This window comes from Bacillus sp. 1A (genome assembly GCF_052682215.1).
In genome coordinates this window covers 3,523,648-4,446,393 of record NZ_JBQYLZ010000001.1, presented here as the reverse complement: position 1 = coordinate 4,446,393, position 922,746 = coordinate 3,523,648, and the positions used below count along the sequence as shown (strand labels likewise).

879 protein-coding genes, 70 pseudogenes, 3 riboswitches and 12 other annotated features (2 of these 964 cut by a window edge) are annotated in these 922,746 nt (G+C 33.4%); of the genes and pseudogenes, 542 read left to right on the top strand and 407 right to left on the bottom strand.

Going from position 1 to position 922,746, the window contains the following annotated elements; translation table 11 throughout:
* The 3 genes from ACUN0F_RS22745 to ACUN0F_RS22735 form a co-directional block, all read right to left on the bottom strand.
* On the bottom strand, positions 1 to 257 hold the 5' portion of the coding sequence (locus ACUN0F_RS22745) for an exosporium protein D (RefSeq protein WP_445540208.1). 208 nt of this gene lie to the left of the window's left edge; only the first 257 of its 465 coding nucleotides appear in the window; it begins with the start codon at positions 255 to 257; the stop codon falls past the left edge of the window.
* A gap of 296 nt (positions 258 to 553) precedes the next feature.
* Positions 554 to 1,273, bottom strand: a complete 720-nt coding sequence (locus ACUN0F_RS22740) for an exosporium leader peptide-containing protein (protein WP_445540207.1) — start codon at positions 1,271 to 1,273, stop codon at positions 554 to 556.
* 280 nt (positions 1,274 to 1,553) lie between these two features.
* Positions 1,554 to 2,018, bottom strand: coding sequence for a hypothetical protein (locus ACUN0F_RS22735; protein ID WP_109140198.1), 465 nt, complete (start codon positions 2,016 to 2,018; stop codon positions 1,554 to 1,556).
* A 1,264-nt stretch (positions 2,019 to 3,282) separates the two neighbouring features.
* Here ACUN0F_RS22735 and ACUN0F_RS22730 point away from each other — a divergent pair.
* The gene (locus ACUN0F_RS22730) at positions 3,283 to 3,705 is read left to right on the top strand and encodes a YopX family protein (RefSeq protein WP_445540206.1); all 423 of its coding nucleotides are present in this window, start codon (positions 3,283 to 3,285) and stop codon (positions 3,703 to 3,705) included.
* Positions 3,706 to 3,792: 87 nt separating this feature from the next.
* On the opposite strand, the gene ACUN0F_RS22725 is transcribed toward ACUN0F_RS22730, so the two are convergent.
* Positions 3,793 to 4,080, bottom strand: coding sequence for a hypothetical protein (locus ACUN0F_RS22725; protein ID WP_445540205.1), 288 nt, complete (start codon positions 4,078 to 4,080; stop codon positions 3,793 to 3,795).
* A 1,650-nt stretch (positions 4,081 to 5,730) separates the two neighbouring features.
* On the opposite strand from ACUN0F_RS22725, the gene ACUN0F_RS22720 reads away from it, so the two are divergent.
* From ACUN0F_RS22720 to ACUN0F_RS22705, 4 genes are all read left to right on the top strand, one after another.
* Positions 5,731 to 5,853 carry a DUF3983 domain-containing protein gene (locus ACUN0F_RS22720; protein WP_445540204.1) on the top strand — a complete coding sequence of 41 codons (123 nt, stop codon included), beginning with the start codon at positions 5,731 to 5,733 and terminating at the stop codon, positions 5,851 to 5,853.
* A gap of 115 nt (positions 5,854 to 5,968) precedes the next feature.
* Positions 5,969 to 6,139: a hypothetical protein gene (locus ACUN0F_RS22715; protein WP_002135978.1), complete on the top strand. Its 171-nt coding sequence runs from the start codon at positions 5,969 to 5,971 to the stop codon at positions 6,137 to 6,139.
* Positions 6,140 to 6,166: 27 nt separating this feature from the next.
* Entirely contained in the window at positions 6,167 to 6,649 is a 483-nt protein-coding gene (locus ACUN0F_RS22710; protein WP_445540203.1) for an ArpU family phage packaging/lysis transcriptional regulator, read from the top strand.
* Complete coding sequence (locus ACUN0F_RS22705; RefSeq protein ID WP_001012146.1) at positions 6,649 to 7,191, top strand: site-specific integrase; 543 nt, start codon at positions 6,649 to 6,651, stop codon at positions 7,189 to 7,191. Before ACUN0F_RS22710 ends, ACUN0F_RS22705 begins: the two co-directional genes overlap by 1 nt.
* 418 nt (positions 7,192 to 7,609) lie before the next feature.
* On the opposite strand, the gene ACUN0F_RS22700 is transcribed toward ACUN0F_RS22705, so the two are convergent.
* Positions 7,610 to 7,780, bottom strand: a complete 171-nt coding sequence (locus ACUN0F_RS22700) for a gamma-type small acid-soluble spore protein (protein WP_243707048.1) — start codon at positions 7,778 to 7,780, stop codon at positions 7,610 to 7,612.
* Positions 7,781 to 7,982: 202 nt separating this feature from the next.
* Between ACUN0F_RS22700 and ACUN0F_RS22695 the strand changes: the two genes are divergently transcribed.
* The 36 genes from ACUN0F_RS22695 to ACUN0F_RS22520 all read left to right on the top strand — a co-directional run bounded on the left by ACUN0F_RS22695 (position 7,983) and on the right by ACUN0F_RS22520 (position 40,345).
* Positions 7,983 to 8,435, top strand: a complete 453-nt coding sequence (locus ACUN0F_RS22695; RefSeq protein WP_088609068.1) for a hypothetical protein — start codon at positions 7,983 to 7,985, stop codon at positions 8,433 to 8,435.
* Between the two features lie 305 nt (positions 8,436 to 8,740).
* Positions 8,741 to 8,959: a hypothetical protein gene (locus ACUN0F_RS22690; RefSeq protein WP_000930974.1), complete on the top strand. Its 219-nt coding sequence runs from the start codon at positions 8,741 to 8,743 to the stop codon at positions 8,957 to 8,959.
* 371 nt (positions 8,960 to 9,330) lie between these two features.
* Positions 9,331 to 9,483: a hypothetical protein gene (locus ACUN0F_RS22685; protein WP_165915417.1), complete on the top strand. Its 153-nt coding sequence runs from the start codon at positions 9,331 to 9,333 to the stop codon at positions 9,481 to 9,483.
* A gap of 219 nt (positions 9,484 to 9,702) precedes the next feature.
* Entirely contained in the window at positions 9,703 to 9,897 is a 195-nt protein-coding gene (locus ACUN0F_RS22680; protein ID WP_088609069.1) for a hypothetical protein, read from the top strand.
* Positions 9,898 to 10,465: 568 nt separating this feature from the next.
* The gene (locus tag ACUN0F_RS22675; RefSeq protein WP_131933061.1) at positions 10,466 to 11,008 is read left to right on the top strand and encodes a site-specific integrase; all 543 of its coding nucleotides are present in this window, start codon (positions 10,466 to 10,468) and stop codon (positions 11,006 to 11,008) included.
* Positions 11,009 to 11,187: 179 nt separating this feature from the next.
* Positions 11,188 to 11,367 (top strand): hypothetical protein, encoded by a 180-nt coding sequence (locus ACUN0F_RS22670; protein ID WP_131933062.1) that lies wholly within the window; start codon positions 11,188 to 11,190, stop codon positions 11,365 to 11,367.
* 21 nt (positions 11,368 to 11,388) lie between these two features.
* Positions 11,389 to 12,237 carry a phage terminase small subunit gene (gene terS, locus ACUN0F_RS22665; protein ID WP_131933063.1) on the top strand — a complete coding sequence of 283 codons (849 nt, stop codon included), beginning with the start codon at positions 11,389 to 11,391 and terminating at the stop codon, positions 12,235 to 12,237.
* Complete coding sequence (locus ACUN0F_RS22660) at positions 12,230 to 13,636, top strand: DEAD/DEAH box helicase family protein (protein ID WP_445540202.1); 1,407 nt, start codon at positions 12,230 to 12,232, stop codon at positions 13,634 to 13,636. The genes terS and ACUN0F_RS22660 overlap by 8 nt, the downstream gene beginning before the upstream one ends.
* Positions 13,637 to 13,931: 295 nt before the next feature.
* Positions 13,932 to 14,672: a type I methionyl aminopeptidase gene (gene map, locus ACUN0F_RS22655; RefSeq protein WP_131933065.1), complete on the top strand. Its 741-nt coding sequence runs from the start codon at positions 13,932 to 13,934 to the stop codon at positions 14,670 to 14,672.
* Between the two features lie 166 nt (positions 14,673 to 14,838).
* Positions 14,839 to 16,317 carry a phage portal protein gene (locus ACUN0F_RS22650; protein ID WP_131933066.1) on the top strand — a complete coding sequence of 493 codons (1,479 nt, stop codon included), beginning with the start codon at positions 14,839 to 14,841 and terminating at the stop codon, positions 16,315 to 16,317.
* A 113-nt stretch (positions 16,318 to 16,430) separates the two neighbouring features.
* The gene (locus ACUN0F_RS22645) at positions 16,431 to 16,949 is read left to right on the top strand and encodes a phage head morphogenesis protein (RefSeq protein ID WP_131933067.1); all 519 of its coding nucleotides are present in this window, start codon (positions 16,431 to 16,433) and stop codon (positions 16,947 to 16,949) included.
* 114 nt (positions 16,950 to 17,063) lie between these two features.
* Entirely contained in the window at positions 17,064 to 18,266 is a 1,203-nt protein-coding gene (locus ACUN0F_RS22640) for an XkdF-like putative serine protease domain-containing protein (RefSeq protein ID WP_445540201.1), read from the top strand.
* Between the two features lie 20 nt (positions 18,267 to 18,286).
* Complete coding sequence (locus tag ACUN0F_RS22635; protein WP_445540200.1) at positions 18,287 to 19,276, top strand: major capsid protein; 990 nt, start codon at positions 18,287 to 18,289, stop codon at positions 19,274 to 19,276.
* Between the two features lie 170 nt (positions 19,277 to 19,446).
* On the top strand, positions 19,447 to 19,611 hold the full coding sequence (locus ACUN0F_RS22630) for a YqbF domain-containing protein (RefSeq protein ID WP_000869887.1): 165 nt from the start codon (positions 19,447 to 19,449) through the stop codon (positions 19,609 to 19,611).
* Positions 19,611 to 20,147, top strand: coding sequence for a hypothetical protein (locus tag ACUN0F_RS22625; protein ID WP_445540199.1), 537 nt, complete (start codon positions 19,611 to 19,613; stop codon positions 20,145 to 20,147). The genes ACUN0F_RS22630 and ACUN0F_RS22625 overlap by 1 nt, the downstream gene beginning before the upstream one ends.
* On the top strand, positions 20,144 to 20,512 hold the full coding sequence (locus ACUN0F_RS22620) for a hypothetical protein (protein ID WP_327987829.1): 369 nt from the start codon (positions 20,144 to 20,146) through the stop codon (positions 20,510 to 20,512). The genes ACUN0F_RS22625 and ACUN0F_RS22620 overlap by 4 nt, the downstream gene beginning before the upstream one ends.
* A gap of 6 nt (positions 20,513 to 20,518) precedes the next feature.
* Positions 20,519 to 20,929: an HK97 gp10 family phage protein gene (locus ACUN0F_RS22615; protein WP_445540198.1), complete on the top strand. Its 411-nt coding sequence runs from the start codon at positions 20,519 to 20,521 to the stop codon at positions 20,927 to 20,929.
* A gap of 4 nt (positions 20,930 to 20,933) precedes the next feature.
* Positions 20,934 to 21,356, top strand: coding sequence for a hypothetical protein (locus ACUN0F_RS22610; protein WP_445540197.1), 423 nt, complete (start codon positions 20,934 to 20,936; stop codon positions 21,354 to 21,356).
* Between the two features lie 12 nt (positions 21,357 to 21,368).
* On the top strand, positions 21,369 to 21,971 hold the full coding sequence (locus ACUN0F_RS22605; protein WP_445540196.1) for a hypothetical protein: 603 nt from the start codon (positions 21,369 to 21,371) through the stop codon (positions 21,969 to 21,971).
* Between the two features lie 57 nt (positions 21,972 to 22,028).
* Entirely contained in the window at positions 22,029 to 22,559 is a 531-nt protein-coding gene (locus ACUN0F_RS22600) for a hypothetical protein (protein WP_445540195.1), read from the top strand.
* Positions 22,511 to 22,945: a hypothetical protein gene (locus ACUN0F_RS22595; RefSeq protein WP_445540194.1), complete on the top strand. Its 435-nt coding sequence runs from the start codon at positions 22,511 to 22,513 to the stop codon at positions 22,943 to 22,945. The genes ACUN0F_RS22600 and ACUN0F_RS22595 overlap by 49 nt, the downstream gene beginning before the upstream one ends.
* A gap of 37 nt (positions 22,946 to 22,982) precedes the next feature.
* Positions 22,983 to 26,006, top strand: coding sequence for a phage tail tape measure protein (locus tag ACUN0F_RS22590; protein ID WP_445540193.1), 3,024 nt, complete (start codon positions 22,983 to 22,985; stop codon positions 26,004 to 26,006).
* The gene (locus tag ACUN0F_RS22585) at positions 26,003 to 26,686 is read left to right on the top strand and encodes a hypothetical protein (protein WP_445540192.1); all 684 of its coding nucleotides are present in this window, start codon (positions 26,003 to 26,005) and stop codon (positions 26,684 to 26,686) included. The genes ACUN0F_RS22590 and ACUN0F_RS22585 overlap by 4 nt, the downstream gene beginning before the upstream one ends.
* Positions 26,683 to 28,227, top strand: coding sequence for a hypothetical protein (locus ACUN0F_RS22580; RefSeq protein ID WP_445540191.1), 1,545 nt, complete (start codon positions 26,683 to 26,685; stop codon positions 28,225 to 28,227). Before ACUN0F_RS22585 ends, ACUN0F_RS22580 begins: the two co-directional genes overlap by 4 nt.
* Positions 28,228 to 28,237: 10 nt before the next feature.
* A complete protein-coding gene (locus tag ACUN0F_RS22575) occupies positions 28,238 to 28,621 on the top strand; it encodes a hypothetical protein (RefSeq protein ID WP_098296362.1) in 384 nt (127 codons plus the stop codon).
* Positions 28,622 to 28,665: 44 nt separating this feature from the next.
* The gene (locus ACUN0F_RS22570; RefSeq protein WP_445540190.1) at positions 28,666 to 29,040 is read left to right on the top strand and encodes a Low copy number virion structural protein; all 375 of its coding nucleotides are present in this window, start codon (positions 28,666 to 28,668) and stop codon (positions 29,038 to 29,040) included.
* A 13-nt stretch (positions 29,041 to 29,053) separates the two neighbouring features.
* Complete coding sequence (locus ACUN0F_RS22565; RefSeq protein ID WP_445540189.1) at positions 29,054 to 29,431, top strand: Low copy number virion structural protein; 378 nt, start codon at positions 29,054 to 29,056, stop codon at positions 29,429 to 29,431.
* Between the two features lie 13 nt (positions 29,432 to 29,444).
* Entirely contained in the window at positions 29,445 to 30,803 is a 1,359-nt protein-coding gene (locus tag ACUN0F_RS22560; RefSeq protein ID WP_445540188.1) for a hypothetical protein, read from the top strand.
* Between the two features lie 16 nt (positions 30,804 to 30,819).
* On the top strand, positions 30,820 to 32,556 hold the full coding sequence (locus ACUN0F_RS22555) for a hypothetical protein (protein ID WP_445540187.1): 1,737 nt from the start codon (positions 30,820 to 30,822) through the stop codon (positions 32,554 to 32,556).
* 21 nt (positions 32,557 to 32,577) lie between these two features.
* Entirely contained in the window at positions 32,578 to 34,992 is a 2,415-nt protein-coding gene (locus ACUN0F_RS22550) for a hypothetical protein (protein ID WP_445540186.1), read from the top strand.
* 15 nt (positions 34,993 to 35,007) lie between these two features.
* The gene (locus ACUN0F_RS22545) at positions 35,008 to 37,011 is read left to right on the top strand and encodes a hypothetical protein (protein WP_445540185.1); all 2,004 of its coding nucleotides are present in this window, start codon (positions 35,008 to 35,010) and stop codon (positions 37,009 to 37,011) included.
* A 12-nt stretch (positions 37,012 to 37,023) separates the two neighbouring features.
* Positions 37,024 to 37,404, top strand: a complete 381-nt coding sequence (locus ACUN0F_RS22540) for a hypothetical protein (protein WP_445540184.1) — start codon at positions 37,024 to 37,026, stop codon at positions 37,402 to 37,404.
* A 15-nt stretch (positions 37,405 to 37,419) separates the two neighbouring features.
* The gene (locus tag ACUN0F_RS22535) at positions 37,420 to 38,379 is read left to right on the top strand and encodes a hypothetical protein (RefSeq protein ID WP_445540183.1); all 960 of its coding nucleotides are present in this window, start codon (positions 37,420 to 37,422) and stop codon (positions 38,377 to 38,379) included.
* Positions 38,380 to 38,392: 13 nt separating this feature from the next.
* A complete protein-coding gene (locus tag ACUN0F_RS22530) occupies positions 38,393 to 38,641 on the top strand; it encodes a hypothetical protein (protein WP_327988834.1) in 249 nt (82 codons plus the stop codon).
* Positions 38,642 to 38,710: 69 nt separating this feature from the next.
* Positions 38,711 to 39,208, top strand: coding sequence for a phage holin family protein (locus ACUN0F_RS22525; RefSeq protein ID WP_445540182.1), 498 nt, complete (start codon positions 38,711 to 38,713; stop codon positions 39,206 to 39,208).
* Between the two features lie 78 nt (positions 39,209 to 39,286).
* On the top strand, positions 39,287 to 40,345 hold the full coding sequence (locus ACUN0F_RS22520; RefSeq protein ID WP_445540181.1) for an N-acetylmuramoyl-L-alanine amidase: 1,059 nt from the start codon (positions 39,287 to 39,289) through the stop codon (positions 40,343 to 40,345).
* A 59-nt stretch (positions 40,346 to 40,404) separates the two neighbouring features.
* Here the strand turns inward: ACUN0F_RS22520 and ACUN0F_RS22515 are convergent, their stop codons facing one another.
* The 3 genes from ACUN0F_RS22515 to ACUN0F_RS22505 all read right to left on the bottom strand — a co-directional run bounded on the left by ACUN0F_RS22515 (position 40,405) and on the right by ACUN0F_RS22505 (position 42,945).
* Complete coding sequence (locus ACUN0F_RS22515; protein ID WP_170879373.1) at positions 40,405 to 40,542, bottom strand: hypothetical protein; 138 nt, start codon at positions 40,540 to 40,542, stop codon at positions 40,405 to 40,407.
* 11 nt (positions 40,543 to 40,553) lie between these two features.
* A complete protein-coding gene (locus ACUN0F_RS22510; RefSeq protein ID WP_445540180.1) occupies positions 40,554 to 41,630 on the bottom strand; it encodes a response regulator aspartate phosphatase in 1,077 nt (358 codons plus the stop codon).
* A 568-nt stretch (positions 41,631 to 42,198) separates the two neighbouring features.
* Positions 42,199 to 42,945, bottom strand: a complete 747-nt coding sequence (locus ACUN0F_RS22505; protein ID WP_283791055.1) for a hypothetical protein — start codon at positions 42,943 to 42,945, stop codon at positions 42,199 to 42,201.
* A gap of 109 nt (positions 42,946 to 43,054) precedes the next feature.
* Between ACUN0F_RS22505 and ACUN0F_RS22500 the strand changes: the two genes are divergently transcribed.
* From ACUN0F_RS22500 to ACUN0F_RS22425, 16 genes and pseudogenes are all read left to right on the top strand, one after another.
* Positions 43,055 to 43,702 (top strand): HD domain-containing protein, encoded by a 648-nt coding sequence (locus tag ACUN0F_RS22500; protein WP_445540179.1) that lies wholly within the window; start codon positions 43,055 to 43,057, stop codon positions 43,700 to 43,702.
* Complete coding sequence (locus ACUN0F_RS22495) at positions 43,699 to 45,594, top strand: ABC-F family ATP-binding cassette domain-containing protein (protein WP_088080137.1); 1,896 nt, start codon at positions 43,699 to 43,701, stop codon at positions 45,592 to 45,594. Before ACUN0F_RS22500 ends, ACUN0F_RS22495 begins: the two co-directional genes overlap by 4 nt.
* Positions 45,595 to 45,669: 75 nt before the next feature.
* Complete coding sequence (locus tag ACUN0F_RS22490; protein ID WP_001260655.1) at positions 45,670 to 46,401, top strand: Bax inhibitor-1/YccA family protein; 732 nt, start codon at positions 45,670 to 45,672, stop codon at positions 46,399 to 46,401.
* A gap of 106 nt (positions 46,402 to 46,507) precedes the next feature.
* On the top strand, positions 46,508 to 46,762 hold the full coding sequence (locus tag ACUN0F_RS22485) for a DUF4318 domain-containing protein (protein ID WP_046959282.1): 255 nt from the start codon (positions 46,508 to 46,510) through the stop codon (positions 46,760 to 46,762).
* A gap of 158 nt (positions 46,763 to 46,920) precedes the next feature.
* Complete coding sequence (locus ACUN0F_RS22480) at positions 46,921 to 47,259, top strand: single-stranded DNA-binding protein (RefSeq protein ID WP_046959283.1); 339 nt, start codon at positions 46,921 to 46,923, stop codon at positions 47,257 to 47,259.
* 164 nt (positions 47,260 to 47,423) lie between these two features.
* Entirely contained in the window at positions 47,424 to 48,551 is a 1,128-nt protein-coding gene (locus ACUN0F_RS22475; protein ID WP_445540178.1) for a conserved virulence factor C family protein, read from the top strand.
* A 3-nt stretch (positions 48,552 to 48,554) separates the two neighbouring features.
* The gene (locus tag ACUN0F_RS22470) at positions 48,555 to 48,938 is read left to right on the top strand and encodes a thiol-disulfide oxidoreductase DCC family protein (RefSeq protein WP_445540177.1); all 384 of its coding nucleotides are present in this window, start codon (positions 48,555 to 48,557) and stop codon (positions 48,936 to 48,938) included.
* 83 nt (positions 48,939 to 49,021) lie between these two features.
* Positions 49,022 to 49,456, top strand: a complete 435-nt coding sequence (locus ACUN0F_RS22465; RefSeq protein ID WP_000063705.1) for a BrxA/BrxB family bacilliredoxin — start codon at positions 49,022 to 49,024, stop codon at positions 49,454 to 49,456.
* A gap of 49 nt (positions 49,457 to 49,505) precedes the next feature.
* The gene (locus ACUN0F_RS22460) at positions 49,506 to 50,282 is read left to right on the top strand and encodes a class I SAM-dependent methyltransferase (RefSeq protein WP_088080140.1); all 777 of its coding nucleotides are present in this window, start codon (positions 49,506 to 49,508) and stop codon (positions 50,280 to 50,282) included.
* Positions 50,283 to 50,322: 40 nt separating this feature from the next.
* Positions 50,323 to 50,538: a binding site (T-box leader), on the top strand.
* A 45-nt stretch (positions 50,539 to 50,583) separates the two neighbouring features.
* Complete coding sequence (gene argS, locus ACUN0F_RS22455; RefSeq protein ID WP_445540176.1) at positions 50,584 to 52,272, top strand: arginine--tRNA ligase; 1,689 nt, start codon at positions 50,584 to 50,586, stop codon at positions 52,270 to 52,272.
* A 124-nt stretch (positions 52,273 to 52,396) separates the two neighbouring features.
* Positions 52,397 to 53,549 (top strand): annotated as a pseudogene (locus ACUN0F_RS22450) (IS3 family transposase).
* Between the two features lie 345 nt (positions 53,550 to 53,894).
* Entirely contained in the window at positions 53,895 to 55,250 is a 1,356-nt protein-coding gene (locus tag ACUN0F_RS22445) for an RNA-guided endonuclease TnpB family protein (protein WP_445540175.1), read from the top strand.
* Positions 55,251 to 55,536: 286 nt separating this feature from the next.
* Positions 55,537 to 56,065, top strand: a pseudogene (locus tag ACUN0F_RS22440) (class I SAM-dependent methyltransferase); the annotation flags it as partial.
* Positions 56,066 to 56,403: 338 nt separating this feature from the next.
* Positions 56,404 to 60,606, top strand: coding sequence for a tetratricopeptide repeat protein (locus tag ACUN0F_RS22435; protein ID WP_445540174.1), 4,203 nt, complete (start codon positions 56,404 to 56,406; stop codon positions 60,604 to 60,606).
* A 99-nt stretch (positions 60,607 to 60,705) separates the two neighbouring features.
* Positions 60,706 to 60,945: a binding site (T-box leader), on the top strand.
* 53 nt (positions 60,946 to 60,998) lie between these two features.
* Positions 60,999 to 64,100 carry an isoleucine--tRNA ligase gene (gene ileS, locus ACUN0F_RS22430; RefSeq protein WP_264461887.1) on the top strand — a complete coding sequence of 1,034 codons (3,102 nt, stop codon included), beginning with the start codon at positions 60,999 to 61,001 and terminating at the stop codon, positions 64,098 to 64,100.
* Between the two features lie 319 nt (positions 64,101 to 64,419).
* A complete protein-coding gene (locus tag ACUN0F_RS22425) occupies positions 64,420 to 65,931 on the top strand; it encodes a M36 family metallopeptidase (RefSeq protein ID WP_445540173.1) in 1,512 nt (503 codons plus the stop codon).
* A 103-nt stretch (positions 65,932 to 66,034) separates the two neighbouring features.
* Here the strand turns inward: ACUN0F_RS22425 and ACUN0F_RS22420 are convergent, their stop codons facing one another.
* A complete protein-coding gene (locus tag ACUN0F_RS22420; RefSeq protein WP_000709312.1) occupies positions 66,035 to 66,517 on the bottom strand; it encodes a hypothetical protein in 483 nt (160 codons plus the stop codon).
* Between the two features lie 218 nt (positions 66,518 to 66,735).
* On the opposite strand from ACUN0F_RS22420, the gene ACUN0F_RS22415 reads away from it, so the two are divergent.
* From ACUN0F_RS22415 to ACUN0F_RS22400, 4 genes are all read left to right on the top strand, one after another.
* Positions 66,736 to 68,118 (top strand): UDP-N-acetylmuramoyl-tripeptide--D-alanyl-D-alanine ligase, encoded by a 1,383-nt coding sequence (locus ACUN0F_RS22415; protein WP_046955663.1) that lies wholly within the window; start codon positions 66,736 to 66,738, stop codon positions 68,116 to 68,118.
* A 66-nt stretch (positions 68,119 to 68,184) separates the two neighbouring features.
* Positions 68,185 to 68,396, top strand: a binding site (T-box leader).
* Positions 68,397 to 68,504: 108 nt separating this feature from the next.
* On the top strand, positions 68,505 to 69,803 hold the full coding sequence (gene aspS, locus ACUN0F_RS22410; protein ID WP_264461888.1) for an aspartate--tRNA(Asn) ligase: 1,299 nt from the start codon (positions 68,505 to 68,507) through the stop codon (positions 69,801 to 69,803).
* A 115-nt stretch (positions 69,804 to 69,918) separates the two neighbouring features.
* Positions 69,919 to 70,167 (top strand) — a binding site (T-box leader).
* Between the two features lie 116 nt (positions 70,168 to 70,283).
* A complete protein-coding gene (locus ACUN0F_RS22405) occupies positions 70,284 to 71,624 on the top strand; it encodes a sodium-dependent transporter (RefSeq protein ID WP_445540172.1) in 1,341 nt (446 codons plus the stop codon).
* Between the two features lie 36 nt (positions 71,625 to 71,660).
* Positions 71,661 to 72,575 (top strand): alpha/beta fold hydrolase, encoded by a 915-nt coding sequence (locus tag ACUN0F_RS22400; protein WP_445540171.1) that lies wholly within the window; start codon positions 71,661 to 71,663, stop codon positions 72,573 to 72,575.
* A gap of 40 nt (positions 72,576 to 72,615) precedes the next feature.
* Here the strand turns inward: ACUN0F_RS22400 and ACUN0F_RS22395 are convergent, their stop codons facing one another.
* Both ACUN0F_RS22395 and ACUN0F_RS22390 read right to left on the bottom strand, forming a co-directional pair.
* Positions 72,616 to 73,191, bottom strand: coding sequence for a nucleotidyltransferase family protein (locus ACUN0F_RS22395; protein ID WP_445540170.1), 576 nt, complete (start codon positions 73,189 to 73,191; stop codon positions 72,616 to 72,618).
* A 31-nt stretch (positions 73,192 to 73,222) separates the two neighbouring features.
* Positions 73,223 to 74,020 carry a lipid II flippase Amj family protein gene (locus ACUN0F_RS22390; protein WP_000028923.1) on the bottom strand — a complete coding sequence of 266 codons (798 nt, stop codon included), beginning with the start codon at positions 74,018 to 74,020 and terminating at the stop codon, positions 73,223 to 73,225.
* A 192-nt stretch (positions 74,021 to 74,212) separates the two neighbouring features.
* On the opposite strand from ACUN0F_RS22390, the pseudogene ACUN0F_RS22385 reads away from it, so the two are divergent.
* From ACUN0F_RS22385 to ACUN0F_RS22335, 11 genes and pseudogenes are all read left to right on the top strand, one after another.
* Positions 74,213 to 74,544: pseudogene (locus tag ACUN0F_RS22385) on the top strand (HAD hydrolase-like protein); the annotation flags it as partial.
* A 126-nt stretch (positions 74,545 to 74,670) separates the two neighbouring features.
* Positions 74,671 to 75,030 (top strand): annotated as a pseudogene (locus ACUN0F_RS22380) (HAD hydrolase-like protein); the annotation flags it as partial.
* 205 nt (positions 75,031 to 75,235) lie between these two features.
* Complete coding sequence (locus ACUN0F_RS22375; protein ID WP_264461898.1) at positions 75,236 to 76,675, top strand: GntP family permease; 1,440 nt, start codon at positions 75,236 to 75,238, stop codon at positions 76,673 to 76,675.
* Between the two features lie 52 nt (positions 76,676 to 76,727).
* On the top strand, positions 76,728 to 77,930 hold the full coding sequence (gene eutG / locus ACUN0F_RS22370; protein ID WP_445540843.1) for an alcohol dehydrogenase EutG: 1,203 nt from the start codon (positions 76,728 to 76,730) through the stop codon (positions 77,928 to 77,930).
* Between the two features lie 148 nt (positions 77,931 to 78,078).
* Positions 78,079 to 78,777 (top strand): aspartate/glutamate racemase family protein, encoded by a 699-nt coding sequence (locus tag ACUN0F_RS22365; protein ID WP_445540169.1) that lies wholly within the window; start codon positions 78,079 to 78,081, stop codon positions 78,775 to 78,777.
* Between the two features lie 87 nt (positions 78,778 to 78,864).
* On the top strand, positions 78,865 to 79,338 hold the full coding sequence (locus tag ACUN0F_RS22360) for an SAM-dependent methyltransferase (protein ID WP_000493248.1): 474 nt from the start codon (positions 78,865 to 78,867) through the stop codon (positions 79,336 to 79,338).
* On the top strand, positions 79,335 to 79,775 hold the full coding sequence (locus ACUN0F_RS22355; RefSeq protein ID WP_264461900.1) for a GNAT family N-acetyltransferase: 441 nt from the start codon (positions 79,335 to 79,337) through the stop codon (positions 79,773 to 79,775). The genes ACUN0F_RS22360 and ACUN0F_RS22355 overlap by 4 nt, the downstream gene beginning before the upstream one ends.
* 187 nt (positions 79,776 to 79,962) lie before the next feature.
* Complete coding sequence (locus ACUN0F_RS22350; RefSeq protein WP_016717368.1) at positions 79,963 to 80,553, top strand: TetR/AcrR family transcriptional regulator; 591 nt, start codon at positions 79,963 to 79,965, stop codon at positions 80,551 to 80,553.
* Between the two features lie 19 nt (positions 80,554 to 80,572).
* Complete coding sequence (locus ACUN0F_RS22345) at positions 80,573 to 81,052, top strand: PH domain-containing protein (RefSeq protein ID WP_264461901.1); 480 nt, start codon at positions 80,573 to 80,575, stop codon at positions 81,050 to 81,052.
* Positions 81,039 to 82,493 (top strand): PH domain-containing protein, encoded by a 1,455-nt coding sequence (locus ACUN0F_RS22340; protein WP_264461902.1) that lies wholly within the window; start codon positions 81,039 to 81,041, stop codon positions 82,491 to 82,493. Before ACUN0F_RS22345 ends, ACUN0F_RS22340 begins: the two co-directional genes overlap by 14 nt.
* A 2-nt stretch (positions 82,494 to 82,495) precedes the next feature.
* Positions 82,496 to 82,684 (top strand): hypothetical protein, encoded by a 189-nt coding sequence (locus ACUN0F_RS22335; RefSeq protein WP_445540168.1) that lies wholly within the window; start codon positions 82,496 to 82,498, stop codon positions 82,682 to 82,684.
* Between the two features lie 352 nt (positions 82,685 to 83,036).
* Here ACUN0F_RS22335 and ACUN0F_RS22330 read toward each other — a convergent pair whose 3' ends face one another.
* The gene (locus ACUN0F_RS22330) at positions 83,037 to 83,564 is read right to left on the bottom strand and encodes an HAD-IIIA family hydrolase (protein ID WP_264461904.1); all 528 of its coding nucleotides are present in this window, start codon (positions 83,562 to 83,564) and stop codon (positions 83,037 to 83,039) included.
* Between the two features lie 29 nt (positions 83,565 to 83,593).
* Positions 83,594 to 84,022, bottom strand: coding sequence for a GNAT family N-acetyltransferase (locus ACUN0F_RS22325; RefSeq protein ID WP_046955672.1), 429 nt, complete (start codon positions 84,020 to 84,022; stop codon positions 83,594 to 83,596).
* A 153-nt stretch (positions 84,023 to 84,175) separates the two neighbouring features.
* Between ACUN0F_RS22325 and ACUN0F_RS22320 the strand changes: the two genes are divergently transcribed.
* From ACUN0F_RS22320 to ACUN0F_RS22295, 6 genes and pseudogenes are all read left to right on the top strand, one after another.
* Positions 84,176 to 84,886, top strand: coding sequence for an ABC transporter ATP-binding protein (locus ACUN0F_RS22320; RefSeq protein WP_046955673.1), 711 nt, complete (start codon positions 84,176 to 84,178; stop codon positions 84,884 to 84,886).
* Positions 84,879 to 86,078: an ABC transporter permease gene (locus ACUN0F_RS22315; RefSeq protein WP_445540167.1), complete on the top strand. Its 1,200-nt coding sequence runs from the start codon at positions 84,879 to 84,881 to the stop codon at positions 86,076 to 86,078. The genes ACUN0F_RS22320 and ACUN0F_RS22315 overlap by 8 nt, the downstream gene beginning before the upstream one ends.
* A 284-nt stretch (positions 86,079 to 86,362) precedes the next feature.
* Complete coding sequence (locus ACUN0F_RS22310) at positions 86,363 to 86,950, top strand: YpjP family protein (RefSeq protein ID WP_001134418.1); 588 nt, start codon at positions 86,363 to 86,365, stop codon at positions 86,948 to 86,950.
* A 107-nt stretch (positions 86,951 to 87,057) separates the two neighbouring features.
* The gene (locus ACUN0F_RS22305; protein WP_046955676.1) at positions 87,058 to 87,693 is read left to right on the top strand and encodes an HAD family hydrolase; all 636 of its coding nucleotides are present in this window, start codon (positions 87,058 to 87,060) and stop codon (positions 87,691 to 87,693) included.
* Between the two features lie 22 nt (positions 87,694 to 87,715).
* Positions 87,716 to 87,829: pseudogene (locus tag ACUN0F_RS22300) on the top strand (aminoglycoside phosphotransferase); the annotation flags it as partial.
* Between the two features lie 5 nt (positions 87,830 to 87,834).
* Positions 87,835 to 88,767, top strand: coding sequence for an aminoglycoside phosphotransferase family protein (locus tag ACUN0F_RS22295; RefSeq protein WP_264461908.1), 933 nt, complete (start codon positions 87,835 to 87,837; stop codon positions 88,765 to 88,767).
* A 35-nt stretch (positions 88,768 to 88,802) separates the two neighbouring features.
* Here the strand turns inward: ACUN0F_RS22295 and ACUN0F_RS22290 are convergent, their stop codons facing one another.
* Together ACUN0F_RS22290 and ACUN0F_RS22285 are read right to left on the bottom strand one after the other, a co-directional pair.
* On the bottom strand, positions 88,803 to 90,086 hold the full coding sequence (locus ACUN0F_RS22290) for a S41 family peptidase (protein WP_215563159.1): 1,284 nt from the start codon (positions 90,084 to 90,086) through the stop codon (positions 88,803 to 88,805).
* Positions 90,087 to 90,212: 126 nt separating this feature from the next.
* A complete protein-coding gene (locus tag ACUN0F_RS22285) occupies positions 90,213 to 91,670 on the bottom strand; it encodes a serine hydrolase (protein WP_264461909.1) in 1,458 nt (485 codons plus the stop codon).
* A gap of 184 nt (positions 91,671 to 91,854) precedes the next feature.
* On the opposite strand from ACUN0F_RS22285, the gene ACUN0F_RS22280 reads away from it, so the two are divergent.
* From ACUN0F_RS22280 to ACUN0F_RS22255, 6 genes are all read left to right on the top strand, one after another.
* Positions 91,855 to 94,437, top strand: coding sequence for a family 78 glycoside hydrolase catalytic domain (locus ACUN0F_RS22280; protein ID WP_445540166.1), 2,583 nt, complete (start codon positions 91,855 to 91,857; stop codon positions 94,435 to 94,437).
* A 107-nt stretch (positions 94,438 to 94,544) separates the two neighbouring features.
* Complete coding sequence (locus ACUN0F_RS22275; RefSeq protein WP_445540165.1) at positions 94,545 to 95,501, top strand: thymidylate synthase; 957 nt, start codon at positions 94,545 to 94,547, stop codon at positions 95,499 to 95,501.
* Positions 95,502 to 95,520: 19 nt separating this feature from the next.
* Positions 95,521 to 96,012 (top strand): dihydrofolate reductase, encoded by a 492-nt coding sequence (locus tag ACUN0F_RS22270; RefSeq protein ID WP_000637216.1) that lies wholly within the window; start codon positions 95,521 to 95,523, stop codon positions 96,010 to 96,012.
* Between the two features lie 155 nt (positions 96,013 to 96,167).
* Positions 96,168 to 98,153, top strand: coding sequence for a penicillin-binding protein 3 (gene pbpC, locus ACUN0F_RS22265; protein WP_445540164.1), 1,986 nt, complete (start codon positions 96,168 to 96,170; stop codon positions 98,151 to 98,153).
* A 218-nt stretch (positions 98,154 to 98,371) separates the two neighbouring features.
* Positions 98,372 to 99,007, top strand: coding sequence for an FMN-dependent NADH-azoreductase (locus tag ACUN0F_RS22260; RefSeq protein ID WP_000170043.1), 636 nt, complete (start codon positions 98,372 to 98,374; stop codon positions 99,005 to 99,007).
* 111 nt (positions 99,008 to 99,118) lie between these two features.
* The gene (locus ACUN0F_RS22255; protein WP_046955682.1) at positions 99,119 to 99,838 is read left to right on the top strand and encodes a lysophospholipid acyltransferase family protein; all 720 of its coding nucleotides are present in this window, start codon (positions 99,119 to 99,121) and stop codon (positions 99,836 to 99,838) included.
* A 37-nt stretch (positions 99,839 to 99,875) separates the two neighbouring features.
* Here ACUN0F_RS22255 and trhA read toward each other — a convergent pair whose 3' ends face one another.
* Complete coding sequence (gene trhA, locus ACUN0F_RS22250) at positions 99,876 to 100,532, bottom strand: PAQR family membrane homeostasis protein TrhA (protein ID WP_000136880.1); 657 nt, start codon at positions 100,530 to 100,532, stop codon at positions 99,876 to 99,878.
* A 213-nt stretch (positions 100,533 to 100,745) separates the two neighbouring features.
* Here trhA and ACUN0F_RS22245 point away from each other — a divergent pair, with 213 nt between their 5' ends.
* The 4 genes from ACUN0F_RS22245 (at position 100,746) to ACUN0F_RS22230 (ending at position 103,292) form a co-directional block, all read left to right on the top strand.
* On the top strand, positions 100,746 to 100,931 hold the full coding sequence (locus ACUN0F_RS22245; protein WP_000492443.1) for a twin-arginine translocase TatA/TatE family subunit: 186 nt from the start codon (positions 100,746 to 100,748) through the stop codon (positions 100,929 to 100,931).
* A 42-nt stretch (positions 100,932 to 100,973) separates the two neighbouring features.
* Positions 100,974 to 101,717 (top strand): twin-arginine translocase subunit TatC, encoded by a 744-nt coding sequence (gene tatC, locus ACUN0F_RS22240; protein WP_327963772.1) that lies wholly within the window; start codon positions 100,974 to 100,976, stop codon positions 101,715 to 101,717.
* 328 nt (positions 101,718 to 102,045) lie between these two features.
* On the top strand, positions 102,046 to 102,297 hold the full coding sequence (locus ACUN0F_RS22235) for a DUF2535 family protein (protein ID WP_000629012.1): 252 nt from the start codon (positions 102,046 to 102,048) through the stop codon (positions 102,295 to 102,297).
* Positions 102,298 to 102,449: 152 nt separating this feature from the next.
* On the top strand, positions 102,450 to 103,292 hold the full coding sequence (locus tag ACUN0F_RS22230; protein WP_033657798.1) for a DegV family protein: 843 nt from the start codon (positions 102,450 to 102,452) through the stop codon (positions 103,290 to 103,292).
* 200 nt (positions 103,293 to 103,492) lie between these two features.
* Here the strand turns inward: ACUN0F_RS22230 and ACUN0F_RS22225 are convergent, their stop codons facing one another.
* Entirely contained in the window at positions 103,493 to 104,467 is a 975-nt protein-coding gene (locus ACUN0F_RS22225) for an MBL fold metallo-hydrolase (protein ID WP_327963765.1), read from the bottom strand.
* A 335-nt stretch (positions 104,468 to 104,802) separates the two neighbouring features.
* Here ACUN0F_RS22225 and ACUN0F_RS22220 point away from each other — a divergent pair, with 335 nt between their 5' ends.
* On the top strand, positions 104,803 to 105,390 hold the full coding sequence (locus ACUN0F_RS22220; RefSeq protein ID WP_000833347.1) for an SCO family protein: 588 nt from the start codon (positions 104,803 to 104,805) through the stop codon (positions 105,388 to 105,390).
* A gap of 34 nt (positions 105,391 to 105,424) precedes the next feature.
* Here ACUN0F_RS22220 and ACUN0F_RS22215 read toward each other — a convergent pair whose 3' ends face one another.
* The gene (locus tag ACUN0F_RS22215; RefSeq protein ID WP_001288088.1) at positions 105,425 to 105,889 is read right to left on the bottom strand and encodes an Hsp20/alpha crystallin family protein; all 465 of its coding nucleotides are present in this window, start codon (positions 105,887 to 105,889) and stop codon (positions 105,425 to 105,427) included.
* 217 nt (positions 105,890 to 106,106) lie between these two features.
* Between ACUN0F_RS22215 and asnB the strand changes: the two genes are divergently transcribed.
* The 10 genes and pseudogenes from asnB (at position 106,107) to ACUN0F_RS22165 (ending at position 113,869) form a co-directional block, all read left to right on the top strand.
* A complete protein-coding gene (gene asnB / locus ACUN0F_RS22210; RefSeq protein ID WP_000333826.1) occupies positions 106,107 to 108,008 on the top strand; it encodes an asparagine synthase (glutamine-hydrolyzing) in 1,902 nt (633 codons plus the stop codon).
* A 93-nt stretch (positions 108,009 to 108,101) separates the two neighbouring features.
* Positions 108,102 to 108,461 (top strand): GNAT family N-acetyltransferase, encoded by a 360-nt coding sequence (locus ACUN0F_RS22205; protein ID WP_000627499.1) that lies wholly within the window; start codon positions 108,102 to 108,104, stop codon positions 108,459 to 108,461.
* Positions 108,462 to 108,509: 48 nt separating this feature from the next.
* Positions 108,510 to 108,839: a hypothetical protein gene (locus ACUN0F_RS22200; RefSeq protein ID WP_445540842.1), complete on the top strand. Its 330-nt coding sequence runs from the start codon at positions 108,510 to 108,512 to the stop codon at positions 108,837 to 108,839.
* Between the two features lie 29 nt (positions 108,840 to 108,868).
* A pseudogene (locus ACUN0F_RS22195) lies at positions 108,869 to 109,282 on the top strand (phosphatase PAP2 family protein); the annotation flags it as partial.
* Positions 109,283 to 109,419: 137 nt separating this feature from the next.
* Complete coding sequence (locus ACUN0F_RS22190) at positions 109,420 to 110,385, top strand: ABC transporter substrate-binding protein (RefSeq protein ID WP_088122016.1); 966 nt, start codon at positions 109,420 to 109,422, stop codon at positions 110,383 to 110,385.
* A 131-nt stretch (positions 110,386 to 110,516) separates the two neighbouring features.
* The gene (gene dat, locus ACUN0F_RS22185; protein WP_046955686.1) at positions 110,517 to 111,392 is read left to right on the top strand and encodes a D-amino-acid transaminase; all 876 of its coding nucleotides are present in this window, start codon (positions 110,517 to 110,519) and stop codon (positions 111,390 to 111,392) included.
* Positions 111,393 to 111,490: 98 nt separating this feature from the next.
* Positions 111,491 to 112,138 carry a nitroreductase family protein gene (locus ACUN0F_RS22180; protein WP_445540163.1) on the top strand — a complete coding sequence of 216 codons (648 nt, stop codon included), beginning with the start codon at positions 111,491 to 111,493 and terminating at the stop codon, positions 112,136 to 112,138.
* Positions 112,139 to 112,397: 259 nt separating this feature from the next.
* Positions 112,398 to 112,886: a hypothetical protein gene (locus ACUN0F_RS22175; RefSeq protein ID WP_000713499.1), complete on the top strand. Its 489-nt coding sequence runs from the start codon at positions 112,398 to 112,400 to the stop codon at positions 112,884 to 112,886.
* Between the two features lie 65 nt (positions 112,887 to 112,951).
* Positions 112,952 to 113,206, top strand: a pseudogene (locus tag ACUN0F_RS22170) (hypothetical protein).
* Between the two features lie 114 nt (positions 113,207 to 113,320).
* Positions 113,321 to 113,869 carry a cysteine hydrolase family protein gene (locus ACUN0F_RS22165; protein WP_088122018.1) on the top strand — a complete coding sequence of 183 codons (549 nt, stop codon included), beginning with the start codon at positions 113,321 to 113,323 and terminating at the stop codon, positions 113,867 to 113,869.
* Positions 113,870 to 114,050: 181 nt separating this feature from the next.
* Here ACUN0F_RS22165 and ACUN0F_RS22160 read toward each other — a convergent pair whose 3' ends face one another.
* The gene (locus ACUN0F_RS22160) at positions 114,051 to 114,500 is read right to left on the bottom strand and encodes an NUDIX hydrolase (RefSeq protein WP_445540162.1); all 450 of its coding nucleotides are present in this window, start codon (positions 114,498 to 114,500) and stop codon (positions 114,051 to 114,053) included.
* 254 nt (positions 114,501 to 114,754) lie between these two features.
* Here ACUN0F_RS22160 and ACUN0F_RS22155 point away from each other — a divergent pair, with 254 nt between their 5' ends.
* The 5 genes from ACUN0F_RS22155 to adhP all read left to right on the top strand — a co-directional run bounded on the left by ACUN0F_RS22155 (position 114,755) and on the right by adhP (position 120,022).
* Positions 114,755 to 115,648: a mechanosensitive ion channel family protein gene (locus ACUN0F_RS22155; protein WP_445540161.1), complete on the top strand. Its 894-nt coding sequence runs from the start codon at positions 114,755 to 114,757 to the stop codon at positions 115,646 to 115,648.
* 178 nt (positions 115,649 to 115,826) lie between these two features.
* Entirely contained in the window at positions 115,827 to 116,924 is a 1,098-nt protein-coding gene (locus tag ACUN0F_RS22150) for a sensor histidine kinase (protein WP_179874299.1), read from the top strand.
* 14 nt (positions 116,925 to 116,938) lie between these two features.
* Complete coding sequence (gene casR / locus ACUN0F_RS22145; protein ID WP_000694651.1) at positions 116,939 to 117,586, top strand: two-component system response regulator CasR; 648 nt, start codon at positions 116,939 to 116,941, stop codon at positions 117,584 to 117,586.
* 192 nt (positions 117,587 to 117,778) lie between these two features.
* Entirely contained in the window at positions 117,779 to 118,633 is an 855-nt protein-coding gene (locus ACUN0F_RS22140) for a MurR/RpiR family transcriptional regulator (RefSeq protein WP_445540160.1), read from the top strand.
* A 351-nt stretch (positions 118,634 to 118,984) separates the two neighbouring features.
* Positions 118,985 to 120,022 (top strand): alcohol dehydrogenase AdhP, encoded by a 1,038-nt coding sequence (gene adhP / locus ACUN0F_RS22135; RefSeq protein WP_046955692.1) that lies wholly within the window; start codon positions 118,985 to 118,987, stop codon positions 120,020 to 120,022.
* 140 nt (positions 120,023 to 120,162) lie between these two features.
* On the opposite strand, the gene ACUN0F_RS22130 is transcribed toward adhP, so the two are convergent.
* Both ACUN0F_RS22130 and ACUN0F_RS22125 read right to left on the bottom strand, forming a co-directional pair.
* Complete coding sequence (locus ACUN0F_RS22130; RefSeq protein ID WP_445540159.1) at positions 120,163 to 121,182, bottom strand: ABC transporter permease; 1,020 nt, start codon at positions 121,180 to 121,182, stop codon at positions 120,163 to 120,165.
* Positions 121,179 to 122,081 (bottom strand): ABC transporter permease subunit, encoded by a 903-nt coding sequence (locus ACUN0F_RS22125; protein ID WP_060488641.1) that lies wholly within the window; start codon positions 122,079 to 122,081, stop codon positions 121,179 to 121,181. The genes ACUN0F_RS22130 and ACUN0F_RS22125 overlap by 4 nt, the downstream gene beginning before the upstream one ends.
* A gap of 515 nt (positions 122,082 to 122,596) precedes the next feature.
* Here ACUN0F_RS22125 and gntK point away from each other — a divergent pair.
* The 16 genes from gntK to ACUN0F_RS22045 all read left to right on the top strand — a co-directional run bounded on the left by gntK (position 122,597) and on the right by ACUN0F_RS22045 (position 142,469).
* Complete coding sequence (gene gntK / locus ACUN0F_RS22120; RefSeq protein ID WP_264461920.1) at positions 122,597 to 124,135, top strand: gluconokinase; 1,539 nt, start codon at positions 122,597 to 122,599, stop codon at positions 124,133 to 124,135.
* 14 nt (positions 124,136 to 124,149) lie between these two features.
* Complete coding sequence (locus ACUN0F_RS22115) at positions 124,150 to 125,499, top strand: GntP family permease (protein WP_000260195.1); 1,350 nt, start codon at positions 124,150 to 124,152, stop codon at positions 125,497 to 125,499.
* 18 nt (positions 125,500 to 125,517) lie between these two features.
* A complete protein-coding gene (gnd, locus tag ACUN0F_RS22110) occupies positions 125,518 to 126,414 on the top strand; it encodes a phosphogluconate dehydrogenase (NAD(+)-dependent, decarboxylating) (protein WP_088080588.1) in 897 nt (298 codons plus the stop codon).
* 271 nt (positions 126,415 to 126,685) lie between these two features.
* On the top strand, positions 126,686 to 127,906 hold the full coding sequence (locus ACUN0F_RS22105; protein WP_264461923.1) for a tetratricopeptide repeat-containing glycosyltransferase: 1,221 nt from the start codon (positions 126,686 to 126,688) through the stop codon (positions 127,904 to 127,906).
* A 34-nt stretch (positions 127,907 to 127,940) separates the two neighbouring features.
* Entirely contained in the window at positions 127,941 to 129,095 is a 1,155-nt protein-coding gene (locus ACUN0F_RS22100; protein ID WP_046955698.1) for a hypothetical protein, read from the top strand.
* Positions 129,096 to 129,241: 146 nt separating this feature from the next.
* Complete coding sequence (locus ACUN0F_RS22095) at positions 129,242 to 129,778, top strand: NADPH-dependent FMN reductase (protein ID WP_264461924.1); 537 nt, start codon at positions 129,242 to 129,244, stop codon at positions 129,776 to 129,778.
* A gap of 1 nt (position 129,779) precedes the next feature.
* Positions 129,780 to 131,009 (top strand): MFS transporter, encoded by a 1,230-nt coding sequence (locus tag ACUN0F_RS22090; RefSeq protein ID WP_445540158.1) that lies wholly within the window; start codon positions 129,780 to 129,782, stop codon positions 131,007 to 131,009.
* Positions 131,010 to 131,178: 169 nt separating this feature from the next.
* The gene (locus tag ACUN0F_RS22085) at positions 131,179 to 132,648 is read left to right on the top strand and encodes an RNA-guided endonuclease InsQ/TnpB family protein (RefSeq protein ID WP_445540157.1); all 1,470 of its coding nucleotides are present in this window, start codon (positions 131,179 to 131,181) and stop codon (positions 132,646 to 132,648) included.
* Between the two features lie 86 nt (positions 132,649 to 132,734).
* The gene (locus ACUN0F_RS22080) at positions 132,735 to 133,292 is read left to right on the top strand and encodes a YdcF family protein (protein ID WP_445540156.1); all 558 of its coding nucleotides are present in this window, start codon (positions 132,735 to 132,737) and stop codon (positions 133,290 to 133,292) included.
* Between the two features lie 100 nt (positions 133,293 to 133,392).
* Positions 133,393 to 134,340: an ABC transporter ATP-binding protein gene (locus ACUN0F_RS22075; protein ID WP_445540155.1), complete on the top strand. Its 948-nt coding sequence runs from the start codon at positions 133,393 to 133,395 to the stop codon at positions 134,338 to 134,340.
* 3 nt (positions 134,341 to 134,343) lie between these two features.
* Positions 134,344 to 135,855 (top strand): ABC transporter permease/substrate-binding protein, encoded by a 1,512-nt coding sequence (locus ACUN0F_RS22070; protein ID WP_046955702.1) that lies wholly within the window; start codon positions 134,344 to 134,346, stop codon positions 135,853 to 135,855.
* A 212-nt stretch (positions 135,856 to 136,067) separates the two neighbouring features.
* Complete coding sequence (locus tag ACUN0F_RS22065) at positions 136,068 to 137,495, top strand: basic amino acid/polyamine antiporter (RefSeq protein WP_000129474.1); 1,428 nt, start codon at positions 136,068 to 136,070, stop codon at positions 137,493 to 137,495.
* Between the two features lie 75 nt (positions 137,496 to 137,570).
* Positions 137,571 to 137,831, top strand: coding sequence for a hypothetical protein (locus ACUN0F_RS22060; protein ID WP_000391452.1), 261 nt, complete (start codon positions 137,571 to 137,573; stop codon positions 137,829 to 137,831).
* 106 nt (positions 137,832 to 137,937) lie between these two features.
* Positions 137,938 to 139,758, top strand: coding sequence for an AAA family ATPase (locus ACUN0F_RS22055; RefSeq protein ID WP_445540154.1), 1,821 nt, complete (start codon positions 137,938 to 137,940; stop codon positions 139,756 to 139,758).
* A complete protein-coding gene (locus ACUN0F_RS22050) occupies positions 139,748 to 141,598 on the top strand; it encodes a hypothetical protein (protein WP_445540153.1) in 1,851 nt (616 codons plus the stop codon). The genes ACUN0F_RS22055 and ACUN0F_RS22050 overlap by 11 nt, the downstream gene beginning before the upstream one ends.
* Before the next feature lie 274 nt (positions 141,599 to 141,872).
* Positions 141,873 to 142,469 carry a hypothetical protein gene (locus tag ACUN0F_RS22045; protein ID WP_000487799.1) on the top strand — a complete coding sequence of 199 codons (597 nt, stop codon included), beginning with the start codon at positions 141,873 to 141,875 and terminating at the stop codon, positions 142,467 to 142,469.
* A gap of 96 nt (positions 142,470 to 142,565) precedes the next feature.
* Here ACUN0F_RS22045 and racA read toward each other — a convergent pair whose 3' ends face one another.
* The gene (gene racA, locus ACUN0F_RS22040; protein ID WP_000456016.1) at positions 142,566 to 143,108 is read right to left on the bottom strand and encodes a chromosome-anchoring protein RacA; all 543 of its coding nucleotides are present in this window, start codon (positions 143,106 to 143,108) and stop codon (positions 142,566 to 142,568) included.
* 353 nt (positions 143,109 to 143,461) lie between these two features.
* On the opposite strand from racA, the gene ACUN0F_RS22035 reads away from it, so the two are divergent.
* Positions 143,462 to 144,817, top strand: coding sequence for a hemolysin family protein (locus ACUN0F_RS22035; RefSeq protein ID WP_445540152.1), 1,356 nt, complete (start codon positions 143,462 to 143,464; stop codon positions 144,815 to 144,817).
* Between the two features lie 132 nt (positions 144,818 to 144,949).
* Positions 144,950 to 146,374, top strand: coding sequence for an aldehyde dehydrogenase family protein (locus ACUN0F_RS22030; RefSeq protein WP_048546594.1), 1,425 nt, complete (start codon positions 144,950 to 144,952; stop codon positions 146,372 to 146,374).
* Positions 146,375 to 146,495: 121 nt separating this feature from the next.
* Here ACUN0F_RS22030 and ACUN0F_RS22025 read toward each other — a convergent pair whose 3' ends face one another.
* Positions 146,496 to 146,888, bottom strand: a complete 393-nt coding sequence (locus ACUN0F_RS22025; protein ID WP_000247570.1) for a YueI family protein — start codon at positions 146,886 to 146,888, stop codon at positions 146,496 to 146,498.
* A 233-nt stretch (positions 146,889 to 147,121) separates the two neighbouring features.
* On the opposite strand from ACUN0F_RS22025, the gene ACUN0F_RS22020 reads away from it, so the two are divergent.
* Positions 147,122 to 148,255, top strand: a complete 1,134-nt coding sequence (locus tag ACUN0F_RS22020) for a BA2291 family sporulation histidine kinase (RefSeq protein ID WP_336296936.1) — start codon at positions 147,122 to 147,124, stop codon at positions 148,253 to 148,255.
* A gap of 33 nt (positions 148,256 to 148,288) precedes the next feature.
* Here ACUN0F_RS22020 and ACUN0F_RS22015 read toward each other — a convergent pair whose 3' ends face one another.
* Complete coding sequence (locus tag ACUN0F_RS22015) at positions 148,289 to 149,038, bottom strand: DUF4397 domain-containing protein (RefSeq protein WP_445540151.1); 750 nt, start codon at positions 149,036 to 149,038, stop codon at positions 148,289 to 148,291.
* 1,003 nt (positions 149,039 to 150,041) lie between these two features.
* Between ACUN0F_RS22015 and ACUN0F_RS22010 the strand changes: the two genes are divergently transcribed.
* From ACUN0F_RS22010 to ACUN0F_RS21965, 10 genes are all read left to right on the top strand, one after another.
* A complete protein-coding gene (locus ACUN0F_RS22010; RefSeq protein ID WP_001205889.1) occupies positions 150,042 to 151,352 on the top strand; it encodes an aspartate aminotransferase family protein in 1,311 nt (436 codons plus the stop codon).
* On the top strand, positions 151,349 to 152,047 hold the full coding sequence (gene atoD / locus ACUN0F_RS22005; protein ID WP_000208097.1) for an acetate CoA-transferase subunit alpha: 699 nt from the start codon (positions 151,349 to 151,351) through the stop codon (positions 152,045 to 152,047). The genes ACUN0F_RS22010 and atoD overlap by 4 nt, the downstream gene beginning before the upstream one ends.
* A complete protein-coding gene (locus tag ACUN0F_RS22000) occupies positions 152,032 to 152,694 on the top strand; it encodes a CoA transferase subunit B (protein ID WP_137052520.1) in 663 nt (220 codons plus the stop codon). Before atoD ends, ACUN0F_RS22000 begins: the two co-directional genes overlap by 16 nt.
* A gap of 15 nt (positions 152,695 to 152,709) precedes the next feature.
* Complete coding sequence (locus tag ACUN0F_RS21995; protein ID WP_445540150.1) at positions 152,710 to 153,978, top strand: peptidase; 1,269 nt, start codon at positions 152,710 to 152,712, stop codon at positions 153,976 to 153,978.
* Positions 153,975 to 154,820 (top strand): putative beta-lysine N-acetyltransferase, encoded by an 846-nt coding sequence (ablB, locus tag ACUN0F_RS21990; protein ID WP_000878609.1) that lies wholly within the window; start codon positions 153,975 to 153,977, stop codon positions 154,818 to 154,820. Before ACUN0F_RS21995 ends, ablB begins: the two co-directional genes overlap by 4 nt.
* Before the next feature lie 99 nt (positions 154,821 to 154,919).
* Positions 154,920 to 156,305, top strand: a complete 1,386-nt coding sequence (gene rocR / locus ACUN0F_RS21985) for an arginine utilization transcriptional regulator RocR (protein WP_079998392.1) — start codon at positions 154,920 to 154,922, stop codon at positions 156,303 to 156,305.
* A 210-nt stretch (positions 156,306 to 156,515) separates the two neighbouring features.
* Positions 156,516 to 157,937: a lysine 2,3-aminomutase gene (gene ablA / locus ACUN0F_RS21980; protein WP_000902133.1), complete on the top strand. Its 1,422-nt coding sequence runs from the start codon at positions 156,516 to 156,518 to the stop codon at positions 157,935 to 157,937.
* On the top strand, positions 157,934 to 158,206 hold the full coding sequence (locus tag ACUN0F_RS21975; protein WP_000995761.1) for a YokU family protein: 273 nt from the start codon (positions 157,934 to 157,936) through the stop codon (positions 158,204 to 158,206). Before ablA ends, ACUN0F_RS21975 begins: the two co-directional genes overlap by 4 nt.
* Positions 158,207 to 158,278: 72 nt before the next feature.
* Complete coding sequence (locus ACUN0F_RS21970; protein ID WP_000750728.1) at positions 158,279 to 158,494, top strand: YozE family protein; 216 nt, start codon at positions 158,279 to 158,281, stop codon at positions 158,492 to 158,494.
* A 189-nt stretch (positions 158,495 to 158,683) separates the two neighbouring features.
* Positions 158,684 to 159,346, top strand: coding sequence for a hypothetical protein (locus ACUN0F_RS21965; protein ID WP_000101496.1), 663 nt, complete (start codon positions 158,684 to 158,686; stop codon positions 159,344 to 159,346).
* Positions 159,347 to 159,350: 4 nt separating this feature from the next.
* Here ACUN0F_RS21965 and ACUN0F_RS21960 read toward each other — a convergent pair whose 3' ends face one another.
* Positions 159,351 to 159,518: a DUF3930 family protein gene (locus tag ACUN0F_RS21960; protein ID WP_000456535.1), complete on the bottom strand. Its 168-nt coding sequence runs from the start codon at positions 159,516 to 159,518 to the stop codon at positions 159,351 to 159,353.
* Positions 159,519 to 159,668: 150 nt separating this feature from the next.
* On the opposite strand from ACUN0F_RS21960, the gene ACUN0F_RS21955 reads away from it, so the two are divergent.
* From ACUN0F_RS21955 to ACUN0F_RS21935, 5 genes are all read left to right on the top strand, one after another.
* The gene (locus tag ACUN0F_RS21955) at positions 159,669 to 159,848 is read left to right on the top strand and encodes a YozD family protein (RefSeq protein ID WP_000658451.1); all 180 of its coding nucleotides are present in this window, start codon (positions 159,669 to 159,671) and stop codon (positions 159,846 to 159,848) included.
* Between the two features lie 110 nt (positions 159,849 to 159,958).
* On the top strand, positions 159,959 to 160,141 hold the full coding sequence (locus ACUN0F_RS21950; RefSeq protein WP_046959337.1) for a hypothetical protein: 183 nt from the start codon (positions 159,959 to 159,961) through the stop codon (positions 160,139 to 160,141).
* The gene (locus ACUN0F_RS21945; protein WP_445540149.1) at positions 160,141 to 160,962 is read left to right on the top strand and encodes a serine/threonine protein kinase; all 822 of its coding nucleotides are present in this window, start codon (positions 160,141 to 160,143) and stop codon (positions 160,960 to 160,962) included. Before ACUN0F_RS21950 ends, ACUN0F_RS21945 begins: the two co-directional genes overlap by 1 nt.
* Positions 160,944 to 161,702 (top strand): sporulation protein, encoded by a 759-nt coding sequence (locus tag ACUN0F_RS21940; protein WP_264461935.1) that lies wholly within the window; start codon positions 160,944 to 160,946, stop codon positions 161,700 to 161,702. Before ACUN0F_RS21945 ends, ACUN0F_RS21940 begins: the two co-directional genes overlap by 19 nt.
* A gap of 74 nt (positions 161,703 to 161,776) precedes the next feature.
* Entirely contained in the window at positions 161,777 to 162,412 is a 636-nt protein-coding gene (locus ACUN0F_RS21935; protein ID WP_000833364.1) for a phosphatase PAP2 family protein, read from the top strand.
* On the opposite strand, the gene ACUN0F_RS21930 is transcribed toward ACUN0F_RS21935, so the two are convergent.
* On the bottom strand, positions 162,402 to 163,283 hold the full coding sequence (locus ACUN0F_RS21930; protein WP_445540148.1) for a cation diffusion facilitator family transporter: 882 nt from the start codon (positions 163,281 to 163,283) through the stop codon (positions 162,402 to 162,404). The genes ACUN0F_RS21935 and ACUN0F_RS21930 overlap by 11 nt on opposite strands.
* 212 nt (positions 163,284 to 163,495) lie before the next feature.
* Between ACUN0F_RS21930 and ACUN0F_RS21925 the strand changes: the two genes are divergently transcribed.
* Positions 163,496 to 163,906, top strand: a complete 411-nt coding sequence (locus tag ACUN0F_RS21925) for a hypothetical protein (RefSeq protein WP_264461936.1) — start codon at positions 163,496 to 163,498, stop codon at positions 163,904 to 163,906.
* A gap of 36 nt (positions 163,907 to 163,942) precedes the next feature.
* Here ACUN0F_RS21925 and ACUN0F_RS21920 read toward each other — a convergent pair whose 3' ends face one another.
* Positions 163,943 to 164,257, bottom strand: coding sequence for a thioredoxin family protein (locus tag ACUN0F_RS21920; RefSeq protein WP_000658777.1), 315 nt, complete (start codon positions 164,255 to 164,257; stop codon positions 163,943 to 163,945).
* Positions 164,258 to 164,339: 82 nt separating this feature from the next.
* Positions 164,340 to 164,603: pseudogene (locus tag ACUN0F_RS21915) on the bottom strand (tyrosine-type recombinase/integrase); the annotation flags it as partial.
* 211 nt (positions 164,604 to 164,814) lie between these two features.
* On the opposite strand from ACUN0F_RS21915, the gene ACUN0F_RS21910 reads away from it, so the two are divergent.
* Entirely contained in the window at positions 164,815 to 165,177 is a 363-nt protein-coding gene (locus tag ACUN0F_RS21910; RefSeq protein ID WP_264461937.1) for a hypothetical protein, read from the top strand.
* Between the two features lie 109 nt (positions 165,178 to 165,286).
* Here ACUN0F_RS21910 and ACUN0F_RS21905 read toward each other — a convergent pair whose 3' ends face one another.
* On the bottom strand, positions 165,287 to 165,424 hold the full coding sequence (locus ACUN0F_RS21905) for a DUF3956 domain-containing protein (RefSeq protein WP_000376553.1): 138 nt from the start codon (positions 165,422 to 165,424) through the stop codon (positions 165,287 to 165,289).
* Positions 165,425 to 165,990: 566 nt separating this feature from the next.
* Here ACUN0F_RS21905 and ACUN0F_RS21900 point away from each other — a divergent pair.
* Positions 165,991 to 166,683, top strand: coding sequence for an STM4504/CBY_0614 family protein (locus ACUN0F_RS21900; RefSeq protein ID WP_445540147.1), 693 nt, complete (start codon positions 165,991 to 165,993; stop codon positions 166,681 to 166,683).
* 150 nt (positions 166,684 to 166,833) lie between these two features.
* Positions 166,834 to 167,091 (top strand): annotated as a pseudogene (locus ACUN0F_RS21895) (hypothetical protein).
* Between the two features lie 79 nt (positions 167,092 to 167,170).
* Here the strand turns inward: ACUN0F_RS21895 and ACUN0F_RS21890 are convergent.
* A complete protein-coding gene (locus ACUN0F_RS21890; RefSeq protein ID WP_264461939.1) occupies positions 167,171 to 167,392 on the bottom strand; it encodes a hypothetical protein in 222 nt (73 codons plus the stop codon).
* 18 nt (positions 167,393 to 167,410) lie between these two features.
* Positions 167,411 to 167,608, bottom strand: coding sequence for a hypothetical protein (locus tag ACUN0F_RS21885; RefSeq protein ID WP_445540146.1), 198 nt, complete (start codon positions 167,606 to 167,608; stop codon positions 167,411 to 167,413).
* Between the two features lie 491 nt (positions 167,609 to 168,099).
* Here ACUN0F_RS21885 and ACUN0F_RS21880 point away from each other — a divergent pair, with 491 nt between their 5' ends.
* Complete coding sequence (locus tag ACUN0F_RS21880; RefSeq protein WP_162616915.1) at positions 168,100 to 168,270, top strand: hypothetical protein; 171 nt, start codon at positions 168,100 to 168,102, stop codon at positions 168,268 to 168,270.
* On the opposite strand, the gene ACUN0F_RS21875 is transcribed toward ACUN0F_RS21880, so the two are convergent.
* The gene (locus ACUN0F_RS21875) at positions 168,253 to 168,861 is read right to left on the bottom strand and encodes a hypothetical protein (protein ID WP_000807969.1); all 609 of its coding nucleotides are present in this window, start codon (positions 168,859 to 168,861) and stop codon (positions 168,253 to 168,255) included. The two genes, ACUN0F_RS21880 and ACUN0F_RS21875, sit on opposite strands and share 18 nt — an antisense overlap.
* Positions 168,862 to 169,067: 206 nt before the next feature.
* Here ACUN0F_RS21875 and ACUN0F_RS21870 point away from each other — a divergent pair, with 206 nt between their 5' ends.
* Complete coding sequence (locus ACUN0F_RS21870; protein WP_264461942.1) at positions 169,068 to 169,421, top strand: hypothetical protein; 354 nt, start codon at positions 169,068 to 169,070, stop codon at positions 169,419 to 169,421.
* 221 nt (positions 169,422 to 169,642) lie between these two features.
* Here ACUN0F_RS21870 and ACUN0F_RS21865 read toward each other — a convergent pair.
* Positions 169,643 to 169,918, bottom strand: a pseudogene (locus ACUN0F_RS21865) (collagen-like repeat preface domain-containing protein); the annotation flags it as partial.
* A 226-nt stretch (positions 169,919 to 170,144) separates the two neighbouring features.
* Here ACUN0F_RS21865 and ACUN0F_RS21860 point away from each other — a divergent pair.
* Positions 170,145 to 170,314, top strand: a pseudogene (locus ACUN0F_RS21860) (DUF6944 family repetitive protein); the annotation flags it as partial.
* 236 nt (positions 170,315 to 170,550) lie between these two features.
* A complete protein-coding gene (locus ACUN0F_RS21855; protein ID WP_000539239.1) occupies positions 170,551 to 170,829 on the top strand; it encodes a hypothetical protein in 279 nt (92 codons plus the stop codon).
* Between the two features lie 120 nt (positions 170,830 to 170,949).
* Here the strand turns inward: ACUN0F_RS21855 and ACUN0F_RS21850 are convergent, their stop codons facing one another.
* The gene (locus ACUN0F_RS21850) at positions 170,950 to 171,087 is read right to left on the bottom strand and encodes a DUF3956 family protein (protein WP_000443219.1); all 138 of its coding nucleotides are present in this window, start codon (positions 171,085 to 171,087) and stop codon (positions 170,950 to 170,952) included.
* A gap of 200 nt (positions 171,088 to 171,287) precedes the next feature.
* Here ACUN0F_RS21850 and ACUN0F_RS21845 point away from each other — a divergent pair, with 200 nt between their 5' ends.
* The 7 genes from ACUN0F_RS21845 (at position 171,288) to ACUN0F_RS21815 (ending at position 177,299) form a co-directional block, all read left to right on the top strand.
* On the top strand, positions 171,288 to 171,686 hold the full coding sequence (locus ACUN0F_RS21845) for a CHRD domain-containing protein (RefSeq protein WP_445540145.1): 399 nt from the start codon (positions 171,288 to 171,290) through the stop codon (positions 171,684 to 171,686).
* Positions 171,687 to 172,028: 342 nt separating this feature from the next.
* Positions 172,029 to 172,280 carry a DUF3947 family protein gene (locus ACUN0F_RS21840; RefSeq protein WP_445540144.1) on the top strand — a complete coding sequence of 84 codons (252 nt, stop codon included), beginning with the start codon at positions 172,029 to 172,031 and terminating at the stop codon, positions 172,278 to 172,280.
* Positions 172,281 to 172,863: 583 nt separating this feature from the next.
* A complete protein-coding gene (locus ACUN0F_RS21835; protein WP_445540143.1) occupies positions 172,864 to 173,364 on the top strand; it encodes a sigma-70 family RNA polymerase sigma factor in 501 nt (166 codons plus the stop codon).
* Positions 173,354 to 174,376 carry an anti-sigma factor gene (locus tag ACUN0F_RS21830; RefSeq protein ID WP_445540142.1) on the top strand — a complete coding sequence of 341 codons (1,023 nt, stop codon included), beginning with the start codon at positions 173,354 to 173,356 and terminating at the stop codon, positions 174,374 to 174,376. The genes ACUN0F_RS21835 and ACUN0F_RS21830 overlap by 11 nt, the downstream gene beginning before the upstream one ends.
* The gene (locus tag ACUN0F_RS21825) at positions 174,358 to 174,669 is read left to right on the top strand and encodes a hypothetical protein (protein WP_000417669.1); all 312 of its coding nucleotides are present in this window, start codon (positions 174,358 to 174,360) and stop codon (positions 174,667 to 174,669) included. Before ACUN0F_RS21830 ends, ACUN0F_RS21825 begins: the two co-directional genes overlap by 19 nt.
* Positions 174,670 to 174,911: 242 nt before the next feature.
* The gene (locus tag ACUN0F_RS21820) at positions 174,912 to 175,448 is read left to right on the top strand and encodes a C1q-like domain-containing protein (protein ID WP_001278091.1); all 537 of its coding nucleotides are present in this window, start codon (positions 174,912 to 174,914) and stop codon (positions 175,446 to 175,448) included.
* A gap of 738 nt (positions 175,449 to 176,186) precedes the next feature.
* Positions 176,187 to 177,299, top strand: coding sequence for an RNA-guided endonuclease TnpB family protein (locus tag ACUN0F_RS21815; RefSeq protein ID WP_445540141.1), 1,113 nt, complete (start codon positions 176,187 to 176,189; stop codon positions 177,297 to 177,299).
* A gap of 546 nt (positions 177,300 to 177,845) precedes the next feature.
* On the opposite strand, the gene ACUN0F_RS21810 is transcribed toward ACUN0F_RS21815, so the two are convergent.
* Positions 177,846 to 178,040, bottom strand: coding sequence for a hypothetical protein (locus ACUN0F_RS21810; RefSeq protein ID WP_000729006.1), 195 nt, complete (start codon positions 178,038 to 178,040; stop codon positions 177,846 to 177,848).
* A gap of 275 nt (positions 178,041 to 178,315) precedes the next feature.
* Here ACUN0F_RS21810 and ACUN0F_RS21805 point away from each other — a divergent pair, with 275 nt between their 5' ends.
* The 6 genes from ACUN0F_RS21805 (at position 178,316) to ACUN0F_RS21780 (ending at position 183,450) form a co-directional block, all read left to right on the top strand.
* On the top strand, positions 178,316 to 178,906 hold the full coding sequence (locus tag ACUN0F_RS21805; RefSeq protein ID WP_001157700.1) for a hypothetical protein: 591 nt from the start codon (positions 178,316 to 178,318) through the stop codon (positions 178,904 to 178,906).
* 525 nt (positions 178,907 to 179,431) lie between these two features.
* On the top strand, positions 179,432 to 180,445 hold the full coding sequence (locus tag ACUN0F_RS21800) for a glycoside hydrolase family 25 protein (protein ID WP_046955718.1): 1,014 nt from the start codon (positions 179,432 to 179,434) through the stop codon (positions 180,443 to 180,445).
* Between the two features lie 176 nt (positions 180,446 to 180,621).
* Positions 180,622 to 181,473 (top strand): peptidylprolyl isomerase PrsA, encoded by an 852-nt coding sequence (locus ACUN0F_RS21795; RefSeq protein WP_000739690.1) that lies wholly within the window; start codon positions 180,622 to 180,624, stop codon positions 181,471 to 181,473.
* Positions 181,474 to 181,914: 441 nt separating this feature from the next.
* On the top strand, positions 181,915 to 182,166 hold the full coding sequence (locus ACUN0F_RS21790; protein ID WP_327973656.1) for a hypothetical protein: 252 nt from the start codon (positions 181,915 to 181,917) through the stop codon (positions 182,164 to 182,166).
* Positions 182,167 to 182,371: 205 nt separating this feature from the next.
* A complete protein-coding gene (locus tag ACUN0F_RS21785) occupies positions 182,372 to 182,590 on the top strand; it encodes a hypothetical protein (RefSeq protein WP_000864293.1) in 219 nt (72 codons plus the stop codon).
* 524 nt (positions 182,591 to 183,114) lie between these two features.
* The gene (locus tag ACUN0F_RS21780) at positions 183,115 to 183,450 is read left to right on the top strand and encodes a YolD-like family protein (protein WP_001000636.1); all 336 of its coding nucleotides are present in this window, start codon (positions 183,115 to 183,117) and stop codon (positions 183,448 to 183,450) included.
* Positions 183,451 to 183,667: 217 nt separating this feature from the next.
* Here ACUN0F_RS21780 and gerPF read toward each other — a convergent pair whose 3' ends face one another.
* Entirely contained in the window at positions 183,668 to 183,883 is a 216-nt protein-coding gene (gene gerPF / locus ACUN0F_RS21775) for a spore germination protein GerPF (protein WP_445540140.1), read from the bottom strand.
* A 209-nt stretch (positions 183,884 to 184,092) separates the two neighbouring features.
* Between gerPF and ACUN0F_RS21770 the strand changes: the two genes are divergently transcribed.
* The 5 genes and pseudogenes from ACUN0F_RS21770 to ACUN0F_RS21750 all read left to right on the top strand — a co-directional run bounded on the left by ACUN0F_RS21770 (position 184,093) and on the right by ACUN0F_RS21750 (position 186,923).
* Entirely contained in the window at positions 184,093 to 184,428 is a 336-nt protein-coding gene (locus tag ACUN0F_RS21770) for a hypothetical protein (protein ID WP_001066867.1), read from the top strand.
* Positions 184,429 to 184,490: 62 nt separating this feature from the next.
* Complete coding sequence (locus ACUN0F_RS21765; RefSeq protein ID WP_223266021.1) at positions 184,491 to 184,670, top strand: hypothetical protein; 180 nt, start codon at positions 184,491 to 184,493, stop codon at positions 184,668 to 184,670.
* Positions 184,671 to 184,954: 284 nt separating this feature from the next.
* Positions 184,955 to 185,662: pseudogene (locus ACUN0F_RS21760) on the top strand (SDR family oxidoreductase).
* Positions 185,663 to 185,843: 181 nt separating this feature from the next.
* Positions 185,844 to 186,503, top strand: a complete 660-nt coding sequence (locus ACUN0F_RS21755; RefSeq protein ID WP_088092652.1) for a DUF6944 family repetitive protein — start codon at positions 185,844 to 185,846, stop codon at positions 186,501 to 186,503.
* Between the two features lie 207 nt (positions 186,504 to 186,710).
* The gene (locus tag ACUN0F_RS21750) at positions 186,711 to 186,923 is read left to right on the top strand and encodes a YqaE/Pmp3 family membrane protein (protein WP_075311851.1); all 213 of its coding nucleotides are present in this window, start codon (positions 186,711 to 186,713) and stop codon (positions 186,921 to 186,923) included.
* Between the two features lie 68 nt (positions 186,924 to 186,991).
* Here ACUN0F_RS21750 and ACUN0F_RS21745 read toward each other — a convergent pair whose 3' ends face one another.
* On the bottom strand, positions 186,992 to 187,201 hold the full coding sequence (locus ACUN0F_RS21745) for a KTSC domain-containing protein (protein ID WP_046955725.1): 210 nt from the start codon (positions 187,199 to 187,201) through the stop codon (positions 186,992 to 186,994).
* Positions 187,202 to 187,666: 465 nt separating this feature from the next.
* On the opposite strand from ACUN0F_RS21745, the gene ACUN0F_RS21740 reads away from it, so the two are divergent.
* On the top strand, positions 187,667 to 190,153 hold the full coding sequence (locus ACUN0F_RS21740; RefSeq protein ID WP_445540139.1) for a PBP1A family penicillin-binding protein: 2,487 nt from the start codon (positions 187,667 to 187,669) through the stop codon (positions 190,151 to 190,153).
* Positions 190,154 to 190,225: 72 nt separating this feature from the next.
* Here the strand turns inward: ACUN0F_RS21740 and ACUN0F_RS21735 are convergent, their stop codons facing one another.
* Complete coding sequence (locus ACUN0F_RS21735) at positions 190,226 to 190,507, bottom strand: hypothetical protein (RefSeq protein ID WP_046955727.1); 282 nt, start codon at positions 190,505 to 190,507, stop codon at positions 190,226 to 190,228.
* Positions 190,508 to 190,743: 236 nt separating this feature from the next.
* On the opposite strand from ACUN0F_RS21735, the gene ACUN0F_RS21730 reads away from it, so the two are divergent.
* The 8 genes and pseudogenes from ACUN0F_RS21730 (at position 190,744) to ACUN0F_RS21695 (ending at position 200,396) form a co-directional block, all read left to right on the top strand.
* Positions 190,744 to 191,889, top strand: coding sequence for an MFS transporter (locus ACUN0F_RS21730; protein WP_046955728.1), 1,146 nt, complete (start codon positions 190,744 to 190,746; stop codon positions 191,887 to 191,889).
* 68 nt (positions 191,890 to 191,957) lie between these two features.
* Positions 191,958 to 192,148: pseudogene (locus ACUN0F_RS21725) on the top strand (hypothetical protein); the annotation flags it as partial.
* Between the two features lie 396 nt (positions 192,149 to 192,544).
* The gene (gene mmgD / locus ACUN0F_RS21720; protein ID WP_445540138.1) at positions 192,545 to 193,666 is read left to right on the top strand and encodes a citrate synthase; all 1,122 of its coding nucleotides are present in this window, start codon (positions 192,545 to 192,547) and stop codon (positions 193,664 to 193,666) included.
* 98 nt (positions 193,667 to 193,764) lie between these two features.
* Positions 193,765 to 195,201, top strand: a complete 1,437-nt coding sequence (gene prpD, locus ACUN0F_RS21715; RefSeq protein ID WP_000598116.1) for a 2-methylcitrate dehydratase — start codon at positions 193,765 to 193,767, stop codon at positions 195,199 to 195,201.
* Between the two features lie 18 nt (positions 195,202 to 195,219).
* Positions 195,220 to 196,128: a methylisocitrate lyase gene (gene prpB, locus ACUN0F_RS21710; protein WP_445540137.1), complete on the top strand. Its 909-nt coding sequence runs from the start codon at positions 195,220 to 195,222 to the stop codon at positions 196,126 to 196,128.
* A gap of 154 nt (positions 196,129 to 196,282) precedes the next feature.
* Entirely contained in the window at positions 196,283 to 197,992 is a 1,710-nt protein-coding gene (locus ACUN0F_RS21705) for an acyl-CoA dehydrogenase family protein (protein WP_445540136.1), read from the top strand.
* A 16-nt stretch (positions 197,993 to 198,008) separates the two neighbouring features.
* Positions 198,009 to 198,899, top strand: coding sequence for an NAD(P)-dependent oxidoreductase (locus ACUN0F_RS21700; protein ID WP_000719431.1), 891 nt, complete (start codon positions 198,009 to 198,011; stop codon positions 198,897 to 198,899).
* A gap of 36 nt (positions 198,900 to 198,935) precedes the next feature.
* Positions 198,936 to 200,396 (top strand): CoA-acylating methylmalonate-semialdehyde dehydrogenase, encoded by a 1,461-nt coding sequence (locus ACUN0F_RS21695; RefSeq protein WP_016134425.1) that lies wholly within the window; start codon positions 198,936 to 198,938, stop codon positions 200,394 to 200,396.
* Between the two features lie 70 nt (positions 200,397 to 200,466).
* Here the strand turns inward: ACUN0F_RS21695 and ACUN0F_RS21690 are convergent, their stop codons facing one another.
* Positions 200,467 to 201,099 carry a LysE family translocator gene (locus ACUN0F_RS21690; protein ID WP_264461948.1) on the bottom strand — a complete coding sequence of 211 codons (633 nt, stop codon included), beginning with the start codon at positions 201,097 to 201,099 and terminating at the stop codon, positions 200,467 to 200,469.
* A gap of 194 nt (positions 201,100 to 201,293) precedes the next feature.
* Here ACUN0F_RS21690 and ACUN0F_RS21685 point away from each other — a divergent pair.
* Positions 201,294 to 202,849, top strand: a protein-coding gene (locus tag ACUN0F_RS21685; protein WP_445539301.1) for an IS3 family transposase whose coding sequence is annotated in 2 segments (ribosomal slippage) — positions 201,294 to 201,927 and positions 201,927 to 202,849 — 1,557 coding nt in all. Because the reading frame shifts where the segments join, the coding sequence is not laid out codon by codon here.
* A 149-nt stretch (positions 202,850 to 202,998) separates the two neighbouring features.
* On the opposite strand, the gene ACUN0F_RS21680 is transcribed toward ACUN0F_RS21685, so the two are convergent.
* On the bottom strand, positions 202,999 to 204,054 hold the full coding sequence (locus tag ACUN0F_RS21680; protein ID WP_445540135.1) for an enoyl-CoA hydratase/isomerase family protein: 1,056 nt from the start codon (positions 204,052 to 204,054) through the stop codon (positions 202,999 to 203,001).
* Positions 204,055 to 204,370: 316 nt separating this feature from the next.
* Here ACUN0F_RS21680 and ACUN0F_RS21675 point away from each other — a divergent pair, with 316 nt between their 5' ends.
* From ACUN0F_RS21675 to ACUN0F_RS21660, 4 genes are all read left to right on the top strand, one after another.
* Positions 204,371 to 204,628 (top strand): hypothetical protein, encoded by a 258-nt coding sequence (locus ACUN0F_RS21675; protein WP_001145039.1) that lies wholly within the window; start codon positions 204,371 to 204,373, stop codon positions 204,626 to 204,628.
* 183 nt (positions 204,629 to 204,811) lie between these two features.
* Positions 204,812 to 205,051: a DUF2584 family protein gene (locus ACUN0F_RS21670; RefSeq protein ID WP_000667351.1), complete on the top strand. Its 240-nt coding sequence runs from the start codon at positions 204,812 to 204,814 to the stop codon at positions 205,049 to 205,051.
* Positions 205,052 to 205,066: 15 nt separating this feature from the next.
* Entirely contained in the window at positions 205,067 to 206,224 is a 1,158-nt protein-coding gene (locus tag ACUN0F_RS21665) for an exonuclease SbcCD subunit D (RefSeq protein ID WP_445540134.1), read from the top strand.
* Positions 206,221 to 209,310, top strand: a complete 3,090-nt coding sequence (locus tag ACUN0F_RS21660) for an AAA family ATPase (RefSeq protein WP_445540133.1) — start codon at positions 206,221 to 206,223, stop codon at positions 209,308 to 209,310. Before ACUN0F_RS21665 ends, ACUN0F_RS21660 begins: the two co-directional genes overlap by 4 nt.
* Before the next feature lie 123 nt (positions 209,311 to 209,433).
* On the opposite strand, the gene ACUN0F_RS21655 is transcribed toward ACUN0F_RS21660, so the two are convergent.
* On the bottom strand, positions 209,434 to 209,607 hold the full coding sequence (locus ACUN0F_RS21655) for a hypothetical protein (protein ID WP_001142750.1): 174 nt from the start codon (positions 209,605 to 209,607) through the stop codon (positions 209,434 to 209,436).
* 330 nt (positions 209,608 to 209,937) lie between these two features.
* Between ACUN0F_RS21655 and ACUN0F_RS21650 the strand changes: the two genes are divergently transcribed.
* Positions 209,938 to 210,237 carry an ArsR/SmtB family transcription factor gene (locus tag ACUN0F_RS21650; protein ID WP_000214800.1) on the top strand — a complete coding sequence of 100 codons (300 nt, stop codon included), beginning with the start codon at positions 209,938 to 209,940 and terminating at the stop codon, positions 210,235 to 210,237.
* 58 nt (positions 210,238 to 210,295) lie between these two features.
* On the opposite strand, the gene ACUN0F_RS21645 is transcribed toward ACUN0F_RS21650, so the two are convergent.
* The gene (locus ACUN0F_RS21645; RefSeq protein WP_000646788.1) at positions 210,296 to 210,481 is read right to left on the bottom strand and encodes a YkvS family protein; all 186 of its coding nucleotides are present in this window, start codon (positions 210,479 to 210,481) and stop codon (positions 210,296 to 210,298) included.
* Between the two features lie 479 nt (positions 210,482 to 210,960).
* On the opposite strand from ACUN0F_RS21645, the gene ACUN0F_RS21640 reads away from it, so the two are divergent.
* The 10 genes from ACUN0F_RS21640 to ACUN0F_RS21595 all read left to right on the top strand — a co-directional run bounded on the left by ACUN0F_RS21640 (position 210,961) and on the right by ACUN0F_RS21595 (position 227,617).
* Positions 210,961 to 212,163 carry an L-lactate MFS transporter gene (locus ACUN0F_RS21640; protein ID WP_088122057.1) on the top strand — a complete coding sequence of 401 codons (1,203 nt, stop codon included), beginning with the start codon at positions 210,961 to 210,963 and terminating at the stop codon, positions 212,161 to 212,163.
* Between the two features lie 646 nt (positions 212,164 to 212,809).
* On the top strand, positions 212,810 to 213,595 hold the full coding sequence (gene dhbA / locus ACUN0F_RS21635; RefSeq protein WP_088122058.1) for a 2,3-dihydro-2,3-dihydroxybenzoate dehydrogenase: 786 nt from the start codon (positions 212,810 to 212,812) through the stop codon (positions 213,593 to 213,595).
* 26 nt (positions 213,596 to 213,621) lie between these two features.
* A complete protein-coding gene (gene dhbC, locus ACUN0F_RS21630; protein WP_264462965.1) occupies positions 213,622 to 214,821 on the top strand; it encodes an isochorismate synthase DhbC in 1,200 nt (399 codons plus the stop codon).
* 12 nt (positions 214,822 to 214,833) lie between these two features.
* On the top strand, positions 214,834 to 216,450 hold the full coding sequence (locus ACUN0F_RS21625; protein WP_264462966.1) for a (2,3-dihydroxybenzoyl)adenylate synthase: 1,617 nt from the start codon (positions 214,834 to 214,836) through the stop codon (positions 216,448 to 216,450).
* Between the two features lie 30 nt (positions 216,451 to 216,480).
* The gene (locus tag ACUN0F_RS21620; RefSeq protein ID WP_264462967.1) at positions 216,481 to 217,374 is read left to right on the top strand and encodes an isochorismatase family protein; all 894 of its coding nucleotides are present in this window, start codon (positions 216,481 to 216,483) and stop codon (positions 217,372 to 217,374) included.
* Positions 217,375 to 217,407: 33 nt separating this feature from the next.
* A complete protein-coding gene (locus ACUN0F_RS21615; protein WP_445540132.1) occupies positions 217,408 to 224,568 on the top strand; it encodes an amino acid adenylation domain-containing protein in 7,161 nt (2,386 codons plus the stop codon).
* Positions 224,565 to 224,789, top strand: coding sequence for an MbtH family protein (locus tag ACUN0F_RS21610; RefSeq protein ID WP_000184069.1), 225 nt, complete (start codon positions 224,565 to 224,567; stop codon positions 224,787 to 224,789). The genes ACUN0F_RS21615 and ACUN0F_RS21610 overlap by 4 nt, the downstream gene beginning before the upstream one ends.
* Positions 224,789 to 226,231: an MDR family MFS transporter gene (locus ACUN0F_RS21605; protein WP_445540131.1), complete on the top strand. Its 1,443-nt coding sequence runs from the start codon at positions 224,789 to 224,791 to the stop codon at positions 226,229 to 226,231. The genes ACUN0F_RS21610 and ACUN0F_RS21605 overlap by 1 nt, the downstream gene beginning before the upstream one ends.
* Before the next feature lie 58 nt (positions 226,232 to 226,289).
* Complete coding sequence (sfp, locus tag ACUN0F_RS21600; protein ID WP_264462970.1) at positions 226,290 to 227,039, top strand: 4'-phosphopantetheinyl transferase Sfp; 750 nt, start codon at positions 226,290 to 226,292, stop codon at positions 227,037 to 227,039.
* A gap of 35 nt (positions 227,040 to 227,074) precedes the next feature.
* A complete protein-coding gene (locus ACUN0F_RS21595; protein ID WP_000959140.1) occupies positions 227,075 to 227,617 on the top strand; it encodes a hypothetical protein in 543 nt (180 codons plus the stop codon).
* A gap of 37 nt (positions 227,618 to 227,654) precedes the next feature.
* On the opposite strand, the gene ACUN0F_RS21590 is transcribed toward ACUN0F_RS21595, so the two are convergent.
* On the bottom strand, positions 227,655 to 227,927 hold the full coding sequence (locus ACUN0F_RS21590; RefSeq protein WP_001043960.1) for an HU family DNA-binding protein: 273 nt from the start codon (positions 227,925 to 227,927) through the stop codon (positions 227,655 to 227,657).
* A 204-nt stretch (positions 227,928 to 228,131) separates the two neighbouring features.
* On the opposite strand from ACUN0F_RS21590, the gene ACUN0F_RS21585 reads away from it, so the two are divergent.
* Both ACUN0F_RS21585 and ACUN0F_RS21580 read left to right on the top strand, forming a co-directional pair.
* Complete coding sequence (locus ACUN0F_RS21585) at positions 228,132 to 228,899, top strand: DUF3891 family protein (RefSeq protein WP_264462971.1); 768 nt, start codon at positions 228,132 to 228,134, stop codon at positions 228,897 to 228,899.
* A gap of 14 nt (positions 228,900 to 228,913) precedes the next feature.
* A complete protein-coding gene (locus ACUN0F_RS21580; RefSeq protein ID WP_445540130.1) occupies positions 228,914 to 229,438 on the top strand; it encodes a DinB family protein in 525 nt (174 codons plus the stop codon).
* A 99-nt stretch (positions 229,439 to 229,537) separates the two neighbouring features.
* On the opposite strand, the gene ACUN0F_RS21575 is transcribed toward ACUN0F_RS21580, so the two are convergent.
* From ACUN0F_RS21575 to ACUN0F_RS21565, 3 genes are all read right to left on the bottom strand, one after another.
* Positions 229,538 to 230,731 carry a S8 family peptidase gene (locus tag ACUN0F_RS21575; protein WP_445540129.1) on the bottom strand — a complete coding sequence of 398 codons (1,194 nt, stop codon included), beginning with the start codon at positions 230,729 to 230,731 and terminating at the stop codon, positions 229,538 to 229,540.
* A 226-nt stretch (positions 230,732 to 230,957) separates the two neighbouring features.
* Complete coding sequence (locus ACUN0F_RS21570) at positions 230,958 to 232,325, bottom strand: alanine/glycine:cation symporter family protein (protein WP_445540128.1); 1,368 nt, start codon at positions 232,323 to 232,325, stop codon at positions 230,958 to 230,960.
* A 107-nt stretch (positions 232,326 to 232,432) separates the two neighbouring features.
* Positions 232,433 to 232,553: riboswitch (glycine riboswitch) on the bottom strand.
* 208 nt (positions 232,554 to 232,761) lie between these two features.
* On the bottom strand, positions 232,762 to 233,337 hold the full coding sequence (locus ACUN0F_RS21565) for a hypothetical protein (RefSeq protein WP_264462974.1): 576 nt from the start codon (positions 233,335 to 233,337) through the stop codon (positions 232,762 to 232,764).
* A 132-nt stretch (positions 233,338 to 233,469) separates the two neighbouring features.
* Here ACUN0F_RS21565 and ACUN0F_RS21560 point away from each other — a divergent pair, with 132 nt between their 5' ends.
* The 4 genes from ACUN0F_RS21560 (at position 233,470) to thrS (ending at position 238,119) form a co-directional block, all read left to right on the top strand.
* Positions 233,470 to 233,844, top strand: a complete 375-nt coding sequence (locus ACUN0F_RS21560; protein ID WP_264462996.1) for a hypothetical protein — start codon at positions 233,470 to 233,472, stop codon at positions 233,842 to 233,844.
* 192 nt (positions 233,845 to 234,036) lie between these two features.
* Positions 234,037 to 234,657, top strand: coding sequence for a YdbC family protein (locus ACUN0F_RS21555; protein ID WP_445540127.1), 621 nt, complete (start codon positions 234,037 to 234,039; stop codon positions 234,655 to 234,657).
* Positions 234,658 to 234,840: 183 nt separating this feature from the next.
* Complete coding sequence (gene rluF / locus ACUN0F_RS21550; RefSeq protein WP_001222161.1) at positions 234,841 to 235,548, top strand: 23S rRNA pseudouridine(2604) synthase RluF; 708 nt, start codon at positions 234,841 to 234,843, stop codon at positions 235,546 to 235,548.
* 125 nt (positions 235,549 to 235,673) lie between these two features.
* Positions 235,674 to 235,897: a binding site (T-box leader), on the top strand.
* 35 nt (positions 235,898 to 235,932) lie between these two features.
* Positions 235,933 to 236,155: a binding site (T-box leader), on the top strand.
* 44 nt (positions 236,156 to 236,199) lie between these two features.
* Positions 236,200 to 238,119 (top strand): threonine--tRNA ligase, encoded by a 1,920-nt coding sequence (gene thrS, locus ACUN0F_RS21545; RefSeq protein WP_445540126.1) that lies wholly within the window; start codon positions 236,200 to 236,202, stop codon positions 238,117 to 238,119.
* 125 nt (positions 238,120 to 238,244) lie between these two features.
* On the opposite strand, the gene ACUN0F_RS21540 is transcribed toward thrS, so the two are convergent.
* Positions 238,245 to 238,727, bottom strand: a complete 483-nt coding sequence (locus ACUN0F_RS21540) for a DUF2975 domain-containing protein (protein WP_046959368.1) — start codon at positions 238,725 to 238,727, stop codon at positions 238,245 to 238,247.
* A 390-nt stretch (positions 238,728 to 239,117) separates the two neighbouring features.
* Here ACUN0F_RS21540 and ACUN0F_RS21535 point away from each other — a divergent pair, with 390 nt between their 5' ends.
* From ACUN0F_RS21535 to ACUN0F_RS21510, 6 genes are all read left to right on the top strand, one after another.
* The gene (locus ACUN0F_RS21535) at positions 239,118 to 239,885 is read left to right on the top strand and encodes an ABC transporter ATP-binding protein (RefSeq protein WP_000106429.1); all 768 of its coding nucleotides are present in this window, start codon (positions 239,118 to 239,120) and stop codon (positions 239,883 to 239,885) included.
* 11 nt (positions 239,886 to 239,896) lie between these two features.
* A complete protein-coding gene (locus ACUN0F_RS21530; RefSeq protein WP_000897885.1) occupies positions 239,897 to 241,780 on the top strand; it encodes an FtsX-like permease family protein in 1,884 nt (627 codons plus the stop codon).
* Between the two features lie 269 nt (positions 241,781 to 242,049).
* The gene (locus ACUN0F_RS21525) at positions 242,050 to 243,081 is read left to right on the top strand and encodes an alpha/beta hydrolase (RefSeq protein WP_264462977.1); all 1,032 of its coding nucleotides are present in this window, start codon (positions 242,050 to 242,052) and stop codon (positions 243,079 to 243,081) included.
* A 237-nt stretch (positions 243,082 to 243,318) separates the two neighbouring features.
* On the top strand, positions 243,319 to 244,581 hold the full coding sequence (locus ACUN0F_RS21520; RefSeq protein ID WP_445540125.1) for an MFS transporter: 1,263 nt from the start codon (positions 243,319 to 243,321) through the stop codon (positions 244,579 to 244,581).
* Between the two features lie 53 nt (positions 244,582 to 244,634).
* Complete coding sequence (locus tag ACUN0F_RS21515; RefSeq protein ID WP_445540124.1) at positions 244,635 to 245,501, top strand: ABC transporter permease subunit; 867 nt, start codon at positions 244,635 to 244,637, stop codon at positions 245,499 to 245,501.
* 1 nt (position 245,502) lies between these two features.
* Positions 245,503 to 246,513, top strand: coding sequence for an ABC transporter permease subunit (locus ACUN0F_RS21510; RefSeq protein ID WP_264462979.1), 1,011 nt, complete (start codon positions 245,503 to 245,505; stop codon positions 246,511 to 246,513).
* A 44-nt stretch (positions 246,514 to 246,557) separates the two neighbouring features.
* On the opposite strand, the gene ACUN0F_RS21505 is transcribed toward ACUN0F_RS21510, so the two are convergent.
* Together ACUN0F_RS21505 and ACUN0F_RS21500 are read right to left on the bottom strand one after the other, a co-directional pair.
* The gene (locus ACUN0F_RS21505; protein WP_445540123.1) at positions 246,558 to 248,258 is read right to left on the bottom strand and encodes a pyruvate oxidase; all 1,701 of its coding nucleotides are present in this window, start codon (positions 248,256 to 248,258) and stop codon (positions 246,558 to 246,560) included.
* Positions 248,259 to 248,340: 82 nt separating this feature from the next.
* On the bottom strand, positions 248,341 to 249,078 hold the full coding sequence (locus ACUN0F_RS21500; protein WP_445540122.1) for a ZIP family metal transporter: 738 nt from the start codon (positions 249,076 to 249,078) through the stop codon (positions 248,341 to 248,343).
* 135 nt (positions 249,079 to 249,213) lie between these two features.
* Here ACUN0F_RS21500 and ACUN0F_RS21495 point away from each other — a divergent pair, with 135 nt between their 5' ends.
* The 3 genes from ACUN0F_RS21495 (at position 249,214) to ACUN0F_RS21485 (ending at position 251,659) form a co-directional block, all read left to right on the top strand.
* The gene (locus ACUN0F_RS21495; RefSeq protein ID WP_445540121.1) at positions 249,214 to 250,002 is read left to right on the top strand and encodes a class I SAM-dependent DNA methyltransferase; all 789 of its coding nucleotides are present in this window, start codon (positions 249,214 to 249,216) and stop codon (positions 250,000 to 250,002) included.
* Positions 250,003 to 250,050: 48 nt separating this feature from the next.
* A complete protein-coding gene (locus tag ACUN0F_RS21490) occupies positions 250,051 to 250,680 on the top strand; it encodes an immunity protein Imm33 domain-containing protein (protein ID WP_445540120.1) in 630 nt (209 codons plus the stop codon).
* Positions 250,681 to 250,792: 112 nt separating this feature from the next.
* A complete protein-coding gene (locus ACUN0F_RS21485) occupies positions 250,793 to 251,659 on the top strand; it encodes an MBL fold metallo-hydrolase (RefSeq protein WP_445540119.1) in 867 nt (288 codons plus the stop codon).
* 163 nt (positions 251,660 to 251,822) lie between these two features.
* On the opposite strand, the gene ACUN0F_RS21480 is transcribed toward ACUN0F_RS21485, so the two are convergent.
* Both ACUN0F_RS21480 and ACUN0F_RS21475 read right to left on the bottom strand, forming a co-directional pair.
* A complete protein-coding gene (locus ACUN0F_RS21480; RefSeq protein ID WP_445540118.1) occupies positions 251,823 to 252,764 on the bottom strand; it encodes a nucleoside hydrolase in 942 nt (313 codons plus the stop codon).
* 33 nt (positions 252,765 to 252,797) lie between these two features.
* Entirely contained in the window at positions 252,798 to 253,400 is a 603-nt protein-coding gene (locus ACUN0F_RS21475) for a DUF2441 domain-containing protein (protein ID WP_445540117.1), read from the bottom strand.
* 212 nt (positions 253,401 to 253,612) lie between these two features.
* Between ACUN0F_RS21475 and ACUN0F_RS21470 the strand changes: the two genes are divergently transcribed.
* From ACUN0F_RS21470 to ACUN0F_RS21455, 4 genes are read left to right on the top strand one after another with little or no spacing between them, the layout of a single operon-like run.
* Positions 253,613 to 254,110: a DUF2798 domain-containing protein gene (locus ACUN0F_RS21470; RefSeq protein WP_445540116.1), complete on the top strand. Its 498-nt coding sequence runs from the start codon at positions 253,613 to 253,615 to the stop codon at positions 254,108 to 254,110.
* Positions 254,111 to 254,159: 49 nt separating this feature from the next.
* Positions 254,160 to 254,585: a DMT family transporter gene (locus tag ACUN0F_RS21465; protein WP_060488717.1), complete on the top strand. Its 426-nt coding sequence runs from the start codon at positions 254,160 to 254,162 to the stop codon at positions 254,583 to 254,585.
* A 19-nt stretch (positions 254,586 to 254,604) separates the two neighbouring features.
* A complete protein-coding gene (locus tag ACUN0F_RS21460) occupies positions 254,605 to 255,297 on the top strand; it encodes a Crp/Fnr family transcriptional regulator (RefSeq protein WP_445540115.1) in 693 nt (230 codons plus the stop codon).
* A gap of 19 nt (positions 255,298 to 255,316) precedes the next feature.
* Positions 255,317 to 255,790, top strand: a complete 474-nt coding sequence (locus ACUN0F_RS21455) for a DMT family transporter (RefSeq protein ID WP_193671885.1) — start codon at positions 255,317 to 255,319, stop codon at positions 255,788 to 255,790.
* A gap of 108 nt (positions 255,791 to 255,898) precedes the next feature.
* Here ACUN0F_RS21455 and ACUN0F_RS21450 read toward each other — a convergent pair whose 3' ends face one another.
* Entirely contained in the window at positions 255,899 to 256,723 is an 825-nt protein-coding gene (locus ACUN0F_RS21450) for a class I SAM-dependent methyltransferase (RefSeq protein ID WP_327988364.1), read from the bottom strand.
* Between the two features lie 34 nt (positions 256,724 to 256,757).
* Positions 256,758 to 257,198, bottom strand: coding sequence for a MarR family winged helix-turn-helix transcriptional regulator (locus ACUN0F_RS21445; protein WP_000018442.1), 441 nt, complete (start codon positions 257,196 to 257,198; stop codon positions 256,758 to 256,760).
* Positions 257,199 to 257,729: 531 nt separating this feature from the next.
* Here ACUN0F_RS21445 and ACUN0F_RS21440 point away from each other — a divergent pair.
* Positions 257,730 to 258,137, top strand: a complete 408-nt coding sequence (locus ACUN0F_RS21440; RefSeq protein ID WP_264462989.1) for a GNAT family N-acetyltransferase — start codon at positions 257,730 to 257,732, stop codon at positions 258,135 to 258,137.
* Between the two features lie 66 nt (positions 258,138 to 258,203).
* A complete protein-coding gene (locus ACUN0F_RS21435; protein ID WP_264462990.1) occupies positions 258,204 to 258,857 on the top strand; it encodes an MBL fold metallo-hydrolase in 654 nt (217 codons plus the stop codon).
* Between the two features lie 115 nt (positions 258,858 to 258,972).
* On the opposite strand, the gene ACUN0F_RS21430 is transcribed toward ACUN0F_RS21435, so the two are convergent.
* The gene (locus tag ACUN0F_RS21430) at positions 258,973 to 259,596 is read right to left on the bottom strand and encodes a TetR/AcrR family transcriptional regulator (RefSeq protein WP_264462991.1); all 624 of its coding nucleotides are present in this window, start codon (positions 259,594 to 259,596) and stop codon (positions 258,973 to 258,975) included.
* A gap of 122 nt (positions 259,597 to 259,718) precedes the next feature.
* Here ACUN0F_RS21430 and ACUN0F_RS21425 point away from each other — a divergent pair, with 122 nt between their 5' ends.
* The gene (locus tag ACUN0F_RS21425) at positions 259,719 to 261,950 is read left to right on the top strand and encodes an MMPL family transporter (protein ID WP_264462992.1); all 2,232 of its coding nucleotides are present in this window, start codon (positions 259,719 to 259,721) and stop codon (positions 261,948 to 261,950) included.
* Positions 261,951 to 261,997: 47 nt separating this feature from the next.
* Here the strand turns inward: ACUN0F_RS21425 and ACUN0F_RS21420 are convergent, their stop codons facing one another.
* The gene (locus ACUN0F_RS21420; protein WP_264462993.1) at positions 261,998 to 262,180 is read right to left on the bottom strand and encodes a DUF4021 family protein; all 183 of its coding nucleotides are present in this window, start codon (positions 262,178 to 262,180) and stop codon (positions 261,998 to 262,000) included.
* A 184-nt stretch (positions 262,181 to 262,364) separates the two neighbouring features.
* Between ACUN0F_RS21420 and catA the strand changes: the two genes are divergently transcribed.
* The 3 genes from catA (at position 262,365) to ACUN0F_RS21405 (ending at position 264,969) form a co-directional block, all read left to right on the top strand.
* Positions 262,365 to 263,015 carry a type A chloramphenicol O-acetyltransferase gene (gene catA, locus ACUN0F_RS21415; protein ID WP_193671892.1) on the top strand — a complete coding sequence of 217 codons (651 nt, stop codon included), beginning with the start codon at positions 262,365 to 262,367 and terminating at the stop codon, positions 263,013 to 263,015.
* Between the two features lie 368 nt (positions 263,016 to 263,383).
* Positions 263,384 to 264,310 carry a GNAT family N-acetyltransferase gene (locus tag ACUN0F_RS21410; RefSeq protein ID WP_193671893.1) on the top strand — a complete coding sequence of 309 codons (927 nt, stop codon included), beginning with the start codon at positions 263,384 to 263,386 and terminating at the stop codon, positions 264,308 to 264,310.
* Positions 264,311 to 264,456: 146 nt separating this feature from the next.
* Positions 264,457 to 264,969: a GNAT family N-acetyltransferase gene (locus tag ACUN0F_RS21405; protein ID WP_264462995.1), complete on the top strand. Its 513-nt coding sequence runs from the start codon at positions 264,457 to 264,459 to the stop codon at positions 264,967 to 264,969.
* 38 nt (positions 264,970 to 265,007) lie between these two features.
* Here ACUN0F_RS21405 and ACUN0F_RS21400 read toward each other — a convergent pair whose 3' ends face one another.
* Positions 265,008 to 265,895 carry a DMT family transporter gene (locus ACUN0F_RS21400; protein ID WP_000841771.1) on the bottom strand — a complete coding sequence of 296 codons (888 nt, stop codon included), beginning with the start codon at positions 265,893 to 265,895 and terminating at the stop codon, positions 265,008 to 265,010.
* A gap of 171 nt (positions 265,896 to 266,066) precedes the next feature.
* Between ACUN0F_RS21400 and ACUN0F_RS21395 the strand changes: the two genes are divergently transcribed.
* The 5 genes from ACUN0F_RS21395 to ACUN0F_RS21375 all read left to right on the top strand — a co-directional run bounded on the left by ACUN0F_RS21395 (position 266,067) and on the right by ACUN0F_RS21375 (position 270,229).
* On the top strand, positions 266,067 to 266,627 hold the full coding sequence (locus ACUN0F_RS21395) for a helix-turn-helix domain-containing protein (RefSeq protein ID WP_445540114.1): 561 nt from the start codon (positions 266,067 to 266,069) through the stop codon (positions 266,625 to 266,627).
* A 34-nt stretch (positions 266,628 to 266,661) separates the two neighbouring features.
* A complete protein-coding gene (locus tag ACUN0F_RS21390) occupies positions 266,662 to 267,609 on the top strand; it encodes a hypothetical protein (RefSeq protein ID WP_445540113.1) in 948 nt (315 codons plus the stop codon).
* A gap of 166 nt (positions 267,610 to 267,775) precedes the next feature.
* Positions 267,776 to 267,925 (top strand): aspartyl-phosphate phosphatase Spo0E family protein, encoded by a 150-nt coding sequence (locus ACUN0F_RS21385; RefSeq protein WP_000424360.1) that lies wholly within the window; start codon positions 267,776 to 267,778, stop codon positions 267,923 to 267,925.
* 114 nt (positions 267,926 to 268,039) lie between these two features.
* Positions 268,040 to 268,768, top strand: a complete 729-nt coding sequence (locus ACUN0F_RS21380; RefSeq protein ID WP_000600637.1) for an alpha/beta fold hydrolase — start codon at positions 268,040 to 268,042, stop codon at positions 268,766 to 268,768.
* A 60-nt stretch (positions 268,769 to 268,828) separates the two neighbouring features.
* The gene (locus ACUN0F_RS21375; RefSeq protein WP_445540112.1) at positions 268,829 to 270,229 is read left to right on the top strand and encodes a protoporphyrinogen oxidase; all 1,401 of its coding nucleotides are present in this window, start codon (positions 268,829 to 268,831) and stop codon (positions 270,227 to 270,229) included.
* 68 nt (positions 270,230 to 270,297) lie between these two features.
* Here ACUN0F_RS21375 and ACUN0F_RS21370 read toward each other — a convergent pair whose 3' ends face one another.
* Positions 270,298 to 270,846, bottom strand: coding sequence for a hypothetical protein (locus tag ACUN0F_RS21370; protein ID WP_445540111.1), 549 nt, complete (start codon positions 270,844 to 270,846; stop codon positions 270,298 to 270,300).
* 374 nt (positions 270,847 to 271,220) lie between these two features.
* On the opposite strand from ACUN0F_RS21370, the gene ACUN0F_RS21365 reads away from it, so the two are divergent.
* Positions 271,221 to 271,772, top strand: a complete 552-nt coding sequence (locus ACUN0F_RS21365) for a GNAT family N-acetyltransferase (protein ID WP_426933680.1) — start codon at positions 271,221 to 271,223, stop codon at positions 271,770 to 271,772.
* Positions 271,773 to 271,810: 38 nt separating this feature from the next.
* On the opposite strand, the gene ACUN0F_RS21360 is transcribed toward ACUN0F_RS21365, so the two are convergent.
* Positions 271,811 to 271,996, bottom strand: a complete 186-nt coding sequence (locus tag ACUN0F_RS21360) for a cold-shock protein (RefSeq protein ID WP_000286202.1) — start codon at positions 271,994 to 271,996, stop codon at positions 271,811 to 271,813.
* 86 nt (positions 271,997 to 272,082) lie between these two features.
* On the bottom strand, positions 272,083 to 272,286 hold the full coding sequence (gene cspD, locus ACUN0F_RS21355) for a cold-shock protein CspD (protein WP_000176365.1): 204 nt from the start codon (positions 272,284 to 272,286) through the stop codon (positions 272,083 to 272,085).
* Positions 272,287 to 272,657: 371 nt separating this feature from the next.
* Here cspD and ACUN0F_RS21350 point away from each other — a divergent pair, with 371 nt between their 5' ends.
* Positions 272,658 to 273,554, top strand: coding sequence for a CPBP family intramembrane glutamic endopeptidase (locus ACUN0F_RS21350; protein ID WP_445540110.1), 897 nt, complete (start codon positions 272,658 to 272,660; stop codon positions 273,552 to 273,554).
* 17 nt (positions 273,555 to 273,571) lie between these two features.
* Complete coding sequence (locus ACUN0F_RS21345; RefSeq protein ID WP_098085329.1) at positions 273,572 to 274,213, top strand: AAA family ATPase; 642 nt, start codon at positions 273,572 to 273,574, stop codon at positions 274,211 to 274,213.
* 36 nt (positions 274,214 to 274,249) lie between these two features.
* Here the strand turns inward: ACUN0F_RS21345 and ACUN0F_RS21340 are convergent, their stop codons facing one another.
* Positions 274,250 to 275,011 (bottom strand): arginase family protein, encoded by a 762-nt coding sequence (locus ACUN0F_RS21340; RefSeq protein ID WP_445540109.1) that lies wholly within the window; start codon positions 275,009 to 275,011, stop codon positions 274,250 to 274,252.
* Between the two features lie 209 nt (positions 275,012 to 275,220).
* Between ACUN0F_RS21340 and ACUN0F_RS21335 the strand changes: the two genes are divergently transcribed.
* The 3 genes from ACUN0F_RS21335 (at position 275,221) to ACUN0F_RS21325 (ending at position 277,700) form a co-directional block, all read left to right on the top strand.
* Complete coding sequence (locus ACUN0F_RS21335; RefSeq protein WP_445540108.1) at positions 275,221 to 275,826, top strand: PRK06770 family protein; 606 nt, start codon at positions 275,221 to 275,223, stop codon at positions 275,824 to 275,826.
* A 121-nt stretch (positions 275,827 to 275,947) separates the two neighbouring features.
* The gene (locus tag ACUN0F_RS21330) at positions 275,948 to 276,364 is read left to right on the top strand and encodes a MarR family winged helix-turn-helix transcriptional regulator (protein ID WP_445540107.1); all 417 of its coding nucleotides are present in this window, start codon (positions 275,948 to 275,950) and stop codon (positions 276,362 to 276,364) included.
* Between the two features lie 139 nt (positions 276,365 to 276,503).
* Positions 276,504 to 277,700: an MFS transporter gene (locus tag ACUN0F_RS21325; RefSeq protein WP_445540106.1), complete on the top strand. Its 1,197-nt coding sequence runs from the start codon at positions 276,504 to 276,506 to the stop codon at positions 277,698 to 277,700.
* A gap of 70 nt (positions 277,701 to 277,770) precedes the next feature.
* Here ACUN0F_RS21325 and ACUN0F_RS21320 read toward each other — a convergent pair whose 3' ends face one another.
* Entirely contained in the window at positions 277,771 to 278,643 is an 873-nt protein-coding gene (locus ACUN0F_RS21320) for a LysR family transcriptional regulator (protein ID WP_327973712.1), read from the bottom strand.
* Between the two features lie 129 nt (positions 278,644 to 278,772).
* Between ACUN0F_RS21320 and ACUN0F_RS21315 the strand changes: the two genes are divergently transcribed.
* The 3 genes from ACUN0F_RS21315 to ACUN0F_RS21305 all read left to right on the top strand — a co-directional run bounded on the left by ACUN0F_RS21315 (position 278,773) and on the right by ACUN0F_RS21305 (position 281,420).
* On the top strand, positions 278,773 to 279,816 hold the full coding sequence (locus ACUN0F_RS21315; protein WP_445540105.1) for an aspartate-semialdehyde dehydrogenase: 1,044 nt from the start codon (positions 278,773 to 278,775) through the stop codon (positions 279,814 to 279,816).
* A 167-nt stretch (positions 279,817 to 279,983) separates the two neighbouring features.
* Positions 279,984 to 281,090: a C45 family autoproteolytic acyltransferase/hydolase gene (locus tag ACUN0F_RS21310; protein WP_445540104.1), complete on the top strand. Its 1,107-nt coding sequence runs from the start codon at positions 279,984 to 279,986 to the stop codon at positions 281,088 to 281,090.
* A 66-nt stretch (positions 281,091 to 281,156) separates the two neighbouring features.
* Entirely contained in the window at positions 281,157 to 281,420 is a 264-nt protein-coding gene (locus tag ACUN0F_RS21305; protein ID WP_264463188.1) for a hypothetical protein, read from the top strand.
* A gap of 102 nt (positions 281,421 to 281,522) precedes the next feature.
* On the opposite strand, the gene ACUN0F_RS21300 is transcribed toward ACUN0F_RS21305, so the two are convergent.
* Positions 281,523 to 282,425: a LysR family transcriptional regulator gene (locus ACUN0F_RS21300; protein ID WP_000612229.1), complete on the bottom strand. Its 903-nt coding sequence runs from the start codon at positions 282,423 to 282,425 to the stop codon at positions 281,523 to 281,525.
* Between the two features lie 263 nt (positions 282,426 to 282,688).
* On the opposite strand from ACUN0F_RS21300, the gene ACUN0F_RS21295 reads away from it, so the two are divergent.
* The 5 genes from ACUN0F_RS21295 (at position 282,689) to ACUN0F_RS21275 (ending at position 288,906) form a co-directional block, all read left to right on the top strand.
* Complete coding sequence (locus ACUN0F_RS21295) at positions 282,689 to 283,375, top strand: MOSC domain-containing protein (RefSeq protein WP_172553919.1); 687 nt, start codon at positions 282,689 to 282,691, stop codon at positions 283,373 to 283,375.
* A gap of 250 nt (positions 283,376 to 283,625) precedes the next feature.
* Positions 283,626 to 284,510, top strand: coding sequence for a GNAT family N-acetyltransferase (locus ACUN0F_RS21290; protein ID WP_000528651.1), 885 nt, complete (start codon positions 283,626 to 283,628; stop codon positions 284,508 to 284,510).
* Between the two features lie 33 nt (positions 284,511 to 284,543).
* Positions 284,544 to 285,140 (top strand): DUF1349 domain-containing protein, encoded by a 597-nt coding sequence (locus tag ACUN0F_RS21285; RefSeq protein ID WP_001027690.1) that lies wholly within the window; start codon positions 284,544 to 284,546, stop codon positions 285,138 to 285,140.
* A gap of 222 nt (positions 285,141 to 285,362) precedes the next feature.
* Positions 285,363 to 287,117: an ABC transporter ATP-binding protein gene (locus ACUN0F_RS21280; RefSeq protein ID WP_445540103.1), complete on the top strand. Its 1,755-nt coding sequence runs from the start codon at positions 285,363 to 285,365 to the stop codon at positions 287,115 to 287,117.
* Positions 287,110 to 288,906 (top strand): ABC transporter ATP-binding protein, encoded by a 1,797-nt coding sequence (locus tag ACUN0F_RS21275; RefSeq protein ID WP_445540102.1) that lies wholly within the window; start codon positions 287,110 to 287,112, stop codon positions 288,904 to 288,906. Before ACUN0F_RS21280 ends, ACUN0F_RS21275 begins: the two co-directional genes overlap by 8 nt.
* A 108-nt stretch (positions 288,907 to 289,014) precedes the next feature.
* Here ACUN0F_RS21275 and ACUN0F_RS21270 read toward each other — a convergent pair whose 3' ends face one another.
* On the bottom strand, positions 289,015 to 289,275 hold the full coding sequence (locus tag ACUN0F_RS21270) for a hypothetical protein (RefSeq protein WP_327973716.1): 261 nt from the start codon (positions 289,273 to 289,275) through the stop codon (positions 289,015 to 289,017).
* 284 nt (positions 289,276 to 289,559) lie between these two features.
* On the opposite strand from ACUN0F_RS21270, the gene ACUN0F_RS21265 reads away from it, so the two are divergent.
* Positions 289,560 to 290,297 (top strand): N-acetylmuramoyl-L-alanine amidase, encoded by a 738-nt coding sequence (locus tag ACUN0F_RS21265; protein ID WP_327973717.1) that lies wholly within the window; start codon positions 289,560 to 289,562, stop codon positions 290,295 to 290,297.
* 228 nt (positions 290,298 to 290,525) lie between these two features.
* Here the strand turns inward: ACUN0F_RS21265 and ACUN0F_RS21260 are convergent, their stop codons facing one another.
* Positions 290,526 to 291,110 (bottom strand): LysE family transporter, encoded by a 585-nt coding sequence (locus ACUN0F_RS21260; protein WP_060488766.1) that lies wholly within the window; start codon positions 291,108 to 291,110, stop codon positions 290,526 to 290,528.
* Between the two features lie 59 nt (positions 291,111 to 291,169).
* Here ACUN0F_RS21260 and ACUN0F_RS21255 point away from each other — a divergent pair, with 59 nt between their 5' ends.
* Positions 291,170 to 291,784, top strand: a complete 615-nt coding sequence (locus ACUN0F_RS21255; RefSeq protein WP_098191277.1) for a helix-turn-helix domain-containing protein — start codon at positions 291,170 to 291,172, stop codon at positions 291,782 to 291,784.
* Between the two features lie 406 nt (positions 291,785 to 292,190).
* Here ACUN0F_RS21255 and ACUN0F_RS21250 read toward each other — a convergent pair whose 3' ends face one another.
* Positions 292,191 to 292,778, bottom strand: coding sequence for a BclA C-terminal domain-containing protein (locus ACUN0F_RS21250; RefSeq protein WP_327973719.1), 588 nt, complete (start codon positions 292,776 to 292,778; stop codon positions 292,191 to 292,193).
* A 210-nt stretch (positions 292,779 to 292,988) separates the two neighbouring features.
* Here ACUN0F_RS21250 and ACUN0F_RS21245 point away from each other — a divergent pair, with 210 nt between their 5' ends.
* The gene (locus ACUN0F_RS21245) at positions 292,989 to 293,999 is read left to right on the top strand and encodes a DUF4183 domain-containing protein (protein ID WP_445540101.1); all 1,011 of its coding nucleotides are present in this window, start codon (positions 292,989 to 292,991) and stop codon (positions 293,997 to 293,999) included.
* 60 nt (positions 294,000 to 294,059) lie between these two features.
* Here the strand turns inward: ACUN0F_RS21245 and ACUN0F_RS21240 are convergent, their stop codons facing one another.
* Positions 294,060 to 294,350: a DUF4183 domain-containing protein gene (locus ACUN0F_RS21240; RefSeq protein WP_001121646.1), complete on the bottom strand. Its 291-nt coding sequence runs from the start codon at positions 294,348 to 294,350 to the stop codon at positions 294,060 to 294,062.
* 469 nt (positions 294,351 to 294,819) lie between these two features.
* On the opposite strand from ACUN0F_RS21240, the gene ACUN0F_RS21235 reads away from it, so the two are divergent.
* Complete coding sequence (locus ACUN0F_RS21235) at positions 294,820 to 296,112, top strand: exosporium glycoprotein BclB-related protein (protein WP_445540100.1); 1,293 nt, start codon at positions 294,820 to 294,822, stop codon at positions 296,110 to 296,112.
* Positions 296,113 to 296,733: 621 nt separating this feature from the next.
* Here ACUN0F_RS21235 and ACUN0F_RS21230 read toward each other — a convergent pair.
* Positions 296,734 to 297,366, bottom strand: a complete 633-nt coding sequence (locus ACUN0F_RS21230) for a cupin domain-containing protein (protein WP_445540099.1) — start codon at positions 297,364 to 297,366, stop codon at positions 296,734 to 296,736.
* A gap of 225 nt (positions 297,367 to 297,591) precedes the next feature.
* Between ACUN0F_RS21230 and ACUN0F_RS21225 the strand changes: the two genes are divergently transcribed.
* The 3 genes from ACUN0F_RS21225 (at position 297,592) to ACUN0F_RS21215 (ending at position 301,447) form a co-directional block, all read left to right on the top strand.
* Positions 297,592 to 299,124: an SMI1/KNR4 family protein gene (locus tag ACUN0F_RS21225; RefSeq protein WP_445540098.1), complete on the top strand. Its 1,533-nt coding sequence runs from the start codon at positions 297,592 to 297,594 to the stop codon at positions 299,122 to 299,124.
* Between the two features lie 165 nt (positions 299,125 to 299,289).
* The gene (locus tag ACUN0F_RS21220; RefSeq protein WP_445540097.1) at positions 299,290 to 300,600 is read left to right on the top strand and encodes a phytoene desaturase family protein; all 1,311 of its coding nucleotides are present in this window, start codon (positions 299,290 to 299,292) and stop codon (positions 300,598 to 300,600) included.
* Positions 300,578 to 301,447: a sigma-70 family RNA polymerase sigma factor gene (locus ACUN0F_RS21215; RefSeq protein ID WP_088080020.1), complete on the top strand. Its 870-nt coding sequence runs from the start codon at positions 300,578 to 300,580 to the stop codon at positions 301,445 to 301,447. The genes ACUN0F_RS21220 and ACUN0F_RS21215 overlap by 23 nt, the downstream gene beginning before the upstream one ends.
* A 35-nt stretch (positions 301,448 to 301,482) precedes the next feature.
* Here the strand turns inward: ACUN0F_RS21215 and ACUN0F_RS21210 are convergent, their stop codons facing one another.
* A complete protein-coding gene (locus ACUN0F_RS21210) occupies positions 301,483 to 301,641 on the bottom strand; it encodes a hypothetical protein (RefSeq protein WP_445540096.1) in 159 nt (52 codons plus the stop codon).
* A 311-nt stretch (positions 301,642 to 301,952) separates the two neighbouring features.
* Here ACUN0F_RS21210 and ACUN0F_RS21205 point away from each other — a divergent pair, with 311 nt between their 5' ends.
* From ACUN0F_RS21205 to ACUN0F_RS21195, 3 genes are all read left to right on the top strand, one after another.
* The gene (locus tag ACUN0F_RS21205) at positions 301,953 to 302,537 is read left to right on the top strand and encodes an O-methyltransferase (protein ID WP_445540095.1); all 585 of its coding nucleotides are present in this window, start codon (positions 301,953 to 301,955) and stop codon (positions 302,535 to 302,537) included.
* A 314-nt stretch (positions 302,538 to 302,851) separates the two neighbouring features.
* Entirely contained in the window at positions 302,852 to 303,964 is a 1,113-nt protein-coding gene (locus ACUN0F_RS21200; RefSeq protein ID WP_000137411.1) for a toxic anion resistance protein, read from the top strand.
* Positions 303,965 to 303,988: 24 nt separating this feature from the next.
* Positions 303,989 to 304,822 carry a DUF3974 domain-containing protein gene (locus tag ACUN0F_RS21195; protein WP_327973981.1) on the top strand — a complete coding sequence of 278 codons (834 nt, stop codon included), beginning with the start codon at positions 303,989 to 303,991 and terminating at the stop codon, positions 304,820 to 304,822.
* 55 nt (positions 304,823 to 304,877) lie between these two features.
* On the opposite strand, the gene ACUN0F_RS21190 is transcribed toward ACUN0F_RS21195, so the two are convergent.
* Positions 304,878 to 306,437 carry a glycoside hydrolase family 10 protein gene (locus ACUN0F_RS21190; protein ID WP_445540841.1) on the bottom strand — a complete coding sequence of 520 codons (1,560 nt, stop codon included), beginning with the start codon at positions 306,435 to 306,437 and terminating at the stop codon, positions 304,878 to 304,880.
* Positions 306,438 to 306,663: 226 nt separating this feature from the next.
* On the opposite strand from ACUN0F_RS21190, the gene ACUN0F_RS21185 reads away from it, so the two are divergent.
* The 8 genes from ACUN0F_RS21185 (at position 306,664) to tdcB (ending at position 314,122) form a co-directional block, all read left to right on the top strand.
* A complete protein-coding gene (locus ACUN0F_RS21185; RefSeq protein WP_000865895.1) occupies positions 306,664 to 306,969 on the top strand; it encodes a PTS sugar transporter subunit IIB in 306 nt (101 codons plus the stop codon).
* An 11-nt stretch (positions 306,970 to 306,980) separates the two neighbouring features.
* Entirely contained in the window at positions 306,981 to 308,264 is a 1,284-nt protein-coding gene (locus ACUN0F_RS21180) for a PTS sugar transporter subunit IIC (RefSeq protein ID WP_264462424.1), read from the top strand.
* Between the two features lie 78 nt (positions 308,265 to 308,342).
* Positions 308,343 to 308,609: a hypothetical protein gene (locus ACUN0F_RS21175; protein ID WP_445540094.1), complete on the top strand. Its 267-nt coding sequence runs from the start codon at positions 308,343 to 308,345 to the stop codon at positions 308,607 to 308,609.
* 13 nt (positions 308,610 to 308,622) lie between these two features.
* Positions 308,623 to 309,780 carry an anhydro-N-acetylmuramic acid kinase AnmK gene (anmK, locus tag ACUN0F_RS21170; protein ID WP_445540093.1) on the top strand — a complete coding sequence of 386 codons (1,158 nt, stop codon included), beginning with the start codon at positions 308,623 to 308,625 and terminating at the stop codon, positions 309,778 to 309,780.
* A gap of 18 nt (positions 309,781 to 309,798) precedes the next feature.
* On the top strand, positions 309,799 to 310,698 hold the full coding sequence (locus ACUN0F_RS21165) for a BadF/BadG/BcrA/BcrD ATPase family protein (RefSeq protein WP_445540092.1): 900 nt from the start codon (positions 309,799 to 309,801) through the stop codon (positions 310,696 to 310,698).
* Between the two features lie 134 nt (positions 310,699 to 310,832).
* Positions 310,833 to 311,381 carry a glycerol-3-phosphate 1-O-acyltransferase PlsY gene (gene plsY / locus ACUN0F_RS21160; RefSeq protein ID WP_098067796.1) on the top strand — a complete coding sequence of 183 codons (549 nt, stop codon included), beginning with the start codon at positions 310,833 to 310,835 and terminating at the stop codon, positions 311,379 to 311,381.
* 69 nt (positions 311,382 to 311,450) lie between these two features.
* On the top strand, positions 311,451 to 313,034 hold the full coding sequence (locus ACUN0F_RS21155; RefSeq protein WP_445540091.1) for an aminotransferase class V-fold PLP-dependent enzyme: 1,584 nt from the start codon (positions 311,451 to 311,453) through the stop codon (positions 313,032 to 313,034).
* 86 nt (positions 313,035 to 313,120) lie between these two features.
* Positions 313,121 to 314,122 carry a bifunctional threonine ammonia-lyase/L-serine ammonia-lyase TdcB gene (tdcB, locus tag ACUN0F_RS21150; RefSeq protein ID WP_445540090.1) on the top strand — a complete coding sequence of 334 codons (1,002 nt, stop codon included), beginning with the start codon at positions 313,121 to 313,123 and terminating at the stop codon, positions 314,120 to 314,122.
* Between the two features lie 61 nt (positions 314,123 to 314,183).
* On the opposite strand, the gene ACUN0F_RS21145 is transcribed toward tdcB, so the two are convergent.
* Positions 314,184 to 314,513, bottom strand: coding sequence for a YkvA family protein (locus ACUN0F_RS21145; RefSeq protein WP_000415075.1), 330 nt, complete (start codon positions 314,511 to 314,513; stop codon positions 314,184 to 314,186).
* A gap of 244 nt (positions 314,514 to 314,757) precedes the next feature.
* On the opposite strand from ACUN0F_RS21145, the gene ACUN0F_RS21140 reads away from it, so the two are divergent.
* Positions 314,758 to 315,444, top strand: a complete 687-nt coding sequence (locus tag ACUN0F_RS21140) for an MBL fold metallo-hydrolase (protein WP_445540089.1) — start codon at positions 314,758 to 314,760, stop codon at positions 315,442 to 315,444.
* 88 nt (positions 315,445 to 315,532) lie between these two features.
* Here the strand turns inward: ACUN0F_RS21140 and ACUN0F_RS21135 are convergent.
* Positions 315,533 to 315,736: pseudogene (locus ACUN0F_RS21135) on the bottom strand (hypothetical protein); the annotation flags it as partial.
* A 169-nt stretch (positions 315,737 to 315,905) separates the two neighbouring features.
* Here ACUN0F_RS21135 and ACUN0F_RS21130 point away from each other — a divergent pair.
* Both ACUN0F_RS21130 and ACUN0F_RS21125 read left to right on the top strand, forming a co-directional pair.
* Positions 315,906 to 317,246 carry a DEAD/DEAH box helicase gene (locus tag ACUN0F_RS21130; RefSeq protein WP_445540088.1) on the top strand — a complete coding sequence of 447 codons (1,341 nt, stop codon included), beginning with the start codon at positions 315,906 to 315,908 and terminating at the stop codon, positions 317,244 to 317,246.
* Positions 317,247 to 317,820: 574 nt separating this feature from the next.
* On the top strand, positions 317,821 to 318,156 hold the full coding sequence (locus ACUN0F_RS21125; protein ID WP_445540087.1) for an MFS transporter: 336 nt from the start codon (positions 317,821 to 317,823) through the stop codon (positions 318,154 to 318,156).
* A gap of 847 nt (positions 318,157 to 319,003) precedes the next feature.
* On the opposite strand, the gene exsF is transcribed toward ACUN0F_RS21125, so the two are convergent.
* Both exsF and ACUN0F_RS21115 read right to left on the bottom strand, forming a co-directional pair.
* Entirely contained in the window at positions 319,004 to 319,507 is a 504-nt protein-coding gene (gene exsF / locus ACUN0F_RS21120) for an exosporium protein ExsF (RefSeq protein ID WP_445540086.1), read from the bottom strand.
* Positions 319,508 to 319,965: 458 nt separating this feature from the next.
* Entirely contained in the window at positions 319,966 to 320,565 is a 600-nt protein-coding gene (locus ACUN0F_RS21115) for an undecaprenyl-diphosphatase (protein WP_445540085.1), read from the bottom strand.
* A 243-nt stretch (positions 320,566 to 320,808) separates the two neighbouring features.
* On the opposite strand from ACUN0F_RS21115, the gene ACUN0F_RS21110 reads away from it, so the two are divergent.
* Positions 320,809 to 320,955: a hypothetical protein gene (locus ACUN0F_RS21110; protein WP_170968877.1), complete on the top strand. Its 147-nt coding sequence runs from the start codon at positions 320,809 to 320,811 to the stop codon at positions 320,953 to 320,955.
* A 199-nt stretch (positions 320,956 to 321,154) separates the two neighbouring features.
* Here ACUN0F_RS21110 and ACUN0F_RS21105 read toward each other — a convergent pair whose 3' ends face one another.
* Complete coding sequence (locus tag ACUN0F_RS21105; RefSeq protein WP_137053929.1) at positions 321,155 to 321,367, bottom strand: hypothetical protein; 213 nt, start codon at positions 321,365 to 321,367, stop codon at positions 321,155 to 321,157.
* A 152-nt stretch (positions 321,368 to 321,519) separates the two neighbouring features.
* On the opposite strand from ACUN0F_RS21105, the gene ACUN0F_RS21100 reads away from it, so the two are divergent.
* The 4 genes and pseudogenes from ACUN0F_RS21100 (at position 321,520) to ACUN0F_RS21085 (ending at position 323,637) form a co-directional block, all read left to right on the top strand.
* Positions 321,520 to 321,915: a phage portal protein gene (locus ACUN0F_RS21100; protein WP_137053928.1), complete on the top strand. Its 396-nt coding sequence runs from the start codon at positions 321,520 to 321,522 to the stop codon at positions 321,913 to 321,915.
* A gap of 250 nt (positions 321,916 to 322,165) precedes the next feature.
* Positions 322,166 to 322,345, top strand: a complete 180-nt coding sequence (locus tag ACUN0F_RS21095; protein ID WP_137053927.1) for a hypothetical protein — start codon at positions 322,166 to 322,168, stop codon at positions 322,343 to 322,345.
* A 54-nt stretch (positions 322,346 to 322,399) separates the two neighbouring features.
* Positions 322,400 to 323,109 (top strand): annotated as a pseudogene (locus tag ACUN0F_RS21090) (class I SAM-dependent methyltransferase).
* Positions 323,110 to 323,229: 120 nt separating this feature from the next.
* Positions 323,230 to 323,637 (top strand): VOC family protein, encoded by a 408-nt coding sequence (locus tag ACUN0F_RS21085; RefSeq protein ID WP_327989393.1) that lies wholly within the window; start codon positions 323,230 to 323,232, stop codon positions 323,635 to 323,637.
* 47 nt (positions 323,638 to 323,684) lie between these two features.
* Here ACUN0F_RS21085 and ACUN0F_RS21080 read toward each other — a convergent pair.
* Positions 323,685 to 323,888, bottom strand: a pseudogene (locus ACUN0F_RS21080) (indolepyruvate decarboxylase); the annotation flags it as partial.
* Here ACUN0F_RS21080 and ACUN0F_RS21075 point away from each other — a divergent pair.
* Positions 323,883 to 324,028: pseudogene (locus ACUN0F_RS21075) on the top strand (transposase); the annotation flags it as partial. The pseudogenes ACUN0F_RS21080 and ACUN0F_RS21075 sit on opposite strands and share 6 nt — an antisense overlap.
* Positions 324,029 to 324,031: 3 nt before the next feature.
* Positions 324,032 to 325,122, top strand: a pseudogene (gene tnpB / locus ACUN0F_RS21070) (IS200/IS605 family element RNA-guided endonuclease TnpB).
* A gap of 125 nt (positions 325,123 to 325,247) precedes the next feature.
* Here tnpB and ACUN0F_RS21065 read toward each other — a convergent pair.
* Positions 325,248 to 325,418, bottom strand: a pseudogene (locus ACUN0F_RS21065) (thiamine pyrophosphate-binding protein); the annotation flags it as partial.
* Between the two features lie 107 nt (positions 325,419 to 325,525).
* Between ACUN0F_RS21065 and ACUN0F_RS21060 the strand changes: the two are divergent.
* From ACUN0F_RS21060 to spoIISB, 5 genes are all read left to right on the top strand, one after another.
* Positions 325,526 to 326,008 (top strand): MarR family winged helix-turn-helix transcriptional regulator, encoded by a 483-nt coding sequence (locus ACUN0F_RS21060; RefSeq protein WP_215563263.1) that lies wholly within the window; start codon positions 325,526 to 325,528, stop codon positions 326,006 to 326,008.
* A 167-nt stretch (positions 326,009 to 326,175) separates the two neighbouring features.
* Complete coding sequence (gpmA, locus tag ACUN0F_RS21055; RefSeq protein WP_353840737.1) at positions 326,176 to 326,913, top strand: 2,3-diphosphoglycerate-dependent phosphoglycerate mutase; 738 nt, start codon at positions 326,176 to 326,178, stop codon at positions 326,911 to 326,913.
* A 188-nt stretch (positions 326,914 to 327,101) separates the two neighbouring features.
* Positions 327,102 to 327,839: a type II toxin-antitoxin system SpoIISA family toxin gene (locus tag ACUN0F_RS21050; RefSeq protein ID WP_074650800.1), complete on the top strand. Its 738-nt coding sequence runs from the start codon at positions 327,102 to 327,104 to the stop codon at positions 327,837 to 327,839.
* A 112-nt stretch (positions 327,840 to 327,951) separates the two neighbouring features.
* A complete protein-coding gene (locus ACUN0F_RS21045) occupies positions 327,952 to 328,077 on the top strand; it encodes a hypothetical protein (protein ID WP_000588712.1) in 126 nt (41 codons plus the stop codon).
* A 75-nt stretch (positions 328,078 to 328,152) separates the two neighbouring features.
* Positions 328,153 to 328,329, top strand: a complete 177-nt coding sequence (gene spoIISB / locus ACUN0F_RS21040) for a stage II sporulation protein SB (protein WP_445540084.1) — start codon at positions 328,153 to 328,155, stop codon at positions 328,327 to 328,329.
* A gap of 18 nt (positions 328,330 to 328,347) precedes the next feature.
* Here the strand turns inward: spoIISB and ACUN0F_RS21035 are convergent, their stop codons facing one another.
* Positions 328,348 to 328,737, bottom strand: coding sequence for a YxeA family protein (locus ACUN0F_RS21035; RefSeq protein ID WP_353840736.1), 390 nt, complete (start codon positions 328,735 to 328,737; stop codon positions 328,348 to 328,350).
* A gap of 216 nt (positions 328,738 to 328,953) precedes the next feature.
* On the opposite strand from ACUN0F_RS21035, the gene pepD reads away from it, so the two are divergent.
* Positions 328,954 to 330,423: a beta-Ala-His dipeptidase gene (gene pepD, locus ACUN0F_RS21030; RefSeq protein ID WP_445540083.1), complete on the top strand. Its 1,470-nt coding sequence runs from the start codon at positions 328,954 to 328,956 to the stop codon at positions 330,421 to 330,423.
* 596 nt (positions 330,424 to 331,019) lie between these two features.
* Here pepD and ACUN0F_RS21025 read toward each other — a convergent pair.
* Positions 331,020 to 331,490 (bottom strand): DUF5065 family protein, encoded by a 471-nt coding sequence (locus ACUN0F_RS21025; RefSeq protein WP_264462411.1) that lies wholly within the window; start codon positions 331,488 to 331,490, stop codon positions 331,020 to 331,022.
* A gap of 454 nt (positions 331,491 to 331,944) precedes the next feature.
* On the opposite strand from ACUN0F_RS21025, the gene ACUN0F_RS21020 reads away from it, so the two are divergent.
* The 7 genes from ACUN0F_RS21020 to ACUN0F_RS20990 all read left to right on the top strand — a co-directional run bounded on the left by ACUN0F_RS21020 (position 331,945) and on the right by ACUN0F_RS20990 (position 341,181).
* A complete protein-coding gene (locus tag ACUN0F_RS21020) occupies positions 331,945 to 332,604 on the top strand; it encodes a CatB-related O-acetyltransferase (protein WP_445540082.1) in 660 nt (219 codons plus the stop codon).
* A 465-nt stretch (positions 332,605 to 333,069) separates the two neighbouring features.
* The gene (locus ACUN0F_RS21015; protein ID WP_445540081.1) at positions 333,070 to 334,383 is read left to right on the top strand and encodes a D-alanyl-D-alanine carboxypeptidase family protein; all 1,314 of its coding nucleotides are present in this window, start codon (positions 333,070 to 333,072) and stop codon (positions 334,381 to 334,383) included.
* Positions 334,384 to 334,884: 501 nt separating this feature from the next.
* Positions 334,885 to 336,033, top strand: coding sequence for an acyltransferase family protein (locus ACUN0F_RS21010; protein WP_098155562.1), 1,149 nt, complete (start codon positions 334,885 to 334,887; stop codon positions 336,031 to 336,033).
* Positions 336,034 to 336,207: 174 nt separating this feature from the next.
* Positions 336,208 to 336,828, top strand: a complete 621-nt coding sequence (locus tag ACUN0F_RS21005) for an SGNH/GDSL hydrolase family protein (protein ID WP_264462435.1) — start codon at positions 336,208 to 336,210, stop codon at positions 336,826 to 336,828.
* A 433-nt stretch (positions 336,829 to 337,261) separates the two neighbouring features.
* A complete protein-coding gene (locus ACUN0F_RS21000; RefSeq protein WP_445540080.1) occupies positions 337,262 to 339,229 on the top strand; it encodes a penicillin-binding transpeptidase domain-containing protein in 1,968 nt (655 codons plus the stop codon).
* Positions 339,230 to 339,830: 601 nt separating this feature from the next.
* Positions 339,831 to 340,364: an RNA polymerase sigma factor gene (locus ACUN0F_RS20995; RefSeq protein ID WP_264462408.1), complete on the top strand. Its 534-nt coding sequence runs from the start codon at positions 339,831 to 339,833 to the stop codon at positions 340,362 to 340,364.
* On the top strand, positions 340,354 to 341,181 hold the full coding sequence (locus ACUN0F_RS20990) for an SH3 domain-containing protein (RefSeq protein WP_264462407.1): 828 nt from the start codon (positions 340,354 to 340,356) through the stop codon (positions 341,179 to 341,181). Before ACUN0F_RS20995 ends, ACUN0F_RS20990 begins: the two co-directional genes overlap by 11 nt.
* A 46-nt stretch (positions 341,182 to 341,227) precedes the next feature.
* On the opposite strand, the gene ACUN0F_RS20985 is transcribed toward ACUN0F_RS20990, so the two are convergent.
* Positions 341,228 to 342,949, bottom strand: coding sequence for a peptidoglycan D,D-transpeptidase FtsI family protein (locus ACUN0F_RS20985; RefSeq protein WP_264462406.1), 1,722 nt, complete (start codon positions 342,947 to 342,949; stop codon positions 341,228 to 341,230).
* A gap of 349 nt (positions 342,950 to 343,298) precedes the next feature.
* On the opposite strand from ACUN0F_RS20985, the gene ACUN0F_RS20980 reads away from it, so the two are divergent.
* From ACUN0F_RS20980 to ACUN0F_RS20970, 3 genes and pseudogenes are all read left to right on the top strand, one after another.
* Entirely contained in the window at positions 343,299 to 345,434 is a 2,136-nt protein-coding gene (locus ACUN0F_RS20980; RefSeq protein ID WP_445540079.1) for a peptidoglycan D,D-transpeptidase FtsI family protein, read from the top strand.
* Positions 345,435 to 345,641: 207 nt separating this feature from the next.
* Complete coding sequence (bla, locus tag ACUN0F_RS20975; protein WP_445540840.1) at positions 345,642 to 346,589, top strand: class A beta-lactamase Bla1; 948 nt, start codon at positions 345,642 to 345,644, stop codon at positions 346,587 to 346,589.
* A gap of 618 nt (positions 346,590 to 347,207) precedes the next feature.
* Positions 347,208 to 347,513: pseudogene (locus ACUN0F_RS20970) on the top strand (HBL/NHE enterotoxin family protein); the annotation flags it as partial.
* A 200-nt stretch (positions 347,514 to 347,713) separates the two neighbouring features.
* Here the strand turns inward: ACUN0F_RS20970 and ACUN0F_RS20965 are convergent.
* Positions 347,714 to 347,773 carry a hypothetical protein gene (locus ACUN0F_RS20965; RefSeq protein WP_255447024.1) on the bottom strand — a complete coding sequence of 20 codons (60 nt, stop codon included), beginning with the start codon at positions 347,771 to 347,773 and terminating at the stop codon, positions 347,714 to 347,716.
* Between the two features lie 1,035 nt (positions 347,774 to 348,808).
* Here ACUN0F_RS20965 and ACUN0F_RS20960 point away from each other — a divergent pair.
* The 6 genes and pseudogenes from ACUN0F_RS20960 to ACUN0F_RS20935 all read left to right on the top strand — a co-directional run.
* Entirely contained in the window at positions 348,809 to 350,791 is a 1,983-nt protein-coding gene (locus tag ACUN0F_RS20960; protein ID WP_445540078.1) for a methyl-accepting chemotaxis protein, read from the top strand.
* Positions 350,792 to 351,642: 851 nt separating this feature from the next.
* A pseudogene (locus ACUN0F_RS20955) lies at positions 351,643 to 351,858 on the top strand (anthrax toxin lethal factor-related metalloendopeptidase); the annotation flags it as partial.
* Between the two features lie 254 nt (positions 351,859 to 352,112).
* Complete coding sequence (locus ACUN0F_RS20950; RefSeq protein ID WP_445540077.1) at positions 352,113 to 352,661, top strand: fascin domain-containing protein; 549 nt, start codon at positions 352,113 to 352,115, stop codon at positions 352,659 to 352,661.
* Positions 352,662 to 353,595: 934 nt separating this feature from the next.
* Positions 353,596 to 353,892: a transposase gene (locus ACUN0F_RS20945; RefSeq protein ID WP_046955285.1), complete on the top strand. Its 297-nt coding sequence runs from the start codon at positions 353,596 to 353,598 to the stop codon at positions 353,890 to 353,892.
* Between the two features lie 8 nt (positions 353,893 to 353,900).
* The gene (locus ACUN0F_RS20940) at positions 353,901 to 354,782 is read left to right on the top strand and encodes an IS3 family transposase (RefSeq protein ID WP_046955284.1); all 882 of its coding nucleotides are present in this window, start codon (positions 353,901 to 353,903) and stop codon (positions 354,780 to 354,782) included.
* 736 nt (positions 354,783 to 355,518) lie between these two features.
* A pseudogene (locus tag ACUN0F_RS20935) lies at positions 355,519 to 355,704 on the top strand (hypothetical protein); the annotation flags it as partial.
* On the opposite strand, the gene ACUN0F_RS20930 reads toward ACUN0F_RS20935, so the two are convergent.
* The 4 genes from ACUN0F_RS20930 to ACUN0F_RS20915 form a co-directional block, all read right to left on the bottom strand.
* Complete coding sequence (locus ACUN0F_RS20930) at positions 355,688 to 355,816, bottom strand: hypothetical protein (protein WP_445540865.1); 129 nt, start codon at positions 355,814 to 355,816, stop codon at positions 355,688 to 355,690. The pseudogene ACUN0F_RS20935 and the gene ACUN0F_RS20930 sit on opposite strands and share 17 nt — an antisense overlap.
* Before the next feature lie 687 nt (positions 355,817 to 356,503).
* The gene (locus tag ACUN0F_RS20925; protein WP_088065107.1) at positions 356,504 to 356,665 is read right to left on the bottom strand and encodes a hypothetical protein; all 162 of its coding nucleotides are present in this window, start codon (positions 356,663 to 356,665) and stop codon (positions 356,504 to 356,506) included.
* Positions 356,665 to 357,780, bottom strand: a complete 1,116-nt coding sequence (locus tag ACUN0F_RS20920; RefSeq protein WP_445540076.1) for a response regulator aspartate phosphatase — start codon at positions 357,778 to 357,780, stop codon at positions 356,665 to 356,667. The genes ACUN0F_RS20925 and ACUN0F_RS20920 overlap by 1 nt, the downstream gene beginning before the upstream one ends.
* Before the next feature lie 243 nt (positions 357,781 to 358,023).
* Entirely contained in the window at positions 358,024 to 359,013 is a 990-nt protein-coding gene (locus ACUN0F_RS20915; protein ID WP_445540075.1) for a LacI family DNA-binding transcriptional regulator, read from the bottom strand.
* Positions 359,014 to 359,111: 98 nt separating this feature from the next.
* Here ACUN0F_RS20915 and ACUN0F_RS20910 point away from each other — a divergent pair, with 98 nt between their 5' ends.
* The 6 genes from ACUN0F_RS20910 to ACUN0F_RS20885 all read left to right on the top strand — a co-directional run bounded on the left by ACUN0F_RS20910 (position 359,112) and on the right by ACUN0F_RS20885 (position 366,466).
* The gene (locus ACUN0F_RS20910; RefSeq protein ID WP_445540074.1) at positions 359,112 to 360,437 is read left to right on the top strand and encodes a DegT/DnrJ/EryC1/StrS aminotransferase family protein; all 1,326 of its coding nucleotides are present in this window, start codon (positions 359,112 to 359,114) and stop codon (positions 360,435 to 360,437) included.
* Positions 360,424 to 361,284 (top strand): HAD-IIB family hydrolase, encoded by an 861-nt coding sequence (locus tag ACUN0F_RS20905; RefSeq protein WP_445540073.1) that lies wholly within the window; start codon positions 360,424 to 360,426, stop codon positions 361,282 to 361,284. Before ACUN0F_RS20910 ends, ACUN0F_RS20905 begins: the two co-directional genes overlap by 14 nt.
* Before the next feature lie 17 nt (positions 361,285 to 361,301).
* The gene (locus tag ACUN0F_RS20900; protein WP_445540072.1) at positions 361,302 to 362,351 is read left to right on the top strand and encodes a Gfo/Idh/MocA family protein; all 1,050 of its coding nucleotides are present in this window, start codon (positions 361,302 to 361,304) and stop codon (positions 362,349 to 362,351) included.
* A 74-nt stretch (positions 362,352 to 362,425) separates the two neighbouring features.
* Positions 362,426 to 363,628, top strand: coding sequence for an MFS transporter (locus tag ACUN0F_RS20895; protein WP_445540071.1), 1,203 nt, complete (start codon positions 362,426 to 362,428; stop codon positions 363,626 to 363,628).
* A gap of 234 nt (positions 363,629 to 363,862) precedes the next feature.
* Positions 363,863 to 364,087 carry a DUF2164 family protein gene (locus ACUN0F_RS20890; protein ID WP_193673979.1) on the top strand — a complete coding sequence of 75 codons (225 nt, stop codon included), beginning with the start codon at positions 363,863 to 363,865 and terminating at the stop codon, positions 364,085 to 364,087.
* A gap of 396 nt (positions 364,088 to 364,483) precedes the next feature.
* Positions 364,484 to 366,466, top strand: a complete 1,983-nt coding sequence (locus ACUN0F_RS20885) for a serine hydrolase (protein WP_445540839.1) — start codon at positions 364,484 to 364,486, stop codon at positions 366,464 to 366,466.
* 432 nt (positions 366,467 to 366,898) lie between these two features.
* On the opposite strand, the pseudogene ACUN0F_RS20880 reads toward ACUN0F_RS20885, so the two are convergent.
* Positions 366,899 to 367,000, bottom strand: a pseudogene (locus ACUN0F_RS20880) (Tn3 family transposase); the annotation flags it as partial.
* A 129-nt stretch (positions 367,001 to 367,129) separates the two neighbouring features.
* Between ACUN0F_RS20880 and vanR the strand changes: the two are divergent.
* From vanR to ACUN0F_RS20855, 5 genes and pseudogenes are all read left to right on the top strand, one after another.
* Complete coding sequence (vanR, locus tag ACUN0F_RS20875) at positions 367,130 to 367,825, top strand: VanR-ABDEGLN family response regulator transcription factor (protein WP_264462391.1); 696 nt, start codon at positions 367,130 to 367,132, stop codon at positions 367,823 to 367,825.
* Positions 367,815 to 368,969, top strand: a complete 1,155-nt coding sequence (vanS, locus tag ACUN0F_RS20870) for a vancomycin resistance histidine kinase VanS (RefSeq protein ID WP_264462390.1) — start codon at positions 367,815 to 367,817, stop codon at positions 368,967 to 368,969. Before vanR ends, vanS begins: the two co-directional genes overlap by 11 nt.
* A 147-nt stretch (positions 368,970 to 369,116) precedes the next feature.
* Positions 369,117 to 369,497: pseudogene (locus tag ACUN0F_RS20865) on the top strand (D-Ala-D-Ala carboxypeptidase VanY); the annotation flags it as partial.
* A 184-nt stretch (positions 369,498 to 369,681) separates the two neighbouring features.
* Positions 369,682 to 370,320: a VanZ family protein gene (locus ACUN0F_RS20860; protein WP_264462389.1), complete on the top strand. Its 639-nt coding sequence runs from the start codon at positions 369,682 to 369,684 to the stop codon at positions 370,318 to 370,320.
* A gap of 295 nt (positions 370,321 to 370,615) precedes the next feature.
* Complete coding sequence (locus ACUN0F_RS20855; RefSeq protein ID WP_264462388.1) at positions 370,616 to 371,599, top strand: glycerophosphodiester phosphodiesterase family protein; 984 nt, start codon at positions 370,616 to 370,618, stop codon at positions 371,597 to 371,599.
* Positions 371,600 to 371,888: 289 nt separating this feature from the next.
* On the opposite strand, the gene ACUN0F_RS20850 is transcribed toward ACUN0F_RS20855, so the two are convergent.
* Positions 371,889 to 373,100, bottom strand: coding sequence for an IS110 family transposase (locus tag ACUN0F_RS20850; protein ID WP_445539185.1), 1,212 nt, complete (start codon positions 373,098 to 373,100; stop codon positions 371,889 to 371,891).
* A 650-nt stretch (positions 373,101 to 373,750) separates the two neighbouring features.
* On the opposite strand from ACUN0F_RS20850, the gene ACUN0F_RS20845 reads away from it, so the two are divergent.
* The 7 genes and pseudogenes from ACUN0F_RS20845 to ACUN0F_RS20815 all read left to right on the top strand — a co-directional run bounded on the left by ACUN0F_RS20845 (position 373,751) and on the right by ACUN0F_RS20815 (position 379,885).
* Positions 373,751 to 374,950 (top strand): FAD/NAD(P)-binding oxidoreductase, encoded by a 1,200-nt coding sequence (locus ACUN0F_RS20845; RefSeq protein WP_264462387.1) that lies wholly within the window; start codon positions 373,751 to 373,753, stop codon positions 374,948 to 374,950.
* A gap of 66 nt (positions 374,951 to 375,016) precedes the next feature.
* Positions 375,017 to 376,453: an MBL fold metallo-hydrolase gene (locus tag ACUN0F_RS20840; protein WP_264462386.1), complete on the top strand. Its 1,437-nt coding sequence runs from the start codon at positions 375,017 to 375,019 to the stop codon at positions 376,451 to 376,453.
* Between the two features lie 111 nt (positions 376,454 to 376,564).
* Positions 376,565 to 376,828 (top strand): annotated as a pseudogene (locus ACUN0F_RS20835) (metallophosphoesterase); the annotation flags it as partial.
* Between the two features lie 208 nt (positions 376,829 to 377,036).
* The gene (locus ACUN0F_RS20830) at positions 377,037 to 377,288 is read left to right on the top strand and encodes a hypothetical protein (protein ID WP_000548621.1); all 252 of its coding nucleotides are present in this window, start codon (positions 377,037 to 377,039) and stop codon (positions 377,286 to 377,288) included.
* Between the two features lie 177 nt (positions 377,289 to 377,465).
* Positions 377,466 to 378,191 carry an ABC transporter ATP-binding protein gene (locus ACUN0F_RS20825; RefSeq protein ID WP_098847688.1) on the top strand — a complete coding sequence of 242 codons (726 nt, stop codon included), beginning with the start codon at positions 377,466 to 377,468 and terminating at the stop codon, positions 378,189 to 378,191.
* Complete coding sequence (locus tag ACUN0F_RS20820; RefSeq protein ID WP_445540070.1) at positions 378,188 to 379,207, top strand: ABC transporter permease; 1,020 nt, start codon at positions 378,188 to 378,190, stop codon at positions 379,205 to 379,207. The genes ACUN0F_RS20825 and ACUN0F_RS20820 overlap by 4 nt, the downstream gene beginning before the upstream one ends.
* Before the next feature lie 24 nt (positions 379,208 to 379,231).
* Positions 379,232 to 379,885 carry a TetR/AcrR family transcriptional regulator gene (locus ACUN0F_RS20815; protein WP_445540069.1) on the top strand — a complete coding sequence of 218 codons (654 nt, stop codon included), beginning with the start codon at positions 379,232 to 379,234 and terminating at the stop codon, positions 379,883 to 379,885.
* Between the two features lie 199 nt (positions 379,886 to 380,084).
* Here ACUN0F_RS20815 and ACUN0F_RS20810 read toward each other — a convergent pair whose 3' ends face one another.
* Together ACUN0F_RS20810 and ACUN0F_RS20805 are read right to left on the bottom strand one after the other, a co-directional pair.
* Positions 380,085 to 380,408, bottom strand: a complete 324-nt coding sequence (locus ACUN0F_RS20810) for a WGxxGxxG family protein (RefSeq protein ID WP_000728149.1) — start codon at positions 380,406 to 380,408, stop codon at positions 380,085 to 380,087.
* A gap of 172 nt (positions 380,409 to 380,580) precedes the next feature.
* Entirely contained in the window at positions 380,581 to 381,096 is a 516-nt protein-coding gene (locus ACUN0F_RS20805; protein ID WP_000538613.1) for a DUF3231 family protein, read from the bottom strand.
* Positions 381,097 to 381,560: 464 nt separating this feature from the next.
* Here ACUN0F_RS20805 and ACUN0F_RS20800 point away from each other — a divergent pair, with 464 nt between their 5' ends.
* From ACUN0F_RS20800 to ACUN0F_RS20765, 8 genes are all read left to right on the top strand, one after another.
* Entirely contained in the window at positions 381,561 to 382,529 is a 969-nt protein-coding gene (locus ACUN0F_RS20800; RefSeq protein WP_445540068.1) for a YbgA family protein, read from the top strand.
* A 216-nt stretch (positions 382,530 to 382,745) separates the two neighbouring features.
* Positions 382,746 to 383,891, top strand: coding sequence for an acyl-CoA dehydrogenase (locus ACUN0F_RS20795; protein ID WP_000397260.1), 1,146 nt, complete (start codon positions 382,746 to 382,748; stop codon positions 383,889 to 383,891).
* Between the two features lie 15 nt (positions 383,892 to 383,906).
* Positions 383,907 to 385,244, top strand: a complete 1,338-nt coding sequence (locus tag ACUN0F_RS20790) for an acetyl-CoA carboxylase biotin carboxylase subunit (protein WP_445540067.1) — start codon at positions 383,907 to 383,909, stop codon at positions 385,242 to 385,244.
* 26 nt (positions 385,245 to 385,270) lie between these two features.
* Positions 385,271 to 385,486, top strand: a complete 216-nt coding sequence (locus ACUN0F_RS20785; RefSeq protein ID WP_001987345.1) for an acetyl-CoA carboxylase biotin carboxyl carrier protein subunit — start codon at positions 385,271 to 385,273, stop codon at positions 385,484 to 385,486.
* A 21-nt stretch (positions 385,487 to 385,507) separates the two neighbouring features.
* Entirely contained in the window at positions 385,508 to 386,419 is a 912-nt protein-coding gene (gene mvaB, locus ACUN0F_RS20780; RefSeq protein ID WP_445540066.1) for a hydroxymethylglutaryl-CoA lyase, read from the top strand.
* 4 nt (positions 386,420 to 386,423) lie between these two features.
* On the top strand, positions 386,424 to 387,212 hold the full coding sequence (locus tag ACUN0F_RS20775) for an enoyl-CoA hydratase (protein ID WP_445540065.1): 789 nt from the start codon (positions 386,424 to 386,426) through the stop codon (positions 387,210 to 387,212).
* A gap of 2 nt (positions 387,213 to 387,214) precedes the next feature.
* Complete coding sequence (locus ACUN0F_RS20770) at positions 387,215 to 388,756, top strand: acyl-CoA carboxylase subunit beta (RefSeq protein ID WP_000886750.1); 1,542 nt, start codon at positions 387,215 to 387,217, stop codon at positions 388,754 to 388,756.
* Between the two features lie 48 nt (positions 388,757 to 388,804).
* Positions 388,805 to 390,745, top strand: a complete 1,941-nt coding sequence (locus ACUN0F_RS20765) for an AMP-binding protein (RefSeq protein ID WP_445540064.1) — start codon at positions 388,805 to 388,807, stop codon at positions 390,743 to 390,745.
* A 445-nt stretch (positions 390,746 to 391,190) separates the two neighbouring features.
* Here ACUN0F_RS20765 and ACUN0F_RS20760 read toward each other — a convergent pair whose 3' ends face one another.
* Both ACUN0F_RS20760 and ACUN0F_RS20755 read right to left on the bottom strand, forming a co-directional pair.
* Positions 391,191 to 391,388: a hypothetical protein gene (locus ACUN0F_RS20760; RefSeq protein ID WP_137053092.1), complete on the bottom strand. Its 198-nt coding sequence runs from the start codon at positions 391,386 to 391,388 to the stop codon at positions 391,191 to 391,193.
* A 255-nt stretch (positions 391,389 to 391,643) separates the two neighbouring features.
* Positions 391,644 to 391,808 carry a hypothetical protein gene (locus ACUN0F_RS20755; protein ID WP_088091473.1) on the bottom strand — a complete coding sequence of 55 codons (165 nt, stop codon included), beginning with the start codon at positions 391,806 to 391,808 and terminating at the stop codon, positions 391,644 to 391,646.
* Positions 391,809 to 391,904: 96 nt separating this feature from the next.
* Here ACUN0F_RS20755 and ACUN0F_RS20750 point away from each other — a divergent pair.
* Positions 391,905 to 392,184, top strand: a pseudogene (locus ACUN0F_RS20750) (N-acetylmuramoyl-L-alanine amidase); the annotation flags it as partial.
* A gap of 82 nt (positions 392,185 to 392,266) precedes the next feature.
* Here the strand turns inward: ACUN0F_RS20750 and ACUN0F_RS20745 are convergent.
* Positions 392,267 to 392,668, bottom strand: coding sequence for a hypothetical protein (locus tag ACUN0F_RS20745; protein WP_445540063.1), 402 nt, complete (start codon positions 392,666 to 392,668; stop codon positions 392,267 to 392,269).
* Between the two features lie 708 nt (positions 392,669 to 393,376).
* Between ACUN0F_RS20745 and ACUN0F_RS20740 the strand changes: the two genes are divergently transcribed.
* The 5 genes and pseudogenes from ACUN0F_RS20740 to ACUN0F_RS20720 all read left to right on the top strand — a co-directional run bounded on the left by ACUN0F_RS20740 (position 393,377) and on the right by ACUN0F_RS20720 (position 396,183).
* The gene (locus ACUN0F_RS20740; RefSeq protein WP_264462379.1) at positions 393,377 to 393,733 is read left to right on the top strand and encodes a hypothetical protein; all 357 of its coding nucleotides are present in this window, start codon (positions 393,377 to 393,379) and stop codon (positions 393,731 to 393,733) included.
* A 119-nt stretch (positions 393,734 to 393,852) separates the two neighbouring features.
* Positions 393,853 to 394,371 (top strand): GNAT family N-acetyltransferase, encoded by a 519-nt coding sequence (locus ACUN0F_RS20735; RefSeq protein WP_445540062.1) that lies wholly within the window; start codon positions 393,853 to 393,855, stop codon positions 394,369 to 394,371.
* Positions 394,372 to 394,425: 54 nt separating this feature from the next.
* Complete coding sequence (locus tag ACUN0F_RS20730) at positions 394,426 to 394,986, top strand: hypothetical protein (protein ID WP_445540061.1); 561 nt, start codon at positions 394,426 to 394,428, stop codon at positions 394,984 to 394,986.
* A pseudogene (locus ACUN0F_RS20725) lies at positions 394,979 to 395,718 on the top strand (alpha/beta fold hydrolase). The gene ACUN0F_RS20730 and the pseudogene ACUN0F_RS20725 overlap by 8 nt, the downstream one beginning before the upstream one ends.
* A gap of 6 nt (positions 395,719 to 395,724) precedes the next feature.
* Positions 395,725 to 396,183, top strand: coding sequence for a DinB family protein (locus ACUN0F_RS20720; protein ID WP_048546986.1), 459 nt, complete (start codon positions 395,725 to 395,727; stop codon positions 396,181 to 396,183).
* Between the two features lie 58 nt (positions 396,184 to 396,241).
* Here the strand turns inward: ACUN0F_RS20720 and ACUN0F_RS20715 are convergent, their stop codons facing one another.
* The 3 genes from ACUN0F_RS20715 to ACUN0F_RS20705 form a co-directional block, all read right to left on the bottom strand.
* Positions 396,242 to 397,258 (bottom strand): D-alanyl-D-alanine carboxypeptidase family protein, encoded by a 1,017-nt coding sequence (locus ACUN0F_RS20715; RefSeq protein ID WP_001160064.1) that lies wholly within the window; start codon positions 397,256 to 397,258, stop codon positions 396,242 to 396,244.
* Between the two features lie 180 nt (positions 397,259 to 397,438).
* Complete coding sequence (locus ACUN0F_RS20710) at positions 397,439 to 398,596, bottom strand: sensor histidine kinase (protein ID WP_097890895.1); 1,158 nt, start codon at positions 398,594 to 398,596, stop codon at positions 397,439 to 397,441.
* Entirely contained in the window at positions 398,586 to 399,281 is a 696-nt protein-coding gene (locus ACUN0F_RS20705; RefSeq protein ID WP_087986134.1) for a response regulator transcription factor, read from the bottom strand. The genes ACUN0F_RS20710 and ACUN0F_RS20705 overlap by 11 nt, the downstream gene beginning before the upstream one ends.
* Before the next feature lie 192 nt (positions 399,282 to 399,473).
* Between ACUN0F_RS20705 and yqeK the strand changes: the two genes are divergently transcribed.
* The 21 genes and pseudogenes from yqeK to ACUN0F_RS20600 all read left to right on the top strand — a co-directional run.
* Complete coding sequence (yqeK, locus tag ACUN0F_RS20700; protein WP_445540060.1) at positions 399,474 to 400,082, top strand: bis(5'-nucleosyl)-tetraphosphatase (symmetrical) YqeK; 609 nt, start codon at positions 399,474 to 399,476, stop codon at positions 400,080 to 400,082.
* A gap of 70 nt (positions 400,083 to 400,152) precedes the next feature.
* A pseudogene (locus tag ACUN0F_RS20695) lies at positions 400,153 to 400,722 on the top strand (DUF3885 domain-containing protein).
* Between the two features lie 44 nt (positions 400,723 to 400,766).
* Complete coding sequence (locus tag ACUN0F_RS20690; protein WP_046955931.1) at positions 400,767 to 401,504, top strand: phosphorylase family protein; 738 nt, start codon at positions 400,767 to 400,769, stop codon at positions 401,502 to 401,504.
* 15 nt (positions 401,505 to 401,519) lie between these two features.
* The gene (locus ACUN0F_RS20685) at positions 401,520 to 402,155 is read left to right on the top strand and encodes an SDR family oxidoreductase (protein WP_264461604.1); all 636 of its coding nucleotides are present in this window, start codon (positions 401,520 to 401,522) and stop codon (positions 402,153 to 402,155) included.
* An 89-nt stretch (positions 402,156 to 402,244) separates the two neighbouring features.
* Positions 402,245 to 403,093 carry a GNAT family N-acetyltransferase gene (locus ACUN0F_RS20680; protein WP_445540059.1) on the top strand — a complete coding sequence of 283 codons (849 nt, stop codon included), beginning with the start codon at positions 402,245 to 402,247 and terminating at the stop codon, positions 403,091 to 403,093.
* A 108-nt stretch (positions 403,094 to 403,201) separates the two neighbouring features.
* Positions 403,202 to 403,576, top strand: coding sequence for a hypothetical protein (locus ACUN0F_RS20675; protein ID WP_001059012.1), 375 nt, complete (start codon positions 403,202 to 403,204; stop codon positions 403,574 to 403,576).
* 202 nt (positions 403,577 to 403,778) lie between these two features.
* Positions 403,779 to 406,454, top strand: a complete 2,676-nt coding sequence (locus ACUN0F_RS20670; protein ID WP_445540058.1) for a M4 family metallopeptidase — start codon at positions 403,779 to 403,781, stop codon at positions 406,452 to 406,454.
* 283 nt (positions 406,455 to 406,737) lie between these two features.
* Positions 406,738 to 407,298, top strand: a complete 561-nt coding sequence (locus ACUN0F_RS20665; RefSeq protein WP_445540057.1) for a class I SAM-dependent methyltransferase — start codon at positions 406,738 to 406,740, stop codon at positions 407,296 to 407,298.
* Between the two features lie 270 nt (positions 407,299 to 407,568).
* Positions 407,569 to 408,039: an SRPBCC family protein gene (locus tag ACUN0F_RS20660; RefSeq protein WP_445540056.1), complete on the top strand. Its 471-nt coding sequence runs from the start codon at positions 407,569 to 407,571 to the stop codon at positions 408,037 to 408,039.
* A 106-nt stretch (positions 408,040 to 408,145) separates the two neighbouring features.
* A pseudogene (locus ACUN0F_RS20655) lies at positions 408,146 to 408,310 on the top strand (ATP-binding cassette domain-containing protein); the annotation flags it as partial.
* Between the two features lie 290 nt (positions 408,311 to 408,600).
* Positions 408,601 to 409,955, top strand: a pseudogene (locus tag ACUN0F_RS20650) (RNA-guided endonuclease TnpB family protein).
* A gap of 288 nt (positions 409,956 to 410,243) precedes the next feature.
* Positions 410,244 to 411,065 (top strand): annotated as a pseudogene (locus ACUN0F_RS20645) (excinuclease ABC subunit UvrA); the annotation flags it as partial.
* A 385-nt stretch (positions 411,066 to 411,450) separates the two neighbouring features.
* Positions 411,451 to 411,792 carry a PadR family transcriptional regulator gene (locus tag ACUN0F_RS20640; protein WP_445540055.1) on the top strand — a complete coding sequence of 114 codons (342 nt, stop codon included), beginning with the start codon at positions 411,451 to 411,453 and terminating at the stop codon, positions 411,790 to 411,792.
* Positions 411,789 to 412,301 (top strand): hypothetical protein, encoded by a 513-nt coding sequence (locus ACUN0F_RS20635; RefSeq protein WP_445540054.1) that lies wholly within the window; start codon positions 411,789 to 411,791, stop codon positions 412,299 to 412,301. Before ACUN0F_RS20640 ends, ACUN0F_RS20635 begins: the two co-directional genes overlap by 4 nt.
* Positions 412,301 to 413,746 (top strand): serine hydrolase domain-containing protein, encoded by a 1,446-nt coding sequence (locus ACUN0F_RS20630; protein ID WP_445540053.1) that lies wholly within the window; start codon positions 412,301 to 412,303, stop codon positions 413,744 to 413,746. The genes ACUN0F_RS20635 and ACUN0F_RS20630 overlap by 1 nt, the downstream gene beginning before the upstream one ends.
* 121 nt (positions 413,747 to 413,867) lie before the next feature.
* The gene (locus ACUN0F_RS20625) at positions 413,868 to 414,677 is read left to right on the top strand and encodes a MerR family transcriptional regulator (RefSeq protein WP_445540052.1); all 810 of its coding nucleotides are present in this window, start codon (positions 413,868 to 413,870) and stop codon (positions 414,675 to 414,677) included.
* A gap of 112 nt (positions 414,678 to 414,789) precedes the next feature.
* Entirely contained in the window at positions 414,790 to 415,020 is a 231-nt protein-coding gene (locus ACUN0F_RS20620; protein ID WP_241675969.1) for an HAD hydrolase-like protein, read from the top strand.
* 51 nt (positions 415,021 to 415,071) lie between these two features.
* Positions 415,072 to 415,650, top strand: coding sequence for an NUDIX domain-containing protein (locus ACUN0F_RS20615; protein ID WP_445540051.1), 579 nt, complete (start codon positions 415,072 to 415,074; stop codon positions 415,648 to 415,650).
* A 328-nt stretch (positions 415,651 to 415,978) separates the two neighbouring features.
* Positions 415,979 to 416,842, top strand: a complete 864-nt coding sequence (locus ACUN0F_RS20610) for a serine/threonine protein kinase (RefSeq protein ID WP_445540050.1) — start codon at positions 415,979 to 415,981, stop codon at positions 416,840 to 416,842.
* A gap of 53 nt (positions 416,843 to 416,895) precedes the next feature.
* Positions 416,896 to 417,648: a class I SAM-dependent methyltransferase gene (locus tag ACUN0F_RS20605; RefSeq protein ID WP_445540049.1), complete on the top strand. Its 753-nt coding sequence runs from the start codon at positions 416,896 to 416,898 to the stop codon at positions 417,646 to 417,648.
* Between the two features lie 41 nt (positions 417,649 to 417,689).
* Positions 417,690 to 417,857, top strand: a pseudogene (locus ACUN0F_RS20600) (alpha/beta hydrolase); the annotation flags it as partial.
* A 146-nt stretch (positions 417,858 to 418,003) separates the two neighbouring features.
* On the opposite strand, the gene ACUN0F_RS20595 reads toward ACUN0F_RS20600, so the two are convergent.
* Positions 418,004 to 418,447: a carboxymuconolactone decarboxylase family protein gene (locus ACUN0F_RS20595; RefSeq protein ID WP_445540048.1), complete on the bottom strand. Its 444-nt coding sequence runs from the start codon at positions 418,445 to 418,447 to the stop codon at positions 418,004 to 418,006.
* Between the two features lie 175 nt (positions 418,448 to 418,622).
* Between ACUN0F_RS20595 and ACUN0F_RS20590 the strand changes: the two genes are divergently transcribed.
* Positions 418,623 to 419,417 carry a VOC family protein gene (locus ACUN0F_RS20590; RefSeq protein ID WP_445540047.1) on the top strand — a complete coding sequence of 265 codons (795 nt, stop codon included), beginning with the start codon at positions 418,623 to 418,625 and terminating at the stop codon, positions 419,415 to 419,417.
* A gap of 102 nt (positions 419,418 to 419,519) precedes the next feature.
* Here ACUN0F_RS20590 and ACUN0F_RS20585 read toward each other — a convergent pair whose 3' ends face one another.
* A complete protein-coding gene (locus ACUN0F_RS20585; protein WP_445540838.1) occupies positions 419,520 to 420,446 on the bottom strand; it encodes a phosphotransferase enzyme family protein in 927 nt (308 codons plus the stop codon).
* A gap of 350 nt (positions 420,447 to 420,796) precedes the next feature.
* On the opposite strand from ACUN0F_RS20585, the gene ACUN0F_RS20580 reads away from it, so the two are divergent.
* Positions 420,797 to 421,891 (top strand): helix-turn-helix domain-containing protein, encoded by a 1,095-nt coding sequence (locus ACUN0F_RS20580; protein ID WP_264461593.1) that lies wholly within the window; start codon positions 420,797 to 420,799, stop codon positions 421,889 to 421,891.
* A gap of 14 nt (positions 421,892 to 421,905) precedes the next feature.
* Here ACUN0F_RS20580 and ACUN0F_RS20575 read toward each other — a convergent pair whose 3' ends face one another.
* Positions 421,906 to 423,597, bottom strand: coding sequence for a M3 family oligoendopeptidase (locus ACUN0F_RS20575; RefSeq protein ID WP_445540046.1), 1,692 nt, complete (start codon positions 423,595 to 423,597; stop codon positions 421,906 to 421,908).
* 176 nt (positions 423,598 to 423,773) lie between these two features.
* Here ACUN0F_RS20575 and ACUN0F_RS20570 point away from each other — a divergent pair, with 176 nt between their 5' ends.
* From ACUN0F_RS20570 to ACUN0F_RS20525, 10 genes and pseudogenes are all read left to right on the top strand, one after another.
* Positions 423,774 to 425,144 carry an aminotransferase-like domain-containing protein gene (locus ACUN0F_RS20570; protein ID WP_445540045.1) on the top strand — a complete coding sequence of 457 codons (1,371 nt, stop codon included), beginning with the start codon at positions 423,774 to 423,776 and terminating at the stop codon, positions 425,142 to 425,144.
* Positions 425,145 to 425,164: 20 nt separating this feature from the next.
* A pseudogene (locus ACUN0F_RS20565) lies at positions 425,165 to 425,254 on the top strand (carboxypeptidase regulatory-like domain-containing protein); the annotation flags it as partial.
* Positions 425,254 to 425,568 (top strand): annotated as a pseudogene (locus tag ACUN0F_RS20560) (helix-turn-helix domain-containing protein); the annotation flags it as partial. The pseudogenes ACUN0F_RS20565 and ACUN0F_RS20560, both read left to right, overlap by 1 nt.
* 63 nt (positions 425,569 to 425,631) lie before the next feature.
* Positions 425,632 to 426,594 carry a helix-turn-helix transcriptional regulator gene (locus ACUN0F_RS20555; RefSeq protein WP_445540044.1) on the top strand — a complete coding sequence of 321 codons (963 nt, stop codon included), beginning with the start codon at positions 425,632 to 425,634 and terminating at the stop codon, positions 426,592 to 426,594.
* A gap of 74 nt (positions 426,595 to 426,668) precedes the next feature.
* On the top strand, positions 426,669 to 427,301 hold the full coding sequence (locus ACUN0F_RS20550) for a type 1 glutamine amidotransferase family protein (protein WP_445540043.1): 633 nt from the start codon (positions 426,669 to 426,671) through the stop codon (positions 427,299 to 427,301).
* A gap of 368 nt (positions 427,302 to 427,669) precedes the next feature.
* Positions 427,670 to 427,873: a hypothetical protein gene (locus ACUN0F_RS20545; protein ID WP_000538966.1), complete on the top strand. Its 204-nt coding sequence runs from the start codon at positions 427,670 to 427,672 to the stop codon at positions 427,871 to 427,873.
* Positions 427,874 to 428,363: 490 nt separating this feature from the next.
* Positions 428,364 to 428,531 carry a hypothetical protein gene (locus tag ACUN0F_RS20540; RefSeq protein WP_087985878.1) on the top strand — a complete coding sequence of 56 codons (168 nt, stop codon included), beginning with the start codon at positions 428,364 to 428,366 and terminating at the stop codon, positions 428,529 to 428,531.
* Positions 428,532 to 428,745: 214 nt separating this feature from the next.
* Positions 428,746 to 429,243 carry a DUF421 domain-containing protein gene (locus tag ACUN0F_RS20535; RefSeq protein ID WP_264461590.1) on the top strand — a complete coding sequence of 166 codons (498 nt, stop codon included), beginning with the start codon at positions 428,746 to 428,748 and terminating at the stop codon, positions 429,241 to 429,243.
* A gap of 238 nt (positions 429,244 to 429,481) precedes the next feature.
* A complete protein-coding gene (locus ACUN0F_RS20530; RefSeq protein ID WP_088610241.1) occupies positions 429,482 to 430,111 on the top strand; it encodes a class I SAM-dependent methyltransferase in 630 nt (209 codons plus the stop codon).
* Positions 430,112 to 430,547: 436 nt separating this feature from the next.
* Positions 430,548 to 432,026, top strand: coding sequence for a UDP-N-acetylmuramoyl-L-alanyl-D-glutamate--2,6-diaminopimelate ligase (locus ACUN0F_RS20525; protein ID WP_445540042.1), 1,479 nt, complete (start codon positions 430,548 to 430,550; stop codon positions 432,024 to 432,026).
* Between the two features lie 154 nt (positions 432,027 to 432,180).
* Here ACUN0F_RS20525 and ACUN0F_RS20520 read toward each other — a convergent pair whose 3' ends face one another.
* Complete coding sequence (locus tag ACUN0F_RS20520) at positions 432,181 to 432,882, bottom strand: class I SAM-dependent methyltransferase (RefSeq protein WP_445540041.1); 702 nt, start codon at positions 432,880 to 432,882, stop codon at positions 432,181 to 432,183.
* Between the two features lie 231 nt (positions 432,883 to 433,113).
* Here ACUN0F_RS20520 and ACUN0F_RS20515 point away from each other — a divergent pair, with 231 nt between their 5' ends.
* Positions 433,114 to 433,284 (top strand): DUF2197 domain-containing protein, encoded by a 171-nt coding sequence (locus ACUN0F_RS20515; RefSeq protein ID WP_000551050.1) that lies wholly within the window; start codon positions 433,114 to 433,116, stop codon positions 433,282 to 433,284.
* Positions 433,285 to 433,350: 66 nt separating this feature from the next.
* Positions 433,351 to 433,607: a binding site (T-box leader), on the top strand.
* An 83-nt stretch (positions 433,608 to 433,690) separates the two neighbouring features.
* Positions 433,691 to 435,244 (top strand): lysine--tRNA ligase, encoded by a 1,554-nt coding sequence (lysS, locus tag ACUN0F_RS20510; RefSeq protein ID WP_445540040.1) that lies wholly within the window; start codon positions 433,691 to 433,693, stop codon positions 435,242 to 435,244.
* A gap of 55 nt (positions 435,245 to 435,299) precedes the next feature.
* Here lysS and ACUN0F_RS20505 read toward each other — a convergent pair whose 3' ends face one another.
* On the bottom strand, positions 435,300 to 435,728 hold the full coding sequence (locus ACUN0F_RS20505) for a cell wall hydrolase (RefSeq protein WP_445540039.1): 429 nt from the start codon (positions 435,726 to 435,728) through the stop codon (positions 435,300 to 435,302).
* A 156-nt stretch (positions 435,729 to 435,884) separates the two neighbouring features.
* Between ACUN0F_RS20505 and ACUN0F_RS20500 the strand changes: the two genes are divergently transcribed.
* From ACUN0F_RS20500 to ACUN0F_RS20490, 3 genes are all read left to right on the top strand, one after another.
* Positions 435,885 to 436,799 carry an acetamidase/formamidase family protein gene (locus ACUN0F_RS20500; RefSeq protein WP_445540038.1) on the top strand — a complete coding sequence of 305 codons (915 nt, stop codon included), beginning with the start codon at positions 435,885 to 435,887 and terminating at the stop codon, positions 436,797 to 436,799.
* Positions 436,800 to 436,925: 126 nt separating this feature from the next.
* A complete protein-coding gene (locus ACUN0F_RS20495) occupies positions 436,926 to 437,633 on the top strand; it encodes a response regulator (RefSeq protein WP_445540037.1) in 708 nt (235 codons plus the stop codon).
* A complete protein-coding gene (locus ACUN0F_RS20490; RefSeq protein ID WP_445540036.1) occupies positions 437,630 to 438,613 on the top strand; it encodes a sensor histidine kinase in 984 nt (327 codons plus the stop codon). Before ACUN0F_RS20495 ends, ACUN0F_RS20490 begins: the two co-directional genes overlap by 4 nt.
* 401 nt (positions 438,614 to 439,014) lie before the next feature.
* Here ACUN0F_RS20490 and ACUN0F_RS20485 read toward each other — a convergent pair whose 3' ends face one another.
* Positions 439,015 to 439,641 (bottom strand): DUF6518 family protein, encoded by a 627-nt coding sequence (locus ACUN0F_RS20485; RefSeq protein WP_445540035.1) that lies wholly within the window; start codon positions 439,639 to 439,641, stop codon positions 439,015 to 439,017.
* Positions 439,642 to 439,832: 191 nt separating this feature from the next.
* Here ACUN0F_RS20485 and ACUN0F_RS20480 point away from each other — a divergent pair.
* From ACUN0F_RS20480 to ACUN0F_RS20455, 6 genes and pseudogenes are all read left to right on the top strand, one after another.
* A pseudogene (locus ACUN0F_RS20480) lies at positions 439,833 to 440,003 on the top strand (LysR family transcriptional regulator); the annotation flags it as partial.
* Positions 440,004 to 440,485: 482 nt separating this feature from the next.
* Positions 440,486 to 442,114 carry a ribosomal protection-like ABC-F family protein gene (gene abc-f, locus ACUN0F_RS20475; RefSeq protein WP_445540034.1) on the top strand — a complete coding sequence of 543 codons (1,629 nt, stop codon included), beginning with the start codon at positions 440,486 to 440,488 and terminating at the stop codon, positions 442,112 to 442,114.
* Positions 442,115 to 442,134: 20 nt separating this feature from the next.
* A complete protein-coding gene (locus ACUN0F_RS20470) occupies positions 442,135 to 442,728 on the top strand; it encodes a GNAT family N-acetyltransferase (protein WP_445540033.1) in 594 nt (197 codons plus the stop codon).
* A gap of 273 nt (positions 442,729 to 443,001) precedes the next feature.
* Entirely contained in the window at positions 443,002 to 443,772 is a 771-nt protein-coding gene (locus ACUN0F_RS20465; RefSeq protein ID WP_445540032.1) for an ABC transporter ATP-binding protein, read from the top strand.
* Positions 443,747 to 445,681 carry an ABC transporter permease gene (locus ACUN0F_RS20460; protein WP_215563342.1) on the top strand — a complete coding sequence of 645 codons (1,935 nt, stop codon included), beginning with the start codon at positions 443,747 to 443,749 and terminating at the stop codon, positions 445,679 to 445,681. Before ACUN0F_RS20465 ends, ACUN0F_RS20460 begins: the two co-directional genes overlap by 26 nt.
* Before the next feature lie 68 nt (positions 445,682 to 445,749).
* Positions 445,750 to 446,421, top strand: a complete 672-nt coding sequence (locus ACUN0F_RS20455; RefSeq protein ID WP_264461580.1) for a lipoprotein BA_5634 family protein — start codon at positions 445,750 to 445,752, stop codon at positions 446,419 to 446,421.
* 75 nt (positions 446,422 to 446,496) lie between these two features.
* On the opposite strand, the gene ACUN0F_RS20450 is transcribed toward ACUN0F_RS20455, so the two are convergent.
* Entirely contained in the window at positions 446,497 to 446,838 is a 342-nt protein-coding gene (locus tag ACUN0F_RS20450) for a DUF3914 domain-containing protein (RefSeq protein ID WP_048560973.1), read from the bottom strand.
* Positions 446,839 to 447,105: 267 nt separating this feature from the next.
* On the opposite strand from ACUN0F_RS20450, the gene ACUN0F_RS20445 reads away from it, so the two are divergent.
* The 8 genes and pseudogenes from ACUN0F_RS20445 to ACUN0F_RS20410 all read left to right on the top strand — a co-directional run bounded on the left by ACUN0F_RS20445 (position 447,106) and on the right by ACUN0F_RS20410 (position 456,604).
* Complete coding sequence (locus ACUN0F_RS20445) at positions 447,106 to 448,347, top strand: esterase/lipase family protein (protein ID WP_445540031.1); 1,242 nt, start codon at positions 447,106 to 447,108, stop codon at positions 448,345 to 448,347.
* An 87-nt stretch (positions 448,348 to 448,434) separates the two neighbouring features.
* A complete protein-coding gene (locus ACUN0F_RS20440; protein WP_445540030.1) occupies positions 448,435 to 449,478 on the top strand; it encodes a homoserine dehydrogenase in 1,044 nt (347 codons plus the stop codon).
* A gap of 160 nt (positions 449,479 to 449,638) precedes the next feature.
* Positions 449,639 to 451,087: a MocR-like pyridoxine biosynthesis transcription factor PdxR gene (gene pdxR / locus ACUN0F_RS20435; protein WP_445540029.1), complete on the top strand. Its 1,449-nt coding sequence runs from the start codon at positions 449,639 to 449,641 to the stop codon at positions 451,085 to 451,087.
* A 4-nt stretch (positions 451,088 to 451,091) separates the two neighbouring features.
* Positions 451,092 to 452,006 carry a D-alanine--D-alanine ligase gene (gene ddlB, locus ACUN0F_RS20430; RefSeq protein WP_445540028.1) on the top strand — a complete coding sequence of 305 codons (915 nt, stop codon included), beginning with the start codon at positions 451,092 to 451,094 and terminating at the stop codon, positions 452,004 to 452,006.
* A gap of 72 nt (positions 452,007 to 452,078) precedes the next feature.
* A riboswitch (TPP riboswitch) is annotated at positions 452,079 to 452,184 on the top strand.
* A 122-nt stretch (positions 452,185 to 452,306) separates the two neighbouring features.
* Positions 452,307 to 452,996, top strand: coding sequence for a thiaminase II (gene tenA, locus ACUN0F_RS20425; RefSeq protein ID WP_445539111.1), 690 nt, complete (start codon positions 452,307 to 452,309; stop codon positions 452,994 to 452,996).
* Between the two features lie 205 nt (positions 452,997 to 453,201).
* Positions 453,202 to 454,662, top strand: coding sequence for an IS1182-like element ISBcy1 family transposase (locus ACUN0F_RS20420; RefSeq protein ID WP_445539017.1), 1,461 nt, complete (start codon positions 453,202 to 453,204; stop codon positions 454,660 to 454,662).
* 327 nt (positions 454,663 to 454,989) lie between these two features.
* Complete coding sequence (locus ACUN0F_RS20415) at positions 454,990 to 455,319, top strand: heterocycloanthracin/sonorensin family bacteriocin (protein ID WP_098201564.1); 330 nt, start codon at positions 454,990 to 454,992, stop codon at positions 455,317 to 455,319.
* 952 nt (positions 455,320 to 456,271) lie between these two features.
* Positions 456,272 to 456,604, top strand: a pseudogene (locus tag ACUN0F_RS20410) (DUF898 family protein).
* A 1,250-nt stretch (positions 456,605 to 457,854) separates the two neighbouring features.
* Here ACUN0F_RS20410 and ACUN0F_RS20405 read toward each other — a convergent pair.
* The 3 genes and pseudogenes from ACUN0F_RS20405 to ACUN0F_RS20395 all read right to left on the bottom strand — a co-directional run.
* Positions 457,855 to 458,319, bottom strand: coding sequence for an exosporium protein D (locus ACUN0F_RS20405; protein WP_097856939.1), 465 nt, complete (start codon positions 458,317 to 458,319; stop codon positions 457,855 to 457,857).
* Between the two features lie 382 nt (positions 458,320 to 458,701).
* The gene (locus tag ACUN0F_RS20400) at positions 458,702 to 459,061 is read right to left on the bottom strand and encodes a septum formation initiator family protein (RefSeq protein WP_137053810.1); all 360 of its coding nucleotides are present in this window, start codon (positions 459,059 to 459,061) and stop codon (positions 458,702 to 458,704) included.
* 863 nt (positions 459,062 to 459,924) lie between these two features.
* Positions 459,925 to 460,134: pseudogene (locus ACUN0F_RS20395) on the bottom strand (BclA C-terminal domain-containing protein); the annotation flags it as partial.
* Between the two features lie 756 nt (positions 460,135 to 460,890).
* Between ACUN0F_RS20395 and ACUN0F_RS20390 the strand changes: the two are divergent.
* From ACUN0F_RS20390 to ACUN0F_RS20340, 11 genes and pseudogenes are all read left to right on the top strand, one after another.
* The gene (locus ACUN0F_RS20390) at positions 460,891 to 461,166 is read left to right on the top strand and encodes a hypothetical protein (protein WP_264461616.1); all 276 of its coding nucleotides are present in this window, start codon (positions 460,891 to 460,893) and stop codon (positions 461,164 to 461,166) included.
* A 44-nt stretch (positions 461,167 to 461,210) separates the two neighbouring features.
* Positions 461,211 to 461,360: a hypothetical protein gene (locus ACUN0F_RS20385; RefSeq protein WP_264461573.1), complete on the top strand. Its 150-nt coding sequence runs from the start codon at positions 461,211 to 461,213 to the stop codon at positions 461,358 to 461,360.
* 96 nt (positions 461,361 to 461,456) lie between these two features.
* Complete coding sequence (locus ACUN0F_RS20380; protein WP_255258669.1) at positions 461,457 to 461,588, top strand: hypothetical protein; 132 nt, start codon at positions 461,457 to 461,459, stop codon at positions 461,586 to 461,588.
* Between the two features lie 217 nt (positions 461,589 to 461,805).
* The gene (locus ACUN0F_RS20375) at positions 461,806 to 462,402 is read left to right on the top strand and encodes a hypothetical protein (RefSeq protein ID WP_000122592.1); all 597 of its coding nucleotides are present in this window, start codon (positions 461,806 to 461,808) and stop codon (positions 462,400 to 462,402) included.
* Positions 462,403 to 462,807: 405 nt separating this feature from the next.
* Positions 462,808 to 462,960 carry a hypothetical protein gene (locus ACUN0F_RS20370; RefSeq protein ID WP_189337235.1) on the top strand — a complete coding sequence of 51 codons (153 nt, stop codon included), beginning with the start codon at positions 462,808 to 462,810 and terminating at the stop codon, positions 462,958 to 462,960.
* Positions 462,961 to 463,181: 221 nt separating this feature from the next.
* Positions 463,182 to 463,376 (top strand): hypothetical protein, encoded by a 195-nt coding sequence (locus tag ACUN0F_RS20365; protein ID WP_445539110.1) that lies wholly within the window; start codon positions 463,182 to 463,184, stop codon positions 463,374 to 463,376.
* A gap of 66 nt (positions 463,377 to 463,442) precedes the next feature.
* On the top strand, positions 463,443 to 463,547 hold the full coding sequence (locus ACUN0F_RS20360; protein WP_316250723.1) for an IDEAL domain-containing protein: 105 nt from the start codon (positions 463,443 to 463,445) through the stop codon (positions 463,545 to 463,547).
* Between the two features lie 15 nt (positions 463,548 to 463,562).
* Positions 463,563 to 463,850, top strand: coding sequence for an AbrB/MazE/SpoVT family DNA-binding domain-containing protein (locus tag ACUN0F_RS20355; RefSeq protein WP_215563353.1), 288 nt, complete (start codon positions 463,563 to 463,565; stop codon positions 463,848 to 463,850).
* Positions 463,832 to 464,131: a hypothetical protein gene (locus ACUN0F_RS20350; RefSeq protein ID WP_435710907.1), complete on the top strand. Its 300-nt coding sequence runs from the start codon at positions 463,832 to 463,834 to the stop codon at positions 464,129 to 464,131. Before ACUN0F_RS20355 ends, ACUN0F_RS20350 begins: the two co-directional genes overlap by 19 nt.
* Before the next feature lie 720 nt (positions 464,132 to 464,851).
* Positions 464,852 to 464,980, top strand: a pseudogene (locus ACUN0F_RS20345) (DUF1064 domain-containing protein); the annotation flags it as partial.
* A 740-nt stretch (positions 464,981 to 465,720) separates the two neighbouring features.
* Positions 465,721 to 466,020, top strand: a complete 300-nt coding sequence (locus ACUN0F_RS20340; RefSeq protein WP_000060546.1) for a hypothetical protein — start codon at positions 465,721 to 465,723, stop codon at positions 466,018 to 466,020.
* A gap of 109 nt (positions 466,021 to 466,129) precedes the next feature.
* Here ACUN0F_RS20340 and ACUN0F_RS20335 read toward each other — a convergent pair whose 3' ends face one another.
* The 4 genes from ACUN0F_RS20335 to ACUN0F_RS20320 form a co-directional block, all read right to left on the bottom strand.
* Entirely contained in the window at positions 466,130 to 466,585 is a 456-nt protein-coding gene (locus ACUN0F_RS20335; protein ID WP_000053894.1) for a MarR family winged helix-turn-helix transcriptional regulator, read from the bottom strand.
* A 373-nt stretch (positions 466,586 to 466,958) separates the two neighbouring features.
* The gene (locus tag ACUN0F_RS20330; protein WP_445539109.1) at positions 466,959 to 468,257 is read right to left on the bottom strand and encodes a BclA C-terminal domain-containing protein; all 1,299 of its coding nucleotides are present in this window, start codon (positions 468,255 to 468,257) and stop codon (positions 466,959 to 466,961) included.
* 1,146 nt (positions 468,258 to 469,403) lie between these two features.
* The gene (locus ACUN0F_RS20325; protein ID WP_445539108.1) at positions 469,404 to 469,703 is read right to left on the bottom strand and encodes a hypothetical protein; all 300 of its coding nucleotides are present in this window, start codon (positions 469,701 to 469,703) and stop codon (positions 469,404 to 469,406) included.
* A gap of 80 nt (positions 469,704 to 469,783) precedes the next feature.
* Positions 469,784 to 470,005: a hypothetical protein gene (locus ACUN0F_RS20320; RefSeq protein WP_000807684.1), complete on the bottom strand. Its 222-nt coding sequence runs from the start codon at positions 470,003 to 470,005 to the stop codon at positions 469,784 to 469,786.
* Between the two features lie 138 nt (positions 470,006 to 470,143).
* On the opposite strand from ACUN0F_RS20320, the gene ACUN0F_RS20315 reads away from it, so the two are divergent.
* The gene (locus ACUN0F_RS20315) at positions 470,144 to 470,323 is read left to right on the top strand and encodes a hypothetical protein (RefSeq protein ID WP_445540862.1); all 180 of its coding nucleotides are present in this window, start codon (positions 470,144 to 470,146) and stop codon (positions 470,321 to 470,323) included.
* A gap of 411 nt (positions 470,324 to 470,734) precedes the next feature.
* Here ACUN0F_RS20315 and ACUN0F_RS20310 read toward each other — a convergent pair whose 3' ends face one another.
* Positions 470,735 to 471,265 carry a GNAT family N-acetyltransferase gene (locus ACUN0F_RS20310; protein WP_097917074.1) on the bottom strand — a complete coding sequence of 177 codons (531 nt, stop codon included), beginning with the start codon at positions 471,263 to 471,265 and terminating at the stop codon, positions 470,735 to 470,737.
* A 611-nt stretch (positions 471,266 to 471,876) separates the two neighbouring features.
* The gene (locus tag ACUN0F_RS20305; protein WP_240514099.1) at positions 471,877 to 472,602 is read right to left on the bottom strand and encodes a glycosyltransferase family 2 protein; all 726 of its coding nucleotides are present in this window, start codon (positions 472,600 to 472,602) and stop codon (positions 471,877 to 471,879) included.
* A gap of 1,506 nt (positions 472,603 to 474,108) precedes the next feature.
* On the opposite strand from ACUN0F_RS20305, the gene ACUN0F_RS20300 reads away from it, so the two are divergent.
* From ACUN0F_RS20300 to ACUN0F_RS20280, 5 genes and pseudogenes are all read left to right on the top strand, one after another.
* On the top strand, positions 474,109 to 475,443 hold the full coding sequence (locus ACUN0F_RS20300) for an exosporium glycoprotein BclB-related protein (protein ID WP_445540027.1): 1,335 nt from the start codon (positions 474,109 to 474,111) through the stop codon (positions 475,441 to 475,443).
* 334 nt (positions 475,444 to 475,777) lie between these two features.
* The gene (locus tag ACUN0F_RS20295; RefSeq protein WP_060486850.1) at positions 475,778 to 476,152 is read left to right on the top strand and encodes a hypothetical protein; all 375 of its coding nucleotides are present in this window, start codon (positions 475,778 to 475,780) and stop codon (positions 476,150 to 476,152) included.
* A gap of 145 nt (positions 476,153 to 476,297) precedes the next feature.
* Positions 476,298 to 476,849: pseudogene (locus ACUN0F_RS20290) on the top strand (phage tail tape measure protein); the annotation flags it as partial.
* Between the two features lie 28 nt (positions 476,850 to 476,877).
* Positions 476,878 to 476,943, top strand: a pseudogene (locus tag ACUN0F_RS20285) (hypothetical protein); the annotation flags it as partial.
* Positions 476,944 to 477,002: 59 nt separating this feature from the next.
* Positions 477,003 to 477,176, top strand: a complete 174-nt coding sequence (locus tag ACUN0F_RS20280; protein ID WP_286675046.1) for a phage tail tape measure protein — start codon at positions 477,003 to 477,005, stop codon at positions 477,174 to 477,176.
* Here the strand turns inward: ACUN0F_RS20280 and ACUN0F_RS20275 are convergent.
* A pseudogene (locus ACUN0F_RS20275) lies at positions 477,176 to 477,319 on the bottom strand (TspO/MBR family protein); the annotation flags it as partial. The gene ACUN0F_RS20280 and the pseudogene ACUN0F_RS20275 overlap by 1 nt on opposite strands.
* Before the next feature lie 348 nt (positions 477,320 to 477,667).
* Here ACUN0F_RS20275 and ACUN0F_RS20270 point away from each other — a divergent pair.
* Positions 477,668 to 477,836, top strand: a pseudogene (locus ACUN0F_RS20270) (N-acetylmuramoyl-L-alanine amidase); the annotation flags it as partial.
* Positions 477,837 to 477,934: 98 nt separating this feature from the next.
* On the opposite strand, the pseudogene ACUN0F_RS20265 reads toward ACUN0F_RS20270, so the two are convergent.
* Positions 477,935 to 478,180: pseudogene (locus ACUN0F_RS20265) on the bottom strand (YolD-like family protein); the annotation flags it as partial.
* Positions 478,181 to 478,319: 139 nt separating this feature from the next.
* On the opposite strand from ACUN0F_RS20265, the pseudogene ACUN0F_RS20260 reads away from it, so the two are divergent.
* From ACUN0F_RS20260 to ACUN0F_RS20220, 9 genes and pseudogenes are all read left to right on the top strand, one after another.
* Positions 478,320 to 478,722 (top strand): annotated as a pseudogene (locus tag ACUN0F_RS20260) (GntR family transcriptional regulator).
* The gene (locus ACUN0F_RS20255) at positions 478,719 to 479,417 is read left to right on the top strand and encodes an ABC transporter ATP-binding protein (RefSeq protein ID WP_445540026.1); all 699 of its coding nucleotides are present in this window, start codon (positions 478,719 to 478,721) and stop codon (positions 479,415 to 479,417) included. The pseudogene ACUN0F_RS20260 and the gene ACUN0F_RS20255 overlap by 4 nt, the downstream one beginning before the upstream one ends.
* Positions 479,414 to 480,208: an ABC transporter permease gene (locus ACUN0F_RS20250; RefSeq protein ID WP_445540025.1), complete on the top strand. Its 795-nt coding sequence runs from the start codon at positions 479,414 to 479,416 to the stop codon at positions 480,206 to 480,208. The genes ACUN0F_RS20255 and ACUN0F_RS20250 overlap by 4 nt, the downstream gene beginning before the upstream one ends.
* Before the next feature lie 39 nt (positions 480,209 to 480,247).
* Positions 480,248 to 480,982, top strand: a complete 735-nt coding sequence (locus ACUN0F_RS20245) for a Bax inhibitor-1/YccA family protein (protein ID WP_106101842.1) — start codon at positions 480,248 to 480,250, stop codon at positions 480,980 to 480,982.
* A gap of 267 nt (positions 480,983 to 481,249) precedes the next feature.
* Positions 481,250 to 481,519: pseudogene (locus ACUN0F_RS20240) on the top strand (thiaminase II); the annotation flags it as partial.
* Positions 481,520 to 481,847: 328 nt separating this feature from the next.
* Complete coding sequence (locus tag ACUN0F_RS20235; RefSeq protein WP_445540024.1) at positions 481,848 to 484,235, top strand: RNaseH domain-containing protein; 2,388 nt, start codon at positions 481,848 to 481,850, stop codon at positions 484,233 to 484,235.
* A 208-nt stretch (positions 484,236 to 484,443) separates the two neighbouring features.
* Positions 484,444 to 485,214, top strand: coding sequence for a DUF3959 family protein (locus ACUN0F_RS20230; protein WP_445540023.1), 771 nt, complete (start codon positions 484,444 to 484,446; stop codon positions 485,212 to 485,214).
* Positions 485,215 to 485,359: 145 nt separating this feature from the next.
* A complete protein-coding gene (locus ACUN0F_RS20225; protein WP_106101845.1) occupies positions 485,360 to 485,776 on the top strand; it encodes a DUF3995 domain-containing protein in 417 nt (138 codons plus the stop codon).
* A gap of 139 nt (positions 485,777 to 485,915) precedes the next feature.
* Positions 485,916 to 486,119, top strand: a complete 204-nt coding sequence (locus tag ACUN0F_RS20220) for a hypothetical protein (RefSeq protein WP_000878362.1) — start codon at positions 485,916 to 485,918, stop codon at positions 486,117 to 486,119.
* Positions 486,120 to 486,366: 247 nt separating this feature from the next.
* Here the strand turns inward: ACUN0F_RS20220 and ACUN0F_RS20215 are convergent, their stop codons facing one another.
* Positions 486,367 to 486,579, bottom strand: a complete 213-nt coding sequence (locus ACUN0F_RS20215) for a hypothetical protein (RefSeq protein WP_046953997.1) — start codon at positions 486,577 to 486,579, stop codon at positions 486,367 to 486,369.
* Positions 486,580 to 486,804: 225 nt separating this feature from the next.
* Here ACUN0F_RS20215 and ACUN0F_RS20210 point away from each other — a divergent pair, with 225 nt between their 5' ends.
* The 6 genes from ACUN0F_RS20210 (at position 486,805) to ACUN0F_RS20185 (ending at position 492,156) form a co-directional block, all read left to right on the top strand.
* Complete coding sequence (locus tag ACUN0F_RS20210) at positions 486,805 to 487,809, top strand: DUF1835 domain-containing protein (RefSeq protein WP_445540022.1); 1,005 nt, start codon at positions 486,805 to 486,807, stop codon at positions 487,807 to 487,809.
* 149 nt (positions 487,810 to 487,958) lie between these two features.
* Entirely contained in the window at positions 487,959 to 488,363 is a 405-nt protein-coding gene (locus tag ACUN0F_RS20205; RefSeq protein ID WP_000282705.1) for a hypothetical protein, read from the top strand.
* Between the two features lie 159 nt (positions 488,364 to 488,522).
* Positions 488,523 to 489,758 (top strand): cytochrome P450, encoded by a 1,236-nt coding sequence (cypA, locus tag ACUN0F_RS20200; protein ID WP_046953999.1) that lies wholly within the window; start codon positions 488,523 to 488,525, stop codon positions 489,756 to 489,758.
* A 266-nt stretch (positions 489,759 to 490,024) separates the two neighbouring features.
* Positions 490,025 to 491,308 carry an MFS transporter gene (locus ACUN0F_RS20195; RefSeq protein ID WP_060486842.1) on the top strand — a complete coding sequence of 428 codons (1,284 nt, stop codon included), beginning with the start codon at positions 490,025 to 490,027 and terminating at the stop codon, positions 491,306 to 491,308.
* Complete coding sequence (locus ACUN0F_RS20190; RefSeq protein ID WP_445540021.1) at positions 491,298 to 491,930, top strand: Vat family streptogramin A O-acetyltransferase; 633 nt, start codon at positions 491,298 to 491,300, stop codon at positions 491,928 to 491,930. The genes ACUN0F_RS20195 and ACUN0F_RS20190 overlap by 11 nt, the downstream gene beginning before the upstream one ends.
* A gap of 70 nt (positions 491,931 to 492,000) precedes the next feature.
* On the top strand, positions 492,001 to 492,156 hold the full coding sequence (locus ACUN0F_RS20185) for a DUF1540 domain-containing protein (RefSeq protein WP_000046089.1): 156 nt from the start codon (positions 492,001 to 492,003) through the stop codon (positions 492,154 to 492,156).
* 101 nt (positions 492,157 to 492,257) lie between these two features.
* Here the strand turns inward: ACUN0F_RS20185 and ACUN0F_RS20180 are convergent, their stop codons facing one another.
* Both ACUN0F_RS20180 and ACUN0F_RS20175 read right to left on the bottom strand, forming a co-directional pair.
* A complete protein-coding gene (locus ACUN0F_RS20180; RefSeq protein ID WP_445540837.1) occupies positions 492,258 to 492,689 on the bottom strand; it encodes a PadR family transcriptional regulator in 432 nt (143 codons plus the stop codon).
* 189 nt (positions 492,690 to 492,878) lie between these two features.
* The gene (locus tag ACUN0F_RS20175) at positions 492,879 to 493,400 is read right to left on the bottom strand and encodes a DinB family protein (RefSeq protein WP_000568385.1); all 522 of its coding nucleotides are present in this window, start codon (positions 493,398 to 493,400) and stop codon (positions 492,879 to 492,881) included.
* A 257-nt stretch (positions 493,401 to 493,657) separates the two neighbouring features.
* On the opposite strand from ACUN0F_RS20175, the gene ACUN0F_RS20170 reads away from it, so the two are divergent.
* From ACUN0F_RS20170 to ACUN0F_RS20140, 7 genes and pseudogenes are all read left to right on the top strand, one after another.
* Complete coding sequence (locus ACUN0F_RS20170; RefSeq protein ID WP_000717614.1) at positions 493,658 to 493,960, top strand: hypothetical protein; 303 nt, start codon at positions 493,658 to 493,660, stop codon at positions 493,958 to 493,960.
* A 93-nt stretch (positions 493,961 to 494,053) separates the two neighbouring features.
* Positions 494,054 to 494,919: pseudogene (locus ACUN0F_RS20165) on the top strand (cytochrome P450); the annotation flags it as partial.
* A 264-nt stretch (positions 494,920 to 495,183) separates the two neighbouring features.
* On the top strand, positions 495,184 to 495,762 hold the full coding sequence (locus ACUN0F_RS20160) for a cysteine dioxygenase family protein (protein WP_088081252.1): 579 nt from the start codon (positions 495,184 to 495,186) through the stop codon (positions 495,760 to 495,762).
* A gap of 177 nt (positions 495,763 to 495,939) precedes the next feature.
* A complete protein-coding gene (locus ACUN0F_RS20155; protein ID WP_431118907.1) occupies positions 495,940 to 496,791 on the top strand; it encodes a Cof-type HAD-IIB family hydrolase in 852 nt (283 codons plus the stop codon).
* A 469-nt stretch (positions 496,792 to 497,260) separates the two neighbouring features.
* The gene (locus ACUN0F_RS20150; protein ID WP_445540020.1) at positions 497,261 to 499,048 is read left to right on the top strand and encodes an ATP-binding protein; all 1,788 of its coding nucleotides are present in this window, start codon (positions 497,261 to 497,263) and stop codon (positions 499,046 to 499,048) included.
* A gap of 222 nt (positions 499,049 to 499,270) precedes the next feature.
* Complete coding sequence (locus ACUN0F_RS20145; protein WP_445540019.1) at positions 499,271 to 501,397, top strand: peptidoglycan D,D-transpeptidase FtsI family protein; 2,127 nt, start codon at positions 499,271 to 499,273, stop codon at positions 501,395 to 501,397.
* 337 nt (positions 501,398 to 501,734) lie between these two features.
* Positions 501,735 to 502,913 (top strand): macrolide family glycosyltransferase, encoded by a 1,179-nt coding sequence (locus ACUN0F_RS20140; protein WP_445540018.1) that lies wholly within the window; start codon positions 501,735 to 501,737, stop codon positions 502,911 to 502,913.
* Positions 502,914 to 502,962: 49 nt separating this feature from the next.
* Here ACUN0F_RS20140 and ACUN0F_RS20135 read toward each other — a convergent pair whose 3' ends face one another.
* Positions 502,963 to 503,643, bottom strand: a complete 681-nt coding sequence (locus ACUN0F_RS20135) for an aspartate/glutamate racemase family protein (RefSeq protein ID WP_445540017.1) — start codon at positions 503,641 to 503,643, stop codon at positions 502,963 to 502,965.
* 153 nt (positions 503,644 to 503,796) lie between these two features.
* A riboswitch (SAM riboswitch) is annotated at positions 503,797 to 503,912 on the top strand.
* A 138-nt stretch (positions 503,913 to 504,050) separates the two neighbouring features.
* On the opposite strand from ACUN0F_RS20135, the gene ACUN0F_RS20130 reads away from it, so the two are divergent.
* The 4 genes from ACUN0F_RS20130 to ACUN0F_RS20115 all read left to right on the top strand — a co-directional run bounded on the left by ACUN0F_RS20130 (position 504,051) and on the right by ACUN0F_RS20115 (position 507,349).
* The gene (locus ACUN0F_RS20130; protein WP_001038206.1) at positions 504,051 to 504,599 is read left to right on the top strand and encodes an ECF-type riboflavin transporter substrate-binding protein; all 549 of its coding nucleotides are present in this window, start codon (positions 504,051 to 504,053) and stop codon (positions 504,597 to 504,599) included.
* Positions 504,600 to 504,609: 10 nt separating this feature from the next.
* The gene (locus ACUN0F_RS20125) at positions 504,610 to 506,313 is read left to right on the top strand and encodes an ABC transporter ATP-binding protein (protein WP_264461510.1); all 1,704 of its coding nucleotides are present in this window, start codon (positions 504,610 to 504,612) and stop codon (positions 506,311 to 506,313) included.
* A complete protein-coding gene (locus ACUN0F_RS20120) occupies positions 506,306 to 507,106 on the top strand; it encodes an energy-coupling factor transporter transmembrane component T family protein (RefSeq protein ID WP_264461509.1) in 801 nt (266 codons plus the stop codon). Before ACUN0F_RS20125 ends, ACUN0F_RS20120 begins: the two co-directional genes overlap by 8 nt.
* A 135-nt stretch (positions 507,107 to 507,241) precedes the next feature.
* A complete protein-coding gene (locus tag ACUN0F_RS20115) occupies positions 507,242 to 507,349 on the top strand; it encodes a YjcZ family sporulation protein (protein WP_000120182.1) in 108 nt (35 codons plus the stop codon).
* A gap of 92 nt (positions 507,350 to 507,441) precedes the next feature.
* Here ACUN0F_RS20115 and ACUN0F_RS20110 read toward each other — a convergent pair whose 3' ends face one another.
* Both ACUN0F_RS20110 and ACUN0F_RS20105 read right to left on the bottom strand, forming a co-directional pair.
* Entirely contained in the window at positions 507,442 to 508,710 is a 1,269-nt protein-coding gene (locus ACUN0F_RS20110) for a sensor histidine kinase (protein WP_098047620.1), read from the bottom strand.
* Between the two features lie 85 nt (positions 508,711 to 508,795).
* Positions 508,796 to 509,677, bottom strand: a complete 882-nt coding sequence (locus tag ACUN0F_RS20105) for a protein kinase domain-containing protein (protein ID WP_445540016.1) — start codon at positions 509,675 to 509,677, stop codon at positions 508,796 to 508,798.
* Between the two features lie 127 nt (positions 509,678 to 509,804).
* On the opposite strand from ACUN0F_RS20105, the gene ACUN0F_RS20100 reads away from it, so the two are divergent.
* The 12 genes and pseudogenes from ACUN0F_RS20100 to ACUN0F_RS20045 all read left to right on the top strand — a co-directional run bounded on the left by ACUN0F_RS20100 (position 509,805) and on the right by ACUN0F_RS20045 (position 522,681).
* Positions 509,805 to 510,317, top strand: a complete 513-nt coding sequence (locus ACUN0F_RS20100; RefSeq protein WP_264461507.1) for a GrpB family protein — start codon at positions 509,805 to 509,807, stop codon at positions 510,315 to 510,317.
* Positions 510,318 to 510,487: 170 nt separating this feature from the next.
* Positions 510,488 to 511,477 (top strand): zinc-binding dehydrogenase, encoded by a 990-nt coding sequence (locus tag ACUN0F_RS20095; protein WP_098191403.1) that lies wholly within the window; start codon positions 510,488 to 510,490, stop codon positions 511,475 to 511,477.
* 246 nt (positions 511,478 to 511,723) lie between these two features.
* The gene (locus ACUN0F_RS20090) at positions 511,724 to 512,323 is read left to right on the top strand and encodes an undecaprenyl-diphosphatase (RefSeq protein ID WP_445540015.1); all 600 of its coding nucleotides are present in this window, start codon (positions 511,724 to 511,726) and stop codon (positions 512,321 to 512,323) included.
* Between the two features lie 359 nt (positions 512,324 to 512,682).
* The gene (locus ACUN0F_RS20085; RefSeq protein ID WP_445540014.1) at positions 512,683 to 514,821 is read left to right on the top strand and encodes a penicillin-binding protein; all 2,139 of its coding nucleotides are present in this window, start codon (positions 512,683 to 512,685) and stop codon (positions 514,819 to 514,821) included.
* A 176-nt stretch (positions 514,822 to 514,997) separates the two neighbouring features.
* Positions 514,998 to 515,256 (top strand) — a binding site (T-box leader).
* A 65-nt stretch (positions 515,257 to 515,321) separates the two neighbouring features.
* Entirely contained in the window at positions 515,322 to 516,560 is a 1,239-nt protein-coding gene (locus ACUN0F_RS20080; RefSeq protein WP_445540013.1) for an MFS transporter, read from the top strand.
* A 104-nt stretch (positions 516,561 to 516,664) separates the two neighbouring features.
* Positions 516,665 to 517,687 (top strand): serine hydrolase domain-containing protein, encoded by a 1,023-nt coding sequence (locus ACUN0F_RS20075; protein ID WP_264461503.1) that lies wholly within the window; start codon positions 516,665 to 516,667, stop codon positions 517,685 to 517,687.
* A 4-nt stretch (positions 517,688 to 517,691) separates the two neighbouring features.
* On the top strand, positions 517,692 to 518,285 hold the full coding sequence (locus ACUN0F_RS20070) for a GNAT family N-acetyltransferase (RefSeq protein ID WP_445540012.1): 594 nt from the start codon (positions 517,692 to 517,694) through the stop codon (positions 518,283 to 518,285).
* A 105-nt stretch (positions 518,286 to 518,390) separates the two neighbouring features.
* Positions 518,391 to 519,044: a VanZ family protein gene (locus ACUN0F_RS20065; RefSeq protein ID WP_264461502.1), complete on the top strand. Its 654-nt coding sequence runs from the start codon at positions 518,391 to 518,393 to the stop codon at positions 519,042 to 519,044.
* Between the two features lie 257 nt (positions 519,045 to 519,301).
* On the top strand, positions 519,302 to 519,808 hold the full coding sequence (locus ACUN0F_RS20060; protein WP_000576339.1) for a DUF3189 family protein: 507 nt from the start codon (positions 519,302 to 519,304) through the stop codon (positions 519,806 to 519,808).
* Positions 519,809 to 520,008: 200 nt separating this feature from the next.
* The gene (locus ACUN0F_RS20055) at positions 520,009 to 520,815 is read left to right on the top strand and encodes a DegV family protein (protein ID WP_000831934.1); all 807 of its coding nucleotides are present in this window, start codon (positions 520,009 to 520,011) and stop codon (positions 520,813 to 520,815) included.
* A gap of 124 nt (positions 520,816 to 520,939) precedes the next feature.
* Positions 520,940 to 521,954 (top strand): annotated as a pseudogene (locus ACUN0F_RS20050) (IS1595 family transposase).
* 1 nt (position 521,955) lies between these two features.
* The gene (locus ACUN0F_RS20045; protein WP_445540011.1) at positions 521,956 to 522,681 is read left to right on the top strand and encodes a HEAT repeat domain-containing protein; all 726 of its coding nucleotides are present in this window, start codon (positions 521,956 to 521,958) and stop codon (positions 522,679 to 522,681) included.
* Between the two features lie 171 nt (positions 522,682 to 522,852).
* Here ACUN0F_RS20045 and ACUN0F_RS20040 read toward each other — a convergent pair whose 3' ends face one another.
* Positions 522,853 to 523,425 carry a DJ-1/PfpI family protein gene (locus ACUN0F_RS20040; RefSeq protein WP_000684448.1) on the bottom strand — a complete coding sequence of 191 codons (573 nt, stop codon included), beginning with the start codon at positions 523,423 to 523,425 and terminating at the stop codon, positions 522,853 to 522,855.
* Between the two features lie 583 nt (positions 523,426 to 524,008).
* Here ACUN0F_RS20040 and ACUN0F_RS20035 point away from each other — a divergent pair.
* Both ACUN0F_RS20035 and ACUN0F_RS20030 read left to right on the top strand, forming a co-directional pair.
* A complete protein-coding gene (locus ACUN0F_RS20035; protein WP_046959558.1) occupies positions 524,009 to 525,232 on the top strand; it encodes a methyltransferase domain-containing protein in 1,224 nt (407 codons plus the stop codon).
* A gap of 112 nt (positions 525,233 to 525,344) precedes the next feature.
* Positions 525,345 to 526,640, top strand: coding sequence for an MFS transporter (locus tag ACUN0F_RS20030; RefSeq protein ID WP_445540010.1), 1,296 nt, complete (start codon positions 525,345 to 525,347; stop codon positions 526,638 to 526,640).
* A gap of 257 nt (positions 526,641 to 526,897) precedes the next feature.
* On the opposite strand, the gene ACUN0F_RS20025 is transcribed toward ACUN0F_RS20030, so the two are convergent.
* Entirely contained in the window at positions 526,898 to 527,611 is a 714-nt protein-coding gene (locus ACUN0F_RS20025) for a hypothetical protein (RefSeq protein WP_095205749.1), read from the bottom strand.
* Positions 527,612 to 528,106: 495 nt separating this feature from the next.
* On the opposite strand from ACUN0F_RS20025, the gene ACUN0F_RS20020 reads away from it, so the two are divergent.
* The gene (locus ACUN0F_RS20020) at positions 528,107 to 528,907 is read left to right on the top strand and encodes a GNAT family N-acetyltransferase (RefSeq protein WP_445540009.1); all 801 of its coding nucleotides are present in this window, start codon (positions 528,107 to 528,109) and stop codon (positions 528,905 to 528,907) included.
* Positions 528,908 to 528,952: 45 nt separating this feature from the next.
* Complete coding sequence (locus ACUN0F_RS20015; RefSeq protein WP_445540008.1) at positions 528,953 to 529,816, top strand: glycerophosphodiester phosphodiesterase; 864 nt, start codon at positions 528,953 to 528,955, stop codon at positions 529,814 to 529,816.
* A gap of 271 nt (positions 529,817 to 530,087) precedes the next feature.
* On the opposite strand, the gene ACUN0F_RS20010 is transcribed toward ACUN0F_RS20015, so the two are convergent.
* The gene (locus tag ACUN0F_RS20010; protein ID WP_046954028.1) at positions 530,088 to 530,549 is read right to left on the bottom strand and encodes a DUF2306 domain-containing protein; all 462 of its coding nucleotides are present in this window, start codon (positions 530,547 to 530,549) and stop codon (positions 530,088 to 530,090) included.
* A gap of 174 nt (positions 530,550 to 530,723) precedes the next feature.
* On the opposite strand from ACUN0F_RS20010, the gene ACUN0F_RS20005 reads away from it, so the two are divergent.
* Entirely contained in the window at positions 530,724 to 531,254 is a 531-nt protein-coding gene (locus ACUN0F_RS20005) for a DUF4269 domain-containing protein (RefSeq protein WP_060486812.1), read from the top strand.
* Between the two features lie 45 nt (positions 531,255 to 531,299).
* Here the strand turns inward: ACUN0F_RS20005 and norG are convergent, their stop codons facing one another.
* Positions 531,300 to 532,733 carry an efflux pump transcription regulator NorG gene (gene norG, locus ACUN0F_RS20000; RefSeq protein WP_046954030.1) on the bottom strand — a complete coding sequence of 478 codons (1,434 nt, stop codon included), beginning with the start codon at positions 532,731 to 532,733 and terminating at the stop codon, positions 531,300 to 531,302.
* Between the two features lie 149 nt (positions 532,734 to 532,882).
* Here norG and ACUN0F_RS19995 point away from each other — a divergent pair, with 149 nt between their 5' ends.
* From ACUN0F_RS19995 to ACUN0F_RS19920, 16 genes and pseudogenes are all read left to right on the top strand, one after another.
* A complete protein-coding gene (locus ACUN0F_RS19995; RefSeq protein WP_046954031.1) occupies positions 532,883 to 533,797 on the top strand; it encodes a DMT family transporter in 915 nt (304 codons plus the stop codon).
* Between the two features lie 138 nt (positions 533,798 to 533,935).
* Positions 533,936 to 535,297 carry a glycosyl hydrolase family 8 gene (locus tag ACUN0F_RS19990; protein WP_445540007.1) on the top strand — a complete coding sequence of 454 codons (1,362 nt, stop codon included), beginning with the start codon at positions 533,936 to 533,938 and terminating at the stop codon, positions 535,295 to 535,297.
* A gap of 340 nt (positions 535,298 to 535,637) precedes the next feature.
* The gene (locus tag ACUN0F_RS19985; protein ID WP_001102674.1) at positions 535,638 to 536,096 is read left to right on the top strand and encodes a GNAT family N-acetyltransferase; all 459 of its coding nucleotides are present in this window, start codon (positions 535,638 to 535,640) and stop codon (positions 536,094 to 536,096) included.
* Positions 536,097 to 536,126: 30 nt separating this feature from the next.
* A pseudogene (cutA, locus tag ACUN0F_RS19980) lies at positions 536,127 to 536,464 on the top strand (divalent cation tolerance protein CutA).
* A gap of 25 nt (positions 536,465 to 536,489) precedes the next feature.
* Positions 536,490 to 536,936: an NUDIX domain-containing protein gene (locus tag ACUN0F_RS19975; RefSeq protein ID WP_000790761.1), complete on the top strand. Its 447-nt coding sequence runs from the start codon at positions 536,490 to 536,492 to the stop codon at positions 536,934 to 536,936.
* Positions 536,937 to 537,135: 199 nt separating this feature from the next.
* Positions 537,136 to 537,402, top strand: a complete 267-nt coding sequence (locus tag ACUN0F_RS19970) for a heterocycloanthracin/sonorensin family bacteriocin (protein ID WP_001071391.1) — start codon at positions 537,136 to 537,138, stop codon at positions 537,400 to 537,402.
* Positions 537,403 to 537,503: 101 nt separating this feature from the next.
* Positions 537,504 to 538,520: a serine hydrolase domain-containing protein gene (locus tag ACUN0F_RS19965; RefSeq protein ID WP_000288907.1), complete on the top strand. Its 1,017-nt coding sequence runs from the start codon at positions 537,504 to 537,506 to the stop codon at positions 538,518 to 538,520.
* A 31-nt stretch (positions 538,521 to 538,551) separates the two neighbouring features.
* Entirely contained in the window at positions 538,552 to 538,695 is a 144-nt protein-coding gene (locus ACUN0F_RS19960; RefSeq protein ID WP_000653370.1) for a hypothetical protein, read from the top strand.
* A gap of 283 nt (positions 538,696 to 538,978) precedes the next feature.
* Positions 538,979 to 540,187 carry an L-lactate MFS transporter gene (locus tag ACUN0F_RS19955; RefSeq protein WP_000815161.1) on the top strand — a complete coding sequence of 403 codons (1,209 nt, stop codon included), beginning with the start codon at positions 538,979 to 538,981 and terminating at the stop codon, positions 540,185 to 540,187.
* 289 nt (positions 540,188 to 540,476) lie between these two features.
* Positions 540,477 to 541,103, top strand: a complete 627-nt coding sequence (locus ACUN0F_RS19950; protein WP_000258898.1) for a cadmium resistance transporter — start codon at positions 540,477 to 540,479, stop codon at positions 541,101 to 541,103.
* 179 nt (positions 541,104 to 541,282) lie between these two features.
* On the top strand, positions 541,283 to 541,699 hold the full coding sequence (locus tag ACUN0F_RS19945; protein ID WP_060486801.1) for a GNAT family N-acetyltransferase: 417 nt from the start codon (positions 541,283 to 541,285) through the stop codon (positions 541,697 to 541,699).
* A gap of 216 nt (positions 541,700 to 541,915) precedes the next feature.
* Entirely contained in the window at positions 541,916 to 542,431 is a 516-nt protein-coding gene (locus ACUN0F_RS19940; protein ID WP_060486800.1) for a DinB family protein, read from the top strand.
* 281 nt (positions 542,432 to 542,712) lie between these two features.
* Positions 542,713 to 543,156 (top strand): NUDIX hydrolase, encoded by a 444-nt coding sequence (locus ACUN0F_RS19935; RefSeq protein ID WP_046954038.1) that lies wholly within the window; start codon positions 542,713 to 542,715, stop codon positions 543,154 to 543,156.
* Between the two features lie 30 nt (positions 543,157 to 543,186).
* Positions 543,187 to 544,317: a DNA polymerase III subunit beta gene (gene dnaN, locus ACUN0F_RS19930; RefSeq protein ID WP_327974080.1), complete on the top strand. Its 1,131-nt coding sequence runs from the start codon at positions 543,187 to 543,189 to the stop codon at positions 544,315 to 544,317.
* A 22-nt stretch (positions 544,318 to 544,339) separates the two neighbouring features.
* On the top strand, positions 544,340 to 544,852 hold the full coding sequence (locus tag ACUN0F_RS19925) for an NUDIX hydrolase (protein WP_445540006.1): 513 nt from the start codon (positions 544,340 to 544,342) through the stop codon (positions 544,850 to 544,852).
* An 82-nt stretch (positions 544,853 to 544,934) separates the two neighbouring features.
* Complete coding sequence (locus ACUN0F_RS19920; RefSeq protein WP_445540005.1) at positions 544,935 to 545,873, top strand: hypothetical protein; 939 nt, start codon at positions 544,935 to 544,937, stop codon at positions 545,871 to 545,873.
* 60 nt (positions 545,874 to 545,933) lie between these two features.
* On the opposite strand, the gene ACUN0F_RS19915 is transcribed toward ACUN0F_RS19920, so the two are convergent.
* Positions 545,934 to 546,896 (bottom strand): MBL fold metallo-hydrolase, encoded by a 963-nt coding sequence (locus tag ACUN0F_RS19915; RefSeq protein ID WP_445540004.1) that lies wholly within the window; start codon positions 546,894 to 546,896, stop codon positions 545,934 to 545,936.
* A gap of 296 nt (positions 546,897 to 547,192) precedes the next feature.
* Between ACUN0F_RS19915 and ACUN0F_RS19910 the strand changes: the two genes are divergently transcribed.
* Entirely contained in the window at positions 547,193 to 548,188 is a 996-nt protein-coding gene (locus ACUN0F_RS19910) for an LAGLIDADG family homing endonuclease (protein WP_327974085.1), read from the top strand.
* Positions 548,189 to 548,285: 97 nt separating this feature from the next.
* The gene (locus ACUN0F_RS19905) at positions 548,286 to 548,651 is read left to right on the top strand and encodes a RidA family protein (RefSeq protein ID WP_445540003.1); all 366 of its coding nucleotides are present in this window, start codon (positions 548,286 to 548,288) and stop codon (positions 548,649 to 548,651) included.
* Positions 548,652 to 549,379: 728 nt separating this feature from the next.
* On the opposite strand, the gene ACUN0F_RS19900 is transcribed toward ACUN0F_RS19905, so the two are convergent.
* From ACUN0F_RS19900 to ACUN0F_RS19875, 6 genes and pseudogenes are all read right to left on the bottom strand, one after another.
* Positions 549,380 to 550,195, bottom strand: a complete 816-nt coding sequence (locus tag ACUN0F_RS19900) for a YwqG family protein (RefSeq protein ID WP_147788192.1) — start codon at positions 550,193 to 550,195, stop codon at positions 549,380 to 549,382.
* 78 nt (positions 550,196 to 550,273) lie between these two features.
* Positions 550,274 to 550,681: a DnaJ family domain-containing protein gene (locus tag ACUN0F_RS19895; protein ID WP_327974086.1), complete on the bottom strand. Its 408-nt coding sequence runs from the start codon at positions 550,679 to 550,681 to the stop codon at positions 550,274 to 550,276.
* A 21-nt stretch (positions 550,682 to 550,702) separates the two neighbouring features.
* Positions 550,703 to 551,831, bottom strand: a pseudogene (locus tag ACUN0F_RS19890) (alpha/beta hydrolase).
* A gap of 80 nt (positions 551,832 to 551,911) precedes the next feature.
* Positions 551,912 to 552,277: a hypothetical protein gene (locus tag ACUN0F_RS19885; RefSeq protein ID WP_060486793.1), complete on the bottom strand. Its 366-nt coding sequence runs from the start codon at positions 552,275 to 552,277 to the stop codon at positions 551,912 to 551,914.
* Between the two features lie 268 nt (positions 552,278 to 552,545).
* Positions 552,546 to 552,917 (bottom strand): YxiJ-like family protein, encoded by a 372-nt coding sequence (locus ACUN0F_RS19880; RefSeq protein WP_264461483.1) that lies wholly within the window; start codon positions 552,915 to 552,917, stop codon positions 552,546 to 552,548.
* A gap of 12 nt (positions 552,918 to 552,929) precedes the next feature.
* A complete protein-coding gene (locus tag ACUN0F_RS19875) occupies positions 552,930 to 553,781 on the bottom strand; it encodes a patatin-like phospholipase family protein (protein ID WP_264461482.1) in 852 nt (283 codons plus the stop codon).
* A 179-nt stretch (positions 553,782 to 553,960) separates the two neighbouring features.
* Here ACUN0F_RS19875 and ACUN0F_RS19870 point away from each other — a divergent pair, with 179 nt between their 5' ends.
* Entirely contained in the window at positions 553,961 to 554,338 is a 378-nt protein-coding gene (locus ACUN0F_RS19870; RefSeq protein WP_000522465.1) for a PH domain-containing protein, read from the top strand.
* A 121-nt stretch (positions 554,339 to 554,459) separates the two neighbouring features.
* Here ACUN0F_RS19870 and ACUN0F_RS19865 read toward each other — a convergent pair whose 3' ends face one another.
* The 5 genes from ACUN0F_RS19865 to ACUN0F_RS19845 all read right to left on the bottom strand — a co-directional run bounded on the left by ACUN0F_RS19865 (position 554,460) and on the right by ACUN0F_RS19845 (position 558,236).
* Complete coding sequence (locus tag ACUN0F_RS19865) at positions 554,460 to 554,933, bottom strand: GNAT family N-acetyltransferase (RefSeq protein ID WP_264461481.1); 474 nt, start codon at positions 554,931 to 554,933, stop codon at positions 554,460 to 554,462.
* Position 554,934: 1 nt separating this feature from the next.
* Positions 554,935 to 555,456 carry a YfiT family bacillithiol transferase gene (locus tag ACUN0F_RS19860; RefSeq protein ID WP_000999067.1) on the bottom strand — a complete coding sequence of 174 codons (522 nt, stop codon included), beginning with the start codon at positions 555,454 to 555,456 and terminating at the stop codon, positions 554,935 to 554,937.
* A gap of 16 nt (positions 555,457 to 555,472) precedes the next feature.
* Complete coding sequence (locus tag ACUN0F_RS19855) at positions 555,473 to 556,000, bottom strand: GNAT family N-acetyltransferase (RefSeq protein ID WP_445540002.1); 528 nt, start codon at positions 555,998 to 556,000, stop codon at positions 555,473 to 555,475.
* 62 nt (positions 556,001 to 556,062) lie between these two features.
* Positions 556,063 to 557,385 carry an FAD-dependent oxidoreductase gene (locus ACUN0F_RS19850; protein WP_445540001.1) on the bottom strand — a complete coding sequence of 441 codons (1,323 nt, stop codon included), beginning with the start codon at positions 557,383 to 557,385 and terminating at the stop codon, positions 556,063 to 556,065.
* 71 nt (positions 557,386 to 557,456) lie between these two features.
* Entirely contained in the window at positions 557,457 to 558,236 is a 780-nt protein-coding gene (locus ACUN0F_RS19845) for an undecaprenyl-diphosphate phosphatase (RefSeq protein WP_445540000.1), read from the bottom strand.
* Between the two features lie 132 nt (positions 558,237 to 558,368).
* Here ACUN0F_RS19845 and ACUN0F_RS19840 point away from each other — a divergent pair, with 132 nt between their 5' ends.
* Positions 558,369 to 558,575 carry a hypothetical protein gene (locus ACUN0F_RS19840; protein ID WP_000267713.1) on the top strand — a complete coding sequence of 69 codons (207 nt, stop codon included), beginning with the start codon at positions 558,369 to 558,371 and terminating at the stop codon, positions 558,573 to 558,575.
* A 53-nt stretch (positions 558,576 to 558,628) separates the two neighbouring features.
* Here the strand turns inward: ACUN0F_RS19840 and ACUN0F_RS19835 are convergent, their stop codons facing one another.
* The 4 genes from ACUN0F_RS19835 to ACUN0F_RS19820 form a co-directional block, all read right to left on the bottom strand.
* Positions 558,629 to 559,009, bottom strand: coding sequence for a nucleotide excision repair endonuclease (locus ACUN0F_RS19835; protein ID WP_001048941.1), 381 nt, complete (start codon positions 559,007 to 559,009; stop codon positions 558,629 to 558,631).
* Positions 559,010 to 559,086: 77 nt separating this feature from the next.
* Positions 559,087 to 559,650, bottom strand: a complete 564-nt coding sequence (locus tag ACUN0F_RS19830) for a GNAT family N-acetyltransferase (RefSeq protein ID WP_264461477.1) — start codon at positions 559,648 to 559,650, stop codon at positions 559,087 to 559,089.
* Between the two features lie 39 nt (positions 559,651 to 559,689).
* Positions 559,690 to 560,262 carry a hypothetical protein gene (locus ACUN0F_RS19825; RefSeq protein WP_445539999.1) on the bottom strand — a complete coding sequence of 191 codons (573 nt, stop codon included), beginning with the start codon at positions 560,260 to 560,262 and terminating at the stop codon, positions 559,690 to 559,692.
* A 141-nt stretch (positions 560,263 to 560,403) separates the two neighbouring features.
* A complete protein-coding gene (locus ACUN0F_RS19820) occupies positions 560,404 to 561,834 on the bottom strand; it encodes a PQQ-dependent sugar dehydrogenase (protein ID WP_097857626.1) in 1,431 nt (476 codons plus the stop codon).
* A gap of 201 nt (positions 561,835 to 562,035) precedes the next feature.
* Here ACUN0F_RS19820 and ACUN0F_RS19815 point away from each other — a divergent pair, with 201 nt between their 5' ends.
* Positions 562,036 to 562,293, top strand: a complete 258-nt coding sequence (locus ACUN0F_RS19815) for a hypothetical protein (RefSeq protein ID WP_264461474.1) — start codon at positions 562,036 to 562,038, stop codon at positions 562,291 to 562,293.
* A gap of 91 nt (positions 562,294 to 562,384) precedes the next feature.
* Positions 562,385 to 562,564, top strand: a complete 180-nt coding sequence (locus ACUN0F_RS19810) for a hypothetical protein (RefSeq protein ID WP_137036362.1) — start codon at positions 562,385 to 562,387, stop codon at positions 562,562 to 562,564.
* Between the two features lie 536 nt (positions 562,565 to 563,100).
* On the opposite strand, the gene ACUN0F_RS19805 is transcribed toward ACUN0F_RS19810, so the two are convergent.
* Complete coding sequence (locus ACUN0F_RS19805; RefSeq protein WP_445539998.1) at positions 563,101 to 563,973, bottom strand: DMT family transporter; 873 nt, start codon at positions 563,971 to 563,973, stop codon at positions 563,101 to 563,103.
* Between the two features lie 145 nt (positions 563,974 to 564,118).
* The gene (locus tag ACUN0F_RS19800; protein ID WP_264461473.1) at positions 564,119 to 565,546 is read right to left on the bottom strand and encodes an NAD(P)-binding domain-containing protein; all 1,428 of its coding nucleotides are present in this window, start codon (positions 565,544 to 565,546) and stop codon (positions 564,119 to 564,121) included.
* A 463-nt stretch (positions 565,547 to 566,009) separates the two neighbouring features.
* Between ACUN0F_RS19800 and ACUN0F_RS19795 the strand changes: the two genes are divergently transcribed.
* Together ACUN0F_RS19795 and ACUN0F_RS19790 are read left to right on the top strand one after the other, a co-directional pair.
* Positions 566,010 to 566,666: a uridine kinase family protein gene (locus ACUN0F_RS19795; protein ID WP_264461472.1), complete on the top strand. Its 657-nt coding sequence runs from the start codon at positions 566,010 to 566,012 to the stop codon at positions 566,664 to 566,666.
* 443 nt (positions 566,667 to 567,109) lie between these two features.
* Entirely contained in the window at positions 567,110 to 567,337 is a 228-nt protein-coding gene (locus tag ACUN0F_RS19790) for a hypothetical protein (RefSeq protein WP_137035302.1), read from the top strand.
* A 125-nt stretch (positions 567,338 to 567,462) separates the two neighbouring features.
* Here the strand turns inward: ACUN0F_RS19790 and ACUN0F_RS19785 are convergent, their stop codons facing one another.
* The 10 genes and pseudogenes from ACUN0F_RS19785 to ACUN0F_RS19740 form a co-directional block, all read right to left on the bottom strand.
* Positions 567,463 to 567,699, bottom strand: a complete 237-nt coding sequence (locus tag ACUN0F_RS19785; protein WP_264461471.1) for a hypothetical protein — start codon at positions 567,697 to 567,699, stop codon at positions 567,463 to 567,465.
* Between the two features lie 129 nt (positions 567,700 to 567,828).
* Entirely contained in the window at positions 567,829 to 568,230 is a 402-nt protein-coding gene (locus ACUN0F_RS19780) for a hypothetical protein (protein ID WP_445539997.1), read from the bottom strand.
* A 338-nt stretch (positions 568,231 to 568,568) separates the two neighbouring features.
* Complete coding sequence (locus ACUN0F_RS19775) at positions 568,569 to 571,385, bottom strand: AAA domain-containing protein (RefSeq protein ID WP_445539996.1); 2,817 nt, start codon at positions 571,383 to 571,385, stop codon at positions 568,569 to 568,571.
* A 591-nt stretch (positions 571,386 to 571,976) separates the two neighbouring features.
* Positions 571,977 to 572,342 (bottom strand): anthrax toxin lethal factor-related metalloendopeptidase, encoded by a 366-nt coding sequence (locus ACUN0F_RS19770; RefSeq protein WP_445540836.1) that lies wholly within the window; start codon positions 572,340 to 572,342, stop codon positions 571,977 to 571,979.
* Between the two features lie 98 nt (positions 572,343 to 572,440).
* Positions 572,441 to 572,683: a hypothetical protein gene (locus tag ACUN0F_RS19765; protein ID WP_445539995.1), complete on the bottom strand. Its 243-nt coding sequence runs from the start codon at positions 572,681 to 572,683 to the stop codon at positions 572,441 to 572,443.
* A gap of 557 nt (positions 572,684 to 573,240) precedes the next feature.
* The gene (locus tag ACUN0F_RS19760) at positions 573,241 to 574,221 is read right to left on the bottom strand and encodes an alpha/beta fold hydrolase (protein WP_264461469.1); all 981 of its coding nucleotides are present in this window, start codon (positions 574,219 to 574,221) and stop codon (positions 573,241 to 573,243) included.
* A 185-nt stretch (positions 574,222 to 574,406) separates the two neighbouring features.
* Complete coding sequence (locus ACUN0F_RS19755; RefSeq protein ID WP_445539994.1) at positions 574,407 to 575,774, bottom strand: sensor histidine kinase; 1,368 nt, start codon at positions 575,772 to 575,774, stop codon at positions 574,407 to 574,409.
* Positions 575,771 to 576,445, bottom strand: a complete 675-nt coding sequence (locus ACUN0F_RS19750) for a response regulator transcription factor (RefSeq protein WP_223697909.1) — start codon at positions 576,443 to 576,445, stop codon at positions 575,771 to 575,773. The genes ACUN0F_RS19755 and ACUN0F_RS19750 overlap by 4 nt, the downstream gene beginning before the upstream one ends.
* A gap of 386 nt (positions 576,446 to 576,831) precedes the next feature.
* Positions 576,832 to 577,089 (bottom strand): annotated as a pseudogene (locus ACUN0F_RS19745) (GNAT family N-acetyltransferase); the annotation flags it as partial.
* Positions 577,090 to 577,226: 137 nt separating this feature from the next.
* Positions 577,227 to 578,114 carry a LysR substrate-binding domain-containing protein gene (locus ACUN0F_RS19740; RefSeq protein WP_264461467.1) on the bottom strand — a complete coding sequence of 296 codons (888 nt, stop codon included), beginning with the start codon at positions 578,112 to 578,114 and terminating at the stop codon, positions 577,227 to 577,229.
* Between the two features lie 141 nt (positions 578,115 to 578,255).
* Between ACUN0F_RS19740 and ACUN0F_RS19735 the strand changes: the two genes are divergently transcribed.
* A complete protein-coding gene (locus ACUN0F_RS19735; protein WP_137036315.1) occupies positions 578,256 to 579,014 on the top strand; it encodes an NAD-dependent epimerase/dehydratase family protein in 759 nt (252 codons plus the stop codon).
* Between the two features lie 219 nt (positions 579,015 to 579,233).
* Here the strand turns inward: ACUN0F_RS19735 and ACUN0F_RS19730 are convergent, their stop codons facing one another.
* The 4 genes from ACUN0F_RS19730 to ACUN0F_RS19715 form a co-directional block, all read right to left on the bottom strand.
* Complete coding sequence (locus ACUN0F_RS19730) at positions 579,234 to 579,401, bottom strand: hypothetical protein (protein WP_170969762.1); 168 nt, start codon at positions 579,399 to 579,401, stop codon at positions 579,234 to 579,236.
* 301 nt (positions 579,402 to 579,702) lie between these two features.
* The gene (locus ACUN0F_RS19725) at positions 579,703 to 580,152 is read right to left on the bottom strand and encodes an NUDIX hydrolase (RefSeq protein ID WP_137036135.1); all 450 of its coding nucleotides are present in this window, start codon (positions 580,150 to 580,152) and stop codon (positions 579,703 to 579,705) included.
* A 216-nt stretch (positions 580,153 to 580,368) separates the two neighbouring features.
* Positions 580,369 to 581,484, bottom strand: coding sequence for an NAD(P)/FAD-dependent oxidoreductase (locus ACUN0F_RS19720; RefSeq protein WP_264461464.1), 1,116 nt, complete (start codon positions 581,482 to 581,484; stop codon positions 580,369 to 580,371).
* A gap of 125 nt (positions 581,485 to 581,609) precedes the next feature.
* A complete protein-coding gene (locus ACUN0F_RS19715) occupies positions 581,610 to 582,263 on the bottom strand; it encodes a YdeI/OmpD-associated family protein (protein ID WP_264461463.1) in 654 nt (217 codons plus the stop codon).
* 143 nt (positions 582,264 to 582,406) lie between these two features.
* On the opposite strand from ACUN0F_RS19715, the gene ACUN0F_RS19710 reads away from it, so the two are divergent.
* Entirely contained in the window at positions 582,407 to 582,580 is a 174-nt protein-coding gene (locus ACUN0F_RS19710) for a hypothetical protein (RefSeq protein WP_170969743.1), read from the top strand.
* Positions 582,581 to 582,600: 20 nt separating this feature from the next.
* Here the strand turns inward: ACUN0F_RS19710 and ACUN0F_RS19705 are convergent, their stop codons facing one another.
* From ACUN0F_RS19705 to ACUN0F_RS19690, 4 genes are all read right to left on the bottom strand, one after another.
* On the bottom strand, positions 582,601 to 583,368 hold the full coding sequence (locus tag ACUN0F_RS19705) for an arylamine N-acetyltransferase family protein (RefSeq protein ID WP_264461461.1): 768 nt from the start codon (positions 583,366 to 583,368) through the stop codon (positions 582,601 to 582,603).
* Positions 583,369 to 583,546: 178 nt separating this feature from the next.
* Entirely contained in the window at positions 583,547 to 584,071 is a 525-nt protein-coding gene (locus ACUN0F_RS19700; protein ID WP_264461460.1) for a MepB family protein, read from the bottom strand.
* Between the two features lie 87 nt (positions 584,072 to 584,158).
* Positions 584,159 to 584,527: a DUF4180 domain-containing protein gene (locus ACUN0F_RS19695; RefSeq protein WP_000403464.1), complete on the bottom strand. Its 369-nt coding sequence runs from the start codon at positions 584,525 to 584,527 to the stop codon at positions 584,159 to 584,161.
* Between the two features lie 202 nt (positions 584,528 to 584,729).
* The gene (locus ACUN0F_RS19690) at positions 584,730 to 585,422 is read right to left on the bottom strand and encodes an HAD family hydrolase (RefSeq protein WP_137036330.1); all 693 of its coding nucleotides are present in this window, start codon (positions 585,420 to 585,422) and stop codon (positions 584,730 to 584,732) included.
* Positions 585,423 to 585,729: 307 nt separating this feature from the next.
* Here ACUN0F_RS19690 and ACUN0F_RS19685 point away from each other — a divergent pair, with 307 nt between their 5' ends.
* On the top strand, positions 585,730 to 586,266 hold the full coding sequence (locus tag ACUN0F_RS19685; RefSeq protein ID WP_137036329.1) for a DinB family protein: 537 nt from the start codon (positions 585,730 to 585,732) through the stop codon (positions 586,264 to 586,266).
* 294 nt (positions 586,267 to 586,560) lie between these two features.
* On the top strand, positions 586,561 to 586,743 hold the full coding sequence (locus tag ACUN0F_RS19680) for a hypothetical protein (protein ID WP_137036328.1): 183 nt from the start codon (positions 586,561 to 586,563) through the stop codon (positions 586,741 to 586,743).
* 74 nt (positions 586,744 to 586,817) lie between these two features.
* Here ACUN0F_RS19680 and ACUN0F_RS19675 read toward each other — a convergent pair.
* Both ACUN0F_RS19675 and ACUN0F_RS19670 read right to left on the bottom strand, forming a co-directional pair.
* Positions 586,818 to 586,919: pseudogene (locus tag ACUN0F_RS19675) on the bottom strand (hypothetical protein); the annotation flags it as partial.
* The gene (locus ACUN0F_RS19670) at positions 586,919 to 587,518 is read right to left on the bottom strand and encodes an undecaprenyl-diphosphatase (RefSeq protein WP_264461459.1); all 600 of its coding nucleotides are present in this window, start codon (positions 587,516 to 587,518) and stop codon (positions 586,919 to 586,921) included. The pseudogene ACUN0F_RS19675 and the gene ACUN0F_RS19670, both read right to left, overlap by 1 nt.
* Before the next feature lie 531 nt (positions 587,519 to 588,049).
* Here ACUN0F_RS19670 and ACUN0F_RS19665 point away from each other — a divergent pair.
* Positions 588,050 to 588,217, top strand: a complete 168-nt coding sequence (locus tag ACUN0F_RS19665; protein WP_170968830.1) for a hypothetical protein — start codon at positions 588,050 to 588,052, stop codon at positions 588,215 to 588,217.
* Between the two features lie 312 nt (positions 588,218 to 588,529).
* The gene (locus ACUN0F_RS19660) at positions 588,530 to 589,486 is read left to right on the top strand and encodes an alpha/beta hydrolase (protein WP_445539993.1); all 957 of its coding nucleotides are present in this window, start codon (positions 588,530 to 588,532) and stop codon (positions 589,484 to 589,486) included.
* Between the two features lie 111 nt (positions 589,487 to 589,597).
* On the opposite strand, the gene ACUN0F_RS19655 is transcribed toward ACUN0F_RS19660, so the two are convergent.
* The 5 genes from ACUN0F_RS19655 to ACUN0F_RS19635 all read right to left on the bottom strand — a co-directional run bounded on the left by ACUN0F_RS19655 (position 589,598) and on the right by ACUN0F_RS19635 (position 604,754).
* A complete protein-coding gene (locus tag ACUN0F_RS19655; protein ID WP_445539992.1) occupies positions 589,598 to 591,052 on the bottom strand; it encodes a pyridoxal phosphate-dependent decarboxylase family protein in 1,455 nt (484 codons plus the stop codon).
* A 55-nt stretch (positions 591,053 to 591,107) separates the two neighbouring features.
* Positions 591,108 to 598,118, bottom strand: a complete 7,011-nt coding sequence (locus ACUN0F_RS19650; RefSeq protein ID WP_445539991.1) for an amino acid adenylation domain-containing protein — start codon at positions 598,116 to 598,118, stop codon at positions 591,108 to 591,110.
* A gap of 32 nt (positions 598,119 to 598,150) precedes the next feature.
* The gene (locus tag ACUN0F_RS19645) at positions 598,151 to 599,128 is read right to left on the bottom strand and encodes a SagB/ThcOx family dehydrogenase (protein ID WP_264461454.1); all 978 of its coding nucleotides are present in this window, start codon (positions 599,126 to 599,128) and stop codon (positions 598,151 to 598,153) included.
* A gap of 872 nt (positions 599,129 to 600,000) precedes the next feature.
* On the bottom strand, positions 600,001 to 602,565 hold the full coding sequence (pulA, locus tag ACUN0F_RS19640; RefSeq protein ID WP_445539990.1) for a type I pullulanase: 2,565 nt from the start codon (positions 602,563 to 602,565) through the stop codon (positions 600,001 to 600,003).
* A 485-nt stretch (positions 602,566 to 603,050) separates the two neighbouring features.
* Positions 603,051 to 604,754 (bottom strand): M4 family metallopeptidase, encoded by a 1,704-nt coding sequence (locus ACUN0F_RS19635; protein WP_445539989.1) that lies wholly within the window; start codon positions 604,752 to 604,754, stop codon positions 603,051 to 603,053.
* A gap of 859 nt (positions 604,755 to 605,613) precedes the next feature.
* On the opposite strand from ACUN0F_RS19635, the gene ACUN0F_RS19630 reads away from it, so the two are divergent.
* A protein-coding gene (locus ACUN0F_RS19630) for an IS3 family transposase (protein ID WP_445539988.1) occupies positions 605,614 to 606,770 on the top strand; the annotation gives its coding sequence in 2 pieces (ribosomal slippage) (positions 605,614 to 605,866 and positions 605,866 to 606,770; 1,158 coding nt in all).
* Between the two features lie 158 nt (positions 606,771 to 606,928).
* On the opposite strand, the gene ACUN0F_RS19625 is transcribed toward ACUN0F_RS19630, so the two are convergent.
* Together ACUN0F_RS19625 and ACUN0F_RS19620 are read right to left on the bottom strand one after the other, a co-directional pair.
* Positions 606,929 to 608,875: a bifunctional metallophosphatase/5'-nucleotidase gene (locus ACUN0F_RS19625; protein WP_445539987.1), complete on the bottom strand. Its 1,947-nt coding sequence runs from the start codon at positions 608,873 to 608,875 to the stop codon at positions 606,929 to 606,931.
* Positions 608,876 to 609,462: 587 nt separating this feature from the next.
* Positions 609,463 to 609,978, bottom strand: coding sequence for a DinB family protein (locus ACUN0F_RS19620; RefSeq protein WP_445539986.1), 516 nt, complete (start codon positions 609,976 to 609,978; stop codon positions 609,463 to 609,465).
* A gap of 505 nt (positions 609,979 to 610,483) precedes the next feature.
* Here ACUN0F_RS19620 and secY point away from each other — a divergent pair.
* Positions 610,484 to 611,788 carry a preprotein translocase subunit SecY gene (gene secY / locus ACUN0F_RS19615; protein ID WP_046954070.1) on the top strand — a complete coding sequence of 435 codons (1,305 nt, stop codon included), beginning with the start codon at positions 610,484 to 610,486 and terminating at the stop codon, positions 611,786 to 611,788.
* A gap of 18 nt (positions 611,789 to 611,806) precedes the next feature.
* Here secY and ACUN0F_RS19610 read toward each other — a convergent pair whose 3' ends face one another.
* Positions 611,807 to 612,010: a hypothetical protein gene (locus ACUN0F_RS19610; protein WP_445539985.1), complete on the bottom strand. Its 204-nt coding sequence runs from the start codon at positions 612,008 to 612,010 to the stop codon at positions 611,807 to 611,809.
* Positions 612,011 to 612,082: 72 nt separating this feature from the next.
* Entirely contained in the window at positions 612,083 to 613,000 is a 918-nt protein-coding gene (locus ACUN0F_RS19605) for a DMT family transporter (RefSeq protein WP_215561488.1), read from the bottom strand.
* A 146-nt stretch (positions 613,001 to 613,146) separates the two neighbouring features.
* Between ACUN0F_RS19605 and pdxR (ACUN0F_RS19600) the strand changes: the two genes are divergently transcribed.
* Complete coding sequence (pdxR, locus tag ACUN0F_RS19600; protein ID WP_445539984.1) at positions 613,147 to 614,580, top strand: MocR-like pyridoxine biosynthesis transcription factor PdxR; 1,434 nt, start codon at positions 613,147 to 613,149, stop codon at positions 614,578 to 614,580.
* Positions 614,581 to 614,701: 121 nt separating this feature from the next.
* On the opposite strand, the gene ACUN0F_RS19595 is transcribed toward pdxR (ACUN0F_RS19600), so the two are convergent.
* Complete coding sequence (locus ACUN0F_RS19595; protein WP_445539983.1) at positions 614,702 to 615,631, bottom strand: NADP-dependent oxidoreductase; 930 nt, start codon at positions 615,629 to 615,631, stop codon at positions 614,702 to 614,704.
* Between the two features lie 186 nt (positions 615,632 to 615,817).
* On the opposite strand from ACUN0F_RS19595, the gene ACUN0F_RS19590 reads away from it, so the two are divergent.
* Positions 615,818 to 616,672 (top strand): alpha/beta fold hydrolase, encoded by an 855-nt coding sequence (locus ACUN0F_RS19590; protein WP_098110499.1) that lies wholly within the window; start codon positions 615,818 to 615,820, stop codon positions 616,670 to 616,672.
* Positions 616,673 to 616,791: 119 nt separating this feature from the next.
* On the opposite strand, the gene ACUN0F_RS19585 is transcribed toward ACUN0F_RS19590, so the two are convergent.
* Both ACUN0F_RS19585 and ACUN0F_RS19580 read right to left on the bottom strand, forming a co-directional pair.
* Positions 616,792 to 617,127 carry a hypothetical protein gene (locus ACUN0F_RS19585; RefSeq protein ID WP_445539982.1) on the bottom strand — a complete coding sequence of 112 codons (336 nt, stop codon included), beginning with the start codon at positions 617,125 to 617,127 and terminating at the stop codon, positions 616,792 to 616,794.
* Between the two features lie 11 nt (positions 617,128 to 617,138).
* Entirely contained in the window at positions 617,139 to 618,308 is a 1,170-nt protein-coding gene (locus ACUN0F_RS19580; RefSeq protein WP_046954076.1) for a ParM/StbA family protein, read from the bottom strand.
* A 211-nt stretch (positions 618,309 to 618,519) separates the two neighbouring features.
* Here ACUN0F_RS19580 and ACUN0F_RS19575 point away from each other — a divergent pair, with 211 nt between their 5' ends.
* A complete protein-coding gene (locus tag ACUN0F_RS19575) occupies positions 618,520 to 618,921 on the top strand; it encodes a hypothetical protein (protein WP_445539981.1) in 402 nt (133 codons plus the stop codon).
* A 139-nt stretch (positions 618,922 to 619,060) separates the two neighbouring features.
* Here the strand turns inward: ACUN0F_RS19575 and ACUN0F_RS19570 are convergent, their stop codons facing one another.
* The 9 genes from ACUN0F_RS19570 to sleB form a co-directional block, all read right to left on the bottom strand.
* On the bottom strand, positions 619,061 to 619,642 hold the full coding sequence (locus ACUN0F_RS19570; RefSeq protein WP_445539980.1) for an SMI1/KNR4 family protein: 582 nt from the start codon (positions 619,640 to 619,642) through the stop codon (positions 619,061 to 619,063).
* A gap of 91 nt (positions 619,643 to 619,733) precedes the next feature.
* Positions 619,734 to 620,162: a hypothetical protein gene (locus tag ACUN0F_RS19565; RefSeq protein WP_000514636.1), complete on the bottom strand. Its 429-nt coding sequence runs from the start codon at positions 620,160 to 620,162 to the stop codon at positions 619,734 to 619,736.
* 89 nt (positions 620,163 to 620,251) lie between these two features.
* Positions 620,252 to 620,788 (bottom strand): DUF1697 domain-containing protein, encoded by a 537-nt coding sequence (locus ACUN0F_RS19560; protein WP_046954080.1) that lies wholly within the window; start codon positions 620,786 to 620,788, stop codon positions 620,252 to 620,254.
* 1 nt (position 620,789) lies between these two features.
* Positions 620,790 to 621,872 carry an aromatic acid exporter family protein gene (locus ACUN0F_RS19555; protein ID WP_445539979.1) on the bottom strand — a complete coding sequence of 361 codons (1,083 nt, stop codon included), beginning with the start codon at positions 621,870 to 621,872 and terminating at the stop codon, positions 620,790 to 620,792.
* 109 nt (positions 621,873 to 621,981) lie between these two features.
* On the bottom strand, positions 621,982 to 622,479 hold the full coding sequence (locus tag ACUN0F_RS19550; RefSeq protein WP_445539978.1) for a GNAT family N-acetyltransferase: 498 nt from the start codon (positions 622,477 to 622,479) through the stop codon (positions 621,982 to 621,984).
* Positions 622,480 to 622,505: 26 nt separating this feature from the next.
* Positions 622,506 to 622,862: a hypothetical protein gene (locus tag ACUN0F_RS19545; protein WP_445539977.1), complete on the bottom strand. Its 357-nt coding sequence runs from the start codon at positions 622,860 to 622,862 to the stop codon at positions 622,506 to 622,508.
* A 107-nt stretch (positions 622,863 to 622,969) separates the two neighbouring features.
* Entirely contained in the window at positions 622,970 to 623,566 is a 597-nt protein-coding gene (locus tag ACUN0F_RS19540; RefSeq protein ID WP_048547299.1) for a YhcN/YlaJ family sporulation lipoprotein, read from the bottom strand.
* 26 nt (positions 623,567 to 623,592) lie between these two features.
* Positions 623,593 to 624,933 carry a germination protein YpeB gene (gene ypeB, locus ACUN0F_RS19535; RefSeq protein ID WP_000943779.1) on the bottom strand — a complete coding sequence of 447 codons (1,341 nt, stop codon included), beginning with the start codon at positions 624,931 to 624,933 and terminating at the stop codon, positions 623,593 to 623,595.
* Between the two features lie 15 nt (positions 624,934 to 624,948).
* Positions 624,949 to 625,728: a spore cortex-lytic enzyme gene (gene sleB, locus ACUN0F_RS19530; RefSeq protein ID WP_445539976.1), complete on the bottom strand. Its 780-nt coding sequence runs from the start codon at positions 625,726 to 625,728 to the stop codon at positions 624,949 to 624,951.
* Between the two features lie 144 nt (positions 625,729 to 625,872).
* Between sleB and ACUN0F_RS19525 the strand changes: the two genes are divergently transcribed.
* On the top strand, positions 625,873 to 626,205 hold the full coding sequence (locus ACUN0F_RS19525) for a DUF3889 domain-containing protein (protein WP_000734892.1): 333 nt from the start codon (positions 625,873 to 625,875) through the stop codon (positions 626,203 to 626,205).
* A 150-nt stretch (positions 626,206 to 626,355) separates the two neighbouring features.
* Here ACUN0F_RS19525 and ACUN0F_RS19520 read toward each other — a convergent pair whose 3' ends face one another.
* The 4 genes from ACUN0F_RS19520 to kynU all read right to left on the bottom strand — a co-directional run bounded on the left by ACUN0F_RS19520 (position 626,356) and on the right by kynU (position 630,190).
* On the bottom strand, positions 626,356 to 627,273 hold the full coding sequence (locus ACUN0F_RS19520; protein WP_445539975.1) for a serine hydrolase domain-containing protein: 918 nt from the start codon (positions 627,271 to 627,273) through the stop codon (positions 626,356 to 626,358).
* Positions 627,274 to 627,390: 117 nt separating this feature from the next.
* Entirely contained in the window at positions 627,391 to 628,230 is an 840-nt protein-coding gene (kynA, locus tag ACUN0F_RS19515) for a tryptophan 2,3-dioxygenase (RefSeq protein WP_137053485.1), read from the bottom strand.
* Positions 628,231 to 628,271: 41 nt separating this feature from the next.
* The gene (gene kynB / locus ACUN0F_RS19510) at positions 628,272 to 628,901 is read right to left on the bottom strand and encodes an arylformamidase (protein WP_264461438.1); all 630 of its coding nucleotides are present in this window, start codon (positions 628,899 to 628,901) and stop codon (positions 628,272 to 628,274) included.
* A 2-nt stretch (positions 628,902 to 628,903) separates the two neighbouring features.
* A complete protein-coding gene (gene kynU, locus ACUN0F_RS19505; RefSeq protein ID WP_264461437.1) occupies positions 628,904 to 630,190 on the bottom strand; it encodes a kynureninase in 1,287 nt (428 codons plus the stop codon).
* A gap of 159 nt (positions 630,191 to 630,349) precedes the next feature.
* Here kynU and ACUN0F_RS19500 point away from each other — a divergent pair, with 159 nt between their 5' ends.
* Positions 630,350 to 630,961: a TetR/AcrR family transcriptional regulator gene (locus ACUN0F_RS19500; protein WP_445539974.1), complete on the top strand. Its 612-nt coding sequence runs from the start codon at positions 630,350 to 630,352 to the stop codon at positions 630,959 to 630,961.
* 35 nt (positions 630,962 to 630,996) lie between these two features.
* Here ACUN0F_RS19500 and ACUN0F_RS19495 read toward each other — a convergent pair whose 3' ends face one another.
* Positions 630,997 to 631,434, bottom strand: a complete 438-nt coding sequence (locus ACUN0F_RS19495; RefSeq protein ID WP_445539973.1) for an NUDIX hydrolase — start codon at positions 631,432 to 631,434, stop codon at positions 630,997 to 630,999.
* Positions 631,435 to 631,559: 125 nt separating this feature from the next.
* Between ACUN0F_RS19495 and ACUN0F_RS19490 the strand changes: the two are divergent.
* Positions 631,560 to 631,760: pseudogene (locus tag ACUN0F_RS19490) on the top strand (hypothetical protein); the annotation flags it as partial.
* Here ACUN0F_RS19490 and ACUN0F_RS19485 read toward each other — a convergent pair.
* The 7 genes and pseudogenes from ACUN0F_RS19485 to ACUN0F_RS19455 all read right to left on the bottom strand — a co-directional run.
* Positions 631,752 to 631,991 (bottom strand): DUF3953 domain-containing protein, encoded by a 240-nt coding sequence (locus tag ACUN0F_RS19485; protein WP_445539972.1) that lies wholly within the window; start codon positions 631,989 to 631,991, stop codon positions 631,752 to 631,754. The pseudogene ACUN0F_RS19490 and the gene ACUN0F_RS19485 sit on opposite strands and share 9 nt — an antisense overlap.
* Positions 631,992 to 632,012: 21 nt before the next feature.
* A complete protein-coding gene (locus ACUN0F_RS19480; protein ID WP_327974132.1) occupies positions 632,013 to 632,258 on the bottom strand; it encodes a DUF3977 family protein in 246 nt (81 codons plus the stop codon).
* A 112-nt stretch (positions 632,259 to 632,370) separates the two neighbouring features.
* Positions 632,371 to 634,221 (bottom strand): sigma-54-dependent Fis family transcriptional regulator, encoded by a 1,851-nt coding sequence (locus ACUN0F_RS19475; protein ID WP_445539971.1) that lies wholly within the window; start codon positions 634,219 to 634,221, stop codon positions 632,371 to 632,373.
* Between the two features lie 314 nt (positions 634,222 to 634,535).
* Positions 634,536 to 634,874, bottom strand: a complete 339-nt coding sequence (locus ACUN0F_RS19470; protein WP_445539970.1) for an NIPSNAP family protein — start codon at positions 634,872 to 634,874, stop codon at positions 634,536 to 634,538.
* Between the two features lie 27 nt (positions 634,875 to 634,901).
* Positions 634,902 to 635,444, bottom strand: a complete 543-nt coding sequence (locus ACUN0F_RS19465) for a GNAT family N-acetyltransferase (protein ID WP_327963236.1) — start codon at positions 635,442 to 635,444, stop codon at positions 634,902 to 634,904.
* Positions 635,445 to 635,456: 12 nt separating this feature from the next.
* On the bottom strand, positions 635,457 to 636,227 hold the full coding sequence (locus ACUN0F_RS19460) for a DeoR/GlpR family DNA-binding transcription regulator (protein WP_445539969.1): 771 nt from the start codon (positions 636,225 to 636,227) through the stop codon (positions 635,457 to 635,459).
* Between the two features lie 293 nt (positions 636,228 to 636,520).
* A pseudogene (locus tag ACUN0F_RS19455) lies at positions 636,521 to 636,703 on the bottom strand (DUF4085 family protein); the annotation flags it as partial.
* 170 nt (positions 636,704 to 636,873) lie between these two features.
* On the opposite strand from ACUN0F_RS19455, the gene ACUN0F_RS19450 reads away from it, so the two are divergent.
* Entirely contained in the window at positions 636,874 to 637,470 is a 597-nt protein-coding gene (locus ACUN0F_RS19450; protein WP_060486733.1) for a hypothetical protein, read from the top strand.
* Positions 637,471 to 637,552: 82 nt separating this feature from the next.
* On the opposite strand, the gene lpdA is transcribed toward ACUN0F_RS19450, so the two are convergent.
* From lpdA to ACUN0F_RS19425, 5 genes are all read right to left on the bottom strand, one after another.
* Positions 637,553 to 638,932 carry a dihydrolipoyl dehydrogenase gene (gene lpdA, locus ACUN0F_RS19445; protein ID WP_264461430.1) on the bottom strand — a complete coding sequence of 460 codons (1,380 nt, stop codon included), beginning with the start codon at positions 638,930 to 638,932 and terminating at the stop codon, positions 637,553 to 637,555.
* Between the two features lie 15 nt (positions 638,933 to 638,947).
* Positions 638,948 to 640,147 carry a dihydrolipoamide acetyltransferase family protein gene (locus tag ACUN0F_RS19440; RefSeq protein WP_445539968.1) on the bottom strand — a complete coding sequence of 400 codons (1,200 nt, stop codon included), beginning with the start codon at positions 640,145 to 640,147 and terminating at the stop codon, positions 638,948 to 638,950.
* Positions 640,148 to 640,174: 27 nt separating this feature from the next.
* Positions 640,175 to 641,209: an acetoin:2,6-dichlorophenolindophenol oxidoreductase subunit beta gene (acoB, locus tag ACUN0F_RS19435; protein ID WP_088081325.1), complete on the bottom strand. Its 1,035-nt coding sequence runs from the start codon at positions 641,207 to 641,209 to the stop codon at positions 640,175 to 640,177.
* A 17-nt stretch (positions 641,210 to 641,226) separates the two neighbouring features.
* A complete protein-coding gene (gene acoA, locus ACUN0F_RS19430; RefSeq protein WP_046954101.1) occupies positions 641,227 to 642,225 on the bottom strand; it encodes an acetoin:2,6-dichlorophenolindophenol oxidoreductase subunit alpha in 999 nt (332 codons plus the stop codon).
* A gap of 169 nt (positions 642,226 to 642,394) precedes the next feature.
* On the bottom strand, positions 642,395 to 642,874 hold the full coding sequence (locus ACUN0F_RS19425; protein ID WP_445539967.1) for a DinB family protein: 480 nt from the start codon (positions 642,872 to 642,874) through the stop codon (positions 642,395 to 642,397).
* A gap of 188 nt (positions 642,875 to 643,062) precedes the next feature.
* Here ACUN0F_RS19425 and ACUN0F_RS19420 point away from each other — a divergent pair, with 188 nt between their 5' ends.
* Both ACUN0F_RS19420 and ACUN0F_RS19415 read left to right on the top strand, forming a co-directional pair.
* Positions 643,063 to 643,908, top strand: coding sequence for an oxidoreductase (locus ACUN0F_RS19420; RefSeq protein ID WP_445539966.1), 846 nt, complete (start codon positions 643,063 to 643,065; stop codon positions 643,906 to 643,908).
* Between the two features lie 39 nt (positions 643,909 to 643,947).
* Positions 643,948 to 644,466, top strand: coding sequence for a GrpB family protein (locus ACUN0F_RS19415; RefSeq protein WP_046959631.1), 519 nt, complete (start codon positions 643,948 to 643,950; stop codon positions 644,464 to 644,466).
* A gap of 26 nt (positions 644,467 to 644,492) precedes the next feature.
* Here the strand turns inward: ACUN0F_RS19415 and ACUN0F_RS19410 are convergent, their stop codons facing one another.
* From ACUN0F_RS19410 to ACUN0F_RS19380, 7 genes are all read right to left on the bottom strand, one after another.
* The gene (locus tag ACUN0F_RS19410; RefSeq protein ID WP_445539965.1) at positions 644,493 to 645,086 is read right to left on the bottom strand and encodes a uridine kinase family protein; all 594 of its coding nucleotides are present in this window, start codon (positions 645,084 to 645,086) and stop codon (positions 644,493 to 644,495) included.
* A gap of 39 nt (positions 645,087 to 645,125) precedes the next feature.
* Positions 645,126 to 645,506 carry a DUF4181 domain-containing protein gene (locus tag ACUN0F_RS19405; protein WP_445539964.1) on the bottom strand — a complete coding sequence of 127 codons (381 nt, stop codon included), beginning with the start codon at positions 645,504 to 645,506 and terminating at the stop codon, positions 645,126 to 645,128.
* Positions 645,507 to 645,526: 20 nt separating this feature from the next.
* Positions 645,527 to 645,967, bottom strand: a complete 441-nt coding sequence (locus ACUN0F_RS19400) for an NUDIX domain-containing protein (RefSeq protein ID WP_445539963.1) — start codon at positions 645,965 to 645,967, stop codon at positions 645,527 to 645,529.
* Between the two features lie 61 nt (positions 645,968 to 646,028).
* Positions 646,029 to 646,391 carry a DUF4181 domain-containing protein gene (locus tag ACUN0F_RS19395; RefSeq protein ID WP_000558206.1) on the bottom strand — a complete coding sequence of 121 codons (363 nt, stop codon included), beginning with the start codon at positions 646,389 to 646,391 and terminating at the stop codon, positions 646,029 to 646,031.
* A 17-nt stretch (positions 646,392 to 646,408) separates the two neighbouring features.
* Positions 646,409 to 647,245: a PP2C family serine/threonine-protein phosphatase gene (locus ACUN0F_RS19390; RefSeq protein WP_445539962.1), complete on the bottom strand. Its 837-nt coding sequence runs from the start codon at positions 647,243 to 647,245 to the stop codon at positions 646,409 to 646,411.
* On the bottom strand, positions 647,229 to 647,708 hold the full coding sequence (locus tag ACUN0F_RS19385; RefSeq protein ID WP_000106234.1) for an HIT family protein: 480 nt from the start codon (positions 647,706 to 647,708) through the stop codon (positions 647,229 to 647,231). Before ACUN0F_RS19385 ends, ACUN0F_RS19390 begins: the two co-directional genes overlap by 17 nt.
* 112 nt (positions 647,709 to 647,820) lie before the next feature.
* Positions 647,821 to 647,988, bottom strand: coding sequence for a hypothetical protein (locus ACUN0F_RS19380; protein WP_000509286.1), 168 nt, complete (start codon positions 647,986 to 647,988; stop codon positions 647,821 to 647,823).
* 217 nt (positions 647,989 to 648,205) lie between these two features.
* Here ACUN0F_RS19380 and ACUN0F_RS19375 point away from each other — a divergent pair, with 217 nt between their 5' ends.
* Positions 648,206 to 648,388 carry a hypothetical protein gene (locus tag ACUN0F_RS19375; RefSeq protein WP_264461424.1) on the top strand — a complete coding sequence of 61 codons (183 nt, stop codon included), beginning with the start codon at positions 648,206 to 648,208 and terminating at the stop codon, positions 648,386 to 648,388.
* 107 nt (positions 648,389 to 648,495) lie between these two features.
* Here ACUN0F_RS19375 and ACUN0F_RS19370 read toward each other — a convergent pair whose 3' ends face one another.
* Together ACUN0F_RS19370 and ACUN0F_RS19365 are read right to left on the bottom strand one after the other, a co-directional pair.
* Positions 648,496 to 649,332 (bottom strand): ABC transporter permease, encoded by an 837-nt coding sequence (locus ACUN0F_RS19370; protein ID WP_264461423.1) that lies wholly within the window; start codon positions 649,330 to 649,332, stop codon positions 648,496 to 648,498.
* Positions 649,325 to 650,530, bottom strand: a complete 1,206-nt coding sequence (locus tag ACUN0F_RS19365; protein WP_000370614.1) for a quaternary amine ABC transporter ATP-binding protein — start codon at positions 650,528 to 650,530, stop codon at positions 649,325 to 649,327. Before ACUN0F_RS19365 ends, ACUN0F_RS19370 begins: the two co-directional genes overlap by 8 nt.
* 171 nt (positions 650,531 to 650,701) lie before the next feature.
* Here ACUN0F_RS19365 and ACUN0F_RS19360 point away from each other — a divergent pair, with 171 nt between their 5' ends.
* Together ACUN0F_RS19360 and ACUN0F_RS19355 are read left to right on the top strand one after the other, a co-directional pair.
* Complete coding sequence (locus tag ACUN0F_RS19360; protein WP_088081336.1) at positions 650,702 to 651,559, top strand: glycine betaine ABC transporter substrate-binding protein; 858 nt, start codon at positions 650,702 to 650,704, stop codon at positions 651,557 to 651,559.
* 89 nt (positions 651,560 to 651,648) lie between these two features.
* Positions 651,649 to 653,204 (top strand): IS3 family transposase gene (locus ACUN0F_RS19355; RefSeq protein WP_445539942.1). Its coding sequence is split into 2 segments (ribosomal slippage): positions 651,649 to 652,291 and positions 652,291 to 653,204, totalling 1,557 coding nucleotides; the frame shifts between segments, so codons are not numbered across the junction.
* Between the two features lie 66 nt (positions 653,205 to 653,270).
* Here ACUN0F_RS19355 and clpP read toward each other — a convergent pair.
* On the bottom strand, positions 653,271 to 653,852 hold the full coding sequence (gene clpP, locus ACUN0F_RS19350; RefSeq protein WP_000991621.1) for an ATP-dependent Clp endopeptidase proteolytic subunit ClpP: 582 nt from the start codon (positions 653,850 to 653,852) through the stop codon (positions 653,271 to 653,273).
* 21 nt (positions 653,853 to 653,873) lie between these two features.
* Entirely contained in the window at positions 653,874 to 654,560 is a 687-nt protein-coding gene (locus ACUN0F_RS19345; protein ID WP_264461714.1) for an RNA polymerase subunit sigma-70, read from the bottom strand.
* 143 nt (positions 654,561 to 654,703) lie between these two features.
* Between ACUN0F_RS19345 and ACUN0F_RS19340 the strand changes: the two genes are divergently transcribed.
* From ACUN0F_RS19340 to ACUN0F_RS19330, 3 genes are all read left to right on the top strand, one after another.
* Complete coding sequence (locus tag ACUN0F_RS19340) at positions 654,704 to 655,024, top strand: 2Fe-2S iron-sulfur cluster-binding protein (RefSeq protein WP_445539961.1); 321 nt, start codon at positions 654,704 to 654,706, stop codon at positions 655,022 to 655,024.
* A 4-nt stretch (positions 655,025 to 655,028) separates the two neighbouring features.
* Complete coding sequence (rpiA, locus tag ACUN0F_RS19335) at positions 655,029 to 655,691, top strand: ribose 5-phosphate isomerase A (protein ID WP_353838874.1); 663 nt, start codon at positions 655,029 to 655,031, stop codon at positions 655,689 to 655,691.
* 106 nt (positions 655,692 to 655,797) lie between these two features.
* Positions 655,798 to 656,232 carry a GNAT family N-acetyltransferase gene (locus ACUN0F_RS19330; protein WP_445539960.1) on the top strand — a complete coding sequence of 145 codons (435 nt, stop codon included), beginning with the start codon at positions 655,798 to 655,800 and terminating at the stop codon, positions 656,230 to 656,232.
* Between the two features lie 117 nt (positions 656,233 to 656,349).
* Here the strand turns inward: ACUN0F_RS19330 and ACUN0F_RS19325 are convergent, their stop codons facing one another.
* The 20 genes from ACUN0F_RS19325 to recQ all read right to left on the bottom strand — a co-directional run bounded on the left by ACUN0F_RS19325 (position 656,350) and on the right by recQ (position 673,732).
* A complete protein-coding gene (locus tag ACUN0F_RS19325) occupies positions 656,350 to 657,717 on the bottom strand; it encodes a lytic polysaccharide monooxygenase (RefSeq protein WP_445539959.1) in 1,368 nt (455 codons plus the stop codon).
* A gap of 357 nt (positions 657,718 to 658,074) precedes the next feature.
* The gene (locus ACUN0F_RS19320) at positions 658,075 to 659,268 is read right to left on the bottom strand and encodes a macrolide family glycosyltransferase (protein WP_445539958.1); all 1,194 of its coding nucleotides are present in this window, start codon (positions 659,266 to 659,268) and stop codon (positions 658,075 to 658,077) included.
* Between the two features lie 69 nt (positions 659,269 to 659,337).
* Entirely contained in the window at positions 659,338 to 660,015 is a 678-nt protein-coding gene (locus ACUN0F_RS19315) for a formylglycine-generating enzyme family protein (RefSeq protein ID WP_001078762.1), read from the bottom strand.
* Positions 660,016 to 660,047: 32 nt separating this feature from the next.
* A complete protein-coding gene (locus tag ACUN0F_RS19310; protein ID WP_445539957.1) occupies positions 660,048 to 660,566 on the bottom strand; it encodes a DNA topology modulation protein in 519 nt (172 codons plus the stop codon).
* Between the two features lie 21 nt (positions 660,567 to 660,587).
* Positions 660,588 to 660,974: a ribosomal maturation YjgA family protein gene (locus tag ACUN0F_RS19305; protein WP_001036234.1), complete on the bottom strand. Its 387-nt coding sequence runs from the start codon at positions 660,972 to 660,974 to the stop codon at positions 660,588 to 660,590.
* A gap of 65 nt (positions 660,975 to 661,039) precedes the next feature.
* Entirely contained in the window at positions 661,040 to 661,747 is a 708-nt protein-coding gene (locus tag ACUN0F_RS19300) for a class I SAM-dependent methyltransferase (RefSeq protein ID WP_445539956.1), read from the bottom strand.
* A gap of 21 nt (positions 661,748 to 661,768) precedes the next feature.
* Positions 661,769 to 662,122 (bottom strand): MmcQ/YjbR family DNA-binding protein, encoded by a 354-nt coding sequence (locus ACUN0F_RS19295; protein ID WP_033662713.1) that lies wholly within the window; start codon positions 662,120 to 662,122, stop codon positions 661,769 to 661,771.
* Between the two features lie 15 nt (positions 662,123 to 662,137).
* Complete coding sequence (locus ACUN0F_RS19290) at positions 662,138 to 662,542, bottom strand: GNAT family N-acetyltransferase (protein ID WP_445539955.1); 405 nt, start codon at positions 662,540 to 662,542, stop codon at positions 662,138 to 662,140.
* Between the two features lie 242 nt (positions 662,543 to 662,784).
* Complete coding sequence (locus ACUN0F_RS19285) at positions 662,785 to 663,591, bottom strand: GH25 family lysozyme (protein ID WP_000540641.1); 807 nt, start codon at positions 663,589 to 663,591, stop codon at positions 662,785 to 662,787.
* Between the two features lie 285 nt (positions 663,592 to 663,876).
* Complete coding sequence (locus tag ACUN0F_RS19280; protein ID WP_445539954.1) at positions 663,877 to 664,293, bottom strand: GNAT family N-acetyltransferase; 417 nt, start codon at positions 664,291 to 664,293, stop codon at positions 663,877 to 663,879.
* A gap of 32 nt (positions 664,294 to 664,325) precedes the next feature.
* Positions 664,326 to 664,697 carry a hypothetical protein gene (locus ACUN0F_RS19275; protein WP_046954113.1) on the bottom strand — a complete coding sequence of 124 codons (372 nt, stop codon included), beginning with the start codon at positions 664,695 to 664,697 and terminating at the stop codon, positions 664,326 to 664,328.
* The gene (locus ACUN0F_RS19270) at positions 664,698 to 665,471 is read right to left on the bottom strand and encodes a serine hydrolase (protein ID WP_046954114.1); all 774 of its coding nucleotides are present in this window, start codon (positions 665,469 to 665,471) and stop codon (positions 664,698 to 664,700) included. It abuts the gene before it with no gap.
* 162 nt (positions 665,472 to 665,633) lie between these two features.
* A complete protein-coding gene (locus ACUN0F_RS19265) occupies positions 665,634 to 666,146 on the bottom strand; it encodes a GNAT family N-acetyltransferase (protein ID WP_098190857.1) in 513 nt (170 codons plus the stop codon).
* 24 nt (positions 666,147 to 666,170) lie between these two features.
* Complete coding sequence (locus ACUN0F_RS19260) at positions 666,171 to 667,172, bottom strand: HAAS signaling domain-containing protein (RefSeq protein WP_046959655.1); 1,002 nt, start codon at positions 667,170 to 667,172, stop codon at positions 666,171 to 666,173.
* The gene (locus ACUN0F_RS19255) at positions 667,159 to 667,506 is read right to left on the bottom strand and encodes a PadR family transcriptional regulator (RefSeq protein WP_060486712.1); all 348 of its coding nucleotides are present in this window, start codon (positions 667,504 to 667,506) and stop codon (positions 667,159 to 667,161) included. Before ACUN0F_RS19255 ends, ACUN0F_RS19260 begins: the two co-directional genes overlap by 14 nt.
* Before the next feature lie 169 nt (positions 667,507 to 667,675).
* Complete coding sequence (locus ACUN0F_RS19250; protein ID WP_445539953.1) at positions 667,676 to 668,008, bottom strand: DUF952 domain-containing protein; 333 nt, start codon at positions 668,006 to 668,008, stop codon at positions 667,676 to 667,678.
* Positions 668,009 to 668,090: 82 nt separating this feature from the next.
* Positions 668,091 to 670,166 carry a HelD family protein gene (locus ACUN0F_RS19245; RefSeq protein ID WP_445539952.1) on the bottom strand — a complete coding sequence of 692 codons (2,076 nt, stop codon included), beginning with the start codon at positions 670,164 to 670,166 and terminating at the stop codon, positions 668,091 to 668,093.
* Positions 670,167 to 670,282: 116 nt separating this feature from the next.
* Positions 670,283 to 671,026, bottom strand: coding sequence for a class I SAM-dependent methyltransferase (locus ACUN0F_RS19240; protein WP_445539951.1), 744 nt, complete (start codon positions 671,024 to 671,026; stop codon positions 670,283 to 670,285).
* Between the two features lie 179 nt (positions 671,027 to 671,205).
* Positions 671,206 to 671,589, bottom strand: a complete 384-nt coding sequence (locus tag ACUN0F_RS19235) for a gamma-glutamylcyclotransferase family protein (protein WP_046954119.1) — start codon at positions 671,587 to 671,589, stop codon at positions 671,206 to 671,208.
* 25 nt (positions 671,590 to 671,614) lie between these two features.
* Positions 671,615 to 673,732, bottom strand: a complete 2,118-nt coding sequence (gene recQ, locus ACUN0F_RS19230) for a DNA helicase RecQ (protein ID WP_445539950.1) — start codon at positions 673,730 to 673,732, stop codon at positions 671,615 to 671,617.
* Positions 673,733 to 674,017: 285 nt separating this feature from the next.
* On the opposite strand from recQ, the gene ACUN0F_RS19225 reads away from it, so the two are divergent.
* The 4 genes from ACUN0F_RS19225 to ACUN0F_RS19210 all read left to right on the top strand — a co-directional run bounded on the left by ACUN0F_RS19225 (position 674,018) and on the right by ACUN0F_RS19210 (position 676,562).
* On the top strand, positions 674,018 to 674,179 hold the full coding sequence (locus ACUN0F_RS19225) for a hypothetical protein (RefSeq protein WP_445539949.1): 162 nt from the start codon (positions 674,018 to 674,020) through the stop codon (positions 674,177 to 674,179).
* Between the two features lie 682 nt (positions 674,180 to 674,861).
* Positions 674,862 to 675,485, top strand: coding sequence for an acetylglutamate kinase (locus ACUN0F_RS19220; protein WP_137052833.1), 624 nt, complete (start codon positions 674,862 to 674,864; stop codon positions 675,483 to 675,485).
* A 129-nt stretch (positions 675,486 to 675,614) separates the two neighbouring features.
* A complete protein-coding gene (locus tag ACUN0F_RS19215) occupies positions 675,615 to 675,971 on the top strand; it encodes a hypothetical protein (protein WP_000606238.1) in 357 nt (118 codons plus the stop codon).
* Positions 675,972 to 676,109: 138 nt separating this feature from the next.
* Positions 676,110 to 676,562, top strand: coding sequence for a hypothetical protein (locus ACUN0F_RS19210; RefSeq protein WP_445539948.1), 453 nt, complete (start codon positions 676,110 to 676,112; stop codon positions 676,560 to 676,562).
* A 50-nt stretch (positions 676,563 to 676,612) separates the two neighbouring features.
* Here ACUN0F_RS19210 and ACUN0F_RS19205 read toward each other — a convergent pair whose 3' ends face one another.
* The 3 genes from ACUN0F_RS19205 to ACUN0F_RS19195 form a co-directional block, all read right to left on the bottom strand.
* Positions 676,613 to 676,798 (bottom strand): hypothetical protein, encoded by a 186-nt coding sequence (locus ACUN0F_RS19205; protein WP_445539947.1) that lies wholly within the window; start codon positions 676,796 to 676,798, stop codon positions 676,613 to 676,615.
* A 483-nt stretch (positions 676,799 to 677,281) separates the two neighbouring features.
* Positions 677,282 to 677,731 (bottom strand): DUF6884 domain-containing protein, encoded by a 450-nt coding sequence (locus ACUN0F_RS19200; RefSeq protein WP_088063701.1) that lies wholly within the window; start codon positions 677,729 to 677,731, stop codon positions 677,282 to 677,284.
* Between the two features lie 20 nt (positions 677,732 to 677,751).
* A complete protein-coding gene (locus ACUN0F_RS19195; RefSeq protein WP_264461732.1) occupies positions 677,752 to 678,957 on the bottom strand; it encodes a peptide ABC transporter permease in 1,206 nt (401 codons plus the stop codon).
* A 161-nt stretch (positions 678,958 to 679,118) separates the two neighbouring features.
* Here ACUN0F_RS19195 and ACUN0F_RS19190 point away from each other — a divergent pair, with 161 nt between their 5' ends.
* Positions 679,119 to 679,316 (top strand): DUF4017 family protein, encoded by a 198-nt coding sequence (locus ACUN0F_RS19190; protein ID WP_046954126.1) that lies wholly within the window; start codon positions 679,119 to 679,121, stop codon positions 679,314 to 679,316.
* Between the two features lie 28 nt (positions 679,317 to 679,344).
* Here the strand turns inward: ACUN0F_RS19190 and ACUN0F_RS19185 are convergent, their stop codons facing one another.
* From ACUN0F_RS19185 to ACUN0F_RS19165, 5 genes are all read right to left on the bottom strand, one after another.
* Positions 679,345 to 680,985: a M3 family oligoendopeptidase gene (locus ACUN0F_RS19185; protein ID WP_445539946.1), complete on the bottom strand. Its 1,641-nt coding sequence runs from the start codon at positions 680,983 to 680,985 to the stop codon at positions 679,345 to 679,347.
* 108 nt (positions 680,986 to 681,093) lie between these two features.
* Positions 681,094 to 682,023: a manganese-dependent inorganic pyrophosphatase gene (gene ppaC / locus ACUN0F_RS19180; RefSeq protein ID WP_327974161.1), complete on the bottom strand. Its 930-nt coding sequence runs from the start codon at positions 682,021 to 682,023 to the stop codon at positions 681,094 to 681,096.
* 162 nt (positions 682,024 to 682,185) lie between these two features.
* Positions 682,186 to 682,851 (bottom strand): lytic polysaccharide monooxygenase, encoded by a 666-nt coding sequence (locus ACUN0F_RS19175; protein ID WP_046954128.1) that lies wholly within the window; start codon positions 682,849 to 682,851, stop codon positions 682,186 to 682,188.
* Positions 682,852 to 683,098: 247 nt separating this feature from the next.
* Complete coding sequence (locus ACUN0F_RS19170; protein WP_046954129.1) at positions 683,099 to 683,614, bottom strand: DinB family protein; 516 nt, start codon at positions 683,612 to 683,614, stop codon at positions 683,099 to 683,101.
* Between the two features lie 255 nt (positions 683,615 to 683,869).
* Complete coding sequence (locus ACUN0F_RS19165; protein WP_426966799.1) at positions 683,870 to 684,373, bottom strand: GNAT family N-acetyltransferase; 504 nt, start codon at positions 684,371 to 684,373, stop codon at positions 683,870 to 683,872.
* A 107-nt stretch (positions 684,374 to 684,480) separates the two neighbouring features.
* Here ACUN0F_RS19165 and ACUN0F_RS19160 point away from each other — a divergent pair.
* A pseudogene (locus ACUN0F_RS19160) lies at positions 684,481 to 684,776 on the top strand (hypothetical protein).
* A gap of 146 nt (positions 684,777 to 684,922) precedes the next feature.
* On the opposite strand, the gene ACUN0F_RS19155 reads toward ACUN0F_RS19160, so the two are convergent.
* The 7 genes from ACUN0F_RS19155 to ACUN0F_RS19125 form a co-directional block, all read right to left on the bottom strand.
* Complete coding sequence (locus ACUN0F_RS19155) at positions 684,923 to 685,288, bottom strand: carboxymuconolactone decarboxylase family protein (RefSeq protein ID WP_000399731.1); 366 nt, start codon at positions 685,286 to 685,288, stop codon at positions 684,923 to 684,925.
* 102 nt (positions 685,289 to 685,390) lie between these two features.
* The gene (locus tag ACUN0F_RS19150; protein WP_445539945.1) at positions 685,391 to 686,881 is read right to left on the bottom strand and encodes an alanine/glycine:cation symporter family protein; all 1,491 of its coding nucleotides are present in this window, start codon (positions 686,879 to 686,881) and stop codon (positions 685,391 to 685,393) included.
* Between the two features lie 130 nt (positions 686,882 to 687,011).
* Complete coding sequence (locus tag ACUN0F_RS19145) at positions 687,012 to 688,496, bottom strand: aldehyde dehydrogenase family protein (protein ID WP_327974166.1); 1,485 nt, start codon at positions 688,494 to 688,496, stop codon at positions 687,012 to 687,014.
* An 18-nt stretch (positions 688,497 to 688,514) separates the two neighbouring features.
* The gene (dapA, locus tag ACUN0F_RS19140) at positions 688,515 to 689,411 is read right to left on the bottom strand and encodes a 4-hydroxy-tetrahydrodipicolinate synthase (protein ID WP_262746200.1); all 897 of its coding nucleotides are present in this window, start codon (positions 689,409 to 689,411) and stop codon (positions 688,515 to 688,517) included.
* Between the two features lie 22 nt (positions 689,412 to 689,433).
* Complete coding sequence (locus ACUN0F_RS19135; protein ID WP_046959675.1) at positions 689,434 to 690,375, bottom strand: proline racemase family protein; 942 nt, start codon at positions 690,373 to 690,375, stop codon at positions 689,434 to 689,436.
* Positions 690,372 to 691,409 (bottom strand): proline racemase family protein, encoded by a 1,038-nt coding sequence (locus ACUN0F_RS19130; RefSeq protein WP_064475523.1) that lies wholly within the window; start codon positions 691,407 to 691,409, stop codon positions 690,372 to 690,374. Before ACUN0F_RS19130 ends, ACUN0F_RS19135 begins: the two co-directional genes overlap by 4 nt.
* Positions 691,406 to 692,581: an NAD(P)/FAD-dependent oxidoreductase gene (locus ACUN0F_RS19125; protein WP_445539944.1), complete on the bottom strand. Its 1,176-nt coding sequence runs from the start codon at positions 692,579 to 692,581 to the stop codon at positions 691,406 to 691,408. The genes ACUN0F_RS19130 and ACUN0F_RS19125 overlap by 4 nt, the downstream gene beginning before the upstream one ends.
* Positions 692,582 to 692,762: 181 nt before the next feature.
* On the opposite strand from ACUN0F_RS19125, the gene ACUN0F_RS19120 reads away from it, so the two are divergent.
* The 4 genes from ACUN0F_RS19120 (at position 692,763) to ACUN0F_RS19105 (ending at position 696,329) form a co-directional block, all read left to right on the top strand.
* Complete coding sequence (locus ACUN0F_RS19120) at positions 692,763 to 694,424, top strand: sigma-54 interaction domain-containing protein (RefSeq protein WP_445539943.1); 1,662 nt, start codon at positions 692,763 to 692,765, stop codon at positions 694,422 to 694,424.
* Between the two features lie 71 nt (positions 694,425 to 694,495).
* A complete protein-coding gene (locus tag ACUN0F_RS19115; RefSeq protein ID WP_000182228.1) occupies positions 694,496 to 694,768 on the top strand; it encodes a (2Fe-2S)-binding protein in 273 nt (90 codons plus the stop codon).
* Positions 694,765 to 695,097: a (2Fe-2S)-binding protein gene (locus ACUN0F_RS19110; RefSeq protein WP_001080017.1), complete on the top strand. Its 333-nt coding sequence runs from the start codon at positions 694,765 to 694,767 to the stop codon at positions 695,095 to 695,097. The genes ACUN0F_RS19115 and ACUN0F_RS19110 overlap by 4 nt, the downstream gene beginning before the upstream one ends.
* Positions 695,094 to 696,329 (top strand): NAD(P)/FAD-dependent oxidoreductase, encoded by a 1,236-nt coding sequence (locus ACUN0F_RS19105; RefSeq protein ID WP_264461742.1) that lies wholly within the window; start codon positions 695,094 to 695,096, stop codon positions 696,327 to 696,329. The genes ACUN0F_RS19110 and ACUN0F_RS19105 overlap by 4 nt, the downstream gene beginning before the upstream one ends.
* Before the next feature lie 24 nt (positions 696,330 to 696,353).
* On the opposite strand, the gene ACUN0F_RS19100 is transcribed toward ACUN0F_RS19105, so the two are convergent.
* Both ACUN0F_RS19100 and ACUN0F_RS19095 read right to left on the bottom strand, forming a co-directional pair.
* Positions 696,354 to 696,662, bottom strand: a complete 309-nt coding sequence (locus ACUN0F_RS19100) for a YxcD family protein (protein ID WP_000447759.1) — start codon at positions 696,660 to 696,662, stop codon at positions 696,354 to 696,356.
* The gene (locus ACUN0F_RS19095; protein WP_000914486.1) at positions 696,650 to 697,099 is read right to left on the bottom strand and encodes a hypothetical protein; all 450 of its coding nucleotides are present in this window, start codon (positions 697,097 to 697,099) and stop codon (positions 696,650 to 696,652) included. The genes ACUN0F_RS19100 and ACUN0F_RS19095 overlap by 13 nt, the downstream gene beginning before the upstream one ends.
* A 259-nt stretch (positions 697,100 to 697,358) precedes the next feature.
* Between ACUN0F_RS19095 and ACUN0F_RS19090 the strand changes: the two genes are divergently transcribed.
* Positions 697,359 to 698,123 carry a DUF1836 domain-containing protein gene (locus ACUN0F_RS19090; RefSeq protein WP_075307439.1) on the top strand — a complete coding sequence of 255 codons (765 nt, stop codon included), beginning with the start codon at positions 697,359 to 697,361 and terminating at the stop codon, positions 698,121 to 698,123.
* A gap of 192 nt (positions 698,124 to 698,315) precedes the next feature.
* Here ACUN0F_RS19090 and ACUN0F_RS19085 read toward each other — a convergent pair whose 3' ends face one another.
* The gene (locus ACUN0F_RS19085) at positions 698,316 to 699,716 is read right to left on the bottom strand and encodes an HD domain-containing protein (RefSeq protein ID WP_264461743.1); all 1,401 of its coding nucleotides are present in this window, start codon (positions 699,714 to 699,716) and stop codon (positions 698,316 to 698,318) included.
* Between the two features lie 278 nt (positions 699,717 to 699,994).
* On the opposite strand from ACUN0F_RS19085, the gene ACUN0F_RS19080 reads away from it, so the two are divergent.
* Together ACUN0F_RS19080 and ACUN0F_RS19075 are read left to right on the top strand one after the other, a co-directional pair.
* Positions 699,995 to 700,600, top strand: coding sequence for a DedA family protein (locus ACUN0F_RS19080; protein WP_097857691.1), 606 nt, complete (start codon positions 699,995 to 699,997; stop codon positions 700,598 to 700,600).
* 171 nt (positions 700,601 to 700,771) lie between these two features.
* Positions 700,772 to 700,996 carry a hypothetical protein gene (locus ACUN0F_RS19075; protein WP_264461744.1) on the top strand — a complete coding sequence of 75 codons (225 nt, stop codon included), beginning with the start codon at positions 700,772 to 700,774 and terminating at the stop codon, positions 700,994 to 700,996.
* Positions 700,997 to 701,035: 39 nt separating this feature from the next.
* Here the strand turns inward: ACUN0F_RS19075 and dltD are convergent, their stop codons facing one another.
* Both dltD and ACUN0F_RS19065 read right to left on the bottom strand, forming a co-directional pair.
* A complete protein-coding gene (gene dltD / locus ACUN0F_RS19070) occupies positions 701,036 to 702,217 on the bottom strand; it encodes a D-alanyl-lipoteichoic acid biosynthesis protein DltD (protein WP_264461745.1) in 1,182 nt (393 codons plus the stop codon).
* A gap of 268 nt (positions 702,218 to 702,485) precedes the next feature.
* Positions 702,486 to 703,013 (bottom strand): GNAT family N-acetyltransferase, encoded by a 528-nt coding sequence (locus tag ACUN0F_RS19065; RefSeq protein WP_048547882.1) that lies wholly within the window; start codon positions 703,011 to 703,013, stop codon positions 702,486 to 702,488.
* A 165-nt stretch (positions 703,014 to 703,178) separates the two neighbouring features.
* Between ACUN0F_RS19065 and ACUN0F_RS19060 the strand changes: the two genes are divergently transcribed.
* A protein-coding gene (locus tag ACUN0F_RS19060; RefSeq protein WP_445539942.1) for an IS3 family transposase occupies positions 703,179 to 704,734 on the top strand; the annotation gives its coding sequence in 2 pieces (ribosomal slippage) (positions 703,179 to 703,821 and positions 703,821 to 704,734; 1,557 coding nt in all).
* A gap of 72 nt (positions 704,735 to 704,806) precedes the next feature.
* On the opposite strand, the gene ACUN0F_RS19055 is transcribed toward ACUN0F_RS19060, so the two are convergent.
* From ACUN0F_RS19055 to ACUN0F_RS19035, 5 genes and pseudogenes are all read right to left on the bottom strand, one after another.
* Positions 704,807 to 706,429, bottom strand: coding sequence for a peptide ABC transporter substrate-binding protein (locus ACUN0F_RS19055; RefSeq protein ID WP_445539941.1), 1,623 nt, complete (start codon positions 706,427 to 706,429; stop codon positions 704,807 to 704,809).
* A 20-nt stretch (positions 706,430 to 706,449) separates the two neighbouring features.
* Positions 706,450 to 707,451 carry a C40 family peptidase gene (locus ACUN0F_RS19050; protein WP_264461747.1) on the bottom strand — a complete coding sequence of 334 codons (1,002 nt, stop codon included), beginning with the start codon at positions 707,449 to 707,451 and terminating at the stop codon, positions 706,450 to 706,452.
* A 39-nt stretch (positions 707,452 to 707,490) separates the two neighbouring features.
* The gene (locus ACUN0F_RS19045; protein WP_002007842.1) at positions 707,491 to 708,552 is read right to left on the bottom strand and encodes a dipeptide epimerase; all 1,062 of its coding nucleotides are present in this window, start codon (positions 708,550 to 708,552) and stop codon (positions 707,491 to 707,493) included.
* 154 nt (positions 708,553 to 708,706) lie between these two features.
* Positions 708,707 to 709,033 carry a DUF3870 domain-containing protein gene (locus ACUN0F_RS19040; protein WP_046954146.1) on the bottom strand — a complete coding sequence of 109 codons (327 nt, stop codon included), beginning with the start codon at positions 709,031 to 709,033 and terminating at the stop codon, positions 708,707 to 708,709.
* A gap of 259 nt (positions 709,034 to 709,292) precedes the next feature.
* Positions 709,293 to 709,648, bottom strand: a pseudogene (locus ACUN0F_RS19035) (FtsB family cell division protein).
* A 287-nt stretch (positions 709,649 to 709,935) separates the two neighbouring features.
* Between ACUN0F_RS19035 and ACUN0F_RS19030 the strand changes: the two are divergent.
* Positions 709,936 to 710,862 (top strand): aldo/keto reductase, encoded by a 927-nt coding sequence (locus tag ACUN0F_RS19030; RefSeq protein WP_445539940.1) that lies wholly within the window; start codon positions 709,936 to 709,938, stop codon positions 710,860 to 710,862.
* 20 nt (positions 710,863 to 710,882) lie between these two features.
* Here ACUN0F_RS19030 and ACUN0F_RS19025 read toward each other — a convergent pair whose 3' ends face one another.
* The gene (locus ACUN0F_RS19025) at positions 710,883 to 711,479 is read right to left on the bottom strand and encodes a DJ-1/PfpI family protein (protein WP_046954148.1); all 597 of its coding nucleotides are present in this window, start codon (positions 711,477 to 711,479) and stop codon (positions 710,883 to 710,885) included.
* Positions 711,476 to 711,559: pseudogene (locus ACUN0F_RS19020) on the bottom strand (ankyrin repeat domain-containing protein); the annotation flags it as partial. The gene ACUN0F_RS19025 and the pseudogene ACUN0F_RS19020, both read right to left, overlap by 4 nt.
* A 173-nt stretch (positions 711,560 to 711,732) precedes the next feature.
* Between ACUN0F_RS19020 and ACUN0F_RS19015 the strand changes: the two are divergent.
* Positions 711,733 to 712,164, top strand: a pseudogene (locus tag ACUN0F_RS19015) (cytidine deaminase).
* 260 nt (positions 712,165 to 712,424) lie between these two features.
* Here ACUN0F_RS19015 and ACUN0F_RS19010 read toward each other — a convergent pair.
* From ACUN0F_RS19010 to ACUN0F_RS19000, 3 genes are all read right to left on the bottom strand, one after another.
* Positions 712,425 to 712,655 (bottom strand): hypothetical protein, encoded by a 231-nt coding sequence (locus ACUN0F_RS19010; RefSeq protein ID WP_000789031.1) that lies wholly within the window; start codon positions 712,653 to 712,655, stop codon positions 712,425 to 712,427.
* A 374-nt stretch (positions 712,656 to 713,029) separates the two neighbouring features.
* Entirely contained in the window at positions 713,030 to 713,293 is a 264-nt protein-coding gene (locus ACUN0F_RS19005) for a hypothetical protein (protein ID WP_000409927.1), read from the bottom strand.
* A gap of 202 nt (positions 713,294 to 713,495) precedes the next feature.
* Positions 713,496 to 714,260, bottom strand: coding sequence for a class I SAM-dependent methyltransferase (locus tag ACUN0F_RS19000; RefSeq protein ID WP_445539939.1), 765 nt, complete (start codon positions 714,258 to 714,260; stop codon positions 713,496 to 713,498).
* A 197-nt stretch (positions 714,261 to 714,457) separates the two neighbouring features.
* Between ACUN0F_RS19000 and ACUN0F_RS18995 the strand changes: the two genes are divergently transcribed.
* A complete protein-coding gene (locus ACUN0F_RS18995; RefSeq protein ID WP_098208886.1) occupies positions 714,458 to 714,736 on the top strand; it encodes a hypothetical protein in 279 nt (92 codons plus the stop codon).
* 61 nt (positions 714,737 to 714,797) lie between these two features.
* Here ACUN0F_RS18995 and ACUN0F_RS18990 read toward each other — a convergent pair whose 3' ends face one another.
* The 3 genes from ACUN0F_RS18990 to ACUN0F_RS18980 form a co-directional block, all read right to left on the bottom strand.
* Positions 714,798 to 716,591, bottom strand: a complete 1,794-nt coding sequence (locus ACUN0F_RS18990) for a Xaa-Pro dipeptidyl-peptidase (protein ID WP_445539938.1) — start codon at positions 716,589 to 716,591, stop codon at positions 714,798 to 714,800.
* Between the two features lie 201 nt (positions 716,592 to 716,792).
* Positions 716,793 to 718,169 carry a sensor histidine kinase gene (locus ACUN0F_RS18985; protein ID WP_445539937.1) on the bottom strand — a complete coding sequence of 459 codons (1,377 nt, stop codon included), beginning with the start codon at positions 718,167 to 718,169 and terminating at the stop codon, positions 716,793 to 716,795.
* Positions 718,162 to 718,809: a response regulator transcription factor gene (locus ACUN0F_RS18980; protein ID WP_445539936.1), complete on the bottom strand. Its 648-nt coding sequence runs from the start codon at positions 718,807 to 718,809 to the stop codon at positions 718,162 to 718,164. The genes ACUN0F_RS18985 and ACUN0F_RS18980 overlap by 8 nt, the downstream gene beginning before the upstream one ends.
* A gap of 121 nt (positions 718,810 to 718,930) precedes the next feature.
* Here ACUN0F_RS18980 and ACUN0F_RS18975 point away from each other — a divergent pair, with 121 nt between their 5' ends.
* Positions 718,931 to 719,347 (top strand): hypothetical protein, encoded by a 417-nt coding sequence (locus ACUN0F_RS18975; RefSeq protein WP_046954155.1) that lies wholly within the window; start codon positions 718,931 to 718,933, stop codon positions 719,345 to 719,347.
* 56 nt (positions 719,348 to 719,403) lie between these two features.
* Here ACUN0F_RS18975 and ACUN0F_RS18970 read toward each other — a convergent pair whose 3' ends face one another.
* The 7 genes and pseudogenes from ACUN0F_RS18970 to ACUN0F_RS18940 form a co-directional block, all read right to left on the bottom strand.
* Positions 719,404 to 719,889 (bottom strand): DinB family protein, encoded by a 486-nt coding sequence (locus ACUN0F_RS18970; RefSeq protein ID WP_445539935.1) that lies wholly within the window; start codon positions 719,887 to 719,889, stop codon positions 719,404 to 719,406.
* 101 nt (positions 719,890 to 719,990) lie between these two features.
* Entirely contained in the window at positions 719,991 to 720,446 is a 456-nt protein-coding gene (locus tag ACUN0F_RS18965; protein WP_264461753.1) for a GNAT family N-acetyltransferase, read from the bottom strand.
* Positions 720,447 to 720,730: 284 nt separating this feature from the next.
* A pseudogene (locus tag ACUN0F_RS18960) lies at positions 720,731 to 721,435 on the bottom strand (alpha/beta hydrolase).
* A 151-nt stretch (positions 721,436 to 721,586) separates the two neighbouring features.
* A complete protein-coding gene (locus ACUN0F_RS18955; protein ID WP_264461754.1) occupies positions 721,587 to 722,966 on the bottom strand; it encodes a 5'-methylthioadenosine/adenosylhomocysteine nucleosidase in 1,380 nt (459 codons plus the stop codon).
* A 17-nt stretch (positions 722,967 to 722,983) separates the two neighbouring features.
* Positions 722,984 to 723,733, bottom strand: coding sequence for a WecB/TagA/CpsF family glycosyltransferase (locus ACUN0F_RS18950; RefSeq protein WP_264461755.1), 750 nt, complete (start codon positions 723,731 to 723,733; stop codon positions 722,984 to 722,986).
* Between the two features lie 12 nt (positions 723,734 to 723,745).
* On the bottom strand, positions 723,746 to 725,335 hold the full coding sequence (locus ACUN0F_RS18945; RefSeq protein WP_264461756.1) for a M3 family metallopeptidase: 1,590 nt from the start codon (positions 725,333 to 725,335) through the stop codon (positions 723,746 to 723,748).
* A gap of 116 nt (positions 725,336 to 725,451) precedes the next feature.
* Positions 725,452 to 726,720 carry an APC family permease gene (locus tag ACUN0F_RS18940; protein WP_445539934.1) on the bottom strand — a complete coding sequence of 423 codons (1,269 nt, stop codon included), beginning with the start codon at positions 726,718 to 726,720 and terminating at the stop codon, positions 725,452 to 725,454.
* A 142-nt stretch (positions 726,721 to 726,862) separates the two neighbouring features.
* On the opposite strand from ACUN0F_RS18940, the gene ACUN0F_RS18935 reads away from it, so the two are divergent.
* Positions 726,863 to 727,297: an Lrp/AsnC family transcriptional regulator gene (locus ACUN0F_RS18935; RefSeq protein WP_445539933.1), complete on the top strand. Its 435-nt coding sequence runs from the start codon at positions 726,863 to 726,865 to the stop codon at positions 727,295 to 727,297.
* Positions 727,298 to 727,386: 89 nt separating this feature from the next.
* Here ACUN0F_RS18935 and ACUN0F_RS18930 read toward each other — a convergent pair.
* A pseudogene (locus ACUN0F_RS18930) lies at positions 727,387 to 728,657 on the bottom strand (helix-turn-helix domain-containing protein).
* 463 nt (positions 728,658 to 729,120) lie between these two features.
* Between ACUN0F_RS18930 and ACUN0F_RS18925 the strand changes: the two are divergent.
* Positions 729,121 to 729,324, top strand: a complete 204-nt coding sequence (locus ACUN0F_RS18925; RefSeq protein ID WP_445539932.1) for a hypothetical protein — start codon at positions 729,121 to 729,123, stop codon at positions 729,322 to 729,324.
* A gap of 46 nt (positions 729,325 to 729,370) precedes the next feature.
* Here the strand turns inward: ACUN0F_RS18925 and ACUN0F_RS18920 are convergent, their stop codons facing one another.
* The 4 genes from ACUN0F_RS18920 to ACUN0F_RS18905 all read right to left on the bottom strand — a co-directional run bounded on the left by ACUN0F_RS18920 (position 729,371) and on the right by ACUN0F_RS18905 (position 732,271).
* Positions 729,371 to 730,231 (bottom strand): DegV family protein, encoded by an 861-nt coding sequence (locus tag ACUN0F_RS18920; RefSeq protein WP_097916761.1) that lies wholly within the window; start codon positions 730,229 to 730,231, stop codon positions 729,371 to 729,373.
* A gap of 480 nt (positions 730,232 to 730,711) precedes the next feature.
* Positions 730,712 to 731,164 (bottom strand): spore coat protein, encoded by a 453-nt coding sequence (locus ACUN0F_RS18915; RefSeq protein WP_264461761.1) that lies wholly within the window; start codon positions 731,162 to 731,164, stop codon positions 730,712 to 730,714.
* A gap of 14 nt (positions 731,165 to 731,178) precedes the next feature.
* Positions 731,179 to 731,379, bottom strand: a complete 201-nt coding sequence (locus ACUN0F_RS18910) for a spore coat protein W (protein WP_000342253.1) — start codon at positions 731,377 to 731,379, stop codon at positions 731,179 to 731,181.
* 364 nt (positions 731,380 to 731,743) lie between these two features.
* Entirely contained in the window at positions 731,744 to 732,271 is a 528-nt protein-coding gene (locus tag ACUN0F_RS18905) for a spore coat protein (protein WP_264461762.1), read from the bottom strand.
* Between the two features lie 826 nt (positions 732,272 to 733,097).
* Between ACUN0F_RS18905 and ACUN0F_RS18900 the strand changes: the two genes are divergently transcribed.
* Together ACUN0F_RS18900 and ACUN0F_RS18895 are read left to right on the top strand one after the other, a co-directional pair.
* Positions 733,098 to 733,529, top strand: a complete 432-nt coding sequence (locus ACUN0F_RS18900; RefSeq protein WP_264461763.1) for a GNAT family N-acetyltransferase — start codon at positions 733,098 to 733,100, stop codon at positions 733,527 to 733,529.
* Positions 733,530 to 733,761: 232 nt separating this feature from the next.
* Positions 733,762 to 733,935 (top strand): hypothetical protein, encoded by a 174-nt coding sequence (locus tag ACUN0F_RS18895; RefSeq protein ID WP_445539931.1) that lies wholly within the window; start codon positions 733,762 to 733,764, stop codon positions 733,933 to 733,935.
* A 118-nt stretch (positions 733,936 to 734,053) separates the two neighbouring features.
* Here the strand turns inward: ACUN0F_RS18895 and ACUN0F_RS18890 are convergent, their stop codons facing one another.
* Positions 734,054 to 734,824, bottom strand: coding sequence for a GNAT family N-acetyltransferase (locus ACUN0F_RS18890; RefSeq protein WP_264461764.1), 771 nt, complete (start codon positions 734,822 to 734,824; stop codon positions 734,054 to 734,056).
* A 269-nt stretch (positions 734,825 to 735,093) separates the two neighbouring features.
* Positions 735,094 to 735,873: a BC_2878 family exosporium-associated protein gene (locus tag ACUN0F_RS18885; RefSeq protein ID WP_097857711.1), complete on the bottom strand. Its 780-nt coding sequence runs from the start codon at positions 735,871 to 735,873 to the stop codon at positions 735,094 to 735,096.
* Between the two features lie 253 nt (positions 735,874 to 736,126).
* On the opposite strand from ACUN0F_RS18885, the gene ACUN0F_RS18880 reads away from it, so the two are divergent.
* Positions 736,127 to 736,447 (top strand): hypothetical protein, encoded by a 321-nt coding sequence (locus ACUN0F_RS18880; protein WP_087983807.1) that lies wholly within the window; start codon positions 736,127 to 736,129, stop codon positions 736,445 to 736,447.
* Between the two features lie 54 nt (positions 736,448 to 736,501).
* On the opposite strand, the gene ACUN0F_RS18875 is transcribed toward ACUN0F_RS18880, so the two are convergent.
* The 5 genes from ACUN0F_RS18875 to ACUN0F_RS18855 form a co-directional block, all read right to left on the bottom strand.
* On the bottom strand, positions 736,502 to 738,037 hold the full coding sequence (locus ACUN0F_RS18875; RefSeq protein ID WP_172553301.1) for an MDR family MFS transporter: 1,536 nt from the start codon (positions 738,035 to 738,037) through the stop codon (positions 736,502 to 736,504).
* A gap of 23 nt (positions 738,038 to 738,060) precedes the next feature.
* On the bottom strand, positions 738,061 to 738,768 hold the full coding sequence (locus ACUN0F_RS18870; protein WP_264461766.1) for a cytoplasmic protein: 708 nt from the start codon (positions 738,766 to 738,768) through the stop codon (positions 738,061 to 738,063).
* Positions 738,769 to 738,786: 18 nt separating this feature from the next.
* The gene (locus ACUN0F_RS18865) at positions 738,787 to 739,497 is read right to left on the bottom strand and encodes a bactofilin family protein (protein ID WP_445539930.1); all 711 of its coding nucleotides are present in this window, start codon (positions 739,495 to 739,497) and stop codon (positions 738,787 to 738,789) included.
* 13 nt (positions 739,498 to 739,510) lie between these two features.
* Positions 739,511 to 740,134 (bottom strand): YhbD family protein, encoded by a 624-nt coding sequence (locus ACUN0F_RS18860; RefSeq protein ID WP_445539929.1) that lies wholly within the window; start codon positions 740,132 to 740,134, stop codon positions 739,511 to 739,513.
* 159 nt (positions 740,135 to 740,293) lie between these two features.
* Complete coding sequence (locus ACUN0F_RS18855) at positions 740,294 to 742,030, bottom strand: ABC transporter substrate-binding protein (RefSeq protein WP_445539928.1); 1,737 nt, start codon at positions 742,028 to 742,030, stop codon at positions 740,294 to 740,296.
* 101 nt (positions 742,031 to 742,131) lie between these two features.
* Here ACUN0F_RS18855 and ACUN0F_RS18850 point away from each other — a divergent pair, with 101 nt between their 5' ends.
* Positions 742,132 to 743,358: an MDR family MFS transporter gene (locus ACUN0F_RS18850; RefSeq protein ID WP_445539927.1), complete on the top strand. Its 1,227-nt coding sequence runs from the start codon at positions 742,132 to 742,134 to the stop codon at positions 743,356 to 743,358.
* Between the two features lie 64 nt (positions 743,359 to 743,422).
* Here the strand turns inward: ACUN0F_RS18850 and ACUN0F_RS18845 are convergent, their stop codons facing one another.
* The 8 genes from ACUN0F_RS18845 to ACUN0F_RS18810 all read right to left on the bottom strand — a co-directional run bounded on the left by ACUN0F_RS18845 (position 743,423) and on the right by ACUN0F_RS18810 (position 748,702).
* Positions 743,423 to 744,091, bottom strand: a complete 669-nt coding sequence (locus tag ACUN0F_RS18845) for a YjgB family protein (RefSeq protein ID WP_445539926.1) — start codon at positions 744,089 to 744,091, stop codon at positions 743,423 to 743,425.
* Between the two features lie 16 nt (positions 744,092 to 744,107).
* Positions 744,108 to 744,965, bottom strand: a complete 858-nt coding sequence (locus tag ACUN0F_RS18840; protein WP_445539925.1) for an aminopeptidase — start codon at positions 744,963 to 744,965, stop codon at positions 744,108 to 744,110.
* 219 nt (positions 744,966 to 745,184) lie between these two features.
* Complete coding sequence (locus tag ACUN0F_RS18835) at positions 745,185 to 745,580, bottom strand: hypothetical protein (protein ID WP_000847587.1); 396 nt, start codon at positions 745,578 to 745,580, stop codon at positions 745,185 to 745,187.
* A gap of 77 nt (positions 745,581 to 745,657) precedes the next feature.
* Positions 745,658 to 745,900 (bottom strand): GlsB/YeaQ/YmgE family stress response membrane protein, encoded by a 243-nt coding sequence (locus ACUN0F_RS18830; protein ID WP_000638305.1) that lies wholly within the window; start codon positions 745,898 to 745,900, stop codon positions 745,658 to 745,660.
* A 172-nt stretch (positions 745,901 to 746,072) separates the two neighbouring features.
* Positions 746,073 to 747,038, bottom strand: coding sequence for a nucleoside hydrolase (locus ACUN0F_RS18825; protein WP_098354840.1), 966 nt, complete (start codon positions 747,036 to 747,038; stop codon positions 746,073 to 746,075).
* A gap of 77 nt (positions 747,039 to 747,115) precedes the next feature.
* The gene (locus ACUN0F_RS18820) at positions 747,116 to 747,304 is read right to left on the bottom strand and encodes a YvzF family protein (RefSeq protein ID WP_078417986.1); all 189 of its coding nucleotides are present in this window, start codon (positions 747,302 to 747,304) and stop codon (positions 747,116 to 747,118) included.
* Positions 747,305 to 747,373: 69 nt separating this feature from the next.
* Entirely contained in the window at positions 747,374 to 748,159 is a 786-nt protein-coding gene (locus ACUN0F_RS18815) for a class I SAM-dependent methyltransferase (RefSeq protein WP_327974201.1), read from the bottom strand.
* 174 nt (positions 748,160 to 748,333) lie between these two features.
* On the bottom strand, positions 748,334 to 748,702 hold the full coding sequence (locus ACUN0F_RS18810; RefSeq protein WP_046959718.1) for a hypothetical protein: 369 nt from the start codon (positions 748,700 to 748,702) through the stop codon (positions 748,334 to 748,336).
* A gap of 451 nt (positions 748,703 to 749,153) precedes the next feature.
* On the opposite strand from ACUN0F_RS18810, the gene ACUN0F_RS18805 reads away from it, so the two are divergent.
* The 7 genes and pseudogenes from ACUN0F_RS18805 to coaW all read left to right on the top strand — a co-directional run bounded on the left by ACUN0F_RS18805 (position 749,154) and on the right by coaW (position 754,541).
* Positions 749,154 to 749,306 carry a YqbF domain-containing protein gene (locus tag ACUN0F_RS18805; RefSeq protein ID WP_071723536.1) on the top strand — a complete coding sequence of 51 codons (153 nt, stop codon included), beginning with the start codon at positions 749,154 to 749,156 and terminating at the stop codon, positions 749,304 to 749,306.
* A 290-nt stretch (positions 749,307 to 749,596) separates the two neighbouring features.
* Positions 749,597 to 750,799, top strand: coding sequence for an MFS transporter (locus ACUN0F_RS18800; protein ID WP_445539924.1), 1,203 nt, complete (start codon positions 749,597 to 749,599; stop codon positions 750,797 to 750,799).
* 165 nt (positions 750,800 to 750,964) lie between these two features.
* Positions 750,965 to 751,251, top strand: a pseudogene (locus tag ACUN0F_RS18795) (hypothetical protein).
* Positions 751,252 to 751,421: 170 nt separating this feature from the next.
* Complete coding sequence (locus ACUN0F_RS18790) at positions 751,422 to 751,784, top strand: hypothetical protein (RefSeq protein WP_264461771.1); 363 nt, start codon at positions 751,422 to 751,424, stop codon at positions 751,782 to 751,784.
* 179 nt (positions 751,785 to 751,963) lie between these two features.
* Positions 751,964 to 753,163 carry an LL-diaminopimelate aminotransferase gene (locus tag ACUN0F_RS18785; RefSeq protein ID WP_445539923.1) on the top strand — a complete coding sequence of 400 codons (1,200 nt, stop codon included), beginning with the start codon at positions 751,964 to 751,966 and terminating at the stop codon, positions 753,161 to 753,163.
* A gap of 56 nt (positions 753,164 to 753,219) precedes the next feature.
* Positions 753,220 to 753,618, top strand: a complete 399-nt coding sequence (locus ACUN0F_RS18780) for a 3-hydroxyacyl-ACP dehydratase FabZ family protein (RefSeq protein ID WP_087983795.1) — start codon at positions 753,220 to 753,222, stop codon at positions 753,616 to 753,618.
* A 92-nt stretch (positions 753,619 to 753,710) separates the two neighbouring features.
* Positions 753,711 to 754,541, top strand: coding sequence for a type II pantothenate kinase (gene coaW, locus ACUN0F_RS18775; protein WP_445539922.1), 831 nt, complete (start codon positions 753,711 to 753,713; stop codon positions 754,539 to 754,541).
* 197 nt (positions 754,542 to 754,738) lie between these two features.
* Here the strand turns inward: coaW and ACUN0F_RS18770 are convergent, their stop codons facing one another.
* The 7 genes and pseudogenes from ACUN0F_RS18770 to ACUN0F_RS18740 form a co-directional block, all read right to left on the bottom strand.
* Complete coding sequence (locus tag ACUN0F_RS18770; protein ID WP_445539921.1) at positions 754,739 to 756,187, bottom strand: serine hydrolase domain-containing protein; 1,449 nt, start codon at positions 756,185 to 756,187, stop codon at positions 754,739 to 754,741.
* 537 nt (positions 756,188 to 756,724) lie between these two features.
* Positions 756,725 to 757,351 (bottom strand): annotated as a pseudogene (locus ACUN0F_RS18765) (lysostaphin resistance A-like protein).
* 187 nt (positions 757,352 to 757,538) lie between these two features.
* Positions 757,539 to 758,018, bottom strand: coding sequence for a CcdC family protein (locus ACUN0F_RS18760; protein ID WP_264461776.1), 480 nt, complete (start codon positions 758,016 to 758,018; stop codon positions 757,539 to 757,541).
* Positions 758,019 to 758,059: 41 nt separating this feature from the next.
* Positions 758,060 to 758,731 (bottom strand): DUF4052 domain-containing protein, encoded by a 672-nt coding sequence (locus ACUN0F_RS18755; RefSeq protein ID WP_264461777.1) that lies wholly within the window; start codon positions 758,729 to 758,731, stop codon positions 758,060 to 758,062.
* On the bottom strand, positions 758,728 to 759,600 hold the full coding sequence (locus ACUN0F_RS18750; protein ID WP_264461778.1) for an ABC transporter ATP-binding protein: 873 nt from the start codon (positions 759,598 to 759,600) through the stop codon (positions 758,728 to 758,730). Before ACUN0F_RS18750 ends, ACUN0F_RS18755 begins: the two co-directional genes overlap by 4 nt.
* Positions 759,601 to 759,602: 2 nt before the next feature.
* Entirely contained in the window at positions 759,603 to 759,977 is a 375-nt protein-coding gene (locus tag ACUN0F_RS18745) for a GntR family transcriptional regulator (RefSeq protein ID WP_000805192.1), read from the bottom strand.
* A 170-nt stretch (positions 759,978 to 760,147) separates the two neighbouring features.
* Entirely contained in the window at positions 760,148 to 760,735 is a 588-nt protein-coding gene (locus ACUN0F_RS18740; protein ID WP_264461779.1) for a DUF4825 domain-containing protein, read from the bottom strand.
* A 439-nt stretch (positions 760,736 to 761,174) separates the two neighbouring features.
* Between ACUN0F_RS18740 and ACUN0F_RS18735 the strand changes: the two genes are divergently transcribed.
* The 5 genes from ACUN0F_RS18735 to ACUN0F_RS18715 are packed head-to-tail and all read left to right on the top strand — an operon-like array spanning position 761,175 to position 761,990.
* Complete coding sequence (locus ACUN0F_RS18735) at positions 761,175 to 761,315, top strand: YrzI family small protein (RefSeq protein WP_000156189.1); 141 nt, start codon at positions 761,175 to 761,177, stop codon at positions 761,313 to 761,315.
* A 27-nt stretch (positions 761,316 to 761,342) separates the two neighbouring features.
* Positions 761,343 to 761,486 (top strand): YrzI family small protein, encoded by a 144-nt coding sequence (locus ACUN0F_RS18730; RefSeq protein ID WP_046954356.1) that lies wholly within the window; start codon positions 761,343 to 761,345, stop codon positions 761,484 to 761,486.
* Between the two features lie 28 nt (positions 761,487 to 761,514).
* The gene (locus ACUN0F_RS18725; protein ID WP_060487131.1) at positions 761,515 to 761,658 is read left to right on the top strand and encodes a YrzI family small protein; all 144 of its coding nucleotides are present in this window, start codon (positions 761,515 to 761,517) and stop codon (positions 761,656 to 761,658) included.
* Positions 761,659 to 761,683: 25 nt separating this feature from the next.
* A complete protein-coding gene (locus ACUN0F_RS18720; RefSeq protein WP_000669812.1) occupies positions 761,684 to 761,824 on the top strand; it encodes a YrzI family small protein in 141 nt (46 codons plus the stop codon).
* 25 nt (positions 761,825 to 761,849) lie between these two features.
* Positions 761,850 to 761,990, top strand: a complete 141-nt coding sequence (locus ACUN0F_RS18715) for a YrzI family small protein (RefSeq protein ID WP_000668502.1) — start codon at positions 761,850 to 761,852, stop codon at positions 761,988 to 761,990.
* 385 nt (positions 761,991 to 762,375) lie between these two features.
* Here the strand turns inward: ACUN0F_RS18715 and ACUN0F_RS18710 are convergent, their stop codons facing one another.
* Positions 762,376 to 763,461 (bottom strand): AI-2E family transporter, encoded by a 1,086-nt coding sequence (locus ACUN0F_RS18710; protein WP_000837880.1) that lies wholly within the window; start codon positions 763,459 to 763,461, stop codon positions 762,376 to 762,378.
* 149 nt (positions 763,462 to 763,610) lie between these two features.
* Between ACUN0F_RS18710 and ACUN0F_RS18705 the strand changes: the two genes are divergently transcribed.
* Complete coding sequence (locus tag ACUN0F_RS18705) at positions 763,611 to 764,432, top strand: HNH endonuclease (RefSeq protein WP_046954359.1); 822 nt, start codon at positions 763,611 to 763,613, stop codon at positions 764,430 to 764,432.
* A gap of 228 nt (positions 764,433 to 764,660) precedes the next feature.
* Here ACUN0F_RS18705 and ACUN0F_RS18700 read toward each other — a convergent pair whose 3' ends face one another.
* The 16 genes and pseudogenes from ACUN0F_RS18700 to ACUN0F_RS18625 all read right to left on the bottom strand — a co-directional run bounded on the left by ACUN0F_RS18700 (position 764,661) and on the right by ACUN0F_RS18625 (position 780,508).
* A complete protein-coding gene (locus ACUN0F_RS18700; protein ID WP_001289320.1) occupies positions 764,661 to 764,753 on the bottom strand; it encodes a putative holin-like toxin in 93 nt (30 codons plus the stop codon).
* A gap of 223 nt (positions 764,754 to 764,976) precedes the next feature.
* Positions 764,977 to 766,089 carry an FMNH2-dependent alkanesulfonate monooxygenase gene (gene ssuD / locus ACUN0F_RS18695; RefSeq protein ID WP_445539920.1) on the bottom strand — a complete coding sequence of 371 codons (1,113 nt, stop codon included), beginning with the start codon at positions 766,087 to 766,089 and terminating at the stop codon, positions 764,977 to 764,979.
* Between the two features lie 163 nt (positions 766,090 to 766,252).
* Positions 766,253 to 767,101, bottom strand: a complete 849-nt coding sequence (locus tag ACUN0F_RS18690) for an ABC transporter permease (RefSeq protein WP_445539919.1) — start codon at positions 767,099 to 767,101, stop codon at positions 766,253 to 766,255.
* 16 nt (positions 767,102 to 767,117) lie between these two features.
* Positions 767,118 to 768,104, bottom strand: coding sequence for an aliphatic sulfonate ABC transporter substrate-binding protein (locus ACUN0F_RS18685; RefSeq protein WP_264461782.1), 987 nt, complete (start codon positions 768,102 to 768,104; stop codon positions 767,118 to 767,120).
* Positions 768,105 to 768,122: 18 nt separating this feature from the next.
* Positions 768,123 to 768,878 (bottom strand): ABC transporter ATP-binding protein, encoded by a 756-nt coding sequence (locus tag ACUN0F_RS18680; protein WP_088608859.1) that lies wholly within the window; start codon positions 768,876 to 768,878, stop codon positions 768,123 to 768,125.
* 171 nt (positions 768,879 to 769,049) lie between these two features.
* Positions 769,050 to 769,574: a DUF402 domain-containing protein gene (locus tag ACUN0F_RS18675; RefSeq protein WP_088063766.1), complete on the bottom strand. Its 525-nt coding sequence runs from the start codon at positions 769,572 to 769,574 to the stop codon at positions 769,050 to 769,052.
* A gap of 166 nt (positions 769,575 to 769,740) precedes the next feature.
* The gene (locus tag ACUN0F_RS18670) at positions 769,741 to 770,226 is read right to left on the bottom strand and encodes an NUDIX hydrolase (protein WP_445539918.1); all 486 of its coding nucleotides are present in this window, start codon (positions 770,224 to 770,226) and stop codon (positions 769,741 to 769,743) included.
* The gene (locus ACUN0F_RS18665) at positions 770,219 to 771,268 is read right to left on the bottom strand and encodes a hypothetical protein (protein ID WP_445539917.1); all 1,050 of its coding nucleotides are present in this window, start codon (positions 771,266 to 771,268) and stop codon (positions 770,219 to 770,221) included. Before ACUN0F_RS18665 ends, ACUN0F_RS18670 begins: the two co-directional genes overlap by 8 nt.
* 12 nt (positions 771,269 to 771,280) lie before the next feature.
* Entirely contained in the window at positions 771,281 to 771,754 is a 474-nt protein-coding gene (locus ACUN0F_RS18660) for a tetratricopeptide repeat protein (protein WP_137036125.1), read from the bottom strand.
* Between the two features lie 137 nt (positions 771,755 to 771,891).
* Entirely contained in the window at positions 771,892 to 772,581 is a 690-nt protein-coding gene (locus ACUN0F_RS18655; RefSeq protein WP_048566190.1) for a phosphopantothenoylcysteine decarboxylase domain-containing protein, read from the bottom strand.
* A gap of 12 nt (positions 772,582 to 772,593) precedes the next feature.
* Positions 772,594 to 773,394: a BA2930 family N-acetyltransferase gene (aacC, locus tag ACUN0F_RS18650; RefSeq protein WP_131701107.1), complete on the bottom strand. Its 801-nt coding sequence runs from the start codon at positions 773,392 to 773,394 to the stop codon at positions 772,594 to 772,596.
* 324 nt (positions 773,395 to 773,718) lie between these two features.
* Positions 773,719 to 773,991 (bottom strand): annotated as a pseudogene (locus tag ACUN0F_RS18645) (glutathionylspermidine synthase family protein); the annotation flags it as partial.
* A gap of 438 nt (positions 773,992 to 774,429) precedes the next feature.
* Positions 774,430 to 774,972 carry a hypothetical protein gene (locus ACUN0F_RS18640; RefSeq protein ID WP_445539916.1) on the bottom strand — a complete coding sequence of 181 codons (543 nt, stop codon included), beginning with the start codon at positions 774,970 to 774,972 and terminating at the stop codon, positions 774,430 to 774,432.
* A complete protein-coding gene (locus tag ACUN0F_RS18635; RefSeq protein WP_445539915.1) occupies positions 774,954 to 776,840 on the bottom strand; it encodes a tyrosine-type recombinase/integrase in 1,887 nt (628 codons plus the stop codon). The genes ACUN0F_RS18640 and ACUN0F_RS18635 overlap by 19 nt, the downstream gene beginning before the upstream one ends.
* Positions 776,833 to 779,058 carry a tyrosine-type recombinase/integrase gene (locus ACUN0F_RS18630; protein ID WP_445539914.1) on the bottom strand — a complete coding sequence of 742 codons (2,226 nt, stop codon included), beginning with the start codon at positions 779,056 to 779,058 and terminating at the stop codon, positions 776,833 to 776,835. The genes ACUN0F_RS18635 and ACUN0F_RS18630 overlap by 8 nt, the downstream gene beginning before the upstream one ends.
* Before the next feature lie 64 nt (positions 779,059 to 779,122).
* Positions 779,123 to 780,508: a tyrosine-type recombinase/integrase gene (locus ACUN0F_RS18625; protein ID WP_445539913.1), complete on the bottom strand. Its 1,386-nt coding sequence runs from the start codon at positions 780,506 to 780,508 to the stop codon at positions 779,123 to 779,125.
* Between the two features lie 435 nt (positions 780,509 to 780,943).
* Between ACUN0F_RS18625 and ACUN0F_RS18620 the strand changes: the two genes are divergently transcribed.
* The 3 genes from ACUN0F_RS18620 to ACUN0F_RS18610 all read left to right on the top strand — a co-directional run bounded on the left by ACUN0F_RS18620 (position 780,944) and on the right by ACUN0F_RS18610 (position 782,822).
* Entirely contained in the window at positions 780,944 to 781,537 is a 594-nt protein-coding gene (locus ACUN0F_RS18620; RefSeq protein ID WP_445539912.1) for a hypothetical protein, read from the top strand.
* Positions 781,530 to 781,841, top strand: a complete 312-nt coding sequence (locus tag ACUN0F_RS18615; RefSeq protein WP_098301622.1) for an HNH endonuclease — start codon at positions 781,530 to 781,532, stop codon at positions 781,839 to 781,841. The genes ACUN0F_RS18620 and ACUN0F_RS18615 overlap by 8 nt, the downstream gene beginning before the upstream one ends.
* A gap of 621 nt (positions 781,842 to 782,462) precedes the next feature.
* Positions 782,463 to 782,822 (top strand): helix-turn-helix domain-containing protein, encoded by a 360-nt coding sequence (locus tag ACUN0F_RS18610; RefSeq protein ID WP_240821376.1) that lies wholly within the window; start codon positions 782,463 to 782,465, stop codon positions 782,820 to 782,822.
* A gap of 511 nt (positions 782,823 to 783,333) precedes the next feature.
* On the opposite strand, the gene ACUN0F_RS18605 is transcribed toward ACUN0F_RS18610, so the two are convergent.
* The 7 genes from ACUN0F_RS18605 to ACUN0F_RS18575 all read right to left on the bottom strand — a co-directional run bounded on the left by ACUN0F_RS18605 (position 783,334) and on the right by ACUN0F_RS18575 (position 799,068).
* Positions 783,334 to 783,531 carry a DUF6037 family protein gene (locus ACUN0F_RS18605; RefSeq protein WP_445540835.1) on the bottom strand — a complete coding sequence of 66 codons (198 nt, stop codon included), beginning with the start codon at positions 783,529 to 783,531 and terminating at the stop codon, positions 783,334 to 783,336.
* 967 nt (positions 783,532 to 784,498) lie between these two features.
* Positions 784,499 to 785,983, bottom strand: a complete 1,485-nt coding sequence (gene gajB, locus ACUN0F_RS18600; RefSeq protein ID WP_445540834.1) for a Gabija anti-phage system protein GajB — start codon at positions 785,981 to 785,983, stop codon at positions 784,499 to 784,501.
* 1 nt (position 785,984) lies between these two features.
* Positions 785,985 to 787,721 carry a Gabija anti-phage system endonuclease GajA gene (gene gajA, locus ACUN0F_RS18595; RefSeq protein ID WP_445539911.1) on the bottom strand — a complete coding sequence of 579 codons (1,737 nt, stop codon included), beginning with the start codon at positions 787,719 to 787,721 and terminating at the stop codon, positions 785,985 to 785,987.
* 283 nt (positions 787,722 to 788,004) lie between these two features.
* Positions 788,005 to 788,340, bottom strand: coding sequence for a hypothetical protein (locus tag ACUN0F_RS18590; RefSeq protein ID WP_445539910.1), 336 nt, complete (start codon positions 788,338 to 788,340; stop codon positions 788,005 to 788,007).
* 249 nt (positions 788,341 to 788,589) lie between these two features.
* Positions 788,590 to 794,775, bottom strand: a complete 6,186-nt coding sequence (locus ACUN0F_RS18585; protein ID WP_445539909.1) for a hypothetical protein — start codon at positions 794,773 to 794,775, stop codon at positions 788,590 to 788,592.
* Complete coding sequence (locus tag ACUN0F_RS18580; RefSeq protein ID WP_445539908.1) at positions 794,759 to 798,112, bottom strand: hypothetical protein; 3,354 nt, start codon at positions 798,110 to 798,112, stop codon at positions 794,759 to 794,761. The genes ACUN0F_RS18585 and ACUN0F_RS18580 overlap by 17 nt, the downstream gene beginning before the upstream one ends.
* A 92-nt stretch (positions 798,113 to 798,204) precedes the next feature.
* Positions 798,205 to 799,068: a hypothetical protein gene (locus tag ACUN0F_RS18575; protein WP_445539907.1), complete on the bottom strand. Its 864-nt coding sequence runs from the start codon at positions 799,066 to 799,068 to the stop codon at positions 798,205 to 798,207.
* 573 nt (positions 799,069 to 799,641) lie between these two features.
* On the opposite strand from ACUN0F_RS18575, the gene ACUN0F_RS18570 reads away from it, so the two are divergent.
* Positions 799,642 to 799,953, top strand: a complete 312-nt coding sequence (locus tag ACUN0F_RS18570; RefSeq protein ID WP_445539906.1) for a hypothetical protein — start codon at positions 799,642 to 799,644, stop codon at positions 799,951 to 799,953.
* 653 nt (positions 799,954 to 800,606) lie between these two features.
* Here the strand turns inward: ACUN0F_RS18570 and ACUN0F_RS18565 are convergent.
* From ACUN0F_RS18565 to ACUN0F_RS18510, 12 genes and pseudogenes are all read right to left on the bottom strand, one after another.
* Positions 800,607 to 801,587: pseudogene (locus tag ACUN0F_RS18565) on the bottom strand (glutathionylspermidine synthase family protein); the annotation flags it as partial.
* A gap of 20 nt (positions 801,588 to 801,607) precedes the next feature.
* A complete protein-coding gene (locus tag ACUN0F_RS18560) occupies positions 801,608 to 802,219 on the bottom strand; it encodes a hypothetical protein (RefSeq protein ID WP_445539905.1) in 612 nt (203 codons plus the stop codon).
* Positions 802,220 to 802,408: 189 nt separating this feature from the next.
* Positions 802,409 to 803,599 (bottom strand): DUF418 domain-containing protein, encoded by a 1,191-nt coding sequence (locus ACUN0F_RS18555; RefSeq protein ID WP_445539904.1) that lies wholly within the window; start codon positions 803,597 to 803,599, stop codon positions 802,409 to 802,411.
* 309 nt (positions 803,600 to 803,908) lie between these two features.
* The gene (locus tag ACUN0F_RS18550; protein WP_088063933.1) at positions 803,909 to 804,319 is read right to left on the bottom strand and encodes a GNAT family N-acetyltransferase; all 411 of its coding nucleotides are present in this window, start codon (positions 804,317 to 804,319) and stop codon (positions 803,909 to 803,911) included.
* Between the two features lie 56 nt (positions 804,320 to 804,375).
* Positions 804,376 to 805,314 carry a DMT family transporter gene (locus tag ACUN0F_RS18545; RefSeq protein WP_445539903.1) on the bottom strand — a complete coding sequence of 313 codons (939 nt, stop codon included), beginning with the start codon at positions 805,312 to 805,314 and terminating at the stop codon, positions 804,376 to 804,378.
* Between the two features lie 69 nt (positions 805,315 to 805,383).
* On the bottom strand, positions 805,384 to 805,905 hold the full coding sequence (locus tag ACUN0F_RS18540; RefSeq protein ID WP_445539902.1) for a DinB family protein: 522 nt from the start codon (positions 805,903 to 805,905) through the stop codon (positions 805,384 to 805,386).
* A gap of 15 nt (positions 805,906 to 805,920) precedes the next feature.
* On the bottom strand, positions 805,921 to 806,421 hold the full coding sequence (locus tag ACUN0F_RS18535; RefSeq protein ID WP_445539901.1) for a GNAT family N-acetyltransferase: 501 nt from the start codon (positions 806,419 to 806,421) through the stop codon (positions 805,921 to 805,923).
* 33 nt (positions 806,422 to 806,454) lie between these two features.
* Positions 806,455 to 807,000: a GNAT family N-acetyltransferase gene (locus tag ACUN0F_RS18530; protein WP_445539900.1), complete on the bottom strand. Its 546-nt coding sequence runs from the start codon at positions 806,998 to 807,000 to the stop codon at positions 806,455 to 806,457.
* A gap of 15 nt (positions 807,001 to 807,015) precedes the next feature.
* On the bottom strand, positions 807,016 to 807,717 hold the full coding sequence (locus ACUN0F_RS18525) for a nucleotidyltransferase domain-containing protein (protein ID WP_445539899.1): 702 nt from the start codon (positions 807,715 to 807,717) through the stop codon (positions 807,016 to 807,018).
* Between the two features lie 16 nt (positions 807,718 to 807,733).
* Positions 807,734 to 808,417 carry a DNA alkylation repair protein gene (locus ACUN0F_RS18520; RefSeq protein ID WP_097994064.1) on the bottom strand — a complete coding sequence of 228 codons (684 nt, stop codon included), beginning with the start codon at positions 808,415 to 808,417 and terminating at the stop codon, positions 807,734 to 807,736.
* 222 nt (positions 808,418 to 808,639) lie between these two features.
* A pseudogene (locus ACUN0F_RS18515) lies at positions 808,640 to 808,843 on the bottom strand (cysteine synthase); the annotation flags it as partial.
* An 11-nt stretch (positions 808,844 to 808,854) separates the two neighbouring features.
* Positions 808,855 to 809,244 (bottom strand): VOC family protein, encoded by a 390-nt coding sequence (locus ACUN0F_RS18510; protein ID WP_264461796.1) that lies wholly within the window; start codon positions 809,242 to 809,244, stop codon positions 808,855 to 808,857.
* Between the two features lie 565 nt (positions 809,245 to 809,809).
* Here ACUN0F_RS18510 and ACUN0F_RS18505 point away from each other — a divergent pair.
* From ACUN0F_RS18505 to ACUN0F_RS18495, 3 genes and pseudogenes are all read left to right on the top strand, one after another.
* The gene (locus ACUN0F_RS18505) at positions 809,810 to 810,637 is read left to right on the top strand and encodes a peptidoglycan-N-acetylglucosamine deacetylase (RefSeq protein ID WP_264461797.1); all 828 of its coding nucleotides are present in this window, start codon (positions 809,810 to 809,812) and stop codon (positions 810,635 to 810,637) included.
* Positions 810,638 to 810,724: 87 nt separating this feature from the next.
* A pseudogene (locus ACUN0F_RS18500) lies at positions 810,725 to 811,143 on the top strand (DUF3841 domain-containing protein); the annotation flags it as partial.
* 112 nt (positions 811,144 to 811,255) lie between these two features.
* The gene (locus ACUN0F_RS18495) at positions 811,256 to 811,927 is read left to right on the top strand and encodes a TerC family protein (protein WP_000346968.1); all 672 of its coding nucleotides are present in this window, start codon (positions 811,256 to 811,258) and stop codon (positions 811,925 to 811,927) included.
* A 58-nt stretch (positions 811,928 to 811,985) separates the two neighbouring features.
* Here the strand turns inward: ACUN0F_RS18495 and ACUN0F_RS18490 are convergent, their stop codons facing one another.
* From ACUN0F_RS18490 to ACUN0F_RS18435, 12 genes are all read right to left on the bottom strand, one after another.
* A complete protein-coding gene (locus tag ACUN0F_RS18490; RefSeq protein WP_445539898.1) occupies positions 811,986 to 813,959 on the bottom strand; it encodes an LTA synthase family protein in 1,974 nt (657 codons plus the stop codon).
* Between the two features lie 524 nt (positions 813,960 to 814,483).
* Positions 814,484 to 816,109, bottom strand: coding sequence for an ABC-F family ATP-binding cassette domain-containing protein (locus ACUN0F_RS18485; protein WP_000633870.1), 1,626 nt, complete (start codon positions 816,107 to 816,109; stop codon positions 814,484 to 814,486).
* A 337-nt stretch (positions 816,110 to 816,446) separates the two neighbouring features.
* Complete coding sequence (locus ACUN0F_RS18480) at positions 816,447 to 817,295, bottom strand: hypothetical protein (protein ID WP_445539897.1); 849 nt, start codon at positions 817,293 to 817,295, stop codon at positions 816,447 to 816,449.
* Between the two features lie 357 nt (positions 817,296 to 817,652).
* Complete coding sequence (locus ACUN0F_RS18475; protein WP_445539896.1) at positions 817,653 to 820,769, bottom strand: MMPL family transporter; 3,117 nt, start codon at positions 820,767 to 820,769, stop codon at positions 817,653 to 817,655.
* Positions 820,770 to 820,948: 179 nt separating this feature from the next.
* Positions 820,949 to 821,515, bottom strand: coding sequence for a TetR/AcrR family transcriptional regulator (locus ACUN0F_RS18470; RefSeq protein ID WP_001107302.1), 567 nt, complete (start codon positions 821,513 to 821,515; stop codon positions 820,949 to 820,951).
* Positions 821,516 to 821,782: 267 nt separating this feature from the next.
* Complete coding sequence (locus ACUN0F_RS18465) at positions 821,783 to 822,943, bottom strand: GNAT family N-acetyltransferase (RefSeq protein WP_445539895.1); 1,161 nt, start codon at positions 822,941 to 822,943, stop codon at positions 821,783 to 821,785.
* Positions 822,944 to 823,078: 135 nt separating this feature from the next.
* A complete protein-coding gene (gene aroA, locus ACUN0F_RS18460; RefSeq protein ID WP_445539894.1) occupies positions 823,079 to 824,368 on the bottom strand; it encodes a 3-phosphoshikimate 1-carboxyvinyltransferase in 1,290 nt (429 codons plus the stop codon).
* Positions 824,369 to 824,384: 16 nt separating this feature from the next.
* Positions 824,385 to 825,485 carry a prephenate dehydrogenase gene (gene tyrA, locus ACUN0F_RS18455; protein WP_264461802.1) on the bottom strand — a complete coding sequence of 367 codons (1,101 nt, stop codon included), beginning with the start codon at positions 825,483 to 825,485 and terminating at the stop codon, positions 824,385 to 824,387.
* On the bottom strand, positions 825,478 to 826,578 hold the full coding sequence (gene hisC / locus ACUN0F_RS18450; protein ID WP_445539893.1) for a histidinol-phosphate transaminase: 1,101 nt from the start codon (positions 826,576 to 826,578) through the stop codon (positions 825,478 to 825,480). The genes tyrA and hisC overlap by 8 nt, the downstream gene beginning before the upstream one ends.
* 18 nt (positions 826,579 to 826,596) lie before the next feature.
* On the bottom strand, positions 826,597 to 827,769 hold the full coding sequence (aroC, locus tag ACUN0F_RS18445; RefSeq protein WP_001269422.1) for a chorismate synthase: 1,173 nt from the start codon (positions 827,767 to 827,769) through the stop codon (positions 826,597 to 826,599).
* Positions 827,770 to 827,822: 53 nt separating this feature from the next.
* Positions 827,823 to 828,042: a binding site (T-box leader), on the bottom strand.
* A 9-nt stretch (positions 828,043 to 828,051) separates the two neighbouring features.
* The gene (locus ACUN0F_RS18440; protein WP_001273578.1) at positions 828,052 to 829,128 is read right to left on the bottom strand and encodes a bifunctional 3-deoxy-7-phosphoheptulonate synthase/chorismate mutase; all 1,077 of its coding nucleotides are present in this window, start codon (positions 829,126 to 829,128) and stop codon (positions 828,052 to 828,054) included.
* A 194-nt stretch (positions 829,129 to 829,322) separates the two neighbouring features.
* Positions 829,323 to 829,558, bottom strand: a binding site (T-box leader).
* Positions 829,559 to 829,612: 54 nt separating this feature from the next.
* Positions 829,613 to 829,849, bottom strand: a binding site (T-box leader).
* Between the two features lie 107 nt (positions 829,850 to 829,956).
* Positions 829,957 to 833,436 (bottom strand): DUF4020 domain-containing protein, encoded by a 3,480-nt coding sequence (locus tag ACUN0F_RS18435; protein ID WP_445539892.1) that lies wholly within the window; start codon positions 833,434 to 833,436, stop codon positions 829,957 to 829,959.
* Positions 833,437 to 833,616: 180 nt separating this feature from the next.
* Between ACUN0F_RS18435 and ACUN0F_RS18430 the strand changes: the two genes are divergently transcribed.
* Positions 833,617 to 834,054, top strand: coding sequence for a YndM family protein (locus ACUN0F_RS18430; RefSeq protein WP_001013096.1), 438 nt, complete (start codon positions 833,617 to 833,619; stop codon positions 834,052 to 834,054).
* Positions 834,055 to 834,265: 211 nt separating this feature from the next.
* Here the strand turns inward: ACUN0F_RS18430 and ACUN0F_RS18425 are convergent, their stop codons facing one another.
* The 3 genes and pseudogenes from ACUN0F_RS18425 to ACUN0F_RS18415 all read right to left on the bottom strand — a co-directional run bounded on the left by ACUN0F_RS18425 (position 834,266) and on the right by ACUN0F_RS18415 (position 835,664).
* A complete protein-coding gene (locus tag ACUN0F_RS18425; protein ID WP_264461820.1) occupies positions 834,266 to 834,796 on the bottom strand; it encodes a cysteine hydrolase family protein in 531 nt (176 codons plus the stop codon).
* Between the two features lie 15 nt (positions 834,797 to 834,811).
* A pseudogene (locus tag ACUN0F_RS18420) lies at positions 834,812 to 835,345 on the bottom strand (GNAT family N-acetyltransferase); the annotation flags it as partial.
* Between the two features lie 13 nt (positions 835,346 to 835,358).
* A pseudogene (locus ACUN0F_RS18415) lies at positions 835,359 to 835,664 on the bottom strand (YfzA family protein).
* A 100-nt stretch (positions 835,665 to 835,764) separates the two neighbouring features.
* Here ACUN0F_RS18415 and ACUN0F_RS18410 point away from each other — a divergent pair.
* Positions 835,765 to 836,285, top strand: a pseudogene (locus ACUN0F_RS18410) (kinase).
* A gap of 50 nt (positions 836,286 to 836,335) precedes the next feature.
* Here ACUN0F_RS18410 and entB read toward each other — a convergent pair.
* Entirely contained in the window at positions 836,336 to 837,910 is a 1,575-nt protein-coding gene (entB, locus tag ACUN0F_RS18405; protein ID WP_445539891.1) for a cell wall-binding protein EntB, read from the bottom strand.
* A 334-nt stretch (positions 837,911 to 838,244) separates the two neighbouring features.
* Positions 838,245 to 838,736 (bottom strand): nitroreductase, encoded by a 492-nt coding sequence (locus ACUN0F_RS18400; RefSeq protein ID WP_075307578.1) that lies wholly within the window; start codon positions 838,734 to 838,736, stop codon positions 838,245 to 838,247.
* Between the two features lie 179 nt (positions 838,737 to 838,915).
* On the opposite strand from ACUN0F_RS18400, the gene ACUN0F_RS18395 reads away from it, so the two are divergent.
* The gene (locus ACUN0F_RS18395) at positions 838,916 to 839,296 is read left to right on the top strand and encodes a VOC family protein (RefSeq protein ID WP_445539890.1); all 381 of its coding nucleotides are present in this window, start codon (positions 838,916 to 838,918) and stop codon (positions 839,294 to 839,296) included.
* A 314-nt stretch (positions 839,297 to 839,610) separates the two neighbouring features.
* Here the strand turns inward: ACUN0F_RS18395 and ACUN0F_RS18390 are convergent, their stop codons facing one another.
* A complete protein-coding gene (locus ACUN0F_RS18390; RefSeq protein WP_445539889.1) occupies positions 839,611 to 840,657 on the bottom strand; it encodes a DUF2332 domain-containing protein in 1,047 nt (348 codons plus the stop codon).
* A gap of 380 nt (positions 840,658 to 841,037) precedes the next feature.
* Between ACUN0F_RS18390 and ACUN0F_RS18385 the strand changes: the two genes are divergently transcribed.
* Positions 841,038 to 842,540 (top strand): malate:quinone oxidoreductase, encoded by a 1,503-nt coding sequence (locus tag ACUN0F_RS18385; protein ID WP_000069156.1) that lies wholly within the window; start codon positions 841,038 to 841,040, stop codon positions 842,538 to 842,540.
* Between the two features lie 46 nt (positions 842,541 to 842,586).
* On the opposite strand, the gene lsrB is transcribed toward ACUN0F_RS18385, so the two are convergent.
* Genes lsrB through ACUN0F_RS18365 form a run of 4 tightly spaced genes read right to left on the bottom strand, consistent with a single transcriptional unit; the run spans position 842,587 to position 847,044 of the window.
* Positions 842,587 to 843,630, bottom strand: a complete 1,044-nt coding sequence (gene lsrB / locus ACUN0F_RS18380; RefSeq protein WP_193672649.1) for an autoinducer 2 ABC transporter substrate-binding protein LsrB — start codon at positions 843,628 to 843,630, stop codon at positions 842,587 to 842,589.
* Positions 843,627 to 844,616 carry an ABC transporter permease gene (locus ACUN0F_RS18375; RefSeq protein WP_264461807.1) on the bottom strand — a complete coding sequence of 330 codons (990 nt, stop codon included), beginning with the start codon at positions 844,614 to 844,616 and terminating at the stop codon, positions 843,627 to 843,629. Before ACUN0F_RS18375 ends, lsrB begins: the two co-directional genes overlap by 4 nt.
* On the bottom strand, positions 844,613 to 845,566 hold the full coding sequence (locus ACUN0F_RS18370; RefSeq protein ID WP_048566168.1) for an ABC transporter permease subunit: 954 nt from the start codon (positions 845,564 to 845,566) through the stop codon (positions 844,613 to 844,615). Before ACUN0F_RS18370 ends, ACUN0F_RS18375 begins: the two co-directional genes overlap by 4 nt.
* Positions 845,563 to 847,044, bottom strand: coding sequence for a sugar ABC transporter ATP-binding protein (locus tag ACUN0F_RS18365; protein WP_445539888.1), 1,482 nt, complete (start codon positions 847,042 to 847,044; stop codon positions 845,563 to 845,565). The genes ACUN0F_RS18370 and ACUN0F_RS18365 overlap by 4 nt, the downstream gene beginning before the upstream one ends.
* A gap of 197 nt (positions 847,045 to 847,241) precedes the next feature.
* On the opposite strand from ACUN0F_RS18365, the gene ACUN0F_RS18360 reads away from it, so the two are divergent.
* The 4 genes from ACUN0F_RS18360 to lsrF are packed head-to-tail and all read left to right on the top strand — an operon-like array spanning position 847,242 to position 850,914.
* A complete protein-coding gene (locus ACUN0F_RS18360; protein ID WP_075307596.1) occupies positions 847,242 to 848,174 on the top strand; it encodes a sugar-binding transcriptional regulator in 933 nt (310 codons plus the stop codon).
* Complete coding sequence (gene lsrK, locus ACUN0F_RS18355; RefSeq protein ID WP_327986388.1) at positions 848,174 to 849,736, top strand: autoinducer-2 kinase; 1,563 nt, start codon at positions 848,174 to 848,176, stop codon at positions 849,734 to 849,736. The genes ACUN0F_RS18360 and lsrK overlap by 1 nt, the downstream gene beginning before the upstream one ends.
* Before the next feature lie 26 nt (positions 849,737 to 849,762).
* Entirely contained in the window at positions 849,763 to 850,125 is a 363-nt protein-coding gene (locus ACUN0F_RS18350; RefSeq protein ID WP_046959771.1) for a cupin domain-containing protein, read from the top strand.
* A 6-nt stretch (positions 850,126 to 850,131) separates the two neighbouring features.
* Positions 850,132 to 850,914, top strand: a complete 783-nt coding sequence (lsrF, locus tag ACUN0F_RS18345) for a 3-hydroxy-5-phosphonooxypentane-2,4-dione thiolase (RefSeq protein ID WP_000219775.1) — start codon at positions 850,132 to 850,134, stop codon at positions 850,912 to 850,914.
* A gap of 138 nt (positions 850,915 to 851,052) precedes the next feature.
* On the opposite strand, the gene ACUN0F_RS18340 is transcribed toward lsrF, so the two are convergent.
* The 6 genes from ACUN0F_RS18340 to ACUN0F_RS18315 all read right to left on the bottom strand — a co-directional run bounded on the left by ACUN0F_RS18340 (position 851,053) and on the right by ACUN0F_RS18315 (position 856,098).
* Positions 851,053 to 851,556: a GNAT family N-acetyltransferase gene (locus ACUN0F_RS18340; RefSeq protein WP_445539887.1), complete on the bottom strand. Its 504-nt coding sequence runs from the start codon at positions 851,554 to 851,556 to the stop codon at positions 851,053 to 851,055.
* A gap of 336 nt (positions 851,557 to 851,892) precedes the next feature.
* Positions 851,893 to 852,585 (bottom strand): nucleotidyltransferase domain-containing protein, encoded by a 693-nt coding sequence (locus ACUN0F_RS18335; RefSeq protein WP_445539886.1) that lies wholly within the window; start codon positions 852,583 to 852,585, stop codon positions 851,893 to 851,895.
* A gap of 78 nt (positions 852,586 to 852,663) precedes the next feature.
* Positions 852,664 to 853,251 carry a hypothetical protein gene (locus ACUN0F_RS18330; RefSeq protein WP_445539885.1) on the bottom strand — a complete coding sequence of 196 codons (588 nt, stop codon included), beginning with the start codon at positions 853,249 to 853,251 and terminating at the stop codon, positions 852,664 to 852,666.
* Positions 853,252 to 853,358: 107 nt separating this feature from the next.
* Entirely contained in the window at positions 853,359 to 853,685 is a 327-nt protein-coding gene (hmoA, locus tag ACUN0F_RS18325; RefSeq protein ID WP_445539884.1) for a heme-degrading monooxygenase HmoA, read from the bottom strand.
* A 97-nt stretch (positions 853,686 to 853,782) separates the two neighbouring features.
* Entirely contained in the window at positions 853,783 to 854,997 is a 1,215-nt protein-coding gene (locus ACUN0F_RS18320; RefSeq protein WP_046954291.1) for an MFS transporter, read from the bottom strand.
* Positions 854,998 to 855,054: 57 nt separating this feature from the next.
* Positions 855,055 to 856,098 carry an ArsR/SmtB family transcription factor gene (locus ACUN0F_RS18315; protein ID WP_445539883.1) on the bottom strand — a complete coding sequence of 348 codons (1,044 nt, stop codon included), beginning with the start codon at positions 856,096 to 856,098 and terminating at the stop codon, positions 855,055 to 855,057.
* A 164-nt stretch (positions 856,099 to 856,262) separates the two neighbouring features.
* Between ACUN0F_RS18315 and ACUN0F_RS18310 the strand changes: the two genes are divergently transcribed.
* A complete protein-coding gene (locus ACUN0F_RS18310) occupies positions 856,263 to 857,456 on the top strand; it encodes a NupC/NupG family nucleoside CNT transporter (protein WP_445539882.1) in 1,194 nt (397 codons plus the stop codon).
* 48 nt (positions 857,457 to 857,504) lie between these two features.
* On the opposite strand, the gene ACUN0F_RS18305 is transcribed toward ACUN0F_RS18310, so the two are convergent.
* Entirely contained in the window at positions 857,505 to 858,752 is a 1,248-nt protein-coding gene (locus tag ACUN0F_RS18305) for a glutamate-5-semialdehyde dehydrogenase (RefSeq protein WP_445539881.1), read from the bottom strand.
* Between the two features lie 31 nt (positions 858,753 to 858,783).
* Positions 858,784 to 859,887, bottom strand: a complete 1,104-nt coding sequence (proB, locus tag ACUN0F_RS18300) for a glutamate 5-kinase (protein ID WP_445539880.1) — start codon at positions 859,885 to 859,887, stop codon at positions 858,784 to 858,786.
* A gap of 144 nt (positions 859,888 to 860,031) precedes the next feature.
* Positions 860,032 to 860,242: a binding site (T-box leader), on the bottom strand.
* 339 nt (positions 860,243 to 860,581) lie between these two features.
* On the opposite strand from proB, the gene proC reads away from it, so the two are divergent.
* Positions 860,582 to 861,400, top strand: coding sequence for a pyrroline-5-carboxylate reductase (proC, locus tag ACUN0F_RS18295; RefSeq protein ID WP_445539879.1), 819 nt, complete (start codon positions 860,582 to 860,584; stop codon positions 861,398 to 861,400).
* Between the two features lie 191 nt (positions 861,401 to 861,591).
* On the opposite strand, the gene ACUN0F_RS18290 is transcribed toward proC, so the two are convergent.
* Both ACUN0F_RS18290 and ACUN0F_RS18285 read right to left on the bottom strand, forming a co-directional pair.
* A complete protein-coding gene (locus ACUN0F_RS18290) occupies positions 861,592 to 863,232 on the bottom strand; it encodes a M20/M25/M40 family metallo-hydrolase (protein WP_445539878.1) in 1,641 nt (546 codons plus the stop codon).
* Positions 863,233 to 863,307: 75 nt separating this feature from the next.
* Positions 863,308 to 864,057: an IclR family transcriptional regulator gene (locus tag ACUN0F_RS18285; RefSeq protein WP_264462152.1), complete on the bottom strand. Its 750-nt coding sequence runs from the start codon at positions 864,055 to 864,057 to the stop codon at positions 863,308 to 863,310.
* A 265-nt stretch (positions 864,058 to 864,322) separates the two neighbouring features.
* On the opposite strand from ACUN0F_RS18285, the gene ACUN0F_RS18280 reads away from it, so the two are divergent.
* Both ACUN0F_RS18280 and ACUN0F_RS18275 read left to right on the top strand, forming a co-directional pair.
* A complete protein-coding gene (locus tag ACUN0F_RS18280) occupies positions 864,323 to 865,747 on the top strand; it encodes an amino acid permease (protein ID WP_046954193.1) in 1,425 nt (474 codons plus the stop codon).
* A 303-nt stretch (positions 865,748 to 866,050) separates the two neighbouring features.
* Positions 866,051 to 866,398 carry a VOC family protein gene (locus ACUN0F_RS18275; RefSeq protein ID WP_000589594.1) on the top strand — a complete coding sequence of 116 codons (348 nt, stop codon included), beginning with the start codon at positions 866,051 to 866,053 and terminating at the stop codon, positions 866,396 to 866,398.
* Positions 866,399 to 866,553: 155 nt separating this feature from the next.
* On the opposite strand, the pseudogene ACUN0F_RS18270 reads toward ACUN0F_RS18275, so the two are convergent.
* The 4 genes and pseudogenes from ACUN0F_RS18270 to ACUN0F_RS18255 all read right to left on the bottom strand — a co-directional run.
* Positions 866,554 to 866,877, bottom strand: a pseudogene (locus tag ACUN0F_RS18270) (RtcB family protein); the annotation flags it as partial.
* A gap of 281 nt (positions 866,878 to 867,158) precedes the next feature.
* Entirely contained in the window at positions 867,159 to 868,190 is a 1,032-nt protein-coding gene (locus ACUN0F_RS18265; RefSeq protein WP_142343688.1) for a fatty acid desaturase, read from the bottom strand.
* A 373-nt stretch (positions 868,191 to 868,563) separates the two neighbouring features.
* Positions 868,564 to 870,945 carry an immune inhibitor A gene (locus ACUN0F_RS18260; protein WP_264462154.1) on the bottom strand — a complete coding sequence of 794 codons (2,382 nt, stop codon included), beginning with the start codon at positions 870,943 to 870,945 and terminating at the stop codon, positions 868,564 to 868,566.
* A 302-nt stretch (positions 870,946 to 871,247) separates the two neighbouring features.
* Complete coding sequence (locus ACUN0F_RS18255; RefSeq protein ID WP_445539877.1) at positions 871,248 to 872,909, bottom strand: alkaline phosphatase; 1,662 nt, start codon at positions 872,907 to 872,909, stop codon at positions 871,248 to 871,250.
* Between the two features lie 323 nt (positions 872,910 to 873,232).
* Between ACUN0F_RS18255 and ACUN0F_RS18250 the strand changes: the two genes are divergently transcribed.
* A complete protein-coding gene (locus ACUN0F_RS18250) occupies positions 873,233 to 873,715 on the top strand; it encodes a DUF2975 domain-containing protein (protein ID WP_046954197.1) in 483 nt (160 codons plus the stop codon).
* Positions 873,716 to 873,725: 10 nt separating this feature from the next.
* Positions 873,726 to 873,941 carry a helix-turn-helix domain-containing protein gene (locus tag ACUN0F_RS18245; RefSeq protein ID WP_000974615.1) on the top strand — a complete coding sequence of 72 codons (216 nt, stop codon included), beginning with the start codon at positions 873,726 to 873,728 and terminating at the stop codon, positions 873,939 to 873,941.
* 40 nt (positions 873,942 to 873,981) lie between these two features.
* Here the strand turns inward: ACUN0F_RS18245 and ACUN0F_RS18240 are convergent, their stop codons facing one another.
* The 8 genes from ACUN0F_RS18240 to ACUN0F_RS18205 all read right to left on the bottom strand — a co-directional run bounded on the left by ACUN0F_RS18240 (position 873,982) and on the right by ACUN0F_RS18205 (position 879,288).
* Positions 873,982 to 874,293, bottom strand: a complete 312-nt coding sequence (locus tag ACUN0F_RS18240; RefSeq protein WP_000845551.1) for a hypothetical protein — start codon at positions 874,291 to 874,293, stop codon at positions 873,982 to 873,984.
* Between the two features lie 104 nt (positions 874,294 to 874,397).
* Positions 874,398 to 874,784 (bottom strand): DUF3887 domain-containing protein, encoded by a 387-nt coding sequence (locus ACUN0F_RS18235; protein ID WP_001253791.1) that lies wholly within the window; start codon positions 874,782 to 874,784, stop codon positions 874,398 to 874,400.
* A gap of 2 nt (positions 874,785 to 874,786) precedes the next feature.
* Positions 874,787 to 875,464: a YhfC family glutamic-type intramembrane protease gene (locus tag ACUN0F_RS18230; protein ID WP_064469839.1), complete on the bottom strand. Its 678-nt coding sequence runs from the start codon at positions 875,462 to 875,464 to the stop codon at positions 874,787 to 874,789.
* Between the two features lie 89 nt (positions 875,465 to 875,553).
* Positions 875,554 to 876,870, bottom strand: a complete 1,317-nt coding sequence (locus ACUN0F_RS18225; protein WP_445539876.1) for a GHKL domain-containing protein — start codon at positions 876,868 to 876,870, stop codon at positions 875,554 to 875,556.
* The gene (locus ACUN0F_RS18220) at positions 876,870 to 877,604 is read right to left on the bottom strand and encodes a LytR/AlgR family response regulator transcription factor (RefSeq protein ID WP_445539875.1); all 735 of its coding nucleotides are present in this window, start codon (positions 877,602 to 877,604) and stop codon (positions 876,870 to 876,872) included. The genes ACUN0F_RS18225 and ACUN0F_RS18220 overlap by 1 nt, the downstream gene beginning before the upstream one ends.
* A 162-nt stretch (positions 877,605 to 877,766) precedes the next feature.
* Complete coding sequence (locus tag ACUN0F_RS18215) at positions 877,767 to 878,348, bottom strand: kinase (RefSeq protein ID WP_264462158.1); 582 nt, start codon at positions 878,346 to 878,348, stop codon at positions 877,767 to 877,769.
* A complete protein-coding gene (locus ACUN0F_RS18210; RefSeq protein ID WP_445539874.1) occupies positions 878,348 to 878,890 on the bottom strand; it encodes a GNAT family N-acetyltransferase in 543 nt (180 codons plus the stop codon). The genes ACUN0F_RS18215 and ACUN0F_RS18210 overlap by 1 nt, the downstream gene beginning before the upstream one ends.
* A gap of 14 nt (positions 878,891 to 878,904) precedes the next feature.
* Positions 878,905 to 879,288, bottom strand: a complete 384-nt coding sequence (locus ACUN0F_RS18205) for a VOC family protein (RefSeq protein ID WP_445539873.1) — start codon at positions 879,286 to 879,288, stop codon at positions 878,905 to 878,907.
* A gap of 283 nt (positions 879,289 to 879,571) precedes the next feature.
* Here ACUN0F_RS18205 and ACUN0F_RS18200 point away from each other — a divergent pair, with 283 nt between their 5' ends.
* Positions 879,572 to 879,817, top strand: coding sequence for a hypothetical protein (locus tag ACUN0F_RS18200; protein WP_000433606.1), 246 nt, complete (start codon positions 879,572 to 879,574; stop codon positions 879,815 to 879,817).
* A 413-nt stretch (positions 879,818 to 880,230) separates the two neighbouring features.
* On the opposite strand, the gene ACUN0F_RS18195 is transcribed toward ACUN0F_RS18200, so the two are convergent.
* Together ACUN0F_RS18195 and ACUN0F_RS18190 are read right to left on the bottom strand one after the other, a co-directional pair.
* Entirely contained in the window at positions 880,231 to 880,758 is a 528-nt protein-coding gene (locus tag ACUN0F_RS18195; protein WP_000448305.1) for a DUF2812 domain-containing protein, read from the bottom strand.
* Positions 880,759 to 880,765: 7 nt separating this feature from the next.
* The gene (locus ACUN0F_RS18190) at positions 880,766 to 881,083 is read right to left on the bottom strand and encodes a PadR family transcriptional regulator (protein ID WP_445539872.1); all 318 of its coding nucleotides are present in this window, start codon (positions 881,081 to 881,083) and stop codon (positions 880,766 to 880,768) included.
* Between the two features lie 206 nt (positions 881,084 to 881,289).
* Between ACUN0F_RS18190 and ACUN0F_RS18185 the strand changes: the two genes are divergently transcribed.
* The 3 genes from ACUN0F_RS18185 to ACUN0F_RS18175 are packed head-to-tail and all read left to right on the top strand — an operon-like array spanning position 881,290 to position 884,463.
* Positions 881,290 to 882,219, top strand: coding sequence for an AAA family ATPase (locus ACUN0F_RS18185; RefSeq protein WP_445539871.1), 930 nt, complete (start codon positions 881,290 to 881,292; stop codon positions 882,217 to 882,219).
* A complete protein-coding gene (locus ACUN0F_RS18180; RefSeq protein WP_445539870.1) occupies positions 882,216 to 883,379 on the top strand; it encodes a DUF58 domain-containing protein in 1,164 nt (387 codons plus the stop codon). The genes ACUN0F_RS18185 and ACUN0F_RS18180 overlap by 4 nt, the downstream gene beginning before the upstream one ends.
* Positions 883,354 to 884,463: a DUF4018 domain-containing protein gene (locus ACUN0F_RS18175; RefSeq protein WP_445539869.1), complete on the top strand. Its 1,110-nt coding sequence runs from the start codon at positions 883,354 to 883,356 to the stop codon at positions 884,461 to 884,463. Before ACUN0F_RS18180 ends, ACUN0F_RS18175 begins: the two co-directional genes overlap by 26 nt.
* Before the next feature lie 55 nt (positions 884,464 to 884,518).
* Here the strand turns inward: ACUN0F_RS18175 and ACUN0F_RS18170 are convergent, their stop codons facing one another.
* Entirely contained in the window at positions 884,519 to 885,976 is a 1,458-nt protein-coding gene (locus tag ACUN0F_RS18170) for an MFS transporter (protein ID WP_001186936.1), read from the bottom strand.
* A gap of 403 nt (positions 885,977 to 886,379) precedes the next feature.
* Here ACUN0F_RS18170 and ACUN0F_RS18165 point away from each other — a divergent pair, with 403 nt between their 5' ends.
* Both ACUN0F_RS18165 and ACUN0F_RS18160 read left to right on the top strand, forming a co-directional pair.
* Complete coding sequence (locus ACUN0F_RS18165) at positions 886,380 to 886,640, top strand: hypothetical protein (protein ID WP_097916683.1); 261 nt, start codon at positions 886,380 to 886,382, stop codon at positions 886,638 to 886,640.
* Positions 886,641 to 886,727: 87 nt separating this feature from the next.
* Complete coding sequence (locus tag ACUN0F_RS18160) at positions 886,728 to 888,224, top strand: glycosyltransferase family 2 protein (protein ID WP_264462164.1); 1,497 nt, start codon at positions 886,728 to 886,730, stop codon at positions 888,222 to 888,224.
* Positions 888,225 to 888,367: 143 nt separating this feature from the next.
* Here ACUN0F_RS18160 and ACUN0F_RS18155 read toward each other — a convergent pair whose 3' ends face one another.
* The 5 genes from ACUN0F_RS18155 to ACUN0F_RS18135 all read right to left on the bottom strand — a co-directional run bounded on the left by ACUN0F_RS18155 (position 888,368) and on the right by ACUN0F_RS18135 (position 895,983).
* On the bottom strand, positions 888,368 to 888,610 hold the full coding sequence (locus tag ACUN0F_RS18155; protein ID WP_000752473.1) for a hypothetical protein: 243 nt from the start codon (positions 888,608 to 888,610) through the stop codon (positions 888,368 to 888,370).
* 569 nt (positions 888,611 to 889,179) lie between these two features.
* Positions 889,180 to 891,501, bottom strand: a complete 2,322-nt coding sequence (locus ACUN0F_RS18150; protein WP_445540833.1) for a glycosyltransferase — start codon at positions 891,499 to 891,501, stop codon at positions 889,180 to 889,182.
* Between the two features lie 52 nt (positions 891,502 to 891,553).
* Entirely contained in the window at positions 891,554 to 893,071 is a 1,518-nt protein-coding gene (locus ACUN0F_RS18145) for a glycosyltransferase family 2 protein (RefSeq protein ID WP_445539868.1), read from the bottom strand.
* 375 nt (positions 893,072 to 893,446) lie between these two features.
* Positions 893,447 to 894,469 carry a hypothetical protein gene (locus ACUN0F_RS18140; protein WP_264462167.1) on the bottom strand — a complete coding sequence of 341 codons (1,023 nt, stop codon included), beginning with the start codon at positions 894,467 to 894,469 and terminating at the stop codon, positions 893,447 to 893,449.
* Positions 894,470 to 894,765: 296 nt separating this feature from the next.
* Positions 894,766 to 895,983: an aspartate aminotransferase family protein gene (locus tag ACUN0F_RS18135; protein ID WP_445539867.1), complete on the bottom strand. Its 1,218-nt coding sequence runs from the start codon at positions 895,981 to 895,983 to the stop codon at positions 894,766 to 894,768.
* A gap of 252 nt (positions 895,984 to 896,235) precedes the next feature.
* Between ACUN0F_RS18135 and ACUN0F_RS18130 the strand changes: the two genes are divergently transcribed.
* On the top strand, positions 896,236 to 897,615 hold the full coding sequence (locus ACUN0F_RS18130; protein WP_445539866.1) for a catalase: 1,380 nt from the start codon (positions 896,236 to 896,238) through the stop codon (positions 897,613 to 897,615).
* A gap of 208 nt (positions 897,616 to 897,823) precedes the next feature.
* Here ACUN0F_RS18130 and colA read toward each other — a convergent pair whose 3' ends face one another.
* From colA to ACUN0F_RS18110, 4 genes are all read right to left on the bottom strand, one after another.
* Complete coding sequence (colA, locus tag ACUN0F_RS18125) at positions 897,824 to 900,460, bottom strand: collagenase ColA (protein WP_445539865.1); 2,637 nt, start codon at positions 900,458 to 900,460, stop codon at positions 897,824 to 897,826.
* Positions 900,461 to 900,962: 502 nt separating this feature from the next.
* Entirely contained in the window at positions 900,963 to 901,475 is a 513-nt protein-coding gene (locus ACUN0F_RS18120) for a hypothetical protein (RefSeq protein WP_215561596.1), read from the bottom strand.
* A 112-nt stretch (positions 901,476 to 901,587) separates the two neighbouring features.
* Positions 901,588 to 903,342 (bottom strand): adenine deaminase C-terminal domain-containing protein, encoded by a 1,755-nt coding sequence (locus ACUN0F_RS18115; protein ID WP_264462171.1) that lies wholly within the window; start codon positions 903,340 to 903,342, stop codon positions 901,588 to 901,590.
* A 277-nt stretch (positions 903,343 to 903,619) separates the two neighbouring features.
* Positions 903,620 to 904,504 carry a LysR family transcriptional regulator gene (locus ACUN0F_RS18110; RefSeq protein WP_264462172.1) on the bottom strand — a complete coding sequence of 295 codons (885 nt, stop codon included), beginning with the start codon at positions 904,502 to 904,504 and terminating at the stop codon, positions 903,620 to 903,622.
* A gap of 124 nt (positions 904,505 to 904,628) precedes the next feature.
* Here ACUN0F_RS18110 and ACUN0F_RS18105 point away from each other — a divergent pair, with 124 nt between their 5' ends.
* Positions 904,629 to 905,204: a sugar O-acetyltransferase gene (locus tag ACUN0F_RS18105; protein WP_264462173.1), complete on the top strand. Its 576-nt coding sequence runs from the start codon at positions 904,629 to 904,631 to the stop codon at positions 905,202 to 905,204.
* A 287-nt stretch (positions 905,205 to 905,491) separates the two neighbouring features.
* On the opposite strand, the gene ACUN0F_RS18100 is transcribed toward ACUN0F_RS18105, so the two are convergent.
* From ACUN0F_RS18100 to ACUN0F_RS18040, 13 genes and pseudogenes are all read right to left on the bottom strand, one after another.
* Positions 905,492 to 906,130, bottom strand: coding sequence for a LysE family translocator (locus ACUN0F_RS18100; protein ID WP_000624898.1), 639 nt, complete (start codon positions 906,128 to 906,130; stop codon positions 905,492 to 905,494).
* Between the two features lie 874 nt (positions 906,131 to 907,004).
* Positions 907,005 to 908,171 carry a serine hydrolase domain-containing protein gene (locus ACUN0F_RS18095; RefSeq protein ID WP_445539864.1) on the bottom strand — a complete coding sequence of 389 codons (1,167 nt, stop codon included), beginning with the start codon at positions 908,169 to 908,171 and terminating at the stop codon, positions 907,005 to 907,007.
* Between the two features lie 231 nt (positions 908,172 to 908,402).
* The gene (locus ACUN0F_RS18090; protein WP_264462175.1) at positions 908,403 to 908,909 is read right to left on the bottom strand and encodes a DUF3902 family protein; all 507 of its coding nucleotides are present in this window, start codon (positions 908,907 to 908,909) and stop codon (positions 908,403 to 908,405) included.
* Between the two features lie 257 nt (positions 908,910 to 909,166).
* Positions 909,167 to 909,268, bottom strand: a pseudogene (locus tag ACUN0F_RS18085) (signal peptidase II); the annotation flags it as partial.
* Positions 909,269 to 909,399: 131 nt separating this feature from the next.
* Complete coding sequence (locus tag ACUN0F_RS18080; protein ID WP_445539863.1) at positions 909,400 to 910,008, bottom strand: immunity protein Imm33 domain-containing protein; 609 nt, start codon at positions 910,006 to 910,008, stop codon at positions 909,400 to 909,402.
* Between the two features lie 121 nt (positions 910,009 to 910,129).
* Positions 910,130 to 910,651 (bottom strand): SMI1/KNR4 family protein, encoded by a 522-nt coding sequence (locus ACUN0F_RS18075; protein WP_172553180.1) that lies wholly within the window; start codon positions 910,649 to 910,651, stop codon positions 910,130 to 910,132.
* A 330-nt stretch (positions 910,652 to 910,981) separates the two neighbouring features.
* Positions 910,982 to 912,229: a PoNi-like cognate immunity protein gene (locus ACUN0F_RS18070; RefSeq protein ID WP_445539862.1), complete on the bottom strand. Its 1,248-nt coding sequence runs from the start codon at positions 912,227 to 912,229 to the stop codon at positions 910,982 to 910,984.
* Positions 912,230 to 912,256: 27 nt separating this feature from the next.
* Positions 912,257 to 914,023 carry a T7SS effector LXG polymorphic toxin gene (locus ACUN0F_RS18065; RefSeq protein ID WP_445539861.1) on the bottom strand — a complete coding sequence of 589 codons (1,767 nt, stop codon included), beginning with the start codon at positions 914,021 to 914,023 and terminating at the stop codon, positions 912,257 to 912,259.
* Positions 914,020 to 914,382, bottom strand: a complete 363-nt coding sequence (locus ACUN0F_RS18060) for a DUF3958 family protein (RefSeq protein ID WP_445539860.1) — start codon at positions 914,380 to 914,382, stop codon at positions 914,020 to 914,022. Before ACUN0F_RS18060 ends, ACUN0F_RS18065 begins: the two co-directional genes overlap by 4 nt.
* Before the next feature lie 40 nt (positions 914,383 to 914,422).
* Positions 914,423 to 914,698 carry a TIGR04197 family type VII secretion effector gene (locus tag ACUN0F_RS18055; protein WP_445539859.1) on the bottom strand — a complete coding sequence of 92 codons (276 nt, stop codon included), beginning with the start codon at positions 914,696 to 914,698 and terminating at the stop codon, positions 914,423 to 914,425.
* Positions 914,699 to 914,909: 211 nt separating this feature from the next.
* Positions 914,910 to 915,203, bottom strand: coding sequence for a putative quinol monooxygenase (locus ACUN0F_RS18050; RefSeq protein ID WP_445539858.1), 294 nt, complete (start codon positions 915,201 to 915,203; stop codon positions 914,910 to 914,912).
* A gap of 38 nt (positions 915,204 to 915,241) precedes the next feature.
* Positions 915,242 to 915,880, bottom strand: coding sequence for a nitroreductase family protein (locus ACUN0F_RS18045; protein WP_445539857.1), 639 nt, complete (start codon positions 915,878 to 915,880; stop codon positions 915,242 to 915,244).
* 18 nt (positions 915,881 to 915,898) lie between these two features.
* Positions 915,899 to 916,327: a MarR family winged helix-turn-helix transcriptional regulator gene (locus ACUN0F_RS18040; protein WP_000204172.1), complete on the bottom strand. Its 429-nt coding sequence runs from the start codon at positions 916,325 to 916,327 to the stop codon at positions 915,899 to 915,901.
* A 264-nt stretch (positions 916,328 to 916,591) separates the two neighbouring features.
* Between ACUN0F_RS18040 and ACUN0F_RS18035 the strand changes: the two genes are divergently transcribed.
* On the top strand, positions 916,592 to 918,535 hold the full coding sequence (locus ACUN0F_RS18035; RefSeq protein WP_445539856.1) for a GTP-binding protein: 1,944 nt from the start codon (positions 916,592 to 916,594) through the stop codon (positions 918,533 to 918,535).
* Positions 918,536 to 918,582: 47 nt separating this feature from the next.
* On the opposite strand, the gene ACUN0F_RS18030 is transcribed toward ACUN0F_RS18035, so the two are convergent.
* From ACUN0F_RS18030 to ACUN0F_RS18005, 6 genes are all read right to left on the bottom strand, one after another.
* A complete protein-coding gene (locus ACUN0F_RS18030) occupies positions 918,583 to 919,227 on the bottom strand; it encodes an alpha/beta hydrolase (RefSeq protein ID WP_264462180.1) in 645 nt (214 codons plus the stop codon).
* A gap of 20 nt (positions 919,228 to 919,247) precedes the next feature.
* A complete protein-coding gene (locus tag ACUN0F_RS18025; protein WP_264462181.1) occupies positions 919,248 to 919,715 on the bottom strand; it encodes an NUDIX hydrolase in 468 nt (155 codons plus the stop codon).
* Positions 919,716 to 919,925: 210 nt separating this feature from the next.
* Entirely contained in the window at positions 919,926 to 920,357 is a 432-nt protein-coding gene (locus ACUN0F_RS18020; RefSeq protein ID WP_445539855.1) for an SMI1/KNR4 family protein, read from the bottom strand.
* Positions 920,358 to 920,422: 65 nt separating this feature from the next.
* On the bottom strand, positions 920,423 to 921,448 hold the full coding sequence (locus tag ACUN0F_RS18015; protein ID WP_445539854.1) for an SDR family oxidoreductase: 1,026 nt from the start codon (positions 921,446 to 921,448) through the stop codon (positions 920,423 to 920,425).
* Between the two features lie 185 nt (positions 921,449 to 921,633).
* Positions 921,634 to 922,305, bottom strand: coding sequence for an ABC transporter ATP-binding protein (locus tag ACUN0F_RS18010; protein ID WP_264462184.1), 672 nt, complete (start codon positions 922,303 to 922,305; stop codon positions 921,634 to 921,636).
* A protein-coding gene (locus ACUN0F_RS18005) for an FtsX-like permease family protein (protein ID WP_445539853.1) crosses the window boundary here: on the bottom strand, positions 922,305 to 922,746 show its final stretch. 824 nt of this gene lie beyond the right edge of the window; only the last 442 of its 1,266 coding nucleotides appear in the window; its start codon lies off the right edge, out of view — the gene reads right to left on this strand; its stop codon occupies positions 922,305 to 922,307. The genes ACUN0F_RS18010 and ACUN0F_RS18005 overlap by 1 nt, the downstream gene beginning before the upstream one ends.

The window sequence follows — 922,746 nt, the reverse complement described above, 5'->3', positions numbered from 1 at the left end:
ATAGTTACTTGAACGGGTGCACTCATACCGACAACGAATAACTGAATTAATGTTTTATTGTGATTGTTGGTGAAATCTTCAAATACTGTTTGTGGAGTGGTATTTAGGAGGTCAATAGATATAGGTATATTTCCATTTAAATTTTCTCCTGAACCACTAATTGTATGAGTCTCAACAAAACAGTTATTTTTTTGGTGGTCCGAATGCGATTGGTTTTTATAATACTTTTTACCATCTTTATAAAAGTAATCAGCCATATGAATTTAAAGCTCCCTTCTTTTAGATGTCTATATAGTCTATTTAATAAAGAGAAGAAGTGCTTGTACAAAATAATAAAATCCACTCTCGTAAATAATTAAAAAAGCTATTTAATATGTAAATGTAAGAGCACTTGGGGAAGTGCTCTGTAAAGAATATTCATTCTAAAAAGAAAAGAATATAAAATATTTTATGAATTTATTTTTGATTTTTTGTGTATTCTTTGTATAAAAATTTCATTGGAAACTGAAAACTAGATGCCATAATAGCACCTAGTTTTAAAGTTGTACTTGTACTAGTTTAATTTGATAATGTTTAATTCTAAAGCATTTATTCCATTATCGCATGTACGAATGTCTGTTTCGTCTAAAAAGCTATTATTTATAAGTTGAAGTGTTGAGTTGGCTGGGACTGATAAAATAGTGTCCCCAATGAGTTGAGCGCAATCTACATCCTCTGGATCTAGTATTGAAAGACCGAAAGTAGCTTTGAAATTTGGAATCAGACTGTTATTTAATAGTATAGAAATGGTAGGCGAATAAGGGAATGAAAGGGCTACAGTCAAGTTAATTGAGGAAATGAAAGAAATTCGATAATCCCCAGCTTGTGTGATATTAATTGTGGTTGGATTTAACAGGGAAATTCCCCCTACCATAGGGTCAGCCTGATTAAAAGAAAAAGGGGATTCGAAAGGGACTGTAATGAATTCCGTTTGCCAAAAAGTTCCGTAAGCTACTGATAGTGATCCAGTCGGCCCAGTCGGCCCAGTCGGTCCAGTCGGCCCAGTCGGCCCAGTCGGCCCAGTCGGCCCAGTCGGCCCAGTCGGCCCAGTCGGCCCAGTCGGTCCAGTCGGCCCAGTCAGTCCAGTCGGCCCAGTCGGTCCAGTCGGCCCAGTCAGTCCAGTCGGCCCAGTCGGCCCAGTCGGTCCAGTTGGTAGTGTGAATGGTGGAACAGGTGGTAAAGTAGGTCCAACTAAATTAGGATTTATTGCAGCAGAAGATAAAAACTCGTCCATTATATTTTCACCTCTGAATAGTTAGTATTACTAATAGTAAATGCAGGGATAGAGAAAAGCGAAATGGACAAGTGAGGAATTAGACAATGGAATTTTCATAAAAGCGTTATTTTATTATAGGAAAATAGGTGACTCAGCAAGTGTGCCAGCCGAGTCACCCAGTACTATCGATCCAAATAATGTTCTTTTTCTATATGTATTTATGTTGAGTTCCTAGAGGCTAGCTCAAAAACCACAGTTAAAGGACAAAGAAAATCATTTTAGAGAGTATTAGATTTTATTATGTTAATGCTACAACAGCAAGAGTTAAGCCCAACGTATTTAATGTATTAGAATATGGTCCTACATTAACAGTAAGAGTACTTGTTATACCTGAAGGTGTAGTGAAAATTGCGGGTGCTGATACAGAAGTGAATCCTGCAGTATATCCTAGAGAAGTACCTGAGCCAATGATTGGATTATTATTCAGATACATAGTGATACCTGCCGAATTACCTCCTGGTTGAATAATAACTTGCACTTCATAGATTGCCAAATAGGTTCTTCCACCTTCAAGTAAAACAGTTGTTGGTGGTGTGAATGAGATTGCGGTTCCATTAGAATTTACCACGGTATCTAGTGGGATCGCAGAATTTACAGAAACTATTGTTGGGGTAGTTTGAACAACATTTAAACTGTTAGCCGTGGGTGATGGACAAGTGCAAGGCTTGTGAATTTTAGAGTTGTTATCATTTTGGTAATTCACAAATAATCAAACTCCTTTGCGTAAGATAATTTTTTTATCCTATATAAAACGTAGCTCTTTTGTGTATCTATGTTATTTTTAATAAGTTTGTAAAATTTAGCCGAATAGTGTTGTTCAGTCAAATCTTAAAAGTATTTGATACTCTAGGGATTTCAAAGTGCATCCGTTAAAAATATATATGAATGTTTTATCAAGGACATTACTGTAAGTTAGGAAACGTAATAAAATAACCCGCTATTTAAAACGGGTTATTCCCACAAGGTGTGCAAGGAATTCAAGGTAACTGGACCAGAGAAACCTGTGAAATTCTTTTTGATAATAATGTATGCAAAGGAATCAATAAGGTTGATGAAATTCAAACAGAATTCTTATTTAATAAAAAAATCGCGTACAAAAAATGTACACGATTATCTAAAAACTTTGTCTTGCATGCTCGTTGCATTCTACGTTTATTGTATGTAAAACGTGATACATTGCAATACATTAAAAGAGCACTTTTGACAGTGTTCTCTGACCAAAACTAATATGGAAAAAGGATACCCAAGATATTATATGTATGTTTTTTAGATAGGTGCAGTTTTAAAACAAAATCTTTCTTTTACACAACAAAGCAGCTAGTTAACAAAACTAACTGCTTGTTGTACAAAAGAAACGCTGCGCTTACAGAAATAGTTTGTAACTTTAAGTTACAAAAAATAGTATGAACAGGGTTGAAAACGTTATGCAGAAATGAAAAAAATAAAATAAAAAAGAGCACCATGCATAAGTGCTCTTTAAGATAGGAGGTAACACTTTGAGCTGGACGGTTAGGTTAAAAGTATATGTTGTAGAAAAGGAATAAGACCTAAAACTTATTTTTAACTCAATACAAAAGAGCAGTTAGCAAAAGCTAACTGCATTGAGAAATTTACACCCATGAATTTAAGGAGTACAGAATCTCATGGTTGAGTATAGTATGGGCCAAAATTCTAGGTTTATGTAACAAAAATAAAAAAGAGCGCTTTGTAAGGCGCTCTATGACCAAGATTCATATAGAAAAAAGGTAAACATGATATTGTATGTATGTTTTTTATGGCTGTGCAATTTTTAAACAAAATCGTTATTTGAAAGTAAATAAAAAAAGAGCACACATATAAGTGTGCTCCTAGACTAAAAGGTTTGAACTTATGGACTGGAGTGCCCCATACAATAATATATGCTTGTCTGATTTAAGGGTGCAAAGTTTTTTATAAAAACGCTATTTTATTAGAAAAGGAGAATAAAAATGAGAGAAATTAAGTTTCGTGCGTGGGATAAAGAAAAACAATTTATGTTCACTCCTACCCAAGTTGAAATAACACAAGGTGAAAATTTCGCTAAATGGGATAGATGGCGTCCTATGGCATGGCGAGATGAGTTGCCCGAAGAAGGTGCAGGTGGTATCGGTCGAGCATTAGGTGATGAATGCGAATTAATGCAATACACAGGTTTGAAAGATAAGAACGGTAAGGAGATTTATGAAGGGGATATTATCAAGTCGGAGGATGGCATTGTAAGCACAATTGTTTATGATGAGGCATCATTCAAAAGTGTTTGGACCCATAATGATCACTTAGTGAATTGTATTTTAGACAACTTATTCATAAGAACGCTGAATCCTGTTGTTGTTGGAAATATTTACGAAAATCCAGAGTTAATTAAAAACTAAACAAAAACTTCATTTTGTAGAAATTCTCCGTACTCAAAAGAGCACCACTATATAGTGCTCTTCAAATTAAAGGCTTTATTAATAACTTTAATACGGCGTAGGAAGTTGAGTCCCTGGCGGTCTCCACCAAGACTCAACGGTTTTCCAAGCGGCATTATAATTGTAACCTCTTCCCATCAAGTATCCTAAGGCAACAGCTTCTGTTAATGCATGTTGATAGCCAAGGTGCTGGGCTTCTCGTAACCCATGACTAACAGCTGGAGTTATTATAGTAAGAGTTTGTTGTTGAAGGTTATGTGATTGTGGATATAAGGCTTGCTGAGGCTCTCGATAATAATCAATAGGGGTAAAAGATTGTTGATTGTTGATGTCCATATTAACACTCCTCTCTTTTGATTAAAATAATTATCAATTATGGATTTTAGATACTTAATAATTTATGCGGGTATGGGTTGTTTGAGGAATGGGCAATAAACATGTGTTTTTAATCTTCTAAAATAAATTTATTAGAAGGTAAGTTATAGGATATAGCTATATTAAAATGAATTGGCTAAAAGAAGAAGACAAGAGGCGACATAATTGCTATAACACTTGGTGAGGATTGGTATAAAAATTTCATTTTATAGGAAAGGAAAAAGAGCACCATGTGTAGATGCTCTTTGACCAAGAATTTCAGGAGAAAGTATGAGGTGTGAATTCACCCTTTATAAGATATGCATAAAATACTTTTCTTGTGTCGTGAATATAAAAAAGAGCACCCTTATAGGGCGCTCATACGATAGGAGGTAACTTTTTGAGCTGAATTCTGAGGTTAAATTTATATGTTTTAGAAAGGAAAAATAGAATGAAATTTTATTATTAGTTCAATATAAAAGAGCAGCTAGCAAAAGCTAACTGCTCAGCCCTCGGAGAAAGGAGAAAAGAAAATTACAGAGGTCACTGTGAATTCAAGCTGTATCAGCCCATTTATAGTATTGGACAGAATTTAGAATTTTATTCGGACAAACTTAAAAAAGCAGCTAGCAAAAGCTAACTGCTCTCACAAGCACTCCTAAAAGGAACTACTTTGGGGAAAAAGTAGGTTGTACTTAGTGTTACCGGAATATTGGATTTTATTCAAGGAAATGAAAAATTGAATTACTTAATAAAGTCTAGGTAAATAGCAGTTGCAACTATTCCGATTAAAAGAGAAAACCCAATTAAGAAGAAAATCATTTTTAATATCTTAAACGTTAATTTCAATTTTATATGCTCCTATTTAAATAACCGCTACAAAAGAGCAGCTAGCAAAAGCTAACTGCTCTCCGAAAAAAACGTTAAGAAGGAAGTTCAGAACTCAAGTGTATTTATAGTATGGACAAGGTTTATGGATTTATTCAAGGGGGGATGGATAATGTGTACTTATTGGGAAAACGCAGTTATAGAATTCTTTAGGAAGCAAGAGCAGGAACGAAATAAAAGAGCAGCTAGCAAAAGCTAACTGCTCGCCTCTCGACCAAGAGAGCTAGAGTGGGAAGAATTTAAAACCACCTTTTAAATTCTTCCATAGTATCGGGAAATATTTAGAATTTTATTCGTGTAAAACATAAAAAGAGCAGCTAGCAAAAGCTAACTGCTCAGTCTTAAATAAGATTTAACTGGTTACAGCACATTAAAGATGGGTTATCTATAGTATGGATGGAATATTGAGTTTTATTCAAGGGGATAGAAGGTCTTTTGCAAAAGAAAAGGCTAGGATTTCTCCTAGCCAGTCATAGGGTATTCGTGCATAGACGAATTTACGTATATTATAACGTAATAACTAGCTGTATGAGATGTTAATGTAGTTAAGTTTTTTACAAGATAATTACATTTATTAACTAAAGTTTAAGTTAGATTTAAACAAAATAATCCTTTTGTGGGAAAAGGAATTTATAAAATAGGTACAATTCACGTTTAGATTATTTTTGAATGTAATAGGTAGCAAAAGGAGTAAAACGCTCCAAAATGGAAATGTGAGACGTTTGCATGAAAGGGATGAGAGGAATGGCAAATGCAAAGAAAAAGAAAATAAGAAAAGCTATCGCTCGTCGTGCGATATCCGTTGATAAATACCATGTTAACAAAGCTTGGAGAAACATCTTTGTGCAGGCTGGTATTATCAAATAAATGAAAATAGAATACAGTCCGGCTAGAAAACTAGAGGACACCAATTCATTAAAGCAGCAATTAAAGCTGTTTTAAGAATAGGTGTCCTTTTTATTTTGGAAAGGGAGATGGGGAAATGAAGGTGCTAAAGGATCAGTTACGTGAGTGGAAAAAGCAATCAAAACAAGTGAAAAAGAAAAACAAGAAAAAACAAAAAGAGAAATTAAGCACTCGTGAAATTGAAGATTTAATGGGAATTCGTGGACCGCGTTATGAACGTAGACGTGGAGCATTAAGACAAAAGTAATTTAAAAATAAAAAGGAGTGGTCTTACATGACTAAACAATTATCTTTCTTACCAAAAATAGATAGAGCAGCAACACAGGAGGAATTAGAAGGTGTGTTGGAAAGCGTACGTATACATAGACAATTTGGGATGATGCGTAAAGAAATGAAAGTCACTCCTTCTTATGAAGTACGTGAGCATGGTCCTACACATACAGTTGGAAAACCATTAGAAGATGTTGCTATAGCAAATATTCAACAAAGTAAACGAGAAGAGTGGCTTGAGAGAATGTCATTACGTATTAATCAGTTTCTAACTCGATTAGGAAACGGACGTGCAGGAAGTATTCAAAGGGATATTATTTATAAACGTTATTTAGAAGAAGAGGACGTATGTGATTACATGGTTTATAACGAAATAGGGATGTCAGAGCGCACTTATCGACGTTGGAAGTCTAAAGCGTTTTATAAACTTGCTTTTGCACTTGGATTAGAAGTTTACGAGACAGAAGAAACGGGAGGTAATGAATAATGAATTTTGTTCAACCGATACGTGATCCAGAGCAAATACAGCAGTTAAAAGATTATTTTAAGGAAAAGAGCTTACGTAATTACATTCTCTTCATCATGGGAATTAATACAGGCTTGAGAATCTCAGATATTTTGAAATTGAAGGTAGGGGATGTCAAAGGTAGTCATATATCTATGAGAGAAAAGAAAACAGGGAAACAAAAACGAATACAAATTACTGCAGCATTGAAAAGAGAACTTAAATGGTTTATTGAAGAAAGAGAAGACAATGAGTATTTATTACAAAGTAGACAAGGTAGAAATCGTCCAATCGGTCGTAGCATGGCATATAAAATATTAAGCGGAGCAGCGGCAGAGTTCGGGTTAGATGAAATAGGGACACATACGTTAAGAAAAACATATGGGTATCACATGTACATGCAAACGAAAAACATAGCATTACTCATGGAGATATTCAATCACTCGTCAGAGAAGGTCACGTTACGTTATATAGGTGTAAACCAAGATGCAATGGATAAAGCAATGACTAGGTTTAAAATCTAATCATTGCTTATTTCTTTTTAAATCTAGGGATATCGCAGCATTTTTGAAAACCCCTATGCTACGAGCATGCGAAATTTTATACAGTTTTTCGGCTAATCCAATAACAAACAAGACCCCTAAAACCGCGCCAAGATAGGAATATATATAAATGCATAGATCCATAGAACAAAAAAAGAAGGTTCCTTGGTGAGAGTACGGTTTCCCTTTTTCATTGCTACCGATAATAGGACGTTATGTTAACTAAAATTGTATACCATATACAGCTTAAAAATAGAAAAGACTACCTTTTCCCAGTTAAAAGAAGTAGTCTTTTTCTATTACGTAATTGGGTTTCATGAATGATGCCTTATCGCGTCTGGGATAGTTTGCTCAAAGGATATTTCCCATGATTATGGAAAATATCCTTTGTTTGTTAACTTTATTGTTGGCTAGACTGTTGGTTCTTTTTAGCTTCTGCTTGAGCGTTTTGTTGTTTTACTGCTTGTACATCTGTTTCACTAGCAAATTCCGTTCCAAATTTGTTAGATGCAGATGCAGATGCAGCGTTTGTTCCTACAGAAGTTTTGTTTGGTTGTTTGTTATTATTCATTACAATCACCTCCATAAAAATTAATGTTCCCAATAAGATCGTAATTATCCAAAAAAGCTTTTAACGAATATACGATTGCTAATAGTAGGACGTTATGTCAACTTTAAATAAATATGATATACAGCCTACTTGTCATGAATGATTTAGTCATAATTAAAATTCTGTAAAGGCAAAATAACCTAAAAAGCCTTTGGAGGAACTTATGAGACAATTTATCGTGATATTAGTAATGTGTATGACCATTGTTTTAAGCCCTTATCAAGCACATGCATCTGCATCTCTACCATGTAGTGTTATACTAAATCCACTCAATAAAGCAGACAAAAATGCCAAAGGGGTTGCTTTGGTCTATAAGGTGAAATTAACAGAGAGTTTTCCACGAACAAACATAAGCATTCTAGGTGTACACCTACCTGACCCAAACACTCTGGGTAATTATGATACATACGAAGGTTTTGCCTTCATTCCAGAGAAAATTAGTTGGCGATTCAAACTCTATCCTTCTGAAGAAGATGGTGGTCCTACTTGGGTGGGGAGAATTGACATTATTACAGCAGAAATGAAAGGGGTACAGATTCAAGTACGCCCATCTAATTCTAAGACCGAGAAATTAGGATTACCTGTTTTAACAAACAGTATCAAATCCTGTAAATGAAGAGAAATCCATACAACTTCTAATAACGATAATTATGTAAATAAGCTGTCCACATGGGCAGTTCATTTTATTTTTCCGCATAGCGTAGGTTATTTTGAAAAATGCTGGTCGTATCCCTATACAGTTACTCATAAATTTCGTACTGTGTAACTCAAAAGAGAAAGTTAAATGAAATCACTGATAGCAAGGGATTCAGTGATAGACTCAGTTACACACAATATAAGATATGGGTAAGTGGCAGTATCAAGGTATCAAATGGTGTATATACATAAATATAAAATGTAAGGGGGAGGTAATTGTGATTCATGTTAAATGAAGAACTATTAGAAGTAATAATTAGATACAAAAGGAATACTGGAAGAAATCCTGATGTGTTAAAGCTGAATCCAACTTATTTTAGAAATATTCTAGAAGAATTGAATTATCCACAGTGGATTATAAAAAAGAAAATGACAGAAATGAAAAAAAGTATATTCGGTGTATCAGTGGAATTAACAGATGCAGTGGAAAAATTTGAACTATGAAAAAGTTGGCAGAGTCGTGACCGCTTTTTGGCAGGAAATGTGCCGGTTATTTTGGAATTAACGTGTTATATTTGTATTGTGGGAAGTGGCGGGAAACACAACTCATTATGTTGTTTTTAAAATTCTAAACGGTTCGTAATGATGGCACATAAAATCCGAAACCAGCAGATGGTAGTGATTGAATGATACCGTTATTAGGGAGAGCTTTTGCTCTTCTTCCGGCTACTTAATAATGTTGGTGCAGATTAGTGCAGCATCATTAGGTAGCTGGAAGAAGGATAAAACTTCATTTACCGTAGTTAAAGTGCAAATTAATACTTAATGAAAAAAGCATCCATTCGGGTGCTTTTTATTTTGGAGGAGGATGAATAATGGATTTAACATTAGATGGATTAGAGCGGTGTTTTAATGAAGCTGTAAATGAAGGTGCAGAGTATGTAGCTCCAGGTATTCGTATTGTTGGATTTGTATATGGCTATTCGTTCTCAGGGATTCAACATGAGTTAGGATTATTAGCGGAATAATGATTAAACCAATAGCAATTATCGTAGGCGCTGCCGTGATCTGGGTGGCGTCTTGTTTGTTGTTAAGGGATGATAAGTGGTGAAATAGACTTGCAATTTGAAGATTAAATACGAATATTATTATTCTAAAATGCAAAATATAGACTAGTAAACAAGCTGTTTTTGTTTTTTAGCATAGAATATGATGAATCCTAGAGTTGAGAGGAGGTAATCATATTTATGGGATGTAATTGTAATTTCAGACATTGCAGAGATTGTAATAGATTTTGGGATGATTTAATGTTTTGTAGACGCAGACATAGAGATTGTGATGACCGTCGTTGTAGACGTGACCGTGACTGCGATTGTGATGAATGCCGTCGCAGACGTAATCATGATCGTGACTGTGATAGCGATAATCGTCGAGATTGGTAAAGTCCTTTGAATGAGTGCGTTTCTTCACAGCACTCTTTTTTTGTTTATGGGTTTTCTAAATTTATACTTATTAAATACGAAGAATGTAGTTGTAATTCGATTTAAGGTCTAACAAAATAAACAAACACAACGAACGAGAATAAACAAGGCTCAAATGAGCCCTGCTAGGTGGAGATATAGAACTAATAATCCAATAGTGCTAATTAATTCTGGGAAGATGCAAAGTTTTAATTTAAATCCGTTTGGTGTTTTGATTTTTAGTTTCATAATTTTTCGCCCTCTCGTTTTTTGCCTTACAATTCTATATACGAGTTGAAGAAGCATTCTCCACAAATGGATAAAAATAATGGTAGTTAACAAAACAAACTCAACTCAACCCATATAATGGAAAATATTGAAAATGCTATTTAATGTAACACATCATATATTTTGTTACATTAGATTTAAGAAGAAAAATGCTGCTATATCAACGTTTTTGTCTATTTGTAAAAATAACTACCATATTTTATGTAACATATCGTATAATAAAGATGCATCTAATGTAACATAATGTATGGAGGGGTAAGGAATGAAGTTTGTGCAACCAATTCGAGATAAGAAAAAATTAGAAGAAGTGAAAGAGGTTTTACGTCGCCAATCTTATCGTGATTTGTTTTTATTTGAAATGGGAATCAATACAGGTCTAAGAATTAGTGACTTATTAAAGTTACATGTAAATGATGTGAAAGAAAGAACTCACATTGTTATTAAAGAACAGAAGACCGGAAAAGAGAAACGTTTCATTATCAATACAGCGTTAAGAGAAAAAATAAATGAGTATGTAAGTGGAATGAACGAAACAGATTGCTTATTTGCTTCTAAGAAGACAGGAAAACCGATCACAAGAATTCAAGCTTATCGAATTATGAACGCTGCTGCTGAAAAAGTAGGGCTTGATGAAATTGGAACGCATACTCTTAGAAAAACTTTTGGATATCATTATTATCAGAAGACAAAAGATGTAGTAATGCTACAAACAATCTTTAATCATTCTGCTCCATCGATCACATTACGGTATATAGGAATCCAACAAGATGAGATGGATAAATCATTAGAAGATTTCAGTTTATAAATAAAAAACAGTAAAAGTAGCGAATCCGCTGCTTTTTTATTTTGTATAGAAAAAAGGAACCCCTAAGGATTCCTTTTTCTTATTCCGATCTATCTTGAGCGCATCTAAGATAATGTTATTTCACATCTTAATATTAGGAATTACAATAATTAATTAGGGTTTACCGTGAGGTGGTGTAAATGGAAGAAGAAACTTTAAACGTTCCTACATGCTCTGTTTGTAATGAGCCTTGCATGTGGACATTAAAAATGCCATTAACTATTACTCATTTTGATAAAACATATATCCGTGAAGCAAATACGGATAATTCTCATATATGCATTGAGTGTTTAGAGAAGGAAGTGCAAGAAATTGGATAAGGGGGCAGGTGTTATGTAATTATGGCCAGACAACGAAGTCCAGACCGTAACAAAGCTTATGAAATATTTAAAGAACATAATGGTGATATTACTAATCGTAAAATTGCCGAATTGTTGTCTACATCCGAAAAAACTGTAAGTGAAAAAACGGTTGGTGGATGGAAATCTAAAGATGGATGGATAGACAAATTAAATGGAGTACTCCATAAAAATGAACGGAGTACTCCAAAGAAAGATGCGGAGTACTCCAAAAAGAAACCAGGAGCACCCAAAGGTAATAAGAATGCTATAAACAATCGTGGTGGAGCTAAAAAGGGCAATAAAAACGCCGTCGGTAATTCCGGGGGTTCTGCTCCGCTACGTAATGGTAATGCTGCTACTCATGGTTTATATAGAAAGTACTTACCGCAAGAAATATTTGATTTAAAGGAAGAATTAATAGAAGCAATTAATAATGATCCTTTAGCAATTATATGGGAAAGTATTATGCTGCAGTATACTCAAATCATTCATGCTCAACGTATTATGTTCGTTAGAGACAACGAAGACATGACAAAGGAACTACGGAAAAATAAACTTACCGAAAGTGGTTATGAGGAAGAGTGGGAAATTCAATTTGCTTGGGATAAACAAGCTAGTTTCTTAAATGCTCAATCGAAAGCAATGTCAACGTTAGTAACTCTTATTGAAAAATACGATAGGTTAGCTAATACAGAGGAACAAAAACTACGCATTGAGAAACTCAAGAAAGAAATCGCTGCTATTAAAATCGATGGTGATACTAATCAGAATTCAGAAGACTGGAAAGAATCACTTATGAAGATAGCAGAACGCAGACGAAAGCAAAGGGAAGCTGAAGCTAATGAGTAATACAGCTTTTAATGAATTTATGGAGATCATTGATGTTTATTGGGATGATCCAGTCGCGTTTGCTGAAGATATGCTCGGTTTTTATCCTGATGAATGGCAGAGCAAAGTTCTTATGGATTTGGCACAAAGTCCAAAAGTTTCGGTTCGTTCTGGTCAAGGCGTTGGTAAAACAGGTCTTGAGTCAGTTGTTGTTATTTGGTTCCTTTGCTGTAGGCCGAATCCAAAAGTTATTTGTACAGCTCCTACAAAAGAACAGTTATTTACTGTACTTTGGGCCGAAATAGCTAAATGGTTAGAAGGAAGTGCAGTTAAAAATCTTCTTAAATGGACTAAAACACGAGTATACATGATTGGTAGCGAGGAACGTTGGTTTGCTACTGCTAGAACAGCAACTAAGCCGGAGAATATGCAAGGTTTTCACGAAGACTATATGTTATTTGTATGTGATGAAGCTTCTGGTATAGCAGATCCTATTATGGAAGCCATACTCGGTACTTTATCTGGTGCAGAAAATAAATTGTTTTTATGCGGAAACCCAACAAAAACAAGCGGTGTATTTTATGATTCTCATAATTGTGACAGAGATTTATATAAAATACATAAAGTTTCTAGCTTAGATAGCCTTCGAACCAGTAAAGATAATATAGAAGTATTGAAAAAGAAATATGGTGAGGGTTCAGATGTTTGGCGTGTACGTGTACTTGGCGAATTTCCTAAGGCAGAAGCAGACGCCTTTATTCCATTAGAAATTGCAGAGCAAGGAGCATCTAGTAAAGTAGAGCCAACTGGTGAAACACTTGACTTAGGTGTTGACGTTGCCCGATTTGGTGATGATGAAACTGTAATTGCTCCAAGGATTGGAAATAAAGTCTTCAAATTATTAACTCATTATAAACAAGATACAATGCAAACTGCTGGTCATGTATTGAAATTAGCTAAAGAATACATGGTGAAGTACAAGCAGCTAAGAAGGGTTGATATAAAAGTCGATGATAGTGGTGTTGGTGGTGGCGTTACAGACAGATTGAGAGAAGTTATTAAATCTGAACGATTACCATTCAAAGTATATCCAGTTGTAAATAACGGAAAGCCGCTTGATGATGAACATTATGATAATGCAGGGACAGAAGGTTGGGCTATTGTTAGAGATTTACTTGAAGAAAATATAAAAGCCTTTATACAAGGTGAAGAATCTACAATGGAGATTCCAAACGATGAGAAAATGATTTCTCAATTTTCTAGCCGTAAATACAGAATAACAAGTAGAGGTAAGATTGCATTAGAACGAAAAGAGGAAATGAAAAAACGCGGATTGCAATCGCCCGATAGAGCAGATGCAGTAGTTCTAGCCTTCTATAAACCAAAAGTAGTTATGGGTGGAAAGATTAAAAGAGTGTAGTCGAACATTAATTGTTCGGCTATTTCTTTTGCTCTCTATTAATAGGGGTAGCGTCAGGAAAATGCGTATTTACAACGCTAAGCCCATTTTCAAGACGATTCCTCTGTTTTTAACAACGTTAAATTTATGAAATTACAAATGTATCCAGAGCCTCATTTTATAGAAAGCTATCGGAAAAGAACAAATAGTGTTTTCTTCCTCCATTAAAGGGCCAGATTGTTGAAGAAAACCCCGTTCCTGCTAGAAACTAAATGGTATACTAATCATAAAATACTTTAAAAAGGGAGGATATACAATGGTTGCAAAGACTGAAGAGGATTTTAATGGATTAAAAGTAATTGGTGAAATTTGTGGTGCGATTCGAGATGAATTAGTCCATAGTACGAAACCTGGAATTACCACAAAAGAACTCGATGAAATTGCGAGAGAGATGTTTGAAAAAGCAGGAGCTCAATCTGCCCCAAAAAGTGAATACGATTTTCCTGGATATACGTGCATTAGCATAAATGAAGAAGTAGCGCATGGGATTCCGGGGAGACGGATCATTCAAGAAGGGGACATTGTAAATATTGATGTTTCAGGTTCAAAAAACGGATATTTTGCAGATACCGGAATTTCCTTTGTAGTAGGGGAAGGAGAGACAATTTTACAGAAAATATGTGACGTTGCTAAAGAAGCATTCGATGCTGGACTTAAGAAGGCAAAGCCAGGTTCGAAAAAAAGCGCGCTCGGAAAAGCTGCACACAATGTAGCAAAACAGCATGGCTTAACAGTCATAAAAAATCTTACTGGACACGGTGTTGGACGTTCGATTCATGAAGAACCAAAACACATTTTCAATTACTTCTCTCACTGGGATGACGAAATTTTAAAGGATGGTATGGTAATTGCCTTTGAGCCTATGATCTCTACATTTGAAGAGGAAGTTTTCCAATCCGAAGATGGATGGACCTGCCTAACCGATGAAAGCTTTGTGGCTCAATACGAACATACGATTATCCTTACCAAGGAAGGACCGATTATTACTACATTGTAAGAGCACTAATACCACAATAGGGCGCTTTAATGGAGCAATGAAAAGCCTAATTTTTCATTTTTATGCTGAGAAATTAGGCTTTTTAATATTGAAATTTCCTTAACGTTGTAAATCCGCATTTTCCTGACGCTACCCTTAATAGAAGAAAGGAGGACATACAAACGATATGAGCAACAAGAAAACCATAAAGAATGTAAAAGTATTTGGTATTAATAAAGCAGCAGATGATCCAAAGAATAGGGAAGACAACAGCAAGCAAATGGCGGTTGATCCATTCGCTCAATCATACAGTGATAAAGGATTAATTAAACCTCCTTATGAAATGGCAGTGCTATTGGATATAAAGGAAAGTAATCCTATTCATTCTGCTTGTATTAGCGCAAAAGTCGATGATATTGCTGGTGTTGGTTTTGACTTTGCCCCTTTTGAAGAAGTAAAAGAAGCAGCGAGCCAGGAGCAGTATAAAAGATTAAAAGAATTCATGCGTAATTGTAATCCAGAAATGACGTGCGCAGAAATCATTAGAGCCGTATGGGATGATTATGAGACAGTTGGCTGGGGAATTATTGAAGTTGTTCGTAATAACAAAGGTGAACCGTCTGAACTATACCACATTCCAGCACATACGGTTCGTGCTCATAAAGATAAAGTTCGCTTTGCTCAAATCGTAAGTAACAAAGAACGATGGTTTAAAAAGTTCGGTTATCCTGATGAGTTTCGTCTTGCTGATGGTAAGAGATTAAATGCAGAGGATATTGCAGAAGATGGAACAGAAAAAGCCGGAGAAGTAATTGTTATTCGTAAATTCGGTTCTCGTTCTTCTTATTATGGGATACCTAATTACGTTAGTTCTATCGGCTCGATAGTTGGTTCTCAAGCAGTAAGAGATTACAATATTAACTTCTTTACTGGTAAGACTATTCCGGACGCTCTGTTATTTATAGAGGGAATCGATGAAATAGATGAGGGAACGGAAAATGAATTAAAAGCATTCTTCTCTGCAGAAACAAAGGGTGAACATCATAAGTTAGCTGTAGTTCCCGTTCCACCAGGAGCAAAAGCGAGATTGGAAAAAGTCAGCCCTGATGTAAAAGAAGGAAGTTTCCGTTTGTATAAGCAGGATAGCGCAATGGAGATATGTGTGGCCCATCGTGTACCGCCTTATCGTATTGGTTGGGCTATGACAGGTTCATTAGGGCAAACAACTGCTAAAGAAATGAATGAGATGTACAAGCGTTCTATCATAGAACCTGGACAAGAAATCTTAGAGCATCGATTAAATAATCAATTGTTCCGTGTATTTGCTGAAATACTAGGCGGTTTAGATTGGCATTTCAAATTAAATGAAATCGATACGGATGATCGTGAAGCAGATTTGAAGTATGCAAAAGACAGTTATGAAGGTGGAATATTAAAACTGAATGAGTCCCGTAAAGTAGTAGGTTATGAACCTGTACCAGGAGGGGATAAATTCTTTGATGGTACAACCGAACCTGCTCCACCGGAACCAATTGCAAAAGCTACAGATGATAAGCAGGAGAACATAATTACTATTAATGCATTTAGGGAAAAGCATGAAGAAGTAGAGAAAGCTATGCAAAAGAAGGTAGCTAATTTTTTTCCGAGCAGGGAAAACGGCTCTTAAACCTGCTTCCCGTAATTCGTATTAATAAAGCAGATGAAGAGATTGATCTTGTAATTGCAGAAGCAGAAGTTGATGAATTTCTGGATAATGTTGATTGGGATGAGGAACGACAAATGTTTGTCGATGAAGTCACTGCTACGCTACAGGATGATGTAACAGAATTTGTACAGAGTACTATTGCATCAAACGGTTTAACCTGGATGGTATTAGATCCAATTGGTGACGTTGCTGCAAAATGGGTTGCTGCTTATGCATTTGAATTAGCAAAAGGAATCCATGAAACCACTAAAGATAGATTAAGAGAAACAATGTTAAAGAATCTTCGTGAAGGAACGGGTGTCGATGCATTAAGTGTTTCTATTGCAGATGTAATGTCAGAAGCAAGCAACTACAGAGCGATGATGATTGCACGTACAGAAACAACATATGCAATGAATTACGGCAATTTAATCGCTTATAAGGGCGCAAATAGAAGTAAGAAAACATGGCTTACAGGAAACGATGAGCGTGTTTGTAAAGAATGTGGCGGTTTACATGGTGAAACGGTAGATATTGATGATCTATTTAGTAATGGAAAGATGTGTCCACCAGCTCATCCTCATTGTCGCTGCACTATGATTTCAGAAGAGTAATAAAATACACCTATTTGATTGGGGTTTCATCGTCAAAACGCATAGCAGCTTTAAATTGGCTGCTATGCGTTTTGACAGTGGAACCCCAATATTTATAGGGAAGGAGGTAAAATGATGGGTTACGAACTAAAAAACGCCAATATTAGTTATGTTTCATTGGTTACAAAGGGCGCTAACGGTCGTCAATTTGCCATTATGAAGAGCGCAACTGCCAAACAACCAAATATATCAAAGCAGGTTCCAATCCTTAAAACAGAGGAAGATAAGCAGCTTGTTACAGGTGTGGTATATGAACCAGATGTAGAAGATACACACGGGGATACAATGACTACAGAAGAAATTGAAAAGGCTGCATATACCTTTATGGAAAATTACCAACACATTGACAAACAACATGATGAAATTGCTGGTAAAGGGACAGTTGTTGAAAACTGGATTGCTAAAAGTGATATGACAGTAGGCGAACAAGAAGTAAAAGCTGGAACATGGCTTATGACTGTACGTGTCGATGATGTAGACACATGGGAAGAAATTAAAAAGGGCGAAGTTACTGGTTTTTCTATGGGTGGATTTGGTGAACGTGTAGAAATCGCAAAAGCAGAGGATCTTACTCATGAAGAGAAAGGCATTATTCGTAAAATGGTCGGTTTCTTCAAAGGTGAGAAACACGAGATTAAAAAGGGCGAAGTTAAAGATCGTTTTGTAGATGAAAGGCAGAATCGTGATTTACGTGCTGTTTTTAATTTGTTCGAAGATGTGTTCTATTGGGAAATTTGGGAGAACAATCCCGATATCGACCGAATGACAGCTGCTCTTGATGATATGAAGGAAATCCTTTCTTCTATTAAAGGTGGTTATACCATTGCGAAATCAGAAGATAGTGTACAAGCAGAAAACATTGTATTAGAAAGTATTAAAAAAGCCGGTAAAGTTTTATCCCAAAAGAATCATGCAAAATTAGATGAAGCATTAGCTTTAATTAGTGAAATAAAAGAAGCTGCTTCACCAGAGGAGGAAGAAGAAATGAAAGCAGAAGATATTGCAGAGATTGTTAAACAAGCAGTAGAGCCACTAGCTACTAAGTTAGAGAAGATTGAAAAGCAGGTAAATGGTGAAGAAGTAGAACCGACACCAGAAGAGCAAACAGCGGAAGAGAAAGTTGCAGCAGTTATCAATAAAGCACTAGAGCCATTTGTTGAACGTCTTGAGAATATCGAAAATGCTGCTTCTATTCGTAAAAGTTTAGATCCAGACGAAAAATACACGCCAGGACAACAACCAATTAAAAAATCTAAATGGGCAGGCGTAAACCTGTAATATAAGGAGGAAATATTAATATGGGAACAACATACAACAATCAGCAATTATTAAATCGTCTATCTAAAATTGAAAAGACAATTACTACAGGATCAGTTTCTTCTGGTTTATTAAATCCGGAGCAAAGTAAAGAATTCTTTAGAATGGCTTTTGACGCAACACCATTCTCTCAATTACATCGAAAAGAAATGCGTAAAGCAAAACAAGGTGTACTTGATAAAGTTGGTATTGGCGGCCGCATTCTACGTAAGAAAACAGAGAATAAAGATGAGGATTACCGTGCAGGTGTTACTACATCAACTATTCCATACAATACAAAAGCACTTCGTCTACCTTGGGAAATTACAGAAGAAACGCTGCGTGAAAATATTGAAGGTGAAGGCTTTGAAGATACTGTAATGACACTTATGTCAAGTCAAACAGGTATTGATTTAGAGGATTTACACTGGAATGGTGATGTTGAGTCATCTGATCTATTTTTATCAATTAACGATGGTTGGTTGAAGAAGATTCTAAAATCAAAAGAATCGCATATTATTGACCACGCTAAACTAGTAACTGGTACAGGAGAAGAAGCAAAAGCTAATGGATTTGGTAAAGGTTCAATCTTTGCTTTATCTGGTGTAATGCCAAATAAATATAAAAATAGTAATCTACGTTGGATTATGTCACCAAATCGTAGAGAGAAATGGATTGAATATTTAACAAACCGTCCTACAGGCGCAGGTGATGCTGCATTACTAGGAGCAGGAGACCAAGTTAATAAACCAATGGGATACGGAATTGTTACAGTTCCTTCTTTATCAGATGACATTATTATTCTTGCAGATCCACGTAACTTTATTGCTGTTAACACATATGAAACTCGCATTCGTAAAACAACAGAAGGTAAATCAGCAGTAATGGAAGATAAACGATTCTATGTAATTCATTTTGACGATGATGCAGTAATTCAAGAAATGGATGCAGTAGCAATCCTAACAAATATTCCGGATACGTTTGGAGCTTAATATCCAGGCGTATTTTTTATGGGAATAAAACCTTTGTTATCAGGGTTTTGAATGTATACTTTTTTATTATTTTCTTGTTTTTGATGGAAAACGAGATGGAACCAATAAAATCAATAATTCGAATGTAAACTTTCATGTAATAGTTTACATTCGAGAAAGGAGTGTTAATTATGAAAGTAGTTACGCTACGATACGGTGGCACTTATACCGCTTATGGACAAAAGTTTAAGAATGGCCAAGAAGAAACTGTTGCAAATGATAAGGCTGATTACCTTGTAAGTACTGGACATTTTGAGCTTGTAAAAGAAGTCGATAAGAAGGAGAAAGAAACATAATGGATATTACCATGCAGGACATTAAAGACCGCGTAAATGTGCAGAAAATGCCTGATACAGTTATTCAAGAACTGATAGATTACTATACGGTTATTACTAAAAAGTATTTAAGAGTAAAGCCGGAGAACCCAATGAAAGAAATTATTCATACTAGTAAACTAGCTTGGCTTTCTTTTCCTGCTGAATCTATAGCAAAAGTAACTCACGTTAGTTCGAAACAAGATATGACCGATTCTATTACTGTAAATGGCCGTATTGTTTATGGTTTATCCGAAAATCAATTATATGAATTTGAATATAAGATACAAGATTACGATGATCTACAGGTACTTATGAGGAAATGTATTATTGATTTGGTTATTTCTGCAGTAGGTCGTGCTAAATTACAACGGAAAGGTATGAAGACATCCGAAAGTATAGGGGATTATTCGTACCAGATTAGCCCAGAAGCGTTAGATGAACCTGCTACAAATAATAAGATACTTAATGGTTTAAAAGCGTTTAGGGCAAGAGTTAAGCCAGTGATGGCCACATGAGTATGTACTTTGACGATGGTGATATGGATGATTTATATATTCATGAAGTAGTTGTAAAACGAAAAGAGAGAAAGAAACAATCCTCTGGTAACTATGCAGAAGTGTCAGAGGATGTTTACGAGAATATGATTTGTCGTGTAACTACTAATTCTGCTACTGATAATGAGAGATTTAAACGTGATAAACAAAATTTCGATACAACCTTTAAGATATATGCACCTGCTTCTTACAAAATTAAGCCGAATGATCTTATATATTTCAAAGATGATGATTTAGGCGTTGATTATACATTTGAAGTAAAAGGAGAACCACGTAATCCTGCGTTTATGAATCATCACATTGAGATTTATTGTGAAAAGGTGTGATTCTATATGTCTAATTCAGTAGAAGTTGAGTTTTCAAGCAATATGGAGCGAGTAAAAACACAAATTAATAATATGTGCGTTGAAAAAGTAACTGGTGCTACAATCCATTTGCAAAATCAAGTCAAAAAAACTCTTACAGGTAGTCGTAGTGGTAAGCAATACAAAATACCACATACAAGCCGTAAATATACCGCATCCAAACCAGGTGAAGCTCCTGCTGTTCGTACTGGTGATTTATTAAACTCTATTAAGTACAACATAAAAAGGTCGCAATCAGAGGTGTTGGGTGCAGTAGGAAGTGACTTAAAAAAAGCAATATGGCTTGAAACTGGTACGAGTAATATAGAAGCCCGTCCATTCCTGGTAAAAACGTTTGAGAAAGAGCGTAGAGAACTGAAAAGGCAAATGGGAGGGTAATTGTATGACTAATGCTATTGCAGCTATTAGAACGCTTGTAGAGAGCGATGAAATAATAAAGGCTAATCTATCGGAATATGGTGAAGGTGAAGACAAAGGCCCTGCTCTTACATTCCAAACTGCACAGGATGACATGGAAATGCCATATGCAATTATGAGGATTGAAGCAGATAATCCGGATGATGTTGAAATTATAGATCGTATGATTCTGAATTTCGATGTGTATTGTGGTAACGGGGATTATGATAAGGCGAAGTTAATTGCTACACGTATTGAAAAGTTACTAGATAGAGAAGTTGGTTTAAAAGATGATGGGATACTTTCTATACATCGTGCAGGTAAACTGCCAGTACCGGATGAAGACCCATCTATCATTCATATAAATGCAAAATTTCTTGTCCGAACGATTCGAACGGACTTGTATTAGGAGGTAGAACAAATGGGCTGGAAATTAATTAATGGCGTTCGGGAAGGTACAACTGATAATTTTGTTATCGGACCTGGTGTCATGTACAAAGATTTTGAAAGTGTAAAAAAATTAGGCGAAATGATTGGAGCTACTACAGGTGGTACTAAAGTAGGTTTTGATCGTGAGTATTATGATGCAGATATTGATGGTGTCCTTGGGCAATTAGTACGTGGTAAATGGATTTTAAAAGATGTTCCGCACATTGAGGTTACATTAGTTGAATTTACAAAAGAAAATCTACAGTTGGCTCTACCTGGTATGACGGTAGATAGCACAACAGAAGAGGGTTATGATGTTTTAACACCTTCAAATGAAATTCCGGATTCAAGTTACCATGATATTGCATTAATCGGTATGGTTTCGGGAAGTGAGTTACCTATTATTTTCGTAGTTCGTAATGCATTAGTTGTTTCATCAATCGAAGTTGATTTGAAAGATGGTAAAGGAACGGTTGGTTTAAAGTGTAAATTTATTGGTCATTACAGTGAATCTGCACCAACTACACCACCATATTCAATCTATTTACCAAAGAAAAAGAAAACAGCAGCACTTAAAGCGCCGGCTACCGCATAAATGGTAGTCGGTTTTCTATTACATAAAACGAGCTAAAAGCTAAAAGGAGAGAACAAAATGACTTCTATTTTAGAAAAAATGATGAATACCGGTACAGAAATTACAATTTCAGGTGTAAAAGTGACAATGCGACGATTAAATGTAACGGATGTTTGGCGATTCGCTAAAATTATTTCGAAGGTTGGACGCAGCGCAATGGCTAATTTTGCTGATTTCGGTAAGGATAAGCAAGAAATGGATGAACTAACTAAAGTAGCTGAATCTCTTCCGGAAGAAGAAAAGCAAGCGCAATTAGCTGCACTTAAAGAGAAGCAGCAGCAAAAAGGATTAGAATTCGCTTTCCGTGTTTTAACAATGATTCCTGCTTGTGAGGATGATTTTACAGAGTTCTTTGCTAGTTTATTGAAAGTAAAGGCAGATGAGTTTCGTAAATTCCCTCCAGAAGCAATGGTTGCTGTTATACAGGGCTTATTAGAGAGTGAAGACTTAATGACTTTTTTCAACCAGGTCAAGGGACTAGTGAAAGTTCAGAGCGAGAAATGGAGCAAATCAGCAGTGATTCCAGCAGCGGCTCCGAACCTAGCTTAAACGAAAATTCAGATGAATATTTAGAGGAAGCCGAACAAAACATGTTACGTGCTTTCGATAAAATCCAAAAGCGGTATGGATGGACAGATGAATACGTCTTATCTATACCGTATTCGCGTTTAATGGACCTATTTTCTTTAATTGCACGAGAAGAGCAGCAAGAAGAATTAAACGAGTGGAAGAAGATGGCGTTCATTGGTTTTCAAACTCGTCAACTTGAAGAGGGTACTACTTTCGATGATTATCTAAAAGCCTTTGGACTAGCTGATAACCAGGATGATAAGGAATCATCTTATGAAATGGGTGAAGTATGGAGCAAAGAAGAATGTGAAGCACATGTTGAGCAAATTATGGCTCAATTCCAGGAAGACGACGATGAAGAATAAAATGGTTATCGGCCCCAGCAGAAAAGGGGGTGCGTAAATGTTAGCTGAAATGTTCCAACTGTTCGGCACGATCGGTATTAAAGCAGACGGCGCTTATAAAGATTTAAAACAATTTGAAGATCGAGTACAAAAGACTGCAAACGGAATGCATGATAAGTTCCAAAAAGTAGGAGAATCAATTAGCCATGTAGGTAGTAAAATGCAAGAAACAGGCGCAAATATGACTGCTGGTGTTTCACTACCTTTAGCTGGTATTGGTGCTGCAGCTGTTAAAGTAGCTTCTGACTTTGATGCTTCTAATAGAAAACTAGAATCTACACTTGGTTTATCAAAAGAAGCTACAAAAGAGCTTGGTAATGTTGCAAAAGAGACATGGAAAGATGGATTTGGAGAAAGTATTCAAGAAGTTGATGAAGCTGTAATACAAGTGAGTCAAAACATGAAGAATCTTTCTTTCGATGAAATGCAGGGCGCTACGCAAAGTGCTATGACTCTTGCAAAAACTTTCGACACTGACGTTAATGAGGTTACTCGAGGGGCCGGACAACTTATGAATCAGTTCGGGTTAGATGCACAAGAGACATTTGACCTTTTAGCATCTGGTGGACAAGCAGGCTTAAACTTCTCAAATGAAATGTTCGATAACATTTCCGAATACGCGCCTTTATTTAAACAAGCAGGATTTTCTGCAGAAGAGATGTTTACCATTATGGCAAATGGAACGCAAGATGGTTCATACAATCTCGATTACGTAAACGACCTTGTAAAAGAATTCGGTATTCGTGTACAAGATGGATCAAAAGGTGTCACAGAAGCCTTTGCAGAAATGAGTCCAGAAACTCAAAAGGTTTGGGACAATTTTAATAAAGGTAAAGGAACTGCCGCAGATGTATTTAACGCCGTACTTGGCGATTTAGGCAAAATGGACGATAAAGTCAAAGCTAATCAGCTTGGTGTTGCTGTATTCGGTACTAAATGGGAAGACATGGGAGCTGAAGCTGTATTAGGGCTTACTAATGCCGATGGTGCATTACGCGATGTTGACGGTAGTATGAAGAAAATGCAGAAGACACAGCAAGAAGCATTTGGTGTTCGCTGGCAAAAACTCACTCGTACTACAATGGCATCCTTGGAACCGCTAGGCCAAGCAATTCTTGATATTGCAGAAGTTGCTCTTCCTCCCATTATCAAAGCTGTAGAAGTAGCTGCAAAGGCGTTTAGTTCTATTCCAAAACCAATCCAAATTGGTATCGTAGCAATTTTAGGTATGGTTGCAGTATTAGGGCCATTAGTCGCCATGATGGGCTTTATGACAAGTGGAGTTGGTGCATTCGTCGGATCGTTTAGATTTCTTGTACCAGTATTAACAAAGGTTCCTCTGCTGTTTACAGGTATATTAAAAATCGGGCCAAGATTAATAAGTATGTTCGCTATGATAGGAAGAGCAGTAGCTTTCTTAGGTAGCACTGCATTTGCAGGACTTTTAAAAGTAGGGCCTAAACTTATTGGTATGTTTGGTGCAATAGGTAGAGCGCTCGCTATACTTGGAAGATCTGCAATGACATTACTCATGAATCCCTGGACAATTGCCATACTTGCTATTGTTGGATTAGTTTATTTAATTTACAAAAATTGGGGTTCTGTTGTTAAATATACGAAGCAAGCCGTTAAATGGATAGGTGACGCATGTTCTAAGGGATGGGATGCAACCGTAAAAGGTGCGAAATCAGCTTGGTCTGGTTTATCTAAGTTCTTTTCTGGATTTTGGGAGGGAACGAAAAAAGTCTTCCATGCCTCTGTATCATTTATAGGAAAAATACTCGAAACAGCCTGGCGCGCTTATCTCACGGTTATAAAGTTCTATATAAATTTTTGGAAAAAAGCATTTGAAATTGGATGGAATGCTATAAAATTCATTTTTAATGCTGCTTTAAACATTTTAAAAAGCGTTGTTAAATTTGCCTTAGAATTTATAAAAAACGTAATATCTTTTTATATAAAAGCATGGCAAACGATTTTTAGAGTTGGGTGGAATTTAATAAAAACGATATTCGTTTCAATTTTAAATTTCTTGAAATCGTTTATTCGCGCTTCCTTTACTTTGATACAGAACATTATCTCTGTATCTATGAATTTTATAAAAAATGTAATCTCTACAACGCTAGCAATCATAAAAAATATATTCTTTACAGTGCTAAATTTTATAAAAAATCTTGTAGTTACAAGCTTCAATTTTATAAAAAATACGATAGTTACAATTTTAACTACTGTCAAAAATTTTATATACCAATCATTTGGATTTATAAAAAATACGATACTCTCTGCAGTGCGGATTTTTGTTAATTTCATAGTCGATAATTTCAACAAAATAAAAAACACCATCTTTTCGGTGATTGGCGCTTGCAAAGATTTTATAGTATCAAGTTTTTCTGCAATTAAAAAGGCAATGACCAGTGCCTTTACCGGAATAGTTGATACCGTAACAAAAGTATTTAGCAAAGTAGGATCTATTGTAAAAAATGTAGCAAAGGATGCTGTTAGCTGGGGAAAAGATATCATTGCCGGAATCGGTGAAGGGATGGCTGGAATGGCTGGTTGGCTTATAAAAAAAGCTAAAGGCGTAGTTTCAGGTATACCTAAAGCTGTATTGAAGTTCTTTGGTATTCGAAGCCCCTCCAGGTTAATGATGGAATACGGGGGTTATATTACAGAGGGTCTTGGTGTGGGGATGGAACAAATGATTCCTGCAGTAGATAAAGCCTCTGAACTACTAAATAAAGCCGTTGTTCCACCTAAACCAATGAAACTAGTAACGGATGTATCTACTCAAATCGGACAAATGGGAGCACGTTCTGCGGATCTAATCGGTAAAACTGCACATCCATTCGCTGGCCAAACCCATGTTGAGAAGAAAACAGATAAAGGCGTTACGATTCAAAAAGCTGAATTCAAAGTGGTTGTTGAGAAACTACAGTCTGCAGACGATTTTGTAAAAATGAGAAAGTTACTACAAAACGTAGTTGCTGATGATCTAATGGGAATGGCGGTGAGGAACGTATGAGTGTATTAAAACGGTTATATAGAGAAGTCGGGAATGGTTGGTTATTTCTCGAAGAGAGGGAGTTGAAAGACTCCCTCTCTTTTGTTATCGATTTTGGAACCCCTGGTACATATACATTTTCTTTTACTACAAATGTACCAATCAATAGCAACGGAGATTTACCTTATAAATATTTCGTTGTGAAGGTTAATGGTATAGAAAGGTTCAGAGCAAGGGGTGCTTATGCATGGAGATCTCATACAATTTTTGTTGATGAAGGTCCGCAAAGAATAACATTCCAACTCGAAGGATTCGGTAACGGAGATAGTTGTAGGATGAGAGACGCCTATTACAATCCATATTTAGAAATGAAAACTTTAGATATGATAGAGCAGACTAAGTTCCCTAAAAATTTAGACGCATTGAAGACATTTAACGTCATACAAGGTTCTCCAAGATGGCAAAGTACCGGAAGTAAGGGATGTGAAGTAGAGTTCACATTATTATTTTCCAATATAAAAAATTGGAAGGATTTCATGTCACATCTATACAATCCTTTCATAATTAAGGGAGACTATGGAGTTTATGGTGGTATTATCCCACCAAATGAGGTCGACACGCTAAGAGATGGGACATTGATTATGTCTAAATGTAAATTAATATCACCATCACGAGCAGGGATTGGAGTCGATGGCACATGAGGGATAGCAGTATAAATTTGATTAGGGCACTAGGAGATCATTTTCAAGTAGCAAATAATGCTCCTACCCTTGTTGTTCATATGAAAAAAAGAGAATCTTCTTCTTACGTACAAGTACAACATCATGTAACGGGATTAGAAGTGCAGGAGAACGGGGATCAGTTCGCAAGTACATTTACTATTACCTTTGCTAATGAACACGGCCAAATGGCTCCTGATAACTGGTTTGGTAAGTTTTCTTCAATGCAAGAATGGTTTTATAACAGTGAGGTAACAAATACAAATCAACTATATCCGCAGACTGAATTTAAGGTGGCTATTGGTTACGGAGAAGAGGTTTTACCTTATATACATGGTTTTGTATCTGATGTGAAGGTAAATGCCGAAAATGGTACTATTTCAGTCACTTGTACAACATCTTATAAGAAACTTCTACAAAAATCAGTAATACCAACACCTGGATCAGATGAAATCGTTGCGCCAACTGGAAATGTATATAATGTTGTGAAATTTTTCTTTCAAAAGGCAGGGGTTTTCTTACATGGTAGTCCTGTAAATATACCTGGTACCAATCAGAGTTGGCTTGTTGAAGGTGCGACTGGTAAGAGGTTTCAAAAATGGGATGAAATTGTTCGCGATATTATAGATACAACATTCCATTACATAAAGCACGAACCGGATGGAAGCTGCACGTTTATGAAGATGCCGGATTATGCTATCAATGAACCTTCGAAATTTAATTTTACAGAAGGAGAAAACCTTATATCACTAGATATGCAGCTAACAGACCAGGATATAAGTAATAGCATTGTTGTTAAATGTGGAGACTACGCAAACGGATTTCTTAATTCATTCCTTTTAAAAAATGTATCGCAGGGTGATTTGCGAGAAGAAATGATAGAAGTCCCTTGGGCGACAACATTTTTCGCAAGAAGAGCAGTAGCAGCAGCTTATCATTTAAAAGCAATCCAGAAGTTTAGGACATTAACGGTAGCAGTAGTTGGTGATCCAAGGATTCAATTGTTTGATGTAATTTCTGTTTACAACCGAGATTCTGGCCAACAATGGAATTATTTCGTGAAAGGTATTAATACTATGATTTCAGCAGATGATGGTTTCTATCAAACTTTAGATTTAACAGTTAACTATGGATACGAACCTACGCCTTATACAGACATAAGCGGAATCACAGTAAACGTAGATACCTTACGGTTAAAACTTTGGGATTATGATTATGAAGATGGTGACGTAATAAATATTTACGCCAATGATAGGTTAATAGAAGAAAATTACCTTATCCGAAACAACCCTACATATGTTGATATCCCGCTCGAATACGGGGTAAATGTAGTTGTATTTGAAGCTGTACGAAATCCTTTAAGGTGGCTTACAGGACGAATGCAAGTGTTAGATACACAGAATAATATTCTATTTGATTATGGTGATATTCCAGATTTAACGTTTGATAGAAAAAACATAGGTCCAGATGGATATTATATTCAACGTCCTGCAAAAACATGGTCTGTCACAAGGGTAAATTAGGGGTGATATGATGATAATGCAAAAGAACTTATATGATCCGATTATGTATTTGATGAAAGGATTAATTGATAGAGAATTTTACAGCGGTGGAAAACCAATGCCTGGGGATGACCCGAATAACGTATTTAAAGAAGGTATGACAGAGGGCTATACCCTCATTCGTGATGGTGCTCGTTTATCTGCAGTTGATGGAGATAAATATCTTTATTACGATTTAGTTTTTAACGACAACGGTATGTTAGATAAGGTTATTTTATCCCACAAGATAACAGGAAAGATGATGGAAACACAATTAATATATAATGCACAAAAACAATTAGAGCGTGTGCAGCCGCGACTTCTTAATAAAGGTAACGGTATGCTATCTGATTTAGCAATTCCCGATGTGTCTTAATGATGCACGGGAATTTTTTAATACATGGAAAAGGGTGAATGCTCTTGTTTGAAACAACCTATTTAGCTGGTGGGCGATTAAATCCACCTTTTCATCCAACAAAAACGGAACCATTCGTACCTGGATTTATTATGGATTCCACGTCATATAAAACGGATGAAGTGAAATATATATTACCTGCAGATATGGAGATTTACGCAATTAGTGTTAGTTCCTCCATGTACGAATTAGATGATAAATGGGACTTAATCGTGAATGGACAAACTGTTTGCCAAGATATCTATACGAAGCGTATTCCCGAAGGTATGCACTTTATGGTTTACAAATCTGTAAAAGCAGGAAGTACAATTACATTCCGATTCCATAATCAAGGAATTCTGGATAAAACGGTATGGTTTGAACTTCACTTTTTAAGATAAAGGAGAATATTTTATGAGCTTTGCAGTTAATTATATGGCTGGTGGGCGATTTGACGCGCCTTACTTCCCTACAAAGACAGAACCATTTATCCAGGGACGGAGAATTGGTATTTACGATGAAATCCATGTAGATAAGTTTTCATTACCGTTTCATACAGAAATGATTGCCTTCTCTGTTGCTGCATCTCATTACAGTGATAGAGACTATTGGAATTTATTTATTAATGGCCAGCAAGTATTTAAAGAAGTTTATGTAAAAGATGTGCCGGAGGGATTTAATTTCTCCGTTGTTAAACCTATACCTGCTAACGCTCAAGTAAAGTTCGAATACCACAATGCATCCGCAGATAAAAAAACTATATGGCTGAATTACCAACTATTAAGAGATTAGGAGCGTGAAATAGATGGCATACGTTGAAAAAATAGTTACAGAAGCAGATTTTCAAAATTCACTCATCAATTTAATGACTGAAAACGGTTGGAAGAAAGTCAAAAACTTTTATAAATACATTCATAAAGTAAAAGAGCAAGGAAGCAAAGATAACATTACTAAACTGTATAAATATTGGTGTGCAAAACATGTTATCTTACAAAATTCAGATGGTGGCATGTACGGAATCGTTCAAACTTGGGCTTGGGAGACTAAAACAAAACTAAATAGTGATTTATCTACAGATGAAGGAAAAGCAGAATTCCAATCTTATGTAGAAGATAATCCAAGATATAAAGATCGTTCTTGTATGTATCTATACATGATAGAACATGTTCCAAATTATCAAGACAATAGCATGATTCAAATGGGTGCTCAAGACGGTGTGGAATTTCAATCTATTATGGACGTGGAATTAGCTGAAGTAAAGGTTACTTCAAATAGAAACGTAAATCCTGAAAGTGGGGAAGTTTATTACACATATTCCTACGAATATACAGATCAACCTCAATTGATGATGTCCCCTTGGGTAAAGTGCTCATTTAGAAACCCTAAACTAATAAATATAGATGCCGATTCAAATTGGTGGCCAGATTCAATGGTTCGTATTACGGGACAAGTAGATAAATCTCGTGTGGTTCTTCTAATACAAGCTGATAGAACGCCTGCTTTCGATAATAACTCTGTTCCTGTAATTCCTGTTTATATGGGAAAATTAGAAAGTTATGCAGCTGATGACACAATTGCCGACGCTCTATGGGCAGGCACCGCTTACGATGAAGGTTCAGAAGTGTCTTCACATAAATATGACTTTGAAAATAAAACTCCATTTAGGGATGTAAAAAAATATATGCCGAGAACAAAATCGTATCCTAAAAACCCAGGTAACGGTATTGATAACATCATAATCAAGCGATCACGTTTCGGAGCAAGGTACCAAGCTCATTATCTAGCGTGGAATGTTCCACCTAACATGATGCCACCAGATAGAAAAAGTACAACCGGTGGCCAGTATCCGAACGCATGGCAGAATCATGAGAATGATGAATACAAATATCAATTTAACCCTTCTGTTTACAGCAACAAAGTACATACGTCACGAGCGTATATTGTTCATCCAGAAGAAGGTGTACGCGGTTATATGCCTTATATCGTTCTACTATCACCTTTAGGTTTATTAAATGGAGATAAATTGAAAGTAAGACAAAATACTTGTCCAGATACCCATGACATTTATCGTTTCTTTACGGTCGATGCAATTTCACCAATTACAAAGTTACCTGCTACTGCTTATCGACCAGCTGGATTAGGAATTTACGAAAAAACAAGATAAAGGCGGATGAATATAAATGTGGTTTGATAAAATAACGTATTTGCAAACATTACCAAATGACTTAGAAAAAATGTTTACCACTAATGGATGGAGTAGAAAACTATTTTTTAGGATTCGTAGTGGAATTAGTAAGTTTATCGATGTTCGTTTATTTGAAGCAGCCGGAAGTGATGGAGAACGTAGAAAACTAGGTGTAGCAACTGCGTACGATACGAATCTATCAGATTTTACCGATAATAGATACATTACAGCGGATTCTCCATTAGGTAAATTAGGTATAGGTGACGGCACAAAGAAAGAATTTCAAATGCCTGTATTTCCAGTCACAGAAAGCTCTCTTATTGTTTATATAAATAGTATCGTAAAAGATAAAAAAGGTTACACAGTGAATGGTCGTACTGGAGAAATTAAGTTTACTGATGCACCAGCGAAGAACGATAAAATTACATACGAATGTAAACTGGCTGGTGATGCTTATGAGCCTTCAAACGATATGATTTTCTTCACTTACAGCCAATACTTTATTGAAAAAGAAATGAAATTATCAGATCAAGCAAGTAATTTAGGGAATGGGAATGGAACAAAAACAGAGTTCCAATATCCATTCCCTAATTTCGATGAGTCACGCACCATTTTTTATAAAAATGATGTCATTATCTCACCAGAAGAATACACATTTACTGAATCAAAAGTTGTGTTTAAAAAGGCACCCGCAAGTACGGATAATATTAAAATGGCTGGCTTCTATACAGTTGAACCTAACGCAGATGGAACCATAGATACAATAACAACAACTAAATCTTTTGATACAGAAGATATGTTAGGCATTATGAATTCGGTGTATTCAGCGTTAAATTTCGCCAACCCTTCACCGTATACACCGATTAGTTTCACACCAGAAAAACGGTTTACACGGGATTGGAAACGAGATTCTGTCGTGTATATGTATGGCAATGCCAATAGAGATCGTATAGCCATGTTTATGCGTGTAGATCCAACACCTGCTCCTGTTCGTGCTTTATTCGTCCCTGTTTATATTGGCCGAATGTACACATTTGATAATGCACCACGAAGAAATATGATAATCGCAGCAGGTTGTCGTTCAGGTGATCAATTTGTATATTCTGCAAATAAAAAAGTCGGAAATGCAACGATAGATTATGGAGAAAGCACAAGTAACGGTAATGAAACGATACAATTGGCACAATCTTATACAGGTTCCATGTACCAACATCATTATCTTTCTTTCATTACTCATAATATGGATGTTGATAATAGCCAGGGACGCTTTAATCCGTCTGTGTATAGTGGTAAATACCATTTGTCTCAAGTATATATTGTTCATCCTAATGATGGGTATGTGGGTAAATTAGATGATGTTTATGCGGTCCATCCAAAAAACATCCAGCAGGCTGATGAATTAGAAATTGAAAAAACAGTTTCTAATGAAGTTTTAGGAAAAGGTAACGGGGCGCGTAAGGTGTTTCACTTAGAACACAAACCTAAAGGCGATACCTTGAAGATATTGCGATCTTGTATAGAGGTACCAAAGGGAGAATATGTGTACAATCCCGATGATAAAACCATTACATTTAATGAACCACCGGTAAATGATGCTGAAATTATAGCTTATTATGAAATGGCACAATTATACCGCTATACATTACCAACAACACCCGTTTCGCCTATGACGCAAGCAAAAGCAACGCCTTTCAATCCAATTGGCTTAGCGATCTACAAAGAAGATATCTAAAGATAAGGGGGTAGCAGAAGAATGAGTGAAAAAGTTTATTCTATTGCTTCCCCTTCTATATGTACCAAAGAAAAAAGTCATGTTGTCACAATTGGTTCTGGACCTAATAGAAATCAGAGAACCTATTCTTTTTCTATTACTCCGGCAAATACGGAAAACAAGAATGATGTTGAGTATCCAATTTGTATCGCTCCTTATGCAAGACATAAAGCGGTTAGAGAAGATAATGCAATAGTCACTGCGACGAAAGTACGAGCTAAGGGGATCTTATCCAGCGTCATTGAGGAAGCGATCAGACAAAACGAAATTGATGCTTCTATTTCGGACACAACTGATTTTGAATTAAACCGAATTATTGATGTGGCCAATTTAGAAACGCAGCATTCCCAACGTATTGATAGTGTGCCAGTGCAACTTATTTCTGCGGATGAATCCATACAACATGAACGAATTTTTAATATAGACCATATCGAAGGGGTAGAGAGCGAAAGACCAAATGAAAGCAACGCGGTTGTACATCATGCAAATGAATCACAACTTATAACCAGAGAATACGAAGCAGCTCGAATCATAGAGCAAGATATATTAAAAAATAAATTACGTGAATTCGTATCGGCTGGCGTCGATGAATTACCAGAATGGGTAAAAGTCGCTCGTGTGCTATATGGCGAAGAATTTTATGAAGATGTAAGTTCAATTGTAACCAGGGAAATGCAAGGTGTATATAACGAGGGCACTTTATCAAATATCGTTTCTCCAACTATCGATGCATTAATTAACACAGAAGTTTGTGGTGAAACAACACGAAAAGAAATAGAAACCCGTTTGCCAGATGATGACGCAACATTTACAACGGAACATGAATTACAGGCTTCTTTAGAAGAATTCGATTTATTCGAAGGTATGGGCACTCCTGTTTATCTTCCGGATTATGACTTGTTCGCTAGGATTCAAAGAGAATTGGTAACCAACATTGAAATACAACATGATTTTGAACGTAAGACAATAATAGAAAATACCGATCTACTTCCGAGTGATGATTTAACAGCCGCAGAAAGAGAGCCTGTTATAGATGCTACTCGTATAGATTTTGACTCTTCTATTCGGATGAAGGAACTTTATGCAGATTCTATTATGATAAATGATTCAAATAAGCATGTAGATGTATTTGCTACAGAAAGCAGCGAACCTTATACATTTGAAAGAATAAATGATCAGTATGCTGATATCGTACATATTCATAATTCCGAGCTAATCGTAAAAGAACTTGAAACTATTCTTCACGATACACAGGTATCTGTAAAGAAAGAAAGTGTATTTACTGTAGAAGTTACAAATTCACAAGAAAGCGAAATTACTTCGCGTATTTTATCGGTTGAAGATATCGCTGCAAGTACCACTGCACTAAAAATACAAAATACATTTGAAGTAATAGAAAGCAGCAAAGAGGAATTTATACGTTTAACCGAATTAACTGCAAATATTGCACATATAGACGGTGCTGATCGCTTATTAAATGAATCACAAGCGGATGTATTTGAATTAGTTAGTGCGGATAAGGAAGGTTCACCAGTACTTGTAGATGTAGCTGAAAGCATTTTATCCGAATTAAAAACACAAGATATTCTCACTACTATAGAAGACCATGATTTTATGGCTAATAAAACAATAAAAGAATTACCAGCTTCCATAGAAGAATTTGATTTATTTGAAGGTATGGGGATTCCTGTATACCTTCCTGAATTTGATTTATTCGGCCGTATTCACAAGGAACTAGAAACACGCATTACGTTCTTTGAAGATGCTTCTAAATTATCACAAGTAATGCAAATGCAAATAGATCAAACAGTTGTATCGGAAAAAATAGAAAAAGAAATTCTCACTATAGCAACCCAAGAAGTAGCTTCTGACATCGTTCCAGTTACCTTAGATGCACAATGTATCGATTTAGACGCTTCTTATAGACAAAATACACAACAAGCTCTTATTACAGAGCAAAAGTCCTTTAACGGTATACGTGAATTTTATGGTGGAATTATTTCTGAAATAACACTAGCAGATAGGGATGTTATAACAGATACAAATGTAATTGAAACTGTAGATGCAGCAAGAGAATCTGAACAATATGCAACCGTTAGTGAATATGAATTATTAGAGCGACAGGATGTTGTAGAAGTTGTGACTAACGAAGTGGATACATTTGATAGGGAATGTGAATTAGAGAGCATTACAGAGGAATATGAGCGATTTGAACGCAAACCAGAACGAGAATCAATTATAGCGGATACTGAACAATTCAAACTGGCGAGAGTACTTGATACAGAAAAACCAGATGAATTAATAGTTATCGAAAAAGAGAATGATGATCCGAAGTTATGGCTACGTCATAGCCGTCAATCTTGGTGGACAAATTCAAACTGGAAGAAAACGAGATAAAGTGAAGGTGATAGAATGGCAACACCCCAATTAGGTAATAGTTTACCTAGTCCAGAATTAGGATGGACGCGCAAGTTTTGCAATAAATCTAATGTTGGTACCTTTTTTAAAAATATCCGCGTAGGAAATAATAATTTTTATGCAAGCTGGCAATATATAGGTGACGATGCAAAACCCAATGAAGAAAGTTCTTGGTATAATGTCTCATCTATTAGAGGTTCTGATGATGATATATTTTCTTTCGAATTCACTGGGACTTCTTTTCGAATACTGCAAAAGTATTACAACACAAATCGTCGTAATATTATGGTAAGAATAGATAATGGAATATGGATGAACGGTTCTGTAATACGTGTTGCCGGTTCAAAATTTAGGGTTTGTTTTGAGAAATTAGACTTACCTAGGGGGACTCATAAAGTAGAGGTTATTGCTTATGGTTTCGCCGCTGGCTCTCTTGATAGCGACAATAATACAATGATAAGTGCTATTGATTACGCAGATTTTAGCACTAAAGTGGGGGATGTTTTAAAAGAACCCGAACCAGGTTGGAATCGGTTTGATGATACAGATAAAAACATTAAGTATATAGGCGATTATTGGATGGCGTATCAAAACGAGTTGGATATGTATTACAATAGATCCGCTCACCTCAGACCTTATGACAAGCCTGGAGCCCATCTGGTTCAGTTTACGTTTACAGGTACTGGTTTAAGATTAATAGGGGTTAATTCAAACAATGTAGATTTTAAAGATAAACTGACTCAAGTTACTATAGATGGTGTACAAGCAGGAACTTTTCAAATGTATCAAACTACATTATTGTACCAATGTATTCAGTTTGAGAAATTAAATCTCCCAACTGGAGTTCATACTGTCACTATTAGTACAGATGCATGGCATTTAGATGCTGTCGATATTCAGAACGGTGAATTGATTTCAGAAGACTTAAATAAAAAAACAAAAGTATCCTTATACGAAAAAGAAAGCGGAAAAATATTTGTAGATGATTTTGATTCCATAAATCCAAATTGGCTTATGTCACCATCAAATGTATTTAATATTGCTAGCAAAAAAGGATTCTTACGTATGAATCATTCGGCAGATAAAGACGTTATGCTTTTAATCGATAAACCACAAAGTAACTTTGCAATCCAAGTTATTGCGGATTATGCTCCTACAAAAGAAGGAGATGCAGGTGGCTTACTAATCTATCAAAACGAGAAGAATAAAGTGGAGTTTCTTGAATCCTATTCCGCTAATAGTTCACAAAGCAATAAAGAGTGGATGGCAATATGTAAGGAAGATCAATGGGATTTTCACACAAAGACAGATACATTTTTTGATTATGCGGATAACGATTCGTTAGCAGCAAAAAGAATTGGTGTTGTTCTAAAAAGAGGAACTTCAGAGGGATTTGTACCGCTAGACATCAATAAAATTATTATGACAACAAGCAATATGTTACGTCTGCGCCAACTATATGAAAATTATAAGGTTGTATTAAAAGATACTGCAGATAATACTCTTTCTACTAATATCGTAGCTGCAGCTCATACAGGCATTGATATTCTACTTCCTTCCTTAGAGTTTGAGGGAATCATAGAAATATATGATGAGGAAAACGAACTCCTAGCAAAGAAACAAGCTACCTTCTATGGTGGAGATATGTATTGTATGGGTTCATCCCTACAAATCAAAATGAATAGCGAAGAATTAAATACAACGGATCCAACGAATTTAGGTTACATGTTGAATAATGAGCAGATTGTAAAAATGACTATCGTAAATGATAACATTGGCGCTGCTACAAATATAAAACTATCCATAGAGCAGTACATGGAGAAAGTCGGTTATACCTGGGCGCTCATTTCCTTAGATGGTACTAACTATTCGAATGAAATACAGATTGATTCAGTTGCTGCACAAGATACGCGTGATTTTTGGGTAAAAGTTGTGAAGGACACAAATTTCCTAGCATTCGAACCAATTTATTTTAATATTCATCTAAAACATAATTGAGGTGAATACAATATGGGAACTGTAATGAAATTATATAGATATACATCTGAAAGTGAGATTACACCATCAATCCTTATTGAGAGAAATGTACAAATTACAATTGAACCAGGAAAAACTCTATATACTCCACTGGATGTAGGTTGTAATAAATACGATATTCGTACGATTCAAGTTACAAATGATTCGAATGTTGAAGCAATGCTAGTTATGTACGACCAAAAAGAGAACGGGAATCAAATTTATAAAAGCTTATCAGAAAAAAGAACGTACGATATTTTATCCATTCCTTGTGAGGATAAAGATCATACAAACAAGGTACATCTTTATATAGAAAACAGGGGTGTAGCAACCTCTACTTTTAATGTATCCATGAAAGCAATACGTTTAAGTTAAGGAGGAACATGTAAAATGACAAATAAAATTTGTAAGTTACACAGACTAGAGCGCAGAGAAGTCTTTATGAAGATTATCGATGAAATGCAAAAAGCTGGATGGCAGCAATTAAATGCTGATGCGCCATCAAAAGATAAAATTTACGTCATGTACTCAAGCGGTAACGATGGTACCAAACATAATTACATAGAATTACGTCCATTTGATACAAATGCCTCAAATGAAATTTTATTAAACACTAACTCTTATAATGGTTATGATATAAGAACACCCAATAAGTATATGACAGATGCTAGCTTCAGATTGATTAATAGCTACGATGAAGTAAAGGGTATAGGAAAAGGAGGAAGTACTGGTGTTTATCCCCTAGCTTTTCATCAAGGGAAATCTAGTGGTTCAAACTCAGTAAACCATTTAACCTATTCCATACTGATGGTAGATTTATACTTATATGTTGATAAAGACACTGTTATTTATTGTGTTTATGAAAATGATGATAACTATCCAGATCGAAAAAAGAAAACAGTAATAGGATTTTTCGGCCTTCCAAGTGAATGCTACCAGCAAGAAACATTTTCACAACTTTATGGTTCATCACCATTTAGTGTAATGGTAAGTGCTGGTTCTAATTGGAGTAACAATAATGCATTAACAACAGATAGATCCAGATTTAATTTTTATGGAAATGGTACGAATGCGATTGTTAATACTTTCTTTTGGGAGAAAGTATTTTTAAAATCTCCAACTCCGGAAGGTAATATGATATTTACACCTCTTTACATGGGGGATAGCACGGATGGATTAAGAGCAAAGTTTGATGGTTTTTACATATATAGAGGTTCAAATTATGTAACTGGCGACATCGTTGAAATTTCTCAAGGTGAAGAAGTACAAAAGTATAAAATATTTAACACTTACTACTCTGGTGTATGGGGTTCATTTAGTGATCCACAAGTTGCGTTACGAATAGAATAAGGCTGGTGATTTTATGACGATAAAGGGCATTATATTTCAACCGAAAACCCTATATCAAACCGCAAAACGAAATATGCAAACACACAAAGGTTCAAAATTAGAAATCAGTAACATGTATATTACAGGAGTTAGAGCAACTGCTATACGAAAAGGGGTTATGTTAGATTTCTCCCGAAACGAAAGCAACACTACTGAAAAAGCAGTAATGAAACCACCACGTACTGAACCACTAGAATACGCGTGGAAGAAAATGAACATATAACTTTATCGAAATTGAGCGTGCTGCAGCAGGCTTTTTTATTTTGGCCAAAATTTGAAAGGAGGTGAGAACTTGGAACGAATTCAAGAACTTATCAAGGCATTGAATATAATCGATATCATTACAAGTACTCAATTTAAAGTAGGTGGTGTTATAGGTGGTGGATTAGGAACAATAATTAATTTACTATATGGCAAAGCAAATTTAATTTGGATAGCTATTTACTGCTGGATTATCATGCTCGACTGGATTACTGGTAGTAAAGCTTCAAAGCTAGATGGAACATACTCATCACAATACGGAATTGAGGGCATCACGAGAACCGTGGTGCTTTTATCATTGCCGGCTCTTGCACATTTATTTGATATCGCTCTTAAACTACCTGACTTCTTTTTCTTCATGGTAGTAGGCGGATTGAGTTATCACATTTTTAATAGTTTCGCTGCAAACTGTGCACGAATTGGCTGGGAAAAATGGATTCCAGCATGGTTATTAGAAAGTGTAGCATCCGAAATCCAAGCAAAAATCCAAAGATCTGATGCAAGAAAAGAAAAACAGAACAAACAATAAAAATACACGCCTTACATAAGGAGAGCATTGTCAAAAGACGGTGCTCTTTTTGTTTGGCCAAAAAGGGGGAAATACACAATGAAAAAACCAATTAAACTATTTAGTTCATTATTTATGACTCTATTGCTCTTATTTTCGTTCGCTACGGCTTCTTTTGCCGATAGAGTACTAATTATCCAAGACTTGCCGAAACAAGCATATCGCTACGGTGTGGGCGCTTATGAGGGCGTTGTAGCACATAGTACAGCAACACCAGAAGCACCAGCAATTAATATTCAGCGTTACGAATCTCGTACATGGCGTTCTGCATTCGTTCATTATGCAGTAGATTGGGATGAAACAATCCAAATTGCCGATACAAAATATATTGCTTACGGTGCTGGACCAGCTGCAAATAAAAGATTTGTTCACGTAGAACTTTCCGAAACTAGTAATCCAGCTAAGTTTAAATCTTCTTACGAACGTTATGTAAAACTATTAGCTAAGATTTTAAAAGATAGAGGAATTCACCCAAGCAAAGGATTATGGACACACAAAGATATTACTTATAAATTAGGTGGCACCGACCACGAAGATCCGCTTGATTATCTACGTAGTCACGGTGTATCAGAATCACAATTCAGAGCAGACGTACAAAAGGCGTATGAGGGCGCAACAGTTACAGTTAAACCAAAACCACAGGAACCTATTCAAAACATTGTAGGAGCAACAGGAGTAGCTTATATCGATGGATATAATGTAAACCTTAGAAGTGGGCCATCAACAAATTACGGTATTATCCGTCAATTAAGTAAAGATGAATCCTATCAAGTATGGGGAAAACAAGGTGATTGGTTAAATCTTGGTGGTAATCAATGGATTTATAACAATCCATCCTACATTAAATATCAAGGAGAACAAACTTCTGCTACAAGTTCTGAAGTAGGAAAACGTGTTGTTTCTAAAGTGGACAACCTTCGCTTCTATGATTCTGCTTCTTGGTCTGATAAAGATGTAGCAGGAACGGTAGATGAAGGGCTTGGATTTACTATTGATGCTAAAGTATCTGTTAATGGTTCACCACAATACAAAGTGCACAACAGTAAAGGCACAACATACTATATAACTGCAAATGAAGCCTATGTGTATGTGAAGTAAAGGAGGGCCTACTCTATCATGAGTAGGCCCTTTTTTGTATTTATTTTAAACTAATTAAATTAACCACCTGTGTGACCGTGCGAGTATTGTACAACTTCTTCAGAGGATACTTGTGTTTCTTTTGGGGTGTTTGCATTTCCTAAGATTAAGGTAAAAGCAGTTAATATTCCTAATGAATAAAGAATTGTTTTTTTCATTTTAGTGCCCCCTAAATAATTTTTTTGTTCATTGTAGAACATAAATAAAAATACTCACTTGACTTTACATGATCATTTTCACGATAGAATTTTAGTGCTAATTTTTCATTATATTCCTTTACATACTCATATATATTTTCTCGTTCAAAATATACATTACCTGCTAATACAATTTTTTCTAATTCTTCCGCACATACATCTTTTGCTATTGCTTGTGAAATTTTAAAGTGATGTTCATATTCTTCATTTTTTAAATCTGTACTAATTTTCAAGCCTTTCTCAAACAACTCTAATGCTTTTTCTTTTTCCCCAATTTTTTCATGTTCACATGCTGCAATCAATATAGCCTTATAATCATTCGGTAATTCTTTAATGACTTCTGAAAGGTGACGAATAGCTAAGTCTGATAGTTTTTGGTTTGCGTACATAAACCCTAAATTGTGACGCACATATAAGATAGCCTGTTCTTCTTTTTGTTTTTGGAAAATATTCATTGCAGACATAAAAAATTCCTCAGCTGTTTCAAATTCATTTAAATGTGTACAGATAAGACCAGATACGTTATTGCAATATCCTATATTTATTTCGTATCCGTTATATTTAGAGAAGATTTCTTCTGCTTTGGACACTTGTTGAAATGCAGGTATATACTGCTGATGGTGACAGTTAAATGTAGCGAGTTTGAAATAAAACTCTGCATGCTCTAACTGATCTGGTATTTCTCTTAGTTTTATTTCAGCCTTATCATAGTAAATTTTAGCTAAGTTGTAATTTCCGACTATCGTCGAATGCATCGCCTTAAAAAAGTAATAGTAGTATATAAGAAAATCATCTGTTGGAATATTAAAAGATTCGATTTTGTTGAAACTATCTTTTCCAATACTTAAACTATCAACTAAATATTGATGACGAAAATCTAATAGAGAGTAGTATAAAAGTAAGTTTTGATTTTCTTCCATAATTTTTATTTTTTTATCAATTTCAGTTTTTAATAGATGTGCATTTCTTACATGTCTAGCGCGAATTTCAATGTACCATTCATTCAGCGTTTGCATGATTTGTTCATTTGTTTGTGCCTGAACCTCCATACAACAACCTCCCCTTAGAGTTACAATGTTTATTATTTCCATTTATTTTAACACGCCTTTAGATATATAAAATTTTAAGAACTTGATATAATATATACAGAATATTCAGTTTTCTTAAATGTATATAAAGAACTCTAGATTTTTAGTGTTTTCCATAAAAAAGAAGGCGTATATACGTCCTCTTTTTATTTTAATTATGACCAAATTATATTTGAAATAACATAAGGGATAATGTTCCAGTATATCAAGCCCGTTAACAATAATGTCTGGACGTGGCTTACTATCAAGAAACTGTCCGAGTGCCAATAGGAAAAAGTGTTGGTTTCTCATATGAATTTCATAATTGAGAATTGGTTTAAATAACCGGTGCACCAACAGCAAAATGTGATTCATATATTTGCGCACATTTTGCTCACATTTTGTTCACGTACTATATAAAAAAGTATGAAAATCTATAAAAATAATTATTTTAATAAAATTTGTTCTAGATATACAAAAGTGCCAAAACCCTTGTGGTATAAGGGTTTTGGCACTTTTGTGTTTTTTATATTATATCAAATAAACAATCCTAAAACTGCTCATTCTTCTCCCAAGATTCCACAATATAATGTGCAATCGTAGGGTTGAATCCTTTCCCAACTAAAAACATAATCGCAGCAACTTCTGTTAAAGCGTGTTTGTGTGATGTATGTTTTGCTTCATTTAAACCGTAATCTACCCAAGGTTTTACGAAATCTAGTACAGGTTTCTTTAAAGGTAAAAACTGTGTACCGACAACTTGTTGAATTTGTTGTTGTGTTGGTTCTGTAATTGGTCCAGGCGGTAAGATTTGCGGTTGTGTAATATCAAATGTTGGTCCAGGGGGTAAAATTTGTGGTTGTGTCGGATCAATTGTTGGTGGTTTAGGCGGTGAGACACGTGCATCGTAGTTTGGTTGGTACATTTGTTGTTGGTATTGCGGTTGTTGTGGCTGATTTACGTATGGATTTTGTTGATATTGTTGTTCTTGATTTTGTGGTGCTACATATGGATTTTGCTGAAATTGTTGTTCTTGATTTTGCGGTGTTGCATATGGATTTTGAGGATATTCGTAATTTGGACGTGTGTCGTATGGATTTTGCTGAAATTGTTGTTCTTGATTTTGTGGTGCTACATATGGATTTTGTTGATATTCAGCTTCTTGATTTTGTGGTGTTGCGTATGGATGTTGTTCATATTGTTGCTCTTGTTCTTCATATTGTTCTGTGTATCTTTGTTCCTGTTGCTGAGGATAAAATGGTTGTTGTGGGTAAGGCGGTTGATTATTATAGAACATGTTTATTCCTCCTTCATGATGATGCCTACCACCCAGTGTATGGGCGGACAAGAAAATATGTGATGAAAAAATGCGGGCGTGTTACAATAAGTAACTGGGTGAAGATAAAATGACAAAACAAGAAAAGATTCAAAAAACAATTACTTTTGTAAAACATATTTTAGAAAAAGATGCGAGTGGGCATGATTGGTATCATATTGAACGCGTACATAAACTGGCGATTTCTTTATCCGAGCAAGAAGGGGGAAATCGTTTTATAATTGAAATGGCAGCATTACTTCACGATGTGGCAGATGAGAAGTTAAATGAAAGTGAAGAAGCAGGAATGAAAAAAGTTTCTGATTGGTTAGAAGAGTTACATGTTGAAGAAGAGGAAAGTAAACATGTTCTTCATATCATCGCCAATATGTCTTATAAAGGTGGTCATGGCGGTAAAGTGGATTCACTTGAAGGGAAGATTGTTCAAGATGCGGATCGCTTAGACGCTCTTGGAGCAATTGGAATAGCTCGCACATTTGCGTATGGTGGAGCGAAAGGGAGATTAATGTATGATCCAACTATTCCTCCGCGTGAAGTGATGACGAAAGATGAATATAGAAAAAATAACGATCCATCTTTAAATCATTTTTATGAAAAACTTTTGAAACTAAAAGACTTAATGAACACGAACGCAGCAAAACAAGAGGCTGAAGTTCGTCATCGTTATATGGAACAGTTTATTGAACAATTTATGAAAGAGTGGAATGCACAAATATGAAAATGTTAACTGTGGAAAACTTATCGAAATCATACGGAGAAAAACCGTTATTTGATGGATTATCATGTAGTATTACAGAAGGACAACGTGTCGGGATTATTGGTGTAAACGGTACTGGTAAATCGACATTATTAAAAATTATTGCAGGGTTAGAAACTCCTGATACAGGTGATATGACGCATTCACGTGGTTATACAATTAGTTATTTATCACAGCAACCAGAGTTTGATGAAAAGCTAACTGTATTAGAGCAAGTGTTCCATGGTGATACACCTTTAATTCGTCTTCTTCGTGATTATGAACAATCGTTATTAAATATCGAAAAAGATCCAAGTAATGAAAAAGTACAGGAACAATTATTTGCAGTGCAGCAACGTATGGATGCGATGAGTGCATGGGAAGCAAATGCGAATGCAAAATCGTTATTAACGAAATTAGGAATTACTGATTTTACAGCAACTGTTGGAAACCTATCTGGTGGACAAAAAAAGCGTATTGCAATGGCGCAATGTTTTATTGAAACACCGGATCTATTAATTTTAGATGAGCCTACGAACCATCTTGACCATGAGACAGTTGAATGGTTAGAGGAATATTTAGCACGATATAATGGTGCCGTATTACTTGTAACCCATGATCGTTATTTCTTAGATCGTGTGACGAATCGTATTTTCGAATTAGACAATGGAAAACTGTATAGTTATGAAGGGAATTACAGTACGTTTTTAGAAGCGAAAGCACTTCGTGAAGAACAAGAAATTGCGCAAGAATCAAAACGTCAAAACCTATATCGCCGCGAACTAGCATGGATCCGCCGCGGTGCAAAAGCTCGTTCGACAAAGCAAAAAGCACGTATTCAACGATTTGATGAGTTAAAAGGTCAAGAAGGACCAGCTGCAAAACAGTCAGTTGATATTGCGCTTAGCGGGAGTCGCCTTGGGAAAAAAGTACTTGAGTTAAAAGATGTAACGAAAAAATTCGGTGATAAAACGGTATTACACAACTTTAATCATATTGTGAAACCAGGAGATCGTATCGGAATCATTGGAGCGAATGGAAGCGGAAAATCTTCTCTATTAAATATGCTTGCAGGCAAGTTAGCTCCTGATAGTGGTGAAGTTGAAGTAGGGCAAACTGTAAAAGTTGCTTATTATACGCAAGAAAATGAAGAGATGAATTTAAATCAACGTATGATTGAATACATTAAAGAGATTGCAGAAGTTATTCATACGACAGACGGAAAAGTAATTGGTGCATCTCAAATGCTAGAACGTTTCCTATTCCCGACGCATTCACATGGTACACCACTTGGTAAACTATCTGGTGGGGAAAGAAGACGTTTATATTTATTACGTATTTTAATGGGAGAACCAAACGTACTATTACTTGATGAACCTACGAATGATCTAGATACACAAACATTAACAGTACTGGAAGATTATTTAGAAGATTTCCCAGGTGTCGTTTTAACTGTATCGCATGACCGTTACTTCTTAGATAAAGTAGTAGATGAATTGTTCATCTTTAGTGGCGGAGGCGAAGTGCGTGAATTCCTAGGTAGTTATACGGACTTTTTAGAAATGGAAAAGACGAAAGAGCTTATTGAGAAGGCGGAAGTTCAAAAAGAGAAAAAAGTGGTAGAAGAAGCTCCGAAACAACAACGTAAACGTAAACTTTCATACAATGAGCAGCGTGAATGGGAAACAATTGAAGATACAATTGCCGAACTAGAAGAGAAAATTGAGTCAATTGGAGAAGAACTTGCGAAAGTTGGATCTGACTTCACAAAGGCACAAGAATTATCTGAAGCACAGCAGAAAACAGAAGAAGAACTAGAAAAAACGATGGAAAGATGGAGTGAACTATCAGACATCGTTGAAGGATTAAAATAAAAACAAGCTGCATATATTGAAAAGTAAAGAGAAAAACTTTACACTATTGGTAGAACCTATTTTAGGAGGGAAAAAATGAGAACATCTAATCCAATGTTGAAAAAAGAGGCATTCCGTAAAGAGGGAGCAAGCGCTTCTGCGATGACGATTGGCGGAACAGTAGGCAAAACGTTTATTATGCTTATCTTGCTACTTGCAACGTCTGTCTATTCATACATACAAATGATGCAGGGGACGATGAAGATGCCAGTACTAATTGGTGCTTTAATCGTTGCGGCAATCATCGCATTTGCGTCTATGTTCTTCCCACGTATTTCACCTTTTGGTGCACCAATCTATGCGGCAGTAGAAGGGGTTGTATTAGGTAGTATTTCAGCTGTTTATACAATGAAGTTTGGCGATTCTATCGTTTTAAATGCTGTATTACTAACAATCTCAATTCTATTTGCAATGTTAGTGTTATATGCAACGCGTGTAGTAAAGGTAACGGATAAATTCCGTACAGGCGTGATGGCAGCAACACTTGGAATTATGGTTATGTATTTAGTCGTATTTCTACTAAACATGTTTGGTGTAACTGTTCCGTACATTCACCAAGGCGGTACGATTGGTATTATTATTAGTGCAGTTGTTATCGTAGTTGCTGCATTAAACTTATTACTAGATTTCGATTTAATCGAAAATGGTGTACGTAGTCAAGCTCCGAAATATATGGAGTGGTACACTGCGATGGGACTAATGCTTACATTAGTTTGGTTATACTTAGAAATTCTTCGTTTCGTTTCTTACTTTACGAAAAATGACTAATAAAAAAATCCTGCATGAAAAATGCAGGATTTTTTTATTTTTAAAGATAAATTGATGATATGGTATAATGTGGATGTTGATAACTTGAGTTAAAGGGGGATGGAATGTGATGAAAGAGAAGAAAGGGATTATGAAAAAACTATTTTCTAAAAGTTTTTTCATAGAACTAGAAGATGCTTTAACGTATCCATCATCAGAAGTTATTATTTCCACTATCGAAAGGTATGCGGTTGAATGTCAGGAACAATTGAATTTTGAGAGTAAAGTTAAACCGATTACTTTTTACTTAGAAAATGTAATGTACCGTGTTGAGATAAAGATGGCTCGCGGTGGATATTACATTTCCTGTAGTGAAGTATAAATTTTGAAACCTTACATGTTTAATATATGTAAGGTTTCTTTTTTTCTTTTATAGCATATAAAATAATATTTTTTACTTTAAAATATATTATTTTACGCTTTTTACCCTTCATACATTTTTCTTTACAATGAAGAAAAATATGTGAGGTGGTATAACTTATGATGAATCGAGTTGTATTAATCGGTAGATTGACAAAGGAGCCAGAATTATACTACACAAAGCAAGGCGTCGCTTATGCACGAGTATGTGTTGCGGTAAATAGAGGTTTTCGAAATAGTTTAGGTGAGCAACAAGCAGATTTTATTAATTGTCTCGTATGGAGAAAATCGGCTGAGAATGTAACTGAATATTGTACGAAGGGGTCACTTGTTGGAATTACCGGACGTATTCATACGAGTAATTACGAGGATGATCAGGGGAAGAGAATATATAGAACTGAAGTTGTGATAGAGAGTATTACATTTTTGGAGAGAAGGCGGGAGGGCGCATCGCAATAAGAGAGGACTTTAAACAATGGTTTGGGGGAATTAGGTGGAAAGAGAAAGAATGAAAAAGTATGATGATGGAAAGAAATCAGCAAGATAAAGCATCCGAGTAGGTTTAGAGAGGTGGAACATGTTACAATACACGTAAGAACACGCAATAAAGGAGAGTTTTTTACGTGAAGATTAAAGCAATTGAACCGACGCCAAGTCCAAATACAATGAAAGTTATTTTGAATGAAGTATTACCATCAGGAGCGCGAAATAATTATACAAATGAAAATAAAGAACAAGCACCAATGCAAGTGCAAGAAATTTTGAAAATTGAAGGCATTAAAGGTGTATATCATGTAGCCGACTTTTTAGCAGTGGAGCGAAATGCGAAGTTTGACTGGAAAGTTTTATTACAACAAGTTCGTTCTGTTTTCGGCGAAGAGGTAGTAGAAGAAAGTGAAGAACAACAACTTGCTCATTTTGGGGAAGTGAAAGTGTTTGTTCAAATGTTCTTTACAATTCCAATGCAAGTAAAGTTAACAGATGGAACATCGGAAGAACGTGTTGGTTTACCAGATCGTTTTAAAGAATCAATTATGAAAGTACAAATGTCTGCACCAAACGTCGTGAAAGAGCGCAAATGGGTGGAACACAGTACACGTTACGGTAATTTTGAAGAAATCGGGAAAGAAGTAGTAGAAGAGATTGTTGCTGCTTATTCAGAAGAACGTGTAAATGAAACAGTTAAAGAATTATTAAACCAGGCAGGTGCTGTTGAAGTAACGATTCAAAAGCGTGAGCCATATAAAGTAACAGAAGAGATGATGAAAGATGCTGACTGGAAAAACCGTTTTGCAGCATTAGAACAAATGGATCCTACTGAAGAAGATATTTCAGTGTTGAAGATGGCGTTAGATGATGAAAAGGTTTCAATCCGCCGTTTAGCAACAGCGTATTTAGGTATGGTAAAAGGTGATGGAGTATTGCCGTTATTATATAAAGCGTTATTAGATCGTTCAGTAAGTGTTCGCCGTACAGCGGGCGATTGCTTATCAGACGTAGGTGATCCAGCAGCGATGTTCGTTATGATTAAATCTCTGAAAGATTCAAGTAAATTAGTACGCTGGCGTGCAGCGATGTTCTTATTTGAACTTGGAGATGAAAGTGCGATTCCGGCATTAAAAGCAGCGCAAGATGATCCAGAGTTTGAAGTAGCGATGCAAGCGCGTCTAGCATTAGAGCGTATTGAAGGCGGAGAAGAAGCAAAAGGTTCTGTATGGAAACAAATGACGGAGTCTCGTAAAGGGGAATAATGTATGATTGTTTTCTATGATAGTTGGTGCCCGATGTGTACGGCGGTTGCAGAACGTACGAAAAAATTAGATAAAAAGGGTAAGATGAAATTTGTTTCATTTCGAGATGAAGATGTAGTTGAGAAGTATGAACTCTCTCAAGAACTACAAAGCAAGATGGAACAAAGATTGTATATTTTAAAAAATAATGAGTGGTATGACGGGATTCATAGCATACATGTATTAGCAAAGGCCGTTCCATCTTACTGGTTTGCCGTTCCTTTTATAAAACTATCTATCATACTCGGATTTGGAAGTAAAGTATACGATTATATCGCTAACAATAGAAAACTTGTCCCAGTTGGACATTGCCGCGGTGGGGTTTGTGAAATCCCTACAAAAAAATGAAATCATCGTTATCTTTCTTTTGCACCTAGTAATAGAGCGTGATATGATGAATTTGGAATGAAAGTTGAAGGAGAGATTACACGATGTCAAATGCTTATGAAGAATACATGCGCCAAATGGTAATCCCAATGCGTCAAGAATTAGTGCGTTCTGGGTTTGAAGAGTTAACTACAGAAGAAGCTGTAACAGAATTTATGGAAAATACGGCAGGTACAACTTTAGTAGTTGTAAACTCAGTTTGTGGTTGTGCAGCTGGTTTAGCACGTCCATCAGCAGGTCAAGCAGTTGTTCGTGCTGAAAAACAACCTGATCATCTTGTAACTGTATTCGCAGGCCAAGATAAAGATGCTACTGCAAAAATGCGTGAATACTTCGGAGAAATTCCCCCATCTTCACCATCTATGGCATTATTAAAAGGAAAAGAAGTTGTTCACTTCATTCACCGTCATGAAATTGAAGGTGCAACTATGGACGAAATTATTACGAACTTAGAACAAGCTTTCGAAAAGAATTGCTAAAGAAGGGGGAGAGTAAATCTCCCTTTTTTCTTTATATAGAGGTGAAAAAATGATCGTAACAACAGCAGGAAGAACGAACAAAGAAATGACAGATTACGCAAATAAGGTAGCAGCAGAATTAAATCGTTCTTTCGTTAAACGTAATGACGTACCGGTACATAAACTACATGAGCAGTATGAACAAGATGTACTTGTTGTAGGGAAAAATCGATTAGCTATTTATCCGAGAGGAACGGAAGAGTCATTTTTCTTTCATCCAAACTCAGCGATGTTTCGTGTAAAAAGGTTAATGCGCGGAGAACACGATCCGTTTGTACAAGCCACGCAATTAGAGAGCGGGATGACAGTATTAGATTGTACGCTCGGTATGGCATCAGATAGTATTGTAGCTAGTTATATTGTTGGTGAAAGCGGAAAAGTAACGGGACTTGAAGGCAATGAGTATATGGCTTATATTATGGAAAATGGTTTGAAAACATGGTCTTCAACTGTTTCTGAAATTGATGAAGCAATGCAACGAATCGATGTGAAGCAAACGGAGCATTACGCATTTTTAACACAATGTGAAGACGATAGTTATGATGTCGTGTACCTTGATCCGATGTTTGAAGAAACTGTAATAGAATCAGATGGAATAAAAGGATTAAAACACTTCGCTTTGTATCATGATATTACTGACGAAACAATTGCGGAAGCGAAGCGTGTGGCGAGAAAGCGTGTCGTTCTGAAAGATCATTTCCGTAGTTCTAGATTTGAAAAACATAATTTTCACGTATACAAAAGAAAAAGTGCTAAGTTTCACTTTGGTGTAATTGACCCTTGCTAATTGTTTGAAAAGATGTATAATAAGCAATAATTAATTAAATATACTGTCTGTGATGAAGAGAGTAGTCTTTTTTTTGAAGGAAAGCGAGCTAGGGATGGTGTGAGCCTAGTGCGGAAGAAAAAGATGAAGCGCACTTCGGAGATGCTTCTTGAACGAATAGTAGAGTAAGCCGAGGCCCCCTGTCCTCGTTATAAACGGGAAAGTGGTTCGTAATGAACAACAAGGGTGGTACCACGGGTTAAAACTCGTCTCTTTTTTAGAGACGAGTTTTTTGTGTTTTAAAAATGAAGGAGGTTGTAGTATGGATTATAAAACGCAGTTTGCGGAAAGTTTATCTAATATTTTCACGAATGAATTAACGCAAAACCAAATTTTAGATTTAATCGAAACGCCGAAACAAGATGAATTCGGAGATGCGGCATTTCCATGTTTTTCACTTGCGAAACAATATAAAAAATCACCAGCTATTATCGCAAAGGAAGTTGCGGAGAAATTAAGTGATCCATTTTTTACGAAAGTAGAGGCCGTTGGTCCTTACGTAAATGTATTTTTTAATCGTGAAATTGTAAGTGATGCAGTATTAAAAACGGTTTTAGCGGAGAAAGAAGAGTACGGTCAAAATCACTTTGGTTGTGAAAAAACGGTAGTTATTGATTATTCCTCTCCTAATATTGCGAAACCTTTTTCAATGGGGCATTTACGTTCTACGATGATAGGTAATTCATTGAAACATATCGCTGAAAAATGTGGTTATGAAGTTGTAGGAATTAATTATATTGGGGATTGGGGAACACAGTTTGGAAAGTTAATTACGGCTTATAAAAAATGGGGAAATGAAGCAGTAGTTAAAGAAGATCCAATCCGTGAACTATTTAAGTTATATGTTCAATTCCATGAAGAGGTAAAAGACGACGAAGAACTAGAAGAAGATGGACGCGCTTGGTTTAAGAAATTAGAAGAAGGTGATGAAGAAGCGGTTGAGCTTTGGAATTGGTTCCGTCACGAATCATTAAAAGAATTTTCTCGTATTTATGAACTTCTCGGTGTTGAATTTACTAATTTTCAAGGAGAAGCTTTTTATAATAACTTAATGGAAGATTTTATTGGAATTTTAGAAGAACATGATTTGCTTGAAGAGTCTGACGGCGCGTTAGTCGTTAATTTAGAAGAAGAGGGAATGCCGCCTTGCTTAATTAGAAAATCAGATGGTGCGACGATTTACGCAACACGTGACTTAACGGCAGCTGTATACCGTCAAAACACATATGCATTTGATAAAGCGTTATATGTAGTTGGCCCAGAACAAAGCTTACACTTCAATCAATTTTTCACTGTATTAAAAAAGCTAGGCTTTACTTGGGTTGATGGAATGGAACATGTACCGTTTGGATTCATTTTAAAAGACGGTAAGAAAATGTCGACACGTAAGGGCAGAATTATTTTATTAGAAGAAGTGCTAGAAGAAGCCGTTGCACTTGCGGAACAAAATATTGAAGAGAAAAATCCGAATTTAAAACAAAAAGAAGAAGTAGCAAAGCAAGTCGGCGCTGGCGCAGTTATCTTCCATGATTTAAAAAATGAGCGTATGCATAATATTGAATTCTCATTAGAAAATATGCTGAAATTTGAAGGTGAAACAGGACCGTACGTACAGTACACACATGCACGTGCTTGCTCTATTTTAAGAAAAGAAAGTGTAGAGTTTGAAACGTGTACGTTTGCATTAAAAGATGATCATAGCTGGAGCGTCGTAAAATTACTTAATAAGTTCCCACAAGTAATTGAAGCAGCTTTCAACAAAAATGAGCCATCAATTATTTCGAAATACGTATTAGATGTAGCACAATCGTTTAATAAATACTACGGTAATGTTCGTATATTGGAAGAGAGCGAAGAGAAAGACAGTAGACTGGCATTAGTTTATGCTGTGACAGTTGTATTAAAAGAGGGGTTACGTTTACTTGGGGTGGAAGCTCCTGAGGAGATGTAAATAAATATAGTAGCGAACTGAAACCTGGGTTTAGAATGAAGTGAACCCGAATAGTGGTACATGAAAAAAACACCTCCTGAATTCGCATACTAAGTATGCAAATTCAATGGAGGTGTTTTTTCGTATGACGACAAGAGTTCATTACCCAGAAGAAACAAAGTGGAAAGTAATTGAAATGAAGAAAGATGGTTATTCAAATCGTACAATTATGGAGAAACTCGGAATTAAAAATGTTTCCCAAATTAAGACATGGATGAAATGGTATCGTACAGATCAAACGTATCGTTTTCAACAACCTGTAGGAAAACAATATTCTTATGGAAAAGGACCAAAAGAGCTCAGTGAATTAGAACAACTACGTTTAGAAAATAAGCATCTAAAAACAAAATTACTTGTATGGGGAAAGTATCTGGAAATCGAAAGGGGCTGAAACCAGAAACTGTAGTTACTTTATGGAAAAACGTAAAAACAAAAATAACGATAAAAGAATTGTGTAACGTATTAGAATTACCCCGTTCCACATTTTATCGCTGGTTAGAACGGAAGATCGGAAAGATGATATAGAAGAGAAAGTAAAGGACGTCTGTCTTAGGCATAAATTTCGGTATGGATATCGAAGAGTGACCGCTACTCTTCAAAAAATGGGACTGTGTGTCAATCATAAAAAAGTATTACGAATCATGAGACAAAATCACATTCTTTCAAAAGTACGTCGAAAGAAAAAGAAATATATCAATGGTGCGGAACCAATGGTAGCCCCTCATCGATTGGAGCGTGAATTCGATGCATCCAGAGCAAATGAAAAGTGGTTTACAGATGTGACGTATCTCTTATTTGGAGAGCGTACCTTGTATTTATCAACGATCATGGATGCCTTTAATCGTGAAATTATTAGTTGTGTCATCAGCGAATCACAAACACTGACATTAGCGATGAAGACATTGAAACAAGCAATGAGAGGGCGAAGAGTAAAAGATGTCCTTCTTCACTCGGATCAAGGAAGTATTTATACAGCAAAAGAATTTCAAGCGTATGCCAAAGAAAACGGCATGATCACCAGCATGTCCCGGAGAGGAAATTGCCATGATAATGCCGTCATGGAAAGCTTCTTTGGTCATTTGAAAAGTGAAGCTTTCTATTCACAAGAGATAACAAAAGTATCCAACACAACTGTGCGAAAGATTGTGCTAGAATACATTCATTACTACAATTGTGTGCGAATTCAAGAAAAATTAAACCACCTATCCCCTAAAGAATTTAGGGAACAAGTGGTTTAGGTGTTTTGATTGGTGTCCCGTTTTCGGGGTTCACTTCAGAATGAACCTGGGTTGTTTTTTTATCTTTTTCGGCAAGAAGATTCCATCTGATTTGTGTTACGGGTGAAACCCAACAATTCAGGTGGAGATGAATTGCCGTCAGAAGGTAGACTGAACTATTTTGTTTCGTTCATAACGATGTTCCCGGGCGAATATTTGTCCTTTTGTCTTACGATACAATCTACCCTTAGATAAGGAGGGAATATATCTTAAGATAACGAAATTAGATAATCATAATCACTTGGTTATTTGAGCCGAAAGTAATTAATAATTTTAATGAACTCTCTGAGAAAGGTGGTGAAAACAATGGTTAAAAAGAAAGCAGTGAAAGTATTACGTAAACAAAAGAAAAGAGAAAACATGCAACGATTCACGCAAAAACAAAATCTCGGGCGAGCGTGCCTCACAGCTAAAGCATTTCGTTTACTTCAGCGCATGTCGCATAGTTCAAAAGCATTGCGAAATGTTGGGTTGTACACGATGAAACAAAGTTATTTGAATCATAATAGAATGGCTACTGTAAAGGAAGTGGATACCGCCATGCAAGCCGATATGAACTACTGGGGCATACAATCAAACTCTGTCCAAGCCATTCGTAGAGCCTTATATGCAGAAGTAAAAAGCTTTTTTAAGGCATTAGAACAGTGGAAGAAAAAACCTGAAAAATTCACAGGTCGTCCTAAGTTTCCGAATTATTCTCGTTCCACTGACAAACGAATCATTGAAATCTATCAAGCTCCAAAAGTGGATGAGAACGGGTATTGGATGATTCCGATGAGTGTTGCGTTCAGGAAAAAATTCGGTTCCATTAAAATACGTATGCCAAAAAATATAAGAAATAAAAAAATCTCCTACATTGAGATTGTACCGAAGCAAAAAGGTCGGTTCTTTGAGGTGCATTACACATATGAAATGCACGTTTCTCAAATGAAGCAACCATCCACGACTACTAGTAACGCTTTGAGTTGCGATTTAGGTGTAGATAGATTAGTAAGTTGCGCAACAAATACAGGTGATACATTCTTAATTGATGGAAAAAAATTAAAATCCATTAACCAGTACTTCAACAAAATGATACGTAATCTACAACTGAAAAATGTAGAAAATGGACTTTCTAAACGAGTTGTAACGAACAAAATGGCTGCACTTTGGCATAAACGAGAACGACAAATAAACGGTTATATTTCACAAACTGTAGGCCTGTTATTTAAAAAAGTGAAAGCATGTAACATAGATACGGTTGTAGTAGGATATAACGTTGGTTGGAAACAAAAATCTGATATGGGGAAAAAGAATAATCAAACATTTGTTCAAATCCCGTTTCATAAACTGCTTGCAGCAATTGAGAATAAATGTGTAAAAGAAGGGATACGATTTTTCAAACAAGAAGAAAGCTATACTTCAAAAGCTAGTTTTCTGGATAAAGATCCGGTTCCAGTTTGGTCTAAGGATGATAGGACGCATTATCGCTTTAGCGGTAAACGAATCACTCGTGGTCTGTACAAAAGTAAATCAGGGAAATGTATTCACGCTGATATTAATGGTGCGCTGAATACATTGGAAAAATCAAAAGTTGTAGAATTGGATGAAAGTCTTAAAGTGAAAACGCCGATTCTATTAGAAGTGCAAAAACGTAAGGCTGTTGCTTCGCGCATAGCTTAGTGGGTGTGTCAACCATCCATGTGTACTCGACTTGTCGGGGCTTGTAGCACACGCCAGATTCATCTGAGTGGTGGCTTCTTTCAGAAGGAAGAACTGCTTTTTTTCGAAAGGGTGGTGCAAGTGGGAAAACAATCGTTCGTTGCCAGTACCAACCAAAAACATACTTGGGGTGTTACCATAAGGTGGCATGAATGTTAGAGCGTCAACTGTTTAGCGATAGACGAAAAGACCTAGCGTTCGAACTCAAGCCTCTACTGAAATGTTTCATCTCAGTGGGGGTAGTTGACTACATATGAGTTCGCCAAAAACGATGCTACAAAAAATGATACATTCAGTTAAAAGGAACGGAAAAATAATCTGTTTTGAACCACATTGGATATATGTCTTCATACTCTTTAAATGGAGAGAATCAATCGGAAATTATTAGGCTAGGTGCTTTGCAGAAGTTATTTGAAAGTGACATGCAGAGAAGCGGAAAAGATGGGAATATTGGTATGAAAATCCCGATGTTTTTAAGTGAATTAGGCGTGAAAAATATTGAATGTAGAGTAAGTGATAAAGTAAATTTTTTAGATTCTAATATGCATCATAATGGTAAAGAAAAGTTGTATCACTCATTAAAAGAAGAGGGGATTGCAGGAGATCCAGGTGATAAGCAACAATTTATAGATCGTTTAATGACTAGAGGATTAATATATGATGATGCGCTAGCACAATATGAAGCTGAACTCCGATTTTTTAAAGCATTTCAAATGCATTCTTCTTTAGTATATGCTCCGAATATGAAAATTACATTTGGTGACATAGAATGTTAAAAGGTAGAGGTATTTTGAGGATTGTCATTTTTTGTCGGTAAGTCGATATCCACCGTATAATCGCTGATATATTTTGAAAATCGTCGATATATTTAAATTATCGCCGATATAATTTTATGTACGGATTTCAGCTTCCAAAAGATAAGCTCCTCATGTTACGTTATTCCATTTAATTAAACAAAATATGGGGGAAAACAATCATTTTTACTATATTTTGTTATAAATTTGAATAATATTAATTAATACCATCCATTATAAGAGATTTTAGTTGAATACCTACAATATGATGTGTAAAATCTAAGCAAGTAGCAGTACAAATAAATATTCGAGGTGAATACATGCTAGATTTTAAGCAGTTAGATGCTTGTTTGAAAGACAAGAGATTTATAGATGGATTACAGGAAATAAATAATGAAATTTCATATATAAAAGAAAAGAATACTTTATCTTATTTGAAGAGTTGGCTTGCTAGTGTTCCTTCACATAAGGAGTTTGACATATTAATACGCCTTACTGATGAAGGGCTTATGCACCAATACAGTTCATTCCTCATTCGCTACGCCTACAAAAAATTCCCAAATATGAGAACGCTCTCTTTATATTGTGATGAGTTAATTGATGAGCGGAAAATACTTGAAGTAGAACAGTTATTAAAAGACTCATTAGAAGAGGTAAATAAAGAAGAGATAGAAGCTGATCTTTTAGCGAAAACATATTTTACGTTAGTACGATGTCTGTTGGAAATGAAACGAAATGAAGAAGCCCTAATCTATATGCAAAAGGCAGAGGCGTACAGTGCACGTGCCGTATTTGATAAATGGGGCTACGTCTATATGCATACAGGTGAATGGGAGAAAGCAGAAGAACAATTTATAGCTGGCATGCAGCATAAAGATTGTGAAGAGCTATCTACCTATTTATTATCACAATTATATGCGAATCAAGGAGAACAAAAACGTGCATTACAGCTAATTGATGATGCGATTGTAAAGTTCCCGCAAGTACCATATTTTCATTTTGAAAAGGTAAAATATTTATTAGATTTAAGGAAGTATGAAGAAATGTTAGCGGTAATAGATAACATAAATAATCAGCTTCCTTATCATGCGTATAAAGCTTACTTTGTACATTTACGTGCAGAAGCGCTTTACAAAATGAATAAACTTGTAGATTTACAACAGTTATTAAAAGAAGAAAAAAGTTTAAAAGAGTCTTTATATCATAATTTAGAAAAAAATCCAGATGGAAAAAAGGTGCATTTACCGATAGTTCCTATTGTACAAAAGGATAATTATTGTGTTCCGACAAGTTTAGAAATGATGTTGCAGTTATGGGGAGAAAAACGTACACAAGATGAAATAGCAGAGTTTATTTTTGATATGACAGGATCGAAGTTTTCAGATACTGTTTCTTATTTAGAAGAATTAGGTTATGAATATCGTTATTTTAAAGGGAATGAGGAAAATTATAAGAGACTTCTGGATGAAGGGATTCCAGTTTTATTAAGTATAGATATTGAGCATGCTTCACATGTGCAAGTGCTATCTGGATATGATGATACGTTACAAGCTTTTTATGTTCAAGATCCGAACTTTATAGAACCAGTTATTGTGGAATATAGTAAGTTACAAGAAAAATATCGTTACACAGGTTGTTTAGCGATTACGTTTGTTCCGAAAGAAAAGAAGAAACAATTATCATTTTTAAAAGAAGAAGAAAATCATTATTTTAAATCTATTTTTTCTCTTACGGATCATTTAGATGAACATGATAAAGAGGGGATTCATAACTTAGTACAATTTTTAAAAGAGACGAGTGATAATCCGAATACGTGGTTATATACGGTTAAGCATTTAGATGTTGAAGTAGATAATGAGTTTATTATATTTTGTATTGAAAAGTTAATGGAGAAGTTTCCGAACTCAGATTTTGTTAAATTGCATGGTGCGCAGTGCTTTATTCGCCTTCAAGAATTAGAAAAAGCCGGGCAAATGCTGACAAGTGTTGAGAAGAAAAATAATCGTGCTTTATATCATTTAATAAACGGAAGATATGCTTTTGAACAGGAAAGTTATATAGAAGCGATTTTAAGTTTTCGTTCCTCATTACAATTAGACGCAGATCAGCCGATCGCTTGGAGTTTTCTCGCTTTATCATACATGTATATCGATCAATCTGAAAAGGCGTTGCAGTTTTCTCAAGTTGCTTTAGAACGTAGTCCAGAAAGATTCACTTTAACGAATCACGGATTAATATTAATAGATTTAGAAAGACATGAAGAAGCGTATGAAATTTTTAATGACCTATTAAGAGAGAATAAAAATGAGGCACATGTATGGTATGAGCGCGCGAGATGTGCGCATCATTTAGGGAAATTACATTTAGCGATAAAAGGGCTTAAAGTAGCGATTTATTTGGATAGTAATGCACCTTATATTTATACGAAACTTTCGGAAATATACGAGTCTGATTTGAAGGATGAGGAAAGTACGAAAGAAATTTTATTAAAAGGTATTGAGAATTGTGATGATAAGGCACCTCTATACGTAAAACTCGGTGACTATCATTTTCAAAATGATAATCTGGAAGAAGCAGAAACATTGTATAATCGTGCTTTAGAAGAAAATCATGATGATGTTTATTCTCACTTCGGACTTACGCAAGTTTATATGGCAAGAGAACAATACAAGGAAGCAAAAGAATATATTCTCGGTATTGAAAAACAAATTGAAAAGAGCCAAGATTTTCTTATGAATGCTGGAATGGTTTTATGGGATGCTGAGGTTGAACTTGGTGGAAATGAAGAAGGGTTTAAAGTAGCATTGTCTAAGTTAGAGAGTGGTATAAAGCAAAGCGAATATAATGTAGCAAGTACGTTAGATGAATATGTGAATCGAATTAAAGGAACGGTATTTGTACAACGAGGTATAGCATTCTTAAGAACGTTACACAAAGAAAGAAATGAAATAAGCGAATACGGTTGTTATACAGGTATTTTATATGAATCTATTGGGCAGTACGGCCAAGCGATGAAAAGGTATAATAAGGCGATAGAACAAAAGGAAACGGCATTACCGTATTACCGAATTGGTGAAACACTTATGGCATTAGGGCAATTGACAGAAGCGAAACAAGCGTATGAAACATGTTTAGAGCTTGATGGGAATTTCGTAGGTGTACATTTACAGCTTGCAGAAATATATGAAAAAGAAGAAAACCGTTCTAAAGAACAAAGTCATATGGTTCAGGCGATGAAAGAAGAGCCGTTGCATATTAATATGGAATATTTGGCACAGCTTTCAGTAGAAATGAATCTTCAGGAAGAGTTACTGACAGAACTAGAACAATTAGCGGACGAAGTACCTGAAATATGGCGATTAGATGCGATTGCATATGTGTATGGAGCGATGGATGAAATAGATAAAGAACAAGTACAGATTGAATACGCGCTACAATTAGATGGTGAGCATACAGAAGTTCTATATCATTATGCCAAAGTGTTAGTGAAAAAAAGAAATGCAAAAGCAATTGAAATTGCAATGAAAGTTATACAAAAAGATGCAAATAATGAACAAATATTTGATGTGTATGTAAAAGCGATAGAACAACATAAGAAATTGTCTAACATACGAGATTTTCTTCATACATTAAAGGTAAAGAGGGCAGAAAGAAGTATGGCATTTATGTATGCTGCATCTGCGGTGACGGAAAGATGGATTGAACGGCAACAAAATGAACAGCCGAAGAAATCCATAATTACGAGAGCTTTTTATCGTATGAAAAACCGTGCGAAAGAAATTTCGATTATTACTACAATCATTGATTTGTATGAAATTTCGTTAAAGTTAAATCAAAAAAATAGTATGGCAGCGCAGCGATTTTCACTATTTTACGAGAATGTGGCGATGTATAAAGAGGCGATAGATGTATTGCAAACATCGTTAGAAAATAAATGGGATTACGATGTAGCGAAGCAACTTGTAAATCTTTTCATAGAGTGTGAGGAAGAAGATATGTTACGGGATGCTTCAGAATTAACGAAGCAAATGGTTCGAGAGTTACCAGATGATTATGATACGCTTCTTTTACAAGCGCAAGTATTCTTTAAAATAGGAGAAGAAAGAAAAGCAGAAAAGATTACCTTACAATTAACGGAGCAAACACCGTTTGTAAGTAGAGCGTTTCTTGCTTTAGGAGAAATGTATCAAAGTCAAGAAAGGTTTGAAGAGGCAATTCATGTATTAGAAAATGTTTCTATACATCATCCAAATGAAGCAGCAATTCTTCTTTCTTTAGCATCTTCGTATCATGGTGCCGGACAAACACTAAAGGCAGAAAAAATAACAAATGATGTATTAACAATAGATGCGAGTGATTTGTTAGCAAGATATGATCATGCTTGTTATTTAGCACAGTTAAACAGAATTGAAGAGGCGAAGGAAGAGCTTGAAATTGTTCTTCGTGAGGATGAATCAGGATTCTTTGCTGAGCTTATTGAAGAAGATGAAGATTTAGCTGGAATACAAGAATTTAAGAAATAATTGTATAGGAATAGTGAAAAAAGGATATAAATAAATATATATTTCGAATTAGTTGACAATTTATTGCCCAATGGCATAAAATAGCTTTTAATAAAGTATACAAATCTGAAGACGAGAACGAGTAAAATAATGAATTGTTCCCCAGAGAGCCGGCGTATAGCTGAAAGCCGGTGTGCAGACGTTATTTGAAAATCATCTCCGAGGAGCCGAGGCTGAAAATAAGTAAGCCCGGACGGATGTCTACCGTTACAAAGAACACGTATGATAGTACGTTGCTAAGTGCTATTAGCGAAGAGCTAATAGAATTAGGGTGGTAACGCGGTTAAACCCGTCCCTACTTCATAGGGACGGGTTTTTTGTGTGCTTTAAAACATTCAAAGGAGTGATTGTAGATGAAGAAAGTAGATGTGAAAGAGTCAGCTGTAGGGAGAGAAACACGTATTCGTAAGCAGTGGAACGAGCAAAGTATTTTCGAGCAATCAATTCAGAATCGAGAAGGCGCACAGTCTTTCGTATTTTATGAAGGACCACCAACGGCGAACGGTTTACCACACGTCGGACATGCACTTGGACGGACAATTAAAGATGTAGTAGCGAGATATAAAACGATGGCTGGTTATAAAGTGCTACGAAAAGCGGGATGGGATACACACGGTTTACCTGTAGAATTAGGTGTTGAGAAGCAACTCGGTATTTCTGGTAAACATGAAATTGAAGAGTATGGAATTGAGCCATTTATTCAGAAGTGTAAAGAGAGTGTATTCACATATGAGAAGCAGTGGCGTGAATTCACTGAAAGCATCGGTTATTGGGTAGATATGGATGATCCATACGTTACGCTAGAGAATCCATATATCGAAAGTGTATGGCATATTTTAGGGACGATTCATGAAAAAGGCTTATTGTACAAAGGGCATAGAGTTTCACCATACTGCCCAAGTTGTCAAACTTCACTAAGTTCACATGAGGTTGCACAAGGGTATAAAACAGTAAAAGACTTAAGTGCAACAGTTAAGTTTAAAGTGAAAGATAGTGAAAATGAATATTTCCTAGGTTGGACAACAACACCTTGGACACTTCCAGCAAATGTTGCGCTCGCTGTACATCCAAATATGGAATACGTGAAAGCGAAACAAGAAGGTCATGTATACATTGTTGCGAAAGAACGTGTACAAGATGTATTAAAAGAAAACTATGAAGTATTATCTGTTCATAAAGGTGAAGAATTAGTAAACACATCTTATATCCCGCCATTTCCAATGAAGGAAGTTACAAATGGCTACCGAGTTATCGCAGCCGATTTTGTCACGGCAGATAGTGGTACAGGACTCGTTCATATCGCTCCAGCATATGGGGAGGACGATTATAGAGTCGTGCAAAGTGAAGGATTGTCATTCTTGCATGTTGTAGATGAAAAAGGTGAGTATACAGAAGCAGTACCATTTTTGAAAGGGAAATTTGTTAAAGATTGTGACGTGGATATCGTTCGTTATTTAGCGAAGGAAGGTTTACTGTATCATAAAGAAAAGTATGAACATAGCTACCCACATTGTTGGCGCTGTGATTCACCACTTCTTTATTATGCAGGAGAGAGTTGGTTAATCCGAACAACTGCAATTAAGGATACATTTTTGCAAAATAACGATTCTGTTACTTGGTATCCAGACCATATGAAACATGGACGATTTGGTAAGTTTTTAGAAAATATGGTGGACTGGAATATTAGCCGAAATAGATATTGGGGAACACCATTAAACGTATGGGAATGTGAAAGTTGCGATCATCAATTCGCGCCGAAAAGCATTGCTGATTTAAGAGAACATAGTACGAAAGAAACACCTGAAGATTTGGAATTGCATAAGCCATATGTAGATGAAGTGCAAGTTTGCTGTGAAAAATGCGGAAGTACAATGAATCGTACACCAGAAGTAATTGATGTTTGGTTTGATAGTGGTTCCATGCCATTTGCGCAATATCATTATCCATTTGAAAATAAAGAGTTATTTGAAGAACAGTTTCCAGCGGATGTTATTGCAGAAGGTATTGATCAAACACGCGGATGGTTTTATAGTTTATTAGCGGTATCAGCACTATATACAGGAAAAGTACCGTATAAACGAGTGCTATCACTAGGGCATGTTCTAGATGAAGAAGGACAGAAAATGTCTAAAAGTAAAGGGAATGCACTAGATCCAGTTGATTTAGTAAATCAGTTTGGTGCAGATGCATTAAGATGGTCGCTACTCGTTGACAGTGCTCCGTGGAATGCAAAACGTTTCTCGGAAAGAACAGTACTGGAAGCGAAGTCTAAATTTGTAGATACATTAGTCAATGTGTATAGCTTCTACGTTTTATATGCAAATTTAGATGAGTATAATCCGAAAGAAACGTATGACGCAAAGCGGACGAAATTGGATGAATGGGTATTATCAAGATTGCATAGCACAACGAAAAAAGTGAGAACAGCACTTGATGATTATCAATTTACGAATGCAGCTCGTGAAATCGCGGCGCTTGTAGATGAAGTAAGTAACTGGTATGTAAGACGATCACGTAATCGTTTCTGGGAATCTGGTATGAATGCTGAAAAAGCAGCTGCGTATGAGACACTTCATGAAGTGCTTGTGACAATTAGTAAATTAATTGCACCATTTACACCGTTTGTCGCTGAAGATATTCATTTAAATTTAACTGGAAGTAGCGTTCATTTAGAGGATTATCCAGTTGTAAATGAATCACTACTTCAGCCGAAATTAGAAGCAGAAATGGATGCAGTTTTACAAGTTGTTGAACTTGGAAGAAGCAATCGTAATCAGCATTCTTTAAAAGTAAAACAGCCGTTAGCGGAACTTGTATTACTAGCACATAATGAGAATGATATGGATTGGGAATCGTATCGTGATATCGTCATGGATGAGCTAAATGTCAAAGCGTTCCATGTTGAACTCGATGAAACGAAATATACGTCCTATCAATTAAAGCTGAACTTTAAAACAGCTGGGCCGAAGTTTGGTAAAAGTGTGAACGCAGTAAATGCATGGCTAAAACAATTATCAAAAGAAGAAGTAGAGCACTTTGTATCTACAGAAAGAGCAGTTTACGAAGCTGCACCAGGAGAAGAAGTAGTTGTAACAGCTGAAGATGTAGTAGTAGAGAAAGTCGCGAAATCAGGATTTTCTAATACGACTAACGGACAATATACAGTTATGTTAGATACGAATGTAACGGAAGAATTGTTACAAGAAGGAGTAGCGCGTGAATTCATTCGAGCAGTTCAAGAATATCGTAAGCAGTTAAATTTACCGGTTAATTTACGAGTAGATGTTATTCTTGATACAGAGGAAGAACTACAACGAACATTAACGAACCATAAAGATTTATTGGAAGAAAATTTACTCGTTAAGCAATTTACATTTGATCACTTAACGAATGAAGACGATGAACTATCTTTAGGTGAAGCGAAAGTTCGAATTAAATTAAGCGCGGCTCATTAAAGAAAAAAGGAAGTTGGAATGATTCCAACTTCCTTTTTGTATGAGTAGAATTTTTTCATAATCCGTTCGATAGGTTCTCTAGCAAATGTCTTTCTTCATAGCACACTAAATAAAATACTGTAGAAATATATTTCTACAGTATTTTTCTCATTTTATACATAAATATTGAGAAAATTTCACTCAACCTAAATGGAAAGGTAATAGAATTGTTTATAGAGAATTACTCGTAGATTCAATTTTTATCCCCCCATTTTGTGGGGAATGATTGCCTAGTGGTAATGGGATAAGGTTGAGCTACTTTATTAGGGGGAGTGGTTCTATGTTTAATAAAAAAATGGTGGCAATGGCAATGACTGTGCCGTTAGTAATGGGGACGATTTCTACGGTTTCGGCATTGGAAAAACAGCAGCAGGTAAAGCTAGAAGATTATTCACCGCAGAAAAAAGCAACTGAATATTTAAAAGAAAATGCTGCGCAGTATGGATTAAAAACAGACCTTTCAGACTTGCAATATATTTCTACAACAGAAACGTCAGTAGCTTCATATGTTAGGTTCCAGCAAGTTGTTAATGGTGCACCTGTATTTTCAAAACAAATTACAGTTACACTTAACGGAGAGGGAAAGGGCGTACTTGCTGTTTCTGATTATCAATCCGTCAAAGGTGTGAAGGAAGTAACGACAAAAATTAGTGAAAAAGATGCAATACAAAAATCAATGGCGTATGTTGGAGAAGCAAGTGAGCAAAACTTATGGGCTCCTACAGAGAAAGAATTCGGATATATTGTTGAAGAGGGAATTGCTCGTCCAGTATATAAAGTGGTAGTCCATTCTAATAATCCATTTGGTGCATGGGAAACATTTATTGATGCGGAAAATGGGAAGTTAATTAAAAAGGTTGATATAAACCGAAAAGCTGAAGGGACAGGAAAAGTATTTTTACCTAACCCAGTCGTATCTAGCGGTAGTAAAGTAGGCTTAAAAGATAATAACGATGCGGATTCAACAGCGTTAACGAATCAATTGAAGACTGTTACGTTAAAAGGTTTAGATGGGACAGGATTTTTAATTGGAGAGTATGTAACGATTTCTTCAAAAGCAAAAACAAAATCTACAAATTTACAATTTAACTATACACGTGCAAATGATAGCTTTGAAGATGTTATGTCGTATTATCATATCGATACATTACAGCGTTACATTCAAGGGTTAGGATTTAAAAATATTAATAATCGCTCTATTAAAGTGAATGTGAATGGAACGACGGCGGATAACTCATTTTATTCTCCCACAACGAAAGCTTTAACTTTTGGTACTGGCGGAGTAGATGATGCAGAAGATGCTGGTATTATCGCACATGAATACGGACATTCAATTCAAGATAACCAAGTTCCTGGCTTTGGTAGTTCAGCAGAAGGCGGAGCGATGGGAGAAGGATTTGGTGACTTCTTAGGTGCTACGTATGAAGATGCAGTATCGACAACAGGCTACGGAAAAGCATGTGTTGGAGAATGGGATGCGACTGCTTATTCTAGTTCAGATCCGACGTGCTTGCGCCGATTAGATACGAATAAAGTGTATCCGAAAGATGTTACAAATGAGGTACATGATGATGGGGAAATTTGGGCACAAGGTCAATATGAGATGGCACAAGCTTTTGGACGTGATGTAGCAACGAAAATTATTTTACAATCACACTGGTCATTAACACCAAACTCTAAATTCAGTGATGGAGCAAAAGCGATTAAGCAAGCGGATGCTCTTTTATATGGCGGACAACATGCTGCTGATATCGATCGTATTTGGGCAGCCAGAGGAATTAATACGAATTAATATAAAAAGTCGTGGCGTTTATAAGCCACGACTTTTTAATTTGCTTATGAACTGGTACTAGTAAAGTAAGCTATATGAATGCTAATGTAAATTCATCCGCATTCTATTTATTTTTTTCGTCTTTAAAAACAAAATGCTCTTTAAATTTTCTAGAATCAACTTTTTGACCATTTCTCATGGAGCGGAAAGGGTGCTCTTGCCAAGTAATGATTACATCAACTTCATCTGCTTTTGTCGCAACTGGAAAATTAGTATGTTCAAATCCAGTTTTTCCACTTGCTAAGCGACTTTCCTTTCGTGAGAAAAGTTCATATTTCGTTTTCGTTTTTGGCTCGTTGCGGAATACTTCGACTTGTACGTTATATACTTCACTGTTTCCAACATTTTTTACTGAAAATTGATATGTTTGAAATTCATCTTTTTTAGCTTGAAGTATATTTTTACCTATGTTCTTCGGTTCATCAATATTCACTTGCCATTGATCAGAGTTTTGGGAGATTGGTAAAGATTTTGGTGAATAGGCGTATGTTTCATTCACTGCAATTAGGCATAACAAAAGAAGAAAGAAACTAATCGCTTTTTTCATATAAACACCTCGCTATAAAATTTTTATCCCGCTATTTGCCGGGCAGTAAGACCCTCCACCTCAAAAATCAGGGAAAGCAAAGTAGTTAGGTGGGGGGCGGGCTTACCGTAAAAGCCCGATTGGTGAGGGCTGATAATCAGTGGGGAGGAACAAAATCCCCACTGATTAAAGTTTCACTTTATCAATATGCGTAAATAAAACGGAAATTATGTAATAAAATGGAAAAAGGTGATGATTTGATTCAAATGAATTTGAAAAAACTTGAAGAGGTAGTAGATGGAGAAGGGTTACAAGAATCGTTTCATTATATAGAGATACATGGTGTCTGCATTGATTCCAAAAGCATTAAAGAAGGAAATGTATTTGTTCCAATCATTAGGGTGAAAGATGGACATGATTATGTGAAAGAGGCAATGGATAATGGAGCTGTCGCTTCCTTATGGAAAAAGTCTTACGGTACTCCGCCAAAAGGGATGCCAATTATATTTGTAGATGATACTTTGTTTGCTTTGCAACAATTGGCACAATTTTATCGGAAAGAGCTAAATGTAAAAGTAATTGGAATTACAGGTAGTAATGGCAAGACAACGGTAAAAGATATAATAAGCACGATTTTAAGTACAACTCATCGTGTGCATAAAACAAAGGGAAACTTTAATAGTCAAATCGGTTTGCCATTAACTATTTTAGAAATGAAACGAGATACAGAGTTTTTAATTCTTGAAATGGGGATGAGTGAAAAAGGACAAATTCGAAACTTATCAATAATAGCACAGCCAGATGTAGTGATCATTACAATGATTGGCCATTCTCACTTAGAGACGCTTGGATCAAAAGAAGAAATTGCGAAGGCTAAATTAGAAATTATTGATGGATTAAAAGATGAAGGATTATGTTTGTATAATGGTGATGAACCGTTGCTTTTGAAAAATAAGAATCTATCGAGTATAAATTGTAAGGCATTTGGTGAAAAGTATACAAATGATTTGTTTCCAACAAACGTGCAATTAGATGAATATGGTATTCATTTTAAATTAAATGATTCAAAAATACAGTACGATGTTCCCTTGCATGGAAAACATAGTATTTTAAATGCGATTGTCGGAATCGCCGTAGGTCAATATTATAATGTCCCTACAGAAAAAATACAGGAAGCACTACGGCAAGTAAATATTACTCATATGCGCTTTCAATTTTTAACTGCTAAAACAGGTTTTACAATTATTAACGATGCATGGAATGCCAGTCCCTCTTCAATGAAGGCCGCAATTGAAACGTTACAGACATTAAATACCTATAATAAAAAAATGATAGTAATTGGGGATATGTTGGAGTTAGGGAAGAAAGCTGAAACATATCATAGAGAAATTGGTAACATGTTAAATGAAGAGAGCATTCAATATGTATTCACTTATGGAGAGTTAGCTGAAATTGTAGCGGAAGAAGCAAGAAAGAAATATGATACAGGAAAAGTACAGTCATTTAATAATAAGACCAGGATAGCAGAGGAAGTATTAAAAGTTATTACGAATCAGGATATCATATTATTGAAAGGCTCACGTGGAATGGCTTTAGAGGAGATTGTACAAAATTGGATATGAAAAATCAAAATATATTTAAAAAGGCTTGCGTTTTATAAAACAAAGAGATAGAATACTCTGTAAATATAAAAAGTGAGGATCAGGAAAAGTACATGATGCAAAGGTCTACAGAGAGCAATCGGTTGCTGAGAAGATTGCGATACCGCATGATGGAAAGACACCTGTGAGTGTTGCTTTGAACGTGATAATTAGTAAAAGCAAACGGTACCTACCGTTATCAGGGCTAAGATGGTCATTATGACAATTTGGGTGGTACCGCGGAACAATCCGTCCCTATTTATAGGGGCGGATTTTTGTATTCTTTGAAAGGAGGTGAGTGACCGTGGATGATGACGATGACAACAACAATAACGTAAATAAATATAAAATTACTGGAGGGAAATGTAATGGAGTCAATAATAAAGCGTTCACTCACAAAAGAATGTACGGAGCAAGGCGGCAAGGTTGTATTACTTCAAGGATGGGTAAAAAAGATTCGTCATCTAGGTAATGTTAGTTTTTTATTAATAAGGGATCGATCAGGAGTTATGCAATGTGTATTAGAAAATGAGTTAGCTGGATTTAAAGTAGATGTGGAAAGTGTTGTGCAAGTAGTTGGTCAAATAGTAGAGACTGAGAAAACAGAATTAGGGGTTGAAGTGCTTGCTCACGAAGTGAAAATATTAAATGGCGCAGAACCACTTCCGTTTGAAATAAATAAAAAGAAGTTACAAGTTGGTTTAGATCAACTACTGAATGAGCGGGTATTATCATTAAGACATGAGAGAACCGCGGCGATATTTAAAGTGAAATCTACACTCGTTCAGAGCTTTAGTGAATTTCTTATAGAGAACGATTTCACACGTATATTTACTCCGAAAATTGTTTCGCAAGGGGCAGAAGGAGGAGCGAATGTTTTTAAGCTTCCATACTTTCAAAAAGAAGCTTATTTAGCACAATCACCACAGTTTTATAAACAGATGATGGTAGCTGGAGGGTTAGAACGTGTTTTTGAAGTTGCACCTGTTTACAGAGCGGAACATCATAATTCTTCCCGTCATTTGAATGAATATATATCGTTAGACGTAGAACTTGGATTTATTCATGATTTTTATGAAGTGATGCAATTAGAAACGGATGTTTTACGATATATGTTTCAACAAGTAGCAAAAAACTGTGAAAAAGAACTGCAACTATTACAAATAGAAGTACCCGTTATTACAGAAATACCGAAAATTACATTGTTAGAAGCGCAAGAAATTTTGAAAAATAAATACCGGAAAGAGTCGCCAATTGGGGATTTAGATACAGAAGGTGAAAAGCTACTAGGCAAATATGTGAAGGAAACATATAAGAGTGAGTTAGTTTTCATTACACATTATCCGAAAGAAGCTAGGCCAATGTATACGATGCCGAATAATGAGAATCCATCTATTACTGATTCGTTCGATTTACTATATAAAGGATTAGAAATAACATCAGGGGCACAGCGAATTCATGATTATGAAATGTTACTTGCTTCTTTTAAAGAAAAGGGATTACATCCAGATACATTTCAATCTTATTTAAATACATTCCGATACGGTTGTCCCCCGCATGGTGGTTTTGGAATTGGATTAGAGAGAGTTGTATACAAACTATTAGAATTAACAAATGTACGAGAGGCGAGTGCTTTTCCAAGGGACTGTACAAGACTTATCCCTTAATAATAAGGGAAGAAAATTCCGCATTTTCTCATCAAATTTTAATATAGCCCTTGACAGTTATAAATATAACCGATATACTTCATATTAATTTCAAAAGAAAATATATTCTAAATATTAAAATGTGTTGAATAGGAGTAGTAAGGTCGTATATTTGTACAGAGAGCTATGGGTTGGTGTGACATAGTCAAATGACATCCTGAACTCGCCTAGGAGCAGTAAGGTGGAACGGAATCACATTCTTAGTAAATCTTAACGGTTAACCTTCGATATTAGGTTTGTAATCAAACGATTACTACTAAGGTGGATTCATAATGGAATCAATAAGGGTGGTACCGCGTTAAGTAAATGGCTTAGCGTCTCTTTATATAGAGACGTTGAGCCATTTTTTTATTTTATGGAAATAGAAATGGAGGGTTTATTCGGATTGGTTTATAAAATTTAATTATTTATATAAAGTAATTTAATTGGGAGGAAAATAAGATGAAACAGACGGAGCAATGGACTTCGAAATTAGGTTTTATAATGGCTGCAGCAGGATCAGCAATTGGACTAGGTGCAATATGGAAGTTTCCTTATATCGCTGGGAAGAGCGGGGGAGGAGCATTCTTTTTAATCTTTATATTATTTACTCTATTAATTGGACTACCACTACTTATAGCTGAATTTATGATTGGACGCAGTACGCAGAAACAAGCAGTTGGAGCATTTAAAAGTATTGCACCAAATACAGGATGGCACTGGATTGGGCGTCTTGGCGTTGGAACTTGTTTTATATTACTTTCGTTTTATAGCGTTGTAGGTGGATGGGTATTCATTTATTTATTCAGAGGAGTAACGGGACAACTTATTACTCCAGGACAAAATTACGGAGCATTATTTACTGAAACAATTGGAAATCCCGCTTGGGCGATTATGGGACATTTCGCTTTTATGTTCATTACGATTTGGGTTGTATCAAAGGGTGTACAAAATGGAATTGAAAAAGCAAGTAAATATATGTTGCCAGCATTGTTCGTTTTATTTGTTGCTCTTATTATTCGTTCATTAACACTTGATAATGCAATACAAGGTGTGAAGTTTTTCTTACAACCAGACTTCTCAAAGATTACTTCAGAAAGTATTTTATTCGCGATGGGACAATCATTTTTTGCGATTAGTATCGGGATTTCGATTATGGTCACGTATAGTTCCTATTTAAATAAAAAAGAAAGTTTACCAAAATCGGCAGTTACAATTGTTGGATTGAATTTATTTGTTTCATTATTTGCAGGTCTTGCTATCTTTCCGGCCGTATTTTCATTAGGAATGGAGCCAACAGAAGGGCCTGGATTACTATTTATCGTATTACCATCTGTATTTAATCAAATTCCATTCGGTGGGTTGTTCTTAACAGTATTTCTTGCACTATTTACATTTGCAACATTAACATCGGCATTTTCTCTACTAGAGACAGTTGTTTCAGCATTAGCAAATGGTGAACAAGAAAGAAGAACGAAACTATCATGGATGATTGGTTTCGGCATTTTCTTAGTGGGGATACCATCAGCGTTATCATTTGGAGTATGGAGTGATATTACGATTTTCGGAAAGAATATTTTTGATGCAGTAGACTTCTTATCTAGTAATATATTAATGCCACTTGGAGCACTATTTATTAGTATTTTCGTTTCATTCAAAATGGAAAAGAAGGTGCTAGAAGCAGAGTTTTTTGTAGGTGGAAATTATGGAAAGAAAGTATTTATTTGTTGGGCGTTTTTACTTCGATTTGTAGCGCCACTTGCAATAATCATCGTCTTTTTAAATGTAATAGGGATTATTTAATCTAGGATGTTATAATATTCAGTAAAAAAGAAGGTGATGATTATAAAGGCGAATTTGATAGGAACAGGGAAATACATGAACATTAGAGGGAAAAAGCTATACGTTGAAACGTATGGAAATCTTAAAAATAAACCAGTCCTATACTTGCATGGTGGACCAGGAGAAAGTTGCTATGATTTTTCATTTCATCAAGCGGAACGTTTAAAAGATTCTTTATATGTAATAATGATAGATCAAAGAGGTGTTTGTCGCTCAGAAGAAATTACTGAGGACGAAGCTTTTGGGTTAAAAGATTTGATTGAAGACTGTGAGGAACTAAGAACAGCATTACAAATTGAGAAGTGGTCTGTCATTGGACATTCTTTCGGTGGATATTTAGCATTGTTATATGCGTCGATATATCCAAGTTCAATAGAGAAAATCATATTTGAAGGGCCAACTTTCGATTTTGCATTAACAAGTAGAGCTTTGTTACAAAAGACAGGGCATTTATTAAAAAAGTATGGAAAAGAAGAAGTAGCAGAAGAGTCCATCGCTTATTCATCTAGCAATGCTACTTCAGAAGAGTTGCTAGATGCTTATATAAGACTAAGCAATGAATTAGAAGAAAATAGAATGGAGATTTACAATTATAAGGAAGATGTGACAGATGAGAGTTTGTATAGTGATGAAGAGTGGGAAATATTTTCAAATCGCTCCAAAATTCATTTTGATAGATTAAAGGTAGAAGGAGCAGTTCATACTTCATTATTACAAAAAATAAAAGATATACAAAATCCAATGTTATTAATTTTAGGAAAACATGATGTAGTAACGTGTGAAAAACAAATTGAAATGTTTAATAGAGATGCTCAAAATGGAGATTATATTGTATTCGAAGAGAGTGGTCATACACCGCATTATGAAGAAGCAGATCGATTTGCAGAAATAGTCATTCAGTTTTTGAAATAAAATAGAAAGGGAGCTTCGTATAATGCGAAGCTCCCTTTCTTTAGATTTTGGGATAAGTGATTGTAATACTAGGCCATTTGATTTGCCAATTCTTTTTATGAACTCTATTTTTGTACATAAGAATACGTTCTTTTGATTCAAGAAAATGAGCTGTTGGTCTCACTTGTAATGAAAGCACATCTTCAATACCGCATGGGGCCGTTAATAAGACGTTGTTTAGTTCGTCAAGCGTAACTCCTAAAGCGGTTGCTGTTTCAGGGAATTTAGAAATAGCATCAACAGAAGAAGAGTACGGTGGCATATTATTCACTACATGCATACGAGCTTGATTTTTTACTGACCAAGGTATAGAAGCATCCATATTTACCAGTGCTTTCTCTAGTAATTGCTCATATACCTCATCTGTATGTAATTGATCAAAATAAATGACATCAATATCTGGTGTAGCCGTTCGTATTTCGTAGTTATGTAAAGTATCCCAAATTTTAGAGCGAACAAATCCGGCGCAAATCCACCAATCTGGTAGCTCTAGTGATTTTGCCATTTGTAATATATCCATCATCCATTCGTCGTTTTCTATTAAGCGAATTATATCTTGCTCTGTTTGTATAGTCATTTGTTATCCCACCTACTATTTTTATAGAGGACTAATTCATCAGTTTAATAATCCATGTGATCCAGTAAGCACCTGGTATGAATAACAGTTGTGCTAATAACGTACCAAAAAGTCTAGAAATCATTAGCCAACCATACATTTTACTCATTGCTTCTGCACCTTCTTCTGATTGAAGAGCTCGCTCTGTTAAAAGAGCGATACGTGGATCGAGCAGCACTGTTAATAAAATAGTAGCAAAACCATTAATAAGGCCAGAAGCTGTAGTAGCTTTTGTTGCGTAAGCTGGAAGTAAAAAAGAAGCGTATAGGGCTGAAAGAACACCAGCTGTATAAATTGCAGTAGCAAACATATTAATAAGCATAATACGTTTTGGAATACCACCGATACGAAGTCTATGAATCATTTCTAATTTTGGAAAGCGTACGTATTTTCTTGTGTACTTTAATTTTTGAATGTTATTTGTTTTCATCATTCGAATGAAAGAACCATCTGTTTCAAAGTTTTGAATGACGTATCCAAATAATTTGGTCAAAGTTGGATACAGTATAATCGCAAGTAAAGTACCGACAGAGGCGGATAATAGAACGAGCCGTATAGTATGTTCTAAATTAATGGAAGCGTCTCGTTTTGCCTCATCGACAATCCCGCCGATTAAAAAGGCTTGTAGCATGTTAGATGTTCTCGATATAAGTAACACCATGCCTACGACAGACAAAGCAACAGCAATTCTCTTTAAACGCACTCCAGCTAATCGAATACTATAAGAGCTTGTTTCAACCGCGTGAATAACAATTGTGAAAACCATTATAACAATTAACGTTATTGACATTAGATTCACCAGTTTCTATTAAAATAATTATAACTTTTTTACTTTATCATATGTACTCCATTTTGTAACTGAACGTATGTGACATAGAAGAGGTAATTTTTTGAAAAGATAAATAATGGTAGTATGGTAAAAGGTAGGCATGAAAAAGCCTTCTATATAATATGTAAAGTAAATAGGGGCGGGGGATTAAATTTGTACACAACATTTCTATTTGACTTAGATGGAACATTGACGGATCCGAAAGAAGGAATTATAAATTCAGTATTATATGCATTAAAAAAGGTTGGAATTGAAGAATTACATGTAAGCGAGTTAGATTCATTTATTGGTCCACCCATTCAGCAATCATTCGTAGAGAGATACAATATGAACGAAGGAGAAGTTGAACGAGCTGTCTTTTATTTCAGAGAGTATGTAAAGCAGCGTGTATTGTTAGAAAATAATGTTTACGAGGGTATTCCAAATCTCTTAAAACAATTAAAAGATACCGGAAATCGTTTATCCCACTTTAATGGGCAGTAAGACCCCCACCTCAAAATTCAGCGAAAGCAAAGAATTTAGGTAGGGGATCAACTGCCCATAAAAGTCCGATTGGTTCAACTAATAATCAGTGGGGGATGAAGAAAACCCCCACTGATTAAAGTTTCACTTTATTTATAGCAACTTCAAAACCTACTGTATTTGCAAAACAATTACTAGATCATTTTCAATTAACGGATTATTTTGAAGATATCGTTGGAAGTAATTTAGATGGTACAAGAATAAAGAAAGAAGAGATTATTGCTCATATTTTATAAACAAATGAAGAGCTTAATAAAGAAGGAATTGTCATGATTGGAGATAGAAAGCATGATATAATCGGTGCGAATGATAATGAGATTGCTTAAATTGGTGTTTTATACGGTTATGGTAGTGAAACAGAATTGACTGAAGTTGGTGCGACTCATATAGTAAATGATGTAAAAGAATTACATTATTTCTTGGGAGAAAATGGTTTGATAAAGAAGTAAATATAGAGACTGAAAATCCCTTTATAACGTATGACGATGAATTCGTTTATGTTTAAAGGGATTTTTCATGTGTAATCGAATACTTATAATTAGACATTTTTAGCATGAAAAATTTGTATGAATTAGAGGAGGGATGTCAGAAATAAAAGATTAGTAGAAGTACATCAACAGAAGTTTGAATTTTCAGTTTAAAGGAGGGGTATGATTGGAGCTAGTTATTATATTATTAGCACTTAGTTTACTTATGTTTGTAGCGTATAAAGGATTTTCTGTTATATTATTTGCACCGATATTTGCATTATTTGCAGTATTTTTGACAGAGCCTAGTTTTGTATTACCTTTCTTTTCGAATATTTTTATGGAGAAAATGGTAGGTTTTATTAAACTATATTTTCCTGTATTTTTACTCGGGGCAATATTTGGGAAAGTAGTAGAAATGTCAGGAATTGCAGATTCGATTGCAAAGACAATTATAGAGTTAGTTGGTGAAAAACGTACAATATTAGCGATTGTATTAATGGGTGCTATCTTAACGTATAGTGGTGTTAGTGTGTATGTAGTAGTGTTTGCTGTATATCCGTTCGCAGCTAAGTTGTTTCGACAAGCGAATATTCCAAAACGTTTAATCCCTGGAACAATCGTTCTTGGAGCGGTCACGTTTACGATGGATGCGCTACCTGGATCACCACAAATTCAAAACGTAATACCTACGACGTTTTTTAAAACAGACATTTATGCTGCGCCGATACTTGGTATTGTAGGGGCAATTTTTGTACTGACGTTAGGATTACTATATTTAGAGAGTAGACGTAAGAAGGCGAAGGCGGCAGGAGAAGGGTATTTTGGTTTGAACGATGGAGATACTGAAATGGCAGCTTCTTTGCAAGTAGAACAAAAAGATATGCCGGTGCTTAAAAGCATTGAAATTACAAGAGTTCAGCAAGTAATTGCTTTTGTACCACTTATTTTAGTAGGTGTAATGAATAAAGTTTTTACTATTATGATACCGAAGTGGTATCCGAATGGTTTTGATTTTTCTGCAATTGGTATGAAAGCATTTGGAAAAGTAGAATTAAGTGCAGTAGTTGGAATCTGGTCAGTAGAATTGGCACTTATTATAGGTATAGTAACAACGTTATTATTATATTGGAAACGAGTAGTAACAGGATTTCAAGCTGGATTGAATACAAGTATTGGTGGGGCGCTACTGGCAACGATGAATACAGGAGCTGAATTTGGATTTGGTGGTGTCATCGCAGCACTTCCAGGTTTCGCGATTATGAGAGACGGCATTTCTGCCACATTCGCGAATCCTCTAGTGAATGGAGCTGTAACGACGAATATTTTAGCTGGAATTACAGGCTCTGCATCAGGAGGAATGGGAATTGTTTTAAGTGCGATGGGAGATAAGTTTATTGCAGCGGCCAATCAATTTGATATTCCATTAGAAGTAATGCACCGTATCGTGTCAATGGCATCTGGAGGAATGGATACATTACCACATAACGGAGCTATTATTACTATTCTTACAGTAACAGGTTTAACACATAAACAGTCATATAAAGATATTTTTGCCATTACAGTTTTGAAAACGGTTGCTGTATTTTTAGTAATTGCATTCTATACTGCAACAGGAATTTATTAAGTCGATATGTTATAAACGAAAACATTAATTAGGGTAAGAAGGGGTGGAGTACTTGCAAGAAGTTGCTGAGTTTCGTATGCCGAAGTCTGTATTATATGGAAGAAATTCGCTTGAAAAACTGGGGGAACAATCTAAGAAGTTGGGGAAAAGAGCGTTTATAGTTACGGATACAATTATGGAGAATTTAGGATATGTTGAGAGTTGTATACAACAATTAAATACGAAAGGTATTACTGTTATTACATATAATAAAGTAAATGCTGAGCCTACAAATATACACGTGTTAGAAGCGTTAACTCTTAGTAAAGAAGAAAAGTGTGATTTTATTATCGGTATTGGTGGTGGAAGTTGTATTGATGCTGCGAAAGCAGTTGCGGTGTTATATACAAATGGTGGAGAAGTGGAAGATTATGTCCAAAAAGATATGGAAATAGACAACGATCCGCTACCACTAATTGCAATCCCAACAACTTCTGGTACTGGATCGGAAGTAACAAGTGTAGCAGTAATTACGAATAAACGAACAGATGTAAAAATGATGATGAAGCATCCAAATTTCACACCGCAAGTAGCGATTATTGACCCAATATTAACGCGTTCGGTACCACCTCATATTACAGCAGCAACAGGGATAGATGCATTATGTCATGCAGTCGAAGCATATATTTCTAAAGTTTCACAATCACTTACCGATGTACTTGCACTTTCCGCTATTGAAAGTATTATGAAATATTTACGTATTGCATATGAGGATGGAGAGAATATGGAGGCAAGAGAAGCGATGATGATTGCTTCCTTACAAGCTGGAATCGCATTTTCCAATGCATCTGTTACGTTAGTTCATGGAATGTCAAGGCCGGTAGGAGCGTTATTTCATGTACCACATGGTATATCGAATGCAATACTATTACCTACAGTTTTACAATATACAAAAATTAGTGCAGTAAAAAGACTAGCGGATATTGGACGTTGTTTAAATAAAGATTTGTATTCCTATTGTGATGAAGAAGTAGCCGACTACACGCTGAGGGAAATAAAAAAACTTTGTTTTGATCTTCGTATTCCAAATTTAAAAGAATACGGAATTGGTGAGGTTGAATTTGAAAAAGCTATTTCTAAAATGGCATCAGATGCAATTGAAAGTGGAAGTCCAGCAAATAATCCACGTGTGCCATCATATGATGAAATGAAACAGTTGTATCGAGAATGTTTTCATTATCAATATGAAGATTCTATAAAAACATTCGGTAATTAATTTCAGAATATTCTTATAAAATTTCCTTGGAAATAGTTAAAACATGAATTTATATTATAAACGTAAAGTCTTGTTTTATTATGTATATTATAGATAATAAGATGTTGTGATTAGTTTTGAAAAACGGTATAAGGTGGGTGTTTGTGTAATGAAAACAATAGGTTTAATTGGTGGTATGAGTTGGGAATCAACTTCTGAATATTATCGAATCATAAATGAAGAAATAAAAGAGAGATTAGGAGGGTTACATTCAGCAAAATGTATGATTAATAGTGTGGACTTTGAAGAGATTGAACGATTCCAGTCTAACGGAAATTGGAATGGAGCAGGAGAAGTATTAGGGAATGCAGCATATTCGTTACAGAGGGGAGGAGCAGATTTTATAATTATTTGTACAAATACAATGCATAAAGTAGTTGAGAAAATAAAGGAGAATATTCATATTCCAGTCTTACATATCGCTGATGCAACTGCGAAAGAAATGAAAAGGAAAGATATTCATAGGGTTGGTTTGCTTGGAACTAAATATACAATGGAGCAAGATTTTTATAAGTTACGCATAGAAGAGAATCATATAAAAGTAATGGTTCCATCAGAAAAAGATAGAGATAAGATAAATGAAGTAATATATAAAGAATTGTGTTTAGGAAAGATAACATCCCAATCTAGAGAGTATTATAAAAGAGTTATAGAAGAGCTAGTAAAAGAAGGAGCACAAGGAATCATATTAGGTTGTACAGAAATAGGGTTATTAATAAAACAGGAAGACATATCCATTCCGATATTCGACACAACTTATATACATGCAGTTGAAGCAGTTAATTTCGCTTTACAAAATAGAATATAATTATATTATGTAACCTAGTTCAAGTTTGTGGAAAACATTCAGAAAATATTTTATAATGTAAGTGGTTACAATTGAGGGGGAATGCGTATGTTTTCAGTTCAACCAATCGCATTTGTACATAATGAAAGAAAGGAAATAAAAGATGATGAGTGGGGAGAAGTAAGATCCTGTATTACTGTAACTGAAATGTATACAGAGGAAAGTATACAAGGGATTGAAGATTTTTCTCATATTGAAGTTGTTTTTTATTTTCATAAAGTAACTGATGAACAAATTCAATATTTTGCTAGACATCCTAGAAATAATAATGATTATCCTAAAGTAGGCATTTTTGCACAGCGCGGGAAAAATCGTCCGAATCGCATAGGAGCAACAATTGTAAAGGTGATCAAAAGAGAAGGTAAATCAATTATTGTTGAGGGGTTAGATGCTATTGATGGCACACCTATATTGGATATAAAGCCGATAATGAAAGAGTTTATGCCGAAAGAAGAAATTGTACAGCCTAAATGGGCAACCGATATAATGAGACAGTATTGGAAGGGGAATGGAGTAAAGTGAGAATATATGAGGCAACAATTGCAGATTTAGATGGACTAGCATCAGTTTTTAATAACTATCGTATGTTTTATAGACAAGATTCCGATTTAGAAGGAGCAAAAGTATTTTTACGAAATCGAATCGAGAAAAAAGAATCCGTTATTTTTGTGGCAGTTGAAGATGGGGAATATATTGGATTCACACAATTATATCCATCATTTTCTTCTATTTCGATGAAAGAATTATGGATATTAAATGATCTGTTTGTACAAGCCACTAAGCGTGGAGCAGGAACAGGTAAAAAATTACTAGAAGCTGCTAAAGAATTTGCCTTAGAAAATGGTGCAAAAGGTGTAAAATTACAAACAGAGATTGATAATTTATCAGCGCAGCGATTATATGCTGAAAATGGATATTTGAGAGATAATCATTATTTCCATTATGAATTAACTTTTTGAGATATGTATAGTTAAATGAGATGTTTTCACTCTGTGAAATAAAAAATGATTTATAGTTCTCTTTCTATACTAAGGGGAAGGAACTTATATAATGTTATATAGTATACAAATATTGGTACACTACTTAATAAAAGTGGTGTACTTTTTTTATTTGACAATTTTAGTACGTTCGTACTAAAATCGGTGTATGGAAAATAAAAAATTAAATCGTCGAACACAAATTATTGAAGATGCTATAAAAGTACTTGTTGAAGGAGGTTATTCAAATGCTTCGATTGGAAATATCGCTAAAAAAGGAGGAATTAGTAAAGGGGTTGTAACGTACCATTTTCCAAATAAAGAAGAATTGATGAAAGCTGTTGTTGAATATTCTTATGCGCTTGCGGTTCCTTATATGGGGAAATCTATGGAAGGCTTAGATAGTGCCCCTGCATTTCTTCGTGGATATATCGAATCGAATTTAAGGTTTATGTTTGAGCATAGAAAATACGTGATGGCAATTATTGAAGTTGTTTCAAATGCTCGAACTGAAAACGGGGAACTACTTTACAAAAATGAAGATGAATCTATATATGAACCGTTAATCGAGATTTTTAAGTGGGGGCAAGAAATTGAAGGGAGTTTTAGAGAGTTTTCACCCCTTATAATGGCTAAAACTATACGAAGTGTAATTGACTCAATTGGACCGCGAATTGCAAAGGAAGATGTTTCAGATATGGAAAAATTAATAGCTGAAATAACTGATACGTTTGATTTTGCCACTAGAAAAAATATTTAAAAGAAAAGGAGATGGAATAGTGGGGGCTTCTAAATTTAAGCGGTTAGATAAAAAGGTTATTGCTGCAAGAAAGGTGGAAGGGATTATCTCCTTATTTGTATACACAGTCATCATTGTTACATTGCTATATTGTACGTTCACATTCCATTGGCCCGAATGGATTGTCATTATTACAACGTGTTTAGCGATTATTTCCCTCCCTTTTGAATTATATTGGGCACCAATGTGGAGATATCGTATATGGCGATACAAAATAAACGAAACTAGTATTCAAATTCAAAAAGGGATTCTGTTTAAAAGAAAAATATTAATACCTATGGGGAAAGTTCAGCATATAGATGCAAAGCAAGGCCCTATTCTAAAAAGGTATCATTTATATACCCTTATGCTATCAACGGCTGCAGGTAGCCATCATATTCCAGGATTAGCTGAAGAAACGGCAGATTCTATCCGAAAAGAAATTGAAATCTATGCGAGGTTATATGATGAACAAGTCTAAGAAAAAGAATCAACAGCTTCATCCAGTTTCGATTCTTTATTTCATCGTTGTAGCTATAAAAGAATCTTTATCTTATATTTGGTTGTTTCCCTTATTGGTTTTGTTGGTACATAAACAAATGGGAAACCAAATTTCTACAGTGAAAATTGGAGTAATAGTAAGTGTATTTCTGATTATGATGTTTTTAATTGTAGGAATTTTAAAATGGAAATCTTTTATTTATGAAATTCAAGAGAAGGCGATCTATATTCAATCTGGTTTGATTATGATCAAGAAAAAATGGGTAACGCCTGATCGTATTCAATCTATTGATTCTACAATTCGTGTGTACGATCATTTTTTTTCAACGCTAACACTTACTATTGAACTTGCAGGTGGAGATGAATCCAGTATCACTTTTAGTTGTATATCAAAAGAAGAAGAACGACGTATTCGGGACATTTTACAAGTGAATTTACAGGCCAATACCATAGGTGAAATAGATGAATCAGTACTTCATTTGTCAAATAGTGATTTAGCTTTACACAGTTTTTTGTCACCGAAATTTGGAGTTATCTTAATGATATTAACCCTGGGCTTACTCAAATATTGGGATATGACAAAAGGAGGCAATCAAAATACCTTATTCACTTTCTTATTCGATTGGTTTGGCTCAAATTGGATTGTGATAACAATCGTTCTTGTTTTGATTATATCGTTCATTCTCTCATTATTACTTACTTTTGAAAGTGACTACCATTTCACGATCAAGAAAAATTGTAAAGATGAATTAGAAGTTGAACAAGGGCTATTGGAAAAGAAATATCGAACAATTACCAATGGCCGTATACAGGCACTTCTAATAGTTGAGCGACCATTACATCGCTTATTGGGGTATGCATCTATTCAAGCTATTGTTATTCGTAATAGTCAAAATGAGCAAAATGAAAAAAGCATTGCAATCATCCCTTTTGTTAAAAAGAAAAAAGTGAAAACTTTACTGAAGTCTTTTACTGGTTATCAAAAAAGTGATTGCTTACAGCAGCTTACTAAAGAAGCTTCCTTTCATTATAAAGTCCTCCCATTTATAGTAGGACTTCTTATTGCAATTTCAATATGGTTATATGTACCAGCATATTATCATTACTTCGCAATAATAGTCCCCTTTATACCCTTATTTTTAGGGTGGATGGAATTTAAAATGATTGGTTGGAACCAAAATGAACATTTTTTAACGCTTCAATATGGAAGTTTATCTCGTAAAACAGTCATTATTAAAAGAGGGCGTATTCAGTGGGTTTCCGTACGACAGACAAACCTACAGGAAAAACAGCATTTAGCATCTTTGAAGTTAGCAATTGCTTCAGGTAAGGAAAATATTAAGTTTTCATTGAGCCATATTCCAGTAGATGCTGCAAACCATATTTATAAAAATACGCTAAAGATAAAGAAAGAGGGATAAATATGAAAATCTTTTTAGGAATAATCGGGCTTGTTATTTTTGGGATTGGTGTTCGTGCTCTGTTTTCTGGGACATTCATTTTAGAAAACGTCATTCCGAGCATTTCGCATACAGCAGGTAATATTATTTTGATTATTATTAGTATTAGTATTGTTTTAATTACATTTGGATTCAAGGGTCATAAAGAGTAATAGAACTAAATAATAAAATAAACCATAATGATTCTATTTTTGTGAAACACTAAACTTAAACTAGTACAAACTTTTTTATGAAAATCCCATATTCACTTAAAAAGAAACGCCATTTTGATCAATATTTTTTCAAAATGGTGTTCTTCATTATCAAATAAAGAATTCGTAAACATCTTTTTTTAGCAATCTTTATTCTTATCGGAATTAGTCCCTCAACATGTATTTGAGAAAGGCATTCCAAATGTTGTAGAAAATGAAGTTATTTGTGGTGCGAAAAGGATCAGATGTACAGAATTATACTGCTTTTTGATATTGTTTAATCTAAACAATGTGAAGACGTCTTGGTGAATTTTTATTGGTAATTTAAAACCCAATTTGTAGCATCTTCAAAGTTTTCTGCAATGTAGTTTGGTTCAATATGTGCCCATTTGTCTCGGTACGTATGTAAAGCATCGTATCCAGCGCCTGTGCGCACCAATATCGTTATCGCATGCACTGTTGCTCCTGCAACGATATCGGTCCAGCGATCACCAATTACAGCGCATTTTGTTAAATCGAGCCCGTGTTTTTCAGCTGCTTGTAGCAGCATACCTGTACCTGGTTTACGGCATTCACAACCATCACCGTGTTTATGAGGACATACGTATATATCATCAAAACCAAAGTCTTCTAATTCTTGTGCAAAATCAGCTACAGTTGCTATCCCATCTGCGATACCTGGTTGATTTGTGAAAGAGAAAATTTTTATATTTTGAGCTTTTAGTTTTTGCAGAGCTGCTTTTGTGAAAGGAAATAATGTAAAAGAGCCTGGATAATGTATTGTAGTGTCACCACCAATTGTACCGTCACGATCAATAAAAATAGCTTCGATGTTTGTCATAGTTATAGTCCTTTCCATTTATAAGTAGTTTAAAAATGTTTCACAAATCGATATCCATTTACTTCATATCCTAATTTTTTATAAAAAGGATGTGCTTCTAATCTTTTTGTTCCACTGACTAGCCATGTGCCTATACAATTATGTGTCTTTGCTAATTGCTCAGCATAATCCATTAATACTTGCCCAATGCCTTTTCGTCGTATTGTAGAATCAACGCTAATAATTGAAATTTCCCCATAACGAGTTACATCTTCTAAATTTTCACGAATACGAAACCCAAGTAATCCAAATATAGTTTCTTCTTCATAAACATATAAAAAATCAAAAGGACTCATTTGTACGAATTGCAATCGGTTGTTCATATCTTCATAGGAAATAGAGGAACCTTTTAATTCTTTCGTTAAAGAGCAAAGTGCATCTATATCGTCTATCGTCGCTTCACGAATTTGAAAAGACATATTATCCACTCCAATAAAATGTAATCAAACATTTATTATTCTGTTAAAAAAATTTTTTTCCTGCTATAAAAATAAATATTTTATAATGATATATAGATAGTTGTATGTTATTCTTTTCCTTGTTTGTATTGGAAATGGAAAGAAGGGGAATGTATGTTAGCAGTAAATATTCGCTCTGCAGGATATGATTTAGCGGAAAAGACAATTCATGATATTGACTTTTCAATTGAAAAAGGTGAATTAGTTGCACTTATTGGTGCGAATGGTGCTGGGAAGAGTACGACGATTAAAACGATGCTCGGTTTACTAGTAAATATGAATGGTGAAATATCATTCGGTGAAAAGAAAAATCCTTATGCATACGTGCCGGAACACCCGACATATTATGATTATTTGACGCTTTGGGAACATATCGAACTATTAATGGCTGCTCGCGAGAACGAAGTAGGAAGCTGGGAAAGAAAAGCAGAAGAGTTATTACATATGTTTCGAATGGATAAACATAAACATGAGTATTTATCAAAGTTTTCAAAAGGTATGAAACAAAAATCGATGCTCATTTTGGCATTTTTAACTGAACCAGATTTTTATATCATTGATGAACCTTTTATCGGCTTAGATCCAGTAGCTACGAAAGAGTTTTTAAGTTATTTATATAAAGAAAAAGAACGTGGCGCAGGAATTTTACTTTGTACGCATGTATTAGATACCGCTGAAAAAATTTGCGAAAGATTTTTACTCATTTCGCAAGGTACATTAGTCGCAGATGGACATTTAGAATCTATCCAAACGTTAGCAGAAATGCCAGGAAGTTCATTATTAGACTGTTTTGATGTAATCGTAAGGCGTGAACAGCATGATTAAACAACAATTTTATAAAAGATTGCGTCATGAACTGAGGCGTAAATGGAAGTCCATACGTTCTATAACTGATTGGACAGTTGCGCTATATATTATTATTCCAGCACTTATATTTATAGGGATTTATTATCGTTCACTATGGATAGAAGAATTATCGATGGAAGAGACAGTTTATTTCGGGTTAGGTCTATTCGCATTTTATGTGATGACATATGCAAGAGGAGTGCGTTCATTTTTTGAACAAGCAGATAGTTTATTTTTAATTTCGTATCCCGCTCACATGCAAAAGTTAATCCAGTATGGTATGACATATACGTTAATTCGAATAGCGATAACGAATGTAGTGGTAGTAGTTGCTATGTTACCAGTGTTGATGAAAAGTATTGGAGTGACGAAGGTACAAATCATATTATTTTGGCTATTCTTTACTGCATTTCGATTTATGTTGTCGTTGTTAACGAGATTTATTCATGTACGTGTGGGGAAACGATGGCTACTATGGATTATAAAAAATGTAATGTTTTCTATAAGTTTAACCTTTTTTGGATTGAGTCTGTTTCTTATTTATACAAATCCATTTTATTCTATACTAAGTATCGGTCTAGCAGTTTTTCTAATTATCGGGTTGATAAAAGAAAAATTGAATTATAAAAATTGCTTTTTTAAAGAAGTTGAGAAAGAGAAAGAAGAAAGTATGCGCTGGACGAGTGGGATTATGCAAGTTGGTGGTCATACAGCTAAACCGAGTAGTTCGAATAAAAAACCGTGGATGTTTCCGCGTTCTAAAAAGTTTTTAGGGAAGAAAAAGGAATCTCGTATTGTTGAATCCTTTTTAAAAGAATTTTTCCGTACAAGTAGTGCACGAATATTTTATATTCAAATTGTATGTATAAGCACCGTCAGTATTATTATGAGTCCGAGGTGGATTGCAGCTATTATTCTTGCATTTGCTTTAGTTGGAATTTCTCGTTATGCGCGCGATTATTGGAATGAATTTTCGAAAAAAATGTTTCTTCATTTATATTGTGATGAAGGCAAATTACTAATGTTAAGATGGAAGGCAGATCGCTATTTATTACTTCCAGTAATACTTTTGTATGGAATAGTTATACTTTCTCATTTTTATTTATTACCAGCAGTAATTGCCGGGATTATTTTTATAGTCTGGATTGGTTGGATTGTATTCTTACCATAGAAAAAGAGCCGAAAAATGGCTCTTTTTTTTAATCCGTAACACATTGATAAATAAAATATACTAAAACGAGTATGCTTGCCGCGGAATACATGACATCTAAAGTCATCGGATCTCCTCCTCATTATTGTTGTATTTTTATTGTATGAAATCTTACAATTTCATATTCAAGTGAAAAATATGTGAACGTTAACAAAATTGTAAAGTGCAAAAATTACAATCATTTTGTATAATAGAAGGAACAACCGTTATATAAAACATAATGAGTGAAAGGGGAGGGAACATACATGCCAAATTGGTTTAGAAAAACCTTAGTCGCATTAATTACCGTATTTACATTTGGTTTAGTGACGCCTCCTTCCATATTGCTTGATAATGCCAAAGCTGCGGACAAGCCTACGAGCACAGCTGGGCAACAAAATTTGGAGAGTACGTCCTATACATATGAAGAAACGAATGACAGGTTAACCACTGATACTTTTATTACGTACGCAATGCAAGAAGCAGAGAAGCAGTCAATGCAAAAGTTTGGCACTAAAATTGGTCCAGTAATTGAAGATGAGTTTAAAGATGTAATATTACCGAAAATTGAAGAGGCAATTGCTGAGCTTGCAAGTGATGTGCCAGAGGAGTCATTGCAATCATTAGCGATTTCTCAAAGACCAGCTGGCGGAAATAATGAAAAGATTTTTCATGTGTATGACACGAAATCAGGAAATGACTTATTGCGATTTCATGTAAGAAGAGATCATCCACCGCAAGATGGTTATTATTTTAATTTCCACTATCACCGTTTTGATGATGGGTACTCAGGACACCATGAATTAGGGAATATTTATTGGAATACGAATATACCGCCAAAGTGGCTTTCTTAAAAAGAACAAGAGAAAAATCTTGTTCTTTTTTATGCTTATAGAAGGGTAAGGCAACTATATTGTTGAATAAAATAGGTTTAGGAAAAAAGAAGTAAGGGAGTATGGGAATGCAAAAATATATTGTTTTTGACTTTGATGGCACATTAGTAGATTCACAAAATATATTTGTACCAATTTATAATCAAATTGCTGAAAAGCACGGATATAAAACGGTAAGGGAAGAAGAAATTGAGTATTTGCGTAAATTAACGATGCCAGAGAGATGTAAACAACTTGATGTACCATTGTATAAACTACCGATATTAGCGCTGGAGTTTTATAAATTGTATCAACCCGCTATAAAAGATCTTATTTTGTTTCATGGGATGAAGGATGTATTAGATGAACTGCATAAAAAAGGATACGGAATTGCCGTTATATCTTCTAACTCAGAAGAGCATATTCGGGCATTTTTACACAATAATGATATAGAAAATATACAAGAGGTATATTGTTCTAAAAATTTGTTCGGTAAAGATAAAATGATAAAAAGATTTTTAAAATCGAAAAAAATAACAGAGAAAGATATGTTATACGTCGGTGACGAACAGCGAGACGTAGCAGCGTGTAAAAAGGCTGGGGTGAATGTAATATGGGTATCTTGGGGATATGATGTTATTGAAACAGTGAAAAAAGATGCACCAGATTATATGGTCAATACACCAATGGAAATTGTACAAGTAGTACAAGGGGCGTATTCTTAATATGAATACACTTTGAGCAGGTATTCATCATATTGAATTTTGGGTAGCAAATTTGGAGGAACCCATTTCTTTTTACGATCCGAATGGGTTTATTGTAGAAGTAGCGTATACATCAAATGTAGAAATGCAAGGGGAATAAAAATGAAAACAATTACAGCGTGGCAAAACAATATACAAATAGTAAAAGATGCAGTTAATATTGAAAAAATCTCCAAAGGTTTCTCACCGGATAAGAAATATATAATTACGAGTGCGAATAACGAAAAATATTTATTACGGACAGGCGATATAAAAGAGTATGAAAGAAAGAAAATAGAGTTTCAAATTTTAAATGAAATGCAAAACCGTAGTGTGCAAGCACAAAAACCAATTGAAATGGGTTTGTTGGCAGAAGAAGGTTTATGCTATGGTATTTTTTCATATTTAGAAGGGGAAGATGCGAAGAAGCTATTGCCTACATATACACCAAAAGAACAATATGATATTGGTATAGAAGCAGGAAAAGATTTAGCAAAAATGCATACATATGAAGCTCCTAAGGATATCCTTCCATGGTATGAAAGAGCAATGGAAAAACATCGAAAATATGTAGAGGCATATAAAACATGTGGAATAAAAATAAAAAATGATGATAAAATCATAAAGTTTATAGATGAAAATGAAATATATTTAAAGAACCGCCCAAATCGGTTTCAACACGATGATTTTCATTTAGAAAATATAATTGTACGTGATGCGAAATATGTAGGTGTTGTTGATTTTAATGGTTATGATTGGGGTGACCCACTTCATGATTTCGTAAAAATTGCACTATTTGCAAGAGACATTAGTATTCCGTATTCAATCGGACAAATAGAAGGCTACTTTAATGGGGGAATACCAGAGGAGTTCTGGAACTTATATGCGGTGTACGTTGGCATGACAGTTTTCTCATCAGTTGTGTGGTCCTTACGAGCAGCACCGCATATGTTAGAGGATACGTTAGAACGCCTTACTATCGTTTTAGAGGATCATAAAAACTTTGAGTTATTAAAGCCAATCTGGTTTCAGCCAGAAAAGATTGCTATGAAATAGGAAAGGTAGGTGTGATTCACATCTACCTTTATTTTTTACCATTCTTCATTTTGAAGCAGTTGTAATGCTAACTTTAAATCTACATCTTCCTGTATATGTTCCGGAGTCCAGGGGATATGTATATGCGGTTGTATACCAATTCCGGACATTCCTTCGCCTTTATCTATAATAGAGAGCCGTGAAGTAGGGTAGTAAAGTGCGAATGTATCAGCCCATTCCATTACCGCTAAATTAGAATAATCATTTAAACCAGCAGTAGGACGACCTATTACTTTTACTTTCAATGATTTTTTTGCAACTTCTACAAAAGAATCACCAGAACTTCCACATGTAACATCTGTTAATATAACTACTCTACAAGGTGATTTTCGTCCGTGTATTTTTAATGATTGAAGTTCTTTTGGTAACTCAGAAGTATCAAATGTAACGAATCCTTTTTTATAATTCCTTTTTAAATCTTGAATAAATATATCTGTGAATAATTTGGAAAGTTCGTCTAAAGAATCATAATCTTCCATTTCGATGTCTTTCATACGTAATTGATAGTTTCGTTCTGTATGATTTAATTGCATTGTATCTGAAGAATCTAAAAGGGAAATTTCTTTGTCTTCAAATAAGTAAGGAAGTAGGTTGAAAAATGCATCATCACTTCCGCCACGATTCAGTCGCACATCTATAATTAAGTTCGGAAAAGAATTAAGTTCATCTTTGTGTGAGTCTAATAGTTTATTAATAGCTTCAGTATTTGCAAAATCCGTCAAAGTAATTAAGAGTGTATCTTTATTATACTGTTTCAATGAATAAATAGGCGTGTATTCGTTTTGTTTATACTTTTGCAAAGTAATTGTTTGAGTCAATCCATCTTCATCTATAAGTGTACAATTTGACGATTTTAATAAAACATAATCCCATTTTTCACGTTCATATGTATTCTCATTTAAATACTTCTTATATTTTATTAATAGCTCAGGAACTTTCATATTATCTAATGCTAAAATTGACTGTCCTTTTTTCGCTCTTATTTCCTGTGAAGTGGATGTAATATATAGGCGGTCTTCGTATCTTTTCACCTGGAAGCCAATACTGTTAAGAGGTTGATTGTTAGAGTGCACTTTAAAAAACATATGATTATCTTTAAAGTCTAATAAGTAATCACGTACAATTTCGGTAAATTGTACTGGTGTTAGTTCTCCTTGTTTCTCTAGTTTCTCAATTGTCTGTAAATAAGTAGTAGGATCGTCCCATCCTTTTTTATCTATACAACCTGAATAATCGTGATGAGTAATCGAAACAATTTCTTTAAAAATTTCTATGTACACAGCTTTTCCTCCTGATAATTTAATTAGTTGAATAATGGAATTCTGTGCCTGTTACGTATTATCCTTTTTTTGATGGGGGATTTAAAAGGAAATAGAGGGAAGTGTTATCATCCCTCTATTTAAAATTTATTTAATTTTCTTAAATGCAAGCGGCTGCGTACTTAACATAGCTGGTACATGTAACTGAAGGGATGGGAATTCACCGTTCACATTCATTTCATATGCAAATAATAGATTCATTTTCATTTGGAATAAGTCAACTTTTGCAGAAAAGATGTCGTAATGATGGTGCCCTAATTGAATGTCCATTTCCATGAATTGTACAAATAATGAATCATCTCGCTTGTATACTTGTAATGTTCCATATGCCGGATGTTCGAAAGTACCAGTATAATCTTCTAATTTATGAGAAGGTGTAGTTCCTTTTATTTGTTCTGGAATGGATTCAGTTGCTTCTTTCATCATTTCCTTCATTTTTTCAGTATCTTCTACAGCACGTTTATGCCAATCAATGGATTCTAACTCAAGTAGTTCGTCATAAATTTGATTAGCGAGATAAGTAGGTAGTAATGTGCCTCCAGCATTCGTTAAAATAACAAGGCCTATGTTTTCTGTTGGTATGAATGAAACAAGTGCTGAAAACCCATCAATATTACCGCCATGATGAATTACCTTATTACCACGGTAAGCGCTAATAAACCAACCAAGGCCGTAACTATTTAATGGAGATTCAGGAAGTGATAAAACTGGTTGATCTGGAATTGAATTGTGCGGTGTATACATTTGTTGTAATAATTCAGGAGAAATTAATTCATGCTCTCCAAATTTTCCTTGTTTTAAGTGAAGAAGGACCCAATTGGCCATATCTTCAATTGTAGAATTAATACAACCAGCAGCGCCAACCGTATCGATGTTGCGGAATGGAACTTCTTTTATTTCACCGTCATTTTCGATGTAAGGTAAAGCATAATCATCTGTTGTTTGTGAATCTGTAACAGAGAAGTTTGTATGCCTCATATTTAAAGGTTCTAAAATATGTTCTGTGGCGTATTGTTCCCATGTTTGATTCGTAATGTTTTCTACAATATAACTAATTGTTGCATACATTAAGTTGTTATAAAGAAATGCTGTACGAAACGGAGCATCAAGTGGTAAATGTTTTATTTTTTCAACGAGATCTTTTCGAGATAAGGAAGAGCTATACCAAAGAGCCTCATGACGGCTTACACCAGTTCGATGAGAAGCTAAATCTCGTCCGGTAACTTGTGAGCTAGCAAGTAGTTCAGATAAAGAGAAGTTAGGTATATAAGACTGGATAGGAGTATCCCAATTAAACTTTTTTTGTTGTGCTAATAAGCTTAATGAAAGTGTGCCAAAAGCTTTCGTTGAGGAACCGATTGCGAACCGAGTACTTGGTGTAACAGTGTCTTTTGTCTCTAGATTTCGATAGCCAAATCCTTCTGAAATAATAACTTCACCGTCTTTTATAACAGCCACAGCAGCTCCAGGAACGTTTAAATCCTTCATCATTTTTTCAACCGTTGTTTGTAAAGCAGTCATAACAGGAGTTTCAATTTTAGACATACTTCTAACCTCCAAATATAAATTTTATCCTACCGCACTATACTTTCGGTAATAGAAAATGAAAACCTTTATAAATTTGGAAAGTTAATAATTTTGTAAGAATGAATAAAGTTATTATTTATTTAGAATTTTAATTTTATTATAATTAATTTAAATTAAGATTTAGAAAAGATGGTGAAGAAGTGTGCTAATAATAAAGAAATTACTTTGCGATAATAAAAAAAATCCGATAGGTATAGATTCAAAAGTTGTTAAAATGAGTTGGCTGCTTGAGTCGAGTAACCGAAATGTAAAACAACTTGCTTATCAATTGCAGGTTGCGAAAGATAGAGATTTTGAAATTATAATGTTTGATTCGCGAAAAGTAGAAACAGATCAAAGTTTACATATACCAATTAATTCATTTCCATACAGAGCAGAAACACGTTATTTTTACCGGGTAAAGGTATGGGATAATTACGGAGAAGAATCATCTTGGTCAGAAGTAGCATTTTGGGAGACTGGGTTACAAGGACAAGATAATTGGAGCGGAAACTGGATTGCTGCGAAAAAAGAACGAGCGCAAGTTATGTCCTTTAATAAAAATTTTACTATTAAAAAAGTAGTTAAAAAAGCGCGTTTATATATCACAAGTTTAGGATTATACGAGGCTTCTATAAATGGAGAGCGCATTGGAGATTGTTATTTTACCCCTGGATGGACAAGTTATGATAAGAGAGTACTGTATCAAACGTATGATATAACGCATTTATTAAAGGGTGAGCACAATACTATTTCGGCTCTGGTAGGTAATGGCTGGTATAAAGGACCACTTACCATGCATCATGTACGTAATTATTACGGTAGAAGACGTGTGATAATTGCTCAAGTACATATAACGTATGAAGATGGAACGAAAGAAAAAATTGTCACAGACGAAACATGGAAGGTAACGTCAAGCTCAATTTTGTATTCAGAAATTTATGAAGGGGAGGTTTACGACGCTAGGATAGAAGAAAGTGGGCAAGGGCTAGAAGATGTTGAAGTAATTGAGCATTCCAAACAAATAATTGTTGCGCAAGAAAACGAAGCAATTCGTAAAATGAAAATTATTAAACCGATTTCTATTTCAAAACTACCGAATCACGAATGGCTGATTGATATGGGGCAAAATATGGTAGGTTGGGTTCAATTTACAGTCCGTCATGTTTATATTGGCCAAAAGATAGAATTGCATCATGCTGAAATATTGAATAAAGACGGTAGTTTTTACACCGGAAATCTCCGAAAGGCAAAACAAAAAATAGTGTATATAGCAAAAGGAGAAGAAGAGGAAATGTTTGAACCTCATTTTACATATCAAGGCTTTAGGTATGTGAAAATAAGTGGATTAACCCAGCCGCCTCAAATAGCAGATTTTGAAGGGGTTGTATTACATACGGATATGGAAAAAGCGACTGAATTTGAAACGTCTAATCCATTAATCAATCAACTTCATCATAATGTGGAATGGTCTCAAAGAGGGAACTTTTTTGATGTGCCAACAGATTGTCCGCAGCGAGATGATCGACTTGGATGGACCGGAGATGCACAAATGTTCATTGGGACAGCTACGCAAATTATGAATGTACAATTGTTCTTTAAAAAGTGGCTCCAAGATTTATCATTAGATCAAAATGTTAATGGAGCTGTGCCTTTAGTTATTCCAGATGCTTTTGGGAAAAGAGCGGATTTTGATTTACATACTTCTGGTGGTTGGGGCGATGCAGCAATTATATGCCCATGGGTTCATTATTTACATTACGGAGATGTATCGATTTTAAAAGAACAATATGACAGTATGAAGAAGTATATAGATTACATACGTTCACAAGGTGAGAACGAGTATTTATGGGATACAGGCTATCATTTAGGGGATTGGCTCGCATTAGATACGAAACCAGATGTATATGAAGGCGGAACAGACAAGCATTTTATTGCGACAGCTTATTATGCCTATTCTACATCGCTTTTACGAAGGATTGCTGAGATTTTAGGTGAAAATACAGATGCTAAATTATATGCAGAGTTACATGGGAATATTGTTCAAGCATTTCAAAATGAATTCGTTACACCAAATGGTAGGTTAATTTCAAATACACAAACAGCCCACATATTAGTACTTCTTTTTGAACTAGTGAAAGATGACGTAAATGAGAAAGTATTTAATCGCTTAATTGAGTTATTAAAAGAAAATAAAAATCATTTAACAACAGGTTTTATAGGAACACCGTATTTGAATTTAATATTAAGCAAGTTTAACCGGCATGACCTTGCTTGTAAGCTTCTATTTTATGAAGATTATCCATCATGGTTATACCAAGTGAAAAAAGGTGCCACAACGATTTGGGAACATTGGGATGGCGTGAAAGAGGATGGAACACTTTGGAATGATAGCATGAATTCTTATAATCATTACGCATATGGCTCTATCGTTGAATGGATATACCGATATATTATTGGATTAGAAATGGATGAGACAAAACCTGCATATAAACATTTTTATGTACAACCACATTTTGATTCGAATATAGAATGGGTTAAAGTAAAACGTGAGACAGCTTATGGAGAAATTAAGATTGAGTGGCGGGTAGAAAAGGAACAAGCCTTTTTACATATTTCTGTACCACCTAATACAAGTGCTACATTACGGATAGACGAAACAAATTGGAAAGCAGAACATGACGTTGGAAGGGATTTAGGATCAGGTGATTATAAATTTACATTTTGTAAAAATATATTGAAGTAGAATTCTGTTTATATAGAAATATATTTTTATTCATTAGGATTATTTAATTCACTGTTTTTCATGTTATGATAAATTTCATATAAGATTGAAAGAAGGTTTTACTACATATGAAACATGCTGAATATGAATACTTAAATTTATGCCGCCATGTAATGGAGCATGGTACGAAGAAAGAAGATCGTACAGGGACAGGCACTGTATCTGTATTTGGATATCAAATGCGTTTTGATCTAAGTAAAGGTTTTCCTTTATTAACGACAAAGAGAGTGCCGTTTCGCCTTGTAGCAAGTGAACTGCTTTGGTTTATGAAAGGTGATACAAATATTCGTTATTTATTGCAGCATAATAATAATATTTGGAATGAATGGGCATTTAAGAGCTGGGTAGAAAGCGATGAGTATACTGGTCCTGATATGACTGATTTCGGTCTTCGCTCACAACAAGATGAGGAATTTAAAGTGCAGTACGATGAGCAAATGGAATTGTTTAAAAAGAACGTTTTAGAAGATGATGATTTCTCGAATAAATATGGTTATTTAGGAGATGTATACGGAAAGCAGTGGCGTGCCTGGAAAACGACAGCTGGTGAGACGCTTGATCAATTAAAAGATGTAATTGAAATGATTAAAAAAACGCCAGACTCCCGTCGCCTAATTGTTTCTGCCTGGAATTCTGAAGATGTACCAAGTATGGCATTACCACCTTGTCATACGTTATTCCAGTTTTATGTAGCGGATGGCAAACTTTCTTGTCAGTTATATCAAAGAAGTGGTGACATATTCCTTGGAATTCCATTTAACATTGCAAGTTACTCATTACTAACACATTTAATCGCAAATGAATGTGGTCTTGAAGTGGGAGAATTTGTTCATACAATTGGAGATGCACACATTTATACGAATCATTTTGAACAAATAGAAAAGCAATTGGCACGTGAACCACGTCCATTCCCGAAACTTACATTAAATCCAGATGTGAAATCTGTGTTTGATTTTGAAATGGAAGATTTAACGATTGAAGGATATGATCCACACCCAGCAATTAAAGCACCGGTTGCAGTATAATTGTAGAGGAGATGATAAAATGATTGTTTCATTTATGGTCGCAATGGACGAGAATAGAGTAATTGGCAAAGATAATAATTTACCTTGGCGTTTACCAAGTGAATTGCAGTATGTAAAGAAAACAACGATGGGCCATTCACTTATTATGGGCAGAAAGAACTACGAAGCGATTGGTAGACCACTGCCTGGAAGACGTAATATTATTGTAACTCGTAATGAAGGGTATCATGTTGAAGGTTGTGAAGTAGCACATTCTGTAGAAGAAGTGTTTGAACTATGCAAAAATGAAGAGGAAATCTTTATTTTTGGCGGAGCACAAATTTATGATCTCTTTTTACCTTACGTAGACAAGTTATATATAACAAAAATCCATTATGCATTTGAAGGAGATACATTCTTCCCAGAAATGGATATGACAAATTGGAAAGAAGTTTTTGTTGAAAAAGGTTTAACGGATGAAAAGAATCCGTATACGTACTATTATCATGTATATGAGAAGCAACAACAATAATAATAAGGATTGATGTGAAATTCACATCAATCCTTATTATTTGTATTCATTAATATAAGTTTATAGATGATATTCAATAGTGCTATAATGAAATCTAGCATGTAAAAATGCTAAAATTTTCAAAAGTATTCATATAGAAAGAGGAGGAGAATTGATTGAGAAAGATATGGGGGATTCTTTTTCTTTGCTTAACGTTCATGTTAGTTGGATGCGGTAAAGAAGAAAAACCACAAGAAGCGTTTGATACATATACAAAAGCATGGAATAAACAAAAATTTGCAGAAATGTATGATCAATTATCAGAAAAGGCAAAAAAAGATATTTCGAAGAAAGAGTTCACTGAGAAATATGAAAAAATTTATTCTGGCATTGAAGTGAAGAACTTAAAAGTAGAAGCAGGAGAAGTAAAAGAAGATAAAAAAGATGAAGGTCCTGTTCCTTTTAAAGTAAGTATGGATACAGTCGGTGGGAAAATCAATTTTGCCCATGAAGCAAAAATGGTGAAAGAAAAAGATGGAGATAAAGAATCTTGGAAAATAGATTGGACTCCTGATTTTATATTCCCAGGTATGACGAAAGATAGTAAAGTGCGTATGCAAACGACAGAGCCAAAACGTGGTGAAATATACGATCGTAATGGAAAAGGTCTTGCAACGAATGGGAAAGCTTCTGAAATTGGAATAGTTCCAGAAAAATTAGACGATACTGCTCCGCAAACGAAAGAGACAGTAGCGAAGTTATTAAATATGTCTGTAGAAGAAATTGATCAAAAACTAGCTGCTAAATGGGTAAAACCAGGGTATCTCGTACCAATTGGAATTTTGCCTGAAGGGGCAACGCAAAATACGTACATTGATTTACCAGGTGTTTCAACAAAACCTGTAAATGTTCGTACATATCCGTTAGGGGAAGCGGCAGCTCATCTGACTGGTTATATTGGAAAGGTAAATGCTGAAGATTTAAAAACGCTACAAAAGAAAGGCTATCAAGCTGATGATCCAGTTGGGAAAGCCGGTTTAGAGCAAGTATTAGAGGAAAAGCTACGCGGTAAAAAAGGTGGCCGTGTCTTTGTAGAAGATGCGCAAGGAAAAGAAATTAAAAATTTAGCAAAAACAGATGCTGTTGATGGAGAAAATGTAACTTTAACTATTGATAGTGCTGTTCAAGAAAAAACGTATAATGAAATGAAGGGCGAAGCTGGTTCAAGTGCAGCAATTAATCCGAAAAGTGGAGAAACAATTGCGCTAGTAAGTAGTCCAGCATATGATCCTAATATAATTGCACGAGGGACATCGAAGGCACAACGCGAAGCATGGAATAATGATCCGAAGAAACCGATGACGAATCGATTTACGCAATTATCGGTTCCGGGGTCTGTATTTAAGCCTATTACAGGTGCAATCGGTCTTGAAACGAAAACGATTGATCCAAAAGAAGAGTTGAAAATTGAAGGATTGAAATGGACAAAAGATTCTTCTTGGGGTAATTATTATGTAACGCGTGTAAAAGATGCAAATCCGATTGATTTTGATAAAGCGATGAAATACTCGGATAATATTTATTTCGCACAAGAAGCTTTGAAAATCGGAAAAGATAAATTTATGAGTGAAGCGAAAAAATTCGGATTCGATGAGAAATTACCAATTGAATATGCATTCCCAGCTTCTAAAATCGCAAATGATGGGATTAAAAATGATATTCAAATGGCAGACACAGGTTATGGACAAGGGCAAGTATTAATGACGCCACTCCATTTAGCATTAACGTATGCACCAATTGTTAATAATGGAAACATACCTTCTCCATATATTATTAAAACAGATAAGCAACCAAAAGTTTGGAAAGAGAATGTCATTTCAAAAGGCAATCAGGATATATTAAAAACTGCTATGACGAAAGTAATTAATGATCCAGACGGTACAGGGAAAATTGCTAAAGTTGATGGAATGACTCTTGCTGGAAAAACAGGGACAGCGGAATTAAAAGTATCGAAAGAGGCCGAAGGAAAAGAACTAGGCTGGTTCGCTGCATTTGATTTGAATTCACCAGATATGGTCATTACAATGATGATTGAAGATGTAAAAGGTAGAGGCGGAAGTAATATTCCAGCTGAAAAAGTGAAACATGTGTTTCAAAAATAGAAAATGATGAAGACTATCTCCATGGAATGTGGAGGTAGTTTTTTGTTTCACCAAAACGTATTGAAAAGATAGTGTTTATTAACTTACGAAAAAAAAGTAGCTATTTTTTATTGACATTGAACATAACTTTTTGTATTATACTTACATAAGGTAAGTTATTTACTTTCGAAATATAAATCTCAAATTAAAGATAAAATGTGTAAAAGGGAGAGAATACAATGACAAAAGTACTATTTATTACAGCAAATCCAAATTCAGCAGAAGGTTCTTTCGGAGTGGCAGTAGGGGAAGCTTTCATCGAGGCTTATAAAAACGAACATCCACAAGACGAAGTTGTAACAATTGATTTATTCAACACTACAGTCCCAGCAATCGATGCAGATGTATTCGCTGCTTGGGGTAAATTTGCAGCAGGTGAAGGTTTTGAAACTTTAACTGAAGTTCAACAACAAAAAGTTGCAGCAATGAACACAAACTTAGAAACATTTATGCATGCAGATCGTTATGTATTCGTAACTCCAATGTGGAACTTTAGCTATCCACCAGTAGTAAAAGCATACTTAGATAACTTAGCAATCGCAGGTAAAACATTCAAGTATACTGAAAATGGTCCAGTTGGCTTATTAGAAGGCAAAAAAGCACTTCACATTCAAGCAACAGGTGGCGTTTATTCTGAAGGAGCATACGCAGCTGTAGACTTCGGCCGCAATCACTTAAAAACAGTATTAGGATTCATCGGTGTAAATGAAACTGAATACATTGCAGTTGAAGGTATGAATGCAAACCCTGAAAAAGCACCAGAAATTAAAGAAGCAGCAATTGCTAATGCTCGTGAATTAGCAAAACGTTTCTAATATAGAATACTTAAAAATGTCCAAGCACTTGCTGTTTGGACATTTTTTCTTCTTTTTCCTTCGTTTGTCTAGTATAATGAAGGTCGGAATGATAATAGGTGGGGGTTCTGTATGATTCAAACGTTTTTTAAAATCTTTTATTTAATTTTAATCGTAATTGCGATTACACCAAGAATGTGGCGTCTGAAAAGACAAGTAAATACGATGTCGCCACAAGAAAAAGATAATGTTGTGTATAAAACGACAAATTGGTTTGGTAAGAAAATGGTACGTGTAGCTGGTGGGGCAATTGAAGTAAATGGTCTGGAAAATGTTCCAAAAGATAAGCCGGTACTAGTTGTAAGTAATCATCAGAGTAATATGGATATTCCTGTTTTACTAGGTTACTTAAATAAACCAATTGGATTTGTTTCAAAAGCAGAGATTAAGAAGTTTCCAGTTGTACCAACTTGGATGGAACTTATGAATTGTGTATTTATGGTTCGTAATGATCGTCGTCAATCTCTTCAAGCGATTAAAGATGGAATTGAGCTGTTAAAGAACGGGCATTCTATCGTAATCTTCCCAGAAGGGACGAGAAGTAAGGGTGGCGAAATTGGAGAGTTTAAGGCTGGGAGTTTTCACCTTGCAGTAAAGTCAGGTGTAGCAATCTTACCTGTAACGTTAGATGGTACATATAAAATGTTTGAAGCGAATGGAAACCGTATGAAACCAGCTCATGCAACAGTAACAATTTCTAAGCCGATTACACCTGAAGCGTATGCGAATATGGATATTAAAGAGTTAACGAAGCATACACAAGATGTTATCACATCACAATTACATAAATAATAAAAAAGGTTTCAGCTTATATAAGCTGAAACCTTTTTTATGCTGTAGGTAAGACGTAAAAGAGTACGCAGAAGAACATCATCGCACTACCACCTAAAACGAAAAGATGCCAAATGGCATGATTGAAAGGTAACTTTTCCCAAAGGAAGAATATAGCCCCTACAGAATATAAAATTCCACCTGCTAAAAGTAGTGAAAAACCATGTCCAGTTAGATTTTCATAAAGTGGTTTAATAGCAACGATTATGAGCCATCCCATTATGATATAGCATAATGTTGATGCCTTAATAAAGCGACGTACAAAGAAAATTTTGAAGATGATACCTCCGAGTGCTAGTGTCCATATAATAGCGAGTAACGTCCAGCCTAATGGTCCGCGAAGCGTAATAAGTAAAAAAGGAGTATATGTGCCAGCGATTAATAAATAAATGGCTGAGTGATCTAGTATAGTAAATAATTTTTCTACTTTTGGATGATGAATGCTATGTAACAAGGTCGAAAACAAGTACAGTAAAAACATGCTTACACCATAAACCGTAAATGCAACTACAGCAGATGCGGTACCATGCTTAGAGGCATGAATAATTAATATAATTAAGGCAGGGATGCTTAAAATGGCACCGATACCATGTGTAATTGCATTTGCAATTTCTTCTTTCACAAAATGCGTCATTCGTGTCATTTTTTCAGTCATAATGCAAATCCTTTCTACTATCATAAAATAATATGTCATTTCCCTTACCATATCATACACAAGGGCAATAGAAAATGAAATTTGTATAATTGATTATATTTTTGAATTTTTTTGACAAAAGGCAATGGATTTGTTGACGTTTTCAAACTTTTTTGACAAAATAAAATTATGCAATAGTAGGACAAGGAATCTACTAATAAAGGGGATGGAGAAATGTTTTCAAATATTGGCTTTCCAGGATTAATTTTAATTTTAGTAGCTGTACTCATTTTGTTTGGGCCGAAAAAATTGCCAGAAATCGGAAAGGCTTTAGGGGAAACGTTAAAAGAATTCAAAAAATCAACGAAAGAATTGACTGATGATGCATTTCAAGAGAAGGAAAAGAAAGAAAAAATGTAATGAATTTTCCTCGAAATGGATAAATAAAGTGTGGTGAACGAGATGGAAGATCGGGAAATGAGCGTAGTAGAACATATTGTTGAGCTTCGCAAACGAGTAATATATACAGTACTATCCTTTGTCCTATTTTTAATTATCGGATTTACTTTTACGAAGGATATTTATTTTTGGCTAGTAAAAGATTTACCAATGAAATTAACTGTTCTCGGTCCAAGTGATGTATTATGGATTTTTTTCTCGATTGCTACAGTATTTGCTATCGTTTGTACAATTCCTTTTGCTGCTATACAAATTTGGTTATTTGTAAAACCGGGTTTACATCCAAATGAACAAAAAATGACAGTAATGTATATACCGGTATTGTCTATATTATTTATTGCAGGTTTATGTTTTGGATATTTCGTTGTAATGCCGTTTTTATTTCATTTTTTAACTACGATAGGTAATGAAATGTTTAATACGATGTTTACGACAGAAAAGTATTTTCATTTTGTTCTTAATTTAACAGTTCCATTTGCTGTAATTTTTGAATTACCTGTAGTTGTCATGTTTTTAACGAGTATTGGACTGTTAACGGCGGAATTGCTAATACAAATAAGAAGGTATGCTTACGTAGCATTGATTATCATTGCATCGTGTATATCACCGCCGGATTTTTTATCACATAGTTTAGTAGCGGTACCACTTATTTGTATTTATGAAATTAGTATCGCTTTATCAAAGATTGTCAGTAAGCGGAAAAAGAAAAGAGAAGAAGAAATACAGTCGAAAAGTGCCTCGTTATAAAGGCACTTTTTTTATTTATTTGTTATACTTTAGACATAAACGTATACAATATATAGAAGAAAAAAATTATAGAATCTCCAAAATTTAGACAAACTTTGCACTTTGCTAAGTTTATACTAAAATTATTAAGCAATATACGGATAACGGGATTCCTGTCTGATCGGATATTTAGGACGGAGGGTGAATAGAGTATAAATCTTCTAACCAAAAGGACTACAGGGATTGACTAAGGATACTTTTGTATTCATAGAAGTCTCCACTTTAAACAACGTGTTTTAGCGTAAAGTAGAGGAAGTTCAAAAATCCAATGAAAAAGAGGATTGATATTGTGATTACGAAAAGTTTTTATTTCACTCATTCAACAGGGGATTGTATTAAAATATTCGAAATCCCTGTCCTACAGGCACAGCATCCATTATCGTTTCTAATTCAGTCTCGTCTTCAATTATTTATTGCAAAAATTCAAAAACAAAAGCACCCAAGATTTTCGTATTCTTTCCGTGAATATTTGCAAAATTGTTTGAAGTGGAATGATTATTTAAATGTATATAAAACAAATACCCTTGAAAAAAATGCATGATACAGAGTATGGACAGGGTTAGTAAACTCTGTCTTTTTCATTTTAGGTATAAAAATATAATTAATTTGGTGAAATTTGTTCGAAATTGTTGAAAGCACAGGGAATGCTAGTATAATAACAGGGAGAGCGTATTGGAAAGGGAAGAATATAATATGCAAAAAATTAAAATTGTAACAGATTCAACTGCAGATTTAACGCAGGATGTAATCGAAAAGTATGGCATTCATGTGCTACCATTATCAATCTCTGTAAATGGACAAACATATTTAGATCGCGTTGATTTACAACCTGATGAATTTATTGAAGAAATGATCAAATCAGAGGAATTACCAAAAACATCACAACCGGCAATGGGTACATTTGTAGAAATGTATGACAAGTTAGGTGAAGATGGAAGTGAAGTACTTTCCATTCATATGACAAGTGGAATGAGTGGTACTGTGGCAACTGCCAATAGTGCTGCATCAATGACCGACACAAAAGTAACAGTTGTTGATTCTCAATTTATTACACATGCTTTAGCATATCAAGTAATAGAAGCTGCAAAAATGGCAAATGAAGGACGCTCACTAGAAGAAATTTTAAAACGTGTAGATGAAGTGAGAAAGAATACTCGTTTATATGTAGTAGTAGATACATTAGAAAATTTAGTGAAGGGTGGGCGTATCGGTAAAGGAAAAGCGTTTATCGGTTCGCTACTTAATATAAAGCCAATTGCTAGCCTTGAAGATGGTGTTTATAACCCTGTAACGAAAGTGCGTAGCCAAGGTCAAATTGTAAAAACGTTAGCTAAGTTATTTGAGGAAGATACAGCTGGAAAAGTTGTAAAAGCTGTTGCAATTCCGCATGCGAAAGCAATTCCTTTAGCTGAAAATGTAAAAGCGGCTGTTGAAAAAGTGAGTGGATTTGCTCAATCAGAAATTTTCTTTACAACGCCTATTATTAGTACTCATACAGGTCCGGGTGCAATTGGATTTATGTATTTAGCAGAGTAATAAAAAAGCTACTTGAAATGAATTTTCAAGTAGCTTTTTTTATGTGAATAGAAAGTAAGAAATAAGAAGGGTTATACAGGCACTCCCGCTAATGATATAGCGAGTCTGTAAATATTCATTCATAGAGAACACCCACTGATTAAAGTTTTACTTTATGATTTTCTATAGTATATGTTGGATATAGAAAATAAGTAGTTACGTTATACGTGTAATGTTTCAATTTTTTCATTTACTTGCTTACCGTTTGTTGCGTTATTATAAGTAAAGGTTTGGCCTAAAAAGAGTACATGCAGTTGTTCCCACGGTAACATACGTAAATTCCAATTATTTCGAAGCCTTGTTACTGCCTCGCGGGGTGTTTCATCGGCGAGGGCAAAAGCTCCGTAATGCATCGGTATAAAGTGTGTAGCGTTTAAATCTAAATAAGCTTGCACTGCCTCTTCAGGTGAAACATGAGATACTTTCATAAACCACTCTGGTTCATAAGCGCCAATTGGCATAAGGGCAATATCAATTGAAAAGCGTCTGCCAATTTCTTTGAAACCTTGGAAATAGCCACTGTCACCACAAAAATAAACGGTTTCTTTCGTTGGTTCATTATTAATAATCCATCCACCCCAGTGAGATGTATTCATATCAAATAAGGATCTTCTCGTCCAGTGCTGAGCAGGTACGAAGTGAAAGGAAACATCATTAATGATCGTATTTTCCCACCAATTATACTCTTCTACACGAGTAAATTTTTTGCGAGTAAATAGTTTTTTCAGTCCAATAGGTACAAGGTATAAAACATCATCATTTAGCTGGCGAAGCGATGAAAAATCTAAATGATCATAATGACCGTGTGAAATGAGGACAATATCAATTTTAGGTAGTTCTTGTATAGAAAGACCAGGTTCAGTAAGTCTTGGGACTAATTTTAATTTAGTAGCCCATACTGGATCTGTTAATATATTCAGCCCATTCGTTTGGATAAGGAATGTGGAATGACCAATCCAAGTTACAGACGTCTTTTCAAAGTTGTTTTGTAGGAATTTACTTTGTTTAACAGGTGATTGTTCTACTAAAAAAGAAAAATCCTTTTTATTTTGTTTTCGTTCTTTTCGCCAACGTATAAAGGAACGAATTGATTTTTTTGTACTCACATTATCCATATTTTCATAACGTTTTGTCATGAACATCACCTCATTTAAAATCGTTGTAATTGTATTGTACCGAAATGTTGTTAAGGAATACAGTGTATAACATGGATGAATGTTTAAGGAATTGTTAAAAAATAGGGGGATGCGTTTACAAAAGTAACAATAAAATTAATTTTGCAACTTCTATTTAGAGAAATAATAGTAAAAAAATAAATTTTGTCTAGTAATTGGCTTGAAATAAAGAAGTAACATACGTAAATTCGTACGATTTCGTGAACAAATGTAGTAAACAATTTTCTCGTAGTGTTAACTTTTGTTATGATAAACATAACCTATTTAAATTTAGGATAGAGAAAAGAGGTTTATAAATGAAGCGTTATCAAAAAATAATTGGTCTTATGGTTGTATTTTGTCTCTTTGTACTTGCTGGATGTAGTGGATCAGGTTCAAAGCTTCGTAAACCATTGAATTGGGATTTAGAAACTTTCCAATTTACAAATCAAAATGGAAAGTCATTTGGTACAAAAGATTTAAAAGGGAAAGTTTGGGTTGCAGATTTTATGTTCACAAATTGCCAAACAGTTTGTCCGCCAATGACTGCTAATATGGCAAAACTGCAAAAGATGGCCAAAGAAGAGAAATTAGACGTTCAGTTTGTTTCGTTTAGTGTAGATCCAGACCTTGATAAGCCGGAGAATTTGAAGGCTTTCATTCAAAAGTTTACAGAGGATACTAGTAACTGGAATTTATTAACGGGCTATTCGTTAGAAGATATTACAAAGTTTGCAAAAGATAATTTCCAATCGCTTGTAGATAAGCCGGAGAATGGTCAAGTTATGCATGGTACATCATTTTATTTAATTGATCAAAACGGAAAAGTCATGAAAAAGTATAGTGGTATTAGTAATACGCCGTACGAAGACATTATACGTGATATGAAGAGATTAGTGGATTAAAAAGAAGGGTGCACAGCACCCTTCTTTTTTTACATTAGTCTATGGATAAAATGTCATGCTGTTGTGGAAGTTTTGGTGCCCGAATTTCTAACACGCCATTTTGATACGAAGCTTTCGCTGCTTTTTTATTAATTGAGTACGGTAATTTAATCAATCTTGATGCTTCTGAAATGGAACGTTCTCGGCGATAATAGTTATGAGATGTTTCTTCCTCGACCTCTTCAAGTATCTCTTCTTTTACAGAGACTTTTAAGTATTCACTTTGTATTTCAATTTGAATTTGTTCTTTTTGTATACCTGGTAGTTCAGCTGTAACAACGAGTTCTTCACCAACTTCATATAAATCTACAGGGAAGGTTAATAAACGATTTCCTTTTTGGAAAAAATGATTTAAATCAGCGATTACATTGCGAAGTGGTGTTTGCTCGAAGAAATCATCAATTTGCTTTAAATAATTGCGAACCGGTGGGCGAGAAGAGTCTTTTTTTTCTTCACTCATGGTATTCCCTCCTAGAAATCAATTTGCAATATCATATGACAAAAGCGGAGAAAGGTGATTGCCTAGTTTTCATGTTTTCATAAAAAATTGTTAAAAATGTGAAATGGAGTGATTTTTTTATAGTTTTTGGTCGCCATATTCAATTGATTATGCTAGTATAAATAGGGTTGATATAGTAGTATATAGACAGAATGAAAACTGAAAGAGGGTAAGAAGTATGTGTGGTTTTGTAGGATGTTTATGTGAAAACCCTAGAGAGTTTTCAGAAACAGAAAAACATCAATTTGAAAATATGAACACGATGATTTTCCACCGCGGTCCAGATGACGAAGGATATTTTCGTGATGAACATGTACAATTTGGCTTCCGCCGTTTAAGCATCATTGACTTAGAGGCAGGACATCAGCCGCTAACTTATGAAAATGATCGATATGTAATTATTTTTAATGGTGAAATTTACAACTATGTAGAATTACGTGAAATGTTACTTGAAAAAGGTGCAACGTTTGCAACACAATCTGATACAGAAGTTATCATTGCATTGTATGCACATATGAAAGAAAAATGTGTAGACTATCTTCGTGGTATGTTTGCATTTATGATTTGGGATCGTGAAGAGAAGAAACTTTTCGGTGCACGTGACCATTTCGGTATTAAACCTTTATACGTCGCACAACAAGGTGATACTACATTCTTCGCATCTGAGAAGAAAAGTATTATGCATGTGATGGAAGATAAAGGCGTTAATCCAACGTCACTACAACATTACTTTACGTACCAATATGGTCCAGAGCCAGAAACATTAACAATTGATGTTAATAAAATCGAGCCTGGTCATTATTTCGTAAAAGAAATCGGTAAAGAGATGGAAATCCATCGCTACTGGAAACCTTATTTCAATGCTTCAAGCGCAACGAAAGAGGAGCATATCCAAGCAATTCGTGATGTGTTATATGATTCAGTAAAAGTGCATATGCGCAGTGATGTACCAGTAGGTTCATTCTTATCTGGTGGTATCGATTCATCTATTATCGCTTCTATCGCAAGAGAAATGAATCCAAATCTTTTAACATTCTCTATTGGTTTTGAACAACGTGGTTTCAGTGAAGTTGATGTTGCAAAAGAAACTGCTGAGAAATTAGGCGTTAAAAACCATAACGTATTCATTTCAGCGAAAGAGTTTATGGATGAGTTCCCAAAAATCATTTGGCATATGGATGATCCTTTAGCAGATCCAGCAGCTGTACCATTGTACTTCGTTGCAAAAGAAGCACGTAAGCATGTAACAGTTGTTCTTTCAGGTGAAGGTGCAGACGAGCTATTTGGTGGTTATAACATTTATCGTGAGCCAAACTCACTAAAAATGTTCTCTTACATTCCTAGCCCAGGTAAGAGCGTTCTAAAAGCATTAAGTGGTGCTCTTAAAGAAGGCTTTAAAGGAAAGAGCTTCCTAGAGCGTGGATGTACGCCAATTGAAGAGCGTTACTATGGAAACGCGAAAATCTTCCGTGAAGAAGAGAAAGTTGAATTAATGAAGTATTACAATGAAAGTGTTAACTATATGGATATCACGAAACCATTGTATAACGAGATTAAAGATTATGATGATGTAAGCAAAATGCAGTACATTGACATGTTCACATGGTTACGCGGTGACATTTTATTAAAAGCTGATAAAATGACAATGGCAAACTCATTAGAACTTCGTGTACCGTTCTTAGATAAAGAAGTATTTGATGTTGCATCTAAAATTCCAACTGAATTTAAGATTGCTAACGGAACTACGAAAGCTATTTTACGTGAAGCAGCACGCGGAATCGTTCCAGATCACGTATTAGATCGTAAAAAACTTGGATTCCCAGTACCAATTCGTCACTGGTTAAAAGACGAAATGCATGATTGGGCTATCAATATTATAAACGAGAGTAAAACAGAGCATTTAATTGACAAACAGTATGTATTAAACTTACTGGAAGCACATTGTGCAGATAAAGGCGATTATAGCCGTAAAATTTGGACTGTACTTGCGTTTATGGTATGGCATCAAATTTATGTTGAGCATAAATACGATACGAATAAGTTCCACGAAGAAACGAAACGTGCGTATAGCTTAGTTTAATTAGAAAAACCTTAAGATCGCATATGATCTTAAGGTTTTTTTCATAAATGGAACGAATTATTGATACAATAATAGTAAAAGGATGGACAACATATGATTACGTTTGAAAAAGTAAATGTAGAAAATGAAAACGTTGTTAAAGAAATGTTTCGCTCACATAGTTTAAGTGAGAATCCGGTACAGTATTGTGTGAAAGTTGATGATACATATATTGGTGTAATAGATTATCGTGTTCAAGAGGAGAGTGCGGTTTTATCTCAGTTAATTATTCACTTTGATTATCAAAGTTACGGTTATGGGACAAATACGTATTTTACATTTGAAGCGATGATGAAAGAAAGAAATGTGAAAGAGATAAAGGTATTACAAACGGAATTAACAGAACAAGCAAAAACTTTCATAGAGAGCTTTGGTTTTAATGAAGAAGATGGAATATATGTGAAGAAAATATAAAGATGAGTAGTTATGCGGGATAAATAAAAGGCAGGTGGATATATGACGATGACTTCTGGTCTTGTATTAATTGGAGAGTGTTTTATAGTAGCAGAGCTAATCCATATGTTCATTCGAAAAAGAATGAATAAGAAGAGAAAGCCGTATGAATTACAATATGCCCCTGTGTTTTTCCTTTTATTTTGTATGCTTATTACATTACAAAACATAACGAACTTTCCACCGCTTTTAAATATTTTTTTAAAGTTCGGTTTGCTGTATAGTAGCACTGGAATAGCCCTTTTATTTCTTTTATTTTGCATACGTTATATTCACTATCAATCGTATATATTTATTTTAAATTGGTTAAAGCACAATGATAGAAACCGCCTTACATAAGGCGGTTTTTTTATTTGTAATTGTAATGGCTAGGTGCCGTTTTAATTAGTGTCATAGTTGTTTATTTATATATGAAAGTAACAGGGGAATTAAGTGATAGGAAATTTATATTGTTACAACGAATTGTATTGGCAGTTGCACTCATTATGTATTTTATGACTGAGTAAATAGATAATTTAAAATTACTTGGAGTTTTGACAGGTTCTACGATTGGTATCATGTTAGAGAATCATTTTATTAAAATGAATGAAAATAATAATTTTAAAATACAAGTAGTAAAAACAGTTTTAGGCCTTAGTTTTATGTTAATGATGCAGCTCATACTAAAAAAAGTAATACCTGATATGTATTATGTACGTTATGTATTGACTGGAATTACAATTACTTTCATATGTCCGTTTATTTTTCATATGTTACGGTTAAAAAATGTGAATAGTAAATAAGTACAAAAATATTTTGAATCAAAATGAGGTCGAAATTATATATATTGAAAAAGTTTTCTGATATATCTATTGACAATGTATGAGATATACATTAATCTTTAGATGTTAATGAAAATCATTTTCAACTAGGAGGATTTATGACACGCACTAAAAATATTCTTATACTTTGCATTATGTTATTAATGGTCATAATTGCAGGTTGCGGTAAAGAAGAAGAGAAGAAAGATAAAGATACATCAGTAAAGGCAAAAGATTCATATAGTATAAAGCATGCAATGGGCGAAACGACAGTAAATGGTACACCAAAAAGAGTTGTTGTTTTAACGAATGAGGGTGCTGAGGCACTTTTAACTGTTGGAGTAACGCCAGTTGGAACGACAAAACCACGAGCTGGGGATGAATGGTATCCTCATTTAGCGAATGAGTTGAAAGATACGAAAGTAGTAGGAACTGAGCGTGACATTAATTTAGAGGCAGTAATGAAGCTTCAGCCGGATTTAATTATTGGAAATAAAATGCGTCACGAAAAAATATACGAGCAGTTAAAAGAAATCGCGCCAACAGTATATGCTGAAACATTGCGCGGTGATTGGAAAGAAAACTTTACGCTTTATACAAAAGCTGTAAATAAAGAAAAAGAAGGGCAAAATGCTCTTAATGATTATAAAAAGCGTATTGCAGGAATAAAAGAACAATTAGGAGATAAAATTAACTCTAAAGTTTCAATTATTCGCTTCGTCCCAGGTGATGTTCGTATTTATCAAAAAAATTCATTCTCAGGCGTTGTATTAAATGATATTGGATTTAAACGACCACCACTACAAGATAAAGATGAATTTGCGATAAAAGGAATTACAAAAGAACAAATTCCAAATATGGACGGGGACTACTTATTCTATTTCACATCTGATAAAGATGCGGATAAGAATAATGAAGGAAACACGTTAGCGAAAGAATGGACAGAAGATCCGCTCTTTAAGCAGTTACAGGCTTCTAAAGATAATAAAGTATTCGAAGTAGATGAAGTGATTTGGAATACAGCAGGTGGTATTGTAGCTGCAAACCTTATGTTAGATGATATTGAAAAATATTTTTTAAAGTAAATGAATGGTCGAGTACATCACCTTAAATGGGTGATGTACTTTTTTATTTGTAAAAATACAGAAAATTCCTTCTTTTGAGTGTGGATAAGTTGTACAATTAAACTAATTATGGAATAAAGGAGTGGGAATGAATGAAAGCTACTCATAAAGATTGGATTTTGTTTAACGGAAGAATTGTAAATACGAAGGAAGAACAGCCGATGATTCCATTAGAGGAGAGAGGCTTTCAATTTGGTGATGGTATATACGAGGTATTCAGACTATATGATGGGAAGCCACATTTATTAGATCTACATTTGGAACGATTCTTTAATTCTATGGAAGAAATAAAACTAATTCCACCTTTTGCTAAGGAGGAGTTAGTGGAAGAGTTGCATCAAATGATTGAAAAAAATCAATTTCAAGAAGATGGGAATGTATATTTGCAAATATCAAGAGGTGCTCAAGCACGTAATCATGTATATGAGTCAAATATGCAACCAACATATTTTGCAAATATTGTTTCGTTTCCAAGACCAATTGCTGCTATGGAACTGGGAATAAAAGTTACGGTAGAAGAGGATATACGGTGGAAGTTTTGTCATATAAAATCATTAAATCTGCTACCTAATATTATGATTAAAAATAAAATAAACGAACAAGGCTATCAAGAAGCGATATTAGTACGAGATGGAATTGTAACTGAAGGGTGTCATTCAAATTTCTTTATGGTGAAGAATAATAAATTGATTACACATCCGGCTGACAACTTCATTCTACACGGCATTACACGTCACTTCGTTATTACATTAGCGAAAGAGTTACATATTGAAGTAGAAGAACGAGAATTTTCACTACAAGAAGTATATGAGGCTGATGAGTGCTTCTTTACAGCGACACCACTTGAAATATTCCCAGTCGTTCAAATAGGTGATGAACAGTTTAGAACCGGCGAAAGAGGACCAATTACAAAGAAACTCCAAGTTGCATATGAAGAAAGTATTCGTTTGTTTAAAGTTACGAACTAATATTGAAGAAAAAAGCTGGTATTCCTCCAGCTTTTTTTCATGATATAATTCAAACATAGGACAAGATTTGAAAACGTTGTAAAAAGGGGATTTAATGTATGAATTATAAAGATTTTAAAGAAGTAATTCACGGTAGACGAAGTGTTAGGAAGTTCACAGAACAAGAAGTATCCATTAGTGACATAAAAGAAATTATTGATTGTGCTCGTTATGCACCGAGTGATACGAACTCACAAACTTGGGAGTTCTTGGTCATTATGAACCGAGAGAAAATTAAAGAAATTGAGCAAATGACTTGGGGTGCATTACATAAACTTGCGGCAAAAGCGGCAGAAAACGGAGAAGAGAAAGCAGGGAAATTACTTACCCGTTCATTTGGACCATATGCAACAGCTTTCTCAGAGGCACCTGTATTAATCGTGTGTTTGGCAACACCATATGAATCAAAATTTCGCGAAAAGATATTTGATCCAATTGCTTTTGTTCCAGATTCAGTTTGGGAAGAAGAAGGAATTAAGAGTAGCTGTTTAGCGGTACAAAATTTAATGTTGGCTGCACATGCGAAAGGGCTGGGTACTTGTCCAATGACAGGACCGGTATTGTTAGCTCAAGATGAACTACGCCAATATTTACAAATTGAGTCTGAAAAACAAATAAATATGGTTATTTCACTCGGTTTTCCGAAAGATAAGCCGAAGAAACTTGTAAGAAAAGAAGTAGATGAGATTACAACATTTGTTTTTTAAAGCTTAAAATAAAAAGACATTGAATGAACAATGTCTTTTTATTTTGGACAGGTATGTAATTAATTTGTTGGGCTAAAATGATAGATAAGAGGGAATTACTATTTATTTCATAAAAAAAATTAATGTTCTATTAAGGAAAGTATGATACATTAATCGTGAGCAAGATTCTATTTGTTCATGAAAGTGTTGAAAATAGTCTTAAAATTTAAAAGGTATTTTTGTATAATAAATTATAATGAAATGACAGGGGGGATGAATTTTGAAAAAATTCATAATCACTGGATTGTCTGTATTGTTATTAGTTGGTTGCGGTGCTCCACAAGAAAAAGAGGATGCGCAATCAAAGCAGGAAGAACGAGTTGTAAATGCAAGTAATGAGAATATAGTAGTATTCCCTGAAGGTGCAGTACCAGTTGGTGAAGGAAAAGTAAAAGTTATTACACCAGATGGTACTTCTGAAAACGGCAATATACCAACTGTATTCATCAAAAAGGATACTTTAATTCAACATGTTGAATTAGAGCTTTCTAATTTTCAAAATGATAAAGAAACATTTATATTTGTAGATCAAGTATATGCAGATAAACATCAAGTCACTAGTACAACACAGACAACAGTACAATTAAAAGAAAAGACACTTGAGACAGGTAGTCATACGATTACTGCAGTTCAGTATGAAAACAATGATCCAAAAGGAAAGGTTATTAGTTTAAATCAAGCAACATTCGAAACAAAACCAGCGTCATAAGAAGAATAAAAAGTACATTACTCAAAAAGTAGTGTGCTTTTTTGTTTATACTAGAGGATGTAACAGTGAATAACTTGTTTCGTTTTCTAATACGATTAAGTAGGAAGAAATCACTTGTTTCTACTATGATAGAGAAAGAGGCTGAAGATGTGAATCGGTGTATTCGTATCGTCTTGATTATTTTAACGATGTCAGTCATTTTGTTTATGATCCAAGAGGTGACTCAAATTACGCTCAATTAACAAATTCATGATTTGTTAATAGGAGCTATTTGTTTTACCATTGTTTATCTATCATATGATAAACTCAGATTAAGGTAAGTTTTACATGAAAAATGTAGGTATTTCATTTGAAATGTCGAATAGTACATACGATGTCGTAATAACAAATTTTCTATTGTTTACTGTGAAACAGAAGAAGGGGAGATAGTAGTTATGAAACGAGCTCTTATTAATATTGATTATACATATGATTTTGTAGCTGAAAAAGGTGCTTTAACATGCGGGAAACCAGGACAAGAAATTGAGAAGGAAATTGTCCATATAACGAAGCAATATATTGAAAATGGAGATTACGTGGTCTTTGCGATTGATAAACATGAAGAAAACGATGTATACCATCCAGAATCAAAGTTATTCCCGCCTCATAATATAGCTGGTACAAATGGAAGAGATCTGTTTGGTGAATTACAAGAAGTGTACGAAACATATAAAAATGCAGAGAATGTATATTATATGGATAAAACACGATATAGTGCATTTGCAGGAACAGACTTAGAGATGAAGTTACGAGAAAGAGGAATAGAAGAAGTTCATCTTGTAGGTGTTTGTACTGATATTTGTGTTCTTCACACAGCAGTAGACGCTTATAATAAAGGATTTAAAATTGTAGTTTATGAAAAGGCTGTTGCATCTTTTAATGCGCAAGGACATGAATTTGCCCTTGGACATTTTAAGTCATGCTTACATGCAGAAGTGAAGTGAAAAAAGAGGCCTTTAAAAGAGGCCACTGAAAAAGTGGTTACTTTGAAAAAATAACACGCATTTTATCAATATGTTGAATTTTAAAAGGATCCCATCACCTGTATATAGTAGGTGGTGGGATCCTTTTTCTTATAAAGTGGAGTTTTTCAGTGCCCTCCTTTAAAAAGGTCTCTTTTTTCGTTTAAATTGAGACGAGGTTTCGCTCGATTAGTTTTTTTATGAACGGACTAATTTTTTCTGGTAACCCATTTAAGTCAAAAAATTGTACATGTAATGATTCTAATCCATCAGCTTTTAACGTACCGCCTGTAATATCTTTGCAAAGATATGCGATTGTTATAGGGTAAAATTCATCTCCGTTCGGTAATTTCACAAAAAATTCTTTTCCGGAAAATACGCTTATTAACTGTAAAGAGCCTATTTCAATCCCTGTTTCTTCAAGCACTTCCCGTCTTCCGGCTTCTTCCGTTGATTCACCAAGTTCAACAAATCCACCGGGAACACCCCAAACACCATTTCGCCTTTGTTGTAGTAATATTTGTCCTTGTTCATTGTAAACAGTTACAGCAACGCCAGCTAGATTGAGTGGTCTTGATCCAATAACTTCTCTTAGTTCTTCGATATAGCTCATTGTTAGTTAACCTCCGCGAGTCAAAATATTTTCAAATGAACAATTCGGCGTTGTGTTAATATTCCCCTTTTTGTTTAGGTAAGTATTGAGGTCTTAACATAAAGTCATTTATAAAAAATTCTATTGTTATCTCCCTTTAGATAATAAAAAAGGGTATATTTATAGAAGAAAGTGTAACAAGTTTTAAGGAAATCAAAAGGTATGTCAATAAATTAGTTTTTCATAAAATTTTCATTAGTTAAGGGTGTGGATGGATGAGTTTATTAACGTATACTGAAGAATTTTTTAATTATGTACGTGAGTTTTTACTTTTAAGATTTTTACTATTTGCATTAGTTTTAATCATTATCTCTTTTGTAATTAACCGCATTATTGATTGGTTTTTTAAGAAATCAAGCTTTTTTGATGAAGAGGTAGAGCAAACGATTCAAAGTGTGATTCGATCTATTTTTAGATATATCATCATCATCAGTCTAATCATATATTTAATTAGCCAATTTGTAGATATAAAAAGTATCATTGCAGGTGCAGGGATAGCGGGTGTTGTTATCGGTTTTGCTGCACAACAGATGTTAAAAGATGTTATATTAGGCTTTGCGAGATTAGCGGACAAAGAGTTTCGTGTTGGCGATTTTGTTACTTTTAACGGAACAAATTCAGGAACGATTGAGGAAATTAGTATTCGTTTTATGCAAATTCGTGAATGGTCAGGAAAACTTCTTACGATACCACACGGAGAGATTAGGACGATACAAAATTTTAATAAAGGATGGATGCGTGTAATTGAACGGATTACGGTAAGTTATCAGGAAGATCCTACAAGAGTTAAGGAATTGTTAGAAGAAGTTTGTGTTAATTGTAATGAAAAATTGGCTTCGAGTCTTTATAAATTAGAGGATGAAGCTGTTGAACCGTTTAAATATGTTGGTGTCACAGATTTAAACCCGAATCTTAAATATGTTGGATATGAATTTTGTATTACAGGTTTAATAAAGCCAGAAGATTATTTTGAAATTTCTAGACAAGTAAGATTTGAATTAATGTCTATGTTCCATAAGAATCAAGTGCAAATGCCAGCAGCAAATATGGTCGTTACTACTGAAAGTTTACAGCATAACCATGGTGGACAATCTGTATCGGACAGCTAAAATAGAATAGTTTGTTAACAAAAATCTAGCTTCCAACATTGGATAGAAAAACAATAATAAAATGATCGATATAAAGAAAGAACTGAAGGAATTCAGTTCTTTCTTATTTGTAGAATTTAGAAATTTCTTAATGTTATAATGATAGATGGTGATGAAAATGAACTTTGAAGAAAAAGAGATGCATCGTTTAGAAGCATTAAAAGCAATTGCAGAATTATTAAATGAAGCAACAGACTTACAAGTCATGTTAGAAAAAGTGTTACATACATTGTTACAAGTTATGAATTTACAAACAGGGTGGATATTCTTTATCGATGAAAGTGGAAAGCACCGTATGCTTGTAGATGAAAACTTACCACCGGCTCTTACGTGGCAAGAGAAGAAGCCGATGTGTGAAGGAGATTGCTGGTGTGTAGAGCGTTTTGTGAATGGGAGATTAGAAAAAGCAACAAATATTATTGAATGTAAGCGGATAGAGGATGCGATTGAATGTAATTGGGGAGAGACCGAAGATGTTACGCATCATGCGACAATTCCCCTTAGGTCTGGATCGGAGAAGTTTGGTCTATTAAATGTGGCCTCACCTCAAAAAACACATTTTTCAGAGGAAGAATTAGCATTACTAGAATCAATTGCATTTCAAATAGGAACGACAATACAACGTATTCAGTTAGTAGAGAAAGAACGTAAATACGTAGTGGTAGCTGAAAGAAATCGACTTGCACGTGATTTACATGATTCAGTAAAACAATTGTTATTTTCTATTATGCTAACAGCAAAAGGTACTTTAAATATGACGCAAGATAGAGACTTGCAGGAGATGTTGAGCTATATTGGAGAATTATCACAGGAAGCATTACAAGAAATGACACTTTTAATTTGGCAATTAAGACCGGAAGGATTAGAGAAAGGTTTAGCAGAAGCAATTAAAAATTACGGAAAGTTGTTAGGGATCCACGTGGAAGTTCGAATTGATGGTATGGTTTCAATTGGAGATGAAATAGAAGAAGTTTTATGGCGTATTAGTCAAGAAGCAATACATAATTGTAAAAAACATGCTTCATGTGAAAAGGTAAATGTTCTTTTAAAAATAGAAAATAACCAGTTGTATTTTTACATAGAGGATAATGGAATAGGATTTATACAAGATCACGTAAGAGAGTCAGCACTCGGTTTAAAAAGTATGAAGGAACGTATTCAGTTAATGAGGGGATCATTTCAAATAAAAACTGAGCTGAAAAAGGGTACAAAAATTGAAATTCAATTGCCGGTTTAAAGGGGAGAAGAAGATTGAAGATTAAATTACTACTAGTTGAGGATCATCATATCGTTCGAAGAGGACTTGTATTCTTTTTAAAAACGAGAGAAGAATTTGAAATAGTTGGGGAAGCAGAAAATGGTGAAGAGGCATTAACATTCATTCAAACGGAAAGACCAGATGTAGTATTAATGGATCTATCAATGCCGAAGATGGATGGTATAGAAGCAACAAAACGGATAAAACAATATGATGAAACAATAAAGATACTTATATTAAGCAGTTTTTCAGAGCAAGATTATGTTTTACCAGCACTGGAAGCTGGAGCAGATGGTTATCAATTAAAAGAAGTACAACCAGAGCAACTTGTTGCTTCTATCATTGCAGTACATGAAGGAAATGCGAATTTTCATCCGAAAGTAACACCAGCACTATTCGGACGGTCAGCAGTCAAGAAAGAAAAAGAAAACCCTTTTTCCATGTTAACGAAAAGAGAGCAAGAAGTACTTCGTGAAATTGCGAAAGGGCGAAGTAATAAAGAAATTGCAGCGGAGCTTCATATTACAGAACAGACTGTGAAAACACACGTTTCAAATGTTTTAGCTAAATTGGAAGTAGATGATCGTACGCAAGCTGCATTATATGCGGTGAAGCACGGGGGAAATAATAAGTATGAATAATTATGTCCCTTGTTACGACAGAATACATAGGAGTATTTAAAATTTATCCCGCTATTTGCGGGCTTATAATTAGTGGGAGATGTACAATACTCTCACTGATTAAAGTTTCAATTTATAGTAGTGCTAAATAAAGGTTTTTCTTCTTTCTATAATTAGGTACAATAAAACTACGATGGAAGGGGAAGATATGCTATGCCAGGTACAAGAAGTGGAATTGGAAAGCTTCAGGCTTCGTTAAACGGTTTATCACCGAAATTACGAAGTATTGCCGAACATATATTGAAACATCCACAAGATGTTGTACATAAATCTATTACAGAATTAGCTGAAGTTACGAATAGTTCTGAAGCTACGATATTCCGCTTATGTAAGCACCTCGGTTTTCAAGGGTTTCAAGATTTAAAGATTACATTAGCTCGTGAAATTGTACATACTCCGATGCAAAATATTCATGAAGAAGTATCGGCGGAAGATAGTATGGTAACTGTTGCTAAAAAAGTTTTTCATTCGCATATTACAGGACTGCAAGATACATTGCATTTGTTAAATGATACAGCGCTAGAGCAAGCTGTAAAAGTATTGCAAGAAGCAAGCCGTATTGAGTTTTATGGAAATGGTGGTTCTGGTATTATTGCGATGGATGCATATCATAAATTTATGAGAACGGGTATTTCTTGTATTGCTCATACAGATTCACATTTTCAAATTATGGGTGCGGGTTTACTTACTAAAGAAGCAGTGGTAATTGCAATTTCTCATTCTGGTAGCAATAAAGGGTTACTGGAAGCGTTAGAAGTAGCAAAAGCAAGAGGAGCTCACATTATTGCAATTACGAGCTATCAGAAATCAGCATTAAGTCAACTTGCTGATATTACTTTGTATACTTCAACACGTGAGACAGAATTCCGTACAGAAGCAAGTTCATCAAGATTAGCACAGTTAAGTTTGTTAGATACTTTGTACGTTGGGTTATCGTTACAACGCCAAGAAGAAACGTTGCAAAATTTACAAAGTATACGCGAAACAATTTTGATGAAACGAATATAAAAAGTCCTTCAATTGAAGGGCTTTTTATATTGGCCAATAGTTTTTTGTGAAAATTTGATGATTATAATTTCCTGTTTTAAAAAATCTTTATTAATTGAGTTTTTACTCCCGCGTAGAGTTCTAATAAACTATACATAGATGCAATTTCGGTTTTCCCTTCAAATAAACATTTGGTTAATAATTCAAATATTGTTCAATATTTAACAATAGGCTTTTAAAATTACATGTTATGATGAACGTGTAATGATGATTGAACATTTAAATTTGGCATAATAATTAGCCAAACCAGTGAAGACAGAAGTTGTGAGATGAACTCATTAAAATTCTAAAACACTAAAGGGGAGATCACATATGAAAGCAGTAGTGGTAAATAAAAATAGTAAAGCAAACATTGAAGTTATTGAAAAGAAATTACGTCCGTTACACTCAGGTGAAGCGCTAGTAGATGTAGAGTATTGTGGGGTTTGTCATACTGATTTACACGTTGCAAATCATGATTTTGGAAACACAGATGGCCGTATTCTTGGTCATGAGGGTGTAGGTATTGTTACGAAAATTGCTGATGATGTAGCTTCACTAAAGGTAGGTGACCGTGTAAGTATTGCATGGATGTTCCAATCTTGTGGACGTTGTGAATATTGCGTAACAGGTAGAGAAACATTTTGCCGTGAAGTTAAGAACGCTGGTTATTCAGTAGATGGTGGTATGGCAGAACAATGTATTGTTACAGCTGATTATGCGGTGAAAGTACCAGAAGGATTAGATCCTGCTCAAGCATCATCAATCACATGTGCGGGCGTAACTACATATAAAGCAATAAAAGTATCAGACATTAAACCTGGTCAACCTATCGTCATCTATGGTTGTGGTGGATTAGGTAACCTAGCTATCCAATATGCTAAAAACGTATTTGGTGCAAAGGTAATTGCAGTAGATATTAATGACGATAAATTAGCGTTAGCAAAAGAGGTTGGTGCGGATATGACTATCAATCCAATTTCTCAAGGCCCTGCTGATAAGATTGTTCAAGATGAGTTTGGTGGTGCTTATGCTGCTGTAGTAACAGCCGTTTCTAAAGTAGCATTCAACTCAGCAGTTGATGCAGTACGTGCTTGTGGTAAAGTCGTTGCAGTAGGTTTACCAGTAGAAACTATGGATTTAAACATTCCGCGACTTGTACTAGATGGAATTGAAGTAGTTGGTTCTCTAGTCGGTACTCGTAAAGACTTAGAAGAGGCATTCATGTTCGGTGCAGAAGGAAAAGTAGTGCCGGTTGTTCAAACTTGTTCTCTAGATAAAGTACAAAATGTATTCGAAGAAATGGAACAAGGTAGAATTCAAGGACGTATGGTAATCGATTTTAAACAGCATAATTGTGATTGCAAATAATTCACTTTAAATATAAAAAGCATGAGTCTAGCTAAAGACATGTAAAAAAGTTAGACAGCAGAAAGAAGATGATCCCTGCATTCAACAGGAATCATCTTCTTTTCATTCCACTACCATCAATGTCGACTAATGAGAAAGGATTAAAGGTTCACTTTATCTACAAACGAAAAAGAATCTTTACTTTTAACAAATTTTTTATGATTTGGAACGGTTTGAATTGCTACAACTTGCGAATCTCTTGCTTTCAGTGCATCTTGAATCCCGATTGTCATAAGCTTAATAAATAGAATCGTAATAAAGAATGAAGCGAGAGTATAAAAAATAATCCACCATGAAAGATTCATTTCATTACGATTTAATCCAATAAGGCCTGCCCAATCATTAGATAGAGAAACGGGTTTGAGCACTCCGTCATAGAGTTCACGCATTTGTATCCCACCAATTACAATATCAAGCAACGCTAAATGGATAACGAGTATGAGAGTTTGGACGATATGTTCCATAAATAACACAAATAAGCGGTCAAGTAATAAGACTCGTAAGTGTTTTTTGATAATATGAAAACGGCTAGCACCCAGTAATTGTGAACTTAAAATATAATCTTGTTTCATAAATTCATCAACCTCTGAGGATATATATAAAGAAAGTGTAGGCAGAGCGACGAAAATAAGTACGAGTACTTGATAAAACGCAAATGAAATATTTGGATCTAATCTATCAGCATTTGATATGATTACAATATTAATGGGCGTGATGAGTATAAATGCGATAAATAAAGTAGGAATATAGTAAAAAACTTCTGAGCATGCCTGGAAAAATCTCTTGAATTTTGGAACATATAAACTTAAGAGGATTCCTATACATGTTCCGAATAAAATTCGAAAGAAGCTAATTGCCACAGCTAATAAGATAGTGAATTTTGCTCCTTCTATAATTTGTAAGAAAACAGACTCTCCAAAACGATCAGATCCAAAAGGCGGTATTAACGATGGCGGAAAGGGGGCCTTTCCAAGTAATTCGTTATTGTCATTGTAAAGTAACTGAGGAGGTTTTGGGATGTTATCTTTAAAGAACCAACTATAAATAAAACTAGCTGAAACAAGTATGAATAAATAAGTAAAGCCGATTAAAAAGCGTTTTGATTTCCAAATAGATTTCATAAAGCTGCTCCTTTCAATTGCTTTTGCCATCTATTCATCATGAAAGAGATTATTTGAAAAATGGCATAAAACGGTAAGATAATCATGACAAGTATGATAAATGCAGCTGGAGGTGAAATAAAAGCCTTTTTAAATAAAAATTGAATAATGCCTTGCATATTAAAAACAAATTCTAAAATGAATAAGTTAGACAGTAAGAAAACAAAAATCGTTTTTAAATGGTGGAAGAAGTGGATAGATATATTTTTGAATAAATGAATACAAAGTATATAACTTGATGAAAGGCCTTTGCCATATGCAACCTCTACGTAATGTTTTCCATGTTCTTCTTTTATGTATAACACCATCATTCGAAACATTTGTAATGTAGGTAAAACAGATAAAGATAAAATAGGGAGTAAATAAGCTCGATTTTCATTAAAAGAAATAATGGTGAAAGGAGCTTCCCCGAATTTCTGAAGTACCCATATGAAAAATATTTGCAAACAAATCATCATCATCATATCAGGGACAGCTTCTAATATGAACACAATTCGGTTTATCCATTTTTTTATATAATCTTTTGCCAAAAAATAAAAAAATGCCATGCTAGATGATAAAAAGAGCGCAAGCAAAAAGGCTAAAAATAATATAGTAAATGAATATAGATAAGGTTCTAAAACAGTTGGAAATAATGGTGTTGTTTTTAAATGACCAAACTTTGGGTCTGATCCTATAACCAACAATGATTCAGGTGAGAAAACCAGTTTTAACATAGTAACGATCTGGTTAAAAAAATAAATTGGTTGAAAGGTGAATCCTTGTTGAGTGATAAATAAATAAGGTAAATTTAATAATAGTAACAGTGATAAAAGAATGGATGAAAGCTTAATTGTGAATTGAGATATTTTATGTAACATTAAATCCCTCCGACATCTTTTTACAACATTATACAATAAAGTCTGAAATATTGTTTTATTTTTCTGAAAAATAAAAATACTATTAGATTTTATAGTAAGTAACCTATAATTACAAGTTAATAAAGTGATAGTAGGATCCGCACTCAAAGACTATTAAGATAAAAGGACAAGTGAACTTCATACAATAAAAATGAGCAAAGTGCACAAAATTTCCATTGCGGAGGTAGTTGCTGTACAACTCCTTTTTCATGCAAATGAGTAGAACGTAAGGAAGGACTATATATGTGTTGTTAATGAAAGAAAAAGAGAGTGTGTTGCGTAACGAATATTTCGCAACTTCACCGCGGGGAAAATCTAAATTTAGTATGTAAGTGAAATGGAATGAGGGGGATATATTTTTTATTATGAAAAAAATTTTCTTTTTAAAACTTGATTAATGAAAAAATATTTTATATACTAATTCATGTAAACGGTTTACTAGATCGTATTTTGCTAGAAACGAAGGGAAGATTCGCATGGAAACAAGGGGGAGAGTAATCGGGATTGATATCGGTACCACAAGTACAAAAACGGTTGTGTTTACAGAAAAAGGAAAAGTCGTTGCGTCACATGCAGTTGATTATCCAATTATTCAACCAAAGGTCGGATGGGCTGAGCAAGATCCTGATGTTATATGTGCTGCTGTATATAAAACTGTAAGCGTTGCCATCGAAAAGGGTAACGTGTTACCAGAGGATATTTCTTCAATCGGTATTAGTACAGCAATGCACGCATTAATTGCAGTAGATAAAAACGGTGCACCATTAACGCGTTCTATCATTTGGGCAGATAATAGAAGTACGAAACAATCGGAAAAATTATTACAACATATGAATGGGCATGACATTTATAGACGAACAGGCACACCAATTCATCCGATGTCGCCGCTTTCTAAATTATTGTGGATGAAAGAGGAAGAGCCAGAATTATATGCGAGCGCTTATAAATTTATTTCCATTAAAGAGTATGTTATTTATCAATTGTTTTCACGTTACGTAGTGGATTATTCAATAGCATCTGCTACTGGGTTATTTAATTTAGAAACATTAAATTGGGATGAAGAAGTTTTAACGATGTTACATATGTCACCAGAACAATTATCAAAACCTGTGCCAACTACATATATTTTATCGGGTATGAAACCTGAATTAGCACAAAAGATGGGCATTCGTGAAGATACGCCAGTTGTTATTGGTGCAAGTGATGGTGTTCTTGCGAATGTAGGCGTTGGGGCAATATCACCTGGCTCAGCTGCAATTACAATTGGTACAAGTGGTGCGGTTCGAACAATTTCATCAAATGTTAATACAGATGAAAAAGGAAGAACGTTTTGTTATGCATTAACAGACGAGCACTGGGTGATCGGCGGACCAACGAATAACGGGGGAATATTACTGAGATGGTTACGTGATGAATTTGGTAGCCCGGAACAAGAAGTTGCAAGGAAGCTTGGCATTGATCCGTATGATTTATTAATTAAGTATGCGGAAAGTGTACCAGCTGGAGCGGGTGGATTGCTATTTTTACCGTTTCTATCTGGAGAACGTGCACCTTACTGGAATGCAAATGCTCGTGGTACATTCTTTGGAATAAACCTTCAGCATAAACGAGAACATTTTATACGTGCAGTCATGGAAGGTGTTTGTATGAGCGTATATTCTGTTGCACTCGCAATCAGGGATTGTACAGGGCCACTTACTGAAATACGCGTTTCAGGAGGTTTTGCGAAATCTGCATTTTGGAGACAAATGTTATCCGATATGATGGGAAAAGAATTGCTTGTTCCTGAAAGTCATGAAGCATCTGCACTTGGGGCAGCGGCAGTTGCTTTATATGCTGTAGGAAAAATTGATTCTCTTGAAGAGGTAAAGGGTTGGATTGATATTGTTCATCATCATGTACCGAATAAAGAAAATACGGCTATATATTTAGAAATGTTTTATATGTATGAACGACTTTACAATCGCTTGAAAGAAGAATTTGATTGTATAGCTGCTTTCCAACGTAAACAATAGGGGGATTGGGAGAAATGGTAGTTGGAATCGTACTAGCGGCAGTTGTCATACTACTTTTACTTATTACAGTAGTAAAATGGCATCCGTTTGTCGCGTTAATATTAACAGCAATTGGTGTAGGGCTAGCAATGGGAATGCCATTGATTGGAACTTCACCAAAAGATCCAGGGATTATCGATTCTATTAAACTAGGGCTTGGTAATACGTTAGGGTTTTTAGCGATAGTTTTAGCATTAGGAACGATGCTTGGAAAAATGATGGCCGAATCTGGCGGTGCTGAACGAATTGCTAACACATTAATTGATCGTTTTGGGAAGAAACGTGTTCACTGGGCAATGATGTTCGTTGCATTTTTAGTAGGGATTCCAGTGTTTTTCCAAGTTGGATTTGTACTGTTAATTCCATTAGTATTTACAATTGCGTTAGAAACAGGGGTATCACTTATTACAATCGGTATTCCACTAGTAGCAGGACTATCTGTTGTACACGGACTCGTTCCACCGCATCCAGCAGCGATGGCAGCGGTAGGTATTTTTAAAGCAGATGTAGGGAAAACAATTTTATATGCATTAATTGTCGGACTTCCAACTGCAATCATTTCAGGTCCGCTTTACGGGAAATGGATCGGTGCTCGTATACATAAAGAAGTACCATTAGATATAGCGGAGCAATTTATTGAAAGAGATAAGAAGAAGGAACTCCCTAGTTTCGGAAATACATTGTTTACTATTTTACTTCCAGTATTTCTTATGCTAGGTGCATCGATTGCGGAAGTAGGGCTAAGCAAAACAAGTCAACTTGCACAAGTATTGCACTTCATTGGAGATCCAATAGTCGCGTTATTAATTGCAACGATATATTCTTTCTTTAGTCTTGGTTATGCAAAAGGTTTCTCAAAAGATAAAGTATTACAATTTACAAACGATTGCCTTGGGCCAATTGCGAACATACTGTTAGTTATCGGTGCAGGCGGTGCGTTTAATAAAGTATTATTAGATTCTGGAATTGGAACGACAATCGCAGAAATGGCGAAAGAATCTCATATTTCACCGATATTATTAGGTTGGGGAATTGCGGCACTTATCCGAATTGCGACTGGATCTGCTACAGTTTCTATGATGACAGCAGCTGGAATTGTAGCACCGATTGCAGCAAGTACACCAGGTGTAAATGTTGAACTATTAGCACTTGCAACAGGTGCAGGGTCATTAATTTTATCACATGTAAATGATTCTGGATTTTGGATGATTAAAGAGTATTTTGGAATGACTGTGAAAGAAACATTATTAACATGGACTGCAATGGAGACGATATTATCTGTTGTAGCACTCGGACTCATTTCGTTATTAAATATATTTGTATAGAATGGGAGATTGATGAATATGAAACTAGGTTTAATTGGATTAGGAAAAATGGGATTCCCATTAGCAGAACATTTATATGAAGACAAGCATGAGGTAGTTGTATATGACGTTAATAAAGAACTTGTTGAAAAAGCAGGGGCTTTAGGGATTACTGCTCGTCATACATTAAAAGAAATGATTGCTGAATTAGAAGCCCCTCGTACAATTTGGGTAATGGTACCTGCGGGAGAAGTTGTTGAGTCAGTATTAAAAGATGTATATCCATTATTAGAAGAAGGCGATATCGTTATTGAAGGCGGAAATTCATTCTATAAAGATACGTTACGCCGTGCTGAAGAAGCGGAAAGATTTGGTTTACATTACGTAGATATCGGTACATCAGGCGGTGTAGAAGGAGCTAGATACGGCGCTTGCTTAATGGTTGGTGGAGAAAAAGAAATTTACGATCAATTAGAACCTTTATTTAAAGATTTAGCAGTAGAGAATGGGTATTCGTATGCTGGTCGCGTCGGAAGTGGTCATTTCTTAAAAATGGTTCATAACGGTATTGAATACGGTATGATGCAAGCAATCGCTGAAGGCTTTGAAGTGTTAGATAAAAGTGATTTTGATTTCAATTATGAAGATGTTGCAAAAGTATGGGCAAACGGATCGGTTATCCGTGGTTGGTTAATGGACTTAACTGAAAAGGCATTTGCAGATGATCCAAAACTAGATGGCATTAAAGGTGTGATGAACTCTTCAGGAGAAGGGAAATGGACTGTTGAAACGGCACTTGAACTTCAAGCGGCGGCACCGGTAATCGCGATGTCATTATTTATGCGCTACCGTTCTCAAGAAGATGATACATTCCACGGAAAAGTAGTTTCAGCTCTTCGTAATCAGTTCGGTGGACATGAAGTTGTGAAAAAATAAGGCTGTTTTTTAAAAAGAAACTTGTGCATAGGCGCAAGTTTCTTTTTTTTTAGTTTAAGAAATTTCTAATTTTAAAATACCAATCAATCATTGTTTATTTGTACTGGATGTATCAAATATAAAGGGAAGCATAAAAGATGTCCCAACATAAAAATAAGAATAAATAAAATGAAATTTTCATAAATAGTAAAAGGGTGATTATGTCATCAATGTAGCTATGAAGTGGTGTTACATATGAAAAGAGCGTGTTAATAAAATATGAGGTGGTTAAATGGGAAATGAGCAAGTGAAGAATGCAGGGGAAGAAAAAAAGTTATGTCTTTGTATGATTGTTAAGAACGAGTCTAGAATTATGGAAAGATGTTTAAATGCTACAAAATCAATTGTAGACTTTGTTTCTATTTGTGATACGGGATCAACTGATCATACACCCGAAATTATTGAAAATTGGTGTAAAGAAAATGAAATCCCAGGAACAGTTCATCATGAACCATTTAAAAACTTTGGTTATAACAGAAGTTTAGCTGTTTCATTGGCACAAAAAACATATCCAGAAGCAGATTATTTATTAATATTAGATGCAGATATGATATTAGAAGTTGATCCTGAGTTTGATAAGACTAGTTTAACGGAAGACCATTATCTTACATTGCAATATGATATTCATATTAAGTATTGGCTTACACGCCTTTTGAAAGCTTCTTTACCATGGAAATCTGTCGGTGTTACTCATGAGTATTGGGATATAGATCGTTCCAAAGTTGGTGCGAATTACAATACGAGAGTAGCAAGGTTAGAGACGCTTGTCGTTAACGACCCTGGGGATGGTGGTAGTAAAGCTGATAAATTTGAGAGAGATGAGAGATTGTTGTTAGAAGGGATTAATGATCCAGAAACAACGCCTGATTTGCATATAAGATATTTATTTTATTTAGCCCAAACTTATTTTCATTTAAGTCAATTTGAAGATTCGATTAAATGGTACAAAAAAAGAGTGGAAGCAGGGGGATGGGTTGAAGAAGTTTTCTATTCGTTATTGCGAATAGGATTTTGTTATGAACAATTAGCAAACCGTTCAGCAAATAAGCAACTTGAAGTAACAGAAGCGGAGGAAAAAGAAAATGCTAAGATGCAAGAAGAGCAATATACAGCATTAGCTATTTTTTATTTTCAAAAAGCGTGGGAATATAGACCAACTCGGGCTGAGCCATTATACCAACTTGCAAGAATGTATCGATTAAAATCTCAAAATAATATTGCCTTGATGTATGCGTTGCAAGGGAAGGAAATTCCTTTTCCAAAAAATGATCTTCTATTTGTAGATTATCATGTGTATGATTACTTATTTGACTATGAGATTTCTATAAGTGCTTTTTATATACCACATAAAAAGCATTTAGGTGCTGTATCACAAAAAATTTTGGAATCGAAAAAAGAAGATCTACCGTTGCATATAGCAAATATGGTTGAAAGTAATGCGAAATTTTATTAAATACAATTTCGGTTAAAGGAGTAGTGGAGTAATAATGGAATTAATACGATGGGCGCTAGAATTAGGAGAATCTGTGCATGGAAATACGTATGAAGAATTGATGCCACTACTAGATTATTATTATGATCGTGATCATTTAAAAGCGTATTGTATCGCAACTCTTCTTTTAGACATGGACGTAGCAGATGAGCATCGGCAAAGAATTGAATTAAGAAGGTGCATTGCTGCTTATTATGCTGGATTATATAAAGTAGCAAAAAAACATGCAAATGAGCTTTTAATTAAATATCCGGATGTGGATTTGTATAAAAATAATTTAAGGCTAATGGAAGCTTATTTGAATAAAGAATATGATTATTGTCTTTTTATATGCCCAAAGACGTATGGTAGTTTCATAGATGTCGCGCGAGCTTTGAAATGGCGATTGGAGCAGGAGGGAAATACAGCAATCATATCAGAAACAATACTAGAAAATGTGAAAAATACAATTGTTTTTGGAGCGCATACATATGCACATAATCCGAATCTGCTTCCGAAAAATGCAATTATTTATAATTTAGAACAGCTATATGAAGGAAGCCCTTATGCGCATCCCCTATATTTAATGTTATTAAAAGATAAGGAAATTTGGGATTATAGTAAACAAAATATAGCATGGTTAAAACAAAAAGGTGTAGGAAAAAAAATAAGACATATAGGAATGAACTATGCCCCAACTTTGGAAATAAAAAAAGATGCATTTGAAGATGAGGTTACTGAAGACATCGATATACTGTTTATAGGTGCTCTTAATCCGAGGCGGCAAGCTATTTTTGATCAATTAAAAGCAGTTGCCCCGAATTTAAATATTGTTTTTAAAAATAATGCGTGGGGAATTGTTAGAAATGAATTGATCGCTAGGTCTAAAATTATATTAAATATTCATTTTTACTTATCAGGAATTCTTGAAACACCTCGAGTTTCTTATGCAGTGGCAAATAAGAAATTTATTATTTCGGAAAATAGTAATCCAGAGGACGAGATGGAGTGGCCAGGAATTGTGTTTACTCCGTACGAAAAAATAATAGAAAATATTATGAAATATGTAGCCTTACCAGAAGAACGTATCAAATTAGCAGTAAAAGCGTATAACCATTTTGAAGCGAAAGGAAACATAGGCATACTGTGTCATAAAGAGGAGGAAAAGTAATTGTGAATAACTCATACTTTCGTATGAGTTATTTTTTTCGTCTATTATACTATTTTATCAAGCTAGTTCCCTCTTTATATTGTGTTTTGTATAGAAATTTCTGATAATATATAAGTATAACTGAAAAACAAAGGAGAGAAATAATTATGAAACTAGTCGTTATTAACGGTACGCCAAGAAAATTCGGTAGAACTCGTGTGGTGGCAAAATATATTGCTGATCAATTTGAAGGGGAGTTATACGATTTATCAGTAGAGGAACTGCCTTTATATAACGGGGAAGAATCACAACGTGAATTAGAAGCGGTAAAAACATTAAAAGCATTAGTGAAAACTGCAGACGGTGTAGTACTATGTACACCTGAATATCATAATGCAATGAGTGGAGCGTTGAAAAATTCGTTAGATTACTTAAGCAGTAGTGAATTTGTTCATAAACCTGTCGCATTACTTGCAGTTGCTGGAGGCGGTAAAGGTGGCATTAACGCATTAAACAGTATGCGTATTGTTGCTAGAGGGGTGTACGCAAATGCAATCCCAAAACAAGTTGTGCTTGATGGATTACATGTGCAAGATGGTGAACTTGGGGAAGATGCAAAACCATTAATTCATGATTTAGTTAAAGAATTGAAAGCATATATGAGCGTATATAAAGAGGTGAAAAAACAACTAGGAGTGGAGTGATATGTCCTCACTTTATCAGGATTCTCGCTTGTATTACATTCTAGGGGCCAATAGTCTAGCTGCTATTGGTTCTGGAATTGTTATGATAACGATTCCTTGGCTGTTAATTAAAGAGAGTGGAGGAGAGACAGCGTTTGGTTATGTTTCTATCATTGCAACCCTCATTATGTTTTTATTAACACCATTCATTGGGCAAAGTATTGATCGTTTTTCAAGAAAATCTTTATTGCTATGTAACGAAGGAATCGGAATAGCCGTAATCGGGATAATGGTTATATGGGGATTTGCTGGGCAACCCTATCATTCTATTCACTATATTCTTATTTATATAGCCGGATCATTCTACTATTTATTATTTTACCCTACAATATTTGCGTTCAACCAAGAGATATTTCAAGCAGAACATTATAAAAGTTTAAGTGGAACGATGGAAATACAAGGACAGTTAACACAAGTTATTTCTGGAGCGGCCGCAAGCTTCTTAATTGAAATTGTATCTTTGAAGTGGATTTTGTTAGTAGACATGTTAACTTTTGCTGGAGCATTTTTTCTTTTCTTATGTATACCGTACGTAAAGAAAAAAGAAGTGAAAAGAAAAATAACATTTAAGAAGCAATTGTTTGAAGGAATTCACTTTATGAAAAAACGTCCTAAGCTCTTTTGGTTCTTACTGGCCACTTATATGCCGTTTATAGGTGTTATGATGGCAAATTATTTAATACCCGTGTATATTTCGGATATACTCAAAGCCAATGCCTCTGTATACGCAATAGAGGGCACGATGTACGGTGTCGGAGCGGTTGTTGCAGGAATCTGTATTCCACTCATAATGAAATATGTCAAAACAGAAGTTTCAATCGTTATGACGATGTTCATTTATGTAATTTCAATTACCGCAATGAGTATTGAACCTTCTGTATTGTTTTTATATGGACTAGCGATTTTTCATGCAATTGGAAATGCGGGGACAAGAGTGGCGAGAAATGTATTGATGATGGAGGAAATTCCAAATGAAGTAATGGGACGTGTAGACAGCTTATTTCGCTTAATTGGTACAGGAATACGCATTGTATTATTAATGCTGTTTACAGCTGGTGTATCCAAAGCCGGAGTGATGCTGCCGTTTTACGTATTAAGCTGTATATTGATCTTCTCATTAGGAATCGCTATTTATTATGTACTATCACAACGTAAAGTAAGAACGAACGTTTCTAATAAATCAATCATATAAAAAGTACTTCTGCCTTCCTATCTTTTTCTATCATTCCTTTCGAGAGGACTCCCACCTCTAAACGTAAGTGAAGGTGGTGAGGTGAATCGAAAGAAATATTTTATTTTCGAGAAAAAACGAAAACGTAAGTTCTTTTTGCTGTAATACCCTTAAGAAGGAGGTGAATAAAATGACAAAGGAAAATCCATCAAACTATAAAACTCTTCAAATTTGGATTAAAAAAGGGCATCGTATGTATTCTTATTTTCAAGAATGTTGTCATAACGCTAAGAACATGTACAACACCACAAACTTTTATATACGCCAGGTGTACACTGGATTAACACAAGAAAAAGAGTTGCAGCCTTTGCAAAAAGAAGTTCTGGCTAATATTCATAAAAATATTGGTAAGATGAATGACATACAACGTCTTGCCTATCAGAAGAAATTGGAAAAAGAGAAATTAAAGCCTAAAGAAGAACAGAAAGAGATTAAATGTAATTTGTTTTCGGAACCTAATTTTGAAAAACCTTATGTAGATTACAACTTTCTAGATGCACTATTTAAGGATATGATTCAAAATGATTATCGAGCTATGCCTACGCAATGTAGCCAGTCCATCATGAAAGGTTTGTTCCAAAATTGGAAATCTTTTTTTGCTAGTTTAAAAGACTATAAAAAGAATCCAAACAAATATGCTGGAATGCCTAGGATTCCAAAGTATATTCGTTCTTCTGAAAAAGAGATTCTGTATACAAACCAAGATTGCATCATTAAAAACGGTAGATTTTTAAAGTTTCCAAAGACGAAATTACAATTAAATATTGGGAAACTAGGTTTCACTGAAGGTAAACTGAAACAAGTTCGTGTGATTCCAAAATACAATGAATATGTAGTGGAATTGGTAATTGATGTTCCTTCTGAACAACAAATTATTGAAGAGAATGCTCGTTATATGAGTATTGATTTAGGGATTGATAACCTTGCAACCATCGTAACAAACACAGGTATGAAACCTGTCCTTGTTAAGGGCAAACATGTCAAAAGCATAAATCAATATTACAATAAAATGAAGAGTCATTTTACAAGTATTCTTAGAAATGGAAAACAAACTAATGAAGGACCTTTTACTTCTAAAAGGATAGAAAAACTTCATCAAAAACGTTACTTGAAAATAAAAGACGTCTTCCATAAAGTTAGTCACCATATCGTAAAACTAGCTCAAGAAGAAGAAGTTTGTAAAATCGTTATTGGTCAAAACAAAAGTTGGAAACAAGAAACGAATATGGGAAAAAGAAATAGCCAATCGTTTTGTCATATCCCGCATAATTTACTGATTCAAATGATTACATACAAAGCAAATGCTGTAGGCATTCAAGTTGTTGTAACTGAAGAATCATATACATCGAAAGCAAGTTTTCTGGATAACGACTTCATTCCAACGTATGGAGAAAATGACCAAAATACAACTTTTTCAGGAAAACGAATAAAGCGCGGCATATATCGTTCAGCAAATAAAACTTTAATTAATGCAGATGTAAATGCTGCGGCTAACATTTTACGAAAAGTAATCCCAAATGCATGGACAAATGGGATAGAGGGGTTAGGCGTGAAACAGCTCGCTAATGTGTTAACTCCCCTGACGTTAATCGTCCGTTAGGTCAAAACGTTAGAAACCCCCACTTCAAGCTTTGCTAAGTGGGGGAGTGTTCATATAATAAAAAGAAAGGGAGTGCAAACATATATATGAACAAATGGATATTACTTATCATCTTATTATTACCACCACTATACATTCTTTATATGACGTTTCGAATGAAGAAAGTTGCTCGTGAAAAATTGAGTAATCACTCTCCATACGTTCTTATTTTAGGCGCAAAGTTATTTGGAGAAAGACCGTCGTTATCTCTTCAAAACCGTTTGGATGTAGCGTTGGAATATTTATTTTCTCATCCTGAAGCGAAAGTAATCGTTTCAGGTGGTCAAGGAGAAGATGAAGATATACCGGAAGCTCAAAGTATGAGAAACTATTTAATGGTACATGGTATAGATGAGAATCGTATTTTAATGGAAGATCAATCTACAAATACGTATGAGAATTTAAAGTTTAGTATGAATTTATATGATGTGAAACATGCGGTAGTTGTAAGTAATACGTATCATTTATATAGAACGAAAATAATCGCAAAGCGTTTAGGCATGAAGATGGAGGCACTAGCTGCTGAAACACCAATGCGCTCTAAGAAAAAAATGTATGTACGTGAATATGCTGCAATAATGAAAACAATATTGTTCGACCGTTAGAGCTCAAATTTGAGCTCTTTTTTAATTATAAAGCGTATCATTTGAAATGAATGCCGTATTCCATCAAAATAAAGGAAACAACATTAAAGGAGCTGTATTTGTGATTCAATTTAATCATGTGTCAAAAGCGTATGAAGATGGCACGAAAGCAGTGGATTCATTGCATTTAGAAATTAACAAGGGAGAATTTTTTGTTCTCATTGGTCCGAGTGGTTGCGGGAAAACAACGACAATGAAAATGATTAACCGTTTAATTGAAACGACTGAAGGATCTATTTTAATCGATGGAAAAGATATTCAACAATATAATATTAATGAATTGCGTTGGAATATAGGATACGTATTGCAGCAAATCGCTTTGTTTCCGCATATGACAATTGCAGAAAATATTGCAGTAGTTCCTGAAATGAGAAAATGGAGCAAAGAAAAAATAAAAGCTCGTGTCGATGAGTTGCTACAGATGGTCGGGCTAGATCCAGACGTATATCGCAATCGTATGCCTGATGAATTGTCAGGAGGGCAAAAGCAGCGCGTTGGTGTCGTAAGGGCATTAGCCGCAAACCCGAAAATCGTTCTTATGGATGAACCGTTTAGTGCGTTAGATCCATTAAGTAGGGAACAGCTTCAGAAGGATATCGTACAATTGCAAAAAAAGATTCAAAAAACAATTGTGTTCGTAACGCATGATATGCAAGAAGCGTTATCGCTTGGAGATCGTATTTGTATTATGAAAGAAGGAAAAGTAGTTCAATTAGATACACCAGAAGGTATTATACATAATCCGAAAAATGAGTTTGTAGAGGAGTTCATTGGAAATCGCGGGAGACATTGGTATGAGGGGAAAAGTATAGAAGATGTATTACCACTTGATGAAAGTATGCGGATAGAAGGGGATGCACTATCATTGCATTCTTCTTTACAAGAAGCATTAGTTCGTGTGCGAGCTGACGAAGTCGTTCCAGTTGAAGAAAATGGTCAATATGTTGGAGCTTTAACAAGTCGTCATATTGTTAATTACATTGTTGAACAAATGAAGGAAAGAGGCTAAACAGTGACTGATTTTATACAAACGTTTCAAGAGCGAAAAATAGAATTACTAACTGCATTAAGTGAGCATTTACAAATATCACTTATTTCACTATTTTTTGCAGTAATTATTGCGGTGCCACTTGGCATTTTATTAACGAGAAAACAACGAATGGCTGAATTTATAATAGGAACTTCTGCAGTTATGCAGACAGTGCCATCACTTGCATTACTCGGACTTTTAATTCCGTTAGTAGGAATTGGAAAACTCCCGGCCATTATTGCATTAGTTGTGTATGCACTATTACCTATTTTACGAAATACATATACAGGAATAAGGGAGTTAGATGAATCTTTAATCGAAGCAGCGAGAGCTATGGGGATGAATAGCTGGAGAAGACTGTGGAAGGTAGAGCTTCCTCTTGCATTACCAATTATTATGGCCGGTATTCGTACGGCGATGGTATTAATTGTTGGAACAGCTACATTAGCAGCTCTTATAGGTGCTGGTGGGCTCGGAAAACTCATATTACTTGGTATCGATCGAAATGATCATGCGCTTATCATTTTAGGGGCCGTACCAGCCGCGTTACTCGCTTTATTCTTTGATGTAGTACTTCGAGTACTTGAGAGTCCAAAACGCTCTTCTAAGCGTATTATATTGACGATATGTATTACTTGTATAATGATTGCTTCTCCCTTTCTTTGGAACACACAAAAGAAAGATATTGTTATTGCCGGAAAACTTGGATCAGAACCTGAAATTTTAATTCAAATGTATAAGCAGCTTATTGAACAGGATACTGATTTACATGTAGAATTAAAACCAGGTCTTGGAAAAACAGCATTTGTATTTGAAGCATTGAAATCAGGAGAAGTAGATATATACCCTGAGTTTTCGGGAACAGCTTTATCTACTTTCGTGAAAGAAGAGCCAAAAAGCACAAATCGGGATGAAGTATATGAGCAGGCTCGCATTGGAATGGAAAAGAAATATAATATGGTTATGTTAAAGCCGATGGAGTATAACAATACATATGCACTAGCTATGCCGAAAAAAATAGCAGATCAAAATAATATAAATACAATTTCTGATTTAGGAAAAATGGCACAGGATGCTAAAGTAGGATTCACATTAGAATTTGCTGATCGTGAAGACGGTTATAAAGGAATGCAAAAATTATATAACTATAAGTTTTTAAATGTGAAAACGATGGAACCGAAACTACGTTATAGTGCAATTCAATCAGGGGATGTTAACGTAATCGATGCATATTCAACTGATAGTGAACTGGAGCAGTATGGACTGACAGTGCTAAAAGATGATAAAGGGTTATTCCCACCGTACCAAGGTGCACCATTATTAAGAAAAGAGACGTTACAGAAATATCCTGAACTTGAAAAAGTATTAAATACATTATCTGGGAAGATTACAGATGAAGAAATGCGAAAAATGAATTATGAAGTAAATGTGAATGGAAAAAGTAGTGAAGAAGTTGCGAAACAATTTTTACAAAAAGAGAATTTACTTCGTTAATTTTACAAGAAATATACAAATTTATATGTATGAAATGACCGTTCATTACAAAATGAACGGTTTTTTGTGCATACTTATACATTTTTTCAAAAAAGTATTCCATTTTTCTTCATTTTCTTTTAGAATAAGTAATGTTTTCCTGAAAAAATATAAGAGAAACGTCTATTAGAGAAAAAGGTGACTTTAATAGTTGAACGAACATAACACCTAGAATGACAGATGGGGTGGTACAAATAGAAAAGAAGTTAGGATTTTTTCCATTAATTGCATTAGTAGTCGGAACGATGGTTGGTGGCGGTGTTTTTAGTTTACCGCATGATTTAGCAGTAGGAGCAAATAGCGGCTCTATAATAATTGGCTGGTGTATTACAGCGATGGGAATGATTCCACTCGCGCTCGTATATCAAACGTTAGCAAGACAAAAACCAGAGCTTGAGGGCGGGATTTATAGTTATGCACGTGCTGGTTTCGGAGAATATATCGGATTTAACAGTGCTTGGGGATATTGGCTAGCAGGAATTTTAGGAAACGTTGCAACAATCATGTTACTGTTTAGTACATTAGGTTATTTCTTCCCCATTTTTAAAGGTGGAAATAATGTTGCGTCTATCGTTGGTGCATCACTTTTATTATGGACACTTCATTTTCTAATTTTATTTGGAATTCGTGAAGCATCTATTATGAATGTTATTGCAACGATAGGGAAATTAGTTCCAATCGTATTATTTATTGTTGTAATGGTAACAGCGTTTCGCTGGGATACATTTACACATGATTTTTGGGGAGAAGGAACGATCTCAGTTTCCTCTATACTTGGTCAAGTGAAAAATACAATGCTTGTAACTCTTTGGGTTTTCATTGGGGTTGAAGGAGCGGTTGTATTATCTGGTAGAGCGAAAAATAGCCGAGATGTTGGTAAAGCGACAGTACTTGGACTTATTTTAGTAATGTCTATTTATATTTTAATTTCTGTTTTGTCTATGGGAGCGATGACAAGAGGAGAGCTTTCCGTGTTAGAAACCCCGTCAATGGGACATGTATTAGAACATGTTGTTGGGACTTGGGGCGCAGTTGCGATTAACATTGGGTTAGTTGCTTCACTTGTAGGTACATTAATAGGCTGGTTTTTACTTGTTTCTGAAATTTCCCACGTAGCAGGAAAAGATGGCGTGTTTCCGAAAGTCTTTACGAAAACAAATAAAAAACAAACGCCACATATGGCATTATGGATCTCAAATGGCGTTGCCCAAATTATATTTATAATCGTTCTGTTTTCAGAATCAACATATCAAATTATGTATTTCATTGCTTCAACATCAATTTTAGTACCATATTTATTATCAGCGTTATTCCAATTTAAATTAGTTATTACAAACGAACTAAAAGATGCAAAAGTAAAAAACGGCTCGTTAGCTTTAATTGCTTCTACTTATTCTGTATGGCTTCTATATGCAGCTGGTTTGAAAAATTTATTACTTGTTTCAATCGTGTATGGAATTGGGATTATTGTTTACATGTATGCAAGAAAAGAAAAAGGAAATCGTTGTTTTAAAGGTATTGAGAGATATGTAATGTGGGCAATTGTTATCGCAGCTATCACATCACTTTATATGTTATTAACTGGAAATATAAAAATGTAAAAGTCCTTTTAAATAAAGGGCTTTTTTCTTTGTCTAGAGAATATTTAATACATAAGATATTCAGGAGGGATGAAAATGGAAGAAAAAGAACAGTTAACCAGAATTGTTGATTTAGCGAGTGAAGTAAGGAAAGTATTAGTGCAAGAATCCTTTTTTAATCATCATCCTGAACTACGAGGAGTGATTGAAAATTTAGCGAGTGCTGTAGAGAATTTGGCGGAATTACAGCAAAATACAGATGAAAACGCTGAAGATCGATTGCGATATGTACTTGCTAAAATGAAAATTGCTCATAATGCCATTTTACAAGAGAAAAAAGCATTTCCATCTCATTAATATACGTTTTAATTTTGAGCCTGGCGGATAACGTCAGGTTTTTTGTTTCTAGTTTTTCGTTTCTTTCATACACTAAGAATAGTATGAAAAAAAGAAGGTGACGAAGGTGAGATTACATAAAGCTCTTCAGCCAAGTTTTATAAAAAGAATGTACTATATGAGGTTTATCGGAAAGTTTACAAAAGCAGAGAGAGAGAAGAATGGAGAGAACTTCTTTGTACAATGCCTATCGCCAATACCATTCACGTTACAAGAGCAATTAAAAAATGAACCATACGTATTTGAAGGTTTATGTAGCAATAAAAAGAATGAAAAAGTCTTTTCGGAATTAAAGAAAAGAAAATTAGAAAAGCAATTGGTTATGTTTCGTCTCTATTATGAAAGAGGACATATATACGTGGAGTTAATTTGTGCAGAAGAACCACGAGAAATGGCCAATGGCTATAAAATGATTCCAGTACCTAAAGTTTCCGAATACAAAAAAGGAGAGTCTTTAGAAAGAAAACTTGGAAATGGCTATTTGTCATTTCTAATGCCAAAATATCCGAAAGACTTTGAGCCTCCCGAATTATTGTGGCATGATGGAAGGTTATATGGAAATATATCTTTAAAGTCATCATCAATTAGTTCAATCGCATATTTTGAACAGCAGAGGGAATGTAAGTATATAGACTTAAATGACTGGATGAAGTATGTGGAAATAGCGGTAGAAGATCAATTGTATTTTGTAAGCAATCACATGTATGAGCAATTAAAAAAACGAATGACTGAAGAAGGTAAGCATGTAGAAGTAGAGGAAATAAAAGTGCACAAGGATGAATGGGAATGGGATGAGCGTGAATCCGTCTTTTTACAGTATGTAAAAAGTTTTGTACGTAATAAAGGGCTATATTTGGATGAAACGGACATTTATAATTTCCATATAAGTGCGAAAACAAATATGTTGACGATTCTAGGTGGTATACCAGGCGCTGGGAAATCCCGATTTGTGCAAGCTTATGCAGAAGCACTTGGATTACAGTATGGGGAAGAATTGGTTTGGATTCCGATTTCACCATCGTATCAAGAACCACATGATTTACTTGGTTACCTTCACCCAAATGGTACTTTTATTGAAAGTGAAACAAAATTAGTTAGGGCGTTAATGAAGGCAAAAGAAAATCAAAATCAACTATATATAATCGTTTTTGATGAAATGAATATGTCACATATTGAGCATTGGTTTACTCCATTTCTATCTGTTCTTCAACTTGAAAAGCAAAACCGTATTCTAAATTTGTATGAAGGTGTACAAGGAAAAGAAAATCCAATTCCATCAACAATTGAAATTGGTGAAAATATTATATTTGTAGGTACAGTAAATTTTGATGAAACAACGAAAGAACTCTCAGATCGATTATTAGATCGGACGAATTTAATAACGTTACAAAAGATTCCGTTTTGTGAGATGTGTATGGAACAAGAGAAAATTGTATTACAACCACCTCTGAAAGTAACTGCAGGAGAATTTCGTATAAGCTGGGTCAGGAATAAAGCGATGATTGAGGTGTTTTCTGAAGAAGAGTTAGAACTATTAGATAAGTTACATGTTGTATTGTCATCACATGATATGTCAAAGGGAATTTCATTTCGATGTGCAAACGCAATCGCTACTTACTTGCAAAATATACCGTTCCAAAATAATCATTCCTATATGATCAGTAGAGAAGAGGGATTTGATTTACAAATCAAGCAACGTGTATTGACGAAAATAAGAGGTACTGAAATGATGGTTGGGTCTTTACTTTCTGAAGACGTAAAAAGGGGGGCGACATTACTACCTCTTTTGCAATCGCAACTTGCAAACAGAGTATCTACATTTGAACACTCTTTAGCATATATAAGAGAAAAGCGTAGAGAACTGGAGCTGTATGGCTATGCAAAATGAAGGGCGATATGAAACAGAAATCGTTGATACGAAAGAAACACTCCCTTTTGTATTAAAGTTAATCATTGGAACTGAGGCAAAGGGGGAATATATTTTATTAAATCGTCTTTGTACATCTACTACAGCATTAGTTCAATGTATTTATAAAGTACAAGAATTAAAACCAATTAGATTACATTACCATTATGAAAGTCCAATGAATATTACTTTTATATGGAATAAAGTATATGAGGGACAGAAAAATATAAAAGAGTCAAAATATGAAATAAATGAAAAAAAACAAAAGGTATTAATATATGAACATGGAAAAACGGAATTCTTTTATCCATGGCGTTGTGGATTATATCATTTTGAAGTGAATATAGAAGATAGAACGTATTATGGCGCATTTCAAATCGTTCCCAAAAATTTTTTTGATGATCAATTTGAAATGATTCAAAACTATGTAAAGTCAATTTTGAATGAGTTGATTTTAGATAGAGGTTATTATAAAAAAACTTTCTCTGCACTTAGTGATATTGAAGATTCTTCTTATTTAGTGTTACTTAGAAAGTTGCCGCAAAAGATGAAAAAGATAAAGCAAATTTTTAAGAAAATAGAATCGAGTTCAAAATTTATACATGAATATAAATGGGAAGAAAAAGAGCGGAAAGCAACGAGAAAAGGAGCCATAGTGGCGGAAAGAAAACCGTATGCAAAATATTATAATCGTAAGTTTATAGAACAAAAAAATAGTAAGGAAAATGCATTTCTTAAATTTAAAGCGATGCACTTTTATTTCTATTTACTTGAAGCTGAAAGTTTTTTGAGCCAAACAATTGAAATATTAGAAAGAGCAAAAAGAAAGAAATCAGAAGAATTTCAAGCTGTAAAAACGATTATACAAACAATTGAGCGTAATGGATCAGTGACCGATAGAGAGAAACAAAAGTATAAAAATATTCATTTACTAAAAGAGGCGGATTTGCGAAAAAGCTCTATGAAGATACAAGAATATAAAATATTAGCGCACTTTGTACATGAAAGTGTACAATACTTTCAAACTTTAATGCATTCTCCATTTTGGAGAGAAGTTTCCGAAACAGGTAACATGTACTCACATAATTTACCGATACCACATCAACAACTACTACAGCATTTAGATGTACTTCCACAATATACAGAACAATCTCCATCTTTATTATTTGTTTATAAACCAACATTTTTAGTGTATGAATATTACGCTTTTTTTATCGTTATTTCCATGTTAGAGCAAATTGGTTTTGAGGCTAGAAATTCCATTCGTGAACAAATTCAAGAACATTTTTATGTAGATGGATTACAGGATGGAACGACAGTAGTTTTACACCGAGATGATATTAGAGTACATGTCGCATTTAATGATTTAATTGAAACTCATCCCCTTATTGCATTAAGTAAAGGGAGTAATTTTTATAATGGAGAAGATACGAAGAAGCCAGACATTCGCTTAGACTGTTATGTAAAGGAAGAAGGGAAATACGTATATCAATCTTCTATTATTATTGAAGTGAAGTATAGCCCAATGTACAACATTTTTCAGCACGTTGGAAATACGAAGGCAACTGAGCAAATGTATAAGTACTGGTCTATAAAATATGTAGAAGAACAGGATGGAAAGAGAGTCTATTATCGAAGGGCCATTTATGAAGTTATTTGTGTATATCCAGGAAGTCATATGCATAGTAAAAAAATTGAGTCTGGATGTGGTGTGTTTTTGCAATTATATCCATATAAAACGAAACAAGGGGAAGAGAAATTAGCCGGAAAACATGGAATGGTACAAATTTTTGAGAAGTGGTTAAAAAGCATGAAGAAGTAAAAAAATCCTTTTTTATAAAGGATTTTTTTAGATTAAGAAGAAATATATGCTGTATGGAAGACAACTTTATACGATTTGAATTTGAAAGTAATATAAGTATGTTGTTAGAAGAACGGTACATGAGGGATAAAAGACGATTAAGATGGAATTTAATTCGTTTTACAGAATATAATAAGTCATAAATATTTTTAGTTGCATACGAAGATTTGTTCTTATATGATAGATAGTGAAAGCGTTATCAAATACAGAGCGGCGATGGGAAAGGCGGGTAAATATGTTCCAGCGTGTTCAAACAAAAGAAGAACATTTTTGGTTCGAGCAACTATGGGGAGATTTTTGTGAAGAAAGAAACTTAATGTTCGTAGAACGTAATTTAAATCCATCACGATTTTTATTAATAGAAGATGAACATCATATTGGTACAGTAGAATGTATTAAGTATACGGAACCAGAGCAATCGAATTCTGAGTTTTTCTATCCGTTTTCTAAAAATGATTTAGTGAAAGATTTGAAAAATGTGTATGAAATAGGCAAGTTGAGTATTGCGAAAACGTCTCGTGGGAGAGGACACTTCAAAAGACTAACAGCTATTTTATTTATGCATGCATTAGAAACGAAAGCAGAATGGTATATTGCAGCAGTGACAAAAAGAATGTATATGTATTTATTAACACTCGGTTTCCCAATTGAACCGGTAGATAAGCCATTTCAGTTTCATGATACTTTACAAGGTGTACCAGTGCGAATTCATGCCCGAAAAGGGGCTACGCATTTGTATTCTTTAAAAGAATTTCGAGATGTGATTCAAGGGAATGCTCATGCACAGGCATTAATCGCAGAATACAGTAAAAATATTATGTTAACAAAATAAAGCGAAATGAATATATATAATAAAGAGAATGCTATTTTAATATGAAGTCATTCTTCATGAAAAAAGACCCTTATTATTTTAATAAGGGTCTAAAAATTATAATCCAAATATACTAAAAATCATTTTGCGGCGCTTCGGCTTCTTTTCTCGTTCATATGTTGGTTTTGAATCGGGAGTAATATATATTGGTTCTTCTTTCTTCAGGGAAGCTTCTAGCTTTTGAATTCGCTCTAACATTTCCTCCATTTCACGGCGATGTTGTAAAAGTTGGTACGTAACAACATCATTTGCCTTATCTTGCATTTGTTCTTCCATTCGATCTAGCCTTCTCGTAATAGTGTTTAATTGAGCTGCTAATTGCTCAAATTCATGTGATGATTTGTCTTGAACAATTGTATTTACTTGAGTTTTTAATTCTTCAACATCATTTGATGATGTTTTTTGAGTAGGGTGAGAGTTTTGAGACTGCTCTATTTGTGAAAGATGGAATTCTAACATTTGATCTAAATCTTCTTGTGTGAAAATAAAGTGACCATATTTATTTTTTTCTATCGTAAGATTTAATTGTTGTGCAATCCGGACAACAGCCTTTGGGCTAACACCTAATTTTTTTGCGATAAATGGTGTTTTATATTCCAAAATAATCCCTCCTATATATATCCTGTTGAATGATTTCGATCTATGAAGGAAGTTCCCTTCTAGTGTGACAAAAGAAGTGTGGAATCGGCAAAGAAAGTGTTTTTTCACGAAATGAAGCTGTGAAGAATATATCGTTTATATAAAATGTTTTATCTTAAGATTTGGAACTATTTGACTAAGGGAAATGAATTAGATTATCATAATGATAAATATCTTTTTTATGTATGCATATAATATATAAAAAGGTGGTTGCTAATGTAGAATTTTTTTAGAGTATTAGAATGCTTACTTCACTTGAATAAAATTAAGTAGGAGGTGGCTTCCTTGCTTACAATGTAAGTAAGGAGAAGTATTTGGACATATATAGTATAAGTATAGTGATTGTTTTAATTGCCTTAACGGCATTTTTCGTCGCAGCAGAATTTGCAATTGTTAAAGTGCGAAGTTCACGAATTGACTATTTAATTGCAGAAGGAAATAATCGCGCAACATCTGTCAAAACAGTCATTACAAACTTAGACGAATATTTATCTGCTTGTCAGCTAGGAATAACAGTTACAGCTCTGGGGATTGGGTGGTTTGGTAAACCGGCGTTAAAGCAAATGTTTGACACGCTTTTTGTAAATTTGAACATTTCTACTCAACTAGCAGACATTTTTGCTGTAATTTTAGTGTTTTTGTTTATTACATTTTTACATGTTGTAATAGGGGAATTGGCCCCAAAAACATTCGCGATTCAAAAAGCTGAACAAGTGAGTTTGTTTGTTGCTAAACCATTAATTTTCTTTTATCGTATGGCGTTTCCATTTATTTGGATCCTAAATGGATCAGCTCGAATTATTACGAAGTTGTTAGGGCTGAAACCACCGAAAGGGCACGATGAGGTTCATTCAGAAGAAGAATTACGGTTGTTAGTTTCAGAAAGTTACAAAAATGGAGAGATTAATCAATCTGAATATAAATATGTAAATAAAATTTTTGAATTTGATGATCGTATAGCGAAAGAAATAATGGTACCCCGAACTGAGATGCATATTATAAGTAAAGAAATGCCTGCTGAAGAAGCTTTGCAAAAAATGTCTCGGGAAAAATATACGAGATATCCAGTTGTAGATGGGGACAAAGATCACGTAATAGGCTTTGTAAACTTTAAAGATATTTTCACAGATTTTGTGCAGCATAATGCAGTAAGTAATAAGAAAGTAGAGAAATATATTAGGCCAATCATTTTAGTTATCGACTCTATCCCAATACACGACTTATTTTTAAAAATGCAAAAAGAAAGAACGCATATTGCTATATTGATAGATGAATATGGTGGTACGTCTGGACTTGTTACAGTTGAAGACATTTTAGAAGAAATAGTGGGAGATATTCAAGATGAGTTTGATACGGATGAACAGCCAGAAATTCAACAAGTTAGTGAAACGAAAACAATACTAGAGGGAAAAGTGCTTGTTAGTGAAGTGAATACGTTATTAGGTTTAACAATTGATGATAATGGTGTTGATACAATCGGTGGTTGGATTTTAACGAAGAATATAGAAATTGCTGAAGAGGATTTCATTGAAATTGAAAATTATAAGTTTTGTGTAAAAGAATTAGATGGACACTATATAAAGAGATTAGAAGTTACAAAAACTGTAGAATCAATTGTTATTTTAGAAGATGAAAAACAAATTCCATTTCAAGAACAAATTAGTTCGTAGACTCTGCTATATGGCAGGGTTTTTTTGAGCATAATGTTTTTGGCAGAATAAGAGCTATGATACAATGGCATAAGTCAGACCTTTCACTAGGTGAAATATTGTTGTATACATATATTTGGAAGGGGAAGAGTTATGAAAAAGCATTTATATATAAATGGAGATTGGAAGTCTGTAAACACTTATAAACCATTATACGCACCATATTCTGAAGAAACGTTAGCGGAAATTGCACAAGGAACGGAAGAAGATGTACAAGAGGCTGTTACTGCTGCAAAAAATGCAATGAAAAAAATGAATACATTATCTGCATATGATCGTGCGACTATTTTAGAGAAGGTTGCACAAAAAATGGATGAAAGAAGAGAAGAATTTGCAGAGATTATTGCAAAAGAGGCTGCAAAACCAATTCGTGCTGCGAGGGGAGAAGTAGATCGTACCGTTCAGACATACAAATTTGCAGCGGAAGAAGCGAAGCGTATATACGGCGAGACACTGCCACTTGATGCAGCACCTGGTGCAGATGGGCGTATTGCATACACAATACGAAAACCGATAGGGGTTATAGGAGCTATTACACCATTTAATTTCCCATTAAATTTAGTGGCACATAAAGTCGGCCCTGCAATTGCTGCCGGAAATACAGTTGTGTTAAAACCAGCTGATCAAACGCCATTATCGTCTTACGCATTAGTTGAATTATTTGAAGAGGCAGGATTGCCAAAAGGAGCTTTAAATATTATTTCTGGTCCCGGTTCAACTGTAGGTGAGGCGATAGTTACAAATGATGATGTTGCTTCCATTACTTTTACGGGAAGTCCGAAAGTTGGAATTGGAATTAAGGCAAAGGCTGGGTTAAAGCGAGTTACGTTGGAACTGGGATCAAATGCTGCTGTTATTATTGATGAAGATGTAGAATTAACAGATGAAGTAATTGAACGTGTAAAATGGGGAGCATATGTAAACAATGGACAAGTTTGTATTTCGGTACAACGTGTTTTTGTACATGAAAAGAGAATGGATGAATTTCTTTCAAAGCTAAAGATAGCGATGGAAACAGTTATTGTTGGTGATCCATTGCTGGAAGAAACGGACGTATCGGCTTTAATTTCGAAAAAAGATGTAGAGCGAATAGAAATGTGGGTGCAAGAAGCTATTAAGGAAGGTGCTACTGTTTTATACGGTGGTAAGAAACGTGATGCAAGGATTTTTGAACCAACTGTATTAACAAATGTTCCAGAGTATGTATCTGTTCAGTGCCAAGAAGTATTTGGTCCACTCATGACAGTAAATACATTTAAAGAATTTGATGAGGCAATTGAGCAAGTAAATCATTCACGTTACGGTCTACAAGCAGGTGTGTTTACAAATAATTTGTTTAAAGCAATGCGTGCAATTGATGAGCTAGAGGTTGGTGGTGTCATGATTAATGATATTCCAACGTTTAGGGTAGATCATATGCCTTACGGTGGTGTTAAGGAAAGTGGTACGGGGCGTGAAGGAATTAAATATGCAATAGAAGAAATGACAGAAATGAAATTAGTGTGTATTAAAAAATAAAGTAGAGCGAGCTTAAATATCCTAATAAAAAACGAGCTGGAAATGTTTACGATTCCATACTCGTTTTTTTATTGTTTGTTTTACGTTTCTCGGAACGATTTAATTTAACCAAGTGTACCTTTTACTTCATTTCTTGTTTGAAAATAGCATCTTCTACATAAATTTGTTCTTTGTCAACAGCAGTGCTATGAGATAATACTAAACCGATTGGTGTTTCTATACCTTTATTTTGAACAATTGTAAAAGGAACATTTTTTTCATTTGCTAATTTAATGTATTTTGATAAATGTGGGTAAGCAATGCCACCATTTAGGAATATTTGTAATGATTGAGAAGAGCGCATGCTACTAGCTACTTCAGAATATACATTACTTTGCATTACTTGACCGATAGTTAAAGCGATTTCTACACGCTCACGTAACGTAGTTAAATACATATTACGTTCTTCTGGTTTGTTCTGCTTTTGGCCGTAAATGCCTTCTTGGAGATAATCTTCCACATTTTTATTTACCATATTTTTCACACCTTTCATTTTCTATTGTACGAAAGAATGAAGCAGGATGCAAAAAAAGTCGCATCGAATGTAAAAAATTTTGAATGAAAGGAAGGAAAATGGAATGTATCAATCTAAACAATTAATAAAGACATTAAAAATTTTATCAACACATATTAACAAAATGTGACAATAATCTATTAACGAATCGCATTTTTTGTGTTAATATTCAAAATATAAAGGGTGTTCGTCGCATGGAAATGGAGGAAATGGGGGTTTTTCCAATCGATAAGGATATTAAAGAAGTATTTTGTTCGCACTTGAAAAACAACAGGCACCAATTCGTTGAGAACTGGAAAAACAAAATGATAATTTCCGATAAAGATCCATTTAAACTAGAAGCAGTTCAAAATGGAGAGGATTTATTAGAGTTAATTATCGAACTTACTATGGAAGAAAAAGATATAGATTATCTTCAGCCATTATGCGAGAAAATTGCTATTGAACGTGCAGGGGCAGATGCGAATATTGGAGATTTTGTTTATAATGCAAATGTGGGAAGAAATGAACTTTTCGAAGCGATGTGTGAATTAGATGTTAGCGCACGTGAATTGAAACCGATTATGGCCCAAATACATACTTGTTTTGATAAATTAATTTATTATACTGTTTTAAAATACTCGGAAATTATATCAAAAAATTTAGAGGAAAAACAGCAATATATTAATGAAACACATAAAGAAAGGCTGACGATTTTAGGGCAAATGTCAGCAAGTTTTGTACATGAATTCCGTAACCCACTCACTTCAATTATGGGATTTGTTAAATTATTAAAGGCAGACCATCCAAGTTTATCTTATTTAGATATTATTTCGCATGAATTAGACCAATTAAATTTTCGTATTTCGCAATTTTTACTCGTATCGAAAAAAGAAATGTGGAATAAATCAGAACAATTTTGGCTTAATGATTTGTTTCAAGATATTATACAGTTCTTATATCCGAGTTTGGTCAATGCAAATGTTTCGATTGAAAAGAATTTACCGTATCCAATTCCACTTGTTGGCTATCGGAGTGAAGTGAGACAAGTATTTTTAAATATATTAATGAACTCAATTGACGCTCTAGAATCAATGAAAGAAGAACGGAAAATTATCATTGATGTATTTGAAGAAGATCAATCGATTCGAATTGTGATAAAAAATAATGGGCCAATGATTCCAGCTGAAAGTGTAGAAATGATTTTCGAACCATTTGTAACTACTAAAAAGTTAGGAACTGGTATTGGATTATTTGTATGTAAACAAATTGTAGAAAAACATAATGGGTCTATCATGTGCCGTTCAGATAACGAATGGACAGAATTTCAAATTGTATTTCAAAAATAAACAGTCTACACCAAATGAATGGTGTAGACTGTTTTAATTCGTAAGTATAATGGCTTCTAATTTAGGATCTTTAGTTGAATAACCTAAAAATGAAATTGTATATATGATGTTCGGTTCGACTTTGAAATTCGGTATAGTTAGTAAGACGCTGGGATTATCGGCGAGTGAAACTTCAATATCTGCTGTACCAGGACTAACTTCCAAAAAATCTGTTATTTGTTTAAAGAGTACATTTTCAAATAAATGATCTCCACCTTTTAAATCTACATTTACAACAGGGGTATCTGGAGAAAAATGTGCAAAGCGTATTTTTGCTTGACCAGCTGGTAAATGTGTATTATCAAGCATAGGTTGTAATTGTAGATGATTGTCACTATTTATTGCGGCAAAAGTATAAGTGTGATTCCCCATTATTGGTACTAAAGCTGAAAAGATGGGAGTTTCATTTCCAACAGGGACAATATCTATACGGTATTTACCTTGCACTAATGTTAAATAGGGGCTAAATTGTTTAAATGAAATATTTTTAATAACCTTTTGCCCGTTTACTAAAATGTCAACCGCAGGTGTATTGGAAGCAGAGTGAAAAAAACGTATGTGTGACGGTAAAGCAGCTTCTTGTGAATCTCTTTTTTCATACGCCTGTACAAGTTTCGTAAGCGCATCGTAATATTTCATATATAGTTCTACATATTTTTTCGGATTTTTAAATTGATAGTAACGAGCGAGCTGTTCGTAACGTGCAGCTTCTTGTCCATATTTTTCGATTTCAGATTGAGACATGAATATTCCTCCTTTGTCATCATTAAAACTATATGCTTAACAAGAAAGAGGTTATGCGAAAAAATTGTTTTTTGAAGGAGAAAAGTTGAAAATTAATAAAGAGTATTGCTTATGGATAAGTGTTTTTTAGGCGAAAGAGCCTTATAATTTTTTAGAGTATACAGCAATATATCATCTATGTTGGATGATGATGTACCGATTACAACGTATATTTCGAAATAAAAAACCTTAAGAGCGTATGAAGTAACATATCGAAAACATGTCCAAAAATCCTTAGAAAACTAGGGATTTTTTTAATAATGGGCAAATACACATACAAAGTGATAATTGTCCTACATAAATTATAAAGGAAAGGTAGTTTAAATATAAGGAAAGGAATAAAATATTGGGATGGGGATATCCAAAAAGGAATTGTGAATGGAGTTATGGACGATTTTGTGCTTTACGATGTAGGATGAATTTTGAATTTGTAACATTATTTTTTCTATTTACGTTAGCAAGTGGCAGTATTAACCGATAAAAGAGCGTCGTGCCGAACTGATTAATGTGGTTAATCGGTTCTTTTTTTATTGTATAAAACGGAGGAGAATGTATGTAAAATATAGGTTTCTATAAAAATAATTGCTATGCATTTAGTAGGATTAATTGTCGATATTTGTTTGAAAATATGCAATATAAAGTAGGAGAATAGGAAGGAGTTTAAAGGGAGTTTCGTCGAAGTTTACACAATGTCGGCAATTGAGGGAAGCTGATATTATGTTAAGAAAATATGTAGTGAAGCGTTTATTTTATATAAAGGAGGGTTATTGGAGCGTATAGATAAGGGTTGGTCTTCGTTTTAAGTTCTGAATTTTCTGTTTTCGAAATTAATATTTAGCACTCATTTGTATATTTTATAATAGTTTTTTGATAAAATCACTGCTTTCGCAGAGGGTTCTTTTTTATGAAAGAAACGTCAATTTTCTTCATATATATATACAAATTGGAGAAATGGGGGAGCGCTATGCGCGATTACTTAATTAAACCACTTGTTGGTCAGCCGTATCCAATGATTTCACATGGAAAAGGTGTGTATTTGTATGATCAAAACGGAAATAAATATTTTGATGGCTCGTCAGGGGCAATTACGGCAGGTATTGGGCATGGCGTAAAGGAGATTGCAGATGTTATAAAAAAGCAAGCAGAGGAGATTGCTTTCGTTTATAGATCACAGTTCACGAGTGAACCAGCTGAAAAATTAGCGAAGAAATTAAGCGATTTAAGTGTAGGAGATTTGAACTGGAGCTTTTTTGTGAATAGTGGTACGGAAGCAAATGAAACAGCTATGAAAATTGCAATCCAGCATTTTCAAGAGCGAGGTATTCAAGGGAAGCATAAAATTTTGTCACGATGGATGAGTTATCACGGTATTACGATGGGAGCCTTATCAATGTCTGGGCATCCACTGCGCAGACAACGTTTCGTGTCAATTTTAGAAGATTATCCAACTATTCCAGCTCCATATTGTTTTAGATGTCCGGTGCAAAAGGTATATCCAACTTGTCAGCTTGCTTGTGCGACTGAACTAGAAAGATCAATTGAAAGAATTGGTGCAGAACATATCGCAGCTTTTATCGCTGAACCGATTATCGGAGCAGCTGGAGGCGCAGTCGTTCCGCCGAAAGAATATTATAAAGTCATTAAAGATATTTGTAGTCATTACGATATTTTATTTATTGCTGATGAAGTAATGACAGGGCTTGGTCGTACTGGCGCATGGTTTGCGATGGAGCATTGGGGTGTAGAACCGGATATTATGACTCTTGGTAAAGGTTTAGGAGCTGGATATACACCGATGGCAGCGACGATTGTAAGTGACCGTGTTATGGAGCCAATTTTACGTGGATCGCGTTCTGTAATGAGTGGGCATACGTTAAGTGCAAATCCATTATCTGCAGCAACAGCTCTAGCTGTTATTGAATATATGGAGAAACATAATCTACCTGAAAAAACAGCAGAAAAGGGAGAGTATTTAATAAAAGGACTACAGAAAGTTCAGCAACAATCGACAATCATTGCTGATGTGCGCGGAAAAGGGTTGCTGATTGGAGTAGAATTGCAACCGTTTACAAAAGCTTCGGAACTTATTTCGGTTGCAGCTAAAAATGGTCTTCTTTTATACCAAGCTGTTTCAGGGCAAGCAGGAAAAGAAGATAGTGCACTGCTTGTAGCACCCCCGATGACAACTACATATTCCGAGTTAGATGAATTACTTTCAATTTTTGCAAAAAGTGTAGAAGAAATGATGCAAAAAGGAGGGCATAGTATCGCATGACAACTATTACGAATACATTCGATAAATTAAAAGAGATAGAGGAAGTAATTTCTTTGTTCCACGATGATATGACATTAATGTTTGGAGGATTTGGGGGGATTGGATCCCCTCCATCTTTAATACAGGCGATTTTAGAAAAAGGAGTTACAAATTTAAATTTAATAGGAAATGACACGGGATTTCCTGATGTAGGAATCGGTCGTCTTGTTACGAATGAAAGAGTAAAATCATTAATTACTTCACATATTGGTTCAAATCCAAATGCAGGAAGACAGCTAAACGAAGGAAGGTTACAAATCGAGTTTTCTCCTCAAGGAACATTAGCAGAGCGTATTCGCGCTGGTGGTGTAGGACTTGGAGGTGTATTAGTTGATGTAGGTGTTGATACGATTGTAGAAGAGGGAAAACGTACAGTTGAAATGAATGGCAAGACATATTTAGTGGAAACAGCATTAACTGCTGAGGTTGCAATTGTATATGCGAAAAAAGCGGATCCGTTTGGTAATCTTGTGTTTGATAAAAGTGCTCGTAATATGAATCCTCACGTAGCTATGGCAGGGGATATAACGATTGTAGAAGCAGAAGAAATCGTTCCACTTGGAAGTTTAGATCCAGAAGAAATTGTTGTCCCAGGAGTATTTGTAAATTATATCGTACCGTCGGAAGGAGTGAATTGGAAATGGGTATGGGCGTAGAAGTGAGAGATAAGATTGCTAGGCGCGCGGCGAAAGAAATACAAAATGGTATGATTGTAAATTTAGGTATTGGTATACCATCGCTTGTACCGAATCATCTTTCTGACGATATAAACGTTATGTTTCATGCGGAAAATGGAATTGTAGGTATGGGACCTACGCCAAGAAAAGGGAATGAAGACGAAAATTTATGTAACGCAGCAGGTTTACCGACTTCTCTTATTACAGGAGCGAGTTATTTTGATAGTTGCACAGCGTTTGGGATGATTCGAAAAGGTTTATTAGACATAACGATTCTTGGTTCATTACAAGTAAGTGAGAATGGTGATTTAGCGAACTGGATTGTACCAGGAAAACGCGTTCCAGGTATTGGGGGAGCGATGGATTTGGCACAAAAAGCGAAGCGGGTCGTTGTTGTGATGAATCATGTCGATAAATACGGAAATGCAAAAATTGTTTCGGAGTGTACATTACCATTAACTTCAAAGAAATGTGTAGATTTAATTATTACGGATATGGCAGTTATGGAAGTGACGCAGGGTGGACTCGTTTTACAAGAATTAATGAGTCCATACACAGTGGAAGATATAAAACAACATACAGAAGCTGATTTTAAAATTGGCTCTAACTTACTAGTAATCGAATGAGGGGAGATGTAATATATGGAGCAATTAAAAAAGAAAATTTGTGATTATATCGAGAGTCATGAAGAGGAAAGCGTAAAATTTTTAAAGCGATTAATTCAAGAAAAAAGCGTATCTGGTGATGAAAGTGGTGCGCAGGCAATTGTGATTGAAAAATTACGTGAGCTAGGTTTAGATCTTGATATTTGGGAACCTTCATTTTCTAAAATGAAAGATCATCCTTATTTTGTATCACCGCGTACAAGTTTTTCAGATAGCCCGAACATAGTGGCAACTTTAAAAGGAAGTGGCGACGGGAAATCTATGATATTAAATGGACATATTGATGTCGTACCAGAAGGAGATGTGAATCAGTGGGACCATCACCCTTATAGTGGTGAGCAAATAGGGAAGCGTATATATGGTCGTGGAACAACGGATATGAAAGGCGGCAATGTCGCACTGATGCTTGCGATGGAAGCTATTATTGAATCTGGTATTGAATTAAAAGGAGATATTTATTTTCAAAGTGTAATTGAAGAAGAAAGCGGCGGGGCAGGAACATTAGCGACTATATTACGAGGATATAAAGCAGATGGTGTCATTATTCCAGAACCAACAAATATGAAGTTTTTCCCGAAACAACAAGGGTCCATGTGGTTTCGGCTACATGTGAAAGGCAAAGCAGCACATGGTGGAACGCGTTATGAAGGAGTAAGTGCAATTGAAAAAAGTATGTTTGTTGTAGATCATTTGAGAAAATTGGAAGTGAAGAGAAATGACCGAATTACAGACCCGTTATTTAAAGGAATCCCGATTCCAATTCCAATTAATATTGGGAAAATTGAAGGTGGGAGCTGGCCAAGTTCTGTTCCTGATTCATTAAATTTAGAAGGAAGATGTGGTATTGCGCCGAATGAGACTATAGAGGCAGCAAAAGAAGAGTTCGAGAATTGGATCGCTGAATTAAATAATGTGGACAATTGGTTTATTGAAAATCCTGTAGAAGTAGAATGGTTTGGAGCGAGATGGGTTCCTGGTGAACTAGAAGAAAATCATGAGTTAATTACGACACTAGAGCATAACTTTGTTGAAATCGAAGGGAATGAACCGATTATTGAAGCATCTCCGTGGGGGACTGATGGAGGTTTATTTACACAAATCGCAGGTGTACCAACGATAGTATTTGGTCCAGGAGAGACGAAAGTAGCACATTATCCAAACGAATATATAGAAGTTGATAAAATGATAGCTGCCGCAAAAATTATTGCATGTACATTACTAGATTGGTGTGAGGTGAAAAAATGAAATACTATGAATCTTTTAGAGAACAGACGAATGACTATACAGTAGAAGGCGTTTTAGATTATTTTAATAAACGTATTCGAGTAGACCACTACACAGGAAATATTGAGAGGATTATCCAAACAATTGACGAATTAGCAGAGAAGCATTCTTTCACTAAATGTATTATTAAAGGAAAGGGAGAGCATGTTTCTACATGGCTCTCTTTCGGTTTTTTATTGGAAGCAACAATACCGCATTATTTTCAAGGTCACGATGCATACTTCTTCGTGAAATTTATTAATGATGAAAGACGAAATAGTATTCATTGGGCTGAGGAAGATACCATTTTAAGCGGTGTTAAAGCGAAAGAAGTAAAGGAAAAAATAGTACCAGAGAAATTTTTATTAAGAAAAGCGACAGAAGAGGATGCGGAAGAATTAGCGGCTGTCTTTGGAAAAGTATTTGAAGTTTATCCGACTCCTTTAAACGAAGCGAGTTATGTAAAACAAACGATGAAGGAAGACGATACAATATACTATGTGTACGAATTCGAGGGGAAAATAATTAGTACAGCATCTGCAGAAATGAATATAAAAGAAGGAAATGCAGAATTAACGAATTGTGCTACTTTACCCGAATATCGTAAGCATGGGTTTATGAAAAGTTTACTAATTAAGTTAGAAGAAGAACTGCAAGAAAAATCGATTTTCTGCTCCTATACAATTGCTCGATCGCTTTCTTTCGGAATGAATGCGGCCTTTCATCAGTTAGGTTATACGTATACAGGAAGACTGGCGAACAATTGCTACATTTTCGATAAGCTGGAAGATATGAATATATGGGTGAAAGATTTGTCTAAATAGTACGGTATAAAAAATAGAACGGAATCGTCATGCTTATAATCGCATATAGGTATGCCGGAAATTCGGCATGCGATTGCTGAATTTTCGGCAAAAGGGGGGATGACATTGCTAGCAGTTTCGACACAAGAAGTCATTGAAGCGATTTTGGGCAGTATTGATGAGGCTATACACGCAGTAGATGAAAATGGTATTACAATTTTCTATAATACTGTAGCTGCAAAACACGATGGGTCAAAAATTGAAAAAGTGTTAGGAAAACATTTGTTAGAAGCGTTTCCTTCTTTATCTAGGGAAACGAGTACGTTAATGAAAGTGTTAGATACAAAAAAACCAATCGTTCATCAAGTTCAGCATTATCAAAATTTAAATGGGGAAGACATTTGTACAGTAAATACGACGTTACCTATTTTTATAGATGGAAATATTGCTGGGGCTGTTGAAATTGCAAAGGATTATTCCACAGTTCAAAAACTTACGGATACAATTGTAGATTTGCAGTCAAAAATAAAGCGGTCATCTAGAAAAAAAGCAATTAAAAAGCATGTTGCATTTGAGACGATTGTGACGGATGATGCTCGATTTAAACAGACGAAAGAATTAGCACAAAAAGTAGCGCCAACTGATGCAAATGTTTTAATATATGGGGAAACAGGAACAGGGAAAGAGTTATTTGTACAAGCGATTCATGAAGCTTCTAAACGGAAGAACAAGCCATTTATTGCACAAAACTGCGCAGCTTTGCCAGAGTCGCTATTAGAAAGTTTATTGTTCGGAACGACGAAAGGTAGCTATACTGGGGCAATTGAACGAGCGGGATTATTTGAACTTGTAGATGGTGGGACATTGTTTTTAGACGAACTGAATTCAATGCCTCTCGATTTACAAGCGAAAATGCTACGTGTATTAGAAGATGGTGTTATTCGTCGAATTGGTGATAATAAGACGAGAAAAGTAGATGTTCGCGTTATTACTGCAATGAATCAGCCACCAGAAATATGTTTAAGAGAGAATAAAATTCGTACTGATTTATATTATCGATTAAATGTCTTTTCATTATATATTCCGCCGCTACGTGAAAGAACTGAGGATGTCTTATTATTAGCGTCTTATTTTTTGAACGAATATAATAAAAGTTATAAAAAAGGTGTACTTCAAATGGATAAGGAAGCGAAAGAAAGACTACAAGCTTATCAATGGCCTGGCAATGTTCGTGAGCTAAAACATACGATTGAACATGCTGTCATTATTGCAGAAGGGGATACACTAACAGCCAATTGTTTACCGCGTACATTTCGGAAAGAGAATCTGCCAAAGAAGAAGAACATATTGCCACTTAGAGAAGCACTTCATCAAACGGAAAAGGAATTAATAGATCAAGCGTTAATTGAAACGGAAGGGAATATATTACAAGCTGCAAAAATGTTAGGTATCCCTCGCCAAACGCTTCAATATAAATTGAGTAAGTACGACAAAACCGCCGAATAATTGGCGGTTTTTGTGTGTTTGCACCAATAAAAGCGTGTTTACATATATAAAAAGTAATGAATATGATAGTATGTATGGATTTCATACAGTGCTTACAAATATTTTTTTGTTTATGTAATAGCGTTTTCCGTACATTTACTTATCAATAATGTAAAGTTGGCATAACTATTGCTTATATAAAGGATGAGCGTATAAAAAGGGGGAATAGCAATGTTACATGATGTATACAAACCAAATCGTCACTGGAAGGATATCGAGTTGTGGAAGGATGTTACTGAAGAGCAATGGAATGACTGGGTTTGGCAATTAACGAATACGATCAAAACTTTGGATGACTTAAAGAAAGTGATTAATTTAATACCTGAAGAAGAAGAAGGCGTTAAAATTTCAACAAAAACGATCCCGTTAAATATTACACCGTACTATGCTTGGCTAATGAATCCTGATGACCCACGCTGTCCGATTCGGATGCAATCTGTACCGATCTCGGAAGAGTTATATAAAACAAAATATGATTTAGAAGATCCGCTTCATGAAGATGAAGATTCACCAGTTCCAGGGCTAACACATCGTTATCCAGACCGCGTATTGTTCTTAGTAACGAATCAATGTTCTATGTATTGTCGTTACTGTACACGCCGTCGTTTTAGTGGACAAATTGGAATGGGTGTGCCGAAGAAACAATTAGATGATGCGATCGGTTACATTCGTGATACACCACAAGTACGAGATGTATTAATTTCTGGTGGTGACGGTCTTCTTATTAACGATAAAATTTTAGAATATGTATTAAAAAATTTACGAGAGATTCCGCATGTCGAGATTATTCGTATCGGAACGAGAGCGCCGGTAGTATTCCCGCAGCGTATTACAGAAAACTTATGTAACATTATTAAAAAATACCATCCAGTATGGTTAAATACACATTTCAATACTTCTATTGAAATTACAGAGGAATCGAAAAAAGCATGTGAAATGCTAGCGAATGCTGGTGTTCCAGTCGGAAACCAAGCAGTAATTTTAGCTGGTATTAACGACAGCGTTCCAATTATGAAAAAACTTATGCATGACTTAGTAAAAATCCGTGTACGTCCATACTACATTTATCAATGTGACTTATCTGAAGGTATTGGTCATTTCCGTGCACCAGTATCTAAAGGTCTTGAAATTATTGAAGGTTTACGCGGTCATACATCTGGTTATGCGGTTCCAACATTCGTTGTAGATGCACCAGGAGGTGGCGGGAAAATTGCGCTTCAACCAAACTATTTAATTTCGCAAAGTGCAGATAAAGTTGTGCTTCGTAACTTTGAAGGTGTTATTACAACGTATCCAGAGCCAGAGAGCTATATCCCAGGAAGAGCAGAAGGGTACTTTAAAGAAATCTATCCAAACTACGAAGAAAAACGTTCAGATGTTGGTATCGCAGGTCTTATGAGTGATAAGAAATTTAACCTTGTTCCAGACGATTTACAGCGTATGAGCCGTCGTAAAGACTATGAAGATAATGACACTCATGCATCACTAAAAGATAAACGTGATAAGCGTGATCAACTTAAAGACAAAAAGTATCAATCGCAAATGGCTAAATTAGAAGAAAACGACAAAAAAAATGAGGATGATGCAGTATGAATTGTATGTGGTGTGACAGTACAGAAGCGAAAGAAAGCTTGAATACTGTATATTGGGAATTACCAGATGGTACGAAAGCCATTGAAATCCAAGAGACACCATGCATTTCTTGTTCCTCTTGTGGTATGGACTATCAAGCAGATCAAACAGTGAAAGAAATAGAAGATCAATTGTTTCTAATTTATACGAAAGATTTACCAAAACAACTAACATATGAAGAATTAATGGGAAGACCACGTCTATTAAAGAGAAATTATTTCGACTTTTAACCAGCATTTATGCTGGTTTTTTTCTTTTTTGCCTTGTATAATGTATCCAAGTTAGAAAGGTAGGGAATATTTTTGAAAAAGACATTTTACCACTATATGATGAAGCATCGTGCAGCTTTATTTAGTAATGAAGTATCGAATTTAGCAGAAGCAATGTATGATGATTTAAGCTTTCCAAAGCAATCTGAAGATTATGATGAAATTAGTTCATACTTAGAGTTAAGTGGATTGCTAGAAAGTATGTCTATATTTGATGAAGCTTGGGATTTATACATACAAGAGAGATAAGAACTATATGAAATTTTTGACGTGAAGCTAGTCTATTTGCTAGCTTTTTTTACGTTGTAAATAATTTTTTTATACGGTGATATTTTTTATTGAAAAAATTTATGAATATACGCTTCTGTGATAAGCGTTTTTATGTAGGTTGCATATACTGTTATCAAAATCACGACGTCAAAAAAAGGAGAGATATAGATGGCGAGAAAAAAGCAACCTAAATATAACGTAGGGGACATAGTCGTGATTACGCTATATGGAACCGTTGGTAAAATCACAAATATGAAGGTTTTGGATGGAGTTTACGTATACGAAGTCAATAATCACGATGGGTTTTACGTAGAGCAAACGTTGCAGCACGTTTCAGAACAAGATATGAAAAAAGGTGAAACTGAGTGGATTGAATTAAATTATAATTTCACATTTGGTGATCTCGTGCAAGTAACAGGATACGATAAAGATGTGTTTCGAATTGTTGGTTTTCGTACAGAAGTATGGAGATATAAAAATGACGCATGGGAAGATACTATATACGAATTGTCACGAATTACGGATGGTGAATGGTTAGAAGCGGATGAATCAGATTTAACGTTACTTGCTAATGCTCAAACGGCAAATGCAATTTTGAAGAAAATGAAACAAGATAAAGCTGGTATGAATAAATTAGATTTAGGAAAATTAAAGTCAATTAACAACTCAAAAAAAGTGAGTGTTAAGACAAATCGTCAAGAGATCATTGATGGATTACTTGATATTTATAACGATTATCAATTGTTATTCGATACATTTAAAGATGAAGAATACAAAATTGTTATGGATGTTGTTCATAATTATTTAGTTAAATTGACAGAGAAAAAATAGTTAACTAGAAAGAGAGAATGAATTGAACAACAACATATGCAGTATAAGGTATGCCTACAATTATTAAAAAAATAAAAAGCCATTTAATAAGAGAGTCTGCCCATTGATCTTCATGCATGAACTCTTCTTTTGTTTGCCCAACTTCTTGTTCTACCTCATATTGGTATTCCATAATTAAATCCCCCTTTTTGATAGCTTGTACTACCATCGTATGCATCTCGTCCAAAGGATATGACCTATAAAAAAAGAAAAACTATTTTTCTAATCTCATATACATAATTTTGAGATTTTTTCATAAAACAGAAATAAAGGAGTGATGCTCATGAAGGAAATTGAGGTCGTAATTGATACGGAAGAGATTGCGGAGTTTTTTTATGAGCAACTAATTGAAAGAGGGTACGTCCCAAAACGAGAAGAAATTGAAGATCTCGCAGATATTACATTTGAGTATTTATTAGAGAAATGTATGATTGATGAAGTTTTTGATGAAGAGGATGAGTGAAAGTAACGGCGGGCTTAACTCGTCGTTTTTTACTCTTTACAAACTTGTCACAAATATAGTCGGAAATTATTGGTATAATTAAAAGAAAATTTTACTCAAGAGGTGAAGGGATGTTCAAAAAAATTATTGATTCTTTATTAGGTAGGAAAAAATATCGTTCGCATTCTAGTAGTGATTATCGCCATAGAGGTCGCTCTTATTCAAGTAGCGATTATAAACGACGTTCATCCGGTTATGGGCATCAGCATTATAAAAGAAAACGTAAAAGTCGTAGCTTCTTTTCAAGTAGCTGATGAAATGGCGTCGTATACTAGCTTTATTTGATAGACCACTGCGAAAAAATACAATCGTTGCAGAACGTTATAAAATTGAATCAGTAATTGGAATGGGCAGTTATGGGGTTACATATGTCGTTAATGACTTACAAATAAATAGATATAAAGTCTTAAAACAATTAAGACAAAGTAAACAAAGATATGAGTCTGGTAGAAAATCATTTGAACAAGAGAAAATGATTTTACAAACATTAAATCATCATGCAATTCCTAGTTTATATGATCATTTCGTATGGGAGAAAAAAAGCTTTTTCGTGATGGAATATATGCCTGGTAAAAATTTCGAAGATTATATTTTCTTAGATGGGCATGCATATACAGAACGTGAAGTTTTAAAAATTTTATATGAAATATTAGAAATTGTATCGGTGTTTCATAATAAAGGTATAATTCACCGAGATTTACGCATTCCAAACATATTAATGAAAGAAAACCAAATTAGTATTATTGATTTTGGATTAGCTAAATTGAAGGGTGAGGGTGATGAACGAGCTAAAGCTTATGAAGGTGAACAAGCTTTGATGCGAGAAGTTCACTTTCGTAGCGATTTTTATGCGCTTGGTCATTTCTCGTTATTTTTATTATATGCAGGCTATGAATCTAATGAAAAACATGAAAAACCATGGTATGACGAATTAACTTTGGAAAATTATAACCGTGAAATGCTTATGCGAATGTTACAAATAAAAACGCCGTACTATGAGAATGTACAAGATTTAAAAAAAGATATAGCTTTTGCTTTAGAAAGGATGGAGGTTCCGTGTTTCAAAAGTTTTTAGCAAGTGTTGGTATTGGTAATGCAAAAGTAGATACAGTTCTTGAAAAAGATGAGTATATTGTTGGAGAAGAGATACTAGGGGAGGTTCATATAACTGGTGGTTCAGTTAGCCAACAAATTGAAAGCATTTACTTAACATTATCGACGTCGTATGTACGAGAAGTGGATGATAAAAAAGTAACAGCAACATATGATTTAGAGCGAGTTCGTTTAACAGAACCTTTTTCTGTTGAGCCGAATGAAAAAAAAGAAATTCCATTTTCATTTATAATGCCAGTTGAAACGCCGCTTACACTTGGAATGAAAACAGTTTGGGTGCATACAGGTCTTGATATTAAACGCAGTATAGATCCAAGTGATCGTGATTACATTCAAGTGTTGCCTAATGCACTATTAAATAGTGTGTTAGAGAGTGTAAATCAATTAGGTTTTAAAGCGCGTCATATAGAATGTGAAGAATTACCGTATCGATTACGTAAGCGAGTTCCGTTTGCACAAGAATTTGAGTTTGTTCCTGTGTCCGGAGAGTATTATGGGAAATTAGATGAACTAGAATTATTAATCTTACCAAGCGCTTACGATCGCTTAGAAATTATTATGGAAGTAGACAGAAAATCTCGCGGATTAGCAGGTTTATTTGCAGAAGCGCTTGATCTTGACGAGAAAGTAATTCGCTTTACAGTAACGAATGAAGATATTCCAACAATGCAAGAAAAAATTAACAATTATATTTTTAAATAAACTATGCATAAAAAAGAAATGGAGAGGAAAACTAAAACAACCGCTCCATTTTTTTGCATAGTGAGGTTATGTATGTGAAACGATATCGACATTTATACTTGTTAAGTTTTACGCTACTCATTTGTTTTGTCGTATTATCACTTTCGTATCATACCGCTTGTATTGAGAAATTTGACAATATAGTCGCGCATTTTATTCAAAGCTTTCGAAACGATTACTTGACAGCCTACTTTACTTGGGTGTCTTTTATCGGTTCCAAAAGAATATATTTTCCGTTACTCATCATTCTTGTAATGTATTTTCTCGTTAGAAAAAAGTTGCTTAGTGCATTACTTCTAACAATTAATTATTATGGATCTCGTTATTTAAACAGTATGCTTAAACTATGGTACGAACGAGCAAGACCTGATGTAACGCAGCTTGTTACTGCAACTGGATATAGTTTTCCGAGCGGTCATACGATGAATGCTACTGCTTTTTTAGGATTTATTGCATACGTCACAATTACTGAAGAACGTATTACATTGCATAAAAAATTGTTGATTATTTTTATAGCGAGCTTTGTTGTATTATCTATTTCAGTTAGCCGAATATATCTTGGCGTTCACTATCCATCTGACATATTAGCAGGATGGGCAGCTGGCGGTAGCTGGCTCGTTTTATGTGTTATATTTCATAAAGCGTTCATTAAAAAAGAACCTATGTCATAATAGGTTCTTTTTTCATTGGTTCAACATGAATGTGTGCATGGTAAATGCCAAACTTTTTCCGAAGCATAGCCTCGATGTTGTCAGTAATACAATGACTTTCACCAACATCCATACGAGCATCTACCTCGATTGTAATATCAACGTACGTTTGATTCCCGTACATACGCGCGCGAATGTCTACGATGTTTTCCACGCCACCAATATGTTCAATAGCACCAGCGTACTCTTCCATCTTATCTGGATCAATTCCATCCGTTAACATATGAGAAGCTTCTACGAAAATCTCCCATGCAGTTTTACAAATAATAAGGCCGACAATTAAAGCGGCAATAGGATCTAAAATAGGCATTTGGAATTGCGAACCGACAATACCTACTACTGTACCAATACTTACGAGTGCATCTGATAAATTATCCTTTGCAGCGGCTTCTAATGATTTGCTTTTTGTGCGCGCTGCAATCTTTTTCGTATACAAATACACAAAGTACATAACGACAGCAGAAAATAAGGCTACCCATGCAGCAAGTACATTAGGCGCTGCTTGTTTCGGATTTAAAAAAGATTGAATAGCACTAATAATAACTTCTAATCCGACCGTTGCCATAATAAAAGAAGCAACAAGTGATGCAATTTGTTCTGCGCGTGAATGCCCATAAGGATGATCTGGGTCACGAGGTTTACGAGAGATTTTTAGACCAATTAATATAGCTAAAGAAGCACCGATATCCGTTAAGTTATTTAAACCGTCAGCACGTAATGCGTTAGAGAGGGTAATATAACTGATGATAATTTTCATAGAGGATAAAAATATGTAGGCCATAATGCTGACAATAGCACCTTTATCAGCTTCTTTATGAGAAAGAGTATCCATTTTAATCACTCACCTTTCTACAAGGAATTTCTTTCTATAAATAGAGTACCAAACGAAACTCGTGTGGGTCTATACAAACATTGTTGACGTTTTTTAGGTTTTTAAGAAGGGGATAACAAAGTTTCGTGAAGGAAAAATATGTTGTAAAGTGCAAAGTTAGGGTGTGAAATTAATGGGATTTATTTGCAATTAAAGGGTGGGAGGGTAAGAGGATGAAAAAACTAATATTTTTCTTACTATGTATTGTTCTTATAATGATTGGGTGTAATTCATCAAATAACGAAAATGTGAAGGAACATAATATTTCTAAAGTATCCATATCTACTTTTAATGGCTACGGTGGATTAAATGAAAATTATTTTCTAAACATGGAAGATAAACAAATAATCAATGGAATTAATAATATGTTTAATGGCATGAAAAAACAAAAGAAAAGAGGCGAAACACCACAATACGATATACTAATTACATATGAAAATAGTGATACGAAGGGTATCCATTTATACCTCGGAAATGAAGGGGAAAGGAGTGTAATTATGTACATTGGTCATGAAGAAACTGTATACTACACTTCTGAAGAAATGACGAAACAACTACGAAAGATAATTGTGAAAAAAGATTAAAACCCTCTAGAAATTATTTTTCAGAGGGTTTTAATCTTAGTATGCTTCTAAAAACTCAGTAACTTGCTCTTCAGTTTTTGCGTTAGCACTATGTAAGTGGCCTAGCTTCTCACCATTTTGATATACAAGTAAACTTGGAATACCCATTACTTGATACTCTTCAGCGATACTTGGGAACTCATCTTTATTAATAGAATACCATTCAAACTTATTGAACTCTTCCATTACATCTCCGATAAAGTTGTCCATACGAACACAATCTGGGCACCATGTAGTAAAGAACTTAACAACTACTGGTTCCTCGCTTGCAATGATGTCTTTGAATTCCTGTTCTGATTTGATTTCTTTCATGTTTTTGTCTCCTCTCAATGTCACACGGATAAGCTAGTATTTTTATGCAAAATCCGTAATTGCAAACATTTTGCAAACAGTAGTGTTTTCGAAATAGATTATTTGCAAAATCTTCGACTGCTTTTTCTTGTAGGCCTGGTACGACATCTGAGTAGGTATCTAATGTGATGCCTACTCTTTTATGTCCTAATCGTTCACTTACGATCTTTGGATGAATACCTTGTTTCAACATGAATGTTGCATGGGTATGTCTTAAATCGTGGAACCGAATATCAGGAACCCCACATTTCTTTATAAGCTTTTTCCAGAGCTGTGTCAAACTTCTGAAATTGCATGAGTTACCATTTTATCTCTTTTTCAATTTGTAGATTACTTATTTTTTATAACCAATTAAAATTCTTGTTTTTTTGGAAGCTTACTATTGATAATTTTCCATAATTATTCATCAACCATTTTATTAAAAATGGGAAATTATTTAGGAAATATCAAAACAAATTCAAAAGCAAGGTAAAAATATAAAAGATATACTTAGGGAGATAGCAAGGGGAGGTAATGGAATGGATAAAGAAAGAATCTGGAACGATACACAAAATGTATTAAGAAGATGCAGCGTAGCGCCGACTATGCATAATCAAGAAGATGCTGAGGTAGTAGAAGTCTGTAATGAATATATACATCTAAAGTTACAAGAAAAGACACAAACTAAAAATAGAGATGTAATTTTGACTGAGGAGGACTTTATTAAGGTCTTAACTAAGCTTGAGCAAAAGAACGAAGGATTAAGAAGGAAAGATCTAGATGGTTGTAAAGCTCGTTATTTATTAGCAATATTAAACTTACTACCTGAATTTCGAGTTGTAGATAGAGAAGTTTTTGAAAAAGGGCAATCTAGAAACAAAAAGTTTTTAGTATATATTTAGATATGTAAGGCGCTGCCGTGATTTGGGCGGCGTCTTGTTTGTTGTTAATGAAAGATAAGGGAGAAAATAAAAAAGAGAGCTAGTGCCCTCTTTTTTAGCGGTACGGTAATTAATCGCAGATTGGTATCCCGAGCACTCTTAAAGCTAATGCTACTTGAAGAGAAATCTCTAATCTAGCAATTTCAATACCAGCTATTGAAAGAACTAAAAAAGGTTGTCCATTTACAAACACAACGCAACTATCCATGGTTACGCCTCCTTTCTAGCAATCTAATATAGTATATGTATTTAACGGAAATATGTAATAGTTAAATTAATGGATTTATTAGAATTGGTAAATTAGCCTATTTAAACAAAACAAACGAACGTAATGAATGAAAAAACAAGAATCAAATGATTCTTGCTAAGGCAAAAAATTTAACAATTGAGCGATAGTAAGAATAAACTTTGAAAAGATATTAATCTCAAATTCTATATTCATATGAGTACCCCGTTCATTGTTTTTCCTACACCAGTAATACAGATGATTATTGAGTACATACTTTGTTGTCTAATCCTATATTAATATTTATAGTTTGATATAACAGATTGTAAATGATAGGAGGATTATAGCTATGTATGAAACTTTTTCAAAAAGAGCAAAAAAACGAACAGGACAAATTAAAGATGTATATATCTATGACACAGTACCAGAAAGATTAAGAATCCAAGTGATTCACGTTTGGATTCAAGCGATTGGTGAAGAGAACGACCGAATATGGAACGTTGTTAACAACATAATGTCTAAAGAACTAGGATTATTCAATTTAACTAATGAAAAATATTGTTCGTCATTTGAACGCTGCGTCGATTTTTTACAAACATGCAACAGAAGCAATCGACATTATAGAACTATCATTTATTATTTCTGGAGAACTCGGATGGGACCCAGACACCATCTATATCGGGAGAACCCAAACATTCAATGAGGGAATTAAAGAACTGAATGATTGGTTCAAAGACAATAATTTAGGTTACGAATTCACAAACGGGGAACTTATTCGTATCGACCAAACTCACATGCACGAAGAAGTCGTAAAGCCAGCCATAACTTTACTGTTTGAAGAAGACTTCGAAGGGCCAGCTGAAGAATTTTTAAATGCACATAAAGCTTACAGAAAAGGCGATTACAAAAATGCACTTGTAGAAGCTTTAAAATCTTTCGAAAGTACAATGAAGACAATTTGTGATAAAAAAGGATATACATACAACAAAGGTAGTGATACCGCACAAAAATTAATAACAGTATTACTCGATAACAACCTAATCCCTGAATACATGAGCAAACACTTCTCTGGTGTAAGGAATACATTAGAAGGTGGATTACCAACAGTTAGAAATAAACAAGCTGGTCATGGACAAGGTGCCGAATCAATAAAAGTAGAACCATACTTTGTTGAATATGCCATTAACTTAGCAGCAACCAACATTGTGTTTCTAATAAAAGCTTATAAAGGATCAAAATAATATGTGAAAATTAAAGTAGCGAATCAAATGCTTTTTTATTTTATAAAAAAGCATTTTAAACATTTCTCGTAGCATCGAAAACTTATATAAATATGGAAAACAGTTTTTGAGTCTTGGAATGAGGGTATCGATGTGGATATAACGCAAATTATGGATATAATGGTGGTTAATAGGAAAAATCTTCCGTTTACTTCAGTTCGGACTACTGCATGGATAAATGGACCGGCGAATGATTTAATTATTACGACTAAGTAAAGAGTAGATGAGCTTTATCAGCTTATGTGGTCACGGGTGCCAGTTATGCAAACGATGTATTTTCTTCAGGGTGCTGACGTGATGAGATTTGCTAGGGTTGCAGGAGTTGATGAAAGCATAACGGGAGAATATATATATCATTTTATTTGGTGATAAGACGAACTTTAAGTAGCCTAACAGCTGCTTTTTATTTTGCATAGAAAAAAGGAAATCACAAAGGATCCCTTTAATATTACGTTGTCTTATAAATTTTATTTTTAATCCTATTTTTAGTATCCATAAATGCGGCGAATGTAGCTATAGCACCACCTAAGTCATAGACTTGGAATTTGTGGAAAAAAGCTAATCCTGTAATGAAATTGTAGCTGTATATAAAGCAAGTTATACCGAACAACCATAACATGAACTTTAAATCTTTTAAGCTCAATCTATAATTTTTGATTTTTTTCCACATATGTATCAACTCCTATTGTTATGAGGTTTTGTAGTTTTTCTTTTTGAAATCTCGCATGTTGAGGATAAAGAATAGAAGGAAGATAACAGCTGCGATACCATTAATCCAGTAGTATGTGTGCCCTGTTATGAATCCGTTATAGAAGGAATAGGTATTCCAAATTACAAGAAGTACTGAACAAACAGTAGAAATCATTAATGAGCCAAAACTTCTCATGATTTTCACCTCGATTCGAATTTTTAGAACTCTTTATATAATTATACATTTAAATAAATAGATTTTCAAAGGTAATTCAAAGTGTTTTCATGATAGCCATCGCTATAACGTTCTTTTCTCACATATTTTTAGGAGAAGTTTATGAAGTGCCCGTAATGTGATGTCGGATAAAACAAGCAATCTCTTTCCGGTACTTAGAGAAGGTAAACGGTGGATGATCACTCATAAATTTTATGAGTGAATTAAACAACAAGCAGGAAATTTAAAAAATGCTGTAGGGGATGCATATATGAATTTAGAGGGATCGTTATAAGAACTTATTCGTGAAGTTGTGAGAGAAGAGATTAGGGCGGTGTTAGCTGAGTTCCAGCAATAATCACAACCAAATAAAGAAATGTGGGTGAAAGAAGCGTGACTAACAAGGGGGGATGTAGATGTGGTAGAAAAAGATCATTATATTATTCTTTCAGAGGGGGAATTAGGATGTTGAAATGGGTAAAGAAACTGTTTTCAAAAAACGCCCACCTTGCATTGTTTGTGAGAAACAAGAAGGTGAGCTTCACTTAAAAGAAACGAATTGGATTTTTGAAAATTGTGCCCAAATTACGCATGAACAAGGTATTGAAATAGATACCTATACCCTTTTACACCTTATTCCATAAATAAGAAAGCTGGTGGGCTTCTGATTCAAGAGCTATTAAATGATCATTATTAATAGAGTTATTCGTATACATTCTGTTCTTTTGGATGTTAAGGACAGTATAATTCGCATCGTTATATTCATTTGAAAATGTTGATTCATTTAATAATGTCAGTGTTGAGTTGATGTTATATTTATCAATTCGCTCTTTCTTTCCTTTGAAAAATAGTTTAATAAGATGCGGCTCATCATTAATGAGCAAACCGAGTTCAGGTGATGAGCGGACGATTAAATTATCTGATAACCAATGTGATTTACCTGGATCAAACCAAGAGACGTCTTTGTTTTTAATAAATTTTTTGTACTGCTTTATAACATCAATGTAGTTTTGCTTTTTCTTCTGATCAACAGTTTGTACTAATGTTTCAAAACAGTCAAAAGGTAGTTCGTTTTTATGAAATTTAATAACAGTTTCTCGTAATTGTTTCCAGTAATCAAAAACCGGGTGATATTCAGGTTGAGATTTTAAATTCTTTACAAAATTTGTTTTAGCTGCACTACTTTTTAGTGTGAAGTCTAAAAATTGTGTAAGTCCCACTTTAATTTCCGCCATGTTACACCCCCTTTCCAAACATTACTAATTCGATAGTGGAAAGGGAAATCCTGCATTTTTAAGGAGGTGAACAAGATGCTAGAAAAACCTATGTTCATACACATGGAAGTTGAGGGAGAGTAATATTAAAATTTCATTTGTTTTTTACTGTAATAAATAAATTCATTTGAATAGAAGTGAAAAATAGAGGTTTGCCTTAGTCATTTATGAAAGCTGAGAATATTTATAACCATAGGAGTAAATACACAGGTCCGATTTTTGTAATGATGGAGGGAATTGATGTGGACATAACTCAAAGCATGGCAAGAATAGTGGTTAATGGGAAGGATCTTCCGTTTATTTCAGTTAGAACTTCTGTATGGAATCAAGGACCTGTAAATGATTTAATTGTTTCGACAAACTTGAGAGTCGAGGAGCTTTATCAGTTTATGTGGTCACAAGTGCCAGTAATGCTTGCGATGTATTTTCTTCAAGGGGCGGACTTAATGAGGTTTGCTAGAATTAATGGGATTAATCAAAGGATAACGGGAGAATATATATATCATTTCACTTGGGGATAAAACGAATGTAAAGTAGCTTAACAGCTGCTTTTTTATTTTGTAAAAGAATTTTAGAAGATTAGAAAATATGATTAGAGAGTGATATAGATAATTTGTGACTGTTTTTCAAGTTCGTAAAGTTAATCAGTTACTTCATTTCATACAAGGGGGGCTATGAATATGAAGTTTTTTTATTCACAAATAGTTCCAGTTGCTCCTTTAGGCCCTTGATTTCATTTAGGTCCAGTATTATTTAAGAGTGAACTGTTCAAGATTCCTTGTAAAATTAAGCTGAATGTTTGTTGCAGAAATGGGTCGGATAGATTTGAACAACTAATGAGCGAAGATAAATTTTGGAATAGAAATTGGAATAACGCAGAGATTTGAGTAAGAGATGCAGTAGGCAAAGAATTGATTAATTGAGTGATAGTTCGTATAACTAAATTTTTATTTGGAGTATTTGGTTGTACTGCAATGATTAAATCATTTAACGCTTGTAATAATGATTGGAGTATTTGTGTAATGTTCAGGAATATTTTTCTTCTAAGTATATGATTAGAAAAACGAGACGTTCTTATGGGATGTATAATCAATAATTGGTTATTAACAGAAAGTGTAAGTAAGACTAGAAAACAATAGGGAAATATATTTTTATTAACTTAAAACATAAAAAGAGTAATTTATTAAGTGTTCTAGTGAAGAAGTCATCTATTTGCAAAAACTACTTTGTTTTATAGGAAAAGTAATATAAATGGAAAAAATTTAAACACTCAAGTAAATAGCGAACCGAATGAAAAAATAAAGGAAGACAGCTGATAGAAATAGCAGGAAGTTGGATACAAGCCGTCGGTTCCGTAATTTCATTAATTGGACAAATACGTGAAGAAAATGAGGAGTTGGAAGGGAGCGATTGATAGACTAGTTTAAAAAATTAAAATGTAACTATTTTCTAAAATGACAATGAGTAATTTTCACCTTGTTTTTTGATGAACCATTTTTATATGAAAATCATATAATATATTGTAGGACAAGCAACCAGTTTATAATCTATTAAATACTCCAAGAGCTTACCTTATATATATCTTCGCATCTACTGATCTAGATGCTCTTTTTTATTGAACAAAACACCCATTTGGAAAGGAGGTTAATAATGGGAGTGACATTAGAAGAATTAGAAAAGTGTTATAATAAAGCCTTTATTAAGGGAGCAGAGTACGTAGCTGTTCAGATTGAAATGGATGGATTTCATAGCGATGAAGTAATTATTGACGACAAATATAGTATAGATTCTAAATTAAAGTATTATAAGAAAACATACAATGAAAATTTAGAACATAGATGGATTCCAGGGATTCGTATTGTAGGTTTTGCATATGGCTATTCGTTCTCAGAAATTCTACATGAATTAGGGTTGCTAGTGAAGAAATGATTAAACAAATAGCAGTTATTTTATGCGATGCCATGCTTTTAGTGGTGTCTTTTTTGTTGTGAAGGAAAGATATAAATAAAAAAGAGAGCCTAAGCTCTCTTTTGAATAGATACCTAACGTTTATGCACAAATTGGAATTCCTAATGCTATTAAGGTCAATGCTACTTGAAGAGAAAGTTCTAATCTAGCAATTTCGATTCCAGCGACTGAGACCACTAAAAGAGGTTGTCCATTAACGAACAAAACACAGCTTTCCATACTTTCGCCTCCTTTCGAGTAATCTAATATAGTATATGGATAAAAAATTAATACGTAATAGTCAGATTAATGAATTTAATAGAATTGATAATTTAACCTATAGTATAAAAAAATTAAGTAGACTAATACCTGATTTATTAACACCATATATGAAGGACAAGAATATATTAGGAGTATATAAAAACGTAGGAGTGGTAAATATGTTCTTTGCAAAGTTACGCGGTAGGAATGAAGTTCCACCAGTAGAGACAGATGCTCGAGGAGAGGCTTTCTTTAAATTAAGTCCGGACAAGCTTAGCTTAAAATTTAAGTTAGATTTATTCGATATAGAGGATGTAGTAGCTGCCCATCTGCATCTTGGGTCAAAAGGAACGAACGGTCCTGTTGTAGCTTTTTTATTTGGACCTATAATAAATCCAATTTCAATAGAGTTTGCAACTCTTACGGGAATGATTACTCAAGAAGATTTGGTCGGGCCGTTAGCGGGTCAAACATTAGGTACTCTTGTAAATGAAATCATATCTGGAAACATATATATTAATGTTCATACAGTACAACATTCTAATGGTGAAATACGAGGACAATTGAATTATTGTTAATGAATAAAAGTAGTGAAAAATAAAGCATCCGTTTAGGGTGTTTTTATTTTGTGAAGGTTGTATAGATAAGTAATCTATTTTTAGTAATCTTGAACATTCATTTCTAAAATTTTGAAAGTGGTCGAATTTAAAAAATAGTTATCAGAAACCTGTTAATGAAATGCCCCTTCAAAAATTAAATTAGTATTAGTAGATGAACCTTGTAAACGAAATATGCAAGTGTAACAGATAATAAAAATTCTTTAAACTTAATCAAAGCTAATAGATTAATTCTCCACACCCACTGAAATAAAAAATCATAACATAAATTGTAATTACTTTTACGGAAGTGAGATGAAAATAATGTTTTATTCATATTTTACTACCCAAGCAGGAATGCGACCAGTGTATGGTACATCAATAACGTTTAGCGGAGCACAAAGTACAGTTCAAGCTGTTCAACAAGCGTTACAAATGCAACAACAAATGCAAATGCAGCAACAAGGTATCCAGCCGTATTATTCATCTATGGAGTATTTTTACCTAGTGCATCAAATCACACCGTATGGAAGTTCTTTTCTTACTATCCCGTATGGAACTGTATTTAATCTATAAATTAAAAGTTTAATCAGTAGGGGGCAGGTATCCCAAACCGATTATTAGTCCTCACCAATTGGACATATACGGACGATCCGGCTCCTACCTATCTTTCTTGCATGTTCCGAAATTTTTTGGGAGTCTTATTACCCGCAAATGGAGAGGGGATATGTAAGCGTCAAATAGTTCTCAACTACAATTTGTAAATAGTCGATGAGATAATCTCCGTACATATTACAAGTGTTTTTTGATGAGATGATACCGATTAAAGAAAAAATAGGGATTATTTTATCATGAAAAATGATGGTTAGTGGCTCTGTATGAAAGGATACATGAACATTTATTTACGTGGATTAGATCGAGAGGTAGCAACGAAGTCCTATTTGTGGTTATATCGAATAGTAACCTACAAAGAAGATTCGACCCGTTTTTTCTAATCTTGAAAGATATTTACAGCCATGACATCACATATTTTATTTATAATTGTAAATAATTATTAAAATGTATAAATGATGTTTTTTTATAAATAAAAAAGAAAAAAGGAAAAATAATGCAACTTTTGAATTTGTTTATTCGTGTTATATATGAAAGGAGGAGGGGGATGGAGATTGAAGAAATATATAAGGTTTATATAAACGATGTGTACCGGTATGTATTTTCCCTTTCTCGTAGCCATCACGTAGCGGAGGACTTGATGCAAGAGACTTTTTATCGAGCGTATCTTTATTTAGAAGACTATGAAAATCAAAAGGTAAAATCATGGCTTTTTAAAGTGGCATATCATACGTTTATTGATTTTGTTAGGAAAGAGAAAAAAGTAACCTTTGTAGGAACGGAGGAATTAGAGACAATACAAGCGAGGGAATCTACAGAAGAGTATGTAGTCGCAAAAAATAGTTATGAAAAGTTAATTCAGATTATTCATACTCTACCGGTAATAGAGGCACAAGTTATTTTATTATGTGACGTACATCAATTAACGTACGAAGAGGGTGCTTCTGTATTAGATTTAAAGTTAAATACGTATAAAAGTCACATGTTTCGCGGGAGAAAGAGATTAAAAGAATTGTTAAAGGAGGAAAAGAGTCAAAATGACAAATGATAAACCTCATTCTGAACAAGATGATTATAAAGAACTGTTACAAGAAGCTATTCATCAAAGACCGGCTTCACTATCTGATGGAAAACAAGAGCAATTGTTGAAAATAGGTAAAAAAAGAGCACGTATTACGAATGTTTTAATTGTATTTACTTTTTTACTACTTATTCAACCTATTTTATATATATCAACACTCTTATATTATACAGTGGCACCTACAAACGCAATGGAGATACGGAATGTAGTAAATCAAACGTTAAGTGTAACAGAACCAAATGTATTTTTGAAAGATAGGGACATGGAGCAAACGTTGTTACCGCTTAGTTTGCAATTGCATTTTGATTTGTATAAAAGAGTAGGAAAGAAAGATATTCGAATAGGAGAAGAGAAAACAGATTATGTATTTAGTAGAGCAACGAAAGTAAGCCGTGAATATACAACAGATGAAAAAATTCCAGAAATCCCGTATATAGACAACGAAGTATTGTCTCATCCTAATAATTATAATGCGTCCTATAATATTAGCGAAGAAGCGCAAGTATTAAAGGGTCTTCCGCAAGAATCTGTTGTAGAAGCATTTGTATCTTTTAGAGAATTATTAAGTGTACAAGAGGTAACAGATATGTTTCCTACTATTGATATTGTGTGGTATGCCGTTAATACAGGATTAGAGGAGAAGCAAACGAATGAAGAGGGTATGTATGTAGCCCCGATTGGCTTTCCAGCAGATATGATTTCAAGGCCAAGTGGTGCCTTTGAAAGTGATTCACCTCATGAGGAACAATTTATTGATGTGTTAAAGTCATTACAGAAGCATGAAGATTTAGCAGTGAAGCTATCTAGAGCGAAAGTATTAGAGTTGTCAAAGCGTATTTCTTTCCTTGAAAAAAATGGGGTGAAAACATACGGGGCAGTTGTAACTGGGCCTAAAGTAGAAGTTGAAAAATTGATGAGCCACGAAAAAGTTAGAAAATTGAAAGTAGGTGAAGCGAGGTTATGGAATTGGCATTCTTAAAAAAAAGAAAGAATCATATGTATAAACAGGAAACGTGGATGGGGACTATTTCATTAATTACTGCCTTTCTAGCGTTATTGTATTTGAACATTATATTGCTTATTCAAGAAACATTTATAGGTAAAGGTTTTCTGCAAATAGTTGGTATTGGAGTGGTGTGCTCAGTCGTAGGGATGATCACAAAAAGCAAAAGTCGAAAATATGCATTGTGGGCATGTAGTTTATTTGTTTTTATGCTATTGTTTGCTGTATTTGGATTTATGTTAGGTTGGATGATAAGCTTTGGGCCATAAATATGTGGGAAAGAGCGAATGTAGATTCGCTCTTTTTTGTATTGAAAGTAAAATAGCTAAGAGAAGAATCCATTAAATTTGAATGGATTGCACAATACATCTAGGTTGTGTTTTTATTAATATGTTTTCCTCTCAAGTGTATATAAATAGGCGATAAGTATAGTGCTAAAACAATAGCTCGTCCAAACATTGCGAATCCCTCTTACATAATATGTAGTAATAAACATGAAAGGGGAACTAGTATGTCTTGCTATTACTACTGTAAGTATTGTAAAGAGTATAAAAAGAAACAGCATGATTGTTGTAAGAACATGAGTAAGTGTAATGACAACGAGGAGAAGCTTGTTAGGGCATCTGCATTTAGAGCTAGAAATACGGTGAATCAAACGGTTCCTGCCAATACTTTTGTAAAGGTATTGTTCCAAAATGAACAATTTGATTTAGCAAATGAGTATAATCCAGTAACGTCTATTTTTATTCCAAAGACTAGGGGAGTTTACTCTATTATTGGAACGATTGGTTTCTTTCCAAACGATCCTAGCTTAAATTATAGAGCTCGTGTAGAAATTCGTGTAAATGGAAACGCAGCAATAGCTATAGATAATGACTTTTTCGGTCCAATAGGTTTTGGAAATGTAGTAAGTGTTTCGACGATTATTCAATTGAATGAAGGAGATCAAGTTGAGGTTTATGCACAAAGTAGCATAGACGGAGTTTTAAGTTCTTCGGAAGACGGCTCACATTTTGAAGCTGCAAGATTTCCTTCTCCAATTAAATAATGAAGAGAATAAAATACTTTTTAGTAGGTTTAGTTAATCCCCTTTACCGAATGGTGGGGGATTATTATTGTTTTTCTAAAATATACAAGTAAATAGGTTAAATGTAGTTTATTTCAGGAGCATTTCTCATGCTAGGAAGTAAGGTTGAAAGTGCTAGCTTATTATGAGTATTAGATATTCTGCAGGTAATAAAAAGAGTACAACGAAACAAGTAACATGGTTGTGAAAGTTCTTAGGCATTACATTCGCTAGTCGTCTTATGGAATAGAAAAGACATCTTAATTTATAAATACATAAAAGTCCGTATAATTACGGGCTTTTTCTTTACTATATAAAAATTACATATTTAACATAGGTATTGCTATTGTATGGAAAGGAATAACATTAAGGCGATTACACTATATAAAAATAAAAGAAATCCTAAGATGAGTAGTATTGGATGCAACTTGAACATGTTTGACCTCCTTGAGTATATAAAGATTTTAACGTATTACCCGAAAGAAGTCTCCTTCTTCAGGCGTGTGAAAGACGATAGTCTAGCGGCAGGTGGGAGATGAATTTCGGTTTGGTGTAGCCGAACGTTTGTTTTCCCTATTTATTTCGCCTCTGATATAATCAGTCTTATAAGAGGGGAATTTTGGTATAACAATGAAAGTAGATAATAATCTTGTAGTGTTCAGGTTGTGTGATCACCGTCATAGCTTATGGAAAATGAAGCGGAAAATGAGGTGAATGGATATGCCAAAGCAGAATAAGGCGTACAAATTTCGTCTGTATCCAACAGAAGAACAAGCGCATCTCATACGTAAAACATTCGGCTGCGTACGATTTGTATATAATAAAATGCTGGCTGAACGAAAAGAAGCATATGAAAAACACAAAGCGAATAAGGAAGAACTGAAGAAACAAAAATTCCCTACTCCTGCGAAATACAAAGTGGAGTATGAATGGTTGAAAGAAGTCGATTCCTTAGCGTTGGCCAACGCGCAATTAAATTTGCAAACTGCGTATAAGAATTTTTTTAGTGGTCAAAATGATTTTCCAACATTCAAAAGCAAAAAGAGTAGAAAATCCTATACAACGAATCGAGTAAATGGAAATATTATGTTATTTCATGGTTATATCAAATTACCGAAATTGAAAATGGTGAAACTGAAGCAACATAGAGAAATACCACCAAACCATATCATCAAATCGTGTACGATTTCGATGACACCAACTGGTAAGTATTACGTGTCTATTTTGACCGAATATGAAAAAGAAATCACGCCAAAAAAAGTAGAACGTGTAGTTGGATTAGACTTCGCAATGGCTGAATTATACGTGAGTAGCGAAGATGAGAAAGCCAATTATCCTCGCTTTTATCGTCAGATGTTAGAGAAATTAGCGAAGGCACAACGAGTATTAGCAAGACGTGTGAAAGGTTCAGAACGCTGGAATAAACAACGCATTCGTGTAGCGAAATTGCATGAAAAGGTCGCCAATCAACGTAAAAATTTTCTTCATCATAAGTCTAAAGAATTAGCTACGAGTTTTGACGTTGTAGCAATCGAAGATTTACATATGAAAGGAATGTCACGAGCACTTCGCTTTGGTAAGAGTGTAGCGGACAACGGTTGGCGGATGTTCACGACATTTTTAGCATATAAGCTACAAGAACAAGGAAAACAGCTTGTGAAAATAGATAAATGGTTTCCTTCTACAAAGATGTGTAGTAATTGTGGAAATAAAAAAGAAATGCCATTATGTGAACGCATGTATGCGTGTTTGTGTGGACTCACAATTGGCCGTGATTATAATGCAGCGATCAATATCAAAAAGGAAGCCATTCGCTTATTAGTGTTGGCATAAATAGTAACAAAATAACCTTTGGAACAAGGGAGTTAGCTCGGCTGTCCTAGGACAAATTCGTTAGCTATCAAAAGTAGCGATGAACCGAGAAGCCCCCACTTGGGGTAAGCTCGTAAGAGATACTAAGTGGTGGGTAGTTCACTACATCTATGGTCAATTTAGAAGGGAAATATATTAGATGAATATAATGTTTGGGTGAATACACTAATGTAACAGAGGAGTGAAAGTATAATAAATAAAGAAGTATTATTGAGTTCACATTGATTAAATTGTTTATAAGTAAGCAGGATGGGGGATCGCCTGTGAAATATAAAAGTAAACAGGTTTATATGTACAGGATGAGGGGAAAATAAAAAAAGAGCATACATAAAAAGTACGCTCTAAAGAAAGATAGGTTTTATGAGTGGATAATCTCCATACGATAATATATGTTCGGTTAACAAAAATGTGTGAAAAATCAATAGATTATCAATAGAATATCATGAAATGAGTAATTTTAATCTTTTACTGAAGTCGTTTAGCTAATCAAAATATGGATAGAACGGATTAACAATTGGATAATGATCGTACTTCAGTTTCGTATTTCTTATAGTCTGGATATTGGGTAATAGTTTGACACTTAGGTGTGGAAAGTTGATTAATTATAGAAACATTTGTAATTACCTCGTTACAAGGACCGAAAAATGTGATTTTTAGTTTTGAGTTTGGTGGAACTTTGACCACGATAGGTTTTTTTTTCATAAAATCAGCTCCTCATATGCAGTATCTTATTCTGCACTTTTTCGTTCAGATTATAAAGGCGTATTAATATAATATGAAATTTTAGTTGAGTTGATAATAATATGGGGTTTTATGGCGTGGTGAAAATGTGGAAAATGCATTGGAAACTGAGAATGTTCTATAAAATGTTTAATCGATATAATAGGTAAAAGCAAAAAATAAGTAATTTATCTAATACACTTTTTTCCTTGATACATATTATAGTAGTAAGACTTGTATTAGGAGGTAATGAAAGAGTGCAAGAAAATGTACAAGCTCAGCTTTCACCACCATGGATCACATATTTCAATGAGTTAAAAAATTCAATTGGTGCTGATCCAACTGTTTCAGTTGGTCCGCTAATTCCAGTTGGCGGGAATTATATTATATTAGTGCATGCGTTAAGTAATGAAAAAGCGATAGCGTTAGCAACGCTTCTAAAATCTTTTGTAGAATTTGGGAATGTAAGTGTAACAGTTATTGTAACTAATAATGAAAATAACATTGTAAATCCACTTCCATGTCCACTAGATGCATTTGAAATTGCTCATTTATTTCAAGTGGCGTTAGAAAATAATCCTTATTTTGAACAAGTTGTTGTACAGCCGCAGCTTCCTGGAGGATCAAATGTTGTCTTTCCAGTTTTTGCTGCGCAAGTGATTCAATTTTTTAATGATGATATTTCAAATTTATGTCAAACATTTACTGGTGTTGCTGCAAATGTATTTCATGATGTAATGAACGATGACATTTGTGATATCCCAATTTTATTCTCCACAAGCTGTGTTCCGAGCGGTGAGAGTGCACAATTACAAAATACAGATTTAACACCAAAACTGTTTTACTAGATTGTAAGTAGACATTTTCTTTAATAGAAAATGTCTTTTTTATATGTATTAACGTTACATTGTCTAGCTAATTGCGGATGGTGACTGAAATTTCCACTGATAAATATATAGCGTATAAAGATAGTATGTTTGATGCGAAAATATATAAGAAATGAAAGATAAATTATTTTCATGAATATAGAGTAACCGTAAGAAACACAGAAAGTTAGCTGTCATACATATGTTTATTAGTCTAAAGAAGATTAATATCGATGAGTAGTAATAATGAAAACGTTTCTAATAATAGCGCTAATGAAAGGTTAATTAATTGATATTATTTACTAATAGATGATAGTGCATATCTCGAATTTGTGAATGAACTGTATGAAAAATAAATAAAATTAGTGGAAGTTTAATTAAAAGATTATATGTTTTGAAAAATAATATAGATTCTTCTTATTTATATTATAGATAGCTAGTATTAGGCATAAGGGGCTTTTAATAAGACAAGCTTTGAATATGATATTAAAAAGGGGATGAATTGTATTGGGGTATATTATCGATATTTCAAAATGGAATGGAACTATTGATTGGGATATTGCAGCATCTCAGCTAGATTTAGTTATTGCTAGAGTTCAAGATGGTTCGAATACGGTAGATTTTATGTATCAAAATTATGTGAATGAAATGAAGAAACGCAGTATTCCATTTGGTAATTATGCATTTTGTCGTTTTATATCTATTGCTGATGCAAGGAAAGAGGCACAAGATTTTTGGAGTCGTGGCGATAAATCTGCTAAGTTTTGGGTGGTGGACGTAGAAATTCAAACGATGATGGATATGCAAGGGGGGACACAAGCGTTTATAGATGAATTACGCCGTTTAGGTGCGAAAAAAGTAGGGCTATACGTGGGGCATCACACGTATGTATCATTTGGAGCACGTAATATTGAAGTTGATTTTGTATGGATTCCTCGTTATGGAGGAAATAAGCCAGCATATCCGTGTGATATTTGGCAATATACTGATTCGGGAAATGTTCCTGGTATTGGGAAATGTGATTTAAATCAATTAATAGGAAAAAAGTCGCTTTCTTGGTTTATAGGATCGGATCAAGTAAATCAATCTGTTCAATCCGGCAAAGAGGATACACAACGATCAACTGGTATTGGTATTGCGGTTTCAAAATATTCTGATGGATATGGCATAAATCTATATGAAAATCCTGCGAATCCTCAGTTTACAGGTACAATCACTCAAAAAACTCCATATTTAGTCTTACATGGTTATTGGGGAGGCGCAAATAAAGATATGATTTGCTTAGGCAATGATAAACAGTGGGTATATGTAAAACATTTTGATGTGAAATGGTTTTATGCATCTTCAAAATATCCCGTTGGGTATGGAGTTAATTACTATGCAGAGCCTGAATGTATAAATTATAAAGGAAATATTGATGGATCAAAATCTTTTCGTGTGTGGGGCAGAGCCAAAAATGCGGTAGATATCGGGCAAAATAATTGGATACTGGAAGAACATGTAACTATTAAGAATCTATAGGAATACGTAAAGGGTCATTTTACTGATACATAGTAAGATAACATTTAATATTTGAACAAAAAGAACGTGATACATAGTTTATTCAAATGAAATGAATTACATGTAGAAAACACATTGTTAACACAAGTATATTGTATAGTTATTCTTATATAATAATAAAAGTGAGGTATTTTGAATTGAAAAAGAACAAGCTATTTTTAGGAACAATTATTTCATGCGTAGTACTGGCATTATCGGCATGTGGTTCCTCAGACAACGTAGTAACATCAAAAGTAGGCAATGTTACAGAAAAAGAGTTAAGTAAAGAATTAAGACAAAAATATGGGGAAAGTACTTTATACCAAATGGTGTTAAGTAAGGCGTTGTTAGATAAATATAAAGTTTCAGATGAGGAAGCAAAAAAACAAGTAGAAGAAGCAAAAGATAAGATGGGTGACAACTTCAAATCGACTTTAGAGCAAGTTGGCTTGAAGAATGAAGATGAATTAAAAGAAAAAATGAAGCCAGAAATTGCATTTGAGAAAGCGATTAAAGCGACTGTCACAGAAAAAGATGTAAAAGATAACTATAAACCAGAAATGAAGGTAAGTCATATTTTAGTGAAAGATGAAAAGACTGCTAAAGAAGTGAAAGAGAAAGTAAATAATGGAGAAGATTTTGCAGCTTTAGCGAAGCAATATTCAGAGGATACTGGTTCAAAAGAACAAGGCGGAGAAATAACTGGTTTTGCTCCAGGGCAAACGGTGAAAGAATTTGAGGAAGCTGCATATAAATTAGATGCAGGACAAGTAAGTGAGCCAGTAAAAACAACTTACGGGTACCATATTATTAAAGTGACAGATAAAAAAGAATTGAAGCCATTTGATGAAGTAAAAGATCAAATTCGTAAAGATTTAGAACAGCAAAGACTACAAGATACGACAGGTAAATGGAAACAGCAAGTAGTTAATGATTTATTGAAAGATGCTGATATTAAAGTGAATGATAAAGAATTTAAAAATACATTTGAATTTCTAGAAAAGAAATAATGATTGTAATTAGAAAAGGGAACCTATATAGGTTCCCTTTTCTAATTAGTGTGTGTGTTATAAATAGATAGTAAGACAATGTAATATTACATTTAAATATTAAGAATTACAATGGGAAATTATGGTTTTTTTCGAATGGGGGAAATACGTACTTCATAGAATGTTGATATTATAATGCTTTAATTGATTAATTTGATTGAAGTGAATAAAAATAATTTGAAGAATCATACATCATATATAAGCAAAGAAGAGCCTGATATGGCTCTCAGGCTCTTCTCTCAATAGCAAAGAATAAGTCTTTTAATTATTCTTCTACTATAGAATACACTAAAAATGTCTATTTGTGTAGAAAAATGTCGAAAAAATTATATGTCATATTACAAGTACAGAATATATGAAAATACTTTTTGAATAGAAAAAGAAGAGGGTCTTCCTAAAAATATGTTTGCTTCATTATCGTTAGTAAATTTAGATTATGCCGATTTGTGTGTAATTGATTTAAAAGAAGGTGGACTGGGATGTAGCGAATATAAACAATTGAAATATGTTGAACGAATGAAAGTAATATCGGAGTATGTGTATAGTATGATACTGAACGGGATGGAGAAGGTGCAAGGGCATGGAAAGTATAAGAAACAACGTGCAACAAGAATATTTCTCATACGAAAGGAAAGGCCTGGTATTTCATTATGAAATAGCCATAAACAAATTTGAACTAACTAATCTAAAAAACTCATAAAATCATCGGTGATACATACAATAGTATTAAAAAATATTGAGGTTATAGGAAGGGAAAAGTAGAACATTCTACTAAAAAAGGATGTTCTTTTTATTATGAAATTTTTAGGGGACGAATTAATTATTTAATAGATAAATATATTATGTAGGAGGAGAAAATATGAAAGTAATTTTTCAGAGAGAAGGCGGAGGGAAGGTTTTTGAATCGCATGATGAAGATATAAGTAACTTATTAGCTATTTTAAAAGAAACGAAAGGGATTAAGATTGGGATGGTTGACTATGAAGTATTAAAATACGAATTAGAGTATTTTCGTAACCCAAAAAAAGCAGTAACGGAGAGGGAATTACATATAATAGTACAACCAAAATATATGTAGTAAGGGGAGATTATGTATTCTTAAACAGTATGTACGAAAAGAGAGTGTTTACATTGCTCTCTTTTCTATAGAAATTTTGTGAGTTCGTTCTTTATAATATATGCTTTCATTTATAGTTGGTTAATAAACTTGAAAAATTAAAACTTTTATATAAGAAGTGAAAAGCTCATTTGATGAAGAAAAAATAAATGATGGATAAAAATATAATTTAAATCATTCCAAAAGAACGTAGGTTCGTGTATAATTGGAACGAATGTTCTTGTGTGTACAGATAGTATACGAATAAGAAATAAAGTGAAACTTTAATTAGCGGGGTGTTCATCGTCCGTTATGTATTAGCTTTCACCAATTAAGCGTTTACGGGCAGTTGATTTTCGTCTTACCTCCTCGCATATAGCGGATTTTGAGGTAGGAGCTTCACTACCTGTTAATGCGGGATAAATATGAGCCTAGCAATTATTAACGAATAATCGAGGAACAATATGTGTGAAATAGAATGGATAAATGATCAAGGAGATAAAGAAATGAATGATGTAAAGGTGCAGAAAGCAGAAAGAGAATGGGTTCCATTTACAGTAATGTCGGAACAGTTATTAAGTATGCGAAAGATTGTTGGAGAGAAGTTTAAAGTACAAAAACCGCTCTTAACAAACGAAGCAAAAGAGAGAATTTCTGATAAATTATTAACGTCATTATTGTCTGAGAAAGAAATATTGGTGACATATTTTGAAGATGGTTACATCCTTACAAGTTATATGACAGTAGTGCATATAAACCCACTAAAGTGCATTGTAATATGTACTGACGCATTTTATAAAACTTACGTATTTAATACTTCTGATATTATTGAAATAACGTAAAGGAAGCTGGAATTTCAATTTTAGCGTCCTTTACGTTATGTTAGATGAGGGATATAAATAATGAAAAGAAAAAGCAGCTAGCTTCATACTAGCTGCTAAGCCCCAGGGAAAGGGAGAAAAAGATAGGGTACTCCAAAAATCAATAATAGCTGTGTAACAGCCTGATTATAGTATAGACAAATTTATTATTCCTAAACAGTACGATGAAAAAATAGGACTAAGCTGTACCTACTTGGTTTTGATCTGCAAGGTCAGAATCAAAAGTATTAGTCGCGCTCACACCATTAAAAGTATTAACAACAAGACCAACATTTGAAGCACCAGATCCATTATAAGCCTTCGTATTTTCTTTCGGAGAAACATTGTAGAAATCACCTAAATTAAATGAACCGTTACTATTTTGTACAACTAAATTCCCTACAACTGAGGGCATAGTTTTCACCCGCTTTACAATCATTTGTTAACACTACTATATGGTCTTATAGTCCAAATGGTTCATGTAACAAAAATTGTGGAATAGTAAAACGTTTGAAGTGTAGCTTAATCCTACAATAAAAGTATGTTAAAATTAATGTAAGGTCGATTAATTTTAAAAAACAATTGTATAATTAATATATACAAAATCAAAGGAGGCAAAATGTAATGAATAATGTTATAAAAAAAGTAGATTTAACAGATGCAAAATCAAGTAATCTTGTTGCACTTATTTATAGCAATGAAGTTATATTGGTTGAAGAAGCATTTTGTCCAAATGAAATAAAATTAAAGTTTAATGAAATTGCAATTTTATCGGCTATTAAAACAGCACATATAATGAAAGTATCCATCAGAAAAGAACTGGAAGCAATTTTTCATGACACTGGTGTTTTATTTGTGAAGCATAGTGTTGATTATGGAAATAGTCAATCTATCACTATGCATTTTGAACAATTCAAAAAGTTGCAAAATGAGATTGAGAATTTAAATAAAAATAGGTAATCAGACTAGATGAAGATTCTGTCATAGAGGTGAACTGTTCTATGATGAAAAATTAGTTTGAAATTTTTTCAGATGAATCTCACTGTAAGCATAAATATGGTTTTATTAAGATGCAGGATAATGAAGATTTTAAAAGAAGTAATCTAGGTGTAGCTTTTATGTATCGGTGTGAGAAATGCGGGAAAGAGAAGCTGAAATATAAAAGCAATAACGAAATAAATAATGACTTTTTTGATATATAAGCAAGAGTAACTGTTATGGTTACTCTTTTTGCTTACATAAAAACTCCTACTAAAGTATGAAATGAGTTGATACTTTAGTAAATGGCTGAATGAAAAGGGAGAGTGCAAAATTTTATCCCGCTTTAATGGGCAGTAAGACCCCCGCCTCAAAATTCAGCGAAAGCAAAGAAGTTAGGTGGGGGATCAACTGCCCATAAAAGTCCGATTGGTTCAACTAATAATCAGTGGGGGATGAAGAAAACCCCCACTGATTAAAGTTTCACTTTATAAAGGAGGAGAGGTATATGCAGCGAAACGAAACTGGAAAAATTGTAATGATTACAGGAGTGACGCAAGGATTAGGTCGTGCAATGGTTGATCGATTTCATGAATTGGGATGGAATATATATGGCTGTGGACGTTCAAAAGATAAAATTGAAGAATTGAAAAAATATTACGGTAATATACATGATTTTCAAATAATTGATGTTTCAGACTCCCAGCAAGTAAGTAATTGGGCGAATTATATACTTCATAGATATAGAGCACCTGATTTGTTAATAAATAATGCATCGATTGTTAATAAAAATGCGCCACTGTGGAAAGTAACAGCTCAAGAATTCGAAAATGTAATGAATGTAAACGTAAATGGTATAGTAAATGTAATTAGGGCATTTGTCCCAGCGATGGTAGCTAGGAAAGAAGGAATGATTATTAATATGAGTTCTAGTTGGGGCCGAGAGTGAGAAGCTGAGCTGGCGCCATATTGTGCCTCAAAGTTTGCAATTGAAGGTATCACGAAATCTATGGCACTTGAATTATCCTATGGTATGGCTGTTGTTGCTTTAGATCCGGGCGGAAGTATCAGGACCCCAATGCTGTGTTCATGTGCACCAGAGTATGTAAATGAATCACCCACACCTGAAATGTGGTCACATCATTCGATTCAATATATATTAAATATAACAATAGATAAAAATGGAGCTTCATTGACATGCCCAGAATGTATGTAAATATATTTTGAATTGTATACGTATCTTTTAATTAGCATATTTTCAGTGATATACGCTTTTTTGTATGATTAACACGTTTTAGAATGCACAAAATTACATATAGAAAATAAATATGAGATAAAGGATGCCGTTTGTGTATGGCGAAAAAAGCACTAGAAAATTTCTAAATAGGTGATAAAAAATGAATCCAAGCGGTTTAAAAGTGACAGGAGCATGGTTTCAAGTAGGAGGAAATCTTACTGCGGCTATTGGGGCGACAAGAGGATTTATTGGAGAAGAGAAAGTTGAATCGAAGATTGTAATTGTAGGAAGCTCATTACAAGCCCTCGGTTATATATTACAAATAATAGCGAGTAATGATACCGGAGATGAAGCTGAAAGAGAAAATCAAAATATGTGTTTGGAGAATAAAAGTGAAATGCTTGATAAAATGGGCATTGAATTATTAGCATTAGGGAATATAACAAATGTAATAGGAACATATTTTAATATAAATAAACAATTGAAAGAGAATGATTATCTCATAATTGTCGGGAACAGTTTACAATCGATTGGTGCTTTTTTAGGAGTAGAAGCAGCTTTGCTTCAGATGAAAGCAATACAGAGAATTATAATACTAGGTAATTCTTTGCAAAGTTTAGGTGCGGGACTTCAAGCGTATCAAGGTATTATTAATGTATCAAAGAATGAAATAGAAAATGAAGGCAGTATGGTTGATAAGAAGAATGAGAAGATAATAGCACTCATTGGTATTTGGATACAAGCAATAGGAACTATTATTTCTGCAATTGGATTAACTATAATAGAGGAAGAAGAAAAATTAGAAAAAATAAATATATGAAAATACACATTTGATAAAGGTAGGGAAATTTCAATTTTACATACGTGGTAAGATTGAAGTAGTAGGTTTTTAGGCATATGAATAGAATATATAAGAGTAGAAAAGTTTTTCATGCTTAATTGGAATGTATGAAATATAAAAATAATTGGTTTTGTGAGCGTTTGAAAAGAAGAGAGATAAAAATACAAAATGAGGAGTTTTCAAGAGATGATGTATTTATTGGCAATTCTTCTGCCACCTGTAGCCGTATTATTTTGCGGCAAACCATTTCAAGCGATAATTAACTTCCTATTAACATTAATATTTTGGGTTCCAGGAGTTATACATGCGATATTAGTTGTACATGATAAAAAAGCAGATCGGCGTTTAAAAAAACAAATTCGAGCATATGGTGAAATTAATAAGAGGGATAGAAGGTAGCTAAGTCGTGAAATGATTGTAAAAAGAAAGGGGGACTACCTCCTTTCTTTTTTTCATTCTGTTTAAGTTTAAATTTTAGTATAGCGGTAAGAATTTTTAATATAAGTATTGTGATAATTAGTTTTAGACTGTGCGCTTAATAAACCGGTGTAAATGTTTTCAGGCACGTTAAAGAAATCATACGTTCCATTCTTTAATTGAATGCGTAAAATCATAGAAAAAGGATTATAGCCAACAGCAACAATATTTTTGGAACTCACGGGAGATAACTTCATCATTATGCAACTCCTCACTTTTCATTTTTAATAATTTCTTGTAGATGTTGAGGTTGTAGTGTTGAAATCCTTATAATTAAAGCGGTATTATACTTATATGCAATATATTAAATGTTCGTTATACGTAATGATAAGAAAGTTCACACGAAGTACATATCATTGTGCTATTTTTATTTCACCTTTGATTTATAAATAAGAAAATATTGACCATTTGAAAAAAAGGTATATTATTTATACGAGGTATGAAAAATTCACTTTTTACATTCTATGCTTCAAGGGGCAGCATTATTAGGAAAATAGAAGTGAAAATAGTTTGTATAAGAAGAATTCTAAAATTTATAATCTGTGAATTAGGAAAATATTGAATGCTCCAGGTCAATATACTTTCTTAATTAAATTCATTTTAGAAAGTGACCTCAATATTTTTAAGTAAATCAACGGGAGAATTGAAAGGCAGGAGAAAGTAACATGTCAGAAAATTATCGTTCTCGAGAGGAGCGACGACAAGTTAAAAAGAAAAAACAGCCAGCGTCTAAAACACAAAAACCAAAAGGTAAAACATCATTCTTTCGTAAGTTTTTGATTACATGTTTATTACTTGGTATTGTTGGTTTAGTGGCGGGGGTTGCTACCTTCTTCGTAATGATTAAGGATGCACCAAAACTTGAGAAAGCAAAACTTGTTAATCCGTTATCCTCAAAAATTTATGATAAAAATGGCGATTTGGTATATGAATACGGGAAAGAAAAACGGACGAATGTTACGTATGATCAAATTCCTAAATTAGTAGAAAATGCATTTTTAGCAACTGAAGATGCACGTTTTTATGAGCATAGTGGAGTAGACTTTAAAGGTACTGCCCGTGCTGTTTTGGTGAGTCTTAAAGGAGATTACGGTTCACAAGGTGGAAGTACAATAACGCAGCAGGTTATTAAAAACTACTTCTTATCGATGGAAAAAACATCAAAACGTAAAGTTCAGGAAATATATTTAGCGTATAAGCTAGAACAACAGTATTCAAAACATGAAATTTTAGAAATGTATTTAAATAAAATTAATTTAGGAAACCGTTCATATGGTATCGCAACAGCAGCACGAAACTATTATGATAAAGATTTAAAAGAGTTAACATTACCAGAAGTTGCGATGCTTGCAGGTTTACCAAAAGCGCCGAATAACTATGATCCAACGAAAACAGAAAATGTTCAAAGGGCAACAGAAAGAAGAAATGTTGTACTAGGATTAATGAATCGACATGGTTATATTACAAAAGCAGAAATGGAAGAAGCATCGAAAGTTTCAGTAACGGATGGTCTTAAACCTGCAACTGAACTTCAAGCAATGCCATATCCTGCATTTATGGATGCAGTTGTGAAAGAAGTAGAAAAAGAATTGCCCGATGCTAATATTGGCTCAGATGGTTTAGAAATTCATACAACTTTGGATCCAAAAGCACAGAAATTAGCTGATAATATTTTAAATACAAATATTATTAATTATCCAAATGATAAATTCCAAGGTGCTTTCACATTTATGGATACGAAAACAGGTGAGGTTCGTGCTATAGGTAGTGGACGCGGTGAAAATAAAGCAGTATTTAAAGGGCATAATATGGCAATTGAATTAGATCGTGCAGCTGGTTCGACGATGAAGCCAATCTTTGATTACGGTCCTGCAATTGAATACTTAAAATGGGCTACGTATCATCAAATTGATGATTCTCCATTTAAATATTCAACTGGACAAGAACTTCGAAATGCCGACAGAAGTCATTTAGGCCCAATTACTATGCGTGAAGCGTTAAAAATGTCACGTAACGTTCCAGCAGTTAAAACTGCAAAAGAAGTAGGACTTAATAAATCAAAGGAATTCTCTGAGAAATTAGGTATTACATTTAATAAACCGCTGGCAGAATCTACAGCTATTGGTACAAACGAAGTATCACCAACTGAAATGGCGGGTGCTTATGCGACATTTGGAAATGGTGGAAAGTATGCAAAACCGCATTTTGTTAAGAAAATAGTTTATCCAGACGGCAAGTCACAAAGTTTTGAGCAAAAACCAAAACAAGTTATAGCTGACTCTACAGCATATATGATTACTGATATGCTTCGTTCAGTAGTGACATCAGGTACTGGTACAGCGGCAAATATAAGTTCTTTAGATGTAGCTGGAAAAACAGGTACAACAAACTATGCTTCAAAACAATTAGCTCAATATAAAATTCCAGAAAGTGCAACTCGTGATAGTTGGTTTGCAGGTTATACGCCGCAATATACGATGGCAGTATGGACTGGGTATATGAAAGATGGTAAAGACGAGTATATTAGTAGTAAAAATACGAAAATTGCACAGTTGATCTTTAAAGAAATGATGAGCGAGATGGCTACAGATAAATCAAGATTTAAAATGCCAAGTAGTGTAATTCAAGAAGGTAGTGAGTTGCGTATAAAAGGGGAAAAACGTGATTCTTCTCCAAATACGAGCGTACCGGATACAACGGAACAACCAAAACAAGATCAACAGCAAAAAACTGAAGAAGAGAAAAAGCAAGAAGAATTAAAGAAAGAAGAAGAAAAGAAACAAGAGGATCTTAAGAAGCAAGAAGAACAAAAGAAACTAGAAGAGCAAAAGAAACAAGAAGAAGAAAAGAAACAAAATGAACAAAATAATGGAAATGGCCAAGGAACGACACCTCCAGCGAATAACGGAGGAGGCCAAGGAAATACACCACCTCCAGCAAATAATGGAGGAGGCCAAGGAACACCACCTCCAGCGAATAACGGAGGAGGCCAAGGAAATACACCACCTCCAGCGAATAATGGAGGAGGCCAAGGAAATACGACACCTCCAGCAAATAATGGAGGGGGTCAAGGAAATACAACGCCACCAGCGACCACACAACCAGATACTGGTGGGAATACAGGAGAGGCTCCTGCTAATAATGGGCAATAAGAAAATTTTATGAATAATATTAAAAAGCACTTAAGATTTGTAAACATTACAAATCTTAAGTGCTTTTTTCGTTTAAATGTTAAAAGTACCATAGAAATTTTGAAAATAAATGGAAGGGAAATGATAAAAAACTTGAGCCTGAGGTAATGGAGGATAACTTTGGCTTTGAAAGGTGGTACTACTTGGATGTGCGCCATGATGCCAAAATGAGGGAGTAACTTGACCTGGAATTTGATATTGTTGCCAAGTTGCAGGAAGTTCAATTCCTACATCGGAACTAGCTGTATGAACGGCTGGAACGTGTATCCCAGGAGTCGAAGGAACGACGGCTGTTACTCTTGAAGATACCCACATAACATAATCACTCCTAAGTTGTGATAATAAAGTAGTATATTCTTTTCACGCGTATAAAGGTACATATAGATAGGACTTTAGGCTAATGTATACTTATAAAGTTGTAAGACCAATTTATATTGATGGTGGACCATTATTATAAAAAGTTACGTCTATTTACGGAGGGAAAAGGGACTAAGAAAATGTAAAATGGAGGTGTTAATTGCAAGAATATACGTGTTTATGGAGGAATTTTAATGGAACGATTATGGACGAAATCATTTATTCAAATGACTTTCGCAATGTTATTTTTATTTACAGGATTTTATTTACTTGTACCAACGCTCCCGCTCTTTATTAAAGAGATAGGCGGCAATGAATCACAAGTTGGACTTATGATGGGAATGTTTACAATAGCAGCAGTTGTAATACGACCGATTATCGGAGGAATGTTAGATCAATATGGGAGAAGATCTTTTATTATTTTCGGACTCGTCTTTTTTGGGATAACGATGTATTCTTATAATTTAGCATCGACTATTGTTCTTTTAGCTGTTTTACGGGTTATTCATGGGGTGACATGGGCTGTTTCTACAACAGCTGTTGGAACAGCGATAACTGATATTATTCCAGATTCACGCCGTGGTGAAGGTATGGGTTGGTACGGGATGGCTATGACAATTGCAATGGCAATCGGCCCAATGATTGGATTATCGGTTGTACAACATTATTCATTTCACGGCCTATTCTTGTTGGCAACTCTTTTATCCTTTATGGCAGTCCTATTATCGTCCATGACGAAAACGCCATTCACACCACAAAAAGAAAAAGGGAAAATGCAGTTGTTTGAAAAATCGGTTCTATCCATTACAATTGTAGTTTTCTTTTTATCATTTGCATATGGAGGGATTACGACGTTTTTACCGCTATTTGCATCTTCAATCGATGTGAATCCTGGGACATTCTTTCTTGTATATGCAGTTGCTTTAACGATTGTAAGACCAATTTCAGGAAAACTATTAGATAAGTATGGAGAAGTATTTATCATACTCCCGGCATTATGTATTACTGTTATCGCGATAGTTGTATTAATGATTTCAAATAGTTTAATAGGGGTAGTTATCGCAGCTGCATTATACGGTGTTGGATTCGGTTCAGCACAGCCCGCATTACAAGCAGCGATGCTTACAATTGTTGACCCGAGTAAGAGAGGAGTTGCTAACGCTTCATTCTTTACTGCATTTGATTTAGGGATTGGACTTGGTGCGATTTTACTTGGAGTTGTTTCCCAAATGTTTGGTTACCGTATTTTATTTGCAGGTAGTGCAATTTCAGGACTAATCGCTTTCATTATTTTTGTCGTTTTTGTAAAACAGAGATTAGATAAAAAAGAATTTGCGTAAACGGGAGTAACAAAGATGAAAATTTCAATTGAACTTAACGATTTACAATGGTTAAAGGATAACATAATAATAGTTCAATTCAGCCGGACTATTCTTTAGGGATAGTTTCTGAGAAATCAGATGGGGAAATCGTGTCAGTTGAGAAAAAAGTCATTCTATTTTGGGAGATGTTTATAATCTTTGGTACTTTAAAAACTATCATTTAGTTAAATGTTACTATGAGGAAACGGAAGAAATTCAATTTAATTATGTGAAATAATAACTTTTTTAAAAATAAATAAGTTTTATATAAGAATTATATTGATGAGATAGTGAAATAGATATCATGTAGAAACGAGTTGTATATGTGTACAGCTCGTTTTTTTTATTTTCTTAAAAAAATTGGTCGAATGATATATTCTATGGGATTTTCTGAGTCATCCTTATATTTTGTTTTAATAAGACGCATAAAGAAGTCAGTCCTTTCTTTATAAAATGTGAAAATTATTTTTAGAAAATTGTATTGCTACATCGGTAAAAGTATAGGAAACTTATCATTATAAAATAAATTGAAATCTTCTAAAAACTCTGATACATTGAAATAGAAATGTAGTTTCACGATTTTGTAAAGGCTTACAGTTATGTGCACGAAGATCTATTAGGATTGGAGGAAATAATGATGAAAGCTGAAGAAAAATTTTCCCCGGGATTAGATGGTATAGTGGCAGCGGAGACGAAAATTTCGTTTCTTGACACAGTGAAAGGTGAAATTGTAATTCAAGGGTATGATTTAATCGAACTCTCAAAAACAAAAGAGTATTTAGACATTGTGCACCTTTTATTGGAAGAACATCTACCAAATGAGGATGAAAAAGCAAAACTCGAAAAGAAATTAAAAGAAGAATACGCGGTACCAGAAGGTGTATTCAACGTATTAAAGGCATTACCAAAAGAAACGCACCCGATGGATGGATTGCGTACAGGTGTGTCCGCATTAGCTGGTTACGATAATGATATCGAAAACCGCTCGTTAGAAGTAAACAAAAGCCGCGGGTACAAATTATTGAGCAAAGTACCAAACATTGTAGCGAATAGCTATCATATTTTAAATAATGAAGAGCCAATTCAGTCTCTTCAAGAATTATCATATAGCGCGAATTTCTTCTATATGTTAACAGGTAAAAAACCAACTGAACTTGAGGAGAAGATCTTTGATCGTTCCCTTGTTTTATATAGTGAACATGAAATGCCAAACTCTACATTTACAGCGCGCGTTATTGCATCAACGCAATCGGACTTATATGGTGCTTTAACAGGTGCAGTTGCATCTTTAAAAGGTAGCTTACACGGTGGTGCAAACGAAGCGGTTATGTACATGCTTTTAGAAGCTGGTAATGTTGAGAAGTTTGAAGAGTTGTTACAGAAGAAACTATATAACAAAGAAAAAATTATGGGCTTTGGACATCGTGTGTATATGAAGAAGATGGATCCAAGAGCACTGATGATGAAGGAAGCTTTAAAGCAGTTATGTGATGTAAAAGGTGATTATACACTATATGAAATGTGTGAAGCTGGAGAAAAGATTATGGAGAAGGAAAAAGGAATTTATCCGAACCTTGATTATTATGCAGCTCCAGTATATTGGATGCTTGGTATTCCAATTCAACTTTACACACCAATCTTCTTTAGCTCTAGAACAGTAGGACTATGTGCGCACGTAATTGAGCAACATGCGAACAATCGATTGTTCCGTCCACGTGTAAATTATGTTGGCGAGCGACATGTACTTAGTAAATAAGAACAACTGGGGAGTTGTTAGCGCCGCCCGCTAGATGGGTGTTTGACCGACACCCATCATTAATAATAACGAATTTTCGACAGAAAGGGAAGAATAGTATGATTAAAACAAATGAAATTAAACAAAAAGATGCATTATTAGAAGAAATTGCGGATTATGTATTAAATAAAGAGGTAAATAGCGCAGAAGCATTCAGTACTGCTCGTTACGTATTACTTGATACACTTGGATGCGGAATTTTAGCACTACAATATCCAGAGTGTACGAAATTACTAGGACCAGTTGTACCAGGAACGATCGTGCCGAATGGTACACGTGTACCAGGTACGTCATATGTGCTTGATCCAGTGAAAGGTGCATTTAATATCGGATGTATGATCCGTTGGTTAGACTATAACGATACTTGGCTTGCAGCAGAGTGGGGACATCCATCTGATAACTTAGGCGGTATTTTAGCAGTTGCAGATTATATTAGCCGTGTTCGTATTTCAGAAGGAAAAGAACCATTAAAAGTACGTGAAGTATTAGAAATGATGATTAAAGCACATGAAATTCAAGGTGTACTAGCTTTAGAAAATAGTTTGAATCGTGTTGGTCTTGACCATGTATTATACGTAAAAGTAGCAACAACTGCTGTAGTTGCAAAAATGCTCGGCGGAACACGTGAAGAAATCTTTAATGCATTATCACATGCATGGATTGATAATTCTAGTCTTCGTACATATCGTCATGCACCAAATACAGGCTCACGTAAATCATGGGCAGCAGGTGATGCAACAAGCCGAGGTGTTCATCTTGCAATGACTGCTCTAAAAGGTGAAATGGGATATCCAACAGCATTATCTGCACCAGGATGGGGATTCCAAGATGTATTATTCAATAAACAAGAATTAAAGTTAGCAAGACCATTAGAGTCTTATGTAATGGAAAATGTATTATTTAAAGTTTCATATCCAGCAGAGTTCCATGCACAAACAGCTGCAGAGTGTGCTGTGAAATTACATCCAGAAATTAAGGAAAGATTAGATGAAATTGATCGTATTACGATTACAACTCATGAATCAGCAATTCGTATTATCGATAAAGAAGGTCCATTAAATAACCCAGCTGATCGTGATCATTGCTTACAATACATTACGGCAATTGGTTTATTAAAAGGAGATATCGTTGCGGATGATTATGAGGATGTAGTAGCAAATGATCCACGTGTAGATGAATTACGTAATAAAATGGTTGTTGTTGAAAACAAACAGTACAGTTTAGATTACCTTGACCCGAACAAGCGCTCAATCGCCAACGCTGTTCAAGTTCATTTCAAGGATGGCACTGTAACAGAAAATGTGGAATGTGAATATCCACTTGGTCACCGTTTCCGTAGAGACGAAGCAATTCCAAAAGTTGTTCAAAAATTCACTGCAAATATGGCAGGTCATTATTCTAGTAAGCAACAAGAACAAATTCATGAAGTTTGTCTAAATGAAGAAAAACTAGAAAATATGAATGTAAACGAATTTGTAGATCTATTCTTAAATTAATAATAGGGGGAATTTAGAATGGCTTGGGTTGTGAATAAACAGTCAACACAAGAGGAGCTTGCGAATCGCTTCCGAGCTTTAGTAGAAGCAAATGAAATTTTGCAAATTCCAGGTGCTCATGATGCAATGGCTGCTCTTGTTGCGAAAAATACAGGTTTTTCAGCTTTATATTTATCGGGAGCTGCTTACACTGCAAGTAAAGGGCTACCAGATTTAGGAATCGTGACGTCTACTGAAGTAGCAGAGAGAGCAAGAGATCTAGTAAGAGCTACAGATTTACCGGTTCTTGTTGATATTGATACAGGATTTGGCGGTGTATTAAACGTAGCGAGAACAGCAGTAGAAATGGTGGAAGCGAAAGTAGCAGCTGTTCAAATTGAAGATCAACAATTACCGAAGAAATGTGGACATTTAAATGGTAAGAAACTCGTTACTACAGAAGAGTTAGTTCAAAAGATTAAAGCGATTAAAGAAGTTGCACCAAGCTTATATATTGTGGCACGTACAGATGCTCGCGGTGTAGAAGGCTTAGATGAAGCGATTGAAAGAGCGAACGCCTATGTAAAAGCAGGTGCAGATGCAATATTCCCTGAAGCACTTCAATCAGAAGAAGAGTTCCGTCTATTTAATAGTAAAGTAAATGCGCCTTTACTTGCGAATATGACTGAGTTCGGGAAAACGCCGTATTATAGTGCAGAGGAATTTGCGAATATGGGCTTCCAAATGGTTATTTATCCTGTAACTTCACTTCGTGTTGCAGCGAAAGCATATGAGAATGTGTTTACTTTAATTAAGGAAACAGGTTTTCAAAAAGATGCACTTTCAAGTATGCAAACGAGAAGTGAGTTATATGAAACAATTTCATATCATGACTTTGAAGAACTAGATACTGGAATTGCAAAAACAGTATTATCAGAGGATCAATAGATAAAACAACTAAGGCGATGAGAATACATCTTTGGCAAAACGAACTGCTTGATGTGACAATTCATCGCCTTCTGTTTTCAAAAATAAGAAATTCCACTCATCGTAGACGAGCATACGTAGTAGCAAGTAAGGCCGAAATGATAGGGGGATTCAGATGGAGAAAACAAAGTTACCGTGGGATGAATTTTTTTCACTTAATAAAGATGTGAATTATACTTTCTTTACGCCAGAAGATTTTTCAGGAGATGAAGATTTAATCGCAAAAACGACAGAACAATTCGTTAAACAAGAAATTGTTCCACAAATGGAGAATATAGAACAACATAACTATAAAATTTCTCGTCAATTATTTGAGAAAGCTGGAGAACTTGGATTATTAAGTATTGAAGTCCCAGAAGAGTACGGTGGATTTGAGTTAGGAAAGGCAGTTTCAGGGCTTGTAGCAGAAAAAATGGGATACGCTGGTGCATTTAGTGTTTCCTTTAATATACACGCTGGTGTAGGTACATTGCCTTACATATATTACGGAACGAAAGAACAAAAAGAAAAATATTTGCCGAAAATTGCGTCTGGAGAATGGATTGGGGCCTATGCTTTAACTGAGCCAAATGCTGGTTCTGATGCTTTAAGTGCAAAAACAAGTGCAGTATTAAATGAAGATGGTACTGCTTGGAAGTTAAATGGTGAGAAGCAGTGGATTACAAATGCTCATATGGCAGATGTATACGTTGTTTTTGCGAAGACAAATAAAGGAATGACAGCGTTTATTGTCGAAAGAACATGTGAAGGTGTATCCATTGGATTAGAAGAAAAGAAAATGGGGATTAAAGGTTCTTCAACGGCTACCCTAATCTTAGAAGATGTTGTCATCCCTGCTCAAAATGTTTTAGGGGAAGTTGGAAAAGGGCATCACGTAGCTCTTAATATTCTTAACTTCGCTAGACTAAAGCTGGCTTTTGGAAATATTGGAACAGCAAAACAAGCAATTGGTTTGTCGGTTCAATATGGAAAAGAGCGAAAACAGTTCCAAACGGAATTAGTAGATTTTACGATGATTCAAGAGAAAATTGCAAATATGATCATTGCTACATATGGAGCAGAAAGTGCAGCCTACCGTACAGCAGGTGTAATTGATGAAGCAATTCATGAGAGTGATGAAGATCTTATGAAGAAAATGTCTCAATTTGCAATTGAATGTGCACTTAATAAAGTAAATGCTTCTGAAACACTTGGTCATATCGTAGATGAAGCTGTACAAATTTATGGTGGTTACGGTTATATGCAAGAGTACGAGGTAGAACGATTATATCGTGATGCTAGAATTAGTCGTATTTTTGAAGGAACGAACGAAATTAATAGATTAACAGTTGCTAAAATGTTAATGAAGCAAATGGAACAAATTGAAGATACTGTAGTAGAAGTTGATGTAGCAAATGTTGAAAGAAACCATCGTTACATTTTATTATCGAAAAAATTGTTGAAACAATCTTTGAAAACGCTCTCTAAAACTCCAGGGTTAAAAATTGACCAAGAACAAGAATATTCACGTGTATTATCAAATATGTTAACGGACGTGTACGTCATGGAATCAGCATTTTTACGTACGAAGAAAGCAATTAGTAAAAATGGTGAAGAGAAAGAGCGTACGAAACAAATGATAACTGATGTTATTTGTGAAGAAGGCTATCGTAAAATAGAAGAAGCAGCGATTTCTATACTTTCAGCGGCTGTCACAGAAGAACAAGATAGACACGTAATTTTAGCTGAAATTCGTCAATTATTAGTGCCTTTATACACGAACGTATTTACAAAAAAGAGAGAAATTGCGAAAGCTATTATAAATCGCGGAAAGTATATTGTGTAAATAGGAGGAAAGCGATATGAAAAAGATTGGCTTTATCGGTTTAGGTAATATGGGTCTTCCGATGTCTAAAAATTTAGTTAAATCAAGTTACACAGTATACGGTGTAGATTTAAATAAAGAGGCCGAAGCTTCCTTTGAAAATGAAGGAGGAATTATTGGCTTATCAATCTCAAAACTAGCAGAAACATGCGATGTGATTTTTACAAGTTTACCTTCACCTCGCGCTGTTGAAGCGGTGTATTTTGGGGAAGAAGGATTATTTGAAAATAGCCACTCGAATGTAGTTTTAATTGATACAAGTACTGTATCTCCACAATTAAACAAACAGTTAGAGGAAGCTGCAAAGGAAAAGAGAGTAGACTTTTTAGCAGCGCCTGTTAGTGGTGGGGTAATTGGAGCCGAAAACCGTACATTAACGTTTATGGTTGGTGGATCAAAAGAAGTATATGAGAAAACGGAATCTATCATGGGCGTACTAGGCGCGAATATTTTCCATGTTAGTGAGCAGATTGATAGTGGCACAACAGTTAAATTAATTAATAACCTATTAATTGGTTTTTATACAGCTGGTGTGAGTGAAGCTTTAACATTAGCGAAAAAGAATAATATGGATTTAGATAAAATGTTTGATATTTTAAATGTAAGTTACGGTCAAAGTAGAATTTATGAGCGTAATTATAAAAGTTTCATTGCAACTGAAAACTACGATCCAGGCTTTACTGTGAATTTATTAAAGAAAGATTTAGGATTTGCAGTAGATTTAGCGAAAGAAAGCGAACTTCACTTACCAGTAAGCGAAATGCTATTAAACGTATATGAAGAAGCAAGTGAGGCAGGGTATGGTGAAAACGATATGGCTGCTTTATATAAGAAAGTTAGTGAACAGTTAATTTCTAATCAAAAATAATAGACTTATATACATCATAAAAAAGGAGAGAATATAATGATTACAACTGAAATTAAACGAGTAAAAAATCATATTAATGGTGAGTGGGTAGAATCTACTGGTACAGAAGTAGAAGCAGTTCCGAATCCGGCGACTGGAAAAATTATCGCTTACGTTCCGCTATCTCCGAAAGAAGATGTTGAAAAAGCTGTTGAAGCGGCAAAAGCAGCATACGAAACATGGTCTAAAGTACCAGTTCCGAATCGTTCAAGACAATTATATAAATATTTACAGCTTTTACAAGAAAACAAAGAAGAGCTTGCTAAAATCATTACGCTAGAAAATGGTAAAACATTAACGGATGCAACTGGTGAGGTGCAGCGCGGGATTGAAGCGGTAGAACTTGCAACATCAGCACCAAATTTAATGATGGGACAAGCTCTTCCGAATATTGCTAGCGGCATTGATGGATCGATTTGGCGCTATCCAATTGGAGTTGTTGCTGGTATTACACCGTTTAACTTCCCAATGATGATTCCATTATGGATGTTCCCACTTGCAATTGCTTGCGGTAATACGTTCGTATTAAAAACATCTGAAAGAACGCCACTTTTAGCAGAGCGACTTGTAGAGTTATTCTATGAAGCTGGTTTTCCAAAAGGGGTATTAAATTTAGTACAAGGCGGAAAAGATGTTGTAAATAGCATTTTAGAAAGTAAAGATATTCAAGCTGTTTCGTTCGTTGGCTCTGAGCCAGTAGCTCGTTACGTATATGAAACAGGTACGAAGCACGGGAAACGTGTACAAGCGTTAGCTGGTGCAAAAAACCATGCGATTGTGATGCCAGATTGCAATCTTGAGAAAACAGTGCAAGGTGTAATTGGATCTGCATTCGCAAGTAGTGGAGAGCGCTGCATGGCATGTTCAGTAGTAGCAGTAGTTGATGAAATTGCTGATGAATTCATCGACGTACTAGTAGCAGAGACGAAGAAGTTAAAAGTAGGTGACGGTTTCCACGAAGATAATTATGTTGGACCATTAATTCGTGAATCTCATAAAGAGCGCGTATTAGGCTATATTAATAGCGGTGTAGCAGATGGAGCAACTTTATTAGTTGATGGCCGCAAAATTAAGGAAGAAGTTGGAGAAGGTTACTTTGTAGGTGCGACAATCTTTGATGGTGTAAATCAAGAAATGAAAATTTGGCAAGATGAAATTTTTGCTCCAGTATTAAGCATTGTACGAGTTAAAGATTTAGAAGAAGGTATTAAACTGACAAATCAATCTAAATTTGCAAATGGCGCGGTTATTTATACGTCAAATGGTAAACATGCACAAACGTTCCGTGATAATATCGATGCTGGTATGATCGGTGTAAACGTAAACGTTCCAGCACCAATGGCATTCTTCGCATTTGCAGGAAATAAAGCTTCCTTCTTTGGTGATTTAGGTACAAATGGTACAGATGGCGTTCAATTCTATACACGTAAAAAAGTTGTAACTGAGCGCTGGTTTTAATATAGAGTGAACAGCCAAATCAGTTGTTAAATGAAAACCACCACTATTAATAGTGGTGGTTTTCGTCTTGTTAATTATTTTTTTCAAAAGCTAGTTTAATACCAAAACCAATTAAGACGATTCCTGTTAAGCCTTGAATATAACGTTGCGTCCTCGGTTTTTTCATAAAAGCACTAATTTTATCAATTAAAAATATATAAAAAGCGAACCAAATAACTGTTAAAATGAGGTAAGTAAGACCCATTACGAGAAGTTGAATAAACGTATTATGATTTGGATTTAAAAATTGCGGTAAAAAGGTTAAAAAAAAGACTGCAACTTTAGGGTTTAATAAATTCGTAAGAAACCCTTGGCGAAAGCAAGAAGTGTGTTCATCTTCATTATTTAAAGATATATCGTTCGTATCAAAGCCTTCTTTGTTTCTTACCGTTAAAAGGGCTTTAATGCCAATATAAATTAAATATAGAGCTCCAACGTACTTGAAAATAGAAAATAAAAGAGCCGACTTTACAATAATTGCGGAAAGTCCGATTACTGCTGCTAAAGTATGAATTAAAAGTGCAACACATGTACCGAACACTGTTTTCACTCCACCGACCTTACCGGCAACCAATGTATTTTTCGTCGCCATTGCAGTATCAGGACCGGGTAAAATAATAAGACAAATAGACATAATGATGAAAAGAAAATAATTTTCAATCATAGTTGCTCCTCCTTTTTTATTTTTAGAATATTTGATTAAAAATAGTGTAGCACACATTTCGATTTAATAAAATTAAATTTTATTAAAAATTATTAAATGAGAAAGAGGCTATATAGTAGTGGAATGATATGCTCCCCTTAAGGTAGACAGATTAAAAAATAAAAATCTGTTTGATCTTAAGGGGAGTTTTTTTGATGTCCAAAAAACGGTATCTTCCTGAATTTAAGCTAGAGCTATTGCTTGCTTATAGAAAAGGAAATTATACAATTACAGAACTTTGTAAGAAGCATCAAGTTACACAATATTCATTCAAGGAATGGATGAAGTGTTTTGAACAATACGGGATTGAAGGTCTACAAAAAAGCTCATCATGGAAACGATATTCAAAGGAAGTCAAAGAAACAGCGATTATGGAGTATTTATCAGGGGAATATTCTCAATATGAAATTATTAGAAGACATGAAATCTCAAGTAGATCCGTTCTCCAGCGATGGATAAAAGATTATAATAGTCATAGAGAGTTGAAAGAGACGCCGAAAGGGAAGATGCGATCTATGACGAAAAAGAGAATAACTTCTTGGGAGGAACGAATTCAAATCGTCCTATCCTGTTTAGAAAACGATAAAAATTTTCAAATGACAGCTGAAACATATGATGTTTCTTACCAACAGGTCTATCAATGGGTTAAAAAATATAACAATGGCGGAGACGAAGCATTAAAAGATAGACGTGGAAGAAAGAAGGAAGAACAAGAACTTTCACCAGAAGAAAAAGTAAAGTTAGAAATGAAAAATCTTGAAAGAGAGAATGAACGGTTACGAGCCGAAAATGCATTCTTAAAAAAGTTAGAAGAACTCGAGAGGAGGCGTTAAATCAAGTACGTTTTGAAAATAAATATGTCGCAATTCAAGAACTTCATAAAGAAAAAAATATGACAATTTCACTACTCTGTAAAATCGCTGGCATTACACGTGCAGCATATTATAAGTGGATAAATCGTAAACCTTCAGTTAGAGAAATAGAAAATAAAAAAATCATAGAAGAAATACAAACTCTTCACGAGAAATTAAACGGGATCTATGGCTATCGTCGAATGGTGTTAAATATGAATCGCCTATTCGGTCAAACCTTCAATCACAAACGTATTTATCGTTTGATGAAGATAGCTGGATTACAATCTATCATTCGTAGAAAGAGAAAGCGTTACAAAAACACCACTCCACAACATGTCACACAAAACGTATTAAATCGTGAGTTTCAAGCAAATAGGCCAAATGAAAAGTGGGTAACGGACGTGACAGAATTCAAGTACAGCTCATCTAAGAAGGCTTATTTAAGTGCGATTCTTGATTTGTATGACGGTTCCATCGTCAGCTACGTTCTAGGACATTCTAACAATAATCAACTTGTATTTAAAACCTTTGATCAAGCACCAGTTCGTTCACCTAAGGATGAACTTCTTCTGCATAGCGATCGTGGTTTTCAATATACTTCCCATGGATTCAAGCACCGTGTAGATAAAACAGGCATAGTCCATAGTATGTCACGTGTTGGTAGATGCATTGATAATGGGCCAATGGAGTCTTTTTGGGGAACGATTAAGTGCGAGAAATATTACTTACATAAATACGATACGTTTGAGGAACTAAATCAAGCGGTAGATGAGTACATTCAATTTTATAATTATGACCGATTCCAAAAACGACTAAACGGCCTCAGCCCCATGGAATATAGGGCTGAAGCCGCTTAGGATGTTTTTATTATTTCCACTGTCTACTTGACGGGGGGCTGTTCAGAATTCCACTACTATATAGCCTCAATTTTATCCCGCATGACCGGACGATCGGTGAAACATTAATAAGCGGGTAATGAACCCCCACTTATTAATGTTTCACCTTATTATGCATTAAGTAAGTTAAAGAATCGATTTACATCTTCTTCTGAAACATCACTTAACTGCTTATATTTATAATTCGGATTTTGATCTTTATCAACGACAACAGAACGTACTCCTTCGAAGAAATCCGCATGTCTCATGAAATTTTTAGCAAGTACAAGGTCGGTAGCAAAACATTCTTCAACGGACTTATCTTGTCCATCAATAAACTGTTTTAATGTTACTTTTAATGAAATAGGGGATTTTGATAATAGCGTTTCTTTCGTTTTTAAAGCAAAGGAACTTTGAGCTTTCTCCAATGAATCGGTGATCTCTTCAATTGTATCGAATGCAAAATGTGAATTAATTTCTTCTAATGAAGTAGAAAGTTCGCTTTCTAAGTTTGGAGCAGTTGCAAATGTACGAATGACTTCTTTTAAATTAGTATGTACATCATCTTGTTTATGCCAATTTACACTTTCAAGTTCAGTAAGGAAAATTGGTAATGAATCAGATGTCATAAAGTAATCAGCAGCGTTTATAAATAATACGTCAGCAGCTTTTAAAACAGATGCTGTTAAAGCAATATAGCGACCAGCAAACCCTGGAGCTTTATTTAAGAAATAAGCAGCACCGACATCTGGGAAGAAGCCGATATTCATCTCTGGCATTGCCCATTTCGTACGCTCAGTTACAATTCGATATTTCGCACCATTTGTAAGACCGACACCACCGCCCATTACAATTCCATCTAAACAAGCGATGATCGGTTTTTTATATTGATAAATATATGTATCAATTTCATACTCTTCTTCAAAAAAACGTTCCGCATGCTGCAATGCAGTTTCATTTGAACGCGCTTCATAAAGAGTTTTAATGTCGCCGCCTGCACAAAAACCTTTTGTGCCAGCTCCTTTTAATACGATAAGCGCAATTCGCTCATTATTTTCCCACTCTTTCAGTTTTTGCCCAATTGGTTGCAACATGTCATAAGATAAAGAATTAAGCGCTTTTGGGCGGTTTAAAGTAATTGATGCAACGCCGTTTTCACTAACAGAAAATAAAACGTGTTCAGTCATAATTCATCCTCCCTTACATATCTTCTTATTCTTAATTCTTGATACGTATTGAAATGTCCTTTATAAATTTTGTCTAAACTTGACGGTACGTGTTAATTTGTATATCGCATATTTTGACGAGATATATTTGCAGGATTTCTGAGGTTGAAAATGAATATTACAACATTACTGTAATTGTAATTATTTGAAATTATCATGATAAACACGCTATTATATATGTGTAAATTGTACATAATGACTTCAAAAAGAGTATTTGAAGCGATTATGATGAAAGAAAAATTGCTTTTCATTAGAAATAGAGAAAGGAGAAATCGGAATGCCAGTACCTTTACTATTGTCGGTGATTATTTTGTCTTCTTTAATGATAGGGATAACGCAGTATTTTCATCATACAGATACGACAGAGGAAGTGAAGGATAAAGTACGACTTGTATTTCCGATTTTCATCATATCTATTTCTTTTTGCATTTTATTAAATAAGGATGGGTACATTATCGCAGTATTTTCATTTTTTGTAGCGATCGTTTTCATTACAGTTTTATATTATGTAATGAAAGACTTTATACAAAAATAAAGATGTCACATTAGACATTTTTATTTTTAAAATAAATAAAATTTCACATACCGTATTATATGTAAAAATAAAAAACATATAGTAGTAGAAAAGTGTGTACTTTGCCGTGTATTTACTTGTCAATCTTGCATAGCCAATATACTATTAATAATGTAGAGATTAGAAAAAGGGGTTGTATCTGTCATGAAATTTGAGATGCACACAAAAATTATTTCAAATGAAAAAGAAGTAAGATTACATATAGAAGAAAACATATTTCAATTAACATTGGATGGTTATCACTTATTTACAGTTCAAGAAATATTGCCTTTATATAAATCAAATGAAGAAAGAATTGGTAGTGCAATGATACAAAAGTTAGAGTGGGAAAACGGAAAAACTACAATAAACTATCAACTCGTATCACTAAAATCAGTAAATTAAAAGGAGCAGGAAACTATGAAGTTATTTCATACAGCGGATTGGCATTTAGGAAAGCTCGTTCATGGCGTGTATATGACTGAAGATCAAAAGATTGTATTAGATCAGTTTGTACAAGCTGTTGAAGAAGAAAAACCAGATGCCGTAATTATTGCAGGGGATTTATATGACCGAGCAATTCCACCTACGGAAGCAGTAGACTTATTAAATGATGTTTTACAAAAAATAGTGATTGATTTACAAACACCAGTTATTGCGGTTGCAGGAAACCATGATAGTCCAGATCGTATTCATTTTGGAAGTAGTTTAATGAAGAAACAAGGATTATTTATTGTGGGACAATTTCAATTTCCATATGAGCCAATTATATTAAATGATGAACATGGCGAGGTTCACTTCCATCTCATTCCATATGCGGATCCAAGCATAGTTAGACATGTTTTGAAAAACGAAGATGTACGTTCTCATGATGATGCGATGCGTATTTTTATGAATGAGCTTTCTGAAACGATGGATAAAGAAGCTAGACACGTATTTGTTGGTCATGCATTTGTAACTTCTGCGGGAGAAGCGGAGGAGAATACAAGTGATGCAGAACGACCACTTTCAATTGGTGGTGCTGAATACGTAAATAGTTATTATTTTGATAAGTTTCATTACACAGCGCTTGGACATTTACATCAAGCGCATTTCGTACGTAATGAGACCATTCGATATTCTGGTTCGCCACTTGCGTATTCTATTTCTGAAGAAAAACATAAAAAAGGTTATTATATTGTGGAACTGAACGAAACAGGTGAAGCAACAATTGAAAAAAGGTTACTTGCACCACGCCGTAAAATGCGAACAGTAGAAGCAAAAATAGATGAATTATTACAACATCCAGTAAGTGAAGATTACGTGTTTGTAAAATTATTAGATGAAAATCCTGTCTTGCAGCCAATGGAAAAAATACGCTCTGTATATCCAAATGCAATGCATGTTGAAAGATCTATTCAAAGACGAGAGTTCACAGAGTCAAATGAAGTAACTGTTTCAAGACATAAAACGGATGATTTATCTCTTTTAAAGGCTTTTTATAAAGAAATGAAAGGCTTAGATTTATCAGAAGAGAAAGAACGTCTATTTGTAGAAGTATTACAAACAGTGCAAGAACGGGAAGGTGAACGAGGATGAGACCGATTCAGCTTATTATGACGGCATTTGGGCCATATAAACAGAAAGAAGTAATTGATTTTGACGATCTGGGAGAGCATCGTATTTTCGCCATTTCTGGGAACACGGGTGCTGGGAAGACAACGATTTTTGATGCAATTTGTTATGTGTTATATGGTGAGGCAAGTGGAGAAGAACGTAGTGATACGAGCATGCTTCGCAGCCAATTTGCTGATGATAATGTGTATACAAGTGTAGAACTAACCTTTCAGTTAAAAGGGAAACGTTATGAAATAAAACGACAACTGGGACATAAAAAACAAGGGAACAAGACGATTACGGGACATGCAGTAGAATTATATGAAGTAATTGATGAAGAGAAGGTTCCAGCTGTTGATCGTTTCCATGTAACGGATGTAAATAAAAAAGTGGAAGATTTAATCGGTTTAAGTAAACATCAATTTAGTCAAATTGTTATGTTACCGCAAGGGGAATTTCGAAAACTATTAACATCTGAGACTGAAAACAAAGAAGAAATTTTGCGTCGTATTTTTAAAACAGATCGTTATAAGTTAATGCGAGAGTTACTTGATCAAAAACGAAAACAATGGAAAGACGTTTTACAAGAAAAACAAAAAGAGCGAGAGCTACATTTTCGTAATGTTTTTAAATTACCGATCCGAGATGGAGCATTATTAGAGACATTAGTGGAACAAGAGCATGTAAATACGCATCAAGTAGTAGAAGCATTAGAACAAGAAACAGCTGTGTATAAGGCAGAAGTTGAGCAATTACAAGTAGAACAAGATGTTCAAACAAAGCAATTAAAGGATGCTGAAACACGTTTTCACGCAGCGAAGTCTGTAAATGAGAAGTTTATAGATTTACAACAAAAGAATGAGAAATATAACACTTTACAAGAAAACCGTACAGTTATTGAAAGGAAAGAAACATCTTTTAAACGTGGGGAACAAGCGAAGCGCTTATTACCATTTGAACAATGGCACGAAGAAGCGATGCAAAATGAGCAGAAAGCTGAAAGTTTGTTAAAACAAATTATCGCCAAAAAAGAAAATATAATGAGTAATTTTGAACTTGCTCAGGGGAAATATGAAGCAGTAAAGAATAAAGAACCTGAGAGAGAAGATGCAAAAAAACTTGTTCAAAGATTAGAAGAGTTACAATCGATTATTGCATCGTTAGCTGAGAAACAGTTGAATTTACAAAATACAGAAATTCAAATAGGAAAATTAAAAGAAAGTATGCAAAACTTAGATCGACAATTAGAAGAGCATACAAATCAAAAACAGCTAATGTCTAGTGAATTACAACAAATAGAACGAGCACTTGAGCAATATGTAGCTAAAGTAGAAGAACTAACGAATATGCGAGAAGATGCAAAAGTTTTAAAGCAAGCATATGATGTTTGGCAAGAAAAACAAAAATTCGAGAAAGAAAAAGAAACTGCATTTACTAAGATGCAAGAGGCAGTTCGTGCATATGAGAATATGGAACGTCGCTGGTTAAGTGAACAAGCTGGTATATTAGCTCTTCATCTACATGATGGCGAATCTTGTCCAGTATGTGGTAGTACGAACCATCCGAAAAAAGCTACAGAGCAAAGTGATGCGATCGATGAAAAAGAGTTAAATGATTTAAGAGACAAGAAGAATCTTGCTGAAAAATTACATGTTCAGTTAGAAGAGAAATGGAATTTCTATCACCTTCAATATGAACAGATAATAGTAGAGGTTAAGAAGCGAGGCTATCGCTCAGAGAAATTAGATGAAACATATAGTGCACTTGTTCACAAGGGAAAACAATTAGCAACTGAAGTGAATACGTTAAAGGCAAGTGAAGAAACGCGTAAGCAAACAGCTGTGAATATAAAAAGTGTAGAAGAAAAAGTAGATGCACTTCAGAAACAAAAGCGTGAGGTAGAAACAGAGCAGCACCGAACAGAAATGGAGTGTATGCAGCTTCGTACGTCATATGAACATGATAAGAAAAATATTCCTGAAAGCTTACAAACAGTACAGGCTTGGAAAGTTCAGTTTGACCAAGCTATGCATGAACTCAAATTAATGGAAGACGAATGGAGGAAAGTGCAGGAAGCGTATCAACATTGGCAAAATGAAAATATACGTATTCAAGCAGAACAGGAAGGTGCTTCTACTCAATTTGAAAGTGCAAAATTGAAGAAAGAAGAGACTTTCGCGCGCTTTATGAAAGAACTTGAACAGAGCGGGTTTACAAATCAAATAACGTATAAAGAAGCTAAATTAAGTGATGCCGAGATGGAGATGCTACAAAAAGAAATTCAAAGCTATTATTCATCTCTTGAAGTGCTTGCAAAACAAATTGAAGAGTTACAAGCTGAATTAAAAGATAAAGAGTATATGGATATTACAGCGTTAGGTGACCACATAACAGAATTACAAATTAATCTCGATATCATTAAAGAAAAACGTCAACGTGCGCAAAATGCAGTAACATATATTTTTGATTTACATGAAAATATTAGACGTATTGATGAGCAAATTCATGAGGAAGAAAAAGCTTTCCAAGAACTTGTTGATTTATATGAAGTAATGAAAGGTGATAACGAAAGCCGTATATCATTTGAACGTTACATCTTAATTGAGTATTTAGAACAAATTGTTCAAATTGCAAACGAACGATTACGTAAATTATCAAATGGACAATTTTATTTAAAACGAAGTGAACGAGTTGAAAAAAGAAATCGTCAAAGTGGATTAGGATTAGATGTATACGACGCATATACTGGTCAAACACGCGATGTAAAAACATTATCTGGCGGCGAGAAATTTAATGCATCGCTTTGCTTAGCGCTCGGAATGGCAGACGTCATTCAAGCATATGAAGGTGGTATTTCCATCGAAACGATGTTTATCGACGAAGGATTCGGTTCATTAGACGAGGAGTCATTAACAAAAGCAGTTGATGCCTTAATTGACTTACAAAAATCAGGCCGCTTTATCGGTGTTATATCACACGTTCAAGAGCTGAAAAACGCAATGCCAGCTGTATTAGAAGTAACGAAGCAGAAGGATGGGTGTAGTCAGACTCGGTTTGTGGTGAAGTAAGTTCAATTGTAATTCATACTTAAAGCATTGTTTGCGAGTTTCTAGTATAAAAATTATGATAAAACAAATGCCGCCTCTTTATAGAGGTGGCATTTGTTTGTTATTCAGAATTAGATAATGCACCTACGAGTTATCTGTAGAAGGCGGAGTATTTTCTAAACGATTATAAGCTTTAAAAGCTGAAATTGCGGATATAACACCACCTACTAAAAATAAAGCTGATCCACTGACTAATATGATACGACTGACATATGTTTCGCGTGCTTCTTCAACTTCTTCTTGTAACATTGTTGGCATTTGAAATCCCCCTAAACAACATTTATTTTGTAGATAGTATATACAAACGCCTAAAATATGTTAAAATCACTGAATAGTATTATGAGGAAGTATATAGTTAGATGTGAATTGTTTGAAAAATCTTCATTACAAATTTATGCTAACTTCACATAGAGCACATATTAAAATTGTATTATGTATATGTACCAAATAAATAAAGTGAATTGTATTTCGTTCTGTTTTTAAAAATTTAAAATTCTATTATTTTTATATAAAGGTTTCATATCGGAGTTTTAAATATTTTGGAAATAGATCTAAATAAGAGGAATTCATATAAAAGGGGAATGTCTTATGACAACATATACGAGTGAAATGAGAAAAAGTTCAGTTTCAGAAGAAGATGTAGATATTTTAAAAATTATGGCACACCCAATCCGATTACAAATTGTAAATGAATTAAGTACGAGAAAAACTTGTAACGTAACACAATTAACAGAATTACTAAATATTCCACAATCGACTGTTTCGCAACATTTATCAAAAATGAAAGGTAAAGTGTTACGAGCTGAGAGAAGAGGTTTAGAAATTTATTATCATATTAATAATTTAAAAGCGAGTAAGATTGTAAGTGTTTTAGGATATATAAACTAATGAAGAATGTTCATATAAAATAGCCCCTGCTGGTGAGCAGGGGCTATTTTTTGTTGTTTTATGTATTCGTATTTAAAATTTTATAGTTTTTATGATTTACAATTGTTCGATCAAATTCAAAAGTACCACCGCTTACATCTGTAATTTCAACTAAGACCGATTCAGTATAAAGTTTTAGTACAGATCCCGTAATCTTTAAATTATTTCGTTGAAAAAGTATAGTATCCCCTACGTTTGCTTTCATAGTACCTCCTCATTAAAGACAGAAATATTTTTTTATTATATATATTAAACCACGTATAGATATATTAGTGAATATTTAGTTTTATTTATCAATAAAATATTTTTTATTTTATAAAAAATAAAGTGCATCGTAGTGTGAAAATAGTTTTTCTGTATGTATAGGAAAATCAAAATATTGCAATGTAGGTATCATATAACTTGAGACATAATTTTTATAAAGAGAGATGATAAAACAGCTGTAAGTCGTATTGATGCAAAACATTATAATAGCTACTTACGTATTTAATAATTTGTTTTTGTATTTCGTCCTTCGTTTTCTGTAACTGATTCCATATTTTTGACGCTCTATCTTGTAAGTGCTTACATAAACAGAAATATCTTATACAATGAAGGTGTTAAATCAAATGAGGTGGCCAATATGAACATAAAAAAAGAAAATTTAGCGAATAGCATTGAAATAGAAAGAGGAGGCGGAAAGGTATGAAAAAATCAAATGTTAATCCATGGCTTGTTGTCCTTGGTACAGTCATAGTACAAATGGGACTTGGAACGATATATACATGGAGTTTATTTAATCAGCCTTTAGTTAGTAAATACGGTTGGAGTCTTAACGCAGTTGCTATAACTTTCTCAATTACTAGTCTTTCCTTAGCGTTTTCGACTTTATTTGCGAGTAAATTGCAAGAAAAATGGGGACTTCGTAAACTTATTATGATAGCTGGACTAGCATTAGGACTAGGATTAATACTTAGTTCACAAGCTTCCTCATTAATATTGCTTTATGTACTAGCAGGGGTTGTTGTAGGTTATGCAGATGGTACAGCATATATCACTTCACTATCCAATTTAATAAAGTGGTTTCCAAAGCGTAAAGGTTTAATTGCTGGTATTTCTGTCTCTGCATATGGTTCGGGTAGCTTAATCTTTAAATATGTTAACGCACAGTTAATTGAATCAGTTGGTGTATCACAAGCGTTTATATACTGGGGTTTAATTGTTACAGCTATGATTGTCCTTGGCGCTTGTTTAATCCATCAAGCTGCAGATCAAGGAGCAGTTCATGAAACAAAAACTCACGAATATACAACGAAAGAAATGTTAGGCACAAAACAAGTATACTTATTATTTATTATGTTATTTACATCATGTATGAGTGGCTTATACTTAATTGGTATGGTAAAAGACATTGGTGTTCAACTTGTAGGGCTTAGCGCAGCGACAGCAGCTAATGCGGTGGCTATGGTTGCAATCTTCAATACATTAGGTCGTATTATTTTAGGACCGTTATCAGATAAAATTGGCCGTTTAAAAATCGTTACTGGTACATTTGTTGTTATGGCAGCTTCAGTCTTGGTTTTAAGTTTCGTAGATTTAAATTATGGTATCTACTTCGTATGTGTAGCAAGCGTAGCGTTTTGCTTTGGTGGAAATATCACTATTTTCCCAGCTATCGTTGGTGATTTCTACGGTATGAAAAACCATAGTAAGAACTACGGAATTGTGTATCAAGGATTTGGATTTGGAGCACTTGCAGGTTCCTTTATCGGTGCACTTCTAGGTGGATTTAAACCAACCTTCATGGTGATCGGTGTATTATGTGTCGTATCATTTGTTATCGCAATTTTAATTCAAGCACCTAAGCAGAAAAAAGAACAAGAAGAAGAGTATCGCAGCGTAGCATAAGTATATAAATCTTCTATCACACTATAAATACGAAAAAGCATCCTATTAAATAGGGTGCTTTTTTATGAATGATTGTAACGAGGTTATATAATATTTGGGATTTTTTGAGACAAAAAAGTGAGTGAAATACCTGTTTGGATTATATTGGAATATCAAAAAATGATACATCATATTCGAAATACGTATTAAATCTTAAATTATAAACAAGACATATATCAGTAATTGCAAGATATATTTTCTCGGTATTTTCAGAAAAATGTTGAGAAAATATATACTTGGTTTTTTGATAAGGCTTTGTAAATGAAGGTATCTACAGTTAGTCTTCTACAAGTTTAAAAAGAGGAGTATGAATTAAGTGTGTAATGTAAGGTACTTATTAATGCTTTTAGATGTAATTGTGTTGAGAATCATTAAGATATTTTATCTGAAAAATAAAAATAGGTTGACAAGTTTATTGAGAAAGATTATCATTTAGGTGTAAGAATGTTAAATGAAAAACATTATCAATGAATAATATGTTGATGAAAAGTACACTTGACCAATTAGTTTAGTAAGTGTATTATTTTTAACATCATCAGTGATAATGAAAATCGTTATCATTTATAGTGTTGAATTTGATTAATTTTTATATGAAAGGATAGATGAAATGAACATAGGGGAATTTGATGGGAAAACGGTTTTAGTAACTGGTGCAGCGCAAGGTATAGGTAGTGTTGTAGCAAACATGTTTTTAAAAAGAGGAGCTACAGTTATTGGGGCTGATCAAACTGAAGAGGGGTTAAACGTACTCTTAAATGAAAATGAATTAAATGAAACACGTGTGAAAACGTTTCGTTTAGATGTGAGTGATAGTGCCGCTGTTGAAGAAGTAGTAGAACGGATTGAAAATGATATAGCACCGATAGATATATTAGTAAATGTTGCAGGGGTTTTACGTATGGGAGCGATTCACTCTTTAAGTGATGAAGATTGGAATAAAACATTCTCTGTAAATTCTACAGGGGTTTTCTATATGTGCCGAGCAGTAAGTAAATATATGATGCAAAGAAAGTCAGGGGCAATTGTTACAGTTGGCTCAAATGCGGCAAATACTCCGAGAATGGAGATGGCTGCGTATGCTGCATCAAAAGCTGCAACGACGATGTTTATGAAATGTTTAGGGTTAGAACTTGCAGCATACAATATTCGCTGTAACTTAGTTTCTCCAGGTTCTACTGAAACTGAAATGCAAAGATTATTATGGGCTGATGAGAATGGAGCTGAAAATATAATTGCTGGTTCTCAAAATACATATAGACTCGGTATTCCGTTACAAAAAATTGCACAACCTTCAGAAATTGCTGAAGCAGTATTGTTTTTAGCCTCTGATAAAGCGAGTCATATTACAATGCACAATTTATGTGTCGATGGCGGAGCTACATTAGGAGTTTAATAAAAAATTCAGGAGGTTTTAATACTATGAATGAACTTATAGCCGTAAAGGAACTGTCGGAAAAATTATTAGAAGATTATAAAACTGAATCTTCGTTCTTTTTCGCTTCACCAACTCGAACGATATTGACAGAAGGAGAGTTTACTAAAGTAAAACATCATGAAATTGAAAGTTTTACAGAACTTGTACAAGCGGTATTAAGCAATGCAAAACAAGCTGGAAATCCGAATCCTATCGTTGTTGGTGCTTTGCCTTTTGATCGTAGAAAAGAAGTTCAACTTATCGTACCAGAACATAGTAGAATTACTGAGCGTTTACAGTTAGAGACAACAAATGAGATAAAACGAAATGAGAAACTGACATTTGAAATGACACCGGTTCCAGCTCCTGAAGTTTATATGAATGGTGTGAAGCAAGGGATTGAAAAAATTCAGGACGGAGATTTAAAGAAAATCGTTCTATCTAGATCGTTAGATGTTAAATCTTCAGAGAAGATTGATAAACAAAAACTACTTCGCGAATTGGCAGAGCATAATAAGCACGGTTATACATTTGCTGTGAATTTACCGGAAGATGAAAACGAGTGTAATAAAACATTAATTGGAGCAAGTCCTGAATTACTCGTTTCACGTAGTGGTATGCAAGTCGTTTCTAATCCGTTAGCTGGTTCAAGACCACGTAGTGATGATCCAGTGGAAGATAAGAGAAGAGCAGAGGAATTAATTTCTTCACCAAAAGATTTACATGAACATGCGGTAGTAGTGGAAGCGGTTGCTGCTGCACTTCGTCCATACTGTCATACATTACATGTTCCGGAAAAACCATCCGTTATTCATAGTGAAGCGATGTGGCATTTGTCTACTGAAGTGAAAGGTGAACTAAAGGATCCGAATACTACTTCTTTGGAATTAGCAATTGCTCTTCATCCTACGCCAGCAGTTTGCGGAACGCCAATGGAAGAAGCGAGAGAGGCGATTCAAAAAATTGAGCCATTTGACCGTGAATTCTTTACAGGAATGCTAGGATGGAGCGATTTAAATGGAGATGGTGAATGGATTGTTACAATTCGCTGTGCTGAAGTGCAAGAAAATACACTTCGTTTATATGCAGGAGCAGGAGTTGTTGCTGAGTCAAAACCAGAAGATGAGTTGGCAGAAACATCAGCTAAGTTCCAAACAATGCTGAAGGCTTTAGGATTAAGAGATAATTCGCTGAATGAAAAATAGGGGGAAGAAATAATGTTATCAGGTTTCACGGAATGGCCAGAAGAATTTGCAAATCGTTATCGAGAAGAAGGATGTTGGCTTGGAGAAACATTTGGTTCGTTGTTAAGAGAACGTGCTGAAAAGTATGGAGATGAAATTGCAGTTGTAAGTGGTAATATGCATATGACGTATAGTGAGCTTGATAAAAAAGTAGATTGCTTAGCTTCAGGTTTACTGAATCTAGGAATAAAGCAAGAGGATCGAGTTGTAATACAGTTACCTAACATTATCGAGTTTTTCGAAATATGCTTTGCGCTATTTCGAATTGGAGCGCTTCCTGTTTTTGCACTACCTTCACATCGAAGTAGTGAAATTAGTTATTTCTGTGAGTTTGGTGAGGCGAGTGCTTACGTTATTTCAGATAAGGCTCTCGGCTTTGATTATCGAAAACTAGCAAGAGAAGTAAAAGTGAAAGTGCCAACTTTACAACATGTAATTGTAGTGGGAGAAGAAGAAGAATTTGTGAACATAAGTGATCTGTATATAGATCCCGTTCCATTACCAGAAGTTCAGCCAAGTGATGTTGCGTTTCTCCAATTGTCTGGAGGGACAACAGGGCTTTCTAAATTAATTCCTAGAACACATGATGACTATATTTATAGTTTACGTGTTAGCGCTGAAATTTGTAATTTGAATACGGATAGCGTCTATATGGCAGTTCTTCCAGTAGCGCACAATTACCCGATGAGTTCTCCAGGGACATTTGGAACTTTCTATGCGGGTGGAAAAGTAGTGTTAGCAACCGGTGGTAGTCCAGATGAGGCATTTGCTCTTATAGAAAAAGAAAAAGTAACGATTACAGCGCTTGTTCCACCATTAGCAATGATTTGGCTTGATGCTGCATCTTCCCGTAATAACGATTTATCGAGCTTGCAAGTGATTCAAGTAGGTGGTGCGAAATTTAGTGCCGAAGTTGCGAAGCGTATTCGCCCTACATTTGGATGTACGTTACAGCAAGTGTTCGGTATGGCAGAAGGGTTAGTAAATTACACGAGATTAAATGATCCTGAAGAAATCATTATTCATACACAAGGGAGACCGATGTCTACATTCGATGAAGTAAGGGTCGTTGATAAAAATAATAACGATGTAAAACCTGGTGAAGTAGGTAATTTATTAACACGAGGGCCATATACAATTCGTGGTTATTATAAAGCAGAAGAGCATAATGCACGATCATTTACAAAGGATGGATTTTATCGCACAGGTGATCTTGTAAAAGTAAATGAACAAGGTTACATCATTGTAGAAGGAAGAGATAAAGATCAAATTAACCGTGGTGGTGAAAAGGTTGCTGCGGAAGAAGTTGAAAATCATCTATTAGCACATGATGCAGTACATGATGTAGCCATTGTATCAATGCCTGACGATTATTTAGGAGAACGTACTTGTGCATTTGTAATAGCTCGCGGACAAGCTCCAACTGTAAGTGAATTAAAAATGTTTTTAAGAGAACGCGGTATAGCAGCTTATAAGATTCCAGATCGAATTGAATTTATTGAATCATTCCCGCAAACAGGTGTTGGAAAGGTAAGCAAAAAAGAGTTACGTAAAGTCATTGCTGAAAAACTTATTACGGTAAAACGATAAATAATATAAAAATTGGAAGGAAGTGATTAGATGGCTATCCCATCTATTTCAGTATACAAAATGCCAGTTGAATCAGAACTACCAAAAAATAAAGTGAACTGGACGCCAGATCCGAAACGTGCGGTTCTTCTAATCCATGACATGCAAGAATATTTTCTTGATGCATATAGCGATAAAGAATCACCAAAAGTAGAACTCATTTCAAATATTAAGGTGATAAGAGACAGATGTAAGGAACTTGGCATACCAGTTGTTTATACAGCACAACCTGGCGGACAGACGTTAGAACAACGAGGGTTATTACAAGACTTCTGGGGTGACGGTATTCCTGCTGGACCAGATAAAAAGAAAATTGTCGATGAACTTACTCCTGATGAGGATGATATATTCTTAACAAAATGGAGATATAGTGCATTTAAAAAGACAAATCTATTAGAAATTTTAAATGAACGGGGAAGAGATCAACTTATTATTTGCGGTATTTATGCGCATATTGGCTGCCTTTTAACAGCTTGTGAAGCATTTATGGATGGTATAGAGCCGTTCTTTGTAGCAGATGCAGTTGCTGATTTTTCACTAGACCATCATAAACAAGCATTGGAGTATGCATCTAATAGATGTGCAGTAACGACATCAACAAACTTACTGTTAAAAGATTTACAAAGTGTAAAAAGTGATGAGAGTGAAGGAATCACTTTACAGGAAGTGCATGAACTAGTTGCACAACTACTTCGTGAGCCAGTAGAGAGTATTGATATTGATGAGGACTTACTAAATAGAGGACTTGATTCGGTCAGAATTATGAGTTTAGTAGAGATGTGGCGTCGCGAAGGGAAAGAAATAACTTTTGCAGATTTAGCAGAACGTCCAACTGTTTCCGATTGGTACAGTTTACTATCTTCACAGACAGCACAGGTGCTGTAACAAATAGACTACATAATAAAGGGGTAGTAAAGAATGCCTAATAGTCAAAAGGTTCGTCATTCGTTATCATCTGCGCAGACTGGTATGTGGTTTGCACAGCAATTAGATCCGCTTAATCCGATTTATAATACTGGGGAATATGTTGAAATAAATGGAAATATCAATCAAGAAATTTTCGAATTAGCAGTACGTAAAGTTGTAACAGAAGCAGAAGCACTACATGTTCGTTTCGAAGAGGATGAAATTGGCCCGTGGCAAGTTATTGAGAAATCGTCAAATTTTCATATGCATTTAATTGACGTTCGTAAAGAAGAAGATTCTGAAGAGGCTGCTAAAATATGGATGAAAAATGATTTATCTATGCCAGTCGATTTGAAAAGAGATACTTTATTTACTGAAGCACTTATTCAAGTTGAAAATAATCGTTTCTTTTGGTATCAGCGCATCCATCACATTGTGATGGATGGCTATGGATTTTCACTTCTAAGCCAAAAGGTAGCGAAAGAGTATACATCACTTATAGAAGAAACAAGAAAGAATGAAAAGCCATTTGGTTCTCTTGCAAAAATTGTACAAGAAGATATGGAGTATCGTGAGTCTAAACAATTTAAGGAAGATCGTACTTTTTGGTTAGAGAAGTTTGCAGATGAACCGGATGTCATAAGTTTAGCAGAACGAGCGCCGAGAACATCAAATGGATTTTTACGAGAAACAGCTTATTTATCCAGTTCGAGTACGAAAACTTTACTAGAAGATATCAATGTTTCGTTAACAAATTGGCCGGAATTTATTGTCGCTGTAACAAGTATTTATATGCATAAATTAACAGGTGCAAATGATATTGTTTTAGGTTTACCGATGATGGGGCGTCTCGGTTCTGCATCTATTTATACACCGAGCATGGTAATGAATTTAGTACCACTTCGTATTACAGTAACTCCAAATATAACTCTTGCGGAATTATTACAGCAAGTTTCTAAAGAGATTCGAGAAGTACGTCGTCATCATAAATACCGTCATGAAGAATTAAGAAGAGACTTAAAGTTACTAGGTGAAAATCAAAGGTTATTCGGGCCGTTAGTGAATGTGATGCCTTTTGATTACGGGCTTAATTTTGCTGGGAATCGTGGTATAACACATAATTTATCAGCAGGACCTGTCGATGATTTATCGATAAATGTTTATAAAGGTTTCGATGAAAATGAGTTAATGATTCATTTTGATGCGAACCCGGAGGTATATAGTGATTCGGAACTAGCATTGCATAAAGAGAGATTTATGAATGTATTAGAATTAGTGATAAATGATTATGAAAAAGACGTGTCGATTGGAAATATAAACATTACTCTTCCAGAAGAAAATCATAAAGTTTTATTCGAATGGAATGAAACTAAGGAAGCTGAGGATTTAATCACTCTACCTTTATTATTTGAAAAACAAGTACAAAAAAATCCAAATAAAATAGCGGTTACGTGTAACGGAGTAGACCTTACGTATAAAGAGCTAAATGAACGGGCGAATGAACTAGCTCACTATTTAGTAGAAGAAGGAATAGGGGCAAATCAGTTTGTAGCTTTAGTATTTTCAAGGTCAATAGAAATGGTAGTTAGTATGCTAGCAGTTTTAAAGGCTGGTGCAGCGTATTTACCGATAGATCCAGAATATCCAGCTGAGCGAATAAATTATATAGTAAATGATGCAAAACCAATTTATATCATCACACATTCATCTGTTTCATCTACTGTAGTTATAGAAAATGATATAAAAAAAATCGAATTAGATGGAGAAGAAACAGAACTAGCATTAAAAGCATATTCTCATAGGAATCTACCATTTAGAAATGAAGAATCACTTTTAAAGCCTGCGTATACAATTTACACTTCAGGCTCAACCGGAAATCCAAAAGGTGTAATTGTTCCTATGAAAGCTTTAAGTAACTTTTTATTGTCCATGGGTGATATGTTTTCACTAAATGAGAACGATCATTTAGTAGCAGTTACAACATTTGCGTTTGACATTTCTGCTCTAGAGATTTATTTACCTCTTATTAGTGGTGCAAGTTTAACAATTGCACAAAAAGAGGTAATTCAAGAGCCTTCTGCGTTAACGGCACTGTTACAAGAAGAAAGAGTGACAGTTATGCAAGCTACACCGACGTTATGGCAGGCGTTAGTAACTGAATATCCAGAAAGGCTACAAGGGTTAAATGTGCTCGTTGGTGGTGAAGCTCTTCCAGCCCATTTAGCAAATACATTAAAAGAATTAGGTTGCTCTATTACAAACTTATATGGACCAACTGAAACGACTATTTGGTCTACTGTCATGAACATTGATGAAAATGAAATCGGTATACCTCCTATTGGAAAGCCAATTTGGAGTACAGACGTGTATGTATTAGATGCAGGTTTACAACCAGTACCACCTGGAGTAATTGGTGAATTATATATTGCAGGGGAAGGGGTTGCGAACGGCTATTTAGGAAAACCAGAGTTAACGGCTGAACGGTTTGTTGCAGATCCTTATGGAAAACCAGGGAAGCGCATGTACCGCACAGGTGATCTTGTGAAATGGCGTAACGATGGTGTGCTGGAATACATGAGCCGAGCAGATCATCAAATAAAAATCCGTGGTTTCCGAATTGAATTAGCTGAAATTGAAATGGTTTTACAACGACATGAGTATATTCAACAAGCTGTAGTAATGGTACGAGAAGATCGCCCGAACGATAAACGAATCATTGCGTATATCGTTGCCGAAGGGGATGAAGGGATTAACCTTTCAGAAATTCGTACTTATGTTTCAGAAAGTTTAGCGAATTATATGGTACCATCGGCATTTGTTGTGCTAGAAGAATTACCATTAACGCCAAATGATAAGGTTGATAGAAAGAAATTACCTGCTCCTGATTTTAATGAAATGAACAAGGAGAGAGTTGCTAGAAATCCGAAGGAAGAAATATTATGTGATTTATTTGCAGAAGTACTTGGTGTTTCTCGCATTAGCATTGATGATAATTTCTTTGAAATGGGTGGCCATTCGCTTCTTGCATCTCGTCTAATGGCAAGAATTCGTGAAACGTTAAGTGTTGAATTAGGAATAGGAAAACTATTTGAATCGCCAACTGTTGCTGAACTTGCGAAACAATTGGATCAAGCAAAAACTGCAAGACCAGCTATTAAGAAAGTAAGTAGACCAAATGAAGTTCCACTTTCATTTGCACAGCGCAGGTTATGGTTCTTAAATTGTTTAGAAGGTCCAAGTCCTACTTATAATATTCCATTAGTCGTTCGTATTTCTGGAAAGTTGAACGAGGAAGCATTGCAAGGTGCCTTTTATGATGTAGTTGAGAAACATGAAACGCTTAGAACGATTTTCCCTAACGTATTAGGTAGTTCCTATCAGAAAATTTTAGATATAGAAAATTTAAATCTAGAAATGATACTAACAAAAACATGTAAAGATGAATTAGAAAGTGTGCTTGTAGAGGCGGTAAGATATAGTTTTAACCTTGATGTTGAACCAGCAGTTCGTCTGCAACTATTTACAGTGAATGAAAACGAACATGTATTACTAATACTATTGCACCATATTGTTGGGGATGGCTGGTCATTACAACCGTTAACGAGAGATTTTACAGCGGCATATAAAGCACGATGTCAAGGTAACAGAGTGCAGCTAGAGACACTTCCAGTTCAATACGCAGATTATGCACTTTGGCAACAACAGTTGCTTGGTGATGAAACTACAGAAGAGAGTCTTATTTCAACACAATTAGAGTTTTGGAAGAAAGAGCTAGAAGGTTTACCAGATCAGCTGGAGTTACCTACAGATTACCAGCGTCCAATTGAAACGAGTTATCACGGAGAAACAATTCATTTTCAAATAGATGCGGGTATGCATAGTAGGTTAGTAGAGCTTGCACGGAAAAACGGAGTTAGTTTGTTTATGGTGTTGCAAGCAGGACTTAGTGCGCTATTTACAAGATTAGGTGCAGGTACTGATATACCAATCGGTAGTCCGATTGCTGGAAGAAACGATGATGCACTCTCTGACATAGTTGGTTTATTTGTAAATACATTAGTGTTACGTACAAATACATCAGGAGATCCAAGCTTTAAAGAATTATTGAATAGAGTGAAGCAATCAAATCTTGCAGCTTATGAAAATCAAGATGTTCCATTTGAACGACTCGTTGAAGTGTTAAATCCAGTACGTACTCGAAATAGTCATCCGCTGTTTCAAGTTATGTTAGCTTTCCAAAATACGCCAGAAGCAACGTTTGATGCTCCGGATATAGAAGCGAACCTTGAAATTCAAAGCGTTGGTTCTGCGAAATTTGATCTAACATTTGAAATTAGCGAGAGTAACGGAGTTGATGGTACGCCAGACGGTTTAAACGGGTTACTAGAATTTAGTACCGATTTATATAAACGTGAAACGATTCAAAAATTGGTTGAACGATTCATTTTGTTATTGGATGATGCAGCGAAACATCAGGATCAATCAATTGGCACATTAGAAATATTAACTTTAGCAGAGCGAAATACAGTTTTAGAAAAGTGGAATGGTGGTTTTCAAATTGTACCTGAAATGACATTGCCACAATTATTTGAAAAGCAGGCTCATGTAAATCAAAATTCTATTGCTGTTGTCTTTGAAGATGAAAAGCTAACTTATGAAGAGTTAAATAGAAAAGCGAATAAAATAGCTCGTTTGTTAATAGCGAAAGGAATCGGTCCTGATCAACTTGTTGCTTTAGCGATGCCGAGATCTTTAAATATGGTTGTAAGCTTACTTGCTGTTCTTAAAGCTGGTGCGGGATACCTTCCGTTAGATCCGGATTATCCGTCAGATCGTATCTCATTTATGCTACACGATGCGAAACCATCATGTGTTTTAACAAATTCAGATGTGGAAATTGAATGTGATGAGGCACTAAAGATTTTAGTTGATGATGTGAACGTAATAGAAGAAATTGAGAAATATAGTGAAGACAATATAGATGAAATGGAGCGCATGAAGCCGTTATCTCCTTCACATATTGCTTACGTTATTTATACGTCAGGCTCAACAGGTAGACCGAAAGGGGTTATGATACCTCATCAAAATGTAGTAAGACTTTTAGGAGCAACTGATCATTGGTTCCAATTTGACGAGAACGATGTATGGACAATGTTTCATTCATATGCTTTTGATTTCTCGGTTTGGGAAATTTGGGGACCTTTATTATATGGTGGGCGTCTAGTCGTAGTACCACATACTGTAAGTCGCTCGCCGAAAGAATTTTTACAACTTCTTGTTAAAGAAAAGGTAACTGTTTTAAACCAAACTCCATCAGCGTTCTATCAATTGATGCAGGCAGATCGTGAAAATGAAGAAATTGGCCAAAAATTATCTTTACGATATGTTGTTTTTGGAGGAGAAGCACTTGAGCTAAGTCGATTAGAAGATTGGTATTGTCGACATTCTCATAACGCACCAAAACTTATTAATATGTACGGTATTACGGAGACGACAGTACATGTTAGTTATATTGAATTAGATGAAACAATCGTCTCTTTACGAGCAAACAGTTTAATTGGGTGTAGTATACCTGATCTTAAAGTGTATGTGTTAGACAACTATTTACAACCGGTGCCACCTGGAGTAGTTGGAGAAATGTATGTTGCAGGTGCAGGGCTTGCTCGTGGATATTTAGGAAGAGCAAGCTTAACTGCAGAACGTTTTATTGCAGATCCATTTGGTAAGCCAGGTACAAGAATGTATCGTACTGGGGACTTAGCACGTTGGCGTCAAGATGGGACGCTAGATTATATAGGACGTGCAGATCATCAAATAAAAATTCGTGGATTCCGAATTGAATTAGGGGAAATAGAAGCGGTAATAATGAAACATCCTAAAGTTGAGCAAGTAGCCGTTATTGTACGGGAAGATCAACCAGGGGATAAACGGTTAGTTTCTTATATCGTCGCATCAAATAATGAAATGATTGATACGAATGAAATGCGTAAGTATGCTGGAGGTAGTTTACCAGATTACATGGTTCCATATGCTTTTGTAGTAGTAAATGAGTTGCCTTTAACTCCAAACGGTAAATTAGATAGAAAGGCATTGCCGGCTCCAGAATTTATCGCATCATCTTCTAGTCGTGGACCAAGAACACCGCAAGAAGAAATGTTATGTGACCTGTTTACAGAAATTTTAAGTGTGCCGCAAATTGGAATTGATGACGGATTCTTTGATCTAGGTGGCCATTCACTTCTTGCAGTGCAGCTTATGAGTCGTATTAAAGAAGCACTTGGGGTTGAACTAAATATCGGAACTTTATTTGCAGCACCTACTGTTGCGGGTCTTGCTGAAAGACTTGAAGTGGGAAATGGACAAAGTGCACTTGATGTGTTGCTTCCATTACGAGCAAGCGGAGACCAATTACCACTATTTTGTGTACACCCAGCAGGTGGATTAAGTTGGTGCTATGCAGGACTTATGAAATCTTTAGGAACAGATTATCCAATCTACGGTGTCCAAGCACGTGGTATTGCTAAAAATGAAGAACTTCCAAAAAGTCTAGAGGAGATGGCGGCGGATTATTTAAAACACGTTCGTGAAGTACAGCCTCACGGACCATATCGTTTACTCGGTTGGTCGCTCGGAGGAAATGTTGTGCATGCAATGGCGGCGCAACTGCAAAATGAAGGGGAAGAAGTAGAATTACTCGTTATGCTGGATTCTTATCCAGGTCACTTCTTACCGAATACGGAAGCACCTACTGAAGAAGAAGCGTTAATCGCATTACTTGCTTTAGGTGGATACGATCCAGATAACATGGATGGTAAACCACTTACGATGGAAAGTGCAGTAGAAATACTTCGTAAAGATGGAAGTGCATTAGCAAGTCTTGAAGAAGAGACGATTTTAAATTTGAAAGAAACCTATGTAAATTCGGTAGGATTGTTAGGGAAATATGTACCGAAGGTTTATAACGGAGATATTTTATTCTTTAGATCTACTGTTATACCAGACTGGTTTGATCCTATCTCTCCAAATACGTGGCTAAATTATTTAAAGGGGCAAATTGTGCAACACGATATTGATTGTAGACATAAAGATTTATGTCAACCAGGACCACTTACAGAGATTGGACAAGTATTAGCGAAATATTTGCAGGATAAGAAAGGGGTAAGTACAGTATGACGAATCCGTTTGAAAATGATAATTACACATATAAAGTACTAAAAAATGAGGAGGGCCAGTATTCTCTCTGGCCTGTCTTTCTTGATGTACCTATTGGTTGGAATGTCGTGCATGAAGAGGCTAGTAGGAATGATTGTTTACAATATGTTGAAAATAATTGGGAAGATTTGAATCCGAAAAGTAATCAAGTGGGCGAAAAAATATTAGTAGGAAAACGATAATGAAGGCAAAAATAAATCCAAAAGTAGTTGTAAGCATCGTATATATAACAGCGATGTTTATGGCTGCGATGGATGCAACGATTGTGAATGTAGCACTCCAAACGATAAGTAAAGAACTACAAGTGCCTCCATCTGCAATGGGGACGGTTAATGTTGGGTATTTAGTTAGCTTAGCTGTTTTCCTTCCGATTTCTGGTTGGTTAGGAGATCGCTTCGGTACGAAAAGAGTATTTCTAACCGCTCTTTTCGTATTTACAACTGCGTCTGCATTATGTGGAATAGCGAATGATATTACTTCATTGAATCTTTTTCGCATCATGCAAGGTGCTGGCGGGGGGCTTTTAACACCAGTTGGGATGGCGATGTTATTCCGAACATTTTCACCAGAGGAAAGGCCGAAAATTTCACGGTTTATTGTGTTGCCAATTGCTGTAGCACCGGCAGTAGGACCAATTATTGGCGGTTTTTTTGTAGATCAAATGTCTTGGCGTTGGGCATTTTATATTAATTTACCGTTCGGAATCGTAGCGTTACTTTTCGGTCTACTATTTTTAAAAGAGCATATTGAAAAATCAGCTGGTAGCTTTGATTCTCTCGGTTTTGTTCTTTCTGCACCAGGATTCGCGATGCTTATCTATGCACTTAGTCAAGGGCCGTCAAAAGGCTGGGGTTCTTCAGAGATTATAAGTACTGGAATAGCTGGGATTGTATTCATTACATTGTTTATCATTGTAGAACTTAGAGTAAAGCAACCGATGTTAGATTTACGCTTATTAAAAGAACCAGTCTTTAGAAAAATGAGTCTTATTTCATTGTTTTCATCCGCTGGTTTACTAGGAATGTTATTTGTTTTTCCACTTATGTATCAAAATGTAATAGGGGGTTCCGCATTGGAATCAGGTCTTACGACATTCCCAGAGGCGATTGGGTTAATGATATCGTCACAGATTGTGCCATGGTCATATAAGAAACTAGGAGCTCGAAAGGTAATTTCTATTGGATTAATTTGTACGGCGATTATCTTTGTTTTATTAAGTTTTGTAAATCACGATACGAACCCATGGCAAATTCGGGCATTATTGTTTGGTATCGGTATTTTCTTAGGTCAGTCTGTTGGAGCAGTTCAATTTTCTGCATTTAATCATATCACGCCACCTTCTATGGGGAGAGCGACTACTATATTCAATGTGCAAAACCGTATAGGTTCAGCGATAGGAGTTGCTGTTTTAGCTAGCATATTATCTGGATTTGGAAGTAATGAAATACAGAATAATGCACAGTCAGATTTCTTACCATATCAAGCTGCATTAATTGGATCTGCAATATTTTTACTTATAGCATTACTATTTTCTTTACGTATTTCTGATAAAGAGGTAATGGCAAAGAAGAAAGAAAAAATGTTATCTGTATCAAAAAAAGAGAAAGTACTTGTCAATGAATAACAATTTACGTAAGCTTTTTTAATGAAAATTGATATTCATTGTATGAAGGAGAGTTTACATGATAGAAAGTAAAGTTGTAGATTCTATTCCAACTTTGACTGAGAATGATTGTCAAATATGGTGGGCAAGAATTTCAGATTTACAATCATGGCATTACAATTTACTAAACGATGTTGAACGAGAGAAAGCAAATTCATATCATCATTCGGCAGATCGTGCACGATTTATAATAGGTTGTGTAATTAGTAGGTTAGTTCTTGGTAAAATACTTTCTATGTTACCAGTTCAAGTGCCAATTGATAGGATGTGCCCAGTATGTAAGTTACAACATGGCAGACCGCAATTACCAAAAGGAATGCCACAAATATCTGTTTCACATTCGGGTGAGTGGGTTGTTGTTGCATTTACAAAGTCTGCACCTGTAGGCGTTGATGTTGAACAAATGAATCCAAATGTAGATGTTATGAAAATGGCAGAGGGCGTATTAACAGACATTGAATTAGCACAAGTTATGAAGTTACCTAATGAACAGAAAATAGAAGGTTTTTTAACATATTGGACTCGAAAAGAAGCGGTACTAAAAGCGACAGGTGAAGGACTAATGATTTCACCAGTAGGTATTACTGTATCAGCTCCAAATGATCCTCCAAATTTGTTAGTTTTTAAGGATAGGCAAGAATTAGTAGAAAATACAATGATGGCAGATATAAGGCCTAGTGTAGATTATATGGCTACAATTGCAATATTTAGTAAAGAAGTAACTGAAATCACACAGTTAGATGCAGTAGCGCTTTTAAATTATAAATAAGTTAAATAAAAAATCTTATAGAAGAGGTGTTCCTCATGTTAGTAGCGGAAAATAGAACAAATGAATTCACTTATAATGTACAAGCAATTAAAAATATTTTATTTTCTGGAGATACATCATCTATTCATGCTTTAGAAAAGCTTTTGAATGATACAGTTCAGTTTGATGTTCTCGAACAAGAGGTACTTGATAGACAGTACATCCCGAAAGAAGCAAAGAATTTCTTTGATAAAAATGGAACATTTCTTTACCGTGTATCCAATGTTAGTTATAAAGGAAAAGTGTTATCTGAAAATCTAATTTTTGCGGACACTTCGTTTTTACCAAATACAATTAAGAGGGAATTAGAGAGTGGAAATATTCCAGTTGAAAAACTTATAGAAAAGATGGAAGTAAGAAGAAACGTATTATACGAAGGATATCAGCCATCTGGGAATATTATTGAATTGTTTGATGGATGCTCTGTTACGGCGAATGTGTATCCAACTAGAAAATATCAAATTGTAAGTAATTGCAAATGTATATTTTATATTTGTGAAGTGTATCATGCTGAGAATATAAAGGAATTACTTAAATAAAACAAGAAACCAGCCTATAAAATGGCTGGTTTCTTGTTTATTTCACAGCTTCTTTTAACTCTTTACCAGCTTTAAATGCTGGAACTTTACCAGCAGCGATTTGAATTTCTTCGCCAGTTTGTGGATTACGTCCTGTACGAGCAGATCTTTCGCGCACTTCAAAAGTTCCAAAGCCGATTAATTGAACTTTATCGCCAGATTGTAATGCAGTAGCAATTGTGTCAAATACGGATTGTACCGCTGCAGAAGCTTCCTTTTGAGAAATATCAGCGGATTGTGCCACGTTTTTAACTAATTCTGTTTTGTTCATGTTTTCACCTCATAAAAAGTTTTTTAGAATGAATGTTTTAGTATAATGGATAGTATAGAGAAAGCTATGTATATGGTTAGAAAGAATACTATATAGTTATGTTAATTTCGTTGTAAGAGACTGAATCCCTGCTAATAATTAGGGATTAATTAAGAATTAATGTATAGAAAACGCTGTAATATGAGGATGAGGGGGAGTATATAAATGATTTTTCGTGAAAAGAGTGAGAATGAAAGTATATTAATTCGTCAACATGATCATGGTTTTTTAGCTGGAGAGATTGCAAAGCATATAAAAGAAGATTTTTTTGAAGATGAAACATACTTAAAAGAGACAATTAATGCAATATATGAGCATGATAGAGGATGGATAGAACTTGATAAAGTACCAATTTTGAATGATGCTAAAAATATTCCATATACATTTATGGATTGTCCAAGTTCATTGCGCTTTGTTTTTTATACGATTGGTTTGAATGAAATTGAAGATTCGAATCCATACGGAGCATTACTTTGTAGTAAACATTTTTTATCATTTCCATTAAATGATGAAGATGAAGAGATGCTTTCATTTTATACAGGGGAATTGGAACGACAAAAAAGAATATTGAAAACGTTAACAAAAGAACAATTTGCGATGTTCGATAAACATTATAGGTTATTAAAGTTTTGCGATGAACTTTCTTTATATGTGTGTATGAATAAACCTGGTGCAGAAAAGGAAGATGAAATTGATTTGTTTAAAGATGGTTTTGAAGGAACAGAAATGTTTAATAGTAAGGTGGAGAAACCTATTCAAGCTGAATGGGTGGACGAGGAAACAATTCGGATTACACCGTTTCCATTTCAAACGGAATTTCATACGTATGTAAAATATAAAACAATAAATAAACGTGAAATTGAAGAAAAAGGAATTGTAAAGGCTGATAGAGAATCAGAAATGAAGAAACAAACCATTCGTTTCATACAATAAGGAGGCGATTTCGATTGAAAGAGTACATGTTAAAACAGGTGGATTACCATGCTTGGGCTAATATACGGTTATTCAATCGACTAAAAGAATTACCAAGCTATGAGACTATTTTTAATGAACAGATACAGAGTGTATTTCCATCAATTAAGGATACTTTTACGCATATTTATATTACAGACCAAGTGTGGTTACACATATTGCATGGTAAAAGTATGAATGAAGCAATACAAGACCGAGAAAATTTACGAAAACAAATCGAAACTAAATCGTTACATGAATTAGAAAAAATGTTTGAAAACATGGCAAATCAATATAAAGACTTTTTAATTGCAATACAAGACGTGAATGCTGTATTGGTTATCGAGAATCCATATGCAGGGAAATTAGAAACTTCAATTTTAGAGTTAGTACAACATGTCGTAAATCATGGTACATATCATAGAGGAAATATAACAGCGATGATCCGTCAACTTGGTCATTCGTCGACAATGATGGATTTTGTACTGTATTTACATATGGTGCAGAAGGAGGGGGAGTAATATAGTTTGTAAGAAGGAGAGCCTTTAATTGTAAAAGTCTCTCCTTCTATTTTATCCCGCACTAATGGCAGATCACTGATTAAAGTTTTACATTATTTCTTAAGAGGCTTTATTTTCTTGTAATTGTTTAGCATATTGTATAGCTTTATATGCATTGACTCTACCATTTTTCCAATACGTACCTGTACCACTAATTTTATCAGACGTTGACTCAATAATTTGGCGGATTTGTGTATTGCTATATCCTTGATTTGCTAAAAGAGCAGCGACTCCTGCAACATGAGGTGTTGCCATAGATGTACCACTTAATGATTGATACGTGCTTCCTTTATATGTGGAATATATATTTGAACCTGGTGCTGCAACATCTACCCAGTTACCATAAGTAGAAAATGAAGATTTTCTATCTGATTGATCTGTAGAAGTAACTGCAATCACCTCGTTGTAATAAGCAGGATAATTAGCTTTTGTATTTCCAGCATTTCCAGCAGCTGAAACAATAACAGAGCCTTTATTCCATGCATATTGAACGGCTTGTTGTAAAGCAGTCCCACCATTTGGAGCGCCTAAGCTTAAGCTAATTACTTTTGCACCTGAATCAGCAGCTTCTCTAATCCCTTGCGCTACAGCATCAAGAGTACCACTTCCTTGATTATCTAATACGCGGACGGCATAAATTGAAGTTTGTGGGGCAACACCAGCAATTCCAACACTATTATTCGTAAGTGCTCCAGTAATTCCAGCGCAATGCGTACCATGACCATTACCATCATCAGATGTATTGTCGTTGTCAACATAATCATGTCCGTAAATTACTTTCGAAGCTAAATCAGGGTGTGAGCCTTGAACTCCTGTATCAATAATAGCTACTTTTACACCAGGATCACTTCGTTGACTATCCCAAGCTTGTGGAGCTTGAATTTTTTGCAATCCATATTGATTTTTAAAATATGGGTCGTTCGGAGTCCAAAAGGCGTGAACGTAATAATTCGGTTCTGCATATTCCACATCTGGATTATTTTTATAACTTTTTATTTTTTCTTTGACAGTACCTTTTGAAAATTGAACGACTTCAAAACCTAACGTATCATCTTTAGATAAAACGTTAGCACCGACAGATTTGTGAAAAGATTGAACATTACTTAAAGAGGCATTTTGTTTGAACTTAACGATTAATTGGTTAGGGACGTAATCAGTAGATGATGTTTCAGCACTTGAAGTATTTGTGTTAAAAAAGAAACCACCAATAATAAATGATAAAACAGATAGGAAAACAATGATTTTGTTTTTCAAAAGATTTTTCCTCCCTTTTCTTGGATGAGTTTTTCGGCGACACTTTAATGTCACATTCCTTTTCAACTATATAGTTAGACCATACGATTTATGTCATTTATGTGAAAAACTTTTAGTGGAATAAAAAAAGGGAAAGATCGATATAAATATATTTTTAATGACATTTACTGAGTTAGAAAACGAAAAAAGGAATGCTCATTATGTATGAGTCATTCCTTTTTTTATATTAACTTGCCTGTTTTTTATGACTTTCTTTCAATTTCTCTGCTTGTAAAAAGCGATTCGTTTCAGCAACAACAATACCACTTAACCCAATAAGGCCAATTAAGTTTGGAATCGCCATAAGTCCATTTGCAATATCAGCAAATGTCCATACGATACCTAGTTTTAAATTAGCCCCAATAGCAATCATGACGATAAAGATCGCTTTATAATATTTAACAGCACCTTGTCCAAATAAATAAGCCACGCACTTCTCGCCGTAATACGACCATCCTAAAATAGTAGAGTAGGCAAATAATATAATTGCGATACCAAGAATCATACTACCAGCAGTGCCAAATACAGATTGGAACGCAAGTGTTGTCGCTTCAACGCCAGTTTTACCTGATTTCCATGCACCTGTAATAATTAATACTAGCCCTGTAATGGTACATACAATAAACGTATCTAGAAAAGTACCAGTCATAGAAACTAAAGCTTGCTTTGCAGGTGAATCAGTTTTTGCGGCAGCTGCAGCAATAGGGGCACTCCCTAAACCAGCTTCGTTTGCAAATACACCGCGCGCCATTCCGATTTGAATTGCAGATGCAATTGTTGCGCCAATAAAACCACCAGCAGCTGCAGTCCCATTGAATGCGCCAGAAAAAATAAGTGAGAATGCTTCTGGAATTTGATCGTAGTGATAGAAAATAATAATAAGCCCAGCAATGATATAAAAGAAAGCTTTAATAGGAACGATATATCCTGTCACTTTCCCGATTTTTTTCACACCGCCTAAAATAACAATGGCGATTAAAAACGACATGAATATACCAGTTAAAGCAGGAGGAAAAGAGAAATTAATTCGCATTGCCTCTGCAACTGAGTTAGATTGCACCATATTACCGATACCGAAAGAAGCAGTTGTGCCGAATATAGCGAATAAAACAGCAAGCCATTTCTTACCTAAACCACGTTCTAAATAGTACATTGGTCCACCTGAATATTCACCATTTTCATTACTAACACGGTATTTCACCGCAAGAATTGCTTCGGCATACTTTGTTGCCATACCGAACAAAGCAGTAATCCACATCCAAAAGATTGCACCGGGTCCACCGATCGTTACTGCAGTTGCAACACCGGCTATATTTCCCATACCAATTGTTGCCGCCATAGCTGTCATAAGTGCTTGGAAGTGGCTAATATCTCCAGAGGAAGATGTATCTTCTGATTTTTTAAAAGCTAGTTTGTGAGCGTATAATAGTTTACTAAACTGTAATCCTTTTAAACGCACTGTGAGAATGATACCAGTACCAACGAGTAACAACAACGTTGGTAATCCCCACACATAGTGATTGATTTGTTCTAATACTGTACTTACTGTCTCCATCTGTATTCTCCTTTTTATGAAAAAATAAAAACCATTTCAAGTAAATGAAATGGTCTCTGGAGAAACAAGGGATAGAAAAATAAACCGATACAAATCGGCATTTTCTTTCGCTTGTCTCTGTCCTTTTACCTGAGAGATTATCCGCTATAGTAGCGGATTTGCTCCTTCGGTGCTCTTTTTCCTCCGCGCTATATAAAAGCGAGAGGGAGTCTCTCCAGAGATTCGTCCCCATGCAGTTCTACTTGTAAACAAGACCTGAGAGTTTCAAAGTTGATTCAGCAACTTTTTGCCCCGTCGGTAGATCAATAGACCTTCTCCTGAATGGTTCATCCGAATTATAAAATTTATAAAAATATTGATTGTAAATCAATAAAAACATTATAGACAGACAAAATATGAATTGCAATCTTTTTTTATTTTAAAATAGTAACCAGTTTTATTTTTTTGCAAGTCCTAATTTAACTTCAACTTCATTTAACGTAGATAAAGCGAGAACAATATGTTGGTCCGCAAGTCCTAAAGCATGTTTAGTATTTTCAATTGTTTCATTGGATGGAGTAGAGTTACTTGCTCCGTCTATAATTAAATCTGCTGCGTTTTTCATAAATTTAGAAGCAGTCTTAAACTCAGTTGTGAAATAAATTAGTTGTTCTTGTATTTGTACTTCCGATATATTTTCTTTAATTTTCACAGTGTCTATTTCGTTCATAATTTTTTCATATTGTTTGGAAATAGCATTCATTGTGACTAATAGTTTATCTCTGTCTACTGAATCTCCGTTCGTGTTAATTTCTTCCCAGGCAGGCAACCAATCTTTTTCGATGATGTCATTATAATTTGTAGTTAATTCATCAATTTTTGGTTGAAATTTAGTTTTAAAAGTTTTTGTATCGATTGTTTCTACGGTAGTTTTTTCGTTATTATTTTTTTCCTTAGTTGTGTAGAAAATCGTACAGGCAATAATAAAAATAGAAATAACAATTGTCCATTTATTAAAAAATAAGTTCTTCAATGGGTAATACCTCCAAAAATAAGTATCTTATAATTATAATATATAACAATAATATTGTTAATAATAGAGAATATAGTCTGGAATTAATTTTAATTATATTTTTTACATACACAAATAATCAAGATTAGTAAAATAATGAAAGTAATATGTGAGAAAAGAGGGTTTTTAGTGAAAATGAATAGAAGAAAACTAGTTTCAAATATTTCAACGGTTGTGTTATTAGTTGGTTTATTTACACTTATATATGTAGACAAAGAATCTAAAATTGAAGATTTTCCAGTACCAATGTCAGCAATTCATATTAACGATGATAAGGAAGAGGAGTATAAATATATAAGTGTAATGCCTATTACAAAGGCTAGTGGATGGGAGAACTTAGGGGGAAACGGACATACTGTTAGTTTTAAAAAAGGGGAGCGGAAGGTAACTGTATTACATTATCCGGGAGAAATTACGTATTATTTATTTGAGCAAAAGATGAATAAGAGAGATAAGCTAAAGTTGTAATTCGTTAAGAGTTACATCTTTTCTTTTGATTCTGAATTATTTGAAATAAAATCAGATAGATGGTTTGATAGATGTAGTGATAAATATGATTAGTTCTCTATGCACATAAAGAGTGCTGAAGAGATCATAAAAACATTATGTAAACTAAAAATATAAGTGGAAGATAAATTATATCCTAAGGGGGAGTTAAAAATGTTACTAAAAACAATCTACTGTAAAGTGGAAGAAGAGAAAAAAGAGTTATTTTCAAAAGCACAAGAAAAATGGCAAGCTATACAGCATCTAGATGGATTTCATGGGCAATTTGGTGGATGGTATGAGGATGAGGCATGTGTATTTACTTTATGGGAAGATAGAAGTGCGTATCAATCATTTATGAATAGTGCACACGATACCATTTATTTAAATAGTAATCAAGAGGATACGTTTCTTTCATGTGAAATTGAATTGTTTCAAACGTTGTATGATATAACTGATATGCCTTTGAAAGACGTTGTTACAGATGGGTCATTTGTAAGAGTTGCAATTTGTGATGTAAAACAACAGAGAGAAAAGCAGTTTTTACATAAACAAGAAACAATTTGGAATAAAGGGATGGAAAATGCAAAAGGGATGTTAGGTGGAGTTGTTGGGAAGTCTTTAAAAAATGAAAATTGTTACATAGAGTTAACTTATTGGAAAGATGAAATGGCGCATCAAAATTATGTAGAAGAGATTTTCCCAGAGTTGTATAAACTAGCTAATATTCATGAGGATTTAAAAGATATAAGAGGTAAACAAGCTATATGTAAGGAAGAGTGGCTTGTATATTAAGTGTACAAAACGTGCATAAATGAATGTATAATAAAGATATTTTCTTATAAACGAGTAATTAATAGAAGACGTTATATACCCTTTCATGTTAATATATTTAAGTTATAATAGAAGGCTTACCCTTTTGTATTGTACGGTAGAAGCAGTGTGAGCTTGAATTTTTTTGAAAAGGATGTGCCTAATTTGCGTATCAATAAATTTATTAGTGAAGCTGGAAAAGCGTCTCGACGTGGAGCAGATAAACTAATTAATGAGAGAAGAGTAATTATTAACGGTAAGGTTGCAAAAATTGGTGACCAAGTAAATCCAGGTGATGATGTACGTGTAAATGGAGAGCAACTTCGTATTGCTCGAGATCACGTATATATCGCTTTAAATAAACCAGTAGGTATTACATGTACGAGTGAAAAAGCTGTAAAAGGTAATATTATCGATTTAGTGAATCATCCATTACGAATTAGTCACATTGGACGTCTTGATAAAGACTCAGACGGTTTAATTTTATTAACGAATGATGGTGATATTGTAAATGAAATTTTACGTGCTGAAAACAAACATGAAAAAGAATATATCGTTTCAGTAGATAAGCCAATTACACCTGATTTTCTAGAGAAAATGGCAGCTGGTGTGAAAATTTTAGGAACGAAAACGCTTCCTTGTGAGGTAACACAGTTATCAAAATATGAATTCCAAATTATTTTAACTCAAGGATTGAATCGTCAAATTCGTCGTATGTGTGAGGCTTTAGGTTATCAAGTATACACTTTAAAGCGTACAAGAATTATGAATATAGAATTAAATAATTTACCTGTTGGACAGTGGAGAGATTTATCGAAGAAAGAGAAACGACGTCTATTTTCAGACTTAAATTACGAACCACAAGATTGGTAAAATTGAGAAGAGGAAACCAAAAATCTATTTTTGGTTTCTTTTTTTATTTAATAAAAAATCATTTTTAAACACTTGCAAAAATAAAATGAATAAGATATAGTAAATAACAATTAATGGATGTACTTTTAAAAGCAAAGAAAAGGACACGAGTTATTTTATCCGGTTATACAGAGAAGGAAGGAAAGCTGAGAACTTCCTAACGCAGAAAAATAACTTACCACCTTAGAGCTGCACTGGGGAAACTAAGTATCTAGTGCCGTGTAAGCGACGTTATCGCAAAAGAAGCCATTATGTTTTTTGTGATGGGAATCTGGGTGGAACCACGGATATAAGCATATTCGTCCCTATTTTAGGGATGAATATGCTTTTTTGTATTCAATTTCATAATAAGCGAAGAAAAGGACACGAGTTATTTTATCCGGTTATACAGAGAAGGAAGGAAAGCTGAGAACTTCCTAACGCAGAAAAATAACTTACCACCTTAGAGCTGCACTGGGGAAATTAAGTATCTAGTGCCGTGTAAACGACGTTACCGTAAAAGAAGCCATTGTATATTTACAATGGGAATCTGGGTGGAACCACGGGTAAAAGCACGCTCGTCCCTATTTTAGGGATGAGTGTGCTTTTTATTATGAAATGGAGAGATGAAAAATGAAAGAACAGATGATTGAAATGAAATTTCCGGATGGAAGCGTTAAAGAATTTGTAAAAGGAATTACTTTAGAAGAAATTGCGGGATCCATTAGCAGTCGTTTAAAAAAGAAAGCAGTCGCAGGGAAAGTAAATGATCAGTTATATGATTTACGCCGAAATATTGAAGGAAATGCGGAAGTAGAAATCGTTACTATAGATTCAAATGAAGGGGTAGAAATTGCAAGACACTCTGCGGCACATATTTTAGCGCAAGCTGTAAAGAGAATGCATGGTAATGTAAACCTTGGTGTAGGACCTGTTATTGAAAATGGATTTTATTATGATATGGATCTTCCGAGTAGTGTAAACGTAGAAGATTTACCGGAAATCGAAAAAGAAATGAAAAAAATTATAAATGAAAATATAAAAATAGAGCGAGTTGAGGTTTCACGAGAAGAGGCAAAAAAACTGTTTCAAGAAATGAATGATCACCTGAAATTAGAATTGTTAGAAGCAATTCCTAGTGGGGAAAGTGTAACACTATATAAACAAGGTGAATTTGTAGACTTATGTAGAGGACCTCATTTACCGTCAACAGGCTATTTGAAAGCATTCCAATTAACTCACGTTTCTGGTGCATATTGGCGAGGTGATAGTAACAATCAAGTGCTTCAGCGTATATATGGTGTTGCGTTCTCTTCTCAAAAAGAATTAGAAGATTATTTACATTTCGTTGAAGAAGCAGCAAAAAGAAATCATCGTAAATTAGGTAGTGAGCTGGAGTTATTTATGTTTTCTGAAGAGGCTCCGGGAATGCCATTTTATTTACCGAAAGGACAAATTATTCGTAATGAATTAGAAGCATTTTTAAGAGAAATTCAAAAAGAGTATAAGTATCAAGAAGTACGTACTCCGTTTATGATGAACCAAGAATTATGGGAGAAATCAGGACACTGGGGACATTACAAAGACAACATGTATTTCTCTGAAGTAGACAATAAAAGTTTCGCATTAAAACCAATGAACTGCCCAGGACATATGTTAATGTTCAAAAATAAATTACACTCTTATCGCGAATTGCCAATTCGTATGTGTGAGTTCGGTCAAGTACACCGACACGAATTTAGCGGGGCATTAAATGGATTATTAAGAGTACGTACTTTCTGCCAAGATGATGCTCATTTATTTGTAACTCCAGAACAAATTGAAGATGAAATTAAATCTGTAATGGCGCAAATTGATTACGTTTATAAAACTTTTGGATTCGAATATGAAGTAGAGCTTTCTACTCGTCCAGAAGATTCAATGGGTGATGATAAGTTGTGGGAGCAAGCAGAAGAGGCATTAGAAAATGTATTACATTCATTGAATTATAAATATAGACTAAATGAAGGTGACGGTGCATTTTATGGACCGAAAATCGACTTCCATATTAAAGACGCTTTAAATAGAAGTCATCAGTGCGGGACAATCCAACTAGATTTCCAAATGCCAGAGAAGTTTGATTTAAATTATATAGATGAGAAGAATGAAAAGAGAAGACCAGTTGTCATTCACAGAGCAGTTTTAGGATCGTTAGACCGTTTCTTAGCGATATTAATTGAGCACTTTGGAGGCTCGTTCCCGGCATGGGTGGCACCGGTTCAAGTGAAGGTCATTCCAGTTTCGAATGCAGTCCATGTACAATACGCAGATGAGATTGCGGATAAATTAGCACAAGCTGGCATTCGTGTGGAAAGAGATGTACGAGATGAAAAGTTAGGATATAAAATAAGAGAAGCACAAATGCAAAAAGTTCCTTATGTTCTTGTTATTGGGGATAAGGAAATGGAGAACGGATCTGTAAATGTACGTAAATACGGTGAAGACCAGTCAGAAGTTATTGAACTAAATGGGTTTGTGGAGAGTATAAAAGAGGAAATAAAAAATAAGAAATAGAGATTGATAATAAAATACACCATTAACATGTATTACTGAATTTAAACTCATTAAAGAACCATAATAAATGATGAAGGGATAGCTTAATCGCTATCCCTTCATCATTTATTGCCATATACTTCACTTCATACCGTTAAATCATTTTCTGATTTTATATTAATGGCTTCTTGTAAGAGCTTTTGGAGAACTGCAGCAAAAACAGCAATCACGATAGAGGAGAAAATAATGATCAATCCAATTGGTATAAAACTTGGAGGATCAATTTTTTTTGCCATAAGATAGTAAAGTGGCATACCTAGTATGTATATGGTACCGATAGTGAGGGCACAGTATTTTATATTTTTTAAAGCCTTTACTGATAATACCGAGAACGCTTTGTTCTTATCAATATAACTTAAAAGTTTAAAAACTTGATACAGAGCGAAGTAAAAAGGTATCGTCGCTACGTACATATCGATTAAAACGAGAGATTTCATATAAGCAATAGCTGGATACAATTCTCCAGCGAAATTCCCGATTTTAGGAACTAAAAATATGCACAATGCAAGTACTACTATACCTATAAAAACAATAGCTAGTTTTAAAAAGAGTGTTGTAACTTGTTTCATAAAAAGCACCTCGTTTATTTAATGACAACATGATTTTATCATATGATTTATCGTTTTAAAATAAAATTATATTGTTTTTTTAACTTATTATTATTGTTATTTATGTATCCTATTAATTTTGATAAAAATAAAAAACTTGCTCATTACAAATGAATCCACCTTATGAAATGGTCTGTAATATTTTTCACCTTACAAAAATGTAAGGTAAATGTAAGCGAAATCGAAGGAACGAGTTTTAGAAAAGTGAGAATATGGAATAGGAAAAAGGTTTACGTAACTCGTGTAATCCTTTCTGATTGAAAAATTTAAAAATTATTAAGGATTTACATGAGAAAAAGATAAGAAATATGTGAGAAATTAATTTTATACAAAAGGGATGGAGTGAAAGAGATGTCAACAAATGTAGTTACTGTAGAAAGTGTAGAAAAAACGTATGGGAAAAGAAATGAGAATCAGTCAAAAGCGTTAAGAGGCGTGTCATTAAGTATTAAAGAAGGAGAATTCGTCGGGATTATGGGTCCTTCTGGATCTGGCAAAACGACACTACTTAATGTGATTAGTACATTGGATCAAGCAACGGGTGGCAGTGTGACAATAGCTGGTACAAATATTACTTCTATGAAGGGGAATGCATTATCTGATTTTCGATCTCAAAAATTAGGATTCATTTTTCAAGATTTTAACTTACTTGAAAACTTATCAATTTATGAAAATATCGCTTTACCACTTTCTCTGCAAGGCGTACCTTCAAGTGAGATTACGGGGAAGGTAAATGAGGTTGCAAAGAAATTAGGGATTACTGAAATTTTAACGAAATATCCAACTGCTGTTTCTGGTGGACAAAAGCAAAGAACGGCGGCAGCACGAGCTTTAGTACATAATCCAGCAATCGTATTAGCAGATGAACCGACTGGTGCGCTTGATAGTAAAAATGCAAAAAGCTTATTAGAAGCGATGCAAGATTTACATGAAAATCACAATGTAAGTATTTTGATGGTTACACACGATGCGTTTAGTGCGAGTTATTGTGAGCGTATTTTATTTATTCAAGACGGTCTTCTTTATAAAGAGTTAAAGCGTCAAGGAACACGAGAAAATTTCTATCAAGACATTTTAGGTGTGCTCGCTCATATGGGCTCAGCTGCTGAGTCTAAGTAGGGGGCGAGACTATGTTATTCAAATTATCACGTCATAGTATGAAAAAGATGTTAAAAGATTATATGGTTTTACTTATTGGTCTCGTTATTAGTATTAGTATTTTCTACATGTTCCAAACGATGGCTATGAATAGTGAATTTACGAAAGATAATAGTCTTATTAGTAGTATTAGACTCGTATTCTGGGTAGGTGCCATACTATTATCGTTCATTACTGTATTTTATATTATATATGCCAATTCTTTCTTACTCACATTAAGAAGAAAAGAACTCGGTATGTACATGATGCTCGGTGCGAAAAAGAAAAAAGTAGCACAGTTATTATTTATTGAAACATTCGGTATGGGGATTGTCAGTATTATTATCGGGATCTTAGTAGGGATGTTGCTTGCGAGTGTAGCAGGAAACTTTTTAATGAATGGTATGGAAATTTCAGCGAAAGGTAGTTATTCATCTGTATATACACCAGCAATCTTAGTTACAGCTATTTTCTTCTTAATACTATTTTTTATTACTGGTTTAATGAATAGCATCCGGTTATTACGTAAAACAGAATTGGAGTTAATTCGTGAAGATGAAACACTGGATGAAGTGAAGAAAAGTAAAACTCGCATTATTATAATGACTGTACTTGGTGTATTACTAGTAAGTACAGGATACTATTTTATGGTAAATATAAAAATGTTTGCTGAAATCGGTTTTATAATAGCGACAATCGTTACAACACTTGGAACATATTTCATCTTTAGTTCATTGCTCCCATTTTTTGTGATGAAAATTAAAGGGAATAAAAAACGAAATGAAACAGGCTTAAATAGTTTTACATATGCACAGCTACGCTTTAGAGTAAATAGTTTATCGAGAGTATTAGGTACAGTAGCGATGTTAATTGCATTAGGTGCAGGAGCAATGACGGCAGGTATGGCATTTCAAAAAAATGTAGGTATTATGACAGACTTCTCACGTGTATATGATGTTGTAATTCATGATCCAAATGATCAAGATAAAGCGGCATTAAAAGAAATGGAAATTGTTGAAGAAAGCAAGTATAAGTATAAAGTAGATGGAGAAGCGGTTTATTATTTACGTAACGACTTAACTGCGAAACCACCACTTGTTTCCGATCACTTTGATACAAAAACTTTAAAAGAGCCGGCTCGTAAACGTGTGGCTGAACCTTTAACTGAACCTGTTTATTCTGCTTTGGAAGCTCCCGAAGCAGCCAATAAACTTCCTCGTATGCCAAGGGATTGGGAAGATGCGGTTGTAAGAGAAATACAAATTACACATAATCAATTTAACGGAAAACCTGTAAGAATTGCTGATGAAGAACACTACAAAGCAGTTCAAGGAACGGAACATAGTGTAACATTAGCAAAAGTAGATGATATGAAAAAATATAAACCGTTGTTAATTGAAATAGACAAGAGACAAAAAGAACAAATTGAAAAAACAACAGGTGCAAAAGTAGACTTATTTACGAAAATGACAATTTATCAGTTTATGAACAGTTTCATGAGCGGAACAATGTTTATGGGGTTTTTCCTCGGGATTGCCTTTTTAGCGATGATGGCAAGTTCTCTTATGTTCAAAATTTTAACAGGTGCTTCTCGTGACGTACGCCGTTATGAAATGTTACGAAAAATCGGTGTGAGACGTAGTATGTTAACAAAAAGTATATATAAAGAAATTTCATATTTATTTATCTTCCCAGCGATTATTGGAATTTCCCACGTGTTAGTAGGGCTTAACTTATTTAGCTTTATATTAGTTGACCCGTTTGTGAAAGTGTGGGTGCCAATAGGGATTTTCTTAGTCATTTATTTCATCTATTACTGGATAACTGTCCAACTTTATAAAGGTATGGTTATGCCGAAAGAAGAAGTAGCGAAATAGTTAAAAAAAAAGTCTTTGTTTTGAAAACAAGGGCTTTTTTCTATATTTCTAATACTTGTGATCGAGTCTTTCTATGGAAAAGTATTGAAAATTAAGAAAATATTAAGAGTTTATATAGCGGAAAGTTAAGAAGTGTATGGGATATTAAGTATGTGCAAAAGAGCAAGATGAAATTGCAGAGAGAAATTGTTATATATTCATATTATTTTGAGGGAGTTTTACAGAATTAAATTGATGTTTTTATAAATTTAAAAGAAAGGAGACTACTTATGAAGAAGATAAAAAAATTAATAAAACTTATTGGTGCCATCACTACACTATTATTAATCGTAGCACTAATATTTCCTACATGGACTTCGCAAATAAAGGGGAAGAACAGTATAAGTATATTAGAGCAAGTAGAGGTAAATGGAGGTGGTCATGAAATTATGATACGCGGAAAAGATAAGAACAATCCGGTTATTATTTTTGTACATGGTGGACCAGGTACTTCGGAAATACCATATGCTCAAAAATACCAAAACTTATTAGAAGAGAAATTCACAGTTGTTAATTACGATCAAAGAGCGAGCGGGAAGTCGTATCATTTCTTTGAAGATTATTCGAATCTTACATCAGATCTTCTTGTAGAAGATTTATTAGCTATGACAGATTATATTTCAAAACGTCTTGGTAAAGAAAAATTTATATTGGTTGGTCATTCTTACGGTACATATATCGGAATGCAAGCTGCTAATAAAGCTCCTGAAAAATATGAAGCATATGTTGGCATAGGGCAGATGAGTGATACAGTAGAAAGTGAAATGGATAGTTTAAACTATGTGATTGAACAGGCACAAAATGCTGGGAATACAGATGAGGTCTCCTATTTAAATGGGTTGACTGAAAAAATTAAAAATGGCGATACATACACTCCGAGAAATTATGTTGCGAAATATGGTGGAACATCAAGACTCATTGAAAATCCAGATGGTGATAACATCGGAATGTTACTCAGTAATGAATATAACTTGTTAGACGTAATTCGTTATAACGTTGGATTATCACATTCTCAAACTGTCTTATTAAAAAAGGATTTAAAGAATCCATTGCCTACTAAGGTGACTAAAATGAAGCTACCGCTTTATTTCCTTATGGGGAAATATGACTATAACACTTCATATCATGCAGCAAAAACATATTTTGATACGATTGAAGCAGGTCAAAAAGAATTTATTACTTTTGAGAAGTCAGCTCATTATCCACAATTTGAAGAGGAAGAAAAATTTTATAATTGGATGTGCGATACATTCATAAAATAATCAAAGTATATCCGAATGTTAGAGAATTAAAAAAGTTAGCGAGACGTAAAAAGATCTTAGCTACATATCATTACGTGAAGCGAAGTTAAATAAAAAGACTCTTGTATAAATGACAAGAGTCTTTTTACAATGTTCTCTATATAGAAGGAAAAGATTGGATAATGGTCGAAAAATATAATATAACTTCCGGGAAATGGCTAAAATAATAAAATTTTGTCGAGAGAAAGGATACGAAGTATGAAAGAAATGCTACAGTTATTTCGCAACAAAGTGTATACACGTTTTTTTCTAGCAAATATTTTAGAGCGACTCGGTTCTATGATTGCTGGAATTTCTTTAATGTTTTATTTGTTAGACCAGTACGGAAAACAACCAGTTTACGCAACGATGACACAAATTATGATGGCATTACCCGCATTAATCTTTTTTCTATTAGTAGGGACAGTAGTGGATCGTTTTGATAGACAACGTATTTGTACGGTAAGCAACATATGTTGTTCGCTCTGTAATATCGGAATTCTAATTTCGCTTTATTACGGAATGATTATACTTGTCTTTATATTTTTGTTTTTGGAAAATGCATGTATACAATTTTTCTCTCCATCAGAACAGTCGATGATACAGGGAGTAGTTGAATCAGACCAATATGGTGCAGCAGCAGGTATGAATCAAATGGTAAATAGTTTATATGCCTTGTTTGGTGTAGGAATTGCAACGATGGTGTATTGGACTTTTGGAATTTACGGGAGCATTTTAGTAAATACGCTCACATTTATTATGAGTGGTATTTTGATTCAAACGATCTCCATTCCAGAAAAAGTTCGTTTGCCAAATGGTAGAACAAAGTGGAAAGAAGTTAATTTGAAGATGTTAATAACAGAGTTTCAAGAAGGGATCAAGTATATATATCAAAATGACACTTTAAAAAAATTACTTTTAGGATTTATCGTATTTGGACTATTAAATGGTATTTTAAGCGTATCCACTACTTACATATTAAAATATAAATTAGCACCAGCAACGTATGAAAGTTTAGCGATGGTGGGCGGTGTAGTTGGAGGAATTTCATTATTAATTGGAAGTATAGTAGCAACAAGTATAGGTAAGAAATATGCACCCAACCCTATTATTGTATTTGGTATGGCGGGCTCAGGGATCTTTTTCGGTATGTGTTACTTTGTTAACTACGTATGGTCTTTTTACGTATGTATCGCTTTTGCGACTTTCTTTTTACCATTTATAAATGTTGCAATAATGGGATGGATGTATGAAATTGTAGAAGAATCATTTATGGGACGCGTTCAAAGTTTACTTAGTCCATTAACGACAGGATTCCAGTTGTTATCTCTTGGCGCGATAGCGATGTTGTTCCCGAAATGGATTCGTGCAGATACGTTGTTTATTATTTTATTTGGTTTATTATTTTTTGTTACGTGTTTATATCAAGCCATTTTACCTAGTGGGAAGAAACGGGTGCAAGGTATAGCTGAAGAGATGTAATATATCTGGTTTTGATTTCTGAATATTCTATCGGATAGTAAGGAGAAATCGTTATGTTGATGCGAATTGTTAAATGGTGTGGGGTTACTTGTTTACAACTAGTAGCTGCTATTTTATGTATAATCTGCCTAGGTGCGCTACCGCGTTTATTTAAGGGATTACAAATGGATTTAATCGGTTTTTGGAACACGATTGTATTTCTTGGAGGAAAGTTACTTCAACCAGGTGAAATTGCATATGGATTTCGGGACTCAAGAAAATTATTTCCGCAAATATGGATTCATTATTTTGAAACGATGATTGTATTTCTCTCAGCGTTTTTACTATCTTTGCTTATAGCGTATTTACTTGTCGTTTGGGTATTGCAACGTTCTCATATAAAGCAGAAAATGTGGAATGGGATTTTCCTTACGCTTGAGAGTATACCGGATATACTACTTATTTTATCATCACAACTTCTTGTCGTAATTCTTTTTCAAAAGACTGGCTTTATGCCAATCAAGCTTTCTGGATTAGGGGAAGAAAGGATACGTTTGTTACCGATTATATGTCTTACAATACCAACAACATTATTATTTATTAAACTGTTGTTATTACGGTTTAAAGAAGAATTAGAGAAAGATTATAGTTTGTTTGCTAAGAGTAAAGGGCTAAGCTTACGGCATATTTTGACACATCATATTTCAAGAAATGTTTTATTGACGACAATTTATTATGCGAAAACAAATATTTTATTTATGCTTTCAAATTTATATATTATCGAATGGATTTTCAATACATATGGAATGTTTGTTTTTGTAAAAGAAAATTCTAAATTAGAAATATTTACAGTGAGTCTAGTTATATTATACGTGCCGCTTTTTATACTATTTCGTATATTACATACGCTTTTACAAAATGTTATAAAGGAGCGTGTGTAACATGTGGCAAGTTGTAAAAAGAGATGTGAGATTTTGGATAGGTATTACTTTTTTGAGTGTACTAATGATTGTTAGTATTGGATATACGGTGTTTTTTGATGGGAATATTCGCGAACTTACGATGATGTATAACGAAAAAGGGGAACTAGAGGCAGCTCCATTTTCACCATCGGGTAAATTTTGGTTTGGAAGTGATGTGAAAGGCCGCGACCTTGTTCAATTAATAATAGAAGGCGCGAAATGGACAGTTGGAGCGAGTATAATTATAGCGATTTTACGAGTTATAGTTGGAGGGGGAATTGGTTTACTTCTTGGTATGTATGGTAAACGTTCTTTTCCGGTTATTTCATCCTTTTTTGATCCTTTTAGTATTGTACCGATGGTTATGATTTCTTATTTTATGTTAAATGAAGTTTTAACGTTTGATAGTGGAGCAGAAGTTGTGCCGTTGTATTTGCGTGTGGCATTTCAAATTATAGTTCTTGTATGTCTTGCTGTACCAACAGTTATGTTGTATGTAGCGCAAGAAGTAAAGCGTATTAAGAAAGAAGAATTTATGTTGGCAGCTACTGTGCTCGGCGGAAGTAAGTGGCATAGGTTGAAGCGCCATATATGGCCGCATATGTTACCATCATTTCTTTTATTAGTAGCTCAACAATTTGTGAGTACTTTATTGCTTCTTTTACACCTTGGTTTGTTGCAATTATTTTTTGGTGGAACAATAACCTTCAGTGGAATGGATCCAGATAGTGTAACAAAAGAATGGACGGGCCTAATTGGTCAAAACTTCCGTCACTTAACTACACATACATGGATTGTACTTATACCAATTGCTTTTTATAGTATGATGATCTTGTCAGGCAATCTAATTAGTAATAGTATGCAAGCTGCGATTAAACTAGGAAATGTAAAAATACCTAAGAGCAAGGATAAAGAAGTAAAGGAAGAGAAACGAGTACAAACACAAACTAATGTGAATGATTTTTCTTTCTATAGAGAGATACAAAAATAAAAAAGATAGCTGAAGACAAATCGTTTTCAGCTATCTTTTTTCGTTTAAAGTGGTGGTAAATCAATCTTACCTTCTTCAAATAATTCTTTTATCATATGCTTCGTATAACCAGCGGCTTGACCAAAGGTGATTTTTGCTGGCATTGGTGCTTCATTTGCATCTACAACTACATCAATAATACACGGACTATTTTGTTTTACCGCACTTTCGAAAGCAGGAAGTAGTTCATCTACATTCTCAACACGGTATCCAATTCCTCCGCACGCCTCTGCGTATTTTGCAAAATCAGGGTTTGTTAAGTCTGTACCAAATTCGATATTCCCCATAACTTCTTGTTCGAATTTAATCATGGCGATCTTATTATTATTTAAAACAACGACCACGATCGGCAGTTTATATTTAACAGCTGTTACGAAATCGTTCATTGTCATTCCAAAACCACCGTCACCACAAACTGCAAATACTTGTTTATCCGGAAAAGCAATTTTTCCAGCAAGTGCACCAGGTAAACCACAGCCGAGTGTTGCGAGCCAGCTAGAAATGATAAATTGCTGATTTGTCATACGGAAGTGCCTTGCTGTCCATACTGTTACATTTCCGACATCGACTGATAATATTGCATCATCATGAGCTACTTGTTGCAGTGCATGCATAACGCGTTGTGGTTTAATTGGAGTAGAAGAATCATCTTCTTGATTATGTAATTTTTCTTCCCACTTTTTCATCATTTCTTGGTGATATTCTAAGAAGGAATGGTCTGTGTGTTTTTCAATATTTTTAATTAACCATCGTAATGTTTTATCAGCATCACCAGCTAATCCGATATCTGTTACGTAACGTTTTCCGATTTGGGCAGGATCTGTATCGATATGGATTGTTTTTGCTTTTTCGGGTAAGAAACCGGTGAACGGATAAGAAGTACCAATCATAATTAAAGTATCTGCATGTTTCATTGCATCATAAGAAGGTTTCGTTCCAATTAATCCTAATCCACCGATACAAAGTGGATGTTCGTCAGGGATAATTCCTTTAGCTGGTAATGTAAGTACAATTGGAGCACCGATGTGTTCTGCGAAAGTAAGTAAAGATTCTCTCGCATGTTTCGCACCTTTTCCAGCTAAAATAACAGGATTTTTCGCTTCATTTATTGCGAGTTTTGCAGCATGTAAATCATCTTCTTGCGGAAATAACTCAGGTAATGTAAAAGAAGTATTTGTAACACGAGCACCACTTTTTACTTCGAATTTCGGAACATCATCTGGAATTGTAAGAACAGATACACCTTTTTTCGTATAAGCCATTCGAATCGCTTGATTCACGACAGCAGGTAGCTGTTCTGCTGACATAATGCGCTGGTTATAAACCGCGACATCATCGAACAATCTTTCTAAGTTTACTTCTTGGAAAAAATCTGTTCCGAGTAAATCTGTCTCTACTTGACCTGAAATTGCTAAAACAGGGACTTTATCAAGTTTGGCATCATATAAACCATTTAATAAATGAATAGCACCGGGCCCTGCGATTGCCATACAAACGCCGAGTTTTCCTGTTAACTTAGCGTAGGCAGCTGCTGCTAGTGCGCCAGCTTCTTCATGACGAACTTGAATAAATTTGATTTTATCTTGTTTTTTTCTTAAAGTTTCAATTATAGAATTGATAGAATCTCCAGGCATTCCGTAAATGTGTTCTACTCCCCAGTCAATTAATAGGTCAACTAGTGCTTCACCGGCTGTTTTCCCAAACATAATTTTTCCTCCTTATAAGTAGGTAGATACTATTATGTTTTGGAGAAAAAGGAAAAATATACAAATGATTATATTATTATCTTTAATGATGACCAGCGAATAGTGTAAATACTGTTATTAGTAAAAAACCGCTAGTTGCCCATGTTAAAAATGTAAGGAAGGAGAGCTGTTTTTTAGCCTTCCAAAGCATTTCATGAATTGTGACATAGCCAAGTGAACCGATAGCGTTCCCCATAATGAGCCCTTGTAAATGTAGAGCTTTTCCTTCCATCAAAATGCCAAAAACAGTACCTGTACCGAGGATAAGGGAAAGTAATAAAGTTGTTAATAAAAAAGAAATATATTTATGCTTTGTAAAGAGGAAGGGGATGATTAATGCTAGGCCTTCAGGAATATGGTGAATTACAATCGCAAGTAAAAAAGGAATGGCAGAGTCAGCATGATTTATAAATGCTGTACCTAATGCAAATCCACTCGGCAAATTATGAATAAATATGGCAAAAGAAAGAAAAAGGAAAGTTTGCCATGCTTGTTGATCTTTTTTATGTATCATTGGATGATGACAATAGTTATCTAATAAGCTCATAACTAAAATACCGATAGCTATACCAAGTATAGGTCCAATTATTTCATAGCTTGAAAATGTTTCAGGAATAATTTCAAGGGATAAAAGGCCAAGTAAAATTCCGCCACATAATGCGTATAAACGATACATTTTTTCTTCAATGAGCTGGCGCGTAGCAATGCCAACAGCACCGCCTAATAGTAATCCACCGAATGAAAAAAACGTAACAATCATTGGAATCCATAATCGTTCCATAGTATCACACTCCGATTCTTCCACTTATTTTTAGCTTACGAAAAGGAAAGTTAGATTAGTCCAAGTAATTGTGTTTGATTATAGAGAAAAAACTAATAATTCATTATAATTTATATATTAAATTTAAGTGCAAATATGAAATGGGGAATAAGTTTGCAAACAAAGTGGAGTCTATCTGAATACGAAAATCCAAAACGATATGATATAGAAAATAAAAGTTTGTCAGATTTTCCGTTCTTACTATCATGGGCACAAAAACTAAATATACAAAATGAATGGATTCTAGATATTGCCTGCGGAACAGGAAGGGTTACAATTCCATTTATAGAAAACGGATATCAAATGATTGGTGTAGATATACATGAAGGTATGCTTGCTGAAGCAAAGAGAAAATCTATGGATTGTAAAAAAGTAAAATGGTTACAACAAGACTGTTTACAATTAAAGATTGAAGAAACAATTCTGTTAGCATTTATGGTTGGTCATGGATTTCAACACTTTCTTACGAATACAGATCAAAATAAGTTATTAACATCTATTCATCATGTGTTAGCTGATAATGGTATATTTATATTCGATACACGTTTTCCTTCAAAAGAAGAATTAATACAACCATCTACAGAAGAATATTGGACAACTATTAGTGATGAAAAGGAAAGAAAATGCGATCTATATACTGAAATGACATACGATTCAATTCAGCAAATACAGCATTACATAACAACAAGAAGATTTTATGAGGATGATATGCAAGTAGAAGAACTGAAAACAACGATTGATCTTCGCTATACGTATCCACAGGAGTTAGAAAGATTATTAGTAGTGAATGGTTTTGAATTATTACATATATATAATGATTGGGAAGGAAATGAGTTAGGGGAAGACTGCTATTCTATGGTAGTAGTTTGTCGGAAGAAAAAATAGTGTTATTTTTAAAATATGAGTGTGAAAAGCTTTTAAGGAGAGAAAAAGATGACTTGGTACTTAGATAATGTTTATGAAATAAATAAAGAAGCGCCCTATACATTCTATCTTCCTAGCTCAGAAGTTTTGGAGAAATTAAAGGTTGGAGATTTGGTAAAGTTAATTTTTGTAACTAAAATCGAAGACGAAGATGGGTTTCATGGTGAACGAATGTGGGTGGAAATCAATGAAAGGAATGAGAAAAAGTTTGTAGGGGAACTGATCAATGAGCCATATCGTTTAGATTTAAAAATAGGTGATAAAATTTCATTTGGAATTGAAAATATATGTGATACGGAATATAATGATCCAGCTTCAAAAGATTGGGATTTTTATTTTGATACGAAGGTAATTGTTAGTGATGATGTACTTGAAAAAAGAGAATTTAACTTTATGCTTAAAGAGGGTTCAAGAGAAGAAGGTGACTCTGGTTGGTCAATATTGAGTGGCTATGAAAGTGATGACTATGTCAATAATCCTAAAAACTTTCAAATTATTTCAATTGGAGTCATTTTGAATATAGATGATTCTATTTTAAACTTTCTTGAGGAACCACCTTTATGTGCATATGAAAGAAATGATGAAGGGAGATTCTATAAGATTGAAGACTATGATTGGGATGCTTATTTAAATGGATAGATGAAGTTACTATGTTCTAAAGAAAGCGATATATATTATTTCATGCTATGTGCTGGATGAAGGTTTTACAGATAATAATTGAAGAGAATAGTAGTAAATGGAGGAACTAATTATGCAGCAAATAAAAAAAATAGGAAACTCATTTTGGTATATGACACCTGTTTCTGAAACAGATAGACCTATATTAGGAATGGTCGTTGGACAAGAAAAAACTTTAATGATTGATGCAGGAAATTCAGAAGAACATGCACAATTATTTTTAGAAATGCTAAAAGAACAGAATGTATCAAGTCCTGATTTCGTAGCATTAACTCATTGGCACTGGGATCATATTTTTGGGTTGCCTGTACTACAAGATGCATTAACTATTGCGCATGCAGAAACGAAGAAAGAAATGCAGCCACTAGTATCTTATGAATGGACAGATGAAGCGTTGGACGCACGCGTAAAAGATGGGACTGAAATTGCATTTTGTGCAGATTGCATTAAAAAAGAGTTTGAAGAAAAAGCGAGAAATATTAAAATTATTCCTCCGACCTTAACGTTCCAGGATCAAATTGAATTAGACCTTGGTGAAGTGACATGCGTGTTAAAACATGTCGGCGGAGATCATGCACATGATTCAGTTGTTATTTACGTGAAAGAAGAAAAGATTTTATTTTTAGGAGACTGTATATATGCAGATATCTTCTCTTCAAAGTGGAACTATTCGATGAAACGAACGTTTAAATTAATAGAAGAGTTGGAGTCATTTGGTGCTGAAACTTATATTCTTTCTCATGGGACAGCTATAAGTCAGGATGAGTTTTTACAAGAAATGCATTTGTTAAAAACAGTAGGAACTTATACAGAAATTCATAAAGGCGATGAAGAAAACATAAAGACAGCGTATAAACGAGACGTAAATAGAGAATTAAATGAAGATGAATTAGAAACAATTACGTTTTTTGTAAATGGTTATGAAATGAATAATCAGTAAGACACTACACTAATCAAATATAATTAAACTGCATAAAAAGAGTATTGAAAGTTAATTCAATACTCTTTTCAATAGTTAAATATGTAGTTTCAAACAAATTCTAAATATGGGGTTTATCGTCTAAAATAATGCCATTCTATTTATTTTTCATATAGATAGTGGTTCAAGTGGAAGCTTTCTTCGCTAATTCAGTTATATAGTTGAAAAATCCATTGTGGTTTACATCATATACTACATTTACAGGTCGTCCGTCAACAGTTTCCACTGTACGCCCCTGGCTAGGTCCATATGTATGAATAATACTATTAATTGTTTGTAATTTTGCAAGGTCAGATTTCCCGATAAAGGCAGCAGTTAATACATCCCATAAATAGTAAGTAGAGTTCGTTGAGAAGTGAACGAGAGGAGGGACCATTGCATAGCATTGACCAAGAAAATCAATTCCAATATATTTTCTCTCTGTTGCCCAACGTTCACGTATGTCTATAGTTAATGGAACTTGGTTTGTACTTTCTAACGTTACTAAGACGATTTCAATTTTTGATTCCCATACACGTGCTACTGCCTCAGGATCCCAAAATGAATTCCACTCAGCTGTTCCATCATGTTCTGGTTCATGTACATTGCCGGCAGTACGAAATGTGCCTCCCATCCAAATAAGACGTTCAATTTTTTCTTTGATTACTGGTGCTTCATATAGTGCACGCGCTAAATCGGTAAGAGGACCCGTAAATAATAAAGTTGTTTTCTCTTCAGTTTGTAGTAAAGTTTCAATTAAATGATGATGTGCAGGTTTTTCTGCTACGGGTGTTACAACTTTTCCAGACTCATTTAAAATTGGTAAAGCATCTACATAAAATGCATGCATCCGCCAATCTTTTGGAAATGGATTTTTGGCACGGGAATTTGATGCGGCTACTTCAATATTTCCTTTGCCGAAGCGATCAATAATTTTGCGACTTGCAGACATTGCTGGTTCTAAATAGCAATCTGCAGGGATAACTGAAACACCTGTAAGTTTGACATTATCCATCTGGAGTAATAAAAATAATGAAATTAAATCATCTACACCACCATCATGATTGAAGTACACTTTTTTCATCATTATAATCTCCATCCTATATGATTTAGTTAGGAATTAAATATGAATTGCGGAAAAATCATCAATAATTTCCACCACTTCAATTTTTCCATTGATCAGTAACTCAGGAAGTTCATTACTAACGTTTCCTTTCCAATACTCTCTTGCTTGTTCAATTTTTTGAGAGAAAGGAATACCATCTTCTTTCGGTAAAAGATTTCCGTCACCTTCAAAACAATTTCCAATTACTCGTAGTTTAACAATCTGCAAAACTTCTCGATTGTAAGAATCAAATAATGCTTTCCATTTTAAAGCATCTTCATAGCTCTTTGCAGCATATAAACAAGATAATCTTGAAGGGTATTCAGGAAATTCTTGTAGTCTAACCATTTCTACAATCGTTTTTCTAACCGTTCTAATTGTTTGATCGATATAACTCATAACTACTTTAGCATTTTCATTCTTTATATGTAATTCTTCATTTTTATAGTGGTTATTTATAATTTTTATGCCATCATCACCACTAGAATTTAATTGTTCTCTTTCAAAAAAGAACCGATATAGGGTATTAGTTTGATTTTTATCGAAATGAATGATTTGTCCAATCTTCATTTTTTTCCTTGTAACGACGTGGTATACGTAAAATTCTATGTCACTCATGGTTATCTTCCTAGTAGTAATGTATTTCAATGTTAAATTTAGTAATTCAACATTGAAATATATAAAACCTTTATAAGTATGAGTGAGAATTTGATCAGAAAGTATAGTGAATATATGATAACGCTTTAAATTCGTTCACAAAATGTTCACTTACGAAGAGGCTTCCATAATCGATATAATGACAAAGACTTAAACAGAAAGGATGATAGAAATTGCCAACAACAAGAAAGGAAAACCTCCAATTTGGTATGATGATGTGCCTTGGGATGGTTATTGTAATGACGTTTTATAATTTATTACTGAATGGAGCAGGGGGACCAATTCATATTAAGGAGATCGCATTAGAACTAATAATTGGATTCATTATTGCATTATTAATTGAAATATGTATCGTTGGACCTTGTGCGAAAAAACTTGTATTCATGTTACCGTTTGATAAATCGAAGAAAATAAATATTATAGTTGCGATGGCGACAGCTATGGTAATTGGAATGGTTTTCTTTATGTCTTTTTACGGAATGGCTATGATGTATTTACATGGTGGACTACAAGGAGACTCATTTGTATCGATGTATTTTTCAATTTTCATTAAAAATTTCATTTTGGCGTATCCATTACAATTAATTATTATGGGGCCACTTGTGCGTTTTTTATTGTTTATTTGTAGCTATTTTCATATTGATGTGACATTTGTCCTTTTGCCTTTATAGGATTATAGCTTTTAATTAAGTTAGAAATAAAAGATTAGGAGATGATTTTTTGAAAGGCGTTGTATTTGCTATTTTAGCTGGCGTATTTATTACACTTCAAGGTACATTTAATGCAAAACTTAGTTCACATATCGGTATATGGTCGACAAGTATTATTACGCATTTAATTGGATTCATTATTGCAACAACAATATTTTTGTTAAAGAAAGAAGAGAAAATAGCGGATTTAAAGGATGTGAAAAAAATATATTTAGTAGCTGGTGCACTTGGCGGATTAATTATTTGTGCAGAAACAGTAGCGATACATGCAATGGGAGTTACATTAACAGCTGGGACACTTATGGTTGCTCAATTATTAACAGCAACTCTAATTGAAATGAAGGGATTATTTCAAATAAAAAAGATACAGATGGAGAGATATCATATTGTGGGAACAATAGTAATGATTATAGGTATTGTTGTATTTAATATGTAAATGAAAGGAGGAAATGAAAATGGAGAATAGATCAGATTTAATTATCCATTATTTGAAAACTAATAAAATGCTTGAAATTTTTTCAGAGATAGATACAGCTTATTTTCAAGTAAATCATTTTGAAAAAGGCGAGCTTATTTGCAATATAGATGACGCAATGGATCGTTTATATTTTGTTGTTAAAGGTAAAGTAAAAGTTTATACGATTACACCAGAGGGAAAGAAACTGATCCTTCGTTTTATTAATCCATTGGCGGTTGTTGGCGATATTGAATTCATACAAAATAGCAAAGCGCATAATGTCGTTGAAGCTTGTTCAGATGTTATAGCCATCTCTATTTCTCATGCTGTAATTAGAAATAAGTTATTACATGACCCTATATTTATGAACTTCTTGCTTGAAAACATTGCAAACACATTAAAAATATCGACTCGTTTTACAGCACTTAATTTACTTTATCCAGTAGAAGTACGTGTAGCTAGTTATTTACTTTCTATTTCTACTGATAGTAACGGGAATATGTATAAAAAAGATTTGGATGCAACTTCGATATCAAGTATTGCGGATTTTATAGGAGTAAGTTATCGGCACGTAATTCGGGTGTTACAAAGATTTTATAAAGAAAAATTAATTGAAAAGAGAAATGGAGTTATTGTAATTAAAGACTTTTTTAAAATGAAGGAAGTTGCTAAAGATAATATTTATGAGTAATGAAAGGGAGAGGAAGATTTTGATTGGATTTACTTTAGCTATATTAGCAGGAATATTAATTAGCTTACAATCTGTTTTTAATACGAAAGTGAATGAAAATGTAGGGCAGTGGTTAACAACTACATGTGTTCTTGGAATAGGTCTTATAAGTTCAGTGCTATTTTATATCATTACAGAGAAAAGTATAAGCGTTAATTTTCACACTACAAATTATTTGTTTTATGTAAGTGGGTTGTTTGGTATCGGATTAATTATTTGTATAATGGGTGCAATAAAGAGCTTAGGTCCAGCATATACGGTGCTCATTAGTCTCATAACTCAATTAGTAGTTGCGTTATGTATTGATACATTTGGATTATTTGGAATGGAGAGTATTCCATTACAAATAAATAAATTAGCTGGGATAGGTCTATTAATTGTGGGGATAGGAATTTTTAAAAATCTATTTTCGAGTAAGAAAGCTATTCTTATTAATGAGGATAAGAAGTCGTGAATATATTTTTGTGAAGAGTTTACATCTATACGATACAATTATGAGTCAGTAACTTAAACAGTTGAAAAATAAGTAAAGAAGACCTTGTAAACTTAAGGTCTTCTTTTCCTATTTTCTATTGAACCGCAAATGAACAAACTTCAGCATCTTTATTAAGTTTACAATTCGCATCATAATGCGCGTACTACCATCCCAATCTTTATGTGTAGGTATATTTTTAAAGAAAGGAGAGCAGCTTAATACTTTTATGGTAGAAGACCATTTTTCTATTGATTTTGGATTGTTTACATAAAAATGCATCATTGCGCCGTTATTACCAGATTTCTTTACAGTAGCATTTGAAAGGTTCAGTGCAAATTTTGATTCAGCGTCAAAGTATAATTCGCCTCCAGGGAAACGTTTTGACATAGCGACTATGATTTTCTTCAAATCCTCTTCTTTAAAGTAATAAAACACGCCAGCTGATATAAATAGAATACCGTCGTTTGGATCATATTTTATATCGTCAAACCAAGAAATATCAAAAAATGATTTAGCGATGCTCATGTTTCTTGGTGTATCTTCAACTAATGTTTTTCGAAATGAAATAGCATCGGGCAAATCAAGATTATACCAATGTATCGTACCGTTATCAATTCTAGAAAAAGTAGTGTCTAATCCAGAACCTATATTTACAATAGTAGCATTTGGATGTTTTATAATGAATTTTTTTATCGTATCATCAATTTTTCGTGCGCGAGTAATGTATGTGATACATCCGTATTCACCAAATGTATTTGCTATTGTTGAGAAGTCAAAATCGCATTCTTTAATTATTCGAATAGCCTCTGTATCATCTAAAATATCCTTATTTTTCTCACTGCCATATGCTCGTCCCCATAGGGGAATAAGCATCGTACCTTGTACTGATTGTAAATCTAACTCTTTAACCATGAAACATCCTCCGTTGCATAATAAAACAATATATTTAGTCGTTATTTAACATTTTTGAGAGCATTGTATTTGTTTTATATAGTCCGTAAGTTAAATCCCGCCTATCTTCTTCGGATAATTGTTCGAGGTTTACTGTGAAATTTTTATAAATTTGTTTCCATCTCTCATAATGTAACTTTTCAGCTTTTTCTGTCAGAGAAATTAATACAGCTCTTTTATCTACCGTATCTTGCTTTTTTACAATATATCCGTTTTGTTCTAAGTTACGTACAGTTACACTTAATTGTTGCTTAGGAATGTTTAAATAACTAGCAATCATCTTTGAATTTACAGGTACTTTTTGCTGGGCGATATACTCAACTACGTGTTGTTCTAAATGTGTAAATTCAGAGGATTTTTCTGATAGTAATTTGAAAGTACCTGACATATTTAATAATAAATTCATGTATTCGTTTAATAATTCTTTATGGGACATTATTTTCGCTTCCTTTTTGGGTTTAGTCATTATTTTATTACTAATTTAGCTATAAATCAAATATTTAAACTCATTATAGTAAATTAATATTTACTAATTTGTTATTTTGAGATTATGTGAACTAAAGAAGAGGAGGATGAGAAGTGATTTTAGAAAAGACGAATATGGCCAAAAATAAAATATTACTAAATATATATAAGTAATGAATGCAATGTCTTTTTCAGTTATTATGTTGTAAATAATTTTATGATAAAATCTTTTACATAATGAAATAAAGGGGCAGTATTCTATGGGTTATTTTTCAAATGGTTTATTAGTTTTGTTTGTTCTTATCGTCTGTAGCTGTATGATTTTTGGTTGATAATATAATGATAGATTTATATAAAAGAAGTTAACTGAGGTGAAGTTAACTTCTTTTTATTTTATGATGAGAAGGAATTATATTGTTCTTATGGAAGTTTGTTTAAGTTAATTTCATAGTAAGGCTAATTTTGTGAAGTACAAACAAACGAGAGAATAAGGAGTATTCAAATGAATAATAGTATAAATTACACAATTGAACACCCAACAGATTTCAATGGATTATTAGCGTTGTATGAATCTTTAGGATGGAATTCTCTACAATTAACGGTTAACGAGTTAGAACAAATGTGTAAACAAAGTTGGTATGCAATGTATGCTTTTCATGATAAGAAATTAGTAGGGATGGGGCGTATTATATCAGATGGTATAATTACGGGCGTTATTTGTGGTATTTGTGTAATGCCAGAGTATCAGTCCATTGGTATTGGAAAAGAACTAGTAGAACGATTAATCCGGCACTGTGAACAAAACAAGGTTATTCCCCAACTTATGTGTGTGGAAAAATTGCAATCTTATTATGAATCTATAGGGTTTGAGGCATTCTCTATTGGGATGACAAAACCTATTAAAAGATAGTGTGGCTTTATATTTTCGGTGTAGTTGTGCATATTTTCAAACTTCATCATAAAGGAGACGGACTATATGGAGATTGCTAAAGGGGTAGAAATGTTACAACTTGAGTTTCAAGAATTTATTATTCACCCAATTCTTTTATGGGATGATGAAATGGCAGTGTTAATAGATACTGGTTTCCCTGGACAATTTGAAGACATACAAGTAGAGATGGAAAGAGTAGGGATACCCGTTGATAAGCTAAAAGTTGTGATTTTGACACATCAGGATATAGATCATATAGGTGGTCTTCCAGAGTTATTGCAACGCTGTGGAAGTAATATTAAAGTTTATGCGCACGAGTTAGATAAGCCATATATTGAGGGAGAGTTACCTTTATTGAAAGATGGAAATGTAGAGAATCCACCAAAAGGAAAAGTTAGTAATACGGTGATAGATGGGCAAGAACTTCCGTATTGCGGCGGGATACAAATTCTACATACCCCAGGACACACTCCAGGTCATATTAGTTTATATTTGAAACAAAGTAAAACCCTTATTGCAGGAGACTCGATGTATAGCGTGAATGGAAAGTTAGGAGGAATTCACGCCCCAACAACTTTAAATGTTAAGGAAGCACAGCAGTCTTTGAAGAGGTATTCAAATCTTGATATTGAATCGGTAGTTTGTTACCATGGAGGATTAAGTAAGGAGAATATAAAGATTCAAATTCAAAATTTGTAAAAATTGAAGAGGAATTTTTTGTTAAACTGTGCTGAAGTATAATCTAATTAATAGTAAATAAAAGAGCATGTTTGAAAAAAATTTCAAACATGCTCTTTTATTAAAGGAAATCTATTTAATATGAATGACCTAATCCGTTCCAATAAAAAGAAACGATTTCTTTTGCTAAGTTATCTATATTTGAAGGAATATCATTATGGCTCTCATCCTTAAAATTCCCAATTGATAATAAAGATACGAAAGCATGGGCAGCAAATTTAGGATTGCCTTTACTTATTTCTCCAAGTTGCATCGCGTTATGAAGTGCTTTTTCCAACACTTCATACATGTTATCTTCAGCATTTTTTAATTCTTTCAATTGCTCTTCAGATAAAGAGTGTTTTGCATCTTTCATAAAGTTCTTCATGTCAATATCCATCGTTGCGTGTAAGTAGACTTTAGCGAAGTCTAACAACCTTTCTTCCAAAGATTTATTCGTGGAAAGTATTTGATCCATATTCTCTCTTATACGTATCATCATTTGAATCATAGTAGCGGTAAATAAATCAGCTTTTGTAGAATAGTAATAGTAGACGGTTGCTTTCGTAACACCACAAACTTTTGCTACTTCATCCATAGAAACGCCTTGATAATTTTGAGTAAGAAATAACCGAGTTGCAACTTCTAAAATGGTTTCTTTTGTAGATTTTGTATTTTTATTTTGACGAGGCCTTCCAAGAGGACGTTGTTTTTGTTCCAAATCTATTCGCTCCTGACATGTATTGTTGAGATAATTATAACACAAATTTTTATTCATTCTTGATTAATTAACCGACCAGTATATATAATTAATAGTGGGAGAGAAAAGGAAGGTGGGTTTTTATGAAAAAGCACCCGTTACATATGTTAGGGAGGCTTGTAGCAGGGAAGCATACACAATGGATAACTTTATCGGTATGGATTCTTATTACATTAGTACTTTCATTTACGTTACCACAAGTAAATAGTACGAAAGAACCGAATCCGAAAAATTTACCTGAAACAGCTATGTCGCAGCAAGCGGAAGCACTTATGAAAAAAGAGTTTCCGAATAATGCAGGGAATCCTTTATTAGTAGTATGGTATAGAGATGGTGGATTACAGTCGCAGGATTATAAACTCATACAAGACGTTTATAAAGAGTTAAAAGCTAGTCCTTTAAAGGAGCAATCAACATTACCACCATTTGATACAATCCCTGAACAAGTATTATCAAAAAGTGCATCAAAAGATGGTACATCATTTGTTACACCAGTATTCTTTAACAAGGCTGCTGGAACAGATATATTAAAAGGAAATCTTGATGATTTAAGAAACATAGTGAATAGTAAGGTCAATGGAGATCCATTTAAACAAAAAATAAGTGATTCTGGATTACATGTTCGATTATCTGGACCAGTAGGCATTCAAACAGATGCAGTTAGTTTGTTTAGTCAAGCAGATGTAAAATTATTAATTGCAACTGTACTACTCGTATTAGTTCTATTAATTTTACTGTACCGTTCACCAATTTTAGCAATTTTACCTTTACTTGTTGTTGGCTTTGCATACGGTATTATTAGTCCGACGCTTGGGTTTTTAGCTGATCACGGATGGATTAAAGTAGATGCACAGGCGATATCAATTATGACTGTACTATTGTTTGGTGCTGGAACGGATTATTGTCTATTTTTAATTTCGAGATATCGGGAATACTTGCTAGAAGAAGAAAGTAAATATAAGGCATTGCAACTTGCAATTAAAGCTTCTGGCGGAGCAATTATAATGAGTGCATTAACTGTTGTACTTGGATTAGGAACATTATTACTTGCTCATTATGGTGCCTTTCATCGATTTGCAGTGCCATTTAGTGTAGCTGTATTCATAATGGGAATTGCTGCTTTAACGATTTTACCAGCGTTATTATTAATTTTCGGTAGAACTGCATTCTTCCCATTTATACCGAGAACAACTTCGATGAATGAAGAATTAGCAAGAAGGAAAAAGAAAGTAGTAAAAGTTAAAAAATCAAAAGGGGCCTTTAGTAAAAAACTTGGGGATGTTGTAGTACGAAGACCGTGGACAATAATTATGCTCACTGTATTTGTATTAGGTGGATTGGCATCATTTGTACCACGTATTCAATACACATACGACTTATTAGAATCGTTTCCTAAAGATATGCCTTCACGCGAAGGGTTTACGTTAATTAGTGATCATTTCTCAGCTGGTGAACTAGCGCCAGTAAAAGTTGTTGTTGATACGAAAGGAAAAGAGCTTCCTATAAAAGAAGAACTAGAGAAATTTTCTTTTGTAAATACAGTTAAAGATCCAAAAGAGGGTAAAGAAAATAAGCAAATACAAATGTATGAGGTTTCCTTAGCTGAAAATCCATACTCAATTGAAGCGTTAGATCAAATACCTAAATTGAAAAACAGTGTAGAAAAAGTATTAAAAGATGCGGGGATTAGTAATGCAGAAGATCAACTATGGATTGGCGGAGAAACAGCTTCATTATATGATACTAAGCAAATTACGGAACGTGATGAAGCAGTTATTATTCCAGTAATGATTAGTATTATAGCTTTATTATTACTGGTTTACTTACGATCAATTGTTGCGATGATTTATTTAATTGTAACTGTTGTATTATCGTTCTTCTCGGCACTAGGAGCAGGGTGGCTATTACTTCATTATGGTATGGGAGCACCAGCCATTCAAGGTGCGATACCGTTATACGCATTCGTATTTTTAGTTGCTTTAGGTGAAGATTATAATATCTTTATGGTTTCAGAAATATGGAAAAACAGAAAAACACAAAATCATTTGGATGCAGTGAAAAATGGGGTTATACAAACAGGTAGTGTTATTACATCAGCAGGTTTAATTTTAGCAGGAACTTTTGCGGTATTAGGTACACTTCCAATTCAAGTTCTTGTTCAATTTGGTATTGTAACTGCAATTGGTGTACTACTAGATACATTTATTGTTAGACCGTTACTTGTACCAGCAATTACAGTTGTTCTAGGACGCTTTGCTTTTTGGCCAGGAAAGCTTTCAAGAAAGAGTGAAGAAGTACAAAAGATGGATGCATAGTTAAGAAAGTCAAGGATATTTTCCTTGGCTTTCTTCTATGTAGTACATTAATTTTTTGAAGTCAAATCATCAGTTACAGCATGATCAGCATCTTCAATAGCAGTTTCTGGCATTCCATATAAGCCGTTCATTGCTTGTTCTTCTACATTAAAGTTTACAGTATTATTATTTTGAATAGGTGTATTGTTTGCGATAGCATTATCTTTTTTATTTACATTTTTGTCATTCATGTTTGAATCCTCCAAACGTCAGTTGATGTATTAATAGTATGTGGTTGGATTTCAATAAATATGTGAATGAATTTTTGTAGATGTTATATAATTAAATAAAAACTTTAACTATTAGGAGTGAACAGGTTTGGTGAAAACAAGAAAGTTAGCCTTCTAAAATAAAAAATTTTAGGAGGCTATTACAATGAAGTTTCATGTAATTGACAGAGAAAATTGGAATAGAGAGCAGTATTTTGAACATTATTTAAAGTTGAAATGTACGTTTAGTATGACTGTGAATGTTGATATTATGAGGTTATTAAAGGAATTACATCAAAAAGGAATAAAATTTTATCCCGTTTTTATATATTTAATTTCTAGAGTAATAAATAATCATAAAGAATTTCGAACATGTTTTAACGATGAAGGAGTTTTAGGATATTGGGAGGAAATGATACCAAGTTATACAATCTTCCATAAAGATGATAAATCTTTTTCAAGTATATGGACGGATTATTCTAATGATTTTCACATTTTTTATAAAAACTATGAAGAGGATATGAGGTGCTATGCTGGTGTTCATGGTCTCTTCACAAAAGAAAATGTTCCGCCAAATGTTCTTCCTATTTCTAGCATACCTTGGGCTAGTTTTACTGGATTTAATCTTAATATTAATAATGATGGTGATTTTCTATTACCAATTATAACTTGTGGGAAATATTTTAATGAAGAAAATAAGGTTATGCTACCAGTTTCATTACAAGTTCATCATTCGGTTTGTGATGGATATCATGCGAGTCGATTTATAGAGGATTTACAGGAGTTAAGTAATAGTTGCAACGAGTGGCTAAAGTAATATCTAATTTTTAATTATACACAATTGAAAATGAATAAAAGAGGAGAACATGTTTATATAGCAGAGGCCACTGAAAAAGTGGTTGCTTTGAGAAAATAACACGCATTTTATCAATATGTTGAAATTAAAAAGGATCCCATCACCTTTATATAGTAGGTGGTAGGATCCTTTTTCTTATGAAGTGGAGTTTTTCAGTGCCTTCATATAGCATGGTCTCTTTTTTATTCATTAATACTAAGTAACAGTGGAAAATATAGGTTGATTTGTAGTTTAATAGTAAATGAAGTTATTAATTTTAATTTTCTTTATTTTATAACTATACGGTTTGCAAAACTTATTATCTTGTAACAATGAAGGAGAAAACAAAAATGATAATAATATCTATAGAAAAAGCTACAATTTTAGATGCTGAAAAGTTAACAGAAATAATGACAAGAACATTTGATGAAGAAGCAAAACGATGGCTATGCGGTCAAGGTGATGTCATTGACTATAACATCCAACCACCAGGCTATTCTTCAGTTGAAATGATGAGGTATTCAATCGAAGAATTGGATTCTTTCAAGGTAATAGTGGATGACAAAATAATCGGGGGAATTATAGTTACGATTTCTGGTAAGTCATACGGTCGAATTGATCGTATTTTTGTAGATCCTGATTATCAAGGAAAAGGAATTGGATCACATGTTATTAAATCAATTGAAGTGGAATATCCAAGCATAAGGGTTTGGGATCTCGAAACATCCAGTAGACAACTTAATAATCATCATTTTTATGAAAAAATGGGTTATGAAATAATTTTTAAATCTGAAGATGAGTATTGTTATGTAAAAAGAATAACTGTAGAGTCAGCTAAAGAGAACCTGATTAAAAGTAATGATATGAAAAATAGCCAATATGAAAACTGTAATCTAGCAAATACAGAGTATTATCAAGTGAATTTAAAAAACAGTTCCTTTATTGGTAGCAATATGATGAATATGAAGATGAGTAATTGTAATGTGAGTCAATCAAAGTTTAGAAATATAAATTTTAAAAGTTCATTATATACCGATTTAAATCTTTCCGGTAGTAAATTTTCTTTTGTGACTTTAGGTGGAGTTCATTTTAAAGATACAAACCTTGGAGAAGGTAAACATCCTATTTCATTTAATAGATGTGATTTGGAAGGTAGTGCGATAAGTAATAGTAATCTGAAAAATATGGAAATAGAAAATTGTGATATAACTGGTATGAAAATAAATGGTATTCCAATTGAAAATCTGCTGGAGTTATATAATAGAGTAAAAAGTTAACCAAATTGTAGATAAGCTATTCATAAATTGGATGTTATACTGAAATGATTATGTAAAAATAACATAAAGAAATATAGAAGAGAAGGGGTTTCACCCAGGGGTCTAGAATGAATAATGTATTGTTATGAATATGGAGGGGAGAAAATATGGAGATCAAACTAAGAGCGGTAGAAATACAAGATGCTAGAGCAATTCACCGTATATGTATACAGGATGAGGTTTTGCCTTATATGGTTTTCTTACCTAGCATGCGTGTAGATGCGATGGAAAATAGAATTCGTAATTTAGCGCCAAATCAATTTGAATTTGTTGCAGAGTATGATGGAAAAGTTGTTGGATTTGTTGGATTAACCCAAAGCCTAGGACGTAGATCTCATTCGGGGGATTTGTTTATGGGGGTAGATAGTGAATATCATAATAAAGGCATTGGGAAAGCACTTCTTACAAAAATGCTTGATTTAGCTGATAATTGGTTAATGTTAGAGCGAGTGGAACTAGGTGTTTTAGAAACGAATCCGAAAGCGAAATCGCTATATGAAAAATTTGGGTTTGTAGAAGAGGGAGTAAAGATAGGGAATTTGAAGGCTCACGGAAAGTTTATTAATGAAATTATGATGAGTCGTTTTAGACCTGATGGTTTAATGATACATAATGGATAGTGAAAAGCATGACATTATACTGTCATGCTTTTTATTTATTAGTTGTTGTTAGGCAGTTTTGGTTGCACTAAAAATAATGCTAAGCCAATAAAAATAACTGTAATGCCTAGTCCTTGTTGTAAAGAAATAGTCTCATTTAATATAAAGTACGCTAGTATACAAGTTCCAATCGTTTCTCCTAAAATGCTCATAGAGATTACAGTAGCACTCATCCATTTTAATAACCAATTAAAAATTGTTTGCCCTAAAATTGTAGCAATAAATGCTAAGCTGATAAAGCACAACCAAGTTTGTGTAGAGTAATGGATGAAAGATTCTTGCTGCATGTAGGCAAATATACCGAGAAAACAGGCGCTACTTCCATAACTAATTACCGAATACGGTATAAGTGATAAGTCTTTACGAACATGTTGGCTAATGAAAAAGTAAGCGGTAATAATTCCGGCCGCAATAAAGGCTAAAATGTCCCCATATAAAGCTTCTCCACTAATTTGGAAGTCTTGCCATCCAATGACGATACTTCCTGAAATAGCGATGAGGCAACCAATAACCGCTCCTTTCGTAAATCTTTCTTTAAATAGAAAGTAACCACCAATCATTGAAAATAATGGTTGTAACGTTACGATGACTGTAGAACTCGCTACAGAAGTATATTGTAATGATTCAAACCATAGTACATAATGTGCAGCTAAAAATAGCCCGGATATGAATCCGAATCCCCATTGTCTTCTTGTTACTGTTTTTAGCTCGTTTCGATTATTTTTATTAAATAGTAATAACGGTAATAGAATCAGTGCAGCAAAGAATAATCGATAAAAAGCAATGATAGCCGCAGGAGCATCTGCCAATTTTACGAAAATTGCTGAAGTTGATAGGGCGAATACGCCGAAAAATAAAATGCAATATGAAAGAATAGGTGATTTCACAGTTTGTCCCTCCGATACAATGTTTATTATAATAAAATTAATACGATATAATGTACAAAGGTAAGTATATAAGTCCTTAAGGCGATAGGAAAGGATTATTTGCCTTTGTTTACTATGTCAGCACAAAGACAACGAAACATGCAATATGATGGACGAAAGGAAGTTTTTACTATGATACATGATAGACTCGGACAAACTGTATTAAGTTATCGTAAGAAAAATAATATGACAATTCGTGAATTTGCTAATTATGCAGGGATTAGTACTTCACTAATTAGTCAAATTGAACGAGGATATGCGAATCCTTCTTTAAGTGTATTGGAATTAATTGCGAAAGCATTAAATGTACCACTATTTACACTTTTTATTAATGAGATTGATACAGATTCACTCATTTCTAAGAAAAAAGATCGAAAAAAAGTATATCGAGAAAATAATGATCACATTGTATATGATGTATTAACACCGGATTTTATGAAAGCGCGTATTGAAATATTAATGATGGATTTAAATAAAAAAGCAAATACAACGGAAAGTCATTATTCACATGAAGATAAAGAAGAGATTGCAGTTGTTATGAAAGGAGAAGTGTATGTGGAATTAGAAGGAAAAGAATATTTTTTAGAAGAAGGCGATGTTGTACGTATTCCGCCAAATGTGAAACATCGCTTTTTGAATAAAAGTGATGAATCCAATCATATTTTATTTGTATTGACACCATCTTTAGGATGAGTATTAAGTGATTTTTATTACGGGGGAAAAATAGATGGAAAATAAAACTGTTTTAAGAGATGGTCTTTCAATTATTTCTCAGTGTAAAAAACAAACAAATGATATTTGGCATGCGCATTTCGGAGCAGCTGCAATTGCTAGTTATTTTTTTATGAAAGATAACAATATGGAAGAAGAGAGAAATCGTAGTATGTATTCTCAAACAAAAATGATGTTGAACAATCAAAACTTAGGTGAAATCATCGATAGTAAAAAAGAAATTAATTTTCAAAGTGCTGAAAAACTGATTATAAAATCAATGGAGCATACAATTGATGAACTTCATTGGGTGGGGCATAATGTCATTTATGCTGCATTAAGTTTATTAGCTATGAAAGAGTTACAAAAATGGGGGAATAATCAAGCAATTGAAGGGATTACTAACCTTATATTATCGTTTCGAAAAACAATTCCTGGTAGATCGTGGATTGGTTTTACGACGAAGGAAGTAAAACAATTAAGTATAAACGATGAGATAGAAAGTGAATTCAAAAATCCGAAACAATTATCTAAGTTTATTTTAAAGGAGCTCTCGCAATTTAATATTATTTATAGAGCGGAAGCGCATCATGATTTAATTGGTCATTTGCTTACTTTTTCTCATGCAATTAATATTATGTATGATTTAGGGCATAGAGATATATTCCAACGAGGGATACGTCCACTGTTAAAACTAGTATACGTGTTACGTGCTAGTCAATATCTTATGCCGAATACTGAAATTAACTTGCACTCACCTATAGATCGTTTACCTTTAATCGAATCAAAGCGTGCTTATGTATTACCAACAGAAAATCAATTTTGGCTAAAAGACTATAGTGCGTTTGATTGGGATTTCGGGCATATTTTAAAATTCTCATATAGTTATTTTGATCATATAAAGAGAGCTCCAGAATATAAAGATATTACATTGGAGAAATTTCGATTTGTTATTAATACATAATGAAGTCTAATGATCTGTATAAAGGGTTAAATTTAAAATTTTTTGTTGATAGTATATTATTTTTATGGTTGTAAGATTTTACATGCGTATTTTACTTTTACTAATTATGTAAATAGGCTATACTAAAATACATACATTTTAGTATTGGAGAGAGAAGTAAAACGACATGGAATTAGTAAAATTGGAAAAAGCGATTGAAATAAAGAAAGAAGAACTTTTATATTTAGTATCGGATTACGGAATTCAACATGAAAAAGTATTGGCATTAAGTCAAGAAATAGACAAATTGATTAATTATTTTATGTTTTTAAAATAAAAAGAACTATGGCATGATTTGAAAATGTTATAGTTCTTTTTTATTTGGAAATTAAGATATATATTCTATATACTAATAATAGATAGAATATTCTGTTTTGAAGGAGGGAGATATATGATATTACATACGCACATTTCAGGCGAAGGGGAACCAATTATGCTTTTGCACTCTGGTGGTATGACAGGTTTAGTAGAGTATGAAGAGCAGGTAGCATTTTTTCGAGAAAAAAATTATCAAGTCATTCGTCCTGATTTAAGAGGACATGGAAGATCAGGGGGGACGTTGGAGAATTATTTCCTACGATCTGTAAAGGATTTACATGATACGTTAGTGCATTTACAAATTGATAGATGTCATATAGCTGGTGTTTCACTAGGAGGATTAGTCGCTTTATTATTTGCAAAAAAATATCAAGATAAAGTGAGAACATTAACTTTTTCAGGTATCTTTCCGGTTAAGAGAGAAAATTGGGAGGAGTCTCAAGAGTATGAAGCAAAGTGTCATCAGGAATTGATGGAAAATGAAGAAGTTGTAACGTATATGAATCAAATTCATGAAAAAAGTGATTGGAAAGCATTACTTGAATCGTGGCAAGTTAAAGGTTGGTACCCATTTGATGAAACAGGTGATGTAGCTAATCTTCAAATACCTACACTTTGTATTGCTGGGGGAGATGCAGAAGATGAAGTTACAGCTACTACAACGTTCAAACAATTAAACGATAATATTCACATTGCTGTTATTCCGTTTGCTGGTCATTTAGTGCATAACGATCAACCAGAAATATATTCGAATATATTGTCTAATTTCTTACAGAATGCACAAGCTGCTAGTCGAATATAAGGACTTTTGGGTATAATAATAAAGGAATTATTAATTGTATCGGTTAGGAGCGCAGCACATATGAAAACAGTTGTTGTTATCGGTGGAGGTATAACGGGACTTTCTACTATGTTTTATTTAGAAAAATTAAAAAAGGATAATAATATCGATTTAAATTTAATCCTTGTAGAAAAAGAAGAGTACTTAGGTGGTAAAATCCATAGTGTAGAAGAAAAGGATTTTATTATGGAATCAGGAGCGGATTCTATCGTTGCTCGTAATGAATATGTTATGCCGCTTGTAAAAGATTTAAATTTAGAAGAAGAAATGGTGTATAACGAAACGGGTATTTCTTACATATATTCTAATAATACTTTACATCCAATTCCTTCTGACACTATATTTGGGATACCGATGAGTGTCGAGTCTTTGTTTAGCAGTACGCTAGTATCAACGAAAGGGAAAATTGTAGCTTTAAAAGATTTCATAACGAAAAATAAAGAGTTTACAAAAGATACTTCGCTTGCTGTATTTTTAGAAAGCTTTTTAGGGAAAGAGTTAGTGGAAAGACAAATTGCTCCGGTGCTTTCAGGAGTATATTCCGGTAAATTGAATGAACTTACTATGGCATCGACATTACCGTATTTACTGGATTATAAAAATAAATATGGAAGTATTATTAAAGGTTTTGAAGAGAATAAAAAACAGTTTCAATCAGCAGGAAACAAAAAGTTCGTATCATTTAAAGGTGGACTATCTACGATTATTGATCGTTTAGAAGAAATGCTGACTGAGACAGTCGTTAAGAAAGGCGCTGTAACGACTGCTGTAAGGAAACAAGGTGATCGCTATGAAATCTCCTTTGCAAATCATGAATCAATCCAAGCTGATTATGTTGTTTTAGCAGCTCCGCATGATATCGCACAAACTTTATTACAGTCTAATGAGTTAAACGAGCAGTTTTATACATTTAAAAACTCATCTCTTATAAGTATTTACTTAGGATTTGATATACTTGATGAACAATTACCGGCGGACGGCACAGGATTTATCGTAACGGAAAACAGTGATTTACATTGTGATGCGTGTACATGGACAAGCCGGAAGTGGAAGCATACATCGGGAAAACAAAAGCTATTAGTAAGAATGTTTTATAAGAGTACAAATCCAGTATATGAAACGATTAAAAATTATAGTGAAGAAGAATTGGTACAAGTCGCTTTATATGATATTGAAAAGAGTCTAGGAATTAAAGGCGAACCAGAAGTAGTTGAAGTTACAAATTGGAAAGATTTAATGCCGAAATATCATTTAGAACATAATCAAGCTGTTCAAATATTACAAGAAAAAATGACGGATCTTTATCCTAATGTATATTTAGCTGGTGCTTCATATTACGGTGTCGGAATTGGTGCGTGTATTGGAAATGGAAAGAACATTGCAAATGAAATAATTGCAACATTAAATGAATCGTCAAACTAACATAGAATACATAAATAAATAAATAAATAAATAAAACGTCCCTCCAGTATATTGGAGGGACGTTTTATTTATTTCACTTGAATTGAGATTTTTTTATTAGTTGTATGATTCTCAGTAATCGTTAATGTTATGTTCCCAGATTCTTTAAATGAATATGATGAGAGTTGATAAAGCTCTTTTATGCCATGTTTCTCTTTTAATTTATTGGCTGGAATTGATGTTATGTTCGGTTTCCATGTTTCCTGTTTACCCGAAGGATAGTTAACTATTATTTCTGGATTATTTAATTGCATTACTTCCCAAGAGGCAAAATGTAGTTCAACTTCTGTATCTTTCTTTAGTAATACTTCTGAGAAATATCCAAGCTCTCCGACATTACCGAAAACAGTAAAGTTTTGATTTTGTAATGTGATATCTAAATGTTTAGGTTGATAGGTTGCTGCATGGTAGATTCCATAGGAAAGTGAAAGAGTTGCGGCGATTAAAATGCCGATTGAAAATGTTTTAAAGCTATTGCCTTTAAAACTAGTCATCATGAATGAGTTTGGAGCGAACTTTTTTGCAAATAAAAATATGAGTAATATGAGTAAGAGGGATAAACTGATGAATATATACATAGAAAATATACACCTCCATAAAAAAACATATTTTAACTATATTTTACCATAAATGTATAGAGGAGGGTGTTGTTTTAGCAGGGAAAAGTGAGCAAGGAATCGAAAGTATAAGACATCTTATTACGAGCGGAGTGATGGAAATGAAAATAATACAATTAATTTTAAAACTAGAGCATAAAGAGATGATCATAGTATTTTGATCACCTCTTTATTTTTTCTAATCATGCAAAAGCAAGAAGGGTTATTTTTAGTTTGTATTGAATTAAGAGGATAAGCTTCTCTAGAAATATTTGATAAATGGGACATTGAGGACTTTCCTAATTATAAATACTTTTTCTGCTATAATGAATGAGTAGAAAGAAAGGAGTGATCCTGTGGCGTTTCCTATATTAGAAACAGAACGTTTGCGTTTAGTTGAAATAGAACAATCTTATTGTCAAAAAATATATGAAATCTTTTCATTGGATGAAGTAACGTGTTATTACGGTATGAATTCTTTTACGGAGTTTGGACAAGCTTCACGTATGATTGAATCTTTTTCAAAAAATTACTTTGAGAAAAAGGCAATACGATGGGGGATTGTATTAAAAGAAACAAATACTTTAGTGGGTACAATTGGATTAAATAATTTACAACTATGGAGTAAACGATCTGAAATTGGATATGACTTACATCCTCGTTATTGGGGGAATGGTTATGCGTCAGAAGCGGCTCGAGAAATTATTCATTATGGATTTCGAGATTTAGGCTTATTTAGAATTGGAGCTATTACATACCCTGAAAATGGTACTTCTTGTAAAATGTTATCTAAAATAGGCTTTCATAAGGAAGGGTTATTACGTGGCTATATTCATCAAGGAAATAAGCAACATGATGCACTATTGTATTCTATAGTTCGAACGGATGTAGAGGATATAAATTTATAATAAAAACCCCCTCTTATAAAAGAGGGGGTAAGTAAAAATTAACCTATTTTAGGTAATAAACGTTCTCCGCTTTTCATGCTACTTTTACATAAAGGGCATTTAGGCTCTTCTTCAAATGAAAAATTCTTTCTCATCCATCCTAAACAATCCTCTGATTCACATTCCCAGACAGGGGTTTGTTCTGGTGGTACTTCAGCTACATCGTTCTTTCGATTGCGATACATATAACCACTCCTTTTATGTAAAAAATTTTAGTTATATATTAAAAAGGTTGTTAACCGAGCTGGTAACAACCTTTTTATTGTTTGAATTATAGCTTTACAACGTTTTTAGCTTGAGGTCCACGGTTACCGTCTTCAACTTCGAAGCTAACTTCTTGACCTTCGTCAAGAGACTTGAAGCCGTCGCCAGTGATAGCTGAGAAGTGAACGAATACGTCGTTACCGTCTGCAACTTCGATGAAACCGAAACCTTTTTCGCTGTTAAACCATTTTACTTTACCTGTTAATGTCATGGTAATGCCTCCTAAAATTTAAAAAGATTACAATATGATCGGCCTTATTTGAATGAAAAATAAAAGTTCACATATTATCAAACACCCATAAGGAGTACAAAATAATCCTGATTGATACTTGATAATATGCAAAGAAAATATGATGTTAAATTGACCTTAATTACTATCTTACAACAAATGGTGGGAAATAGCAAGTGCTGGTAATACCAGTGAATAATCTTGGTGATAATAGTAAAACGCACAAAGTTATCTCTTTTATTTATATATTATTCCAAATTTAGGTTTATGCTAAACGGAGAGCATTTTTATTGGAAGTTTGTATTAGAGAAACGATATATAGTATTAATATATTTGTTATGGAGGCGAGAATATTGCAATTTACGCAATTTAAAATAATTGATGCAGCTAAAGAAGGAAGAAAAAAAGTTCATCCAATATTCGCTGTTATACTTGCAATTGTATTTTTAACTTTAGGTGAATTGTTCATGTTATTTATGTTGTTTTTACCGAAAGCAGAAACACTTTTAATGAAGGCAATTTATAGTGATATTGAGATGATATTGACGTTTGGCGGAGCTGTATTTTTTGTTTTTTTATGGGTTAGATTTGTAGAGAAAAGATCAATTTCATCCATTGGTTTTTGGAAAAATCAGTGGATAAGAAAATATTTGAGAGGTGCATTAATAGGTTTTGTTTTCATTTCAATACCAGTAATGATACTTTTATTAACAGGAATTGTACAACTACAAATGCAACAAATTACGCCAACCGCTATAATTGGAATTGTGGGATCTTTAGTTGCTTTTTTAATACAAGGTGCAACAGAAGAAATTGTTGTTCGAGGTTGGTTATTTCCAGTCCTTTCTGTTAGAAGCCGTATATGGATTGGGATTGTTGTGACTTCTTTTTTATTTGGTTTTCTTCATTTACTTAATCCAGGTATTACAATTCTTTCAATATCGAATATAATATTAGTTGGTGTATTTGCAGCTTTTTACGCTTTGAAAGACAGTAGTCTTTGGGGGATATGTGCATGGCATTCCATTTGGAACTGGGCACAATATAACGTATTCGGTTTTGCAGTTAGTGGAATGGTGATGTACTCTACACCACTTTTTAAACCTGTAACAAACGGATCGGAAGTCCTTCATGGGGGCTCGTTCGGAATTGAGGGGAGTATCATTACAACAATCATGCTTTCTATCGCTTCAATTGTTTTATGGAGACAGTTATGGGGTAGAAAAGAGAAACAACGAGATTTAAGTTAATGAAAGTGGGAGAAACTATGGGGATTATAGCGTTTGAGGGAGCGAGTGCGGTTGGTAAGAGCAGCACGTCTCGTGAATTAGAAAAAAATCATGGTGCTTATATTATACCTGAAGTGAATTTTTTATTTGAAAGACCAAAAAACGAACATAGAACATGGTATTTTGAAAAACAAGTAGAGCGTTGGAAAATAGCAGTGCAGAAGTCAGAGCAATATGAATTAGTAATACTTGATGGTGATATTTATCAGCCACTTAGTTATAATTGGTGTTTCCATTTTGATATATTTAATCAGCCATTATCTTTAATAGAAAACTTTTATAAAGAAAAGCTGATCAATAAGGAAATTGGTTTTCCTGATCAATATTTTTATTTATATACGAATGATGAAGAACTTAGAAAACGGAAAGAATCTGACGAGACAAAAAGAAGAAGAAACTTTGAAAAACATTTACATATATCAAAATCGTTTCAACGTTATTATGAAAATTTAAATACCGTTACAGACGGGTACTGCAAAATGATTGATGCGAAAAGTGTAAAATCGAATGAGTTAGAAATTGTGAAAAGTTTAAACTGTTTAAATGTGTCTGAAGAGAGCCGTTTTGATGTTTCAAGGTTAGATGCGATTACGAAGTGGTTAAAAGAACATCGTGCATAAAAACAACGAGTGCCTTATAAGGTACTCGTTGTTTTTTTATGTATTATATATTGATTTTAAAATTTGTAAGTTCGCTTTTTCATTTTTCTTAATAGCATTTGCATATTTAGCTAGAAAGAGCTGAGAAGGATAAACCGGTAGTTCACCACAAATGTCGATACCATAAACATTTTTATTCCTAATAAGAGAATGTAAACATTTTAATAGTGTAGAAAGTTTCATATGTCCTTGATCCCAATTTGTAATAGTTACTTTTGAATCTAAAACATCTTTATCAATGCTTACATATATAGTATCTGTATGAATATGCGAAAGTATCGTATGTGTAGATGCTTCATAAGTTGTATCTATCGGGAATACTTCTACGCATGAATAATCATTAGAATGAATGGTTAAAGAAGAAGGTCCGATAATAATTACTTTCTTTAATTTCGGGTTATTTTGAAGTGCGAATGATACCCATGAACCGCAAGAAATAAGAGTATGTTCATTTTCTTCTTTTAAGTTCATGTCAGTGTGATGATCAAATAAAATAAGGCTAAATGGTTCATCTATTTCTTTTAGTAGCAAATAAGATACATAATGATAATTTCCAGAACCGATAAAGGTGATTCCTCTTTGCTTTCTACGATATAACTCCCGTTTTATTCGCTTTAAAGAAGGAGTCTCGCAATACAGGTTTGCGTGCTCTAAATGACTAAAATCAATATCTTCATGTGAATAAGAATGAAGTTTATTTTGTAATAAATATGTATCGTCAAAGTTTAAAAAAGTTAAACCGCTATACAATAAACTCATATTTATTCATCTCCTTTATATGTAGGCTAGCATATATTTTTATAAAATTAAAACGAAATGCTTAGAGATGGATCTGCATTTGAAAAAGATGGATGTTTTGACAGAATAATCTTTCAATTGATAAAGAAAAGAAATATAATATAAGGAAATATATATGTGGTTCGAGAAATAGAAAATATGAATGGGATATGTGGGAGGAAACAAGCAAGATGAAAACATTATTTAAAATAATAGGTATTTTAGCTGGTATGGCGGTAATTGGCGTAGGTGTAACATATGGTATGCTATATTATCTAAATAATAGTAAACCAGCTGCGAAAAAGGCATCACTAGCTGCTCCGGCAGCAGAAGTACTAGCTGATAGTAATGTAAAAGCTGAAGATGCAAAGCTTTTAGAAAATGGTAATCATTCATTACCAAATAGCGGTTTTAATAAAAATTTTAAATGGACAGATGAGAACATACAGACAGCATTACATGAAATGGCACATCAAAAAACGAAAGCTGATCAAAAGTGGGGCTATATTTTTATCACACAAGAACGAATTGAAAGTTTACTTGATATTGTAAAGAGTAATGATCTAGTACAAGGAAATACATATGCAGATATTTTAGAGAGATGGAAACAAGGAAAATATGAAAAGATGGATGCGGATCACAACAAGATTTGGAAATTACAAAGCGGGAATTTAGGCGAAGGAAAAGGATTAATGTCAGAAGCGGAACAAAAAGAGTTAATTAATCAAGTGTTTATGCAAAAAGGTACTTATTCAGGCAGTAAATTAATTGCAGGTGGGGGACAGACTAATAAATAAGAGATATGTTGATTTTGAAACACCTTTGTTGTTATAAATACAAAGGTGTTTTTGTTGACACAAGAAATAAATGGGAATATGATTCATATATGAAATAAATTAGAGGGGCTTAAATATATATATGAATAACAGAGAGCTTTACGCAAATATTCGTGATGTTTATCATTTACTCCAAAAAAATCTAGATAAGGAAATTGAACAATATGATATAAGTTACGTACAATTTGGAGTGATTCAAGTACTCGCAAAATCGGGGAAAGTATCTATGTCAAAGTTAATTGAAAACATGGGATGTGTTCCAAGTAATATGACAACTATGATTCAACGGATGAAGCGTGATGGTTACGTTATGACAGAGAAGAACCCAAATGACCAACGTGAAACGCTCGTTTATTTAACTGAAAAAGGTGAAGAAATAAAAAAGCAAGTAGATGTGCAATATAGTGATTTTTTAAAAGAGAACTGTGGTTGTTTTACGAAAGAAGAAGAAGAGCATTTAGATACTTTATTATTAAAGTGGAAGAAGCATTTGAATTAAATATAATAAAAATGTAACACTCTGTTACATTTTTATTTATATAAATACTTCATATATGAAATAAAACTAGCGCAGTAAAAAAGAAGAGAGGATAAAAATAAAGAGTTATTTCATATATGAAATAAAAGGGGAGTTATATATGGAGTTAAATTCGATGATACGTATTTTGACAATTGTAGCTTTTTTTGTTGGGTTAGATTCATTAATAGTGGCACCTTTATTACCAGCTATTACAGAAACAATCAGTATTCCTGATGGGAGTGGAGGACTATTAATTACTATTTATGCACTTTGTTATGGAATAACAGCACCTTTATTCGGACCAATGTCTGATAGAGTTGGAAGGAAACGTATGATCATAATGGGGTTTGTTATTTTCTCTATTTCTACATTTTGTACGGGATTAGCAAAGGATTTTGAAATGCTTTTATTATTTCGTGGTCTAACAGGTTTATCTGGTGCGATGATTATGCCAAGTATATTTGCATTAGTAGGAGATAAAGTTACATATGAGTCAAGAGGAAAAGCGATGGGAACGATTATGGGAGCGATGGTAGGTTCGACAGTCATTGGAGTACCTATTGGAGCATTTTTATCTGAAATAGGAAATTGGCAATGGACATTTTATAGTATAGGACTATTAACTTTATTTCTTACATTACTAGTTAATCACATATTAGAAAATGAAAAAACGAGAAATGAGGTGCATGTTTCTATAGCGAAAACGTTAGGTGCGTCATTGAAAATGGCTTTAGTAAATATATCAGTTTTATTTGCATTATTGGCAACGTTTCTATGGACAATTGGATTACACGGTATGTTTTCGTACATAGGTGTTTATTATGGCAATAATTTTGGACTTTCCGTTGGTGAAATAGGTATTGTAATCTTTCTGGCGGGAATTGGTAGTGTAGCAGGTAATATTCTGGGTGGAAAGTTAGCAGATAAAATAGGAAAGAGGAATGTCATATCTATTGCCAGTATTGTAGCCGCAATTACTGTAATGATATTCTCGTTTTCCATAGAAAATTTAACAATTGTAATTACTGTACATATAATTTGGAGTTTATTTATTGGATTTGGCCAAGCATCATTAACAGCATTAATTTCAGAATTAAACCCAGCTGTGCGAGGGACTGTGATGGCGTTAAATGGTTCTGCCATGTATATTGGTATGACTATTGCTTCTGGCATAGCGTCACTTGCCGTGAGTAATGGATTTCCGTTTTCTTCTTTAGGAATAATGTGTGCCATTGCTAGTTTGCTTGTCCTTCCAATCGTATTTGTTCTAGTTAAAGGAAAAGAATTATCTAATAAAAAGAAGATGACTATATAAGTCGAATGAAAGAAAACATGGATTGATATTCTTCCAAGGATTTCAACCTATGTTTTCTTTCATATTATTTTTATATTTTCATCACTTTTAATAGTGAAAGAAACGATTGTAATACGGGTGAAATCCATCTAGATTTATGATAGATTACATGGCTTTGAATAACTGTTGAAGTTTCGATAGGCTGAAAACAGAGTTGTTCTTTTTGACAACTTTCTTGTACAACAATGTAAGGAAGAATTGAAATTCCTAACTCACACATCACAGATTGTTTAATGACTTCAACGTTGGAAGTTTCAAATGTTTTAGCTGGAATATTTCCGCTTTGACGTAAAAACCGATCTACCATCGGTCTATAGCCGCAGCTTTGTTCTGTAAAGATAAATTGAGTATCATTTAGTAAACAAAATGGATTAGAGTGTGTAGAGTAATGGGGAGGTAAAATCCATCCAAATGCTTCATTACAAAAAGTACGCGTAATAAAATCATTATGTTCCATACTTTCTCCAATTATGAAAATAACATCTGTTTCTCCTTCACGTAGCTTATTCATTGCTTGTTCGTTTGTAGTTGTTTCCAGTACGATATTTACTTTCGGATTCTCCTGTTTGTACATACGTAATAATTGTGGTAATCGGTACACTGCTAATGATTCGTTAGATGTAATCGTTAATGTTCCCTCTAAATCATCACTATTTTGAGGGATTTCTTGCGCTTTTTCATAAATAGCTAGTAATTCTAGGGCATAAGGATGAAATTGATGACCTGCTTTTGTAAGAAGTACTTTTTTCCCTAATCGATCGAATAGAGGGAGACGTAAATCGTTTTCTAATGCTTTTATATGCGCTGTCACAGTAGATTGCGCATAACCTAACGCATGAGCAGCTTTAGAAAAACCACCATACTTAACAATCGCACAAAATGTTTTAACATGTCTCATTTCCATAAGCAATCCCTCTTTTATTATCATGATTTGTGAATGATTATATCACGTATTTCAATTTTCCAAATGATTAAATCCTTTATAAAATGAAATTGTAGAAATATTCATTTAAGTGATATTGGAGGAGAAAAGATGATCAAAAAGGGCTATCATATAGCTGTAGTTGGGGCTACAGGTGCAGTAGGGCAGAAAATTATTGAACTGTTAGAAAATGAAATGAAGTTTAATATAGTTGAAGTTACATTGCTTTCGTCAAAACGATCCGCTGGTAAAGTAGTGCGATTTAAAGGACGAGAGATAATTATACAAGAGGCAAAAACAACTAGTTTTGAAGGTGTTGATATTGCCTTTTTTAGCGCTGGAGGAGAAGTGTCTAGACAATTTGTTAATCACGCAGTCACTAGTGGTGCCATCGTAATTGATAACACAAGTGAATACCGAATGGCGCACGATGTACCGCTCGTTGTTCCAGAAGTAAATGCGCACACTTTAAAGGAGCATAACGGTATCATAGCAGTTCCGAATTGTTCAGCATTACAGATGGTGACGGCACTTCAGCCAATTCGAAAAGCATTCGGATTGGAACGAATTATTGTTTCCACATACCAAGCTGTATCAGGTTCAGGAATTCATGCAATTCATGAATTAAAAGAACAGGCTAAGTCAATGCTTACAGGTGAAGAAGTAAAGAGTACTATATTACCAGCGAAAAAAGATAAAAAACATTATCCAATTGCGTTTAATGTACTTCCGCAAGTAGATATATTCACAGATAATGATTTTACATTTGAAGAAGTAAAAATGATTCAAGAAACGAAGAAAATTTTGGAGGACCAAAACTTGAAAATGGCAGCTACTTGTGTGCGTGTTCCGGTCGTATCCGGGCACTCAGAATCGGTTTATATAGAACTTGAAAAAGAAGCAACTGTTGCAGAAATAAGAGAAGTGTTGCTGGATACACCAGGTGTTGTACTGCAAGATAATCCTAGTGAACAGCTGTACCCAATGCCATTATATGCAGAAGGGAAAATAGATACATTTGTCGGGAGAATTAGAAAAGACCCTGATACACCAAAAGGATTCCATCTTTGGATTGTTTCCGATAATTTATTAAAAGGGGCCGCTTGGAACTCGGTTCAAATTGCAGAAACGTTGGTGGAAGAGGGGATAATATAGTATAGGTAAATTAGGAAACTGTTAATGATTACAGTTTCCTAATTTTTATTTTATAATTGTTTTCTTTATTCCAGCCAAATTTGATTTGAAAGACAGTAAAAAACATCAAGAATGAATAAAATTCATTTGGTATGATATGGATAAATTAAATGTAAGGGGGGATTTAGATGTACCAAGTAAAGGGGTACTTTTCATCATTAAAAGGAAGTCATTATGATATTGGAAAGCAACAAGGGGAGTTTGTGAAAAATCATCCATATCTCATTCCACAATTTATACAGCAAGAACATTTAGTATCAGATAATTATTGGACAGAATCTAGAAATATATTAAATCAATATTGTCCAGGAATTAATGAAGAAATTGAAGGGTTTTGTGAAGTGTTGAAAATTCCTGCTAGAAATCTGATGTATTATTATCAAACACTATTAAAAGCAGGATGTAGTCATTGTGTCGTATTACCTAAAAAGACAGATTCAAAGCACACATATGTTTTAAGAAATTATGATTTGTCACCAAAAATAGATGATATGCGTTTTTGCTCAACACATGTTGAAGGTGCATATGTGCATAGTGGCTTTTCTACTTTTTATTTCGGTCGAACAGAAGGAGTTAACGAGCATGGGTTATCTGTTACATTTTCAGCATGTGGTCAACCAGTAGGAAATATTGAAGGCTTACGAAAGCCAGTGTTAAGTGGTTTACAATGCTTTGCGGTAATTCGAGTATTATTGGAGAAATGTAAAAATGTGCAGGAGGCGATATCACTAGTTGATGAAATGCCAATTGCAAGTAATATTAATCTAATTGTAGCAGATCCTTTAGACGCAGCACGTATTGAAATATTTGACGGTTTTAAATCAATAACCACAATTGATGAGGAAAACCAAAATTTTATCGTATCAACAAATCATGCGATTAGTTTATCTGTTCAAAAATTGAATAATAGAAGATTAGAACAATCTACAAACAGATATTACACATTGTATGAACATTTAAATCGAAATGAACAAGTGAGCATGGATTCTTTAAAAGAATTAGTAGAAAGAGAGTATCCTACTGGGCTGACAGTACATAATTATGAAGAATGGTTTGGAACTTTGCATTCTGTCTTATTTGATTTGCATAATCGTACAATGAATATTTGCTTCGGATCTCCACTATTCAACGACTGGTACTCATTGAAAGTTGGAGGAAGTCTTTCATTTTCTCAGGTAAATGTGAAATTTAATAATAAAACGTATACTGACTTTTGGAGAGAAGAATGCTATTAATTGATTCAAGAAGAATAAATGAGATAAAATGGTAATAGTAAGGTGTATATACGGGAGGGCTTGCCATTGCTAAAAGTAATGTTACCGATTGTTCTTATCTTATTTGTTGCCGTTTCAATGTATATTACTTATGAAAAAAGAAAAAAAGCAGGGGTAAAAGGATTGAAGAGTGCGTTAACTTCAATTTGTTTCTTTACACTAGCAATCTTAAATTTGCTTGCATATTGGTTTAACTTTGGTGGGATTATTATTTGGTTTATTTCAATTGTTTTATTGCTAGTTGGGGCATATTTTACGAAATATATTCCAATATCTAAAAAGGTACATTGAAATTTATATGAGTTTAAATATTATGTTTTATTTTGTTTTGAAAAGAGATTATTCTACTAGGTCGTTGTGAAACGGTTTTATAGGATAATCTCTTTTGTTCGTTTAGCTTTGTAAAGAATGTACTGTTCTTTTTAGTTGCTCAATAAATTCTCGAGTTGCAGCACACATATATTTATCTTTTCTATAAATAAGCCCAATTTCTATTGTTGGAGTAGGATTCTCTATTTTAATAGCTTGAATGTTTTTATTTTGTAAAAAGTCTATATACGGTTTTGGTAACACTGTAATTCCCATTCCTTTTGAAACCATTTGGATTAAAGATTCCATCGTACTAATTTCTAAAATTGGTTTTGGTTTAAAGTTAAATTTTTGACAATGAGATGTAATTAGTTCGGTTAAAAAGAAATTTTTAGGTAAAAGAATTAAAGGGTAGTTCTGTAATTCAGCAATAGATACATGATTACGTTCAGCTAATTGATGATCGGTTGGTACGACTAATGTAAGTTCACTTTTGTATAGAGGGATAGAAATAATCTCCTTATCTTGCACCGGGAGAAATGTAATGCCGATATCTAGTTCGTTTTGTAATAATTTTTCACGAATATCTCCTGTACGAAGCCCTAATACAGAAAGCTCTATATTGGGATATGAATGATTAAAATTTAATATAGCTGGTGGTAGTAAATAATTTACGACGGTTAACAAAGAGCCTATTGTTAAGGAACCTTGCTGTAATCCGTTTAGATCTTGAATTGCAGAACGAGCTTGTTCGACTTCATGAAAAATGGTTTTACTATGTAATAATAAAATCCTTCCTGCATCAGTTAAAGATATTTTTTTACCAATGCGATCGAAAAGCGGCATTCCTACTTCATGTTCTAATGCACGTATTTGCTGACTTAGAGAAGGTTGTGAAATATTTAGTTTCTCAGCTGCTTTTGTGAAATGCAATTCTTTTGAAACAGCTAAAAAATATTCAAGTTGTCTTAATTCGATTGGAATCACCTCAAGTTTAATGATAGGTTATGCCTATCATTATTATATAAATAATTGGATTGAACAATGATTTTGTTGAGCTTATAATCACTTTATTAGAGAGGGATTGAAAAGTTTTTGAAGTAAGGATAGATAAGTATCGGAGCAAGGATATTTGAGTGGTTATTACATTTGCTGACCTTTTGTCATTTTAAATGAAAAATAGACAGAGAGTTTGAAAGTATAAATTAATCTATTGAAAAATTGTGGGGTAAGTAAGGGGAGCGATTAAGATGAATAAAGTATATGAGGTACTATCTTTAAATATAGGGTTACCAAAAGAGGTTACATACGGCGGAAAGGTAATTCATACAGGTATAAATAAGAAGCAAGTAAGGGAACCGGTGTTTTTATCCTTTTTAAAATTTAATGGAGATGGGCAAGCGGACTTAGTTCATCATGGTGGAGTAGATAAAGCAGTTTGTGTGTATTCTGGAGAACATTATAGATACTGGGAAAAAGAGTTGAATCAAGCCCTTGTATATGGAGCATTCGGAGAAAATATAACAATTAATGGTCTGTGTGAAGAGGATGTTTGTATTGGTGATACATTTCAAATTGGAGAAGCAATTGTACAAGTAACGCAGCCAAGACAACCTTGTTTTAAATTAGCTAAGAAATACAATATTCCAAAGTTACCACTTTATTTTCAAGAAACAGGATATACAGGATTTTATTTTCGTGTATTAAAAGAAGGATGGGTATCACCTGTTGATACGTTAAAGTTAATAAAGTCTGATCCAAAAGGTGTTACAGTAGCATTTGCTAATCGTATTATGCATAAGGAAAAACAAAATATGGAAGGGCTAAAAAGGATCTTAGAAGTACATGCACTTTCTACAAGTTGGAGAAATACATTTGAAAAGCGAATGAGAGGAGAAGAAATTAATACGAGGGAGAGACTAGAAGGAAAAAAATAATAAAAAATATTTTTTATAAATGGTGCATTTCTATGAGTAAAAACGAAGTAGAAAGCACTAATAAACTTATTAATATTCAAAAATCTTAATATTGTTTTATTCGACTTACTTTCGAATAGTCAAAACATAAAATTAATTAGACTCTTTTTTTATATTTTATGATAGTATATTGATTGGTAAGACCTATTACATTAAGAGCAGGTTATATAACTAAATCTAATTTGATGGAATTAACGTATGGAGGGACAACATGGGGAATGTTGAAATTTTTGAAAAATTTCTTTTAGAAGAACCGAAAAGAGAGAAGTTATTTCCTTTATTTGAAGAAGTGTTTGGAATTACAATTCAAACATTGAATGATTTTTCAGAAAGAGGTTATTGGGATGATACATACAAAGCTTTATCATTTTTACATGACGATAAAGCGATTGCAAATGTTGCGGTATTTTCGCTACCATTGCTAGTAAATGGTGAAAGAATAAATGCAGCCGGCATTCAAACGGTAATGACTCACCCTGATTTTCGTAGACAAGGACTCATGACACAATTAATAAGTAAAATGATAGAAGAAATTGATAAGAAATGTGAATGTACATTATTATTTACGGAAAAACCTGAACTATATGCATCATTTGGGTTTAAAGTTGTGCAGGAGTATTTGATGACTATTCTATATGATAAAAAGAATAATAATGACTCCTTACTTAGAAAGTTAGATTATTATATGGAAGAGGATAGAAAGTTAATACATGAAACTATTGATAGTAGCCAAAGACTTTCAAATAATTTTTCAACATTAAACTTCCGTCCTTCGTTTTATTTGAATATGTATGATTCGGGATGGAATGAGAAATTGTATTATTCAGAGAAACTAGATGCTCTAATTGTGTATGAAGTAGATAATGAAAAGTTGAAATTATATGGAGTATTTGCAACAGTAATTCCAGTTTTAGATGAAATATGCGGAGAAATCGCTGAAAGATTTACAGAAATCGAATTTTACTTCTCACCAGATCAATTAGGGATTGAGGATGTACAATTTACAGAATTACAGTCTAATAAGTATTTAATGGTTCGAAGTAATAAAGAGTTAGATTTTAAAGGTTATAAATTCCCTGTATTAGCGGAGTTTTAAAGGTTTGTATAAAGGCTTTATTATGGAGGAACTATGAATATATCGTATATACCTAAACATGTTGAGCAGCTCACTATAATGAATGTCCCTGAATATTATAAAATTAATGACAACCGGTCGTTTATTGTCCGTTCGAAAGCAGAAACAGATTTCTGGCTTAAAACACATTATGGTTTTGAAGTAATGAATGGTCATGTATTTTATAGTGAAATGATGACAGACTTTCAAGCTGAAGTTCAATTGTGTATGGATCCAAATTCAAAATACGATCAAGCAGGTCTTTTTGTTATGATTTCGGAAAAGTGTTGGTTGAAAACTTCATTAGAGTATATTCCAGATGGCCCTTCTCATTTAGGAGCTGTCGTAACGAATAATGGATATTCTGATTGGTCAACACAAGACTTTCCAACAGAATTAGCTACCCAACAACTTCATTTTCGAATTGTTCGTAAACGTGGCGATTATATAATATATGTAAAAAATAGCTGTCAATGGGAACAAATAAGAATTGCTCATTTGATGGAGGATATAGGGAATGCGCCTGTTAAAATAGGTTTTTACACGTGTAGTCCTTCTAAAAACAATGGATTTGAGACTGAGTTTTTAGATTTTACAATTGAAGAGATATAGATGAAAAACCGTATTCTTTCTACTTAAGAATACGGTTTTTCTATTTGCGTAATATAAAGCACATTTATTGACCGGAAAGTCATTAATGCTTATCATTTAATAATGTTAAATATTAATTTGCATAATATAATAGAAATACTGGAAAAATCAAAAAATATATGGCTTAAGTAAGGAGGGTATGAATTATTAAATGGTAATTTCATAGGAAAAAGGAGATTAAGTATGAAATCATTTCGCAAATTATTACATTATTTAAAACCATACATGTTCTTCGCGATTATTGGACCACTGTTTATGGTACTTGAGGTTGCGATGGACTTAATTCAACCGACTATTATGCAGCATATTATTGATGTTGGGATAGCAAATCGTGATTTGAATTATGTAATAAAAATGGGGCTTCTTATGATAGGAGCTGCAGCAATCGGTTTAGTTGGAGGACTTGGGTGTATGATGTATTCTACAAAAGCAGCTGTTAATTTCGCTACAGACATACGAAAAGATGTATTTGCGAAAGTAGAAACATTTTCTAGTGAAAATCGTGATTCATTTGGAACTGGGAAATTATTAACGATTGTGACAAATGATATTACTTCTATTCAATCGGCGATGACGATGACATTACGTGTACTTGTTCGTGGTCCTTTGTTATTTATCGGAAGTATAATAATTGTTTTTGTAACAGCACGCGAGTTATTTCCTATATTACTTGTAGTTGTTCCAATTTTATTACTTGCGATTATATTCATTGCAAGTAAAGCGAGCGGAACGTTCAAAAAAGTGCAAGAAGCATTAGATAAAGTGAATACAAAGCTACAAGAAAATTTATCTGGAGTACGTGTTATTAAAGCGTATGTAAGACAAAAATATGAAATTACTCAGTTTGGAAATGTTAATACAAATTTAACGAAGATTAATATTCGAGCGGTGCAGCTTATTTCCATAATGATGCCAATCATTATGTTAGTTGTAAGCGGCGGGATTGTCGCAACATTATGGATTGGTGGAGAAAAAGTATTTGATGGAACGCTTCAAGTAGGAGCTATTTTAGCGTTTATAAACTATTTGAATATTATTTTAATGTCACTTATGTCTATAAGTATGGTATTTATGCAAATCGCGCGGGCATTTCCATCTGCGGATCGTGTACAGCAAGTTTTAAATACTGAGGTTGATATTACGACGGAAACAAATGCGGTTGCACCTAAGCAAATCGAGGGACAAATTGACTTTAAAAATGTTAGTTATAGTTACACGAAAAATAATGAATATGTTTTAAAAGATATTTCATTTAACATATGTAAAGGTGAAAAAGTAGGAATTATCGGTTCTACAGGAAGTGGTAAATCTACTTTAGCAAAACTGTTACCGCGTTTATACGATGTTGATCAAGGGGAAGTATGCATTGATGGAATAAATGTTAGAGCATACGATTTACAAAAACTTCGTGCTTCAATCGGGTTTGTACCTCAAAAGGCATTATTGTTTTCAGGTAGCATAGAAGAGAACTTACGTTATGGTAAAGAAGATGCAACGAATGACGAACTGGAAGTAGCGGCTTCATCAGCTTGTGCGACTGAGTTTATTAACAAGTTGGAAGATTCATATCAATATCATTTAACACAAGGTGCGACAAATTTATCAGGTGGACAAAAACAACGTGTATCAATTGCAAGGGCACTTGTGAGAAAGCCATCCATTCTTATATTAGATGATTCTACATCAGCAGTTGATGCGAAATCAGAATCTAACATTCAATCGGCATTAAGAACAGAATATAAAGGAACAACAACATTATTAATCGCCTCTAAAATCTCATCTATAATAGATGCTGATAAAATTCTCGTTTTAGATAACGGTGAATTAGTTGGTGATGGTACACATGAAGAATTGTTAGAACGATGTGAGGTATATCAAGAAATCTATCTTTCCCAAGGTGGCAATTTACATAAAGAAGGTGGGAAAGAACATGCGTAATTTTCAAGGGCAATTTTCTAATAAAGGTGGGCGTAACGTGCCTAAAATGGGTGAAGCTAGAAACACTAAAGGAACTGTATTGCGAGTATGGAACTATATGGGGTATCAAAAGGCTGCTCTTACGTTCGTTATATTTTTAGTATTTGTTACGACGTTACTTGGGTTATTAGGTCCTTATTTAATGGGAGTAATTATCGATCAATATATTGTACCGAAAGATTTAAGCGGTACGGCGAGAATGTGTTTGTTACTTATCGCGATTTACGGTGTAACAGTATTGTTAACTTGGCTACAAACATTTGTCATGGTTAACGTTGCATTAAAAACAATACAAAAAATACGACAAGATATTTTTGAGAAAATCCAAACGCTTTCTTTACGGTTCTTTGATGTACGTTCTCAAGGGGATTTAATGAGCCGTGTTACAAATGATATAGATAATTTGAATCAAGCGTTGACGCAAAGTGTTGTACAAATTATTTCATCAGCATTAACCTTTATAGGTGTAACAATTGCGATGTTCGCATTAGATTGGATTTTAGCAATTGTTACTTTAATTACAGTACCTATTATGTTTTTCGTTACAAAAAAACTAGTTGCTTATAGTGGTAAAAACTTTGCAAAGCGTCAAAAAGATTTAGGAGAATTAAATGGTTTTATTGAGGAAGCTATAACTGGAGCGGATGTTACAACGTTATACGGGAAAGAAAAAGAAACCGTACAAAATTTTAATAAAATTAATGAACAACTCAGAATGTCTGCTACGAAGGCGGATACATTTTCAGCTTTTATTTTTCCAAGTATGAACTTTATAAATAACTTAGGTATGGGGCTTGTAATTGGGACTGGTTCAGTTATGGTTTTAAATGGAATGACAACAGTAGGTGTCATTGCGGCTTTTATTAATTATTCTCGTCAATTCTCAAGACCACTAAGTCAATTCGCAACTTTAATGAATACAATTCAAGCGGCAGTTGCTGGTGGAGAACGTGTCTTTGAAATTATGGATGAAGTACCAGAAATTCAAAATAAAAAAGATGCATGCATTGTACAAAATTTACAAGGGCATGTTGCACTCGAGAATGTTTCATTTGGTTATGAGGAAAATAAAACGATTTTAAAAGAAGTGAGTCTTAAGGCACAGCCAGGGGAGACAATTGCTTTAGTTGGTCCAACTGGATCGGGCAAAACAACAATCATTAATTTGCTAACTCGCTTTTACGATATACAGCAAGGGCAAATTCATATCGATGGAAAAGATATAAAAGATTATGATATTAATTCGTTGCGAAGTAAAATAGGAGTAGTTTTACAAGATACGTACTTATTTGCTGGGACGATTATGGATAATATTCGTTATGGTCGATTAGATGCTAGTGATGATGAAGTAATCAATGCAGCTAAGGCAGCATCTGCGCATTCTTTTATTAAACATTTACCGAATCAATATGAAACAAAAATTGCTTCAGAAGGATCGAATTTAAGTCAAGGACAAAAACAACTTCTTGCGATCGCGCGGGCGATTTTAGCTGATGCAGATATATTAATTCTCGACGAAGCAACATCAAATATTGATACGAGAACAGAATTGCAAATTCAAGAAGGACTAAATAATTTAATGAAAGGTCGAACAAGTTTTGTAATCGCTCATCGACTGAAAACGATTGAAAAAGCAGATCAAATTCTTGTTATAAAAGATGGAAGTATTTTGGAAAGAGGGAATCATGAATCTCTTATGGAAGATAGAGGGTTTTACTTTGATCTGTATACGAGTCAGTTTAAAATTTAATAAGAATATTTGATAAAGTGCGGTTTCTCTAGAAAGGAGAAACCGCACTTTTATATTTATAAAGATAATTAGAAATATAGACTTGAATTTTTTTAGATACACGAATTGTTAGCAAAAACTAGCAACTTCAGTGACAGGGGGAAGAAATAATTTACGTGGTATTGTAATAATCTCAAGAGCCATCTGAGCTGAATGGAGAAGTATTGGAGTTAATTCTAAAGCGTGCGTTAATAATAATATAAAGCTTGTTAGGACTGCAAAGCTCCCCAAAAAGAAACTTTTTGAAATGTTACGGAAATCTTTTATTAAGGAAAAGAAAGAAAAAAATGCTGTAACAACGAGAATTAAAAATTTATACTTATCAGCCATTAAACCCCTCCTAAAGAACAGTAGCTTATGTTATAACATATTTTTCATGTATTATAATAAAGAGATTTATAAATAAATAGTTTAAATGCGTAAAAACCGCAACTAAAAAATATTAGTTGTGGTTTTTATTTATGAGTCCTTTGTTTTAGAAAATAGATAATCTAGAATTAAAAATTTAAAAATAGATTAGTGCCCTTATTATTGTTTGCTGGAGCTTTACTGGATATTTGACCGGACAATAAGACGAGCTTTGAATATATTAATAAAAAAGGGGATGTTGAACAATGGCTAGATATAGTTTACATGGAGGTCACAATAGTATTGTACAGGGTGCAAATTATGGGAATCGGAAAGAACATATTATGGATCGCCAAGTTAAGGATGCAGTTGTTGCTAAATTAAGAGCATTAGGGCATACAGTTTATGATGATACTGATGAAGTAGGGATAACACAAGCGCAAAATTTAAATAACATTGTATCTAAAACAAACTCACATGATGTAGACTTAGTAGTTTCATTTCATTTAAACTCATATGATACGAATGCTAATGGTGTTGAAGTACTGTATTATGACCAACAAGCTTTATCAGCAAAGATAGCAGCGCAACTTTCAAAAGATATTGGCTGGTCAAATCGTGGCGCGAAAGAGCGAAAAGACCTTTATGTATTAGCGAATACGAAAGCACCTGCAATCTTAATTGAACTTGGATTTATCGATAATGAAGCAGATATGTCAAAATGGAATCCAGATAAGATTGCAAATTCAATTGTTTATGCGTTAACGGGGCAATCTGGTGGGACAACTCCGCCATCGAAAAAAAATATCATTCAATCAGGAGCTTTTTCATCGTATGAAACCCCCGATGTAATGGGAGCATTAACGTCACTAAAAATGACAGCTAACTTCATCTTACAATCTGATGGTCTAACATATTTTATCTCTGAACCAACTTCAGATGCGCAACTTAAAGGAATGACGGATTACCTTGATCGTAAAGGCTGGTGGTATGAAGTTAAGTAACGATTTTAGTTTAGTGGAACAGAATATTTAAAAATCAATAGTCAAAAAAGAGGATTACTTATAATGAGTAATCCTCTTTTTATTTTATCTCGTATGAATAAGAGTAGATATAGAAGATTACCGCTTTAAAACTAAATAAGTAATGCATGTAAGCGGGAGGTTCATTTGGTATATCAGCTATATTTGTAAATCATACTTTTAAACAGAAATGAAATTTAGAGTTTGAATTTAATTGACTACAATTGAAAAAGCACTAAAAACTAATAAAACGGCCATAATGATGTTAAAAGATTTAGTATGTTTTAATAAAAGTTTTTGGAACATGGAACCAAATAAGCTCCAACTAAATGTACTCATTAACCCGACTACACCTAGAAATAATGAGAAGAATAGAAAACTTGAATATGAATTATAGTAAGGGAGAATAAAAGTTGACACTACAGTCAGGCCGAATAGTATCCCTTTAGGGTTAACAAACTGAAGAAAAATCCCCACTGTAAATAAGTTTTTATTATGTTTTTCATCGGGATCTGTACTAGTTTTACTAGTGAGTATTTTAAAAGCTAAATATAGCATATATGCTACACCTAAAATTTTTAAAGGGAATTCGATTATGGGTAGGATATTAATTAGTACAATATTAAAGAAGCTACATAAGGAAGTGAGGATGAAAAACCCGAAAGCTACTCCAAAACAAAATTGCATACTCCTTTTTAAACCATGTTGATTAGCGTATGTCATAGCTAAAAAATTGTTAGGACCGGGTGTGAAGCTACTTATAAAAACAAATAACAAAAAAGAAAATATAGGCATTTCAAAACCCCCTAATTAATTAGTGTGTGTTATAATGACCGAAAAGAACAATATAACGTGTGCTTTTTATTATACATAACGGTCGTTATATTGTATATAGTGTAGGAGTGTTTCTTATGGAAGAAATTCAACTTATTTTGGCGAAAAATTTAAAAACAATACGAGAGAAAGAAAAAATGAGTTTGGAAAAGGTCTCGCAATTAACAGGTGTGAGTAAAACGATGATTGGACAAATTGAACGAGGGGAGTCAAGTCCAACATTAACAACGATATGGAAAATTGCTAATGGTTTGAAAGTGTCTTTTACTTCTTTAATCAATAACCCGCAACCAGATACGAAAGTTGTTTTACGAAATGATGTTCAAGTATTATCAGAAGACAATGGGAGATATAAAGTGTATCCTTCTTTTCCTTTTCAAGATGATAGGAACTTTGAAATCTATACGGTTGAAATTGAAACAGAAGGAAAATTAAGTTCGGAAGGCCATAAAGAAGGGACCGAAGAATTTATAACGGTGTTTGAAGGGGAATTGATAATTGAAATAAATGATTGTCAATATACATTAAATAGCGGAGATGCAATTCGCTTTAAGGCGGATAGACCGCACTTTTATTATAATTCCGGAAGTACGCTAACTCGGTTAAGTATGACTATTTATTATCCGGCTGCATAAACTTACCATTGCATCAAGAATATAAAGAAATGTGTGTTGATAAACCATCTATAAGAGATGGTTTTATTTTTTAAAATTCATAAAAAAAGACACTCGTTTGAGTGTCGACATAGTATTGCTCTCGCGTATAGGATTGGAGTATGTTTCTCAAAAACGTATTGAGATGGTTCGCATTTGAGAAACTGTCTTCTTATTCAATGTAACATTGGCAGGGAGAAGTGTAAATTGATAATGTATATACGGAAAATTTAGTATAGATGGTTATTACTATGAATATAGTACAAATTGTTTTTATTGCTTAATCACTGTCGTGAAATTATTGAAATATTCTTAGCTTTAGGAATGACGTAATAGTTACTACTTTAGCAGCTAAGAATGTTTATTATAAAAAAGAATGAATCATTTATTAATCGATTCGTATAATTGTTAAAGAGGCACCTGTTGAACCACCTCCAACTAAATTAACTATGGATAATACGCCGAATATTTGAAGGGAAATTGTATTACCAGCAATTAAATTGGTTATTAAATTATTATTATAGTTTGAAGTTGATATTGCGGGTGAAAAAATAGATCCGGGAAGTGGAGTCGAAGAGTTTAATAGTAGCCTTGTACCAGCAAGTAGAGAAGTTGTTGTATTAATTTGATAGGTTAAATAATATCTTCCAGTAACAGGAATTGTATATATATCATTTGTAGCGTTCACTGTAAAATTATCGAGACTTTGGTTATTAGAAAGTGGAATATTAGTTCCACCTAATATGACTGAGATGGGACCACCTAATGTATTATTAGCGAACATAGAGTTTGTTGTAATAATGGGTCCAGTAATACCCGTGGGTCCAGTAATGCCTGTAGGTCCAGTAATGCCTGTAGGACCGGTAATACCTGTGGGCCCAGTAGGACCTGTCAGTCTGTATGGAAGAATAATTTCAAGAGCCAGTGATAATAGTTCTTTTTTCATTTTTTCATTCTTATCTTGAATATAAATCACCTCATTTTTAAATTAGAACGTAACCGATTTAGTATTTTGAAATGGAACTATCATTTTATTATATTAATACTACTAGTTATAGCAACGGTAAAAAGTTTACTATATGTAAAAATCATTTGAGAATGAAAAAAGTAGTTATGGAATTTTTCTAAAATGATAGATGTATTATTTTGTTAAGTAGTAAACAAAAATGTGGAACGAGGTATTAAAGTGAAGCGAGAAAATAAATTATCAATAAATAAAGCTATGATAGAACCTGAAAACATTGGACCTACGTTTCCAGTTCTTCCCCCAATTTATATTCCAACGGGCCCAACGGGGATGACCGGTCCGACGGGTCCAACTGGTTTAACAGGATCACCGGGAGTAACAGGCCCGACCGGTTTAACGGGATCACCGGGAGTAACAGGTGCGACTGGTTTAACGGGATCACCGGGAGTAACAGGTGCGACTGGTTTAACGGGATCACCGGGAGTAACAGGTGCGACTGGTTTAACGGGATCACCGGGAGTAACAGGCCCGACCGGTTTAACGGGATCACCGGGAGTAACAGGTCCAACTGGTTTAACAGGATCACCGGGAGTAACAGGTCCAACTGGTTTAACGGGATCACCGGGAGTAACAGGTGCGACTGGTTTAACGGGATCACCGGGAGTAACAGGCCCGACCGGTTTAACGGGATCACCGGGAGTAACAGGTCCAACTGGTTTAACAGGATCACCGGGAGTAACAGGTCCAACTGGTTTAACAGGATCACCGGGAGTAACAGGTCCAACTGGTTTAACAGGATCACCGGGAGTAACAGGCCCAACTGGTTTAACAGGATCACCGGGAGTAACAGGCCCGACCGGTTTAACGGGATTACCGGGAGTAACAGGTGCGACTGGTTTAACGGGATCACCGGGAGTAACAGGTCCAACTGGTTTAACAGGGGCAACGGGTCCAACTGGAGTTATTGGACCAATAACAACAACTAATTTATTATTTTACACTTTTTCAGATGGAGAAAAACTTATATATACAGATTTAGATGGGATAGCTCAATATGGTACAACACACATATTACCTCCAGATGAGGTTTCCTATATTAATTTGTTTATTAATGGAATACTTCAACCACAACCATTATATCAGGTTAGTAATGGTCAGCTAACTTTATTGGATAATCAACCACCAACGCAAGGTTCTTCAATTATTTTGCAATTCATCATTATTAATTAAAAAAGACAGATTCTTAAATAAAAAGAATCTGTCTTTTTGTTCTACATTAAAGTAGTTAAACTAAGTGACGATAAATTCGATTGTAATTGGAATTCCGCCGTCTAATGCATCTCCGCCAGGAATTGTAATAGCACCAGTAGGTCCAGTAGTAATACTGGAGTTCACACTAGGTTGAAGAATGCCGTTTACATAAAAGTTGTAATACGTAAAAGTTGGAAAAGCAGTTGCAGTAGTACCAGCATCGTTTAAACAAGCTGTAGCAGCAATTGCAAAAGCTGCACCTGTTCCTGTTCCAGCTCCTAGTGTAGATGTAAATCTTCTAGATGCCATAAATGGTTGGATGATTGGCAATTAATTCTCACCTCCTAAATTATTTTTTGAACGAAGTATAGAATAACTTGTCCGATATATTGTATGAGAGTTTTCTATAATAGAAACGGCTTCTTAATTATTGAGAGAACATAATTTTAGTAAAGATATTGTTACTTATCTGAAAAGATGGTGTTGTTACTTGTTGGTTATATGCAAATGCTTAGTTTTAATATTTAAATTAAAATGTGCTTTTGGACCTAAGAGATAAACGTGGAAAATTAAAATAAACTCTTAAGTTTAGGTGTTTAATCTAAGCAGTCAATTATTAAAAACATATAATTAATATGTGAGTCATGAACATAATTAAATATCGTTTTTTCAGTTTGATTATAATTCATGTTTCCTATTTTAAGAGAAACATATAACTTAACTACTTTTTTCAATCGCATCTTTTATAGTACTTAGAATAGGAAAACACTCAACTATAAGAAAAGTAAGGAGGAAATAAATGAAACATAATGATTGTTTTGATCATAATAACTGCAATCCGATTGTTTTTTCAGCAGATTGTTGTAAAAATCCACAGTCAGTTCCTATTACTAGGGAACAATTAAGTCAATTAATTACTTTACTAAACTCATTAGTATCAGCTATTTCAGCATTTTTTGCAAATCCAAGTAATGCAAACAGATTAGTGTTACTCGATTTATTTAATCAATTTTTAATTTTCTTAAATTCCTTATTACCTTCTCCAGAAGTTAATTTTTTGAAACAATTAACTCAAAGTATTATAGTTTTATTACAATCTCCAGCACCTAATTTAGGACAATTGTCAACATTATTGCAACAATTTTATAGCGCCCTTGCACAATTCTTCTTCGCTTTAGATCTTATCCCTATATCCTGCAACTCAAATGTTGATTCTGCAACTTTACAACTTCTTTTTAATTTATTAATTCAATTAATCAATGCTACTCCAGGGGCGACAGGTCCAACAGGTCCAACAGGTCCAACAGGTCCAGCAGGAACCGGAGCAGGTCCAACGGGAGCAACAGGAGCAACAGGCCCAACAGGAGCGACAGGTCCAGCAGGTACTGGTGGAGCAACAGGTTTAACAGGAGCAACAGGCCCAACGGGAGCAACAGGTTTAACAGGAGCAACAGGCCCAACGGGAGCAACAGGTTTAACAGGAGCAACAGGCCCAACGGGAGCAACAGGTTTAACAGGAGCAACAGGCTTAACAGGAGCGACAGGTCCAACAGGTCCAACGGGAGCAACAGGCTTAACAGGAGCAACTGGTGCAACAGGTGGCGGAGCTATTATTCCATTCGCTTCAGGTACAACACCATCTGCGTTAGTTAACGCATTAATAGCTAATACAGGAACTCTTCTTGGATTTGGATTTAGTCAGCCTGGCATAGCTTTAACGGGTGGAACAAGTATCACATTAGCGTTAGGTATAGGTGATTATGCATTTGTAGCACCACGCGCAGGGGTTATTACGTCATTAGCTGGTTTCTTTAGTGCAACAGCTGCATTAGCTCCATTATCACCTGTTCAAGTGCAGATACAAATACTAACTGCACCAGCAGCAAGTAATACGTTTACAGTACAGGGAGCACCTCTATTATTAGCACCAGCATTTGCTGTAATAGCGATTGGTGCTACAGCATCGGGAATCATACCTGAAGCTATTCCAGTAGCTGCTGGAGATAAAATACTGTTATATGTTTCATTAACAGCAGCAAGTCCAATAGCTGCAGTTGCTGGATTTGTAAGTGCAGGTATTAATATCGAATAACTTGTGGTAATGTATTCTGTATATAGCCCTTCCTAATTTTTTAGGAAGGGCTATATTTTATGGGGAAATAGGTGATAAATCAATTGAGAAATTTCTTATTGTTAAGTTGGTATAAAAGGAAAATCAAAATGTATGATTTACACTTTATTGTTTATGGAATAAGTTATGCAGTTTAAAAGATTACCTATAAATAAAAAAAGATGAATTCTATTCTTAATAGAATTCATCCATTACATAAATGGTATACAAGGAAAGTAAGTTATTTATCGTGAGCGTTGAAATGTTATAGTTCAAATTAGTAATAAACTATTTGTTTTTATTACAGTTACATCCTTTTTTCTTTACATAGCCTTGATCGGCTAAATCTCTTTGCGATTGGGAATTGGAAGATTGAGAATTGGAAGATTGAGAGGATGCTGATGAACTACTATTTTTATTATTAGAGTAGTTTTTTCGATAGTTATAATTACTCATAGTACTATCACCTCCAATTAAATATATAAATATTATATGTATGTACTCTATTAATTGTTACGAAAAAAATAGGAATGGAGGATATACAATAAAAAATCTCCTGCGTATTTTCCGCGGAGATGAATAATTGTCTTTTCAGTATATAAATTAATATCCCCAGTAAAGAGGGAAATAATATGAATCTTGGTAATATAAATTTTGTTGTGGATTAGGAGGCTGAGTTGTTGGGTTTATCGTGCCGCGGTTCTGATTACAGTTTGCTGGAGGACCAATTACTGTAGTGGATTGAATAGGGGATATCGCTTGTTTCCATTGTTGTTCATCGAGACAGTAAGTATGAGCCATCATATTAGCGGGAGTTAATCTTAAAATATCAGAACCAAAAATAACTTCTGGGGTTGGGGCATTGAAAATAGCTAATAAGTGAGTACGATCTGCTGTAGCAATTTCATAATGCCACCACGCTTGTGGAATGTTGGCAACTTGCCCTGGTTTTATCGGTAAGTTTAATATTTGGTTTGTAAAAGGATTAAGTAAGGAAACAACAGCAGATCCTGAAATACAGTAAACAAGTTCAGCTGCATTTTGATGAATATGTGGCTCTACAACATTTCCTGTACTTAAATAGATATCTAATAAAGAAGTATTTTCTAAAGTATTTAATTGTTTTATGCCAAGTACGTTTATATAATTTTGGGCATCTTTCTTAAAAAAATTACTTTTATTTAAATCATGAGTGAAATTTGTTGAGGGGGAAGTGTAGTCGATATTAGAAGTCATTTGTATTACCCGCCTTTCTTATATTTTCATGCAATTTGAATTTAGGATATGAGTCTAGTTATTGAAATGTGAAAGCGTTGCTGCTCTTCGTTTGTAAAGTGATAAAAATGTTCGTTTGAATGCACTATAATTACAAGAGTTTCATTGCGAAAAAAGGTGCTATTAATTACAATTAATGTAAAAGATAGCGCTTTTTTAATTTGGAGTACAAGGGGAGTGCAGAAAATGAACCATACTATTTTAAAAGAGTTGGAAGTTGAATTAAAAAATTACTTTCAACCGTTTTTGAATGCACCTGCAACAATAGAAGAAATTCAATATGCCGAAAGTGAAATGGGAATTGCGTTTCCAGATGAATTACGTAATCTTTATCTTGCACATAACGGTGAGGATAAATCAGGACCAGGGTTGTTTTTTGGTTTGCCATTTCTCTCGTTAGATGAAGTTTTGGATGAGTGGAGAATATGGAAAAGAATTGAAGAGGATGATTTTTTTAATTTTGATGCATTTTCAATACCAACAGAATATATTAAGGAAAGATATGTGAATCACAATTGGATACCTATTAGTAAAGATTATGGCGGTAACAATTTAGGAATAGATGTTGATCCGGATGAAAAGGGGAAAGTGGGACAAGTTATTAATTTTGGACGAGATGAAGAAGTGAAATATGTAATTGCAAATAGAATTTCAGATTTGTTACTATTTATTTTACAAATGCTAAAAAATAAAAACTTCACCATTCATCAAGAGGAAGATTATTTATATTGGAGTTATGGTGCTAATGATAATATACATTTTTTAGACGCTTTATTTAATATTGAATTACCTGTTTTACAGCCCCAATTTATATTTCAATCTGAAAATAACGTTAATGATTGGTACGATAGTTTAGATGAGAATTGGAGATATATAGTGGGTGCATCTGAACGAGCAGACAGGTTTATTAGAGAGAAGAGATTATATTTAGGTGGAAAAGGGTTAGTAGATATTAGTCCATTACAGATGTGTACAGAAGTGAGAGAACTAATTTTATCCGGAAATGAAATTCGAGATTTAGCAGGATTAGAACGAATGAATTCTTTAAAGAAGTTATATTTAGTTAATAATCCGGTTCAAGATTTAACGCCAATCATACATCTAAAACACTTACAAGAAATGAATATAAAGAATACGAAGATAAATAATTTATCGGAACTTGTAGAAATGTCATCATTAAAAAAATTAAATATTACACATACTAGTATTCAAGATTTTTCGTTGCTACCGCAGTTTCAAAAATTAGAATCGCTTTCTGTACATATTTCAAATCATGAGCAGCTCTATGCGATTTCGAAAGTAGATAATTTAAAGCATTTATATATTTTAGGTTTAGAGAATGTTAGTGAATTGGATTTACTTGTTTTGCAAAATTTAAATAAGTTAATCACAATTGAATTTGAAAATAGCGACATCGCTAATTTATATTGCTTTCGACACAATGCGTCAATTCAAAATATAAAGTTGACAGATACAAAGGTAAAAGATGTATCGGCATTAGGTAAAATGAAAGGACTAAAGGAATTAGAATTAGATGGCGCAACAATTGATAACCTTGAAACGATTTGTTGTTCTCGATCATTAGAAATATTTACAGGATCGTTTGAACAATTTTTTATGTTAAAAGACTCATTTGATAGAAATATAGATTTTTCAAAAATAATTGGAGGAATGAGTGAAGAAGAAAGTGAAATTTGGCACCAGCATGTAATGGATTAGAAAATAACATTATTATGTAAATAAGTTTGTTTGTAGAAGGAGTAACTGTTTGACAGTTGATACTGCAATAAAGTGGTTAGGTGAAATAAATTATGTGTAACTGAATGTCACATCCCCCCTTAATCGTTCGTCTTGTATGTAGAACGTATAAGGAGGGATTTTATTATGAAACATTTTGATGTAGCAATTGTTGGTGGTGGGCTTGCTGGATTAACAGCATCTATATATTTAGCGAAAGCTGGAAGGAAAGTTATTGTATTAGAAAAGTCCAGTCACTTCGGCGGCCGAGGGATGACTATAAATAAAAACGGCATTTGTATGAATCTTGGTGCACATGCTTTATATAGAGGTGGAGAAGCGTTTATAACTTTTAATGAGCTAGGAGTAAACCTTCCAGGTGGAATCCCATCTACAAAAGCACATGGAATATGGAAAGGGGATATTTATACCATTCCAACAGATTTTCGCTCCATTTTATCAACACCGTTACTTTCATGGTCTGCAAAAGTCCAGTTCGCTCGTCTTATGATTCATTTAGGAAACTTAGATGTAGGAAAGGTTCCTAAAATGAGTCTAACTACATGGGCAGAAAATGAAATTAAAGATCCAATGGTTCGAAATATATTTTATGCATTATGCCGAACAACAACATATACGTATGCTCCTACAATACAATTAGCATCTTCCGTACTAAAGCAAATACAGCTTTCTATGAAAGAAGGAGTACTTTATGTAGATGGTGGTTGGGAGACGATAATAACAAATTTAAGAGGAATAGCGAATACTAGTGGTGTACAATTTCTGGCTAAAAAGCATGTTTTGAAAATAGAGCATTGTGAAGGGAAACAAAGAATACAATGTTTTGACGATGAAGTATTTGAAGCAGGTGTAGTCATTGTAACAACTCCACCGAAAGAGGCTTGTAAAATTATAAAAGGTGCAGAAGGAACAAGTTTGCAAAAATGGTGTGAACAATCTATACAAGTGACCGTGGCAGCGTTAGATATTGGTTTAAAACAATTACCGAATCATTTGCATCATTTTGCATTGGGATTAGATCAACCTCTATTTTTCACGAATCAATCGAGAGCAGCTAAATTAAGTGAAGATGGATCAATTGTAGTGAGTCTAATTAAATACCATAACCCTGTACTAGAGCTGAATCATATTCAAGAAGATAAAGAACAGTTAGAAAATGCAATGGAATTGTTACATCCAAATTGGAAAAGAGAAGTTGTTGCACAGCAATATTTACCGAAAATAACGGTAGTATATGATTTTCCTCATATTGACCGTGTTGAAAAACCAGGCCCTAACATACCTGGAATGCCAGGTGTTTACGTTGCAGGAGATTGGGCTGGGCATGATGAAATATTAGCTGATGCTGCGGTGGCAAGCGGAAAACGTGCAGCGTTACACATATTAAAGCAATCCGAAAGTGAGGCAATTCATCATGGAAACGGAGCAATTATATGAAACGTATCAATCATTATTATTTTCGTTAGCATATAGAATCCTTGGGAGTGTTATGGATGCTGAAGATATCGTCCATGACGTATTTATATCACTTAATAATATGGAGGACGTTCAATCTATAGAAAATATGAGAGCCTATTTATGTAAAATGGTAACAAATCGCTCAATTGACAAATTACGTTCGGCAGCACATAAACGGAACGTATATGTCGGAATGTGGTTGCCAGAGCCATTTGTGGAAGAGGTTGATGATCCATCAGAGTCATTTGTAATGAAAGAATCAATTTCTACGGCATATTTATTACTTTTACAACAATTGTCTGAGGTAGAGAGAGTTGTTTTCATATTAAGAGAGGTTTTCAGTTATAAATACGAAGAAATCGCTTCAATTGTAGATAAGAGTAGTGCGAACTGCCGAAAAATCTTTCAACGTGCACGAAAAAGTATTTTGGATAAGCCGAAGCACTCAACATTAAGTACGAAGAAGATGGCTGCCTATGTGGAGAAATTTGTATCATCATTGCAGTGTGGGGATGCGCAAGGCATGTTAGAAGTATTAAAAACAGATGCGATATTAAAAGCGGATGGTGGTGGTAAAGCTACAACTGCAATCCATCCAATCTATTCTGCAGATAGAATTATACGTTTATTCTTTGGAATTGGGAAGAAGTTCCCGGAAGAGTACAATGTTGATTATAAGATGGTAAATGGTGCCCCAGGTGTTATTGTTAAAGTAAATAATAAAGTGACTTATGTGCTTTCATTTACATTTGAGAATGAGAAAATCTCAAATATTTATATGATGGTTAATCCTGAAAAACTTATGCACTTAAATGTAACTGTATAAAAAAAGACGCATTTCTTTAGAAGTGCGTCTTTTTTTTATTTCTCTAACATTTCAAGAGGTACATCTTTTTCGCCTGCTACCTCAAATTTAATTTCCCCATCTTCTTCATAAATACGTGAAATAATCGGTATAGTAATCATTAATTTTTTATGCTGTTTTCGTTTTCGAGCAGCATTTAAGCTAATCACGTTCATTGTAAGCATCCTTTCTTCTAGAAATATATAAACAAAAGAAAATGCGTCCGGAAAGGGCGCTTAATTGAATTTGAAATACCGATTCATTTAATTGGGGTTTATATGATTTAACAACTGCAATTGAATTAAAAATAGTATGAATGGAATAATTGCACGTAGAAATTAACTTTACCAAAAAACGAAACAATATGCTATAAAAAATTTTAAATTTTTGTCGTATAACGAGAAAAAGGATTTCGTTTCGCATATAATGAAAGTAGACGGGCAGCAAGAGCTTTTTCATCATATTGCTTTGGAAAGGCGATGAAAAAATGGATACGTTAGATTCATTATTATTTCAACTTGAACAATATGGAGAAGAGCATGATCGAAATAAAAAAACACGGGAAGAAAAATTACGGAATATTTCTCGTGAGATGGGGCAATTTTTATCAATTTTAGTAAAAGGATGTAGCGCAAAAAACATTTTAGAAATTGGAACTTCTAATGGTTATTCTACATTGTGGTTAGCTAGCGCGGTAGAAGAAACAAATGGAAATGTAACAACTGTAGAGCTTTCTTCAGAACGAGTTGGAGAGGCACTTATCAATTTTGAAAAGGCAAACCTATTACAAAGGATTGATGTTCATAATCAAGAAGCAGGGGCATTTTTAGATGTGCAACTAGATCATTCATTTGATTTTATTTTCCTAGATTCAGAGCGGACGCAATACATGTGGTGGCTTGAGCATATAAAACGCATTTTACAACCAAAAGGTTTTCTTGTTGTTGATAACGCAACCTCTCATGCAAGTGAGTTAGCCGAGTTTAGAAAAATGATTGAAGAAGATGAAATGTTTGAAACGGCCTTATTGGCATTTCAAAATGGAGCATTTGTAGCGCTTAAGAAGAGTTAGGATTGAGCGTAATATAATTATCACATTGAAAAAGGGTGTATGTCAAAAGATTGAGTACAGTAGGATGGGAAGGACGTAATTTATATACGTAACATACGAAGAATCCGCCTTCAGCATGTTGTTCTCTAGGTCTTAAGTCTGAGGAAAATAATGTTGAGAACAGGTATACTTATACTAAGAAACAGGGAATGACTGCATAAACAGGCATTTCTAAAAAAATCGATTTCAAGCAGTTAGAATGTATATGAAATACGATATAATAGATGAAATATAGTGCATATAAATTCGCACATATAAATAAAGGAGCGATTTTGTTGACTGAACTCGAGAAAAAAGAACCTGTATCCATTGTGAAAGATAATAATGTAGAAGTAGTAGTAGATACAGTTATAAAAGATCAAGAATTAGAGGAACTGAATAAAGAAGCTGATCTTTATGTACAAAAATTAAATAGCGAGCAAAATACGGATTTATCAAAAGTATTGTCACAGCTAGGAGATTTAGGGGATAAAGAGCAACAAGCAGCAGGACAAACGTTATCAGCATTAAAACGTCCTGTAACAGCGATGATGAATGGAAAGAATGAAGAAATTCCAAATACATTGTTAGAATTACGAAAAGTGGTATCAGAGCTTGATCCGAATTCATTAAAAGCAAGTGGTATGAAGAAAATTATGTTTAAAGTATTCAAGAAAAATCCACTTGAAACATACGTGCATAAATATCAATCTATAGATAAACAAATTGAAGAGATTATAAGATCCCTTCTAATTGGTCGTGACAACTTACAAGAAGATACAGTTGGTCTTGAAATGCTTAAAGAACAATCACACGATAAAATTCACGCTCTTGATAAACAAGTATACTTAGGAAGAAAACTCGCTGGTATGCTGGAAGCTGAGAAACAAAATCCAGAACGTCAAAGAGATATTCCATTAATTAACGATGCATTAGAAAAAATTCTAGTACGTACACGAAATATGCAGCAAGCGAAAAGTGTACTATTACAATCTATCGCATCTGTAGACATTATTAAGAAAAATAATGAAAAGTTAACAGAGGCAATTCGTAATGCAATTACGATGACGCAAAACGTTGTAACAGTTTCAGCTGCTATCCAGCTAGCGTTAACAAATCAGCGTAAAACAATTGATGCAGTGAATGCGACAAATGAAGCAATTGAATCAATGGTATTAAGTAACTCACAAGCATTAAAACAAAATACAGAAGAAACAACAAAACTTCTTGAAAATCCTGCTATTAGCATGGATAAATTACGTGAATCATTCCAAAATGTATTTGCTGCGATTGAAGCTTCTGAGAAATCATCAGAACGTATTATCGAGTCAAGTAAGAAGTTTGTAGTTGAATTAGACACATTTAATGATGAAATGAAACAAAAACTCATTCAGCGTCCAAGGAAATAACAGACTTTTAGAGGAGGTGAAAAAATGAGTTTCATTCAAACAGTATTAGTACTATTGGGTACATTGCTTTTAATCGCATTTACTGTCGTTGTTTTAGTTGTATATTTCGGACGTAAACTGTATTTTTCATGGACGAAACCATATAAAAGAGCACATGATTCTTTAGATAAGTTGTCGAATAAATCATTACCGTTTCTACAAGAATTTACACAACACCCACTCTTTTATCGCTGGATTCGTACGGAAGGAAAGAAAGAACAACATACATTAAACACTCTTTTCTGTGCATCGGGTCAACGTACGAGAGAGCAAGTATTCTCAATGTTACCGAAAGAAAAACAGAAAAAAGTACATGTAATGGCAAAAACAACGAAAAAACTTACAAATGAAGATATTGATGTAGCGGCGATGAAAGTAAAAGAATTTTTAAGACAAGAAACGCAGCAAACAGTAAAACCATCAGACCTTTCGTTTTACAAATTGTATTTTTATGATCGATATCCAGATGCATTAAATACAATTCAAACGTATAAACGCTCAATAAACCCTTCATTACAAAGAACGGTTGATGAAATTACAATTTCTGTATTAAATGCCTTGCCGTATTATCAGGAGCAGCGTATGTTTGAACAACAACATAAACTTGAAACGTTCTTAATGAAAGATTTAACAGCGATGCTATCGTTAGTCGTACAATTACCACCTTCACAGCGACCAGAAAAAGAAGAAGAATTAAAAATCTACTTGCAAAATTTCCAAAAAGAAATGGAAGTAGTCGAGCGAGATATTCGTGACTCGATTGATCACGATTTGAATGTGAAGATGAGAGCAGCGACTGAAAAGTTTAAGAATAAATAAAAAAGTGCCTTAAAGCTATAGTTCTTAGCTTTTAAGGCGCTTTTTTTATTAGATGTTATTTTGCTTTAACTGTAGTTTTACTAGAAGGAACACTTTCATTATGCAATCGATCAACTGCAGTTACTACATACGTGTAGGTTTCTCCAGAAATAGCTGTTTTATCTACATAAATCTCTCCAAGTTTTGTTTTTCTTACAGTAGTAAGTAAATGTTTTGGATTTTGTATATCCACTTCATTTTTTCCATTCACACGGTAAATGGCGTAATAAGCAGAGTCATTCTCTCTATTATCAATGATACCTACTGCAATACCTTCATCTCTTGGAATAGCACCTTTTAAAGTCGGTTGTTTTGGTGGATCATGATCAAGCCAAGGCATAGGCGGGATTAATGCAGGATGCTTATATATGTCGTTTGTGAGTCTATCTTTAATGCCTAGAGGATTGTTATTCATATCTTTTAAGCTGAAATGCATACTACCTTTTATCTCAGGGGATAACCGGTTTAATGTAATTTGTCTTGGATATTCTTCAGGATCAGACCAAGCGGGGACAGAATTATTATTAATTTTATAGGCTGCCTGACCGATGTATAGGTGAATCGGTTTATTATGTGTTTCTTTTACCCACCAATCTACTAATATGTCATATGCAGCTGGTGTGAAACCAATATTCCAATATATTTGCGGTGTAATGTAATCAATATAACCTTTTTGTATCCATTCACGTGTATCAGCATAAAGGTCATCATAGTTTCTTTGGCCTGCAGTTGTGTTAGAGCCAGTTGGATCGTCAGCTATATTTCGCCATACGCCGAACGGACTTATGCCAAACTTTACGTATGATTTTTCTTGTTTTATAGCAGTATTTAAACCTTTGACAAGTTCATTTACATTGTCACGTCGCCAATCTTCTATATTTGTAAATTTACCGTTATTATATGCTTCGTACGTTTTTTGATCGGGGAATTGTTCGCCCGCTACTTTATATGGATAAAAATAATCATCCATATGCAACGCATCAATATCGTAATTTTGTACGATTTCTAAAGCACCTTCAGTTATAAACTTTTTCACTTCTGGAATACCAGGGTTGTAATATAATTTCCCGCCATAAGGTACAACCCAATCCGGATGTTGTTTTGCAGGGTGATTATTCGATAATCGATTTATATCGGTGTGATTCATCGTTATTCGATATGGATTAATCCATGCGTGGAATTCTATATTTCTTTTATGTGCTTCTTCAATCATAAATGCGAGTGGATCATATCCAGGGTCTTTTCCTTGTGTCCCCGTAATGTATTCAGACCAAGGACCGTAATTTGAAGGATAAAAAGCATCAGCAGTTGGTTTAATTTGTACAACGACTGCATTCATACCAGTGTTTTTTACATCGTCTAATAATCTAATAAATTCTTGCTTCTGATTTCCGACGGGTAAGCCAGTTTTTGAGGGCCAATCAATATTAAGAACAGATGCGATCCATACAGCACGTAATTCATATTTTTTATACGTAGTATTTACTTCAGCATAAGTAGAGTGAGGAGAAATGAAAGAGAAAGGAATAAAAAAGATGACGATACAACATATCACTAATAAACGTTTCATGATTATTTATACGCCTCCCTATTATATGGTTAGCTAATATGATATCCGAGGTGAGGTTGTACTTACAATTGAGAAAAATAAATATTGAAACATTAATTTAATAGGAAAAATATTTTTACTGAAATTTACTTTCAATATAACTAAATTCTTTTACTTCTTCATATGCTTGTTAGTAAAGTGAAACTTCCTTTCATCCGAAGGGGATAATTTATAAGTATAGGAGGATTAATAAATGAAGGTTTTATTCGTTTGTTCTGGAGGGATGTCCAGTGCAATTGTTGTAAACGCTTTAAAAAAAGAGGCGGAGAAAAAAGGTGTAAACATGGAAGTCCATGCCATTGGAACAAGTGAGATAGAGGAAGAAGTAAAGAATGGCTGGGACGTTGTAATGGTTGCACCTCAAGTAAGACATAGATTTGACTCTGTTAAAAAATTCGCAGAAGAGGAATCTATCCCGTGCGGTATCATACCGCCACAAGCATACACGCCGCTTGGCGGACCGACTTTATTAAAAACTGTAAATGATTTAATTAGTTAGGGGGAAGCGTTATGAATAAATTTGTCACGTTTCTTGATAGAAACTTATCTGGACCGATGGCAAGGCTTTCTGAACAGAGGCATTTACAAGCAATCCGTGATGGAGTTATTTCAGCGTTACCATTTATTATTGTAGGAAGTTTCTTTTTAATCGTAGCATTTCCACCATTACCGAAAGATAGTTTCATATCTGTTTGGGCATTAAAAAATCAAACAAGTATATTAATACCATATCGTTTAACGATGTTTATTATGTCTTTATATATAGCATTTGGAATAGGATATAATTTAGCGAAAAGTTATAAGCTAGATGCTTTATCAGGAGCACAGCTTGCAGTATGTTCATTACTATTAACATTAACACCTGAATTAATTGATAAAAAAGGGTTTATGCTTCCGATGACAAATCTCGGGGGTCATGGATTATTCGTGACAATGATTGTTTCTATTTTATCAGTTGAGATTTTAAGATTTTGTAAGACGAAAAATGTAATGATTAAAATGCCAGAACAAGTACCGCCGTCTGTTTCACGTTCGTTTGAAGCACTTATACCTGCTGCATTCGTTATTATTTTAATGAGTTTAGTAACTGTCGTTTTTAGTATTGATTTACATCATGTAGTTGATAAATTAGCGGCACCGTTAGTAAAAGCTGGTGATAGTTACTTCGGTGTAATCATTCCAGTATTTTTAATTACGTTTTTTTGGTCATTCGGAATCCATGGTGTGTCGGTTGTTGGAACTGTTGCCCGTCCATTATGGGAAGTATATTTAGGGAAAAATGGTGAAGCAGTTGCTAGTGGCGCAAATCAGTTACCATTCATTTCACCAGAACCATTATACCAATGGTTTATATGGATTGGTGGTTCGGGCGCAACGCTAGGACTTGTATTAGCCATGATCGTTTTTGGTAGATCGAAATATTCGAAAGCATTATCGAGAAGTTGTATTGTACCTGGTATTTTTAATATTAATGAACCGGTTATATTCGGTTTGCCGATTGTATTGAATCCAATCTTAATTATTCCTTTCGTTATTACACCACTAGTAACAGCTACTATAGCCTATTCTGCAACTGCAATGGGATTTGTAACACCAACGCACATTATGCCACCGTGGACACTACCAGCTCCAATTGGTGCGTATTTAGCTACAGGGGGAGATTGGCGTGCAGTTGTATTAGTTTTAATAAATATAGCAATATCATTCCTTATTTACCTACCATTCTTTAAAATGTATGACAAAAATATGCTTGAAATTGAAAAGAATGGCGATGGAGAATCTGTTAATCCGTAAGTTTTATACTGTATTTATGAGTGATAGGCATTTTGCTTATCACTTCTTTCACATGAAGTCCAGAGAGGATGAATTGGAATGAATATAAAATTTAGTTATAAAGGTGTATTTTTATTATTATTTGGAGTGGTATGTGCGAATTTACTTTTTGTACCTTTATTAAGAATGCTAAATCTATCACAAATGCATAGTATATGGCTCGTTACAAGCATTGCGGCAAGTATTTTGCTTACAGTAGTTGTTTCTTTCATTGATGGATCGTTTGCATCAAAAGCTCAGTTATTTTTTAGATTCATATTTTTTTCAATCGGTTGTACGTTTGTAACTTACATGATTGTTTTTTAGTAAATAGGAGGTTATGCATGTTATGTATATTGCAGGGGTAATGTCCGGTACTTCGTTAGACGGAATAGATGTAGCACTCGTTCATATAGAAGGAAGCGGTGTAGATTCTAAAGTTGAACTCATCCATTTTACTACAGTTCCATTTAGTAATGATATGAAAAATGAAATCCAACAGGCATTATCAATAGAAAATTCAAATGTACAACTCATATGCAGTTTAAATTTCAAACTCGGTTTATGTTTCGCCACCGCTGTAAAGGAAGTTTGTAAAGAGGTCAATTTTCCTTTGAAACAATTAGATTTAATAGGTTCTCATGGACAAACGATTTATCATCAGCCAAAGCAAGATGGTAATATGATTCCTTCCACATTGCAAATTGGAGAACCAGCAGTTATAGCATATGAAACGAATACGACGGTTATTTCTAATTTTCGAACGATGGATATCGCAGCAGGGGGACAAGGTGCACCACTTGTACCATATTCAGAGATTATTTTGTATCGTCATCCAACTAAAAATAGACTACTACAAAATATTGGCGGGATCGGTAATGTTACCGTAATACCAAGTCACCTAAGTGATAAGAACGTTATAGCTTTTGATACTGGTCCAGGGAATATGGTAATTGATGAAATGTGTCAAAGGCTATTTCAGTTGTCATATGATCAAAATGGTAAGATTGCAAAACAGGGAGTAGTTGTAGATGAAATATTGACCTATTGTATGAACCATCCATTTTTGAAAATGAATCCACCGAAATCAACTGGTAGAGAACAGTTTGGCGAAGAATTTGTCAGTAAGTTGTTGAAAAAGTATGAAAAGCATAGTAAAGAAAATATATTGACGACTGTCACGATGTTTACAGCAAGTTCAATTGTTCATCAGTATAAGGAGTTTATTCTGCCGTATTATGAAATCGATGAGGTGATTTTAGGCGGTGGCGGCAGTTATAATCATACACTTGTTGAAATGATACGGTATGGATTGAAGGATGAAAAATGCGCCATATTCATTCAAGAAGATATAGGCTATTCTTCAGAGGCGAAAGAAGCAATCGCCTTTGCCATTTTAGCAAACGAAACGTATCATCGTAATCCGAGTAATGTACCAAGCGCAACAGGTGCAAAGCAATCTGTAGTTTTAGGGAACATAACATTCCCTCCAATTTGAAGAGAATGAGGCGAACATATGAAATATATGATTGGAGTAGACGGCGGGGGAACAAAGACAGAAGCAATTGCATTTGATCAAGATGGAAGTGAACTTGAAAGGGCTACGAGTGGTTTTGGAAATATATTAATAGATTTTGAAGAAGCACTTTTTCATATTATGGAAGCGATTGATCAATGCCAGAGAGGGTTATTAAATGGGGATTGCGTTTGTATTTGTTTAGGATTAGCGGGTGTAAGTGGAGCAAATACGAATGAATTAACATTACGTCTAAAAAAGAAGTACGGAACACAAATTGAAGTTTTTAATGACGCAATGATTGCTCATGCAGCTGCTTTAAAAGGAAAGGATGGAATTTTAACAATTGGCGGTACAGGTGCGATTTGTTTAGGAAAGAAAGGGGAAGTGTACGAGTATAGCGGTGGATGGGGACATATTTTAGGAGATGAAGGAAGCGGATATTGGATTGCGTTACAAGGTTTAAAGAGAATGGCAAATCAATTTGAACAAGGAGTTCCACTTTGCCCATTAAGCTTAAGAATTCAAGAAGAGTTTCAACTTTTAACATCGTCTCATTTAAAAAGACTAGTATATAGTTTTTCAAAAGATAAAGTTGCAGCAATTGCACCATTCATTATTGAGGAAGCGAGAAATGGGAATGATGACGCACTTAAAATTATTTTGCAAGCGGCTACGGAATTAACGAGAATTACGGTGAATATTTACAATAAGATGCAGTTTGATTTATCAACTTCAATTGCAGTAAGTGGCAGCATATTGCGTTTCGTTCCTGAAATATATGGTGAATTTAAGACATGCTGTGAGAAGAGTATAGGAGAAGTTACATTTGTATCACAATCAGAAACAGCAGTGAAAGGAACATATTATTTAATGAAAAATATATATTTTAATAAATAGCTGTATGAGAATTTTTGTATGATTTGTAAATATATGATGTTAAAATGTATAAAGGGATGTAAAGCAAGAAAAGTACAATATACATAGTCATTGAATATTGTATAAGTACTCCCATGTAGAAAGTGAATGATTACATGATTAATAGTATGCAATTTTTGTATTTGGTGGCTTCTTATTTATTTGGAAACATATTGACCGCTTATATAGTGACGAAATGGAAACATAATGTTGATATTCGGCAGGAAGGAAGCGGTAATCCTGGCGCAAGAAATATGGGGCGCGTATATGGAAAAGGGTATTTCGTCGCTACATTTTTAGGTGATGCAATCAAAGGGGCAATCGTAGTTTCTATTGCAAAATACCTTTTTGAAGATTCTACATTTGTAATGTTAGCTTTACTGGCTGTTTTACTTGGACATATTTACCCGATTGTATTTAAAGGCAAGGGTGGAAAAGGCATTTCAACATTTATTGGAGGATTAATTGCATTTGATTATTTGATAGCGCTTACCCTTGTTGCTGTTTTCATTATATTTTATTTAATCTTTAAAGGATTTACTAAGCCAGGACTAATTACAATCGCTTGTTTACCAGTTTGCATGATTTTGTATTCTTACTCTATTGTTACGACTATTTTAAGTGCACTTATCATTGTACTTATTTTATATGTAAATCGAGAATGAAATGAACTTTTTATAAGTGGAGTTAATCTCCACTTATAATTTTTATTAAATACATAAAGGAGAGAAGGCATGGGGTTAATTTATAAAGTTGCTGATCAAGCTTGGGAATTTGAAAGTATACATAAGTTGAATTATAAAACATTTGTAGAAGAAATTCCGCAACATGAAGAAACGAAAGAGCGTGTTCGTATAGATCGTTTCCATGAAGAAAATACATATTTAATTTGTTTAGATGACGATAAGTTAGTAGGTATGGTTACATTGCGAGGAAAACGACCATTCTCGTTAGATAATAAAATTCCAAATCTAGATTATTATTTGCAAGAACATGGAGAAAACGTATATGAAATTCGTTTACTTTCAGTAGAACGTGAATATAGAAATGGAAGAGCATTGTTAGGTTTAATTCGCTTTTTACATCGTTATTTGCTTCTAAATGGATATGAATTGGCACTCATTTCTGCTACAACACGTGAACTACCTTTATATGAGCAAATGGGATTCAAATCTTTCCATACGTTAGTTGGTACAGAAGAAGCAGCCTTCCAGCCAATGTATGTTACCCCTGCTATGTTTGAAGCATCGAGTGTTGGGGGAATTATGACGAAAGAATATACGTTTTTACCTGGTCCAGTAGATATTGAAGAAAATGTTCGAAAGGCATTTTCTACTAAGCCTATTTCGCATCGTTCTAAGTCATTTCAAGTGACGATGGACAATGTGAAAAAACGGTTACTTCACATGACAAAAGCAAAGCATGTACAACTTATGTTAGGAACAGGGACGTTAGCAAATGATGCCATTGCTTTACAGTTACGTTCTTTAAAAGGGAAAGGACTAGTATTAACAAATGGGGAATTTGGTAATAGATTAGTTGGACATGCAGCACGCGCGCAATTACATTTTGATACGTATAAAAAAGAAATGGGAGAACCGTTTATTTATACCGAATTAGAAAAAATAATGGGAACTGGCAATTATGAATGGCTTTGGTTTGTTCACCATGAAACATCGACCGGAATGTTAAATGATTTAGACGAGCTAAATGTTTTAAGTAAAAAGTATAATGTGAAGCTATGTGTAGATTGTATCAGTTCGATTGGAGCAATACCAATAGACTTGAAGGATGTATATTTTGCAAGCGGTGTTAGCGGAAAGGCAATTAAATCGTTTACTGGATTATCTTTCGTTTTTTATAATCATAATGTGAAAGTAAACGAGACATTACCGGCCTATATGGACGTTGGTATGTACGAAGAAAATGAAAGTATTCCATATTCTCATTCATGGAATTTAATTTATGCACTGCAAGAAGCATTAAAGATATTTGAAGATGCAAAAGTATTTGAAAAAATAAACGAGACGTATGCATATATTGAACAAACTATTACTAATATGGGTCTAAATCTTGTTTCACCTAAAGAACATGCCGCGCCAATTATAGTTACCATTCAATTAAATGAAAATCAGTCTTCTAAGGAGATTGGCGATGCGTTAGCGTTACAAGGATACATTGTTCATTATGAGTCATCTTATTTACAAAAGAATAATTGGATCCAAATTGCATGTTTAAATGATTATAAAGAACGCGATACGAAGAGGATGTTAAATTGTTTGCAAATGTGTGTATTACAGAGTGGGGTACATATATAAAGACTTTTTCTTAATATAGATGGTTTCGTATAAAGGAGTTGCTACATACGAAAACTTAGGAATAGACCATTGGAAGAGGTGTTAGTATGATAACTAAAAAACTACCGTTACATATAGACGATATAAAAAAAGCTCAAACCATTTTAGACAGAAATGCTCGTAAAACGCCACTAGTAAAATCTTTTTATTTGACTAGTAAAACAGGCGGAGAAATTCACTTGAAATTAGAAAATATGCAATTAACGGGTTCTTTTAAATTTCGTGGTGCGTTTAATAAAATGTCACAGTTGACAAATCAAGAAAAAGAGAGAGGAGTAATTGCTTGTTCCGCCGGTAATCATGCGCAAGGAGTTGCTTTATCTGCTCATTTACTTGGTATTAAGAGTAAAATTGTGATGCCAATTTCTGCCCCTCAGGCGAAAGTTGAAGCAACTAGAGGGTATGGATCAGAAGTGATTTTATACGGTGAAACTTTTGATGATGCGAAGGCAAAATGTGAGGAGATAATAAGGGAAACAGGTGAAACATATTTACATCCATATGATGATGTAGAGGTAATGGCTGGTCAAGGTACAATTGGTTTGGATATTCTTGATGATATGTGGGATGTAGATACTGTCATTGTACCAATTGGTGGAGGCGGAATTATTTCTGGTATTTCTGTAGCATTGAAATCTTTTAATCCATCCATTAATATAATTGGTGTCCAAGCAGATAATGTTCATGGAATGAAGGCATCTTACGATAAAGGAGCAATCGTAGAACATTATGAGGCGCCTACTATTGCAGATGGTTGCGCAGTTAAAATACCAGGGGAATTAACATTTGAAATTGTAAAAGAATTAGTAGATGATATTGTAACAGTATCAGAAGGTGAATTAGAAGTAGCGATGAAAGACTTATTACAGCGTGGTAAAGCTGTTGTAGAAGGTGCAGGTGCATTAGCTACTGCTGCTCTACTTGCAGGGAAAGTGGATACATATATTAAAGGGAAAAAAGTAGTAGCGGTTATATCTGGTGGAAACGTAGATTTGCAGCGCATTTCAAGTGTTTGTGAGCAGTTTTTTGTAGCTAATGAAGTGAAATAGTATTTAAAAAATATAGTTTTATAAATGAGGAGCTAAGAGGAATGATCTTAGCTCTTTTTAATTATGCCTGTGTTGAAGTAAATAATGTCTCCATTTTGATTTTACTCTTTTCTCGAATTTCAGCGTCTGCGTGCCTCATTACAAATTTATGCGCTATAGCAATTGCTAAAACATCATCTAATAAGCCAATTCCAATAATAGCAGCTATATCTGGAATGAAGTCGATTGTTAATACGTAATAGGATAAAGCGGCTAATATGATGAATTTCGCTTTAGTAGGTAACCCTTTTTTTCTCATTGTGTAGTACAAAATAATACTTTCATATACGCTAGATTTACCGAGGTTTGCTGAGCTTTTTTTGAATTTTTTCCAAAGTGTCTGTTTCTCCATATATACACTCCTTTTACAAAAACATCGATTTTTTAAAAGGATAGACAAAGAAGTAGGGAAATAATCAATTTTATTGTTTTTCTTATTGTATATTCCATAAAAATAGGAAATTACCTGTTCAAAATAATAGAATGTTGGTTATGTAATGATTCGCAGTGTTTCGTTACATAAGTATGTACAGTAAAATGTATGTGGATGATTTATTTATTATTAAACATTTAATAACGGGTATGGGGGAAGAAAAATGAAGATAATAGAACTACCAATTGAATTCGAATTTAATGGGGAAAAACAATGTATTTATCCGAGCTTAATTATAGTAAACAATGAATTAACTTTAGTAGATACAGGTTATATAAACTTTTTACCTTTAATTGAAGATGCAATTGTAAAACATGGGTATGAGATGAAAAACTTAAAAAATATAATTATTACTCATTATGATGACGATCATATAGGATCTTTATATGATTTCAAAGTGAAATATCCTCACATTAATATTATTGCTAGTGAAATAGAATCCAACTACATTAATGGTGAAATAAAATCAGAGAGACTAGTTCAAGCTGAAGAAATGTTAGAACATATGCCAATTGAAGAGAAAGAATTTGGTGAATGGTTTATACAACAGTTAAAAAATATAAGGCATATTTCCGTCGATGAAAAAGTATGTGATGGTCAAATGATTTTGAATGATAAATGTCAAATAGTAGCGACGCCAGGACATACTTCGGGGCATATTTCATTATATTTTCCAGACTTAGAATGTGTAATCACAGGGGATGCGGCCGTTCAAGATAATAATGAATTAGTAATAGCTAATCCAAATTTTTGCTTAGATATAGAAAAAGCGGAAGAATCTTTAAAGAGAATAAAAAACCTTAAAGCAGCAACGTATTATTGTTATCATGGAGGAAAGCTTACTGTATAAAATAATAAAAAACCGATCTTTCCCATATCGAAAAGATCGGTTTTTTTAATTCATAGATTCTGCAATTCTAATCAAATCATTAACATTGTAGTTCAATCCCTTCTGTTACATATGACCGCATTAATTTTTTATTATTTTGGAGTAATGCTTGTTTAAATTCACTTATCACATTTGCTTGAGATTTCGCCATAATAATTGAAGTTGATTGAAAATATAGTAAGAAGAATATACAAAATATTTTTATGAATGTAGTGGTCAATTTTATCACCCTGTAACTATATTTCCGTAACATTGAAATATATATGTAATGGAAGCATTAATAAAATCAGAGAAAAAACAAAAAGAATTTGTCCAACTAGTACACGATGAATATAAAAAAAGAAGATAAGAATTTTTTTATTTTTCATATTTGGCGAAACAAATGGTACAATGAAAGCTAATGTGAAAAATAAGGAAAAGAAGTGGTCTATTTGAAAAACTTTTTAGAATTAGGAATTAGTGAAACTTTTAATCATACATTACGTGAAAATGGAATTACAGAAGCAACACCAATTCAAGAGCAGGCAATTCCAGTTATTATGTCAGGTAAAGATATTATTGGGCAGGCGAAAACAGGAACAGGTAAAACGTTAGCATTCGTGTTACCGATTTTAGAAAAAATCGATCCGGAGTGTAGTGATGTTCAGGCTTTAATTGTTGCACCAACAAGGGAACTAGCACTGCAAATTACAACTGAAATTAAAAAAATACTTGTTCAAAGAGAAGATATTAATGTACTAGCGATTTATGGCGGGCAAGATGTAGCACAACAATTGAGAAAATTAAAAGGCAATACACATATTGTTGTTGCGACACCAGGACGATTATTAGATCATATACGTCGTGAAACAATTGATTTAAGTAATCTTTCAACAATTGTACTAGATGAAGCGGATCAAATGCTTTATTTCGGTTTCTTATACGATATTGAAGATATTTTAGATGAGACACCTGATAGTAAACAAACGATGTTATTCTCAGCAACGATGCCAAAAGATATTAAAAAATTGGCGAAACGTTATATGGATGAGCCGCAAATGATTCAAGTGCAAAGTGAAGAAGTAACGGTAAATACAATTGAGCAGCGAGTCATTGAGACGACAGATCGTGCAAAGCCAGATGCACTTCGTTTTGTTATGGATCGTGATCAGCCATTTTTAGCAGTTATTTTCTGTCGGACAAAGGTTAGAGCAAGTAAGCTTTATGATAATTTAAAAGGACTAGGTTATAATTGTGCTGAACTTCATGGTGATATACCTCAAGCGAAACGTGAAAGAGTCATGAAGAGCTTCCGCGAAGCTAAAATTCAATACTTAATCGCAACGGATGTAGCAGCTCGTGGACTTGATGTAGATGGTGTAACGCACGTATTTAACTTTGATATTCCTGAAGATGTAGAAAGTTATATTCATCGCATTGGCCGAACAGGACGTGCAGGTGGATCAGGTCTTGCAATTACGTTCGTTGCAGCGAAAGATGAAAAACATTTAGAAGAAATTGAAAAAACGCTTGGTGCACCAATACAAAGAGAAATAATCGAACAACCGAAGATAAAACGTGTAGATGAAAATGGAAAACCGGTACCAAAGCCGGCTCCGAAGAAATCAGGTCAAAATCGTCAAAGAGATAGCCGTGAAGGTTCAAGAAGTGGTTCAAAAGGTGGCCCAAGAAATAGTTTGAGAAATGATAACAATCGATCATTTAATAAGCCAAGTAATAAAAAAAGTAGTACAAAACAAGGTCAGCAAAGACGTGGCCGTTAAATAGTTATTATTCAAAAAGAGTCGCGAAGTGTTGCGGCTCTTTTTTTGCTTGTATACAACAAGGGTGATGCCGAGAAAAAACGAAAATTTCATTCACCGTATTTAAAATAAATTTTAAAACTTATAAAGGAAATTTTATAGTTCAAAACCAGTAGAGCAAGGGTATTACTACCATGTCCCAATTCAAGAACAAGTGTAACTTATGTATGAAGAATATTTAACCGAAAAAAATTGAGGGAAAGCAATTTGTACTAGCGACCCTGATGATGATACGGATTATGAAAAATCAATTCGTATAACAATACGAAGACATCTTTTACTAACAAAGAATTGGAAGATTTTGTGAAAGGAATTCGTAACATATTCAAACGGTACTGGAATGTTATGCTGCAGCAAAAAGAGAACGGAACTTATTATGTTTACTATTTCGGCAGAACACTTTAGTTGAAAGAAAAGGTATTGAAGCGAGAGAGTATTTTCATTACACATTCCGCAATTATCGAAATGGAACAAGAAAAGTTTATAAATGATTTAACTCATATTGGTAGATGAAAAAAATAAGGGCGTGTGAAGATTGAGATTTCTTATTTACAAATTTAAATTAACAACCGTTTTCGAACATTGGCCGAACGAGAAAATTATTGTTGCTGAAACGGAAAGTAAAGCAAGTTTTCTGTATTGGCAGCAGTTCAGAACAAAATTTATAACAATGTCGATGGCGGAATTTATGAAGTTTGTAAAGTGCGAGAATGAAGGTATTTTTGACATCAAGCGCATGTACAGTGCAGAGCAGGCTTTCAAGAAAATGCAAAATTATCGCAACCTCCATTTCGCTTACATGGAAATTGCTTATTACAATGATGAGGGCAATGTGGTTCGAAGTTACCAGAAGGGGGAATATGCGGTATAAGAAAAAAGGACTAGCAGTCGTACCTGCCGTCCTTTAATAGGAGAAAAAGTAATCTTGTTTAGAACTACGCATAAACAGAAAATCTGCTTGTAATTAGTTTTACCCTAAATATACGTGTCTATACAAAAAAGGGATAAGTAAAAAATACTTATCCCCGGAAGGGAAATCCCAAGCACCAAAATGGCTCGTACTGGTCTGCAGGTTCAAAAGTAGTATATGTAAAACGAAAAATCTCATACAAAAAGCAGACAACGATTTTGGTTGTCTGCCAGTGTGTTCAATGAGTTAGCTAATTGTGATAATTTGCATCCCCATTACGAGAAGAGTGAAGCTGCTAGTTCAAACAGCTTGTTGGTATTATTATCGATTTCTTAAAAAATATACAGAGAAAGCAGATAAGTGAAGAATCTACCTGCTTCTGCTGTAACAAAAGAAAGAAGTATTAGCCATGGACACGGCGGCTTGAAAATAGTATGTATTTTTATTTGAAAAATATTCAAGGGGTGAAGAAACATGGAATGTTTAATAAAAGGTGTTTGTGAAATTAATCAGCTAATTAGTAAAACAAAAGAGAAAAACAATGAACAAATATAACAATACAAAGGTAAATGTTCAAAAGAGCGATGAGTATAAAGTAAAACAAAATAGTTATATTAAAGCTTGATTTTTATAAAAAATAAAGCACACATATAAGTGTGCTCTTATGAACGCTTTAGATTTGTATGGCTAGATAGTCACCATACAATAAAATATGCTTGTTTGATATAAATGTGAGTCAAATCTATAACATATGTTTTGGTGTGTAGAAAGAACATTAAATGTTAATTAGCTAAGCATATTGTTTTTATTAACGAATTTGTACAACTGTTAAAGCGGCAGAACGAATATCTACTGTACCAATTACTTCAACGGGTACAATTTGAATTAAATCACCAGGGTTTAAGTTTATTAGAATGACACCGCTGGATACATCTACTTCACCAGTGCCAATGATATTAGAACGGACTGCGGTTCCAGATCCTGCAATAATGTTAGTTGATGAGTTTAGTGTCAAGAAAAAGCGCGCTGCTTCCGGGGCTACTGGAACATTATCGAGGCTGATTGTTAATGTATAACTGATTTGATAAATACCAGCTACTTGAATTCTAATACCAGTTCCTGTACTAATTGTATCATTGATTACAGGGACAGTAATGTTTGGATTTGGTCCCGTACTAGGTAGTAGTAGTGGCGTGAATAGTGTTGCAAATTGAGGTGAAGTAGCATTAAAAGCAAAACCGAGAGCTGGTAGTGTACTGGGGGCTTGTGCTCCACAATTAAAGTTTGTGAGCTTACGACTAGATGAGCGCATATTTTTACTCCTTTCTTTCATTTAGATTGCGTGAGTAATAACCTCACGTTTTGGACAAGCACAATACACTATATGAAAATTTATAGTGAATAGTGCAGAGGTGTACTGTTATGAATAAAACTAACTGCCTGTTGTACAAAGGAAACACTACGCTTACAGAAATAGTTTGTAACCTAATGTTGAAAAAATAGTATGAACAGAGTTAAAAATGTTTTTTAGAAATGAAAGAAAACATAATAAAAAAGAGCACGCATATAAGCATGCTCTTTAACAAGAAAGGTAGATTTTTATGAGTGGATTCCTTCATACAATAATATATGCTTGTCCGGTTAAAAGGTGAAAAGGCTTCATAAAATCATTATTTTAAAATTAAAGAGCACCTAAGGGAGCGCTCTTCGATCACAACAATATTAAAAAATATTTGATAATATATGTAATCTTTTTAGCTTGGTGATTAATTAATAGTTTTTCGAATTGCTTTTGGATGGTAGTACATGCTGTTCTATTTTTTCGTAAAGATTAAGTAGTTGTTTGATGAATGTAATTTGTGGTGTTAACCAATACGAAAATAGTGCTGAAATAATTCCTATTAGAGCTCCTGTCAGGATATCGAAAGGATAATGAACTCCTACCCAAATACGAGAAATAGCTACGCAGAATGCAAGCACAAGCCATAACCATCTAGCCTTTTTACGAACAATCCAGAATGAAAAACAAATTGAAAAAAATAGAATCGTATGATCGCTAGGAAATGAATTATCAACTGCATGATCGACAAGTTTATTAACATTAGGTAAAGCTGCAAATGGTTGATAATTTAAGTATAATTTCCCTGCTAATTTTCCAATAATTTCAGCAGTTATGAAAGCAATCATTGCTTGAATAATTACCATTTTGTTTTGTCTAGATTGAGTAAACCAATAAGCGATAATAATTAAACCTAAAAAATACACCATATATTCTGCTAAAAATACCATAGTTGAGTTTAGTGATGAATATTGCTTCCCTAAATCATTGATAGCTCGAAAAGCATCAATATTTAATTGAGAAAAAGACATTTTTAAATCGCTCCTTATATTGTGTCTATAACTTTATTACGTGAAAAAATGTTTAACTGAGGCTTTAACAGTCTCTTAATTAATTCTTAGTTATTTCTTAACAATTCTTGTTTGTGTATAAGGGAAATTATAGTAAAGAGTTTATAGTGAAAAAATTGATTTTAGTGACATTAGTATTACAAAACTGTAAGGATTAGCTCATTAAAGATTATTAATAAAATAGTTATTTTGGAGAAAGGAAGAATGAATATAGAACGAATTGAAACTGCTGAGGAATTACTTGAGGATATGAAGGAATGCTTTTTGAATGGAACATCTTTAAAGGTTGAAGCAAATGATTTTAATCTCGTATCTTCGTTGATTGAAGAAGTGAAGCGTATAACAAAATAAAAATTTCATTTTGTAGAAAAGGGGAATGGATATGTGTACTTATTGGGAAAATGCAGTTAAAGAATTCTTCAAGAAGCAAGAGCAGGAACGAAATAAAAGAGCAGCTAGCAAAAGCTAACTGCTCAATACTAGGAGATACAGAGAAGACTACTTTAAATGAATCTTGGCATATAGCCTACATACAGTATTGACCGAATATTTATTTTAAATCCAACTTATTTAAAGTAAACATCCCAACAGATATAATGACTGCGCCTGCTGCAGAACCTAGCAAGTCTCTCCAGCCTAATGTATTTAAAGGTGTATCTGTTAAATCCATAATTAAGAAGAGAGCAAACATTAATACACCAAATGCTAAGCATCCCCAAAATGTTTGCAAATATTTAATCATCTTCTTTCGGAACTTGCTCATATACATCACCCTTGTTAACGTTTTATATTCTTATAAAAGAATTATTGCATATACGAAAATTTAAAGTATGTAATATGCAATATTGCATGTTAGAGCTCGACAAAATAATCCATTCATAAGTAAATAGATCGTACGGAGGGGGACCGTATCGTATGAATCAATTGTCATTTGCTGCTATTCATCGTTATAAAACAAAAGTTGGCGATGAAGAAATTGAACATGTCGAAGTATTCGATAATGCAACAGTAACGTATTTAATTAATGAGAATGGCACGTTCAAACTAAATGGAGATTACAAAATCAATCCAATGCAGCATTCAATCCTGATTGTGCCTGCAGCGTATTTTCAATATAGAGAATTCGCTGAACCAAGAGGTGTTATGATTCAGTATGGTCCAAGTAATTTATCATATGATATTATTTCACTACTTGAAGAATTAGCAAAATTAATATCGGACAACTCAAATCGATTAGATGTGTTCTGTGATCTGTATTTACTGTTTAAAGGGTTAAAATTGAATCAAAATGCGTCAAAGTCGTGCTATTAGTATAAAAGGAGAACTAGGAGAACCAGTCGATGCTGAATATTTAATTGCTGATATATAGAATGGACCGATTGAATGGCAAGCAAAGGCACTAATTGATTCAATCTTCGAAACTCCACAACCATCTAAAATATATAAGCAAGAAGCACTTGCTGATTTGTCAGATGTAGCAATTGAGCAGCTATATGCACCACTTGATTTACAAGTGAATGAGAAGGAAATATATTTGCTATGATACATCAGGCGGAAATTTATGATTATTACCATTATGCTCAATGCACAGAAGCTGATTGAGAGTGGCGATAAAAAACCAGCAGAAGCATTAAAAGAAACATTGAATCCACGGAATGAAGAAGCTGTTAAAATGGTTAGCTGTACTTGGATTTTAAAGATAAAAACTCCTATTGAATATAGGAGTTTTTTCTTTGTTTGAAAGTTCGAAAAGATATATAATAATTTTCTGACTATTGAATTTGGAGGGATACAAATGAAAAATGAAACGTTACATACGCAAGAAGATATTATTGAAATGCTTGATTCATTATTAAGACCGGCAGAACCATTTTGGAATGAATTTTATAAGAATAGAGAAAAGGATGTTCCGTTTTTTGAAAACGTTCCTGATGAGAACCTAGTTTCGTATATACAAAAAAGCGGTTTTCACAAGGAAAGGTACTAGAACTTGGATGTGGTCCGGGTAGAAATACAATTTATCTAGCAAATGAAGGATTTGATGTAACAGCAGTAGATTTATCTATAGAGGGCATTAATTGGGCGAAAGAGAGAGCGTTAGCAAAAGGAATAGAAATCGATTTTATTTGTGATTCGATTTTTAATTTAGAGTGTCAAAATGATTTTGATTTTGTGTACGATTCGGGCTGTTTACATCATATTCCACCGCATAGAAGAATAAATTATGTGAATTTAATTAAAAACTCCTTGAAATCGGGTGGTTATTTTGGATTAACATGTTTTTCGGCAGGTGATTTAGATGAGCGAAATGGATCAGAAATAACAGATTGGGATGTATATAGAGGATGGAGTCTACAAGGTGGCCTTGCATATTCAGAAGAAAAATTAAGAGATATATTTGACGAGTTTGAAGTGATCGAAATTAGAAAGATGAAGCAAATTGACCAACCAAATACTATGTTTGGAGAATCATTTCTTTGGACAGCATTATTTAAGAAGAAATAAGAAAGTAGATAATTGACAAACTCATCGTTTTTATAGACAATATATTTATAAGAATATACGTTCGGTTTTTGTTGGCTGATGTATGTTTCGCATAAATACATAACAAGGGGCTGTCTCTATATGAGTAACACAAATCAAAAAATCACTACGTTTTTAATGTTTGAAGGTAAAGCTGAGGAGGCGATGAATTTTTACACGTCGCTATTCGATCAATCAGAAATTGTAAGTATCTCTCGCTATGATGAAAATGGACCTGGTAAAGAGGGTTCTGTCATTCATGCAACTTTTACGTTAAATGGCCAAGAATTCATGTGCATTGATAGTTATATAAAGCATGGTTTTACATTTACACCATCTATGTCTCTTTATGTAACTTGTGAGACAGAAGAAGAAATTGAAACGGTTTTTCATAAACTAGCGCAGGATGGATCCGTACTAATGCCTTTAGGTTCTTATCCATTTAGCAAAAAGTTTGGCTGGTTAAATGATAAATATGGCGTATCTTGGCAGTTAACGCTTGCGGAATAAAAATTTAAAAAGAAAAGCGTAGCCTATTTATAGTTACGCTTTTCTTTTTAAGCATTTTGCTTTCCGAATGCTTTCCCAAGTTTAGCTAACAATTCAGGCTGATCCCCTTGGCTCATTACAACTTCAACAAAGGTAAGTTGATTCTTATTAAAACTCATTTTTGTTAAGACTGCTGTTAACTCTATTTCATTGTCTGCTTTAAATGCTTGCTTTTTTTCTGATCCGAATAGGCTTACTAGTTTTGTGTAATCCAGAGAGAGTTTCCCTATGTGAGAAAGAAACTTTGGAAAGAAATGTTTTGGTCAAGAAGGTTTTGCTTGATTACTACGGGTGGTTCGCCGATAGGTGTAGTAAGAAATATATTGAAAATCAAGGGGAAAGTGAGGTGTAGAAAATGTTAAAATCATACAAATATCGTATCTATCCAAATAAAGAACAACAAATATTTTTCTTAAAAACATTTGGATGTGTTTGGTTTGTATACAACAAGATGCTTGCAGATAGAATCAAATCTTATCAAGAATCACAGGATAAACTTGATAAAACTGTTACATATCCTACGCCTGCACAATATAAGGCTGAATTTCCATTCCTAAAGGAAGTTGATAGTCTTGCGTTGGCGAATGCTCAAATGAATTTGAATAAAAAGCATACGCTAACTTTTTTCGGGATAAATCTGCTGGATTCCCGAAGTTCAAAAGTAAGAAAGATAACCATCGTAGTTATACAACAAATAACCAAAAAGGCACGGTTTACATCGAGGGTGGTTATATCAAACTGCCAAAAATAAAGACCTTGGTAAAGATTAAACAGCACAGACAATTCTTTGGATTAATTAAGTCTACTACAGTGTCTCAAACACCTACTGGCAAATACTTTGTATCGATTTTAGTAGAAGAAAATGAGCAATTGTTTCCTAAAGTTGATACAAAAGTTGGTATTGATGTTGGACTAAAAGACTTTGCAATATTGTCTAATGGCAAGAAATATGAGAACCCTAAATGGTTGAGAAAAGCCGAAAGAAGATTAGCTTTTCTGCAACGCTCTTTGTCTCGTAAAAAGAAAGGTTCAAACAATAGAAACAAGGCCAGATTACAAGTTGCAAGACTTCATGAGAAGATTGCGAATCAACGCAATGATTTTCTTCACAAGATAAGCAATGAAATCACAAACGAAAACCAAGTAATTGTGATTGAGGACTTGAAAGTGAAGAACATGCAAAAGAATCACAAATTAACAAAAGCAATCAGTGAAGTATCTTGGGCTAAATTCAGAGAGTACCTTGACTATAAAGCAATATGGAAAGGTCGTGATTTGATAATCGCACCTAAGAATTATGCGAGTAGCCAATTATGTTCTTGTTGTGGTTTTAAAAATAAGGAAGTCAAGAATCTAAACCTTAGAGAGTGGATTTGCCCTGAATGCAATAGCCATCATGATAGAGATATAAACGCAAGTATAAACTTACTAAAATTAGCCATGTAATTGGTATTTTCTTTAGGGGTAGGTACTACCCTTATAGCTTGGTAAATATAGGTAGCTAATAAAAGTATCTACTTCCCAAGAAGCTCCCACTTCAAACGGTCTGTAAGGACGTTAAGTGGTGAGTAGTTCACTTCATTACAATTGCCAATCCACTCTAACTTTTCATGTGCTATCACATCATCTAAAAAGGCAAGATTATAATCACCAGGGACACCAAAAATATGTTCAATTCCTAATTCACTTAATCGATCTAATAAATATGTACTTACAGTATATTGCGTTTTCAAATGAATCATCTCCTAATTGTGCAATGTATATTTCAATAAAGTAAAGAAGTTCCAATGCGTTGATTAAAATATTGATTACTGGATTGTGGTATAATTTACATACAGGGGGAAAGTAGATGACACAACATAAAGAAGAACAGATGAATGAAGCATTAGCATTATTTTACTTTGCATATAAAACATTTACTGAAAAGCCAGATGAAATTATAAAAGAGTATGGCATACAACGAGTACATCACCGAATTTTATTTTTTATCGCACGCTTTCCAGGGATAAGTGTAAATGAGTTATTATCACTATTAGAAATAAGTAAACAAGCTCTTCACGGACCATTACGACAACTTGTGGAAAAGGGTTTAATTGAGAGTAATGAAGCTACACATGACCGTCGTGTGAAACAGTTATCTTTAACAGAAATAGGTGTAGATTTAGAGAAAAAATTGAGCGATGTTCAAAGAAAACAGATGAGTGCTATTTTTTCAAAATTTGGTGAATCGTGTGAAGAAAATTGGCATCAAGTTATGAATGAAATGGCAAATAGTCGATCAGGTTTTGATGCTTGGATATCAAAACGAGCAGTTGTAATCGATCAGAAATAATAAGAAATATATCTGTTTTTATAGTTTGAAAAAGAACAAATTTTATCCATACATTTGGCAACTATGGATTGGTCATAGAGTGAATGGATAAAAAGATACATTACTAGATACTTTATACGTGTACGCAATGGAACAATAAAATTCACATTTCCGAGAGGGGAATTATTATGATAAAACTTGTACTTATTCGTCACGGACAAAGTTTATGGAATCTTGAAAATCGCTTTACAGGATGGACAGATGTAGATTTATCAGAGAATGGATTAAGTGAAGCGAGAGAAGCAGGAGCGATATTAAAGAAAAATGGATATACTTTTGATGTAGCTTATACATCTGTATTAAAACGAGCAATCCGGACGTTATGGATTGTACTTCATGAGATGGATCTTGCTTGGGTATCAGTACATAAATCTTGGAAGCTAAATGAAAGACATTACGGTGCATTGCAAGGGTTGAATAAAGATGAAACTGCGAAAAAGTATGGTGAGGAGCAAGTTCATATTTGGAGAAGAAGTATTGATGTAAGACCACCTGCTCTTACTGAGGGTGATCCTAGATATGAAATGAATGATCCAAAATATAAAGCACTTAAAAAAGGTGAGTTTCCATTGACTGAATGTTTAGTGGATACGGAGAAAAGAGTACTTGATTATTGGCATTCAGAAATTGCGCCGTCATTAAAAAGTGGTGAAAAGGTAATTATTTCATCACACGGTAATACGATTCGTTCGCTAGTGAAATACTTAGATAACCTTTCAAGCGATGGTGTTGTTTCATTAAATATTCCAACGAGCATTCCACTCGTTTATGAATTAGACGATGATTTACGTCCGATTCGTCATTATTACTTAAGTATGGACGGAGAAGTACCAAAAGGGGAAATTCCGAAACATATTTCTTTTTAACATGAAAATTTGAAACGCATGCTTGTCTACATATACAATGTAGATTCATGATAAAAGACGTGGTACCTTCTAATGTATATGCGATATTGCTAAATTTAGAAGCTTGTCCACGTCTTTTGTCATAAAGAGGGCTGCTTGTGCATGTAATGATATCGTGAGTAGTTTTTGAATGGAGGGTGATGTCATTGGTGATCTCTAACATTCGAATCGGCTTATTTATTTTAGCAATCGTTTTTCTCGTTCTTGTGTTCTTTTACTGGAGAAACGAAGAGTTGTACGAGGAGAAAAAGCAACGTATTAGAAAGACTTGGTATGGGTTGTTTATAATATCAGTCACCGTGTATTTCATGATAAAAGGAATTGATTTAACCCTCTGGAAAAACCTTTTAATGTTCACTGCAATGGTTATTTTCGTTGATATCGCATTTATTTTAACACCTAATATTTCAGAAATATGGGGAGCGAAATTTAGCGATATCGGCAAGACTGTTCAATCGATAAAACGGTCATTAATTGCTTCTAAAGCAAGAGGGGAAATATATACAACAATTATTCAAAATGTCAATCCAGCAATGTTCGGTACAATGGAATGGCATACGGAAGAAGAGTATACAAAAAGCTTAAACGCATTTTTAGATTCGTATGGGGAAAAGATTGGTGCGAAAATTGTTGTATTTGAAGCGGCAAAGGAATTAAATACTAACTTTCGCGGTATCCGTTCTCAATTTAGTATTATCGTTCCGTTTGAACACATTGAGCAGTTGAATGAGCAGAAAGCGGTACAAGTAGAAAATGTCGGCATTATACCAGCAAAAACTGTGAGTGATGTTTTCATTGTTATTGATGGGAAGAAAAATAATCTGCAAGATCGAGATTTTGAAAATGTATATAATTTAACAATACATCATAGTTATTTTAGTAAATAAGGACAGGATTTTCTTCTGTCCTTTTCACTTATACATAAAGGTAAAGCGAATTTAGACAAACTTGTATAAAATCGGACAATCATTCCTACACTAGCACGTAGAGGTGATTGTAGTGATAAAAGATTATGACAATGATTTTTTTAAAGAAGATAATGAAGATACAACAGATTTCTCGTTAATAAAAGGAGATACATTACAGCAAGTAGAAGAGTTAGAAGAAGAATTAAAAAGAAAATGATACGTGTACACGCTATCTACATTTGCGATATAATATAAATAGAAGATTGTATCTTTTTGAAAAGGGGGAGAAGAGATGGCTGAAATAAATGTACAAAAGTCTTCATTTTTTAAAGAAAAAAAAGAAGAACCAAATACAGATTTCTCTCTTGTGAAAGGTGCATTAACAGAAAATATAAATCGTTTAGAGAAACTGATGAATAATAGCTGTTCAAAATATATACGAGTGAAAAAAACAAAAGAAAATGCATAGTGCATTTTCTTTTGTTTTTTATTTAACATTTAACTTTTCTTTTACTTTTGCAGGTAAGTCAGCTTCCTGAACCTCTTCATATGACTTCACTTCAATTGATGATATTTCATTTTTGCTCTTATCATCTTGATCTACATAAAGGCGTAAAAATGCATTTTCATTTAATTTATGATCATTTGATGTTTTTTTACTTCTAAATGTAATTTGTTTTTTTACTCCGTCTTCGTCATAAGCAGGCAGTGTGTAGTTTCGTAAGTTTCTACCTTCTACTTTTTCGGTAGTTCCTTCACCTTCTATCTGCACGTAATATACATCTTTACCAATTCGATTTAGTGATGCTCGCTCACATCCAATAGTAATAGTAGAAAATAATAAACATAGTGTAATAATTGATAAAAACTTTTTCATTTTCTTTATCTTCTTCAATTTGTTTCTTTACACAGTATACGGCTATTATGAAATGAGAAAAATCGATATAGATTACAACACCCTTACAATGTTGTAAGGGTGTTGCCCATAAAATGAACAGTATTTTAAAAAGTTAAAAGAAAGGTAAAATAATGAATCATGGTATAATGATAAAAGACTTACATATTATTTTGTCATTTTGAGAGGAGCTTAAAAATGTATTCTACTTTAGAACAATTAACAAAGCACCCTGTATTTTTTCATTTTGCAGAAATTTCAAAGATTCCTAGAGGATCGGGTAATGAAAAGGAAATTAGTGATTATTTAGTGGGCTTTGCAAAAGAGCGTAACTTAGAAGTGATTCAAGATGAAGCGATGAATGTCATTATTAAAAAAGACGCAACTACTGGCTATGAAAATATACCAACTATTATCATTCAAGGTCATATGGATATGGTATGTGAAAAAAATCAAGCAACCGTACATGATTTTGAAAAAGATCCAATTGAATTACGAATCATTGGGGACATGTTATATGCAAATCAAACGACTTTAGGTGCTGATAATGGTATTGCAGTTGCGTATGCATTAGCTCTATTAGATGCAAAAGACATTCCGCATCCAGCACTTGAAGTAGTTATTACTACTGAAGAAGAAACGACAATGGGTGGGGCTTTCGCTGTTGACCCAGATCATTTTGAAGGAAAGATCTTTATTAATATTGATTCTGAAGAAGATCATAAATTACTTGTAAGTAGCGCAGGTGGTGCAAAAGCTGTTGAAACAATTCCAGTAATTTGGGATGAAGCGCCAGCGAATATGGATGCATACCGTCTATATGTTGGTGGTCTAAAAGGCGGACATTCTGGTATGGAAATTGATAAACAACGCGGTAATGCGAACAAAGTATTAGGACGAGTATTACGTGATTTATCAGCAAATATTCAATTTGATATAAGTGAAGTTCACGGCGGATTAAAAACAAATGCAATTCCGCGTGAAAGTGTAGCTACAATTGTATTAGCTAAAGAAGATGTAGAGAAAGTAGAAGAAAAACTAGAATCATGGACAAGAGTATTACAAGAAGAAATGCGTGCTGTTGATCCAGATGTTCATGTTACACTTACAAAATTGGATGAGAAAGTAGAAAAAGTATTTGCTAAAGAGACACAAAAGCAACTTATTTCATCATTATTCTTAATTCCGAATGGCATTCAAAGTATGAGCATGGATATTAAAGGCCTAGTAGAAAGTTCAACAAATTTAGGCGTTATTGAAACGTTGCAAGATGAAATTAAATTACGTAATGAAGTGAGAAGTTCTGTCAGTAGTTTAAAACAACATGTTGCAGATGAAATTAAATGTATTGCCGAATTAGTTGGTGCAACATTTGAAATAGAGTCAGAGTATCCAGAATGGCCATACAATCCGAATTCACAAATTCGTAATTTGTTTGAAAAAGTGCATCAAGAAAAATACAACAAGGATGCTGAAATCTTCGCTGTACATGCAGGTATTGAATGTAGTGCATTCGTTCAAAAGATGCCTGACTTAGATGCGATTGCATTTGGTCCAGACATTTTTAACGTTCATACACCAGATGAACATATTAGTATTTCTTCTGTTGTGAATAATTGGGGCTTCTTCGTTGATGTAATGAAGGGGACGAAAGAATTAGTTAAATAATATTCATAAAATGAAGAGTAGCCTATAAAACTTTATAGGCTACTTTTTTGTATTGATCTTTATTAGAAATTCTTTTTTACGTTAGTATTTAATTTTCACTTTTATTTCTAGAGGATATTGTACCAAAGATTGCTCCTGATATTGCTCCGATTAAAGTCATAAAAATTGCACTCCATGCTGCAAATGACATCTTTACACCTCCAAATAATCAATTATTGTTTCTTAGACTTTTGAATAGAAATGCTAATTGCAACAACTATTAAGAAAATAAGAGGAGACCAAGAATAGAAAGACATGTAATATTCTCCTTCCAATACTAATTTTAAATATTTTTATAAACAAATTATCGCATGTTTAAAGAGTGAACAAATAAAATATGCACTATTGCATATTCTATTTGTAGAACTTAAAGAACTCGAAATAGTTATTGAATAAAAATGATAATTTATAAAGAAAGTAAGGATTTTTTCTAACCTTAAAAAGGGCAAACAATCAAAAAACTCCTCTATCTTATATAAGGTAGAGGAGTTTTTAAAATGGTTTTTGTTTAAGAAAAATAGTATCCAATATTTATTTACTGGTGAGATAAACGTAAATTATTTTGAAATTTTAAAGCTGCCCCCATAATAATAATTTTCTCCAAGTTTCATAACAGCTACATATGTTCCTGGATTATAAGCCTTAGTAATAGGAGTTACAAATCTACCATAATTATGTTTTAAACCAGAGTCATAAATGGTTTTATATCTATGCAAGTTTATTTCATCATTTTCATTTCCACTCAATTGATATATTTTTACAATACCAGTATCCTTACCACCAGTATATATAGTAACATCGAATGTATCTCCATGCTTTAAGTCACCAACTGCTAACTCTTCTATAAAATCTGCATTATGATGTAATAAAAAATAGCTTTGCCACCGCCAATTATCTAAAAATCGTGATTCTTTTTGTGTAAGTTGCGATTCAGCAGACACAGGTGGGAGTGTACCAATTGTATTCGAAAATAAAAACCCTCCAACAGTCAATGCACCAATAATTGTTGATTGCCTTAAAAGTTTCATGTTTTAAACCTCCTATTTACTTAAGGATTCAGAAATCGTTTTTGTGAAAAACTAGCTGTGAAATCTAATGGATGATAATATCTTCTATAATCACATTAACATTTATTGATTTATCAGACAAATTAATAAATAATAAAATTATATCGAGGGAGTGAAGGGTAATATAAGAAAGAAGTTAGAGATATAGCTAATAAATCTTTATTATATGTAATTGCGATTTATTATTTGAAAACATGATTATTTTAAAACTGAAATTTTAATACACATCCTAAGTTTGAGTATATAATTTTACAATTTGACTTATGTAAATTATCAAGTTATGATTTTTTTATTATAAAAGAAAGGCTTGAATATAATGATTCGTCGTTTGAAAAAGCTAAAAAATGTAGCAGTCGTAGTAAGCTTCTAAGTAAATTGCAAAAATCTACAATACTTAGAAGCGAGGAATAAAGTTATGAAGCATCCATTATATAATCATTGGTCAGAAACGAAATATTTAAAAGATATAGTAACAAATCCACTCATTGAGGTAGGAGAGTACTCCTATTACTCAGGGTATTATGGTCATCAAAATTTTGAAGATGGCTGTGTAAGGTATTTGTGGGGGGATGCTAAGTCCCGAGCACTTTTCAATCCAATTGAACAGATGGGATGGCAGCTTGATAAACTCATTATTGGGAATTATGTTTGTATTGCCAGTGGAGTAGTCATTTTAATGGGTGGTAATCATAATCATCACTCAGAATGGATTACAGTATATCCATTCGCTGAGCAAATTGAACATTCATATGAACCGAAGGGCGATACAGTCATTAAAAGTGATGCTTGGATTGGAATGAATGCTATTATTATGCCTGGCGTTACAATCGGTGAAGGTGCAATCGTTGCGGCAGGATCTGTCGTAAGTAAAGATGTTCCGCGGTATACAATAGTTGGTGGAAATCCTGCTAAGGAAATAAAGAAACGATTCACTGATACAGAAATGAAAATGCTAATGGAAATGCGTTGGTTTGATTGGGATAGAGAATTAGTCGAGAAGGCAATGCCGCTTTTATCTAGTTCATCTATTGAATTATTATATGATTTTTATAACAAGGAAGTAAAAAATAGATAAATCTGTGAGGGAAACTACATTCTATATAGGATGTAGTTTTTTTATTATAAAAAATTAGTAGTCTAGACTAAGGAAAATTCATCTCTGGTATGAGTATAGTAAATAGCTGAATTAAATAATTAAAATCCTTGATAGCTAATAAAACCAGTGTGTCTCGATATTTAATCGGGATACACTGGTTTTATTTTTTGTAAATGTGGAACAAACGCATTATTTAGATTGTCTATTCATTGTAATCCTAAAAAATATGAAAGTACGGATCATTTTGAAAAATACAAGGGTATTAAAAATAGGGATGCGTGTAGGAATACAAAGTATCAGTGCGCCTAAAAGTGTGGGATGGTCTATATGAAAGCGATCCTAACGTCTTATATGTATATAGAATTTGATAAAACTATCTATTTTTATAGGGATTATACTAGAATATCGTTTTTTTTGAGTACAAAGATATTGGAGGTAAGAGGATTGAAAGGTATGTTTTACAAAAAAATCATTGTAATAGTAACAGTGCTTACACTATTTTGTAGCATAATTGTTACATCTGGAAGAGCAACAGCGGAAACAGTCCCTGTTTTAGATGTAGAAGCAGGATCAGCAATTTTAGTAGAAGCGAATTCCGGAAAAATTTTATATGAAAAAAATGCGGATGAATCATTAGCAATTGCTAGTATGACAAAAATGATGAGTGAATACTTAGTTCATGAAGCGGTGGATAAAGGAAAACTTAAATGGGATCAAAAAGTTAAAATCTCTGAATATGCATATAAGATTTCGCAAGATCGCTCATTATCAAACGTCCCATTAGAAAATGGTGGCTCTTATACAGTAAAAGAGTTATATGAGGCAATGGCAATTTACTCTGCAAACGGTGCTACAATTGCTTTAGTTGAAGAAATTGCTGGAAAAGAAGTCGATTTCGTAAAAATGATGAACGATAAATCAAAAGAGTTTGGAATGAAAAATTATAAATTTGTAAACTCTACAGGCTTAACAAACTATGATTTAAAGGGACATCATCCAGAAGGGACAACTCCAGACGAGAAAAATAAAATGTCCGCAAGAGATTGTGCGATTTTAGCACAACGTCTCGTTCAAGATTTTCCAAAAATATTAGATACAGCAAAAATTCCCAAAAAAACATTCCAAAATGGTGGCAAGTATCCAATTGATATGGTGAATTTTAACATGATGTTAAAAGGTTTAATTAAGCAATATGAAGGTGTAGATGGGTTGAAAACAGGAACTACTCCAGAAGCCGGTGATTGCTTCACTGGTACAGTGGAAAGAAACGGTATGCGTCTAATCTCTGTAGTGATAAAAGCAAATTCTCATACAGCACGTTTTGATGAGACGAAGAAATTATATGATTACGGATTTGCGAATTTTGAAATGAAGAAGGTCCATGGAAAAGATTCAGTAGTAAAAGGACATGAAACAGTGCGTGTAGCAAATGCGAAAGACAAAGATGTAGTTGTTCAAACGAAGCAAGCTGTTTCACTTCCAATGCCGAAGGGTAACAAAGACGTTTATAAAAAAGAATTTAAAGTATCGAATAATGAACAAGAAGCGCCTATTAAAAAAGGTTTAACAATTAGTAAAATGATTATCTCGCCTAAAGATAATACAGATCCTGGGTTCTTATCAGGTAAATCATTACAAGTAGACCTTGTAACAAAATCAGATGTAGAACAAGCAAATTGGTTTACACGTTTTATGCGTAACATCGGATCTTTTTTTAGCGGTATGTGGGATAGTACGGTTGATATAGTAAAAAGCTAATTTTATAGTCTGAAACAAAAAAGTTTCAAAGTATTATAGATTTTTATGTGGACGGCTTGGAATTGAAGATGGTATTAATTTTCAAATTGGATTCCTCGTAACCTTTGTTATTGCAATCAAGCTAAAATAAATTTGTATTCATATAATCAAAAAACGCTATGCTTTTTGTAGAAATATACAGAAAGGATGGCGTTTATTATGAATTCTTTGATTCAAAGCATTCTAGTACAGGGTTAATTTAATAAAGGTACATGAAGAAAAACCATGCATTATTTCATCAAATGACAATAAAAAATTAATATCAGATACTTATTTCTGTAATTAGATTTTATGAAAATTTAATAAAATCTTTTCTTTGTATTAAATATTTTGTTTTAAATTATTTATATAAGGAAATGGAGACCAGAAAACAGATGCATAGATTGACTTTGAACTGCTTATATTAGGGATTTAAAGAGACATTATGTACAATTCTCCCACTACACTAGTATAGCGGCCTTTATGAACAGCAAAATCTACAATTTACAAGGAGAACATTTTATGAGTAAGAGAATAAAAGAATTAGATTCCATACGAGGGTTAGCAGCACTTACTGTGGTATTTGGACATTTTTGTTTAATGTTACCATCTTTGCCTAATTCTATTAAATTTTCCCCACTGAGATTTTTATGGGCGGGTGGGGAAGCTGTTATCGTTTTTTATGTACTAAGTGGTTTTGTGTTATCTATGGCACTTTATCATTCAAAAACAAATTATTGGGGATATTTAATTAAGAGATTTGTAAGAATCTATATTCCTTATTATTTTTGGATAATCATTACCTTTGCTTTATTTATTTTGTTTTCGCCGTATGAAGTGGTAGGGCTACGGGATTGGTTCTATGATAGGTGGCAAGGGTCTATAACGAAATTAGATATTTTAAACCACTTTGTGCTTCTTAATAACTTTTTTACGGAAAATTATAATCCAGTTATTTGGTCATTGGCTCAAGAAATGCGTATATCTATTGTGTTTCCTTTGTTATTCCTTCTTTTTTATAAACTGAGTTGGAAGAAAACGATACTATTTGCTGTGAGCTTTTCTTTAATTAGTGTTTTTCTTAATATGTTGCATATTGGGAAAGCTGAGGGGTTTTATAATGGTTATGCCGACACACTGCATTTTACATCTATGTTTATGGTTGGAATGTTACTTTTTAAGTATCAGGAAAAACTTATCTACTCATATAGGAATATGAAAAAAATTAAAAAAGGATTTCTTATTGCATTAGGGATTATTTTATATTTATATTCCATTTTAATTTATGGTTTTTCCCGTAATGATACTACTTTCTTATTAAAAGATTGGGGTGTCGTAATGGGGGTTAGTATATTTATTATAATGGCTATGAGTAACCTAAAAGTAAAAGTATTTTTAAATAAGAGTGTGTTTGTATATTTAGGAGAAATTTCATACAGTATCTATTTGTGCCACTTTCCAATCATGATGGTACTATTTAAACTTTTGTATACAAAGATACCTATCTTTTTCCTTCTTATTTTGTGCATTACAATGACACTACTTTTTTCTATAGTTTCGTATCATTTAATCGAAAAGAAATGTATCAACTGGGCAAAACAAAGAACGACAAATTTTTTGAAAAAAGTATAATTCCTAAGGAGATTTTATTTCTTTAGTAAATATACGAATATGACCGATTCCTAAGTATACTTAGGAATCGGTCAATTTAGGTTCTAAATGTAAACATACTAAAGTGGAATGTAATTGAAATCGAAAACCACTTAGAAATAACAATTAAGGTGTGAGCTATTGTATAGTATAGATATGGTTAATAATAAAGGGGGAATACATATGTGGAAGCGATTTGTAGCAATTGGTGATAGTTTTACAGAGGGGATAGGGGATGAAGTTGAGGGAATTGCATTAAAAAGCTGGGTAGATCATTTTGTTCAACTCTGTGTAAACGATATAGAATATGCCAATTTTGCAAAGCGTGGGTTAGTAACTAAAGAAATTCGCTCGCAGCAATTGGAAAAGGCGTTAACTTTTAATCCAGATTTGGTTAGTCTCATTGCAGGGGCAAACGATGTTTTAAAAGGACGTTGGAATCATGATGCATATAAGAACGATATGGAATTTATGATAGATACATTAAGTAAAGCAGGGGCGGATATTATTATAGCAAACCTTCCAGATTTTACAGTTCGGCTTCCTTTTTCTTCTGAAAAAAAACAAGTGTTAAAAGAACAATTATTAGAGGCAAATGAAATTATACTTTCATTGAGTAGAGAGTATAAGCTTCATCATGTTGACTTTTGGAATCATCATTTAGTAAATGATAATACGCTTTGGTCTACGGATTTGATTCATCCAAACTCAAAAGGATATGTAAAAGTTGCTGAATTGATTTTTAGTAGTTTGCCTGTATATGACTCTTTTAAATAAGCTTTAGAATGAACAAGCCCCCTGTCGCATACAGTGCAGGGGTTTTGATGCGAAATAGAAGGATATAAGCGCCTATAAATTATACTTTCTGTTTATACTTATTTGTTTTCTGTTGTAGGCCCCTTAGTATAAGGGGTCTTTTTTGTTTCAAATATCTACAAAAAAGATAAGAGCGGAGAACTCAAACTAAAAGGTATTTTAAATAAAATTGTTAAAACAGCACTAATAATGACACCGATTGCTAAATAGATCTGCTTTTTTATTTGTAAGAATTTTAAAATCTTCCCCTTCGAATGCAACTGAACCATAAATTAATTTCTTTTGTAAATATGGAACAATCTCATTACTTACACTGTCTATTAAGCGTTACAACATTTTTTATTTAATATAGCAAGAAAGGAATAAATATTTTTAACAAAGGGAGAAGATTGAATTGAAAAAATTATGGATGCTGGTTTTCTTTTGTTTTGCAGTTATGTTGGTAGGGTGTAATAAAAACAAACCGCCAAAACAAACATTTGAAGAATATATCAATTTATGGAATGATAAAAAATTTGCAAATATGTATAATCATTTATCAGAGCGTGCCAAAAAAACGATTTCTAAAAAGGATTTCACAGAGAAATATCAAAAAATCTATGAGGGTATTGGAGTTAAGAATTTAAAAATTAAAACGAAAGGAGAGAATGCTAAAGATAAAGAGTTTTTTCTTTTTGAAGTTAAGATGGATACGGATGGAGGAACAGTTTCATTCATCCATGAAGCAAAACTCGTGAAAGAAAAGGAATCTTGGAAAATAGATTGGACACCAGATTTTATTTTTCCAGCTATGAAAAAAGATTACAAAGTACGTATGCAAATAGAACAAGGAAAACGCGGAGAAATACATGATCGAAATGGGAAAGCTCTTGCAACGAATGGTAAAGCGACTGAGGTTGGAATTATTCCAGAGAAACTAGGCGAAACAGCAGCGCAAACAAAAGAAATAGTAGCTCAATTACTTGATATGTCTATAAAAGAGGTCGATCAGAAGCTTACAGCGAAATGGATAAAACCAGACTCCTTTGTACCAATTGGTATTTTAAAAGAGGGAACTAGACAGAATGATTATATTGAATTAGAAGGAGTTTCATCTCGCCCAGTAAATGTTCGTACGTATTCTTTAGGCGAAGCGGCGGCACACTTAACTGGTTATATAGGAAAGGTGAATGCAGAGGAGTTAAAATCGCTTCAAAAAAAAGGGTATCAAGCAGATGATTTAGTAGGAAAGACAGGTTTAGAGAAAGTACTAGAGAATACATTGCGTGGTGAAAAGGGTGGACGCGTATTTATAGAAGATGAGAATGGAAAAGAGATTAAAAATGTAGCAAAAAAAGAAGCAAAAGAAGGGGAAAACGTTACGTTAACAATTGATGCTGCAATTCAAGAAAAAATCTTTAATGAGTTGAAAAATGAAGCAGGTTCTAGTGCAGCGGTCAATCCTAAAACGGGTGAAACTATTGCACTTGTAAGTAGCCCTGCTTATAATCCAAATACAATAGTTAGAGGAGCATCAAAAGCCCAACGAGAAGCATGGAATAACGACTCGAAACTACCAATGATGAATCGTTTCACACAAGCATTTGTACCAGGTTCCGTATTTAAAACGATTACTGGTGCAATTGGTTTGGAAACAAACACTATAAACCCGAAGGAAGAATTTAAAATTCAAGGATTAAAGTGGGCAAAAGATTCATCTTGGGGAAATTATTATGTAACACGTGTGAAGGAAGCTAGTCCAATTGATTTTGATAAGGCAATGAAGTACTCTGATAACATTTATTTTGCTCAACAAGCTTTGAAAATGGGAAAAGATCAGTATGTAAATGAATTTAAGAAATACGGATTTCATGAAAAATTACCAATCGAATACGAATTTCCTATTTCAATCATTGCAAGAGATGGGATAAAAAATGATATTCAACTAGCAGACACGGGATATGGACAAGGACAAGTATTAATGACACCACTTCATTTAGCATTAACATATGCACCCATTGTGAATGAAGGGGATATTCCGTCGCCTCATCTTTTAAAAGAAGCAAAAGTAGCGGGGAATTGGAAAGAAAATGTGGTTTCTAAAAAGAATCAAGAGATATTAAAGAGCGCATTAATAAAAGTCATTAATGATCCTGATGGCGCGGGGAGAATTGCTAAGGTTGATGGTATAACTCTTGCTGGTAAAACCGGTACAGCAGAACTGAAGGAGTCGAAAGAAGCAGACGGAAAAGAACTTGGATGGTTTGCAGCTTTTGATACAAATGCGCCCGACATGATTGTTACCATGATGATCGAAGATGTAAAAGGAAGAGGGGGGAGTAACGTTCCAGGCGAAAAAGTAAAACATGTTTTTCAGAAATAATAAGTAACTATAAGGTAAAATCTTTTACTACATTCATTGTTTGCTTCACACGAAGGTATAAATTGAGCAATACGAAGAACAATTAAGTTTCGAAAAAGCATTCTCCGTAATCGAGAATGCTTTTTGTTGTGGCTGAATAAAGATGATAACTTATCTTTGTTTTCATTTTTGAAAGGTTGGTATTGCTAATAGTAAATAGAAGAGTAAAACAAATTGAAAGGGACAAGTGAGGGGGATTTTAAATTTTAATAAAACAGTTATTTAGTAAAACATAAATAGAGCACACAAATAAGTATGCTCTAAGAAAAAAGGTGATACAAGTGGAGTGTTGCGTGAAATGCACAAATAATAATCAGATTTTTTATGAGTGTATTTTTAACATTGTATGCTTTACTTGTTTTTTCGGAGCCTGTCATGTAAAAGAATGTATAGATGATTATTTTATGAAGGTAATTGCACACCTTTACATTTTTAGGAGGATTTTTTTATCAAAAAAAGATAAAGAACGGAACAAATGAAACTTGTATCTTGTCTATATATTGAAACCATAATAAAAGTGAGGGCAGTTTTATCTTTATTCAAATAAGTTCGAGGTGTGGAAATGGAAGAGACATTTATTGAAAAGTGTATTCATGATGAGCTTGACTATGTTATAAAAGACTATTGGCAAGATGTATGGAATTATTCATTTATTATTACGAAAGATCCACACTTATCAGATGATATCACGCAAGATGTGTTTATAAAGGTATTTAAAAATTGGAATTCATTTCGAAAGGAGTCATCTATTAAAACGTGGATATTAAAAATTACAAGAAATACAGCAATAAACTATTTGAAATCCTCCTATTTTAAAAGGATATCATTAGTAGGTTTTTTTAGTGACGATAAGCAATCTCCATCGGCAGAACAAGAGTTTTTCAAGCAAGTGGAAATGAATGAAGTGTGGGATGTTGTCTTAAAACTACCTAAAAAACACCGTGAAATAATAATTTTAGACGCGAAATATGAATTATCTTATGAAGAAATGGCTGAAACACTAGGAGTATCCATTGGAACTGTTAAATCTAGATTAAGCCGAGCGAGAAGTAAGGTTTCAAAATTAATAGGGGAGGGTAGTAGTGATGAACAATAAAAAAAATCCTGACTGGTATAGTAAATTAAAAAAAGGTCCAATGGAGAATCGTAAAGATGAAGAAGAATTTATTTTTAAAATAAAGCAGTCTATATATGAAAATAATGAAGTGAATTCTGTAAAACATAAAAGACCGTTTCGTAAAAAAGCTCTCCCTATTATAGTTGTTTTTGTTTGTACAATGTTATTTGTTATCGTTCAACAACCATGGCTTGATGATAATAAATCACCGGTCCAAAGTAGTACACAAATTAAGCCTAAAACTAAAGATGAGTCTGCTCAAGATCCAACATTAAAACAATTTATGAATGAATTATATCAAAGTACAAATTCAAAAAATGAAAATGACTTGTATAGAGCGTTAAATGATGAAGTTCTATTTAAAGGGAAGAGTTATAAGAAGGATGAATTGAAATTTGATGAAGATATTTTTCATGAGTTGCAAGTTGCTCTTACCATGGGGGGAGAATTTACAAATGATACAAAGCAAGCATACAAAGTACCAAGTGGATTGACAGAAAGTAACGAACCAAAGCAAGCGCATTATATATATGCAACTGTTACTGGAAATAAAACGAAAATTTTAGCTGAACCAAAGCGAGAATCACAAGTTTTATATGAAGTATCTAATGAAATGGTAAAAGCTTGGATTCCAGAAAATGTACAGAATAATGGATATATAAAAGTATCGACAATTAGCGGTAATACTGGATATGTACAAAAAGAGTATGTTTTAACTGATATTAAATATTCTTTCATGTTCGAAAAGGATCATGAAGGTAAATGGAAAATAACGAATATAGATTCTATATGGTAAAGAGGAAGGTTCACTTTAATGAACCTTCCTCTATGTTTTTATTCTCTTATTGAAGAGTATTCCAGTACTCTAAAATTTCTGATGTAACGAGAGCAGCAATGTTTTTTTCTGAATTACTACCAGGAATAACGACAGAAACGGCAATTTGTGGATCTTCGGTAGGAGCATATGCAATGAAAAGAGAATGGTTTATCATTCTTTCTTGCTCATTCGGAGCACCTGTTATGCCTGTTTTACCTGCGACATGAAAGGGTAAGTTTTTAATTTCCTCTATATTTTGGCTCATCCCACCTTGCACGACACTCCAAAATTTCACCGGGTAACGATTTGAACTTTCTAAAATTGGTTTAAACTTTTTTGTTTCCTTACCATTTTGATCAATAATAGCACTTACGATTTGAGGTTTATATTTATCACCTTTACTTGCTAAAGTTGCTGCATATTGAGCAAGTTGAAGAGGAGTGTGTACTTCATTTCCTCCCCAAGAGGCATTTAATAAAGCTGAGATTCCATTTTCAAACTTATTAGATGGATGGAGTTCATATTGTCCGTCTTCTTCAAAAGGTAAATCAATCCCAGTTTTAGAACGAAGGCCAAATTGCTTTAAATACTCTGTCCATAAGTTTGCAACTTCTTCTATATTCCCATTATTTTGGTTGAATAATGGTAGAGCTACTTTTGCTGTCATAAATGTGTTAGATGAATTAATGATAGCCTGCCTCGGTGTAATCTCACCTGTTGGCGTTCCAGGTGCATTCGTAATGTTATTTTGATTATCATACTGAAAACTACCCTTATCTAAATAAGTATCTTCAGGTTGGAAAAGTTTTTCGTTTAATCCGATTAAAATAGTAAGAGGCTTTATAGTAGAAGCCATATTTACATAAGATTCACCGAACTTTAGTTTTTGAATTGCCTTATTTTGCGAAAGTGATTTAATGTTTTCTATTTTAGGTGATACATGTGTATTTAATATATTTGGATCAAAAACTGCCGAGTTTGCCATAGTTAAAATTGCGCCAGTTTTTACATCGGTTACCACAGCATAACCAGCATTAACATCAGTTATTTTCTTGATTTGAGATCTTAATGCTTCCTCTGTCTTTTGCTGCAACTTAGAGTCTAAAGCTAGCCGGACATCTTTTCCTTTTTGTACTTTTTGAATGTTCCATAAGAACTTTTTATTATTCATTTTAAAAATAAGAGTTTTTCCGGGTTTTCCTCTTAAATCATTTTCATATTGGAGCTCAATCCCGCTTTTTCCAACGGGTACATTAAGGGCATTTTCTACATATCCAATTACCTGTGAACCAATTTCATGTTTAGGATAATATCGAATCACTTCATCTTTGATTATTACATTATTGGGTTTGTTTTTGTTTATGAATGCAAGTTCATTCTCAGTTATGTCAGAGTATAACGGTATATCATTCATAGTCTGCTTTTTACAAGATTGTTGTAATTGAGATTTTATGTCCTCTGTAGAAATGTCGTGTTGAAACTCACTTGAAAATTGATTGAAAAAAGCCAATGTGTTTAATGTATCTTGATTCGATAGTTTTTCATCATTATAAGTGCAATATAAAGACTTAACTTTCTTATTTGTAGCTAGTATTACACCATTTTGATCAAGAATTTCTCCTCTTTCAGCTGAAGCAGTCTCGGTAGTAATTGAAATGAAATTGCTTTTTAACAAAATTATTAAAATCAAACCTACAATAGAAAGAATCGCTATAAGTCTCCATCTTTTTATTTTTGTATGTAACATAAAACCCTCCCTTTTTAGCCTATTCCATCTTATAGTTAATAATTTTTTTTGTAAATGTGGAACAACTTTATTATTTAGGTTGTCTATTAAGTATTACAGCATGAAGAAAGGAATAATCAGTATGAAAAGTTTTTAGCAAATCTATGTGTAAGTTTTATAAGTGCCAGTATACAGTTTAGCATTTCTAATGCTAGCGACAAAAAATAGAGAGAAAATAGGAAAGGAGAGTTATGAATTACGTAGCTAAACGAAAAGGTATGAATGCTAACAAGGATTTAGCAAAAAAGTCGAAACGATATTTATAACCGGCCATCGGTATGTAACATATAAGGAATTAAATGGAGGATTTATGGGGAATCAAAAAGGAAAGAACAAGACGTATATATCTATACGATTAAATATAATGTTCCTTTGCATATTTTTATTATTTTCAGCTATTATTATGCAGCTAGGAAAAGTGCAAATCGTAGAGGGAGAGGCTTATAAGAATCAAGTAGAAAGCAGTCAAAACGCAACAACTAGCATTCCAGTTCCACGTGGACAAATACTAGATCGAGAAGGGAAAACAGTTGTTAATAATAAATCTCTTCGTACGATTACGTATACAAGGGTAAAGGGAATTACTAGTGAAGATATTTTAAAAACAGCAAACGACTTAGCGAAAGTACTTGAAATGACTGAACAAGATATAAATAAATTAACAGACATCGATAAAAAAGATTTTTGGATGCAGTTGAATAGGCAACGTGCGGAGACAATGATTACTAAAAAAGATATAGAAAAGTTAAAAGATAAGGGAATAGAGGGAAAAGAGTTAGATAAAAAAATAGAAGACTTAAGACGAAGTCGTGTTACAGAATTAGAATTGGCAGAATTAACAGCACAAGATTTAAAGGTGTTAGCTATTAAAAGCAAAATGAGTTCAGGTTATCAACTAACACCACAAATTATAAAAAAAGATGTAACAGATCAAGAGTATGCGCGAATAAGTGAAAACCTTGCTGAGTTTCCAGGAGTAGATGCAACAGTTGATTGGGAACGTAATTATGTAAATGGTAATTTATTTCGTTCCGTGTTAGGTAATATTACGAGTAGTGAAGAAGGATTACCGAAAGAAAACTTAGATTCATATTTAGTACGTGAATATAACCGTAATGATCGTGTAGGAAAAAGTTATATTGAACAACGATATGAAGATGTGTTACACGGTACAAAAGAAGAAGTGAGAAACATTACTGATAAATCAGGAAACATTATAAACACAGAGATAATCTCTAAAGGAAAAAGTGGTAATAGTTTAACATTAACGATTGATATGGAATTACAAAAGAAAGTGGAAGAAAGTATAGAGAAAAATTTGAGAGCGTTTAAGAGTTCAGAGCCACTGTTGGACCGAGCTTTTGTCGTCATGACGAATCCAAATAACGGACAGATTTTATCTATGGCAGGCAAAAAAATTGTAGAAAAAGAAGGGGAATTAGAGATTGAGGATTTGGCATTAGGTAACATGACAACTTCGTATGAGCTAGGGTCAGCTGTAAAAGGTGCAACTTTATTAACTGGATATGAGACAGGGGCAATACAGCCAGGAGATCAATTTTATGATGCACCTATGAAATTTAAAGGTACACAAGCTAAGAAATCGTGGAATGTATCCGGATTTGGTAATATTAATGATTTACGAGCGCTACAAGTATCTTCGAATGTATACATGTTCCAGACAGCTTTAAAAATTGCGGGAGTTAATTACGTACCAAATGGTTCGTTGGATATAAAACAAGGAGCATTTGATACGATGCGCTATTATTTTAAACAATTTGGATTAGGAGTTCCAACAGGTATTGATTTACCGAATGAAATAATTGGACAAACTAGAAAAGTAGATAGTCAGCCTGGGTTTTTACTAGATTTTTCTATCGGGCAGTATGATACGTATACACCGTTGCAATTGGCGCAATATATTTCAACGATTGCTAATGGTGGTTATAGAATGCAACCTCAAATTGTACAAGAAATACGAGAGCAATCAATAAAAGAAGAAGAGGTTGGCAAAGTTATACGCTCTATAGAGCCTGTCGTATTAAATCGAATTGATATGAAGACAGAACATATTGATCGGATAAAAGAAGGGTTTAGATGGGTATTCCAAGAAGGTGATGGAACTGGCGTGAAGTATTTCAAAAACGCGCCATATAAACCAGCAGGAAAGACAGGGACAGCTCAAACTGTATATGGCGGAGATGATCCAATTGGTAGAAATGCAAAAGGAGAACGTATGGAATGCTACAACTTAACGTTAGTTGGATATGCTCCATATGATAATCCAGAAGTAGCATTTTCTGTAGTAGTTCCATGGCTTCATAACGATAAAAGTGGAATTAATTCTATAATTGGAAAAGAAGTTTTAGATGTATACTTTGATTTGAAAAAGCAGCGTATAAATGGTGAAGTTGCTGGTATAGATGCTTCGAATCAAAACGAGTAAAATTTGTGCACTTTTCTCAGGTGAAGAGCCCTTGTTTATATAAAGGCACTAATAAGTAAAAAGATGAGATGTGAAATAAGCGATAGTGGCGATCATAGTTGCTATCACTTATTTTGTTAATACCTCTGATACTAGTTATAAAGTTTTTTAAGTTTATGGAACAGATTTGTTTCGGTGATTGTCTATTATGTGTACGTATAAAAAGGTATTAAGAATTTGAAAGGAATGATGATCTTGAAAAACAAGAGGATGCTAAAAATAGGTGTATGCGTTGGTATATTAGGTTTAAGTCTTACAAGCCTAGAAGCTTTTAAAGGAGGGACATTGCAAGTTGAGGCAAAAGAAAAGACAGTACCAGTTAAACATAATAATCATGCGATGTATAAAGACTTCTCTCAACTTGAGAAAAAATTCGATGCACGATTAGGTGTATATGCGATTGATACTGGTACAAATCAAACAATCTCTTATCGACCTAACGAAAGGTTTGCCTTTGCATCAACCTACAAGGCGTTAGCGGCAGGAGTATTACTACAGCAAAACTCTACTGAGAAATTAAATGAAGTTATTACTTATACGAAAGAAGACTTAGTGGATTATTCACCTGTTACCGAGAAACATGTAGATACTGGAATGACACTAGGAGAAATTGCTGAGGCTGCTGTTCGTTACAGTGATAATACTGCAGGGAACATTTTATTTAACAAAATAGGCGGACCAAAAGGATATGAAAAAGCGCTTAGACAGATGGGTGATCGGGTTACTATGTCTGATCGCTTTGAAACAGAATTAAACGAGGCTATTCCAGGAGACATTCGTGACACTAGTACAGCGAAAGCAATTGCTACGAATCTGAAAGCTTTTACGATCGGAAATGCGCTTCCGGTTCAAAAACGTAACATTCTTACAGGGTGGATGAAAGGAAATGCTACAGGAGACAAACTTATTCGTGCAGGCGTACCAACTGACTGGATAGTTGCAGATAAATCCGGTGCTGGAAGTTATGGGACACGAAATGATATTGCTATCGTTTGCCCGCCAAATAGAGCACCAATTATTATCGCAATTTTATCTAGTAAAGATGAGAAAGAAGCTACTTATGATAATCAACTCATTGCAGAGGCAACTGAAGTTATAGTTAAGGCTCTTAAGTGATAATCTCTCAATTCTTTATGTAATAAAATATGAACTTGGAAAGTGATTCTTTTTAATGTGAAAAGAATCGCTTTTTTGTATTCCTATAATGAATAGTAAGTATATAAGTGAAAATTATTATATATAAGATAATTATATTTTGGAGTATCTAAGCTAAAGACTTTTATATGGATATGTAATTTTACATATCCATATAAAAGACACATATGTGTCAATCACCATTAAATTATATTGAAATTATTTTTAGGTAAGGAATTCATATAGATTTTGGGGAATAAAAAGATTTTTATGTTTAATTATCATAGTATAATTATTTCACTGTATGAAATGAAATTTGTATTGAACTTTTTTAAATATAATATTTATAAATTCGAATGATGAATATCTGAAAAATCAAATTTAACCAATTTGATTTTCTGGTTTACTTATGAAAAACATAGTGTTTACAATGAGGGGGAAGTAAGGTCCTTATATTCTCTCAAAAATAAATAAAAAACGAAATGCAATTTCTCTTTTGAAAAAAATGCTATCCTCAAGTGTTTGTGAAGAAATCCTAACGTTAGGGTGTGCAATATTTTTGATTAAAATTGTAAAAACAATAGTGAAGAGGTGTACGGAATGAAGAATAAATTTATGACAGGGTTTTTAATAACATCAATCGTTACTGGGACGACTATTCCTATCAATGCTCTCGCAACGCCCATCGTTCAGGCGGATACGATACAAGATAATATAGATATTTCCTCAGCATTACGAAAAATAGGTGCACACTCCAAATTAACACAAACCTTTATAGATGGGGCCTTAGCAAGTCCGAATGTACAACTTGAAGAAGTTCCATCTTTAAATACAAATCAATTTTTAATTAAACAAGATATGAAAGAGTGGTCATCAGAATTATATCCAAAATTAATTCTACTAAACAAGCTTCTGTCTTTTATTTTTATTGAGATATTATATGCGAAGATTAGGTAGATGAAATAGTTAACTTATTTCTATTATTAAAAAGTAAAATGTGTTTTTTATTTAAAGAGTTAAAATTCAACTGAAGGTATTTAAGATCTTAATACTTCGTAACTACCTGATTAATCGATTCTAGATTCCAGCTACTGAGTAGGAAAGTGCTAATTAATTTGAAAATGATTAGAATAATTAAATTCTCCTTTATACTTAATTACTGCAATAAACGTCCCTTTAGTATATACATTTGTAATCGGTGTTCTCTAAATTTCTAACCATTTCGGGGTAGTAATAAATTCTGATTCAATTGTTATAAAATGTTGTAAAGAGTTGGCAGGGTTAACGTTGAATTAAGTAGAAAGTATCTCCTGTTATGAGGTATTCAATATTCCAGTCGGGTTGGAATGTACTATTTTTAGCTCCCTCCAATTCATTAATGGTTTTAAATCCCTAATCGTTATTAAAAGGATCAGAATCTGTGGTTTTAACTTCTTTTATTGGTGAAATCATTTCAATGCTAGTCATACTTCCTACTAATAGTAATATGTTTCATAACATTTCATTCCCCAAAGTACATATTGGTTCCTGCGAAAGTGTATTCTAATGTTAGTATTATTCTGATATATGTGGTTGTCAAAAAAGTTTTATAATAAGTTCTTAGCATTTTATGAAAATAAGAATAATGAAAAAATAATATATTTTTCAATTTTAATATTCAAAACTTATATATACGTGTTACAATGAAATCTTCCGATTTATTTTATTCTTCTATTTAGAATTTATGGTTTAGTAATTTTATAAAACAAAAGTGACTGTAGTAAATAGATAAGTGTATGAAGTGATACGGTTGGAGTGGTTAAAAGGCTATTAAGTATAATTTTCCAAATAATAAATTCACTTAGTTAAGTTTTATTAGGTTTATTGTGGTAAGGATTTCATCCGATTTGAATAGTCCTAAATTAAATTTTTTATCCAATCAAAGCCACAAATCATTTTTTTAATGTAGTATTTGTTTTATCCAGTTTATTTGAATAATTCGTACCCTTAAAATTACTTACTATAGAAAAATAACATAATCGAAAGGAGGGTAGATAAAATTCTGCTCGTGAAATTTAAAACATTTATATGTAAATATACAATCGAATGGATGTATTAATAATTTCATTTCGAACGATACCATAAATGAATGTAGAAAAGATAAAGGGACAAACAATTAAATAAACTATATCAGTTGTAAGAATGAAAGGAAGAAGTGGATAGTGCTTAATATAAAAGAAAGATTGGGGCAAATAAAGCTTAAGACGAAGTTGTCAATGGCATTTATAGCAATACTAATTATACCAAGTCTTATCGTGGGAATAACATCTTATGATGAGTCGAAAACAGATCTCAATGAAACAATCCTACAATCAGCAAAAGATAATGTAAGTATTTTAGATAAGATTGTAGATGATGAGTTAGAAAATAAGCATACAGATATAACACATTTTGCAAAATTACTTACACAAGGTGATTATAATCCTGAACAATTACAAAATGTACAGGGTAAATTTAATCAGTATATACAGTTACATCCAGAAATAGAAACAATTTATACGGCATCCAGTAACAATCAATTTATTCATGCACCTGTTGGGAAAATACCAGAAGGGTTTAATCCGTTAGAAAGTAGTTGGTATAAGGATGCAGTAAAAGCAAATGGAGAAATTATTGTTTCATCTCCCTATAAATCAAAAGCTACGGGAAATATGGTAATAGCAATTGCAAAGCAAAATGCTGATAAAAGTGGTGTCATTGGTGTGGATTTGAATATTAATGATATCGTAAAAACATCCAAAATGATAAAAATTGGAAAGCAAGGCTTTGTATCTATAGTAAGTCAAGATAAAACTATAGTTGTCCATCCATCACTAAAACCTGGTGAGAAATTAGAGAAATCTTTAGCTGATGAACTGTACAAAAAAGAAGCTGGAGTAATTACTTATAGTCTTAATGGTGAGGATCGAAACATAAGCTTTAAGACAAACAAAAAAACAGGTTGGAAAATAGCTGGCGTAATGCCTACGAAAGAAATTGAAGAAGCTACCAATCCTATTTTTTATAAAACGCTCACTATAATAGGGGCTTCATTATTATTAGGTGGAATTGTAATTTTCTTCATACTTAGATCTATTATTAATCCACTAAGACAATTAGTTTTTTCAGCTCAAAGAATTAGTCAGGGAGATTTAACTGAGAAAATAGATATTCGTTCAACAGATGAACTTGGTCAATTAGGTGGTAGTTTCAATACAATGGCAGAGTCGTTACGTAATATTATTTCTCAAATTAACACTTCTGCAGGACATGTGGCTGCTTCTTCTGAAGAACTAACTGCCAGTGTAGAGCAAGCAAGTGTTGCGACAGAACAAATCACAAAAGAGATGGGAGAGATTTCCGATAGTGCGGAAGTTCAAAATAATGAAGTTGCGTCTGGAGCGAAATTAATTGGTGAGGTAACACGAAACATTCAATACGTAGCTGATAATGCTTCCGAAGTATCAACTTCATCCTTATATACAAAACAGAAGGCCAATGAAGGAGAACAATTAGTAGAACAAACTGTAACACAAATGCAGTCTATCCATCATTCGGTTTCTCAATCCGATAATGTAATTAAATTATTAGATAAGAAATCGCAGCAAATCGGAAGCATATTAGATGTGATTCAAAACATTGCGGAACAAACAAATTTATTAGCATTAAATGCAGCAATTGAAGCAGCTAGAGCAGGAGAACAGGGACGAGGATTTGCAATTGTTGCCGATGAAGTTAGGAAGTTAGCAGAGCAATCATCTGAATCTTCAATGGAAATTGGAAATTTGATTAAGGAAATACAATTAGATGTACATGAGACTGTAAAAGCCATGAATGAAGTAGGAATAGAAGTACAGTCGGGAATTCAGGTTGCGAATGATACAAAACAAAGTTTTTATGAGATTTCAAAATCTGCAAATGATATTGTGTCAAAAGTGCATGGTATGGTGGAACTGTCAAATAAAATGACAACTGATGCAATGAAAGTCGATACATCGATTAATCAAATAGCAATCGTTGTTAAAGAGAATTCTTCAAGCACGCAAACGATAGCAGGTTCATCTGAGGAACAACATGCTTCCATGGAAGAGATAAATTCTTCAGCGATACACTTAGCACAGATGGCAGAAGAACTTCAAGAGTTAATTGGTGGATTTAAGATATAAGTTCAGAGTCTAGGATAGAATACTAGGTAGTATGTTAAAGGATAGAAGTTAAAAATCTTATAACGATAAAAGGAGCAAATTAATTTGCTCCTTTTTCACTTGAATTCTACATGGAATTTAGTATCAATGATTCCAAAAGCAACTTTACATGGGAATGGATTTCTCATTGTTGAAGCAGCATTTACATTGGGTAGTACAGCAAGAAAATGACGGGAGTATGTAAGGTATATTATCCTTTCAAAAAGTTACAGTAATTTACCGTAAAAAGAGGTTGCGATTACGAGTTTATATGTAAATAGAATTTAAAATAATAGATTTAAGGAGGATATTTTATAGATGGAACAGGTTATACAAGAGTTTTTTTCTTCAAGTAAAAACTATAAGGTTTAAATTATTAGAAGAAAAGATGGGCTATATACAACGGAAGCTTATAGATGGATGGAGGATTGTGGTTATGAATTTTGGAGTTATATATCACAAGGATTAACTTTGATAGATAGTGAGGAACATGCACGAAAGATTGCTATGGAATAACTAAAGGAACTTTTAAGAGATGAGTATTAAAAATATGCTATTTTATCTGTAAAATTATAAGGGATAATGATGTTTTATGAAAATATAGAAGTAAATTTTATTTAATCTCATTTATTTTATAAGAATTGTAAGGTATACTAAAAGTAGGTGCAAAAATGCACTATTTGAAAAAGAGTGCAAGGCAAAAAGGAATCCGTAAAGGATTCCTTTTTTGTTTTTTAGAGAATGAAGCAACTTGCTAATCTAAAAATTTTTGTGAATTTTTTGCTAGATTATAAGCTTTAAATGTTGAAATTTATTTACTTATTTCGCCAAATGATAAGGAAATAGTGGGAAATAGACAGCAAACTGCTGAAAGCCAAACTGTGCCAGTCAAAGTGGGAGATTATATTGAGTTTACCCATATAGAAGGGGAAGCAGTGAATGAAAAGGCTCGGGCTACACTTACTAACCTTGAGAATAATAAACAAGAATATATAGGCAAAAAAAGAATCTATCAAGTTACTTCAACGGGATTAAACAAAATAGATTAACATGAAAAATATTCAAATTTTTAGTTAGATGCTTAATAGTCGTTCATTATGAACGGCTATTTGGCTTTTATTTAATATAAAGTGAAATTAATTTTAAAATATGTTTGAGGATTGAGTGATGTTTAGGTGCTATAGATTTGAGAAAAAAGAAACAGAATAATAAGGTATTTGTTGATAAAGACTCTCTCGTATTACAAAATTTTACATATTTGGTATGATGTATATGAGTGATATATATTAAGGGAGGAATGGGAATGAAGAGGTTCATAATTCATGCAAATGGTAATAAGATCTTTAAAAAGTTAGTTTTAATGGTGTTGCCAATGGTTCTAATGATAATGATGATAACCCCATCGAATGGTGCATTGGCAGCCGAGCAATTAAAGGCAAGTTCACTAAAAGGTGTGAGTCTATTTAATGGAAGCTGGACTGTTGCTATACAAGCTGCAAATTTACAATATGTTTCTGCTGGGCCATCGGGCAATGTAGTAGCAAATCGTAATGCAGTTAATGAATGGGAGAAATTCGAATTAATTCCGACTGGGGAATTATATACGTATGCTTTAAAAGCGAAAAGTAATGGCAAGTACGTTTCGTTTGAGCCAAATGGTAGAGTAGTAGCAGATCGTACATCAATTGGGGCATGGGAAAAATTTATTTTATATAATGGTGGAGACAATAGGATATATGTATTACAAGCGTTAAGTAATGGTAGATTTATATCAGCAAATAGTGGTAGAGAATTAACTGCTAATAGTTATGTAGCTGAAAGTTGGGAAAGATTTGTTATTGTGTATTTCTAAATTTTGAAGTGTTTTATATATATAATATTGACTGGTTTAGTTCATATGCATGCTAAATAAAGAGTTAAGTACTTAATACAAGTGTATATTAAGGTGTAAAAAGGACTGACTGCAAGTAATTGTCAGTCCTTTTTGTATGTTAAATAAGTAATTACGGAGGATATAATGAGAAGAAAAAGAACCCTATTGGGTTCTTTTTCAAGGCATATTAACAGTAAGGAGAATCATGAAATGCTACTTCAAATCTTTATTAGGGGAAAGATTTTGAAAAAGCTTAACATACATCTATTTTTACATAAATGTAAGATATAGTAAATTGATAATATTTATACTTACTATTACTAATATTCAATTAATATAGTTAACACTATGCTTATAGTGTTAACTGATGTTTAGTGTAGTATACATTTAGAAATCTAGTATTAGATTATAATTGTCAAAAAAGCTAATAGATTTATCATTTCAAATTCTAACTAACATTTAAACGATTTTAATTGAAATGGGGTGTGTATTAACTCTTATAAGCTAATGAAAGTAAATAAAATAAACAAAGACCCTGTAAAAAAATACAGGGTCGGATACAGGGTTAAGGGAACGCATAGTTTCTTAAAAACATAATAGCATATATATTTTGTATAGCTATATGAGGATTTTGACAAAATTAAGAACAAGACAGAAAATCTTTAAGAAATATATTGGTGGAGATATGATTTGGAAGTGAACTGTTTATCTGTTGATATAGATGAAAACTTTGGAGCATCGTGATCAAACTTTCTTTAAATAAGGGGTTTAGGTTATTGAGGTAATTGGATCTTCCTGAAAAAGAAAAATGTTTTTAAATTAAAAGAAGAAAAGACACCTTTGATATGATCCCCTTATAGTAGACAGAAAAAAGAAAGCACATTAATCTGTTTACTATGGAGGGGATTTTTCTATGGGTAAAATTCGAGTAACTTATGATATGGAATTCAAGAAGAAAGCAGTAGATTTATATATAAAAGAAGGAATGGGCTATAAAACTGTTGCCAAGGAATTAGGAATTGATCACTCGGTCGTAAGGCGTTGGGTGAAACACTTTGAAGCCGAAGGAATCAAAGGGCTAGAAGAAAAACGTGGTAAAGCGAAAGGATCCGGTTTAGGCAGACCAAGAACGAAGCCAGAAGATCCAGAAGCAAAGATAAAACGATTAGAAGCGGAAAATGAAATGCTAAAAAAGCTCTTAAAGATGTAAAAGGAGGAATGGAAGCTGTATCCAAAACGAAAAAATTTGAAGTTATCCATGAGATGATAAACACAGGGCACACGGTTACCATGTTATGCGAGATTGCTGGTGTAACCAGAGGTGGATATTACAAATGGGTAAAGCGGTATTCAGCACCTTCTGAAAAACAATTGGAGGATGCTGAAATCAAGAAAAAGATTGTAACGTGCTATAAAAAACTGAAAGGAATTTATGGCTACAGAAGAATACAAGTTTGGTTGAAAATCACCTATAATCTTCATATTAATCATAAACGAGTACAGAGACTTATGAAGGAATTAGGTATCAGATCCGTTATTAGGAGAAAACGTCCTTATTACGGAAAGAAAGAAGCCTATGTGATTTCAGATAACCATCTAAACAGAGATTTTCAAGCTTCCAAACCGAATGAGAAATGGGTAACAGACATTACTTACTTAATTTTCAATGGACAGAGACTATATTTATCCGCGATTAAAGATCTATACAATCATGAAATTGTCGCCTATGAAATCAGCCGTAGAAACGACTTGAAGCTTGTGTTAGATACCCTGAAAAAGGCAAGAAAAAAACGAAATGCAAAAGGAATTCTTTTACACAGTGATCAAGGGTTTCAATATACATCTCGACAATATAACCAATTACTAAAAAAATATCAAATGAAGGCAAGCATGTCACGAAAGGGAAATTGTTGGGACAATGCTTGTATAGAAAACTTCTTTAGTCATTTCAAGTCAGAGTGTTTCCATTTATACTCTTTCCGTAAGGCTGATGAGGTGAAAGTTGCCGTGCGCAAATATATGTACTTTTATAATTATCAAAGATTTCAAAAGAAATTAAATAACCTGAGTCCATATAAATATAGAACTCAGGTTGCTTAATTGTGCTTTTTAAAGACTGTCTACTTGACAGGGGTCACTTCACTTTCGGGTGTCTTTTCTTTTGGTATACAGCTTACATATTGCTGAATTAGATACGAAATCATAATTCGACTATGAAATAAACAACTTAAGAAATTTTAACATAATATGGACTGAAAAGAATATGTAATATTGCATTTTTAGTTTTCAATTTATTTATTGGTATAGAAAAGCAGCATAAATAAAAAGGGCATGCAGTCGTATCTGCCGCCCCTTTTAGGAGGAATTCAAGACACCGATAGAACACGTATTGGTAAAAAGGCTCAAAAATAGTATATGTAAAAAGAAAAAGTCCTATACCAAAAGTGGACTGAGCCGTATTTTTTTTACTTATTTAAAAATTAAATTTCATTCTTTTCAAAATCAGTACGGCAAACATATGATTTGGAATGAAATTAGAAAAAGTATACATGAAAATGGCAGACAATAATTTTGTCGTCTGCCAGTGCCAATGGACTGAATGAGTTAGTCAATTACTATATATTGCTACTCCATTACCAGAAGAGTGAAGCCGTTAGTTCAAACGGCTTAAACCTAGTTTGCCTAATAAAGAAAAAATTATGAGTAGAAATTTTGTTTGCTCTATATGAAAAGATAAATAGATATTCATCAGACAAGGATAATACAGCATACCTTGAATAGGGTGTAGGAACGAATTAAGGAAAAGAATGTTATTAGGGAAGGAACTGAATCCGGAGTGGGAATTTCGGACAGGATTTGGGGAGCCGTGGTTGCCTTTGGTATTGCGACTAATATCACTGCTTGTATAATGGCATTATACATTCAAAAGTATGAGCTAATGATAAACTACCTTACAGATATTTTATTTTTAATAATTATAGCTCTAACGTTTATCAAGATGAAAATTAACAAGTGGGTGGCATATGATCTAAGGTGTCAGCCTGTACACTGTGTGACGGCACAAAGACGCTTAAACCACTTCCCGCAATTAATGTTGCAAATGCTAACTTTGAGAATTGCGTTAATCTAATCATTTTATAATCTCCTTTTCATTATTTTGTAAGGTATCTCCTTACACCTCACAGTCTATATCCACTACAAAAGGGTGTACATACATATTGATAGACAAAATTCTACAAAATACCTCATCTTTTTGGGGATTGTGTATAATAATCCAATGTTTAATAATTTATCAGAAGTAAAAAAGTAGGTCTTATATAAAATAAAATGAATAATTTATGCAAGTAATGTATATAAAATTATTGTTTGAATATTCTAAAATGAGTTGATAAAAATGGGGGAATTTTTTAGGAAATAAATGATTCCAAAGATTAAATTTGGAAGTTAGATTCTCTTTTAAGTTTATTTTTATAGTATTATTCACATGTGTGAATTATTAAGATTTAAATATAAAAAAGTGAGAAAAATGATAAACATTCTTCTCACTTTCATCAATTAGGGTGGCATATACATAAATATGCGTTTAAAAGGATTTTTGGATGAAAAATCCATATGAATAGTATAACAAAATATTTAAGGCTATTCACATGTAATATTGCATATGTAGAGTCGGTAGTTATAATAGCTAGAGTGTTTCCATTATTATTTAACAAATTTTCCTAAAAGATTCGCCTTCCTTAAGCTTGTACAGGGTGATACGTGAGAGATAAAATTTGATATGTAAAGCCCCTCCGAATGGAGGGGCTTTACATACACTTACATTAAGTTTGTTGTGGTGCACCACCATGATCGCCAACACTATATGTGGGAGCGGGGTAATGTCCATGAGTAGCAAACTGATCCGCTTTAGAAAATTGAGAAATTCCCACCGTTAGAACCCCAATAAAAGCAATACCCGATAATAATAGGCTGATTTTTTTCATTATTTCAACACTCCTTTTTCGATTGATTTTCGTCTTGCTTGGTAACAAATATGGAAATAGTCACTTACCTTTTGGTGGTTCTCTAATTGTCTACATTTTGTGGCAAATAATTCGGCGTATTCGACAACATATTCCCACAATTCTTCTTCCTCAAAGTATAAGATTCCTTCTTGAATGATTTTTTCTAATTCTTCAAGTGGAATATTTTCATTTAATCTTTTTAAAATAGAGAAGTGGTGTGTGTATTCTTCGTTATGAATTCCTCTGCAAATCTGCAATCCCTTATCAATGAGTTTGCTAGCTGCTGATTGTTCTCCTAATTTATAATGTTCCTTAGCTTGTAGGAAGATAGCCTTGAAGTGTGTAGGGATTTTTTCTGTTACTTCTGAAAGGTGACGAATAGCTAACGTAGACATACTTTGATCAGAATACAGCCACCCCATAGTACTTTTTACGTATAACAAGGAATCTTCTTCCTTATTATTCTGTAGTAATTCAATTGCACAATGTAGATATTCTTCTGCTTGTTCGTACTGCTTTAAATAGATACAGCAACCACCTAGCAAACTATTACAAAAGGCTGTTTTTACTTCATAACCTTCATACTTCGAAAAGATTGCCCGTGATTTATTTGCGTATTCGATAGAAGCGAGCATGTTATAGGTATGGTGATAAAAAGTAGCAATTCTATAGTAGAATTCAGCGTGTTCAATTTCATCTGGAATGTCTACTAATATCTTTTCGGCCAGTTTATAATGTTCCTCTGCCTCAGTAAAACTTGATATAAAAGTGGAATGAATGGATTTAAAAAAGTGATAATAGAAGCGTAGAAAATGGTCTGTAGGCATATCGTAATCACTAATAGCATCAAAACTATTTTGTTGAATACCGAGGCTATCTGTTAGGACCGTGTAACGAAATTCAAGTAGTGAGTAATAAAGTAACAAATTTTGATCCTGACGTTCTTGATTTGACTCAATGCTTAACTTAGTAATTTTTTCATCAATTTTCTTTTTTAGATTAGTAGCTTTTACAACTTGTTGAGATAGCATAGATCGATACCAGTCGTTCAATAGAGAGGTTAATTGCTCATTTCCCTTTACTGAAACACTCACTATATACTCCCCCATCCTATAGAAATATCTTAATCCTATTTAATTGTAACTATCATAGCAAAATAGAAGGAAAAATGGAGGTGTTTTACAATTTTTTCAATAAAATTCATAAAAACTAATCAATTTATGTCGAATGTACGTAGAATTTAATACCTAAAATGATAAAAGGAGGACGCATTAATATTTACGTCCTCTTTTTATTTTTATTTATTAGATAAGTTTAAGCAGAAACTTTTGTTTTAATTATGTCGATTCACGGATAATTAAGTTTGTAGGATATTCAATAATTTTACGTTTAATAGATTCATCTGTATTTATATATAGTAGAATCTCGTTAACGGTACGTTTACTCAGTTCAACAATTGGAATATCAATGGTACTAATTGTTGGAGTTGTAACTGTACAAATTAATTGATTATCATAACCACAAACAGCTAAGTCAGTTGGAATAGAATACCCTTTTATAGTAGCTCCTTTAATGACTCCAGCAGCAACTTGATCATTTCCAGTAAATAATGCAGTAGGTCTATCCTTTAATTTATCTAATTTATCAAAAATTCTAAATCCATCTTCAATAGTAATTGCATCTCCAAACAGCCAATTTTTATTGAATGGTAATTGCTTTTCTTTTAAGGCATGCAAATATCCTTGTTGGCGTTTTAATTGTGCTTGACTATTAAGAGAATCAAAACAAAAGCCAATTTTTTTATGATCTTTGTTTATTAAATGTTTAACAGCTTTGTATCCAGCTTCAAATTCATCGTAACAAATTATTGGAATAGGTGCATTTTCCTCATACTCATTACAAAGTAATATGGGCCCATATGCTAAATAATGCTCTATATTTTCCCAACTATTTTCTAGGGATGCGAGAATTACACCATCTACAGCTTTATTCTTTAGTAATGAAAGTAATTCTAGTTCTATTTTTTTCTCATAAAAAGTCTGATAAATTAGCAATTTGTAATTGTGTTTTAATAATTCTTTAGAAATTTCTCTAGCTAATTTTCCAAAAAAAGGATGATCTATATTTGGAATTGATAGAGCAATGGTTTGTGTCTTATTTATCCTAAGATTCCTAGCAATAGAACTAGGAGTATAGTTGAATTCTTGCATTACTTTTATTATTTTCTCACGTTTTTCTGAATTTACATAGGGATGATTATTTAGAACTCTTGAAACCGTAGCATTTGATACATTACATAATTTAGCTATTTCGTTAATTGTTACCATAGAGAAACCCTCCGTAAAAAAAATGTTGACATGTAATCGATAACATAAAATATAGTCTACTCATGATTTTCAAAATAATTTCTTAGAGGTGATTTAACGTGAAAACTCTTACTACAATTTCTGGACATAGTAAAGACAATTTAGCTTTATTAAAGTGCCTACAGGGGGAAACAAAAGAAAAAGAATTTGAAATTAGTAATATATTGCCGAATCACAAGATGAAAGAGAAATTATTTAGGGAAAATAAATTGAAAATAGATATTGATATAGAAAAAGATATTTTCAATTATAGCAGAAAAAATATACAGAAAATAGAATTTATGCCAGTTAATCGGTTGATTTCTCAAGATGAGGTTGAGAAAATTATAGGAGTTTTAAAAGATGTCTTACCGACAGGTCAATTTACAAGTGGACCATTTTCAAAAAAGCTAGAAGAAGTAATCGGAAATTATTTAAATAAAAAGTTTGTAATTGCAACAAGTAGTGGTACGGATGCCCTTATGGTGTCATTGTTATCTATTGGTATTCAGCCGGGAGATGAAGTAATTATGCCAGCTAATAGTTTTGCTGCTACTGAAAATGCCGTGTTAGCAGTCGGAGCAAAACCTATATTTGTAGATATAGATCAGCAGAGTTATTGTATTGATCCATCTAAAATAGAAGAAGCTATAACCAAAAAAACTAAATGCATTTTACCTGTACATTTGTATGGTAAACAATGTGAAATGAAAAAAATTCGTGAAATTGCGGATCTATATCAATTAACAGTTATTGAAGATGCATGTCAAGCTATTGGTTCTTCAAATCTTGGAGAATATGGAGATATAATTGTCCTTAGTTTTAATCCATATAAGAATTTTGGTGTATGTGGTAAGGCAGGTGCAATAGTTACTAATAATGAAACTCTTGCAATTCGTTGCAATCAATATAGTTATCATGGATTTGAGATTGATAAAAAAAATAAAAAGGTATTAGACTTTGGATTCAATTCTAAAATTGATAATTTGCAAGCAGCTATTGGTTTGGAAAGAATTAAGTACTTATCATATAACAATTTAAAAAGAGCGTATTTAGCTCAACGATATATACGTGATTTAAAGGAATTAGAGGATAGAGAATTAATTAAGCTACCTATGATGACAGAAGATAATGTCTGGCACCTTTTTCCGATTAGAGTTGAAAACGGAAGAAGAGACGAGTTGAAAAATAAATTGTACCAAATGTATAACATTGAAACAGATATTTATTATCCGGTATTATCTCATAAACAAAATACTAAGTGGGTAAAGGAAAATGATTTGCAAAACAATATATTAAATACAGAGCAAGTTCATAAAGAAATATTACATTTACCTTTATATCCAAATATGATGTTAGAAGAGCAAAATTTCGTTTTGGAGGGATTATTCAATGTCAATAAATAATGAAGTTTTACAGTCTTTAAATTTTGAAAGACTACCACAGGTTAAAAAGCCTAAATATGTAGTGTTCTGTGATTTTGATGAAACTTATTATCCTCATAACATGGATGATTCTAAAAGAAGCAATATGAAATTGTTAGAAAAGTATTTGTATGAACAAGGAAGTAAAGGGGATTTAGTAATTGGTTGGGTAACGGGAAGTAGTTTAGAATCAATTGTTGAAAAAATGAAAAAGGGTGGTATTCAGTATTTCCCTCATTTTGTGGCGAGTGGATTAGGTACAGAAATAACGTACTTTGATAGTAATGGGACTACTATAGATGATCAAATTTGGGAGGAGAGAATTATAGGGGGTGGTTTTGATTCTTCAAAGATTGAAAGAATTCTTAAATTGCTAGAATCAAAATATGAAATTTTTTTAAGACCTCAGACACAATTAGGAAGTTCTAAGTACAAATTTAATTTTTATTATGAAGAGCAAAATGAATTTATTGATGCAAAGAATTTAGAAAAGATAGAAGAAATCGGAGAGATATTCCAAGTTGGGGTTAATATTAACAAATGTAATCCACTAGCTGGTGATCCAGAAAATTGCTATGATGTAGATTTTATTCCACTTGGAACAGGTAAAGATGAGATAGTGAAGTTTATTTTAGACAAGTACGAACTAGATAAAACAAATGCTATTGCTTTTGGAGATAGTGGGAATGATTTAAGAATGCTACAAGCTGTAAGACATGGTTATTTAGTAGAAAATGCAACAGAAGAAGCCAAAAACACACACTCAATGTTAGCTGAAGGTGAATACTCGATTGGAATTTTAAATACTCTAAAGCACATTATTAATTAAAAGGGGATGTTCATATAATGAATATTGGGATTATAGGTGCAGGAAGTATTGCAAGAGCTCATTCTAGAGCATTATCAACTGTTGATAGTTGTAAATTAGTTGGAGTGTATGATGTTAATAATGAGAATGCCCAAAAGTTGGTAGGGAATTTTGGTGGGAAGGTTTTTAATAGCTATGAAGAGTTACTTGAAGTAGTTGATGGGGTAATAATATCTTCACCGAATTTTTGTCATAGATCTCAAGCGGTTCAAGCGTTAGTAAAAAACAAACATGTGTTATGTGAAAAGCCAATGGCAATTTCTTGTGAAGAAGCAAAATACATGATGACAATAGCAAAAAATACTAATTTAGTCGCTTCAATGGGGTTTAACTATCGCCACCTATCTTATGTTAAGGCTTTAAAACAATTAATTCAAAATGAAGAATTAGGGGAAATAGTAGTGGTAAGATTGCATTTTAAAAAGAATAGCGCTTTTAGGAGAACTTCGTTTACTTGGCGAGATGATTTTCAAAGTAATAGAACTAGCGGGGCCTTGGGAGATTTAGGAATTCATCTAATAGATTTATTATGGTTTTTATTTGAGAGTGATTTTAGAGAGGATACTGTTCGAACTAAAATTAAAACAAATGTTAAGGAAAAAGAAAGTAAACCAGTTTTTGTTGATGACTATGCTGAGGTTTATGGCCAATTGAAAAATAAGGTTTTTGTTAATATTACAACATCTAAAAGTTCATTTCTTGACGATTGTGGTTTTAGTATAGAGGTAATAGGTACGAAGAAAGAATATAAGTATTCTTCTAAAGAGCCAAATAAATATATACTCTTTGATGGATTGGAAAAACATGAAATCCCGTTACCATTACCTTTACTAGTCGATCCAGAAAACGAGATTTTTGAATGGTCTGATTCTTTTAGAAGTGAAATTATAGAATGGGCTAAGGCTGCGGAAGGTGGGCCAAATAAGTCTGTAGCAACATTTGAAGATGGATTTCGTTCACAAGTAATATTGGATATGTTTTTTGATAAAAGCAGTAGTAATAAAGAACGATCTGTAGCAACTATTTAGTTTTATGGTAAAAACAGGGGTTTAAAACTTTTACTTAAATCCCTGTTTTTATTTTGGATTGGAGTTGAGAAAAGGTGCGGTTAATATTTTATTATGGTTGCTTGTTTTATTTTATTGTAGGAATCATACATGTTTGCATAGGTAGTTTAATTCCTTCATTAATACAATATTATGGAAGAACCCCTGATCAATTAGGTGTTTTAATATTTTTTCAATTTACGGGTTTTTTATTTGGTGTTCTAAGTTCACCCATACTAGTAAGAAAGTATCATTATTTTAAAACAATAACATTAGGTGTTTTAGTAATGTCCATCGTCCTAGTAGGTTTTATATATATTAAAGAATGGGCATATTTAGCCGTTATTTGCTTTGTATTAGGCTATGGAGCAGGTTTGTTAGAAACTACGGTGGGTTCCTTTATTATTTCAGCAGAAAGGAATAGTGCTGCTAAATTTAGTATTCTCGAAGTATGGTTTGGGGTTGGGGCGCTAGGGTTTCCGTTACTAGTTAATTATATTACAAAATTTTATGAATGGTATTTTATTCTTTATGGGATATTACTATTCTTTATTTTTACACTATTTGTTTGGTACATGCTTGGACGTACAAAATTTCTAAATTTGTCTCCTCAAAAAAATGAAAAGGGAGGAGCATCCCTTTCCTCATTCACTCTTAAATTTAAAAGTGAAAAGATTAAAGTTATAGTATTTATTTCACTTTTTGCATTCTTATATGCAGGCATAGAAACCAATCTTGCAAATTTTTTATCTACAATAATGATTCTTACCAATAATGAATTAATCAGTTCAGTAAGTATATCTTGTTTTTGGCTAGCCATAGTTATAGGAAGAATACTTGTAGGGAAGCTAGCTCATAAATTTAATTATTGGACATACATTACATCTAGTTGCTTTACATTAGTGATTCTATTATTTCTATTCCCCTTTGTTCAAGGTACAGGTATGTATTTGTTTATCATCTTCATTATTGGTTTAGTTATAGCGGGTGTTTTTCCAATAACATTAATCTTAGCTTCCCGTATTATGGAAAATAATATTGATGAAGTGACTAGTTTATTTATTGCATCGGCCAGTTTAGGGGGGGCACTAGTATCTTTTCTAATTAGCTGGAGTTTATCATTAAATACTATAAAGGTTACTTTTGGGATATTTTCACTTTTCGCATTTAGTTTAGGTTGTATTATTTTGAAAATGAGGAAAATTTCCACTTTCAGTAATGAAAGTGCCAAAAAAGTAGAAAATATGAAAAATTTATAGAAAAAATTTTTTATAATGTGAAAAAGGTAATTTTATGTGGAATCTCTAAAAAAATTGATAAAGTTAAAAATTCTGTAATTGGTCTTTGTTTTATATATTGTAGCCTGTAATATATAAAACAAAGATACTTTAAAAATAAAAATGATATGCAACAGTGACCAGTTCTCAGGTGATTGAATGTTATGATATGAAAAGTTATTTTTAATTAGCTTTTCAGATTAATCTAAGAGGGGTTTGTTATCGAATGGAGTAAAGATTAGTAAAAAAGATAAGATTGATATCTCTAAAAAATTAAAGTCTTTTTTAGCTGAACAATATTCACTGGAATTGGGTGAATACATAAGCTATGAGTTACTTGAATTCATAATAAAGGAATTAAATCCACATTTTAATCAAGTTACTATGGATAGGTTGGAAATGTTGTTAAAGAATATAGAGAAAGATATATACAGTCAATAGACTTTAAATGACAATTGAAAAACTAAGGTATCATTTTAGATATCTTAATACCCAGTAAGAATAGAATATTTAATGCGTTACAAAATACCCATCCAATTTTATTGATTATAAAGGATGGGTGTTTTCTTTATATAGGATGTTTTGAAAAAAACTGCCGATGAAAGTCTATATTAAAGACTGTCTTGCATTTTTGTATGCTATATCATTTTCTATAACTAAAACCTAATGATATATATGAACTAATTCCAAAGGAGAGTAGTTAATAAATGACAGAATTGAAATAAAATTAGAAAAAATACCTATATAATGGTAGAATATGGTTGGTTAACCTATGGCTGAATAATCAATAAATCTATTATTAAAGGGGGAATTAATTTGGGGAATAGGAAAAAAAGAATGAAAAATTATTTTCAAAGGTTAGTAGCTGTAAGTGTTTGTTTTTTGTTAGTTTTTCTGGGAAGCAATTATTCAAAAGCCGAAACTGTTGCACCTATAACATTAAATCCTATAGATGTAGAAGCATTCACCAATAAAGTAATTCCAGAAAAAATGAAAAAAGAAAACGCAGCTGGTGTAGCTCTTGTCGTTGTAAAGGATAATCAAATTCTATTTCAAAAGGGGTTCGGATTTTCCGATAAAGAAAAGAATACTCCCATCGATCCTAAAAAAACAGTTTTTCGATTAGCGTCAATATCAAAAGTTTTTACTGCTAGTGCTGTCATGCAGTTAGTTGAACAAGGGAAAATTGATTTAAATAAAGATATATTAAATTATATGGGGGGACTAAAGTACCAAAATAACATGGGTGAACCAGTTACAATGGAGCATTTACTTACTCATACAACAGGGTTTGATTACGTAGACCCTAGACCAGAGGACATCCATTATCAAGATAATGATTACACAATGCTTAAAGATTATGTAGAGGATAATATGCCCACAGTAGTGAGAAAGCCAGGAGATACATATACATATGATAATTTTGCTTCTATGCTTCAAGGGTATATTGTTCAAAATCTGACAAACACACCTTTTTACAAATATATGGCCAAAAATATTTTTTACCCTTTAGAAATGCATAATAGCAGTTTTGTTATGACTAATTTTATTAAAGAAAAGTTAGCAACAGGATATGATGCTAAAGGTAATGCCATCCCATTTTATCAAACAAGACCAACAGATATGCCACAAGGGAGTATGTTTTCTACAGGGAGTGATGTAGCCAATTTCATGATTGCTCAATTGAATGATGGTAAATTTAAAAATAACCAAATACTACAAAAAGAAACTGTTGAAGATATGCAAAAAACAAAATTTGCTTTACATTCCAAATACCCTAATATGACATACGGATTTGAGTTCTTTTCACCGCAAAGTCATAATGGGCAATATGTGTTTGGTAAAGGTGGAAATATACCAGGTTTTTCATCTTTAATGTGGTTAATTCCAGAGCATAAAATTGGAGTTTTTGTTGTTACAAATAAAGATAGTTCAGCACTACCTGTTGAAGTATTTGATGATTTTATGAATCAATATTTCCCAGAGAAAACAAAACCTGAATATTTAAACCCTAATGAAGAAGAATTAAAGAAATTTGAAGGGGTTTACCGAGATTTGAGATTAAAAAACCTAATGTCACATGTAAACATAAGTGAAGGAAAGTTATATGTAAGTGATAAAGTATATGGTAAACAGGAGCTAAAACAAATAGACCCTTTACTGTTTGAGGATGAAAAAGGGAATTATATGGCGTTTAAGCTTCACAAAGATGGTACCGTAAAAGAAATGATACATTGGAACTCGGGCAGCTCAGCAGTGAAGTTAAGTGAGCCTGAGAGATTTAAAGACGTAGATGAAAATCATCCATATGCTAAGTTTATAAATCCTTTACATCAATACGAGGTATTACAAGCAAATAACGAGGGGAATTTCACTCCAGAATCTTCTCTTACACGAGCAGAATTTGCATATTGGTTATCTCAAATTGCTTACTTTACACCACCTTCAAAAAAAGAACCAGTGTTTTCTGATGTGAAAAATCATCCATATGCGCCACATATTCAAAAGTTATATGAGATTGGTATTTTATATGAAAAAGAAGGGGAACAATTCCATCCAGACCGTGCAATTACTAGACAAGAAGCAGCATGGATTACCTGGCAGTATTTAAAAATGTTAGGAGCGCCATCTGCAGATGCAACATTAAAGGGAGAAACTGATGATTGGGCAATAGAATCCGTGAAAAATATTGTAGGTCATCGTTTAGTAGGGCCTGAGGTTATCTATAATGAAGATGGATCAGCAGATTATTTATCAAAACAAAGTATGAAACGACAAGAGGCAACTGCATTGTTATTTTACATTTTGTTATCTAGTTAATTTATTTTGAGCTCAATTTCACAAAGAGAGAAGATCTAAAGAGCTTGAAATAATACACAGAAAAAGAATAATCTTTGACCAATGATTATTCGTAACAAATAGAGGTGGCTGAGTTATAAGTATACTCCAAATCTTAAGTAGAGCTGTAATTAGAAGGGTTTTATAAGTGTTTTGTAATGTAAGGAGCTCCTTTCAGGGGAGCTTTTTTTATTTTATTATTAATAATTTCATGTACCGTAATTAATAATAATAAAATAAAAATCTACAACAAGGGGATTCAATTCAAGTTAGGTAAAACTAGGTCACAGTAATACATTAGTTACTGACTTTCTTTTTTTGAAGGAGATTTTTGTATTTGGGCTAGTGCGACATTGCTATCAAGTTAAGATTATACAAAGTCAATTTAAGGCGGAATTGTTTCCTTTTCCTAAAGGGAGAGTATATTGCTTTATCTATTGTAAATAATTTTGAGTCAGATAAATCTTTTATTCTTGGCATAAAATTAAATCTTAATAAATGGGTAAATCTAAAAATCTATTTGGTTTAACCGACTCTGTCTGTATACAACAATGGACTTTACTTGTAGTGATAGGTATGATAGGCTCGTTATTCGGAAAAGATTCCAATTGAAAAAAGTACATCCATAGAGGAGGATTGGTAACCATGAGTGATAAAGTACTTATTGTGGAAGATGAACGCGAAATTGCCGATTTGGTTGAGCTCTACTTGAAAAATGAGAATTGTACGGTTTTCAAATACTATACCGCCAAAGAAGCATTGGAATGTATAGATAAGAATGTGCTTGACCTTGCAATATTGGATATCATGCTCCCCGACGTAAGTGGTCTCACTATCTGTCAAAAAATAAGGGACAAGCACACCTATCCAATTATCATGTTGACGGCGAAAGATACAGAAATAGATAAAATTACAGGGCTAACAATTGGTGCGGACGATTATATTACAAAACCCTTTCGCCCACTAGAGTTAATTGCCCGAGTCAAGGCGCAGTTACGCCGATATAAAAAATACAATGGAGTAACGGCACAGAACGAGAATGTTATCGTACACTCTGGTCTTGTTATTAATATAAGCACGCATGAGTGTTCTCTGAACGAGAAGCCGTTATCTCTCACTCCCACCGAGTTTTCAATCCTGCGTATCCTCTGTGAGAACAAGGGGAATGTGGTTAGCTCTGAGCAGCTGTTTCATGAGATATGGGGTGACGAATATTTCAGCAAGAGTAACAACACTATCACCGTGCATATCCGACATCTGCGAGAAAAGATGAACGATACGGTTGATAATCCGAAGTATATAAAAACGGTATGGGGGATCGGCTATAAAATTGAAAAATAAAAATAAGAATAAAAAAATCGATTATTCAAAATTAAAACGGAAACTCTACCAATATATCCTTACGATTGTCATGGCAGCAGTTGTATTTGTGCTGTTTTTGCGTCTATTTATCCAAGGGACACTTGGGGAGTGGATTGTACGTTTTTTGGAAAACAGTTATCATTTAGAGCGTTGGGACGCAATGATAATATATCAGTATACTATACGGAACAATATAGAAATTTTTATTTATGCGGCGGTTGCCATTAGTATTCTTATTCTATGCCGAGTTATGCTTTTAAAATTTGTAAAATACTTTGAAGAGATAAATACCGGTATTGATATACTTATTCAGAACGCAGATAAACAAATTGAGCTTTCTGCGGAATTGGAGTTCATGGAACAGAAGCTCAACACATTAAAGCGAACCCTTGAAAAGCGAGAGCATGATGCAAAGCTGGCCGAACAAAGAAAAAATGAAGTTGTTATGTACTTGGCACACGATATTAAAACGCCTCTTACATCAGTTATCGGTTATCTGATCCTGCTCGACGAGGCACCAGACATGCCAAGAGAGCAAAAGGCAAAGTATGTGCATATCACGTTAGACAAAGCGTATCGTCTGGAACAGCTAATCGACGAATTTTTTGAGATTACGCGATATAACCTTCAAACGATTACGCTCACGAAAAAGCACATAGACCTATACTATATGCTGGTACAAATGACTGATGAATTTTATCCCCAGCTTGCTGCGAAGGGAAAACAGGTGGTACTCCATGCTTCTGAAGATTTGACCGTATTTGGTGACCCTGATAAGCTAGCGAGGGTCTTTAACAATATTTTGAAAAACGCCACTGCATATAGCAAGGACGACAGCGTTATTGACATTACGGCGAACCTATCCGAAGATGTGGTATCCATCGTTTTCGAGAACGACGGAAACATCCCGAAAGATAAACTTGCTACCATATTTGAAAAGTTTTACAGATTGGATGATGCCCGTTCTTCTGATACGGGCGGCGCGGGACTTGGATTGGCGATTGCCAAAGAAATCATTGTTCAACATGGCGGACAGATTTACGCGGAAAGTAATGACAACTCTACAACTTTCACGGTAGAACTTCCAGTCTTCCAAGACTCGGTTAATAAAGGGGATTCTTAGAAAATAATCATTGTTTCTTAAGAAATTCTTAAGGTTATCTCTACTTTTTCTTAGGGAATTAACAATTTAATATTAATAAATGGCTCGTTCTTATGCGGTAGACTTAAACCATAAGAACGAGCTTTTTTTATTTCGTCAAAGAAAGATATGATAACTTATGCGTGGATTAAAATAGCTTACATGAATAAAGCGCTGTTTTTTCAGAGTAAAGTAGAGGTTCAAAAATATGATCAAAATCACAAAGATAACATAGATAATACAGGGACTACCTCAATTATTCAAAAGAAAGAGATTGTAAAAGAACACATCTATCAAGGGAATCTGCTCTTAATTAACAGTAAATATCCTATTCGCCAAAAGAGTGTGAAATCAGATATCGTAAATTTATCTAAACATAATGAGTTGATAAATGGATACGGGTTACTTAATACGAATATTTATCTATCAAAAGAAATAGCAAAAAATTTTTCAGAGATGATTAATAATGCTGTAAAGGAAGGTGTTAATCAATCTTTCATTAAGATGGGGAAAAATATTTGATTTCATATTATCCTTTTTTTCAAAATAAAACAATTGAAGTTGAAATACCAGTGAATGAATCTTATGGAATATATGGAGAAAATATAGATGGGGTGATTGTGACAACCCGTTCTTGAATTATATTCTAAAATGACAAAGTTATAGATTACAATGTAAAGTTAGGAGATTTTAAATGCATTCAGGAGTTTTGATTAATTATTTATATACTTATTTTTTTACTATTATTTTTTGTATAGTGTTTCAAATTGGATTTTATTTTAAAACGAAAAAAAATATATCTATTCAGCATTTTCTATGGGTGTATGTTTTTCTATTCTACCTTTCACTAGTGTATAAGGTGACGCAGATAGGGACTATATGGGATATAGGTAGATACGAAACATTAATTCGTGTAAATCAAATTAACTTGATTCCATTTGCTTCTGAAGGTATGACTACTTACGTCTTAAACATCTTACTGTTTATGCCATTAGGTTTTTTATTGCCGACTATTTGGCCGCAGTTTAGAACAATGAAAAGTACTGCCTATGCTGGATTCGGTTTTTCATTGGCTATTGAGTTAGGTCAATTGCTAGATAATAGAATTACAGATATAGATGATTTATCTATGAACACCCTGGGAGCAATTATTGGGTACTTATTATATAGAGTATTATTCAAAATGATATATAAAAGAGATGAAAAAAAAATTGATAAAAATATTTCTCTAGTAATAAAATACGAGGCTATTTTTTATTTAGTTTGTTCATTTGTAGGTATGATGTTAATTTATTATCCAGTTTTATTTAGACGGCCTCTAATCCTTCAATAAGGTGATTAAGGCGCTGTCAGATAATATACATATAGTAAATTGATTCTTAAATAATAGGATATTACATATACCCGTTTATATTAAATTCTCATAGAAATCTTTCAAAACTATTCTTACTGAAGGTTGAGTGGTTATTGAATTGATTTCTATTGCTCCCGTTTTATATTAAAGTACCAGCCTTTAATTAACAATTATATCCATTGCAAAAAAATAAAATAGGCTTTAACATTTACCAGTATTTAAATGCCGAAAATTGTTTAAGGCATTTTTCAACCAAATTTAAGAGGAGCATACAATGAACAAACTAAAAAGGTTATTGAAACGTAAAGCGACTTGGATAATTCTTATCCTATTCGTATTTGTTTATGTAAATAACAGTTCTTTTTTTGCTAAGAGGGACGATGGAACTCCTCTTCTTCTTGCTCACCGAGGACTTTCGCAAACATTTAGCATGGAAGAGATAGAGAGTGATACATGTACAGCAGAACGTATAAATAAACCTGAACATTCTTATTTAGAAAATACAATTCCATCTATGGAAGCGGCATTTAAAGCTGGAGCTGATCTAGTAGAGTTTGATGTTCAACCAACTAAAGATAATAATTTTGTTATTTTTCATGACTGGACTCTTGATTGCCGTACTAATGGTAAAGGTGTTACAAGAGATTTTACAACAAAAGAATTACAAGCACTTGATATTGGTTACGGTTATACAGCTGATGGGGGTAAAACATTCCCGTTTCGTGGCAAAGGGATTAATCTTATGCCAACACTTGATGAAGTACTTACCCATTTTCCAGACCGTTCTTTTCTTATTCATATTAAAAGTGATGATGAAAATGAAGGAATCCAATTGGCTACTCACCTCAAGAAATTACCAGCAAAGCGCCTTGATCAACTAACTGTATATGGTGGCGATAAACCAATTGCTGCGATAAAAGAGCGCATCCCTAGTTTACGAACAATGTCAAAAGCGACCATGAAAAAAGATCTTATTACTTATATGACATTAGGATGGACTGGCTACATACCTTCAAGCCTGAAGCATGGAGAATTACATATACCAGACAAAGTAGCTCCTTGGCTTTGGGGATGGCCAAATCGTTTTCTTAATCGAATGGATAAAGTAGATACTCGAGTTATCATTGTAGGAGGAAATGGGTCTGGGTTTTCAAGTGGATTTGACTCATCTGAAGATATAAAACGCCTTCCTGAAGATTATACAGGTGGAATTTGGACAAATCGCATTGATAAAATAGCACCTGTATTTAAGAAATAAGGGATAATATAACAGTCGAAGTTTTTTCATCTGTTTAACCATTTATATTTTAATAGAAGACTTATTAATAATTTTAAAGGTTTATATACCGATAAACACCCCTGATTTCCTATGAATAATGGAAATCAGGGGTGTTTTTCTTACGATTAGTCAACCTGTATTTTTAGTTTTTTACTGGAGTGAATATCAGATTGAACAAGTACTTGTTATCATGCATACCAAAAACCCCTAATATATACTCGTTTTTTTACTAGGGGTGAGATATGATATGATGAATGAAACTATGATATTAGGCCGTTAACCGATAATCATAGTGGATATCATGTGTAATAAGGTGAAAGAGGAGTTTCAAGAACTTGTTTACACATGCAATGGACGCAACTTTATGACATTTGTTATAGGGTTGCGTTTTTAATTTATCGTAATACTCAACAATGTGATTTTGTCCGTAACGTCGTTGTTTAATCATGTTCTGGATGATGAGGAAAAGGAGCTTCCGCAAATGTTTATTTCCACGTTTATTGATTTTATCTTTAAAAAAGGTTTTACCTGATTGAAAACGGCGTATATCAATACCCGCAAATGCATTGAGTTGCTTGTTATTGTTAAAACGAGTAATATCTCCTATTTCAGCCATCAAGCGTACTGCAGTATTCGGTCCAATCCCAGGAAGACTGAGAATGATATCGTATTCTGCACGTTGCTCGGCTATATATACCATCTTGTTAATACAGCATTCTTTTTGGTGAAGAAGCTCTTGATAGCGCCTTGCGTATAATTTGAGTTGATCACACAGAACATCGTTCTGAGAAACAGCAGGATAGGAAGTTTTCGCTATTTCAAGTATTTGAATCGCTTTTTTCTCCGCTGTAATATTTGATATTTTTTTATTGGTGTTGGCACGAATACGATTTTTTATAATGGTTTTTGAAAGACCTAAAATACAATCTGGGTGGGGGAATAGTTGAACAAAATTTAAAAACAAATCAGATTTACTGGTAAACATTCTCTCCAACTCAGGAAATGTTAATTGGATTACTTTATGCATACGACCACGAATTATCGATAATTCACTATCCAGTTCGCTATACAATCTAGAAAGAGATTTTAACTGATGGAATAAGTTATTAGTTCCATTAGATACCCTTCGGGTAACTGTGAAATGAGTGAGAGCTAATCGGTGTGCATCGCTTCGATCGGTCTTATGAATTCGTAAGGAATCACATTGTAGCTTGGCTTCTAATGGGTTTAATAAACAATATGTATACTGATTATCTTGCATAAATCGTTCTAGCTGTCTGGAATAGATTCCTGTTGATTCGAAAACAATTTCAGGTGATTCGCCGTTTTCATCTGTAACCTTATGTATCTTTTCTTGGAGCTTTTTAAAATCTGGCTTAGTATGCTTGATTTCACTTTCGAATACGCATTGTTTTTGTACATTATAAATGACCATATAGCTTTTACCCATACTAACATCAAATGCAATAACGTGTTTCATATAGCTCCTCCTCAGGTGGAATTGAAGTCTTCAACTTACACTTATCTATTCTCATTTCTTATACACGATCTCGAAGACCAACATACTAAAAACTGATTCAAATAAGGTAAGTGAAGAAGGTCAGTTTTGTATACGGATTCAGGATCCCAAAACACCCACGACCTTCTCTTCACTTCTACTATATAAAAAATAGTAGTGCGAACCAATGCCTTGGTCTACACTACTAATCTTAGTATGTTTTGGATGAATGGAACTTATTTTATAAGATGGTTATCATTCAATAGCTGACATTACGGCAAAGTTTTCTGTTAATTCTGGAACGATTAGAGCTTGGAAAATAAGCTATGAAGTGAATGGTGAAGACGGCCTAGAAGAAGCACTTTCTTGGAAAAAGGAGATAAAGATAGATTTGAGCGTAGAGAGAAACTGTAATTAAAGTAAGATAGGACAAAGACTAGCATTGAGAAATATAAAAGATGGAAGTAACATAGGGGATTTACGCATAAAGTAAAATTGATGGTAAAGTTAACGAAATTTTCATTTAAGTCAGATAAAAGGGCGGTGTTTTTAACTTATAATAATGTTAATACAATGAAAATACGGCTGCGAATTAGTTGTTTTAAAAATCAAATTTAGATGGGAAGAGGATAATGAAGACCAGAGATAGTTATAAAATTATTGTAATTGGTGCTGGGACTGCAGGAATATCTTCTACTGCACATTTGTTACGAAATGTACCCCTATTGAAAGAAGATATAGCAATTATTGATCCATCAAAAAAACATTATTTCCAACCACTATGGAGTTTAGTGGGGGGAGGAATTGTTTCAAAGGAAAATACGATGCGTGATCAAGAATTGCTTATTCCAAAAGGTGCAACGTGGATTCCTAAAAGTGTCGTTAAGTTGTTTCCGGAAGAAAATAAGCTACTTTTAGATGATGGACTGCTGATTGAGTATGAAATACTTATTGTAGCAGCCGGTATACAAATAAATTGGGACGGCATTAAAGGATTAAAGGAGTCTATTGGGACTAATGGGGTTTGTAGCAATTACTCTTATAAATATGTTGATTCTACTTGGAGAGAAATTGAAAAATTTAAAGGAGGAAATGCAGTTTTTACCCACCCAAACACTCCTATTAAATGCGGTGGTGCTCCACAAAAGATTATGTATTTAGCAGAAGAGTATTTTTCTAATAGCGGTGTAAGAAACAAAAGTGAAGTAATGTTTTATACGGCGAACGCTAATATATTTCAGGTTCCACGTTATGCTAATGCATTAGAACAAGTACTAGAAAGAAAGCAAATTATAACGAATTATAATAAAAACTTAGTAGAAATTATTGCCGAAAAAAGAGAAGCAATTTTTGAAGATACGCAAACACTGAAAAGAGAAACTGTACCATACAGTATGATCCATGTTGTTCCACCAATGGGGCCACCTAATTTTATTAAAGAGAGTGAGATAAGTGATTCTCAGGGGTGGGTAGATATAAGCCCTTATACTTTGCAGCATGTACAGTATAAGAATATTTTCGGACTTGGAGATTGTACCAATTTACCCACCTCTAAAACTGGAGCGGCAATTCGAAAACAAATACCTGTCTTAAAACAAAATATTATGGACGTACTTAACGGAAGAGACTTGCATGCTAAATATGATGGATATACATCCTGTCCGATTGTTACAGGTTATAAAAGTCTTATACTCGCTGAATTTAACTATGAACATGAGCCTCAAGAAACATTTCCGTTTAATCAAGCGAAAGAACGATATAGTATGTTTTTACTTAAAAGATATATGTTGCCCTATATGTATTGGAATTTTATGTTGAAAGGGATGCTATAGGAGAAGATAGAAAGCAGTTATACAAATTGAAAAGTACTTTGAAATAACTATTTGGAGGGAATAGCTATGCTTTTAAAATATTTTTATAATGAAAAATTAGCACATGCTTCCTATTTGGTCGGTTGTCAGAAGGAGGGCGTAGCAATTGTAATTGATCCAGGTCGCTATATAGAACAATATATAGAATTTGCTAAGAAAGAGGGAATGGAAGTAATTGCTGCGGCTGAAACTCACATTCATGCAGATTTTCTTTCTGGGTCTAGAGAACTTTCTAATCTTTATCATGCAAAGTTATATGTATCTGATGAAGGAGATTGTGATTGGAAATATCAATATCTTAACGAAGGTCGATACAAATTGGTTAGAGAGGGCACAGAGTTTAAAATAGGTCATATAAAATTTAATGTAATTCACACCCCAGGGCATACGCCTGAAAGTATTTCTTTTTTAGTAACTGATACAAGTCAAAATAATTATACGAATGATAAGCCAATGGGAATATTCACAGGTGATTTTATATTTGTAGGAGATATAGGAAGACCGGATTTATTAGAAACTGCTGTAGGTATGAAAAATACTGCAAAAATAGGAGCGAAACAATTATTTAATTCTATACAAAAAATAAAAATACTCCCTGATTATTTGCAAATATGGCCATCACATGGTGCAGGAAGCGCATGTGGAAAAGCATTAGGAGCAATTCCAACTTCTACATTAGGTTATGAAAAGATGTTCAATTGGGCATTTCAGTGTAATGAAGAAAGTGATTTTGTATCGACTTTATTGAGGGGACAACCAGAGCCTCCAAAGTATTTTTCATTAATGAAGAATTTAAATAAGTCTGGTCCTCCAATTCGTAAGAAGAGAGAAGTTATTGCTATTGATACAGTAGAAAAACTTCAAGAAGTTATGGCAAGCGTTCAGCAAATAGTTGATATAAGGGATGTAGAGAGTTTTGCTTCTGGTCACATCGAGAAATCAATTAACATACCTTATAACAATTCCTTTACAACTTGGTGTGGATGGTTACTAGATTATAAAACAGAAACTTTAATCATTCTAGATGAGGAAAAGGTTAGCGTGGAGGAAGTTATTAGAGACTTTGAATCTATTGGGCTAGATAATATTATTGCTTTTGTACCTGTAAAGGTAATACAAAAATTTAATAGATTAGAAAGTTACAAAGAAGACACATCAATCGAATTATATCCGCATATAAAAGGTGGAAGTGTTAAGGTAATCGACGTGCGTAGTAAAAAAGAGTGGGAGGAAGGACATCTTCATGATGCAATACATATTCCTTTAGGAAATCTATTTAAGCAGCTAGATTGTATACCAAAAGATTGCCCAATAGTTTTACAATGTCGAACCGGATTGCGTTCCGCTATAGCAGCTAGTATTTTACAAAGAGCAGGTATAAAGGAAGTAGTGAATTTAAAGGGAGGATTTCTTGCATGGAAAAAAGAAGAGCTTCCTTATATAACATGTAATCGCAATGTGTAGGGAAATAATTTTTATTAATTTATCCGATAAGGAAAATTGCGGATTACATAGGAGTATATATATAGGAGCAATACAGTTAGATAGTGTATTAAAATAGGAGAAATAGATGATTTATTCTATAGACCTGAATTTATTCAGAATTATGCTGATGAGCAAATAGATATAGTTTTATTAGGACACGCTCATGGTGGACAATTTAGGTTACCATTTATCAGCAAATTAGTGGCTCCAAATCAAGGTGTTTTACCTAAATATACAACCAGTTTATATGAAAAACAAAATACGTCTATGGTAGTAAGTAGAGGATTAGGCAATAGTATCATTCCGCAAAGAATTTTTAATAGGCCAGAACTTGTAGTCGTACAGTTAAATTGAACTGTACGATTTTTTGTACAGAAAAAATAGGCCATATACATTTTATACAAGTTAACATTACAGTTTTGTTAAAAATTTTCTACGTTACATAAAGTAACAAAATTTGACCCGGAGAGTTTGTTATAGTGTAAATAATCAAAAAACTTAAAAATTAGTCGAGTGAAAAGTGTGATAAGCAATTCAGTAAAAAACTTAAAGGGGTGTACACATGCATAAAGAATATGAAATTGAAGAGTATACGGCGATTGAGGAACAAATACATTATTATTGTAAATGTTTATTAGTAAGTCATCCTGATCAAATTATAAAGTATTTAGAAAAAAGGTTAGAAAAATATGCAGAAACATTACAATATGCACATTTATATCCTGATACAGTTATTTTACCGTTACAGCAATTAGTTATCGAATATTCTTTAGATGTTGCTAGAATTAGAAAATATATGAATTTAAAAACGTAAAATGAAATATATAATTTAAATGAAACAGAGTCGACTTTAAGAAATGAAATTCTAATGTCGACTCTGTTTCATTGTTTAAGATTGAAAATACATACTAATCAATGAAGTTTGACATATAATTACGCAAGAGTAAAATAAAAGTGAGTACTCACTCATTTTGAAAAGGGGGAAGAATACATGCAGCAACCTGCCATTATTTTACGAACCGTGTCAAAAAGTTTTTGGAAAAAAGAAGTTTTACACAATCTTTCATTGCAAGTTGAAAAAGCAGAGATATTTGGTTTAGTTGGGCCTTCAGGTTCAGGGAAAACGACTCTTATTAAATTGATTGCAGGTATTAATGAGGCAACGAAAGGTGAAGTGCTTGTATACAACACGAACATGCCTAATTTAAATGAAATGAAAAGAATTGGTTATATGGCTCAGGCTGATGCATTATATGAAGAACTATCAGCATATGAAAATGCAGATTTTATTGCAACGATGTATGGATTAAAAGGAAAACATAAAAAAGAAAGAATCGAAGAGGTTTTTGACCTTGTACAATTATCACAACATATAAGACAGCAAGTGCAGCATTTTTCAGGTGGGATGAAGAAGCGTTTATCATTAGCGATAGCACTCCTTCATGAACCTGAAATATTAATTTTAGATGAGCCAACAGTGGGGATAGATCCACTTCTTAGAAAAACAATCTGGGAAAAATTTTATGATTTGAAAAAGAAAGGCACAACTATTATTGTAACGACGCACATTATGGATGAAGCTGAGTTTTGTGAGCGTCTAGGGTTGATTAGAGAAGGAAAGCTAGTTGCGACTGGAACACCTGAAGAATTGAAAAAACGGGTATCATCAGGACGGATTGAAGATGTTTTTTTGTTGGAAGAGGTGGCCCTATCATGAGAGTTACTGGTGTAATCATTCGTATTATTCGCCAATTTTTTCGAGATAAACGTTCGTTAGCGATGATGTTTGGGGCACCAATGTTATTACTTTGGTTATTGTCTCTAGTGTTTACACAAAAAGACTATGTACCGCATATCGCTGTAGTTGATGTGCCTGCTCCTATTATAAAAACAATGAAAACTCAAGAAGCCTCAATTTATGAATACGGCAAAGAGAAAGCAATTTCAGAGTTAGAACAGCAAAAGGTAGATGCAGTAATTTATTTAGAGAATGGGAAAATGAATCTTTTATTAGAAGGAAGTGATTCATCAAAAAATCGTGCTGTACTTCAAGTTTTACAAAAGAGTTCAGAAAAGAATGATGTATCAGTTATGAATCCTGAAGTAAATTATTTACATGGCTCTAAAGACTTTACAATGTTTGATGGGCTTGGCCCCGTATTGATTGGTTTCTTTACATTTTTCTTTGTATTTATATTATCTGGAGTTTCCTTTGTTAGAGAACGTTTAAGTGGTACATTAGAGAGGTTATTGTCCACTCCAGTGAGAAGATGGGAAATAGTTGTAGGATATATTATTGGTTTTGGAATCTTTGCATTTATACAATCAATTATAATCGTGAATTTTTCAGTTTATATTTTAGACTTGTATGTAGCTGGCTCCATATGGCTAACGCTACTTATTACATGTATGCTTTCTTTAACAGCACTAACTTTAGGGACGTTTTTATCAGCATACGCAAATAATGAATTTCAAATGATTCAATTTATACCGCTTGTCATTGTGCCACAAATTTTCTTTTCTGGGTTGTTTCCAATTGAATCTATGAATAAGTGGCTCCAAATGTTAGGGGAATTATTTCCGCTCACATATGGAGCTGACGCAATGAGACAAGTGATGATTCGAAATCAAGGATTTACAGAGATTGCATTAGATCTTACTGTATTACTACTTTTTTCTCTATTATTTGCAATAGGGAATGTATTTGCATTAAAGAAACATCGGAAAATATAATGATGATACAAAGGGGCATTATAGATGAAGAAGGATTGGCTAGAAGAATTAATTGCCGCAACTAATACGGATAAACGAAATGAACGTCAAATGCGTATTTTAGAGGCAGCTGTTGATATGTTTGGAGAAAAAGGATATGCATCAACTTCTACAAGTGAAATTGCAAAGCGTGCTGGTGTAGCGGAAGGAACAATCTTCCGCTACTATAAAACGAAAAAAGATTTATTGTTAGCAGTCGTCATGCCGACATTAACAAAGTTTGCTGCACCATTTTTCGTACAAGCCTTTGCAAAGGAAATATTTAAATCGAAGTATGAATCATATGAGGGACTTTTACGAGTTGTCATTCATAATAGATTTGAATTTGCTCAAAAGCACTTTCCTATGATTAAAATATTAATTCAAGAAGTACCATTTCAACCAGAGCTAAAAAATGAAATACAACAATTAGTAGAAACGGAACTGTTTTCACATTTCAAAAAGTTGATTGTGAAGTTTCAAGATAAAGGAGAAATTATTGAGATACCACCATCTTCTGTATTACGTCTTACTTTATCAGCTGTATTAGGTTTACTATTAACACGATTTTTATTATTGCCTGAAGAAAAATGGGATGATGAAGTGGAAATTGAAAATACGATTCAATTTATATTGTATGGATTAACGCCACGAATCTAACTATAACAACATTTTAGGGGTTTGATTTTTGGTATTTAAATAAATGTAATTTAATAGGTTTAATCATAAGTAAAAATATGTTGATGTGTGAATTACATATACTATTTTTAAGCAAATAATAAATCGCCTTGAAAAAGGCGATTTATATTCATTATACAATTTTGATAAATAAGTACTTGTTTACTAAAAATATTTTGAATTAGCGTGTTTCTTTGTCTCTTCTTCTAAGACCTAATAATCCTGCTAGACCTAATAAACCGAGCCAAGCCCAATTATTATTTCTATCACGATTATTATTTAAATCATTTGTCGTATTTACATTTCGAGTTCTCACATCATTATTAACTCTGTTCAAGTTATTATCATTAACTCTGTTCAAGTTATTGTCATTAACTCGAGTTGACATATCAGTGTTATTAACTCTATTCATATGATTTCCATCGTATTCAGCTTGGGCAGATGTGCCTAAAAACATAATAGATAGTGCTAAAACACTTAAAATAGATGATAATTTTTTCTTCATAAATTTCCCCTCCTTTCTTATGTATTAATTTCTCCATTGCTTTTGTACATTATTCGTATCACAGTATCTAAATCATAAAGTTAAAATTATTAGAACTATCTTTAATCTCCATTATTAAAAGGACAGGTAAATACAACGAAGCGGTTAACAAAAGTTAACCGCTTATGCCATGTTATGCTTGATCAGATTGAAGAACATGTAAAGGGGGAGGAATAATCCAGCCTTTTTTCTTATTTAACCGTAGTAAAGTAGCACCTGCTTGTGCCTTTTTCATATGGAATTGTCCAAACATCATTCCTACGTCTTCTCGAAGTGATTGTCCCATCGCTTGGCTACATGCTACTAGTCCAGCAGCAAGATCCATAGAAACTTTAGCTGCAATTTCTGCGTCATTAATACGAGCACCAGGAGGGATTGTTTCAATAGATGCAACTGGACGTTCTGGAGGTGCTGGTGGTAATGCCACACCGTTTGATTTTAACAAGTTTTTTAGTTCTTCAACTTCTGATTGGATATCATTTTCTATAAGGTTTTCTAAAAACTTTTTTAAGTCCTCGTCTCCAGTATGATTGACAAGAACTTGGTAACCAGCAATGGCACCTTGTGCCCCTGCAAGATAACTCCAAATTGCAAAGACTTCTCCGTAATGCATTGGTTCATTTTGGGGATTACCACTTAATACTCCCATTTTAATATGCCTCCTTAAACTGAATGGATTTTTTGAAATGTTTTTTACCAAAGAAAAAATGCTTCTGAAAATGTTCCGTAATAAAGAAAGTAGGTTTCTAAAATTCATTTGGAACACCCTAACTACAAGTAATACTTTCTCAATCTATAATGTGCAAATATAAAGAATATATTCTAAATAACTTGGGATTAAAATTCGTATTAAGGCTTATTTTAATTTAAATGTAAAGAGGAAAGGAAAGAATCTGTAACTATGCTAGTAAAGATGGATTGCGTTTAGACAAAAAGTGTTAACAAGTTTGTACAAGGACTTGTTAATACATATACGAAATAGATTTGAATTGCAGTTGATATAGCATTAAATTTATAGTTATTATAAAAATAATCAATATAAACAGACTTTGCTTAAGATACTAATATCAGTACAATTTAGATTGTATGGATTGATACCATGGAGGTAATGAAATGCGGCAATTTGCAAAACCAACAATTGTTGTAAGTAAATGTTTAGAATTTGATGCCTGTCGTTATAATGCAGAGATGATACCAGATGTAACAATACGAAATTTGCAGCCATTTGTTACATTTATACCTGTTTGTCCAGAAGTCGAGATCGGATTGGGGACTCCTCGTGAAACGATACGAATTGTAGAAGAAAATGGTGTGAATAGGCTTGTACAGCCGTCGACACGAGAAGATGTAACTGAAAAAATGGAGCAATTTTCAAATGTCTTTTTACAAACGATATCTGATGTGGATGGTTTTATTTTAAAGAATCGTTCGCCGAGTTGTGGTACGCGTGATGTGAAAATTTATTCTGGTTTCGAAAAAGCACCAGCAAAAGGAAAGGGATCTGGCTTATTTGGCGGAGCAGTAATAAAAAATTTTTCGCATCTTCCAATTGAAGAAGAGGGTAGATTGTCGAATTTTATTATTAGAGAACATTTCTTTACAAGGCTGTTTACAATCGCATATTACAAAATGATCAAACATAATAAAAATATAAAAGATCTTGTATCGTTTCAGTCTGATAATAAATATTTATTTATGGCATATAATCAGGTAAAACAAAAGGAATTGGGACGAATAATTGCAAATCACAAAAATGAAAAGATTGAAGTGGTATTTGAAAATTATGAGAAAACTTTATATGAATTATTTATGCGCACACCCCGCTATACATCGAATGTAAATGTATGTGAGCATATTTTTGGATATTTTAAAACTAAGCTGAAAAAACAAGAAAAAGATCATTTTTTAGATTTGATACAAAAGTATATAGAAAAGAAAGTCCCGCTTAGTAGCTTACTTGCAATTTTAAAATCATGGGCCATTCGGTTTGACGAAAAGTATTTATTACGACAAACATATTTTGAACCTTATCCTGAAGCTTTAGTAGAAATTTCTGATTCGGGAAAAGGTAGAGATTATTAAACAAAAAATTACATAATTCGACAAGAAAACTCCTATGTTGTTGTAGAACAATGTAGGAATTTTTTTGTGCATTAGTACAGAATCTGTTTTAAAATTAAGTTATGACAGAATTATAACAATTATCTAACTAATATTCGTGTCTTTTAATTCGTAATGTTTGTAGTAGAAACTCGCACGCTGTCGAAACTCAATATTCGATAAGGGGTGTGTAGCGGAATGGAATTTACTCTAACTCGCGAAAAACAAATGATTAAAGAAATGGTACGTGACTTTGCTGAAAAGGAAATCGCACCGAAAGCTGTATATTATGACAAAACTGCGGAATTTCCATATGAAACATTTCAAAAGATGGGCGAACTAGGATTATTAGGAATCCCATTCCCTGAAGAGTATGGAGGTTCAGGTGGCGATACTGTATCGTACGCGTTAGCAGTTGAAGAAATTGGTCGTGCTTGTGGTGGGACAGGATTAAGTTACGCTGCAACAATTTCATTAGGTGCTTCTCCAATTTATTATTTCGGTACAGAAGAACAAAAACAGAAATATTTAATTCCAATGGCATCAGGTAAAACTTTAGGTGCTTTCGGATTAACTGAGCCGAACGCTGGATCTGATGCAGGTGGTACACAAACGAAAGCTGTATTAGATGGAGACGAGTATGTTATTAGTGGTGAAAAGTGTTGGATTACAAATGCAGAGTATGCAAATACAATTATTGTAACCGCTATCAACGGTGTTGAAGATAATGGTAGAAAGCGTATTTCGGCATTTATCGTACCGACTACAAGTGAAGGATTAACGATTTCAAGTCCTTACGATAAGATGGGTGTTCGTGCTTCTAATACATGTGAAATCGTACTTGATGGTGTACGTGTACCGAAAGAAAATATTCTTGGTGATGTAAATAAAGGATTTAAACAATTCTTATATACACTTGATGGAGGACGTATTTCAATCGCAGCATTAGCAGTAGGTATTGCACAATCTGCATTTGAACGTGCGCTGCAATATGCGAAAGAACGTCAACAATTTGGAAAGTCAATCTCTAATTTCCAAGCGATTCAATTTAAATTAGCTGATATGGCGACTGAAGTAGAACTTGCACGTAATTTAGTACATAAAGCAGCTTGGTTAAAAGATAATGATAAACCTTTCGGTAAAGAAGCGGCTATGGCAAAGTTATTTGCATCTGAGGCTGCTAGTCGTATTGCAAATCAAGCCGTACAAATTCACGGTGGATACGGCTATATGCGTGAATATGAAGTGGAACGACATATTCGTGATGCAAAACTATTAGAAATTGGTGAAGGAACTTCTGAAATTCAACGTCTCGTAATTGCAAGACATTTAGGATGTAGATAAAAAGGAGGAATCACTATGTTTCAAAAAATATTAATTGCTAATCGCGGGGAAATCGCAGTTCGTATTATGAAAACTTGTCAAAAACTTGGCATTCGCACTGTTGCTATTTATTCTGAGGCTGATGAAAATGCCCTACATGTAAAAATGGCAAATGAAGCTTACTTAGTAGGCGGACCGCGTGTCCAAGAAAGCTATTTAAACCTTGAAAAAATTATTGAAATAGCTAAGAAGACAAATGCTGAAGCAATCCATCCGGGATATGGATTATTATCAGAGAATTCGTCTTTTCCGGTTCGCTGTAGAGAAGAAGGGATTGTATTTATCGGTCCATCAGAAGAAATCATTACGAAAATGGGAAGTAAAATCGAGTCTCGTATTGCAATGCAAGCTGCAGATGTCCCAGTAGTTCCAGGTATTACTACAAATATTGAAACTGCTGAAGAAGCAATTGAAATTGCAAAACAAATTGGTTATCCATTAATGCTGAAGGCATCCGCAGGCGGCGGAGGCATTGGAATGCAGTTGATGGAAACTGAGCAAACGCTCACCAAAGCATTTGAAAGTAACAAAACAAGAGCACAAAACTTCTTCGGTAACGGAGAAATGTATTTAGAGCGCTATATTGCAGATGCACATCATATTGAAATTCAGCTTTTAGCAGATACACATGGTAACACAGTGTATTTATGGGAGCGTGAATGTTCCGTGCAGCGCCGAAATCAGAAAGTAATTGAAGAAGCACCTTCACCATTTTTAGATGAAGGTACGCGAAAGGCGATGGGAGAAGTTGCTGTACAAGCTGCCAAAGCTCTAGGCTATACAAATGCAGGTACAGTTGAGTTTCTTGTAGATGATCAGAAGAACTTTTATTTCTTAGAGATGAATACGAGATTACAAGTAGAGCATCCAGTTACAGAAGAAATTACTGGTTTAGATCTTGTAGAACAACAACTTCTAATTGCATACGGTGAGAAACTATCATTTACACAAGATGATGTAAAACGTAGTGGTCATTCCATTGAGGCACGTATTTATGCAGAGGATCCGAAAACTTTCTTCCCATCACCTGGGAAAATTACAAATTTAACGCTTCCATCAAATGTACGTATTGATCACTTTTTGGAGAATCAAGTCACGATTACACCTTTCTACGATCCAATGATTGCGAAAGTTATTGCTCATGGTGGAACTCGTGAAGAAGCAATTTCAAAATTACATGATGCTTTAGAAGAATTAAAAGTAGAAGGTATTAAAACGAACACGCCAATGCTACTTCAAGTATTGGAAGACGATGTGTTCAAAAGTGGTATTTATACAACGGGTTTTGTAACGAAACAACTTGTTAAAAAATAAGATTTAACAATATTAAGGGGGAAAAAATGATGACGAAGGTATATGCATCGATGGCAGGAAATGTATGGAAGATTGTTGTAGGAGTAGGAGATACAGTAGAGGAAGAGCAGGATGTCGTCATTTTGGAATCTATGAAAATGGAAATTCCAATCATTTCAGAAGAAGCTGGCACAGTTATGAAAATTAATGTGCAAGAAGGCGATTTTGTAAATGAAGGAGATGTATTACTAGAAATTGAATAGGGAGATATAGGGGGAAGCGAATTGAAACTACCTAATTTTGCTGTCATTAAAGAAGTAGGGCCACGTGATGGCTTACAAAATGAAAAAAAGATTGTTGGCACAAAAGATAAAGTAAAATGGATTCAACTACTTACAGAGGCGGGATTATCGTACGTTGAAGTTTCCTCATTCGTTCACCCTAAATGGGTCCCTGCATTAGCAGATGCAAATGATGTGTTTTCTGAGCTGAAAAGGGATTCCAATGTTACTTATGCAGCGCTTGTTCCAAATCAAAATGGTTTGGAACGAGCTTTTCTGCAAAATGTAGATGAGGTGAATGTTTTTTTATCAGCAAGTGAATCTCATAATAAAAGTAATATTAATAAATCAATTAAAGAAGCATTAGTTGTAATTGAAGATATAACAAAACAGGCAATATTCGAAGGGAAAAAGGTAAGAGGCTATGTTTCTACTGTATTTGGATGTCCTTATGAAGGAGATATAAGCGTCGTAGCAGTTGACGAATTATGTAATCAACTATTTTCATACGGCATTTATGAAGTATCTCTTGGTGACACGATTGGTGTAGCGAATCCACTACAAGTAGAGCGAGTATTAGAGCATTTATTAAAGAAATATGATGCTTCGCAGTTTGCAATGCACTTCCATAATACGTATGGAATGGCTCTGGCGAATGTAGTTAAGTCATTAGAATATGGTATTACAACATTTGATAGTTCTTGTGGTGGTCTTGGTGGATGTCCATATGCACCAGGAGCATCAGGCAATGTTGCAACCGATGACTTAGTTCATATGCTCCATAAGTTAGGGGTCCAAACGAATATTGATGAAGAGAAGTTATTGAAAGCGAGTCAATTCATTCAAAGTAAATTAAATATCCAATTACCGAGTCATGTGTATAGAGCGCTTCAACATAAAACGATAAGTAGGTGAGAAGATGCTACAACTACAAAACATTTTAGTTAATTATGTAACACCTCACGTTGTAAAGATTTCGTTATATCGTGAAAGACAAGCAAACTCATTATCTTTAGAGTTATTAGAAGAGTTACAAAACATATTAACTCAAATAAGTGAAGAGTCCAATACTCGTGTAGTTATTTTAACAGGTGCTGGTGAAAAAGCGTTTTGTGCTGGTGCTGATTTAAAAGAACGTGCTGGTATGAATGAGGAACAAGTTCGCCATGCTGTTAGTATGATTCGCACTACTATGGAGATGGTTGAACAATTACCACAGCCAGTTATTGCTGCTATAAACGGAATCGCCCTTGGTGGTGGTACGGAATTAAGTTTAGCTTGTGATTTTAGAATTGCGGCTGAATCTGCAAGTCTTGGTCTTACTGAAACTACACTTGCAATTATACCAGGAGCAGGTGGTACGCAGCGTTTACCAAGATTAATTGGTGTTGGTAGAGCGAAAGAATTAATTTATACAGGCAGACGTATTTCAGCGCAAGAAGCAAAAGAATATGGTTTAGTAGAATTTGTTGTACCAGCTCATTTACTTGAAGAGAAAGCGATTGAAATAGCAGAGAAAATTGCTAGTAATGGCCCTATTGCTGTTCGATTAGCAAAAGAAGCAATTTCAAACGGTATTCAAGTTGATTTACATACCGGATTACAAATGGAAAAACAAGCGTATGAAGGTGTAATCCATACGAAAGATAGATTAGAAGGATTACAAGCATTCAAGGAAAAACGCACACCAATGTATAAGGGGGAGTAAATATGTTAGATCAAAAACAACAATCGAATACATTTGAAGAACGAGTTGAAACGATTAAACAAGGCGGCGCACCAAAGTATCATGAACAAAACAAAGCAAAAGGAAAACTATTCGTTCGAGATCGCTTAGCTCTTTTATTTGATAATGGTGAATATGTAGAAGATGCATTATTTGCAAATTGTGAACAAACAGGATTACCTGCTGATGGTGTTATAACGGCAACGGGTAAAATACATGGTCGTACTGCATGCGTAATGGCAAATGATTCAACGGTAAAGGCTGGATCATGGGGCGCACGTACAGTTGAAAAGATTTTACGTATTCAAGAAACGGCAGAAAAATTACGTGTTCCGTTATTTTATTTAGTTGACTCTGCTGGAGCGCGTATTACAGATCAAGTAGAAATGTTCCCAGGACGCCGCGGTGCAGGAAGAATCTTCTACAATCAAGTGAAATTATCAGGTAAAGTTCCTCAAGTATGCTTATTATTTGGACCTTCGGCAGCTGGTGGCGCATATATTCCAGCCTTTTGTGACATTGTTATGATGGTAGAAGGAAATGCATCTATGTACTTAGGTTCTCCTCGTATGGCAGAGATGGTTATCGGCGAGAAGGTAACTTTAGAGGAGATGGGCGGAGCTCGTATGCATTGCTCTGTATCAGGATGCGGAGATGTTTTATGTAAAACAGAAGAAGATGCGATTACACAAGCAAGACAATACATTTCATATTTTCCAAACAACTACTTAGAGAAGACTCCATTGGTTACACCTCAAGAACCGAAACAATTCGAAAAAACGTTAGAACAAATCATTCCAGAAAATCAAAATGCTCCTTTCAATATGAAAGATCTCATTAATAGAGTTATTGATGAAGGTTCTTTCTATGAAGTGAAAAAATTATTTGCTCAAGAACTAATTACAGGCTTGGCACGTATTGATGGTAAGCCAGTTGGTATTATTGCAAATCAACCGCGTATGAAAGGCGGCGTATTATTCCACGATTCAGCGGATAAAGCAGCGAAATTTATTAATTTATGTGATGCATATCATATTCCGTTGTTATTCCTTGCAGATGTACCTGGATTTATGATTGGCACAAAAGTAGAGCGTGCTGGTATTATTCGTCATGGTGCAAAGATGATTTCTGCAATGAGTGAAGCAACTGTACCGAAAATTTCTATCGTTGTTCGTAAAGCATACGGTGCTGGTTTATATGCAATGGCAGGTCCAGCCTTTGAACCAGATTGCTGCCTAGCATTACCGACAGCTTCTATTGCAGTAATGGGTCCAGAAGCGGCAGTCAATGCTGTATATGCAAATAAGATTGCAGCTTTACCAGAAGAAGAGCGTGATAGCTTCATTGCTGAAAAACGCGAAGAGTATAAGAAAGATATTGATATTTACCATTTGGCATCAGAGATGGTCATTGATGGTATTGTTCATCCAAACAATTTAAGAGAAGAGTTAAAAGGACGATTCGAAATGTATATGAGTAAATATCAAGTATTTACAGATCGTAAACATCCTGTTTATCCAGTTTAAAGCCCTATTTAGGGCTTTCTTGCTCAAAAAGTCAAGGAGGGGAAAACATTGAAACAAGCAGTTTGGTTTCCAACAGAAGAATATAAAGAAAAAACGCGTTTATATGGTTGGATGAAATCATTGGGCTATGAAGATTATGAAACGTTTTATAATAAATCTATTGAAGAAACAGCATGGTTTTGGGGAGAAGCTGAGAAAGCGGTTGGCTATCAATGGATGAAGCCTTATACAGAAGTGCTAGATTTAGAAAATGGTACGCCGTTTGCACAGTGGTATAATGGCGGAACATGTAACGTTGTAGAATCAGTTTTATCACGCTGGCTTGCAGATGATGAAACTAGAACGCAACCAGCACTACAGTACGAGGGAGAAAATGGAACTTCAAAATCATTTACATATGAAGAGCTTGACAACTGGGTAAGTCGCGTTGCAAACGGTTTGAAACATGCGGGTATTGAAAAAGGTGACCGTGTAACAATTTATATGCCGATGATTCCAGAAACAGTTGTTGCAATGCTAGCTGTTATGAAAATCGGAGCAATTATTTCACCAATATTCTCAGGATTTGCGTCTGATGCAGTCATGACTCGTGTACAAGCGGCAGGATCAAAAATGATCATTACTGCAGATGGTTTTTCACGCCGAGGTAAAGTTGTTTCATTAAAAGACGAAGTAGATAAAGCCTGCGAACATTGTCCAACTGTTGAAAAAGTTGTTATTGTTCGTCATGCAGGAAATGATTTTACACCACATAATTATGATTTCCCATGGAGTGCGCTAGAAAAAGAAAAACTATTTACACATGCTGAAGAGATGAATAGTGATGATCCGTTAATGCTCATTTATACATCAGGTACAACTGGGAAACCGAAAGGAACAGTACATACACATGCTGGTTTCCCTTTGAAATCTGCATTTGATGCAGGATTTGGAATGAATATCAAACAAGGTGACCGCGTATTATGGGTAACTGATATGGGCTGGATGATGGGACCGTTTTTATTATTCGGCTCTCTCATTAATGGAGCAACGATGGTTATGTACGAAGGTGTTCCAGATTTCCCAGAAGCAGATCGTTTATGGGAGACCGTTGATAAATATGAAATTACACATCTCGGTATATCACCGACATTAATTCGTGCGTTAATGGCAAAGGGTGATGAGTATGTAAATAAACATTCGCTCAAGAGTTTAGAAGTATTCGCATCAACAGGTGAACCTTGGAATCCAGATCCTTGGATGTGGCTATTTGAAACAGTTGGAAAAAATAATGTACCAATTTGTAACTATTCAGGCGGAACTGAAATTTCTGGTGGGATTTTCGGAAACGTCCTTATTAAACCGATTGCACCAATTAGTTTTAACGCATCTTTACCAGGAATGGCAGCGGTTGTGCTAGATGATCAAGGCAATCCAATTCGTGATGAAGTTGGAGAATTATGTTTAGAGAAACCTTGGGTTGGTATGACGAAAAGTTTTTGGGAAGACGATGAGCGTTATGTGAACACGTATTGGTCACGTTTTGAAAACAAATGGGTTCATGGTGACTGGGTGATTTATGATGGTGAGCAATATATTATTACAGGACGCTCAGATGATACGTTAAACATTGCTGGAAAACGTATTGGACCTGCAGAATATGAATCTATTCTTGTGAAGCATAATGATGTCATAGAAGCTGCCGCGATTGGTGTACCTGATGATGTAAAAGGTGAAGTTTGTCATTGTTTTGTAGTATTAAGGGACAATGTAACATTCACAGGAGAGTTAAAGAAAGAATTAATGAGTTTAGTAAACTCTCATATCGGAAAAGCATTGTGTCCAAAAGATATTCACGTTGTAGAAGATTTACCAAAAACACGTAATTCTAAAGTAATGCGACGCGTCATTAAAGCTGCTTACTTAGGAAAAGAATTAGGGGATTTATCATCACTTGTAAATCCTGAAGTAGTTCCGTTTATTCAGGGGTTACAGTCTAGTAAATTATAAAATTAGGAATGAGCTCTATTTAAATAGAGCTCATTCCTAATTTTATAAAAAGAGAAGAGGGAAGAAGTAAATTTGGAGTAGAAAAATGCTACTAGTATTATTACATATTTCTATTTGTTTTATAGGTTTTATCAAAATATGATACTGTGGCATGTCTATTCAATGGAGTGATTGAATTTTGTTAAGAATAAAAATTTAGTGGAGCGAAAAGTAAAAAGATAATAGGAGAAATCCCTGGGGGACAGGGATTCATTAAGGGAGATATCGTTGTCGTGCAATGTCGAAATTTGGCGTATCCGACCAATTAATACTATCACGAATTTTCAGGAGATTGTGATAGTGAATATGTCAATAATGTGTACGGCTTTTATATAAAGGTGTTATTTAAAATAGGAAAAGGGGAAAATTACGTTCACTCGTTCTTAAGGTTTTTTCCCCTTAAAATTTACTGTTTGTTCGTTGTTCTATATACGTCTGAAATTGGTAAATCTTCACCATGTAAAGATTGAGTACTGTCCTTTTTGTTTGAAACATGTGCCTGCTGAGATGCTTCTTGCATTTCTTCTTGGGCCTTACTTGGAGTATTCAACGCATCCGATGACACATGATCAAGTTGTTGACTTAATAGATCTTTTTTATCCATGTTATGTAGCTCCCTTTTGAACTTAAATATAAAACGAAGTGTTTTTAAATAGTTACGTGGGTATTATGTATCTTTGAATGGAATTATATACATAAACTATTATAAATTTGTATTACTAATAGTAAATGCAAAAATAAAACAAGGTGAAATGGACAAGCGATTGTATATGTGAAATTTAATAAAAGAATTAATTTATAAAAAGCAGTTAGCTTTCGCTAACTGCTCCACTCCCAACTGGAGTTCTAGTTATGTAATTTAGATGAAGATACTACCTAATAGGATTAAGGCTCCTAGTAAAATTAGAGAATCAACTAAAATCAAGAACTGGTTTTTCTGTGGCTTTTTCAATTCTTTTATTAAGCTGAAAATTGCACTTAATCCGAAACAAATGTATAACAAAATCATTATCGTTCCTGACATAATTAACACTCCTAATATATCGATACTTTAATTATATAACGAAAAATATATACATGTAAGTTTTTAATAAAATTCTTATTTAAATAAAAGAAACCCCAAGACGGCTGGTTGAATCTTGGCGAAGAGCAATAGATTAAATACGATTCTTTGATGTGAAGTTCGATAAAAAAGTACAGTAGATTCATCTATTGGAGGAAAACGTGGTGTTTCTAAAAGGAATAATTTACGTTTCTATGATTCACCAACTTGGCAGGATAAAGACGTTGCTGGTTCTGTTAATGTATGATTAGAGTTTATTATTGATGCAAAAGCAAGTGTTAAAGGAACATTACAATACAAGATGCACAATAGCAAAGGAAAAACATACTGCTGGTAAATAAGCTTATATGTATGTGAAGTAATTAAAGAGTCGATTTATAAGAGTCAGCTTATTTTTCAATACTCCACTCAACTAGTAATTATAGATGCCAGTTTAAATCTCTACGTGTTAATATACAAAAAACTGCACCTCCAATTGTTAGACTGTGTCTAACAATTGGGGTGCAGTTCAATTTAGTCAGCTTTTTATATATTCTAGTATTTACCGGTCCCAAAAGATATATTCTTTCCTTTAAGTTGACATTTAAAATATTACCAATGTTTTCTTTTACAATGACAACAAATAAAGAAACATTTACAGCGACACTTATTTCGTTTAGAACTCCAATCATCATTGCAATGCTTTTCTTTAGATTTCCACCAATCATCATCACAATGGTGTTTTTCTTTAGATTTCCACCAATCATCATCACAATGGTGCTGTTCTTTAGATTTCCACCAGTCATCACAACAATGCTTTTTCTTAGAACTCCAGCAATCATTTTTCCAGGACATTCTTTTATACCTCCCTTCAATAGGATTACTATTATTCTATGTTTTAGTAAAAAAATGGCTTGTTTATTAACCTATTATTTTCCCTTTAAATGATAGAGTGCTTTCTACTAGATATAGAATCCATACAAACTATGCTAAATTTTACAAAATAGTGGAGAGAACTACTGGTTATGAGATTGATCAATAAACACTTGGTGAAGAAAACGTTCTGATTATAAATAATATCTTATTTTGGAGTATGTTTTTCTGAATGTATACTTCAAAACAGCAAAGGAAAAATATACTATATTACTGCAAACAAAGTCTATGTATATGTGAAGTAATAGGAATAGCTGGAGATTCTTTAAAAAGTCAGCTTATTAATAAAAAATTTTTTTGAGAAAGGGTCTGTCTAAATTTTAAATTCAGCAGAATTAAATCCAAGTCCAATCATTAAACAGGCCTTTAATTGTTAGAGGTCCGTTTTGTTATTAATAAAGAAAAGAATGGTATTGTCGTTGAAAGCACGTTTATACTAATAATGCTACATATTTGGAGTATTTGAATTGAGTATTCATACAGTAGTATATTCGTTTTTAATATATATAAAAAGGTTTAGTACAAGTGTTTGTTTTTTTTGTTTCTATGCTTTTGTCTCGTACACTTTTAAGCTATTGGACATACTTTACTAATAGAAAGGATTAGGGGGTGAGGATTTGGGTTCTCGATTTAATAATTGTAGAAAAAAATGTACGTGTAAACATGATGATTGTTGGGATGTTTTTGAAGAGTGTAAAAAAGAACAGCATGAGAAATGTGACAGCTCTTGTGTACAAGGAATTAGAGACGAACTTAAAAAATTAATTAATAAAACAGTGCGAATTAACACTGAAGGACGTACTTATATAGGTACTGTTTCTTCTGTAACTTGCGATGTTGTTAAGCTGGCTGCTATTCCTGGTTCAGTTGCAGCAATTATATCTCTTTGTAAAATTGAAGCGGTTTTACCACCTGCTACAACTGTTGCTGATGAGTTTGATTTTAACGGTGTTGACGTAGCAAATAAAGAGTAATTATGCTTTATTGATTGCAAAGCCATTCTTATGAATGGCTTTTTATTTTGTTTAAAAGGGAATATATTTTTCATATAGAAATAAATTTGAAGGTGTATAAAAGGTTGTGTGAAAGGAGAATGAGAGTGATCAAGCTGAAACAATTTACAAGAACTGATTTCAAACAATTAATAAACTGGATTGATTCCGAAGAATTTTTAATACAGTGGTCAGGAAATGCATTTACATATCCCCTAAATGAAGAACAATTAGAAAAATATATAGAAAGTGAAAATACACTTGCATTCAAAGTAATAGATGAAGAGACTCAAGAAGTAGTTGGTCATATTTCACTTGGGCAAATAGACAATATAAATAAATCTGCAAGGATTGGTAAAGTACTAGTTGGTGATACGAAAATGAGAGGACGTTCTATTGGGAGGCATATGATGAAAGCAGTACTTCATATTGCATTTGATGAATTAAAACTACATAGAGTAACGCTTGGTGTTTATGATTTTAATACATTGGCTATTTCATGTTATGAAAAAATAGGATTTGTAAAAGAAGGTTTATTAAGAGAGTCAAAAAAAGTGGGAGAAACATACTGGAATTTATGGGAAATGAGTATGTTAGAATATGAATGGATCGATAAATAATAATAGTTTTCTATAATTATGTTATGTCAATTAAAAGGGGTATGGTGGGAAATTATGAATAAAAAAGCGAAAATCATTACAGTGGCAGCTGTTTCAGGAGGAGGTAAAACTACTGTTACAGAAAGATTAAGTCAAAAGTTAATAAATTCAAAAGCATTATATTTTGATAGTTATAACTTTGATAACTGTCCTGCTGATATTTGTAAATGGATTGATGATGGAGCAAATTATGATGACTGGGTGCTTACGCCATTAATTCATGATATTCAGCATCTTGTACGAGAGGGTAACGTAGATTATATTATTGTAGATTATCCTTTTGCATACTTAAATAGTGTAATGCGAGAATTTATTGATGTAACTATATTTATTGACACTCCTTTAGATATTGCGATGGCAAGAAGAATTTTACGAGATTTTAAAGAAGATACAATAGATGAAATACATAATGATTTGAAACATTACATGACATTTGCGAGAAAAGCTTATTTAGAGGCAATCTATACTGTTAAGCCAAATTCGGATATTGTATTGGATGGATCTTTATCTGTAAGTGAAATAATTAATCATGCTGTAGAGGAACTTGGCCTGAGAGAAGTGATTGTCAATGGTTAAATGTATAGAAGAATATGTACAAGTTGACGATTTTAAAATGTATACGAAAAAATTCCAAGGAAAGAAGCTGCAGCCAGTTATTATAATGGAGGCAGGTTATGGTGATTATTCAAAGACATGGGATCATATCGCTGAAGAGTTGACGGAATATGGGACGGTACTTACATATGATCGAGCGGGCTTAGGAAAAAGTGGGAAGAGTTCCAAGCGACGTATTAGTTCTGAAATGGTAAAAGATTTAAGAAGTTGCTTAGCGCAACTACAATTGAAACCACCTTATATTTTTGTAGGACATTCTTTTGGCGGTATAAATGCACGTTTATTTGCAACTTCTTATCTCGAAGATATGTTAGGAATAGTTTTGGTTGATTCGACACCGGAAAATTATAAAGAAGATTTTCTGCCAATCATGTCTCCAGAATTTCAAGAAGCTTACTATAAACAGTTTGTATATGAAAGTTCTTATGAAGAGTTTACATTTAGTTTAAGTGAAGTAGATAGACATTGTAAATCAATGAATGATATTCCACTTGTCGTGTTAGCTGCGGGTAAAAAAGCTTTTTATTCGCCAGATGCACAAATGAAATGGTTACAATTGCAAGAAGAATTATTACGATTATCATACAATCATAAATTTGTAATTGCAGAAAAAGCGGTCACTAGATTCAAAAAGATGAACCATATTATGTAATAGATGCGGTTAAGTGGATTGTTGAGGTAGGGGAGAGATAAATATATATGTACACGTTATTTCAATACAATTGGCAAGTAAGGGATGATTGGTTTAAGTGGTGTGAACAACTTTCAGAGGAAGAATTACTCCGCAAGCGTGTAGGTGGTGTTGGGAGTGTTTTAGAAACATTATTCCATATTGTCGATGTTGAGTACAGCTGGATTAGTGCGCTTCAAGGAAAAGAAGATAATGAACCGCAGTTTAAAGATTATCAATCCATCCAAAAAGTGAAAGCGTTATCTAATTTATATATACGAGAATTAGAAGATTTTTTACAGTTGTGGTCATCTAGCCTTGAATGTAAGATATTAAAAGCTTCGTGGACAGATAAAACATATACATACGGTGAAGTTTTAAGACATGTAATTGTGCATGAAATTCACCATATCGGTCAGCTATCTATATGGGCGAGAGAATTAAATCTTCAGCCTGTTTCAGCGAATTTAATTGGAAGAGGATTATAAATTTAGAAACCGGCTTGCACTGTAAATGCAAGCCGGTTTTTATATAAAAGAAGATTTCCTAGTTGAAATCCTCGGATTTTTTCTGACGTATATGTAAAAACATTAAAATTGTAATGATGAAGAAAATCAACAATGTTTGTATGATCAAATTTTTAAATTGAAGCAAAACTGTCCACGATGTAACAGCATCTTTAAAAGCTTGGAGTGCAGAGTACGAGGAAGGATCAAAACCGTACTGTAGTAACTTTTTTGTTTCAATAAAAGTACTATTTTCTTCATTGGAGTCTAATATTACGGAAATAAGTCTAGTATCTCCTCGTTTTGCTGTACTGACAAAACTATAATTACCATTAGTTGAAAAACTAGTTTGTAAGCCGTCAACACCTTGGAGTTTAATGTTTTTATTAAGGGAATAAATCATTTTATTTGTGTTGAAAACTTTTGAGTCTTTGAAGGTAAATTGGTAAGAGGTTAGTTCCGTAATATTCAATACATCTGGAAAGTCTTTTACTAATTGTGTCGCTAGTTTAGCTACGTCTATAGCTGTTGTAGTTGATTGTTTATTTGTATCGTTATTCATTCCAGTAGCATTTAGAAACGGGGATGGTTGTGATAACTTTAGTTGTTTTGCTTTTTCATTCATTAAAAGTGTAAAGTTATCTTCGTTTCCAGCAATGTGTTCTGCAAGGGCAAGTGCGGAACGATTATTACCTGTCAAAAACAATGCATGAAGTAAATCACGAACTGTCGTTTTATCTTTCGAAGTTACTTGTATAGGACTCGTTTCTGCTCGGAAAACTTCGTTACTTATTTTTACTAATTCATCTAACTGTATTTTTCCTTCATTCAGTTGTTCCAGTGTGATATACTCTGTCATTAATTTAGATAAAGTAGCTGATTGTATAGGAGTTTCTTCATTTTTTTTATAAACAACTTCACCTGAATTAGCATCTATTAAAATAGCCGATTTAGCTTGAATAATTGGACCATTTACATAGAGGTAAAAATATAAAACGATAAGTGCTGTAATAACAAAGGATAAGAATAAAATTGTGAACTTTTTCAAGAATTGCATAAGCGATCCTCCTACTATGACATCAATAATACTATTGTAAAAAGTAATGCTTAATTAGGAAGAAAGAAAAGGTAAAGAATTTCTAAAGAATTATAAAATATTATTAAATTTTGGGTTTTAATGGAAATAAAAGGTCCAATTTCTTATATGGTAAGAAATTGGACCTAAAATTAAGTTGTATTAACATTTATATGGTTGTAGTTTTACAGTGAAAGTTGTTTTTTTATCATCACTATATACTTCAATTGTTCCTTTATGCAATTCCACAATACTTTTTGCAATTGCCAATCCGAGTCCAGATCCACCAGTGTTCGTAGAGCGAGATTTTTCAACGCGATAAAAACGTTCAAAAATATGAGGTAAATCCGTACTAGGAATAGGTTGGCCGTAATTTGTTATATCTATAGTAATCATATTATTGCTTTCATAGGCAGCAAGGTCGATATATCCACCGTCGTTTCCATAAGCGATAGCGTTTATAATAAGATTTTCAAACACACGCACTAATTTATCTCCATCAGCTAATACCATGAGTTTTTGAGATGGGAAAGAAGGTCGACATTCTATATTAGCTTCTTGAACTTGTATGCGGAATTGAACAGTTAATTGTCCAAGTAGCTCTACAATATCAATGGGAACAGAATATAAACTTAACTCTTTATTTTGAACACGTGTATATTCAAACAAATCATTCATTAATGCGTTAAGACGGGTTACTTTATCGTAAATGACTTGTATATAATGGCGTAATTCCACTTCATCTCTATAATTATCATGGTGGATTAAATTTACGTATCCAACTATAGAGGTAAGAGGAGTACGTAAATCATGCGATACATTTGTAATAAGTTCACTTTTTGCTTGTTCCGCCTGTCTTTCTTCATCAATCGAAACTTTCAATTGTTCAACAATGTGATTAACCCCGCTTGCTAACTCTTCCAGATAATTATGGTTTACGATAGAGACTTTATGATTGAAGTTTCCATTTGCAATATAACGAATTTCTTCTATCATTTTTTTAATACAAGTTTCATAATAAATCTTTTTTTCATGACGATAAAAAATGTATAGGTAGGATGAGAAAATAGAAAATAAAAACAAATAAGATACAATCATCATCCATAGAGATTCCTTTATTCCTTTATATTTTTCATATCCAAAAATTCTAATGAATTCTTTTCCGAGCTCGCTTAACGTAAGTGAACTTTCAATTACACTTGTAACAAGGCGATATATAATTAATTCAGTAATAGGAGTAAGTGTGATGGCTAACATAAACCAAAAAATTAACTTCCATTTTGGGATATCTTTTAATATATCAAATGCTTCATTTCTCAATTTTATAGCCTACTCCCCAAACAGTATGAATAAACTTCTCTCCATTCATTCCTGTTTCAAGTTTATCTCGTAAATTACTAATGTGAACCATTACAGTTTTATTTGAACCATAACCATCTTCGTTCCATACTCGTTCAAAAATTTCTTCGGAACTAAATACTCTTCCGGTATTACTCGCAAGTAAATATAAAATATCAAATTCAATAGATGTAAGTTTAATATATTCTCCATTTACTTTAACAGTATGATTATGTTTGTGTATTTCAGCAGAACGAATACGAATAATACCATCTTCATTTTTGGAGGAAGTGGCATTTTGGAAAGATGATCTTCGTAACAAAGCTTTCACTCTAGCTACTAATTCTAATGGATTGAATGGCTTAATCATATAATCATCTGCACCTGTCATAAGACCTAATATTTTATCCATATCTTCTGCTTTTGCACTCAGCATAAGAATAGGTACAGTATTATTCTCACGAACTTCCTGGCAAACTTCTAATCCATTGCGTTTTGGCATCATAATATCCAAAACCATAAGGTCAACATCATATGTAGAAATCATTTGCAATGCCTCATCGCCATCGTATGCTTTATAAATGTTATAGCCTTCATTTCGCAAATAAACAGCAAGTAACTCAACAATTTCTTTATCATCATCAATAATTAATATGTTTTTATTCATTATGTAGTTCCTTTCCTTACAAATCATTAACATTACTATAATATCAAACATTTATGTATTTTGTAGCAATGATTCACCATAAAATTTCATGTAACGTATAAAAAAGGGATTAAAACATTCATAACGAATACAAATAAAAAGGATATTTAAATACAGCGTTATATTGAAAGTTAGGAAGAAAGGTGACTTGAGATGTTATATAAGGATATATATTCATTTACTCCAACTGGAAAAATTGAAAATGATATAAAATCGTTTCTATTAAAATACAATAAAGAACTTACTTATAAACATTCAATTCGGGTGGCAAAAGAAGGCCGTAAAATTGCGAGTACGTATCATGTAAATGAAGAAAAGGTAGCGATTGCAGCATATTTACATGATATTAGTGCCATCTTTCCGAATGAGGATCGAGTTGCAGTTGCAGAACAATTTGGAATAGAAATATTACAAGAAGAACGAGAATTTCCAATGATTATTCATCAAAAACTATCAAGAGTAATTGCAAAAGAGATATTTAAAGTGAAAGATGAAGAGATTTTAAATGCAATTTGTTGTCATACTACACTACGTAAACATGCAACGAAGATGGATTTAGTGTTATTTGTTGCTGATAAAATAGAATGGGATCAAAAGGGGACACCACCATACTTAGTAGAAGTAAAAAAGGGGATAGAAAAATCTTTAGAACATGCTGCTTTTGCATATATTTCATTTTTGTGGGAAAGAAAAGAAACGTTGAAAGTTATACATCCTTGGCTAAAAGATGCATATTGGCAGTTAAAAGAAATTGTAGAGTAGAAAGGGTATGAAAATGTAGGTAAGAAAAGAAATGAATTAAACATTTTCTGGGGTTACATTAGTACCATACATATACTCTCAGTGGAAAAATCATTTTCATTTTGATTTCGGGAAAGGGAAATGTAAAAATATAGAAGGAACCGGCGATTTAAATATGGAATACTTCTCTCAAATTTATACATATAATAAATACTTATTTGAAGATATATTTTCAAAAGAAGATGAAGTGTTTTTAGTAACAAATGTTTATCGATTGAAAAAAGGAGAATGTGAAAAATCTACAGAAAATAAATATATAGACGATTTATTTAGAAAAGAGATTTAAAGTATCATATAAGGCAAGAAACAATACCATTTTTATATAAAGATGAAGAAGTTGACTCGTATTGTATATATCAATTTTTATTAAAATGTTTCGCCAGTGGTATAAAGCATAAACGACTTATTCAAGCAGCGATTCATGAAGGTTTTTTTAGGTCTTTTTCCTCGTTTTGGACGCAAAAAAGAAATTTCTTATCCAGATGTATTTCTCATAAATACAACAAAAGATATTAGCATGTTTATGTATGATGATAGAGGAAGTGAAGTAATTACGAAGAATAAAGAAACAATACGAAATTTATATGAGAAATACAAATAGCGGATGCCAGATTATGAACGAGAAACTATAGATACCTTATTTAAATGACAGTGGGGGAAGTGAAGCGTGTAATGAAACGTATTGCAATCGTATCCGCATGGGAACCAGAACTTACGTATTTGCATCAATATTATCCAAGTGAACGTATTGAAAAACGAGCAGCTTGGGAATTTCATTTTCACTATATTAATAATATGGAAATTATCTCTGTAATAACTGGAGTTGGCAAAGTAAGCTGTGCTAGTTGTGTGCAATTATTAATTAGTGAGTTTCAGCCAGATGAGTTGTTTATGACAGGAATATGCGGAAGTCTATCAAATAAGGTGAAAAATGGACATATTGTAGTAGCCCTTAATGCAATACAACACGACGTTACTGCTGCTGGTTCAGGGGAAGATATTTTTAATTTATATAATGGTAGGACAGCACCTATTGAAACAACAAAGTCACTTGTAAGAAGAATAAAAAAGATACGATCTTATGATCCGATTCATTATGGTACATTTTTATCTGGAGATCAACGTATCCGTAGTTCAGAAATGAGATATTTACTCCATACTGTATATGGAGCATTAGCGGTTGATCAAGAAGTGGCAGCATTCGCTTATGTATGCAAAATCAATAAAAAACCTTTTCTATGTTTAAAAGCTGCTTCAGATCAAGCAAATGATAAAACGAAAGAGGAACAAAAAATCTATAAAATGTTGGCATGTGAACGAGCGTGCGAGCATTTAATTGCTTTTTTACGTGTACATGAGATTAATGTAGTAAATAATAGATAGTAAGAGGGGTTAATATTGGAAAGTACAAATAAAATAGCTATTCTAGGTGCAAACGGAAAAGCCGGGAAATTCCTTGTAAACGAAGCGTTAGAAAAGGGATATCAAGTAAAAATATTAACAAGAAATTCTAATAATATCAAAATAACAAATGAAAATTTAGAGATTATTAATGGAGATGCACGTGATTTTTCTTCAATACGCAAATTACTTAAAGGTTGTCGAGCTGTAATTAATGCGGTAGGTCAACCAAAAAATGAATCTTATATTTTTAGCACAGTGACGAAGCATATTTTAGAAGCAATGAAAGAATTTGAAATAAAAAGATATATACTAATTTCTGGAGGTTCTTTAGATGTTACAGGAGATCAAAAGGGAATTGTAAATAAAATAGGAGCTACTTTGTTTAAAGTATTTTTATCAAAGATGATGCAAGATAAATATAAAGAATTGCAAACTATTCAAGGTAGTAATATAGATTGGACAATTGTTAGATTACCATTTGTTATGGAAGGGAAGAGCATTGGAGATATAAAAGAGAGTTTAGTAGATATGCCAGGAATCAAAATTCAAAATAGTGATATTGCACCATTTGTTATAAAACAAATTAACAGTGAGAGATATGTAGGGAAGTGCCCGTTTATTTCAAATTAAATGTTAAAGAATGATGGGTAGAGTGGAAATAGTACATTTTACGTATTAAAATGCTAAGTTTAACACGAGTAAGTGGGGGAGAATTTTATATGATTCAATACAAAAGATGCAGTGAAGTAAGTATAGATTTCGTGTATGAAGCTTTTAAAGATGGATTTTCAGATTACATTATTAAAATGGAAGTTTCAAAAGAAGATTTTATAAAAAGGTTTTTGGGACCAGAAGGGAATTCATTAAAACATTCCTTTCTTGCTTTAGACGGTAACAAATCTGTTGGTGTAATACTTGGCGGGATAAAGGATTATGAAAACATAAAAACAATGCGTTGTGGAACATTAGCGGTTCATCCTAATTACCGCGGTATTGGTGTGAGTCAAAAATTATTTGAACTGCATAAAGAAGAGGCGCTTCAAAATGAGTGTAAGCAACTTTTTCTTGAAGTCATTGTAGGCAATGACCGAGCGATTCATTTTTATACGAAATTAGGCTATGAAAAAGTGTACGATCTATCTTATTATAATTTAAAAGATATGACTAAAATAATAAATAAAGATTGTAAGGAAATTAAAGTAAAACAATTAGAATTTCCAGCTTTTAAAGTTGAAATTCAGAAATGGTTACACTTCCATATAAATTGGCAAAATGATATGGATTATATCGAAAAAACAAACAATACATTTTATGGTGCATATGTCGATAATGATTTAAAAGGTTCTATATGTATGAATGAACAAGGTAAAATTAGTTTTCTTTTCGTAGACAAAGACTATAGAAATCGTGGTATTGGATCAAAATTATTACAAGTAGCAACAGAAAACTTAAATGTATCAAGTTTATCAATTGGGTTTCCAAACAACAATTTACTGGAAGGATTTTTAAAGAAAACTGGATTTGAAAAGAATTCATTAGCACAATATGAAATGTATGTATTATTATAAAAAGCGAAAGGAGTCATTCTTTCGCTTTTTATTTTTGTGCTATATTGATATTTTACTTTGTATAATATTCTTTTTTTATGTAGAATAGATAGGATGGGAGGGAATGAAATGAATAATGGATTAAAGTTTAAGATTTTTGAATTGCATTGTTTCGTTCAAAAGACTTATTCTGATATTAAAATAGCATGTGATATTGCTATTTATCAAGAAAACACTTCTAAATATTTAATTTCATTAGGGTTTTTAAATAAATCATATATGACTTATATAGAAGCAAAAAGATTTTATCGTGAAAATGAAGAACTTATAAGTGTAGAATTTGATAATTTCTTTGATACATATGATAAATTAGAACAAGAATTAAAAAAAGTTATTTCAACTGAAGATAAGAATCCTTCATTGCTACATAACAGGCTTGATCAGTTTCAGCAAAAAGTTGAAAATATAAATGACCTAATAAAAGTATTGCAAAACGCTCGTTAAAGAATACTTTTTCTTTTTCATATAGAAAGTATGCATTAAAAACATATTAGGGATATGACATATCGAAGGGGTGACTTTTGTTGATGACAGAAGTCATCTTTTTATAATACGGTTTTGTGTAATGTACTTTATATTTTTCTATTTTTGATAGGAATACATTTAAGCAGTTTCATATTTTAGGAAATTATACGAGGAAAATAAAATGAAGAATAAAAAAGAAATAGCTATAGTTGCATTAACAACAGGATTAGTTTTAACAAGTGTAACACCATATGGAGTAGCTTATGCAGAAGAAACGGATCAAATGCAAGTTGAAATTCAAGAGGATTCGTTCCGTACAGGTGAACTTACACAACCATCACAAAAGACGCCAGAGAATGTAGTGAAAGATGCACTTAAGGAAAAGACCGGTCATGCTTTGTCTCCAAAACAAGTTAGTGGAGACAAAGGGGTAGATTACAACGTTGTTCAAAAACGTAGTTCTTATGATGGGACTACACTTGTGCGTATGCAACAAATATATGAAGGTAAAGAAGTATATGGACACCAATTGACTGCTCATGTAGATAAAAAGGGTATTATTAAAAGTATTTCAGGAGAAAGTGCACAAAATTTAACACAAGAAGATTTAAAGAATGCTAGTAATTTATCAAAAGAAGAAGCAAAACAATATATTTATAAGAAGTACGGGAACGATATTAAATTTATTTCTGAGCCAGAAGTTAAGGAAGTTATTTTTGTTAATGAAAATCATGGACAGGCTACCAATGCATATCAAGTTACATTTGCCGCTGCAACACCAAACTATGTATCTGGAACTTATTTAGTGAATGCTCATAATGGTGATATGTTGAAAAATATGGTGCAAGAGTCAGGTTTAAAAGTAACTGAAGAGCATGTTGAATCTATTAAGGAGAGTAAAAAAAGTAATTTCAAATCATTAACCGGAACAGGTAAAGATGATTTAGGTATAATTCGTACATTCGGTATTTCTGAACAAAATAATGGGAAATATGCGCTTGCGGATTACACAAGAGGACAAGGAATTGAGACGTATGATGTAAATTATAGAGATATTACTTATGAAGAAAAATATTATCCTGGTATATTAGCAACTAGCCCTTCAACAACATTTAATGATCCAAAGGCGGTAAGTGCTCATTTCTTAGCAACAAAGGTATATGATTTTTATAAAGATAAATATAAGCGTAATAGTTTTGATAATAAGGGGAACAAAGTAGTATCAGTTGTACATGCATGGGATTCTGGAGAAACAGATGATCCTAAAAATTGGGGTAATGCATTTAGTGCTAATATTAACAATGTTAGTATGCTAATATATGGCGATTCAATGGTTAGAGCATTTGACATAGCGGGTCATGAATTTACACATGCGGTTACATCTAGCGAATCTAATCTTGAATTTTTCGGAGAATCTGGGGCAATTAACGAGGCGTTATCTGACATTATGGGAACGGCTATTGAGAAATATATAAATAATGGGGAATTTAACTGGACAATAGGAGAACAATCGGGATCAGTGCTCCGTAATATGAAAAATCCATCTTCAATCAATTTTTTTGATGGGGTACCGTATCCAGATGATTATAGTAAATACAGTAATTTAAACGGAGAGGATAATGAGGGCGTTCATTTCAACTCAAGTATTATTAATAAAGTCGCATATTTAATTGCACAAGGTGGCACTCATAACGGTGTAACTGTAAATGGTATTGGTGAAGATAAAATGTTTGATATTTTCTTTTATGCAAATACTGATGAGTTGAACATGACTTCTAATTTCTCTGAATTAAGATTAGCGTGTCTTAAAGTTGCAACAAATAAATATGGGGCGAACTCAATTGAGGCTGAAACGGTTCAAAAAGCTTTTGATGCAGCGAAAATTAAAGGGACAGTGAAAGAAAACGAAAAAACTGTAGAAAACCAAGTCCCAGAGTTAACTGTACCGTTTACAATTACACTGCGTGTAGGTGATACGTTTGACCCGATGAGTAATGTAAAAGCTGTTGATAAAGAAGATGGTGAATTAACAAATAAAGTAAAACATAAAGGCAATGTAGACACTTCTAAACCAGGTACATACATTGTGGATTACTCGGTCGTTGACTCTCAAGGGGGGAATGCGACGGCTACACAGACGGTAATTGTAGAGGGAAATGGAGAAACATTAGATTTAAAGCCTACATTAACAGTGCCAACTGCAACGACAATTCATGTAGGAGATTCATTTGATCCAATGGCAAAAGTATTAGCTATTGATAAAGAAGACGGCGATCTTACTTCTAAAGTAAAAGTTGATGGTGAAGTAAATACCTCTAAAGCAGGTACTTACGTATTAACGTTCATAGTTACAGATTCTAAAGGTCATAAAGTAACTGCGGAACAAACTGTAACGGTCAAAGTTAGAGATGAAGTTAAAAATGAAATACCAATACTAAAAGTACCTGCTACAACTACAATTACTGAGGGGGATCAATTCAATCCAATGGTAGGAGTATCAGCTACTGATAAGGAAAACGGTGACCTTACTTCTAAAGTAGTTTATGAAGGAGATGTAGATACCTCTAAAGCTGGTACTTTTGAAATAATATATAGTGTCACAGATTCTGTAGGTAATGAGGTACATGCAATACAAAAAGTATTAGTGAAGGATAAAGACACTAGCAAAGCTAAAGGTATTACTAATAACAGTAATAACGGTAATATCCCGAACAGCATTAATTCTGATAAAAAAGAATCTACATATAAAGAGCTTCCCAACACCGGTGCCAGTACAACTAACAGTGCAACAATGGGCATATGGATGGTTATTGCAGGTACAGTACTCACTTTGGCTCGCAAATTTAGAAAGATATAAAAATAATAGTACGGGTTATTCGTTTGAAGAAAAGAGTACAGTATTCAAAAGAAATAAAATAGTTGTGTAGCATGAACTGATTCAATAAAGTTAGTTAGATCTTTGCAGAAGGGAACTTTAGGGTTTGAGTTCGATATTGTCCGGGACTCATTATACTGAATTTTCCCCTTAATTCGTTTGTTATTATTACGATCATTATATTTTTCCTAATTTGTTGAAGAAGGAAGGATAATAGTAAATATAGAATATATTAATAAATTAAAATGTTTACGAGGTGAAAGTGATGGCAACAAAACAAGATGAAATTAAAGTAGTAGTTGGCGCTGGCGTGTTTAATAATAATCCAGGTTGGATTCAAACACAAGAAGATGAACTTAACTTATTAGACAAAGCTACGTGGGAAGAAAGATTTGAATACAACTCTATTTCAGCTATTTTAGCTGAGCATGTATGGGAACACCTTACTTTTGAAGAAGGTATAAGAGCAGCTGAAATTTGTTATGAATTTTTAAAGCCAGGAGGGCATATTCGTTGTGGTGTTCCTGATGCATTTTTCCGAGATGAAACATACCAAAACATAGTTCAAATAGGCGGACCTGGCCCGAAAGATCATCCAGCAGCAAGTCATAAAATTGTTCATAATTATAAAACATTAACGGAAATGTTTAAATTTGCTGGATTTGAGGTAGTTTTACTTGAATATTGTGATGAAAATGGTCAGTTTTATTACAACGAATGGGATGCAAACGACGGTGTTATTTTCCGTTCGAAAAGGTATGATTCTAGAAATAAAGGTGAGAAGCTTGGTTTTCCATCTTTAATTGTTGATGCGATTAAGCGGTAAGTCATTCAATAAAAGCAAGGATTAATACTATAATTTCATGAGTCGCAAATGCGGCTTTTTTTATTGGTGCGTAAGTCTATATTTAATAAGGAAACGGATATACATGATAATTATTTTTTAACATTATATAACTCGACTTGGAAAATATTTAAGTTTTTCTCATTACCATTAACTTTAAATTAATACTTCGTTGACATAAAGATTTATTTTATATTTATATTCGTGTAAAATAGAGTGAGAACATACATTCTGTATAAAGGGGCAATCAATATGATAGCTGAAATTGGGAAACTAACTAATGGGTATATTGTAAAATTTGAACGCCGATTTCAAAATACGATAGAGGAAGTTTGGTCTGTATTAACAGATAATGATAAGTTAAAAAAATGGATGTCTAATTTACAGATTGAAAGCCTTAAAACAGGTGGAATTATAAAGTTCGACATGATGGACGGTTCATTTATAAATATTGATATTTTAGAGTGTCAAGTAAATTCAGTACTTGAATTTACTTGGGATAAAGATCGTGTCCGATTTGAAATACATAAAGAAGAAAGTGGGACTCTTTTACTTCTTAAAGAGTACATTCATGATTTAACAGATCATACACCGAAAGATATAGCAGGTTGGCATATTTGTTTAGATCTTTTTTCTTCCGTTCTAAAAGGAGAAGAAAAAGAATTTTCTAAAGATGGATGGCAACAGTGGTTTGAAATATATAAGGTAAGGTTCTTGAAGTGAGAGAATAATTACGTAAGAGGATATATTTATTGTGTAATTATTACATTTTAAAAATGATTTTGATGAAAAATAAGAATAGAGGTTAATATGAAAGGTAAATCAATTAATTGCTAATAACATAAATAAATTAGATACAGCTATTCCATTTAATAAGTCGTTTGGAATCGCTGATTTATCAGGATCGGGTAAAACAACTTTTTGTCAAACGATTGGCGAAGAATCAAAAAAACGATGGGTTTCTTTATTACCAAAGGCTGAATATCAATATTTATCCCTTTCGGCAAGAAGACTCCATCTGATTTGTGTTACGGGTAAAACCCAACAATTCAGGTGGAGATGAATTGCCGTCAGTCAATAAGGCTGAACTCTTTTGTTTCTTTCATAATAATTTTTTGCTGGGCGAATATTTGTTTCTTTTTGTCTCACGATACAATATGCCCTTAGATAAGGAGGGAATATATCTTAAGATAACGGAATTGGATAATATTCATTACTTTTGGTTACTTGCACCAAAAGTAATGAATAAGTTGAATGAACTCTCTAAGAAAGGTGGTGAAAACAATGGCTAGAAAGAAAGCAGTGAAAGTATTACGTAAACAAAAGAAAAGAGAAACCATGCAACGATTCACGCAGAAACAAAATATCGGACGAGCTTGTCTCACGGCTAAAGAATTTCGCTTACTGCAACGCATGTCACATAGTTCAAAAGCATTGCGAAATGTTGGGTTGTACACCATTAAACAAAGTTATTTAAATCATAATAAAATGGCTACTATAAAAGAAGTGGATACCGCCATGCAAGCCGATATGACTACTGTGGCATGCAATCAAACTCTGTTCAAGCGATTCGTAGAGCTTTATTTACAGAAGTGAAGAGCTTTTTTAAAGCACTGGAACAATGGAAGAAAAATCCTGAGAAGTTCACAGGACGTCCTAAGTTTCCAAATTATTCTCGTTCAACTGACAAACGAATCATTGAAATCTATCAAGTTCCAAAAGTGGATGATAACGGGTATTGGATCATTCCGATGAGTGTGGCATTCAGAAAAAAATTCGGTTCCATTAAAATACGTATGCCTAAGAACTTAAGAAATAAAAAAATCTCCTATATTGAGATTGTCCCGAAGCAAAAAGGTCGGTTCTTTGAGGTGCATTATACATATGAAATGCACGTTTCTCAAATGAAGAAACCACCCACGACTACGAGTAACGCTTTGAGTTGCGATTTAGGTGTAGACAGATTAGTAAGTTGCGTGACAAATACAGGTGAGGCATTTTTAATTGAGGGGAAAAAATTAAAATCCATAAACCAATACTTCAATAAAATGATACGTAATCTGCAACAGAAAAATGTTGAAAACGGAATTTCAAAACGAGTTGTAACGAATCAAATGGCTGCAATTTGGCATAAACGAGAACGACAAATAAATGGTTACATTTCACAAACGGTAGGCCTGTTGTTCAAAAAAGTGAAAGCATTCGATATAGATACGATTGTCGTAGGATATAACACGGGTTGGAAACAAAAATCAGATATGGGGAAAAAGAATAATCAAAAGTTTGTTCAAATCCCGTTTCATAAACTAATTGCGGCAATTGAGAATAAATGTATAAAAGAAGGCATCCGACTTTTTAAACAAGAAGAAAGCTATACTTCAAAAGCTAGCTTCCTAGACAAAGATTTGGTTCCAGTTTGGTCTAAGGATGATAGGACGCATTATCGCTTTAGCGGCAAACGAATCACTCGTGGTCTGTACAAAAGTAAAGAAGGAACATGTATCCACGCAGATATTAATGGTGCATTGAATACATTGCAAAAATCAAGAGTTGTAGAATTGGATGACAACCTCAAAGTGAAAACGCCGATTCTATTAGAAGTGCAAAAACGTAAGGCTGTTGCTTCGCGCATAGCTTAGTGGGTGCGTCAACCATCCATGTGTACTCGACTTGTCGGGGCTTGTAGTACACGCCAGAGTCAGCTGAGTGGTGGCTTCTTCCATAAGGGAGAACTGCTCTTTTTTCGAAAGGGTGGTGCAAGTGGGGAAACAATTGTTCGTTGCCAGTACCAACCAAAAACTTACCTTGGGTGTTACCGGAAGGTGGCATGAATGCTAGAGCGTCAACTGTCTAGCGATAGACGAAAAGACCTAGCGTTCTAACTCAAGCCCCCACTGAAATGATTCATTTCAGTGGGGGTAGTTGACGATAAAAAAGGAAAGACACGCAGAACATGGGTAGGATTTAATACAATTATTGGTGGATATATTGTTATTTCAAAAGCAGCTATTAAAGAAGAAATTAAGTCTTCTAAAGAAATGATGACATGTCCAATTTGTGAGGGAACGGTATTAAATCATCATAAACCCCTTAAATTTGGTAACTTCGATATTCGTGAAATTATCAATCAACCAGTTGATGATGTATTGAAAGTAGTCGGTGATCTACCTGCACTTCATAAATTAAAGTCTATAGTTGGTGGCGATATGAGATTGACAGAAGATGTTTCTTTATTGCCTAGAAAAGCACAAGTTGCACTGAAAATGTTTGAATTAGAACAGGCAAGCTTTTCAAAATATGAAATAGTGTTACAAAATGTTTTACCATTCTGGGACGAAATAAAAGGAAATATTGAATCCATTAGTGTTAATAATCAAGTAACTGTATGTGATTTTCCTAATGTTTATGAAATGAGAGAAAACATTATAGATAAGTATTTCACAAATGGTAAATATAAAAAACTTACGTATGTATACGAAGCGTTTGGATACAAAAAGTTAGTTACCCAAATTAATAAAATTAAAAAAAGTAATCCATGTCCATTTTGTAAAGGAAAGAAAGTTATAACAGAAGATAATCTACATGATGGTGTGGATGTACAAACATGGTTAACTGGAAAAGTTAATGATGTTGTGGATGAGAGCTTATTAACAGAAGCTGTTTCGCAAATACCAATTTTTAATCGCATTCGCGAATTGGATAAACGTGAGATGATGGCGGTTTATGAATGTCTTGAGAGTAATCAGTAAAGTTTTATTAGTTTATGTGTTATTAACATAACTTATATAAAACGTATATTCTTTATAATGTTCATAATAACGCAGTATGATTATTATAAAGTAATGAAAGAAGATCCAATTTTTTAATGTGAAAATTAAGAAATTGAATCTTTTAGTATTTTATGTCCTGTATACTATATTTCAACTAAGATATATGGAGCAGATATAAGAAATAAAAGTGATGAACAGTTGATATATTATGTAGTTATTATATTATAAAAGTGATTATTAAGGGTAAGAACAGTTCATAAGTGATGTTCTTACTTATTTAATATCTTTGTTATTTTATCTGATTTTTTAGATTTAACAGAAATCTATACTTGAATGAAGTATAGATTTCTGTTAAATTTATCCTATGGATAGAACAAGTTTAATTAAAGGTCATTTAGAAATGTGTGTATTATCTATTTTGTCAAAAAAGAAAAGTTATGGTTATGAGATTATGAAAGAACTTGAAGTAAATAATTTAAAATTGAAAGGAGTAGGAAGTATTTACCCCATTTTAACTAAGTTGAAAAATCAAGAGTGGGTTAATACTTATCAAGTAGTAACAGACAGTGGTAAAATTAGGATTTATTATGAAATTAATGAAAATGGGAAAATGCGTCTTGAGAAGAAAATTAATGAGTGGTTAGAATTGCAATCTGATATTCAAACATTATTAAAAAGTGGTTTGAAAGGAGACCTTCTGAAATGAGGAATAGATTGATAGGTAAAGAAAAGCAATTTTTAATAGACGTACTTAAGGAATTAAAGCAATACGATATTAGTTTAGAAGAACGGGAAAATATTAAGCGACAAATATTAGAACATTTTCAAGAATGTCGTGAACATGGTGAAGATAGTATAGATGATTTAGGTACACCTGAATTATTTGTTCAAGATTATTTAGAAATAAATGAGGTTGATTTACAAGTTAAAAGGAAGCAATTGAAAAATGAAAAGGGGAAATTAAACAAATCTATCTTACGCGGCATATTCATCGCAATTATTACTTACCTCATCTCGCAAACTACATTCACAATATTTTTAACTAGATCATTTAATCCAACTAATAGTAAAAATACATTTCAGTATAATCTTTTATATCGTATTTCAGAAAATCAATGGTGGAATTCATTATTAATAATGATTAGTTTTCTGCTCTCTGTAGTAGTATTTATTAGTTTAGTAAGTTATAAAAAAAGAAAGCTGTCTAAAGCATAATGAAGAATACGTTCTATAAAATGTCTCTAATTTATATTCTTTGTAATGTATTAATGTTATGTATTACAGATTCAAAAGTTTATGCTCAGCAAAATATTAAAATTGCATTAGATAAGTATATTGAAAAATTTATAAAGGAGCAGAACATTCCAGGAGCTTCTGTTGCAATTGTACATAATAAAGATGTATTCTTCACAAAAACGATGGGGATTACTGGAGAAACTGAAAAAAAGGTAACTAGTAAAACGCCATTTGTAATCGGCTCAATAAGTAAATCTTTAACAGCTTTAGCTATAGTGAAATTAATAGAAGATAAAAAAATAAAATTAGAGGATCCAGTTCAACGATACCTCCCCTGGTTTAAACTAAAAGATTCTCAAATATCCTCAACTATAACAATCCAACATCTACTAACTCATACAAGTGGAATAAGCACATATGAGGGCTTAGCATTATCAGATAAGCAATCCAAAAATTCTACAGCATTAAAAGAAAATGTAATGAAACTTTCAAATATAAAATTAACTGCTCCACCAGGTGAAAAATATCAATATAGTAATGCGAATTATATTGTATTAGGTGCACTTATTGAAGGAGTCACAAATGAATCATATTCATCATATATGGAAAAGCATATTTTTCAGCCATTAAATATGAATGGCGCGGCAGCAAGTAAAGAAACTGCATATGAAAAAGGTTATTTAACAGGTTATCAGTCTTGGTTTGGCATTCCAAGAAAAAGTGTAGTGTCCTATGATAATGCCGGGGCACCGTATGGCTATATTACTGCAAATTTAGAAGATATGATTCAATATATTATGTTTTTGAATCGGCCAGAGGATGATCAATTCTTAAAGCAAGAAAACATGGATCTTTATCTTTCACCACTTTATAAAATAAATTCAGAAAAAAGTTATGGTTTTGGATTAAGAACAACAAATATAAATGAAAGTGAAACGATGATTTGGCATTCAGGATCAACGCCCGATGCTCGTGCAGAAATATTTATTTTAAATAAAAGTGGCTGGGGTGGTGTGATTTTAACGAATAAAAATCATGTATTAGAAGAAACCGCACTATCAGTATTGAAAAAGGGGATTATTAGTATTTTGAATGGAGAAGAACCGGTTGATATCCCTAAAAACATACCATTAACACAAATTATTTTGTTGATAGTCACACTCATACTTTTCATAATATCAATCATATTAATTAAAAAGTATAAATATATGAAAACTGTAAAAAAACTAATTTGGTTATTCACAGGGAGTCTATCCCTACTATTATCCATTATTTTCATCCCACTGCTTACTTATAGTACAAGTTCACCTTGGCGTACGATTAAAATATTTGCGCCAGATGTAGCTTTATTTACAAGTATTATTGTAACTTTATTAGCTGTGACCGGACTAATATCAATTCTTATAGCCTTAAGAAGGAAGTAAGTATAAGGGGAAAGAATTAAAGAAATATAATTTAATTGTTATAAACAGTTGACTCTCACACAATGTTATTGTTTAAGATGAAGTTGAGCTTCGAAGTAGATGTAACTTATAGGAGGAAAACATGTTTAAAATAGGAGACTTTTCAAAACTATCTTCAATTAGTATTCGGATGTTGAGACACTACGATAAAGTGGAATTATTACAACCAATAAAAGTTGATGAGCAGAGTGGATACCGATACTATTCAGCAGCCCAATTAAAGAAAGTAAATCAAATTCAAACGTTAAAAGATATGGGATTTAATATCGCTACCATTAAAGAAATAATAGAATGCGATAATATAGATGGTATTAAGGAGCAATTTTTAAATCGTAGTGCTCAAATTAAAGAAGACATGACTAACCTCCAAAAACAATTACGTCTCCTCGAAGATTCAATGAAAACGATGAGAGAGGATGTTGTTGAGATGAATTACCACGTTTCAATAAAAGAAATTCCAGAAAGAAATGTAGCTAGTGTTAGAAAGATTATTTCATCGTATAATTGTGAAGGCGATTTATGGAGTATATTGATGCGAGAAATGCATATTAAAAATATTAGTATGGCCCATCCGAGTTATAGTATCGCTGTCTTCCATGATCAAGAATACAAAGAAAATGATGTAGATGTAGAAATACAGCTAAATATCTTAGGAAAGCATGAAAATACAAAAGATGTTTATTTTCAAAAAATAGAGCCAATCAAAGTAGCTTCTATAACAGTAAGCGGAAGTTATGAACAAATGACAAACGTAAATGAAGCAGCCGCAAAATGGATTGAGACAGAAGGTTACGAATTAGCAGGACCAATGTTTAATATTTATCATGTGAGCCCAGCGATGGAATCGGATCCTAGTAAGTGGGTTACAGAAGTCTGTTTTCCATTTAAGTGAGGAAAAAGAAAAAAGGCATTATTTATATGCCTTTTTTCTTTATAAATATATCCATAAATATCAAGACAAGTTGCGACTGCAAAAAACGAATATAGGTTTACTTATAAAAGCAGTGAAAGAACATGTTCTATGTTTAAAAGACTGTTTTCTTATTGGCGATACAGGGAGTACGGATATAATTTCAGCTGAAAGGGCGAATATGAAAAAGATTTTGGTACGAACAGGATGGGGAGAAAGCTCATTAACAAAGTATAGAAATTCGTGGATAGAAACGGCGCCTAATTATATAGCGGAAAATTTACTTGATGTTGTGTGTTGGATTGAAGATAATTTAAGGACATAATAAAATTATAGTAAACTGGTTTATGAGATGGTTAATTTAGGAGGGAAAATATTGATACATATAGATAAGAATGTACGAACATCTGGTGCATATGTAATGTATAAGAATTTATTTGTTTTTCAAGTTGGACCAACGAGTAAAGGTGATACATTAGGTGTAGTAAGACTTGGAGGACATAAAGAGGCGGATGAAACAGCAGTAGAAACTGCTAAAAGAGAAGTGAAAGAAGAAGCCTCTATTGATATTACTATATTGAATTCACCAACTACATACTATAAAGAGAGTTGGAATGCACAATCAAAGAAAATAAAAGTAGAAAATGAAGTTAATCCAATATTAATTATTGATAGTCCAGATGAAAATTTATCTATTATGTATATGGGGCATTCAGAAAATGAGCCAAATCCATCTTCTGAAACGAAAGGGCTATTATTACTTTCAGTAAGCGATATTAGGCTAATTTGTAGTAAGGAAATAACACTAAATGATTATATTAAGCAAGGTGGAATAGCAAGATTCAAAGAAAAAATGAATAAAGAGTTAATTTTACAACCTTTTCCGCAACTTTTATTTTTAGCAGAACTATTAAAAAGGGATGCTATATTACTTCAGCGGTTTCTAATAACTTAAAGGTATTTGTAGTTGAGATAAAGGACATTTAGATTCTAAAAATTAACTATAAAATTATTATGCAAATCAAGTGCGGTATCGAATAGGGTTTTCTTATAATTTGTATTTTAGTATAGTGTAATTAAAAAATTAAACTTTCTATTATTGTTATTATGTATAATAGAAAGTAAGAATATTTTGGTAGTTATTGAATGTAATTAAAGGCGGTTATTGGAAAGGAGTGATGTTTTATGAACAAACAGAAGAAAACAAAATATGAGGTAAAAATAATTTGAGTATGCGTATCATACCTCTATAAACTACGTTCGCTCAAAGCTAGGAGCAGCGCATGATAAATATTACAATAGGAAAAAATCAATATCCTTTAACATTGGCAGAGGATCATAATTTTAATTGGTTAAAGGATGTAGAAGTGTTTACTGTTTTTGATCAGCAAGATTCAGGAAATATTAGCTTTGGTATTATTGAAAATGGACATCGTTACTTTTTGAAGTATGCTGGTGCACGCAATATAGAATACAAAGGAAATATAGAGGACGCAATTCAACGATTAATGAAGGCGAAAAAAGTGTATGAAGAAATTCAACATCCTTTACTAGTTCCATATATAAATTCTATTCAAATGCAAAATGGATTTTGTTTAAGATTCCATTGGGTTGATGGGGAATGCATGCACAATCATTGGGATTTTACAACGTTTGAAAAGCACCATGCACCAAATTCGCCTTTTGTTAAGTTAAGACAATTATCCGTGACAGAGAGACTTAACATATTAACACAAATTTTTGAGTTTGCAGTCTATGTGGAGTCATTAGGATATGTCATGGTTGATTTTTATGACGGTAGTATTTTATATAATTTTGAACAATCAAAACTTACGATTTGTGATATTGATTTCTTTCAAAAAAAACCTGTATTCAATGAAATTGGGGAGGATTTTTGGGGAACAAGTCGCTTTAAAGCACCGGAGGAATGTGAACTGCATGCGCAAATTACAAGTGAAACGAATGTATATGTGTTAGCTGGAATTGCTTTTGCCTTTATCGGTGGAAAAAATGATAAAAGTTTTGAAAAATGGGAAAGCACTCAAGAATTATATAATATATGTAAAAAAGCGCTACATAAAGAAAAAAATAAAAGGTATCGTACTATTCAAGCATTTTATGAAACTTGGCTTACAAATATAGAGTAAATAATTGATAATACATTTTAATATATAAGTATCAACAAAGGGGAACACATAAAATGAACGAACTAGAGTATAAAAGCTTCTATGATAAAGTAGGAAGAGTAAATGGTTGGGATTTTAGTAAAATAAAATGTGAAACTGTAGGAGATACATGGGACTTTTATGGAGAAGTGAAAGAAAGATGTAAACTAACAGACACTCTACTTGATGTTGGTACAGGTGGAGGAGAAAATGTACTTAACATAGCATCTTCAGCTAAATTGTTAATTGGAATTGATAATTCTAATGGCATGATTGAAACGGCACATTCCAATTTAAAAAAATCAGGTGTACAAAATGTTGAGTTTTTTCAAATGGATTCTGAAGTTTTAATGTTTCCACATGCGTATTTTGATATTGCTTCTAGTTGTCACGCACCGTTTATAGCATCTGAATTAGCAAAAGTAATGAAAAAAGGTGCTTTGTTTTTAACGCAACAAGTTAGCGAATATGATAAATTGAACTTGAAAAAGGCATTTGGAAGAGGACAATGCTTAGGCGAAAGAGATGGAACTTTAAAAGAAAAGTATATGGGTGAACTTATAAATGCAGGATTTGAACTTGTGCAAGTACGTGAATATGATGTTACTGATTATTACAGTACGCCTGAAGATCTTATTTTCTTGTTAAAACATACACCCATTATTCCTAGATTTGGAGAAGAGGAAGATGATTTTACTATTTTACAAAAATTCATTGATGCAAATAGTTCTGAAAAAGGGATTTATACGAATTCAAAAAGGTTTATGATTATTGCTGTTAAATTATAATGTGTTATAGATTAAAAGCTGCTTTTCTTTCAAAAAGCAGCTTTTTGTGTGGAAAAGAAGGTTATACAAGATGGTCTTCATTACTAGAGATTGGAGTTAAGGGCCTTGGTATAGAAATAAATAATAAAGTATGTTGGCATGCGAGAGGTACAACAATGATTAATATTGTAAGAGGTATGCATAAGGACGAAACATTGGGATTATCCGAAAGTTATAGTAGAAGAAATAAGAAAACATCGGTAAAGTTAAATATAAATCCAAAAGGTTGATTTTTGTAATATATAAAAATCAACCTTTTGGAGCGTATGTAATATAGAAATAACGTATAGAGTAAGTAAGATTTTTGCTTACAGTTTTATTTTTTAGCAGGTGTATTTCCCATCGCGATAGAAATTCTATTCCAACTATTAATTTGATTAATAATCAAGACAAGGTCAATATATTGTTTTTCATCATAATGTTCACATACTCGTTTGTATAGGGAATTAGGAACTCTTTTAGTAGGAATTAGTGTAATATGTTCAGCTAGTTCAATAGCGACCTTTTCTTCTGCTGTATAAAAAGTACATTCATCCCAAGTACTTAAGCAATAAATCCTTTGTTCAGTTTCTCCCACTTTTCGCGCATCAGATGTATGTAAATCTAAGCAGTAAGCACAGCCATTGATCTGAGAAACTCTAATTTTAATAAGTTCTCTAATCGTGCGATTAATCGTAGATTGCTGTGTGTACTTTTCCATGTCCATCATAATTTTCATAGCATCAGGTGCAGCTTCATAGTAGGAAATTCTTTGAGTCACAATACAACACTCCTTTTAGTTTAAGATATATGGCATTAGCCGAAAATGTTAACTTAACTGTTCTAATACAAAAGTATTAGTTTGTTAATTAAAGTTTCAATCTTCAGGTGGATTTTTCCTGTTAGTTTTTAAAATACAATACTAATAGATATAATGAATTTGGAGGTTAATTATAATGATTACACATATATCAGATATTAAACTACAAACGGTTTCCATAAAAGGGGTAAAACAAGTATATAAGGACATATTATCTTTTCCAATAAAAAAAGAAACGGCATCTTTTATTCAATTTGAAGTAACACCATACACTACAATTAGTTTTCAAGAAGTATACGAACTAATCGCACCTGCACATTTCGCTTTTGAGATTCCATATTCAAAATTCCATGAAACAGCAAAATGGCTAAAACAGTCTGGATTACTTATTGCGAAATGGAAAGATGGTCATACAATTGATGAAGAGAGCGGTCGATTCAACTTATATTTCAGAGATGGAGATGGAAATCTTCTCGAAATTATCGCGCATAGTTATGTTAAAGAAGATGTATTAGTACCACATTCACCATTAAACGTTTTATATGTAAGAGAAATCGGACTTCCCGTTAAAAGTGTACCAGTATTTACAAAATGGTTGAAATCAAATCTCAATATGAAAACGATGGAAGATGGGGATATTTTCAATTTTGTTATAGGTGGCACTGCATATATTGTTGCGACTTGGTGGCAGCGATCTTGGATCCCAATTGCGATGAAAGCTTTACCACCGAAAGTGCATGTTTCTTTCGGAACACCGGACCCTGTATTTTTACAGCAAATCCAAATTAACTTTAAGAGAAATAGTGTACCATTTCAATGTAAACATAATGAAATATCATTTATTGAGCAAGGATATGCATTTTCAATTGTGTATACACCACATTTTCCTTCCGATATTCCTAGTAAATTAAACTTACCACTTTCTATTTAAAGATAGAGAGTGGTAAGTTTTTTATCTTTTCGTGGAGAAAGGTTTTAGTATAATTACACTGAGTTTATAGAGGAGTATACTTGTAGTTAAACAACAGCATTTTTAAACATTGATATAGGTATATTTATTTTCGATCTTCATCCTATAAAGGTTCATTATTCGTACTTGGTCCTCAGTTAATTCTTCTTTATCCCAATACATATGCATTAAGCTATATTCAAAAAGCTCCTTTAATTTTATAAACAATGGAAACCTGTCTATCATCTCTTTTGGTAGTTCATTTTCCTCTTGATACCCGGCAAATAGTGCTTTTGTAATAGAATGTTCATAGTCTGCTATATTCCCATTTCCAGCAAATGAATATTCTATCGCACTATAAATAGGAACGACTAAATCAAATATGTAAAAATGTTTTTCACAGTCTTGAAAATCAATCATTGTTAAGTTTGAATTGTTTTCAACTAAAATGTTTTCTAACCATAAATCACCGTGAATTAAGCCGTAATTTGAAGTGGATTTTTGTAGCTTTTTTATAGAAGTTAAAACGTCAGATGCAATTTCTCTTATAGTAGTTTCTTCTTTAGGGATATACTTAAGAAATTTATACTCTTCATTTTCATACCAATCGTTTATATGTTTAACCGGTTTAGTCTTTTCAAAGCTTTTAGAAATACGATGTAATTTTCCAATTTGTTTACCAAGCTTTCTAAATATATTAGAATTCCATTCGTACCTTGGTAAATGTATGCCAGGCGCAGCTTTATATAATACAGCAAAAATCTCCTTGTCTAATGTTAACTTTTCTACTAAATTCTCATTAAGAGAAGGTATTATTGGAGGAAATGCTAAACCATTTTCATATAAAAAGTTCGTATATGCAACTTCTTCTAATTGTTCTTCATATTTTTTGTAGTTTGTAATTCTAATGAAGTATGAACCTAGTTCTGTAAGACATTGATACATTGCATTCGTTATAGGTTTAATGTTAATAAAATTTAATGGATATCGTTCATTTATTAATTGGAGTATTTCTTTTTCTAGCTCGTTCGTTGTAGCGTCCTTTCCAAACTTATATTTGTTAACTAGAGAACTAAAAGAATCTTAATTTACAAAATTCGTGTTTAATAGTTGAAATCCTTTAAAATAAAATATGATGTAAATTGACTTTTAAAAAGTGGTAAGGTGTATCCATCATACTAATTAACGCTAAATTGAAAAGTTAATAGAATGTATCAAAAAATAAGATAGCTAAAAAAATAAAATTAATACTTACATATAAATTTTGAAAATCTTAGAGAATGGCTCATGTTATAAAACACAAGAAATATCAAAAGAAAGAAACGAACCTCTTTTATTATTATAAATAAGGAGTGAAGGAAATGAATGAACATATACAGAAGATGATTGATTGGATTGAGAGCAATTTAAAAGAAGGATTTTCATTAAATGAATTATCGCGTTATATGGGTTATTCTCCGTATTACTGTTCTTTTAGATTTCACCAAGTAACAGGCATTAGTATTAGGCGCTATATTCTTTTAAGAAGACTGTATTTATCTACGGAGGATTTGAAGAATGATAGAAAGATAATAGATATTGCATTAGATTATGATTATTCTTCGCAAGAGGCTTATAGTAGAGCTTTCAAAAATGTTTTTGGAATGAATCCAAGAGAATATCAACTTAACAACATGCCTATTCAATCATTTGTTAAACTCAATATAAATAAAGAAGGGGAGTTTAAAATGAATATTTCTAGAAAATTTGAGGTTGAGCAGTTACGTAGCAATAATAATGAGTTGTTTGATAAAGATGTATTAAACATATTGAATGGTCAAATGATGTATGAAGAATTTAAAGCTGAAAAGCTAATGGGTGAGTCTGATTACGCTCCATTTAACGAAGCAATGTGTGTAAACACGGCTACTATACGAGTTTTTAATGAAGAGTTTATTAATATAAGAGCAGAAGGACACAACAGTTCAGTAGAAAGTTATACAAAAAAGGTTATAGATCCGTTAGAAAATCTTTTTACAAAAAAGTATAAATGTACTGTTTTATGGTTCGGTGAAGATATGTTTTGCCAAATGAATCTACTTACTTTACTTTCATACCTTGAACAGTCTTGCTATGAAGGGAAAGTATACTTAAATAACTTCAGAGAAGATGAATTTAAAGTAAATCAAATTGAACTTGAATTGGGGAATTATTCTTCTATATACAATGAAGTATTAGTAAACCATAAAAAAACATCCTATAAAGTACCACCTGTAATGTATCAGGCTATAGACTTATATTTAGAAATGCTAAAAGAAGATAATATCGTAATGAAATTCATCTCTAAAAATCAAGGTTTATCAAATCATGAATTATTAATAAAGTTGTTTCAAATTTTTCCAACAATCGGATATGGTGATTCTCAGTACATAGAATTAATAAATAAAATAAAGAAGAAAGCTGAACCTAAAATATAGGAACAGCTTCCTTCTTATAATTGTTTAAGTGACTCTAATTCGCCCTCTACAAATAACATTAGTTCTTTAATTGTTTCGCCAGAAAAATCAAAACGAATGCCAGCCGCTTCATATATTTCCGGTAAAGATTTAGAGCTACCTAATGATAAAGCTTTTTTATAATTTTCTATTGCTTGTTTAGGGTTTTCTTTATATTGTTTATACATTTGTAGTGCACCAAGTTGTGCGATAGCGTATTCGATGTAATAGAATGGTAATTCAAATATGTGTAGTACAGGTAACCAGCTAGTTGCAATCCAATTTTCATACCCTTCAATATTTACGACGTTCGATTGGTATGTTTTATGTAATTCTAAATACTTTTCATTTCTTTCTTTAGCAGTATGATTAGGATTTTCATACATCCAATGTTGAAATTGATCAACGATAAGCATTTGTGGTAAGTACTTAACAATATCTTTAAAGAAATCTAATTTTGCTTTTATAAATTCTTCTGTATTCTCATAAAATGTATCCCAATACTCCATCGAAAATAATTCCATTGTCATGCTAGCAAGCTCAGCTGATTCGGAAGGGATTTCTAAATATTTTTGTAGCTCTAGTTGCTTCATACATTCATTATGAATACTATGGCCCATTTCATGGAGGAAAGTAGTAACGTCATAATGTGTATGATTGAGATTCATGAAGATAAAAGATAGTTGCGAAGCAGGTAAGTGTTCGCAAAATCCTCCAGGTCCTTTTCCTTTATGACTTTCTAAATCTAAGCAATTATTTTTATGCATACGGTCCAGTAATGTTGCAAATTCAGGGTCTAGTTTGTGTAAAACATGAGAACTTTTTTCGATTAAATCACTCGCGTCTTCGATTGGTTTTAATGCTTTTTGATTTGGTGTGGTTGCTTTTAGATCCCATGGACGAAGACTATCCACTTGAAGTTCAGATTTTTTCTCATTAAATATTTTATCGATAAGTGGTACTACGTATTTACGAATAGATTCAGCAAGCTCATAGCAATCTTCTGCTGTATAATCAAAACGTTCATGTTTTTTAAACATATAATCACGATAATTATCTAATTGAATGTTTTGCGCCTTTTGATGACGGATTGCGATTAATTCATTTAATATATTTTGTAATGTATCTTCAACAGATAAAAATGTTTCAGAAATGAGCGTTTTTGCTTTTTTTCGTATATGACGATCCGGATCTTGTAAGTAAGACTGTAGTTCAGTAATTGTTTTTTCTTCACCGTCCCATAGCGCGGTTAAACCACCGGTAATTTCGAAGTATTCGGTTACTAGTTTGTCTTCTCTTACTTCTAAATCAATGTTCTTTTCAAAAAATAAAGTCTGCGCATTCTTTATTTTTTTATCTAGTAAGCTATACGTTTTTGAATCAAGTTCCATTCGAAAAGGAGACTCTAAATATTTATTATCAAATGAATTTTGATAACGTTTCAAAAGAGGTCGTACATATTGTTGATCATATTCAAAAGTATCTTTTATTTTTTTATTATCTGTATTACATTGAAAGGCGATATAGTGCGATCTTAATTGTTCTTCAATTTCCCAAATGACTGTAGATTGTTTTTTTAACCAGTTTTCAAGCTCTAGTTTTGAAGAAATCTCTTCATTTAATAAAGTAGAAAGAGTCTTTTCTAATTCTAGAACGTTACTAATATCAATTGTATTTAAGCGCTGCATAACATATCCCTCACTTTTTATTTATTCATGGAGATATTCTACTTATTAATTGTAATTTCCTTGTTAAAAGAAGGAAATGTGAAATAATGTTAAAATTTAAAGTAATAGATGGAATGTATTTCTGTTTGCTTAAGAATGAGGAAACTTTTTAAGTCCTTGCATAAGGGAGTGAAATAATGTATAAGTATTTACATATTTTTAACGATATAGAAAACATGATTCAACATGGAGTGATAAAAGAAGGAAAGAAATTACCGTCTATACGATCGCTTGTTACGCAATATGAATGCAATAAGGCGACAGTAATACGGGCACTACATGAATTAGAAAAGCGTCATATTATTTATCCCATCCCTCAAAGTGGATACTACGTTGTTCGAAAATCAGGGAGTTTGGTAGAAAATGACGAGATAATTGATTTTGCTTCTTCAGCACCAGATCCAGATGTTTTTCCATATTTAGATTTTCAACATTGTATTAATAAAGCTATTGATACATATAAAAATGACTTGTTTGTATATGGGACGCCGAAAGGTTTACCATCTTTAATTCCGGTTATTCAAAAACAACTGGCAAACTATCAAGTCTTCACTAAAGAAGAGAATATTTTTATAACGTCAGGTGTACAGCAGGCGCTAGCAATATTAACTTCTATACCATTTCCAAATGAAAGTGAAACGATATTAATTGAACAACCAACATATCATCTATATATTGAATATCTAGAAATAAACAAAATTCCTGTAATCGGTATTAAACGTACGAATGAAGGTATTGACTTAAATGAATTGGAACACATTTTTCGAACAGGTAAAATAAAATTCTTTTATACAATACCAAGATATCATCATCCACTTGGAACTTCTTACTCTAAAGATGAGAAAGAAAAAATCGTGCTACTGGCTAAGAAATATAATGTATTTATAGTGGAAGATGATTATTTAGCAGATTTAGAAATGGATTCAAAAGCAGATCCGTTATATAACTTGGATAATTGTAATCATGTAATATATTTAAAAAGTTATTCGAAGATTATTTTTCCAGGTTTACGGGTTGGAGTTGCGGTCATTCCGCCATCCATTGCAAATGATTTCCATAAATATAAAAAGATTTTAGATATTGATAGCCCTATGATATCCCAAGCTGCTTTAGAAATTTATATAAAGAGTGGAATGTTTGAACGTCATAAAAATAAAATTAAATCTTCCTATCACGATAGATCTAAAAAACTAGCAGAAACATTAGAAAGAACTCATAGTGAAAACCCGCTTTTATTCATATATAAAAAGCATAATACAATTGGAATCCATACTTGTTTAGAATTACAAAAAACGAGTATTTCCGAAATGTTTTTCCAAAGATTAAATGAAATGCAAATAAGTATTGATACTATTGATAAAAATTATATGAGAGGTTTTCCGAAAGAAAGACTATTAAAGTTAAACGTATCGAATGTAAAGGAAGAAAGGATTGAAGAAGGAATTCGTAAAGTAATTGAGGAAATCAAACAAGCGGAACGTCTAAATTTTCAATTTAAAAAAGAATAAAATGAATAAGAAGGTTTGTTTTGAGACGCAAAATAATTCTTTTGTTTGTGTGTAGCGCTATAATAATTGAAGATATTGTTGTTACTAAATATTGTAATAAAGATGATAAATAAAATCCTTAAAAGATACATGGCTAGATTTATCAGAAGATAATCCCTACAGCCAATTCTTAATTACGTTTATGGCGGGTGCAAACCCATTAGAACGTGATCTTATCCGTATGCGGCCGCGTGAAGGGATTGAACTGGCTAAGAAAGAAGGAAAGTTTAAAGGTCGGTTAAAGAAGTACCATAAAAATCATGCAGGAATGAATTATGCAGTAAAGCTTTATAAAGAGGTAGATATGATTGTAAATCAAATTTGTGAAATTATAAATGTGTTTATGGCCTCATTATATAGAAAGCTATCGGAAAGGAACAGTTGATGAGTTATACTAAAAATCAGAAATATATAATAGGGGATAAATTCCATAGAGAGGTGGAATTACATGCCTAAAATTGATAATATGTTAGCGATTCTATGGATGCTTCGCTCAGGTAAAAAAATTACTGCGAAACAAATTTCAGAAAAGTTAGAGATGAATATAAGGACTGTGTATCGTTATATTGATACAATTTCAACAAGTGGTGTACCTATAATTTCAGAACCAGGACATAACGGTGGATACACTTTATTGAACAATTTTATTGAGGCTCCTCTTTTTTTTGATTTTGAAGAGCAAACTTCACTATTTCACGCTGCTGTTTTTGCAGAAGAAGCCGGATATTATGGAGGTAAAGCATTAAATAGGGCCATTTCAAAACTAAGTAAATACTCAAATCAAGAGCAGGAAGCAAAGATAAACCAACATTTAAGTAGTCTAGAAGTAATCAGTCGATTTAGTTCACTCTCTATGGAACATTTTTTGAAGGAATTGGAGCAGGCCGTAACTGACGGGTACTCAATAAAAATCCTCTACTATAAAAGTGGCAAAAAGCAATTAAATTATAGATTGGTCGATCCGTACAGAATTATCTATTGGAATAATAAGTGGTATGTGATTGGATTTTGTCATCTTAGGAATGATATCCGTAGTTTTAGAGTAGATCGAATTGAAAGTTTAATGCTAACCGAAAATAAGTTTAACCGGCCAGAAAATTTTTCAGCACGTGACTTTTTTATAAAAAATCTTCTTCCAACTATAGAAGATAAAGAAGGAATTATTTCTTTGGTTATTAGTGGGGATAAAAGTGTATTGGCTGATATTTGCCAACATTGGTTTTTAGGACATTATTTACAAGAGCGGACTTCAAATCAAGCAGTTTTTCTTCTTGAAAAAGATATGATACATACATATGTACCTTATTTACTTTTACCGTACAATAAATCTATTAAAGTTATTGAGCCAATAAGTCTTAAGAAAAGACTTATTGAAGTACTGTCGGAATTAATAAAATTTCATGAAGTATGATAACTTCCCTGACGTTAACTGTCAGGGAAGTTATATTATAATATCCATATCAATTGTGATTGGAGTGATATGGGATGCAAACAAAAAAAGTTTTTCTATATGTATTTAATACAATGTCGGACTGGGAATATGGATATTTAATTACCGAACTAAACTCAGGAAGATATTTTAAAAAAGATTTAGTACCTTTAAAAGTAATTACAGTAGGAGCTAATAAAGAAATGATTACTACTATGGGGGGACTGAGCATAAAACCAGATATTTCCCTTGATGAATGTACTTTTGAGAGTAAAGATCTTTTAATTTTACCAGGAGGGACTACTTGGAGTGAAGAAATTCATCAGCCTATCTTGGAAAGAATTGGCCAAGCTTTAAAGTTTAGCACTATTGTTGCTGCAATTTGTGGTGCAACTGAGGCCCTTGCCAATATGGGATACTTAGATACTAGAAAGCATACAAGTAATAATTTAGAATACACTAAAATGGTATGTCCTAACTATAAAGGAGAAAAGTTCTATGAGTTGGGATCTGCGGTATCTGATGTGAATTTAGTTACTGCATCAGGAATAGCTCCTCTGGAATTTGCGATGGAAGTACTGAAAAAATTAGATGTATTTGCACCAGATACATTACATGCATGGTATAACCTAAATAAGACTCATAAACCTGAATACTTCTTCCAGTTAATGAATTCAATAAATAGATGAGCTAAAAAATTAACTTAGCAGATTTATATTTGTTTAAATAATTATCATGCTCTAGACAATGTCAAAGCATGGTTTTTGAATATAACTTAAAAATGGTTATGGAGTAATGAAAATTCCTTAACGTTGAAAATTCGTATTTTCCTGACGTTACCTCTATAAAAGGAAATATGATAGTAATCTTATATTGGAAGTGATAGAACTGAGTTATAAAAACTAGAAGAAAATTGTTACGTTAATACTTTTTAGAGCACTCAATTGTTGAGTGCTCATTTTGTTTAGGACATAATTGTTTTAAATGGAAATAAACTACCAATAGGTGATATCCTTAAGGTATAGTATTTACTTTGAATAGGAGGTTGATGGAGTCTATGGGGGTACGTATAGTGGATGATTTACAGCAATTATCATTGTTACTTATGTTTTTAAGTACATTTATATTTTACAGATACTTAAAGAAAGTGAAACGAGAGAGGAAATTGACTGGTTTTGAATGGACAATGTATTTTGTCACTCAATTTGCGACATTAATTTGGGCATTCACTTATTTTATTAAACACTTAGCTGAATCGTAATTTCTATTCATTTCAACTAGTTTACTGTTATCTATTAGGAATATAAGTATAGTCCGTATCTAAATCAATGACAACATCGTTCATGATGTATTCTCGTAGTAACTTTGGGATTCTTTCATAGTGGTACCGTACACAAAATAAGCTTAGAAGCTCTTCGTTAGATAACTCTTCATTTTTAACATTTATATACAGGACGCATTCAATGTTTTAAGGAATTAAGTCAAGGAATAATTACTCCTTTAAAAGTATTTGTCTCATATGAATAATGAACAAAACGAACAGATACTTGTCACATAGCCTACATATGTTTCGAGACTAATATGATAACAGAGCGCGGAGTAACATGTACGAGAATTTTTTTATAGGTACATCGGGTATGTAAACCAGGCAGGGGTTTTGCTTTTTCATTATGTATAAAAAGTATATTATCTTTCTTAATGTACATATTAAGTAAAGTATTTAATATCATGTACATAAAAGGCGGGGTAATATGGATGAAAATAAGAAAAATGAAGAATTGATTAAATTTAAGAAACAATGGTTTAATGAAGATAATCAACCAGTAGCTGGTATAGAGTTAGCTTTACCGCCCGATATAGGCAGCATGTTAGACTTGAAATCAGTTGATGATGAAAGTGGAGAAAGTAATAATGAATAAGTTTAATCTATACGCATCCATTTGGGTGCTTTTGTTTTTTTTGACAATAGAAGATGGATTATCAAATCCTTATTGAAAAAAGATTGATCTAAATAGATCCATTTTTTATATATGTAACTTTTAATTTTCACAAAAAAGTTTAATTAAAGTTCATTTAGAATGCTATATAAAATGGGAATGCTAATAACATTTACCATTAAAGGATTGGGCTATTATGCATATTATTTTTGAAAGTATTATTTTAATTTTTACTGGGATTCTTGCATTAAAAATGACGGGTAGTAAATCTGTTAGCCAAATGACGAGAGCTGAAATCATTATAGTAGTATCAATAGCACGTATTATTGTAGAGCCTGTATTAAGTAGGAAAGTAGTCCCATCTATATTTGCAGCTGTAATATTTGCAAGCGTACTTCTTATCATTCATTTCTTTGAACTGAAATCAAGGAAGGCGGAACAACTCCTAAATGGGAGTAGCTTTGTAATTGTTGAAAACGGAGAGATTATTAAAGCGAACTTGATGAAGGCAAAAATGTCTGAACAACAACTTTATATGCAATTAAGAGAAAAAGGAATTCATGATTTAAAGAGTTTGCAGCAAGTTACAGCTGAGCCGAATGGACGTATTGGTTATCAATTAATAGAGAAAGCTCAACCGATAACTTTAGAAATGTTAGAAAAAATATTAGATCAGCACAATACAAAAAGATAATTTCTCCTGAGAAAAGCTAATACCACAACAAAAGTATTGGCTTTTTTATTTTTCTACAAAAACATATGGGTTGATAAAAAAGAGTGAGTTTTACACCAATCTTTAAAATAGATATAGGCTTATTATTATGCTATATTCAATGGAGCTATAGTGACTGTGGTGAAAAAAGCAGCTTTAAAATGAATATGGCTTTCATCTGATATTAAACATGAGATAAGAATAAGGAGATAGAAATATAATGGAATTTTGGGAATCAAGCTTTATTGAGAAGCAAACGATGTGGGGGTTTGAACCTACAGAATCTGCAATTTTGACAAAAGATTTTTTTGTGGAAAACAATGTTAAAGACATATTAGTTCCGGGTATTGGATATGGGAGAAACGCAAAGGTATTTATCGAAAATGGTATAAATGTAACAGGCATTGAAATTTCGAAAACAGCGATCGATTTAGCAAGAGAAAACGGACTAGAAGATGTTAGTATGTATCACGGTTCGGTAAACAAAATGCCTTTTGATAATAAACTATATGATGGGATATTTAGTCATGCACTTCTTCATTTGTTGAATGAGCAGGAAAGAGAGAAATTTATTAAAGATTGTTATAATCAGTTAAAACCAGGCAGATATATGGTTTTTACAACAGTTTCAAAAAAAGCTCCAATGTATGGAAAAGGAAAACAGTTGGAGCAAGACTATTATGAGATAATGGAAGGCGTAAACATGTTCTTCTATGATTCTGAATCTATAAAACAAGATTTTAATAAATATGGATTAGTACAAGTTTCGGAAATTGATGAACCAAACAAGAACATGACAAATAAACCTTCAATCAATTTCTTAATGATAAAATGCAAGAAAGAACTATAAATAAAGTGAAACTTTAATCAGTGGGGGGGGTTCTCCATCCCCCACTGATTATTAGTTGAACCAATCGGACTTTAATGGGCAGTTGATCCCCCACCTAACTTCTTTGCTTTCGCTGAATTTTGAGGTGGGGGTCTTACTGCCCATTAAAGCGGGATAAAAGTTATTAACAATTACTAAAGATGTTTATATATTGATTATGCACAAATAAAAAGGACAAGCATATAATATAATTACCTATTAACTTTAAGTAACCTTAACTTTCTTTAATAGGGTATCTCAAAATCCCCTAAAAGAGTACTTGCGGAAACAAGTGCTCTTTTATTTTTTTGTTTATTAAAGATGATTATATTGCGTTCAACTAATATGGAATTTAAAACCATAAACTTTGAATAAAATGGTAAAATTAATAGGAGGATGTATAAAGGGGGACGGGGATTTGAAACTTAAAGAACTGGCGAATTTATTTTTGATTAAAGAAATCGTTGGGGATATGGATGTAGAAATTACGGGATTAGAAATGGATTCTAGAAAAATAACTAGTGGAAATCTATTTATATGTGTATCAGGTATTGATGGTTTTCTTGAAGATCGGCATCAATTTGTTGAAGATGCAGTAAAAAATGGCGCTGTGGCGTTAATTGTAGAAAGAGATGTAAATATTGAAATACCTAAAATAATTGTTAATGATGCACGATACGCTATGGCAGTTATTGCGTCACATTTCTATGGTTACCCGTCTAATAAAATGAAGCTAATTGGAATTACAGGAACAAATGGTAAAACAACCACTTCCTATTTACTTGAAAAAATTTTAACTGATTATGGATTTCAAACAGGGCTTATGGGGAATAACGGAGTGAAAGTTGGTTCGAAATGGTATCCTACTGATATTAATACACAAGAACCTCCAACGCTTCAACGGAATTTGCAAATGATGAAAAATCAAAATGTAGATTATTGTGTTATGGAAGTTACTTCACAAGGGTTACATATGGAGAGAGTTAAAGGATGTAACTTTAAAACTGCTGTTTTCACAAATTTAACGCAAGATCATTTGGATTATCACGGAACATTTCAGGAATATAAGCACGTAAAAGGTCTTCTTTTTTCAAGATTAGGAAATGATTTTTCTACTATAGATCAAAAAATTGCTATTTTGAATGCAGATGATCCATCGGTAGAATACTTTAAAAAAGTTACTTCTGCTGAAGTGATCACATATGGGATACATAATGGAGCAGATGTTCAAGCGAAGAGCATAACTTTAAGTTCAAAAGGAATTCAGTTTTTAGTTTCTTCCTTTAATGGAGAAATAGAAATCAATCTAAATCTAGTAGGCCGCTTTAATGTCTATAATGCATTAGCAGCAATAACAGCTGCATTGGTTGAAGGTATTCCGCTTACAAACATTAGTGACAGCTTATGTAACTTAAAGAGCATTGAAGGTAGAATGGAAATTATAGACGAAAACCAAGATTTCCTTGTAATAGTGGACTACGCTCATACACCGGATGCGTTAGAAAATGTCCTCTCTACAATTAGCGAGTTTTCAAAAGGTAAAATCATTACTGTTTTAGGTTGCGGTGGAGATAGAGACGCAAAAAAACGATCTATAATGGGTGGAATTGCTGGAAGTTATAGCGATTTTGTTTTTATTACTTCTGACAATCCACGTTCGGAAGACCCGAAGGCAATAATTAAAGATATTGAAAAAGGATTTTCACAGAATAATAATTTGAATTATAAAATAGAAGTAGATCGTGAACTAGCTATAAATCATGCAATACACATGGCATCTACTAATGATATTGTTTTGATTGCAGGGAAGGGGCATGAAACGTATCAAATTTTAAAAGATTCAACTATTCATTTTGATGATAAAGAAAAAGCTCGACAAGCAATTATTAATAAATGAATGAATTCAATTAATAGCTAAATAGTATTTCTAATAAAAATAATGTTTTAAATGAAGTTAAAACTAATAACGAAGCAAATTTCTAAGTATTTACAATTGAAAGGTAAGGGTGTTTCTATGAATATATGAGGAAAAAACCTTACCTTTTATAGTTTTATTTCTGAAAAACAAATGTTATAGCATTTGTTTTTAATTGAATGTGTCTTTCGTTTCGGACTATATTATAAGCTAATTCTTTTATTTCAATTTCTATTTCTTGCCATTCTTTATAAATGCTTTTTAATAGATGTAGCATATCTTCAGTGGGAAGATTAATTTCAATTAAAGCAACTAATTCTTCATTCGTATGTAAGTCAATTTCTTGTATGTTCGAGTTAATAATGAAACAATTGATACCACCAATCTTTGTCCCTTTTTTCATAGAATGGAGCACTTTTTTAAAATCTTCTTCTGATTGAACATGCTCTAAACTTGATACTGCAACGATATAATTATAAGTGTTAGGGGCAATATAGTAGTTTTCAATAGCTGCTTGTTCTGTTTTTATGACTTCAAATACATCATGTTCTTTGCTGTAAGTTTGTAATTTTGTTAAAGCGGAATCAAGTAAGTCCACACATGTAACAGTGCCGCTAGCATTTTTTATTTTTTGTGCAATTGGAATACTATTTCTACCAACGCCAGAGTCGAGGTCAAGTACTTGTAAGTTAGTTTGTCCTTCAAAGTAATCCATCAAGTCCAGAACTGTTTTAACCGGTTTATAAAGCCAAGAACCAGTTTCAAATAGTTTGTATTGTTCATAGCAAAGGTCATGATATTTCCTTTCTTCGTTTCTTATGTAATCGATACGGTTCATATAGTTTCAGCTCCAATATTTTCATTCCAACATGGTCCTTCAGCTAAACTTGCTTTAGCATCTAAAACCAATTCTATATTACTGATCAAGATGTTCACCTCAACTTATAAGATATTTATATAATTCGATAAGAATGAAGGTAAACCTTTTAGTCAGAGGATATTAAGATTTGTACTATAGAAAACTGATTTTCTTAAGTGATTAAAAAAATGTATAAACATGGAGAGGAAAATGCATATGATGTTTTATGAAATTGTTTGCTTTTCTTGCAAAAATGTATTTCGTGTTTACGAAGGTAGTGAAAAATATAAACGATTTAAAGAGAAACCGAAAGGAACATATTGTTGCGATGAGTGTAGCCACAAAATTCAATTAGAAGCGATAAAGCATTTATTTAGATAGAGTTTTTATTCGAAAAAGTTTGACAATAAAGGTGTTATAAATTATCATATGAAAAAACTAATATTTAAAATGGCATGGAAGAGAAGAGTAGTTAAGAAAGAATACGTACAGAGAGCTCTGGTAGCTGAGAAAGAGCGGTATACAGCTTGACGAAAAAAGGCTTGGAGCTGCGCAAGGAACTAATTTGTTTAGGGATGGTGCGACGGATTCTCCCGTTATAGAGATAGGGTATACGCATATTTTGCCGTACCTGAAGAGGTTAATATGGCGACATATTAACAAACTGAGGTGGTACCGCGAAGCTAATAACTCTCGTCCTCAAGATGAATAATCTTGGGGGTGGGAGTTTTTTTATTGCATAAAACTGAAAGTGTGAAAATAAAAAATCAATTGAGGTGAGTAATATATGTATTGGGCGTATGAAGTAGCACATGAATTAATAAGAAAACATCCAAATAAAGAAACTTTTGTTTGCGCATCTGGAATAAGTCCATCTGGTTCTATTCATATCGGGAACTTTCGCGAAATAATAACGACTTATTTCGTTGTAAGAGCACTTCAAGATTTAGGGAAAAAGACTCGTTTTATATTTTCATGGGATGATTATGATAGGTTTAGAAAAGTTCCTAAAAATATTGATCCATCTTTTGCAAAATATATTGGTATGCCATACAGTGATATTCCAGATCCATATGGTTGTCATAACTCTTATGCAGAGCATTTTGAAAAAGAGTTTGAGAAATCGCTTCAAGTATTTGGTATTGAAGTGGAATTCATATATCAACACGCTGAGTATAGAAGCGGAAAATATAATGAGAATATTTTAGAGGCTTTGTATAATAGAAAAGAAATATATGATATTTTAATGAGTTTTAAAACTGGGGAGTGTAGTGCAGAAGAGCGAGAGAGCTTTTATCCAGTTACATTATATTGTGAGAAATGCGGGAAAGATGCAACAACGATTACACATTTTGATGAAATATTAAAAACTGTACAGTATGAATGTATATGCAGAAATCAAAATGAATTATCGGTCTTAGATACAAATATAATGAAACTGAATTGGAAAATCGATTGGCCGATGAGATGGATGATAGAGGATGTTATTTTTGAACCGGGCGGAAGAGATCATTCATCAGAAACGGGTAGTTATAATGTGTCAAAGGAAATTGCAAGAAAAATATTTAATCGGGAAGCTCCTCATTACGTTGCGTATGATTTCATTGGAATAAAAGGCAATCATGAAAAAATGTCTAGTTCTTCAGGAAATAGTATTACACCTAGTGAGTTGTTAAAAGTGTATTTACCAGAAGTGATTCTGTTTATGTATGCAAGATATAGACCAAACGCAGCTTTTCATATCGGTCTGGATGAAGATGTGATTCGCAATTATACAGAATATGAACGATTAAAAGTTAGTTATGAGAATAAAACGATCAAAAATGAAGATTTATTTGATGCAATTAAACTCTCTAAAGTTGATAGCGGGTTTAAAGAGTATCCAAAGTTTAATCAAGTTGCTGGAACGTTACCGCTATTAAATTTTGATTCATCTATTTTACAAGGTATATTAGAAAAAATAGATAGGAATTATGCATTAGAGGATATGATAGCGATAAGCAAACGTGCAGAGTATTGGGTTAGAAACTTTCAAACTGAAAAATTAATTGCTGTAAATCAAGAGAGAAATAAAGAGTTTTACAACACATTAGATGAAAGACAGAAAGAATGGGTAGTAGAAGTTTGCAACATACTTCGTTCTAACGAAGATTACTCTAACTTAATGGAACAATTGTATTCGATTTGTCATCATGAAAATAAAAAAATAATGAAAGAAAATCAAAAACAATTATTTATTATTATATATAGGCTCGTTATAAATCAGTCTAGCGGCCCACGTATACCGTTATTAATACATGTAGTAGGCATTGAAAAATTCATCACATTATTAGATTTCTAAAAAATAAAGGAAACGCAAGTACTCATTCGTCTAAGTACTTGCGTTTCAAATTTTGCTATCGTGAATACATTTTCGGACATTCATCACCACGAGGTTCATAAAAACAATGACTTTTAAATTGCCCTGCAAACGGCTGACTATACCATTCAGGTGGACAAGCTCCAGTTGGACGAAAATACCAAAGAGCCCAACGTGCTGGCCAGCGCCATTCACCTTGTAAAACTTTTCTTGCGATGTCTTTTTCTGAATCACGCGCGCGTTGATAAAAATATCCGTATTGCACTGCTTCAAATCCGCCAGGGCTTTGATATACTGCATCACGTACAGTTCGAAGTTGTTTAAAATCTAAGCAATCACAAAATACACGATTTACTACTACGCAACCAACAAGTTGTTCACCTTGTCGACCTTCTCCTTCAGCTTCAGCACGAATTAAACGAGCTAGTAAATCAACATCGCTTTCGTTATATGGAATAAGGGGCATAGTGCTACCACCTTTCTTTACCTGTTATAGTAAAGAGTGTATGTATGAAAATAAGCTAGGTGCTTTTCTATATGTAAATTTATTAATTTTTCAAAGGAGCTTTTGTGAAAAAAGCTAATTAGTAATTGTAGACTAATATAAAAGGGGAGAGATAAAATGTATCGAATTCATAAAGACCATATTATTTACGCAATGTCACCAGAAAACAAAACATGTATGGAAGTAGAAATTGGGAGTCGTCTTGTATTTGAAACATATGATTGCTTTGAAAATCAAATTGATTCTGAAGATGTTGCGTTTCAAGAATTAGATTGGAACCGAATTAATCCAGCGACTGGACCTGTATATATCATTGGTGCAGAACCTGGTGATATTTTAGTCGTAACGATTGAAAAGATTGAAATTGCAGAGCAAGGTGTTTTAACTACAGGAGCGAATCTTGGCGTAATGGGTGAAGAGCTAAATGAAAATACAGTGAAAATTGTCCCGATACATAATGAGCATGTTTTGTTTTCAAATGAACTACAAATCCCAATTAATCCTATGATCGGTGTAATTGGTACTGCGCCGAAAGAAGAGAGCATTTCATGTGGCACACCGCATGATCACGGCGGGAATATGGATTGTAAAGAGATAAAAGAAGGGACAACGTTATTATTACCTGTAAATGTTCCTGGTGCTCTATTAGCATTAGGCGATTTACACGCAGCGATGGGTGATGGTGAAATTGGTGTTAGTGGAGTAGAGGTTGCTGGTGAGGTAACAGTAACAGTTCAAATAATAAAAGGAAAGAAATGGCCACTACCAATGGCGATCCAAAAAGAAAAACTTATGACGATTGCTTCAGAAAAATTGTTAGATGATGCAGCGAATCGCGCTGTACGTAATATGGTGACATTTTTACATGAAGAATTAGAAATGTCTAAAGCGGATGCAACACTTTTATTATCAGCTGCAGGTAATCTAAAAGTATGCCAAGTTGTGGACCCGCTTAAAACAGCGCGAATGGAACTAGATATGGACTATGTGGAGAAGCTAGGTTTTAATTTGAGTAAGTTTCATATTAAATAAGAATAATAGAAGAAGGATGCTGTTGTATAAAAGTATCCTTTTTTGATTTACGGATGATATAAAAACAGGTAGTATTTATTTTATATAATTGAATATAAGATTGTGGATCGAAAAAGGAGTAAACAAATGGTTAAAATTATGATTGTAGAAGACGATATGAAAATTGCAGAACTATTATCAACACATGTTGCGAAATACGGGTATGAAGGAATTATTGTATCGGATTTTCAAAATGTATTAGACATTTTTTTAGAAGAACAACCAGAGTTAGTTTTATTAGATATTAATTTACCGAGTTTTGATGGGTACTATTGGTGTCGTCAAATTCGTGGAGTTTCTACATGTCCGATACTATTTATTTCAGCCCGTGAAGGCACGATGGATCAAGTTATGGCACTAGAAAACGGTGGTGATGATTTCATTTCAAAGCCATTCCATTACGAAGTGGTAATGGCTAAAATTCGTAGTCATTTAAGACGTGCTTATGGAGATTATGCACCGAAAGTAGAAGAACGGATGGTTGAGCAACAAGGTCTTTGTTTATATCCTGAAAGGCTTGTATTGAAATTGCGTAATCAAGAGATTGATATAACGAGAAATGAAGCTATTTTATTAGAAATGTTAATGAAAAATTATCCACGTATTGTGAGTAGAGAAGTGTTGTTAAATAAATTATGGGATAGCGAATCTTATGTTGATGATAATACATTAAGTGTAAATACAACACGCGTGCGAAAAAAGTTAAAAACGTTACAGATTGAGGATCCGATTGAAACGATTCGTAGTGTTGGATATAGACTACATATTACTTGGGATACTGGTATGGAAAAATGATAAGATTGTTTATTCGTGATCATATACCACTTATTTGTTTTACAGCAATCCAACTACTATCTATATTTCTCGTATATTGGTTTGATGGACATAACCATATTGCAACGGCATTGTATGCAATGTTTTTAGGTGTCTTTTTTATGGTAGGCTATTTAGTATTTCGTTATTTTACTCATCGTACTTTCTATGAACGATTAGCAAATCCGATGCATTCTTTGGATGATTCTGTTCAAAAATCAGATTTTGCAGTTTTATCTACTGCACTTCAGGACTTACTTGAGGTGCAATATCGACATTATCAAAATCAGCTGCAAATACAAGAGAGAAAAAATAATGATCATTTAACCTTTATGAACCAGTGGATACATCAAATGAAAACACCTTTATCTGTAATAGAATTAATTACACAAGATGAAGTCGATCCGCGGTTTGAAAGTATTAATGAGGAAACAGATAGGCTAAAAAAGGGATTAGAGATGGCTCTATATGTCGCACGTTTAGAAGCATTTACGCAAGATTTTTATGTAGAAAGAGTACAACTACATAAAATAGTGAATGATTCTGTTCATGAACATAAACGCTTCTTTATCCGAAATTTTGTGTATCCAGAGCTTAAAATCGATAAAGACATTATTGTAGAAAGTGATGCGAAATGGTTACAATTTTTAATTGGACAAATACTATCGAATGCAATTAAATATTCTTCAGGTAGTAGAGAAAAGATTAAAGTGAAAGCTTGTAAGGAAGATAATAACGTTATACTTGAAATTGCCGATAATGGCGTAGGGATACCGAAGCAAGATTTACCAAGAGTATTTAAACCTTTCTTTACAGGGGAAAATGGTAGAGATTTTAAAGAGTCAACTGGAATGGGGCTATATCTTGTATATGAAATTACAAAACAATTAGGACATAGTGTAGAAATCCATTCAGAAGTTGGTAAAGGTACGGTTGTACGAATTATATTTTTTAATGTGTAAATAAGTGATTTAGGCTAAAGAACTTTGAAGATAAGTTTTTTAGCCTTATTTTATCCCGCTTTAATGGGCAGTAAGACCCCACTTCAAAATTCAGCGAAAGCAAAGAAGTTAGGTGGGGGATTAACTATCTATTAAGGTTTCACTTTATATCTAGTATATGAAATGGTAAAAGATCATATTAGTATGTATAATGACACACTAATAAATACGATTGTTAAATTAGAAGGATTTAATATAAAGCTGATGAATAGTTTTTGTAAGAAAAAAGCCATCTCTTTGAAAGAGACAGCTTCATGAATCCATCCTATGAATAAGTGTATCAACATTAATAAGTATAATGTTTGAATTCGTGATATGTATTATGGATTATAATAGAATGAGTCTTTTGTTTTTCCATGATATTAAGCAAACAAACTTAATAATTTATATCCAATTAATCCTAAAATAGTGATAGGAACCATCATTAAGAAAGAAGAAATTCGATTAGTATTAGAGCGTTCTAATACAAGAATCAAGATAATCCCGACTATCACTTCGGTATATCCAACAGGTAACATGTGACTATAGTCTTCAAAATGTAAAAGAATGTGAAGTCCATCTGTTACAAAAACTCCACTAATAAGCGCGCTTCCGAATTTATGAAGTGGATTTGTAGTATCTTTCCATAGAAAACCTGCAATTCCAAAGATAGTTCCTCCTATACATGCACATACAATCCATACAGATATAAAATAAATAGAGTGAGCTACATTTTTAATAACTATTGCATAACCATAGTAGCCTAATATCATGCCGAGTAGCGCAAGGATGCCAGAAAGTATAGCTGTACGTTTAGAATAACTAAAGCTAGCCACAAAAAAGGATGGAACTAACCAAACGCTTCCTAGATTAGCTAATGAATTCCAATGTCCTGGAAGTATACCTTGCCCTAATTTAGTTAGTATACCAACAATTATCCCTACTATAATCGGGATGAGAAAAATCCTTAAAAACATACTTAACTTTGTGATTTTTAATGTCCTGTCCATAAATTCAATCCTTACATTAATATTTTCTACAAACATATAATAGCTTATTACAGGGGAGTAATCAATAAAAATTTATCGAAAAACAATAAGTGATTATTGGATAACGAATAACATTTTCTTTTTATCCTTTTCGGCAAGAAGGCTCCATCTGATTTGTGTTACGGTTGAAACGAATGACAGGGGGGATTGTAATGGATATTCGTAAAAAGAAATATTTCATAACAGTGGCAGAAGAATTAAACTTTAGCCGTGCGGCAGAACGTCTTATGATGGCACAACCGCCTTTAAGTCAAGAAATTCGAAAGTTGGAAGAAGAATTAGGTGTTCAACTTCTTCACAGGACAAAAAGGATAATTTTATTATAAGAATTGAAATGTGGTATGTATAATATATAATTACTCTTAAATTTATATAATAATTATATAAGAGGGAGTGTTTAAAAGTTTATTACTAGGGAAATCTAAGGCAAGTAGTATAAACAAACGTAATTTGTGTTTGTTCTATATGTAGTTAAGAAATGATAATTAGACCTAGAAGAAAGCAATCTTTATTACAGCACATATAAGTGCATTTACTCATACAGTACTAGTATGGTACAATATGGTTACTAACGACGGAAAGGAATGATGGGTGGACGATGATTAACTAATCTTATTTTTAAATGTTGAAATGAAATAAATTTCAATTTCTAAAAAATAGGATTAGTCTGCCCAATTTCCATACAACGGTATTGCTATTTATGTTGCGCAATAGCTTATTTGGGTATAAATAATGTAATGACTAATCCTGCCAAATTTATTTGGGAGGATTTTTTTATTCTCCCTTAACGAAAGGGATCGGTATTATGAAAGAAATTTTAAAATTAAATGATGTTTATGTTGATATAAAGGAAAATACTTTGTTAGAGAAAATGAATGTGACAGTAAAACAGGGGGATGTTATCGGATTAATCGGTAAAAATGGTGCTGGTAAATCAACGTTACTTCAATTAATAAATGGTAAAATTGAGCCATCAAAAGGCATTGTTGAATGGCAGCAAATGAATATGACAACCGCATATGTAGAACAAGAAATAGAATCTTTTGTTAGTAACGATGTGATTGCAAAAGAAGCAGAACTTCTTGCGAAATGGGGCGTGCCAACGAACGATTTTCATATGTTAAGTGGTGGTGAAAAGCTGAAAGTTCGGTTAGCAAAAGGATTTGCCGAAAATCCTAATGTCTTAATATTAGACGAACCGACAAATCATTTAGATGAGATGAGTACGGAATTTCTCATTAAGCAAATTGAAAATATGAAAGGTACAGTTATCGTCGTATCGCATGATCGATACTTTTTAGATGTTGTCGCAACTAGAATATGGTCAATTGAGGATAAGAAATTAATTGACCATAGCGGGAATTATACGAGTTATATGAAAGCACGTGAGCATAAAAGAATGACGCAGCAGCGTGAATATGAAAAACAACAAAAGAAGATAGAACAAGTAGAAACTCATATAAAAGAATTAAGTTCATGGTCACAAAAGGCACATGCGCAGTCTACAAAACAAGAAGGAGTGAAGGAGTTTTATCGTGTAAAGGCGAAGCGAATGGACGCGCAAGTTAAATCGAAACGAAAACGTCTTGAAAAAGAGCTGGAGAAAACGAAAGTAGAACGTGTGAAAGAAGAGTATTCAGTTGAATTTTCTATTCAAGCGAGTAAAAAAGTAGGAAAACGTTTCTTAGAAGTAAAACAATTGCGGAAGGAATTTAATAATCGGACATTATTTGAAAACGTTAATTTTACAATTCAGCACGGTGAAAAGGTTGCGATTATTGGACCAAACGGTAGTGGGAAAACAACATTACTGAAGATGATTATGGGAGCGGAAACTGCTCAAGGAGAAATATGGATTTCACCATCTGCAAACATCGGTTATTTAACACAAGAAGTATTTGATTTACCACTTGATAAAACACCAGAAGATTTATTTTATAAAGAGACGTTTGAGGAGAGAGGAAAAGTCCAAAATTTAATGAAACATTTAGGATTTGAATCTTCCCAATGGAAAGAGCCGATTGAACATATGAGTATGGGGGAACGAGTGAAATGTAAGCTCATGGCTTATATTTTAGATGAAAAAGATGTACTCATTTTGGATGAGCCGACGAATCACCTTGATCTACCTTCGCGTGAACAGCTTGAAAATACATTGGCTGAGTATAACGGAACACTCGTTATCGTTTCTCACGATCGATATTTTCTGGAGAAAACAACTAACACAAAACTCGTGTTTATAAACAGTACGATACAAAAGCAGCTAGAAGAATCTATTAAAACAAGAGATGAAATTGAAGAACTACGTTTAACGTTAGAAACGGAGAGACAGGAAGTATTAGGGAAATTAAGCTTTTTAACTTCTAAAGACAAAGAATATAAAGCACTGGATGAACGGTTTATGGAACTTACGAAGCAGATTAAGGCTCTTTAATGTGAGTAAGGGGGATTAAGATGGGAGAAGAGAGTTTCACTAAGTTATTTAGAATAGATTGTGGATATATATACCTACAAGAGTTTACAGTCAAAGATGCAGAGAGTATTTATAAAATAGCAAATCAACCGGAAATAGAAAAGTTTTTACCAGACTGGAAATCAACGAAAGAACAAAGGGTTAATTGGGTTGTAAATTATGAAATACCTGAAAATAAAGCGTTTCTTAATGCAGTGAGAACTACGACTAACATAGATGATCACATATTAAGACTAGGAATATTTAAGAAAACCACAAATGAATTTATTGGATGGTGCTGCACAGGCATGAAAGATGAACTCCCTGCACCGAACAGAGAAATTATGTATGCTGTTTCAAGTGAATATTATAATAATGGTTATGCAACGAAAGCGACAAAAGGCTTGATAGGCTATTTGTTTGAAAATACAAATGTGGATGTCCTTAACGCAATTGCAGTAATAAACAACGCACCTTCAAATAAAGTTATTGAAAAATGCGGTTTTACTTATTTGAGTCAACAGACGATAGAAAATCAAATGTATAATCATTATGTATTGAGTAAATCCGAATGGATAAAAAAAAGTGCTCTTTAAAAGGAGTGACCATGCAATGCAAAAAAGCTTAGAGCTATAACTCTAAGCTTTTTGCATTTATATAATAAAGATTTGATATACAATTGTATTTTCTACCACTATACAATTATTATAAGATAGTTATGCGTTAATTTTAATTTGTAAATAGTGTTATTATCAGTTTTTTTAGAAATCTTACAAGCGTGTAAGATAAATGAAAGATGAATCAATATGAGCTATAAGAGAATTCATTTACACTCTATTGTGAGAAGTGCAAATGAAGGGAGAATAGAAATGGAAATTTTACATGCGAAAAATATTAGTAAAGTATATAAAGGGAAAATACCTTTTAAAGCATTAGTAGATATTGATTTATCAATTCAAGAAGGTGAATTTATAGGGATCATGGGTCCATCCGGTAGCGGGAAAACTACGCTATTAAATATGGTATCTACTATCGATTCTCCGTCTTCAGGAGAAATTTTAATAAATGGTACAAATCCTTTCCAGTTATCATCAGAAGATTTAGCTTTATTTCGTAGGAAACAATTAGGATTTGTTTTTCAATCATTTAATTTACTTAGCACACTTACAATAAAGGAAAATATCGTACTGCCGATGACTTTAGATGGTGTTGCTGTGCAAGAAATGAACAAACGAGTACAAGAAATCGCAGAGAAATTAAATATTACAGATATATTGAATAAAAGAACGTTTGAAATATCAGGAGGCCAAGCTCAAAGAACAGCAATTGCTCGTGCAATTGTTCATAAGCCGCAATTATTACTTGCAGACGAACCAACAGGGAATTTAGATTCTAAATCTTCAAATGATGTAATGGAGATGTTAGATACTCTAAATAAGGAGGCAAAAGCAACGATGATGTTAGTTACACATGATCCGTATGCAGCGAGTTTTTGCAGCCGAGTAATTTTTATTAAAGATGGTCAACTATATAACGAAATTTATCGTGGTGAAAGCAGGCAAGCATTTTATCAAAAGATTATGGATGTCCTTTCTTTGTTAGGAGGGAAAAGGCATGACTTTTCGTCAATTCGCATTTAATAATATTTTTCGTAATAAGCGTACATATGCTGCCCATTTTTTAAGTAGTGCATTTTCTATAATGATTTTCTTTACGTATGCTCTTTTATTATTCCATCCTGATTTACAGGGGGAGTTGAAATCGACAAGTAAAACAATAAGTACATTTGGTACATTAGGATTTGAAGTTTCTCAAGGTTTGATTTTTGTCTTTTCATTCTTCTTCATTCTATATTCAGTGAGTTCGTTTTTAAAAACGCGTAAGAAAGAATTTGGCATTTTAATGATGCAAGGTATGTCAATGAGACAGCTTAAGAAGTTATTGTTAATTGAAAATATGTTAATTGGACTTGGTTCAATTTGTGTAGGGGTTCTTATTGGACTTATATTTTCTAAACTAGTTTTATTAATAAGTGCCAGTGTATTAATGATTAGTAACGGCTTACCTTTTTATATGCCAGTAAAGGCGGTATTATTAACTGGCATCACGTTTCTATTCTTATTTTTAATTGTTTCGCTAGTTACTTTTAAAATGATAAAAGTAACAGAACTTGTGGAACTTATTCAAGCAGGGGAAAAGCCAAAGCCTGAACCGAAATCGTCAATTTTATTATCAATTTTTTCTTTATTTAGTATAGGATATGGCTATATTTTAGTATTTCGCTTTATCCCAAGTTATAGTTTTATTACGCTCGGAATGGGTGTGCTCCTAGTAATTATAGGAACGTACTTTTTATATACACAGTGTAGCGTTTATATATTGCATCTTGTGAAAAGGAGTGAATCTTTCTTTTTAAAGAGAACGAATATATTAACATTTTCAGAATTAATATACCGTATGAAAGATAATGCAACAATGTTTTTTATAGTATCTATTATTTCAGCAGTTGCTTTTACAGCAATTGGCACGACAGCAGCTCTTGGAAACAAAGATTTGGTAAGGATGACAAACCCGTATACATTTCTGTATACAGCTCCTGATAAAAATAAAATAACGGATAAACATCTCTCGATTATAAAAAAACATCTTGCTGATTCTAATATTCCATATCGAATGGCTTCCACTTCAGATATTTATACAGAAAGTAATGTAAATGTAATGAAGTTAAGTGAATATAACGAACTTGCGAGAGCACTCGGGTACCAACAAGAAACGATTGAAAAAGAAGATGAAATGTTATTAATCCCTGGAGTCGTATCACAAAAACAAGAGTTTAAAAATGGTGATTATAAAAAGAATATTGAAGTCATTCAAGGCGATTGGACAAAGACATTTCATGTGAAAAAAACTGTAGATAACTTAGTTTTGCCACACGATACGGAAGGGATTAATATTGCGATTCAAGATCATGTGTATGATGAAATTCCGCTTAATAGTAATCTAGATTTTGAAAATATTATTCAATATCGAACTTATGGATTTGTTGTAGATGATTGGATAAAAACAAAAGAGATTTCAAACCAATTAAGTGACATATTCGATCAAGATCCTAGAGACATACATTTTGAATTTAGAGCACTAACTATAGAGTTGTTAAGTGCAAAACAAACGAATGGGTTATTACTTATGGCAAGTGTTTTAGTTGGAATCGTCTTCTTTACTTTCGCTGCTAGTTTTATTTATTTCCGGTTATATACTGATTTGGACCGCGATCAGCAGCAATATAAGATGATTTCGAAAATGGGATTAAGTAAAAGAGAGTTGAAAAAAGTTGTAACAAGACAATTAGTATTAATGTTCTTCTTACCGATTATCGTTGCAGTGATTCATACTGTGGTCGCTTATATGGCATTACAACAATTAGTCGATTTTTCTATTATGAATAGCTCTATCATAATTTTAATTTCATTTATATGTATACAAGTTTTATATTTCTTTATCACTCGTTGGCGTTACTTACAAAAGCTTTATAAAACTATGGAACAGTAGAGAATATCAGCAAGTAAGATTGCAGAAAAGCATGTAAAAAAACAATTTGAGTTATGAAAGGAAATGTGATGAAAAAAACACTCTCTATTTTCATATTAAGTATATTAATTTTAATAAGTTTAAGTGCATGCTCTAAAAATGAAAACAGATTTCCAGCTAACGGCGTATTAATCATTGGAGATGAGAATCATACTTCAACAATTATGAATCGTTATAAGGAAAATACGAAAGAACATGAAGTTTTTTCGGTGAAAACAGGTAGATTTGACCAAAAAAGGGTTTTGATATTAAATGAATCTACTGCAAAAGCGATGATTAAAGCAAAAATTTTTCGTAAAAGAGATCATTCATCTCATTCTAAACCTTTAGATACGTTACCGAGTTTTCCAAAAGAAAGTTCACTATTATTTATAAATGAAGAAGAAAAGAATATAAAAAGTATTGAAATAGAAGGAAAAGTGATACCAGTTACATATGATAGTGATGCTTGGCTTGGTAATAATCGAAATTATGGAACACTATGGTATGTAATTGTGGCGAGCAATAGTGTATATAAAGAAATACAGGCAAATGAAACAAAAATGCAACTTCTTCATCTGAAAGAATCTTTAGGTGACGAAAAACCTAAAATGTCGACAGATAATACATTGACTAATGAATATGTAAAAGTAAGAAAGTTAATTAAAGATTTTGAGGAAGAAGTATCAGTTCAATTTGTCACGATTGGAGAAAAATCATAAAAAAGAGTTCAAGGTTGATAGGAATTTTATCAGCCCTGAACTCTTTTTAATTTTAGACCATTTAGATAACATAGTTTACATTACTTCATTTAATCGCGTCTCGCTCGGTTCTTCAATCGCATTTGAATTTTGAACTGAATTATTTTGAGATTCTTTTTCCTTACGAGACCTTTGTAGCATTTCAAGTATGATCCATAAAGGAACACCTTTATCTTTTAACATCTTCCATAAATCTAATTCGTTAAATTTATGCTCAGGTTGTTTCATTTCTTTTTCAGATGAACGAATATCAAATTTGATGGGATCATTTGATTTTTTATCTTCAAGTTTAGTAGAAGAGATAGTATTATGCTCAAGATTAGATGGAGTTATTTTAGTAGGTTGAGATAACGTATGAATATTTAATCCGATTTGCATGCCTTTTCCTCCTCCTTAAGTAATAAAATTAGTTTTCTTATAATTATTAAAGCTATTTAACATGAGGAAACTAAATCTAATTATAAATTCAAATAATCGGATTTACAAGTTATATTGTAAAAAGTAATTCCTCACTTGAATTAATATTTATCAACATTTGTGTATGTTTTCTCTATATACAATGTATATAAAATACTTTACATTATGTTTAAGTTAAGAACTCATTTTTAATAGGGAAATGTAAACGTTTTATTAGGGGGAGGAAGCATGGGGAAATTATTTTTAAAAATATGTTTATTCGCAATAGGGACTGTGTTTTTATTCGCAGCAAAAATAACTTACGCTGAAGAGAAACAACAAAATAATTATCCTATCATACTAGTGAATGGATTTGCTGGGTGGGGTAGAGAGGAAATGTTAGGGGTTAAATATTGGGGTGGTGTTCATGATATACAAGAAGATTTGAAACGCAAAGGTTATACGGTACATACCGCAGCTGTTGGACCTGTTTCTAGTAACTGGGATCGTGCATGTGAATTATATGCGCAAATTAATGGAGGTACAGTAGACTACGGTGGCGCACATGCTGAGAAACATGGACATAATCGTTTTGGTAGAACTTATAGTGGTTTTGTGCCAAATTGGAGTGAAATAAATAAAGTTCATTTAGTTGGGCATAGCATGGGTGGACAAACGATTAGAACATTAGTACAGCTATTAAAAGAAGGCAGTTTTGAAGAAAAAAATTATGTGAAAAATCATCCGAACACAAATATATCACCACTATTTGAGGGAGAGAAATCATATGTTCATAGTGTTACAACATTAGCAACTCCTCACAATGGCACAACACTTGCGGATGGTAGTCTTCTACTGCCGTTCGTTAAAGATTTACTCATTACAGCTGCAAGTTTAGGAGGAAACAATAATTTATCATTATACGATTTTAAATTGGATCAATGGGGGTTAAAAAAGAATGCTGGAGAGTCCCCTTTCCAATATACTGATCGTATTTTAAATAGTTCAATTTGGAAAAATACAAAAGACATTAGTCAATGGGATTTAAGTACTGATGGTGCAAATGAGTTAAATAATTGGGTAAAGACGCAATCGAATGTATATTACTTATCCTATAGTGGACAGGCATCGCAAGCTGCACCTATAACCGGTTTACATCTACCTAATATAACGATGAATAAGGTGTTAATGGGTAATGCGTTTTTCTTAGGTTCCTATGCAAGATATGAAGAAAACCGACCATTAATTGATACTTCTTGGTGGCAAAATGACGGTGTAGTAAATACAAATTCTATGGTCGCGCCCTCATCTAATGCCATTGTATATAGAAATGAGCCTTTAGAGATTGGAAAATGGAATCATATTGAAACAAAAGTAAATTGGGACCATCTCGATATGGTAGGACTTAGTGTTTCAGATACGTTAGGTTTTTCTAGCATTCAAGAGTTTTATAGAACAATTGCAGAAAAGTTATCAAGATTACCGAAATAGGTAATAATAAAGCGCTCTCGATGGAATTCGAGGGCGCTTTATATTATATTGAAAGAGGGATATGGTAGAAAAATATGGGGGGATATTATGAAAGTTCAAGTTGTATTATCAGGATATGGGACAGTAGGAAGAGAGTTTATAAAATTATTAAATGAAAAATATTTATATATAAATGAATCATATGGAATAGATTTAGTGGTAAGCGCTGTATTAGGTAGAAATGTTGCAATACATAATGAGGATGGATTATCTATTCATCACTTATTAATGTATGGTGGCGGTAGCGCTGCAATTGAAGAATACATTGAACATCATCCAGAGGAACGAGCAACAACTAGCATAAGTGGAACTGTATTAGTAGAATCAACAGTTACAAACCTTAAAGATGGAAATCCAGGAAAACAATATATAAAACAAGCGATTGAGAAACATATGGATATTGTAGCAATTTCAAAAGGCGCACTCGTTACAAACTGGAGAGAAATAAATGAAGCAGCAAAAATCGCAAATGTACGAATTCGATATAGTGGTGCAACTGCGGCGGCATTACCGACACTTGATATTGGTCAATTTAGTTTAGCTGGTTGCCATATTGAAAAAATAGAAGGAATATTAAACGGGACTACAAATTATATCCTTTCGAAAATGAATGAGGAAGATATTACGTTTGAAGAAGCACTGAAAGAAGCGCAAAGTAAAGGAATTGCTGAAACGAACCCAATATTAGATGTAAGTGGTTCTGATAGTGTGTGTAAATTGTTACTTTTGACAAACAGTTTAATGGGAACAGAAAATACGCTTACTGATATACATATAAAGGGTATTGAACATGTTACAAAACAACAAATTCGAAATGCTAAAGAACAAAATAAATATATTAAATTAATAGCTTCAGCATATAAGGATAAGGATGGTAAAGTGGCTCTTCATGTGGAACCGTACGAAATAGATAAAGATCATCCACTAGCAAAAGTAAATGGAACAGAAAAAGGAATTACGTTCTTTACAGATACGATGGGGCAAGTTACTACAATTGGTGGTGCTTCCAATCCACGTGGAGCCGCAGCAGCAGCTTTAAAAGATGTAATTAACTTATACCGCAAAGATTTATCCCTTAGTAATAGGCAGTAAAATGCCTGTTACTAAGGGATAATAATCAGTGGGTGATAATCAGCCCCATTGATTAAAGTTCCACTTTATAAGACCGTACCGCCCTTTATAAAAAATACATATGTAGTGGACCTTTTGAGAATGAAATAAATATGCAAAAATGATTGCAGGGGGTAAGGAATTGTTTAAAGATTTTAAAGTTGTGAAAGATCGTCCCGTTTATATTCAATTGAAAGATTATTTGAAAAAGATGATTATGAAAGGTCATTTGCTCGGGGATCAAAAAATCCCTTCAACTAGGGAACTAAGTGAATTACTAAGTGTGAGCAGAAATACTGTACTCGCTGCTTATGCGGATTTAGAGCAAGAAGGACTCATTTATGCAGTTAAAGGGAAAGGGAATTTTGTAGCGAAGGTTGATATATCGAACACTTCGTCTGTTGAAATAGATTGGAAATATAAACTTAATACAGTTACCTTATTAGCGGATGAATTAGATTTAATGAAACATGGTGTTCGCTGGGAAAAAGGAATGATTGTTTTTAATAGCATTGCTCCGGACGAAAAGCTATTTGATGTGGAAAATTTCAAAAGAGCTTTTCTTACTCGTATGTCCATTGAAGGGGATGTCGTATTAAACTACGGATACGCAAAAGGTTATAGACCTTTAATGAATTATCTACTTCATTATATGGAAATGAAAGGTGTAGATATTTCGAACAAAGATATTTTAATTACAAATGGATTTACAGAAGGATTAGACATCGTGCTATCCTCGTTATCGAAGAAATCAGGGCGGGTTATTTGTGAGAATCCAACTCACCATGCTGCATTGAAGCTTTTCCGTTTACATGGACTTGAAGTTCACGGAATTAATATGAATGAAGATGGCATCGATACGAACGAAGTAGAAAAAAGTTTGCGTGAAAAAGAGTTTGATTTCGCATATTTAATTCCTTCCTATCATAATCCAACCGGTATTGTTACGAGTTCGGAGAAAAGAACGGAACTGATGAGATTATTCTCCAAATATAAGGTTCCTATTATAGAAGATGGATTTAATGAAGAGCTACGTTATTCAGGTTCACACTTAGCACCATTATTAACTTTTGCTGGCGCTGGTAATAATGTAATTTATATTAGTAGCTTTTCAAAGGTACTTTTCCCTGGTTTACGTGTAGGCTGGATCATCGCCGATAAAGAACTGATTCATCATTTAGAAAGTGTAAAAAGAGCAAGAACGATTCACACATCTACGTTAGATCAAGCTGTTCTATTTCAATATTTACATGAAGGATATTTTGAAAAATATTTAAAAAAGGCAAGATCAGTTTATAAGAAGAAATATGAGTTAGCTGTTGGGGCGTGTAACGAGTACATTCCGTTTCAAAGAATGACCGGTGATGGTGGACTTCATTTATTTATAGAGTTAGAAGAAAAAATTCATGCCCGCACACTTTTACAAAAGTGTTATGAGCAAGGGGTTACATTTTCTCCTGGAGATGTTTTTTATTCTGATGGAGGAGGAGCGACTACTTTTCGATTAGGGTTTTCACGTCTGAAAGAAGAAGAAATAGTTCGTGGAATCAAAATAATCGGTGATACAATAAAAAATGAAATTTGGAGTTGAGGAAATGAGAATTGGCGTTATTATGGGTGGAGTATCCTCTGAAAAACAAGTATCAATTATGACTGGAAATGAAATGATTGCAAATTTAGATAAAAATAAATATGAAATCGTACCAATTACGTTAAATGAAAAAATGGATTTAATCGAAAAAGCGAAAGACATTGATTTTGCGCTCCTCGCATTACACGGAAAATACGGGGAAGACGGGACGGTTCAAGGCACGCTTGAAAGTTTAGGTATTCCTTATAGCGGGAGCAATATGTTATCTAGCGGTATATGTATGGACAAAAATATTTCGAAAAAGATTTTACGCTATGAAGGTATAGAAACACCCGATTGGATTGAACTTACAAAAATGGCGGATCTAAATCTTGATGAATTAGATAAGTTAGGATTTCCGTTAGTGGTAAAGCCAAACTCTGGTGGATCAAGTGTTGGGGTAAAGATTGTATATGATAAAGATGAATTAATTTCAATGCTGGAAACTGTGTTTGAATGGGATTCTGAAGTAGTAATAGAGAAGTATATAAAAGGTGATGAGATTACATGTTCAATTTTTGATGGAAAACAGTTACCTATTATTTCAATCCGACATGCAGCGGAGTTCTTTGATTACAATGCAAAATATGATGATGTTAGTACAATTGAAGAAGTTATCGAACTTCCAGCTGAATTGAAGGAACATGTAAACAAAGCGTCACTGGCTTGTTATAAAGCATTGAAATGCAGCGTTTATGCAAGGGTGGATATGATGGTAAAGGACGGAATTCCATATGTAATGGAGGTTAATACATTACCAGGGATGACACAAGCAAGTTTACTACCGAAAAGTGCAGATGCAGCTGGTATTCATTATAGTAAACTATTAGATATGATTATTGAAACTTCATTAAAAGTAAGAAAAGAAGAAGGGTTTTAAGTAGCAGTATCATGAATACTTTTGACAGTAACATGAAGTATGCTATGATGAATACAATACGAAAATTAAATATTTATCCACTAGGGGGGCCTATTATAGGCTGAGATCAAATGAGAATTTGAGACTCTTAGTACCTGATCTGGTTAATACTAGCGTAGGGAAGTGGGAAGACATTACTATTTTATGAATAAATACTGTCAATTTCACTTTCTTTACGTTTGTAAAGAAAGTTTTTTTATTTTACAGATTTAATAACTGTGGGTAAATACTTAAATTTTATACTTTATTGGAGGGATTTAAATGACATTTTCACAATCATTACGTCAAGAAGTAGATTCAATTTGGGAAGCTAGTTTTCATCACCCTTTTGTAAAACAACTTGGTGAAGGAACGTTAGATTTAGCTAGTTTTCGCTATTATGTGCTTCAAGATTCATATTATTTGAGTCATTTCGCTAGAGTACAAACGTTAGGAGCTGCAAAGGCTCTAGAATTAGAAACAACAGCACGTATGGCACACCATGCTCAAAATACATATGAAGCAGAATTATCTTTACATGAGAATTTTGCGAAGAAACTAGGGATAACTCAAGAAGAAAAAGAGAATTTTATCCCTGCTCCAACTGCATACGCTTATACTTCACATATGTATCGTGCTGCGTATGAAGGACATTTAGGTGATATCATTGCAGCAATATTACTTTGCTATTGGTTGTATTATGAAATTGGTGAACGTTTAAAAGAGTGTCAGCCAGAAGAGCCAATTTATAACGAATGGATTTCTGCTTATGGATCTGATTGGTTCCGTACGCTAGTTGAAGAGCAAATTACACGATTAGACACTATCGCTGAAAAAGTAACAGAGGCAGACCGAAATCGAATGAAACAGCACTTTATTATTAGCAGTCAATATGAATATTCATTTTGGGAAATGGCCTATACTTTAGAAAAGTGGCCAGTCAATACAGAAATAAAAGATGTAATTGGATAATGAGTAGAGGTATTGCTATTCACAGGTATGAATAATACTTATGTATATGATTTCACAAAAGAAGTATCGCAAAAAGACGCATCGATCTAAGAGGGCACTGAAAAAGTCCTTATAGTTTAAAAAGCGAAAGCTTCCTCGATGAAATCGAGGAAGCTTTCGCTTTTTTCATGTATAATAATTATACTAATTCTAGGTGGTGTCTCGGATGATTTCTAATCAACAATCTCTTAACCTCAGTCCATTTATGGCGATTTACGATATCGTTGTACCAAAGGATAATATGCTTCGTCAATTTAATGAACTGGTAGACTTTTCTTTTGTTTTAGAAGAACTACAAGATAAATATTGTCTCGATAACGGTCGCAATGCAGTACCGCCTGTTCGTATGTTTAAATATTTATTACTAAAATCTATTTTTGATTTATCAGATGTAGATGTTGTGGAACGCTCAAAATACGATATGTCCTTTAAATATTTCTTAGATATGGCACCAGAAGATATGGTCATTGACCCTAGTTCATTAACGAAGTTCCGCAAGCTTCGTCTGACAGATGTAGGGTTACTTGACATGCTCATTCAAAAAACAGTGGAAATTGCACTCGAAAAAAACTTGATTAAAAATAAATCTATTATTGTTGATGCCACACATACAAAAGCACGCTTCAATCAAAAATCGCCGAAAGAATTTGTAATGGAGAAATCCAAATTACTCCGCAAAGCTGTTTATCAAGTTGACGAAGGAATGAAGGGAAAGTTCCCACCAAAAACAATGACAGATGACTTAAGTGACGAACTTGAATATTGTCAAAAAGTAATTGAAACAGTAGAAAAAGAGGAAATCATTCGTGAATATCCAAATGTGAAAGAGAAACTGAATTATTTAAAAGAAATCGTAGAAGATCACCAAGAACACCTCCAATTTTCGCAAGATCCTGATGCGCGAATTGGACATAAAACAGCGGATTCTTCTTTCTTTGGTTATAAAACACATATTGCGATGAATGAAGAACGCATCATTACAGCTGCGGTGATTACAACGGGTGAAAAAAGCGATGGAAAATACCTTCAAACATTGATTGAAAAAAGTCGTGAAACAGGGATGGAAATTGATACAGTTATTGGAGATACTGCTTATTCTGAGAAAAATAATATTCAATATGCCAACCAAAATCAATTACAATTAGTATCGAAATTAAACCCTATTGTGACACAAGGGCCACGTAAAAAAGAAGATGAATTTGAGTTTAATAAAGATGCGGGTATGTATGTCTGTAAAGCTGGACATATGGCCGTTCGTAGAGCACGTACGGGTAAAAAGGGAACAAACAATAGTCAAAGTCATACCTACTATTTTGATATTGAAAAATGCAAAGTATGTCCATTCAAAAGTGGGTGTTACAAAGAAGGCGCTAAAAGTAAAACATATTCTGTGACAATTAAATCTACTGAACATAAGGAACAACAAGCATTTCAAGAAAGTGCATATTTTAAAGAAAAGGGGAAAGAACGTTATAAAATTGAAGCGAAAAATAGTGAACTTAAGCATAGACATGGGTATGATGTGGCATCTTCCTCGGGTCTGATTGGTATGCAAATGCAAGGTGCAATGGCTATATTCGCTGTCAATTTAAAACGAATCCTAACCTTGATAAAAGAAACAAAGTAAAAAAGAATAAAGGGAAAGGCGACTTTTCATTCAAAATTGAATGAAAAGTCGCCTTTCTTGTTTTGCATCCGGTTTATAAACCGAAAAACGTAAGTTTTTCAGTGCCCTCCGATCTAAGTGCGTCTTTTTTCAATTTATAAAAATGAGCCTATGGGAAAAATAACCTAAAAATAGGTATATGAACAAGGTGCATTATCTAGTGATAGGTCATACTTTGTAGGTGTACGTATTGAACTTAGTTGATAGCGCTATTTCTACTTAGATTTAACGAACAGAAATATAGGAAAGCATTGAAAAGGTTGAAGTTTATAAACGGAGGTCATGAAAATGAATAAGTTTCAACAAGAACTACAAGCGTTAAGCCTTAATGATTACCAGCCTGGAAATATCGTGTATTGGGACCAACAAAACCAATATCCATATTACTATATTGAAGATGCTGTTCGTCGCTGTGGAGGTTGTGGTGGTCGTTGTGGAGGTTGTGCAGGTCGCTGTGGTGGATTTCGTTGTGGTGGATTCCGTTGTATTGGTTGCTTCGGCTGTTTTGGTTGTGGCGGCTGCGGAGGTTGTGGTGGCTGTGGTAGTTGTTCAAATTGTTTTAGTGGTTTTAATGGTACTACTGATACAACTGGTACTATTGTAACATATGAATATTGATAAGAGAAAAAAGGAATCCATTTGTGAAGCATTATACAATTTTTATAAAAAAATTTAATCAAAACACCTTTAGCATCCTTTAATTTAAAGAAACAATTTATCTCACCTTTTTATAAACATTGTGACTTTATTTCAAATCAACAATCGAATATCTTTTTTATGTTCTATACCCTTTATGCGATCTTTGCCTTTCGTAAGTAAATTTATTGCACCAGAACCAAAAAGAAGGGCTTCTATCAGCCCTTCTTTCTTTTTTCATATTTCTCATATAATTAAACTTAATCATAAAAAAATCTTACCACCTTATAAATTTTTACAACCAAGACTAAGAATCCACTTCCAATAAGAACAAAACCAATCCAATGAAAATATTTACGTTTCTGGATTAAACATCTCGATCCAAAAAGAATTTTAAAAAATTCAATACATAATCTTCTCTCCTCGTTATCTTTTCTTTTTCACATTGTAATTCTTATACGCTGTATAATATCTGTCCATAAATGTAGCCATATCACCAAAGACTCCCCATTTACCTACATTTATCCCATCTTTAACAACTGCCGATTTTAATGCTTTTCTCCCCGTATTTTTTACGACCTTTTGTTGTCATATCCGAGTTTTTGCTCATGCTCTTACATTATATGAAGTATGTGAAAGTCAGTATAAATGGTGGAAGTAAGCACAACATTAACAACTATTTATTGGGGTTAGTAAATTTAATAATCTATTTTTATTACTATTGATTAATTTTAAAATGTAACAAAACTATGTAACTATTTTTATTAAATGCACCGCTCTAGTATACAAAATTAAGCACTTGAGATAAGGCGCTTTGTTTCTGTAAGATGTTTTTACTTTACTTTATATTACGATTTATAGACCTGAAACCATTTTATTGTGATATAATTTGTTTTTGTCTTTATGAATATATATATATGTTAGGAGTTTTTTTATGGAAATCGGTTCTGAATTAAAAAATGGTCGCCACTCATTTTTTGATGGTGGATTATTCAGCTTTATTGGTTGAAGTATCCTTGGTGTACTTATTACAGTTTTTACCCTTGGTATTTGTTACCCTTGGGCTTTATGTATGGTTTATGGTTGGAAAATAAATCATACAGTAGTTAACGGGCACCGTATGAAATTCAATGGTTCTGCTGTAGGCTTGTTTGGTAATTGGATAAAATGGTTGCTCTTATCAATTATCACTCTAGGAATCTATTCATTCTGGGTTTTCATTAAACTTGAAGACTGGAAAGTAAAAAATACTACATTTATCAATTAAAAAAACATTAGCTCTATAATACCAGTCTATAACGACTGGTATTTTTATTTATGGTATGAAAAATGAAAATATAGATAAATAGCCCATGCTCATTCAGTTAACAAATATGAATACCCCCAGAACAAAAATTCCATACATTTTGAAAGAAACCTTCTTATTTTTTGCTCTGAAGAATATCCGTTTCTTAAGTTAATGGTTTTGAAGTCATCCTTAAATGAAAATTTTCTGTCTCTACATTTAGTTATTTTGAGACTTTTCTTTTTCTTAAACTGTTGGATATGAGTACCTTCTAGTATAAATTTACCATTTAAAAAAGTGATTTTAACAACATTAGGATTGTATCATATAGCACAATGTAATTTGTGTTACATAGCAAGAAAAATAATCAAAATTTAAAGCTTGAAAAAGAAGCACCAAAGCAAATTACATTGGTGTTTCTTTTTTTGCGCTTTCGGGCACAGTGGTTCCTGCAGCACTATTATAAAAGCAATTTCGGATGTAAGGAATTTGTAAGTAATAGGTAAGGAAAAAGAGATTTTCATTGTATATGATAAAAATATAAAGTGGCGCGAAGAGGGAAAAGGGTACGACTTATATATGAAAAACAAACCAGTAACAAGAGTGTTTTAAAGAAAATAAGTAATTTCTAGAGTTAACATACATGTGGAAAAGAGAGCGAAGGCATTTTATATTGAAGTTTGTTTATAATAGTTTTTTAACCTGTTAGAGGGGATCGTAAAGTAGATTATTAATCGCCTTGAAAATAGCTATGACCTTATAGTACTAGGTTTGCAGTATACGAGAGGTTCACTAAAGCGGCAGATCAAGAAGAAATACAAAGGAAGATTACAGTAACAATGTTATTAAAAAAAGAGGAGCCTTTAATTGGGTTGCTCCTCTTAATACCAATATACAATAACTATTCTATTATAATGTATAAGTGTAAAATATTTAACAATTATCTTTATGGTAAAAATTTCATTTTGTAGAACAGGGGAATGGATATGTGTACTTATTAGGAAAACGCATTTAAAGAGTTCTTTAAGAAGCAAGAACTAGAACGAAATAAAAGAGCAGCTAGTAAAAGCTAACTGCTCCGTGAATAAGAAGAACACAATGGTCATTCGTATTCAACCTTGGTGTATCTATAGTATTAACATGTTTTAGAATTTTTAATAAAAAAGGGAAAAATGAGGGGAGTGTAAGGAAAAAAACCTTTATATAAAGGGTCCTTTTGGTAATTTAATCTATTAATTGCACTCGTGGTAATATTCATCACATGAATCGTTATTATCGTTACAGCAGATACAAAATGTTTTTTGAATAAATAAACTAACTACACTAGTAGGACCTTCCTGCTTTGTAAGAGTAAGACTTTGAAAATCTTCAACTTGAAATATTTTTGTTTGAACGGGCTGTAATGTAGTAGTAATTGGTATGCTAGATCTCCTTGTTAGAATAGTTACTTGAACGGGTGCACTCATACCGACAATGAATAACTGAATTAATGTTTTATTGTGATTGTTGGTGAAATCTTCAAATACTGTTTGTGGAGTGGTATTTAGGAGGTCAATAGATATAGGTATATTTCCATTTAAATTTTCTCCTGAACCACCGATTGTATGAGTCTCAACAAAACAGTTATTTTTTTGATGGTCCGAATGTGATTGGTTTTTATAATACTTTTTACCATCTTTATAAAAGTAATCAGCCATATGAATTTAAAGCTCCTTTCTTTTAGATGTCTATATAGTTTATTTAATAAAGCGAAGTAGTGCTTGTACAACATAATAAAATCCGCTCTCGTAATTGCTTAAAAATGGTATTTGAAAATTAAAGAGCGCCTTTGGAGGAAGGCGCTTTATGACCAAGACTTATTTAGAAAAAAGGTTTCACATCATATTGTATGTATCGTTTTTAGAGAGGTGCAGTTTTATACAAAAATCTGTATTTCATAACAAGAGAAAAAGAATACACATATAAGTATGCTTTTTGACAAGAAAGGTAGATTTTTATGAGCGTATGCCTCCATACAATAAGATATGCTTGTCCAGTTAAAAGGTGAAAAGTTTTAATAAAATAGTTATTTAAAAAAGGTTATTCAGCTATTTGAAATATAGTTTCATTAGGCTTAGAAAATCCATACAATTTCCTTGCGAATTTTAAAATACCTTCTTCGCTCTCTGTTAAAGTTTTAATATCGTTGTCAAAATAGCGTCCAAGCATTTCTAATTCAGATAGTTTTTTCTTTTCGTTGTTAAGTAAAATTTGTTTTTCCTTAATTATTTGCTCTTGCTTATATAGAGAGATTTGGACGGAAATAATCATAGGTAGCATAAAAGCTATTGCTAGTAAAAGACGACGTCTCAGTTTTTTATCCTTTTGTGGATAGTTTTTAGGGTTCAATTGTTGTTTAAGGTTTAATTGTTGTTGTGATAATTTTGCAATACTACCCATTTAAATGCCTCCATTACTGATTGTAGAATTCGATTGTTTAACGGTATTATACATGAGAAATGGGAAATTTTGAATCTATCTTGGTAAAGCTAGGTTCTTAGATGGTTAATAAACCCCTTATTATATTGAAAAAACATGCATGAAAATTGTGCATGTATAATAAAAAGCTATGTCTTGTCTATATAAATATATGCTTAGTTTATATAAATCGTGAGTATGTTTGAACAAAAGGGTTATTTATTACAAATATAAAGAGCGCTTTTTAAGGCGCTCCATAACCAAAACTAATATTGAAAAAGAATACCGCATTATATTTTATGTATGTTCTTACTAAGTGTGCAGTTAAAAATTTTTTTCTTTAGCACAACGAAGCAGCTAGTTAATAAAACTAACTGCTCGTTGTACAAAAGAAACGCTGCGCTTACAGCAATAGTTTGTAACTTTAAGTTACAAAAATAGTATGGACATGGTTAAAAATGTTATTCAGTAATGAAAGGAAACAAAATAAAAAAGAGCACCATATATAAGTGCTCTTTAAGATAGGAGGTAACACTTTGAGCTGGATGTTTAGGTTAAAATTATATGGTGTAGAAGTGAAATGAGACCTAAAATTTATAACTAACCCAATGCAAAAGAGCAGTTAACAATTGTTAACTGCTCGGCCCTCAGAGAAAGGGGAAAAGAACATTACAGAGGTCACTGTGAATTCAAGCTGTATCAGCCCGTTTATAGTATTGGACATAATTTAGAATTTTATTCGAACAAATTCAAAAAAGGCAGCTAGTAAAAGCTAACTGCTTGGTGGAAAAAGGAATCCACTCCAGATTGTTTACTGCCAGAGTTTCGAGAAACAAATGATTAAATTAATCTAACTTTTCAATTATAATTGAAGCATTTACATTTGTTTGTGTTCCACCTGCCAAAGTCTGCAAAGTAATCGCAGCAGCGGAAGTATGATTATTAAGGGTAAGAATATCACCTGCTGCTAAAGTGAGAATTGTTTGCCCATTGTTTTGTTGAGTACCTGCACCTGATCCATAAATGGAGTTGGTAACGGGAGCCCCATACCAAAAAGAGCACCATATATAAGTGCTCTTCTGACCAAGACTTATTGTAAACCTATGACTTGTGAGTGTTCTCGAAATCAAGATATGATTCAAAATTTTTTTAGTGCAGGGGATACTAAAAAAAAGCGCTTCGGAAAGCGACCTTCTGTAACGACTATCCACTCTAAAAAGAAATGATGCAATATATCATATGAAATTATGTGAGTTTAGTTGTGTGTATTTTGTATAAAAATTTCATTTTGTAGAAATAAGGAAACTAAAAAGAGCATCATGCATCAGTGCTCTTTAAGATAGGAGGTAACACTTTGAGCTGGATGGTTAGGTTAAAAATATATGATGTAGAAAAGGAATAAGACCTAAATTTTATTATTAACTCAATATAAAAGAGCAGCTAGCAAAAGCTAACTGCTCGGCTCTCAACCAAGAAAGCTAGAGTGGGAGAAATCGACTTTTTAAAGCCTTATCTGCAGTGTTAGAGCATGTTTAAAATTTTATTCACTTAAAACATAAAAAGAGCAGCCAGCAAAAGCTAACTGCTCACCCAAGAAAAATAGAGGAAAGATAACCATGTGTCTATAGTATTTACGGAATATTGAGTTTTATTCAGGGGGAGAGGGAAATGAGAGCTGAACATGAAAGGTCACAATCCATATACAGGTATCCTGATGGTGGAGTAATAAGGCTGGAATACAAAAAAGAGGTAAAGGTCTAGGTTATGCAAAGCATCCGAGATACAGATTGTATTTTAAAGGGAAAAGAAAAATGATTGGAAGTTCTAGCTTACTTACTATTCAAGATGCAATACGGATTGGTAAAACAAAGAAACATGAAATTAAAAATTCAATTGAAAGTGAGGTTAGGAGAATGGAGGATAACGTAAAGCTTTTAGGTGATAATGGGATGTTAGGGATGGAGTTTAATCAAAGAACGATTCGTGTTTATAACACAGAAGGCAATGTGATGGAATTACTTTCAACAAAAGAACAGGTTCAAGAGGCTATCGATTATTTAAAAGAATGTCAAAAAGAAATGAAGTAACGTCCTAAAGAGTAATCAGATCGAACGGAGGGGAACCGTATCGTATGAATCAATTGACATTTTTTAAAGACATCGATGAAAAGGAGATGCATAGACTTGTGGTGAAGGAGTTGAAAAACTACAAAGCATTGTGCGTCCGGATGAAAAATCAAGAAGAACAGGCTCGAGCGGGGGGGCATCGTTCTTTTTCCTAAAATGAAAGGTGACGAAAAGAATCATGAGATACGTGTTAAACAAATTGAACGGACGTTGTAACATCTCTTGATGAAGGGGAACGTAGGATAATTGAAATGAAGTACTTAGGGAATCGAAAGGTTAAAGATTCGTTTGTGTACAACGAATTAATGATAAAGCGTGATCCGTTTTATCAGAAGGAAAAAAGTGATATTCAGTTGATAGCTACAGCTGTGGGGATTATATAAACTTAGTTTTGAGGTATCGGAAATGGGATTCTAATATTTTGTAATGTTGTATAGATTGGTTAAGATGAGGTTGTTCCGCTTTACATGTTATATTATTTCCCTGCCCTGCCAATTGGTAGGGTTTTTTAATTCTATTAAAAATAATAATAGCTCGTCCAAACCTTTTAAATCTATCTTACATAGTATGTAGTAATAAATTTAAAAGGGGGAAACTAGTATGTCTTATTCCTACTATGATCATTGTAAGGATAACAAAAAGAAATATCATGATTGTCATAAAAGTAGTAAGAGTTATGACAAATGTGATAAAAAACATGATGAAAAGCCTTGGGTTAATGTAAAAGTGAATTGTTGTTCTGATGATAACCAATACAATCTTGTAAGAGCATCTGCTTTTAGAGCTGTGAGCACAGTTAATCAGATTGTGCCAGCAAATACTTTTGTAAAAGTCTTATTCCAAAATGAACAATTTGATTTAGCAAATGAATATAACCCTGCAACATCCATTTTTATACCAAAGACAAGAGGTGTTTATTCTGTTATTGGAACAATTGCGTTCATTCCCAATAATCTAAACGTAAACTATAGAGCGCGGGTAGAAATTCGAGTTAATGGAAATCCAGCAATTGCAATAGATAATGATTTTTTTGGTCCAATAAACTTTGCTAATGTTGTTGCCGTTTCATCAATAATTCAATTGAATGCTGGGGATGTAGTCGAGGTTTTTGCACAAAGTAGCGTAGCTGGAGTTATCTCTACTGTAGAAAATAGTACGCATTTTGAAGCTGCAAGATTTCCGTCTCCAACAGAATAAGTGATATGAAATCCATCAGTAATCTTATCTAAGTAAAGTCACTAATTTATATGTGCCCTGCATAAATGCAGGGCTTTTTTTCGATAAAAAGGGGACGTTTCCGGGGATTTCTCAAAACAGAATCAATATTACTCTATATCTATACAGTTCTTTGAAAGAAGAATAGTATGGGGATAGCGTAGCCCCTTTATCAAAACGTTACCGGAGAACGGGCAAGGGCGGTAAGAATCCGCAAGAAGGACGAAAAGACCAATTGAATTTATATAGTCAGCCACGATGTGTGAGTGTCGTGGCTTTTGTGTTTCTTATTGAGCCTGGTATATTTGCTGGGGTGATTGGTGACATAAACGTTTGATATACAGGAGCTCTCTTTTTATTGAACAAAATGGGGGAGGGTTGTTATAAATGATAGGGCTTAATCCACTCCATGAATGGTGGAAGATGAGTAGTTACACAAAATGGTGTCACTACTTCTGGTTGATGCCATTAATTGTAGTGTTTCTCGGAATAGCTTGGGTAGTTTTAACAATCGTTGATTCTGTTTTATTTAAGAAATAGGAATGATGCCGAATGATAAGACCAATATCAATTATCATAGACGCTGCCATGATCTGGTTGGCGTCTTGTTTGTTGTTAAGGAAAGATAAGGGGTGAGGTAGACTTGCAAATTGGAATATTATTAGTGTAAAACAAAAAAACATAGGCTAGTAAACAAGCTGTTTTCACCTTTTATTCATAGAATATGATGAATTCTATTTTTAGAGGAGGGAATCATATCTATGGGATGTAACAATAATTTTGAACATTCTCGAGATTGTAATAGATTTTGGGATGGTTTAGTATTTTGCGGATGCGGTCGTAGACGCAGAAGAAACGATTTTAACGACTGTCATTGTAGACGTGACTGCGATTGTGATGAGTGTCGTCGCAGACGTAATCATGACCGTGATCGTGATGATCGTCGAGATTGGTAAAGCCCTTTAAAAGAGTGCATATCTTTATAGCACTCTTTTTTATTACGATTTTTAATACTTAATAATTTGAAAGGCGCAGTTGAAATTGATCAGTTAATTAAATATAACCTCATCGATTACGCGCTAGACACAAGAAACGAAGAACTGTTCAGTAAGTTGATTGCGAATTAAGGGGGAGAAGAAGCCATGAAAAACACTGGTATCGTAAGAAAAATAGATGAACTTGGTCGTGTAGTGATTCCAAAAGAATTACGTAGAACATTAGGGCTGCATGAAGGTACGGAATTAGAAATCCATGTAGACGGTAAAAACGTTGTTCTTGCAAAGCATGAGAAGGTTTGTGTAGTAACCGGTGAAGCATCCGATGCAAACATTGAGCTGTTCGATGGACAAGTCGTTGTCAGTCAGAAAGGGGCTAAGTTACTGATTGATTCCATTTTTCGTGAAGGTGAGAAATGGGGGTGGTTGGGTTGAGCTATCTCCTTTACAAATTCAAACTCACCACCATTTTCGCACATTGGCCAAACGAAGAATTTGTAGTAGCGGAAATGGAAAGTAAAGCAAGGTTCCTTTACTGGCAGAAGTTTAGAACAAAGTTTCTAACGATGCCGATGGTTGAATTCATGAAGTTTGTAAAGTGCGAGAACGAAGGTGTTTTTGATATCAAGCGCATGTACAGTGCGGAAAAAGCTTTCAAGAAAATGCAGAATTACCGCAATCTTCATTTTGCTTACATGGGTATGCGAGTAACGTAGCTGGCATGTGGGGTATGATCGTTGGGAACTGGAAAACTCATTTCTTCGTTTTGTTCGATGGAGAAATTGAAAAGCACAACTGTCATCCTTTTCGGGAAATTGCTTACTACGATGATGAGGGTAACGTCGTTCGAAATTATCAAAAAGGAGAGTATGTAGTACAAGAAAAAAAGACTAGCAGTCGTACCTGCTGTCCTTTATAGGAGAAAAATTATTCTGGATTAGAACTACGAATAACCAGAAAACGCGCTTTAAAACAGTGTTGTCAAAGATGTAATAATCTATGCAACAAAAAAGCTTAGTCGGAATTCAAAACACCAAATGGCTTGCATTGGTAACAGGCTCAAAAGTAGTATATGTAAAATGAAAAATTCTATACAAAAAGCAGACAACATTTTCGGTTGTCTGCCAGTTAGTCGAATGAGTTAGCTAATTGTGATAAATTGCATTCCCATTACGAGAAGAGTGAAGCTGCTAGTTCAAACAGCTTGTTGGTATTATTTTCGATATTAAAAAAAATATACAGGAAAAGCAGATAAGTTAAGAACCTACCTGCTTCTGCTGTAATAAAAGAAAGAAGTATTAGCCGTGGATACGGCGGCTTGAAAATAGTATGTATTTTTATTGAAAAAATATTCAAGGGGTGAAGATACTTGGAATGTTTGATAAACGGTGTCTATGAAATTACTGAGTTAATCAGTAAAGCAAAAGAGAAAAACAATGAGTAAATATAACAATAAAAAGGTAAGACTAGACGGCCATGTATTTGATAGTAAAGCAGAAGCGGATTATTACTCCGGGTTAAAAATACGTCAAGCTGCAGGTGAAATTACAAGCTTTGAATTGCAATGAAAAATTAAGTAACTTTAAAAAATGAGATATGTATCGGAGTCTTTTCATGTACAAAAGAATAAGAGATTTCTTCTGAACATTTAAAAGGAATCTCTTATTCGTAATCGGTAAATTAGGTTTTAGAAAAACGAAAAGATTTTGTATGAAAAATAAATAAAAGAATCCGTTCGTTACAAACGGATTCTTCCCACAAGGTCTGCAAGAAATTCAAGGTAACTGGACCAGAGCAACCTGTGAAATTCCTTTTGATAATACTGTATGCAAATGAATCAAAATGGTTAATGGAAACTAAACAAAATCTTATTTTAAAGCTAAAGAATGCCTTGTAGAGCGCTTCTTATAGCTAATTATGAATTTTTATGTTCAATCTTAGATTTCTTGCTTGGAGGAATAAAATGCTCTTAAACAAAGTTTAGATAGACAATCGAGCCCATAATTACAATATAAAATACCGCACAAAAGAAGATTAAAATGTATTTTAATTTCTTGTTCATATTAGTACCGTCCTAAAAGAGGGTTATTTGGATTTTAATATCGTATGTAAAAAAAGGTGCATTTATACAAGGGAAGGGTAGCTAGCAAAAGTAAAACAAAATCTTTATTTAAAAACTAAAGTGCGCTTTTTAAAGCGTTCCTTAAGAAAAATAAAAAAGAATACCTCATGATACTGTATGTATTTTTTTTAGGAATGTGAGGATTTAAAACAAAATCGTTATTTGAGAGAAAGGAGAATGGAAATGTCCTTAGTGGGGAATTTGAAAGAACTCCAAGAAAAAGTCATTGATGAAAAGGTATTGGAATTTGCAGAGGAAATGGAATACGTAATAATCGAAAGTGCTGCAATTGGATATTCAGGTTATAGATATCAAATTCATAAAGAAAATCCAGACAAGCATATTCTGCACTCAAAACCATTCACGGAAAAGTTACAAGAATTAATGGATGGTGTGAAAGTTGAATTTAAGGTAGAAGAAAAGAAAAACATTTTAGGTGGATCTTATTACGAACATTACATCCGTTTTAGTTGGAATGACTAATTTCTTAATAAAAACGCTATTTTAAATAAAAGAACAGCTAGTGAAATCTAACTGCTCAGTTCTTTGAAAAATAAGAATTAGAATTTGTGTTTAAAATGGTTTACATCAATTAACGAAATTGCTGTAGAGAGATTAATAAATCTTTATGAATACGCAATAATGTTTGAACATCATCTTCTTGAAGTTGTTGTAGTGCTAATTCCATTGCCTTGTAGGAAGTAGAGTTTTCAATGGATTTTTTCGATGCTTCTTGTCCTTGGTTTGTTACCTTTAATTTTATTTCTCTACGATCTTCATCTGATTGTTTTCGCTCGATGAGCTGTAGATTAACTAATTCATCTACATTCACACTCACTGTACTTTTAGGAACTGAAAGACGTTCTGAAATCTCTTTAAGAGTAACATTAGGGAGTGCATAAATTGTATTTAAGATACCCATTTGTTGTACTGTTAATCCTAAACTGGAGGCGTTTTGATGTGTGAACTTTATAATTTCTTTGTTTATTGTTACAAATGATTGGACAACTTCTCCTGCTTGTTTGAAACTTTGATTTTTTAAACTCATAATAATCGTCCCTTTTCTTTTTTAATTTAGTTTAACATAGAATAGTTCACCAATGAACTATTTATCTCTAAAGTAATTTAGAAAAGAAATCAATACACGTTATTAATAGAAAACTTAATAAAAATTTCATTTTGTCACAAATAAAAGAGCAGTTAGCCCAGTCTAACTGCTCGATACAAAGGTAATAATCTAGATGCATAGATATTATATGCTGAATTATTGATTTTATTCAAGGAGGAATAAAGTAAAGATTTTTTAGGAAATAGGAGTAGGAACAAAATAGAAGAGCAGCTAGCAAAAGCTAACTGCTTGTTGAAAAAAGAATCCATCCCAGGTTATTTACTGGCAGAGTTTCAAGAAATAAATGATTAAATTAATTTAATTTTTCAATTACAATCGAAGCATTTATATTTGTTTGTGTTCCACCCGCCAAAGTCTGCAAAGTAACCGCAGCAGCGGAAGTATGATTATTAAGGGTAATAATATCACCTGCTGCTAAAGTGAGAATTGTTTGCCCATTGTTTTGTTGAGTACCTGCACCTGATCCATAAATGGAGTTGGTAACGGGAGCCCCATTTAAAAAGAGGGCAAATTGATTAGGTTCAACTCCTGATACAGAAAAAGAAATTTTATAATCTCCAGCATTAATAACTGTCATTTGAGAAGTTCCGAGCGTATGAGTAAAACCGGATGTGATTCTACCGTGTGAATTAAAAAGAATAGGTGCTTCTAAGGCAACAACTTGAGCTGCTGTATTGAAAACATAAGCATACTGGGATAAGCCAGATACTGTAAGACCGGCAGGCCCAGTAGGTCCGGTAGCTCCAGCGGTTCCTGGTAATCCAGTAGGCCCAGGAATGCCTTGGATACCTTGAAGCCCAGTTGGGCCAGTCGGGCCGATAGGTCCAATAAGTCCTGGATTACCTTGAATACCTTGGATACCCTGAATTCCAGTTGCCCCAGTTATTCCAGTGGGTCCAATAGGACCAATAGGCCCTGGATCACCTTGAATCCCCTGAATCCCTTGACTTCCTTGAGGTCCAGTGGGGCCAGGAATGCCTTGGATACCTTGGATACCTTGAAGTCCGGTTGGTCCTGGTGACCCAGTTGGTCCAGTGGGGCCAGTCACTCCGGTTGGTCCTGGTGGTCCCCCGGAAGGTCCAGTCGGGCCCGTTGGTCCTGGCGGTCCCCCGGAAGGGCCGGTAGGTCCAACAGCTCCAGAAGGTCCAGTTGGACCTACAGAACCAGGAATGCCAGGAATCCCTTGAGGTCCGGTCGGGCCAGGAATCCCTTGAATGCCTTGAATGCCAGGAATCCCTTGAATACCAGGGATCCCTTGAATTCCAGTGACCCCCGTTATTCCAGTGGGTCCAATAGGGCCTTGAATGCCAGGAATGCCTTGGATGCCTTGGATACCTTGAATTCCAGAAGGTCCAGTTGGACCAATAGATCCAGAAATCCCAGGAATCCCTTGAGGTCCAGAAATACCTTGAGGTCCAGTAGGTCCCAGGTTACCTTGAATTCCAGTAGGTCCGGTAGGTCCCCGAGGTCCACTTGAAGGTCCGGTAGCTCCAGTAGGTCCCGAAGGTCCAGTAGCACCGGTTAATCCAGTAGGCCCTATTTGAGGTAAAGGAAAGGGTATGTGACAACAATGCTTTTTAAATTTACTCATTTTTACACCTCCCTTATAAATTAACTATCAATTTATATTTATACTTTAACAACTTATGAGTAAACAGACACAGGGGTGTAAGGAAAAAACCTATGAAAAGTACATAATAGGTTTTAAGAGCAAGCCTCTATTTTAAATTCCATACCAAAAAGAGCACCATATATAAGTGCTCTTCTGACCAAGACTTATTGTAAACCTATGACTTGTGAGTATTCTCGAAATTAAGATATAATTCAAAAATTATTTAGTGCAGGGGATATTAAAAAAGAGCGCTTCGGAAAGCGCCCTTCTGTAACGACTATCCATTCTAAAAAGAAATGATGCAATATATCATATGAAATTATGTGAATTTAGTTGTGTGTATTTTGTATAAAAATTTCATTTTGTAGAAATAAGGAAACTAAAAAGAGCACCATGCATCAGTGCTCTTTAAGATAGGAGGTAACACTTTGAGCTGGATGGTTAGGTTAAAAATATATGATGTAGAAAAGGAATAAGACCTAAATTTTATTATTAACTCAATATAAAAGAGCAATTAGCTTTTGCTAATTGCTCGGCCCAAGGTAATAGACATAGAGTAGGTATTAGTAAAATTGGCTATTCACGAGCCTGTTTACAGTGTAACCAAGATTATTAAATGTATTCCCTCTTTAAAAATCTATTCAAACAGTGTTATTTAAAGAGGGAGTGGAGTAATGAAAAAGAATACTTTTCCTTTAAACATGAAATGATTTTTTAATTCTCAGTATTATATGAGTGCTAAGACAAAAATGTGTAATTAAAAGAGCAGCTAGCAAAAGCTAACCGCTCGGCTCTCGACCAAGAAAGCTAGAGTGGGAAGAACTTAAAGCTAACTTTATAAAGTCTTATATAGTATCGGGAAAATTTAGATTTTTATTCGTGTAAAACATAAAAAGAGCCGCTAACAAAAGTTAGCCGCTAAGCCCTCGGGTATGAAGGGAATTTAGAAACTGTATTTTTATTATTAACGGAATGTTGAATTTTATTCGGTTGAGTCTAAAAAAAAGAACTATATATTAGTGTCCTACAGACCTAGTCTCTTATAGTAACAGTTACTGGCGTTATGTGTAAGAACTACACGTTTATCTTGAAAATAATGATTATTATTCACATATAAATTCACAATTAAAGCACAATCGCATCAATACGCTCACAGTTAACTACAGTGATATCTCCGCTTTCATCTATAAATGTAGCAAGGCCGAATCTATTATGGAATCCTACAAATATAGAAGCTTTTAATATTGTGCCGTTAACTAACAGCTGTTTTATTTTTTTTCCTAAGTAAAATGTTTCTAAAAGATAACAAATATTTTTAGAACTCTCTTTTGGGGTTGGGATAAAAGAAATTCGGTTATTTGGAAGAGATGTTAGATTAGGACTGAATACTTTGGGAGTAATAGCATAGTTGATGAAAACTGACATTTTTCCGGCTCCTCTATTTTATAATTTATATTGAAATATGCTGTATGAAATAGGGCTTTTTTCAAAGCCCCATCTTTACTCTACTCAGCTTCAATTCTAAGCGCTTGAATATCACGACAGTCCAAAACAATTATAGAGCCAGGTTCTGTTGTGTTGTCTACAAATGTTACACAAAAATTATCTGGATTAAAGTTAGTAAAAATAAGATCCTCTAGTGTTGTTCCTGTAAGGAAAACATCTACTTCTGTACCTAACTGTAATCTTTCTAATTGTTCACATACACATTTTGTATGCTCAGCCATATAAAAACCTCCTTTCCTCGATTTACTATTAAAATATGTATAAATTAAATAGAATGATTGGAGTAATAGCTTAATAATACTAATTATTTTGCTAGTTAATATGTTTATAAAATAATACTTTGAATAGAAAGCGAGGTTTTGAAAAAGGAAGATAACGTAAAGCTTTTAGGTGATGATGGGATGTTAGGGACGGAGTACAAGGAAAGACAAATTCATGTATTTAACACAGAGGGCAATGTGATGGAATTACTTTCAACAAAAGAACAGGTTCAAGAGGCTATCGATTTTCTTGAAGAATGTAAAAAGGAAATGAAGTAAAAGTTCAATAGAGTAGATCGAACGGAGAGAAACCGTATCGTATAAATCAAGAGGGGATTCCAGATAAGGAAATCAGCATTATGTATGAGTGTAGCTTTACCTATGTTGGAAAACTCAAGAAGAAGTGGGAACGTGAAGGGAAATGGACGGGGTCAACTGATATGAGAAAAATCAAAAAAGTCTAGTGTTTCTCCAAGCACTCAAGCATAAGCCGTATGGAAAGCAAGTATTGCGCAAATCGGGTATTTGCAAGTGCATTATATAACGTTTATCTGGTGGGTAGTTTGGATCGCAGTAATCTTTACGCAGGTTTTACATGATATTGAAGTTTTTGATAAAGACCAAATTTGAATTTTGTATAAAAATTAAAGAAGCCTATACTTAAATATAGTATAGGCTGAGTGATTAAAATTAATCGGTTATTAATTTCGAATAAATATTTAAATCAATAAGCTTTCCAGCTGATTTTTCGCTTTTTCTTAGAGTCCCTTCAAAAGTGAATTGTAATTTTTGTAATACTTTTATAGAGTTCACATTTTTAGGTTCAACTTTTGCTTCGACACGATTTAGTTTCAGATGTGTAAAAGCGTAATCTAATAGAGCAGAAATCGCTTCAGGAGCATAACCTTTGCCCAAAAATGTTTTCGAAATATCATAACCAATCTCTGTTTTTGAGTTTTCGAAATCTAAGAAATTATAGCCACATGAACCGATAATTTGATTAGATTCTTTTTCAATAATAGTAAAACGGAGAGCTTTGTTATTTTGAGCAAGTTCATTGAGAAAATGAATCATATCTTTTGCTTGGTTTTTATCAGTGAAATTGCTTATATTCATGAATTTTGTAACGTCACGATTAGACCATATTTTAAGCATGCTTAATGAATCAGATTCCTTCATTTGTCTTAAATGTAATCTTTGTGCTTGTAATTCTGTAATCAATACTTTTACCTCCATTATGTTGTTGTGATGGGTAGATTAAAAATATTGATATCTGCGCATAATTCAGTCCCTTCTGGATAAATTAACTTCCATTATATAAGAAATTACTAAATTGAACAAAAGTGTTATTTTATAGTAATGCAAAAAGAGTACATATCGAATATGTACTCTTGAAAAAAGGAAGTGTATATAAGTGATGAAACACTATACTATAACATATGCTTGTCTCATTTAAAAGTGCAAGGAATATAATAAAATAGTTATTTGAAATAGAAAGGGGCATGAAAAGAAATGAAAGAGAAATTTGTTGAAGAAATGACACTTGCAGAAATATGGGAATAAATTGAAAAAGATGGTGGGATTCAGATTCATTCTGAAAGCTAAAAATGAACAAAATTCTTATTTTATGCATAAGAAAAAAGACAACATCCGAAAGGGGTGTTGTCTCAACAAATGTAAAATTCTATGAAAGAAAAGAGGAGATACAATAATATATGCTTGTCCAATTTAAATGTGAAAAGATTTTAACAAAAACACTATTTTAATAAGGAATGGCTCTTACTTAAAAGTAAAGAACGTATGGAAAGTTTCAAAATGTTTTTGATGGATTACTAGTTAGGAAAATATAAATCTGGAAATAAAGCTTGATATTCTGGGAGTAATCGAAGATCAATAGTTGAAGTTGCAAAGAATAGATATTTTTTTTCTAATTCATCAAGCGTTGCTAGGTGATGAGTACCTAAGCCATGCTGGATGCTATGTCTAGAAAGAGTCGGACCAATTTGTAATTTTCGATTTTTCATAGCTTTATTCCATGGGCTGTAAAAGAATTTTAAAACGAAAGCAGGATACATGTAAACGGTAAATGGATGAAACGACCAATGTCGCCCCGCCGAATAGTTACCTTGCGAGTAATTGTGGAGGAATCTGCCACCGTAGTATGGGGCAGGTGGAGTAGGATGGATTATTATCCCATGGTAACGCTGTTTGACAAGGGGAATGCCGTATCTCGGATTGGTATAACCGTGAGAAGGTTCATCCACCATTAGAATAGTCCTAATGGAATACATGTTTTTCCCTAAAGTAGCAAGAGAAGTGAAAAAGGCTTCCTTATCAACACAGCAAAGAAATTCAGTGGTATTTAAAACCATTTTCCATCCCGTAATTTCTTTTTCTATTTCCATTACTTCTTGATCAACTAATAAGGCATCAAACTCTAATACTTTTGAATCTCGGATTTCCCAATGAGGTGCAAATAATTTGCATATTTCAACCGAACGATCAGTAGATCCACGATTAATAAGAATGCCATGATCAAATAGTTTTGTGTGGTGCATTAACCACCAGGGGAGTAAATACTCTTCATTGTAAAAATGTGAAATTAAAGTTGTACTAATTAGAAACACCTCCGTTTAACAATGGATAAAATCTTTTTTGTTTTATTATAATATGTTGCTTATCCTAATAATTCTTAGGTATTAATTTAAATGAGTTTAAAACCCAAAAAGATATGTAAAAAAATTGTGTAAACACATTTAAATAAAAATTTCATTTTGTATTAATTTAGAACATAAAAAAGAGCACTTAATAAAGTGCTCTCGTGACGAGGCTCATTTTGTAAAGACTATTTCAATTTATAAAGAAAGGAACACATAATATTTTATGAAGTTATTTTCGATTAAGTGTGTATCTTTTATACAAAATTTTACTTTATAGGAAATGAAAAAGAGCACATATTTATAGTGCTCTAAAGTTAGGAGGTAACTCTGTCTTTGAACAAAATGAGCTACGTTGTAGATATATGTAATAAATAGAATGATAAGAACAAAAAAATAGCTAGCAAAAGCTAGCTACTTAGCCCCAGGGAAGGGAGAGGAGCGATCAATTAGGTCTAAGTTTGGAATAAGGGTTTTAGATTTTAAGACCTAACCTAAATATAGTATGGATTTTATTTGAGCTATTATGCATATAACTGGTTCCTCTTAAAAGAATGATCAACAAAAAAACAGCTAGCAAAAGCTAACTGCTCCAATCTTAAAGAAATATTAACTGAAATGTCTTAGAAGTTTCTGTATTTAAAGTATGTATCAAAATTTAAAGTATATTTAGTGTATTAAAAAAGGGGACTTCAAAAAATTCCTTTTCTCGGAGTAAATAATCAATGATATTATTTAAGGTTTAAAGAAATTTTATTGGAAATTGGTCAAAAAAGTATACAGATTTCATATAAAATTTTTGAAATAAAAAAGAGCACCATTATATGGTACTCTTCTATGAATCAGTACACCATTCAAATATTGTTAATGTTTGTGAGTCATGAACAATTAAATGGTTTGAAAAGTAAGGATTCAAGATAATGTATGTAAGATGAGTATAAGTTGTTACAAAGAAATAAAAATTAGTCGGCAAAAGCAAAATGATTAGCTCTTAATGGAAAATACAATGCATTATTAGAAACTCATGATACAAACAACTAGGTTGTGAGGGTTAAACTTTTTCAAAAAACTTCATTTGATATTACTCTAGAATGGAATTATTGAACTTATAAATTAATATGTCTTTTCATTTATTGATAAAATAAACACGTTGATAGGAGTAATAATGTATTCCTTTAAAAATATGCGTTTTTATTAGGAAATTAATCTAAGCACTAGATAAATAGATGCGTATACTTATATTATGTGAGTTGTGAAAGTAATTAAACTGAATTTTTATAGTTTAATTATTAGTAACTATTTTTATTCTAAGGAAAATGAATATTCAAAAATATTCAACGCTATTACAATTGAGTGTTTCTTAGTATAAGAGTATTCTCTCAAAATTATTAAATAAGGAGGAAATAAATGAAACATAATGATTGTTTTGATCATAATAACTGCAATCCGATTGTTTTTTCAGCAGATTGTTGTAAAAATCCACAGTCAGTTCCTATTACTAGGGAACAATTAAGTCAATTAATTACTTTACTAAACTCATTAGTATCAGCTATTTCAGCATTTTTTGCAAATCCAAGTGATGCAAACAGAGTAGCGTTATTCAATTTGTTTAATCAATTTTTAATTTTCTTAAATTCCTTATTACCTTCCCCAGAAGTTAATTTTTTGAAACAATTAACTCAAAGTATTTTAGTTTTATTACAATCTCCAGCTCCTAATTTAGGACAATTGTCTACATTATTGCAACAATTTTATAGCGCCCTTGCACAATTCTTCTTCGCTTTAGATCTTATCCCTATATCCTGCAACTCAAATGTTGATTCTGCCACTTTACAACTTCTTTTTAATTTATTAATTCAATTAATCAATGCTACGCCAGGGGCGACAGGTCCAACAGGCCCAACAGGTCCAACGGGTCCTGGAGGTGGAGTAACAGGTCCAACAGGCCCAACAGGTCCTGGAGGTGGAGCAACAGGTCCAACGGGAGCAACAGGTCCAACAGGCCTAACAGGTCCAACGGGAGCAACAGGTCTAACAGGAGCAACAGGTCTAACAGGAGCAACAGGTCTAACAGGAGCAACAGGTCTAACAGGAGCAACAGGTCTAACAGGAGCAACAGGTCCAACAGGTCTAACAGGTCCAACAGGAGCAACAGGTCCAACAGGAGCAACAGGTCCAACAGGTCCAACAGGCCTAACAGGTCCAACAGGTCTAACGGGAGCAACGGGAGCTGGAGCAGTTATTCCGTTTGCATCAGGTGGACCAGTAGCATTAGCAACTGTTTTAGGTGGATTAGCAAACACAGGAGCACTTCTTGGATTTGGAAGTTCATTCTTCCCTGTAATTGTCCCACCTGGTGGTCCAATTACTATAGGTCCTGTACCTCCAGTATTTGATTTTGCATTTGTAGCCCCTCGCGCAGGTACAATTACTTCGTTAGCAGGGTTCTTTAGTGTAACTGTAGCGGTTGCTTTAGCATTAGGAAGCATACAAATTCAAATGCAGTTGTACAGCGCACCAGCAGCAAGTAATACTTTCACTCCAGTAGGTGTACCATTACTATTAACACCAGCATTTAGTGGTCTAATTGCTATCGGTGCTACTTCAAGTGGCATTGTCGGAGAAGCAATTGCGGTCGCTCCACAAGATAAGATATTACTTGTTGTTTCATCAACTACACCTGGTTTTGATATAGCTACTGCTATTACAGGCTTTGCCAGTGCAGGTATAACATTCGTATAATCACTTGTAAGTTTTGTAGTTGGAAATTTTGATATAAAAAAGAGACTGTCAAAAAAGTATCCACAGATTAACTTTTGAAGACAGTCTCTTTTTTTAATTGTTTTTATACTTTATGCCTGGTGAAAACCATTAAATATGCTTAGAGAATCTGGTGAGATTTTGTTAAGTTAAATGATCACTGCTAGTAAATTACATAATAATAGACGTAAAACATCAAGGTTTACAGCAGATTGTGGATTACAAACTAATTTCATACACATATAAAGGTATATATCTAAAATATTTAAAGTTTTAGCCTTATACATGTAAGGATTGAGACGTGGGAGGATTATATTTGGACCAATTATCATTTTTCAAGCATATAGAGGAGAAAGAAATCCGACCTTTCGTGATAGAAGAGTTGCGAAAATACAGAGTGTTACGTATTAGATTCCAAAATCAGCAAGAAAGAACGGAATTGGGAGCAGAATTGCTGTTTCCTGAGTTAAAGCAAGTGGACAAACATGAGTTGAAGTATAGACAGTTAAAACGAGCTTTTGAGGAAGCTCTCGATGAGGATGAAAAAAGGATTCTTGAAATCAAGTATATGAGCATTAAAGAATTGAATGATGATTATATTTATACTGTTCTTGGTATGAAACGAGGAAGGTTTTATAGAAAAAGAAAATCTGGAATCGTTAATTTGGCTACAGCATTAGGTATGATATAAAAAATAATAGAACTTTTTGGGCACTGTTTTGGGCACTAAATAGGGTACCTTTTTACATTGGGATCAACGGTACGATATTCCTACAGTTACTTGTTCTTTGAAAAGAGCATAACGTGGGGATAACGTATCTATGCGCTCATAATCAATGATTATAGCACCTTTATCAAAACGTTACCGGAGAACGGGCATGGGCGGTAAGAATCCGCAAAAAGGACGAAAAGACCAGCAAGAATCTTCTCAACGAATTAATCATTTAGAGACTCAAGTAGAACAGTTGACTAGGGAAATGCAACAAGCAACACAGCAGATTAACCAAATGAACTCTGCTTTAAATCAAAACGCCACTAGTGCACAATATGCTGGTAACAGTATGGCTGCATTACGCGAAAGATTCGGTGGAGTGAGTGAAACACAAGCAACGATGATACAAGGTCTAGAACGAGCCAGTGGAGCATTGTTTTCAACAGGTGCAGCCGCCACAATTGCTGGTGGAGCAGTCGCTATGGGGCTTGGTTCAAGTGTAAAAGTAGCAGCTGATTTTGAGCAACAGATGGCTATGGCTAAAGTGGGTGCGATTTCTGGTGCGACAGGAAATCAATTAGGCAGTTTAACTGAAACCGCTAAAGAGTTAGGAGCATCCACTACCAAGTCAGCTAGTGAAGTTGCAGTAGGTATGCAGAACTTAGCCGCTTCAGGCTTCGAGGTAAAACGATATTATCGGAGCAATGCCTGGTATTATCGCTGCTTCCGAAGCCGCACAGGAAGATATGGCTATGACCTCTGAAACTGTAGCAGCCGCTTTAAATGTTTTTGGTATGGAAGCGAAAGAGTCTTCTCATATAGCGGATGTATACTTTCTCAATCAGCCAATCAATCTGCTGCAGGTATCTTGGATATGCAGTACAGCTTTAAATATGCAGCACCAGTTGCGAAAATGCTTGGTATATCCCTTGAGGAATTATCTGCTGCTACTGGTATCATGACAGACTCAGGTATCAAAGGCGAACAAGCAGGTAAAGCCTAAATAATTCCGATTATCATACCAGAAGATGTCCAAGGTGGTTTTTGCAGGGCAATATACCAAAAACGATTGATAGGGAATAAAATACTGGAAAGATAAAACAAACCATATGTGAGTAAGAATAACATGATACTAGATTTTCTCATAAACATTCTCCTTATTTTATAGAAGATTACAGAACTCTATACAATAGTATGTCCTTTCAATATATAAAATTATTATATTCAATATGTACATAGGTATTTTTACATTTTGATTAAAGTTACTTAGTGTTACGGTATACAGAAAAAAGAAACTGGGGGATATAGCAACAAAGTACGATTTATTTATAAGGTATAGTAATAGAGGCAATAAAAAAAGTGCTAACAAGTTTGCAAACGAACTTGCTAACACCTATACAAAATAGACATAAAATATCGCTGATATGTCTTCTTTAAAAATAGCTTTAATTAATGAAATAACACTTATACGAAAAACTCATAAAATCATTCTCAATATCTAAATTTAACAATGTCTGTTTCTATGATGCTCCATCTTGGCAGGACAAAGATGTGTCTGTCTCTGTAGATGCAGGATTAGGATTTACGATTGATGCGAATCTAACTGTCTATGGAACATCAATCACAATATAAAGTACACAATAGCAAAGGTAAAACATACTAAGTAACGGCAAATGAAGCCTATGTATATGTAAAGTGATTTTCACAAAAGAACAGTTTTATGTACAAAAATAAGAGCCATCCTATTGGATGGCTTTTATAGTTTATATTAACTAATTCATTGAATTTAAATTCTATATTCAAACCGAAAATGTCTGTACATACAGTTTTCATCATTGGTTCAATATGCGATACATTTATGTACATGTCGTGGATTATTCTGTCACGATAGTATGAAGTTAATATTTCCTCTTTATATTGCATCGAATAAAGAAGAACACAGTCAATCTACTCTCGTATATCCTCTGTAACAATGATTTTTGATACTTCATTCAAATCCTCAAGTATTTCGTGGGTTTTTCATACTATCTTACACTAATTCACTATATATCACCCTTTATTTATTATGGTTTTTAAAATAACTATTTACATATAATTTGTATCAGTGTACTATTCGACTAGTACACTGATACAAAGGAGGAAAGAAATGAAAACTGAGTTTTCTCCTAATATCCCCATTTATGTTCAGGTAATGGAATACATCAAAAAAGAAATTGTAACAGGACGTTTGGCACCAGGTGAAAAAATTCCTGCTGTACGTGAATTAGCAAGTGAATTACAAGTGAATTACAAGTGAATTACAAGTGAATCCAAATACAATTCAACGTACGTTTCAAGAGCTAGAACGGGAAGGTATTGCTGAGACACGTAGAGGAACAGGAAGATTTGTAACAATGAATGAAAAAAAAATTACAGAGCTACGCAAAGAAATGGCAAAAGAGTTGCTTGATAATTTTATAAATGGAATGAATAACTTAGGATTTATGGAAGAAGAGATTTTCTCAATACTCCGTTCTTCTTTTGAAAACAAAAAGGAGGAAAATGAATGAAAGAATTATTGGAAATTGAAAATCTATCAAAAAGATATGATTTAAAAACAGTGATTCAAGATGTAAGCTTAACAATATCAGAAGGGAAAATTATCGGTCTTGTTGGTGAAAATGGTAGCGGTAAAACGACATTATTAAAAATGATTTCTGGTTTACGCTTTCCTTCTAAAGGAAGTATTACAATTAAAGATAAAAAGGTGGGATTAGAAACGAAAAAAATCGTTTCATTTATGCCTGATAGTCCTGTTTTTGAAAAATGGATGACTGTAAAAGATGCCTTGTTGTTCTATCGATATATGTATGCTGATTTTAATCTACAACAAGCAATAGAATTAATAGCTAACTTTAAAATCCCGATAGAGGAGAATATAAGCATCTTATCAAAAGGGAAAACAGGGATATTACAGCTAATATTAACCTTTTCAAGGAAAGCAAAGGTATATGTATTAGACGAGCCATTAGGTGGAATTGATCTTGTTTCTAGAAAGCATATATTAGATTTAATTCTTAACTTTTATCGTGAAGATAGTACCATTCTTATTTTGACTCATTTAATAGAGGAAATTGAAAATATATTTGATGAGGTAATCTTTTTAAAAGACGGGAGTATTGTATTGCATGAAAATGTAGAAGAAATTCGTTTTCACCATGGAAAAGCAGTACATGAGTTATTTAAGGAGGTTTTTGAGAAATGAATCCACTTTTTCGTTATTTATTTAATTGTAATAGAAAAAAGATAGCCGTCTTTTATTTTGGATTTATTACTATTTCGTTACTTCTTTTATTTAATATGATGGGACTATCGAAGGGTACAAATCAGCTTACAAAGGATATAACATTAGGTATATTTATTTCAATAATAGGTAGCGCTGCATTTTTACTGCTTTTAATAGCTTTGCCTTCTTTCAATAAAGTGCTAAAAAATACTATGATACGTTATACAGCCATCTCAGGAAAAAAATATATATATGCAAATTTATTCTTTTTCACGTTAATGTTTATTCTCTTACTAGTAATAGGCATAATTTTTCTATACTATTTCTCCCAAAGTACCTACGGTGGAAAAGTAGTCGGGGGATACCAACAAGAATTTCATGAGTTATATGCATATGGATTTCTTCATCACATACTTTCTGTTTTATTATGGGGAATCGATTTCATGAGTATATTAATCTCCTGCTATTTCATCATGGTAATTACAAAACTGATTCCTATAAAGTCATCAATAAGTAAGATGATTTTATCTGTTATTTTCTTTGCTTTATTTTTAACAATCCAAATGTTCGTGTTGGATGTTTTAAGTAGATTAGAGAAATATGTAATCACCATAAAGAGTACGGGGTTCATAGATAAAAATGGTTTTATTGACACATCACTATATCCTAGTGAAGGATTCACTATTTTAGATGTATGTTTTACTTGCATATTCATAATTGTCTTAACAGCTATTACAGGTCGTATCATTGATAAAAAATTAGAAATATAAAGCTTCACTTTAAAGATAGAATGTATTTAGGAGGAAAAAATGAGAACAACTAATCCAATATTAAAAAAAGAAAAATTTCATAAAGAGGAGACAAATGCTTCTACGATGACTATTGGTGGAACAATAGTAAAAACATTCATTTTGCTTACCTTACTTCTTGCAGCGTCTATCTATTCATACGTACAGATGATACAAGGAACAATGAAAATACCTGTGTTAATTGGAATTATAATAGTTACTCTAATTGTCGCATTTGTAGTTATATTCATTCCTCGCATATCCCCAATTTGCGCACCGATTTACGCAGTATTACAAGGGATTTTATTAGGAAGTATTTCAGCGTATTATACAATGCGATTTGGTGATTCTATCGCTTTAACTGCCGTATTACTAACAATTTCGATTTTATTTGCCATGTTAGTGTTATACGCAACTCGAATAGTAAAAGTAACTAAAAAGTTTCGTGCGGTTGTAACGGTTGCAACACTTGGAATTCTTATTATGTATTTTATTGTTTTCTTACTGGGCATCTTAGGGGTGACTGTTCCATACATTCACCAAGGTGGGACAATAAGTATCATTATAAGTACAATGGTAATAATTGTTGCTGCATTAGATTTATTACTAGATTTCGATTCAATTGAAAATGGTGTTCATAGTAGAGCACCAAAGTATATGGAATGGTACAGTGCAGTAGGGCTTATGATGACATTAGTATGGTTATACTTGGAGATCCTTCGTCTGGTTTCTTACATTATGAAAAACAAAGATTAAAAAACATCCTGCATGTTTCAAACATGCAGGATGTTTTTGTGAAGGTTTGTGTAATAGAAGAAATATAAAAAAGTGCTAACAAATTTGCAAACGAACTTACTAACAGCTATACAGAATAGACATAAATTATCGTGCCTTATTTGAAAATAGCTTTAATCAGTTAAATTAAACTTATACGAAATGCTCATAAAAATAGTCTTAATACCAAGAGTTTAACCATCTAGATATTTTATTGGTATTGAGTCGAAACCGGGACATGATATTGATTTCTACTCAATTGATGAATGTTTAAAAGAGCGTCAGCCAGAAGAGCCAATTTATAAAGAATGGATTTCTGCATCGGACTGGTTCCGTACTTTAGTTGAAGAGCAAATTGCACGGTTAGATACTATCGCTGAACAAGTGACAGAGTCTGACTGCAAGTGAATGAAACAACATTTTATTATCAATAGTTAATATGAATATTAATTTCGGGAAATGGCTTATACTTTAGAAAAGTGGCGAGTGAATACAGATGTAAAAGAAGTAATTGGATAAAAAAGGTATTACTAAACTTAGGAATAGACAATACCTTTTTATAGTTATTTTTGTAAAGTTATTGTAAATTGCAAATATAATACACTATTTATATTGTATAATTCTAATGTATTGTATTTAATATTAGTAGGTGGTGATGTATATGTTGTGTTTTATAAAATATAGAAGATAAGCAATTATTATTTTTTATTTATAATGTATTATTTGAATAAATTAATAATAATTTAATTTTAAAGAACCGGGTTTTAATTGATTAGATTACGTAACGTAACGGTTTCTTCTAGTTTTTAGATGATCAAGGCAAATGAAGAAAGGAAGTATTCATTACATGGAAAAACTACGGTTATTAACATTTGAGAATATAGTAGAGCCGCTTTTAAACGAAAGTGTATCATTTATATACTTTCCTATCGAATGGCTTGATATTGTAGAAATACATTATAAGACATTTTTATTAACAAGTAAGTTAAAACGATTGAATGAAAGATTATATGATATGTTTTCTGATATATTGTTTATTCAGCATAATCCATATGTATTAAATGAAAATACACCATGGATTGTATCCAAAGAACCTATTAGAAAAGAACAACTTGATTATATTTTCCAAAGTTGGTATGAGGTGATTCATGATTGGAAACCTAATAAATTAATAGAATTGCCAAAATATGAATGGCATTACGATTTAATTTCTAATTTAACAGTACTACATGATAATGAAATATATTCTAAGTGGGTGCCCGCTTTAATTTCACATGTTTTTTGTGAACAACCTGTACGATTAGAGAATATCAACGAAGAAGATATATATTTTTCTCCTCTTAGATCACAAAATATTTGTGAGGCAATGTCAAAGCCAATTAAAGATGAAAAAACACAAGATTATTTCGCCTATGTATATCGGTTCGAATGTATAACGCGCGGTGGCGAGAATATTCCGTTATTAAATGTTTCAATAGGAATTCGGAGGTTTTATCAAGAATATAACCATCCAGATATTCCTTTGCTATTAAGACGTAAACGGGGCATGATATTGGTTTCTACTCCAGAATTTGCATCGAATAATAAGAAATTACGGTTTGTAAAACTAAAAGTACAGCAAGCTACAAACGGCATAAAATGGATTAAGATATTTAGAAATTTAAAAGATGATTTTCGTATAGGTGGAGAAGTTGAATTAGAGCATATTCTTCAATATCCGAAAGATTATATGCTAGGAACAAATATTAGGGTGTTACTTCCATACAATGAGAGAATATATAAAGTTCAAGGTACTAAAATAAAACCTGGTATAAAAGTAAAGGAAAGAGAGTATTTATTTAAAGGGTTTCAGCAAAAATTCACTTATTTCACATTACTACCAGAATGTAAAAAGATAGCAACAAATAATGAAAATGAATTATTCCCTTTAATTGCACCAAAAGAATTAGAGACTATAACGTTAGAAATATGGTCTGAAAAAATATCGATGGAAGTAGAACAAGCGTTAATTGAAAGTGAAATTGTGTTAGCTCAAATTGGTGAGTCTTCATATGTATTAAATGCAGATTCTCCAGTATTGTTAAAAATAGTAAGATATAATATCGAAAAAGTATTACAAAATCCATATAAAATGCAATATTGCCAGAAATACAAAACAAATTTAGTAGAGAATGTTATGAAAGCGATTTATGCTACTGCAGGTGAGCGCAATGATGCGACATTGGCGTTAATCGCAATGGAAAATTGTGATGGACGTGAAAAAATTGATCCAAAGCAAATCGTTAGAGAAGGGTTTGCACGAACAAACCGTATTTCAGCATTTATTAATTTATTTATTGGCCAAAGTGTATCTCGTAAAACAATTATAAATTGTATTTTTAGTTTATTAGAACAAAGAGGATTTTTGAAACGTAGTTGGAATAAGATAAATTTACCTTGTACATATGTTAATTTATCAATTGAGCGAATCTCGAAATTTGATTTCTTACCTATTTTTTCACAAATAAAAGGAAAAGAAATTTCATATAAATTATACGGGAATACAGAGTGGCAAACGATTGATCGCTTATTATTAAATATAAATAAACATAATACCTTTTTACCGCAACCTTCAAAAAGAAATGATATGGGAATTCAATTTAAACAATTTGTTTTTGAAACATTAAAGGGAATTTTACAACGTGCAAAAGAGAAAAATGAGCAAGTGTATTTCATTGTAGATGCGAATTTAAGAAAATATTGGATAAAAGAGTTACAAAATAAAAAAATTGATGTAGATATTTTACCGGAGATTGTTCCTGATGAGCTAAAGGTTCCTAATTTAAACGTAATAAGAATAAATACAGCTTTTGATACACCAAAATACGGTCTGATAGAACGTGATGGTGTTCCTGAGGGTACAAGTTTATATGTAGATCAAAAAGGGATGTATTATAGCACTGGTGAGTATTCGTTTAATGGTAGTGAAACATTGCAGCGATACATACTCGAAATTTTACCGCTGGGTGTAAAAGCTGTAGAAAGGAATTATATTGCCAAAATGGTACATTATATGTGCTGTAATTCAAGTATGCTTTTGGAAAAGAATGTACACATGCCGTATTCCATGCATATGGCGAAAGTAATAAAAAGCTATGTGACTGATATAGATGCAAGAGAGTTTAAAGAGTTTGATGATGAACTAGATGTAGATATAATTAATATAGAAAAGAAAGATTCAATTATTCTACTTTAAATAATAGTAGACAAATCCTGCTCATTATATCGATCAGGATTTGTCATTTTTCCATGTAAATAAGGATATCTTTTGTCATGTATCTTTTCTTTTACGTATTTACTTTATTTCCATACAGGATTAAGATGTTTTTTAGAAATAAAAAACTACATCATTTTGAAAAGCAATATGAATTGATTCAAAAGAAATTTGAAAGGAATGAGGAATTGTGAAGAAATTAGATGTACTATTAATGCTATTGAGCGGCCTCTTTCCAGTTGCAGGAATTATGAAGCAAATCCCACTAGAGCAATCTTTATATATTGGAGGCCTTTTATTTTTCACTAGTTTCGGTAGTTATTTTGCGAAAAAAATATATTCACGCATATGTAGTTGGATAGCGTATGCGCCATTTATAACATTACTGTTAGTCATTTGGTATCAAGATATTTCAACAAGTTCAATCATAGCGAATGCGAAAATTGCCGCTTGTATTGCTTTAATTCCATGTTTATTCCGTTTTCGTACATATGGACTTACTTTCGGTTTATTCTCATTATGGGCCGCTTTACTTTGGGATATTAAAGAAGTGCAATCGTTAGTCATACTTGAACGTATGTCGAGTTTAATGACAAGCAATTTCAAATACCTCATGCTTTTAGTTGGCGGACTTATATTGGGTGGATTAATTGCTATGTTATTACACCGTAAAGAGGAGGATAATAAAGAAAATATAACTCTATTTCAACAAAAAAAGAAACGCAAAAAACTATCATTTAAGATTCCACTCCCAAGATTACCGAAATTTAAGATAAAATTATTTAAGTTTGGTGGAAAAGTATCAAAACGAAAAACGCCAGAAAAAATAAGTGAGCATAATTACGATAAACCAGCTACAACTACAACATATGAAATGACAGAGCAAATAGATCCATATAAAGAATGTACTGCTCAAGGACAAACGAGGATGGAACGTCGTAGAAATAGGTATAATGCATAGGAAATTTCAGTAAACCCTTTAATGATTTATCATTGAATTGATGAATCATTAAAGGGTTTTTTATGTAATTAAATATAGATTGCTAATGAGAGAACTATAGCATATTTTAAGGATAGGGATTTAAATACAATAATGGGAGGACAAAATGCTTATTATTACATATATTTCTGTCTGTATATTATTCTTAGTTAGCTTTTTACATATTTATTGGGCTTTCGGAGGTAAGTGGGCGACAAATAGTGTCATTCCAACAAAATCAGGAGAAAAGGCGTTTACACCAGGTGTAGGAATGACATTGTTCATTGCGTTGTTATTAAGTATGGCAGCAATGATTTTATTACAACAAACAAATATTATTCATTTTCCAGTTCCTAATGTATTTGTTCAATTAGGCTCTTGGATTTGTATGATTGTATTTTTCATAAGAGTAATTGGGGAATTTCATTATTTTGGTATCTTTAAGCGAAAAAAAGATACGCATTTCGCTAAAATGGATACTGTTTTATATATACCACTTTGTGCATTTTTATCTTTATCGTTCTTACTAGCAATTATAACGTGAACATAAAATAGTAGCTGCTTTTTATAAACTAAATAAACGTGAATTAGCAAGGAGTAAAAGTGAGAAATCTAGTAGTAAATAAAAAGGATGTAAGCGTCTTCTTATCGAAATATAGATTATTATGAAAGGCGGTGACACTATGAAGTATGTAAAAGTCTGTATGAATGGCGGAAGTGAACACAAATTCTCGATGACTTTAGATCGGTTTGAAGAACTTATTACTACAGAGAATGGACTATTAGAAAATAAATTAGTTAGTATTGAAAATGTAATGATTAATCCTACTAATATATCTTCTGTAGTTGAAAAAATTGGTGTACCGGCTAAGTTTATGGAAGCTTAAAAATTGGTATATAAAAAACATCCATAGGGATGTTTTTTTATGTATAAATATAATAATTATACAATTAATAAATGAGCAGAATTTTTAGCAATACGTATACATTTGATGTGTAATAGATGCACAATAAAATAAGTACAAGCATATATTATATTGTAGGACAAGACCTTCGTGTCCTACTTAATACTCAGAAAAAACCTCTATCACATGAGAGCATCCAATTGCAGGGTGCTCTTTTTTATCCCGTTCTTTAACTTTCAATTTTAAACATATCTTTGATGTTAATAAATATTAAAAATAATATAATAGCAAAAATTAAGTTAGATAAATAGAAATCTTGATGAAATAGTAGTTCAAAGATGACATCGAAAGCATATAAAAAGGCGATAGCAGGTAATATACAAATAAATATAAATCTCCAATTCTTCAGATAACTTTTGTAATTAGTAAATACTTTCTCCATACATATAACTCCTATTTTTTTATTTTCTATATAATTATACATTAAAATAAAAAGATTTACAAATATTTAGTAATTAAAAAGTGTATGGGAAGCTTTTGTTAAAATCTTATTTAGCTGTAGAAATCTGTGTAATAAATGATTTGAATTTTAAAAAACTTTTAAAGAACATTACTAAAATGATACACTATAATATACGTTATTTATGAAATGAATAGAGGGATTTGTGTGATAGATAAAATCAAAAATGTTGTAGAGGATATGTACGAAGATGAAGCAAAACATTTACTTCAAAGTATTCTAATTCAATTAAATTTATTAGAAGAAAATTATAGTGAAGATACCATTAAAAATTTAATGGATATTCCTAAACAACTAATGAGTAATACATCATATATAAGAAATGTAAAAGAAAGCACACACGTACATATTGCGTTTGATGATTCAACAGCTGGATGTTTAAAATATATGCTTAGTCAAGAAGAACAATTGGAAGAGAGAGTTGTCGCTTTTTCGGAATTCTTTTCAATTGGGCCGATAAACAAGTTACATATGAATGAGGGACAACTTGCAAGACAGAAATGGTTAGTAAACAACTTAACCGCTTATGATAGTTATTTTGAAGATAAGTATTTACCAAGATTTATGGAAACTATAGAAGAACTACATTCTATTCCTATTGAAACGCCTATTACGATTTGGAAAGCTAATAACGCACATGAACATGTAGGTCTATGTTTTGTTTTGGCGCAATTAAAAGATAAGAAAAACATACGAGTTATGAATACGTCTGAAGCGAGTAAAGAAATATTAAAACAAGAGTATGATATTCGTGGAACTGGAGAGTTAGCGCCTGAAAGTTTAGCTCTAATTCAAAAAAGTTTTGTAGAATTGCCGTATATAAGTGTAGAGAAGCGAATGAAGTTTGAACATGAGTGGGATAGTCTATCAAAGAGTACGAAATTTTTAAGAGTTTGGACAGACAATGAATTGCATTCTGTACAAGAAGATTATTTTGATCAATTTATTATTGAATGTGCGAAAAGTATAGGTGCTGATCGAGAATTCCTAAAAGCCCCTAGGATAATTGGTGAAGCACTTGGTCATGTAGAGCAGTTAGTTGGAGATACGTTTTTAGAATATCGCTTAAAGGAATTAATTAAACAAGAAGTATTTGAATTTGAAGGTTCGTTAAATGAAATGCGTTTTTATAGTGTGAAATTAAGAAAATAATACATCTATTCCGATTATGAAGAAGCTCGTATTTTTAAAATACAAGCTTTATTTTTTTGTTGAATTTAGGCTATACATAAGCTTCCTATAGGAGGCAAATCACATATGAATGTTAAAGGTACTGAATGAAAAGAAGGTGATTTTTTAATATGTATAACCAACAAAATTATCCATATGATCAAGGGGTGTATTATAATCCACAAAACTACGGGTATGAATCTGTAAATGAAGTGAGAGATATGGAACAAGAAGATTATAGACCAGATGATGCGGAAGATGCTCCAACGTCACCACCACCGTCTCAAGCGCCGGCGTTACCGTCTACATTTGCTTCTCCAGCACAAGCAGGGAATATGAAATCATGGATGTGTAACTGTCTAGGTAGATGGGGCTATTTACGTTTGCATCGTCCTGGACCTTTCGGAAGAGACTTATGGTTCTTTCCGACTGAAGTGAGGAGAAATGGGGTTTCAGGTTACACTTGGCAAGGTGGTCGTCGTCGTAAAGTAAGCTACCGCTATCAACAAATTAGTAATTTCATGTGCTTCGCATAAAGAAAAGTGAGAGAGTAGAAAGATTTTACTCCCTCACTTTTTTATTTTTCAATATATGAAGTAAGGTTTTGATTAAAAATTTACAATTTTCACGTTTTTATTAGAGTATAATGCATATGTTGGTTGGTTTTCAAAAACAAATGAGAGTGAGGGAATACGATGTCAATGAAAAACAAAGTTGGGCTAAGAATAGAGGATGGAATTAATTTAGCTTCAGCTCAGTTTAAAGAAGATGCATATGAAATTTATAAAGAATCTCGAAAAATGCAACCGATCTTATTTGTAAATAAAACTGAATTAGGTGCAGAGTGGCTTATTACAAGATATGAAGATGCTTTGCCACTATTAAAAGATAATCGCTTAAAAAAAGATCCGGCCAATGTATTTTCTCAAGATACATTGAATGTCTTTCTTACTGTTGATAATAGTGATTATTTAACGACGCACATGCTAAATTCAGATCCACCTAACCACAATCGTTTACGATCACTCGTACAAAAAGCTTTTACACCGAAGATGATCACGCAATTGGAAGGAAGAATACAGGATATTGCAGATGATTTGTTAAATGAAGTCGAGCGAAAAAGTTCATTAAATCTTGTTGATGATTACTCGTTTCCTTTACCAATTATTGTAATAAGTGAAATGCTCGGCATTCCAAAAGAAGATCAAGCGAAATTTAGAATTTGGTCTCATGCTGTCATTGCTTACCCAGAAACACCAGAAGAAATAAGAGAAACTGAAAAGCAACTATCTGAGTTTATTACATATCTTCAATATTTAGTTGATAATAAACGAAAAGAGCCAAAAGAAGACTTGGTGAGTGCATTAATACTTGCGGAAAATGAAGGGCATAAACTTAGCGCCCGAGAACTATATTCAATGATCATGTTACTAATTGTGGCGGGACATGAGACAACGGTAAATTTAATAACAAATACGGTATTAGCACTTCTCGAAAATCCGGATCAATTACAGTTATTAAAAGAAGATCCAAAATTAATTGATGCAGCTATTGAAGAAGGATTACGATATTATTCTCCAGTTGAAGTTACAACTTCAAGATGGGCAGATGAACCTTTTCAAATTCACGACCGAACAATCGAAAGAGGAGATATGGTTGTCATTGCATTAGCTTCTGCAAACCGTGATGAAACGGTATTTGAAAATCCGGAAGTATTCGATATTACTCGGGAGAATAATCGTCATATTGCCTTTGGCCATGGTAGCCATTTCTGCTTAGGTGCTCCACTTGCTAAGTTAGAAGCAAAGATTGCCATTACTACTTTATTTAATCGAATGCCTGAACTACAAATAAAAGGGAACCGTGAAGACATTAAATGGCAAGGTAATTATTTAATGCGTTCTTTAGAGGAATTACCATTAACATTCTAGAATATTTATTGTAGACATGCATACATAGAAAATGATTTACATAGAGTATGTATGTGTTATTTAAATTCGAAACGGAAGGGTGAAAACATCCCAATGATCAACTAATTCTATTTGTAAGAGATCTTCGTTAAAAAACGAAATATTCTTCTGAATAGGATTAGTCTGTGCATTTATAGAAAAGGGATGTATTTCGCTCTGCGAATATATAGTCTTTTTATATGATTTGTGCTGCCTCCTGTTCAGAACATGAAATAGGGGGCTTTTTTATGTCGACAAATGTAGTAACGAAACAAAACAATGGGGTATCACAAGTATTAAAAAATCGGTTTGTGCAAGGAATTCTTGCATCAGCACTATTTTTACAAATTGGAATATGGGTTCGGAACTTTGCGGTATTACTATATGTAATGGAAATGACGAAAGGTGATGCTTTTGCTATTTCAATGATTTCGGTTGCTGAGTTTGCTCCAATTTTCATCTTTTCCTTTATAGGTGGAACCTTTGCTGATAGGTGGAAGCCAAAGAAGACAATGATATGGTGTGAAACGTTAAGTTCCATTTCAGTATTCGCTGTATTAATTACACTTATGTTTGGAACATGGAAAATCGTGTTTTTTGTCACGCTTATTTCTGCAATCCTTTCGCAGTTTTCTCAACCATCAGGTATGAAATTGTTTAAACAGCATTTATCAACGGAACAAATCCAATTAGCGATGTCTATATATCAAACAATATTTGCGATTTTTATGGTGTTAGGACCGATTCTTGGAACATTTATCTTTCATAGTTTTGGAATTTATATTTCAATCATCATAACAGGTATCGCTTTTTTACTGGCAGCAGCTGTGTTGTTATTTCTTCCGAAAGATCTTGAGAATAAAAATGAGAAAAAAGAAATCACGTTGCTACAGGAAATGCTAGACGGTATTAAATACGTAAAAAAGAAAAAAGCATTAACTTTGTTAGGGCTTTGTTTTATGGCAGCAGGACTAGGTATAGGATTGATTCAGCCATTAGGTATATTTATTGTGACTGAGCAGTTAGGGTTATCAAAAGAGAGTTTGCAATGGTTACTAACAGTAAATGGCGCGGGTATGATTGTTGGCGGCGCTTTAGCGATGGTATTTGCGAAAAATGTTGCTCCGCAAAAGATGTTAATTGTAGGGATGCTCGGTCAGGCGATCGGCATTGGTATTATTGGCTATTCGACGAGCTTATGGGTGACACTTACAGCACAACTTTTTAGTGGGTTAGCTCTTCCATGTATCCAAATAGGTATTAATACGCTCATTATTCAAAATAGCGATACTGATTTTATCGGTCGTGTAAATGGCATTTTAAGTCCACTATTTACCGGTTCAATGGTAGTAACAATGAGTATTGCTGGTTCATTAAAAGAGGTGTTCTCATTAAGTACGATGTATGAGGGCACAGCTTTACTATTTATAATTGGATTATTATTTATTTTACCTATATACAATTTAAAGCCAGTAATAGCGGTAGAAAGTGAAATAAATGGTAAAGGAAGTGCTGTGCAACATGAATCCTAATCCAAATGTTAAATATCCTATTGAAGGAAATCAAAATGTCCATTTTATAAAAAATACAATAACGAAACCTAATATACTTGTTGGTGACTATTCTTATTATGATGCGAAAGATGGAGAAACATTTGAAGATCGAGTATTACATCATTATGAATTTCTTGGAGATCATCTTACTATTGGAAAGTTTTGTTGTATTGCAAATGGAGTTACCTTTATTATGAACGGAGCGAATCATCGGATGGATGGATTTTCGGCATATCCATTTAATATATTTGGGAATGGGTGGGAGAAGTATACACCTGATTTGTCTGATTTACCCTACAAAGGGGATACAGTTATAGGAAATGACGTATGGATTGGTATGGATACAACGATTATGCCTGGAATAAAAATAGGGGATGGTGCAATCATTGCAGCAAAATCTGTTGTGACTAGAGACGTCGCACCATATACAATTGTTGGCGGAAACCCTGCAAATAAAATAAAGGAACGATTTACAAATACAATAGTAGAAGAGTTATTGCAAATTCAATGGTGGCATTTTGATATTGAAAAAATAACTGAAAATATAGATGCTATTGTACAAGGAAATATTGAACCATTAAGAAAGCTAAAAAGGAAATAAAAAATGCATGACAAAGAGTATCATACCTCCGAATTTTGTTAATGATAATAGAACAAGGAGGTGTGATACTATGGCACAAGACGTTTTATGTGAAGTAAACAACTGTAAATTTTGGGCTAACGGCAATAAATGTAGTGCAGATGCAATTTATGTAGTAAGTCATAAAGGGAAACATGCATCAACTACGGAAGAAACAGATTGCAAAACTTTCGATCCAGAAGTATAAATTTTTGAAGGGTAGCCAAATCGTGGTTGCCCTTTTATTAATTATAGTATTGATAATAAATCTCATTTTCATTCATTGTTTTTAACTTTTCTTGTTAATTTTTATATTTTCTTTATAAGTGATGTAATCCAGAGCAATACGTGTTCTATACGTGATTTACTAAATTCAATGACTTCTGTAATAAAAGATGAGCTAACATGTAAAGATTGAATAGCAGTAAGCTGTTTATGTAGTACGTCTTGGCGTATTGTTAAAATTTCTTTTCTACCTTCGTAATCAAGTTTTTCAAATAGAGCGATACGTACAAGAAATTCTGCATTGTTTGTCGCAATTTTTTCAGGAAACTCTCTTAACATTTCTGAAAAAATTTCTTCACCTGTTTCAGTTATATCGTACATATTTCGGTTTGGCTTTCCGACTTGTTTATGTATTTTTTTCGTTATAGCACCCATATTTTCGAAGCGCCGAAGAGCGGGATACAGTGTATTGGGGTTCAGCCGAGATACGTGTAAAAACGGGTCATAAGCTGTAATGTATTTCCATTATTGGTTTTTTAGTTAAAAATATCTACCTCATGATTAATACAAAGCTGATTACCTATGCGCTATAAATGAACTGCCCCCTATTGTTAAACAAAACCTAGCAATTGGGGGCAGTTCATAGTTATCATTTGACTCTTCTAGTGACTTTCTCAAGTAAAGCACCCTTTGGTTGAATAAGATTTATTTATTCATTCCCATCAATCGCTTAATTGTTCTTATTTGTCCACGATGATTAATTTCGTCTTCCATAACGTGAAACCACAAGTAGTAATTATTATAAGGCACACCATTATCCCACTTGTTTTCCTCGAATAACCAGCTATCTTGTTTTGATTTCAGATATGTTAGTGTATTTTCTCTAACTTGTGATAATTCATTCAAATAATAATCTAAAGATTGCTTTTTTATTCCTTCCCTTGCTTTGTCTCCAAGTTCTAAAGAAATTCGCCACTTTAGATATTCACTTTCAGTTAAATCTCTTTTTTCAAACGAGATAACTTGATGAACAAACTCCATCGCTGCAATATGTGATAAGAGAGAACCAATAGTGTTTGAACTACCGTTTGGTAAGAAATCTAAATCACTTTGGTTTAAATTGGAGATTTCGCTCAATGTAACATCTCTTGTATGTTCAAGCATTGTTACAAGCTCTCCAATCTTATTTGAATAGTTTTCTCTTGAAATTATTCTATAATCTATCATATATATCCCTCCAATTCATGCTAAGCATAAGTTTACCAATAAAATAAAAAAAACAAAGTCTGAAAATTCATGTAAAATAATGATATAATTTAATTGAATATAAAGAAAAAGGAAACCTGTTTTTATCAGTGTTACCTTATCCAAGACTAAATTTTACCTATACATCATTTTTTTGATGTAGCTCTTGAAGATAAAAACTATTTAATTTTCAAGGAACAGTTATTAACTTAAAACTTATTATACGAGGAGGGTGTATCATGAAAAAAATATGCTTTGTATTAATTGTCGACGCTGGTATAAATTATGGTTCAATATTTTCTCTACCATTTTTAAGGAATCAGGATGATTTGAAGGAATATTTTTCTAAGTATTATGATGTTTCAATTAATTATATTAGGGATAAAAACTCAGTTGACTATTTGGTAGTTCCCAAACCGTGTCCACCTTTTGATAATGAAAATAATCTTCCAATAATTGAAGTACCAGCAATCTTATTTATGGAAAAGGATTTTGAAAAAATAAAGACTTATATAGACAATTATTTTTCTAATAACTCATAAAGAAAATAAAAGTACAGTAAAAAGAAGTCCGATAAAAAACGAGTGGCGTAGAATATTTCTATTAATCATTCGTTTTTTATTATATTTACATATCAGTCTATCGCAAATGAACTTGTACAACATATCGGGAAATATAGTGAGATTAATATCGTTGAAGAGTTTGCTGCACCTTTACCTGTTACCGTCATATCCGATTTATTAGGAGTGCCAACAACTGACCGTAAAAAATTAAAGAATGGTCTGATATTTTATTTATGCCATATAGTAAAGAAAAATTTAACGATTTGGATGTAGAAAAAGGAATTGCGTTAAATGAATTTAAAACGTACCTGCTTCCAATTGTTCAAGAGAAAAGATATCATTTAACCGACGATATTATTTCAGATTTAATACGAGCTGAATATGAAGGTGAAAGATTAACTGATGAAGAAATAGTTACTTTTTCTTTAGGCTTATTAGCGGCAGGTAATGAAACAATTACAAATTTAATTATTAATAGCTTTTATTGCTTTTTAGTGGATTCACCTGGAATATATGAAGAGTTAAGAAAAGAACCTACATTAATTTCAAAAGCGATTGAGGAAGTATTGCGCTATCGATTTCCCGTTACATTAGCTAGGAGGATTACAGAGGATACAAATATATTTGGGCCTTTTATGAAAAAGGATCAAATGATTGTTGCGTGGGTAAGTGCAGCAAATTTAGATGAGAAAAAGTTTTCGCAAGCCTCTAAATTTAATATACACCGAATAGGAAATGAAAAGCATTTAACATTTGGTAAAGGTGCTCACTTTTGCTTAGAAGCACCACTTGCACGTTTAGAAGCTGAGATTGCATTAAGAACTTTCATAAATGCTTTTGAAAAAATAGAGTTATCTCCATTGTTCAATTTAGAAAAATGTCTATTGGAAAATGAACAAACGTTAAATTACTTACCTATTCTTTTGAATAATAGGTAAATCGATCAGCAAGGTACAAATTTACTGTACCTTGTTTTTTTATCCCGCTTTAATGGGCAGTAAGACCCCCACCTCAAAATGCAGCGAAATTAAAGAATTTAGGTGGGGGATCAACTGCCCATAAAAGTCCGATTGGTTCAACTAATAATCAGTTGGGGATGAACAAAATCCCCACTGATTAAAGTTTCACTTTATTTCTCAATTGTAAATTTTTAGTTAGTTATTTAGTATGGAGGTGTGTGAAAAGAATGGAGGAGGACGCTTATGTTAACGTGTAATGGAAGTAAAACGTTTCAAACATTTATTAAAGCTGTAACGGATTTAATGGATAGTAATTTATTAGAAGATCAAATTGTTTGTGCGATTGAAAAATTACTAGAAGAACTTTTAGAAAAGAAAACATGGCTTCCGTTAGAAAAACAGAAGGCGAATTCGGCTCAATACGCACGACATTTGTTATATGAAGATCCTTTTAATCGTTTTGAAGTATTAGCTCTTGTATGGAAAGATGGACAATCTACACCTTTACATGATCATGATGGTACATGGGGAGTAGAAGGCGTTTTTACAGGGAGGATAATGGTGCAAAACTTTATACAAACGAAGCAGTTTGAAAATTCACTTGTTTATTTAACACATACAGGAAATCTTTATTTGGGAGAAGGAGAAACCGATAAAGTCATTCCACCAGCTGATTGTCATATTCTTGAAATAGCTGAAAATGAAAGCGTTGTCACTATTCATATTTACGGAAAGCGCTTAGAAAAGTTTAAAATATATGTCCCAACTGAAGAAAAGAATGTGTACATGTGTGAGACAAAATATATTAGTTATAGTTCATAGTTTAAAATCAAAAGCTTTTCTTTAAAAAGAAAAGCTTTTGATTTTATTTTTAATTATTTCTTGACCTGAAACGCTTTTCATAAATTATAAATAAGGAGTACTTCACGAAATCAGTATGAAAACGATACCTTTCGTTTAATATAAATTCGTGTATATATAGAAAGTGGTGAAGAAATAATGAAATTAATTGCAATTGATTTAGATGGAACTCTTCTTTCGGGAAATAAAATGATTAGTAAAGAGAATGCAGAAGCAATTCAAAAATGTCAGGAAGCGGGTCATGTTGTAGCAATTTGTACAGGACGTTCTATCGTCGATATTGAAAGATTGTTGTTAGAAGTTAATTTAGAGTGTCCAATTATTGCGGAAAATGGTGCGCTTATATATAAAGATAAAAAAATGATGAAGAGATATCCAATTCAAAATATGCAAGCACTTGAGATTGTAGAATATCTTGAAGAGAATGGCTTATATTATCAGCTTTATACTGATAAAGGTGTGTATGTACCGGATTATGGAGTAGAGAGTGTACGTAATGAAATTGAGTATGTGAAGAATTCAAGAGAAAATTTCGACTTGAAAGAATTAGAAACGATCGCAGCTTTATACCTTGAGCATACAGCGTTTCATAGTGCAGAAAGTTGTAAACCGATTGTAGAAACTGATATACATGTGCATAAGCTTTTACCATTTTCTTATGACATAGAAAAATTAAAAAAGTTAAAAGCAGCGTTTCTGCATAATACTGATTTAGCAATTACATCTTCCTATTGGCATAATTTAGAGATTAATCATCGAGATGCTCAAAAAGGAAATGGATTATATACTTTAGCAGAACATCTAAATATTCCAGTTGAAAATACTGTAGCGATAGGTGATGGGCTAAACGATGTATCCATGATGGAAAAAGCAAACATATCAATTGCAATGGGGAACGCAGTCGAAGAAATAAAAGCAATGTGTAAATACGAAACTTTATCAAATGAAGAACACGGTGTTGCACATGCTTTATATAAATATGTAATGTAATATAAAAAGAAAAAAAGAATCCAAATGGATTCTTTTTTTCTTTTTATTAGAGGTAAGGTATTCTATGAGATTCATAGAAGCCTTATTACTTTTTATTATATAGAATATATTGGAATAAATGTTTATATTTTTCATATTAATTGTGAAAAATTTATGAACTTTGTATTTTTTGTATTTTTTGTATTTTTATACTACTAAAATCGATGTGTATGACTCTGATATTAAAATCCGATTTCTGCATGAGTACCCGTTTTAGGTTGGTCGTACATTCAGAATTAATATGTGATGAACAAAATACGTACTGATTAAGGATTCATTTTATACGCTAATTCTTCTCTATTTTAATTGAAAAATAAAATTTATTCGAATAATTATTCTGCAGCTATATACCTAAAGGCACATTCTACGTATAATGGAGAAGTATAAATTTTGAATTTGTATTAATTTTACATATTGAGGTGAAAAAGGAATGAATGCGCGGCTAATGGAACTTATTGATGTGAGTACAATAGAAACCATGGCAGAACAGTTTTATAAATTAACCAACATATCACATCAACTTCTTGATGCTGAAAAAGAATGTATATTTTCTTTTGGAATAAATGAAATGAAAATATGTAAACTTCCCAAAATTGAAATCCCCATTTTTTTATACAATCAACATTTAGGATCTTTTGTAGTATGGTCAAACAAAAGTGACATTTTCAATTGTCAAAAATACTTTGAAATGCTTTCAAATCTAATTATAGATGGAGCAACAAAAATATTTCAAAGTAAAAATTCAACATTGCTCTCTCGAAAAGAAGAGGAATTACATACGATTTTACAAAATATGCCCGTTATGGTTGATGCGCTTGATTATAATGGAGATTTTGTTCTGTGGAATCGTGAGTGTGAAATTGTAACAGGTTATACCGCTGAAGAAATAATAGGGAATCCACATGCACTTCAATTATTGTACCCTGATCATGATTATCGTCACCAAATACAAACGAAATTTTTAACTTGTGGAAAAAATTTCAGAGATTGGGAAATGCACTTAACATGTAAAAATGGTGAAACCAAAACAATCATGTGGTCCAATATTTCAGAACAGTTTCCTGTAAAAGGATATAGCTACTGGGCTGTTGGTGTAGATATTACACATTTAAAAGCGATAGAAGAGCAGTTAAAACAACAAACGTCTGAATTGGAATTGATTTTTAAGGCTTTACCGGATTTATGTTTCTTAACAAAAGATGATGGCACAATTATAGATTATAAAGCAGGATCTCCTACAAAATTTTACGTACCGGCACAAGCTTTTATGGGAAAAAATTTTTTCGAAGTATTACCATCGCCAGTGGCGCAGCAGTTTCAGGAAGCAATTCTTCAAGTGAAGGAAAAAGCAACGAATGTAATTGTTGAATACCCACTTACAATTAATGATAGTGTTAATTTCTTTGAAGCCAGATGTTTACCATTATTACATGATAAAATTATGATCATTGTACGTGATATTACAGAACGGAAAAAGACAGAAGAATTGCTAAATAAGTCAGATACACTTGCAGCAATCGGTCAATTAGCAGCTGGTGTTGCTCATGAAGTGAGGAACCCATTGACAGTTATTAAAGGGTTTATACAGTTATTCCAAATTAATAAAGAAGATCAAGAAAAATATTTTGATTTAATGCTTTCTGAAATTGATAGAATAGAAGCGATTCTTCAAGAGTTTTTATCAATCGCTAAAACAGATGAAATAAATACAGAACAAAAAAATATTTATCAAATTTATAAAAATGTCGTTTCATTAATGAATACAAAAGCAATTATGACGAATATTCAAGTAGAACTATATGCAGACACCAAAGATATAAGTATTGAGTGCTCAGAAAATCAATTGAAACAAGTGTTTATTAATATTTTGCAAAATTCAATCGAAGCTATGACAGATGGCGGGAAAATTACAATTCATATTAAAGAGATAAACGATGAAGGTGTTATTATTCATGTAATTGATGAAGGAATAGGGATACCTGAAGATAGAATTAAGAGATTAGGTGAGCCTTTTTATAGTACGAAAGAAAAAGGTACCGGTATCGGATTAATGTTAAGTTATAAAATCATTGAAAGTCATCAAGGAAATATAAGTATTATGAGTGAAGTTGGAGTCGGGACAACAGTAACGATTTACTTGCCGAAAGCTCAGAGCGAAAAATCTCTATCAAATTATGATGATAGATTCGAATCAATACGTCCAATTATTAACTCTTAAATTACTAAATCCCCAATAACCAAAAGCTTAACTTTTGGTTATTGGGGATTTTTATATTTAATTTAGTAAACTTTACCTTTTCTTAACCTTTGTTTTAATTTCTATTAAGTTTTTATTAGTATATTAATATTTGTGCAAAGTACTGTATAGAAAATGTGCATTACTTTTAATATATAGATTCAATTATTAGTAGGAATTCGGTAAGGAGGAGATTATGACAAGGTGAAAAAGCATGAGAAAAAAAGTGGTAGAGCAATACCGACGCGGTTAAATATTTTATTTCTTTGTGTATTTTTATTATTTTCTGCAATGATTATACAGTTAGGTAAAGTGCAAATTTTCGATGGAGAGACTTATAAAAATGAAGTAGAAAAGAGAGAAAATGCAACTGTGAGCCTATCTGTCCCACGCGGAAAAATATTTGATAGAGAAGGCAATCCAGTAGTTGATAATAAATCTTTACGTACAATTACATATACAAAGATGAAAGGTGTAAAATCAGAAGATATATTAAAAACTGCAAGACAACTTGCAGACATAATTGAAATGCCGCAAGAAGATATAGATAAGTTAAATGAGACAGATAAGAAAGATTTTTGGATGCAATTAAATCCGAAACTGGCTGAAAATCTAGTATCGAAAAAAGAAATAGATACATTTAGAGAAAAGGATATTAGCGGCAAGAAGCTAGATAAAAAAATAGAAGAGTTAAAAAGAAAACGGGTTACAGATAAAAATCTTCAGGAATTAACAGAGAAAGATATAAAAGTGTTAGCTATTAAAAGTAAGATGACTTCTGGTTATCAAATGGCTCCTCAAATTATTAAAAAAGATGTTAGTGAAAAGGAATTTACTATAATTAGTGAAGGTTTAGCGAATCTCCCAGGTGTAGACGTATCGGTGGATTGGGAGAGAGTGTATGTAAATGATGGATTATTCCGATCTGTTCTTGGAAATGTTTCTAATTCCGATGAAGGATTACCAAGTGAACGATTAGATTATTACTTGGTACGTGATTATAGCCGAAATGATAGGGTTGGAAAAAGTTATATCGAGCAGCAATATGAAGATGTACTTCATGGTACAAAAAAAGAAGTAAGAAGCGTTGCAGATAAACAAGGTAATACAATTAGAACGGAAACCGTTTCTGAGGGAAAGAGCGGTAAGAATTTAACTTTAACAATAGATATGGAATTACAGAAGAAAGTAGAAGAAAGTATTGAAAAAATATTAAAGGCATATAAAGCGTCAGAATCCATGTTGGACCGTGCTTTCGTTGTAATGATGAATCCGAAAAACGGACAAGTATTATCTATGGCCGGGAAAAGACTTGTAGAAAAAGACGGAAAAACAGAAGTTGAAGACTATGCATTAGGCACAATGACTAGTTCTTATGAGCTTGGATCAACAGTTAAAGGTGCGACAGTTTTAACTGGATTTGAAACGAAAGCTATAACACCAGGTACATATTTTTATGATGCACCTATGAAGTTTAAAGGAACTAAGGAAAAAAAGTCTTGGAAAAAGTTTGGAAATATCGATGATTTAAGAGCGTTACAAGTCTCTTCAAACGTGTATATGTTTCATACAGCATTAAAAATTGCAGGTGTAGATTATGTGAAAAATAGTTCATTAAATATTAAACAGGAGTACTTTGATAAAATGAGGTATTATTTCAGGCAATTTGGATTAGGTGTTCCAACGGGTATTGATTTACCGAATGAAACAGCTGGACAAATTGGTAAAAAAGATAATCAACCTGGTTTCTTACTAGACTACTCAATTGGCCAGTATGACACCTATACGCCACTTCAGCTTGTACAGTATATTTCAACAATCGCAAACGGTGGATATCGAATGAAGCCACAAATTGTTCAAGAGGTAAGAGAGCAAACGTCGCAAAAAGATGAGATTGGTAAAGTGGTGCATTCAGTAGAACCAATCGTTTTAAATAAGATAGATATGAAAGAGGAATATATAAATCAAGTAAAAGAAGGATTTAGAAAGGTATTCCAAGAAGGTGATGGAACAGGAGTAAGGGCGTTCCAAAAAGCATCTTATAAGCCAGCAGGTAAAACAGGGACAGCACAGACAGTATACGGTGGAGAAAGTGATATTGGAAGAAATGAAAAAGGTGAGCGAAGAGAATGTTATAATTTAACGTTAGCAGGATATGCGCCGTATGATAATCCTGAAGTAGCATTCTCTGTAGTTGTGCCGTGGGTTATTAATGATAAATCTGGTATTAACTCTGATATTGGAAAAGAAGTTTTAGATGCTTATTTTGAATTGAAAAATAAGAGATTGACTGGAGAAACTATAAAAATAGATAGCTCTCAAGAAGGTTAAAAACATATGAAATAGTACAGAAACTAGAATCGACTTATTTAGAAATAGGTTCAAAATGGGTGATAGAGAGGTAAAATCATTCTATCAATTATTCACATTTTATAAAATAAATCATATATTGATAGCATAGGACAAGCTGAAATGCTTATTCTAACCTCACAGAACACTCCTTATCACGGTTTGGCATCTACTTATGTAGATGCCTTTTTTAATTTAATCACTAACAATTATTTATCAACCTAAAGTAGCAAGCATATTAGGACTATTAGGTGAAGGTTGACGGTAATAATTACAGTATGCTTAATAAGCGAATTGAAATGTAAGGAGTGAGAAATAAGTGCTAAATATTTTAGTGGTTAATTTTCCAGCAGAGGGACATGTAAATCCTACATTAAGTTTAGTCAAAGCCTATACTGAACGAGGTGATCACGTACATTATATTACGACAGAACAATTTAAAGGCAGAATTGAAGATTTGGGAGCTACTGTATATACACATCCAGATTTATTAAAGGAGATTTCTATTGATTCTGAAACTCCAGATGGGCTGAATTCTTTCTTTCGTGTACATGTTCAAACTTCTTTATATATATTAGAAATTACGAAACAATTATGTGAAAACATACATTTTGATTTCGTAATTTATGATATATTTGGCGCTGGAGAGTTAGTAAAGGAGTATTTACATATTCCAGGCATAGTTTCTTCTCCTATATTTTTAATTCCTCCAAATTTTTTGGAAACATTACCTTTTCATCCAAATGCAGAAATACCATTCCAACCTGATAAAATTTCTGAACAGTTACTATATCAAATGGAACATGAATTTGGAGTAACGCCTAAAAATAATCTTCAATTTATGCATAACAAGGGAGATATTACTCTTGTGTACACAAGTCGCTATTTTCAACCTAATAGCGATTTATTTGGAAGAAATAACATTTTTATTGGTCCTAGTATTTCAAATCGTAAAACAAATGTAGAGTTTCCACTTGAATTGCTTAAAGGTAAAGAAGTTATATATATTTCAATGGGGACACTGCTTGAAGGGCTTGAACCATTCTTTAATACGTGCATTGATACTTTCTCGGATTTTGATGGAATAGTTGTAATGGCAATTGGTGATAGAAATGATCGTTCTAAAATTAAGAAAGCGCCAGACAATTTTATAATTGCTTCATACGTACCCCAATCAGAAATATTAAGTGAAGCAGATGTTTTTATTACACATGGCGGCATGAACAGCGTACACGATGCTATTTATTTTAATGTTCCATTTGTCATTATTCCACATGATAAAGACCAACCAATGATAGCGCAAAGATTAACTGAACTTGAAGCAGCACATCGGTTATTGAAAGAGAATGTTAATGTGCAAACGTTAAAAGAAGCGGTAACAGATGTTCTTTCAAATAAAAAGTATAAGCATGGTATACGAAAACTGAATGATAGTTTTTTAGAATGTGGTGGTTCAAAAGAAGCAATTGCAGTGATTACATCTCTTTTAAATAAATAGTTTAGACAATATAAAAGCATAGAGGCACTACCTTTATGCTTTTATATTATTATACTGCAAACTGCACAGCAGTATTTGCATGTAAAAAAGCGGTATCAAAAACAGGTACAGTAAGGTCGTTTTGGGAAATGAGTAATGGTATTTCAGTGCAGCCTAGCAATATACCTTCTGCGCCATTTTGAATTAATGAGTTTGTGATTTGTAAAAGTTTTTCTTTTGATGTTTTTGAAATAATTCCTTTACTTAATTCATTTAAAATAACATGATGAATAAAATTTCTTTCCTCTTCAGTTGGGATGATTGTCTCAATATTAAAATTTGCTAGACGTGATTTATAGAAGTCTTGTTCCATCGTTTGTTTCGTACCCAATAGTCCGATACGCTTTATATTCTGTTCTACCATTTCTTTAGCACTTACATCACCAATGTGAAGAAGTGGAATAGATATTGCATTTTCTACTTCTTCAGCAAATAAATGGACCGTATTGGAACACATTAATAAACAATCAGCTCCGGATTTTTCAACCTTTTTTGCAACTGTGACTAATTCGTTTTTCACTTCTTCATATTGATGATTTTGTAATAAAGTAGTTACTTCACCAAAGTCCATGCTATATAAAACAAGCTTCGCATTTTGATCATATTGAGAGAGTGTAAGTGTATTAATATGTTTATAGTATAACGATGTAGATTCCCAACTTAGTCCACCAATTAAACCGATTACTTTCATCGTACATTCCTCCCGTAACTATTTTGAATTCATTATTTCACAATTCCGATAAGAATACAATGATTTAAATGTACCGTTAAACGAAAAATAAAAATAATTAGAAAAGTGTTGAAATTTATACTTATTAGTGCCATAATACGAATTACAAATTAATACTTATCCAGAGAGGTGGAGGGAACGGCCCTATGAAACCTCAGCAACCCCTATATAAATTTATAGGAAGGTGCTAATTCCGCAGAGGACACGATGTGTTTTTTGGAAGATAAGAGGATTCTTGAACGTGAAGAAAATGACCTCTTATGTAAGGGGTCATTTTTTGTTGTATAGAAAGGGAGTGTCGATGCATAATTCATTTTCAAAATAAATATAGAGTAATAAAAGTTGACTAATACGGGAGGGGGATTGTAATGAACAAATTATCAACAAAGTTAGTAGTAGCAATCGGAATTGGAGCAGCATTATACGGGATATTAGGACTTTGGGGATTTTCTATTGCACCCAATACATTTATTAAACCTGCATTAGCTATTTTAACCGTTTTTGGAGCGTTATTTGGTCCAGTGGCAGGACTTTTAATAGGACTTATCGGTCATACCGTAACAGATACAATCGCTGGTTGGGGTATTTGGTGGGGTTGGGTTATTAGTTCAGGCATTATCGGCTTTGCAATGGGCCTCATTCAAAAAAGAGTTAGCTTTAGTGTGAAAAACGGGACGTATAATAAGCGGGATATTTCTTATTTAGCCATTACTGGGTTAATTGGTATTGTCATTGCTATTATATTTGCTGGGGCATTCGATGTTATTGTGATGGGAGAACCATTTGACAAAATTGTTATACAAGTATTAGGAGCAACAATTGCTGATGTTATTGTATTTTTAGTTCTTGGATTGCCAATTACAATAGGTCTAGCTAAATCTAATAAGAAACATACACATTTAAAAATTGAAAAGTAGGGATGTTAACATGCAACCAATCATTTCTTTTGAACAATTCAGCTTTCAATATGAACATGCTGCGCAGCCTACTGTAAAAGACATTACATTTCATATATACCCTGGAGAAAAAGTACTAATTGCTGGACGGAGTGGTTCAGGGAAGTCAACGTTAGCTCATTGTATAAATGGGCTAATCCCCTTTTCTTATGAAGGGATTAGTACTGGTAATATTTTAATTGCCGGAAAAGACCCGAGGAAAGAGAGTGTTTTTGAACTGAGTAAACAGGTAGGAACAATTTTGCAAGATCAAGATGCTCAATTTATTGGTCTTACAGTAGAAGAGGACGTAGCTTTTTATTTAGAAAATGAATGTGTAAATCAAGATGATATGAAAAAGATTGTTTCGGACTCATTAAAAAAGGTAAAGATGCATGCTTTTCATAAACAAAGTCCACATGAATTATCAGGAGGGCAAAAACAAACTGTTTCTTTAGCAGGTTTGTTAACAACAAATGCTGATATATTATTGTTCGATGAACCGTTAGCAAATTTAGATTCAGCAAGTAGTTTACATACGATAGAACTTATTAAAGGCATACATAAACAATATAATAAAACAATTGTAATTATTGAACATCGAATAGAAGAAATGTTAAACCTGGATTTAGATAAAATCATTTTAATGAATGAAGGGGAAATTGTTGCGATAGGGACACCAGAAGAGATTTTAGCGTCAAATATATTACCATCTATCGGCTTAAGAGAGCCTATGTACGTAGAAGTATTAAAGAAATTGCCGTTTGATGGTAATAATGACGTAATATATTACCCGCTTGAAAATCTTCAAAGAGAAAGTGTTCGTAGCGTAATAGATGAGTGGATGGAGAAGCAAGTTTCTTTTAAAGGTACTCCTACAAAAAAAGAATTATTGAAAGTAGAGAATTTGTCATTCTCCTATCCTAATAAACAAAAAGTATTGGACAATGTAAATTTCTCTATATATGAAGGTGAAATTGTAGCACTTTTGGGCCATAATGGAGCCGGTAAATCAACATTAGCTCATAGTCTTATAGGCATAAACAAAACAAAAAATGATAGGATTGTATTTGATGAAGTAAATATCAATTCTTGGTCTATTCGTAAACGTGGTGAGGTTATATGTTATGTGATGCAAAATCCAAATCAGATGATTACACAACCTACTGTTATAGAAGAGGTTTCATTTTCATTAAAATTAAAAAAGGTTTCAAAGGAAGAAATTAAGCTTAGAGCGGAAGAAACATTAAAACTTTGTGGTTTGTATCCATTTCGAAATTGGCCAATTCAGGCATTAAGTTATGGACAAAAGAAGAGAGTAACGATTGCATCTGTACTAATAGCAAATCCGAAACTTATCATATTAGATGAACCGACAGCGGGACAAGATTATTATCATTATAAACAGTTTATGTCGTTTATTAGAAAACTAGCTGTAAAGGGAATATCTTTTATTTTTATCACACATGATATGAATCTCGCTTTAGAATATGCAGACAGAGCGATTGTTCTAGATGAAGGGGAAATTATTGCGAATAATTCCGCGTGCGTTGTATTAGGGGATACAGAAACGTTACAAAGGGCGAACCTAAGGGAAAGTTCTTTATTCAAACTAGTTAAATTTAGTGGAATTTCATATCCTGAAAGGTTTATGGAACATTATTTTGAGGATATTAGGAGGGAGGAAGGTGTATAGTACATATTTTCATCGCATGGATGAAGCAGTGAAATTGTTGTTATTTATTTTTTGTATGACACTTACTTTTTTGTTTTTTGATTTTCGTATATTGCTATTTGTATTTATGATTGGATGTATCGGACTTCTAGTTGCTAAAATCCCATTTCGTAAAATTTGCCTTGTTTTTACTGTTATATTTACATTTAGTTTATTAAATTCTGTCATGATTTTATTTATTACACCAACTCATGGATCTGAATTAACCGAATCATATACTTCGTTTTTACATATTGGATATGCAACAATTACATATGAAACATTATTTTATGCAGCTACACTTTCATTAAAATATTTTACGTTATTACCATTTACACTTATTTTTATATATACGACTGATCCAAGCAAATTTGTGAGTAGCTTAAGTAAATTTCGAATTCATTATAAGATTACATATGCAATAAATATTGCATTACGTTACATACCTGATATTCAGTCCGAATATAAAGTTATTAAACATGCACAAGAGACGAGAGGAGTAGCTTTTGAAAAAGGAGAAGCAAGTTTATGGATTCGTATGAAAAACCGTGTCTTAATTTTTTGGCCTTTAATTATTCATTCACTAGATAGAATCGATACAGTTTCAAATGCAATGGATTTAAGAGGATTTGGAAAGAAGAATACACGAACGTGGTTTTATACAAATAAAGCGAAAAGCGGGGATTTCATTGCTTTATTTGTAGGTATTTTTATTTTCATTGTTGCAGTGTATTTAAAGTTACATGTATTTCAAAACTTTTGGTATCCATTTTAAAGCACTCTCAAATGAGTGCTTTTACTTATTTTTATGTGGACATGCTCAAAAAAGGGATATTTACATAATGTATAATACGAACCAGTTAAAATGATCAACTACCTATTAGTTTTCAAACCAAAAGGAGGAGAAAATATGAGTTACGGTGGTTCTTGTGGTTTTGGTGGAGGTTTCGCGTTATTAGTTGTGTTATTTATTTTATTAATTATCGTTGGATGCAGCTGCTGGGGCGGAGGGTACTAATTTCTAATTAGTCTCCACAAATGTAAACTTAAAAAACATAGAAGATACTTATGTATCGAAACAAATAAAAAAGGAGCAATTATGCTCCTTTTTTATTTGTTTTCAGATGAGTTCATATTACATCTCGGCAATGTAATTGTCAAAGTTGTACCTTTATTAATAACGCTTCGGATTTTCAAACTACCTTGCATCGTTTCAATGATCTTAACAGCAACCATTGTACCTAAACCTGTACCTTTTGTTTTTGTACTAAAATATGGTTCACCAAATCGATTTACTTGCTCTTGTGACATACCAATTCCGCTATCCTCAATTCGAATAATAACTTTATTATTACTAATAGATGAGGAGATATGTAAAGTACCACCATTAGGCATTGCTTCAATCCCATTTTTTATTAAGTTTAAAAAACATTGTTGAAAGTGCTGTTTATTGCCTACAATTGTTGCTGTGGAAAAATCTTTTGTAATATGTATTGTATTCATATTGCATAATGGTAAGATCATATTAATAACTCGGTTCAACTCTTGTTCTACTGAAATATGATCTGATTTTTCTGAAGCAGGTTTGGCAAACGTTAAATAATCATCAATAATTCCTTGTGCACGATGTAACTCTTCAAGTATATGTTCAATATACTCATCTCTTGATTCTGGAGTTAAATTAGGTGTTTTTAAAAGTTGAGTAAATCCTTTTACGACAGTTAAGGGGTTTCTTACTTCGTGCGATATACTAGCAGCAAGTTGGCTAACAATCTCCATTTTTTCCATTTTAATCATCTTCGATCGCATACATACTGCATCTTTTAAAACTTCATTAAAATAAATGCCAAACAACATCAAAATGGTTGGTAATATTATGAAATAAATGATGTACAAATTATTTACTTCAAAATCTGATAAAGTTAATACAATTACAGTTGTAAATATTGCTAGAAAAAATGTTAAAAACATTCCATAAGCTACTTTAATTTTTCTATTATACTTATTAAATTTTGCGGATGCGAATGCTGTAACGATAAACATTGTTCCATAAACGAGTATTGTTAACATACTAAATCCATAAAATGAAAATCTTGTAATTAATAAAATAGCAAACAAAATGATACCAACAGGGAAGCCACCATAAAGTGTGCCTATTATAACTGGTATTTGTCTTAAATCATGAATACAATTTTCATCCATATAGATTGGATAGCGCATACATAAAATAAGAGGGATACTCGTACAAAGGATAATAAGTAATTTTTTATATTTCTTTAAATAGCGTCCGCTATCATATATAAAATAAAAAATAAATATACTACTTAAAATGTAAAGAAGATTATTTAATACGTTTTGATTAATATAAACAAAGTTCATAATATTTTCCTCGTTATTTTGAATTTCCATTTTATATGTATTATACATGATTATAGTAGAAACTTTATGTTTTTAATAATATAGGTTATATCTTTTCAGCATTTGCCACGTTAATCCACTCTTCATAAAATACTTTAACTGATTCATATCGTTCAGCTCGGCTTTCATTTACAGCACGATACGCTATTTCATATAAATTCCTACTTGCTTCCCATTTTGTAAAGGAACGATCTATTCCACCTCCTAAAATTTCGAAAGCCATCGCCCCCATATTAAATACATTTGTTCTTGCATCAATCATAGCGTTTAGCTCAAATTCTTCAGGAGACATAAAACGAGAGGAACCCCATAATCTTCCCATTTTATTCACGTATGGTTTTTTAGAATATAAATCAATATCACAAATCTTCGTCTCATTTGTATGGAAATTATATAAAATACTACCGTCATAAAAATCTATTGCTACATAGTTTTCCTTTTCGACATATGTATGGAAAGAAAACATAGAATTTAAGGATTGAATTCGCTCCAAAACAGATAAATGCTTATATTTATAATAAGGAGAGTTTGGATTTTTATATTTCTCAGGAGGCGGGAAACTCCAATGTGAATGAAGACATTCGCCATCAAACCAATCAAAAATTAAGACATATCCAGATTGAACGGGAAAATGTTCAATTAATTGTATAAGTGACTCATGCTTTAATTCTTCATATAAGGAAACTGAATTTTTTAATCTATCAATTGCATCGCTGGTCTTTCCGTTATATGCAATTGTATGTGCCCCTGCATATTTAATAAATTTCTTATGACCATCTTTTTCTACACCAAAAGATAGATTTCCTGAATCTTGCTGGTCAAAAACCGCAAATACGGTTCCTAATTTCATAAGCCAATCAAAATTATGATGTTCTTTTAATTGGAATGTTACTTGATTTAATTGAATTTCAACTGGAATATCTTTCATAATATACCTCACATTTATTATAATTAAGTTGTATATTTCAGTATTCGACATATTTTGTAAAAATCCTATGTTAATTACATGAAATTTTATAAATATAATAATAAACACTTATAAGAGGGTGAACAATATGGAACAACAAATCGTTATTAAACCATATCAAAAAGATTGGTATGAAGAGTATGTAATAGAAAAAGAGAAATTTATTTCATTATTGGGAGGAGAATGTATTGCTATTGAACACATAGGGAGCACATCTGTACAAGGATTAGGAGCGAAACCTCTAATTGATATGATGATTGGTGTAACTGATTTGAAAATTACGGAAAAGTGGATTGAAGCGTTATTAAAAATTGGATATGAGTATGTTCCAAAAGAAACACCTAATCGACGTTTTTTTAGAAAGGGAAAATGGAGAGCTGGTACCCATCATTTGCATGTTTATATTTATAATAGTGACGAATGGAAAAACAATCTTTTATTTCGAGACTTTCTAATAAAACATGAATGGGCACGTAAAGAATATAGAGAATTAAAAGAGAAACTTGCAACTACATATCCTTTTGATCGTGTTTCATATACAAAGGAAAAAGCACCGTTTATTCAAAGAATTTTAGAATTGGCCAAAACTCAAAAAAACTAAAATTACAGATTCTTATCTAAAAAATTTTAAAAACCTTTCCTACGTTATTTATAGGGAGGGATTTTTTCTTTTGTCATAACGATATACATTATTTCTAATTATTGGAGACGGATTATTTTATTTATTTCGATATTTCTAGTACATTGAAAATATTAAGGGGGAATTAAACAATGAAAGCTATTGTACATCAATATAAAAAAGGGGTAGAAGGATTAGAATATAAATTTTTACCTGAAACAAATCTTAATGCCGGTGAAGTAAAAGTAAAGTTAAAAGCTGCAGGATTAAATCATAGGGATTTATTTATTATATACAATAGAAAAGAAATGGAGCTGCCGTTAGTAATAGGGTCAGATGGTTCAGGAATTGTTACAGAGATCGGAGAAGGTGTTTCAAATAATTTATTAAATAGCGAGGTTATTATCAATCCTAGCATTGGATGGGAAAATATTACCGAAGTACCAGATTTACCAGAGGTGTTAGGTGGACCGAAAGATGGAACGTTTGCTGAATTTGTTATTGTGCCAGCTGAAAATGTAGTGGCAAAACCGTCATATCTTACTTGGGATGAGGCTGGAGTTTTATCTTTATCGGCATTAACAGCATATAGAGCGCTTTTTACAAAGGGTAAATTGAAGTGTGGAGAACATGTTTTAATTCCGGGAATAGGCGGCGGTGTAGCGACATTTGCCATGTTATTTGCGAAAGCAATTGGCGCAAAAGTAAGTGTTACATCAAGGGTAGAGAACAAAAGACAGTTTGCCGAAACATATGGCGCAGACTTTTCTTTTAATAGTTCTGGAAATTGGGAAGAGAGTTTACGCGGAGAGAAAGTAGATTTAATAATCGATAGTATAGGTCCAGCAACATTCTTACAATATTTTGATGTATTAAAACCAAATGGGAGAATTGTTAATTTTGGTGCAAGCTCAGGAGATAAAATTGAATTGCCATTACGTGCATTATTTTATAACCAAATCGATATTATGGGGACATCTATGGGTAGCCGTGAGGAATTTAATGAAATGGTTAAGTTTATTGAGAAACATAAAATTAAACCAATTATTGATAAAGTATATTCGTTAGAAGAAGCCATTGGGGCATTAAGTCGTATGGAACAAGGAGAACAATTTGGTAATATCGCACTTCGTATGTATTAAAAATACGATTTCGCAACTACTATATTTAAGTAACAATGTTATGTATTCTACATATGAAAAGTATGTAATTCGTATTGTTTTAAAGGTTTTTCAGCTTTATACATAATTAGCCGTAATAATTAGTCTCAATATTGTCAAATGAGTAATAATAAAATGAGAATTAGATGAGAAAAGTTTAAGCCCATTTTCATATTGATGTTGTATACTGTGTAAATCAAGAATGCTTTTATTTAAGGAGAGAGTATTATGAATTACACAGTATTTCAATGGTTTAATAGTTTTGCTGAATCGTCCAAACTATTAGATACGCTAATGGTTGCTATTACAAATAGCGCTGCATATGTAGCCATTCTATTTATGTTTATCTTATGGTTTAATAATGGAAAAAAAGTCAATGCCATTAAAAAACAATACACAGTGTTATATACGACACTTTCAGTCATTATCGCATTACTAGTAAATGTTGTGATACATGCGGTATATTACCACCCACGTCCGTTTGTATCACATAATGTACATCAATTAGTACCACATGCAGCAGACTCATCATTTGTTAGTGATCACTCTGTACTTGTATTTTCCATCGCATTTGTATTTTTACTTAGAGGAGAAAAACTTAAATATGTCGCTCTTATTTGGGCAGTATTAGTTGGTGTATCACGTATGTACGTAGGAGTTCATTATCCTCTAGATATACTTGGTGCAGCTTTCTTAACATTTATTATGAGCAGTTTAGTAGTGCAAAGTACACGTATGTTTGAACCGATAGCGAAATTTGTATTTAAAATGTACGCATTGGTAGCGAAACGAATTCCTTTTTTAGCGAAATATAATCATATAGCTTAATTTTTATAAATAACTATTTATAGGTTTGTTAAAAAGTTCTCCTTTGGAAATCCAGAAGGGAACTTTTTTATTATGCACAAGATAAGGGTATGCGTATGAAAAGAGTGGCGAAAGAACAACGGAATTAGCATCAAAAGTTCCTATTAAATTTGTATAAGTTAACTATCTTATGACGGAATATTCGTAAATTTCACGCACCGTACTGTAAATAGAAAAATAAAAGCAGAAACAACAGCTACTTTCAGAACGATTTAAAGGAATTAAAAGGAAAAGTTCGAAACATATAGTATTGAAAGCAAAAATTACATAATTTGTAGCACACCTCTGTAGTAGTTAATTGTGAAAGAAAGGGGATAAATATGCATAAACTTCAAACGAATAAAGGCGCGCGGTATTTTATGGTTGCTTTTATTGTTTTGTTTCTTATTATGCTTTTGCGTTTTTTCTATATTCAAGCAGTAGGGGTCGTCCATAATGTAGATGTAAAGGACCTTGCAACTGAACAACATAATAAAAAGGGTGTTTTGGAAGCAAATCGTGGCACGATTTATGATCAAGCTGGAAAAGTGCTAGTCCAAGATTCCACAACATATCGTGTTGTTGTGAATTTAAAAGGAACAAATAAAGTGAAAAATAAAGATGAAACCGCAGAGCGATTAGCTGATGCGCTTGAAATTGATAAAGAGGACGTATTAAAAAATTTTCATGATGGACGCACGCAAGTTGAAATTGGAAAAGTTGGTCGGAATTTATCTAGGGAAGTGAAGGAAAAAATAAAACAATTAAAAATCCCGGGTGTATCCTTTATGTCAGAGAAAGCAAGAGTATATCCAAATGAAGATTTTGCATCTTATATTCTTGGTTTTGCTAGACCTGACGATAAAGGAAATACAGAAGGGAAATTCGGACTTGAAAAGAGTCTGGATAAATATTTGCGCTCGACAAATGGGAAAATAGAATATGTGGGAGCACGAAAAGGCATCCCCCTTACAAATGATATAGGAAAAATAGAACCCGCTAAAAATGGAAATAACGTGTACCTTACGCTTGATAAACAAATTAATAGTTTTTTAGAAGAAGCGATGAATAAGGCACAAGATCACTATGATCCTTCTATGTTAGTAGGAATCATAGCGGATCCAAAGACAGGGAAAGTTTTAGCGATGTCTAGTAAACCAAGTTTTAATCCTAATAAAGGCGATATTGAATACTTTTTAAATGACCCAATCGCAAATGCATTTGAACCAGGTTCAACTATGAAAGTATTTACGTTAGCTGCTGCAATTAATGAAGGTGTATATAACGGGAAGGGATATTTCCAATCTGGAAAATATTCAGTTGGTTCATCTGATATAAAAGATCATAACGGTGGATTTGGATGGGGATCTATTACATTTGATGAAGGGTTTGAAAGATCATCCAACGTAGCTTTTTCTATTTTAGAAGATCAGTTATTGAAACCGGATAAATTTAAGCAATATATGAATAAATTTGGATTCAACCAAAAAACCGGAATAGATTTACCTGGCGAAAGTACAAACACATTATTATTAAATACACAAATTCAACAAGTCACAACTTCTTTCGGACAAGGTTCTACAGTAACTCCCATTCAATTAATCCAAGCAGCTACTGCTATAGCAAATGACGGAAAAATGATGCAACCATATATTGTTGACAAAGTTGTAAATCCAACTAACAAACAAGTTATTATGGAAAATCAACCGAAAGAAATTGGGAATCCGATAAAAAAAGAGACAGCGGACGAGGTAAGGAATTTAATGGAGCGTGTTATTACGTCTTCAAAAGGTACTGGTACAATGTATAAAGTGGATGGTTATCCAATAGGAGGTAAGACCGGAACAGCGCAAATTCCGAATCCTGAAAATGGACGATATATGGAAGGGAAAGAAAATTATATTTTTTCATTTTTAGGTATGGCTCCGATTGATGACCCAGAGTTAATTGTATACTTAGCTATTAAACAGCCAAAGTTAAAGGGAGACGAGTATGGGGCTCAGCCGCTTGCTGAAATATTTAAACCAGTTGTGAAAAATAGCCTTGAATATTTAAAGGTGAAACCATATACAGAAAAACAAATGGCAGATGCAACGGAACGATCCCAATTAAAAGTACAAAACTATGTTAATCAATCAATGGATACAGTAGAGAATAGTGTGAAAAAAGAGAAGCTCCAACCGATAATTTTAGGCGAAGGAAAAATAATAAAACAATATCCGCAATCTGGTGAAGTAATGAGTGAAGGGGATCGTATATTTTTATTAGGGAAGAACGCAAAAATGCCAAATTTACAAGGTTGGTCAATGCGTGATGTTATGTATTTCTCAAAATTATTAAAATTAGATTTAAAAACTACAGGTACGGGCTATGTAACGAGTCAGAGTATTGAAAAGGGACAAGATATACAAGAAGGCGATGCATTAATCCTAGAATTGGAACCACCGTTACAACCGTTAGCAGAGGCGAATACAAACTAATTCGGATAAAGTGAAGGGTCTATATACAATAGGCTCTTTTTTTATAGATTTAAGTAATTTCACGCACCGTAATTTTTTGAAAAAATAATAAATAAGAGAATCAACAGTGACATCTCGGTAAATATCTGATTATTTTATATTTACAGTTAAATAAAATTGTGATAATATGGAAAAAATCAAATGCAGTGAAGAGAAGAGTAAATAAAATGAATTTTTCACAGAGAGCTCCATTTAGCTGAAAAGGAGTAAAAATTCTTTATTGAACCAAGCCTCTGAGCAGCACATCGGAACCTTTTATTAGGGGATAGTGTGACGGGAGCTCCCGTTATAGAGCTATGGTATAAGCATGAATTAGAATGCAGTACCTGATAAGGTTAATATGGCGACATATTAACAAACTAGGGTGGCACCGCGATGATAAATCTCGTCCCTAAGACTAAAAGTCTTGGGGGTGGGATTTTTTTATTGTTTCAAAACAATTTGGAAAGCGGGGGCCTAAAATGAAAAACTTACTTAAAGATTGGAAATATCCATTATTACTACTATCTGGAGTTGGTATTGCGAATTTAGGGGCATGGATTTACTTAATAGCACTAAATGTACTTGTCTATAATATGGGGGGATCAGCCTTAGCTGTTGCTACTTTATATGTAATTAAACCATTAGCCGCTTTATTTACAAACGCATGGTCAGGAAGTATGATTGATCGTTTAAATAAACGGAAGTTAATGATTCACCTCGATATATATCGTGCGGTATTTATCGCTATTTTACCTTTACTTCCATCACTTTGGATTGTTTATGTATTCGTATTCTTTATCAGTATGGCCAGTGCAATTTATGAGCCAACTGCTATGACATATATGACGAAATTAATACCAGTAGAGAAAAGACAACGTTTCAACTCATTACGTAGTTTAATAGGATCTGGTGCATCATTAATTGGTCCAGCGATAGCGGGAGTATTGTTAATAGCAAGTACACCGGAGTTTGCTATATATATAAACGCTATAGCATTTCTCTTATCAGGAGTAATTACATTGCTGTTACCTAATCTTGATAAAAAATCCGATATTACTACGTCAAATGATAGGTTATCTTTAGCTGTACTAAAAAAAGATTGGAACATCGTTTTAAATTTCAGTAAAAAATCTTTATATATCGTTTTTGTGTATTTCTTATTTCAAGGGATGATGGTTTTAGTTGCCGCAACTGATTCACTTGAATTGTCATTTGCGAAAGAAGTTTTATTGTTAACAGATAGTGAATATGGCTTTTTAGTTAGTATTGCTGGAGCCGGGTTTATTTTAGGAGCTATAACAAATACAATTTTATCCAAAAAAATAGCGCCTTCATTTTTAATTGGAATAGGATCATTATTCATAGCAATCGGTTATTTAATTTATGCTTTTTCAAATGAATTTTTAATAGCTGCTATTGGATTCTTTATTTTATCTTTCTCTATGGCGTATGCAAACACAGGATTTTATACCTTTTATCAAAATAATGTCCCTGTCCATATGATGGGACGGATTGGGAGTATATATGGGCTTGTGATTGCGGGCATCACCATTTTAATTACGATTTTGTTCGGAGTTGCAACTCAATTTATTTCTATACAACTTGTGGTTATTGTAGGCTCATTGATAATGCTGCTTATAACTATCATATTGTGTGTATTTACTTTATTGCCCTCACATTCTAAAGTGCATTCCTCTGAGTCAATCAATTCAAAATAGTAATCTTGGTTTTGATTTACGGTATTCAATAGGAGGGTTTACCCTCCTATATATGGAAATATAAGAAGGGTGAACAATATTGATAAACGAGGGTGGTTTTTGTAATGAAAACAAAAGATCAAATAGACAGCATTGTAAAAGAAATGCATCAGCATATAGATTTCTCTGGTGTAATTTTAGTAAAAGAAGAAAAAGGCTTAGTCTATGAAGAGGCGTTTGGTTACGCAAATCGCAATGAATGTATAAATAATACGCTACAAACAAGGTTCGGAATTGCCTCCGGTTGTAAAATATTCACTGCTACCGGTATCTGTCAACTTGTTGAGAAGGGGATAATTACTTTTCAAACAAAGTTAAAAGATTGTTTACATATAAACTTTCCAAACTTCAATGAAGATATTACAATACATCACCTTTTGACGCATAGTTCGGGTATTCCAGATTATTTTGATGAAGGTATTATGGATAACTTCGAAGATCTTTGGGAACAAACTCCTATGTATCTATTAAAAAATTTAAAAGACTTCTTACCATTATTCCAAAACAGAAATATGATGTTTGCACCTGGAAGTAAGTTTCACTACAACAATGCAGGTTTTATCATACTGGGATTAATAATCGAAGAACAGACAGGATTTGAATTTACGGAATATATAGAAAAAAACATATTCAATCCAATTGGTATGAATGATTCTGGCTATTTTTCTTTAGATAGTTTACCAAGACACACAGCTTTAGGATATATAAAAGACGAAATTAACCAAAATTGGAGAACAAACGCCTACTCTATACCAATAAAAGGTGGTTCTGATGGTGGTGCTTTTATTACTGCGCCAGACATGCTGAAATTCTGGGAAGCGTTATTTAACTATGAAATCATAAGCCGAGAATATACAAACATGCTTTTAACTCCTCATATTCAAGTAAATAATAATCAGTCTTACGGCTATGGAATATGGATTGAAACAAGAGAAAACAAGATATTCAAATATCATGTAATGGGATATGATCCAGGAGTCAGTTTTCGCTCAGCCGTATATCCAGGCTTAGGAATTACATTAGTTATTCCATCAAATAAAGGAGCAGGACCCGAAAAATTAATGACAGAAATAGAAGGAGCTTTTTAATTATATGGATATAGAAATTAGAGCGTATAGAAAAGAGGATGAAACTGGTTGGGTACGTTGTCGTGTGTTGTCTTTTTTAGATACAGCATATTACGATAATGTATTTAGAGAGAAAGAAAAATATGAAAATACTGCTATTGAATTAGTAGCAGTATATGAAAATCAAATTGTGGGTTTAATAGATATCGAATATGAATTAGAAGAACGTGCAGTTTGTTCAAGAGGAACTGGTCTTGGCGGCATGATTTGGCATATTGCAGTTCATCCGGATTTTCGTAGAATGAAGATTGCTAATCAACTATTAAATGCGGCAGAAAAGTTAGCGAAAGAACTTAACCTAAATCGATTGGAAGCGTGGACTAGGGACAATTTATGGGTTCACGAATGGTATGAAAAGAACGGATTTGTAAACGTAGATTCATATTTACATGTATATTCCGATCATACAGACGAGATAAAAGGTGTAATGAAAAGTAATATTGATCAGTTATATCCAGTTCAAACATTTGCTCATTATACAGGTGAAAATAAAGAAGAGATAAGAAAACAATTTAAACGAGTTCACGATTGTTTTTGTTTTGAAAAGTATTTTAACTAGAAAGCATTTATTTTATAAATAAATGTTTTCTAGAATGAAATATAATTCTATACAAGTGAATTTAATAACATTATATTTATATCTAAAGATTTATAAAATATCACTATGAAGGGATGTGTTAACAGTTTGTATATGATCAATGGTAGTGTGTTTATCATAGTAGGGGTTATCTGTTATTTGATTGTACGAAGTATTTTTATTGGAATGAAAAGTAAAAAAGGTGTGAATTGGTGGAAAGAACTAATTAGTTTTCTATTCGTAATATATATTGGTATGGTTGTTGCAATAACTTTATTTCCTATACCAATCGGTTTTCCAACGGGCATCGAGAATATAAGACTTTCAATCAATATTGTCCCCTTTGCTTCAATTATTAAAGATATTGGTAAAATAGGAATTGCTTATGATGGTGATGTTCTATTTATGATTGGTCTCATCGTAAGAAATGTAGGTGGAAATATTTTATTATTAATGCCTTTAGGATTTTTAGCACCAATTATATGGGATAAATTCAAAAAAATTAAAAACACTATTTTATTAGGTTTAGCTATATCAATTAGTATTGAATTATTACAACTAACAGAGTCTTTATTTAGTGGATGGGGACGTATTACTGATATTGATGATGTGATTTTTAACGTTATAGGTTCTATTGTAGGATATTTTATTTATAAAATCACTTTAATGCTAGCTAGTAAATTTAATATTCAAGTATTAAATAAGACTAATTCTAAAGGTGTAGAATCTATTGATAATTGACAGTTCATACGGGTTAATAGATATGTTTGTTTTGAATAAAGATGCTAACAGATGTACGAGTCAAAAGTACGTCTGTATATTTTTATTAATAATGCTTACGATTATTACATTATGTACCGTAATAAATAGACGATAGTATAACCGAAAAATATATAATGAATTAATAAAAAAATTGTAAATACATTCATCCTTTGTTTATCAATGCTGTGAACGGTAATACTAAATAACATTGAACTTTTACAACAAGGGATGATAATATGATATTCATTTATACAGATTTTGGTGGAACACATTCAACTTCACTTGCTGCAGCTTATCATTTAAATAAATTACCAACGGATCGTAAGTTAACGAAAGAAGAAATTTTGAATGTAGATTACTTTAATAAATTGAAAACAGAGGATATGGGCAAAATCATTTTTCATGGAATAGACGAAAATGGTAATCCGGTTTATACAATTGGATGTGGTGCATCAAAAGTCGTTGTACCTGCGATGAAACATTTAGGAGAGATTTTGCAAAAACATTATCAAAGTCATGAAAAGATTATTTTTTCTAATACATCACCAACAGTGCCTTTACCAATGACTTTCGGTGGTCTGTTTTCTAGAAGATTTCACATCGACTTCATCGGCGTACCGTTACTCGTATGGGGAGCGAAACTTTGCTGTGATAACGTACAAAGACTTGTTAGTTATACGAAAGAAGCTGGTCGATTGACAAATGATTATGTTGTAATTTTAGATAATGAAACCTTTAAATAATGTATAAAAAGAAGAAAATCGGGCAAATACTTCGGTTTTCTTCTTTTTTTCGTGAAAATGACAAAGAATATTCACATTTAATATCCATCTACTATAGCCAAAACAATAAAGTCCTGTTACTATTACAGGGATATTCTCTTTTCGTAACATAAATATATAGAAAAGTCAGAAAAGAGGAATTGAATTAAGGGAGGAACAACATGAAGCGTGTTGCTTGGATTACTGATAGTACAACTGCGAGTTTTACAACAGAAGGAGATAACTTTGTTATCCCAATTGAAGTTATTATTGATGGTGTGTCGTACAAAGATTGTGAAGATGGTGTGCGTGAGCGCGTCTATAATGCGTTAAACGAAGGTAAAACTGTCACTACGTCACAACCTAACATAGGGGAAATGGTAGAGTTATTTTCGAAATGCAAAGAAGAATATGAAGAGGGATTTGCAGTTGCTATTAGCGGAAAAGTAAGTGGAACTTATCAAAATATGAAGTTAGCTGCAGACATGGCAGGTTTCCCATTAACGGTATTGGATAGTGAAACAACAAGTTATCCAATGGATGAACTAATTAGAAAAGCGAAATCGTTATACAATGATGGTATGACGTTACAAGATATACACAAAACATTAGTAGATGAAAAAAGAAGACCTTTCCACGTATTCCCGAAAAGTTTAAAAGGCCTTTACGCAAGTGGACGTGTAAAGGGAGTTCAATTTTTACTTGGAAGTTTATTAAGTGTCAACTTAATATTAGAAGTAAAAGGTGGAGAGCTTTTACTTGAAAAGAAAGTTCGTAAAATCCAAAAATGTCGAGAATACATTAAAAATGAACTCGAAAAAGAATTACCAAAAGTACTTCATATGTTCCATGCTAACGATAAAGATGGAGCTGAAGAATGGATTTCCGATATTAGAAAAGCATTCCCTGAAATGGACTTTAAACTATATCCATTACCAATTTCATTTGCGGTTCATGCAGGTGAAGGCACAATAGCAATTAGTTATTAAGAGGAAAACCCGTGAATGATTCACGGTTTTTTATTTGGCTATGTTAAATAACTCTGTTGATATTTGATTAAACCAAACTAACGTTCTATAATAAATGAAAGAACATTAGTTTGGAGGGCTTTAAATGATGTTAAGGGAATTAATAGCAGAGATAAAAAAATTAAATTCAGCAGAACAACATAGATTAAAAGAATTTTTTAGCAGTTCACTTGCGTCATTTTCAGCAAGTGAACCTGTATTTCAAGAAGTAACTGAACGAAAAAATAAAGATGGCTATACTTGTGTGCGTTGTGGCTCTAAACAAGTTGTGCGTTTCGGTAAGTATATGGTAAAACTCGGTCTTAAGGAGATTGAACGCCAACGATACCGCTGTAAAGATTGCCGAAAAACTTTTACAGATGTAACCTCGACACCCCTTTACCGTACTCATAAGCCTGATAAATGGTTGGATTTTATTAAATGTATGTTGGGCTATTCTCTTCGTAAATCAGCAGACCTTATTGGCGAAATTCATTATGTTACTTTGTTCTATTGGAGACACAAAGTATTGTCCGCCCTAAAACAAATGGATTTCAACGCATTTTCAGGGATTGTAGAGATGGATGAAACATATTTTTTGTACTCTGAAAAGGGGAAAAGAAACATTGAAGGTCGTAAACCTCGAAAACGTGGGGGTTCTTCAAAGTTTCGGGGCATTAGTCACGAACAAATTTGTGTTTTAATCGCAAAAGACCGCCAAAAAGCAACGTTTTCAGGTGTACTTGGTAGAGGTCGAATTGTGAAAACTCAATTAGATAAGGCTATCGGTTCTAAGTTATCATTAGGTAATACCCTATGTACCGATGCTTGGAGGGCTTTTTCTACGTATGCAAAAAGCAAAGGATTGGAGCATTACCGTTTTAAGTCAGATGGAACAGAACGAGTAAAAGGGCTTTATCATATCCAAAATGTAAATAACTATCACAGCCGTCTAAAAGGTTGGATGCAACGATTTAATGGCGTGGCTACAAAATACCTCGACCATTATTTGAGTTGGTTTCAATTCTTAGATATTGTTAAACACCAAAGTGACAATGTATCTATTAGCAAAATGATTGTCGAAAACATCACTTTATACCGATTGTTATGAGGGGGAATAAAATGAAAAGTTCTGATTCTCAGTTAAAAAGTCGTGGGAAGATTACAAGCAAAGATTTACAACAATATAGCAATCATACACAAATTGAACTATTTGAAATGCTTAAATCCAAAGAAGCATTTAAAAGAACTATCGCTGTGAATATATTATCAGAGAAATATGATTTGACCGATGACTTGATTCGTTTGTTTCTTCATACTCTTAAACAAGAGAAAAAACTCTATACAAAGATTGAATTATGTGACGCACTTTCAAAAGGCAATGTCCAGTCTGCAAAGATTATGGTCGAATATTTAGGACAGATAGGCAATAATCAACATATAGTATTACCTACTAATGGTTTCAATAAGAAAAGTTATCCTCTACCGAGGGATATTATTGCTCGAACTTTAGCTCATATGAAAGAAGAGATTATACCAGTTTTAATGGATGTACTAAAGACAAATAACATTCCTGCAATTAGGGAAGCTATTGATGCAATAGGTTTCATTTGTTTCTATAACAAAATACATTCTAATACTCAAATTATTGATGCACTTATTCTGTGTTTAGGGAACAATTTCAACGATAACATTATCCGATGGAAATTGGTCAGAGCATTTGAAAGTTTTAACGACATCAATGTCATTAAAACTCTTATGGAAATAGAACAAAACGATAGTCAATTGGTTATAAGAAATGAAGCCAAGAGGTCACTGGAAATTATTAATAACCGTACTAATAGTTAAAAATGACTTATCAAGAGAATAAGTAATTTTTTATCGTAAATATCAACATTATAATTTAACAAAGCCTTTTATTTAATTAAATTGAAATTGGAGGCATATCACGTCGCCATCAAGCAAAAAGGCTCATTTTATCGTTTTGAGGAGCAACCAATCCCTCAACTTGATTTGAAATTAAAAATATAAACCTTTGCCTACTGGCTGAACAGTTTCTAGAACAGTATCGACCATTTCTTCATTGATTAGGGTTCTTATAATCCAGGCTGAGAGATCTTGAGCAGCAAAACAGCCTGCAGCAGTCGAGATATTTCCTTCGTTTACGAAACTTTGTTCAATAACGTCTACATCAAATTCTTTAAGCTGTTCTACTACGGACGGATATGTAGTGGCTTTCTTACCTGTTAGTAATTTTTTAGCTCCTAGTAGTAATGAACCAGAACACATAGATCCTATTAATTGTCTTTGAGGATCTACATGAATGCTATTAAGATACTCTTGATTTTTATATAAATTTTGTACACCCTTACCACTTGCAAATATTACAGCGTCAGCAGACGGAATATCAGATATGCTTCCTGTCATGGGAATACGTAAGCCAGACATGGATATATGAGTTTTTCCCGTTCCTAATAGTTGAACGTTCCAATCAGAAATACCGCCAACTAAACGTACACGATTTAATAAATCCCATGGTAGAAAAACATCTATATCAGTAAAGTTATCAAAACAGACTATTGCAATTTTCATTTTCTAATCCACCCCTTACTGTTGTTACCAGTGCCAATTAACTTTTCTAATAAAGCAATTGCTTTAACATTTGATTCTAATTCCATAAGTATGTCCCCTTATTTACAAGATAAACTTCTCCTGTTTATGTTCTATATTAAGTTATAAATCCCTGTATATTCCATGCATTTGAAAGAGGTGTTAGCAATTTTTTAACTCACCCAAACATATAAATCAATTAAATCTTCTGCTTAGTTTCTACCGATTCGTTCTACAAAATCAACATTTTAGCAATAACTTCGTAAGGTATTTGGAAATGAGAATCTTTAACTTTCTCGAGCAAGTTGGTGTAATTCATCACATACAGAAATAGAAATAAAAGTGTCATCAGAATAGTAGTTCTGCTCCACTGGTTAAATAAAGGAGAGGTGATAATATCCGTTTACATGTATATTTTATTAAATAAAAGATTATACACTTACAAAATATGTGGCATTGAAATATCCTATACATACCTTTAATTCTGTTGTATAGAGAGATAAAAGGATTTTTAAAGATAAAAATAGAAATCTATATAAAAATATATACAAATGGTAGGGATGTTATGAAAATTGGTAAGTTTGGAGAAGTAAATAACATAAGTATTGATACAATTAGACATTATATGGATCTCGGCCTCATTATTCCTGAAAGAAAGGGATCGCATTATTTTTTTGATGAGTATTGTCAAACAGATTTAGAACTTATATTACATTACAAAGAGCTAGGTTTTAGCTTGAATGAAATTAAAGAACTATTTTTTTATAAAAATTTAGCGAAATCTATGAATTACGAAAATGATACTTTTTACCAATCTTTATTTAAATTGAAATATGACAAGATAGAACAGGAAATAGAGCTTTTGGGGAAGAGGCGGGATAAATTAAAGGAAGTGTTACAAGATTTATTATTAACAAATGAAACTTCAAATTCAATTATTGGGATAGATTTAAGCGTACTTCATTTACTTACATGTTCTAATTGTAGCAAAAAACTAATTCTTCAAGATGGAATTATTACTAACAATCAAATTACTGAGGGGAAGCTAATTTGTAATTGTGGTGAAGAATATATTATTACTTCAGGAATTATAACTGCGGGTAAATCATTTAAAGTAAATGAGCAAACGTCACTTGAAGATACTATTTCGGATTATATTCATGAAACTGATAATGCCTATTTGGAAAATATGCATAGGGAAGGGGAATGGGCGAAAAAGAAACTAATACATTTAAATTTAAATAACAAATTAATACTGGATTTAGGATCGGGACTTGGATTCTTTTTGAGAAACATTTATGAAGAACTGCCCGAAGATTGCCTATACATTGCAGTGGATCGAGATTTAAATAAACTTTTATTTTTAAAAGATGTATTAGCGAGAAGAAATCCGAAAAGAAACATTCTCTTTATCTGTGCTGATTTTTTGAATATCCCTATTCAGAATCAGTCAGTTGATATTGTAATTGATCATTCTGGTACGAGCAATTATAGTTTTGAGCATGAGGATTTTTTACTTCGCGAATTAAATCCACTTTTTAAAACGGATTGTTATTTAGTAAGTTTATTTATTTTATTTAAAAATTTCAGCTCAAATAGCCAAATTACAAATAACTTTCGAGAAAATTTTACACTTTCAAAAGTAACGAAAGAAATCCAAAATCTACACTTTCAATCCATCGATGAAAGTACTTCAAATTATTTGAAACGAGGAGGAAAGTACGAGGATTTCTTTGTTCAAGGAGAAGAAATTTATACATATTCATTTTTCGGAAAAAGATGGGGTTAACCCCATCTTTTATTTATTTTCCCTGAAAACTTTTCAAATAGTACATATTGTTATTGGGTTGACCCAAGAACTTACAATGTACGTAACACAAAATTAGGCAGGGGGAAAAGTGATGGGAAGTTTACGATTACATATAGAAAATAAAAAAAGAAACCAAGAACTAAGAAATATTTGTTTATATTCAATTGCAAAAACAGTATCAATATTCGGTAGCTCTATGTATAGTTTCGCGCTAGGATTATATGTTTTACAAATAACTGGATCTGCGTTAAATTTCGCGATTACGCTCATATTAGGAACGATTCCAATAATTGTTTTGAATCCCTTTGCTGGTGTAATTGCTGATAAGGTTGATAAAAAGAAACTAGTTGTTTGTATGGATTTACTAAGTGGATGCTTATTAATAGCTGTTTATATAGTAAGCAGCTATTATGGATTAAACTTATTCATCATTTATACTACAACCTTTCTTATGACAGTGTTTACAACCTTTTTTGGAATAGGATTAGAATCTGCAAAACCAAATATCGTCTCTAAAGAGAGGCTTATGAGTATTAATTCTATAAGTAAAATTATCGATTCTGTATCTTTAATTCTCGGCCCTATGTTAGGGGGCATCGTTTTTTCAATATTTAATATTAAGACTTTTATAGTTATAAATGGTATTTCTTTTATTCTTTCAGGGATAGCATTACTATTTATTCATTTTAGACTGTTCGAGTACAACATAAATGAGGGAAATTCAAAAAGAGGAGTTCATTTTATTAAAGATATAAAAGAGGGGTTTTCTTACTTACTTGAAAAGGAAAGCTTAAAGAATACGTTTCATATTTTAATTTCGTTTAATTTCTTCTTAGGCTTTGCTGTAAATGTTCCATTGCCATACATTATTAACACAGTACTCAATCTTGGTTCTAAGCAATTTGGTATCATTCAAGGGACTTTTCCAGTAGGGATGATAATTGGTGCAATTGTAGTAAAAAAGATAACTGATCGTTTTTCTTACTCTTATCTTTTGAAAAAACTAAGTTCTATGTTGTCAGTTTTTATGATTATTTTAGGAATTCCAGTTTTATTCAAAAGTTTTGAAGTGAATGATTTAGTATTCGTTATTACGTATTGTGTTGTTATGATCTTTTTAGGGTTTATTATAGCGCTAATTGATATTCCTTTAATTTATTTCATGCAAAATGAGATTCCCGATGAATACAGGGGAAGGGTTCTCAGCATTGGATTAAGTATAGGTAAAATAATGCTCCCTATAGCAATGGCACTATCCGGTCTATTATTAAATTATATCCCAGCGTACACCATTCCAATTGTAGGGGGATTCTTATATTTAATAGTAATTAAAGTTTCATCAAATCGTTTCATGTTAGAGGTTCATTCGAAAGATTATAGTGCTTAGTAGATTCTTAGATTATTTATAGAATGGATACTGCTACCTCTTTCAAGCTAAGAAAAGCAAATACTATAAAACGAAATTTATAGTTTGTTAATTCCTATAGGCCTATTCTTATATTCCGCAATCTGATGATTACTTACAGAATAAGTACGGTGAACACTTTACAGTGTATAAACAGAAAACAAAAAAACTAATACCGTTTATTTGGTAAATCAGTTTCATAAATTATAAAAAGCGCAGGATCATCATCCTGCGCTTTTCTATCGTAATTCAGCTGTTTTTCTAATAACAATCTTATCAATATCATCTTCTTCATCACCATTAAATAACCCGCGTTCTTTTAAATACGCCTCAAAATATAAATCTGCTTCTGCACGTTCATCATATGGTTTTACAGATAGAACGAAACCTAATTTGTTTTGTTCCTCTAAATGAGAAGTGGAGATGTAGGCCGGTACATTGTGGCGTAAAAAGAGTTCTTTAACCGGAATAATCATATCTTTCATTAATTTCGTTAACATACCCATTTCAAACTCGAAATTAAAGCGATCTATGCTACATAAATCAGCGAATACTACACCGATAAAACCTGTATTAAATACTTCTTGATATTCTACATCTTCGTCATTACCGTAAAAATTCTTTTCGATTAAATAATTTATAAAGTAAGCAACACCGTCACTTTGTTCAAATGGTTTCGTTGAAAGAACAAAGCCGATTTTCTTTTGTTTATGTAAATACACACATGACATGTATGCTGAAATGTTATGTTCTTTAAATAGAGAACTTGTTGCCCCAGAGAGGCCATCAAGTACGTGATGAACAATTTGAAGTTTTTTACGAGCGAAATAATAGGATTTCTTTTGTAACTCCAATGTATCAATAAAGACAGAGCCGATAAAGCCTGTATTTGAAATGATAGGTGTTTGCTTTTTTCTTCCTCTGCGCTTTGCTTGAGCCATTGTAAAAATCATCCCTTCATGTACAATTAAAATAAAAAGAACGTTTGTTCGTATATTTATATTTTACTATTAAAACGCTCTAAAGTAAAGGGTTTTTGATGAAAAAATAACAAAAAAGACACCTATAAAAGGTGCCTTAAACGCTGTAGGGAAGAGGGTTCATCCCAACTATTTATATTATGATACAGAAACGATCTCTTCTGCATCTTCTACATCTAAATGACAGTCCATAGTACGAACATCTTGATCTTCATGACTTCCGAAATAAATAGTAATTTTCATATGTATCGCTCCTTTATTCTAGGAATACCTAAAATAATTACTAGTAATGTTACTATTTATTATATACCACTTTTTTCATTCCGACAACGTTATATCATTTTTAATTCTTTTAGGGCAAAAAGAGTAATGTATAGAGATATTTTTATAGAAATAGATACATTTCTTATGTGTTATATTTAATACTGAAGAATTCGAAAACGAATTTTTATGAAAGGAGCAAAATGAATGAATTATAAACAGTTACTAATAGATAACTTCACATATAAAACCTCATATATTGCACGGCAGTTACATGGAATGAATGTAAAAGAAATGAAGGATTACATTGCTGTCGACTGTGGTTTACCGGCAGATACATTTAATATCATTACTATACTAAACAATAATTTAACGGAAGGTATTGAGAAACTATATAAAGTGGTAAACAACTATAATCAAAAGAAATTTCCAATGAGTGTTTGGTTTTGGGATGATAGGCATGAGCAGACTATAAAAAGCGAATTAATAAAACTTGGCTTAAAAGAAGCAGAACAAAATATCGCGATGATAGCAGACTTAAAAACAATTCATCCAACAATAAACATGCCAGAAGGTTTTACGATACAAAAAGCATCTTCGTCAGGACACATCAAAAAGTTTGGAGAAACGTTAGCTAATCTTTTTGGTACATCTGAGGAAGGTACACATGTACAAGCATTCTATAATGAAACTGCTTCTTTCGATTTATGGAATAGTAAACAAATGAAACTGTACTTAGGATTTTATAAAGAAGAAGTCGTATCGGTTGGTTCATTAGTATGTACAAAAGATAGTATTGGTATTTATGATATAGCAACTAAAGAAGAAATGAGAGGGCGAGGATTTGGCTCCACTATGTTTAATTACTTGCTGCAAGAAGCAAAAGAATTAAAAGTTGCTCAATGCGTATTACAAGCTTCACCTGATGGCATTAATATTTATAAAAAGGCTGGTTTTCAATCTGTAGGACAAATGACTGTATTTGAAAATAGACGTTTAATTGAATAAATTATTCAATCTAAATTGCTTTCATGTAGGAGTTAATACATCATTATGAAAAAAATATATATCGTTACAATCATTTTCACCTTTATAGTAATAGTCACTTTTGCTTTTCATAAAGTAAATGAACTTAAGTACACAAAAGCTATTAATCAATCAAATCATATAAAAAACATTGCACATAGAGGAGCTTCTGCGTATGCGCCGGAACATACAATACAAGCTTATAAACTAGGACAACAATTAAAAGGAGATTATATAGAAATTGATCTTCAAATGACAAAAGATGGACATTTAGTAGCTATGCATGATGAAACAGTAAACCGCACTACAAACGGTACTGGTCTAGTTAAGGAACATACATTAGAAGAAATAAAGCAATTAAATGCAGAATCTTTGTTTAATGAAAAGCATCCACCTGGAGCAAAGAAAGAATTTGAAAATGCGAACGTTCCAACACTAGAAGAAATTATTGAAACGTTTGGGCATAACGCAAAATATTATATTGAAACAAAATCACCAGATGAATATCCTAGTATGGAAGAAAAGTTAATAGAAATTATAAAGCACTACGGAATAAATGATAAAGTTATTATTCAATCATTTAGTGAAGCGAGTCTGCAAAAAATTCATAGTTTAGATGTTCATATACCTCTAGTACAATTGCTACCTTACAAAAAGGCAGTTCAATTAACTGAATTAGAGATAAAAAAGTATAAAACATACTGTATCGGTATTGGGATGAACTATAAATATATTGATTCAGCTTATGTAAAGAGAATAAAGAAACACGGATTAGAAGTTCATCCATTTACTGTAGATAATGAAACAGATATGAAAAAGTTAATTTTATGGGGAGTTGACGGGATGTTTACGAATTACCCGGATCGTTTACATTCGTTATTACAATCTTGAATTATAATGGTGTAATTATCACTGAATCAATACAACAAGTACCCACAAGTAAACAAAGATAGTTTGTGGTCCAAATGGTAACATCATTGAATACATAGAGCCGATATTGAAATGAAATCCGAAAAAGAATCCAATATTTTTATTGGATTCTTTTTATTTAGCTCTAAGTGACGAACTTAAAGCAATATGAATTTGAATTTGTTAATAAAATATTACATTGAGTATGATTTTTTGTAATTACCATTAGAAAGTAACGAAATTGTAATGAATTTTAACTACGCTTTTTATATTTTTTTGATACACTGGCTACGAGAGGAATACCGATTAATGTAGGTAAAAACCAAAACCATATAGGCGGTAATAAATTAATTATGGGAATATGAATACCGACGTTTACTAAAAGTGCGGTAACGGCACCAATATAAGAACCTAACATACCTCTAATATGGTGATGGAGCCAATTTTTCCAACGTTTTTTTCGTGCGAGGTATCCATATATCGCAAATGAATAAGAGAAAATTGCTACATAAAATAAATATGCGATTTTATCCCAGTTTATAATGGATAATATAATTGCAGTAACGGTAATAACAACATAGGATGCATGATATATTTCACCCCATTCCGTATGTTTTCCTTTCTTCTTTTGAGCAACCATCGCTACAATACCGGTGATTAAGCATATTGTTCCAAATAATATGTGGATGGTTAAAAGAATGTGAAAAATGCTCATAATAATTCCTCCTTCTTTATTTTTATAGTATTGCAGTATAGGAGGAAAGTTGAAACATATTGTTTATTCGCCTTAATATATTGAAGTAAAGGTACTTCTAGAACAAGTTTAAACGGACAAATTTTTCTTGAATTTAGTGAGACACGTATTACGTGAAATGAAGGAGAGACTTCCATGTTTACATCTATTACATATTTACAATCAGGGAATGAGAAGCAACAAAAAGTGTATGATGTTTTGAATAAACTTAACATTATGGAGGATTTAATTTTGTATAGTCCGGTTCTTTGCGGGACAATTCCTATTAGAATTGATACTCTTCAATCTGACTTAGATATAGTAATGGAAGTACATAACTTTGATGTTTTTGAACAGGAAATGAGATCTTTATACGGTTCTTATAAAGGATTCAAAATAAAAAAGAAAAAAATTAAAACTACAGAATCGATAAAGGTAAATTTTGAATTTGAAGGTTTTAAATTTGAATTATTTGCTCAGCCTAAGCCAGTACGTAACCAAAATGCATATAGACATATGATAGTAGAGCACATGCTATTAATACAGCATCCCCATATAAGGGAAGAAATTCTTCGCTTAAAAGAGAACGGTTTAAAAACAGAACCTGCTTTTGCTCAAGTATTAAATATTGACGGAGATCCTTATGACGAACTTATTTTATTGGGACAGGAAATGAGATTGTGGTAAATATGATATACAAAAACTCCTCTTTTATTTATAGAGGAGTTTTTGTTATGCCATCAGTTTACGGATTAATTCACTCAACAATTTAATTCCGCTAGTCATTTGCTCTGGAGAAGCATATCCATATGATAAACGAATGTACCGATCTGATTCTTCTTCATATATACGTCCTGGGTTTAAAAGAATTCCTTTTGATAGCGCCTCTGAAAATAATTTCTTCATCGGAATGCTAGGTACAATCTTTAGCCATATAAATAATCCACCACTAGGAATATCCCACGATGCAACATCTGCGCAGTACTTATTTAAAGCTCGTATCATGAATTGTCTTCGTTCTTTTAATTGAATTCTTACGTTTGCAACATGTTCTTCATAAAAACCCTTATTTATCCATTCAGCAGCAACTCTTTGAGATAAAGAGCTCGATCCATAGTCTGTTTGCATTTTTATATCTGACAATCTATCAATGACTGGTTCGGGTCCAATGATCCATCCAATTCTAAGTCCTGGGCTAAGTGTTTTAGAAAGACTACCAACATATAATACATGTCCGTGTTTATCTATCGACTTTAAAGGAGCTGGAGGTGGTTCATCAATCCATAACTCTCGGTAAATATCATCTTCAATTATAGGTAACTGTTCCTTTTCACATATTTTTATTATTTCTTTTCTTCGTTCTTGAGACATTAATGCCCCTGTTGGGTTTTGAAAACTAGGGATAGAATATAAAATGTTTTTCTTTTGACTGTATTTAATGCGTTTTAATAATTCGTTAGGTAAAATACCGTGATGATCCATACATATACCAGATAGATTTATATTTGCTGATTGAAATACATGAAGTGAATATAAGTAAGAAGGTTGTTCAAGTAAAACGGTTGATTCTCTATGCAAAAGACCAATTGATATTAATTGGAGTGCTTGTAATGCACCAGAGACGATTAATATAGAACTGGCTGAAGTATGTATTCCGAATGATTTTACGTATTTACTAATTGCTTCACGTAACGGCAAAAAACCTTTTTGTTCTTCGTATCCAAAATAATCTATTTCGTCACTTACGCTTTTCATAATGGACTGCATAGTTTCTAGCGGGAAAAGTTGAGGCGCAAGTTCACCTTTACTAAGATGGATAAGTTTTTTATTTGCTTCTGCTTCATTGATTTCTCTTACCATTAACTTGCTAGGTTTGTGAATACCAGCTTTTACATAGTCACTCCAATCAGGCGGGGGATTCGTCGCTAATAATGACCATGTATTATTTGTTACAATTGTTCCTGCTCCAATTTTCCCTTGAATCAATCCATCTGCCATAAGTTCATCTAGCGCAGTTATTACAGTACTTCGATTTACATGAAATAATTTGGCTAACTGCCGTTGACTAGGAATCTTACTTCCAATAGGCCATTCTCCGTTTTCAATTTTTTCTTTCATATAGTCTACTATCTGCCGATACTTAGGCAGTTTTTTATTAGTTGTCATAAAAAAACTCCCTCGTTCACTTTATAAATACCAAGTGGTTGGTTTTTACGATAAATAACTGGTTGAAGACATTGTAACAACTATTAAATATGATGAAAAGAAATAATTGGTAATTATAAAGTGGTTGGTTTGAAGGGGGAGAAAAAAACATGAATTATAAAAAATGGGACTTTCGGATTATTTGTGCTCATGCTTTTACGATTTTAATATGGGGGACTGCCTTTCCAGCAATTCGTATGGGGCTCGAATCTTATACACCTGAGCACCTTACTTTACTACGTTTATTAATCGCTTCATTTATTCTTCTGTTGTTTTCTTTTATATACAAGTTACGACTGCCGGATTTAAAGGATATCCCAGCAATTTTTATATTTGGTGCTTTAGGATTTACTTTTTATCACATTGCATTAAACTACGGTGAAAAAACAGTAAATGCTGGATCTGCAAGTTTAATTGTTTCAGTCACACCTATAGTAACGGCTATTTTTGCATCTGTTTTTTTGAATGAAAAAATGAAATTAAATGGTTGGATCGGTGGTGTAATTAGTTTTATAGGAATTGCTTTCATATCATTTAGCCAAGGAGATGCTATTCAATTGAATAGTGGAGGATTATTTATTTTATTAGCAGCGATTTCAGAAAGCTTATTTTTTGTTTTCCAAACTTCTTACTTGAAAAAGTATGGCTTCTTGCCATTTACTATATATACAATTTTATCTAGCACTGTATGTATGCTTATTTTCTCGCCGGGAGTGTATACAGAAATACTAGCAGCTCCTCTTGAAGTGAATATGAGTGTTATATATTTAGGTTTATTTCCAACAGTACTCCCATATATCGCATTGGCATATATCATATCTCATTCTGGTGCTGCTGAGGCAACAAGTTCTCTATATTTGACGCCAGTAACTGCATGTTTTATTGCTTGGATATGGTTAGGTGAAGTGCCGACTTTTGTTTCGATAATTGGCGGAGGGATTACTATACTTGGAATTGTGATTGCTCATATACCAGTATTAAGAAAAGAAAAACATAGGAATTTAGCAAATAATCAATCCGTATAATGTAATTCAATAATAATTTTATGATACTTTTTTATATAATTTCTTTCTTATGTTGATAAATATAATATTTTGTATTTCAGTTAAATATTGTATGTTATATTTTATGTAGTAAGCATTTTAAAAGGAGATGACAACATAATGAATGGAAAAAGAAAAATTTTCACATGTATTTCTATTATAGGAATCGGACTAGCTAGTTTTTCTAATTCTAGTTTTGCAGCAAATGTAACGGACAATTCAGTACAAAATTCTATCCCCGTAATTAATCAACAAGTAGCGACCGCAAAAGAAATGAAACCATTTCCCCAGCAAGTTAATTATGTAGGTGTTATAAAACCTAATCATGTTACACAGGAAAGCTTAAATGCTTCTGTGATAAATTACTACGATAATTGGAAAAAGAAATATTTAAAAAATGATTTATCTTCTTTACCTGGTGGTTATTATGTAAAAGGAGAAATTACCGGTGATGCTGATGGGTTTAAGCCACTTGGAACTTCAGAAGGTCAAGGATATGGGATGGTAATTACTGTATTAATGGCTGGTTATGATTCGAATGCCCAAAAAATCTATGATGGTTTATTTAAAACAGCAAGGACTTTTAAAAGCTCTCAAAATCCTAATTTAATGGGGTGGGTTGTAGCAGATAGTAAAAAAGCACAGGGACATTTTGATTCTGCCACTGATGGAGATTTAGATATTGCGTATTCCCTTCTTCTTGCTCATAAGCAGTGGGGGTCAAATGGATCGGTTAATTATTTGAAAGAAGCACAAGACATGATTACAAAAGGTATTAAAGCTAGTAATGTTACAAATAATAACCGACTAAATTTAGGAGATTGGGATTCTAAAAGTTCACTTAATACAAGGCCATCAGATTGGATGATGTCACACCTTAGAGCATTTTATGAATTTACCGGTGATAAAACTTGGCTTACTGTTATTAATAACTTGTACGATGTTTATACACAATTTAGCAATAAATACTCTCCAAATACGGGGCTCATTTCAGATTTTGTTGTGAAAAATCCACCACAACCAGCACCTAAAGATTTCTTAAATGAGTCACAGTATACAAATGCATATTATTACAATGCTAGTCGGGTACCATTAAGGATTGTAATGGACTATGCGATGTATGGAGAGAAAAGAAGTAAAGTTATCTCTGACAAAGTCTCTTCATGGATTCAAAATAAGACGAATGGAAATCCTTCTAAAATTGTGGATGGTTATCAATTAAATGGATCAAATATAGGTAGTTATCCAACTGCTGTATTTGTGTCACCGTTTATTGCTGCAAGTACAACGAAAAGCGATAATCAAAAGTGGGTAAATAGTGGATGGGATTGGATGAAGAATAAGAAAGAAAGCTACTTTAGTGATAGTTATAATTTATTAACTATGCTATTTATTACGGGAAATTGGTGGAAGCCTGTACCTGATGATAAAAAAACACAAAATCTAATAAATGATGAAACTCAAAAAGGATATGATAAATAACGAGGGCACTGAAAAACTCCACTTTATAAGAAAAAGGATCCCACCACCTACTATATACAGGTGATGGGATCCTTTTAAAATTCAACATATTGATAAAATGCGTGTTATTTTTTCAAAGTAACCACTTTTTCAGTGGCCTCTAAATAACAGGGGTTTCTTTTTAGTAAAAGGAATTAGCACTATGCTAGTTCCTTTTTAATATTTCGTGAAGCAATACAGCTTTACAATTAAATAAAGAAAACTTTAATAAGATCGTGTTGTAGGTTGTTGTCGGAAAAGGGGAAATATGTCACTCTGTTGAATATAAAAATACAACCCATTTATAAAGGAGCCTAAAATATTGAATGTCCAGTTAAAAGTTGTTACGAGAGATAATTGGGAAGATGCTTTAAAGTTACAAGTTAAAGAAAATCAGACGAAATTTGTGCCAGCTGTAGCAGTTTCACTAGCTAAAGTGTATATAAAACCAGATGGTGACAATGTAGAGTACATACCATTTGCGATATACGACGGCAATCTAATGGTTGGTTTTATTATGCATGCTGTTGTAAAAGAAACAACTGATATGTATTGGATAAATGGATTTATTATTGATCAAAAGCAGCAAGGTAATGGTTTTGGAAAAGCGGCATTACAAGAAAGTATTTCCTTAATAAAAAATACATGTAAGGCGTGTAAAGAAATTAGATTAACAGTACATAAAGATAATATCTCTGCAAAGAAACTATATGAACGTTACGGTTTTCAACCATTGGGACATGATTATGATGGTGAGCAAGTATATCGTTTATTCGTTTAACCATTATGAAGTAAAGGTGTGAAATGAAAGATGCAATTTTCAGAAGTGAAAATCGAAGTGTTTATTCCCGAAGAATACATTGAAATATTACGGAATGAACTAAATAGAATTGGAGCTTGTAAAACGGGGAAATATGATCATTGTCTTTCCTATAGTTCCGTGAAAGGATACTGGAGACCATTAGACGATGCATCACCTTTTAATGGGGAAATAGGTCAAATATGCGAAGGGCAAGAATGTAAAATTGAAATAAAGTGTAAACGGGACCTTGTAAAGGATGCACTTAAAGTTATTAACGAAATTCACCCGTATGAACACCTATGATTTATATTATCCCTTTATTAAATGACTATTTTAATCAAATGTAAAGTGAATGACTGGGAGGATTAACAATTGAAAAATAAATTCCATCATATTGTACGAGCTGTTATGTTAAAGGATAATAAATTGTTAGTGGCTGAATATATTGGCCATCATTATTTTTTACCAGGTGGTCATGTTGAAGTTGGCGAATCAGCTGAGAATGCATTAATAAGAGAACTACGAGAAGAACTCGGAGTAAACTGTAGTATAAAACAATTTTTAGGAGTCATAGAAAACCAATGGGAAGACCGAGAAGTTCTTCATTATGAAATCAATCACATTTTTGAAGTAGATTCGCAAGAGTTACATATCGATTTAAGACCAAAATCTAAAGAATCTCATTTAGCGTTTCACTGGATAGATTATAATCAAGAAGCTTTACATACGTATAAAATCATGCCAGCGCCTTCAGTTAAAGAGTTACTAGAAAGAAAATTAAGTGATGAACTACTAAACTGTTGGATTAGCAATTTTTAAATGCCTCTGTCAATAGTAAATCCGTTTGCCAAAAGGAAAGTAAGAAAATAGGCTAAAAAACAAGGTACATCACCTAGTGTAAGTTCATATTTTGTTGATGTACGCATTTAGTCTATAGCCTTATTTCTACTTTGTTTGCAAAAATATATTACTTTTCATATTTGGACGGAATTTATATTTATAAATGGAGGGTTTCATAATGAATCAGTTTCAACAAGAACTACAATCATTAAACCTTAATGATTATCAAACTGGTAATGTTGTTTATTGGGATCAACAGCAAAGTCAATATCCATACTACTACATTCAAGACGATGCACGTCGTTGTGGTGGATGCGGAGGTTGTGGTGGACGCTGTGGCGGATGTGGCGGTAGATGCGGTGGTTGTGCAGGTCGTTGCGGCGGATGTGTAGGCTGTGCTGGATGTTTCGGTTGCTTTAATTGCTGGAACTGGTGGATCATTTAAGTATAAAACATCAAAGCTATTTTGCTTGAAAGAAAGGTGTGAATACTATTTTGCACTTTTCTTTCAAGCTGTAATTTTTATGCGTATTAAGGGGGATTTATTTGTATACATACGATAAGTTAATTTCTTGGGTAGAAAATATAAAAGAAAATAATCATAGTTCTGCAACAGCACTGTGCATTATAAAGGATAATAAAATTGTACTAGAGCATTATAATGGCTATCATTCAAATACATCTACAAGTAAAACAGTAACAGCATCTTCACAATTCAACGTTGCTTCTGCGAGAAAAAGTTATTTAGGTTTAATGGTAGCATTTGCGATTTACGAGGGGAAAATAAACTCTATTGATGATGAAGCGATAAGGTATTTTAAAGACTTTGATTCTGTATTACTTGATAAAACAACGATAAGACATTTAGTAACTCATTCACACGGTTTAGGAGAAACGAATGACGGAACAATTTTTCGTGAATTTGAACCTGGGCAGGCATGGGCGTATAGAGATATAAATGTAAGAATGATAACACGTCTTATTTATCAGCTCTATAGTAAAAGTTTTCCTGAATTATTAAAAGAGCGTGTGTTTACACCTGCTAATTTTCAAGAAACAGGTTGGAGAATTCAGCAAGATGAGAATTTAGTTAAAGTTGTTAATAATCCAAGTGAAGACGCGATTAGTGAAATTGGTACAGTAGATGATGGTACTGAAAAAAATCTGTTTGTCTCAGCTAGAGAATTTGCTTATTGGGGCAATCTTCATTTAAATCAAGGTGTGATAAACGGTAAGCAAATTGTTCCAAAAGAAGTTATAAAAATCGCTACGAGTTTGCAGAGTCCAACATATGTAAATAAAGAGCTACCACAAAATGGCTTGTTTTGGTTCGTTCAAAATGAACCTGCGCAATTAAGTGAACTAGGTGAACGCGTACCAAAAGGATCGTATCAAATATTAGGAATTACAGGACCAACTATATTAGTAATACCTGAATATAATGTAGTTGTTGCGAAAATGTATAATAAAAGATATAACTACGGCGGAGATAATTATTTATATTATTTACGTGAATTTAGCAATTTAGTCGCTGATACATTTCGTAACGGTAATGGGGCATAATTACTCCTATAATGAAAAGGAGTGAGAGAAAGTGAAAGATAAAATGAATAAAAATAAAAAGCAAAACCTTAAAGATGTAAATACAGAACAAAATGCGATTTATAGCGATCCAAAAGATGCGGCTAATATGCAAACGGTACCGCAGCCGAAAGATTTTGATGAAATTGAATATTAATTTTTCGTTCATCCGACTATATGATGAATGAAAAATACGTCTTAAGTCCCATCACATATCAGAAATCATTTGGTAACATATATACATAAGCATTTGAAAATGTCTTATCTTAACAAAGCTTTCTTTAGAAATATCTGATATAACCTGCAAAAGGCACTTCATTATGAAGTGTCTTTTTGTGTATATGAACTTAATTACCATTTTCCGTACAGTATCTTGCAATTTATGATGGATATACTAACTGTGAAAATTCATGTCAAGATAAAAGAAGGGGACAGTTAGTATGAAACAAACCTCTATAAATCCGTTACTAATTGTTCTAGGTACAATTATTGTTCAAATTGGCCTTGGAACAATTTATACATGGAGTTTATTTAATCAACCCCTTGTTAGTAAGTTTGGATGGAACCTCAATTCCGTAGCGATAACTTTCTCCATAACAAGTTTTTCATTATCATTCTCAACCTTATTTGCAGGAAAGTTGCAGCAAAAATTAGGACTTCGTAAACTCATCGCTACTGCAGGGATTGTTCTGGGACTTGGGTTAATACTTAGCTCACAAGTTTCTTCCTTACCATTACTATATTTATTAGCTGGTGTCGTTGTTGGTTATGCAGATGGAACTGCTTATATTACATCACTATCTAATTTAATTAAATGGTTTCCAAATCGGAAAGGACTTATTTCTGGCATATCTGTTTCTGCATATGGAATGGGTAGCTTAATCTTTAGATATATAAACGGAAGTCTTATTGATAGTCTTGGTGTATCACAAGCATTTTTATATTGGGGTATCATCGTCTTGCTTTTAGTTTTAACCGGATCGTTCTTCTTACGTGAAGCAATCGTAAGTAACACTGTAACTGAATCATTACACAATGACTATACGCCTCGTGAAATGATGCGAACGAAACAAGTATATCTCTTGTTTTTTATGTTATTTACATCGTGTATGGGCGGTCTATATTTAATCGGTATGGTAAAAGATATTGGGGTACAGCTCGTTGGACTTAGCACGGCAACCGCTGCTAACGCCGTTGCAATGATTGCAATTTTTAATACGGTAGGTAGAATCGTTCTCGGAACGTTATCAGATAAAATTGGCCGAATGAAAATTGTCTCTGCAACGTTTATTATTATTGGATTGTCAGTCTTTACTTTAAGTTTCATTCCACTAAATTACGGGATTTATTTCGCTTGTGTAGCAAGTGTTGCCTTTTGCTTTGGTGGTAACATTACAATATTCCCGGCCATTGTCGGAGATTTCTTCGGCTTGAAAAATCATAGTACAAATTACGGAATTGTTTACCAAGGTTTCGGATTTGGTGCGCTTGCAGGAGCATTCATCGGAGCACTACTTGGTGGATTTCAACCAACCTTTATTATAATTGGTGTGCTATCTGTTATCTCTTTCGTTATTTCAATATTAATTCGTCCACCAAAAGCAGAAAATAAAAAAGAAACACAACATTTATATCGGAAAGTAGCTTAATTCTGGAAAAGAGTCCTAATAAAGGGCTCTTTTTATATTACAAAATATTTGATTTCCCCTTTTTAATAAATGTGTAGGAAGAAAAGAGTTACTTAATTCAAAATGAAATGATTTGAAAAGTAATAAAGTGATTTATTTCTCAACGAACTAAGTAGCAGATTAGTAAAATATTCATATTGTTTTATAAAGGTACTGAAATCATGTTATAAAACTACATTAACCACCTTTGTTATTAGACATGTAATTCATTTATATACCATTATTTTATTATAAAGGTAGTTGACTTATATTGGTTACAACCATAATTTCCTCTTTTATCGCATTCACTTCAACAAATATTGATGACATTTTTATACTTCTTGTTTTATTTTCACAAGTAAGGACAGAAGTAATTAAGAAAGAAGGTAGAAATGTCCGAGAAAAAACTAAGGTGAAAGAACTTTATATTGTTATTGGACAATATTTAGGATTTAGTTTAATTATTTTTCTGAGCATCATTGGTTCTTTAAGCTCTTTTTTCATTCCTATATCTTGGATTGGGTTATTAGGATTCGTGCCAATTTATATGGGAGTGAAAGGACTATTGTCACTTCATTCTTATAAAGGTATTGAAGTCATTGATAACGCTTCTAGTTCATTATTTAAAGTAGCTTCGATTACATTAGCTAATGGTGCTGATAATATTTCAATTTATATACCGATGTTCGCTAGTCAAAATCTTAAAACAAATATTGTTACATTAATTATCTTTTTTTGCATGATAGCAATATGGTGTTTTATTAGCTACAAATTGATAAGAGCTCCTATTTTAGCTAAAGTACTTGAGAGAAATTGTCATATTATCGTTCCAATCGTTCTAATTGGTTTAGGAGTGTTCATTCTTATCCGCAGTAATACAATTGAATTATTGTACTAATATGTTGAAACTTAGATTAAAAAGAATCAGACGCCATAAAAAGCTGTACTACAGATAAAATGTAGTACGGCTTTTCTTTATTTTAGTGAAATGAAACAGTGCTCTACGACTATTAAGTTAGACAGGATATTACGATTATTAAATTGAATAGATACTTTAAAAGGAGTGTGCTACTTAAAATGAAAATAGTAAAACAATGGGTCCAAGAAGATAGTGATTACATAAGAGAAAAAGTAATTGAATATAACCAAAAACATATTTCGGATGAAGAGAAAAAGCCTTCAGAAAAAATTAGTTTTATAGTGAGAAATGAAAAGGAAGAAATTGTAGGCGGAATAACTGCAATTACATTTTGGCACCACGTACATGTCGATTTCCTTTGGATTTCTGAAGAGTATAGACACGAAGGCTACGGAAGCCAATTAATAAAGCTTATTGAAGAATTTGCAATTGAACAAGAGTGTAGGCTAATCAATTTAGATACTTTTAGCTTTCAGGCACCTGCGTTTTATAAAAAGCATGGATATAAAGTGATTGGAGTAAGTGAAGATCATCCGAAAGGACATAATCATTACTATTTAGAAAAACGTTTATAAAGTGTATATTGAATTAACATTAGTATTTTGAATACAAATTTATCCTTTTGGATTATGCATTTAAAGGAGAATCTTGAGTGAATTCATATTTAGAGGCACTTCTAAGGCAAAAAAAGATCGAAGTGGAATATTAGTTACGGGAAACTAATTATTTATAGCGAATATACCTAAAATAGGCATCTAAATATATGCATTCAGATGAAGGGGGGAAATGTTATGAATTCATTTGTAAATGATAGGTTTGATGAAACGAGAAAACATCTATTCGAGGAAATTATGATATTGGATGATGCTCAATTCAATAGTAAGCCAGACAAGAATAAATGGAGTATAGCACAAGTATGTCATCACTTAGTTTTATTGGATAAAGTGGTCATAAAGGTTATTTCATCTGGCTTAAAAAAGATTGATAGTACCCTAAAAGAGCGTCGAGAAATCCGCTCTATATTACAAGATAGATCGCTAAAATTTGTAGCTCCAGGAATGATTGAACCAAGTTTAGAACCATTTGAAGTGGAGAAAATAATCGATATGTTAAACGAATCGAGAAAAGAATTAATGCGTTTCCTAAGTACAATAGAAGATGAATCTATATTAACGAAAAAATCAGTGATGCATCCAGCTCTTGGAGAATTACTTCTTGATCAGTGGATAGAACTGATCTATTTGCATGAACAGCGTCATATAGAACAAATCAAAGAGATAAAACTACTTTGTGAAATTGGGAAGTAAAAAATCTTTGGCTATTAACAAAAAATACGGGTCTCATATGTATACTTTTAAAATCGATCTAAAGAAACGTTAATTTGGAATCCGTTTGTTATATAAGTCTAACCTCGTCTCAAAATAGGAGCGGGGTTTTTACTAATTGAGGAGTTATTCTGGCATTTTCATTTAGTATTAATTTAATCAATTTTTATTCTAATACTTCGGGAACTTACTATTAAAACAAGTTAATGATAGAATGATAAATAGACAGAAAATTCCTTTTAGTAAAAACAGAGGAGGTACGTATGAAAAAAGTAAATGTTACATATGCACTTTTATACGATAAAACAAATGAAAAGATCTTAATGGTAAAAAACAAAGGGATGAATGGTTCGTATTACACGCTACCAGGTGGTGCAGTTAAATTAGGAGAAACGTTAGAAGAGGCAGTAATTCGGGAAGTGAAAGAAGAAACCGGGCTACATATAACTGTAAACGGTATTTGTTACATTAGCGAAGCTTTTTTCGAAGAGAGAGGTCACCATGCAATTTTCTTTAATTTTTTAGGTGAAATAATTGGCGGAGAGACAAATATATCAAGGCCAAAAGAAATCGAAGAGATTACTTGGATGGAATTACATAGAGCAGCACCGCATTTACGTATACCAGAACATTTACTAAATATAGTACAAAGTAAAGAAACTGTACCTTACTTTTTTAACGGGACAATCGCTCATCAATCTTCATAAAATTATCATTTCATGTAAGGCGGGGAAAAAATGGAGTTTATCGTTAATCATAAACATTTCACTCAAGCACTTTCAGAAGTAAGTAAAGCTATATCTACGAAAGCTATAATCCCTATATTATCCGGTATAAAAATAATTGCAGATCAATCTGGAATTACTTTAATCGCAAGTAATTCAAATATTTTCATCGAAAAATTTATCCCTAGTTCAAACGAAGACGATCAAATTACAACTGTATTAAAAGTAGGAACTATTGTAGTACCTGCAAAATATTTTATTGAAATTATAAAGAAAATGCCAAGCGATGTATCATTAAAAAGTACGAATGAGCAAATAATTACGATACAGTCAGAAGAAATCACATTAAACTTAAATGGACTTCCAGCATATGAGTTTCCGAATGTACCACTTATAGACGATCATGCAAACATACAAGTAGAAACAGAACAATTGATTGAAGTGTTTAAACAAACAGCCTTTGCAGTAGCTAAAAATGAATCTAGACCTGTTCTTACCGGTGTTCATATAGAGTTAGATCATAATAAATTAATTTGTGTAGCAACTGATTCACATAGACTTGCTATACGCGAAACGATAATTTCTACAGATGTGAAAGCAAGTTGTATCGTACCAAGTGCAACTATTAGTGAACTTCTAAAGTTAATGAGTAGTAATTCAGAATTCGTATATATCTATCTTTCAGAAAGTCACATTATTTTTACATTCGGTACAACTACATTATATTCAAGACTAATTGAAGGAAAATATCCTAGTATATCTAGTTTAATTCCAAATGACTTTCAAACAGTCATTAACATAGATAGAAAAAAGATTTTACAAGGTGTAGATCGATCAAGCTTATTAGCAAGTGAATGGGCAAATAACAATGTCAACTTAGAAATCATAAACGAATCCACAATTAAAATTTCTTCTAACGCTTCTCAGATTGGAAAAATATCCGAGACACAACAGATAGATGCGATTCAAGGTGAAAAACAATTAAATATATCTTTCGATGGACGATTTATGATAGATGCTTTAAGGGCGATAAAAGAAGAAACGGTTACGTTAAGCTTCAGCGGTTCTATGAGACCGATATTAATTGAAGCAGGAACACAATCTGCAGCAGTACATCTTATATCTCCAGTAAGAGCTTATTAATAACAAGGGAAGGAATCACATTATGTACAAGCACACTTTATGTTTTATAAAGAGAAATGAAGAGATACTTATGTTAAATAGAGAATATGACCCTGTAAAAGGATTATGGAACGGGGTAGGTGGAAAGATAGAAAAGGGAGAAACACCTTTAGAAAATGCGATTCGTGAAATAAAAGACGAGACTAATATAGAAGTTACGCATGAACAAATTCAGTTTAAAGGCATTATTAAGTGGGAGGACTCATCTTACTCTGGTGGTATGTATGTTTATTTAGTAGAGCTACATAATGAATTTACATATCACACTCCAAAAAAAGTATCAGAAGGAATTTTAGATTGGAAAGAGATTTCTTGGATTCTAAGTGACTATAATTACGGCGTAGGAGAGATGATACCTAAATTTTTACCGGATTTACTCCACACTGAATTAATATTAGAGCACAATTTTGTTTTATCTAATCATAAATTAATAGATTATAGGAATGCGGAATTGATTAAGCAGGATAGTTCTATAGATAATATAGTTCAATTATAAAAAGAAGGAATTGTAATCTATAATACACAGCAAAATAATTATTACTCAAATGATTCGAAAAGTAGCTAAGGAGAAAATTTAAATGAGGATGAGTGTAATGAAGAAAATAATTATTTTACTCATAGCTGTAGTTTTAATTACTTTTGCTTTTTATCAATACAACAAAAAAGATAGCGTAGTTAAAAATGATAAAGTGTATGTAGAAGACTTTAAAGGTAAAAATGATTCAAACAAAATACAATCTGCTATTAATAAAGCAGAATCAAGTACAATTAAAACAGTATTGCTTGAGGATAAGAAGTATAAAATCACGTCACCAATTATAGTGAAACAAGGTGTAAAGTTATTATTCGGTTATGGAACACAGTTTGTAGTTGAAGGTAATTTCAGAGTTCTAGAATTAGAAAAAAATGCTTCTATCGAAGGAGCCTATATAGCTGTAAACGATCCTACATTTAATTCTGAAGTTATATATTTAGACGGCAAAAATAAGTATTATAACACTTGGCACAAAACACAAATAAAAGATATAAATATTATTAATTGGACAGAAACAAATAAAGGTACTGGAATTTCTTTGTATTCTGGTGGGAAAGAAAATGAAATTTCATTTATTAACTTTGAAAATATAAAAGTTGTAGGAATGGAAACTGGGCTGAAATTAGTAGCAAAGAAACCGCAATCTGGTTATGCTTGGATAAATGCCAACCGTTTTATAAACTTCTCACTTGAAGATTGTGTAAATATGATTTATATGGATAGTAATGTAACTACACCAAATGAAATTAGCGGTAATCAATTTACAAATCTACAATTACAGCCATCAAGTAAAACGAAAAATATATTAAGAGTAAGTGGACAACATAACGAGTTCAATGGAATGGTGTGGGATTTACAGAAAATCAATCACCAAAACGAACTTATTGAACTAACTGATAAAAGTATGAATACGGTTATTAATATTACCTCTGTACAAACAAATAGAGTTTTAGATAGCGGTAAAGCAAATATAGTGAAATAAGGTTAAATACAGAAAAAGAGCGAATTCCTTATAATAGAGATCGCTCTTTTTTATTTATAGTTAAATTTCTCTCCACCAAGTTGATGAAGGATAGTCTGTAGATTTTAACGTGATAGATTCACCAATTTGTGGCGTTGCAGTAGTAACTCCTAAACGCTTTGCTTCTTTTGTCACACGCTCAATAGGATCACTCCATTCTTGTAATGCTAATGTAAAAGCACCCCAATGAATCGGAAGAAGTAGTTCTCCTTTCACGTCAATATGAGCTTGTACCGTCTCTTCTGGTAACATATGAATAGCAGACCACCTCGGATCATATTGCCCGCATTCCATTAACGTAAGATCGAATGGACCATATTTATCACCAATTTCCTTAAAGTGAGGAGCATAACCGCTATCACCACTAAAGAAAACTTTAGTCTCTTGACCAAGAATAAGCCACGAACACCATAAAGAACAATCTCTATCTGTCATACTTCGTCCTGAGAAATGCCTTGCAGGTGCACAAACTAACTTTATATTATCAAACGCAATTTCTTCCCACCAATTATGTTCACTAATTTTGCTAGGTGAAACACCCCATTTAATTAAATATTGCGCAACTCCAGTTGGAACATAAAAGTGCTTTACACGATCTTTCAACTGCATAATACTTTTGTGATTTAAATGGTCATAGTGATTATGAGAAATGATAATCGCATCAATTTCTTGAAGGTCTTCACGTTCTAAAGAAAAAGCACCACTATAACGTTTACTAGTAAACAAAGGAAATGGGGAAGAGGCATCTCCAAACATCGGGTCTAATAACAATTTTTTACCTTCTATTTTCAAAAGGGAAGCAGAGTGCCCAAACCATGTCACATTCTCTATAGACTCATTATTTTTATCCGATAAAACAATAGGTAAATTCTTTAAAGGACGCAGCTTTGATTTCATTTTAAAGTAATCAGTCATTAAACCTATAATATCTTTTGGTTTAAAACTTACATCAGTATGAATTTGATTTATATATTTCTTTTTCATTCGTTCTCCTTTTTACGTTTAACAATATACGTATGTTGTTATTGTAGCTAATTGTAGTTTAAACGAAATCATTTTACCTTTCACCTTAAATGCAGTACATTTCATAAATTTGTCAAATTCATTATTCTTATATATAAAATGTAAATCAAACAGCAGCAGATGAAACTAATATGAAGTAAATGTAAATTATTTAAATTTAGTAAATTTCTTCATATAACCAACAAAGAACATACGCTTCGTTATATGTTATAGAAGAAAATAGGTCTCTAATTATTAAAAGGAAGGAGAGGGTGTAAGTGCAAATAGAGAGAAAAAAGAAATCAAAATGTAAACTATCAAAATCTGAAATAACACAGCTATATGCAGAAGGGAAGAGTACTTCAGAAATAGCTACGCTTGCCAATGTGTCTGCTAGGTATATTCGTATGGTTTTAACAGACAATAACGTTCCAAGGCGTGCTATAGGGAGTTGGAAGAGGAAGTATGACATATCAGAAGATTATTTTAAAACATGGTCAAATAACATGGCTTATATTTTAGGGTTTATAGCAGCAGATGGTGTCATACAAAAAGAAAATCAATGCGTCAGTATATCACAAAAAGAAAGTTACATTTTAGAAGACATAAAAAAAGAACTAAAAACAAACCAGCCACTTTACCAAAATAAAAAAACAGGCGTATATATGCTAAATATTAATAGCAAAACAATAAAAGACGACCTTATGAACATACACGGAATCATGCCATGTAAATCATTTAACATTGAATTTCCTTTTGTACCAGAAGAATATTTACATCATTTTGTTCGTGGGTATTTTGATGGGGATGGTTACGTCAATTATGAAACTTATACAGTAAGCTTTGTAGGAGGATCATATAGATTTATGAATTCTTTACATCAAATTCTTCAAAATCACAATTTACGAGCCGATTTACTAAATCAAAACAAACATTATCGCGTTATTTTATCTGGAAGAAAATCAATACAACTATTTTCAAATTGGATTTATAAAGACAAAGATATTTATTTGCATAGAAAATATGAAGTGTTTCAGAAAGAAAGTCTAAGTTTAGGTCAATTACAAGATCGAAAACTAAAACAAACTCAAACCGCCGTTAAACAAAGAAAACAAAATTTCCTTAAAGAATACATGAAAGATAAATGTAATGCTTCAGCTTGTTCAAATTTAGAAATAAGCGAATCGACTTTTAAACGTTGGTTAAAAAATGATAATCAATTTAAAACAGAGTATGAAAAGATTAGTTTGACAAGTTCCACTAGCGATAACTAAATATAAAACTCTAGAAAACCTTAGTATAGGTATGAAGATAGCAATACTAAGGTTTTTAATTTGAAATCATTAAAGGATTCTTATCAATCCAGAAACGATGCCACCAACTTTTGGATACTCACATGTAGTCGAAGTTAGTAACGCTAAACGAACAATTTACATATCTGGACAAGTAGCGATCAATACGGATGGTCAAATAGTTGGCGTTGGCGATTTAGCTACACAAACGCGACAAGTATTCGAAAACATCAAAAGTGCATTAGAAACTTCGGAATTAAAATTTAATGATGTAGTAAAATTAACATTTTTCTTAACAGATATTTCTCAAATGGCCATTGTTAGAGATATACGAGACCAATACATTGACACTAAAAATCCTCCAGCAAGTTCGGCTGTAGAAGTTAAAAAGTTAATTAACGATAACTTATTAATTGAAATCGAAGCAGTTGCTGTAGCAAACTAATTTTAAAAACTTATTCGTAATCATATCAATGCAATTCGTTTAATGCGTTCATTTAAAACGAATTGCATTTTTTAATGTCTTAAATATAATTTATATCTGGAGACATTTTCATCAACAACTTATAAAACAACAAAAAAAACAAACAACAATCCATCACACAGAATGATTAAAAAGAATAAGGGGAGGCTAATCACCAATACTAACTTTTAATAAGTGTATTATTTAAAGTTAGTTAACATAATATATATTATAGGCAGTTGTAGAAAAAAGCGATATCAGGTATCAAAAACCAAGTAAACTATACTTAATGAGACGGAGCGGAGATTTTTAGTGAGATTTACATAAAATCGTATCTAAACGAATTTCTACAGTTTTTATCATTCTTTTTGTTATAAATCCATCACAGCAAATTCAAATCAATAATCCATTAAGAATTATCGAATCAAAAACATTTTTGATCGACAAGAAATTTTTATACAGAAAAATTATTTCTATACAAAATATAAATTATTAAATTCATTTTATGTTTTACTTAATAAATTTATATTGCTATTTACACACGTTTTATAACTTTAGATTATTTGTTGTTATTTCTGTCAGTTACACTTGACTTTTATTGTACTTACCGTTCTTTATTCTAGTTAACATAACGTTTATTTTTAACATAAAAAAATCTCCCTCACCTTTAGGAAGATTTTTTAGCTTGCTAGTATTTCAGTTATATGTTTTTAATAACAATCCCAATTGTAAATAACATTGGAAAAATCTAGATTTAATAAATCGTCTTTCTTTATAAAGAAATTAGCAACACCAGAATCTCCCCACATAATATTTAATGAATCATCTGTATCAATTTGCAACAATAACATGTCATGTTGCTGGTATTTTTCTTCCCATTCCCTTGGATCTGTCTGTGTGAAAAATGGATAACCACCAATTTTATGCCCTTGATCTTTACATAAATCATCATACAGTTCGCCTAATTCAGTATTATTTTCTTCATCAACAATTTCTTCCCAATCAATTTCCTCACTAAACATCTTTTCAAATCGATAATCCCTTGATGTTACTGGTTGATAACCTAATTCAAGCTTTAATTTCGCTGCTTCAGGAATGATAAAGTTCTCTAATTCTGAAGTGTTTAAATAACTAAAATCAGTAATTACCTTATTTAAATCTTCTATAATTGTAGAATGATAAATAATTCGAAAGTCTTTTTGGATTGTTGGATGATCAAAATCTGCTCCGTAAAGTTCATCTTCAGCACTTACGAAAAACTGTAGCATACCCTTTTGAGGCATATATTCAACATGCGGCATTTCTTCAAAGTTTAGCTGCGCTAGTAACATCATAGGTTGTCCATTTGAATCTTTAGGATGCTCTTGATCTATAGGTAAATACGGATAACCACCAAATTTACTTTCAAAAAGCGTTGTCTCTGCTAATGTTCCAGACACTTTAATATAAGGTTTCACACTTTCTTCTAAAATACTACGATACTGCTCTAGTTCTTTCGGAATTTGAAGCTGATACGTATTCTTCATTACATTTGCCTCCCTTTAATAATGAATTGAAAATGCCTTACTTAATTATATAGCAAAAGGTAGTTTCATTGAAAATTGTTAAAAATCCGTTTTCACCCTCGTTTTTTGTGCACTTGGTGGACAAAGTAGATTATGTTCTAAAACCTTTTTATTAATAGTTCGAATTAAATCCGCTGCTTCTGTAGTATTTGTATTTTCTTTTAGCTTTTCTTTTAAATCATCAATTTCCTTTGAAAGCTCAATCCACCTAGGTAAAACATGATTATTCTTTAACGTTCTATAAAGTTGCTTTTCAGGATTGTATGAAAGGTCTTTATCAAGATTAAGAGGTTTCCCTTTACCTGGCAAATTATCAAAAGACCCTTTCTTTTCTGCTTCTTTAACGATAGAACTAATATGATCCTCATACGTATAAGACCAAACTTTCTCATCTTTTACTAATATCGCTTGCTTTTTCAGTTTTTTATCTAGTTCTTCTTGATTCATAGACTCTCTCTCCTTTTTAATTTAGAGTGTTGTTTTTGTAAGTTTTAATGCTTTCAATCCATCAAACAACTTTTCTCGCCACCAAACACCGTCATGTCCGCCTTGAAACTCTTCATAAGTAATTTGGTACCCTTTTTCTTTTAAAGCTTTATACAGACGTCTATTAGCCGTTAAAAGAGGTTTGTTTTCAAGTTCTCCTGCTGCTATGTAAAAATGAGTTTGACTCGTATTGGAATCTATAGATGAAATTTGATTTTCAATCCAAGGAATTTGATTTTCATAACCATCCTTTTTCCAATGCACGGATTCAGACATTGACAACACGTTTCCGAAAACATGTGGATTTTGAAGTGCTGCATAAAAAGCTGCTAAGCCACCAAGACTGAAACCGGCAATTGTTGTATGTTTCGCTTCTTGATGCACACGATACTTAGCGTGAATCCACGAAAGTAATTCCTTCGTTAAAAATGCATTCATTTTATCGTTATAAGTTAGCTCTTCTAGTCGATCAACAGGATCTATTGCAACAGCAATACAAGATGGGATTTCTTTTTCGTATATTAAATAATTGAGTGTTCTTGCAATTGAAAGGTTCTTAATAAATGAATTCCCATCAAATACAATGAGAAGTTCTTGAGGATGTGAAGTGTGAAAATAATCATGAGGCGTATAAATATGAATTTTACGTGTGTTATTTAAAATCGTACTATGAAAAGAATATGTTTCAATTTTTCCAGATGGATAATGATCTGAAGGGAAACGACTGCTATACTGCACTTCCATCCCTATACTTAACACGGATGCTTTATTAGCACCTTCTCCAAATGTATTTCCATTAAATCGATCTAGTTCGTGCTGTTCACTACGCTTTATCCAATCATTTTCGAAAAAATCGTTTACTGAAAAATAGTAAGTTGAAATAAAACTCTTATCCGTCCTAAACGTTTCATACCAAATATCTGTCTGTAACAATCGTTTTAATTGATTTACAGACAGATCCCAACCAGGAAAACTACCGAATACATAAACATTTTCAGTTTGGCGTATGATTTGACTTTATTTCATGCAAAAAAGTATAAAAAGCTTTCTCGTTTCCATTTTTTAATTGATTATTAAGCTCCTCTAACTTAGGACTAATTATTGAAGTCACCCATCTTCCTCCTTTGTATTTCTTTTCACTAGATTGCTTTTATAAAAATTAGGATTAGGATGATATTGTATTTAGATGAGTTATTTATTAGAAAGTTTATCAATTGCCTGAATAGAAAGTTCCAACGCTTTGATTCGTCTTGTTAAAAGAGTTCTTTGCGGACTACCTACTTTAGACTTATCATAGGCTCTCTCAATTGATGGAAGTAAACCAACAAGGACATTACGAGCTTCTGCTAACTCTTCTTGACTATACTGGTGACTTTCTTGATTCCAAACGTTTTCTAGTACTGCTAACCCTACACAAACGGCTTTAAGTCGTTTTTTCACTAATGTAGTATTTGCACCTTTTTGAGTCATCTGTAATAGTGCATTTTCAAGTTTACGAATAGTCGATTGTAAAGATTTTATTGATTCCGATTTATCTATATTTGATACGTTTTCCATTTTACTGTTGTTCCTCCTGGCTTAACTTATTTAATACTGGATATAATAAGTACTTGATTTCACTCGGAATATTTTATCATAAATAACTAACGATATTCGAGTTGGACAATCCATTAAAGGAAAACAATCGCTAAACGCCTCTCCTCCCTTACTTCATTCTATAAGTACTTCTTTCTGCACATTAAAATTCCTATATAAGCAAGGTATAAATATTGTCTTTTTTATGAACAAAATACGCACAAGCAGCATAACTTGTACGTTTTAATTTTTATTCAGTAAGATAATATAGTAATAGTTTTCGCGCTTTCTCATAATTCATGAAATCTCTATACAAAACGGGATACTTCACAATTTCTGTTTCTATAGAACGATATTGCGGAAACCATTCAAAAAATGATTTTCTTAGCCACTTTATTTGATCCAACAAAATCTCCTTTTCGTTGTTATTGAGTACGTAACTTAAAGTACCTGCTGTATGCATCCAATAATAATTTAAATCAGCGCTTATGTAATCATCTTCTGTAAACATATCTTGATAATCTTTTCTTTTTTTTTGAACATCACAATTCGGAAATGGCTTATATAGCGGACTATGCATTTTCTGCAATTCATTAAAAATAACTTTTTTACCTAATAGCAACTTTCCACCCCTTTATTTCTCTATCCAATTTAATAATTTTTCATAATGATATTGAGCATCTATATAGCCAAGATTATATAAATTAACTAGCTTTTCTTTATCTCTTTCTATTCCGCTTATAGGAAGTTGTGAGCTAGGCTGAATTACATAAAAATTATCTTTCTGTTCGTTGCCATTCATATAAGTTACGGTTTCATTATAATAACGATAATGTTCTACTAAATGTTCTGCGATTTTCGGATATTTACTATATAAAATTTTAGCCAGACCAGAAAATTTATTCCGCTGCTTCTCATATCCTTCTGGCTTTGTCATAATCACGACGTTCTTTTGATAACCATCAGTTTGCGCTTTTAGAACAGGTATAGGATCTATAATCCCTCCATCTAACAATTTTCGATTATCATATTCTACAGCAGGCGCTATAAACGGTACGGAACTTGATGCGCGAATGATTTTTAAAATATCATTTCCATGTTCTATTTTATTGTAATAAACTGCTTTTCCTGAATCACAATCAGTCGTTCCTATGACAAATTGCTCATTGGAATTTAGGAAAGTTTGAAAATCAAATGGAACAATTTTATTAGGGACTTCATCAAATAAAAAGTCCATCCCGAATAATTCACGTTTTCTAATCAAATTTCGATAAGATATATATCGGTGATCTGACACTAGCTCTGTATTTACTTTTTTATTCCTTCCTTTTTGACGTGATAAATAAGTTGCGCCCATACATGCTCCAGCGGATACGCCCACTACATACGGAAAGAATAAGTTCTTTTCCATAAAATATTCGAGTACTCCTGCAGTATATAGACCTTTCATTCCTCCGCCCTCTAATACTAAACCTATATTTTTCATGCTATATCCCTCTGCTTCTTTTTTCTTACTTACATGTTAGCACAAGATTTTAAGATGAGGTTATATAAACGAATTGCAATAATAACCAGAAACTACTAAAGTAATGTCATAATTTCTTAGTAAATAGCATGGTACAATATAAGTAACACAATCCACAAATAACGGAGGAGGAATTTCCTATGGGTTTATTTAGCGGTATTTTAGGAAATGCATCAAATGCGAGTACAGAAAGTGTAGAACGTGATTTAGAGAAGATTATGTTAGACGATGAGAAAGTTGAACATGCTTATAAATTAATTCGTGATTTAATCGTATTTACAAATCGTCGTCTTATTTTAGTAGATAAACAAGGGATATCAGGTAAAAAAACAGAGTATCATTCTATTCCTTATAAAAGTATTACACAATTTAGCATTGAAACAGCTGGGCATTTTGATTTAGATGCTGAGCTTAAAATTTGGGTATCTAGTTTGAGTACGCCAATTACGAAGGAATTTAAAGGTGACGATAGTGTTTTAAGCATTCAAAAAGCGTTAGTAACATATACGACGAAATAACGCCTTTTCGTATGTTTATTCATTGTTGAAATTACTAACCCGAGAATTTTGGAAGAATATGCATGGTTTTTGTATATTTAATCTAAAATAACATAAAAAGGTAAAGCGTATTTTAAATGCTTTACCTTTCTTTTTTGTAATAAATAAGTGTAGTTTTATCATTTAATTTCTTTATTACTTCTGTTCTTTTATACCCCATTTTTTCGTATAGAAAACAATTTCTTTCTTCTTCTAAAATCGTTGCAAGTTCAAAACTCCTTGCTTTTGGAAACATCTTTTCAATTAAAATAAGTACCTTTTGAGCGATTCCTTTCCCTTGATAGATTGGATGAATGAACATTGGACTGATCCAAAATTTATAAGGTAGTTCTTTTTGGGATATACATATCGCTCCAACAAGGTTCGAATCTATTATCATCTTATAAAAGTTGTTGCTTGGATTATTTATCCTTAAAATAGTTTTTTCAATAGATTCATTTGCTGGATTTGTTTCATAGTCTTTATATTTATTTAATAAAGGGCTAAATGAGTCTATTTGCATTTGAAATAAAACTGCTGCATCATTTTCTGTCGCCTTCTCTAATGCAATCTCCATGTTACCAATTTAGTCGCTTTCTTAATGAAGTTATATGCGCTGTATGATGACGTCCGTGCCATGCATATAGTCCAATCGCAGCAGCAAGTTTTGTTTCACCAGTATCTGGATGGTTAAATGTCTTTTCTAGATCTTGTGGTTCTAGAGAATATAAAAGGTTAACCCATCTTTTATGTAACGAATCTAACATTACTAGGGAAACGTCTACTGGTAATTTAGAATCAGGTAGTTCTGCCCACTTCTCTTCTTTATATGGTTTAATAGTTGGATTCTTTTCTGTTAATGCTAATTTAAAGCGTATGTAACTATTCATGTGGCTATCAACAACGTGATGAACTACTTGACGAACCGTCCATCCACCAACTCGATACGGTGTGTCTAACTGCTTCTGATCTAAATCTTTAATTGCTTTTGCTAGTTCATTAGGTAAATCTTCAATTTCTTGAATCCATGTATCAATCATTTCTTCAGTTATAGGACGTTTGTATGTAAATTGCCCAATTGGATAACGTAAATCATTCATGAATAAGTCCCCCTTATTATAAGCACGAATTATTTCTCCATATATAATGTACAAAATTCACATGTTCTCCATTTAATTCTACAGATGTTGTATTTGCTTCATTATGATAGGAAGAAAACCCGCTTTTTTCTAATACACTTTGTGATGCGAGATTATTAGTAGTTGTTTTAGCATGAATCTCATTAATTTTATTATTTTTCGCTACGTCTAAAACTAATTTTACAGCTGCTGTTGCAACCCCTTTTTTAGTAAACTTTTCTCCGACTCGATACCCTAATGAACTGCTTCGAGTTTCTGTATCAATATCTACTAAATTTATTCGGCCTACAATTTCTTTTTCTTCATTACGAATTAAATAAAAATAAGAATCTCCATCCGCTTGTTCTATTAATAAATCGTCTAGTAGTTTTTGAAAATATTCAAAATCAAAATATTGCGAGCCGCGATTTGGTACCATTGTTTCAAAAAAAGATTTATTCGTAAGTTCAAACGTAAATAAATCTTTAGCATCGTGTTTCTTTAATTGTTCTATGTATATTTTCATCTCGCCTATCCCTTCTATATATACTAACTGTTATATATTCTTTTTAATCGATTATTTTCCTGCTAATTCTTTCGCTTCAGTAATACAGCAAGTAGTACTTTCGGATGAAATAGGTGCAATGGACTACGAATTAAATTCATCACTCTTACTAATCGAATATAAACGTCAGAGTCAGTTGCAGATAGTTCATATATTTGTTTCGTATACCATAGCTGAAATTTTTGCTTTATCGATAATTTTCTTGTTAGCTGAGGATGACGTGATATTTCCGTTGTAGTCATTTCCCAAGGAGTTTGTATGATATTAGCGGTCTTTTTATAAAATCGCTGTGTAAATGTTTTATCAAGCTTTTGTCTCCTTTGTAAAAGTAACTGCAATTGGTGAGCTTCCATAGCTGCAACTGAAACACCTTGCCCAAAAACAGGATCAAAACGACAATGTGCATCCCCAACTACTAACAACCCTTCTGGTAAATGATTAACTAAATCAAATCGCCGACGTACTTGATAAGGAATTTTGTACGTTTTGATATTTGAAATTGCCTCAGCTTTATTTAGAAAATCTGTCACATTAGAAATTGATAGGTTTTCAGCAAAATCATAAAACTCATCATCTGTTTGTGGTGCTTTCTCATTTGCATATCCGCTGAAAGTAACAAAATAGCGATTATCCTCAATCGTTTGAATAAGAACACCATACGGATTGTCAGGGAAACTTGGAGACATTAGCATATTACAACAGTCTAATTTCTCATTTTCATTGAGTTTAAACATTCTAGTTGCGTAAAACAAATCAATGCGCACTTTCTCTTCTTGCACTTCAATATTGTATTCACGTAACCACGCTATACTTTTTGAACCGAATCCGCTTGCATCAACAACAATATCTGCTTGAATTTCTTCTTGCGTGCCCGTCTCTAAGCATTTAGCTTTTACTCCACTTACTTTGTTAAGCTTTCCATCTACTAATAAACCATCAACTAATGTTCCAAATTTAGTGGTAACATTTGAAATATCCTCAATTCGTTTTTGAATATGCCATTCAAGCAAAAACCTACTTTGTTGAATCATATGTACTTTACCTATGAATTGCTGTTTCCATAAACCAAATTGATGCCATTTTATATCACGAGTAAAGTTATTTACGATACTACCTGTTTCAATTAATTCATTAGTGATAGTAGGAAACAATTCCTCAATCGCTTTTTCTCCACCTTTTAATAACACATGAGGATGATTACTTTGTGGAACTCTTTTTCTCGAAGACTTTCCATCCCATCTTTCACCAGCTTCTATAATGATTACTTCTTTAAAAGTAGATGATAATGCTTTTGCTGCGAGTTTTCCTGCGATACTTCCGCCAATAACGATAGCCTTATTAAACATATTTTCCCCCTTAATGAAAGAAGACCCTGCCTTGTATGAATGAAACAGGATCTAAACGAATAGTTACTACATTAAAAAACATGAGTAAATTGTAACGTTAAAATTAAAATGCCTAATCCCCATACGTAATACGCGAATACTTTTAAAGAGTGACGTTTTAAATATTGAATCATCCATGAAACGGCTATGTAACCGAAAAACGCCGCTGATAATGTGCCGACAATTAAAGATGTACTAGAAATAGATTCTGCTTTCCCTTGATAAACATCTGCAAATTGCAAAATGATAGCTCCGACAATGGCTGGCGTTGATAATAAAAAAGAAAAGTAAGCAGCGGTTTCACGGTCTAACTTCCTCCATAATGCAGCGACGATTGTCATACCAGAACGAGAAATCGCTGGGAAAATAGCAGCCGCTTGAAAGGAACCGATAATTAATGCATCTTTATATGTAATGTCATCCATTTTTTTACGACCATTTTTTTGTTTATCAGCCATATATAGAAAGAAACCTGTCACTAAAAACTCCCATCCAATCGTAATGCCTGTTTTTGAAATATCCTCAAAAAAGTCTTTAAATAACAATCCGATTACAACTGCGGGTATCGTCCCGACAATAAGTAGTAGCATTAGTTTTGAAAATGGATTTTTAATTAAATATATAAATTCTTTTTTGTAATAAATAAACACTGCAAGTAAAGTTCCAATGTGCAGCATCGTATCTAAAAACAATCCTGCTTCATCTAATTGAAACAAATGCCTTCCTAAATAAAGATGACCTGTACTACTTATCGGTAAAAACTCTGTTAAACCTTGTATGATCCCTAATATAAAAGCTTCTAACCAATTCATGATGGTCCCCTTTCTCGTTTGCTTGTACCAATATATGAAGGTTAAATTTTCGATATGAAAAAAACTATATTTCTCTATGAATTTACTTTTATTTTATAGATATATATGTAAAAAGAGGTAAGGAGGGTTACTATGTGGCAACATACGAAATTCGGCAATGTATTACTGTGGGCAGGACCTATCCTTGTGTTTATAGGGTTATGTATGACAAATGTTATTTCTGATATTCCTTTTTTTGAGGGAAAACATAAATCGATTGGAATTGTACTTATATGTATAGGTGTATGCTGTTTTATTGTTGCTAATCATTTAAAAAAAGGAGAAAAATATGAGGACTAAATTTAAATAAAAAACAATCCCAGTATATGCGCTAGGATTGTTTTTTTTGTTACTTATTTATAGAACACTTTATCAACGTTATATTTTGCTTTGTATTCATTAATGATATATGTTTCGTAAATTTCTCTTTCTGTTGGATCTTCTACGATACATGCATCAATGCGGTATACTTCATCACGGTGATTTTTAATTGGTGAAACATTGTCTTCAAAATGCTTTTTAATACGTTGTCTAATTTTACGAGCTTTACCTACGAAAAGAAGTTCGTCATTAATATTGTAAAACATAAAAATGCCGCCTTTATCTCTAGGGAACAAGTGGAAATCAATAAAACCGTTAATTGGAGTAATTATTGGCTCGTCTCCTTTAATAACTTGTTTACGTTCAGTAATTGAAACATCAGCTTCAGGAATATTAATTTTAATCAAGTTCATTCACGTCCTCTTTTATTGTAAAGATAAATAATAGCATACATATGTAAGAAAAGCTACGTTCAGAGGCATATTTCATTTTATAATTCAAATATTATAGGAGTATCATGTAAACTCTTCTTCCAAATCATATGATCGCTTGATTCTCCCCAATACTCCTTCAGTACATAACTAGGTTCTCCAAACTTCTTCGTCCATATACTTTGTGCTTTTTTGTATCCACTATCTAAACAGTATTCTGTTATTCCTCTGCTAAGTAATGTAATATACATTGCATGTAGTAATAAATTTCCTATGCCATTTCGTTGATATTCAGGTAGTACAAATACAGTTCCTATTTCATATAAATCTTTAAACACACCACCTGTACAACTATGAATCAATGTACTCGCTGGACCGATTTCAATTGTTCCAATGATTTTATCGTTACTTGTATCAATTGCTAATAAAAAGTAACGACTTTCTCCATTACTCTCCAAATCATTTTTCAAATATTGTTTTTTCGTGTTAATTTCATTTTCTATGTCATCTAATAACTGTGATAACCCTTCATTTTTAAATGTATCAGCAATAACAAGACGAAAAAACATATTCAGTTCATCTACATCATCCGAATTTGGTCTTCTAATTTTAACGTTATACACGACTTGAATCTCCAATCTTTAAAAATATATGAGAAATTGTTAAGACCATACTTTATATACTCTATTCAACATTATTCTACAAATGCCTGCATAGATCCAGCAGTATAGAAAGCTCAAAATAAATATTGATAGAATAATTTTTATATCAAAAGTTGTATAAACAGTAGGACCTAATACAGGAAATCGAAAGATATCAAGAACGACCATAATTCCTAAAAGTAAACATATCGCCGAAAAGGAAACAATCCAAATCCTTCTCTTGAATTGTATAAAGGATACTCCTAACACTATACCTAATAAACCTGTAGTAAAAGGAAAGACAATTAGTTCGCTTGGCTCAATAATAAATAATAGGAGAATAGTAAGAATGTAAGAAAGTATTCCCGTGCGAGTAGAATAACAAATAGCGAAAAATATAGGCAGCGTCGCAAAAGGACTAATAAATAAGCCGATACCAGGGATTAAGTTCCCGGCAGATTGAAAAATAGCAGCAAGTGAACCGAGTAACGCTGTAATGACTAACCTCTTTGCTGGCGTCATCTTTCTTTTATGAAAAAAATTCGCATCATGCGCGATCATCGGTTGATACCAATAGTTTCTAAAGTGATTCATCAAAATCCCCCTAAAGATATCTAATTTATCACTTTCTATTTTTATTCATACACTTATTGTTTATTTGTTACCTTCTAAAAGGAATCAATCATTATACAATAGACGATTATATAAAGAATGTATCTGAAAGCTTTTATCATATCAAGGAACGATTTCAAAAATAGTACCTTTGTTAAAATCCGTTACTTTCATAGAACCATAGACCCCTAAATATAATCTAGTTTGATCTAAATTTGTTCCCAAACTCATATAAAAAGCCGCTTGCGTACCAAAATCATAATCGATTTCAATAACATGAAAGTCAGTATGTTTACCATGCGTACCAGCTCTAGAATAAGCTAACGCACCCTTTACTGGAGACTGAGATTCTTCTTTCTTAGCAAGGTCAGTAAATACGACGCTACCTGTTAAATTTGGGATTGCAGTCCCCATATATGGTTGAACTCCTGTAAGTGAAGTTCCTCCAAACTTATCCGGTCTGGAATCTTTATGATAATAACTTATTAGAGGTTGAATACGATTTACTGATGTTACTATTGTTTCATCATAATAAGCCGTTATCCTCTCATCCAAAGTAGGATTCTCAGAACAGTGCCTTATAAAAGAAGTAGGTAATTCCCCTTCCCATCCTCTCCACCCAAAATTAATAACTCCATATTGATCAGGAGTATCTCTCATTAAATGGGTTTGAACGATTTCGGTAACTGGTATTGATTTATATAGAACAAAAGAAAAAATAGACTCTACAATATCTTGTCCGACGTTACCGGCATATTTAATATATTGATTATGCAACCTTTGAAATGAAATACCTGTTATATTACGTACGCCTTTTGCAATTACTGTAAGTGTTTCTTGTATAGATAAAGGAAGTTCATTAAAGCGTGTAACTACTGGAGGATTGGTTATGAATGTATCTCTACTTACATCTATTTCAATTATTTTACCCGCTATTTCTAAATCATCCTGGCTTAAATTAAACGGATCATAGCCAGAACCACCATCTCCGTTAGTAAAAACAAGTTTTCCAGTCTCAGGTGAAAAGTTTAAGCTATTTACGCCGTTATGATTAAAAAATGGCCGTTTTATATTAAGTAATGTTCTTCGCTTTTGAGGTTGGCCATTTGATTGTAAAATCCATTCTTCAATTGTATCGATATGATCATATTGAGTATCTCTATTTGTCCACTTTAAATTTAAAGTTTTCGGGTCACAAGGATTCGGTTTAAATTGTTCTGAAAGCGAACCTGGTCCTTGAGTTCCAGCCATTGAATAATGAAGGTAAAATAAGCCGTTATGATTAAATTGTGGATGGAACGCTAGTCCTAGTAAGCCGCGTTCATCATAACCGCTACTAGCAACACCTTCTTCAAATGTGCCTAATTTAATAATTCGGTGACGAATATTTAAAAATATCTTTATATCTCCGTCTCCTATGTAAAAAACCTCTCCTAATTGGGTTGCGATAAATAGTCTTTCAACTGATTCACCTGGAAGTATTGCTGTTTTTATGACAGTCGGTAAATTTATGTTATGAACGATGGGCCGTAAACGAACCTTAACTTTTGTCAATTAACTTTACACTCCTTGTTATTCTTTTTAATAGAAGAATATGATGAGAGTAGTTAAATTAGTATCAAAACTATAGACGTAAAAGTGTGATATCCCTGTTCGTACAAGTCTGTTTTCTACTTAGCATCAATTAACTTACATTCCTTTTTATTACATTTTTGATATAATATAAGTATAAACTATAAATTAGGGGGACAATTCATGGCAATCTTACTACAAATCATCGTACCACTTATATGTGCAATATACTTATTTACCCTCTATCGTAATAGTACTATTGGAAAAGCCACTTTTCTCTTAGCAGTCGTTATTGGGATTTTCGGTTTAGAAAATATTTTTCAATATGCTAGTTTAACAGACCATACCGTTTATCCATATTGGGGGAGTTTGAAGGCTATTGTTATCGTTTTATCAGTCGTATTTCTATTTAAAAAAGGTGGTTTAACAGGAAAATATTGATTTGTAATGCTGTATATATATTCTTGTTAAATTGCTTTTATTTTATAAAAGAAAAAATGTTTATGTGAAAATAAGAAGGGATGTGTTACATATGTCTATAAATATTATCTCTATAGTATCTATAATAGTATGGATTGTGCTGATTACAGAACTTATAAAACCTTCAGAAGAACAAAACGGACGAAAGATAGTAACTTTATTATCTGCTGGTTCCCTATCAACACTTATGTTGACAGTTTCATTTATTCAAAATATCTCGTTTTGGAATTGATAGTGATATAACAAACAAAAAATATGTATAAATGAAAAAGATTAGGATCCATTCCTAATCTTTTTTTATTTTGGGGTAGCACCACATCTCCATCAAGCTAAGAAATGCAAATACCTCAAAAGGAAAAAATGAGCATTTTGTTACAAGTTAGTACAAAATTTTGTTCTGGGGGTACTATAAAATTTTAGCTTGATGGGCATGGGGTCTCACCAACAAAACGCGAATTTCGTACACTAAACAAATTTCGACAAAGAAAAAGCCAGTTTCCTGTACGTTAAGAGACCGGCTGTATTGTTGGTTTGGAATAAGGTTTGATCAAAATTATGCTGTGAACATTGATTTTATAATAGAAAAAACCCACGCGTTTTGAATGAAAATTAATCAACATACATGGGTTTGATTTTGCTATGGAATCGGCGATTCATATTCTCTCTTGATGGTGTGCCAAGTTCTAAACTATTTCTGGTTATTCTAGAACTTACGCTTTTACTCTTCCATATTAAATTTTGCCTGCGCTCTATTGAATAATGAAGCATTCACCTTATTTCGCGATAATTCACGAAATAAATACTTACACCCACTAATAGCAGCCCTACGACAAGGCGGTAAGTTACCGGTTCATCTAAAAACACCGTACCAATGAATACTGCAATGATCGGTACAAGAAACGTGAATGTACCGACTTTGCTTGCCTCTCCCGCATTAATAAGTTTATAGTAAATGATATATGCCAGTGGAATGCCAAAAGTGGAGCCATATCCGAGTCCAAAAAGGTATTTACCATTCCATTCAATAGCTGACCAGTTTTCAAAAATTGTTCCAGTACCTATTAGAATAGCTCCACCAATAATACACTGCAAAGATACCATCCAGTAAGCATCTACTTCGTTGCTCACCTTCTTCACATAAACCACACCAAGTGCCCAGCTAAATGCCATAAGCAACCCTAAAACAACACCAATAATCGATACATGAACGGTTAATCCGTCCACACTGACAACTACAATTCCAAGAAATCCGATAATCAAACCCATAATTTTAAACGGCGACATGTACTCTCCAAGCCAAATCCAAGCAAACAATCCAAGTAGCACTGGCTGAAAATAGACAAGCACTGAAAACAGTCCTCCTGGCAAATAAATGAGCCCTACTGTCTGTAACCCAAAAAAGAGAATCGTATTAAAGAATGCTGAAATACAATATTTCGACCAATTTTCACGCCATTTGATCCTGTTCCGCACTTTATATATGAGAGCTGCTAGTATAAGGCCCCCAATCACTACACGCATACCTGCAAATAATAACGGGGGCGTATAAGGCACAGCCATTTTATAGATTGGCCAACTTCCACCCCAAATAAAGATTAACAATAGTAATGCACACGTCGATTTTGTAAAGACTTTCCCCAATTGTCTATCCTCCCTTCAATAGTTGAATAGTAAACTAAGTCTATATTTCGAATTAGACTTGAACGCTCCTCCACCAATAGATTCTAGCCTATGTTAAGGGAAGATATCTGTGCCCTCTTATTTATCCTTATCTATATCGAAAAAATTATCTTACCTCAGAACCCCTATTTGTCCATTCTCCAACAAATTCAGCCTCATTATAAGAATAGAAGTTTTTCAGAATCTCCTCACGATTATCAGAGAACAGTTGGTCTGCCACAGCTGAAACTAGTCTAGGTATCCCATATCTCATTCCTGGAAGCGAAGAGGCTGAGATACCACAGCTAACTACAGCTGAATAGTTAAAAGCAAAAAGTCCATGAAGAAGCTTTGTATCCTTTTTGTCCCGGCATGTGAACGTAAAGCCAGGGCCAAGGTAAGGATATGCATCAAGCTTACGGTTGGCGATATCAGCAGGTGCATTATAATAGTCGTCCCAACGTGCAATATGGCGTTCGAAAAGCTTTAGCTCTGGACGTAAAGAATGATCAGTCACAAGACCAGTGGAAATGATTAGAAAATCAAAAGTAAAATCACCTTGTGGAGTAGTGACAACAGCCTTCTCAGCTTCATGCTGTACGTCAAGCCATGGTGCACCTAAGTGTAATTTAAAGCCGGGATGTGAAACTGCACGTTCAAATGTGTCATTTGTAGGAGGTTGATGCTTAAAGTAATGGGCCATAACAGAATATTTATCAGCATCAGATAGAACATTAAAACGTTCAATTAGACCTGACACCCCCATTTGTCGCATTGGGTTAATGCGTGGCATCTCCGTGCGGCGAACAAACACATGAGCCGAACCCACACCTTCAGATAATGCAAAATTGGCATTATCAAAAGCTGAGGCCCCACCGCCTAAAATTGCCACCTTCTTGTCTTTAAGGGCCTCAAAGTCAATGTCTTCTGAGGTGTGTGCATAGAGGTGACGAGGTAATGTTTCGGAAATCATAGATGGTACGTGCCATTCCCCTCCACCTTGAATACCAGTGGCTAAGATAACCTTGCGGGCCAGTAATGTATTAGAAGGTGCTCCCGCTCCTTCAATATGCAGTCGATAAACATCTTCCCCTGCAGGCTCAATAAGCTTCATCTTTACCTCATTAACAACAGGTAAATTAAGAACCTTTCGATACCAACGTAGATAGTTCATCCAATCGTTCCGTGGAATCTTATCGATGTCCTCCCAACTTCTTGGTCCAAATTGCGCTTCCCACCAGGAGCGAAAAGTCAGAGAAGACACTCCAAGATCAATGGATATCAAATGTTTAGGCGTACGCAATGTCATCATACGAGCGTAAGTTACCCATGGCCCTTCATACCCTTCAACGTTTTCGTCGATGATAAGGATATTAGATATTCTTTCACGCAAAAGCCCAAAGGCAACACCTAAGCCACACTGGCCGCCTCCTATAATAACTATATCGTAGACATGCCCCTCAGGATGGTGGGTTGGGCATACCCAATTTTCTCCCCCAAATGCAAGATAAGAAAGATCCCTTTTTACTTGTTCATTTAAAGCTTCTAAACTCATAATTTTTCATTCCTTTCAATATATGACTTATTAACTTCTGAACTAATCGTTAAGTTATTCTTCACTTTATCTGAATGGCGGCTTTTTCTTACACCGTCTTATGAGCAGCATTGATCGATTTCAACAATTTTATTAAGATTTTCTGAAATCATCGACATTTCCTCACCTCCATAATCCCACAATACTATACCCCTCTATGGTATGTAAAGGACTTTTAATAAAAAGTTTAAAATAAGTGTTTGGCGAAGAACTTTTTTACTTAGAATTTCCCTTGTGTTCACAAATAATAAAGATGTTTAAAAAATAATGAAGTTATTTAAAAGATAATATAGTTGTTTAAAAATTGAGATGGTATGATGGATAATCATACCATTTTTTTATTTCATGTATAATGAGATAAAAAAATATTTAATTATTCAACTAATTAAAATAAGAGCAGTATATTAGTAAAAGGGGGAGAAGGATGGAAAAGTTATTGCAAGAAATCATAAATTGGGTTAGTAGGACTAATGAACAGGTTGTTATTGGTGTTTCTGGACATGGCGCTGCTGGAAAAACAACGTTTGCTAATATGCTTGTAGACCTACTAAATCAAAATGAAGTGAATTATATTAATACAGATCCATACATTGTTAGTTCGGACATACGAAAGCATGCGATTATTCACTATACATATCAAAACGAAAATCATCATTATAAAATGACGGCTTGTCATCCATCAGCGCATCATCTGTCTGCTTTAGAAAGAGATGTTCAGATGGTAAGAGCTGGCTTAGATTTTTATACGATAGATACGCATTTTATGAAAAGTGAGTTGATTTCTTCCAAAAACAAAGTGACGATTGTAGAAGGAATGTGTGTCGCATTTATTAATCCCGATTTATTTGATTTAAAAATTTACTTCTATACAGATGATGAAACGGAATTAATGAGAAGGTCTAGCCGCGATATTGCTGAAAGGGGAGCCGATATCAATTATTTAAGGCGGTCTCATGAAGAACGTCGGATTCAGTATAAAGTGTTTATGCATCCATACAGTCAACGTTTTGATATTATTATCAAAAATTCTGATGAAGCAATATGTCTAGAAAAAAATACATTTGAGTTTTTTGGAGTTTAAATGCAAATACCCTATTTATTATGTTAATTATGAGGGTTTATTTTCATTATTTGGCTCTCAAATGAAGCAACATTATTATTCACTCAAAAATCCATTCTCTATGAAACAACTAGATTTTTAAACGATTTTAATAGCCCTCTGCCATTTACATAGACCGAGGGCTATTGTATTTTTGGCGGCAATATTAAATAACTTTTTTATTATTTTACATGGAGAATTACACTAATATCTTACTCCCTCGTTTTTAGAAAGACTTGCTAGGGAACTGGATTTTGTACATCGAAAGCGTAAGTTTTCGGGCCACGATTTAGCCACTATCTGTGTTTGGATTAGTCAACGGGTCGCAAGTGATTCTGTTATTATTTCAGTTTTCCTTCTTCCGCTAACTGGCAGTTTAGTTTAATAAACGATGTTATAATTTAAATCAATTAGGGGGGATAGATTTGAAAAAGAAATTTATTGTTCTTTTATGCTTGTTAATTTTTAGTTTGTTAATAGCATATTATTTTTATCAAAAAAATCAAAATGAAGAATTCATTAGATGGGGCGATAGTATACATACTGTCGACACTGAAATATTAAAAGAGAATGATATTGAATACAAAATTGAAAACGATAAAGTTTATATTCCAAAAAGCTCTCTTACAAAAGCAACATTTTGCTGTTCCTAATAAAAATACAGTGTTAAGTTATATTTCTAATGTTTGATTAAAAAAATAGTTACAGAAATAAAAGGTGTTTTCTATATGTGAAAACACCTTTTATTTCTGTAACCCCATTTATAGTATCCATTTTCCTAGTGGGAATTTTCCGAATGTGTAAGTTTGAAAACATCACGCTCTGGAATGTGTTTGTATAGCATGTTTTCTTCTTTGACAAAAATATCATAAGAATGATAGTCGTGTTCAATCGAGCCGCCAAAATCTCTAATGTCAATTATTCCAACGAGCATCTTATTTCCGAATTTAAATGAAACTTTTTCACCTAATTGGAACTTCATTGGTGGAAGATCTTTATCTTTTTCCCAATGCATGAGCTTCACTCCTAACATTTTTTAAGCCAAGGCACCAACAGCATTTTAGAAAAAACACACTAAGCAAAAAATAAAATAAACTATCCATTTGGACTACTCATTTACATAATTTCCGTTATTGGAAGTTAATTATATTTTTCTACGTACTAAATAAAAAGCTAAGGAACCCATAATAATAGGTGTAACCAAACTAGAAGAATATGGATTTTTAAGAAGAAAGAGTATAAGTATATAGATAACAGCTAGTCCTATAAATACAGGAATTCCAAATCGAAACTCCCTACATTGTTTTATGTTCCTGTATAATACTTCTCCAATTAGGCAAGGTACAGGATTTAGTATACTACCATATATGATGAGAATTATAGTGAATCCAACTATGTTAGGTAAACCCAAATCATTCTGGGAAGAATAACTAGGATCAGAAATATATGGTATTAAGAACCATATGATATTCAAAGTAAGCAGACTTGCAGTATAACTATTTACAAATTTTTCCGATTCAATTACAAATTTTTTCAACGTAATCATCCTCACAATTTCCTAATATTATCTTCATTGTATGACAGTTACCATTAAGTAAGATAGATAAAATGTGAAATGAATACCCTATACATGAGAGGTTAACATAACGCATCATTATCAGTAGCAATGAAAAAGGGGATTCCTTACTCACAAAAGTAATCCCCTTTTTTATTTTCCATAAAGCTATTCATCTTTTTATACATTCTTATTATGGCGCGGTTTTAGGTTTCCCGTTTGTTAATGAATGAACCGAATAACTGTATAAAATCTTGCATCCTCTTAGTTTTTTTCCAAAAATGCTGTCGGTAACCCTGCTATGTTAAAAATAAAAATAGATACTACTCTTATTCTATCTTTACAGTTTCTTTCGATAAGTATTTAAAAGCTGTATCAAAATATTCCTTTGCCCCCCAAGTATCTGAATTCCCAATTACTACAAAGTATTTCTTTGCTCTGCTTGCTGCAACATTTAATAGATTTGGAGTACTGGATGCCCAATCTAATGGTCCTGTCCGCTGATCATCTACTCCCAAAACTAAAATAACTAATGGAGCTTCCTTTCCTTGGAAAGTATGAACCGTTCCGATTTCTATTTTTTTGTTTTCTACTGCATTTTTGTTTAACTGTTTTAATTTTTGAACTACACTTACAAAAGGTGAAATAATGTAGCAATCTTTCCCTGGATTATTTTGCGTAAACTTATTGGCGATCTCAATTACTTTTTTTCCTTGCTCAGGAATATAGTGATTTCCTGAACCAGTAGTTCTTCCTCCAATATTAAACCATTGACTCATGTATATTGGATCCTGTACCATATCTTTGTTCTTAGTCGCATGTAACATTTTGTCTTGATATGTTGTTTTATTACATATCTCAAACATGGGGCTGTCACAACGTCTATGTACACGCAGCGGTGAGCCCAACCACTTTGTGTTATTTTTGGAGTCACTCATTGTTCCGCCAAATTTGTTATTAAGATCAGCAAATTCTTGTACACTTACTTCACTTCTAGTTAAATGATAGAAAAATGAGCTTTCACTCGTAATTCCAGCACTTTCATTTGCTATTAATTTGAGCTGATCATCACTCAACGTTACAACCGGAGGTATTTGTAATGGATCACCTACCACTACAACATTTCTAGAACGCCAAATGGCTCCAATTGCAGATTGTGGTGTAGCTTGACCTGCCTCATCAATAAACAGCCAACCAATATCTTCCGTTTTCAAATCCCTTAAAAATCTTGAAACAGAAGCAAATGTTGAAGAAATTATAGGTGTAAGTAGGAATATAGTATCAAACATCGCTTGGATGAAATCTTCCCTTTGCTTTTCATTAATTTGAGAATCAAGATTCGCTTTTTCTTTCCCACCTAAAAAATAAGCCCTTGCTAAAGTTAAATTTTTTTCTATTTTGTCCTGGTTTTCAATTAAGAAAGTACAATATTCATCCATCATTGTTTTGAATAGCTTACTCCGAACACAATTAATTCGATCTTCTTTATTATCGCCATCAATATTAACAAATTGTTTTTGTGATGATTGCCATTTTTCGTCATCTATATCATCAAAGTCATCGTTTACTTGCGCGGTTTTAATCATACTTGATATCTGTTTTTCTAAACTATCAAAGGAATACTCCGTACTAGCATATATATTACACAGATCATTAAGCTCATCTGAAATATTTTGAAAATATTCTTTTATATTTGCTGATTTCCCCATTGCAGCTGATATTTTCCCCCAACAACTTTCATTCTTGTTATATCCTAAATAAGTGTAATTGTTTTTTATTAATTCCTCATCTTTAGGCAAATCCATACTTATATTTTCAACAGCAGCATTATTATTTGATGTAACTAAAATACGATATTTTTTAAGTTTTGAATGAAAAGAATAATAATAATCCTCTTGCCCCTCAGAAAATTGTATTTTTGTAAATAAATCCTGTGTTTCCTTTAAAAACTTTACCTTTTCAAAAATAATATTTGCAAACACATCTTTTAATAATGTAGTTTTACCAGTACCTGGAGGACCGTTTACCGAAAAAATAAAACCCTCCTTTTCCTTTGAATTTGTAATAATAAGATTTAAAGCTACCTGCTGCATTAAACCTAGTGGAAAACCTGAAGGCCATCTCGTAATTGGGATATTTCGTAAAATTCTTTTTATTCCGCTAATACTTTCATTATTGAAGAAGTCTACTCTTTCTCCTGAATTTTTTAATGTTCCCCAGTTATCTAAGGCTAAATATGTTTTTAATGCTTTACCTATCTTCTCATATTTAATGTTATATTTTACTTTCTCCAAATCTTCAATATAGAAACTATTTACACCAACATATTCTTTGTATGTAAGCCGAATATTCTTCTCATAATCCTTTTCATTAGAAAATCGAAAAACTCCTTCTTTATCGAAGTGGCTATGTTTTATGTATGATTTCAATGTGCTTTGAATGTTTCGAGAAAGTTCTAACCAGTTTTTATATCTAACATGTATAAACTTTATACTCTTAGCCAATTCTACTTGTTCTTCGGACTCGATAAATACTAAATCATTACTGATTTTACTATAATCCCCACTTTCAATTACTGACGTTATTGCACTTATTAAATCCATCTCTAAATCTTTTAAACTTTTTCCGGGGCGAAGAAAATACTTAATTATAGGACTAACTACAACACTGGATTCTAATGTTGTATCCTTTATTGGCTTTAGCATATGATCTAATTGAATATGAATTAGAAAGCTATTTGGGTTTCTTTGAAAATCAGTGAAACTATTCTTCTTATCGAACTCATTAGCAAAATATCTTAGAACTTCTTCTTTTGCAACTGGTAAATAGAATAGCGATGCTTTTGCATCCATTAAATACTTACTCTTTGCACTTTCTCCTTTTTTTTGTAGAAACATTTGCATATAATTATGTGGTGAACCATTGGACCTTATAAAATCAAAATAATCAATCTTAGGTTCTTTATGAAAATAATTTTTAAAACTAAAAAGGCTTATTGATTCTTTATCGCAATTCATAAAATTAAAATGTTCTAGTTCAATGAAATAATTCATTACTCTTGTGGCTATTTCTTTATGATCCTTATCTTTAATTTTTTTCTTCTTACTATTAAAAATTAAAGATAATACTTTCTTTAAACCACTCATTATTAACCTCCTTTGATAAAAATACAATATTAACTAAATTATACCAAATGTCCTATTGAAATAAAGTCTGATTAAATCAAATAATATTCTATTAGAAGCAAACTTTAGTTTTTTATTTATCATGCTAGATTAGTAGTGATGTGGTTGCTCCCTCTAGATGTTCATACCATCCGTTCTTTAACTCAGAGAGGACTGGGCTTGCGCTTCCCAATCATTAGTTTCCCCACTTGACTTGGATAAAGGTGAAGGGCATTCTTAGCACCATAATATACTCATAATGTCCTGCTAGTACAGGATTGAGTATCATATCCACCGATTTTGGAAGGTAGTCTCATTGAATCGCTAAGATGTTCCTCTCTTGCCCTTAAATAGCTAGGACGTTCTTCATTGATTTTGGGAATACTTACGGTACCTATTACAACATCTCCTTTAATCATATTAACTAGATTTTAATTTTCCTTATCGTTACTGCTAAAAGGATTTACGATAGAGAGAGAATAATTCATTATATGATGTCCTTACTCGAAACTTATACTATTTTAATTTTCTACTATAAAGATCACTATTTAAATCTGAAAATCATAATTTAATTTATTTATTCTCTCTTACTAACCCTGTTACTTTTAATTTGTTTTTTATATATTGAACCGTTTCGGGTGCCTCATTTGCAATTCTTTCTCTATATTGAGTGTTAGGTGAAAACATATAACTAAATGTTGAGGCAAAGAATTCTACAGAATCTTGTTTCATATAATTTTCGATATGAATGTTATTTTTTTCTCTTTCATATAAATTTTTAAACTCCCTAGTGTGGCTCAGATCATTTAGTATTAGGTAATCAACTGCATGACCAAACTCATGTATTAATGTTTGAATCTCTGTTTCTGGAGCAGATTTAAATAACTCTAAATTTTTTAGTGTATCCAGCTCATATTTATGAGAATCTAGGTTTAGAATTAAATGTTTTTCGATACTATCATAATAAGCGAAAGTAGAGGCCTTACCTGCTCTCTCAAGCTTTAGTATGTCCTCAGCAGTATTCCAGTTAGAATCAGTTATATATATATAGCAGGATTAGAATTCATTCGTTCCAACGTTTTAATTAATAAATCACTGGGAACATTTTGAGCTAGTGTTTGCAAGAGTATCTCAGCTCTGTCCATAGCAAACGAAGCATTCAAGCTTTTCGTATGAACTTTTACTAATGTGTTTCTTAAAAGGCTTGGATTAATCTTAATTGGGCTTTCTATATTATTCTTAACACTTCTTTCTATAGCTTTTTTAAAAATTTCATTCATTTGATTCTCTTTATAATTAATTTGTCCTTCTACTTTTCGTAGGTTAACTAATTCAGCTTCAATTTCTATTACTTCCCTACCATTTTCTGTAACAATACGTTACCCTGTAACTTCAATCCCCTGATCTCTTTGAAGCAAAATATGTCCATTATTATCTAAGTAGCCGATACGTGTATCTTTGGGTAATTTTAAATTAAGTAAAATATATTCTCCGTTATTATAGGATTAAATTAAAACCTCAATCCCTTCAACCATTTGACTTTCGGCCCGTCCCGAACTGTCTACGCTTAAAGACTAAAGTTACCTTTAGCCCTCCAAGATTCGCTACGAGCGAATGGCTAGTTTGGAATCCCAACTGTTATATGATACGACCTAGGCTCGGTCGCACACCTGCCTCGTTAGTTAATATGAAAATGAAACCCAATGTCTTTCAGATGAAAGTATAATCTTGGTTTAGAAATATACAACTGTTTGAACATAAAAAAGACCATCGAAATGATGGTCTTGCAGACTGTAGACAAATGCATAAAATAACGGATGAGCCTTTCTCTGAACACTTACTTTACTTCTTTCATAAATAGTCTAACGTTTTCAGCGATTTCTTTGAATTTGGTATGGTGTAAATAATGGGATCCATCCATGGTTACTACTTTTCCATGTACCGAGTCTTTAATCTGCCCTTCATGTAGAGGTATCCATCCTGCTACACCTTCATTATTCGCTTGTACAAAGAGAAGAAGTGGAAGATATTTAGGGAAGGTTAAACCTTGAGCCCCTTTAAAATTAGACGAAATATGGTCCATCTCATTCAAGGTTGTGTCATTATACATGTTTTTATTCGAAATCATTTTCATTTGCTCTACGGTTTTTTCATCAAATGCCAGTCCAGCATAGGGGTCAGCACTGATTTTCATAGTCAATCTTAAGAGACCTGATTTTTTTAGATATGCAAACGTTTTCGACGGGAAATTGATATCCATACCCGGTTGTGTTGCAACACTGCTATCGATTCCGACAAATGCAGTCACCTCGTTTGGATATTTGTTCACATAATCAATTCCATAAATGCCTGTAATGGAGTGGCCCATGAGTATGTATCTGTTAATATTAAGCCGCTGTAGAGCTTCATGAACTTCACTTACCATATTCTCCGTGGTTCGCTCTTTTACAGTTTCATCACTTAATCCATAACCGAAAGGCTCTACCGCAACAACTTTGTAAAATGGAGATAATTCATCGATAAGAAGCTTAAAATCAAGCCCTGGAGTAGCTGTTCCATAACCAGGCAGGAGCACAATCGTTTCCTCGCCCTCGCCTTGAATTAACACATTCATGTTTTTCCCGTCTACAGATACGTGCTGCCCGTAGGGCACTATTCGTTTTTGCTCCGAATGGCTACTCATCACATTTGCGATATAAACAATACCTAAAAAAAGTACAATGGCTAGAACGATTGCTCCTATGATTTTAAGTAAGATGTTTCGTACTTTCTTTATTTTCATTCCACTCAGCGTTTTCTTTTCCTCTTGTTGTGTCACTGTCATCTTCTCCTGTCCTGATTTGTTTGTTTACCTTCCTTCATGTGCCTGTAATGAAACCTTAACCAATGAAGATGTACTCCCCATGACGACAATATGAACTGAATATGAACTGTCAAAAAAATGCTACGGCTCTATATGCAAGTAAGCTTGCATATGAGTCGTAGCATAGAGAATGAATCTAACTAATCTGTTGGTGTAGTGATTGGCAAGGTGACAATGAAGGTCGTTCCTTGACCAGGTTCACTTTTCACTCGGATGTCACCTTGATGAAGCGACACGATCTGTTTAACGATAGCGAGTCCCATACCACTTCCATCATACTTACGACTGTGGGAACGATCGGCCTTAAAAAAACGCTCGAATATACGCTTCTGGTCGTCAAGGTGAATACCAATACCAGTGTCGGATATTAGGATTGTCACGTTTTTGATATCTTGTTTGATGCTTACGTTAATCACGCCGGCATCCTCGGAAAATTTGATGCTATTTCTGAGGATATTCGTCCATACCTGATTTAACAAGTCATGATCAGCCGTTACTTTAACTGTCTGTAAATCAAGCTCGAAATGTATATCGCGAGCAGACCATTGTGGCTGGAGCGCCACGATTATCCGTCGGATTTGTTCATCGAGGCTGAGCGTGACGAGCCGCAGTTGCTTTGACTGCGATTCAAGCAAACTCAGCTTTAGCAGGCTGTCGCTCATTTTGGACATCCTTTTCGCTTCAGCGATGATAATATCAAGATAACGGCTTCGTTCGTATTCTGAAAGGTCAGCTTGCTTAAGCACTAGAGCATAACCGGATATCGAAGTGAGCGGAGACTGAACCTCGTGCGACACGTTCGTTACGAATTCTCTGCGCATCTGCTCAAGTTGCTGCAGATCGTGCATCATTTCTTCGAAGCTGCGAGCCAAAGTACCCAGCTCACTCGTTTGCTTAATATTCAACTTGACGTTGAAATCTCCAGATGCTATCCGCTTGGTCGCTTTTGTCAGCTTTTTGATCGGTCTTACCAGGAATACAGAGGCAACTAGAATCAATAAGCTTCCTGCAATCAACGAACATGTTGCAAAGACCAATGCCCATTTTGTGACAAAAGAGGCTGAAGGAGGGGCGAGCGCTTCCAAAAATATCGCTTTCGTTCCCATTTTCGTTTTCAACGGCAACCCTAAGAGGACCGTGGCAATACCATTAGGAGTGTCCTGAACAACACCTCCATCTAATACTTTCTTTAGTTGCTCCATCGTCACAGGCGCAGGTTTGTGTCCGTGAAGTTTACCGTAAGACTTGCACTGACCCGTTGCTTCGTAAATTCGAATATAATAAGAATCGAGCTGCTTCATTTCACTTACGAACAAGTCCGCTTCATGTAACGGAAGGGTCTTGTAAATCCGGACGATGTCTTGGCCAAAGTTACGTAAGTTGATTTGAGCGTTTTCGTTCAATTTATCTTCGAATATCCAAGTTGACACCAAAAAAGAAATGATCGTGCCCCCGATGATGGAGACTAAAAATGTCAGGACAACACGTATATATAAGGATCTGATCATTCATAAACCTCAAGCCGATACCCAAGCCCGCGCACCGTTTCGATCCGAAAATCGGGTGTTGTCGCGAACCGCTCACGCAGTCGTTTAATATGTACGTCTACCGTTCGATCATCTCCGGCGTAATCGATACCCCAAATCTGATCGATCAACTGCACGCGCGTATAGACTTGTCCGGGTGTTCCAGCGAGCTTATACAGCAATTCGAACTCCTTTAGCGGCAACGTAAGCGACTCCGTCCCTTTCATCACCTTATAGGTCTGTCGATCAAGGATGACGTTCCCGAAATGGATCGTCTGCGTGGAGCCAATCTTGTATCGTTTGAGTAGTGCCCTAACACGAATCGTCAACTCTAAAGGATCGAATGGTTTGGTTAAATAATCGTCCGCCCCAAGTTCGAAACCTTTCACTTTCTCCCATGTTTCTCCTCTCGCAGTCAGCATAAGTAAAGGTAAATCAGGATTGGCTCTTCGGAGCTCCTTGCTTAACGTCCAACCATCCATAATCGGCATCATAATGTCAAGTACGACAAGATCGACATTCGTTGAGGTGTAGACGGCCAGTGCTTCCTTGCCGTCCGCTGCTTCAGCTGTTGCGAATCCGTCGTTGCGTAGAAATAAACAGACGAGTTCGCGAATGTTCGCATCGTCGTCAGCAACTAGTATAGTAGGCATCGGTTCCCTCTTTTCCCTGTATTCCACCGCATTATTTCAAGTAATCATTATACTATAAATTAACACGTATGTTGATTAACCAAAGTAATACAGTTTCTTGATTTATCGACCTGTAGAATTCAAGTGTTTCTTTCAAACTAATTTGCCATTCAATTGACAAGGCTTCATAATGAAACAGGCGTGTGAAACCTGCAAATGACAAGCGTTTGTTTTGTCTTTTAGCCTTGTGCACGAAGAAATTTCAGCAAAGCATAGGCAATTATAGCTGTGAATAACTGATTGAACAACGCATTGGATGTTGTGCCAAACAATACGGGAACGTTCAAATTCAACTAAATCCAGCAGAAAAATGATTCAATTGCCCAGCGCGATTTGTACATAGCGGCGATTCCTTCGGACAGATAGATTGGTAGAACGCACATTCCCCAAACTACTCTAGTAATTACACCATCTGAAATAACACGTCCCATACCCACTAATTATTTTTCATCAAATGCGTAAATGGCGTATCAGCTTTGATTGCACATTCGTTCCCAATCATTACTTGTTAATTTAAGTGAATTCCATCATAAAGATTCATATAGGTTTAGTAATTAATCAAAGTTATTAGGGTGTTCTGTCATATAATTTATATATATTACCATATAATTACCTCCTAATTTTTGTATATTATAGTTTTACATCGATACATAATATATAACTTTTTCTCATTGCTTCTTGAACTAATCTGCTCCGTTCAAGAAGAACCATATCAGTTTAAATAACTCAGATTTTGGCAAAATTAAATTGATTCAAATGATACCCACCTTTTAGTAATCTCAGAAAATTTTTTAGTCGCGAGTGATGTTGGTTTTCTTATAGCTAATCCGATAGTTCGATAGCTATCACTTTCAAGTGGAATGGCTGCAAAAGAAATTTTTGATGTCGGTATAATCATTTCTGGTAATATACTAATTCCTAGATTATTCTCCACCATGGAGATCACTGAGTATTCATTCATATTTTCGAATCGAATATTGGGGCTAACTTTATTCTCCCTAAATATTTTTTGAATATCATCATAACACTGATATGTTGGCATAATAAAAGGTACATTTTCTACTTGTTGCATTGATAATTGGTTTTCCTTACATAATGGAGATTGGTTGGATACAACACATAAAAGTCGATCCCTCTTCAATTGTACGATTTCAAAGGATTTTTTTAATGATTCAAAGTAAGTATCATTATTAATAAATCCACAATCTAATCTCCCGTTTTGTAACCAATTCTCAACCTCAGCATAGTTTCCTTCCAGTAATTCGATTTCAATATTCGGAAACTTTTCCTCCATTTTTTTAAGAATACCAGGAATCCAGTTTTTGGAGATGCTCGAAAAAACCCCCACTCTTACTGTTCCTTTTTGGAACCCATTGATAGCGGCTACTTCCTGCTTCAGCATGTTGTTATAGTATAAAATTTTCCGAACGGTAATTAAAAGCTCATCTGCATTTTTGGTCAATGTTAAAGTAGAGTGATTACGAATAAATAAAGGAAAGGAAAACTCTTTTTCCAAACTGCTAATTGCATGACTTACAGCAGATTGGGTAAAACCTAACACTTCTGCTGCTTTTGTAAAACTATTGAGTTCTGCCACTTTGTTAAATATTTCATATTTTGTTAAAGTCACTATTGTCCTCCTCATGAATTTTATTCATGTTTCCATTATATTTCTTCGTTTTATTTAATGCCATTACCAACATATAATAAGTGCATGCTCTATTATATACCCTTGACAAGGGATGTATTTTTCATGGAAGGATGAAGTGAAATGCAAAAAATTTTAGTTACAGGTGCTGCAGGTAGGATTGGCCAAGATGTTACAAGGTTCCTAGATAAGCAAGGGAATTACCAGTTACGGCTAGCAGATATTAACTTATCTGCTTTAGAAACTTTTAAAGATACAAATCATGAAATCATATATTTAGATGTTTCTGATTTAGCTGCTTGTCAAGAATTTACGAAAGGTATAGATATAGTTATACACTTGGCAGGTAATCCTTCGCCAAATGCTGATTTTTATGGCTCCTTATTAGAAACTCATATAAAGGGAACCTATAATATTTTTAGAGCGGCTAGTGATAATAATGTATCCAAAGTGATAGTTGCTTCCAGTGCTCAAACAATTGAAGGCTATCCTTTGGATTATCAACCACATGCTTGTTCACCCACGAGACCCAAAAATATGTACGGGGTAAGTAAGTGTTTTGCAGAGGCTGTTGCTTCTTATTTTGCTTATGAAGAAGGGTTACAAAGTCTTGCTATTCGTATAGGCGCATATGATGATTATAATCCATATGGTAAACCACTAACAGCTAGAGATATGAGTGCATACTTAAGCCCAGAAGATTTTATGGACCTTCTCTTAAAGTCGATGACAGCAAAGAACTTACCTCCATTTTCAATTTTACATGGTGTATCTAACAACAGGTTTAAACGAATTGATATTGAAGGAACAAGAAAGTTAGTTGGTTATAGCCCAAGTTCTGATGCTTTTGTACTAAGTGGTATTAAGTTCTTTGATTCTTGATAAGGGCATATTTAGAAAAGAGATTATATTATTGTTATTTAGCTTTTATTTGTTCTATTTTCAATAGCTACAGTTTCTATAATCATAAATATTCCAATTTCCCCAGATAGAGCACACTATTCTTCTGCCTCATTTGTGGAACAACTCTATTGTCACCACTAGTTCCACAGATGTTCTTTTCCTTTTCAACATAATAGATACCCCTTTAGACAATCATATCTAAAGGGGGAAAACCAAGCTCTGTTCTGCTAAAACACTCGTTAGTTGAAGAGCAGAACTATTATTCCCAGGCATAATCCCTATCACTTCTAATGTGTCCGTGTCCACAAATACAAGTGGTGCAGCAAGTGCATCTACTATCGTAACTACAAATAGTTCTTTACCCACATATGATTTATCTGAATTTTCGTAACTTTAATCAGCCGTAATTTTTTCACCGACGCATTTTCCCATTCATTTACCTGGTAAAATTCAGGATTCCAATCCTCTTGTTCCATATAATCCAATACCGCATTTCTGACCTCGGTATCTATTTCATTTTCTTCCACTTCATTGTTTGTACAACCTGTACTAAAATCACTATTTGGTAAAAAAAACAACACTAAGAAAAATAAAATCCTTGCTATATATGAGGTGTAACAAGGATTTTTTAATTGCTCAATTCTTGTTACACAAATATCTTTGTTAGCTAACACTTTAATTGCTTTAATAGTCTTTTGTTTAATTCCCACAATGCTGTTTTGTTGCTATCCCAATTCAAAAGCGTTACTGCTTCCTCAAAGCATAACCATTTATAATTGGAGTGTTCTCTAGATAATGAGATGTTTTTTGTAGGGACTTTAACTCCAAAAGAAAATTCTTTTATTACATAAACCTCTTCTCCCCAAAGGAATCCTTCAACTACATCCTCTACTGGTAGTGAAGACACAGAATCTAATTTTATATATGGACATTCTCTTGTAATACCAGCTTCTTCAAACGCTTCCCGTTTTGCTGCTTCAATAGGAATCTCACTGTCTTCTCCACCACCAGCTATTCCTTGCCAATAACCATAATCACTTCGGTTAAAAATCGCATATTGAATAGAATCATCAATTTTTATATAAGGAAATACCAATACTTGATATGGTGCTCTCATTACTTAACCTCCTCTCGAAAATAAGCTTTAAATAAATATGAATAAAGAGCAAACATCACAATTCTACATTAATAATGCATGTTTATGATGTCAGCCCTCTATTTTTAAAGCATTTTATTTTTCATAAACAGTCTTACTCTTAACGGAGAAAAAAACTGCGTATTTCCTATCGAATTTGCTTAGCGTGTTTTTTCTAAATGTTAACAGTACTCCATGTTATTCAATTGCACCAGCAACGTCATAATCATTTAAATCTAATTCACTTGTTTGACCTAGCGCTAGTTTAGCTAATTCTGACCCTAAATATGGACCGGCAGTTAAACCTGAAGCACCTAAACCGTTTGCAACGAGAATACCTTCAAAGTTAGGAAGTGGCCCAATGACAGGTAAGAATCCTGGTGTAAATGGTCTAAATCCAACTCTCGTTTCAAGCATAGTACTATCTTCTAAACCAGGTGCAACTGTTAATGCTTTATGGAATACTTCATGTAAACCGCCTGCCGTTACACGGTGATCGAAACCAGTATCATTCTCATGTGTTGCACCAATTACGACATGACCATTGTCAAATGTTAAAATGTATTGATCATTTGGCGGCATAACAACTGGCATATTTTCGGTTGCTGTATTTTCCGTTTGCAAATGAACAATTTGTCCTTTTTGGAACGTAACTAAGAAATTGATTCCTAATGGATTCAAGATTTCATTCGCCCATGCCCCTGCAGTTACAATTACCTTTTCTGCTACCATTGTTTCGTCATCTACTTTAACTCCAATAATATGATTACCTTCACGGACTAATACTGCGTCTCCTTTTATAAAAGTTGCGCCATGTTTTTTTGCAGCACTTATTAATGCGTTACGTAATGATCTTCCGTTTACTCGTGCAGCGCCACTAATATGAACAGAACTGTATTCTTCTGATAATGCCGGGAATAATTTTTTCGTTTCTTCAGCTGATAAGCGAGTGATTTCACCAATCTCTGGTGCATCTTCACGTCGTTTATAAGCGCGCTCTTCCATTTTATCTAACTTTTTCTCATCAGTATGTAAACTAATTGCACCTACACGTTTGTATCCTGTATCCGTTTCACCGTCTGCTTCTAATTGCTGAATTAAAGAAGAATAGTAACGTGCACCGCCTTTAGCAATTTTATACCACGCTTTATTACGACGCTGTGAAAGCCATGGACAGACAATACCTGCTGCTGCATCAGTTGCTTGACCTACTTGTTGACGATCCACGATAGTAACATTCGCACCTGCTTTTGCAAGATGATAAGCAGTAGACGCCCCTAAAATACCAGCTCCAACTACAATATATGATTTCATTTCAAACACCTTTTCTCTTTTGCTAATTATTAAAATATAAGAACATCCCTTAGTATACTGGAAAGACTCCTTTGTTCAATGTGCCAAGCGCAATTAATTGTTGCATAATTGTGACTTTCCTAGTCTTACTTTTTCTTTTTACGAAATAATTCAATTGTTTTATATCCTTGTGAAAGAATTTCAATCATTTTCTCAAGACGTTTTTCACGTGTTTTTTCTTGTTTTACAGAAAATAAATTACGAGCCCAATCTTTTTGATATCCAGGTGTTAAACTTTGATAAAACTTAAGTTCATTTGGATGATTAGCTAATAAAGCTTCAACATCTTGAATTCTATCTGCATAATCAGCTACACATTGACTCATAGCCGGCGTTTTCTTCTCTTTTTTCTTTTCACGCTTTAAGCCTACAACAGTAAAGATATCATCCATACTTACCATTCGTGCAAATTTAATATCACTCTGTCCTACATACCCATCTTCGTCAACGCTTAATGCAGGAAACATCTCATCACGGTGAATAAACGTACTATAACGAGAATTACCTTTTTTCGGATATGCGAAGAATATGTAGCCTTTTTCAATTAGTAATTCTTCATTACTAATAATATAATTCGTTTGTTTCACCATTTCATCAAGTGTTTCTACAAAAATAAAAATGGCATCGTGTTCTTTTGAAAATGCAGTTTCTTTTCCTGTGAAAATGTCATAATCACTTGGTTCGTTAATAACGACCATATTTGTATACTTATTAAGTTTCAATTTATCAATAACTGACATAATAATCTTCCTTTACATTCAAAATTCATTGTACATACTTTATCGTACTGTTCTAGTGTATTATATGTATTAAGAAAATCAAACTTTAAATCGTATTATTCTGCTGCAAAAGAACATAATTCTTTACTAGATGGGGTGGTTTTATGCCATATGTAATCCGAGATGAAGGGCTAGTTTTACAAGGGGATGATGGAAAAGAACCAATTTTTCATACATATGAAGAAGCTGAGAAAACATTAACTATACCGCAGTTTCCGAAACATATTAGAAGAAAACCATTTACACCAAAAATAATAAAGATAGCCGCTTCTGAATAAGAACCGGCTATCTTTATTATTCATAACTTAATAGCAAATAAAGTATATAAAAACTCTTTATATTGATCTTCTGTAATTTCACGCTTAGTTTTTTCCCCATGAATAATTTCGGTTAAACTTGTATTCGTTAATGAAATATGGCCAGAGTTCGTCAACTTCACTGCAATTGGTCCTTTATTAAAAATAGACTTCTCATCTTCTATCACTCTTCTTTGAACATCATTTACTATTATCTCATCAATAATATGTTTATAAAAAGCATGACAAACTTTCCATTCTCCAGCAGCATCTGTTCTTTCTAAAACATAATTTCCTTTACTCGTATCTTTCCGTCTCACCCGGTACGAACCATTTTTTGAAGAAACCGACTCGCCAGTAAAAGGTACAGGAACAAGAGGTACTAACGAAGCTATACCTACATCAATTAAATACTGTACATTATCATAAGTTAAAATAATTGTTATATGGCCATCCTCCAGTGCCCATGCATTTATATCATTTTTATACACCGTACCTAATGCCAGTTGTACATCATAGCCACAGTCTCTTAAGAAATAGTAAAAAAGGGTATTTAATTCGTAGCAAAGTCCACCACGGGAACTAGTTAAAATTTTCTCTCGTAAGTTTTCCAGAGAGATTTGATTCGTATTTCGTGCTATAACATCTAAATTCTCAAATGGTATAGTATGCGCAAACGAAAAGAGTATGGTAGGTAATTCTTCAAACGTTACATCATTACGTTTTTTAAGATTTAATCTTGTGAAAAGCTGATCTTGTAAACTTGTCATATTTAGCACCCCTTAAAAATTTATAAGTTTAAATAATATATGCTGATTGTAAATTTTAAGGGGCACTGTAACAACGTACATTTCATTTAACTGTACCGGTACAAAAATTACGATTCACATAGGAGGCGTCATTACACATGTTTTTTTGTAATCACTTCTTTTTGTGGCAAACCAAAAGCTACGAATATAAATTTAATAGTTTATCTATAGGCAAACTATTACTATCACTTAAATCAACAAAATATTGAAGTTGCCACGTTTGGCTCTTTTTAGCTTGATTACTAGCAGTGGTATCCCAAACAGGATAAATTCTCATTGCCATTTTCCCTGTTTGACTTTGTGTTCTCAATATTTTTTCTTTAAGAAGGATCTCTTTAGGAAAAATAAATTGTCCTAGTTTATTATCAGCAATACAAGTGATTACTAATAAATCAGGAGCAGCTTCATAAGAGAAAGCTCTATTTCGCATATTTTCATCTTTCTCCCAAAAAGAAACAAATTGACCAATTTTATTAGGTGTAACTTTTGATTTTCTAAAACGAATGGTTTTGTTATTTAAATGGAATAAACATCCTGCATATTCTGCGTTTTGCTTTTCTTCTTTTAGATTCGTAATCATTAAGTTGTTAGGTTTGTAAACTATATTATTTAAATTTTGGATTATATTATTAAAATTGTTCAAGAAAACTCCCCCTTTATTCATCTCTTAGTTTACCACAAACATCAGTTCTTCTATATCGTATATAATCATGAACTAAGTGAAATGGGGGAATTTAGCAGGATATAATTATTACTTTAATGTACTTAGTTTTTCAATTGCTTGTTGTTCAGTTGCTAAGTAAAAAATGTCATTCCCTTTATTACATTCATAAATAAAATCCTTTAAGCTTTTACTAGTATACATAGAGAAATCTCCAACAATAGCAATCTTTACCTTGTAGTTTATAAACTTTTGAAGGATATCGCCCGCAAGCCGTGTTTTTAGATCAAAGAAATCTTCACTTATTAAAGATTTATGGATAATAATATGTTTCGCATCTACCTCATATTGAACTGTTGCCATAGTATCTAATGCAGACTGAACATCCGATATTAATACCTTATCGTTTCTAATGACCGCAATATTGATTCCATCGATTACTACTTTCTTTATTTCCATAGTCCCACCCCTTTATAATTTACACAGTATGAGTAAAATTATTTTAAAAAACTTTGTATTAACCATAGATTAAATTAGCCGCAACTATTAAAATCGCCACTATTTTTTATTGTAAATATCTATTTTTTATTACTAATACGGTCAATGAAATTAATGATAGTTTCTCTTTTTTATATTTTTGAATATATATATGAAAGTGCTTTTACTTGTTATAAAAATATTGTGGAGTAACATAACTTAACAAACTATCCAAAGTGTTAATCTCGGCATATGGTTGTATTTTGGTAGTATTCTTGATTTTCTGAGGGTTAAACCACACACCTTTTATATTTGCATTTTGAGGACCAGCAATATCCTTTTCTAAGTCATCCCCAACAAATAATACATCTTCTGGTTGCACATTTAGTTTATTTAATGCTAGTTCGAATATACGTTTATCAGGTTTACTAACTCCCACTTCTTCAGAAATAATGATTGTATCAAAGTGATTGTTTAAATTCGTGTTAATTATTTTAGCCGTTTGCCTCTGCGTTGAGCCATTTGTTATAATTCCAACTTTAAAGTGCCTTTTTATTTGATTTAAGAAATGAATAGTATTTTGGTCTATTGAAAAACATTTAGGGAAATTTTCATTCCAAAAATCTTGGATATAATTGTGTGGCAATCTATATTTTGGCGCGAATTCATCAAATAATGATTCTAAAACTATCGTTTTATTACTAATGCCGTATTCCCTTTTATCGTATTCTTTGAATTTCTGTAACATATTGTTTTTGACTGTATCACTAACATCCTCATAACATTTTTCTAAAACTAATAAAAACAAGTTATCTACTGCCTTATCCCTATCAAGTAACGTATCATCTAAATCAAACAGCATCGCTTTATAACCCATCAAATAATTTCACAACCTTTCTATATTTCTTAGTTATCATCAGAAACACACGAAAAAGCAATTAATTTCAAAGAACTTGTAAAGAACGATATTCTAAGTGTAAAATCGAATGTCCTTTTTCTGTTTATTATTTAATGTAAAAGCAAACTATTTCAACTTGTTATGTAAGTTTGTAAATCCCTTAGAAAAATACAATATTTTAGTTTCGGTAGCAGGTGGAGTTTTTAATTTCAATTTAAAATTTTCAGATTAATTTGAAACACTTTTATGATAAGCTGTAATTAAAGACTAAAAAAGGATGATTTGTATGCAAATAAGACCAAAAGCAAGTGAATATAACCCCTATTATGCAACGTATATTAACTTGGTATCAGACGGAAATATCATACATATTCTAGAACAACAAATAAAGGAAACGAATCTTTTATTAAAGGAGATTTCTGATAGTGAGGGACTTTTCCGATATGCTCCTACTAAATGGAGTATAAAAGAAGTAATCGGTCATATAGCGGATACAGAACGTATTATGGCGTATCGATTGCTATCTATCGCTCGAGGCGAGAAAGCAGAACTTCCAGGGTATAACGATGACATGTATGTTCTTAAAGCTACTTTCAACAAGCAATCTATGCAAGAACTTCTTGAGAATTTAATAGTAGTTCGCCAATCTACCGTACATTTACTTAAAAGTTTAGATAAAGACGCTTGGTTACAAAGAGGAAATGCGAACAAATCTGAAGTTACAGTTCGTGCATTAGCATACATCATCGCTGGTCATGAGCTTCATCATCTACAAATTATAAAAGAACGTTATCTTGGTTCTAATGCATATCCAGTAAGTTAATAATTGAAGAAAAAGAGTCCTATTTATGTGAGGCCACTGAAAAAGTGGTTACTTTGAAAAAATAACACGCATTTTATCAATATGTTGAATTTTAAAAGGATCCCATCACCTGTATATAGTAGGTGGTGGGATCCTTTTTCTTATAAAGTGGAGTTTTTCAGTGCCCTCATTTATGCAGGGCTCTTTTTCAATATTTATAAAATTCACCACATAAGATGCAAACTAGTTCTTATACATAATTTTCTTCAGACTGATATACTACAAATACAAAGTTTCTATAAAGGTGATGATATTATGTATGAACAACAAAATAATAGGGATAGAGATCAAAAAATGATGTTTTTTATGCAAGGAGTTCCCACAAATAAAGTTAACATGAATCAATTACCAAAATGGATTAGAATCTTAGGCTATTGTGCGTTTGGTTGGATGATACTATTTAGTTTAATTATGATTGTAAGTTTAATTCTGCAATAACGATACATTAAAATGTTAACGGGACTGTATTTAAATCATACGTCCAGGTAATAAATTATCTTATTACCTATTCATATCCATTCCTTTTCGTCTTCATGTATATGAATAGGTACATTGAATGTCTCGATCCATTCAACTTGTGGAAAATAGTAATGAGGATGAGAAAGAGTTATACTCAAAATTCCTTTGAATTGTTTTTGGATGGTAAAACATGTTTCTCTACTCTTTCATATAGAGTAAGCAATTGATTGATAATAGAAAATTTCGGTATTAACCAATAAGAAAACAATGCTGAAACACATCCTATTAAAGCCCCTATTGCAACATCAAAAGGATAATGAACCCCTACCCAAATACGGGAAATTGCTACACAAAATGCAAGTATAAGCCATAACCATCCAGTTTTTTTACGAACAAGCCAAAATGAAAAACAAATCGAAAAAAAGAGTATCGTATGGTCACTAGGAAATGAATTATCTACAGCATGTTCGACAAGTTTATTCACATCAGGCAATACTGCAAACGGTTGATAATTCAGATGAAATTTCCCCGCTATTTTTCCAATCACCTCAGCAATTACAAAAGCAACCATCGCTTGAATAATCAACACCCTACTTTTTCTGGCCCCGTTAAACCAATAAGCTAAAATAATTAAAGCAAAAATATATACCATATATTCTGCCAAAAATACCATGGTTGAGTTTAGGAATGAATATTGTTTACCTAAATCATTAATTGCTCGAAAAATATCAATATTGAATTGAGAAAAAGACATTTCAAATCCCTCCTTTTTAGTAAGGTGTTTTACTGATTGCCATACACCTTCATTACATGAATAGTTTTGGTTATTGTACGCATCTAAAAATATCAATCTCTCATGAGAACGCTTTCCTCTTTTTCACTTTAATAAAAAAAGACAAAGGAAAACATCGAACTTTCTTACAAACATTCGAGCATTCTTACAGTTTTGTCATTTTTCATGTTTACTGAAGAATCTAAAGTGGCGTTTAATCCTGATACTTATTATACTGGTAAGAGCCCTTATACAGCGGTGTATGGTGGTTCAGGAACATTCACATAATCGCACCTGCAATCGATACAATATAAATAATCATTTGTGAAGTTGAGGAGATATTTTCGATAAGACTAATCATAAAATTCATTTTTTCTTACCTCCTTGATAGCTTAGTTATCTAGAGTTTATATGGAGCTAATCGGTAGTTTATCTAGAGATATAAGGAGTTTATATGTAGTTAGTTAAAGTCCTATTGCAAAGTTTTGTATCATCAATACAGATGAGGAAATTGTGAAAGCATATTGCGGAGAGAATGGAATTAAACATGTAGCTGGAAATAAAGATGATTCAGCGGATGAACTTCATACAGTTATTAAAGAAGCTACTAATAAAGTAAGACATAACTCTTATACAATTCCAAAATTAATCAACCTTCATTTAAGGAATACAAATGTATGAATTCTTACCGAGTATGAATTCGAACAGGTATCATTTGCAATATGTCATTAAAATAAAAAAGATCATCACTTGGTTTAGTTAGAAAACTAAGTGTACATAAATACAACGACATGAAAACACTTTGTTCCTAAATCCACTACTTATATTATTGGTTGCGTGAAACTCCTTCTTGAGAAAGGTTTTAATTTCCGAATATTCTGTTGACCGTTATAACATATTCAATTTACAATTTAATTGTGGTGTTCTTTCACAATTAAACTACTTAGAATACACTTCATTTATTTGAAAACAATTACAAATAGAGGTGCTAAAATGAAAAATAGAGTAAATCCAGAATTATTACAAGGGTTAGAGATGTTTCCAGATCTCGATTTACGCCCGGAAAACTTGCAATCAATCAGAGAAGGAATAGCCCAAATGAGACCACCTACCGTTGTTGATGAATCCCTTTCGTTAAAAGATGAAGTCATTGTTGGACCTGATGATAATCCGTTACCATTAAGAATTTATCGTCCAAAATCCAATAATGAATTTTCACCTGTTTTATTATGGATACATGGTGGTGGTTATGTCTTAGGGTCTATAGATGATAACGATGATACTTGTATGAGGTTTGCAAAAGAAGCTGACTGCGTGGTCGTATCTGTAGACTACCGCTTGGCTCCTGAACATTCTTATCCAGCACCAATTGAGGATTGTTATGCAGCTTTAAAATGGATTGCTGATAATGCAGAGTCATTAAACATTGATTCGAATCGAATTGGTGTTGCTGGTGTGAGCGCAGGTGGTGGACTAACAGCAGCACTGTCATTATTAGCCCGAGATCGAAAATACCCTTCAATTTGTTTGCAAATGCCACTCTATCCAATGATTGATGACCGAAATAATACACCTTCGGCCAATGAAATTAAAGAGGGATTTGTTTGGAATCAAAAGGCAAATGAAGCTGGTTGGAAAATGTATTTAGGAAAAATGTATGGAACGGATCAAATCCCTGCCTATGCAGCACCTTCTCGAGCTGAGGATTATAGTGGCTTACCATATACCTACACATTTGTTGGTCAATTAGATCCATTCCGCAGTGAAACATTAACCTATGTAAGCAATCTAGCGCAAGCTGGTGTTGATGTCGAATTTCATTTATATCCAAATGCCTATCACTGGTTTGAAGGATTGAATCCAAATGCCGATGTATCTATTTACGCTGTGAACGAAATAGTACAAGCAATAAAAACTGGTTTCAAAAGAGTATCTAAGGTTGAAGCTTAATCCCTTTACAAGAGAAACATTCATGAATAGTTTACATTGGTGAGTATTTATTTAAATATAATAGCCGATTTTTTTAAATCGGCTATTATTACGTAAAACTTACCTAATATATCAAGGCTGAGAAACAGATATAAGATGTTTAGATGAAGTGTTTATTTCCTCTGCCACTGCTTTTATGCTCATCATGATTTGAAGCATTTCTTCTATTGTTGTCCTTGGATTGATAGAGCAAAGTCGAATTACTACTTTTTCTTTCAATCTAGTCGTACTTAGCATAGCAAATCCTCTTTGATTAATTTCTTCCACCAGTTTTTTGTTTATGGCATGAATTGCATCTGTAGATGTTACCTCACAAGGAATATAACGAAAAGTAATAATCCCTAACTGGGCAGGTGTTACTACTTCCCAATCTTTTTCTTTCCTTAAAAACTTTTCAACTTGTTCAGCCAACATAATGCCATGATCTATTGCCTCACGAAAAGCTGTAACTCCAAATGCTTTAAAAGAAAGCCATACCTTTAATGCTCTAAATCTACGAGAAAGTTCAATTCCACGCTCCCCAAAATTCACTTTTTCTTCTATATTAGTTTCCGTATCCTTAATATACTCTGGGATCATACGGAACGTTTTACTTAAATATTGGCTATTTCGAATGAGTACACAACCAACATCATAAGGCTGAAAAAGCCATTTATGCGGGTCTAACGTCAAAGAATCAGCACGATGAATTCCTCTTAATAACTCCCTTCCTTTTTCACTGAGAATTGCTGCAGCCCCATAAGCCCCATCCGCGTGTAGCCATACATCTTCATCACCACATAGATCAGCCAATTCATCGAGAGAGTCCACCGCTCCGCAATTCGTTGTCCCTGCATTAGCGATAACACAGAATGGTTTTTTCCCTTTTAATCGATCTTCTTTTATTTGCTTTTTTAAAGTACTAACTGAAATTCTTAGCTCTTCATCTGTTTCAATTCGGCAAATTTGATGATGTTTAAACCCTAATACTTTAAGTGCTCGGTCTACAGAAAAATGAGTTTGGTTAGAGAAATACACAACCGCATTTTCTATGTCATTATTCAACTTGACCTGTCTCGCTACAGTAAGTGCGGTCAAATTAGCCATGGAACCGCCACTGACAAATAGTCCTTCTGCTGAATCAGGGAATCCTAGCATTGATTTTAACCAGTTGATTGTCGTTAATTCAATTTGTTCAGCACCTGCACCTACTATCCAAGCTGTAGGAAATACATTAAATCCACTTGCTAAAAAATCTGCTACTACACCAACATAATTATTAGGACCGGGCACAAAAGCCATAAAATGAGGATGATCCACATGAGTAATTTGATTAAACACATTGTTATTAAGGAAATGAAGTAACTCTTTTGGATTGGATCCGTTTTCCGGAATCGTTTCAATTAGCTTGTCTCTAAAAATATTACTATCAATCGTTTCCGAAACTGGTTTACTTTTTAAATGATTCATATGATCAACAATTAAGTCAACCGCTTGATATCCTAACTGACGCATCTCTTCGGCTGATAACTGCAGGTTTTTTGTCATTTGGTTTACCCCTATTCTATTTAAAAAGGCGAGTTCTTTCTCGCCTTTTTATTTTTTATAATTTGTATTCACCGATTGCCTGTATTGGATTTTGAAGAATCATGTTGATTAACTGATGGATGCGATTCAATATTTCTTGTATTGTTGCTGCTTCATATACGGTTTGATTATATCCAAACTTTATTGTAAGTGTCTCTTCAGGGAAGCACATAATTCCATACTTTACATGCGGCTCATCAACAACTTCGTAATCTGTGATAGCAAAATTTCTGTTTTCATTTGAAGAGAAGATAGCTTGGTTAGTTGGATAGTTTTCAAAAACCCAAAGATGGTCAGTCAACTCGGTTTTTAATTCACTTTGCTTTTGTATATCAACAAATGAATAATATGCATACTCATTACACTTCAATGTTTCTAGTTGTACTTTTTGCAGGAAATCTACAAAAGTTTGCGTTTCTGTCCATGCTAGTCGGATAGGCAAAACATTTGTGAACAGACCAAACATATTTTCAATTCCGTCTACTTCGGGAGGTCTGATTGATACGAGATTAGGTAATACTACTTCTCTCGTTCCATTGTATTTGCCAAGCAATATTCCCCATACAGCTAGTAATGCCGTATTCATAGTTATATTGTTTTTAGTTACAAATGCCTGTAACTGACTATTCAAATTCTTATTTAATGTTAAATCCATAAATGTGAAGTTTAACCCTTCACTTTGAGTTATTACTTTCTTTTTAGGAATACTAATTTTCCGATTGTACCCTGATAAATAATCGCGCCAAAAATGACGTGCTCTCTCATGATCTTGTGCTACAGTCCAATTTATGAATGTTTCAAAAGGTTTTACAATAGGTAAATCCGCCATAGTTCCGGCATTTTTTGTTTCATAGAGTTGGAATAATTCGTCTATTAAAATGCTGACGCTCCAACCGTCACATAATAGATGATGGGAACTCCAAACCACCTTATGCTCCTTATTACCTAGTTGGAATATACAGAGACGGTTCATGAGTTCATCATTTTTAAATCCTTGACTTAAATTTTCATTCATCCACTGGTCTAGGAATTGTTGCTGTTCTTGTTTCGTCATATCAACCAATTTTTTTATCTCTGAAATCATTTGAACATCATGTAGAACAGCTTGCCAAGGTTGTGCTTGTTCATCTTGCACAATTATTGTTCTTAAAGAATCATGACGATTAATTAATTGTTGGAAACACTGAATAAAGAGATCAATATCCAGTTCCCCCTCAAGTGACCAAATTATTTGTTCAAAATATGCATTTGTATCCGGTTCGGTCGCAGCATGTTCATAAATAACTTTCTGGAAAGGTACTAATGGGTAAATACGTTCTATTTTTATATCCGGCATTTTTTCTTGTATTTTGGTCAGAGTATGTTGATTAAGTTGTTTATCTTTAACATTTAGTAATGTAGCTTTATTATCGTTCATTATGTTTACATCATTTGTCTGTGAACTTGAAAAATGGTCTAGCTTTTTAACAAATTGAATCATGTCCCCTAATATAGGAAATGAAAATAGATTTTTTGGCTCAAGCTCAAATCCTTGTCGATACAGTCTGACGGACACTTGAATCGCTTTTATCGAATCTCCACCTAAGGCAAAGAAATGATCATTTACTCCAACTTGATCTATTTTGAGTACTTCTTGCCAAATACTAGTTAATATTTTTTCCATTTCAGTTTTTGGAGCAATAAATACTTCATTTTTTTGTTTCTCTGGAGTAGGGAGCGCTTTTCTATCTAATTTCCCGTTTGGAGTCAAGGGTAATTGTTCCAAATAAACAAAATAAGAAGGAATCATGTAATCTGGCAAGTGATCTCGCAAATGCTTTCGTAGTTCTGTTGTACTAATATTTTGCTCAGTTACCACATACGCAACTAAAAATTTTATTCCGTTCTCATCTGTTTGATCAATTACGACAGCATGTTCGACTTGTTTATAAGTTAGAAGACAATGAGAGATTTCTTCTAACTCTACTCGATATCCTTGAATTTTCACTTGGTAATCTTGGCGGCCTAAAAATTCAATATATCCCTCAGAATGCATTTTTCCACAATCTCCTGTTTTGTATATAAGACCAAAATCAGGATGTGACACAAACGCTTCATTTGTTTTCTTTTCATCATTTAAATATCCTTTAGCAAGGCCCACTCCCCCGATATATAAATCTCCAATTACACCAACAGGACACATTTTCTTTTCATAGTTCAACACATAATACGTTTGGTTTGCCAAGGGCATCCCATATGGAATACTATTCCAATGTGATTCCACTTGTTTGACCGGATAATAAATTGACCAAATCGATGCTTCTGTTGCCCCTCCTAGTGAAACTACTTCTGCAATCGGAAAATGTCGTTTTATTTTTTCTGGTAAAGAAAGTGGAATCCAATCTCCACTATGTAAAACTAAACGCAAGGAAGAATGTTCAAAATGAGAACCTACTTGCTCCAATGCCAAATTCATGATTGCAGGCACTGTATTCCAAATTGTAATTCCTCTACGCTCGACGGTACGGATTAATTCTTGCATGTTTCTTGGATCACGAATCATTACCAACATTGCACCTGTGCTTAACGTTCCGAAAATATCGTATACAGATAGGTCAAAACACATGGAAGAGATACCAATAATACGATCATCTTCATTTATCTGATATTTTTGATTAATGTCTTGAATGGTATTTGCAACCGCTTGATGAGTAATAATTACTCCTTTTGGTTTCCCTGTACTTCCTGAAGTGTATATGATATAGGCAAGATCTTCTGGACCAGCAATAGCGGGCATATCTTCTGTTGTATATAATGACAAATGTTTTTCTTCATAAAGACTAGGTTCTAATAAAAGTTTGCATGAGCTATTTTTTAAAATATATGTTTGGCGATCTAAAGGATGATCGGGATCAATCGGAACATAAGCGGCACCTGCTTTTAAAATACCTAGCATATTAGCAATTGTGTCAACTTGTCTTTTTGCTAAAAGACCCACTTTGTCACCTAGACCAATGTCTTGCTCTTTTAAGAAATGCGCAATTTGATTGGAGCGTTTATGAAGTTCCGAGTATGTTAAGTAGTCTTGTTCAAAAACTACCGCTACTTCATCCGGTGTACGTTTTACTTGGTCTGTAAATAATTGATATAGAGTAGTTAAAGGTATTTTTTCTGTTGTTTCATTGTATTGCTCAATTAAAGTTTGATCCGATTTTTTCATCTGCAAAGATGTTACATCGCTTTGTTTCACCAATTGTTCCAATAAGTCAACAAATTGGGAAAACATTGATTCAATCACATCAAAATCAAACAACTCTTCAACATAGTTCCAGCTAATTAATAACTCTCCATTTTTTTCAATTACTACATTATCCAAATACACTTGTGGAGTCCGAGCATGAATATAGCGAAGAGAACCAAGTTGTTCCCAAGCAAACGCACCTGCACCTGCTAGCATCGAGGTGAAAACAATTGGCATAACTGCTTTTGGCGTCATTTGGTGGTATCGAGTAAAATCTCGAATAAAGTTAACTCCATCGTAATGACGGTGTTCAAGGCCATCTAATAAAGTAGATTGCGTTTCTTTTACTCTAGTAAAGAAAGATTGCTCTGGTTTTACATCAACATCCAACAAAATAAGCGATGTGAAATCTCCCACAATCTGTTCTACTTCATCATGAACCGGATAACGGTTAAATACAGTCAAATTAATTGCCAATTTACGTTGATTACTCCAATATGCCAACACATCACCATATATTGTACAAAGCAGAGCGGAAGGAGTTACCTCTTTCTCTTGTGCTAACTTTCGTAGCTTTGTCCATTTTTCATTGTCCAGGATCTTAGTAAGTGATTGGAATTTAGGAGTAGCAATCTCTGCCGGATCCTTTTTTAACAGCAAAGAAGGTGCAAACGGAAAGTCAGGAAGCTTACTTGTCCAATAATCTTTTGCTGTTTTATATTCTTCGCTTTGTTCCATTTCATCATAGATAAACATGTAATCTTGAAAATCAAAAGATAGAGATTCTAATTTTTGATTTGGTTTATAATAATAATGCAACAAATCCTGTCCAACTATGTTCATGCTTGCTCCGTCCATTAATAAAGCATCGTATCGAAAACATAATAAATACTTGTCTTCTTTTAAAAGAAAGGCTTTTAATTCAAACAAAGGCCATTGCCCCAAAGGGAATACATGGTTAGTCATTCGAGAACGTTCTTCTTGTAAGCGAGCATTTTGATTCCTATCATCTAAATCTATGAGACTCACTATTTCAATCTCGTAATCAGGAACGCTTTGTAATATTTGCTGTTCTCCCTCTGGTAAAATTACAGCTCGCAACATTGGATGACGATGAATTACCTTTTGAAAACTTTTTGAAAGACGATTAATATCCAATTTTGTTTCATATTCAAAATATGTTTGAGGTGAAATACCACTTAATTCAAACTGTGAATTCCTCCCTAACATGTACGCTGTCTGAACCTCTGTTAAGGGAAATGACTTAGACAAATCTTTAACATGAGTTGGTCTATTTTCAAAGTTTTCCCCTTTATGCTCTACCTCTACACAAGAACTAAGTTGAGCAATCGTAGGATGCTTAAAAAAATCTGTTGTACTTATTTTTAAGCAGTCTTTTCTTAATAAATTAATTACCTGAAGTGCTTTAATCGATTCTCCTTTTAAAGCAAAAAAATTATCATGAATACCGATTCCCTCAATCTCCATAACTTTTTCCCATGCATGCACCAATGTTTGTTCAATTTCATTGCGCGGTGCAACGTATGGAATTGATATATAATCCGTTTGTGTTATATCTAATAATCTTTTCCTATCTACTTTCCCATTTGGATTCAGCGGAATCTCTTCCACCTGAATCATTTTTTCAGGAATCATAAACTCAGGTAATTTATCACTTAAATATTTTCTGATTTCATCAAAAGAGACCTTATTATCGGATACATAGTACGCAGCTAATAATTTCCTATTTCCATATACTTGATCAACAACGATAGCTTGCTTTATTTGTGGATATTCCCTTAACTGGCTTTCGATTTCTCTTAATTCAATCCGATATCCCCGAATTTTTACTTGATGATCCATTCGACCTAGATATTCAAGTTCTCCATTAGGCAACCAACGGACGAGATCACCCGTATGATACATCATTTCTCCTGCAGTAAAAGGACTCGGTACAAATTTTTCATCTGTCAGTTTAGATTTCCCAAGATACCCTCGTGCTACCGCCACGCCACCAATACAGAGTTCACCCGGAATTCCAAATGGTTTTAATTGACCATACTTATTCAATATATAGGAATGATAATTCGGATTGGGACTTCCAATCGTAACTTCTTTGGCGGAGCTCAAATCCTTTACTGTTGCACAAATGGTTGTTTCTGTAGGACCATAAATATTTAAAATTGTCGCTTCACTGATGCATCGAATTTTTTCAACCAAATCAATGGAAAATGCTTCTCCTGCTAACAAAATAGATTTTAAATCTTTCAGAAAATTTACCCCTTCTGGATCACTTAAAATCACTTCCATTCGCGATGGCGTTGATTCCCATAAATCCACCTTATGTACTTTGACCAAATGAGCCAATTCTTTTGTTGCAAACTGGTCCTCTGTAGCAATGACTACTTTCGAGCCTTGTGTTAAAGGAAGACATATTTCTAACAAGGAAATATCAAAAGAAACACTAGCAAGAAACAAGAATGATTGATTATCTTTTACTTTTTCTCTCATTGCACTTAAAAAATGAACAAGAGATTTCTGTTCCACCATTACTCCTTTTGGATTTCCTGTTGATCCTGATGTGTAAATGACATAAGCCAAATCATTAGGATCGCCTTCCCGAATTAAATTACTTTCTTCACCTTGGAAGAGATGTTCCTCATCAAGATACAGCACTTCACCAGCAAATTGCGGTAACTCTACTTCCGTTCGCTTGCTCAATAAACATTTTGCTTGACTATCTTGTAACATATATTCAATTCGTTCATTTGGATAGTTAGGATCGATTGGTAAATATGCTGCACCTGCTTTAAAAATTCCCATCATGCCAATGATCATTTCTAATGACCGGTCTACCATAACCCCAATAATACTTTCCTTGGATACACCTTTACTTTGAAGAATAGAAGCCAATTGATTTGCTTTCCTATTCAATTCTTTATATGTTAAATATTGATCATTACAAACAACAGCGATTTGATCTGGGGTTTTTAACACTTGTTCTTCAAACAAATCTTGAAATGTTAGAATCAAGTCTATGTTTGTCTGACTGTTATTCCATCCTTCTAACAACTCTTTCTCTTCTTCTGCAATAATACAAATATCTTTCACTGCCAAATTCGGATTTTTTAATACTTGCTTTAAAATATAAAGATACGAATTTGCAAACTGTTGCAAAGAAGAAAACGAATGAGATTTGAAAGAAATTTGAAATTCAAATTCATTATGTATTTCATTCCATTTTCTTTGTATCCAAACCACTAAATTATTCTCTGCATATTCTTCTATCGAATTTTTATTATGTAACCCTTCCATCCCAATAACAATTTGAAAAAGAGTTACATTGTGTTTTACTAATAATTCAGAGAGCGGATACTCCTGATTTTCATACCCGAATAAAGTCGTTTGTTCAATCTGATTTACTACTTGTTTGAAGCTGTGATGCGGATGGATTTCACTTCCTAAAGGAATCAATTTATTAGGATTTTCACTTTGTTCAAGATTCTTTTCGAGTACAGGAATACCAATAGTAATCTTTTCTTGATCTGTATAATGCGCCAAACAAATCCTTAACGCGGCCTGTAACCAGCTAAATAATAATAGATCTTGGGACTTACTTACTTTTTGTATACTTTTACTAAACTCTATATTCATTGTGACTTGAGCGTGCTCGTATGGATTTTCTTTATTTAATTGGTAACCGCTATTAAATAAAGAAAAATCGAGAACTTCGGAAGATAATTGCTCCTTCCAAAACGCCTCCACCTCTTTATTCTCATGAATCGAACTTCGATCTTTAATTTGCATGTTTATCTTTATCCCCCTAATATTCATTTCTTCTACTCGTTAATTTTCAAACCAACTTCAAGCCCATGGAGAAATACTTGATGGTTATCTAAACATAAAAATTGCTGAATCTCTTCAAATTTCATATGACCAACTGAACAAACGCCTAAATTTAATGTCTCAGCCACCATATTTAAGGTAGCAGTGATAATGCCTGACTCAATACAAGCAAATAAATATCCATCTGAACCGTATTTCGGGATGGAAGCGTTCGCATTATAAACCAAATAAACTGAGAAAGCAGATTGAGTAAATAACTCCTGGTTAATTAACTCATGATCACTTTTGATTACTTGATCAATGTTGTTTACAATCACAAGACTATTTTTTGATGGGTTATAATAATAAAACCCAGCTTTTATACCTTCTATACGTTTTGGTTTTATATAAACAAAGATATCAATGGGATAGAGCCCGCCTGCACTTGCGTAATGATAGTATATTTTTTCTTTCCTAACCTGTTTTAGAGTTGATATGAATTGGGAAAATTCTAAAAAACTAATATGTTTTTCCATATCAAATTGACGACAAGACCTACGTTCCTTGATTATAGTAGGTAACTCATCTGTTGTTTCAAGTTGAATTTCAGTTGACCGTGCAGCAACGTGCGTGCGATTTAATTGTTCATTCATATACTTATCTAACTCTTCTTTAGAAAAGCGAATCTGGTCGCTATATGGATTTGTAAAAATCTTTTCTTGTGTAGAAAATACTTCTCTTGGGTGTAATATGTTACTTACTAACACACGATTTCTTATCATAAGCTCTATTATATTTTTGGCTTCTTCCTCATTATCTAACGAAAAGCGATCTACTATTTCATTAATTGTCACACCTTTTTGAGCCATAAAATAAAACTCAGGAAACCACTCAGACAGAATGCCTGTAAATCTCATTTCCCCTATCAAAACTTCATTATGCAACTTCTCCCAATGTTTAATAGGAGACCAGTAATAAATTTGCTCGCTCATATAACCCTCCATAAACGTTTAACTTATTTTTGAAATGCAATTTTCAAATCTACAAAAAATATTTTTTAGATTCGGATCCTTGTCTCATAGTGATTATAAATACATGAACTTCAACGAAACTTGAAAATAATGAAATAACTTTTTCTTCATTAAAATTTTTTATTTCATCATAAAAAATGATTTTTTATTAGATATTTCACATCCTTTCCCATAGTAATCCTATAAGGTATAAACCATTTAGAACATTGAGAATACTCATGCATTTCCAATGTGAAATTATTGTAATGGATTGGAGAGCGGTTGAATATAGTTATTAAATCAAATAATGTTGAGAAAGTTTTATTTATTATATCGATAAAATTTTATGATGCGATTTATTACAAATAGATTAAGAAAAGAGTTTTAAATTTTTCTTTAGAAGTTAGTGTAAAAATATAACATACTATTACATACAAGTGAGTTACTTACATATCGTATTTAAAATAAAGAAAAGACACCATTCAAGTTGTCTTTTCTCTATTTTAATTCGATATACTTTTTACGCCTTTGCTATCTTTAAACGATTTGTAGAAATTAATACAACTCGAACATTTAGTCCGTTATATGTTCGAATATGTAATAAAAATTATATACATTAAGAATGTATTTCAGATAATTTTATAAATAAACGCAAAGACATCTTCTCCCCCATTGTTACAATAACAATAATCTCTTGTCTATTTCTTTTATTAAATTGTAATATAATTACAGTATGTGAAATTATATTACATTAACTTTAAAAGCGAAGTGAAAACAACCTTCACTTCGCTTTTTTTATTTGCAATCCTTATTCAATTTGCTTAATTCAGTATATATTTCCACATTATTTGCTTTTATTTAATCGGTTTCTCTGTTTTTAAAACTAATGAACTTAATGCAGGTACTTTAATTTTATTATCATGGACAACGTAAAGTGTTTTACTACCTGCCTGTTTTCCGTCTACTAGTACTTTCCACGGACCTTTCGATGGAAGTGTTATGTCAACGGCTTCCTTATTTGCGTTGTGAGTCACCATAAAGTATTCATTTTTATTCCCATTTCCCTTTATTGAATAAGCCACAACATTTTTGGGAGTATCCATAAAAGCTATATGTTTTTTTATTTGTTCTGGAGATGTCATTCGAAAAGCTGAGTACTTTTTGCGTAATTCTATTAAGCCCTTCATATAATCTACTTCATTATTAAATGCTGCACGGCGTAACCAGTCCATTTGGTTAATTGAATCAGGAGATTTGTAACTGTTATGATCACCATATTTCGTGCGCATAAACTCTTGTCCTGCATGTAAGAATGGAATACCTTGTGATGTTAATAAAATTGAAGAAGACAATTTGTGCATTTGTTTTCGCACTTCTTCACTGTCACCTGGATTAGTTAACTCAAGTTTGTCCCATAATGTATGATTATCATGTGCTTCCACATAAGTGAGTACCTGCTCTGGATCTTGATAAGTAGACGAATTTATATCGTAGTCAATGCCTGCCGTAATCCCTTTTTTAATACGGTCTTCCATGTTTTCCTTCCCATTTACAAAGCCATTTTCTTTCTCCTCAAATACACTACCTTTCAATCCATCTCGTATATTATCGTTAAAATGAGCAATCCCTTTCATTTTCTCTGCATTTTTTTGATTTGCTTTCAATTCAGCAGCAAGAGGTGTATTTAAATCCCAACCTTCCCCATGCAGTATAATAGAAGGGTCAATTTGATTAACAGCTTTACGTATTTCATTCATCGTTTCATAATCATGAATACCCATTAAATCAAAACGGAATCCGTCTAAATTGTATTCTTTTGCCCAGTATGTGACCGAATCCACCATAAATTTTCTCATCATTTTTCGTTCTGAAGCTGTATCATTTCCTACTCCGGTTCCATTTGCAAATGTTCCGTCTTCATTGTAACGATAATAATAACCTGGAACTAACTTATGAAAATTAGATTCAGCAGCGTTATACATATGGTTATATACTACATCCATTACAACACGAAGATTATTATCATGCAGTGTTTGAATCATTTGCTTTAATTCGGTTATTCGAACAGTTGGTTCATATGGATTTGTAGAATAGGATCCCTCTGGAACGTTGAAGTTTTTCGGATCATATCCCCAGTTATATTGTGGTTCGTTTAAATTCTCTTCATTTACTGATGCATAATCAAATATCGGTAAAAGCTGCACGTGCGTAACACCAAGATCTTTCATATGATCAAGTCCTGTTTTCACATCTTTAGGCCCTCTTGTTCCTTTTTCTGTTACACCTAAATATTTTCCTTTATGTTTTATACCACTTTCGGGCTGAATAGAAAGATCACGTACATGCAATTCATAAATAATTGCATCTTCCGGATTTTTAAATTTTGGCTTTTTATTCGTTTTCCATTTTTTAGGGTTTGTTTCTTCTAAATCGACAACTGCACCTTTATCTCCATTTACAGAAGCAGCACGCACATACGGATCAACTGCTTCTGTCCACTTATCACCAATTTTCACCTTATACGTATAAAAGAGACCTTTTTGGTTCCCTGTAAGTTCGGCTTTCCAAGTGCCTTTTTCACTTTGTTGCATGTTTATTTCATTACCTATTTTATCGTTCCATTTTTTATATGTAACTAACTTCGCTTCACTCGCAGTAGGAGCCCACACACGGAACTTTGTATGTTGTGGTGTATATATATTACCTAAATCGTTACCACCATAATAAAATGAATGATCAAACTCCTCACTACGAATGACTTTACCGATTTCGGTATACGTATCAGCTACGTTTTCGATTTTAACTTTGTATGTCTGTTTTAAATCAATTTTCTGCTCCGTAATTATTTTAACCTTATTCGTAATATTTCCACTGTTTATATCATAAGGACTAATATTCTTAATTTTAATGCCTTCAATTTCAATTTTCCGTTCCTTAATATGAAACGGCACATTAGTCGTTACAGTAATTTCATTGAAACTATCAATAGTTGCTTTTTGAATTGATAGATCCGAAGAAGGCTTAGAATTATATACTTTATCATCACCAGAAAGAATCCATACTTCAGCACGACCGTCCTTTATATTTTCAATCCAACGATCGCCACCATCTTTTTCCCACTCATTCATACGAATGATAAATCCTACACGATCATAGTCACCATCTATATTAATCTTAGCGTACTTTCCAAATTCATCTTCACCAGTAAATTCATATGATTTACCATTCGCATTTTCTCCCCATAACCAAAGGTTCCAATCCTTTGTATTTCCAGACTGTTCTTTGTAATGAATGATAACTTCAGTTGTTTTCGAATTTGAAACTGCCTTTACACTTTGAAAAGAGAAAACAGAGGATAACATAACGATTATAGTAAGTAATAAAACTGATTTGTTAATTAATCTTTTTATCATTTGCACCACATACACCCTTTCTTTAAATAGTACGTACAATTTATTATGCTCGTACTAAATTACACTACTTAAATTAATCTAGAACTCTCTTTTACTTCACCCCCATATTGGCTATTTTCACATATGTATTTCAATGATCTTTTAATACGAAAACGTTTGCATTAATGTTTAAAAAAATAGATTTATTTATGTCTGCATATATTTGTAAATACTAAAAGACCAGGGAAATCATTTTAAAGCAATCGTTTGTTATCGCTTTCATTCTATAGCACTTTCTATTAAGAGGTCAATATATTATTAATTTTCTGTTTTTATATACTTTAAACCTTATATATGTGTCGTAACTTCATAAAGATAGACAACCTAATTATTGCTTAGTAAGTGTATTTTCAATCATACATTGCTGTATAAAAAAACAGCTACTATCTTTAAAATGACAGTAGCTGTTTTTTATAATGTAATAATATATGAATGAAAACTATATTTCTAACTTACTTAATTTTTGCTGCATCAAATGCCTTTTGAACTGCTCGAACTTCAGCAGTATTTGCTCCATATTTATTCGTTGCCACTCGAATACATGCTGATCTTAATTCTTTGAAATTAGAAGTCATGTTTAACTCATCTGTATTTGCATAGTAGAAAATATCAAACATTTTATCTTCACCAATCCCTTTAACAGTTACTCCGTTATGAGTTCCGCCTTTTGCAATGAGATACGCAACTTTATTAATAATACTTGAATTAAAATGAACGCCACCTTGATCCCATCCATTAAAATCGTTAAATTCACTGTAATCATCTGGATAAGGTACTCCAAGTGAAGATGGAACAGAAGCCGGGTTTTCCATATCACGGAAAACAGATCCAGTTTGTTCTCCCATCGTCCAGTTAAAGCTTCCATTATTTACGTATTTCTCAATAGATGTTCCCATAATATCAGATAGCGCCTCATTAATCGCACCAGATTCACCGTAATATTCAAGATTAGATTCGCTAGAAGTAACTGCATGTGTAAATTCATGGCCAGCTACGTCGTATGCCTTGACGATAGGATCTCCGTATACAAGCATACTTCCATTATTCGCACTTAATGCATTCTGCCAATTTTTCGGATCATTCGTATCTCCAGAATCCCAAGCATGTACAACTGAAACTACCTTTTGTCCCTTATTATCAAAGCTATTACGCTTGTATTTATCTTTATAAAAATCAAATACTTTTGTTGCTAAGTAATGAGCACTTACTGCTTTTGGATCGTTAAATGCTGTCGAAGTACTAGTTGCTAATGTACCAGGATAATAGCTTTCTTCTTTAGTAATGTCTCTATAATTCACATCATATGTTTCAATTCCTTGCCCTCTTGTATAATCAGCAAGAGCATATTTGCCATTACTTTGTTGAGAGATTCCAAATGTACGTGATATACCTAAATCATCTTTTCCTGTTCCAGTTAATGATGTAAGATTGCTTTGTTTACTTTTCTTTAATGCTCCAACTAGTTTTTCACTTGCTTTTAAGTTAGATTCTTGTACCATATTTTTTAACATATCACCATTTTGTGCATTTACTAAATAAGTTCCGGAAACATATTTTGGTGTTGCAGCTTCAAATGTAACTTGGTATGCATTGCTAGCTTGTCCATTATTTTCATCAACAAAAATAACTTCTTTAACTTCTGGCTCAGAAATAAAATTGATATCGTTCCCGTACTTCGTATAAATATATTGTTTCGCCTCATCTTTTGATATATTGATAGGTTTTTTCAACTCTTCTTGTTTTAAATTTTGCGCGCTATCGCCTGAAACACTTTTAATAACACCGTTATTATCTACGTGTGCAGTTAATTGATGGCCATATACTTCTTTTCCTTCGTATGTTTGCTGTATACGTACAAGTGTAGTTCCATCATATGAACCACGTTTTTGAAGAACTTTATAATCTACTCCTGTTTCTCCATTTACTTGCTTTGGAGAAAGAGCTTGTTCTGTTTTCTCCTTAAGAGCATCTTTTACTACATTTTCTGGTGCCTTTTGTGACGGTTGTGTAAGTTCACCCGAACGGAACGATTCTTCCTGAATTTGAACTTGTAGTTGGTCTGTTTCCTCTGCATGACCTACTCCGTATGGTGCTACAGCTGTTAAAGCTAAGCCTGTTGTTAATGCTACCTTAGTTAATGTCTTTTTGTTTTTCATTTTTTTCACCTCGTATAATTTTTGAAATAGAAAGCTTGTACAAAGTATACTGTCTATTCCTGTCGGAAAAAAGAGAAAATACAAAATTCATGTAACATTATGCAAAATTACATATATGTGGTCGATGATATAAATAAAGAACGACACATACATGTATATTAATTTCAATAAAAAAGAGCTCTTTTAGGCGCTCATCTAATTGGTTAGTTGTTAATTATCTATATTCATTCTAATCAAAGTACCCTTACATCTAAATAACAACATAAAAACCCACTCTTTACTATTTTAAGAGTAGGTTTAATGCTATTAAAATAACAATTATTATAGGACATCTTATAATTTATATTACTTATTTAAACTTATATTTTGGACATGAAGTTGATTTAGGATAAAGATGGATCAAATGAATACTAATGACCTTGATAAACAAGAAAAAGAAAGTGCGTGTTTTGTTTTATGATGTATATAGTATATAAATACTTTAGTGAGGCAGCGCATCTACAATTTAGATTTTTTAATATAATGTTGTTATGTATGTCTATAGCTGCATGGATTGTAACATTATGAGATAGCTGAAGTCTCATATGAGTTTCAGGCTTTTTTATTTTGTCAAAAATATCTTTAATTTGTCTCCCATTTAAATATAGTAAAGGACACATCTATTGCATGTTATTAGCTCAAGGTATGTTCTTTTAAAGCATATTATAAATATGCATACTAAGAAATAAAACCATAATTATTTAAATAAAAAATCCCCGGATTTGTTTAATGTGAATTGAACCCGAATAGTGGTACATGAAAAAAACACCTCCTGAATTCGCATACTAAGTATGCAAATTCAATGGAGGTGTTTTTTCGTATGACGACAAGAGTTCATTACCCAGAAGAAACAAAGTGGAAAGTAATTGAAATGAAGAAAGATGGTTATTCAAATCGTACAATTATGGAGAAACTCGGAATTAAAAATGTTTCCCAAATTAAGACATGGATGAAATGGTATCGTACAGATCAAACGTATCGTTTTCAACAACCTGTAGGAAAACAATATTCTTATGGAAAAGGACCAAAAGAGCTCAGTGAATTAGAACAACTACGTCTAGAAAATAAGCATCTAAAAACAAAATTACTTGTATGGGGAAAGTATCTGGAAATCGAAAGGGGCTGAAACCAGAAACTGTAGTTACTTTATGGAAAAACGTAAAAACAAAAATAACGATAAAAGAATTGTGTAATGTATTAGAATTACCCCGTTCCACATTTTATCGCTGGTTACAACGAACGGAAGATCGGAAAGATGATATAGAAGAGAAAGTAAAGGACGTCTGTCTTAGGCATAAATTTCGGTATGGATATCGAAGAGTGACCGCTACTCTTCAAAAAATGGGACTGTGTGTTAATCATAAAAAAGTATTACGAATCATGAGACAAAATCACATTCTTTCAAAAGTACGTCGAAAGAAAAAGAAATATATCAATGGTGCGGAACCAATGGTAGCCCCTCATCGATTGGAGCGTGAATTCGATGCATCCAGAGCAAATGAAAAGTGGTTTACAGATGTGACGTATCTCTTATTTGGAGAGCGTACCTTGTATTTATCAACGATCATGGATGCCTTTAATCGTGAAATTATTAGTTGTGTCATCAGCGAATCACAAACACTGACATTAGCGATGAAGACATTGAAACAAGCAATGAGAGGGCGAAGAGTAAAAGATGTCCTTCTTCACTCGGATCAAGGAAGTATTTATACAGCAAAAGAATTTCAAGCGTATGCCAAAGAAAACGGCATGATCACCAGCATGTCCCGGAGAGGAAATTGCCATGATAATGCCGTCATGGAAAGCTTCTTTGGTCATTTGAAAAGTGAAGCTTTCTATTCACAAGAGATAACAAAAGTATCCAACACAACTGTGCGAAAGATTGTGCTAGAATACATTCATTACTACAATTGTGTGCGAATTCAAGAAAAATTAAACCACCTATCCCCTAAAGAATTTAGGGAACAAGTGGTTTAGGTGTTTTGATTGGTGTCCCGTTTTCGGGGTTCACTTCAATGATCCAGGGGCTTTTTTATTGTTGATTCTTTATATTTCCATACCAATCACAAACTTTTTTAGGATAATGGTATGTCCAAGTTTAATAGTTTTTTGCACGAAAGCTATCTATTTTATATTTATTTAATTATCCTACTAAGTTTTTTGTAAAATTCACCTTTTCTTTTTACATGATTAAACTGATTTGGATTAATATTAGCTTTTTGTGAGAGTGCTACAATCTCTTCTTTTGTAATTGAATCTTTCGTATTTATAGATGCTATATTTGTATATTTTCCATCTTCAGTTTTTGGAATTTCTAAAATCCCTTTATTTACAAGATCCACTACAGCCTTATGCTCTGAAGAATGTGTATTCACGCCAGTAATTTTCCAATTATGCATAACTTTTGGTGTATATACACCGTTCTTTACCTCTTTTAAATATGTAATAGCAAGGTTACGAATGGTTCCACCAGTTTCCCCGAATGCATTCTCTTGTTTAGATGACCAAGTTTGTTCAAATTTCCGTCCCTCTAAAGCTCCACCTTTTGCCTGAAGAGCCTCCATTCTATATGCATTCATTCCTAGTGTCATAACATCGCTCATTTTGATTGGTTTATTTGTACGAATAGAGCGTAAATTTGTAATTCTACTACCATATGGCTTTGTTAAGTCAATTTCGTATTTTACGCCTCCAAAGAAATCGTTCGTACTGTATTTAGACGCGCGACGGTTTTTATCAAAACTAACTGTTACATCTCCGGCACGAGATGAGTTAAAGTACCCTGCCGCCCATTCCATATAGTCTTTTAAGTCTTTCCCAGTTACCTTATATACCGTAATTTCTCCCAAAGCATATTGATAATTATACGCAATATCTTTTTTCTTAATAGGACCTACATCCAAACGAGCATTATCGTTATCAATTTGATGGGCTACTACATCTGCTTTACTGTAATGGAGCATGACTTCATGAAAGAAATCTGATAAAGGTGTCTCTTGAATCTGCACACTTGGAATACCCTTTATTTCATTTTCAGGAACAAGGTTTCTCCCCTTTAATTGAGCGACAACAACATTTGCATCTCCTCTCGCATACTCGTGAAAAGGTGTCAGTGTGTCTTCAAGTGTAGGATCAGATACTATTGTTGTTCCATCAGTATTTTTTACAGGTATAGCTGTAGCAGTTTTATCTTTTAAAACCAGCTTTCCATCTTGCTTTGTAAAAGTAAGGTCAATACGTGAGATATGTGTTCCATATTTATCTGGTTCTGTAATAATAACGCCATTTACAACTTCTTTTTTAACAAGTTTATGCATATGAGCTGCAAAAATAGCACTTAGTTCCGGACAAGCATTCGCAATATCTTGAACACCAGTACCAGGGATTCCATTCTCATTTTCTAGTCCCATATGCATAACGCCTACCATTACATCTACTTTACCTTCTAATTCTTTAATTGCCTTTTTTGTCTCTTCTACTGGATTTTTCACTACTAAACCATCCAAATGATCTGTCCCTTTTTCAAAATCACTAATCATTGGTGTATTCATACCAATTATCCCGACTTTAATTCCACCTTTTTCAACAATCGTATATGCAGGAAGAAAACGTTCTCCATTTTCCTTATAAATATTTCCTGCTAACGTCTTTCCCTTATATTGCTCACTAACTTTTTTCAATGTATCTAATCCAAAGTTGAATTCATGATTTCCAAATGCCCAGGCGTCATATCCCATTGTATTCATCGCTACCATCATTGGCGATTGTGGCTTATCATTGAATAATTCTACTGAGTTTCCTTGAATTGTATCCCCGGCATCTACTAATATGGTATTTGGATTTTCTTGACGTACCTTCTTTATAACCGTATAAAGCTGTGTCAAACTTCCACTCATATTTGCTCCATCAAGTGCATAATCCCAAGGCATAAATCTACCATGAATATCTGCCGTACCTAACAATGTAATAGTAACATCAGATTCGTCAGCCTTAGAAATAGCTGGTTTGGCTGTTACTGCTGTTACAAGAAGCATCAGAATAATAAAATAGCATACATAGTTCTTCCATTTCATTTTTTGCATAATAACAATATTTCTCCCCTTTTTGTATTGCTATAAAGTTGCTTGAACTTTAAAAATGTAACTTATTATTCGGAAAAATTCAACTGCAAAAGATAATTTTGGAGGTGGTTCTGCTGTGAAAATATAGAGAATAAAATGCATATACCCCTAGCAGAATAGTATTTATTTCTTCCTCCAACGTGTGAAGAGCGCTAAACCAACGGTAGATGTATATGTACTGTCAAAATTATGGACATATAACTCATTTCCGGAAATCATTATAACTTAAAGATATAGTGTGCAATGCTGATTACATTTTCGGATTTCATTGCTAATTTATTTCCCTCTAAATGAAAATGCTGAGATCACTTCCAAAAATAATAACCCCGTTCTTCATTTAAGACGGGGTTACACTTATACAGCAATTCGGATTCAGTTTCTTTTCGAATGTTCGTTTCCTATTCAAGAGTAAGATCTGCTAGTTTCGTATTTTCTTCTGCTTATTGGTTGCTTTCAACTAAATTCATCATAATTTTAATCAGGACTTGTATTTTATCACTCGAACCCTTGATGCGATCCTAAATCGCTCAATAAATAGATAATAATTTTTACTTTTCAACTTCACAAAGCAATTTTACCTCTTTGATTTGTTCTATATGACGCTGTTCATGCAAATAGATTAATTCTATCCACTGATCAAGAAGTAATTCTCCTAGAGCTGGATGCATCACTGATTTTTTTGCCAATTTAGATTCATCTTCTATTGTACTCAGAAAACGCATCAATTCTTTTCTAGAGTCGTTTAACAAATCAACCATTTGCAGCACTTCGAATGGTTCTATACTTGGTTCAATCATTTCTGGTGCTATAAATTTTATCGTTCTATCTAATACAATAGTATGAATTTCTTTACGCTCATTTTGGAAACTATCCATCTTTTTTAATCCTGACGAAATAACCGTAATAACTCTCTCATCTAATAAAACTAAGTGATGACAAACTTGTGCTATACTCCATTTATCCTTATCTGGTTTTCTATTAAATTGAGAATCACTTAACAAAGTAATTTCCTCAAATAATTGATTTCTCGTTTCATAAAACTTGTCCTTTACAAATGTATTCATGTGAATTCTCCTTTCATTAGAACCTATATACTTAGATTCCTGCGTTAGAAATATTCTCTATAGAAGAAAGATTTTCCTTCACTACTGTTTCTCTAATTCACGACTAAATATATGAGTTTTCTCAACATCCTTGAAGATTTCCTTGAGGTTATCATATGCTACAGCTACACCATAATACTTTCCACCGAATCCTTTCAATACAACTACATAAAACGTTCCTAATTATCAATCTAGCATTAAATAAATGTAAAAAATGCCCCTATTCATTCATTTTTCATGCGTATGTATGTACATTTGTTAATTTATTCGATATATTATGTGTATTGAATGATTACGAAAAGCTTATTGGTCGCTAAAAAACACCTTATATTTTTATATCCGAGAAAACTACAAAATGTATAAAATTCCATTTGTCAAATGAATTTAATGCGGAAGGAGGTTTGTGGTTACTTCATCGGGATATAATCATCAGTTTTGAACTGATAAAAATATAGGAGGCGACATAATGTTTCGTACGATTTCAAATTTCATGAGAGTAGCTGAGATAAGAAACAAAATTCTTTTTACACTAGCAATGCTAATTGTTTTTCGAATTGGCACGTTTATTCCAGTTCCTCATACTAACGCAGAGGTATTAAAAGTACAAGATCAAGCTAACGTTTTAGGTATGCTAAACGTATTTGGCGGAGGAGCACTGCAACACTTCTCAATCTTTGCTGTAGGTATTACACCATATATTACAGCTTCCATCATAGTACAATTACTACAAATGGACGTTATACCTAAATTTTCGGAATGGGCAAAGCAAGGAGAAATGGGCCGTAAGAAATCAGCTCAATTCACTCGATACTTTACAATCATTCTCGCATTCATACAAGCCATTGGGATGTCTTATGGTTTTAATAATATAGCAGGTGGACAATTAATTACAGATCAAAGCTGGACTACATACTTATTTATTGCGACAGTTTTAACTGCAGGTACTGCATTTTTACTTTGGTTAGGCGAACAAATTACCGCCAATGGCGTTGGTAATGGTATTTCGATGATTATCTTCGCAGGACTTGTTGCGGCGATTCCAAATGTTGCGAATCAAATTTATTTGCAACAATTTCAAAATGCAGGCGATCAATTATTCATGCACATCATAAAGATGGTCTTAATTGGTCTCGTAATTTTAGCGATAGTTGTTGGCGTTATTTACATTCAACAAGCTGTGCGTAAAATACCGATTCAATATGCAAAAGCTGTTTCAGGAAACAATCAATATCAAGGAGCAAAAAATACTCATTTACCTCTTAAAGTAAATAGTGCTGGTGTAATTCCAGTTATCTTTGCTTCCGCATTTTTAATGACGCCGCGTACAATTGCGCAGCTCTTCCCTGATTCAAGCGTATCGCAATGGTTAGTTGCAAATCTTGATTTCGCACATCCAATTGGAATGACGCTTTATGTCGGTCTGATCGTTGCTTTCACATACTTCTACGCATTTATTCAAGTAAATCCTGAACAAATGGCTGAGAATTTGAAAAAACAAAATGGATATGTGCCTGGTATTCGTCCTGGTAAATCAACAGAACAATATGTAACTAAAATTTTATATCGTTTAACATTTATCGGTGCGATTTTCTTAGGTGCAATTTCAATTTTACCGCTCGTATTCACGAAAATTGCTACATTACCACCTTCTGCACAAATTGGTGGTACAAGCTTACTTATCATCGTCGGTGTAGCACTTGAAACAATGAAGACATTAGAAAGTCAGCTTGTGAAGCGTCATTATAAAGGGTTTATAAAAAAAGTAAATTAAGTAAAAAAACACAGTTGGTTATTTTTCCAACTGTGTTTTTGATTCTACTAGCTCTAATTTCCCCACTAATGTATCAATCACTTTTTCCAAGTTCACTATTTTTCCTTCTAATGCTTGAATGCGTTTTTCGCTATCCTCTACATTATTATATTTTAAATCATCATTGGACGATTTGAACTGCTCCCATAATTCGAAAATAGTATTTTCATTACGCCTTTCCAATAAATAAAGTCAATCCGTATCGTTAATAAAATTCAAGCAGCCCTATTATAACAGGGCTGCTTCTTTATACAACTACATTTCCTTCTCAAATAATTTCCCTTGTTTGAAATAGCTCCGGAGTGTAGATCGATTAGCTAAAAATACACCAACCAAAATAAAACAAGCACCTATTCCCATTGTAGGGTTTAAAGGTTCTCCTAATATGATATATCCTACAATAATAGCAATTAACGGTGATACATATAACCACGTTGACGGGAATACAGGATTTGTTTTTGATAAGAGCCAATAATATAATCCGTGCCCACCAATTGATCCGATAAAGATAAGATATAAAATAGGCCACTGTACACTCCATGAAGCTAATACAGATACATTCGGTTGTTCTACTATGACGGATACGATTAGTAATAAAACCCCTCCGTAAAACATTTGAATACCATTAATGAGAAATGGTGATACACTTTGTAAATCCGAAAGTATTTCTTTTGAGCGAATAGAGCCTATTCCGTAAAATAACTCTCCTATTATTAAAACAAAACAAGCGATACTCCATATGAGACTTACTTCTTGGTGCGTTCCTGGTAAAGAAACAAAAACAACACCTATTAGTGCGATAATTAATGCTACGAGTTGCTCCTTTTGCAATTTTGTCTTATTTCTCTTTGCTTGTAATAACAAAATCATCATCGGCCCCGTAGCAGAAAGTACAGCAGCTAACCCTGAAGAAATATATTGTTCCGCCCAGTACAAAGTTGCGAATGTCATAAACGTTAAGCAAAAACCAGCATATATAATACGTTTTGAAAATACATGTGGCATAATTTCTTTTCGCTTTAACTTAAATATAATCATCAGAATGACGCCTGCTAACAAGAAACGAATTCCTGCTGAAAATAATGGGGGCGCTCCTGCTTCAATTCCGATTTTTATCGTTAAAAATGTTGTTCCGAAAATAATACATACTAAAATATAATTGAAAATGACCATTTTTCTTCCTCCTTTTTACTCTTAACATGAGTATAGAAGGTATGGTGTATAACAGTGTATCTATGTATATAACAGTTACTTAAAATTGTAGTTGATTCTATTTATATTTTTCGCTTTAATAAAATAAAAACGAAAAAGGTGAAACCATGAAGATTGTCCTTCGTAAAGAATCCAACATACCGTATTACCAACAAATATATATGCAAATCGTTGAAAGAGTACAAAGTGGCATGCTTGCGCATGGTGACCTCCTTCCATCTTTACGCTCTATGGCCGAAGATTTGCAGATTAGCCTATTAACTGTTCGTAAGGCATATAAGCAATTAGAAAAGAAAGAATATATACGCATTGAGCAAGGAAAAGGTGCTTATATACATAAACATGTAAAGAAAGATTTCAAACCAATTCCGTACAAATGGCAACAAACGAAAACGATTAATGTTATGCGATCTCAATATGCAATGAATCAGCACCGAAAATATTACGATTTTTCACAAGCGATTTTGTATCCTCGTTTATTGCCAAATCCATTCTTAGCAGATGAAATGCATAAAATACTTCATAAAGACCAGATGATCCTAGCAACTTATGGGCCAGTACAGGGTGATTATGAACTGCGAGTTGAAATAGCAAATTACTTAAGTGAACACCAAAATTTAGTGACCGAGCCATCACAATTATTAATTACAAGCGGAGCACAACAAGGAATTGATTTAATTGCTCAAACATTATTAAAACCTGGTGATATTGTATTAGTGGAAAGTCCTTGTTACAGTGCTGCGCTTGATATTTTCATCAATAAAGGTGCTAAAATTATACCAGTTTCTCTTGATAATCATGGAGTTCGCTCCGACTTAATCGACGATATTTGTCAAAGTAAAAATCCCGTATTATTGTATACGAATCCAACTTTCCAGAACCCGACAGGTACAGTAATGAGTAATGAACGGCGAATGGAACTTATAGAACTAGCAGAGCTATATGAGTTTTTTATAATTGAAGATGATTCTTTCGGAGAAATATATTTTGAGGGTGCTACTATTTCCTCTCCTATCAAAAATTTTGATACGAATGGTCATGTAATATATATAAAAGGATTTAGTAAAACGTTAGCACCAGGATTGCGTATCGCATCTCTTATTGCCGATGGGCCTATTTTTGAATGGTTATATGCTGTAAAAGGTTCAATGGATATCGGTAGTCCTTTATTAACGCAAAAAGCACTCCTTCCTTTTTTACGTGCAGAACGTATGAAAAATCATTTAGAAAAATTACGTACGGCTTTACAAATTAGACGTGATATAACTATTGATATGTTATCACCACTTAAAGAATTACGATTTGAAATACCAAATGGTGGCTTTAATTTATGGATTACACTTCCTGATTCGATAGATCCCTTTACCTTATTACAAAAAGCAAATGAAGTAGATGTCTCTTTTTTACCAGGAACAGCTTGTCTATTAAATACCGATATAAATAATAACAATTTACGGATTAGCTATTCAATGTTAAATGAAAAAGATATGTTGATTGGTTTAGAGAAATTACATGATACAATACGAAACTGTATATTATAGAAATAACATTACATGTCTAATAAGAAATACTATCCAAAATGAAAATGTGACTTTTTGGATAGTATTTCTTTCTGCGTTTTTTGTAGTTCAACTTCACTTTCTCTACAAGCCACTATCTTCATTATCCTCTGACTTTCATTACAATTTTACCTCTAACATGTTGACCTTCACTCAAAATATGAGCTTCTCTAACCCCCTCTTCATTAAAAGGTACAACTTTACTTATAATTGGTTTTATTTTTCCATGTACAATTAATTTTGATAATGCTTCTAATTGCTTTCCGTTTGGTTTTAGCCATAAAAACCCTGATTTTATCCCTTTTACTTTTTGAATTGGCTCATGAACAATCGAAACTAACACACCACCAGATTTTATAATTTGAAAGCTTTTCTCTTGTATTTCGCCACCTATTGTATCTAATACAATATCGAAATCTGATAGTAATTCTTCAAATTTATCTTTTTTATAATCAATAACGAGATCTGCTCCTAAAGACTTTAAAAACTCTTCATTCTTACTACTTGCAGTTGTCGCAACAAAAGCTCCAAATGATTTTGCGATTTGGATTGCCAAACTTCCAACTCCACCAGCTCCAGCATGAATGAGTACTCGGTCATGTTCTTTTATTTTTGCGTAATCTACAAGACTTTGCCACGCTGTAAGTCCTGCAAGAGGAATAGAAGCTGCCTCTTCGAAACTTAGATTAGTAGGCATATAAGATACTAAATCCGAGTTTACTGTAATGAATTCAGCATAAGAGCCCTTCCCTATATTTTCAGGTTTCGTAAATACTTTATCTCCTATTTTGAAGCACTCTACCTCTTCCCCAACTTCTTCAATAACACCAGCTACATCCAACCCTAAAATAATTGGAAATGAAAATCGTAACTGTTCTTGTAAGTCTCCCTTTCTTATTTTCCAATCAACAGGATTAACAGATGTCGCGAGAATACGTATCAATACCTCGTTACCTTTAACAATTGGTTTTAAAACTTCTCTTTCTTTTAATTCTTCAACATTACCATATTGATCTATAACAATTGCTTTCATTTCCATTCCTCCTTGCTATTTATTTTAATAACATACAAATATTTCTCAAAATTTTTTGCCTTGAATGGCTATATACTTATTTTTAGGGGTTATTGCACTATTAATTCCAAAAAGAAACGTATACTCACCTTAGAATCACTCAAAACTGTATTTTCAATTACATTCAAAAGAAATGAGGAGAACTCTATGACTGAAAAGATATTTAAAATAAACGGGATTGATATATGTACAGAAAGCTTTGGGAACCCTAAAAACCCAGCTATTTTATTAATTATGGGTGCTACGTGTTCAATGGTTTATTGGGATGAAGAGTTTTGTGAACAGTTGGCTAACACGGGGAAATTTGTTATTCGTTTTGATAACCGTGATGTGGGATGCTCTGTTACATATGAGCCTGGAACTTCCAATTATACAGTTACAGATATGGCTGAAGATGCAATTGGGGTACTCGATGCTTATCATATTGATAAAGCACATCTATTTGGTATGTCATTAGGTGGTATGATCGCTCAAATTGCTGCTGTAAAACATCCCGAAAGAATTTTAACGTTAACATTATTAGCTACAAGTGTGATAGGCTCTGACGATAATACGCGCGATTTACCTCCGATGGACGAAAGAATTTTAACACATCACGCAAATGGCACGCATTTAGATTGGACAAATGAAAATGTTGTAGCAGAATATTTAGTTTCCGGATCTCGCCTATTATGTGGATCAAAACGAACATTTGATGAAAAAAGAGTCTATAATCAAGTAAAACAAGAAATAGAACGCGCAAACAATCTATTAAGTATGTTTAATCACGCTTTACTTCAAGGTGATGATGCTTATGAAGGTGTGCTTCACTCCATACAAGCACCTACATTAGTTATTCACGGAACAGACGATACTGCACTCCCTTTTGAACATGGTCTCGCACTTATTGATGAAATTCCTAAATCAGTCCTACTAACCCTTGAAGGCGCAGGACATGAAAATCATTCTGATGACTGGGCAGACATCATTCATGCAGTTACTGAACATACATCTAAAATATAGATAAATAACGAATAGAAGGGGCACACCATAATTTGTGCCCCTTCTATTCGTTATATGTAAAAAAGCCCATCACTGTATCCGTATGTATAGTGATGGGCAATACTTATTTTTTTCTATGTTTAAAAAAACGGACAATCTAATTGATCAACAGATTCCCATGATTTTTTTTTTATATTATCGGTGGATTTATTAGCTTCTAGTGGCACATTTTTAAAGGGATTTACTTCGACCTTTAATAAAGATGATGGCTCCACGTATAATGAGAAAACATGGCTACTTGGTATAGCTTTTGACACATCAATATCTCCTACTTGTTTAAAGAGTTGCTGCGCTGCAAGGAAAAAGAAATTGGTTGGGTTTGATTGTTTATTCAGCCATGCAATCATTTCAGATGATACTGATTTATGAATATTGATTTTTACTCGATCACCACGTTTATATCGCCTAGATCGCATACTTCCACCAACTAACTTATCGTTAAGTTTGTAAATCCTAACTCTTTTTGCTTATGCTCTCTATATTTTGGCGAACAAGTGTAGACTAATAATCCACGTGCATTTGTAAATAACGGATTATCTACAAAGATTACATTTGTTAGTCGTCCTTTTTGTTTTAAAATCATTTTTAAACTGTTTTTAATAATTACTGCGCCCCCGCCATAAATAAATACGTATGGATCGTCTTTCATGTCATCAATTTTGTTTATGATATCCGTTGCGACACGCGCTGCTAAACCTAATAATGCTGGTTGTGATTCTTCAACTAGTAACGCATTTCTTGGGTGCTTTTCATGTAAATAAATTTGGTTAAACTCTGTAATACTATCAATCGTCTTTGTTGGATACTTCCGATTCCATCTTGTAATAATTTGTAGTAACGTTTCTTTCACACCGTAAGATAAGCCCTTACTTAGTTGTGGTCTAAAGTTCACACCTAGTGAAACTACTTCTTCTGTCGTCCCTGCACCAATATCAAAAGACAATAAAGTTTTATCAACAAAATCAATTTCTGAAACTTGATTTTGTTCACATTCTATTTTATGTTTCACTACATTTCCTTCTTCATCATATACAATGCCCCACGTACCAGAAGCGCCCTCAGGTAGGCATTTACAATATTCGATTGAAATATTAATTGTCACATCACGTCCGTTTGGATAATGGAACACAACCTTATGATTGCCCATATAACGTTTCGCATTTTCCGCAGCTATTTCTTGTGTAATAAGCTGCATAGGAAGAGCAACAGATAAATCATAACGAATATTAATATGACTTGAAGTTGGACTTTGACGCATAGCACTTACTGCTAAACCAGATAGAATTGTAATAACCATTAACTCATCAGTTGACTTATTTGATTTCTTCTCAACCTCAGTGCCTTTTAATTGATCTTGAATGACTTTTTCCCCAACGATATACCGCACATTATTTAACATTAGTGATGGAGAACTAATGGTCACGTCAATGTGATTTTCTAATTCGGATAATGAAACATCACTCTCGTCTAACAATCCTGTAGGCTCTCCTATATATAAAGAATATATACTCGGAATAAAAATAGGGTCTTGCCCTTTCACCATTAACTTCAAACCGTTATTTCCTGCATCAGCACCAGCTTTTAATAGAATAGACATAACTACCCCCTAAATTAATCTGACATCCCTTCCAAATATATGCGAGCCCATTCTTTTACATTCAAATGTAATGTAATTTTTTATTAATCATAAAAACAAAATATCATGTTCTTGCACCATTTATGTAAAAAGTATTTGACATAAAACTTTTCCAATTTTATACTATGGATGTAAAGAGTTTTTTTACAACTATGGAGGTGTTATTTCTAATATGAATCGCAAAAATTTCATTTTACTAATAATCGTTTTATCGTTACTTGGAGTACTTATACATGGAGTCTATAAATACATCTCTGAAGGTGCGATTTTAGGTGGAACAATCTTCGCAAGTGCAATAATAATTAGCTACCTCATCAATCATATTACGTGGGGAGATCCACATGGAGTATCAGAAGAAAGCAAAGATGAAATGGGACAACAAATCCAATATAAAAGTTTTAAAATTGCTTATTTTGTACTTATATGTCTTATGTTTTTTGTTTTACTATTATTAGAAGGATTTGCATTCCTATTACTCGATGAAATAAAGAACCTTCCTCTTTTTATCGCACTTTGTTCTTCATTCTTTATTTATCCTATTGTCGAACTTATAGTCGCAAAACAATATAAATAAAAAGATGAGATTTTGTAAAGTGATAATAATGTTATTTAATTCTGATTAAAAAATATAAGAGCCTCGCTACCAATCATATTGTAGTAAGGCTCTTTAAAGTTGTTTAATTTCTAACCTTTTAAATGCGGTTGTAGACAAATTATTGAGATTCTTCTAGAAAATTAAAATCACCATCAATTAGATTCTGTAAATACTTATCAAAGCTATTTGCAATCACTTCATATTCATCAGGGTCGTGTAAAAAACGAATGATTTGACCACATACCCCTTCGTCAGAAGGATTAAAATCAATATAAAGCTTTGATGTTCCACCGTTGTTCATACAATCTGAAAAGTGAATATACGTGCCAGGGAGAAGTCCTTCTGGATTTATTTTAGAGTCAACAGCATCCTCTTCATCTTGGTATTCTAAAAGATAGGAGACGTCTTCTCCTTCTTTTGAACTTTCGAGCATCTGCTGTGTAGAAAGTAAATAATATGGATACTCTTCAACATCTGAGCCTAAAATACATACCGCAACTTTGTTTTCTCCATATTTCCGCCAATATGTACCATCGATATTTTCAAGTAAAGAGATTAATGATTCTGGACAATTCGGATATTTCAACCTTAATATATCAATATCCTCTTTTGTAGCACCGCACGCTTTATTTAGTGCTTCGAGATCATCTGTTGATAATGCTGTTCTCAAGCCGTTTAAAAATTTGTTTACCAAATCCATTATTTTATCCTCCCAATAATCAAATATAAATTTTTTAGTCTATATACCTAACATAAATAAGATTTGGCCTTTACCTGTTTTCACATCTAATTTAATTAGTACCATTACGCTCTAGCTCTTCTCGATTAAAGTATTGTTCTAGTAACTCTTTACCTGTTTTGATTGTAGTATAGTACTCTCCACCATACAGTTTCCCTTCTGATGGATTGTGAAAATCTTCGTATTTCTTGAAGTCTTCATTTTCTTCAAATGATTTCTTTGCAAGGTCCATATCTTCTGCTTCTATTTTAGCAAACAATCTACCTATATCGAATACCCCTTCTTCATCAATACTCTCTTCTAAAAGGTAGTGCTCCTCTTCCTCTATAGGTGTTAATTTACTTTTTGTTACAGAATATAAATGTTTCGTTTCTTCTACTTGTACCATAATAAAAATCCAACCAACTCTTACAACCGTACATGGTGCCAACCCTTCAAATGTAAATGCAACTACTTTTTGGTCTTTCACAAATTTCCCCATTTTACCTACCCCTTAATTCGTTTATTTTATACTATAACCATAGCCTCTTAAACATTTATCTGCTCTAAGTGAATCTCATCTTTTTATATTTACATTCCTTCAACTATCGTTTTTAATTTATTCACAGTCCGCCAATTCCTAACTGTAGCTGGTGTATGTAGCTTCTGAAACAGACTCATTAATTTAGAATTTCGAATGCTATTTTTGAAAAATAAATACACAACTTTTTCATGTATAAAACAATCTTCAGTCTCATTTTTTTGCTTAAGCAGATGATCTTTTTCTTTTTCAGAAAGTTCATTTGCTAAGAAGGCAACATGTATACTTTCCCCATCTAACAATGAATCGGCTTCATAGGGGCATCTTTTTATCATATTTATAAATTCTTCATGTGTTCTTAACATGACTGGAACATCAAAACCAAAAACGTTTTTAATTTCCGATTGTATTCGTTTATTTAAAAAATCAATATCTTTTTCAGATTCGAACACGATATTACCGCTTTGAATATATGTTTTTACTTGTTTTAACTCTATTGATTCAAACATTTGTTTTAATTCCGCCATTTTGATTACCTTATGCCCGCCTACATTGATTCCTCTTAGTAATGTAATATAAATTGTCATATTAATCTTCCCCATTTAAATGAGCTGAACAATTGAGTTGATTTTCACTCGCATATTTCTCGGATATTTGTTTTAATTCCTCTAACATATCATGTATAGATAATACCTCAAACAAAATGATAGATTCGCTTGAAAAGTGATGATGATATTGATTTGGTTTACAATGTCCTAAATCATTTTTATAATCCCAAAATTTTTTGTCTAATTCATCAATCAGTTTAAAATGTTCTTCATCTATTTCATTACAATTATTTCTTAATATAGAAATTACAGAATGAACCGTTCGCTGTAATATCTCTTTTTTATTTTGTGACCAGTCCCATGTTTCAATTGGTGCTCGAGCTAAATTATCTATATGATAAATAATTTGCTGCAATATATGGAGTTGCTTCTGCATGGCTAAAAAGCTTCTCATTTCCTTCTTTGTATGTCGATGATATTTCCAATCTTTTTGCTCATATTGAACAAATTGTACCGCTTTATGTAATGATAAATTTAAATTAGATAGATTATGAGTTGTCTCTTTCGTTATAACTTTCCCTTCAATTAATGCATTAAGCCATTCCTCCATAATATTTGCCGTTTTAACAAATAGCTCCTCTGTACATCCCGAAATGGTTTTAAGGTAGTGTGGTGGAAAAATGAAAAAATTCACTAAAGTAGATACTATAATACCAGTAGATGTAGTAGCTAATCGAATTAAAAATGCAGTGAAATAATGATCTGCCGTAATCGGAATCATTGCAACAGCAGTTAATGTTGCGACTAACGTTCCCGCATGTAACTTTAGTTTTTGACATGTAACGATTGTAAACATCGCTGCTAACGCATAAGAAAGAGCCTGATGACCTAGGAAAAATGTTAAAGTCATTGCATACGCCGATCCAATTGTTGAAGCTGGAAAACGAACTAGCCCTTTTTTTATAGAATCCGTTGCAGTTGGCTCAATCGTTACAATAGCCGTGATGACAGCAAAAATAGTGGGTATATTGAAAAATTCACAAACTAGAACTGTAAGAAAAACTGCTATTCCGGTTTTTATCACCCTTCCTCCAACAATATTCCATTTTCTAACTTGATTCATTTTGTATTTCCTTCATTTCTATTTCATTTATATATATACTCTACATTATATAGCGTACTAAATAAAAAAACTTACTACTTTGTTATGCAAGAGTAAGCTTTTCTCCTCATTATTTTATGATAGGTAAATGCATTATAATTTGTTGACCAATTGGTCCCATTCTTCTAAAGCTTTTATCTTGGAAGCCGACTTTTTCATATAAATTTTGTGCAGGAATATTTTTTTCATTCACAGCAAGTACAACTTCATTTTTCATCGGAAAATAACGTTTTACAAACTCTTGTAATAAAGCCAATGACTTTTTAGCATATCCTTTTCTTTGTCTATTTTGATTTACAGAAAACGAAGTTAAAAGTAGAGCGTTTTCATTATCTGTGAACTCCTGTACTCTATCTCCCGTTTGCAAAGCGAAAAGACCAACAGGTACCCCATTGTAATCTAAAATAACAATCACATTTTTTGTTCGATCACTTTTTGCTTTCTCCAATAATTCACCTGGATCTGATGTGAATTGAACTTGTTCACTTGGTAAAGTAAATGTTTGTATAACTTCTTTATATTTCTCCTTATACGGAACTAATTGAATTTCCCCTGTATGTATGTTCATGCTAAACTCTCCCATTTTTCAACTTATTAACTTAAACCTTGCTGCTCTGTTGAATGCACTTTTCCATCTAAAAAGGTAATTTCAACTAATGAAGTTGGATCGCTTCCCTTCCAAGCAAAAATTTGTTTAATTTGTGTAGAATCTTCTACACCTTCTTCTATAAGTAAATTACCATCAAAACCAATTAAATCTTTCACTTCTGTATAAGTCATTCCTTCATTTATGTTCGAGAAATGATTTATATTGATAGAATCTTTCTGCTGCCTTTCCATTACAGTAGAAGAAGTCGCTGTTTGTTTTTTCACTTCTTTCTTCTGTTCACACGCTGCCATACTGAAACCTAAGCATAAACTACATACTATTAATGCGCTTTTTTTCATCATAACAGTTGTCCCTCCCATCATAATTAAACCATATATTCCCTTGAAAATAAACTGAATATTAAATATTATATTGAAAAATCCCCGCACATTTTAGTACGGGGTTAGTTTTATTTATTCAAATGATTATTTGATTGGTCATTCTGTTCTTTTCTTAGTTCTTGTTCTTCATCTTTTGGTAATTGTTTATCATTATCTTTAATTGGATTCGTTTCTCGATTTTCAATCATGTCATTTGGAACTTGTGGCATTACTCGGCCAACAATTGCTGCTAACTCATCAAGTATACCTTCACCTGTTTTTCCTTTTTTAATTTGCTTTCCAATTTGTTTGAGTCGTTCATACGTATCAACATCCGCTACAACGACTGCATTAGCACCATCCGGATCATTTTTTAAACTTTCTGCTACAGAGTATTTAATGGACTCAACACGAGTTCGATCAAGTTTCGCTTTTACATCAATACCTACAATAGCATATTTGCCGACTACTACGGCCGTTGCATCATTTACACCTGGCACACTTGCGGCTAAAGATGCCAAATGATCCGCTGCTTTTTCATTTGGCTTATTTGGTTTGTTCGTATAATTAACATTTTTCGTGGAAACATTTTTTTGCTCAGGTTTTTCGTTTGGATTGTCCTTTTTTCCAATACTGCATCCAGTTATAAAAAAGCAAAGCATCAACATATATATTAGAATCTTCATTATTCTCACCACTTTACTATTAAAGTTTAATCATAAATTTTTTCAACAGCTTGCATTTTCTTCACTTTTTCCTCTGCTCCGCTATTTGCATTAATGAAAATTTGGTACGTATCTTTCCCTAAAGTACCTACAAATTCATAGCAAAGTACTTCATTATGCAAATCATTTACTACGACTGCTTTACGTTCTTCCATAACTTTAACATCTGGATTAATTTTCTTTCTTGCTTCTGTTGCAGTTAGCTTTGCTGAGGGAACTGTTCGTTTTTGGTGTGATGCTAAATATTCTTTTGCGGAAAAACCAACGATAGAACCATCATCTAAAGCAATTTTCATTTGGATTGCTTCTGGATAAATTCGTATACCATTCTCATTTACTACATACGTAAATACACCAACATTATCATATTGTGAGCTATCAAAAAGCTCCATATTTTTAAACTTGTGGTCCTTTAAGAAGGTCAAACCTTTACTTCCTGCATCGTTTAAACTAATTTTCTGTTCTTTAATTTCTCGGTTATTCATAACCCAAATTGGATATCCGCCTTTTCCGGTAATATCCATATAAAACTCATTATTCGTTGCTTCGTCTTTAATTTTCACACTATAAAAAGATTCTTTCGCACCTTTTCCGCTTTTCTCAACATCTACTTTTTCATTTCCTTTTAAGTTCAAAAACGATTTTGCAATTTTCGCTGCTTCATCTTTAGAGATTGCTTTCCCCTCTGCTTCAAATCCACCTTTTTTATTTTTTTGTGCACTAGTAAAGGTCGGTCCGAAGTTTGTAGATGAATACGATGTTACGTTTTTCTCTACTGTTTTTAATCCGTCAATAATTGTATTGTCTGCAGGATCACGATTTGATGCGAGTGCCATCTCAACATCCATCCAGCGTAAATTATTTTTCAAAACAAGATGTTGCACTTTTCGTAACTCATCTTGTATATTTCCTGCATTTGAATATAAAGTTTCCAACGTTTTGTATTCTTGATTATTTAACGGTTCTTTTTCTAAATCACGAATGGCTGCACGGTAACTAAAATCACCGATATTTGCTAAAAATTCTTCCGTTTTATTAAAAGGCATTAATGTTAAAGGCAGTTGTCCTACATCCGAACGAGCTACAGATGTTATTCTCCATACGTCTGCTAATGCAGGTGATAAAGATGCACGTGAATTCATCGCAAGCGTTGTTCCAATTTTGTCGTGCAATAAATCAACCTCATATGCTAAATCATGAAACGCACGTTGATAGCTATTTTCTGCTCGAATTAATACTGCATTCTTCTCTTGGTGCTCTTTATAGCCCCAGTATCCAGTTCCAACTACACCGATTGTTAATAATACGATTACAATACCTCGTAACACAATTCCACCTCCGCTCTATTTACAGAAAATATGTTTCCCGATCTTTTTAATTTGTGGACGAGTCCAAATCCATTTACTTGTTGCGGTATCTGGATTGAAATAGTACAATGCATTTCCTGTTGGATCCCATCCATTAACTGCATCTAATACAGCTTTTTTCGCTGTTTCATTTGGCGTTAAATATATTTGTCCGTCTGCTACCGCTGTAAATGCTCTTGGCTCAAAGATTACACCCGAAACGGTATTTGGGAATGATGCACTTGTAACTCGATTTAAAATAACCGCAGCTACTGCAACTTGCCCTAAGTACGGTTCACCACGAGATTCTCCATATACTGCGTTTGCCATAAGCTGAATGTCATTTTGAGAATAACCATTTGGAACATTTGTCCCTTTATTTTGAGATGGTTTATTTTCTTTTGCAGTACCACCACTATTTCCTTTATTCGTTGTCGTTCCTTTATTAGCTGTTGACTTGTCATACTTCGTTGCTTTTACTAGCATTTGCTTCGTTTTAGCTCCAGCTAAACCATCAACAGGTAGTCCAAATTTCTCTTGGAAATTTCGAAGTGCCCAGTATGTACCCCATCCGAAAACACCATCCACTTTTCCCGTATAAAATCCGTTATATTTCAAACGAGATTGCAGTTCAATGACATCTTCGCCAGATGCTCCTCTTTGAATGACTTGATTAGAAAAAGCTTCAACATTTTTTAGTTGTATACTACTGACCATCAAAGATAGTCCTATGAACGCAAGTAAAACTGCTATTTTAAAAATAGCTTTTTGGCACATGATTTTCCCTCCTTAATTATGTAAATGATTTCTTGGTTATGTTTTGTAAAAGCCTCGCTTTTATGTAAAGAAGACAAAAAAATCCAAACTCATATCGTTGAAAAAATATGTAAACAATATAAAAAAAGATAAAAGGAGTTCATCATGAAAAAATTGTTAAAGCGTATCGCACTCGTCATTTTGTTCATAACTACATGTTCAAATATATATACTGTTCCATCAATTGTTCATGCGCAGCCGCCATATGCCAAATGGGGGAAACTTGCTGTAGAAAAGACGAAAGAACAATACCCACAAGCTGAGATTATTGATTATTTACATATAGGTAGAAAGCCAAAAACCGTTCAAATAACAGTTGAAAAATTTAAATTGTGGCTACGTGAGGACGGAAAAGAATATGGTGTATTTGTTGATGTTGAGTTTGAAACGAAGACGGATAAATTTATAAAAATGTCGTTTCATAAGACGAGTAGATAAAATGAAAGAAACCCCACTGTTTATATTTTAAACAGTGGGGTTTCTTTTACATTTATTCACAAATTAAGTAATAAGGTTATGAAACGCTAGAAGATTTAATCGTAATCTAAAAGGAATATCATTTTTACACTCCTCATACATGCTCTTTCATTAAATGTGATTAGAATACTCATGTATATGCTCAATAAATAATTTCAATGGAACGAGTCCGCGTTTTGGCATATGACTACTTATTACAACAACAAGCTCTAACTGCGGAATGATAACGATGTATTGTCCGCCATATCCCATAGCAAAATACATACAATACGGTATGTGAAATCTTTCGTTATTCAATACCCACCAGTGATATCCATATGCCCCGACATGTTCATACGTTTCAAATAGAGGTGTACTTGATTCTTCTAACCATTTCGATGATACAATTTCATTCTCCTGCAAATATCCATTCTGCAAACATAATATTCCGAGCTTTAATAAATCTTTAGATTTCATTTTCATACCGAAACCACCGACATGTATTCCTTGGGGATCTTGTTGCCATTCATATTCGGTAATTTCTAATGGATCAAATAAATATCTTTTCGTAAACTGCCCTGTCGACATTCCAGTAGCTTTTTGGATAATGTAACTAAGTAAATGCGAAGAACCTGAGTTATAATTCATTTTTGTAGCGGGTTTTTCAATTATTGGTTTTTCTAATATATACTGCACCCAGTTTTCCGATTCTACAAAATCATTTGGGAACACTACTCCATTTCCGAACTCTTTCCAATCCTCACCTGTTGTCATCGTTAATAGATGATAAATTGTTAATTCGTTTTTTTCTTCTGATATATTTGGAATCCATTTTGTAATTGGTGTATGTATATCATGTATATATCCTTTATCGATTGCAATACCTACTAATATGGACACAATACTTTTTGTAATCGAATTTATTTTAAATAGATTATTTTCACACTCTAACGTTTTATAATACTTAGTTGTTAACTCACCCTTTTGATAAACAAGAAATGTATTTACTTTTTTCTTTTCAAATTTATTTTCTAGTTGCTTGAAATCCAACACTTTACCTCCAATTAAATCATTACCTTATTTATTATATCTTGTAGCTTTAATTAAAACATAAATGTGTTCAAATAAAAAACAAACCTGCCAGTAATAAACTGACAGGTTTGTTTTTTATAATTTCGTACGAACATTCCAAAGCTCTGGGAAGAAACATTGATCAAGTACCCTTTTCAAATAAGATACACCAGAAGATCCACCTGTTCCCATTTTATGACCAATAATACGTTCTACCGTTTTCATATGACGGAAACGCCATTGTTGTAGCCAGTCTTCAATATCGATTAATTTTTCAGCAAGCTGATATAAATCCCAATATTTCTTCACATCGGCATACACTTCTACCCATGCTGCTTCTACTGTTGCATCTTCTTCATAAGGCTGCGTAATATCACGGTTTAACACATCTTTATGAATAGGGAATCCTTCTTTTACAAGAGCTTGAATTGCGACATCATACAAACTTGGTGTATGTAGCGCTGTATGAAGGCGAGCGTGTAATTCTGGATCTTTTTCATAAATTTTTAATGCGTGAGGCGTTTTATAGCCAAGTGCATACTCAATCATACGATATTGATACGATTGAAAACCAGAAGCTTGACCGAGTGAATCACGAAACTCAATGTACTCTGATGGCGTTAATGTCGCAAGAATATCCCAAGATTGAATAATTTGCGACTGAATTTTTGATACACGTGCTAACATTTTAAAAGCTGGTTGTAATTTATCATTTTTAATAGATTCGATTGCTGCGTTTAACTCATGTAAAATAAGCTTCATCCAAAGTTCACTTGCTTGGTGAATCACGATAAACAACATTTCATCATGATGATCTGATAATCTCTTTTGAGAAGATAGTAAACTATCTAATTGTAAATACTCCCCGTACGTCATATTCTCTTTAAAGTCCGTATGAATTCCTTTTTCCATAATTACCTTTTCATTTTCTTTCATATTAGCCAAACGCCCCTTTGCGCCTTTTTATATAATTCTACTTATATTGGTCTAATAACTGCTCGAACTGGACTTCCATCTGCATCTGTTAAGGCAAGTGGTAATGCGATTAATTCATAATCGCCGTCTGCTACATTATCTAGTACGACATTTTCTAAAATGTGTATACCATGTTTAAACAATTGGTGATGCGCTGCTAATTCTTTATCGTCTAATGGATCTACTGATGGTACATCCACTCCGATTAAACGTATACCTTTCTCTGAAAGAAATGGTGCTATATCAGTACGTAAATGCGGGATTACATCTGGGAATTCATTCGCTTTACCATGTGAAGCTGTGCGTAACAACAAACGTTCTACGCCTTCTAAATGAAAGGTTTCTAATTCCTTTTTCCCAATGCTTTCAAGATTAGAAACATCAATGATCCGCGCTGGACCGACATAAACTTGAACATCTAAATCTATTACTTTCTTTCCATCATTATCAAAATGAAACGGTGCGTCAATATGAGTACCTGTATGAATACTCATCGTTAACTTTCCGACATTTACTGAGCCACTCTCTTCTTTTGACCATGAAACTTCATACGAGAACGGTGTATCACCTGGCCAAGTAGCAATATCATTATTTAGCGGTTGTGAAATATCAATCCACTCTGAAGCTTTCATACTTATGCCACAACCTCTCGCTTATTTTCAAACTGCTTATACTCTTCATCTTTCATAATTTTCTTTAATATTTGTACAGATTTCCACACTTCTTCGTATGTGTTATATAAAGCGACCGGCGCAAGTCTTACTCCATTAGGTGCACGGAAATCAGGGATCACTCCATTTGCTTTTAACGCTTTACATATGCGCGCTGCTTCTGCATGTTCTAAATAAATGTGCCCGCCTCGTTTTTCATCTTCTAATGGATTTCCAATTGTAAATCCAAAGTCTTTTAATTCATGATTAATTAAATTAAGCATGTATCTTGTAATATGTAGCGATTTTTCACGTAAACGTTCTATTCCAGCATCTTTAAAAATTTCAAGAGAACCGATTAAAGGTGCAGTACTTAATACGTGCGGTGTACCAATTTGATAAGCACCTGCATGATCAGCTGCGGTTAAAGTATGTTCCATATCAAACTGCTTATCTTTTCTAGAACTAAACCAACCAGATAATCCTGGAAGTCTATTAAAATGCTTTTTATTTACATAAAGCCCCGCAACTCCACCAGGTCCTGCATTTAAATATTTGTAATTACACCAAATTGCGAAATCAACATTCCATTCATTGAAATGGTGCGGAATAGAACCAATTGAATGGCATAAATCGAATCCGATATGAATACCACGCTTATGTGCTTCCGCTGTTAAACGTTTCATATCAAGAATTTGACCGCTTCTATATAGTACAGAAGGTAATAAAATTAACGCGATATCATCTGTCATTTCCTGAATAATATCATCTTCAGAAAGTGTTCTACCATCGCGGCTCTTCACTCGTACTAAATGCTCATCTGGATCTAATCCTTTTAAACGAATTTGACTTTGAAGTGCATAAATATCTGATGGAAATGTTAATTCATCAGCAAGAATTTTTGTACGTATTCCTTTCGGCTCATAAAATGTCGCAATAACTTGGTGTATATTCGTAGTAGTGGAACCGGTTACAATTGTTTCTTCCGGTAAAGCTCCAATAAGAGGTGCAGTCAATTCACCTAATTTCTCTGAAAGGAAAAACCACGGATGCTCACCTTCAGTCCAGCCGTCAATTCCATACTCTTTCCATGAATGTAGCAACGTAAGTAACGATTTCTCTGCTCTTTTTGAAAGTAGTCCTAATGAGTTTCCATCTAAATATATTGTTCCTTCTTTTTTATAGAATTCAGTTTGAAAATCTTTCAGTTCATCATGTTTATCACATTCAAGCGCATATTCATAAGTTGGTTGAAATGGTTCTTTATACATGGTGTCACCTTCTTTTAATTTTCTTTTTATTCTAACTAATTGAAATATATCACCTTAGTTGATATAACGTCAATGATATTATGTCAGTTGACTTTATATATGCATTTCTTTTACAATACTGTTATATTTTCAGATATTTCAGTATAAAGAGGTGATTCTTTGAAAAACAATACTCTTTCATCAAGAAAACACCGCTCCTTAGAAACAAAGAAAAAACTATTACACGCTGGTTACACTATTTTTATACATAACGGATTTCAAAAAACGACAATTACACAAATTATTAAACATGCAGAAACTGGTTATGGAACGGCATATGTATACTTTAAAAACAAAGATGATCTCCTCATTGTTTTAATGGAAGATGTCATGAATCAATTTTATGATATTGCTGAGCGCTCCTTTTCACCTCAAACGAAAGAAGCAGCACATAAAATGATTCAAAATCAAGTTAGAGCATTTCTACAACTAGCAGAAAAAGAACGAGCTATATTGCAAGTTGTACAAGAAGCAATCGGATTATCAAAAGAGATACGTCAAAAATGGGACGAGATACGGGAACGCTTTATAAAAAATATTACGCAAGATATTACATACTCTCAAGAAAGTGGATTAGCTCATACTGAATTAAATGAAGAAATTGTAGCACGTGCTTGGTTCGCGATGAATGAGATGTTTCTTTGGACGATTGTGAAAAATGATAAAGAATTAGAATTAGGAGAAATTGTGCATATATTGACGGAAATGTATACGACTGGGTTATATAAATAGCACACCTTCAATAAATAAGGTGTGCTATTTTACATTTATAAAAATATTTTATCTGGGTATGGTAACGCTAAAGGTGGCTTTTCGGATAAAGAGAAATATTGTAGTTTTAAAGATTCACCATCTATTGATCTTAGCTCGCCACTAGTAACTTCACACTCAAACACAACAATAATATATTCTACTTCATCGCCATTTGGATATGTATGACGATACTCTTCACCTCCAAATACGCCTTTTTGTTTTATTACTTGTACTTTCAATCCTGTTTCTTCCCAAACTTCCCGAATTACTGCTTCTTCTGGAGTTTCCCCAAGTTCAATTGCTCCAGCTGGCAAACTCCAGTATTCCCCGCCAGGATATTGAAACAAAATATCTCCTTGCCCATTTTTTATAACAGCAGCTACACTCGGCACAAAAATTAGTTCATGGCCTAATTGCTCCCGGATCTTTTTATAATATAGCGACATAGACATATAATTCTCTCCCACTCTATTAATGACTGTATTTTCTGATATTTATTGTATAATATTCTTAATGCTAACTTCTATATTGAAAGGAAAAGAATATGCCGTCAGAAAAACTAGTAAACGAATTTCTATCATTTAATGATAATGTTTTAAAACAATATTTCCAAGGTAAGAAAAAAGAATGTATTCTCACCTCTTCTGAACTTACTTATTGGATAACAGGAAGATTTTGTATTGTAAAAAAAATGTACCAAACAGCAACTACTATTTTTAATGAGAAAACTTCAAAAAATAAGCTGTTACTCAACATGTTAAGTAACAGCTTATTTTAAATATTTCATTAACGATACAGCAATACAAAATAGCGATGTAAGTAAAAGTAACAGCCCCATATCCTTATTCCCTTTTTCCCCCTTCTTAACGTTTTGTATCCCCATACTAGCAAGCATAAAACTTAACAATAATTGCAAAATAAGCATACTTTGCTTCGAATCATCATTCCAACAGTAAATAGAATAGCCCATTACAATAATAGCGAGTATAAATGTAGTAATTCTATTCATAAAAACACCCCCTATTTAATACTATTGTTTTAACCTACTTACAATCCCAACTATAAATTTATATTCAATCCTCCTCTTTTTAACTTTCTTAAACCCTTCTTTCGTATCAAAAATAAAACAAGTTTTCCGAAACCAAATTCGTACATATAAAGACTCAAAATAAATAGGTTTTATAATTCCTCGTTCCTCACATTCAGTTCCATCTTTATTTTCAATTTCTGTTCGAACGAACCACCTATTTCCGAAGCCAATTTCAATATACTTCACATAAGTCCCCCTTCCGGAAATTAATTTCTAACTACTCTATTATTTCCCCGGTAAGCGCACATTCCGACAGAACATGAGCCCACAAAGAAAAAGTAGATTACAAAAATCTACTTTATAGCTTATATTTTTGCATTCGTTTATAGAATGTACTTCGAGGAACATCTAATAGTTTTGCAGCTAATGAAACATTTCCATTCGTCTTTTCTAGCGCTTCAATCATACTATCACGCTGTATTTTTTCACGGAAATTTAATGTATGTTCTGTTTTATTTTCTGTTTGCAATTCAAGTTGATGTTGATTTCCCATCATTGTTTGTAATAAAAAAGAGATTTGTTTTTCGCATATTTCCCGTCCTTGCGACAAAATGTAAATCCGTTCTAATACATTTAATAATTCCCGAATATTTCCGGGCCATGTATGCTGTGAAAATTGATTACAAATACTCTTTGGGAATACAACATTCCAATTCTTTCGTTCACAAAAATCTTGTATGAAGTACGGAATATCCTCTTTTCTTTCTATTAACGATGGAACATATAGCGGATAAACATGTAACCGATAATATAAATCTTGACGGAATTTCCCTTCTTCTACTAATCGCAGTAAATCTTTATGTGTCGCTGTAATAATACGAATATTTACTGGTACTTCTTTTGAACTGCCAATCGGGGTTACTGTTCGTTCTTGTAAAACACGCAATAATGCTACTTGCATCTCTGGCGTCACTTCACCAATTTCATCTAAAAATATTGTTCCACCGTCTGCTTGTTCGAATTTCCCTTTATATCCTTGGCGCCGCGCACCTGTAAACGCACCTTCAGCATAACCGAATAATTCACTTTCCATTAATTCTTTCGGCAACGAACCGCAGTTAACAGCTATAAAAGGACCATTTTTTCTTGGACTATTTTCATGAATCGCTCTCGCTACATATTCTTTCCCTACACCTGTTTCACCACAAACATATACACTAGCGTCAGTTGGAGATACAAGCTTAATTTCTTCTAAAGTATGTTGAAATGCATTGCTTGTCCCAATAACTCCAGGGAAAGTAATTCCGTTTACAAATGGGGAAGTAGAAAATAAATTCTCTCGCTTATTTTCTTTTACATAAATACATTTCCCGATCATTCTTTCATTACTATATACTGGTACTTCTAATTTAGGTTTCAATCCATTTCGCATTAAATCTTCAAGTTTCATCCGTGACCAATTAGAAACTCGTTCTCGAACCTTCTTGCTTGCAGAAACGATAACATCACGATGATTACAAATAATAACTTGTTCATCACTGTCAATTACATCTAAAAAACGATGGATTAAAAGTAATTCATTTTGATGCACTCGAATACTACATTCACGTTCAATCGCATGTGCAATCGAAGTTACCATCCCGAGCATATACGGATGTGAAAATTCAATTGGACAGGAGAAATCTAGAACTCCAATTAATTTCCCGTCATCATTATGAATCGGAGCGGCCGCACAGCTCCAGCTATGAGATGCGACAGAATAATGCTCTGTACCACTTATCATAATAGCCTCTTCAATTTGTAGCGCGGTTCCTATCGCATTTGTACCAACAGCTGCTTCCGTCCATTTCACACCTTCAATGAAGTTAATATGTTTCGCTCGTTTTAACGTTTGTTGATTTCCACTTAGCGATAGAACGTAACCGTCTGGATCAATTAATAATGCCATCATTTGCAGTTCATCAATGGTTTTCCTCATATTTTGTAATTGAGGTATTGCTATATCAAGGAAGATTTCACTCTTTTTCTTTTGATCTTGAAAAATATTAGAAGACAAAATTTTCTGACCTTTATTCATATGAGGGTTCACATTTGCTTGTTTACATCGATGCCATGACTCTGAAATTCTTTCGTTTATACGATTCGAATCAAGGACTCCTTCATCAACAAACTTTTTCCATGTATGTAAGTAAAACGGTGAAGCTAACATTGTATCATCTCCCTATTCATTGTTTTGGAGATCTGTAAAAACATACTTTTATTATAAAACTGAATAAAAGCGTTTTCAATAAAACTAGAAAGACGACACAAATATGTTAATAATTTGAATATCCTAATTCGCTTCTTTATTCTTTTTTAGTAAAACTATATTTTGTATAATGGACGCAAAGAAAATACATATCCAAAACCACTTTTGTGGAGTGCCGTTTATAAAGAAAACTATCACCGCTATTGCAAATAAAATAGTAGACGCTATACTAAAATATAATTTTGTTTTAATTCTCATAATCTCTCACTCCTCTATCACTTTACAGTACATACTAACTCTTCATTTTTTAACTCTAATATGTACTTCTGTAAAACATATTCTTTTCCGCCATGTTTTTCATACCAATCCTGTATTCTTGTAACATGCATCTTATCACTTCTAATTTTTGATTCAATTTCTTTATACTGTTCATAACTATCATATTCCCATATGGCAAACACTTCAGTCGTGTCATTCTTATTATCTTTCATCCAGCGCCCTATTAGCCTAGAGCCATGCTTTAACTGATTAGGTAAGTTCGTGTTATTGAAATGATCATTAAATATTTTAATAAATTCACTTTTTACTATATAGTACTTTCTTCTATAAAACATACATTTCCCCCTCTTTTATGAACAGACTCAAATACACCTTCCCATTACAACCGTATTATAATACCTCCCATCCGAAAGCCTTTTATCATTTTTCAAAATACCTTCTACTTCAAAACCTAATTTTTTATAAAGTTGAATAGCTTTTTCATTTGTCTCTAACACTTGCAATGCTATCTTTTTCACTTCATTTTCATCAGCCCACTGAATAGATTGTTGCAATAGACTCTTACCGATTCCATATCCCCAAAATTCTCTTAAAATACAAACACCAAATTCTACCTTATGGGATAATCTCTTCAAATTTGATCCTTCACATCTTGAAAATCCTGCGATTCGGTTGTCCACTTCTGCAACTAAAAAGAGATTTTTCGTCTCTTCACTATCTGTTTTTATTATTTTTTGAAAACCTATCTTATCTATAAATCCCTCTCCAGCTTCTCTATCCATATTTTCAGTTTCGCCATCGATCTGAACTCTAATTTCCGATAACTGCTCAGCATCCGTTTCAGATGCAGAACGAATTGTATAAGTTAATCCATTTATATGAAACTCTTGTCCTTTTATAATCATTACAAACTCCTTTTAAATGCAGTCTATTGATGCTATCAAAATTTCTTTGCCTTGTTTCTCAAATTGTTGAATCGTTTCTTTACTAGTCTCTTCATCTGTTATAATAAGGTCAATTTCTCTCAGTGACTCTCCTTTTATAAAGCAATTTGTTCCGAGTTTATTATGAGGAGCTAAACAAATGTTTCTTCTAGCAATTTTACTTACTGTTTTTCCAAAATAAGCAACTTCCGGAGTTACTGTACTTATACCATTCAATGAAATGCCGCCACCTGTAGAGAAATACAGATCAATAGATAATCTACTTATCATTTCAGAGGCAAGTGTATCTGTCATATTTCCTGATGGTTTCACCTTTCCACCAATTAAATACGTTTCTACATTCTTAAACTCCCTTAACTTACTAGCAATTTCTAAAGCATTCGTAATCACTGTAAATGATGTTTCAGGTAAATACTTTAACATCGCATAATGAATAGATGCCCCGCCAATAAAAACGGAATCTCCTTCTTGTATGTAGGATGCAGCAACTTTCGCAATCGCTTCTTCACCTAGTGAACTATCACGATAACGTTTCGATGGTTCAACAGTTAAATTCCTTACTCTAGTAAGTTCGATTGCACCTCCATGTGTTCTTTTTAACAAACCATCCTTCTCCATAATAGACAAATCTCTTCTTATAGAATCAATAGACATATCAAAACTTTCCGCAAGATCTTTAGCAATTACCCTTCCATCTTTCTTCAGTAACTCTAAAATTTTTTCTCTACGCTCTTCAGTAAACATATTCCCACCACCATTATTGAAGATTCAGAAATTTAATCTTTATTTTAATTATATGCATGCCTCTTCCGTTTTACAATATTTTCAATTCTTATTTATTCCGTTTTATACAGTATTCTCCCTCTTTCTATCCTTTTTAACTTGAAAACTTCACCAAAATAATTAAATAATATGTATTTATATATAGATAGCAAAGCTGCCCTTTAACAGATATATATTGGAAACTTGATAATTTAGCATCTAAATAAAAAACAGTCCTATAAGACTGTTTTTTATTTGTAAAGTTATAAACTTTACTAGTTACCTATCTCAAGCGATACGTCTTTTGCACAAATCGTCACTTCTTCAAATGGGCAATCAAATAAAACACCCAATTCGAAACCCTCATTAATAAGATCTATTTCATGACATAACCACCAAGCACCTTCAAAATGTTCCGGAATAGAACATTTCGTTACGCCTGTAAAAAATACATCTATTTATTATATCATTCCAATAACTATTTTTTCTAAAGAAAAAATGCAAAACTATAAATATTCCGCCTTTTATTTCTAAAACTTCAGAATATTTACAATAGTTGATAATTAGAATACATTTTACTAGTACAAAGTTTCACCTGTACAAAATCTAAACAAAAAGGGATGGTTATATGTTGAAAAAATTAGTAGCAGGGACATTAGTAGCAGGATTTGCATTAACTGGAGGATTAGGTGCAGTAAGTGCAGAAGAAAAAAGTAACACAATTAAGTCATTTGACTATTTACAAGTGGATGAACAGAATGTTAATTCATTTGCAAAATTAAGTGATCAGGATAAGAAAGATATCCAAATTACTATGGTATTACCAGAGCAAAATGAAAATGGAGATTGGCTAGCTTACGGTTTTACTAGCCGCGAAACATTAGATGCTTATATTGAAAAGGATAAAAAAGTACTTAAAAATAAAATTAATCCTTTAGGTAGCGGTGCTGGTAGTACTGATTTTTATGAACATAAAGATAAAGGTGGCCAATATATTTACTGGAGCAGCGGTTTTAAAAACTTACCTTCTAGCTGGAATGACAGAATTTCTTCTGTAAGTACAGCATCGCCTTCAGCAAGTTATTCAACGACACTTTGGGAGCATACTTCAACACAAGGCTATGGAAAAGGTGTTGTATTCAAACATGCTGATTGGTACGGTAAAACTGCTAATTTAGCTGCTGATTGGAACGATATTACTTCAGCGATTGACGTAAAAAAATAATAAGATATTCAATTTTTCCTGTAAAAATTCAAACCACTATTCTCTTATTCATTTAGAGAATAGTGGTTTATTATATTTCCATCTAAGCATGTACAGCATGCCCTACAGCTTGTAATAACGCTTCATGAATCGCTTCAGATAAAGTTGGATGCGCTGCAATATAATCTCTCATCATATCAGCGGTAACTTCTGTATGAATCATTACAGTTCCTTGTCCAATAAGTTCGGTTGCACGAGGACCGATAATTGAAATCCCTATAATTTCTTGATATTTAGGTTCAACAATAACTTTTACTTTCCCCGTTTGTTCTCCAATAATAAGCGCTTTTCCGTTCGCTGTAAAAGGAAATTCTCCGATAAGAATATCACCATATTGCTCTCTTGCTAATTTTTCATTTAAACCGACGCTAGCAATTTCTGGTGCTGTATAAATACAGCGAGGTACAGCATGATAGTTTACTTTTACATCTTCTCCGCTCGCGTGTAATGCTGCCGTCGTACCTTCATGGAAGGCAACGTGAGCAAGTTGTATTCCGCCAATTACATCACCTGCTGCGTAAATATGTGATACATCGGTTTGCATATGTTCATTCACGGAAATTCCTTTATTTGAATATTGAATGCCTGCTTTTTCTAAATCTAATTGTTGTACACGTGGTTTTCGGCCGACGGAAACTAGAACAAATTCTGGATTGGCTTCTTGTATACGTCCTTCATATTCAAATGAAGCTTGCTTCTTATAATTATTTAATCCTTTTAAAGCAGCTCCTGTAAATATTTCTACGCCACCATTTTCTAGTTTATCTCTTAAAATATGTGCGATATCTTCATCTTCACCAGGTAATAATTGCGGTGCCATTTCAACAATCGTAACTTTTGTTCCAAGACGACTATAAATACTTGCAAACTCGCAACCTATTACACCACCGCCAACGATTAATAATGATTTCGGTATATTTTCTAGGGACATTGCATGGCTACTATTTAAAATCCACTTCCCATCAAATGGAGCAAAAGGTAATTCAGTCGGTTCTGAACCTGTTGCTATAATGAACTGGTCTCCATCTACTACATCTACTTTATCACCGTGTGTAACTCGTACACGGTGATCCGTTTCAAATTTCGCTTTACCTTGTATAACTTTTATTTTATTTTTCTTCATTAAATATTGAATTCCTTTGACGAGCTGCGTTACGATCTGTGATTTCCTCGCCTGTATTTGCTTCCAATCAATTGATATACTTCCTTTGTTAAGCGTAACTCCGTAATTATTCGCTTTTCTCACAATGTCATGCACTTCCGCACTTTCTAACAATGATTTTGTAGGCATGCAACCAACATTTAAACAAGTCCCGCCAAGATCAGCTTCATCAATAAGAGTGACATCTTTCCCATTTTGAGCCGCGGTAATTGCCGCTACATAGCCAGCAGGTCCGCCTCCAATAACGACTAATTTACTCATTCTCTCACCTTCTCTTTATAAAAGAATTGTTACAGGTTCTTCTAAATAACGTTTAATTGTGCGTAAAAATGCAGCTGCTGGTGCACCGTCTAGTACACGATGATCGAAAGTTAAACTTAAAGGTAATATACTTCCTTTTTTAAATTTTTTCCCTTTATATACTGGAACATGTTCAATTGCACCAACACCTAAAATACCAGTCTCAGGTGTATTTAATACTGGTGTGAAATATTCAATCCCAAAGCTACCTAAATTACTAATTGTAAAGGTTGTTCCTTGCATATCATTACTACTTAAACTACCTTCTCTTGCTTTTTGTGCAACGTTTTTAATCTTTTTAGATAACTCTACTAAAGAGATTTTATTAGCAAAACGAATAGCTGGAACGACTAGTCCTTTTTCTAACGCGACTGCCATGCCTAAATGAACATGTGCAAATTGATGAATTGCGTCATCTATATATGCGCTGTTCATTTCTTTATGCTCCCCAAGCGCTAATACAACAGCACGAGAAACAAAATCCGTAATGGTTAGTTTGTTATCATAGCGTTTTTGTACAACTTCCGCTATTTCTTTATGTAAAGCTACTAAATCTGTCACATCTACTTTCATCGTTAATGTTAATTGCGCACTATTTTGTAAGCTAGCATGCATACGGTTCGCAATTGCTTTTCGCATACCAGTAACAGGAATGACTTTATTTTCTTCTTGTTCAAGTACTTCTGGAATTGCAACTCTTTCTTCAAGTGCCTTTAATACATCTACTTTTATAATTCTTCCACCAGGTCCTGTACCAATTAATGATCTAATATCAAGATTTTCAGTTTTTGCAATCTTTTTCGCAACCGGAGATATTTTGACTATTTGCTTCGTAACATCTATCGCATATGGTTCTGCATGTTGTACATTTTTAGGTTCTGGATTCGATGTTTTCTCTTCTATAACATTTGTACTTTCATAGACTTCTATTTTTTCATTCGGTTTACCGATATAGCAAATTACAGTACCCGGTGGAACTCCCTCATCTTCACTTACAGCTATATCAAGAACAGTTCCATCAGCCGGTGCTTCTATTTCAGTTTCGATTTTTTCCGAGTTAATACTAGCAATTAGTTCACCTTTTTCTACATTATCACGTGCTTTAATATTCCAGCTCGTAATAATACCTTCTTTCATCGCCATACCTAACTTTGGCATTACAACTTCAACAGCCATGTTTCTCTCTCCCTTCTCATCGTTTCATTACACATGTAATAAAGATTGGTCTCCGATCATTTCTGATACAGTTTCAATTACTTTTTCCGGCGTTGGTAAATATAACTTTTCAAGTGGTGGAGAGAACGGAACTGGTGTATGTGGTGCTGTAATTCGTTTAATAGGTGCATCTAACAAATCGAATCCTTTATCCGCTACAATTGCTGCAATATCCGTTGCGATACTACATCTTGGATTTGCTTCGTCAATAACAATTAGGCGATTCGTTTTTTCAACAGATGCTAAAATCGTATTTTCATCCAATGGTGATAAAGAACGTGGATCAATTACTTCTACTTCAAGTCCCTTTTTCGATAATTGCTCAGCAGCTGCAAGTGCTGTATGAACTTGTTTTCCAATTGCGACGATTGTTACATCAGAACCTGCACGTTTAATATCTGCTTTCCCTAATGGAATTGTATAGTATTCTTCTGGTACTTCGCCTTTCATATTGTAAAGTGTTTTATCTTCAAAGAAGATAACTGGATCGTCATCTTCAATTGCTGCTAATAATAAGCCTTTTGCGTCATACGGAGTAGAAGGAACGACAACTTTTATACCTGGAATGCTCGTAAATAACGCATATAAACTTTGTGAATGCTGTGCCGCTGCGCTAAAACCAGCACCATGCATCGTACGTACTGTAACTGGCACTTTTGCTTTACCACCGAACATGTAGCGGAACTTTGCGCCTTGGTTTAATACTTGATCAAGGCAACTACCTATAAAGTCATTAAACATTAATTCAGCAATCGGACGTAATCCTGTTGCAGCAGCTGCCATCGCCGCCCCCATATAACCCGCTTCTGAAATAGGTGTATCTAAAATACGATTTCGGCCAAATTCTTGTACAAGGCCTTTCGTAACACCGAGTACACCGCCCCATGCTTCATCGTCTTGCAAGTGATCAACTTGTGCACCGCCTGCAACATCTTCTCCGATTAAAATTACATTTTCATCACGACGCATTGATATTTTCATCGCTTCATTAATTGCAGTTGACATACTTACTGTTCTAGTCATTATTTTTCACCCTCCTCTTATTTGTAAGAAACGTATACATCTTTTAATAATTCTTCATCCTCTGGATATGGACTATTTTCACTAAATTCAATTGATCTTTGCACTGCTTCATCTACTGCCTTTTCCATATCGACAAGTTCAGATTCAGTTAATAGCGCTTCATGAATTAAATGCTTACGGAAATTCACAATCGCATCTTTTTCATTTAAATGTTCTTCTTTTTCTTCTGAAGTTTTATACGTTTGTGCTTCACCTTCGAAATGACCGTAATTGCGATATGTCATACATTCAATTATTGTTGGACCACCACCATTACGCGCACGTTCTACTGCTTCTTCCGCGGCTTTATATACTGCAAGTAAATCTTTTCCATCCACTTGAATACCTGGAATATTGTAGGCTTTTGCTCGATCTGCAATGGAATCACAACTTGACGCATATTCAAATGTCGTTGCTTCACCGTAACCGTTATTTTCGGCGATAAAAATAACTGGTAACTTCCAAATCGCTGCTAAGTTAACCCCTTCGTGAAATGTCCCTTCATTATTTGCTCCGTCACCGAAGAAGCAAACACTCACATCTTTCGTTCCTTTATATTTAGCTGTTAATGCTGAGCCACAAGCAAGTGGAAAACCTCCGCCTACAATCCCATTTGCACCAAGCATTCCTTTATTTAAATCGGCAATATGCATGGAACCGCCTTTACCTTTACATAATCCTGTCACTTTCCCGAAAAGTTCAGCCATCATCCCGTTTAAATCACAGCCTTTTGCGATACAATGTCCATGTCCTCTATGCGTACTTGTAATACTGTCACGATCCGTTAAGTGGGCACATACACCAACTGCTACCGCTTCTTCACCTGCGTATAAATGAACGAAACCTGGCAGAACGCCTTGGGCGAATAATTCATGCACCTTATCTTCAAACTTACGAATCTCTAACATTTTTTCATACATCCAACGAGCTTGTTCTTTCGTAATTTCATTCCCTTTACTTTCAGTTGTTTTTAACATGTTCAGCCCTCCTATTTTCTTGTTCATCTTTTATATTGCAAGTACTGTGCCAAATTCTAATCCTTGATTTCATGGGTTTTCTCTTTTCTTTCATAATAAAAAAGTGGACAAAATGAGACATATGTCTCGTTTTGTCCACTTTTGTTCACCTAATTTGAGAATTATTATCTTATTCATTCTCAAAACTCTTCTGCAACTTCCGGATGTAAATAATTTGACCAATATGATAAGCGTTATGAGTTGTTACATTCGCTAATATTTCCCACCATTTTGCGGAAACAGGAAATCCAACGACATCACTTTCAACCTTCTCTTCATTTATAAGTTTTTGCCATTGTAACAGTTTCTCTAGTAGTTTTTCTCTCAACTCATCGAAGGTTTGATTATTTGAAAGCATAAAACTTTTGTTATTATCACCAATAGCGGGCACGGCATTCACATTCGATTCTTTGTACCTAGTTTGCCACGTTGAATTCCAATACAGTAAATGTTGTACAATTTCAGCTATACTATTACTCTCTTCATTCGGCTTCCAGAAAGCTTCTCTCTCAGGTAGATCTTTCACTGCATCTGAAAATGGAATATACCAACTAGGATCGTTCGCATTCGCCAATAATTGATCTGCTAATACATCTTTCACATGAACCATTTTTCTTCCCTCATTTCATAAATGTATTTATACTCACTTCTTTATATACGCTGAGTCCGAATAATTCCCTCTTTTAAAAATCTCATAGAATATAGAATTAACGGGTATTGCTCTCAAAACGAATGTAAGAATAATAGATTTTCTTTTCATAACTCGTTATGATAAAAGAAAAAGAAAGCTGGCGGAAAATGAATAAAAAAATCGCAGTTATAACCGGGGCTTCAAGTGGTTTCGGTCTTTTAACAACACTTGAGCTTGCGAAAAAAAACTATTTAGTCATAGCTACAATGCGAAACTTTGAAAAACAAGTGAACTTAATATCTCAAGCTACTCAACTCAACTTGCAGAAAAACATAACAGTTCAACAATTAGATGTAACCGATCAAAACTCAATACATAACTTTCAATTATATTTAAAAGAAATAAACAGAGTAGACCTACTTATTAATAACGCAGGATATGCACATGGGGGCTTTGTAGAAGAAATTCCAGTAGAGGAATACCGTAAACAATTTGAAACGAATCTTTTTGGGGCTATATCAATCACTCAGCTTGTTTTACCTTATATGAGAGAACAAAAAAGTGGAAAAATCATAAATATAAGTAGCATTAGTGGTCAAGTCGGATTCCCTGGTCTATCCCCTTACGTTTCTTCAAAATATGCGTTAGAAGGCTGGAGTGAATCCCTTCGTTTAGAAGTAAAACCGTTCGGAATAGATGTTGTATTAGTGGAACCAGGTTCTTATAACACAAATATATGGGAAGTGGGTAAACAACTAGCTACAAACCAATCTGAAACTACTTCTCCTTACAAAGAATATATGGATAAAATACAAAAACATATTAATAGCGGCAGTGATACATTTGGTAATCCGATAGATGTTTCTAATAAAATCGTAGAAATTATAGAATCGAAGCGTACGAAATTACGATATCCGATTGGAAAAGGTGTAAAATTTATGATGTTCGCGAAGAAGATTCTTCCTTGGAGATTGTGGGAATACCTTGTTTTAAGAAGCTTTAAGAAAATGTAATAGACTTTTGAAAACCATTTTGAAAGAGGTGCTAATTAAATGTTAGGTTTACCGTATGGAAAAGTATTTTTAGTTCCGTGGACTGAAGAATGGGAAATTGAGTTTATGAAAGAGAAACAATTCATCGAGGAACAAATTGGCAAAAATATTTTAGCGATACACCATATTGGTAGTACTTCTATTCCATATTTAAGTGCAAAGCCAATTATTGATATTGCAATCGAATTAGAAAATTATACGGACGGTTTAAAATGTATAAACAAGTTAGAACTACTAAACTATAAATACAGAAAAGATGTATTGCCTGAACGATACTATTTTAATAAAGGAGAGCCAAGAACTCATCAAATTCATATGTATGAACAAGGAAATACATATTTAATAGAACAATTACAATTCAGAGATTACTTAATTGACAACAAAACTTCTCGTATTCAATATGAACAGTTAAAGATTCAACTTTCACAAGCTAACCCTAATGATAAACATAAATATGCTGAGGATAAAACAAATTTCGTTACATCCATTATAGCTAAAATAAATGATAAATTTAAATAAGAAACCATTTACTACTCAATGGTTTCTTATTTATTAATTAACTCTTGATTTGTACCATCAATTATAAAATCTGCAAATTCATGTGGTTTATGACTTTCTACATACATATCTTCAGCAACCATCCAATTGTTTTCCCACATATCACGTGCTGTTTCGCCATCTCTAGCAATCCCTCTTTTTATACGTGTTTCACGAGGACAATTCACCCATATTTTCAAATCATACATTTCCGCCAGTTCCTGACGTGTTGCATATACACCTTCTATAATAACAATTCCATTTGCAAGGACAGTATGAGATTCTGCTAAAGAATCCGTTTCCCAATCGTAACGTTTATAACATCCTTCAACACCATTACTAATCGGATCTAAAACTTCTTGTAAAAGGCGTTTCCAATCAAAATCTGCACCAATCGATTTATTCGTAGGATGTTCATTTATAATTTGTGAGGATGGTAAATAAAAATCATCCATATGAACAATCGTTACAGTTGAAAACTTACTTTTTATTTTATTAGCTAACGTACTTTTTCCTGCACCACCACAACCATCAATACCTATTAGTAGTGATTGCTCTACAGACTTCACTCGAATTTGTTCTAATATGTTATTTAACCCCAAACCATTTCATCCCCTCGTTTTATATCTATAGACTTACTTTTACGCTGAAATCGGATCGAAGTAAAGTAGCAATGAAATCATAACTACAAATGCAAGTAAACCGATTGTAGAAAGGATGTATTCTTTCGATTCTCTATCAAATTTCCACTCCATCCATGCGCGTAACGTCCATAACGTTGCAAAAAAAATGAAAAAGGCATACCCTATGTTTGCATTTTCATCTCTATTAACATAAATAATAATACTTACAAAATAAATAATAAACAATACAATTTCCAATTTTACATGCAAGCTATTTACATACTTATATCCAAAGAAACCCCTCTTCTCCATATTCAACTTTCTTCTTAAAAATTGCTCTAAAAAATAGCCACCTATAGCGATTCCTATAATTATTATCCAAACAGAAGAATTCCACATGTTCAATCCCCCCTATTACTTTATTTATTTTTAGAAATAGAGTGGACTATATTACGTTTATTCTCTTCTAAATAACTTACAATTCCTTCAGGATATGTGGACCTCTCCTTTAATTCATTTATACTTTTCCAAATTAATATAATATCCTCATATTCTTTATGTCTAATTTCATTTATTACCCTCTCTTTAACAATTCCCCTATGTATCAATGTGCAATGATGTCCTTTTTCGTTGTCCCACTCGAAAATATGTTCATTTACTACGGCCAATTCTTGAACATCAATCTTCAAATTGTATTCTTCTATTAATTCTCTTACTATTGCTTCTTTTGCTGTTTCACCAAATTCAATGTAACCTCCTGGAAAACGATAAAATGTTTCTCTTAAATCACATTGTACAAGTACGTTAGAATGATCTTCATTTAAAATCATTACTTCAGCACGTAATCGAGGACTTTTCATTTCTTCTCTCCCTATAATTGCTCATTTTGTGATATTGCCATAGTATCTTAATCAATACGTATTAAATAAGAAAATATAGAATTATCCCCGTTATCAATAGTGATACAACTCCGCCTAAGGACATCAAAAACTCTCTTGATTCTCTATCATATTTCCATTCCATATATGATTCGAAACTATACAACGTAATTAAAAACAGAAAGGGTAGGAAGCCCATGTATAGAGGGTTCGAAAGAGAAGAACATATAATTATAACTACTATATACGAAAAAATAATAATCCTGTTTCCCCATTTATGCAGCTTATTTACATATTTATTATTCCATCCTTTTTGTTTCGGTATATTTAGCCTTTTTCTCACTATATTTTCTAAAACAAATAAGAATATGATCCATAAAACTAATACAATTACTTTCACATGCATTAGAGAGAACACCTCCTTTATCTTATCGTCTGGATTTTCTCCGGCTGATCACTCGGATACGTAGTACTCATTTTGTTCTCTACGTCCCAACTAATAATAGTCGCACTATCTCGTCCGAATTGATGATGAACGTGCTCTAATACATGATGAACACTTTCTTCAAGTTCTATATTATTTCTATTCATATCATTATACAGATTCAATGGTGTTTCATAATGACGTTCCCCGCATTCTAATACTCCATCTGTAACCATTACAATTCGATTCTTCCCAGTACGTAATTCACGAATTCCTGTTGAATAGCAAGGGACTGGTAAATTAAATGTGTTTATATTTCCAATCCATTCGTAAAAATGACGTTGATTTAATGCATATTGTCCTAACTTATGTAACTCTTCATGAAATACATACACTAAACCATCACCAATAGATAACCACCATATGTAGTTTTCTTTTCTTACACATATTAAGCACGCTGTTTCACCTTTTACTCTTTTGCACTTTTCCTTAAATGAAGATGACTGAAAAATTGTAAGTATATGATTTTCAACAGACTGAAATACTGAATTAATTGGTTCATTCAAAATTACTTTTATATTTTCATATTCTTTTTCGATTGTATTTACTACTAAGTCAACACTTTCCGCACTATTATGTCCATCTAAAATAGCTGCAAATTCCCATTCACCATTTGACCAAACTAATGCACCATCTTCATTCTTTTTCGCTCCAGCACTTATATTCCCGCCATATTTACCAAGTACAATATCACCATATTGCTTAACTAAGATTTCACCTAAACACATTTCCCTACTTCCAACCCACGAATATTGTGTATTATTTGTTGTATGCATACTCATTTACCATATACTTTCGTATTCTTTCGCATAGTTTTTTTATTTTCTCTTCGTCACCATATGGTGCACCAGTCCATTTCGCTACTTCGGTTGGTGACCAAAACTCTTTTGGTGTATTCGGATAACGCGGAATAATGTGCATATGCATATGTGGTACACCATTTCCTGAAACAAAAGTGTAAATATGTTCTGCTCCTTCACTTTCTTTTAATGCTTTACTTACTCTACTTGTTATAAGTCCGAACGCTTTCGCTTCTTCATCTGTTAGTTCAGCGAGGCCAGGTACATGTCTTTTTATATCTATCATTACATAACCTAGGTATGTTTCTTCACTATCCCAGTGGACATGTCCAACGTAAACGAGTTCATCTTCGTAAATAGCTCCACCTGGAACTATAATATTTCCTTTATGTTTTTCGCAAATGAAGCAGTTTTGTTCTACTTGATTGTTTGTTGACATATCCATCACCATCCTTTTTATATATAATATCACAAAAAAAGGAAAAACAGGTTTGATATTCCGAATTTTCATTCTTTTGATACAGCAATTTTTGAAATGAATTTACACCTCATTATTTCTTCAAAAACGCAATCCCAATTATAATCCCAATCACAATTCCGATTACTAAATTATTTGTAAAGTGCCCTTGAAATACACCAATTACAACCCCTATACCGACACCTATTGCCAAAGCATCATTTCTTTTTTTATTTTTAGCCAAAATTGCATTTCCTCCCATCATTTCTCCCTAAATAACATACATTTACTTGAATGTATTAATATATGCACTATCTCGTTTCAATATTTCCAAAAAATGTACTATAACTTCACATATAATATTTTCCATTTTATGTACATACTCCTTTTATCATAAAAAAATTTCAAGTAACCATTAATTATACATAGGCATTTACTATAAGAAAGATCCGTAATTTATTTAAGGAGGAACGATTTAAATGCATCCTTATTGGAATCCAAATATGAATCAACAATATGTTTATTCCCCCCATCCCGTAAGGAATACATTACATCATGATTCACAATATATGATGCAGCGTATTGCAAGTCTTGAAAGTCAATTAGCGAAACTAATCTCATTAATCGACGAAAATAATCAATTAATTAAATCAATGGAATAACAACAAAACCAAGTTTGCGCACCAGCTGGCGGTTCTGTTATCGTTCGTATGTAATCTGGATGCAATAAAAAACACACTTTGTAGTATAAAAGTGTGTTTTTTGGTCATTATTTTCTTTTCGTATGGAATCCTTGTGTAATTCGGTCTAATATAATTGCGATTACTACGATAGCTAATCCAGCTTCAAATCCCATTCCAATATTAACTTGTGTTACAGAGCGGTATACATCAACTCCAAGTCCAGGAGCTCCTACAAGAGATGCTGTTACTACCATAGATAAAGAAAGCATAATGCTTTGGTTCACACCAGCCATGATCGTTCCAGTTGCGAGTGGTAATTGTACTTTAAATAATTTTTGTGATGCGGTAGAGCCAAACGCATTCGCTGCTTCAATTAAATCTTCTGGAACTTGTCTAATTCCTAAGTCAGTAAAACGAATTGTCGGTGGCATTGCAAAGATTACGGATGCGATAATCCCAGGCACTACACCTACTCCGAAAAATGTAATTGCAGGAATAAGATATACGAAAGCCGGCATTGTTTGCATAAAGTCTAATGTCGGTTTTAAAAATTTTGAGAAGCGTTCATTTTGAGAAGCTAAAATTCCGATTGGGATTCCTACAATAATTGAAATAATAACAGACGTAAGTACAAGTGCTAATGTTTGCATCGTCTGTGCCCAGTAGTTAATATTTAAAATAAATAATAAACCGATCAATGTAAAAATAATTAAAGATACCTTTCTCGTTGTGTACCAAATGAGGAAACAAAGGATAATAATCATCAATATGGCCGGTATTATTGTTAAAAAATTAGTGAGTAAATCAACGAATCCACCGATAATATAAGAGAATCCTCGGAATAAGCCTTCAAGGTGCTCATATAAACTTGCAACAAATGAATCGACCCATTCTCCTAATGGAATACGTGGTATACTACTCATCGTCTTTCACCTCTTCCTCAATATTACCTGCAAGAGCTTGAATGACACTTTCGCGTTTAATAATTCCTCTTAGCCTTTTCTTCTCATCAATTACTGGTAACGGATATTTCATCTCCGCCATTTTCGCATACGTTTCTTCAAGTAAAGTATCTAAATACACATGCGGGATATCGGTAAGTAATAAATCAGCAATTGGCCACTGTTTTTGAACGGCTTTACTCGCATCATCTGCCGTTAATATCCCTAAAAACTCATACTTTTTGTTAACAACATACACAGTAGAAACGCCAGCGTTCCTCATAATTTGAAGTGCTACACGCGGTCCACGATCAATTAATAAAGTCTCCGGTCGTTTTAATATAGATTCCGCCGTAATTACTTTTCCTAAATTTACATCCGCTACGAATTTCTCTACAAATTCATTGGCAGGACTCATCATAATTTCTTCCGGTGTTCCAATTTGGACAATCTCTCCATCTTTCATTAATGCGATACGATCTCCAATTCGAAGAGCTTCATCTAAATCATGTGTAATAAAAATAATTGTTTTCTCCATTTTATCTTGTAATTCTAACAGCTCATCTTGCATTTCTTTTCGAATCAGTGGGTCTAATGCACTAAATGACTCATCCATTAACAATACATCTGGATTATTTGTTAATGCCCTTGCGATTCCAACACGTTGCTGCATACCGCCACTAAGTTGACTTGGATAATTATCTTTATGATGATCGAGTCCTACTAACTGTAGCGATTCTAACGCTTTATTCTCTCGTTCCTCTACTGGAACTCCTTGAATTTCTAACCCGTACGCAACATTTTGTATCACTGTACGATGTGGAAATAAAGCGAACTTTTGAAACACCATACTCATCTTCGTTCTTCTCACTCTTCGCAACTCTTCTTTTCCCATCGTTGCGATATCTTCACCATCTATGTATATATGCCCCGCTGTTGGTTTAATTAATTGGTTTAACATCCGAACTAACGTAGATTTCCCGCTACCAGACAAACCCATAATAACGAAAATCTCTCCAGTATATACTTCAAAGGTTGCCTTTTTTACACCAACGTTCATTCCTGTCTCTTTCAAAATTTCCGATTTGCTTTTTCCTTCTTTTAATAAAGACAGCGCTCTTTGCGGGTGTTTCCCAAATACTTTTGTTACGTTTTCAACACGCACCTTTGTATTATCCATGTCACTACTCCTTTTCTACCCATCTATTCATATAGTGTTGCGATTTTACAAAGAAATATTACATAAAAATGACATTCATAAGATTTCTTTAAAATTCGCGTTTCCGTTCATAATAAGAATGCTTACTTATACATTTATTTAAAAAGGCAAACATTTCTTAGGAGGGTTTCGATGAAAAAGAAAATATGGCTTATATGCCTTGCATTATTTATTACTATGATATTCTCTTCATGTAATGCAACAAATGCAAATTCGAAAGGGAAAATTAAACTTGGTGTAACAAGTTGGAAAGAAAACATTGCAACGGCAAACATGTGGAAAGTTTTATTAGAACAAAAAGGTTACAAAGTTGAGCTCATGTATTTAGAAAAAGCTGCGATTTGGACTGGCGTTGCTCGTGGTGATGTGGATGCGAATTTAGAAGTATGGCTACCTGTTACGGATAAACCGCTAAATGCTCGTTATAAAGATGATATTGTCTTAAAATCAAAATGGTATGAAGGTACTGGCCTTGGCCTTGTCGTCCCTTCTTATGTGAAAAACATTAACAGTATTGAGGATTTAAATGCTCATAAAGATGAACTAGATAACAAAATTGTCGGTATTGAACCCGGTAGTAGTCTTATGAATTTAACAAATAAAGCGATGAAGGAATATGATATTAAATTAAAACTTGTCCAATCTTCTGAAGCTGCGATGATGAGTGAATTAAAGAAAGCATATAAGAAAAAGAAACCAATCGCTGTTACGCTTTGGAATCCGCATTGGGGCTTTTCAGAATTTAACTTAAAATATTTAAAAGACCCTAAGAAAGTATATGGTGAAAAAGATGACATTTATTACTCTGTTCGTAAAGGTTTCGAAAAAGATCATCCGGATATCGTGAAATACTTTGACAAATGGAAAATGAACGATGAACAGCTTGGTACATTAATGGTCATGTTAAATAAAACGAAAGATCCTGAAGAAGCGGCACGCAAATGGATTGAAAAGAATCAAGCGCTAGTTGATGAATGGGTAAAAGATTAATAAAACAGGCTAGAGGATATGATATGCTCCCCTTAAGGTAGACAGATTAAAAAATAAAAATCTGTTTGATCTTAAGGGGAGTTTTTTTGATGTCTAAAAAACGGTATCTTCCTGAATTTAAGCTAGAGCTATTGCTTGCTTATAGAAAAGGAAATTATACAATTACAGAACTTTGTAAGAAGTATCAAGTTACGCAATATTCATTCAAGGAATGGATGAAGTGTTTTGAACAATATGGGATTGAAGGTCTACAAAAAAGCTCATCATGGAAACGATATTCAAAGGAAGTCAAAGAAACAGCGGTTATGGAGTATTTATCAGGGAAATATTCTCAATATGAAATTATTAGAAGACATGAAATCTCAAGTAGATCCGTTCTCCAGCGATGGGTAAAGCATTATAATAGTCATAGAGAGTTGAAAGATACGTTGAAAGGAAAGATACGATCTATGACGAAAACGAGAATAACCTCTTGGGAGGAACGAATTCAAATTGTCCTATACTGTTTGGAGAACAATAAAAACTTTCAAATGACCGCTGACATGTATGATGTTTCTTACCAACAGGTCTATCAGTGGGTCAAGAAATATAACAATGGTGGAGATGAAGCATTAAAAGATAGACGTGGAAGAAAGAAGGAAGAACAAGAGCTTTCACCAGAAGAAAAAGTGAAATTAGAAATGAAGAAACTTGAAAGAGAAAATGAGCGGTTACGAGCCGAGAATGCATTTTTAAAAAAGTTAGAAGAACTCGAGAGGAGGCGTTAAATCAAGTACGTTTTGAAAATAAATATGTCGCAATTCAAGAACTTCATAAAGAAAAAAATATGCCAATCTCACTACTCTGTAAAATCGCTGGCATTACACGTGCAGCATATTATAAATGGGTAAACCGTACACCTTCAGTTAGAGAAACACAAAATAAAAAAATCATAGAAGAAATACAAATCCTTCACGAGAAATTAAAAGGTATCTATGGCTATCGTCGAATGGTGTTAAATATGAATCGCCTATTCGGTGAAACCTTCAATCACAAACGTATTTATCGTTTGATGAAGATAGCTGGATTACAATCTGTCATTCGTAGAAAAAGAAAGCGTTATAAAAATGTCACACCACAACATGTCACACAAAACGTATTAAATCGTGAATTTACAGCAAATAGACCGAATGAAAAATGGGTAACGGACGTGACAGAATTCAAGTATGGCTCATCTAAGAAGGCTTATTTAAGTGCGATTCTTGATTTGTATGACGGTTCCATTGTCAGCTACGTTCTAGGACATTCTAACAATAATCAACTTGTATTTAAAACCTTTGATCAAGCGCCAATTCGTTCATCTAAAGATGAACTTCTTCTACATAGCGATCGTGGTTTTCAATATACTTCCCATGGATTCAAGCGCCGTGTAGATAAAACAGGCATAGTCCATAGTATGTCACGTGTTGGTAGATGCATTGATAATGGGCCAATGGAGTCTTTTTGGGGAACGATTAAGTGCGAGAAATATTACTTACACAAATACGATACGTTTGAGGAACTAAATCAAGCGGTAGACGAGTACATTCAATTTTATAATTATGACCGATTCCAAAAACGACTAAACGGCCTCAGCCCCATGGAATATAGGGCTGAAGCCGCTTAGGGTGTTTTTATTATTTTCACTGTCTACTTGACGGGGGGCTGTTCAATTCCTCTAGCCTGTTTTATCTTATTTTTTCGTAACAACATCATCTACAATCCCATATTCTTTCGCTTCTTCAGCAGTCATAAAATAATCTCTTTCTGTATCATGTGCTACTCTTTCAATTGATTGCCCCGTTTTTTCTGCAATCATTTTATTAATATCACGCTTTAACTTTAGTATTCTTTTAGCTGTTATTTCAATTTCTGTTGCCTGGCCTTGCGCACCACCAAGTGGCTGATGAATCATAATTTCACTGTTAGGTAGCGCAAACCGTTTTCCTTTTGCACCTGATAATAATAACAATGCACCAAATGATGCTGCAAATCCCATGCATAGCGTTTGTACATCTGGTTTAATGAGATTCATTGTATCTAATATGGCAAAACCCGCTGTTGTTGAACCACCTGGGCTATTGATGTATAAATATATATCTTTCTCTGCATCTTCCGCTTCTAAAAATAATAATTGAGCTACGACACTACTCGCTACTTGATCATTTATTTCTGAACCGATAATAATAATGCGATCTTTTAATAACCTTGAATATATATCATAGGAACGTTCTCCTAATTTCGTTTGTTCTACTACATATGGAATTGCATTCATTTTAAATCCCTCCAATAATTGTTATGCAACGCAAAGCATACAACTGTAGGAAGAAGGGTTTTTCGCATAAAACAATAAGACTGGCTGTATAGATGGTAACTTAGTAAAATCTATTGTCGGAAGGAGTTTCGTTAATAATTCTGGTCTCTCCTCACGAATAGACGTTACTACAACTTCAATATCATCTGTGAATTCGACCATCTCTATCCCTTCTTCGCTTACAGTTTTCAGCCTATTTCTACTCCGAAATAAAGAGGCTTTTACTGCACCTTCTGATACGGAACATACTTTAGCAATATCAGCTAAACTATATTGAAACACATCTTTTAATAGTAAAATTGCGGATTGCTGTACATTTAATGACGATAATACTTTCCCTACCATTTCATGCAAATCTGCAATGTTCTCTTGTGGGGCATCAAAAATAATTTGTTCCTTTATTTTTTCATGAACTGATTTTGATTTCATCTGGTCTATCCAGCGATTTCTAGCTATTTTATATACAAGCGTCATACAAATATCTTTATTACTATATTTTTGAAGAACTTTACAAACTGTTTCTTGGGCAAGATCTTCGCCGTCCCATTTGTTTTTCGTTAAAAATGTACAGTATCTTTTCAATTCTCCATATTGCTCAATTAAAAAGTTTATATTTGAATGATTCATATCGATATGATTCTTTAAAATATGAGTTACTTTTGTGCACAAAATAACCACTCCTTTTCAGCGCTTACTTAATTAACGATTAAACAAATAAAAAAGTTACGGGGCATATAAAAAAATTATGTTTATGTTCAATAATTCGCGGTCATAAATATGTTATGTACAATTTTACTTGAGGAGGAACAAATTTGCCAAAATTAACAATTGAAGGTGCGGGAACTTTTGATGTGAAAGAAGGAACAAAGTTAGTATTAGCGATTGAAGATAACGGTGTACATATTCTCCATCGTTGCGGTGGTAAAGCACGTTGCACTACTTGTAGAGTTGAAATTATAGCGGGTGATTTCTGTGAAGCGAGCACAAATGAAAAAAATGCGATTACAGAAAAAGGAATTGAAGATCACTTACGTTTATCATGCCAAATGCACATACATAAAGATATAGTCGTTCGTCCTATACTTACAGTAGAAAATTCAGGTCTTGATGCAGGCCCACGCCCAGCAGAATAATATGCTGAATTTAAAACAGCTCGCTGGTGAATATGCTGCAAACTTTGTAAAAGATGGGATGAAAGTTGGACTTGGCACAGGTTCTACTGTATATTGGACGATACAAAAATTAGGTGAGCGTGTAAAAGAAGGCTTATCATTTCAAGCTGTACCAACGTCAAAAGAAACGGAAGTATTGGCTAAACAACTAAATATCTCTCTAATTTCGTTAAACGACGTACAAAGTCTTGATCTTACAATTGATGGAGCGGATGAAATTGATGCTAATTTACAGCTTATAAAAGGTGGTGGTGGCGCATTACTTCGCGAGAAAATTGTTGCCACTTCCTCCAAAGAACTAATTATTATTGCTGATGAATCGAAACTTGTAACACATTTAGGTACTTTCCCATTACCTGTTGAAATTATACCTTTTTCATGGAAACAAACCGAAAGGAAAATTCAATCTTTAGGTTGTCAAACAACGTTACGTTTAAAAAATAATGAAACATTTATTACCGATAACAATAACATGATTATTGATTGTATATTCCCTCATAACATAACTAATCCTACCAATTTACACACTCAATTAAAAATGATTACAGGTGTAGTTGAAACAGGGTTGTTTGTTAATATGACTAGTAAGGCAATTATTGGAACAAAAAACGGGATAAAGGAACTATAATGAAAGCTGACTCTTACAGTCAGCTTTTTATATTTTCTCTGTATTGCGTATCATTATGATATACTATGAAAACAAAAGCACATCACACTAGAAAGGACTGAACAATTTGCACTCCAAAGTCATAACAGAACTTACAGATTTAGAAACCGCCTTTCATATTCGAAAAGAAGTATTTATAAAAGAACAAAATGTCCCTCTTGAAGATGAATTCGATACATTCGATAAAATCGGTGAGAAATGCAAACATATTTTAGTTTATTATAACGATCTTCCTGTAGGTACAGGTCGTATACGATTTGTTGGCGGTGCAGGAAAATTAGAACGCATCTGTATTTTAAAAGACTATCGTAAATACGGATTAGGAAAAGTAATAATCAAAGCGCTAGAAGAAATTGCTCGTGACAAAGAAGCTACAAAAGTAAAACTACACGGCCAAACACAAGCTGAAGGATTTTATAAAAAATTAGATTATCAAACTTCTTCTGATGTATTTATTGAAGATGGTATTCCGCACGTTCTTATGACGAAAGTACTATCATAATAAAAAGGGTAGTATATGAATTTATATACTACCCTTTTTTATAAATAGAAAAGTGAATTCTCAAGATTTTCTTTTGCATCAAAGCCCATCATCTCTTAGTTCATATCTAGGTAAAGCTTACACTGTTTTCCATAATGATAAGGCATAAATCCAGTTTGGATCCCCATTTCCTTGATAACTCTGGACAGATTCATATACTTTTCCCTCGTGTAGAACTCTATCTCCCTTTTCATATGCTTTCTTTGCATTCCACTCTTCATATGAAGCGCTTTCAGTTTTTGTAGTAATTGTGAATATATCACTCTGTACAGATTCATTTCCAGCTAAATCAACAGCTTTCACTACATATTTATAAGTAGTATTAGGAAGTAAATTTTTATCCATATAAGAAGTCGTATTAGATGTTGCAATCTTTTTCATTAATCCTTCTGTTTCTCTATAAATATCGTAATGGTCTACACCAATATTATCGTCAGATGGACTCCACATTAAATCTACACTTGACGCTGTCGTTCCCATACTATGTAATCCTTTTGGTTGTGTTGGTGCTTCTGTATCAGAAGCCTCAACTGTTGTTTTTACTGTAAGCATTGCACTTTCTTTCGAGACATTTCCAGCTGTGTCAATAGCTTTTACAGTATAAGAGTATTTTGTACTTGGTTGTAATTTTTTATCAATAAAATGAGTTCCTGGTACTGTATCAATCATCTCTCCGTTACGGAAGATTTGATACCCTTTTACCCCTACATTATCCGTAGAAGCGTTCCACGTTAGTTCTATACTATTCGCTGTTACTTTTTGTGTCTGAATTCCATTTGGAGTACTTGGAGCTTCTATATCTGGTTTCACATCATTGATAAGATTAACATCAATTACATTATAGAATGCATTTGCTGTATCAGCTACATCCCATACTGCTAAAATCACATGATATCCACTTCGATCAGTAGGTACATTGATTTTGTGAGTTAAATGATTTGAGGCTGCAGAACCATCATGTAGTACAGTTCCAATTGGTTCAAAATCTGCTCTTGTGAGCGCTTTATTTGGATTCCATCCTTTTTTTGTAATATAGTAATGCCATTTGCTCGTTAAGTGCGGCGCTGTATATTTCCAAGTAAAAGTATTTTCCCCGCCTGTGATTGTATTTTTAAACCAACGATCAGCTGTTTGTTGATCTAAAACACCACTAAATTTACCACCTGCAGAAGCGATTTGGCCATCAACTGGGCCAGCTTGCGGGAACCCTTTTGGAGCTTCCAAACTTTGTGGTTCATACATAACACTTCCACAGTTTGCATTTAGTGCACCATAGGTTGGACTACATAAAGCAGATCGGCTGCTAGGCTTTTCAACAAAACCGTGCGCGTATGCGTTTTGAGGAATAAGTGTCGTGCCAATAATTCCAGCTGTTAATGCAACAGCTCCTAGACTTTTTTTGTTCATTTTCATGTTTTGTAGTTGTTTTAATAATCGATTATTCATGTTCCTGTCCCCTTCTTGTTATACTTTGTAGTGTAATGTGGGCTTCGATGTAAAAGAATAACAAGAGACAATCTTGTATCGATGTATGTGTTAATTATGCATACACCGCAGTGAAAATATATTTCATTTCTTGTGAAATATTTCACTTGATGAATATATCATGACATAGAAATCATCAAAGTATGTGCAGAAGTTGTGCAGAAATGATGAAAGCATTAGTAACACGTAAAACTATGGTCCGAATTTATAAAACAGAATATTTAACCTTTCAAAACAACGAATTCTCCGCTTCATATAAAAGAAGAGTGTCTATACTATTTCATATAGACACTTTTCTCATGTATAATCTTCCATTTATTACTGACCTATAAATGTAAAAATCTCATCAGCAGCTTCCTTATAGCCACCAGATTTTCGGAAAGACTCCTTCAAATTCAATGCAGCTTCTTTATATGATGGATTATTTAATACAAATTCTACACTTTCACGTAGTTGTTCCACAGTTAATTCATTTATAGATAACTTAATCCCAGCTCCTAGATTCTCTACTTGCTTTGCGATTACTGGTTGATCTGCACTTTGCGGAATTACAATGAGTGGAATCCCGTTATTTAATCCTTCATGTGTACTGTTCATTCCGCCATGTGTAATAAATAGCTTTGCATATGCGAGTAGTTTCGTTTGTGGTACATAGTTTTTCACAATGAAGTTTTTAGGAATATTACCTAAATCACTTATTTTTGTTTTATTACCGATAGACATAACAATAGTATAATCACTATTCTCGAACGCTTCCATACAAAGTTTATAAAAATCAAGCGCTTCATTGAAAACAGTACCTAATGAAATGTAAATTGGGCTTTTTTCTTCAAGTGTAGTAATATCAAACTCTTTATTTTTTACTTGTGTAGAGATGGATGGACCTACAAATTTAAATGTTTCATCAAACATATCTCCAAAAGGTTGGAATTCCTTTATTGTATACACAATAGTAAGTGGCGCTGGATTACAGAAAACTTCATATGGTGAGTTTATTTCAACACTATATTTTTCCGCAATCCCCTTCGTTAATCTTTCAAAATCATTATGTATCCTATCCTGAACCTCCATTGGGATACTTTTAGACAAGTAATCTAACATTTGTTCAAATGATTTTTCATTCTGTGCAAACGATGTACAGGAATTTATTGCTGGAAGCTTTAGAATTTGAGCAATTATATGTCCACAACCAAACATTGAATCGTGAATGATGTAATCAAAATGTTCCCCTTCAATTTGTTCAAGAACATTTGGTATAATAACATCTGCCGTATGTAAAAGACCATTTATTCTCTCTGATAAATAATTTCGACCACCAGAAAGAAAAGCTTTTAAAAACTTTTGCTCGTCAATTGTTCGTACAGTAGCACCCGTTCTCTCAATACGATCTCTAAAAGATTCAATTGAAAAATAAACTACCTCTTCCCCACGTGAAACTAATTCTTCTACAACTTGCAATGTTGGATTTATATGTCCTTCTGATCCAGTATTAATGAATAAAACACGTGCCACTTTAAACACTCCTTAATTTAAATCTTGTCTATGTTGCCATTAGTATTATAGGTATTTTGTCTTATTCTTCTAAATGGACCTAGCAAGCCTAAACCCAAGGTCATCTATATGAAATGTAGGATGACTACGGCGACGACAAGTCGCACCGCAACCTCTAGCTGCTTCAGCCCAGCTACCGCCGCGGAAAATTCGGTATGATCCGTACACTTGTTCATCATATAAATCATAGCACCATTCCCAAACGTTTCCTAACATATCGTAAAGTCCCCATGCATTCGGTTCTTTTTTTCCGACCTCATGAATATGTCCACTTGAATTTTCGTTGTACCAAGCAATCTCTTTCAGTTCTCCATATATGTATCCCGTAGTTCCTGCCTTACACGCATATTGCCACTCTGCTTCAAAAGGTAATCGGTAGCCATTTGAATCTAAATTACAACTAACATTTAGACCATCTTCACTAATAGAATAATATTCTTTTAATCCCGCTTTTTTGGAAAGTAAATTACAAAATATAATAGCATCATTCCATGAAATATTTACAACTGGTTTATTACTATTTTCATTACCATTTAGTGCAAGATTCATAATAGCATAATATAATTCCGCTGTTACAACATACTTTGCAAGAAGAAAAGGTTTAACTTGAACTTGCCATTGTTTTTTTATTCGATCATCTCTTAATTCTACTTTTCCTGCTGGAATTTTCACCATATTAGAATCAACCGGGCCAATGAATCTATTCAATTCTATCCCCCCATGTTATTTCTTTTTATAATCTAACTATTTATAGTATCGTACTTCTCTAAAAATAGTCTTACTTCATTTGAAGACTTTAAAATAATAACATCTTTATCTTTACTCAATTGATTTAGCCTCTTTAAAATTGAAGGTCGTTTCGTTTTAGGATATTGCCATATCCATTTAAAAAATTGCAAATCAAACCTTTCTTCACATCCAGCACCCATATCCGGTCTTGTTTTATTCCGATATTGTATAACCCTTTTAAAAGCACGATAAACACATATTGTTCTATGAATATCAAGAAAGATAATTGTATCAGCAGCGTTAATTCTTATGTCCATTGTCCCGCCATAATTCCCATCAATAATCCACTCATCTTCTTTAACTAATTCATTTTGAACCTTTCTTTGCTCCTCTTTCGGTACACCTTCCCAATTCGGTTTCCAAAATAACGCATCAAGATGATGTACTTTAATATTTAATTTATTCCCTAACTGCCTTGCTAATGTAGATTTCCCTGAACCACCAGAACCTATTAATATTATTTTTTTCATACATACCCCTTTTTACATCTTTTATTTCTTCCTTAACATAAACTCACAAAACATTCCAATCCCAACACCAATTGTATAAGCAACTAAATCACTCCACAAAAATCCGTAACCTAATACGAGTCCTCCTAAGGTTGTTGCACGAATGCTATCTATCCATTCGGCATGGTACAATTGGCTCAATTCAATCCCGTAGCAAAATAACAAACTAATAAAAGCCACTTTCTTCGTGTCTATTTTAGGAAATAAAAATCCGAATCCAGTAAAAATCATCAATGCCCATAAAGCATCACCTAAGTACGCGTTTAATAGATGAGGTAACGCAAAAGCTAACTTTCTTGAGCTAAGACCTAAAATAATTATAACTATAGTAAATAGCGCATATAATAATCTATTTCGTTTCTTATTCATCTCAAAATCTCCTAATATGTAATTAAAAACTGTAAATAGGTAGTAAAATATAATTATTTTACTACCTATTTTTTAATGGCTTTCATAATAAGAAAATGTGGATTTGTATTTAGATAATGATATGATGTTTCATTTACTTCTCTCATTTTTTCAACCGGCCTCGGTTCCACCATTTTATCTAACACAAAATAATTTGTTGTTTCATTAATTATGTCTTGGAGTGGTCTTCTAAAAAAGCTAACTTCTATTGTAATATTTGGTTTAACCCAAGTATCTACTAATAATTGTTTTTCGAAATAATTTTCACTAGTAAACTTTGTAAAATCCATAAAAGGATGATGAATGGAGTATATAAATTCGCCACCTGGCTTCAATACTCGATGAAACTCCTGAAATACTTTATTCCAATTTTCTAAGTAATGAAGCGTTAACGAACTTACAATAACATCAAAAGTATTATCTTCAAATGGTAATACTTCTTGCAAATCATGACAAAGAAACGTTGCTTTATTACCCGTACTTTCCTTTGCAGCTTTTACCATTTCAGAACTTATGTCAATTGCAGTAACATTTGCTCCCCTTTCTACAAATTGAGTAGTATACCATCCAGCTGCACATCCAGCATCTAATATACTCTTCCCTTCTAAATTCTTTGAAATCATCTCCATCATCGCTGGTCTTTCATAATAACTGTTATATGGATTTGCCAAGTCTAGATTTTCTTTATATGTACTCGCTAATTTATCATATGTATGTTTGATCGTGTCTTTCATTACTTCCACCCCTTATACATATTAATCTAATAACTCTTGCCGCTTTTTCTTTGAAAATGATTGTAGAACTAAATCATATGACCAATCAATCATCTTATTAGTTTGCTCTTGCTCTACATCTTTATGTATATACACTGTATTCCAATGCTTTTTATTCATATGATACCCCGGAATGATTGCTTCTGGATACTCTTCTCTTAATCTTAATGCAAGTTCTGGATCACATTTTAAAGTAATCGCAGCTTTTTCTCCTTCTTCATGGTTTATTATCGCAAATATTTTATTATTAAGCCTCATACATGTTGCATTCCAACCATCAGGAGAATCTTCAGTCGCTTTTCTTTTTGATAAACAATATGTTCTTGTTGCATTCATTTTCATTGGCACCTCTTATTCTTTCACTATTTGATTACGATGCATTACAATTTGTTTCGTCGCTTGAAATTGGTGTTCACCATAAAACTTTATTAATTTCTCTCCACAAAATAGACTAACAATATGAACATGAGAAATCTCTTGAAGTAACATTGTAAGCATTTTCTCTCCAATCCCTTTATTTCTTACAATCTCATGCACAACAACATCTTCTATGTACGCTCGAAAAACACCATCAGAAACAACCCTGGAAAATCCGATTAATTCATTTTCTTCCCATACCCCAATCGCTATACTATTCTTTAACATTTTTTGAATATCGATTTCTTTTCTTTCTGGCCACCAACCGACAGAGTCATAAAGTTTTTTTATTTTGCCTACGCAGATTGGTTGTTCATGTTGCAATTTATACGTGTACATTTTCTTTCTCCCATCAAATTACTCATTATATTTGTTTTGTCTTACTTTACTCCCTTCAATATAAGCTATTGAATCCAACCGGTTATTAAACCCATTGTAAAATTAATTTATAATATAGATATTACAATTGCAATATAAACAGTCTCTCTCTCATCCTTTCCTCTTTCTTCTATATTAAAAATAGCACGTAATATATTAAGTTGGCTAAAGATAAAAACCGCCCAATAGGACGGCTTTTATCTTTATTTAATTTCATACCACCAACCTTTCCGATCAAGCCAACCTTTCATACCGTTTAATTGCGCATCGCTAGTTGGATTGGAAACAAAATACGTTAAACCGTCTGATTGTAAAATGAAGGTAGCAGTCATTTTTAAAGAAGTTAATGCTCCCATAACACCTGGAGTTTCATGAGGTGAAAAGGCTCCAGATTGAATAATATTTTGTTTAGAAACTAGTGCTTGTATGTTTTCTTGTTTTGGTACCGATTCAGTAAACCAAGAAAGGGGCTTATTTCCTATCAATTGGTTTAAATCACATTTACCGATACCTGGTACATTACCTGTCTCAGTATATTGCCAAATATCACAAGGATATGCTGGTTTATTACCGCCATACCTAGGAATCCATAAAAAATCACTTTTTACGTTCGCCATACCGAAAGGCTCATATACATGATGCCCAACATATAAGCCAACTTTCTTAGCACCTAATCGGCGTAACTCGTCGATAAAAGCTTGTGTACCAGCTCTCATATCATCCATTGTTTTCACTTCTACGTCAGCAGCCCAAACTGTAGCACTCTTATCACCGCGATTCCAAAAATCTTGCGCTTCCTTCTTCGCATCAGCAATTGAAATAAAGCGACAGAATCCATAGTTACCAAATGGAATATTTCTAGTTCTCATTGCTTGGACATAATTTTTATATAAAGGATCTACATAATTTGATCCATCTTGTACCCTAGCAATTACGAAATCTAGTTGTGGAGCGGCTACATCCCAGTTAATGTTACCGTTCCATTTTGAAATATCTACAATGTAACCCATTGCTTAACACCTCCTTTATTAGTATTATATTCAGAGCTCGTCTTATTGCTCTTCCTCTCCTAAAAATTCAATAGTATTTGCTAGTACATATAGTAAATACGACAAGTGTCTTCTACAAAGACAGTAACTCATTTCCATTAAAAAAGAAAATCATAGCTATACGAATCGTACTATTTGTCCTCATAATTACATCAGCTTGAGTAGTTGCTTTAAAATTAAAATAGCATCACCTTGTTTGGTGATGCTTTTAAAATCAACTTTTCTTCTAGAGCACGAATGCTATTACTATAACCGCTTCTCTAAAAAGTGTTGACTATGTCCTTTAGGATGATCTTCAACAACACCGTATTCTCGGTAGCCGTGCTTTTTATAAAAGTCTGGTGCTTGAAAACTAAATGAATCTAATAATATTAATCTACAGCCTTTTTCCTTCGCGATGTCTTCAATTTTATGTAACAGTTGACTGCCATAACCATCATGACGAACTGTTTCATCAACCCATAAAAAATCTATATGAAGATGATAAAAATACATCGTTCCTGTTACCCCGCCTAAGATTTTTCCATCCTCATCTTTCACTACGAAACTTACTTGTTCCAACGGCTGTTTTGCTTCATCATTTAAAATAGACATGTTATATTGAATGACTTTATTTTTTATGTATTCTCCTTCAGCGCGAGTACCATTCTCTATGTGTTTCATATATTCCTTCCTTTCAGCTTAGTAAGCTACCTTTAATTTTTACTTTTCCTCTTTAAAATACTAATAAACACGAATCCACCATAAGTAACAAAGCACGAAAAGCCAATTATCCCTGGTACAGAAACATAGCCTATTCTTATATAACTTATAACAGCAAAACTAACGATAGACAATAAAATAGATGGCCAAAATATAAGTGCTGTTTTTCTTCGCCCTTGTTTCGATGTACTTGCTTTCTCTTCAGAAACACGTGTGCCAAAAAGCAATACAATACAAATGAGGATTGCTGCAAAGTAAATCGTATCTAATGACAGATTATGATCATAAATCGCGATTCCAACTTCAATAGCGATAATTGTTAAAATTAATATGATAATTGTTGAAGTTTTTAAGTTTCTTTTCAATTACTTGACCCCTAGAATGCTTTCACTATATATGTCGTATATGTACTTCAAAGCTGATGCAATAGTTTCATCGGCTTCTTTATTTTCAAATCGATTAGGCAAATCTTTTCCTCCAATAACATAAAGAAGTGGAAATTCATTAAACACTCCTAGTATACCAATATTTATTATAGCTTTTGGCAATCCACCTGTCATATGTGCTAAATGATTATGCGGTATCCCTTCATATTCTCCTTGCTGCCTTACCATTCCATTTATTATTGGTTCCCATAATTCCGGCTCAGTTTTATACCCTCGAAAAATTTGCACTAAAAGTGAATGTATTTCATTTAACTCTCCAACATTTTGTTCATCTCTAGGGTTTTCTTGAACATGTATGTTAGGGAAGTACGTTGAAACATACTTTCTAACAGTATCCCATCCTCCGCAGTGCAATACAATCGCCTTTGCAATATAACTGTCATGACACGCTATCATCACTTCAACAGCTTTACTGAGTGATATTGTATCTCTTCCTTGCAAATGTGGATATAATTGTGCACTATCTTCTTTTGGATTAAATTTAATTTGGTGAAGCATATCATTCCAACTAATTTGTTTGTTTTTTACCATGTTTGCTACTGCAAATCCAATTGCCACTTTTGCTGCTGATGCTAAAGGAACATATAGCTCATTATTATAGGAGGCAATTATATCTTCAAATTTTGTAGAAGACACAATCACTCCAACTTGACCAGATTGTATTTCTTTCATTCTTTCAATGACAGTTTGCATATTCGCACCTCTTTTTATATTGTTTTATTACATTCTTAAATTTCGATATAGAATGTATAAAACCTTTTTTGTTACTTGATATGTATGCATACAATAAAAAAGATAGCATGTAATTTCTCCATGCTACCTTTCTAAAATAAATACTAAGCAAAACGCAAATATCTATTCTTCCGTAGGCATTTTAGGACCATTAAGCTCCAGTTGATAAAAAGCTAAATCTAACCACCTATTAAACTTATAGCCAGCCTTCTTAATTGTCCCCGCATGAACAAATCCATAGTTTTCATGTAAGGCAATGCTTTTCTCATTTTCTGCATCAATTCCAGCAATTAAGGTCATATATTCCCTTTCTTTTGCAACTGTGATCAATGCTTTCATTAAAGAAGTTCCTATCCCATTTTTTCTATATTCCTTATGAACATACACAGAATGCTCAATTGAATATTTATAGGCAGGCCAAGCTCTAAACGGGCCAAATGTCGCAAATCCTACTATTTTATTATCTAATTCACATACTAAAATCGGATAGCCGTTAGCCTTTTTTTGTTCATACCAATCTATTCTATTTTCAAGGGTTACCGGTTTATACGTATAGATGGCTGTTGTATTCAATATAGCATCATTATAAATATCTAACATGTATGTTACATCTTGTTTCCTTGCTTCCCTTATCATCGCGTTCTTCCTTTCATTTCACTCCTACATACGAATACGAGCTTTTCGGAAACCATCAAATATATTTAATGCAGCAGATAAAATGTAAATGATAATACCTCCACCAATTAACCACGTTTTAAATTCCTCTGGAGAAGTAGTAAACACATTTGCTACATACGTAATAAATCCTTCATTAAATAAATGCGGATTTACTACAATTACAATGAATACTATTGTTCCAACTATTTGAAGAATAGCATTCCCGATTGCCAGCTTTTTCGTCCATTGTCCTTGTACTAACTTATAAAGAGATATACCTATTTCAAACACAATCATAATTACAACGATTGGCCAATACTGAAGTAACACATCTTGATTAAAAGTTGCCGCGACAAACTTCAATCCGCTTTCTGTACCATGATATACACCTACAAGATGGTTCGCATAAAAATAAAGTGTTGCCCATATTGCCGTCCACATTAACCCGCCAAATACTTCGAACTTTGAGATCGACTTTTTCTTTGGAACATACGAAGTATTTTTCAAATCATCAGGCGTCCATTTTTTTAAACTTGTCGTCAACGGTTGAGTACCTTTGTCTTTATCTGTTCTTTCTAAAATTGCAAATACAAGTGTCAACCAGAAAAATACATGGAGGCCTACTTCGATAATTTCCCCAATTCCTTTACCTATCAAATTTAAAATAACATTTAATACCGCTTGCTCACCATCATACCCTACAAAATTTTCTGCAACCATTGCAATGAGTGCGATTACAGCTGCAATCGGTATAATCATTTTTAATAACGTCGTATATACATCAAAATAACGTGGTCCAATTAAATGCATCGGTCTATCCAGATACCCATTAGCCAATGAAACTGGGCTTCCCAATTTTTCAAGGACACTCTTTACATCTTCCTCATTATACTCATCAGGTAACATATCCTCGATAGTTGACCGTAGTTCAAGAATAATATCTTCACGATTTTTTTCAGGTAATCTCTTCGCTACTTCCTCGACGTAAATATCAATCAAGTTCATTCTTGTCCTCCTCCTTTAATAGGTTATAAAGTTCTTTCGAATCCTTTATCCATTCCTTTTTTAACTGCAAAAATATCTCTAATCCGTATTCACTTAAAACGTAATACTTACGAGGTCTACTCTCCGTTTTATCCCAACTACTCGTCACTAGCTCTTGCTTTTCTAATCGGCGAAGTAGTGGATATAAAGTACTTTGATCGATTGTGATCCCTGATTGCTCCAATAATTGGACAAGTGAATACCCATACTGCGGTGTTCTTAACTGGCTTAAAACCGCTAATGTTAATGTACCTCTTCTTAGTTCAGTAATTAACGAATTTAATAAAGCATCCATTCACTCACCTCATTTCCATTACTATATGTCATACAGTATATGTTTTATACTATGTATCGTACAGTATTAGTGTGATAAAAACAATGCGTATTTACAAAAAATAGATAATAAATAAGCACAAACTATATAATTTGTGCTTTTCTTGTTAATTTAAACGGCTATTACAACCTTAATTTTGTACCTCTTGTAATATAAACTGTCCATTTTCTTTAATAAATGGGGTAACATCTACAATTGCCTCAATATGAATTACTCCATATACATGCGGATATTCTTGACCGTTAGAAGCGAGTTCATATTTTATTTCTGCTTTTATTAAGGATGGATCGATTGTCAGTAATAAAACATCTTCTTCATGATTAAAATATTTTATAGCAACTTTTAAAGCTTGCTGTAAAAATGAACAATGAATAAATCCCTCTTCTTTAAGTGAAGCTTCATTAACTTCTCCATCTACCTTTGCGATTTCCCAATTTCTTTTTGTTATTACTTTTGTTATCATAGTTATCCTCTCTCCATGTCTTTATATAGAAAAACAAGAGGTTCTTCTTTTTGTTACTAGAAAATCCTCTTGTATGTAATATTTATTTTAATCCATTAATTAAAGGCGATACTTCTCCACTATGGAAAATCCATAAATCATGAAGTGACCTTGTACATCCGACATATAGTAACTTCGCATCATGTTTCGTATTTTTATAATGTTCTTCATCAACATCGATTAATAGAACAGCATCAAATTCTAGCCCTTTTGCCAAGTATACAGGTACTACTGAAATACCACCTTCATATTTACTTTGATCTGCTTCAATGACGTTTACGGCCAATCCTGCTTTTGTTAATTTCTCATATATATCGCGGCATTCATCGTCTGTTCTTCCCATTACCGCAATGGTTTTCACATCTTCGTTTTGTAGATGTTTTAACGTCTTCATAATCTCATTAAATTGATCTTCTGCATGGATTACCTTAACATCTTCACCACTGCGAAAAACTGGTGTTGCGAGCCCAACTGGAATCTCTGCATTTTTAATTATTTCGTTCGCAAATTCTATAATTTCTTTTGTAGAACGATAACTTCTCGTCAGTTCATAATAACCTGTTTCTTGGAATACTTCCTTAAAAGCACCCCAATCTTCAATCCCTTGATAATCATAAATTGCTTGAGATAAATCACCTAATATAGTGAAAGAATTACCTAGTGTAATTTCTTTTAATACATACACTTGGAATGGTGAGAAATCTTGCGCTTCATCAATAACGACGTGATGGAATTTCTGTCCGATTTCAATACCTGTTATGCGGTGATGTATGTAAATTAAAGCTGGTAAATCTTCTACATACACTTCTTTTTTACGACAACTCTTTTCAGTTTCTTTCACAACTTCTTCAGGCAATACTTCGAGTATTTCTTTACTTTTCAATATTGAACTATAGAGTGAAAGTGAACTCATTTTTGGCCAAAACTTCATATATGTATTCAATCTCTTTGTCGCTTCTTTTTTTAGTAATTTCTTCTCGTTTGTTTCTCCATACTTTTTCAGTTCAATTTCAATCCAGCGCTTCATTCTGCCGACTAATCTTTCTCTTCTTTTCTTTAATGGATAGTGCTTATATTCAACTTGCATCCATTTTTTTACGTCTTCTACTGGAATAATAGCTTTGTCCCATGGCTCAAAATCACTTGTTGGTATTAATTCTTTTTCAAATTGAACCATTCTCTCTTCAATAAACGACTTAAATTCCAGTGTACCTTTCAATTTACCGAGCATAACCTTTTCTTCATCACGATTAATAGAAAAGGCTTCTTTCAACTTTTCTTCTGTTTGCTTTAGTTTTACAGAATCATCTAACGTACGTAATGCCCAATCCGGAAATGTTGTTTGACTAATATTCCCTACACCTAATTCAGGAAGCACACTCGAAATATAGTCTAAAAAAAGACTATTCGGAGCGAATACAATCATTCTCTCAGCTTCTAATTGTTCACGATATTCATAAATTAAAAAAGCAAGGCGATGTAAAGCGATCGTTGTTTTTCCGCTTCCCGCAACCCCTTGAATTAATAATGGTAAGTTTCTTTCCGCACGAATAATATCGTTTTGCTCCGATTGTATCGTTGAAACAATATCCTTTAGTTTATTATCTTTATTCTCACCTAATCGATATAGAAGAAAATCATCGGCATGAGATACATCTTCATTTCCTTTTACATATGTATCAACAACACGTTCTAGTTCTCTTTTTCGGATCGAGATGTTTCGCTTTAAATAAACATCACCTTCAACTAATCCGTCTGGTGATTGATAAAACGCTAATTCATCTCCGCCGGTAAATGAATAAAACATACTTGCGACAGGTGCCCGCCAATCAATTACAATTGGTTTCATTGTGTCTTTATGTGAAACACCTACTTTACCGATGTAAATCGGCATAACTTCTTCCTTGCCATCCTCTTGAAAGTCTAGTCTCCCAAAGTATGGCTCATGCACACCAATACGTAAGTTTTGTCTATTAGACTCCCTCATACTTTCTAGAATTTGTTCTTTAAAATCATCGCCATAATAAACCGGAATGTTTTCGAGCTGTTCTAATTGATCATCCATCGTACGTAATGTATCTTTCATCCTTTGTAACTCTTCTTCAAAAATGTTATTCATTTGATGATTCCCTCCTGTCCGTTCTAATTTTTCAGTCGAAATACAATTGTATTAAAAATCCATTTATAAAGTCAATAGTTTTAGTAAGAACTTTCTAAAATAAAGAAGAGTAGAGATTAATCTCTACTCTTCTTTATTTTAATTCGATACGCCAAACATTCATTTAAAGTTGCTAATTCTTTATATTTTCGTTTTTCAAAATCATATGCTCCTCCTGGGAAGAATCCTACAATACTTAAACCAGCTTCAGCACATAGATTGCTAATCTCATCTACCGTATAACAACGTAAAGACTGTGTAACTATATCATTTGAATTATTAGGATGCCACCAATAATCTAACATTCTCTCATTTATAAGATCATATTCATATTTTCGCATAGCTGAGCTTAAGGCCATTTCTTGTCCACTTACCTTTTTCCAATACAATGGTTGATAAATATCAATAAGTGCACATCCATCATCCTTCATCCAATTTTTAATCCGTTTTAATAGAATTAATTGTTCATCATCTGTTCCTACACCAAATCCATCTAAATAACTAACAACATCAAACTTTTCTTCAAAATTAATTTTATAAAAATCAGCGCAATGAATAGCAATATCATTAGTAGAATGCTCTTTTGCAAACATAACTAACTCTGGTACAAGCTCAACAGTAGTCATCTTTACACGTAACTTAGACATCGCCCTTGCAAATCCGCCATTTCCCGCACCTAGTTCTAACATCGACTGAAATGGATGTCCAATTTGCTCTTTAACTTCTTTAGCAACTTGCTCTAACCAACTTTCTGTATTGATATCGTAATTGGATAGTTCAAATTGTTTTTCGTAAAATTCTCTCACATCTAATTCGTTCATTATTATTCTCCTCCTGCAATAGATTTTTCTTCTACAGGTGAAAAACTAAATTTCTGACACCCATGAAAAAATCATTATTATTCCCTATATTTACAATTTATCAAAATAACAAGAAATTTCAAAGTACCAATATAAAAAGCAGATAATGGATGCTACCACTATCTGCTCTATGACTGCTATTATTTTTCTTGTTGATACTCTACCCAATCACCAGAAATGATAACTTTCTTTAGCATCTCTTTATCTTGAGCGACATACACAAATGCACGTATTTCTCTATCTCCTAAATAAATCGTTTCGGTGATTCGGTCATATAAATCACTTTCTGCATTACCTGTATATTCTTCCAGTTCATCTAATTTTTGCAGAACAACCTCATTTACTTCATAAACTTCTCCGTATACTTTGTCCTCATTTGAACAAATCATTGCCGGATACCCCTCGTTTGTATCAAATAATTTACCATACGTCCATGCTCCGTCTGCGATGCATATTGCACCTTGCATAAAATGAGCATTCGTTTGCTCTTTTCTTAATGTGCCATACACGAAAACGTGATGCATATATCCCCTATCCCCTTATATATCTCTACTTTCTAAATTGTAAATATGCACGAATCATAAAGTAACTCACTTCATTTGGAAGTTGTTCCTTAATTGATTTCAGACCACCTTCTGCATTTTGCACGGCAGTTTCAATCAGTGATTCATATTCTGCAGGAACAAAACTGTTCCAGTCTATTTCCATTCCATCTTCAAAAGAGCGAATTAAATGATTTTCAATTGTTTGTCTTGATAAGCCACGTTCTTTCGCAATTTCATCTAGATCAATGCCTTGTTTATACATTTCATACGTTTCTAAATGAGAATTTGCTGAAGCTTTCCCTGACTTTTTCCGCTCTGTCACCACTTCTGTTTTAACTGTTTCAGCATAGTTTGGATTGTCCTTAATAAAGTGCTGAACTGCTTGTAAGAAGTGAGAACCATACTTCACAAGTTTATGTTCGCCGATCCCTTTCACAGTTAAAAGTTCAGAGTCACTTTGTGGCATTTTTGCACACATATCTTTCAACGTTTGATCAGAGAAAATAACGAATGGAGGTACACCTTCTCCTTGCGCAATTTCTTTACGTACTTCGCGAAGTACTTCAAATAAAGGATGATCTTGAACAATTTGTCTTGTCTCTACTCGTTCTTTACGTAAAACATTCTCTTTACCTAATAATACTTCTTTCCCTTTTTCCGTAACTTTTAATGTTGGATACGTACCATGTTCTACTGCAATTAACTCATCTGAAATTAGAAACTCAATAAATTCACTAACTTCTTTTACACTACGATTTGATAGTAACCCGTATGTTGGTAAAGTATGAAAATTGAATTCAATAACTTTCTTATTTTTCGAACCAGTTAAAACTTGTGCAATCATTTGTTTTCCAAATCGTTGGTTCGTTCTAATCATACAAGATAGAACCATTTGTGATTCTCTCGTCACATCGATACTTTCCCGGTCGTCCGTACAATTTCCGCAGCGGCCACAATCTTCTTTCGGTTCTTCTCCAAAGTATTGCAAAATAAATGATTGTAAACATTGTTCTGTATGACAATAATCAGTCATATTTTGCAGTTTTTCAAGTTCATTTGAAAATCGAGATTCACCTGTCGATTGATCAATTAAAAAGCGCTGTACTTGCACATCCTGAGAAGAATATAGCAATATACACGCACTATCTAAACCGTCACGCCCTGCACGTCCTGCTTCTTGGTAATAACTTTCCATATTTTTTGGCAGTTGATAATGGATAACGTAACGAATATTCGATTTATCAATCCCCATCCCGAATGCAGATGTCGCTACCATTACACTCACTTCATCACGTAAAAAGAGTTCTTGCTGCTCATTTCGATCGGTATCACTCATACCAGCATGGTATTTTGATACCGAAACTCCCGCTTTCATTAAATCTTCATACAACTGATCAACTACTTTTCTAGTAGCTGCATATATAATCCCAGATTCCTTTTGATTTTGACGAATATAATCCGCTAAATATGCATTACGATCTTGTCCTTTAATAACAGAAAATGATAAGTTCTCGCGCTCAAACGTTGTCATAATCGTATTTTCTTGATTAATTCCAAGCGTGTTGCAAATATCTTCACGAACTTGTGGTGTTGCCGTAGCAGTTAAAGCTAATACAAGCGGCTTTTCTGGAAGATAATCTAATATGCGATGTATATGTAAATAACTTGGACGGAAATCATGTCCCCACTGCGAAATACAGTGCGCCTCATCAATTGCAATCATCGGGATTTTCATATCGATAAGTTGGTCAACAAACTCCATTGAATCAAGACGCTCAGGCGCTACATAAAGTAACTTATAATGTCCTTGTTTCGCTAATTGAATGCGTTGATTCGCTTCTGTAATAGAAATAGAACTATTAATATAAGTAGCTGAAATACCGTTTTGTACTAATGTATCTACTTGGTCTTTCATAAGTGAAATCAAAGGTGAAATAACTAATGTCGTTCCTTCGAATACTAATGCGGGAATTTGATAACAAATTGACTTACCACCACCCGTAGGCATAATACAAACCGTATCTTCCCCATCTAATACATTTTTAATTGTTTCATCTTGTCCTCTTCGGAATGACGAATAACCGAAATAAGACGCTAAAAGTTCTTGTGCTTTTGTAAACAAAAAAGAGTCACCTGCTTTTCTTTATCTTTCATCTATTTCTATTATATCATCACTTATGCGTGATGAAAGTGATGAATACATGACAAACAGCTTGCTTTTTCATTTTTTTATGCTTCTCTACATTTTAAAGGTTGTTTAGCAACGGTGTTTTAATGGCTATTTATGTTTATAAATTTTAAAACATAAATAAAGCACATATAAAATGAATTACAAAATAAATATACATTTTATTACTCTTCCTTGAATACTACTAATCTTATACATATGAATTCAGGAGGTTACTATATGAAGCAGCAGAATATTAGTTCCATCAAGCAGAAAACAGTACCGAACCAACTCCAATTCTCGAATCATGATGCGTGGAAATATGATTCGTATTATAAATACCAGCCATTATTTTCTTATAGAAAACTTTTTCATTTTCTTTCTCAACTTTTTAAACGTTAATGAGTGTGGGATATATCATTCATAATAATTTTCTCAATATATACCTTATAGACTTACTATAATACAGCTGTTATCATATGAAATATTCTGTTGGATAAACCCCTTTAGTTGACCTGCTTATAAAAGCAGGTCTTTTTTGATTATTATATATTTCAGTACACTTTTAGATACACTTGTAAATCTTTTCTCTATTTTATAACCATACTCCACTCACAACAAATGATGATAATAACGAGATGTAAAATATAAGTTCTTAACATTTATTGAAGTAATTCTTTTTTTCTCAATACACAAAACGAATTTCACTTATTACTATAAAAGTACTCCAGATGAGTTTTTGCTCATCAACATCATCTAGTTAATGGGATTTGCTGCGGGAAGCTGATCCCTTTGACTTTATTAAAGATCCACTTTCATTTGGACACATTTACCAGGTTTTTTCAAGCGAATTTTATGATAATATTACGTAGTCGAGTCCGACATCTCGGCAATACCCTTTTGAGGCTCTGCAACTTCCCTTGCAGAGCCTTGTTTATTTTTATATTCACTTTATTTATATATACCACAATAAAATTCTTCATCTTTTTCCATATCAATTTCTGAAATTAATTTAGGACACGTAACTAAAAATAAATTCCCATCATACTTTGAGTTATACATGTTCAAAGGAGTGTTACCGTTTATGTATTCTTATTGGCAATCGTATTACTCCCCCTATCATAACCCTTATGTACACTTTGATACATCTGTACGTAATTACCGAATTAGTAAAAACGAGAACTTTTTAAAAGGTTATATGCGTTCTTTATGGGAACAACATGTCGCTTGGACGAGATTAGCTATTATTAGCATTGTCTTTAATTTACCAGACGTAAACGTTACAGTTGGGCGGCTTCTTCAAAATGCAACACATATGGGATTGTCACTTGAACCATTCTATGGTGAAGATGCTGTAAAAAAATATAGTGCACTAATTAAAGACCACTTAGTCATTGCAGCGGATCTAGTTAAAGCCGCAAAAGCTGGTGATCAAAATGCAGCTGCCGCTATAGAAAAAAAATGGTACGCTAATGGTGATGAAATTGTGGCGTTTCTTACTAGCATCAACCCATATATAGAAAAAGAAGAATTCAGAAAAATGTTTTATGAACATTTAGCACTTACGAAAGCAGAAGCGCTTGCCTTCCTAAATAAAGATTTTGAAGCAAGCGTAAAACTATACGATAAAATTGAAAAAGAAGCATTAGAAATGGCTGATATGATAACAAATGCAATCGTAAAACAATTCCCACAAGTGTTTCAATAATAATAAGCCGATTTGAAAAAACAAATCGGCTTATAAAACTTTCTATCAATGAAATTTCACCTCTCCTCTTTACATTTAACGTATATCGATATATTTTATTAATATCCGTTTTTTATAGGAGGAAATCTTTTGATTAACGCCATTGGTCTCGTATTTATCCTCACAAATAAACACGAGAAAAAGAAGAAAGTTTATCTGAATGAAAAATTCGCATTAATAGACATTATTGATTCTAAAGAAGTAATTGATGATGAAGGGAACTCACTAGTAGAACTAACATGTAAATACAGTATTTATCTAGATGAAAAATATTACTGTAAATCTCTCGATGATTATACTGGACAAGTATTTCCGTTCTTGAGCGCTAAAATAGGAAAAGGTCTTCTCAGAAACTTAAATTACTATTTCTCTTACGTTGATGCCTATGATAAAAAACCACCCGTTAAAGAAATTAGGCCACTTATGAAACAAGTAACGAACAGATAGCGAAAAATACTAAAAAAAGAAAGCATCTAACTTCGGATGCTTTCTTTTTTGACTCCAGAACTCATTAGTTTCTATCCTTCTTCTAAAAGTATGTATCTAGGCATACTTTTAATTAAAAACATTGGAGGATTAAACTAAATGAAATACTCAGAAACAATTGTTAGTAAACGGCTTCGAACACTTAAAATATCTAGTATATTTATTATGCTAGTTTTAATTGGATGGCTTGGATATACAAAATTACTTTATGAAAACGGATTTCTTCAAGAAAAGAAACTTTCAGTTGAAGTAATGAATACTAGTATTACAGGTGAAATTGAACAAAGTTTCCATGTAAACTTACAAGGTTACCGTAAAACAGACGTTGATACTATTATAGATGCAAGTAAAACCGACCCGAGCGAACTATCTTTAATTGAGATTATCAATACATCTTGTTCACGAGATTGCATAGGTGAACCATTGGCATATGTAAACTCAAACGATGGATATATCTTTTATAAGGAGTCTACCGGAACTAAAATCGCTATAAAAATTAAAAAGCGAGATTCTTGGAAAATTGAAAGAAAACTAGTTCAGGATAGAATGTAAAAGGCTCATATAAAAAAGAGTACTTACTTTTAAGTACTCTTTCAAAAAAATTACCACTTGCGGCATTTATCATCATCGTCACGCTTATGATTGCAACGGCAATCATCACACTCACAATGACGTTTACGTCTACAACCACAATCATCACAATCTCTACGTCTGCATCTTCCAAACATTAGATCATCCCAGAATCTATTACAATTCCGGAATTGTCTACAACGACAATTGTTTCCCATGAATATGACTCTCCCTTCAATAGCATTCATCATATTCTATGTTTGAAAATATAAAAGGCTTGTTTACTAGTCTATATTCTACGTATTATAAAAATTATTTTAGTACCCTTAATAATTCCCCTTACATATTCAAAAGAAATACACATGAATGTAAAGCCCAATATTTAGGCTTTACATTCATGTGTATTTTCTTTCTTCTCTGTCACAATAATCTGTAACTGCTAAGCTCGCTAAAAATGAAACAAAAGCAAGGGTGCTCGTTGTTAAGAATATGTATTCTAATATTGATAAGTTATTAAAAGCAATTAATAACTTATCAATATACCAATGCAAACAAAAGTAAATAAGTTACTTTTAAAAACCATTTTCATGCTTTAATTATAGTTATCTATTTTTAAAAATAAACATTATAAAACATTTGTTATATTAATCAAAATTATTGGAACGGTAAAGCTTACACAAAAGCTCGATATATTACCTTTCTTATAGTTCCTTCCCTTCCCCAACAGCCCCTTTCAACCTCTGCAACATATATCCAATCCCTTTACATCCTTCTAACGGATACGTAATAATTTCTTCTGGATACAGTTGTGTCACTACTTTCTTATGCTTCTTCCCTGCAAGTAAAACTATTTCATCAAACTGAAGCAAGTCTTTTTCAATCATCTGTTGTTTTAATTGCTCCATACTAATAATTTCATCGCTCTTTGAATCGAAAGCAAGATCATAGTTTTCTAATACAATATCATTTGGTCTTAAAAATCCATGCTTCGCCGATAAGATAACCCAATTCTCGAAAAACATAGTTGCATACGCCTGACATGCTTTTCCGAACGGGCTAATATATACATCCTTTGCCTCCATCGGTCCGTAATCTGGATACTTATCCCAAATTTTCTTTTTTCCGCATGGAATTATACATAACCTTTTCATCTTTATTTCTTACCTCACTTCTAACTTTTTAAATATAAAAATATAGAATTCTCTTCTTCTTCATATTCAGCTTCTATATCACCAATACCCACTACGTTCCATCCATTATTTGTTTCTATCGGTTTTTCATTCATTATAATATGAACTTGTGTCATATTTTTAAAATCTTCTTCAAAAGATGCTAAAACAGGTTGATTTATCATATATGTTTTATTATGTATACTCACGCTTAAAAAGGTTTTATGTAATGCTTTATTTCCGTTTAAATTTACATTCATTGGATTAAACATGTTTAATTTCATATTACCTACAATATACAGATGATACCCTTTTTCTTTATAGAATTGTTTAAAATCCTTGTCTCTTTCATTTTGAACAAAATGAAGGATTTGCTTCGTTTCTTTACTTATTGCAATTTCATTATTAAAACTCAAATCCACATTTATATTTTGTTTTAAAAAAGAATATAACGATTTATCACTATAAAAGAAGCTCTTTTTCCATTCAGGGAGGATTTCATCTAATAATAAACATAAAAGCATTCCTGAGCTATAGCAGCTCTTCCTAATGTTATCATTAGCTTCATATGCATCTAAAATAAATCCGCTATATTTTCGTAATGTTTCGCTTTCATCCTTTTCACATATTGCATTGTAAGCGTTCATTTCTACATACCAAGCAGGCCCCTCTATACTTTCAACCATACACTCATATGTTATAAACTCTTCTTTCATAAAACTAGTCCTTTGCTCTCTTAGTTCAATAAATTGCTTGATATAATTATATTTCTCAGCTTGTGACTTACAATGCACCGCATCATATAAACACATTCGTTCATTATTTCGCAATTCTATATTTTCTTCTATTATAGGATATTGAAATCCTAGAGATTCATTTGGAAATCTACTTTCTTTATTCAAATATTGATAGCAATGAAAAAGTTCATGCACCACAATCGCAAGTAAACTTTCATAGTCTTTATATCTATTCATATTCACGATTGCAGTTGGGTAATCTTTGAATAGAATAAGTGTATCACCTTTAAATTGGTCATCCCTCTTTAAAATGGCATACTCACCATCATCTTTCAAAAATAATGGATGATGAAATACATACACATGCTCATCATTATATAATGCAAATGCAGCCCTCTTAAAACCAGGCCATAGCCCATTCAATAATTCTATATTTACATCTTTCTTTATTCGATTTAATATATTGTTCATTATATATAACACCCCTATATCATTCTACATACACCTATTCTATTCCACTTAAAAACAACCCTTTTATTTACATAAATATTAGATAAACCTATATCTTATCTCAATTTATAATGTATTATACAAATATACATGTGATAATTTGATGAAAAGGAGGTGAACAAATGAAAAATATAATCCCTGCACTAGTACTCTATATTATCGTTTGCATAATCGCTATGATTGCTCCAGCATCTGAAGGTTATAATCATATTGGCTGGAAGTTGTTTGTTGGGCAAGCGTATGCCATACCTATTTTCATCATTGCAGCTATTATTACATTTTATATAAACAAGAAAAAGTCTACGAATAAACAGTTATAAGGATAGCGAACGCTATCCTTATAACTGTTTATTCGCTAAGTAAATCCAAAATAACCATTGCAGTACTTTCTATCCTTTCTTCCGAAAAATCAAACATAACACCTGTTTTTTCATATATTTCTTGTATAGGTAAATTCCAATCTGCATTCGCTCCCTCTTTAAAGAAAGCAATCGCTTTTTTTGGATCCTCTCGATAAATTCGAAACAATTGCATTGCTCCTATTTGCGCAATTGCGTATTCAATTTTATAGAAAGGAAACTGAACATAATGAAATGACTCTAACCAGCTTGCACCGATTTCATCTTCTAATCCTGCAATATTGACTGATGAATATTGATACCTTTTACATAGTTCAGCGTATTTCTTATCACGTTCTTCTGGTGTATGGTTTGGATTTTCATAGATCCAGTGCTGAAATACATCTCCTGCAACTGACGACATTAACAAAGACAAAGCACGATATAATTGTACTCGCTGTACTTCTTTATATTCATCCTTTTTCTTATAAAAAATAGTAAGCTTATCCATTATCAGTAACTCAAGACTGAGGGAATAAAGCTCAGCCACCTCTTCACGAAGATACCTTTCTTGCATGCTACTATCATTGTTAAATTGTTTATAAAAATGAAATGCATGCCCCAATTCGTGTATGAGTGCATTAATTGCATAAAATGATGGACTAAAATTAGAATACACAAAAACCTCTTTACTATGAGGAAAGGTAAAACAAGCAGCTCCCGGTGCTTTATTTTCACGTTCTTCTACGTCAATTAATCCCGTTTTTCGTATATGAATAAATTTCTCATAAAAATATAAATCTGTCTTCCGAAATATTTCTTCCACCCCATTCAATAAATCAATAGCATTTTGGAATGGAGCTTTTGGTAATTTACATGGAGTAAGGTCCCAAGGGCGATATTTTTTTACACCAAGATTCTTTTTAGAAAGAACCCCCAACTGTTCCCATATTGGTACAACATATTTTTCTATAGATTCATGAAGCTTATAACACTCTTCAATACTATAATCTCTATTTTTTTGTTTAAAAGCATACTCACTATAATTATTAAATCCTGCATGTAAAGCTATCTCATTCCGCAATTGTATGAGTTCATTCATAATACAATCTATTTCTATTTTCACTATACTTCTTGCTTCACATAAAGTGTACCAAGCTTTTTCGCGAATAGCTCTATTGGGGTTATCTAGTTTTGCTTTTACGTATGCATACGTCTTTTGCTCTCCTTCCCAATTAATAGATATGTTAGACATTATTTCTCTATATTTCGTAATAAGCTTTTGCTCTTTAATGGAAAGAGCAATGTTCTTGTCATTAAACATTTTACTTTTTACCAATCTTGCTTTTTTCATAAAACCGTATTTCTGCTCATTTAATAAGTCGGAAAACGGAGACTCTCTAAATTTCTGGTCAAATTTCGCATTGTATCTTTTTAAAAGTGGTTGAATTGTATTTTGATTATACATATGTAAATTACGTTTATTTCTGTCATTTGTATCTCTATACGTGGCAATTAAACTACTTGTTATCTCCTCTTCTATTTCAGCGGTTACACGCAGTTCATCCAAAAGCCAACTCTCTAATTCTGAAACAGAAGTAATATTTCGCTCTAAAAGTGACTGTAATTTACTCTCCAAATCATTAAGCATACACAATCCTCCTTTTTAAAAATTTTAATTTTCTGTTTTTTATAGATAGAAAAGGACAAGTAGTCAATCTGACTACTTGTCCTTGCTGTTTATCTGTACTCAATAAAATTAAGCTTGGAATGCTTCTGTTAATACTGGTACGATTTGTTTTTTACGAGATACAACACCTTTTAATGTAGCAGTGTTGTTTTCTAGAGATACGTTGTATGCTTTCTCAACAACGTTTGCTGCTTTACCGATCGCAAGACCGACAGAATCGTTAGTTAAGATGTCAGTTACAACGAATAAGAATAGGTCTAAACCTTTTTCTTCTACTACTGCAGAGATAACTTTTTCAAGTTCCGCTTGGTGTACAAGAACGTCGTTTGTATCAACAGCGTTTACTTGTGCGATTTCAACTTTCGCATTACCCATTTGGAATTCTTTAGCGTCAAGAGAGATTAATTGCTCCATTGTTTTTCCGCTTAAGTCAGCACCAGCTTTTAACATTTCTAAGCCGTAGCTATCAGCATCTACACCAGCGATTCCCGCTAATTCACGAGCTGCTGCTACGTCTTGCTCTGTGCAAGTTGGAGATTTGAATAGTAAAGAATCTGAAATGATTGCAGATAACATTAAACCTGCAACTTCTTTACGAATTGTAACGCCATTTTCTTTGTACATTTTGTTTAAGATTGTAGCTGTACAACCAACTGGCTCACAACGGTAGTAAATAGGATCGCTTGTTTCAAAGTTAGCAATACGGTGATGGTCAATAACTTCTAACACACGAACAGATTCGATATCGTTAGCACTTTGTTGACGCTCGTTATGATCAACTAAAATAACGTTGTCCACTTCGCTTGCAACTGTCTCAACAAAACGCGGTCCTTCTACTTTAAAATGGTCTAACGCAAATTGAGTTTCACCGCTGATTTCGCCTAAACGTACAGGCTCAGCATTCATTCCTAATTCTTTTTTCAATTCTGCATAAGCAATTGCAGAACAAATTGCATCTGTATCTGGGTTTTTATGCCCGAAAACTAGTACTTTTTCCATGTTTTCCACCTCTTCATGAAAAGGATATCTTAAAGAAGCAAATATGACAATATTTAAAGCCGAATTTTTTATAAATAATTGTACTTTCTTCTATATTTTTCATCTTTTTTCGTAAAAAAAGATCATCTAAAATGAATTAGATGATCAAAGTGTATATTTAATTTAAAATAGTGTAGGCACTTGCACTACATTGTTAAAAGCAAAATTGGAATTTAAACCATTATTCACAAGGTTCACATCAATAACTTGATAAAATGCATTTCCAGTGTCCGCAATCTCCCAAACAGCTAAAATAAGATGGTAGCCACTACGGTCAGTTGGTATATTCGCTTCATGCGTTACTGTTGTCCCCGGTCTAACTCCGCCATCATTTTTCACATAGAACGGCACTAAATCTAAACTAGACCTTGTTAAAGGCATATTTGGATTCCAATCCTTCTTTGTAATGTAGTATTTCCATTCTTTCGTACTATGTGGTGCAGTTAGTTTCCACTTGAATGTATTCGTCCCGCCGTTTAACGTAACTTTCTTCCACCTATCAACTGTTTGAACGTCTAAAGCAGGAAAATGGCCAGCTCCTGCGATTTGTCCATCAGAAGGTCCTAATTGCGGAAAACCCCCTATTCCTTCTACACTTTGTGGTTCATATTGAATCGGTCCGCAATTTACATTTACCCCTTGCTTACATAAATAAGAACGGCTCGCTGGTGATTCTACATATCCATGAGCTGAAGCTTTTTCTGAAAAACCGAAAGTTAACAATCCCGTAAGTAATATACCACCACTTAATATAACTTTCTTCACCTTCTGTAAACCTTTCGTTCTCATCCCATCATCCCCTTTCCCATAATAAAGCGAAAATAACTATAGTCGGCTAGTCATCTTCTCTACATCCATTATAAGTCGAAGAACATACCTAAAAGAACCCTCTAAAAACTTTCTCAAATCCATTTAGTACATTAAATAAATTTTATTGATACATTCAAATAACACCGCTAGAGAAATATAGACGGTGTTAAATATACTCAATTAAACTATTCGTTTATAAATAAATTACGAAATTGGCAAAGTTAGTCTAGTTATCAAATAGCCCTCTCCCTCTCAGATTTGCGGAAACTGGCTCCTTTCCGATTTCACGTGCCCATATAGATAACTGGCCGATATGGTGGATTTCGTGGACAATGACATGACGTATTAACTCTCCGTGTGTACATTCAATGACTCGGCGCCTAATTGGTGCGTCTCTTGAGCTAATCGGCTCTTCATTGAAGTCAGCTTTTGAAAGTTTCCGAGAATCCATTTCATTTGTCCAAGAGGTCACAAATGGCTTCACTTTCCCGTGGTATTGAGCTGAAAGATTTTTCACTTTTTGTAAGCTGGCATACTCTTCAAACAATGGCTCCTCAGGCACTGATTCACCACGCAACCCTAAGATCCACATATATTCCACATCTACAATGTGAAATAGAGTATGTAGTATACTGCCGAACCCACCGACCCGTTTCTTTACGAGTTCTTCGGCCGACATGTCTTCGCACCACGTAAACCAATCATCACGAACTTGCCAGTTATATTGAAACAGTTTCAACATCACAGCAACCTCCATCTTTTAGATTAACATTTAATATTCACCAAAAGACTTCAAAATTCCTATTTAAGTAATACCTCTTATACAACTGTTAAAACCTTATACAAATTGGCCCTCAAATTGAACATTCAATATGAAGTTAATGAATGAAGAGAAACCCCCTATTATACAGGAGTTTATCAATCTTTTTACAAATCAATACTCAGACCTAATAACAAATTTGTCATTTGAAAATATCCCTCTTTTTAAATAAAAATACTAAATCATTTTATAATAAATAACCGTTGCATCTAAATTACCATTTGGAGATATTGCGTATTCTGGTATTTTTCCAACTTCTTTATAGTCTAATGATTTATACAATCTATTAGAAGGGTCTCCTTCTCTCGTATCTAGCACTATAAGAGACCTATTTTCTTGCTTTGCTCTTTCCTCTGCTTTTTGCATAAGCAAACGTCCAATGCCATTACGTCTGAAGTTTGGATGAGTCATTAACTTACAAATTTCAGCTCTATGAATCCCATTAGGCTTTGTAACTAAATGTAATTGAATACTCCCTGCCACTTCATTATTTATTTTAGCGACATATAAAATCACTTCTGGTGCTAAGACTGTTTCCCAATACTTTACCGATTCTTTTTGTTCCAGTGGAGGTAAAAAACCAATTGATGCCCCATCATCTACAACCGTTTTCAAAAGATTCGAAAGCTCCTCCACGTCATCTTTTATTTGCTTAATCTCTTCAATGACTAAATTTTGCATTACTAATCCCCCTTTTGTTTCATTGTACCAATTTTTAAAGAAGGAATAACGAAATCCTAAAATGAAATATATATTTAGATAAAACATACTTATAGAATGTATGGAAAGTGGAGGGATTAACAATTAGTAAAACAGGTTTTGACTTAATAAAATATGAGGACAACTTTGATCTTGGCTATGAAGATATCGAAGAGATATCTATGAGCTGTAAATTTTCTAACTGCACTCATACAAATGAACCACATTGCGCAATAAAAAAGCTATTTCCGATGAATTTCTTACAGAAGAAATAATAAATAGTTACTATCGAGATAAGAATGAATTCGAATATGTATGTAAACAAAAGAACAAAACAAAAGCTATTGATTATATGAAACAATTGAAACTTTTTAGAAAATCTTAATACTAAATAAATAGTTGTTATTTCTCATTCCCACTAAATTTAAAATTCTTACTTTAATACATCACATACCAAATAATTTTTATACTCAAATTTAATCTCACGTAAAAGAACGTTTTAAACATAAAGTTTAAAACGTTCTTTTATATTCAATGCTTTTGATTTTTCAGTTCACTTAAACACTCTTGTACTAATGTTACTGCTTGACTCATTGCAGCTCCGCCAGCAAATGCCGCTGATACACCACATGCTTCCAAAATTTCTTTATCTGAACACCCTTGATCAAGACAACCTTTTGTATGATAAACGGTACAATATTCATCTTGCGTTGCTAGACTAATTCCTAATGCAATAAGTTGTTTTTCTCTTTTCGTTAAAGAACCCTCTTGAAAACAAGCTTGCGTGAATGCATTATATGTTTCAGCAATTTCAGGAATTTGGTTTGTAAAACTACCAATTCCTTCTTTATAATGATGTAGAACGTCATTTACTGAACTATGTTGTTCGTGTTCCATTTTATTATTACCTCCATTCCAATTATGTGTACCTATTGTAGTATGTGATGAAAAGAAGGCAATATACCCCGTTTAATAGAATGAATATTCAGTCTATTAAAACTACAATTTCAGACTATCATCCACTACCGCTTTTTCTTTAAAGTTTTTTCTTTCAACTTCTTTACTTCTTTCGTCCCAAAACGTTAAACCTTCAATTCCCACATTTTTAGGATCAAATACTGGATCTTTCCCTTCCTTTTTCTGTGCTTCATAATCTTTTAACACTTTTAATGCGATTTTACTTAATAGTAGAATCGCAATTAAGTTTAACCATGCCATGCTACCAATTCCTAAATCTCCAAGATTCCATAAAAGCGACGCTGATTCTACGCTACCGATGTAAACCATAATTAAAAATCCAATTTTTAAAACTGGTTTTAACCAGCTATGTTTAAGCTCACGATCTAAATAAGTAAGTGTTGTTTCAGCGATATAGTAGTATGCGAGTAAAGTTGTAAATGCGAAAAAGAAGATTGCGATTGAAATGAATAATGGACCAAATCCTGTCATAACAGTTTCAACTGCTTGTTGTGTATAGATTGGACCTGCATCAACATTCCCTATATTTTTTACTATAGCGCTTTTCCCTTCAGGTATAACGTTATACATACTTGTTATTAAAATCATAAGAGCTGTCGCTGTACATACAACAATTGTATCGATATATACAGAAAACGCTTGAACTAACCCTTGTTTTGCAGGATGGGATACTTCAGCAGCAGCGGAGCTATACGTCGCTTCTCCAACACCAGCAACATTTGAAAATACAGCACGCTTTACTCCCCATGCAATTGCTGCACCGACGATTCCGCCAAACATTTCATTTACACCAAAAGCACTAGAGAAAATTAAAGCGAACATACTTGGAATTTCTGTTACATTCGCAATTAATACGATACATGTAACAATTACATAACCTATTGCCATAAATGGAACAAGCATTTGCGAAACGCCCGCAATTCTCTTTACGCCACCAAAAATGATTGATGCTAATAATATAACTAATAATATTCCAGTTATATATTTGCTAATGCCATTAGAGTTTTCAAATCCAACTGCGATGCTACTAGATTGAATACCTGGTAATAAAACGCCATATGAAAGTGTTACAACAACCGCTACAATGACTGCAAACCATTTCATTTTCAGGCCTTTTTCAATGAAATATGGTGTACCACCTCGGTATTCATTCCCAACTTTACTTTTATACACTTGAGATAATGTTGATTCAACAAATGCACTCGCTGCTCCTAAAAGAGCCATTACCCACATCCAAAACACAGCTCCTGGTCCGCCAAAAGCGATTGCTGTCGCGACTCCTGCGATATTACCTATTCCAACCCTACCTGATAAGGCTAAACAAAATGCTTGAAAGGATGAAATTCCCGTCTCCGAGCTCTTCCCTTCAAATAATAATTTAATCATCTCTTTAAAATAACGAATTTGTAGAAAACGAGTTGCAATTGTAAAATACACACCTGCTCCTAATGCAAAAACAACTAAGCCAATACTCCATACTTGCCCTACTAACCACTCTACTACTTGCTCCATCCAAATCCCCCTTAACATTCTTTTGAAAACTATTTTATATATAAGAAAACGGACAACTATTATTAAACCTTATAGTTGTCCGTATCTCTCATTATTTCATCCCTCTATTTATTAACAGTTAGATTCTCTATTACTTTATATTGACCCAAACACTTTTCACTTCTGTGTAATTATCAAGCGCATATGAACCTAACTCACGACCAATACCAGATTGTTTAAACCCACCAAATGGTGCAGCTGCATTTTCTAAGTTATAATCATTAATCCATACTGTTCCTGCCTTTAATTTATTGGCAACTTGATGTCCTGTTTTAATATTTTGTGTCCATACACCTGCAGCGAGTCCGTATGAAGAGCGATTCGCTCTTTCAATTACCTCTTCTGTTGAATCAAACGGAAGTACAACGACAACTGGACCAAAAATTTCTTCTTTCACAATTGTCATATCATCAGTAACATTTGTGAATACTGTTGGCTGTACAAAATAACCTTTTTCAAATGCACGTTCACCACCAGCAGCAACAGTAGCGCCTTCAGCTTTTCCTTGTTCAATGTAATGTAGTACACGCTCTTGTTGCTTTTTAGATACGAGCGGACCCATTTCCGTTTCCTTCTCCATACCCGCTCCAAGTTTCACGTTATTCGCCATTTTTACTAGTTCATTTACGACTGTTTCGTAATGTTTTCGATGAACGAACACGCGAGATCCGGCACTGCAATTTTGGCCGTGATTATACATAATACCTTGGAATGCACCGTTAATCGCTTCTTCTAAATCAGCGTCTTCTAAAATGATATTTGGTGATTTACCACCAAGTTCTAACGTTACATGTTTAATTGTTTCTGCAGATTGACGCATAATATATTTTCCCGTAACCGTTGAACCTGTGAAGGCTACCTTATCTATATCATGATGGTTTACGATTGCAGCTCCTGCTTCAGGGCCAAAACCTGGAACAAAGTTTACAACACCGTTTGGAAAACCTGCTTCTTTAAAGAGCTTCGCTGTATATAATAACGATAAAGGCGTTTGCTCTGCTGGTTTTAATACGATTGTACAACCTGTTGCTAGTGCAGCTCCCATTTTCCAAGAAGACATAACGAGTGGAAAATTCCAAGGAATAATTTGACCTACAACGCCAACAGGTTCATGGCGTGTGTAATTTAAGTAATCTTTTGAAATCGGAATTGTTTGCCCGATAATTTTTGTAGCCCATCCTGCATAATAGCGATAATTTTCTACAGTCGCTGCAATATCATCATCCAGTGCTACTTGATATGGTTTCCCATTATCTAAAGCTTCTAACTGCGCTAATTCTTCTCCATGCTCTTCAATTAAATCTGCTAATTTATAAATAAGGTGCGCCCTTTCAGCAGTAGTCATTTCTGCCCAAGGTCCTGATTCAAATGCAAATCTTGCAGCTTTTACTGCTACATCAATATCCTCTTCTTGTGCTTCGCATACGACAGCTAGAACATCTTCTGTTGCTGGATTGTATGTCTCAAACGTCTTTCCGCTAATGGAAGGAACAAATTCTCCATTAATAAACATTTTAATTTCTTCATTTAAAAACGCTTTCACTTTTGGTCTCAGCTCAATGTTTGTCGTTAACATATATAATCTCCTCCTTATTTAAACAGCTGCATGAGCTGCAATTTTTGAAATAATCGTTTGAAGTTTTTGATTTTCTTCTTCAGTTAATCCGAGCCTCGGATAACGAGAAGGTCCCCCAGCTTGCCCGTATAATTCCATTGAGCGTTTAACGATTTGTACATATTTTCCTGATCCTTCAAGAAACTCGCAAAGAGGTAAAATAGCATCGTTTATTTCCCAAGCTTTTTCTAATTCACCATTCTGGAAATGCTCATACATTTTCGTAACAAGTCCCGGTACGATATTTCCTGCTACTGAAACCCATCCCGTTGCACCTACTAAATAAGACTCCATAACTAAATCTTCAGATCCACAGAAGACTTGAAAAGCACCTTCGCTTTGTCGTACTAAATCTCTTGCTTTACGAATATCTCCGCTAGATTCTTTAATATGTGTAACATTTTCACATTCTTTTCCAATACGTAGCATGAGCTCTGTACTCATATCAACACCAGATGTAAACGGATTATTGTATAACATAATTGGTATATTTACAGCATTTGAGATTTCTTTAAAATGAAAATAAATTTCCTCTTCTTTCGGCTTACAATAGTACGAGTTAATAATTAATGCGCAATCCGCTCCGTGTGCTTCTGCATATTTCGTATATTCAATCGTTTCTTTCGTCGTTTCTGCTGCAGTTCCTACAATAACTGGAATACGGCCATCAACTTCTTTTAATACTGTTTCTACCATTTTAAATCGTTCTTCTTTTGATAAACTAACAAACTCACCTGTGCTTCCATTAATAATAATGCCAGCTACCTTTTGATCGATAAAATAGTTTACGTTTTGTTTTACACCGTTCCAATTAATTTCTTGAAACTCATCCATTGGTGTGATTAATACTGGAAATGCCCCTTTAATGTTTTTCATATTTATCTCTCCCTTTACTATTTTATTTTAATAAAAATCCTGTCGGAAACGGATCTGTAGAGTCTAATAGAAACGTCTGCATCCCTGTAATAAATCCTCTACTTTCAAAACGGAAAATGTAACCTTTTTCTTCCTTCTTCACTTGTTCAACTGTTATAAAGCTATTAAATATACTTTCATTTATAAAAGGTTTATCCGCCATATAATCATTTTTAAATAACGCATGAACATAAGATACAATAGTAGAAACAAAACCTGGCGAACGTACGATAAAGTTATCTTCATGAAATGTAATCGACTTTATATGGTTCTTATCTTTCTGCGAAGAATCTACTAAAATAAGCCTTTTTATTAACGACTGTTTTTGTATAGCTTGTAGTGTAGCTTCTCCCCATTTTTTCAATTCAGAAATGTTTTCAATACGAATGTCTGGTGAATACGTATCTTTTTCTACAACTGCATATACTTTATCTGCTTGAATGAGAGAGTAACTTATATTATCAACCTGTAAATTTTTCTCAATCATATAACATAGTTTACTTTCAAATGAAACAGAAACAACTTCATCATTCTCAACATACGCATGGACTGAAAATATACCAGATAGCGTTTCGATTTTGTATTGGTTCGTCTCTCTCTTTTTTAAATACCCGCTTTCTAGTAACATCGTTATGACTGCGACAATGCCTCCATAATGAAGCGGAATGGATCCTTCATGATTAAAAAATAATACAGCTGCATCGACTTCCGTATGAATAGAAGGGACGACAATACACCCATTTAATCCGATAAAACCACGTGGCTCGTTTAATAAAAGCTGCATTTCTTCTGCTAATTCACCCGAAAATTGTTCGTTTAATTGCTCTAAACTGTAGTAGTATTTGCATGGTACATCTTTCATTACACGAAATGCTTCACCATTTACATGTACGTCTACTGCTGTATACATTTTTTGAATGTTCATTTTACATCCTCCGTTTCATGTTCCATCGGCGGAATTAGCAAAAAGCCTTCTTTCAGTGGGTCCTTTTCATTATAAAAAAATCTATGCATCCCCATAAGCCAAGCTGAACCTGTAATTTTCGTTACGACAGCTTCAATATTTTCTACAGATGTTGTATTTATGACGCACCCTTTAAATAAAGAGCCAACGATACTCTCATGAATAAACTCTTCATCCACTTCAATTTTTTGATTTGCGTATAATACAGCTAACTTCGCTGATGTTCCTGTACCACATGGAGAACGATCAATTCCTCCTGGCGGAACGACAACTGTATTTTTCACATGAGCACTTTCATGAGTAGGATCTGTATAAAATTCAATATGGGTTAACCCTCTAATAAACGAATACTGCGGATGAATGATTTCAAATTCCTCATTAATGATATTTCTAATATGAATTGCCTTATCGATAATTGTAGATGCATTTTCCGGTACTAACTCTAAACCTACTGACTTCGCATCGATAATGGCATAAAAATTCCCTCCATACGCAATATCTGCTTCTACAGTTCCAATCCCTTCAACTTGTACAGTAATATGTTTCAATAAAAAAGCTGGTATGTTACAGAAAGAGACTTCTTTCGCTTTTCCATCTTGAACAAAGATATCCACTTCAACTAAGCCGGCTGGCGTATCTAACTTTAACGAAGTAATCGGTTCAACTACAGGAATTAAACCTGATTCAATTAAAGCTGTACATACACCAATTGTATCGTGACCACACATCGGTAAATATCCACCTGTCTCTATGTATATAACACCAATATCTGCTTCAGGATGACATGGATCTGTTAATAGTGCTCCTGACATTACATCATGACCACGCGGTTCATTCATTAACAATTTGCGAATCCAGTCATACTCCTTTTTCATATGTAACATCTTCTCTGCCATCGTCTCTCCAATTAACTTTGGAAGTCCGCTTATCAATGTCCTCGTCGGATTCCCGCCCGTATGTGTATCAATCGTCGTAAAGACTCTTTGTGACCTCATCCGTTTAACACCCTTTCTGTAAAACGACTCAAACGAAGTGGTTCAATAGGAATGATTGTTTCTTTTTCATTTAATAACTCTTCAATTACTTTTCCAGTAACCGCTGCAAGGCTAATGCCATCCCCTTCATGCCCCGCTGCGATAAAGTAGTTCGGGATATGTTCCACGCGTGAAATGATTGGCAAATGATCTTCTGTCCACGGGCGTAATCCCGCATATGAACGAATCACCATCATATCCGCCATTTTCGGATAAAAACGAATTGCTCTGTTTGCAATACATTTAATAACCTCGTTGTTTATCTTCGTATGAAAGCCTACAAACTCTCTACTACTACCAATTAAAAAATTTTGGCTTTCTGTCGGCTCAAACACAAGAGCTACCCCATATTTTTCAGTTAAAGCATCCACTTTTCGTTTTCCGCCAAATTTAGAAATTAAATAACCAAATTCCATTACTTTACGGCAACCAACGTGTTGTTGCCTTGAAGCTACAATAATATGCCCTTTTCTCGGTTCAATCGGGACATTTACATCCAACATTTCTCCGATTTTCGGAGCCCACACACCAGCTGCGTTCACCACTTGCTTCGCGGTAAACGTCCCGTTAGTCGTTTCTACAATAAAGGAACCGTCTATATCTCTTTTCATTTCTTTTACTTCCGTATGATTAAAAGCTTTCGTACCAAATTTCTTCGATTCTGCAAGAAGTGAAAAAGCAAGGAGATATGGATTTACAGTCGAATCCGTTGCGCATTCTAACCCGCCTAATAAATCGTCCGCAAAAAATGGCGATTCCGCTCTTATATCTTGCCTATCAAGCATTCGAAACGGTAAGCCAACTTCTTTTTGACGATTCACCCATTGCTGTGCTGCTACCATTTCTTCATCTGACTCACATACGAGAATACTTCCTGGCGCCCTATATTCAAATGAGTGCTCTAACTCTTCACTTAATTCTGTTACTAATTTTTGACTAACTAAAGACATTTGACTATCAAAGCCTGGGTCTTTATCAATAGCCAAAATATTCCCATCACACCGTGAAGACGTCCCACTGACAAATTCCCCTTTTTCAATGATTGTTACGTCTCTTCCGTATTTTGAAGTGTAATAAGCGATAGAACAACCTATAATTCCACCACCTATTATTAAAACGTCACAGTGCCTCACGTAGCACCCCTCCCTTCTATTTATTCCCTCACTTTCTTTTATGCAATTGACATGCCAACTCTACTTACATACACTTTTTATAAAAAATATTTTTATTTGTAAAAATATTTTAAATTTATCGTAAATAGGTGTATTATTTTTTTATCACTGTCAAAATTTTTATACATAATAGGAGGACAATATGGCATTCTCATTTCCTACAATAAAAGAATTTCTAAAAATTTTATCCATTGATCATACATACAGCATGCAACCTACCCAGCAAGTTAACGAAAAATTTTATTACCGCCCTTCTACTACAGAAGAATATAACTGCACAGTTATATATGAAGATGACTCATTCACCGCTTTAATTGACGCGTTTTCTAATGAAATGGCCGTTATCGTAATGAACAAAAATAAAGAGCCTATATGCTGTATAACTGCTCAGCAAATCATTCCGTTTCTTATTAAGTCTTACAATGAACTACAATCTTTTTATAACACCGTAATACAAACAACGGATTCTTCTGTTACAGTTATCGATGATAAAGAATGTGTTCGTACTTGGACAGATGGCGCCGAAAAGATTTTTTCAGTCAACCATACTGAAATTATTGGACAACCTATCACTCGCTTTTTTGACTATAAAGATTTGGAAATTTTGCAATCATTACATGACGGAAAAAGCATAATCGCACAGTTCCATCAGCCTCGTCCAGATTTGTTCGTATTAATTAACTCAAACCCAGTTTATTGTAACGATGAAATTATAGGAGCAGTCGTTTCAGAAACAGATGTTACAAATCAAGTCGCTTTAAACGAAAAACTATTCAATATGTCACATGAAATGCACCGTTTAGAACAAGAGGTCGCAAAGTACAAAGATGAATCCGATCCTTTCCTTGCGATGAATGGAAAAAGCCCTGTTATACAAAGAACGATTCAATTAGCTAGAAAAGTTTGTTCGGTGAAATCAACTGTTTTAATACTCGGCGAAAGTGGTGTTGGAAAAGAAGTATTTGCAAAAGCGATTCATGAAGCAAGTGAATCAGCTAAGGCACCTTTCATTTCAATTAACTGCGGCGCCATTCCAGAAGCGTTATTTGAAAGTGAATTATTTGGGTATGAACGTGGTGCGTTTTCTGGTGCAAGTAGTAAAGGCAAAAAGGGTAAAATAGAGCTCGCGCAAGGCGGCACATTATTTCTAGATGAAATAGGAGAAATGCCGCTCGATATGCAAGTAAAGCTTTTGCGTGTACTACAAGAACGAAAATATTACCGAGTTGGTGGAGAAAAAGAGATTCATATTGATTTCCGTATTATCGCGGCTACAAATCGTGATTTAAAAGAAGAAATGAGAAAAGGCACGTTTCGAGAAGATTTATACTATCGCTTAAATGTAGTTAGTTTGCATATTCCACCGCTGCGCGAAAGACGCGAGGATATTATTGAATTAACCTACTCTTTCTTAAACGATTTTTCAATCAACTATAACAGACCAATTCGTGACTTACCTTCAAGCATTATGCATGAACTGCTTCATTACAATTGGCCAGGTAATATTCGTGAGCTTCGTAACGTTGTTGAAAGACTTGTCGTATTTGCGACTGATGGGATTATAAAACAAGAATATTTACCATTTCATACAACTGAAACGTTAGACAATCATACGGCTCATTCCCTATTACTCAGCAACAATCATACAATCCTCTCTTTGCAAGAAGAGATGGATGAACATGAGAAAAAAGTCATCGAGAGGGCTTTACGCATTTTAAATGGGAATAAATTAGAATGCGCGAAACAGCTTGGTGTTACGAGGGCCACTTTATATAACCGCCTAAAAAAACTTGGGTTACAATAAACTTTCCTCCTCTATTTTGGCATAGTTTTTGCATAATAATTTATGCAAACCGAACTAGAGGAGGAATACATATGACGAATAAAGATCACTTAATTGTTTGTCGATGTGAAGAAGTTACATACGGACAACTTCAATCGACAATTGCTGCATATAAATGCTCGGCAAGAGAATTAAAATTAAGAACACGTGCTGGCATGGGATTTTGCGGTGGCCGCACATGTAGAATGATGATAGATCGAATGATTGAAAGTGCAAATCCCGATGTAAACACTAATGAAATTCCATTAAAATATCAACCACCAGTACGCGCAGTTACCTTTGGAGCGGTAGGTGAAAATCAATGAATAGAATTACACATCACCCTATTTTAGGGAGTTTAAATAGTAGTAAGCGCATCACTTTCCAATTTAACGGGCAACAATATGAAGCCTATGAACATGAAACCATTGCGGCGGCTTTACTTGCAAACGGAATACGAACATTAAGAGTACATGAAGATAGCGGAACGCCGCGAGGTATTTACTGTAATATCGGGCATTGTTCTGAATGCCGCGTGACAGTAAACAATCAAACGAACGTACGAGCATGCTTAACTGTTGTAGAAAAAGATATGGTAGTTGATAGTGGTAAACAGCATCCAAATATCGTGAGAGAGATGGTGAAAAAGCGATGAACGATGTCATTATTATCGGAGCTGGACCAGCAGGTTTGTCAGCCTCCATCTCTTGTGCTCGTTTTGGACTAAATGTACTTGTTATTGATGAATTTATGAAGCCTGGCGGAAGGTTACTCGGACAATTACATCAAGAACCTACTGGAGAATGGTGGAATGGAATAGAAGAATCAAAACGCCTTCACGAAGAAGCAAAATCACTTTCAGTTAATATTCGATGCGGCATTTCCGTCTATAATTTAGATAAAGATGAAAGTTCTTGGTTCGTACATACGAATATCGGTACGTTAGAAGCACCGTTCGTTTTACTTGCTACTGGCGCTGCTGAGTACTCTATCCCCCTTCCTGGTTGGACACTTCCAGGAGTCATGTCGATTGGTGCAGCCCAAGTAATGACAAATGTACATCGCGTTCAAGTTGGGCGAAAAGGAGTAATTATTGGCGCTAACATTTTGTCATTCGCTATTTTGAATGAATTACAACTAGCGGGAATTAAAGTGGAACATATCGTACTTCCTGAAAAAAGTGAATTAAGTCAAAAGGCTGGTGAACCAGAAGAAGTTTTAAACTCTCTCTTACATGCTGCACACCTTGCTCCATCACCTTTATTACGTATAGGTAGTCGATTGATGAAATATAATTGGGTGAAACAAGCTGGATTAAACTTCTATCCAAATAACGGTATGAAAATAAATGGCACACCACTTCACCTTCGAAAAGCAGCTCTTGAAATTATCGGTACAGATCAAGTTGAAGGTGTACGCGTTGCTAATATTGATACGAAAGGAAACATCATAACTGGATCGGAACAAATATACGAGGCAGACTTCGTTTGTATTGCCGGTGGCTTATACCCTCTTGCTGAGCTTGCTGCTGTAGCTGGCTGTCCTTTCCGTTACATTCCGGAATTAGGCGGCCATGTTCCACTGCATTCCGAAACGATGGAAACCCCTCTTCCCGGTTTATTTGTAGCCGGCAATATAACTGGCATTGAAAGTGGGAAAATTGCAATGGCACAAGGAACTGTTGCTGGATATTCAATCGTAAAACAAGCAAATACAAAATCCCATTCGGTTGAACAACACTTGCAACAGGCGATCCAACATGTACATACCGTACGACAACAAGCTGCCATTCAATTTAACCCGATGATTGATCTCGGTAGACGGAAAATGAATGAAATTTGGCGTGATTATTCCCTGGCATATGCACATACTAAAAAGAGCTGCTGAGATTACTCTCAACAGCTCTTTTTTCTACTCATCTGAGTTATTAAACTTTGCTAATGCGTAAATGCCTTCTTCATCATCTAATTCAAGTTGTAGTCTTGCTGCAAATGAATTGACATTATATTCTCTGTCAAGTAATAAGCGTAATGCTTCGATTAAGTTCGCTTGAATTAAAATTTGCTGGCGACCATTTACCTCTACTTCAGCAGAGAAACCGTAGTCATCATCATACATTAGTTCAACTAAAACTTCTTCTGGACCAACTTGTCTTTTTTCAGCGATATATACACAAAGCGCATTGATAAGTTCTTGTTCAGAAATTTTTATTGTTTCCATGCTACTTCATCTTCCTTTTTCTTACGTTGATCTTTGAAGTATTTAAATGCACGAACTGCTAACATTACGATACCAGCCATTACTAACATATTTACCATAAACGCTAATACAGAACCAAGAGCTCCCATATTTGCAAATAAGCTACCCATTAGTAAACCACCAAGACCACCTAGTAATAAACCTTTCATAAAGCTTCCTTTATTACTTTTTGGTGCTGTGTTTGTTGCTTTTGTTTTTGAATCTGTTGTCGTTTTTTGTGAATTTACGTTACTATCTTTTTTGTTCAAATCAACTTTTGACTTTTGACCAGAACTTGGTGTGTATGATTTTTTACCAGATTTGTAACTCTTCGCTGCTGCGTGATCTACAAACATGAAGCTACTAGCTCCAAAGATAACCATGAATGCTGTCATGACTGCTACAAGTTTTTTCAACATATTATATCCATTCTCCTTTTATATAGATATATGTGAAATCTACCTTTCTAGTAAATTCAGAATGATAGATTTGTTTTTAAAAACATTTTAAAGGTTCTTATGAACTTATTATATGAACTTTTGTCGAAATATGCAAGCATTATTTACTTACGACAGTTTGGTGACAAAGGAAAAATTAAGCAAAACAGAATTGACTTTAAATGAAACAAAACATATTATAGGTTCATAAGAACTTTTTATTATTTTTGGAGGTGAAAAGATGGAAACATTTCATCTCACACGAAACGAAATGGCTACCCTTCTTCTATCTTTAAGAGGATGGAATACGAAAAAGCCTCTCGGTATTTTACAAGAAGCGTGGGCAAAGTCACATAAAAAAGATATTGAAAGCGGACAAAGCGTAACTGCTTTTATTACTACCGCACTTTCACCTATTTTTGAAAAACTGATTAAAATTGATGATACAGACGTCGGTTTTTCATTAAATGAAATAGTTGCGCTTGGAAATCAGATTGAAAATACAAGTTTCTCAGTAACGGCCATGCAAAACTGGGTAAAACGAGATATTAAAGAAATGATTGGCTCCCCTCAAAAAGGGAAAAAATATTCAATTGAACAAGCAGCCTTACTATTCATTGTCGAAGATTTAAAAACAGCACTTGATTTTGAATCCATCCGTAAGCTATTACGCCTTATTGTAAATGACCCAGCCGATCGAAGTGATGACTTAATCAATCCTGTTCATTTGTACGGAGCATACTCTTCTCTATTTGAAGAACTCAATCAAGGGAACTGCTTACAACTAAATGCAACAGATACAGTTCATACAATTGAAAACATCGTAAAAGAAAAAGCTGATAAAATCGCAAGCAAGTTCGATCAAATTAATAACGAGCAACGTGAAGCGATTCGTAATGCAATTATTATTGCCACATTATCTGTGCATACCGCTTATGTACAAATGTTAGCAAAACGTTACGTAACAGCAACTTTATTTTTACAAAATTTAGAAGTGAAACCGTAAAAAATAGGAGCAAAGATGCTTCTATTTTTTTATAACGAAAACAAGCATCAACCTGTTACATATTTAGAACAGGTTGATGCTTGTTTTTCTAGGTATTAATTATGAAAAATCATAATCGCCTATTATTAATTCAAAAATAATTATTTCATTCTACTAAATTTTGAACAGGTTTTCTCGATAATTTTAATTCCTTCATCGTTGTAACTCTTTATAAATTTCGATTTGAGCTTTTGAGCTATTAGCAAAACTTAACCAACCATGTCTCACATTACTAATGTTTTCAGTTACCAAAAGTTCAACTATATCTAGATGTGAAACATTCGTTATTATCGATTTATTTATACCATTAACTTTAGCACCTGACATATACTTAGCAATCTCAGGGTTTAATGCGAAAGCAAAATCAATTACAGTAGCACCTTGCGGTAAGTTCACGGAGTCTAACTTAGGAGTAAATACAACAATGTTATCTTGGAATAGTTCATATGATACTAAATCATAAAATTCAATCGCATCTTGAGTTACTAGATCATTTGTCTTAATAAAATGATTCATCAATTTATGAATTATATTTTGCATCTCCTTATCAGTTATACTTTTTGTAAGAATATGAAATACCCCTTTATCTCGTATCTCCTGATTTATTTTTGTTTCAATACATATCATTATTTCATGGTTATTGATTACCACTTTGGTCTTTAAGTATTTGTTTAATACATCACTTTCAATTGCTATATTATCTTCAAATTGATGAGGAATTGGTTTGTACAGTTGATGTATAATTCCTAATATTTTATAACAGTCTAAATTACTTGAGACCGTGATGATTATTTTTGACACCACCGTAATGTCTTGAATATCTTGGAGACGAGAATAAGCTGTATAAATAGGACTTACTTCATAGTTAACTTCAAATATTAAAGGTGGATTTAGAAAATTATTTATATCTTGCATTATATTTTGAGACAAACCCTCTAATAACTTAACATAATTTTGTAAAAGAATTTTCATTCCCTTATATTTAGAATGATTAAGATAAAAAAAGCCTAAATCTTCTAACTCGTGTTGAAAATGAAATATCCCTAGCCTTTTACAAATCGGAGCGAAAATTTTGAGTGTTTCATTTGCATAAGGAATTTGTTTCTTTACAGCTTTCACCTGTAAAGTTCTCATGTTATGTAGACGATCTATCACTTTAATAATAGCTACTCTTATATCTCCTTGCGTAGCTAACAATAATTTCTTTAAGTTTATTGCTTCATACTCTTCTTTATTAGGGATTTGTTTTTTATCAATTTTAGTTAACCCTTCTACAATATCAGCCACTTTTTTACCGAATATATCACGTATATACTCAATTGTATAATCTGTATCCTCCACCACATCATGTAATAACGCTGCAACTAAAGTTATAATATCCGCCTTACAATCTAACAAAATTTCTGTAACTGCAAATGGATGAGTAATATACGGCTCACCTGAAACGCGAAATTGTCCTTCATGAGCTTTCTCGGAAACTAATATAGCTTTATGTAATTGTTCTAATTCTGCTTTATTTAGATATGAGGCCTTTTCTAATAATTCCTTTTTCATATTTTCACCTTCATCACGTTAATTTTCTATAAAAATTTTATTAACATTATAATTCGTTATTTGAAAGTGAAGTACCTGTCTAAGTGATAAGAGAATATTTATTATCTCTTCATGAAAACTGAGCTTATATCCTTTACTAAACTACTAATGCAAGACATAAAAGAATTGAAATAGCAATCCCCTATACAAATAAGGTATAATCTACACATGGTGAACCTTTTATGTTATTAAGTAAAAGGTTCACCTATTCAAAAATACATAAACTAGAAGGTGCAACAATGGTAAGTAGTTTTATTCATTCAGTATTAACGTTTTTTGAAGGATTAGGTTATTGGGGCATTATGCTTGGTCTAATGATTGAGATTATTCCAAGTGAAATCGTCCTAGCTTATGCGGGATTCCTAGTATTCAATGGTAGTATTTCATTTGTAGGTGCAGTTGTATTTGGTACAATTGGCGGTGTTATTGCCCAAATCTTTATTTATTGGATTGGACGATACGGTGGACGCCCTATATTAGAACGTTACGGAAAATATATTTTCATTCATAAAAAACAAATAGATGCAGCTGAAGATTGGTTTAATCGTTACGGAACTGGTGTAATTTTCACTGCACGTTTTATTCCAGTAGTACGCCATGCGATTTCAATACCTGCTGGTATTACAAAAATGCCATTACTACGTTTTACTACATTAACAGCACTTGCAATCATCCCTTGGTCTATCATTTTCATTTATTTAGGTGAAAAACTAGGTCAAAATTGGGAGAATATAAACGATATTGCGGGACCGTATGTGAAGTCTTTCGCAATTGGCGGTGTCATACTCGTTCTTTTATACTTCATCATTAAAAAATGGACAAAAAAACGTAAAAATCTTGCTTAAGATAATAAATAAAAACCGCTATATATTCATTACGAATGATAGCGGTTTTTTATGTTTAAATTGACTAATCTTTCAAAATCACAAGCAAATCCTTCAGTTTAACATTTACATGGATAAGCAACAATTCACTCGTCCATTTCGTATATTATCTCAAAAAGGAGTGATTCCCCTATGCATTGGCAACAAAAAATACAATACTTAATCGGACGCCCTATCGGCATTTCTTTCATAAATGGGCAAGGAACTTCTGGTGTATTATGTTCAGCACATGATGGTCAATTATATGTGTATGAATACCTTTATCAAGCTCAATTCGCAATGAAGCATTATGATTTTAGACAAATTCAAGATATAAATGCCTTTCCGAATTGCCCACATCAAAATCCCCTATACTAAAAAAAGGAACAGCTTATAGCCGTTCCTTTTTCTCCACACTTATTTTTCAGTATAAAAGTTATGCACTGCTTCATCAAAGTAAATCCAGCCTTTCCAACCTAAATGAATTGTATCTTTTAAGAAATACTTATCATATTCATGGCCAGAAAAATCAACTACTGGGTATCCTGCTTTCTCAACTTGTTCCCGAACTTTTTTATAATACACTTCGCGACGTTCTTTAGGGAAACCAGCGTAATCATACCACGGTCCATTTACAGGTACAGAAATGAATAGTGGCTTAACATTTTTCTCTTTAAATATATTTAAAACAATTTGTAAGTCATCATATTCTGGTGATTCTTCATATGATTCATTTGCTCTAAAGTTTTTTAAACCTTTTAATTTTTTCTTCAAATTATGTTTATAGTAATACGGATTTTCAATTCCGAATGTGTTTGTAGTAGATTCCAATTTCCCTTCTTCTTCTGCATGTTTACGTGCATCTACCCAAGATATTGAACGTAGTCCCATATTAGTTTTTTCTTTCATCGGTTCAATCTTAAATAAGGAGTTAAATAAATCTCTATGATCTAAAATATTACGATACATATAAGCAAGTGGTTTAACTAAACCTGCTTTTACGTTATGTTTCGTATCATTATATACAATACCTTCTAATGAATTTTTTAATATATCATCTTTTTGAACAACTTTATAGTCTAATAATCGTTTCGCGATTTGTTTCTTCATTTCAACATTTATTTCATCATTAAAAATAAAATGATATGCTTGTTGTTTGGAAAAATTGTTAGTGAAATCGCCCTGTGATACCCCAGTCTTTGTAAACCATTGTGGCGATAAAACAAAGACTACTTTTTTACCTTCTAACTCATCCATTGTAGACGTCATATTTAATATATGAGCTAAACTTTGTGTACCGCCAATCCCCATTAAATATGGTGTAAAACCTGCGGGATTTACTTTAAAGTAATTAGACGGATGATATGCATCCATTCGTAAAAATTCAGATGAACCATACATCGGTAAATACTGCGAATTCTCTAACATTTTTTGCTGTAAGAAAACACTTTGCAATTTTTCTTTTTGTAAGGAAGTTGCCGCATCTTCTACCTTCTTATCACTAATAAGTGATACTAAACTTTTTGATGGGATTAATATGATAATGAAAAAAAGCACACACGCTAAAATTATGGGACCAAAAGCATGCTTCATTTTCATCGTCTCTTCCTCTTTCTAACGCTATTAAATTGTAACCCTTGTTTTTGACACGCCATCATTTCTCTCCTTTTTCTCTATACATGTTCCATTCTATTTATCTATTATATACATGTATGTATTTCCTTCCTTGTCTTATTAAGTCCTATATAAATAGCACAAGAAAATGTTTCCATAGAAACACGTTAATTATACAAGATTCTGCATACATTTCACACTGGAATTTTACTAATAATTTTATTTTTAAGACATGAAAAAATATATAAAATGTCTATAATTCATCAGGAGCTATATTAAATTCAAAATAAGATAAGATACGTCCACTATAATCAATATCATGAGTATATGTAAAACCTAACTTTCGTAAAAGATTTTTCGAATTGTCATTTGCTATTTTCACCCTAGCAATTATTCTTTTTACACCCATCGTCTCTTTTGCATATTGAATAGAAGCCCCTGCTGCTTCTGATGCATATCCATTTCCCCAATAGTCTGGATCAAGTAGATACATAATCTCTATTTCATCAGTTTCATCCACTTTTCTTAAACCACAATGTCCTAAAAGCTTTCCTGTTTCACTATTAAATAACAACCATACACCAAAATTATACTGTTCCCAATGTAATATAAGATTCCTGATATAATCATTTGCTTCTTCTTTTGACATTCCTCTTGATTTAGCAAGCCATTTGCCAACAGCTTCTTTCTTTAATATGTTATAAAATTGATCAACATATTCTATACTTGGTTTCCTCATGAACAATCTTTTTGTACATATTACTTCCTTTTCTTCAAACATAAACATCATTCCCATCCAAACATTTTATACAGACCAGTAAATTATACCACGGACTATTTCTCTAACTTTAAATAAGAAAAACAGACTATCACACATGATATGCTCCCCTTAAGGTAGACAGATTAAAAAATAAAAATCTGTTTGATCTTAAGGGGAGTTTTTTTGATGTCCAAAAAACGGTATCTTCCTGAATTTAAGCTAGAGCTATTGCTTGCTTATAGAAAAGGAAATTATACAATTACAGAACTTTGTAAGAAGTATCAAGTTACGCAATATTCATTCAAGGAATGGATGAAGTGTTTTGAACAATATGGGATTGAAGGTCTACAAAAAAGCTCATCATGGAAACGATATTCAAAGGAAGTCAAAGAAACAGCGGTTATGGAGTATTTATCAGGGAAATATTCTCAATATGAAATTATTAGAAGACATGAAATCTCAAGTAGATCCGTTCTCCAGCGATGGGTAAAGCATTATAATAGTCATAGAGAGTTGAAAGATACGTTGAAAGGAAAGATACGATCTATGACGAAAACGAGAATAACCTCTTGGGAGGAACGAATTCAAATTGTCCTATACTGTTTGGAGAACAATAAAAACTTTCAAATGACCGCTGACATGTATGATGTTTCTTACCAACAGGTCTATCAGTGGGTCAAGAAATATAACAATGGTGGAGATGAAGCATTAAAAGATAGACGTGGAAGAAAGAAGGAAGAACAAGAGCTTTCACCAGAAGAAAAAGTGAAATTAGAAATGAAGAAACTTGAAAGAGAAAATGAGCGGTTACGAGCCGAGAATGCATTTTTAAAAAAGTTAGAAGAACTCGAGAGGAGGCGTTAAATCAAGTACGTTTTGAAAATAAATATGTCGCAATTCAAGAACTTCATAAAGAAAAAAATATGCCAATCTCACTACTCTGTAAAATCGCTGGCATTACACGTGCAGCATATTATAAATGGGTAAACCGTACACCTTCAGTTAGAGAAACACAAAATAAAAAAATCATAGAAGAAATACAAATCCTTCACGAGAAATTAAAAGGTATCTATGGCTATCGTCGAATGGTGTTAAATATGAATCGCCTATTCGGTGAAACCTTCAATCACAAACGTATTTATCGTTTGATGAAGATAGCTGGATTACAATCTGTCATTCGTAGAAAAAGAAAGCGTTATAAAAATGTCACACCACAACATGTCACACAAAACGTATTAAATCGTGAATTTACAGCAAATAGACCGAATGAAAAATGGGTAACGGACGTGACAGAATTCAAGTATGGCTCATCTAAGAAGGCTTATTTAAGTGCGATTCTTGATTTGTATGACGGTTCCATTGTCAGCTACGTTCTAGGACATTCTAACAATAATCAACTTGTATTTAAAACCTTTGATCAAGCGCCAATTCGTTCATCTAAAGATGAACTTCTTCTACATAGCGATCGTGGTTTTCAATATACTTCCCATGGATTCAAGCGCCGTGTAGATAAAACAGGCATAGTCCATAGTATGTCACGTGTTGGTAGATGCATTGATAATGGGCCAATGGAGTCTTTTTGGGGAACGATTAAGTGCGAGAAATATTACTTACACAAATACGATACGTTTGAGGAACTAAATCAAGCGGTAGACGAGTACATTCAATTTTATAATTATGACCGATTCCAAAAACGACTAAACGGCCTCAGCCCCATGGAATATAGGGCTGAAGCCGCTTAGGGTGTTTTTATTATTTTCACTGTCTACTTGACGGGGGGCTGTTCAACATGTGAAGTCTGTTTCTCCATACTTTTATTTTTGTACATCTGCCCATTTTAAACTTGTAGCTGGACCAAATTGATGTACATATAAATCTTTCACATATGGCTTTTGTAAGTAGGATAATCCGCGCTGGAATACCGGTGCAATTACTGCGTCATCCAGTAGCATTTTCTCAGCATCTTGCATTGCTTTCCAACGAGCTTTTTCATCATTACCTAATTCTGTTTTAATCTTCTTAATTAACGCATCATATTCTGGGTTTGCATATTCTGTATTGTTCACACTGCTTCCAGAAAGGAATACTTCTAAGTAAGTCATTGGATCTGGATAATCCGGTAACCAGCGTGATAATGACATTTCATATTCTTTCTTCTTCTCTAACGCTAGTTTTTGCGTGTGTGGTTGTAATTTTACATTTACCTTTAAGCCTGGTAAGTTTTTCTCTAGCTCTTCTTTAATGTATTCTCCTACTTTTTTGAAGTTTTCTAAGTCATAGTTTAATAATTCAAGCGTCACTTCATTTGTACCGGTCTCTTGCTTCGCCTTTTCCCAATATTCTTTCGCCTGTTTTACATCAGTTTTATTAAACTCACCTGCTGTACTTCGAAAATCTTTTTTATCTGGACCTTTTAAAAATCCTTTTGGTACGTAATAGTTAGCAGCAACCGAACCATCATTTAAAAATGAAGTCGCAAGTCCTTTCTTATCAAACACTGTACTTAGCGCAAGACGTGTATTTTTATTTTTAAGAATCGGTACATTTTCATTGAATCGGAAGAAGTACATAACCGGATCTGTATATTGTTTTAGCTCTTTATTATTTGTATATTTATCTACGAATTCTGTAGAAATGACAGCTCTATCAACTTTATCTGTTTCATATAAATTTACTGCAGTTGAAATTTCTTTAACAATTTGATAGTTTACTTCATCTAGCTTTACTTCTTTTTTATCCCAATACTTATCGTTTTTCTTCATTGTAAAACTCGCTTCATGCTTCCAATCCGATAATGTAAATGGTCCGTTATAAACCACTTTATTTGCTTCTAATCCGTATTTATCACCTTGTTCTTTCGCATATTTTTCGTTAATTGGATAGAAGGACGGTAAAATAAGTAATTTCGTAAAATACGGCACTGGATGTTCTAGTTCTACAACGAATGTTGTATCATTCGTCGCTTTTACTCCTAATTCCTCTAACCCTAATTGTTTCTTATTTATTTTCTCCGCATTTTTCACATCGTACGCAATGTATGCATATTGAGAAGCAGTATCCGGATTAATAAGCTGCTTCCAAGCGTATACGTAATCTTGTGCTGTTACAGGATCTCCATTAGACCATTTCGCATCACGCAAGTGGAATGTATATGTTTTCCCGTCCTTACTCACTTCATATTTTTGTGCTCCAGCCTCAATCACTTCATCATTTTTTGATAAGCGGAATAATCCTTCCATTACATTATTCAAAACGTTAAACGATACCGCATCTGTTACTTTCCCTGAATTTAAAGACGGAATTTCACCCGTTTCTAGTAACTGTAATACTTTCTTCTCATCTTTCGGCTTTGTCGTTGTTTTTTCTTTTGCGCAGCCAACTAAGAATGAAGAAACTAATAGAGTACCAACTAATGAGTAACGAACAACTTTTTTCATTTGAAACCCCCCTCTATTTTTTAAGGTAAGTAACGACGAGCACCAGCGTATTCTTCTATATATCCTGGTGTGTTTAGCGGTATAATCTCTACCGATCTTTCAGCCCTCGGTGAGTGAAGCATATTCCCATCACCAATATACATAGCTACATGATGAACACTTCCTTTTCCTTGATCATGTGCAAAGAAGATTAAATCTCCTTTTTGTAAATGTTCTTTATCAACCGCAACTCCATTCCTCGATTGCGGACCAGAATCCCGCGAAATTGTAATACCGTGTGATTTATAAATCGTATGTGTAAATCCAGAGCAATCAAATCCGAAACCACTTGTACCAGCCCAAATATACGGTAATCCTAAAAACATTTTTCCAGTGTTTATTAAATCATCAGCTGTCGGAGTTGGAATATCATTTTGAGAACGATAAACTGTACCATCATGTTTACGTAGCCAAGCTTTCTGTCCGTTTGGTAACAACACGCGGTACGAAATTGTATCTTCACTAAGTAGCGGCAGTCGCGTATTATAGCTCACTTCAAGCGATTTATGTTTTTCAGAAGGATTTATATATATAATAGCTGTCGGTTTCGTTACTAATACGAAAGGTTCATTTGTTTTATCGGCAAATTCTTGATTATATGTTAATTGTTTTTCAGGCATCCATCCCGGGTAACCTTCTTCGTTTCGTGGTGTTGGCTGACCATGGACTAACACTTTCACCCAGTCCCCTTTTTTATCAACAACCGTTACTTCTTGACCTAATAGCGCTTGCGTTTCTAATTTATTTGCATTTGTTAACCAAAGTTTCTCGTCAAGCGTCATCGATTTCGTCCACTTCCACAAATCAACTGGATTTGTAGCGCTCGGTACATCAATTGGCCGTAATGAATCAGGTGTAGTCCAAAGTGTTGCGGCAGATACATCGATAAACGCTTTACTCTCTTTCTTCTCTTCAGCATGTGCTGATGTAAACGATGAAAATATAAATAAAGTTGTTAAAAATGCAGTTCCTACTTTTTTCATATATATCCCCCTTAAAAGATAGTTTACTAATCTCTTCTCCTAAGATTTACTATTCACTGTCGATTGAAGGTTTACCTTTGATCCAGAATACGTCATTCCTTCCGGTTCTTCCATTAACCAAAGTGGTGCATCCAGATCGAAGTAATGAATATTAGGATGTGCAGCAGCTAAATGCGCTACAGCGCTAACAGAAAGTGAAGATTCCATCATACTTCCGACCATACATTTTACACCAACTGTTTCGGCAATATCGGCAATACGCCACGCTTCACGTATGCCACCACATTTCATTAATTTAATATTGAGCAAGTCTGCATATCCTCCTTGAACAATTTTCAATGCATCACTCGCTGAAAATATACTTTCATCTGCCATAATGGGCGTTTGTACATGATCTTTGACATACTTTAATCCATCCCAATCTTTCGCATGAACAGGTTGTTCAATAAATTCGATGTTTAAATTTCGATTTTCCATCTCTTTAATGATCGTAACCGCTTCTTTTGGATTCCACCCTTGATTTGCATCTAATCGTAACGTCGTATTTTTTGGTACACTATTTCGAATTGCTTCAATACGTTCTAAATCTAAATGAGCAGATTTTCCCACTTTAATTTTTAAAGTTTGAAATCCTTTTTCTACATGTTGCTTTGCCTCTTTCGCCATAATAAAAGGCTCATCTACACTCACCGTAATATCTGTATGAATTTCTTTCTTCCCGCCTAATAATGCGTAAAGTGGAACGTTTTGGTGTTGACAATACACATCATATAAAGCAATATCTACCGCCGCTTTCGCACTTGGATTTCCAATACAACTCATTTGAATGTGCTGCAGTAACTGCTGAAATTGAATGATATCTTGACCAATTAAACAGGAACGCATCGGTCCTAAAATTGCTTCTTCAATCCCGTTAGCGAAATCCCCCGTAATAACTGGTGTTGCGGCTGCAGCACCCTTGCCAATAACTCCTTCATCTGTATGAATATATACATCTATACTTTCTATTTCAGTTACTGTACGAAGCGCCGTTTTAAACGGTGTATGCAGATTTACACGTCTACGATTTACTTTTACATCGGTAATTTTCATATTGTTCATCCTTTCGTTGTCTGACAAAGTGGAACCTTAATCCCGGAAAAATAATTAATTTTTTGGGAACAATAAATCTCCTCTTTCGCTTACTTTTCATGTAAGAAGTTAATGTGAAATAAAAAAATCCAGCCATAAGAATCTTCTTATGGCTGGATTTTGTCTAGGAATGGGTAGACAAAGCAGCGATTTGATTATATTTTTTCTGTGCATCTTTTAATGCTACAAGTAGTGCTTTTTGAGACGAACCGAAGTATCTATTTTTTATTTCTGTTACCAATAGTGGATCATTAATATTTTTATGTAGAAACAAATATTTAACGAATTGTGATGTTAATGCAATTGTCGCTGAGCAATCTGCATCTACAATTTCCCCTGTCTCCTTAACAAGTACAAACGCTACAAAATAGCTTTTAAACTTTTCGGTAATGGGATTATTTTGAGGCGCTTTCGCATCTCCTACGACATAAATTGTATTTGAAGCGTACACAGCTATCGTCCTTTCTAATACGGGATAACGGTTTTCTTAATAGTCGTATGAGTGATAAACTCAACGTTGATTAAGAAATGTATCCGCTTACCTTGTATTATAATACAATTGACAGAATTTTAACAACATTTATTTCAGTGTATATTCCATAATTATAAAAACAGCTCAAACTCTTCATTTTTACAATATGTGATTGTTACTTGTACCATGCCATTCATACATGAAAAAACAGCTAGCAATCGCTAACTGTTCTATTACACTACTTCGGCAACACAAATATAGTTTCATTTGACTTAGAAAATTGATATTCTTTTCTCGCAAACTTCAAAATTTCTTCCTCATCGTCTGTTAAATTTTCTATGTTAGTCTTTAAAGAATCCTGATCTTTCTTTAAAGAGACCAATTGTTTTTTTTGATTCGTTATAGTATCTTTTTTTCTACGATTATTTCTTGTTGTTTTGTTAAAATAAATTGAAGGTACAAAGTAGCCGCCGCAATAAATATAAACATGAATATAAATCGTCTTAGTTTTTTCTTATTAATTGCTCGCTTCTCATTAGGCTGTGATAGTTGCTCTTCTATATTAGGAACATTTATTCGCTTGAGTTTCCTCATTATGAAATCCCCCTAACACATATATTTTCACTACCCTCGGCATAATCCCTTACTAACTATAATTCTATTCTTATAAAATAAGCTCCTTCACAAAAATATCTTACAAATCAACCAATTAAAGATAGCATTCGACGACATTTCCATATTTACTTTGAATTTTTTTATGTATGCTGCCATAAAATAGTAGTTTCTGTTATTCTTTTTCTATTATTGTAGAAGAGTTTTTTTACACACAAAATACCTTCCCTACATATCGATGTTATAACATGCTTACAAGGAGGAAAAATATGCATTACCGTACATTAGGTAAAACTGGAATAACTGTCTCTGAAATAGGTTTTGGGGCATGGGCAATCGGTGGTGATGAATGGGGACCTGTTAACGATAAACAATCTATAACCGCTATAAAAAAAGCAATTGAGTGTGGTGTGAATTTTATTGATACTGCAGATGTGTATGGTTTAGGACATAGTGAAAAGTTAGTGTCTACCGCAATTAAAGGACATCGTAATGATATTATCCTATCAACGAAAGGCGGTTTAATCGGACATCACTACGATCCGAATGGAGAACCTGTATATGATACTCCCAAAAAAATCATCGCCGTATTTGAAACAAGTTTACAACGTCTTCAAACAGATTACATTGATCTTTATTTTTGTCATATTTGGTGGCATAACCGTAGAGAAACAGAAGCATTTTTACGTGCATTTGAAGTATTAAAACGTGATGGAAAAGTAAGAGCAGTCGGTGTTTCGACACATGATTTACAATACATTCGTCATTTCAATAAAAACAATGAAATTGACATCGTACAACTTGATTACAATATATTGAATCGAAAACCAGAAAATGATATTTTGCCATTCTTACAAGAAAAAAATCTAGGAGCTGTTATTCGTGGGCCGTTAAAAATGGGTATTTTAACTGGAAAATTCACAAATAAAACAACTTTTCCAAATGGAGATTTACGCAAAGATTGGCCAAATGAAAATTGGTTTCAAGAAGACTTACAAAAGGTAGAGAAACTTCGGTTGCTCTCAAATAAAAATCAGACCTTAGGGCAACTTGCACTTCGCTATATACTCACTCATCCAGCAGTGAGTGTTGTAATCCCAGGTGCAAAAACAGAAAAACAAGCACAAGAAAATGCAAATGCGTCTGTTCGCCCTATTTTGAGTGATGAGGAGATTAGCTATATTCAATCAATATAAAAAAGCCCGGCCTGGGCTTTTTAATTTTGTAAATCAATATCATATTCCATACTTTTAGCTGTTTCCTCAACAATCTCCACACCTAACAAATTTTTTACAATATGAAATGACATGTTAATACCAGCTGAAATACCTGCAGATGTAATAATGTGTCCTTCATCTACAAATTTCACATTCTCCATTACTTCTACATTCGGATAATCTTTTTTGAAAGTTTGAATACTAGCCCAATGCGTTGTTGCTTTTAAGCCTTCTAGTAAACCGGCTTTCGCAAGTAATAGCGCTCCCGTACAAACTGATGTCATTAGCTTTACTTCTTTCATTTGCTGACAAACCCAATTTATTATAATATCATTTTTCACTTCATTTTCCCGAACGCCTTTTCCACCGGGAATGATTAAAATATCAACTGGTGGGAAATCTTCAATACTATAATCCGGTTTTACCTTTAATCCGTTTCTTGCTGTAATCATTTCTCCATTTTGGCTAACTGTATACACAGTAAATGGTTTTTCTTCATCCGCTTCGGTTACAGAAAAAACTTCAAATGGCCCAGCAAAGTCTAACACTTCTACCTCGTTAAATAAAAATATGCCCACACTCCATTTATTTATCATACGTTCACTTCCTGTTTTAAATGATGTAAAAGGTGATCATGTCCTTTTTCTAATGCAATATAATATGCTGTTCTCCCATCTTTCAAAATATTTAAGTTTCCCCTTCTTCTATATGTTCTATTGATTATGATATTTTCCTGTTAAAACTACAGTTTACATAATAATATTATCTCTCCCATGATTATCTGTTATTTTAAATATTAAATTTTTTCGTTAAAATAACACTAATCATGTTTAATATGGAGGAGAGATTATGTTACAAGTAATGCCTTTAAATAGTGAAGACTATGATTTAATTAAAGCTGCTGAAAAAGTAATCGAAAAAAACTATAAATACGGTCGTCATCATATCGGTTCAGTTGTAAGAACGAAAGCAGGTAATATTTATGCAGCAGTGCATGTTGAAGCGAATGTTGGAAGAATAACAGTATGCGGTGAAGCTATGGCGATCGGAAAATCTATTTCAGAAGGTGATCATGAATTTGATACCATTGTCGCAGTTGCTCACCCACACCCTCATGAAGATATAGAAAAATGTTGGGTTGTTGCTCCATGTGGTATGTGTTGAGAATTAATAAGTGATTACGGAATAAATACGAACGTTATACTTTCATATAATGGTGAACTGGTAAAATGTAACGTAATGGAATTATTACCTGAAAAGTATACAAGCGAAGTAGAATAATCATTCATACTTTCAACATATCAAATAATATTATTCCAATAAAAAAACAATCCATTTTTAAAATGGATTGTTTTTTTATTTCTTTTTTATGCAGTTTTTTTATTTTTCTATTTTCAATAATTATAAAATCATCATTAACAAAAATGAAATCCAAATATTTAAGTACGCATCGTGGTTCATTTTTCATTTGAAAACAAAAATAAAATTTCTCCTTACATTTGAAAAACATTAATATGAACTCTCTAAAATCAGCAACCTTATCATACCAATCTATAACAATTCTGTCTTCTTCCCTTACCTGTTTCCTTTAATACATATGATTTTAAAACTAGCGCTGTTAATGAATCCGTTAATGTTTTATATGATAAATTAGATAGTGCCAATAGATCGTTCGTATATAACATTCTATGCTTCTCTAATAATAATAGTACTAATCGTTCAGATGGTTTTAATGCCTCATCACTTTCTAGTATAAAGTCTATATTTTTCATTTCTCTAATTGTTACTCCTTATATAAAAAAAATACTTACACAACTAATTTAATATAAAAATAATACACAACAAGATTTGAAGTATATTAAAATAACATCGTTTCGAAACACTATTATACTATAACATAGAAAAAGCATTTCCCGAAATAGGAAATGCTTTTTTATATTGCTTATATGTTTCTTCCAAACTTACATTATATTTCGAATTCTTATCCGTACAATTCCCTCCTAATTTTTGTTGGTCATACCGATGTATTTGTATTAAATTAACCTATTCTAAATTGATTTAAAGAAATAAAAACGGTTAGTCTATTATGCTCTAAACATGAATGACTAACCGTTTTCCAGCTTCTTCTCAATTATCATGTTCTACCTTAAATATTTCTTGCAATATGCGGCTTACTGTAATGACTAGTTCCACCGCCACCTACTACTACTTTACCGCCTTTTTCAAAAATCAGTAATTTACTTGAACCATCTGCAAGTAGTACTATTACTTCAGCATTATTACTTGTCGCTACATAAATTACATAACCACTTTTTGATATACATGTTTCCCAATTTGCATCAAATTCTGATCTTACTACACGATTTGAATACACTTGATTTTCAATTCTTCCTTGTTCTTCTTTTTCCAAATTTATCCGCCTACTTCTCTAAAATATTATTTATAGAAAAATAACAGTTCTATTGAAAATAGTGACTGTCTTTAATATAAATAGTATATGTAGTTAGTAGAAGAATGCTTGGACAATGAAAACGTAATAACATGTAAGTACTATACAATTGAAACAAGGCAGTCAATACTATATCGACTGCCTTGTTTTCATAGATCGTTCTTTATTTTTCGTTTCGCATAGCTTCAAAAGTAAACATTTGATTTGCATTTGACGGTTCTTTTTCATAAACATAGTCAGCCGAGCAAGTAATCTTAGAGAAACCTATACTTTCTAACAGAAGTTTAAACTCGTCTATTCCATACCAGCGCATCGCAAAGCGTTGCAGTTCTGATTGTACTAACTGTCCCTTACTCCATTTTTCATATTTTAAATATGATAGAGTAACTTGGTTCAACCAATCTATTTCAATTGATTTATTTTCTAATGTAATTCCGTCTCCGCTTGGCAAAGAAAAGGTCGATGTATGAATCTCTCCAGTCTTCCAGTCATGCGGAAGCATAATATCTACGATTAAACGCCCGCCTGGATTAAGATGTTCATAAAAACATTTCAATGCGTTTATAGAATCCGCACGATTTTCAATTAAACAGAAGGATCCAGTAGGAATGATAATTGTCTCATATTTATGTGGCAGTGAAAATTGTTGTAAGCTTCCTTCATATAAATTAGGATGTAAGCCTCTCTCTTTACATCGTATACGGCACAATTCTAGCATTTCAGGTGAATAGTCAATCCCATCCACTTTAAAACCAGCTTCAAGAAGTGGGATGATAACACGCCCTGAGCCTACTGCTGCTTCGAGAATTCTTCCTCTACAATTTTTCAAACGTTCTTCGTAATACTCAATATCACCATTTAAAGAATAACCGACTGGCTTTGTGTAATCATAAAGTTCCGTGCAAAGTGTACTATAAAAACTAAACATTTATTTTCTCCTCCGTTTTTTAAGTACGGAAGATTTCAATTGAGTTAATCTTCCTGTACCTTTACTTTTAATGAAAATTCGAAAGAGCTGACTGTCATAATATATCACTCGCTTTCCATAAAATATAATTATATTGTATAATATTCCACTTGAAATTAACATATGAAAATTCAGACTTTTACAGAAAGGATGATATGATGAATTCATTAATTGGATTTCTTTTACTTCTTATTTCTTTTAATGCCCTAATTTTCTTTATAGCAAAGAAGTATAGGCGAATATGGAAAATAGCCAGTGGGATTTTCATTCTTTCTTCCCCTATTGTTTTCTTCGCCACTTTGCACGTCATTGGTGAAAAAGTAGGAGATGGATTCGCTGGAGGTTTTGCTGGGCTTATCTTTAGTGGTCTATTGATCATAAATGCAATTTTTTTATTTGTTGTAAGCATGTTTGTGTCTACCAATAAAAAATCATAATAAACTCCCCTTTCAAAATGTAAAGAGCTTACTATGCAGTAAGCTCTTTATTCATAACTATTTATTTCACAATTGGCAATGTCACTTCACTTAATTTCAGTGTAAGCTTCGTTCCCGCTTTCGGTCTAATTGTATAATCATAGTCACTAGCGATTAAAACAACCCCAATTTGATGCCCCTCTTTAAATACATAATCGTCAGGCTGCATGTCCCATGTAAATGTATAATCTTTACCTGGTTGAAGTGCTGTTGAATCTTTTATACTATTTAAGTTTTGCGGGTCCATCCAACCTCTCGTAACAATTTCAGGCTTTGCTCCGCCGTAATCAACAAGTAAAGCAGTTAAATTTGATACAGATCGATCAATATTTCCTGTAATTGAAATCTTTGGTGTACCGCTTATACGCATATCTTTTTGAAGTACAGGCATTGTATACACTAATCGATTGGCTACTTCTAATTCTGGGTTTGCTACTAATTGATTTGATTTCATTTTTGCATCATCTACGAATGAGAAAACTTTATTTGCAGAACCCATACTTAATGGGGAATTAACTGCTTTGTTACTTAAATACATACGAACTTTTGACGGCACAGCTGATGGATCTGGCCAGTTTTTTATTTTATCCCAAGTTTTATTTTCACGTTGAACATCCACCATCGGTTCATTCATAATCCCATTTTCAATTCCATACAACCAGTAATCGAACCATTTATTTTGTGTTCTTTGCCAATCATTTGTTGATGTTCCACCGTGTCCACCTTGATGTAACCACATTTTACGAGGGACATCATTTTCTCCAAGTGCTTCCCACCACTGCGCAAACTGCTTCGTCTTTACATTCCAATCATTTAAACCATGAACAACAAATACACTCGCTTTTACGTTTTTAGCATCTTTTACATAATTACGTTTATCCCAAAAATCATTATAATTACCATTTTTCCGGTCCTGTCCAGCTGTTAACTCTTTTATTACTTGTCCGCAAACTTCAGGATTTTCTCTTGTTAGAACTGCTTCTGCCATGTTATCTGTATCTTCTCCTTGGTATCCACCAGGCGCAATGACTGCACCGTTCGCACGATAATAATCATACCAACTACTAATCGCTGCGATTGGAATAATTGTTTTTAACCCTTCAACACCAGTCGTCGCAACAGCATTCGGTAACGTACCATTATAAGATACTCCTGTCATCCCTACATTTCCTGTTGACCAATCAGCCTTAACTTCCTCACCATTTTCTGTATATGCTTTCGCACGCCCATTTACCCAATCAATGACAGATTTCGTCCCTAATATTTCTTGCTCATCCCCAGTAGTCGGGCATCCATCTGATTTACCAGTTCCAATACTTTCACCTAAAATGACTGCATAGCCTCTTGGCACATAATAATTTCCGTATGAACCAAGATTAACAGCCCCATACGGTTTCCCTTCATACGCATACAATTCTTCATCTACATTATATACAGGAACATCTTTTAAGCCAGATCGATATGGACTCATTTCATAAATAACAGGAACTTTCACATTCGAATCAGTTTTTGGACGCATAACTTTTACTGATACACGATCCTTTTTTCCATCTCGATCACTATCAACTTCTGTTTCCACAAATAAATTTTCAATAATTGCTTCATCAAGCGAATAAATCGGTTTTGTCATTCCATTTTCTAATTCTATCTTCGTGTTTGAACGTAACGCTTCTGAAACATTTCCATTTAACTTCACGTCATTCTCATTTATGTAGTTTTTTTCTTTATTGTCTGCATACGCAATCATACTAGAAACTCCTGACGTAATTGATAAAGATAATATTGCTGATAGTGTTGCTATTTTCTTTTTCCCCATACCCTTCCCTCCCCATATATTTCTCCTTTTACTATACACTAAAATTACAGAAAATTCAGTTTATATTTTATGCAACAACTTGAAAAATTTGTAGAACACTCTTCAAACGAGCTTTTGAGGTTATATATTCTGATTTACTGCTCTCATATAATCTATAAAAAACATCGCCTAATAATAGACGATGCTTCTAAAAGTATTGAATTAATCATTCTCCATATTAATATAAAATCGTATCTCTCCATCTATAGTAGAGACTCCATAGTCAAAACCATGTCTCTCTAAAATACTTTTCACTATCGCTAAGCCTAACCCTGTACCTGAATGGTCTTTACTACGAGAAGATTCTAAGACGTAAAAAGGTTCCCAAATTTTATCGATATCTTTCATCTGTTCCGCATTCATACCATTTTGAATTTGAAAATATATATTTTCATTTCGATTTTCTAAAGTAATTTTTATATTTTGATTTGCTGTATATTTTATTGAATTAGATATTAAATTTTGAAACACCATTTTCATTTTATTTACATCAGCATAAACAACTGCATCGCCAACATTATAGTTCACTTGCAAATCGATTTCCTTCGACTCCAGTTCAATTTTATGCTTATCTAATATACTTTGGACTAGTGATTTAATATCGAATTCTTCTTTTTCTAAAACATCTCTTTCTAGTTTAGAAAATCGTAATAACTCTTCAATTAGGTTTGAAATGTGATCAGTTTGTTTAATGATTGTATCTATGTATGTACCATCATCTAAACCATCTTTTATTCCCATAGAATATGCTTTCACTAATGCGATTGGAGTTTTTAATTCATGCGTCACATCACCCATAAATCGTTTTAAATGTTCATTTCGATCTGTTAAATCTTCATGCGCTTCATTTAGTTTTTCACTCATGATATTAATACTATTAGCTAAGTCCCCTATTTCATCATTTGTTTTCACTTTCGCTCGTTCAAATTTCAAATTTGAAATATCTTCTGCAACATTACTTAATTCTTTCAATGGTCTGGTGATTGTTGTTGAAAGTATCCATACAAGTACGATAATGAGAAAAATCGTAATGCCAAAAATGTAAAAATAAAATGAATTTAACGTTTTTATTACTTCATTAGAATGTGCGATCGAAACTCCTACTAAAATTAACATATCGTCTTTCGCAATGTATTTCACAAAAAAACTAGATTTAATCTTTTCTTGATCATATATTTTATTCGCTTGCCCGAAGTTCTTTACTTTCATTACTTCTTCTTTTGTAATCCAAAGTTTATTAAGGGCAACCCTTTTCCTTGTAAGTTGCATACGTAACTCATCATTAATTCGATCTTCCGAATTGTTAATTGATGTATACGCAATCGTAACATTTCCTTTATTTTCAATGCTAGTAATTGCTTCATCCAGTTGTTTGCTCGGTATGGACTGTATTTGCGCTGTAATACCTTCTAAACTTTCTCGCGTTTTGTAAATATTATATTTCGGTAAAAGATAGTTAATTAATAATAAAGAGATTGTAAAAATAAGAATAACAGTTAAAGAAATGCTGAGAAATAGCTTTTTTCCAAGTTTATTCACTCTGCTCCTCCAAACTATATCCTAAACCACGATGCGTCTTTATAATATTTTCTCCTACTTTTTTACGTAATCTTCTTACATGTGTATCAACAGTTCGCTCTTCTCCGAAATAGTCAAATCCCCATACGATATCTAACAATTTTTTACGAGTTAAAATCATGCCTTTATGATTTAAAAAACACTTTATTAATTCTAGCTCTGTTTTTGTAATATCTAACTCTTTGTCATTTTTATAAACTTTATTTTTAGTGAAATCTATTTTCAAATCTTGAACTTGAATGACATCATCATGCTGTATAAGCTTTTTCGCTCTAGTTATTAATACGCCTGGATGAAATGGTTTTTTTACGTACTCATCTGCACCACTTTGAAGCGCCGCTAATTCGTCTTCGTTTTCACTTTTCGCTGTAAGCATTAATACTTTAACGCTTGAATTCTTTTTTATTTCCTGACAGACAGTAATACCACTATGTTTCGGCATCATCCAATCTAAAACAGCTAAATCAACTTTTTCATCATAAAATATTTGAAGTGCTTCTTCTCCATCTTTTGCTAATAAAACTTCGAAGCCTTCTTTCTCGAAATAAGCCTTTAAAATCCTTAACATATCTTGTTCATCATCTGCTATTAATACTCTCATACATTATCCTCCATTGCTATTAAACAAAAACCAATTGTATTATACAACTTCTTTGTTACATCAATGTGACAGAAAAATATTTGAACGTTTTAAGGGTATAGTAAAAACGAGGTGTTGTATTATGATTAAAAAAATCGGGGTTATTACTCTTCTTTGTTTCTTATTATCAACAAATGTGTTCGCAAATACAAATCAACAAATTGAAGTGTTTGATTGTCAAAAAGAAATGGTCGTTCAAAAACAATCTTTAGATCCAGCTATTCAAAAAGAAGCTGTTCAATACGCTAAATCCATTACTGGCCCGTTCAAAAACTTAAACGTCGTTCCAAAAGATGGTCACATGATAAAAATCCCATTATCTAAACCAATTTCTATTACAAATCAATGGTTACATACAACAATTGATGAAGTACTTATTCTCCTCCCGCTTAATCAAAAACCTTATATTATGCTTTACGATGATGAAAACAATCCGCATTTTTATTATGTGAAAGGTGATCCGAAGGGATTATTGAAACAAATGAATGTTAAATTATAATGTAAGAAAGATCCCACAAATATCATTTGCGGGATCTTTCTTGATTAATTAATAACTTAATGTTCATTTAAAAAATGCATAACCTGTCTTTTATGATGGTTATCATGACCTACAAATTCTTTAATAATATATATAAGTGAATACGGCGTTCCGGTATGAGGACAATGTGATACTCCGTTGGCAGTTAAAGATTTCTTTAGATTTCCAGCAGATAGTATTCTAAGTTCTTTTACGAGTAGCTCTCTTTTAGCTTTTGCTTCTTCAAGAAGTTTCATCTTAGATATACCGGATTTGGCATAACTAGATGCCAGTTTATTATATGTATCAAAATCAGGGAACTCCATTCCCTTTCCATCTCTCACTGATGATAATGTCTCACGTAATAGATAGTCATCCCAGTTCATAATATGAGATATTATTTCGCCAATAGTCCATTTCCCCTCTGATATTGGTGCCACCCATAATTCATCTTTCATACCTTTCAATGTATTTAACCAAATTGAATATTCATTAAAATCATTAATAATTTTATTTTCTCCCATTATCCAATTCCCCATTCTAATAATAGATTCAAATAAATTATATCATTAATCCGCCTAAGATAGAACAAGAGTTCTGATTGAGGGGGATATAAAATAATTCACTACCTTTTATATAAATTCAAATAATGGCTGGCCCCTACATATTTTGTCCCTTTCACAAATCCACTCGAAGTATAAAATTTGTCACCCTGTTCTGTATCTGTATGTAAGACAACAATATTAAAATATTTTTTCGCATCACTTAAAATTCGCACTAACAGTAACCTTCCTAATCCTTTCCTTCGGTATTCTTTTGCAATGTAAAATCTCCTTACCCTACCAATCTTATTGTTTTCTATATAGGGATCCTCATTCAGCCCTCCAATTCCAATTAGCCTTTCCCCTTGAAAAGTACCATATAAACATTCTCCAGTTTTATTAAATGTGTTTATTTTATTTTCATAGTCACTTATAAGTCTTATTAGGAAATTAAATCCTTCTTCTTTGCTTTCTTGAACAAGATAATCATGTTCGTATATCATTAAATCCTTAATTTGTCGAATATGTATATCTTTCAATTAAATTCCCCCCTAAATATGAAAACACATAAAAATGCTCTAGAATTATTTATTCTGAGCATTTTTATGATTGTTACTTTATTCACTTCATAGCATGCATATTTTGCACTTCAGATGTAAATCGATAATATAATAGTTTAATTTCTATACATATAAAGCTATCTGTACTCAAAAATAATGAATAAAGCCATTTAATTAAATACATTTATAATATCTCTCAAATATTGTATTAGTTTATATATTCGCCATTCTTCTCAAACAGACTTAAGATAAATTATAATTTGTTAATTGATATGTTTGTGTAACCACTGTTCAAATATCTTTAACTGTTCTGCAGTATGAAAGTAATGTTCACCCGTCTCTATGATTTCTAATTCACAACGATGTTTTTTTGTAAAATCGTTAATAGTTTCAAATTCGCACAGTTCATCCTTGGCTCCGTACATAATGTATGTATTCGTATCCCATGTATTAATAGGATGTTCTTTTACATAGCATAAATAATCCCAATATAACTTTTGACCAATCGGTGTCTCTATAGTCATTTCTTTTTGCAAAAGTTCTGGTGTTATATTAAACCATTTCATCATATTTTCGATAATTCGTTCCATATTAACTACTGGTGATAAAAATAATGCCTTTTCTATTACATCTTTTTTATAGGCTAAAAGGCTAAAATAAGCGCCGATACTACATGCAAACACGCTTACTTCTTTCCAATGTTCTCTTACGTAATTCATAATTATAGATAATTCCTTAACACAAAACTGTACTTTGCAAGGAGTATTATCTTTTTTTCTTTCTCCATGCTCAGGTAAATCAAAGCTTAATACTTGCTAACCTTTTTGATTAGCTTCTTCAGCTAATATTTGAATAACTGTATCTTCCTTATTTGACATATTTCCATGTACTGCAATAAAAACTTTTTCACTTTTATCTCCCCACAAAACCGCGGGAATATTACTAATGTTAAAATTATCTTTAAGCATATTTCCTCCGTAGAATAAGATATATAGGAATTGGCAAAAAACTGCACACACTTTATAATCCTCTACTCAGTTTTTTAAAAAATCAAACTATTACTAATTTATCACAAATGAATTCTACTCCGTTCGTGGAAGAAGGATTTTTAAAATGAATTTATAATCTCTGCACAGTAGGCAATATCCCCTTCAACTCAAGTAAATCATCTATTACTAAATCCGCCTGCGCAAGTTCATCTTCTTGTGCAAAATCAAAATTGCATCCAATCGCAATCAAGCCATTATCTTTCGCTGCACGTATATCAGATAAACGGTCGCCAACTACCGCTGCTTCTTTTATATCATATTTGTGCAAAATACTTTTAACTAAGTCACTTTTATTAAGTGAGTTAATTTGCTCAATACTAAATGTCTCAGTAATCCATTGGTCTAAATCATAATAAGATACGATTGCTCGTAAATATTCAGTTAAACCATTACTAGCAATATATATTGAACAATTATTTTCTTTTATATATGTAAAAACTTCTTTTACGTTCGGATATAAAGCACCTTTTCCGCTCTTAATGTTTTCAATTAGTCTTTCTAAAAAATATGCATCTGTTTGTTCTCTTACTTCAAGAGAATGATTCGGTAATAAAGCTTCCCAAACTTTCGGTAAAGGCACACCCATAATTTCACGGTATTTATCAATAGGTGTTACCGTATCCCATAACTGTAATGATCTTAAGTGATCAAAAGTATCATCTAACGATAATTCTAAAATTTTATCAGTTTGAAATAACGTTCCGTCCATATCAAAAATTAATGCTTGTAACATGTCATTCTCCCCTTTTGCACTATAAGTTTTACTCGATATATTTTTCAGCATCTCAACGATAATTTCTGAACAATAATTTGCGGCAGTTTTCGCGAAGTCGTCATAAGAAATTTGCGCTTCATCATCTGCACTGTCAGAAATACATCGTATAACGAGAAATGGCACTTCATTTATGTAAGCAACATGTCCAATTGCTGCACCTTCCATCTCTGTACAATGCGGTGCATATTCGTCTATTAATTTCGCTTTTTGTTTTGAATCTTCAACAAAACATTCACCGCTGACAATTCTTCCTTCATGAATCTCCATATGTAAACTACTACTATTAAATGCAATACGTGCTAACTCTATTAATTCTTTACTTGCGATAAACCCCTCTTGGAACGGGAATAAGTTTTTCATTTGAGTTTTACTTACATCATGATGGGTAACATTCGTTGAAATAACTACATCACCAACTTTTACTTCCGGGTGTAACCCGCCAGCAACACCCGTATTGATGATAGCATCTACATCAAATTTATGAATTAACGTTTGCGTACATGCGGCTGCATTCACTTTGCCTACACCAGAACGTGTAATAATTACTTCTGTTCCCATGAATTCCCCTACGTAAAAAGGCATTCCCGCGATTGTTTGTTCTTCTTGTACAACTAATTTTTCTAAAAGTAAGTCTATTTCAATTTGCATTGCTCCGATAATGCCGATTTTTTTCATGAATGTAGTCTCCCTTATTAATTAATCCCTTTAATTCTTTCAGACATAACCGACAATAAAAATTTCGGAAGTACGAGTTGTCTCTTTAACCGTTTCGGCTGCGAAAGTAACCTATACAGCCATTCAGTTCCAGTATCTCTCATGATTTTTGGTGCTCTTTTTACAGTACCAGATATTATATCAATCATGCCTCCAATGCCAATAGATAGCGGAACGTTTAATGTTTGCATGTTTTCATAGATGAATTCTTCTTGTTTTGGTGAACCTAGTCCTACTAGCAGTAAGTGCGGCTTGAATTGCTTAATTTTCATTTTTACTTCTTCTATTTCTTCGCCATTTACAAATCCATGTTGTCCTTTAAACTGTGCTCCCGGGAACTGCTCATTTAATTTTTTTAGTGCCTTTTTATTACTTTCTGGCGCAGCTCCAAAAAGAAAGACACGATATTCATTGTCATTACAATATTTTATTAAATCGTGAGTGATATCTGCCCCAGTAACACGTTCTTTCAAAGTTCCTTTTAATATTTTCGAGCCTATTATGACGCCAATCCCATCCGCTGTTATTAAATCTGCAGAAAGTAACATCTTTTTAAACTGCTTTGATTTAGCCGTGCTTTCCTTTGCAGACATAACAATTTCAGGATTTGCAGTTACTACAAACCTTGGTTTCTCTTGTTGTTCATGTAGCCAACCTTTTAATAAACTTATAGCTTTTTCATATTCTAAAGTTGAAAAAGGTATTCCCTTTATAAGTTGGTGATCCACTATACTCTCTCCTTACATCAGTTGCAAATATTCATCAATATCTTTAGAAATTTGCCTAAAAGCTTTATCCCAAAATTCATAGCTTGTTATATCGATTTCAAAATGTTTTTTCATAAGCTCTTCCACTGGGACCTTTCCAGTTTCTCTTAAAAACTCTTTATATTTCGAATGAAAAGTACTTTTACTTTCTTTAGCTATTTCTAATAAACTAAAACTAGCTAAATAGCCAAATGTGTATGGATAATTATAAAAAGGAACATCTGCAATATAAAATTGAATGTATTTCATCCACACAAAGGGCTGATATTTTGATAACGCATGCCCATATGCTTTTTCTTGCGCTACTATAGATAATTTCTCTATTTCATCAGCACTTAATGGACCTTCTTTACACTTTTCATAAAAATTCTTCTCAAATTCAAATGATGCTCGTATTGCCATTACATAATTAAAACTGTTTCTTATTTTCCAACTAAGCAATGACTTTTTCATATCTATACTATCTGTTGTTTGAATTAGATAGTTTATAAGCACGGTTTCAAAGAATATAGACGCCGATTCAGCCGTACTCATTGGCAAATAATCATCTAAAAAAGAAGTAGATTGCTCAAAACTCATATTATAAAAATGCCAAGCATGTCCTAGTTCGTGCGCAAGTACTTTTACACTATCAATACTTCCGTCATAACGCATAGAGATTCGTGATTCTTTTTCACTGAAAAAAGGAGCACAAAAGCCACCTGGTGGTTTATTCTCTCTCGGCTCCGCATCTACCCATCCACTCACTATTGCATTCCGTGCAAATTCTGCTAATTCTCCATGAATATCCTTTAATGCGTCATATAAGTTTTGTACTGCTACCGAAAAAGGAATAATAGCCTCATTATTTTCCTTTACCGCCATAAGTTCATGCCAAGTAATCGAAGCTTCCCCTTCCTTATACGTGTTTAAAGCACTTACTAATGTATCAATATTTCCTTCCGTCGCATTCCACATTTGCAATAATACAGTTTCAGAAATACCATTCGAATGTAGAGATTGCGTTAAAATCTCTCTATCTACTAATGCATTACTCTTTGTATTACGCAATCTCCCTATTTGATTTAATACAGTAGCAAAAATTTCTTTTTCCTTATGTAAGGCATTTGTTAATAAATCGAATACTTCTAATCTTTCCTTTTCATTATCACTATTCATTGCAATATGATTTGCTTGTCCAAATGATAATTGCTTATTATTGTACTCAATTTCTATCTTATTTCTTAATTGTATGTACATATTTTCCCATGCATCAAGTTCATCTTTTATTAACTTAGTATTAATGTTATCGGAAGCTTCCAATTTACTTTTTTGTATTACTTGCTGTACTTCTCTTTTCAAATCTTTTACTGTAATAGTCAATACAGAAAGATCAGATGAAATACTTTCTTCAGCAGATCGGCAATACAAATAGTATTCTGCTTTTTCAATAGCTTGTATAAGTTTTGAAAGAATCTCTACATTTTTTGTCACATAATATTGTTCTTTCAACCCCAGTATTGGCGTTACAATATCCTCAATTGGATACAATCGATCTAAATCCCACCTAGCAATTTCGTGCATTTTTATAGCCGCCTCCTATTTTTACAAATAGTTACAGATATTTCTCCCCTCACAATTATAAACGAAATGTAAAAATTTTAATATCTTTAAATATTTAGATTTCCGCAAACTCATTCTTATTTATATTCTTTTCTTCTGCTACTGAAACGCACATAACATAAACATATGAATGCTACAGCCACGGGGATCAGTATTACTCCACCAATAAAAGGATAAACTACTACGCAACATGTAAAAGCTAATATAGAAAAAATTTTACCTAACCTATTCTTTATTAATTTCATTCCAGCAGCAGTACCGACTATGTATGTAACAATCCCCAACGAATTCGGTATTAAAACAATTTTATCTATGCTAATATGGAAAACGAAACTTATTAACAAACCTATTATTGCAATACAACCTACAACTTTTACTGCATTTGTTGGTGTTTCTCTTTTTTTATCAATACGTGCTAAATAACGCGGTGCAACTTCTTCTTTTCCTAGTGAATAACCTAAACGCCCCATACTTGCGATAAATGCATTTGTCGTCCCTAAACAAATGATAAAAGCTACAAATCCAATTACCCATGCAAATTGCTCGCCTAATGTTTGTTTCATTACAAGCACGAGAGCTGTAGTATTATCAGCATTTATATGATAAGATTTCGTTCCAATTACTGAAAATGCAATACCAATATATAAAACTCCAATAATAACAATCGCAAATCCTGTAGATAAAATAATATTTCTTTTTCTAGGTGATTTAAATTCAGGAGCTAAACTTGCAATAGCTTCCCAGCCGAAAAAAGACCAAAACATTAATAATGATGCTTCTAAAATCGGATTTATTTCTTGCATAGAAATATGTATATTTATATTTTTCATTTCAATATAAGGTAGTGAACTAATAACTGTTACAATTAAAATAAAGAAAGTTAATACACCAATACATATTTGAAACGATCCACTCGTTTTTAACCCGAATAAATTGAAACCTATTGAAATACTTAAAATAATAAGCGCTATAACGTAAGAAAAATATGATGATAAAGCAAACACTCTCACTATATACATTCCACCAGTCATTGAGACTACGATTTGTCCAATGCTACCTGCAATAAAGAAACACCATCCTATAATAGCACCTATATTTTTACCGAAAGCTTTTTCTGCAAACGTGGCAATTCCACCTGCACTTGAGTACTCAATCGATAAAAAAGCGAATGTGAATGCAAGTGGAATACTAAGTAATATCATAATAAGCCAAGAAACAATCGCATTCCCTTCTGCTACACTCGCTGTCATACCAGGTAATATAAGAATTCCTGATCCTAAAACCGCTCCGACGTATAAGGCTGTTCCCTTTTTAATAGAAATTGTTTCATCAAAATGATTAGACATTTCATGCACCTCCATTTATATTTTAATTATAGAAAGTTATCAATCTATTCAATATACAAAAGTGCATGTAATTTAACATAGGATTTTATATTATGTATTTATTTCAGAAATTTACTTTCAATTTTGCAAAGGAGCATAATTCATGGATGAAATTGATAAGAAAATAACGCTATTACTACAAAAAGATGCCAGAATGACAATTACAGAAATGACCGAACACTTACACCTCAGCCGCCCTAGTGTTACCGAAAGACTAAAGAGGTTACAAGATACTGGAATAATTGAAAAATATACCGCTCGCATATCATTAGATGCTGTTGGAAAATCAATTCAAGCATTTTTAAGAATTGAAAATCTAAAGATTCCTTGTAAAAAATTTGAGGAAAAAATCTACGAAGAATATAGAATACTCGAATGTCATCGAGTAACAGGTGAAAGTAGCTATTACTTAAAAGTAGCGGTTCACTCCATGAAGGAATTAGAGGAATTAATTGATATCGTTATACCATTTGGAACAGTCAAAACTTCGATGATTTTATCTTCACCGATACCTTATCGACCAGTAATTATAGAATAGTAATAAAAAGAGGCTATCCAAAAGGTATAAAATACCCTACTCTTTTGGATAACCCTTTACAATTTATAAGAATTTTTTACTAAACTTCTTTATAAATCCATTTTATTTTCAACTGATATTTTATAAAATTTCGCAGATAATTTATAAGAGCGATTTTCATTATAAAAGTTACCTAGTTCATAGGATAGTTCAGCAACTAAGCGATGTTGTTTTTTTTCTAATCCCACTTCAATTGCTTTTTGCATATTTTTCTCATATTCATAATAATCCCCACGTATTTTGAATACTTTAGCTTTCAAACCATATAGTTGGACAAATGCAATTGGCACATCATAAATCAATAAAAAATGAAATGCTTCATTCATAGCCTTATTAACATTTTTCCAATCTTTAAGTTCTATGTATATCTCCAACATGTTTCGTAACGCATATACTTTTTGATCTTTCTGTGATAAAAATTCACTTAATTCCAAAGTTTTTTCGTAGTATTTAATGGCATTCGTATAGTCTTTCAAACCTTGATAAATTTTACCGTAATCATATGAAATGATAGGTAAATACTTTGAATCACCATTAGTAGCCAAACTATTTTCTACTTTCTGTAAAATTTCAAGTGCCTTTTCATATAACTCATCCATAATATACAATATTGCAAGCATTAAAAGTGTATTTATTACGTTTTTCTGCATACCATTTTTTCTGTATATGTTGTAAGCTTTTAGGGCATACAAACGACTAATACTTTTATCTTTATAAAGCTCCTTATATACATGACATAAATTATAGTATATATGGCCATGTTGTTCAGTTTCTTCTGCACCAAGTAAACTCTCAGCCTGTACATAAATATCATGAGCAGCAATGTAGTCTTGTTTATTATAAAAATATAAACCTCGAGCTTTTAAATAATAAATATAATCTTCAGGATCTTGCATTTCGACTTGACTTGGTATCATTTGCGAAGCTTGATCTATAAGTGACTTCACATATGGCACGTTTTTTTGTCGAGCGTGGTAGTATATCAGTACACCATATACCTTTAGTAATAAAGGGATTGAATCCACTTCACGAACATATAATTCTAACAAAGATAAGTCAGCTTCTGTAATAGTTTTATCTTTTTTATATTTATTACATATTTTAAAAATAGTAAGCTTTATCTCCTCGTAATTTCCATTTATAAGATAATCGCTCTTAACTTCTAACTTCTTAGAAACCTTTTTTAGAAAAGAAGATGACGGTTTTATTTTTCCACTTTCTATTCTACTTAAATATGTTATTGAACATATTCCTGATACGAGTTCCCCTGTGTTAATCCTTTATGCATCCGAACATGGCGAATACGTTCCCCTATTTCCATCTTTCTACTCTCCCTGCTTAACCATTTCATACTTTTTACTAAATAAGCCATTATGTATTGCATAATCTTTCATACTAAGAAAATGCATAACTTTACAAATGTAAAAAAATGTATCATATATTTTAATTTTACATTCATACTATGATTATTTCTAGATACTTTGTTAAATTTAATGGTTAAAATTTAGATTTTTCGTCCATTTTTTTCATGTGATTTTACTACTTGTTATTAACAAAGACAGAGTCATATACTTGAATTACGATAAACTTAATGAAAAGGATTTAACTACATGTAAACTATTATTATTCATTTAAATAGTTATAGTTCATTACATTTATCTAGTAGATAGAAGATATCTATTGTAAACAAAAAAATCAAATAAACTTAATAGACGGATTATTAATATCAAATCCTAGAAATTAGTTTGTCGAATTATTTAATAAAAAAAGAAAGGATGATACACATGTTTGTAAGACTTAAAGATGAATCTTCACGAAAAATAGTAAGGTATGTTGGAGGCGTTGCTTTACTTTTAATATTCGCTTCTTTCATTTATCAGTGGAAAAACGACTTAGTAATTGATCAAACTGAACGATTCGGCTTTGGACTAGCGATTATCACTTTCCTATCTACCTTCTTACCTTTTAAAGAGAAAACTAATAAATAATTACATATAAATTAGATTAAAAAAGGATTGATCAAAGATCAATCCTTTACTCTACCTCATTTAAGAAGAACAATGTTAACGCGCCAGGTCCTGTATGCGCTCCGATTGCTGCTCCAATTGTATTTACGATAAATACTTCACAGCCAAATCTTTCGGTAATTAATGATTTTAAAGCTTCAGCTGTTTCTAAGTCATCACCGTGAGTCATAGCGATTGTTTGACCTTTAAGGTCTTTTCCACGCTCTTCCATAATATCTACAATTCGGCCAAGTACTTTCTTTTTCCCTCTTACCTTTTCAAGTGGTACAAGTTTTCCTTCTTCCACGTTTAAGATCGGTTTAATGTTTAGTAAACCACCGATAAATCCTGCGACTTTACTTAAACGCCCACCTCTCACTAAGTACTGTAAGTCAGCTACTGTGAAGATATGTTCTATATGGTTCATTAGAAAATCAACACGTTTTAAAATATCTTCTTTTGATGCGCCGTCTTTCGCCATTTTAGCAGCTTCTAATACGACAAGCCCTTGACCCAGCGAAGCACATTTCGTATCAATAATTTCTAAATCTAAATCAGCATATGTTTCTTTCACTTCTTCTTTAATAACAACTGACGATTGATATGTACCAGATAGTTCAGATGAAAAAGCTAAATATATACAAGGATTACCTTCTTTTGCATAAGAAACAAATTTTTCTTGGAAAGTTTCAAGTGAAGGCAATGACGTTCTATAAACAGCGCCTTCTCTCATTTTTTGCAATAATGTAACTGACTCTAATGTTACTCCATCTAAATACTCTGTTTCTGCTTCATCATAAACACGGAGTGGAATTAAATCAATATCATATGCTTGCAGCAATTCTACCGGTAAATCCGCCGCACTATCCGTAATGATTTTAACACCCATTTTTAAACCTCTATTCTGTTATAAATATAAAATAATAAAATAAAAATAGTACTTTTAAATTATATACGTAAAACTTAAATGAAGAAAGGAAAACACTTTATATTGTATGCACTATTCTTCAAAACTTGAACTGTTAATGAAAATGATTCTATTTTAAACACCTTTTTCTTATTATTTTTCTAAAACACGAATAATTTTATAAGTATTTTGTATCATTACATGTTAATTCTTTATCTTAATATAATCTTTTCAAATTTATACTATTTAAAATTTAAAAGCCAAATCCAATAAAGGAAACGGCTTTTAAATTTTTTAAAAAATAAACAAACTTTATTTTCCATCACATTGTTTGTTTACATTATTATTTAGGCAATGTTAAATATTAGTCCAGTTATGATTAATATTTATAGCCTGTACTAGAATTAAAACAGTGAATATTCATCACTAAGAAGCAGCATATATAAAAAAAGGTTAAATATTTTATAAAATATTTAATTTTACTAGTAAAGCTAATAAAATTTGGAGAAGAATTTGAACATTTACTGCTATGTCTGTATCCGTAGTCGTAACTGTAACATTTCTAGAATTTCTAATGACAGTTTCTTGTTTATTAACTTGTTTAACAGATGATTTTTGAAACAATTCTTGTGCTACACGGTCAGCTTTTTCACTATCTGCTATAGAAATACTTATTATAACCACGATAGCTGCTTGTAATGCTGCTTGAATAGATAACGCAGCTTTTGTATCTGTAGTAGTAACTTCTACATCTGCTGAATCAACAATTATAATAGATTCTTCAGAAATTTGATAAGTTTTACTTTCTTGAGCAGCTGCTTCTGAAACGCTAGCATTTTTAAAAGACGGATGAGGATTTGAAGAATCTAATGCACTCCACTTTTTATTTTCATCTGTATGGCATGCTTTGTCCATAAGTTCACCCCCTTTCAATCTAAATAATTATTAACCTGTGATTGTATTTCGGAAACAATACTTTTAATTTGCTGCTTTTTTTCTGGCGATAAATTTTTTAACTTTTCTTCATTTATCCCATGCCTATTAAAAATATCTGAGAGTAAAAGATCTATGATTATATTCTTTTGATCCTTATCAAACTTAAAGGAAGAAAATTTGTTTAAATCATCCATTTACAATATTCACTCCAATCAATTTTCTATAAAAATTTCAAATAACTACAAGCATTATATGTAATTTAATAAAAATTGCTTGGACAAGTAACTTAATCTTCTATTTCCACTTCTTTTTACTAATAAAATCAAAAAGCTGGCTTCTAATACGAAGACAGCTTTCCTTCACATAAACATAAGTTTCATTTACTGTTAAATAATGTATTTAACTTTTACTATTGTGTAGTTTTCTACACTTACTTTCCCATTAATCTTGAATGTTAAATCAGTCATAATAAGAAGTCCAAGCTTGTACCACATATTGCAACAAAAAATATTTACTTAGAGTGAACCCTTATAGCTAAATATAAACAAGTTAGAAACTTTATAAAATGTTTAGTTTAACTAATAAAGCTAATAAAATTTGAAGGAGAATTTGAATATTCACTGCAATATCTGTATCAGTAGTTGTTACGGTTACGTTTCTGGAATTTTTAATTAATGTTTTTTGTCTATTAATTTGTTTAATAGATGATTTTTGAAATAATTCTTGTGTTATTTTATCTGCTTTTTCACTATCTGCTATAGAAATACTTACTACGACCACAATAGCTGCTTGTAATGCCGCTTGAATAGATAGTGCAGCTTTTGTATCTGTAGTAGTAACTTGTACATCTGCTGAATCAACTATTTCAATATATTCCTCAGAAACTTGATCAATTTCATCTGCTTGTATAGCCTCTTCTAAAAAATTTGAATTTTTACTAAATGAATAAGAATTTAATGTTTCGGAATCCTGTTTTATTGATTCAGAATCTTCTTTTTTTGGCTCAGGAACTCGTTTTTTCGGCTCAAACTCCCGGTTTAATGGATCCCGGTTTTTCTTTCTTCTACAAACTTCACAATCACACATAAAATCACCCCTTTTAGTCTAAAAAATTAGCAATATTAAAATATTGGCTAACTACTAGCATTTTATGTATTTTTTAAAAATTTGTTTGGACAAGTAACTTAATCTTTTATTTTACTTCTACTTCTTTTTCTAATAAAAGAAAGCTGCCTTCAAATAAGAAGACAGCTTTCTTTGTGACTACTCTAGAATAGATTTCATACAATATAATTGTTCCTTTCTTATAACCTGAACTCGTCACTTTAGTTATAAAAATGTGAGTATATCCTATAACCTTTTTCAAGGATCATCCATAATTTATTTCAGAAAAAGTGCTTTGTTTTACTGAAAGCTGGTTGCGGAAACAACCGCCCTTTTATTCGGAACAAAATAAAACTTATATATATAAGGCCCATAATTAAATACACTTAACTTCATATGATATATTGCATCCTTTCTTTTTAGAATGAGTAGTCGTTACTGAAGGGCACTTTTCGAAGTGCTCTTATCTTTAAATCCCTTTTCTTTTTCAGGAGGAGTTTTTTACTAAATCCTAATACGATTTTTATCACTCAGGCTGGTGATTATCATATTTCCTTAATAGTTCCAATTAATACAGTAGCTACTATTTAAAATAAGCCTATAAACTCTATACACTTAAACAATAATGCGTTACCAAACACATGAACTAATTTTCATTTTAACTATGTAACACTCAATTCACAAGGTCATTATCCTCTGTTTGTTGAAGCCACCATTTCAATACCAGCAAACCCACACCTTTAACTAACAAACTTAACAAATATGCTATATAATGAAGATAGCGCTAGTTTTCCAAAGGAGGATGCATATGAGTATTCAACTAGCTACATCTAATGACCTAGAATGGATTAATAATCAATATGAATCGATAGGATTTGTACGAAGTGATTTAAAAAGAGATAAAGTTGCAATTATTACATACAACAACGAGTATGCAGGTGTTGGACGATTAGTCCAACTAGATGAAGATACTATAGAAATGGGCGGGATTTTTATTCTCCCTAAATTTAGAGGTCTACAATTAGCTGGGGAACTTGTTTCATTTTTAGTAGAAACTGCGAAGAAATTACAAGTACAACATGTATATTGTCTTCCTTTTGAGGAATTAGAAAACTTTTATAAGAAATATGGCTATACTGAGGTCGATACTACGAAAGAAGTAGTTCATCCAATTATTCTAAAAAAATATAATTGGTGTTTAGATCATTATGATAAGCATGTTTTATTATTTAAGCTGTAAGTTCGCCTAAATAGAGCGTATATAAAATATAAATTACGTCTCCCACTCAATTATATGGTCACCATCAGCTTCTACAAGTTATACAATTACTACATACGTTTCCTTTTTTCCTAACATTACTTTCGTATAAAAGATTATTTTGTTTAAAGTTACCTTAAATCTTATTCCAACAAACTAATCAGAAGGCGAATTCCTATATAATACAATTAAGTAATTAAAAGGAGCGTTATTCATGATAGATGTAGTAAGACTCGTTATCTTTATTGTAGTTGCAATTGGTGCTATTTTTAACATTTACCTAGAATTTAAAAAACCTAAAAAAAGTATATTCTCAATCGTTTTTCTATCAGTACTCTTTATTGGTGCCTCAGGTTTAATCAAAGATATTTTATATAAATTTTTATAGTTATTTGATTAAAAATTACTGTTCTGTCAATAATGTATATAACATGATTGTATTTCTCCATTCTCCTTTGGAGAGGAGCAGTTAGCTTTTGCTATCTGCTCTTTTATTTAAAACAATTTCATCTATTATCCACAAAATACGTATCATACGCCTTATCAAAAGCATATCCTAACTTTTCTGCCAGTTTAGCAGACGTAGTATTCGCAGCATCCCAGTTTGGATATATCTCTTTTTCTAAACAGGCCAAGATTAGCGCTGCACTAACTATAGTCGCCAACCCTTTTCTTCTATGATTGTGATCAGTCGCCACTTCGATTTCAATCCCATTATCATAAATGCTATACGATGATGCACCGCATACAACTTCACCTTCGTACAAAATACTATACCCTATACCTCGTTTTAAATAATCTTCTACTGATTGAAATTGACTTGTAAAATCTTCAGAGACCTTATGTAGTGTAGGGATATTTACGATATGTTCATCTATTCTTCGTAACTCGTATCCTTTTGGAAGCGCTGATATAAAAGATTGTAATTTTGAACGATTAAAAACTTCCGCATTACGTTTGAATTTATAGCGTAAAAACTTATCTATTTTTCTTTCGTAAAATGTTTCTAAACGCTTTTTCCACTTTTCACTATTTACGATTACTAACATTCTATCGGGAATGTTACGTAGTAATTCTTCTGTTTCTTTCCTATTTGGATCCCCAGCGTAAAATGTGAAAATCCCTACCGTAACTTGCGCTACTGTTGGATTTTCAAGATCATTTACCCAAGCGGTACCCATATGTCCTTGTAAATAAGAAAGTAAAACAACGTTATTGAAATCCTCGAACATAGTAACTAATTTTTCTCTCGTATGTATACTCGCTTCATATATCATTTCCATTCCCGCTTTCTTTGGAATCAGTTTAACTCTACTTTTCATATATAAACAAAAGTTTATTAAACTATATATAATCGTAAAATATTCGTAAATATAAAATTATTATAACATCTAATAAATAGTAAGCGACTGTCCTGTATAAAGGTTAACAGTAAATATACTTAATAATACTTAATAATAATTTGCAATCTACATGTAACCGATTATCATCTTTTATTATGTAATACCCCTCAATACTCGTTTGAGGGTTCATTTAAATACGTATGTTATAACTCATTCTTATAAATATATGATTCTGTTCCTCCATTTTTATATACTTTAGTCAATTTAACAACTGACTTGTACGTATTATTGTCATTCGTCACCATCTTTTTCATATCTTCTATTTCAGCATTACCAGTTCCACTCTCGATTTTCAAACAGTTCGAAATGTTAAGGTATCCACTCGATGCGAAAAGAATAATAAACGTAAGATCAGGGAAATTAATGAACAGTATTCCAAACTTTAAAGGATTCGTAGCCGTATCAGATAAAACTAATCGAAAGTTTAATAGTTCCGGCACTTGAACAAAATCTTTAGAAACAATCGCTTCACCTATTATAGTAATTTGCTTTACGACATTCCCCATCTCATCTATAAATTCAGTACAACTAGGTACATCAATTGTTTTTGCTTGTAGTGATAAATTCAATTCTGGATTGTAAAAGTCAAAAAAGAGTGTACTACCCTCTGTTAAACATTGTGGACAAACATTTCCAAGTAAACTAAAATCCTCTTCAATAAATTTAACTTTCGTTTTACAACTACAAACTTTTCCTATTCGAATTGCATCAATCCTAGAGCAATCTACAAAAATAACCTCATTGTCCTCTTGTACGAAGGATACGATACCATTCCTCTTATTAAATGAAAGAAAATAAGATACTACAATTTCGTTTCCGGCGATTACAATACTTTCAACTTTTGTAAAAGGCTCTAGACTTCGCAAAAATTCACAAATACTATTTTGGCAGCATTGATAATTTCGTTTCGGCTCACAACCCACTTACACTCCATCCCTTCCCTATATGTTTTATCTAATACATATACTATGAACGGAGTATAAAAAAGCTTGGACAATATAACTTTAACTCAGGAATATAGGTACTTACTTATCACATTAATAATGAAATTACGCCAATAATGAGTAATAGCACATAAATTTCCCTATAAATACATATAACAATTTCATCTTTCATGAAAAAAACGTTATAATAAGGTGTAGCCTCTACGATTACGTTATAAAGGAGAATAAAACAATGGCTAAAATTAAAGTATACCAAGCAAAAGAAGAAAATATGGATACAGTAAAGAACATCATTGATGTTGAGGAACAAAACCCAACTACTGAAAACTTACAAAATCTATATGCATGTGTATTAGAAACAGAAGATATGGCATTGCCTGAATCATACATTGAAGAAGATATCTTAATTGATTCTATGGAAGTTATGGTTAACGCTTCTCAAAACAAACTAAGAGACTTAGGTGCATACGATGTAATCGAAGTTCAAAACAAAGGTAAGAAAACACAAATTTTATTATTAGCAGACGAAGAATACGAAATTATCGAAGGCTAATCTAAATCCGTACATACGAAAAAGCTCCTTTCCAATTGGAAAGGAGCTTTTTCATTACGCTTTTGATGTTTCACTCTTTTTATTCGTTTGTTTTTTCTTAATTACCATACGCTCATTTCCCATAAAGAAAATAAATATGAATGCTAGACCTGCTGGTACTAATGCCCACATAAATGTTTGAACAATGGAGCTAGAAAGAGCGTCAATAATTTTATCTAATATTTGCGGCGGGATTTGAGATCTTGCCGATTCTGATAGAATCGCTCTTGAATCTCCTAAAGCGTTTGTATTCATTCCTCCGCTCATACCTTTAAAAGCTTCTTCTAATTGATCTTGGAAACCTGTTCTTTGAATCATTCCGAAGATTGTAATACCTAGTGTCATTCCTAATGAACGAATGAAATTGCTCGTTGAAGTTGCAGATCCACGCTGTTCCATTCCGAAGTTGTGAATAGCTGCCATACTTAGTACAGAGAATGAGAAACCTACTCCAAATCCAATGATAATCATATAAACCGTTAATAATATTCGACTTGTTTCTGGTGTTAATGTGCTTAATAAGAATAGTCCAATTAGCATAATAACAGCAGAAATAATCATAATGTTTCGGTAGCTAAGCTTCGTCGTTAAAAATCCACCTAACTGCGCTGTTACGACTGATCCTAACATCATCGGTAAAAGTAATAATCCTGAGTTTGTTGCGCTACCACCGTATACACCTTGAATGAATAACGGTATGTATACAGTTGCTGACATGAACGCAGCACCGTAACATAATGCAATAATGGTACTCATTCCGAATAAACGTTGTTTAAACATTTCAAATGAAATGATCGGTTCTTCTACTTTACGTTCAATAAAAATAAATGCAATAATTAAAATAGCGAATCCGCCAAATAAACTTAATATAAAGTTAGAATCCCAATCATACTTTTGTCCACCTAGTTCTAAAGCAAACATTAGCGAAACTACTGCACCAACTAAAGTAATTGCGCCAAACCAATCAATTTTTTGCTTTCTATGAACTCGTGATTCTTTATAAAAGAATATAATAAAAATAAGTGCTAAAACGCCAAGCGGTAAGTTAATGTAAAATACCCAGTGCCAGCTTATGTAATCTGTAATATACGCACCAAGCAGCGGACCAAAAATACTTGATAAACCAAATACTGCTCCGAATAATCCACCCATTTTCCCGCGCTTTTCAGGAGGGAAAATATCAAAAACGATAGTAAACGCGATCGGCACTAATGCCCCGCCGCCAATACCTTGAATGGCACGATAAATACCTAACTGTGTAATATTTTCAGCAGTACCACAAAGTGCCGAACCAATCATAAAGACGATTAAACCGAAAATAAAGAATCTCTTTCTACCATACATATCTGATAGTTTTCCGAATATCGGCATACCTGCCATTTCTGCGACCATATAGGCAGAAACGACCCATACAAAGTTTTCAAGGCCTCCTAAGTCACCAACAATCGTTCCCATCGCTGTTACGACAATGGTATTGTCCATTGATGCCATTAAAATACCTAGCAATAAGCCTGCCACAACAAAGCCGAGCTTATTATTCTTCTCAACCATAACCTTGCTCTCCCTCGTACTACTTATATTTGTTTATGTTCTTTTACGACTGCATTACCTTTTTGGTTAAAACTAGTATGATATTCTACAACACTAATTTCACACCCTGGACCAATGGTAACGTTGTTTCCTCTTACAACTTCAGCAATCGTATGCTCTAAATAAATTTCATCTCCTTCAATGATAGACGTTTGGAGGCTTCCAGCATGACTTGTAAATGGAATAAATCTCGCTTTTTTACGAACCGTAATCTTTTTACCGCCGATTTCTCTCACTTTGCTACCTTCATAACGAAGTGAAATTTCAATATTTTCAGCATTAAGTAATCCATCACTTTCAAGGCCACCAGTTAGTGATAGTTCTTCAACTTCAATATCTCCTTTTACATTTAAAGCGCCTTTCACATCTACGAAATCACCAGTTAACTTCCCTTTAACTTCTATCATACCTCTTACTTTCGTTTTTTCAATATGAACATCACTATTCATTTGTGTATTTCCGTATACTTTTACATATTCAGCAGTTACATTTCCTTGTACTTCACTATCTCCATACACGACATAATTTTTCACTTTCATATTACCTTGTACATCACTCGTGCCGTACGTTTTAAATTCATTACAACTCATATCATTAGAAATCGTTCCTTCGCCGCGTATCTTCACTTTGTTATAATCCCCGCCTGCTGAACTACTAGAACCATTGACAGTAAGACTATGTTGATGTTCCATATTACTTTCTCCCTCCCATTAAACCTGCTTCATTTCTTTTACATTTGCGCTTTTATCAACAGTAAGAACACCCGTATATTCGATCAGTTCAATCTCACAGTTCGCTCCTACTGTCACATTGTTTCCTCTTACCGTTTTTATGTGAGCATAATCAATATCGATATTGTCACCTTCTAATAGTTCAGCCTCTAATTGCATACCAAATACTGATTTAAACAGTCTACTAAAAGTACCTAGTCTATGCTTTACTTTAATCGTTTGACCACCAATTTCTTTCGCTCGACATGTACCGTGAATATTAATATTTATTTCATCGGCGCTTAATAATCCACCAATTGTAAATTGTCCTTCTGAAGAAAAAGTATCCACTTCACAATTCCCATCAATCGTCGCTTGACCATTGACTTTAAATTCTTCACCAGTTACATTTCCACCTACTGTACCTTTTCCTGCAATTTTTAAACTGTTCGCCTTCACATCTTGCGTAATTGTTGCTTTCCCATCAATTCGCATCGTTTCCGCAATAACTGTACCATCAACTTTACCTGATCCACTAATTCTTGCATTGCTACTTTTCAAATTTCCAGTAACAGCACCGTAACCGTTACATTCAAATTGATCACATTCAATATTTCCATTAACAGTCCCTTTTCCATTTAATTGCACTTTATGAAACTCGCCGCCATTCGATGAACCGTAACCATTTATAATTAAATTATCTGTACGCATACTTTCTCCTCCACTACAACAGTTTCGTTTTTAATGCTTCGGTATATTTCATAATCGCTTCGCGTAAAACAATTTTGGTACCTTTTTCAAAAATTAAATCGTCCACGTTTGAAACTAAGAAACATGTAGAAATCCCTAACTTTCGGACGATGATTAAGTCACAAGTTTTATGCTTAATCGCTTCATAATTTTCACGTAAAACTTGCAAGACCATTTTTCCTTCTTCTAAACTAATCTCTCCCGATTGTAGTAACTCTTCTAACATATACACATAAAGAATATCTACAAATTGAAACTCTGTTGTTTTATTCATTTGTTCTATGAAGAATTGTAAAACTGGCTCTGATGCAATTCCTTTACGTATGACGTCTTCTTTTGTTAAAAGAATTTCTCTAACACTCGGTGAAAACATATTTGCTAGTTCATCAAGTGATAAATCTTCTTTCATCGTTTGGATTTTATCAATACGCTCTAATATCTTTTCTTTCGGAAAAAATGTCTCTTGACCCGTGAATGTTGACTTTCGTACAAACCAATCTTCCGGTATTAAATTTTTTCTTTTCCACCTATATAACTGTCCGTATGAAATACCAGTTAGTTCTAATAAATCTTTTTTTGAAATTAAATCTGTACTCAACTGTATAACACTCCTTCCTGATAACAATGTAACATAACACTGTTACGTTGTAAATGGACTTTTATCGTAAGTAGCGTAACAATGTGTAAAACAAACCTGTTTCACACACGAAAAAAAGGCTCTTACACATTATGTAAAATGCGTAAAAACCCTTATTTATCAACATGTAAACCATATTTCATAAAAATCAATCCACCCTCGTGAATTAATCATTATATTTTGTACTTTTTCGTGAGAAGTTACTTGTTGTTTGTTACGGTATAAAGGAATAACTTGAATTTGACGTAACAAAGTCTCCTCAATATCGCGTAACAGTGTAACTCTTTTCTCTACTTGTTCTTGTTTAAAATAAGGGGACAACATTTTATGAAAATCCATGTTGCTTTGCCCATGAATAAAACTATTTTTTGTAAGAAACATATATAGCAGACTATCTTCTATTCGTTCGCTAATTGTTGCACTATCATGCATCATATCAGCCTTTTGTATCGTACTGATTTCCAATAACTCTTCAACTTCAAGAAAATTATTTTCTATACGAATCCCGTACTTCGCACACTCTTTCTGTATCCATTGTGCATCTTCTACATGATCTTGTCCTGTAAATGTGTACAGTTGTAGCACTTCATGATGATACATGCTCCTTTTCACTAAACATTCTATCTCTTCCTTAATCTCTACTGTTCTTTCATTTGCTAATATTAGTTTCTTTGCCACTTCTCCACGTTCTCGGCCGAGTTCTTGGACAATTTTATCGCCATGAATAATCTGATGTAACGCCGTTCGAAACAGCTCATCTTGCATTGGTCCTTCTTTTACAAGATTGCACGTTACATATGTCACGTTCGATTCAAGCCGAGACAACTCTTTATTAGGCTTTTCTTTATCTTTATATTGCGCCTTTACTAACACGTCATATGTATTTACATTTTTCTCTACATTCATTAGTTCAATTCGGTCAAGAAAAGGTCTTTCACGATAATATAAATCATGCACTTCTAATACAAATAATTGTGCACTTTTCTCGCGTAATGTAAAAGGTCCTGTACCAATAAAGTTTCCTGCTTCATCTTCATTTACGATAGAACACTGTTCTGCACTTAGCATATGTAAAAACATCCTATTTTCCGTATGTAATTGAATTTCAACAACAAATTCATCCACTGCACGGACATTTTCAACATGTTGCAACATCCATGCGTGTGGGTTGTTTTCCGCTTTCATAAATCGATTCAATGAATGTATAACATCATGTGCGGTAAGTCGTTTTCTATTATGAAGATGAACGCCTTTTCTTAAATAAAATGTCCAAACCTTTTCAGCGTCATTATATTGCCAGTGAAAAGCAAGTCTTGGCTCTATACAATTTGTTTCCTCATTCACATATACGAGTGTATCAAAAATATGTTTAACCATATGACATTCTGAGCGCATCGTAGCGTAGACCGGATCTAAAGCGATGTCTAGATTCATTTGTACTTGCAACCGAAGTACATCTTTTCTTCCTTCAGGTGTCCTTTCTATTTTATGACCAAATATTGAATCTACCCAAGCTTCATACTCTTTCTTTACTGATGGAAATTGTGAGCTGTAGCGTTCCACAAATGAGATTCCACTTTTCACATCCCCTTTTTTCGTTAGTTCTTTTCCTCTGTCTAAAATCAATGTCATCGGTTGCTTTTGAAATATTAATTTAGAACGATTCCCTCTTCCGCGTCCTGGAAACCAAACGATCCAATTTAACTCTTCTAATTTTTTTATTATTAATTTACTATTACGCTCTGTACAAAATAATGTTTCGGATATATTTTGCACTGTTATTTCTAATTGTTCTCCTTCTTTTTTCCCTTTCCCATAGGCACACCATAGTTCAATATATTGATCTAAAATAAACATCATAATCCCCCTAAAAGGTGAAAAATAACCCCTTTTGTTTCTACCCTTTTTCCATTTCTCTTTTCATCTTATCATTTCAATATAGAAAGGAGGAATTAATATTGAACAATCTCTTACTACGTTATAATAAACCAATTATTATAAGACTGTGCGGCGAATTATTAACCCGAACAACCGAATCCATGTTAGCTCTTATTATGATTATTTACGTTAATAAAATGTTAAACGGTAATATAATAATAACTATGCTCATTTTTGGACTACAACCACTATCAGACATTGTATTTACACTTATTGCTGGGGGAATTACTGATAAATATGGGCGAAAGAAAATTATGTTACTCGGCTTATTGCTACAAGGCGTTGCAATCGGCAGCTTCGTCTTTGCTCAATCTGTTTTTATATTTGCTTTGCTATACGTCATAAACGGGATTGGCCGTTCCTTATATATTCCCGCTCAACGTGCACAAATAGCTGATTTAACAAAACAAAAACAACAAGCAGAAATTTTTGCTCTTTTGCATACGATGGCTGCAATTGGCTCCGTAATCGGTCCAATAATTGGTGCTATCTTTTATCATACTCATCCTGAATATTTATTTATAATGCAAAGCATTACACTTATGGTATATGCAGTAGTTGTATGGACGCAGCTTCCAGAAACTGCTCCAGTATTTACAAAGCCAAAGCAAAAAGTTGAAGTATCATCTTCAAAACAATTTGTAAGCAAGCATTACGCCGTTTTAGGACTTATGATTACTACACTTCCTATTAGCTTTTTTTATGCTCAAACTGAGACAAATTATCGCATTTTCGCTAAAGATATATTTCCAGATTTCGTATTCATACTCGCTTTTATTTCAACATGCAAGGCTATTATGGAAATCATTCTACAAATTTTCCTCGTAAAATGGTCTGAACGATTTTCCATGACGAAAATTATACTTATTTCTTACACCTGCTACACAATAGCTGCAATTGGCTATGGGTTTTCAGCAACAATCTCGTCACTATTTTTCACATTGTTCTTTTTAGTCATTGGGGAAAGTATTGCTTTAAACCATTTACTTCGATTCGTTTCAGAAATCGCTCCTACAGATAAACGTGGAATGTATTTTTCAATTTACGGGTTACATTGGGATATAGCTCGAACGTGCGGTCCTGTACTTGGTGCGGTTTTATTAAGTAAACTAAACGGTAGTATGCTATTTTATATTTGTGCTTGTTTCTTAATAACGGGAGGGATTATTCAAGCACTGTTTATTCATAATGTAGAACGTAATAAAATAAATAAAGACGTTTCGGAGCATACCCCTCATATTTTATAGGATGCTTTCTTTATAAAAAGAAGGATGTCACAAAAGTCTCGAGACTATTGTGACATCCTTTTTATTACCCTGCCATTTTATTAATACTATCTTCTGGTGAAAATACCGAAATATGATTTACGTTACCAGTTGATTTTGGAATAATGAATTTCAACTCAAACTGATTGTTTACTTTATATACGTATATTTTATCTTCCCCATTTACTTTAACTGAAGCTGGTTTTCCTAATGCTTTCTCTATTTCTTGTAATGTAATTGATTTTAGCTCTGCATGATAGGAGCGTACATCAAAAACTTGTGATCCTTTATTAAAACCGAAGGAAACATTTTTATTTATAAAGGTAGCGTACATTCCGTTTCCTGCTTGTTCCGTTTTATCTGCTTTTCCCCACGCTTTTTCTATTTCTTCAATATCTCCTGTATGAGCTGCGAACGGAATATTAGGTACTTTTCCTTCTTTCGCTAGTTCAAACAATTCTTTCACATGGTTAATTGATTTTTGATTGATTACTGTATCTTTCGAGCGTGAATCTGTACCTGATTTTGTTGATCCTTCATTATTTGATTTTGCTTCAAGCTTTTTCTTTTCTTCAGAAGAATTATTTTGTTCGTTTTTACTATTTTCCGAAGTTGGGTTTGTTTCCTTTTTTTCGTCTGTCCCTTTACATGCTACTAATGCCAATAGGCATGTAAAAGCGAGAAATAACATAGCTATCTTTACATACACTTTCATACATTTCAACCCCCTATTATAATCTTATTCCTTTCGATAACCAATCCATTACGCTACTTTTCAAATTATATTTGTTCCAAAAAATAAATGCTTCACTTTCTCCTAGTGCTTGTACAACATCCTCTACAAAAGCTGTTCCTAAAAAATAACCAATTCGGTTGTATCCAAAGTATTGTCCGCCAGATAACCGGAACCACTCTTTCTCTTTTTCGAACGTCCATCCTTCTATATAATCTTCCAAAAAACGATTCTTTATTTGTTTTTCATTTTCTATATAGCATTGTAACCAACGTTCACCATCATTGTTATATGAGTAGTACACTGATTCATTTACGCCTTTTATAATTTGCTTTGATAAATATGTTGCAACCCCTTCACGATACAAAGTAACTGCCGCGTCAGTCCACTCAGCTTTTGTCCAATCCATTCCATCATTTTGTAACATAACATTATGATATATATGTCCTATTTCGTGAGCGACAATAACACGAAGGTGATTTACATCTGGAGATAATTTTTCTGCCGCAAAAAATATGTCTCCAATAATTTTCCTTTCTACAAATGCATTAGAGCCAAACCCTCCAACAAATAGATGAAAATTCATATTTACATCAAAGTTATATTTATAATAATATTCATTCGTTATCTCTTGAATAATAGTCGGTAATGTTTCTGCAATGATACGAATTTCTTCTATTTTTGCGGGATATCGTTTAATGGCATTAGAAACTCGTTCTCTCGTATGTGGACAATGATACTTAAAGTATTCTTCAAATATCTCTGGATGCGAAGTAAAGTATTGGTTGAGGACTGCTAATTCTACATCGTTACTTTCCCATAATTTTAAAAAACTTGGAATTGTATTATTTATCATTTTTTCCATCTCCTTATATATCCCTTCTCGCCATTTACACTGCAATCCTTCCTGAAACGTAGAAAAAGCAACAAAGAAAGATGAGTCTTCTTTGTTGCTTTTTCTATTTAATCAAGCCATTTATCACCATCAGAAATCCATTTACCATTATGCAAACCATAACATTCATCATAATAATAAAAAAAGCTGTCCAAAAAGGACAGCTTTACATATGTATTTTTACACTTCGATTGACTTACCATCTTCAACAATATGATAAAGTAAGTGAGCTAAATGATGAATTGGGCCATACTCTTCCTCTTCTTCATCTGTTTCACCTTGGAACTCAAGATCATTTAAGTATAGTGCTAAAAATTGATAGTATAGTTTTAAATCAAATCCGTAGCACGCAGTTGGCTCTTCATGATCGCCTTCGTATTGTAACATTAAATATTGATCGTTTCCTTCTGCATCTTCTGCGTCAAAGAATACGAAGAATCCAACGTTTGTATCTAAATCAAATAGATGACGAGTGCCTTTTTCTGTCGCTTTATTGAAGTCCTCTTCACTTAATTTATGTACTGTTGTCGCTTTAGCATTATCTTCTTGATGGAAATTTACTGTAAATGTTTTCAATGCTGACACCTCCTGATTGTATAATACTAGCATAACATATAAAAAGGACTGCTTACAAATGTAAACAGTCCTTACATTCATTTTCGCATTGCTCGTAATAAGAAGCTTACGATGAAAATTAAAACGATCGCACCGATTAAAGCGGGAATAATTGCATATCCGCCAATGACTGGACCAAAACTACCAAGTAATTTCGAACCAATCCAAGAACCGATAATACCAGCAATAATATTACCAATTACACCACCAGGTACGTCCTTTCCAGTAATTAAGCTCGCAAGCCATCCTAATATACCACCGACGATTAAAGACCAAATCATATGATAACCTCCTTTATATTTTACCAATCAAAATATAATTAGAAACAATTGCTTACCATTAGTTATGTTACATTTTTCAATAGTTATTCATACAGATTAACTATTAGATTATTTCAAAATAATGAACGGCCAGTTTTTCGACTCGAGGTTGATGTTATTCGTAATACACATATTAAGGACAGTCAGGCTTTAATATTGTCCGCATAAACTCTTCTTTAAATGCAGGATAGTTAAAACCAACTGCAATTTTTTGAATTGGTCTATTATCAAACGTTGTCGGCACAGCTATTTTTCTAAAATCCGCCACACTTTGTCCTCTTGTTACGTCATTTGTCGTACTAATCCAAACTGCAGATTTTTTGTATTCAAAAATATCATCATTTATAAATGAAATGAACGGAAGTAAATCGTGAATTGGACTTCCAGCAATACCCGGGTATTCTTTTTTATAAAAGTTCTCATAATAAAAATCGATCATTGGTTTAATAAGCTTCGCTTGCCCGGTTCCTTCTTTATTAATAATATCCACCATTTCAGGAGTAATGAGGGCTGCTTGCGTTACATTTAACGGATAAATAGTCGCATTTTTTGCATACTTCATCACAATATTTGCGGCGATTGGATCCCCATAAAAATTAGCTTCTGATACAGGAGTAACGTTACCAGGAAATAAAAACGCACCGCCCATAATATAATATGAACATACCTTATCCATTACATTTGGATATAATAAAAATAACGTTGCCAATGTTGTTAAACGCCCTGTCGCTACGATAATAATATCTTCTGGACAAGGTTCAATTAATTTAATTAGTTCACAAAAATTTTCCCGTTTACAAATCCTCATATCAGGTGGAATAATTGGCCCTAAACCATGATCTCCATGTATTTCAGGAAAGAACAAAGGTTCTTCAGCTGTCATCGGTCTTGCTGCACCCTCAATGATTTTTACTTCTGTAGCATAGTATCTTTCTAAAAAATACACATTTTCCGTTACAATTTCTCGCGATACATTCCCATATTCAGCAACAATACCTATAATATCCAATTGACATGTTTTATTTGCATAAATTAACGCCACCGCATCGTCAATACCAAAGTCTCCAAAAAAGATGATTTTCTTATTAACTATCCTCACCCCTCTTCAACATAATCTACTATTATTAGTATGTAAAAAAGACAAGGCTGTGAAACGGTGCAAACTAAAAAAGTCGCCTATTTATTGGCGACTTCAATCTTTTTATAAGATAAATATGCTAGTACATTTTTACTTGAATCGTATTTCGGATTATTTCCTTTTCTCGGTTCTCTCATATGTGTTTTTTCAAATCCAGGAATATCTGGCATTTTCTCCATAAATTCAAGTATTTCTTCTTCAGTTCCTTCAATACGTACGCGAATCATTATTACTTTTCCTCAATTCTCATTTTCTCAGTACTAAGTATAACGTACTTTGAAAAGACTGCAAGAAATTTATCTTTTTAATGTCGCGCTTTTTTTGCATACAAACAATGCCATTTCAGTATAAAACGATATAATTTTATTATTTTCATATTGAATGTTAAAGAACTCTTGTATTTCAACTGATGTTTTCATCATACATTCTGTTAACTTCACGCGTTTCTGCAAAGGTACATTCATCATATCGCACCACCAGTCAAATTCAAATTTCTTGTCAAAAGTAAGACATGACTGCATTTGTAAACCATTTTTTTCCAATAAGGTAATCCATTCTGTTTTTTTCATCGCTCGTTCATGACTCGGATCTCGCTTTTTTTCTATAAAATTATAAAATGTATCGTATTCATTATTTTCCGGTGAAACATTATCTATTAAAATAAACAATCCATTATGTTCTAACGTACGATTTACTTCACATATAAACTGAGCTGGATTCGTAAAGTGATGTGCTGCAATTCGGCATGTAATCGTATCAAAAGAACTATCGGCAAACGGTAAACTTTCAGCGTTTCCAGCGACAAAAGATACATTTTCATATCCATTACTTATAATAAAGTTTTTCGCATTCTCTAACATTTTTTCTGTTAAGTCTAAAGCAACTACTTCTTTAAACAATGGAGCTAATATATTCGCAACATGTCCACCGCCAGTAGCAATATCAAGAAGACGATTATTATGACAAGACTCAACTTGTTGAACCACATATTGTAAGTCTGGTCCATTAGCATGAATTTTACTTTTCACATATTTTTCCGCATTATTACCAAACTGTTGTTTTACAAGCTCTTCTTTACTCATTTTATCATCTTCTTTCTATTGTTATTTACATATAGGATTCATATATTAATTAAAGTTCTCTTTATGTATTTTCAAATCCTCTTTTCAGCTTACTTCTTATCATGCTGGCCTATCATCAATATACAAAACAAAAAAGGTTACGGGAACTTGTCCCCTAACCCGACTAAATATTTATTACATTTTTACTTTTTCATATACATCTATATAATATAAATCCTCTTTCAACTTCATAATAACGTCTACTTCGTTATAAGTAGCCTCACGAGCATGTAAACCAAATTGATCCATGCCGATCCATATCCATCCAGGTGTATGATGTAGAACATCTATGTTAAAATAATCTAATTTAATAAGCTCCGATTTTATAAATTTATCTTTATTAGCGATTTGTTTATCTATTAAACCATATTCTTTTCCATTTTCAAGTAGCGATATAATTTTCCCTAAAATCGGATGTTCACGTATAATAAAATGATATTCCCTTTCGTCTACATTCGCCATAATTAAACGAGAATTAGATAAATCTAATCCCAAACTCGGCATATTTATTTTAATCACCTCCTATATTGGTTTCGTCTCCATCCTAACAAACAAATATTTAAATAATATTAATATAATGTAAAAATATAAAGGCTGATTTCCTTTTAGAAATCAACCTTTATATTTTTATATCGTTTCTTTTTCCTCATTATTTCTAGAAACTAAATTTCCAACAGCATCTGCCGTTACTTCAACTACAAATTCACAAATACCTGATACAACTTCTCCAATTACTTCATCCATCTTTTTACCCCCTTATTTTATGTAACTTATTTCTAGTATAGGAGAGATTGGTTATTTTTAACTATCGGAAAACGTGACAACAACATTACAGTTTTGTAATCTTTTGTAATTTGTTTAGTTTCTATCCTTTGAAACTCCAAGTATGATTAACAAGCATATAGGCCATCATAATATTAATTAAGTTCCAATTATGCTAGAGGAGGCGTGTAAAATATACTACGTAAAATTAATTAAAGGTCAATCATTCTATGCATTTGATCATCGTTTCTTAATGTCTGAAGAAGAAAAGGTTTCCGAGAAAGTTTATAATTACTTACGTCGTAATGAATTTTTCGAAGTACGTAAAGAAGAATATTCGGCCTGATGTATTAAAAGCATCAAGAAAAATATCATTTAATAGTGATATTTTCTTGATGCTTTTATTTTATTTATCCTTACTTTCACTGAATATGTAATCATTGATTTTATACATTTCGACTTACTTGTTTCATCTATTAACACATCAAATTTTTGACAAATCAAAAAGATTGAAATCCACTCATGAAACACGTAATATAGACTCTGACTCTAAAAAAGTTCGTTATAAATTATACATAAAATAAGGAGGTTTTATATACGAGTTTTTCATTTTAAAAGACGGAGAGGTTTTACATTATGTGGCGTAATAAAAATGTTTGGATTGTGTTAATTGGGGAGTTTATTGCTGGTCTAGGGCTATGGCTTGGTATTCTTGGCAACCTTGAATTTATGCAAAAATATGTCCCTTCTGATTTCATGAAATCAGTTATATTATTTATCGGACTATTAGCTGGTGTACTAGTCGGTCCTATGGCTGGTCGTATTATCGATCAGTATGAAAAGAAAAAAGTTCTTCTTTATGCTGGGTTTGGTCGCGTTATTAGTGTTATTTTTATGTTTTTCGCTATCCAATTTGAAAGCATTGCCTTCATGATTGCATTTATGGTTGCTCTTCAAATTTCTGCAGCATTTTACTTCCCTGCATTACAATCTGTAATTCCACTCATCGTACGTGAGCATGAGTTATTACAGATGAACGGTGTACATATGAATGTAGGTACAATCGCTCGTATTGCAGGTACTTCACTAGGTGGAATTCTTTTAGTTGTAATGAGTTTACAGTATATGTATGCCTTCTCAATGGCAGCATACGCTTTATTATTCCTCTCAACTTTCTTCCTACAGTTCGAAGATAAGAAATCAACAACACCAAGTAAACAAGCTGCGAAAGATAATAGCTTTATGGAAGTATTTCGTATTTTAAAAGGAATTCCTATTGCTTTTACAGCACTTATATTAAGTATTATCCCTCTATTATTTATAGCCGGATTTAATTTAATGGTAATCAACATTAGTGAAATGCAACATGATCCAACGATTAAAGGCTTTATATATACCATTGAAGGTGTCGCATTTATGTTAGGAGCCTTCGTTATTAAACGTTTATCTGACCATTTCAAACCTGAAAAATTATTATATTTCTTCGCTGTTTGTACCGCTTTTGCACACCTTTCATTGTTCTTTAGCGATATAAAATGGATGTCTCTTACATCATTTGGTTTATTTGGTTTTAGTGTCGGTTGCTTCTTCCCTATTATGTCGACAATTTTCCAAACGCAAGTGGAAAAAAGCTATCATGGTCGTCTCTTCTCATTCCGTAATATGTTTGAGAGAGTGATGTTCCAAATTGTCTTACTCGGCACAGGCTTCTTCTTAGATACGATTGGATTGCAATATATGGTTCTCATTTTCGGTGTGATTTCATTATTAATTATTTTCATTTCATTATCTAAACAGAAACAATATGAAAAACAGCCTTCGCAATCTGCGAATTTATAGCATAAATAAAGACGCATGGATCATATTAGATTAATCCATGCGTCTTTGTTATATAAAGCCTTATTTATTACGCTTATTGTAATTATTTAAAGGAGTACCCTCTTTCGCTTTCGAATACAGTATACTAACATGATATATACAGGAGGTGCAAAATTGTCTGATGGTATGCAGTTATTTAGTATCTTTATTTTTGTATTAGCCCTGTTTAGCATCATAAACTTTTTAGCTATTTCCTTATCTGGACATAACTTTAAAAGAAGAATTGTCGCAGGTTTCATATTTTTACTGATAACTCCTATTTTTTTTTTGCTACCGTAGCATTCGCTTCTATATTTGATAAAGCTGGATTTGGCGCAGGTGGGCTAGCCTTTATTGTTGCAATTATATATATTTTAAATGGAATAGTAATCCTACTTTCCTCTTTATTTTTCCTCAAAAGAGACATAACATAGGCTACAGTACTCGGCATGAATCTGACTTTACACTAGATTCATACTTTTTCAATTCCCCCTTAATTTTTATATGAAATTAAATAATTCTTTATAAAAATTTAAACTTTATTTATTACAATATTCGTATCGTATTCGCACGTTTATTAAAAATGAAAAGAAAGGAGTACAAAATGAAAAAATTTCTATTAATTATTCCAATATTCATCGTTCTACTTAGCGGATGTAGCAATAATGATATATACGGTTCTTGGGAAGTCATTGACAACAAAAATGGTCTTTGCCCTGCATCTTATAAATTTGAAACAGTTGTAAAAGAAGAAAAGAAAGAAAAAATTATTCAAAACTTAGTAGAGATGCAAACAACGAAGAAAAAAGAAGATTTATACAAAGGTTCATTTGTAAAGGATTCTAATGTGTATCACATTGATTATGGTAACTCATTTACATCGGATCAAACTGTAAAAGTTGTCGATGGCAAATTAAATGTATACTTTTATGCAGTGGAAAAGTTATGTACATATAAAAAGAAATGATTACACTTTATATATGACGCAGAAAATATTTTCTGCGTTATTTTATATTTCTCCTTATTATCCTCCCTCTAAATTTGTCAATCGTTTTAATTTTCATAAAAAAATGATAAAATGTAAACATGTGTTTTCAGAATAATTAAAAACGCAGAAAGAAAACACTGTTTTTAGGAGGGGTTTTGATGACTTACACGTTAGCAACTAGAATGAAAGCATTCCAATCTTCTATATTTAGTGAATTAGGGGCTTATAAAAAAGAAAAAATTTCAGCAGGTCACAAAATGATTGATTTAAGTATCGGGAATCCTGATATGCCGCCTGCTGACTTCGTAAGAGAAGAAATGGTACATACAGCAAGTGAAAAAGAAAGCTACGGATACACATTAAGTGGTATTCAAGAATTTCACGAAGCTGTAACTGAATATTACAACAACACTCATAACGTTAAATTAAATGCCGATAAAGAAGTTTTATTATTAATGGGTTCACAAGACGGACTTGTTCATTTACCTATGGTTTATGCAAATCCGGGAGATATTATATTAGTTCCGGATCCAGGGTATACAGCTTATGAAACTGGGATTCAAATGGCTGGTGCAACATCTTACTACATGCCATTAAAGAAAGAAAATGATTTCTTACCTAACTTAGAGCTAATTCCTGCAGAAATTGCCGATCAAGCGAAGATGATGATTTTAAACTTCCCAGGAAATCCCGTCCCAGCAATGGCTCATGCAGATTTCTTTAAAGAGGTAATTGCATTCGCGAAAAAGCATAACATTATTGTTGTCCATGATTTTGCTTATGCTGAATTTTATTTTGATGGTAAAAAACCAATTAGCTTCCTCTCTGTACCTGGTGCTAAAGAAGTTGGAGTAGAAATCAACTCTTTATCAAAAAGTTATAGTTTAGCAGGTAGCCGTATTGGATATATGATTGGAAACGAAGAAATTGTTCGTGCACTTACTCAATTTAAATCAAATACAGATTATGGTGTGTTTTTACCAATTCAAAAAGCGGCATCAGCGGCACTAAGAAATGGCGCTGCGTTTTGTGAGAAAAATCGCGGTATTTATCAAGAACGTAGAGATACTTTAGTTGATGGATTCCGAACATTTGGTTGGAATGTTGATAAACCAGCTGGTAGTATGTTCGTCTGGGCCGAAATTCCGAAAGGCTGGACTTCGATAGATTTCGCTTATGCATTAATGGATCGTGCGAATGTCGTTGTTACACCAGGTCATGCATTTGGACCTCATGGAGAAGGCTTTGTACGTATTGCACTTGTTCAAGATAAAGAAGTGTTACAACAAGTTGTTGAAAACATTAGAAATAGCGGTATTTTTTCTCTTGAAAAAGTAAATGAATTAGTTAAAAATTAATGATAACTCCCCTGCTTAACTGTAGCAGGGGTATTATTTATTGGAGGTACTTTCATATGCATATTCAAGACACTCTTCCTCATCGTTATCCTTTTTTAATGATTGATAAAGTAACAAATGTAAAACATGGTGAATCCGTTACGGGATATAAACTGATTTCAAATAATGAGTGGTTTATAAATGATAATCAAAAACATATGCCTCATATGTTAATTGTAGAAGCACTTGCTCAGCTTAGTGCATTTGTAAATACAAGTGACTCTGAAGGTCTAGGCTTCCTCTCTTCGTTGGATGGGGTTGAATTCCACGGAAACGCATATCCCGGTGATAAACTTGATTTACATTATAAGCTTACTCGCAATCGTCGAGGTTTTATTCTCGGTAAAGGTACTGCAACTATTAACGATCAGCCGATTGTAACTATAGAAAAGCTATTAATATATCAAGCAGAATAGAGACGATGTAATTCGTCAGGATATCTCTCTCCTACAAATTCGTCTCACCAACATGAACAGAGTAAACAAATTACTTGGTTAGGAGCAGGAAAATGGAAAGTACTATCGGTATCGATGCTGGAGGAACATTAACGAAAATTGCTTATTTGAACGAACAAAAGCAATTAGCTTTTGAAAAATTTTATTCAAATGAACAAGATAAAATAATAGATTGGCTTAAGAAAAACACTTGTATAAAACAAATATGTATAACAGGTGGTAAAGCAAAACGATTACAGCAACTACTTTCAGACTCATATAAAATAGTAGAACTAAACGAATTTAAAGCTACTCTTGTAGGTGTCCGATACATATTAAAAGAAGAGAAATATGATATAAACAACTTTATTTTAACAAATATCGGTACAGGTACTTCCATTCATTACGTTTATAATGACAAATATATTCGAGCTGGTGGAACCGGTGTTGGCGGTGGTACTATTATGGGGCTTTCAAAATTGTTAACAAATATAGATCATTTTGAAGATGTAATTCCTTTAACAAAATTAGGTTCTAGAAAAGAACTAGATATTACGGTTGGTGATATTTATGGTGGCATTCTCTCACCTATTGATAATAGCTTAACTGCAAGCAATTTTGGTAAAGCTACCAAAACAGATTCAAATTTTAGTAGTGCTGATATACTAGCAACTGTGCAAGGACTTGTCGGTGAAGTTGTTACTGCATTAAGCCTTCAATTCGCCGAAACAAAAAACATTGACCATATTATTTATATTGGTTCGACTCTATGTAATAACGTACACCTTCAAAATATTATTAGTAGCTACACAAAATATCAAAATAAAACACCAATCTTTTTACAAGATGGTGGTAATAGCGGTGCGATTGGTGCTTTACTGTACAGAGATAATAAAGTTGTTTAATTTACAATAAAGTCATTTAAAAAATAATATAGTTGTTTAAAAATCCTTCTTCTACTAACGAGGTAGGTTAGTGGAAAAAATAGCAAGTGGGTTTAACTAGGAGAAGTGTCGATGACATTAAAGAAGACACCGAGGTGTCTTCTGTTTTTTAAATTAAGGATATCGATAAATTAAGATTTATTTACTTAACATTATACTTATTTTCGGACCGAGGCATCTAATCGGTGAGTATATACAAACCAAGTAATGCTTGCTGCTAATAATGTTGACGAAATTAAAGCTGTAAGAACACTATATGTTTGCCAAATAAGTATCGTTGACCAATCGAAGGCAAAAAACATTATACACTGGGCAATCGTAGCGATTAGGAAAATAATTGTTACGATTGTTCTCTTTTTTGTCATTGGCTGCTGCTCATTCGTTTTCCTTTTTCTTAACCCTAAGAAAAATAATAGAACGGCTAATAGGCAAAGAATAATTGTGGTAGACGACAAAATGATATCCAAAAGCTGTGTGCCGCTTATCTCATATGACTGAGTTAGATTGCCGTTTAATATATTTTTAACTTTTAGTACCAGGTTTATATTGGTATTTGCGCCGTTGCTCAGTAAGCAGATGGCTGCTCTTTCATTTGGCAGTATGGCTACTTCGGTACTAAAATTTGGATTACCCCCAGTGTGTTCTATAAACGTTTGTTCGGCGTTTACCGACCAACCTGCCGCATAATACATATCATTGACAGCCGAAACAGACATATCACCCCTATGTGATTTTTCGATGGCCCTGTGAAATATTTCGGGTATGTCCTGCACGATACCCATCTGTATGCCCATCCAACGCGCCATATCTTTTGTATTAGAAATGATATAGCCGGCAGGTTTATTCCCAGCATAATCCGGAGCGTTAAATGGAGTTGTTATAAAAAAGGAAGAACGGTAACCCTGTGCTAACTGTCCAGTGGCTTGAGCATCTTCTTTATAAACATACGTCTGGTGAAGACCTAAGGGTAGAAATACCTGTTCCTTCATAAAGTCTTCATAGCTTTGTCGTGATACAATCTCAATAACCAAACCCAATACGTCATAATTAACGGTTCCATAGTTATATTGTTCACCAGGAGAGAACGCCAATTCTGCATCTACCAGCGTTTCCACAGTCTTTTGCAACATATCAGGCGTATTACCTTGTGGAATATTTTGAGTATGTCTAATATTTGTTAGGCCGCTGGTATGGTGAAGAAAGTTATTTAGTGTAAGGTTTTGCATATCAACAGGTTTACCTTGATACTTTAACGTAAACCAAGGTAAATATTTTTGGATAGGGTCAGTCATTGATAGCAGCCCTTGCTCTTCCAATAGCAAAATCCCCATACCAGTAAAAGCTTTACTCACCGAGGCCAACTCATAGAGTGTATTTTCACTTGCAGACAGGCCCTTTTCAAGATCTGCATACCCAGAAGAAAAGTAGAACACTTCACCATCAGCAAGTATTGAGATTGACATTCCAGGCACACCTGATGTACGACAGGCATCATCTAGCAATGCTTGTATTGCCACAGATTTCGAATCTGACAACGCATAACCTTGTGTTGCGAATCCTGAGAATAATATAAATATCGTTAATACAAAAACAATAGTCTTTTTCATACACTCTCCTTTTTGAAGAATTATAAGGGTATAAATAAATTATTTTTATAACTATAAACTAAATTCTAATTTATCTTTCTATTCACCTATATAATATCAAATAATTGTGAAGAGTTACACTTAAACTAACGGGGGCGTTAGTTCAATAAGAAGTAAACAACTTTATTATTCATTTTTTAAGCATTACATAAGCAGATGGATATAATTTGAAACAACTTTAAAGAGCCTTGCTGCATATAGAATGTAGTAAGGCTCTTATCTTTTTTAGTCAAAATTCAATAACTTTATTATCACTATACATTTACTTCATGTTACGAATAAAAAAAGCTGACTTTTGTCAGCTTTTTGAAATGCGGATTTTATATGCTAAAACAGTCTCTAAATGTGGAATATTATCTTTTCTACCGTAAAAACCAACTAGTTCCCCCGTTAGAGGTGCTTATTGACGTAAAATTTGTTAGCTGTATTATTTCTTAGCTTTTTTTAATGAAATTTCAATAATTCATTTATAAATACACTAACTTAATTATCAATTTACTACAGTTTTTTTGAGTAATATACTGAAAGTAAGTTAAATTCTACATGCAATAATATTGGAAAAACAATTGATAGTGAGGAATCCGTAATCATACCATGTATGATTCCCCCTAAAAAAGCGAACAGCATAAATTTTATACTAGTCTGATTAAAGCTGTAATATTGTAAGTGAGATACAGCAAATAGAAAGGCAGATATTATAATTGGTAGCGTAACTGGTATGTAAGCTATTTCAAAATAAGGGTGTATTGAGAATGAGTTGTTAAGTATTGGTATAATCATCCCTCTAAAGATTACTTCTTCAAAAATTGGATACATAATTACAAAGTTTAAAATATTCTTTTTCCCACTTGGATTATATCCTGAGTATCGTGAAATGAAAATATTCGTTATCACGGCAATCAAGATTAATACAACAATTGATTCATAGTGAGTTGGTAAACGGAATACATAATTATCTTCATAAAAATAACTAATTATCGTCAGTAGTGTTCCCCATATATAAATAATCTCATTTTTAATCTTACAATACAACTTTTTTCAAATAACAATGCTAACTGTAATATCAACAATTTTATATGAAAAAGCTAATAAAACAGCAAGTACTAACGAAATAAAGTAACTCATATCGATTTATCCCCCATCTCACATAGACCTTTTTTCACTTCATGCATTTGTCCTCTTTCAACACTACTCTCTTCTTTCCTATATTATAAAATTTTACCATATTGTGGTGATTTATAGTGAAAAAGATTAGTTGAATACGATATAATGATTACAAAACAACGACTTCTCAATAGAGAAGTCGTTGTTTTTACACTGTGTGATTACTATTTTCCCGCCAAACTTTCCTAAACTTTATATAACAAGCAATTCTCCACGGAATGATATACGATACTGCAACGACGTAAAATAATAAACCAATCGTTTGCTGATCTAAGTCAACAATATATTGTCTTGAACCATATCTTAAAACGACAAGTGCAATAAAAGTAATTAAAAAAGCTACACTTTTTTTCGTATAAATGTTTCCGTCTTCTCTTCGCTCATAGTTTGTTAGAAATATAAGTGGGATTGCGAAAATCCCCCCAATGGATGCAGCTATAGTCACTTGTAATATAGCTGGATGTACTGGACCAAAAAACCATAAAACACCTGGTGTTAAAAATAATAATGGCCACAAAATACGTATCCCAGTCCCCTTTATAGGTTTATACATAGATCGATAACGACGCCAAAATATGAGCAGTGCAATGCATAAAAAGACTGTAATTAGTGAAGAAGTATCTCCCATTTGTTTTTCCTACTCTCCTCAAATATATACTTAATTATATTTTAAATTGTTTGCTCAAATGATACCTTTCGAATAAATATACCGCTAGTCACGACATAGACGATAGTTAATATAATTGAAATGACAATAAAGTATGGGATATCTATTAAAGATAGATTAGATGTAGAATTTAAATCCTGTATTCCTACTTCTCCATAAAGCACACTATTCAATGATATAAAAAGTGTTCCTCCTACCAAAAGACCAATCCACTTAAACCGTTTCTTAATTACTACTGCTACTTGAAAGAAAGTTGCTATTGTAACATACAATAATAGTTGTACAATAAACTGTTTTACTGAGTGTCCTCCTAAACTAGTATTAGCTATACTATACAATGTATTTTGTAAAAGAATCACTTGAAGGAATGAGAAAACCGCAGCCTGTAATATAATATAGCAAACTGATCCAATGAAAAACTGTAACCTCGTTACTCCAAACGAAACAGCTAAATGAAACAGATCATCTTGTATTATGAAGGTGCTTACTACTATAAAAAATATAATTACAATCGAAGGATTACTTAAAATATGTTGTAAAAACCCTTCCTTTATTCCTTTTAAATCCATTACACTTGTTATTCCTTTTATAAGTAATACTGCAATCCAAAATATAATAAATGCCTTATAATGAAAATTTATATGTAACTTCAATTGCTTCATTAACATCGTCATTTCACTTCACCACCAGTTATGTGTATAAATAGTTTTTGTAATGTAATGCTATCAATCAGTAACCCTTCTTTTTCAAGAGAGTAATAATCTTCATTAGAAAGTTCTTCCCATATAACAGCAATCCCCTTATTTCCATAAACTTCTCGATTTATTACTTTTTTATTGATTGAAAACTCATCCACTTTATCTTTTTTCCCTGAAATAATATGTCCTTGTTGTAATAGATCTTCCACTGATGATTGAACAACTAGTTTTCCTTCTTTTATGATGATTACATCTTCAATCACATGAGTAACTTCTTCTACTAAATGAGTCGATAATATAATTGTTCGTGGATATTCACCGTAATCTTCTAGTAGTAAATTATAAAATAACTCACGATGTGCTGCGTCTAAACCTGTAGTTGGTTCATCAAAAATAGTAATTGGCGCTCTACTTGCTAGACCTTGAATAATTCGGACGACTGTTTGCATGCCGTGTGATAGTTTATGGTATTTCTCTGTCATATTAAGCTGAAATTTATCAGCGAGTTCTTCAGCATACTTTCCATCCCAGTTTTTATAAAACATGCTGCACATCTTAAAAATTTCTTTTACTTTAAAACTTAAATGTGCTTCTTCTTTCACTCTAACAAAACAAATATTTTGCATCGCTTTACTATTCTCAAAAACATGTTCACCAAATATTGATACGCTACCACTACTTGAAGTGATTTGGCCTGCAAGTAAATTTAATAGTGTCGTTTTTCCTGCTCCGTTTCTACCGAGCAAACCATATATTTTATGCTCTTCCAATGAAATCGTTACTTCATTTACTGCTATTTTCTTTTTATATTTTTTCGTTACGGCTTTTGTTTCAAGTGCAATCATCCCTATTTCCCCTCCTTCGTAATTTTTTGAATCATATCCATCAATTCATCTTTTGATATTTCTAGTACTTTTGCTTCTTCCCACACTTTAGGTAAATATTCAGTCATAAAAGTATTTTGTCTTTTTTTAAGTACGACTTCTTTCGCTCCCTTTGCAACAAACATCCCAATCCCTCTCTTTTTATATAGAATCCCTTCATCCACTAATACATTTACCCCTTTAGCTGCAGTAGCTGGATTTATTTGTAACATCTTCGCAAATTGATTTGTTGATGGAACTTGTTCTTCTTCAAGTAATATGTCTTTTAAAATATCCGATTCAATCGTTTCTGCAATTTGTAAGTATATTAATTTATTTTGTTCCAGAGTAGGTTTCACAATTTCACCACCTTAGGTTCATAGGTTCATTACTTATGCAATTAACCATATCACATAAAAACATTTATTTCCATAAATTTCTTTTACAAAAAAAGAGAGTCATTCGTTTAAGAATGGCTCTCTTTCTAAAATGTTGAAGTATCAACTCTTGTTCTCAAATTCTTTTCATTTTATTTCAACTGCTGCACCGGATATTTAGCAAATAAAGCTTTCCGAAACTCTTTATCATTTATAAGCATTGTAATTTTTTCGTTATTATCGTTAAGGAACTTTACTCCTTTCTTTTTATCCCATATATCATTTTCTTTTGGAAAATCATCAAATTTATCATACAATATTGATAGTATATCTTCTCTTTTTATCGTGAAATTTTTATTTTCTACTTGAAACTCGTAACTTTTCGCATTTGGTACTAAAATCGCTAGATAAATAACGTTAAAGAGAAAATTCTTCTCCATTGTGTCCTTGCCATCAAACCAATACGTCTCAACCATGTCTTCTGTCAGAGTTCTATTTGCACCATAGTTTACCTTTATGCTTTCATTCTCTAAACTTATACTTTGAAATGTTTCACCACCGGGTAAATGATTAACAATTGCAACCACATCTGAGTTATTACCAACGTATGTCCCAGCATACTTCTTAAAATGACCAGGTTCAACATCAGATATTTCTTTTATTCTTTCTCCGCTAGAACAAGCAGTAATACATAAAAAAATTGTTAGCATAACAACCACAATACGATGCATATATTTCATTTAGCATTCCCCATTTTTATCGATATTTCATTCATTACAATACTTCTTCTCAAAACCCTTTAAAATATACGCATTTTAATCAAAATTAAAAATTTTCAATTTTTATGTTTACAATTATCCATTAATTGTATATACTTACTAACGTAAGAAAAAATTCTAAAAGGAGGTCGAAGGAAATGATGAAATTACAATTACATGCTTTAACTTTAGCGTTAACTGCACCTTTGTTTTTCGGACAATTAAATATGAATTCGACCACCCTAATGTAGAATTGAAAATCGCACTTTATTTCTATTAATTCATAAATTCGCCACAGGAGGTCGTATACTTTCCTGTGGCTTTTTGACGCCCAGCCATAGGGGAACTATATCTTCCTGTGGCTTTTTTGTGCGATTTTTTAGCCTCTTATATTATTTTTTAAAAAAAGGAGCAACATTCGATGACTATTAGCGTATTGTTTTTAAGTATTACGATTCAAAGAAATACAATTTCCAAAGATGAAATTTTTCATAATGAGCAAATTGAAAAAGCTATGAATGATGTTAAGGAGCGCCAAGCGCTTTATTGTGATCACCTGTAATTCCTTTTCGAAAGGAGGAATTCATTTATGACTTTTCATATTTTCTTTTTTACAACTGTACTTCAGAAAAACACTTTATCTGAAGATGAAATCATTCGTAAACAACAATTAAAACAACTGACTGATAAAATGACTGACATTAAAATTTCATACTATACGCAAATGTATTAAAAATATATTTTAAAGGAGCATTACCTTCATGAAATTTAAAGCATTCTTTTTAATAATCACCATTCAAAAACGTAAGCTTTCTCAAAGTGAGATTATGCATGAGCAACACATTCAAACTATTATGGACGAAGTAAAAGAGCACCAAGCTTCTTATTATAGCCGTCTTTTCTAAATAACTTTTAAAGGGGAAAAAACAAATGAAATTTAAAGTATTCTTTTTAACGATCACCATTCAAAAAACTAAGTTCTCAGACAGTGAGATATTGCATGACCATCAAATTAATAAAGCTATGGAGGATGTAAAAGAACGTCAAAGTCACTACTGTAGCCATCTATAATTCCTTTCGAAAGGAGGAATGTATCATGAAGTTTCACCTATTCTTTTTAACAATTACAATTCAGAAAAAGAACTTTTCTGAAGCTGAATTACAACAAGAACAACAATATAAAGAGATTATGGACGAAATTCGAGATCGTAGAAGCAAGTACTACTCTCATCTATAATCCTTTAAAAATATAAAATTTGAAAGGGGTCGATTATGATGTTGCTAGCACGCTGTAAGGAAATGATTTGGATAGTTCAGAGGGATTCCACATAGTTATAATTTGTTTTAAATTTATTTTTTGTCGTATTTAATGTGTAAAAATATCACAACAAAATGCCTATTATCTCATGCTAGAATAGGCATTTTTTCATCTTATTTTTCCAATATGTCGTAATTCATTTATTATTACTTCCGCATTTATAATTTCTACCATACCACTAAACCCCTTTTTATATGAATATCCTTTCATTAAATATATACGATATCGAGACCCATACTCCTGCCAGATTATTAAATAAAAAGGTATAGAACTCATACAGTTCTATACCTCATAATTCATCACTTTATTTTCTATTACTTCGTTTCGTCTTAAACAATCTCACTAAGTTCGATACAACTGTTTTTGTTACTGCATAAACTGGTACTGCCAAAATCATTCCGATAATTCCCGCAAAGTTACCTACCCCTAAAATTAAAATAATAATTGTTAACGGATGGATATTTAATTTTGAACTCATAATACGCGGTGAAATGATGTTACTTTCAAACTGTTGTACAATTGTTACGATAATAATTACGTACAACGCTTGCATCGGAGATACGAACAGACCTACAATAACAGCTGGTGCTGCACCGATAAATGGACCTAAGTTAGGAATGATATTTGTAAATGCTGCTATAATTCCTAAAACGAAAGCGTACGGTAAATCGATAATTAAATAACCGATAAAAGTAAAAGCACCTACAAATATACAAACGAGCGCTTGCCCTTGAATATATGCAGATAATGTTTCGTTCGTTTCCTTAATGATACGAAGTCCTTCTTCACGGTAAGACTCAGGTAATAGACTAACTGCTTTCCCTGGAAACGCATGTCCATCTTTAAACATATAAAATAAAATAAACGGTACTGTGAAGATAACTAATGCAACGTTTGTGATAATACCAAATAAAGCCGTTGCACTCGACGTAATCGTGTTTGGTATATCCTTTAAGTATTCAATCGCATTTTTCTCAATTGTTTCAATGGAAACGTAGTTTTGTGTAGATAACCATTCAAATAATCTGTGATGGGATAAATCTTGTATGTATAGTTTTCCCTCTTTAATATAACCGGGCATATTTTTCACTAAATCCATTAACTGTTGTGAGATCGTTGGAACAACTACCCCAACTCCAACTGCAGTTAATGTTATAATAAAAAGATATAACAGTAAAATCGCTAAATTTCTAGGTACTTTTTTATTCTCCAAAAAGACTAACAATGGGTTAAATATGAAGTATAAAAATAACGCGATTAAGATTGGGAAAAACAACGTTGATATGAAGATACCAATCGGTTGAAATAGAAACGATATTTTTGTGCAAATAAATATGATCGCTACAACCATTAGCACTTCTAATGTCCAAAAGTGCACTTTCGATTTCAAAAAAACGTCCTCCTTTAAACTAGCACTTCTCTTTATTGTACCAAAATAAGCAAGAATTTCACATAATATTTTCCTTTACAATATTCCAAAATACCAATAAATACACTACAATGAGATTACATACAAATTTGCAGGTAAAGGTGATAAAAATGACACAATGCATCATATGCAGAAAAGATACGAAAGAACTTAGTGAACAATATGTCATCCCCGAAATATTATGTGGATATTATTTCACAAACTCAATTTGTGATACTTGCCATGAACAAATGACAACAAATATTGATCGTCCCTTAATTCGGCATAAATTAAGTCAATTTAAGATTGAGCAAATGAAAAAACAAATTGATTCCCCGCTCTATACGAATGAACATGGTGAGGAACTTGCGGCTGCTGAGACAGATGTTGTTGAAGTAAGTGATGAAATACTTTATTCCAATGCATTAATTATGAAACTATGTAAAAAGCACGATATTTCACTACATAATGAAATTTGGAAAGAAGAACGTGTAACGAAAGTAGCTAGCTCTATTCAACGTGAATTACTTTTAGATAACCGTAAATACAAAATGAGTGTATTAAAAACAGCTTATACTTTCGCTGTACAAGCTGTTGATGGCTATTTTGAAGATCCAGATGCGATTGTTATTTCTAACATTCTATCAAATGCCGATTTTATGGAATTAAAAGAAAAAAGTATAGTTCGTGATTTGAGTAAAAGTTCTTTATGGAATACATTAAATACAAATAGCGAGAACCATTACTTTATTTTATTAAGTGATAAAGATGGCCTGTTCTGTTTCATTCGTCTATTTGATATATTTGACATTGTCGTTCATTTATCAGAAAAGAGATATGAACTTTCATCTCCAATTGTCGGGGTAAATGATGTAAATAGGCAGGAATTTTATGTCCAAACTTTAAAACAGTATATGGATGGGCTATTTAAAGAAAAAAAACCTACTATTTAATCGAAATCAGAACATACGGTCTCCTTTCTTGACGAAAAGACACTGTGTTATAATAAGTATGAAAAGAACAATACAATCACATAAACCAATTATTAATTGTAAATAAATAAAAAAGACCAGTGTGCGGCTACACACTAGTCCACGTAACTTAGCAGATTGGATTGTTCATTTATCCTATTTGTTTCTTACAAACAAAACAACCCACATTCTATTGGCATAGGTGGGTTGTTATTTTTTGAGCTTGTCTATTAAAACGACGACGAACGTTAACAATGCAACGAGAAACAGTCCACCCTGCAGTAGCAACGCTATTTCACTCACGTATTATCACCCCCCTCCTACTTTGGAGAAGTGATAATTGAACAACCAACCGCACCTTAAGTTACTATTTAATTTTACCATATTTTCTAATAGTTTACGACGAAAACCCGCAAGTGGAATACTTGCGAGTTTTTTTATCCCGTATTAACAGGCAGTAAACAAAATGAAGCAAACATAGGTGAAACTGCCTGTAAATGCCTGATTGGTTCAACTTTATTTCTCACTATTTTTTTAAAGCATATGCATCAGCTATCATTTCACCAACAATTTTATTTTCTTGTTTCTTTTCTTCTTTCAATAAAGGAAATAACAGTTCTGCCACTTCATACGCTTCTTCTAAATGAGGATATCCTGATAAAATAAACGTATCAATTCCTAACGCTTCATATTCTTTTATTCTTGTTGCTACTGTATGCGGATCTCCTACAAGAGCAGTACCCGCACCACCTCTTACAAGCCCAATTCCAGCCCATAAGTTAGGACTTATCTCTAACGACTCTCTCGTACCTTTATTTAAATGTGTCATTCGTTTTTGTCCGACTGAATCATATCTTGCAAATGTTTTTTGAGCGAGCTCAATTGTTTCATTATCGACATATTGAATTAACCTTTCAGCCTCTTCCCATGCTTCTTCTTCTGTCTCTCTTACAATTACGTGTAGTCTAATACCAAATCGTACGTTACGCCCCTTCTCTTCCGCAAGTTTTTTTACTTCATCTATTTTCTCTTTCACTTGCTCTGGTGGCTCTCCCCAAGTTAAATATACATCACTATGTTCAGCCGCAACTTCTTTACCTGCAGCGGACGATCCGCCAAAATAAATTGGTGGATACGGTGTTTGAACCGGAGGAAATACAACTTTACTCTCCGTAACTTTAATATGTTTTCCTTCTAAAGAGATTGTTTCACCTTGTAATACTGACTTCCAAACCTTTAAAAATTCATCTGCTGCTTCATATCTTTCATCATGTTCAAGATACAATCCATCACCTTGCAATTCAACAAGATCTCCTCCAGCTACTACATTAATAAGTAATCTCCCATCTGAAATTCTATCAAATGTAGATGCCATCCTCGCTGCAACTGTCGGTGACATTAGCCCTGGTCTAACTGCTACTAAAAATTTTAATTTCTCTGTCTCAGCCGCAAGAGCTGATGCTAACACCCATGGATCTTCACAACCTTGACCAGTTGGAAGTAATACACCAGTATATCCTAAATAATCAGCTGCCTGTGCAACTTGCTTATAATAACCATATTCAGCTGCTCTTCCTCTTTTTGTCGTTCCTAAATATCGACCATCTCCATAAGCCGGAATAAACCATAATAATTCCATATCTTTACACACCCCTTATTTATTTTGAAACGTATACTAACATACTCTATATAAATTACCCCTAATAATTTACCCCGCTATTTGCGGGCAGTAAGATCCCGATTGGTGAGGGCTGATAATCAGTGGGGGATGTCCCCTACTGATTAAAGTTTCACTTTATATGTTAATTCCCTGTCTCTCCTTTAAAATTATCTCGCCATCTTAAAAACTTCACTTCTAGTAAACGTACGAGTGAATCAGAAAACTTTCCAACGAATGCAAAAATAATAATGCCGCCAAATACGATATCTGTATTTGAAAATTGCCTTGCATCCATAATCATATAACCGATACCTTCTGTAGATCCCATAAGTTCTGCTACTACTAAACTCACCCATGCAACTCCTAATGATAATCTTGCTCCTAGTAATAGGTTCGGCAATGCTGCTGGTAAAATTAATTTTGTAATTAATTTTCTTTTACTAAACTCTAACACTCTGGCAACATCGAATAACTTTGAATCTACACCTCGTATCCCTAAAAACGCGTTTACGTATAGAGGAAAAAATGCACCGTCCGCAATTAATAATACTTTCGATGTTTCTCCAAAACCGAACCATAATACGAAAAGTGGCGCAACAGCTAAATGGGGTACAGTTCTTAACATCTGTACAGATGGATCTAAATATTGCTCACTTCTCGTTGAAAATCCAACAATCGTTCCTAAAATAATTCCTAAACTCCCGCCAATAAAGAAACCAGCCGCAGCTCTGAATACACTAATACTTAAATGACCGAATAACTCTCCTGTTTTTATAAGTTCTTGAAAAGCTAGTAATATATCTAATGGCGTTGGTAAAACTGTTTTAGAAACTAAATCGAATACGCCGGCTAACTGCCAAATAATTAATACGATAATCGGTATAGTAATCGCTCTTACTAGCACTTTTACATTCGTCTTTCGCACTTTCTTTACATTGTTTTTGCCAATCGTTATACTCGCCCTTTTCATAAAAGCTTTCGTATTCTCCAATTTACAAAACCTCTTTTCATTTCGCCTTTAATGCTTTTTCTACGAAAGAATTATCTACAACTTTATCTGTTTTGATTTCTTTCTTTATAGAGCCGAGCTTATATTGAAAATCCGCTGTCTTTTGCTGTTCTGCTATTATTTCTTTCGTTACTGGAACTAAAATTGGTTTGTCGTGATTAAACACTTCTTTTACAATTTCGGCATCTATTTTCTTTGCAGAAGTATATATTTTTATCGCTTCATCTAAGTTTGACTCTTGCCATACACGTGCTTTTTCATAAACTTTAAGGAATTTCTCAACTAATTCTGGATGCTCCTTCGCAAATTTTGTTCTCGCAATTAAAAACTCTGGTGAAGAAACATTTAATAGTTCACCATCTGCAATAACCTTTGCCCCTTTATTTAACGTATGTAGTGAAATGAATGGATCCCAAATGGCCCATGCATCTACTGATCCGGATTCAAATGCCGGCTGCGCTTCATCTGGTTGCAGTTGAATGACATTTACATCTTTCGCATTTATACCTTCTTTTTCTAATGCTCGATATAATAAATTAAATGCGCTACTTCCTTTTGCTACTGCAATTTTTTTACCTTTTAAATCTTTTACACTCGTAATCTTGCTATCTTTTTGTACAAGAATCCCTGTTCCTTTTCTCGCATAACTTGTATTAGCAACTTCGGTAAATTCAATACCTGCTGCTTGCGCTGAAATAACTGGGGAGTTCCCAACTTCACCAAAATCCAACCGATTTGATGCGATTGCCTCAAAATAAGGAGGTCCGCTTTGAAACTCTGTCCATTTCACCTTAACTCTTTCTTTTTTAAACTCCTCTTCAAACCACCCTTTTTTCTGTGCCAGTAAGAGCGGGCTTAATCCTTGCTGTATACCAATTTGTATTGTTACCTCTTCTTTCTTACTACTTGCAGTGTTTTTTTCACATCCTAATAAAAGTAAAGATATAACTAATGCAAAAGAAAGAACCTTACATTTTTTATACATATATAATCCACCCTTTTCCTATATACTTGTTTGAATCAGTCCCCCGTGTTCAAACTGATGTAGCACCTTCGTTCGAAGTTGTTGGAACGATTGAGAAGTTTTATTTCGCGGATAAGGCAAACTATTTTCAATAACTTTATGTATTTTCCCAGGCTTTGCACTCATGATGATAATTCGGTTTGAAAGATATATCGCCTCGTCTATATCATGAGTAACAAATATCATTGTCGTTTTCTTTTGTTCCCAAATGTTCAGCAGCACTTCTTGCAAATGACTTCGAGTAAAAGCATCCAGTGCCCCAAATGGTTCATCAAGTAATAATACATTCGGATCTCTTAATAAAGCCCTCGCAATCGCAACACGTTGTGACATTCCGCCTGAAATTTCTTTCGGATATGATTTTTCAAAACCATCCAATCGAACGATTTCAACCCATTCCTTTACCTTGTCTTTTACATACTTATCTTTTAACGACAGATCTGCAGCAACATTTTCTTCAACTGTTAACCACGGAAATAAACGATGTTCTTGAAAAATAAAACCTTGTTTTTTACTCGGTTTTACAATTTGCTCTCCATCGATGATAACTTCACCTTCAAATTCGTTATCTAACCCCGCAACAATTTTCAAAAGCGTACTTTTCCCACAACCACTCGGTCCGATTACAGTGACAAAATCACCTTTCTCTAATTGAAAATTAATATCTTCTAATACTTGAACCGTACCAGTTTGTTTCGAAAAATATTTTGATACCCCATCAATTGAAACAGTCACTTCTTCCCCTCCTTGAAATGATTCATTTAAATGAATAGATTCAGCATTTGTATAATAAAAAAACCAAAGGCATTTTATCAATAGATAAAATGCCTTTGGTTTCTCCAATCAGCAATACGTTATAGAATTAACTACATATTATACAAATATTTCCGATAAGTCAACTAGGTTTTAATGAACGATATTTATTTTTTTATAAAGAGTAGCAGTTTCTGAAATGATTTTTGGAAGTGACTCTTGAATTGTGTTTTTGACTGTATGAAGAGCCTTTTCTACATACCCGTCTTCAAATTGTTCTAACGACTCAGGTAATTCATCCTCATCCAATATAAAAAATTCTCCACTTGGAAGTATCATAATATCAAGGATTAAATCTTCAAAGGATACCACTTCATCCGTTATACATGTATTCTTTACAATATTAAAATACGAACCTAGATACCCCCCATCCTGATCTCTCCAAACGTATAAATTATATGGAAGATTTACCCAGTAATATGCAACTGTATAACTTCCTTTCGGGATTGTTAACTTCTTATCGTTTGCTGCCATTGTAAAAGAATACTGTACTTCATGATATAAAATAATTTTGTCCTGCTGCGCTTCTATTAGTAAACAAGCATGATCTATAGTTGTACCATCATATCGGATTTTTCTTTCAATAATTTCAATGTCTGACGTACGTAAGCAACTCATTTTTTATTTCCCCTTTTATTTTAGTTCTTTCATTATATCCCTTTATATTTCCATTAAGAAAGCGTTCAGTCAATTCATTCATTTTTTTAAGTTAATATTTATATAATCTCATTTTCTACTTCACAAAAAAGCCCCTTCTAAATTAGAAGGAACTCCAGTATTATTATTATTTTATAACCCATGATTTGTAAGCCTTTACTTCTAAACTAAACTTAGATTCTTTTAACCACTCTACAGCACTACATACAAGAGAAGATGAATTATCTTCAGTAATACTTTCTATTGGAATCCATCTAGCTCCTAATGAATCTTGCTCTTCAAATTGTTCCGGTACTTTGAATTCACCTCCGCACCTTTCTACAAAGTAAAAAACTGCGATATGATGTACATGTGTGTACTCATTAAATTTTGATGGAAATTGAAAATCAATTGTACATACTTGTTTTACTACCGTTACATTTAGCCCCGTCTCTTCTTTAATCTCTCTATGAAGTCCAGCTAATAATGATTCTCCATCTTCTAAACTACCACCAGGTAGATCATTACGATTTCTATATGGACCTTTAATTTTATCAATTACTAATAAATTATTGTTTTCGATACAAATGCCATACACACCAAACGCACGATGAAAATTAGTAGCATTATTCATGCTTCAACTTCTCTATAACCGCATCATAAAACTTCCGTTCCTCATCAACATTTAAGTGAACACGACTTACTGTTTTAGAAAATCCATATAACAATTGTGCTTTCACTGGCTCTTTTAGCGTTATTTCAAATGTTGGAGGTTCCTTTATAAATTCCATCACAGTTGCGTCAAGAACTTCTTTTTCTTTCTTTAAAGTTTCGCCTTTATAAAATGCAATTTTATCAATTTGTGTAAATGGTATAACAATTTTCTTTCCTAATCCGATTTGAATGATTACTCGTTCTTCTGTAACAATAATTGGATTTTTACGCATTGCTTGTATTTCAGCTAAAAAATAAAACATTGCGTATGCGTTTAAAATAAGTAAAATCCATGCTACTACTGGATTCCATTGATGAAGTAAATAATGAAAACCAATACTTTCTATTATGGTCGCATGAATGATCATGATATATACACCTATTGCACCGGTCTTTTTGTGATATGAGTATACGGATTCACCTTCCGGTACTTTTATATGCCACGATAAAAATGCATAATAGATTAACTTACACTCTGTTACAATGATATCTACTAATTTATTTCTTTTCATAGTAGCATCAAACGCTGCATCAATCGCATAAGAAAATGAAGAATATTCTCTTCTATATTCTTTATATCTTTTGATTGTATTAGGAAGCACTTTAACGATTTTATACAACAGGAATAGTTCTAGACCTACAAAAGCAATTTCTCCCGCAACTATAATATAAGAAACGTTTGAAAAAGCTTGTAAATAGTCACTTGGAATAATAAATCTCACAAATATATATCCAGCTATTACGACAGGAAATATATACGTTAGCGAGTATCTTTTTTGAATAATAAAGAAATATGTAATAATCGGAATTACAAACATACAATCTAACAAAGAACCAAGCACTACTTCTTTCGGAGCGGCTGGTACAATCGGAAGGGCATACAATAAATAGTTTGATAACAAGATGAAAGATACGAGTCCAATCCAAATGCCTTTTCGCCTTCGTGATAGTGTGACATTCATACGTTCACTCCTCTATTTAAAAACCTCGTTTAAATGATCTTTATAAAATGTAATCGCACGTTCAAATTCTTTAACTTCGTCTACTTTTATAACCGTTTCAAGTAATAATTTCATCGCGGATTCATGATCGTTAACGTTATATTTTGCTAATGATAAAAATACTTTTATCACGTCATTATCCGGAAACTGCTGCAAACCTGTTTCTAAAACTGTAATTGCTTTGTCATACTCACCTATACAACGATATGTACTTCCAAGACCGATATATGCACCGCAAAGTGACTCACCATCAAGACCATTTGCAATTGCCTGTTCATAATACGGCACAGCGTCTGTTTCAAGTCCCATTACATCATGTATCCAGGCACATTGAAAAAGCACTTCTGCATCCCGCGTAAAATTGGTTAACCCCATTAGTATCTCTCTAGATTGCGCATATTTCTTTTCATTTCTTAGTTTAATCGCTTGCTTTAATAAATGTTCCATAGAATCCACTCCTCACCAATTATTTTATGTATCCATCTTGAATGGTTAACGTTTGTGTAAAAGTAAAATTCCCATAAATTAAAGTTTCGCTTACCTATATATACTATGCGGATTCACTCTTATCCAAATACTTAAAATTATAAAGCAGTAATGTGATTACATAGTACCTCTAACCTTTTGACAATTTCTTTCGCCGTTTCATCTTTCCCATTACATAACTTCCCTTTACCGTCCTGTCCAATTACGTAGTGCACCGCTCCACGTGAATATAAAGAATGTGGTGAATTTGCAATCATTACATTTGCCTTAGATTCTTTCATTCTATTTTTCGCTCTTTCAAACAATTCTTCTTCATTTACATCACTTTCAAGTTTAAAGCCAACGAGTACGGTTTCTGGATCCCACTCTTTTATTTGCTTTAATACTTTTGGAGCCTTTTGAAAATGAATAATTGGCGCTATATCACTTGAAATTTTCCCATTCATATTAAGAACATTACCATCTTGATCACAAATTTTGTCTACAACCCAATCTGATCCAGCCGCTGCCATAATGACCGCATCGACTTTTTCATGTGTAATTATACTTTTCATTTTATCTTGTAAATCAACAATTCCTTCAAATGGGTGTAATTCTAATTGATTGTTTACATCGTTCGGTTTCTCAGCGAAATAACCGTGTAAATATATAACATGTGCTCCTTTACTTATAAACTCTTCAGCGATTATTCTACCAATTGTTCCTTTTGCCATATTCGTATGACCACGCACTTGGTCCCATTTTTCTAAACAACCACCACTCGTAATTAATACCTTTTTCCCCTTCATTGTAACCATCCCTTACTGATTTTTCTTACGAAACCATTCTGTTCCAAAGTCAACGATATCTCGTTGCTTCATAAGACGGCACGTTGCATTTCCTATTTTTCCATTTGTTACAGTTCCTGTTCGCTCAAACTCTACACCGATTTCTACAAACTTATCAGAATCGTAATCCATATCAACAAACTCTTTCCATACTCTTTCACCATTCTCTATAATTGGTGCCCCTACTTTTATTAACTCACATGCACCAGTACGTACTTCAGATAAATGTACAGACGTATTGGAATCATATCCAACACCAATTAATAATATGTATCCATCTAAATCGTATATTTTTCTTAATGGAGATTCCTCTCCTAAACTCATTGATAGCGACTGATTCATCGTTATTTCTTCCGCATGTTTTCCCCATGCAGCAAAACTTCCTAATGGATGGTTGCTACGTACTACATTCGGATATGTACGAAAACATTCAACTACTTTTCCCATTGCCCTTGTTGGTGTTATATGTGGCTCAAACGCCGGGACGTTATCTCGAATAATTTGCCACCATTCTTCAGGTACAGGTGGTCTTGACCAATGTTTCGGATCAGATAAATCCGAAGATTGAGTTGGCATAATAATTGTTCCCTCTTCCGTAATAACTTTCATTAACGCCTCTACTACCGCAACGGCTCCGCCAGATACCCAGCCAATAGAACTGAGCGAAGAATGCACAATAACCGTCATTCCTTTTTCTAACCCTAATTCTCTTAAATCATTTGTAATTGTTTTGATTGTATTTGGCAATTGTGTACTTGCCACTATGTCATTCATTTTCACGATTGTTCCCCCATTTTTTAAAACTAATACATACATATATTATCATATTTTTCTTAATTTTTAACTTAATCATTTCTGTCACTTCAAAAAAAGGTTATAAATTCACATGCATAATAATCAAATGACAATATATCGATCTCAAATAACAATAGCAGATAAATAAAAAAACTTTATTCTCTTTTCTACTATTTGAACTAATTTGCTTAATTACATACGTTTTTTCAGTATGAAGAAAAATAAAAGTGATACGTCAAAACAATACAAACACTATATATAAACGAAAGAGCCCATCACAACTGATAAGCTCTTCCGTTTCATTTACCCTTCAATTGTAACCCCTGTAAACATCGATAAGTTTCCCGTTATTTTCTCGCCTACACGTAAAAATAACCCTGCGGCTCTCCCGCTAATACAGTGTGAACCAATTAATAGTTTACCAGTATACGGACCATCCCATGTGTCAATTGTATAGTCAGGCATTTCTATGTATTGCTGATATATTTTCCGTTGTTCAAAGTAATACTCCGTTTTATCTTCAGCTAATAGTTTATCATTTTCGTATATAGATACCCCTCCGCCTTCACGTCCGTATTATAGCAACTTAAATAATTGTCTAATGAGCTCAAATTATTGATTTAATACGCATTACAGATCCAACGGATGGTTTTAAGGAATTAGACAACTGTTTATTTTTAAAATTAAACTTTTAATTATCCATATTTATTTTCACATGTTATTTCTTCATGCTTCTCTGTATATTTATAACATTATATGCACTACTATAACAGATTCTGATTTTGTAATAAATTTCAATTTATAAGTTTAACTTGCATGATGATATTGCATTCAAAGAATATCCACAGGAAAAATTTTATTTTTGTTTCACGCTATGTTAATAAAACATAGCACTTTTATGATGACAGACTGTAGATTTGTGCCATTACTTATGAAATAAACATATACAACAAAAATAAAACTGAACAATGCCTATCTAACGCAGCTTCTTTCGTTCATTAAATTCAATCAATATCATTTGGTTTCATCATATAATCCAATGACATTTGTGTTATTAACTATAATTTTTTTCTCTAATTTCTTGATTCTTTGTACCAATGTACTGTTTTGTTGTTGATGTTTTGATAAGCTATCCAATAGTACCTTTATTCTTTCTTCATACTCTTTTAAATGAATTTTTAAATTTTCAATTGTTACATCCCTTTGTTGTAAATAAAATATAGTTTCTTCGAGTTCTCTAATTTTATTTTTATTATCTATTCCCTTTACAAAAACATCCTCTTTTTCTTGGATGCTTATACAATATAATATATATGCTTCTAAAATTTCCCGATTATTATATACTGTTTGTCTTGATATACTTATATCTTTTACAATATTATTTACACTAATTTTCCCATTGCGATATTCTTGCAAAGCAACTTTTCTGCTCATTTCTTTTTGCTGTACTATTGTTTCGATTTTCAGTAAATACTGTTGGATATTAGGTTTTAAAATATTGTATTGAGGTAATTTTAATTGTTCTAATTTCATTTCAATTAATTTGATTTTATCCATTTTAAAACCTCCTCTTTTATTACTACAAATGAATTTACAATGTTATATAGTTCTGGATTCTCCTTTATTACATGTTCTGCCCCTCTCTGTGATACCTCTTTATGTAAATCTTCCAATTCAGGTAATAAATAATTTTCCACTAATCGAACTAACCTTTTTTTCTCCCTTTCAGCCTCAACATTAAAACCATTATTTTGATTATACATGATAGTTTCTTTTATTTTTATATACCTATTATAAGTTATATCTAAAAATTCAAAACTCGCAATGTGTGAAGGAGAAATTTCTGGTATGTCTAACTCTAAATTTTTAGGACATTGTCTTCCATAATTACTTTTTATACAGTACCCTTGTTCTTTTTCTCTAATCGGAGAATTTCCTTTTAATCCTTCGATTATTTCTGCTACATCAACACTAACATTTAAATTATTTTTCTTAATAAACAGATTAATTTTTCTATGTAACGCCTTTTCAACTTCTTTATCAGAACTGAGAATTGTTTTTTCTTCTTCAATTAACTTTCTTATTCCCTTTTGAGCTTCTTTCATTTGATTTTCATATTTATTTTGTTCCCTGATATAGTGTTGTGTCATATATAAACTTAAATGATTCATATGCTCTCGTATCCAGTCTAGATCTACATTTTGCTCATACAATTTAGTACAAACAGTAACCCTATACTGGTGTGGGAGAGGGCAGTATACAATATCAGTATCTTTTAATCCTTTTATCAATGCTTGAGGTGAATATCGAAATTTCTTAATATCATAAACAGACAGTGATTTAAAATTATCATCTTCATCTAATGATAGATTTAAACAGGGAATCTTATCCTTATTTTTCAATACAAAATTAAATAATGCTCTGCGTATACACTGAGATTCTAATGGTCTTCCCTTATACCTACCGGTTTTACCATACACTCCCAATAAATAAGCTGAGTTTTCCTTTTTTCTATCCTCTTTAGTCATTTCTACAAGCGTATTATATGCCAATACAGCATGTTGCGTTAAAAAGGTTTTTGTCCATGCATAAGATTCTCCTGTAATGGTTTTATAAGTAATAAATTTTAAATATGAGATTTTTTCATTTCCATTAAAAATATTTACTTCTTCAATTTGATTTGCTTCTAGTAATCTTAACTCCCCCACTCTCATACCAGTTTGAGATAAAAGTATAATCATACATGCAGCTTTTTTTGTTATTTTGTCTTGATTTTCATCCAAAATACTATCTAATGCCACCTTTATAATACAATTCAATATATCTTCTGGAATTAAGGTTGTTTTTCTATTTTCAATTTCTGCTTGAATTTGCTGTTGATTAATTGTCGATAATAAGTATTTATAAATATATTTAAAATTCACTCTTCCATCATAAAATTCAATCTTTTTTAAAAACGCCACCACAACTTTTATTTGAACAGATTTTAAAATTTCTGATATATCCTTGCATACTTCTTCTATATATTGTTTAAAAAGAGAATGTGAAAATAATTTGTAATCATCTACCAATTTATCATTCAAAAAATTCATGAATTTCATTAAACATTTATAACGTTGTTTTATTGTGGAAAATCTCAATCGCTTTATCAAAATTAATTCTAATATATATTGTTTTGCATACGTTTTGAATGGGTTAACTACTTCCGAAAAATTAAAATTATAATCATTATGCTTTCCTACTATTATTGTAACTGGATCAAAAAAATCCCATATATCATCATTGAAATATATTTCTTTATTTCTCAATGGTAACCTAAAGATATTATTTAAATTCATCTGATTAATTTCTGGTTTAACAAATAGCTCCTCTAACTCATCAACATACCATTGTAACCCACTAAAATTAATAAATTCTTTAGGCATCTTTTGATCGCTCCTCCTTTAATTCATATAGCTTTTTCAGATATACTACATATAATTTCTTAATATGTAATAACTCAACTTTCTCATCATAAACACTCTGCTTAATATCTTTTTCTATTTGTTTTATACTTTCTATTATGTATGGAATTCGATCTAAGGTTGTTATAAAACTAGGACACATTAAACAATCTAGATCTTTTTCTGCAATACATGTTCCTGCTCCACAATACCCACTCTCATTTCGTACTGTAACAGATTTTAAAGAATAAATTTCATTTGAAATACCCTCCCTAGGATTTTCCACTACCGTCCCATTAACTATTACATTATCTAACTTAATATAGAACATTGCCTCCAAGTAATTTTGAATATTACTTTTTCGATAGTGCTTAATTGTAGTTTCCATATTTGCATGCCCAGTTACCTTATGAATATCAAATATATTAACTCCTTGTTTTTTACCTTCTTCAAAAATGTTGCTCATAAATGTATCTCTTAAGTTATAAACAGTATAATTATCTTGAGATAAATCTAAATTTTTAATAGTTCTTCTAAAATCACGATAAAATACATCTCTCGTAATGACTCTTATTCCTCCCTTAATAGAAGCATTAAGAAATACGTATTCATTTATTGTCTTATCATTTTTATTTTCATTCCTTAGGAATTCTGTAATTTCAATTGCTAAATTTATTAGCCTCATTACATATTGATTAGGATAATATTTCTGTTTTGCACTGCCCTTTGTCTTTCGTAGCACCATTAGAACATCATTATCATTAATTCTTTTGATATCTTTCACTTTAATGCTTAAAATCTCATTGATTCTTAAATTAGTTGTCAATTTAATCGATAAAATTACCCAATATAATTTATACTTTAACTCACCTGTTTTCTCTTTCTTTTTATATTCACAAATAATCTTATCTAAATCTTCTTTCAATATCGGATTAGGTTTTGCTTCCCCTTTTTCAATTTGATTTAACAATTCGAAACATTGTGTTTCTACTTTTTCTAATTCATATTTTGATATATGTTTTAAGAAATCTTTAACTACATATATATGCGAATTTACAGATTTGTTATTTTGATATTTATATAAAGTATATAATCGGAACGCAGCAATATTTTCAGCTATAAAAATCATTTTTTTATTTGAATTCACTTTTGTTAATGTAGTACAAGAATAATTAAAATCTATTTTCTTTTGTATATACTTTATAAAATAAAACAGACTATATATATCTTTAGATTTCGTATGAATATTTAATTCAGAATGCCAAAACCAATGTTTTAACAGATATCTAAACCTTTCATTTTTTACTTTTAGAAAATCCACTAAAAAATACTCATTATATCTTTTTACAGTACTTCCTTTTTCCTCACCATTCGGGGCAACTACCCATCTATGGAAAATAGGAATTTCATCTAATTTATTTGCATATACAACCTTAAAACCTTTCGCATATATATTGTGAAAATCCGGACGAAATAGCATGTGTTTATTGATACCATCATTTAAAGAAAACATCTCATATTTTTGACATAAAAATATATAGAAATTAACTAAAAAACGAGCATAACGTCCTTTGCTATTTGATAGATCTAAATTACGAAAAAAGCGATATTGTTTTTTTAATGTATCTATATTAAAATCCACAAAATTCTGTGGAAATGCAGGCAAAACCATAAAACTTTGTTCAAACCAATATATAAATTTTCGTATGCGAGTATGTCTTTGTTCTGTAAATTTAAGTGTATCTACAAACTCTCTAAGTATTTCTCTAATGAAATGATTATGACAATGCAAATATAAAAAGGTTACTTTTACTCCATCCGTACATTTCTGTAGATTCAACGGATTGGAGCCCTCAAAAAATACTGTTTTAGTTGTACTACCACCTAATTTCTCTGTAAATATCCATTGATTTTCTTTCAAATAATCCGAATTTTGATCTAGAATTCTTTGAGTTTCATACGCAAAACCATAGACTCCCCTAATTTCAGATAAACCACTTCCACATTGTTGTAATTGTTTACACATTTCATTCCAAGATAATTCATTCATACCTATGTTCGAAAATGTCTGTGCCCATAATTTCAAATTAATCTTATATGATGTTTCATTATTTTCAAGTAATAAAATATCTGTTCTTTTTTCTTTTAAGAAATCTAATAAAAGGTTAACAATCTTTTGATCTTGTACAATTCTTTTCAAATGATTTTTATATGACTCTACATTTTTCTCAAAAAAATATCCATCGATTTATTCTCCTTATTCATTAATAATAGAGTTCTGGTACAAGTGAAAACATGCTTTCTGTTGCCTTTTGATTTGCCTCCAATATGTCTTCAGTATCCGGTCTAAAATAACATTCAACACTAGCTATAGATTTGTGGCGTAAAGCATATTTCAAATCTAATTCATCAGCATTTTGATATTTTTTCAAAAACATGGCATAACCATGTCTAAACCGATGACTTAAATTGTGTTCCCTCTCATAAATATCTATATGTAACCCAGCTTTCTTAAAAATCTCTCTTAATGTTTTGTTCCAGCCCGTTTTAGTTAAAGGCGTACCATTTTTACTCAAAAATATGTAAAAATTATCATTCCCCCCCAGAACAGAATTAAAATCTACTTTGTCTGCGACCGATTTTCCAAGATAATTTTCTCGATTTTTAAATGACATTTTTTCATGAGCGGTTGCAATATACTCATCTAGTTTTAATATTAAACTAATACTAGGATAAATCTCTTGATAACCTACTTTTCTAGTCGAATAGGCCTTGCTTTTATAATCATCTTCCCTTATAGGCTTAAGACAAGATTTTGCCATTTGATCACTTCTATCCGATACACGATTACGGATAAAAATACAACCTAAATCATCTAGTTCTTTTTTTGATATCTCTAAAAAATCAGTTTTTATATCTTCTAAAGTAAGCCCCAATACCTCACCCAATCTTAAACCACACTCAAACATTAATCGTATTATCATTTCTTCTCTTGCAGAATACTCCGCACGAACAATATTTATTATCGCCTTAAATTCATTAACTTTTATGTACATGGGAACAACATCGTTATTAGAATTGTTACGCTCATTCACAGTATATTTTTCAACTATTTCCTTGTAACCATGAGACAAAAAACCGCTTTTTCCTTTAAACTTGCGTACAGTATTCTTTTTAAATAAAATCGAGTCATCTATACCTAAAAATTCAAAGTATTTCCGATACACTCCAAAATAATTATTTATAGTTAAATTACTGCGTTTAGATTTTAATTTTAATGTTATGTCCACTCCATTATTACAATCTCCAAGTAAAAATATTTTTAATAGTTGAATATCACGCCAAGACAAATTGTTAAAATCATTTATATCAAATAATTCTACAAAACTGTAAAATAATTTTATTGCAGTTAAAGCTTGTTCCCTTGTATTATAGGATTTTTCAGCAAGATAAAAATTCAAAAATTCATACGCATTCGAAATCACTTTTTTTCTACAATCGTAAATTATCATGTATTTATAGTTATCCTTGCTGACTATTGCACTACTTATGTAAACAGTTTCCTCCAATCTTATTTTTTTATCCAATGTAAGGTTATGCTTTCTAAATGCTAAAGAAGAAAATCCATTCAATTCCTCTATTACAATCATATTGATTCCCCCAGATATTTTTAATACATACCCACAATTTTAATACCATATTTCCCCATCCATTAAGACAATGTAGGATTAATTAATCCTAAAACTGACCAAATATATATTTTCTTGTTTGTATTTTATAGACAGTACAAATCAGCTATAAAAACCAACATCATCGCCATGTTCCGCGATTATCTAAAAAGTATTAGAAATTGACATTTAAAATTAGTATTACAAGCTTGATTTCTAATTTATTTCACTATTATATCATTTTCGATATATATATAAATTTTTAAAATTATATATAACCCAGCTCTTTTAAAGGTTTAGCTAATGTATTTGTTGTCTTTCTATTAATTATTTTAAACGTAAAATTCATATCTGTGTTTAAAAGTATTAAAAAATGTTAATAAATACTTATAAGTGTTATTAAAGGAGGCGACTTAAATGTCGATAATTTGTGCTAATGTAAAAATTTCAGGAACTAGACCACTCTTATTTAATCGATTTACCGAAGAGGCAATTCCTATAACCAAACAAGAAAAATGGGGAGTTCCAGGAAATAATCCACAAGAATGGAAGAAAACCTTTCAAGCCACTTCACAAGGTCAACTTTACTTGGATCCTATTTATATTTTCTCTTGTTTACGCGCAGGAGGAAAATTTATTTCCAAAGGAAGAGGAACCTTAGAGCCAGACGTATCTTCAACTCTCCAAGTATTAGATAACAAACTATTAATTAACAGGTTTCTTCCACCCATTAACGAAATAACAAGGGATGATAAAAGGGATGTTTATATTGACGTACGCCCTGTTTCTAGAAGAGGAGTAAAAAATATACGTTATCGCTTAGCTATTTCATCCGGTTGGGAAACAGAGTTCAGTATAATATGGGAGGGAACCTTAATTAGCCGTGAACAAATGAGAGCTATTTGCCAAGATGCTGGTGCGTACGCCGGATTAGGAGATGCAAGAAAGGTTGGATTTGGTCGATTCCATGTTACTGATTTTAACATCATCCAGCAAAAAGCACATGCCTAAGAAAAGAACCCCTTATGAAACTTGGAGGATAAACATAAGACCTATTGTATGGAACAGAGATAATAAAAAATGTATACGTTGTAAAAAGACAGTTCTATTAAACCAGTGTCATATAGATCATATAATCAGTGGGATACGTGGAGACAATAGCCTTCAAAATTTACGTACTCTTTGTAGAAGATGTCACGTTCTACGTGCAGATCACTTTCATCGTGGTATGATTGCAAAAGCTTTAAAAGATGGAGTTATTACAGCCGATTGGCGTCAATATGTTTGGGAAGAAGAATCACTATTGAAAAGGTAGAACAGAATTTTTTATATTTCCTAATGAAATAGTAACAATATAGAAATTCAAATATAGTTAAATTGGTGCATTTTATAAAGCAAAACTAGATGTATGGTACGATTTGATACGGATTTAAACTAAATTAATATTTGATAACAAACAAATAATTAATTGATACTATATTGTTTATAAATCAATTATTTAAATACACTTACTGCAAATTTCACGTTACACGAACATTCTCAAAAAATCATGATTGTGTCGAAACAGTATAAGCTGTTCAATAGGAGATGACCTCCCTATTGCTGAAGAGATAGGTCATTTAATTAGGTTGGGCTTGGCATGGTATCCCCCGGCTGGGTTCGGTTCGGTGGTGTTTGGTATGGTATGGCTTGATATGGTAATTTAATAATTACATAAACCGTTCTTTATTATAAATCACTGATTAAAACAATCAGACTCTCTACTAACTAAACATAATGGGATATAATACTATTTATTTTATATTTTCATTACTCCGATAAACTAGACGATTTAACGTGAAATAATACTTATAAGTTCTATATATTTATTTTTAATCACTATAGTGTTCTTACATTCATTTGTACACTTCTCTAATCTGATAGAGAGGTGATACACTTGTCTGATTTCTTAAAATTAGTTGGGGAAAACATCCGCTTTTTACGAAAAAAAAGAGGATTGACACAAGAAGAATTGGCTGAACAAATCAATCTGCAACAAGCTTATATTGGTGGAGTTGAACGTGGAGAAAGAAACATTTCCATGCTTACTCTGCAAAAAATTGCTATTGGTCTAGAGGTTTCACCTGATAAAATTCTAAATTTTGGTAATATCAATTTAATCGATAACCCTCGACGAGAAGAATCTCTTAGTATCATTACTTCTCTATTACATCAAAAAAATGCGGATGAATTGCAATTTATTCTAAAGTTTCTTCATAACTTCTCTGAGTTCGTAGAAAATAACAACATTAAGTAATAAGTGCAACATATTTTTCAATACATACTATAAATATTCACTTATAATAAATGTCTCAAATTGTCTAAAAATCGCTAAAAGAATTTTCTCACCCTAGGAAACTTTAATACCATTAAATAAAAAAGCTTTACCCTTTCCAACGTGTTTAGAAAAAATGCATTTAAAAAAAGAAACCACATTAAAAATATGGTTTCTTTTTTAGATTATTTAATTAATACAGTATTAATCATTATTCTCTTTAAATATAACACTGATGTGGAAAAGTTATTATACTAAAAATCAGCTAACAAGCATGGATGGGTTGAAAATAAAGGATATCAAGGTGGGGAAGAATTATTTAAACATAAGATGGAAGTATATTCTACTATATTATTGGATGTTTAAATTTTTCTCATAAATATAATTATAAAATTAAAATAACTTATAGAAATCATTACAAGTTATTTTAATTCATGATTATCTTTACTAATCTCTTTATAAAATTGAAAAATATTTTTATACACATAGGATTTTAGATTTCGTTTATTTTAGTGTTTATTTCTTCTGACCCTGTTTGTTCATCTTTTGGTGTATCAGTGAAACATACTGATATATTTCTCCCACCAATAACTTTATTAGCAGCTGGTAAGAGATTCTCTGTTTTCATATGATTTTCTAAGCTTCGTTTATCTCCTCTTTTATCATTATCGCAAAAGCTATGGAAATAAATTTTTTCGTGTTCATTTTGCTCCTTTTATTGTTTTGGAGTAGCTAATTCTTTGGGATTGATGGTCATGTGACGGTGCCCCTATTATGTACAACCATCTTTTATAATACTTTTCTTTTGTACATCTATTGTTTTTACTTTGCTATATTTATTTCTCAACATAAGACACCTAGAACTTTAAATAGATAAATGGTAATATATAGACATCTCAATTACGCTATTTCTTGTAGCTAGAGCTTGTTTCAATGAACAGGCTCTTTTTTTTAACCGTTTTTAATCACTTCAGCTTTTACTTATATAATTTCGAGATATCAACTCAACTCTTTACTTTAATATCTTGAAATTATCTTCTGTGCCATTTAAAACGAACTAGAAATAATTGTTTGCTACAAGCTGTAAATAGCTGATTAACACTAGTAAAAGGCCCCCATATATATCAAACTTCCTTTGAATACATTATTGACATTATTGTTTAAAGGTCTATATAACTGATGAAATATATGGTGATTAAAATTTTTGAATCAAAGGCTATAAAAAGCACTGTCTATCCAACTTATAATTTGAAAATCATATAAACTAAAAATATTAGCAATTTCTAAGATACTCTGTGCTTTAATTGGATGAATGAATTGATCAAATCAATTAAAAATCTATTACAATACAATAAAAAAGAAGATATTTCTATAATTTAATGGTGAAATATCTTCTCTCATAATTAATATAATTTGTCACTTGTATTAAACGCCTAACCAAACTATATTTTTCTAACTACCTAACAAATAAACCAAATGATAATAAAAGAGCATAAATACATAATATTTATACTCGTGATACACTTTACTTACGAAATATTATTATATAAAATATAACGTTATCCAACTGCACAATATACCACAGATAGAATTGACACTAGCTGTTTACGAGTATAAAATTGTATATTTCATCGCTAGTATATCAAGCTTAAGCCCCATTATATTGACTTAATAATATTTTTGATTTTAAGTTCTTTCATTAGCATCTCAATATAATCCGAGTATCTCTTATTATCCATAATTACAATTAATTTATCTTTCGCTCTAGTTGTAGCAACATAATGTTCATTAGTATCTCTATTATGATGTACATTGTAATCACTTGCAGTAATAATGACTTGATTAAATTCTAACCCTTTTGCAGAATGTACAGTAAATATTTTATGTAAATATTCATTTGTATCAAAAGCTATATCAAATTCATTCGTCATCATTACTTCTGTAAATGCTTTAATTTCTCTAGTATCTAAAGTAATTTCTAATTTAGCAAATAAATTAATTAATACCTGGTTAATTAGTACCTGATTAATATCTGGAACAAGTAATTCATTAATTATTTTTTGTATCTCCCTAATTTCTCGTGAGTTTAGATTACCTACAAATTCAGCAGCTAAATCATATATTGAATATCTATCATTTTTAACATATTTAATTACCTCTTTTAGAAAAGTTGCATTTGGAGTTGCCCTATCTAATGGAGTTTGGGGAACAAAAATAAAATTAAACCCTTCTTCATTTAGTTCTTTCATTATTTCAACGGCTTGATTACGTCTCCGGACTAAAATCACTAATTCCTCATCTATGTTTAGTACCTGCTTTTCTTCTGTTAACTTTAATAAAACATCTGAAATTGGCATATCATCTGCTATACTGATTACATTTTGAACCTCATTTTGTTCTTTAATTAAACTTCTAGTTTCTTCATTAAAGAAATTAGAGTAATTTTGAATATCCTGACAGCATCGAAAGTTGGAAGTTAAATGATATTTATTAAAACCCGTAGAATTTTCTATAAGACCATTAAAGTTTTCAGGTTCTGCTCCCCTCCAGATATAAATAGATTGTTTAGGGTCACCAACAATGAATAACTTAATTTTAAGCTGATCCTTTAAATACATAAATAAATTATGCATATCCTTATCCGAATCTTGGTATTCATCTATAAATATCTTGAAGTATTTTGAAAATATATATTGTCTAGCGACAAGTGATCTTTTTAAAATATCTAAAGCCAATTGAAACTTAAAGTTCTTTTTAGGATTACTATAAGTTCCTAAGATATTTTGATATTTCAGCAGTTGCAGCCCCTCATCGTATGAAGCAAATTGGTTATCAAAATATTCAACAGTGAAATTGTCTGGATAATCGTTTCCAAATGCATCTTTAATAAACGGCCTAATAATTTCAGACTCTACAAAACCATCGTTAGTGCCAATAAAATTCCCTCTTGATGAATATCCTAATCTTTCCTCAATTTCTTTTGCTGCCTTGTTTGTAAAAGTAACAGCTGCAATTGAGTAATGAGTTTTATTCTCTTTTAAATCTGCTTCAATTTTACTAACTAGTATTGTCGTTTTACCCGAACCTGCTCCAGCAGTAACAAGAATATTCCCTCCATCCTTTATTATTTGTTCTCTAGACATTTTATCCTCTATCACTACCCACCAACTCCTTTAGACATGCAAATTTTTCGTACTCAAAGACATCAAAACAATCTTTAGTACTTAAATTATTTACTAGCTCGACCATGTTAAATAGTTTACTTTTCTGTAAATAGTGTACGGGATCTTCGTTTTCAAAAATTCTTTTCATGCTTTCACCAATTGCAGAATATAGATCATTTTCCAGATCGATTTCCGATAAATATATTCGTTCCCCTAAGAATTCTCCTACTTCATTCTTATATTGTTTAAAAATCTCTTTTTTTCTTTCATTAAGTCTCTCTTTTTTCTTTTTACCTTTTATATCATCAGGGATTTCAATAGTAATCTCATCTAGATTTTCGCGTCCTAACAAGTTTAAGCATCTATTTAATCCTAATAATTCGTATACACCCTTTTTACCTTTTTTTGATTTCAAATCATTATCCGTTTTAATTATATGGGTTATACCTAAATCATTTAATGTACACACATAATGATTAAAATACGTCCCTCCTACTTCAAGCAAGAAACCTCCATTTAATTCATATTCTGGTTCTACTTCGTCTAAAACCTTTTCAAATAATATTTTTTCTGAAGGACCTTCTATTAAAAGTACTCTTTCAGCAAATAGAGCCGATGATAATGCTTTATTTAGCTTTTTCTTGACACTTCCATAAGCTTCTTCCACATTATACATGTGAGAAGAACATACAACTTTTTCAGTTGAATGGACTCTTATTAATCTTGTATTATCCATTTCATAAAGAAGTTCAGGAGAGTGAGTGGATAAGAAAAAATATTTATATGTAGACTGTTCAAATAACTGTTTTGATAAAGCAATTTGCATTGATCTATGTAGACTGATTTCTGGTTCCTCAATTAAATAAATAACAATTTTATCCTCATATTTTTTCTTAGCCAGATAGTTATATATAGAGTAAGAAAGCATTTTTCTTCTACCATCCCCTGAGGTTGGATAATAATTAGAATCACCATCTTTTTTTATATATGGAATAATATCTGAAAAGAATCCTTTAATTGCCATTTCGGACTTCAATTCAATAGAAACCTCTTCTTTTTTTAAAGACCTATATTCACTTGTTATCTCTTGTTGGAAACCTTTAATAATTGTCATTTCTCCTATTTGTTGATTCACTTGATCTGTTAAAGATTTAATATTATTTAAAATCCCTTCATCTGATTCATTCCCCTGTGATTCTTCAAAAATATATTTTTTATTTTGCGCGAACAATTTGTCTAAATCCACTAGGGGGTTTATATAAATCACCTTAAATATATTGTCTAGTGCGTTTATGTTCCCTCTCCCTGGTATATCTATTAAATTATCAAGTTCCGATCCCCATTTTAAAATTATGTTCCCGTATAATTCTTTATCATCATATTTAGATTCTAATGCGATATAAAAAACATCTGCATTTGCCGATGTTCTAGCACCCTTAACCACTGAAATAAGTTTTTTTGTATCTTCATCTTTTTCATAATCAGATAAATCAAGTGTTAAAATAATTTCAATTTTTTTAGACGTGTCATGTTTATGATAATCAGATTTATTAAAACCAAATTTCCTTATATCTTTATCTAAAAGAAATCTTAATGCATATAAAAAATTTGTTTTTCCAATATCATTCATCCCGAAAATCACATTTTTATTATCTAAATTTATATTTACTTTTTCAAAATTCCTGAAGTTCTTTATTGTAATATGACTGAATTTCATTACTCATCACCTTATCTTCTTAATTATTTTATTTTTAATATATGCCTTCTTTAATTCTATTCTTATTTTACAGATAGTTAACCAACCTCCTCCTATTATGATCCCATCTTTAATAAATAAAAAAAGCCATGTATTTCTACATAGTTTCATTATACAATAAATTCCCCATAAATTTTCCAGACAACAAAATTAAGCTCTCATAATAACCCAAACATCTGCTTTTTACGAAAAAAAGAAGATTTTCACAAGAAGAATTGACTAAACGAATCAATCTCCAACAAGCTTACATTGTTGGAGATGAACGTGGAGAAAGAAACATTTTTATCCTTACTCTCCCCAAAATTGCCATTGGTCTAGATGTTTCACCTGATAAAGTTTTAAACTTTGGTAATTTATTAAATCCCATGAATTCTGGTGTTCTTTTAATTAAATTGTATATCCAAATTAAAACAGGCCAATTCTCAATATTTATATACTGTATCCCTTTTTCTTTTCCTATTTTTGCAATACTCTCAGTAAACCCAACCATATTAGGAACAGTTTTCCACTTATGTATATATTTACTTTCTAATAATTGTTCTAAAATCATAGGTTCGTTTACTATAAATTCTGCAAACATTAACGCATCATTAAATATATTTCCTAATTTAGATTAATTCATATTACGCACTAACTATGTTACCTTTACATCTACTAACACACGTAATGATATGAATAAAATTAATCGTTAACAAATATGAAAAAGCCCCTCACCTATGCTAACACTTATAGATGGGAGCTTCTTACCTAAAGTTAGTTAAATTAGATGTTTTCATCTCAAAATAACAAGCCTTTGCATAAATAAAGATTGAGCTATTTTACCGTATGATTAAAGATTTCTTAGTTCGAGAATCATATCTACATCCAAATACATATTTTTTAATTTCAGTATAGGCAATTCGTTTTTTTTCTTATCATATATCGCTAATTCTATTACAAATGTACCAATTGATGGTTCAGGTCCGTCTGGCCTTGTTTTAAAGATATTCAACATTTTTTCAGATAGATTTTTTATAATATCATCACCATCTTCATATTGAAAAGGGAGAGAAATGAATGACGGTACTGTTATCTCCGGTAAATATAAGCGATCTTTAGATAGATTAAACTGGTAACCTACCCATCCTTTAATATCATGTTCTTTACTATAACTGAGTCCTAATACTGTAGGATCACGTAATAGTTCCATTACCATACTAGTTAAATGATCTTCTAAGCTCCTCACTTGTGCTTCTCCAAAGATAGCAGCGATATCAATAAATTGTTCATTAACAAGAAACGGTGTAATTTGATTAGCCATTTTTGCAAATTCAGTTTGATATAAAAATTTTTCGTTTGTGGAATCGTAAATACATGTCCTACAATTGTCAAACAGATTTTCATTACGAGTCAAATATACTCCGCCCCACGCGTGACGAATATTTAAAATATCTAACTTTGGTAACAATACGTTCCGAGTAGGAATGTTTTTTCTATCTTCGTAAGCCAAATACCGCCTATTGCGACACTTGATTGATTTTTCTTCATCTAAACATTGATAGAACCTAAATATGCCGGAAGCAACTTCTTCAGTGTCATATCCATCGATTGTAATCCACGGTAATGAAATATCTTCTTTAGATTTTACTGTAATACATAAGTTAGGGTTGTCCTCATTGTTCTCAGCAGATTCTATAATATCGTAATTGAGTTCAATTTTATTATTTACTTGCATCACTTCCACTTGATAAATACTTAAAGCCCAATTAGACCATGCAAGTGCTAAGCGATTAAGATCGTCTTTTAATTTTATAAACGCTCTTTCTATTTCTGTATCTGGTTTCAGTTCATCCGTTTCAGGACAAACATCTTCTCTACTAAGATTAGTATCTAAATAAGCCTTAATTTCTGGCCAAATAAACCTGAATTGTGCCATAGCTTCACCAAGTTGGTCTATCTCTGATTGATTAATAAATCCGGTATCCTCTTTTTTTACATTGAGTTCGATTTTGGCTTTAATTTGATCTTGTGCTTCCATGGTTTGTTTGAATGTGTATTTATAATCCCAATTACGTGTTTGACTAAGCGGATTGGTTTGTATAGGATTATAAACCCATTGATGTGCTTCTATAGATGGTGGAATAGGATATGACCGAAGGGGAATTGGAATTTCTAAATTATTCAATCCCCGTTCAATTTTATTATTCCAAGGAATAATAAAGGAGAGCCAAGAAGAAGCTTTATATCCCTCCATACCCGAAATATCACGAATTTCATGCTCGATATGGTTAACTTGATAAGTCATATCTTGGAACTCATATCTTTGATATTTCCCATCTTGCTTTGTATTAAATAGATAGGTCAACCATACCATTCCATTTTTTAAAGAAATTTTAGCAGTAGAGAAGGAGTACTCTTGATTATTTTGATCTTTAATCAGTTGTTCTCCATTTAAGCGGTAAGAGTTTAATAAATTCCCACTCATGGTTCCATACGTTTTTGGCGCCTCTAAAACACCTTCTACATTCTCATATGGGGAACGCACACAAACTGGATGTTGAACAATCGTATCAATATCATAGGCATTTGATAGCTTAATTAGTATTTGTTGTTTAAACTTTTCTTTTGCCTCATCGAGATTATATTCTACGTAATCGGATTTCAAATTCCCTATATGCATTACACTCTTGGTTATTGCCTCTGCAATTATTCTCTTTGCATTTAATATCTCATCCAGAACTTGAACTTCTTCATTTTTAACTTGATGTGCAGCTACAGCATATTGAGGTGCTAATAACTGGTCAATATAATTTAAACACTCTTTAGCCCATTGATCTAAATCTACATCTGGAAAATCTTTTGTAATCTCAGAAACAGGATCTTTAAAAGATGTTATAACTACATCTTTTAATGTCTTTCTATTTCTACTTATAGGGATAGGTGCATAAAAATAAGCTTCATCTTTTATTTCATAATTTAAATTCTTCGCTGGATCAAAATGAACTACCCAAACTTTTTTATTTTCTCCTTGGTTAATCTCATTCTCAACTGAGGTTCCTAAAGCAATTTTACTACTAAATATACCTTCAAAATCCTCAGTAAAATGATATAAAGGATGATGTGTTTGATCATACACAACTTTAGGCCATACCCTTGTAATTGCTTGCTTGACTGCATCAACATCTTTAAAATCACTGTCAATATGATCTAAATTCGTTCGTTCAATTGTGAAAGACAGCGTAAGTTCAAAAATTGGTTCCTCATTAGTCATAATTATCTCTTGCTCAATTTGATATGGAGGAACATCATATGTCTGACCATTTTCGGCTTTTTCCAAAAAGTAATAAATCTTCTTCACATATGCTACTAATGTATTTTTGTCTACCATCATTTTTGATCCATCGGGGTTTATTAAAGACTTCGTAATACTGGAGATATAATAGACCTCAACATCAGATTGAATTAACTGATAGTAAATTTTACGATACGTCTCTTTATCAATTGCCGCATATTTTTTTGCTTTTTCACATTGTGAAGGGTCTAGCCCACATGTGTAATTTTCAACATCAAAAATAAGGTCTATGTGTATTTTGGTCGCTTCTTCATTAATAAATTCATAATCCAGCTTTATACTTGGCCATTGATGGATAGGAATTAGAAAATCACGATAACGAATAGGAGAGTCAATGACATAATAAGGTTGATTCAATTGATTTCCAAACAAATCTTGCAAATGTAATTTTATTTTTGCATATCCACCAATTCCTGCATATGGATCCCAATCTTTATCTGATAGTACAATGCTTTGATTTTTAGCAAATTTAGCTATTGGAAATACTGTCTTATAATACAAATCCTTCGTTGGTAATGATTCATTAGTAGCTCCAATTGGTAATGGAGATGAAGGTTGTTCTGTAAACCAATCATTGTTACAAATTTTAAACCCTATTAGATTAAATTGTTCTATTATATATTTTATGTCCAAATTTTCATGTATTACTTCGTTACGCTGTACTTCAATTCCAATATGTCCTTGTGAAAGGACTGGTGTTTTAATTTTATTATTTTGTTCTTCAAAAAATAAGGATTCATTATCATTAACTAAGCACCCGTCTAGTACAATACAGTTCATAAATGAGGAAATGGGTGTCTCATTACAATACTTAACTAGTATGGAGATTTTGCCCTTTAGCCCCTCGTCAAAATTTTCTGGAGGTATGCCCTCATTATTATCATTGCAATAATTTAAATAAAAACCACCTGATCGAACAAGGCTACTCTGATACAAGTATTCAATAAATTGTTTGTTCTTAGAAGAATTAATCACTATACCAGGGTTCGTTTCTGTGGAAAGATTTGTTTTTGTAAGATCCAATTTAGCATTTTCATCGTACTTTAATCCCTGCTGATCTTTTTCGACGTATAAGAGATGAATTGAATCAATGGCATCTGAAAGATGAGTAAGTGGTTTTATATACTTGAAAATCTTTCCTAATAATTCCTTACCTTTTTCATCTGCTCCAATAACGTCATAAGCCTTAAAGTTTGTTAACTTAGTTATATCGTAAATATCTACATCAATACAGGTAGCTAAAATATAATCGTTAATATCTGTAGGTTTTTCTCCTAGTTTTGATTTCTGTAATTTCAAAAAGACATTTTTATCTAATACTTTGGTTAGGGACTCTGTAAAAAAACATAACTTTTTATCTTCATTCAAATTTATAGGATTTTTCAAAGAATACGTTGGACATACTTCTTCGCACGTCTTTAAAGAATTAACTTTACCTAATTCTTTAAAAGTTACATTGCTAATTCGACGAATACGCTCCATTTCCCATTCCGGGATTTCAATCTTGATACTCTGGTCCCTAGAAGTAGTAGTGGTAGCTGGACATTGTTTAAATTCAACTTCTAATTCTCCCTTATTCTCCAAGGTTAAAAATAATTTGTCACCAGGTTTTACAGTTGGAATCGTAAATTGTTGACCAAGAAGTTTGTAGATAGAATAAGTCTTGGTATTAGTTGAATATGTTCTATCCTCTAGTCCTGGAATCCTCATACCATGCATCATATAACGTGATATCATGGCAGCTATATATCCTACTGTGTCAGATGATAGAGTCTTATCGACCAGTTTGTATACTTTTGTGCAACCATCTATATGCTCTCTAGCTTCTGAAATTACAGCTTTAGCAATCATACTTATACAATCTTGAAAAAACCAGGTGGCTATAGATATAGGCTCTTCAATAAAAATTCCTTTTCGATAAGGGCCTTGATCATGCTTTTGTTCAACCACTGTTTGGTAAGATACTAACAAATGCTGAATATACTCCTTGATGTCATTCAAATATTCTTTACCACATTCATTATAGGATGTGAAATTAGCCTTATGCACTATCTCCGTACGATCAGGGTTCTCCACTTTACTATGTTCAACAATTAATTCTAAATCCGGAAAAACAGGAAAAAAGCTAACAGGAAATTCTCCCATAGAATTTTCACTCGTACTAGTATTATCAGGATGATATATATTAATTTGAAAGTAATTTGATAAAAACGAAACTATATCTTCCTTATTATCAGGATTCCGATACACAATTGATGTCTGAGGTAGTTTATTTCCTGTCAAATAATTATATATATTGGAAAGGTCCTCATCAGATACATCAGAGTTTAAAGCAAACTCAAGTGTTGTTGTATTCTGTTTATCCGAATTAACATAAGCATTGATGGTCCAAATTAATATAGCCTCTACCAATTTTTTAAATGAGTTCTCCTCTTCTGAGGAACTATCAATATAAGTCATTGCAGAATAATTGGCTTGCCTTTTTGGAATAGGACTATCTTTCCCTTCTTCATCAGCAATAGTGAGATGAGGTAAAAAGTAAAGATTAAGATTTCTCTTTTCATCTTCCTCCAGTATTAGTGGCTGCCATTTCATCAACTTCACTACTGGCGCCATTATAGGTATCGGATTCTCTTCCCAAGGTCCTTTTGAATTAGTTCCAATTTGAAAATCAGTATCTATTTCTTTATCAAAGGTTTTCGTTATAGTATACTTACGGAAACCAAAGTCAACTTTTATATCTGCTCTGGCAGATACTTGAACCTTAACGACTACTGGAGTGGCTCTATAAGATTCAAAAGTCACTTGAGCTGTTGCACGAACCAACGCTTCCACTCGTGCAGCAACAATTGAAAAATCAACTTCACCATACAGCATACCAGAAATACCAAAAGTCCCCTGAAGCCATTGATAACGCTCACCTTTCTCTTCATCTTCATGGTCCGGTTTATAAAAAGCGAGACATCCTTCTAAAATACCTAAAAAAGTCAAACTTAGACCCGCTTTCAATACCCCTTTATCAACAGACTTTCCAACTCCCAACTCCATACCTATACCAAATTCAGTAATTGGACTAAAACAACCCTTGGTTGTATATGGTACGAGTTTAGAAGCCCCCTGACTTAAACGCGCTATATAGAAGCCCCCGGCTCCTTTATACGGGAGTGCTTCTACAATTAAAGAACGAGAAAAATCTAAGTTAGTTGGAAATCCTACATCTACTTTATAGTCACCATTACTATAAAGTTCAATATAAAACTCAGGTAAAATTACAGTGATTGTCCCAAATTCAAGTCTGCGCAAATTTTTAGGTAAAGCAATTTTCCCTTTATATGCACCTAATGAATCAGAGACTTTTTCGTATTCGATTGCAAACTTAAATTCGTTAAATTCACCAGCTTGATCACCTTCCAAGGTAATAAGTAAGCCATATAGATGGGGATCGCTAAATATAGCACTGATATTAATAAAAGATAGAATTTGTAATTGCAAACCAATCAACCATTGTGCATTTTGATCGAATTTTAAATTATCAGGCAAAGGCTTTGACTCGTCAGGATTGGGTTTAACAAAGTTAGTCTTGATAAGTTCAAAAGCTTCCTCTAAATCAGTGGGTTGGTTTAACGAAATATGCTGTCCTAGCCCGATATACTTAAAGTCAAACTTCTTAGATTTTTTTTTCATTTGAATTCACTCCTCTCTCATCGCAATTCGTACCTTCCACCGCTGCGGCATACCAACCAAGACTGCCCGTTGCAGCTGATGGATTTTTAAATAAATAAATAGTATCGCATCCTTCTGGAAAAATTCCATTTCCTAAAAAAATTTGCGAAAAATTTCTTAACGCTAATACGTAATCCCCTTCTTTATTAAAAATTAAATCAATATCTTTAAAACTTGTATCTAAAATTTCTTGCAGCTTAAATAAAGTACTTTGTTGACTAATCCCGGGTATTTTCACTCCAATATATTTATTTGAGTTATTATTCCAGCAGAGAGCTAAGCTAACGGTTAAACTATTATTGGAGTTTAATGCACCCTTGCTGCCGAAATCTAAACTAAAATCAAATCCATACCACTTCTCCTGTGGATCATTCCTATCTATAAAATGCCCCGATTCAATAATGGATTTGATTGGATGATACCCTTCTTTCTCTAGTTCGGCTGTCCCCTTATCAAAGATAAAGCGACTTAATTGTAAAGGCATTCCAGTAACCAAACTTTTTGTACGTTGAATACTATTTGCAACATCAATTGATAATCCACTCACATCAAATATGAAAGTTTTATCGTTCAGTAATTTTAACGTGACTTGAGTATTTATAGGAAAATCCATATTAATACCTAAATTAGAAAAAGCCAATCCTGCACCTTGTTCTAATTCTGCTACACTATTCTCACTTCCGTAGGAGAATAAATCAGGGGTTTGCTTAACAAAATTTAAGCGTCCCCAAAATGAGAATCGTGTATAAATATGTAGAATTTCACCTCGTTCATTACGGATTATCTTCATTGTTCGGAAGCTTGCCTTATGAAGCAATACGCTTTGAAGTATACTGTTACTTAAATTAAGATTCACTATGTCTATAGTATTAAAGACATAAGATGGAACACCATTATGGTCCTCATAAGTTCCTTCAAAAGTTAATTCATTTTTACCAATAACTTCACTACCAAATAAAGAACACATCCATAATTTTAAATTGGCACTAAATGAAACAAGCTTTGAATTTTTAAACAAGACCTCTAATTTTCTTACTTTAAACTCATAATCTTTACTTGCTCCACAACCCTCCTCACTGTTTTCATCTTTGTAATTTATAAAACCAAATAAGGAGCTAACTTCATCCATCTTAAGACCGGAACTGTCCGATTGAACACGATTCATGTTAATTCCAATATGATGTGCATATAGTTTTTCTTTATCCTTTATACCACCAAGTAAACAAGCTAACTCATCTGGAAATTCAGCTAGGGACATATCTACTTTTAGCGCTATAATTCCATTCCAATAAGCATTTTGTATCACATCAGAAAAAGCCTTAAGATTTTCGTTACCATTCTCTGCATCATTAATAGCTTGTTGACAATAATCCTGCAAACTATATGATAAATCAGATAATTGATTCGGATCATTAAATGTCTCAGGATTTGTCCACAATTTAGGATTTTTAACATAATCAAATAGACTACCTTTACAAAATTTAAAAATCAAAATATTCCGAAACTCTCCAGATGCATTGTTTATATCCGATCCAATATTGATATGAAAAGGCCATCCTGCAATTGGAATCTTATTTTTAAATTGTCCTATGTTTTTATTATCAGTGATTACCAAAAATTGTTGATTCGTTTGCAAAGCATTTCTAAGTTCCCGCGTTACAGATTCAAATTTTAAGGATTTTAAATTAGAATTTTCTGTCACTTCTTTATTCTGAGCAATAAGAAGCTCATCCCAACTATTATTATTTAAAGTAAGGAGCAATCCTTGCGGGGTAGTTACCTTAACTTGTTCTGTAAGCTTTTTATCACCGTTCTTTAAATTACTCGATTTTACTTGTAAATAAAAAAGTTTGTCCATTAACTGCTTACGTACCGCAGAAATAATTTCAAGCTCAATACCTACATTTTGTAAATAGTGATTGAAATTCACTCCACTATGCGGGACTAGCGGAATAAATGTAATTAACTTTGTTATGTCAGCAACAGGAGACTGGAAATAATCTAAGATTTTAGGGTTATCGACCTGTAAGAAATGTGATTCCTCTTCTGGTTGAGATAGATAACGAATAGGTAATGTAAGTGCCTTATCAGAATTTAACCTACAAACAGATACCCAGGCAGTTAAATAGTCATCTATTAATAATTCTGGATTAATAATGTGCCGATTTTCATCTGTAAGAGGAAAAACAGGTGCATAAGCAGCTTTCCCTATTTCAAAATAAAGTGCATCTCCCTCAAAATTCTCAGAGCTTGGTACACAACTTATAGTTTCTGTTCCTACTAAACCACAAAGAATTTGTATTGGTACTAAACCGTTTGATTTCACCTTAGGCACTTTAATACGGAATAATCCATGTGGTACCATATACATTGGACAGTCTTTACTTACAAAGTTATTTCGTTGTGGAGTAAACAAATATTTTGCACATTTCTCTTGTGGATCTTGATATGGAAGGTTTGTTTCACTATCTTCATAATAAATTGTAGGTATAAGATAAATTTCGTGACCAAAGTGAGTGCGGTAATAACTAGGAATTTCAGGATTATTGTGTTCAAAGGCTAGATATGTTCTATATCTATTTTTTGTTAACGAATGCGCATTCCATTGATCTACTGGATCCAGTCCTACTTGAAAAGTAAAAGTCCGCGTTTCAGATTCTGATGTTTGAAATAAAGGAAAGTTAATCATCGTAGTTTCATTATTATTTGGAAAATAATATCTCATTCCTATATTAAAATTATCGTAAAAGTCATTATCATGAGCTGTCATCCGGAATCGAAATGTTCCACAACTTTGACCAATAAAAGGCAGGTATACTTCATGATTTAGTATTTTAGTATCGGTTTGAGACGCCGAACCTGAAAAAATAATTGGTAGACCTTGGCTATTATTTTCCCGAATTATAAAATGCTGTACATTATCATCATACATAACTAAGCACCCTCTTGGAATTGAAAAACTAATATATTCTCCAAATGGAACATAAAAATCATTATCAGCAATGTAGATTTGAGTTGACGTTTCTTTTATGGATAGAAACCATGCATTCTCTCTAGAAAAGCGCTCAGCATTAGGATCATCCAGCCAAATAAAGGTACTTTTGGTAGCATTAGGATCTCTAACATCATCTAAAAATTCATTTACTTTGTTTACAATTTCCCCAATTGATATAGGTGAGAAAGGAGCAAAAATATAAATCCCATGATTTTGTTTCCATGTTTCCTTTAACGATAAAGCTGATGGACTTGTTGGTTCATCACCAGGATATATATAGGCAAGCCAACCTAAAACAGTCATCCTTGCAATGTATAAAGTATTCTTTTCATCCGATTGTATAAAAATAACTTTCTCGATGGGGGATTCCTCCTCTCAAAATAATATTCAGATAGTTATTCACACGGTCCATTCTCTAAATTCCATGTGGCTAGTATTTTTCTTATCGGTAGATTTCCACCTTCATTCCGGTAATACGTACCTTTTAGAAAAATTGTCCCGCATTTTTCTGTTGTTGGCATCGTCATAATAATTTGATCTATATCAAGTATTCTTTCATGACAACTATTTTCGTGACGATGAGTATACATATAAATATCTTTTTCACTAAGGTTTTGATTGTATAAATAGATAGGATCTGTTATACAAGGTCGATTTAATTGATGATATGCGAGATTTAACCGAGTTGGTTCATATGTAAAATTAATCTCAGCATAGTTATAACTCTTTTGATTTATATCAACTTTCAAACATGTCGATACAACAATTCTTCGATCATTATCACCTATATATTCCGTAAAAAGCTTTGGCTTTGGTTCATCACCTTGTATATTTTCACAATTTGCGTAGTCATTTTTAAAGTTCGCAATGGTATATTCTAAATATTTTGGGTAATCTCCATTTCTATTTGTCAAGGTACAATGTAAGATGACTCTACCATCTTGATCAGTGGCTGGAACTTCAAGACAGAGTTTGTGAATCGTTAATTCTTGAACTGCTTCTCCAGTACCAGAAAACATTTTAAAATTATTTTTACAGTAATCACTATCGTCTAAGTAAATCCTCTCTGAGGAAGAATCTTCTATTTTAAAAGGCGATTGACCTGACATAAACTTAATTTTCACAAAATCATAGTCATCACTATTTAGCTTATATATATCAACAATGGCCGTAATTTCATGATTTCCTTTACCTATTTTAGTTATACAAGTTGCAACACTTTTTAAATTTTTTTCTTCACTTTTTTTATTAATACTCATTTTAATTCCCTCCTCTTGAAAGAGCACTATACATCCTTTTGATTTTTACGAACTATATTGACGTTCCCAATTCATAATGGTTGTTTGAACAATGGTTATCTATCTTTCTTTCATCATTTTTAATACATCACGAAAGCTCAAGTTGTACCCTAAATTCAATCGAACAGTTAGCGAAACAGCGTTTAATTGGTGATTTTTCCAATTAAACGCTGTTACTTTTTCATACTGTGCACATTCTTTTTGGATAGCTACTGTTAGTATGTCCAAATATCAAATAATTGATTCTGAAAGTGTTTCTTAGTTTATTCAAACAAGTCAATTTTCTCAAGTATCAAATTTAGTCTTCCCTCAAAAAAATAAATTACAATAAATTCCCATTACTAATTAACTAGGGTTATTTTCGGTAAAAGTCATCATTTTAAGCGGTGGGTTTTTGTTTTATGTAAAATCAATATTAGATTTGTATTAATTCTTTATATAAACTATTTTTAATAGCAGATATTTATTGTTCCTTATATAATGTAGAAAACTACTGGGAAAGCCAAAAATTTATATTTACATGGTGATTTTGAAGTGAGCAAATCTTATTTAGTCGCATTTGCTGTAAAAGCATTAGCTATTGAAGGTATTGAAACTACAATTGTTTATCTACCTAATTTTTTTAGAGAGATTAAATCTTCTATAAAGGATAGAACCATTAAAGTTCTATTTGCAAAAGAAGCACCTATTCTTGTATTAGATAGTTTATGTGCAGAACAATTAAGTGCATGCCTTTGGGTTGAAGTATTAGGTCCAATACTTCAACATAGATATACGAATGAAATCCCTACTTTATTTACATCTAATTGTAATGGAAGTGAGTTAGAGGTTCATTTAACACACTGAATCAATTCAGTTAAATTATCCACATCTATAAGTAAAACACCAAGATCAAACGATTTACATAAAAATTCAGAGAATTTACGTAAACACTCTTGTACAAGTTCTACTTGTTCTCTATGTGTATATACTTCTTTAGGATCAAAATTAACCGACAATATATCTGTAATAGGTGCTAATATTTCCACTTTACTTTAATATAATTATATATTACGTTATTTGGGTATAAGCAAGGAATTATAAATATCAGAGATATAGTGTTCTTGATTTCTTTCAAAGCCTTCACTATCTACAATTCATTTTCCATAGCATATTTATAAACTTAACTCTTAGAATGCTTAAGAAATGGTGCTATTACTCTTGTAAATCCTCCGAAACATTCTCTTTATAATTACGAATAATAATTATATAATTCAAACAACTTTCATATCCTGGAGTTCCTGAGTGAATCTCAATAGAAATTACGTATACAGGTACTTTAGTATATCCATATCATTTAATGGGTTACATAAAAGGTGCAAAATATTTATATCAACTAACAGATTATCCCCTACCATACAGTTAATTCTGCATAAAATAAAAAAGCCATGTATTTCTACATAGTATCAATTTAAGGTGTATATCATATTATTTTTAGACAGAATACTAAGTTGCCATATGCCGTATAAAGGCTTAGAAACATATGATTCATTTCTTTCTATAAACGGTTTATTTGTAAAATATGTTGGTAAGAAGTAGTTCTGAATGATTTCTCGCTCTTCTTTCTCAAAGAAAACTCCATCTTCGAACAGTTGCCAAATTAATGCAAGTACACTTTTATTTTGCATAAGAAAAGCAGCAGGTGGATTAATAATTTTCACTCTTCCTTGCGCTATATGATCTAAAAGCTGAAGTCCAATTCTTTTCCCATTTTTATCGGTATCTGAAACTAAATATTCAATTGGATATAGTCTATATAAATAATGGATTCGTTCGCCACTTGGCGTATATATACCATCATCTGTAACGACGATATCTTGTATTCCTATATAGTCTGTTGATTGATCTAAGCAATAGCTTCTTAAAAATTGAACTGTTTGATGATCTTCATCGTGCCAATCATAACTAGTAAAATATATCGTCTCTTCAGGACCTATATTATAGTCATGTTTAATTTGTTCCCACGCCTGCACAATATGCTCTTCTATATGATTTAGGTGATTCACGTCGTGATAACGGCATAACACTTCATTTGCGACAGACGGCTCTAAATAACCTGTTGGTGTGTCACAATTTACTTCTATTAACTTTATATCTTCACCATTTACGATAAAGTCAAACCTTGTAAAATATGAAAACAAACCAATATGTTTCATTCTCGCAATTTCCCACGTTTCAGCTGGAAATCCTAGTTTTTGAAAATCTTCTGTTGTATTGACAATATATTGATACGTTCTATATAACACGTACATAACTTCCTCTGTCGCTTTTGAAATAGCAGTATAAGTTTTTACTGGCATACGATACATACCTGTTGCCATATATTGATTCCATTCTTCATTTTCTAATAGACTCGGCCATGTAAAACCATTCCGACCAGCCTCTTCCGCAAGTGAAAACCATACTTTCATATACTCTTTCTGCTCTTGTTCTGTATACATGATCCTATTATCCTTTCGTGTTATGATCCGGCTGGCGCTTTTGCGTTTCCAATTCCACTTGAACCAGAATTCACTTTCGGCGTTTGAGTAGTAGATGATTTCGGCGTATTTGTATCTGGCGTCACTTTATTTGAGGAATTGGGCTGTTGTTTGTTTAAATCTACTTTATTGGAAGAATTATTGTTGTTACTGTTAGTTCCACCGTAGTATCCTCCACCACCGCTGCCACCAGTTCTACTTTGGTCTTTTTCACGATATGGAATAATATTATTTGCATACGGTTTTTTCATTACATTGGGTTTTGCTGAATAATTCATATTTGAAGTTCTGCTTGCTAATAAATATCCCGCTACGAATGGCAGTATCGGTAAATGTGAGTTTTCATTATACGATGAAAACGATGGATTAATTTCCTTGCATAACTCATCATTTTCTACATTTTCATTGGTAGGAGTTTTATCATCACAATGTAAAGCTTCTTGTTCATTCCCTTGCTTTGCACCATCTGTTTTAACAGCGGTACTTTCTTTCTGTGCAGTTTCTTCTTCATAATCACCACACCCAGTTAATAAAAATGATGATACTCCTATTGAAGCAGCGACTTTTATAAATTTACTTTTATCCATTCTCATGTGTTATACACCTAATTTCTATTATCTATATTTTTCCAGATAACTTTATTATATAATGTATATGTTATTTTTTTCAAACTAAATCCTATATGCACATTTGCATATTTTATGCTTTTTATTCCATGAATAAAAACAAACTATCATTAGATTATAATTTTATTTATAGACTATAATAAATTGAAAGACGACCTAATACCCGGGTCGTCTTTCAATTTTTTTATTTTTATATATTAAACGTCTCAATAAAATCTCTAATGGTCCATTTATATTGTTTTTTTCCATTATTGTAGCTAATATGACAGACAATATCCAAATACTTATAGCTATCAATGCAGCAAGAGCGTTACTTACATGCCCTCCTAAATCAAATGCTACAGGTGATAAAAGTATAACAAGCAGTGCCTCATTCAAAACAAAAAATGTTAATGAACGTTTTCCCAAAGCAATTAATGAACGGCTAAAGTGCCCTAGATTTTTTAATCTACTCCCTATTATACCGAAACCCGTTGCATATGCTAATCCTCCAACAATTCCAGTTAAAATATGGATTCCATTTATCATTCCAGCCGTAAATACACTTGGATACCATATAGTCCCTATAAAAGATAGAGGCAAAGCACCTATTAAGGAAATTGCTAATCCTATAATTGTTATAAAATATAATTTTTTCAAATGTTGCTCTGGTTTTATTAATAGATGATATCTAGCAATCCACAAACCAAGAATTACCGAAGGAAGAATTGGGAACATAAAATGGATGAGAACAGGTATAACAGGAAAGAAAAGTAATCGTAACAATGTAGTACTTAGATACGTGTCTTTCGCTGAAACATCTGGTGAAAAACCGTAATCGCCTATTGCTTGCATATTAAATCCCCATATTATTGGAATAAAAATGATATACAATATAGTGATAATCGTAAATGTTCGAATTAATGTTTTCATTTTACACTTTAATAGCGGGCTAACAAGAAGCCCGGCTATACCATAGGCCATAAGAATATCTTGTCCTCCAATTAATACTGCTAACACAACCCCAAACAGTATTAAATACGAAGAGCGTCTTCTTACTATTTTTACAGCATGATTTTCATTTTTCCCTTTTGATATTTGCCCTTCGAGTGCTAGAACCAAACCGTAGCCTAATAATACGGCAAACATCGCTCTTGCACGGTTATCAATTATGAATATACCAAAAAGGTTTACAATTTGATCAAAGAAACTTCCGCTTTCCACCCTATGCATAATTCCAGGATCTGCAGCATACAAGTAAAGCGGTGCATGGGCAAGTACGATTAATAGTAACATAGTACCTCTTGCTAAATCTAATGAGACTGCACGCTTCTTCTCAATTGTTACATTATTTATTGATTTACTCATATTTTACTTCCTTTCTTAGCATCAACTAACCATTCCGACCTTTCTTACATTTTTGTCAAAAACTAATAACTAGTTGCTATTAAAATTAAAACAAATAAAGTGAAACTTTAAGCAGTGGCGGTTTCGTTCATCACCCACTAATTATTATTCCGTACCAATCGGGCTTTTACGAGCTTCAGGGCTTCCACCTAGCTTCCTTACTCCAGCCAAATTTTGAGGTGGGAGTTTTACTGTCCACAAATAGCAGGATACATATAAAACGAACTATTTCTTCAAATCCTATTCCGGATATTATATTCTAAGATGATTTTAATATGTTTTATTTTTAAAATACACATGAAATCTTTCAATCCCCGGATATCTTTCTCCTAAACTTTTAACCTGAAAACCAATTTTTTCATAAAATTCTACTGCCTCATTGTCTGTCTCTGCTTCTATATAAGTTAATTGAAGCATTTTTACTACTTCTTTTATCATTTGCAACGCAATTCCTTTATTACGATATTGTGGAGCGACTGCTATGTGACATATTCTCGCTTTATTTGCTCCGATTATTTCAATACCTATACAAGCCTCTTCTTCATATCTGTACAAAGTCCCTTTATTACTCTCATAATATAAAACTGCTTTCTTTAAGCTAGTTTCACTTGGCCCGACTGCATACTGTAACACATTTAAAATTGGATCTTTCACAATTTGTTCCACGCGTTGCAAATTCATTTCTACATCCCTTTCCATGAAAAAAGACTAGCTCTTTCTATAAAGAGCTAGTCTCATTACGCCGTTATTTTTTCTTCTTTTTTCACAACGACCGCTACATAACTATGTAGTATCATTCCGACAATAACAAGACTCATTCCGATCCAAGATAAAGATGACGGAATTGGCGCAGATAGTAAGATAAGCTCTCCTACTAGCGCAAATAAAACTTCACCGGACTGTGTTGCTTCCACTGTTGCTAGTTTTTGTGGATCATCTTTTACAAGATCTGTCGCAAAGAAGAATAGTACTGTCGCGATTAAACCAGAACTAACTGCTACAATAAAACATTGGAAAACTTGGCTACTTGATGGTAATCCGCCTGTTGATACTTCATAACCAGATAGTAAAAACCAAAATGGTAAACTTGCTAATGTCATACCGAGAACTCGCTGGAATACATCTAATTCACCTTTACAAACTTGCATCATTTTTCGATTTCCAAGAGGATACGCACACGCCGCAATAAGTACTGGAGCTACACATAAAACGGTTTCTCGAATTCCTAATGAAGAAGCATGTTCTACTTGCATGAGTACAACACCGCTTAAAATAACCCCAGACATAACTAATTCCTTCATTGGAAGTTTTTTATGTAATGGATCTACTGCAAAAAATGGTGTTAACAAAATTCCTGCGACAATCGTAATTTGCCAAGTTGATGCAACAAGCCAACCAGGTCCAAAAGCTCCGGCAAAACTAAGTGGTGCATAGAAGAGACCAAATCCAACGATACTCCACACTAACCATTCTTTCGGATTATTTTTCATATATTGAAAGAGTTGCTTTAAGTTCCCTCTATACATGACAATAAGTAAAAGCATTGGAACCATAAAGTAATACCGTAATGATGCACTCCAAATCCAGCTTCCACCTTCTAAGTCCATCGCCCGGTTTAAAACGAAGGTAAAGGCAAAGAAAAATGATGCCAATATCCCTACTGCAATAGCTTTCATTATAAAACCCCTTGTTTAGTTTCTTCTTATACTATACAACAAATTAAATATAATTAAAATTCGAAACCTTTATCTCGCATCTATTCTAGCTCTAAATCGTTTTCTTAACTGACTAATATGAGCCTGATGGTACCGATTATGATCAGCTATATGCCATATCCCCCACCTTATAGTCGCATTTTCTCCCTTTTCGTAAAAAACTTCCCTTGTTAAATCATTTTCTGTTAGTTTCATACACTCCTCATAAAACATATGTTGCACCGCTTCATAATCTTGCATTAATTCTTGTAATTTATACTTTCTTAAACTAGGTAATCCTCCCACTTCATTCAACATTGGTCCATATTTATTTTCAAGTGTCGGTGGAACTTCCTCTCCTTTTAAACGGTACACCCAGTATAAATCAACAACCGCTAAATGCTGAAGTAGCTGCCCTATACTATTTTCATTATTTTCTAATCCTTTATAAGACAATTCTTTCTCAGCAGTACCTTCTACTAACTTTTGCAATCGTTTAAATGTATCAGTAACCGTCGCATATAGAATCGCTACTTGCGGGTTCATATTTTTTTCTAAATGGAGATCTTTCATACTAAACTCCCTCTATTAAAAGAACAAGACCATATGTTCATCATCACTATACACACCATTCATCTTTATAGCTCTCTTTTCAATCCCATACGTTTTAAAGCCCATTGATTCATACAATTTTTTTGCTGGTTCGTTTGTAGTTACAACACCTAAGTTCAATTGTTCTAAGTTCATTTCTCTTGCTCTTTCAATTGCCTTACGTATTAACTCACGTGCAAGGCCACTTCTTCGATTACTTGCATCTACATACATCGCAACGATATGACCTTTATGTTTATACGCCTCTTTCTCTTCTGTTAGTAAAGTGACAACTCCAACTAATTGATGATCCTCATTAAAAGCACCGAATGTACAACTAGTAGTAGCTGTTAAATTACTTTCCACTCGCTTAATAGGATTTTCCTGGCGAATCGCCTCTTCATAAGTTGTTACAAATGCCTCTGGGTTTACTTGCAATGCTTGTAACCGTAAATCCCAATATTTTTTCGCATCTTCTTTCGTAAGTAATCGAATCATATTTCTCCAGCCCCTTTAGTTAACATAATATTTTTATAAACTACCATTTAAAGATTCGTATTCTTCTCTTAACATACTATAACGATAACGATGAATGAACTTTCCTTGACGTAATCGATCATTTCTCATTAATCCTTCACAAACAAAACCAGCCTTTTCATAACTCTTTCTAGCTTGAAAATTATCTTCATCTACACGTAGCCAAACTTTTTCTAATTCAAATTCAAAGAATCCCACATGTAACATTCTATATAGGGCTGCTAATCCATATCCTTTACCCCAATACTCTTTATTACCAATTACGATTCCCAGTTCTGCATTTTTATTTGTTTTATCAAAGTTTTTAAGATCTACCCACCCAATATGTATGCCGTTTTCTGTAGTGATAGCTCTTTGTTCATAACCATTTTTTCGACTTATACATGCTTCAATCCACTTTTTCGTATCTTCACGAGTGAACGGTGGATATTGATCCGGTACAACTAAATGATTTGTCACTTCTTTATCTAATGACCATTGATATCGCTCTTCTACATCATCTAGTGTCAGTTCTCTTAATTGAACGATTGGTACATTCATTATGCTATCCCCTTTTTATTTTCCTATAGAAAACCCTTCGAACATTCTTCCTCCATACTGTTCTAGCGTTTTTTCTACAAAAGTAATTAAGTTTCTTTTCTCACCCGTTGTATAAAAATGATCGAACGCCTCTACAAATTGATCTGCGTAATGTTCATCATATTTTCTAAGTACCCTTATAAACCATTTTGAACTTCCAAGCCATTTCCCATTTACTCTTAATATATATTCATGTAATAAATCAGCTAATAAATTCGCGATAAACAATTCTTCTTCTCTTTTTGATGCACCAATAAAATCGTCCAAAGTATCCGTAATAAAATACCGTTTCTGCTTCATCATTGCTTCAGTCCATTTAGCTGGCCCTTTATTTAGTAAATCATTTGCTTCTCTTTTTAATTTCTCAACAATTTCATTTTCTCCTTTTAATACAATACCCTCTGAAACTAATTGTGGTAACGAAGGTCTCCCTCGGTCACAATCCATTTTAAAAAAGGTTTTACACGTTTCAAAATTATGTACAAACACTTCAACAGGCCATCCATTACTATAGAAAGATTCTCTATAACAAGACGGTAAATTTTGATCAACTATAACAATGTCCAGATCAGATGTTTTTGTCGCTTCTCCTCTTACAACGCTTCCTCCCAGTAAAGCTACATCACAATTCGGAAATTGTGATGTAATTATGCTTTGTGCTGCTTCCATTGGTTTCATAACCGTTCCCCTTTTCTTATTTCACTTTCTTTTTTTCAGCTCTTTCTCTCGCCTTTTGTATATACGGTTCTGCGTCTGGTGTTTTGCATGACGTTGCCCCGTGGTCAACTTGTACTTTCCCAATTTCACGTGCAATTTCAATCGCTTTTCTCTCTAAGTCTTCATTACGAATTCCTATCGCGATTAAAGCACTATTCATCGCTTCTTTTTTTCTATTTTTTTCATTATGTATATTTGCTTTAATCTCTTCTAGATACGGAGTGAAGAATTCATCATGTAACGTTTTATTTTTAATCGCTATATTTGCTAATAGAGACCATCCTGCTCTTCCAATCCATTCATCATCAGACTTTGTCCATTCTTCCATTCTTTCTATGGCGATTGGCGACGTACAAATAGCCGTCATCAAAACGTCCATTAAACAATAATAATCAACTTCCTGTACCCATTTGTTTAGCTGTTCTGTCGTAACTTTCTTTGGTTCTAAAATCATTGTTGCTAAAGTCATTGCATCCATATTTTTTGTTTCCCATAATGAAATTGCTAAATCATGATCTTTTTTTATCTTCTTTTTCAACAATTTTAAATTAGCAAAACTAACTCCGAATAATGGCTCTTTCGCTCCGTGGTTTTTATACGTTTTACGATTTTGTTCTGTTCCATATTCCTCTAGTTGCTGCATTACTTCTTCAAGTAACATATACCCACCTCTTTATCTTTTATGTTGACTTCATATATGTATGTACGATATATTCTACATTACTTTTTGGTTTTCCTATATGTATTTTTAAAATACGGTATGTGAAATTTTATAGTTGCTATATATAACTAAAACAACCACGAAAAACCTGTACATTTTACATATACAGGTTTTCATTTCATCAATTTCCCAAAGTGTAAGAAATAGAATATGAAAGAACTTTTATTTGTTTGATTCTCTCTTTATTTTTTGTAAGCTCTTTACATCTGACCACTCTTCTATAAACACTGCGTCCGGAAAAACTGTAACTACATTAAAATTCGCACCTTTTTCTTTTTCAATTTGTTTAGCAGCTAATAAATTCGCTACCGCAGACGTTCCTATTTTCATACCAGTTTCATTATAAAAACGTGCCATTTCATACAAAAAGAGCTTCTTTATTCAAATGCATTCATAAGCACAATTCTCCAACCATCTGGATCCTCTATTGTGGTCCCTTTCTCTATCCAATACGGATTTTCTGGTTCTACCTCATGATAGCCCATATTACTTAATCGATTCACTATTTTTTCAATTTCATCTTTATTAGGCATATAAAAAACTAGTAAATTATCTTTTGTCGGTGCCGGACATGGACTTCCATTAACATGCGTTGTAAACTCCAAATGATAATCGGCATCCGGTAATCCAAACATAACCCCATCATATCCTTCATGATTGTGAAATTCTCCTATACGCTTTAACCCTAACCCCGTCTCATAAAAACTTATAACTTCTTCAAATTTATCTGTTGGTCTTGCCATTCTAAATTGAACCCAATTCTTCATGCAAATCTCCTCCTTTTCATTTTCCAAAGCTTTATAGTAATCATTATAGGTTACATATATTTCCTTTCACATCCCTCATTAGTGTGAGAACTGCCAAAGTTGAAAGACCTATTAGTTTATAAATAGTAGGACTTTAGTATTAAATTCATATAAAAGCAATTATATAAATATTGAGATGTAATAAATATTTCTTCCGATAATATCAAATGTTCCCCAGACCAAAATTTAATTGTTTCTATACGAATATTTTAATAGAAAATAAAAATATTCGAATCAATAATTGGAACGAAAATGAAGTGATACGAAAGTATGATTAGTCCCCGTTCATTTTGATACCGATTCCCCTAAAAACCACCTACATCATTATTAGAAGAACCAAATTTGATTCTTGAAAATTTTCATAATAAACATTAAAATCACCCTGTTTTTACAAGACTGCAATTGATACAAAATCTTGCATATTTTTGAACAAACTTTTTTGCACTTGTAAAAAAGTTTTTTTGCAATTACCTCCCTATAATTGCTAATATAGTAGAGTAGAACTTTTATAGAGAGAAGGAAAATTATGCACAATGGAATTCGAATGACAACTTTAGTAAAAAGGGCTATGTTGATTTGCGCGGGGGTATTATTTACATACGAAGCGGCTTTAGGATCAACACATATTGCTCTAGCAAGTGCAGAGGATGAAGCAAAATCTGTTCAACTTGTAAGTGAAATTCAATCATCTCTTGCACCGAAAGAAGCTCCAAAACAATATAATGGGCAAGTTAGAAAAGTCGCTTATTTAACATTTGATGATGGTCCTGGAAAATACACAGCTGAGCTTTTAGATATGTTAAAGAGAGAAAATGCAAAAGCAACATTTTTCCTAATTGGTTCAAACGTAAAAGCATTCCCTGATCTTGTAAAACGTGAAGATGCTGAAGGCCACTATGTTGGGATGCACAGTATGACTCATAACTACAAGAAACTTTACACAGAAGGTCATTACGTAGATGAAATGAAGGAAGACCAAGGCTTAATCGCTGGAGTTCTAGGTAAATCGCCAGTATTAACTCGTCCATCTTACGGCTCAATGCCAGGATTAAACGAAACTCTTCGTAACAAAGTTGTTGAAAATGGCTTGAAAGTTTGGGATTGGACAATTGATTCTTTAGACTGGAAATATAACAAAATGCCTGTTGACGCTGCATCAGCTAAAATTGTCGAAAACGTTCTAAACGTTGCTAACAAACCGACAGAAGTTATTCTTATGCACGACATTCATCCTCAATCCGTTAAAGCAGTACCTGGAATTATAAAAGGACTGAAAGAAAAAGGATATGAATTAGAAGCCTATAATGAGAACGAACACTTCCCATTAAACTTCTGGCATGATAATCGTATGTAATGAAAAAGACTTGATTTCCTCTAGTAGGTTATTGAGTCTTTTTTTATCGTTTTTGAGTATTACTTCTCGTATATTCAATTCAAATTTTTAGCGCTTGATGTGCCGAATGAATGGGTACTATGGAGTGATCTTAGTTACTGGTTTTGTGCCATGACTGCTAGCTCTATGTATTTTCATCAAACAAATAAACGAACAGTAGAAGACTGGTTTACCTTTATGAATGAAGAGTACAGATTAATATTCGACTTCGACTATTTATTATCTCATCCTGATTGGTATAAAGGTAAAGAGGCTTCATTAGAAAAACAAGGTGTTATCGGCAAAATCCCCCTTTCTTTTGTAAAAAAGTAAAACGTTTTCGTGCTAAGGAAGATAAATCTATTAATGAAATCAGAAGTGATAACTGGGATAATAGAAAAGAAAACCGTATCAAAAAGATGAATCGAAAATTAAGAAAAAGAAACGAAAAGCAAAAAAGATTGCAAAAGCGACTTATACGAAATTAAAACATATATATCAAAATACAGTAAGAAATTATGGATTGAATATACAAATTCAATCCTATTTTTTATATTATCAACACTTTAGCACATATTACTCTTAAGGAGTGATGTGTATATGGATTTTCTTTCAACCGAATATTTGTCTGCCTTACTTGCCATCATTGTAATTGATTTAGTGTTAGCCGGCGATAATGCCATTGTAATTGGGTTAGCAGCAAGGCGATTACCGAAAGATCAACAAAAGAAAGTTATTATATGGGGAACTATCGGGGCGATCGCGATTAGAGCCCTCGCTACTTTAGTTGTCGTTTGGTTATTAAAAATACCCGGGTTACTTCTAATTGGTGGTGTACTTCTTATATGGATCGCTTACAAATTAATTGCTGAAGGTAAAGATCATGATATTAAGGCAGAAGAAGGATTTTGGTCTGCTATTAAAACCATTATTATTGCTGATGCGTTAATGGGTATTGATAATGTTCTCGCTGTTGCGGGAGCTGCGCATGGCAATTTTTCTTTAGTAATCATTGGACTATTAGTATCTATTCCGGTAGTAGTATGGGGCAGTACCTTAATTTTAAAATGGGTGGATAGATTCCCTGTCATCATTACGATTGGAGCAGCTGTTTTAGCTTATACTGCTGCGAAAATGATTGTAGATGAGAAATGGTTCGCTGGATTTTTCGAAAGTAATCCTTTCATAAAATGGGCATTTATCATTATTATCATTGCTTGTGTAGTATTTTTTGGAAAGATGAAACAAAAAACGAAAGATAATTCTATATAATGACAACGTTATATGTACAAACAAAAGCGCTACTCAAATGAGTAGCGCTCTTTAATATTTATTTCGTTTCCCCGTCTTCAGTCTTCTTTACCTTCGTTTTATTTTTATCACGATGGTTATAGTTGTACTTCGAACGATCTACTGGTGTAAAACCTTCCGGTGTGTAGAATCGTAATAAGTCTCCGTTTACGACTTGGTCAGAGTATTTTAGCGATTTTTGAACCATTTGTTCATTTTGTTTTATTTCATCTGTTAATTCAACAGCGTTACCAGTTGCTGTATCATAGTATTTGCCGTTTAGCGCAGTCACTGTTGGACTTACGTAGTTACCGTTACGGAATGGGACGACTTGTTTATGCTCTGGTGATAATAAATCAGATCCAAACTGGACATAATTTTTCGTATCTGTACCTAGTAAGTGTAATAACGTTGGAAGAACATCAATTTCTCCGCCGTATTGATGTTGTACGCCGCCCTTCATTCCTGGAACACGAATGATTAATGGTACACGTTGCAGTTGTGCATTTTCAAATGAGTTCATTTCTTTACCCATTACTTGAGACATTGCTGCGCCATGATTATCTGAAATACCGTAATGGTCACCGTACATAACGATAATTGAGTTATCGTATAAACCAGATTGTTTCAAGTAATCCAAGAAACCTTTTACAGACTCATCTAAATAACGTGCCGTTTGGAAATACGTATCTACTGATGAATCACCTGTAGTCGCTGGTTCAATTGTTGCTTCCGCTTTATCAATCGGATAAGGGAAATGGTTCGATAACGTAATGAACTTCGTATAGAACGGTTGTTTCAATGTTTGTAATAATGGTATAGATTCATTAAAGAACGGTTTATCTTTTAATCCATAGTTTACTACATCTTTTTCATTCATATCATAGTATGACGCATCAAAGAATTTATTGAAACCAAATGATTTATAAATATCATCACGGTTCCAAAATGTTTTATAGTTACCGTGGAATACAGCTGATGTGTATCCTTGTTGTCCTAAAATAGCTGGTGCTGATTGATACGTGTTATGAGCTTTATTTGTAAAAACAGATCCTTGCGGTAACCCATACATTGAGTTTTCTAGCATGAACTCAGCATCAGATGTTTTACCTTGTCCTGTTTGATGGAAGAAGTTATCAAAGTATAGCGTATTCGCATCTTTCGTAAATGAATTTAAGAACGGTGTAACTTCTTGCCCGTTTAATTTATAATCAATTAAAAAGTTTTGGAATGACTCTAAATGAATATAAATTACGTTCATTCCTTTTCCTTTACCGAAGTACTCAGGATTAGGACTTGCATATGTTGATGCAAGATAATTTCTAACCTCTGTCATATTATCTCCATCAGCTAACGCTCGTTCTGTTGATGCTTTCGCACTTTGAATGCCATCATAAATCGTATAGTTGTATGCCCCTAAATATTTCACAATGTAATTGCGGTCAAATGTTCTTGTTAATAATTCAGGACGATCGGATTCTGCAAGACCTAAATTAATGCTGAATAATAAAATACCTGCTACAAATACTAGTGATACTTTATGTTTCGCAACACGAATTGGTTTTGGATTTGCAAATTTTGTTGCAACTAAAACGATTAAAATGATTGTATCTAAGAAATATAGTGGATCATATGCGTGTAGCAATGCAAAAATACTACCACCTAAATCTCCAAAGTTATTCGTTTGTGTTAATGTCGGGAACGTAATAAAGTCACTGAAAAAGCGATAATATACTACGTTTGCGTATAACAGTATAGACATTAACAAATTAATAACAATTAACCAAATGTAAGCACGTTTCCCCTTTGCGAATAATGCGAGCCCTAAAAATAAAACTGCTGAGCTTAACGGGTTGAAAAACAGTAAAAACTTTTGGATTGTGTTGGATATCCCTAAATTAAATTCTGTCACATATGCTGCGTATGTTTTTAACCAGAATAAAATAATGGCAAACACGAAAAATCCAAAGTGATTGCTTAACACTCGCTTACTCTTTAATAGTAATTGTTTCATCTCTCCACCTCTTTTGATCATCCAAGGCTTATTTTTTTATAAGTCTGTCTCTCTATTCAATTTTTTATCTTCAAATAGATTTTATTTGTTTAACTAAATGAAGAATATTAGTAATTATAATTTGAAGCTAGTATTTATTCAACCATTTCTTTCTAGACATTTTGACCTTGGTTTCCATTTAATAAAATAAATTTGTAACATTTTCTGTTTTCTCCCATGTCTCATCCACTAATTATGACACCACATACTATAAACCTTTATTCACTGCTTCGCAAATAAATATGTCTCCAGTTCTGGAACATTAATGTAATATAATGAAATTCACAATAGATATCATTTGTTTTTTTCGGTGTATATTAAATCTCTTCATGTATTTCAAGTTTATTCATACTTCAGCCATTCCTCTATATGTAACATCAAAATGTCTTTCCTTCTCTAAAGTTATTTTTGAATAATTATTCATAAAATCAAAGATTATAAAAAAACCTCGCTCTCATAAAAAGAGCGAGGTTTTTCATCATTTATTATTGACCTTTGTACATTGCTTCTACTTGTTTTTGAAGTTCTTCATTTTCTAAGAACTCATCGTAAGTAGCCTCTTTATCGATTACACCGTTTGGCGTTACTTCGATAATGCGGTTTGCAATTGTTTGTACGAACTGATGGTCATGAGATGTAAATAACATTGTACCTTTAAATGCGATTAAACCGTTGTTTAATGCAGTGATAGACTCAAGGTCTAAGTGGTTCGTTGGATCGTCAAGTGTGATTACGTTCGCACCACTTAACATCATTTTAGATAGCATACAACGAACTTTTTCGCCTCCAGATAATACAGAAACTTTCTTCTTAACTTCTTCACCTGAGAATAACATACGGCCTAAGAAACCACGTAAGAAGCTTTCTGACTCATCTTGTGGAGAGAATTGGCGTAACCAATCAACTAAGTTGGAGTCACTGTTCTCAAAGTATTTAGAGTTATCTCTTGGGAAGTAAGATTGAGATGTTGTAACGCCCCATTTGAATGAACCGCTATCTGGCTCCATTTCACCCATAAGGATTTTAAATAATGTTGTCATCGCAATATCGTTACGACCGATAAATGCAACTTTATCACCTTTATTTAAAGTGAAGTACACATTATCTAACACTTTTTCACCATCAATTGTTTTAGAAAGACCTTCAACAGTTAATAAGTCATTTCCTATTTCACGCTCAGGTGTAAAGCCAACAAATGGGTAACGACGTGATGATGGTCGAATATCATCTAATGTAATTTTATCTAATAATTTTTTACGAGAAGTTGCTTGTTTCGCTTTAGATGCGTTTGAGCTAAAGCGTGCAATGAAGTTTTGTAACTCTTTTACTTTCTCTTCTTTTTTCTTATTAGCATCTTGTGTTAATTTTAAAGCTAATTGGCTTGACTCATACCAGAAGTCATAGTTACCAACATAAAGTTGAATTTTACCGAAATCAAGATCAGCCATGTGCGTACAAACTTTATTTAAGAAGTGACGGTCATGGGATACAACGATTACTGTATTTTCAAAGTTCATTAAGAAGTTTTCTAACCATTGAATCGCTTTTAAGTCCAAGTGGTTGGTAGGCTCATCTAGTAATAGAATGTCAGGTTTACCAAATAATGCTTGAGCAAGTAATACTTTTACTTTCTCTGCCCCAGTTAATTCTGACAATTTCTTATCATGAACATCTTCACCAATACCTAAACCTTTAAGAAGGATTGCAGCTTCTGATTCTGCTTCCCAACCGTTAAGCTCAGCGAACTCACCTTCAAGTTCAGCAGCACGCATACCATCTTCATCACTAAAGTCTTCTTTCATGTAAATGGCATTTTTCTCTTGCATTACTTTGTAAAGTTGCGTGTGCCCCATAATTACTGTTTCTAATACTGGGAACTCTTCATATTCGAAGTGATTCTGTTTTAATACTGCTAGACGCTCACCTGGCGTAATATGTATATCACCTGTTGATTGTTCGATTTCTCCAGATAAAATCTTTAGAAATGTTGATTTACCCGCACCGTTTGCTCCGATTAAACCGTAGCAGTTACCTGGCGTGAATTTTATGTTAACATCTTCAAACAATTTGCGATCCGCGAAACGCAAACTAACGTTACTTACTGTAATCATTTGTGTCCTCCTACTAATACCGCTTATTTCAGCGTTTTCTCACCGATTGTCTTAAAAAATCGCATATTACGACTCAATTATTGTAGACTATAGCTATTATATAGTAGAAAAGGGATGAATAGCAACGGTTGATTGCTATTCCTTTCTTTTCAAAATTGAATAAAACATTTGTTTTTAATTAGATTAAAGTTACATCCACACTTTAAGGATGATTTATTTTGAAGAAAATATTTATAATTGTAGCATTATGTTTATCAATTGCTTCCTTAACTGCATGTAGTAGTAACAACAATGCAAAAACACCTATTGAATCAAAACAAGAGAAAAAAGTAAAAAGCTATTTCACCATTTGTATTGTTAACTTATCTTTTAACATTGACCTATATGAGTCAATATCATATTTTGTATTATTGATTTTTTCTTTTTTCATTTTTAACATATCGAATATTTCTAACTCTAAATTCCTTCTAGCTTCAAGAACTTTTATTGCTCCTTCTACACCTGAATGGTTATGTTCTTTCCCATAGCCTTGGTTAGTGTAATAGTCGACAATTCCTGTGGACCATTCTGGAGTTCTTTCTTTTAATGCCTTCCCAAATGAAAATTCAAGATTATCTTGTTCTACATACAATAACATTGGATTTAAATTCTCTATGATTTTTGCAACTTTCATTACATAATTTATTATTTTTTCTTTTTGTTCACCATATTTAATCATCCCAATAGTTAATGGATTTTGTATGAAACAACATTCAAAAATATAAACTTTATTGTCTTCTAGAGCAATTTCAGCAAAGTCATTCCATTTGTCAGCAATTAATTCAACATTTTTATCGAATGGTAATTCATATATATCGTTTTTGAAAATATCGTGAAATAATTCGTCCGAAAATTGGTCACCAAACTCATTTTTTATCTTTCTGTATGGTAATAAATAATTGCTTCCTTTTTTTAGAACTCTTTTAAGAAGCACTTCTTTAAAATCTCCACTGTTATATAATAATCTATCGAATTCAAATTTATTAAAACAAGATACACCATCATAGTCGGCTGGGTGGTTCAAATTCCCCTCTAAAAATAGTTCAACTTCACTTTTATTTTGGCTTAGAATTTCATTTATTAGCTTTGCAGTGGTCGATTTTTCAAATCCAGGTAATCCTTCTACTATTATTAGTTTTGTATTCATAGTTATAAATCCCTTCCTTCAAAGTATTTAACCAAGATTAAAAAATCACTTACTCCACTGCAATCACCCCTTCAAAATATGATATTTACCATTTCCTTTGAAAAATCATTCTTAAAGCAACCTGACCATTAGTTTAAGAACATTTTTTCACAATGTCCATAATTATTTTAACATAAATTTTCCATTTACCTTTTAAAAAAATATAGTCCACCCTTATTTGAGTGAACTATCTAAAGTAAATTATATCTTTTAAATCAAACACTTTGTCAGTAATCCCCAATCGTTGTGCTGGTATTTTTACTGTTTACTTTTTCCCTTCCTTCGTGGTAAATGGCATACTTTTAAAAGGGGATTCTTTTATTTTCTTTTGCTTAATTTCTTTGTATAATCCTTCATTTTACTCGTTAACCCTATTAAAGCAGGTAACAATATTGGCATCACAATGATAGCTAATAGCAATAGTGCAACGCCCACAACGGATGCTACTTGTATAAGCGTCAATACACCTGAAGGGATTAATGCAGCAAATGTACCAACTAGAATCAGTGCCGCTGATAATACGACTCCCCCTATGTGACGAGATGCATTTACAATTTTCGTCGCTGGGTCCCCTTCTAACTCATTGTATCTCATCATTACAAAAATACTATAATCCACTCCTAAAGCGACAATCATTATGAAACTAAAGAATGGCACATTCCAGCTTAATGACTCTACGTTTAATACGTGTGCACTAATTTGTTCACTCATGCCAAGTGATGCAAAATAAGCTAATATTAAAGATCCAATAATAAAGATCGTATTTAAAAATGACCGTGTAATAATGAGTAATACAATCGCAATTCCAATTAACATAATTGTAGCTGTACGTAAGAAGTCTTGGCCTGTTACTTCTTTTAAATCAACGTTTCTAGCTGTTGTGCCGCCGATTGCTTTTTTCGCCGATTTTAATTCTGTACCATTTAACGTACCGTCTATCGTTTTATTAATTTCTTCAATGATTGGCATCGCTTCTTTTGAATACGGATTTACGTCTAAAATGATTGTCATTTTAGCAGTCTTTCTATCTTGTGACATGTACGTATTCAATGCTTTTTGGAAATCTTCCCCCTCTAACACTTCTTTTGGAATATAAAACTTCTCAGAGCTTTTGGATTCATTTAGCTCGCCTAAATATTTCTGTGCGTCATTTAGGCCGTTACTTACTTTTCCAAGCCCTTCTGTACTTTTAGATAATCCTGATTGTAATTGCCCCATCTGTTCTTGTAAGTCTTTCAGCCCGGTTAATAACTGGCCTTGCCCATCATTTATTTTTGTTAATCCGGTTTGCAACTCAGATGACTTGTTCGCAATTTGTTTTGAGCCTGAAGCACCTTCATTTAATCCATTTTTAAGATCAGCTGCTCCTTTTTGTAACTTAGTAACTCCATCGCTCATTTCTTTTAAGCCGTTATCCACTTTCGATAACGATTGATTTGCTTCTTTAAATGAACCCATCGCCGCTTTGTGCTGCGTTGCTAATTGGTTTAATTCATTTGAAAGCCCACCTAATTGCTTTTGAGCCTCTTTAGCGATCCCTATCGTTTGCAGTATGTTCGGATCATTTACTAATTCTGGTTTCGTTTGAATGAAATTGGTCATTAACATTTCGATTTGTTCGTATCCTTTTTTCGCACCATCAATCGCTTGAGAAATGCTTCCGAAGTATTGATTGTAAGCACTTAAACCTTTTTCTAACTGTGCATAGCCAGCATGAAGCTGTGACGTTGCATTAGATAGGACATTTATATTTTCATTTACTGAAGTTAACCCACTCTCAATTTGCTGTGCTCCTTGTGCCCCATCGTTTATTCCATTCGATAATTGATTCAACGCTGTTCCTAAAGCCGATACACCATTTTTCGCCTCGTTCGTTCCATCAATTAACTTTTGAACATTTGCGAGGCCGTCTGACTCATTACCACCCATTTTATTTGTAGCATCCGTTAAACCATCATTGATTTCTTTTATACCACCATTGGCATCTCCTAATCCTGTATTTAGTTCTCCCGCTTGTTTATTTATATATAATTCTTTTATCTTATCCCCAGTTGGACGTGTCGGTGCATATACTTCTGAAACACCTTTCACTTTCGAAATTTTATCAGTTAACTCATCTAAAGTTTGTAGAGACGTTCCTTCATCTAATTTTTTGTTTGATTGAATCACTAACGTACTTGGTGAAGAAAAACCAGGCGGAAAATGATCTTCTATTACGTTAATCCCCATCTTTGATTCGTACTTATTGTCTACTTCAAATAAGTCATTGTAATTTAGTGTGTTAGAGTATTTCATTACGAAAGGAATCGATATCACAAATACGATGATTAAAGCTGCGAACGGTCTTACTACTGAGTTTTTCGCAAGAAATCCCCATAAACGACTATCCTCATGACCTTTAAATGTTTTAACTGGATAAAACATTCCTTTTCCTAAAAGCACCATAAAAAATGGATTTAACGTAGTTAATACGAGTAATAATACTGCTACACCAATTGCTACGGCTGAAGTAGATTGATATAATTTAAAACTCGCTAAAGCAAGAGATGCAAAACCAATTAGTACTGCTATCCCGCTATATAAAACGGTTTTCCCTGCTGATTTAAACGTTTCTTTCGTAGCCAAAAATGCATTTTCTTGTTTACTTAATTCTTCTTTAAATCTTGTATATAATAAAATGTTATAGTCTGTTCCAACCCCAAACAGGACAACGACTACAAACACTTGTGTAAAGTTAGAAAACGGAAAATTAAATTGATCTACTAAATGGGCAATAATCCCCATTGAAACTAAATATGATACACCAACAGTAAGAAGGGAAACAATCGGAACAATTGGTGAACGAAATACAATGATTAATACAACTAGAATGAAAATGATAGAAATAACTTCTGTCTTCTTCACTCCCTCTTGAGAGGAAGTAAGAAAATCACCCGCTACTAAATCACTTCCTGTTAAGTACGTTTTTACCCCTTTCGTTTGCACTTTTTTATGAAGCCCATTTGCAACTTTTGATATTTCACCATTTTTTTTATTTACAGAGATTTGCGTTAAAATGGTCGTATTGTCTTTAGATATCAACTGTTTTTCCAAATCTTTATTATCTAAATGTGAAACAACTTCCTTAATTCCTAATTGCTCTTTTTCATTTTGTAAAGCATTGATTGTTTTTATTATTTCCTCTTTTTGTTCAGTTGTTAAAGCTGTTTTACTTCCACTATTAAAAACAGCTATAATTTCATACTTTTCAGTCCCGTCTTTACCCATCTCTTTTATCATCTTGTCAGCTATACTACTTTGTTCTGTATTAGGAATCGTAATGTGCCCTTTTTCTTTCACTAATTTATCCATATTAGGCATCGTTACGATCATTGTAATAGTAATAACTATCCATAATAGAAAAGATAAACTTCTCCAATTTTTCAGCTTACTCATTTTAATCATCTCCCGTTTTGAAAATTAAAAGGGAATGAATATTCATTCCTATCCTTTTAAAAATACTTTTTTTCGGAATGAACGTTCATTCCTTTAGTTACACAAATATCCTCTCCTACTCTCATTTTTTAAATCTATTTAGGAATGAATATTCATTCCTATACTTATTAGCTATAGAATCAAATGATTCTAATAGCGTTCCAAGAACTTTCTTCCAATTCTTTTACTAATTCTTTTGAGTATTCTAATTGCCCTGTTGCAATTACCTTCGTTAGTTTTTCTAGCGGTTGATATACAATAATAATTAAAGCAACTGGAGGCAATGGACGAAGAAAACCTTTTGCGATTCCATCTTCAATAATATTCATAAAGAAGCCTATAAAATCGTCAAATATTTGCTTACTCTGTTCGTCAAGAAAATAACTATCGCAGTGAGAATTTGTAAACAAAAAAGCGTCCACATTGTTTCTCGCAAATTCAAATAAACGGTTGTACGTATGACTAAACTGTTCACGAATATTTGCTTCAACAGGAAAATCCGTTTTTATCATTTCAGAAAGCTCTAACATACTTTTTGAAAATAATGAGTTAACAAGCGCCTCTTTATTTTCAAAGTAGCGATAAATAGTACCCGCACCGACCTTTGCTTTTTCAGCGATCATTGGAATTGTCGTACCATCGTAACCACGCTCTGCGAAAAGTTGCATCGCAGCATCAAAAATATCCTCTTGTTTGTTTTTAGCCATTTTTTCCACCTCTATTTTCAGGAATGAAAATTCATTCCGTTTTTAATTATAAATTACATGGATTAAAAGTCAAGTGCGTGACAAAGTATGGTTGCGTTTTAGTGAAAAAATTATATCCACGATTATTAGAATATATCAGCGATTCTCAGGATATATCGGCGCATCTCCAATTATATCAGCGATTTTCAAAATATATCGACTTACCGACAAAAACCGACAACCAAAGAGAAAGCTGTCCCAAAATTTGATTTTGGACAGCCCTATTTTTTAAAAGAAATCATAAATAAATGCTTTACGTACTGGAACTATATTCTCAAACGCTCGTATTTCCTCTTCACTTCCGCTAATTAATTCTAGTTCATTAAGTTCTAACGGACGTTTGTATCCAAACATTATTGTAGATAATGCATTTATATCTAGACTAATTCCTTTATCCTTTATTTCTTCTTCTACAATTGTTATTTCATGATTTGCAAGCTTTACTGTAACGTTATTCCACGGTGCAAATGAATCTGTAATATGTAAAATCACTTCTTGCTGTGCATTCTTCCAATTCAACTCATATTGTTTTAAGAACTGCTCCACATCTACAATTCTGCCCATAAAATATGGCTTTATTTCTGCTTTCACGCGTGGCTCTTTTAGTGTATATAATAACGGTTCGTTTTCACTTACTGTCATTTCAAGTTCTTTAATCATAGAATCATGCTGACAAATAAAGTTCCACAGACCATTTCGCGCTTCATTATGCAGTGGAACAAATTCCTCTACTGTCATTTTGTTTTTTTCAATTTTATATAACATGTAGCCAGCTGCCGTTTTATTTTTATCGTAATAAATCGCTAATGTTAAATCATCATAAACAGCTTGTAACCACCATTTTTCATCGCGAACTAGCATACCGGAAAAACGTTCTGCAAATGTTTCATAAATCTTTTCGACCTCTTCTGGGTGATTTTCTTTATTGAAACGTTTCACAGTACCATTTACTTGTTTTTTCATAACTAAATCACTCTTTGTCATATGACATACAAAGAGATTCGCACAAAGTTCCCAGCCGTATTTACGGTAAAATGAAACAGCAAATGGATGTAGCATTGATACTGTATATCCGTCATTTTTCATCGTTTGAAGTGAGTGTTGAAGCAATTCTTTTACATACCCGCTTCTTCTATACTCTGGATACGTCGCTACCCCTGCAACGCCTCCCATTTTAAATTTCTCTTTGCCTATGTATATATGAAACGGAATAAGATGCAGTTTTGCTGCTACATCTTCACCTTCCATAATACCGTATATTTCATGACTTTCTTTCATCTTTGTAAGTTGTTGCTGCAATCGTTCCTCATCAACTTTATATTGAAAAGCGTATTCCGATAAGCGTAATGCTTCTCTAAATCTATCTTCTTTTAATTGTATAACGTTCATATATTTCTCCTCCATTCCTCGTTTGAATTGTACCATAATTCTCAATATTCCAGTGCGGTGAATGAAATTATATGGACTTAACGACACGAATCCAATATAAAAAGCAGATACATCCCGTATCTGCTTTTTATTGCTTTATTTTGCTAACTTTTGAAGTTCTTCGAAGAATGTAGGATATGATACGCCTACTGCTTCTGCGTCTTCAATTGTTGTTTTTCCTTCTGCTAGACAGCCAGCAATTGCAAGCATCATTCCGATGCGGTGATCACCGTAACTATTTACTGTATTGCCTTTTAGTGCTGATTTTCCGTAAATAATCATGCCGTCATCAGTTGCTTCTATGCGAGCTCCTAGTTTCGTTAACTCCGCAACGACTGTATCGATACGGTTCGTTTCTTTAACTTTTAATTCGTGCGCATCTTTAATTACTGTAATTCCTTCTGCTTGCGTTGCCGCTAAGGCGATAACAGGAATTTCATCGATTAATCTTGGGATAATATCTCCGCCAATTTCAATTCCTTTTAATGAAGATGTTTCGATCGTAATGTTTGCTGCTGGTTCTGATGATCCTTCGTTAATTGGCTCTACAGTGAACGTAGCACCCATTTTCTCTAAAACATCAATAATACCTGTACGAGTTGGGTTCATCCCTACATTTTGTAATACTAGTTTACTATTTGGAATGATTGCGCCTGCTACTAAGAAAAATGCTGCTGATGATACGTCACCTGGTACTTGAACGTCTGTCGCTGTTAACTTCTGTCCACCTGCAAGTTTCACTGTTTTTCCCTCACGAATTACTTTAACGCCAAAGGCTTCAAGCATTCTTTCCGTATGATCGCGTGAAATATGTGGTTCTGTAACAGCTGTTACACCTTCTGCACGAAGACCTGCAAGTAAAATAGCTGACTTTACTTGCGCACTTGCTACAGGTGAAGTATATTCAATTACTTTTAAATCTCCACCACGTATTGTTAACGGTGTAAACGTCCCTTCTTCGCGGCCATCAATGTTTGCACCCATTTGTTTTAATGGATTTGTAACACGTTTCATCGGTCTTTTTGCGATAGATGCATCACCTTGTACGCAAGAGAAAAATGGTGTATTTGCCAAAATTCCTGACATTAAACGTATTGTTGTACCAGAATTACCAACATCTAATACAGCTTTCGGTTCTTGTAAGCCTTCTAATCCTTTACCAACTACAGTGACTTCATCACCATTTTGCACGATTTCTACTCCCATTTCTTTAAAACAAGAAATTGTACTTAAACAGTCTGCACCGGGCAAGAAACCTTTAATTGTTGTTTTTCCTTCTGCAATCGCGCCGAACATGACAGCGCGGTGTGAAATGGATTTATCTCCTGGAATTGTAATAATACCTTTTAATCCGTTATTAACAGGTTCTATTGTTCTTTCCTTCATGTTTTCACCTTCTCATTTAAATTGTTTCATAAGTTTGGTATTTTTCTTCTTTAAGCGCTAGCTTTGCTTTCATACGATCTTCTTCTCTTTGGAAGCTAATACGTAATACCCCAAGCAACCCTTCACGCGCTTCTAATATTTGCAAGTTCGTAATACTAATTTCTTCGCGTGCCAAAATACTCGTAATATGAGCCAATGCCCCTACTTTATCTAAAACATCGACGTACAAGTCGTGATAGGCAGGAATTGCCCCTCTCTTTCGTACTGGTAAAGAGTCACGATATTCTTTCGCGTCTGCAAAATAGTTTTGAATCTCGCCTGCATCTCCGGTAGAAACTGTATCATATAAATCTTCCATTTCAGAGATCCACTCTTTTAATAATACCATTAAATGCTCGCGATTTTGTCTAACAATATCACTCCACATTTTTGGACTACTAGATGCGATACGTGTAATGTCTTTAAACCCTCCGGCAGCTAGTTGATGAATGAGCGGATTATCTCCTGCATGTTTCTCCACTTGCTTTACTAATCCAGCTGCGATAAGATGTGGAAAATGACTAACGATCCCTGTTACATAATCATGTTCCTCTGTATTTAGAACGAGAAAATGAGATCCTGTTCCTTGTAACCAACGCTTTAGTTCTTCCACATGTTCATTTGGCACATGATTCATCGGCGTTAAAATGTAAAATGCATTTTCAAATAAATGCGCTTTTGCACTTTCAACTCCCGTTTTATGAGAACCTGCCATCGGATGTCCACCAATGAAAGATACTTCCTTTGAAAATAAAGCTTCCGCTTCATTCATAATTGTTCCTTTTGTACTACCAACATCGGTTACAATAACATCTTCTCTTAAACGAAATGACGCTAATTTGTGTAATAACTTCTTCGTTTCTTCAACTGGAGAAGCAAAAACAATTAAATTCGCCTCTTCGCATGCACGCTGTAAATCTACTGCCACTTCATCTACTACGTGTAATTCTTTTGCACGCTCTACTTGTTCTTGAAATATATCATAACCTGTTATCGTTACATCGTGCTCTTTTTTAATTGCTAATGCAAGAGAGCCTCCGATTAAACCTGTTCCAATTAATACTACCTTTTTACGCATTTGCCTCATCTCGAGACTTTCTTTTTTTATTTTCAAAGTGTTGTTTTAACACTGAAATCACTCCTTCATTTTGCTCCTTTGTTCCGACTGTAATACGGACACCATTCGGGAACGGACGTATAATAAACCCTGCGTGTGCACAAGCTTCATAAATCTCTCCAGCATTCTCAACTGGCAAGAAGATGAAATTTGTTTGCGATGGATAAAATGGAATTTCTTTTTCCTTACAAAAGCTCTCGTATTGTTGTAATCCCTCTGTATTTACACGAACTATTTCTTCAATAAACTCATCATCACCAAAAGCAATCGTCGCTACTTTTTGCGCTAATGAAGATACGTTAAATGGCAAACGTACGACATTTAATTTCTCGATTAGCTCTTCCTGTCCAATTGCATATCCAACGCGGAAAGAAGCTAATCCGTACGCTTTAGAAAATGTTCTAAGTACAAGAATGTTTTTATGTTTTTCTAAAAGCGGTAATATCTCCGGGAAATCTTTTGCTGTTACGTATTCATAGTACGCTTCATCAATGACAATTAACGTATTTTCACTAATACCTTCAATAAATTGAGTCAATTTTCGATCATTCACATATGTGCCTGTCGGGTTGTTCGGATTACAAATCCATACAATTTTCGTATTATTATTTATTGCTGACGAAATTTCGTCTAAATCGTATACACCGTTATTTAAAGGGATTTCTTTCACTTCACAACCTTCAATAATTGCATGATGACGGTACTGCGGGAATGTTGCACCAGCCGTTACAATGTTATCTCCTGCTTTAAGTACTGCACGGCTTATTATTTGAATGACTTCATCTAAACCACTACCGCAAAGTATTTGTTCCATTTGAACATGTAACTTATTTGCAATTGTTTGACGAAGCGCTATAGCACCTCCGTCAGGATATAAAGCATGTTCCAACCACGATTTTTGCAACTCATCTAAAACACGTGGTGAGCAGCCGAATGGATTTTCATTTGATGCTAATTTCACAAATGAATGATCTCCGTACACTTCTTTCATTTGTTCAGGTGATTTACCTGGTGTATATGGTTGTAATGATGAGAGTTGATCTTTCACTTGCATGTTAAAACCACCTTTTTATTAAAATTCTTTTGCATATTTATTATGTTGCGTAATGTTTTGCTGAATTAAATCCATACGATCTTTTCCGAATTGTTCGACTAGTGCATGTGCAAGTTCCCATGCTACAACAGATTCAGCTACTACACCTGCTGCTGGTACTGCACAACTATCAGATCTTTCAATACTCGCTTGGAATGCTTCTTTCGTATCAATGTCAACACTTGCTAACGGTTTGTATAATGTAGGTATTGGCTTCATAACTCCTCTTACGACAATTGGCATTCCTGTTGTCATACCGCCTTCTAAACCGCCGGCATTATTCGTTTTTCTCGTGTATCCATTTTCTTCATCCCATAATATTTCATCGTGTACTTTACTTCCTGGCTGTCTTGCTGCTTCAAAACCAACGCCAATTTCAGCACCTTTAAATGCATTAATACTCATAATTGCACCAGCAAGTTTTGCATCTAATTTACGATCGTAATGAACGTAACTACCAACACCTATTGGCATACCTTCTGCAATGACTTCAACAATACCGCCGATTGAATCCCCACTACTTTTAGCGTTATCTATCGCATCCATCATCTCTTGTTCTACTTCTTTATCTAAACATCGAACTGGTGAATTTTCAGTAATCGTTTGAATTTCTTCTATTGGTAAGTTTGAAATTCGTTTCGCTTGTACCCCACCAATTTCAAGAACATGCCCTGCAATTTCTACGCCTAATTCTTTCAAAATTTGTTTTGCAACTGCACCAGCAGCTACACGAACTGTCGTTTCTCTTGCAGATGAGCGCTCTAGTACGTTTCTTATATCACGATGTCCATATTTAATTGCGCCGTTTAAATCCGCATGTCCTGGACGTGGTTTTGTAATTGTACGTTTCATATCTTTACTTTCTTTTTCCGAAATTGGCTCTGCACCCATTACTTTCGTCCAATGTTTGAAATCATCATTTTTAACGATTAACGTTATTGGTGAGCCAAGTGTCATCCCATGACGAACACCACTTACAATTTCAACTGTATCAGTTTCTATTTGCATACGTCTTCCGCGTCCGTGTCCTTTTTGTCTTCTTAATAATTCTTTATTAATATGTTCCGCTGTTAATGTTAAGCCTGCTGGTACACCTTCTAAAATAACTGTTAACTGCGGTCCGTGTGATTCTCCAGCTGTAATGTATCTCATTTCTCTTGCCCCTTTACTATTTTTTTGTACAAAAAAGTCCCTACTGAGCGCTCAGTAGGGACGATGTTTATCGCGGTACCACCCTAGTTGTAGACAACTATCGTCTACCTCTCTTCTTCTTTAACGATCGTTTGACCGTCTTTCCCTCCAAAAGTTGGCGGAAAAGATGCTCCAAGGCTGTAATTCATGCTTATCTTTGTACTGATTCACACCGACCATCAGCTCTCTTTAACAGTGAGATAAGCACTACTGTTTCCTCTTCAGCGCATATATGATATGGAATTAAGATAATTTATTTTTGAAACCTTTTAACTCATCCATGAATCTATGGAATTCTGGAATATCCATTTGTTGTGCAGAATCTGATAATGCAACCGCTGGGTCTGGGTGTACTTCAGCCATTACTGCATCTGCGCCAATTGCAAGCGCTGCTTTCGCTGTTGGTAATAATAAATCTCTGCGTCCAGTTGAATGCGTTACGTCAACGATTACTGGTAAATGTGTTTCTTTCTTTAAAATCGGTACTGCTGAAATGTCTAATGTGTTACGTGTCGCTCTTTCGTATGTGCGGATACCACGCTCACATAGAATAATTTGGTCGTTACCTTGTGCAATGATGTACTCAGCTGCGTTAATGAACTCATCAATTGTTGCTGCTAATCCACGTTTTAATAATACTGGCTTGTTAACTTTACCTACAGCTCGTAATAAATCGAAGTTTTGCATGTTACGTGCACCAACTTGAATTACATCAACGTAGTCTAATGCCATTTCAACATCGTTCGGATTTAAGATTTCACTAATGATCGCTAAGTCGAACTCATCTGCTACTTGGCGTAAAATTTGTAATCCTTCTACTCCTAAACCTTGGAAATCGTATGGAGATGTTCTTGGTTTGAAAGCACCACCGCGCATTAATTTTAGGCCTTGGTCTTTCATCGCTTGCCCTACTTGGCGAACTTGCTCTAAGCTTTCTACCGCACAAGGTCCCATGATGAACGTTTGTGTTCCGTTTCCAATCAATTCACCTTTTACATTAACGATTGTATTTTCTTGTTTCTTTTTACGTGATACTAGTAATGCTTTACGGTTATCATCTTCTTGTAATTCTAAGCTAGCTTTGAAGATTGTTTTGAAAATGTGTTGAACTGTTGACGTTTCGAATGGTCCTTCGTTATGCTCTGCGATCATATCAAGTACTTCACGCTCACGTACTGGATCAAAACGTTTCGTACCTTGTACTTGCTTTTGCTCTCCAATTTTTTGAACGATTTCACCACGTTTGTTTAAAAGGTGTAATAGTTGTAAGTTAATTTCATCTACCTGTTTACGTAATTGATCTAATTCATGATTTGCCATTTGGAAATCCTCCTCTAATGTTTAAAAAGTATAGTAAGAGAATGAAAAATTCTCTATTTTCTGAACTGATAAATTATACAAAATTTAAGTGGAATCGATACCTCTTCTTATTTTAAACGAATACTTACTATAAGGACATTATCAACTCAATCAAAACCCACTTTTTTGTACAAAAAATCCCTACTGATCCAATCAGTAGGGACGATATTTATCGCGGTACCACCCTAGTTGTAGACTTATTTCGTCTACCTCTCTTCATTGTTAACGATCATCTGACCGTCTTTCCCTTCATAAAGACAATACTATCTTTACTACGAAAAAGATGCTCTAGGACTGTAATTCGCTCTTGTTTTTGTACTGGTTCGCACCAACCACCAGCTCTCTGTTACAGGGAAACAACAACTACTGCTTTTCCTTTCAACGCATATATATTTAATTTTCAAGTTGGACCACTAAAATACAAAAAGTCCCTACTGAATAAATCAGTAGGGACGATATTTATCGCGGTACCACCCTAGTTGTAGACTAACTTTCCGTCTACCTCTCTTCACTGTTAACGATCAATTGACCGCTTTTTCTTCATAAAGACAATACTATCTTTACTACGAAAAAGATGCTCCAAGACTGTAATTCATGATTATCCCTGTACTGGTTCACACCAACCACCAGCTCTCTGTTACAGTAAGATTAACCACTACTGTGATCTCTTCATTGCACTTTGTTTATTCAAATGTTTTTGAAATTGAATAAGTATGATTCGTATTATAGAACGCTTTTCAAAACACTGTCAACAACTTTTTATATATTTTTTAAAATTCCACTTCCGCCCTATATTTCTTCTTGTAAATTATCCATAACAATTCCGATGCGAATTATCTCATTATCTATTGCATTTAATACATATTTTTCTACTCCATACTGGATTAATATTTCTTTTATTTGAATGATTTCAGTTTCAAGTAAATCGGCTTCTTGAAGCGTTTGTAGTAAAGTGAAAAATACATTTCCATACAATTCTTTATACATTTTTATACTCTCTGTCTTTTCAAGTATTTCATTAAACAACTGTTTTAACTCCGTTTGATTCCCTTTTCCAACCAAACCTGAAAATGTTTTTATTATAGATAATCCTCTTTCTACTATTTCATCCATAAATAAAATAATACGCAAAAGCATTACATATTCTCTAGCTGTGATTTCACCCATTTTCGGTCGCTCTCGCAAAAATACACTGAGCCAAGATGCCCAAAATTTTTGTTGTTCTTTTGCACTTAACGTTTTGACGTAATAGCATAAAAACTGCATAAATTTAATTTTATTTTCTTCATTTTCTTGTATAAGCAATGGGTATAGCCAATCCGTTTTTTGCTCCCAATACAGTACACATTTAATAAATACAAAACTAAGCCATTTCAAGAAAGCTTCCCTCGTATGCGGATGCAATACTTCCAAATGTTCTACCGCATACTTAATAAATCGCTTCATCTCTGTAAATAAAGGTAAATTGATTTGCGTGTAACATAAGCCTGCCCATGCATATTTCGTAATCTCATTTTCTTTCTTTAAATCTAAGCACGGTAGCAAATATTTTCGGCACCATTGTTTCTCAATATGATAAAGAAATGTTATATCCGCTACTAAACGAGCTAACATAAAATTTGTCCGTTCTGTACTAACTCTTACTTGTTCTTCAAATAAAAATAAATATTCATACACGTTACGATCGTATAAATGATCATATGATAACAGTTTTAATAATACAGCTGTCATTTTCCCAACAGGATGCTGGATTGATTCATTGTAAAAATCTTGTTTTCCAAGTTTAAAATCTGTATCACTTTTCATTACTTGAGGGAATACCGAAAAAGCAAAACGTTTCACATTGCGTATACTATTTTCCTCTAACTCTTCTAATCGATTACTAATCTCATATAGAAAGCTACTAATTAACCAATGAAAAGCAGTATTTCTAACAAATTTCTGTAATAGCGGAATTACTTTTTGGATTTGTTCATTTGTCAATCCTCGATTATTTCGCCACTCTCTAATACAAACAAACCATACTTCATTACTTATTTCGTGCATACCAACTAATTGATAGGCAAATGAAATACTCCATTCTGTATTCAACTTACATGCTTTCGATAACATCTCTAAAAAATGGCGTTGTTCAAAAACACCATCTTGAGAAAATTGACGAACTTGCTTCATAATTTCATCGTCTTTCAACTGCAATAATCCATCAGCAGTTACATTACAAGTAATACTTTGATCTGCCGTCTCTTTCTTTTGTACACTATATCGATCAGAATGAAAGTGAGGATGTTTTTGCTTCATTAACTCATAACCTTTTGCTGTAGATGGACTATTCGAATCACAAGTGAATAACAAATCTAAAACTAAACAAACATCAAATGCTCTCTCCTCTGCAAGGTCCTTCAATACAATTTGAATAACCTCTTCCTTTGTTTCTTCTAAAGAGTGTGCGAAATGATTTTTTATAAGTTGAAAAACTTCGTGTTTATACGTGACATCTAAAAGAAGTCCTTCCTGTAACAACCATTTCATTTTGGCATCGGCGCTAACGAATATATTTTTATTCATCGCATCAATTGCAATTCGGTTCTGAAGCATGCTGTTTGCTTCTATCATTTCTGTAATATAATAATTTGCTTTTTTTTCATTATTTTCACACAAATAAGCTAAACACTCTTTTACAATTTGAATTAAAAATGCAAGATCATTTTGCTGAAACTCTTTTTCAACATTTTCCTTATCCTTTTTTTTCAGTGCCGTTTGTCGTAGTGATAACATTCGCATCTTCTCTATTCCCATCATCATAATTGGTACGGCGTAATAGGAAATATGAGGTTTCATCTTCTCATTCCAAATTTGCTCCACATAAGAAAATGTAGACACTGGTAAACGACTCGATTCCTCAAGTTCTATTGATTCTTGCGTATCATTTCCCCATTTTCTTTCCCGCTTCAATTTCAGTTTTCCGTCCAAAATAAACGTTAGTAATAATAAAGCAATTTCTTTATGCTCAGGAAAAGAACATTTTTGCAGTAAGCAAGAAATTTTTTCAATAGATTTACTATCTTTTTCAGCTGTTTCTAATAAAAGAAGCGTCCATCTTGCAAACAACAACGGGTCCATTTTAATTTTCGTTTCGTTTAAGTAGCTACAAATTGTTCTCCATAATAACGGAGATATTTTAGAATGATTTTTAAAAATTAATTGAAATAATTCTTTTTGATGACTAAAAAGAAATTGTTCCACCAACCATTCTGCAAGTAATTCATCTACCTCATTATCGTTTGATGTAACTAAAAATAAATTTTGTAATTTCCCTTCTGCTTCAAGCCATTCCACCCATTCATAATCATGAGCAAATTCAACAAAATAGCGGACTGTTTCAATTTTTTTTATGGATTGTTTTATGTATGATAATTGTTCCTGCTCTACTGACGGTGGAACTGTTACTATGTCACGAATCCGCATTCGTTTTGTAATATAATTATCTCCCATTAATTCCGCCCATCGCTTCACTGCTTTAACAAGAGATTGATGATTATTACCTTTATTCGGGTATACAATCGGCCGTATTCCTAAATGCTCCCAATGATACGTATTTTCCCCTTGTGCAACAAATGCATAACGCCTTGTACTTGGCGGTAAACCAGTAGCCAAATATTTCATTACTGGGTCATTATGGCTATATCCAACGAATAAAACAGTATAATTCGAGAATAAATCAACTAAAAACCTTCTTGCCCAGCCTTCGGTCAAGTAAGCCCTTCCAAAATCACCATCTGTTAAAATTAAAGCTTCTTTTTCTTGTTCTATATTGCCATGTATGTAAGCGAGTCCTTTAAACGCTCTACCTGTAGGTAACGCAGGTGCGTAATATACGTTTAATTCTCTATTCATTTCTTTCATCGCAGTTGTAAAATGCCGATCAAAATTTGTCGTGACAATGCGGACTTCCGTATCTAAAGGAAACAACCTCGGAATCGCATAATGAAGCGGATTCGGCTTTGATTTTTCAATATGAACTAAATCTCTTGCAACTTGATGTACATCTTTTGTTTTCGCAATTTTACCAAGATAATAATCATGAGGTTCTGTTATTTCACGCGTTTCTACATATAACGTTTTCGCAATCTCATCAACTAGATCATCAAAATTCGGTAAGTTTGATTTCCCTTTCATAGAAACTCCCGCTCCAACAAATAGTACTAACTTTCCTTGTTCAAGATGATCAATTAACTCCTCTGGAATTTCTACTTCTGAAGTAATCCACATCATGGATTCCCCCTTACCTAAAAATGTCATATACTCTCATTTTACTATAACATTTTTTCTTTGTTTTTTTAATATTTAGACAAAAAACGAACGTGAAAAAGTTTTATGTAAATATATTCGTTACAATGTATGAACTCCTAAATTTATTGTAAAACTATGTATAAATCGGAGGTGTAAATATTGAATGGTTTTACTGTAGTACTTATCAAATTTATATCGTGCATTATCGCATTTAGTATTGGACTCGCTTTATTTTTCCCTGCAACGTTTGTCCAAATTATTTCATTTAGTCTCTTTGTTACAATCGTTTCCTATATGTTCGTCGATAAAATCATATTAAACCGAATAGGTAATACCGGTGCCATTATGTCGGATTTCTTACTAACGTATTTAAGCGTATGGATTTTCGGTAATATTTTATTAGACAATTACATGCAAATTGCATGGGGTAGTTTCCTTTCCGCTACTGTCTTTACATTATCTGAAGTAATCGTTCATCGCTTTTCTAACTCACACACAAGGCACAACAACGATAACATTCATATTAATCGCCGCTTTGCATATGGTACGGAATTTGCTGAAGAACAGAATGTATTGGATAAAGATAAGAAGAAATGACATTTTGATGCAGGAGCGCCCTTTTTAATTATGTGGTGCTCCTTTTGTGTGTTTTCATTATGGTGCGTGAAATTATATCGACGATTTTTCAAATATATCTATCGTAACTTGAAATATATCAACGATTTTTACAATATATCGACGTTTCGACAAAGAATATCGATTTACCTACAATATTTGACACTGTTTCCTCTAAATAAAAAACTGCCTCTTATTTAGAAGCAGCAACTTTCAAATCTTTTAATGCAACAACATCTGCAAACGCTCCTAATACGGCGTTATGATGTTTCACAATATCTTCAGCACGTAATACTTCTGTATCAAACGTACTATGTGCATCACTTACTAACGTTACTTTATATCCTTCACTACATGCTCTGCGCGTTGTCGTATCTACACAATACTCTGTTTGCATTCCCGAAAGAATAACGTGTTCAATTCTTTTCTCTTGTAACACTTCGCTTAAGTTTGTTTTATGGAATGAATCTGGTGTTGTCTTTTCAACAATGAGATCTCCTTCTTGCGGTGCAATTGTCGCATGGATCTTCCAGCCATCTGTACCTTTTTCTAACGGGTGATTTTTCGGTCCATTATGTTGGACATAAATAACCGGAATATCATTTGAACGGCATTCCCCAATAAGCTCTTGCAATATTTCTAAAAACTTTTCCCCATTATGTACTGGCATTCCTGCTGTATACATACCTGCTTGCACATCAATTACTAGTAATGCTTTTTTCATTTCGCGCAGCTCCCTTTGTTTGTATTCTATCATCCAACAATCTTCTAATTTCCCCTCATGCAGCTCATGTTCCTTTAATATCTTCACTTTTTTAAAGCCGCATTTTTCATAACATTTTATCGCACGTTCATTATTTACTTTCGGATCCATTGCGATTGCTTCTGCTCCCGTGTTCTCCATAATATATGTAATTGCTGCCTGAACGAGTTTCGTTCCAATTCCTTTTCCCCAATAAGTCAGCTCTCCGATAAATTGATCCATTCCCCATACATTTTGTGATTCTTCATAGCCATATAATGTTTTCCACTCAGAATCAATTGGGTACATTTGTATGTAACCAATTGGAACAGCATCAAACTCTATTAAACATCTTTTTTCATGACTATTTGGATTATGTATGAAATGATTCAGTACCATTTCTACAGATTGCGGATTATCGCGTCCTTCGTAATACCGCAAGACTTCTGGGTCTGTTAACCATTTTGAAATGATTGATGCATCCTCTTCTATTACGTATCTAATCGATATATTATCTTTTTGAAATAGCATATAATACCTCTTTTTAATTATTTATATTTTTTCTTGTTGTGAAATCTTTCATTGCACCTATTAGTGCATATGGTAACAATGTAATCGCAAAAAGAGCTGTAAACACATTAAAATGAGGAATTTCATATGGAGTGAACCCTTCCGTGAAAAATCGGGAATGTAAAATTCTATTTAAAAACTCTCCACTTGGCTTAAAATTTGGTGCACATCCTGTACTCTCACACATAATAAATAGTAATTGAACAATTATAAATGCCCCTAAATAACGAAACCATGTCCGTTTCTATATAGGGTGTGTATTCTTTAATGTATCTTCCATCTAGCCCCCTCCTTTAAATATCCATCATATTGAGTATACACTTTCTTTACTTCATTTGTTAAAATCTTCTATATAATCATTCACGCTGGGGGAATTCATTATGTCTAATCCTATATTACTACATCCACTTTAATCATTCTTAGAGGAAACTCTGCAAGTGGTAAAACAACAATCGTAAAGCAACTACAAGAACATTTCGGACAAGGTACACTTTTAGTATCGCAGGATGTTGTACGTAGAGATATGCTTAGCGTACATGATACGATGGGGAACTTATCTCATGATCTACTATTTGAAATTACGAAGTACGGAAAAGGAAAGTGTGAGTTTGTTATTTTAGAAGGTATTTTAAACAGTCGTAGATACGGTGAAATGCTAAAAGAGTTAATACATTTTTTTGAAGGAAAGGCATATACATATTACTTTGATTTATCATTAAAAGAAACGATTCGACGACATAACACAAGGGACAAACGATATGAATTTGGTGAGGGTTCCCTACAAAAATGGTATAATCCGCACGATACAATTGAAGTTGCTCGAGAAACTATTTTTACAGATACATTCACGCAAAAAGATATATTTAATGCGATTCTTACTGATGTTGCGATACAAAAATAAAAGCCAGTCTCAATAAAGAGAACTGACTTCTATCTAGATAACTTTATTTATTAAAGAATTTTAACTTTAACAGTTTGTCTTCCCCAATTCATAGCTTTACTTTTTGAGCCCATTAAAACATCAATACGATTTCCTTTAATAGCACTTCCAGTATCACCAGCAATTGCTTCGCCATAACCTTCTACCCATACTTTAGATCCTAATGGGATTACTTTCGGATCTACTGCGATAATTCTCATATTCGGATTAGCCGTTAAATCATGCCCCGTCGCAGTTAAAACACGTCCACCATATGTACCATTTTCACTTGGATCAGCAGTATATGCTGTCGCAACTACCGTTAATTCACGTTTAGCAGACTGTATGTTATTTTTAGACTCTTCTCTTGCTTTTGCTTCTTCCTTAGCCTTTGCTATTTCTCTTGCTTTCTCTTCTTCTTTTGCTTTTGCTATTTCCTTTGCTTTCTCTTCTTCTTTAGCCTTTGCTATTTCCCTTGCTTTCTCTTCTTCTTTAGCCTTTGCTATTTCCCTTGCTTTCTCTTCTTCTTTAGCCTTTGCTATTTCTCTTGCTTTCTCTTCTTCTTTAGCCTTTGCTATTTCCCTTGCTTCGGCCTCTTCCTTAGCTTTTGCTTCTTCTTGGGCTTTCACGTCTTCTTTAGGCTTTACTATTTCTTGTACTTTCGTTTCTTCCTTAGGCTTTACTACTTCTTGTACTTTCACTTCTTCTTTTGGCTTTACTACTTCTTGTACTTTCACTTCTTCTTTTGGCTTTACTACTTCTTGTACTTTCACTTCTTCTTTTGGCTTTACTACTTCTTGTACTTTCGCTTCTTCTTTTGGCTTTACTACTTCTTGTACTTTCGCTTCTTCTTTTGGCTTTACTACTTCTTGTACTTTCACTTCTTCTTTTGGCTTTACTACTTCTTGTACTTTCACTTCTTCTTTTGGCTTTACTACTTCTTGTACCTTCACTTCTTCCTTAGGCTTTACTACTTCTTGTATTTTCACTTCTTCCTTAGGCTTTACTACTTCTTGTACTTTCACTTCTTCCTTAGACTTTGTTACTTTTTGTACTTTCGCTTCTTCCTTAGGCTTTGCTATCTTTTGTGCTTTAACTTCATCCTTAGCTTTAGCTGTTTTGTGTACTTTCGCTACTTGCTTCGTTTTCTCTTTAGCTGTTTTTTCAACTGGTGCTGTACTTGATAGGAAAGAAACATTAACATAAGCTGTTTTTCCTTTATACTCAAATTGTAACCAACCGTCTTTTACTTGATGCGTTGATTCAATTACATCATTTGTTTTTAGTCTGCCAAGTATTTCTGATTCTGTACTTGCATCAGAACGGACATTTAACAAATTCGCTGTTACATAATACACATCTTTTGTAAACTCCGCACTTACAAACACTTCTTTACCATTTAAATCAATTTTGGACCATCCTTCTTCCGTATGTATAACCTTTAACTTTTCTCCTTCTTTTACTTTTTTGACAACTTTTGATTCAGTAGTCGGTTTTTCACGTACGTTGAGTACATCTGCTGTTACGATTGTTTCTGCGGTAGCAGTTGTAGTAAATGCTCCCAATCCAAAAACAGTTGCTGTTGCTGCGCCAATTATTTTTTTCATATTAGCCTCCATTATTTTTTTGAATTCTATCAAATACTTCCATAAAATTAGGAAAGCATTTGTAACAGTATATTAATACGACTTAATATACTGCTATTAAAACTCCTTACTCCAATACTATCAAATTCTCATTTTTAATTCTATATATTATAAAGTGAAACTTTAATCATTGGGGGTTTTGTTCATCCCCCAATGATTATTAGTTGAACCAATCGGACGTTTACGGACAGTTGATCTCCCACCTAACTTCTTTGCTCCAACTGAATTTTGAGGTGGGAGTTTTACTGTCCGTTAACGCGGGATAAATCTCACTATCTTCTATAAACTCTTCATACTAAATAGTTGTCACAATTCCTGCCAAAAACAAACTTACGATTGCTAAAAATTTTGTACCGACTATAGCCCCTCTTAAATGAAACTTATAATCTTTATATCCCTTCATGCCTTCTGTACTAGGAATAACAACAAATCTTGGGGTAATCCAGCAAAAGATTAGCCAATCAATTATAAACAAATCTACTAAATTGAAAATCATTAAAATACCAAAAGTATGTAAATAGGCATCAACATATAATAATTTTTCATGTTTATGTAGTATATATGTAGAAACGACAGGCGTACCGAAAAGAATAGCATTATATGCAATATTAAAGTAGATTGTTTGCTTTTTTTCATGAATCGATTTTGGAAAAACTACCTTTTGAATATCTTTCGGATATTCAGTTAACGAAAGACGAGGATTATAATATAAAGATCCTAAAATCATTACAGATAGTACAATAGACATAATGACACCAACGTACATCATTTGCTCAAATGGATTCATATGCTTCATTCACCTTTTTCTTTAATTACTATGCTTCTCCTTTACTTAATTACATATTGTATGCTCACAAATAACCAAAAATTAATAACACCTTTAACACCCAATCAAAATTCTTGCAATGCAAAAACAATTTTTATAAAGTGAAAGCCAAATTAGTTAAGTAAGGATTGGTGAAAACTATGAAAATAGAACATATTGCAATATGGGTAAATGATTTAGAATTAATGCGTTCTTTTTATACAAAGTACTTTAATGGTAAAGCGAACTCTTTATATCACAATAAAGCAAAACAATTTGAATCTTATTTTATTACGTTCGAATCTGGTGCAAGACTTGAAATTATGCGTAAAAAAGGTATAGAAAACGAGCCTAACCTTAACATAACTGGCTATGCTCATATGGCTTTCTCTGTCGGTAGTGAAGAACGCGTAAATGAATTAACTACAACATTAAAAAATGATGGTTATCCTTTATTAAATGGACCACGTTTCACTGGAGATGGCTATTACGAAAGTGTGATAAGCGATCCTGAAGGTAATCAAATTGAAATTACGATTTAATTTATCTTTTTTCTGAAGAACAAATGAAAATTAGTTTGGAGGAGTATTATACAAAAGCTAAATTTGAAGAAACAGATTTTAATTTATCTTTCCAGCTCGTATCCAATAAAGAAGTAATGGCGCCATGAAAATCATCAACTATTCAGCTGTTATAAAGTATATGATTCATTATGGGATTTGAATGTAATTCAAAAAATGCTTAGGATTTCTCCGAAGCATTTTTTGTATAGGAATAATAAATTTATTCCTTAGCCGTTTAGTCAATGCTTAAACCTATTTCCTCATCTTTTAAATGTGAGAGTGTCCCTATTAATCTAAATAAGCGTCTCATTTCCAAGCTTCCAACTAAACCATCTCCCATGCCCTTCTGTTTCTCCAACCGATTCACGATATTCATTTCCGTTAATATAATAATCAATATGAAGGTCCCGGTCCCACATGTTGTTATATAGGTGAAATACATCACGTTTTGCGCCGATTTCTTGTATTTGTTTTTCTAACTTATGTTTTATTTGTTCAGGTATTTGATTTGCGACGTGTGTGTGGAAAATACAGATTACAGCATCTTCACTTATTTGTTCAATAATAGATGGCAATAGCTCCACACCGTCTCCTTCTATTAATTGAACAGATTCATTTTTTACTAAAGATGCTGCTTGGTCAAACATTTCAAGTCTTTCTTTATGCTCTGGCCAAATGAGTGCACGTAGCCACAAATAATCTTCATTACTATGTAAATCATTTACATGTAAATCTAGTCCGATTCTTTCTGCGACAGATGGACTTTCTTTTAGAAAATGAGGCACATTCTCTCCTCTTATTTCAGAAGTTACATGCACATTCGAGTTTATATTTCCGTATGTTACATCTGTTCCATACGAATAGCTATATTGATCCCAGAACAGTTGTAATCCAGAACTTGTCCCAATTTCAATTAACGCTAATGGTTTTTTCACTTTATTAAATATGTAACAAAAACTTGGGTATAAGTACGCACATCGCCTTACTTCATTCGTTTGAACGAGTTTCGTTTGTAATAAGGTAATGATTTCTTCTCGATACGTTTTACAGAAATCTTTAAAATAATCAAAAGTTTGATTTAAATCCGTGTTAGCATTTTCAACTAAGCTACTGTAATACATTTTTAAATGATGTTCTTTCCCTGATAGTAATAAATAATGTACAGCACCTAATAATAAGTTTGGAATTGGTTGGCCTACTTGAGCGTAGGAAGATAGTGTAAGTACTTCCTCATCTTCAGCTATTTTTATTGCTAAGTATTCATATAAGTCACTTGACCCTTTACATTCTTTTATTGAAAAATTTCGAAATAAGTTTGCGATTTGTTCTTGTGTACGCATTGGTATCCCTCCTTTTAATTTTACAGAATAATCACACTATTATTAGGGGTAAAATTCCATAAAAAGGTATCCTTTCTACCCATTCTACGATACGTAAGCTTTTCCGGGATAATTTCAAACTGTAATTTTTTTCTATTTATCACCTTAAAAGAGCTTGTTAAATAAGATTTTTGGCGAATAAAACGTTAAATAGTTTAAAATTATCAGATAACACTAGATATTTTAGTCTATTAATTATTATAATAGAGTATGAGATGGTTATACAATTGAGACAAAAAAGGTAAATACCTAGGTGGGGCCTAGGCGGTGTTTCTCTTTTACGGCTTAGACATAGAAAACACCTACTCTTTTTTGCCAATATAGGGGATGGAGAGATTATCATGAGCAACATGCAGCAAAAAACAGACGTTATCTTAATTGGTGCAGGAATTATGAGTGCAACGTTAGGCTCATTACTAAAAGAATTAGCACCTGAATGGGAAATTAAAGTTTTTGAAAAACTCGCAAGTGCCGGGGAAGAAAGCTCTAATGAATGGAATAATGCAGGTACAGGGCATTCTGCGCTATGCGAACTGAACTATACTTCCGAAAAATCTGACGGATCTATAGATATTAGTAAGGCTGTAAAAGTGAATGAGCAATTCCAGCTTTCAAGACAATTTTGGGCATATCTTGTAAAAAGTAAATTAATTCGTAATCCACAAGATTTCATTATGCCTCTACCTCATATGAGTTTAGTACAAGGTGAAAAAAATGTTGAGTTTCTAAAAAACCGTTTTGAAGCGCTTTCAAAAAATCCACTGTTTCAAGGTATGGAATTTTCCGATGCTCCTGAAACATTAAAAAAATGGCTTCCACTCATTATGGAAGGACGTACACCTAACGAACCGATGGCTGCAACGAAGATTGATTCTGGAACAGATGTTAACTTCGGTGCATTAACACGTATGTTGTTTGATTACTTACAAACGAAAAATGTCGAGCTAAACTACAAACATAGTGTCGAAAATATTAAACGCACAAAGAATGGTTTATGGGAAGTAAAAGTACACGATATGAATAGTGGTAAAATTGAGCATCACACTGCAAAATTCGTCTTTATCGGCGGCGGTGGCGGTAGTCTACCTCTACTACAAAAGACTGGTATTCCTGAATCAAAACATATTGGTGGATTCCCTGTAAGTGGACTATTTATGGTATGTAAAAACCAAAAAGTTGTCGAGCAACATCATGCGAAAGTATATGGTAAAGCTAAAGTTGGCGCTCCGCCAATGTCTGTACCTCACCTTGATACGAGATATATAGACAATAAAAAAGCTTTACTATTTGGACCGTTCGCAGGGTTCTCTCCTAAGTTCTTAAAAACTGGCTCAAACCTTGACTTAATTGGTTCTGTAAAACCAAATAACGTCTTAACGATGTTAGCTGCTGGTGTAAAAGAAATGGGATTAACAAAATACTTAATTCAGCAAGTTATGTTATCTCACGAAAAACGTATGGAAGAATTACGCGAATTCATTCCGAACGCGAAAAGTGAAGATTGGGATATTGTAGTTGCTGGGCAACGTGTACAAGTAATTAAAGATACTGATGCTGGCGGTAAAGGTACACTTCAATTCGGTACTGAAGTTGTCAGTGCAGCTGACGGCTCAATCGCTGCATTACTAGGTGCTTCACCAGGTGCCTCTACTGCCGTTCACGTCATGCTTGAAGTATTAGAAAAATGTTTCCCAAGCCGCATGGTAGAATGGGAAGAAAAAATAAAAGAAATGATTCCTTCTTATGGCATTTCACTAACTGAAAATCCAAGATTGTTCCAAGACCTTCACACTTCTACAGGTCGTACGCTTGGATTAAATGAAAAAGAAACGGTTCATAATTAAAGAAGTTATTAAAAAACGTCCGATTTATTCGGACGTTTTTTTGTTACTAAAAATTATATTTATCAATATTCTCTTTCGTAAATACAACCCGCTCTGGTAATACTATAATTCCATTTCCTTCTGCTTCATAATCATAACCTTGGATGGAGTTTGGCTCTACTTTCACTTTTCCGATTCCTTTTACTTCGAAACTATCCCCTACTTTTAACTTCTTCCCTTTTACTACTATTTCATTTGCTACATACGTTGCGAGTGCACCTTGTTGTTTTACATCCCATAATCCAAATTGTTGTACTGTTCCACGTTTTACGTAATCACGCATAACGTTTGGTGTGGAAAAACCAGTTACGACTACTTTTTTATCCATTTTTAAGTTTTCAGCTGCTTGTGCCATCGCTGGTAGTGCCGTTGCATCCGGGCAAATGACTGCATTAATATCTGGATATGTTTTTAAAATGTTCTCTCCTACAGATAACGATTTTTGCGCATTATTTTCGCCGTACTGCGTCGTTACAATTTCCCAGTTCGGATATTTCTTTTTAATAATTTCTTTCGCTTTCGTTACCCATTGGTTTTGATCCGTTACCGTTGGACTAGAATAAAAAAATGCTACTTTTCCTTTATCCCCAATTTGTTTGGAAGTCATTTCAATTAATAAATTAGCAAGTTGATCTGGTGTTCCTTGGCTTATATAAAATGAACGGTCTTTCGGATTCACATCAGAATCCCACGTTAAAACAGTCATTCCTTTTTTCTTAGCTCGTTGTAATGATTGTGATAAACCATCTACTGACGTAGAAGAGACCATAAGTGCATCATAGTTTTGATTAATAAAGTTGTTTATATATTTCACTTGCCCTGATACGCTTGCTTCAGACGGTCCATCATACTTCACTTGTACACCTAGTTTATCTCCCATCTCTTTTGCTCCTTCACCGCCCGATGTAAAGAAGCCAACTCCAGTTAATTTCGGAATGAATGCAAATTTCACATCATCTGCCCTTTTCTTATCTGCCGTTTGACTAGAGCAAGCGATTAAACCGATTAAACAAATGCATACAATGAATACAATCCCTAGTTTTCTCTTCATGACATTTCCCCCTTATGCAAGTTCTTTCTTTTCCACGGTGTGAATTGATGTAATTTGAAATGTCTCATAATAACTGAAAGAATAAGAATAATACCAATAACTACATTAGATTGTTCATTTGTTAAACCCGTCATTTGCAAGCCATACTGCATTAACCCAATAAAAATACTCGCCAGTACAGTACCGATAATACTTCCTTTTCCCCCTGTAATAAGTGTCCCGCCTAATACGACTGCAGTAATGATTGGTAAAATCGTTTCACTTCCCATATCAGCACGTGCGGAACCGAAATATGCAGTTAAGAAAGCGCCCCCTAATCCACCTCCTAACCCGGAAAGTATGTAAGCGATAATGACTACTTTTTTCGTTTTGATCCCAGTGTATTTTGCTGCATTTTCGTTCGAACCTGTTAATTTTACGTGGCGCCCATATATAGTACGGTGAAATAATATAGTATATAAAACTGTTAATACGATCAGAATCCATAATAAATTCGGTATTCCTATAAAACTACCGTTTGCAAGTTGTACAAATGCGTCAGGTAAACCACTTATCCCTTCATATCCAGAAGCACCTGCCCCTCCTGAAATGACGAGTGCAATTCCGCCGTATAAAAACATCGTTCCGAGTGTAACGACAAGTGGCTCTACGTCTGTCATTTTTATAATGAATCCGTTTAAAGCTCCTGCTAAACAGCTGATTAAAAGAGCTAATATGACCGCTAGCAAAATAGGTATTCCATTCATCCAAAGTACACCAAGTATAATCGAAGTTAACCCCATAATAGATCCTACAGAAACGTCAATTCCTCCTGTTACAATAACGAAAGTCATTGGTATCGCTGCGATTGCTATAAATAGAAAATCATTTGTACTAAAAAGGAGATTACTAATATTTAAGAAATCACTACTTATAAAACTAAAGAGAATGAATTCTATAAAAAGTAATACAATTAGAACACCTTCCCATCTATACAAATACTTCATAGATTCATCCTCCTTTCCGCCTTCCACTTTTTCATAACACTATCTAATATAACGATTACTAATAATAAAAACCCTGAAATAGCATTATTCCAAAACGCAGGTATTTTTAAAAAGACAAGTGAACTACTAATCGCCTCTAAAAATACTGCTCCTAATGCAGCTCCAACTATAGAACCCGTTCCTCCTTTTAAATGAATTCCCCCTAGTACAGCAGCTGCGATAACCTGTAGTTCTATCCCGGTGCCTGTTTGATTTGGAACGAATCCGATATTCATGACAAATATGCAACCAGCGAGCGCAGCGCTTATGCCAGATATAATAAACGCATATATCTTCACTTTATTAACAGGTATACCAATGAGTCTCGCTCCATCTTCATTATCACCTACCGCATAAAAGTATCTTCCGAATGGCACTTTCCTTAAAAAGAAGTATAGTAGTAATAAAATAATAAGAACAACCCATACAATTATCGGCAAACCAAGTATGACGATCGATGACAGTTTCTTAAAATTGTTTGGTACGTCTTCAATCCACTTTCCGCCTGTGAAAATTAACATCGCACCTCTAATGATCCCTAACATACCTAATGTCATAATAATAGCTGGTACCCGAAACTTCGCAACGCCAATCCCATTTATAAAACCGAGAATAGCGCCAAGTAAAATAGCAGCAAGTATGGACAAAAATGCATGATATCCATCCGTTAACAACATCCCGCAAACAGCTGCGCTTAATCCCATAATTGAACCGACTGATACGTCTATATTTTTCGTAAATAAGACGAACGATTGGCCAATTGCTAGCACAACTAAAATAACACTTGATTTCATCATTAAAGATAACGAGTTAAGCTGAACGAAACTTGGATTTATCATTCCGACAATGGCAATGTAAATGAGTAATAATAGTATGATAGATGTTTCGTGCATTTTATACATACGTTTCATTCCGTTACACCTCCGTATGCAAGACGTGTAACTTCATCTACAGTCATATTTTGTTTCTCTAAATGAGAAACAAATTGTCCATTTCGCATTACATATACACGATTTACTAATTGAACGATTTCTTCAACATCGGAAGAGATTAATATTATTGCGAGTCCTTCCCTTTTCATTTTTTCTATCGTCTCATATACTTCAATCCTTGCTTTCGCATCAATTCCGCGAGTCGGTTCATCAAAAATAATAATTTTTGGATTACACGCAAGATATTTTGCAAGCACGACTTTTTGCTGATTACCTCCCGATAAAGATGCTAGAACTTCATCCATGCTTCGTACAACAATTCGAAACTGTTCTATATACGCCTTAAATAAAGCGCTTTCTTTTTCTTGGTTAATGAAAAAGCGACTATTCTGATGTAAACTTGCTGCAGTCATATTTTCTTTAACCGATGCAATTGAGAAAATACCATTTCTTGCTCTATCCTCTGGCACATAAACTAATCCCTCGCTAAGTCTTTTATGCAAAGAGCATGAATCAATTGATTTTCCTTCTAATAAAATAGAACCTGATTTTATAGACTTCAATCCAAATATGGTTTTTGCTAATTCCGTTCTGCCTGATCCAACAATGCCAGCAATTCCTACAATCTCCCCAGAATGTACAGTAAATGATATATTTTCGAATGCGTGACTCGTTATATCAATTACTTCTAATATTTTTTTCGTTTCTTTTGTCTCTTGCACTATTTCTCTTTTCTCTTCTTGTTTATACCCTTTCGGCAATAACCCCTCCATTAGCATGTCATATGTATAGTCACATACATCACCTTGGCTTACAATCATTCCATCACGTAATATCGCTACTTTGTTGGCAATTTCAAAGATTTCTGGAAAGCGATGCGTAATATATATCATTCCAATTCCTTTTTCTTGTAAACTTTTCATCAGCACAAAAAGACTCTTTATTTCGTGAGTTGTTAATGTCGATGTTGGCTCATCTAAAATAAGAATCTCGGCTTCCCGTATTAATCCTCTAACGATTTCTACTAACTGTTGCTGCGCAATGGATAGTGATCCTCCTAATTCTTTAAGGTCAATATTCCATCTTAAACTGTCAATCAATTGCTGAATCTTTACTTTTAATTCCTTTTTCTTCCCTTTTAGTCCGATGCATATATTTTCTTCAATGGTCATATGCGGAAAAATGAGTGGTTCTTGTGGTATTAAGTAAATCCCTTCTCGGTGTGCTTTTTCCGGATTTACAAACTGTTTCCTCATTCCTTTTACATACATTTCTCCACTATCATACGAATATAACCCCGTTAATATTTTCATTAATGTTGATTTTCCAGCACCATTTCCTCCAACTAAAGCGTATATATCGCCACGCTCTACTTGTAAGTTCACCTCTTTTAACACAAGTTGATTTGAAAACGCCTTACTCATTTTCTTTACATGTAATAAAGGTACGTTCTCCACATGATGTCACCTGCCTTCATCCAGAACATTTTTTGAGAAAATGATTATTTGTTCTACTTGTTTTGTAGCATTGTATATTTCTTTTTTCATATCTAGAACACTTTTTTCATCAGACAATTAATCGTTTCAACTGGAATAAACAAAATATATGGCACATATGTTTAAGCAGTGGTCAATTGTTGAAAGGGATGACGCGTATGACACAGCTGAACTTTGAAGAGAATTTATTAACTAAAGTAGCTTGGTACTATTATAAAGACCAATTAACACAACAGGAAATTGCTTCACTTCTTCACATTTCAAGAAATAAAGTTGTCCGATTATTAGATAAGGCGCGCAGTGAAGGTATCGTTACATTTCACGTAAAAGGGACTGGTTTACACTGTTTAAGTATTGAGCGTGACCTAATGAAAAAATTCCATTTAAAAGATGCTTTCATTATCCCTACTCCAATAAACAATTATCACGCTTCTCTCGGAAAAGCTGCTGCACAGTATTTAGAAACTCAGCTCCAACAAGGCGATTTACTCGGCATTGGCTGGGGTGAAACGATTAGCAAAATGCTAGAAAACATTCATTTTGAAACTTCTATTAATCTTTCAATTGTAACGCTAACTGGAGGAGTAAATCACTATCTCCCAAGAAAACAAAACTATTTACACTACATGCAAGGCGATCTTCACATTATCCCTACGCCGTTTCTAGCATCTACAACCGAAATGGCACAAAGGATTCTATCAGAACCGAGTGTAAAAGATATGCTTCATGTCGCTTCACTTGCTCATACGGCAGTTGTTGGTATTGGCGGGATATCTCAAGATGCAACTATTGTAAAAGAAGAAAAATTAACACTACGTGAGATGACATATATTCGTAGTCAAAACGGTGCTGGCGATATTTTAGGGCAGTTTTATAATACGAATGGTGATTTATTAAAGCTCCCACATCATAATCGACTAATCGGTACGCCGCTCTCGATTCTGCGCAAAATGAAACATGTCGTTGGTGTTGCTGGAGGTATAGAAAAGATAGATGCAATTTATGGTGCCTTAAAAGGAAAGTTCATTCATACATTAATTACCGATGAGGAAACGGCCCTCTCCTTATTACGAAAGGATGGTGATTGTTAATGTCTCATTTATTAGCTTTTGATGCTGGTACAGGAAGCATTCGAGCTGTTCTTTTTGATTTACTAGGTAATCAAATTGCGGTCAGTCAAAAAGAATGGGTTCATAAAACGGATCCTCGTTACCCAGGTTCTATGAATTTTGATGTAATAGAAAACTGGGAGTTAGTACAACAATGCACGAAAGAAGTTTTACAAAGAAGTAATGTCTCGCCCTCTTCTATTCAAGCTATTAGCGCTACTAGTATGCGAGAAGGTTTTGTTTTATATGATAAAGATGGGCAAGAAATATGGGCTTGCGCAAATGTTGATGGACGCGCATCCACTGAAGTTAGTGAGCTAAAAGAAATACGGTCACATCTTGAAGAAGATTTATATACTAAATCTGGTCAAACTTTTTCATTAGGTGCTTTACCCCGCCTACTTTGGATAAAAAAACATGAGCCAGACGTCTATAGCAATATTCATTCTTTTACGATGTTAAACGATTGGATTTTATATAAATTAAGCGGCGTGCTGCAAATCGATGCCTCAAACGGATGTACATCCGGTATTTTTGACCTGCAAAATAGAGTATGGGATAACGATGTCGCTATCGAGTGCGGTTTAACGTTACCATTTTCAACAACAGTAAATGAAGCGGGTACAGTAATTGGCAACGTCACAAAAGAGTGTGCAGCATTAACTGAATTATGTGAAGGAATTCCTGTCGTCGCCGGGGGCGGAGATGCTCAAATGGCCTCACTCGGAACAGGAGTAGTTAGGCCTAATCAAACATTAATATGCGGTGGTAGTTTTTGGCAGCAAGAAGTCAATGTTACAGAACCAAAAACAGATCCACATGCTTCCATTCGGGTAAATTGTCACGTCGTACCTAACCTATGGCAATATGAAACGATTGCCTTTTTCCCAGGCCTTGTTATGCGCTGGTTTCGAGACGCTTTTTGCCATGAGGAAAAGAAACTTGCTGACAAACTCGGTGTAGATGCTTATGAATTATTAGAAGAACAAGCGAAAGACGTACCTGTTGGTTCACATGGCATTATCCCTACCTTTTCAAATGTTATGAACTACATTTCTTGGCGTCATGCCGCACCTTCTTTTTTAAATTTAAGTTTAGATGCAAACAAATGCGGAAAAAAAGAACTGTTCCGTGCTATTGAAGAAAATGCTGCCTTCGTTACACTTGGCAACTTAAAATTAATAGAAACTCTCACAGGGACATTCCCTTCTGAAGTCATTTTTGCTGGCGGTGCTGCTAAAGGAAAACTATGGCCACAAATTTTATCGGACGTCCTTGGTATTCCTGTAAAAGTACCTGTTGTGAAAGAAGCAGCTGCTTTAGGAACTGCGATTGCTGCTGGAGTTGGCGCTGGCATATATTCAGCTATGGAAGAAACTGCTGAACAGTTTGTACAGTGGGAGCACACATTTGAACCAGTTACTGAAAATCATGAACTATATAAAGAATTCTATGAAACATGGAAAACTGTGTATAACAGTCAACTCGCTTTAGCTGATAAAGGGCTCACCTCACATATGTGGATTGCGCCTGGTGCTCTGTAACATATTACATAAAGGAGTGAAAAAGTATGTTAAAAGCGAATGAAAATGACTTCTCCTATCGCTTCGGTGATAATGGGCCGAAATATTTAATACAAGGTCCGAATATTGATCTTGGCCTTGTTGTCATTCAGCCTGGGCAAGAGTTTCAAAATCACTACCATACGACGTGCGAGGAAGTCTTTTATGCATTAGAAGGTGAAATTGATTTCTATGTGAATAACGAAAAAGTTCCTATTAAACAAGGCGATGTATTGCAAGTTCGCCCTCATGAATCTCACTATCTTATTAACCATTCTGACAAACCTTTTAAAGCAGTTTTTATTAAGTCACCACATTTACCAAATAAAGATACGGTACAAACTGAAAATCCAACATTAACGAAGGAGTGATTTCTAATGACTTGGGGATTTAAAAATCGATTAAATACAATTTTACCTGATGGAAGAGCGGTTATGTTAGCGATAGATCACGGCTACTTTTTAGGACCCATTCACGGGCTAGAACAGCCACTTGAAACAGTTAAAAACTTACTTCCTTACACAGATTCCCTCTTTTTAACTCGAGGTGTACTTAGCTCCTGTATTCCTGAAAACTGCAGCACACCGATGGTTATGCGTGTTTCAGGTGGAGCTACTGTCGTCGGTAAAGATTTAGCGAATGAAACAATTGTTACACCAGTAAAAGAAGCAGTAAAACAAAACGCAATTGGCGTCGGTGTTTCTGTTTTCGTTGGATCAGACTATGAAACACAAACTGTTTCAAATCTCGCAAATGTAGTTTCAGAAGCTCACGATTACGGTCTACCAGTACTCGGTATTACCGCTGTTGCGAAAGAATTACAAAAACGTGAAGCACGCTTTCTAGCACTCGCTTCCCGCGTATGTGTTGAAATGGGTGCTGACATTATTAAAACGTATTACTGCGAAGGATTCGAAAAAATCACCAGCACTTGCCCTGCCCCAGTTGTAATCGCTGGTGGTCCAAAACTCGATTCAATTGAAGACGCATTAAACATTACGTACAATGCACTGCAAGAAGGCGCAATCGGCGTAGATATGGGCCGAAACATATGGCAATCTGAACATCCTGCTGCGATGATTCAAGCGATTCATGGCATTGTGAAGAATGGATTGAATGTGAAAGAGGCACTCCAATTATTCGACGATGTAAAAAATTAAAATAAACGACAGACTATTACTCTTAAATATATACAAAATTAATATTTACTATAAAGAAAAACCTCTATGTTAGATTACTAAGTAACCTAACATAGAGGTTTTCTTTTACATTTTTTTGTTCCGGATTTAGTCAGATTTCTACAGATCGCGTACGTTCCAAACAATCTCACCGCGCTCCCCCCACGTACTGTGATGCCGATGAAACCCTATCTTTTCTAATACCCGGAAAGACGCTGTATTCCAAGCACCTACAGTAGACCAAAGTCTATGGCGACCTGTAGCAATCGTAGCCTCAAGCACTGCTGATGCTGCCTCTGTCGCATAACCTTTTCGATGAGCACTTTGGAACAACTCATATGCAATTTCCGGCTCTTCAAGCGTGGAACGACCGATGATTAAGCCACAGTATCCGATAAAATCCCCTTCTTCTCGCCTACGTATAGTAAGAAGAGAAATACCATTTTCAGTTGCTTTCTTGCGCATTTCGATAAGAGAGCTACGAACAGATTCAATGGTTGGCATATCTACACCACGTTCACCAATTAATTTTCTCAGCCAAACCGCATCAGATTCCTCCCACATATTCAGGTCGAGTCGTTCCGTTTTTAACTGGAACGCCATATCTTTAAATACAGCTGTCATAGCCGTAACCTCCTATTGATTTCACTGTACTACTTATAATAGTTTCGTACTTTACCATATGGGAAACCTGCTTGATTCTCTAAATTTTCTTGCATTAAGATACATTATTGTTATTTTATGCATAAGTAATTCCTTTGCAAAATAGACCTTTTTATAAAACTTCATTTTAAAAATTTGACTAGGTTACGCTCTTTTAGTTGCTTCTTATACAGTATATGAAATTTATATCAACGATTTTCCAAATATATCAATCGTAACTTGAATTATATCAACGATTTTCTCAATATATCAACGATTCGACGCAAAATATCGATTTACCGACAATATTAGACAGTATTATTTATAAAGCACCCACTCAATTAACTCAATTGCTGCTTTAATACGGTCCTTCGTATCACCTAAAAACAGTCTATTTATATAATCTTCAAAATTAGTTGGTACTATAGATAAAGTTTTAATATACTTCAAAACAGCTCCCGCTGGCGGTACTGGCTTACTATTAACAGCCCATATCCCTTCTAACAATGTCCAAATTGAAGTTTGAACTATGTATGAAGCTTTTAACTCATCATTTGCTTTCAAAGCAGACTGCATTTTAATTAGCGAACTATGTAACCAATGAGAAATTCCTTTTATTTTATCGCTAGAAACATGGTAGTTTTCAAATTCATATGCAGCTATTTCCTTTAACTTTTTCAAATCGTCTCTTTTATCAAATAAAATTTCCCCTTCTAAAAATGAGTATAATTCCATCGGATTGTTTTTGAAGTTTTCTAGTATTTGATTAACGTCTGCATACTTATATTCAACTAAAATTTCTTCTCTCGTTTCAGAATGAAATTTCTTATTTTGTCCGTCTTCTAAAAGAATATAGAAGTCTAAATCCGAATCAGGATATGCATCACCTCTTGCGACAGATCCGATAAGCATACATCCAGTTATCTTATTTATAGATAAGATTTCAGCTACTATGGTTTGCACTAATTTTTTATGTTGTTCATGTTTAATAGATTTTTGTGCTTCTAACATTCGTAACCTCCAAACATATTATTATGGAGTTATTCCTCACCTAAATATATTGTACTTTTCTTATAATCTTCTACATACTTATTCAACGATTGTCAGTTCATATACAATTGCGTCTTTACTGCTTTTTGTTTGATCTTGAATCGTAACAATATCTCCACCTTTGATTTTCGAAGCATTCACTACTTTTACCATTTCTGGTGGAACATATCCTCCATTGTTTTCTTTATTTAGCGGAAACCACTTTACTGATTTATTAGTTGCTTCTAAAATTTTATATTTAATCGTACCATCATACTTTATTTCACCAACAAGATCTTTTACTAATGTAGGTGTATATTTACCCTCTTCTTTTTCCAAAGAAATATGATCACCTATATCTGGAATACCGTTTCTTACAGGTGCCTCCCATTTTGTTGGATGTAAATCATTTAAACTTACTTTCACACTATCTTCTTTATTTGAGCTAGCATCTTTTAGAAATATTTCATTATACTTCTTATCAATAATAATATACTCTTTCTGCTCTACTATTTTTGCACTACTTTCACGTTTTTCTTCCTCATTGTTAGATACTTCTTCTTTCACATTATTATTACTACACGCTGATAATAATGTCGTCGCCAAAGCTGCCATTAGTAACATCTTTTTCACTTCATTTACCTCCATTTATAATGAAACAATTAAATATATATTACATCCATATTTTACTATAAATCAAAAAAAGAGGATATTTGTTTATTAATAAACAAATATCCTCTAACTTTAACTATATATTACGACTGTTGATAAGCCGCTTTCGATGATTTCACATAATAAACTGCGTGATCCACGTTAATGATATGATCTGGTTTTTGCTTACCACGACTCGCTCTATGACCTGCTAAATGTTCTTCACTCGTTTCCCAGTTTTTCCATGCTTCTTCAGATTCCCAGCGAATCATCACGACAACTTCTTCATCGCCTCGTCTTACTTTTTTCACAAGAACACTTAAATCGATGAAGCCTTCAAATTTTTCAATAATACCTTCTCCAGTGAAACGTTCTACAACTATATTTGATGTACCTTCTTTTACTGTAAATGTTTTCGTTTCAATAAACATATAATCCCACTCCCTCTTTATAATACGAATACTACTATTCTTCTATTATAGTTGATTATGATAATTATTTTCAATTAAAAAGTTTTAATTATTTGAATCATGCCGTTTTCTCTTCAACTGCCTCATCTAAAAATTTGAAATACGGAAGTAATAATCCTATTAAAGAAGTGGCACATATAATCGCACCGATGATAAAGTATAGTGCTCTCACTCCCCACATTTCACTCAGTATGCCTCCTAATAACACACCTAACGGCATAGCTGATCGTATGAAAAATAAACGCACTGAAAATACTTGCCCTATCATATTGTTCGGTACTGTTTGTTGGCATATTGTCGTGTTATGAACATTGAAAAATGCAATACAAATGCCTGCAACTACTTCAATGAACACCGCAATTACTATACTATGATTGAACCCTAAAGAAATGTATGTTAGTCCTCCTATAAACAATCCACCAAGCATAAGTATACGCCGGCTTTTATATGTTACTTTTCCGACTAGTATAGATCCAACTACGTAGCCAAACGGGAAACCAGCCATAAAATAACCAAACTCCGCATACCCCGCTGAAAGCTCATCTTTTATATAAGGTAGATTTGTAACCAACGTTACCCCCACCCCAAATTGCACGAAAGTAAGAAAAATACCAAGCCAAACGATAACTGGTTTTGTGAAAAAATATGTAAAACCGTGAAGAAACTGTTCTAACCACGTTTTCCGAATAGATTGTTTTGTTCTCTTTTCTTTTATATTAAGTAATAATGTACCACTAACAAATAGACAAATACATACGAAAGATAATGTAAGTTCTGTTCCAATCAAATGAATGATTACTCCGCCTAATACGGGCCCAAGAAACATCATAAGACGAGCCATTCCATCAATATACGCATTTGCGTCTTGAAGCTGTTCTTTACTTACAATACTCGGTGTAATTGCTTGACTTGCAGGTGTATACAGCGGCGTAATAAGTCCGATTATTATTTGGACGACATATATGTGCCAAACTTCTATACTACTAGTAAGTAACATGACTAACGGCAATAAAAAAATCGAAGCTCGCACCCATTGCGAAAAAATCATAATCCACTTCCGGCTCCATTTATCAATAAATGGTCCACTTATTAGTTGTAGTATGAGTGACGGGATAAAATATAATAACCACATACTACTTAATGCTGTTTTTGATCCTGTTAATTCGTAAACAAGAATCGAATTACATAACGTTCCGAAAGCCCCGCCTAACTCTGAAATTGCACTGCCAATCCACATATAAAAGAACGAACGGTTTTTCAATACATTTTTCAATTTCACACACCAACTTTTCTACTAGATTCCTCCCTCTATGTGCATTCTAGTTGCATATTATCTATTTAAAAACGCATCTAATTCTTTCGCTAACGACTGTACTGCTTTCTTTCTCAATACATATTTCCCGTCATGTATATCAACTAACTTCGCTGCACGCAACAATTTCAAATGATGGTGTACAGTCGATTTACCGAGTTGCAGTCTTTCTGTAATTTCCTGCAAAGTCCGTTCTTGTTCGAACAACATTTTTACAATGCGTAGCCTCGCTTCATCCCCAAGTGCCTTATGTTTTTGAACTAAAAAATAATTCGGTTCATATAGATCTTCAGGATGGATGCTTTCGTTTGCGACTGGGTAATGAAATACTTTCGTATCTTCAATATCCGCCTCAATGTTCCACGGTCTGTACGTCATTTGCGGGATAAGAAGTACATAATGAACACTTGGTTCTGGCATATAGTTCACACCACCAGTCGCCCACTCGACAAACTCTTCTGGTTTCATCTTTTTATTCATTTCATTTTTCGCTTCATAATCTCTTTGTAATATAGAAAGTATTTGCTCCTCCTCTTTCTGAATAACACTCTCATACCACCCTGTCATAACGGCTACTAAATGGTCCTTTAGTTTTTGCACATTGATATTACATATAAAACGAATATACGTAGAGAAAAACTGATGATCTTGTGTCAGCTCCTCTAGTTCATATATTGCAGTTACGTCCCCACTTGCTGCTAAATGTCTTTTCTTTTCATACTTCTCGCCTAAAAACGGTAAGCATATATATTTCAAATCTACTTCTGAAAGCGAATCGATTTTAGCATGAAACTGTGCTAAGTCCTGAAAATCCTCTTTATACAACAACTGAAGTAACGCTTTCCACGTATTATGTTCTTCTACAAACTGTAAGTGCTCTCTCATTTCTTCTGTTAAGGATTCCTTAATTTCTTCCCATTCATTTTGACTCTTTTCAAGAGTATCGATTAACCTTTTATGAGTAATTGCTGCAATGCCAAGTGCACATTCGAAAAGTATCGAATATTTCACTTGAATGTTATAAGTTTCCCTCTTTCTACTCGTTATGTGATAGACCTCCATTTTTATCCCCTCCTTGTTTGCTATATATTAAATTCTATTTTAATCGAATTTTACCTTCTATGTTTTTAGAATTAATAAAATTTTAGTTGAAACACATTCATTCTAAATTAAGTAGAATAGGAGCTTTTTTATATGCAAATAATAAGCCTCAAGGAGTTGTTGATATGCATTTTATATTAAATATGTTAGGAATTTTCGTTGTCATATTAATCGTTTTCTTATGTTCGCCTAATAAAAAACATATAAAATGGAGACCAATCGTTATTCTAATCATATTGGAGCTTTTTATTACGTGGTTTATGTTAGGCACGAAGCTCGGCAGTATTATCATTAATAAAATCGCGTCATTTTTCAGTTGGCTACTATCGTGTGCGAATGAAGGTATTCGCTTTGCCTTTCCTTCCGCTATGGACAGTCCACACATTGATTTCTTCTTTAGTGCATTACTTCCTATCATTTTCGTTATCACTTTTTTCGATATTCTTTCGTACTTTGGGATCTTAACTTGGATTATTGATAAAGTAGGTGCAGTTATTTCAAAGATTTCTCGTTTACCAAAGTTAGAAAGTTTCTTTTCCATTCAAATGATGTTTTTAGGAAACACCGAAGCACTTGCGGTTGTTCGTGATCAGTTATCCGTTTTAAAAGAAAATCGTTTGCTGACTTTTGGAATTATGAGTATGAGTAGCGTTAGCGGATCCATTCTTGGCGCCTATTTATCAATGGTTCCAGCAACATATATTTTCAGCGCTATCCCTTTAAACTGTATTAACGCATTAATTTTAGCCAATGTATTAAATCCTGTAGAAGTTACGAAAGAAGAAGATGTCGTATATACACCTTCAAAAGATGAAAAAAAGGATTTCTTTTCTACTATTTCAAACAGTATGTTAGTCGGGATGAATATGGTTATCGTTATTTTAGCTATGGTAATTGGTTATGTGGCATTAACTGCATGTTTAAATGGAATTTTAGGCTTTTTCGTCACAGGTTTAACAATTCAAAAAATCTTCTCCATTATCTTTAGTCCCTTTGCTTTTTTACTCGGTTTATCGGGCAGCGATGCGATGTATGTAGCTGAATTAATGGGGATTAAAATAACGACGAATGAATTTGTTGCAATGATGGATTTAAAATCAAACTTAAAGTCGTTACAGCCACATACGATTGCGGTTGCAACAACATTTCTAGCTTCTTTTGCTAACTTTAGTACAGTAGGTATGATTTACGGAACGTACAATTCATTATTCGGCGGAGAAAAATCGGCCATAATTGGTAAAAATGTGTGGAAGCTTCTCGTTAGCGGGATGGCAGTTTCCTTATTAAGCGCTATGCTTGTTGGGCTATTTGTATGGTAAATAACCTTTATAACAAAAGACACCCAAAAAATTGAGTGTCTTTTGTTATTATTTTCGAATCTGACCATTTCCACGAATCACATATTTTGTAGAAGTTAATGCAGGAAGTCCCATCGGTCCCCTTACGTGTAGCTTTTGTGTACTGATGCCAATTTCTGCTCCAAATCCGAATTCAGATCCATCAGTAAAACGAGTTGATGCATTATGATACAGTGCAGCCGCATCAACAGATGTGAAGAACTTATTGACGTTTTCCTCGTCCTCTGTAATAATCGCTTCGGAATGCATAGATCCATACGTATTTATATGATAAATTGCTTCTTCTATAGAAGAAACTACTTTAACTGCCAGTGTGAGAGATAAAAATTCTGTTTCCCAGTCTTCTTTTGAAGCAAGTACAATTGAAGAATCAATTGCCAATGCTCTCTGATCACCACGTAGTTCCACGCCTCTTTCCTTCAAAGAAGAAAACAACTCGCTACCAAATTGCTGCGCCCACTTCTCATGTAGTATAATCGTTTCAATTGCATTACATACAGATGGACGCTGCGTTTTTGCATTAATAATAATATCAATTGCCATTTGTTTATTCGCTGTTTCATCAATGAAAATATGACAATTTCCTGCACCTGTTTCAAGTACCGGAACAGACGCTTCTCTCACTACCGTATCAATTAATTGTTTGCCGCCTCTTGGAATAAGAACATCTAGGTAATCATTCAATGTAAACAGCTGCTTTGCGCTATCCCGTGTTGTGTCTTCTATAAGCTGTACACTTTCTGGGGGCAAGCTTGTTTGTTTGAGCGCTCGGTGAATAACGGCAACGATGGCTTTGTTAGAATTGATAGCAGAAGAACTACCACGTAATATAACTGCGTTTCCTGTTTTCAAGCAAATTGTAGCAGCATCTACTGTTACATTTGGCCTTGCCTCATAAATCATCCCAACAACCCCAAGTGGTACACGCATCTCCTGAATAGATAGTCCATTTGGTCGCTCCCATTCGCTTACACGTTCTCCAACTGGATCACGTAATTCGATTAACTGCTTAATTCCCTCTGCCATATCAACAATTCGTTGTTCAGTTAGCATTAGTCGATCAAGGAGTGAATCAGAAAATCCTTTTGCCTTACCTTCTTCGATATCACGTTTGTTTTCCTCTACAATATAAGCTGTTTCTACTTTTAGCCTTTCAGCAATTGTAGCAAGTGCTTCGTTTTTTTGACTTGTAGATTTTAGTACAAGTTCTCTAGCAATTTCTTTCGCTTTTTTTCCCTTTGCCAACACTTCATTCATCTTCATTTCCTCCTTTTTAACATCACTATTCTTAAAGTGACACCCAATAATCTCTATGAATGACTTCATAATTATGCCTTTCGCCTCTTGCTTGAATATGTTGGCTTTGCATACCTTTTATCTCTCTTAATTCCTCTGCGTTATATGTGCATTGTCCTTTTCCAATTACGCGCCCTTGTTGCGTCATTACTTCTACGACATCGCCAACTTGGAAAAATCCTGAAACATTCGTAACGCCAGCAGGAAGAAGACTCTTACCATGCTGAATGATAGCAGTAGCTGCTCCAGCGTCTACTTCAATTTGTCCGCTAACAAGAGAATGTAACGCGATCCATTGCTTGTTCATCTTCATCTCTTTTTGAGGGGCATTTCCGACATACGTACCATCACCTTTGCCCTTCAAAACATCTACAAACTTCTCTTGTCCACGTCCTGTTCCGATAAATACACTCACGCCAAGAGAAAGTGCTGTCTTCGCAGCATCAATTTTTGATTTCATACCGCCAGTCCCAAGTTTGGACCCAGCATCTCCTGCAAGAGAAGCAATCTCTTCCGTAACTTCAGGAAGGAAATAATATTTTTTCGCATCCGCATTTTTCTGTGGATTTTTGTCATATAAACCGTTCACATCCGTAAAAATCATTAGCATATCCGCCGAAACAAGCCCGCTTACTAAAGCTGACAACATATCGTTATCACCGAACGTCAGCTCCTCTAATGAGATGGAATCATTTTCATTAATTATTGGTAGAGCAGAACGGTTTAGTAACTCTCCTAAAGTAGCGTAAGCATTACTATATTGTTCTTTTCTAGAAAAATCACTTCTCGTCAGCAATAGTTGCGCTGTAACGATGCCATATTTACGAAATTCCTCCGTGTACGCCTGCATTAACAAACTTTGTCCAACAGCCGCAGCAGCCTGTTTTCCTTTAATTGTCACAGGTCTGGTAGGATATCCTAGAGCCGAAAAACCTGCAGCGACAGCCCCAGATGTAATTAACAAAACTTCATGCCCTTCCTCTTTCAATCGAGCCAATGCGGCAACGTGATCTGAAAGTTGTTCTTTAGAAATGCCTCCGTGACTATCTGCCAAGGAACTACTCCCAATCTTTACAACAATTCGTTGTTTTTTCAATTTTTTATCCCCCAAGTCTAAAATCAAAGTTTTTTATACATTACACTTTTATTCATACAGCTTGCAGCGATTCTATTCTTTTCAATGCTGCGCCTAGCCTATTTAAGAGCAAAATAAAAATGACCGCTTCGCCCTTAATAAAATAAAAAGGACGAAACGGTCATTGTTCCGCGGTACCACCTTAATTGATATACATAGATATCCACTTGGCGCCTATAACGCAGGCGAACGCCTAAACTTTCATTTAAGACTCAGGGATAGGTTCGATATATTCTATACGAGGAATCTTTCAGCCGGTGAATTCCACTCTCTTTCGCAAGAAGACATATGTACTATTTCCCTTCAACGATTTTCGGTTTAATTTTTTATATTATGCGATATAATTTGATTTGGTGTCAAGAAGTATTTTTAAAAATAAATAGAGCGGCAAGTTACTTGTATGAAATTATTACCGTACTGAATGAAAATACAAATCGATATAAGTTTAACTCATATTCATCAACATAAAACCTAAAATTAAAGTGTATATATTTACATAATGTCGAATATAATTGATTTTTATCTTTTGGTATTGCAAAAAGGAATATATTCTCTTAGAATGTTTCTTTATATTACATAAAGATGTTATTGTTATTTTAAGATAACAATTTTAAAATGATATAATTTATTATAAAAGGAGCAAGATTAAGTTATTATGGACAAACAAATTGGATTTATCGGTTGCGGAAATATGGGGATGGCTATCATTGGCGGGATGCTAAACAAAAAGATAGTGTCTGCAAATAATATTATTTGTTCGGATTTAAACACTACGAATTTAAAACATGCTAGTGAAAAATATGGGGTAACTACAACTACTGACAACAATGAAGTAGCTAAAAATGCTGATATTTTAATTTTATCAATTAAACCAGACTTATACGCATCAGTAATTAACGAAATAAAAGAAGTGATCAAAAACGATGTTATCGTCGTAACGATTGCTGCTGGAAAAAGCATTAAAAGTACTGAAGAAGCTTTTGCTAAAAAATTAAAGGTTGTAAGAGTAATGCCTAATACCCCTGCTCTTGTTGGAGAAGGAATGTCTGCGTTATGCCCTAATGAAATGGTGACAGAAAAAGATTTAGAAGATGTGCTAAACATTTTCACTAGCTTTGGTCAAGCAGAAATCGTAAGCGAAAAATTAATGGATGTTGTAACATCTGTAAGCGGTTCTTCACCAGCATACGTATATATGATTATAGAAGCGATGGCAGACGCCGCTGTACTTGATGGTATGCCACGCAATCAAGCATATAAATTCGCTGCTCAAGCTGTGTTAGGCTCTGCCAAAATGGTACTGGAAACAGGCATACATCCAGGTGAATTGAAAGATATGGTTTGTTCTCCTGGCGGAACAACGATAGAAGCTGTAGCAACATTAGAGGAAAAAGGATTACGAACTGCAATTATTTCAGCAATGCAGCGCTGTACGCAAAAGTCTGTTGAACTATCTGGGCAAACGAAAAAGTAAAACTATAAAAGAGATCACGTTAGCTATGAATTTAGTTAGAAAATGGTGGATTACATACTCTCTCGCTTGCACTAAATGATAAACGGACAAACTCATAGATACTTGAGTTTGTCCGTTCTTTTGGTTATATTGAGATAATTTTATTTAGATCTTCTTTTGAGATTTTAGTTTTATCCCTTCCTTATTCCCTACTATGGTTGTGTAATTTTATTAGAAACTAATAATTTTTCAATGCATTTCGGTAACATATTTAATAACGTTTCAAATGCGTAATTTACATCTAAACGTTCTGTCCATTGATGTGCATCTTTTCCTACCGGCCCCATATTTAATACAGGAACGTCAAACTCTTCTAGATCCTGAAGTGGAATCGAATAACCTTTATCCCATAACGGCATATTGTCTACAAGTGAACTCATTGAATCTAGTGGATTCTGTAAGCCCACATAGCTCAAATCTGAAATTCCTCCAAAATAGTTTTGGTTTTCAAATGTAATGTTATGATTATAGTGAGCATACTTTTCCATTTCTGCAACTACATCTTTAATTAACGGATTGTTGCGTGAACTTACAGCTGGATAATATGGTGGAGCAAAGAAAAGTACAATCATCGGCGCCTTTTCTTTACATAAAATAGATAGTTTATCTACTAAATCAATTGTTACCGCACGATCATCTTTATCTTCTCTATTTTTTATTATACTAGATTGAATATCATCTATTTTCTCTTGCCCATGTTGTTCAATTGCATAAGCGATAAGCTCTTCATACGTTAATACATTTACTTTCATATTAGGCGGTATAAACGGATTATATTTAGAAAAACGATATGCTTGCTTCTCGTATGATTCTTCTATTTTCTCTGCTACTTTCGTTACTTTTTGACGTAACATTGAAACGACGGCTGTCATCGTTTTTTCCAGTAAAAACAAATTGAATAATGTGACTGCACGATGCGGAATTTGTACAGAATAATCCTCCTTTAAATCACGTTGAAGTAAGTTAGTTGGGGGAGGACTCGCTTCTCCTTCTACAACATCACAAAGGTCCGTATTCAATTCTAATTCAGCAGTTAATAAAGCAGCCATATAACTCCCATTTAAGCCTGCAAATGGTTCACCCACATGTGTTTCTTTACCATAGCAAAGGAATCCAGGTAACACTTTACCAATAGAACCAGTGTAAATATACTTATTTTGGTCACCAGGATGTCGTGAAAACATAGGCTCTGAATTTAATACCGTTTTATAATCCAAGTTATGTTCTCTTGCTAACTCTAGTAGTCTTGGAACAGCAGCCCTCATCCCTACAGAGTTTACTTCTTCATCTGGAACAGCTAATAAAAGAACATTCCCGTCAAATCTTCCTTCACAGGCTTGCTCAATCATTGCCATTTGTAATGTGAGGCCGCATTTCATGTCCATTGTTCCTCTGCCAAACAGCCAATCTCCTTGTTCTATATCTTCACGTACATGGTCTGGTAATTCATCTTTATGAGAATAAAACATAGATGTTAACTTTTTAGAACTAAATGCATCTTCTTTCCAAACTCCGTAATCTTGCACATCTACAACATCAAAGTGACTAACTAGAATTACGGTATTTTTTGTACTATCGCTTTTCTTCACTAGGGCTGTAACAAAATATCGTCCGTCCCCCGTCGGATTTTTTTGCAAATGATGCGGGTTTTCTTTGAAGTACTGTAAATCAGATAATTGTTCCACAACAAAGTCTGGCAATATCACTTCAGCTTCTGTACCTGTAATACTAGGAATTTCAACAAGACTGCTTAATAATTGAATCAATTGTTCTTTTGATTGCCACTTTGACATATAAATCCCCCTATTTTTCCGCATTATGAAAACGAATTCCATTATATGAATAAAAAATGACGACAGTTATCAAAATTATAGTTCTGATGTACTGCCGATTTTTATTGATATTTCATGAGCTGCTTGTTTTACCTTACTAATAAGAAAAGATAGTCGATCATCATTTATGCGATGACTAATTAACCCAACACTTAATGCTCCTACTACTTTATGATTAAATCCGATAATCGGTGCAGCTACTGAAGCCGTCCCTTCTGTTTTTTCACCATAACTTACCGCATATCCTTCATTTCTTATCTGCTTTATTTGCTCTAAAAGAATGCGCTTTTGTTCTGGTAATGAAGAAAGTAAATGTTCTACAATATGTTCCATTTCATTCGTTTTCATATTGGCAAGCATCGTTTTATTTGCAGCACCAATTGAAAGTGGAATTTGTTCCCCTAAGTTATCAATAACTCGAATTTTTAAAGGGCTATCCATTCTTTCAATGATAATAGAATGCGTTCCATTTGGAATGTTCAAATACACACTTTCTTCCACTTCAGAGGCTAACCGCTTCATCACTTCTCTTGCAACTGATCTGTAGTCTACCTTCTCCAGTTGACGTAATCCTACTTCCATCCACATTGGCCCAATTTTGTACTGTTTCGTTTCTGAAATTTGCGTAACTAACCCATGCTCGATTAAAGAATTAAGTAATCTATGTACTGTACTAACTGGGAGATGTGTTCTGTCCGCTATATCAGAAATAGCCCAATACTCTTTTTCATTAGTAGAATTTAACAACTTTATAATACTTATCGCTCGATCAATGGACTGTACCATAACTCACCTCAACTTGAATTGTAATATGTTAGTACGCTCAATTACCTATCAATTTAACAAAAATTCAAAATGAAATCAATATAATTATTCAATTTTCTAAAAATAATAATGCCACTGATAACGATTTGTAAGCGCGAACAAAAAAATATTGACTTTTCTTTTTAATTATCTGAAAATTATAACAAGATTTCACATCACGGAATACATTCCACAATACGGAAAAACATCAAACTTTATTCTATCAACTACGAAAGTGAGGAAAACAATGACGCAAGTAAGTAATACAAACAATGAATTAAAACGTACGATGAAAAGTAGACACTTATTCATGATTGCACTCGGTGGTGTGATTGGAACGGGGTTATTTAACGGATCTGGTTTTATTATAAGTCAAGCTGGACCTGGTGGATCCGTACTTGCCTTTATGGCTGGTGGATTATTAATGTATTTCGTTATGCTTTGTCTTGGTGAACTTGCTGTAGCCATGCCTGTTTCAGGTTCTTTTCAGGAATATGCAACTAAGTTCATCAATCCTGCAACTGGATTTACAATCGGATGGTTGTATTGGTTAAGCTGGGCGAATACGACTGGTCTTGAATTTACAACTGCCGGCATTACAATGCAGCGCTGGTTTCCTGATATTCCTGTTTGGGTTTGGTGTTTAATATTTGGCGTTACTATCTTCACTATTAACGCATTATCTGCTCGTAGTTATGCAGAAACAGAATTTTGGTTTTCAAGTATAAAAGTATCTGCCATTATAGCTTTTATTATCCTTGGCGGTGCCGCTATGTTCGGTTTTATTGACTTAAAAGGCGACGAACCAGCCCCGTTATTATCAAATTTCGTAAATCATGGCGGTTTATTCCCAAATGGACTTGCAGCTATTCTATTAACAATGGTTACAGTCAATTATTCCTTCCAAGGTACAGAACTTGTCGGAATCGCAGCAGGTGAAAGTGAAGATCCAGCAAAAACTTTACCTCGTTCTATTAGAAATATTATATGGCGCACGATGTTTTTCTTCGTCTTAGCAATCTTTGTTCTTGTTGCTTTAATTCCTTGGGAAGAAGCAGGATTAACAAAGAGCCCATTCGTTGCTGTATTTGATAATATCGGTATTCCATATGCAGCTGATATTATGAATTTTGTTATTCTTACTGCTGTTCTTTCTGTCGCAAACTCTGGACTGTACGCTGCAACTCGCATGCTTTGGTCGTTATCAAAAAATGAAATGGCTCCGGCCTTTTTAAAAAAATTATCTTCACGAGGAATACCTTTAAACGCTTTAATTTTGACAATTTCTATTTCTGCTTTTTCTCTTTTAACAAGCGTTGTAGCTGCTGAAACAGTTTACTTATGGTTAATTTCCATTTCTGGCGTCATTACAATCATTGTTTGGATGTCAATTTGTGTCTCTCAATTCTTTTTCCGTAAACATTATTTAGCAGACGGTGGAAAATTAGAAGACTTAAAATTTAAAACTCCACTTTATCCACTTGTACCAATTCTTGGTTTTGGATTGTATGGCATTATATTAATCAGTCTTATTTTTATCCCAGAACAACGACTTGGAATCTATTGCACTGTACCGTTTATCATTTTTTGTTATACTTACTATCACTTTAAAGTTAAGAAAAGAATTGCAACTAACACTCATAGTGAAAGTAAAATTAGCGAGACTATGTAATACTATACTTATATATAAAAGACCGCACATGGCTTTCATTTCATATGCGGTCTTTTATCATTGGCATTTGTTCTATTCCCTTTTCATTCATTACCTCATACGATTCAGTGATACTATATATCTTTACTTGGATTGCAAGTTCTTTGAAAAGTGATACCGATTTCCATAATGCGGTAAATACTACAATACTAGTAATTGGATTTTTTCACTTTTAATACGTTATTGATTTTCCTTACTGTTACTGTTTTGATATATTGAATATATATTGCTTAAAAATTTTAAAAAAGACAGGAGTTATCTACAATGATAAAAGGGTTCGGGGGAATATTTTGGAGAACTAACAATCTTGATGTTATAAAAAAATGGTACAGTGAAGTGTTGAAAATTGAAATAGAAGATTGGAATGGGACTGTGATTAAACCCCAATTAGGAAATGAGACTATTTTTTCTTTCTTTACCGAAAATGATAATTATTTTCCAATAGAACAGCAAGTGATGTTAAATTTTGAAGTACATAATTTAAATGAGACTATTCAGCATCTTGAACATATTGGTGTACCTCTTGAAAAGAAAGAAGAAATTAGTGAGTTCGGAAAGTTTATTTGGATTAAAGATCCTGAAGGTCGTCTAATTGAGCTTTGGGAGAAATAGACGGTTATAATCCTTTGCTATTAAGCTAACGGTTGCTTTCATTCAACAAAATAAATAAAAAAGTCGATTCCTTAACTCCACAGGAAATCGACTTCTTCTATCCCATCGCAATAAAATGGAACTACTTCCCTTGATTAGATTGTTTTCGAACAAAAGATACGAAAACCACTTGGAACAAATTTACGAATCGTTTCGTCTAAGTAATCGAAATTAATTTCTTCTTTTTTCTTATCAATTACAACAACTTCCATACCACAACCAATGTCTACCCCTACAAGATTAGGAACAATTTTATCTTGTATTGTCATCGTTGTCCCAATCGTGCAACCTGCTCCTGCATGTGTATCTGGCATAATACGAATTTGACTATCCTTTACGAATTCTTGGTTACAAAGATCAATAATCTGCCCAGTTGCAGTCTCATCAACGTTATTCGTAAATACTTTTGCTTCATTGTATTTTCCTTGTAATTTCAACATCTTTCATGTCCCCTTCCTTTTGAAAGAATTATTTTATTACGTTGTATGTGTTCTTATAATTACTATCATCCACCTTCTGCTTTCCATTATATATGTACTATATCCTTTACTATAATAAAAATTATAATAATTCATTTTGTTTACATAATATAATTACTGTCTCTTTATATTTATACCTACACATAAGCATTCCTCCTCCTCAATATCGATCATATAATAATTAAACAAAAACTCCCCTTAAATCGAAAATGATTAAGGAGAGTTTTTTATATACGATGAAATTATAGTTCAGATTTCACTCGAACAGAAACATTGTTTTTAATTATTTTTTTGAATTCTTTAAAGGTAACAAAATTGTTACTTTTCTCATCCCAAAGACGAAAACGGAGTGATCGTAAGCTTGTAGCAAGTGTAATCGTTGGTACATTTTTTAACGGAAGCGTATTATTGTGTGCCTCTTCTAGTTTATAGTTAGGTACTCTTGGACTTAAATGGTGAACATGATGGAATCCAATATTACCAGTTAGAAATTGCAAGATTTTTGGAAGTTTATAAAATGAACTTCCTTCCACTGCCGCTTTCACATATTCCCAATCTTTATCCTCTTCAAAATAAGAATCTTCGAATGTGTGCTGTACGTAAAACAGCCAAATTCCTACTGAACCCGCTATTAAGAATATCGTACCATGCACTAACAGAAACGATTGCCACCCAATTGCCCAGCAAAGTATAGCTATTAAAGCAACGATTATAATATTCGTCAAATACGTATTCATACGTTCTTTCTGTCTAGCACCTTTTCGGTTAAATCTATTTTTAAATAAGAAAACATAAATCGGACCTAATCCAAACATAACGAATGGATTGCGATATAAGCGATATGCTAAACGAAGTCTAAATGGCGCAGCTAAATATTCATCCACTGTAAGCGTCCAAATATCTCCTGTACCTCTCTTATCCAAATTACCACTTGTAGCGTGATGAATAGAATGCTCATGTCCCCATTGATCAAACGGGAATAAAGTTAACACACCCATACATGTCCCTACGATTCTATTTGCAGGTCGACTTTTAAAGAATGAATAATGGGTACAATCATGAAAAATAATGAAAATCCGTGTCATAAAACCAGCGGCTAACAGAGATGGAACTAACGATAACCAATAAGAAACAGACAAACTTTTATAAGCAAGGTACCATAAAATAATGAACGGCACAATTGTGTTAATAAGTTGCCACACACTTTTTTTAATCGTTGATTTTTCATACGGAGCAACTTGTTTTTTTAAATTTTTAGTATTTTCTAATGTCATTGGTCTAATTCCTTTCCTTTATGTTGCTAATTCACATTATAGCATACTATTAGTATCAGGTGTTAAAAGTAGCTGTAATAAATATTATATAATATAAAAATCTCTTTTTTCTTACTCATTACTTACAAATTACTTACGGTCAAAAAAACTTATATAATCGGACTGATGGAGCATTTCAATTATAAAAGAAACATCTATTTTTTCCAATAAATATATATAAAAGCAGAGGACTTTTTCACTTCTGCACATCTTTTCATTTTTTAAATGGTAATTTTTTCGATTTGTATTTATGTAACAGTTTTTTCTCACAAGAAGAAAAGAGCTGCCATAAGTCAGGTTTCACCGACTTATGGCAGCTCCTTTTCATTTTATTTTAGCGATGGATCCAAACTGCACCTGCAGACTTGTCTTCAGCTTGACCTACTACTTCAAACTTCAATCCAAGTTTCGGCAACTTACGTCCGGCATCTGGAATAACACTGTTGATGTATTGCTTAGAATCATCAAATTTCGCAACGCCTGGCAATCCTTTATAATCAAAGATACCGCGAGTTGGCGAATTTACTTTCCATGCTGGCGTTTGATCAAATGAGAATGCCGCATCGGCAATTTGATAACGCGTACTGCTCTTCACAGTTGGTTGTCCATTTAATGTTCCTACGATTGCCTCTGGATGAGAATCTACTACCCCAAGGAATCCTTCGCCTGGATGAACGCCTACCCAGTTATCTGTAAAGCTTTGATCCGCATACCATACAACCATTCCTGTATTAAATACTGGACCACGTGCATGTTGTAGCGCCGTGTCAGACCCAGCGTAATTTCGCCACTCGATATAGTAGTTATGTTTTTTCTGTTCAAATCCGTTAGACACAGTAAATCCTTTTAGCGTCATTGCTGGCTGTCCTTCTGCATCATCAGAGAAAACAACTTTTCCATCTACAGTTAATGCTGCATTGTCTAACGCAAATCCTTTATAAGCTACTGCAATATCTGTTACATACTCAAATTGCAGTTTTACTTTCTTTCCTTTAAATTGGCTTAAATCGTATGATTTATCAACCCACTTACCATCTGTTGTATCTACGCCGCCTTTTACATCTTTTTCGCCCATTCTATCAATACGTGTCTTCGTTCCATCTTCTGCAATCGCATTTACGTCAAGGAAATCATACTTCGCTTCCAATTCATAAAATGCCTTATAATCAAACTTAGCATCCGTTGCAGTCGTTAAGTCAAATACTGGTGTCTCAAGTGTTGTATGAATGTCATTTCCTTTTGTGCTGTAATAAAACTTCTTACCAAATGCTGATTCGATATTTTTTATATCTTTGTCTGGCAAGTTAACACGAACGATTCCTGGTCGTTTTGATTTTGTAACACTTTGATCTAAAAATGTTGCAGTACCGATTCCTGTGCGCAGTTTATCATAATCTACCTCAACGATATTCGCCCAGTTACCCTTCATATTCTTTTGGAAAAACTCTTTATTTTGTGGCGAGAAACTTGTTGGCTCTGTTCCCGCAATTTTTCCAGCCCAGCTACCGCCGCTCATAAGGGACCATGATTCAACAGGTTCACCTTGCCCTGAATACTTTGTATCATATTCATCAGGTAAGCCTAAATCATGACCGTACTCATGTGCAAACACACCAACTGCTCCGTCTTCAGGCTCAATTGTATAATCATATGCAGCCATCTTTCCGCCCCAATTTGAAACTGAAGATTTTGTACCATCAATTGCATATGGCTTTGAGCCTAGTTTTGAACGATGAGACCAAATCGCATCATCTTTCAATTTGCCGCCGCCAGCTTCTTGACCTACGCCCGCATGTACAACCATTAAATGATCAATAATTCCATCTGGCTCGTTTTTATTTCCATCACCATCTTGATCGTATTGATCAAATTGATCATAATCAGCTAAATTAATGCCTTTTGCTACCGCTGCTTTTAATGCTTCTTTCACAAAATCTTTTGGTCCTAAAGGCCCCTTGTTATCATGACCAGTACCCGCATCCGCACCATAATCTGACGCTTTTCCTGGAACAGTAAGCCATTCTGTTACAGTTCCATCAACTGTGTAGCTTCCGCCAGATTGTTCTTCATAATATTGTTTAAATGTATTAATCTTCGATCCATCAAATAACGTAAATGGCTCATCACCAAATAACATTTTTTGATAATGTTCACGATTAAAGTCCTTAGAATACATATAACCCGGTTCTTGATCAATATTATTATGCTTAAAATCGCTAAATTCTACGAGTAAAACAAGTACTTTATCTTTTCGAACAGTTCCATTGTACTCTTCTTGCTTCGCTGGTGTAGTAGGTACTTTTCCATTTAATTTTCGAGAATTCAATCCTGCATCTTGTCCAGCAACTGGTCCTACTTCTGGTTGCTGCGCCTGTTCATTCTCCTTCATTTTTGCATCTTTTACTTTTTTCATAAAATCTGAAGCTTCTTGCGTAAGGTTATCTCCTGTCAAGATTTCTTTTCCAGGGTTTTCCCCTTTCTTTTTCTCAACATATTTTTCGACAGCCTTTGATGTCTCGGCTTGTGATGCAGATTGATCAATTACTCCCCGTTGTTTCAGCGCTTCTGCCAAACGTTCCTCTGGTATTAAGTGCTCATCTATTGGTAGAGATGATGTTGGTGTCTCAGCATACGCTGCATGACCTCCAAAAGCAAACGTACCACTTAGTACTGCTGCTGTTGTTAATACCGCTAATGGTTTTAATTTCTTTTTCAATGTATTTCCTCCCCAGTGTCTGCAAATTATCGTTTTTTGCCGATAACAACATAATATTCGTTATAATACGAATATTCAATCTTTTTTCAACAAAGAGAATGTTGAGAAATATTTTTTAGGCAGGGCGAAAAATATATGATAGCAATAGGTCTAATATTGCAAAATCCTCATTCACAATAACTTATAAACGTAGAGAATATTTTTGTAGAAACAGCGATTCTCTTTACTCTTGTTTTCGAATGAAACTTCATCTACACAAAAAATGCCAATTCCTAAGTACTTGCTAAGGAATTGGCATTTTTTTAACGAGAATGCTTTATGAATAAGCGGATTGCTTCTTCTGGTATATAGAACTTGCCATTGCTTTCTACAACGACACTACCTAATTCATATTCTTTATTCTTAATACGAATTATATTTTTATTTACAAATAATTGAGCTTTTACATTATTACGTTTTACTATGAGCACCGGGTTTTCTGCATCAGTATTATCTATTATTACTGTTGCACCTTTTCGTTTAAAGGCTAATTCACTCTCTACAAATAATTTGTTTGTTACTTCTTCTAAGTTAAAGCCCATTGCTTTCGCCATCGTCTTCGCAATGTCTATGTTTTGGATCAAACCGCTTGGCTTTTGAGGACCGTAAGAATATAAAAACACATCCTCACCTGTATGGCCTCCTGTTGTGAAGCCTATGTTCGCATGATTGGCCAATAATGTAGTAAGTATTGGACCTACATCCGATTTCTTTTTTGCTGCTTTTACTCTTTCTTTTTCATCATAAGTTAAATTGGCCAAACCGTATAATTTAGCTACATCTTCTACATTTGATAAATCAGATTTTAGTTTATTTGTAGCACCTTCAAGTGTCATTTTCGATTTTTTTAATGGACCAATGTATGCAGAGACCGGCGTAATATTATAGCCTTTTGTCGTATTCGCATTCCCAATAGAAATACCGCTGTTACCATGATCAGTTACAGCTATTAACATCGTATTACCATCTTTTTTTGCAAATTCCAATGCTTCTGCAACTGCGTTATCAAATGCTAATACATCACTAATCATCCCTATTGGATCGTTCACATGAGCTGCCCAGTCTGGCTTACTTCCCTCTACAAATAAAAAGAAACCATCTTTATCTTTTGATAGTGTTTGAATTGCTTTTTCCGTCATTTGAGAAAGTGTTGGTTGCTCCGGATTTGTTGCTTCACGATCCATATCAAACGCAAGAGCATTATGTGAGAAAGAGCCCCAAATTTTCTTAGATTTAGAGTTCAATAATGCATCTTTCGTTTCAACAAAGTCGTATCCTTTGTCTTGAATCACCTTTACTAAATCTTCACCATCTTTTCTTTTTATAGGTAGCAGTGCCTCTTTTCCCCCACCTAATACGACATCTATATTTTGATACACTTGCTGCTCCGCAATTACGTCAAAACGCTTACGGTTAATATGGTGAGCAGAAAATCCAGCGGGAGTAGCATGCTGAATTTCAGCTGTAGCAACAATTCCAGTTGCGCGACCAGTGCGTTTGGCACCTTCTAAAACATTGGCGACTGGACGTAACTTGTCCTCTTCTTTTATTGATTTTAATCCAGGTGAACTTACAATAGAAGGTAATATACCTACATATCCTGAATTCGATTTATTCCCCGTCGCTAAAGCTGTAGCTGCTGGGGCTGAGTCTGTTATAGCTGATTCCGCCGAATAGGTACGAACTCCTCCTGTTACAATTTCATCTAGTGCAAGTGGTTTCCCTTTATATAAGCGAGCTAATGTCGTTGCTGAAGAACTCGTTCCGTCCATAACCATTATGATTACATTTTTCGGTTGCCGTTCTACTTGTTTCACCTTAGCTTCCACCGTATGATAATTCATCATGCTTTCCGTACATAACATACTTAGTGTGATTGTTCCTACTAACAGTAACCTCTTCATCAATAAACCCAAATTCGACATTGTTGTTCCTCCGTATGTTTCACATTCATTTATATACAAAAAGATTTCCACAACCTATATATGTTTTATTAGTCCCCAATTTTCATGAAGCTAACAATCATTACCTTGACTTTCTTTTATTAGTAAAGCAACGAACGGTACATATCATAGCTTTTTATGTTCAAATAACTAGAGACCACACCTTTTTTATAAAAACGTCTTATCATTCTCTTCACCAAAATTTGTTTCTCAATAAAAATCCGATTGAAATAAATAAGAATTTATTGTTAAACGATAAAATTTATGTTAAATTAATATGATAATTTAAAAATGAGGTGCTTTATATGAAACAAGGATCAACACTCTTTTTAAAGACAGCAATTATCCTTATCGGTATTCCTGTTTTTGCTTTGTGTATATTTTTAATTCCTAATATCGGGAATTACGCAGCGGACTTATACCCGGATATTGCATATATAAAATATCTTGTTTTAATCAATCTATATGCAACGGTGATACCTTTTTATTTTGCTCTATATCAAGCCTTTAAACTTGTAAGCTACATTGATAAGGGGAACGCCTTCTCGAAATTATCTGTTAGAGCTTTAAAAAAGATAAAACAATGTGCTATTACAATTAGTGTATTATATGTAGTAGGTATGCCGCTTTTCTATCTTGTAGCAGAGAGAGATGATGCACCAGGTATTATAATAATTGGCATGATCCTTATCTTTGCTTCAATAGTTATCGCAGTCTTTGCTGCCGTTCTCCAAAGACTTTTAAAAGATGCGATAGATATAAAATCAGAAAATGATTTAACGGTCTGAGGTGAATAACATGGCAATAATAATTAATATTGATGTAATGTTAGCGAAAAGAAAAATGAGTGTAACTGAACTTTCAGAGAAGGTTGGAATTACAATGGCTAACCTTTCTATATTAAAAAATGGAAAAGCAAAAGCAATTAGAATTACAACTTTAGATGCTATTTGTAAAGCGTTAGAATGCCAACCAGGGGATATTTTAGAATATCAACCGGAAGATACCGAATAAAAAGAGTCCTTCATACGAGAAGGACTCTTTTTATTACATATTACGGCGCAAAACTAATTTGACCAGTAAACAATAAAATAATTGCGATGATCCAAAATATAAAAAATGATGAGGACAGTATTAATGAAAGAATAGCAATCCCCTTCTTCTCTGCTTTTTTCGTCATCGTAATGATAGAAAGTATAATTCCTGCAACTGTGAGTGCGACTGTAATATAATCTCCCACTATATTACCTGCATTCGCTATCCTTGTTGGCGTTATAAAAACGAATAGAAAACATAAAATGCCGATGAGTAAAGATATGTAGCTTATTATGCTGTACTTCTTTTTAGGAACTATTTCAGTTTTCATACTCACACCCCTTCTCTATAGCTATGAGTTCATATTAGCACAAATATCCATAATTTGGTTAACATAAAAAACAGATACAGCGAGAACTTCCACTGTATCTGTTTTTAGTTAATATATAAACCTGCTATTTCTTCTTTATTATTATAAGTTATAATGAATGTCCGTTGTTCTTTACTATATTTCGCTACAAGAATAACAGTATATGAACCATCTTTTTCTTCAATCGATTTTTTCTCAATTTTTTCGAACGTACCGGCTTTCTCAATTACAGGTGTAAGATCTTTCATTTTTTCTTCTGGCAATCCAGCTTTCATTTTACTATCAAATTTTTCGTGTACGTCTTTATACTTCGCCTCATTTAGTAATGATACAATTTCTTCCGCCTTTGGAATAAACTTTTTTGACGTACTTTCATCTACTTTATTACCGGTACATGCTGCAAGCGCGAACGCCGCGATAGCACTTATAATAATAAGTAACATTCTTCTCATTTTCATACACCCTTTCTTTTTAAAGTGAAACTATAACTAAAAACGAGTAAAGCACAAATTGCTATTGAAACTTCTGACATTATGATCCCGCTTTTCCCTGGTACATATAGCGATATAATGCCAGCTAATGCATTTGCAGTTCCATGGATGAGAATTGCATAGACAACATAACGAAATTTCTTTTGGACGACAGCTTGTAATATAATGAAGGACAGTCCAATATGCAATACCATCGCGAAGATGCGCTCAATACCGCCGAAATAATAACTGTCACCATTTTGAATGACTGTTTGTGACAATAATAGGGATATTACCGGGATACCAACTATCAACACCGCTTCAATACCACCATGCCCTGCTCCAAATAAAAAACCAGACTGCCAATCTCGTTGCTTCATAAAATAACGCATTGCGATAAAACGAGCTATCTCTTCAAAAATTCCAGCTGATAAACTAAGCAAAAGTACAAATAATACAGGCTGCATTATTGAAAACATTTGAAAATCTGTGCTAGTTCCATTTACATAATTCAGTATTGGTATGCGGATCAATATTTGCGATACAACAAAAGCCAATACACCTAACATATATGGAATATAGCGTTTCTTCCAAACAGCATATAAAAGTGCTACAAGCGGTAAACCAAAGCAAATCATTGTTGTAAAAATAAGTCCATTCATCTCGCTTCACCTCTTACTTGAAGTGTATAAAAACGAGTGAAGAAAGTATGTAGTTCTTTCCTATTCGGTTTCATTTTCATCATAGATGGTCATTTTATCTCTTTTAATATGAGTGTTTGCGTGAAATAAGGACTTACATAAGTTGTTTCTAACGTCGCGTTATTTGTTTTATTCATAATCCGTTTTAACGAAAATAGCCCGTATCCTCTCGCTCCTGCTTTACTTGAATGGTTTTTCTCATAAATTTTTTGCAAATCAATCGCTTCACTCTTTGAACTATTACGTACGATAAAATATTGTCGTGAATCCATTTCAAAAAATGCGATTTGCAATATCTTTTCCTCACTATGTACTGCTTCTTCAATTGCATTGTCTACCAAAACTGAAATGATGCGAATAAATGAAATGATCGTCATCGAAACACTTTCAATGCTCTCCGGTATATCAAGCATTACTTTTATTTGATGCTGCTGGGCAGTGCCAACTTTCGCCCTTAATACACTTCTCACTTCAGGAATATGTATACGAGATAATTTCGCAATATCAAGTTCATGATCATTTATTGTTTTTAACGTAGGTGCTATAACGTCATAGTACACTTGCTCAATTTCTTTCACATTTTTCGTACGTATTCCCTCTTCTAACGATAGTAATACATTCATATAATCGTGACGGAAACTAGCAAGCTCATCATGCATATCCTCTAATTTCTCCACATAATCTAATAACTCTTTATCCAAACGTTTTTCGTGCTCTTCTTGTAACTTTGCTTTCGATAAATGTGAACTTATAAGTACTATGATGACTAATAATAAAAATACAATAATCGCTGAAATATAACTTACATCACTGTATTGTTGATTTAACTTTGCTAAAAATGCAGAAGATGGCCGAGTTAAAATTAGTTCAATAATAAATCCGGCAATTAATAATATATAAGTTACATAGTATAGTCGACTACCTACTATATATTGAGCAATTTTTTGAATTCTTTTCCGAGCTACTAAAATACCGATAAAAGTAAGTGTCGATACGATAAGATGAATAATACTACCTGTCCATAAATATAAATTGAATGTTGTTAACATAAAGATTTTCATTCCTAAATCAAATAGCAACATTTTCACTAACGTTATAATCACCATGCTCACGAGTGCAAAATATACATTATGCTTAAATTTCAATTCATTTTGCATTAATCCTAAACTTATTAAAAATAACACAATCGTACTATTCAATTCTGGATATCTCGTTACTGTTACGACAATAGCAAGTAAAATAATGAATACCGCACTTAAAGCTATTAACATTCTATATGACAATCTATTGTACCGGATTAATTGAATGTATAAAAACGTATGGCTTATACTAGTAAGCAGTATTGCAAATAAATCATAAATATACATTACATCTCACCCTTTAATATGTTACGTACTTTACTGAATAAACGACGTGATACTGGAATACGTTTCCCGCTTTTTAAAACTATCATTTTTTGCTTCGCATCATAAGAAGACAGTTGCTTCGTATTCACGATATATGATTGATGACAACGAAATAAACGTTCATCTACTAATTCAATTTCTTTTAAAGTCCCATAAAAATAAACAATTCGATCTAACGTCACTAATGCTAAACGGTGCGGTTCATCGGTCATAACATATTCAACTTCATGAAACGGAACCCGCACAGTTGCATTACTATTTTCAACGATAAAGTCATCGGACGGAATAATATGCTTATTACGCGCTTCATATTGGAGTAAACATTGTTCAAAAACGTTACGCCTCTCCTCGTATGGCAACCCTTTATCAATAAAAGTTAAAGCTGATACCATGTATTGATATGAAATAGGTGCAAATTCAGAATGCGTCGTTACAAACACAATAATTCCTTGCGTATCATACTTTCGTATCTCTTGTGCCACTTGTAACCCTTTACGTTCTTCTCTTTTTATCTCTATATCTAAAAAATAGATTGGGATATACTTCGCCTTAGGAATGTTCGTAATGATGTTTTCACTTTTACTAGTTACCTCTATAAAATCAAAAGACAACATATACTCCTCACAAACCTCTTCAACTAACCGCTTCATTTGCTGCGCTTGTATGACATCATCTTCTAAAATAAAAATACTCATGTAATCACTCGCTTTATTGAAATCTTTCCATCTATAGATTTATCTATAACTATATAATTCAAATCGTTATACCAATCTCCTTCCCAAGAATTAAAATAATTAATTTGCTATTACATAGAGAAACCTCAACTATTCAAGCAAAAAGTTGAGGTTTTCTTCAAATCATTCTATAACTAAATCTGCCTGATCCTTCGGCAATTCCGTTTCTAAATAATAATCCTCTGCTTTCCAATACCTATTTTCAAACTTTGAAAGGTTTTTCTGCGTTTCTTCACTCTCACGTAGAAACCGTGTCTCTCTTGGACAATCTAAATACACCATATAATGAAAGAAATCTCTCCATTCTTTTCTCTGTAGAAAAACACCTTCTATTACAATTACGCCTACTATGGGGATCTGTACTTTTTTCATCTCACTTGAGTCTGTCTCATTATTATAGAACGGTAATTTCAGTTTTGTGTCATTTTGTAACTTCTGAAAAAACTTCTGCCGAAGCCATTCAATATCCCATTGTAAATAATAATACTCATACCATTCTTCATAGCCAGTATGATACCGTTTATTACGTTCTACTATATGATCATCAATATGAAAAATATGGAACGGAATACTTTCATGTTTCATATTTTCTTTTAAGTTTGTTACAAATGTTGTTTTACCCGATCGACTTAGTCCATCAATACCTAAAATGAATCTATTTTCTTTATGCTTCTTCATAACATTTATAAGCTCATTTGTACGCATTACTTCTTCCACTCTTCTTTTAATAACGAGTATAAAATCGTATCATGAGCAACTTCATTTTGAATCATATGTTTTCGAAGTAATCCTTCTTCTTGAAACCCTGCTTTACTTAATAATTTTTGAGAAGCTTTATTTTCTACATATACAACAGCTGCAATTCTTATAAGTTGTAACGTTTCAAACCCGTAACCTAAAATCGCCTGTAACGCTTCCGTTGCATACCCTTGTCCCCAATATGTATCGTCTAGTTCATAACCAATTTCAGCTCGCTTATGATGCTTGTTTATTAAATGAAATCCGCACGTTCCGATTAATTGGCCCGTACCCTTTTTCTCAATTCCCCAGCGAAATACAGTTCCTTCTTCATAACGATTTTTAAACGTTTGAATAGTCGTTTTCGCTTGCTCAATATTTTCGAAAGAATCCATTCCAAAATAACGTATAACAGATTCTTTTGAAAAATAACGGAACATCATTTCTGCATCTAACAGTGTTAGTTCTCTTAATTGTAAACGTTCTGTTTCTAGTTTCGGAAACACCATCTCTTTTTCTCCTTCTATTCTAATGAACTGCAAATTTCAATATAATTCCCATCTGGATCGGCAATGTATGCAATTGTTTGTCCCCACGGTTTCACAATTGGTTCAACTAAGATTTTAATACCTTGCTCTCTTAATTGTTCGATTGTTTCTTGTACATGATCAACAACGAATCCCAATTCAAAATGAGAAGATTGTAACTCACCTTCTGTAAGTGGTAGTCCTGTTAATTCTTTCACATCTTGCCTTGTGTTCATCGCTAAAATTGTAGAACCAGTATTAAATTCAATATATGTACCATGCTCTGCTTTTATAGGTAACTGTAAAATATCTTTATAAAATCTTAAACATTCTTCAAACTTTTCTACATATAAAATGATGTACTTCATTTTTAAATTCATTTTACATCCTCCTTTATATCCATCCCTAAAATTTCGACAAATGTCTCATAAAAACCTTGTTCCTTATAGCAACGAGCACAAAAAAATGAGGCCGATTTCTCGGCCCCCCAGCTTATTGGCATAAAACAGGAGATTTGGTTTGGACATAACCAGTTCGTACCTTTATTATATTTTATTTTTTCTGAATTTTGAATACTTTAAACACCCATTTATATTGAGAAAGTTTTTTTGCTTGCATAAAATCATATCAAGTAAGAAATGCTACAAATGGAGGTGTATACATATGGAACCAATGCTATGTCCAAGCTGTAAAACGAACCGTACTCGCTTTAATATTCTTGAGCAACAAGTAAAACCAGTCAAGTTAAATCCACAAACTGGTCAAGTAGAAGAGGAATACACAAATGAAAATATGAATGCTTTTCATATGGCCTATCAAGGACCTACTTACCGCGTCCAATGTGCTGTATGTGGGCTTGTTGAAAATCCAGAACAATTTATTAAACCTGCACAAAATCAATCTTTCTAATAATGTCATTACTATCCCTTGTAGAAATAGATTTCTCTATAAGGGATTTTCCTTTTAATACGGTAATTAAAAGCGTATCTCTTCCTTATTATATGTTAAATTTCAAACCGTTTTAGCCATCTATTGTTTTTGGATCTTCGAAAATAGATTTTTGCTACTGCTTGCGTTCTTTTACTTTATCACTATTTTAAACATCAAAATTCAAATAAACTAATGTTAATTGGTAGTTCATTATTATGTATCGTTACTTCTTCATTTATTATTTTCTGGTATTATTGTTCTGGTTATTCATTCTACTCCTTAAATATATAGCCTTTTATTATATAAAAAAGATTGAACAAAATAAACATATATAGAAATTAAAGGAGATGATTCCATACAAATCCCACCTCCATTAATAGTCCCACTCTTTGTTACAATATTTCCTTTTTCAATTTATTAATCTTCCAATATAAATTAATAAGTATGTACAAATATACACAGCCGAAAAAACCTACCATTCCTTTATATAATCCAGATTCTGATATTCCAAGAAAACATAAGTAAAGTGCTGGCATTAACGTTACAAACATAAATGCAAAGAACTGTAACAACTCAGTGAGTTTTTGTATCCTCGTTTCCTTATCTGAATATATATCAGGCAGCTCATTTTCCTCTTCTACTTCTTTACAAAAATAATTCCATTTCGCAAAACTTGTTACATGTTTCCAACCACACATTTCATATATTTCAATATATTCTTTTTGTTTTTCTTTTGAATCTTTATAATCCAATCTAAAATCCGCTTTATATATTACATCTTTCGGCTCGGTTTTCTTAAACGTATACATCACATTATACTTTTGTAGCGCCCAGCCTTGTTGATGCATTTTTCTTAAAAAGGCTTCCTCTTTTTCTAAACTCCATCCAGCGAAAAATTTAAATATTTTCTTTGTCTCCATCTTCCATTCACTCCCCTAATATACTATTTCCATTTCTTACCGATCTCTGCAACCTGTTATGCTCTAGCTCTAATACTTCTCTACCAAGTGGCGTTAACTCATAACATTTCTTTCTATCTGTAGAGGCGACTTCAACTATTAACTTCTCTTTTAGTAACTTCGTCGTATTCCCGTACAAAGTACCAGGACCGAGTTTTACTTCTCCATTTGTCATCGCTTCTACCATTTGCATAATTCCGTAACCGTGCATTGGCTTCACTAATGACAACAATATGTAATATGTCGCTTCAGTTAACGGAATATATTTTTGCGCTTTCACATTCATTATAACTACCTCCGATACATCGCCTTCAGATATATCGACTTACGATATATCGTATACCGATATTATATATTCATATTCCAAAATATGCAAGATTATAATTTAATAACCTAATATTTATTTCTTAGAATTAAAAAATCATATAAATTTTCTGAAAAATTTGTTAAAATATAGAAATATCCGTTTATATTTTGAAAGGAATGATACATATGATAAATAAATTGAAAGAAAACATAGGGTTAGTTTTTGTCGGTAAAGAAAATGTTATTGATCTATTACTCGTTTCATTGCTTGCTGATGGTCATGTGCTGCTTGAGGATGTGCCTGGTACAGGGAAAACGTTACTGGCGAAAACCATTTCAAAAAGTATTGGTGGTAATTTTTCTCGCGTTCAATTTACCCCTGATGTACTTCCGAGTGATGTAACAGGTATTGAATATTTCAATCCAAAAACGAGTGAATTCGAGTTAAGACTTGGGCCAGTCATGACTAATATTTTGCTTGCGGATGAAATTAACCGCGCTATGCCTAGAACACAGTCTAGTTTATTAGAATCGATGGAAGAACGACAAGTAACGCTTGAAAAACAGTCTACTCCTCTTCCGAAACCGTTCTTTGTTATTGCGACGCAAAATCCAATTGAATCACAAGGAACTTTCCCTCTTCCAGATGCACAGCTTGATCGCTTTTTAATGACGATTTCAATTGGTTATCCGTCTCCAGAGGATGAACTACAAATGATGCGACGTTTTCGTAGCGATGTACCACTAGAACGTGTCACATCTGTTATTTCTTTAGATGATATTTTAGAAGCACAGAAACGAGTAAAAGAAATTTTCGTATCAGAACCGTTAGAACATTACATTATTAAACTTGCTCACGCTACAAGAAATCATGATTACATCGCTAATGGTGTAAGCCCGCGTGCCACACTCGCTTTAGTGCGTGCAGTTCAAGCACTAGCCTTTTTACGCGACAGAGAATATTGCACTCCTGAAGATATACAATTTTTAGTTCCTTCTGTTTGGAATCATCGTATCGTCTTATCAATGGAAGGGGCATTACGCACGACAAAAAATGAAATTATACAAAGGATTTTAAAAGAAGTTGACGTACCAGTGGAGATTGAACAAACATGAATGGACAGCGTGTTGTAACTGTACCTTTATTTTTCCAACTCCATATTATTCAACTAACTGTCCCAGGCGCTATACTATTTACATTTTTTATGCCACAACGAATCATTATGTTTCTCTTTTTCTTCTATTATTTATTTGCGATTTTCATTTATAAATATGTCGCTTACATAGAGAAAACATTTGAAGTCGTAAATGAGAAACAAACTACTCGGCTTTTTCCTAATGAATCTGGGCAGTTTTTTATTCATTTAAAAAATGGAGCAAATATACCGCTCGTTAACGGTGTTTGTTATTTTCATTTAAATCCGTCACTACTACCACAAAAAGATCAAGGAATTGAACAAATATCAAAAACACTATTCTCTTTCCCGTTTTCACAACCTGCTCATTCGGCGCAAAAGTGGGATTTAACATTAACCGCAACGAAACGTGGTGTGTTTCAAATTGAACAGTTCGAATGTGTCTTGAAAGATCCTTTTCATCTTTTAACTGTACATTTGCCCATTTTTGATAAATTGAGGACTGAAATTATTGTGTACCCTTCTCCTAAAGAAGTAGCAGGCTTACAAGAACTACAGCAACTTTTAACCGGATCTTATCGAACGAATTTTTCCTTTTACAATGATGAAACATCTATTATCGGTGTTAAACGTTATGAACGTGAGTCTTTCCGTTCTATTCATTGGAAAGCATCTGCTAAAATGCAATCATTACAGGCGAAGCAATATGAACCTGTAAAAAATTATAGTTGGACGATTTGTCTTTCATTAGCTGCTGATCGCGGGTTTGGTTGGAAAGATAATATAGAAGACCTTATTTCATTTGCAACATACATTTGTCAATACGCAACGAAGCATCAAATACCGTTTGAACTATTTATTAGTGTATTAGCTGAAGGTGGTCCTCTGCACTTACCATTAAACGAAGGGCAAACACATTACGGAATATCTTTAGAGGAATTAGCGCGTATTTCAGATGATAGTACGTTACTTCCGAAACAAGGATTTCTTCATTATGTAACGAGAAAAAGAGAACGATCGTCTACAATGATATACATTGGTTTACAGAGAAATGAACTCCCTCTTCTCTCTCAGCCTACGTTTCTCATTAATAACGAAGGGATGGTGGAAAAGCTTGAAAACTTGGCTTTATCACGTTAATGACTTTATTCTGCTGCTCCTCCTTTCGTTATTAACAGAAAGGGATGAACTAGTTGCTATTGCTATATTTTTAGCAACAGGCTATATTGGAGTATTTCTTATCCATAAACTAATGAAGAAAAAAACAACAGGTTTTGTCATACTGTTAATTACTCAAATAATCGGTTGTTCTCTCTTTCTCTCTTTCTCTCTATTTGGCACAATAATGTTACCGCTTTTCTTCTTTATCGTACATGTAATCGGACCAGGATATCCAGTTCAAAAATCATTAGGCGGTATTGTTTGGTTTAGTATTTCAGCCGTATTTTATGCGCCCTTTCCACCTTTGTGGAAACTGTTACTGTTAGTTATACACATAATGATTACATTTTGGTTAACCGGGGCAAATCGTAATCAGCAGTTATTACGTTTCGCTTCTCTTATTACGATTGGAATAATTAGTGCTCTCCTCATTCCTATTTTTCCATACATTCGGCTTCTTTTTTCTTATGCCGTACAAGTAGTTGCTTTAGGATTTGGATACGCCATTAATCCGTTATTTTCGGCAGCTGAATCAAAAGAAACAGACGATTTTTGGTCGAATAAAGGAAATTTAAAAGATTCTCAAATTAAGGATGAATTTGGACATCGTTCTTTTGATCCAACCCTTATAAATAGTATTACAATATTAGTTTGTACAGTCATCGCTATTTACGTCGTTTGGAAAATAATAAAAAAACGAAAACAATTAAGTTTACCAAATATCTCTGCCTTCGAATCTACTATTATCACTGATAAAGAAGGAATGAGTTTAAAACATTTTAAACGAAACAAACCGCCACATAATGAAATTCGAAAAGAAATTTTTAAACTGGAGAGTAAATTAACTCCTCCTTTAAATAGAAAACGAGGAGAAACTGTTGAAGCATGGTTAGAAAGAATAAATAGTGAAGAAGATGTAAATATTCAGAGTCATATTATTGTAAATGCTTATAATACAGTGCGTTATTCAAATGAGGAAAACACCGTACTTTTGCATGAATTTAAGGAAGAGATTCATAAGCTTTATTTGTATCAGAAGAATTTGAAGAAAAGAAAGAAATAACACAACAAAAAGACTCCTATTTTCATAGGAGTCTTTTATACTTCTACGTTACTTTTTAAATTGAAGCATTTTTCCCTGCTTCAATTTCTAATGACTCTTCATGCCACCAAAGTGTTTCTTCAGGGTCTTCTTTTGCAATCTGGTGTGCTTCTTTTTTCGATTCTACTGTAGGATATGAACCTTTTAGTGCACGTCCTGAAGTTGTAACGAATAATACACTAAATACGACTAATCCAATAATACTTACACCTGCTAAATAAAATGCCGGTGCAAGCGGGTTACCGGTTGCATGAACTAAGTATGAACATACGAGCGGTGTTGTTCCACCGAATATCGATACAGAAATATTAAATGAGATCGAAAGCGCTCGATAACGTACATCGGTGAAAAATAGTGATGGTAATAATGAAGGTAATGTTCCTTCATATACGCTTAGGAAGAATCCTAATACGAAAATACCTGCAAATATAGCTGCAATATGTCCGTTACCTATTAGTAAAAATGCTGGAATTGCAAATACTGTTAAACCAAGTAAACCAATTTGCACGACGCGTTTATTACCAATTTTATCACTTAATTTACCGAAATAAAGTGCTAGCGGAATCATAAGTGCCATCGTAATAGAAATAATTAATAAGCCAGTTGTTTCTTTGACTTTAAGTACTTGAGTTAGATAAGAAGGAATATACGAAAGAATCATATAATTCGTAATATTAAAGAAGGCGACAATTACTGTGCTTAATAAGAAGTCTTTTTTGTGATATTTTAATATATCCATAAATGAAAATTGTTCGTTGTCTTCAGATTCCTCTTGTGCTTTTTCCATCTCTTCAAAGATGGGAGATTCATCTAAATGACGGCGTAAATATAAACCGACCAAACCAATTGGTGCAGCTATTAAGAAAGGAATACGCCAGCCCCAGCTGAGCATTTGCTCATCTGTTAACAATAACGTCAAAATGGTAACAATTACCGATGCAGCAATGTAACCTGAGAGTGTTCCAATTTCAAGACCACTACCGAGTATACCACGCTTTTTATCTGGAGAAGATTCTGCGATATAAACCATTGCTCCTGAATATTCGCCGCCTGTAGAGAAGCCTTGAATCATTCGGGCAACTAAAAGTAGTATTGGTGCCCATACACCAATTTGTTCATAGGTTGGTAGTAATGCGATGAATAATGTAGAAAGTGCCATTAAAATAATAGTAGTACTTAACACGATTTTTCGGCCGTACTTATCTCCTATTCTACCAAAGAATACACCTCCGATTGGTCGAACGAGAAAGGCCACTGCAAAAGTAGCAAATGTAAGTACAAGTTGCAATCCACTATTATCAACACCTGAGAAGAATAATTGACTTAAGATAACCGCTAAATACGCGTATAATCCGAAGTCAAACCACTCCATTGCATTCCCTATACCAGTAGCAACTACTGCTTTCCTGGCTTGTTTAGGATTGACAATATTAACGTCTTGAGGTTCAAAATTTAAATCATTATTTTGTTGCATATAATAAAACAGCTCCTTTTTTAATTTAACTTCTTTAAGCACACCTTCTCTTATTGAATAAAATTAATTCGAAGCACTTAAGGAAAAGCAACGTCTCCTTGTCTGTTATTATTATTTCACATAATTAAATATTTGTCCAATTAAATGCTCTTTTTGTATAAATTTACACCCTATTTAACTTTTTATAAAATGCAGTTTAAGCTATATAATATATACCTTTACACTACAAATGAACCTTTCATTTATTTATATTTATAACGCTACTATAATTGCTTCCTCTAACTTAGAAACCAGTAACTTTTACTAAAGATTTGCATATATTTAAAAAGTGAACTCATTAGCTCGAATTCTGTTTTATTACATTCAACTATAATATTATTATAGTTTTAAAGGAGGCTATTTTATGTTGGAAATAATACTTTCACTTACTACTGTTTCTTTTCTCTTAATTATTTCTGGATTTTTCATTACCTTAAAACAATATAAAGAAATTAAAAATATAAAGACTATATTAACTACAAAAAAAGAAAATGAGAAAACTCCATCCGAAAACTCCATCCCTCTGCAATTAGACCTTAGCGTTCTCAATAATTTACTCGCTTCAGGAATAAATAAAGGTTCTAATACAAGTAATGAAAATTGTGAGTCTGATAAAACTAAATGATTGTTATGCTTATAACAAAAAGAAAATGTATCTCCTCTTTTATCTAATCTTATTAACAACTACCTCTGATTAAAAAGGAGACTGCTTATGTGTAAAAATCCAATTTCTATTATTATCCCCATACAACATAAAATAAAAAATTTACCTGAAATTTTGAAAGCATGTGAACAACTACAGCCTTTAGAAATTATCCTTACTATTGACGGATATATCCAGGATTCAATTGAGAATGCAGATTCCTACAATTGTGAAATTATTACACTAGAAGAACCGATAGAACCTACTAATTGTTATGTAATTGGCGCCAAAAAAGCAAAGGGAGGGTATCTCTTATTTTTAGATGAAAATTACATGGTTCCCTCCTCCTTACTTATACAATTTCTTCAACCATTACTAAATGGATCTGCTGACGTCGTATTAAATAATTTAGATGCTTTTTTTCATCAAAAACAACAGCCCAATTTAGCAATGATTTGGCAGCAAGTTACGAATCATTTTTTTCATCGTCCAGATTTAAATGTTAACTCCTTATTATTTCCTCCCTATGCAATGACAAAAGAAGTACTTGAGGTAATTACTTCAGATAGTTTATCAAATCCAATATTGGCACAAATGAAAATTATTGAACATAAATTTCGGATTTGCGATCAATTAAAGATTTCTATCCCTCAAGTCCCCTCTTTTCCTTCAACTCAACTCATTCATTATCATCTTGCAGCCATTGCAAATTGGATCAATCTAGTGCGAGATCAAAGAGGAAACTATACCGATTGTAATCGAAAGCGTGATATTATTTTAGGGCTTCAAAACGGTGAACCAAAATACATCCCAAAAATAATTACAGGTAAAGAGTTTTATTCAAATACTTATGGAGATAAGCAATTATCAGTTATTATCCCTGTTCAAAATGAAGAAAAAACGATAGAATCTGTCATTTTTGAGGTACAGAAATTAAAACCTTTTGAAATTATCGTTATTGTTAATGGATCAACAGATAAAACAGAGGAATTGGCGAAGGGTTGCGGTGCAACAGTTATAAGTTACGAAGAAGCACTTGGAAATGATACGGGACGTGCTGTCGGTGCCTTTTTTGCTAAAGGTGAAATACTATTATTTGTAGATGGAGATTTCTTAATTTCTAGTTATGATTTATTACCATTTGTACAATCTATCCAAAATGGCACGGACTTAGCTTTAAATAAACTAGATTACTACTATATGTATCGTCTCCCCTATTCTATCGTCACCGCATGTAAATATGCTATCAACTTAGCATGTAATCGGAAAGATTTAGGTATGGGATCCACAATTGCTGTCCCTCATGCTTTTAGTCGAAAATGCATTCATACAATTGGGTTTGATTCACTTCTTTCCCCAACCTTAAGTCAAGTTAAAACAATTTTAGCAGGCTTTCATGTACAAAATGTCCATTCTGTCGACGTTGATAAATTGAATCGTGTTCGACCTGAAAAACACTTCTCTGAAGAAAGTTCCCTTTCATTAGCAACACAACAAATCATTGGCGATCATATAGAAGCAATTTCTTACCTCATCGAACAAAAAAGAGGTAAAGAGTGCTTTTAATTATACATCCTACCTACTAAATAATATATTATCTCATTTTTAATATATGACAGAATAAAAAAGATGGGTTGTAACCATCTTTTTTATTTTTACATTAGATCAAAAGAAAAGTAGAAGGCAGGCTTTTCATTTCTGTATCTTTCTTAAGAAGTTTGAAAAGAGAGGCTTGTTAATGAAGATTCAACACTTAAATCATCTTTTAGTGCAATTGAGAAACATGCAACTAATGGTAAAGTAATAACAATTGATCCACTAGGACTAATTACAATTGTAGGACTTGTCCCACATGTGCCCCCACAATCCACTTCTGCATCAATTCCACTACCAGGGGTAATTGTAATTTTAAGACACACATCTAAACAAACATTATTCGTAGTACATGCCATAACTCTCCCTCCTTTCTCTTAACAATATATGCAGTTGATTGAATTTGGACACGACTCTCCTACTAAATTTTATAAATTAGCTGCTATTTTCTTATCAGTTTTATATATATTTAATTTATTATTAAACTAGATAAATTAATTAATAAATTCAGATCATCTTTTACTGAAATAGAAATACATGCGATAAATGGTATTACATTAAAATCAGATGAAAATTCATAATTGCACCTTAGAGATATTTCTGCCCCAACATTTGGATAGACCTTAATGTCTAAATACATATTAAAACACCTTTTATTGATGTAAGAAAAGGTATTCCCTCCTTACTTGCATCTGATATTAAGTTATATAGAACTTATCGTTACTTCATTATTTATTTTTTACTTGATATACTTAAAATAAGTTAAAATAAAAAAGTAAAAACCTCTTCATGTATTTTAAGAAGTTTTTACTTTTCACTTACACCTGAACCAAAATGGTAACTTTTTTAAATTTTGTTTTCATTCCAATACTCAACTTATACTCTATCCATTGCTATTCCACGCCTATTAATAATAGTAGCTTCCAAATTAAAATAAATCTTTAAAATCCCTATTCTTTAGTAAATATGAAAGCCCTTCTACATGATCACCGGTAATTCTCAATACAGCTGGTGGATGTCCTACTGTTGCAAAGTGCTCATTTGGACGAATACGATTTGGTTTCATTACATCTACAAAATGGACACATTCAACTTTATATCCTTCTAATATTGCCTTTACTTGCGCAACACACGCTGTATGAAGAGTATCCCAGCCAATTCCCTCTAAACATTTTCGACTAATAGCGTGGGGAACAGCAATTGTAGATCCCAATCCTAAATCTTTACGGTTACAAGCAATATTCAACATATATTTATATAAATTTACAATATATAGGGGAAATCTAAGATTTAAATTTAAATCGTTTAAAGCTATATCAACACCATCCGTAACAGCCTGTGTTAACGGATGAAGATCTTTTGCTGGAATAGCAAAATCAGCATCAATAAAGAGAAGTATATCCCCTGCGGCTTCTTGTGCACCAATTGCCCGTCCTACATCATGCCCTAATGCTTCTTGATAAACAATTACGGTTGCCCCTAATTGCTTAGCAATTACTTCTGTCCGATCTGTTGACCCATTAATGACAACAATTATTTCTTTCGGTTCAACTTTTCTTGCCTCAAGAATAACTTCTTTAATCGTCGTTTCTTCATTTTGTGCTGGTATAATAATTGATAACTGTTTCCCATTATAAATCGATGAATTCAAACCCCATCCTTTATGAAAACTTGAATAATTCTTTTGTTTTTTTAGTTGCTCTATAATTTCTCTTTTTCTTCCTCCATCTGTATAGTTACCTCTATCATCTTTTCGTTGTAACCAACTTTCCAAAGCTTTTACATTCTCTTTAATCTCACATACTTCTAATTTAGTTAATTCATTTTTATAGAAAGAGGTTTTGTTTGCGGGTATATTATTCAAGGAGGTGTTAGTGATGGCTGACGAGGATTGTAGTCGCCACCCTTTCTCAATAAGAGTTACTTGGGACAGAATAGGGTTCTGCAAGATATCATATCCAATGTCTTCAATTGCTTTTTTAGTAATAGCATATGGCATAGATAACATCGAATCATATTTTAAATCCATACGCCCCAATACATCGTTTACTATTTTTCTATACACCATAGCAATGCTTGGCCATTCTACTCTCATCTTTTCAAAACATACAGAGTCTATGTTATTCAAGATTACATCCTGTTCCTTTTTTAGTAGTGGTTCTATAAATCGTTCTAATTCTACCGAAAAAATAACATCTTCTCCATTTAAAAATAAAATTACATCTCCATTAGCGATTTTCACCCCATAAACTGGTGCTTTCCATTTATTTTTTTCTTCAATAACAACAACGTTACTCTCAACAAATGTAGGTATGGATTGTATCGCACTCATTCTATCATCAGCTACAATGATAATTTCTAATGGTTTTATATGGTGCACTTTGTTTAAAATTTGATTCAATTTCGATTTTTCTTCTCCTAAAACTATAACGACTGACAGTGCCACTTCTTTTTGTTCTTTTTTTACAGTCTGATTAGGCTTTACTTTTTTTATATATTCAATTGTTTCACTCTTACCTACCGCTGCATGCCCTGCTTTTTTATCGAAATATAAGTCTATTACAATTTGATTTACTTCTGTATCTTTATCCAGTTGTTCTAATTCAGAAATGAATGGTATTAAATGATTTTGCACATCAAATTCACACGCGAAATTTTGCAAAAAATAAATATTCGGTACATATTTAATGTGATTAAAAAATTTCACAACATTAATTCTTTCGCCAAATTTCTCCTCAACTTCTTCTCTTGATAAACCTGGATAAGACAAATCGAAAACTAGATTTATTGGTACAGGTATCCATTTTAATAAATTTGTTTGAGGATTATTAATTAAAACTGTGGAGCCCTTAACGAATCCAGCTAAAATTAAAGACATAAACCCTCCCCCGGAACTGCCATAAAACAACACATTTTTCGAATCAATTTTTAACTTTGTAAATAATATTTCTAAAATATTTGCTATATCTTGTAAGTAAAATCTATCTAACTCCCCTTGTCCCCAACCTAAAGATAATTTTCCAAGATATAATGTAGGATCATTATAATATATAACAGTATCTTCAAACTCTTCCATCCAAGAATGTCTATGAAAAATAGGTGGACCAATTGGCTGTTCTTGAAATCCACCTGCTCCGGATCCAAAAACAATAGTGTTAGAAGCACCCGGCTTAATACGAATTAAAAATTCATACGTTACTTTACCCCAATCAACCTTGAGTATAAATGGTTCTGTAGTTTGAAAATCCATTTGCCATAATTCTTCATATGAAATGTTAATTTTTTTGTATTGGTCTAACAGTTTAATCACCCTTTCCATCTATTTCAAGGTGTTCTATTAAGTAAGAGAGAGCTTCAACGTGATCACCAATTATTCTTAATACCGCTGGAGGATGTCCATTATGACTTACATTCTCCATTAAACGAATTCTATTCGGTTTTACAACATCAACGTAATGTACACATTCTACTCTATACCCTTGTAATATAGCTTTTACTTGTGCAAGACTAGGGCATAGTAAACTTTCCCAGCCTATTGCATCTAAACATGATCTACTCATAGCATGTGGAATCGCTACTAATGAGCCATTACTTAATTCTGGACGATTACATGCTAAATTAAGCATATACTTTACGACGTCTACAACATAAAACGGAGGATGTAACATCGGATTCAAATCATTTAATGCTATGTCTACACCAGCTGAAACTGCTTTTGTAAAGTGATGCAAATTACTTCCTGAAACACTAAAATCACCATCAATAAATAAAAGAATATCTCCTGTAGCTTCAAGCGCTCCAATAGCACGTCCAACATTATGACCAAGTCGTTCGTTATATTCAATAATAGTAGCACCAAATCTTTTAGCAATATTGGCCGTTTGATCTGTCGAACCATTTACAACGACAATTATTTCTAGCGGTTCTATTTTTCTTGCCTCAAGTATTACTTGTTCTATAGTCTCTTCTTCATTTTGCACTGGTATAATGACAGATAGTTGTTTCCCATCATAAATTGAAGAATGCATTCCCCAACCTCGATGATACGAAGGATACTGCTTGCTTTCACCTAATCTTTGAATAATATCTCTTCTTTTTCCTGCATCAGTAAACCCTACTCTTCTTCCTTTTTTCTCTATCCATTTAGAAATACCGATTAAATATTTTTCCACTTTCTCTTTTTCATTTTCTGATAATTCTTTTTTTAATAAATACCCTTCTTCTTCTAACATTTCATCTTCAGATAACGTTTTTATTGCATATTGATCGTTAATCCGCCAGCCTTGATTCACTATGTTCATATGAGCTAGAACGATATCTTTTATATAATCAAAGCCGATATTTACCACTACTTCTTTCGTAAGTGCATATGGTAATGAAAATATTGAATTGCTTTTTAAATCTGGTCGACATAAAATTTCATTTAACATTTTTCTCCAAACAATATCCATATTTGGACATTTACCAACTTCTATAAATTTATCTATTTTGTTTAATACTACATCAGCCTGATTTGTAATGACTGGCTCAATAAAATTCTTCATTTCATTTGAAGATAATAAAGAATTACTATCTACAAATAACAATACATCTCCTTTTGCTGCCTTTACAGAAGCTTCATACCCATCATAATACGTACTATATTTATCCATCAAAACAATATGGCATTTATGTTTCTTTGCTATTTCATACAAATTACTTCTATCGTTAGGAACGAAAATTATAATTTCAAGAGGATTTAGCTTCCATATAGATTGAATTGACTCTTCTAATATTTGTGCTCTTTCACTATACAAAATAATAACCGTTAACGATTTCATTACACGCCCCCTTTACACATCATGTGACATAAAGTGAAACTTTAATCAGTGGGGGTTTTCTTCATCCCCCACTGATTATTAGTTGAACCAATCGGACTTTTATGGGCAGTTGATCCCCCTCCTAACTTCTTTGCTTTCGCTGAATTTTGAGGTGAGGGTCTTACTGCCCATTAAAGCGGGATAAAATATTAAGTATTACCATTTCCTATGAATTTGCTACTTTATTAACATATTCAAAAGTGAATTATACTGTGTAAAAACAACCGTCTATTTTTGAAAATATAAGTTCTACACTCGCTTCCTTCCTCTTATCATTGTGTGTTACAACAATCCCCATTTAAAAACAAAAAAAGCCCTAATTTCTTTAGGACTCTTTTAAACTAATTTATCAATATTATTAATTTTATATACTACCTTTTTCCATGTTATACCGCGATCTGTTGTATTAAATATTTCTTTTTTATTACACGCCCAACCTTTACGCCGATTAAAAAAATGCAAACAAAATACATTTTTTAACAATGGATTACTTGATACTTTGATCCATTTTGATCCTTTTTTTATTATTTGATATACACTTCCATTTTCACTATTTATAACCCAGCCATAATAGGAACTAAAAAAAGAAACAGCCACTTTACTAGTATTTATTGTTTTATTTGAAATATGCCACGAATTCCCCTTATCAAATGAGTAATTCATTAAAAATTTGTCATCATTCATTTTAGTTGGTATTACTAAAAGGTTATTTTTATAGATTGCTTTATAAGCCATAGCAGTCCCAGTATTAATTCCTTCAAGACTTGGAATATCTTTTATAGCTTGCCAACTTTCCCCACCATTTATTGTTTTAAATACCGTTGATGTTTCATATTGTTTTTGTAATGAAATAAATCCGACTAAATCGTTTATAAATGTTATCCCTGAAATACTATCACTAATACTTATATTTTTTATTACTTTCCAAGCTTTCGCTTTCGTTTTCAAATAGTATAAATTATGTTCAAATTTATTTGATGCAAGCTTTCTAGATAATACAATCCATATACTATCCATATCCGTAGCATGCAATTGCACTTGAACATCAGTCGATTTCTCCCACTCTTCTTCAACCGGTAAAATAAACTCACTCCATCTTTCTCCTCTATTAACTGTATAAAATATAGCTGGCAATAGATCGTCATTCGTTTTTGTTAAACCATATGCCCAAGAGCTTCGAGCATTTATTGGATATGCAAATAATACAATTGAATTTAGAGGATTAACAACATCCCATTCTACTCCTCCGTTTCGAGTATATAAAATGGCTTGCTTTTTATTTGCATATTGAATACCAGCCCAACCAAATCTATCAGTTCGCATTTGTAAAGAAGTAAATTGAATATCATTATTTTCCAATATATCACCTCATTCTTATCATATATATATTCGTATGCTATTATTTTCAAAACGTTCTATCACTCGTTGTTAGTACCACTCGTTTTATCTACTATCTTTATATTTACTTTCTCTTTTCTTCAACAGTAAAATATCATTCAATCATGTATCAAATATAATGAAATTCCTTCTATTTTTTTCGTTATCATTTACCAACAACTGTATTTTACAAAATTCAACTATAAAAAATGCACCCCAATTGTAAAACTATTTTTAACAATTAGAGTGCACTTTATATAAAATTTAGCCCTTAACTTTTAAGCACTTACTACAGCAGCAACTTTATCCATACAAGAAATAAATTGAGTAATAAATGCATCAATTTCTTCTTTCTTAATTATATATGGAGGAAGTAAACGGATGATGTTCCCTTGTGTAACGTCCACTAACATCCCTTTCTCCATTAGCTCTACCTGCAATTTCTTCACATTTTCATTCGTATCATTCAAACTAATTCCAAACATCATACCAACATGACGTACTTCCTGAATATAATAAGAATTTTCTTTCTGAATTTCTTGCAATTTATCATTTAGATAGTGTGACGTTTCATACGCTTCTTGCATTAAACCATCGTCAATCAATGTGTTTAATACCGTTAACCCTAAAGCGGTTCCCATTGAAGAATGAGCAAACGTTGTGCCGTGATCTCCTGGTGCAAATACATCACATAACTTTTCACCTACAATAATTCCGCCAAGCGGTATCCCACCTCCTGCTCCCTTACCAATTTGAATAATATCCGGAGCAATATTGAAATTTTGATAAGCAAATAGTTTACCAGTTCTCCCCATACCACTTTGAACTTCATCAACGATAAGAATAACATTATATTTATCACATAAGTTTTGAACACCATGTAAATATTCACTTGATAAAGGGTATATCCCCCCGCTTCCTAATACAGGCTCTAGCATAATCGCAATTGGATTTTCTTTAACGATTGTTTCTTCTAATTGCTCTATATTCTCACGCTCTACTTCATATACCGGAATCGATGTTTTAGGGAAATTTTGATATACACTTTCTTGTCTCGTAAAATGAAGTGCTCCTAACGTACGCCCATGGAAACTATTCTTCAGCACTACGATTCCTTCACGTTCCTCTCCCGTATTAGCTCTATATTTATCAATTAATTTTAATGTCGTTTCTGTCGCTTCCGTACCAGAGTTTGTAAAAAAGACCTTTCCGTTTTTTAAAGAGCAGTCAACTAATTTCTTTGCATACTCAATCGCAACTGGATTTAAAAAATGAAATGGAAGATGCAACGATTTCGTAACTTGTTCCATTGTCGTTTGTACAATTTTTGGATGATTATACCCTAATACGTTCACTCCGACACCAGAAAATAAGTCTACATACTCTTTTCCATCCACATCATAAAGCTTGCACCCTTCTCCTCTTTCTATCGCAACCTTCGTACGACAATACGTAGACATCATATATTCCTTATCTAATTGAAACCAATCCGACATGTTAAATTCCTCCTAGTTATTTTCCCTGTTTATTTATGTTTATTCTCTATAAATTCATTTTTCAGATTAAAATTTTAATAGTAATTTTCTTCACGATATTCATTTTTCCATAATTTCTTCTATTTCAACAGGTCCACTACATGTGCATTTTTTTCATCTAGCGGTCTGTTACTACTTTGCATGTCATACATAATCAAGATTATAAAATCATATTTAGTAACAATGGATAAAAAAGATTTGGAGGCTATATCGATGAATGAAAACTATGATAAACAGGGGCAATCTTTACTAGGGAATGACTTTAATGAAGATAGAGAACGTAATGAGCAAGCTACACTTCACTCACAAACAGTTGGTTCACGTGGACCTGTTCTAGAGCAAGATAGTGTACTTCACGAGACGTTACAAGAATTTATTCACGAAAAAATTTTAGAAAGACCTGTTCATGTAAAAGGATTTGGTGCGTTCGGTTATTTTCAAACGATTTATCCAATGTCTGAACATACGAAACTAAATTTTTTACAACAGTCTAATGAGAAAGTTCCCGTTATGGTACGATTTTCATTAGCTGTTAGTACGAAAGGCACACCTGATACTTCTAGAAATGTACGCGGTTTTTCTACAAAATTTTATACAAAGGAAGGCATTTTCGACCTTTTATGTAACCACATCCCTGTCTTTTCCGTTCGTGATCCGATGCGCTTCCCAGAAACGATTCACGCGTTATTACCTTCACCTAAAACTAACTTAATAGACCCGAATAGTTTTTGGAGCTTTGTCGCTAAAGCACCTGAATCCATTCATTTCGTTATTCATTTATATTCTGATGCTGGTACGGCCAAAAGTCTTCGCCACATTCCGGGACATAGTGTTAATACATATGTTTGGAGAAATGCAGAAGGTAACCGAAAATATGTAAAGTATCATTGGTACCCATTTGAAGGTGTACAATTCATTACTAGTGAGGAAGCAATTAAACTGGCTGCTGAAAACCCTGATTATAGCGGGAAAGATTTATATGATGCAATCGCAAATGGTAAACCAGTGGAATACGGATTATACGTCCAGCTCATGGACCCAAAAGATGAAGAACATCTTTCTTATGACCCTTTAGATGATACAAAAGTATGGGATGAAAAGGTGTATCCTCTTATACCAGTCGGCAAAATGGTATTAAACAAAAATCCTGAAAATTATATGGAGCAAGTAGAAAAAGTCGCCTTCTCCCCTTCTAATTTACTAGACGGCGCAGAACTATCAGATGATAAAATGTTGCAAGGGCGGGCTAACATTTATAGTGATTCTCAAAGAAGAAGAATTGGACCTGAGTTCCGCAAATTAACGATTAACCAACAGCAAAATTGGACACCTGCTAATCAAATAACGAGCGGTGACGGAAGATACGTTGAAGGTAAACTTGAAAGAACTTCTATTACGAAACAGGATGACTTTACGCAGCCTACTGAATTTTATACGAAGTTAAAACCGATAGAAAAAGAACATCTTGCTAAAAACTTAGCTAGTGATATGAAAGTTATATCCCATGATATTAGGAAGATAGTTTTGGGGTATTTCAATCAAGTATCAACTGATTTGAAAACAAGCATTGAGACAAAAATGAAAGAGCATTAAGAAGATTAAAACATGCTTTACGAATGAGAATTCAAATCTATATTAATTATTTTCTTGTCAAAATCCAATGAAGTTATTTAATTTAAAAATATAAAGCCAATATATCCCTGTTCTATAATTAGAACAGGGATATATTGAAGTAGTTTAATGTTTAACATTAAATACTTTATTTAGCTAAAAAATGCAATAAGTAGCCTTTCAAAACAAACTATTTTACCTGTACCGTATAATTCCCTGTTCCACCACCATACTTATATACACTTAAGTAATATTTCCCTGGCTTTGCATTATAATTTCCAAGCAATTTGTTTCCATCACGTTTTGTTGCATAAGCTACATAATTATTTAGATCTGATTCAGAATATAATACCCAGTTCAGTCCAAGATTTTGTTCGTTCGTAACAGAAATCTGTAAATCTTTTTGATCCTTTACATCAATAACAAATTTATCCCCCTGATCTTGATCGCTCAAGGTTCCTTTTAATAAAATATTCAAGGATAGTGGATTTGCTGTTTCAAATGAATTATTTGGTTCTTTTTCTACAGCCGTACCTTCTTCTGTATTCACTCCGCTAAACACAACATCATATTCATATTGTCCAGCATTATTTACACGGTAATTTACAAAATAAGCAGTCAATGTTTTATATCCAGTCCACTCTTTTCCTGAAAGGCGTTTCAACATATCATTTGTTGCTTCATTCATCACTTTCCAGTCCTCAACTTCTCCTTTAGCCGCACTTCCTGTATATGTCCCCTGTAGTGTAAATGTATTAAAGAATTGTGATTTATTCTTTGTTACTTTCACATCTTTTAATTTCGCTTCATTCGTAATATCTGAAGTAACGTCCGAAAGCGATTTTGGATCATGCTGAGTTAAATACTCATCTGATACTTGTGGAATTGTATACTTATCGCGATTATCAATAAGCATTTGCATATAAGATTGATATTCTTCATTTAACTTATTATCTTTGCTTAATGTAACACGGTATGCATCGTAACTTGAAACATCATTTGCGCGAATTAAATCATGTACTTTATCGAACATTTCTGGGCGTTTATTATACATATATGATTGCAGTGCAAACGAATAATTATAAAAATCCCACGTTCCATATTTCGCATTTAATGTTTGTGATGCTGTATAACGTTTTGCAGGATCATTAGATAACCCACCAATTATACTTTTTCGCGGTACTACACTATCTAATCGCGTTGCACCTGCAAAGAACTCTGCATTCCCTTCTTCAAACCATGTTAAACGTTCATTTTGATACATTTCTCCTTGTCCCCATAATCCCTGAACTTCGTACCTTCCTTGTAAGTAGTGCGTAAATTCATGGCGGAACAATTCTTCCAAACTATAAATACTTTGCTCTGATGTACGTTCATATGTAAAGAAAGTCCCTGTCCCTTCAATATAAATCCCACCATTATTCGTTTCATATCCGTACAGTTGACGATTAAATTGATACTCATCTGGGCTATTATAAATAACCATCGTTAACACATCATCAGCATGTCCACTTTCAAGTGGTTTATCGCTACCAACTGTACGATAAAATTGAGAACGCACTTCTTTTGCCGCCCAGTATAGACGTTTAATTTTCTCTTCGCTAACTTTATCCCCAGCTTTAAAGACAATTGCTCCATCATCAAACGTATACGTTTTCGGTAAATATTTCTCTTTACCCTCTTCTCGAATTTGATCTAAATTTACAGTTTTTCCGTTCGCATCTATTCCTCCATAATTTGTAGTAATTTGTTCTGCCGCAACAAAGTATTGCTCTCCTAAATATGGATAAATTCGCATTGCATCTGTAACAACTTGTTGTCCTTTTGTCGGCGTGCTATGAAGCTTGCCCAATCGGCCAGCATAGTAAATTCCGTTATTTATTAACCATCCATTTTTATCTGATACAGTACCAATAAGTGCGAAACGACTTACTTCATTAATAAAGTTATCGATATTTCGATACCACATCGTATCTTTCGGCTCTTTTCCAGTCGTGTACATATCCGTCTGAATATCAAAGTCAATTCCCTTCATCAACTCATATATAGCGTCTCCTTTTGTTCGGTCTTCAATAAAAGTTGCAAGATTATCGTTATATTGTTTAAAAATTTCACCTGCATATAAAACCGTTTCAACATCTGCTGATGCATTTCCGATTAATTTTCCATATGATGCAATTACTTTATTTTGTTCTGATGTACCAAGTTTGAAATTTGGATTTTTTGCAATTGTTTTTAAAGCTGGTAAACATTTATCATGGTAGCTACGCTCATTTAGTTTGCTTAATTCATCATGGTAAAAACCTAAATAAAATGCTGCACGTAGAGCTTCTACTAATGTTTCAATCCCTCTTGAATCATCTTTCGTATAAGCTTGTCCTTGTTCTGCTAGTTTATTAATAATCGCTTGCATTCGGTTATCATCTTGATAGAATTTAAGACTATCACTATTAAACTGAAATAATTCCGGAATTTGATACCATTTAATTGTCACAAGAAGATCAGTTAATTGTTTGTTATTTAATTGATTTAACTCAGCCATCGAATACTTTTTTTCTTCAGCTAACGGTTTAATATTATCGGTTGGTGCTAGTGGACGCTGCGATAAATCCGCTAATTTTAACCGTTTTGTAAAAGATGCATTTTCTTGTACTTTTGAAGGGTGCGCCAATTCATCAACAGATTTCTGTATTCCTACCGGCTCCATTTGTAATACATTCTTCACATTTTTCTCTTTTGTCTCTGCTTGAATTTGCAAACCATTACATGTTATTGTCACTAGTCCAACACCAAGAATCCACTTAGAAATTTTCGAATATTTAACCATACCATTGCCCCCTGACGTTTTAAAAGAAAATTCTGAATTTTAAAATCAAAAAAACACTTATTTGTATGTATTTACAGTTCCGCTATAAATACAACTATGATCAATAATGCAATAGTAGCTTGTTTTATACTATTACGAGTACAGATTCCTTACATACAATCTCCCTTCCTTACATTTAATACAAGCAAAAACTGTGCCAATCATATTTCTTATGAATAGCCAACATTCTTTTATAAATACTGTAGAATAAAATATACATAGGTGGTTCGGCAATGTATAAATCATTTGACACAAAATCTAATGTTTATGAAGAACAAATTCATTGAATGTTATAAGTTCATTAGCCAGTAATTAATTTTCAACTAACAACATCCCAATTTTTAAATCTCTCAAAAAAGGTAAACAAACATATTCCATAAAGCTAATATGTTCGTTTACCTTTTTCTATTTCAAATCAACAGCAAAATATCGTTAAATAAAAACAGCATTAATAAGTATTTTGTTACTCATTTCTCTTTTTCATATAATCTTTTTCACATTGCAACGGCTTGAATTTCACTTTTTTCCCTTTCTTCTTTTTCGTTTTTATAACGAGCCATTCCCCTTTTTCAACGTCTAGGTTTAGGCGTTTCATTACATTGATATTATCTTTTTCTTTATAAAGTAAAAATGCTTCTTTTGCACTCACAAATAAGCTGGGCTGCTCGCTAAATCCACCACTATCATAAATTTTAGTTAGCGAATTATAATAAGAATCATTTTCCTTTCCACCATACATCAAATGGGCAGCCTCCAGATTTCTTTTACTTACTTCCCAAAAACTATGTTCATCAATATTTAAATTAAATGTGGATTTAATATCACTTATTATATTCTTCACATGCTTGTCATCTCGAATTTTCCTTTTTTCAAGACAATCAGAAGATAACTCTGGTGCATCCGTTTGAGAATGTACAACTTGTTGAATAGATACACATAATATAAATACACTTAAAATATACAATATTTTTTTCATACTTACGTTTCACCTCAAGTAATTTAGATACTATATTATTTGAGGCTCACTATATTCTTATGCTAACAATGTGAAAGGCCCTATAAATTGGACTTTTATAGGGCCTTTCATATTAACATTGTTTTATCAAATTCACTGGTGAAGCCATTACCTTACTATTTTTCACATCATATAGTCCTATAGGTGTTACCCGTATAAAAGGCAGGTGCGTCGCAGAAAAGAATAAAATGGTAAATGCCGGATCGTCATACGCGTAACCACGCTCTTTTAGTAATTTCACCAACTGTTTCTCTTCTTGTATTAATTCACTCATTTTTAAATTAGACATAATCCCGAGCAATGGTAATGCGATTTCGTGTAATACTTCATTCTTTTCAGCTATTACCATTCCCCCGCCAAGCTCTTTTACTCTATGAAAAGCTGTAAGCATATCTTCTTTATTCTTCCCAATAAGAATGATGTCGCCGGTACCAGAATAAGAGCTAGCAAGACCACCTAGTTCTTTCGCAAAACCTTTCACAACTGTATTCACTCGCCACGTACCGTCACGAGCAATCATCATAAGAAAACACTCATCATGATCTAAAGAAAGTTCATCACAGTTTAAATCAATTTCAGTCGTGTATGGTTTTGTTATAACGTTATTTAATAAATATATACCCACTTTATGAGAAAAAATCATATCCTCTTTTTCTATGGACCAGTTTAATAATAGTGGAGTTACTTTGAATTTACTCCAGTCTATTTGTAATGATTCATTTTTATTTACTCCGTCACGCTTCACCCATTTCCCCTTTGCAATTACACTTATTGGAACCGGGTTTTCTTTACTTTCCAAAATATTTATATTAGCAATTCTACCTGTCGCAATTGAACCATGTACATGTTCCATATTATAATAACGAGCGATATTATAGCTTGCCATATGATAAGCATCTATTATTGGCACTCCTTGTTTTATCGCGGTAGCTATCATTACGTTTGTCATTCCATTTTCATAAAACGAAGGATGTGAGCCGTCTGTAGTAAGAATAAATCTATCAAACTGCTTTACTCCTAGTTTCAACAATTCTTTCAGTAACACTTCTAAATCTGGGCGTATTGAAGAATTTCTTAGGGAAACCGTGTAACCTTGCATAAGACGAGTGAAAGCTTCCTGCCCTGTCATCGCTTCATGATCACAATCTGTACCTAACAGTTTTAACTTCGCTAAAGTCGTTTCAGATGCTCCTGGAAAATGTCCTTCCACTTTTTTATGTAATCGTTTCGTTTCCTGCACCCAATGTAACATTTCATCATCGCCATGTAATAACTTTGGCCACGCTGTTAGCTCGCCACCTTGAAGAACTGCTTTATGCTTAAGCCACTCTATTATTTCTTCACGATTAAATAAAGATTCCCCGTTTTGCAATTCAGTTTGTCCATCAAAACGACACCACCAATACATACTTGCTGGAATCTTTTCAAATTCATCTAATAAATGAAATGATTCTTCACGCTTTAATGTGAAAAATAGAGTTAAATTATCATTAATAAAAGTTGCTGTTCCAAATTGCATCGCATGATTCGCTAACGTTTCTGGATTATATAATTGATATGGATGTGCATGCGGTTCTATGTAACTAGGAACTACATACTTTCCATCACAATCAATGACTTCACATTCATGTAGTTGCGCTGGCAATTTTCCTCCTACATATACAATGCGGTCATCATAGATCCAGATATTTGCTTGCATCCACTCACGCATATAGGAATTTAAGTATGTTGCATTCCTTAATACAATGTGCGGACTTCTCGTTCCGTCTATGACTTCAACATGTTCTCGTAATTGTTCGTTACTCCATCTGAAATACTTTTGTTCCACTGTATTCAACTCCAATGCTATATTAGTTTATATAAAAAATAATTAACCAAATAAACTATTTTTCATTCAAGCCCACTCGATATGTACCCTTATTATATTTAACAATCACAAAAGTTACAACTTTCAGAATATAAATCATTTTATTGTTCACTTCTTCCTCATTTGAACATGAACATTTCTGTGAAGTTGTTTTACTGGAACCTTTGAAAGAATAATGAATATTTCGTAAGAGCAAAAACGTGTCACCTTAATACGATGGCACGTTTTGCATTTTACATTATGATTGGTTTATACTATTTCGAAGCTGATTTATAAATGCATGAGCGGCATTCGAAAACACTTGATTCTTTTTCCAAATAATATTTAAATTTGCTTCTAATTTAGGTTGTAATGGTTTAAAGCAAAGTTTACTGTTTCCTGACGTGTTAATTATTTTATCTATACATAATGCATAGCCAATACCTTCTTCAACCATAAGTGCTGCATTATAAAGCAAATTATAGGTTGCGACGATGTTTAAATTATCTATACTTTGTCCAAACCATCCTGTTAATTCATTACTAACAGTAGATTGTCGTGAAATGAATAATGGTTTATCTATTAAATCCACTGGGCTAATAACTTGTTTATCCGATAAAGGACTATCTTTACACATTAATACACCCCAAGTGTCTTTAGCTGGCAATTGTGCATATTCATATTTTTGTTTATCAGTTGGCTCTATAACGACACCAAAATCTAATAATCCACTATCTAATTTACTCTTAATGTCATCAGCATTTCCGCTGTACAAATGAAATCGAATATTTGGATAGTCTTTTATTAATACTTTTAATGTTTTCGCAATAAGATGCATCGCTTCAGTTTCACCGGCACCAATGTAAACTTCCCCGCTTATCATTTCTTTTGAATCTTTTAAGTTCGCTTCCGTTTTATCTGCTAAATCAACAATCTCCTTCGCCTTTTTAAATAAGTATTTCCCCTCTTCTGTTAATGATATTTTCCTATTTCCTCTTATAAATAAATTTGTTCCTAATTCCATTTCTAAATCTTTCAGTTGCCTTGATAATGTTGGCTGTGACAAATGTAATTGTTTTGCAGCTGCTGAAATACTTTCTTCATTTGCTACAGCAATAAAATAGCGTAACACTCGAATTTCCACGATAGTCTCCTTTTACATATAGCTAATAAGCATATGAATGTATTTAATATAGGTATTTGATATTGGAATCGTATCATTTTATGATTGTATTGAAAAGATTAGCGTTTTAGAGGGGAGTATAACAATGAATATGAAAGATTTTATAAATTTTTGTAAGGCCGGCAAGCCTATTTCAGGCGAGGATAAAGAATTACATGATCTACTAGTTCAATGTAGCTATGAAGCCCAGAAGATAACAATGAAATTAAATACATCTTATCATTCTAAAGAAGAGATTGTAGCAATATTTAGTGAATTAACAGGTAACAACATTGATCCATCTTTTATGTGTTTTCCACCGTTTCATACAGACTTCGGTAAAAATATTACAATTGGAAAAAATGTATTTTTTAACACTGGATGTTCTTTTCAAGATAGAGGCGGAATTCATATAGGAGACAATTGTATGATCGGTATGAATGTTACAATTGCCACACTTAATCACGGGCTAACTTTAGAAACAAGAAATACGACATACGCTTCCCCTGTTACAATTGGTGAAAATGTATGGATTGGTTCTAGCGCAACAATACTTCCTGGTGTTACAATTGGGAACAATTCAATTGTTGCTGCAGGTGCAGTTGTTACAAAAGATGTCCCTGTAAACACTGTCGTTGCAGGAGTGCCCGCAAAAGTTGTGAAAGTCATTCATAGCAATTAAAAATATTCTAGATTTTTGAAATGCAAACAAGCTACTTTGATTGAAATTTGCTTTACTGCTTATATATTTATTTTATCGCTCTTGTTAAGAATTTTATTTCTCTTTGTGAGAAGAGAATGTACCTATATATTTTTCTATACCGCAATAAAAAGACTTATAGAATGATTCTATAAGTCTTTTACTATAAGGAATTAACCTATATCCATCGATTAACAAATTCAAAAACCAAAAGATTCGCGATGAATAAATTTCTAATAAATCACTATTCTCTCTAATCATCAAAAACTTTACAATAGTTGAGCAGTTCCTTTTACTGCCTCGTAGCCAAAATATATTCCAAACAGAATTAAAACAATGCCTGCTACTATAGAAATCCATTTCATTACTGTATGATTAATAAATCTTCTACCAAAATGAATAGATGTAGCCATAAATATATCCCAAAGCATAATCCCAGCAAAAATGGCTGCACTATACCATAAAGCTTGTTCTTTTCCAATAGTATTCATAGCACTAGTTAGAACTGATCCATATATCCCTATCCAAAAAATAATATTTAATGGATTAGAAATTGCGATAGCAAACCCCGATAAAAAAGATTTTAAAGGATGTTCTTTTTCACCTGATGAAATATATTGAACTTGTTTAGTAGCTTCTTTCATACTTTCATAACCCAAATAAATCATCGTTACAAAACCAAAAATCCAAATGCAAAGTTGAGCAACTGGAGTTGTTAAATAAGTCGAAATACCAAAGTAAATTAAAAACATCATTACAACATCTGCTGACATTGCCCCGACTCCTACTAACCATGCACTCAAAAAACCATTTTTTATTCCTTTATTTATTTGAGCAACATTAATCGGACCGACTGGTGCAGACAATGAAATCCCTAACAATATATAACTGAATATCATGCTAATCATTTTTCTTCAACCCCGTAATAGGACATTTAAACCTTTCTCTAATTTTTCTATCTGTTTCATAATCTAATATTGGCTCATGTGTATATTGTTTATACGATATAGCCACTTCTTCTACAGTTCTACTACTTGTTTATACATATTTATCCTCCCTTTGATTTCATTACACAATTTGAAAAGATAGCCTTTTCTATTGCTGTTCCCACTCTCTACTCTTTTTCACAATATATTCAATTATAGTTTAAAACAAATTTAAATTGTAATAAAATACATATTTGCAATAAAAATGGAATTAAAATATAAAACCTATATTAATCATTAATTTCATAATAGTCAATCATTTAGACACAAATCATAATTATCTATTTTTGTATACTTAATTCTATTTGTTATTAATTCATACATATTGTTTCTTTTGAAAAAGGACTTGTATATGTGTTCTATTTTTCATCTTCCAAAAATGTTTTGTTTTATCCTTCGGAAATGCGTCAACATTAATACGCTTTAAGATATTAATTCATACGATAAAAATACCTTATTATGTAAATTAATGAAATACACTTAAAATATTTTTCAACAAAAATCAGAATTCACTTATTATAAACTCCAAAATCTAGAACTACTTACCTTTGTATGTTGCAATATTTTAAAAATGTAAAAGTCACTATAAATAAGAAATATCAAATAAATATAATAGATTTATAGTAAAATAAAAAAATTTAAATACATCATTACTTTTCTTGTAACAGCACATAAAAACCCCGAATCATGGGAAGTAAATTGCTCATGATTCGGGATTTTTTAAGACTATATTTTAATAACAATTAAATCACATACAAGTCCTTATATACCTCTATAGTAGAACTCTTTTCATCTATTATTTCTTAAATTCAATTTGCATCATTTTATTAAACTGCGAAACAATATCGACCTCATCTAAAGAGTTAATACTGACAGCCAATGTATGTTTACCACCCATTACTCCACCAGCAAAAGTCATAAATCCAGGAATTGACCCTCCGTGACCCCAAACTGAGACACCATTTGGAAGTTTAGTCTCATAGATTCCAAGACCATATCCATCACCAATCCCTTTTCCTTCTACAGGAACTGTAGTAAGCATTTCTTTTAGCTCTCGTTCCTTCAATAACTTACCACTGAGTAAAGATGAAAAAAATTTATTTAAATCGTCCGCATTAGATATCATATCTCCAGCTGCATTAGCTAAACTCGGATTATAATACGTAATGTCTTTCAACTCGCTCGTTCCTTCGGTTTTCACATACCCACGAGCATGATTCTTTCCTGGGATGACAGGTGAATTACCTGGTAAAAACGTATTTGACAAGTCCAAAGGTTCAATAATTCGCTTTTCGATTTCTTCTGCATAACTATTACCAGTTATTTTTTCAATAAGCATCCCTAGTATTACGTATCCTGTGTTTGAATACGACCAGCCTTTACCTGGCGGAAAATCCGGAGGCAGCGCAAGTCCTATTTTCACTATTTCTTCTGCTGTATACGTTTTTTTCAAATTCATTATGTCAGCATCTTTTGACTTTAAGTATTCAGCGATACCACTCGTATGATTCAAAAGTTGGCGTATCGTAATTTGATTACCATCATACCCATTTCCTTGAACGAGACCCGGTAGCCACTTCTCAATTGAATCATCAAGTTGTACGCGATTTTCTCCTACTAATTGAAGAACAGTCGTGGCGGTAAAAGTTTTCGTCACACTACCAATTCGAAAGCGATAATCTGATTTCACCGGTTTCTTTGTACTTAAATCTGCTACGCCAGCAGTATAACTACTAATCTTTCCTTTATTAGATGTCTTAGCTAATACCCCTGGTGCTCCAATTTGGATTGTTTCCTGCAATACTTGTTTCCAGCCATTCCGATTCTTTTGATCATGTACTTTTGACGAATTAGAAATACTTTGAGTAGACTCTGCTTTCACAGTAAAACCAGGTGTAAATAGAGTAGTACCCGACAATAAAACTGCCAAACTTGCTAACTTCATTGAATTACGTTTTTTCATAAGGATTTCTCTCCCCTATTCATATCGTATTGATTCAACCTATACTTTCATCCTATATGATAAAACTCTCTTTTTTCTTATCCATTCCTTACGAAATACTTACGTTCAAAATTTGACGACCAGATGGGAAAAAGTAATGTATGAAAATAAAAAAGAACGTGTTTTCAACTTATGAAAACACGTTCTCTTACATACTTAAAACCCTATATCAACTTTTTAGTTCATTCACTTTTACCATCCTGCACTAGCGTTCATGCCATTTCCGATAATAGTAAGTAGTAATGGCCACAGCACTGGTGCTAACGTAAGAAATAAATTTAGCAGTATAAGTATTCTATATCCCCCAGGAATATGGTGATTTTTACGATTAACAAATACTACAAAAACTAATAATATTATAGTCGTTACAAATAAAAGTAACACTAACAACCAATACCAAACCATTAAACTGAGACTCCATGGCTGTAATAGCTCGTGTACAATACCAAAGGTGATTCCTAATACAGCAAAACTAAAGGTAGTAACTGTTGCTTTAATAAACCATTTACTTAATTTTTTATCGTATGTATACTTACAATATAAATCTATTAATGTGTATAAAGATAAAAAGGCCATTAATACACCTACCCAATACAATAACCAGTCTCCGCCTCCTCTAACTAACATAAACAGAAACCAACACATCCCTGCTGCAGAAAAAATAAAGGAAAGGAGTATGTTTTTCAATACCGGTTTCATTCTATTTTCACACCCTTACAAAAGTTTAAAAATAAATTATAATTTTTATTTACATACTACCCGTAATTTGTTTTTCTCTTTTTCATCCTATATTGATGTAGTGAAGATAACCTCACAAAAAATTCAACGAGCAATACTCTACTAAGACAACCTTTTTCCATTGTTATCGATATAAAAAAGTAAGTATATATTACCCTATAATTAAATATAAGCAAATAAAATTAATTTACAGTTAATTTTATTTACTTATATTAACGTCACCCTTTCCCGTCTCGCTCTATCCATCGTACAGTCTTCTCTATATCTAACTCCGTATACGTCTTTTCTCCATAACGGACAGACTCATATATCGGAATAATTTGAGCTAAAGTTTCCAGACAATTTTTATATCTATCTACAAATTTAATTTTTTTCAGAACTTCTTTAATTTCAGGTTTCATTTCAACATTCATTTTCTAATCCTCCATGAAACTTTTCCATTATATTCACTTCATTTCTTTTCTATTTCACCCCAAATATCAACATCATATTCATTTAAAATCGCTTTAATTTTGTCCTTCTCAAATACTACTAAATAATTATACGGTAAGGTTAGCACTTGAATAATTTCAGGTTTCATTTTTAATAATTCGTAGGCGTATATGATTTCCAATTCTCCTGATACTTCTTCATTGATAGGACCTATATACCAACCTGAATCACCTTCATCACAACCACTAGATCTTTGTAAATACACCTCTTCTTGTTGCAACGCATTTTTCGCTATGACAATCTTATCGTTAAATTTTATTAATTGTCCCTCTATGTTTAATCGACGTAAACAATACGATTGCTCAAGTTGTACCCATAATGCAATCGTTAAATCTTCTGTCGTATCTTTAAAAGGGTTTTTAGTATAATCCTGGGTGATAATTTGATAATACTCTTCATACTTATATAAACTATAAACAGACCATCCAATTTGTATTGAAAATCCATCTATTAATTTATCTTCTACTTTAGATAATATATTAAATAATATTTCTACATGAAAACTTAATGGTTCTTCTACTTTAGCTTTTATATTTTTATTACCTATATTTTTGATTATTGTTTTCAAATCAATATTCTCCACTTCTATTGAATTCCCTCACTCAATCTGCATTCCTTAGCTTGCCTTATATAGACCTAGCAGCAGGATGACTTTTGTAATTAACACCAAAATTTAATTCTCTCTTTAGCTAATTACCTTTTAAAGCCAATATTTCTTCTCTATTGTAATCAACCATTGCCAAGAAATACTCTTCAAAATTCTCAAATCTGTCTATTTCTTCTCCTGCAAACCAAATTATCTCACCTGGTCTACGTGAATTTGGTAAACATAAAACAAATAAATCCTTATCAAATTTAGAGACCGCTATTGGTAATAACTCCTGTCTTAAAACACCACTTTCTTTTAAAACATCGTCATCAATAACTGTTAATAACATTTGAGCGTGATCCATTATAGCTGATTTCTTCAGTTGTTCACTGCTAAATAAGTCCACAGTTTGATAAAAACCTTTCCAACCATTAGCATGTTGTAGAAAATCTCGATATATTAAATCCAGTTTATAACCCAATTCTTGTTCAAGAGCATACACATACTCTTCACTTGCTCCTACTTCAGGAAAGTGATGTGGCCATATTTTCTCTACATCTTGTTTCATTAAATCTTGCTTCACTAAAGCTAAAGTTGTTATCTTTTCTTTCCAATTAATCACCTAGAAGTCCTCCTCTACATATTTAAGTTCATTAAGTTTATAACCCAATATTTATCTATTAACCTGTCCATAAAGATTTAACGAGCTATGACGACTCAGTTTTCCCATCTAAGTTGTATTAAACACAAGACTATTATGCTCTTTATATGATTTTTCGTTTTCCGTAAAATTTTCAACACTCTACTTAAATTACACAGCCGTATGTGAATACAAAAATAGTGACAGTTGGATTCCCCAAACTACCACTATTTTCAATCTCTTAATTCATTAAATTCCGTATAATTTAGTTTTTCAGCGTTACTCATGATGCACAATATTTTGATTTGCTCGTTATAAAACTTCCTCTACATCGACACTCTCTATCTTCACTTCATACATATTTGGGATATTTACTTCTTTTGGTACCCATGCATAATAATTTTGATCATTTTCTAACATAAATTGAACTAACTTTGTTTCTGATCCATTCCAGAAATTTTTAAGATTATCAATGTAGTCCTCTAAATCCTCTTTATAATCCAATTGTAATATATAATCTCTTACCGTCAGGGCAAACACAATTAAACTTCCTAATAGATTTTTTTGCTCATTTTCTTCTTTATACTCTTGTGGTAAGAACCACACTTGACCTATTCCTATCGTTTTTTTGTATTTTTCATAAAAACTACTATCATCCATATTCTCATAGTCATGGATCAATTCATTGACCAATGAATGCCATTTTGGAGGAATAATGTTTTCCAATGCAGGATTATGTTCAATTCCTTCTACTATATCCTCGATTTCTTCTGTCTCATCTTCATAGTGATATTCACTTAGGTCTATATGTTTAAATTTCATTTCATTTTTATAATGTGCCAAATCATATGGATAATGATTATTATCTTTTAAACTTATATCATCAAGTTCGAGTATCTTTACTATTGCAGCTGTCTCAAAGCTCCAGTACCCCACATATCCAGGTTCTTTATGTGCATTTTTCCATTCATAATCATAATGGCCTTTAAACCATTCTTTCTCCATATACGTTTGCAATCTTTTAGACGCTTCTTTTTTATCTGTTTGTGCAAGTTCTATAATCTCTCTCGTTTTTGCATATGGATTTTCTTTATAATATCTGTTCGTCATGTTTGTGTATCCAATATCACTAGCGCATAAGAGGAAATCAATTACTGCGTCATTCACATTTTTTTTATCAACTATCTTTTTTAATCTTTCTATATTCTTTTTATCCGTTTCTAACAAAATTCCTAAAGAAATTATCCAAAGCATATATATATAACCCACTTTGCTAGTCCCTGTATGATCTAAATCATCTATCGCATTATAAAAATATACTTCCATTTTACTAATGTCTTCTCCTAAAGAATACATTGCTCTAATGTCGTTCATCTCATGTATAAAATTCCTTAAATATCTTCCTTCTATAATACTTATATTATCTTTAGGCTTTCTTTGTATACCATTCTTTTCATCTTCTTCTAAACTTCTAATCTCCTCTCTATTATCTTCAATAAACTTTTTATGGAGTTCTATTCCTTTTTTACATTTTTCTTCTATGCACAATTGATCTCTCATTCTATTTAATTCCTCCTAGCTTCTAAATTATGGCCATTCTCCAATATTGTTTCCTTCTTCATCTAACCTATATGTTTTTACGTTTCCACTACTATCGACTTTTGATAATACTCTTTCAACTTCACTATCTTCCAATGCATTCGCAATCTTTTCTGCTAATACTTCATCTCCATCAACAGCTTTCAATATTCTACTTTTTCCAGTTTCAGAACCGTTCAACCAATCATTTGACATTTGTCGTCCATCTTTAGTTTTCCCCAATTGTGAACTACCAAACTTAGCTTCATCAATAACATATTTAATATTTGAATTTGGATTTGCATTTTCGTATAATCCATCAATTCCTTTTACTATTTTATCATTTATACCTGACGGTGCACTTTTTCCGACTGGCTTTAAATCAAATCCAGCATCTTTTAAACTTTGATTATTCAATAAATTGTCACTAGATTTTATTTCACCATAATTACCTTTTTGCTTATTTGTAGCTGTTTTTGCATCAAAATTATCTACAGTTGTGTTTTTGTTACTGCTAGGTTTACCATTACCACCATCTTTAGACTTCGCAAACTTATAATAAGCTTCTATTAATTCGCCTTGAGGTATTTTGGTTACAATAGTTCCACCAACACTAGAGAATGCATAGGAAGCATTTCTCTTAAATGATTGTAACATTTCAAGCGTAGGCTTCAATTCTTTTGCTAGTTTTACTGCATTAGCAAATGTACTTAATCCACTTGATGCTTTTGCTCCTTTTGTGATATGGCCTACTTTATTTAGTCCCCTATCGCCTAATATTGTGGTAGCTATTTGTGTTAATCCATAGGTCGTCAATTCTGTACGACTCTCTGTATCTCCCTCTATCATATCTCGTTTTATTTTATTTGAAAATGCATGCCACATATTTTTTGCAGTTTCATCCAAATGGAATAGTGCATAGGTTACATTAATAAAAGTTCCTATGTCCATATTACTTAAAGCTATTGCAGACTCGATTTCATCACCAACAGCTTTCCCCGATCCTCTTTGAATAGCTTCCCACATCTTTTTCGCTGTTTCAAACGTGCCAACTATACTGTCTGTCGCATCGTCCCAAGCATTTCTAACCGGAGATTTCTCCTCAATTATGTTATTTGTTTCTATATCTTTAATTGACTGATTGTTTTTTCGAGCTGTTTCTTCTATAATCCCCTGAATCGAACTCACCCAATCCATATTCAACCCTTGTGTACTAAACGTCCCACTCACAGGACTAAACCCTTTCCCGCTTTGCACTTCAGCGAGTCCGGCTGTGATGCTAGCGGCTAATTGGAGGGCGGTGCTGTAGTTGTTGCTGGATGAATGATTGAATTCATATAGACGCTCTAGTTTTTCTTCTAGTTTTTTTCTCATTGCAATTAAGACTGCAATAATTGCGTCTACTCCAGGCATTGGTGTAAGTACTTCTATTGCTTCTATACTTGCAATGGATTGATTGATTTCTTGTATTTGTTGTCTTATTTCATGTTCGATAACATCTGTTGAAGCAACTTTTGCTTGAAAATCGTTTGGAAATGCTTCATTTTGGCGAATTAATTCTTCACATAAGCATATGATTCCTTGTGCTAATGGCCGAAATGTTTGGACAAGGTAGGCTTTTGCACTACTGTATGTTTGTCCTTGTAATACTGTATCTATCGCAAAGGCATCAATAGATTGAATGGCTTGTTCCATACTTTGAATCGTAGCATTACATATAGCGTTCATACTTTGCGTTTGACTTTGTACTTCTCCCAAATACATGTTTAAACTCATGTATTGGCCTCCCTTTGTAGTTGCTGCTGTTCATAGGAAAGGTCGTTTTCTTTCTCACTGAGATGCCGTTTTTCTTTAAGCAACGTCTCTTTTTCGTTTTCTAATTCGAATGTAAGTTTTCTTTCATACTGTCCGATTTCTTGCCGCATTTTCGTAAAAAGATGAAATGCTTTTTTGTCACCATACCAAGTTTCTAGTATTCGGTTAAATAAACGATTATTTCTATTTTTCCATTCATGAAAACTAGCCTCAGCTCGTTCTTGATTTTGCAGCGCGATTCGGTTTTCATTTTGTTCTTCAAATATAATTCGTAATTTTTGATTACATTGACTGATTTTCGTTTCAATTTCTTGACTCATCTTTTCTCCCTACCTTTTCCCCTTTACGTAGGCTGTTACATTATTGAAAAGTCTTTTGAAGTCCGGTATCCATTTTCTCAAATTCATTTGCTACGGAATGGACATTATCAATCGTTTGTTGAAAAGCAGCGCAAAATTGTGTCGTGATCTGTAAATTTTGTTGATTTGCTTCTTGTGCTTTAAAGTTCACAGATAGTGTCGTACGCGTTGCCTTATTTATAGAGCGACTAGTGGCACTTTGCATTCTATCTGAAGCATTTCTCATTTTCGTTGCAAGTTGCGTTGCCCTATGCAAATTACTCTGAAATTCTCCCATCACTTACTCCTCTCTACCATTTATTTACAAGGAGATTATACCACGGAAAAATATTCTAATAAACCGAATGTTCGAATTTAACATACAATTCATCAATGTTACTGAGGATACGAGCAACACTTATCTTTCAACATAACTGTATCGGAAGTAGGTTCTACTTATACAAAAAAGATGACCTCAGCTATACGCTAAAGTCATCTTTTCTACCTTATTATTTCACTAACTCTCCATTATAAGCTTTTATATCTAATGGAGCAGTTAAATACTGTGCTGCTTTACTAACGAAAGATGTGAAGTGTTCACTCGTATTATGACCCGCAACTGCCTCTTCATCTTTCCATACTTCTACCATTGTATATACATTTTCTTTTTCTGTATCTTTATATAAGTCATAAGATACATTTCCACTTTCTTCTCTTGAATTATGAATGAGCGGACGAATTTCTTCTAAAAATGATTGTTGTTTCGCTGGATCTACTTGAAATGTTGCGTGAATAATAATCATGGTGTTTCCCCTCTCATATTCCACTTATTTCTTTGAAATTACTTCCACTCAGCAACTTTTTCAATTGGAAGGCGTACTGATTGGTAACCACTGTCAGCAGCTTTTCCGATTGAAATTAACATTACTGGTACGTGACGTTCTTTATCTAATCCGAATGCTTCTGCGATTTGGTCTTTTTCAAATCCGCCAATTGGGCAAGTGTCATAACCGTGAGCACGAGCTGCTAGCATAAATTGCATTGCTACAAGACCACCGTCAATTAGTACTGTATCTTTCATTACTTCTGGTGTAACCATTGAGAAGTAACCAGAAAGTTTTTTCATTTGATCTTCTTTTACTTCTGCTGGCATTAAACCGCGCTCTACTGCTGTACCGTAAATTTCCTCTGCGTTATCAAAGTTGTTTAAATCACCGAATACAGCGATCATAGCTGAAGATGTTTCTACTTGAGATTGATTAAATTTCGCAAGTGGTGCAAGTGTCGCTTTTGCTTCGTCACTTTCAATAACAAGGAATCTCCATGGCTGCATATTTACTGAAGATGGTGCAAGTGTTGCTTCTGTAAGAATTTCTGTCATTTCTTCTTTGCTAATTTTCACTGAAGGATCGTACTTACGAATTGAACGGCGGCCTGTTAAAATTTCGTTAAAGTTATTTGTTTTTACTGAGTTAGTCATAGTTGAAGTCTCCCTTTTTTATAATTCTTTTATATTTTCTTGAATGTGATTTAACATATTTAAAAGATTATCGCGTTCTTCCTCACTTAATCCTTTAAATGCAGATGCTGCAAAACGTTCTTTTTCCTCTTGAAACGCCTGAATTTTATTTCGTCCCTCTTCTGTAAGAGAAACTAACGTAATTCTGTTATCATCTGGATTTTTACGCCTTACTATCATTTCATTTGCCTCAAGCTGCTTTAAATGCCTCGTTATCGCAGCATTATCAATATTCACTTCTTGCTGAAGTGCTTTTTGACTAATTTCACCTACTTCATATAACTGAAGTATAAGCTCTAATCGAGACTGGCTCATACCCGTACACCCTTCAAACTTCGAACTTACTTCTTTATTTAGAAAGTGTAATTTATATAAAATAATCGCTTCTTTTGAGCATGAACTTGTCATATTAACCCTCCTTTACATCCAAATCAAAATCGTTTGATGTATCAATAGTTGATATGTCAATTAATATAATCTATATCGATTTAGAATGCAAGCATTTTGTTTTCATTTATATTTTTCCAAATTAAGGCGCTTTGTCGCGTTACAAATAATGTTAATTGCACTATAATAGTACTAATTTAAATGACTGGAGAGTGATTGTAATGCGGCAATACACAAATAGAAATGAGGAAATAAAAATGGAAAATGAAATGAGGATATTCACATATGACAACAATAAATATAGGGATTGTCGCGCACGTAGATGCTGGCAAGACGAGTTTGACTGAGCGTATTCTTTATGAAACGAATGTGATTAAAGAAATTGGCCGAGTGGATAGTGGAAGTACGCAAACTGACTCAATGGAATTAGAAAGACAACGCGGCATTACGATTAAAGCATCTGTCGTTTCTTTCTTTATTGATGATGTAAAAGTAAATGTCATTGATACACCTGGACACGCTGATTTTATCGCTGAAGTGGAGCGATCATTCCGCGTTTTAGACGGTGCGATTTTAGTTATCTCTGCCGTTGAAGGTGTGCAAGCACAAACAAAAATTTTAATGCGAACATTACAGAAACTAGACATACCGACTATTTTATTTGTTAATAAAATTGATCGTAGTGGCGCAAATACTGAAAAAGTTGTAAAGCAAATAAAAATGATTCTTTCAAATGAAGCATTCTCCTTCTACTCTGTGCAAAACGAAGGAACAAAGGAAGCTTGTATTATTGAATATAAATCATATGACGATTGTATTGAACGATTAGCACCTTATAATGAATCATTACTTGAGTCATATGTAAATAACGAAATCGTAACGGACACACTATTAAGAGAAGAACTCATTAAACAAATAGCACAAGCAAATGTGTATCCGATTTTCTTCGGTTCAGCACTGACGGGTATAGGAGTATCTGAACTACTTGAAAATATTTCAGCCTTACTTCCTGCTAATAATCCGTCTCAAGATAAAGAATTGTCCGGTGTTGTTTTTAAAATTGAACGTGAACCTTCTGGAGAAAAGATTGCTTATGTAAGAATTTTTTCTGGTAACTTACACGTTAGAAATTATGTTGATATACAGCGCGATGAGCCTCTACCACATAAGGAAAAGATTAAAAAAATGTGCATGTTTCATAACGGAAATGCTGTTCAATCTACTATCGTTCCTAGCGGAGAATTTTGCAAAGTGTGGGGACTGAATGATATAAAAATTGGTGATATTATCGGTGAACGGACTGATTATATAAAAGACATTCACTTTGCCGAACCACAAATGGAAGCTGCCATCGATGCAGTACCAAAAGAACAAATTCATGATTTATACGCTGCTCTTATGGAACTATGTGAAGAAGATCCACTCATTAAAGTGTGGAAAGATGACGTTCATAACGAACTATATATTCGCCTTTTCGGTGAAGTACAAAAAGAGGTTATTGAAACAACACTTTATGAGAAATATAATTTGCAGGTTACTTTTTCAAATACACGAGTTGTCTGTATTGAGAAACCAATTGGCATTGGGAATTCCGTTGAAGTAATGGGAGAAAAAACGAATCCATTTTACGCAACAGTCGGATTCAAAGTTGAACGTGGTGAACTTAATTCTGGCATAACATATAAATTAGGCGTTGAACTCGGCTCACTACCTTTAGCATTTCATAAAGCGATTGAAGATACTGTATTTCAAACGTTAAAACAAGGTTTGTACGGATGGGAAGTTTCGGACATTATCGTCACGTTAACACATACTGGTTATGCTAGTCCTGTTACTACAGCGAGTGACTTTAGAAACTTAACACCACTCGTATTAATGGATGCTTTAAAGCACGCTGAAACATGTGCATTTGAACCAGTAAACGAGTTTGAATTAACTGTACCGGAGCACGCAATTAGTACCGCAATGTATAAATTAGCTGCTATTCCAGCAACTTTTAGCGAGCCTATATTCAATAATGACTCCTACCATTTAACAGGATCGTTACCTGTTGCGAAAACGGAGAACTTTAAGCGAATGCTTCATTCATTCACTGAAGGAGAAGGCATTTTTACAACGAAGCCATCTGGTTACAAAGAACTGAAGGCTCCCTTCCCTACTCGAAAACGTGTTGATTATAATCCACTGAATCGTAAGGATTATTTGCTTCATGTGCTTAGGGCTTATTAAGTAAAAAAGAGGTGCAAATTGCACCTCTTTTTGCATGTATTGATAAGTTAGTTTGTCCTAACAACTTCTTTAAGCTTTTCTATTATTGTTGCTATCGCCTCAATTGAATTCTCTGTTTCATATTCCCCAACATTTACAGAATGATTTGCATTTTTAACAACATCGATCGTTAGATTCGTTTTAATCAACTGCTCGATTTGATCTGCATTATATTGGTGATCTTTATCTCCAATTACTAAAAGCCCTTCGTGATGGCTATGCAGGATCGAATCAAAAATGGAATCAAAAGTTAGTAAAGGTGTAAGTAGTATCATTTTTGACTGTAAAAACTCTTCTCTCTTCATTACATCATTTGCAATCGGTATTGTTCCGAGTGACTTCCCTAAAAACATAATATCTTTATATCGCTTACCTTTTAATACTTCCTTCATTATAGGATTAATATCATCCATCATTACTTTCGTTATTTCTTCCATGGCTTTATTCATTACTTGTTCGTCATAAGAATAATGAATATGTACTACATCTATTTTATTTTCGAGCATAAGCATCGTTGCATAATAGAATAAAGGTTTATCGTAATTGTATCCTGAACCTGAGAACATAAAGCATATCCTATTAGAACCTTTTTCAATATGTGTATATGGAATTACTTTTCCGTCTATATGAATCTCTTTTCTAATCCCCTTCATCTTTTCCCCTCCACATACATTTACTTTTGTAAAACGATATGTTCTGTATGAACTAATACATCCTTTACTTTCTCTTTTATAAACGCTGGCTGCAAGTTATATGTATCTAACTCTTCTACAGGTACCCACTTAAAGAAATACGTTCTACTTTCTTCTTCCAAAATATATTGCTCTGCCCCATTTGCAGGTAATTGTTTCAGCTCTACTTCATAGTAAAAACTAATTTCATGAAACTTTCGTTCAGAAAGTGTAAAGAAATTTTCTACTGACCATATTAATCTCTTTATCTCGATAGGAACCGCTAACTCTTCAGCAAGCTCTCGTTTTAGCGCATCTTCACTATTTTCTAGCATTTTCACTCTTCCGCCTGGTACGTACCAAAAATCTTCACCGTCACCTTGCAGAATAAGTATTTTATTATCGTGTTTACAAATTGCTCCGGCGCGGTAGTTAAAAAATGTTTCCTCAACTTTGAACGTAAGATCCACACCAATCGCCCCTATACTTTATTTAAAAATCGCTATAAAACTATTATTTATCGCACAAATAAGATTACCATTTTTTTCTAGTTTATTCAATGTTTTTTAATTTTACGAATCTTTTCATCTTCAACAATACATATACATATATTACAATAACAGTACACACGAAAAACGCCTTGTTTCTTTAATAACAAGGCGTTTTTCATGATGCTATGTTTAAATTGTTATCTTCCCACTTTCCCACCACTTTATAAAAGTTTCTAATGAAGGAGCAACCCAAGTTCTACTATCATTTTCATGATTCCATACATATATATCATCTCTTTGCACGATTCCGTTCAAAATGGAATAACCAAACAAATCACCATTTCCGCCATCAGCAAAAAATAATAAACAGTCAAAAGGCATATATAAATCCTTGAAATCAACTATATTTCTCATATTCATATTTTCAGTTTTAATTTTTGAAGCAGACCATATAAAGTCCCCGTATTCACCTTCTACACCGTTTGTTTCCTGTAATAATTGATATAAATCATTCGGTAACTCCACATGTAAACATTTTTGTATATCAGTAACTTCATCCTTCGTAGCTGTTTTTTTCAAACTTAAGTTTGGTGAGATACTGTGAATTGTGTTTTTCCACATAGCTTTTTATCCTTCCTTCCATCGCTTATGTTCAATCATGTATAGACAAAAAGGCTCTGCTCAATTTATTGATACCAATTTTCTAACAACCTCTTCTCCCTCTCGCCTGAAATACCTGCTTTTAATTCCCATTCATCCACACTCTTCATCCACTCATACACGTCTGTAACTGTATGTTCTAACCTTCTAAAAGTAAGTCCTTCTTTAACAGCACTCTCAATACTAATAGAAAATCCACCGTTCCACGGCTTCGTTTCACCTTCTAATGAAAAAGTTTCTGGAAGCCATAAAGGCATCTCTGTCCAAGGTTGCACTTTACGTTCCTTCATAAACGCTTCATCTACCCAAATGAATTCAGCATTGCTATTCGTAACCTTTTTACACGTATTTAATAGTTCTTCCATCGTCAATTCATAATTTGGACCTGTAACATTGAATATACCTGCTTTATTGTTTTCTGCCATGTTTAGTCCCCAGTTTGCGACGTCTTTTATATCAACTATCTGCACTGGGCGATTTTTTCTTCCTGGTACTAACACCTTTCCACCCTTTGCTACACGCCCGATCCAGTATGGAAGTCGATCTGTATAATCAAACATTCCTGTAAGCAGTCCTGCCCTTACGTGTAAAACACGTCCCGGCCAATACTTCTCAGCTTCTTTTTCGCATAATACTTTCAGCGCACCGTAATACTCATAAGGAGAAACTTCACCATTCTCCACAGCCTTTATTTGATCACCCGTTGGTTCGGGTTGTAATATATAATCTTCTTTTATATGATGCGGAATCCAATCTTTGTATACGGATAGACTTGAGATAAATATATAATGCTTTATATTATCCTGTAAGACTTCTCCAACATTTCTAATGTGATGCGGAGAAAATCCACATGTGTCGACTACCGCGTCCCATTTTCGATTTACTAAACTTGAAACATCATCATTTCTGTCACCGATTAACTGCTCCACTTCAGGGAAAATTTCATTGTTTGTTCCGCGATTGAATAATGTAACGTCATGTCTCCTTTTCAACGCCTCTTCTACATAAGCTCTTCCTAAAAAACGTGTACCACCTAGAATTAGAATCTTCATAGTTCTCCCCCATTCATGATTAAAAACCTTTTCTATATGTTTAACGATTTTTTAGTGTGAAAAGTTACGGTGGATTTGTTGTTTTATTTTAATTCTACAAACAAAAATAGAATCCATTTTGAAAAATAAATCAACATTGATTCTTAAATAAAAAACAATTGTTTTGATGTATCTTAGTTGAATTTTTAACTCCGCACAACTTCCCCATCAACTAACTCAATAATTCTATTACACTTATTCGCTACCTCAATATCATGAGTTACAATAATAATCGTTCGTCCTTCTTCATTCAGTTGTAATAGTAGATTCATAATTTCTTCTCCGGTTTTTCTATCTAAATTCCCTGTCGGTTCATCTGCCAATATTAATTCTGGTTCACCTACTAACGCTCTTGCAATTGCGACTCGCTGCTGCTGCCCACCTGATAACTCATCCGGTGTTTTATACATTTGTTCTTTTAACCCTACTTTTTCTAAATAGAACTTCGCCTTATTCTCTCTTTCACGTTGCTTTAGTTTTCTATAAGTTAGCGGTAGTGCCACATTATCCAGTACAGTATGTTCTTTTAACAGTGCAAAATATTGAAAAACAAATCCGATCATTTCATTTCTTGTTTTATGAACTTGATTTGCTCTAATTTCAGTTAATGTTTTTTCATTTAACGTATATTCACCCTCATCTGGCATATCAATTAATCCTATAACATTTAATAGGGTACTTTTTCCTGAGCCTGATCGCCCCATTATCGCTATAATTTCCCCCTTATTTATCGTTAAGTTTATACCGTTTAACGCGAACGTATTGTGGTTCTTGTTACTATACACCTTCTTAATGTCTTTCAATACAATTAAACTCATTATTCCATCCCACCTATTAATGTTTTCGGTTCGAGCTTTCTAATAAATAAGAAGACAATGAGATTTGAAACTATCATAATTAGTAGTAAGAATAGACATACAAATAATAAAATAGGCATATTTAAATTCACCTCTAGTACAGATGCCGTATCAAAGTCCTTCGAACCTTGTAGATTATCCGCATATCTCCATGAAAAGTAGACTAGGGATAAAAAAATACCAACTATCGCAATACATATGTTTTCTAAAACAATTTGAATGAACATCCCAAACTTACTTTCTCCAAGGACCATCTTAATACCAAATTCCCTCTTTCTCATCATGATGGAAACAATTGTCGTTACGACAATTCCCCCTATTATAAATAAAATAAATAGACTGCCTACTACAAGATTGATATTTTCTGTATCCATACTACTAGTAACGGCTTCATTTATTTCT

What these genes read in the sequence shown, in the direction of transcription:
- ACUN0F_RS22740 (WP_445540207.1), bottom strand. Translation starts at nt 1,273, where the DNA reads ATGGACGAGTTTTTATCTTCTGCTGCAATAAATCCTAATTTAGTTGGA.
- ACUN0F_RS22730 (WP_445540206.1), top strand. Translation starts at nt 3,283, where the DNA reads ATGAGAGAAATTAAGTTTCGTGCGTGGGATAAAGAAAAACAATTTATG.
- ACUN0F_RS22725 (WP_445540205.1), bottom strand. Translation starts at nt 4,080, where the DNA reads ATGGACATCAACAATCAACAATCTTTTACCCCTATTGATTATTATCGA.
- ACUN0F_RS22720 (WP_445540204.1), top strand. Translation starts at nt 5,731, where the DNA reads ATGGCAAATGCAAAGAAAAAGAAAATAAGAAAAGCTATCGCTCGTCGT.
- ACUN0F_RS22715 (WP_002135978.1), top strand. Translation starts at nt 5,969, where the DNA reads ATGAAGGTGCTAAAGGATCAGTTACGTGAGTGGAAAAAGCAATCAAAA.
- ACUN0F_RS22710 (WP_445540203.1), top strand. Translation starts at nt 6,167, where the DNA reads ATGACTAAACAATTATCTTTCTTACCAAAAATAGATAGAGCAGCAACA.
- ACUN0F_RS22705 (WP_001012146.1), top strand. Translation starts at nt 6,649, where the DNA reads ATGAATTTTGTTCAACCGATACGTGATCCAGAGCAAATACAGCAGTTA.
- ACUN0F_RS22700 (WP_243707048.1), bottom strand. Translation starts at nt 7,780, where the DNA reads ATGAATAATAACAAACAACCAAACAAAACTTCTGTAGGAACAAACGCT.
- ACUN0F_RS22695 (WP_088609068.1), top strand. Translation starts at nt 7,983, where the DNA reads ATGAGACAATTTATCGTGATATTAGTAATGTGTATGACCATTGTTTTA.
- ACUN0F_RS22690 (WP_000930974.1), top strand. Translation starts at nt 8,741, where the DNA reads ATGTTAAATGAAGAACTATTAGAAGTAATAATTAGATACAAAAGGAAT.
- ACUN0F_RS22685 (WP_165915417.1), top strand. Translation starts at nt 9,331, where the DNA reads ATGGATTTAACATTAGATGGATTAGAGCGGTGTTTTAATGAAGCTGTA.
- ACUN0F_RS22680 (WP_088609069.1), top strand. Translation starts at nt 9,703, where the DNA reads ATGGGATGTAATTGTAATTTCAGACATTGCAGAGATTGTAATAGATTT.
- ACUN0F_RS22675 (WP_131933061.1), top strand. Translation starts at nt 10,466, where the DNA reads ATGAAGTTTGTGCAACCAATTCGAGATAAGAAAAAATTAGAAGAAGTG.
- ACUN0F_RS22670 (WP_131933062.1), top strand. Translation starts at nt 11,188, where the DNA reads ATGGAAGAAGAAACTTTAAACGTTCCTACATGCTCTGTTTGTAATGAG.
- terS (WP_131933063.1), top strand. Translation starts at nt 11,389, where the DNA reads ATGGCCAGACAACGAAGTCCAGACCGTAACAAAGCTTATGAAATATTT.
- ACUN0F_RS22660 (WP_445540202.1), top strand. Translation starts at nt 12,230, where the DNA reads ATGAGTAATACAGCTTTTAATGAATTTATGGAGATCATTGATGTTTAT.
- map (WP_131933065.1), top strand. Translation starts at nt 13,932, where the DNA reads ATGGTTGCAAAGACTGAAGAGGATTTTAATGGATTAAAAGTAATTGGT.
- ACUN0F_RS22650 (WP_131933066.1), top strand. Translation starts at nt 14,839, where the DNA reads ATGAGCAACAAGAAAACCATAAAGAATGTAAAAGTATTTGGTATTAAT.
- ACUN0F_RS22645 (WP_131933067.1), top strand. Translation starts at nt 16,431, where the DNA reads ATGTTTGTCGATGAAGTCACTGCTACGCTACAGGATGATGTAACAGAA.
- ACUN0F_RS22640 (WP_445540201.1), top strand. Translation starts at nt 17,064, where the DNA reads ATGGGTTACGAACTAAAAAACGCCAATATTAGTTATGTTTCATTGGTT.
- ACUN0F_RS22635 (WP_445540200.1), top strand. Translation starts at nt 18,287, where the DNA reads ATGGGAACAACATACAACAATCAGCAATTATTAAATCGTCTATCTAAA.
- ACUN0F_RS22630 (WP_000869887.1), top strand. Translation starts at nt 19,447, where the DNA reads ATGAAAGTAGTTACGCTACGATACGGTGGCACTTATACCGCTTATGGA.
- ACUN0F_RS22625 (WP_445540199.1), top strand. Translation starts at nt 19,611, where the DNA reads ATGGATATTACCATGCAGGACATTAAAGACCGCGTAAATGTGCAGAAA.
- ACUN0F_RS22620 (WP_327987829.1), top strand. Translation starts at nt 20,144, where the DNA reads ATGAGTATGTACTTTGACGATGGTGATATGGATGATTTATATATTCAT.
- ACUN0F_RS22615 (WP_445540198.1), top strand. Translation starts at nt 20,519, where the DNA reads ATGTCTAATTCAGTAGAAGTTGAGTTTTCAAGCAATATGGAGCGAGTA.
- ACUN0F_RS22610 (WP_445540197.1), top strand. Translation starts at nt 20,934, where the DNA reads ATGACTAATGCTATTGCAGCTATTAGAACGCTTGTAGAGAGCGATGAA.
- ACUN0F_RS22605 (WP_445540196.1), top strand. Translation starts at nt 21,369, where the DNA reads ATGGGCTGGAAATTAATTAATGGCGTTCGGGAAGGTACAACTGATAAT.
- ACUN0F_RS22600 (WP_445540195.1), top strand. Translation starts at nt 22,029, where the DNA reads ATGACTTCTATTTTAGAAAAAATGATGAATACCGGTACAGAAATTACA.
- ACUN0F_RS22595 (WP_445540194.1), top strand. Translation starts at nt 22,511, where the DNA reads ATGGAGCAAATCAGCAGTGATTCCAGCAGCGGCTCCGAACCTAGCTTA.
- ACUN0F_RS22590 (WP_445540193.1), top strand. Translation starts at nt 22,983, where the DNA reads ATGTTAGCTGAAATGTTCCAACTGTTCGGCACGATCGGTATTAAAGCA.
- ACUN0F_RS22585 (WP_445540192.1), top strand. Translation starts at nt 26,003, where the DNA reads ATGAGTGTATTAAAACGGTTATATAGAGAAGTCGGGAATGGTTGGTTA.
- ACUN0F_RS22580 (WP_445540191.1), top strand. Translation starts at nt 26,683, where the DNA reads ATGAGGGATAGCAGTATAAATTTGATTAGGGCACTAGGAGATCATTTT.
- ACUN0F_RS22575 (WP_098296362.1), top strand. Translation starts at nt 28,238, where the DNA reads ATGATAATGCAAAAGAACTTATATGATCCGATTATGTATTTGATGAAA.
- ACUN0F_RS22565 (WP_445540189.1), top strand. Translation starts at nt 29,054, where the DNA reads ATGAGCTTTGCAGTTAATTATATGGCTGGTGGGCGATTTGACGCGCCT.
- ACUN0F_RS22560 (WP_445540188.1), top strand. Translation starts at nt 29,445, where the DNA reads ATGGCATACGTTGAAAAAATAGTTACAGAAGCAGATTTTCAAAATTCA.
- ACUN0F_RS22555 (WP_445540187.1), top strand. Translation starts at nt 30,820, where the DNA reads ATGTGGTTTGATAAAATAACGTATTTGCAAACATTACCAAATGACTTA.
- ACUN0F_RS22550 (WP_445540186.1), top strand. Translation starts at nt 32,578, where the DNA reads ATGAGTGAAAAAGTTTATTCTATTGCTTCCCCTTCTATATGTACCAAA.
- ACUN0F_RS22545 (WP_445540185.1), top strand. Translation starts at nt 35,008, where the DNA reads ATGGCAACACCCCAATTAGGTAATAGTTTACCTAGTCCAGAATTAGGA.
- ACUN0F_RS22540 (WP_445540184.1), top strand. Translation starts at nt 37,024, where the DNA reads ATGGGAACTGTAATGAAATTATATAGATATACATCTGAAAGTGAGATT.
- ACUN0F_RS22535 (WP_445540183.1), top strand. Translation starts at nt 37,420, where the DNA reads ATGACAAATAAAATTTGTAAGTTACACAGACTAGAGCGCAGAGAAGTC.
- ACUN0F_RS22530 (WP_327988834.1), top strand. Translation starts at nt 38,393, where the DNA reads ATGACGATAAAGGGCATTATATTTCAACCGAAAACCCTATATCAAACC.
- ACUN0F_RS22520 (WP_445540181.1), top strand. Translation starts at nt 39,287, where the DNA reads ATGAAAAAACCAATTAAACTATTTAGTTCATTATTTATGACTCTATTG.
- ACUN0F_RS22515 (WP_170879373.1), bottom strand. Translation starts at nt 40,542, where the DNA reads ATGAAAAAAACAATTCTTTATTCATTAGGAATATTAACTGCTTTTACC.
- ACUN0F_RS22510 (WP_445540180.1), bottom strand. Translation starts at nt 41,630, where the DNA reads ATGGAGGTTCAGGCACAAACAAATGAACAAATCATGCAAACGCTGAAT.
- ACUN0F_RS22505 (WP_283791055.1), bottom strand. Translation starts at nt 42,945, where the DNA reads ATGTTCTATAATAATCAACCGCCTTACCCACAACAACCATTTTATCCT.
- ACUN0F_RS22500 (WP_445540179.1), top strand. Translation starts at nt 43,055, where the DNA reads ATGACAAAACAAGAAAAGATTCAAAAAACAATTACTTTTGTAAAACAT.
- ACUN0F_RS22495 (WP_088080137.1), top strand. Translation starts at nt 43,699, where the DNA reads ATGAAAATGTTAACTGTGGAAAACTTATCGAAATCATACGGAGAAAAA.
- ACUN0F_RS22490 (WP_001260655.1), top strand. Translation starts at nt 45,670, where the DNA reads ATGAGAACATCTAATCCAATGTTGAAAAAAGAGGCATTCCGTAAAGAG.
- ACUN0F_RS22480 (WP_046959283.1), top strand. Translation starts at nt 46,921, where the DNA reads ATGATGAATCGAGTTGTATTAATCGGTAGATTGACAAAGGAGCCAGAA.
- ACUN0F_RS22470 (WP_445540177.1), top strand. Translation starts at nt 48,555, where the DNA reads ATGATTGTTTTCTATGATAGTTGGTGCCCGATGTGTACGGCGGTTGCA.
- ACUN0F_RS22465 (WP_000063705.1), top strand. Translation starts at nt 49,022, where the DNA reads ATGTCAAATGCTTATGAAGAATACATGCGCCAAATGGTAATCCCAATG.
- ACUN0F_RS22460 (WP_088080140.1), top strand. Translation starts at nt 49,506, where the DNA reads ATGATCGTAACAACAGCAGGAAGAACGAACAAAGAAATGACAGATTAC.
- argS (WP_445540176.1), top strand. Translation starts at nt 50,584, where the DNA reads ATGGATTATAAAACGCAGTTTGCGGAAAGTTTATCTAATATTTTCACG.
- ACUN0F_RS22445 (WP_445540175.1), top strand. Translation starts at nt 53,895, where the DNA reads ATGGTTAAAAAGAAAGCAGTGAAAGTATTACGTAAACAAAAGAAAAGA.
- ACUN0F_RS22435 (WP_445540174.1), top strand. Translation starts at nt 56,404, where the DNA reads ATGCTAGATTTTAAGCAGTTAGATGCTTGTTTGAAAGACAAGAGATTT.
- ileS (WP_264461887.1), top strand. Translation starts at nt 60,999, where the DNA reads ATGAAGAAAGTAGATGTGAAAGAGTCAGCTGTAGGGAGAGAAACACGT.
- ACUN0F_RS22425 (WP_445540173.1), top strand. Translation starts at nt 64,420, where the DNA reads ATGTTTAATAAAAAAATGGTGGCAATGGCAATGACTGTGCCGTTAGTA.
- ACUN0F_RS22420 (WP_000709312.1), bottom strand. Translation starts at nt 66,517, where the DNA reads ATGAAAAAAGCGATTAGTTTCTTTCTTCTTTTGTTATGCCTAATTGCA.
- ACUN0F_RS22415 (WP_046955663.1), top strand. Translation starts at nt 66,736, where the DNA reads ATGGAAAAAGGTGATGATTTGATTCAAATGAATTTGAAAAAACTTGAA.
- aspS (WP_264461888.1), top strand. Translation starts at nt 68,505, where the DNA reads ATGGAGTCAATAATAAAGCGTTCACTCACAAAAGAATGTACGGAGCAA.
- ACUN0F_RS22405 (WP_445540172.1), top strand. Translation starts at nt 70,284, where the DNA reads ATGAAACAGACGGAGCAATGGACTTCGAAATTAGGTTTTATAATGGCT.
- ACUN0F_RS22400 (WP_445540171.1), top strand. Translation starts at nt 71,661, where the DNA reads ATGATTATAAAGGCGAATTTGATAGGAACAGGGAAATACATGAACATT.
- ACUN0F_RS22395 (WP_445540170.1), bottom strand. Translation starts at nt 73,191, where the DNA reads ATGACTATACAAACAGAGCAAGATATAATTCGCTTAATAGAAAACGAC.
- ACUN0F_RS22390 (WP_000028923.1), bottom strand. Translation starts at nt 74,020, where the DNA reads ATGTCAATAACGTTAATTGTTATAATGGTTTTCACAATTGTTATTCAC.
- ACUN0F_RS22365 (WP_445540169.1), top strand. Translation starts at nt 78,079, where the DNA reads ATGAAAACAATAGGTTTAATTGGTGGTATGAGTTGGGAATCAACTTCT.
- ACUN0F_RS22360 (WP_000493248.1), top strand. Translation starts at nt 78,865, where the DNA reads ATGTTTTCAGTTCAACCAATCGCATTTGTACATAATGAAAGAAAGGAA.
- ACUN0F_RS22350 (WP_016717368.1), top strand. Translation starts at nt 79,963, where the DNA reads ATGGAAAATAAAAAATTAAATCGTCGAACACAAATTATTGAAGATGCT.
- ACUN0F_RS22340 (WP_264461902.1), top strand. Translation starts at nt 81,039, where the DNA reads ATGAACAAGTCTAAGAAAAAGAATCAACAGCTTCATCCAGTTTCGATT.
- ACUN0F_RS22335 (WP_445540168.1), top strand. Translation starts at nt 82,496, where the DNA reads ATGAAAATCTTTTTAGGAATAATCGGGCTTGTTATTTTTGGGATTGGT.
- ACUN0F_RS22330 (WP_264461904.1), bottom strand. Translation starts at nt 83,564, where the DNA reads ATGACAAACATCGAAGCTATTTTTATTGATCGTGACGGTACAATTGGT.
- ACUN0F_RS22325 (WP_046955672.1), bottom strand. Translation starts at nt 84,022, where the DNA reads ATGTCTTTTCAAATTCGTGAAGCGACGATAGACGATATAGATGCACTT.
- ACUN0F_RS22320 (WP_046955673.1), top strand. Translation starts at nt 84,176, where the DNA reads ATGTTAGCAGTAAATATTCGCTCTGCAGGATATGATTTAGCGGAAAAG.
- ACUN0F_RS22315 (WP_445540167.1), top strand. Translation starts at nt 84,879, where the DNA reads ATGATTAAACAACAATTTTATAAAAGATTGCGTCATGAACTGAGGCGT.
- ACUN0F_RS22310 (WP_001134418.1), top strand. Translation starts at nt 86,363, where the DNA reads ATGCCAAATTGGTTTAGAAAAACCTTAGTCGCATTAATTACCGTATTT.
- ACUN0F_RS22305 (WP_046955676.1), top strand. Translation starts at nt 87,058, where the DNA reads ATGCAAAAATATATTGTTTTTGACTTTGATGGCACATTAGTAGATTCA.
- ACUN0F_RS22295 (WP_264461908.1), top strand. Translation starts at nt 87,835, where the DNA reads ATGAAAACAATTACAGCGTGGCAAAACAATATACAAATAGTAAAAGAT.
- ACUN0F_RS22285 (WP_264461909.1), bottom strand. Translation starts at nt 91,670, where the DNA reads ATGTCTAAAATTGAAACTCCTGTTATGACTGCTTTACAAACAACGGTT.
- ACUN0F_RS22275 (WP_445540165.1), top strand. Translation starts at nt 94,545, where the DNA reads ATGAAACATGCTGAATATGAATACTTAAATTTATGCCGCCATGTAATG.
- ACUN0F_RS22270 (WP_000637216.1), top strand. Translation starts at nt 95,521, where the DNA reads ATGATTGTTTCATTTATGGTCGCAATGGACGAGAATAGAGTAATTGGC.
- ACUN0F_RS22260 (WP_000170043.1), top strand. Translation starts at nt 98,372, where the DNA reads ATGACAAAAGTACTATTTATTACAGCAAATCCAAATTCAGCAGAAGGT.
- ACUN0F_RS22255 (WP_046955682.1), top strand. Translation starts at nt 99,119, where the DNA reads ATGATTCAAACGTTTTTTAAAATCTTTTATTTAATTTTAATCGTAATT.
- trhA (WP_000136880.1), bottom strand. Translation starts at nt 100,532, where the DNA reads ATGACTGAAAAAATGACACGAATGACGCATTTTGTGAAAGAAGAAATT.
- ACUN0F_RS22245 (WP_000492443.1), top strand. Translation starts at nt 100,746, where the DNA reads ATGTTTTCAAATATTGGCTTTCCAGGATTAATTTTAATTTTAGTAGCT.
- tatC (WP_327963772.1), top strand. Translation starts at nt 100,974, where the DNA reads ATGGAAGATCGGGAAATGAGCGTAGTAGAACATATTGTTGAGCTTCGC.
- ACUN0F_RS22230 (WP_033657798.1), top strand. Translation starts at nt 102,450, where the DNA reads ATGCAAAAAATTAAAATTGTAACAGATTCAACTGCAGATTTAACGCAG.
- ACUN0F_RS22225 (WP_327963765.1), bottom strand. Translation starts at nt 104,467, where the DNA reads ATGACAAAACGTTATGAAAATATGGATAATGTGAGTACAAAAAAATCA.
- ACUN0F_RS22220 (WP_000833347.1), top strand. Translation starts at nt 104,803, where the DNA reads ATGAAGCGTTATCAAAAAATAATTGGTCTTATGGTTGTATTTTGTCTC.
- ACUN0F_RS22215 (WP_001288088.1), bottom strand. Translation starts at nt 105,889, where the DNA reads ATGAGTGAAGAAAAAAAAGACTCTTCTCGCCCACCGGTTCGCAATTAT.
- asnB (WP_000333826.1), top strand. Translation starts at nt 106,107, where the DNA reads ATGTGTGGTTTTGTAGGATGTTTATGTGAAAACCCTAGAGAGTTTTCA.
- ACUN0F_RS22205 (WP_000627499.1), top strand. Translation starts at nt 108,102, where the DNA reads ATGATTACGTTTGAAAAAGTAAATGTAGAAAATGAAAACGTTGTTAAA.
- ACUN0F_RS22200 (WP_445540842.1), top strand. Translation starts at nt 108,510, where the DNA reads ATGACTTCTGGTCTTGTATTAATTGGAGAGTGTTTTATAGTAGCAGAG.
- ACUN0F_RS22190 (WP_088122016.1), top strand. Translation starts at nt 109,420, where the DNA reads ATGACACGCACTAAAAATATTCTTATACTTTGCATTATGTTATTAATG.
- dat (WP_046955686.1), top strand. Translation starts at nt 110,517, where the DNA reads ATGAAAGCTACTCATAAAGATTGGATTTTGTTTAACGGAAGAATTGTA.
- ACUN0F_RS22180 (WP_445540163.1), top strand. Translation starts at nt 111,491, where the DNA reads ATGAATTATAAAGATTTTAAAGAAGTAATTCACGGTAGACGAAGTGTT.
- ACUN0F_RS22165 (WP_088122018.1), top strand. Translation starts at nt 113,321, where the DNA reads ATGAAACGAGCTCTTATTAATATTGATTATACATATGATTTTGTAGCT.
- ACUN0F_RS22160 (WP_445540162.1), bottom strand. Translation starts at nt 114,500, where the DNA reads ATGAGCTATATCGAAGAACTAAGAGAAGTTATTGGATCAAGACCACTC.
- ACUN0F_RS22155 (WP_445540161.1), top strand. Translation starts at nt 114,755, where the DNA reads ATGAGTTTATTAACGTATACTGAAGAATTTTTTAATTATGTACGTGAG.
- ACUN0F_RS22150 (WP_179874299.1), top strand. Translation starts at nt 115,827, where the DNA reads ATGCATCGTTTAGAAGCATTAAAAGCAATTGCAGAATTATTAAATGAA.
- ACUN0F_RS22140 (WP_445540160.1), top strand. Translation starts at nt 117,779, where the DNA reads ATGCCAGGTACAAGAAGTGGAATTGGAAAGCTTCAGGCTTCGTTAAAC.
- adhP (WP_046955692.1), top strand. Translation starts at nt 118,985, where the DNA reads ATGAAAGCAGTAGTGGTAAATAAAAATAGTAAAGCAAACATTGAAGTT.
- ACUN0F_RS22130 (WP_445540159.1), bottom strand. Translation starts at nt 121,182, where the DNA reads ATGAAATCTATTTGGAAATCAAAACGCTTTTTAATCGGCTTTACTTAT.
- ACUN0F_RS22125 (WP_060488641.1), bottom strand. Translation starts at nt 122,081, where the DNA reads ATGTTACATAAAATATCTCAATTCACAATTAAGCTTTCATCCATTCTT.
- gntK (WP_264461920.1), top strand. Translation starts at nt 122,597, where the DNA reads ATGGAAACAAGGGGGAGAGTAATCGGGATTGATATCGGTACCACAAGT.
- ACUN0F_RS22115 (WP_000260195.1), top strand. Translation starts at nt 124,150, where the DNA reads ATGGTAGTTGGAATCGTACTAGCGGCAGTTGTCATACTACTTTTACTT.
- gnd (WP_088080588.1), top strand. Translation starts at nt 125,518, where the DNA reads ATGAAACTAGGTTTAATTGGATTAGGAAAAATGGGATTCCCATTAGCA.
- ACUN0F_RS22105 (WP_264461923.1), top strand. Translation starts at nt 126,686, where the DNA reads ATGGGAAATGAGCAAGTGAAGAATGCAGGGGAAGAAAAAAAGTTATGT.
- ACUN0F_RS22100 (WP_046955698.1), top strand. Translation starts at nt 127,941, where the DNA reads ATGGAATTAATACGATGGGCGCTAGAATTAGGAGAATCTGTGCATGGA.
- ACUN0F_RS22095 (WP_264461924.1), top strand. Translation starts at nt 129,242, where the DNA reads ATGAAACTAGTCGTTATTAACGGTACGCCAAGAAAATTCGGTAGAACT.
- ACUN0F_RS22090 (WP_445540158.1), top strand. Translation starts at nt 129,780, where the DNA reads ATGTCCTCACTTTATCAGGATTCTCGCTTGTATTACATTCTAGGGGCC.
- ACUN0F_RS22085 (WP_445540157.1), top strand. Translation starts at nt 131,179, where the DNA reads ATGACAAAGGAAAATCCATCAAACTATAAAACTCTTCAAATTTGGATT.
- ACUN0F_RS22080 (WP_445540156.1), top strand. Translation starts at nt 132,735, where the DNA reads ATGAACAAATGGATATTACTTATCATCTTATTATTACCACCACTATAC.
- ACUN0F_RS22065 (WP_000129474.1), top strand. Translation starts at nt 136,068, where the DNA reads ATGACAGATGGGGTGGTACAAATAGAAAAGAAGTTAGGATTTTTTCCA.
- ACUN0F_RS22060 (WP_000391452.1), top strand. Translation starts at nt 137,571, where the DNA reads ATGGAAGAAAAAGAACAGTTAACCAGAATTGTTGATTTAGCGAGTGAA.
- ACUN0F_RS22050 (WP_445540153.1), top strand. Translation starts at nt 139,748, where the DNA reads ATGCAAAATGAAGGGCGATATGAAACAGAAATCGTTGATACGAAAGAA.
- ACUN0F_RS22045 (WP_000487799.1), top strand. Translation starts at nt 141,873, where the DNA reads ATGTTCCAGCGTGTTCAAACAAAAGAAGAACATTTTTGGTTCGAGCAA.
- ACUN0F_RS22030 (WP_048546594.1), top strand. Translation starts at nt 144,950, where the DNA reads ATGAAAAAGCATTTATATATAAATGGAGATTGGAAGTCTGTAAACACT.
- ACUN0F_RS22025 (WP_000247570.1), bottom strand. Translation starts at nt 146,888, where the DNA reads ATGGTAAATAAAAATGTGGAAGATTATCTCCAAGAAGGCATTTACGGC.
- ACUN0F_RS22020 (WP_336296936.1), top strand. Translation starts at nt 147,122, where the DNA reads ATGGAAATGGAGGAAATGGGGGTTTTTCCAATCGATAAGGATATTAAA.
- ACUN0F_RS22015 (WP_445540151.1), bottom strand. Translation starts at nt 149,038, where the DNA reads ATGTCTCAATCTGAAATCGAAAAATATGGACAAGAAGCTGCACGTTAC.
- ACUN0F_RS22010 (WP_001205889.1), top strand. Translation starts at nt 150,042, where the DNA reads ATGCGCGATTACTTAATTAAACCACTTGTTGGTCAGCCGTATCCAATG.
- atoD (WP_000208097.1), top strand. Translation starts at nt 151,349, where the DNA reads ATGACAACTATTACGAATACATTCGATAAATTAAAAGAGATAGAGGAA.
- ACUN0F_RS22000 (WP_137052520.1), top strand. Translation starts at nt 152,032, where the DNA reads ATGGGTATGGGCGTAGAAGTGAGAGATAAGATTGCTAGGCGCGCGGCG.
- ACUN0F_RS21995 (WP_445540150.1), top strand. Translation starts at nt 152,710, where the DNA reads ATGGAGCAATTAAAAAAGAAAATTTGTGATTATATCGAGAGTCATGAA.
- ablB (WP_000878609.1), top strand. Translation starts at nt 153,975, where the DNA reads ATGAAATACTATGAATCTTTTAGAGAACAGACGAATGACTATACAGTA.
- rocR (WP_079998392.1), top strand. Translation starts at nt 154,920, where the DNA reads ATGACATTGCTAGCAGTTTCGACACAAGAAGTCATTGAAGCGATTTTG.
- ablA (WP_000902133.1), top strand. Translation starts at nt 156,516, where the DNA reads ATGTTACATGATGTATACAAACCAAATCGTCACTGGAAGGATATCGAG.
- ACUN0F_RS21975 (WP_000995761.1), top strand. Translation starts at nt 157,934, where the DNA reads ATGAATTGTATGTGGTGTGACAGTACAGAAGCGAAAGAAAGCTTGAAT.
- ACUN0F_RS21965 (WP_000101496.1), top strand. Translation starts at nt 158,684, where the DNA reads ATGGCGAGAAAAAAGCAACCTAAATATAACGTAGGGGACATAGTCGTG.
- ACUN0F_RS21960 (WP_000456535.1), bottom strand. Translation starts at nt 159,518, where the DNA reads ATGGAATACCAATATGAGGTAGAACAAGAAGTTGGGCAAACAAAAGAA.
- ACUN0F_RS21955 (WP_000658451.1), top strand. Translation starts at nt 159,669, where the DNA reads ATGAAGGAAATTGAGGTCGTAATTGATACGGAAGAGATTGCGGAGTTT.
- ACUN0F_RS21950 (WP_046959337.1), top strand. Translation starts at nt 159,959, where the DNA reads ATGTTCAAAAAAATTATTGATTCTTTATTAGGTAGGAAAAAATATCGT.
- ACUN0F_RS21945 (WP_445540149.1), top strand. Translation starts at nt 160,141, where the DNA reads ATGAAATGGCGTCGTATACTAGCTTTATTTGATAGACCACTGCGAAAA.
- ACUN0F_RS21930 (WP_445540148.1), bottom strand. Translation starts at nt 163,283, where the DNA reads ATGGATACTCTTTCTCATAAAGAAGCTGATAAAGGTGCTATTGTCAGC.
- ACUN0F_RS21925 (WP_264461936.1), top strand. Translation starts at nt 163,496, where the DNA reads ATGAAAAAACTAATATTTTTCTTACTATGTATTGTTCTTATAATGATT.
- ACUN0F_RS21920 (WP_000658777.1), bottom strand. Translation starts at nt 164,257, where the DNA reads ATGAAAGAAATCAAATCAGAACAGGAATTCAAAGACATCATTGCAAGC.
- ACUN0F_RS21910 (WP_264461937.1), top strand. Translation starts at nt 164,815, where the DNA reads ATGGATAAAGAAAGAATCTGGAACGATACACAAAATGTATTAAGAAGA.
- ACUN0F_RS21905 (WP_000376553.1), bottom strand. Translation starts at nt 165,424, where the DNA reads ATGGATAGTTGCGTTGTGTTTGTAAATGGACAACCTTTTTTAGTTCTT.
- ACUN0F_RS21900 (WP_445540147.1), top strand. Translation starts at nt 165,991, where the DNA reads ATGAAAAATATTGTTCGTCATTTGAACGCTGCGTCGATTTTTTACAAA.
- ACUN0F_RS21890 (WP_264461939.1), bottom strand. Translation starts at nt 167,392, where the DNA reads ATGTGGAAAAAAATCAAAAATTATAGATTGAGCTTAAAAGATTTAAAG.
- ACUN0F_RS21885 (WP_445540146.1), bottom strand. Translation starts at nt 167,608, where the DNA reads ATGAGAAGTTTTGGCTCATTAATGATTTCTACTGTTTGTTCAGTACTT.
- ACUN0F_RS21880 (WP_162616915.1), top strand. Translation starts at nt 168,100, where the DNA reads ATGGGTAAAGAAACTGTTTTCAAAAAACGCCCACCTTGCATTGTTTGT.
- ACUN0F_RS21875 (WP_000807969.1), bottom strand. Translation starts at nt 168,861, where the DNA reads ATGGCGGAAATTAAAGTGGGACTTACACAATTTTTAGACTTCACACTA.
- ACUN0F_RS21870 (WP_264461942.1), top strand. Translation starts at nt 169,068, where the DNA reads ATGAAAGCTGAGAATATTTATAACCATAGGAGTAAATACACAGGTCCG.
- ACUN0F_RS21855 (WP_000539239.1), top strand. Translation starts at nt 170,551, where the DNA reads ATGGGAGTGACATTAGAAGAATTAGAAAAGTGTTATAATAAAGCCTTT.
- ACUN0F_RS21850 (WP_000443219.1), bottom strand. Translation starts at nt 171,087, where the DNA reads ATGGAAAGCTGTGTTTTGTTCGTTAATGGACAACCTCTTTTAGTGGTC.
- ACUN0F_RS21845 (WP_445540145.1), top strand. Translation starts at nt 171,288, where the DNA reads ATGTTCTTTGCAAAGTTACGCGGTAGGAATGAAGTTCCACCAGTAGAG.
- ACUN0F_RS21840 (WP_445540144.1), top strand. Translation starts at nt 172,029, where the DNA reads ATGTTTTATTCATATTTTACTACCCAAGCAGGAATGCGACCAGTGTAT.
- ACUN0F_RS21835 (WP_445540143.1), top strand. Translation starts at nt 172,864, where the DNA reads ATGGAGATTGAAGAAATATATAAGGTTTATATAAACGATGTGTACCGG.
- ACUN0F_RS21830 (WP_445540142.1), top strand. Translation starts at nt 173,354, where the DNA reads ATGACAAATGATAAACCTCATTCTGAACAAGATGATTATAAAGAACTG.
- ACUN0F_RS21825 (WP_000417669.1), top strand. Translation starts at nt 174,358, where the DNA reads ATGGAATTGGCATTCTTAAAAAAAAGAAAGAATCATATGTATAAACAG.
- ACUN0F_RS21820 (WP_001278091.1), top strand. Translation starts at nt 174,912, where the DNA reads ATGTCTTGCTATTACTACTGTAAGTATTGTAAAGAGTATAAAAAGAAA.
- ACUN0F_RS21815 (WP_445540141.1), top strand. Translation starts at nt 176,187, where the DNA reads ATGCCAAAGCAGAATAAGGCGTACAAATTTCGTCTGTATCCAACAGAA.
- ACUN0F_RS21810 (WP_000729006.1), bottom strand. Translation starts at nt 178,040, where the DNA reads ATGAAAAAAAAACCTATCGTGGTCAAAGTTCCACCAAACTCAAAACTA.
- ACUN0F_RS21790 (WP_327973656.1), top strand. Translation starts at nt 181,915, where the DNA reads ATGTTTGCTTCATTATCGTTAGTAAATTTAGATTATGCCGATTTGTGT.
- ACUN0F_RS21785 (WP_000864293.1), top strand. Translation starts at nt 182,372, where the DNA reads ATGAAAGTAATTTTTCAGAGAGAAGGCGGAGGGAAGGTTTTTGAATCG.
- ACUN0F_RS21780 (WP_001000636.1), top strand. Translation starts at nt 183,115, where the DNA reads ATGAATGATGTAAAGGTGCAGAAAGCAGAAAGAGAATGGGTTCCATTT.
- gerPF (WP_445540140.1), bottom strand. Translation starts at nt 183,883, where the DNA reads ATGCCCTCAGTTGTAGGGAATTTAGTTGTACAAAATAGTAACGGTTCA.
- ACUN0F_RS21770 (WP_001066867.1), top strand. Translation starts at nt 184,093, where the DNA reads ATGAATAATGTTATAAAAAAAGTAGATTTAACAGATGCAAAATCAAGT.
- ACUN0F_RS21755 (WP_088092652.1), top strand. Translation starts at nt 185,844, where the DNA reads ATGAATCCAAGCGGTTTAAAAGTGACAGGAGCATGGTTTCAAGTAGGA.
- ACUN0F_RS21750 (WP_075311851.1), top strand. Translation starts at nt 186,711, where the DNA reads ATGATGTATTTATTGGCAATTCTTCTGCCACCTGTAGCCGTATTATTT.
- ACUN0F_RS21745 (WP_046955725.1), bottom strand. Translation starts at nt 187,201, where the DNA reads ATGATGAAGTTATCTCCCGTGAGTTCCAAAAATATTGTTGCTGTTGGC.
- ACUN0F_RS21740 (WP_445540139.1), top strand. Translation starts at nt 187,667, where the DNA reads ATGTCAGAAAATTATCGTTCTCGAGAGGAGCGACGACAAGTTAAAAAG.
- ACUN0F_RS21735 (WP_046955727.1), bottom strand. Translation starts at nt 190,507, where the DNA reads ATGTGGGTATCTTCAAGAGTAACAGCCGTCGTTCCTTCGACTCCTGGG.
- ACUN0F_RS21730 (WP_046955728.1), top strand. Translation starts at nt 190,744, where the DNA reads ATGGAACGATTATGGACGAAATCATTTATTCAAATGACTTTCGCAATG.
- mmgD (WP_445540138.1), top strand. Translation starts at nt 192,545, where the DNA reads ATGATGAAAGCTGAAGAAAAATTTTCCCCGGGATTAGATGGTATAGTG.
- prpD (WP_000598116.1), top strand. Translation starts at nt 193,765, where the DNA reads ATGATTAAAACAAATGAAATTAAACAAAAAGATGCATTATTAGAAGAA.
- prpB (WP_445540137.1), top strand. Translation starts at nt 195,220, where the DNA reads ATGGCTTGGGTTGTGAATAAACAGTCAACACAAGAGGAGCTTGCGAAT.
- ACUN0F_RS21705 (WP_445540136.1), top strand. Translation starts at nt 196,283, where the DNA reads ATGGAGAAAACAAAGTTACCGTGGGATGAATTTTTTTCACTTAATAAA.
- ACUN0F_RS21700 (WP_000719431.1), top strand. Translation starts at nt 198,009, where the DNA reads ATGAAAAAGATTGGCTTTATCGGTTTAGGTAATATGGGTCTTCCGATG.
- ACUN0F_RS21695 (WP_016134425.1), top strand. Translation starts at nt 198,936, where the DNA reads ATGATTACAACTGAAATTAAACGAGTAAAAAATCATATTAATGGTGAG.
- ACUN0F_RS21690 (WP_264461948.1), bottom strand. Translation starts at nt 201,099, where the DNA reads ATGATTGAAAATTATTTTCTTTTCATCATTATGTCTATTTGTCTTATT.
- ACUN0F_RS21680 (WP_445540135.1), bottom strand. Translation starts at nt 204,054, where the DNA reads ATGACTGAACACGTTTTATTTTCTGTTAGTGAAAACGGCGTTGCATCA.
- ACUN0F_RS21675 (WP_001145039.1), top strand. Translation starts at nt 204,371, where the DNA reads ATGCCAGTACCTTTACTATTGTCGGTGATTATTTTGTCTTCTTTAATG.
- ACUN0F_RS21670 (WP_000667351.1), top strand. Translation starts at nt 204,812, where the DNA reads ATGAAATTTGAGATGCACACAAAAATTATTTCAAATGAAAAAGAAGTA.
- ACUN0F_RS21665 (WP_445540134.1), top strand. Translation starts at nt 205,067, where the DNA reads ATGAAGTTATTTCATACAGCGGATTGGCATTTAGGAAAGCTCGTTCAT.
- ACUN0F_RS21660 (WP_445540133.1), top strand. Translation starts at nt 206,221, where the DNA reads ATGAGACCGATTCAGCTTATTATGACGGCATTTGGGCCATATAAACAG.
- ACUN0F_RS21655 (WP_001142750.1), bottom strand. Translation starts at nt 209,607, where the DNA reads ATGCCAACAATGTTACAAGAAGAAGTTGAAGAAGCACGCGAAACATAT.
- ACUN0F_RS21650 (WP_000214800.1), top strand. Translation starts at nt 209,938, where the DNA reads ATGACAACATATACGAGTGAAATGAGAAAAAGTTCAGTTTCAGAAGAA.
- ACUN0F_RS21645 (WP_000646788.1), bottom strand. Translation starts at nt 210,481, where the DNA reads ATGAAAGCAAACGTAGGGGATACTATACTTTTTCAACGAAATAATTTA.
- ACUN0F_RS21640 (WP_088122057.1), top strand. Translation starts at nt 210,961, where the DNA reads ATGAAAAAATCAAATGTTAATCCATGGCTTGTTGTCCTTGGTACAGTC.
- dhbA (WP_088122058.1), top strand. Translation starts at nt 212,810, where the DNA reads ATGAACATAGGGGAATTTGATGGGAAAACGGTTTTAGTAACTGGTGCA.
- dhbC (WP_264462965.1), top strand. Translation starts at nt 213,622, where the DNA reads ATGAATGAACTTATAGCCGTAAAGGAACTGTCGGAAAAATTATTAGAA.
- ACUN0F_RS21625 (WP_264462966.1), top strand. Translation starts at nt 214,834, where the DNA reads ATGTTATCAGGTTTCACGGAATGGCCAGAAGAATTTGCAAATCGTTAT.
- ACUN0F_RS21620 (WP_264462967.1), top strand. Translation starts at nt 216,481, where the DNA reads ATGGCTATCCCATCTATTTCAGTATACAAAATGCCAGTTGAATCAGAA.
- ACUN0F_RS21615 (WP_445540132.1), top strand. Translation starts at nt 217,408, where the DNA reads ATGCCTAATAGTCAAAAGGTTCGTCATTCGTTATCATCTGCGCAGACT.
- ACUN0F_RS21610 (WP_000184069.1), top strand. Translation starts at nt 224,565, where the DNA reads ATGACGAATCCGTTTGAAAATGATAATTACACATATAAAGTACTAAAA.
- ACUN0F_RS21605 (WP_445540131.1), top strand. Translation starts at nt 224,789, where the DNA reads ATGAAGGCAAAAATAAATCCAAAAGTAGTTGTAAGCATCGTATATATA.
- sfp (WP_264462970.1), top strand. Translation starts at nt 226,290, where the DNA reads ATGATAGAAAGTAAAGTTGTAGATTCTATTCCAACTTTGACTGAGAAT.
- ACUN0F_RS21595 (WP_000959140.1), top strand. Translation starts at nt 227,075, where the DNA reads ATGTTAGTAGCGGAAAATAGAACAAATGAATTCACTTATAATGTACAA.
- ACUN0F_RS21590 (WP_001043960.1), bottom strand. Translation starts at nt 227,927, where the DNA reads ATGAACAAAACAGAATTAGTTAAAAACGTGGCACAATCCGCTGATATT.
- ACUN0F_RS21585 (WP_264462971.1), top strand. Translation starts at nt 228,132, where the DNA reads ATGATTTTTCGTGAAAAGAGTGAGAATGAAAGTATATTAATTCGTCAA.
- ACUN0F_RS21570 (WP_445540128.1), bottom strand. Translation starts at nt 232,325, where the DNA reads ATGGAGACAGTAAGTACAGTATTAGAACAAATCAATCACTATGTGTGG.
- ACUN0F_RS21555 (WP_445540127.1), top strand. Translation starts at nt 234,037, where the DNA reads ATGTTACTAAAAACAATCTACTGTAAAGTGGAAGAAGAGAAAAAAGAG.
- thrS (WP_445540126.1), top strand. Translation starts at nt 236,200, where the DNA reads ATGAAAGAACAGATGATTGAAATGAAATTTCCGGATGGAAGCGTTAAA.
- ACUN0F_RS21540 (WP_046959368.1), bottom strand. Translation starts at nt 238,727, where the DNA reads ATGAAACAAGTTACAACACTCTTTTTAAAACTAGCTATTGTTTTTATA.
- ACUN0F_RS21535 (WP_000106429.1), top strand. Translation starts at nt 239,118, where the DNA reads ATGTCAACAAATGTAGTTACTGTAGAAAGTGTAGAAAAAACGTATGGG.
- ACUN0F_RS21530 (WP_000897885.1), top strand. Translation starts at nt 239,897, where the DNA reads ATGTTATTCAAATTATCACGTCATAGTATGAAAAAGATGTTAAAAGAT.
- ACUN0F_RS21525 (WP_264462977.1), top strand. Translation starts at nt 242,050, where the DNA reads ATGAAGAAGATAAAAAAATTAATAAAACTTATTGGTGCCATCACTACA.
- ACUN0F_RS21520 (WP_445540125.1), top strand. Translation starts at nt 243,319, where the DNA reads ATGAAAGAAATGCTACAGTTATTTCGCAACAAAGTGTATACACGTTTT.
- ACUN0F_RS21515 (WP_445540124.1), top strand. Translation starts at nt 244,635, where the DNA reads ATGTTGATGCGAATTGTTAAATGGTGTGGGGTTACTTGTTTACAACTA.
- ACUN0F_RS21510 (WP_264462979.1), top strand. Translation starts at nt 245,503, where the DNA reads ATGTGGCAAGTTGTAAAAAGAGATGTGAGATTTTGGATAGGTATTACT.
- ACUN0F_RS21505 (WP_445540123.1), bottom strand. Translation starts at nt 248,258, where the DNA reads ATGTTTGGGAAAACAGCCGGTGAAGCACTAGTTGACCTATTAATTGAC.
- ACUN0F_RS21500 (WP_445540122.1), bottom strand. Translation starts at nt 249,078, where the DNA reads ATGGAACGATTATGGATTCCAATGATTGTTACGTTTTTTTCATTCGGT.
- ACUN0F_RS21495 (WP_445540121.1), top strand. Translation starts at nt 249,214, where the DNA reads ATGAAATGGGGAATAAGTTTGCAAACAAAGTGGAGTCTATCTGAATAC.
- ACUN0F_RS21490 (WP_445540120.1), top strand. Translation starts at nt 250,051, where the DNA reads ATGACTTGGTACTTAGATAATGTTTATGAAATAAATAAAGAAGCGCCC.
- ACUN0F_RS21485 (WP_445540119.1), top strand. Translation starts at nt 250,793, where the DNA reads ATGCAGCAAATAAAAAAAATAGGAAACTCATTTTGGTATATGACACCT.
- ACUN0F_RS21480 (WP_445540118.1), bottom strand. Translation starts at nt 252,764, where the DNA reads ATGATGAAAAAAGTGTACTTCAATCATGATGGTGGTGTAGATGATTTA.
- ACUN0F_RS21475 (WP_445540117.1), bottom strand. Translation starts at nt 253,400, where the DNA reads ATGAGTGACATAGAATTTTACGTATACCACGTCGTTACAAGGAAAAAA.
- ACUN0F_RS21460 (WP_445540115.1), top strand. Translation starts at nt 254,605, where the DNA reads ATGGAGAATAGATCAGATTTAATTATCCATTATTTGAAAACTAATAAA.
- ACUN0F_RS21450 (WP_327988364.1), bottom strand. Translation starts at nt 256,723, where the DNA reads ATGGTTAAAGAGTTAGATTTACAATCAGTACAAGGTACGATGCTTATT.
- ACUN0F_RS21445 (WP_000018442.1), bottom strand. Translation starts at nt 257,198, where the DNA reads ATGTCCCATAAAGAATTATTAAACGAATACATGAATTTATTATTAAAT.
- ACUN0F_RS21440 (WP_264462989.1), top strand. Translation starts at nt 257,730, where the DNA reads ATGAATAATAGTATAAATTACACAATTGAACACCCAACAGATTTCAAT.
- ACUN0F_RS21435 (WP_264462990.1), top strand. Translation starts at nt 258,204, where the DNA reads ATGGAGATTGCTAAAGGGGTAGAAATGTTACAACTTGAGTTTCAAGAA.
- ACUN0F_RS21425 (WP_264462992.1), top strand. Translation starts at nt 259,719, where the DNA reads ATGAAAAAGCACCCGTTACATATGTTAGGGAGGCTTGTAGCAGGGAAG.
- ACUN0F_RS21420 (WP_264462993.1), bottom strand. Translation starts at nt 262,180, where the DNA reads ATGAATGACAAAAATGTAAATAAAAAAGATAATGCTATCGCAAACAAT.
- catA (WP_193671892.1), top strand. Translation starts at nt 262,365, where the DNA reads ATGAAGTTTCATGTAATTGACAGAGAAAATTGGAATAGAGAGCAGTAT.
- ACUN0F_RS21410 (WP_193671893.1), top strand. Translation starts at nt 263,384, where the DNA reads ATGATAATAATATCTATAGAAAAAGCTACAATTTTAGATGCTGAAAAG.
- ACUN0F_RS21405 (WP_264462995.1), top strand. Translation starts at nt 264,457, where the DNA reads ATGGAGATCAAACTAAGAGCGGTAGAAATACAAGATGCTAGAGCAATT.
- ACUN0F_RS21395 (WP_445540114.1), top strand. Translation starts at nt 266,067, where the DNA reads ATGATACATGATAGACTCGGACAAACTGTATTAAGTTATCGTAAGAAA.
- ACUN0F_RS21390 (WP_445540113.1), top strand. Translation starts at nt 266,662, where the DNA reads ATGGAAAATAAAACTGTTTTAAGAGATGGTCTTTCAATTATTTCTCAG.
- ACUN0F_RS21385 (WP_000424360.1), top strand. Translation starts at nt 267,776, where the DNA reads ATGGAATTAGTAAAATTGGAAAAAGCGATTGAAATAAAGAAAGAAGAA.
- ACUN0F_RS21380 (WP_000600637.1), top strand. Translation starts at nt 268,040, where the DNA reads ATGATATTACATACGCACATTTCAGGCGAAGGGGAACCAATTATGCTT.
- ACUN0F_RS21375 (WP_445540112.1), top strand. Translation starts at nt 268,829, where the DNA reads ATGAAAACAGTTGTTGTTATCGGTGGAGGTATAACGGGACTTTCTACT.
- ACUN0F_RS21370 (WP_445540111.1), bottom strand. Translation starts at nt 270,846, where the DNA reads ATGTATATATTCATCAGTTTATCCCTCTTACTCATATTACTCATATTT.
- ACUN0F_RS21360 (WP_000286202.1), bottom strand. Translation starts at nt 271,996, where the DNA reads ATGTATCGCAATCGAAAGAACGATGTAGCTGAAGTACCACCAGAACAA.
- cspD (WP_000176365.1), bottom strand. Translation starts at nt 272,286, where the DNA reads ATGACATTAACAGGTAAAGTAAAATGGTTTAACAGCGAAAAAGGTTTC.
- ACUN0F_RS21345 (WP_098085329.1), top strand. Translation starts at nt 273,572, where the DNA reads ATGGGGATTATAGCGTTTGAGGGAGCGAGTGCGGTTGGTAAGAGCAGC.
- ACUN0F_RS21340 (WP_445540109.1), bottom strand. Translation starts at nt 275,011, where the DNA reads ATGAGTTTATTGTATAGCGGTTTAACTTTTTTAAACTTTGACGATACA.
- ACUN0F_RS21335 (WP_445540108.1), top strand. Translation starts at nt 275,221, where the DNA reads ATGAAAACATTATTTAAAATAATAGGTATTTTAGCTGGTATGGCGGTA.
- ACUN0F_RS21330 (WP_445540107.1), top strand. Translation starts at nt 275,948, where the DNA reads ATGAATAACAGAGAGCTTTACGCAAATATTCGTGATGTTTATCATTTA.
- ACUN0F_RS21325 (WP_445540106.1), top strand. Translation starts at nt 276,504, where the DNA reads ATGGAGTTAAATTCGATGATACGTATTTTGACAATTGTAGCTTTTTTT.
- ACUN0F_RS21320 (WP_327973712.1), bottom strand. Translation starts at nt 278,643, where the DNA reads ATGGAAATGAGACATGTTAAAACATTTTGTGCGATTGTTAAGTATGGT.
- ACUN0F_RS21315 (WP_445540105.1), top strand. Translation starts at nt 278,773, where the DNA reads ATGATCAAAAAGGGCTATCATATAGCTGTAGTTGGGGCTACAGGTGCA.
- ACUN0F_RS21310 (WP_445540104.1), top strand. Translation starts at nt 279,984, where the DNA reads ATGTACCAAGTAAAGGGGTACTTTTCATCATTAAAAGGAAGTCATTAT.
- ACUN0F_RS21295 (WP_172553919.1), top strand. Translation starts at nt 282,689, where the DNA reads ATGAATAAAGTATATGAGGTACTATCTTTAAATATAGGGTTACCAAAA.
- ACUN0F_RS21290 (WP_000528651.1), top strand. Translation starts at nt 283,626, where the DNA reads ATGGGGAATGTTGAAATTTTTGAAAAATTTCTTTTAGAAGAACCGAAA.
- ACUN0F_RS21285 (WP_001027690.1), top strand. Translation starts at nt 284,544, where the DNA reads ATGAATATATCGTATATACCTAAACATGTTGAGCAGCTCACTATAATG.
- ACUN0F_RS21280 (WP_445540103.1), top strand. Translation starts at nt 285,363, where the DNA reads ATGAAATCATTTCGCAAATTATTACATTATTTAAAACCATACATGTTC.
- ACUN0F_RS21275 (WP_445540102.1), top strand. Translation starts at nt 287,110, where the DNA reads ATGCGTAATTTTCAAGGGCAATTTTCTAATAAAGGTGGGCGTAACGTG.
- ACUN0F_RS21270 (WP_327973716.1), bottom strand. Translation starts at nt 289,275, where the DNA reads ATGGCTGATAAGTATAAATTTTTAATTCTCGTTGTTACAGCATTTTTT.
- ACUN0F_RS21265 (WP_327973717.1), top strand. Translation starts at nt 289,560, where the DNA reads ATGGCTAGATATAGTTTACATGGAGGTCACAATAGTATTGTACAGGGT.
- ACUN0F_RS21260 (WP_060488766.1), bottom strand. Translation starts at nt 291,110, where the DNA reads ATGCCTATATTTTCTTTTTTGTTATTTGTTTTTATAAGTAGCTTCACA.
- ACUN0F_RS21235 (WP_445540100.1), top strand. Translation starts at nt 294,820, where the DNA reads ATGAAACATAATGATTGTTTTGATCATAATAACTGCAATCCGATTGTT.
- ACUN0F_RS21230 (WP_445540099.1), bottom strand. Translation starts at nt 297,366, where the DNA reads ATGACTTCTAATATCGACTACACTTCCCCCTCAACAAATTTCACTCAT.
- ACUN0F_RS21225 (WP_445540098.1), top strand. Translation starts at nt 297,592, where the DNA reads ATGAACCATACTATTTTAAAAGAGTTGGAAGTTGAATTAAAAAATTAC.
- ACUN0F_RS21220 (WP_445540097.1), top strand. Translation starts at nt 299,290, where the DNA reads ATGAAACATTTTGATGTAGCAATTGTTGGTGGTGGGCTTGCTGGATTA.
- ACUN0F_RS21215 (WP_088080020.1), top strand. Translation starts at nt 300,578, where the DNA reads ATGGAAACGGAGCAATTATATGAAACGTATCAATCATTATTATTTTCG.
- ACUN0F_RS21210 (WP_445540096.1), bottom strand. Translation starts at nt 301,641, where the DNA reads ATGAACGTGATTAGCTTAAATGCTGCTCGAAAACGAAAACAGCATAAA.
- ACUN0F_RS21205 (WP_445540095.1), top strand. Translation starts at nt 301,953, where the DNA reads ATGGATACGTTAGATTCATTATTATTTCAACTTGAACAATATGGAGAA.
- ACUN0F_RS21195 (WP_327973981.1), top strand. Translation starts at nt 303,989, where the DNA reads ATGAGTTTCATTCAAACAGTATTAGTACTATTGGGTACATTGCTTTTA.
- ACUN0F_RS21185 (WP_000865895.1), top strand. Translation starts at nt 306,664, where the DNA reads ATGAAGGTTTTATTCGTTTGTTCTGGAGGGATGTCCAGTGCAATTGTT.
- ACUN0F_RS21180 (WP_264462424.1), top strand. Translation starts at nt 306,981, where the DNA reads ATGAATAAATTTGTCACGTTTCTTGATAGAAACTTATCTGGACCGATG.
- ACUN0F_RS21175 (WP_445540094.1), top strand. Translation starts at nt 308,343, where the DNA reads ATGAATATAAAATTTAGTTATAAAGGTGTATTTTTATTATTATTTGGA.
- anmK (WP_445540093.1), top strand. Translation starts at nt 308,623, where the DNA reads ATGCATGTTATGTATATTGCAGGGGTAATGTCCGGTACTTCGTTAGAC.
- ACUN0F_RS21165 (WP_445540092.1), top strand. Translation starts at nt 309,799, where the DNA reads ATGAAATATATGATTGGAGTAGACGGCGGGGGAACAAAGACAGAAGCA.
- plsY (WP_098067796.1), top strand. Translation starts at nt 310,833, where the DNA reads ATGATTAATAGTATGCAATTTTTGTATTTGGTGGCTTCTTATTTATTT.
- ACUN0F_RS21155 (WP_445540091.1), top strand. Translation starts at nt 311,451, where the DNA reads ATGGGGTTAATTTATAAAGTTGCTGATCAAGCTTGGGAATTTGAAAGT.
- tdcB (WP_445540090.1), top strand. Translation starts at nt 313,121, where the DNA reads ATGATAACTAAAAAACTACCGTTACATATAGACGATATAAAAAAAGCT.
- ACUN0F_RS21145 (WP_000415075.1), bottom strand. Translation starts at nt 314,513, where the DNA reads ATGGAGAAACAGACACTTTGGAAAAAATTCAAAAAAAGCTCAGCAAAC.
- ACUN0F_RS21140 (WP_445540089.1), top strand. Translation starts at nt 314,758, where the DNA reads ATGAAGATAATAGAACTACCAATTGAATTCGAATTTAATGGGGAAAAA.
- exsF (WP_445540086.1), bottom strand. Translation starts at nt 319,507, where the DNA reads ATGCGCTCATCTAGTCGTAAGCTCACAAACTTTAATTGTGGAGCACAA.
- ACUN0F_RS21115 (WP_445540085.1), bottom strand. Translation starts at nt 320,565, where the DNA reads ATGTCTTTTTCTCAATTAAATATTGATGCTTTTCGAGCTATCAATGAT.
- ACUN0F_RS21110 (WP_170968877.1), top strand. Translation starts at nt 320,809, where the DNA reads ATGAATATAGAACGAATTGAAACTGCTGAGGAATTACTTGAGGATATG.
- ACUN0F_RS21105 (WP_137053929.1), bottom strand. Translation starts at nt 321,367, where the DNA reads ATGAGCAAGTTCCGAAAGAAGATGATTAAATATTTGCAAACATTTTGG.
- ACUN0F_RS21100 (WP_137053928.1), top strand. Translation starts at nt 321,520, where the DNA reads ATGAATCAATTGTCATTTGCTGCTATTCATCGTTATAAAACAAAAGTT.
- ACUN0F_RS21095 (WP_137053927.1), top strand. Translation starts at nt 322,166, where the DNA reads ATGATTATTACCATTATGCTCAATGCACAGAAGCTGATTGAGAGTGGC.
- ACUN0F_RS21085 (WP_327989393.1), top strand. Translation starts at nt 323,230, where the DNA reads ATGAGTAACACAAATCAAAAAATCACTACGTTTTTAATGTTTGAAGGT.
- ACUN0F_RS21060 (WP_215563263.1), top strand. Translation starts at nt 325,526, where the DNA reads ATGACACAACATAAAGAAGAACAGATGAATGAAGCATTAGCATTATTT.
- gpmA (WP_353840737.1), top strand. Translation starts at nt 326,176, where the DNA reads ATGATAAAACTTGTACTTATTCGTCACGGACAAAGTTTATGGAATCTT.
- spoIISB (WP_445540084.1), top strand. Translation starts at nt 328,153, where the DNA reads ATGGCTGAAATAAATGTACAAAAGTCTTCATTTTTTAAAGAAAAAAAA.
- ACUN0F_RS21035 (WP_353840736.1), bottom strand. Translation starts at nt 328,737, where the DNA reads ATGAAAAAGTTTTTATCAATTATTACACTATGTTTATTATTTTCTACT.
- pepD (WP_445540083.1), top strand. Translation starts at nt 328,954, where the DNA reads ATGTATTCTACTTTAGAACAATTAACAAAGCACCCTGTATTTTTTCAT.
- ACUN0F_RS21025 (WP_264462411.1), bottom strand. Translation starts at nt 331,490, where the DNA reads ATGAAACTTTTAAGGCAATCAACAATTATTGGTGCATTGACTGTTGGA.
- ACUN0F_RS21020 (WP_445540082.1), top strand. Translation starts at nt 331,945, where the DNA reads ATGAAGCATCCATTATATAATCATTGGTCAGAAACGAAATATTTAAAA.
- ACUN0F_RS21010 (WP_098155562.1), top strand. Translation starts at nt 334,885, where the DNA reads ATGAACAGCAAAATCTACAATTTACAAGGAGAACATTTTATGAGTAAG.
- ACUN0F_RS21005 (WP_264462435.1), top strand. Translation starts at nt 336,208, where the DNA reads ATGGTTAATAATAAAGGGGGAATACATATGTGGAAGCGATTTGTAGCA.
- ACUN0F_RS20995 (WP_264462408.1), top strand. Translation starts at nt 339,831, where the DNA reads ATGGAAGAGACATTTATTGAAAAGTGTATTCATGATGAGCTTGACTAT.
- ACUN0F_RS20990 (WP_264462407.1), top strand. Translation starts at nt 340,354, where the DNA reads ATGAACAATAAAAAAAATCCTGACTGGTATAGTAAATTAAAAAAAGGT.
- ACUN0F_RS20985 (WP_264462406.1), bottom strand. Translation starts at nt 342,949, where the DNA reads ATGTTACATACAAAAATAAAAAGATGGAGACTTATAGCGATTCTTTCT.
- ACUN0F_RS20980 (WP_445540079.1), top strand. Translation starts at nt 343,299, where the DNA reads ATGGGGAATCAAAAAGGAAAGAACAAGACGTATATATCTATACGATTA.
- ACUN0F_RS20950 (WP_445540077.1), top strand. Translation starts at nt 352,113, where the DNA reads ATGAAGAGGTTCATAATTCATGCAAATGGTAATAAGATCTTTAAAAAG.
- ACUN0F_RS20945 (WP_046955285.1), top strand. Translation starts at nt 353,596, where the DNA reads ATGGGTAAAATTCGAGTAACTTATGATATGGAATTCAAGAAGAAAGCA.
- ACUN0F_RS20940 (WP_046955284.1), top strand. Translation starts at nt 353,901, where the DNA reads ATGGAAGCTGTATCCAAAACGAAAAAATTTGAAGTTATCCATGAGATG.
- ACUN0F_RS20930 (WP_445540865.1), bottom strand. Translation starts at nt 355,816, where the DNA reads ATGATTAGATTAACGCAATTCTCAAAGTTAGCATTTGCAACATTAATT.
- ACUN0F_RS20925 (WP_088065107.1), bottom strand. Translation starts at nt 356,665, where the DNA reads ATGAAAAAAATCAGCCTATTATTATCGGGTATTGCTTTTATTGGGGTT.
- ACUN0F_RS20915 (WP_445540075.1), bottom strand. Translation starts at nt 359,013, where the DNA reads ATGGTAACAATTAACGAAATAGCTAAATTATGTAATGTATCAAATGCT.
- ACUN0F_RS20905 (WP_445540073.1), top strand. Translation starts at nt 360,424, where the DNA reads ATGTCAATAAATAATGAAGTTTTACAGTCTTTAAATTTTGAAAGACTA.
- ACUN0F_RS20900 (WP_445540072.1), top strand. Translation starts at nt 361,302, where the DNA reads ATGAATATTGGGATTATAGGTGCAGGAAGTATTGCAAGAGCTCATTCT.
- ACUN0F_RS20885 (WP_445540839.1), top strand. Translation starts at nt 364,484, where the DNA reads ATGAAAAATTATTTTCAAAGGTTAGTAGCTGTAAGTGTTTGTTTTTTG.
- vanR (WP_264462391.1), top strand. Translation starts at nt 367,130, where the DNA reads ATGAGTGATAAAGTACTTATTGTGGAAGATGAACGCGAAATTGCCGAT.
- ACUN0F_RS20860 (WP_264462389.1), top strand. Translation starts at nt 369,682, where the DNA reads ATGCATTCAGGAGTTTTGATTAATTATTTATATACTTATTTTTTTACT.
- ACUN0F_RS20855 (WP_264462388.1), top strand. Translation starts at nt 370,616, where the DNA reads ATGAACAAACTAAAAAGGTTATTGAAACGTAAAGCGACTTGGATAATT.
- ACUN0F_RS20850 (WP_445539185.1), bottom strand. Translation starts at nt 373,100, where the DNA reads ATGAAACACGTTATTGCATTTGATGTTAGTATGGGTAAAAGCTATATG.
- ACUN0F_RS20845 (WP_264462387.1), top strand. Translation starts at nt 373,751, where the DNA reads ATGAAGACCAGAGATAGTTATAAAATTATTGTAATTGGTGCTGGGACT.
- ACUN0F_RS20840 (WP_264462386.1), top strand. Translation starts at nt 375,017, where the DNA reads ATGCTTTTAAAATATTTTTATAATGAAAAATTAGCACATGCTTCCTAT.
- ACUN0F_RS20830 (WP_000548621.1), top strand. Translation starts at nt 377,037, where the DNA reads ATGCATAAAGAATATGAAATTGAAGAGTATACGGCGATTGAGGAACAA.
- ACUN0F_RS20825 (WP_098847688.1), top strand. Translation starts at nt 377,466, where the DNA reads ATGCAGCAACCTGCCATTATTTTACGAACCGTGTCAAAAAGTTTTTGG.
- ACUN0F_RS20820 (WP_445540070.1), top strand. Translation starts at nt 378,188, where the DNA reads ATGAGAGTTACTGGTGTAATCATTCGTATTATTCGCCAATTTTTTCGA.
- ACUN0F_RS20815 (WP_445540069.1), top strand. Translation starts at nt 379,232, where the DNA reads ATGAAGAAGGATTGGCTAGAAGAATTAATTGCCGCAACTAATACGGAT.
- ACUN0F_RS20810 (WP_000728149.1), bottom strand. Translation starts at nt 380,408, where the DNA reads ATGAAGAAAAAATTATCATCTATTTTAAGTGTTTTAGCACTATCTATT.
- ACUN0F_RS20805 (WP_000538613.1), bottom strand. Translation starts at nt 381,096, where the DNA reads ATGGGAGTATTAAGTGGTAATCCCCAAAATGAACCAATGCATTACGGA.
- ACUN0F_RS20800 (WP_445540068.1), top strand. Translation starts at nt 381,561, where the DNA reads ATGCGGCAATTTGCAAAACCAACAATTGTTGTAAGTAAATGTTTAGAA.
- ACUN0F_RS20795 (WP_000397260.1), top strand. Translation starts at nt 382,746, where the DNA reads ATGGAATTTACTCTAACTCGCGAAAAACAAATGATTAAAGAAATGGTA.
- ACUN0F_RS20790 (WP_445540067.1), top strand. Translation starts at nt 383,907, where the DNA reads ATGTTTCAAAAAATATTAATTGCTAATCGCGGGGAAATCGCAGTTCGT.
- ACUN0F_RS20785 (WP_001987345.1), top strand. Translation starts at nt 385,271, where the DNA reads ATGATGACGAAGGTATATGCATCGATGGCAGGAAATGTATGGAAGATT.
- ACUN0F_RS20775 (WP_445540065.1), top strand. Translation starts at nt 386,424, where the DNA reads ATGCTACAACTACAAAACATTTTAGTTAATTATGTAACACCTCACGTT.
- ACUN0F_RS20770 (WP_000886750.1), top strand. Translation starts at nt 387,215, where the DNA reads ATGTTAGATCAAAAACAACAATCGAATACATTTGAAGAACGAGTTGAA.
- ACUN0F_RS20760 (WP_137053092.1), bottom strand. Translation starts at nt 391,388, where the DNA reads ATGGATAAAAAAGATCTATTAAGTCAACAACTTGATCATGTGTCATCG.
- ACUN0F_RS20755 (WP_088091473.1), bottom strand. Translation starts at nt 391,808, where the DNA reads ATGTCAGGAACGATAATGATTTTGTTATACATTTGTTTCGGATTAAGT.
- ACUN0F_RS20745 (WP_445540063.1), bottom strand. Translation starts at nt 392,668, where the DNA reads ATGATTGCTGGAGTTCTAAGAAAAAGCATTGTTGTGATGACTGGTGGA.
- ACUN0F_RS20735 (WP_445540062.1), top strand. Translation starts at nt 393,853, where the DNA reads ATGAGAGTGATCAAGCTGAAACAATTTACAAGAACTGATTTCAAACAA.
- ACUN0F_RS20730 (WP_445540061.1), top strand. Translation starts at nt 394,426, where the DNA reads ATGAATAAAAAAGCGAAAATCATTACAGTGGCAGCTGTTTCAGGAGGA.
- ACUN0F_RS20720 (WP_048546986.1), top strand. Translation starts at nt 395,725, where the DNA reads ATGTACACGTTATTTCAATACAATTGGCAAGTAAGGGATGATTGGTTT.
- ACUN0F_RS20715 (WP_001160064.1), bottom strand. Translation starts at nt 397,258, where the DNA reads ATGCAATTCTTGAAAAAGTTCACAATTTTATTCTTATCCTTTGTTATT.
- ACUN0F_RS20705 (WP_087986134.1), bottom strand. Translation starts at nt 399,281, where the DNA reads ATGAATAAAAACATATTAATTATTGATGATGATAAAGAAATTGTTGAG.
- yqeK (WP_445540060.1), top strand. Translation starts at nt 399,474, where the DNA reads ATGTTATATAAGGATATATATTCATTTACTCCAACTGGAAAAATTGAA.
- ACUN0F_RS20690 (WP_046955931.1), top strand. Translation starts at nt 400,767, where the DNA reads ATGACAGTGGGGGAAGTGAAGCGTGTAATGAAACGTATTGCAATCGTA.
- ACUN0F_RS20680 (WP_445540059.1), top strand. Translation starts at nt 402,245, where the DNA reads ATGATTCAATACAAAAGATGCAGTGAAGTAAGTATAGATTTCGTGTAT.
- ACUN0F_RS20675 (WP_001059012.1), top strand. Translation starts at nt 403,202, where the DNA reads ATGAATAATGGATTAAAGTTTAAGATTTTTGAATTGCATTGTTTCGTT.
- ACUN0F_RS20670 (WP_445540058.1), top strand. Translation starts at nt 403,779, where the DNA reads ATGAAGAATAAAAAAGAAATAGCTATAGTTGCATTAACAACAGGATTA.
- ACUN0F_RS20665 (WP_445540057.1), top strand. Translation starts at nt 406,738, where the DNA reads ATGGCAACAAAACAAGATGAAATTAAAGTAGTAGTTGGCGCTGGCGTG.
- ACUN0F_RS20660 (WP_445540056.1), top strand. Translation starts at nt 407,569, where the DNA reads ATGATAGCTGAAATTGGGAAACTAACTAATGGGTATATTGTAAAATTT.
- ACUN0F_RS20640 (WP_445540055.1), top strand. Translation starts at nt 411,451, where the DNA reads ATGGATAGAACAAGTTTAATTAAAGGTCATTTAGAAATGTGTGTATTA.
- ACUN0F_RS20635 (WP_445540054.1), top strand. Translation starts at nt 411,789, where the DNA reads ATGAGGAATAGATTGATAGGTAAAGAAAAGCAATTTTTAATAGACGTA.
- ACUN0F_RS20630 (WP_445540053.1), top strand. Translation starts at nt 412,301, where the DNA reads ATGAAGAATACGTTCTATAAAATGTCTCTAATTTATATTCTTTGTAAT.
- ACUN0F_RS20625 (WP_445540052.1), top strand. Translation starts at nt 413,868, where the DNA reads ATGTTTAAAATAGGAGACTTTTCAAAACTATCTTCAATTAGTATTCGG.
- ACUN0F_RS20610 (WP_445540050.1), top strand. Translation starts at nt 415,979, where the DNA reads ATGATAAATATTACAATAGGAAAAAATCAATATCCTTTAACATTGGCA.
- ACUN0F_RS20605 (WP_445540049.1), top strand. Translation starts at nt 416,896, where the DNA reads ATGAACGAACTAGAGTATAAAAGCTTCTATGATAAAGTAGGAAGAGTA.
- ACUN0F_RS20590 (WP_445540047.1), top strand. Translation starts at nt 418,623, where the DNA reads ATGATTACACATATATCAGATATTAAACTACAAACGGTTTCCATAAAA.
- ACUN0F_RS20580 (WP_264461593.1), top strand. Translation starts at nt 420,797, where the DNA reads ATGAATGAACATATACAGAAGATGATTGATTGGATTGAGAGCAATTTA.
- ACUN0F_RS20575 (WP_445540046.1), bottom strand. Translation starts at nt 423,597, where the DNA reads ATGCAGCGCTTAAATACAATTGATATTAGTAACGTTCTAGAATTAGAA.
- ACUN0F_RS20570 (WP_445540045.1), top strand. Translation starts at nt 423,774, where the DNA reads ATGTATAAGTATTTACATATTTTTAACGATATAGAAAACATGATTCAA.
- ACUN0F_RS20555 (WP_445540044.1), top strand. Translation starts at nt 425,632, where the DNA reads ATGCCTAAAATTGATAATATGTTAGCGATTCTATGGATGCTTCGCTCA.
- ACUN0F_RS20550 (WP_445540043.1), top strand. Translation starts at nt 426,669, where the DNA reads ATGCAAACAAAAAAAGTTTTTCTATATGTATTTAATACAATGTCGGAC.
- ACUN0F_RS20545 (WP_000538966.1), top strand. Translation starts at nt 427,670, where the DNA reads ATGGGGGTACGTATAGTGGATGATTTACAGCAATTATCATTGTTACTT.
- ACUN0F_RS20540 (WP_087985878.1), top strand. Translation starts at nt 428,364, where the DNA reads ATGGATGAAAATAAGAAAAATGAAGAATTGATTAAATTTAAGAAACAA.
- ACUN0F_RS20535 (WP_264461590.1), top strand. Translation starts at nt 428,746, where the DNA reads ATGCATATTATTTTTGAAAGTATTATTTTAATTTTTACTGGGATTCTT.
- ACUN0F_RS20530 (WP_088610241.1), top strand. Translation starts at nt 429,482, where the DNA reads ATGGAATTTTGGGAATCAAGCTTTATTGAGAAGCAAACGATGTGGGGG.
- ACUN0F_RS20520 (WP_445540041.1), bottom strand. Translation starts at nt 432,882, where the DNA reads ATGAACCGTATCGATTACATAAGAAACGAAGAAAGGAAATATCATGAC.
- ACUN0F_RS20515 (WP_000551050.1), top strand. Translation starts at nt 433,114, where the DNA reads ATGCATATGATGTTTTATGAAATTGTTTGCTTTTCTTGCAAAAATGTA.
- lysS (WP_445540040.1), top strand. Translation starts at nt 433,691, where the DNA reads ATGTATTGGGCGTATGAAGTAGCACATGAATTAATAAGAAAACATCCA.
- ACUN0F_RS20505 (WP_445540039.1), bottom strand. Translation starts at nt 435,728, where the DNA reads ATGCCCCTTATTCCATATAACGAAAGCGATGTTGATTTACTAGCTCGT.
- ACUN0F_RS20500 (WP_445540038.1), top strand. Translation starts at nt 435,885, where the DNA reads ATGTATCGAATTCATAAAGACCATATTATTTACGCAATGTCACCAGAA.
- ACUN0F_RS20495 (WP_445540037.1), top strand. Translation starts at nt 436,926, where the DNA reads ATGGTTAAAATTATGATTGTAGAAGACGATATGAAAATTGCAGAACTA.
- ACUN0F_RS20490 (WP_445540036.1), top strand. Translation starts at nt 437,630, where the DNA reads ATGATAAGATTGTTTATTCGTGATCATATACCACTTATTTGTTTTACA.
- ACUN0F_RS20485 (WP_445540035.1), bottom strand. Translation starts at nt 439,641, where the DNA reads ATGGACAGGACATTAAAAATCACAAAGTTAAGTATGTTTTTAAGGATT.
- abc-f (WP_445540034.1), top strand. Translation starts at nt 440,486, where the DNA reads ATGAAAGAAATTTTAAAATTAAATGATGTTTATGTTGATATAAAGGAA.
- ACUN0F_RS20470 (WP_445540033.1), top strand. Translation starts at nt 442,135, where the DNA reads ATGGGAGAAGAGAGTTTCACTAAGTTATTTAGAATAGATTGTGGATAT.
- ACUN0F_RS20465 (WP_445540032.1), top strand. Translation starts at nt 443,002, where the DNA reads ATGGAAATTTTACATGCGAAAAATATTAGTAAAGTATATAAAGGGAAA.
- ACUN0F_RS20460 (WP_215563342.1), top strand. Translation starts at nt 443,747, where the DNA reads ATGACTTTTCGTCAATTCGCATTTAATAATATTTTTCGTAATAAGCGT.
- ACUN0F_RS20455 (WP_264461580.1), top strand. Translation starts at nt 445,750, where the DNA reads ATGAAAAAAACACTCTCTATTTTCATATTAAGTATATTAATTTTAATA.
- ACUN0F_RS20450 (WP_048560973.1), bottom strand. Translation starts at nt 446,838, where the DNA reads ATGCAAATCGGATTAAATATTCATACGTTATCTCAACCTACTAAAATA.
- ACUN0F_RS20445 (WP_445540031.1), top strand. Translation starts at nt 447,106, where the DNA reads ATGGGGAAATTATTTTTAAAAATATGTTTATTCGCAATAGGGACTGTG.
- ACUN0F_RS20440 (WP_445540030.1), top strand. Translation starts at nt 448,435, where the DNA reads ATGAAAGTTCAAGTTGTATTATCAGGATATGGGACAGTAGGAAGAGAG.
- ddlB (WP_445540028.1), top strand. Translation starts at nt 451,092, where the DNA reads ATGAGAATTGGCGTTATTATGGGTGGAGTATCCTCTGAAAAACAAGTA.
- tenA (WP_445539111.1), top strand. Translation starts at nt 452,307, where the DNA reads ATGACATTTTCACAATCATTACGTCAAGAAGTAGATTCAATTTGGGAA.
- ACUN0F_RS20420 (WP_445539017.1), top strand. Translation starts at nt 453,202, where the DNA reads ATGATTTCTAATCAACAATCTCTTAACCTCAGTCCATTTATGGCGATT.
- ACUN0F_RS20415 (WP_098201564.1), top strand. Translation starts at nt 454,990, where the DNA reads ATGAATAAGTTTCAACAAGAACTACAAGCGTTAAGCCTTAATGATTAC.
- ACUN0F_RS20405 (WP_097856939.1), bottom strand. Translation starts at nt 458,319, where the DNA reads ATGGCTGATTACTTTTATAAAGATGGTAAAAAGTATTATAAAAACCAA.
- ACUN0F_RS20400 (WP_137053810.1), bottom strand. Translation starts at nt 459,061, where the DNA reads ATGGGTAGTATTGCAAAATTATCACAACAACAATTAAACCTTAAACAA.
- ACUN0F_RS20390 (WP_264461616.1), top strand. Translation starts at nt 460,891, where the DNA reads ATGATTGGAAGTTCTAGCTTACTTACTATTCAAGATGCAATACGGATT.
- ACUN0F_RS20385 (WP_264461573.1), top strand. Translation starts at nt 461,211, where the DNA reads ATGAATCAATTGACATTTTTTAAAGACATCGATGAAAAGGAGATGCAT.
- ACUN0F_RS20380 (WP_255258669.1), top strand. Translation starts at nt 461,457, where the DNA reads ATGAAGTACTTAGGGAATCGAAAGGTTAAAGATTCGTTTGTGTACAAC.
- ACUN0F_RS20375 (WP_000122592.1), top strand. Translation starts at nt 461,806, where the DNA reads ATGTCTTATTCCTACTATGATCATTGTAAGGATAACAAAAAGAAATAT.
- ACUN0F_RS20370 (WP_189337235.1), top strand. Translation starts at nt 462,808, where the DNA reads ATGATAGGGCTTAATCCACTCCATGAATGGTGGAAGATGAGTAGTTAC.
- ACUN0F_RS20365 (WP_445539110.1), top strand. Translation starts at nt 463,182, where the DNA reads ATGGGATGTAACAATAATTTTGAACATTCTCGAGATTGTAATAGATTT.
- ACUN0F_RS20355 (WP_215563353.1), top strand. Translation starts at nt 463,563, where the DNA reads ATGAAAAACACTGGTATCGTAAGAAAAATAGATGAACTTGGTCGTGTA.
- ACUN0F_RS20350 (WP_435710907.1), top strand. Translation starts at nt 463,832, where the DNA reads ATGGGGGTGGTTGGGTTGAGCTATCTCCTTTACAAATTCAAACTCACC.
- ACUN0F_RS20340 (WP_000060546.1), top strand. Translation starts at nt 465,721, where the DNA reads ATGTCCTTAGTGGGGAATTTGAAAGAACTCCAAGAAAAAGTCATTGAT.
- ACUN0F_RS20335 (WP_000053894.1), bottom strand. Translation starts at nt 466,585, where the DNA reads ATGAGTTTAAAAAATCAAAGTTTCAAACAAGCAGGAGAAGTTGTCCAA.
- ACUN0F_RS20330 (WP_445539109.1), bottom strand. Translation starts at nt 468,257, where the DNA reads ATGAGTAAATTTAAAAAGCATTGTTGTCACATACCCTTTCCTTTACCT.
- ACUN0F_RS20325 (WP_445539108.1), bottom strand. Translation starts at nt 469,703, where the DNA reads ATGTCAGTTTTCATCAACTATGCTATTACTCCCAAAGTATTCAGTCCT.
- ACUN0F_RS20320 (WP_000807684.1), bottom strand. Translation starts at nt 470,005, where the DNA reads ATGGCTGAGCATACAAAATGTGTATGTGAACAATTAGAAAGATTACAG.
- ACUN0F_RS20305 (WP_240514099.1), bottom strand. Translation starts at nt 472,602, where the DNA reads ATGCACCACACAAAACTATTTGATCATGGCATTCTTATTAATCGTGGA.
- ACUN0F_RS20300 (WP_445540027.1), top strand. Translation starts at nt 474,109, where the DNA reads ATGAAACATAATGATTGTTTTGATCATAATAACTGCAATCCGATTGTT.
- ACUN0F_RS20255 (WP_445540026.1), top strand. Translation starts at nt 478,719, where the DNA reads ATGAAAGAATTATTGGAAATTGAAAATCTATCAAAAAGATATGATTTA.
- ACUN0F_RS20250 (WP_445540025.1), top strand. Translation starts at nt 479,414, where the DNA reads ATGAATCCACTTTTTCGTTATTTATTTAATTGTAATAGAAAAAAGATA.
- ACUN0F_RS20245 (WP_106101842.1), top strand. Translation starts at nt 480,248, where the DNA reads ATGAGAACAACTAATCCAATATTAAAAAAAGAAAAATTTCATAAAGAG.
- ACUN0F_RS20235 (WP_445540024.1), top strand. Translation starts at nt 481,848, where the DNA reads ATGGAAAAACTACGGTTATTAACATTTGAGAATATAGTAGAGCCGCTT.
- ACUN0F_RS20225 (WP_106101845.1), top strand. Translation starts at nt 485,360, where the DNA reads ATGCTTATTATTACATATATTTCTGTCTGTATATTATTCTTAGTTAGC.
- ACUN0F_RS20220 (WP_000878362.1), top strand. Translation starts at nt 485,916, where the DNA reads ATGAAGTATGTAAAAGTCTGTATGAATGGCGGAAGTGAACACAAATTC.
- ACUN0F_RS20215 (WP_046953997.1), bottom strand. Translation starts at nt 486,579, where the DNA reads ATGGAGAAAGTATTTACTAATTACAAAAGTTATCTGAAGAATTGGAGA.
- ACUN0F_RS20205 (WP_000282705.1), top strand. Translation starts at nt 487,959, where the DNA reads ATGTATAACCAACAAAATTATCCATATGATCAAGGGGTGTATTATAAT.
- cypA (WP_046953999.1), top strand. Translation starts at nt 488,523, where the DNA reads ATGTCAATGAAAAACAAAGTTGGGCTAAGAATAGAGGATGGAATTAAT.
- ACUN0F_RS20195 (WP_060486842.1), top strand. Translation starts at nt 490,025, where the DNA reads ATGTCGACAAATGTAGTAACGAAACAAAACAATGGGGTATCACAAGTA.
- ACUN0F_RS20190 (WP_445540021.1), top strand. Translation starts at nt 491,298, where the DNA reads ATGAATCCTAATCCAAATGTTAAATATCCTATTGAAGGAAATCAAAAT.
- ACUN0F_RS20185 (WP_000046089.1), top strand. Translation starts at nt 492,001, where the DNA reads ATGGCACAAGACGTTTTATGTGAAGTAAACAACTGTAAATTTTGGGCT.
- ACUN0F_RS20175 (WP_000568385.1), bottom strand. Translation starts at nt 493,400, where the DNA reads ATGATAGATTATAGAATAATTTCAAGAGAAAACTATTCAAATAAGATT.
- ACUN0F_RS20170 (WP_000717614.1), top strand. Translation starts at nt 493,658, where the DNA reads ATGAAAAAAATATGCTTTGTATTAATTGTCGACGCTGGTATAAATTAT.
- ACUN0F_RS20160 (WP_088081252.1), top strand. Translation starts at nt 495,184, where the DNA reads ATGTTAACGTGTAATGGAAGTAAAACGTTTCAAACATTTATTAAAGCT.
- ACUN0F_RS20155 (WP_431118907.1), top strand. Translation starts at nt 495,940, where the DNA reads ATGAAATTAATTGCAATTGATTTAGATGGAACTCTTCTTTCGGGAAAT.
- ACUN0F_RS20150 (WP_445540020.1), top strand. Translation starts at nt 497,261, where the DNA reads ATGAATGCGCGGCTAATGGAACTTATTGATGTGAGTACAATAGAAACC.
- ACUN0F_RS20135 (WP_445540017.1), bottom strand. Translation starts at nt 503,643, where the DNA reads ATGAAAGTAATCGGTTTAATTGGTGGACTAAGTTGGGAATCTACATCG.
- ACUN0F_RS20130 (WP_001038206.1), top strand. Translation starts at nt 504,051, where the DNA reads ATGAACAAATTATCAACAAAGTTAGTAGTAGCAATCGGAATTGGAGCA.
- ACUN0F_RS20125 (WP_264461510.1), top strand. Translation starts at nt 504,610, where the DNA reads ATGCAACCAATCATTTCTTTTGAACAATTCAGCTTTCAATATGAACAT.
- ACUN0F_RS20115 (WP_000120182.1), top strand. Translation starts at nt 507,242, where the DNA reads ATGAGTTACGGTGGTTCTTGTGGTTTTGGTGGAGGTTTCGCGTTATTA.
- ACUN0F_RS20110 (WP_098047620.1), bottom strand. Translation starts at nt 508,710, where the DNA reads ATGAACTTTGTTTATATTAATCAAAACGTATTAAATAATCTTCTTTAC.
- ACUN0F_RS20105 (WP_445540016.1), bottom strand. Translation starts at nt 509,677, where the DNA reads ATGAAAGATATTCCAGTTGAAATTCAATTAAATCAAGTAACATTCCAA.
- ACUN0F_RS20100 (WP_264461507.1), top strand. Translation starts at nt 509,805, where the DNA reads ATGGAACAACAAATCGTTATTAAACCATATCAAAAAGATTGGTATGAA.
- ACUN0F_RS20095 (WP_098191403.1), top strand. Translation starts at nt 510,488, where the DNA reads ATGAAAGCTATTGTACATCAATATAAAAAAGGGGTAGAAGGATTAGAA.
- ACUN0F_RS20090 (WP_445540015.1), top strand. Translation starts at nt 511,724, where the DNA reads ATGAATTACACAGTATTTCAATGGTTTAATAGTTTTGCTGAATCGTCC.
- ACUN0F_RS20085 (WP_445540014.1), top strand. Translation starts at nt 512,683, where the DNA reads ATGCATAAACTTCAAACGAATAAAGGCGCGCGGTATTTTATGGTTGCT.
- ACUN0F_RS20080 (WP_445540013.1), top strand. Translation starts at nt 515,322, where the DNA reads ATGAAAAACTTACTTAAAGATTGGAAATATCCATTATTACTACTATCT.
- ACUN0F_RS20075 (WP_264461503.1), top strand. Translation starts at nt 516,665, where the DNA reads ATGAAAACAAAAGATCAAATAGACAGCATTGTAAAAGAAATGCATCAG.
- ACUN0F_RS20070 (WP_445540012.1), top strand. Translation starts at nt 517,692, where the DNA reads ATGGATATAGAAATTAGAGCGTATAGAAAAGAGGATGAAACTGGTTGG.
- ACUN0F_RS20065 (WP_264461502.1), top strand. Translation starts at nt 518,391, where the DNA reads ATGAAGGGATGTGTTAACAGTTTGTATATGATCAATGGTAGTGTGTTT.
- ACUN0F_RS20060 (WP_000576339.1), top strand. Translation starts at nt 519,302, where the DNA reads ATGATATTCATTTATACAGATTTTGGTGGAACACATTCAACTTCACTT.
- ACUN0F_RS20055 (WP_000831934.1), top strand. Translation starts at nt 520,009, where the DNA reads ATGAAGCGTGTTGCTTGGATTACTGATAGTACAACTGCGAGTTTTACA.
- ACUN0F_RS20045 (WP_445540011.1), top strand. Translation starts at nt 521,956, where the DNA reads ATGAAAAGTTCTGATTCTCAGTTAAAAAGTCGTGGGAAGATTACAAGC.
- ACUN0F_RS20040 (WP_000684448.1), bottom strand. Translation starts at nt 523,425, where the DNA reads ATGAAAATTGCAATAGTCTGTTTTGATAACTTTACTGATATAGATGTT.
- ACUN0F_RS20035 (WP_046959558.1), top strand. Translation starts at nt 524,009, where the DNA reads ATGAAAATTGGTAAGTTTGGAGAAGTAAATAACATAAGTATTGATACA.
- ACUN0F_RS20030 (WP_445540010.1), top strand. Translation starts at nt 525,345, where the DNA reads ATGGGAAGTTTACGATTACATATAGAAAATAAAAAAAGAAACCAAGAA.
- ACUN0F_RS20025 (WP_095205749.1), bottom strand. Translation starts at nt 527,611, where the DNA reads ATGATTTTTACAATGGCTCAAGCAAAGCGCAGAGGAAGAAAAAAGCAA.
- ACUN0F_RS20020 (WP_445540009.1), top strand. Translation starts at nt 528,107, where the DNA reads ATGAATTATAAACAGTTACTAATAGATAACTTCACATATAAAACCTCA.
- ACUN0F_RS20015 (WP_445540008.1), top strand. Translation starts at nt 528,953, where the DNA reads ATGAAAAAAATATATATCGTTACAATCATTTTCACCTTTATAGTAATA.
- ACUN0F_RS20010 (WP_046954028.1), bottom strand. Translation starts at nt 530,549, where the DNA reads ATGAGCATTTTTCACATTCTTTTAACCATCCACATATTATTTGGAACA.
- ACUN0F_RS20005 (WP_060486812.1), top strand. Translation starts at nt 530,724, where the DNA reads ATGTTTACATCTATTACATATTTACAATCAGGGAATGAGAAGCAACAA.
- norG (WP_046954030.1), bottom strand. Translation starts at nt 532,733, where the DNA reads ATGACAACTAATAAAAAACTGCCTAAGTATCGGCAGATAGTAGACTAT.
- ACUN0F_RS19995 (WP_046954031.1), top strand. Translation starts at nt 532,883, where the DNA reads ATGAATTATAAAAAATGGGACTTTCGGATTATTTGTGCTCATGCTTTT.
- ACUN0F_RS19990 (WP_445540007.1), top strand. Translation starts at nt 533,936, where the DNA reads ATGAATGGAAAAAGAAAAATTTTCACATGTATTTCTATTATAGGAATC.
- ACUN0F_RS19970 (WP_001071391.1), top strand. Translation starts at nt 537,136, where the DNA reads ATGAATCAGTTTCAACAAGAACTACAATCATTAAACCTTAATGATTAT.
- ACUN0F_RS19955 (WP_000815161.1), top strand. Translation starts at nt 538,979, where the DNA reads ATGAAACAAACCTCTATAAATCCGTTACTAATTGTTCTAGGTACAATT.
- ACUN0F_RS19945 (WP_060486801.1), top strand. Translation starts at nt 541,283, where the DNA reads ATGAAAATAGTAAAACAATGGGTCCAAGAAGATAGTGATTACATAAGA.
- ACUN0F_RS19940 (WP_060486800.1), top strand. Translation starts at nt 541,916, where the DNA reads ATGAATTCATTTGTAAATGATAGGTTTGATGAAACGAGAAAACATCTA.
- ACUN0F_RS19935 (WP_046954038.1), top strand. Translation starts at nt 542,713, where the DNA reads ATGAAAAAAGTAAATGTTACATATGCACTTTTATACGATAAAACAAAT.
- dnaN (WP_327974080.1), top strand. Translation starts at nt 543,187, where the DNA reads ATGGAGTTTATCGTTAATCATAAACATTTCACTCAAGCACTTTCAGAA.
- ACUN0F_RS19925 (WP_445540006.1), top strand. Translation starts at nt 544,340, where the DNA reads ATGTACAAGCACACTTTATGTTTTATAAAGAGAAATGAAGAGATACTT.
- ACUN0F_RS19920 (WP_445540005.1), top strand. Translation starts at nt 544,935, where the DNA reads ATGAGGATGAGTGTAATGAAGAAAATAATTATTTTACTCATAGCTGTA.
- ACUN0F_RS19915 (WP_445540004.1), bottom strand. Translation starts at nt 546,896, where the DNA reads ATGAAAAAGAAATATATAAATCAAATTCATACTGATGTAAGTTTTAAA.
- ACUN0F_RS19905 (WP_445540003.1), top strand. Translation starts at nt 548,286, where the DNA reads ATGCCACCAACTTTTGGATACTCACATGTAGTCGAAGTTAGTAACGCT.
- ACUN0F_RS19900 (WP_147788192.1), bottom strand. Translation starts at nt 550,195, where the DNA reads ATGAAGAATACGTATCAGCTTCAAATTCCGAAAGAACTAGAGCAGTAT.
- ACUN0F_RS19895 (WP_327974086.1), bottom strand. Translation starts at nt 550,681, where the DNA reads ATGAATCAAGAAGAACTAGATAAAAAACTGAAAAAGCAAGCGATATTA.
- ACUN0F_RS19885 (WP_060486793.1), bottom strand. Translation starts at nt 552,277, where the DNA reads ATGGAAAACGTATCAAATATAGATAAATCGGAATCAATAAAATCTTTA.
- ACUN0F_RS19875 (WP_264461482.1), bottom strand. Translation starts at nt 553,781, where the DNA reads ATGAAAAATATAGGTTTAGTATTAGAGGGCGGAGGAATGAAAGGTCTA.
- ACUN0F_RS19870 (WP_000522465.1), top strand. Translation starts at nt 553,961, where the DNA reads ATGGGTTTATTTAGCGGTATTTTAGGAAATGCATCAAATGCGAGTACA.
- ACUN0F_RS19865 (WP_264461481.1), bottom strand. Translation starts at nt 554,933, where the DNA reads ATGGAGATTGCATTAGAGAAGGCGACAGAAAATGATGCAGCAGTTTTA.
- ACUN0F_RS19860 (WP_000999067.1), bottom strand. Translation starts at nt 555,456, where the DNA reads ATGAATGATTTACGTTATCCAATTGGGCAATTTACATACAAACGTCCT.
- ACUN0F_RS19855 (WP_445540002.1), bottom strand. Translation starts at nt 556,000, where the DNA reads ATGAAAATATACATAGAACAATTAAAGAAACACGATGCTAAAGATTTA.
- ACUN0F_RS19850 (WP_445540001.1), bottom strand. Translation starts at nt 557,385, where the DNA reads ATGTTTAATAAGGCTATCGTTATTGGCGGAAGTATCGCAGGAAAACTC.
- ACUN0F_RS19845 (WP_445540000.1), bottom strand. Translation starts at nt 558,236, where the DNA reads ATGAATTGGTTAGAAGCTTTTATATTAGGGATCATACAAGGTTTAACA.
- ACUN0F_RS19840 (WP_000267713.1), top strand. Translation starts at nt 558,369, where the DNA reads ATGTGGCAACATACGAAATTCGGCAATGTATTACTGTGGGCAGGACCT.
- ACUN0F_RS19835 (WP_001048941.1), bottom strand. Translation starts at nt 559,009, where the DNA reads ATGAACTTGATTAAAATTAATATTCCTGAAGCTGATGTTTCAATTACT.
- ACUN0F_RS19825 (WP_445539999.1), bottom strand. Translation starts at nt 560,262, where the DNA reads ATGAATCACTTTAGAAACTATTGGTATCAACCGATGATCGCGCATGAT.
- ACUN0F_RS19815 (WP_264461474.1), top strand. Translation starts at nt 562,036, where the DNA reads ATGGCAATCTTACTACAAATCATCGTACCACTTATATGTGCAATATAC.
- ACUN0F_RS19810 (WP_137036362.1), top strand. Translation starts at nt 562,385, where the DNA reads ATGTCTATAAATATTATCTCTATAGTATCTATAATAGTATGGATTGTG.
- ACUN0F_RS19800 (WP_264461473.1), bottom strand. Translation starts at nt 565,546, where the DNA reads ATGAGTTTAGAAGCTTTAAATGAACAAGTAAAAAGGGATCTTTCTTAT.
- ACUN0F_RS19795 (WP_264461472.1), top strand. Translation starts at nt 566,010, where the DNA reads ATGGAAAAGTTATTGCAAGAAATCATAAATTGGGTTAGTAGGACTAAT.
- ACUN0F_RS19785 (WP_264461471.1), bottom strand. Translation starts at nt 567,699, where the DNA reads ATGCATTGGGAAAAAGATAAAGATCTTCCACCAATGAAGTTCCAATTA.
- ACUN0F_RS19780 (WP_445539997.1), bottom strand. Translation starts at nt 568,230, where the DNA reads ATGATTACGTTGAAAAAATTTGTAATTGAATCGGAAAAATTTGTAAAT.
- ACUN0F_RS19775 (WP_445539996.1), bottom strand. Translation starts at nt 571,385, where the DNA reads ATGAGTGGTTTAAAGAAAGTATTATCTTTAATTTTTAATAGTAAGAAG.
- ACUN0F_RS19765 (WP_445539995.1), bottom strand. Translation starts at nt 572,683, where the DNA reads ATGAATGAAATTTTTAAAAAAGCTATAGAAAGAAGTGTTAAGAATAAT.
- ACUN0F_RS19755 (WP_445539994.1), bottom strand. Translation starts at nt 575,774, where the DNA reads ATGATCAGATCCTTATATATACGTGTTGTCCTGACATTTTTAGTCTCC.
- ACUN0F_RS19750 (WP_223697909.1), bottom strand. Translation starts at nt 576,445, where the DNA reads ATGCCTACTATACTAGTTGCTGACGACGATGCGAACATTCGCGAACTC.
- ACUN0F_RS19735 (WP_137036315.1), top strand. Translation starts at nt 578,256, where the DNA reads ATGCAAAAAATTTTAGTTACAGGTGCTGCAGGTAGGATTGGCCAAGAT.
- ACUN0F_RS19725 (WP_137036135.1), bottom strand. Translation starts at nt 580,152, where the DNA reads ATGAGAGCACCATATCAAGTATTGGTATTTCCTTATATAAAAATTGAT.
- ACUN0F_RS19720 (WP_264461464.1), bottom strand. Translation starts at nt 581,484, where the DNA reads ATGAAATCATATATTGTAGTTGGAGCTGGTATTTTAGGGGCGTCTACT.
- ACUN0F_RS19715 (WP_264461463.1), bottom strand. Translation starts at nt 582,263, where the DNA reads ATGTCAGTTATTGATAAATTGAAACTTAATAAGTATACAAATATGGTC.
- ACUN0F_RS19710 (WP_170969743.1), top strand. Translation starts at nt 582,407, where the DNA reads ATGCCATATGTAATCCGAGATGAAGGGCTAGTTTTACAAGGGGATGAT.
- ACUN0F_RS19705 (WP_264461461.1), bottom strand. Translation starts at nt 583,368, where the DNA reads ATGACAAGTTTACAAGATCAGCTTTTCACAAGATTAAATCTTAAAAAA.
- ACUN0F_RS19700 (WP_264461460.1), bottom strand. Translation starts at nt 584,071, where the DNA reads ATGAATAAAGGGGGAGTTTTCTTGAACAATTTTAATAATATAATCCAA.
- ACUN0F_RS19695 (WP_000403464.1), bottom strand. Translation starts at nt 584,527, where the DNA reads ATGGAAATAAAGAAAGTAGTAATCGATGGAATCAATATTGCGGTCATT.
- ACUN0F_RS19690 (WP_137036330.1), bottom strand. Translation starts at nt 585,422, where the DNA reads ATGGGTTATAAAGCGATGCTGTTTGATTTAGATGATACGTTACTTGAT.
- ACUN0F_RS19685 (WP_137036329.1), top strand. Translation starts at nt 585,730, where the DNA reads ATGCAAATAAGACCAAAAGCAAGTGAATATAACCCCTATTATGCAACG.
- ACUN0F_RS19680 (WP_137036328.1), top strand. Translation starts at nt 586,561, where the DNA reads ATGTATGAACAACAAAATAATAGGGATAGAGATCAAAAAATGATGTTT.
- ACUN0F_RS19670 (WP_264461459.1), bottom strand. Translation starts at nt 587,518, where the DNA reads ATGTCTTTTTCTCAATTCAATATTGATATTTTTCGAGCAATTAATGAT.
- ACUN0F_RS19660 (WP_445539993.1), top strand. Translation starts at nt 588,530, where the DNA reads ATGAAAAATAGAGTAAATCCAGAATTATTACAAGGGTTAGAGATGTTT.
- ACUN0F_RS19655 (WP_445539992.1), bottom strand. Translation starts at nt 591,052, where the DNA reads ATGACAAAAAACCTGCAGTTATCAGCCGAAGAGATGCGTCAGTTAGGA.
- ACUN0F_RS19650 (WP_445539991.1), bottom strand. Translation starts at nt 598,118, where the DNA reads ATGCAAATTAAAGATCGAAGTTCGATTCATGAGAATAAAGAGGTGGAG.
- ACUN0F_RS19645 (WP_264461454.1), bottom strand. Translation starts at nt 599,128, where the DNA reads ATGAGCGAGCAAATTTATTACTGGTCTCCTATTAAACATTGGGAGAAG.
- ACUN0F_RS19635 (WP_445539989.1), bottom strand. Translation starts at nt 604,754, where the DNA reads ATGAAAAACAAAAAGACATTAACTAAGGTAGCATTAACAACAGGCTTA.
- ACUN0F_RS19625 (WP_445539987.1), bottom strand. Translation starts at nt 608,875, where the DNA reads ATGCAAAAAATGAAATGGAAGAACTATGTATGCTATTTTATTATTCTG.
- ACUN0F_RS19620 (WP_445539986.1), bottom strand. Translation starts at nt 609,978, where the DNA reads ATGAATACATTTGTAAAGGACAAGTTTTATGAAACGAGAAATCAATTA.
- secY (WP_046954070.1), top strand. Translation starts at nt 610,484, where the DNA reads ATGTTTCGTACGATTTCAAATTTCATGAGAGTAGCTGAGATAAGAAAC.
- ACUN0F_RS19605 (WP_215561488.1), bottom strand. Translation starts at nt 613,000, where the DNA reads ATGGTCATTTTCAATTATATTTTAGTATGTATTATTTTCGGAACAACA.
- pdxR (WP_445539984.1), top strand. Translation starts at nt 613,147, where the DNA reads ATGAAGATTGTCCTTCGTAAAGAATCCAACATACCGTATTACCAACAA.
- ACUN0F_RS19595 (WP_445539983.1), bottom strand. Translation starts at nt 615,631, where the DNA reads ATGAAAGCAATTGTTATAGATCAATATGGTAATGTTGAAGAATTAAAA.
- ACUN0F_RS19590 (WP_098110499.1), top strand. Translation starts at nt 615,818, where the DNA reads ATGACTGAAAAGATATTTAAAATAAACGGGATTGATATATGTACAGAA.
- ACUN0F_RS19585 (WP_445539982.1), bottom strand. Translation starts at nt 617,127, where the DNA reads ATGCGATCTAGGCGATATAAACGTGGTGATCGAGTAAAAATCAATATT.
- ACUN0F_RS19580 (WP_046954076.1), bottom strand. Translation starts at nt 618,308, where the DNA reads ATGTCTATTCTATTAAAAGCTGGTGCTGATGCAGGAAATAACGGTTTG.
- ACUN0F_RS19575 (WP_445539981.1), top strand. Translation starts at nt 618,520, where the DNA reads ATGAATCGCAAAAATTTCATTTTACTAATAATCGTTTTATCGTTACTT.
- ACUN0F_RS19570 (WP_445539980.1), bottom strand. Translation starts at nt 619,642, where the DNA reads ATGGATTTGGTAAACAAATTTTTAAACGGCTTGAGAACAGCATTATCA.
- ACUN0F_RS19565 (WP_000514636.1), bottom strand. Translation starts at nt 620,162, where the DNA reads ATGGGGAAATTTGTGAAAGACCAAAAAGTAGTTGCATTTACATTTGAA.
- ACUN0F_RS19560 (WP_046954080.1), bottom strand. Translation starts at nt 620,788, where the DNA reads ATGACAATTTATATTACATTACTAAGAGGAATCAATGTAGGCGGGCAT.
- ACUN0F_RS19555 (WP_445539979.1), bottom strand. Translation starts at nt 621,872, where the DNA reads ATGAATCAAGTTAGAAAATGGAATATTGTTGGAGGAAGGGTGATAAAA.
- ACUN0F_RS19550 (WP_445539978.1), bottom strand. Translation starts at nt 622,479, where the DNA reads ATGAACATACATACAGGGGAAATTCAATTAGTTCCGTATAAGGAGAAA.
- ACUN0F_RS19545 (WP_445539977.1), bottom strand. Translation starts at nt 622,862, where the DNA reads ATGATGAAAAAAAGCGCATTAATAGTATGTAGTTTATGCTTAGGTTTC.
- ACUN0F_RS19540 (WP_048547299.1), bottom strand. Translation starts at nt 623,566, where the DNA reads ATGAAGATTCTAATATATATGTTGATGCTTTGCTTTTTTATAACTGGA.
- sleB (WP_445539976.1), bottom strand. Translation starts at nt 625,728, where the DNA reads ATGTGCCAAAAAGCTATTTTTAAAATAGCAGTTTTACTTGCGTTCATA.
- ACUN0F_RS19525 (WP_000734892.1), top strand. Translation starts at nt 625,873, where the DNA reads ATGAAAAAATTGTTAAAGCGTATCGCACTCGTCATTTTGTTCATAACT.
- kynA (WP_137053485.1), bottom strand. Translation starts at nt 628,230, where the DNA reads ATGAAAGAAAATGAAAAGGTAATTATGGAAAAAGGAATTCATACGGAC.
- kynB (WP_264461438.1), bottom strand. Translation starts at nt 628,901, where the DNA reads ATGAAAGCTTCAGAGTGGATTGATATTTCACAACCGCTAAATAATGAT.
- kynU (WP_264461437.1), bottom strand. Translation starts at nt 630,190, where the DNA reads ATGTATAAAGAACCATTTCAACCAACTTATGAATATGCGCTTGAATGT.
- ACUN0F_RS19495 (WP_445539973.1), bottom strand. Translation starts at nt 631,434, where the DNA reads ATGTCTATGTCGCTATATTATAAAAAGATCCGGGAGCAATTAGGCCAT.
- ACUN0F_RS19485 (WP_445539972.1), bottom strand. Translation starts at nt 631,991, where the DNA reads ATGAATAGAATTACTACATTTATACTCGCTATTATTGTAATGGGCTAT.
- ACUN0F_RS19475 (WP_445539971.1), bottom strand. Translation starts at nt 634,221, where the DNA reads ATGTTAGCTTCACCGTTTTACTTACATACATGGAAAAAGTTTGTTGAT.
- ACUN0F_RS19470 (WP_445539970.1), bottom strand. Translation starts at nt 634,874, where the DNA reads ATGTTTTATAGAAGAAAGTACTATATAGTAAAAAGTGAATTTATTAAA.
- ACUN0F_RS19465 (WP_327963236.1), bottom strand. Translation starts at nt 635,444, where the DNA reads ATGATTATAAAAGGACAAGAGTTTCATATAAATGGATTAACTTATACA.
- ACUN0F_RS19460 (WP_445539969.1), bottom strand. Translation starts at nt 636,227, where the DNA reads ATGTTTACTGAAGAGCGTAGAGAAAAAATTTTAGAGTTACTGAAGAAA.
- ACUN0F_RS19450 (WP_060486733.1), top strand. Translation starts at nt 636,874, where the DNA reads ATGTTGAAAAAATTAGTAGCAGGGACATTAGTAGCAGGATTTGCATTA.
- lpdA (WP_264461430.1), bottom strand. Translation starts at nt 638,932, where the DNA reads ATGAGTAAATTAGTCGTTATTGGAGGCGGACCTGCTGGCTATGTAGCG.
- ACUN0F_RS19440 (WP_445539968.1), bottom strand. Translation starts at nt 640,147, where the DNA reads ATGGCTGTTGAAGTTGTAATGCCAAAGTTAGGTATGGCGATGAAAGAA.
- acoB (WP_088081325.1), bottom strand. Translation starts at nt 641,209, where the DNA reads ATGACTAGAACAGTAAGTATGTCAACTGCAATTAATGAAGCGATGAAA.
- acoA (WP_046954101.1), bottom strand. Translation starts at nt 642,225, where the DNA reads ATGTTAAAAACAACTGAAAGTAAAGGGAATGAAATTACGAAAGAACAA.
- ACUN0F_RS19425 (WP_445539967.1), bottom strand. Translation starts at nt 642,874, where the DNA reads ATGGTTCATGTGAAAGATGTATTAGCAGATCAATTATTGGCGAATGCG.
- ACUN0F_RS19420 (WP_445539966.1), top strand. Translation starts at nt 643,063, where the DNA reads ATGAATAAAAAAATCGCAGTTATAACCGGGGCTTCAAGTGGTTTCGGT.
- ACUN0F_RS19415 (WP_046959631.1), top strand. Translation starts at nt 643,948, where the DNA reads ATGTTAGGTTTACCGTATGGAAAAGTATTTTTAGTTCCGTGGACTGAA.
- ACUN0F_RS19405 (WP_445539964.1), bottom strand. Translation starts at nt 645,506, where the DNA reads ATGTGGAATTCTTCTGTTTGGATAATAATTATAGGAATCGCTATAGGT.
- ACUN0F_RS19400 (WP_445539963.1), bottom strand. Translation starts at nt 645,967, where the DNA reads ATGAAAAGTCCTCGATTACGTGCTGAAGTAATGATTTTAAATGAAGAT.
- ACUN0F_RS19395 (WP_000558206.1), bottom strand. Translation starts at nt 646,391, where the DNA reads ATGCATGTGAAAGTAATTGTATTAGTTTTATGGATCATATTCTTATTT.
- ACUN0F_RS19390 (WP_445539962.1), bottom strand. Translation starts at nt 647,245, where the DNA reads ATGCATACAACAAATAATACACAATATTCGTGGGTTGGAAGTAGGGAA.
- ACUN0F_RS19385 (WP_000106234.1), bottom strand. Translation starts at nt 647,708, where the DNA reads ATGTCAACAAACAATCAAGTAGAACAAAACTGCTTCATTTGCGAAAAA.
- ACUN0F_RS19380 (WP_000509286.1), bottom strand. Translation starts at nt 647,988, where the DNA reads ATGGGAGGAAATGCAATTTTGGCTAAAAATAAAAAAAGAAATGATGCT.
- ACUN0F_RS19375 (WP_264461424.1), top strand. Translation starts at nt 648,206, where the DNA reads ATGCATCCTTATTGGAATCCAAATATGAATCAACAATATGTTTATTCC.
- ACUN0F_RS19370 (WP_264461423.1), bottom strand. Translation starts at nt 649,332, where the DNA reads ATGAGTAGTATACCACGTATTCCATTAGGAGAATGGGTCGATTCATTT.
- ACUN0F_RS19365 (WP_000370614.1), bottom strand. Translation starts at nt 650,530, where the DNA reads ATGGATAATACAAAGGTGCGTGTTGAAAACGTAACAAAAGTATTTGGG.
- ACUN0F_RS19360 (WP_088081336.1), top strand. Translation starts at nt 650,702, where the DNA reads ATGAAAAAGAAAATATGGCTTATATGCCTTGCATTATTTATTACTATG.
- clpP (WP_000991621.1), bottom strand. Translation starts at nt 653,852, where the DNA reads ATGAATGCAATTCCATATGTAGTAGAACAAACGAAATTAGGAGAACGT.
- ACUN0F_RS19325 (WP_445539959.1), bottom strand. Translation starts at nt 657,717, where the DNA reads ATGAATAATCGATTATTAAAACAACTACAAAACATGAAAATGAACAAA.
- ACUN0F_RS19310 (WP_445539957.1), bottom strand. Translation starts at nt 660,566, where the DNA reads ATGAAAAAAATAATATTAATAGGTTCTGGTGGTTCAGGGAAATCTACA.
- ACUN0F_RS19305 (WP_001036234.1), bottom strand. Translation starts at nt 660,974, where the DNA reads ATGAATAAGAAACGAAATAGATTATTATATGCGCTATTTACTATAGTT.
- ACUN0F_RS19300 (WP_445539956.1), bottom strand. Translation starts at nt 661,747, where the DNA reads ATGAAAGACACGATCAAACATACATATGATAAATTAGCGAGTACATAT.
- ACUN0F_RS19295 (WP_033662713.1), bottom strand. Translation starts at nt 662,122, where the DNA reads ATGAATGCAACAAGAACATATTGTTTATCAAAAAGAAAAGCGACTGAA.
- ACUN0F_RS19290 (WP_445539955.1), bottom strand. Translation starts at nt 662,542, where the DNA reads ATGTACACGTATAAATTGCAACATGAACAACCAATCTGCGTAGGCAAA.
- ACUN0F_RS19285 (WP_000540641.1), bottom strand. Translation starts at nt 663,591, where the DNA reads ATGGGTTACATTGTAGATATTTCAAAATGGAACGGTAACATTAACTGG.
- ACUN0F_RS19280 (WP_445539954.1), bottom strand. Translation starts at nt 664,293, where the DNA reads ATGAAACACATAGAGAATGGTACTCGCGCTGAAGGAGAATACATAAAA.
- ACUN0F_RS19270 (WP_046954114.1), bottom strand. Translation starts at nt 665,471, where the DNA reads ATGCAAACTGTCATTGAAAGAATGAAAGAAATACAATCTGGTCAAGTT.
- ACUN0F_RS19265 (WP_098190857.1), bottom strand. Translation starts at nt 666,146, where the DNA reads ATGATAAGGGAAGCAAGGAAACAAGATGTAACATACATGTTAGATATT.
- ACUN0F_RS19260 (WP_046959655.1), bottom strand. Translation starts at nt 667,172, where the DNA reads ATGAACTTGATTGATATTTACGTCGAGGAAGTAGCGAAGAGATTACCT.
- ACUN0F_RS19255 (WP_060486712.1), bottom strand. Translation starts at nt 667,506, where the DNA reads ATGGATGCTTTATTAAATTCGTTAATTACTGAACTAAGAAGAGGTACA.
- ACUN0F_RS19250 (WP_445539953.1), bottom strand. Translation starts at nt 668,008, where the DNA reads ATGATAACAAAAGTAATAACAAAAAGAAATTGGGAAATCGCAAAGGTA.
- ACUN0F_RS19245 (WP_445539952.1), bottom strand. Translation starts at nt 670,166, where the DNA reads ATGAATAACATTTTTGAAGAAGAGTTACAAAGGATGAAAGATACATTA.
- ACUN0F_RS19240 (WP_445539951.1), bottom strand. Translation starts at nt 671,026, where the DNA reads ATGAACGAATTAGATGTGAGAGAATTTTACGAAAAACAATTTGAACTA.
- ACUN0F_RS19235 (WP_046954119.1), bottom strand. Translation starts at nt 671,589, where the DNA reads ATGCATCACGTTTTCGTGTATGGCACATTAAGAAAAGAGCAAACGAAT.
- ACUN0F_RS19225 (WP_445539949.1), top strand. Translation starts at nt 674,018, where the DNA reads ATGAAGCAGCAGAATATTAGTTCCATCAAGCAGAAAACAGTACCGAAC.
- ACUN0F_RS19220 (WP_137052833.1), top strand. Translation starts at nt 674,862, where the DNA reads ATGTATTCTTATTGGCAATCGTATTACTCCCCCTATCATAACCCTTAT.
- ACUN0F_RS19210 (WP_445539948.1), top strand. Translation starts at nt 676,110, where the DNA reads ATGAAATACTCAGAAACAATTGTTAGTAAACGGCTTCGAACACTTAAA.
- ACUN0F_RS19205 (WP_445539947.1), bottom strand. Translation starts at nt 676,798, where the DNA reads ATGGGAAACAATTGTCGTTGTAGACAATTCCGGAATTGTAATAGATTC.
- ACUN0F_RS19200 (WP_088063701.1), bottom strand. Translation starts at nt 677,731, where the DNA reads ATGAAAAGGTTATGTATAATTCCATGCGGAAAAAAGAAAATTTGGGAT.
- ACUN0F_RS19195 (WP_264461732.1), bottom strand. Translation starts at nt 678,957, where the DNA reads ATGAACAATATATTAAATCGAATAAAGAAAGATGTAAATATAGAATTA.
- ACUN0F_RS19190 (WP_046954126.1), top strand. Translation starts at nt 679,119, where the DNA reads ATGAAAAATATAATCCCTGCACTAGTACTCTATATTATCGTTTGCATA.
- ACUN0F_RS19185 (WP_445539946.1), bottom strand. Translation starts at nt 680,985, where the DNA reads ATGCTTAATGATTTGGAGAGTAAATTACAGTCACTTTTAGAGCGAAAT.
- ppaC (WP_327974161.1), bottom strand. Translation starts at nt 682,023, where the DNA reads ATGGAAAAAGTACTAGTTTTCGGGCATAAAAACCCAGATACAGATGCA.
- ACUN0F_RS19175 (WP_046954128.1), bottom strand. Translation starts at nt 682,851, where the DNA reads ATGAGAACGAAAGGTTTACAGAAGGTGAAGAAAGTTATATTAAGTGGT.
- ACUN0F_RS19170 (WP_046954129.1), bottom strand. Translation starts at nt 683,614, where the DNA reads ATGTTGAAACTGTTTCAATATAACTGGCAAGTTCGTGATGATTGGTTT.
- ACUN0F_RS19165 (WP_426966799.1), bottom strand. Translation starts at nt 684,373, where the DNA reads ATGCAAAATTTAGTCATTGAAGAGATTAAGCAAATAAAAGATGACGTG.
- ACUN0F_RS19155 (WP_000399731.1), bottom strand. Translation starts at nt 685,288, where the DNA reads ATGGAACACGAACAACATAGTTCAGTAAATGACGTTCTACATCATTAT.
- ACUN0F_RS19150 (WP_445539945.1), bottom strand. Translation starts at nt 686,881, where the DNA reads ATGGAGCAAGTAGTAGAGTGGTTAGTAGGGCAAGTATGGAGTATTGGC.
- ACUN0F_RS19145 (WP_327974166.1), bottom strand. Translation starts at nt 688,496, where the DNA reads ATGTTAACGACAAACATTGAGCTGAGACCAAAAGTGAAAGCGTTTTTA.
- dapA (WP_262746200.1), bottom strand. Translation starts at nt 689,411, where the DNA reads ATGAAAAACATTAAAGGGGCATTTCCAGTATTAATCACACCAATGGAT.
- ACUN0F_RS19135 (WP_046959675.1), bottom strand. Translation starts at nt 690,375, where the DNA reads ATGAACATTCAAAAAATGTATACAGCAGTAGACGTACATGTAAATGGT.
- ACUN0F_RS19130 (WP_064475523.1), bottom strand. Translation starts at nt 691,409, where the DNA reads ATGAGGTCACAAAGAGTCTTTACGACGATTGATACACATACGGGCGGG.
- ACUN0F_RS19120 (WP_445539943.1), top strand. Translation starts at nt 692,763, where the DNA reads ATGGCATTCTCATTTCCTACAATAAAAGAATTTCTAAAAATTTTATCC.
- ACUN0F_RS19115 (WP_000182228.1), top strand. Translation starts at nt 694,496, where the DNA reads ATGACGAATAAAGATCACTTAATTGTTTGTCGATGTGAAGAAGTTACA.
- ACUN0F_RS19110 (WP_001080017.1), top strand. Translation starts at nt 694,765, where the DNA reads ATGAATAGAATTACACATCACCCTATTTTAGGGAGTTTAAATAGTAGT.
- ACUN0F_RS19105 (WP_264461742.1), top strand. Translation starts at nt 695,094, where the DNA reads ATGAACGATGTCATTATTATCGGAGCTGGACCAGCAGGTTTGTCAGCC.
- ACUN0F_RS19100 (WP_000447759.1), bottom strand. Translation starts at nt 696,662, where the DNA reads ATGGAAACAATAAAAATTTCTGAACAAGAACTTATCAATGCGCTTTGT.
- ACUN0F_RS19095 (WP_000914486.1), bottom strand. Translation starts at nt 697,099, where the DNA reads ATGTTGAAAAAACTTGTAGCAGTCATGACAGCATTCATGGTTATCTTT.
- ACUN0F_RS19090 (WP_075307439.1), top strand. Translation starts at nt 697,359, where the DNA reads ATGGAAACATTTCATCTCACACGAAACGAAATGGCTACCCTTCTTCTA.
- ACUN0F_RS19085 (WP_264461743.1), bottom strand. Translation starts at nt 699,716, where the DNA reads ATGAAAAAGGAATTATTAGAAAAGGCCTCATATCTAAATAAAGCAGAA.
- ACUN0F_RS19080 (WP_097857691.1), top strand. Translation starts at nt 699,995, where the DNA reads ATGGTAAGTAGTTTTATTCATTCAGTATTAACGTTTTTTGAAGGATTA.
- ACUN0F_RS19075 (WP_264461744.1), top strand. Translation starts at nt 700,772, where the DNA reads ATGCATTGGCAACAAAAAATACAATACTTAATCGGACGCCCTATCGGC.
- dltD (WP_264461745.1), bottom strand. Translation starts at nt 702,217, where the DNA reads ATGAAAATGAAGCATGCTTTTGGTCCCATAATTTTAGCGTGTGTGCTT.
- ACUN0F_RS19065 (WP_048547882.1), bottom strand. Translation starts at nt 703,013, where the DNA reads ATGTTTGAAGAAAAGGAAGTAATATGTACAAAAAGATTGTTCATGAGG.
- ACUN0F_RS19055 (WP_445539941.1), bottom strand. Translation starts at nt 706,429, where the DNA reads ATGAAAAAAGTTGTTCGTTACTCATTAGTTGGTACTCTATTAGTTTCT.
- ACUN0F_RS19050 (WP_264461747.1), bottom strand. Translation starts at nt 707,451, where the DNA reads ATGAAAAAAGTAGGAACTGCATTTTTAACAACTTTATTTATATTTTCA.
- ACUN0F_RS19045 (WP_002007842.1), bottom strand. Translation starts at nt 708,552, where the DNA reads ATGAACAATATGAAAATTACCGATGTAAAAGTAAATCGTAGACGTGTA.
- ACUN0F_RS19030 (WP_445539940.1), top strand. Translation starts at nt 709,936, where the DNA reads ATGCATTACCGTACATTAGGTAAAACTGGAATAACTGTCTCTGAAATA.
- ACUN0F_RS19025 (WP_046954148.1), bottom strand. Translation starts at nt 711,479, where the DNA reads ATGATAAATAAATGGAGTGTGGGCATATTTTTATTTAACGAGGTAGAA.
- ACUN0F_RS19010 (WP_000789031.1), bottom strand. Translation starts at nt 712,655, where the DNA reads ATGAAAAATATAGACTTTATACTAGAAAGTGATGAGGCATTAAAACCA.
- ACUN0F_RS19000 (WP_445539939.1), bottom strand. Translation starts at nt 714,260, where the DNA reads ATGTTTAGTTTTTATAGTACACTTTGCACGGAACTTTATGATTACACA.
- ACUN0F_RS18995 (WP_098208886.1), top strand. Translation starts at nt 714,458, where the DNA reads ATGAATTCATTAATTGGATTTCTTTTACTTCTTATTTCTTTTAATGCC.
- ACUN0F_RS18990 (WP_445539938.1), bottom strand. Translation starts at nt 716,591, where the DNA reads ATGGGGAAAAAGAAAATAGCAACACTATCAGCAATATTATCTTTATCA.
- ACUN0F_RS18980 (WP_445539936.1), bottom strand. Translation starts at nt 718,809, where the DNA reads ATGAGAGTATTAATAGCAGATGATGAACAAGATATGTTAAGGATTTTA.
- ACUN0F_RS18975 (WP_046954155.1), top strand. Translation starts at nt 718,931, where the DNA reads ATGATTAAAAAAATCGGGGTTATTACTCTTCTTTGTTTCTTATTATCA.
- ACUN0F_RS18970 (WP_445539935.1), bottom strand. Translation starts at nt 719,889, where the DNA reads ATGGGAGAAAATAAAATTATTAATGATTTTAATGAATATTCAATTTGG.
- ACUN0F_RS18955 (WP_264461754.1), bottom strand. Translation starts at nt 722,966, where the DNA reads ATGAAAAAAATCGGCATTATCGGAGCAATGCAAATTGAAATAGACTTA.
- ACUN0F_RS18945 (WP_264461756.1), bottom strand. Translation starts at nt 725,335, where the DNA reads ATGCACGAAATTGCTAGGTGGGATTTAGATCGATTGTATCCAATTGAG.
- ACUN0F_RS18940 (WP_445539934.1), bottom strand. Translation starts at nt 726,720, where the DNA reads ATGTCTAATCATTTTGATGAAACAATTTCTATTAAAAAGGGAACAGCC.
- ACUN0F_RS18935 (WP_445539933.1), top strand. Translation starts at nt 726,863, where the DNA reads ATGGATGAAATTGATAAGAAAATAACGCTATTACTACAAAAAGATGCC.
- ACUN0F_RS18925 (WP_445539932.1), top strand. Translation starts at nt 729,121, where the DNA reads ATGTTTGTAAGACTTAAAGATGAATCTTCACGAAAAATAGTAAGGTAT.
- ACUN0F_RS18920 (WP_097916761.1), bottom strand. Translation starts at nt 730,231, where the DNA reads ATGGGTGTTAAAATCATTACGGATAGTGCGGCGGATTTACCGGTAGAA.
- ACUN0F_RS18915 (WP_264461761.1), bottom strand. Translation starts at nt 731,164, where the DNA reads ATGGACAAAGCATGCCATACAGATGAAAATAAAAAGTGGAGTGCATTA.
- ACUN0F_RS18910 (WP_000342253.1), bottom strand. Translation starts at nt 731,379, where the DNA reads ATGGATGATTTAAACAAATTTTCTTCCTTTAAGTTTGATAAGGATCAA.
- ACUN0F_RS18905 (WP_264461762.1), bottom strand. Translation starts at nt 732,271, where the DNA reads ATGTGTGATTGTGAAGTTTGTAGAAGAAAGAAAAACCGGGATCCATTA.
- ACUN0F_RS18900 (WP_264461763.1), top strand. Translation starts at nt 733,098, where the DNA reads ATGAGTATTCAACTAGCTACATCTAATGACCTAGAATGGATTAATAAT.
- ACUN0F_RS18895 (WP_445539931.1), top strand. Translation starts at nt 733,762, where the DNA reads ATGATAGATGTAGTAAGACTCGTTATCTTTATTGTAGTTGCAATTGGT.
- ACUN0F_RS18890 (WP_264461764.1), bottom strand. Translation starts at nt 734,824, where the DNA reads ATGATATATGAAGCGAGTATACATACGAGAGAAAAATTAGTTACTATG.
- ACUN0F_RS18880 (WP_087983807.1), top strand. Translation starts at nt 736,127, where the DNA reads ATGGCTAAAATTAAAGTATACCAAGCAAAAGAAGAAAATATGGATACA.
- ACUN0F_RS18875 (WP_172553301.1), bottom strand. Translation starts at nt 738,037, where the DNA reads ATGGTTGAGAAGAATAATAAGCTCGGCTTTGTTGTGGCAGGCTTATTG.
- ACUN0F_RS18870 (WP_264461766.1), bottom strand. Translation starts at nt 738,768, where the DNA reads ATGGAACATCAACATAGTCTTACTGTCAATGGTTCTAGTAGTTCAGCA.
- ACUN0F_RS18865 (WP_445539930.1), bottom strand. Translation starts at nt 739,497, where the DNA reads ATGCGTACAGATAATTTAATTATAAATGGTTACGGTTCATCGAATGGC.
- ACUN0F_RS18855 (WP_445539928.1), bottom strand. Translation starts at nt 742,030, where the DNA reads ATGTTTATTTTAGATCAATATATTGAACTATGGTGTGCCTATGGGAAA.
- ACUN0F_RS18845 (WP_445539926.1), bottom strand. Translation starts at nt 744,091, where the DNA reads ATGAAAGTGTATGTAAAGATAGCTATGTTATTTCTCGCTTTTACATGC.
- ACUN0F_RS18840 (WP_445539925.1), bottom strand. Translation starts at nt 744,965, where the DNA reads ATGATAAATAATACAATTCCAAGTTTTTTAAAATTATGGGAAAGTAAC.
- ACUN0F_RS18830 (WP_000638305.1), bottom strand. Translation starts at nt 745,900, where the DNA reads ATGATTTGGTCTTTAATCGTCGGTGGTATATTAGGATGGCTTGCGAGC.
- ACUN0F_RS18820 (WP_078417986.1), bottom strand. Translation starts at nt 747,304, where the DNA reads ATGATTCGCGTACGTATTGAAGGAACTGAAGAAGAAATACTTGAATTT.
- ACUN0F_RS18815 (WP_327974201.1), bottom strand. Translation starts at nt 748,159, where the DNA reads ATGAGTAAAGAAGAGCTTGTAAAACAACAGTTTGGTAATAATGCGGAA.
- ACUN0F_RS18810 (WP_046959718.1), bottom strand. Translation starts at nt 748,702, where the DNA reads ATGCCGAGTTTGGGATTAGATTTATCTAATTCTCGTTTAATTATGGCG.
- ACUN0F_RS18800 (WP_445539924.1), top strand. Translation starts at nt 749,597, where the DNA reads ATGTGGCGTAATAAAAATGTTTGGATTGTGTTAATTGGGGAGTTTATT.
- ACUN0F_RS18790 (WP_264461771.1), top strand. Translation starts at nt 751,422, where the DNA reads ATGAAAAAATTTCTATTAATTATTCCAATATTCATCGTTCTACTTAGC.
- ACUN0F_RS18785 (WP_445539923.1), top strand. Translation starts at nt 751,964, where the DNA reads ATGACTTACACGTTAGCAACTAGAATGAAAGCATTCCAATCTTCTATA.
- ACUN0F_RS18780 (WP_087983795.1), top strand. Translation starts at nt 753,220, where the DNA reads ATGCATATTCAAGACACTCTTCCTCATCGTTATCCTTTTTTAATGATT.
- coaW (WP_445539922.1), top strand. Translation starts at nt 753,711, where the DNA reads ATGGAAAGTACTATCGGTATCGATGCTGGAGGAACATTAACGAAAATT.
- ACUN0F_RS18770 (WP_445539921.1), bottom strand. Translation starts at nt 756,187, where the DNA reads ATGAAAAAGACTATTGTTTTTGTATTAACGATATTTATATTATTCTCA.
- ACUN0F_RS18760 (WP_264461776.1), bottom strand. Translation starts at nt 758,018, where the DNA reads ATGGGAGATACTTCTTCACTAATTACAGTCTTTTTATGCATTGCACTG.
- ACUN0F_RS18755 (WP_264461777.1), bottom strand. Translation starts at nt 758,731, where the DNA reads ATGACGATGTTAATGAAGCAATTGAAGTTACATATAAATTTTCATTAT.
- ACUN0F_RS18750 (WP_264461778.1), bottom strand. Translation starts at nt 759,600, where the DNA reads ATGATTGCACTTGAAACAAAAGCCGTAACGAAAAAATATAAAAAGAAA.
- ACUN0F_RS18740 (WP_264461779.1), bottom strand. Translation starts at nt 760,735, where the DNA reads ATGAAATATATGCATCGTATTGTGGTTGTTATGCTAACAATTTTTTTA.
- ACUN0F_RS18735 (WP_000156189.1), top strand. Translation starts at nt 761,175, where the DNA reads ATGACTATTAGCGTATTGTTTTTAAGTATTACGATTCAAAGAAATACA.
- ACUN0F_RS18730 (WP_046954356.1), top strand. Translation starts at nt 761,343, where the DNA reads ATGACTTTTCATATTTTCTTTTTTACAACTGTACTTCAGAAAAACACT.
- ACUN0F_RS18725 (WP_060487131.1), top strand. Translation starts at nt 761,515, where the DNA reads ATGAAATTTAAAGCATTCTTTTTAATAATCACCATTCAAAAACGTAAG.
- ACUN0F_RS18720 (WP_000669812.1), top strand. Translation starts at nt 761,684, where the DNA reads ATGAAATTTAAAGTATTCTTTTTAACGATCACCATTCAAAAAACTAAG.
- ACUN0F_RS18715 (WP_000668502.1), top strand. Translation starts at nt 761,850, where the DNA reads ATGAAGTTTCACCTATTCTTTTTAACAATTACAATTCAGAAAAAGAAC.
- ACUN0F_RS18705 (WP_046954359.1), top strand. Translation starts at nt 763,611, where the DNA reads ATGACACAATGCATCATATGCAGAAAAGATACGAAAGAACTTAGTGAA.
- ssuD (WP_445539920.1), bottom strand. Translation starts at nt 766,089, where the DNA reads ATGGAATTATTATGGTTTATTCCGGCTTATGGAGATGGTCGATATTTA.
- ACUN0F_RS18685 (WP_264461782.1), bottom strand. Translation starts at nt 768,104, where the DNA reads ATGTATAAAAAATGTAAGGTTCTTTCTTTTGCATTAGTTATATCTTTA.
- ACUN0F_RS18675 (WP_088063766.1), bottom strand. Translation starts at nt 769,574, where the DNA reads ATGAGTTGCTTACGTACGTCAGACATTGAAATTATTGAAAGAAAAATC.
- ACUN0F_RS18670 (WP_445539918.1), bottom strand. Translation starts at nt 770,226, where the DNA reads ATGAATAATGCTACTAATTTTCATCGTGCGTTTGGTGTGTATGGCATT.
- ACUN0F_RS18665 (WP_445539917.1), bottom strand. Translation starts at nt 771,268, where the DNA reads ATGAATGTCACACTATCACGAAGGCGAAAAGGCATTTGGATTGGACTC.
- ACUN0F_RS18660 (WP_137036125.1), bottom strand. Translation starts at nt 771,754, where the DNA reads ATGGAACATTTATTAAAGCAAGCGATTAAACTAAGAAATGAAAAGAAA.
- ACUN0F_RS18655 (WP_048566190.1), bottom strand. Translation starts at nt 772,581, where the DNA reads ATGAAGGGGAAAAAGGTATTAATTACGAGTGGTGGTTGTTTAGAAAAA.
- aacC (WP_131701107.1), bottom strand. Translation starts at nt 773,394, where the DNA reads ATGAATGACATAGTGGCAAGTACACAATTGCCAAATACAATCAAAACA.
- ACUN0F_RS18640 (WP_445539916.1), bottom strand. Translation starts at nt 774,972, where the DNA reads ATGGATAAAATCAAATTAATTGAAATGAAATTAGAACAATTAAAATTA.
- ACUN0F_RS18635 (WP_445539915.1), bottom strand. Translation starts at nt 776,840, where the DNA reads ATGCCTAAAGAATTTATTAATTTTAGTGGGTTACAATGGTATGTTGAT.
- ACUN0F_RS18625 (WP_445539913.1), bottom strand. Translation starts at nt 780,508, where the DNA reads ATGATTGTAATAGAGGAATTGAATGGATTTTCTTCTTTAGCATTTAGA.
- ACUN0F_RS18620 (WP_445539912.1), top strand. Translation starts at nt 780,944, where the DNA reads ATGTCGATAATTTGTGCTAATGTAAAAATTTCAGGAACTAGACCACTC.
- ACUN0F_RS18615 (WP_098301622.1), top strand. Translation starts at nt 781,530, where the DNA reads ATGCCTAAGAAAAGAACCCCTTATGAAACTTGGAGGATAAACATAAGA.
- gajB (WP_445540834.1), bottom strand. Translation starts at nt 785,983, where the DNA reads ATGTCTAGAGAACAAATAATAAAGGATGGAGGGAATATTCTTGTTACT.
- gajA (WP_445539911.1), bottom strand. Translation starts at nt 787,721, where the DNA reads ATGAAATTCAGTCATATTACAATAAAGAACTTCAGGAATTTTGAAAAA.
- ACUN0F_RS18590 (WP_445539910.1), bottom strand. Translation starts at nt 788,340, where the DNA reads ATGTTTGCAGAATTTATAGTAAACGAACCTATGATTTTAGAACAATTA.
- ACUN0F_RS18585 (WP_445539909.1), bottom strand. Translation starts at nt 794,775, where the DNA reads ATGAAAAAAAAATCTAAGAAGTTTGACTTTAAGTATATCGGGCTAGGA.
- ACUN0F_RS18580 (WP_445539908.1), bottom strand. Translation starts at nt 798,112, where the DNA reads ATGACTGTTTTAGGTTGGCTTGCCTATATATATCCTGGTGATGAACCA.
- ACUN0F_RS18575 (WP_445539907.1), bottom strand. Translation starts at nt 799,068, where the DNA reads ATGAGTATTAATAAAAAAAGTGAAGAAAAAAATTTAAAAAGTGTTGCA.
- ACUN0F_RS18560 (WP_445539905.1), bottom strand. Translation starts at nt 802,219, where the DNA reads ATGAGAATGGATAAAAGTAAATTTATAAAAGTCGCTGCTTCAATAGGA.
- ACUN0F_RS18555 (WP_445539904.1), bottom strand. Translation starts at nt 803,599, where the DNA reads ATGAGTAAATCAATAAATAATGTAACAATTGAGAAGAAGCGTGCAGTC.
- ACUN0F_RS18550 (WP_088063933.1), bottom strand. Translation starts at nt 804,319, where the DNA reads ATGAATTTGCAACGCGTGGAACAAATTGTGAAAGATCCAATTTTAAAT.
- ACUN0F_RS18545 (WP_445539903.1), bottom strand. Translation starts at nt 805,314, where the DNA reads ATGAAAGCTATTGCAGTAGGGATATTGGCATCATTTTTCTTTGCCTTT.
- ACUN0F_RS18540 (WP_445539902.1), bottom strand. Translation starts at nt 805,905, where the DNA reads ATGAAAGATCTCCATTTAGAAAAAAATATGAACCCGCAAGTAGCGATT.
- ACUN0F_RS18535 (WP_445539901.1), bottom strand. Translation starts at nt 806,421, where the DNA reads ATGATTCGATTACTTACGAAAGAAGATGCGAAAAAATATTGGGATTTA.
- ACUN0F_RS18530 (WP_445539900.1), bottom strand. Translation starts at nt 807,000, where the DNA reads ATGAATGTACCAATCGTTCAATTAAGAGAACTGACACTAGATGATGTA.
- ACUN0F_RS18525 (WP_445539899.1), bottom strand. Translation starts at nt 807,717, where the DNA reads ATGAAACCAATGGAAGCAGCACAAAGCATAATTACATCACAATTTCCG.
- ACUN0F_RS18520 (WP_097994064.1), bottom strand. Translation starts at nt 808,417, where the DNA reads ATGTTACTTGAAGAAGTAATGCAGCAACTAGAGGAATATGGAACAGAA.
- ACUN0F_RS18510 (WP_264461796.1), bottom strand. Translation starts at nt 809,244, where the DNA reads ATGAAGAATTGGGTTCAATTTAGAATGGCAAGACCAACAGATAAATTT.
- ACUN0F_RS18505 (WP_264461797.1), top strand. Translation starts at nt 809,810, where the DNA reads ATGCACAATGGAATTCGAATGACAACTTTAGTAAAAAGGGCTATGTTG.
- ACUN0F_RS18495 (WP_000346968.1), top strand. Translation starts at nt 811,256, where the DNA reads ATGGATTTTCTTTCAACCGAATATTTGTCTGCCTTACTTGCCATCATT.
- ACUN0F_RS18490 (WP_445539898.1), bottom strand. Translation starts at nt 813,959, where the DNA reads ATGAAACAATTACTATTAAAGAGTAAGCGAGTGTTAAGCAATCACTTT.
- ACUN0F_RS18485 (WP_000633870.1), bottom strand. Translation starts at nt 816,109, where the DNA reads ATGATTACAGTAAGTAACGTTAGTTTGCGTTTCGCGGATCGCAAATTG.
- ACUN0F_RS18480 (WP_445539897.1), bottom strand. Translation starts at nt 817,295, where the DNA reads ATGAATACAAAACTAATAATAGTAGAAGGATTACCTGGATTTGAAAAA.
- ACUN0F_RS18475 (WP_445539896.1), bottom strand. Translation starts at nt 820,769, where the DNA reads ATGAGTAAGCTGAAAAATTGGAGAAGTTTATCTTTTCTATTATGGATA.
- ACUN0F_RS18470 (WP_001107302.1), bottom strand. Translation starts at nt 821,515, where the DNA reads ATGGCTAAAAACAAACAAGAGGATATTTTTGATGCTGCGATGCAACTT.
- ACUN0F_RS18465 (WP_445539895.1), bottom strand. Translation starts at nt 822,943, where the DNA reads ATGAACGTTATACAATTAAAAGAAGATAGATTTAGAGAAGCATTACGC.
- aroA (WP_445539894.1), bottom strand. Translation starts at nt 824,368, where the DNA reads ATGAAGGAAAGAACAATAGAACCTGTTAATAACGGATTAAAAGGTATT.
- tyrA (WP_264461802.1), bottom strand. Translation starts at nt 825,485, where the DNA reads ATGCGTAAAAAGGTAGTATTAATTGGAACAGGTTTAATCGGAGGCTCT.
- hisC (WP_445539893.1), bottom strand. Translation starts at nt 826,578, where the DNA reads ATGCAAGTGAAAGATCAACTCTCATCATTACAACCATATACACCAGGT.
- aroC (WP_001269422.1), bottom strand. Translation starts at nt 827,769, where the DNA reads ATGAGATACATTACAGCTGGAGAATCACACGGACCGCAGTTAACAGTT.
- ACUN0F_RS18440 (WP_001273578.1), bottom strand. Translation starts at nt 829,128, where the DNA reads ATGGCAAATCATGAATTAGATCAATTACGTAAACAGGTAGATGAAATT.
- ACUN0F_RS18435 (WP_445539892.1), bottom strand. Translation starts at nt 833,436, where the DNA reads ATGTGGATTACTTCAGAAGTAGAAATTCCAGAGGAGTTAATTGATCAT.
- ACUN0F_RS18425 (WP_264461820.1), bottom strand. Translation starts at nt 834,796, where the DNA reads ATGAAAAAAGCATTACTAGTAATTGATGTGCAAGCAGGTATGTATACA.
- entB (WP_445539891.1), bottom strand. Translation starts at nt 837,910, where the DNA reads ATGAAAAAAATAATTGGCGCAGCAACAGCAACTGTTTTTGGATTGGGA.
- ACUN0F_RS18400 (WP_075307578.1), bottom strand. Translation starts at nt 838,736, where the DNA reads ATGAATCCATTTGAGCAAATGATGTACGTTGGTGTCATTATGTCTATT.
- ACUN0F_RS18395 (WP_445539890.1), top strand. Translation starts at nt 838,916, where the DNA reads ATGAAAATAGAACATATTGCAATATGGGTAAATGATTTAGAATTAATG.
- ACUN0F_RS18390 (WP_445539889.1), bottom strand. Translation starts at nt 840,657, where the DNA reads ATGCGTACACAAGAACAAATCGCAAACTTATTTCGAAATTTTTCAATA.
- ACUN0F_RS18385 (WP_000069156.1), top strand. Translation starts at nt 841,038, where the DNA reads ATGAGCAACATGCAGCAAAAAACAGACGTTATCTTAATTGGTGCAGGA.
- lsrB (WP_193672649.1), bottom strand. Translation starts at nt 843,630, where the DNA reads ATGAAGAGAAAACTAGGGATTGTATTCATTGTATGCATTTGTTTAATC.
- ACUN0F_RS18375 (WP_264461807.1), bottom strand. Translation starts at nt 844,616, where the DNA reads ATGAAGTATTTGTATAGATGGGAAGGTGTTCTAATTGTATTACTTTTT.
- ACUN0F_RS18370 (WP_048566168.1), bottom strand. Translation starts at nt 845,566, where the DNA reads ATGAAACGTATGTATAAAATGCACGAAACATCTATCATACTATTATTA.
- ACUN0F_RS18360 (WP_075307596.1), top strand. Translation starts at nt 847,242, where the DNA reads ATGACACAGCTGAACTTTGAAGAGAATTTATTAACTAAAGTAGCTTGG.
- lsrK (WP_327986388.1), top strand. Translation starts at nt 848,174, where the DNA reads ATGTCTCATTTATTAGCTTTTGATGCTGGTACAGGAAGCATTCGAGCT.
- ACUN0F_RS18350 (WP_046959771.1), top strand. Translation starts at nt 849,763, where the DNA reads ATGTTAAAAGCGAATGAAAATGACTTCTCCTATCGCTTCGGTGATAAT.
- lsrF (WP_000219775.1), top strand. Translation starts at nt 850,132, where the DNA reads ATGACTTGGGGATTTAAAAATCGATTAAATACAATTTTACCTGATGGA.
- ACUN0F_RS18340 (WP_445539887.1), bottom strand. Translation starts at nt 851,556, where the DNA reads ATGACAGCTGTATTTAAAGATATGGCGTTCCAGTTAAAAACGGAACGA.
- ACUN0F_RS18335 (WP_445539886.1), bottom strand. Translation starts at nt 852,585, where the DNA reads ATGTTAGAAGCACAAAAATCTATTAAACATGAACAACATAAAAAATTA.
- ACUN0F_RS18330 (WP_445539885.1), bottom strand. Translation starts at nt 853,251, where the DNA reads ATGGAGGTAAATGAAGTGAAAAAGATGTTACTAATGGCAGCTTTGGCG.
- hmoA (WP_445539884.1), bottom strand. Translation starts at nt 853,685, where the DNA reads ATGTTTATTGAAACGAAAACATTTACAGTAAAAGAAGGTACATCAAAT.
- ACUN0F_RS18315 (WP_445539883.1), bottom strand. Translation starts at nt 856,098, where the DNA reads ATGGAGGTCTATCACATAACGAGTAGAAAGAGGGAAACTTATAACATT.
- ACUN0F_RS18310 (WP_445539882.1), top strand. Translation starts at nt 856,263, where the DNA reads ATGCATTTTATATTAAATATGTTAGGAATTTTCGTTGTCATATTAATC.
- ACUN0F_RS18305 (WP_445539881.1), bottom strand. Translation starts at nt 858,752, where the DNA reads ATGAATGAAGTGTTGGCAAAGGGAAAAAAAGCGAAAGAAATTGCTAGA.
- proC (WP_445539879.1), top strand. Translation starts at nt 860,582, where the DNA reads ATGGACAAACAAATTGGATTTATCGGTTGCGGAAATATGGGGATGGCT.
- ACUN0F_RS18290 (WP_445539878.1), bottom strand. Translation starts at nt 863,232, where the DNA reads ATGTCAAAGTGGCAATCAAAAGAACAATTGATTCAATTATTAAGCAGT.
- ACUN0F_RS18285 (WP_264462152.1), bottom strand. Translation starts at nt 864,057, where the DNA reads ATGGTACAGTCCATTGATCGAGCGATAAGTATTATAAAGTTGTTAAAT.
- ACUN0F_RS18280 (WP_046954193.1), top strand. Translation starts at nt 864,323, where the DNA reads ATGACGCAAGTAAGTAATACAAACAATGAATTAAAACGTACGATGAAA.
- ACUN0F_RS18275 (WP_000589594.1), top strand. Translation starts at nt 866,051, where the DNA reads ATGATAAAAGGGTTCGGGGGAATATTTTGGAGAACTAACAATCTTGAT.
- ACUN0F_RS18265 (WP_142343688.1), bottom strand. Translation starts at nt 868,190, where the DNA reads ATGACATTAGAAAATACTAAAAATTTAAAAAAACAAGTTGCTCCGTAT.
- ACUN0F_RS18255 (WP_445539877.1), bottom strand. Translation starts at nt 872,909, where the DNA reads ATGTCGAATTTGGGTTTATTGATGAAGAGGTTACTGTTAGTAGGAACA.
- ACUN0F_RS18250 (WP_046954197.1), top strand. Translation starts at nt 873,233, where the DNA reads ATGAAACAAGGATCAACACTCTTTTTAAAGACAGCAATTATCCTTATC.
- ACUN0F_RS18245 (WP_000974615.1), top strand. Translation starts at nt 873,726, where the DNA reads ATGGCAATAATAATTAATATTGATGTAATGTTAGCGAAAAGAAAAATG.
- ACUN0F_RS18240 (WP_000845551.1), bottom strand. Translation starts at nt 874,293, where the DNA reads ATGAAAACTGAAATAGTTCCTAAAAAGAAGTACAGCATAATAAGCTAC.
- ACUN0F_RS18235 (WP_001253791.1), bottom strand. Translation starts at nt 874,784, where the DNA reads ATGAGAAGAATGTTACTTATTATTATAAGTGCTATCGCGGCGTTCGCG.
- ACUN0F_RS18230 (WP_064469839.1), bottom strand. Translation starts at nt 875,464, where the DNA reads ATGAATGGACTTATTTTTACAACAATGATTTGCTTTGGTTTACCGCTT.
- ACUN0F_RS18225 (WP_445539876.1), bottom strand. Translation starts at nt 876,870, where the DNA reads ATGTATATTTATGATTTATTTGCAATACTGCTTACTAGTATAAGCCAT.
- ACUN0F_RS18220 (WP_445539875.1), bottom strand. Translation starts at nt 877,604, where the DNA reads ATGAGTATTTTTATTTTAGAAGATGATGTCATACAAGCGCAGCAAATG.
- ACUN0F_RS18215 (WP_264462158.1), bottom strand. Translation starts at nt 878,348, where the DNA reads ATGCGTACAAATGAGCTTATAAATGTTATGAAGAAGCATAAAGAAAAT.
- ACUN0F_RS18210 (WP_445539874.1), bottom strand. Translation starts at nt 878,890, where the DNA reads ATGGTGTTTCCGAAACTAGAAACAGAACGTTTACAATTAAGAGAACTA.
- ACUN0F_RS18205 (WP_445539873.1), bottom strand. Translation starts at nt 879,288, where the DNA reads ATGAATTTAAAAATGAAGTACATCATTTTATATGTAGAAAAGTTTGAA.
- ACUN0F_RS18200 (WP_000433606.1), top strand. Translation starts at nt 879,572, where the DNA reads ATGGAACCAATGCTATGTCCAAGCTGTAAAACGAACCGTACTCGCTTT.
- ACUN0F_RS18195 (WP_000448305.1), bottom strand. Translation starts at nt 880,758, where the DNA reads ATGGAGACAAAGAAAATATTTAAATTTTTCGCTGGATGGAGTTTAGAA.
- ACUN0F_RS18190 (WP_445539872.1), bottom strand. Translation starts at nt 881,083, where the DNA reads ATGAATGTGAAAGCGCAAAAATATATTCCGTTAACTGAAGCGACATAT.
- ACUN0F_RS18185 (WP_445539871.1), top strand. Translation starts at nt 881,290, where the DNA reads ATGATAAATAAATTGAAAGAAAACATAGGGTTAGTTTTTGTCGGTAAA.
- ACUN0F_RS18180 (WP_445539870.1), top strand. Translation starts at nt 882,216, where the DNA reads ATGAATGGACAGCGTGTTGTAACTGTACCTTTATTTTTCCAACTCCAT.
- ACUN0F_RS18170 (WP_001186936.1), bottom strand. Translation starts at nt 885,976, where the DNA reads ATGCAACAAAATAATGATTTAAATTTTGAACCTCAAGACGTTAATATT.
- ACUN0F_RS18165 (WP_097916683.1), top strand. Translation starts at nt 886,380, where the DNA reads ATGTTGGAAATAATACTTTCACTTACTACTGTTTCTTTTCTCTTAATT.
- ACUN0F_RS18160 (WP_264462164.1), top strand. Translation starts at nt 886,728, where the DNA reads ATGTGTAAAAATCCAATTTCTATTATTATCCCCATACAACATAAAATA.
- ACUN0F_RS18155 (WP_000752473.1), bottom strand. Translation starts at nt 888,610, where the DNA reads ATGGCATGTACTACGAATAATGTTTGTTTAGATGTGTGTCTTAAAATT.
- ACUN0F_RS18150 (WP_445540833.1), bottom strand. Translation starts at nt 891,501, where the DNA reads ATGGATTTTCAAACTACAGAACCATTTATACTCAAGGTTGATTGGGGT.
- ACUN0F_RS18145 (WP_445539868.1), bottom strand. Translation starts at nt 893,071, where the DNA reads ATGAAATCGTTAACGGTTATTATTTTGTATAGTGAAAGAGCACAAATA.
- ACUN0F_RS18135 (WP_445539867.1), bottom strand. Translation starts at nt 895,983, where the DNA reads ATGTCGGATTGGTTTCAATTAGATAAGGAATATATGATGTCTACGTAT.
- ACUN0F_RS18130 (WP_445539866.1), top strand. Translation starts at nt 896,236, where the DNA reads ATGAATGAAAACTATGATAAACAGGGGCAATCTTTACTAGGGAATGAC.
- colA (WP_445539865.1), bottom strand. Translation starts at nt 900,460, where the DNA reads ATGGTTAAATATTCGAAAATTTCTAAGTGGATTCTTGGTGTTGGACTA.
- ACUN0F_RS18120 (WP_215561596.1), bottom strand. Translation starts at nt 901,475, where the DNA reads ATGAAAAAAATATTGTATATTTTAAGTGTATTTATATTATGTGTATCT.
- ACUN0F_RS18105 (WP_264462173.1), top strand. Translation starts at nt 904,629, where the DNA reads ATGAATATGAAAGATTTTATAAATTTTTGTAAGGCCGGCAAGCCTATT.
- ACUN0F_RS18100 (WP_000624898.1), bottom strand. Translation starts at nt 906,130, where the DNA reads ATGATTAGCATGATATTCAGTTATATATTGTTAGGGATTTCATTGTCT.
- ACUN0F_RS18095 (WP_445539864.1), bottom strand. Translation starts at nt 908,171, where the DNA reads ATGAAAAAACGTAATTCAATGAAGTTAGCAAGTTTGGCAGTTTTATTG.
- ACUN0F_RS18090 (WP_264462175.1), bottom strand. Translation starts at nt 908,909, where the DNA reads ATGAAACCGGTATTGAAAAACATACTCCTTTCCTTTATTTTTTCTGCA.
- ACUN0F_RS18070 (WP_445539862.1), bottom strand. Translation starts at nt 912,229, where the DNA reads ATGAGAGATCAATTGTGCATAGAAGAAAAATGTAAAAAAGGAATAGAA.
- ACUN0F_RS18065 (WP_445539861.1), bottom strand. Translation starts at nt 914,023, where the DNA reads ATGAGTTTAAACATGTATTTGGGAGAAGTACAAAGTCAAACGCAAAGT.
- ACUN0F_RS18060 (WP_445539860.1), bottom strand. Translation starts at nt 914,382, where the DNA reads ATGAGTCAAGAAATTGAAACGAAAATCAGTCAATGTAATCAAAAATTA.
- ACUN0F_RS18055 (WP_445539859.1), bottom strand. Translation starts at nt 914,698, where the DNA reads ATGGGAGAATTTCAGAGTAATTTGCATAGGGCAACGCAACTTGCAACG.
- ACUN0F_RS18050 (WP_445539858.1), bottom strand. Translation starts at nt 915,203, where the DNA reads ATGATTATTATTCACGCAACATTTCAAGTAGATCCAGCGAAACAACAA.
- ACUN0F_RS18045 (WP_445539857.1), bottom strand. Translation starts at nt 915,880, where the DNA reads ATGACTAACTCAGTAAAAACAAATAACTTTAACGAAATTTTAACAGGC.
- ACUN0F_RS18040 (WP_000204172.1), bottom strand. Translation starts at nt 916,327, where the DNA reads ATGACAAGTTCATGCTCAAAAGAAGCGATTATTTTATATAAATTACAC.
- ACUN0F_RS18035 (WP_445539856.1), top strand. Translation starts at nt 916,592, where the DNA reads ATGACAACAATAAATATAGGGATTGTCGCGCACGTAGATGCTGGCAAG.
- ACUN0F_RS18030 (WP_264462180.1), bottom strand. Translation starts at nt 919,227, where the DNA reads ATGAAGGGGATTAGAAAAGAGATTCATATAGACGGAAAAGTAATTCCA.
- ACUN0F_RS18020 (WP_445539855.1), bottom strand. Translation starts at nt 920,357, where the DNA reads ATGTGGAAAAACACAATTCACAGTATCTCACCAAACTTAAGTTTGAAA.
- ACUN0F_RS18015 (WP_445539854.1), bottom strand. Translation starts at nt 921,448, where the DNA reads ATGAAGATTCTAATTCTAGGTGGTACACGTTTTTTAGGAAGAGCTTAT.
- ACUN0F_RS18010 (WP_264462184.1), bottom strand. Translation starts at nt 922,305, where the DNA reads ATGAGTTTAATTGTATTGAAAGACATTAAGAAGGTGTATAGTAACAAG.